Source organism: Ignavibacteria bacterium (assembly GCA_015709655.1).
Lineage (GTDB): Bacteria > Bacteroidota > Ignavibacteria > Kapaibacteriales > Kapaibacteriaceae > OLB6.
Genome location: CP054181.1, coordinates 692,058 through 1,614,803, shown reverse-complemented (window position 1 = coordinate 1,614,803; position 922,746 = coordinate 692,058). Strand labels below are relative to the sequence as shown.

Sequence of the window (922,746 nt, the reverse complement as noted above, 5' to 3'; positions counted from 1 at the left end):
TAGTCTCCCAATCACCCAGAATACCTGAGCTTGTATCTATTTGGCTATTGGGAAGGCTTATAGTTGTAGTAGCAGAAATATCGCTCTGTATCTGCTGATTACTCCCACTAAAGAAGATCTTTGCCGGTAATAGCCCACCTTTTATTCTACTGCCATTCATCGCTTACACTCCAACAACATCAAGAGCGAACATACCCCATCCGGGAGGTCCTGGACTTGTATTGTTATCAATGGTGCGAATACCAAAACTGTAGCGGCCGGAGCTGTATAAGACAAGGCGTAGAAGGACTAATCCGGTATATGTATCACCTGTCCAGCGAATTACCGGGATTGTCCCTTGCATATCTCCCCGTGTAGCTGCATTATCCAGCATGCTTAGTTCTATGTCCACCACGGCATGGGGTGAACCTTGAATTGTTAAGGGGATTATGTTGGTCCATTCTACACCTGCTCGTACAAAAATCGTGTTGCGCAATGGTGGCGGTGTTGTTGTTGAGATATTGCTGGTCTGATTTCGGAAATTCCAGCTCTGTGCATCAAACTGCTGCTGCATCTGATATCAGCCCCGTTGCTAATCACTGTGACTTCACCGTTAACACTTACAGGGGTAGGCAACCACGTAGATGGTACTGTCGGCTCGCGGTATGTTGAGCTTAATGCCCATTGCCCCACCTGTGATGGACCGGCAACTGAAAGTTCTGCATAGCTGATCACACTGAGTGGATCTACTGGGAAGGACTGCAGAAGTGAGTTCCAGTTGCGTATATCACGGTTATTGCTACATCCGCATCCCATAATTCCTCCGCATAAGGTGTTTGTTAAATTATCGTGAGATAACCAGTGCAACAACCCTGTGATAAGTAAGAATTTCCAGAAATGCAACTTATGTAACCATAATGTTTTCAACGCCTGTGCATAACCTCCTTTCCGTCAGCCTAAGCCCCTTACCGTCATATGAATTGTGTACGGTGTTGTGGTGATACCAGCGTGTACACACCGGGTGGCAGGTTTGTAAGGGAGAATTTTAGTTCTGAAGTATCGGGCAGCAGTGTGCGTACCACCTGACCAAGAATATTAACAACGTGATAAATTATTGTCTGTTGTGGGACTCAGGATTTACACGGCAGAGAGTTTCCACGGCGTAGTCACATCAATACGTTTGGTTTCGTAGGCGCGACCACGTGGCGTAGGGGCGACCACTTGGGGTCGCCCCTACTGTTCCGGGTCCACACTACGGTTTAACACAACCCATCTGCACATCCAAACCACGTCAAAAATTCCAAGCGGGCGGACTACGGCCCTCCGGGCCCCACCCCCACCTCCACCACCATCTCGCTTCACCACTTACCACTACAACCCGGCCCGTCGGCTGTGGTGTGCAGCCTACGTAAAGAACCTTAGGAATTCCGGAGCAATTGCTTTTGCATAATAGTGCGAGAATGACAAGAAAATGTGACTCCCTGCCTCGAGCCCTACGGGTAATCGGTTTTTATGTGGCTTCGTGGAGGACGGATGCCATCCGCTCTTATAACGGTGTATCGATTGATATGTGGATCTCGTACAGGGCCACCACGTGGGGTCGCCCCCCCGGCCCACTCCCCGGCCCCACCCCCGGCCCCCCCCCGGCCCCACCCCCCGGCCCCCTCCCCGGCCTCTCCCCCCGGCCCCCTCCCCAAACCCCTTCGGGCTTTAGGGAGGGGGAGCCAGATTTATCAGATGTATGCAACGTACTGGACGTCGGGACGCACGGCCGTGCGCCCGAAATAAACAGACACATCTGTTCTTATCGTTTTTATCGTTTCTTATCGTTTTATTGCGTTTTATATGGTGTTTCGTATAGTGGGTAGAAGACAGGAACGTGTGACCACGTTCGTACAGTTTCGTATCGGGTTTTATAATGTTTCGTGTGGGCGACGACATGGGGTCGTTCATACAGGGTTTCATACCCACATTACGGTTTTACACAAACCTCCTGCACATCCAAACCACGTCATAAATCCCGAGCGGACTGACTACGGCCCTTCGGGCCCCACCCCCACCTCCACCTCCATCGTGCATCACCTCCTACCGCTATAGCCAGGCCGGTCGGCTGTGGTGCGCAGACTACGTAAAATACCTTAAGAATTCCGGAGCAATTGCTGTGATAGAGAGTATGTCAATGACAGTGAAGTGTGACATCCTAAATCGGCCCCTACGGTTATTCGTTATTTGTGTGGCTTCGCGGAGGACGGATGCCATCCGCTCTTATAACGGTGTATCGATTGATATGTGGATCCCTTAGAGGGCGACCACGTGGGGTCGCCCCTACCGCTCATGGTATTGTTTATAATCGTTAATAATGGTTTGTACAGGCGGGTATCCCGCCTCGACGGTTTTGTATTGTTTTTTATCGCGTTTCGTGTGGACCACGTCGGAGCGTCTGTACAATATCACATCCATATTTACAGGTTTACGCAAACCTCCTGCACATCCAAACCACGTCATAAATCCCGAGCGGACGGACTACGGCCCTCCGGGCCCCACCCCCACCTCCACCTCCATCGTGCATCACCTCCTACCGCTATAGCTAGGCCGGTCGGCTGTGGTGCGCAGCCTACGTAAAGAACTCTACAAATACCGATGCGATCACATTCAGAATACGTATCTCGACGAGGGATAAACGTGACAGGAAGAATTACCCTTCTGTCACATTCCTACCCCATTCACACACTATCTACCGGCAATTGCATCCGAATTTACTATTTCTCACCAGAGGTCGGCGTAGCAGACCGAAACAGAAGAGGTGTGTGGTCACTTGACAAGGGCTTGGTGGTGGCGGCGGGGGTGGGCAGCCCGGAGCGGAGCGACGGGCGCCGTCCGCGCGGTGTTTCGATGGAGACATGGCAATGCTGGCTCGGACAGCACCGTTGCAACACGTTGTTTAGGTTTTAGAATTATACCTATCTCCCTCTGTCACATTTCCACCTCACTTCTACACATCCTATCTGCAATTGCATCCGGATGTACTCATTCTCACCAGAGGTCGGCGTAGCAGACCGAAACAGAAAAGGTGTATGGTGACCTGGCAAGGGCTTGGTGGTGGTGGCGGGGGTGGGCAGCCCGAAGCGAAGCGACGGGCATGCTGTGCCCGGTGGTGGTTGAGGGCCAGGTCCATCGATACATTCAGACACCGGAAGTGTTTTTCAGAATACGCAAATACGCAGAAGTCCGCTTTGTTTAAATGTTTATTTACTGCGGTGTCACAACTCATGCAGTATCCGTACTATTCTCCGGCAATTGCATCCGAATTTACTATTTCTCACCAGAGATCGGCGTAGCAGACCGAAACAGAAAAGGTGTATGGTGACCTGACAAGGGCTTGGTGGTGGTGTCGAGGGTGGGCAGCCCGGAGCGAAGCGACGGGCTAGCCGTGTGCAGGAGTTCTCGTATTCAAATCTTGCGGTCCTCACGTATGCTCGTGTTCTGATCTTTCGGTCATCACATGTGCTTGTGTTACGGTTTTCATGTCTTCACAGTAAATCACAACCTACCTGCACGTCCAAACAACATCGGTATCCGTAGCGGACGGTAGTAGCCCAGCCCCTTGCCCAGCCCCCTGCCTGTTCCCGAACACTATGTGCTTTATGATTGGCCTTTATGCAGATGCCCCTGCTGAAGTATTTTTGTTTTGTGTTATACTAACACACTGTTGGGGTAGTTGCCATTACGATATTCGTTTAGGCTACAGTAGTTGTGATAACTATAATTTGCATACATGGTTTTGGCATCTTTTAAAGATCATCTTCTGCGAATCAAAGCAGCAAAGGTCGTGCCTTGGGTGGCGGTGCAATTTGTGCTTTTGTGCCTTTTGTCCGTTTCTCTGTTTGGGATTTTTCGTGTAATCCTTCTACTCACAGAGTTGGACAGAGTAGTACTGCCTGATGACATCCCTACTATCATTTCGGCCCTCGTTATGGGGCTGCGCTTTGATATTGTGATAACCGGCTATCTGCTTATAGCCCCTTTTACCATCCTATCGCTTGCATCGCTCATTCGACTACGACATGCCGCCATTCGTCATGTGGTGCGGTATGCAATCTTGCTTTCATTCGCTCTTGCATTCCTGGTTTGCGCAATAGATATCCCATACTTTAATCATTTTTACTCGAGGTTCTCGGTATCTGCCTTTCAGTGGACCGACACACCTGATTTTATGATTAAGATGATTATTCAAGAACCACGCTATTGGCTTGCAATTATTCCGTATGCTGCCATTGTTACGGTGTTTATTATTGGTGTTAACCGGATATTTAGATCAATAGCCGGCAAACATGACACGAAGTTGTTAGCCGACATCCCAGTTACCATACTTTGCATCTTGTTGATCCTGCTTGGTATCCGAGGACGTACAGCCATAAAATCTCCGATTAGAGTTGGAACAGCATACTTCTGTAACCATGCATTTTTAAATCAGCTTGGTTTGAATCCAAACTTTACGTTGATACGAAGTTACCTCGACAGCAGGAAGCCAGAGAATACATACATCAGCCTCATGAATGACAGTGCCGCTGTTGCAAACGTGCAGAGGCATTTAGGAATCACAATGCCCGACCCTGCATCTCCAATTAGACGTAACATTAGCTTTGATGGCGAGCCTCAGCATAATTATAACGTTGTACTCATCCTTATGGAGAGTATGGCAGCCGCGAAAATGGCACGACATGGTAACCCGGATAATCTTACGCCATTCCTCGACAGCATTGCTAATCACGGTTACTATTTTGAAAATACGTATTGTGCTGGCATTCACACTGTAAATGGCGTTTTCAGCACATTATGCTCGTTTCCCGCATTGTTCCGGCAACGACCAACCAGTGAAAGCCAAATCCTGAAATACCAAGGGGTCTTCACCACCTTAAAGGCAAACGGCTATTCTACCGCATACTTCACCACTCATGATGGCCAGTTCGACAATATTGAAGGGTTTTTAAAAGTAAATGACTGTGAGGATCTTTATACGTCGGCGGACTATCCTTCATCAAAAATTAATACCGCCCTTGGAGTTACTGACGACTATCTGTTTGAATTTTCAATTCCGGTATTAAACTCATTGAACAAGAAACACAAACCCTTTTTTGCTACATTCATGACAGCAAGTGATCACGGTCCGTACTACATTCCACCCTACTTTAAGCCCCATTCAACCGTTCGCACCAAACAATCCGTCGAGTTTGCTGATTATTCGCTTCGCAGATTTATTTCACTGGCTTCACAGCAACCGTGGTTTGATAGTACAATCTTCGTTTTCATTGCAGACCACGGTGCGCCAATGGACGGACTATACGACATGTCGCTGACCTACAATCACGTCCCTTTACTTTTCTACGCCCCCAAAATCATACAACGTCCAGTGCTGATTAGCAAGATGGCTGGCCAGATAGATGTTTTCCCGACAATCATGGGTCTGCTGCGAATACCCTTTTTAAACAACACTTTAGGGATCGACTTATTTCGCGAAACCAGACCCTTCATTTTTTTTAGTGCAGACGATAAATATGGTGTTATCGACAGTACCTGGTTTCTTATAGTTCATGATAATGGTGATAAGGGGCTTTACCAATACCGCAAAGGTGACGTCACAAACCGGTATCATCAGTTCACCAACGTTGCCGACAGCATGAACACCTACGCAGCCTCCAACCTGCAGACATTCCAGTATCTGATTCGGAAACGGCGAACTGGCGATTGAGGGTGGGCCACCCCCTGCCCTCTCCCCAGACGCGCGTGCGCGTTTAGGAAGGGGGAGACATGTCAACAAATTATATGAATACGTAGGGGCGGGTTTCATACCCGCCCGCAGGAAACATCTAATTGAATTATTATAATTAATTGGAGGGTATATAAATCAACTGGTCGGGGTAGATGGAAATCAATTGGGACGAGTTTAATGCGTCCCGCTCGAAATAATGTAAAAACCGATAATATGCCTGAATCCTGTTTATTTTGGGTGTACAGACGTGCGCCCCTACGTTCTGACCACTAATAAATCCATTGAATCTTATTAATTGGCTCCCCCTCCCTAAAGCCCGAAGGGGTTTGGGGAGGGGGTCGGAGGGTGGGGCCGAAGGCGATGGTATGCCCGCGTGCGCGTCTGGGGAGGGGAGGGCGGGGATGGGGCCGGGCCCCCTACTCAAACTGTAACAACTGCAAACTGAGAACGATTACTACCAGGGTGACACCCACGTCTGCTGCAATGGCCAGTACCAGATTGCTGTACCCGATAAATGCCAGTAGGATAAAAAGAAGTTTTACAAGTATTGCGCCGATAGTGTTCTGCTGAATTCGCAATACTGTTTTCCTGCTAAGGCGTACGAGAAATGGTAGTAGCGATAAGTTGTCGTTCATTAATGCGATGTTGGCTGTTTCGATTGTAGTGTCACTTCCGGTTGCTCCCATCGCTAATCCAACAGATGCCTGCGCCAGTGCGGGGGCATCGTTTACGCCATCACCCACCATGGCTACACTTCCATATTCTTTTAGTAGTTCATTAAGTTTATCAACCTTTTCTTCTGGAAGCAGTCCTGCGTACACGGTATCAATCCCGACTTTATCTGCAACGTAGCGGGCGGCCTTTTCGGAATCACCGCTTAACATTACCGACGTTACCCCAAGTTCCGTCAATTGCCGGATTGACTGCTCGCTGTCCGACTTGATTTCATCGGTTAAAGCAAGTACGCCTGCAATTCCTTTTCCAAAGCTTACAACTACGCTCGTCTTCCCTTCGTTTGTTAATCGCTCCACTGTTTGTTCATCAGCTACGGAAATCGGATCGTGTTCTTTCACAAACTGCAGATTACCGAGTACGACCGGTTCATCATCGCAGACATAACACGTTGCCTTAGCCCCCTTCCCTGTTACACTCATAAAATCACCTGCGGAATGAGGTTCGTAACCTTCGCGACGACTTGCATCAACGATAGCCTGTGCTACAGGGTGTTCACTAAACATTTCAGCTCCGGCCGTACACGCCAGCAGCTCTTCGCGGGTAGTATCGCCGAAGGGTATTACATCGCTCACCACAGGCGTTCCCACGGTAATCGTCCGGGTTTTGTCGAATGCAATTGCCCGTACCCTGCCAAGTTCTTCGATATACTTGCCCCCTTTAACAAGCGCACCTCGGCGTGACGCATTGCCTATTGCAGCGTAAATCGCTACGGGGGTCGAGATAACCAGGGCGCACGGACACGCAATTACCAGCAAAGTAATTGCCTGCAGGAGCCAGTGCTGCGGATTCTGGTTCAGCAGAAGTACCGGTATCGTAAAAACAAGTGCCGAGAGTGCAATTACCGCGGGTGTGTAGTACCTTGAGAATCGCTGAATAAACTTTTGTGTTTCACCCTTATTTGCAGAAGCTTCGAACGTTAATCGTATTATTTTTGAGTATGTAGTATCAGCGGAGAGTGCTGTTGTTGTTAGTTCGATAAAACCGGTCTTATTCAGCGTCCCCGCGTAAACTGTGCTTCCTTTATGCTTATCACGGGGTACTGATTCACCCGTTATCGTGGCCTCGTCTACTGCCGTTGAACCCGAAACAACAATGCCGTCCAGCGGAATCATCTCACCCGGACGCACCTGCACAACCGACCCAACCGGCACCTCCTCAATCGGTATCTGCCTGCCAAGTTCAGCTATGAATGCAGTCTTCGGTAAGCGCTGCATCAGCTCTTCCAGAGCAGACCGCGAGTTTTCGATGCCGATATCTTCTAAACGCTCACCAAGAACATACAACACAATTACGACCGCTGCTTCAGGGTACTCGCCGAGGTAGAACGCACCAACACAAGCAATAACCATCAGCAGGTTGATACTTGCGAAGTTTAATCTTGCTGCAGCCCTTAGCCCCTTCCAGACAACTTCGTAGCCAATCGCTATGATAAATCCTGCATACACAAAGGGCGCCCACGGCATTGGCAAATTCCATCCTGCCAGGCTCAGCACTTCAAGTCCGATCACAATGACAATGGCCGCAAGCAGGAACAGAAATTTCTTATCGTAGAGTGGGAGATTCATCGGGTGATATTCTCTTTTATCCGAAATTATGGTAAACTTGGCTTTGTCCACTTTGTTTGAACAAAGCAAAAAACCCCCACCCAGTGAAGGAAGGGGGCTTTGGTTTAAGTATCTGGCGCCTACATACCGAAGAAACAGCTTTTCAATCTGCGTGACTCAGGATTGTAACACGTTGTTGCTTTTATTAATATGCTGGAACGTAAGCCTTTCGCGTACACACTGCCAACCCGTTGGAGCTACCAACGACTATAAGTAAACCCGGAGGAACAACTACCGGAAGTGGGTTTGATGGTAAAGGCAGTGGTGCCGACCAAACAACTGCACCACCTACAGTGTAAATAGTAATGTTATGCACAGTAGTTGACGGCCAATTATATCCAACTTTGATCGTACCCGGAGTCGTTGTTTCTGAAACACTAATCTCACATGATGCCTGGTGACTGTTCTTATTATTTACTTCCACGCTATCGTTATACCCTAGGTACCACAACGAAGCAAGATGCTTATCCGACATCATCGGCGAATACTGATCCTTGCGCACGAAGGGTTGTCTGTTCGGTCCGGCAGCATACGTGTTGATTCGTATAAATGCTGTTGAAAGCCCCTCACACGGTGGTACAATGCACCGTATGCGTGAAGCCATCGGATACCAAGAGTAAATTCCTACCTTCCCTCGCTGCTGATTCGCTTCTATTGAAAATGTATCAATTTGTAGTATCCGGTTACCGGTTTCTGCATTCACCAACTCCACGGAATACGATATTGTTTCAGAGTTTTTGTACATATCGAACGATCGCTGCATGGTGACTCTGTCTATCCAGAATAGCTCACGGTAAAACTGCAATGTATCACCTGCATGTACCGGAAATATCTTTGTTGTTGAGTTCGAGCGCAGTGCTTCCGGTGTCCAGTCTTCTTCTGCCTGCTGTGTTGATTCGTTGTAATTAATCACGCGCTGATTACACCAGTTAGATAGAAACAGCTTCCGGCGATTTATCAGAAATTCGGAAAAACTCCAGTTATTGTAGCTTGAGTCTGATTCGTACGTGAATATAAATTTCGCCGACCAGGTTTCCACCGGATAAGTTAATGTGTCACCTTCAGTTGTAATTGATTTCATACTATAACCGCCTGCCGTTGTAACCGCCTGAAGTGTAGAATCACATTGTGCGTGGACTCCAATAACTGATGTTAATATTAAACAGAAGATTACACCAAGTATAAATGCAAAAGATTTATTAGTCATTTGAACCTCCGTAATTGAATTGATAATCGGCATTTAAATTACCCAAAAAATAATTGGAACAAGTGGTCCAATATTAGAATACGGGAAACAGCAAGGACCGTATGTAAACGGAGCTAATGCATTGTGGCAGTCCTTTGCCGTTATACACCCGCCCTTGCCCCCCTGACCTTCATCGCACATATTAGAACCCGGGACCGGCATCCCCCCCTCATCCATCCAGTAGCAAGTGGAGTATCCGGGTCCCGGTTGTCCAACCGGGCAGTTTGATTCAACCAAATACGCCCACGAATACGCACTTAACGTCATTCCACAAAACATTATAAGTACTATTAAATTGCGGATCATAACAGCACCTTAGAAAAATGTTTAACTTGGTGATTTCCCAATATTGATTGAGGTTATCCGCATACAACGACATGCTGAAACAAAGAACCTTTATTAAATATAAAAAAATATATATACGAGCAAAAGTTGTCCACATAATGAAATGGTCAGGAACTTAAGCATAACAAAAAGCCCCCAACCCAATGAAGGGAGGGGGCTAGGGAAAAAGTACCTGGCGACTACCTACTCTGCCACACCAGTTCAGATGCAGTACCATCGGCACAACGGGGCTTAACGACTCTGTTCGGAAAGGGAAGAGGTGTGACCCCCGCGTGATCATCACCAGGAAAGATTTCAAACGGAGCACAGCACGGTAGTGGTGTGCGTGACCTTGTGCCGGCAGTGGTGGTGTGTGTAAACAACGGGGCAGAAGCTGCAGAACAACGCAGGCAAGCGCAAGAGCTGAATGAGTCGGGCACGCGTCCATGGTGACATGAAGCGCGAAGCGTATTATTGGCAAGTCCTCGGACAATTAGTACCTCTCGGCTCCACCTGTTACCAGGCGTCCACCTGAGGCCTATCGACCGGGTCATCTCCCCGGGTCCTTACTTGTTGGGATGTCTCATCTTGGAGTGGGTTTCGTGCTTGAGATGCTTTCAGCACTTATCCTTCCCGGACATGGCTACTCTGCCGTGCCACTGGCGTGACAACAGATACACCGTCGGTCCGGTCATTCCGGTCCTCTCGTACTAAGAACGAGTCTCCTCAAACATCCTGCGCCCGCATAGGATAGGGACCGAACTGTCTCACGACGTTCTGAACCCAGCTCACGTACCGCTTTAATTGGCGAACAGCCAAACCCTTGGGACCTTCTCCAGCCCCAGGATGCGATGAGCCGACATCGAGGTGCCAAACCTTGCCGTCGATATGGACTCTTGGGCAAGATCAGCCTGTTATCCCTAGCGTACCTTTTATCCTTTGAGCGACGGCCCTTCCACGCAGTGCCGCCGGATCACTAAGACCTGCTTTCGCACCTGTTCGGGATGTCTCCCTCACAGTCAAGCTCCCTTTTGCCTTTGCGCGCTGTGCACGATTACCAACCGTGCTGAGGGAACCTTGGTAAGCCTCCGTTACTCTTTAGGAGGCGACCGCCCCAGTCAAACTGCCCACCTAGCACTGTTCCCGCCGATCCACTCGGCCGGGTTAGAATTCGATCACACCAAGGGTGGTATTTCACCATTGACTCGACAAGCCCCGCAAGGCCTGCTTCAGCGTCTCCCACCTATCCTACGCATGGGGTGACCAAATCCAATACTAAGCTACAGTAAAGGTGCATAGGGTCTCTCCGTCCATATGCGGGTAACCGGCGTCTTCACCGGTACCACAATTTCGCCGAGCCCGTGCTTGAGACAGTGCCCAGATCGTTACACCATTCGTGCAGGTCGGAACTTACCCGACAAGGAATTTCGCTACCTTAGGACCGTTATAGTTACGGCCGCCGTTTACCGGGGCTTCGATTCAAAGCTTCGCCTTACGGCTGACCTCTCCTCTTAACCTTCCGGCACCGGGCAGGTGTCACACCCTATACGTCCACTTGACGTGTTAGCAGAGTGCTGTGTTTATGGTAAACAGTCGCCTGGGCCATTTCTCTGCGGCCATCTTGCGATGGCACCCCTTCTCCCGAAGTTACGGGGTCAATTTGCCGAGTTCCTTAAGCACGGCTCACTCGCGCGCCTGAGTATCTTCTACCCGTCTACCTGTGTCGGTTTGCGGTACGGTCGCCATAGCTGGCTTTTCTTGGCAGCGTTCATACAATGCAGGGATAGCCATTAACCCTGATTGCACTACGGCTGCGTCACCTGTTAGTGCTATGGCGGGGCAGGAATATTATAATGTTGCCTGCTTCCCATCAGCTACGCCTCTCGGCCTCGCCTTAGGGGCCGCCTGACCCGGAGTCGACGAACGGAGCTCCGGAAACCTTAGACTTTCGGCGCGGGGGATTCTCGCCCCCGTTATCGCTACTCATGCCTACATAGGCTCTTCCATAACCTCCACCACACCTCACGATGCGGCTTCGCCGGTAATGGAATGCTCCCCTACCGCTCTAGTTTACACTAGAGCCCACGGCTTCGGTGAACTGCTTAGTCCCGAGTATTGTCGGCGCACCGTCGCTCGACCAGTGAGCTATTACGCACTCTTTGAATGAGTGGCTGCTTCTAAGCCAACATCCTGGCTGTCTCTGCAACGGTACATCCTTTCCCTGTGAGCAGTTACTTGGGGACCTTAGCCGGTGGTCTGGGTTGTTTCCCTCTCGGCTGCGAAGCTTATCCCTCGCAGCCTCACTCCCGTGGATCTGTCGTCGGTATTTGCGGTTTATCTGGGGTCGGTACCGTTGTGACAGCCCTAGCCCAATCAGAGCCCTACCTCCGCGACAGTTACCACGAGGCTGTTCCTAAAAACATTTCGGGGAGTACGAGCTATCACCGTGTTTGATTGGCCTTTCACCCCTATCCACAGGTCATCCGAGTAGTTTTCAACCCACACCGGTTCGGACCTCCACGTGGTGTTACCCACGCTTCATCCTGCCCATGGATAGATCACACGGTTTCGCGTCTGCCGCCACATACTAATCGCCCTATTCAGACTCGCTTTCGCTACGGGTGCGGATATCCATATCCTTACCCTGGCATGTGACGAGCAACTCGTAGGCTCATTAAGCAAAAGGCACGCCGTCACCCCAGTAAACTGGGGCTCCGACCGTTTGTAGGCACATGGTTTCAGGTTCTTTTCACTCCCTTCTGAAGGGTTCTTTTCACCTTTCCCTCACGGTACTGGTTCACTATCGGTCACAGAGGAGTATTTAGCCTTGGAGGGTGGTCCCCCCGGGTTCACACAGGATTTCTCGTGTCCCGCGCTACTCAGGATACCCCAGGGCCGTCAGTGATGTCGCATACCGGGCTCTCACCGTCTATGGCCGGCCTTCCCAGGCCGTTCTGCTATCACCTTCGGTCCCCTGGCGGGGTCCTACAACCCCGGCACTACTTGCGTAATGCCGGTTTGGGCTCTTCCCGGTTCGCTCGCCACTACTACGGGAATCTCTGTTGATGTCTTCTCCTCCGGGTACTGAGATGTTTCACTTCCCCGGGTTTGCTCCCTTGCGGGTGGTGGGACATGACTCCCACCGGGTTGCCCCATTCGGATATCCGCGGATCGGTGCATGCGTCCTGCTCCCCGCGGCGTTTCGCCGGTTGCTGCGTCCTTCATCGCCTCTCTGTGCCAAGGCATCCGCCATGTGCCCTTGTCAAACTTGCCTTGCTTCATGCTCCATGTTCTCATGGCGCGTGTGTCTCTCGACGTTCTTCTTTTCTTGTGCTCGCTTAATTGTTTTTTCTTTTCTTCTGTTCCCGAGTTCACGACCCCTGTGCCATTGCCGGCACGAAGTCACGTCCTCTGGAATTCTGTTTGCTCGTGTTTCGGTAATTACCGTGGTCGGGTAATTACCGCCAAGTATTGTTTCTTTCTTTCTTGGAAAAAAATGTTCATGTTGTCAAAGAACGGTGTGTGGACCCAAGCGGGATCGAACCGCTGACCTCCTACATGCGAAGCAGGCGCTCTCCCAGCTGAGCTATGGGCCCTTATGAACACTGCCGTGTTCGGTAAACGTGGGCCGGAGTGGACTTGAACCACCGGCCTCACGCTTATCAGGCGTGTGCTCTAACCAGCTGAGCTACCGGCCCCTATGAGCGGGTTGCGCATTGTCACCAAAGAACACTTGGTGTCCTTTAACAACGGGAAGCTTCAGCGCAAACAGCGCTGAGTAGATGGCTTACGCCATCGAACTCCTTAGAAAGGAGGTGATCCAGCCGCACCTTCCGGTACGGCTACCTTGTTACGACTTAGCCCCAGTCACCGATTTCGCCTTCGACGGTATCACTACCGGCTTCGGGCGCCCCCGGCTTCCATGGCTTGACGGGCGGTGTGTACAAGGCCCGGGAACGTATTCACCGCGGCGTGCTGATCCGCGATTACTAGCGATTCCACCTTCATGGAGTCGAGTTGCAGACTCCAATCCGAACTGAGACCGGCTTTGGGGATTTTCTCTGCCTTGCGGCTTTGCCCATTGTACCGGCCATTGTATCACGTGTGTAGCCCCGGACGTAAGGGCCATGATGACTTGACGTCATCCCCACCTTCCTCTCTACTTGCGTAGGCAGTCTCTCCAGAGTGCCCGGCCTAACCGCTGGCAACTGAAGATAGGGGTTGCGCTCGTTGCGGGACTTAACCCAACACCTCACGGCACGAGCTGACGACAGCCATGCAGCACCTCTGCAGGTTCCCGACTTTACGGGTCCGTCGACTTTCATCTCTGTACTTCCTGCACTTCAAGCCCGGGTAAGGTTCTTCGCGTTGCATCGAATTAAACCACATGATCCACCGCTTGTGCGGGCCCCCGTCAATTCCTTTGAGTTTCAACCTTGCGATCGTACTCCCCAGGTGGTATGCTTAACAGATTCCCTTCGGCACTGAATCATTGCTGATCCAACACCAAGCATACATCGTTTAGGGCGTGGACTACCAGGGTATCTAATCCTGTTTGATCCCCACGCTTTCGTGCCTAAGCGTCAGTGCCGAGCCAGGTGACCGCCTTCGCCACCGGTGTTCCTCCTGATATCTACGCATTTCACTGCTACACCAGGAATTCCATCACCCTCTCTCGGACTCAAGCCATGCCGTATCAAAGGCACCCTCCGGGTTAAGCCCGGAGATTTCACCTCTGACGCACACGGCCGCCTGCGCACCCTTTATACCCAGTAATTCCGGACAACGCTCGGGTCCTACGTATTACCGCGGCTGCTGGCACGTAGTTAGCCGACCCTTCCTTTGACGGTACCGTCCCAGAGCCCTGAAGGCTCCTTTCGTCCCGTCCGACAGTGGTTTACAGGGCTGAGCCCCGTCATCCCACACGCGGCATTGCTGGTTCAGGATTGCTCCCATTGACCAATATTCCTCACTGCTGCCTCCCGTAGGAGTCTGGACCGTGTCTCAGTTCCAGTGTGGCTGTTCGTCCTCTCAGACCAGCTACTGATCGTGGCCTTGGTGAGCCGTTACCTCACCAACTAGCTAATCAGACGCAGGCTCATCCCTATCCGCCCAAAGGCTTTGATCTCTCGACCTCATCAGATATTAGCGCCGGTTTCCCGACGTTATGTCTGTGATAGGGGCAGATCACCTACGTGTTACTCACCCGTCCGCCAGTGATATTGCTATCCCTCGACTTGCATGTGTTAAGCATGCCGCCAGCGTTCGTCCTGAGCCAGGATCAAACTCTCCGTTGGATCGTTTGAGTCCATGTTGGCTCGTTGCTTACTTTTAAAGAATGTCTGTACGGGGGCAGGGACATGTCCCTACCCATTACATCTACTGTTTTCCCGTTGTCAAGGAACACTCTCTGTTAAAGCCCCCTCCAAAAGTGTACAAATGGATACGGTCACTATAACAGAGCAACAAAGCTACGAAGGAAATGTGGAAACACCAAATGAAATGGTAGGATGGGCTCAGAATTGCCTGCAGATGTTGATTCCACCGGACGGATGGGAGATGTCGGAGGTCCTAAGCCCAACGCTATGCCTTGCTCTGCAACTCAGGTGCCGGGGTCTTTTTTAAAAAGAAGATAATAAAGAGCGGCGTTTCAACCGCTACGGTAAGTATGAGCGATAATGTGTCTGAAGTGAATAGCTCACCAGGAGAACCAGCTTCAGGCATCAGTAGCCGTGCTATAGGACCCATGAGGGCCCATACAATGGTAAAGGCTAATCCAATCAGAGTTACCGCCAAGATACCGCCTTTGATGCCTTCATGCTGCCACCTTTGCACAAATGCATAGACTGCGGCAACAATGTGAGAATGGTATAACAACAGGTCAATCATGCTGATGGTAATAATAGTTCGGTAATGCCAATGCGAAGCACAAGGGGCTGAGTGGATACACGTTGCAAAACTATAACAATGTCTGGCTGTAAGGCTGCACGATGCTTTCTGACTACTCCAAGAGCCATCACGAGTTCCCGGCTACCATGGCACGCACCGCGTTAGTGTGGTAACTTAGATTCTATTTTACAAATTGTTCACAATGCGTATTGGTTATGCACCTGGTTTCATTTGTTGGAACAACCGATGGACTGTTGGCACACGAAGGACGTGGCCCCATACTGACTGCTGTGCGTGAACTGAATCCTGAAAGCGTTACGCTGCTAGTGACAGAGGGCAGAAACGATCGGTATGATTACCATGATTTTGCAAAGAAGGTTAAATATGCAATTCTTGCGATTAAGCCAAACATCTCTGTCAGTCGCGAAACTATGGAGCTTGATGATCCTACTGACCATAATGATATTTACCCTAAACTGCGGTCTCTTCTTTCACGAATACAGGAGCGATATTCAGATGTGACTGCTGCGATTTCGTCGGGGACTCCTTCAATGCAGGTGTGCTGGATACTCCTTGCGGAAGGTGAACTGAAAACACTAAGGCTTGTTCGGACGATTGAGCCGTCGCTGTCGCAAAACACCGTTCGTCCGGTTAGGCTTGGTGTAGGCTTGCCGCGTATCGAGTCTCTCGAACAGGAAACCAGGGTGCTTCAGGAGATTGCCCTCCCACTGATAACATTGAATGTTCGAAAGGGGCTTTTGTTGGTGGGTGATTCGCTGGTACATCTGTCGCCAAGGATGTTTACATACTACAGATACTTCCTGGAGTTACTGGTTACGGCTAAAACACAACATGACGCCATGTTTGAAGTTAGAGGGGTTTTTGTTGGCAGCGACTTCGCTGCTACGATTGTTGAATACCACCATGCGTCCTTTCCTGAAAGTGAAGACGTCGAGATAGCACGAATTGAAAAGACCGGAAGGGATATAGAGTCATCCGTTTTCCGTTCGACGGTTTCTAAACTTAATCAACGAATTTACCGTGATGTTCAGGATACCCGGATTCATAAATATTTAAGAGTAAACGCGGATGGCCCCAAATCATCTCGACTATACTTTATCAATTATCCGGTTTCTCGTGTAACGATTATTCGGTCATAGACATGCTGGCATCTGTAAGGAGCGTTGGACCTACCTGCTTGTTAATTTCCTGATCATAAACTTACTTAGGGTTTCGTTGTTGGCGGCGTAGATGTTCATTGACGGGATATTGGTTACATGCGCCAGTCCAATACTTGTGGCCTTATCATCCAGAGTTTTTGCATGAAGAGGGTGGTGGATAACAGCTCGGCGCTCTGTTGGTGCGGTGTTTGGATTACCGTTGCTGACAAAAAACTCGGGATCGTCAGGACTCATCCACCCCAGCATGTCGAGTTCATTTCTTAAGGCCAGCGTCTTGGGGTCAGTATAAAATTCATCGAAGGTGGTTAAACCGTAATCTGCTGCTATTGACTCTTTAAAACCGGGTATTGCTAAAACGTCAATTCCGGCCTTGGTAAAGAAGTCCAGCATTACAATGGGATCGTACGACGCCTGACTGGTGAGATGTCCGGCGGCTGCTATCCTCGTTGATTCCCGCAACACGGGGTCCGGGTTTGATTTGTCGGCCATGTCAGGGTGAAACGCAAGGTAAATCGATGCACCACCACCGGCCGAGCCGCCATAGCAGGCAATTCTCTCTTTGTCAATATTGAACGATGTTGCGTAATACCGGATATACTGAATACAACGCTTGATGTCGTTTAAACTCACAATGATCCCACTGTCAGGATTACTTGTTCTGAAACGGTAGTTAATTGTGGCAAAGGCAATAGTGTCTTGCAAAAACGCCTGTATGTTGTCAGAGCCGTCCTGATATACCGATGACTTATCACCACCCACGAATCCGCCCCCGTGAATAAACACCACCAGTGCCGTTGGCTGTGCAGACTTGGGGAGGAATATATCGAAGTTAGCGTTCGGATGATTGTTGTATGATATGCCGGCGGCATACCGGGTACCGTCCGGAACCGAAATCGGAGGTGTTGTAAACGATAATTCAATGTGGGGCGGGTCGCTGTTAACTACGTTGTTTTCACAACTCAATATGGTCAAACAAGTCAGTGCGGCAATAACAATGGTTCTCATAGTAATCTTACTTGGACAGGACGAATTTTGGCTATAACAGGTATCGATACTCATTCAAAATCCGTTTAGTCCGCCAATGGTTACAAATCGATCCTGAAGACGTGTGACACCCAACAATACAACGGTTTGTACAATCGGTGTCTGCACGGTAACAGCTTACTTTAACAGCGGTACTCCGAGGTAAACTGGCTTGGTAGTTTTGAGAACAGAAATATGAAGGAACAGAAATGATAGCATCATCCGTGGCAATTGTAATTACATCGTTTCCGGACTCGGAAGTTGCTTCTGAAGTCGTCAATACCCTCGTAGCCGAAAACCTGGCTGCATGTGGGACAATTTCCGGGCCGTCACGTAGCATTTACCGGTGGAAGGGAGAGGTGGTTCAAGAAAACGAACATACCATAATCCTTAAAACTCATCAACAGTGCGTCACAAAACTGGTTAACAGACTCACTACCCTACATCCGTATGAAGTTCCTGAAGTCTTGGTATTTCCTGCCCAAAGTGCAGCGGAGGGCTATGAGTCATGGGTAACAAGTCAGTGCAGCAGGCAGTTTCCGACAGACCCCGGGAGCGATTAGCCAGGCTTGGACCGAGAGCACTTAGTACACGCGAGCTCCTGGCCCTTCTGATAAACTCCGGAACAGTACTGCGCAGTGCTGATACGATTGCCGGTGACTTGTTGGAACGCTATGGGTCACTAAATACGATTGCAGGATGCGATGTCTCGGAGCTCATGCTAATGCCCGGTATGGGTAACGCAAAGGCGGCAACTCTGTGCGCCGCTCTTGAACTTGCAACCAGGTTACAGGCGGAACCGTTTACCGATCAACGCAGCATCACGTCACCCGAACTCCTTGCCCGCAGAATGATCCCCCGCCTTCGTCACCTTAAACGCGAGATCTTTCTGGTAATCCTCCTTAACACCGCACACCAGATTATCCGCGAGGTTAGCGTTGGTGAGGGCTCGCTTAATGCTGTCGTGGTTCACCCCCGAGAAGTATTCCGGTTAGCTATTGCCGAACATGCAGCGGCTATCATCCTGGTACACAATCATCCATCAGGGAACCCGGAACCATCGAAAGAAGACCTGGCCATTACACGTCACCTGACTGAAGCAGGCAGAATTGTAGAAATCAAGGTGCTCGACCATATTATCATCGGCGGTGATACCTTCACCAGCTTTTCAGATCGTAACTTATTGTAACAGCCAGTTCAACATCGTGCCATCTGGTACTTCATGTTGAATTATGTGGCAATATGATGCATTTTTGCCGTACCAACAGAGCAAACCGGCACCACCGGTAACATTAGCAAAAGGCAATAATCTTCCACTATGTTTAAACGTATAACACGGGCAGTCCTGTTTTCAATCTCTATTCTAACGTCGTACCTTATCACAGGTGCTATAGAAACACGGGTCCTTTCGGAAACAGAACACTTCCGTCCTATTACCGCAACAATTATCGGCATGGTGATTATTGTTTTGATTTATGCTCCGATCTACGCCTATACTGAACGCATTACTCAGGCAGTTGTGAAGGCCGGCATGCAACAGTCAAAAGCCGGTGCCGGCAAGATCGTCGGTGCGGTTCTTTTTGTGGCACTGGCTTTTCTGATCCTTATGGCTCTCTTCATCGAAAAATGGTTTAACATGAGTCTTATTGACGCTCTAAAACGCCTTGGTTCGTCTTAACACTCAAAACCAACAGCACACTACCATGAGTTTTACAGATTACTACAAAGAATTAGGAATTGAAAAGGGGGCTTCGGCAGACGAAATCAAGAAGGCGTTTCGGAAGCTGGCAAAGGAGCTTCATCCCGATGCTAACCCCAATAACCCGGAAGCGGAAGAACGCTTTAAACGAATCAGCGAGGCCTACGATGTTCTGAGCGATCCGCAAAAGCGCGCTAAGTACGATGCATTTAACTCGCAGTACGGAGCATATACGCAGGGCGGACGTCGGCCAACAGCCAGTGACTTCGGACGTGGCGGTTCGTTCCAGTTTACCATGGACGACATGGGAAGTTCGTTCGAAGGCACTTCGTTCGGAGACCTGCTGTCACAATTGTTCGGAGGCCGGATGGCTGGTGGTGCACAACCCCGGTCACGGGGCACCCGCTCTGCTACACCTCCACCCAAAACCTACGAGGTGTCACTAACTTTCTCAGAAGCATTGCATGGCGCCAGAAAACGCTTTACTATTGACGGGAAGAAGGTGGATATTTCATTTAAGCCGGGAATTGCCAGTGGACAGCGCCTGCGCATACCTGCGGGTGAAATTGTAGTTACGGTTCAACCCGATACACGGTACACACGGGTGGCTGATGACCTTAAAGTAAACGAACCTATTCCACTGACTACTGCGATACTTGGCGGCGACATTCAGGTAGAAACACCGTACAGCACAATAACAATGAAAATTCCGCCGGGCACGAAAAGCGGTAAGATCTTCAGGCTACGCTCTCAAGGAGTGTCGAATTACGATAACCCGTCAGTCCGCGGTGACCTGTTTGTAACGGTTGTTGTTTCTGTCCCCGACAAGCTGTCAGCAGTACAGAAGGAGCTTTTCTCAAAGCTGCGCGAGTCGGGATTGTAAGTACCGCACCGGCCCCACCCCCCAGCCCCCTCCCCAAACGCGCACGCGCGTTTAGGGAGGGGGAGGCAATTCATAAGATTCATGAGATGTATTAGAGGTCAGAACTTAGGGGCGCACGGCCGTGCGCCCGCAATAGGCAACCCCATCGATTTTGTATTGTATTTTATGATGTTACGTACAAGCCGACTATCTGCGGCAGGGCGGTCGCATGGGGTCGCTCCTACGGTTTGTATCATTTTAACTTATATCGTTTTTTATGGTGTTTCGTGGCGGGCGGATGGCACCCGCCCCTACGGATTTCGTTGTAATATGTGTGACGTTTCGCGCTAGCGCCCACGTGGGATTGCCCCGACGGTTTAATGGTAACATTGCGGTTTAGCACAAACCATTTAACACAACCCATCTGCATATCCAAACCACGTCAACATTCCGAACGGACGGACTACGGCCCTTTGGGCCCCACCCCCACCTCCACCACCATCGTGCATCACCACCTACCACTACAGCTCGGCTGGTCGGCTGCGTTGCGCAGCCTACGTAAAATACCTTAGGAATTCCGGAGCAATTGCATTCAGGTATAGTGGGAGAAAGACAGAAAATGTGACTCACACCGGCCCCACCCCCCAGCCCCCTCCCCAAACGCGCACGCGCGTTTTGTGAGGGGGAGCCAGATTTATCAGATGTATGCAACGTACTAGACGTAGGAGAGCACAGCCGTGCGCTCGCATTGGACAAAGGCAGGTTTTCGTCCCGATTGATTATGTCAATTAATTGGGATATCGTGCAGGACGACTACCCGGTAGGGGCGGCCACATGGGGCCGCCCCTACGGTTTATGGTCATTTTTATGATGATATCTGCGAGCAGGTTGCAAACCCACCCTACGGGTTTACATCATATCCCTGTCCCCCGTCCCCCTTCCCTCGCCTATGTGTTTCTATTTCAAAAATCATGATTAAAATGGTAGTGAATCAATCTAACTGGCATCTCGGGATAAGCCTAAACAAAAATGTTCTATATCAACACCATAACAACGTTCTATTTTTGCTTCCATGACATCCATTCGCTTCGAAAACGTATCTAAGCAGTTTACGGGTGCTCAGCCCCTTAAAGAAGTTTCATTTAAAATTCAGGCGGGTGAGTTCTTTGTGCTAGTTGGCCCCAGCGGTTGTGGTAAAAGCACGCTGTTGCGAATTATCGCCGGACTTGAAACACCTTCGAAGGGATCTGTTTTCTTTGATGACAAGAATGTGACAAACATGGCGCCTAAGGATCGGGATGTGGGAATGGTGTTCCAGAACTATGCACTGTATCCTCATCTGTCGGTATTTAATAATCTGGCTTTCCCACTATCAATCCGGAATCTTGATAAACAGGCAATCAAGGAACGGGTAACCCATACGGCTGAGCTACTTCGGCTAACTGAGGTGTTGGACCGGAAACCTAAACAACTATCCGGCGGACAGCGTCAGCGCGTAGCTGTGGGCAGAGCCATCATCCGCAAGCCACGTGTATTCCTTTTTGATGAGCCCCTTAGCAACCTTGATGCTCAGCTTCGCACCCACATGCGTGCAGAGCTGCGAACACTCCAGCAATCGCTTGGTGTTACAACGGTATATGTTACTCACGACCAGATGGAAGCAATGACGATGAGTGACCGCATGGCGATTCTTCATGAAGGGGCTTTGCAACAGGTGGGAACACCAATCGAAATCTATAGTCGTCCTGCAAACACGTTTGTTGCCCGCTTTACCGGCAACCCACCAATGAATCTTATCCCGGTAGATGGTAAACTTCTTGGTATTCGTCCTGAGCATCTTTCAACGGCAGAAATCGGCGATTCAACTCCTCTTAGCATTCAACCGCAGTCGCTCGAATACATTGGCGGTGAGTGGTTAATGCACGGTGTTTGCAATGAGGCATCAGTTACCATGAGGTCTGCATCTGCTGTTGCTGACTGGTCTGCCGGTGGTACAGTACGGCTCTATGCACCACACCGGTACTCGTGTTGGTTTTGAACCCATGCCTGCTGCAAACTGTTACTGTATGCGTTGGCACTACTTGGTTACCGTCGGTACATTGATTCTATGCCTTTCAGTACATGCACAAGCAACTACCTACTACGTTGCCTCAGCCGGTAACGATGCATACGCGGGTACCAGCCCTGATTCTGCATGGGCCACACTACAGCGGGTCTGTGTTCATAAGCTACACCCGGCCGACACGGTTCGGCTCATGAGCGGAGACACGTTGCGGGGTTCTCTCAGCCTTGATCAGGATGATGGCAACGATGCATCCAACCCCGTTGTAGTAACGTCCACCAGTGATGCTCCTGCCATCATTGCAGCCGGTGATGCCAATGGTATTGTTGTTTACAACACACAGGGAATACATATTTCAAACCTGGTAATCATAGGTTCGGGAATGGATGCCAACGGTAAATCAGGGATCGAAGTCTATGCTGACACGCCCGGCGATGTGCAGTACAGAAACCTCATGTTCCAGAATCTTGACATCAGCTTCTTTGGCCAGGCCGGGCTGCGCATAGGTACCTGGATTGGCAACACCGGCTTTTCAGGAATTCTGATTGAGCATGTAACCGTACACCATAACCGTGCCGAAGGAATTCAGGTTTATGGCTATCACAGTGTGGTTGGTCATCCTCATTCAGACATCGTCGTACGGTATTGTGTGACACACCATAATCCCGGTTATGCCGACACATCAACACATCACGGCAGCGGTATCATGATTGGCAATACTGACGGAGTTTTAATCGAATACTGCACTGCGTATTTCAACGGCTACGGCAATACCCACTGTGGCGGACCCGGAGGTATTTGGGTGTACAACGTAAATAATACCATTATCCAATATTGTGAAAGCCACCACAACAGCGCCGGTAGCGGCTGCGACGGCATTGGTTTCGACTTAGACGGTGCCGTCACGAACTCAGTTATTCAATACTGCTACTCGCACAACAACGATGGGGCAGGTTTCCTACTTGGACAGTATGAAGGGGCCATGGCCTGGTATTCCAATACGTGCAGATACAATATCAGCGTAAACGACGGCAGAACCAACCATGGTTGAATTACTCTGTTTAAAGCCCCTTTCACCCACTTGTCAAAGGCATACGTTTACAACAACACCGTGTATATCACTCCTGCCGATTCTAATCCCGCCATAAGTGCTTTCGAAATTACTGATTGGTCAGGGGGCTTGGACAACGTCTATGTTTTGAATAACATCTTCTATACTGCCGATGGGATTCATCAGGTTATAGTTCCCGGTGACAACCGGGTTTATCTTATTGGAAATATTTACAGTAACGTCACAGGGGATGTGAGGATTCTGTATCATGACAACCTATATACCTCACTCGATGAATGGCGTTCTGCTACAGGCTGCGAAGTGCATGGCGGACGGCCAACAGGCAGCGCAGGCAATCCGCTTTTTAATAACCCGGGGAGTGAGGCTACACTCTGGCCAAAAGAATTATCCGAGTTTAAGGATTACGGGTTACAGTCATCAGATTCACCTGCGTACAATGCAGGCGTAATTGTCGAAGCAATTTCCGGGCAGCACCCCGGTTTTACAGATTTTGCCGGCACCCAAATTCCACAGGCAAATGTGTATGATGTTGGAGCAATCGAATTACCTGTTGAAAGCTCTGCATCGGGTACGCATACGACAGCATCAACGATTAAGCTTGCACCGATACCTGCAGCAACACATCTGAGAGTGTACAACATTCCTGAGTCGGCATCATACCTGCGTGTATATACCGTTGCAGGCAGCTGTATTGTTTCCGGCATCCCTGCACAGTCTGAGTGCAGAATTTCAACCGAGGACTGGGACGAGGGACTGTACATTATACGCATGTATAACGAAGCCGGAACCATGATTTCACAGATTCCGGCTGTTATAGTTCGATAGAGCACCTATAAATCGACACGCATACGTCCAGTCCGATCATATGGGTCATATACTGAGGTTTACGCCCACAGCCTGACGACGTTAAGTACGCTATCTGCAATTCCGAAACCATTATTCTAGTGGTTTGGGCTGGTTTGACTGCGTACGGGTACCGGAATTTCACAACAGCCAACACCATATTAATACGACGGACATAGTGTCAATCAGTAGAATGATGCAGAGAAATTCAACTCACCACACATGCCAGCAAGAACACCTGCACATGTAATTTTGACCCACCACGCCCAAGGCCACCAATTCAGTAAAAAGCGAACTGAACAAGGGTGTTAAGTTTTTACTATGCACAACAATAATTGAAGTGGAAAAATTGAAAGAGGAGAAAAAACAAGACAAGCAAGTAAAATCTAAGCGCCGTGTTGCAGACCACGGGGAAGTGTTTACAAACCCGCGTGAAGTAAACGCTATGCTTGACCTTGTGAAACACGAAACCGAACGCATCGAAAGCCGTTTTCTTGAGCCTGCCTGCGGTAACGGTAATTTCCTTGCTGAAGTACTTAACAGAAAGCTGAACGTTGTTGAACGTAAATATGTTCACACTCAAATTGAGTGGGAGCGATACGCCGTGTTTGCCGTGTGCAATATTTACGGCGTGGATATTTTGGAAGACAATGCCGAAGAATGCCGCCAGCGCTTATTTAATATTTTTAAGGACCGATACAACTCGCTGTTTGCCGACAAATGCAAACCAGAAGTATTGCGTAGCGTAAACTTTCTTTTGCACCGTAATATCCTGTGGGGTGATGCCCTGGACTTTACGAACCCGGAAACAAAGGAACCTATTATTTTCAGTGAGTGGAGTATCGTAAACGGTAATATGCTCAAACGAAAAGACTACATGTTTAAATTTTTGGTTGAAAAAACACACCAATTCTCATTTTTTAACGATAAAGGTGAGGTTAACGCAATTGATGAGCCGGTAAAGGATTTCCCGTTGGTGCATTTTCTACAATTGTCTGAACTGTGATTTCTGTGATTAAATGATTAACGATGATTAACGATGATTAACGATGATTAGATGATTAGCAATGATTAAATTGGATTATCAACAATGATTAAACATGAGTACAAATATTCCGAACTGTCTTCCAACGTCATTGGCTGTGCTATGACGGTACACAACGAGTTAGGCAACGGTTTCCAGGAAGTTATTTACCAGCGAGCGTTAGAAATTGAAATGAACCTGCAAAGCCTTGTTTTTTCAAGAGAATTCGAAATGCCCGTGTACTACAAACAGCAACAAATAGGAACTCGCAGAGTCGATTTTTTAGTCGAAGAAGTTGTTTCTGTTGAACTTAAGGCAAATACAATACTGGATGACGTTCACTTGGCACAAGCCATCAATTATCTGGAAGCCTATGATTTAGAGGTAGGTTTGCTAATCAATTTTGGAGCAAAGTCTTTACAATTTCATCCGCTAAGCAACAAATCGTTCAAGCAAAAAAAACAAGGTAATCCAAAAATCAAATGATCTTCGTTCAGACTACAATCACATACATCACACAAATCACAAAAATCACAGTTCAGACTACAATCACATACATCACACCAATCACAAAAATCACAGTTCTGACATCAATCACGTACATCACACCAATCAAATAAATCACAGTTCTGACATCAATCACATACATCACACCAATCAAATAAATCACAGTTCTGACATCAATCACATACATCAAATGAATCACAGTTCAGACATCAACTACAACCCCGACGTACTTACCTGCTTAGCCAACCTCAGCAACGACGAAGTATTTACGCCACCGGGTTTGGTAAATGATATGCTGGATTTACTGCCTGGAAAGTTGTGGAGCAACCCCGATGCAAAGTTTCTGGACCCCGTGAGCAAAAGCGGTGTGTTTTTGCGTGAAATAGCAAAACGTCTGATGCTTGGATTAGAGAAGAAAATACCCAACAAGCAAAAACGCATCAACCACATTTTTGAAAACCAACTTTACGGCATTGCCATTACAGAATTAACAGCATTCCTCAGCCGAAGAAGCGTGTATTGCAGCAAAACTGCCAACGGCAAATATGCGGTAGCCGATAATTTTACTACCGAGCAAGGCAACATACGCTATGAACGTATGCAACACACTTGGGAGAACGGCAAATGCGTACACTGCGGCGCAAGCCAAGAAGTGTATGACCGTGGCGATGAAGCCGAAAGCTATGCTTACAACTTTATACACACAGATAATCCAACTGCGTTGTTTACCTCTACAAACTCAACAACAAAAAAGAAATTAAAAAAAGGACAAGAAGTGAAATTTGATGTAATTATTGGAAACCCACCCTATCAGTTGAGTGATGGTGGTTTTGGTAAAAGTGCTGCACCACTTTATCACAAATTTGTAGAGCAAGCGAAGAAACTAAATCCTAAATATCTGATGATGATTATTCCGTCACGCTGGTTTGCGGGTGGGAAAGGATTAGATGAGTTTAGAAAGGAAATGCTCAACGATAATCGAATTCGTAAAATAGTTGATTTTGAAAACGCGGGAGAATGTTTTCCAGGTGTTGACATAGCAGGAGGTATTTGTTATTTCCTTTGGGATAAAGACTACAAAGGGTACTGTGATATAGTGAATGTTGTCAATGGAAACGAAACACATTCCGAGCGGGCACTCAATGAATTTCCAACATTTATCAGAAACAGTAATGCTGTACCAATAATTCGTAAAGTTCTTGCAGTGAAAGAACAGCGTATGAATGAAATAGTTTCGAGTTCTAAACCATTTGGTTTGAGAACATTTGTTCGACCACAACCATCTGGGGATATTATTCTTCGATGGCAAAATGGAGAAGGTCCCTATAAAAGGCATGACATCACATCAGGCATAGGAATGATTGACGACTGGAAAGTAATCACTTCTTATGTTGGATACGATCACGCAGGAAATCCGGGCAAAGACGGCAAGAGAAGGGTTTTTTCAAAAATAGATATTTTACCCCCTGGAACAATCTGTACAGAAACGTATCTGGTAATTGGCACTTTTAAATCAAAGGCTGAAGCCAATAATTTATTGAACTATATGAAAACATTGTTTTTTAGGTTTTTGGTTTCACAGTTTATGTACTCACATCATATCACCAAAGACTCTTATCAATTCGTTCCTCTCCAAGATTTCTCAGAACCTTGGACAGACGAAAAACTGTATGCCAAATACAAACTAACCAAAGACGAAATAGCTTTTATTGAAAGCACGATACGTCCAATGTCTGAACCATGATTATTGTGATTTGAAGATTTTTGTGATTAGGTAAAAATCATGTAAATCAAAGAAATCACAAAAAGCACAGTTCAGACAACAGATAAACGCAACAATGGCTGAACAACAAGACATATTCATCTACCAAACCGAAGACGGCGTTACCAAAATACAGGTGCAGCTAACCGACAGCACTGTGTGGCTAACACAAGCCGCCATGGTAGAGTTGTTTCAGTCGTCGAAAGCCAACATCAGCGAGCATATCAAACACATTTTTGAAGAGGGGGAATTGCAAGAAGAAGCAACTGTTCGGAAATTCCGAACAGTTCAAACAGAAGGCACTCGTGAAGTAACTCGAAATATAGACTATTACAACCTCGATGTGATTATTTCAGTAGGCTATCGGGTAAAATCGTTGCGAGGTACACAGTTTCGTATATGGGCAACTGAGCGTTTACGTGAGTATCTTATCAAAGGCTTTACGATGAATGACGATTTGCTTAAACAAGGTGGCGGTTATTTTGAAGAATTACTCGACCGCATCCGAGATATTCGTTCATCTGAAAAAGTATTTTACCGCAAGGTGTTAGAAATTTACGCAACCAGTATAGATTACAACCCAAGTGCCGAAACCACCAAACTTTTTTTTCAAACCGTGCAAAACAAACTGCATTGGGCTGCTCATGGGCACACGGTCGCAGAAGTAATGTTCGAACGAGCCAACTCCGGCCAGCCGTTTATGGGCTTAACCGCTTTTAACGGGAAAAAACCATCTAAAAGCGAAATCACAATTGCAAAAAACTATCTCAATGAAGAAGAACTCGCCATTCTAAACCGTCTTGTTTCTGCTTACCTGGATATTGCCGAAGTAAACGCCATGCAACAGAAAGCTATGACAATGAAAGATTGGATTGGCGTGTTAGATGGCTTTATGAAAATGTCGCAACAAACTATTTTGCACGATGCTGGTAAAATTTCGGCAGAATTAGCACAACGCAAAGCCCTTACTGAATACGAGACCTACAAAAGCAAACCACAAGACGAACTTTCGGAAGTGGAAAAACAATTTTTGGCAAGCATTGAACAGGCTGAAAAGCAAGTGAGAAAAATAAAGAAGAAATGAGTAAGAAAGTTTTTTTTCCGTCAAGGCCCAGCGTCAATCCAACGATTTACGCTTATGAGCTACCCAATGACACCAAACGCAAAGGTCAAATTAAAATCGGCTATACGGACCGAGACGCGGAGACACGCATTAAGGAACAAATTGGTGCTACCCGAGCCGATTACAACATACTGCTTGAAGAAAGCGCCATGCGGGTTGATGGGAGTAGCTTTACAGACAAAACTGTTCATTTAGTACTGCGTAAAGACAAAATAATGAACCCGGAAGGTGAATGGTTTGTTTGTACCCTCAACCAATTACGTAAGGCCATTCATGAAGTAAAAACAGGCAAGTGTACCGACGAAAATCGGGTGCTGAATTTTGGAATGCGGCCTGAGCAGCAAGAAGCCGTAACCAAAACCATTGCTTACTTCAAAAGTTTTAAAAAGGAAAATCCAAACAAGACACCGCATTTTCTTTGGAACGCAAAGATGCGTTTCGGCAAAACCTTTACTACCTACCAGCTTGCCAAAAAGCTGAAATGGAAAAAGATATTGGTGTTAACCTTTAAACCCGCCGTTGAAGATGCCTGGCATGAAGATTTAATCACACACAACGATTTTAAAGGCTGGCAATATGTTTCTAAAAATGAAAATCGTTCTGAGGAACAAATATCAAGGTTAATTAAGAGCGCTCAAAACAAACCCTTGGTCTGTTTCGGCTCATTTCAGGATTATTTAGGCACGCAAAAAGACGGAAGCATAAAAGCTAAAAACAAGTGGGTTCATGAAACAGAGTGGGATTGCGTTGTTTTCGACGAATACCACTTTGGCGCCTGGCGTGAAAATGCCAAAGATTTATTTGGCAAGGACAGTGAAGCCGAAAAAGAAATCGACGATTATAAAAGGTTTGATAAGGAGGGATTACCGGAAGATGGGAAAGTGGATGTGTTAGAAGGTATTCTACCAATCAAAGCCAAACACTTTCTGTATTTATCCGGCACCCCTTTCAGAGCGATCCATTCAGGAGAGTTTATAGAAGAACAGATTTTTAACTGGACGTACTCGGACGAACAACGGGCAAAAGAAAACTGGAAGAAAAAAGACGGGCCAAATCCCTACGCCAGCTTACCGAGAATGGTAATGCTAACCTACCAACTTCCCGAAACCATTACCAGGGTTGCCGAATTAGGCGAGTTTGACGGTTTTGACCTAAACATTTTTTTTAAAGCTGAAGGCGAAGGGAAAAAAGCACGTTTTAAATACGAAGATGATGTGCAGAAATGGCTGGACTTAATTCGGGGTTCTTTCTCTGAACAAATTGTGGATACGCTAAAGCTAAAAAGCGAAAAGCCTCCCTTGCCTTATTCTGATGTACGGCTTAAAAGCGTATTGAATCACACCCTCTGGTTTTTACCTTCGGTAGCCTCGTGTCATGCAATGGCAAACCTGCTTAAAAAACGAAACAACCAGTTTTATCACGATTACAACGTAATTATCGCAGCAGGAACAGAAGCAGGAATCGGCATAAAGGCGCTCGAGCCTGTTTTATATGCAATGGAGGACCCGCTGCAATCGAAAACAATTACCCTTTCATGCGGTAAGCTAACAACTGGAGTTTCGGTAAAACCATGGACAGGAATTCTTATGCTGAGAAACTCGTCAAGCCCGGAAACCTATTTTCAGGCTGCTTTTCGTGTACAAACGCCGTGGGTCATCAAAAATCCCGACGGTAAATCACCGAACAAGGAAGAAATCTTAAAAGAAGAGTGTTACGTTTTTGATTTTGCCCCGAGCAGGGCTTTAAAACAAATTGCCGATTATGCTTGTAACCTGAACATTAATGAAAGCAATCCCGAAAAGAATGTACAGGAATTTATTAACTTCCTGCCCATATTGGCTTTTGATGGCAGTTCAATGAAACAAATCGATGCTGCCGGGATTTTAGATATTGCCATGAGTGGAACAACGGCCACCTTGCTTGCCAGACGCTGGGAAAGTGCATTGCTGGTAAACGTGGACAACAACACGTTGCAACGTTTAATGAACAACGAAGAAGCAATGAAAGCACTGATGAATATTGAAGGTTTCCGTAACCTGAACCAAGACATTGAAACCATCATCAACAAGAGCGATAAGATTAAAAAAGCCAAAAAGGAAGGAACCGATAAGCTTAGCGACAAGAAGAAAAAGGAACTTACTGAAGATGAAAAGGAATACAAGAATTTGCGAAAACAAATACAAGAAAAGCTCATCAAGTTTGCAACACGAATTCCGATTTTTATGTATTTGACAGATTACCGTGAACGCAGTTTGAAAGATGTAATTACAAAACTTGAGCCCGGGCTTTTCCGCAAAGTAACGGGTCTGAAGGTTAAGGAATTTGAACTATTAGTGAGTTTTGGCGTATTCAATTCTACCCTGATGAACGATGCAGTCTTTAAGTTTAAGCGCTACGAAGACGCAAGCCTGGAATACACTGGCATTAACAAACATCAAGGTGAAGATGTTGGACTTTATGACACGACAATAACACGTCTGGAATATTTAACGTTTAAAAACAAAGCAGTATAGTCTTAGGAGTTTGTTGACACATTTTCAATAACGAATAAGTTACGCCAAGACCAGATTTTACCACAAAGCCGGAACCATGATTTCACAGATTCCGGCTGTTATAGTTCGATAGTATGTTACTTCGTTTTGCCGAATCGGATCAGTACTGGTAAAAACCTCTGCCGCTCTTACGTCCCAGGTAACCGGCGGCTACCATTTTACGAAGCAGCGGACAAGCGCGGTACTTGGTATCGCCCAACCCATTGTGCAGGACTTCCATAATTGACAAACACACGTCCAGACCAATGAAATCGGCCAGAGTAAGCGGTCCCATCGGATGTGCCATACCAAGTTTCATTACAGTGTCAATATCTTCTACTGAGGCAATGCCTTCCATCACGCAATAGATTGCCTCGTTAATCATTGGCATCAGAATTCGGTTGCTGATAAAGCCCGGATAGTCTTGTACTTCAACAGGAACCTTACCCATGCGTTCAGCCAGGGCCTTTATGGTGTTGTATGTTTCCTGGCTGGTGGCAAGGCCACGAATAATTTCGCAGAGCTGCATCACTGGCACCGGATTAAAAAAGTGCATACCAATAAACCTATCAGCCCGTTTGGTGGCACCTGCAAGCTCGGTAATACTGATTGAAGATGTGTTGCTTGCCAGTATCGTACCCGGTGCACAACCAGCGTCAAGTTCGGCAAATATCGCGTTCTTTACTTCTATTCTTTCGCTTGCTGCTTCAATCACCAGATCTGACTTGAACGCTGCACCAACCGTGGTTGAGGTAGTTATCCGTGCCAGTGATGTTTTCTTCTCATCATCGGTCATACTCCCCTTCTTTACCTGCCTGTCCATGTTTTTCTCAATCGTGGCTAAAGCCTTGTCAATTGCCGCCTGCTGCACGTCAATCAGAATGACGTCAAGGCCGGTTTGTGCTGCAACGTGAGCAATGCCATTGCCCATTGTTCCGCTGCCAATTACTGCAATCGTGTTAATTGCCATTAGTATCTCCATTATTAAAGATCTGTGTTTATCGATTTATTATGATTCTTGCTCGTGCGGGCTGGTGTGGGTTTTCGGCACTGCGTAACAGAATACCATACACTCCTGCAGGAAGCATCCCGGTGTTAATGGACATTACACCGTTATCTACTACACGGGTTCCAGTTTGCATCACCTCACCGCTGATACTCGTTATGGTGAAGGCCATCCGCCCACGTAAGGTGGCAGACGATAGCGTAACAACATCACGGGTTGGGTTCGGGTAGGCCTTTACTTTAGCACTCTCGTCCATTCTTGATTCATTCACGCTAACAATATCCTGCGGATCCCACTTGTACAAAGCATGTTTGTTGGCCTGAGTTACAATGAACGGCACAACAGTATTCCACTTGGAGCACGGAAGTGTAGGTATTGCACCATCCTTTTGCGATAGATCGTAGCTGGTAACTTCCTTTAATGCCGGCATTGCCCAGAGCAACAGAATTGGTTTTGAATCGATAGTTGCATACGAAACAACCCAATTTTCGGATTTGTTACCTGAAGCACTCAACAGTTTCAGTATTGCCGACGGATTCTGTGAACTGTGTTCGAGGGTATCCGTTGGCAGACCATTTGAAGCCTTAACCAACATACAGCCCGATGCTGCTTCGTCGGCAATCAGGAGCCGGTCCCATTTGTTACTATGCCAAAGGATATGCCGACCCTTGCCGCTACCCGGGCCCCGTGTAGGCAAACTAAGCTGCCTGGTGTCGCCATTCACGTCGTAGATCAGATAACCACCATTAGTAAAGACCTCTTCAGTTTCAGGTGGAAACGATAGACCGTTCCCGCGTATGTACACAAATGGCTCTTCGTTGACATCACGAACATAAATGTCAATATCAACCTTGGGCTTTATACGCCGCACCTGCGTTGAACCATCGCTCTTAAACAGCAGAACAAGGTACTCTGATTCGGCAACAGGTATTCCGGCTGCCGGTTTAAGTACAACTGCACCTGCAGACCCGGTTTGAGAGATCCACGTATTGTTTTGATCAACTTCTAAGGTTGAAGCCGAGGCAGAAATCGTAATCGGATCCATCATGGCCGATGTTTTAACATTAAAGAACGTGAAGGTTGCCGACGGATCACCCTCGCGTTTGTGTACAACCTGCAAAACGAAGTACGGACTACGCGGAAGCTGTATCCAGTTACCCTCCGGAGGAAAGTCATAGCTCTCAGTATTCCCTGCTGAAATGTCAACACGCTGCAGGGATCTGCCCACAGTGATAACCGGACTTCCGTTCATGGTTTCATCAGCACCGATTGTACTTGAGACGATATTCAGATCTTCGTACCGCCATAGGCTTCCGTCTCGGTGCCATCCTGCCTGAGCTAAAACGATACTCTGACCCCATGGCAGTATTGCCAGTATCAGCAAACACAGTGAATAATATTTTTTCATAGACAGGGTATTTCTCGGTTTTTTTTACGAAGTTACAAAAGCTATTTAAAGGGGTAGGACTAATTTCTTTTCGGGAACCATGATGAACCGTAGCAAACCTTCGGCATCGGACACCCGCGAACGTGAAAAAACCAAACGCCTGTATGCAATGCTGATTGCCGGGAGTATTCTTGGTGTGCTTGCAATTGTTCTGTTTTTTTCAAAGTTCGGAAGCCAGGGGTCCGGCAAACTGATCATTAATGAAAAGGGGCTGGAGATCACGCTTGAACAGCCCCTTGTTAAACAGCTTGAAACCGAATCTACCGAGTTTCTTGACAATGGAACCTCGATTCGGGTGACAACCGGTACGATTGATTCCGCCGTGGTACATCAAATTATCGAGCGAAAAAAGGAAGCAGTGAAGCCCGGAAAGTTTAGTGGCAAGAATCTTATCGATCAGCAAGGTAAATTTGTTCTGGCTGCTGCCGACGCAGAAGGCTGGAACGTACATTACAGTAAGAATGGTTATACTAATTCAAGCGTTCCGATTGTAGAGCTTACCAGTATAGCATCACCCTCCAGTCAAACTGTAAAGGTAACCAGGACTCCTTTGCATTCGTCATCTGCGTGTACCACAATTAGCTGCATTGCCGATCAATTTAAGGTTAGCCTCGCACAGGAACCATTGGTAATTTCCAACCTCAACGATGTTGTGGATACGTTGGGAAACACTGCCTTTTTTGCCTATACAAACCAACGAACCCGGGAAAGGCTATATGTAAAAATCATCGTTGGTAACAACTACATTTACCGCATTGAAGGTGGTAGTTCCGAAACTGTTAACGGCACAATGGAACCGGTTCCAGTTCAGCAAATCGTTGGTTCGTTTACACTGATCAGGTAGTTGCTCCGCCGGCAGACGTATCGTGATTTGAGGATCGGTAAATCAGCCATAACCCAACAGCAACAAATGGCACGCTAAGCAGTTGCCCCATATCCATTGGTAGTGCGGATTCAAACGCTACCTGGTGTTCCTTAAAGAACTCGATAACAAACCGGCCTGTAAACTGCAAAACCAGAAATAATCCAATTAAACGTCCGGGCCACCTGATTGATGTGCCATGGTTATACAGCCAGTACAGCACTCCAAAAATGATGAACCCGAGTGCTGCTTCGTATAACTGGGTGGGGTGACGGTATATTGGTATCTGATCTATCCGCATAAACCAGAACCCCCAGGAACCATCTGTTGGCTTACCAACGATTTCCGAGTTCATCAGGTTACCAACTCGAATCAGCGCTCCCGACACAGCCGCAACAATCGACAATCTGTCAAGAAGCCAGATAAAACTAAATTCTTTGTAGCGTCTGTGAAACAGCCACAGCCCCAGAATTATTCCAAGTGCACCACCATGACTGGCAAGGCCACCATGCCATATAGCAAACAGCTCTAGTGGGTTAGGAAATAAAATATCCGGCTCGTAAAACAGAACATGACCGATTCGTGCTCCGAGAATTGTGGCTACAATCATGTACATCGTAAGTGAATCTAATGCCTTAAGGGGCTTCCCCTCGGCAACAAAGATTCGCTTCATTATCCAGTAGCTAACCAGGAAGGCACAAGCCCACAGCAGACCGTACCAACGGGGCGACAGTGGACCGAGTGTAAACAGCACAGGGTCAACATTCCACTCGATCATAATGTTTACTTAATGTTAACGGTCGATCTCTGCGTCTGTAAGCGGTGTTTCAAGCTGAACCTGTACCGTACGGTTAAAGAACCGGCCTTCCGGCAGGTCATTCGTGTACAACGGATCATCTTCACCGGTACCTACCGACTCCAGTGTTTTGTACCCGGCAGATCCACTATTTACAAGATCCTTGGTTACGCGGGCACGATTTTCTGAAAGTTTCTTATTGTGGTTGTATTCACCAACAACGTCAGTATGACCTTCAACCTTTATTGTAGTTGATGCTTTAACCCGCGGATAAACAAATTCTTTAAGAATACGCTTATTCATGTCGCCGGGGTTATAACTGTCAAAGTCAAACAAAATCAGGTTATACTTTTCCTTTGTTGTACTTCCTTCGGTTGTAGTTGCAATCGTCCGTGACGAGAGGCGGCGAACCGGGATATGAACCGAATCCGATCTGCATTCCGTACCGTTAGCCGATACTACAACCAGCTGAGCCGTGTACCCGGGGAGATTCTGTTCAGGATCCTTACTGTTTTTGCCTTCCTTGGGATACTCACCTTCTTTATCAAGCCAATCCCAGTCATAAGCAGCTGCAGTATTGCCAATCTTATCCAGTACGTTCCAGCTTGTACCATTGCGCCACACCTCGATTCTGCGCGATGCAACGATTTTGTCGTCAATACCATTGGTCATGTTCCACGTCATGATATCCGGTGATGGCGTCGTTGTCGGGTCGTTATCCAATATTGGTTTGCTAACATGCCACACGTCGTCAGGTTCGCCACTAAAGCGAAGTTCTGCACGACGGTTTTCAACAATACCGAATGAATCCTTGGGGTTCGACCGTTCCTTGGGCCATCCCATTGCCTTCACGGTTATCCGACTATCGTCAATCTTCCAGATGGTACGTAGGTAATCTCGGACGAGTTCTGCACGCTTCATTGGGAGCGGCGAGTTCTTGTCTTCGTTAATCTCGTCAACACATCCTGTAATTTCAACTTTAACATTAGGATATTTTGTTAACCGATACCCGTAGATGTTCAGCACGTGATAGTATTTCTGCAGTGTTGAACCTGGCAGGCGCTCGTCATTAAAGCCCTGGGTTTGGCTGGGTGAGCGGAAAATGGTGTAACGCGATGCAAACGTAGATTGATTGAGATCGAAAAAGATGTACGGAAGCAGCGGGTACAGAATTACGGTAGCACGCTCTTCAAGCACCAGGCCGCGCCAGGAGCTGTTTTTGCGCTTTGCTTCTTCAGACGGACCGATTTGTGCTGTAAGCGTTGGACGACGTCCCAGCATTATGGTTTTGCGAATGACGATATTACTGTCTTGCTTGTTCTGATCAAACGTCTTGCCGGGATCTGTTACGTCAATTGTAATGCTGCGCTCACCGTAGGTGGGCGAGACAGCAGTTGCCGTATATGTGACCTGGTCTGATTTTGCAGCACCCACTCCGTAGTCAGCATCATTAACATAAATGCTGGTTTCGGTTGTGGTCAGGGTAAGTGTATCTGTGCCTGACTTACCTGTTTTATTGTTCTTTAAGGTAACTGCTGCCGGCACGTGCAGTCCCGTACACTCATCTATTACATCTACAATTACGTTAACAACACGGAAGAACTTCGGAATAAAAGCCATAAACACGTCAAGGTCGCCCTGCCAGTTTGGAAGGTCCCTACGCCGCGATGAGAAGTAAACAACGTCACCCGAGGCTGGCAGTGTTATAAACTGATCATCTTCCTTTGTGTTGATCGGTGCCGGGAGTTGCTGTGGCTTTGTCCATCGGTCACGACCTTCGCGGTCTTTTTGACCGGTACGCGAAGTCTTATAAAAATCAAGTCCTCCCATATTGGGTTTGAGTCCGTTCGACGAGAAGAACAGTGTATTACCGTCTGCTGCAATAAACGGTGCTACTTCCTGTTTACTGGTGTTGATGTCGGGACCAAGGTTCACGGCTTTCTTCCATTCGCCAAGATCATCGTCCCAGTCGGCATACCAGATGTCCATATCCTCTGAGCCGCCACCGTCCGGATTAGTAGGCGATGGTCGGTTGGACGAGAAGTAGAGTCTGTCTTTTCCGGGAGAAATTGCCGGCTGGCTGTCCCAGTATTCCGAGTTTACGTTGCGTCCAAGGTTTCTTGGAGTACCCCAGCGGTCGCCCTGAATTTCAGTAACGTAAATGTCACAGTCACCCAGACCATCCTTACGGTCGCAACCGGTAAAGTATAATGTTTGCCGGTCAACGGCAATACTTGCAACACCTTCATTTTGTATTGTATTTACACCGGCATCAACGGTGTCGATATTGTACGGAGGGAAGAAAACCGTATCCAGATTGTTTTCTTTCTTGGCTGCCCAGAAATCGTGTGAGAAATCTCCGTCACGAGTAATCCGGCTACCCTTACGGTTCGACACGAAGTAAAGAGTTTTACCATCGGCACTAACCGTTGGGCCGTAGTCCAAGCCTTTATGGTTAATTGCCGGACCCAGGTTGAGAATCCGAATCAGATCCGGGCGACTGAGAACATCACCCTCGAGCTCTTCGTCTGCACGCACTGCATCCGAGTTGATAGTAACTGCATAGAGTATTGGTTCAGAAAACGATTCGGCAGCACTGACACACAAAGTCAGTGCAATCAATCCCACAAAGAGTGTCACAACACTTTTCAGCATAAGCATTCCATTCTTGGATACAAATTGTACTAATCCCTACTAGTTCAAACCCTGTAATTTATGGTTTAGCAATCTAGTGTTAAGTCACGAATTGAAAAAATAGGTAATTGTGGATAACTCACCAAGACAAATATATCAGAGTATCCATCTTGCCTCAATCAATAATTGAATTGCAGGCACACTAAAAGCCCCATTTCCGGAGCTTACCGTGGTAATCGGAAAACCGTACTGTAGCACCGGATTAATGGACATTTTTTTGGCAATTTTCACTCTGGCTCCTAAAGCCGCATAAATCCCAGCCTGAATAGGCTGAAGGTCCTTCATTGGTCCGTCCTGAAGTACAACTGATGTTACGCCATCCGAAGTACCCAGAGAAGCAGTTGCTGACTCGCCGTTGGGAAAACGGACAGTATCAGTAACTAAGCTCTTGGTATGCTTTAGATTATCCGAAATTACGTATCCAATTTGTGCGCCGACTCTGCCAAACACCGTCCCCCATATTTCATACTTTAAAAATGGTGTTAGCGTAATGGCGTGAATCTGAACTTCTGCTTCATTCAGGAACTCAATGGGAACCACATACTCGCGTCCGCTCGCTGGTGCTCGTTGTACAACGCCTTCAATTTCACGAAACCTTGCATTAATGCCTCTGCTTTCATAGCCAAGAATACCACCCCAGATTAATCGGGAGCGCGTTTGCCGCTCAAAGATTGCCCCAATCACGTAACCGGTTGCTGTCCCTCCGGTAAACGAGCAGTCGCAATCGGTTATCAGTGTCCCGGATTGCCGGTTAATGCTCATACCGGCCACAACGCCAACTTCATCCCAGACAAGGAGTGACCGTGCGCGAAGCGGGTCACTTTCCAAAACATCGGTCTGTGCATGTAAAAGATTGCCGTCAAAAGGCAGTGTAATACAGAGACCTGCTATGAAAATCAGTATTTTCTTCGGTAAATTCACATGTTTACGGTTAGAGTGAAAACAGAATTGTTGTAATCTATGGGAGGAAACTCTCATCTACAAGCTTTAACTGTGTCCGTCACAAGCAAATACTATGAGCAACGAACAAGCACCTTCTTCACAAACATCCACGGCAGACCGCGAAACCATAGCCCCTTTATCACTTTTTGAGACGGCTCGCGGTACAGCTGTAAAAATACTTATGCGGTACGAAAGTAGCGATTCGTATATCGACAAGCTACTTGATGCCGAGTTACGGCGCTCAGAGCTGGCTGCGGCAGACAAGGCACTGGTAACCGAACTTGTTAATGGAACGGTTCGGTGGCTGTCTCGGTTAGACTGGATTTTAACCGGGTTTTATCATGGTGAGTTTACCAAGTGCCTGGCCCTTGTTCGAAATTCAATGCGGATTGCGCTGTATCAGATGCTGTTTCTTTCTAAAATTCCACCTCCTGCGGCAATTAACGAGAGCGTTGAAATTGTTAAACGGTATAAGGGAGACCGGCATGCAGGGATTGTAAACGGGGTGCTGCGAAATGTTCAGCGAAGCATTGGCAATATTCGTTACCCTCCGCGTGAAGAAAACGAATTGCTGCACCTTTCCGTTCACAGTGCTCATCCGCTCTGGATGGTACGTAGATACGTAGAACGATTTGGCGCAGCACAAGCCGAGGCTCTGCTCAATGCAAATAATCAACGGCCCATGCTTACACTGCGCACCCATGCCACCCGGTTTGATGTAAACCAGTTGGTTACAATATTGGATGCCGAACAGATAAAGTACGAAGCGTCTTCCGTGCATCAGGCAAGCGTCCTGGTTACTTCATTGCGCGATATCCGCTCCCTTTCTGTATTTGCCGACGGATTGGTAAGCGTTCAGGATGCCAGCGCCAGTTTGGTTGTCCGGCTGGCCAACCCTAAGCCCGGTATGCTGGTGTATGATCTGTGCGCTGCACCCGGAAGTAAGGCTGTTTTCGCTGCCGAGATTATGAACAATGAGGGACTGATAATTGCCCTGGATCAGTACAGCAGCAAACTCCAGGCCGTACGCGATAATGCTAGGCGGGCTCAGGTCAATATTGTTGAGGCACGCCACGGTGATGCCAGGGAATTCTCTCCCGAAAAGCAGGCAGACATTGTTCTTGTTGATGCTCCGTGCAGCGGCCTTGGAACTTTAAGTAAGAAGCCGGATATTAAGTGGCGCAGGTCTGTTGACGATATCAGGAGAATGGCTAAACGACAAGCCGAAATCCTAAGTCATGCAGCAACGTTGGTGAAGGTGGAGGGGGCTTTGGTTTACTCTACGTGTACCATCGAGCCTGAAGAAAATCAGGATGTGATTGCCGGTTTTTTACGGGAGTATCCCAATTTTGAACTGGATCCGGCCGAAAAACACCTGGCAGGTAATGTCTGTAAAGATGGTTTTATGCAAACATTTCCGCATATTCACCACTGCGACGGGGCGTTTGGCGCCCGGTTGATCAGAAAGCGTTAACCAATTTTACTTTTGTACAATTTTCATTTCTACTCATTTTTTGAGGGTATTTTTATGAAGCTATTTCGTTATTCAGCCATTGTAGCGGTAGCTGTAGGCCTGATTGCCTGCTCCGAAACAAAGGAAGAACCAAAGCAATTGCCGGAAGAACTGCCGGCAAACCAGGAGCAAGCTGCTCCAGCTCCGGAGCCTGCCCCTGAACCAACACCTGAACCGGAGCCCGCTCCTGCTGAAACAAAGCCTGCCAAGAAAAAGGCTGTTAAGCCTGCTGCTGTTGAAGAGGGCGCTGCCGTTCAGAAGAAGGCTAATCGTGACGCCGAGGGTACTGTTGCTCCGCCAACAGTTCAAAAGAAGGCCCCACGCGAATAATGCCTAAATGCCCTCAGGCATAGACTGGGATATCAACTGATGTAAAACAAAAAGAGCCGTCATGCTGACGGCTCTTTTTTGTTTTGATAATCGAGATTATTCTACGCTGTGATTTCCGCGCTTGGCACCACCGAACAAGCGCTGCATTTCTGCATAGGGTACGTTTGTTACCGTTTGATACGATACTTCGCACTCAATGTACGAATTGGCACCGGTGCCAAATACCCATGAATTTCCGGCAAGATTGGGCTTGATTAATACCTTGGCAAAGTTTACGGTTGTTTGATCAACGCGGGAACGCACAATAAGGGCCACACCTGTGGTGGGCTGTAGACGCGGGTCGGCAAGGTTGATCAGAGCTTCAGTGAATGATCCGGCTGCTACGTTATCAAGTGCACGGACATCAAAAACATCGTTCAGGCTGTTGGCACGAGTCATGTGAGCAATGGTTGTGTCTAACGAGACAATTGGGAACTCCTTGCCGGACGGGGCATTGTAGCCACTAACACCCGGTGAACCTACAAGTGGACGTCCGTCCTTGTCATCAAAACAAAATTCCCATTTGTCGGCATCGGCAAGCTTGAGAACGGTTCCGGTTTTCAGCGATAAACCGCTTCCTTCTGTTGTGCTTTGCGAGCTGTACAGCTTAAATGTACCGGAATATCTCTTGGCCGGAGCCCAGGTTACGCTTGCCGAGGGATCTGACTTGGCTGTGTCATTAACAGCACGGACACTAAAGGCATACAATTTACCTTCGGTTAAGCCTTGGATGGCAGCGGTGGTTGTGGCCGATCCGCTGATTGCTACGCTTTGAGGCTGAACGGCACCGGCTTCCAGGAATGAAACAATATAACCGGTAGGCTCCTGACCTGTTGCTGCCTTCGACCATTTTAACGTCACTGTTGTTTCGTTGGTTGATGATGCCATCAGGTCGGTTGGTGCGTTGGGAGCAGTTTTAACCGGATCAGGGTTGGTGGTGGTCTCGCATGCTGTCACGAGGAAAAGGAGTGCTACAATCGATGCACTCATAGCTAAAAATTTTCTCATTGTTATGAGTCCTGTAAAAAATGAATGAGTATGGTTCAGTTAAAAGTGAACTGCAAAGTTATGGCAATGGTGGATATCAACCTACGATACGTTACTCCGAAATCCACTGAATGTCTTCGATTCCTGCGGCATAGTTGGCTGCCCTGGCAGCGGTAAACAGGTAGTCAGACAAGCGGTTTAAAAACATTACAACTGCCGGACCGATATCTGTTTCCTCGGCCAATGCCGTACATCTGCGTTCTGCACGCCTGCAAACGGTACGCGCCTGATGCAGGTACGAAGCCAGTGGCGTCCCCCCGGGCAGAATAAACTTCCGCAGCCTGGGAAGGTACTCATCGTGAGCATCTATCCAACGCTCCAGCATGGTTACATGTTCCAGGGTTATCCTGGGTATATGAAACTTCGGAGGCGGATCTATGGGTGTTGCAAGATCCGAGCCTGCTACAAACAGGTCAACTGATAGCGTCTCCAGCTCCTTTTCCAGTGATGGAGGCACGGTACAGGTGCGCGCAAGACCAATGATGGAATTCAGCTCGTCAACAGTGCCATAGGCTTCTACACGAATGTGATGCTTTGCCACGCGCTGACCGCTGAATAACCCTGTGGTTCCTTTGTCGCCGGTTTTTGTGTATATGCGGGTTGCCATAGTGCAAAACTATGTGCTTTGGCTGGTTCGTAGTTTTGAACGATGCGCATACTGAATGTACTCTTTTTTGGTGATGTGGTTGGAGCCGTCGGACTTCAGGCACTGCTAAGTCAGCTTCCGGAACTCTCCGAACGGTATGCTGCTCATGCCGTTATCGTGAACGGTGAGAATATTGTGCAGGGAAAGGGGCTTACCAGCGTGGAAGCTGAGGCCCTGTTCGCTGCAGGCGTTCACTGCATTACGACAGGAAACCACATTTGGGAAAACTGGAAATCACGTCCGCTCCTTACCGAAAACCCCCGTGTTCTTCGACCGTATAATTACCCTGTCGAAAACCCTGGACGAGGGTGGTGTCATGTTAATCTGCCTAATGGTGCGGTGCTTGGTGTGATTCAAATTCAGGGACGGATTTTCATGCAACCGATCGATGATCCGTTTAAGGCTGTTCAGGATGCTGTGGCACGCCTGAAGCCCCTTACCAGGAACATCATTGTTGATTTCCATGCGGATGCCACGTCAGAAAGCGTTGCAATGGGATGGTTCCTGGATGGTTCGGTAAGCGCAGTGCTCGGTACCCATACCCATGTCCAAACGGCAGATGCTACAGTTCTTCCCAATGGTACTGCATATATCACCGATGTTGGGATGACGGGTCCGTACGACAGCGTAATCGGGATGGATAAAGAGATCGCAATAAAACGAATGCGGCTTCAGACTGCTCACAAATACGAAACGGCTACTCAGGCTGTACGGGTTTGCGGCGTTCATGTGGCAATTGATGAAACAACGGGTACCTGCGTTCAGATCCAGGCTTTTCAGTCACCCCCCCCTCGCACTTCTATCATTAATCCGTTTACGTAATTCATGCCTACGTCTAATCTTCACGTTAAAGCCAAAATTCTGTGTACCATGGGACCCGCCGTTGCATCGGTACAAAAAATCAACGCCATGATTAAGGCAGGCGCAAATGCGTTCCGACTCAATATGTCGCACGGGTCGTACAGCATGCACAAGGAGTTTATCGGGTATATCCGTACTGCCGAAGATAAGCTAAATCGCCATATCCCAATCGTGCTTGATTTACAAGGCCCCAAAATCCGTGTGGGCGATTTGGGCGGACGTCCGTTTATCACCTTGCTGGCAGGTCACGAGGTAATGCTGGAAGATGCAACGATCATGAAGAACAAAAAACATGTTGCATCTGATAACCTGATTCCGGTACAGTATCCAACGCTTGCAAAGGACGTGAAGCCCGGTGATGAACTTCTTCTTGATGATGGTTTGCTTAAACTAAAAGTCTTGTCAACCAAGGGCGATACGGTACGCTGCATGGTTGTGTATGGCGGCGATCTTAAACCACGCAAGGGTATCAACCTGCCACAAACAAGCGTATCACAGCCGTCAATGACGTCGAAAGATCGTGCTGATATACGGTTCGGTATTGATCACGACGTGGATTACATCGCTCTTTCGTTTGTTCGCACAGCATCGGATATAGAAGCCGTACGCAAATACATTACCAAGTACGGCGGCACGCAGCAGGTGGTTGCCAAGATCGAGAAACCTGAGGCTGTACAAAACATCGAATCAATTGTTCGTGCGTCAGACGTAATAATGGTAGCCCGCGGTGATCTGGGTGTTGAGATTCCTGCTGAATCTGTTCCGATGGTACAAAAACATATTATCAGTATCTGCAATGCCTATGCCGTCCCGGTTATTACTGCAACACAGATGCTGGAGTCTATGATTCAAAACCCACGTCCAACACGCGCTGAAGCAAGCGACGTAGCCAATGCAGTTCTGGATGGCACCGATGCCGTGATGCTCAGCGCCGAAACGTCGGTTGGAGCCTATCCTGTAGAAGCTGTGCACTATATGCGCCTGATTTGCAGTAAAGCGGAACAGGCATTGTCGCACTCCCGACACCCGTACGCTGCAGAAGGCGGAGCAACAACATTGTCCAACACACAGTCCATTGCCGAGGCAGCCGCTCAGATTTCCGAAGAATCACGGGTTGCCGCCATCGTTTCGCTAAGCTACAGTGGCGAAACTGCTCGTTTAATCTCTAGCAGGCGACCCAAAGCTCCGGTCATAGCTATTACAACTCTACGCTCAGTTGCCCGACGGATGAACCTTGTTTGGGGTGTGTCAAGTTTGATTTTGGAAACCGTAAGTACAACAGATGATACGATAGAATCCATCAAACAGCATTTGCTTCAGGAAAAATATGTAGCAAACGGGTCAACTGTTGTCTTTACGATTGGCCGGCCGTTAGTGGGACGCGCCCGCACCAACATGCTGTCATTAGAAACAATACAATCCCACCATCCTAAAATTGGTTAAGATGTTATGGCTTGAGTTGTAGTCTGGGTAGTCTGCGAGGGAGCGTTGTGACTATTCTGCAGGTTTCAGCACCAGCCGTCCAACATTTTTCGTATTGAGATATTCCCTGGCGGCTTTCAGAACAATGTCCGGTGTAAGTTCATTGATCTGCTGTTGTCGGTGCTGAATTGCACTAAATGGTTCACCTTCTGTGCTGAGCTGCAGCAAACTATTCACCCAGAATTCGTTAGTTGCCATGGCTACCTCTCTCTCCTTTGTTTGAATCTCCCTAACCTTGTCTGTATAGGTAGCATTCACCGGCTGCATCTGAAGCGTATCCAGTTCTTTATCGGCCATAGCGATCAGCTCGTCAACCCTGTCGGGCTGACACGAGAAGATAGTCACCATGAAGTACTCTTCTCGCGGAACCTTCTTGATTTGTGGTTGAACCGATACGAAGTAAACACCACCGGCCTGTTCGCGCAGCTTTTCACGCAGCCGTATTTCCATGACTTCAGCTAAGGCACTCAGGTGATACCGGTTTTCGATATTGTATTCAGCCTTACCAAGCCTTGTAAGAAGGACAAAACTCTTCGGATCTTTTCCTTTGTGGACGGTTTTTTCAAACGTGCCTGAGGGTGGACGTATCCCGGAGTCTTTCCACGTTGCCTTACCAGCCTTACCAGGTAAACTTGCAACGTAGGTTTTTAGTAACCTTTCCATCTCGGCTTCATCAAAATTGCCGACTATTGAAAACGTGAACGTTCCTGCGTTTTCGAACTGCGACCTGAAGAATTTGAGTGCCAGCGAGGTATCGATCTTGTCCAATGCTTCCACCGTTAGTGGCTGCGCTCTCGGACTGTTGCCGGACAGCACAAAACCAACCGTATCGAAAAAGACTGCTTCCGGCTGATTGTCCTTATTTGCCAGTGATGCCGAGGTTCGTGACTTCCACGAGTCAAATGCATCTTTATCAATTCTTGGATGCATAAAGTACAAGTACATTAGCTCGAACATGGTTTGCAGATCCTTCGGTGATGACGATCCCTTAAAGCCCTGTGTTTCCATGCCAATGAACGGGGTCATCGAGACGTTCTTGCCCTGAAGCATCTTCATTAGGGTAACATTATCAAATTCACCAAGTCCGCTGATATCAACCAGCGTGCTGGCTACGCCCAGCGTTACGTGATCTTCGACCTTCCCCAGGCTTTGTCCGCCATACGATACAGCCGACAGAACAACTTCATCAGCCTTAAAGTCTGTTTTTTTAAGAATTACCCTGGCACCATTGGAAAGCGTAAGCACCTTGGCACCAACCTCAGGTTCGTTAACAGTACTTTTAATTGTACCTGGTACGGGCGGTACGGCAATCAGGGGTTTAAGTGGGACGGCGTCTTCGTACGGTGCAACATCTTTTGCGGCAACTGCCCGCATTAAGTCGGTAATCTGCTTGTCAGTGGGAATCACGTATTCCGGAGCCGATGGCAATGATACCATCACAACACAATTCTTTTGCGTAATCATATCTAACAGTGCCGTTTTACATTCTTCGGCAGTAATCTGCGGAACGTAATGCTGATAGATTTCATACTCATGAACAATGCCCGGTACTGATTCCTTTTGCAGCACGTGTCGGACCAGTTCATGGGCCAGTTGCTGACTTTCCGTTTTATCCCGTTCGTTATAATAGTTCTCCATGCGAGCCATGGTTGCCTCCTTGGTGCGCTTTAGTTCCGACTCTGTGAAACCATGCTTCTTGGCTCGTTCAAGTTCGGTGAGTAGGGCGTTAAACGCAAGCATTACATTCTTGCCTGATGCCGTTGCCTGACCGTAAAAGGCCTTGTATTCCCGACCAACAGGATAGCGTCCCAGTTGCGCACCCGCCAATGGAGAATTAGGCTTTTGCACGCTTTCACTCAGCCTGTTGTTGAGCATGTTGTAAACCATGCCGTCAACAATCTGCCTTCTGAAATCGGAATAAACGCGCGCGGTATCGGTTGGTTTGCGGTACATTAGCTCAATGGCTGGGACGCGGAACTCCGGATCGGTAGCAATGCTGACCGCAACATCTTGTCGGTCCGGAATAAGAATTGTGGGCCGTGATTTGGCCTGCTCTTCACGCTCCTTTGGCAGTACAAAGTACTTCATGATAATGTCGTGCACCGTACTGAAGTCAGCATCGCCTACGGCAATCAGGGCCATGTTCTGTGGACCGTACCAGGTATTGTAAAATCTGCGGAGAGTTTCGTACGGTGCATTCCTTAGGATAGCAGTGTCGCCAATCACGTCATGGGTGGAATACTTGGAGTTGTTATAGAGTGCTGCCATATGCTGGTCCTGGATTCGTGCACTGGCACCCCTACCAAGCCTCCATTCTTCGATAACAACACCCCGCTCTTCGTCAATATCTTCATCCTCATAGTTCACAAATGCTGCCCAGTCACGCAAAACTTTAACCCCGTTAATGATGCTTTGGGTGTTATCAAGCGGAACCGTTAGCATATACACGGTTTCATCCTGATTCGTATATGCGTTTAGGTCGGCGCCAAACCGAATGCCCGTACTTTCCAGAAAATCAACCAGCTTTTGTTTCGGGAAATTCTTCGTCCCGTTAAATGCCATGTGCTCACAAAAATGAGCCAGTCCGTTTTGGTCGGCATCTTCAAGAACAGCGCCCGCATTAATCGTTAGCACAAGGTCGAGTCGCTTTTGTGGCTTATGATTCTCCACAAAGTAGAAAGGGATACCATTTTTCGTCTTCGCCATTTTAACATTCGGCGAAAGTGGAATTATGCCCGTATCAGTAATTGTCTGGCTTAGTACCAGGCCAGTTGTTAGAAAAAACAACAGCAGAAAGGATCCGAGTCGGCGGATTTGCATGGTAATCTCCGGAGGAAGAAAGTTGACTGCAAAGCTACGGGAGAACCCGTAAAACGATTTTTCTGTGAATTGAAAGGGGCTTTGACTTATGGCTTCGGAATATTGTCTATATTCGGAATTACTGCAAACCCTAGCCCCCTTCATACTAATTAAAATCGGGGTGCACGGACCTTGTCAGAATGTGAAGTTATTAATACTAATCGACTTTTTATTACGCACAAACAATGAGTACCGACACCCTTTATTCCATGGAAATTTCGGCGGACCAGCAGGCTTTACGCGAGCATATCCGCAGTTTTATTGAAACCAATCTTAAGCCGGTTGTAGGTGCGCTGGATGAAACCCAGGAATTCCCTGCCGAGATTTTTAGGCAGCTTGGTGACCTTGGTTACCTTGGCATCGTGTTTCCGGCTGAGTACGGGGGTACGGGTCTGGGTTACCTTGAATACGCAATAGCGGTTGAAGAGGTTGCACGGGTGTGCCCGGCTGTCGCCCTGGGTGTTGCCGCTCATAACGGTTTGTGCACCAGTCACATCTATCGGTTTGCCTCCGAAGAACTTAAACAAATGTATGTTCCAAATCTGGCCAGCGGTACCTGGCTTGGCGCATGGGGTTTAACCGAACCGAATGCTGGCTCGGATGCCGGAGGAACACAAACCCGCGCTACAAAGGACGGAGGGAGCTGGGTAATCAACGGATCAAAGAATTTTATTACCCATGGCAACGTTGGCCATGTTTGCGTCGTGATGGCAATGACCGATCCTTCGCGCGGAAAAAACGGCATTTCCGCCTTCGTCGTAGATAAAACCATGCCCGGCTTTTACGGTTCAAAAAAAGAAAATAAACTCGGCATGCGTTGCTCGGATACGGCTAGCCTGACGTTCGACAATGTTGTTGTCCCGTCCTCTCACATGATTGGCAACGAGGGTGAAGGCTTCAGGCAGGCCTTGCAAATCCTGGATGGCGGACGTATTTCGATTGCTGCACTCAGCGTTGGACTGGCGCAGGGGGCTTTCGAAGCTGCCACGGCCTATGCAAAGGAACGCATGCAGTTTGGAAAACGTCTGGCCGATATGCAAGCCATCCAGTTTAAACTTGCCCGAATGAGTATGGAAATCGATGCGGCACGTATGCTTACCTACAAAGCTGCGTGGCTGCGTGACCAAAAGCAACCGTTTTCGCGCGAAGCCTCACAAGCAAAACTCTATGCCTCCGAAACCGCTGTACGCACAGCCGAAGATGCTGTTCAAATTCATGGCGGCTACGGCTATGTGAAAGATTACCCGGTTGAAAAATTCTGGCGTGATTCCAAGCTGCTTACAATCGGCGAGGGTACGTCGGAAATTCAGAAAATGGTTATTGCCCGCAGCTTACTAAGCGACTAAGTGTTCAGCACTACTGTGCAGACATACTGCCGGTACTGTTTGTCTGTATAAGCTGTGCAACCAGGTAGGCCTGGTTTTGATTATACTCCGCCGTCATCTTCCGGTAGTTAACCAGGTCTATAATCACTCCAATAAAACAGAGTCCGGCGGTTAGAAAATACAAGATCCCCATGCCAACTTGGTTTAACATGATGCGGTTAATTCCAGCTACACCAAAAAAACCAATAAGCGTCAGGATTAAAATCATCTGCGGGTCTTTTCTGCGTGCTCTGTATACCATTGCAAACTGCTGAGCCTGGTCGTTTGTCATATTGGCAAACAGAGAGTTTACATAAACCAGCTCACTGTCATCCAGCTCAGGTAAGTACGTTAATGCATTTGCCATCGGGTCCCTCCCAAAAATCAATGAGAAAATATATACACCGATTAGGTGTACTAACACTGGAGTCTCATCCTACCTCTTCTACCGTGGAGATGCTGCGAAACTTCTCAGTCCGCCATAGTACGAGTGTTCAGAACGAAACTACAAGAAAAATCTGGGAAAAATCTGGTTTATTCAGCTGAAAACTGACTTTCGGCATGGTTTTTTGCCGGTTTGAGCTTGTTTACCCGTTTTGTGATCAGCTGTAACCTCCGTATATTGCACGTTCTTCTGTAATTAAAGCACGATAAAACCATGTATGCAGTAGTAGAAATTGCGGGTCAGCAGGTTGCTGTTACTCCGAACAAGACGTTCACCGTTCCGTATATGAGCAACGTTAACGACGGTGATTCAATTGAGTTTACCAACATCCTATTAGCATCCGACAACGGCAAGGTAACAGTTGGAGCACCGTATATCAAGGGTTTGGTAAAGGCAACAGTAACAAAGGCCCATAATAAATCAGAGACAGTGTTGGTATTTCACAAGAAACGCCGAAAGGGCTATCAAAAGCTAAACGGACATCGCCAGAAATACACAACAATTAAAATCAACGACATCAAGATTTGATAAGGATATCATCATGGCACACAAAAAAGGTGGCGGATCTACCAAGAACGGACGCGATTCCAATGCTCAGCGGCTTGGAGTTAAAAAATTCGGCGGTGAGCGTGTGCTGGCAGGCAACATCATTGTTCGTCAGCGCGGTACGCACATGCATCCCGGCAAGAACGTAGGTCTGGGCAAGGACTACACCATTTTTTCACTTGTAGATGGTGTTGTTAAGTTCGAACGACGTGATAAATCACGCTTAAAAGTTTCGGTTTATCCCGAAAACAACTAGAGATTTATTGTAAACCTGTAATTTCGAACGCCTCCAAGTGAGGCGTTTTCTGTTTCTGATACTTTTTGCTCACGTTATCATTGATATGTTATGAAAACACCCGTTCGTGTTGCTATCACCGGCGCTGCCGGTCATATTGGCTACAGTTTGTTGTTTCGTATTGCGTCAGGTGCAATGCTTGGCCCTGACCAGCCGGTTATTCTTCAGATGCTGGAACTGACTCCCGCCCTGCAGGCCCTAAAGGGTGTGACGATGGAGCTGCAGGATTGTGCCTTTCCTTTGCTGCACGGTATGGTTCAGTCTGATGACCCAATGGTTGCCTTCCGCGATGCTGATTTCGCCCTTCTGGTAGGCGCTCGGCCACGCTCCAAGGGAATGGAACGAGCTGACCTGCTCGAAGCAAATGCTCAGATCTTTACGGCCCAGGGTAAGGCACTGAACCAGGTTGCCAATAAAAATGTGCGCGTTGTTGTTGTTGGGAATCCGGCTAATACAAATGCACTAATAACTCAGAAGAGTGCGCCCAGTCTGAATCCGGCTAATATCACGGCACTCATGCGTCTGGATCACAACAGAGCCACGGCCCAGCTTGCGGCAAAGCTAAATAAACATACCACCGATCTTCAGCAGATAACGGTGTGGGGTAATCATAGCGTTACCCAGTACCCCGATGTATATCACGTGAAGTCGAACGGTGAGTACGTTTGGCCGGACATAAACGATGATGCGTGGCTTACAAATGAGTTTATTCCAACGGTTGCTAAACGCGGTGCTGCAATTATCGAAGCACGCGGTAGCTCGTCTGCTGCTTCGGCTGCCAATGCCGCTATTGAACATATCAGGGACTGGGTGCTGGGAACACCGGCAAATGACTGGACAACCATGGGGATCCCGTCCGATGGTTCGTATGGTATTCCCGAAGGCGTTGTGTATGGCTTCCCGGTAACCTGCAGCAATGGTTCGTATTCGATTGTGCAGGGGCTTGAAATAAATGATTTTTCCCGCCAGCGCATCGATGCCTCGTACGCTGAGCTGGTAGAAGAGCGCTCGGCTGTAGAACACTTGTTCTAACATTGTGCTATCAATGCTTCGATACCTCCGGAGGTTCGCCCCCGGAGGTTTTTTTATGGCAGAATACCCGTCGGATCGGCACAAAATTCAAGGTCGCCTTCGTGCATCTGGTTCCACTGCGTACCGGCAGGAAACACGATAGATACGATTGCACACGGTACCATGGATACAACCGTGCCACGCGTGAGTTGTTCGGCTAACATCGTAAGCGTTGGGTTGTGCGCCACCACGATAACCGTTTGCATTACCGGCAGAGTAAGCCAACTGATCTGATCGGTAATGCCAGCAGTATCACATTCGTATAAACTTCGAGTTGTTACAAATTGCTTGTCGGTTATACGAAGGGCTCGCGAAAAATATTCTGCCGTAGTAATTGCCCTCACTGCTGTGCTCACGATCATTAAATCTGCTGTTACTACCCGCTCGGCCAGCCACTGAGCCGATGCCCATGCTTCGGCATGACCATTCGGGGTGAGCGTTCTTTCATGATCCGGAAGCGTTGGATTTCCCCAGCCACTTGTGGCATGACGTATAAGTACCAGTCTGTTCATCTAGTTTGATCTAACCGTAAACAATAATACCACCGTAGTAACAGCGGCAGCTACAAAAATGACAGGCTGCAGAACTTCTTCCCAGACGGTTTTTTCCTGTATCGGAAATTCTGCCTGCGTCACACTCAACACCGGACTTTCTGCAAGTTTTGCGTTGTACCTACTGCAGGTGTCGCGCACCGACCACTCGGATACGGTAAACAGTTGTGTTGTCTGCGGTGTGCTGACAATGGCCTGCATCTGCACAGAAAACTCCCGCTGCACACTGTCAGCAGGTTCAAGAGGTGCGTATATCATGCCAAACCTGCGGATAACAAATGAAACTGCAACGTTGGCATTTGACGAGAATGAAAGCCCCTTTTCGGACAACACACTCAGGATGACGGATTCCAGCCATAACGAATCGGGGTGCCGCGCAATTTGTACACGAACCGGTGTTCCCGCCGGGAGAAAAGACTGTACGCTGTCGGCAAGGTGCTGCACCTGCCTATGAACTGCATCCGATATAACATCCAAGGCAGGAGTGGTAACAGAACTGCACACCCCCGGCGAGCCTATAACAACTGCAATCAATATTATAAAAATATTTCTCATTGAGGCTGCTGTACACCATGGATTTGATAGTTACGTAGTGAAAGCAAAGCCGACACAAGCATCTGATCGTTTTCGTAAATAGCCGGACGTATCCGGAGAGTTCTTCGACGCCCTTTAATCCGTACTTTCACAAGCGAGAGCACTCCCCGGACCTTAACCCGCCGCTCCCTGCCGATGCTGATTTTCTCAATCTCTTCCAGCAGGAATAATCGCTCATGAAACCTGCTGGTAAAGGCTACACCGGCTTCGGATACTACGATTGACCGGTTACTGACGAGTGTGGCAATCAGCGAAATGACCGAGGCAAGCACAAACATGCCCAACAGAACAACCATCGGATCTGTTATCACAACGTTAACTATTCCCGTTTGGAGCGTTGTATCCCATAGCGCCTTAATCACCACATACAGAATTAACGTCAGTGAGTAAATGGCAACGCTCTGCCAGTATGCTTCTGACCGCACCTTAAACTGCATCGGCAGATATACCATTGGTAAAAACTGCGTCATCCGCGCCTTCCCTTCTCGTTAGCAATCCGGATTACCGCATTGGCAATTGTCTCTGCAGCGTCCGGTTTTGCAAACTGCTGTAATGCCTTGCTCATCAACGTGAGATCTTCAGACCTGATCATCTCCAGAAGAATTGATTCAACCTTGGATTCAAGCTCTTCATCGGTAACAACCCGTGCGGCACCAGCCTGTGCCAGCATCCGGGCATTAAGATATTGTTCGTTCATACTGGCCGATGGGAGCGGAACCAGAACGGCTGGTTTTTCTGCCACGCACAGCTCAGCTATCGTGGTTGCTCCACTCCTGCACAATACCACATCTGCAGCCGCATAGGCCTGCCCAACTTCACCAATAAAACTCGTATGGACGATAAACGGCTTCAGAGTCTCCGGAACAACTGGCTTAAAGGTTGTCCCGGTTTGCCAAAGAATCTGGAAAGGGGCTTTGCCCTCTGTTTCCCATTTAGAAATCATGTTCTGTATTGCGTTGTTAATCGAGCGTGCCCCCAGGCTGCCCCCCATAACTACCACCACCGGTGCATCCACCTTAAAACCCAGGCTTTTACACGCAGCCTCACGTGCAGGCAACCGTAATACAGCACGTCTGACAGGATTTCCCACAACCTCCGCCTTTTGGCGCAGATTCCGTGGAACATACTCCAGTGTTGCATCGTAGGATAACGCAATGTACGTGGCTGTGGACAGTAACTGTTGGTTTGACTTGCCAACATTTACATTACTCTCCATCAGCACCAGCGGAACACCTAATGCTCCAGCAGCCTTACCAACCGGATACGAGATATAGGCACCGGTTGCCAATACTATATGGGGTTGAAACGATTTAATAAGGTTTTTTGCAATAGTGAACGACTTTAATAACCGGAACGGCAACTGCAGGGACGCCGTCGAGAAGACCCCTGAAAATCCCCGGATTGGCATGGGGGTAAACGGGATACCGTACGAAGGGACAAGCGTGGACTCCAATCTGTTGTCACTCCCGATCCACTGTACGTGCAAATCGCTTCCTAACCGCTCCTTTAAACATTCGTACACGGCAAGTGCAGGCGTGATATGTCCGCCGGTCCCTCCTGCCGCAATGAGCAGCCTTAACTGTTCTGCATTCTTTTTCACATTCACAAAATAGCCGTTAGGCTGTATTTTCCGTCTTTACAATCTTACAATGTTATGAAGTCATTTAAATTTTCAGTAGCTCTGGCAGCCTTCATCGTACTCGGTTACACCGGATTTGCCCAGCAGCCAACCGTACAACAACTGATTATTCAAGTTTCGAAGGGCTGGCAGGCCGATGCTAAGAAGGCCTTACCTGACCTGCTTTTAGACAAACCCGACGATCCTGCCGTGATGTTCCTTCACGCAACCCTGGTTGATGATCCCAAGCGGGCTTTACCGCTGTATGAACGCATCATTGAACGCTTTTCCGGCAATGAATGGGCTGACGATGCTCTTTTACGGCTCATTATTTTTTACACCGTCCAAAAAGAACAAACCAAATCAGTAAAATACTTCCAGCAGTTCCGTCAGCTCTACCCACAGAGCGAGCTGCTCCCTGTTGCGTACGATATTATGCGGATGACTGTTGGATCTCCGCCTGCCGAATCATCAGCAACCGAAAAACGTGTCAGCGCCAACACGCACAGCCAGGCTGCCACTGCACCCGTCACTACTCCCCCGCTTGCCTCGATTGAAACAATTACCACCCACCCGTACACCATTGCTATCACCACCACGCCCGATAAGGCTGAAGCCCAGAAATTAGTAACAAAGTACACCAGTAAGAATCTGAAGGTAAACATGGCCGAAAAGTGGATTAAGGGTAAACGCAACTACGTGGTCCAGGTTGGCTGGTACATTAGCGAGGTAGCCGCAGCCGCCGATATCGATGCAGTAAGAAAGGTATGCAACTGCAAGCCCATCGTTACCAGACGTATGCCGTAGGTAAGGGCAGGTGGTTGAAAGAACGTGTGGACGACTGAATGGGACAGGCTGACGAGTATGAAACTCCACCACCCCAGCCATTGGCTGTAATAGTAAAAATTGATATTTGTTACAGATAATCAGGTTAGGAATCATCAGCATTATTCCGTTGCGTTTCCGTATGTCGTCCACTGATTACTGGTGGAATCGTGTGCGGCCAGATGCTACACTTCTGTCCGCATAGCCACAAGCGGGTTTGTTATGATCTCTGACGTTATTATTCCGCAGCAGCATATCAGAAGAGAACCCATGGACTCTGAGGGTAGCACGGTGGTGTGTCCGATTATGTTCAAACGGCCGTAATAACAGACTCAGGTTGGCTGTCACGATTGAAGCATTGAGCAGGATTTTCTTAACCAGTACTCAGTTCGTTTTGAGTTGCTATAGTCGTATCAGGACAATTAACATCGGAATCACCGCTGTAATACCCCTGACCACGCATCTCTGCTGCTTTAATTGACGTATTTTTAAACTTTGAACCCGTATCAAAGCCCCTTGCATCCCAATGACTCGTTTTTTTTATTTGTTCGTGTTTGCCACCCTTCTTGCACAGCTGGGCCTGGCACAAAACGCAGACGTCCATTCTGAACGAGTGTCGGCCGACATGCAGATGCTTCGCTCTATTAACAGTTCTTCCACTATTGGCAGTATGGCAGTATGGCCACAGAGTATTTACACATTAACGGAGTTGGCAAACGATACTGCGTCGGCTTTTGCCTCATACATTACCGACTACTACGGAGTTGCACTGTTTTCACCGATCTCCGGAATTGGGGCTGACCAAAATTCAAACAGATCCCGATTCAGGGTGTATGATTATTCAGACAGCATAGCACGTTTAACCATTGATGCCGCAGTTCAAATCCAGCCCGGGTATCTGAGCACTTCCACAGCAACCAGCTCCTATCTGCTCGCAACTCCAAGTATGCGTTTTATTGGATCACTGAACAAACATTTGGGATACTTTTTAGACCTGAGTAATGGCGTCAGGCTCTCTGGCGATCCGGTTCTGATTGCAAAGGCGAACCCTGTCCTGGGACGGATTACCAAGTTCATGGTGGAAGACTCAAGCTTTTTCGATCAGTACATCGGCTATGTACAATACCAGGATGAAACGATGCGAATTCGGTTTGGACGCGAAGCCCTGCAGTTTGGCTTTTCACCAATCGACAACCTTGTACACAGTATTCAGGCTCCGATGCTTGACGGATTGCTTATCGATGTTCCCTTCTCGTCAGTCCGTTTTACAATGACGCACAGTGCGGCCAACGGCACTGATACAGCGGGCGGCGCTGTGCCTGGCAAGTACGTTGCAACGCACCGTTTGGCATTCGACCCTGCTCCCTGGATCTCGGTTGCCGTGAACGACATGATTGTGTATTGGGGCCGCGGAATTGATTTTGCCTATCTCAATCCTCTGGCATTTTTCGTATCAGCCGGACTAAGCACCGCTGAGAGAAATGCTACAGACAACAGCATGTTGTCATTCGACATTGCTGTACGTCCGGTTAACGGAACCATGCTTTACGGTTCGATTTTTTTTGATGACTTAAACTATTCTACAATAACCGATACTTCCTTTAACGGTAATACCAACAAGTGGGCGTGGCAGATAGGAGCAAGCCACGTTATTTCGTTTGACCGTACAACCACCTCATTACTGACAGCCGAGTACGTGCACCTGGATCCGTTTACATATAGTCACCGCAGCATGAATGCTTCTTATACGTCATTTCAGACGCCACTGGGATACAACATGCAACCCAACAGCGACCGTCTTGCTCTGCAATACAAGGTCTGGTTTACTCCGCGTACCTCAATACGTCTGGACGTTGATTACACCCGGCACGGCGAGAACATTCTTGACAGTACCGGCAACATCGTAATGGGCCCCAATCCGCGATTTCCGGGTGCCATCTCTCCGATTGGTAATGTTGGGGGCGATATTTTACGAGGTGACGGCGATGACCTGCAGGGTAATCGCTTCCTTAGGGGTAATATCAGTTATCAGCGACGAATCAATGTTTGGTTCACGGCAGAATGGATGCCAAATATTTTTACGGATGTTATCGCAGGATACGTAAACCGAAACGGCGGTAATACTCCGGAGCAGTTTGTCTCTGCGGCACTTCAGGTGCGTCTGGGTTATTAAAAAAGCTGGAATTGTTGTAACCCGTCACTTTGACGTAAGCTTTGTTTTTACTACCTGAACTACATTCTTTGTAGTACCATATCGGTGAACAAAAACTACCAGTTCGCAATTGTCCGGATTCCACGTTTTCCCGTCGGGGAAGGTATAGTTTATCTGCTTTGTAATCGTAGTACCCTTTGCTACCGGAGTTGCCGACAACTGTTCACCCCACGTTCCGTTTAGCGTTCCGCGAAGAACATGCTCAAACTTGTAATTGGTAACGTGCGACGGGCTAACCCGATAATCAGTCTGGTCACCCACAAGTCCGTTTTCGATGATCCACGCACAAAGGTAGTAATCTTCGGTACCGTCTGCCAGATACTGAACATCAACCGCCAGTGACACCGATTTGCTGGTACTATTCCACGTTGGTGACGCTTTAATGTCAAGAAGTGGCGACTTTGCCAGTAAATCAACAGTTACCGGAGCCCAGTTATCCTTACTCTGAATAAACTTACCGTTATACGTTGTCCTGTTCACCAGCCCATTCGGATTACCTGCCCGACTGATTCTAAACGTCTTATCAAGCTCTTCGCCTTCCGGACAAGCCCAGTTTGTTGGGTATTCAGGTGGAATCTGAGTTGCAAACGGTCCGGCGTGAACCGCAACAACAATCACACGATCGCTACCATACGTTGTTTGAATCTGGTGAGCAACATCAGCGGCTTCCGGACAATTGCCACATGTATGACCTGTATAGTCTTCAATTAACACATTTTGTTTAACGTCTTGTCCGGTATCTGTGGGTTCTTGTGGAGCCTGAATCGGGTTATCAATGATGTTGCATGACCAAAGTGTCAGAGACAGAACTGCGACCAAGAGAAATGGTAATAATTTCATAACGTTTTTTTCTGCAATGTTATAAACAACTCAATCAGAAGGTGTAGGTTACTCCAAGGTTGAAACCATTCGATGCAGGTACCGGACGGCAAATACCACCTACGCACAGTAAACCGCCTCGTACGCGTCCGTAGCCCGTTTGGATACGCAGAGCGTCCTTCACATAGGCTACACTGGCATTGGGGTAGTGTACTTTCAGCTCATCATTGGTATTCCCGTAATTGTATTCATCGAACACGGTAAAGAACCACCCCGGGCTTATTGAGTATTCTGCCAGGACCATGGCCCAATCTCCATTCTGAAGCGCCAGCTGAGCCCCTTCCTCATGTTTAACACCCATCCACTGTAACTCGGTACGAATTGCCTGTCCTTTGCCAACCTTAAACCATAATTCGGTAACAACAAAGTTTACGCCTATCACACCATACTTCGTCTCGTTAATGGCGGCTCTTCGTTCAATAACGTCCTGGTCATACTTCACATTAACATAGGACAGAAGAACTTTAAAATCTTTTCCGAATTTTCGTTGAACCTCGAAATTCAGGTCTTGGTAAAACACCCGATCTGCCCAGCCGAACCGTGCATCGTAGTGATACTGATCGGTGCGTGTAGTATCCAGGGCATGGATAACACTTGCATTAACGGAAAAATTGGTTTCATCGCCACCAAGAAACGATCCCTTTGGAATCGTAAACGTAACATCACCCTGCACACCGAACTCGCCCGTTGGCTGGGTTGCATACGGATACAACGTGATCAGGCGCCATGTATGTTGTTTTGTTAACGCAGGCAGATAGTTCACAGTTTGTGCCAGCCCCGTTGCAGTCCTGTCGCTCCGAAAATCCATATTATCAATCCTCTTTGCCGCAGCGCTAACACCAATCCCCGGAACAGCCCACGATGCGTTTATGTATTGAGCATCGCCCGGGTTGAAAGATCCCTCGTTTGTGGCACCAGGATCATTGATTTTATGGGCATATTCAAATTCCACTTGAAAGTTACTAACGATAACATTCGTGCGTGCCGACCATGCCATGACGTTTTCAGGCAGATTAAGAAACGGGTTTTGATCAGCCTGATAACGGCTAACCAGACTGCCTCCCACTGTTGCAAGCATACCGTCGGGAAGAATCCCGCCACCCAGTTCATCCAGGGCAATATTGATATCGGCACCGCGCAGAATCCCTTCACTCAGGTCAAAAAACGATCGCTGGCGTCCCATAAAACCCGTTAACTCGATGCCGTCTGTTGGCCTGAACTTCAGCCGCAAGCCATCTATCGAGTTATCAAATCCCAGATTGCGTTCTTCGTATAAGCGTAGCACCATGCCACTGCCAAACTGCTCATAAAAGTTCCCGGCGGTAAGATCAAAGTAATCATCTGAGTACCGAATAAACCGATAGGGCAGTCCTATTCCTGTGCCCTCTCCGGTTGTTCCATAGCGCGGGTCGATGCCCAGCAGCGGGTTCTGGTAGGATTCAAAGCGTACACCGGCGCTAAACTTGCCCTTGTTGAAAAGGATATTAACAAATGTGTTTGACAACATCTGCTCGGCCACCTTCGGTGCACCAATAAGGCTGTCTTCCTGATAGGTTTGAATATCGGTTTGCACCGAACCGCTGATCACCCCAACATTGTCGATAGAATAACCCTGCGCCATCAGGTTTACCGAAATCAGTGCAGTACAAACAAGGCGTAACACAATTTTCACGCTTCCCTCATCCAATGGTTGGTAAACAGGAAATGACGGTGGATTAATCTGCTTTAGAGAGTTTTAACAGCTCAGCTTCCATTTCTTCTTCGTCACCCGGAGCAAACGCACTATGCTGCCACACAATCTTTCCGTCTTTAATGATAAACGTATGCGGCACATTGTTTACGTTCATGGCCCTTTTTAAGTCGCTGTTTTCGTCAATCACTACCTCGAACGGCCAGTTGCGTCCCTTGACAAATGCCGGTACTTTTCGGGCATTTCTGCTGTCATCAATCGAAACGGCAATCAGCCGAACGCCTGTTTTTGCCTGCCAGTCTGCATATAGGCCTGAATAGGTTTGTAGTTCTATCAAACATGGCTTACACCATGTAGCCCAAAAGCTTACAACCAGCAATGAGTCGCCTCTCCATGACCCGCTTTGTACGGATTCACCCGAGACAGCCTTTAGCTTTACATCAGGCAGCGTCGATACGTCAGACGTTTCCTGTCCACGTAACCCTGCAAACGCACCAATACAGACCAACCAAACGATGAAGATTTTCATAAAATCCTATTGAGGTGTAACTAATAAAAAAAGATCAACTCGTACACTCTGCACAACAATGTGTGTAATTTTAAAACCGTACTCAGTTGCACATAGGACGCACAAATTATGAAACGTATTCTACTCGTTGTTCTTGCCTTATTCACAATCATACAGCTAAAAGTTTCAGCTCAGGCCACATTTTACATTGAGTGGACCGATCCGGCCACGATTACCGTACCATCGGGAACTACAACGATTAAACGCAATGGGGTTATTCATAACAACAGCAATACCCTGAAGCAGCTCTTATTCCGGGGTGACATTTCAAAGATCGTCGACGGTCATAACGCAGCTTTTTGTTTCGGAGATTTATGTTACTTTCAGTATCCCGACGATGATCCGTACGAACGCGACCCACAGCAGTTGTATCCGGGAGGATCGCTGCCGGTTTATTCATTGCTGAACAACTACGGTACTGACGGTACCAGCATAGCCTGGTATGAGCTGTTCGATAAAAACAATCCTAACGACAAAATCGAGTTTACGATTACCTACGTTATCGGCAAGCCGGCTTCGGTACGGGAAGCTTCAGAAATCGGCATAAACGTAAGCCCCCTTCCGGCTTCGGATATTGTTCACATTACGTCTTCCGACAATTCCCTGATTCGTTCAATTGATGTGTACACTACCGGTGGCGTGCGTGTTCGCACGTATGGTGTATCCGGTACGGCCGTTACAACCATACCAATATCAACACTCGCTGCCGGTAACTATCGGTTTGTATTTACGATGACCAACGGCTCGATGGCTCAGGCACCTCTGAGCATCGTCCGCTAAACCATAAACTTTACACCTATTCCCGGCAACCATGGTATTGGTGGCCGGTACCTCGTATTTTGCACGTTCTGAAGATGTGATTTTATCAACTCACACGGTAAGAACCGATTAACGTGCAAAAGTTTGCCTTACGCTTTGCTCCAATCATTGCCGGTGTTGTTACGTTTTGTCTGTACGTCCTAACACAGGCTCCCGGATTAATGTACACCGATACCGGTGAATTAGCTGCTGCCGCCTATACGTGGGGGGTAGCGCATCCCACCGGATATCCACTCTTTACGTTGGTAGCACATGTGTGGACGCTTCTGCCATGGCCTTCGGTAATAGGTGGTTTAAATATCCTTGCTGCCATATTTGTTGCTGCAGGCGTCGGCCTCTTTTGCCGGATGCTTCAGGTGCTTCCGTTTCCCAAAGCAACAGACTCGCACATTCCTCTGGCCGTTGCTCTGCTTCTGGGCACCAGCACAATTGTGTGGGGGCAAAGCACCGCTATCGAAGTGTATAGTCTTCACTTCCTTCTTGTAATAGGCACACTCAGCGCAACCCTGCGCTCGCGAAATGAGGATGGTTTGGAGTGGACGGTCGTTGCCGGTTTTATGTTCGGCCTATGCCTTACAAACCACGTAAGTTCTGTTTTTTTAGCACCCGGTTTGCTTTTATTATGGTGGAAGGGGGCTTTGCAATGGCGTCCACTTGCCGCCCTCTTCGTCCCGGTTATCCTGTGTTTATCCTTGTATGCCCTTATGCCTCTGCGCAGCAGCAGTCTCCCACCGATTAACTGGGGGTGGGTACATCGCAGCTGGGATGCCTTCTTATACCACGTTAAAGGAACTCAGTTCAGCGTTTGGATGTTTTCTGATAATGCCGTGATGAAGGCCAATGCCAACGTCTTTCTGAAACTGGCATCGCATGCGCTGCTCTGGGCTGGCTGGATTCCTGCCCTGCTGGGTGTGGTTTCGTTAGTAAAAGGACAACGCCGGATGATGACGGGATTACTGGTTGTTGCCTTGGGCAACCTGGCCATAACACTGGGATACGGAATTCATGATATTGACTCTTACTTTCTGCCGTCAATTATCATCTTGTTTGTTTTTTGCGCCATCGGACTTCACCGTCTTCTCTCTGCACAGTCAGCAACCAGGACCCTTGGGTTATTGTTACTGCCGTGTGGGGCACTTGTAATGAACTACTCATCGATGAATTACCGTGCGCATACAAGTGTACCGGAATATGCCAACTTCACATGGGACCACCTGGAGCCGAATGCTGTTTTTATCACCCGGCAGTGGGACTTCTTGTGCTCGGCTATGTGGTACCAGCAGGTTGTTGAAGGCAAGCGCCCGGATGTAACCATTATCGACAAGGAGTTACTCCGCCGCACGTGGTACATCCCCCACCTACAGCACCTGTACCCGGCAACGATGCTAAAGGTTGAACGCCAGGCCGCTGAATACCAAACCTGGCTGGCATCGTTCGAAGATGACTCCGAAAAGTTTATGAGGAATCCGCGCAACTCATCAGAAATTCAGACGCGGTTTATTTCCCTGCTTAATGCCATTCTGGATAGTAACAACCAGCATCCTCTGTATATAACTCCCGAAATACTGAACGAAGAACCTGGCTTCGCGCCCGGATATATTGCCATTCCCGTTGGTCCGATGTACAGACTAACACGCGATACTACTCTCCGTGTAAGAACTCAGGATACCAGACTGCCATCAATGGCAAACACTATGAAAAACTACCATGAACGCCTTGATAGCTCTCTCCGTGAAACATTGATGGGAATTCTGGCTGCTGACGCCATTTATACGGTTCAGGTACTCAAGGACTCTGCGTATGGATACAATCTTCGTGATCTTACAATTTCTTTCGACCCCGACAGCCGGATCAGCAGAACACTACAATCACGTCTGCCGTAGGGTACTCATTACCTCAATAATCTAGTGGACAATCTACATGGTTAGAACCGTACACATTCTACTCTCTGTCTGCCTGGCTGTTTTAACCGTAGCCGGATGCAGTTCATTCATGGGTGAACCTGCTGCCAAAGCCGATGCTACACCACCTCCCGGGTACAATCCGATTTTCCTCAAGCAGGTTGTCCCCATGCCGCCCACGGCACCTCCTAAGGCAACTGCTCAGATCACAGGAATCGATACCAGAAATTCCCAAAAGGTTGTTGTTACTCTGCACGTTGCTGACAGTCTGGGAACATACTTTAGCCAAACCGATCCATCGTCACTGAAAAAACTAATCTGCAAAGTCACAGAAAAAATCGGCAACGAAGAAATTCCAATTCAAAAGTTTACAATTCGGCAACGAACGGAATCGGATCCCGTACAGTATGCAATTGCCCTGGTTATGGATAATAGCGGATCCATGGGCGATCCAAGAGCCAGAACTGTCCAGGATGCTGCCGAGATTCTGATTAAGAAGAAACAGCAGACCGATGCACTTGCACTGGTCAGATACGACCATAAAGTGCAGATTGAAGCCCCTTTGCAAGAAAGTTCAGAAAGCTTATTATCTCTCCATCGTAAGAATGGCCTGTTCGGTTTTGGTGGTGGTACCGCCATTTTGGACGGTACGGGTGAGGCGATTGCGCATTTGAACTCGTTTGCATCTCCATCTGCAATTAAAGCTGTTGTAGTTTTTACCGACGGACAGGAAAACTCGAGCAAAGCCACGCAGACGGATGTAATTAAGCAAGCATTGAAGTCCAACACCCCGGTATATGCTGTTGACTTTGGCGCCGGTGTTAACGAAGGTTATATGGAAGGGTTGGCACGTGCAACTGGCGGCTACTACTGGCACATTTACCGGACATCCGAGTTTCCTGATCTGTTCGAAGACATCTATCGAAGGTTACGTAACGGCTATGTGATAGAGTTCACTCCCACCACCTATGGTAATCACACTGTAAACATTACTCTCTGCTGGGGCTCCGATACCTTGCAGGCATCAGGCACATACAACAACACACCTGACCTTGGAACGGTAGTCTTGCTTGATGTGTATTTTGACACGGGCAAGTCAGTTCTAAAGCCCGAGAGCAGGAGAGCAATTGCCAACGTTGCCGGTATCATGAAGGCGCTCCCCGAGGTAGCCATTGAGTTACGCGGGCATACAGACTCAACAAATAATACCAAGGACTCACAATTTAATCTGAAGCTTTCGCAGCAGCGAGCAGAAGCTGTGAAGGATGCCCTTGTTAAATCGGGCATCGAAGCTGGGAGAATTACTGCAAAAGGTTTTGGTGATACGATGCCCGTTAGCAGCAATGCCACTGAAGAAGGCCGCGCACGTAACCGAAGAACTGAGTTTGTTTTTCTGAAAGCCCCGTAGTCACAGATAGTCGGCAGGCCATACATTTGTCGTACCTAACACAACAGTTTAACCAACCTCCTTTGTTGGCACCATCATGCTTGCATTTGACATTGAAACCATTGGGCATCCTCTGGAGTATTTTGATCCCGTCCAGCAGGAATACCTGTTGCGATCGGCAAAAACCGATGAAGAGAAAGCCCAGAAGATTAACGAGTTTGCGTTAAGCCCCTTTACCGGAAGAATCGTTACCATTGGAATGAGTATGGTTAAGGAGACTCCCGATGGGACCATGACCACACAAGATGTAGCGTACATGGTTGATCCGTCAATGGGACGGGATGAACAACGACGGGAACACCGCCTGGAGTCTGGCGCAACGGCATACGTTAGCAGCGAAGAGATGATGTTACAAAGCTGGTGGCGTCTTCTCGCAAAGCAGCCTGACCTGCACCTGATCAGTTTCAACGGCCGCGGCTTTGATGCACCATGGCTGATGCTGCGCAGTGCAGTGCTGGGTATCAGACCATCACGAAACCTGATGGACGGAACCCGGTTTTCCTACAGTCATCACACTGACTTGCTCGATAAACTTACGTTTTACAATCGTACGTCGGTCGGTGCTACCCGGATGTTCAATTTTGACTTTTTTGCCAAATCGTTTGGGATTGAATCACCGAAAGCGGCAGGAGTTGACGGATCGAAAGTTGCTGATTTGTTTGCCAACGGCCAATACGACGATATTGCCGAATACTGCTTACGGGATGTTCGCGCTACACTACAGCTTTATCAGAAATGGGAACAACTTTTAAAATACTGAGCCATTTGTACTACACGTCAGGTGCTTTGTTAAGAGTCAGTCGCGTATGAATATATTGTGCAAGCTCTGCTGATACCAGAAATATCAGCGATGAGTAATAAAACCAGAGTGCAAGTGAGGCTATTGCCAAAAAGCCACCGTAAAACTTGCTCAACGTAGTTGCACTATTCACATACCACGTAAATACAACACGTGCAATCTCCCAAAGCACAACGGCGAACCCGGTACTGAACAGCACCACGCGCCACGGCAACCGGGCATTGGGAACTGCCTTATAGAGTACCAGAAAGAGTACCGACGTTACCGCCATACTGATAACCCGCATGCTGATCGCATGCAGCCACAACCAATTATAGGCCGTCAGTACCTCGAACCACCAGTGCTCCAGCAGCGACAGCAGTGGCAAAACAATCGTTGTGGCAATAACCAGCACAGTTACAACCAGTGTAAGCAGAAGGTCCTTTATCTTATAAACAATAAAAAAACGTGGTGTAGGTGCATGAAAAATGGCATTTAAACCCGTGCGCATTGAACCAAACAGTGCACTTGCAAGCCAAATCAGTGCAAAACCGGCAATCCAGCCCGCAATATTGCTATAGTTAAATACAACTCCAAGCTCATGAACTACCACAGTGGTTGCCTCTGCCGCCTTCGTATTCTCCGGCAGGAGCTGTTGCAGCACCTCGGTCACCACCGCCTTTGTTGACTCTGCATCAAGCAGATTACTGGCCACCGCAATTGCCAGCAGGATCATCGGTATCATGCATAGCAACTGGTTGAACGCAATACCTGCAGCCAGCAGGAAGATGTGGCGCTTCTCGGTAATAGAGAAAAACTCCACCAGCATATCCCACCAATGCCGAAAAGTGTGCTTCCAATTGCTGTCCATATTCGTAATAATGCTAAATTAGAACGTGTTTATTCACTATTCGCTTATTCTTGTGATCGTGCTGAGTGGCTGCGCTCTTAAAATTGCTCCCTCAGGTGGTCCTGCCAATACTGCTCCAACCCGGGTACTCGAAGTATTTCCTGCATCCGGCTCGGTAAATCAGGAGCAACCTGAAATCCGGTTTGTTTTTGATGACTATGTGGACAGGTCCATTCGGAATAGCATTACCGTAATGCCGAAAACGCCGTTTGTAACAACGTACGACGGTGACGCCATTTCAATTTCATTTAGCCAGCAGCTTCTGCCATCCACCACGTATTCCGTAACGCTGGGAACTTCATGGCGCAACCTTCGTGGCATTGAACCAACTCAGGCAACAACAATTATTTTTAGCACCGGACCGGTCATCGACACCGGAACTATTAGCGGACGTGTTGTTGCGGAAAATCTGTCCAACCTGGTTGTTGCTGCGTTCCCACGGGCAGACACTCTTGACTCTGCCTTTAACAGCATGAAAGCCATAGCCCCCTACCAAATTCAGATAGGCTCCGACGGCACATTCTCGATTAAGGGGCTTGCCAATGGCTTATTCAGAGTTCTTGCATTTAACGATTCTAATATGAATGGCTTACCGGATTTCACGGAGCAGTTTGGCATTGCATCTGGAGATGTTTCCGTTACGCAGGAACATACAGACTCGCTGCTGATTGTTGTAGGCCCTGCCCCTGCCGACACAACTGTAAGCCTGGAAACACCGATACATGCAGATTCAGCCAATCCGGATATTCGTCTTGGTTCAGTACGTGGTGAATTCACATCACATCGAATTACAAACTATACTTACGTTGCACGTATCCACTCCGTTTCCAACAAAATTGTTCGAACGGTGAAACTGATTTCCGGGAATACCTGGTATGCAGATTCGCTTGCACCCGGAGATTACATCATTGATGTGTTTGAGGATAGAAACGGAAATGCCAGCTACGACTACGGATCTCATTACCCGTTTGTTCACTCAGAACCTTTTTTTAAGACGAACATTCTTGTTACTATTCGCCCCCGCTGGACTACTGAGGGTGTTTTGGTTTCTATCGAGTAATTTCTTTATTATCCTTACTTTTTAAATGTTAAAATCACTTACTGTTGCCCTTGCTGTTATTCTTGTTGTACTTGTTCAAACATCTTCCGCGGCTAACTCAACCTACACACTGGTAACCGTTGCCACCGGATACACCATCCCTTGGGAAATCAAGGAAGGCCCCGACGGATGGCTCTGGGCTACCGAACGTATTGGCTACTGTACACGTACCAATCTCGAAACCGGTGAGCGTGATACAATTCTGGACCTTCATGACAAAGTTCTTCTGGTAAAAGAAACCGGAATGCTTGGATTTTGCTTTCATCCCAACTTTGCAGATACACCCTGGGTGTATGTATCGTGGATCGGCGGTACCGAAGAACACCCCGTACGGGTGGTAGAGCGCTATATCTACGAACAGAATGTTCTTACAAATCCAATGGAAGTATTTCGGCTGGAGCCCGCAGCCACGATGCATCAGGGTACACGATTGTTTATTGATGATAACAGAAAGCTGTGGATAACCGGTGGCGATATGCCACGTACATGGCTTGCTTTGGAAGATGACGTTATCGAAGGGAAGATTCATCGGGTAAATCTGGATGGGTCGGTACCGGCCGACAATCCGGTCCCGGGCAACTCTATGTGGTCAAAAGGGCATCGTAACGTTCAGGGATTTGTTATTCTTCCGAACGGTAACATCTGGGCAAGCGAACATGGTAATGCTATAGAAGATGAAATTAACTTCATTGTAAAAGGCGGCAACTACGGCTGGCCTATGGTAGAAGGTCCGTGCGATGAAGACGATGAGATTGAATACTGTGACTCCGCCAATGTGTTGCCACCCCGGTGGAGTACCGGTGATGTGACCTGGGCGCCAGGCGGAATGGATTATTACAATGCTGACAGGTTTGCCGAGCTGAAGAATTGCCTTATCCAGGTCTATCTGAAGGGAAGCATGATGCAGTTTTTGAAGCTTAACGATGAGGGGACAGAAATTCAGAGCCACTTTGAGGTATTCTCTAATAGTGTGGGACGTCTCCGTGATATCGCTGTTACTAAGGACGGAAGAATCTTTGTTTGTACCAGTAATAAGGAAGCAATGGGACAGCCTCCATTTCCGCTGTCACACGATGACAGGGTTTTGGAACTTGTTTCGATACCGGATACCACTCCTGCTGAATTCATCATTCCCGATACTGTATTTATTTCGGCTACACCGGGGTTCACTCGAAAAGTTGATGTGCCTGTCATTAATACGGGCACCGGTACAATTCACATTAACTATGTCTGGAATCTTATACAACCTACAGCAGATATCCTTCATTCGATGCAGTGGTTATTTCCGGTCCATGTTTTGCCTCTTGATACAACATATATTCCTCTCGAGTTTGCGCCCCCTGATACCGGACGGTATATCCAAACTATTCGTATTGGTTATGGAGAGGGACAGAGCGATTCTGTTGTACTTGTTGGTACAACAAATTCAGGTGTAGCCACACCGGTTGCTGATACTGTTGAGTTGTATTTCAGCGGATACAAGGATACAACTGTAAGACTACCGTTTATTGTAGTTGGCTCGGCACCGGTTTCAGTTACTGGCACGTTTGTACACAACACGCAACGCAAGGTTAATATTCATGTTACCGAAGTAGATACCGGATCGTTTATTCCCGGCGATACCATTTGGGTGAGTGCAGTGCTCCAGTTTCAGGATACAGCCAGATCCAGTGCAAAAGTTTCGTTAATAACAGATAGCTACACATCTCCGCCAGTAACTGTTATTACGCGGTTAAACCCGTCGGGTGTTTATGAATATCAGCCTGCTCATGCATTACTTACTGTTTACCCTAATCCATTTTCAGAAAGCTTGAATGTGCTGATACCCGACGAGTTCAGGGGAGGAACTCTAACGATTTCAAGCTTATCAGGGAAGCAACTCTATAGCACTACTGTTTACTCGGGTGCTGTCGAATTACCGTTTACCGGCGGTACTCTGGGTTCTGTTCTTCCGGGAGCATACGCCATACGCATTACCTCGCACCACGGAGTTGCCTCTGCTGTAGTGATCAAGTACTAATAATGATTCTTGCTGATGAACTAATCCCACTTTCAACCAACGTGGATTTCCCGTTGGAGACACTGAGACGGTTCCATGGACGAACCCTGGCGCGTGCTGATATTTTGGACTGCGGTGCTACTGCTCTTTTTGTAAGGTCAACGACCCGCGTTAATAAAGATCTGTTGGCCGGAACGAACGTCAAATTCGTAGGCTCGGCTACTGCAGGTATCGATCATATTGATGTTGATTACCTCGCTCGTAATGGCATTGGTTTCGCTCACGCCCCGGCATCCAATGCATGGGCTGTTGCTGAGTACACATTGGCATGGATTTCCATACTTGCTCCTGATCCGGGTAGCCTTGTCTGCCTTGTTGGTCATGGCAACGTGGGTGTACGTGTAGAAGCAGCGCTTAGGGAGCTTGGATATCGCATACGTATTTACGATCCGCCGTTGTATGGTGAAAGCGCTGGTACGCTGACCGATATAGTGGAAGCTGCAGACGTACTTACGCTGCATGTTCCCTTCACCCATGACACTGCATATCCAACCGCTGGTATGCTTTCTGACAGATTGCTCCGGAGTATGAAACCGGGATCACTGCTGATCAATACGGCACGTGGCGGGATTGTTGATGATGATGCACTTGCTACACTATGCAGGAATCAGAGAATTCGTGCAGTTCTTGATGTTTTCCAAACTGAACCCGACCTACCCATGTCGGTTGTTGAAAGTGTGCGGTATTGTACACCGCATATTGCCGGCTACAGTATCCAGGCAAAGCTTGGTGCCGCCAGTGCGTTGGTTAAAGCTTACTCCGAATGGAATCAACACGGCACTGCAACCATACCTCCTGTCGGCCGAATCGTTCAACCCGTGGGTGCCGGGTGTGTTGGAACCAACATTTCACGACTTCGTACTGTACAAGCAGAAGCCGAATACTTTTTTGGTAGATACAGCGAACAACCCGACAGGAAAACATTCGACGAGCTGCGCCAACAATACAAACTCTGCAACGAAGTTCTCTCAACCCGTTTTGTTGTTAAAACGTAATTTCTGAGAACAAAGGGGCTGTAGCATCTTTTGTGCTCAGAATAGGGTTTTGTGCCGGCCATGGTATGTTCAGTTGCGGATCTAACGGGTTGATGGCAACTTCTGTATTGGGGTCATACCCGGCAGTGCATTTATAGCAAACAACCGTACCCTCATGCAGTGCGCAGAAGCCATTAGCAAACCCCGGCGGGATCCACACAATATGAGGCTTGTCAGCATCAAGTGTAACGGAAGCCCACTTACCAAATGTATCGGATTCCGGACGCACATCCAGCTCGACAAGGAAGACGGAGCCCCTTACCACTGACAATAATTTCCCCTGGTTTGGCTGGGTGTGTAGACCGCGAATAACATGCTTTTTGCTTGTGGACAGATTTTCCTGGGCAAAAAGTACAGGGATATGTAACTCACTAAGTTCTATACTTCGAAACAATTCGGTAAAGAAGCCCCGATCATCTGTAAATACATCGGTACGAAATACAAGAACACCATTGAGTAACGTTGTTGTAAGGTGTAGTGGCATAATGCTACGCAGCCTATGATACGCCCATTTGCAGTCCTTCGGTTAGTAACTCATCTACCTTGGCCAGCGATGATGCCTCAGCATAAAACCGTAGGAGCGGCTCTGTTCCAGAAGCACGAATAAGTAGCCACGCTCCTCCGTCAACCGTAAACTTATAACCATCACGATCATCAATCTGAAGAACATTATAGCGACCAATTTTCAACGGACGTTTTGAACAGGCATTCAAAACAGCCTTTTTATGAGCCTCCGTAACCCGAACATCGCGGCGTCGATAGCGATGAGGTCCAAACGCGGTATCCAGTTCGTCACACAGTTCCTTCAGCGTTTTTTTTCGCTTTGCCAGCATCTCCAGGATGAGCAGGCCATTAAAAATACCGTCGCGCTCGGGTATATGCATAATGGTACCCAGGCCGCCGCTTTCTTCACCACCGATTAAGACCTTACGCTCATTCATGAGCTTGGCAACATGTTTAAACCCTACTGGTGTTTCGATCAAATCAAGATGGTGGCGCTCACAAAATCTATTCACCATCGAAGTGAGAGATACAGTTTTTACGACTGCGCCCCGCTTCTTTTTATCGGTGTACAGATAGTCCATTATTAGCATAAACACCCGGTGCGGATCTACATAATTACCGTTACCGTCAACCAATCCCAGCCTGTCGGCATCACCATCAGTAGCAAGGCCTACATCGGCTTTCTTGTTTTTAACTGTCCGCATCAGAGGTTGCAAACATTCGGCAATCGGTTCCGGGTGATCTACTTCGCCGAAGCCTGGATTATGCCAGCCGTGAATTTCGAATACATCCGGTAGAATTTTGTGCATAAAATTAATACCGGCACCGTGCATTGGATCGTAAACTATTTTGAGTCCACTTTTTTTAATTGCCTCGATATCGATCTTTTTAAACAGATACTTGGCGTATGCATCAGCCGCATCGAACAGCCGTATGATCTTGGCATCTACAGCCGCATCGTATGCAGGTACCTTCATCTTAGGGGCTTTGCCATCAAGGGCAGCCAGTTCTTTTTCAACCCGTGCAATTTGTTCTGGGATTGCAGGGCCGCCAAAGCCTGCTTTTAGCTTAAAACCACTGTATTCAGGCGGATTATGGCTAGCCGTGATAACAATTCCAAGTTGAGCCTTTTTAGCCTTTGTGTGAAAGCTCACCTGTGGAGTTGAGCTTATTGCATTTGACAAGTGTACCGTAATCCCATACCCGGCGATAACGCATGCCGCTGTTTCGGCAAACTGGCGGGAAAGGAAGCGGGTATCGTAGCCGATAACAACGCTTGCGCCCTCGCGTTGAAGAGTTCTAACGTACCGGGCTGTTGCATGGGCAACCAGTTCCACGTTATCAAATGTGAAGTCACGAGCTATTAAGCCCCGCCATCCGTCGGTACCAAATGAAATTGCCATACTATCTCCCAAGCAGGATAAAAACGTTGCCGGTGCTGCACAGCAACACCGGAACTGCAAAATACACTTCTTGAATTATAAGCAGGCCTCAGGCCAGGGTGGCATCGCCGGCAAACTCTGCATCGGCACCCAGCAATTCTTCAATTCGGAGGAGCTGGTTATACTTTGCTACCCTATCACTGCGGCATGGAGCCCCTGTTTTAATTTGTCCGGAACTCAGTGCAACGGCCAAATCGGCAATAAAGGAGTCTTCGGTCTCGCCGGACCGATGGCTAATGATGGTGCTGTAGCCATAGCGTTGTGCCAGGTTTACCGTATTAATTGTTTCGGTAAGTGTACCAATCTGGTTTACTTTCACCAGAATACTGTTTGCCACGCCCTCGGCAATGCCTCGTTCCAAATATTCGGAATTTGTGACAAACAGATCATCACCAACAATTTGAATTTCATCACCGATCTTATCGGTAAGTACTTTCCAGCCTGTCCAGTCTTCTTCGCCCAGACCATCTTCGATGGAGACAATCGGGTATTTTGCAGCCAGCCCGGCATACCACTCAGTAAGTTCAGCCGCCGTCTTCCTTTGTTTAGAGCTTTTATACAACTCGTATGTACCGTTCCGCCACATCTCGCTGGCAGCAATATCAAGCGCAAGTACAATATCATCGTTCGGTTTGTAGCCGGCTGCTTCGATAGCCTGCATTATCTTGTCGAGCGCTTCTTCATTACTCTTCAGCGAAGGAGCAAATCCGCCCTCATCGCCAATACCTGTGGAGAGGCCCTCTTTTTTGAGTACGCCTTTGAGTGCGTGATATACCTCTGTCCCCATCTGAAGTGCATGTGAGAACGTATCCGCACCAATTGGCATAATCATGAATTCCTGAATATCAACATTATTATCAGCATGTGCACCGCCATTCAAGATATTCATCATTGGTGTTGGGAGTAGGTTCGCCTTGGCACCCCCCAGGTAAGCATAAAGTGGCAGACCGTGAAAATCGGCTGCCGCCCGGGCAACTGCCAGAGAAACGCCAAGCATAGCGTTTGCGCCCAGCTTGCTCTTGGTTTCGGTTCCATCCAGGTCAATGAGCACTCTATCTATTTGACGCTGATCGGTGGCATCCATTCCTATCAGGATATCGGCGATCTGCGACTCTACGTTTTCAACCGCAGCAAGAGTGCCTTTTCCTCCATAGCGCCCGGCATCGCCGTCGCGTAGCTCTATGGCTTCGTGCTCACCTGTGCTGGCGCCCGACGGAACTGCAGCACGCCCAAACGAGCCGTCCTCCAAAAACACATCTACCTCTACAGTAGGATTGCCACGTGAATCAAGAATCTCTCGCGCACTGATTGCTTCGATAACTGACATAACCATACTCCAATGTAATGTAAATGCTTAGAAGTTGTCGATATTAAACGATGTTAAATTTCAATGCGTCGATTGCTTTTGCAAGCCGTATATCAGCCATTGTAATCCCGCCCTGATCATGCGTGCTCAGTGTAATCCGAACCTTATTCCATCCGTACAACAGTATATCCGGATGATGATCTGCCTTTTCGGCCAGCAGGGCTACAGCGTTAACAAGGCCCATTGCAGCGGCAAAGTCGGATGCCGGCATCTCACGAACAATAGTGGCGCCTTCAAGGCGCCACATTGGAATGTCTTTTAGATGTTCGCTCAACTCGTTACCTGGCAACAGCGTTGGCCGAGTCATGTTAAAATCCAAGTTATTGAAAGGGGCTGGGGCATCAGCTCAGTTGAGCATTCAGCTTATCGGTTATAAAGTTTTTGGGAACAGCGCCCACGATGGTATCAACCACGCGACCGCCCTTAAATACGAGCAGGGTTGGAATACTGCGGATGCCATACTCCATTGCCACCTTGGGATTATTGTCAACATCGACCTTTGCAATTGTGGCACGACCTTCATATTCGCCGGCGAGATCGTCAATTATTGGTGCAATAGCTCTGCACGGACCACACCAGGCGGCCCAGAAATCAACTAAAACAACGTTACCTGCATTAATGGTGCTATTAAAATCAGCGTCGGTAAGATGGACTGGATGTGCCATACGGCTAAACCTTTGTAAAACGTAAAACTTGTTAGTGCGAAACTAATGAATTAGATGTGAAGCAGTGAAGACGAACAGAGATTGATTTAAGTGAGTACATCAGACTCGTACCGGTACATTGGCTTAGGTTATTGCTGTTTGATCACTGCCTGTCAGGAAGGGCCTGAATAATCACTGCCAGTTTTTTTGCAGCGGCTTCCAGCTCGTCCAGCGTCCCGCTGTTCTCAATAACGAAGTCGGCCCGCATACACTTTTCCTTCATCGGCATTTGCTGTTTAATTCGTTGCCTCACCTGCTCTTCGGTTAGTCCGGAGCGCTGCATCACCCGGCGAATGCATTCCTGTACTGAGGCGTTTACCACAACTACATAGTCAAAACCATCTTCCAGACCCACCTCGTAAATCAGCGCACTATCCACAACCACTGTGCCTGAGCCCCTTTCATCCAACTCGTGTATTTGTTTCATGTGATACTCAAGTACGTGCGGATGTATGATTTTTTCAAGTTCTCTCAGACGCGTACTACTCTCGGCGTCAGAACCAAATACCCGTTCAGCAACCAGTCGGCTATTCAGTCCATCTGACGTTAGGACGTCTTCGCCCAGCAATGCCGCAATTGCACTACGTACCCCCGGGTTTGACCCGGTAACAGTCTTAGCCGTTGAGTCGGAACTCAACACCTCCCAACCCAGGCTCCTGAACACCTGGGCTACCGATGATTTTCCGGTACCAATCCCACCGGTAAGTCCAATAAGCTTCATATTTGTTTGATGTTTACAAAAAAAACCAAAAGAGTGCTGCCAGTACCCGTTTTTTGCTTCGTTCTGCTAAAATCGTATTTATTATCCAATTAATCTGCCATTTAATTCCGGGTTGTCCCACAAGGAATACACGAGCGCATTAAAAAAAGCCGTATCTTTGATGCTCTTTTATGCACCGTTCGTCTAGGGGTTAGGACACCGCCCTTTCAAGGCGGCAGCACGGGTTCAAATCCCGTACGGTGTACCATCCAGAGCCTCGTCATTTGACGGGGCTTTGCTGTTTTTACCCGCACTTACCATTCCATGCGGGTTGTGGACATACACTTCACAGAATCGTCTTCGGTTTTTTACAGAGATGGCGTCTTACAGTGGTCGGGTTTGGCACCCCGTTTGGCACACCTATCACTGGACACATATGCCCAAGGTCAAGAATCAACGATTCCACGTAGGATCGGGAGACGATACGATCCACATCACTTTCCCCTTCAAAACGAAGAAGGGCTCACAGAACGGCTCTTTCAGGTGCTACGCTACCTGCCGTAGATGGGTGACGAGCAAGAATCCGGACGGCCGTGTCAGGCACGCCACAGGGATCATTATGCCCGTGGAATATTGGGACAATGGCAAGAACGACATCAGGGGTACGTACAGGAACCGCGAAGCTGTCCGGTCACGATTGAACACGATCGTGGACCGCATCCGCAACGCTTACATGGCCGCAGAATCCAACCGCGTCGGAAGGACAGTAGATGCTCTACTCAGCGAGAAGGATGTCATCTCACTCATCGATGGAAAAACGAATATCTTACATCACGGGAAACTGCCTCTCTTCGTCCGCCACAAGGACAAGGAAGACACATACAAATTCGGTGGGCTACTTGGCGAGTTCATGAGGAACTACGTTTCCAATGATGGTCGCAAACTCGCGGAGATGGAGAGCCACTACAAGAACTACCAGACCTTAGCGTACAATCTGGAGTTGTTCTTGGATCGTTACTACCCGTTTGGATTCACCATCGATAGGATCGAGGAAGAGCTCCCCAAATTCTCGAAGAGTTGGTTCAGGTATTTGATTCACGACAAGGATGATGCGGGAAGTTCTATCGACAACGTCACAAAACGGCTTCGTCAAGTACTCAAGTGGGCTGGAGAACAGAAGTACATTACTCCTGTGAGCACCAAACCTCTCGGCTTCAGCTACACGAAGTATCCTTTGACAGCTCTTCCAGAGGAGATCCTGAGCAAGTTCTACAACCATCGGTTCTTACCAACGGAAGGAAGACTTGAACGTGTGCGAGATGCGTTCGTACTGATGTGTTTGACAGCTCTCCGATTCGAGAACTTCTGGCACATTGATGAAGCAGTCATTACCGACGATGCTATTCACATCGAAACCATGAAGGATCGCGGCAGCGTCACTATTCCACTCTTCCCCGCAACACGAGAACTTCTTGCCAAATACCCCGCAGGTCTGAAAAGCATCGAGATCGCGAATCAAAATTTCAACAACTATGTGAAGGAGGCGGCTGAATCTGCGGGCCTAACTTCGGAAGTAGTTGTCCGACAGTATCGCGGTGATAGAACTGTTCAGCACAGACATCGTCTCTGCGACGTTATGGCATCGCACACAGGAAGGCGAACGCTCGTGAGTATATGTCGTGCAAGAGGAATTCCAGACGAGATCATCATGAAGATCACCGGCCACAAGAATCTGGCACAACTCAGGACGTACACCAGCATCCCGGACATTGAAGTGCTCTATGCGTTCGGAAAGGAACGTGATGAATCCTCGTCCTTCCGGGACCCTATGTTCACGCTATCCGGGCAGTGGCGGAAGGCAGCGTAGAACGTCTTACTTCCATGTGGAGTCCTCATCACCCAATTACTCGTCTTCCCGGATGGTCGTCCTACCGAGAGCTACTCGTGCGCTCGGCCGTCCGGGAATTCTACGAAATCCACAATCCAGATCACTACCCAGACTGGCGGACGTTCCTGCGTACTCTTCGGGTGTATGTGGAGGACGTTGTGGAGTATAGGACAGGTTGTCGTCCCCGGCTTCTCTTGAAGGTCCTAGAAACCATGCTCTAGTTGCTTCCACTGAAGTGCTCAACGCCGACCGTTCCGTAGATCGAAGTTTCCCGCTTCATCATAGTACCAGCAGCGATCAAGGCCGAAAGCGTTCCAAAGGAGATCGAAAATCGGACGAAAAGCCTTCGGCCATGACTCCGGCTTCTGCTGAAGAACGATGTGTGGTATGTGGAGATCATTCTGCCGAACTTTCTTCGGTCGCCGTACTTCTGTTGACAGAACAGTCTCCGGATGGAGGTTCAATGACAGAGAGACAACAAGAGGATAGGGATTCACTTTTGATTCGATCATCTCCATATACCGGGGTACTGCTCGGAGAATTTGCTCAACCAATCTTTCATGGCGGAGGAGATTATCCAACCCCCAGTGATGGGTAACAGCCTCGATCCTACCGTCGCGGAATACCTGAGTAGATGAATAGCTCGAACCGTCCTCATTACCATCAATATAGGAGGCGTTGAGATAGCCATCAAGGTTGTATCGGGTATGCCAACCACCCGTCATCCACAGAGGAGTAAACTTCTGTAATCCATCTTCTGAAAAGGAAGAAATGATGTCCGATCCTAGCTCAGGATTCATGGGTAGTAAGTGAAGAACAGTAGTACCGTCTACGAATGTTGGTCGCAGCATCTCATACCGCTCCTGTGTGAATTTTCTTATCCGATCAACAGCACTTTCCGAATTCACTATTGCCCTGCGAATCTCGTGCATGTCCATGTTCTGCCTCCCTGCGGATACACGTACAGGAAACTTGAAACCATCATTGGTCTGAACTGCATGTGGCGTCTGCGTACTAGGTGGTATCCGTACGACGAGTACATGTCCTACGGGTTCATCCACTCCGACTCCGAAACCTGTACCGTCTGCGTTACTACGCCCGGGACCTGAGCCTTTCCCGCTTCCTGTACCGTCTCCATTGCCCGTTCCATCATCGGAGCTGCTGAATACCTCATGAGCAGGAACCCCACGGAGGCCCGCGTAAACCCTTGGATGTATCCTTGTAAGCATACTTCCTTCGAGCCTTCGAATCAGGGCGTCAATGTTTTCGGCGATCGGCACAACTTCTGACGCCGTTCCACCCTGGTCAGCCCCATCCGCCTCCGCATTAATTCCGTAAACGAGATAGCCACCGCCAGCATTCGCGAAGGCGGCAACGGTCAGAAGGAACCGAGTCATCTCCGTGTCTGAAGAATTGGGTGGTTGACGCTTGAATTCCAAGTGCCGGGACTCGGGTGCACGGTCCTGTATCAATGCTTGGATGTCTTCCGACGTGACATCCGTCAGTGGTTTTGGCCACATGTCTCTATCCTCCTAGGGTCATCATCGTCCACAAACACTATGCAACGGAACATAGCTCCTTGCGGGAGAATGTAGTGTCTTACCTACATGTACAGACACCCAATAACTCGCGTCCGCGGATGGCTTCAAGGTAAAGAAGCCATGATCCTCGAAGCCGTGAAGGCTTTTGTCCGCCTCAATGACATCGATGATTATCCACAGGCATACGAGTACCTTCGAGGTCTCCGGACGTTTGTCCGGGATGTGGTCGAACTCCAGACGGATCACCGACCCAGAGTCACCCTGAAGGAACTCATCGCCATCCTACGGAAGATGGGGGTTGCGGACGATTCAACGGACTTCCGTCGTTTCAAGATGTGTTGTTACATGTACAACGATGGAGGTCTCTGATGTGGATAGTTCCGGTCGTCTTTGTTCTGTGCGTCATGGTCGAGGAGTGGTTTCGGTCCTTGTGGATTATTCGACGGCGTGAGTGTACATCCTCAAGTACCTCATCAATTGCAATTCCTTCTATGGTTCAGTAGAGTGTACCCGAGATACCTTTTCCGGTATTCGAGAATATTGGCTAGTCGAAGAGCCATTCTGACAATGCTGCGTCAGTGACTTCGCCTAATGGATCTTCAATAGCCACCATTCGACCCTCTTGCTTCCATTCTGTGAGTCGTGATTGAATGGCCCCTTTCGCTACATTCAAAGTATTTGTGAAGCATGGATCGATCACTAGCATTCTGTTCTCGCATCTACTCATCCAGTGTATGAGCCGGAAGTTGATCCCTTCATCACTGAATCCGTATCCAGCAACGATGAGGTGTTGGCACATGCGCATTCCTCGGTTAGCAGCTTCAGCTAAATCCAATGCCCAACCTTGATTGTAAGCCAGAAGTTTGTTTGTCTTTCCGGACAGAAGAAGGTTGTTATCGTCACGAAGTCGATGAATACCTCCTACCCCGTCAAGATTTGGGTAAGCTGTGATCCGTCCAACGATTTTCCCTAGGAAGAGTGGGAACGGTTCATTGCCGTATACCCACGACCAGTTCTCAGAGCCGTGAAGCTTGTAAAGAGATACTGCTCCGCTCGTCAAAAACTTGTGCTCATCTGCCTCCCACCGAACAACCTGACCACCAAATTCAGGAGTACATCCAAACCCATCGTAGTAGACTATAGCTTGTTCTTTGAGTGCTTCTTCAACGAGCACGTCGAAGTTGGTCGTCAACAGATGTAATCGGGTCACAATCTCTTGTTTGAGCAAGTCAAGAACCACTTGAAGATTGTGAGCAGGGAAACCATCAGGTGCCGTATACCACGCTGACCCGCCGACCCCTGTTTTCACGACGCAGTTGATAAGGTCCAAAAGTTCTCTGCACTTACTTTTGAGTTCCAGTCTATCCAAAGGCTTCCAATCTGTTCCCAAACGCCTGCACAGATGGTAGACCGTAGGTTCCAGTGCATTGTTATCATACTCATGATCTATGTGCTGTCGAATCTGGTCCGCGATGGAGTATACTTCCTCGAATGTCATCGGATCGGTGCTTAGCAAAACTACAGCCTCGAACAGCCGTTTCAGTTCTGCAAGAGACCCTCGTGAGTGATGATCGTGGGTGTAACTAACGGGTTGCTCCGTTGCCTTTCTAAATGGACGATTCGCGGCCGAGTCGCCAACCCAAGAATCAAACGCATCGATCAACTCTTTGGTTATGCAACGTGTCGAAGGCATCTGAGGTAGAGAAGCTCCAGCACCGAGAAGAACCGCTAGTTCCATGATTGCTCCACTCTGAAGAGAGGGTCCGACACGTTCGTATCGAACCCTCTGATTCAACAATAACCGCAGTCACTACTTCAATAACCGGGCACTACTTCACGATCGTGAAGCCCCCCGACATCCTCACCATGCCCCCTACAACCGCTTCTGAACGGATTCTGGCGACGTAGACACCTCCACTCCAGAGGCCATAGACTTCCACAGCCTCTGCGAAGCTTACAGGCCATCATAACGCCCTGTTCTACTATTGCGGTCGCAGCACCCGTAGAACGTGTACAGCTTTCCCTGTGGAAATCATGATGAGTACCATCTTCTGATGATCTTCGCAGTCCACCACTGCCTCGTTCCCAGAAATCCTCACGTCAGCCTCCAGTCGCCTTCCGAGGATGTCGAAGACCGTGATGGACGAAGGAGTAGGTCCGAATCCAGTCCATCGGACGTGGATGTTTCCATCGTTATCTGGATAGGCAGAGTACCTTCCGTTCTCACTGTCACCGCTCTCCTCGATCGCTGTCGTGGTAATGCTCACTTCGTTCGACCAGACGTCGCATCCGAAGGGCGACTTCGCCATGACCTTGTACTTACCCGGCTTGGGTTTGAAGATCACGCTGTCAGCATTCGCACCCACAATCCTATGGGGCATCAGGGTATCGTTGTAGTACCACATGAACGGGCCCTCAGGATAGGTACACGTGAGTATCGTATCCAGATAGAACCGCCCCAGTGCGACCACCGGCTTGGTGACGGTCATCACTGAGTCCGAGAACCACTGACGTCCTGTAATGCTGTCGTCGACCATCATGGTAAAGTGCATGGGGCGTGTCGTGTCGACAGCTTCGATGACGATGGTCGAAAGACGTTTGTTGGGTGTGATGGTATACGAGAGCCTCGCGTTCACGGAACGTGACGGGTCCAGTATCACGGTATCGAGATGGTGGCCACCGACGACGTACTCGACGCCTGTGCAGGTATAGAGCCGATCGAGTCGTGAGACCGGTCTCGGAGCACGACGAGGCACATAGACATTTGAGCCATGTGGGTGAATATTGCCATCTAAGTCATAGAAGTGATCGTACAATCTTCCACGTGTGTAGATCATCGTATCGCCTTCAGGAGGGATAGAGTCGACAGGAATATCCCTGCTTACCGCCCGTTGAACGGTATCCTCAGGGCCAAGTGCTAGAGTCGCGAACGCACCAGTAAACCAACATTCCGTACTATCCATGATCCCATTGATGCCGAAACTTTGAAGGAACCTACCGGAAGTCCATACATGTTCCTTCCTATGCCAGTACATTGTTCTCGGGATTGGTTGGTAATTGTGTCCACCGTCTGGATAATAGCCGAACCGATCGTCCACAGCAACGGTGTCACGAATGATAACGCATCCGGTGAGGGTACTCATCGAGTCTTCTTTGCCAAACGTTCCTTGGTCATACCCTTTCAGTGTCTGGGACCACGACCGCCCATGGTTGAAGCTCATCTGGATCGAACCGGGTGAGCTTCCCGATCCGACGGTATGCGTAACCAGCAAACCATCAGTTGGCAGGACATAGTATCCTTCCCGCAGGTCGGAGTATCGCAGCCAGATGAATGTTTTGCCGTTGTCAAGGCTCACGTGGAGTTCTCCACCCAGCTTCCAGTAGAGTAGGCCCCTGTGGTCACGGAAGAGCATCCCGATGACTTCTCCTACACTCAATACTGGCGTCGCTTGAGTCGTATCGAAGGTTGCTTGCCATGTTCTCCCATTATCAGTACTTGTCAGAAAACCGTAGAGCCAACTGTTATGTGCGGTGAGCAACACCCCTCCGCGCAGACGAACGATGCCGGAGTACGCATAGGTCGGGGCACCAACATCCTCGACAACCCAAGTCTTGCCTCCGTCCCATGACCGGGTCAGTACAGGACGATCACAATGGTCGGATTCATAGTACCCCGGTGGAAACGTCGGACAGTTGATGTATCCTCCGACGAATGACCCATCGTTGCAGGGCACCATTCCCCGTGCACCTTTGAGGTACAGGGAATCCAGATGGACCGAATCCTCTCCGGCAGCCCTCGCCACATGAGCGGCGAAGGCTACCAAAAGGATCAAAATGATGCGTGAATTGGACATGTCCAGAAATATCGCCTATCGTACGACAGAGATGATGGCTGTTCCAACGGACGTGCCATCACCGACTTCCACAAGATAGGTACCATTCGGCAGGTCCGTATCAGTAATGACGATTTCCGAACCAAAGGTTACATCGCTCCTCCAGAGACGAAGGAGTTCAGCACCCATCATGTCGAGAAGACGCACGGTCACATCACGCATACGTTTCCCTTCGTAGCGTACCGTGAGATGGTCACGGCTCGGATTGGGATAGACGACGAATAGCACGTCTCCCACTCCCGAGCGTACCACTTCCCGAATTGGCTCCTTGTTCATCCCAGTAGGTCGTTTGGCGTGTTCTGTTTCCAACGTAACCAGAGCGTTGAGGGTATCGGTCGACTGCACGAGCGTCAGCGACGTGTCAGCCATGATGGCGAGCCGCGTACTCAGCAGGTCGACGTTCACGGAATCGTATCCAGCGAACATCCCTGCCCGGGCCGTGTCGAGCCAGAACTGTGCCTCGTCGTAGCGTTCATTTCGGGAAAGGAGTTCGACCCGTCCGATGACGGCCTTCTCCCGCAGGACGAGCGGGGCTCCGGTGTTCAGACCCAGAGTCTGCAAGGTACCCAAGAGGACGGCAGTCACCGAGTCGGCCTTCGGGTGGACCTGTGCAGACTGCACAGCATTGTCGATAGATTCCATGCGGATAGCAACATCCAGACCGGCATTCGCAAGCCACGAAGTCGACACCGTGAAGATTTCCTTGGCATAGTTCGTGTCGATGCCATCCCACGACGGTACGACGATACCGAACTTCTTCACGTTCAGGGGATGCAGAAGTTCGAGGTTGTAGTTCGGCGTGAAGGCATCCGGGTCCGGTACCGGTAATATCACACATTCGAACTCTCCGGCACGTTCACGAACGGTCGCTTCACACTGCGCTCCATAGGGATGCTCGCCATTCTGGAGGTCATTACCCTGTGGAACGATATTGGCATTGTGACGGATATTCGCCAGTAGAGCAACGCCGAAGTCGTTCGTCGTCACGACGACGTTCGCCACGTTGTTGGATTTCTGTAGCTGGAACTGCTGGTTCGCGCTGAAAACGTTCTTGCCACATTCCAACTGGACGACGCCCGCATCTCCAAGGTAGATGTCCGACCGTTCAAGACCAACAAAGTACGGGTTTGAACCACCGCTAACCGGTCCATCGAACTCGTTCCGTCCATTGACGAGAGCCTTTCCACGGTCGTTCTGGTTCGGCGCAAGGAAGGCGAAGCGGTCACGGGCTTGCAGGACTCCGCGCACGGCATGGAGGCCACTGCCGTAGTTCTCCAGCTCGTTGTTCCGACATTCGGCATTGCCCCCCAGCGACTGGAGGTATCCCGAGCCGATGAAGTCCACCTGTACGCCACTACCGAAGAGTGTGTTGGTTGTGGACGTCATTGTTCCACCGAAGGTGTTGTCGAAGACCTGATTGTTGCCCGCTGTTGCCCGAACACCCTGCACACAGCCACTGAAGGTGTTGTTGCAGATCGTGGCCGATCCACAGGCGATGCCATCGGCATGACCGCCGAAAATGTTGCCTGAGAAGTGCCCCGTAACGTTTTCTGCGTTGACTCCTGTATGGAGGAAGGCGAAGGTGCTGCCCGTCATCGTGATCTTCGACAGCGACGTGACCTTCAAACCTGAAACCGGATAGTCGCCGCCGAGACTTTCAAGAATGCTCTGAACAAGCCCACGATAGTTCGTGCTCGTGATTTTGCCTCCTGCGTCGTGGAATTTGCAGCCCTCCACAGTGAGGTATCGAATGAGGTTAAGACCTTGCTGGTAGATGGCTCCCGGAACACCGACACTCGTCTGCCGGGCCTTCTGGAACAGACGACTATCCTTGCTGACACTTACAAGGAACAGAGGCTTTGACCGGAAGGCTGCTTCCATCCCTGCCGCTACATAAACGCTGCGGTCAGCCTTGAACGTGCAGCTTTTCATTTTCCCTGCCTGCAAGACACCACCCACCCGTGCAAGGACAGGCATGTTCTTGATCGTCGTATATACGTTGGTGAACTCTGCATCCTGCGCATGGAAGTATGCCATGAGGACCTGATCCAGTGGCTGCGTACCCGGTGTGTTCGTGTTGTATACCCACTTGTCCGGTTCTACGATGAGACGTACGAAGTTCTTCCGTGTCAGAGCCGAACACGAGCCACTCGATTCGTTCGTGGCCTTGAACCGTGCGAGGTTTCCGGGAGCACCTTCTCCGCTGAACTTTCCACGGATTGTATTCTCGTCGTCGAAGAACTGTACCGTAGCACCCGCCTTCGCGATGAGCGAACCATTGGATTGTACCGTCAGTGCTCCCACTTTCAGCGTGGCCGACGTACCGACTTCGAGTTTGCTGCCACTCTGGACTTCCACCGGCGCGTCCAGCCGGACCGTTGCGCTTCCCGCTACCACGAGTCCGTTCGAGGACTTGAGGATCAGAGCAGGCGTTGTCGAAGAGGGATTCACGCGTTTGATGAAGGCTTTGTCCGCCAAGGAAACCTTGCCTCCTGTCTCGACCGTTACCTTATGAATCCAGACACTCGGGAAGGCTTCACCCTCGGCATCGTTGACCGTGAACTGCGCGTCGTCGTTCACTTGCACTTCCGCATCGATGACGGCTTCTTCAACCTTCGACTCGATCGTGAGTTTGCCCCCCGGTGTGGCTCCGTTCTTCTGTTCGAGGACGATCCTGTTGGCCAGTTTCGTCGTCTCCTTGTCGAGGATACGTGCTCCATGCTTGAGCTTGAGTTCCGCACCGGCCTTGACAATGATCTTGGCACCGTCATAGAGGTAGACCGTGGCTCCCGGCTGGAGCGTGAGGGTCCCAGAGGAGACGACGATGTCGCCACTGCCACGGAGCCATGTGGTATCGTGCAGTTCGCTGCTGCCCGTGGTCTTGAGGGCTGTGCCTGCTGCCGTCCGCTTTATCCGTAAGTCGGAGGCACGGACGAGTCCTTCCAAGTCGACGTTCTCCACCCATCCTGTGGCCAGTATTCTCCCCGTGGAAGAGGTCGCGATCTTCTTGAAGTTGCTCGACAGGCTCGTGGTGAGGATACCATCGACGACCAGCGTCTGGCTCGTCCCTACCGAAAGATCAACATCCACGAGTGTCTTGCCGTTGTTGTTCATGTAGGCTGGTTCACCCGTGTAGGCGACTCCACCAGCGTCGAGGACCTTCGTCGTGGCATCCTTGAACTTGCCGAGATGGAGATAGGTCGTGCCACTGAGGGCATGTCCTTTCGCCCAGTCGAGGTCGTCGGAGCCCGAATACTGGTACTTCACGTTCTCCTGACCGGCACCGTTCGTTCCGGGTATGGAGTGCGCAACGCAACGGAAGGCATTAATACGTCCGAAGCCGAACCGTGGAGCCCAGTACCGGTGGAGCGCGTCGTTCGTCTGGTCGATGTAGCCGGTCTTGAGTTTGCCCGATCCATCGAGCAGATAGCTGTACTGCTCGGCGAATGCCCTGTTCGGTACCTTGAACACGCGATATTCCGGAGATGTGCTATTAGGCACAACGGTCGAATATGCGTCGTTGCCCGGACCGGATTCACTGGCCATCGATTGTGCAGCCGTATGACCGGGTTGCAAATCCAGAATCTTGTCGGCAGTGAACGTGACGATGTCATACACTCTCCGTTGTACATCCAGACCGGTCTTGCCCAAACGGTCGTGCACCGAATTCATGAGGCCAACAATAGCAGCGGCCTGCGGAACGGCGCGGGAATTTCCTGCACAGTACTCTTCGTACTTCGAGGTCGAGCCGTCCAGCAGTAGTCCAAGGTAGTTGGCTGGAACGACGACATCGATATAGGCAAGGGTTTTGTCGCCTGCGCGGGTACTCTGCGTACTCGCTGTCGAGAATTTGCCCAGACCGAGACACATCGGCTGGTTGAAGTCCCACTCCGGCCCGTATCCGAAGGAATTGAAGATTGGGCAGTCCTGAAGGCCACCACGTACCAGCGAGTGCGAGTACTGCTCGACGGCCAAAATCTTGACATCCTTTTGCGGGTCGGTCGCATGGGTCAGAACCAAGCCACCCAACGGGCTGAAGTCAGGATCGTTGTAGTCGACATCAATACCACTGAGAATATAGGGCGCGGTTGTGACCGGTTCGTATGACACCTTGTTCTCTCCGTTCGGTCCACTGGAGATGACGGCGATGCCGTTCTCCATCGCCTCCCGGTAGGTTCCTGTCGTACCACTCGGAAGTATATAGGCGCAGGACATGACATGAGGAAGTTGTATTCCTGATGTGGCCGAAACGTCAAGTTTGGCGTACCGATTATCGTCTTGATTGTGCGTCTGGAATACTCGTACACCGGGTGCGAACCCTACCAGACCGAGAGTATTCTCTTCGGCTGCAATCACGCCGAGATTGGCAAAGCCATGGTTCTGGTGTGCAGGGATGATCTTCGTCGTGCCATCCCACGTCTGCGGTACTCCTGCCGATTTGAATCCCGGGAAGAGATAGTTCCCGCCGTTGGCAACCTTATGCAGGTCCCGATGTTCTACGACGTCCGTAAGACCGAACTGGGTATTCTGGTCATCGACGCCCACGTAGACCTGATTGCTTCCCTTGGTGATCTCCCATGCCATGGGAATCTTCGTCAAGTGCAGGTTGTACTGATACCCCAGAAGCGTATACCGCCGTTCGTTGTTCGGTGTCGTCGACGTACCGGCGATCTGCGTCATCGACTGGACTTGTTTGAAGGCCGGATCGTTGGAAGATGAGAGATACCGTACAGCCCGCGAGACAAGGTCGGAGGAAGCGACACTGTCCATCGCTGCGAAATACGACAGGACCGTGTCCACGCGAATGTACTTGCCGAAGGACACGCGGAAATACTTGGCATAGTATTCCGAGGACTGGAGTGGTCCCATAAAAATGGACACATTAGGGTAGGTGTTTTTGGTTACGAAAGTAGTTGTTTTCAAAGTCAACGGGGGTTGTATATCCAAGTGTTGAATGCAGTCGTCTGCGATTATAAATGTTCTCGATGTAGTGTGCTGCCTGACGCTTCAGGTGCTCGAGATCGACGAAGTTGATGTCGTTGAATTCTTCGGTCTTGAGCGTGGCAAAAAAGGATTCTACTGGTGCGTTGTCCCAGCAGTTTCCCTTGCGGCTCATGCTCTGCGTTGCTTTACAGTAGTCAGTCAGAAACTGGCGATAGCCTGCCGCAGCATACTGCGAACCGCGATCACTATGAATGAGCATGCCGGTGGCATAAGAACGGTTCTTCCAGGCCTTCCAGAGTGCCGTGATGGTGAGCTGTTGCGTGATCGTCTCTGACAGATGCCAGCCAATGATGCGACGCGAGAACAAATCCATCACCACCGCCAAGTACACATAGCCAGCGTTGGTCTGTACATAGGTGATGTCGGCAGCCCAGACGGTGTTCGGTTTCGTGACGGTAAAGTTGCGATTGAGCCGATTGTCGGCCACCGGGTGCTGATGTTGCGAGTCGGTAGTTTGCACCAACGCACGCCTGGGCGTGCGCTTGACACGGATGCCGTCTTCCCGCATCAGCCGGCGCATTTTGTGACGGCCTGCCACAAGGTTGCCTCGCCGCAGTTCCTTGTACATCCGGCGGCTGCCGAAGGTATGGTTGGACTTCTCATCAATCTCGCGCATGGCACGCACCAGCTTGCGCTCATCGTCACTAAGCTGAGGTTCAGGTCGCTTTAACCAGGCATAGTAGCCGCTGGCACTCACCTGCAGCACATGGCACTGCAGGCGCACCGGCCAACAGTGCCGGTGGTTGTTGATAAACATGTATTTCAGTCCCTTCCCGGCGGAGCGGCAAAGATCGACATCGCTTTTTTTAAAATGGCCAGTTCCATTTCTGCACGCTCAGCGCGCTTACGCAAGGCTCGTACTTCGGCGGCAAGCTCGTCAGGTGTCTTCTGCCCGGCAGCTGCTGCAGCTCCAAGCGTACGCTTCCAGTACGATAGTCGCTTGACGTCGATGCCAAGCTCACGGGCCACCGAGGCCAGCGTACGTCCCGCAGCTACCATCTCCAGGGCGCGACGTTTAAATGCTTCATCATAAATGCGAGGTGGATGTTTCATTGCTCTTTCCTTAGATTTTTGGAAAATTACACCTTCCCCGTAGTGTCCACTTTTTCAGGACCACTCCAGACGTCTCTGTCGTCGTCGTATGGATGACGAGTCCATCCGTCAAACTGTCGAGGCGTTTCCAGAGGAAATAGTCGTTGTGTGTGTCATCAACATCGGTGATGTCGTAGTTGCCGTTAGCGTCGGCGGCAGCACTGTCGTGGAACGGTGCGGTGCGAAAGAGGACGGAGAAGTACCGCTTGGCACAGAGTTCTTTCGGATTGGCGGATGTATCCAGACATAGACTGTCTTTGTTTTCATATCCCCCGGTACCGTCAGGAGTGGCGAGGACGAGATTGCCGGGACTGGGCACGGCCTGTGCACGAACCAAGGCAGAACTCAGGATGGAGAACAGTATCAACACGATCAAACGAGACATGGAACCTCCTACGAGCAACAAAATGGATAGATGTGAATACCTGCTGGCCGGGAGAATTACTTCCACAAGCCAGTCTTTCTTGTACTATCTCTGTACGAAGCGATAACGTGTGGGGAGAACCACATTCACCGGAACACTTCGTTTCCACCCCCGGTGACAAACATCGCAGTCCGCGTTGTTTTAGTATATGAACTTTTCATGGTTCGGTATTACGGTTTCACAAAGCACTCCATGGGGAGTTTCTTCTCCGGTAGATGGCACGAAACAACTCCTACAGGTAACCACGAGTACCCATGACATACTGCGATGGACCCCGGTTCGTCCCGGGGCCCCACACCTTCATTTCCTCACCACACAGTCCTCGACCTCGGGAAACATCATCTTGTCGTCTCCGACCCCGACGAGGGTTACCGTCTGACCCTTGGTCAAACTGGCTGCGTCCGACTCCGTCTTGAGCTTGCACCGGATCTGCTTGATGTACTCATCAGCTTTCAGGTTCACGCTCACGGTTCCGAACGTCTTGCTCACCCCGTCCACTTCTCCTGTGACGGCGATGGTCTTGCCCTTGTACTTGGCATCGGCCGTGACCTCGTTCGACTCGTAGGCGTCATAGTAGTCCTTGGCCGTGACCTCGATCGCCTTGGGTTCCGCTGGTTTCTCGGCAGGCTGTGACGAGGGAGATGCCGATGAGGTTGCTTCTCCTTCGGCTACAGGAGCATTACCACCCTTCTTCCCTGTCTGACTGCCGATGATGCCAACGACTACGATGACACCGACCCAGAGCCACCACTTCTTGTAGATCGGCTTCTTGGTTTGCTGTTGCGTCTCCTTGCTCACGGTTCCTCCTTGGGTTATTGATAGGTTGTTCGAAGCGATTGTGTATCGGGTTCGTACGTGGATTTTTTCCTGATCGGGAACGCCGTCCCGGTACAGTGACATGCTTGTCTATCGGCCCTTGCTCATACGTGCGTATACGTCCAGAGACTTCTCTCGCTCAGCCTCCGCCTCCCGAATATGTTCGGCGACCTTGACCATGACCTCGATTGTTCTCGAAATCCGGATCGACTTGTAGACCGATCTACGGCCCCCACGAAGACCAAGTTCTTCGGCTACCTTCCCGAGTATTCCTCTGTATGGAGGGCGGTTGAACTCCGTGTCGTCCATGAGGCGACACAGGTCCCTGAACGTCGCCTGATGGTCGTGCACCGAGTTGTCCTTAAGTTGTCGGATAATTCCTGCTTGGTTCCTGTTCATCGCTGGTAGCTCTTTATCTGTCGTACCAGCCACCTACGAAAGCAGGAACCAAGAGTTGCAAACATCGCAAAATTTTAATGAAATCGACAAAGACGAAATCTGCTTCTACGAAAGGGAAAGTAGAACCGCAGAAGACCGAGGGCATACCTCCGGACGTACTTGACCGGCTGCTGGCACTGCTGGAGACGAAAGGTGTCCGGCAGACCGACTTCGCGGCAGCGATGGGCCGGTCCAACGACTGGGCATCGAGGACCATGAAGGGCGAACGTGGACTACTCGTCGAGACCCTAGTGAAGCTTGCCACCGCCTACGACGTGAACCTTCATTGGTTGGTGACCGGGAAGGGGGAGATGTTTGCGCCAGTTGATGGGAAAGGTAGTACAACCCAGATTCTGGATGATGCTATCGTACGGCTGAAGCTCTTACGAGAAAGTCTGACTGTCCAGCCATAGTATTGAATCTGAGCGTAAGTAGTTCAATAGCTAACTTGTTGATATTCCAAACGACATATAGAACCGAACAGGTAGGGAGATCATGATAACACTGATCGAAGCGCAGGTTTCGAAGTATAAGTCCATAGAGGATTCAACCCCTGTGCCAATTGGGGGCGAGGTTACTGTACTCGTTGGTAAGAATGAGTCCGGAAAGACTGCCTTCCTTGAAGCTCTACACAAAGCTTTACCTCTTGACTCCGCCCAATTCGACTACGTTGCGGATTATCCTCGTAAGGACCTCGTACGCTATCGTCCTCAGCATGAAGCCGGGAACCCTCAACAAGTCGTACGGTTGACCTTCCGTATCGAAGAAGAACTAGCAACGAAAATTAATTCGGAGGTGTTCGCCGGTTCTGATGTTGTTCTCAGTGGCACCACATTCACGTGGATGACAACAATTGACAACAAAAGCAAAATTGGGTTCAGAATCGACTCGGCCTCTGTTCTCAGTGCTCTACATGGTTCACTCGGTGATCTGGAACACAAGGACGAAGTATTCGAGGGAGCAACCTCCCTTGAGGATGTCGTAGCTGAGATCGAGGGTTTGAATCTTGCAGCAGACTGTACACTGACTGTATTTGCATCGCAGTGGCAGCAGCGTGCTATTAAGGGCTCGGGATGGGGACTAGTCGAAGGATACATCTGGAGTGCATACATCTCTCCTGCACTGCCGAAGTTCCTGTATTTCGATGACTACAATCTCCTTGAGGGTAAGATCAACTTGCCGTCTCTGCTCCAACGTCAGTCTGAGAAGAAACTCACCGATGCCGATCGGACAGCTCAAGGATTGCTTGAACTTGCAGGTACGACTCTTCACGAATTGATGGGCGAAGAAGGTTATGAGACTGCCAAGGCCAAACTTGAAGCGATTGGTCTGAGTATCACACGGAAGATTTTCGAGTTCTGGAGACAGAACCAAGAGTTGGATGTAGAGTTTGATGTGAAGGCTGACGCAAAGGACTCGGCACCGTACAACACTGGCATGAATCTCTACATTCGGATCAAAAGTCGTCGGCATGGCGTAACGGTACCCTTCAGTCAGCGGAGCAAGGGTTTCATATGGTTCTTCAGCTTTTTGGTGTGGTTCGACTCCATTCAGTCAAGGGCAGGAACAACGAAGTCTCTGATGCTCCTACTCGATGAACCGGGGCTGAACCTTCATGCCTTGGCTCAGGCGGATTTTCTGGCCTACATCCGTGAGCTATCAACCGAACACCAGATCATCTATACAACGCACTCCCCTTTCATGGTAGATTCTTCACGGCTTGATGAAGTACGTGTGGTAGAGGATCGTGTCAAAGATGGAACGGTGGTTAGCAAGGAACTAGCGGGTTCTTCCGATGAGAGCATCTTCCCTTTGCAGGCAGCTTTGGGATACTCCATCGCTCAGAACCTGTTTATCGCAAAGAAGAATGTTCTTGTTGAAGGTCCGGCCGACTTGATCATTTTGAACCACCTTAATACCCTTCTCGAAGCAAGTAATAAACAGGGCCTTGGTGATGCTATTCTCGTACCTGTCGGTGGACTCGATAAACTTGCCACGTTCGTAGCCCTTCTTGGGTCGAACAAGTTGAAGCTCGTTGTGCTTCATGATCGTGCGGCTACCCCACCTCAGAAACTTGAGGACCTCGTTCGGCAGAAACTGATTGAACGGAAACGCGTTCTTGATTTTTCCATGTTCTGTGAACCAACTTCGCAAGAAGCTGATGTGGAAGACCTACTTCCAACGTCTATCTACATACAAGCCTTCAACAACACGTATGCCGATAAGCTTGGCGGCAACACCCTGACCTTGGAAGAATTGGGAGAGCATCCCCGAATTGTTGAGCGGATCAATCGGTGGCTCAAGGACAAGAAGATCGTTCTCTTAAAGGATGGCGGATTCAACCATTACCGAGTGGCACAAGCTACACTGCCGTTGCTCACGATCGACGCCATAGGACCGGAGACACTCGCTTCCTTTGAGAAGCTCTTCCAACGGATTGGCGAAGTACTCTAAACGTCCTTGTAGTCTCACGCATGGAACAACCAGACCCATACATCTTTGGGTTATCGCGGGACTGTTGGTCCGTGGTGAACGTAATAGGAACGGTAGTTGCTGCCTTCGGCACACTCGCCGCGGTTGGCTACAGCCTTTGGTTAACGAGACGTGCCACCAAGTTCCGAGGGAAGTTGTGGGCTGATGTCGCCCATCTCTTACCCGGAACTTCAAGGTTTATTAGAATCCACATCGTGAATACAGGCGATCGAGTGGTCAAGGTCACAAGCGTTGGTTGGCGTTTTGAACCCAGACGTAGCAAAGTCTTGCATTGGCAGAAGATTGACCCTGACCGTGAGGTTCAGCAGTCCCCTCTACCCTGTGTTCTTTCTTCTGGAGAAGATGCCACTTGGTACGTCAACACCCGAGGGAATCAATGGTTTGGCGATCAGATGGAAACATTGGAATTACGTCCAAAGAAGGTGTATGTCTGGGCTGGGTTTTCTGATGGTAATCAACACGAAGTCACAATTTCAAAGGGCCTTCTCGAAGAATTTCAGCAAGGTTTCGACCGCTCACGGATCAAACCAGAACAAGAGGTCGAGTAGGTACTGATCTGAGCACGAGAAGGTGATGTTGTCAACGGATATACCAACTCTGAATCTGCTCCAGTAAGGTGTGCGAAGTTGCAATTGGTAGAACACACACAATCGGAAGCCCCATGGACGCTACGATACGTCAGATACACGACCTTCAGGATGCTGCAACATCAGATTCCATCTTACTGCCAGAGTTGCTTCGAAAAGCATGGGTTATTGCATCTCGCTCGAACTTGGAAGACCAATGGATTGAGTACGAATTTCGTGGGTATCCATCTGAACTTACGGCTCCTGACTATCCGCCATACCGAATCGTTTATGTTGAACTTGTTGAAGGGAGTGACAAGTGGGGCTGGAAACCAATTTCGCCAACCTCTTTGATCAACGGTTTGCGTGAACAACCGGCCTTATTATGTCTCCCAACGTCCGTAATTCATCTTCAGGATTTGAGCATCAAAAACATGGACCTCATATTCCCAATTCCGGGGCAAGCTAGGCGCAAAGGCGATTTCGGAACGTCGTTACCTGTCAACTTGGCTCGGAGATTCTCATCAAGGCATATGCCTGCGCTTCTTGAGCAGATACGTGTAAGGGTACTTGCTTGGTCTGTTGATGTTGAAAAACGTATTGCGAAGCAAACTATGGCACCTACTGATCACCCCTCTCCAGCCACCAACCATCACTACCATATACAACAGGCGCAAGGTATCTTTGGTACAAATTACGGTACGATTAATCAAACGAACACCTTGAGTTCGCAACGCTTCAATACCTTGGCTACTTCTCTCCGAGAGTACGACGTCCCTGAGGATGAAATTGAAAATCTTCGAGAAGCTATCCAATCCGACCCACCTCTTCAATCTGCATCAACCGATTTAGGACCGCAAGTGCTGGGTTGGATTGATCGAATGGTCAAGTACGCTGCTGAAGGTACGTGGAACGTGGCAACGAATGCTGTCGGGTCACTACTAGCATCTCTGATAATGCAGCATATGACTCGTCCGTAAGTGGCAGCTAAAATTTTCGATTCCAAAAAAATGGCATGGAAGAGTTCGGTATGAAGGGGTACAATCCTCATGAGTAAAATCCAACGATTGGTGGAAGCAGCAACTTCAGATACCACGCCACTCCCTGAGCTTCTCAGGATGGCTTGGACCCTAGCAATGGGGCTTAAGACCGAAGAAAGCAACATGTGGATTTCATACGAGTTGAAGGGTTATCCCGATGGATTCGATGTATCCGATCTTCCCGAATATCGTAGAGTCTATGCTGAACTTGTTGGTGATAATAGCCCTTTCGGTTGGGCTCCAGCGGTATTGACCTTCGACGATCCCAACTTCAATCACAGTTTGAGATCAGTTAACGTATCCACTTCGGCAATTGCATTGTCTGAAAGTAGCAACAAGGATCAAGACCTAGTTTTCCCAGTTCCGGATGAGGTAAATCGCGTACTACGAAGAGAAGGCATGTATGTCGCTGGCGAGCCAGTACGTCTCGCGCGAATGATTCGCTCACTCCAGATCAAGCATCTACTGGAACAGTTGCGCTCCCGTGTACTTAGCTGGGCTCTTGATGTCGAAAGGAATACGCACATGAAGACAGAACCATACCCCGAACTACAAGCTCCGGTTACAAACAACTACCATATCCAAAATGCACAGGGCGTGTTCGGTACAAACCATGGCACGATCAGCCAAACGAATACATTGAATGTCCAACGTTTCGATGCGTTGGCCACTTGCCTTCGAGAGCAGAATGTCAGTGAGCACGATATTGAAAACCTACGCGTAGCCATCCAAGCTGACCCACCTTCACCGCAAGCATCAACGGAGTTAGGACCTCGCGTTCAAGGTTGGATCGGCAGGATGCTGATGTTATCGGCCAGTGGTACGTGGAGTATTGCTGCGAACACGGCAGGATCGCTTCTAGCATCCTTGATCGCTAAATACTACGGCCTTGGTTGAGTTGGATACTGGTGCGATTGGAATCGCTCTTTGTTATTCCTTTCGCGGCAAGCTTCCGGCTGATACCGTCTTACTCATGTCATCCTAACCCGTACCCACCTATGAGCAACAACGATACCCATGCCTTTACGGCAGCCGAACTGGAATCCATCTGCAAGATCATTGCCGATACTTCAGAAGGGCTTTCTGGTAGCGAAATCGGGCACCTTCTCCAAGACACACATATTCCAGACCCTAATCCTACGATGACGAAATGGAAGTGGCTCTACAATGCTCTTGTAGGCATGCAATACCGGGATCAGAAAGGAAACTGTGTTCTCAGTTTCATTAGCAAGGGAATGGCACCTGCCCGGTACGTGGGAAAGAAGGAACTGTTCGAGGAACGTCGTGAAAAGCTGAACCAGATTCTTGCTTTCCACGGATTGAAATTTCGCGAAGACGGTCAGTTCGGTAGGGGTGTTGCTGCCAAGACTTTGACCGAGGCTGAAGAAAGGGTTGAGAGACTACGGACCAAGCTTGAAGCCAGAGGTACACACCAAGATGCAATCAGGTATTGTAGTGTTCTCCTGAACCACAACAATCATTTCCACGCTGTTCTGGAGGCAACCAAGAGTGTTGCGGAGAAGATTCGAGTACGAAGTGTAGCGACGGGCGACGGAGCGTCTCTCATTGACGCTGTGTTCGGAGGAACCTCTCCCCTACTTCGGATCAACAATCTTGTCTCCGAGACCGATGTAGGCGAACAGAAAGGATTCATGAATCTCCTCAAAGGTATGTTCGGTACCTTCCGGAATCCGACTGCACACGCTCCACAGATCGTTTGGCAGATGTCAGAGGAAGATGCTCTGGATTTGTTTGCCATGGTTTCCTACGCCCACCGAAGAATTGATCGTGCGATGCAATAGTCCTGACCATTGTCGTTAGGTTCACTTCTTGCTGGCAATCTCCAAACAAATATCCCGTTTGAGAAAACGGTCGTATGGACTTACGTGTAGCCCCATGGCGCGAGGCTATCAATGGCATAGAGATCGAGTCGTACCACGACTTTGCATCTGCCTTTGACAGTCTTGCGGAACGGCGGAAAGAAGCAGGGGCAGAGGACGAACATCATTCTCTGAAGCTCTTGGCCGCCCTTTGTACCATGTACATCAAAACGGAATCCCTAGCTGACCCATTTGGACCGATGCTGTCAGGTCCGAACGGTAGAACCATGATTCCCGATGACCTCTCTGAGGAAGAACTTCAAGCGTTGGAGGTACTATTACCGGAGATAGATAATCATTGGCTGAAAGCGAGAGTAGCTGACACACTGTGGGTTCGACAACGACGTAGGAAAGAATTGGCATTGATGGCCATGGAGTCGTATGTATTTATATCGGATACAGAAATACGACACAGCTTTGAGGCCGTTGAACTCAAGAGAAGAGCCTTGTTGATTGCTCGGGCCTTTGACCGAACAGCGTGGAGAAGGATGATTGATGAACTGGTGGCCAGATTCCTCGAAGACTCTACCGACAACGTCACGGATAAGCTAGACTTATTCCAGTTGTTCTCTGGTTACTTGGAGGTTGTCGAGCAGAGGGAGGAGGTACTCGACCTACTGATTGTTCTAGGAGATAGGGCCCTCGACAGCAAGGACTTCATTCTTGCACGGGAGTGTTGGAAGTCTATCAGAGAGCAGTACCGTGGACAGCAACAGCACGCGAAAGAGAACCAACTCACCCATAGAATTGCAGACTCCTTTCTTCAAGAAGAAGAGCTACAAAGTACGCAGTGTGACAAGGCAATGGTCAGTGACTACCTTGTTCGTGCCGCTCTTGCGGAATACACTGGACTACCCAGATCATATCGGCGTGAGCACAACATCGAAGGCCGGATCGCTGACCTCAGAAAAGACCTTGGTACAATCGGGATTGAGGTCATAAGATCAATGGGTACAATCAGTTCTGAACCCATGGATATTGCCGAGATGGTTCGTACGACGGAATCTCGAATTCAAGGTCAATCGCTGGACCCAGCATTGTTCGAGTATGCGAGAATGTGCTACAGAACGAATGTCGACGCAACTCGTGAATTCGCCGAGGAACTGGTTCAGAAACATCCTTTGAGACACATCATGGGTGGTATGAGCTATTCAGCGGACGGTAGAGTGGTTGCAAAACGTGATGGTCTGAACGTTAACGACCCGGAATCCTACGTTCGCGCAATCGAAACAGAAACGGTCCGGCATTTTGGTCTTACTCTGGGGATTTCCGCGTCAGGATGTATCGTACCGGGACTGGAGGTCTTGCAGAAGGAACACAACATTTCCCTTGACTTCTGTCGTCGTCTGATGTCGCGGGCTGCGCTGGTGCCGCACGGAAGAACTGAAAGTTGGGCGAAGGGAATGTATCTCGGATTCAAGGGAGAGATATGTGAAGCCACCCATATCCTCGTGCCCCAAATTGAACATTGGCTACGATGGTTGCTACAAGCTTCAGGAGACGATACTATCCGTCGTCAACAGGACAGAACAGACATACAGTTGAGCATGGAGACAATGCTGTCCGACCCTATGATGAAGGAGATGTTGAACGATGGACTGTGGTTCGAGTTGAACTACTATTTCCTTAGCCCTCATGGAGCAAAACTGAGAAACAACCTCATGCACGGACTGATTGCTGATGATGAAATGAGAACCTCATTGTTCTACTCCTTCTGGCATATGTGCCTTCGTCTCGGAGTTCTGAGCCTCCCGATTCTAGAAGAGCCTTCCGATGCGTGAAGAGTTCTTGGAAGGTACCAAGCGTACGTTGGCCCTACGCGCTGGAGTGCACTGGAGGGAACCCGTCGATTCCGGGATCGAAGTAGCCAAGAATCTCGTACTTTTCGCGTAAGAATTTTTTCGGGCTTAGTCGTTGTCCACCAATCACCTACAGGGCAGTTTGGGGGAAGGAAAAGCACATATTTGTAGTATACAATACTCTCAACGGTCCGCGAGTACTTCCTTCTTCTCGTGTGATCAGTAGTGAATTTTCTATCAGAGAGAGGTGGTTATGGCCTACGACCTGCATAACGATTGGTCCAAGGTGGTCAAGGTTCTAGCGCGTAGCTACGAGCAGAGGAAACAGCAGACTCTTGGTGATCTCGTTTCCTACGAACGGGGAACACGAGGCGAACAGTTCGTTATCAAGACCTTCAACAAGGAAGGGTACTCGACGGCGAGTTACTACAGCAGGACCCAAGGAGATGTGTGGGCCATCGGTTCACACACCTGCCATGGCTATAGGGTTACCAGCATTGCTCTCGTACAGGTCAAGACCTCCGCATCCGGACAGTATCGCTTTCAGAATGCTCAGGCGGAACTCGGTGAACTCGTAGCTCATGTGCGGAATTCGTTGAAGAACGCGGATGGAACTGACCATCTTCCTAGAGTGCGTTCAAACTCACGCATCGTGGTAAGCGGGTGGTTGGCTTCTGTCGCTGACACCAAAAAATCCTGTTCCTTTGATAACGTAGAACTTGCTTCCGCTGCTGGTATATGGGCTGAGGGGGAAACCGAACAAAAGCTCATTCGAGACGCGGTTACTACGCTTGTGGGGAGAATTCTATGTTGAAAGAGGATTCCCAACTCCCTCCCTTGCTTGTTCGCGGGTGTCTTACTATCCTCTTCCTTGCTCTGGTAGTCGTCCTCATTGACCAGTACCTTCGGGGCTGGGTATGGTACCCACCCGATACAGTCTTTGAAGCCGCAGGAACACTTGTAGCGGCCTTGGCTTTCTGGGGTGTCGTTGCTACGGTTTCCCTCCAGAGCAGGGAGCTTGCTTTGCAGCGACAGGAACTGGCAGATACTCGCAAGGAGCTTCAACGACAGGCAAAGGCTCAAGAGAAGTCCGAACAGGCTCTTTCCGAACAGGTATCCGCTTTACACAGGCAAGCAGATGCGTTAACTGCACAGACCGCTGCGATCTCTCGACCGTACATCAGTGTTCGAATCCGAGTTCAACAGGATACTCTACTTATACTCGAAATCCAGAATACCGGAAAGTCACCCGCTCTAAACCTCACTATGACCTTGGACAAAGAGTTCCATATCATGGGTGTCACAGAATCAGAGAGAATCCCGGGCATTCATCGGGCATTCTCGTTTCACAATACTATCCCAGCTTTCTCCAATGGTATGAAGCTCCTGTTTCCACTAGCCACCGGGGACAAACTCAAAGGCTCTTCGCCTGACGACCCTCTGATACCCCTTGTATTTACGCTTACTGCTACATACGCATATGCAGGTCAGCAGTACTCTGAAGTTCATAGCATTGACCTGCGAATGTTCAACAACTCATTCGTTGAACAGAATTTTGAACTTGATCGCCTCACAGCAATATCTAAGTCCTTGGAATCGATAGCCAAGTCCACAGAAAGGATGTCGAAAGAGCCCCGATCCTTATCATAGCTTGTATTTGTAATCCTCTAACGCGCGTACGTAACGTACGAAATGCACATGCCTCTGACATTTCCGGAACGACAGTTCTTTGAAAGGTTGCTTCAAATGGGCGGTGGATACGTTCTCAATTTCAGTAACAACAACTTTGAGGAATTCTTCCGACTTGGGGTAGGTGTAAACATTTACGCTCCAGAGTACAACTATGCTTCCGGGTCAAAGGCCAATCGATTACGGGGCTTCTGGAATGTTGCACCCGACCACCTAGTTGGTAGAGCACTTAGGGGTTTACTTGACATGGTGGATGGTCTCAGCCAAGAGAGACGCGATCGTGCTATTGAAATCATAGTTCGTCTGGAGTCGCAACCTCACATCCCCGATCTTGATGCACTGGAGGTAGACTTTACAGATGATCTCTTGGAGAGACATGCTCAGGCGATTCGCCACCTCTTACAACAGTCAAGGGCAGATGAAGCCGTAGACCGAATGCACACCTTCACTGTATTGTACTTCAGAAACCTCTCCGACGCCCACAACCTACCCTACGACAGGGATGCCACCCTCCAGTACCTGTGCTCTGCCTATGTCCGAGACCTCAGGGCTGACGGAACCATCGAAACGGTAATGGGAGAACGAATATTGAGGAATACATTGTCAACGATGGATGCCTTTTCCAGCGTTAGGAATGACCACAGCATGGCACACGGGAACCCGGTTGTTAATGTCGATGAGGGTTGGTACATCCTCTCTACCGTACTCGCGACTTTCAAGTTCATCCGCAGTGTTGAACGACGCCGTCTGACGCGAAATAAACAATCCTCGTTAGACGACGTACCCTTCTAATTAAACTGCAAGACGGTATGCCTGACCCAATCATACTTACGATTTCGCTGCTCTCCCTGTTCATCTCAGGAACGACAGCTTGGCTGACTCTTTTCCGCAGAGGAACGGTGAAGATGACACAGCCAACGGTCATTTTCTTCGGTCCCGACGGCCGAGGCTCCGCTTCATCAGAAGCATCTCCAAAGGTGTTTCTCCGAACCTTGCTGTATTCGACCTCTAAGAAGGGATGAGTCATCCAGAACATGTACATCACCCTTTCCCGGAATGAGAGTCGGCAGACCTTCAACGTGTGGGTGTACGGGGATGACAAACTGGTACGCGGGAGCGGTCTATTTGTGGGAGAGACAGGCTTGGGGGTAAACCACCACTTCCTTGCTCCCCGGGATGACCATGGCTTCCGGTTCACGGCGGGAACCTATCGGCTTGAAGTATTTGCTCATCTCGTTGGAAGTCGGAAGCCAATACTTCTGTTCACCCAATCGCTGGAGCTTTCCCAAGAAATAGGGCGTGAGATGGATAGCCCCGATGCAGGACTATACTTCGATTGGGGACCTGACTCCTCACGGTATCACTCCCATCTCGACCGACGACCTGAAATGCCGCTCTCAAACGAGCTTCGAAGGCTCCTCACAGATCATGGGAAACAGTCCTAACCTGCACTGCTCATTCCTGCTTTGGAAGCCTACGTCCGACCCAACGCTTTCGTGTATCCTCTGACTCACGTACTCATTACAGTTATAGGTACACGTTTTTCCACAAGCAAAAACTTCACGAAGATCAAGACCAACGTCTGAAGAATTCCTCCCAGACGTGAGGAACGTCCTGCACGGTGTGGTCCATAAGAAGACGGTGGAGATGCCCCCAGCATGACTGAGGATCGAGGATGTCTCCATGGCGTCTTTGAAGTAGCTGCCTATACGTTCGGTCCTTCGCTCTCCTCTCTGGACGTTTCCCTGCCTCTCCGAAATTCCCCAGAATGGCCAGGGCCAAGGGACGCTCCGCAAGAACCTTGGTGCGGTTGCCCTTCACTTCTTCCACAGGCTTCGGAGATACCTTGTTCTTGTCGATACCGAAGAAGGTGGAAACCAACCGGGAGATCAGGTAGGAATACACCTCGGGCTTGGTCAGGTCCCCAACCGTCAGGCGGACTTTCTCGCTCCCGTCCTTCGGTGCTCTACCGAAAGAGTCAGGAATCCACAGGTCAGACTTGAGAGTCCTTTCGAAACGGAAGAGCCTGAGGTCGGGTTCCGGACCAAGGATGTGGATACCGTGCTTTTCCAAGTACTTCTTCGTTACGTCGTAACGCTTCAGAGGATCGGCAGGGTCTACCACTCTCCCATCAGCATGGGGGACCTTGTAGTAGTAGGTACCGTCAAGATCGGGTTGCCTTGACCTCCAGTTGTAAGGGACAGGATCGGACTGTCCTCGGTAGGAACCCCAGTACTCGGCCATCTGCCTTCCGATCATGGAAGACCACCACTGGAGAGCTACCTCCACGCCCGAGACTTGCCAATGGCGAACGTCGAAGCCCCATCTCTTGGCAAAAGCATCAAGAGCACAATCGATGTCCTCAGGCTTCCTCAACCGGAGATTCGCATCGAGGATAACCGCGTCCAGACAACCAGAAACGGAGGTCCTGCCACTGTGGTAACGAGTGAACAGGAGGTTGTCCAGCCTTCCCTTAAACACAGGTGCGCAGTCTGCTTCTACAGAGCAAGGGGCAGGAGTATTGTAGGCATTCCCGCATCTCTCCATGCTCTGAAGGATGGACTCCAGCCTCGGAGCGGATGGACAGACGAAGGAGTGTGCCTTCAAACCATGAATTCCTACCCCTTCGAGAATTCCTGTCCTGATTCTGTGAGGGTCCTCACCTGTAAGAGAAGAACTTTTAGAAAAAGTCTGACCCACTAGTAATGAGTCGAGTCTTATGGATGAGGACCTCCGAACGCTATTGGTCCTCATCCCGTCCCCTCAGGTATTCGTCCACGGCTTCCTGTGTGTATCGAATCTTGGGTTCGATATTCCTGACGTTGCGGAGTTTCCCTTCCTGCCGGTGTTTCCTCAATGTCTGCCGGGTGAGCCCAGTCATCTCTGCAAGTTGCTGATCGGTAATCAGCCTCTCAAGACTCGCGGAGGATGAGTCCCTTTCGGTTTGATTGTACCTGATGGCTCGGGATTCTTCATATTCCCGGTACTCTCGGCGGTTCTGAAGTTCTCTCGCGTTGAGCATGTCGAGGAGTTCATGGATGGAGACTCCCTCGATCTGGACAACCTGCGACTTCTTATCTGACATAGCGATGCTCGAACATTGGTGGTTACTGTCGGTATTAAGACAGGTCTCCTCCAGATTTTCGAGTCGCTGTTTTTACCCGCCCCTACCCCGAGTATCATACTCCTTGTGGAGTATTGGATTGTGGAAGTTCTTACCGGCCAGAACCTACGACGGCTACATGTCCTAACCGCTTACCTGTGGATGTTTGCACAACGGAGTCGTGGACACACGGGGGTCCTAGCTCTACCGTTACCTGTGGAAATTGACTTGTACCTTCCCTCTCCTACTGCGCTCCGATCGCGTACATGTACTTCGTAGATTGCTTGTGGAAATTGATGCCCGACCATCCTCTTTGGAGGTCGTTCAGGACCCGGAATCCCCTGTTTGGCACCCTCTTTGGCATACCGAAAGCGGAAACCCAGTGTTCATGCGGGTTCCGAGGCGAAGATGCGACACCCGTACGGTGTACGTACACAATGCCCCGTCTGTCCAGGCGAGGCATTGTTATTTTCATCCGTTTGCTCCTTTGCGGGCATACATTCTAGCCAATTTCAACTGTACTTCTTACCAGCACTGCTGCGGTCTAGTAACAGATTAAGCTCCTCTACTGGCGATCTGGTTTAAAGGAGCATACCATGAAGAAACAGCGAGGCTACCGAAAAGTAGATGATAATCCCGGTAACGTCAACCAAGGTTGCCACGAACGGTGCTGAAGACGTAGCCGAATCTCATCCAAGCCGTTTCAACAAAATTGGAAGCATCGAGCCTGTTAACGTAGCCCACAATACAGCGCCTATCAGCGAAGTGAGTTTTTCTGAGTCCTTCGCAAACTGGCGAATATGCTCCAGAGCTTCCTGGACCGCCCAATGTTTTTTTACCTGAACATAGTCCGGTGTCATTAGCCGACCCACAGAGTCTTCAGGGTAGTTTAGCAGGCGTATCGCAACGGCTCGCTCTTCTACACTAAGTTGATTCACTAGTTCCGCAACAACATTTGCCGGTAACCCTTGAAACAGTTCCCTGCGGTCATCGGCGGCCATCTCGTTGAGCATTGCTGCCACCTGTTCAGTAGCCAGACTGCGCAACAGTTCGTGTTGTCGAATCGAATCGCAGTAGGCAAATGTTTCCGAAGCAAGTTTTTTTGGTAGAACTCCAAGCAGTATGGCACACGAGTCAGGACTAAGATCTTCTACAATCTCAGCTATCGAAGGCGCATCCCAGTCAACGACAACTTCCCTTACAGTAGCGAATTCACGGGCGACAATTAATTCTTCAATTTCCGGAGAAATCAGCGCTTTTCTCATAGAACAAACCTACGGCAGCTTTTTACCTAGATCCCATATAAAATTCTCCGGTGTTGCTGCCCTACAGTGAGGTATTATTCCGGTTCTGACTTACTCCAGGCAGAGTGTAATTGATGAACCGGATACCGTTCAGCCGCTGTTATTCTGTATTTTGGTGTACGATTGTATGTACTGCACCATGAATAGTTTGAGTTGTCTATGAAGAATCCCGATCTTAAGGAGTTGTTCGCGGCCGTTGATGCAAGCGATGCTGATGCTTTTGCATCATATTTCACGTCCGACGGAACGTTTCGATTTGGCAATGCAGATCCTGTTTCCGGCATCCAGGCCGTACGCGATGCCGTTGCCGGTTTTTTTGCTTCCATAAAAAGTCTGAAGCACGATATTCTTGTAACGGCCGATACCGGCAACGTAATAGCCGCCCATGGATACGTTACCTATACCCGCCACAACGACACTACACTCCGGGTTCCCGTATGCAGCGTCCTACACATGGATAACGGCAAAATCAAGGAGTACTTCGTGTTTATTGACGCCTCCCAACTATACAACTCCTGAGGGTTTACCAGAATACTCGAGTGTGGACAACATACCTTCGGGAAGTACGATCTCCTGACCACATTCAACACAACTTGAATTCGAAATCAAGTACGTACACATCCACGGTAGCAGATGCTACGCCATGATGCTGACCGTGCTCGGTGTGAAGGGACAACCGCAGCCGATTTGCGTCACATCTCGTCCACCAATACTTCGTTACCCACAGCATTGAGCATGAGTTGTCGGGTAACGCCGCCTACGAAATAACGGAGGGTAGCCCAATATCCACATCACCAAGGAGCTGACTACTTACTCCAGACTAATCGTTACAATCTTTTGTTCTTTCACTTCAAAGTCTGTACAATACAGTATGTTCCCATCATAATCCTGGGGTATTATACCGTCAGGTAGGAACCAGAAGCCAGTACACTTACCACTGGGTACCTTGTGGCGGGTAACATAGTGAACATACTTACCTGACCATTTTTGCGATAATTCAGGATAGTGGTTTGTCGTTGTCCGTGAGTATACCAATATCTCATCTTCAGTGCGTGAGCCTATAACACGGTTAAGAACCTGTATTGAATCTGCAGCTTCCTTGACAGCTTCTACTGAACTGTTTCGTGTTATGTGCTTAATCCTTTCAAGTGCATTAATCGAATGGCGCTGCGGGTACTCAAGGTGCACGGTAGTGTAATTCTTCGACGACCTGTCATAAACATTTATCGTTTTCGAGAGACTTTGCAGTTCAATCATGTAGTGTGGTGTTTCAGTCACGGCTGACCAGTAAAAACCGGGGCAGTAGCTTGCCAATACTCCATCTGTAAACCCACCATGATAACTTGGCGTACCATCGTTGGCGACACATAAGATGCTGGTTTGCACTGTGTCGGGGTCGGACTGCCAGTAGGCAGGTCTTCTTGATACCCACAACGTTTTCGTGGAATCATCCCATCCCATACTTAACATCGTACGTGACCTGCTGCCTTCGGGGAGATCGATAACATTGGCTTTACCGGTTCCCGGAGTATACCAATACCCAAAACATCTGCTAGTCATCAGGTCCTGGTCGGCAATAAGAACACTGTCGGCACTATTTGATACGGCAACCAACATTGGCCGGTGAAGCGTAGGAATATTGGTTGCCGAATCAAGGTGTTTCAGCCACAGTAGCTTCGTTCCTGTCTGTACTGAAATGCTGGATAGCGTTGAGCCAACCCTATCGAGCATGACAATGCTGCCTCCGTCAGGGGCATGCTTCAATGATGAAAATACAGACATTCGCCTGCCGATAGTCTGCGAAATATCTACAATGGGTGTAACCTCCGGAAGCACAAACGGTTCTGATGGATCTTTTTCAGTTGCAAGACTCACAATTGATATCCTGCACGACTGGATATCAAATGTGTTTGTCCCGCCAGGTACGCCTACGTAGCGAACACTACCGTATTTATCTGCTACCATAATCACTGGATAGTTGGTGACATGGTGCAACTGCGCATACGCTCCCAATTCATCATATATAACTTCTGCGTCCGGGAATTGTGACTTGATTTCCTCGTACTGCGTATACGAGCTTGTTCGTGCGTACACTACCGTTGGAAGACTGTTATCGCCGGCCAGGTTCAGAACTGTCCGTACGTTTAGCATACACACTGAGCATGACTCTGTATTCACGTGCACAACCAGTCCGCCGCGCTGCCGTAGTACACGTGGTATGGCAATGCGGTCCGATACTGTTGTTGTGGTATAATACTGCAAACCCGATGCGGAATCTGCTGCTCCCTGCGCTGTCACCATGTATGCTGTACCGCAACATACCAGAACTATCCACAAAAACCGGATTACCAAAACGCAGCCCCCTTCGTTAACGATGATAGCATTTAGCGGCTCGAAACTCTACGGAATATAGGGAAATAGCACTCTAAATGTACCATCCGGTTCAACCACGATGCCATCCAGGCTAACCTGCATATTAACATACGAAGGATATGCCGAGCATGCCGTAATTCGTACCGCGTATTCACCTGGAGCAAACGTGAAACCTGATTTCGGAATCGCCTGAGAGTCCACACCATTGACGTGATAGCCGGTAACACCCGACACTTTACCCGTTAAAATCAAACCGCCCGGCAGAACCTCGTCGCACGGACCATCCGGGCCATCCACTGATACGATAACGTAGCAATTATCCCCTTGGTCCGGACAATATCCCTGTGAATCATCACCAGGCGTTATAAACTGCCTATTCCCTTGGCCGGGTTTCATCCGGACAAGTGTGTACTCAGCAGTAGCCGCCATAACTGAACCAAGATTATAACACAAGCCTGCAACAAACAGGAATGTGAGTTTCGTAAAGGAATTCATAGTCTCCTCCCAGATAATATGAACAATACAGTATTTGCTTACTAATGTAAAAAAAAAATAGCATTATTCCAAATCATTGTATCTCATGGTCTCCTGAATCAGGACCTGATGCACTGTCACCATAGACTGAATCTCCATCCTCAGTCCTCCGATGCGTACAAAATGGTTTACAACCTGTCCCTTTCTATCCTCCAGATGACTGTAGAAGGACCCCAGATTGTACAAGGAATCAACACAGGAGTCGTTGATGTGAACATGCCAGAGCTGGAACAGGAAAACCCAACGTGCGGTCCCGGAAGAAGCAGAGCGTGAAGGCACATCCCCTAAACCAGGTAAAACGGCAAGTCGGGTCCACAACTGGAAGAACAAGCTCCAGGTATTGGGAGCAGCAGGATTGTCCGGCACTGTGCGCAAAGCCGACCCTGAGAACCACCGGCTACGGCTAGAGAATCAGGCCTTCAGGCAGATGCTCGCTGAGCAAGCGTAAGCCTTACAAATCAGCATTACTGTTCATGAGCCTTACAATCAACTGACAATCACGAGTCCGCCTACGAAATAACCGGAGTTAGCCCATACCGCGCCGGATTCGTTCGAGTTTAAAAAAAACTTGCACCGCACTTTAGACTGCCGTAACTTTGTGATAAGGGACTCTCTTATCTCTTATTGTCATTATGTTATCGAAATCTTCCACGTATGCAATTCAGGCCAGCGCATATCTCGCGCGGAAGGAGGCATTGGACAGTTTGGACGAGCATCCGGCTGTATACACGCCTGTGCTGGAAATTTCGGAGGCCTTGAACATACCGTATCATTTCCTGAAAAAAATCATAGCCGTCCTGGTTCAGCATAAAATTCTCAGGTCGCAGCGCAGTTCGCGCGGAGGCGTTGCGTTAAGCAAGCCGGCCAAGACGATTTCGCTTCTCGACATTATCATTGTGGCTGATGGGAAGGAACCGTTTACCGAGTGTTTGCTGGGGTTGAAAGACTGCAGTGATGCCACACCGTGTGCAATGCATACAACGTGGGCTGTTGAACGAACCAGATTGCGGCTAATGTTTTCATCAACTACTCTTGCAGATGTGGCTTCAAGGATGTACACAAAAGGACTGCGCATTGCTTAGCCCCTTTCCATTTTAGGGATCTGCACTCAAGGATTTAAACTATGGTTACTATTCAATCAACACTGGCCGACATCGTAAAGCAGCTCCCTGCAGCTGTTGATGTGATGTACAAGTACAAACTTGGCTTCCTGGGTGAAAGTCGCGTATCGCTAAAAGATGCATGTGTCATGAAGGGGCTGGATACTACGGTCATCCTAAACGAGATACTGTCAATAGATCCAACCAAATCTGCAAAGTGTTTGCATGTTGACTTGTGGCCCACCAGTTTTCTTGTTGACTTTATCATTACCAACCACCACTCGTTTGTGCGAACATCTCTTCCGAAAATGATACAGCAGATGACGAAGGTTGTAAGGAAGCATGGTGAACTGTATGCCGAAACAGTTGCAATACTTGAGCTGCTCGAAGACCTTTACAAAGCCTTTGCGGAGCACCTTGAGGATGAAGAGAAGTATCTGTTCTCAATAGCTGCAAGGCAATTCGATCATAACACGATAAAGCAGGTAGTGGAGCGCAATGAGGTAGAGCACGAAGCTGTTGGGAAAAAACTTCAGCGTTTACGTGTCCTTACCAACGAGTTCCAGCCACCGGAGGGAGCCTGTGGCACTCACAGAGCTGTTTATGCGGGCATTAAAATGCTTTTCGAAGATACCGTGCAGCACCAATATCTTGAAAACGCTGTACTCTTTCCGCGGCTGCTCGCCCAACTATAAAAAGCAAACCACATAATTCACTTTTTTAAAGGAAATATAATGAAAACACTTTACAGGAAAGCCCGTGTTCATCTTGTACTTGTTGCAACAGCACTGCTTGTAGTGGCTTGCGGGTCAAACGAGTCTGGCAGCAGTGACGAAGTTCCGTCGTTCATGGAAAAGCAGCAGGAAAAGAAAACCTACGGGATTATTAAAAGTGTTGATGTTGGCCCTGGTATAGATGCCAAAATGGCTGCTGCAGGGCATGAGGTTTTTGATCTGAAGTGTACTGCCTGCCATAAAATGGACGAGCGCTACGTTGGTCCGGCACTGGGTGACGTAACAAACAGAAGGCCTCCGGAATACATTATGAACATGATTCTGGATACAGAAACCATGCTTGCAAACGATGATACTGCTAAGTGTTTGCTTCAGGAGTTTCTGATTACCATGCCTAACCAAAGTGTTGACGAAAAGGATGCTCGTGCCGTTCTTGAGTATCTCCGCGACTATGCAAGTAAATCCAAATAACTAACACACCACTAATTGTTTGAGGTATTTTATGAGTACGCTCCATAAGCGTTTAGGATCTCTCCTGCTGGCAATTGTTGCCTTGGTCATTGTTGGCTGTTCTTCAGATGGCGGGTCAGCCGGCGGTGCCCTTTCGGGGGATGCTGCTTCACGGGTTTATGTTAAGCCCGGTGAAAAAGACGAGTTTTACAGTTTTGTATCGGGTGGTTTCAGCGGTCAGCTTGCTGTGTACGGAGTACCCAGTGGACGCCTGTTCCGCGTAATCCCGGTTTTCTCGGTAGATGCCGAAAAAGGTTATGGCTTCTCCGAAGAAACCAAACCAATGCTGATGACGTCGCACGGTTTTATTCCATGGGATGACGCCCACCACCCCGACATGTCGCAAACCGGTGGTGTGCCCAACGGCAAATGGGTTTTCATTAACGGCAACAACACGCCCCGTATTGCACGCATTGACCTGACGGATTTCAGAACGAAGGAAATCATCGAGATCCCCAATAGCGGTGGCAACCACAGCTCGCCGTTCTCGACGGAAAATTCCGAATACGTAGTTGCCGGTACACGCTTCTCTGTTCCTATCCCACAAGAAGATGTATCTATTCAGGAGTATGCCCAGAAATTTAAAGGGGCTTTGTCATTCGTAAAGGTTGACCAGGAAACCGGTCGTATGGGTATTGACTTCCAGTTGCTTGTACCCGGGTTTGACTATGACCTTGCTCGCGCAGGTAAAGGAGTCTCGAAAGACTGGATGTTTATTACCTGCTACAATAGCGAACAAGCCCATACAATGAAGGAGATCAACGCTTCGCAAAACGATAAGGACTTCATCATTGCCATCAACTGGAAAAAGTGTGCCGAGGCTGTTGCTCAGGGCAAGGGCAAGATGGTAGATGTAGATTACGCACATAACGTGTACAACGATGAAACACACAGCGCCACACACACAATGAAAAAGCAAGTACGCGTTCTGTCACCTGCCGATGTTGCTGATGCTCTGTACTATTTACCAACACCGAAGTCACCCCACGGGTGCGACGTTGATCCGTCCGGTGAACTTATCGTTGGCGGTGGTAAGCTTGCAACTGTTATCCCGGTTATGTCATTCTCGAAAATGCAGTCAGCAATCAGTGCCAAGAAATTCGATAAGGTTATTGACGGTATCCCGGTGTTGAACTATCAGGCTTGCCTGGCAGGCGAAGTACCACGTCCGGGACTTGGGCCTCTCCATACTGAATTCGACGGTAAGGGTTATGCCTATACTTCGATGTTCGTATCGTCTGAAATCGTAAAATGGTCACTGAAAGATTTTAAAGTTGTTGACCGCGTGCCAACCTACTATTCTATCGGTCACCTTATGATTCCGGGTGGTAACTCAACCAAGCCGTGGGGCAAGTATGTAATTGCATACAACAAGATCACCAAGGACCGCTACCTGCCCACAGGACCAGAGCTAACACAGTCGGCACAGCTCTATGATATCTCTGGCGACAAAATGCAACTCCTTCTGGACTTCCCAACGATAGGAGAGCCCCACTATGGTGTGGCATGTCCGGCTGACCTGATTACGAAGAACTCACGCAAGATTTTCCAGCTTGCCGAGAATAAACACCCGCACGTTGCTCGCAAAGAATCAGAAGCACGTGTAGAGCGTAAAGGAAACGAAGTTCATGTTTACATTACGTCTATTCGCTCACACTTTGCCCCTGATAATATCGAAGGCGTTAAGGTCGGCGATAAGGTGTTCTGGCACGTAACCAATGTTGAGCAAGACTGGGACGTTCCGCACGGTTTTGCTGTCCTGGGTGCCAACACATCCGAACTGCTCATTATGCCGGGTGAAACCGCAACAATTACATGGGAGCCCAAAAAAGCCGGAGTCTTTCCGTTCTACTGTACTGATTTCTGCTCTGCACTCCACCAGGAAATGCAGGGATACGTACGGGTAACAAATGGTGGCACCGGAGAATTAACCTGGAATAACAAGAAATAAGGCACAGACACATGAAATTAACACATCGGGTTCTAATGATTGCCGGTGCTATCTCTTTGCTGGGACTTTTCGTTTTCCCAATGTGGAGTATATGGCTCGAAGCACCGCAATACCCGAAAGGCAGTGAACTGGGAATCTTCATCCACATTGATAAGGTTACCGGTTCCAGGCCCAACGATCTTGAAAACCTGAATACTCTTAACCATTACATCGGCATGAAGCCTATTCAGCCGGATGCAATCCCCGAGTTAGAGTATATGCCAATAGTTGTTTTAATCCTTGTGGGCCTTGGCATTGTTGCCGGGGCCCTCGGGAAACGGTGGATGATCATTACCTGGCTTGCCATTCTTACCATTGCCGGTTCGGTAGGTATGTATGATTTCTGGAAATGGGAATATGACTATGGACACGATCTGGACCCTAAGGCAATTATAAAAATCGAGGGTATGTCATATCAGCCTCCTCTCATCGGATCGAAACAGCTGTTGAACTTTACTGCCCACTCGTATCCCGCCATTGGCTTCGGCTTTATTGTTTTCGGAGCTATTCTGGCAATGCTTGCGTGGTGGCTGAGCAGAACAAAATCAATCACTCCTCTTGCAGGAGCAAAAACATGACGCTTCGGCTATCATGCTTGCTGCTCACTCTGCTGTTCCTTGTTGCTTGTTCCGAACCGGCACCTCGGGGTATTAACTACGATAAGGAGCAGTGCGCCTCGTGCAAGATGGGTATTACGGACCAGAAGTTCGGTGCTGAAATTGTCACGAAGAAAGGAAAAATCTTCGTTTTTGACGCACCGGAATGCATGATTAACTACATACAGGCAGGTACGGTCAGTTCCGATGATGTGCACTCGTTGTGGGTAACAAACTTTCTTGAGCCGGGTACTCTGATTAAGGCAGAAACGGCATGCTACCTGCACAGCGATATGATTCATTCACCAATGACGTTGGATGTTGCTGCATTTAAGGATTCTGCCACCTGCGAAAAGGTACGGCTGAATTTTGCCGGCGACGTGTTAAACTTTGATGCAGTTCGAAAGTTAGTTCTACAGTAGTTTAATCCCATTTTACCCGGATAGTGAGCCATGACATTTAAACTGATTTTCGCAACTGTGCTTGTGGGGCTTATAGCAGGGTGCAGCTCTAACCCAACACAGCCGGTAACACCCGACCAAATTTCTAAAATGCTTATAGCCTCCCGGTCTTCGGGAGGCTATAAAGTTGAGCTTTATGCTGACTCAGCGCTTTCTGTTGGATACAACGTGTTGTTTATTCGCACCCACTACCAGGGAAATGTTCTGCATAATGCAGGCGTTACCATCAACCCCGATATGGATATGGGAATGTATCACCACTCCTGTCCGGTGGAACAACCATCATCATCTGTGGCAGGTGACAGCGGGCTGTATTCTTGCGCCTCGGTGTTTACCATGCCTTCTGATTCAGCATGGATTATTAACGTCACGGTTGAAGATCCTGATCGTGGGAACACGGTTCAGGTTACTCTGCCGATTACAGTGAAACCTGCCAAGCGGGTATATACCTTTCGGGATACCACTGCCGGCATCATGTATGTTGCTTCCGTAGTACACAAAAAACCCGTTGTTGGTATGAATGATATTAGTTTTTTGCTTCATTCAACAACCGATAAGTTTGTTTTTATACCCGTAAATAATGCAACGATTGTATTTGATCCATCCATGCCGTCAATGGGCCATGGCAGCTACGGGAATGTTCAACCAGGCACACCGGTAAATGGATGGTATTCTGGTCGAGTTAATTACTCAATGTCGGGCGACTGGCTGGTAACAGCCAGCATTACTCTGCCAAGCGGACTGTTTGCCCAAGCCCCTTTCCCAGTTTATGTTCCTTAACCGTTGTATCGTATTTGCCGGCATTTTCTTCTGTGTGTATTTCGTTAATGCGCAAGACACGATCCGTTCCGTAACGGCCCAACAGGTTACGGTCTCCGCCGATCCGCTAACGATGCCATGGCGAACAGATCGTCCGGTTTCAGCGTCGAGTTCTGTAGATCAACTCATGAGGTTCAGCGGCCTTTCTCTTATTCAGCGTGCATCCGGCTTTGCCGGCGAAGCCATGATACAAGGGTTACGCGGCGGACAAATCTCAACAACAATCGACGGGATGAAAATTCATGCGGCGTGCATCGACAAAATGGATCCTGCTACAGCATATGTAGAGCTTGACAATATTCGTACTATGAACGTCTCGGCTGACGGTACTGATTTGCGCTATGCTTCGGGATTGGGTGCATCAGTTAACTTCTCTACCCAGCAGCCTGATTATCGGAGCGACCTTCGCTGCCTTACCGATGCATCGGCTGAATCAAATGGTTTTGGAAGAAGGCTTCGGGCTGACGTAAGCGCAGGCTCTGAGTCTGCAGCTTACCGCATTGGTTATACATATCGGGCCACAAATGATGTCAGCGTTGGAGGTGGTGACGTAATATCTCGATCAGGTTTTAGCAAACATAATATCAACCTGGTTGGACGAACTCGGATTACTAAATCATCGGAACTGGTTGCTACTGCCATTATTGACCGAGCAATCGATGCCATGTATCCGGTTTTGCTGATGGACACCCGGAATGCCGATGCCTATATCGGTGCGCTCACCTGGAATAATCGCTGGACACCAGCTGTTACGTCATCAGTTAAATTTTATGGTAACAGTGTTATCCACAACATGGACGATTACAGTCGGCCGATTGAAGAAATTCGAACCCGGCGGTTTATGCCCAATATGAACATGCCTATGCATGGTACATCAAACGTTCTTGGCCTGCTCTCTGAAGTATCGCTTTTTACTGCTTCTACACTATACTCCGTTATTCTGGATGCATCGTACCTTGCTGCAAATGCTACAATGGACATGATTCCGCTGGACACGACGGTTTCCCCAATGCACATGATCAATATTGGAGATGCTCGCATTGGTACTCTTGGCGTTGTTGCCTCAGCAGACCATACCGTGAGCTCTCGCGTCTCGGTTCGTGGCTCCGCACGGTTTGATGTTTCAAACAGAACACTGAATAACGAGATTTTTCGCAGCGTGTTAAGCGGATACTTTCCCGGGATTAACCCTGATAAAACCGTTACCGCATTCAGTGCATCCGGGGGGCTTTACTATGATGTTTCAGAAACAATTCAGCTTCGGTCTGTTTTATCGTACGCACAGCGTATGCCAACACAGCTTGAGGTATATGGATTCTATATTTACGATCCTGGCATCGACGCAATTGTAAATGGCAACCCTGATCTGAAGAACGAGTCGTCTGTTAATGTCTCGGTTGGATGCTCCTATGGCACCGATGACTTCACTGTTAGTGTTAACACCTTTGTACGATCAATTTCTGACTATATCGCAACTGACACCAATGTTGTATATGACGGAAGTAACCGCGTGCCAATCCGCACGATATCCAACATTGGCGCTGCCTGGATACGGGGCTTTGATATTTCTGCTCTTACGGCCGTAACGTCATGGTGCAGCATTCAGGGATCTGTACAGGCCTTGTGGGGTAATTCGGTATTGTATTCTGAACCACTGCCACTGATTAGTCCTCCATCTGCTACCATACGGACCATTGTAGGGAACCCCGAAATTCAGGCTGAGCTGCTAATGACTGGCGCTTTAGCTCAGGAACGTACCTCGCACATTATTCTACCCGAAGATTCAACCGGTGCATGGTGGCGATCAGACATCCTTCTGGCATGGCAACCAACCCGCGCAATACGTGTACAGGCAGGATGTACTAACCTGTTTGATCGGCTGTATCATGAACATACAAGCATAAACAACCTGCCCTCAGCGGGACGATCATTCGTTCTTGGAGCAAGGCTGGTACTATGAAACTGCTAATCTCACTAACACTGTTGTTTGGTGCTGTAAGTGGTTTGGGACGAACCATAACCCTAACGCCGGCCTACCGTGGCGGGATGAGTGCTGCACTTGCACATACCGGTAATGGTGATACGATCAGGGTTACACCCGGTGTGTACCCCGGTACCGGGTATGTTGTGAAGTCAGCCATAACAATCCTGGGTACGCGTGAATGTGTTTTTGATGCGGAGTCTAAAAATGGCAGTGTGTTCAGCATCCTGTCCGGAAATGTTACCATCAGTGGCATTACCATTCGCAACGTAGCCGTTAGCTACGTTGATGATCATGCTGCAATTAAAATCAAGGAACAAAGCAACATCGTTGTTAAGAACTGCATTATCGAAAATGCATTCTTTGCAATCTATGCATACAGTTCTGAGCGTTGCCGCATTCAGGGCAACACCATAACCGGAATACCACGAAGTGAGTCGAATTCCGGTAACGCCATTCATGCCTGGAAATGTAGGAATATACTGGTCAAGGACAATGTAATCACCGGACACCGTGACGGAATCTACTTTGAATTTATGCGACAAGGTACCGTTGTTGGTAATAAAAGTGAAGGAAATATTCGCTACGGATTGCACTTCATGTTCTCCGATTCCTGCTCGTACCGATCGAATGTTTTTAAACACAATGATGCCGGAGTTGCGGTTATGTATTCCCGGCAAATTCAAATGCTAAACAACTCATTCCTCGACAATTGGGGTCCTACCTCGTACGGGCTGCTGCTTAAAGACATCAGTCACGGACACCTGAAAGGGAATGTATTTACCGGCAACACCGTTGCCATACATGGTGAGGGTCTTACCAGGTCGCTCATAGAACAAAACCGGTTTATTCGCAATGGCTATGGATTTAGAATCCTTGGCAACTGTGAGCTGGTAACGGTTACCCGAAACATGTTCGACGGTAATACATTCGACATTACAACTAATGCGGGTGAGCTTAACAGCTCGTTTAACGAAAACTACTGGAGTTCATACGAAGGATACGATTTAAACAAAGATGGATTCGGTGACGTACCCTTTCACCCGGTGCGCCTCTATTCGCTACTTGTTGAGCGAATCCCATCATCGGTAATTCTGATGCATACCGCATTTATTACCATCCTGGATCTCACTGAACGCATCATTCCAACAATGACTCCTGAAACTCTTGTGGACAAGCGTCCGCTGATGCGGCCACCATTCTTACGCCATGATTGAAATACAGAACATCAGGAAAAAATTCAAACAGCTACAGGTGCTGAACGGAGTGAGTATATCGCTCTCACCGGGCAGTGTTACTGCTCTTGTAGGTCCAAACGGATCCGGTAAAACCACGCTCATGAAGAGCATTGTTGGCTTGGTGCGGCCGGACTCGGGAACAATACATCTGGACGGTGAACTGGTGAGTGCCAATCCCGACGTACGCAACAAGATGGGCTATATGTCGCAAGTTGCCCGATACCCCGAAAATCTGTCGCCACTGGAACTTATTGCCATGGTTCGCGGCATCAGAAAGCAGCAGACAGAAATAGCCGAAGAACTGTTCTCTGAATTTCAGCTTCACGAACATTTAAAAAAGCCTATGCGCTCACTGAGTGGCGGCACACGTCAAAAAGTTGGTGCAGTGTTGGCATTTATGTACGAACCCAGGGTGTTACTACTCGATGAACCAACTGCCGGACTTGATCCGCTGGTAACACAGCGACTCAAAAACCGAATCCGTCACGTGGCCGATAACGGCTCAAGCGTTCTTATCACATCGCACGTAATCGCCGAAATCGAAGAGCTTGCCACCAGGATTGTTTATATCAACGAAGGCGTAATCATGTACGATGGCTCAGTACAGAATCTACTCTCTTCTACAGGTCATTCCAATCTTCCGGCAGCCATCGCTGCCATTATGGAAAAGGGCGGGGGTGTACAATGAAACCAACGTTACAGTTACTCCGCTACGTTGTCCGGGATGTTGTTCGCAGCCGATGGCTGATTATGTACTTTTTATTTTTCTTTGCCGTATCGGAAGGACTCCTGTTTTTTACCTCCGGTGAAGCCAAAACCGTTGTCGGGTTGATGAATGTCGTCCTCATTCTAATTCCGCTTGCTGCCGCTGTTTTTGGTACCCTGCATATTCATCACAATCGTGACTTTGTTGAGCTAATGCTTTCGCAACCGGTAACGCGTACATCGATTTTTACCGCTCTGTACCTTGGTGTTACTCTCCCCTTCCTGATTTCGTTTGTACTGGGCGTGGGCATTCCGGGCCTGCTCCACGGCGTTGTGTTCTCCGCTCCCTTTGTAACTCTTATCAGCACCGGTGCTGCTCTCTCGGTGGTATTCTTTGCTATTGCCTATCTGATCGGTGTTACCGTACAGGATAAGGCTGCTGCCATGGGTGTTGCCTTTGTGGTGTGGCTAATCACAGCCATCTTATACGATGGTGCCATTCTGGCAATCACCGTTGCCTTTGCGGACTACCCCATGGAGATGGCAACAATCGGCATGATTGTTTTGAATCCCGTTGATCTTGCCCGCATCATCGTGATGCTCACCTTTGACTATGCTGCACTCATGGGATACACAGGTGCTGTTTTTGAAGACTTTTTTGGAACCTCGCTTGGCACGACCATATCTGCAGTTTCATTGCTGGTGTGGATGGTAGTACCAATCGTGTTCGGTAAACGTGCTTTTGTTCGAAAAGACTGGTAACCATATTTATTCACTTTTTGGAGATGCATGATGATAAAGTCGCATTCTTTAGTCACCATTCTAGCAGCCGTGTTTCTTGCATGGGGTTGCTCGCAGGATGCCGAGAAGACTCAGGCGAATACCTCCGGCGCTGCCGACCAGCCGGGCGGAGGTCAGGCTTTTGTTCAGGACGATGTTTCACAAAAAGACATTCTGCATGTTGCCATGGGTTCTGCTGACCACTCTACCCTGGTAAAAGCAGTGCAGGCAGCGGGACTTGAGAATACTCTTGCCAATGCTGGACCGTTTACAGTGTTTGCTCCAACAAATGCCGCGTTTGATAAGCTTCCGGCCGGAACTGTTGAATCGCTGCTCAAGCCAGAAAAGGCCGATCAGCTTACAACTGTCCTGTACCATCACGTTCTAACGTCGGCATTGGATAAGGACGCCTTTACAAACGGACAACAAGTAAAGATGTTCGACGGTACGCCGGTTACGATGTCGATTGAGGGTGACACCTGGAAGATTGACGGTGCAAAAATCGTTGCCTCAGTACGTGCCTCAAACGGTTGGGTACATGTTGTGGATGCAGTTGTACTGCCACCACAATAACAGTTTTGCAATACCAAAAAAAAGCCGGAGGAAACCCCGGCTTTTTCGCTTTTTGTAGATCGTGAAAATTATAACGCCATGAACAGTGCCATCAACAGCGTTACCGCGATTTGCAAGTAAATAGTATTGACGTTTGACCGAACAAGTGTGCGTTTATCAAGGTTCTTAAACATCCATACGATCGTATAAATGCCATACACCAGACCCACAACAGTTGCTATGTGTAAGAGTGGCTTATTCCACTGCAAAGCAAACCATGATATCCCCGCCAGAGCACTAAGCCAGGTGCCGGTATACAACCAACCGGCAACCGTTGGACCAAACGTTACAACCAGGTGATTCTTTCCGGTAGTTGCATCTCCTTCTGCATCTGGAATCTGGTTAATCATCAGGATGTTCGTTGTAAGCAAGCCTGCAGGAATCCCAACCAGGAATGCTTCCCACGAATAAAAACCTGTAGCAACGTAGGCCATGCCAAGAGTAATTAACGGACCAAACGCCAGTCCGATCGAGAGCTCGCCAAGACCATGCCGGGCTACCAGACGAAGAGGAGGTGCCGTGTAAAAGTACCCTAATGCAAGACCCGCAAGACCAATGTATAACACACCGGTTCCCACCACTGCGGTTAAACCAAGGCCGATGATCAGCGCAGCAAGAAGTAGTGTTACCGCAACATACTTTGTACGCTTTAAATCTATCAACCCCATTTCTATGGCTCTGCTCCCACCAGTGTACTGTACAAAGTATTTGGTGTTTGCGCCATCAGTACCACTTTTCACGTCGAAATAATCGTTAAAGACGTTTGCGCTTAAATGGAGCAGCAACACGCCCAGACCGGCAAGCAGGCTTTCCGTCCACGGTATCGCAAAACCCCCGATCGCTGCAACCCATACCAACCCAATCACCACCGGTGTTAATGCTGCCGTTAGAAAAGGGGCTCTGGTGATAACAAGCCAGCGTATGGCTTTAGTTGTAAACTTTATGGGTACATGAACCGGGGTTTCCAGTTCTTCGGTCACACCGCAATAGCCAATTTGTTCTCCGTTCTTCGAGGTTGGCGATATCCGGATTCTGGCACCAAATACCTCACCGTTTTTACGAACAAAGTTGGTCTGACCAATCCACTCACCCGTTTCATTAGCGGTGTCAAGCCAGCTTTTAAGGTTTTGCAAGACAATCTCGCCAGGTGAAAATGCACTTACTCGAAGTTTGCCAACAGCTTCGGAAGCGGTGTATCCAAACATTTCCTCAGCCCCCTGATTAAACGTTTGAATTATTCCTTCCGTATCGCATGTAATCGTACTCTTTCGCATGGAAAACCTTTGGGAAAGTTTGTATTATGTTCATTTTCCTGTCGAAAATTACGCAATCTTAATAACATTTTAGAAATGACCACAGTCAGGCCTACTCCATGACACTAATTGCTGAGTTGCACATTTTTACGTGGGCCGTGCGGCAAGACACCTAAACCAAACTACGTTGCCCTTAACCATCTGCAAGCACCGGCTGCGGTTCGTTTTCTTTTTCCAGACGTGGCATTACGAACTTGCGGAACAGCACCGGGGTAATAAGTGTTGACACGACTCCCATAAGGACAAGCGTCGAGAATAATTCCTGACCAATCAGACCCCTCTCGTAGCCGATACTGGCAATAACCAACTCCATCACACCACGTCCGTTTAGAATGATAGCTATTCCCATTGAATCTGTTTTGGACATTCCGATGGTTCTGCCTCCAAGCCACCCTGCTATCATCTTTGACACAATTGAAACGATGAGCACAACAACTACAAACAAAACAGAGCTGACGCCAAAAATGTTGAACTCAAGGCCAAGGTATGCAAAGAAAATCGGTGCCAGAAAACCGTCGCTTACCGATCGTAATGTACTATCAAGCACGTGATAACGCTCGGCAAGGAAAAACTTCCTGTCAATCAGCAATGCCCCAAAAAACGCACCCACAACAAAATGGAAACCCAGCATCTCGCTGGCCGACCCAAATACCAGTACAAAGAGAACCACTAAACCAAACAGCGCATCATTGCCCAGCCACTGTACAAGTTTTTCAGGGAACCGTTCAACGTGCACTCCCCACTGTACCAGCTTTTCCAATACCCAGTTAAACCCAAGAATTACAGCACCCAGAACCACTAACTTCCATACTGTTAATGCAATGCTGATCCCAACGGCCTCGAATGAACGCTGCTCAGGTAACGACAGTAGTACGCCAAGAATCATCAGCGCAAATACGTCGTTAAGGATTGCAGTCGCAATTGAGTATTTGCCTATTCTGCTGTTCAGGATACCAAAACTCTGAAGAATTCCAACGGCAACAGGTAATGCCGTTATCGAAATACATAATCCCAGGAAAACCGTCTTGTTAACATCCAGACCAAAAACCAGTCCTACCAGAATCCCAAGAATTAGCGGTATTAAAAATCCAAATAAGCCGATTATTGAACCCTTGCCCTTGAATGCCTTTACTACATCGTTAAAATTCATTTCCAGTCCGGCGGACAACACAACAAGAAATACCGCCAGCTCCGAAATGCCCGATAATGCAGGGCTTGCCGTTACCAGACCCAATACGCTCGGGCCTAACAGTACGCCTGCCACCATTTCTCCAACGATCGCTGGTTGCTTTAATCGTACTGCTATGTGGCCAAAAATCCTGGCCACAACAATCAACATTAACAAACTTGTAAGTAAAGGCATAAGCGTAATATACATTTGTTCTTGTAATGAGTAAAACTATCACTATTATCGGTGCCGGAAGTACAACCGGTTTGGCGCTGGTGCCAATTTTGCTGCAGGAGACTTCAGCCACTCTTCACCTTGTAACCCGCTCGAAGGTTAACATTGAACATAGCAGGATTGTTGCCTCACACGTCAACGTTACGTCGCTGAGCGAGCTTAAATCTACCATCCTTGGCCAACTGCCTTCCGTTATCGTTAATCTTGTTGCAACTTCCAGCGTAGATGCCTGTGAAGCAGATAAAGAAACGGCACAGGTACTGAATGTAACACTCGTGAAGGACCTGGTACGACTTGCACGGGCAACCGATGCACATCTTGTTCACCTTTCTACCGATTACATTTTTAACGGCGAGCGGGGTCCGTACGCCGAGAACGACACACCCGCACCAATTAACTACTATGGTAAAACAAAACTGTCCGGCGAGAATGCTGTAATCACTTCAGGCATCAGCAGCACGATAATTCGAACCAACGTTGTATATAGCCCCTTCCCATCACGTCCTGATTTTGTTCACTCGGTACTGAAAAGTGCCGAAACAAATTCTCCCGTCCGCGCTGCCAGCGATTTATATGGTAATCCAACCTATGTTGATGACCTTGCCGAAGCTATCGTACGGGTTATAGAGACGGCTGCACAAGGGATTTACCATGTAGGCGGATCGGACTACGTTAGTCGTTATCAGTTTGCAACCAAAATTGCAGAGGTGTTTAAACTGGACACGTCGTTAATTCACGCGGTTCAGGCTGCCGATTTGCAGCTGCCGGCAAAACGACCGCTTCGTGCGGGACTAAGTACATCAACAACGGAGGCTGTTCTAGGATTACGGTTCAGGGGAATAGAAAGCGGTCTGATTTGTTTACGTAATTCACTGTTTTCAAAGTAGCGGGAGTAATCTCCGGCACACATACCACACATACTTTGATTGCATACTTTACCTATTCGGTTTATCCGTTCCAGTACGGACGGTCTAAGTCACGGTAGTGAACTGCTTCTGCCATATGGTGCTGCTGAATGTAGTCCTCGTGTTCCAAATCAGAAATCGTACGTGCAACTTTTAGAATACGATGGTATGCACGTGCTGAGAGCGATAACTTGTCCATGCTCTTTTGCAAAAAGCCAAGTGCTTCAGGTGTTGGCTTGCCAAAACGCTGCAAGTCAGCCGATGACATATCGGCGTTTTTGAACAAGTCGGGTCGGTCCCGGAACCGGTCATGTTGGATTTGACGGGCCTGTATCACGCGCTGACGGATTGTTTCTGACGGTTCGCCCGACTGCATGCGGGCTAGTTCCTTTACTTCGACGGCAGGAACATTAACGTGCAGGTCAATCCTGTCTAATAGTGGTCCACTTACTCTTCCCATGTATTTCGACACTTCCATTGGCGTGCAGGTACAGGGTCTGACACCGCTTCCAAAATTTCCGCATGGACATGGGTTCATACTGCACACCAGCATCACATTGCTTGGAAACGTCACCGAGGTTCGTGTGCGTGAAATCAGAACCTGCCTGTCTTCGAGTGGCTGGCGCAATACTTCCAGAACATTACGCTGAAATTCAGGTAGCTCATCTAAAAACAAGACGCCATGGTGTGCCAATGTGATTTCTCCTGCCCTTACAACACCAACGCCGCCACCCACCAACGCCGCATCGCTAATGGTGTGGTGTGGGGCACGAAACGGTCTTTTCGTGACCAGGGCATGCCCGGGTGACAGAATTCCTGCAACTGAATGTATTGCCGTTGTTTCTAATGCTTCTGACAGTGTAAGCGGGGGGAGAATTCCGGGTAATCGCTTTGCGAGCATGGTTTTTCCTGCCCCGGGCGGACCGAGCATGATGATGTTATGCCCGCCCGCCGCAGCTACCTCCAACGCCCGTTTCACCGCTGCTTGTCCTTTCACGTCGGCCATGTCAGGAATAATTTCTTCAGATGCTTTCTCAAAGAGTCGCGGTACGTCAACAATATGTGGTTTAATCAACAGCAGGCCACGCATAAAGTCAACTGTTTCTTTCAGCGTTTCAACGGGAATAACATCGATACCGGACACAATCGCTGCTTCGCCGGCGTTAGCCATTGGAAGGACAATACGTTTAAATCCATTTTTCTTAAGCATGGCTGTAATTGGAAGTACTCCGTGAGCGGCGCGGAGCGTACCGTCAAAAGCCAGCTCACCAACCATTGCCGTATCGGACAGTCCTGCCATTTCGATCTCATGCACAGCATTCAGTACGCCAATTGCAATCGGAAGATCAAACATACTTCCCTCCTTCCGAACGTCTGCCGGTGCCAGATTTACGGTATATTTTCGTGGCGGTACCTCGAACGATGAGTTTTTTATTGCTGCCTGAACACGTTCCTTACTTTCACGCACCGAACTGTCGGGCAAACCAACGATCTGAAAAGCCGGCAATCCGAGTTCAACATGGATTTCAATTTCAACCGGATATGCAGAGATACCAACAACTGCTGCGCTAAAGGTTTTTGCATACTTCATTATAACCACGTAGCGGTTGAATCCAAAATGTGACTGTTCGCACCGTAATGTCGTAATTTTGCAGCCTTATGGCCATTATTAGAGCACCCAAGAAAAGCAAATGGTATGTAGTATGGATTGGCCGGATACCCGGCATTTACCCGTCATGGGAGAAATGCCGAGAACAGGTAGAAGGATTTCCGGGCTCACGATACCGCGCTTATGATACACTTGCAGATGCGCGTACTGCTGTTGATGCCGGCCCCCCAAAGGCCGGAGGGTCCCGGGTTGACGAATCGTTGGCCAAGGGTGGGGCAGGCAAGAAGAGCGCTAAGGTTAAAAAACCAAAGAAACCAATAACACCAAGTGTTTCCGTGGACGCGGCATGCAACATGGTTACACGGGTAATGGAATATCGGGGTGTTGACACAGCAACCGGTACCGAATTGTTCAGGCTGGGACCTTTCGAGGATGCAACAAATAATATCGGTGAATTCCTGGCAATCGTGCATGCTCTTGGTATGCTGGAACAGCAAAAAAGTACGCTGCCGGTATATTCTGATTCCACTACGGCTCTTAACTGGGTTCGCAATAAAAAAGCCAGAACAAAAACTGACCGAACAACACGCAACCGAAAAGTTTTTGAGCTGCTGGAACGTGCCGAGCTCTGGCTGGAGACCAACGAATACGAGAATGAACTCCTGAAATGGGAATCAGACGTTTGGGGTGAAAATCCGGCCGACTTCGGAAGGAAGTAGTAAGGGGCTTTGCAATGCTCGTAGATATTAATGTTCTTGACCATGCGGCAGACCTGCCTTTGCCGTGTTTTGCTACTACCGGCGCTGCCGGTATGGATGTGCATGCAGCTTGTACAACACCCGTAACAATTCCGCCCGGCGGTGTTGTTATGGTTCCTACGGGATTGCGTATTGCCGTTCCTGCCGGTTACGAGTGTCAGGTGCGCTCACGTAGCGGTCTGGCTGCCAAGAACGGAGTGTTTGCACTAAATGCGCCAGGAACAATCGATAGTGACTACCGGGGAGAAATCCAGATAATCCTGGCTAATTTCTCTGCTTCACCGTTTACGGTCGAACGCGGTATGCGAATAGCACAGCTTGTTTTTGCAAGGGTAGAACAGGTTGAATGGAACGTTACGGTAAGTCTTGATAGTACCGAGCGCAACACCGGTGGCTTTGGCAGCACCGGCATTCATGTGGAGAAAATATGATTTCGATTAGCGTTGGCTCAGATCATGCCGGCTTTGCTTACAAAGAGGCAATAAAAAAGTTTCTCACCGAAAAAGGCTATACCGTCCTTGATGCCGGCACCGATTCCGAAGCTTCCGTTGATTACCCTGATTATGGAAGGGCTGCCGCAGAGCTTGTTGCTAATGGTACAGCCAACGCAGGAATTATCGTGTGTGGCAGCGGTATTGGAATTTCGATTGCTGCAAACAAGGTGCACGGAATACGTGCAGCCAATGTTACCAGCGTTGAAATGGCAAAACTGGCCCGGGCACATAACAATGCTAACATGCTGGCAGTTGGAAGCAGGCTGTCGTCGCTGGACGATGTACTGCTCATGGTTGCGGCTTTCTTGGAAACATCCTTCGAAGGCGGACGCCATGCCGGTCGTGTTGCCAAGTTGGACGCAATGGGTTAAACTCGACCATGGCAAACGTACTTGTTGTTTCAGCACATCCGGATGATGCCGAACTATCGGCAGGCGGTACAATCCGAAAACTTGTCCTTGAAAACCACAAGGTTGTGCTGCTCGATTGTACTGCCGGTGAAAACGGTACGCGAGGTAATGCCACACTTCGCAAGCAGGAAGCTGACAATGCTGCGTCGATCTTAGGTGTAGCACACCGCGAGATCTTATCAATGCCCGACGGGCATGTTTCATACTGCCAGGAACATGTACTTACACTGGTAAAAAAATTTCGTGAGTATAAACCGGATATTATCATCACAAGTCCTCCCGTAGAACGCCATCCTGACCATGAAGCAGTTCATAAGCTTGCCGTAGGTGCTTCATTCCTGTGCGGTCTGCCAAAGGTTCTTCCCGATACCTACTCCAGCGACTATACCCGTCCACAAAAGGTTTTTTGCTATCAGCAGAACTATGATTTACCAGAGCAGAACATCGTATATGTAGATGTTAGCAATACCTGGGAGGGACGAGAAAATGCTATCCTGGCTTACGCAAGCCAGTTTAACGTTCCTGACCGCTATGTTTCAGACGAACCACAAACCATACTGTCACGTCCGGAGTTCATGAGCGAACAACAGGCACGCTGCATGCACTATGGTACCCGAATTGGTGTACAGTATGCCGAGGCATTCCTGGTGATCGGTGGTATTGGCGTTAAAAGTTTATCGACTTTGTTTTAACTTGATTTTCACTCTTGGATTAGCCTCCTTCAGTAATGGCACGGCTCTCTGAACAAGAATACCATGTGCCGGTAATGGCTCAGTTGTGTATCGACTTTTTGCAGGCCGATCGTGGTGGCGTGTTCGTAGATGCAACGTTGGGTGGAGGTGGGCACACCGGAATGATATTGCAGCACCTACCGGAAAGTGGACGGCTGTTCTCGTTTGATGCCGATGATGCCGCGGTGGGTCATTATCACGAGCACCATCCCTCCGACAGTCGGCATGTTATTGTTAACAAGAACTTCAGTACGATACCAGAAACACTCAAAAATGAAGGTCCTGTTCAGGGCATCCTGTTTGACCTAGGTGTGAGCAGTTATCAGTTTGATCATCATCCGCGGGGATTTTCGTTCCGACAAGAGGCTCCGCTGGATATGCGTTTTGGTCAGGATGGCATAACGGCGGCGGATGTTCTTAATACATACACCGAAAAAGAACTTGCGAATGTATTCCGTAACTACGGCGAAGATCCTTCTTCGGCTCTGCTTGCCCGCGCTATTGTGCGTAGGCGTACCCTAGCCCCTTTCCGGACAACTGTTGATTTACGAACGACAATAGAACAGCATATTCCCCCGCAGCATGTAGCAAAAACACTTGCACGAATATTTCAGGCACTGCGCATTACCGTAAACCGGGAATTAGACATTCTTGCAGAGTCGCTGGTTTCCGTCCTTCACATGATGGATACAGGAGGCCGAATTGTTGTTCTGAGCTACCATTCACTGGAAGACCGCATTGTAAAAGATATTTTTCGTGAATATTCCCGACGTCAGACGCCGCCCGTACTGACTGTTCTAACCAAGAAACCCGTAGTTGCTGACGTACCCGAAATTGAACGGAACCCCCGCTCCCGGAGTGTACGATTCCGTGCAGCCGAAATTCAATCTTCTTATCTTCGTCCGCAATGAATAATCTTGCTCAGTTCGGTTATACCGACCTCGTTACTTGCTTTGGTGAAGCAGCAATATGTCTTCCTGAGAATATCAGTTCCTCAGGCGTTAGCACCGATACCCGTACTTTACAACCTGGTGCATTGTTTGTTGCCCTTCGCGGTGAAAACTTTGATGCACATACTCTTCTTACCGAAGCCACCGTTAAAGGTGCAGTACTATTAATCGTTGATGCGGGGCTGATAACTTCTGATACAATAAACGGCGTTCCGCTAATCCGTGTTGAGTCCACGCTCCATGCGCTTGGTACTCTGGCCTGGTATCATCGGCAGCGGTTTAGTATTCCTATTCTTGCAATTGCCGGATCGGCCGGGAAAACCAGCACCAAGGAATTGGCTGCCCATGTACTTAATGCCCAATATCATGTGCTAAAAACCCATGCAAATCACAACAACCAAATTGGTACTCCCTTAACCCTTCTGCAGCTAACGGACCAGCATACGGCTGCAGTAATCGAAATTGGTACCAACGAACCAGGTGAAATCGAGATCCTCTGCGCCATGGTACGTCCAACCCATGGCCTGATCACCCAAATTGGTAAGGAGCATCTGGAAAAGCTGATCGACCTAGACGGTGTTGAAAAGGAAGAAACAACCCTGTTCGAGTTTCTCATTGATACCGGTGGTACAATGCTGATTAACCTTAATGATGTCCGTATCGCTGCCTGGGTAGAACGTCACGGTGGAAGGGGGCTTTCGTTTGGCATTAACACACACGCTGATATCAGCGCCAGTGTTAGCTTTACACAGGAACTGAACCCGATTATTCATGTAGTCCACGAGCGAGCATCTCTTCGTTCCGTTATGAAAACAACCGGATACGCCGCCGCAATGAATGCCGTTGCTGCAATCGCCGTTGGCGCAGTGTTCGAGTTAACGGCCACTCAGATTAAACAGGCACTGGAATCGTACATGCCGGAGCAGAATAGCGAATACGGCAGGATGAAGGTAGAACGTTCGGAGCGGTTTACGTTGCTGAACGACACGTACAATGCCAATCCTGATAGTATGAATTCAGCTCTAAAGACTCTCCAGTTATTCCCTGCCGTACACCGCGTTGCCGTTTTGGGTGATATGCGCGAGCTGGGAACAGCATCTGAGCAGGAACATACTGATTGTTTAAATCAGGCGGCAGACGTTGCTGATACCATTATTACCCTGGGAACCGAGTTTGCCAAAGCATCACAGAACATCAACCATCCCATACATTGTTTCGGCACTCATAATCAGTGTGCGGATTTCATTACGGCAAATATTCCCGACGGCTCATGTATTCTTGTAAAAGGATCTCGTGGGTTGACAATGGAGAAAGTTGTTTCAGCACTGAAAGGACGCTAATGCTGTACCACCTTGCGCTTTGGATGCGCGACTTTACAACCATTCCCGGAATCGGCGTGTTTCAGTACGTAACATTCCGGGCTGCCGTTGCAGCAGTACTTGCGTTGCTGATCGCAATTCTTGTCGGACCCAAGTTGATTGCCCTCCTTAAACGAATTCAGATTGGTGAACAGGCCAAGAGAGAACTTCAGGGTGTGGGGCATCACAGCACAAAAGCAGGTACGCCAACCATGGGAGGAATAATCGTTCTTGCAGCAGTGCTGATCCCAACCCTGCTGCTGGGCCGGGTAGACAACATGTACGTTATTACCGTTGTTGCTACAACCGGTTTACTTGGAATTGTTGGGTTTACCGACGATTATTTGAAGGTTGTACGAAAACTGCCAAACGGTTTGATAGGTAAATACAAACTTCTTGGACAGGTTGTTGTCAGCCTGATGGTGGGCTGTGCTCTAACTTTTATGCCGGAATGGTTTAGCAGTTCGTTGCGTGACGTAAGCTCTCTTACGACCGTCCCATTTGAGAAAATGGTGAATTTTGATTTTGGCTGGTTTTATATCCCCATGGTTGTATTTGTAATTACTGCCACTTCGAATGCCGTGAATCTCACTGATGGTCTTGACGGGTTATGTATTGGTACGGTTGGGATAAGTGCCCTTGCACTTGCTGTTATTGCATACTTTTCAGGCAATGCCTTTTTTGCCGATTATCTGAACATCATGCACCTTAGGGGTACCGATGAGTTAGTGATTTTTTGTGCTGCCATTGTTGGTGCATCAATGGGGTTTTTATGGTATAATGCCTATCCTGCCCAGGTATTCATGGGCGACACCGGATCGCTTGCTTTAGGTGGGGCAATTGGTGTTTTATGCGTTCTCATTAAAAAAGAGTTTCTGCTGCCCATTTTGGGAGGGATATTTTTTGCAGAAACTGTTTCGGTTATTCTTCAGGTTACGTGGTATAAGTACACCCGCCGCAGATACGGTGAGGGTCGGCGCCTGTTCCTTATGGCTCCACTTCACCACCACTTTGAGAAAAAAGGATGGCATGAATCCAAAATTGTTACCCGATTTTACATAATTGCTGTTATGCTGGCCATCATTACTATGGCAACATTCAAGGTGCGTTAGCTTTGATGGCAACTGTTTATTACAACCGTTGTTTAATCCTCGCCAGCACTGGTGCACTCTGGTTATGACGTCATACTACGTTGGTGTAATTGTTCCGTGTGCAGGTATTGGAAAACGCTTTGGCTCGGCGGTTCCCAAGCAGTATGCCATGCTTGGAACCGAGCCTATACTGGTGCACACACTGAGAACTATCTGCAGTATCTCCAACGTAGGTAGTGTTGTCCTTGCCATTCATGAGAGTGACGTGATGGCAAACCACATCATCAGCTCGATAACGACAAACACACAAATTCACGTCGTTTTCGGCGGCGGGGAACGCTGGCAAAGCGTAAAAAACGCTCTGGACCATCCAAGTTTGAACAAATGCTCTGTTATCCTTGTCCATGATGCCGTTCGGCCACTGGCAACCGCAGATCTGTTTCAGAAAGTTATTCATAAGGCGCGGCAGCACGGAGCAGCCGTTCCGGTAGTCCCGCTTTCCGATACAATCAAGGAAGTTGGGGCCGACGGAAGCGTGGTACAAACACTTTCTCGATCATCTCTCCGGGCAGCTCAGACTCCACAAGGGTTTCAGGCTGATATATTGAGAAAAGCGTATCTCAACGTTCATCCGGATGCAACAGATGATGCCCAGGTTGTTGAATTGGCGGGATATACCGTGTATTGTACTGACGGCGAGACCACGAACAATAAAATCACCACGCCACACGATATTGCTGTAGCGGAAAAAACACTGTCAATAAGCAGATCAACCTGGAAGAAACCAGGAATTTGATTGAAAAAGATGACCTTTCGAATGCATTAATTTGTAATCTGCAAACATTATCAGTGTGAATATGTTGCGTTACCAGCTTGCTGCTTGTATATTCGCGCCCCAATCACACTTGGCACCAAATAGGAATAGATCATGTTTTGGACCCCTGAACTTGCTGCATACCTTGAAGACGCTCCTTGGCCGGCGACTAAGGACGAGCTTATTGATTATGCCGATCGTACCGGTGCCCCGATCCAGATTATTGAAAATCTCAAGGAACTGGATGACCCGGAAGATCCTGTATATGAAGGGATTGAAGACCTATGGCCTGAGTACGAAAGTGCGTCCGACGACTTCTTATTTAACGAAGACGACGATTCGGATTATTAATATTCGGCAGTTTTATTGCCGGCATGCTCAATGAACGAAGCCCTCAGCCGGATTGACGGTATTTTAGTATAGTGTGTACCTGCATCCTCCGGTTCTTGCTTATTGTACTGCCATGTATCGTCATGTCGGCTACCGCGTTGGCAGCGGGTGTTGTTCCAGCTGATAGTGTCTTTGCTCTTGAGCAATATCGTGCAGACCGATATCAGGGCCTCTCGGAATTACAGGAAGTCCGAATTGTTGGATGCTCCCTTACCAGCACTGAACAGCTTATTGGTGTTATTCAGTCACGCGAAAGCGAACTGTCAATCACACGCAGGTTAGGCAGATACGTTCAGGAAAATGTAGCCCGCAATCCGGCAACTCCAACACCAATTTTAAAAACACTTGAGCGCCTCCAGGAAAATCTGAAGAGCGAACTGCGATACTTCAGCCCGTCAAAAGCATCCGATGACAGTGTTGCACTTCTTGAATACCTTAACCAGCATGGCTTTCATGATGCCCGGGTAACGTGGGACTTTGGCTACGATCCGTCTGTAAAACGCAATGTTTTAAAATTCAACATAAACGAGGGAGTACAGGCTGTTGTTGATACGGTACTTATTTATGGCCTCGATAGTATTCCGGCAGACATATATCAAAGGGTTGTTTCAGAGCTGAAAATTGATAAGGGCGATCCATACAGCGAATCACTCTTAACTTCCAGCCTGGCGGCTATGTCAAGAATGCTTCAGAACAATGGATATTACAAAGCAAGCTTCACACAGCCGATTGTTAAAAGCAGCAGCGACCTTTCACGCGATACCATAGCCGTTGTTTTTACCACCGGTAAGCGCAAACGTATTGGATCCATTCTTTTTCAGGAAAACAACAATGGTTTCCCGGGGATCACCCAAACCATGCGTAGCAGACAAATTGAGTTCGCTACTGGTGAGTGGTACAATCGCGATCTGATCGAAGCATCACGGAACAATCTTATTTCTCTTGGTGTTTTCGAAATTGTAACAATAGATACGATTGTGCCAAATCACAGCGACCTTTCACCTCAGTCTCTGTCAGATTCGGTGATTTCACTGCGCGTATTCACAATGAACAATAAGCCCAGTGATTTAGGGTTTAATGTTCTGTTCTTTCAAACGGCTGTAGATAACTACTTAAATGCAGGGGTTGGTGCAACGTATCAGCACCGCAATCTGTTTGGCGGGGCACAGGTTGGTTCGCTTACGGCACAGTATATCCTTCAGGATATCAGCGGGTTTCTTCAAGGGCAGCCTCTGCAACGTGAAGCCGTTATTTCGGGTGTTCTGGCCTGGCCGAGTTTATTTAGAATTTGGAACTGGCGTGGCGGACTGCAGAGCAATATCTACTACTCCGAGCGGGTCCTGGTTAGTCCCTTTCGGTTAAGCTCTTTTGGTGTACTTACCCGCATGCCGGTAAGCCTTCCATTGTTTTTAGGTGTAAATGGTATTGATGCAAGTATCGGTCTGGAGCGCCAGGTTCCGCGTGAGTTCCAGGGTGCATTGGACTCAGCCTTGGTTGATGCTGAGACTCCGGAAGAAATTGCATTTGTTTATAGTACGCTTAATCAGTTCCTGGTCTTGGATAAATATTTACACACCGGGAACACCCCGTGGTTTACAAGTATCTACCTTGGTGCCAACATCAGGGGAGAGCACCGTGATAATGTCATGGATCCCCGTTCCGGTTACACCGCCAACGTATCGATCGAAGCAGGGATTGGTGCCGGGCAATTCGTCCGCAGTCAGGCTTTTTATAGCAGCATCTTTCCGGTATCGGTGCAGTCAACAATTGCTACAAAGATCAAGGCCGGACATATTTTTTTACTTGGGTTTTCCAGGGGCAGTACTACAGATACAAACACGTATGTAAGTATCGAGCGACAGTACTTTGCGGGAGGTGCCGCTAGTATTCGAAGTTTCCCATCTCGGCAGCTACACGATCCACACAGTGGTGAGTTGGAAGCACTGGACGAAACCCAGAATCTGTTGCTATCGAACACTGTTGGAAGTGCTTCACTGCTGGAACTCAGTGCTGAGTACCGTTACCGTTTCCCTAAACCAGCTGGCTGGGACAGTTTTTGGGCCTCACTGGTTGAGCGCAGTGGTCTGACTGTCTTTACCGATATTGGCAATGCTTTTAACCGTCTTACAACCGGGAAGTACGGCACCATGAGGTTACGTGACTTGTGGGAAGGAAGCGTAATTGCTATGGGTATCGGGTACAGATTTGATACGCCCGTTGGTCCGTTCCGTTTTGACTATGCAACAAGTATCTACGACCCGCTTCGTAAGGATGGCAAATGGATATTCTCAGGTAGAGAACATCCGTTTTCACTATCAAACTGGCACATATCTATCGGCTTAGGACACCCCTTTTAGTCGTTGATCGTGATAGGGGCTTTGGTAGAACTTTTATTGCTATGCTAACACCCCAACCGTCTTCTTGCTCCATGCATCTATCGAGGCTCTGTACATTCCGGATGTATTAAATACCATGCTTACCTCGCCGCGTGGACCAATTCCAATAATTCCGCCCTGGCCTCCCAGACGCGACACAAGGCTTAGTACACCGCCGGTTGCGGCGCCAATTGTTTCTCCCAGCAGGTCAACTCTGTGCAAAACTGTTGCAGATGCTGCAGCCCTAATAAAATATTCGCCATACCCGGTACAGCTAACTGCACCAATGTGATTTTGAGCATAGGTACCGCTACCTATTAGCGGAGAATCCCCTATTCGTCCCGATGCCTTTCTCAGCGTTCCCCCGGTTGATGTTGCAGCAGCATAATTTCCATATAAATCTCGTGCAACCGCTCCCACAGTACCCGTTGAAGTCTCAGTTGCTGCAGTGTCGCACGGAAAATAATAATTATTGTTTACCACTTCCAGCATAAATTTATCAGCCAGTTCTTCAGCAGCTTTACCTGCCAGGAGAACATGCTGACTATGTTCCATTACAACTCGTGCCAGCAAAATCGGGTTTTTAATCTTTGATACCAACGTAACTGCACCGGCTTCCATGTTTGAGCCATCCATGATCGAGGCGTCGAGTTCAGGAGTTCCAGCAGGTGTTGGTGACGATCCCTTTCCGGCATGAAACAATCCGCTGTCTTCCATCCTTACCACAGCAGCACAGACTGCGTCAAGGGCTGATTTACCATCCACCAGCATCGTGTGACAGTGGGTGATAATCTCATCGAGTAAAACCTGCGCTTCCTCCAGTCTTCCGGTGCCAGTATATCTGGCCAGATCACCCGCCCCGCCGTGAATTGCAATTGATGGTGCCATGTACTAGTTCCTGATTTTTTCAATGATTCCATCGTGAATATCAACCGGTTTTGCATTCATGAGCAATGATAGGATTCCTGTTGTTACCATGTCTCTCTCAAAGTGCACGTCTAATCCCCTGTGTCCCATTGTTTCGGCAATTACCTTTCCTTCACCACCGGTTATGACTATAGGTACCTGAGCCCCGTTAAAGAACTCATTCTGCATCGTTTGAATACTCTCTAATACTCCGCCAAGAACAGACTGTGTAACGCCAGCCATTAGCGACTCCTGAGTATTAACCCCTATCGCCTTTACTGGCTGTGAGTACTCAGTTTCGGGAATACCTGCCGTTTGCTTTGTTAAACCCACTAACTGGGTGGTCATCCCGGCAAAAATGATACCGCCCAAAAACATCCTGTCTTTCGATATTGCATTTACTGTGACAGCCGTACCACAATCAACGGTAATTAAGGGCGGAAGCTGCTTGAAAAGCGCTCCAATTGCACCAAGCATCCTGTCGATCCCTGCGTTCTCTACCGATCCTAATCGCAGCAGCGCTTCGTTACGCATTAATAACTGGTGTACGTTGATAACAAGATGTCCGGGAATGCGTTGAATGATTTTAACTATGGCGGTGGTTTGCTTGGGATTTACACTCGACAGACCGATCAGGTACTTTTTACTGACGTGATCGCGAAAGTGATGCTGAACGTTTTTCTTCCACTCCTTATCGAAAGGGATGGATAAGTACACATCATCATGATGAATTTTCACGCGACTGTTCCCAACATCTATGCCGCAAATCCCATACTGAACGCTGTTGAGTTCAATAGTTGTATCGTATAGTGTCGCCATCGGTTATCACCCGCTCTGTTTGTGTTACTATGTTTTGTGCAACAAGCCGTCCGTCATCGAGTACTGATTTCACCAGCCACTGCTCCTTTGAACCAACGATGTTTACAGGCTTGTTGATAATCTCCATTTCTTGTACCCACTGCCGGTGAACATGTTGCCAGTGGGACCGCATTTGTGAAATCAAATTATCGTGCAATGTACGGATACACTGTGGTAAGGACGTAATTGCCCCCAGTCTTATTAGCGATGTTGCTGTTTCCTGTAATTCCTCCGGAAACTGTAGCTGGTTAATATTAACGCCAATACCAATTATGGAGAACCGGCACTCTGCTCCCCTGAATTCATGCTCAACCAAGATACCGCCAATCTTTTTCCACCGATTCGTGTCCAGCACCATTACATCATTTGGATACTTTACTTTAAAGGTCAGCCGTGGGGTAATCTCTCGCAACATTAGCACCGTTGCAAGTGCTCCCCTGGCCATGTATGACGCAAGGTCACGATAATCCACCTTACCGTCATGAACAGTTCCGTACGAACAGTAAATATTTTGACCATGCTCACCTGTCCATTTTTTCCCTTTTCTTCCCTTTCCACCGGTTTGGCTGTCTGCACAGACAAATACACGCGGGTGAATCCCAAGCTTGTCCCTGACTACATCGTTTGTTGACTCGACTGTTGTTACATGAAAATACTCGGGATTATCCGTGTTCATCGCCATTATTAATATTTTTATTTATAATCTGACTCAGCGGTGTTAAACTGTATTTGCTAAACTAATGCTGTTATATGGGTAAATCATGTATTAACTTGCACTGTGAACAACACCATAAGCCATAGGGAAACGATCTGTGCCCTGGCAACACCACCGGGCATTGCAGGGTTGGCTGTAATTCGTGTTAGCGGTAACGAAGCTTTGAGTGTATGTGATCAGCTTTTTTCCGGAAACCAGACAATAGAACGTGCGGCAACACACACGATACTGGTTGGATGGTTTAAAACGGAAGACAGCCTGATTGACGAAGTAACCATGTCGGTCTTCAAAAGCCCGCACAGTTATACAGGCGAAGACGTGGTCGAAATTGGATGCCACGGCGGACATTTTGTAGTTAACAGGATCCTTACAGCCTTAATCGCCGCTGGCATCCGTGCTGCTTTACCCGGCGAGTTTACTCGAAGAGCTTTTTTGAACCGTAAAATCGATCTCACCCATGCAGAAGCAATTGCCGACCTTATTCATGCACAGTCCTCTGCTGGTGCCGAAACCGCAGCACGGCAGTTAGCCGGCGGATACACGGTAAAGCTTCGAAATTTGGAAAATGAACTGATTAAAATTGCAGGACTGCTTGAGGTAGAGCTTGATTTTAGCGAAGAGGGTTATGAGTTTGTAAACCGACCCGAGTTTCTTGAGAGTTTACATACGGGGATTGACTATGCTACCCAACTGCGGGGAACGGCTCATTGGGCTCAAATCGCCCGATCCGGCTTGCTTTGTGCTGTAGTTGGTTACCCCAATGCCGGCAAAAGCTCAATGTTTAACGCTCTTCTGGAACGCAACCGTGCCATCGTAAGTTCTGTTCCGGGTACTACCAGAGATTATCTGGAAGAAAGCCTTATCGTTGATGGCTACACCATCAGACTGATTGATACCGCGGGCCTCAGGATAACAAGTAATGAAATTGAAAAAGCCGGCATAGAATCGGCGTACTCCTTACTCAACCAGTGTAATGTCATTGTGGTTGTAAATGACGTATCTAAAGGCACCGAAAATAGTAATCCCCTGTTAGCCGAACTCCGTGAGCTCCATCCTGAGAAGGATTTTGTGCTTGTTCAGAATAAAACCGATTTGGTACCTAATGAAGTAATCAGTCCACCACCTGTTCAAGCTCACAACGTGTATTATACAAATGCAACGACAATTACTTCAGACGGTATGAAGGTGTTGTTAAGCCTCTTGGTAGATATAGCAAAATCAACATCAGGAGCGCATCTCGATGCACTGGTTAATTCCAGACAGGCTCAGTTGCTAACGGTTCTGATAAGCCAATTGCAGAGTGCTAAAGATGCCTTGGAACGGAGTGAGCCTTCCGATATTATTGCTGTTGATATCCGCCAGGCAATCCAAACATTAAGCTCTCTAACAGGGAAGACGTGGAATCCGGATGTTTTAGATGCTGTTTTTTCAAACTTCTGCATAGGAAAGTAGTTCATGGACCAAGGTTTTGAAATTCGTCCACTTGAATCGGGTGACTTTGAGGAGTTCCTTGAAATACAGAAACTTGCTCTCCTCTCGGCTCCCGATGTGTTTGGATCAGACTATAGCAGGTTTGACAGCCTTTCAATTTTAAACAAGGAACAACGGTTTGTAAGGTACCTTCTGTTCCCCTACCAGTATATTCTTGGCGCTGTGACGCCTAGTGGTACGGTTGTTGGGATGGTTGGGTTCTCGTGTGATAACAGCAGCTCAAAAATCAAGCACAAGGCAAAAATCTGGGGACTGTACGTTGTTCCTGAGCAAAGAGGCAAGGGGGTTGCGTCACTCTTGGTTAACACCGTGCTAAATGAGGCAATCGACATAGGCGTTGAGCTAGTTCAGCTTTCAGTAAGTACCCAAAACAGAGCGTCGTATTCGTTATATCTGCGTTTAGGTTTTACTGTATATGGAACCGAACCGCGGTCAATGAAGGTCGACGATCAATATATCGATGAATATCTGATGGTCAAAATTCTATAAACGGAATATCACACTTTTCATGTTTCACGTGAAACAGTGCCTGATTTCACCGATGTCTTGCGCCTGCACCCTGCCTGGCGGAAAATCTACGACTCTGAAAACCCAGATTCGAACAATAGTGATAGCAGGCTGCAAAATGCCGTGTGTTTCACGTGAAACGCAGTACCACAAGAAAAAGATGACAAATATTTACGATGTTTTAGTAGTAGGCGGCGGTCACGCCGGAATTGAAGCAGCAATGGCATGCACTCGTATTGGCGTACGAACTGCCTTGGTTTCGATGGAAGTCAACACGATAGGACGCCTTTCGTGTAATCCGTCTATTGGTGGTAGCGCAAAGGGTCACCTGGCAAAAGAAATTGACGCTCTTGGCGGCGTTATGGCCCGTCTGGCAGACTTATCAGGAATACAATTTAAGCTCCTAAACACCTCCAAGGGTCCTGCTGTCTGGTCACCTCGTTGTCAGAATGACAAGGACCTCTATCCTCTATTTGCTCAAAATCTTCTACTTAGTACCCCTGATCTACACATAATTCGAGAAACTGTTACTGAGATTATCGTTGAAAAAGGTTCTGTAGCAGGAATTCGGACAGAAAGCGGTGAAACTATTCGCTCACAGGCCGTGATATTGTGTTCGGGAACGTTTTTAAACGCGGTTATGTGGACGGGTATGGAAGAAACCGCCGGTGGACGTTTTGGGGAGAGATCATCTAACTCAATATCTGACCTTCTGGCGTCGTATGGATTAGAAAAGGGACGATTGAAAACCGGTACTCCGCCAAGAATTGACTCAATTTCTGTTGACTACAGCCAGTTAAAATCTGTACCCGGCGACGACAGCCCCCTTCCACTTTCAATTCAGACCCATAAGGTCAGAAACACCGTAACATGTTGGCAAACAACAACTTGCAGTGATACGCATGAAATTTTACGAGCAGGATTTGACAAAAGCCCAATGTTTACGGGTGCAATCAAAGGAAGCGGACCACGATACTGCCCTTCTATCGAGGATAAAATTTCTCGATTTTCCGACAAGCCGTTTCACACAATCGTCTTAGAGCCGGAAACATTGCGGGGCGACACTCTTTATGTAAACGGATTTTCTACCAGTTTACCGATGGACATTCAGCAGCGTGGTCTGCGGTCCATTCCTGGTTTAGAAAAATGCAGCGTTTCTCGGTTTGGGTATGCTGTAGAATACGATTTTTTCTATCCGTATCAGTTAAAATGTACGCTTGAGTCAAAGGCTATAAAGGGGCTTTTTCTTGCAGGACAGGTTAACGGGACGTCGGGGTACGAAGAAGCTGCTTCACAGGGACTCATTGCGGGAATCAATGCTGCCAGGATGATTTTGGATCAGGAACCATTTACCCTGGGCAGAAACGAGGCATATATCGGTGTTCTTATCGATGATTTGGTGAATAAGAATACAAACGAACCGTACAGGATTTTTACATCATTGGCTGAGTTCAGACTCTTACTAAGGATTGATACTGTTTACGACAGACTTCTGCCTAAAGGGAGAGAAATAGGTCTTATTGGTAATGCTGCATACAGTAAGTACTGTAGGACCAGAGACCTGTTATCTCTAATTGCCGAAGAATCGGAACGAAAAGTCAGCACCGATGTTGCAAATTCAATTCTGCTTAAGGCGGACGAGGAGCCGGTAACAGAAACAACCGTGATTTCAACCTTGGTTAAACGGCCAAAAGTATCTCTGCTGGATGCCCTCAAGTCCAACTCGATGATTCCCGTATCAGTCCTGGAAGAACATTCTGGTGCAGTGGATCAGATTCAGCATACAATCAAATACCAGGGATATATCGATAAACAACTACGCGATGTTGAACGAATGAAGGAAATCGAGAATATTCGTATTCCGGAGTCGTTCTCGTATAACAATATCCGTTCGTTGTCTTTAGAGGCCCGTGAAAAACTCGAAAAAATACGGCCGTCAAGTATCGGGCAGGCGTCACGAATTTCTGGGGTATCAGCGAGCGACATATCTGTGTTGACAGTGTATTTGGGTCGCTGATAATATTGTTTACAATTAACACAAAGATCTGCTTAAATTTGTTTCTTCATTATTCTACCTTTTCCTTGTTATGATCGATATCCGATTGCTGAGAGATTCCCCAGAGCTGGTACGGGAAAATTGCAGAAGAAAACTAACGGATGCCTCCTTAGTTGATTCTGCATATAACGCGGACATCCGTCGACGCGAACTAATTAAAGAAGTTGAAAATTTAAAAGCTTCCAGAAACTCTGCATCTATGGAAGTTGCGACGTTAAAAAAGTCCGGCAACAATGCCGATCACATAATCGAACAGGTGCGGGTAATCGGAGACAGGATTAAAGATCTTGATGACGTACTACGTTCTGTAGATGCCGAACTAGAACAGGCAATGTTGCTTATTCCGAACATGGCTCACGAGTCTGTGCCAACCGGAAAATCTGCTGATGATAACGTTGAAGTTCGCCGTCACGGATCCTGCTCCGAACGCAGTTTTCGTCTTGACCATATTCAGCTTGGTGCCAATAAAGGTATAATTGATTTTGATAAAGGAGCAAAGGTCACCGGTAGCGGTTTTGGATATCTTACTGGTTTAGGTGCCAAGCTCGAACGAGCCCTTATCAACTATTCCCTCGATAAGGCCTCAGCAGCTGGTTATACAGAGATAGTTCCTCCGTTTGTTGCCAATCCACAGTCGTTTATTGGCACTGCCCAGCTTCCTAAAAGCGCCGATGATATGTACTTTATCGAAAAAGATAATTTGTACTTAATCCCTACGGCCGAGGTTACAATCACGAACTTCCACCGGGATGATGTGTTAGCCGGTAGTACCCTCCCAAGAACCTACTGCGGTTACTCAGCCTGCTTTCGTCGGGAGGCCGGTAGCTACGGTAAAGACACTCGGGGTTTTCTTCGAGTTCATCAGTTCAATAAAGTTGAACTTGTTCAGTTTGCACATCCCGACGAGTCGTACTCAATTTTAGAAGAAATGGTACACCATGTAGAAAATATGCTTGTTGAACTTGGTCTTACCTACAGGGTTCTGCTTTTATGCAGTGGCGATATGACGTTTGGTGGAGCAAAAACCTACGACCTTGAAGTATGGGCTCCTGCAGAACAGCGTTGGCTTGAGGTAAGTTCATGCACAAACTTTGAAACGTTTCAGGCTCGAAGGGCAAATATCCGCTTTAAAGCTGACTCAAACACAAAACCGGAGTTTGTTCATACCCTTAATGGATCCGGTCTTGCAATTCCCCGAATTCTGGTGTCGCTGCTTGAACAGCACCAGCAAGAAGATGGATCGGTAAACATTCCGGAAGTTCTGAAACCATACTGCGGTTTTGATGTGATTCCATAAGCGCAAATCTCACGTCAAAATCTCACAAAAAAAAATTCACGACTTTCTGCAATCCTCTTATTTTCTTTCTGGGTTAAAGATCTATAGTAGATGATATTAGAGTGTGGATATGCTGTATAACGACCCGAAAAAAATTTTTTTCTGCTCTAACTGTAATAATTAACAGGGGTTACCGGGCAACACACACCTTGGAGTATCTGTGGACAATCCGTGTGACAAAAAAAAACCCACTGTAAACTGTGGGTATAAAATCTACTACTTGCACTGTGGTTTGTTGGTAAGTGACATATCTCCAACAGTTATTCAGCTGTTAACCAATACACATGTGCACAATAATGTGGAAGAAATATGTAACGCATTTATTTTCAAGGGTTTACCGTAGAAGAATGGTGTCTGTCCAAGACCTAAAAACTACATAAACCCATAGCCGCGGTATTCTTACCCCAGATAAGCGGAATACATCCAGACAAGCTTTTCTTGCTGTTGGATATATTCAGACATCATTGCTGCAGTGCCTTCATCATTTGCCTTTTGTGCTATTTCAAGCAACTCACGCTCGAGAAGTAGGATTGTAGTAAACGCACTCAAAATCCGTTGAACACAGCGCTTTCCCTCCTTAATGTGTTCAGCAGGTTTGATAGCACTGATCTGCAAATAGGACTCAAATGTGTGCAACGGAATTCCACCAACTGTTAATACACGCTCAGCAATCTCATCGATTTTTATATGAAGATCTGTATATAATTCTTCAAACTTCGCATGGAGTTCAAAAAACCGATCACCACGAATATTCCAGTGAAAACCACGAACATTTTGATAAAAAACGGAATAATTGGCTAACAGTTCGTTTAATTCGTCCGCGATGAGTGTTGCCTTGGCAGTTGTAATACCAATCGTATTAGTTTTTGACATAAAATTCCCAAAAGAACAAAATGAAAGATTTTCGTATAACGTATCACGTAAACCGATGTTTGATAAAAGCAGCACATAAATCAGCCGTAGCACTGATTCCTTGTGTATGCGTTCGCTCAATCCCATGTGAACCGGAAACGCCTGGGCCTATTAAGGCTACCGGCACATCAATACCAGCTCTCCAAGCTGCTGTACCATCCGAACTATAGAACGGGTAAATATCAACAACATGGTCAATACTGTTTTTTATGGCAATTTGAATTAGGGCATTTGTTAAGGAGTAATCATAAGGGCCGCCCGAGTCTTTAGCACATATCGACACTTTTGTTTCAGTTCCGCTGCAGCCATCGCCAACAACACCCATATCAATGATCAGGAGCTCTTCGACTGAATCTGAATACCCCGCGGCTCCACCGTGCCCAACTTCCTCGTATGTTGAGAAGAAAAATTCAACCGGAAAGGTCCCGGCCATCAAATCCAATTTACCGGAAAGCTCAAATAATACCGCACAACCGGCCTTATTATCCAAAAAATGACTTTTTATATATCCGTTGCGGGTAACAACAACGCGGGGTTCAACAGCAATAAAGCAGCCGGTTCCAATACCCAGCGCACTAACACAATCGGCACTTGAACAGGTCTCATCCAGCCGAACATGCATATTGCTTATAGAACGTTCGCTTGTAGCTGCGTTCTTATTGGCATGGGCCGAAGGGTTGTTTAAAAGCAAGGTTCCGGTGCTGACAGTGCCGGTTCGACCATAAACGCGCACGTAACATCCGTCAAAGACTGGGAGTAAGGGGCTTCCCAAGGTAGATATTTGTAATGTTCCGTTGGCATTTACACCAGAAACGATGAATCCAAGGGTATCGGTATGTGCGGCAATACATAATTTGGGCTTGGGATGCTTTGAAACAACCAAAGCCCCTTTCCTTGTCCGTCGGACCGAATATCCCATTGAAAAAAACGACTGTTCGATATACGAAACAGCATTCTCGGTAAATCCTGTCGGAGAGTCAATATTCAGTAACTGAGTAAGCCAGTCAGTCGTAGGTACACTCATAATTTTAATCCAATTTCTAAACAACAAATCCAATTCAGCAGACAAATGTCACACTTACACCCTATTCAAACCAAACTTGCTAACGGAATTCCCGTTGTTGTGACCCCTTTACCGGATTCTCAGCTGGTGACGGTGTATGTAGGGTATTCGGTGGGAAGCAGGCATGAGGTACCCGGTTCATTTGGTATTGCACATCTGTTCGAGCATTTAATGTTTGATAATGGAGGTGATGGTACAAAAAAACAGTACGACAAGTTATGCACCAGAGTAGGAGGGTTCAACAATGCATATACCACATATGATTTTACAGCCTATCATATCACGCTGCCGGCACATGAGCTAGAACTAGGCTTATGGCTGGAGTCAGAAAGACTCCGTTCCTTTACTATTACGGATGATGATCTGAAGATTCAGAAAGGAGTTGTTACTGAAGAAATTAAACAAAACATATTAAATCAACCATATTCAGGATTACGGTCTGAACTTGACAAGATAGCGTACTCACACGATCACGGCTACTCAAAAAATGTGTACGGAAATATCGATGATATTACGAATCTTACAATGGACACCATCCGTGATTTTTTCATAAAATTTTATAACACTCTGAATGTTACTATATCGGTAGCAGGCTGTATAGATGCAAACCAGGTAATCAGACTTTCTGAGGAAACGTTTGGTCGGATAAAACCGGTGGTATTCTCAGAAGGGAAAAACAACACCACATTAGCCAAATACACCAATCAACATTCAATAGTTACCGACAATGTTCCGGTTCCGGCTGTGATTGTAGCGTTTCATCTTCCAGGCATGACAAGTGATGAAATGTATAATGCTGACTTGCTTGCAACGCTTATCGGTAGCGGGAAAAACTCATATTTATATCGTGAATTAGTTGTGAATAAGCAGATTGCCTCCGAGGTAGGCTGTTATGTTGACAAGCGACTTTTAGGCAGTTTACTTATTTGTTATGCATACGCCACGTCTAGCAAAATATCGTCAGGTCAGCTGACGGAATCAATACTATACGCTATCAAGACAGCGCAGGTAGGACAGGATGATTTAGCGTCCGCAAAGGCACGCGTTGTTACCGACACCATTGCACAAACTGAGGGTTCGGAGATTGTAGCAGAATCGGTAGCGTGGTTTTCGATGTTTAAGCAGACACCGGAAGAAATTAACAATCAGAAAAGACTCTATGAAAGCCGAAACATCGAAACAGTCCAGGATTTGGTCTCCGTCTATATGAAGCCAGAGCAAATGTTACAGGTAGAAGTTATTCCGCTGACTTAGAGTGTGCTGGCAGCATCGGCCAGGCGCATTGACGCTGTTGATAACGTTTGCTCACTTTTGGCAAAGCAAAAACGTAGGCATGTATCGCCATTTTTACCATCTGTAAACGGTGACAGCGGGATCGAAGCCACCTTCCATTTCTTTGTGAGCAATACAGCTAAATCTACGTCGGATCCCTTCCAGAACCGAGAAAAATCCAGTAGCTGAAAATAGGTTCCATGACATGGCCGAATTCCCCATTGACTATTATTCAGGGTATCGCAAAAAACACTACGTCTTGCTTTGAAAAAACCGGGTAATGAGCTAAAAACTTCAGGACGAGATGTGTATTCAGCCAAGCCGACTTGTGTGGGAGTGTGAACGCTGAAAGCCAGATACTGATGAACCTTCCGAAATTCATTTGTTAGTGCAGGCGAGGCTACGCACGCGCCCACCTTCCATCCCGTGGCATGGATCAGCTTACCAAAAGAGGTCACGGTAAACGTACGGTGGCGCAGCAGGTCATGACTCATTAGCGGAGAATGGGCAGTATCGTACGTAATCAACTCATACACTTCGTCGCTAAGTATCAGAATATCATAGCGATCTGCGATAATTGCAAGTGCGTCAATATCATCGGACGTCCACATTGTTCCGGTTGGATTATGGGGAGAATTAACGATGATAACAGAAAGCCCTTTTTCAGCCTCATTCCGAACAAAATCCATATCCGGTTTATAGAGCGGTGGCGTAAGTGTACAGCGGACCACGCTGGCACCAAGAGTTTGCACCGCCGGAGCGTATGAATCGTATGCCGGATCGAATATTAAGACTCGGTCACCAGGGTGGACAGAAGCTGCCAGTGCAGTAAACAATGCTGCGGTTCCGCCGGGTGTTATGGTAACTTCTGTATCGGGGTCAACCGTTAGTCCGTGAAAATGTTGGTATCGTGCAGAAATTGCAGTGCGAAGTTCTGCTATACCAATCATTGGTGCGTACTGATTGAAACCCTCCGAAATTGCTCGTGCAACGGCCTGCTGAAGCCGGCCGTCCGGCTGAAAATCAGGAAACCCCTGTGATAAATTGATGGCACCTTCCTGAATGGCCAAAGCCGTCATCGTACTAAAAATCGAGGCTCCGGTGTGTGGCAGTTTAGAACTAATCACGGTGCAGACTAATAGTCATCGTCAAGAATCAGTTTAACACGCTTCGCAACCGGGTCACCATCCGAATTTCGGCCCAAAGAAAACTCGACGGAATCGCCCTCATGCAGGTCCGAAAACGGAGTCTGAAGAACATCCGTGTGGTGGAAAAACAAGTTGTCAGGGTCGTATTTAATAAACCCGTAGCCATTTTTCAGTGCAACGATTTCACTTTCGAAAATTTCAGAATCATCCGTGTCGTCAGCAGTATCAAAATCAGACCGTGTTGCGGTATAATTAAAACCGGTGCCGATTTTGGAAGCAAGGTCACGCTGTACGAACATATTCTGGATGAGAACATCGTTACGTCGGGCACGGGTTTCAAGTAATTCGTGCATTGCAACCGGATAACTCACCTCTTCGATGAGTTCTTGTGATGTACGGGTAACGATTCGGTTGCCATCATTATCGACAAATTCGAAGTCCCACGCCAATACCATTACACGTGCACCCAGGGTGTTCAGTTTTCTGACCAGTGGAACATAATCGCCATCGGATGTAATGAGTACTACCACATCCATCTTTTTGAGCAACGTAAGTTCGTAGGCTTCAAGAGCCATCCAAACATCGATACCCTTCTCTTCGCGCCGGCCTCCGGTGTTGCGTACAGGTAAATAGTGGGTAATAACGCCCTCCCACATTAAAATATCATCGAACACCCGTTCGTAATACAGCAGATTTCCCCGTTGCTGGGCTTCCTGAGCAGGTAGTCTTCCGCGAAAAAAATGGCTATCTACAATTTGACAATGTCTGGAATCCACACCTTCTTCTTCCGCAACCTGGTGCCGGATAAATTCGTGAAGTCCCCTAATGCTGATTCTGCTTTGGCGACTGTGGTTGAATGCGTAATAGTTTGATACGTGTAAAAAATAATTGCCATCATAGAAAATGCCGACACGGACCAATTTTGATAGTTTTTCCATTACAATACCTTTATTATCGAATCAAATTGAAATGAGAATGTGATTTATCAGTTAAAAACGAGTTATATAACAACACAACAATCAAAACAACGCACCGGCCTTACGCAGAACTTGTATTGAACTCTTATGGTTTCGTTGCTTCGCGTACCATAGTGCGGTATGAAAAGCATAATCCACGGCGTGAACGTTGGCATGAAACCTTAAAAGCAAGGAAATCATTTCGTACTCACCCAAAAAAGCTACCAGCATCAGAGGAGTTCTCCCCATCAAATCAGTCTGTTCGGGGTCGGCTCCGTTCTCAAGCAGCTCATTAAGGGTGTTTAACTGTCGGTTCCCTATGGCAACAAAAATAGGCGACTGTCCACGGTAATCCCACACCTTAATATTTGCGCCCGATCGAATTAAGTCATCTATCGGGTTTGAGAGCCCCTTTTCAGCAGCAACATGAAGGGCAGTCCTACCCTGGTCATCAGCCATATTAACATCTGCACCAGCGGCTATGAGCATTTTTACAATGCTTTCATTCCCATGAAACACAGCAGCATGAAGAGCCGTCATTCCCTGTTTGGCACTTAGATTAACATCTGCACCATGAGAAATGAGAAGCTCAAGCATGGCTGAATCACCTACCATGGCGCTGATAATAACGCCACTGAGCCCGTCGGAATCTTGTTCGTTGATGTTGTATTTTTTACTTGTAACAGCCCTGCTGACAGCTTTTAAATCACCGGTTTTTACAATGTCGGTAAGCCCATTTGCGTATACAGACCAAACCGTTAACAGAAACACGATAAACTTCATAATCCTTGTTTTTCGATAAACACACCCTTATCAACCTTGGCAAAAAAATCCTGATAAAACTTCTGATCATCAATCGTATATACTTCAGTCGGATCACCTGTATTGTCAAGAATCTTAGCAAGGAAGTTAGCGCGAACTTTACAGCGGGTACCAATTTCTGAAATATTAACACTTGCTTCAATTACTTTAAACTTATTGTACCGTTGCTGCTCGGTACTCTTACTGTTTGCTCTGGTTTTATAGTTCTTTTTAAAAATCTGCGAAAAAAGCTCTTCCCAGTAATCGTCATTGGCAGATGATGAGGGTCTGGTGCCTGTAGTAATCTGCAGTTCCTTGGTGGCAGTCAAAAGTCCAAGATCTACTACTGCATTTTTAACCACAAAACCGTCATCTTGTAGTGTATTAAGCACAGCCTTCATAACGAGCTTCACGTCATTCGTGTCAAACTCCCTGGTTTGATATGACCGAACCTGCAATTGAGTTTGCGGTGGTTTGGCTTGTTGCTGTCGATTAACAATCGTGCACGAATGAAGAACAGTGCCTAAAAGAACGAGCAGAGCAAACAATGATGATCTGTACATTAACAACATCCTGCAGACTTAAAATTTGCTTGTATGATATGAATACGATTCAACGCGATCATTTTCATCGAACTTAATGACAACGGTCAGTGTTTTTTGAGTAGAGCTGGCTGCTCCGCTTTGATTGGCCGTGTTTACCAGAATGAGGAAGATAGAGGTCTGAGACTGTGAGTACGAAACCTCGGTTGCAATTTTATCATAAATCCAGGCTTCCTTGCCATTCTCGTCACGCTGCGTAATATTGGGTGATCCAAGTGCAGCTGCAACATCAGCCATCTGCATTCCCTTGCGGATCTCTCTCTTAACGATGCCGGCGGTAATTTCACGCTCCTGATTCGAAGCAAGGTCCTCGCGGTGGTCTCTTGCTGTTTTGCACGACGTCAAGGATAGTGATGCGACTACGATAACCGCTAATATCACGACATGTTTCATAAAGTACACCATTGTGTTTAAGTGTTAAAACTGGAATGTCAGCCCAAGCGAAAAGTGAACAATCTCGGGTGACTCTACCCTCTGTGAATTAATTGAGATTTCTTGCGAATCAGTAACATTTATCCAAGATACGGTTGCTGCTGATCCCCATAAGTACCGCAGCCGAATATCCAACAGCGTTCGCTGCAACTCATGCGGAAGATTAATAATATCAACAACCTTAACCATACATCCAACACCGGTGCCATATTGCCACGATATGCTGCTCTCATCCTTGGAAGCAACATTTGCATTAACACCACTTGCCCGGGTAGCCGACACTGAGGACTGGATTAGCGTGAACCCGCCCAATACCTCTGCGTAAGGGTATACCCATGAAGCAATGTTTGGCTGTACGCGCAGGCTGAGATTTACGGGAATCTGGGTGTTGTACACTTCGTAATTTATTGTATCTAAGAACAACGATCCCAGGGGCACCACAAACCGTCGGTTTTCATAACCGTAAAAATCAAAACCGATATGCAGGCCGGTAGCTACCGGCAGAGGGTCAAAATAGTATCCCGCTTCTAACCCAAAACCGTATCCGGTAGATATGCCATCCAGAGTTTCAAGAGCACGCCTTAATGTATCCTGCGGATTGGATACACGGAAGTTCAGACCAAACTGCCATTCCAGGGGTATGTTTCGGATTCTCTCAATCAGAGTATCCTCATAGATGTTGGACGGACGATCATACGCTGACGCAGGAACATTTTCCGGCTGGGCACCAGCACGATTACCCAGAGCAATAAGCAACAGTAGAACGGGCAATATCTTAAGGGGAGCATGCATAGCCGTGAGGTCCTGCCGAGTTAATGCAATAAACAAGCGTATTTGTATAAAATTAACACATCGAGAACGGTAAACATTGAGTAATAACACAGTGAAACAGATTTTATTGGCTGTTGATCCACAAAATCAGCAACAAGTAGTCGACGGGATAATGAAACGCTGAAACAATTTTCGCCAGTAGGCTCGGGAACTCGTGCATCACGTCAGTTAATGTTATTTTGTTTCAGTACACAGGTGGACAGAATTGTTACACACATTTAATTCTAACATGGACGATTTATTTTCAACTGCATCATCAGCAGCTGGTGAGGTACGGCAGCCCCTGGCAGAACAGCTGCGCCCGAGGAATATCAATGATATTATCGGACAGCAGCATCTTCTGGGGTCTACCGGACCTATACGCGCAATGGTACAAACCGGTAAGCTTCAAAGCATCATTCTGTGGGGGCCTCCCGGATCTGGGAAAACAACCCTTGCGCAATGTATTACACGCTCCGTGAACGCATCTTTCGCTGAGGTTCGTGCTATAGATTCAGGGGTTAAAGAGCTACGATCAGTATTGCAAAAGGCACAGTTTGATAGGATTCGTGGGGTTGCTACGGTTTTGTTTGTTGATGAAACTCACAGGTTTAACAAGCTGCAGCAAGATGCTTTGTTACATGCCGTAGAGCAGGGACACGTAGTTTTTATTGGAGCCACAACCGAAAACCCGTCGTTTTCGGTGAACAACGCTCTTTTAAGCAGATGCCATGTGTACCGACTGAATCCGCTCTCGCCGGATGATATGCACCAAATTATCAGTCGAGCAGCAGCCACCGTTTCAACTCAGTCCGGAAAAGAGATTCTGGTTGACAGTGATGTGCTTGTATCGGTTGCCGGTGGTGATGCACGGACCTTGTTAAACATTCTAGAGTCAGCGGTAAATATGAATTTGCACCGGCAAAGCAGTGCGATAGTGATTGACAAAGCGGTGGTAGAACAAGTAATCCAGCAACGAGTGGCGCGCTACGATGGTACTGGTGATGATCACTATCAGCTTATTTCTGCACTGATTAAAAGTATCAGGGGGAGCGACCCCGATGCTGCCTTGTTATATCTGGCTGCGATGATTGACGGAGGCGAGGACCCGCTATTTATAGCACGCAGACTGGTTATACTTTCTGCCGAAGACATTGGCAATGCAGATCCCCAGGCGTTGGTGCTGGCGATGGCCTGTTTGCAGGCAATCGAAAAAATAGGCATGCCAGAGGGGAGACTACTGCTGGCGCAGGTGACTACCTATCTGGCATCTGCCCCCAAGAGTAATGCCAGCTATTTGGCGATAGATGCAGCCATGGAACTGGTTCGGTTAAAAACCGTTGCCGTTCCGCTGCACCTGCGCAATGCCTCTACAGAGCTGATGAAGTCAGAAGGTTATGGTAAAGGGTATCGTTATCCGCATTCGTATCCGGGACACGTTGTTTCAGAAAATTATTTTCCATCGAGTATCAAAGAAACATTGTTATATAAACCGGATGGTTTAGGAGCTGAGGACGCCATCCAAAAACGGCTACGGCAGTACTGGCCTAACCGGTGGAGTCCAGAAGAAGAATAATGGTTGTGAAGAGCAATGAAGCTAATGCGCCTCAGGCGAGATAACCTGCTGTGGCATAGCGGGTCCACCCGACCGGAGGGAATCTGTAGCAGCGGCTTCCTGGCGACGTTTTTTTTCGCGACGCAACTTGTTATAATCAATACTCTCTCTAAGCTGCACGTGATCCCGGATCCAGCCACGGGTACGGAGTATGCCTTCTGCTTCACGGTAACGGTCTCCGTCAACAAGTGCTCCGCGAACTGCTTTAGGAATCTGCGAGATTGGTATTAATGCCGGCTCAACATCCATTGGCTGCTTTGGAAGGTCGGCAATCTGAATAGAATTGTCTTTAATATCCAACCACGGTCCACCGCGTTTTCGTGAGAAATCAAACAGACCGTGAATGATTACAGGTGTTCCGGTAAGTGGGATAATGCGGCGATTCGAATCCAACTGAGCAACCTTCACCCAGTTGTATATCCATTCGGCATCTTCAAGAAATTGTCGCACACAAGAATGCGAGACGGGGCGGCCCGGCATATCAAATTGATGCATTGCACTTCCTGCATACTGATGGATGTTAACGGTAAAGGGGAGAACCCACGTACTGTCAAGAGAAGAAAGCCGCAGCCGCTGTTTCCAGTTAACGGCATAACGTCCCGGGAATGTTGGCTTCCGTTCCTCGCCTGTATTTGTTGCCGCAAAACGTACGAGTTTACCGTATTCATAACAGGCGTAACTCTGCCACTCGTTACTAATAACCAACAATTTCGGAATTGATGCTGCTGCCTGGTAATAATACGGGAATACGGAATACCACCGCAAGTCAGATGAAATTGAGTCCGGTATGAGTACGGAATCACCTATCCGCACGTAGTGAATATCTTTACGGTTAATTGTGGTAAAGGCACGGTAGGCCAGCCAGTTGGCCTTGGTTTTTGCGTAGGTACGACGAATACTGTCAAGTGCTTTTGCATTCGAGACAGCGAAAAGTGAATAGGAAATTCTGGGAATAGCAGACTTCAGTGAGTCTGCACTGTGTTTAGCAGTATCACTTGTACGTGCGGCTTCCAACTCCAGCTTCTTTTCTTCGGTTAAAGAATCGGCACCAAGCCGAGAATTGGAATCGTTGACACTGTCGGAATCACCGTTATCGGTACATCCAACAAAGATTAGTACCAGCAATGAGAGCGAAAAACGGAAAAAACTCTGTGTTATCATGATAGAAATATGGTCGCAAATTTATGAATTCAATTGTTAAGGGGCTCAGGCTATGTAGGTTTGCACCATGCAAATAGCCATCAGCATTCTAGTGTTCTGCTTACTGTATTCATGCTCAGCTAAACAGGAAATATCAGAAAAGAAGGGTCTGTTAACACAAACCGAAGAAACAGCCCCACCTAATAGTGATACGAATGCCAAGCCCCCTACCATCGTCCATACACTGCAGGTAATCGAACGATACCCACACGACACAATGGCCTTTACTCAGGGATTATGTTTTGTTGGCAACGATTTATACGAAACCACGGGTCAGTACGGTGCAAGCAGTCTGCGTAAAATTGACATGAAGACGGGCAAGGTCCTAAAAACCGTTTCGCTGGAAACATCCATATTTGGTGAAGGTCTTGCCTTCTTAGATAACAGGTTCTTCATCTTGACATGGGTAAACCAGTTTGCACTGGTGATGGATAAAAATACGCTGCACGAAAAAAAACGGATACCGTATTCGGGTGAAGGGTGGGGGCTGACAACAGATGGAACGGTACTGTACATGAGTAATGGAACCGAAGTGATAACCGTACGGTCAGCCGAAGATTTTTCCACTCTTCGCACAATAGTGGTTAGGCTGGACGGCACCCCTGTCCGATACCTTAATGAACTGGAATGGGTCGAGGGTGAACTATACGCCAACGTATGGCAGTCAAATTCAATAATGTGTATTAATCCTGAAAATGGTATGGTTACCAGGGTTCTTGATGCATCAAATATCCTTGGTCAGACCGAGCGGACTGTCCGAACAGACGTGTTAAACGGTATTGCATACAACAGCAACACTAAAGAATTGTACATAACCGGAAAATACTGGCCTTTTTTATTTAAAGTGCACTAGCCAGCGTCACATCATCCACGAAAAACCACACATGACTAACAACGCCGAATTACTATCACGGCGATGTTTCACCCCTTTTCATGGAGGACGTCATGTGTTCGAAATTCTGGGTTATACCAATACTGCTGGCCGTATTGTCAGTAACTCTTCACGCACAGTTGCAACTGCTGTATCCGGCGGATAACTCGTACGGTGTGGAGTGCCAGCCACTTATCACGATAAGGGCACCGGCCGCTATCGAACCGGCATCGGTTACTATGAATTATCCCGACGGGAGTGTGATGGGTGGTGTACAAATTTGTCCGACAGTCCTGTTGGTCGACGACAATTGGTCCGATGATACCCCCTTAACCCAAATCAGGCATACGGTAATGGGGACGTACAGTCTAAAGGATCCGCAGACGCTGCAATTCAAGCCATACAGATTGTTGCCTGGTAAAACATACAGGATAAAGGTGTCGGGATTATGGCTGAAAGGTCAACCTGCAGGACAAATGCCGGACCTGGAAGCAACGTTCTCCACAGTGTCCGAAACACCGTTCGTTCAGTGGAGTTCAATAAATCATACTGGATACATTGGCTGCACAGAAGCAATCTACATTCGGGTTAAGTCAATGCCGGTAAGGGGCTTAGAGTTTGCACAAAGAGTGATCAGTGTATCAACAAATCATACCGAAAACAATTTCGACGAACCGCTGCCCTTTAACCTTGAAATTAAAAATGACAGTATTGTGATAAAACCCGCCGGCCAGTGGCCGATAGGTGCCGTGTTAACTCTAACAGGATCACTTAGTACAATAACGGGAAACCCGGATGATGACGTGAAGTATCGTACCGTTGTCCGGTCAGCAGCTACGATGAAGGTTTCTGCATCGGCAAGCAGTGGTTCTGAAATTCCTGCCGAAATTCAGGACGTGTTTACCGCAATGTCCCGCGTGGTTCGGGTAGGCGAAACCGTACAAATACACACACCGCGGGACCTTCCTAACAGATGGCGTGTTGTTAAGTGGCAAAGTTCGTACGCAGATGTCGAAGAAATGGATGATCCTTCGTTTCAAGTGGACTGTTCAGAACTTCAGCGTGATATTTTTCTGACGGCATTGTTAGAGAAGTTAGATTCACTAAATGTTGTTGTTAAAATCGATTCAGGTGGGCGGGTAAGAATTCATGACAGCAGCGGTGTTCAGATTTCGGAGCTGACGGAAAGTGATACCATTTACATTACCGATGACAATCCGCTATTCAGAATGGTAGCCGTGAGTAAGGACGGATATGAGTTTGTTGATTGGAAAGTGATCTGGTCAGATACAACCACATTGCTCGGATCGTCAATAAAATTTGGCGACAATACGCAGAATGGGAAGAAAAAGTTCAGCTCAGTTCCGTGGTGGGCTCTCAGGCCTGGTGTCGGGGTTACGTTAGTGCCCAACTTCGAAAAAGTAAATCCTGCTGACGCCCAATATTGTCTGCAGGCACGGATAGCCAACCAAGATGATGACGAAGGATGGGATTTAAACGAGGTGGTTTCCTTTACCACAGAAAGAACTATCTGTACCAGCTCTCCGCAGTTAGAATCCATTTGCATTACTACTAATCCATGCTGGGAAATTGTTGGATATTATGATAACGAACGCAATGACTATGTTTTTTTAGACGAGCCTACAGACGAATACTGTGCATCGGCAGTTACAACCTGGCCTGCCAATATGTTAACGTTCTTCGTACAACGGCGCAGAGTAAGCTTGCGGGTAGATAAAGTATTGCTGTCACGTGACGACCCAACAGATATGATACCGGATGCCCAGTTTAATGCCAATACAAAGATTACTGTTAAGGTAAGGCTCATATTGAACGGAAAAGTGTCGTGGCCAACACTAACCACTATCACGTGTAAGGATGGCAACATTCAGTACTCACCATACAGTCTGCGCTGTGGCGACGTAGTTAAATTGATTGTATCTGAGTCACCTGTCCGTGGCCAGAAATGGATTGGTTTCGCCGAGCTGGAGAAATATGTATTACCCGAACAAACCGATACGCAGCCTATTACCTACACTTTTGAAATAAACGGCCAGCAGGCACTGTTCGAAGAATCTACCTGCAATGTGGTTGCATCTGGCTATCCGGAAATCCGAATTCGAGGACTGTACCGCCAAGGTTTTGGCGTTGAAAAAATCGGATGCCGACTACGAGTACTTACCGGTAAGAATCGCAACGCATGGAAATGGGAAGAACGCTGGCTCGACCCGGAGGTTTATCGCGACCAATTCGATGACGAACCCGTAAACAGTCGGCAAATAGAGTACGAACCATCCCGAGGTATTAACGTAAAAATCCGCTTTACTCTGCCCGTGAATCAGCAAACTGTCTATGACGGGTCAATAAAGATGAGGTCGTTCGATAATTTCCTTTGTAGTAATCCCGCAGAAACCAATCTGGATTTTTCAACCACATCACAATATGGTAATACAGACTTTATCAGTTCACCCTACGAAAGTCCAAGAACAGTGTCGCTGTGGGTCATGGATCCCAATTCAAGCCCAATACTACAAGCCCTGCATACCGGACAAGTTGATATTCTGTGCACGACCGACACAAAGGCTCTTGGCGGAATCACAATGGAGTCAGCATTCCACTTTCAAATGTCCGATGTAGAAATGCCTGCTTACCAGATTACGTTTGAGAAAATAAAGTTTGACTACGATGGTGATTTTGATTTTGTGTTTAGTAACAGTGGCGATACTTATCATGTAACAATGGGAGGTATTATTGGATCGAATGGCTTCGTGGATGTAGATGAGGCGTTCAGGCGAATACCAGACTGTTCAGAACAGCAAGGCATCCCACCCGGAGAATGTACTATTCCATATAGTGATAACGATGGAATCGTAAGAATGAGTGGAAACGGGCTGATTACACAGCCGAACTGGATGGCACGGGGCGATGTTGTCTGGTGGTACATTTCGTCGTACGACGAAGACTGTAAGGATGAAAACGACTGTTTTGTAAACCGGGTTCACGACTTTTTGGAAGAGGTGAAAGACGAGGCAAAATCGTATTCTGATTCAAAAAAAGAATCAAATGAAAAAATAATTGCTAAATTAATTGGACTGGCTACATCATTTGTTTCTGCTCTATTGCCTGCAGACGAACAAGATGAACATATTGGGACTGGTGACTTCCGGGGGTATGGGGATACACTATGGAACGGAAGAAGGGCTACTGAGCTTTTTGAAATCGGCTCTGAAAATGCATCCTACTGGCTTAAACCACAACTTGTTTTACATCGCGCTGTCGTGCGCTAAACTGGGAGGTTCTTATGTTACAGACAGCCTTGCTATATCGGTTAACAACCGTAATGATTCTGTGTATTTCGGGTGTAAACGCACAGGAAACACAGTTTTGCCCATCATGGGTAGAGCTGCAGGACTCACACAACAATATTGATATTCCAATGTGTGCCACATCGGTGACAATTGGGGTGAGTACAACAATACCTGATATTGTAAAAGGCACCATTGATGATGCCGTTAAACTGTACCGGATGGTACCCAATACAAATGATCTGGTGCAAATCAAGGCAACTGTAACTGTGAACAAGGACGACGGAGAGATTACAATTACTCCTGAAGAACCATTTCTCATTTTTGATGATCTGAAAAATGTAGCACCCAGATATTATACGATTATGCTTGACTGCAAATCGTGGGGTGGTAATTCTACTTATGAAAAAATATTTGTTAAGCGGAATTATGCTTACGTTTCTGGTAGAGCCAAAAGAGCCTCTGACTCCACTCTAATAATGGAATGGGACGGCTTTCCTAATTCACGAACTGTCCATTTCCACAACAAACACCTGATTTTATCCAGTCCTGATGAAATTGGCAACCAAGTTTTTTCACATTGGGAAGTAAACTATCCTGAGGCGAATATTGATCCGAAAAAAGCAAATCAGGAAGTTGGTGACTGGTGCTGGCCTGCGATTGATACTGTCATATTTACGGCTTGGTATAAAAGTTCGGTACAGGTTAATGATGAAGGTGAAAACGGAGATGTACGTGTTATTTGGGACAATGCCGCCGGTGCTATCCGTATTGACAATGATAACGGGATTTTTAGTCGGATAACGATATACAACCTACAGGGTTCATTGGCGTACGCTCAATCAGTACAACGTCAGTTTACGCAGATTACAATACCATTACGATTACAGCCGGGAGTGTATTTGGCTGTAGCTGATACTCCGTCTGGCAGTAAGGTAGTGCGGTTTTTAGTTCATCCATAGAATGAACTCTTAAATATTTTTCCAACAACTGCAACTAGGAAACATTATGAAAACACCATTCAAAGGTGCCCAGGGCATCGCTTTGCTTTGTATGATGGGTTTTTTGAGTCAGGGAACACCATCGTTTGCCGGAGTTGAGATATCATTTAACCCATTAACAGGCGGGTTTCGTAGCGGATCGAGTGTATTTGTTACTTGGGACAACAATTTTCAAAGCCCCCTAAAGGAGATCGTCTTGTTTGACGGTGAACGGAATCAAACAACAGTCTTAGCCACGGACATCGTCCTGGAATCCGGCACACAGCAATGTCTGCTTCCGTACAATCTGCTCCTGGGTTCATGGTACAGGATAGGCGTGCGTGATAAGCACGATACAAGAAAAATCGTGTTCAGTCCCGGGTTCCACGCCATCACTGCTCCGCAGCCGGCTATTAGTCATATTAGTGACGTGGAGCACGCTGCTACCGCCTATGTTCAGCCGGTACCAGTACAACAAAAGATTACAGTATCGTGGCCAATCAGCCGACAGGTAACGCGGTTAATACTGAATGACCAGCAGGGGCAGATAATTACAACAGTGGACGTACCTGACCAGACAAATCGGATGGACATAGATGTTGCCGGAATTACTGCCGGAATGTACTATTTAATGATTCGTGATGGAAACGGACCCTACTCTATTCATCCGATTCCCATTGTTCGTTAGCCAGATTATAGGTTATTCCAATGCGGGGAATGATAATGCGAAGGCCTGGCATGCGCATTCTAAGTGCAAGTGCCAGACCCTCGCAGGCCTCGCGCTCACCATGTACAATAACCACAGTATGGGGAGTACAATCAGTGATGAAACCAACCAGATCTTCCTGAGCGGCATGTGCACTAAACCGAAATGATTCTATGGCGCAGAGTCGCTTAAACTCCTTTCCTCCAAAGTCAAAAGCTTTATTCTTTTCACTATGGAGGAGTTGATAACCCGGAGTCGACGGGTCCTGGTAGCCGATAAATGCAATTCCAAATGTTGGTTCACGCATCCAGTACTTGGCAAGTACATAACTCATTGTGCGCTTGTTAACCATCCCCGAGGATGCCACGACAATACCCGGGGACTTAAGATATTCATTGGTATGAAGAGTTTCCCACGACAGTTTTTCCTGAGGAACATCTGCCAGCTTAAAGCCAGGACGATTAAATGGTTCGGTATAACAGTATGAATCGTAAACCTGTGAAATTGCCGTAGCCATACCACCGGTGTAAATCGGAAGACGTGGAATTGAGCCTTGCTGCATTAACTGATAAAGGCGGCTTACAATCTCCTGTGTTTTTCCCAAGGCAAAACATGGAATCAGAACAGAGCCCCCTTGAGATGATATCTGGGTAATAAACCGACTAAGTTTTTGTGACTCCCCATGGTAGTCAATTGGGAAACTTGAAGCACAATTAGTGGCCTCTGTAACCACAACATCAGCATGAACACGCGGAAGTTGAGCCGATTTAATAATGCTTTGTGGCTGAAACTGCACGTCAGCAGTATGAAGAATTCTGAAGCCATTGCTCTCAAAAACCACCCCGGCAGAACCAAGTATATGGCCAGCCCAATGAAACACAGCCGTAACCGGCTGTCCGGAATAACCGGTAATTACAAAGGGCTCCTTATAGTCGGCTGCATCAAAGGAGGAACGAACAAGCTGAATTTGTTCCCGCTGGTAGTATTCGAGCTGTTCCTTGGTAAAATGTGCCGTAACCTCACCCCTAAGCAGTCGGCCGTTGTTATTAAGCATTACATGGCTTAGGTCGCGCGTGGCACGCGTCATACAAATGCGCACATTGGGATGTCTGCGTAAAACATACGGTACACCACCTAAATGGTCGGAGTGCGCATGGGTAATAAGTAAATGATCAACCGGCTTTCCGTTAATATATTCTAACTCAGGGAAGGTACGGTAGCCACGTTCACGCGGATGAAGTCCGGCATCGACAACTATTCCGGTCCCAAACAAATTATAATGAAAGCAATTGGCACCAATTTCTTCGGCACCACCTAACACAGTAAATTCCTTCACATGGCAAAATAGCCACAATGGTTCTTGTACAAAGACTAACAACCAAAAAACCGTAATTTTACCGCTTACGTATTACTCACACGTGTGAAGCTGACAATGAAAAACCCGTCTCCATACCAACCAGTTCACACCGTTCGGATTGTTACGGCTGCTTCGCTGTTCGACGGACACGATGCAGCAATTAACATTATGAGGCGCATTATCCAGGCTACCGGCTGCGAGGTCATACATTTGGGACATAACCGGTCCGTTGCCGAAGTGGTAGATGCTGCTATTCAGGAAGATGCCCATGCCATTGCGATGACCTCGTATCAGGGGGGGCATGTAGAGTACTTTAAGTACATGCTTGATTTATTACACGAAAAGCTGGCCGGACATATTAAGGTGTTTGGTGGCGGTGGCGGCACGATTCTACCTTCAGAGTTAGATGAATTACACAAGTATGGTATTGCCAGACTATACTCTCCTGATGACGGACGAGAAATGGGTCTGCAGGGTATGATTAATGATGTTGTACAGCAAGCAGACGTTGAACTCCCTGATGTTTTTGGCAATAAACTGGAGGAAGAAGTAATGGCAGGCAATGCTCTTGCTATTGCCCAGGCTGTTACAGCTACTGAACATAAAAACACACAGAAATTTGCATTTGCGAAAAATGCGAAACGGTCACCGGTACTGGGAATTACCGGAACCGGCGGTGCAGGTAAGTCGTCGCTGACCGACGAATTTGTTCGAAGGTTTATGCATGATTTTCCTGAAAAGAAAATTGCTATTCTTAGTATCGATCCCTCAAAACGAAGAACCGGAGGTGCGTTATTAGGCGACAGGATCCGGATGAACTCCGTTCACCATCCCAACGTGTATATGCGATCGTTTGCTACACGAGCCGCTCACGTTGCAATTAACGAAGCCGTTCATGACTCACTACGTGTATTATCATTCGCCGGTTTCGACTTGATAATCGTTGAAACAGCAGGTATCGGACAGAGTGACTCGCAAATAGTGGACGTAGCTGACGTAAGCCTATACGTGATGACTCCGGAATACGGCGCAGCATCACAGCTTGAGAAAATAGACATGATTGACTATGCTGACATTGTTGCCCTGAACAAGTTCGATAAAAGGGGTGCAGATGATGCTCTGCGGGATGTTCGAAAGCAATATCAACGAAGCCGACTTCTTTTTGACCAGAGCCCCGACTCAATGCCCGTGTATGGAACAATTGCTTCGCAGTTCAATGACCACGGAACCAATGTTCTGTATTCAGCCATAATTCAGAAAATCAATGAAAAGTGTTCAGTAAAATGGAAAACCGGCATACTGCCTGAATACGAACAATCAGAGAAAATCTACATAATTCCACCTGACAGAATGCGCTACTTGGCCGAGATAGCAGAAGAAAGCGACAGGTATCAGCACTACGTAGATAAGCAAAGCTCAACTGCACAGCAGCTGTGGCAGATAACCGGTACAATTGACTTTTTAAAAAATTCATAATGATGTCAGCACTACTCTGAGGAACAATTATGCGGTACATCCTGGCTTTTCTTGCTTTGGGACTATTTCTTCTGATTGGTTGTGACGATAACACAAACAATCCTCAACCGGTTTCAGCAAATCTCCGGATGATAAACATGGTGTACGACGGAGGTGCACTGGATGTTTATGTAAATGGTAAACTGGCTACTTCGGGAACCACGTTCGGACAAAGCAGTGGATACAAGCAAGTGTCTGTTGGCGACCTCGACGTAGCCGTACATCAGGCCGGTGAAAGCCAGCCACGGAATTCTTCCAAACAGTCCCTTGCGGAAGGAGGTTCGTACACTGTAATTGCATTTCCTCCCTCAGCTGCCTTTGCTGCTGCGTTTGTAGCCGATGGCAGACAAGTTGGTATTGGCAAATCAAGAATAAAACTGGCAAACTGTACCAACGATCAAAATGTTGAATATGAGTTGTGGTTAACGGGTGCTCAAACTAAACTTCTGGGTCCGGTTCGGAGAGTAACAGTAAGCCCCAATGCTGATTTAATTGATGGTACGTATTCATTTTCGTTAAAACGCAAGGGTGACTCTACCTTCGAGGTGAATTATGCACCCATCGTTCTTCAGTCACAAACATCGTATACGTTTATCGTCCACGGGACAAGCAGAACCGATGACGCATATCCTTTTGGGGTACGAGTATTTAACGATGGTGGTAACGGAGATACCTTCGTGGATCTGACCCCATCGGCCGCAACATCAAATGTGGCGTTTATTAATGCTGTTGTTGGTGCCAGTCAGATCGACGTAGCAATTAACGCTACAAGTCCGCAGGTTAAAGGTCTGGCATTTGGCAGCAGTACACCATATTTATCGGTAGCGGCCGGACAAGGCACGTATACTGCCGCAATGGGAAACACGGCTCTGGTGTCCAACCGCCCAATCAATCTTGTAAACGGAAAAAAATACTCTGTGTTTTTAATTGGTGCTGTAAGCCCGCTAAGTGCCGGAACCCTGGAGTTAACCGATGAGGAGACGGCTGATCCTTCAACAGCCCTGGTACGCTTTATCCACCTGTCACCCGAAGCACCAAAGTTAAACGTTATTACTACAATTCCAACAGATTACCCTGTGCCCGGGATGCAAAACATGTCGTACCGACAGGTTTCAACCTCACCTACCAGCGGCAGCAACTTTCTTCGACTACCGGCAGGTACGTACTCAATGAAATTCCGTGAGCCTGACTCCACTGCAAACTACTACTCGCAAGAGAACGTAACATTCGAGAATGGACGGGTATATACAATGTGGCTCGGCGGCAACAAAACCTCGGGCAATCTTAAAGTTTATGTGGTTAATCACAACTAAATCATTTCTCTGATTCTCGAGTTTATACATGGATAAGCCAACGTCTGCACAGAGCTCTACAAAAGGCGAAATACTACCCGAACTGAATTCTGCACTTTCGAATTCGGAGATAGTGAGTGCTCTGGAAGCACAGGCCGCTCTGCTAAAAGAACAGCTAAGCCCGGAAGTAAGAAGTATTCTTGAGAATTGGAATAGTAAAAAGACATCGTATCAGGGTGATGAGTACACGTACAAGGTACGCAACAAAACAATCAGTGTTAGTAATTATGTAGAGTCACTATCTCATACAAGAGTACCCAAAATATCGCTACCACGTTTTTCGGACTGGGGTGAGGTTGTTCGATGGGTTTTAACAGAAAATGTTCCGGGTGAGTTTCCGTATACTGCCGGGGTATATCCGTTCAAACGAACGAATGAAGATCCTACCCGAATGTTTGCTGGCGAAGGAAGTCCTGAACGTACTAATAAACGGTTTCACTATTTAAGTTCCGGAATGCCTGCGGCTCGGCTTTCAACGGCATTTGATAGCGTAACGCTATATGGCGAGGATCCTCAGTACCGTCCTGATGTTTATGGAAAGATCGGGAACAGCGGTGTTAGTATCGCAACCGTCGACGATGCTAAAAAACTTTACTCTGGCTTTGACTTAACAGCACCATCAACATCAGTGTCCATGACGATTAATGGTCCTGCACCCATGGTACTGGCGTTTTTCATGAATGCGGCAATCGACCAGGAATGTGAAAAGCTGATTGATGAAAAGGGGCTCTGGCCAGAAGTAAATGAGAAAATCAAACAGAAATACAGCTCTCTGGGACTTTCGTGTCCGGAGTATCTCGACGGTAATGGTGAGCGTGTGCTGCCCGATGGAAATACAGGGTTGGGCTTGCGCCTGCTTGGTGTAAGCGGAAACGAGGTACTAAGTGCCAGCGATTATGAACTGTGTAAGGTTCGTGCATTAACAACAGTCCGCGGCACTGTACAAGCCGATATTTTGAAAGAAGACCAGGCACAAAATACATGCATATTTAGTACCGAGTTCGCTCTGAGATTAATGGGGGATGTTCAGCAGTTTTTTATCGACAATAATGTGCGGAACTTCTACTCCGTTTCGATTAGCGGATATCATATCGCCGAAGCCGGCGCTAACCCGATTACTCAGCTTGCCTTGACACTCGCCAACGGATTTACCTATGTAGAGTACTATCTGTCAAGAGGAATGAACATCGATGATTTTGCTCCGAACCTGAGCTTTTTCTTTTCGAATGGTGTCGATCCGGAGTACGCAGTGATCGGACGGGTAGCCCGAAGAATTTGGGCCAAGGCTATCAAACACAAATATGGTGGTAACGAACGGTCGCAAATGCTTAAGTACCATATTCAGACGTCGGGCAGGAGCCTTCACGCCCAAGAGATTGATTTTAACGACATTCGGACAACGCTTCAGGCCCTCTATGCTATTTATGATAATTGCAACTCGTTACATACCAATGCTTATGATGAAGCCATCACAACCCCTACAGAGGAAAGCGTGCGCAGAGCTGTTGCCATTCAAATGATTATTAACAAGGAATTAGGGCTGGCAAAGAATGAAAACCCTTTGCAGGGATCTTTTATTATTGACGAGTTAACCGATCTTGTTGAGCAGGCTGTTTATTCGGAGTTTCGGAAAATATCGGATCGGGGTGGTGTTCTTGGTGCAATGGAAAGTATGTATCAGCGAAATAAAATTCAGGAAGAAAGTTTGTACTACGAAAACCTGAAACATACCGGCAAGTACCCAATTATCGGCGTAAACACATTCCTGAGCTCAAAAGGTTCGCCAACAGTTATTCCCGAAGAAGTGATTCGCTCAACAGCCACCGAAAAAGAGCAACAGATTAAAAATGTTCAACAGTTTCAGCAGCGAAATGCAGAAAAAAAACAAGCAGCTCTTGAGAACCTGAAACGGGTTGCCATCACAAATGGGAATGTATTTGCTGAACTGATGGAGACCGTTAAGTACTGCAGTCTTGGCCAGATTACGCATGCATTATATGATGTGGGCGGACAGTACAGAAGAGCGATGTAAAACGGCTACCAGGAAAACAATGTAGATAGGTCCCGTAATAGATAACAATCGCGTCATGCCTATAGGTTTGCTGAGTTGGTATGACGAAGGGATTTTCCTCTATAGTCGTTAATACCCGGGCAGTCGAAACAACAACTCTGAACCGATACTGTCAGGTTATGATGATGTTACCTGAATTGCAAGATTGCACGCTGCTATGTGCTCGAATTGTCCGGCACCGCAGCCGGACTCCACACCACTATTCATGTACCAATGCACATGGTAATGTAACGGAAACGGCTGCCAGATGTTTGAAAAATTACTAACGAGCGGGACGTTGAGTTTACGTTGCCAGTAATATTGATAAACTATGCAGATTCTTCTATTTGCTTTTATTATAACCTCATGTGCAATTCATGCACAGACCTATGAACGTATTCCTTATGTTAAAGGCCTGTCACACCTCACCATGTACTATTCCGGCGATAACGCCTATGGTATTGACTTTGCCGGCAGTATGGTTTATACCATTAGCTACGCCGACTCAATTGAAATGAGGTCTGTGGCAGTGTACGAGGCGCCAAGCAGAATTGTTAACGCAGCAACCGGAAAGCAAGGCACAATTCTGGTGCTGGTAACAAGCTCGCCAACACACACTAACCTCGTTAGGATCGGATCAGACGGAGCTATTGATACGATTCCTGTTAACGTAAGCCACAGTATCGACTACGTGGTTGACATTGATGAGAAACGCGTGTTGTTACTTGGACGCCATCTATCAAGTTATGAACTGCGGGGTACAATCATTAATTCAACGTCAGGGAACCGATTTTTAACCGGCTTACCGCTGAATCAGTCTTCAACAGTCTATCCATACCATCTATCTAACTGTAACACTACACTGTTAACAGTAGTGTCAAAGAGCGAAACCAGCATGAAGAAAGACACAATCGTATTTGTGTTAGATACAACAACGATGTCATGGGTAAAAGACAGCGTATTAACTGGAGGTACATTGTGGACAGAAACCTCAGCGATGACGGCCTGGCAAAAGGGTGACACACTGTTTGTACGGTATGCCTGCGACTCTCTGGTGAACTCTGTTTCGTTTCCAAAACCACCGGTCAGTCTTACTCCATTGCAATCAGGCGAGGTATTGGTATATGCCGGTAGTCTGCTGGATAAGGTTGAAGCATATCGATATACGCCCGGAGAGAACAACTGGCATAAAGACGCATTTCTGTCACATCTACCATTTCGCTTTAGATCGGTGAATGAACTACGAAACGGCGAGCTTGTGTTCGTGGGTGATTCCGTTTACGTGTTGGACTTAAATAAGGAATGGCACAGCAGCCCCTTTCCGTCTCGAGAAATCATCCCTTCCGGCACTGGAGCAATGCGAGTGTTTTCTGATTCAATACTCGTGTTTTCATACAATGAAGGCCCGGATTTTCTGAATATAAAAACATTTAGATGGGATTACTATACCACGCCGGAGGATACAGTCATCCATGGACGAAATCTTGTTGCCATAGGCAATAGATTTTTATATACCTCTGATACAGTACTGTGTGTATTGGATAAGCAGCGTCATCTTATTTTCCCATTGTGCGAGGTTATCGACAGTGGTGATACAGTATCAGAACCTCACAACTCCAGTGGTAGTACTGTTGGTTTTCAGGTGGACGCTTTTACCGTATGTATGCACGTAGTACGGGAGAACCAATGGTATAGTATTGATGTTGTTAATCATTTGATGCGTAAGCAAGGTACGAATTGGAAAGAAGCGGGTGAAGCACCGCAGGACTACTGGCTCGGAACACCATCTGCAGTTGTATCGTTTGAATCTGACCCTATGCGAGTTGTTGCCAGCGCACTGTCTTCAGGAGATACCGGGCATGCAATGGAACAAGCCGACACAGTACTGTTCAGCCTCCTTGCAAGCACTGATAAAGGGACAACGTGGGTCAGGTCAACCAAGGGAATGCCCAATAAACTGCACTGTGTTGCACTGGCATCTTGTCAGGATACAGTGTATGCGGCAGTTACTAATATTCTGGGTTTAATACCATACCCCGTTTACGAACAAATCACCATTATCGTATCAACGGATCGTGGTCAAACATGGGAGGAGTGTTTTATCCTTCCGGTACCCGTAAAGCAAGTTGTGCAGATTTATGTATCTAACGATGGCGTCGTCTTTGTGCTGGCTAACAACCAGGGTTGTTATTTCAGTACAAATCGAGGTTATACGTGGGAATCATTCCAAGGACCCTGGGAGAACACCGGTGGTGTTGTTCAGTCAGTCCTGGATTTTGCTGGATTTCGATATGTGAGTACCACCGTTGGTCTGTACCGAACTCTTGCAGCGCCAACCAATGTTGACAAGGAAAGCAGAAACGATCAGGAGTTTACAGTGCAATGGCTGAATGGAGCATTTATGATTAGCAAAACATATAACCATAGTTGTGATATTACTGTATCAGACGTTTTGGGCAACATTATTCCTGTCACGATACAAGGGTTGGTTGTACAACCACTCATCCCGATCGCCGACGGTATGTACATAGTTGCATGCAACAATATCGGGACGGCTATTGTGCATGTTATCCGATGATTTCACTGTGAGCTGTAAAAACACTACACTGATGAAATGTAAAATTGTTATTCACTTTTAGTGAACAGATGAGTATGAAGCGGATTGGATTTACAACAAGTTTTTCCAGTCGATGAGTCAACGATTAGAGTACGATCAGCACCATAGGGAGTACAAACAAAGAGCAGCAGCAAGCTGTCGTAGTGTGAGCAAATGCATTTTTGTAACCGTATCGGCTTTATTTATATGTGTTGTGAAGTTCCAGCAGTTACCAAAAGAAACCAACCAACACTAACCTGATCGGTTTAACCAATAACGGCAAACAGTGGTTGCCATAAAAGAAATATCGAAGGCCTCGAAACTGATATTAGAGACTGTTCCGGTATCACCGGTATTAACCTCTCAAATATTGGATCGTGAGTTTGGTTGCAGCCTTTATTTTAAATGTGAAAACCTTCAGCCTGTTGGATCATTTAAAGCTCGCGGAGCCATAAATGCAATAGGCCAGCTTACGAATGAAGAGCTGAAAAGAGGAGTGGTTACTCATTCATCTGGGAACCATGCACGGGCACTGGCATGGGCAGCCGCCGGGCGAGGAACGCCGTGTTACGTTGTCATGCCGGAGGCATCTCCTGCAGTAAAGGTGCAGGGTACAAGACGTCATGGTGCAATCATCACATTCTGCGGTAATACCCTTGCTGAACGGGAATCGGCAGCAACTACAGTGCAGAATGAAAGCGGTGCCACCTTTATTCATCCCTACGACAATGATGCGGTGATTGCCGGACAGGGATCGCTCTCGGTTGAGTTTTTACAGCAAGCTCCTCAACTGTCAGTTTTTATTGCTCCTGTTGGCGGAGGCGGCCTAATGAGCGGATCGGCAATTGCCCTGAGGGCATTAAAACCGGGTATGCAACTAATCGGAGTTGAGCCAGAACTTGCAGCAGACGCCAAAATTTCGGTAGAGACAGGCAACCTTCAGCCCCCTTTCCCTCCCCAAACAGTTGCGGACGGCCTTAGAACAGCATTAAGCATGAGAACACTTGGGTATCTCATGCGAAATCATGTCCACATTGCAACAGTATCCGAGAAAAGCATAATCGAAGCCATGAATCTGTTAATGCAGGAGCTTCGTGTGGTGGTAGAGCCTAGCGGTGCAGTGGCATTTGCATATGTGCTTGATAACAGACATCTAATGATGCACAAACAGATTGGAATTGTGATCAGCGGTGGCAATTTGGAAGTTGGTCAAATTTTGTCGGGCATGGTGTAGAGCCGCTGATTCCGTAGCTTCGCTGTATTTGTCAGACACCTTAATACCCCAATGGTAACCGGATACGAACCAGTAATTGGCCTGGAAGTGCATGCGCAGCTAACCACTGCATCGAAAGCATTTTGTTCCTGTCCAACAACATTTGGAGCCCGACCCAACACAAACACCTGTCCTATTTGTCTGGGCCACCCTGGTGCTCTGCCCACCTTAAACGAGAATCTTGTTGACTATGCAATTCGGGTAGGACTGGCAACAAATTGCTCCATAAGACTGCACAGTACTTTTTCCAGAAAGAACTACTTTTATCCCGACCTTCCCAAGGGATACCAGATTTCGCAGTATAAAGACCCAATTTGCTATAACGGCTACATCGAGATAGAAACCGGTCACGGGTTCAAGAAAATCGGATTAACCCGAATACACATGGAGGAGGACAGCGGGAAAAGCATTCATGATCTGGATGTAGACACGCTTATTGACTTAAATCGGAGCGGTATTCCCCTGATTGAAATTGTAAGCGAGCCCGATATGCGAACCAGCAAAGAAGCAGAACAGTATCTTCAGCAACTCCGCCAGACCCTTATGTATCTGGGAGTATGCGACGGGAACATGGAAGAAGGCTCGTTACGGTGTGATGCCAACATCAGCGTCAGACCGGTAGGATCACCGCAGCTGGGTACAAAGACTGAAGTTAAGAATCTAAATTCGTTTAAGAATGTACAACGTGCTATAGAGTACGAAATTCAAAGGCAGGTTGAGCTAATCGAAAAAGGCGAGGAGGTACGGCAGACCACACTTATGTGGGATGCCGGTGCGCAGGTGACGCGGGAGATGCGATCGAAGGAAGATGCAAACGACTATAGGTACTTCCCTGAACCGGATCTGCCACCCGTAATTGTAACTGCACAGAAGGTAGAGGATGTGCGGGCAGGATTGCCTGAGCTTGGTATGGCAAAAAAAATACGGTTTACCGAACAGTATCAGTTGCCATACTATGATGCCGACATCTTAACCTCGGACTTGGTCTTAGCCGACTGGTTCGAAACAACCTGCGGCCTGCTTGCAAACCCTGGCCCGGCAACTTACAAGGCGGTAAGCAATTGGATACTTACGGAGCTAATGAGGAAAATGGGTGAGAATAAAGTTCAAATCACCGAAATCGGACTCACAAATGCACAGCTTGCGCTGTTGGTGGATATCGTTGCGGATGGAACAATAAGCAATGCTGTTGCCAAGGAGATACTTCCTGAACTGTACAACAGCACCACAAATCCGATTGACATAGTAAAAAGTAAGGGATTGGCACAGGTATCTGATGCTGAGGTCATTCATTCGCTTGTGCGTGATGTTTTAGCAAGGAATCATGAAAATATCGAGAAGTACAAAGCAGGAAAAACTAATTTATTTGGCTTTTTTGTAGGACAGGTTCTTAAAGCATCAGGTGGAACAGCGAATCCGTCAATCGTGAAGGAAGTAGTTCAGGAACAACTTGACTCTATCGTCTGAAAGGATTTTTATGCCCATAACGCCGACAAAAACAATCTGGAAAAATGGAACATTCATTCCTTTTAAGAATGCTACAGTTCACGTGTTATCGCATGCATTACATTATGGATCATCGTGGTTCGAGGGTATTAGGGCATACGAGACTGATCGCGGAATTGCTATCTTTCGGCTGACAGAGCACATGCAGCGATTTCACAAGTCATTGAAAATATATCGATCCCACCTTCCCTATTCCTCAGATGAGCTTGTAATAGCTACTTGTGAACTGTTACGCAGAAACAGTTTGGGAACCTGTTACATTCGTCCCTTTGCCTTTCGGGGATTTGGAGACATGGGCGTTTACGGACTCCGTAATCCTCTGGAGGTTTGCATAGCCGCATGGCAGTGGGGGGCCTATCTTGGTGATAATACAGCAGAATCGGGCGTTGATGTTTGCGTATCGTCATGGAATCGTATAAGCCCGAACACGCTTCCCAGTATTTCGAAGGCCGGTGGCAATTATATGAACTCGCAGCTGGTTAAGATGGAAGCTGTAGAAAATGGTTATGCCGAAGGAATAACGCTTGACGCATACGGACATGTAGCGGAGGGCAGCGGAGAAAACGTCTTCGTGGTGATGAATCGGGAGATTATTACGCCGCCGGCCGGACATTCGCTGCTTCCAGGGATTACTCGCGACAGTGTGATAACGCTGGCCAGGGATCTTGGGTATCGAGTATCTGAACGCAACATCTCTCGAGCTATGCTTTATACAGCAGATGAGATGTTCCTGACCGGTACTGCTGTCGAGATTACACCAGTCAGATCAGTCGACCGAATTCCGGTAGGCTCAGGCAAGGTTGGACCAATTACCCGGTCAGTTCAAAAAGCATTTGGAACTATTATTACAACAGGCAACGACACCCATGACTGGCTAACATTTGTTGATGATGTTCCATATAAGAAAACATCGAAAACACGCACCAAGGAAAAGAAACAACATTGATTATTAAGGAAAGATCTATGGCAAAATCAGCTCCCAAACAGGATTCGTCGGTAAAGAAGAAAAAAGCACAGGCCGCACCCTCCAATCAGCAGTCAATGACTGTGAAGGCTAAATCGCCCAAACAGCAATTGGATTCCGGGGATGCATCATCCCCAAAGCTGTTCAACATTACCGGATTTGACAAAAAAACTCTGCTGGAATGGTATAGAATTCAGCATTTGGGCAGACGCTTAGATGAAAAAGCTGCCAACTATCTGAAAATGGCCAAAGGATGGTCGTATCACGCCCCGTTCGCCGGACATGACGGAATACAGTTGGCATTGGGTAAGATTTTCCGACCCAACGTGGACTTTCTCTTTCCCTATTATCGTGACATGCTGACTTCTCTGGCTGCCGGAGTCACCGTTGAAGAAATCATTGCCAACGGCCTTAGCAAGGATGCAGATATTGCCGGTGGCGGTAGGCATATGAGTAACCATTTTGCTAAAAGCTCTATCGGAATTCAGAACACCTCGTCATGCACAGGAAACCATTCGCAGCATGCAGCAGGTACGGCCAGGGCCATTAAAAAGTATAAAGGCAGCGAAGTAGTATACTGTTCAACAGGTGACAGTACAACATCAGAAGGATATTACTACGAAGCAGTCAATGGCGCAGACCGTGAAAAGCTACCCGTAATCTTCGTTATTCAAAACAACAAGTATGGGATTTCAGTACCGGTTCATGAACAAACCAGTAACACGGATGTTTGCGACAACTTTTCAGGGTTCCCTAATCTGAAGATTATCAAGTGTGACGGCAGAAACCCCATGGACAGTTGGCGTGCTCTTGAAGAAGCTCGGGAATATGTACTGTCGGGTGCAGGACCCGCCATGGTGCATGCAGACTGTGATCGCATTGGAAGTCACAGTAACAGTGATAACCATGAACTGTACCGGCCAGAAGAAGATTTTACGGCCATGGCTCAGCGTGACCCGCTTCCTCGTATGCGTGCAACACTGCTTGCGGCCGGAATAGCAACCGAAGCTCAACTCTCGGCCATCGAGGACGAGAACAAGAAAGCGATTTTTGCTGCTGCAGATGCAGTTGAGCCCCTTCCCGACCCTGATCCACAAAGCTATTCTGAATTTGTTCTTCCAGACCCGATAATCGGACTTGATGATCAGAGTGAATTTACAATAAAACCTGCACCGGATGCACAATTACTTACACTACGTGAAGCCATTAATACTGCTCTTCACGAAGAATTCCGCCGGAACCCAAATACATTTTTATTTGGCCAGGACGTAGCATCATTTAAAAAGCAAGGCATATTTAACGTCTGCAAAGGCATGCTTGATGAATTCGGCAACGACCGGGTTTTTAATGCACCCATTGCCGAAGATTTTATTGTGGGTACTGCAAACGGTATGACGCGATACCGCGACGATATCCGTGTTGTTGTAGAAGGTGCTGAATTTGCCGATTACTTCTGGCCGGCAATGGAACAGCTCATCGAGTGTACGCATGACTACTGGCGTACCCGCGGCCAGTTTTCACCCGCAGTGGTAATCAGGCTTGCATCAGGGGGATACATCCAGGGTGGACTTTATCATTCACAAAACCTGGATGCCACCTTCACCACCTTACCCGGATTACGTGTTGTAATGCCAGCATTTGCTGATGATGCAATCGGACTAATGCGAACAGCCATTCGTTCCCGGGGTACAACAATGTACCTGGAACCCAAATTTCTCTACAATTACCGCCCAACATCGGCTCAGCTTCCACCGGAGGGCTATATGATACCCTTTGGCAGAGCCCGCGTGCGCCGTGAAGGAACACATGCCACTATTGTTACCTGGGGCAACGCTGTCCACCTGAGCCTACAGGCAGCCGACATCCTTGCTGCCGAAGGGATCAGCCTTGAAGTAATTGACCTGCGCTCACTGGCACCCTGGGATCAGGAAATGGTCTGTGAGCACGTAAAAAATACAGGTCGATGTCTGGTAGCTCATGAAGACAAGGTGGTAGGGGGCTTCGGCGGCGAAGTTGCCGCAACGGTTACCGACCAGCTGTTTAAATATCTGGATGCTCCGGTTAAAAGAGTAGGCAGCAAGTTCACACCGGTAGGCTTTGCAAAAAACCTTGAAAAAGCTATTCTGCTTTCTGTTGATGATATTCTGACTGAAGCCAGGGCACTTGTAGCATTCTAAAAATCCAATGAACCTCTCCTTAAGGCTCCCCTTCATCTGCTGAATGGGAGCCTTTTTACATTTAACAGTTGAACCCTGGGCTCAATAAACCGGTTTTTCTTTCCACACGCAATTTTAAAACAAGTTGTGAATATGGCTTCACACTTATGTTAACAACAAGAGTAAGCTACGGTAAATCATAAGGTTGACTGCTAAAAACTTTGTTTGTATGATAACCATCAAAACGATATATTTGCGCTTCCAAACCGAGGGCAAGGTGTGCCTATCGGTTACTTTGTAGTTTATTAAAGACATGACAGAAGATATAATAGAGCAGCAACCTGCACAAAAAGAATCGTTGAACCAGCCTGCGTGGCTTACTGCAGCGCAAAAGCAGTGGAAGCTGTATGCAGGCATTGCCTTAGTATTAACGCTGATCATTGGTGGTTTTTGGTGGTATCGCAGTCAGGAAGATGCCAAGAACATCGAAGCGCTTACCCAACTTTCCAGAATTAGGTCCACATTTGATGCCGGAAACTTTGAAGCTGCACTTACGGCTGACAGTATTGCTCCGGTTGGCGAGAATAAAGTTTTAGGCCTTCTCGAGATAAGCCAGAATTATGAAGGAACCCACGGTGGCGCCGTATCGGCTCTGATGGCAGGTAACGCTCTTACCGGCCTTGGAAGGTACGATGAAGCCAGAGACCAATTTAACAGGGCACTTTCTGACGATGCAGTTGTCATCCAAGTTGGTGCAATGCAAGGACTTGCCGCCTGCTTGGAAAGCAGTGGCAAATACGCAGAAGCAGCAGACATGTACGAAAAAGCAGCTCAAACCGGCGTTGAAACACCATTTGAGCCGCAAAATCTGTTTTTTGCTGCGTTATGCTACGAAAAAACAGGTAACAAGGAAAAAGCCGGATCAATATTTACCACAGTAGCCAAAAAGTTTGAAACATCCGCTATTGCTACTGATGCTAAAGTTGGTTTAGCCAGGCTTGGCATGGCAATTGATTAGAGACGCAATGGCATTTTATGCCCTTTCGTCGTTTTGAAAGACGAACAAATAAACATAGACTAATTCAAAGCATAAGGTTTTTACAACTGGAGGTTGTATGCAACGTTGGTTTCGACTAAGCAGCTTGCTGCTAGCGCTGATAACCGCACTCACAGTAGCCCACGGACAAGGGTATGTTGAGGTTCGCGGTAGTCTGCCGCCAAACGATATAAGGATATTTGTAAAGGATACCATTTATCGTATTAGCGGTACGTACACGATCGGCGGCACGCTGGTCATTGAACCCGGAACTCGAGTCGAGTTCCTACCAAACGGTCGACTGGTCGACTCGACTGGTGGTAGGATTATAGCGGATGGTCGGGCATCGGCAACATATAATGCGAATGCGGCGAATGCCTTAGCACCGCCATATTCAGGGTATGCCGATCCGGCGTATTTCCGCGCTTCCGGCGTGGTGACGTCGACGATCTACAACGAACCCACTATTAACCCAACGAAATACAATGAAGTATTTCTGGTAAATATTGGTTCTAACCCATACCTGCAGAACATGACGCCAGCCATGGCGGTTATGTATGCTGCGTCAAGGTTGCACCTGGGAGGTTTAATTCCTGCCATTAACAACCTGCCCTGGTTTAGGGAAACCGTAAAAACTCCAGCTACGCCAATCAATGTGCGCCCAGAGAGAATCACCTTCATTGCTGGTGACGTAAACAACTTCTCTCGCGAATGGGGTCACATAGTTGTTTTACCAGGTGCTCGTGCGGCATTTTTCCGGGACGTAGACTTCCTTAACTTCAGGAAGGACACGACAGTTGACAAGGAACCGTACTATCTTCAGAACTCAACGGGTAATATTTTAACTCATGAGCAAGCTGAAACAGCAAACGATGCTCTCTTGCGTTTAGCAAACGGTAGTGGTGGTGCAATCACCACGTTCTCCGTTCGTACCTGGGTTGTAGGCTGTAACTTCAGAAACAACATGGCCCGCTACAACGGTGGTGCCTTGCAAATTCTTCAGGCACCCCGTGACCAGTATGCAGGAACAAACCTTCAGCTGTGGCCACAATTAACGCAGAGTCAGATTGATGCATTACCAAAGTATAATGCAACAACAAATCCATTTATTACTGATCCGTGGACAGCAAGCCCAATCGATCAGCAATTAACAGCCATTGACCTGTTACACCTTTCAGCACCAGAACCACTTACCAACGTGAACAGGCAGTCGCTCGACGACGCGCGTCTTGCCGTTTACTTAGGCCGGATTCGTCAGAACCGATTCTCCGGAAACCGTGCTCTTCTTTCTAATGTTGAAGAAGTTCGTGTTGGTCCGGTGCGGTTTGTAACAGATGTTGATAAAGCAGCAACAGTCTTTGGTAACATCACACGTTCGCAAAAGAACACTGCTCACGGTGGTGCTATTTATATAGCTGGCCGTACGCACATGGTAGTTGGTCTTGGTATAAACGACTTCCAAGGTAAGGATACACTCGAGTGTCTGGACAACTACGCTCTTAACCGTCAACCATCGACGCCGGTAGGCAACCAGGTTACAAGAGGTGCCAAGGGTGGTGCAATTTACATTGGCGACTCAACGGGTGTGATTCTTGCAGGACGATTCACCGGCAACTCAACAAGTGTGCCGTACATTACTAGTCTGAGTACAGCTAACCTTGCCACATCAAGTGCTACCTACTCACAGGGTGGTGCGGTATATGCGGCCAGCTCAGCTGAACAACTGGAAATTCGCGGCAACCTGGACAATAATCCTCCAACACACTTCATTAATAATCAGTCCGGACGTGGTGGTGCCGTTTACGTTGAAGCAAACCACGATGGTGCCATTACCCCTCACGTAGGAGGTTCAGATGGCATTATCGTTGCCCGCAACTACGGCTTTAACATCAAATTCCGAAACAACAAGGCAACGGCTTCAGGTGGTGCTATTCATACCGGTAACAACATGTATATCTACGGTGCCGGTGGTGTTAGCGGTCCACTCTGGGTGTATGGTACGAACTACGGTGTAGAATTAACTGGCAACACAGCCGGATTCTACGGTGGTGGTGTAGCTGTTGACTTAGCACCAGGACTTAAGGTAGAACGTCGTGCACTTCGCTTTGTTCGTGCTCACTTCTTAAATAACAAGGTTGGCGATATCACAAACGATCGCGCTGATGTTCGTGGTGGTGGTGGTTTATACACCCTGAATGCCGACCTCAATCTTGTGAAGGCCGTTGAATTTCGTGGTAACACAGCATATAATGGCAACGGTGGTGGTATCGCAGTGGTTACACCTGATACACTTGCTCGTCGTCGCTTCATGCTGACAGACCTTGACAACGTATCATTTGCACCTAACGGCGTCGTACTTGGCTATACTCCCAATATGGATGTATTTACCTATAGCACTAATAGTACAAATGCTCCTCGTCCCGATGAACGCATGCTCACCAGATTCTACGACAACGTAGCCTATCCGAACATGCAGCGCATGGGTAATGGTGTCACACAAATTGGATCAGCTCAAACAACACATCCTGGTACAAACCTTCGTGAAAACGGTACAGGTCTAGGTGGAGCTATCTACATTGCAGACTCAATTAGAATTCGTGTAGATACTTTCGGTTTTGACCGCGTTCGGTTCCAAGGGAACAGCGCATACAGTGGTGCTGCAATTTACTCCGATAACTACGACTTAAAACTTGCAATGTTGCGCTGCTTGGTAACAAACAACACAGCAACATCCGAAATTGGTCGTCACAGTGATACTATTTCCGGTCCAATGGTTGCAACAGATAATCCTGCTTCAAGTGACCTTGCCGGTGCTATTCTTTATGGCGAAATGGTTGGTCCGCTTCCCTGGTCAACATACAGCTGGGCAGCAAACTCCATTTATGACAACGATGCAAGATTCATTATACGGTTACCCGACGCGCAGGACACAAAGGGTGTGCTTGCTGGTACAACCGGTCTTGGATTTGGTGGTGTTGATACACTTCGCGGCAACTATTGGGGCCGTACAGAAGCCAACGTTAACACAATCCTACCATTGTCTAACAACAACACATTCAATAGAACTCAGGAAACATTCTTTATTGCTGGCAACGGTGAAACCCATCTACAGTTTGTTCGCGGTGGAACCGGTACCCAACAAGGACCATTCGAGTCAGAATATCGTATTCACTATCAACCAATTCCAATCTGGACAATTCCAGATACGCTCTTAATGGCTGGTAGAATTTATGACATTTTTGATAAGGGTACAGACATTAAAACTGCTGACTACGGTAAGCGCCGTATGTCACCAATCGAAGACTTTGCTGTTGGTATTCCGCCGGTCCTGAAACGCTATACGGATCCAACTCAGCCGTCGTACAACAAGTATGTTAAGAGAATGACGCGTTGTCCGTACGATGCTGATAAGTATCCATTTATTGCTGCAGTGCAAACTGAATTTGTTGGTGATCATCCTATTGGCTACCCTGTCTTCCTTGAAGCTCGTGCCGATTATGATCAAACAGCAGAAATCAGCAATAACGACCCTAGAGGTGTTAATGAGTCAGTATTCTTCGTTATTAACGAACGTACAGGTGACTACATTCGCATTAATATGCGTCAGCGTGGCGTAACAGATTCAGTCTTCCGTGCTGCTCGCGTGGAACTGGTTCCTGACTCCACAAATGGTGACGATCCAAACTACCGGCGTGCTAATGAAGGCTTGGCATCATTCGGTGTTGGCGCAGTGCTCCTGAATATCCTGCGTCACAACCCGGTTGCCGAAGACTCATCTGCACTGCAAGGACGCGTTTGGGACGGTAGTACTGCATTAGGTCAGCTTGGTGGTGCAAACTTCCGCCTTGCCAACCGTCCTACATTACCAACCTCAAACAATGGTAAGGAAACATATTATGGTGGTGAACGCTTCCGCGCATTACCTGTCCGCAACGGGGATAACGTATCCGTAGTTTCTCGGACAGTCCTATGGAAAGAAGGCGTATCTGCAGCTCTTGATGGCGCTCTTACATTCACAGTTAACAATCAAACAGAGCCGCCGCTCTACACAGGATCGGGCGATACACTTCGTAACTCTCCGTATATCCATCCGGAAATGCGTAATCGTGTATTTGTTACTGAAAACCGCCTGTATACACCAATTACATCGCGCAACTCACCGCGACCAGGTGGTGGAAGCTGGTTTAATGAACCGGAATTCTATCCCGCCGACTCAGCAAACAGACCAATTGGTAATCGCTATGAATCTCCGGACATTTACGAACGCGACTCAATCTTTGCAACTACAGCAGTTGATATCAACAAGTTCTATGATCCGCGTGTAATTCTTGATCCAACCTTTGGATCTGAGCTCTCGTACTTCTGGTCGATCGTTGATCAGGGTTCAGCCCTCCGTTATTGGCTTCGAGACACCCTTGTTAAGAAGTCCGATGCTAACAGCACAAGCTGGGAAGCACGTGGATTCCGCTTCTTCCGCGGTCGTCCGATTAACCCGTACATCGTACCGGGTGGTGAAACAGTCGAAGTTGTAGCAAAGAACTTCCCGCCATCGCTTGAAGTGGTTGATTCACTTAGAGCAGCAGGAATTGGCCAAGATACAATTTCAAAGTGGTTATACCTCTATCCGTCATATTTCCATGCACAGAAATACGACAACAACGCACTGCCACTTGATCAGCGTGATCCAACGAATACAAATGCCCGTTATTTACAGCAAGATACTGTCAACTTTGGCTGGCTTGATACAAATGCCTATCGGTTCAGGATCCATGTTGTTGACAGCTTACCTCGCTTCCTGTGGGTACACAAAACCGGCCTTGCCGGCCCGCAGTACACCAGAATGCAAACTGGTAACTCAACAATTGTTCTTGACCCAACAACAACTGACACAAACACGTATCAGGCAGGTATTTTCCGGGATACCCTCTACATGCCTGTAACCGAGTCAAGAGTAGGTCGTAAGCTTCAACCATTGAATGCTATCGTCAGGGAAGTATACAACGACCCGAACCTTGCTCCGTTGCCGGTACAAAACGATACGCTGGACGTCCACTTTGTTGCTAACCTTACTGACTCATTACGCTTCAGACTCGACGTTAACACTGACGACGAATTTGAGGATGCAGCAGCTGTTGACGGCTCACGCTACGTAGTTCAGCAGTACGGTCCTTGGGACTTTAAGTACGGCAAAACAGCATATGGTTATCAATCAATTGCAATTCGTAACTCCCCGGCAGATACAACGCTGGATGAGGTCGTGATGGCTCGTCCGCAGTGGATGTCTAATACATTCATGCGCAAGTATGCCGACCCCGCTACCCCGGACGTATTTGCAGAAGATTTTACAAGTGCAGGGAAGATCGATATTCGTATCGATGGTAACCAAGCACGCCAACTGTTGCGTCCAACCAATTTTGATAACGGTGGTAACCCGTGGCACGATGACTTGAACACTGACTCGCTGGTTTCGATCGTTGTCAATGACGGTCATGGTGGTATTAACACACTAACCCGTAGAGTGTTTGTTAACGTTCAACCAAAGATTGTTACGACAAATCTCGAAGACGCAATTGAAGACCTCGACTACAACATCGAGTTACTTGACTCTTCACGTCGTATCAAGGTATTTGATCCGAACTGGGGTCAATCACACACGTTTGAGCTTATTTATCAAGATGATCAACGTGACTCGATTGCAATAGACCCGTACTTCCACGAAGCTGGCTTCATCGTTCTTGACAGCACACGTAAGACTACACCAAAGTGGCTCAAGATCAATGACGTAAGCGGCCTCCTCTACGGAACGGCACGAGTAACAGACCTCCCGTTTGAGGACACAACTGTTCAGGTTACTGTTCTTGTTCGTGACGCTGGATATTTAAGTGACATCACTACAATTGACCTGCGCGTTCAAGCTGTTAATCACCGTCCTGACCTCTTCTCATCACCGATCTTAAAGTGTGTTGACCTTGGAAAGGCTTACGAAGACACAGTGTACGTAACGGATCTTGACCTGAAGCGTAAGCAGGCCGATAACGAACAACTTTCGTTCGAGGTACTCGAACCACTGAGCAGCACCTGGACCTTTACGCCGAGCACACTCAGTAGTCCTGTTGCAGATACTCAAAAGGTCGTGATATCGACAACAGCATTGAATGGAACACCTGTAAATGGTCGGATTACGATTAAAATTCGCGTTACCGACTCGCATGGTGCTGCAGATACGCTTGTTTATAATGTTGCTGTTTCCGATGAAACACGATTTACAGCCAACGTGAAGGTCCGCAACAATCTTGGTGCATTCCAGAACCTTGTATTTGGACTTGGTGGCGCCAACCCGGCTACACGTGGTGACGAAGATGGCTCGTTTGGTCAACTCGACTCGAACTACTGCGAATACGAATTACCACCGGTACCATACATCGACGTATTTGATGCTCGCTGGACGGTTCCGAACAGAAATGGTATTCTCCGTAACATCTTCCCATTCAGCTCTACGCCTGGCGAAGCAGTATATCGTGCTCGCTTCCAAGCAGGTGGTGAAACAGGATCAAGCTCTGCATACTTCCCGGTAACAATTTCATGGTGTCGCGACGAGATCCCGGCAACAGACGCTACCAATCCTGGCAGTTACTGGATTCGTGACGATATCTCGAATGGTGCTCTCTTTAACTTCAACATGAAGACTGGCGAGGGCCGTTCGGCAGCTGACATTCTTCATAAAGAAGGTCAGTGCGATACGCTCGTCATCAGCCGTACATCGATTGGTGGATTCATAATCGTTTATGACTACACAACCGGTGTAGAAACAGACGATATGACAATCTCCAATATCCTGACTGTAACAAGTGCAAAACCAAATCCGTTTGTATCCGAAACATCGATATCCTTTAACGTACCGGTGGCTTCTCACCTGACGGTTGAAGTATTTGATGCAGTCGGCTCACACGTGGCTACACTTGCAAACCAGATGTTTACAGCGGGTCAGCACTCAATTGATTGGGATGGTACCGCAAGTGGTGCTGCTGTAGCCAACGGAATGTACACTGTACGTATCTCCGATGGAACAAAGTCTGCTACGTACCAAGTTGTAATCATGCGCTAATAATCAACAGGGGGCTGTTAATTCACAGCCCCCAATTCCACCTACGAAAAGCAAATAATTGAAAATCACGAGGTTAAATATGAACCGACAGATAAACATTGCAATGGCAGTGGTGCTCTGTATGATCACATGCGGCGCGGTGGACGGTTTGGCGCAACAGATTTTTAATCAGTTTCACCAACCCGAACTTGTTGTAGGCCGTCCATACAGAGATTTATACCTTTGCCCAGTTTCAGTAGTAAACAAGAATGTGATTCCACCTGCATCCTTTGTTTTACCGCCTGTAAATACGAATAATTTGGACGATGGGTACGCGACAGTCCAAATGCCTTTTACATTTAACTTTAACGGCACGAGTTTCACTCACCTATATGTGAGCGTAAACGGCTTTGTTACGTTCGACGGTACAAAACTGTTGCCTGCAAAGCAATCGGCAGGACTCTTCATCAACTCGGCATCGTTTCCTGACAATGTGCTTGCTCCGTTCTGGGGTGATCACAGACTTCGTACTGCCTCGGAATTCCTCCAAGGGTACATGCCGTCAGAAATCAGCTGGGCTTATGATGTGGACCGTGACGAAAACTGCGACACCATTCAGCCTGTTCGCAGGTGCATGATAATTCAGTGGAAGAATCTGAATATTAATGATCAGTCAGTCAACTCTTCAGTAGGCAACTTCCAATGCCGCATTTACGAAGGTGATGCTTCAACCAATTATCAGGGTGACATTGAATTTGCATACGGTCAAGTTGGCGGAAATCCGCATACCACAAACACAATCGTTGTCACCCGTGGTGCAACAGTTGGTATCAAGGGTAGTGGCGGATTCCCTGGTTATCTTTCCGACTTCTGGAATGGTCTCGTGTGGTCGCCACAACTTGGCGCAAACATGCGTACCGACAGTACAACCCGTTGGCAGCCATCGGATGGCCGCTCAGACGCTGTTATTCGGTTTGGCTCCATTGTGTACCTTTCGTTTGATATGTGGGGTTATGGCGATGCTGATACCTCAGCAGCCCGCAATCAGCGTCACGAAGGTATGGCCCAAAACCGTCGCGTAACAGCCAACGATGCCCGGGTTATCATGCGTTCGATGGTTACAAAGAAGTGGCTTGACTCTGTTTGGAAACGCCAGGCTTATCAAGGTGATGTAAACCATAGTGGACGTTACTACTACACGAAGCTCACTCGTGATTTCAGTACTGATTCACTCGACGTTAACGGTGATATCGTAATCTGGCGCAGAACCATTGATGTTGACCAGTTCACTGGTAAGCAGGTACTTCGCGTGATGCACGAAAGTGAAGGTCTTTATGGTTTAGGTGGTAAAGCTCCAGACCTTAGTGCACTGAATCAGATTTACTATGAGGTAACCGAATACGATGCTGCATTAATCATGCGCTACATCTCGGGACGTTTGCCCTACCTGCCATGGATTTACGATAATGACACCACAGGACCTGACTTTGGTAAAATCAGTGGTAGTGTTGCAGCAGAGAACATTCACTTCGGTGTTCCTGCTCAGATTGGAAACGGTATGATTAGAGTACCGATCTATTTGGAACATTCCCACGCCGGTGCATTTGGTGTCCGCTTTGAAACAAATGCTGACATCGTTGCAATTACACCGGTTGAAGCTGTAGGCACCCAGGTTGGTGTTGACAACACAGACAGAGTGGCCGTTGTTGCAGGATATGGATCGTTTGACAGCAACACACCAGTAGCTTATGCAACGTTAAAGCAAAATCCCAGCTACACATTCAGTTCAATTCGTTTTAACGAAGAATCAAAGCCAAACGTACGCTTGAACGGTAGTGATGAACTTGCTACGAACAAGGTTGCTGCTTTCCCCAATCCGATGATTAATGGTGGATCGATTGTTATGGATCTTCCTGAAAGTGGAAACTACACTGTTGCAGTATTTGACATGTTTGGTAAGAACGTTACAACGTTATTTAACGGAATGGCTAATTCTGGAACAATGCAACTCAACTGGGACGGCACCACTCAAAATGGTGAACTGGTATCGCCTGGAACCTACGTTGTTCGGGTAACTGGTGAAAACGTTCTAGAGAATACCAAAGTTGTGATCGCCAGGTAAGAGTGGTTTAAGCCCCTTTCCCTGTATCACAAAAAAATGGTCTATGAAAATCTTACTGAAAATGCTGCTGGTTGCTGTTTTTATGGCAACCGGCAGCACAATCAGAGCAAAAGACACCCTAATCGTAACGTCGCACCGTATCGTGGACGTATGTTCGGGTGAAAAACGATGGCTGATATCTGCATCGCTGGGCAGCATCTACGATTCAGACAGCCTCATGTCCTTTGACATTACAATTGGTTTTGACACAAGCCTGATTACACCTACAGATGGTCTAACATCGGGAACACTGGCAGAGCAAATGAAGTTTTCCGACATTAGCCCTGCGTTCAACTTCCGCGTTCCTGGTGAAATGAGGGTAAGTGCATTTACAATCACCAGAAACGTAAAAGGCAATCTTCCCCTGTTTGCAGTTGCAGGCAATTACAATGGTGGATGCGGAACCGAAGTGCCGTTAACTCTTCCATGGGAGCCTGAGTTTAATGAAGAGTTTAAGAGGGTGGTTACTGCATTTATCGCTGACACACTGAAAACAGTGGCAATACCCAAAGTCAACTCTACAACCGGTATCGTAACTCATTCGGACACCATATCTCTTGCAGACACTACAGACCTGGTTGAAATTGAAGCGCTGGTAACCATGCAGTCCACTGATAGCAAATTGGTTAAACTACACATTGAGTCAGACAGACTGAACCTTGTCACAATCGACTCAGTCAGTTTCGCAGGCACTGCTTACTCGGCAATCGATACGGTGGCAACAGATCATGTAACCATAAAATTCCAAACCACTGGAAGTGAAACTCCAGGTACTGTTTATATACGATTTCCGGGAACCGCAGCTGACACCGTGGCAATAAGATACAGAACAGAAATAGTTGACTCATGTACTTGCACACAACCAGGTAAGACTGCCATCACCAATATTATTAAACGAGAACCGGTAGGAATTCAAGAAAACAAACTGGACCGCAATGAAGGGTCTGTAATTCAATGGAGCGTTCATCGCGATATTATTACAATACAGAATCTTCATGGTGGCCCAAACGCAATTCGAATCGTTGATACTTTTGGTAGAATTATAACTTCTCAAACAGTATCAACGGACCGAATAACGATACCACTGAATCAGATGGCACACGGATTGTATTTTGTCACAATAACAAATAACAAGCGCGTACAGTCGATTCCCATTTACTTTTGAAATCACGTAATTATCTCATCAGAGGAGTTGTTATGCATCGTCGATTCACACTTTGGAGTATACACGTTGTAAGCGTGTCTGTACTCCTCGCGGTGCTGATCGGGTTTAGCACCCAGGGTGCTTTTGCCCAAGCAGATAAACCTGAGCTTCCGACGCTCAGTCTCACCGGATCAGGATCGAGCTGGAACACAAGTTACTATCCGGATGGTCGTATTTGGACTTCGCAAGAAGGTCAAAACGGGCAACGTGAGTTGCTTGTACCGGTATTTATTAAAAACTGCTGGCGAACGACTGCAGACTATGAAGCGTTTCCTATCTACAGCTTCAAGTTTAAAGTCCAGTTTGACTCAACAGCGCTTGAGTTTATTGGTGTAGAAAAGAATGGTCCGTTACGTGGACCGCAGTTCACACCAATAACCTGTCTTGCAAAAGACTTTGAATTTTCAACTCACGTAGCACGTGACGTTACTTTCCAGTCGGTAATTAATGCACCAATTCAGAACAGGTTACGTGGCAAGAGGGTGATGATTGACGCTGTTTCGTCAAAGTCCCTGCCACAGACTGGTCAGGATCTAAGTCAGGACTGCGAACAGCGCCCTTACCAGGAACTTTGCTTTCTTCGGTTCCGCGTTATAGCACGTCCTGGAGCAGATCCGGTAAGTGCCAGAACACCCCTGATCATTACCAACGATACGCTTTTCTATAACGACTTTCAAGTTGGTCATGAACGGCCGTTCCCTAATGATCCGCAACCTTCAACATTTGCCGGTCTTGGCGGAGTTGACAACTTCTATCTTGACAACAACCTGGTTGAACAAGTTCGCGATCCACTACGTCCGTCGAAGCCTGGCATGTTATGGGTTGAAGTAACCGACCTTATTCCGGCTCTTTCATTTACGAACGTAGCTGACCCGCGATTTAGGTTGGTTGACTCTGTGAATGGTTCGAACGGTACATCGTGGTTTGTTGTTGCTCCAATCACGATTGACTCAGGATCAAATTATGATGACAATATCAATGGTATTGGAACTCGTGACATCGACGTAATAAACTCGGTTCTTGGTACTCGTGCTTATGACATCGTCGTACAGTCAGACAGTCCTTGGTTAAAGTTTAAATCATTCCTGAAGGGCGGTGCCGGTGAGTTAAATCCGTTCCCGCAACCAGTTCGTGAGGGTTATATATCCTATATGGATAAAGGTATTCTTGGTACAACCAATGGTACTACCCCTGGTGGTGAGAATACAATTCCGCAGAGAGATCTGAATCTACGTATCATCTGTGACCCTAACGAACTGCCCAAGAATACGGGTAGCAACCCGATTGAAGTTGCTGGTATCTACACTGGATATTTAAGCTTTGAATCAAACTCAATTGCACAGTCACCAGTTCGGGTAAAAGTTACGTTTATATACTTCCGCACACCATTTGAACCCAACGTTTTTGATGAAAATAACGCTTGGATGACACGTCCCGGCGGTGCCGACCCAACTGGCATACGCATAGAAGTGCGTAACTCAGCACCATCTGTTCAACGTACCTACCTGGTAATGGGCGTTGGTGCCCGTGCCCGGGATCAGGTTGACACACTCTTTGGTGAATCAGTTTGGGAAACCCCAATGTCCAGCTTTGGTGCCCGCTGGTTCCCGAAAGACAAGAGTGGCACAGACCTGTATCCTAACGGATTAAGTGACCTGTGGGCAGCAACAGCCACTCGTCCCAAGGCAGAATCACGTGATATTCGCGACATTTACTCGGATACCACTCTTCTGTACTGGTGCCGTTTCAATGCCGGAAGTGCAGCAAACTATCCTGTAGTAGTTAGCTGGGATGTAGACAATTTCAGCCCAGGGTCAGATCTATTCATTCGCGACACACTGAATGGTTCACGTTTTAACGTAAACATGCGCAATGGTACAAGCATTGGTGGCTCCATGTACTCATTTACAATTCGTGACGCCGATATTAATGCCTTCGTAATTGAATATACCCTACCAAAGGTAGCCCGCTTCCCTGTAATCAACAAGGGATGGAACCTGCTGTCGGTACCGGTGAACCCATCGTCTTCATACTGGAAGGATGTATTTAAGCACTCGTTAAATACGCCGGTTAAGTTCTCACTGAATAACTATCAAGTTAATGAAGTTAACATCGTTCCTGGTGTTGGTTATTTTATCAAGTATTCTAATGAAATTGACAGCGTCCTTGCAGGTAGCAGACTTAGCCGTATCGACCAAACAACATACCCAACACGACTATATGAAGGGTGGAATACAATCGGTTCGCTTAGCACAGCTATCAGTACGGAACGAGTATCGCTGATTCCGGTTGGCGCAATCGCATCAATCGAAGGCGACATTTATCGCTATGTAACTGACAGAGGCTACCAAGCTGTTTCTGAAATTACACCCGGCCTTGGCTACTGGATTAAGATTTCCGGACAAGCCTACCTGCAGATGACATCATCAACCGGTAATAAGGCTGGTGTCAACTTTGCATCTGTCCGCAGAATGGTCCAAGATCAGGCAACGAAGCTTACTGTAACAGACGCTGCCAACCGTCAAGGCGATCTGTACGTCCTGGAAGGCCAGGAATTACAGTCACGCAACATTTTTGAGTTGCCGCCGCTGCCTCCGAACAATCTATTTGACGTTCGGTTTAGCAATCAAACCTATGTCGAAGATGCCGCTAACCCGCTCGTAAATCTGCAGGGTGCTACCTATCCGGTAACTGTAACCATGAATACGCCTAATCGAAACTATTCAGTTGTAAATCCGATTTCCGGTGAAGTTCTTGGTACAATATCGGCTGGTGCAAACAACTCAGTTGTTATCAATGACACACGTGTACGTTCAGTGCGTCTGATGGGTGGTGACTTTGCAGCAACAACTGGTGTTTCTGTACAGCCAAATCCGGCAACATCCAGTACAACAGTTACATATTCTGTTCAAAACACAGGCAACGTCACTGTTGAACTTTTCGATGCCGTTGGTCAGCGCGTTCAAACGCTGGTTAACGACAACGTTGCTGCCGGTGTTTATGATGTTCAGCTGAATGCTGGTTCACTTGGTTCAGGTAGCTACATTGTGAAAGTAACCAATGGTAGCTCCGTAACAACTAGCACACTGACCATCGTTCGATAAACTATGTAAACAAAAACAGAGGGCAGCAGTGTATACTGCTGCCCTTTTTTATTCATACAACATGAAACTGCTTACATTTTTATTTGTGCTGCCGATGGCTGTGGTACTTGCTCAGAAACCCGAAATTCAGATCGAGTTTAAGAATACAACGCCAAACGGTACAAAAACATTTGCCTTCACTGTTGGTGCTCATCCACAAGCTACCGACCTGTTAGATACACTTGTTGGTGAACGAGAAATCCCAAGTTTGCCATTGCCGGGTAATATCTTTTATGTATGGGCCGTAGCTCCAACTAACGAAGTGATGTGGTTCAGTCCGAAAGAATACAGAAAGCTTCTCCTGGGTCAAAAGCACCTTGTTGTGTATGATATAACGGTTGCCTGGACTGGAGGTAGCCTTTCGATATCTCAAACAGGCCAGATGCCAGAGTTGGTTGACTCTGCCTGGATTGTGGACGGGTATTCCGACTTCCCTAACAACTTTCTTTCGGTTAAACTCCAGCCCGGTGCTGTGCTTGAAACACCAAACCCGTCAGTTAAAAATTTCAAGATCATGGTGTGGTATAATGCAACATCCAGCTCGGTGAGTTCGTCAGGCAATGCACGTACCCGTCAGGAATGTCCTGCTTTGAGTCTGTACCCTAACCCGGCTCATGATATTCTAACTGTGGCTACGCGTTCTGCTGAAAACACACAGTTTGAGCTTTTCAATATTCGTGGTGAGATGCAACCAAAGCCCCTTACCAGCAGTTATGTTACTAACAGTGCCGGTACTGTTGAAGGTGTAACTACCATCAGGTTAGAGGCCCTGCCACCCGGTGTGTACCTGCTGAATGTTACCGGTGATGGGAATACTCAGTGCATAGTGCCATTTGTCAAAGAATAATTTTGTCGTCGAAATTCCATGAGCAACGAAACAAAACGTCAGCATACACCCAGGCGGAGACCTGATCGGTATCGGCGCGGTTATCATAGCGATAAGACTTCAGAAGATACCGTGCGCCGAACAAATGGGACGATTTCGGTTGTTATTCCCTTGCTCAATGAAGCTGAGTCTTTAGAGATCCTTGCAGCAAAACTTGAAAAAGTACTCCAGTCACTTGCCCCTGACAAATGGGAAGTACTGTTTATCGACGATGGAAGTACAGACAATTCTTTCGAAGTGATTCAGAATCTGCATTCACGTAATAGTAAATATAAATGTATTCGCTTTCGTACCAATCACGGCAAGAGTGCAGCACTTGCAGTAGGCTTTATGTACGTGAAAGGTACCTACGTAATAACCATGGATGCTGACTTACAAGACGATCCCGATGAGATACCAGCCCTAATTTCAAAATTGGAAGGGGGCTATGATCTCGTGTCAGGATGGAAAAGAAAGCGATACGATCCCTGGCATAAAACCATACCATCGAAACTGTTCAACTGGGTTACATCAGTAATGTCGGGCATTAAGCTGCATGACTTTAACTGTGGTTTAAAAGGATACCGCAAGGAAGTAACCGAATCAGTTCAGGTTTATGGCGAAATGCACCGTTATATTCCGGCATTGGCCCACTGGGAAGGATTTCGGGTTACCGAGATACCGGTTCAGCATCACCCCAGAAAATATGGTGTGTCGAAATTTGGAATGAGCAGGTTTCTAAAGGGATTCCTGGACCTTCTGACCGTGCTGTTTACTACGCGGTATGTTAAGCGTCCAATGCATCTTTTTGGGGCAATAGGCAGCTTATTTGCGTTGATTGGTTTTGTTACCGACGCGTATCTTGTAGTGGAATGGTTTCTAGGTCAGACCTCTTTAAGCAACCGTCCACTTGCACTTTTTGGAATTGCAATGATCATTGTAGGTGTTCAGCTAATTTCAATTGGACTCCTTAGCGAGCTCATTGTAAAAAACAGTTCTCAGCGTGAACGGTATAGTATCAGGGAGAAGTTGATGTGAAAAAATATGTATTCTTACTTGTTCTAATTGCTCTGCCACTGATAGCGTATTCCCAGGTACGTTTTAGGGTTGCAACAGGCTTGAGTACCGACTGGATAACGAATGACAACCCGGCAACGTACAGGCTTGTATCTAACGAGAATACAGGTGACACCTCTCGTGCTTATGGCGGAGCACTTGATGGACAACAAATCGGCTGGGGAGTTCATGGTTATGCCGATTTAGACAAACAGAAGCACTTCAGAATTCCTGTTGGCATTGACGTGTTTTTCTTTTCCGGAACTCAACGGATATCGAACGGACTATCTGGCTTACAGGTACGGCACAACGTAAATCTGATTAGTACCAAGGTAGGCTTCGAATGGTCTTTCGTTGAATTTCCAATGGCTTTCGCCAGAGCATACGTGGGTGGTGAGATCCGTCCGCTTTTTGTAATGCCCAACCAAATTGTGTCTCGATCTTGGAACAATGCTGGCGTACGCCGGGACAGTACATGGGAGTATTCCGGTAAAGATGGTGCTACCAGGCTTGGTGCAATGGCCAGGGTGGGTATCGAGGGTGAGATTTATTATCCTGTATTCATCAATACGAGTGTTGCCTGGGGGGTGATGAACTTAATTGGCAGGGATACCAGAACAACTGCCGAAGGTGGTCGCGGCGAGCTGTTAACCGCGGTAAGTATGCTGGAAGGACCCGAGTCGTACGTTCATCACCTAAATTTTACGTTTATGATTCAGGTCAGGTTATAAATACCCAGTGGTTAAGTTGAAGTATGTTGTATAAACCTGACTGCAAGCATTTCCGGGGCGACGTACCGTGTAAACCGCACAAACTATACGGTGTTCACTGCGAGAACTGTGAATGGTTTGAAAAAAGAGAAGGCAGGATACTGGTTATCAAACTGGGTGCTATTGGGGACGTTATCAGGACCTCGGTGCTACTAGAACCTCTGCGGAAACAGTATCCCAACTACTCAGTCTGGTGGTTGTCCAACACACCCGAGATCGTCCCTTCCACCGTTGAGAAACGAATGAAGTTCTCACCAGAGAATCTTCTTTGTGTTGAAGAAACAACGTTCGACGTTGCAATAAACCTTGACAAAGATTTGCACGCCTGTGCCCTGATGTCCCGCGTGAAAGCCACCGTTAAGCACGGTTATACGCTTGCAGACGGATTGCCGGCACCGGTAAACGATCGTGCGCAGCATAAGTTTATCACCGGGATTTTTGATGATGTAAGCAAGAACAATACTAAGTCGTATCCACAGGAAATGATGGAGATATGCGGCTTTGAGTATACCAGGCAGGAATACCAAATAGACCCCCCGGGAGAGCCACCATTTTCAATGCCGCAATCGGGGATAGTTGTTGGGTTTAATACAGGTTGCGGTGAGCGCTGGTTAACACGGGAGTGGACTGAAGAAAACTGGATCGAGCTGATCACCTTGGTACAGAAGTCCGGCTTCCACGCAGTGTTATTGGGAGGCAAGGCTGAGCATGACAGGAACATCAGGATTCAGCAGAAAACTGGAGCCATTTACAATGGAACATACCCGCTTAAAGAGTTTTGTGCGATAGTAAATAAATGTCATATCGTTGTTACAGCGGTTACAATGGCCATGCACATAGTTCTTGCACTGCGTAAGCAGCTTGTATTGATGAACAACATTTTTAATCCATACGAATTTGAGCTGTATGGCAGAGGTGTTATCGTAGAGCCACCGCGAGAATGTACCTGCTATTTTCAGCAGGAATGTACTAATCCGGAATACCGCTGTATGGATACGTTGCCATCGCAGACACTGTATGATGCCATTATGCAGCGAGTACCGTACATCGGCTAAATCCGTCTGTCGATTACTTGTAGTACGTTTTCTTAAAAGCTTCGGCTTCCTTCTGTCCTAAAAGGATTTTGCGGATAAACGCTACAACAAACCCGGCTCCGTAACCAAGAAGCTGAATCAGCGATGTTGCCACGCTCAAAATTCCAACATGAAGGTTCTTGTTTAGTACTGAGGAGTGGACAAGTATGGAAGCAAGGTACGCAAGTATGGGAATCAGGATGGGCCACAGAGCCGGCGAAATTATAAAACACAAGAGAGCAATACCTGAATACAGTGCAAATGCCGTAGGGAACATGTGAGTTATCTTAAGTGTGCCCGGATGGATTTGAGTAAGACTGATCCTAGCCATCCCGCTATTAAATACCTGCTTATAGAACGTTTTGAACGTAGCCCGGCGCTTGTGGTAAACCCAAGCCTCGGGAATTAACCCTACCCGGAATCCCGCACGAATGATTCTGATGCTAAGGTCGATATCCTCGCCAAACCGCATAGGGGCAAACCCATGTGTAGCCTGGAACACTTCACGGCTAATACCCATATTAAACGAGCGAGGATGGAATGCACCGCCTGTTCGGACGGTCTTGCCCCGAATTCCACCGGTAGTCAGAACCGACGTCATTGAATAGCTTATTGCCTTTTGCAACGATGAAAATAACGGATGCTCACGATCAGGACCACCGAAGGCATCCAGTTTGGCTGACTCCATACCTGCATTGATGTTCTTCAACCAGTCGGGTGGTACCGTACAGTCACTGTCGAGAAATATCAAGACCTCCCCTGAAGAATGTAAGCACCCATGGTTGCGTGCCGGGCCGGGTCCGCCATTCTCCTTCTGCAAGTACGTGATGGCGAGCTTTTGGCGGTATAAATCACAAATGTGTGAGCACGGAATACTCGAACCGTCTTCTACCACGACTACATCAAAGTCGGCAAAGGACTGTTCTGTAAGACTCTCAAGCAGCTCCTGCATCTCATCGGGCCGGTTGAACACGGCAACAACAATCGAAAAACGCGGCATGGCGAAATGGTTACTTACTCGTTAAACAAAGGTTGCAAAACAAAACGTACGAACAGCCAAAGTTACGGCTGTATCTTTGGGAAGGTATGACTACACCACATTTTACTGATCTGGCGGCACATATCGAGGCATCTAACAGACATCCCCGAACAAAGCGTAATTTTCGGATGCAATATCGGTTGGCGCGCCATACACTTATACCCTGGCTACAGCAGCTGGGATGCTTAAATAAACAAAGTGCAGTGTGCGAAATTGGCTGCGGTGAAGGCGGTGTAATTGCTGCGTTTGCTGAGTATGGTGTTCCGGATGCAATGGGCACGGACGTGGTTGGTCCGCTGCTCGACCAGGTTACGCGACCGCTGTTAACCGAATTAGGTCTTGCCGTTGAACTCACCACTCATAATGTGATTACTGACTCAATTCCGGATGAGTGGAAAAACAGATTTCATGTTGTAGTTCTTCGCGATGTTATTGAACACTTGACCGACCAGCCTGCGGCAATGATGGCGATACAACGCATTATGAAACCCGGTGGGGTTTTGCTGGTTACCTTTCCGCCGTATGTATCAGCATTTGGCGGGCATCAGCAGCTGCTTCAAACACCGCTTGGTTACATACCCTTTGTTCATCTGCTGCCCCTTCGTGTATTTGAACACATCATAAAAAAAGGTGATCCGGTAAACCAGGATGAAGTTCGGATGCTTGCCGGTATTAGAGCCAGCAGTAACGGTGTTCAGCAGGCGGCACATCAAGCAGGCATGCAGCTGATTTCTGAACGCTACTTTGGATTGCGGCCGGTGTTTAAATGGAAATATAACAAACCGATACCAACGTTAGAACTAACAAAACTTAAATGGCTTGCTCCGGTAAGAAGCCTTTCCATGGAAGCTGCTCTCGTGTTTAAACTCATGAATCACGGCAATTAACACGCATGCAGAAAAACGTCTTGGTCATAGCATATCACTTTCCTCCGGGTGGCGGGCCCGGGGTACAGCGGGTGCTGAAGCACATTACCTATCTCCGTCAGTTCGGATGGAATCCAGTTGTGCTGACTGTTGAAAACGGCGATTTTCCGGCTCGTGACGAGTCACTGCTGCACCGTATCCCGGCAGACGTGTCCGTAGTACGCATACCAATTTTGGAGCCATACGTACTCTACAAAAAGTTTATGGGTTCGAAGGGGGCTCCGGTTGACGTAAACGTTAATATGGACTCAGCACAGCGCAGGGGATGGAAGTCATGGCTCGCTCACTTTATTCGTTCTACGTTTTTTATTCCTGATGCCAGAGTGTTTTGGTGGCGTCCGGCTGTGCGGGCTGCTCTCCACATTGTAAAAAAACACAACATCAACGTGCTTTACAGCTCTTCACCCCCCTACACCTGCTCGTTAATTGCTAACAGCGTACACAAAAAAACGGGGCTTCCATGGGTAGCCGGATTCAGAGATCCATGGACAGGGTTTCTTACAACACCTGAACGATGGTTTTTACCTGCGGCAGTTGACAAAGCAATGGAGCGTGCGGTATTCCGAAATGCATCTGCCGTTGAATGTGCATGGACCGGGATTATCGATGATGCCATAGCAAAGATGCCTGACTTGAACCGAGACAAGTTTTTCCATGTACCAAATGGCTTCGACAGTTCTGACTTCCCACCGGTTTCGTACGTACCCAATGATGTATTTACAATTACCTATACCGGATCGCTGTACGGACAACGTACACCTGCTGCGCTGCTTTCGGCGTTAGAAACATTACACCGGAGAGGTGAGCTATCACCGGATAGAATCAGACTGCGAATTGTAGGAAGATTTGGAGCCAACGTTGAAGCCATGTTGCGTGAATCCGTCTTCTGGCCATCGGTGGAATTGGTTGCCTATGTTCCGCACCACGAGAGTATTTCCTACCTTATCAGGTCAGAGATCAACCTGTTAATCGTTGATTCTACAAAGGAGAGTGCACAGATAGTACCTGGCAAGGTGTACGAATATATCGGCGTACACCGTCCGGTACTTGCCATTGCCCCCTCGGGAAGCGCTATCGAAACCTTGATTACGGAAACCCGTGCAGGAATAAGTGTTGATCCCGAAAACATCGATGGCTTGGCTGAGTTTGTAAAGCAGTCTCTTTACAATTGGCAAAACGGCATACCTATTGCATTACCCAGTACCGACGTGATAAGTAAATACGAACGGAAAAATGCTGCACTTGCATTAGCAGAAATACTAAACAACGTAACAGGTTTATGAAAAAAGTTTTAATAGGCATTGTCTCACTTCTGGTTGCATACATAGCGATAAAACTTCTGTGGTGGATATTTTCATTTACAATCAGCCTCATCATTGGCCTGGTTCAGTTTGTCATCGTCGGCCTCCTGGCGGTGGCAATCTATCTGTATCTTAGCCGAAGAGTATTTCGTTAACGTATTCCGAACACTATGAAGCATCTTTCGCTTGCCATTGCTATCCTTATCAGCATTGTATCGTTACCTTCGCAACCACTATGGAATCCACTGGCTGTGGATGTTACCAGGTCGCTCTCGAAGGACCTGTTTGAGAGTAATGCCGTGCCATACATCCAGCCAATGGTAACAGCAATCAATGCCACCAGTAATGCGCGATTTTATAGTCAGGCATACATTCCCGCGAAGGTTGAAGCCCCTTACATTCGCGTGAGTGTTAATGGAATGGTAGGTACCATTTCTGATGACATGAAAACATACAGTCCGTCAATCAGCTTTGGTCCAAGAGTAAACGTTACTGATGTTATTGGCAGGCACGGCGAGATACGGTATGAAGACGGCACGTTTAAGTATAACATCAAACCAACGTATGCCGACACGCTGGGGCTTACGTCTTCGCTGTTTAAAGAGTTGCTGAGAGATGCTATTGACAGCGGATATTTTGCGATGCCTCCGCAGGCAGCAACGCTATTTGGATACATACCGGATGCCCGTGCCTATATGCCCAACCAGTCGCAGCTAACAGAGTTACTCAGAAATCGGCCGGAGTATAAAATACTCGACAGTGCCGGGAAGGCAAGCCTGGAATCATTAATGCTCAAGTTAACACTGCCGGAATACCTTACACTGCCCAGCGGCGTGGATATGTCATCGCTGATTGCGGGGGTTCCGCAAATTGAAATTGGTGCACTATGGGGAACCGAGCTGTTGATCCGGTTTGTACCGCCCGTTCAGTTCGACAAGAACGTTGGCAAGTTTGCTTTTTGGGGAGCAGGGCTGCGTCACAGCATTTCGCAATACATCACCGACCCACCTGTTGATGTTGCCGTTCAGGGAATGATACAAGGCACGAATCTTACCAATACGGTTGGATTTACACAGAGCAAGTTGGAGGCCGACGCCACCATAATGAGTTTTAACATCCATGCGGGTAAGGAATGGTGGAACAGTTTTGGCGTTTATACGGGCTTTAATTACGAAAGAATCGACGTTACTAGTTCCTACACCTATGTATTACCGCAGGAGGTTCAAATTGCACTTGGACTGCTGCCCAAGCCCCCTGAAGGGGAAGTGGCTGTACCAACACCAGAGCAACCCGGTGACAATCAGCCTCAGCAAAGTATCGTGAACGCTGGCAATACCAACTTAAAGTGGACACTTGGCGTCAGCGGTAAAATTGGCGGCCTGAGACTGGCGGTTGACTATAACATAAGCCGATTTAACATCATTACAGCGGGGCTCAGCTATCAGTTTTAGATGATAGTTATATTTACGACTGTAATTCAATCATCTTTCCTATTCTGATCAACCCGTCGGCCTGCATTCTGTAAAGCAGGTTCAACCATACTTCACGATCATCGGAATCCAGGGCCCCCTTGGGAAGCAGTGCGGTAAGGCTTAGTCCGCGATCAGGTGACTCACGCAGTAATTGTACAATTCTTCCGCGCCAGATTCGGCGGGGTACTCCCTGAATTTCCGGTTCGGCAGATTTTCTAATTGGAGCGGGTGCCTTTGGGAGGCCATAAGATGGGCAGACTGAGGAAAGCGGACAAAGCGAACACAGCGTCTTCTTTGCCATACATACTGTTGCACCCAGGTCCATTACAGCCTGATGCCATTCTTCCGGATTTTGGCGCGGAATAATAGATTCGGCAAACTTCGATACCTGGCTGTTTGTAGCAAGTACTCCGCAATGCGGCATAGGCTGAAGCAGCCTTGAATAGACACGACGAATATTAACATCTATCACCACTGTTCGTTTCCCGTAGCCAAAACATGCAATTGCATTCGACGTATAATCGCCAATCCCTGGTAATGTCCGCAGCACCCCTGCATCATCAGGAATTTCGGACCTATAGTCTCTTGCAATAATCGCTGCAGCATCTCTTAGCCGCAGAGCTCTACCGTTATACCCCAGCCCCTGCCATGCTCTGATCACTTCTGCATTTGTCGCACCAGCTAACTCACGAATTCCGGGAAAACGCCGAAGAAATATGGGCAGTAGCGAAGCTACGCGAGTTGCCTGGGTTTGCTGAAGCATGAACTCCGAAACAAAAACCGTATATACTGATGCATTCGCGGCACGCCATGGGAAGTCCCGACCACTTTTACGGTACCATGCCAGTGCGAGGGCACGGATCCGAGTGGTATTTTTGGTAGAAATCACGAATGCAACCTACAAAATCACTTCCAAACGAAATACGTTCAGCAGCAATCCGTGTGGCTGAGCTGGCCTATGCATCGGCCTATGCTCCGTACAGTAGCTTTGCCGTTGGTGCTTGTATTGTTGATTCAGAAGGGGGCTTGCATTCAGGGTGTAACGTAGAAAACGCATCGTACGGACTAACCATCTGTGCAGAGAGAGTTGCAATTGGTAACGCAATCAGCAGCGGACACCGTGGTTTTGTATGTTGTGTTATCGTAACGGATACTGCAAAACCTGTTGCACCATGCGGTGCATGCAGGCAGGTACTGATAGAGCATTCTGATAGTTTAGTGGTTATCAGCAGAACACTAACCGGATTAGAAAAACAATGGTATCTTAGCGACCTTTTAGTTGACAGCTTTTCGAAGTCCGATTTATAAACATTCTTAACACTATTGTTATGCCAACACAACAAAAGGAGCCTCTTTACCTGCATGGATCGCAACTGGTATTTACAATACTGGTAAGTGCCTTAGGGTATTTTGTTGACATCTATGACCTGATTTTGTTTTCGATTGTCAGGCTGGAGAGCTTGGCCTCGATAGGTGTACATGGTGATCAACTTATCAGTGCAAGTGAGTTGATACTAAACTCCCAAATGGCCGGGATGTTAATCGGAGGTGTGATTTTTGGTGTATTGGCTGATAAGCGTGGCAGACTGTCGGTACTGATGGCTTCAATACTACTGTATTCGCTCATGAATATTGCCAATGCCTTCGTTACCAACGTGCCAATGTATGCCGTCTTCAGGTTCTTTGCCGGTATCGGACTGGCCGGTGAACTTGGAGTAGCTATTACGCTTGTAACCGAGGTGATGCGGAAGGAAACCCGCGGATATGGAACCACGATCGTAGCATCAATGGGAATACTTGGTGCCGTTGCAGCGTATTTTGTGCACGCCTTGTTTAACTGGCAGGCAGCCTTTATCGCCGGCGGTGTTATGGGGCTTGGCCTTCTGGCAATGCGTGTTCGGCTGCATGAAAGCGGCATGTTTGCAAAACAGGCAATGGCTCCGATAGCCAAGGGCAATCTGCTAATGCTGTTTAATCGTGGACGACTTTTAACCTACCTGGCCTGTATTGCAATAGGTATTCCGGTGTGGTATGTTGTTGGTGTTCTTGTTACGTTTTCACCGGAGCTTGCGTCTGCCTCGGGTACAGTAGAAACCGTAGTTACCGGACTAAGCATCACATGGACATATATGGGCATGGTGGTAGGCGATCTTGCCAGTGGTTTACTAAGCCAGTGGCTCCGCAGCAGAAAAAAGGTAATACTGCTCCACATGATTTTGACAGTATTGTCTGTATGGTGGTTTTTAACCGATACCAACCGATCGCCTGAGACGATTTATCTGCAGTGCGGAATACTCGGATATGCAATTGGGTACTGGGCAGTATTTGTTACTACGGCAGCAGAACAGTTTGGTACAAACCTGCGGGCTACTGTTGCCACAACGGTACCGAATTTTGTACGCGGAGGCATGGTACCGATTTTATTCCTGCTGCACTTACTTAGAACGGGCAGCATTCCCGGCTCGGATGCTCAGGTACTTACCGGTGGCAGCATTATTCAGAGTGCCGGCATCATTGCCGTAGCTGTTTTTGCTGTAGCTCTTGGTGGCTGGGTGTTGCTCCGCGAAACATTTCATAAAGATCTTGACTACGTAGAAAACTAAACCATCATCATTTACATTTTGTAAAGGAAAAGTCATGAAAAACCTGTTTGCACTGCTCGTTGCTACGGTTATGGTGTTTGCAACATCCCAGCTGATGGCTCAGAAGGTCTTGCTTGGCCCGTCACTGGTTGTTAAAGGTGGCGTGAATGCGGGTAACATTCCCGAAGGACAGAAGACGGCCTTCAATTTTCATGGAGGACCCGATTTTTCTGCCAATATTTTGTACCTGTTTAACAAGGACATGAACATCGGAATCATGGGGGATATTGGCTACTCCACGTATTCGTACAGGATGCGTCCCGAAAGTGAAAGTATTGCCAACGATGATAATACTTCGGTAATAAAACCATCGTATGTTGTGCTGGCACCTTCGTTCTTTATGGGCGGATTCACAATTGGCGTTGCCCTGGGTTTCCCGTCGTCATACTCGGTGTCGAACGTCTCCGGAAAAATCAAGTCCGATTTACCAACCGACAATCTTAAGTCGCCAATGATTGAACTTCGAATTGGTGGCATGATACCACTTTATGACTTCGTAGGCGGCCGGATAAGCATTATTCCTCAGGTAGGTTACATGGTATCGGGTATGGTTAAGGAGGTTGCCGGGTTCGACTCCACGTACGACCCGAAGATAATTTCTGGTGGTCTGGGTGTTTCGTATCACTTTAATCTTACAAACCTGGTTCAATGACACATGGCAAAAGGATAGTGGTTCTGGATTTCGGGTCGCAGTACACGCAGCTTATTGCCCGACGAATTCGTGAAATAGGTGTGTACACCGAAATCCACCCCTATTCAATTTCACAAGAAAACCTGCAGGCATTACAACCGTCTGGGATTATTCTCTCGGGTGGACCACAAAGCGTGTACGAAACGGGCGCTCCGCATCCCAATGCAGATGTGTTTAATCTGGGTGTTCCGGTGCTGGGAATATGTTATGGTTTACAGCTCATCGCCTGGGCTAACGGTGGAACCGTTGAAAAGGCAGAACGCCGTGAATTTGGTCGGGCTGAGCTGCTGATTGATTCACCCACCGGGCTATTTGAAGGTTTGAGTACATCTACGGAAGTATGGATGAGTCATGGTGACCATCTGACGAAGATTCCTCCAGGCTTTGACCGAGTTGCTCGAACCAGGAATGCCGAAATCGGTGCCATTGTTAACCACGACAAACAGATTTGGGGAGTTCAGTTCCATCCAGAAGTTCATCATACCGTTGAAGGGCTAACACTGCTTAAGAATTTTGTTGTATCGGTTTGCGGATGCGCGCCTGACTGGAATGCAGCGTCATTTATCGAAGCATCGGTAGCAGATATTAAGGCAACTGTCGGCAATGGTGGAGTTATCTGTGCTCTAAGCGGTGGTGTTGACAGTACCGTTGCTGCCGTTCTACTCTCGAAGGCACTGGGAAATCAAGTTCACTGTATTCATGTTGACAGCGGATTGATGCGTGCCGGTGAGAGTGCCCAAATAATCAGTTTATTTAGGGAACATTTTAATATCAGTGTAGATCTGGTGGATGGCTCTGAATTATTTCTATCCCGTCTTGCGGGAGTAACCGATCCAGAGCAAAAGCGCAAGATTATTGGTACTACGTTTATTGAACTGTTCGAAGCAGAAGCATCCAAGTTTGGCGACGCACAGTTTCTGGCCCAGGGTACACTATATCCTGACGTCATTGAAAGCATCAGCATCAAGGGTCCGTCACAAACCATAAAAACTCACCACAATGTTGGGGGATTGCCGGAACGAATGAACCTGAAGCTGATCGAGCCGTTCAGGGAACTATTTAAGGACGAGGTGCGCGCTGTTGGACGCATGCTGGGCGTTCCTGACTGGTTCGTCAACCGTCACCCGTTCCCGGGTCCGGGTCTGGCCATCAGAATCCCAGGTGAAGTAACACATGAGAAAGCCGAAATCCTCAGACAGGCAGATACGATATTTCTTGATGAAATCAGAAAAGCTGGTTTGTACGACAATATCTGGCAGGCATTCTGCGTATTGCTGCCGGTGCGTACCGTTGGTGTAATGGGTGATGAACGAACCTACGAACACGTTTGTGCGTTGCGGGCAGTTACCGGTGTGGACGGGATGACTGCCGACTGGTACCACTTTCCATACCAGGTACTGGCACAAATCAGCAACCGCATTATCAACGAAGTCCGTGGCATTAACAGAGTGGTGTATGATATCTCGTCAAAGCCCCCTGCCACTATCGAATGGGAGTGATGATGAACTCCATTTGGTTTCATCTGCTGGTAAATCACATACCGATTGTTGGTACTGCGATTGGTTTGGGAATTGTAATCGTTTCACTTCTGCGAACGAATAAAACGGTACGTCGTGTTGGGCTGATCGTGTACATTGTTACCGGTCTGATGGCGTATCCAGCCAACTTCAGCGGTGAAGCAGCCGAGAAGGTATTGAAAGGGGCTAAAGGTATCAGTGCCGATCAGATTCACGTTCACGAAGAGGCAGCGCAGTTGGCCCTAACACTTACTTCGATGACTGTTATTCTGGCTATGCTACACTTATTTAACATGCCGCCATCACAAAAACTGCAACGGTACGTGTTCAGTGGCATTGTCCTGATTGGAATAGCATCACTTTTTCAGCTGGTAGTTACCGGTCACGAAGGAGGTGCGATTCGACGTCCCAACCTGATCGGACCAACTCCACTGCATACCGTCATATTAAGGAGTACTGATTAACAATGACCTGCCTGGTACCAATCACAAATGGGTCTGACGCAATGGAGGCCGTGATCATCATTGATATGATGAGGAGAGCCGGAGTCGATGTAACTGTGGCCGGTGACGGACACCTGATTACGTGTTCGAAAGGAGTTCGGATAGTGCCTGATACTGCGATTGACGACTTGGGTGAATACGATGATTTTGATATTATCATTCTTCCCGGTGGCAGGCAAGGAGTACAGAACTTCCTCGCAAACGAGTCACTGCGTCAGCTTATCGTTAAACACCGTAACGCAAAACGTCCGCTTGCAGCTATCTGTGCAGCCCCATTTGTTTTACACGAACTCGAGCTTCTGAAAAGTGGCTCAAAAGTCACCTCGCACCCAACGCTCGAACATGAGTTTACCGGCTACAACTACGTTACTGATAGAGTAGTTGACGAAAATGGAATAATCACAAGTCGCGGAGCAGGCACGGCATTTGAATTTGCTTTGGCAATCATCAAGAAATATGTGGACGAAGGAACTGCCCGGTGGCTGTCAACTGATATTGTATTGTACGAATGAAACGATATTTAATAACATCTGCCTTGCCCTACGCAAGCGGCATAACACACCTGGGAAACGTGGTAGGAAGTACGTTGCCTGCCGATATTTATGCACGGTATTGCAGACTTCAAGGACGTGAAACTCTCTATGTGTGCGGGTCCGACGAATACGGAGTTGCAATTACGATAGCAGCCGAGAAGGAAGGAGTTACACCATTAGAGTTAGTAAACAAATACCATACAGCTAACGAAACTGCACTGCGTGCTATTGGAATTGACTTTGACGTGTTTGGCAGAACAACCGATCCGCTCCATGCCGAGACAGCAAGGGAGTTCTTTACAACATGGCTTGAAAAGGGGCTTTTGGTAGAGCGAGATGACGATCAGTTCTACGATGAGCAGTCAGGAATATTTCTGCCCGACCGGTACGTAGAAGGAGTGTGTCCGAATTGCGGTTATGATAAAGCACGCGGTGATCAGTGTGATAGCTGTGGAGCATATTACAACCAACTTGACTTAAAAAACCCGCGTTCTGTAGTATCGGGTCAGACACCCGTAGTAAAGAAAACCAAACACTGGTACTTTAAACTCAATGAATTCCAGCAGTGGACTGAACAGTACATCGAGCAGCACGCCGGCGAGTGGAAGGACAATGTTCTTCAGCAAAGCAGATCCTGGCTAAACCAGGGCCTTGCTGCACGGACGGCAACAAGAGACTTACAGTGGGGCATTCCCGTACCCGTGGAAGGTGCCACCGGTAAAGTACTCTATGTATGGTTTGAAGCAGTTCTCGGGTATATATCAGCAACTAAGCGATGGGCATCAGACAAAGGTACTCCCGGTGAGTGGGAGAAGTGGTGGAAGGACTCCAATACGCAGTACACTGCATTCCTGGGCAAGGACAATATTGTATTCCACACCATCATATTCCCAATCCTGCTGCACACCAGAGAAAACGAAGGTTACATTCTGCCGGAAGCGGTACCTGCCAACGAATTCTTGAATTTGGAAGGGAAGAAGTTTTCGAAGAGCAGGAACTGGGCAATTGACGTACAGCAGTATCTGGCTGCATTTCCGCAGCAGGAACATGTAGACATTTTGAGGTACGTACTTACTACCAGTATGCCAGAGACCAAGGATAGTGATTTTACGTGGCGTGACTATCAGTCAAAAGCAATCAATGAGTTAGCCGCTATCCTGGGAAATCTTGTGAACAGAGTTAGTTTATTTGTTCATAAAAACTATAACGGTGTTGTTCCCGAGGGAACGGTCGTATCAGGGGAACACGAAGAAGTACTTCTGCAGGCCCTTAAAGAAGCAACACAGGCTGCGGGAGACCGGCTGGATACATTCCGTTTCCGTGATGCCGTCACAGAAGCCATGAATGCAGCCAGGGCCGTTAATAAATATTTTAACGACAAGGCTCCCTGGAAGGCAATAAAAACAGACCCTTCAGATGCGGCCGCTACGCTGAAGAGATGTCTGGAAGCTCTTGGCACAGTATCAGTGTTAATGGCACCATTTACGCCATGGGCTGCTGCAAGTATTCAGAACATGCTTGGTCTTGAGGAACGCATCGGAGCAGTTGGTGAAGATATTAAGAATGTTTGGAGTGAAGCATGGAAGGTGCACCTGAACCCGGGTGACACGGTTGGGCAGCCCGACATCTTATTTCATCGGATAGAAGATGACGTAGTACGCCGGCAACTGGAACTGCTTACCGAAGCTTCGGGCAATACAAACAATACCAACGATACTGCAAGCTCGGAATCCATGCTGATTGACGTTGATCTGTTTTCGAAGGTTCAGCTCAGAACTGCAGAAATTTTGGAGGCGGAAGCCGTACCGAAATCAAAGAAACTCTTAAAGCTCCAGGTCAGGATTGGTACCGAACGCAGGCAGATCATTGCAGGAATTGCGCAACATTACAAGCCCGACAACTTAGTCGGCAAGATGATTGTAGTGGTTTACAACTTAAAACCGGCCACGTTAATGGGTATGGAATCACAGGGCATGGTGCTGGCTGCAAGTAACAGCGACGGATTTCTTACCCTGATTGGTCCATCGGATACAGGAGTTGGTGCCGGTGCAGAGGTACGGTAAATGGCAAATCCTAACATCGGGCCAGAAAAAGATCACGAACCGGAGCAGTCGTATCTGCCCGGTAAGGAGCCAACCGCCATTGTTAAGCAGCGCCGGCTGATTAATAGGTGGAGTTTATTTGCTCTTTTCTTTATCAGTGCATCCGCTACGGTTTTGTACGTTAGTAATGTAATCGCCGTTAATAAACTATCACAAGAAACCGAACAACTGCGAAGGAATGTGGACTCATTGGAGACGTTAAACAAAAGTCTGCGTAACGAGACATATCGTCTGCAAAGCTCAGAGCGTGTCACAAAAATTGCAACCGAAAAACTCGGCATGATTCCCCCACAAGAGGCACCGGTAGTATTGCAGCCGTGAACAGTGTAAACGCATACGATCCCATACGATGGCGGGCGGGGCTGATTAGTGCCATTTTTGCTTTTGCATTTGTTGTAATCCTGGGCAGACTGTTTTGGGTTCAGGTGCTTGATAACGGCAAGTATCGTGACGCCGCCCGAAAACAGTACGAAAGCAAGGTTGAGCTTCGGGCTGAAAGAGGAAGTTTGTTTGACCGGAACAACAGAGAAGTTGTTGGGATGATCCGCACTACATCGTTTGCGGCTGACCCCGAAATGGTGAAACACCCCGAGACAATTGCACAGCTGATTTCCACGGCTACGGGTATTGCAACAGATGTACTGTTGCAAAAAATTCGGCAACCTGGAAAGCGTTTTGTCTGGCTTGCACGTGGAGTAAACACATCACTGTTCCCGGATCTTGAAAATTTACGAGACCCCGGTCTGATCCGCGTGACAGAGCCCAAACGTAACTTTTTGTACGGTCCGGTGTGCGCGCAGTTAATTGGCGTTACCGATTTGGATAACAACGGTCTGACCGGCCTTGAGCTTCAGTACAACAACATTCTGCGTGGTCAGAGTGGTTTTGTGGTTATGCAACGTGATGGCAAGGGCAGACTGCGTTCAGGCGTGAACCCTGAACGAAGCAGTCCACAAAACGGACATAGTTTGGAACTCACCATTGATATCGAGTTCCAGCGAATTGCCGAAAAGGAGCTTGAGCGCGGAGTTCGCGAATCCGGTGCCGTCAGTGGCACAGTTATAGCCCTGATACCCTCAACCGGTGAGGTATTGGCAATGGCTTCAATACCCACGTATAATCCAATGCGATTAGACCTGGCATCGAACGATGCAATACGGATTCGTGCAATAACCGATCAGTATGAACCCGGTTCAACAATGAAGGCAATAACGGCAGCAGCTCTCATCGATGAAGGAGTGCTGAAACCCACAGATCAGGTGGATGGCCTGGGCGGTGCTGTTCATGTAGGACCGTATGTTATCCGCGACGATCACCCACTGAACAAGACTACATTCCAGGTTGCATTGGAGCAAAGCAGTAATGTAGTGTTTGCTACCAGTGCATTGCGGTTGGATAGCCGAAAATATTATAAATATGTTCGTGACTTTGGGTTTGGGATTCCTACAGGTATCGACCTTCGTGGTGAAGTTCGTGGTGTACTACGAAAACCAAACCAGTTCAAGGAAGGCACCCAAAGCTATATGGCCCATGGCTACGGATTGTCTTGTACGGCACTACAAATGGTAAATGCATACGCAGCAATTGCTAATGGCGGTGTAATGATGGAACCTCACTGCGTTCGTGAAATCCGGAATTCATCTGGGGGTAGAAATACCGTTCTTGAGCCTCAGACAATTCGCCGGGTGGTGTCGGCAGCAACAGCAGACGCCGTTATAAAAATGTTGGTAGGCGTGGTTGAAAACGGTACCGGGAAACTAGCAGCAATTCCCGGACTTGCTATTGCCGGTAAAACGGGGACATCGAAACAGCTGGTAGAGGGAAGCTATGATCAGAAACAGGCATATACAGCAACGTTTGTTGGTTTCTACCCTGCAGATAATCCCCAGGTTGCGATGATCGTACTGCTTGACAAACCGCAAACAAGTATTTACGGAGGCACCGTAGCAGCGCCAATCTTTAAACGAATTGTGCAAAAAACAATGACGATGGTAAAGCTTGGTGACTCAGAACGGACCACCATTATGAACATGATGAAGGCCGACTCTGTACGGGTCCCGGAACTGCGCGGTATGCCTTTGGCAACAGCCGATACCATACTGTCCATGAACGGCCTGTTACTTACAACATCATCCGAGTATGGCATGATAGGCACTCAGAAACCGCTGGCAGGAACCATGGTGGAAAGGGGCTCGTCAGTAGAAGTAAATACCGTAAAGCACAAAGGCGAATATGTGCCCAACGTAATCGGACTAACCTTGCGCAGGGCGGTTAGCATCCTTCATGATGCAGGATTCCAAGTAAAAATCCGCGGAAGCGGTTTGGTTACCGGACAAGAACAAAAAGCCGACACATGCATATTAACGGCAAAACGGGATCAAGCACAGTAAGACCCTGTAACTTGTTCAATAATGGCGGATTGTAAGGGTATCATACCCATGACAACGAAAAAATTTATCATTACAGCGTACCTTGTGCTCACGGTATCAGGAATTTATGCATCAGCTGAAACCGGCAGGATGAAGACGCTGTTTGTGAATTTCCCGCCAACGTTTATCAATGAAGTTGAAACAAAAACTGTTGTACTCGAGGGTTTGGCTGACGGCGCATCCTTTGAACCGGAACTTTATAATCCAGCCCCTTTCAGAATCACCTCACCAACAGACAGTCTATTTGTGCGCAATGGTAAGCTAACCATACAATCAACCTTCGAGCCTACAACAGTTGGGAAGTTTACTAAGGACGTTTTATTGTTCAGCAGCTCTGTCCTCTCCGACGATACGATAAGATTACGTTTTAATGGCTACGGGTACATGGCTACACGGACAGTTGTGCTGGACTTTGGTACCATGGAGCCCGGTACGGCAGCATACCGCGCTGTGCCGGTTATGGCCAATTTACCCGCAGATGAGAGTTGGAGCCAGGTTGAACCACCGTCTGCACCTTTTGTGAGTCTTGGTGATACGCTCACGTTAAACGGAACCACGCTTGAGTATCGTTTTCTGTTCAAGCCGGTAGTAACAGGAAGCTATGCAGATACAACACGGATAGTACGGTATAAGGACAACATTGCCTTAGAAACCATTTCGGTAGTGATGCTTGGTTCGGCACAGTATCAGGTAGCAGAACTACTGTCAACCATCGCCCCGGTACTTACCGGTGATACTGCATTCGTTCAGCTTACTCACACACCCAGAGTTCCACTTTCGGTGTACAAGATCCTGCAGTCACCTGATCTACCGTTTACTGTGCTACTAACTGGTAATAACCAGCCCTTTACCGATAAGAACAGCAACATCATATTAGCTGCAGGATTTAAACCGGTAGCGGCAGGAACGTATGCCGACACCTTGGTCCTGGCGAGACTGAACTCACAGGGGGATGCCACCGACACCATTCGGTGGATTATAAAAGCAACGGCAGAACAACAAACCCCGGAGGCAGCGCTGGTGTTTGCTGACGTTGTGGCTGGCCGCCCGGAAACGAAAACAATGTCGGTAATACTTCCCATAAAGCCCCGGCAGACTTTTGAGTACCAGATCATACCGGATGAGTTGGCACCCGTAGTAGCAGAAATCGAGAGCATCAGCAGTACCGATATCGTAGTAAAATTTACTGTCAGTCCTACAACGTATCAACCATTCCTTGTTCGTGAATTTATGCTTTACCGTAGTGTCAACAAGCGGTATGCAGATAGTACGCTTATTAAGGTTAAGGTGTTCATGAAGCCGCGCCCGGTATCGGTGATGGTGTGGATCGATACCGTACAGAGCCGGATTGGCGATACAACGGCGTTTGTTGTTCGGGCAACTGCATCACAACCGCTGGATATTCCGTTTGAACTTCCAGGTTTTAGCATCTCTGTTTCATACAACCCCACGCTGTTTGTGGTATTGCCCGAAAGCAATCAAAGCATTAAGCGGGAGAGCGGGACAATCAGAACGATCATTCCAACTGCCAACGCAGTATTAATGTCACCAGATTCTGCCGTCGAGATAGGTCGAATTAACGGTGTAGTCACCATGGGAGATTCAGACTCCAGCATTCTTGCTGTACGGTTTGAAGCCGATCCGCCGGACAGTACCACAGTTGCGAGCTGGAACCTATCCAGTGGTTTGCTCCTGGTAAGCAATGTTTGGAAGTATAACGGCAAGGCCCGTTACGTAAACACACTGCAGGATTCCCTTGATATTACCGTTCAGCCCAACCCGGTGCTGACTACGGGGACAATTCGGATTATAAACGTACCCAACAACGGGGTGACGATGTACATAGCCAACCCTGCAGGAAAGGTTGTTGCAAACCTTACGTCCGACGTCAGCAACGGTATCCGGGAGTGGGTTGTTGGCAGCGCTCCGGGCAACCTGTTATTACAGCGTGGTGAGTACTATATCAGGCTGGTGGTGACCTCTGAGAGCGGCCTTGAGCTCTACGGTGTTACTCGCCTGATAGCTATCCAGTAAATTCGTGGGTGCAAAAACCCGTAGTACTACTCACCACATGCATTCTGCACATACTTTGCATGCTTCAGGCCCTTGCCAATGACCCGCTGCAGTTGTACGGCGGAGTAGGAGGTGTGGTCGTATTTCCTATGCAAAGCTTTACTTCCGTTCCCGACCTGGGAAGTCCACCGCTTCCGGTACTGTTTAAACCGGGACCCCCGACGGTATTACCTGAATTTACCATTGGTGCTGATGTTATGCTAAACGAATTTGGGGGGCTTGCACCGGGGCTTCATGTTGGCTACAGCACCATACAGCAATCGTATAGTGCATCTGAACAAACTGTAATTGCAACACCTGAGGGTCAGATAAGACCCGCTGAGTTAGGACATTTTCTCAATGCAGAGTTCAGTGTGCTTAGAATAGAACCAACCATCAGAATACCACTTAGCCCTGTTTGGAGTGTGGTAGCAGGAATTCCACTTTTTATTCCAATTGCTACCCACTATACACAAACAATGCACTTCACCAATCCTGCCGGTCTTCGCTTTGTAGATGGTTCAATGGAGCAGACCACAGGCAGCGGACCAATGGTGAGATCCGCCCTGGTTGTTCCCGGGGTACATGCGGGCATACAGGCACTATGGCCGGTAAATAAGGAAGGAACACTCCTTCTTGGCGGACGGATCAACATAGAAGCCGTTACCGGATGGCATACTACTGCCATGATGAACACATTCCAACCCGGTATTCAGGCTGTTTTTGCATGGCATAGCCCTGATCGCCTGGATACCAAGCCAATTGATACCACCTATGTTCGCGACACAGTAGTGATGTTAAGTCACGTGGTGCGTTCAGACAGCCTTGTATTGGCAGAGCGTACCGAAACTCATGGAACCGATCCTATTACGGTTACCATACGTGAACAATACCACCTGCTCAAACCCAAGCCCCCTTCAATATTATCGGCTTCATTTAAAATTGAGTTTAGGGAGGTTGACGGTACAATGGCATCTGATGCAAGGCTAACAACACGCACGATCAGGCGTATGCGTATTGTGCCTGTGATTCCGGCAGTAGTATTTGGCGACAGGCAAACTCAGATTCCTGATCGTTATAGAAAGTTATCATTACACCAATCCGGGATCCTCCCGGACCGTTATCGTTTCTCCGACACTGTTCACTGGCACTACGATATCCTAAACATCATTGGCAGCAGGATGGATAGAAATCCGGGTACAACGGTATGGCTTCGAAGCCACTTTTCTGACGATGCCCATCACGCCCTTGAAAGATGTAGGACGATAAAGCACTATCTGACGGAAACCTTTGGTATTGCAGCTTCACGGATTACCATTGATACTAAAGGGGCTGAGTATGACACTGTTTCGTACGTAGTGCTTACCGACAGTACCGGCAAACTGATGAAGCCGATTGAAGTTATCGATACGGTAACAGAGCGAACACTCCCCGGCCTTCTGATCCATCCCGAAGTAATGTCAGAAGCAGGGATTACACAATGGTTGGTTCGGATTGAAATGAATGGTGACACACTGTTCTTCCGCCGTGGCGAGGGTGACGTACCGTTGGTTATCGAATGGGATATGAACCGGTCCAAATTAGCCTCCATCACATCACTGCAACCCATTCGGGTATGGTTACAGGTTGAGGATGCTGACGGCACGATACGGCAAACAGAGCCTGGCATCGTCACCGTCCTCGGAGAAGTGGCCAACCCTGATCCATCAATACAGAATCAGGTTAGAATACTTATTCTATCCGCTGGCCAGAATATAAACCCATTTATGGGAACGGTTTTAAACAGCTATCCCGTCGCTGACAGTATCGTGATACACGGATACCAGTCTGCAAAGCGTTTGCGACAGGATCAGAATACTGCACCCGTATCGTTTCATCAAGAAAAGCCATGGTATAAAACCGGCTTATTCAAGCCGGAAGAATTTCTCTATGACCAAGGCATAGAGTACATTACCGGTAACTAAAAAAGTACCTGTAGGACAACGTCTATTCAAGTGACTTTAGCAGTTCTTTTTGTTGAGTTGCAGGCAATCCTTTCGACTCGGCAAGGCTGATGGCCTTGGAGAGGAAGGTCTGCGCTGACTCTGAGTTACCTGCGCCAATGTTGGTTAGGGCTAGTTCAGTAAGAATTTGAATCTGTTGCTGAACAGTTTTAGCGGACTCAGCCTGAGAGAGGGCCGTTTCCAGGTAGTGAAGTGCATTTGCAACATCGCCATTCTTGCGGTACTGTCTGCCAATTGCAAGTGCAAGTTGAGCGCATCTGATTTCCTGACCTTGTTGCAGGCATCGCTGATATTCCGAAATCAGCTGGCTGAGAGCCGATGTTGGCTGGTTAGCATCCAAACCAAGCGACGTCTCGGTATCGTTTTTATGATTGGTTACCTGCGATTGAACCTGATCGTTATCGGGCCGTACTGCATTAACGTGCTCCCTGACCTTCATCTGGTCAGGACGTTGTTCCTTTTGAGTATGTATCTGATTGGCAGGCAGCGGGGCTTCTGCATTGTCAGGAAGCACCTTGGTTTCCGGATGGTCCTGCAGAGACAGTACATTATCAGTTCGTACCGGTTGAGCACTGTCATTTCCCGTAACCAATGCCAAACCAACACCAAGAAGTACCAACACGATAACAGCGGCACCCCATAATATCCAGCTACCCAAGCCCCTTTGTACAAAAGGCCTGCTACCTGGTGTGACGTTCATCTTGTTGATAACCGAGGTTTCAGCCTCCGCAATTACTTCAGCAGGTGCTGGGGAATATATCTGAGCCTCTGCCAGGATACTTTCTAATTTTTGCAACCTTGCAATTTCAGCAGCCAGAACCGGATCTGCAGCCAGAACAGCCTGCAGCTCTTGTAGCTGCTGAGCAGACAGTGAGTTTTCTAAGTAGCCGGCTAATAGTTCTTCGTGTGTCATTTTAGTTCATCCATTATCGGAGCAAGGATACTGGCAATTTGCTTTTTTGCCCGAAACACCCTAATCTTTGCAAGGGATTCCGTAATACCCAGGCATGCCGCAATTTGTTCATAGGAAAGATCGTCGAAGTATCGAAGTTCAAGAGCTTCGCGGAATTCATCCTGTAATGACTGAACAGCCCGGTGAAGTGAATCTTTGAGGATAAAGTCGTCACTAAAAGAACTGATGTCAGGCTTGGTATGAATTTCCTCGTTGAGTTCAGTTGTTGTGCGCCGGTTACGAACAGCCTTAAGGCAGGTATTGCGGGTGATCGTAAACAGCCATGCCACGAACGACCCATCTTTAAACGAGTCCCGTTTGTCGTAGATAGCCATTGCGATAATCTGAAAAACATCGTTTGCATCTTCTCTGTTGCCCAGTACCCGTAAACAGTATGCGTAAATTCTTTTGTTATAGCGACCATACAATGTTTTAAATGCAAGCTGATCGTTCGCTGATTGAACGAGAGCAAACACCTCCTCGTCAGAGAGTTGATCATAGGCCATAGTCTGTTTATTACGTCGCTTTGCCACCAAAAACCCCCATTCTGTTGTTCCGTTACATTTTTTTCGTTTTTTGGTCCGGACAGTAGTTGCATTTCCGTAATTATAAGCTACTTTTACGTACCAATCTATGTAGAGTTTTTGTTTTAGGGAGGAATATGGTGCGAACTCTTACTTTAATACTCATTTTTCTGTATGGCAGTTACCTGGCTATTGCACAGGAAGCCTCTAGTGCTCACGGTATGCAGGATGAAACCGCCGTAGCATCACAAGAACCGGCCATAGCCGTAACCGAGCCATACACCCTTGGTGTTGGCGTTAAAGTTGGTTTTTACGGCGGAGGAATTACCACCCAGAATGCTGAAGGACGTAAGGTGAATCCGGAGTTCTGGGCATTCCCGGCATTTGGCGGTGCAATTTATGCTCCGTTCGGTGCAGGTTCGAGTCTGGCAGGTCAGCTTGACATCGGTGTATCAACAAATGGTACCCGAACCCGGCCGTATGAAATGTATGACGGCAAAAAGAACTGGGCCGGCTATTTTATTGAGCGAAATACCTTTTTCACTCTTGCTCCCCAGGTGAATTTTGGCGGATTCCTGATCGGCGTCGGTCTGAACTTCCCGATGTCGGGAAAACGCTGGCACCCGGAGAATTCCGATAATGTGTACACCGTGGACAGGGAGCTTTTTAAGAGTATGATAATGGACGTCCGTGTTGGCAGCTCGATACCGGTGTGGCAAAGCAAACTGGGTAAATTAACAGTGGACCTTTCAGCCCGCTACATGTTTTCCGGTATCTACAATGATGATCAGTATATTTATGGTCACCCTACAACTTCTTTAGGACTCCGACCCAGTGGTTACGCAACAGCCGAAACAATCAATTTTGTTCCGGCCGATATTCATCTTGGGGTAAGCTACTTATTTAATGTTTCATTTTAATAGTAAACCGTAACTATTCAGAAAGAATATCATGACCACAAAGAAATATTCGAACTTATACCTGATAGTTGCACTAACAGGTTTACTGCTTTTTACAGGTGGATGTGCTACCGGACCTAACGGACCTGATCCGGGACAGGAGTTGGACGTAAAATATACAGTTGGCAGCCTTGGAATACCGGAGTTGCTTGATAAGTCAGCCGATGCTATTTGGTCGGGCGACGTAATACGGATGACGAATGTTGCATTTATGGCTGACTCGTTAGTCAATAACGAAGCTCGTTTTGATGAGAGCGTTATTTCGCCCTATGATGATCCGGACGTTATCATACGATTTAAGGATGGCATTCCAACCAAGCCTGGCACGTATCAATGGGAAGCAACAACAATAAACTACGTTAATGCTTTCTTTAATATGGGGGTAACCCAGGGAGCCATCATCCGACAGAATGGTCAGCAGTATTTTCCCGTTGAGGGAACAACCGTCCTAACAGAGGTACGCCTCAACGATGACGGAACAATACAAGGTATATCGGGTTACTGTACCGGCAAGGTACGTACGCTGTGGCCAATGGCTTTTAAGCCTTCAGTGTCGGAACCAGTACCATCCGGTTTTGATCTGAATAACCCGACCCTTGCAGGCGATTACCTCACAATTCACAGCTGTATTTTCAACTCAAGAGTGATAAGCAGGGGTACGCCCAGGAAGTAGAGCTGAGATCTGAGGGGGCTTGGGCATACCTATCAGGCATGTAGCACGAAATATGAGTGCCGTTGTTTACGTTAGGTAAACAACGGCACTTGCATTTTGGAATCAATCTATTCGCAATGTTGCATCAGCTACGATATGGCAATTGGCTAAGACTGTAGTTTTGCATAATGATGAAAGCCAGCCGGGATATTGTTCGTGGTCCAAGAGAACTGAAAGGTCTCACCATTACCGAGTTAGAAGAATATCTCACTACCAGCGGTCATAAGAAGTTCAGAGCACGCCAAATCTACGATGACCTGTATATCCGGCGGGTAGAATCTATAGAGGCAATGCACACACTGCCCGCAGAATTACGGGGCTTTTTGCAGGCCGAGGCCAGAGTAGAAAGCGTGCGGCTACAAAAGCTGCAACAGTCGGAAGACGGTACTGCAAAATTCCTGTTTAAGCTCTGGGACGGAGCCGTTATTGAGAGTGTACTAATTCCAAGTGAGTTGGTCGAGGCTGACGGACATCCCCGCAGAAGAACTCTGTGTGTGAGCACCCAGGTGGGATGCAATCTGGGGTGTACATTTTGTGCAACAGCTACCCTGAAGCTAACACGCAACCTTACCGCCGGCGAGATCGTTGACCAGTTCCTGCAGGCGCAGAAACATAGCCAGAAGCCTATTACCAACATCGTTTTTATGGGTATGGGCGAGCCTCTTAATAACTACACTGAAGTCATGAAAGCCGTCAGGATATTTAATGACCAACGGACGACCATGGTTGCACCCCGAAGAACCACAATCAGTACTGCCGGAGTAGTGCCCGGGATAGCCCGGATGGCAGATGAAAAACAGATAGTAAAATTGGCAATTAGCTTGCATGCGACTACCCAGGAGGTACGCTCCCAACTCATGCCGATTGCCCGGAAATGGCCACTGGATGTGTTGATGGAAGCCGTTGATTACTATTTTAAAACTACCAGGAAGAGTATTACATACGAGTATATTGTCTTTACAGGACTAAACGACAGCATTCATGATGCCCGCAGGCTTGGCCGGCTGGCGCGAAGACTCCCAACCAAGGTGAACCTGATACCGTTTCATGATATTGGTTTTACACATCCACATGGTTTTGCAGCAGAACTACAACCGGCTTCGCCAGAACGGTTTCAGTGGTTTATTGATAAACTCCGCGCTGAAGACGTGCATGTACTTGTCCGCAGCTCCTCGGGCAAGGACATTGATGCGGCTTGCGGACAATTGGCACTGAGTGATGGCTAAGATACTGTTGATCTTCCTTATGCCGGCATACGTCCTGGCTCTTACCAACGATGAGTTGGGCAGGATGGTGTTTTTTGACGATGAAACCTACGTTATCAGACTCGTCAATGGTGATATGTTAAGCGGCACAATTAGCATGATAGACAGTGATGCCAGTGGCACGTTTGTAAAGATCTCGTCGCTCATAGGACAAGCAAAGGTGTATGCTAAAGAAATTGACGTTATTAACTCTACGGAAAAGCATTACCGTCACCGTCACCGTGGTTACATTATGCCAACGGCAATACCCGTTTCCGGTGACCACTTTGTAAGCCTGATGGAAGGTGTTTTCCCGTATGCAGGAGCGGGTATCGGTCAGGTTGTGAGTATTACAGCCGGTAGGTCGTTAATCCCAGGTTTGCCCTTATCTGATCAGGCTTCTGCAATTAATGCAAAGTTCACGCTTGCTAAGAGTGTAAATGGACTTATTGAAGATGGCTGGCAGTTTTACGCCCTGGGTGCAAACGTAGGCTGGTTAAACGACGTAAACTTTATGGCGCATATCTACGGTGTGGCAACATGGACCGGTAAGCGAACGCAGGCCAGCACTATGCTGTTTGGCAAGGTAGCGGGTGAAGACACCTATACCATACATGCCGGCACACTAACCGATCCGTTTGGTCTGGTATATGCAACCGGAAGCATAGGAGCTGCATTAAGCTTAGACACTCGATTTCCTGAGTTTCACGATCTGCACTTTGTAGGAGAACTTTGGGCCAGTGACTTATCGAAGCCATCGAATACCATGTTATACATGGGACTCCGGCAAGCTAACACAGCCGTAGCGATGGACTTTGGTCTTGCATTAGTTCCCGGCCCAATGGTTTTCCCGTTAGTTGGTTTTGCCTGGACTCCCTGGTAGACCTGACTACTAGAAATTTGGAGGCCAGATAGTAACCGGGACGTGCTTTCCGTCCTTTGTATCAATCTCTATCGCAACCAAACCAAACTTGTGGTTGGTAATGTATGTAATTTTACTAATCATCGGGTCATTCTGCATATATTCTTCGGTTTTGAACACCTTGATTCGCCAAAATGCCATTTCGTAATCATCTGTTGTGCTGTGGTACACAACTGTCCGCAAGAGCTTCTCACCCTCAGCATTTGTAAACTCGTATTTGTCGCCCACATTTGCATTATAGCGAATTACAGTAAACGGCTTGGAGGTATTACCCTTACTTGACACATATTCCTGGATCCCATCGCTGGTGGCGCGAAGTTTGATCTCTTTCCAGACTCTGATATTATCGGGATTCGATGTATCGACGGAGATTTCGTATTTGTTGATGTAGTAGTTACGAATACTTGCCCGGAGCTCCTCGGAAAAATCCTGAGTGCCAAGTAACGTATCAAGACCGCGCACCAACGTTGTATCAAAAGTATAGTGCACCAAAATGGTAACATCACCGTTCTCATTTTTTGTTACAGTGATACTATCGTTTATGTGCTCATTTAGTGGATACGGAATAATATCTATCGATGCGCTAAATTTATCACCAACGTTGGTATAGTCCAACTTTGTATTGCCGCCCAGCTTTTGATTGGGGTCATTACTGTCTGAATCCAGCAGACCGCATCCGGTGAAAAAAACAGTCATTGCAGCAATTAATGCAACTGCAATCTTCTTGGTGTGTAAAGAGTGTAGCATAGTAAACCAGTAAAAGTGGATACAATTCAAGATATGGTTCACCATTTTAATTATCTATGACTTCTGTCACAAAACTTGCTGGGTTAAGGGGGCTGGAATACTATACTTCCGGTTAACGCTCTTACAAGCCCCGTACTGGTTAATACCCACCTCTCGCAAGCATTCAATTTTCCAGCCTGAGTAATCCGCGTTTTACCGTATATTCGCACCTTACAACTGGTCAGGTAGCTCAGTTGGTAGAGCAGAGGACTGAAAATCCTCGTGTCGGGGGTTCAATTCCCTCCCTGACCACTTCGTAAAATGCTAAGCTCCTTGTAAGTAACGACTTGCAAGGGGCTTTGTGTTTGTGGGGGACATTCTGGGGGACATTTTGGAGGGTGTCACTTGCGTTTATTCAGCACACCAACTCGTTGCATATACTGCTTCATACCAGCTACGCTATCCGCATTCTCATCTTGAGTTTCCTTCTTCTTGGCCGATAAGCGTTTCCGCTGGCTATTGGTCGGCGACAGTCTATGCCTTTTGATCTTAACCCCTGTGACCTCATGGATGCCGATTTCGTACCGTGTCTTTCGCAAGTGAGGGACGTACCCATGAGAGCTGACAAGTTTGAGAATATGAGCTGGCAGTCCATCACAGAAGTCGGATGTTCCGGAAAATGTAATGTCGTCGACATAACGGCTATAGTGCAGTCCATGTTCGCGCGCAACCTCAAGGAGGGAAGCGTCAAGATCACTCAATACCAGGTTGCCAAGGATCGGAATGGTGCTAGCTCCCGTTGGTAAGGGTACATAGTCTTGTGGCAACTCCAGCCCGCTCGGGTGACATGACTTCGTAAAAAACGAGACTGTTTAAAAAAGTGTGTCAATGGCGTTACCTTTACCAAACATACGGAGCACCAACCATGAACACCAGCACATTTGACTTCGAGTCATTTACGAAGCAGGCAGCTGAACGGCTCAAAGCAGGAGACTCTTTCTTTGGTCGTGATGGCGTACTAACGCCACTACGTAAAGAATTTGTCGAGGAGGCATTAGACGGCGAACTCGATGCCCATTTAGAATCGGAAAGCGAACAGTCCACACAGTCAAACCAACGCAATGGACGAAAAATCAAGAGCGTGAACACGGGCATGGAGAAGCTTCCGAGAGGCACCACGCGACCGCGCAGGCACGTTCCAACCGCAGATTTTGCCCAAGCGTGAGCGAACACTTGGTGTGGACCCAGACAAACAGATCATCGCCCTGTAACCCTTGTACCAGAATCGCTAGCAATTATCGGCAAGTACCGTCACCAGGGCAGAATGCCATCCTTCCGCTCCCAGCTGATGAACCAACAGTTAAAGCAATTAAGGCAGCGAGCCGAACTCAACACCCCAACACGGATCACCCGGATTCAGGGAGCAAAGCCCGTCGAACTACGGGGTCCTACATGGCAGTTTCTAACCACGCACGTCGCCCGGAAAACCTTCGTGACCATCTCATTGGAGCGGGGCATGCGTGCCGAAGTCGTTATGAGCGTCACTGGTCATCGCAGCTTCAAAACCATGAAACGCTCTCTATTACCGACCAATCGCAACGCGACGCCATGGAGCGAGTGTGTGGAGGGGGAGAGTAGGGGGCTGGGGCAAAAGGGCTTCGTATTCCCGTAGCTGATTGTATGGAATAACTAATTAAAAAAACATAGTACTAACAGCGCTCAGATATACAAGCACACTTATTCTGGCCCCTGGAGGCATTGATCTCGTTATACAAACCGAACGGAGATGTATCCACGAGCAAGGCCCGGCTTAGTGAGCGACAGTGGAAGTCGTTTTATCAGCATTCAATTCAAAGGGTGCAATTCAGACAGCGGTTTCAAACGCCGTCACTCTTCCGCGTATTATCCGCATTTTAATGGTATGATGGAGCGTCGGTTCCACCCGACTAAGAAAGGACTGCGGCTTTGATGATTTGTAACAAACAAACTACACCAAGACACCTAAATCTCATGTCTCAAGCTTACTCATAGAAGAACCTTGCAATATTGATTCTGCATTTCAATAACTTTCATTCCTCATGGTATGAATGGGATCTACGTAGGCGGTGGGGGAAGAGCATTAATTGCGGGGAGCGCTGCTCAATAAACAAGGGAAATACTAGCCGCGAAGTAGAAATACCAATCACTAGCGAAGCCAGAGCAATCTTGAATGGAAGCAGCCAGGTGAACACTGCAGCAGCTCGATAACAGCACCGATTTCCGGGTTTTGTAGTGACCGTCCTAGGATGTCATACCATCCAATATGCTGTAGAACTTCATGATCGCCCGGTTTACCAGAATCCACGCTTGTTATGCGATCCTCATCAATCCTAGCAATAAAGTGAGATTGCTCTACCCCCTGTCCTAACACAAACAGTTTTCCCTGATCTTGATAGAGTGAGCTAAGACTAGTTGGCCGTTTGTCCTGCATGCTAAGGAATCTTTTCATCCTTGGAGCTGAATCGTACTCACAGATGAAACCACGTGATGTCGATTCAATCAATTGCATAGATGTTCGGTCAACATCGATTATGCATCCAACAGCACTCACATTCTGATCACTTGAGAGCATCGCATCACTCAAAGTCAGGTATGTATGTTTTGGCAGAAACTCGGATACCGATTTTAGTTCACCCGAAACGATGCTGTACCTCCAATACTGTATACCCCACCTAGGTTCATCTCTGTTTGTTGCACGTGCAAAGATCACAACACTTTTATCAGCTTCGTCAACTTCAATGAATTGAGCCTGATATCTATGATCGCCCACATCGCTCAAAGTCACTGAATGCTGTTCAACCTCCGAGTATATCCCCTTTACAATAATTCGGTTGCGGTAGTCCATGCCAATGACGTGTTCTTGCCAGTACACGACAACTGAGGTATCAACAATTCGAATAGCTGATTCGCTAATACTCACACTATCATTTGTAACCGGTACCTTCCACACGCTGTGCCAACCAGATACGGTGTCAACGATGTATGCAAACAACGTATCTGTGGTATGGGTCTGTACAAGTGCCGTGAAGACGATAAAATTCCCCGCGGCGTCTATATTCTGAATGATATGAAACGCTGGCTTGGGAGGTGTCAACAGTGATGAGTCAAGTGTCCTACCGCCTGCAAATGAATATCTATAGACATCACTGGGTGCGGCACGATTCCCTACAAGGCACTCCCCAATACCCTCGCCAATCATCTGAACGGCAGCAATTCCAGCATACCGGATTTTCGAAGACTTTGGCGTCCAAGACCATCTCATGTTGAATGATTCATCGAATCCATACAAACTCATATTGAGATTATTGCCCAACAACACGATTTCTTGGCCTCGCTTTGCTTGGAAGATCAAACGTGTGTTTGGCGCGATAGAGTCCAATACTCTAAGTATTGTTGGTTCAACCCGCACTGATTCATCTATACCTGCACTAACAACAGCCATCTGAAGCAGCACCAGGACCAATATCATTGCAACACGTATCAACGACATCTTGATGCATCTCCTATCTTAAAAAAGTCAGAAGTCTTATCCTGGTACATGTGTTGAGAATCAAGGATCACTATTCCTGAGGGCACATCGGTCTGCATATTGTTGAGAGAATGGTACCTGATGGAGGAGGGGCAATGATACCTTGGTCGTCGCAGCCAATTCGTGGTCCAGAATAAGACTGAACGACTGTTTGAACAGTGTTTGTTTCGGTGTCGTAGCAATGTTCAAGAGTTGTTGTACAGCAGAAATGGGTGCAAAATGCAAGTTTGAAGAATGGATCGAGCAGAATGACTGGTTGTGTGGAGGTGTAAGAGCTCTGTACAAGTTTAACACATGATCCTTGAACAAACTCTTGAGTTTTTAAAGACATTTGGGCATGGATAGAGGCCTGGGAGATTATCAGGATCGTTGAGAAAATCGTACTCACTAACGGCAGGTATGAGTCCGTTGAACATTCCCAGAACAAAATCTTGATCAACTGGACCAGGATATCCTAATGGGTACATATCTGATTTCAATCCTGCGCATCCTGGGTCGTTGATATTGATCGGTGCCCAACCAGTTATGCTCAGTCGGTAAACTAGTTTCCATACTCCGCCGAAATTCTCCAAGCAGGCCCAGCCTCTGTAAGTAACCATTAAATAACAATTTGGGTAGTTTGGATGAGTCAAGATAACTTGTCCAGGCTCTGCATTTCCCGGTAAATCTACACCTTGCAGTTCAATGCAGTTTTCAACACAATACCAATTCTGCTCGCTTTTGGCAACTGTAGCTGAAAGTGAGATAGTCAGCAACAGAAACAAGAGTTTCTTTGTGAAAGTACTCTCAAATCTTAGTGAAAAATACAACATGTGCTTCCCCCCACTTAGTTTACAGTAGGGTCATGTAAAAAAAGAGTGAATTATTGTTGAGTTCGAATTCCATAGGTGGAACAAATCCGATAGCAGAGTGTAGCCGTACGGTGTTGTAATAGTTGTGGATATACTCCGCAATTACTTCAGTTGCATGCTCTATCGTTCTAAAAGACTATGTCCGTTTCCTAGTTGATAACCGAGAGACTTCAGTCTTGATTGTTTTGGATTTTGTTGTTTACTTCGTTTAAGATCGCTCGTTGCAATATAGACAATCTTTTATAGTTGTGTACTCGTCGCCATGATTGTTCTGCGTCGAGTAGAGCTAGATCTGACTACCGTAATCTCTGATGAACGTCCCCCCTAATGGTTTACAGTGTGGTCATGGTTAAGTTCTCAGTATAGAGAGTACTGAAGAGAAAGGAAACACCAATGAGCACACGAGATAGAAGTAAACGCTACGATGCAAAGTATGAGCGTCGAATAGTGTTGAAGTGGCCCGGTGAAAATAGACACTCCTGATAGTCAGTAAATTAACATTTGACAAAAGGAGTAAGCGATGAAAGGACCCCGTATGGTATTTAACGACGAGTTCAAACGGGCAGCAGTTGCCAAGGTAGAGGGTGGCCGCACAGCAATGTCGGTAGCCTCGGAGCTTGGCGTAGCCGTGGAGCTGATCTACCGTTGGAAAAAGGAGATCCAGGCAACGTCGGCCACAGGCCAGACGACTATCAAAGAACTTGAAGCCAAGCTTCGGCAGATGCGCAAGCGCGCCGAGCGTGCGGAAATGGAATCTGCCATTTTAAAAAAAGCAGATTGGATCTATGGCAACAGTCAGGCAAAGGACTAAGGTACATGTTTATACACCAGCATAAGCGGCAATGGCCGATCGTAGTGAGGTGCAAGATACTTTTCGTGCATCCGAGTGGTTACTACGCGTGGCTGCGCCGCCCTGCATCGGAGCCCAGTGCTCAGGAACAGGCTTTGTTGCTGGCCATACGCGAGATCCACACTTCGCGCAAACAGACTGTGGGAAGCAGGCGGATGGTCTGAGAACGTGCCATCCGGCAGGTGTGCGCGTAACGCCACTGTGCTGCATACCCGCTTTGACGATAGACGCGGTGGACAGTGCACTCGGAGTAGTCGTGCCCCTGATCGCGTATCCAGCCGAACACCAAGCGATTACCCCATGACGGGTGCTTGGCTACAACCTCAGCGATTACTGTCCGCACCGGCGCATCCTTAAGTGGCTGCTGGTGTTGATAGGTTAACATCGCACGAGATACGTCCATGAGAAACACGACCCTGCGTTGTTCAACACCGCGATTGTTGGTGTACGTAGCTGCTTGGACTCACTCACGTACGCCTACCATTTTGTTGATGCGTTCTCCTTCATCACTTCAATCTCGAGATCACGCCCAGTCAGCAATTTCTTCAGCAGAGCACTCTCCTGCGTCATTCGCTTGAGTTCAGACACCTGGCTCGGCACCATACTGCCGTACTTCCGGTGCCCAATGCAGATGGTGTTCAACGACACGTTGTACTTCTTCGACGTTGCGTCGAGGCCGTGCGCATGCGATTCCCGCACAATGCCAACGATCTGTTCGTCTGTGTACCGACTCTTCCTTATCAATCCTCCTTTGAGACACCTGTCTCAACTTAAGACTGGTCCGATTATTTCACACCACTCCGGTAGTTCCCCTGTTATTTCACTACCCTATATGTTTCAAGTTTCGTACGTATTTTACTGTCCGACAATGTGATAATAGAAGTATGACAACCATCCTTACTACCTAACAAACAATAGATGCCGGAATTTAGGGCTTGTTCGTAGCTTGAAATACATTGAACCAATATAACACAAATATTTATTAATTAGATGTGAGGAAGGTGAACCATTTACACATGCTTTCTTTTGGCATAATCCGGGTAATTCGATATACCATCGTAGCAGCATGTGTAGTGTTCATGCTTTCATGTACGGCAGAGACTGACGATACTGGTGAGGTATGGGATCATACTCACGTGAATGAACAATTGGACAGTGCCAATCAACTATACTACACGGGCGAACTGGTACAAGCTCTTCAGGTTTTAAAGACGGTACAGGAACATTGGCCATTATCGTTGCCGAAAGATGTCAGGCAGCGCTATTACTTTTTAGTCACCAGGGTACTGTTTGATGCCGAGGCCTATGCCCAGTGTATTGATGCAGGCATGGTGTATGCACACGACCCGATGCTCCCGGGATTTGCATCGCCACATAGGCAAACGTTATTTGTAGCTCATGCACTAAAGAAAGCGGGTGACTACTCCATGGCACTTGTGTGGTACCGTGCATCACTGCTTACAAATCCGCATGTGATGAAACGTGACGTGTACGGGAATCTGGCCACACTGTTCACTGAATTACGTCAGTATGATTCGGCTCTCGTATATGTTCGCAGCGTTGATAGCATGCACGCCTTGGAGAAGAATTGGGATGAAAATGCTGTGGTATGGTACAGGTTTTTGGCTGCACGTTGTCATGCCGGACTTGGTGACCGTGACATAGCAATAGCGGAGCTTAACCGGGGCATTACATACGCAGAACAACACCGGCTCAGCTTTGATCAAATTCAGGTAGGGGTCCGCCTGACCCTGTATGAAAGGCTACTTCGCGACTCCGTGAATATGAAGCGAATTGGTTCGGCATGGGAGCCGTTGAGCAAACGGTTACGCAGACTGCTGCAATTGGATTCGCATGAGATTAAAAACCTGGTACCCATAAGAGACACGGTACGCAAGAATATCCAGAACGTAGATACTTTTTTTCTAAATGACGTTGAATCGCAGCGGGCGGACCGGCTCCCTGCAAGTGCAAGCTGGCTGATAACCGGATCGGTTGTTGACCGGTACGGATGGCAGTGGGTTGCTACACTGCAGGGGTTATTTCTGCGCGTTGGACCACAGTTGTGTGCAGTTCAGATGCCGAACACTTCAAGACTGTATGCAATAGCAGATATCACCATTGCATCGGATACCCTGGTGTTACAGCGATATGATGGATCAGCTGATAAAGTTGCCATCGATGATCTACGCCTGCCACCTCGAATTTCAGGACAGCTTCCACGGAATAATCCTGTTGAATGGAGCAGGCGGCATTTGCTGCGTCAGCCCGTTACCGGATTAACGGAACTCCAAAATGAAAAAATAGTCTATTTTTATAATAATAAATATGGAGTAGGATCACTGGAATCAGAGCCCCTTTCAATATTCCCAATTCGTATGAATGCCAGACAGTCGTGGCAAGGCATCGTAAACTGTGGGATAAGTGAGTCAGATTCTGTTCTGCTGGTAGGGACGGATAGGGGGCTTTGGAGACTAAATATCTTTACGGGTAATATTGATTCTGTTTACCTACATAATTCAATCATCGAAGGGACACCGATTCGGCAGATTCATCGCCTGGACCGGCGAAGGTTACAGGTTGACTTTTCATTTGGTGCATCCTGTGTCTTCCAGATTGATGAAAAGGGCACAATCATGTGGCAGAATGGTACTGTAACCGTGCCTGTATGGAGTACAGATGTAACAGCACACAGTGAACTCCCTGTACACAGACTGTTAATTGAAGACAGGATGAATGCAGCGGAGGTTGTTGTTCACGAACGTACAAATTCAGTCCCCCCCCTAACTGTTCAGAATCAGTACTTAACGTCGCTATTACTGGGTGATACACTGCGGACTCTGTTCGGCGGACGGTGGCTGGCTTTGTACAACCGTGTTGATACCTCGGTTACAGTCAAGACAATTCCCAACACAGCCGGCATACGGGAACAGATGGTATCTACCGCCGCCTTGACACGGAACTCCGCAATTGTTATGACTGATTCCCTGGGAATAACAGTCGGACGCATCAAACCCTCACAGCCATCCCCAGGGAGTTTGATATGCGCTTATTCAACTCCCGGGAGTAACGGCTACAGCATATCTGCTGATGGCTTTTCGATTTCGCTCCCTGCTCATAGCCGGACCTGCTCTATTATACTCGGTAAAGAATCTTCATTCGGGTCGTTGCAAATTCCCATTACCATAACACGCTCATGGGACGATTCGGTACTTTCCTATACTACTGGTGACGTTGTACAGTTAAACAACATACCACCGGGAAAACATACGCTCCGGATGCGGAGTGGCGATAATACAGTTCCATTTTTGGCAACGATCGAAGCTGATGCATTTATCACAGAAACACTGTGGTTTCGGGGTGTACTGATACTTCTGCTGCTGTCTCTGGTGTTTGCATCGGTAAAATATATTATGGTTCGCCGCCAGAATAAAAAGAATATGATGAAGCTGGCAATCCTGGAAGAACGGATTCAAATTGGCAGAGACCTTCATGACGCACTTGGAGCAGATCTTGTTCGGATAAACATGCTTACTCATGCGGATCCTACGGAAACAGTAATGTCGGATATCTCTGTGGTTACCCGTGAAGCAAACCGAACACTACGTGATATTATCTGGTCCGTTTCAGAAGTATATACCCTGGATGCCGTTGCAGCCCGACTTATTGAAAGAACTCGGACCTCCTTGCAGGAAGCCGGAATATCATTTCAGTTAGATAGTGTAACCAGCATCCCGCAAGTCCCGCAAACCCCTCAGCAACTTCGTGACCTTGCACTGATTGTTACCGAAGCCGTTACCAATGCAATAAAACATTCTCGGGCAACCAACATGTTGATGAGAATAACGGTAGAGCCCCACGACGTGACTATTAGCTTGTCGGATAATGGTATCGGATTCGATACTCATGCTGTTAAGCGAGGTGTTGGTTTAAACAGCATGGCCTACCGCGCAGAGCGATCCGGCTTTATATTGAACCAGGAATCGGTAAAAGGTAGGGGAACCACTGTTAGTTTACACATATCCTTAAAACAGCCATGATAACAATTGCAATTGTAGAAGATCATCAAGCTGAGCTTGATGGGTTCATTAAAGAACTCTCTGCTGAATCCGATTTGCGGATAGTGGCAACTGCGGGGACAGCTCAGCAGGCTAGAGAGCTTTTCCCGCCCTTGGTACCCGAAATTGTTATCGTGGATTTAGTGCTTCCCGATAGTACCGGAGCTGCTCTCATCGTAGAACTAAAAGCAGCACTGCCTCAAACCTCGTTCCTTGTTGTAAGTGCATACGAAGATTACGACAGGATTTATTCTGCGATAATTGCAGGGGCCGTAGGCTACCTGGGAAAGGTTTATCTGAAAGGAGATCTTGCACAAGCGGTAAGGGAAATTCATGGAGGGGGCTCACCCATGAGTAGTCCGATAGCAAGGAAAGTTATCAATGCGTTTCATGTTGCGGCAAAACCGTCAATGAAAATAAGCCAGCTTTCAGAGCGTGAGCAGGAGGTGTTACATATTCTGGCTACCGGACGCAGTTACCAGGACATCGCTTCGTCCCTTTTTATCAGCGTTGAAACCGTACGAACTCACGTGAGGAATATTTACCGAAAACTACAGGTGCACTCAGTTTCAGAGATTAATCACTCTGAGCTGTTCCGGCCTGGTCAGAAGTCCTCTTCAAAGAAGTAGTATCACAAAGACCGTACAACCTGATAGTGTTATCGGCTAACGCCGTAACAGAAAAATCAGCTACTCTACGCAGTGCCATGTCTATTAGGCGTGTGCGTACCTCTCTGTTGGTAAGTATGGTTTCCACATTACCGGCAATACTCTCGGCATCACCCGGCTCTGAAAGCAGGCCCGTATGCCCATGGTGGATGAACTCCGGTATCCCGCCAACGCATGTACTTACTACAGGCACACCTGCTGCCATTGATTCCAATACAACGGTGCCAAGGCCCTCGGACCTGGAGGTAAACATAAAAACATCAAGATCAGGCATTAGCTCGGGTACATTGTGAATAAAGCCTACGAATGACACCTTGTTCCCTAATCCAAGCGATGTTGCAAAGTGCTCCAAGCTGTTCCGTAACGGACCCTCACCCATAATAACAAAATGTACATTTGGTTGTCGGGAACAGATATGCTGTGCTGCATTCAGAAACGTCGTCAGATCTTTAGCCTCGTCAAGTGCCGAAGCCGTACCGATTAATCTCATGTTTTCACTTAGACCAAGTTGAGTCCGTAGTAATCCGGAACGTTTAGCCGCATGTGCCGGCTGTGGAATACCGCAGTAAACAACCTTCAGATGAACCTCATTGCCAAGGTATGGTTGGATAGTGTTGCGTACTGCATCCGAAACGCAACTGTATCCGAAACGCAACTGTATCCGCGAATTAGCCTATGCCGGTATTTGTACCTGGATAATGCTGACTGACCAATTGCAAAGTTTACGCACCTGCTTACGACTATCGGTACTTTGTGACGGAATATCACAGACGTCAGCAGGGCTAGCGAGTGTGCCTTAGCGTCATGAGCATGTACAACTGTTGGATTACAGTGCTGAATAGCTCTATGTACGCAGGCAACAGTAAGCGGATTCAGGATGCCACTTCCAATGGGCGTTACCGGACACAGGGTTTCCTGCTTGAGTCGCGTCAGTAAAGCCCCGCCCTCTCTGCAGACGGTGTGCTGATAGAACCCCCTGAGCCTTAACTCATGGATTAGGTAGTACAGTTGCTGCTCGCCGCCGCGCCACGTTGGCTGGGTGGAAAGGTGAAGAATACGATGCTTGGGGAGGACTGTCATTCTGTGGATGAAACTACCAACAGGGTGTAACTCAACCGTCAAATTGCGGGTTATGCAGGTGAAAATAAGCTACTGATTACAAAACATCTCTACATTAGCGTATTATTCTCGATTTTCGCAGTAACTGTTTGACCGGCACCGGTTTGTAACCTACCCCGGTCACACATGACTATGTTAAAATTAACCGAACCATACTCTTACCGTGTACCCCAAATGAAATTTACTACCGCTGTCCTAGCCTTTTTCACAATCATGGTATGCCCTGCATTGGGGTCACCGATTATTACAGACTTGTTTGTGCGTTCAGCAGACAGGTACGTAACGGATATTTCGCCTGCTCCAGATGGTGCAGTTTTCACGGTCAATGCAGTCCGGCTGCAGGAGTTGCGGCATACTACCGTGCAGGGATCACAGGTACTGATGGAGTTCCCTCTCACCAGGCATCACTCAGTAACCCTTACCATGGAACGATTCGAAGTGTTTGCCGCGAATGCAAGCCTTACCCTGAAAACAGCGGGTGGACCCCAGCCCCTTTCACGTCCGTCAAGCGTGCTGCTCCGTGGTGCGGTTTTGGGTGAGCAAGGCTCCGAAGCCATCCTTGCAGTATATCCCAACGCAGTGTACGGGTGGATACGGTCTGTTTCCGGGACGTATTACACAGGATTTTTATCCAGTCATGATAACGAGGTTTCAAGCGGTCCCGCTATATGCGTTTTTAACGAAAGCACTGCCTCGGAACGTCCGGGATGGATGTGCGGGACCAGCGATCCAGCAGTCATACAGCGTCCGCATAAATCCCGTAAAATCGAAAACAGCACACAGGCACTGGTGTCGATTTCGGTTGAACTGGAAGGAGATACGGATTACTACACGGATCATAATAACGATGCCGACGATGCTACGGAATATGCAGAAGCAGTGATTGCGGCTGTTAATACAATTTATAAGCGTGATTTAGGCGCAGTACTGAAAATTGCTAACTGGACACTATGGGAAACAACGGATCCGTACACCTCGACCTCGGCAGATAAGCTGCTTGGACAATTCAGACAGTACTGGGTAACAAACAACACAAACCGTCCTCGTACAATTGCTCATCTGCTCAGCGGAATAAACGACTTGGGAGGCATTGCTTACCTTGAAAGTCTGTGCGATACAAACTACGGATATTCAGTAAGCGGAGTAACCAGCAAGGCCACGTATCCGGCGGCAGGATACGTATGGGATACCGATGTTGTTGCACACGAAATTGGTCATAATATCGGCTCTCCACATACCCATAGCTGTTCCTGGCAGCCGGCAATCGACTCATGTTATAAATCGGAAGGCGGATGTTTTACCGGAACTACACCCGTACAAGGTACGATTATGAGTTATTGTCATCTTACCAACAAAGGTAAAACTCTATACTTTCATGATCGGTGTATCGAGCTGATGACCGAATATCTTGCCAATATTGCCTGCATGCCCGTTGCTGATGATTTAGTAGCGTCGGCTGGTAATGACGCAGCAGTTTGCGGTGAAACGACAGTAACGCTGGACGGTTCCGCCGGCGGAGGTAGGGAACCCTATACGGTTTCATGGAGTCCGGCTGACCTGGTAACCAACCCGGCAAGTTTAAGCACCACTGCATCGGTTACTACAACCACATCGTTCATACTAACGGTGATGGATGCCGATTCAAACTTTGCTTACGATACGGTTAAAGTAACCGTTAACCCCGCAGTTAGTTTGTCGCTTCCTGAAAAATACCCCGTCTGTAAAGGATCAGCCGTAACAGTTACAGCTACCGTCACGGGCGGAACCAATCCCAAAACATATTTGTGGGTCATTAACGGTGTTGAAACAGAAACAAACAACAACACCTATACATTTACACCAAACGAAACCGTAAACGTTTCTGTTCAGGTATTTGATGCTAAAAACTGTACTGATGTAGCCAGTACCGTCGTGGAGGTAAACAACAGACCGGTAGTAACACTAACTGGTCCTTCCGATTCGCTGTGTGCAGCAGACCTGACGGTGCTAAAGCCACGGATTACATCAGGAACACCACCGTTCACGTTTGAGTGGAGGGATAAAGACGGAGTTATGCCGGCGGTTACTTCTGACAGTGTGATTGTTTCTCCTGACGCCACGGCAACATACTGGGTAAAGGTTACCGACTCCAAGGGGTGCGAGGATACAGCGTCCGCCAGAATCCTGGTCAAGGATATACACTTCTCGGTCCAGCCCGGAAAGCTTGAATTGGGTGCATTAGGGTCATGCCAGACCATCTCCGACACCTGGATTACAATCGTAAACTCTGGTACCAGATCGGTTACTCTCGAGCGAATAACGGCAAAGACCATTCAAGTGACATCCAAAGATTTTCCTGTGACGATTGAAGGGGGCTCAAGCCATCTGCTTCCACTTCAGCTTACACTTCCGCTATCGGCTACGATTTCGGACACCCTTGTTATCACCGAGAACTCATGCTTAAACACAGTAAAATTACCGGTCACCGGCCAGCGCGGTAGTTTATCAGCGGTACAGGATATTAACGCTGACCCCGGTATCGATGGTGTTGCCTGTGAAGGCAATACCGAGTCGTGGATAACCGTCCGGTTCGAAAATCCGGGTGGACGCAACACAAAAATCCTGAAAGCCGAATCACGCCTGTCGGGTACGGTTACCACTGTTATCGGTGCTCCCGTGTTGATTGCTGCCAACGGGCAGGCTGATGTAAGAATGCGCTATGTTGCCCCGCTTCCTGCCGGCACGTTATCAGACACGCTGAGTGTTACGTACGAGAGTGAAAACTGTACGTCAACGATACAGGTGCCGGTTACCTTAGTTGGCAGGGAAGTACAACTGATACGCCCGGATACGGTTACAATCGTTGGCATACATTCTGGGGATTTCTGGGACTCGTTAGGAATTACCTTTAATGTTGATATTCAGAATGCTGACGTTCCCACCGCGACAATTACCAGAGTCAACATCCAGGGTCCATTTACAACTGACCTTGTTGCCGGAGTACTGCTCGAGAACAATACAACAATACCCGTGAGGGTTGAGTATGACCGTTCGTATGATTCAGACAAGGACACCGTTATTGTGTACGATGGCATACTGGATGTTTTTGTTGACTCGTGCTCTGCTCCGTACCGCATATACCTGATTGGACGTATTACCTGGCAGTATTCCGGAACCTCGGTTCTTGAACACCATCAAACGTCAACCAAACGAATAACCATACGTAGCCGACGGTTATTTACGGACCATCCGGATGCCTATGCTTCTGTTGTGGATGTTCGTGGTGCCATTGTAGCACAAGGGGCGTGCGGGTCAGACGGTTTGAGCATAGAGAACGTTGCACCGGGTGTTTACGGAGTGATGCTAAAGCTGCCAGATGGACATGGAATCTCAGCAGTGGTACTGATACGGTAGGTACACGTCGGCTAGAAGTTGTAAGTGTTTATATCGATATCGGTATAACCCGGCTTTAGCCGACAAATTGGATTTATAAGCCCCTTCCCTATGTCATACACCCATCCGTGCAGGATTGGGCGGTTTTCTTCGTGCCATGCCCGCTGAATCAGCGAATAGTATGACAGGTGACGTGTTTGTTCCACAACGTTAAGCTCTACCAGTCGGCGGATGCGTTCCTGCTCGGTAGGAAAGGATTCCAGCTCTTTCTCATACAGCCTGTAGATATTTTTTATGGGCTGTAGCCAGTTGTTTATCTCACCAAGATCGGTTTTTTGCATTGCTGCCCGTATGCCACCGCAGTTGTAGTGTCCGCATACAATAATGTGCTTCACCTTCAGCACATTCACGGCATATTGTAAAACTGCCAGAAGATTATAGTCGGTGCTAATGACTAAGTTTGCCACATTCCTGTGCACAAACAGCTCACCGGGCTCTGCACCTGTTATGTATTCAGCCGGAACGCGGCTATCGGAGCATCCAATCCACAGGAAATTCGGCTCCTGATTATGAGCCAGGGCTTTAAAGAACTCCGGATCTGCTGCCAGCTTTTCGGCACGCCAGTTTTTATTGTTCTCAAGTAGTCGTTCTACATCTTGCATTTGTTCCTGTTGGGCTAAATATGGTGCCGTCAGTCGCTACCGTAATCTGTCTGTTCACGGCAGCCACCAAACGTGTTACCGACCATGCAGCCACTATAACCGGGCTGATGCTGGTACAAAACTACTTGAGAAAGCGGTTTTGCGCTGCCCCATAGCCCCCTGACACTAAAGAATCTAATGCTCACCACCGTTTCATTTGCGATATTTGCGGTACTCAGCTACTGTACCAATGTGCCGTAACGACCGATGTAATCAGGAGGACAAGCGTGGACTTATTTCAAAAATGCTTTGATTTTACCCGTGCCGACGATGTTAAAAAAGCCGGCCTATATCCGTATTTCCGTCCCGTAGAAGAAAACGAGGGACCTGTGGTCAGGTTAGAAGGACGTGACGTTATTATGGCAGGCTCTAACAACTACCTTGGTCTGACTGCCGACCCCCGGGTAAAAAAAGCAGCCAAGGATGCCATTGACCGTTACGGGACGGGCTGTTCCGGCTCACGGTATCTGACCGGAACGATTAACCTGCACGTGGAACTCGAAAAACGTCTGGCCGCCTATCTTGGCTACGAAGACGTATTGCTGTTTTCCACCGGGTATCAGACAGCACTCGGCACGGTATCGGCACTTGTTCAAAAAGGTGACTATGTTGTCAGCGACAAAGAAAACCATGCCTGCATTATAAGTGCAGCACTCCTCGCAAAAGGGGGCTTTGCGCAGTTTGCACGGTACCAGCATAACGATATGGCTGACCTGGACAGAGTGCTTGCCAAGATCCCGTCCGATGCAGGGATACTCATTGTCACCGACGGGGTTTTCAGCGTCAGCGGCGAACTGGTAAACCTTCCTGAAATGGTTGACGTTGCTGAGAAATACGGCGCCCGGATACTTGTTGACGATGCTCACGCCACGGGTGTTGTTGGTGTGGGCGGACGTGGCACGGCAAGCCACTACGGGCTTACCTCACGTACGCACATGACGATGGGAACGTTCTCGAAAACGTTTGCGTCGCTTGGTGGTTTTGTGGCAGGACCTGAGCGCGTAACCAATTACCTTAAGCATCATTCACCGGCACTGATTTTTAGTGCATCGCCAACACCGGCTTCGGTGGCCTCGACGCTTGCAGCTCTTGAGATTCTTGAAGCTGAACCGTGGCGGATTGAAAAACTTCTTTCAAACGCCGATAAAATGCGCGACGGCTTTAAAGCCATGGGCTATACGGTAATAGACAGTCGAACCGGAATTGTACCCGTGGTACTGGGCGATGTAGAGAAAACCCTCTTCTTCTGGCGTCAGCTGTACGACAGAGGTGTGTTCGTGAATGCCTTTATTCCTCCGGGAGTACCACCCAACCTGTCGATGCTTCGTACCAGCTACATGGCCACCCACGAAGACCACCACCTGGATAAGATTCTTGAAGTGTTTGGTGAAGTTGGCAGGAACCTGGGTATGATTCCGTAATCTGTCATGAAGATTACTAAGTTCGAAAGGGGGCTCCAGGACAGAGTAGCAATTGTCACCGGTGCCGCCGAAGGCAATGGCCGAGCCTTTTGTGAGCGTCTGGTACAGGAAGGTGCCAAGGTTGTGATTGCCGATATCGAGGATGCATCTGCATTTGCCAAAGAACTATCGGAGGAAGGGGCTCAGGTTCTGTATGTACGAGCGGACCTCACGAAGGCAGCAGATGCCCGTGCTGTAGCAGAGTTTGCTTTAAGCGCCTTTAACCAAATCGATATTCTTGTTCATAACGTTGGTTATTATCACGAAGAGCCTTTTGATCTGCTGTCGTTCGAAGAGTGGGATAAAACTCTGCAGATCACACTGCATTCGGCCTTCCACATCATTAAAGCCGTCCTCCCTGCAATGAAGCAGCAAGGTTATGGACGGATTATCACGTTTTCCAGCGATACCGTCTGGCTGGGAACTCCATACCTTACCCATTACGTTACCGCCAAGATGGGCATCATTGGCCTGACACGATCACTTGCCTCCGAAGTTGGCAAATACGGAATAACCATTAACACCGTTAGCGTGGGTTTAACGGCAACACAGAATGCCGACAAAGGAACGGTAGGCGTTACCATGCTGCAACACATTATCCCAAGCCAGAGCGTACACCGTGCCGATGAGCCGGAAGATATTGCCAATGTGGTTGCATTCCTTGCACTACCGGCTTCGGGTATTATTACCGGTCAGACAATTAATGTTGACGGTGGAGTAGCAAAACACTAATTTGTGCGAACGTACTTATAAACTCATGGGGAAATAACAATGAGAATAAACAAAAGCCCCCTTCTCCTTGTATTTGCACTATTTATTATCACCACGATAACCGGACAGGCTGCTTCCGATACCATACGGGTGAAAACCATCACCTTTGCCGATATCACAAAACGATCAGGTACATGGCTGTTCCCTTCGCCGCAAGAGTACGAAAAAATACTTCTTGAGTACACGCTGAAGTGCGATCCGCAAACCACACAGGACAAGTATCCGTGCGGCGAATGGGATTACTTAACGTACATTGTACTAACCGACAGCAGCGGGATGTATGATTCTACAGCACGTCAGCAGGTTAACTATAAGGTGCGTAATTCTACACCGGATGAATTTGGCTATACCACTGTGCCGGTCCCCCGTAAGCAGCGTTTTACTTCTACCACCATTTCGGGGAGTACTCCTCAGTTTACCTATTCATCGATAGGAAGTGCCGATCAGTCCAATACCGCTGTACTGAAACCTAATGGCGGAAAGGCACAATACATGTTCACAGCTACCGAGTTATCGCAAGCAGGAATTGCAGCCGGACAACTGAACGCAATTGAGCTAACTCCTCTTGACAGTGTTGGAATAGTACGATTATTTACTGTGAAGATAACGCAGACTACTCAGACAGCCGTGCCCCAACCACTCCGCTCGGATGGGTTTACAACTGTGGTTCGAAGAGACGTAACCTTTGGCAAAAATCCTTTAAGCATCCCATTTCATACCGGTTTCACGTGGGATGGTACGTCGAACATTATCATCGAGCTATCGTGCTTAAGCTCGCCCCTTCCTGTAAAATTAGCTGCAGGTGCTACACAGGTACAGGGGTACACTGATGACGACTCGAGGAAGGCGCTACGATTTATATCCGGTGACCAGGTTGAAATACCATCGGCAGCCGGGGCCCTGCTCTCTGATGCCATTACCGTAAGCTTCTGGGCATTTGGAAGTGCCCAGGATCTGCCGCGAAACCACAACGTGTTCGAAGCCTATAACGCACAGAAACAACGCGTAGTGAACATCCACCTGCCATGGTCCGACGGTACCGTGTACTGGGATGCAGGCCGTACCGGCGGAGCCGATCCTGACCGAATCTCGAAGGCAATACCCAAACCCGAGCTAACAGGAAAGTGGCGTCACTGGGCCTTTGTAAAAGATGCACGTGCGGGGACAATGAAGGTATATCTGGATGGTGAGCTTGCGTTTGAAGGAAACGGAAAGTCGCAGAAACTAAACGGAATTACATCCATCCTTGTCGGGTCAGGAGCATCGGGATCGTATCCCGGCATGCTTGATGAAATTCAAATCTGGAACACAGCGCTTGACCAGCAAACCGTTAAAGCCTGGATGACGCGCCGGCTTGACGCCCAGCACCCGAAGTTTCAGAATCTGATTGCGTATTACGACTGCGAATCACAATTGCCGGACGGCCGCCTGAAGGACGGATCCGATCAGGGAAATCATGCCACGATGTTTGGAATGCCCGTTGTTGAACAGTTAACGAGCAACGATATTGGCTACCTTACCAGACTCTCGGCCGCCCGTCCCCGTGTTGGTTTTAGCTCCGGTCAAGTGTCTGTCACTCCGAAGCGCGAAGATTTCAACGTTGACCTTGCACCGCGCGTATCACAGGTGATATTGTTCCAGAATCCTGTCCAACCCAGGATCTACAGACCGGAAGATCCTGATTATCCAGCTTCGCCAACCGATACACTTTCTGTTTTTGCTGCAGGACTGCAGTACATCATTGATGAGGATGGCTTTGTTGTGGATTCGTTGATGGTAACACCTCAACAAACACTGGTGAAAGATGTTAAAACGTACTACGATCCGGTAGTTGATTTTGAACTAGGACGCTACATCACGCCGTATGGAATAGGATTAGACCTTGGTCCCAATGGTTTTAAATGGATTTATGATGTCACCGACTTCGCACCGTTGCTTCACGATAACGTAACCTTGTCGGCCGGAAACCAACAAGAGTTGTTAGACATGACATTTGTGATGATTAAGGGGCTTCCGGCACGTGATGTTGTTCAGATTGACCAGCTCTGGTACGACAGGAATGCACAGTTCACAAAGGTGCTGACAAATGAATCGCTTGCACCGCGGTCTGTGACACTGCATCCGGATGCCACAACATATAAAATCAAAGCAGTAGCAAGCGGACACGAATTCTCGAACCCCACCAACTGCGCCGAGTTCTGTCCGCGAGACCACTTTATCTCTGTTGACAACCAGGAACGCTTTACCTGGCAGCTCTGGAAAGAGTGTGGTGACAACCCGGTATATCCGCAAGGAGGCACGTGGCTGATTGACCGTACCGGTTGGTGTCCGGGCGCACCGGTTGACCTATACGAATTTGACTTGTCGCCGTTCGCAGCAGGGAAGAAGGACATTGTAGTTGACTACGGTATCAAGCCCGACACCACAGCCGAAAACTGGGGCCGGTGGGAGGTTTCGGCACAGCTGATTGGATACGGACCCGCTTCGAGTACCATTGACGCCGAAATTGTAGATATAATCTCGCCAAACACCTGGGAGTTTTACAGCCGGATGAATCCCATCTGCGGTAACCCGGTGATTGTAATCCGAAATCGCGGGTCAAAGCCCCTTGAGACACTTGAAATCACCATGAGTTCAGATGGCAACAAGATTGGTACCTATTCGTGGACCGGTAATCTGGCGTTTATGCAGACTGATACCGTTACGCTGCCGCAGCCAACCTGGCCTACCACAGAAGGTGAGCACATGTTTACCGTAGAGTTACGTACTGCTGAAGCTGATGAATACGGGAACAACAACCATAAAACGGTGCCGTATGTTCTGCCTGATGTTCTGTACAGCGACCTGGAAATCGCACTTCGGACCAATAAGTATGCAAATGAGCAATTTGAATGGGAGTTGCGGAAAATTGGAGGTGATGTAATACGAAAAGGCAGTAACCTTGAGAGTGAAAAAACATATACCGATACATTTCAGCTTGAAGACGGTTGCTATGAATATCAGCTAATCAATAAACTTGGTTATGGGTTAGACTTTTGGTTCCTGCGTGATCAGCTTGGAACAGGAAGCCTGCAGTTTAAGAGCCAGGGGCAGACAATCAGGAACTTTAAAGCTGACTTCGGCAACCGGGTCTGGATTCAGTTTATTGTTGCAGCTAAACCAACAATTGCTACCAATGTGGACACGCTGTACTTTAACGCTCCAAGCCCGCAGCTTATTGATCGCGAATTAGTGATTACGCCTGCCACTTCTGCTCCTTTACGGATTGATTCAATTAACATCAGGGACACAAGAGACTACTACAGCATTGTAAGCACCAGCGCCAACCTTCCGGTTGTGTTAAACGCAACTGATTCTTTACGTGTTGTAGTTCGTTTTAACAGACCTGATGCCGGAACCTCAACAGGATCCGCTCGGGTGTACAGTAATGATGAACGGATGCCGATTAAAATTGTCAGGCTGATTGGTAATACCGCGGCAACCTCTGTAGATGACCATGGTTTAAATAACCTCAGTGTGCCAATGTACGTGTTCCCCAACCCTGCAGGTGCAGGCAGCAGGCTAACGCTAACATCTACCGGCATACGTCAGGGACAGGCAACCATGAGCATATCCGACATTATGGGAAATCAGATTTACCGTGGTAGTCAGCTTGTAACGGAAGCTGAAACAATTTACTTTAACCTGCCTCCTGGAATAAGTACCGGACTGTTTAGTATTACATGCGAGCAGAACGGTATTCGGCGGCACACATGGATTAGCCTGGTGCAGTAATGTACAAGACAATTGAGCGATTGTGCACACCTCCTGACGCCGGCGAGATATTTGTTTCGACGAATGCCGAGGACCCCCGCCTTGGCAATCTGGTTACGCCGTTAACGGAACTGAAAGAACCGGCTCCTGTTCGGTGCGCTATAATCGGTGTACCACAGCATATCGGCGTTGAGCGAAATGGTGGACGCCCCGGTGCTGCAGCCGGTCCGTCTGCAATTCGCCGCTCACTGTACAAAATGGCAACCTCCACTGTTCAGCATGCATTTGAGCGAAAGCATATTAAACTAGCTGATTGTGGTAATATTGACTGTGAAGGGAAAACGCTTGAACAGATCCATGATGAAGTGCACGACGTTGTTCGGTTTCTTCTTCAGGAGAACATTGTCCCTATCGTTCTTGGAGGCGGACATGATACCGCCTGGCCATCGCTAATGGCACACGGTACCATGGGAAAACCATTTGGCATCATCAATATCGACGCACATGCCGACGTCAGGCCGTTAATTGATCAGTCAAGAGCTCACAGCGGGTCGCCTTTCAGACAGGTACTGGAGTATCACGGGTCACTGATTCCACCCGGTGCAATGGTTGAGTACGGACTTCAGGAAACCGCCGTGGCAGCCTCGCATTTACAATATCTGCGTCAGCATAAAGCAAGTGTATTCATGCTGGGTGAGGCCCGTGAACGTACTACTGCGCGGCTGGCAATTGGCAAGGCAGGTGTAGCGGAGCGAATCCATCTCTCTCTTGACATGGATGTATTTGCATCAGCCTTCTCACCCGGAGTAAGTGCTCCGTCGGCTGACGGACTTTATCCGGAGCAGGTAGCATTTCTGGTACGCAGTACAGCACAATCCGGCTACCTAAAATCTTTCGATGTTGTGGAGACATGTCCGCCCTTCGACGTTGACAACAGAACTGCCAAGTTAGCTGCGACCATGATAATGCAGGTAGTTATTGGTTTGGCACAGTAGCAAAGCCCCCTTCCACCTGTCACATTCTGCGTTGTGGGTGCACTACTGAAGTACACTCTTTGGGAGAACTTCCATGCCAACGCCGTTGCAGGAAAAAACCTATGAAATGTTAATTCGGATGGCATCAATACCGTCAGCCTATCCCACTGCTGAGCGTGAGATGGTTTTACTCAGACGAATGTTTGCCGATGCATTGGAGGCTGGCGCAGCGTTAGAGATGGCGCTGGGTGCCGCTGACAGGACGGAGTTTCGACGTTTCCTGTTTGGCACGCTGCACCGAATCCGGTTGGTAAAGCTGTGGATGCAAATCCTTGATGACCTTGGTGCCCTGGATCCTGACACAGTACACCCATTGTCGGAAACTGCCGAAGAAACACATAAGCTGGTGCTGGCTGCGATCCGAACTACGCACAAGGCGTGTACTGTGGAAGATTACCAAACGGCTCAGGCAGTGTAGTCAAATTAAAACCGCGACCACAAGTAGTGAGGGAGCATTGCTCTCCAGGTTGGCCAGTCGTGCCCCCACTCATATCCCCACAAGTCAACTTCGTGTGGGACACCCTTGGCTGTAAGCGTATCCCCCATGACCACTGATGCCGCAGGGTCTTCGTAGGAGCCTCTTCCGCTTACAAGGTACAGGTGACGCTTTGAACGCATCAGGTTCAGCCAGTATGGGTCTTCCATGTTCTGCATGTAGTCAAGTGGCGAGTTAAAGTAACAGTTCTCGTCAAAATACCCCTTGGTATATGCCTTTAAGTCATAGATACCACTCATGCCGATTGTGCCTTCAAACACATCAGGCCTGCGTAAAAACGAGTTAACTGCATGCAGGGCACCCAGTGAGACGCCGGTAGTATAGATTGGAACCAGACCATCGCAGTCGCGGATAATAAACGGCACAACTTCTTCGATAACATAGTTGTTGTACTGCTGGTGCCGGATTGCCTTATCGGTAGGATGCATGGTGTTATTCAGCCAGCTCTCGGAATTAATGCTGTTAATTGAATACACCTTGAACTTACCGGAGTTTATTATCGGTTCAATAGCCTCGATCAGGTGAAACCGCTCGTATTCAAGGTAGTCAGCAGCTGCACTCGGGAACATCAGCAGAGCCGGTCCATAGTTGCCATAGGCAACGATTTCCATATTTTTTTGGAGGTTAGGACTCCACCAGGTTGTGATGTCACGACGCATATAAACTCGCAGGTAAAACCGATAAAACAAAAACTAACAGCTCGAACTTAGCTAATCGGACAATACAGGTGCAAATGGCAGGCGGGCATTAAACACAAAAAGTAGCGAGCCCTGATGAATTTGTATCCGGGCTTCAGTCTCGGTGATTCTGTTTCTTGCACCCTCACGTATTCCCATTTCAAGGCTCTCGTCATCAAGATTCCACTGTAGTCCACTGGTACTGATGCGTGCCGAAGGCTGCGGAATAAGCGAGACAATCTCGCCGGGCTGCAGAGCAACCAACAAGCTGTCAACCACTGAAATCACATACCGGTTTCCGTCTAGGATGGTAAGGGGCTGAGTCTGGGCGTAGCGGTAAAACACCGACCAGTTGTTCAGCGTATGTTCCAGATCGCCACCGTGCAGTCCGGTAACCAGTACCCGATTCCATAACTGTGACTGGGAAACCCGTAAGGATTTTTCGAAATCCGTGATGTCCTGATCCACAATTTGAACGATTTGCGAATAGGGTCGAACTGCCTCAAGGGTGTCATCGAGAACCGAATCCAGATCGCCAACTACCATGTCGGGGATTATCCCACGTGAGTAAAGTGTGTTGGCAGCACCGTCGGCAGCAATAATCGGTACATTACTAAAGTATTGCTCAATTACATCAGTATCTATAGCACCGTTCAGGCAGAGCACAGCGTCAAACAACGTACGATCGAAATGCAGTCTCACGATTTTCCAAATTACATCAACAACGTTAATATGGATGATTGGTAAACAAGGTGCAGCACCGGTTGGGATACCGATCATCTACCAACCAATACAACAAACACTTAGTGTTTACGCCCTCCTTTGGGAACTTTTACCTTGCCCGGAGTAACTCGCTGGATCACCGTGCCCTTGGGCACGAGTAACAGTGCTTGTCGGTCTGACCGTGCTACATTCCCGTAGTATGTTTTAAAGTTGGCATACTCCTCGGGCATCACATAATTGCGCTGAAACACGGCCGTGCGTGACAGTGTGAGTGTAGCGGATGACTGACGGGCGGTGCGCTGTACGTATGACACCGGTCCCACAAAGTGTTCCGACTCTGTTAAACCGATTGCCTCGTAGCCGTCGGGAATGTTAATCGTTATGGTTTCCACCAGAGTATCAACGTACTTGGAAAACTCGTAAGGGTGTGTTCGGGTGCTATATCCGAGCGCCGCCAATGGTTCAAACGGCGAATACCATGGAAGTTTAATAATACGCAACCCCTCAGCTTCCATCACGAAGTCCGGAATCGAAAAATGCAGTGTATAATCAATTTCCGGCAGTATGGTATCCAGGTGATTAATCGAATAGTCTTCCAGCTGAACATCGGGCCAGTCGTTCGACAGCCCTTCTCTGATTGAGCGCTCAACTTCGGTGGGGCCTAGCGTTTTCCATGCAGAGCGGTAAAACTCTGTTCGTGCTCCGCTGTGCCAGTACTGCTGTGTAACCTCGGCACCAAGATCATCATGGATAGACAGGTTTGTATTGAGCCTCATCACATTCGGGGTAAAGAACTGCTTTTGCAGTAGGGACGGAGTTGACTCGCCCGGCCGTATAACCAGGCACAGTGCTTCCAGATCGCCGAATGGTAAACTGTACAACGGAACATTTTCGGCGGTCAAATCCATAAACAACGGCTTGCCGTCAAGTTCGGTATACACAATATCGTGATCGAATGGAATTGACGGTAGTGGCTGTTTCCTGAGGGGCGAACTGTTTGTTCTTACAAGGGCGTGATAGGCTGTTACGCCCCGCTCAGCCAGCATTGAAATGCACAGCGTTGCCACATCCTTACAGTCTCCGATCCGAGTAACCAGCACATCGCGGGCGGTCTGCGGTACAACACCGCTTTGGCGGAACGGAACATTTGAGTAACGAATGTTGGTAGTGATAAAGTGATATACGCCCTCGATAATCTCCTGTTTGGTGTATTGCTTACCTGGTGGGAACAGCTCATTCATTTTTGTGCGTACATCAAGTGATGATCTGGTTTTGGTTCGGGCAATATTGTAATACCACTGCACGATCTCCTGCCAGCGGGGGACCGATGAAATATAAAGGATTTTACCAATCGCACCGTACGACGGCATATCTTCCTCTTCGGTAATTGCCGGCTGGTCTCGTAACTCCCATACCTGCAGGTTTCCAAGAGGCGTATCCTTTGAATACTGCTGCACCTCGCCATTTACAAAATTCCAGGAATACCGTTCGGATTTTTGGGTGAGTAAGCTATACCGGACAATTTTAGACGGGACATAATCGTTCATTCCAAACTCGTCGAAAAAGTAACCGGCAAGTTCACCCTGAGTTGATTCGGACCAGTTGATACGCACGTAGATAAAGTCATTTGGTTCAAGGTTTTTAAACACCGCATAATTGCCGTTTCTGTCAGCCGGAATTTCACGTCCGTTTGCCTTAATCACTACTGCCTTTTCTACTATCGTATTATCGCCTCCGGGTAACGTAACTTCCTTATATGAATCGATCCCGGAATTATTTAAAACACGAACCAGCATCTCGAACCGAACCTTGCATCTGCTGCCATCGTATACTACGCGCTGTTTATCGAGCAGAAGAGTTACGGACTGCTTATCCGGGTAATCAGTTGCCGACGGCGATGTGCGGATAAGGCTGTCGATATTGTTGGTTTGCATCACGCTGAAGGGCGAAGGAGTATTGGTAAGCTCGCGCAGGAGTTCGCGCGCACTGAAGTTTGCCGGATCGGTTGCAATTGCCTGTTTAAAGTCAGACCCTGCCCCACTGCTGTCAGAAAGGGCCTTCCTGTAAATGCCTGACTGCTGCCACATCCATGAGACGCCGGGAGCATCTTCCAAAGCCAGTGTAATTGACTTCAAGGCGGCATCCCATTTTCTTCTTGCGGCGTACGAGTCAGCCATCCTGCTGTGAAAACCGGGAGCCAGTGGCGACAATTCAAACAGTTCGTTGTATGTGTTCTCCCAGTCAGCATACTGCATGGCATCTTCGCACAATGCCGCTTTCATCAGCAATCCGCCTTCATTCCAGTTATACGACAAGTGTGCTTTGATAATGTCAATTGCTTTAGCATATCCTCCACCTGTTCTTAGTGCGAGCATTGCTGCTGCCGAGGCAAAGTCAAGAATCTGGGGGTTGGTCTCGAACGCTTTTGCCTGTAGTGTGGATACAAGAGCAACATCGTTTCGCAACCGTGCAAGTTCAATTGCCGCTTCGTAGTAATCGTTTGATTCCGGCAATGTTTTCCCGATGTTGTTCAGAATCGCGTCGGCGGTATCCAGTTGTTTGGTTGAAACAGCCCTGTTAAACGAGTAAACAAGTGAAATTGGCAGGTCAGGACGAGTATTGGTAATATGCTCAATAGTGGTGATTGACTCGTCGTACCGGTTAGCCCGCTGATTTGTTTCAAGGGCCAGCATGAGTGCACAAATAAAGTTGGGATATTTGCTAAGTAATTTAGAAATAATTTCTTCAGCCTCATCCACTTCGTCGTTACGCAGCAATGCGTTAGCAAGCAGGAGGTAATTTTCCGGACGATTAGGAAATTTTGCTATCTGACTACGGAAGAAGGCAAGAAATGGATGATCAAGGGGCTTTACCAGAGTCGTGGACGTAGGAAACTGCTGTGGTGCCGTAGAATATTCGAGATCCGAAATAGCAGTTCCGCTCTTATCTGTTATTCGTAACAGAAAATTGCATCTGTCCAGTTTGCTGTTGCATAGCTTAACAGTTATCTGATTCCAACCGGCCTGCAGCGTTACTTCTGCGATGTATGTATCAACATCGTTATTTCGTTCTTCTATCGTATCAAGAATCATCTGCTGGTTCAGGAATAGCCGGAATGCACCCGATGTACCGATACGCATCTGAACGGACTGAGTGGTAGGCGAGTGAACATAGGTGCGTGCATAGAACACACCCTGAACTGTAGAGAAGTGACGCGCAATGTCGGTCCAGCAATCGCGCCTGATATTGTGTGGTGTAAACCAGCGAACGGTACGAAGGTCGCTTCCCTTATATTCAGCGTCAGGGTTATCTACAAGTTCAGGCTCGAAAACCTTATCGAACCCTGATCCCGAAATATTGTGAAACGGACCAATGATACGCCACTTAGTAAGAGCGCCAATTTCGGAGTAGTATGAATCTGCTTCCCGAAGCTGGTTATCGCGTTCGGCCAACTGTCCCAGATACTGTAAACAGATCACGCGTAAAATCCCATTGGGGTCAGGGTGGCTGACGGTGTTACGCAATACAGCCCGAAGCCCAAGCCCCTTTCGGTTTGCTCCAACGGAGAACCATCTGGTATTTTGTGCGGCATAGATGTACGGATTGGGGTCGGCTGTCTTGTCAAGAAAAGAGCGGTAAGCATTCCACGAAGCAGCATCGTCTAAACGGAGCCCATACGCAAAGCTTAACCCCAGAATGGCACGCTCGTCATCGGGGTTTTCCTGCAGGGCATTACGGAAGTGTGTGACGGCAGTTTGGTCGGCATTTTCAATTAGGGCATCCCACCCCAAATCAGTATCAGAGGCAAGAGCATGAGCTGGAGAGGCAGAAAAAAACAGGAAGACGGGTAACAAAAAAAGAAAGAGCTGACAAATAATTGTCATGAATAATGTCCTTTGTAGTCGTGTCTTTTGCTACATTGCATACATCGCAAACATACCTAGGAAAATGCCATGTTCACGGTTAACTCAATATTAGTACCGATTGATTTTTCGGAAAACAGCATTAAAGCGTTATCCATGGCAAAGGAGATTGCCCGGGGAACTGGAGCAACGCTGCATTTATTGCACGTGGTAGAACCCGTGGTGTATCCGGCTGACTGGAGTTACGCTCAAGTGGGCTTTGCCGACATTGAGTTGGAACTTCAGAACAACGCCGAAACGGAGCTTGGGAAACAGGCTGCAGCTCTTGAGGCAGAAAATTTTAAGGTTGTTACCAAGGTTCAGCGGGGAAGGGCCAGCGACGAGATTTGCGGTTATGCCAGGGAGAATAACTGTTCGATCATCTCGATAGGTACGCATGGACGCAGCGGTTTTGAACACTTTCTTTTTGGAAGCACCACGGAGCGAGTGCTTCGCAAAGCTCCGTGTCCGGTTCTCTCGGTACGTCTCAACCCAACAAAAGAGTCGTAGTTACAGCGATGCCCTTGGTAAAAACTTCGAGGTTGGTAACCATCGAGCGACACATTGTGGAGCAGGGCGCCCTGCATCCTTCGGCTACCGGAGAGTTTTCGAGATTACTGCGTGACCTGACGCTTGCAATACGGATACTTGCCCACGACGTGCGCCGCTCCGGTTTAAATGACATTCTGGGCCTTACCGAGTCCACCAACGTCCACGGTGAACGCGTAAAGCGCCTCGACATTCATGCCAATGATGTGATTTTCAGGGCCATGGACCATGGCGGGCACCTTTGTGTTATGGCATCGGAGGAAGAATCCGGCTTGATCCAAATTCCCGATGAGTATGCCAAAGGCAAGTATGTGCTGGTGTTCGACCCCCTGGATGGCTCCAGCAACATCGACGTTAACGTTTCGATAGGAACGATTTTTAGTATCTACCGTCGCCTTAACCAGTCCGACACCAGTCCCGGTACCGAGGCTGACGTGATGCAGCCGGGGTATAAGCAGGTTGCTGCCGGCTATGCCATGTATGGATCGAGTACGCAGCTTGTCTATACAACGGGTAGTGGAGTAGATGTATTCACGTACGAACCTACAATCGGCGAGTTTTTACTAACCTTCGAGAAGCTACAGATTCCCAAGCGCGGCAGTATTTACAGTGTAAACAGCGGCAACTCCCACAAGTGGAGCGAAGGGGTCCGCAGCTACGTCCGTCACCTGCTTGAACCCAGTGATGACGGGCAGAGGCCGTACTCGCTGAGGTATGTTGGAACAATGGTGGCTGATATTCATCGTACGCTGCACTATGGCGGCATTTTTATGTATCCTGCTGACAAGACGTCTCCCCTGGGCAAACTTCGGCTTGTGTACGAAGTAAACCCGATGTCGTTTATCGTCGAGCAGGCGGGTGGAAGGGCAACAACGGGGTTTGAACGTATTCTGGACATTATTCCCAGTTCGTTGCATCAGCGCATACCCTGTTTTATGGGCAGTGAAGAAGATGTAAAGGAACTGGAACAGTTTCTTACACAGTTATAAGGTACAGTTTTTATGAGCAGCCGACGCACATTCCTTTCCACTACTGCGGCAGCACTGGCAGTTCCCGCAGTTCTTTCCACAGGCAGCATCCCGGTCCTGGCACAAACAAATCATCAAACGCAACCCGAAAAGCCAACCCTTCCTCCGTTGCCCTATCCATACGAAGCATTAGAGCCGTACATTGATGCCGAAACAATGAAGCTGCACCACGATAAACACCACCAGGGGTATGTGAATGGGCTGATAAAGGCACAAGATGCATTGGAAAAGGCACGGGCACAGGCCGACTACGCCTTAATTCAGCACTGGTCAAAACAAGCCGCTTTTCATGGCGGCGGCCATTTCCTGCATTCGATGTTCTGGCAGGTAATGGCACCGGCCGGGCACGGCGGCGGTGGTAATCCGTCCGGTACACTCGAAAAGGCAATCGTTCGGAGCTTCGGGTCAGTTCAGGCAATGAAGGATCAGTTTTCTGCCGCTGCCAATGCGGTAGAAGGAAGCGGCTGGGCACTGCTGCATTACTCTCGGTCCAACGGACAACTATTGATTTTGCAGGCCGAAAACCAGCATAAACTCACCCAATGGAACACCATCCCGCTTATGGGTATCGACGTATGGGAGCATGCCTACTACCTGAAATACCGCAATAACAAAGCGGCCTACGTTACGAATTGGTGGAATATCGTTAACTGGGCCCAGGTTCAGAAAAACTACGATGATGCAACAAAAATCTGACGATGACAAAGAGTCAGAAAAAGGTTTTTTTAACTGTTTTTGGTGTGAATGGTATCAAAGTATGGTTTTCTACCATAATTTGCATCATTGGTTCGTGGGCGGATCGCCGAGCTAACGATATCGCGTCGATTATTAATTCAGTGTATGGTGACGATATCGCCACTGATCCGCAAAGGATGTATTGTATGAATATTTATGTTGGTAACCTGCCATACTCGATGGACGACAATGAGCTTCGTTCGGTATTCACTGAGTACGGCACAGTTGAATCTGCCTCTGTGGTCAGAGATAAGTTTACAGGCCGCAGCCGTGGATTTGGTTTTGTAGAGATGCCAGACTCAGATGGCAACGCTGCAATCGAAGCCACAAACGGACGTAGTGTTGCTGGCAGGAACCTGGTTGTTAACGAGGCACGCCCACGCGAGCAACGCCCGCGTATGGATCGTGACCGCGGTCCTCGCAACTAAATCTTGCAGAAAAATCACTCATACCTTTAAAAGCCGCTTTCATGCGGCTTTTTTTTGTTTGTTGCACCGGGACGCATTCCGGAATGACTATTAAACCGATAAAGCAGAGTTTACGGGTGCTGGATGGAGGCTTACGCCATACACTACGCATACTGCACTCAGAATACGATTTGTTTTGTTACATTGAGAGTTACACTATTGGGTTTCCGTATTTTGCATTTCTGAAATTGACACAACAGGATAAATATGAAGCTCTTTGACACCCTCCAGACAATGGGGCACGAACAAGTAGTTCTGTGTTCCGATCCGGTTACCGGCCTGCGTGCAGTAATCGCCATTCACGATACGTCTCTTGGTCCGGCTCTGGGCGGTACTCGCATGTGGAATTATTCCACTGATGAAGACGCAATAACAGATGCCCTTCGGCTATCACGAGGCATGACCTATAAAGCTGCTGTCAGCGGAGTTAATCTGGGTGGTGGAAAGGCTGTGATTATCGGAGACCCTCGCACCGACAAGAACGAAGCCAAATTCCGCTCCTACGGCAAAATGGTGGAAAGTCTGCGTGGCAGATACATTACTGCCGAAGATGTTGGTACCAGTGTACGCGACATGGAGTGGATAAGGATGGAAACCCGGTTTGTTACCGGTGTAGGTGGCGTAGGCGGATCAGGTGACCCGTCGCCGGTGACTGCCTTTGGTGTATATTCAGGGATGAAGGCAGCAGCAAAATTTGCCTGGGGTACCGACTCACTGTCAAAAAAGCGTGTCGTAGTTCAGGGTGCAGGTCACGTAGCGTCGAACCTTGTAAAACATCTGGTGAAGGACGGAGCAATTGTTTTTGTTTCGGATATCTACGAAGAGCGTTCAAATAAAGTTGCTGCCGAAACCGGTGCTACCGTGATATCGCCCGATGAAGTGTTTACAACTCCTTGCGATATCTTCTCGCCCAATGCCTTAGGGGCAGTGCTTAATAACGAAACCATAGCACAACTGTCATGCTCCGTTGTGTGCGGGGCTGCAAACAACCAGCTTCAAAACGAAGATGTTCATGCTGCAGCACTGCAAAAGCAAAATATCATTTATGCACCCGATTATGTGGTTAACTCAGGCGGGCTGATGAACGTGGCATCCGAAGTTACCGGTTACGACAGAGACTCAGTGATGCGTCAGGCAGAGGGTATTTATGATATTACGATGAATATCCTCACAACGGCACGCGACAAGAATATTCTTACAATCGAAGCCAGTAATGCCATTGCCGAGGAGCGAATTAAAAAAGTACGCCACGTTCACGGTATGTTCACCGGAACACCATCAATTCGTGGCTTATAAGATTTTTACGGTATCGAAAGCAACGTAGTTGAGCAACGGGTTTCCACTAAGCAAGAAAAAAAAGATTAACGGATCGCGACACCTTGCGCGCGAAAAAGTGTTTCAGGTCCTGGCAGCATCATCCAATGGTGAAATTCCATTTGATGACATCTTCGAGCATGTGTTTTTCCGACGGTTCACATTTGACTCGCCGGAGGCAAATAGCGGAGGTCGGATTCTGCGGCCAGATGAAGTTGAAGAACTGGAAGCCGATATTCCCATTGAATGGGCTGACGATGAAGTTCGGTACGCTATTACGATCATTGAAAAAATCCGTGACAACCGCGATATTATTAATGACCTTATCAAGCGAAACCTGGAAAACTGGGAAATGGAACGGATTGCCACTCTGGATAAGATTTTACTGGAACTGGCAATTGCTGAACTTATCTCGTGCCCGGATATTCCGATAAAAGTTACAATCAATGAAGCAATTGTACTAGCAAAACGATATAGTACGGATAAGAGCGGTGTCTTCGTCAACGGTATTATTGATTCCGTCTTGTCTGAGTTGAAAGAATCCGGCCAAATCAGCAAAATGGGCCGCGGACTAATTGAATAATTAATTCTGGAGTGACCATGATCTTCATTAACAGATTTATACATCAGCTTGTGCTGGTAGCAATCCTGATGTGCAGTTTTTCCACATTAGCTCTGGCACAACCAAAATATAAGTGGATTAAAACCATTACCGGTCCAACGTTTGACGAAGCATTTTCACTGGCACTTGGTATAGATGGTCATGCCCACATTGCAGGTACCTTCTCCGACTCGGTTCGTGTAGATACTACACTCATGCTGGGGATTGGTAATTATGACGGCTTTACTGCGCGGTTTGATACCAGCGGCAAAGCTGTTGATTTTGATACCTACGGCGGGTACAGCCTCGACGAAGTCTCGTGCATTGTTGCTGACAATAAAGGAAATTACTATGTAGCCGGGGCGTTCGAAGACCAGGCAATGGTTGGCGGACAAATGATAGAGGCTCTTGAACCGTTCGATGTTGACATGTTTATTGCCAAGTTCGATAGAAGCGGCATCCTTTTGTGGGTGAAAGTGTTCGGTGCCCCGGGATACTCGGAGCCATCTCCGTTTATTGCTGTTGACTCCCTTGGCATGGTGTACCTGGCAGGGGGCTTTGGTAAAACTGCAAAGTTTGATACCAAGCAGATTAGCTCGGCTGGGAATACTGACATCTTTGTGTGTAAACTCTCTGCAAATGGCGACGTTGTTTGGGTGCGCAGCGCCGGCAGCGGTCAGTCCGATATGGCCTTGTCTGTGGGTGTTAGTCCAAATGGCGACCGCGTATATGCAACGGGATACTTTAACGGTACCGTAAACTTTCCGGTTGGACATTCCCTGGTTGCTCTGTTAAATGAACAGGACTTTTTTGTTTGGGCACTAACAGCAAATGGCGAAACACAGTGGGCCAAGAAAATTGGTACCCAACGGAAGGATAAAGTCATTAGCGGCTTTGCTGATTCCGAAGGACGCTTCCTGACTACCGGCGCTATGTTCGGAAAAACCACCTTCGATACCCAGATGTTATCTGCTAACAGCGACTTGTATGAAGATGCGTTCGTATGCAGATTTACAAAAAATGGTGATATTGATTTAGTCCGTAATTATGGCGGAGAACTAACTGAAACCGGTAGGGCGATTTATGCCGACAGCAGAGGAGCAATGTACGTTGTTGGCACATTTGACAGTACTGCGGTTCTGGGCGGTACCACAGTGACCACTCATGGCGGCGATGATATCTTTTTTATGCGTCTGTGGCCTAATGGCGACGTAGAGTGGGTGAAGTCCGCTGGAGGTCCTTACGATGACCTTGGCACCGGCATCCGTGCAAATCAAAAAGGTGAGGTTGTTGTAGCGGGCTACTTTGACACACGCGCTACGTTCGACGCACAAACAGTAGAAGGCGGTAAGTTTACCGACTCATTTGTTGCTCATACCAAGTGCGGGCCAAACACGGCTTTAAACACCAAGACCAGTTCAATTGTGCTGTGTATGCTCACCGACTCTACAATTCAGGCACCACAAGGTTATCCCACCTACAGGTGGTATGTGAACGGCACAATTCGGCCTACCCCGATACCTTCCAAATTTCAGCTTGCTGAACTTGCAGAAGGCGAATACACGGTGTACGTGGAAATCACCGATACCTATAACTGCATTGGTTTTTCAGATACACTGCACATAACAATAACGCCGGCACTTCCGGAACCCGTTATTTCGCGTCAGGATCAACAACTCACCTGCTCGATTCAGGATGTTTACTACCAGTGGTTTAAAAATGGGAAGGCCATAAGCGGCGCAGTTGAGCAAAGTACTGCCATTACGGGCGACGGGTACTATCGCGTCTTGATATCAAATGATGATGGCTGCCGCCGCTGGTCAGACAACTTTATCGTAGGCCCTGCAGATGTATCGGCAGACATTACAAGTCCGGTTACTGTTTATCCCAACCCATTTACATCTCACATCGTTATCGAAGGCGCACCGGAAGCAACCATCGTTGTTGTTGATGCACTGGGGAGAGAGGTTCAGCGTACCACATCGACAGGAAATACGTTTACGATGCCATTGAATGGTGCTGCAGGGACGTATACCGTAATCGTAAAAACAGGTACCGGCATTCAGTCCGTGCAAGTTCAGAAATTTTAAGAAACAGGAACTGTTAAGGGGCTTGGGTACGTGCTCAAGCCCCTTTTCTATTTCTTATGATATTGAGCGTTGTATTCCGGAAGTTCGGTTCGTTGCCAGCCCCGGGTTTTCATTCGCTTGTCAAGCTGGTCTCTGGCATCATCGAGTGATATCCCCGCTGACTGTGCAAAGACTTTTGCGTCAACATAATTGTGCTGAACTAACTGAGCAGCAATTTCAGTTTCGATTCTGGAATATACAGCCTTGCGTTTTACCAGCCCGATAACCAGAAACACCGTTGTTAACGTCACGAAACACAGTCCCAGGATTAAGTTGCCCTTCCATGTATCACTGCCACCCACAACCGAACCAATGGTGAGGACCAGACTGAACACGGCAAACATCATTAAAAGGCCGGAACAAAGTAGGAGTATTCTGTAAGCCATAGGTACGCAAATTACGAGATGTATTTTTGATCATCGAGTCGATAAGGTGCATTGTCATTAGAGGGGGGTGAAGCAGACGTTGCGGTTTGTACCACCTGCCTGAGTGTAAAATGCGTAAACCATAGTTTGCCCTAATAAGGAATAGCCATGAGCAACCGGATTGAAAAACTGAGAGAACTAAAAAACGAAGCCCTTCTTGGAGGAGGCGAGAAACGCATAGCACAGCAGCATGCAAAGGGCAAGCTTACAGCCAGAGAACGTCTGTCGGTACTGTTAGACGATGGATCATTTAAGGAATTCGATATGCTGGCACGTCACCGGAGCTCTCGCTTTGGTCTTGACAAGCAACGTCCACTCGGCGATGGCGTAGTTACCGGTGTTGGCACCATTGACGGCAGGCATGTGTGTGTGTTTTCGCAGGACTTCACGGTTTTTGGAGGATCACTCAGCGAGGTTCATGCCGAAAAAATCTGCAAGGTGATGGACCACGCAATGAAGATTGGGGCGCCAATTATCGGATTGAATGATTCCGGTGGTGCTCGAATTCAGGAGGGTGTAGTAAGCCTTGGAGGTTATGCCGACATATTTCTGCGCAATACACTGGCCAGCGGTGTGGTGCCACAGATAAGCGTGGTTCTCGGACCCTGTGCCGGCGGCGCTGTGTACTCGCCGGCACTTACGGACTTTGTGTTTATGGTGAAGGGCAGCAGCTACATGTTTGTGACCGGACCCGAAGTTGTAAAAACCGTTACTCACGAAGATGTGTCGTTCGAAGAACTTGGAGGTGCCGAAACCCATGCTTCGCGAAGTGGTGTAGCCCACTTTGCAATGGACGACGAAGTGCAGTGTCTGCTTGCAGTACGTAAGCTTGTTCGCTACCTGCCGTCAAGCAATCGAGTGAATCCACCACACTTACCAACCACCGACGTACCCGACAGAACATGTAAGAAGCTGGAAACAATCATTCCGGAAAATCCTAATCATCCTTACGATATTAAGGACGTGATTCGCGAAGTGGTTGATGAGCGGGATTTTTTTGAAGTTCACGAAGAATTTGCTTCGAACCTGGTTGTTGGCTTTGCAACACTCGATAGTATACCCGTTGGCATTGTTGCCAATCAGCCGGCATCTCTTGCCGGCGTTCTTGATATTTCCAGCTCCGTAAAAGGTGCACGCTTTGTTCGGTTCTGTGATGCGTTTAACATTCCGCTGGTAACCTTCGAGGATGTACCCGGCTTTCTTCCCGGAACTGACCAGGAATGGGGAGGTATCATACGCCACGGAGCAAAACTGCTGTATGCCTATTGCGAGGCAACCGTTCCCAAGCTGACTGTTATTACGCGTAAAGCATACGGCGGCGCTTATGATGTGATGAGTTCACGGCATATTCGTGGCGACTATAATGTTGCATGGCCAACAGCCGAAATCGCCGTAATGGGAGCGAAAGGGGCTGTTGAAATACTATACAAGGACAGGAAAAAGGCAAACGGTAGCGATTCGGTTGCTCCTACACCCGAACAAATCGAAAAACGAACCCAGCAGCTCATCGACGAGTATAATAAAGAATTTGCCAATCCGTACGAGGCTGCAGAACGCGGCTACGTGGATGACGTGATTGAACCCGCAGAAACTCGAAGAGAGCTGATTACGGCATTGAGGCGGCTGGCAACAAAGGTGGATAGTAATCCCGCAAAGAAGCATGGAACAATACCGCTGTAGGGGTATGCAGGTGTTGGTACTAAGAGTGGACAGATACGGCTCTTTAATTACCAACCAGCACAACAAGCTGAATGTCGTACTTTGGATGGTAGCCAATGGCAACGCCAATTTTGGTGTACTGAGACGCCAGTACTGATTTTCTGTGACCTCTGTCGGGTGTTCCTTCGTCAACAAGGAACGATGCTAGCATCAGAGCAGTACTCAAATGTCCGTACGTAATTGCTTCTGACAAATCCCGATACAATCCATACCGTGCCACTCTGGTACCTGGATTTGATCCACTGCTTCCGATATGGCCCAAAATACCGGTAGCCGCCGCATCGGCTACATGGTCAGCCGCCGCCTTCATTAATGCAGAGTCAACGGTAAGTGGGAGAAGGGGGCTCTGTTTTGCCAGGATCGTTTTAATCTCACTGACGGCTTTATTGAGTTTTTTAATGCTGGGTGTGAACGACTGAACCTGGACTCGGTATTCCTCGATGCGCGGCAGATACGATGCAGGATCTGCACGCAGTGCATTCAGCTCTTTCACGAACGAACCTGCCAGCGAGTCGTATGACAGTTGTTGTGCCGATGCAGGCAACGCCCACATCAACCATGCCGCAAAAAAGGAGAATATGCGGGTTATTCGAGGTCCCATTGAATAATACGCTCGCAATATTTAATCAGATCGGCGGCTTCTTCAACGTTCAGGCGCTCCCGAAGCTCAGTTCCAAGGCTTGTTATATCGGCATGCATCGCATTGAGCAGCTCAATACCTTTTGGGGTGATAAAGGTTAGAGACAGTCGGCGATCCTCGGTAGTACGGGCCCTGCATACAAGGCCAACTTTTTCCAACCGGTTTATTAACCGTGTAACATCCGGAGCTCGTTGCAACATCCTTGCAATGATCTCAGAACGCGGATGTCCATTTGGATACGAACCCCGCAAGATTCTAAGAACGTTATACTGAGGGTGCGTAATGGAATACTGTTCACAGATTTGCTGCAGCTTCCTGTTTAACACGTCGGCAGCCACCAGTAGACTAAGGAGCGCTTCCTGATGCTCGGAATCGAATCCTTTCTGCTTTAACCGGTTACGGAGAATTTCACCCATAGACAAAATTACTCAGAGCTGAATTGATTGGGTCAGAAACATCATAAACACAATACGAACTCGTATGGACAACCCCGCGTGGTCGCCCGCGCGAATCCGTAGGGGCGGATGGCATCCGTCCACCGCGAAACAACATAAAAAAAATACGAAACCGTAGGGGCAACCCCGCGTGGTCGCCCGCACGAAACAACATAAATAACGATAATACCGTAGGGGCGGCCCCATGCGGCCACCCTGCCGCACATGGTTGGCCTGTACGGAACATCATAAAAAACAATACAAAATCGGCGAGATTGTCTATTGCGGGTGCACGGCCGTGCGCCCTGACGTTCTGACCATTAAAAGTTTTAATAAATCTTATGATTCTGTCTCCCCTCCCTAAAGCCCGAAGGGGTTTGGGGAGGGGGCCGGGGGTGGGGCCGGGGTGTGTCACATTTTCTGTCTTTCTCCCACTATATCTGAAAGCAATTGCTCCGGAATTCCTAAGGTAGTTTACGTAGGCTGCGCAACGCAGCCGACCAGCCGAGCTGTGTAGGTAGGTGGTGATGCAAGATGGCGGCGGTGGGGGAGGGGCCCGAAGGGACGTAAACCGTCCGCATGGAATGTTGACGTGATTCTACCGCGTTGAACGTGATGTATAACCGTAGGGGCGACCCTGCGTGGTCGCCCAACACGTATCCCATAAGGGGAGGATGGCATCCGTCCGCACGAAACACCATAAACAACCATAAAAACCATATCCTCCCCCTCCCTAAACGCGCATGCGCGTTTGGGGATGGGGCCGGGGGGTGGGGCCGGGGCGGGTAGCGTTTCAGTACAACTATGTTCTAAAAATATAAATTGTCCAAATGGAACATTCTGAGGGATATTTTTGTCATATTTGCTGGTGCCTGCACGGTCATGGCAGTGATTCAGCAGACACTTCCATACGCTTTTTTAGAAACCTCAGGTGACGACATGAAAAGTCCTGATACTTCCATTGCCCGGTATTACCGGGCCTTACAGGCAGTAATTACTGCCGCAATTTGCATGGTAACTATTGCTCTGCCCTCTTCCGTGCTGCGCAGCCAGATGCAAGAAGATACTCTGGAGCAACTCTGGTATAAAATGTCCACGGATTGGGATTGGGGAGAGATTCACGATTGTGTTATTGGAGGGGACCCGCCGATGATGGTGGCGGCATGTCACGGCGGAACAAAGGCCAGGGAGCCACGTTTGGTTGAACTGAACATTGAAACCGGTGAGGGCATCCGTAGTGTGATTTCTGAAGCCGGCAATGTTATGAGTATGTCGTTTGCCCGCAATGCCAACATGGTGGCTACCGCCTCCCCGGGGCGTATTACGGTATGGCGGTGGCCGGAGATGGAGCGTACCGTATCAATACAAACGACTACGGATGATGATTTTTGGTGGCATATGACGTCAGCCGTGCTCAACGGATCGGGCACCCGGGTGTATGATGCCGGCACGGGTATTCTCTGGGACACGCACACCGGTGATACGGTGTGGAGGTATCGGAATGCAGCCTCGAGAGCAGGTGCGACAAAGGAGGATAATGGCTTTGCGGTCTTCAGTGCCGACGACCGTTATCTGCTGGTTCCTAAGTTAAATTATCTCCCCCCGGATGGCCGTTTTGGTGGCCGAAGTTGGACTACCGCTGTTCTGTTGGATGCAGCTACCGGCAGTGTAGTGGACGGCCCTTACGGTGGCGGTAGTGGAGACGACTGGATCAGCTGCATGGCACTGTCCGACGATGCGCGCTATATCGCTTTGGGCCGGAAATATGAGGACACTGAAGGCTCTATTGTTGTCTATGACAGGGTAGCAAACAAAAAAGTACTCAACGTCAGTGACTTACAAAGGTACAGCCCTCTACGACTGGCCCTGCTTCCTGATGGTAAGGGACTCTTAGTGAGGACGTACCGTGGCGTAGTGGATTACTACCGGGCGTGGGACCGACAACCCATTAAACGGTACGCCTTCCCTGCAGGGAAAAAATTCTCCCCTGACTGGCGATATGCCTATGAAAGTACTTTGTCCAGAATTTTCGTTACCCGCCTTCACCTTGACGCTGTCTCTGTTGACGGCAAAATAGAGGGTGGCGGAAGCATTTTATACCCTAATCCCGCCGATGGCGCGGTGACGATTACCGGCCTCAGTGATGGAGCGGTAACGTGCAGAGTTGCTGACAGTGCGGGGCAGCTTGTACTTCAGCAGCCTGCCCTGGTCAGCGGTGGCCGGTGCCGTCTTGTCCTGAGCGGCCGGCTTTCTGCCGGTGCCTATATGCTGCAGTTGCAGCGAGATGCGACCATCGTGTTTTCATCACCACTTGTGCTGAGGTAGGGAGCCGATGCGGTATGAAACACCTGGTAATCGCTGCCGTCCTGCTCGCTGCCGGCATCACCGGCATGAGTGCGCAGAAGTATGAGGCTCCGCAGCTACCACTCGATTCGCTAGGGTGGAACAATTCTGTTGCGGATGCAGATTCGGTACTGGCATTTACTGAGCGCCCGTTTCTCTTTGGCTGGAACTGGGGCAGTACCGATAGCAATGTTTCACACACCCTGGGCATGAATGTCTGGCACATCCAGGATCCGTTTATGTGGGACAGCGTCGCCCCAAAAGAATTCGGAGATACGCGTGTTGCGGGTCAGTTGCTGGTTGCGAGTATCAGTGGGGTTTCTGAAGCAGCACCGTATAAAGACACTCTAAGTGAACGCACACGATATCGGATGCCCAGTGAGAGTATTGCCATGGAGTGGCAGCCATGGCTGCAGAAGCAGGCGGATACGTTTGCCCTTCTTCCCGACGATTCTACCGGTGGCGTATGGGGGTTCCACCAGCGCGATGACTCCGGCACTGTTGTTTATGATACTGCAGACGGCTGCTACCGCTACCGCCTGGAAACATCAAAGTTTACAGGGCAGACGCTCGTACTTTCGGATGTGGAATGCAGCGACGGCTTTACGCGGTGGGAGACAGAAGCCCATCCGCATTTCACGACGGATACTCTCTACCTTGCAATCACCCTGCAGCGTAATGATGCTTCACCTGATACACCGGAGAATTTAGATAATCCGGTGCTGCGCCTGCGTGTTCCGAAGTGGTGGAAATGGCAGTGTAGTCCCGACAGCTCACTATCGAAGTTTAGGGCACTGCCAGACACGACCGGAGCTATCGAAACGGTGTATTCAACCTTTGATGGCTCCTACCGCGGTCAGCGTATTAATGCGGATACGACCTCTACCGGTCCAACGGAGATGGTTATCACCCGCCGCATGATACCGCCCATTAATAGTAGTGATAAAAATATCACCGTCTATGGAATGTTGGTCTTTGACCTGAAAGTGGACACAAACCACATCCCTGCCGACGATAATCCTGATATCTGGCGAAATCCACGTTTTGTAAGGAATCAACGGGACAACGACAATAGGACCTGTATTGGCAGGGTGAGTGTTGACGTGACATTTTGTGATGAGCTGGGTGTGGATATTAAATGGGTGCGCCTTGAGAGCGGCAGCGGACGCGAGCTGTTCTGGGGAGGCTTTGATAAGCAGATCTGTGACAGCGTTGCCGGCTTTATGGCGCGGCTTCGTCAGTATAACCACGATTCAGTCGCCGTCCCCGGTGAGCAGCCACGGCTGTGGCGCGTTTACGGGCGCGATGAAATATCACCAATGCACTGGAAGGCCTTCCGCTACATAAACCGGCTGCTGCATGACCGCGTGACGACGGAGTGGTATGTCCCTGACATGAGCAAGGCACGCCACTGCCTGCGCCTGAAAGAATACTGGAGCGGTGAAACGGTAGCGTTGATTAACAATGCACCATCACCTCTGATACGTCACGGGGTATTAAATAACAATACAAATCTGGATTCTCTTTATCTGTATGCCGGTTTCAAGAAAGGCCGTGATGACTGGCGGGACTTCGAAACAAGATTGGAGCATTGGAGTAAGAGCTGCGGAAATGTAACTAACAGGAATTACAGCAATAAGCCATTGCCCCTTCCAAATGATTCAATTGATTTTTATTGCGACTCCTATGAAACCGGAGTATTGGGTTATGTAGAGCAGGCTCTCAAAATTGGCTATGCAAATCATCCGCAGCTACTGTTCGATACCACGATTACGCGGTATGATAACGTATGGGAGTATTCCTCATTCAGAGGTTTACGGAAGAATGTTGGTGACAGTCTGGTGTTGCGCCTTGATAAGACAACCAATGCACGGGTCAAGTCAGCTGAGGAGATACGCCTTCAAAACTGGCTGCCGCTGATCCTGGGTTCCAAGGGACTGTTCCACTACCACGGTCAAACCGGCGCCCTTCCGGAAGATGTGAATGATTCAAAGTGGGGTGATATACCAAAAGCAGGAAAAGCAAATACAATAGGAGCCGATGTCGGTATGGTACACCAGTACCCGGCATGCCTTGATGTTGCGGCTCTTGGTGATGCCCGCATCGACAATGATTCGCTGGGTACGGATTATCTTCAAGACGGAGACAGTTCGCATTATGACAAGTATTTGCCGCATGGCATAGACACGACGGCCTTAGCAATGAATGCCATGGCGGCCAACCCGCCGGGCGTACCGCTGTTCCGTAAAACGATGCGTCAGGTGGTACGTGAAGTGCAGCGCAGTATCCAACCGTTTACCGACTCGCTTTTGCAGATGCGATTGGTAGCGTGGCGCGGTCAGGGCTTCCGGCACTATTTTCTGGGAGATACAGCAGCCTACAAGCTCTGGCTGCACGGCGACAGTGCGCATCAGCGCGTATGCATTCCTGCCGAACAGGATGTGGGCACTGCGATACCACGCCCGCGCACGGAGCCGTACGACAGTACGTTTTATGATATTACAATTCATTCTATTGGTACTGCTCCGATTGACCAGGTATGCGTTATTGGCGTTCTAAACCGGCGTACGGACCCGCGTTACGACACCACCTTCGGTCAGGATTATGTTTACACGTACGATGAACTGAAATCCCGTGTACGCAGCAACCCGCCGGATCTCTATAAACAATACGGTGCGCGGCGGCTGCGCCTGCCATTCCACTATCAGGGGATGTCCGCACAGGCACGGAATCTGCGCGTACAGGAGCTGCGATTTGCCGATACCACAATGATGAACATGCAGCCGCCGATAGATACGATCATCGGCCGCGATGTTGCCTTGGATATAGATTTTCTCCCTGGTGAAGGAAAATTCTTCCGTGTTTCTACAGTCCCCGCTTCGAGTCAGCAGGGAACAGGTTTTCTGGCACACTCCAACCAACGAAAGATCGTAGCATTTCCGGTAATAGACTCGTTCATTACTGCAGTCGACACTACGTATGGCGATACGGTACGCACATGGCGGCAGATGGTTCCGGGCGATACAATGCGCTACCACCGTGTATTTCACCGCAGGCGTGATTCTGCTGAGACAGGAGCGCTAACGGTATGGTATCAGCGCAGTCAGCCGCTGGTGCTGAGTGATACGCTGCCAGCCTCACCGGCGTTACCAGCGTTTGATGCGTCGGTCATCGAATGGGAGCCCCCTGTCAACGTAAGCAGCCGTATCATGTATGCACCACCTGATGTTTTCCCTAAGATTCCCCAGATCATGGATCTCAGCTGCGGTTTCCCCGCCCTGGTTGTTCGTGTTGATACTCTTGAAGGCAACGTCTCAAAAGTCTATATCGTCTTTGCTTGTGAGTATAAGCCGGCTGATACGGTCAACGGCCGTGTTCTTGTGTGTGAAACCGTTCTGCCTGCCGACGTTCCGCACCAACAGCAAGTTGACTTTGTCGCAGGAGATTATGCTGTGAAGCTCGATGAGATGCGTTTTTATCCTATTTATCCACCGGTAACTCCTGGTAATGTTCTTGAGCATTGGGGAACGCCCATGATTAACGCCTCGCAGTCGGGGAACTACTACTGCTGGTCTAATTCTGAACTCAGTCAAATTGGTGTGGGCTTTAAGCAACCGCATATGCGCGAGTTTTTACCAGGGCAGACCGAGTACCTACGTGTTACACCTGGCGAGTACGTAGCCACACATCCATCGATGAATTCATATTCGCGCCTTCACATTGGCGAGGACGACGCCGGACTGATATGGCAGGAAGGTCCAAATCCGGTCAACGGACACGATATCTACTATACTCGTCTTAAACATTATCCCAATAATCAGATCTATCACCAGCTGAGTGCTGATGATCCCCCTGTTTTTCAAGATCCGGGCATGATAGTTCTGGATGATAATAGCGTTGCCCGCGTCTGTGGTCCTCAAGTGCCATATAATGATTTAAATTACATTGCAACGCACAGTTACCCGGTGTTGTACCGCCAGATGTCAGACTGGAATCTCACACCGTCGTCGGGGAAATACTATGATATAGGCTTGATTAACTATAAAGCTGAGCGGGCTTATTGGCAATCAACACTAACGGGTAACGGCAGAACCGTCATTTCACGCCGCATGTTCGATGTGGCGGAATGGAGTAGCAGCGTGAATGGTGGTATTGATACACTGGGTTCAAAACCCGTATTCATCATTTTTTCTACTTCTTTTAATCTGCGTGGTCCTGATGTTGCACAGGGTGAGCAGTGGTGGCAATGGGGCTCGGATCCGGGATATAATGCGTGGGACTATGATGACTCCACATCGGTGTTAGAATTCTGGTCGGACACCTCGACAACAGATCATTTTCCCAAACTCTGGTCGATGACAATGAGCTGGCATCTATACGGTGCCAGTGGGAACCATAACCTAGAACATCTGGTTTCCGTCGACTCGGTACGGGTACTTCGCGATAATGGCCTGTATCCGCACCTGGCAGCACGCTATTCGATGATCGGCCGTAACAATCGTGGCTGGCAGCGAAACCGCCGGATCTTTAACAGTCTTGATAATAATCCGTTGTGGAGTAATTACCAGCGTGCCCCGATAATAACCACCTCATCGGAACACTTCTACAAAGGCTATCGGGAAGACAGCATTCGTGTGGTGCAGCACGTGGGCTTCCGCAGTGATAAGGGATATGCTCTGACGGCTCCGATCTATCTGCCGGACTTAGACCGCTGGATACCGCTGAAGCCGTGGGGCAGTACAGAGAATAACGAGCCTGCCGAATTCTCCAGCGCCTGGCTGCAACTGTCCAATGTTACCAGCATCGGGTTAGAGACCAGAGCTCTTGGTTCCGAGACGGAAGCCCGTCTCTGGGTGCAGCGCCGTGGTGAAGCCGAGGCAACGGATCTTAACGCAGTAGCCGTAAACCAAGATGGTGCCGTGTGGCACAATGATGCCACGCTGCTGGCAGAGCAGGGCCAGTGGTACCGCTTTTTCATCACGCCTGACAATCCTGCCACGCATGCGGTCGAAGACACCGAACTCCGACTGGCCGGCACCAAGAGTGCTCAAAAAAGTACCGGTAATGCTACGGTCATTGACCTGCGTACCATGAAGCACTACAAAGCTCAGCCGGCAAGCCTTACCGTATATCCCAATCCGGTGGCCGGCAATCTTACGGTCGTTGTCCGGTCAGAGCACGAAGCTACCGGACCCCTTCTGCACATCATCGATCCGCTTGGCAGAGTCTTAACACGCCTGCCGTGTCAGAGCACAGATGTTATCACTGTTAACGTTTCCAGCTGGCCGGCAGGTACCTACAACGCTATACTCACTGCTGCTGACGAGACCTTCAGTACATCACAATTTACCGTTATGCATTAGACTTCCACCGTCGCGACAGAGTGGAGCAGGGGCGGATGGCGTCCGTCCTTGCATAACCTCCACACACGCATAACCGTAGGGGCGACTCCGCGTGGTCATCCAGCACGATAAATCATAAACACCGATACGAAACCGTATGGCCATGTCACACTTGCCCGAGATTGCCCACTATATCTGAAAGCAATTGCTCCGGAATTCCTAAGGTAGTTTACGTAGGCTGCGCAGCGCAGCCGACCAGCCGAGCTGTGTAGGTAGGTGGTGATGCACGATGGTGGTGGAGGTGGGGGTGCCAAAGGGCCGTAGTCCGTCCGTTCGGGATTTATAGCGTGGTTCGGTTGCGCAGGTGGGTTGTGGTAACCTGTAATGTGGACGAGAAACCGTGTATGGGCAACCCCATGTAGTCGCCCACGCGAATCACCGTTGAACACAACGCATAACCGTAGGGCCGTCCTCTGGTGGGTTCGACGGCACTCAGCCACCCTACGGGCGGCTGAGTGCCCGTAGGGCAGCGATCACTTCATCCAGATCGCCTTCGATGATTTGCTCAAGTGGATAGTTTTTGTGTTCGCCTTCAAGGCGGTGATCTGTGACCCGATTTTGCGGATAATTATACGTCCTGATTTTTTCGGACCTGTCGCCGCTTCTTACCATGTCTTTTCTCGACCCTGCAATCGAGCTTTGCTGTTTTTCGAGTTCCATTTCGTACAGGCGTGCGCGGAGAACCTTCATGGCTTTGTCTTTGTTTTTTAGCTGTGACCGTTCGTCCTGACACTGTACCACAATGCCGGTAGGATTATGAACGATACGTACTGCGGTTTCAACTTTGTTTACGTTTTGACCGCCTTTCCCACCGGAACGGAAGATATCAATCCGTAGATCGGCTTCATTAATCTGCACATCAACATCTTCGGCTTCCGGCAGTACGGCAACAGTAGCGGCACTTGTATGGATACGTCCCTGGGCCTCGGTTTCGGGAACACGTTGAACGCGGTGAACGCCACTCTCGGTTTTAAGTTTCCCATAAGCATCATCGCCATTTACATCGAGGATAATTTCTTTAAAGCCCCCTTTTTCTGCCTCTGTAAAGTCGATAATGCCAACCTGCCACCCCTGTTGTTCCGCGTAGCGCGTGTACATCCGGTATAAGTCGCCGGCAAACAACGCTGCTTCATCGCCTCCGGTTCCGGCACGGATTTCCATGATGCAGTTTTTCATATCGTTGGGATCGCGAGGCACAAGCAGAACCAGCAGATGTTGTTCCTGGCGTTCAAGATCGGCTTCCAGAATACGGACTTCTTCGTGGGCAAGGTCACGCAGATCTTTATCAAGCGACGTATCGTTAACCATCGTTTCGGCCTCATGGAGTCTGGTCGCAGTGGCAAGGTATAAGCGTGCTGCCTCGGCTGTTGGTGTTAAAGCCTTGTAACTTCGTGAAACATCACGAAGAGACCTTGGGTTGTTCACCACCTCCGGGTCGTTGAGTGACTGCTCCAGGGCAGCGTATTCATCGAGGATCTCGTGTAATCTTTTTTCCACAGCGATTAGAGCTTTACTAGACTAAATCACGAAAATATCGCATGTTGCAGTTCGTTGCCGTGCCTTTGCAGTTCATGAACAATAATCTACACCAAAAACAGACGAGGGTCAACCGCTATCCGGCGTTGCTGGCAGCGGTACTTGCTGTTGTGCTGACGGGATGTATGCAGGAAGATCCAAACATCCTTAACCCGCCGGCGGGTGCATCCGAAAGTGTGGTCCGCCTTTTAAACCTAGTGCCCGACGGAAAACCACGAAAGCTGGTTATGGAGCAGGGGTACCAAACGGCAAGCACATTACCTGGTTCTGTTAGTGCCGCAGTTACAGCACCTACAGACTCCGGCTATATCGAGATTGTCAGTGATGCAGGGACGGAATATAAAAGTCAACACAGGATACGTTTTGTTCGTAACAGCACCTACGACGTACTGGTATTATCGAAAGCAAATGGAAATCCAGGCTTCGACACTGTAATTGTAAGCAACGCAAACAAAGTTCTTACTACTGTACCAACTTCACAGCTTCGCGTTATTAATGCATTCCCCGACAGCAACGCTGTAGCCGACGTTCGCCTGGGGTGTTTGAATGGCGTTCCAATCTCAAGTCAGCCACTGCCTTATCGCGGAGTTTCGCTCTATAGGGAAGTTGCACCGGGCACCGTAGTTATCAGTGCGCAGACGATGCGTGCCGGAACACTCAGTTCAATGGGTACATTCGAGGTTAAGCTCGATGAACGGACACCATACTCGCTAATTCTATACCAGACTGAGGCAGGTGGCGAACCTCAACTCATGCTGATTAATGAAGATGACCATACAGCCACACCCACACGTAACGTACAACCGGTAACCGAACGTAGCGCTTTCGTGAGACTCTGCAACCTTACCGGTCAGCTAGCATCGGCCGAGCTTTCGCAGCTTGGTGCACCCGTGGCAGCCAACATCCCCGCGCATACCATAGCCCCGTACATCTCGGTTCCCTCGTGTGTGCATACCAATGCTGATGTGATCACTCTTACTTTGGCTAATGGACTGTCTGATACCGACAGTACAGCCATCGAGATCCAGAAAAACTATACTCTTATAGCAATAGAAAAAGATAACGGTGTTGAACAAATTATTGTACCGCCCCTGCCCGTGTTGTATCAGACTGACGGTCAGGCAATATTGAGGGTGGTTAACGGCGTTCCCGGTTCAGGCAGAATTACAGTAAGCAGCGGAGCCCGGACAAGCTCTTCAAACGTATCAAACGTAAGCTCGGGCGTAACCCTGGCAACGAACATTGGCTTTACCGAAATTACTCAGCCCGTTGTGCTGGCACCTGGCGTTCTGCCACTGACTGTTACAACTGCATCAACGCCTACAACGATATTAAATATCGGTAAAACCACCATTGAACCTGGTAAATCATATACCATGGTGATCACTCAACGTCCAGACGCTACCCTGGAAGTCTTCATGTTTTCAGACGATCAGGCTGAGGGAAGCCTTAGCCCCTTACCCAATGCGGCATTCTTACGTTTCGTTAATGCCGTCCCCGCCAGCACGCCGGCAATTACCACTATTGGCTCAATGGTAGAAAACGGTGCCGTGTTTTTTAGAAATTCACTTGCCACAAGTGTCGATGCTGGCCAGGTGAGGATATCGGCCGGAGGTGCATCACATACGGTTGCAACATCTACACCCATGCGGACGCTGGTTGTGTACGCACCCCGTGGAGATCAGGGGACGTTGTTTTCGGTTACCAGTCCTCCGTTGCGGCAAATCGCGCGGCAGAGTGACCGCAGGACAATTAACGCTACCGCCGATGTTGATTTTATCACGGTGACGTATGACACGCTGTACTCACAGTATCCCGATAGTTCGTACAAAATCATGGCCAACATTCCCTTTGGTGAAACATCCGACGTGTATGTGTTAAGTAGTGATCGCCGCGGCTCGATGTATTTTTACGACTCACAATCGCGCAAACTGTTATTCACATTGCCGATTAACATTGGTCCTATGGGAAACAGTTATTCGATGATTGTTGCCGGCAGGAAGGAAATAGGCTACGAAGTAATTGTTTTGCAGGAGTTCTAGTACCGTACCCAGCGTAACTTTGTCTGAATAAATGCGGATTCTTTCCCCTTACCTCATCATTTGGTTTCTGGTTTGCTGCTTAATGCCAACCGGAGCGTTTTCTCAGGATATCCTGCAGTTACCTTCTGCCATTTCTGGTGAAAGGGGTGAAACCATTCAGATCCCCGTAACGGGCAGTAATACTGACGGCGGGCACGTCAGCATTACCCTTGAATATCCCGCTGATGTGGTGCGTATTGTAAATGCGCACGGGGGAGAAACCATGCCATACCACTGTACCAATTTTTACATTGCATCAGACACGACCATTGGCACCCGCGGTATGATGATTCTTGAATGCTGGGAAACCGTGCCTGCCGCGGATGTACTCTTATTTTTGATCGAAGCTGAAGTTTTAAAAGGACCTGGTACTACCGGTACCTTTAGGTTTGACAGTATTCGGCGAAACAGGGAGCTGGTGGAAGGGGCTATATTAGGTGCTGCCTCGATTTCTGCAACTTCCCCGGCAACAAAACCAACCGGCGGTGATGGTTTTGCCGGGAACTATCCCAACCCGGGTAACGGTTCCGGCATCTTTGTGTTCTCGTTGCAAGCTCCAATGGTGGTTAATCTTGCAGTGTACGACATTCGCGGAACACTTGTAAAGAGAATCCAAAGCATAAGTGCAACAGCTGGTGAGAACAGATTTGATTTACATTTCGAGGAGTGGGAATTGGCACAAGGGCCGTACTTAATGGTTCTGGAGCAGGAAACAGGTGTTTTTGTTCACCCTTTCTTGGTGATGAAGTGAGAAGTACACGTTTACCGGCAGTTGTTGCGTTTATCTGCCTGCTTGTGGGCATGGCCGGCCGTTTGGCTGGCAAGGAACCGGAGTATATCACCAAGAATTCCGAAGGCACAGAGTTCTGGCTTTGTTTTATGAAGAATTTCCGGACTGGCGGTAATGACGTACAGAACCGGCCTGCAGCATTACGGCTGCAGTTGTTCATCACAAGCAGCTATAACGCAAAGGTAAATATCGAAATTGAAGAAATCTCGTATAAAACAACCATCGAAGTCCGCGCCAACACCGTAGTTCCGATTCAGATTCCTGCACGAGCACAACTCCGAGCCTTGGAAACGGCAGAACGGCTGGCAGTACACATTACTGCTGATACAACGATAGCAGTGTATGGGCTTAACAGCAGGTATCAGACAACCGATACGTTCCTTGGTTTGCCAATTAGTGTGCTGGGAACCGAGTACCGGGCCGTTGGCTACACTAAGCTTGCAACCGACCTGCTGTCGGCCATATCAATTGTAGCCACAGAAGATGACACCGAAATAGAGATTACGCCAACGGCTACCACCACTACCGGCAGACCCTCTGGTACGCCATTCAAGGTAAAGCTTCGCAAGGGCGACGTGTATTCAGTGGGTGCCCGCTGGGAAAGTATCGGACCCTGTGACTTAACAGGAACGCGTGTTGTAGCCAATAAGAAAATTGCGGTGTTCAGCGGGCATAACTGTGCCTATGTTCCGCCAAAAGTAGAAGCGTGCAATCACCTGGTGGAACAACTGCCACCGGTAAGTGCCTGGGGTCTGCACTACTATATCGGTATGCTGAAGGAACGGTCGAAATACACCTATCGCGTTATTGCATCGGAAAACAAAACCAGGGTATTCGAGAACTCACGTCTTGCGGCTGTTTTAAATGCCGGCGAGTACTTCGAAAATCTCAATGTCACCCAGCACCTTCAGATAACGGCAGACAAGCCGATCCTTGTGGCACAGTTTGCTCAGGGTTTTAAAAATGGCGACAGTGTTGGTGACCCAATGATGATTCTGGTAAGTCCTACTCAGCAGTTCATGAACGAATACCGAGTTGCAACCCCCATTAGCGGTGACTGGCATCACTACATTAACCTGGTTGCTCCAACTGAAAGTATTTCAAAAATCCGGCTGAATGGTAAACGAATAGATTCAACCCAATTTGGCATTCTTGGCGAAAGCCGATATTCGATTGCCCAGGTAGAGGTACCATACGGAACCCACGTCATCAGGTCTGATGTGCCATTTGGCTTATACTCGTACGGCTTTGGGTATAAGTCAGATGCGTATGATGCGTATGGGAACATGGCCGGTCAGAGTTTTTTTGAGTTGAATACCCTTGTTGACTCGTTGCCACCGCTGGCAACAGCTAAGATGGTTCGTGATGACTACATTGTTACCTTCCGGGATGACAGGGTTATGGACCGTGGCGTAGCATTTGTCAATGTTGTCAGTTCCAGTGCATTAGAAGTTGAGGTTCCCAAAATTGAACCCGGCACACCGCAGATCTCAGTTCGGGTACGCCCGTCAGAAAGCGGGAAAACGGGTCGAATAGTATTCGAAGCGATTGACGTTGCCGGCAATCGCTCCCAGTTTGCAGTATGTTACGTATACGACAGCAGGAGCGAAAGGTACGTATTCACGATATCTGATGATCCGTACGTTTCATGCAGTACAGAAGAATCGTGGATTGTTGGTGCGTATGGGTCAATCGCTGCAACCATGCATGCTACTTCGTTTTCGCACGTTGCCAGCGTAACTGGTCAAAGCGGATTTGGTGAAGCCGAAGGGGCTGCATGGGGCTTTGGTGTGCTGGCAGGCAGGCGTGTTTACACCGGAGTAATTGCCAATGCACGGCTCTCGGTCAGCGGCATCGGGGGAACCCTGATATCGCCCGATACTGTTATTGCAAGTGTTTTTGATTCAGCCTCAGGCAAGGTTGTACCCTATCAGGAAGGAACCTCACTAAGTCTGCATGGTCTACAAATCAGACTGGGAGGTACAGTTCAGTGGTTTGCACAGCGGTTCTTTTACCTTACCGCAGGCCTGAACACAGTGATCACCTTAGGCTCAGGGGCCGATGTGTATCGCTCCGTTCTCCGTCCGGTAGGCTGGCAGCTTCCACAGGGTGGGCTAACAGCACCAACCGGACCTCAGGAGGTTTCTACCCTGAAGTCAGTTGACTTCGAAGGAATGGCCGGAATAGGATTTAGCTATCCTGTTACCATGCATGGGTCAGTATTCTTCGAATCTCTCTATACCAAACGCCTTGGCTCGATGGCAACCGATGTTGACTGGAAACTCTCTACCTTTGGTATGAATCTGGGTATTCTTTACCGGCTGTAACAGAATCTGTAATGCAGTTACGGGAACTGGTACAATCGGTGTTGTCCTTGCATTTCACCTGACATTAAAAACGTACATGTTGGTTTCGCAAAGCCGGGCTGTTGTTCGGAAAGACATACACAGCGAGCTGCGCACTCGCTATGGCATTTCGGCACTACTCCTGTTTTCGGTCACAGCAGTTGTCTTGGTGGTATTCGCGGCTGCCGGCGAACCTGTACCAAGACCAATTGTTAGTTCGATGCTGTGGACGGTGATGGTGTTTACTGCCATGACCGGTTTGGGACGGGCCTTTGTTTCGGAAGAAGAGCGAGGGACGGCACTGTTTCTTCGTATCAACAGCACACCCTTGGCTGTGTATCTGGGCAAGCTCTTTACAAATGCCGTGATTGCAACGATAATAAACCTGTTTAGCGTAATGATGTTTTTAGGATTTGCGGTATTGGCCGACACTCCGCCCTTGCATACGTTAGCCTTTGTTGTAGGTGCCGGAAGCATTTGTCTTGCTATTGTCCTAACCATTGTCAGCGCAATCGTGGCGAAGGCACAAACCCGGTCAGCCATCCTTCCGGTTCTCAGCTTCCCCTTGCTTGTTCCGGTACTCCTGCTTGGCACACGGGCCACGACGCAGGCTTTGGCAGGATTTGATTTTGCTGAAATCGCTTCATCGGTGATTCTGATGCTTAGCTATGGTGGCATCGTACTGGTGATTAGTACCTGGCTTTTTGAAATAATCTGGTCTGATTAGGGAAAATCTGCCCCGCTGATCGTACGCTGTCCCTTCGGATGATTAAGCCTGTATTGGAACCGGCTACAGGCTACCGTAGGCGACGGGATTAATGAATGTTTTGTGAACATTGATTAATTAGGAGACGTCACTTCATTTGCAGAAATTCGTACTATGTCGGAGTTGATTCTGAAAGTGCGCCAAGCTATCGCACTTCCGTTCGGTTGGGTGTTACCGGGAGTACAGACCCGTTCGCGTTCGGCTGTTGTATCAGCGGACGGTCGGCTGTATGCACTGGACTTTGCCCGTTTTATGGCAATGGTATTCATGATGCAGGGTCATGTGCTGGACGCCGTAGTGTCGCAATCCTACATCTCAGTCACTGAATTCCCCTGGAATATCTGGCATATTGTGCGCGGATTTACGGCTCCGACCTTTCTGATGGTTTCCGGCGCAGTACACGTTTTTGCAACCCGGCGTGAAGAAGATGGAACAGTAAAAGCCGATCTGTTAAGCCGACGTATCAGATGGGCGCTTACTATTATCGGCATCGGGTACTTTATGATGTTTCCGGCAAACAGTCTGTGGGATTTGCCGTATGTGCAACCGGTAACCTGGAACACATTTCTGGCAGTGAATATTCTGCATTTAACCGGTGTTACTCTTTTACTGTATGTGTTGGTTGCAGCGTCAACGAAGAATGTTCAGCAACTGGGACGGCGGGCTTTGGGTGTTTCCATCGCAATACTTGCCCTCACCCCGTTAATGCAGAATCCGTCGGTAACAGCCGGGTTGCCCAAATGGCTGGTGCCGTATATCAACATATCAACCGGATCACTCTTTCCGGTTTTCCCTTTTGCAGCCTTCTTGTTTGTGGGTTTATTTGTTGGTTCTTTGATGCATGCTGCTCCACGTGAGCAACGCAATGAAGTTCTGAAAACATACGCCTGGCGCATTGGTTTAATTACGGCGTTGCTTGGTTTCCTGGCAACCTACATTATGCAGAAAACAGGTGTAAACCCGGAATATTACAGCAGCTCCATGAGTATCCCCACGTTTGTTTTACGTGTGGGCGTGGTTTTGTGCTTTTTTAGTTTATCGGTGTGGATTCTTGAACGAACCTGGTCGTTGCGCAATTGGTATTCCGTCCTGGGGAAAAAGTCGCTTTACATCTACATTATCCACCTGGTTCTTCTGTTTGGAACACCATGGGCATCCAGCTTTGGCAGAACGCATTATCGCGCATTGTCATTGCAGCAAGGTATCGTGGTAGCACTCATTATCATACTTGTAACGCTTGCCATTGCAATTACTATGGACTGGATTGGTAGGCAGAAGTGGTTCGAACGGAAAAAGCAAATCGTCCAGTATGCCCTGCTGGGAACAATTGCTTTTGTGTTGTTTACTTAGTCTGTTCAGGCGTTGCTGCTTGCAGCAGATCTGCAATTTTGTTTATTACCGTGCTTACATGCAGGGTATCGCCTTTCCCCCAGGTGTGCAGTCTGATTTTACCGTGTGCATCAACAAACAGTATGTTGGGAACCGCTTCACGAATGTGATATCGGCTAAATAAAACGCCCTCCCAATCCAGCAGCATCGGGTAACTAAACGATTTCCGAAATCTGCCCTTAATAAACGAGTGCAGGAACCCCGGGGCCCCGGATGTATTGGCGATGCGAATTACCCGTAACCGGTCACCGAAACGAGCACTTATCGGTGCGGTCCACTTGTCCAGGTATGTACTGCCGTCCCTGTCGGTAAGCATCATAATAATTGCATTGTGTGCGCCCTGTTCCTTCCAGCTCCATTCCTTATCGTACTGGTCGGATAAAACAAAGGCACTCACCGTAAGGCCGACGGCTTTAGGAGCTGCGGACTGCATGGTGAGTGCCAGAAAAGTAAGGAGGGTTATGATCACGATTTCGCGGCAGCCATCTTTCGGGCATCTGCCAGGAAAGCATCCAGCCCCTTATCGGTAAGAGGATGATTTAAGCATTGCATGAGTACTTTATAGGGTACGGTGGCAATGTCAGCACCTGCTCCCGCACACGCCAATACATGCATCGGATGGCGGAGCGAGGCAGCAATAATCAGTGAGTCCAATCCTTGAACATCCCAAATCTCGCAGGCGTCCTCGATTGCCTGAATTCCATCAGTTCCAACATCGTCTAAGCGCCCAAGGAAGATGCTCACGTACGTTGCGCCGGCGTTTGCGGCAAGTAGCGCCTGCAGGGCGGTAAAGCACAGGGTAACATTGGTTGGTACGCCTTGGTCGGAAAGCTTCCGAACTGCAGCCAGCCCCGCAGGGATAACCGGAATCTTAATGGTGGCTTCAGGAAACCATGATAAAATTTCATCTGCTTCGCGAAGCATACCGTCAGTGTCGGTAGATACTACTTCAACGCTTACATGTCCGCCCACCGACTTGTGAATGTCAAGAATCAATTCCTTAATATCCAGCGATGGATCTTCTTTGGCAAGAAGTGAAGGGTTGGTAGTGACGCCGCTTACAAAACCAAGGGAAACAGCGTGTTTGATGTCTTTAAGATTAGCAGAGTCAACATAGAGTTGCATTGTCTGTCCACTGTAAAAAATGATACAATTTGGTAACTACATGTCAGGAGTGAGGATGCGAAGTTCGGGTAGTACTGTCAGAGCCTGGTGATAGAAAAGCAGGTTAACGGCAGCGTCCAGACCGCCTTCTACTTCATCCGACCACCGATACAGTACTGTACCGGTTCGGGGTTCATAATCCTTTCCATTTACTCCGGCTTCAGCCACATGAAGTTCCGTTGTAGCGTCGGCCATAGCCAGCAGGGCATCGTGTGTGGTACGGTGCGCGACTTCGTGACGTACAACCCAGAGAAGGATTGGCAAGGGGCTTTCCGCCATGTCGGTAAACTCTTCACTAACATCCAGCTGGGCAACGGCGTATTCAGTTTCCGGAATGCGAATAATGGCATCGGGTTTTACATCTTCAGAGTCCGGTGCACCATCCTTGGAGAGTTTGTGAATAGTTGTGCCGGCTGCCTCGTAGCGTTCCCGCAGGATAATCGAACCCATAATGGTTACGAAGTCATCCGGATTATCGGCACCGATACTACGGATGTGTGCAACGGTATCAGACAGAAAAATCCCCATTGCATTAGTAAAGCCACTCAGTGCCACACAGGTTGCGGGGATGATGGTGCATTCTGTATAATCCGAGATGCGGCTGTATTGCAATGGCGACAGCAGTGCGGCATCCGCCAGGCTGTCGGCAAGGTAGCGTTCGCAGTCATCCGCACTGAGTTCCCGGAGTGAAACGCCTAAGTCACTACAGGCCTGAACGGCGTTGGCCAGCAGGGGTTTCGTTAATGAATGATGTGGAACAACAATCCGCATAGTTCGAAGTTACGGCAAACGCAGTGTGAGTTGGTACATTGCGATTCCGGCAGCAACTGCAACATTCAGCGAGTGTTTTACGCCATACATCGGAATCGTTATGGCTGCAGAACACCTGTGGAGTACATCATCGGTGATGCCGGTGAGTTCGTTCCCTACAATGATGGCCAGAGGATATTGTTCGCTGACAACGTCGGTAAGCCGCACCGAAGGTTCGGCAAGCTCCAGTGCCACGATGGTATGGTTATCCTGCTCCAGGTTCGTGATGGCTTCGTGGATATCAGGGATATGAACAAAAGGTACAGTGCGCTCCGAACCGAGCGCAGTTTTACTTATCTCGGCCGATGGAGGTGCCGGTGTGAATCCTGTTAGGACCAGCCGGTTAATCCGAAAAGCATCGGCACTGCGGAAAATACTGCCAACATTATAGCGACTGCGGACATTCTGGAGAACCATGGTGACCGGGAATCGTGGAGTACCCCGGACCTGATGTTCGGTAAGTCGTTGCTGCATGAGTTCGGCATGTGATAGTTTATGCATTCGTGAACATAGCGAAATATCCGGGATATTTGCAAAATCCGATAACAGGCAGCAATCAACCTGACCTGTAAAATCGGCAGGAAGCGTACGTTTTCGTCGGAATAGTGTTACTTTACAGTATGCGTCGTAGAAATTTCCTTGCTACACTTGCCGTACTCCCGCTCGCTGTCCGCCTGAAAGGAGGCTCGTGCGAGGTTACCGGTAATATTCCGTCCACACTGCAGTATCCGGAACTGCCCGCAGGGTTGCAGACGGTGTTTGCCGTTGGGGACTTTGGTACGGGCGGCTCCCATCAGAAAAAGGTGGCAGCACGCATGAATGAATATGCAGCAATGCGAAAGCCACTGGCCATAGTGTCAACCGGTGACAATATCTACCCGAGCGGAGTTGACTCACCAGCCGACCCGCAGTGGAAAGCCAAATTCGAGAATATCTACAATCTGGAACATCTTAAGGATCTGTCCTGGATAGCTGTTCTTGGTAATCACGATTATCGTGGCAGCACCAGGGCGCAGGTTCAATACGGTGAGATCAACAAGCACTGGATAATGCCAGATATCTATCATACCACGCCCTGCCCGGGTGCTGAAACCAAGGTCACCTTCATCTGTCTTGATACGCAGATGATACTCAAGCAGAACCAGGGGTGGTTGGACCAGTTGTCATGGTTAGAAAAAACGCTGTCAGAAACAACGTCAGCGTTTAAGATTATTGTTGGACATCATCCCATGAGGTCGTACGGACACTACCAGGACCAGGCGTTTATGCTAAAGAATGTTAAGCCCCTTATGGAATCGTACGGAGCGCAGGCGTATGTGTGCGGCCATGACCACGATATGCAGATAATCCAGCATCCACAGGATACGTTTACATGCGTAGTTTCGGGCGGTGGCGGTGGATGCCGAAGTACAGCCTGGGGTACATACACGAAGGCAGCGTATGCTAAAGGCGGCTTTGCCGCACTCCATTTTGGAACTTCGCAGCTGTTTGCCGAGTTAATTGATATTGAGGGAAAAAGTAGGGGGCTTGTGCCTGTTGTAAATCGATAATGAAGATAGTTACAACCATATTTATTTGGTGTTGCATCGTCTGGAGTGCTGTTGCACAGGATTTTCCCGACAGCAAGGGTACAAACTTCTGGTTTGCCGTACTTCCGAATTTTCATAATTCCCTTGAAATACTGCCGTTTGATGAAGCATTGCAACAGGAACATCAGCTGTATATTCTAATTAGCGCTGATACGATTACCAATGGTGTAATAACATTACGTAATGATGCCGGTGAAGTGCGGACTGAGCCTTTTACCATTACAAATCCTCAGGAAGTATATCAGTTCCGAACATACACCATTCCGTATGAGTTAGTGGGTTGGAACCAAAGTGGCCTGATTGATTACAGTGCAATGCAGACAGAAACCGTTGCCGAGCAAAGCATACATATTTCAACAGATCACGAAGTAACCGTCTATGTTGCCAACCAGGCCCCGCTAACCAGCGAAGCCTTTCTGGTTCTTCCTACAGATGCTCTTGCCGAAGACTACGTGGTTGCCTCGTACAAATCCGATATAGACTGGATTGGACCAACAACACCATCGTCGAATTCTACTCCATCCCAATTTTGTGTGGTTGCAACGGAGGACGGAACTGATGTTACTCTTCTCCCGTCGGCTGCCACATTTAAGAGTCCGAATCTGGAACCACAAACAATACGCCTGAACAAGGGACAGGTTTATTTGGTTCAGGTGGATCCTCGTGTCACGTCGCGGTCGGACCTTACCGGCTCACTTGTACGTGCCAGTAAACCGGTAGCCGTTTTCGGTGGTCACCAGCGTGCAATCGTGCCCTTGGAACAGAAGAAAATGCTGACGTCTCGTGACTGCCTGATTGAACAGATGAACCCGATACGCACGTGGGGTAAGTCAGCTTATGCTACTCCGCTGGCATGGAGTTCCAACGAGGTTCGTACCGGTGAAAATCTGTACAGAGTTATTGCGGCATTTGATAGTACGAAGGTCTTTATTGATGGCGTTCAGGTTGCCGAGATACATGCGCACTCGTATTACGAGGGACAGCTTACGGCGGCCATGGAACTCATTACCAGTAAGCCGTCCATGGTTGCATTGCTCAAGAAAACCTCCAGTGCTTCCGGTGTTGGTCTATCAAACGATGGTGATCCATTTATGATGCTGGTACCGCCCGCAGAGCAGTTTATGGATAAATACCGTTTTGTTAGCATTCAGGCATACCGGTACGTGCTTATCAACAACAAACCCGAGCCAGTTTCCACTGTTTACACCGAACAGTGGCTGAACGTGGTAATACCAACGGCAGCAGTGCCGAGTTTAGTAATTGATGGTAATCCGGTGAACAGCCGGGATTTTCAACAAATCGGTACAACACGGTTTTCGTATGCACAGCTCAGAGTAACCGATGGTGTTCACGAAGCATCAGCTGATGAACCATTTGGTATATATGTTTACGGCTACGGAGAAGCAAATTCGTATGGGTACATCGGTGGCATGGCGTTTCGTCCGCTCGACGTAAAACCACCCGTTATTTACGGTACTCATCAATGCGGAGTGTTTGAGGGCATTGCGGCTGACAGTTCAATAGGCGACACCCGCATTCATTCTGTTCAGATCGTTGCCGGTTCAGAACAAAATGTAAACGTTAGTATAGCCCCCTACACCCCCCCTGCCGCATCGGTTCAGTTTTCGGCTACGCTGATCGACCCGTATGCTGACGGATCGTTTATCCTGGAAGCAGTCGACAATGCAAAGCAATCCGCACGCAGTACTGTAACCATACCGGGCTTTACAATTTCTGCCATCTCGGTAACCAATAGTCCTGCGCCGGTAGATACTTCGAGGATTTTTGCCATTGGTAAATATGTATGCGATACCCTCTGGATTCATAATTACGGTGTGTTTCCGCGGACCATATTTCGCATTTCATCCAGTCTTGGCTCACTGATTGCCCAGCCTGAAACACCGCTTGAAATTCAGCCGGGTAGCAGGGTGGCCGTAGTAGCCTGCAGAAAATTTGATTCCGCCGGGCTGTATTCTGATACCCTATTTGTGTGGGACAGTTGCTCTCCCCGACCGGTATACCGGTTTGTAAATGACGTGCGCTCCGATACCGAGCCGCCATACACAGCACGTCCAGGATCGCCGTGCAACGACACCGTAATCGCTGTTGTAGGCGATGACCGACTGGTTGACTTTGGCATTCAACAGTCGGTGATCCGTACCGATCTGCTTGTGAACTGTAGTGTACGGCTGCTCGACAGTTCAGCCTTGCAGTACCGTTACCAGGTGGAGGTAACCGACAAGCGGTACGATGCCATCTATGGTTTTGAAGCAACTGATTCTGCCGGCAACCGAGCTGTTATCGTGGATACGATTCCCGGCTTTACGATTGCACTGAACAACGGTCCGGACTGGTTCTCTTCCAACCCTCCTTGGTCAGAAGAAATCGGCGATATGGTGTGCGATACGATATGGTTGAGCAACTACGGACTATTTCCGCAGGTAATTACGGACATCCTGTTGCGCGTTAACATCCGTTTTTCAGTTCCGCAACACCAGCTCCCCATTTCGGTGTATCCCGGGACGTCAGTTCCGCTGCTCGTTTGTTACCAGCCTGCTGCTGTTACCGGAGTTCCGGATGCTGATACTCTGGAACTATTTGACGAGTGTATTGCCAAAGGCATTGAACTCCTGGGAAACGGTGTACCAGCGTATTTATCCGGTTCAAGCCGATGTGATGTAACTGTTACGACAAAGGTGATTTCACCCTCATCTGCAGTTCAGGTGTATCCAGCCCCTGCCGATGATCATCTGCACGTATTCGTACCCGGGTCAGCGGTACAGACAACAGCCCGGGTTCTGGATGTGACGGGTGCACTCATAGCCATGCTGACGTTGCAGCCTGATGGCGAACAACGATACCTGGCCGACGTTTCGGATCTTCCCGGTGGCCTGTTTCTTTTGCAGATTACCACAAATACCGGGCTGGTAACAAAGCCGCTGATCATCAGATAACCCCTTGCAATACACTTGGATACAGGCATAGCCGTCTGGTTATGACCATTGCGGGTTGTAGCTTTGTGTTCCCCTCTTTTACACTGATTATATGAAGATAGCCCCAGCACGACTCAGTGCCATTGTTGCAGGCACCATTGCCATTGCCATCGCTGCTGCCGTATACGTACAGCCGGCTGTTGGCGGCGACAGCATTTTTGAACAAGTCCGGAAGTTTAACGATGTACTCGGCCTAACCGTAAAAGGTTATGTTGACGATGTTGATACCCAGAAATTAACCGAAGCAGCTATCCGCGGCATGCTCTCGGAGTTAGACCCCCACTCGGTGTACATCCCGGCAAAGGAAATGGAACGGGTTGAAGAAGAATTCAGCGGATCATTCGAAGGGATTGGTGTTGAGTTTGATGTTATTGCCGATACCATAACAATTGTATCCCCAATCGTTGGGGGTCCAAGCGAAGCACTTGGAATCATGGCCGGTGATAAAATCGTGAAGATTAACGATACAACCGCTATCGGAATGTCGCGAACCGAGGTTCCTAAAAAGCTGCGCGGAAAGAAAGGCACACAGGTAAAGGTTCACATCCGCCGCACGGGTGAAAAAAGCCTGCTTGTGTTTGATATTACCCGCGATAAAATTCCACTCAATTCAGTTGATGCGTCGTTCATGATTGATCAGACGGATATTGGGTACATCACGGCTAACAGGTTTAGCGCAACAACTCACGACGAGATTATTGAAGCAGCGCGTAAACTAAAAGCTCAGGGAATGAAGAGACTTCTTCTGGACCTTCGCAGCAACCCAGGCGGGTATCTTGATCAGGCATTCCAGATTGCGGATGAGTTTATCGGTGCCGGTAAGAAAATCGTATATACCAGAGGACGACGCCCGGAATTTGATGAAGATTTCATGGCAACACAACACGGTGAACTGGAAAATATACCACTGGTCGTTCTCATAAACGGTGGCTCCGCTTCGGCAAGTGAGATCGTCTCGGGAGCTGTTCAAGACCTGGACCGCGGTATTGTGGTTGGCGAAACCTCATTCGGCAAGGGGCTTGTACAACGGCAGTATCCGTTAGGTGACGGATCGGCCGTTCGCATTACCATTGCCAAGTACTACACCCCGTCCGGCAGACTAATTCAGCGTCCGTACGCTAATAAAAAAGAGTACTACAGCGGTGTGGGGCGCGATGAAGGTGAAGAAGGCGACAATATTGAGCACCAGTCGGATATTGCCCATGCCGATTCTTCCAAGGCCAAACCTCAGTACAAAACTGCTGGTGGACGTACAGTGTACGGCGGAGGTGGGATTACTCCGGATTATATCGTAAAGGCCGATACCATTGGGATGCTTGCTCGTAAGCTTCGGTCAAAGAATTTATTCTGGAAAACTGCAGACCAGATTATGAAACAACGCGGGAAGATAATTCGCGACGACTACCAAGGTAAAATGACTGCCTTCCTGAATACGTTCGAAGTGACTCCCACCGACATTGATATACTCAAATCGTTTGCCGATCAGGATAGCATTACCTGGGATGCCAAGGATTATACCTTTGACGAAGAGTTTATAAAAATGATTATTAAGGCTCATATCGGACGCAACATCTTTAATAACAACGGCTATACCTCGGTTATGCTACGCATGGACTCTCAGGCAAAAAAAGCCATGGAGCTGTTCGACGAAGCAAAAAAAATAGCCCAGATTAATTAATACCTACAATCGTAAAATGCAGAGAGTAGTAAGCCTTATCCTCGGAGCCGTTATCGCCATTTGCACTACATCCGTCACATCTGCCCAACTGATGTACGAAGGCGAAGAACTTGTATATCGTGTGTCGTATCTGAATATTACACTGGGAACCATTAAAACAGTTACCGAACCGTTTACAATGTTGGATGGTCGCCGGGTTGCAAAAGTAAAAGTGTTTATCGACTCCCACCCCAACATCCCGTTTGTAAGCCTGCACTCAGTGTACGAGAGCTGGATTGATACATCAATAACGTATTCGCATAAGTTCAATGCCAATACCTTGGTCGACGATAAAGTATGGGAGTTTGATCAGTATCTGTTTGACTATGGATCGAAAAAACTTACAATGGAAAAATACCGGAATAAGGAAAAGATCAAGTCGGACATCGTAGATCTCCCCAAAAAATACAATGATGGTTCGTCGCTCTTGTTTGCTGCCCGTGCCCTGCTGTACTCCGGTAAAAGCTTTAGCATCCCAACTGCGATAATGGGCAACACTGTAAGCACGGTTATTAACTTCAGCGGTAAGAAGCAGCTAACAGAAATCAATGCTGTTGACTATCCGATAAAAACAGTTTACCTAAACGGAGATGCAAACTGGACCGGTGTTTATGGTTTAACCGGACGGTTTGAAGGATGGTTTTCTGATGATGAAGCCCGCGTGCCGATCCGCGCGAAAATGAAGGTGTACGTGGGATCTGTTACAATCGAGTTAAAGCAGTGGAAACGCGGGTCATGGAAACCTCCAGTGGGAAAGAAATAATACCTGCCGTTATTGTTGTTGATATTGGTGGCACTTCTACCAAGGTTGCCGTAGCTGCCAACAATGCGGTTGTTGCCCGGACAACGCTCCCGTCGTTTAAACCAACAGCACAGGACTATAGAACAAACCTGCTGTGCACGAATGTACACACCTGGCTTACCCGGGAGGTAGGTGTTGCCTTAAATTCAGAACTTGGAATTCAGGCAGTCATGATTGGTGCTGCCGGCATTTGGGGAGAGGCTGAGTACTCCAAATACCACGAGTTATTTATACACGATTGGCTAACGCTTTTTGCCTACAAACCTCGGGTGGCTGTTTGCAGCGATCCTGAACTGGTACTGTACGCAGCAAATGGCCTTAATCCCGGTATTGTCCTGATTGCCGGTACGGGAAGTGTTGCAGTGCAGAGAACCCGCGGGCTTCTGAAAAAAGTAGGGGGCTGGGGACCGCACCTTGACGATGCCGGGAGCGGATTTCATATCGGAATGCTTGCCATGCGGGCTGTTGCTGCTGCGATTGACGGAAGAGGTAGCAGCACACGGCTTATTGAAGCCGTTGCCGAACTGGCCGGCGTGCCAGCCACTGACCAAGCACGGCTATCGGACATACTACGGTCAGGTACACTCAGGGTGGCACTGCTGGCCGAAAAGGTGTTTGACTACGCACAGAAGGGTGACGCAGCTGCACATGAGATCTGCAATACTGCCGCCGCCGCATTAGCGCTTCACCTAAAACCACTGACGATAGAACACGATCAGGTGTACGTACATGGATCGCTGTTCAAAAACACATATTATTTTACAATCGTCACAAATGAAGTTGCAAAAATATATCCGCAGTGTAAGCTAACATTTGTTCCCAGCGTTATTGAAGCAGCGGCATTACGCCTGTACGGCAGCACTCAGGAAGGTTAACCCGAGCCCCCTTGCAGAAAGCTTCGCCCGAATACCAACAGGAACTGTAAGTTTCTTCTTCTCGTGTCCGTAACAGATATTCCTCACAACCGGACCGTTCACCACACCAGCGTTTTCAGATATCATTTCGTGAACATCACGGTGTGGCGTACTGCGGTCAGACGCAGACTGGCTCCAGTACCCAGTGGCCAATCCCTGAATACTGCCCAGTATTCCCGCTAATCGTAGCTGCGTGAGCATCCTGTCAATCCGGTACGTTTCCTCAGCGATGTCTTCCAAAAGCAAAATTTTATCGTTCCATTTGGGCAGAAAACCCGAGCCAATTATGCTGCAAAGGACACTAAGATTTGCCGGTATCAGGTAGCCGGTAGCTGCTCCACCCTTTATTACCTTCTTGGGTTTAGGCTGTCTGATTACGCCCAGAGGTTTCGCCGATTGCAATACACGCCAAAACCACTCTTCTGCAAACGGATCGAAACCATCCGCCATATCAACACTTGGCATCGCACCACTAAACGTTATTAATCCGGTTCGGGCAAATATTGCCAGCTGCAGTGCAGTGATATCAGAAAACCCAACGAATATTTTAGGGTTTTTCTTAATAATATCAAAGTTTATCAGCGGTAGAAGCCGTCCTGACCCATATCCTCCGCGCGAGCAAAAAACAGCGTCAACACGCCGGTCGGCAAACATCGAATGAAGATCTGCCACCCGCTCATCATCGGTGCCTGCCAGATATCCACCATGCCTGCTATGAAGATTCTCGCCGCATACAACCCTGAAACCCAACCGTTCCAAATACGAAATTCCGCGCTCTAACCGTTTGGTATCACGCTGTGGCGACGCAGGAGCGATAATCCCAATCGTTGCACCGGGCACCAGCTTCTTCGGCAAAATCGTTTGCATGGCCAAAAATCTGCATAAGTGAGGAAATAACACTAATTCCTGTGGAAAACTATACTGATTCTGTAACAGATTACCAACATTTTAATGAATCTTTTGTGGATAATGCTGCGTTAACATATTGGTACCACGTTACTTACACAACTATTCCGTAAAATTGCTTATTCCGTACCCTAATTGGCATAGGTTTTGGAAGGGAGACTGCCCCATATTTAGGGGTACGGATTTTAAGAGTGACACAAACGATTCGACATTACAGTATCTGGCTTTTTGTTTTCGGAATTCTTTTCGGAATGCATTGCCATGCCCAGACCCCCATTAGCGGGACGATTAATCAATATGTCTCGGTAGTTGATATTATTCCGTGCGACAGTACAGTTGTATTAAGCTCTACAGACGGTTTGCGGCCCGGTGATCTGGTTTTTATTATTCAGATGAAGGGGGCTGAGATACGCACGTCGGATGACTCTACATTTGGAACGATATTAAGCACTCATGGTGCAGGCACATGTGAGTTTTTAACAATCGGATCGGTTGGACCGGACAGAGTAGTGTTTACAACACGCATTGCCAACCTATACGATCCGGCAGGTCTGGTTCAGCTTATCCGTGTTCCGCAATACACAAATGCCAGGATTACCGATAAACTTTCAGCTCCGCCCTGGAACGGACGCACAGGCGGAGTACTGGTACTCTCGGTTAGCAACAACCTTTATTTGGATGCTGATGTCTCGGTTTCAGAGATGGGGTTTGTTGGCGGGAATGCTTCAGCACGAATTACCGCCATGAATAAAACCGGCTACTTGTACAATTGGCTTACCGGTGCCTCCGGAGAAAAAGGTGAGGGCATAGCAAGGTCAAAATGGACGTATCCGATTGCCGGTCGCGGTTGCATGGCTACAGGTGGTGGTGGCGGCAACGGTACCAATGCCGGCGGTGGCGGTGGTGGAAACGGCGGAAGCGGCGGAAAGGGAGGCTGGTCATCCGAACACAACCGACCGCAGAACTGGGATGTTGGAGGTTTACCGGGCTTTGCAGTGGATTCGCTCCCACGGTCTTTACGATTTGTATTAGGTGGTGGAGGAGGCGGTGGTCAGCAGAACGACTTAAAAGGTTCTGCCGGCGGCAATGGTGGCGGACTTGTGGTAATCAAAGCAGGTACGGTGCATGGTCAGAATCATACGATTTCGGCTAATGGCGGAAAGTCGGGTAGCTCTCCGGATGATGTTCAGGGTGACGGTACGGGTGGCGGCGGTGCCGGCGGCACTGTTGTTCTTGATATCGATTCGGTTGCTTCCACGCTATATGTGCAGGCGCGTGGTGGCAAGAGTGGTGATGTGCTCTCCAGATATAACCCACATGGGCCGGGTGGCGGTGGTGGTGGCGGCGCGATAATCACAAAACGCACACTGACAAATCTGGTTACCGATGTCTCCGGTGGCCTTGCAGGACTCAACCTGGGCAAGAATCACGGATTTACCGGGACATCGTGGGGTGCTGAAAATGGAAAGGATGGAATCGTTACCGTTGGTCTTGCCTGGAAACAACCAATTAGTCTTGGTCTGGACGTCTGGGGTGGAGGTCCGTTTTGCGGAACTCAAACGGTTGATATTTCAGCCAGTTCGGGCTTCATAAAATATCGGTGGAATAATGGCGATACAACCCGCGTAATAACGGTAAATACTCCCGGTGACTACAGTGTTGTTGCTACTGACCCAAGCGGATGCACCTTTACGTCGGCATCAGTGAAAGCCTGGGAAAACAGTCCACAATACAATTTGGATGCTGTTCTGGACTACGGTACGGTTGATTATAAGCGCAACTACATTCGAACAGTACAATTTGTTAATACCGATGACGAACCGATTGAAATAAGCAGGATTTCACAGGGATTTGATATTGCAGTAATAGCACCCCTGGGATATCCGGTTACCATTCCGGCAGGCGGTACCCTTGATGTTGTTGTGCGCTTGTTCACATCGAAAGAAACTGATTATCTTGATACGCTGTATGTGTCGATTGTTAGCCCATGCCCCGACACCGGAAAAATAACCGTAAAGGCTACGATGAATCTGGTGTACGCCAAGTACAGCATGCCCGATACAACAGGTCTGGTGGGCTCTACCGGTTTTGGTATGCCTGTGTATGTACGGCTAACGCCGGACACGCTTGTGTTACCTGCTACCAGAATGCAGCTAAACATATCGTTTGATTCCCGCGTCTTTGCTCCTTCGATGGTTACTACCGGTGTTATTATCGGTGACATTATTGATGTGGTTGCAAACCGGCGGACGCTTACGGTGCAGTTTGACTCGGTTGATATCAGGGGGCCACAAACACTCTTAACCACTGTTATCGGAACAATTCTTAGCAGTCACGTCCGACACTCGCCGTTTATCGTGTCCGACGTTAAATATCAGGATATTTTTCAGGTGCCCATCACCAGTATAACCAACGGTTCACTGCAGGTTTCTCCGGTCTGCTTCCAGGATGGAAGGCAAATCCGGATGTATGCATCGATGGCAGCCACCATTTCCCCGAATCCCGCTTCTGAGCAGGCAGTTATTAACGTTGAGTTATCGGCACCTGGCAAGTATGAGTTGGTGGTTACCAATACGCTCGGACAGGAAGTAGATAAATTTATTTTCAGCAAGCAGGGTAGTCAGCCGGAGGCGCATATTTCAGTTGTTGATGTATCGCGATGGCCGGGGGGACTGTATGGAATAACCTTCAGAACTCCGCTGTACGCCACGCAGTCAATAATGGTCGTCAGCAGATAGTCGTTGCTTGTTACCGATTGTTAACAACGTACGTTGCAGCGCTTCCAACGGCAAGGAAGATGCCGTTCCCAAGCCACATTGCAATCATTGGTTGGATAAGTCCACGGTCTGCCAGAGTTTCGCCACCCATCAGCGCCATCCAGTACGCTATGTAGCACACCAGGCAAATAGCAGCCGAGAGTCCAAAATTGCCTCCCTTGGTTAAGATACCAAGCGGGCATCCAACCAGAACAAACAGCAGGCATGCAAATGGTATGGCGTACTTCTTGTGGATTTCTACCTCGTAGCGGTTTATGGTTTCTTGTTCCGAGGCCGCACGATTAGCTTCGCCCTCGAGTGCAACACGTGACGTGCTGATAAACGTTGCAGCGCGGTTGATAGCCTCTGTTTTTGACGGTGGTGCCGTGAGCTCTGAACCCGGCACGGCAAACTGCATTTTCCACAGTGAGTCGGTAGTTGCCTGTGACACAGCTATTGCGCTGTCAGAGCGGTTAACAATGCGCTGCATATCAGAGATGCGCATTTCGCGCTCGCCTCTCGACGAAGAGCTCATATCTGACCGCTCCAGGAAGAATTGGTCTGCAGGCATCGTCATCTGGTGCTTCCGGAACTGAATAATCCGGTAATCATCCGGTGCGTTCCTAAAACTCTGATGCACTTCGCCATTGTGCAAATCCAGCACCAGCTTTGTTAGCGAGGGCGAGAAAGCCAGCCTGCCGGTATCAGCACTAACGATATTCAGCCGATCAGAGCGTGAGTGATCGTAAATCGTCACGTTGAGCATTTCGCCCGCCGGTGTAAGGTTGCGAGCAAGAATCGTAAAACCATCAATATCGGTACTAAATTTTCCTGCCTCAATTGCAAACGTTGGCTTCAGACGCTGTATATCGCTCATCATGCTGCTTAGGCGGTGATTTGTATCCGGCAAAATGTTGTCGGTGTACCAAAATGTAAACCACCACATGGCAGTTCCCAGGATAAGAACCGGCATCATCATCCTGAACAGGCCCATCCCGCTTGCCTTCATCACTGTGACTTCGGCCGTACTGCTCAGCGAACCAAACGCCATGACTGTTGCAAACAGCACGCCAATTGGAATGGCAAGGACCAAAATCCACGAGATATTCAGAACAATAAACTCAATAATTGTAGCATTATCAAGCCCCTTACTTGTCAGGTCGCCAAGCCACTTCATCAGGAACTGCGTCAGAAACAGAAAAATGATTACTACAGTGCCAAAGATAAACGGGCCGAGATGAGCCTTTACGATATAACGCCACAGGATCATTAATAAACAGAATTATGATGATGAAAGGCGTTGCTTACATTCCGCAATCAAGTCGGTAATACGTTTTTGTTGTTCCTGGGATTTGGGGACAAGTAACTGCAGCATGGCCAGCGCGGCATCGTAGTTCTGCTGTTGCATGTAAATACCGGCAAGAGTAATCGAAGCTACAGCCGGGGGCGGGGTAGTTATCGCGGGAGCGGGAACAGGTTCATCGCTGCCGGATCTGGATCTCCGCAGCTTCCCAAGCTTGGCCGCCATCTGCTCAAGGCTGGCTTCCCGGGGTGCTGCAGACGAACGGCCGGACGTATTCCGTGGAGGATGGAATTCCCGGAAGGGCGGCGGTTGGGTGAGTGAGTGTACAGCGTGGTAGTCGCGAAGTGATGTACTCTCAAACCGGAGCGAGGTATATTCCAAACCCGGAATCAGCCTCATGTTTGTACTGCGGATCTTTCTGTCGGCCCCACCTGACGGTACCAGTTCGATAACGCGGAGAGGGAATACCTGAGTAGTTTTTACGGTATCGGAGTTCTTGATATCCCTCAGGGGGCTATGGTGTTCGATCACAACTTCCTGTGGCTGCTGTCTGTGCAATCCCTCAGTAGCATCAGTGGCAGAACCGTACACCTCTTCGGGATTGTCAGCAGGCACCTTCACTTCTGGCGGTACGGGCCAGTGCGGCCGGGCAGACAGACCCTGCATTCGTTCGGTCACGATTAACCGGTCGGGGAACAGTGCGCCTGCCGCATCAAGGATGATTCGTGCTGCCTCGGTCTGACCAAGTACGTGGTAGCAATCGGCCAGCAGAATATAACCACCAATGTACTCAGGATACGTTTCTACACACTGAGCGGCCAGAGTTAAAGCGCGGTTGGTTTCTGCGCTCTCAAGCAATCGAACCACTTCGGGAGCAAGGTCAATATCAACCGGTGTGGACGTATCCATGGTTACCATGTACAGCCAAATTATCGCCGGTCGCCGAATAAGCGCAGCAGGAACAGGAACAGGTTAACGAAATTCAGGTAGAGTGACAATGCACCAACAATTGCCCGTTTCGATGCAAGTGCGTCGCCCGAATACATCACGATAGCCTGCTCCTTAATGCGTTGCATATCGTAGGCTGTAAGCCCGGTAAAGATTAGCACGCCAATCACACTTACAGCCCAGGTAATTGCCGGGCTGTTCAGAAACCAGTTTACGAACATGGCAATCAGAATTCCAATAAGGCCCATGAACAGGAACGAGCCCATCCCCGTCAGATCGCGTTTGGTAGTATAACCGTACACTGCGGCGGCAGCATACATCCCTGCTGCAATGAAGAACACCTGGAAGATACTGCCAAGCTCGTACACAAGGAAGATACTGGCAAATGCAATTCCGTTAACCAGTGAGTAGGCAATAAACAATCCGGCAGCGGTGCTGGGTTTCATCGTGTCAACGCGGGATGCCAGTATCCACACCATTGCGATGGGAGCCAGCATAAACACCCAAATGAGCGGTGTCCCAAAAACGGCACTGATGATGGCAGGACTCGATGCAACAAGCCACGCGGTGACTGACGTTGTGAGTAAGCCCCCTATCATCCACGCATACACTTTTTGCACGTAGGTACGTAGTGCATCGGCATCCACGGCAGCAGCAAATGGCCGGGTATTTACATCAAACGAATTCATAATGCATTCTCCTGTTTTATGACGGTCGTTCAACCGCAAACTTAGAAAACTCCACCAATGCTTCCTTGTATGACGATGGTGGCAGTATATCAAGAAGACGAACAGCCTTGGCCTGTAGTTCATGGGCTTTTGCCTGAGCCTGTTGCGTACCCTGATGTAAGTTAACAAACTTCATGACCGTACTGACTTCCTTTTTACCGGGATTCTTTCCTTTTACCAGCTTGATCATTGCCCGGGCTTCGGAACTGGTTGCGTTGTTGCATGCATAAATCAGTGGCAGCGTAATCTTGTTCTCGGTAATGTCATTGCCCACCGGCTTACCAAGGATAGTGCTCCTGCTGGTATAATCCAGTACATCGTCACGAATCTGAAAGGCCCTGCCCAACAGCTCACCAAAATCGCAGAATGCCTGCTGAACCTCGGGTGAGGCTGAAGCGCTTACAGCGCCGATTTCGCAGCAGGCCGAAATGAGCGATGCTGTTTTATCGGAGATAATCTGGAAGTACGTGTCTTCTGTTATCGTGCGCTGCCGGCTTTTCTGAATCTGCAGTAGTTCGCCTTCACTCATCCGTCGCACAGCATTCGACGTGATGTGCAGGAAACCGGTTTCGTTGTTTTGCATTGCCAGAAGCAAGCCCTGTGATAACAGGTAGTCGCCGGCAAGAACGGCTACCTTGTTCTTCCAGATCGCATTGATGCTTGCTATGCCGCGCCGCTCAGCACTGTTGTCAACCACATCATCATGTACCAGCGTGGCCGTGTGCAACAGCTCGAGCATCGCAGCACCAACGGTTGCTCTGTGCGTAATCCCGCCAGCCGCACCTGCACTCAGAAATACCAGCATAGGCCTTGCACGCTTTCCACGCTGCCGCAGAATATACCGGATAACGGTATCCAGCAATGCCGTCTTCGACTTAAGATGCACACGGATAAACGTGTCTAACTCGTTCAACTCGCCTGAGATAAGTGAGCTGATATTTTTATGGACGGCTACAGACATCAGGCATCAGCCTCCTGCCGCTTTCGGTAGTTGAACCGCGCAATCACAACACTGATCTCGTATAAAATGTACAGCGGTATGGCAACCATCAACTGCGTAATCGGGTCGGGCGTTGGCGTAATAATGGCAGCAATGACCAGGATTCCAACAATGGCATGCCGACGGTACTTTGTCATCACTTTGTCTGATATTAAACCAATCCTGGAAACTACCCACGTTACCATGGGTAACTCAAAAATCAACCCCGAAGCAAGCATCATATTTACAAAGAACGAAAAATAGTCGTTAACAGCAATATTGTCCTCGATATTGGGATTTTGCATGGCATGGATATAATCCATCATACTCGGTATCAGGGCAAAATAGCCAAAGGCAACCCCAAGCAAAAAACACAGAGTAGTTAATGCGGTTACCCAACGTGCCCACTTACGCTCATGTGCATACAGGCCGGGTGCTACAAACCCCCACACCTGCCAGGCAATAAACGGAAACGATAGAATTAACCCTGCAAAAAACACAACTTTGAACAACAAAAAGGCTTGCCCGAACGGCTGCAAATTCTGTAAATGAATGCCCGACCGGACGGCCGGACCCAGTAGCGCCACGTTCATGATCCACTCATGAAAGAATCCTGCAATCGCAGTTCCGGCAATAAGCCATAACAAGGCACGAAACAAGCGCCTGCGCAGCTCGTCAAGATGCCCCAGGAAACTCATCTCGCTACCAGATTTTTCGTTATCTTGTTCTGCCATCTCTGTTGATCCGATTTGGCTGCGAAGATACGGCTAATCAGGGCAGGCGTATGTTTGACCTACTCCATTTTATCGAGGAATCGCAGGAAGTGTTTTTAACTGTGGCATGTTATAGCGATTCCGAGAAATGCAAGGAAAAAATCTGCACAACAATCAACTATTTTTCTTGGACTGGATACATAGAATCATTCAAATTTGCACCCCTTGGAATATCAACACAGCGCACTGTGTGTCCAGGAGCAAAAGGTAGTGAACAAGACAACAAGGAGGATGTTGGGTGAGTAAGCATGACGAACTAAATTTATTTTCTACAACTCAGGTGGCAGCCGGAACCCCGACGGCAGCAACTGCAAGTGAGCGTTCTGCACGAAGCGGCGGTACTTCAGATGCCGAGACCCTGTGGGCCCGGTGTTTGGAAATCATTCGCGACAATGTGTCGGAACAGGTGTTTTCTACCTGGTTCGAACAGATACGCCCGAGCAGCTGGGACGGGACGACGCTGACAATTGAGTTGCCAAGTAACTTTTTTTATGAGTGGCTGGAAGAGCATTACGCTCAGCTCATTAAGAAAACAACTCAAAAAATTCTGGGTGCCCGCAGTAAGGTGCGCTATCGCGTGGTGGTAGAAAAGGATTCTGCTGAACCGTCGAATGCGGTGTACCTGCCGGCAGGACATGGAATGCAGCAGCCGGCACTTCCGTTTCATGCTCCCAAGTCTTCTTCACCGTCGGCTCCTCAGGCGCAGGGTCCGGCCGTACATTATCTGTCGTACTTCAATCCGCGGCATACCTTCGAAAACTTTATTCGCGGCGAGAGCAATCAACTGGCAATTTCTGCTGCAATGGCGGTAGCTGATAACCCGGGTGGTACGAGCTATAATCCGCTGGTAATCTATGGTCCAACGGGGCTGGGAAAAACCCACCTGGTTCAGGCAATTGGTAACCGCGTGCTGCAGCGCAACAGGTCGGCAAAGGTGCTGTATACGAACAGTGAAAAGTTCACGATGGAATACATCAATGCCATCCAGACCAACAAGGTACCGGACTTCACGAATTTTTACCGCGGTGTTGATGTTCTGATTGTTGACGATATTCAGTTCCTTGGCGGTAAGGAAAAAACACAGGATCAGTTCTTTCATACATTTAATGCTCTTCTGAGCATTGGGAAGCAGGTTGTTCTTACCAGTGATAAACAGCCCAAGGATCTGGCCGATGTTGACGAACGGCTGATTTCGCGGTTTGTGTGGGGGCTGATGGCAGATATTCAACCACCCGACTTTGAAACACGAATGGCAATTCTGCAGCAAAAGGCTCTGGAAGAGGGAGTGGATCTGCCGGGTGATATTCTTGAGTTCGTTGCCAGAAACGTTTCGTCCAGCGTGCGTGAAATCGAGGGATGTCTGATTTCGATTCTTGCAAAGGTGACACTGGATAACCGCGAGTTGTCACTGGAACTTGCCAAGGATGTTGTTCGAAATGTTACCAGCTCACCGTCAGCCCGGCAGCTCACGATCGAGGATATCAAGCAGGAAGTGTCGGTTTACTATAACCAGCCCATCGAGCTGCTGTCGGCAAAAACGCGCAAACACGAGGTTGTACTGCCACGCCAGATGTGTATGTATCTTGCAAAACATCTTACCCAGATGTCGCTAAAAAGCATTGGCATGCACTTCGGAGGCCGTGACCATACTACGGTGCTTCATTCCTGCCAGCAGATATCAAACTATATTGATACCGACAGAAAGGTCAGGCAGGACGTAGAGTTCCTGAAAAAGGCACTGCGTTCATAACAGGGCTGATACTGAAGACGACGATTCTGGGGTGACGCCAGGTTACGCTGCCTGGGTTTCAGAATAATACATCAACCGATTAAATTCCTCTTCTCTGAGGGGGAGTACGCTCAGTCTGCCAATTCTGATGAGTGGCGATTGAGAATAGGCAGGGTCTGCTTTAAGTAGGTGAAGCGGGACGGGATATTTGAATTTTTTATAAAGTTTTATGTCAACGCAGACCCATGCTTCGTCCTGAATTGTGGGATCCTGGTACGCTTCCTTTACAACCTTCGCCAGACCCATGGCACATTTATCGGTGCCGGTGTGATAAAACACTACCACGTCTCCCTTGCTCATGGCCTGCATATAGTTGCGTGCCGAGTAGTTTCGGACACCATCCCAGAAAGTTTGTCCATCGGCGGTAAACATATCCCAACTGTAAACATCGGGTTCGGTTTTTACAAGCCAGTACTTCATGGTGTTTTGTGAGGAAGGCGGACAATTACTCTGTACATGGATGGTGAATTGTTGCCGGTATGTGTTATTGTGTAGTCAAGGTAGTTTAGGCTATCGGTAAAGTGTTTTGCGTTAATGGCCAGGTAGATTTTCCCCTGAACCGAGTCAGTAGCGGTAGCCCGTTGTACCGTTGCAGCGGCACACCGGCATGAACCGCTGACGTTGGTGATGGTAACACTGTCGCCACTGACGGAATTACAGTAGATCATCGCCTGAACGTAGCCGGTACTGTCCCTGACAACATCAAGAACAGGTGGTGAAAACCGTAAATCATCGGGATCAGCAGCAAGTAGTCTGCCCACGAGCAGCAGGCATAACGGAACAGTGAACCAAAGCCCCTTAACAATCTTCATTGCTGGAATTGCTCATGTGTGAAAAGATGTCATCAAAGCGGTATAAGCCGTTTTTCCCGTGAATCCATTGTGCGGCACGCAGAGCACCCGATGCAAAGCCAGAGCGGTTTCGGGCATCGTGGATAAGGTCAATCCTGTCAAACGGACCATCAATCGTCACAGTATGCCTACCCGGGATTTCGCCACCGCGGGTTGACGTTACGTGAAGGACCTCGGGGTCAGCAGGCTGGTGCATGGTCTCGGTTGCAACGTGCTTCTTTCTGTCCAGCTCGCCAATAACAATGTTTGCAATTGTCAGAGCGGTTCCGCTGGGGCTGTCGGCTTTTCGTTTATGGTGCCATTCGTGCACCATGATGTCGTAATCTGGTGTTGAATTCAACAAGGCTGCCGCTGTACGGGTAAGGCGCAGAAAGATCTGCATGCCAACAGAGAAGTTGGAGCCAACAACGCAGCCCACACCTGCCTTGGAAATGGTGTTGTGAATACGTTCCTGCTGACTATTCCAGCCGGTAGTGCCGATAACCATGTTTTTTTTCATGGAGCACAGCAGCTCAACATTTGCAGCAATTGCATCGGCACTGCTAAAGTCAACGGCCACATCCCATGAGGCAAAGTCCGCATTGCTAAGCGGATTATCAGCATCGAAAATCTGAACTACCGTACAGCCATGGACTTCTGCCAGGCCGTGAATTTCCTTGCCCATGGCTCCGTAGCCGATCAGTGCAATCTTCGTCATCAGGCTATCACCCTTCCTTCTTCAAGACGTACCATGGTGGCATTCGGGAATGCTCCGGTCAAAGCGTCGTTATGCGAGCTGACAACCATGCCCATTCCGGCTGAAATACGCTGATTCAGGACATCAAGTACCCGTTGTGCAGAGTGTGAATCAAGCATGCTCAGTGGTTCGTCTGCAATAAACAATGTTGGATTCGTGATTAGTGCTCTGGCAATGGCAACAAGCTGTCGCTCACCGCCCGAGAGCTGCCCCGGCAGTTTTGTACGGCAGTGACTAACGCCCAGGAGGGCAAGGAGTTCCAGAGCGGTAGCGGTTGCCTTTGCGGCATCGTTATTATGGGTTGCACACGGCATGAGAACATTCTGGAAGGCCGTAAGCACACTGTTCAGATATGAGAACTGGTGCACAATGCCAATTGCCTTTCTGTGGGCCTGTAACCCTGCTGACCGCATTTTTCGGGTAGATGTCCCGTTTATGGTAACCGTACCCATCGTAGGGATGATATCAGCCCATAGCAGTCGTAGCAGTGTTGACTTGCCGGAGCCCGTGGCACCGGTAACAAGAGTAACTGAAGGTGCGGTAATTGTCAGGCTGACACCGCTGACCGAGGCAATGCCGTTGTGGGTTACCGTGACATTGTCAACCTCAATCGTCATACACCCGCCTTCATGGGTTCCGGCACAGGCTTCCGATTACCCATCAAAATTGCAAGCGGTGCGGTTGTTTCGAACTGCTCCATGGTAGCTTTTACGATTGCCATTATTGGAACTGACAAAATCATGCCAACAACACCCCACATCCATCCCCAGAAAACTAACGAAAATAAGACGACAACCGGACTCAGGTCGAAGCTTTGTCCCATGGCCCGTGGCTCCAATACATTCCCAACCAGGCTTTGAAGTACTGCCAGAACTCCAACGGCAATCAGCGTCAGTGCGGGGTCTTCGTACTGAATAAGCGATACAATACCAGGCAATACAACGCCTACAACCGAGCCGATATTAGGCAGGTACGTAATGAAGAACGTCAGCAATGCAAAAAGTGGTGCAAAATCAATATTAAAATATATTAACACACCATAGGTTATTCCCGCATTAATAACGTTAAAAAAGGTTTTCACTCGCAGATACTTCAGCACTTTTGCATTTACCTCAGTAGCAACTTTTTTCAGGTGCGCCGCATTGGCCCTATCGAGTGCGGCATCCATTTTCTCGTTAAACTTAACCGAGCTTACGAGCATGAAGATCAGGTATATCAGCACCAGGATGGTATCGCCAACGATGCCGACCACTGACCCAAGAACCTGGCTTGCTGTTTTGATGATAGTATCCTGGTTTATCGAAAAGTTAGCGGGATTCAGGAGTTCTGTTCCACCCGGCATATTTTGAATATAGTGCTGTGCTTCCAATACCATACGCTGAATTTTAGCACTGTATTCGGGTGCCTTTGCGTTTACAGCATCCACGCCAACTGCCACAATCGAGGCAATGCCCCAGATAGCGCCGCCAGTTAGTGCCACCACGATAATGAGTCCAATCCACGACGGTAACCGCAGTTTTTTTACGGTATGGGTAATTGGCTGAAAAAGAATAGCAAAAAAGATAGCCACAACCAAGGGCAGCAGCAGATCTCTGACAAGATACCCTGCTGTGATAGCAAGTGCCGCACAGATAAACAGCAAGGCAGCATTTCGGCTTCGAATGGTTGCATCCATACGGCAAAATACCCAACAATGGTGCCTATTTTTGCAGCCCCTCCATCATAATTTTCACATAGGTATCGTATGAGCAAGCCAATTTCTGAGTTTATCGAGAATAACTTCCTTCACTTTAACGCAGCCGCACTGGTGGATGCCGCCAAAGGGTATGTACGCCACCTTGACGAAGGTGGTAAAATGATGATAACCCTGGCAGGTGCGATGAGTACGGCTGAGCTGGGTAAGACGCTTGCCGAGATGATCCGTCAGGACAAGGTGCAGATCATTACGTGTACGGGAGCAAATCTCGAGGAAGATATCATGAACCTGGTGGCGCACTCGCACTATAAACGAGTGCCTCACTACCGTGATTTATCGCCGCAGGACGAATGGGCCTTGCTCGAGAAAGGGTATAACCGCGTTACAGATACCTGTATACCGGAGGAGGAGGCATTCAGGAAAATTCAAAAGCACATTGTTAAGCAGTGGAAGGGGGCTCAGGATTCGGGTGAACGCGCCTTCCCGCATGAGTTCATGTACAGGATGCTCCTAAGTGGCGAGATGGAGCAGTATTACGAGATCGACCCCGCAAACAGTTGGATGCTGGCAGCTGCCGAAAAGAATCTGCCCATCATCGTGCCGGGGTGGGAAGACAGTACCATGGGCAACATCTTCGCGTCATACTGCATCAAGGGAGAACTACTGCCAACAACCATGAAGAGCGGGATTGAATACATGATGTGGCTGTCTGACTGGTATCGGAAGAACTCATCAGGCAAGGGAGTGGGCTTCTTCCAGATTGGCGGCGGTATAGCTGGTGACTTCCCGATTTGTGTGGTGCCGATGATGTATCAGGATCTGGGATGGCATGATGTACCATTCTGGTCGTACTTCTGCCAGATTTCGGATTCCACAACATCGTACGGTTCGTACTCCGGTGCTGTGCCAAACGAAAAAATCACGTGGGGGAAGCTGGACATCACCACGCCGAAGTTCATCGTAGAGTCCGATGCTACAATTGTAGCACCGCTCATTTTTGCCTGGATTATGGGTTGGTAAGAGTTCCTACTTACTGAATTTCACGTGGTCAGAACCCTGGTAAACAATGTAGGTTCCTTTCGGCCATGCTCCGGTTGACAATATGCAAACGTTGTCAACAGGCATGGTTGAAATCATCCGTTGTCCGTTGATGTTGACAACGGTAATCGGGATTCGGGGAGTACAGTTGGTAATGGTGACGGCTTCTGCGTTTGGTGAGTAAGAAATTTGCAGCCGGACAGCAGTAGGAATGCTGACACCTGCGGGCGTATCATCAAAGGCCAAGTCAACATAAACCGGTAAGTGATCAGAAACACACATTAGCGAATAGGCCATGCTGTTACCGTATGTAGTGTTTTCGGGTTCGTAAATCGATGAGTTGAGCCGGGAAACCGAATCATTCCCAAAGGCAGTATAGCTGTTGGGCACAAGATGTTCCGACAATTCGGAGCTTAAAAAAATGTAATCAAAACGGTCGTCCATGCCACCGGTGGAGCCCACGGTGCAGCCCTGCGGATTTTGCATTCGGGTACTTTGGGTGTATATCCATGAGTACGTCGATCTGTCACGCTGCCAGTCGGATCCCAGCGGGTCAACAAACACTCTGCCCTGCTCGGGATTTGCCAGAAGCTGGTACGCCCTCTCGGTTGGAGAGTAGATATTTAAGTCACCGCACACCATGGCATACCGGTTGTGAGTAACAGTACTCTGAAATACCTCGACCTCGGCGGCACGCCTGCCGGCAGCCTCTTCGTCGCGATTAGCCTTTAAGTGCATACTGTAAACAACGATAGTATCCGGCAGAAAGCCGGGAGCAGGGATGCGTTCAAGGGTATATTCTGCAATGTTTCGCAGAGCAGTGGGTATGGCGCGCTGGCTGATGAACCTGACCTTTGTGTTGTTGTAGAACAGTTGATTATCACTGTCGGGTCCGTCCACAAAGGGTGTTGCAGAAAAGGGTTCCCAGGTAAGGACGTTCGAGACAAAGTGGGTTGCCATGTTTCCGGCCGTGACCTCCGAGCAAACCAGGATGTCCGGTTTGATGGCTTCCAGGATGCGCTGAAAATGTTCTGTCCGCCCGTTATCGGTATTCAGGCTGTAGTTCAGCACGTTATACGTGCATATCCGCAACGTGTCGGCCGATTGTAGGGGCTGCCAGGTAAGGGCGGCAAGAAGGACTACGGCAAGGATTCGGTGAGCAAAGGTGCCAGGCATGGCAAGGGTTTTATGTGTGAGTGATGTACTGAAATACCAGGAATTATCAATTTTCTGAATCAAGTTAGGTACCCGCAGTTGAATTTTGTGTCATGATTTCAGAACGGCAAATTATAAAGTTTTGGCTTCCCTTAAGCAGTACCTGGCTGATGATGGCTACCGAGGGCCCGTTGATAGCGGCAGTCGTAGCCCGAATGGCCCACAGTGAGGTTAACCTTGCGGCATACGGTATAGCAACGTCGGTTGCAATGCTTATCGAGTCGCCGGTTATAGCATTGTTAAGCACAGTTGTTGCGCTGGGCACGAATGCCGCTGCAGTGGCGCTGCTGTTTAAGTTCATGGTGCGTATCAACATTGTTGTATCGGCAATTATGCTCACCGTATGCATACCGCTTGTTTTTAAACTGGCAGCATCTGTCATGAACCTTCCGGCAGATGTTGCATGGCGAGTATACTGGGGTCTGGTATGCATGCTGGCGTGGCCGGCCGCAATCGGAATACGACGGTATTATCAGGGGTTGCTGATACAGGCGGGGAAAACAAAGTGCGTAGCCATAGGAACAGTAATCCGGCTGTGTAGTATGGCTTCTACTGCCGGCATACTGGCTACACTCAATGTTGAGGGCGTGATTGTTGGGTGTTGTGCCCTAACGGTTGGTGTGCTGAACGAAGCAATAGCCACGTGGTGGCTTGCGCGGACACTGGACCCGGCTGACCAGTCAGGGATGCTTCCACCGTTGGCCGAGCTTACCAATGCCCACATCATCAGGTTTTATGCGCCACTGGCCCTAACCTCGGTTGTAAGTTTTTTAGCTGCACCGCTTCTTTCGTTCTTTGTGCTGCGTTTGCCGCTGGCGGTGGCATCACTTGCCGTAATGCCGGTGATAAGTTCGTTCCTGTTTGTGTTCCGCAGCTTTGGCTTCTCGTATCAGGAGGTTGGAATTGCAATGCTCGGAAAGCACACATCGGCGTATCGCATGGTTGAACGTGTTGCACGGAAAATTACAGTTGCCACTACGCTTGCAATGGCAGTGGTGGTGTGGACGCCACTGCTGGAGTGGATTTTTCTGAACGTTTTTGCACTTCCGGAGTCGCTGGTGCAAATGGCTATATGGCCTACACGTTTACTGACGGTGGCACCGTTTACGGCAGCAACATATTCGGTTGCCCGCGCCGTGATGATTTCGTATCGCCGAACGGTTCATGTCACTGCCAGTATGGTTATCGAGGTTGGAACAACTACGGCTGTAATTCTGGTCTTTGTTGGGCTGGGTAACCCCAATGGCGTACTCAGTGCCTCACTGGCCATAACGGCCGGCATCGTTGCCTCGGTTGCCTACGCAGTTATGGTTTCAAAGCGTATCCGGCGCGAATGGCAAGCCCCCTGACCCTATCTTTGCCTTGCATGGAAACACTACTGAATGTTAAGGGGCTTACCACTGAGTTCCGTACCGAAGGGGCTGTGGTAAAGGCCGTGAATAACGTGAGCTTCTCGGTGGGGAAGGGACGCACCCTTGGTATCGTGGGCGAATCCGGTTCGGGGAAATCGGTAACAAGCCTTAGCGTTATGCGGCTTATCCAAAGCCCACCCGGTAAAATCGTAAGCGGTAGCGTCTGCTTTACCGAGGCCGACGGCACGGTGACAGACCTACTGCAGCTTTCGGAAGATTCCATGCGCGCCTATCGGGGAAACCGCATTGCGATGATTTTCCAGGAACCAATGACGTCACTTAACCCTGTATTTACATGTGGGAATCAGATTATTGAAGCCATCAGGCTTCATCAAAAAGTTGATAAACAAACAGCAACCCGGTGTGCCCTTGAACTGCTGAACGAAGTGCAGCTTCCCCGACCGGAACACATGCTGCGGTCGTACCCGCACCAGCTGTCGGGCGGACAAAAGCAGCGCGTTATGATTGCCATGGCAATGAGCTGCAATCCGGATCTGCTGATTGCCGATGAGCCAACTACTGCCCTTGACGTTACGGTACAGGCAACGATACTGGATTTGATGCGCAGACTTCAGCGCACTCACGGTATGAGCATGATGTTTATCACCCACGATTTGGGTGTGATCGCCGAAATTGCCGATGATGTTATCGTAATGTATAAAGGTAAAATTGTTGAGCAGGGACCCGTTGAACAGATATTTACCAACCCTCAGCACCCCTATACCAAGGGACTCCTGGCATGCCGCCCGCGCCTGGATACAAAATTGAAGGTTCTTCCAACTGTTCTTGACTTTATGGTGGAGGATGATGCCGGTAATATTACCGAGCGTACCGCCGATAATCCCGATGCGCTCGTACATCAACTGAAGTTTTCCGAGATCGAAATACAACAACGCAACGACGCGTTCAACACGGTGCCGCCTATCCTGTCGGTTAACGATTTAAAGGTTCACTTCCCGATCAGGTCCGGACTACTGGGCCGAATTACCGGCTGGGTAAGGGCGGTGGACGGAGTGTCGTTTTCGGTACGCCCGGGCGAAACGCTGGGCCTGGTTGGCGAGAGCGGCTGCGGCAAAACAACTACGGGCAGGGCTGTGCTCCGTCTGGTTGAACCTACGGGGGGGACGGTTATGTTTAAGGACCGGGATGTTCGGGCTCTGGGGCCTGCAGAACTGAAAGCACTCCGCAAGGATTTCCAGATCATCTTCCAGGATCCGTACTCTTCGTTAAATCCACGCCTGAGTGTGGGAAATGCAATCTCGGAGGTTCTGCGAGTACATGGTATCGGCAGTTCCGATAAAGAGCGGAAGGAGCAGGTGCTGTACCTGCTGGATAAGGTAAACTTGCTGCCACGTCATTACAACAACTACCCGCACGAGTTTTCGGGCGGACAACGCCAGCGAATTTGTATTGCCCGCGCTCTTGCCTTAAAGCCAAGCCTGCTTATCTGCGATGAAAGCGTGAGTGCATTAGATGTGTCGGTGCAGGCACAAGTGCTTAACCTGCTGGTATCACTGCGCGATGAGTTTAAGCTTACGTACATTTTTATTTCTCATGACTTGAGTGTTGTAAAGTTTATCAGCGATCGTATTGCTGTGATGAATGCCGGTAAGATCGAGGAAATCGGTGTTGCCCAAAATATTTATCATTCTCCAGCAAGTGAATATACCAGGGGCTTAATAGATGCCATACCACTTGGTACCGTTGAAGATATTCGGAAACGCCGTGCTGAACGTGATGCTGCATAGCCATGATTAAAATCACCAGTCTGAGAAAGTCGTTTGGCTCAAACACCGTCCTGAAGGATATCAGCCTTACGGTTCCTTCCGGCAGTACAACCTGCATTATTGGTCGCTCCGGCTGTGGCAAAAGCGTCCTGCTTAAACATATCGTTGGTCTGCTGAAGGCCGATTCCGGTACCGTAGAAATTGATGGCAGGCAAATTCAGACATTACATCGTAAAGAGCTCTTCAAAGTGCGCAGCCAGATTGGCTACGTGTTCCAGGGTGCAGCACTTTTTGATTCGCTGAATGTGTACAGCAATGTAGTTATTGGCATGGTGGAACGGGGTATCCACGACAAGGCGGTGTTGATTCCCGAAGCGCAACGTGTGTTAAGTGCCGTTAGCCTGCTGCCCCCGTATTCCGAACGAGAAACACCAGCCTATCAGCATGCTTTTACCGAACTGTCCACCAAACGTCCGTCCGACCTGTCAGGCGGCATGCGGAAGCGCGTTGGTGTTGCCCGCGCCCTGGTTGGCAACCCTGATTATATTTTTTATGATGAGCCAACAACCGGTCTGGATCCGGTAACATCCCAGCAAATTGATGATTTAATAGCGGGTTTATCGCAAACCCTGAACGTTACCTCGGTTGTTATCACGCACGACATGTTTAGCATTTTTAATGTTGCAAGCCGGGTTGTGATGATCCATGATGGAATTATCTGGTTTCAGGGTACCGTACCCGAGCTGCGAAGCAGTGCCGACCCCGTTGTGGTTGATTTTCTTTCACGGTATGTTGCCGAGGGGTTTTAATCAGTGATGCCTCACGGTTACCGGAGGTTTTTGTAACGAAAGAGGCTGCCCGAAAGTCAATGCACATCCGTATATGGTTCTTGGTACAACATTTCAACGTTACATCGTACTGCTGACGGCCTTCCTGCTGTTCGGATCAGCGTTGTATTCTCAGTTTACAGTCACCCCGGTAGCATTTCCGGGAGGCTCTACTCTGGATATTTCGGGCTATCCTACCTTAAAGGCACAGGTGCGTACCACCTATAAGGGTCAGCCCGTTGTTCTTGGAGCAAATACCGTTTATCTTCTCGAAACCAATGTTGCCCTTGTACCCGAGAGCGTTACGCATGTTGGCAATGGTGTCCACCTGGTAGTCTGGAAATCTATCCGGTTTGGTGAAGGTCTTGGCGCACGACTTATTGCCAGCTACGAGGGAATAACGGCATCTACTCCCTTTTCTGCAACGTTTAATAAAAGCAAAGGAGGTACTGTTGTTGTACGCGACAGTATGAGCAGAAACATTCGCGGTTACATTGACTTTGGATCTGTTGCTCCCGGCGCCTCCGATACCCTGAAACTTAAAGTTGTGGCAACAGATGCTGCACTCGATGCAACAGGAAAACACGAACGGCCAATTGTAATCGAGTCCGTTACCACCACCCGCCCCGAAGTAAAAGCACTGTGGAAGGGTTCCTTTGGGTCAGGTCCACTGCCTGCTACAGTGATTTCTCCGCTGGAATACAGGATTGACCTTGTATGTGAACCTACCACAACCAAGCCGTTGAGCGATGTGCTTACCATTACCTTTGAAGGGGGCTTAAGAACAACGGTGATCATCCTGGCCAACCCTCCGGCATACCCGCGACGGACAGTGCTGAATGTTGTGTACCCTAATGGCGGCGAGCTGGTAACACCATGCCAGACGATAAACCTGAGGTGGGCGGGGATGACTCCCGGGTTTCAGGCACATGCAGAGTACACGGTGGACAATGGTAAATCCTGGACGTATATCGACAGCACAATGGATAGCTCGCTGCAATGGGAGGTTCCGAATACCATAAGCTCTGCAGTACGCATCCGTGTGTACCAGAAGTTTGAAGCCGCATTTTCACAGTGGCTTGCAACACCACACGAACCTGCCCTTGCCGCTGCGTTTAATGCAAACGGACGGTATCTGGCAGCAGCTTTTGGCAATGGTGACATTGTAGAATACGATGCTGCTGATGGTAAAAAAGTTGGTGAGTATCGTGCACCGTCAGGCACCCCACCGGTAAGTGCTCTTTGTTATGTTGGAGCAGGCAGAGATATTCTGAGCTTACACTCTCGTGCTGGTTCATCCGGAGGTACAATCACAAAGTTTAACAGTGGTACGTCACAACCGGCACTCACTATGACGGTGGATTCTGATATCCAACCCCTAACGATTCGTACAACATCAGACGGGAGCGTGGGATATGTTCTTCCTCGGTTTGCATCCCGCATCCCGAGTTTTAACCCGGCGAACCTTGAATCGGGTATTCCCATCAAACTCAGTGCTACTGCTGCATCCGTTGGGATGACGGGCTCAACTCTGACAGTTGCATTCTTGGACGGGTCGGTAGTACGGTATTCCGCAATGACCGGAGCCGAAGAACAACGGGCTCAAACCGGTATTGCTGAGGCACTTGGACCCTATGCATCACTTGTTACGGCTACTACCGATGGGCGACTGGTTGCTATGGCAGGACCCCAGCTTGTTGCAGGGTTGAACGTACCCAAATCGCAAATGACCTATGTGTACGATATGCAGCAGGATGCCTTGGTGCGAATTCTGCACCGGCAGGGTAGCAACGTTGTAAACTTCGGGTTTAGTCCCAGCGGATCATTCCTCAATATGGGATTTGAATTTAACCCCCAGCTTGTAGTGCTGGACCTGCAGTCAAATTCAGCGCTTCCGCCTTCCGGTTCGTCTGCCGGACACAGCAATAAGCTAAGCGATATTGCCTTCAGTCCTAATGGCTCCAGTATTGTCTCGGCAAGTATCGACAGCACCAACAACCTGTTACTGCGCAGGGTTAGTGTTCCGGAAACCGACGCCTCAGATACTACATTTAGTATTGTTCCGATACAATACGCAGCAGAACATGTAACACTGAGTCCGATGTACATTGGAACCTCTACGGACACACTTATTCAACGTGCCGTGTGCAATACCGGTACGGTGCCAATCATTTATACATCCGTACGAACAACGCTCGGCAAGTGGCTGCACGTGAAAAATGTACGGCTGCCCGATACGCTTAATCCGGGTGAATGCCTGGATCTCCTGATTAATGCTGCAGTGGCAGACACCGGATTGCTTACCGATACAGTTGTCCTTGAGGCATGCGGAGCACGTGTTCAGGTACCTGTGCGCGTGAATGTAGCCGACCGGAACTTTGAAATGCTGCTTGCCAACGGAGATTTTGGCGACCTGTGTGTTGGATCATCAAAGATTTTACGTCTTGCCGTGCTCAGGAATATCGACCCCGTTAGCGTGGTCATCAACAATGTTTTTGTACAAGGGGGCTTAAACGCTCAGTACCGCATTGCCGAAGCAATTGTGGACTCAGTGCTCCCACCCGGCGGAACCCTGGTTGTTGCCGTTGAGTTTGTTCCCCGCCAACTGGGACTGGATACCGGCATCGTTATCATCAGGTACGCGGGACAGGATGTTGTGCGCCGCTTTGTTAAAGTTACCGGCAGGGGCAGTGGCGCACTGCTTGACCTTTCGCACACCGATCTTCCGTTTATTCCGGAGATTCCTGTTCGGTCAATTACCGTTACCAACAATAACACAAACAAGGTTACTATCGACTCAGTTTCGATTGTATCCGGTGAGCCGTTCAGTATCGTAACGCCGATGCCGGTAGAGTTGCAGCCCGGCCAGACAACGGGAATTGATGTCCGCTACCTTGGCGGTACAACTTCCGGCAATGCATATCTGCAATTCTATGTTCAGCCGTGTGGAGCACAGAACAAGGTTGGACTACGGCTGTACTCAGGATCAGCCGTTATCTCATCGGCACGGATAACGTCAGATCCCCGGAACGACACGCTAAGCATCCCGGTTATTGCGCAGATCAACGAGCAGCAGTTGTATGCAGGACAGAGGTTCTTTGAGGGGAAACTGCGTTTGCACCCCCGCTTGTTCCTTGCACGGACCATAACGTCGGATGTTGGCGAAGTAAGTATTGTTTCACAGGAAGTAACGGATCAGTGGCGGACGATTCATTTCAGGATAGACGGTGACTTTACCGGCACTGCCGAGATCGCCCGTCTGCATGGCTACGCAGGGATGGCCGAAGTTGACTCATGCTTAATTGATTTTATTCCGGCAGATGGGTTTGGCTCTGCAATCCCCGTTACGTTCAAGAGCGGTGCCCTGATTATTCAGCATCCCGATCCTGTAAGGCGCATTATCCGTACCGGCGGACAGCCCGTGGCAGCCGTTGTGTTTCCGCAACCTGCAGGCGGACACGCCACAGTTGCCGTCCATACCGTTAGCCCCGTACACGTATCCGTCCGGCTGGTGGGATCCGATGGTAACCATATTGCTGATGTAGCAAGTAATATTATGATTAACCGAGATGCCGAGATACCGATATCACTTGCCGGGGTTGTTCCGGGCTTGTATGCAGTAGAGGTTCAGAGCGCACAGGAAATTCTTCGAATACCATTTGTGGTGGTACAATAGATGCTTCATACACGGGATTCTGTACTCGGGATGATATTCCGGTATGTGGTGATTGTACTGTCGGTTACTGTTATGCAGGGAGCCGATACAGATTCTTCTGGCAATCAATCAGGCACAATCCTGGTAGGTCAGGTTTTCGGAGGCGCCTCGGTTCACAGTTTGGACTTCACTGAATTGCCGGGTTTCCCCAATTGTTGCAGCTCATACACCAACGGATTTGGGGTTAGTGCCGGACTTGGCGTTGGCATTTTTACTACTACACCGCTAAAGTTATTTAACAGAGCAGTTCAGGTGGGTGTTATGGGTGGACTCCGTCTATTACCCGGGACTGCCTTGCAGAACGAAGAAGTGGGTAACATCATCAGCGGTACTTCGGTAACTGATGGTATTGTTGAACACCGTGCCAGCCTTTCGTACACGACCTTCGAGGTTGAGCCTGCTGCCCTACTCCCTACGCCCCTTACAGACGTCTTTCTACTGACGGGTATCCGCGTTGGAGTTCCACTAACCACACACCTGGAGCAACAGCAGGAACTTGTGGCTCCGGCAGATCCGGCGTATGTTTTTGAAAACGGAACCCGAATACGCGAAGCCCAACAGGGTCAGCTTCCGCAGCCTACGTCATTAACGTTTAGTATTCGTCTGGCTGCGCTATACCGGGTCCCATTGACAAAAGACATCAACTTTTTTCCTTTTGCAAGCTATACGGTCGGCCTGAGCAGTATTACAAAGGCTGCCCCCTGGGTAATTTCCGGCATTGATGCCGGAGTACTGTTTTCGTATGCAGTCCCCCGGCCCTCTCCTCCTCCTCCTCCGCCGCCGCCGCCACCACCGCCGCCACAGGTGAAGCCGGTTCCGGTTTCGAGTTTAATTCTTGCCGCGCAGTCGGAACATGCAGTGGTTAGAAATGATACGATTATCGTACCTGTAATAAATGCAACCATTACCGACACCATCTGCGCAGTGCAGCCTGTATTGTATTACCACTATAACAGCACTGAACCCATTGGTGGTCAGGAAGCGCTGGTACGCTTTGCCCAGGCTGTCCGGCAGTCAGTAGTCGATGCAACTGATCAGCGCGAACTGATGGAGTTAACCGGATCAACATCGTATGACGAAGACCCGAGTCTGTCACGGTCGCGTTTATCAGCCCTAATCGACATGCTGGATGTAGATCGCAACCTGGTACGTATTGTGATGAAGAGAGCTGACTCAACTGCACGGCCTGAGCTGGCGGCAGAAGCCCGGTACGTTAAGGTTCGTCTTGGCGAGCAGGCCAGAATGCTGCACCGATACTCAGAATCGGTGGCAGCCTATGCCGATCCCGTACAGCTCTCTGCAATGCATGTGCTAACATGCGGAGCGCCGCCCTGCACCTCGTACGTAACCGTGAAAGGCGGAACCACAACCCAAAGCGTAACAACCGAACCCGTGATACCTGTTACCATGACGTTTAATCACGCAACCACCAATCAGGCCATCTCGCGGCCGATATTGGTAACCGTCCGCACCACCGATGCCGATTCGAATAGTGTAATGGCAACTGCCGCTGCAATCGTTACCATTGTACAGAAAAATCTTGTACGTAAAAAAGTTGAACAAACTGATCTGCGTGGCGTTAACAGTAACACCATACTTCTGGCCCTATTTGATTTTGATTCGGACTCATTCTCAGCCGTCAACATTCGGGTTGCCGATTCAGTACGGAAGGCGATCCGGGAAGGGGCTTTCATTACGGTGATAGCCGGAACTGACGAATTTGGCTCAGCTGACTACAATCGGCAGCTTCAAATTAAGAGAGCCGAAGCAGCCGTTAGATACCTTGGAATACCGTCGGCCATGGTAACGTATGAATTTACATCGGCAGACCCGCAGACCGCACATAACCCGGCCGAACGTGCATATCAGCGAGCCGTCCGTATCCGAATTGCACAAAAAGGTCAACAATGATGGACAGAAGCGATTTCTTACTGAATCCCGACGTTGTATTCCTAAACCATGGTTCGTTCGGGGCATGTCCGAAAGAAATTTTAGATGAAGAGTTTCGGTGGCAGCAGCTGCTTGAAAAGGAACCTGTAGCGTTTTTTCATGCTCTCCCTGAACGTATGCAGCAGGCTCGTGAACAGCTTGCCCAAATGGTGGGAGCACGGCGCACTGACCTGGTGTTTGTTACCAACAGCACCTATGGCGCCAACGTTATGGCGTACGCCATGGCGCGTTATCTTAATGCCGGCGACGAGATACTATTAACGGATCATGAATACGGTGCATGCCGCCGTGCATGGGAGTTCCACCTGCAAGGTACAGGCATAACAATTTCAACCGTTGCCATTCCAATCCCAGTTCCGGATGCTGAAACGGTTATGCATATCATAACAAAGGCAATTACCGGGAAAACACGGGCCGTTTTTATTAGCCATATCACATCGCCGACGGCGGCGCGTATGCCAGTAGAGCGTCTTGCAGAATTTACGCAACGGCAAAAAGTACTGTTGCTGGTTGACGGTGCACATGCCCTTGGGCATATTGACCTTGACCTTGGAGTGCTCGGTGCAGACATGTACACCGCTAACTGTCACAAATGGATGTGTATGCCCAAGGGATCGGGTATGCTTTGGGTAGCACCACATCTGCAGCAACATGTTCCGCCCCTTATTGGTAGCTGGGGCAATACGTGGACATCAGTAAACGACGGTACGTTTATTGATGAGCACGAATATTTGGGTACGCGCGATCCATCATGTTTTTTAACAATTCACGCAGCACAGCGGTGGATGAAAAAAAGCAACTGGAACAAAGTGATATCCGACTCGCATTTGCTGGTACAGTATGGTGTTCAGGCACTATGCAGCCTTCATAATACAATTCAACCTGTGCAGTCCGACTGGGAACAGCACAGGTTGATGATGGGGTCGGTGTTGGTACCAATGGTTTTGGATTCAGCACAGTTCCAGCGTGTTCTGCTGGAAAAGTATAGTATTCAGTGCATTTGCTTAACGTGGCTTGACGCCACGATTTTACGATTCAGCATTCATGGTTATACCACACAACCCGAAGTTGATGCACTTGTAAAAGCCGTTGCTCTTGAACTGGGTTTGTAATGGTTGGCTTTTGACTTCCGCAGCCTCACCCTTAGTTGGGAGATTCAACCTGCCGTGTGCTTTCTCCGGGAAGGTTTTTAACATGCCGGATTTTTGTAATAAACTGCTCCATAAACTCGAGCGAATCCGGTAGGTTTAAACTAAGCTGGGCACCACCCTGGATTTCTAAATCCACAAACATCTCATTGTCTTGATATCGGTACTCGACGTTAATGTCGTGTACATCGGCAAACGGTATACGGTGTCTGCCAAACTGAAATATCTTCATGGCGTCCTCTACCTACTTAGTGAATGAATAATTGTGGTTAAACTAATGTTACAATGTACACCGAAGTTCTGTTTCGGCAAAACGAATTTTCCGTTTTTTTCATTTTATTAGTCAGCGCCAAATAAACGGTCTCCGGCATCACCTAATCCGGGTACGATAAAACCATGAGGATTTAGATGCGAATCCAGAGCTGCTACAACTACGTCCACCGCAGGATGTTCTTGTTCCATAAGGGCCTTACCTTCCGGAGCTCCAATGATACATGCTGCCATCATCTTATGATGTGGCAGCCGTTGCAGGTGTTGGATGGTGGCACGCATACTGCCTGCAGTGGCAAGCATGGGGTCAAGCACGATCATGGTTGTTTGCAGTGTAGTAGCGGGGAACCGTGAATAATACTCGGCTGGTTGCAGTGTTTGCTCGTTACGACGTAATCCGTGGAAGCCTACCCGCGCATCGGGGAAAATGTCAAGGAATGCCTGAAGCAAACCCAGTCCAGCACGGAGCACCGGGACCAGGATAATGTTGCCGTGGATACGCTGGGATTCAATTGTGGCCAGTGGCGTGGTTACGGTGCAGGGGTCGCTGCTTAAACGCGCGCTCACCGCTACTGCCAGATGGAGTCCTATTCTGTGAATTGCTGACCGAAATCGGGGGATATCGGTATCTACTGACCTGATGATTGACAGTTCATGCTGGATGCCAGTTCCGCCGAGTTCGGTAACCATACGCTATGAAATCAGAATGGAAGGTAGTATAAAATGGTCAGCCGTGGCAACGAGTAAATCGAATTCACATCGGCAAGATCTTCTGATTTAATATTCGGATTTGTGCTGTTCTGGTAAATCCCGCCCACAATCGGGTCGATATAACGAGTTACTACACGGTTCTCATCGGTACCCAGTAAGAAGTTAAAGCGGATATTGAACACCGGATAAAACAGACCGATCTTGGTGGGGATGTTGATGCCAATACCCAGACCTGTGTTAACGCCAAACTTTGTGCGGGTAAGGGTGCCATCGTCAATACTTGCATAGCAAAGTCCGGCCTGAGGCAGAAAGTTGATTTTGCTGTAGGGGTTCAGTGAGTAAAGGGCAGTAAACTCGGCCATTATCGTGGTAATGGGATCAAGCCCGAAGTCCTTGGCCGGTTTAGTGTTCTGGGAATAAAAACCCGAGGCTTCCAGAACTACGTTTGTTGACAATCCGTAGGTGACAGTACCGCCTATGGCTGACAAGCTTTCAAATGAAAACGATCGCTCCGGTCCTTCACCGCGCTGATAATACGTCCATCTTGACGGGTCAGTAGGTACGCTGGTACTGCGGTAGTTGTATCGTTGAAGGAACTGCTGAAGTTCCACCACGGTTAAGGTGCCAATGCTCAGTCCAACACCAAGGCGCCGTGGTTTAATCCATTTTTCCCATGCTACACTGTCAGCGTAGTAATTGTCAAGAGCAATTTCCCAGTCTCTGTCAAACGGATAATCTTCATCGCGTGGTGGTGTAGGCTGTGCTACTGCCGTAATCGTACAAACTACAATCAGTGCGCACAGGGCAAAGAATTTCTTAGCAGTTGTAGTAGAAAAGTCGATAATCTGGTCCATGGAGAGTCCTTTAATTTCGGCAATCTTGCCGGCAACACGTGCAACATATGCCGGTTCGTTTCGCTTTCCGCGATAGGGTTCAGGAGTTATGTACGGTGCATCGGTTTCAATCATAAATCTGTCGGTTGGTACGTAGCGCACCACGTTGGCTAAAGTCGAACGCTTAAAGGTGATATTGCCTGTGAACGACACAAGCATTCCAAGGTCGAGCGCCTTCCTAAGTACTTCTGTATCGCTGCTAAAGCAGTGCAGTACGCCTTGTAACGTACCGTCCTGTTCGTCATGCAGGATATCCAGAATGTCGTTATCAGCTTCACGGTTATGAATGATGGCGGGGAGATGATGTTTTTTTGCGAGTTGCAGTTGTGCCCGGAACCATTCTTTCTGGGTCTCGGCAGGGGCAAAGTCGTAATGATAATCCAGGCCAATTTCACCAATTGCAACAACGCGGTCTGCCAAAGCCCCTTTATCAATTTCGTTAAGTTCTTGTTCCGGCAGATTGGCAACGTGATGAGGATGAACGCCAATACCTCTGTATAACCGGGGATCGCTACTGGTAATGCTTATCAGATTATCGCGATGTTCAGGTTGAATGTCAGGGATAATGATTGACGTTATGCCGGCATCCCAGGCGCGTTGAAGAACTTCGGCACGGTCAGCAGCGAATGGTGTGGTATCGATATGTGCATGTGAATCGATCACTGCTTCATTTGCAAAAGAGTGGTGGTAATGTCATCGATTTGGGTTGCCACCTTAACCTTATTCCACACTTTTCGAATTATGCCTTTGGGATCGATAAGGAAGGTAGTCCGTACGACGCCCATGTATTCGCGACCGTACATTTTTTTAAGTTTCCAGGTGTTGTACTTCTCAAGAACTTTTTTTTCGGGATCAGCCAGCAGGATGAAGTTCAGGTTGTTTTTCGACCTGAATTTCAGGTGTGAATCAACATCATCGGGGCTGATACCAACAACCGTGACGTTCTCACGGGCAAGAAGCTCCATATTATCCCGAAAGGAACATGCCTGGTTGGTGCACGTTGGCGTCATATCCGCAGGATAGAAATAGAGCACCACCCAGGAGCCGAGAAGAGTTTTCAGCGAAAATTCCTCGCCGGTATCTGCAGTAAGTGTAAATGATGGTGCTTTTGCACCTACAGCCGGTTCCATGCAATGTATCCCAAAGTGATCTACAAAGCTACGCCTGCCGTTGATTACATGCCGACGTGTTTAAACTCTGCGTGCGTTGAAAAGTGTACAAATCACTTCTTCGATGGGCAATGGCGCGTCAGTATCAGCATCACTACCGATCTCATCGGTAGCTGTAGTGGCATCATCGTTGTTCGGCCGGGCAGCCAGGATTTGTACGCCGATAGCAGTGCCGTACACCTTTGCAAGATATGCTTTGAAATCGGCGAGTTTATCCTGTAGCCGGTGTGCAAGGATATCGGCAGAGGGTGTAAACGCAATGCCAACATCGGTAATCTCAACCTTTATTAAACCCTGTTGTACAACCTGGTGTAAAAAGATGAGATTCTCAGGCAGCCCGGCCATTGCGCTTTCCCATTTTCCTGCTATCTGATGTCGGGTTAATGAATTGGCGGGTGTTCCAAGTTCACGGATCCGTGCTGCAAATGGTGAAAGGGGCTTGAGAATCTCGCCCGGACCGGTACCCTTAGGTATGGGTGCCGGGGCTGTGGCTGCCGGGGGCCTGGCCTGAGGGCCAACACGCAATGCAACGGGGATGCCTCCAACGGCCGACTGCGGTGTAGCACGCAGGCGCGACAGGAGTTCGCCAAGGTCAACACTCGAGTCCAACGAGGCAATCTTGATTAGTGTAAACTCAAAGCGCAGCCGTGGCTGGGGCGGGTTCTGACGCAGTTGCTGTTCGCCCTGGGCAACGACCGACATCAGGCGAACCAGGTCGGCATGACTGTATTGCTCTGCTTCGGCAAGGTATTGCGCCCTGACAGATTCCGAAGCATCAATAAGGTTGGCGGTTTTTGTGGCGAGAACAGCAAGAAGGTTACGATAGTGCTCCAGCAATCCAACCAGGCACTCCTGCATATCATAACCGCGTTCAACAACGTCGGCCGCCAATGTAAAAATCTTTGCGGTATCGTGAAGGCGGGCTGCAATGCTGATCTCAAAAAAGAAATCCGAGTCAATTAAATGCAGCGCAGTGGCTACATCGGTCATTCGGATATCAGAACCACAGAACGACACAATCTGATCGAAGATGCTTTGCGAGTCACGCATGCTCCCGTCAGCTTTCTTTGCTATTGCAACCAGCGACTGTTCGTCGATTGTGATATTCTCTGCTGCTGCGATCGTCGTAAGATGCTGCACGATTGCCGAAACCTCCATGCGCCTGAAGTCAAAACGCTGACACCGGCTTACAATGGTTGCCGGTACCTTGTGGATTTCGGTTGTGGCAAAAACAAAAATCAAATGTGAAGGGGGCTCTTCCAGTGTTTTCAGCAAGGCGTTAAACGCTGCTGTAGAGAGCATGTGCACTTCGTCGATAATGTACATTTTGTACTTGCCGCTTACCGGTGCATACTTGACATTATCACGGAGTTTTCGCACATCGTCAACACTGTTGTTCGACGCTCCGTCAATCTCAGTAACGTCGATACTCTTGTTTTCCAAAATCTCAGTACACGATGAGCAGGTATTGCACGGTTCATAATTTACCGGGCTGATACAGTTCAGGGCACGGGCCAGGATTCGAGCACACGTGGTTTTGCCAACTCCGCGAGGTCCGGTGAACAGGTAGGCATGGTGTATGCGGCCGCTCTTAATGGCGTTCACGAGCGTTGTGGTGATATGTTCCTGTCCAACAACGTCGGCAAACCGGTTTGGACGCCATTTGCGCGCCGTTACAATATATTGTTTTGTGTCAGACATTGCAGGTTATTTGTTAAAGTACCGTAAAATGCGAATATGAAATTTAAGAATCTGCTCCGGTTTGTATTTCTTTTTGCCTTTTCACTGAATGTGGTTACGGCATGGTGTCAGCTTCCCCTGTTATCAGTTCAAACCTACGACGGTATACCAATGGTGCAGGGCTACCTGCGTGTGCAGTTTCAAAGCCCCTTTTTCGACAGTACGTGGCTACCCTCAGGATTTACTGTTGCATACCGCTACGTTGAACCTCTGGCCTTGTTCAGCACCTTTCCCGATTATGCGCCAACAGATAGAAGGCAGAGCCAGCTACAGGCGCGATGGAACCTGGCACGGTGCGCAGTTGTGCAATATACAGGAATCGAAAACCCGCGCTATGTGGCTGCACGGATAGCAAAACTCAACAACGTCACCCTTGCTGAGCCTTGGTATCCGATGGACGTTAACTACGTGCCCAATGACCCTTTGTTTAGCGAGCAGGAGGCTCTTCAGGTTATCAATATGGAAGAGGCCTGGGATATTACCAAGGGAAGTCCGGATGTTGTTGTTGCAGTTATCGATAACGGTGTAGATCAGTCGCACGAAGATCTGAAACCGGCGCTGTGGACCAATTCCGCCGAAATACCACTTAACAATATTGATGATGACAATAACGGAGTGGTAGATGATTATCAGGGGGCTAATCTAACCTGGCAGCAGGACGGAACCCAGCCGGGTGTTACAGCCAACACGGGATCGGGCGGCCATGGTACTAACGTTGCCGGAATCTGCAGTGCAAAAGGGAGTAACGATAAAGGGATTACAGGAATTGCGCACTCATGCTCGTTGTTTCCGATTAAAGTAGCCCCCCGCGGAACCGGATCGATTCTGTATGGTTACGATGGGTTACTGTACGCTTCGCAGATGGGTTTCAAGGTGGCCAATTGCTCGTGGGGCTCGCATCCCGGACAGGGTATGGCACCACGTCCGTACAGCGCCATCTCAAACCTGATCACCGACTACTGCATCGCACATGGTATGGTAATTACCTCCAGTGCCGGTAACCATGGTAATGGATTGCAGGGTGCCGGCTGGAAAGAATTTAACTACCCCGCAGCCTTCGATGGTGTTATCGGAACAGGTGAACTAACAACCGGTGATAAGGTCTCACCGTCTTCCGGACTTGGTACCAACGCCGATATCATGGCACCAAGCAATGGTGCACTTACTACTGTGCATGGTGGCAGCTACAGCTCGCAAGGTATAAATGGGACATCGTTTGCAGCTCCGTTTGCGGCCGGGGTTGCAGCCCTTATTGTTTCTAAGTATCCCAACTTCACGGCACAGCAGGTTGCGGCATTGTTGCAGGTTACTGCCGACCCCGTTGTTACCCTGAATTCAGCCTATCAGGGTGTTTTGCCGGGGCGCATTAATGCGGCAAAAGCCCTTGGTACTAATCCGGAAACTGTATGTGGCTTTAGTATTGAACAGGTTCAGATTACAAATACGGCCGGTACCGTGATAACCAGATACACTACCGGTGATACCATTGACATTCTGGTATTTCTGAAAAATCAGCTTGGTACGGCATCACAGATAGTTATTACTCCGGAGCTTGCCGACGAAGCAGACTGGTCCGTTAGCTTTTCAGGCAACCCCCTTACCGTAAACGAAGTAACACCGGGAATACGGATAACCGCCGGACCATATCGCGTAGTTCTTGGTGAAATAGGTAAGCTGCCGCTTGTTTTTGAACTGCAGTACCGCAACAATGAACAGTTCGGCAGGCTAAACTGGAATGTATTCCCGGGATCAAAGATGACGACCATTGAAAACGATAAACTAATTTATAGTATCGGTGATCACGGAATGTTTGGATATGCATCAACAATGACGAACAATACCATTGCTGATGGCGGGGGTGCGGGCTGGAAAACAGGGAATCAAAAGTTCAGCTGGGTTGGTGGTTTACTGGCTGCCGAAGCAGACACTCGGGCAGTGAAGGCGTACAATAACCGTGATGACAACTCAGATTTTGCGGCTGAGCAGCCCTTTGCGGCACCTCATCCAACATCGGCAGTGCTCACAGACTCCGTGTTTCCAAACCGTAGTATAGGCCTGCGGATACGCGAGCACTGCTGGTTTCCCGTGAGCAGTAACGCCGCTACTGTCATTGATATCGAAGTTGAGAATCATACTGCCAGCCCCCTCACAGATGTTGCAGCCGGTTACCTTTTCGACTTTGATATTGGTCCGTCCGGTGCCGAGAACATTACTCGTCGTGCGCAAAGTGCAATCCCCGACAATCCGGCGATAAACGGTGGCGCCCTGTTGTTTGAGCGCGACGGGTTCCCAATGGTAGTCACGATTGCAGCGTACACAAGTGACCATCCGGGTGTGCCGCAGGCAGTTGGCATGCCCACATGGGAGATCGTTGATGACAGTGACAGGTTAACCGATCAGGATGTCATTAACCTGCTTAATTCGGGTACGCCTGACAGGAATAATGCTCCCGACGATATGTGCAGTGTAGTGGGCATGAGATTCCCGGGTGTTCTACAGCCAGGTGAGCGCAAGGCCTTCAGTATTGTAATTGGCGTAGGTAAAACAGAACAGGAAGCAAATCAGGCAGTGCGGGAGACAATCCAGTCAGCAACAACTGTTCGTGAGGTTCCGCACAGCTCACTGAGCGTATGGCCTCAGCCTGCACGAGAGAGTATAGCAGTAATCCTACCGGCGGGAACCACGAGTGTGGAGGTTGCTGACGCTTTGGGCAGAACTGTGTATAGCTCTCGAACGTTTGCAGACCGGATTACAATTGGAACATCGCAGTGGCCCGCAGGGTTTTACACGATACTGGCAACAAGTAACCGTACCATGGTCAGGCATCCGCTTGTGATTGTCCGCTGATTTATACCGTATGTGCCAATGACAAAAATCTTTGCTCTCATATTGCTGTGTGCAGGTGTTCTTCACGCAGAAATCGTTGTACTACCGTCACTCTCCGGTAACGTCAGCGAAGGGGTTGTGGCCGGCCGACTCAAGGTGCGGCTCACGAAGGGTGTACCCGAACACCTACATCCGTCAGTTTTAGCAAGCTACGGTCTGCGTATTCTGTACAGAGCACTGCTCCCGGAGCAATCGGTATGGTCCGATACCGCAATACGGCCGCTCGGTATTAACAAACTATACGATCTGGAGCAGCAACTCCTTCGGTCGTACGTTGTTGAATTTCTGTCCGGTGAGCATCCCTCGATAATGGCTGAAAAGGTTGCACGTACCTGTACCCTTGTGGAATGCTGCTCTCCGGTATATGCTGTTACACTCACCGGAATACCAAATGACTCGCTGGTTAGCCAGCAGCCCATGCTGGCCGCCATTCGTGCTTTCGATGCATGGGATGTTGAAAAAGGAGATTCTTTGGTACTGATAGGGATTAGTGACAGCGGAGTACTGCAGAGTCATGAAGACCTTGCCGATGCTCTGCACGTAAATCCTGCAGAGATTGCCGACAATGGAATTGATGATGACAGCAATGGATATGTGGATGACTATCGGGGTTACAATTTCTGTACTGCCGATGACGGAACAATGCCCGGCAACACGTACAACTCAAGGGAAGGGCATGGCACCGGTGTTGCTGGAATCTGCGATGCGGTTGTTAACAATACCATCGGTATTGCCGGTGTTGCAAACAACTGCAAAATGGTTCCGCTGAAAACAATGCCCGATAATACAGGCTGGATTGTGTACGGATACGAGTCGCTGGTGTACTGTGCAGTAAATGGCATCAAGGTTGTGAACTGCTCGTGGGGTTCGTCCAGCCGGTCGTGTTTTGACGAAGCCGTAGTTGCATATACAATCGAACGAGGCACCGCAATTGTAGCAGCCGCCGGCAATCACGGCACAGCAGCCCCATTTTACCCTGCCTCGTATCCCGGCGTGTTAAGTGTAGGCGTATGCGACCCCAGTGATAATGTAATTCGGATGACCGGACACGGGCCCACTGTTGATATCATGGCACCCGGACAGTATACATTAACAACATCCAACAATGGCGGGTACGGTAGTTTCTGCTGTACCTCCGGATCCAGCCCCATTGTGGCGGGTGCTGTTGCCCTTGTCCGCTCGCGCCGGCCCGATCTGACACCCGTACAGGCCTGTGCCGTAGTGCGCGAGGCGGCACAACCGGCACCGTGGAAGACCATACCGGCGGAAATCATGCGCGAGCTGCTCCCCTATGGCCGACTTGACGTATTGAATGCCGTGACCGTAAATCCCGATAGCATCCCCTCGTTTGAATGGGACAGCGTGATCATTACACCATTGAGCCCGGATACCCGGTGGGGAATGGGGGATACGATTAGTGTAGCACTGCATCTGACAAACGTTCTGTACGAATGCACACTGCTAAATATTGATAATATCCGGATTGTCGGGACGGCTGCCAACGCGCTGCGAATGCTGTCACCAACCACAATCTCGTACGGCATACCCGTCGTAAACTCGCAGACCGTCACAATTGACGGGATTACCTGCGTAGTTGAACGTAATGCCGACACCACGGCGTACATCGTTGCCGACCTGGTTACTCAGACCTCGGCAGGAGCCGTCCATAAACGACCGCTGGTAATCCCGGTCACTCCCGCCCCACCGTTCAGGAACATTGCCAACACGGTGTTTGCAACATCGGTGGGCGACAACGCCAGGATCGGCAAGGTTGATTCTGAAAGGGGCTTTGGCATTGGCTTTACCTACAAGAACTCATGCGGTCTGCTTCCGGAATGCGGACTTATGATTACGGCTAATAACCAGGTTGTAGATGCCGTTCGTAGTGAAAAAGGGTCAAATAACCATTTTATACCGATAAAAAGATTTAATAAACCCAAGCCCCTTTACGGAATCGTTTCTGACCTGGCAGCACCGGCACCGCAGCGCATAGGTGTAGAAGTAGGTATGAACATATCAGCCGACACGGCAAACCAGGGTATTCTCGTAATAGATATCACGGTGAAGAATATATCTGACAGCACGCTCAGAAACGTTGGTGTTGGTTGGTTTCAGGACTGGGATCTTGGCGAAAACCCGGCGCACAATTCCGTTAACGCACTACTCCCTGGCTTTAGTAATGGCGTGCTGATAACCTCGGCTGACTCATTAGGCCTATCTGTGTGTTCCTATGCACAAACGCCGTATTCGCAGGCAACGGTCGTAAAGGCAGGAGTCAATAACCAAACCACGTACGATGGATTTACAGACGCCCGCAAGCAAAACCTGTTACGGGGACGGGAGAACGCCGAATCGTTTACCATGGTTGATGCAGCATGTGTAACAGGCGTGTATTTTCATGATCCCATCGAGCCCGGTGGAATGCGAAGTTTGCGTCAGGTATTCCTGGTAGGCGAAACGCGTTCTGATTTGGTGAGGCTCATTAACAAAGCCGAACAGATGCACGTTGAGCCCGAATTTGGTTTTTTTGACAGCAATATCGCAAGCAACCCATTCCCCAACCCGGCTCGTAATCAGTTTACCCTGCCAATACGGATGCCTGAAACAACCACGGTTACTGCACAGATACACATTGCCGACCTACAGGGCAGGATAGTCCATTCACAACAAGTAGCAATACACGGGAATTCGTTGGTAACGGTAAACTGTTCAGAGCTCAGTTCCGGTACCTATGATGTAAGGGTTTGGGCAGGCCAGCAATTCAACCATGCATCGCTTGTGATAATCAGATAGCCATTATTACGGTACGCATTAAGTCCTATTTTTGAGCCATGGTTCAACTTCAACGTACCGGAGCGGTTGGGATTATCCTGATGAACCGTCCGGAAAAACGGAACGCGCTGAGTCCGGAGATGGTACAATCTCTGCAAAGCAGCTTTGAACAGGCAGCCGCTGACCCGGGCATTCGCAGTATCGTGCTAAGAGGTAACGGCCCCGCATTTTGTGCCGGAGCTGACCTGGCATACCTGCAGAAGATGGCAACCAACAGCTCGATGGAGAATCTTGCTGATAGTTTCGGGTTAATGACGCTGATGCGAACCATCAGTGAATGCCCAAAGCCGGTGATTGCCATGGTGCACGGTCCTGCCATTGCCGGCGGCTGTGGTCTTGCCACGGTGTGTGATTTTGTGATTGCCGGTACCGGGAAGGCTCGTTTTGGATATAGCGAAGTTGCAATTGGATTTGTCCCCGCAATCGTAATGGTATTCCTCCTACGAAGACTATCAGACACCCAGGCACGTCGGCTGGTTTTGTCGGCCGAAATCATACAAGCCGACGAAGCGGTTCGAATTGGCCTTGCAACCAGGCATGTTGCCGATGATGATCTTGAAAGCGAAGTCATGCACCTGGCCGAGCATCTTGCAGGATTAAGCGCTGACTCGATTGCTTTGAGCAAGCAGATGTTTACTGCCTTACATGGGATGAGCATTGATGCCGGGCTTAGCTACGCTGCAACTGTAAATGCGTTTGCCAGATCAACGCAGGACTGTCAAAACGGAATAGCAAACTTTCTTAACAAACAGAAAACATAGAATGAGACTACTACAAAGAATAACCGTGATGGTATTCACATTGTGTGCGTTTGCCACTATGTTGGCGCAACAAGCTACAACCAGAGTAGAAGGTAAGGTTACCGACCCTGTTACCCACAAACCGGTGGGATGCTCGATGACGTTTGTAAGTGCAACGGGAAAGAAAACCAGTATTAAGTCTGCCGACGATGGCTCGTACCTTGCAGTTCTTAATGAAGCAGGCCAGCACAAACTGCTTTTTACAGGCTTTAATGTGTACAAAGCCGAGTTTACGGTTGATGTTCCGGCTTCCACGAAATTTCAGGAAATCAAGCGTGATTTTCAGGTCAGAGCATTGCACACAGGAGATGTACTAGTCGAAGGCAGGATGTTTGAGAAAAACACCGCAACGATTTCGGCGAGCGGAAAGAGCCAGATAACAGCTTTAAAGGAAACACTGACCAAGAATCCGCAGATGACGGTCAACGTAACCGTAGTTCCCGATGAAGACCGTGCAGCCGTAGCGCAATTCCAGGCTGAACAACAGTTTCTTGCTGACTCGGCGGACTGGGTGAAGGCCATGACGGCGTATGAAAAGAAATACCGGAAAGCAAAAACAAAACCCGAGCCTCCAGTGCCTCCAGTACGTGTTGCAGCCAGTGTTGCCGACCCCAATGCTGACCTGCTACAACAACGTAAGGCGGCCATCCAGCAGGAACTGAAGGATCTTAAACACTCTGACCTGCGAATAACGTACGTAATTGGTCAGCTACCTGCATCTGCTGTGTATGTGCCATCGCCACCCGCTCCGGTTGCCGCTGCATCAAAAACAAAAAGCAAGTCAAAAACTGATAGTAAACCCAAGCCCCCTGTCCTGCCGGCAAGTAACCACTCCAATCTGATTATCAGTATTGGACAGGTAAAACGCCTATTTGAGTAACAGGCGCGGGCCCGGTTGATGCTTGTTGAAATCTTTCCACCTCCGGCACCGGATCCGACGGTTATATTACCAACATCTGCTACCGGAAGTAACACAATTGCTTCATAAACGTCTGTAGCAATGAGTCTCTCCCTTGTTAAAGGAAAAAAATCATGGAAGGCAATTTTTCAAATCGGTTGCACGACGTTCTTAGGCTGAGCAGAGAAGAAGCTTTTCGGCTTGGACATGACTACATTGGCACTGAACACCTGTTGCTGGGTATCATCCGCGAAGGCGAAGGCGTTGGAATTAAGATTTTGCGGAATCTGAATGTTGATCTGAGCAAGCTCAAACGTTCGATCGAGGATACAGTGCGTTCCATGAGTGGTCCGCTTACCATTGGCAACATCCCACTAACCAAGCAGGCAGAAAAGGTTCTTAAGATTACATATCTCGAGGCGAAACTTTACAAGAACGATGTAATTGGTACAGAACACCTGCTGCTGAGTTTACTGCGTGACGAAGACAATATTGCAGCACAGATCCTCTCGCAATACTCGGTTACCTACGATACAGTTCGGAAGGAACTGGACTCGTACCAGGGCGACAAACCGGCCGATCCGGCAGGCGGCACACCAAGGTCAGAAAGAACCACGTCAAAAACAAAGGTACCGGAGCGGGCAAAGACGCCTGTGCTGGATAATTTCGGCCGTGATCTTACAAAACTTGCTCTGGAAGACAAGCTGGATCCTGTGATTGGGCGCGAAAAAGAAATCGAGCGCGTTGCTCAGATCCTCTCTCGCAGAAAGAAAAACAATCCAGTCCTTATCGGAGAGCCAGGTGTGGGCAAAACGGCCATCGTGGAAGGTCTGGCACTCAGGATAGTTGACAGAAAGGTGTCGCGCGTTTTGTTTGATAAGCGCATCGTAACGCTCGACCTTGCTGCCCTGGTTGCCGGAACAAAATACCGGGGGCAGTTCGAAGAGCGGATGAAGGCCGTTATGAACGAACTGGAAAAAGCCAAAGATGTTATCCTGTTTATTGACGAACTTCATACCATTGTCGGGGCAGGCGGTGCATCCGGATCGTTAGATGCATCGAACATGTTTAAACCTGCACTCTCGCGTGGCGAGATCCAGTGTATTGGTGCCACCACCCTGGATGAGTACCGGCAGTTTATCGAGAAAGATGGTGCGCTTGACAGACGCTTCCAGAAAATCATGGTCGATCCTCCGTCAGTATCCGAAGCAGTTCAAATTCTGATGAATGTGCGCGACCGATACGAGAAACATCATGGTGTCCGGTACAGCAACGAAGCCATACTGGCCTGTGTGAACATGGCTGACAGGTATATTACCGACAGATTTCTGCCGGATAAGGCACTGGATGTACTGGATGAAGCGGGTGCTCGCGTTCACTTGTCCCACATTTCCGTACCCGCCAACGTCCTTGAACTGGAAGAGAAAATTGAACAGGTCCGTCAGGAAAAAAACGTTGTTGTAAAGTCGCAGAACTTTGAAGAAGCCGCACGGCTTCGCGATCTTGAAAAACGATATCAAACCGAACTTGAAGCCGCTAAGGATGCATGGGAACAACAAGGCGAGCAAACCATTCACGATGTTACCGAAGATGATATTGCTGATGTTATCGCAATGATGACGGGTATCCCCGTAAACCGTATCGCCGAAAGCGAGAGCGAGAAACTTCTGAAGATGGCCGACATTCTTAAGCAACAGGTTGTTGGTCAGGAAGAAGCGGTTGAACACCTTGCAAAGGCAATCCGGCGCGCACGCGCAGGCATCAAGGATCCCTCACGTCCTATTGGCTCGTTTATGTTTCTTGGGCCAACAGGTGTTGGCAAAACTGAACTGGCAAAAGTTCTTGCACGGTATATGTTCGATTCCGACGATGCACTTGTGCGGATCGACATGAGTGAATATATGGAGAAGTTCTCGGTGTCACGTCTGGTAGGTGCTCCCCCTGGCTATGTTGGCTACGAAGAAGGCGGACAGCTAACAGAGAAAGTTCGCCGCAAACCCTACAGCATCGTCCTGCTTGACGAAATCGAGAAGGCACATCCCGATGTGTTTAACATTCTGCTGCAGGTGTTTGACGATGGACAGCTTACCGACGGACTTGGCCGGCGTGTTGACTTTAAGAATACGATCATCATCATGACCAGCAACGTTGGAATGCGCGATGTTAAAGCCGGTGGAAGAATTGGCTTTTCGACAAACGAAGAGACCGATACCTACGATAACGTGAAGCATACCATCGAAGAAACAATGCGCAGACTGTTTAATCCGGAGTTCCTGAACAGAATTGATGAGTATGTGATTTTCCGCCCGCTCAAAAAAGAACACATGGTTTCAATTATCGATCTGCAGCTGAAAGACCTCTACAAAAGGCTAGCTGCGCGTGGCATCACCGTAGAGATTGCCAAGACGGCAAAGGAATTCCTTGCCGATCACGGGTTTGATGAGAAGTACGGTGCCCGCCCGCTGCGCCGAACTCTGCAGCGCTATGTGGAAGACCCGCTTGCCGAAGAAATGCTGCGTGGCAATTATCCTGAAGGAACAATAGTGAAAGGAAAGCTCGATAAAAAAGCCGGACATTTGGTTTTCACGGCTTCTAAAGCAAAATCTGCTGATGAAGAAAAACCTGAAGAAGCAGAAACTCACGAAGAATAATAAACAGTAAAAAAACGCATACCAAAGCCCCTTTCTCAAAAGTAAGAGTTCAGTTTTTTGAATGTGTTTGGCCAGCTACAGATTGAAGTTGCCAACAGACAAACCAGCTTTTGCCTGCCTGTGCCGGTGAAGCCCCCGTTCTGCTTGATGTTGCCAAAGATCGTTTCTACATTGTATGCTTGTAGTATTCTTTGGCGAATGCCTTCATCGCTGGTATGATTGGCTCGGGCTTTTTGTTTGTAGTCTGTGAACTGATGATTGATCTCGATGATGCGGTTGCCTTATACCTTATGATATGCGCTTCGTAGCGGGCAGCCATGGCAGTGTTGCGTCTGGCAGAGAATGATGATTTGCTCAAACCCGTTGACGTTTTCTAGTCACACCCACAGTCGGCAGTAACGATTTGCGGCACTTGTCAATACAAGTAGTGATAACTGTTGAGATGGGAAGGAAGCATCAGCGTATCGGCAGGGTTCGGATAAACGTTGAAATTGAGAATGACCTGATTAATCGTACTGATTTGCACATTGTAGCCGGGTTTAAGTTGATCGTTGTGCAGATGGTCGTCATTCATGCGCATAAAGGTGGCATCGGGATTGGTTTAGCTGCAACTGTTTCTGCCATCCATGATCTGATCTTTTGCCTGGTATTCATATAGCCTCTAGCCTCTTCGGATTGATCTTCTTAAAGGAGTGAAAATCAAAAAAGCTGTCCTTTTTAGACAGCCTGTTGCACTATGAGAAGCACCGCTGTAATCAACACCTTATCAGTAAGCAGTTTACCGACTATCATTCAACCGGCAATAAGCAAAACTTATGATTACCAGATGCAGAGCATGTTAGAGAAAGAACAACAATAGTCTTAGGCAAATTATAGCAGTAGACCGTTATAAAACCATCAGATCCCTGAGTGAATGGTGGTGTAGTAATTTCGTCACCACGGATATTCCAAGCTCGAAGATCATTGCTGGTACATCCTCCAACATTCCAATGATAGACACCGCTCGTACTGCAAACCATTAGCTCTTCCTTTGCAGCAATAAGCTTGACTTCTTGATCAATACTGGTTATCGTTGGGCAATAGAGACGCATGAACTGACATTTATCTTGGTCTGAAATGCCTTTCGGATTTGTTCCGCTAGTTGTAGTAGAAGTCATTATGCCTCTAGAGGGAGCACCAGTCTGATCGCAGCGAAGTGTGTTGTTTGGTGGATTTTCTGCGTCTGGATGAATTAATCCTGCCCAATGTCCTATCTCGTGAGTAATAACATCACGAATACTCCAAACTTGCGCCAAGTTGTTTAATGCAGCATTGCCTGGTCCCGTGGGTAGTACCGGGCCAGTATATAACATACGTTGCGCAGATGGTCCAGCACCAACTGGAGACCGAAAATCCTCGGTATTATTTAGTAACATTTGTCGCCGTCCAACGGGAGTAGGTACACCATTTTCATTGTAACAACCTAATTCACCACAAGACTGAGGTGGCGTAGAAAAAACACTCACCTGCTGTTCTCCGAGCCGGAACGTGCCGGCTGTAACACCACTAAAGTCGCGAGGGTTTCTTGTCCATCGTATTTGAGAGCAACATGTCGAATTAATCTGCATGTTCGGCGTTGTATTCCCGCAGAGACAGTTCCATGCCTCTATGGCAAGATCAACTTCAGCTTGTAATTGTGCAGGGTTGTAAACGACTACATCTACACCGTTTACATCTCTGATATAGACAGTTTGAGGATCGTCCGGTCCGGCAACTACTCTGGCACAAAGTGGGAACAAATTCCGAAGAGCAGTTTTGCCAGGTATGTTTGTAGGAGTAGTGGTGCAGATCACTTCTGGCTGACCATTGATAAATGGACAGAACCGGTACGGGAACTCCTGGTTACTGCATGCTTGTACCGAGCCATATTGCCCCCAAGCTCTGGCAATCCCCACTGTTGCCAACAGTATTACATAGAGAATTCTCATAATTAATTTACCAAGGAATGTATTGTTAAAATACGCGTTCGAATAGCTTCAACAGCAGACGACAAAGTAGGAGAATTACCTACTCCAAAAAGATTCATTGGATCAGAAATCGAACCTGACGTAACCTCGAACACGCCAGATTTGGCACTGATCGGGTAGAGTGGCATCATCGTCATGTAGGCCGATGTTGATGTTTGGCACAGTGTGCTAAGTCGTAAGAACACTAAATACTGTTTTGTGGGCATCGGTAAAGCAGCAATGACTGAACCGGAATCTGCAGGCAAGCCATAATTCTCTAGTTGTATCCCAACCTGCTCACGGCTGATATCAAACCAGTTGCAATCTGGAGGAACCGACGCACCTGTTCCTCCAAGATTATAACAGCCGGGCAACGTTTTTCCCAGAATAGTATCAACTACATTGAATCGAACGATACGTGCATGCTGTGCGAATGCTGCGGATGTATCACTACGATCCGTCACTGACGTGACATTGATAACGAGAATGTAGTCGCTTCCCAAGATTGCTTCGTCAAGCTCTGGTCTGGCAGAAAGCCCTCTGGCCGATGCGACCAGATAGTCACGATAAACATTAACGAGACTCATATATGAAGGTGAACCTCCCTGAGTAAGTCTTAACAGTACCGGATCATAATCAACAAGTGATAGTAAGTACTTGGCGGCATACTTAAGTGTGTCATCCCAGTATGTTCTTGCTCGAAAAAACGTCTCAATTTCTCCGTATGTTTTGGCTTTGCACAGACTGTCTAGCCCAATGTGACCAACAAGAACATCCAACGGCATGCTGGTCACTAACGGTGGATACTGCGTCGGAAAGCTGAAGGTGTAATACTCTGAATCGAATTGCGGATAGCAAGGAATCTGTGCACTAGCAGGCAACATGATCAATGTAACGCCAAAAACAGTACCAATCAGTGGGTAGCACAAATACAACCGAAGTGTCTTGAGGCAATGTTTTATCGAATTACTGTCTCCCATAAGTTTATCCTTGCTTAAGGTGCCTAAATTATGTATTACACCAGAGAAAATAAATGTTAGAAAACATACCAAACAAAAATCAAATAAAACAAAACAAACTACTCAATAAATAAATTAAATATGTTTGGCCAGCTACAGATTGAAGTTGCCAACAGACATACCCGCTTTTGCCTGCCTGTGCCAGTGAAGCCTCCGTTCTGCTAGATGTTGCCGAAGATCGTGTCAGCATCGTATGCTCGTAGTATTCTTTGGCGAATGCCTTCATCGCTGGTAAGATTGGCTCGGGCTTTTTGTTTGTAGTCTGTGAACTGATGATTGATCTCGATGATGCGGTTGCCTTATGCCGTATGACATGCGCTTTGCAGCGGGCAGCCATGGCAGCGTTGCGTCTGGCAGAGAATGATGATTTGCTCAAACACGTTAGCGTTTTCTTCGATGGAGCTGCCGGCGTTATTCATCTGTTGTCCCATCGGGCGGACGTAGAAGTCGTCTGCCGGGTTCCAGTACAGCTGCTCGACAGTAAACGGGTGGTTCTTTTTTTGACAAGCACCGTGTTGTTCCTGATGAAAGTAGCAGTATCGTACGTAAGCGGTAAACGTTGTATTCATGAAAATCAAAAAAAGCTGCCCTCTTGAGATAACCCCTATGTTTTTGGATATCAAATGCGCCGGTTCGTTGTAATATCGCAGTCATGTTAATGAAGTACGGATTTATTTCGCTTTTAATAACGGTGCTAACCATCGTTACGCTGCCTGGTAAGGTTCAGGCAGTTTCGGGTGACAATGCCCCCAACGCGCCTTCGGGTTTTGAGTGGTTTTCAATGCCCGAGATTAAGGCTAAGTTTTTAAAGCCCAAAGGCTGGTTTACGCACCACGAAACTATCGAAGGAACAGAATCGTATTCGATATCACTCGAAAACGTTGAGATTGAAAAATCCTTTCGAACCGGACTTTCGGTGAACTGCGTAAGCCACGTATCGGATAAAGCCAAAATGTGGGCAAAGCAATATGCCCGCGCTTTTCATGAGCTAATAAAAAACGATACTACCGTAACCCTGATCAGCGAATGGGAAAACCCGCAGAATCCGTTTGTCGTGTACGGCATGCAGTACACAAAAACAACGCCCGGCTTAGATACCGTAACAATACACCAACTGCTGATAGCAAATGAGAAAACAGACAGGCTGTACGTTGTTTCGTTCGAAAGCCCTACGGATTTGTGGGGAGCAGCCTGGAGCCTTGGCAGTGAAATGGTAACCAAGTTTATACTCGATGAAAACTTTTGATGATGTAGCTGCGTACCTGCAGCAGCAGACAGAGGTGTTTGGCAGAACTACCTGGGTTACACTGACAGCACTGCCGGAACCACACGAATTACACAGCCCATTGGCCGGGAATACTATGGATACACCGTGGACCGAAGCCGAAAACCTTGACGCAATGCACAAGGCAATAGAAAACTGCATGAAATGTCCGCTGGGCACCACCCGCATACGTCTGGTTTTTGGTACCGGTAACCCGAATGCCGAGATTATGGTGATTGGTGAAGCTCCCGGTGCTGACGAAGATGAGCAGGGTTTGCCCTTTGTGGGCAGGGCAGGCCAACTGCTTACAAAGATTCTGGAAAGCATTGATTTGAACCGGGCAGATGTGTATGTGGCGAACATCATTAAGTGTCGGCCCCCCAATAACCGGAAACCAACGCCATTCGAGATTGAAAGCTGTGAACCCTATCTGTGGAAACAAATCGATTTGGTCAGGCCACGGTTTATTCTTGCGCTGGGTTTAACCGCTGCCAATACGCTGTTAAAAAACAAAAGCAGTATGAAAGACCTGCGCGGCATCATTCATAACTATCACGGAATTCAAACCATTGTTACCTATCACCCGGCGGCATTACTCCGAAATCCCTCCTGGAAGAAAGAAACATGGGAAGATGTTAAGTTTCTACGAACACTCATTAACACATCAAACACATGAATATCGTTGTACTCTTGGGCGGACACAGTCCTGAACGAAACATTTCGCTGCTGAGCGGGCGTGCCGTTGTAGGTGCGTTACGGACGCTGGGGCATACGGTTACACCGTACGATCCCGCCCTTGGCATTGTTACCGATGAAGCCCTGGCCCAAGCAACTTCTGCACCGGTAGATGCTGCTCTGCTACAGTCGCTCGATATTAAAAAAATATTGGAACTTCCGTTAGCACCCGAGCTGCAGTGTGCCGATGTAGTTTTTAACGTACTGCATGGACGCTACGGCGAGGATGGCTACGTACAGGCAGTTCTCGATCTGCACAGTATTCCCTACACCGGAAGCGGCATGCTTGCCAGCGCCACCGCAATGGATAAAGCCCTTTCAAAAATGCTGTTTCAGGTTGGCGGTATTCCAACACCGCACTGGGTAACCACAACACCCGATCAGGCTTCCAACATCGAGATGATCTCCGAAATTCGAAAAGAGCTTAATGGTCCGATTGTTGTAAAACCAAATAACCAGGGCTCTACAGTTGGGATGACGATTGTGCACAGCGGCATCGTTGAGGACATTGCTGATGCTATCAGGCTTGCCGGACAGTTTTCAGATCTGGTGCTTTTGGAGAGGTATGTACCCGGCCGCGAGCTTACCGTGGCGGTGTTAGGGGGCGATGCCCTGCCTGTAATCGAAATTGTTGCCGATGACGGTTATTACGACTATCAGCACAAATACACCAAGGGGAAAACCCAGTACTTCTGTCCGGCCGACCTTTCGGAGGAGGTGCGTGATCACGTAATGAGTCTGGCCGTTGTAGCCCATAATGTACTTGGCTGCAAGGCAATCAGCAGAGTGGATTTCCGGCTTACCGACGAGAACATACCGGTGTGTCTGGAAGTAAACACCTCGCCGGGATTTACCGAGCTGAGTTTAGTGCCAATGGCGGCACGTGAAGCCGGTATTGAGTTTGGAACCCTCTGTGAAGAAATAATCCGGTTGAGTACCGAAGGAGCATAATGCAGTCGATTAAACTAACAGGTATCGGCAACGCCCTGGTTGACATGGAGTTTAACATCACGGAAGCCGAGCTGGATGGCTTTGGCGTCCGCAAAGGCGGAATGACGCTTACCAACGTACAGCGCCAGCGCGAGATCCTTGAAACCCTGGCGTCGAAAACCCCTCACCGAAGCTCTGGCGGATCGGTAGCGAACTCGATGATTGCCTTTGCCCAGTTTGGCGGAACTGCCGGCTTCATGTCGGTACTTGGTGCAGATGCCACCGGAGAATTTTATGCAAACGAGTTTCGCGATCTTACAATCGAGTTGGCAGCCGAAGCAGTTCCGGGAGCCGATACAGGGTCGTGTGTTGTGATGATAACGCCTGACGGCGAACGAACCATGAATACTACGCTTGCAGCCAACACGTTGTATTCACGTGACCTTCTGGATTCCCGCATATTGCAGGCATCAGAATGGCTGCTGCTGGAAGGATATAAGGTCACCGAAGAAAGCGGAGCTGAAGCGCTCGATGTTGCTGCGTACACAGCTGTTAAAAATGGCAGTCATGTGGCGTTGAGTTGCTCGGATGCCTTCATCATTGAATCGTTTGCAGACAGGCTGAAGCCGATTCTGAAGAATACCGATCTTGTTATCTGTAACCAGTTCGAGGCACAGGCCCTTGCAGCCGAGGAAACCGCTGAAGCATCATTCAGGGCGCTGAAGCACAGCTTCCGCAACGTTGTGCTTACCAAGGGTTCAGCCGGTTCGCTGATTCACTGGTTTGGTACTGATGCCGAAATTCCGGCTTATCACGCCAACGTTGTGGATGTAACCGGTGCCGGCGATATGTATGCCGGCGCCTTTATGTATGCCGTACTTCACGGATACAAACCTGAACATGCCGGCCGGCTTGCATCGTATGCAGCGTCGCGAATCGTACAGCAGTACGGAGCCAGACTGCGTACCGACCACGTTCAGATCCGCGATACAATACTAAACCAGGCAACCATCCATGGTGTGTAGAGGAATTACCGTACGGGACCATATTACGCAACTCACGGGCATCCTGGTTGTACTTGCGGGAATGGTTAGCTTTCCACTGTCAGGTCAGGCACAGAGTGGCATGGCGCTCGACGAGATGCTGGAGAAACTCAAACCCTACTTTGCCGACGAGTTGCTGGCCGACATTCAGAACGTTGTTCCCCGGTCGGCATTCAGGGTATGGGGCTGGGATGTAGGCGACTTTACTGGTGACGGCTTTAATGACCTTGCATTCAGCATTTACCGGGCAAACACCGGAAAGAAGGAGTGTCAGGTTTTCCTGCTCGGTGATATCGACGGTTATCTGATCAACGTAGCCTCCTATACCGTACCCTTTGTGCGTTTGCCCCTGGAAGTTGGAGTTGTAATTAAAGATACAACATGCTTTATTGCCAAAAAGCGGCGTGATGACGATTGGAGCGTTAACGGTTATCGTTTTGACCGCGGCAACATGATTCTTGTTGATGAATTTCGGTCGAATGCCGTTTTAAACTACGACCACGAAAGCTACCGAAACTACCTTACCCTTCAAACCTCGGAACTGTACTCCGGAAGGAAGGGAGAACTTCTGTTTTCCTCGGATTACCTTACGATTCCCTGTTACGAGCGCAGCCGGCAGATGTACGGTGGCATCACTACGCAGGCCCGCGTGTATTCCATCGATGACGTGCAGAGCGGAACGTTTTGGTGGCAGGGGGCTTCGGATGCATCGTTTGTTACCCGCTTTGTTTATGATGTTGGTGACCTGTACCTGATGGTTAAGGTTACCGATGATTCGGTTGTTACCGGATGGTGTGACACCTGCGTAGCCGACGAAGTTGAAGTTTGGTTCGACGTTACACTCCCAACGAAGGAGCAGCCCAGCAGGACAATAAAAAAACTTGATAAACGCAGAATTGAAGCAAGAGAAGATGCCGATAGTGCCCTGTACGGCTTCAGAGTACGTCTGGGTGACTTCCTGGAAGTGCCACCGACGCTGACCCTAAAAACAACCGACGCGTTAAGCGATGTCCAACAAGACGCATTAGAAAGCGCACGGGCAACATCGGCTCAGCAACACGACGGCTACGTTGTAAAAATGAAGATACCCTTTGACCTCCTTGGCTTTGGTATTCCGCCCTCCAACCCTGCCGAAACAGTTGAAATTGGCTGTACCGTCATTGTAAAAGATGCCGACAATGATTTTCGGCCTGACGAAGTAACAATCCTGGCCACAAGTCCGATTAAGCCCCTTAACCCCTCTACCTACGGGGCTTTACGGTTTATCGGAAGCAACACCGCCTACGGGGAATCACAGAATTTTTTCCGTGAGGACGTACTTGAAAACCTCAGGGAATTGGGTTTTTAACATAACCCCGCCTAATTTTGCCGACATTTGTTTTGCCATTACATGCACAACCTCCGGGATACCAACGCAGAAAAGCATGCCAGGGCGATACAGGAAGCGGCTCCCTATCTTTCATTAGGGGCGCAACTGGCAGCTTCGGTACTGGTTCCGGGAGGCATCGGATGGTATATCGATTCCCGCATGGATAGTACGCCATGGGGTATGGTAATCGGCCTTTGCATTGGGTGTGTGGTTGGCTTGGTTCAGTTTTTACGGTCTGCGAACCGCCTGTTGGAGCGCGACCATCACCGGAAGGAAAAGAAAGGGTAATGGGTGGACTTCAAGGGGCCACTTGCATCGGTTCTTGCGGCATTCGGCCTTAGCGTGTTGAATGCCGTTATTGGTTTCATTGTAGCCCGCTGGGCGTTCGGGAAGGAATTAAATACCTTCCTTGGAATTGTATTTGGTTCCTTTGGTATTCGCTCCATCATGGTTATCACCTGTATCTGGCTGTGCCTTGGCCCACTGGATATGCACCAAACCTCCTTTGCTATCACATTTGCCATCTCGTCATTCCTCTTTTTAATGGCCGAAATCTTTTTTTTTCATCAATGGTACGAGAAGCAGAAAAGAAAAATCAGAAGACCCGTTTCTGACCTCTTAAAAAAAAACGATGATTTAGTGCCTCACTCCCTCCTGAACTACTACACTGCATGAAGACAGATTCGTTACAACCTTCCGACCATGTAGCCGGAACACCGGAAACGACCAAGGTAACGCCGTTAACCGATGGCCACGACCTTGCTGAACACCCTGATGAAGTGCTCGGCTCCAACGCCATTATGCACCTGATCGAAGATCTGGGCGATCATCATGAAGCAAATATGTTTTTTGCCCATGTACGGCAACTGCCTGTTATCCTGGTTGACGACGGCTTTCATTTTTACAAAAATCCCGCGGCTCTGGAAGAAGCCGGTGTTTTTACAATGCATGGCGGACATCCCGTACGCAAGTCCACAGGCGAACATCCTGCACTCGACCTCTCGGTGACCAACTTTGTTGTGTATGAGTGGATTGCCATTGCGCTGATTTCCACTCTGTTTATCCTTGGCACACGCCGATACCGTTCCAAACCAAAGGAAGAACCCAAAGGTCTTCAGAACCTCCTGGAATCAATTGTGCTGTACGTACGAGACGAAATGGTACGTCCGAATGTTGGTACCGACAAACGGTGCGACCGGCTGATGCCCTACATCACCGGTCTGTTCTTTTTTGTTCTGGTGCTTAATCTTTTTGGTATGCTGCCCGGCAACCATGCCGCTACAGGCGCTCTGGGACTCACCGGCGCACTTGCTCTGACCGAACTCGTGGTTGTTAACTTTATTGCCATTAAGGATGCCGGTATTAAAACCTGGCTGCTGCACCTGCTGGGCGGGGCACCCTGGTACATGGCCCCGATCATGGTACCGATTGAAATCATCTCGATGTTTACAAAGCCATTTGCCCTCATGATCCGTTTGTTTGCAAACATGACGGCCGGGCACATTGTTCTGATAGCGCTGGTTGGCCTGATTTTCTACTTTGAATCGTATGCTGTAGCACCGCTCAGTGTTGGTTTTGCAGTATTCATCAATCTTCTTGAACTGCTGGTGGCCTTCCTGCAGGCATACATCTTTGCCATGCTTACCGCCGTTTTTGTTGGCCTTGCCCTGGGCGAACACGTTACCCACGACTCACACAAACACAATCACGACAACGAATTAGCAACAGTACATCCACATTAATACACTCAGGAGAATAACTATGGAAGCAGTCGCATTTGCATGGCTCTCAGCCGGTTTAGGCGTTGGAGTCACGGTTTTCGGTGTAGGTACCGGTATCGGACGTTTGGCCGCAGCCGCCCTTGAAGCCAGCAGCCGTCAGCCCGAAAATGCCGGTGACATCCGTACCACGATGATCATCGGTGCAGCACTTATCGAAGGTGTTGCGCTTCTGGCAGGCGTTATCTGTATTCTGCTCGCACTGAAAACGCACTAAAGCTTGTACCCCGCGTACTGCGCGGGGTCTAAGTCAGTGTGTTCTGCGGCAATGTGTGGCCGGGAACACAGTGATTTAGCCCCCTGACAAATAACTGTTAAACTTACTGACTACGTTTATGCCAAATTTTCTGAAACTTGACCCGGGTTTGGTGTTTTGGACACTGGTGAACTTTGGCTTGTTTGTGTTCATCATCGCAAAGTTTGCGTGGAAGCCGATGAAGGCCGGTCTGGCAGCTCGCGAGCAAAGCATCAAGGATTCGATAACGGCTGCCGAAAACGCGAATGCTGAGGCACAGAACATTTTGCGTGAAGCAAAAGAAAAGATTTCCGGTGCTCAGGCAGAAATGATGCAGATCGTTCGTGATGGGAAGTCGCAGGCAGAAGAGCTGATCCGAAAAGCTACCGATGAAGCCGATGCGGTGAAACATCAGAAATTGGTAGAAGCTCAGCGCGAAATCGAACGTGAGAAGGATGAAGCGATTGCCCAGCTTCGCAACGAGATGTCAACACTGGTTGTTGAAGCCACCGAAAAACTTCTCGGGCGGACGCTGAAGGACGATGACCATAAACGAATTGTTAACGACTTTGTTCAAGAGATCTCCAAGAACTAACCTATGTCTGTTGTTGCCATTGCAAAACGGTACGCACACGCCCTGCTCATCGAAGCAAAAAAGACGCAATCGGAAGATGTTCTGCTGAAAGACTTTGCGTTGATTAACGCAGCCATCAGCCACTCTGCAGACCTGCGAATGCTGCTGCGGAGTCCCATTATCGAGTCATGGCGCAAAAAAAACGTCATCCGTGAAATTTTCAACAGCACTGTCTCGGAACTGATGCTAAAGTTTCTGCTCCTGGTGGTTGATAAACGACGTGAACAGTTTATTCCGGAAATCGCCACGGCCTTTTCTGAACTGGTAGATACCGAACGCAATATCACCAGAGTGGGGGTAACAAGTGCTCACGAGATCGATGCCGATTCACAAGCATCACTTACCAAGGTACTCTCATCAAGAACAAAAAGCACGGTAGAAGCTACCTACAAAACCGATTCATCGCTGCTTGGCGGTGTAACCGTTACCGTAGGCGATACCGTCATTGATGGTTCGTTGCGCCACAGGCTGCAGGAACTCAAACACCGACTTGCGAATAATTGATTAATAAGTTAAGGAATTACAATGGCTGAAGTCAGACCAGAAGAAATCAGTGCGATTCTCCGACGTCAACTGTCGGGATTCGAAAACGAAACCGATGTGTACGAGGTGGGCACCGTACTGCAGGTAGGTGACGGTGTTGCCCGCGTTTTTGGACTTACCAACGTGATGGTGTCGGAACTGGTGGAATTCCCCAACGACGTTGTGGGAATGGTTCTTAACCTTGAGGAAGACAGCGTTGGTATTGTGCTGTTCGGCGATGACTCGCTGGTACGCGAAGGAGACCAGGCACGCCGCACGGGCAAGATCGCATCAGTCCCGGTTGGCGAAGCCCTGATCGGCAGGGTTGTAAACCCGCTGGGACAACCCCTGGACGGGAAAGGGGCTATCAAAGCTGAAAAAATGTTCCCGATTGAACGCAAGGCCCTTGGCGTTATTGACCGTCAGCCGGTTACCGAGCCGCTCCAAACCGGTATCACTGCCATTGATGCTCTGATACCGATAGGCCGAGGTCAACGCGAACTCATTATCGGTGACCGCCAGACCGGAAAAACGGTGATCGCTATTGATACGATCATTAATCAGAAATTTACCCACACACCCGAAGCGGCTGCGCTTGGTATTAAACCGGTTTACTGTATCTATGTAGCGATTGGACAAAAAGGTTCAACGGTTGCCAACGTTCTGGCTACTCTTGAAAAGTACGGCGCCATGGAATACACCACCATCGTTACCGCGTCGGCATCTGACCCCGCTCCCCTTCAGTTTATCGCTCCATACTGCGGTTGCTCCATGGGTGAGTACTTCAGAGACAGCGGCCGGCACGCCCTGGTGATTTACGACGACTTGTCCAAACAGGCCGCCGCATACCGTCAGGTTTCACTGCTGCTCCGCCGTCCGCCGGGACGCGAAGCCTACCCGGGCGACGTGTTCTACCTGCACAGCCGGTTGCTGGAACGCGCTGCTAAGCTTAACGATAGTCTGGGAGGGGGCTCGTTAACAGCGCTTCCCGTAATCGAAACACAAGCTGGTGACGTAGCTGCATACATCCCTACCAACGTTATCTCGATTACCGACGGACAGATTTACCTGGAACCCAACCTGTTTAATGCAGGCGTACGTCCGGCGCTGAACATTGGTATTTCAGTGTCGCGGGTAGGTGGTAACGCACAGATCAAGGCAATGAAAAAGGTGGCCGGACCGCTGAAGCTCGAGCTGGCACAGTTCCGAGCTCTTGAAGCATTTGCCAAGTTCGGCTCAGACCTTGATAAATCAACACAGCAGCAGCTACGGCGCGGTTCCAGGCTGCTGGAAGTGATGAAGCAGCGTCAGTACCAACCGGTATCTGTAGAAGTCCAGGTGGTTGTGATTTATGCCGCTACAAAGGGTTTGATGGATGAGTTGCCGGTTGACACCGTTAAAGAATACGAAACAAAACTTGTTGAGTATATGCAGACTGCCCATAAGGATCTGCTTGCAAAGATTGCTTCCGAAAAAGCGCTTACCGATGACATTGTAGCCGGGCTTGACACCGCCCTGGCAACATTTGGCGAACACTTCATGGCTACAGCCTGACCACAGGAATTAGCACAATGGTGATTCTTACAGGCGGTGCAGGGTTTATTGGAAGCTGGATTCTTGCAGCGTTAAATGAGCACGGCATCAAGGACATCATTGTGGTTGATTCGCTCCGCACGGGTGATAAGTGGAAGAACGTAGCAGGTAAGTCGTACAGAAGCATCATGTCGAAAGAGCATTTCAGGAGTCGCATGGATGGCAACGACTGGGGCACGATTGATGCAGTTATTCACATGGGAGCATGCTCTGCCACAACAAGTACCGATAACGATTATTTGTACGATAACAATTTTGTTTACTCAACGCAGGTTGCCGAGTTTGCCTTGCGCCACAACGCACGATTTGTGTACGCAAGTTCGGCCGCAACCTACGGAAGCGGAAATAAAGGCTTTTTTGATACTGAACGAGACCTTAGACCGCTGAACATGTATGCCTATTCCAAACATCTTTTTGATGAATGGATTCGCGACAACCATCTGGACACGGAATGTGTGGGTTTGAAGTTCTTTAATGTTTTTGGTGCCAACGAATACCACAAGGGCAAACAGGCAAGCATGGTGTGGAAGGCATACACCCAGCTGAAAACAACAGGCAAGATTCAGTTGTTTATGTCGGATACCCCGGACGTTGCCCACGGTAACCAAACACGTGACTTTGTGTACGTGCGCGACGCCGTCAGCGTGGTACTAACACTTGTTGCCAACAAGGAGATCAACGGAATTATCAACCTTGGCAGCGGCATCGCAAATACATGGAACCACCTGGCTGAAGCCGTTTGCATGGCAGCAAACGTTCCAGCGGCGATAGAGTACATACCCATGCCGGAATCACTGGCAGGGCAGTATCAAAATCACACCTGTGCAGACCTGACAACGTTTCGGGCAAAGATGCCCGGGACAGCGTTTTATACTCTGGAGGCGGCAGTTAACGAATATGTTACGCAGTACCTGGCTACCAGTTGGCCGTACAGATAACAGACATTACAGCAATATTTGGAATGTAAACTCACGTATAACCCGTACCGACACAGCACTTTAGATTATGGCTACATTACGAGAAACCCGAAACCGTATCGTTGCAGTCCGCAACACATCGAAAATCACTCAGGCAATGCGCATGGTTGCTGCTGCCAAGCTGCGCCGTGCTCAGGATGCAATTACGGCCGCCCGTCCGTTTGCCCGGCAACTGGAGAAGATTCTGCGTAACCTCGCCATGGCCGAGTCGGACTTTGTACACCCGTACTTTGAAGCACGTGCCTCGGTGCAACATATCGTAATTGCCGTACTGTCATCAGACCGCGGCTTATGCGGCGCATTTAACGCCAACCTGTTCAGGGCAGTTCAGCACAGGATTGACAAGCTGCAGGCACAGTATCCCGGCGCAGAAATTAAGATCGTAGCCGTTGGCCGTAAGTCTGTAGCCCAGTTCTCCAAAATGTCGCACGAAGTTATCGCCAGTCACCCCGATGCCTTTTTTAAACTGGAGTATTCAACGGCAACCTCGATTGCCGACCACGCATCGGACGTGTTTTTAACCCACCGTGCCGACATTATTGAACTTATTTACAATGAGTTTGTTTCAGTTATCAAGCAGGAAGTAAAAATCCTTCCGCTGTTGCCGATTATTCCCGCTGCACAGAAAACTGAACACTCAGGATCGGCAGTTGATTATATCTTCGAGCCTACGCGTGCCGACATTCTTGAATCACTCCTGCCAAAGTATCTGCATACCCAGGTTTGGCGCGCACTATTAGACTCGAATGCTGCCGAACAGGCAGCCCGAATGGTTGCAATGGAAAATGCTACCACAAATGCACGAGATCTGATCTCGTCGCTACAGCTTATTTACAACCGTGAGCGACAAGCCGTTATCACAAAAGAGATGTTGGAAATTGTAGGCGGCGCCGAAGCGCTGGTAGCCCACTGATGTTCTTCTCGGTTCGGTCACTGATATTAACAATCGTTACCGTAGCACTGCTTACGGTATTGTATCAGGCGCACCTGGGGACACTAAACGTTTACGCCCGGGCGTACGACTCCCGAATCGGGTTTTACTCCGAGAAATTGGATTCGCTGATGCGTATCAGCTCGTGGAATACCCGGATGCTGATGCGGCACGTAGCCAACGCCCATATTCCGCAGTGGATAGCTGCAAATCGCAGGGCTACAGACACCATCCTGCTTCCGCCACCGGAGTATGCCAACAGGTACATATCGGTGCAGGCATCCTGGACCGATCCCAGGATTTTTACATACATGGCCGGATTTACCCCTGTTGTTGCATGGAACGATACTGCACGGCGTGGAATGGCAAATGCATACATCGCTCTTGAGCCACAGGCAATTACAATTACCCGACCCGGGGGCAGCATTAATATTGACTCGCTTCTTCATGAATATCAGGCAGCAGTACAGCACGGTTCAGTAACCACTCAGCCGCAGGCAGCACCATGAACCCGGGCTTTATCACATTACTACTGGGTCAGATTGTGGCTGGCATGGGGATCATGGGGGCTACAAGAACACGGATGCCCAGAAGCATCGTGCTTCCTGTTGCCTTCCTGTTGGGCATGTTTGTACACTCCGTCCTGTTCTTCGGCGTGGATCTGTTCCGGCTGGGATTAAACGATACCATGCTGATTGCCACCGGCATTCTGGCTGTTGTGGTGCCACACCTGTGGTGGAAGCATTGTAACGAATTTTACAAATGGCTGTTCAGTAAACCGCGGTTAACTCTCACGATGTACGATGTGGCAATGATGGCTTTTGTAGGCTCAACGGCTTACTACGTGATATGGGCAAGCTGGTACTGGCCGGTAACGCCGTTTGATGCCATGGCCGGTATTGACCTTGTAGCGCGGCAAACGGTTGAAGAAGGCACAATCGTTAACAGAGTGTTTACCGAGCCACTGCTGCAAAACAACCTAAGCAACCAGCCGTTCTATGCACCATTTGCTATGCTGATGCAGGTGATGTACCGAATTGCCGGGTTTGCGTACGGACAATTATGGCTGGGTATGACGGCGTTTTTTGTGTCATGGGGTTTCTGGGGAGTCTTACGTCAGGTTGTCCACCCGTTCCTTGCCAACATCCTGTTTGTGCTGCTGATCTTAACACCGGAGCTGCTGGGCTACACCTATCTGTTGCAGACGGACTATTTGAATGCTGCGTACTGGTGCATGGCTGCTATGCTTACCTACCTAACCTTCGAGAAGAAAACAGCTACTGCGTACTGGCCTGCAGCCATCCTGCTGGCAGGTGCCGCATGGTCACGGACCGAAACCGTCATCCTGGTATTCCTTGCTCTGGCGGGCCTTGTCCTTTTATGGCGGCGTACCCTTACAGCCGAAAATAAAATCACGTTTCTGGCTGCATCCGGTGTTTTATCCCTTCTCATGTTTGCACTCTGGAACGGCATCTTTCTGCAATACTACCTGCCGGTGCGCCCAAGCACGGCATCCCAGCTTGTAGCATTTGACGTATCGCGGTTTGTACAGGTTACGTTGGACTTCTTTGTAAACGTTCTCGCCAACTACGGACTATGGGGAATTACCTTCCTTGCATTTGTTGTCGTACTTGTTATCGGCATTGTAAAATACCGGTCGGCAGGATCGGTGCAGCTCCTTATCTGGCTTGGAGCTGTTGTAACAGGATTACTGCTGGTTGGAACTGTGTTTTCGGCGGCCATTGTAGAGCAGACTTTGCGGCGCGGAGTTTTTAAGCTGGTGCCAATCATCTATCTTTACATTGCTGCAAGTGCACTCCTTGCAGGCTGGAGTTCCCGAATGCGGACGTGGGAGATGAAACAGTGATGCCAGAAAAGCTGCTCTATATTGTTGGTACGGCTGCTGCAACCTTGATTGTGTTGTGGATGGCAAGCGCAGTTATTGCCCGGCTATTTGTCAGACGGTACATTGGGAAACTGCTCAGATCGGTTGGGAGGGAATCGTTACCCCGATTTAGTGCTCAGCGAATTACGTCGCTGCCCGTTGCCGTTCAACGGTATCTAACCTATGCTTTAAAGGAAGGTCAGCCCAACATCCGGTATGCTATACTAAAGCAAACCGCTGAGTTCAGGCACGGTGCCAACCGTCCGTGGATTTCTGTACGCGCCACCGAATACCTCTCCGGCATGGAACCCGGCTTTGTATGGGATGCCGTACTCAGGCATCATGCTCTGTGGTGGCGTACTGCCAAGCTGGGGTATGTACAGGGGACAGGGAAGGGGCACATCAAATTGTTTGGTGCGCTGACGTTGGAAGAATTCCAGGGCAAGGAAACCAACGAGTCGATGCTGTTTAGGTTCCTCAGTGAGTTGGTATGGCTTCCCACCGGACTTCTGCCCACACACACGCTGCAATGGCGGCACATAAACCACAACACAGCGTTGGCAGTAATTACCGACGGGCAGACCCGTATTGATGCTGAATTCCACGTTAATGAAATCGGACAGGTAGAAAAAATTACCACTAACAGTAAGTACCGTGACACCAAGAGCGGCTTTGAACCTACGAGCTTTACCATGCTCTGTAAGGATTATGCCGAAGTTGAAGGTGTGATGATACCACAGCAGGTCGTATTTGTGTGGAATCTACCCGAGGGCGACCTTGAGTACGGCAAGTTTCACGTTACAGATATCGTGTACCATTACACCTAAACCCAAGCCCCCTTCCATCATCACGGGGGAAACCGGCACTTTACAGTGCCTTACTCGAGCAACACATGAGCACAAAAAGCAGAAGTATTTATCGGTGTTCACAGTGCGCACATGTGACCACAAAATGGGTGGGCCGCTGTCCGGCCTGCGGCATGTGGGAAACCATGACCGAGGAGACCGCACCGTCAGCCAAACGGACGCGGTCCAACGCCGGTGCCAGGGCAGGTGCTACCGTCCCGTTGCCACAGGTTCAGGGTGCAGGCTATGTGCGTGCAAGTACCACCATGGCCGAACTGGACCGGGTTCTGGGTGGCGGCGTAGTGCCGGGAAGCGTGGTGCTGCTGGGCGGCGATCCCGGTATGGGTAAAAGCACCCTTGCCCTGCAGGTGTGTGCCGCCATGGGCAGTCCGCAGTCACCGGCATTGTATGTTACCGGTGAAGAAAGCGTGTACCAGATAAAACAGCGGGCAGACAGACTGGGCATTACCGGCGCCATCGAAGTACTCCCCGAAACACATGTTGAAACCGTTGTCCAAACCGTTCATGCACTCCATCCCTGCATCGTCGTGGTGGACTCCATACAAACAATTACCTGCGAAAACCTTGAAAGCAGTGCCGGTACCGTGGCGCAGGTGCGTGAAAGCGCTGCGTTGCTAACAAAACTTGCCAAAACCACCCACGTGCCGTTGATCCTGATTGGTCATGTTACCAAGGATGGCTTTATTGCCGGACCCAAGGTGCTGGAACATATTGTGGACACCGTGCTGCAGTTCGAGGGCGAGGGAATGTATGCGTACAGGATACTGCGGTCACTAAAAAACCGCTACGGCTCCACCAACGAAATTGGTGTGTTCGAAATGACGTCCGGCGGACTCCGGAATGTGTTAAACCCGAGTGAAGCACTTGGAGCACTCCGGCATGCCGGTGAGCCCGGCATAGCTATCGCCGCAGTAATCGAAGGCACACGTCCGCTCCTGGTAGAAGTTCAGGCCCTGGTAGTATCCAGCGGATACTCACAGCCACAGCGGGTTAGCACTGGCTACGACCTGCGCCGGCTCCAGCTTCTGCTGGCCGTTCTTGAACGTCGGGGCGGTGTGAACCTGCGTCAGCAGGACGTATTTGTTAAAGTTGCCGGTGGCCTCAGCGTGCAGGACCCTGCCGTTGACTTAGCCGTTGCCATGGCAATCACATCAAGTGTTGCCGATGCGGCAATACCCGCCAATACTGCCTTTGTTGGCGAGATTGGTCTTGCCGGCGAGGTCCGCCCCGTAGCCTTCAGTGACGTTCGCACCCAGGAAGCCGTCCGCCTTGGCATCGAACACCTGCACATGGCCCGGAGTACTACACCAAAAAACGGTGAAACCGGTGACCGGAAAAATATATTACGTCTTACAAACGTGATTCATGACGTATTCAGCGGAACTATTCCAAATCAAAAACGTAAACAAGGATACGGGGGAGAATAGAGTGAAACGAACCGATGAAGAATTACTGGCAGAACTGGTTAACGGCGACGAAACATGCTTTGTTGAGCTTATGCAACGATACATGGATCCCATTTGCAGCTTTGCCTTTCGGTTTGTTGGAAATTATGACGATGCAGTTGACATAACACAAGAAACCTTTGTACGAGTGTACCGATTCTCCCACACATATAATTCCGACGTTCGGTTTACCACCTGGCTGTACACCATAGCCGCCAACCTGTGCCGGTCAGAACTGCGCCGGTATCGCCGAAAGTACGGTGTATCGTTTTCGGAAATGAATTCCGGTACCGATGATTCTGCCGAATGGGAGGTTGCTGATACCACGTATAGTCCCGACGAGCGGATAGACTCCGACCACATTGCACAGCAGGTGCAGTCGGCACTTATGAAGTTACCGGCGGCCTACCGCGAGATGGTAATTCTGCGTGACATCCAGCAACTATCGTACGAAGAAATAGCCGTAATTGCCAGGGTGGAGCTTGGTACTGTAAAGAGCCGGATCAACCGCGGACGCAAAAAACTGCAGGAACAGCTTCAGGGCTTGTATGTGGAAGTATTCGGAAGTTCAGGAGAAAAAGCATGAGAACCATCCTTGCACCGGTAACCGTTCCGCCGGATTTTACCCATGGCGTCCTTACACGAGTCATGCTTGCCCGACTTCCCGAGGTGAAGGCACCGGAAACGTTTGTAGATCAAACACTTAGGCGCATTCGGAGTAACCGCTGGCTTCCTGTGGCTGCCATCGCCCTGGTGTTCACGCTTGCCGCCGTGAGTTACTCAATTTACTCTGCGTCGAATCCCATTGTGGTTGTTAGAGGCCCAAGCCCCTTGCCCCATGTTAACCTGCACAACCTTACCCCCGCACCAGTACACGAGATGCCCGAAATCAGCCAGCCGGCAAAGCCCCGGAAAAGGGTTCGCCAGATGCGGGTGATTACCGGTGAGTAGGGAAGGTGCGTAAATTGCCGGTTCACGTACGAACTACTGCGCATGTTTGAGAAAGATTTGGACAGAGCACGCAAGGCTCTGCAGCAACAGTTAACAACCACAGCTCCCTACGTATCCTTTGCACACATATCGCGAAATGCCGAGGTGCATCTGGCCTACCGTACCTTTTTTGGCGCCGAGGTTGCATGGTGGCTATACGAAGAACGGGCTTTGCGGACGTCGAACCCGCGATTCGACACTACCGACCCCGTGCTGACGGAACTGTTTGCAAAACTTGACGAAGCCTATATCCGCACTGCGCGTTTTGACCATGAGGAACTTGCCGCCACCATGGAAGCAGCAGTAAAAACCCGGCTTAACTTTTTATGCAGGCCTCGTACAACACTCAAATGGTTCGTTTTCCGCGGCGAACCCACCAAGCCACTGCATGAGGTACTCCTGCGGCTGAACTATCTGCATGACTACGACTACCTTACCAATGGTATCCGCTCATGGGCAGCCCTGCGCGGTGCCGATGGCAGCCCCACCATGGAAATCCTCTCCATCGTGGAATTCGAACGCATTGTTGAGAAAATCGACAACGACGCCATCCTTGACCTCTCGCAAAAAGAATTCGTAAAGATGCTGGACCCGCTGTACGAATACTTTGCTGAAATCAACCCCGAAGCCCCACCCCAAACAATACCCACGGAAGCCGCCATCATTTTTTTGGACGATAAAGGGGCTGTGCCAATATCACAGGAACTGGAACGGTTGCTGTACCGCGAAGACATGCGGTGGCTAACGCGTACCCGCTTCCTGGAGGTTATTGACAAGGTTATTCTTGAAATCGAAGAGCAAGGCGCTGGACAACCAACACAACCGGCCAACTCTCCGCAACCGGATACCGATAATCCCGATACTCCGGTGTCTGCCGAACCCGCTATGGAACACCCGGTAGTGCCGGCACCGGCAGCAACAATGCACAGTGCTGCTAACGGCGCAGACGCTGCCGAACCCACCGTACCGGCCGAACCCTACCCGCCGGCTCAGTCAGAACCCGACGACGCTGGTACCCGTACCTCAGCCGTCCACACGACCAGCGCCAGAATTGAACGGTTTCACCGTGAAGCCGACGCCTACCTTCAGCAGCGGTTTTTAGACGGATTGTTTGCAGGCAACCTTACCAGGATGGATGAAACCGTTGCCGAAATTTTGGAAGCCGGTCTCTGGCGCGATGCTGCATCACGGTTAGACCTCTGGTTTGCCCGTCAGGGAGTAGATCCGAACTCATCGCTGGCAATGGATTTTTCGCATACCCTGCACATGGTGTACCGATGAAGTTTATCGACAGTGCTACCATCACCGTTGCCTCCGGCAACGGCGGCAAAGGTCATATCAGCTTCCGACGTGAAAAATTCGTCCCCCAGGGCGGGCCCGACGGCGGCAACGGCGGCAACGGCGGCAACGTAATCCTGGTTGCCAGCAGGCAGTTGGGAACCCTGATGGACTTTACCTACCGCCGCACCTACAAGGCAGATCACGGTGCCGAAGGCGGAAAAAACCGCTGTACCGGAAAGAGCGGTGCCAACATTATCATTCGCGTACCCTGCGGTACCGTGGTACGGAATGCTGCAACAGGCGAGCAGATTGTTGATATGGACCGTGACGGTACCGAATTTACTCTTGCCCGTGGCGGACGCGGCGGCAGGGGCAACAGCGAATTTGCCACCGCCGTCAACCAGGCACCCCGATACGCTGAACCCGGCACTCCCGGCGAGGAGCTTGTTGTGGAATTAGAGCTTAAACTCCTTGCGGATGTAGGACTTGTGGGATTCCCCAATGCCGGCAAGAGCACATTTATCAGCACCGTTTCAGCCGCCAGACCCAAGATTGCCGACTACCCCTTTACCACCCTGGTACCCAATCTTGGCATGGTACGGTTGGGCGAAGGCCGCTCCTTTACCATTGCCGACATTCCCGGACTTATTGAAGGCGCTCATCAGGGAAGGGGGCTTGGGCACCAGTTCCTCCGGCATATCGAGCGCACCGCCGTCCTGGTGTTTATGATTGACGCAGCCAGCCCCGACCCCGCCGCCGACCTTGATGTGCTGCGTACCGAACTTGGAAATTACTCAAAAGAACTTGGTAAAAAACCGGCAATTGTGCTGCTTACCAAGGCAGATACCCTGAGTAGTGAACAGCAGCAAGCGCTGGAACAAACAGCCTTTGTAAAGGGTACATCTGCACAGTTGATTTCGGCAATTACCGGTCAAGGTGTACACAATGTACTCGAATTATTATGGAAACCGGTAGCGGAACAACGCAGTGCCACCAGTGAACAATAAACTTGGCACAATCATTGACAGACAGAAACTGCTGCATAGTCAGTTTACCGCAAACCCTGTTAAATCAGGGGGGTAGATTGATTGTATAGTGTGACCTGTGAAGTAGCTTTCACAGGTGCTTCATTCATCATCACTAGATTTTTTCATGCATTTGATACATGAAACATTGCTGATCAAAAACGCTGTCGCCGGAGCAGAAATTTTGCGTCGGTGCAAAGCTTTTTTTGGCGTGTTCGATACAACTCGGTATTTTAGCGGAACTTTAGTGAAGCCGCTTACCCGGTTGGGGGGCGGTATGCTCCGTTTCATTGATCGAAGCGGGGAATGGACAGTATGATACATCGTTACAAACGGGCCGGATTGAACCCAGTCAATCCACACAACAACATTGCAAAAACACGGCGCCAACGGCGCCTATTGGCGTTTCCGACTGTTAGAGACACTATTCAGATGCAAACAGAAATAACCAATATCAATCATAATATTTTTTCGGAGGATCGTATGAACTCCTTTGGTTCCGCAACTCCTGGTTCGCAACGGCGTTCCGGGTATGTGGTGCTGACGTTCCTTCTGGCACTATTGCTGGGAGCCGTCACGCCGCCAAGTTTGTGGTCGCAAATTTCAATTTCGGCCAGCCCTGGGTCGCCGCAATGTCTTGGAACATCGTTCCAGCTGCAGACCACGGTTACCAACCGCCTCGTGCCCCATCCCTCGGCGCCTGCCGGCGGTGCATGGGCAGCTCCGCTTGCACAAGGTGCCGGCGGTGTTGGCAACGGTGCTGTGAACAACATTGTTCTTGGTGACGACCAGCTAACGGGCGAGCAGAACCCTCAGCAGGTAGGTGGCGGCAACTTCATATTTAATTTTTATGGAGAGCTGATCAACCTTACCAACGACGGGTTTTATCTCAGCTCGAACGGGTTCATTACGTTCCTGAACAACCTGAACACCGGTATTAATCCGGCCGATGTTCCCAATGCGGCTGCACCAAACAAAACCGTTATCCTTGCCAATATTGACCTTGACCCGGGAGCGGGTGGTGCCATCTGGTGGCAGGTACAGCAAAATGCGAACGGTAACTACTTAGTTATCACGTTTAACAACGTCCCGTACGTAGATCCATTCCAGGCTAATTTGTTTACCGGCCAGCTTATCATTTACGAAAACGGGTATGCCGGTACACCCAGCCGAATTGAATGGCGGTTAGATAACGTACCTCAGCCCGGTGGAGTCATTGGTATTCTTGCCGGCTTCGAGAATGAATGTGGTACCACTGGTGACGCTGCCTATAATGACGACGGCGTTGCCTTTGGTGCCGTTAACGATGCTTTATACACGTCGGACCCGGTCACCGGTGCAGCGTATGCCCATGTATCAGTAGCATTTTATGATGGCGCTACGTTGATGGGTACCGTGGCAGCATCGCCCAACCCGCCTATTACTCCAACCTCTTCAGTTAACTATAGTGTTCCGGTCGCATACCGCGGTGTAGGCACTCACACCTACAAGGCAGTTGTAACCTACACCTATTACGGCTGCGCAACCGAAACTGCAGAAGATGACATGACATTTGAGGTGGTTGCAAACCCGGCCACACAAGTTATTACAAATCCCGCAGCTCCACGTTGTGGAGACGCAACGGGAACGGCAAGCGTTACGGCAAACGGAACAAATACCTATACATGGAGTGCAGCACCTGCAGCTGCCGTTGCCTCGTTTACTCCCAATGGTACAACCGCAGCCGCAACAACCACAATAGCATATAATAATGCATCATTAAGTCCAAGCGGTACAAGTGTTACCCTGACTGTTGTAGAAGCCCTTTCGGTAGCTCCGTTCTGTGCGACAACGAGTACAGGTGTTGCATATACAGTGTACCGGACACCGGATGCACCGGTAATAACCGGTAGTGGGGCAAACAACGGTGGCATTAACCCGCCGGCACTTCCAGGAGCTAGTGGTAACCCATGTGCCGGTACAGCTCGTACCTATACTGCAACTGCAGCCGGTACTGCTGGTGGTGCAACACACTACCGCTGGCAGCTCAGTGGAGCGCCTGCCGGAACGGTAATTGGCGGTACAACCGTCACCGGGGGTGCAGCCGACATTGTTACCTCTACGAACAATGTATTGATTACGTGGGGTAATTCTGTCACAAATGTTACCGCCACCCTTGTAGCAACAGCTTCAAACGGTACCGGTGGTGCAACAGGCGTCTATGGTTCACCAGGTGCACACCGCTCATGCGTTGGCCCGGCCTCGGCTGCAACGGCCATCTATATTAACGGTGTACCTGCTGTTGCACAAGTTGTGCAGACGGTTCCTGTATCTGTACCTCCAACCGCAGCAGCAACAACCGTATGCGAAAATGAAACCCGTACGTATTCAGTACCGTTAACAGCAGGTTCTACATATACCTGGACTGTAACCAACACATCGAACGTACCTGTTGCTGCCGGCCCAACAACCTATACACTGGTCACCGGTGCGCCACCAAACAACAATTCAGCAACAATTGACTGGAACGGTGCCGCTACCTATCGTGTTCAGTGTACAGAAGTTACTTCCGGCGGATGTACTACCGTGCATACCTTCCACACAGTAACAGTAAACATTCAGCCTCAGCCTGTGTTATCAGCTCCTTTACCGGCAGATCAGTGTACCTACATTGGTGGACCAATTGAAAATGGACAGAACCTGGCTCAGTATGCCTATACTGTTACTGTTACGCCGGGTAAAGGTAGTACCACCGACCGCTTTGACTGGGCTGTGACCAACGGTGTGTTTGTATCTACGGCACTTTCAACGGTAACGAATATTAACGCCGTTGGTGCCAATGCAACCCAGCAGGTACGTTGGACTTCTCCGGGAGCCCAACAAGTTTCAGTAACTCAAACCATCGTCGCAACCGGATGCTCGAAGACTGTAACGCAGAATGTTAACGTCGTGGCATCACCAACACCAAAAACAATTACCGGTCCGGGGTATGTAACCGGTATTGCCGGAAATCCTTGTGCCGGAACCGGACCTCATACCTACCAAATTGGTGGTCCTTGGCCTAATACAAGTACATGGGCGATAACGGTACTTTCAGGTGGTGTATATTCTGTAGCATTGAACCCTGCTACAGGTCAATTCGGAGTAACCTGGAATGCCGGTGTAACCAGCGGTCGTATCCGGATTGTTGAAACCGGTCCTGCACCAGGAAGCTGTGCAACAGAGCGTGAGTATGCAATTTCCATCAACCCGCAGCCAAACGGCACAATCTCGGTTTCGCCAACAGCGGTATGTAATGGTGCAACGGCAACAGTAACGTTCAACCCAACGGGTTCAACAGTTCTGCCGGGTGCAACGTATTTATGGTCAACAACAACACCGGCTAACGTTGCCTATCTTGGTGCCACCAACAATCCAAGTGCAACAATTTCGCTTACCAACCCTGGACCGGGTACCGTATCCGGTAATGTTACTGTTAATGTAACCAACCCGGGTGTTGGCGGCTGTACGCAAACCTTTACCAATACGATTTCAATTATTCCCAACCCAACCCTGGCAGCACCAACGGTGCCCGCTCCGATTTGTGTTGGTGGATCCTACACTCTTACCGGCAATGCTTCCGCTTATCCCGGTGGTGGCGTAAACCGCTACTGGCAGTTTACCATCACGCCGACCGGAGCACCGTATTCGGGTGCCACTACGATCACCTCGTCGTGGATATTAAGTAATGCTGCCACCGGAAGCTGGACTACCGCCGTAATAGGTGACTCATCAGTTGCTGACATTCTTGCCGGTGGAACATTTAACCTTACCGTAACGGTAAAGGACAGTTTAGCACCTGCAGCATGCGTAGTAACACAGACATTCGGACCAAATACTGTTACAGCACGGCCCACACGTCCGCTGCTGAACCTGCCGGACCCGCAAACCGTTTGTGACGGAATTTACCCCCAAGTTTACACGATTACAAACTATATCGGTGGTTATACCTATTCGATCGTGGCACCAACATCTGCCAGCATCACGTATGGGTGGGGACCTGGTGTTGGTCAAATCAGTATTACAGACTGGGGAGGCACTGGAGCGCGCATACTGGTATTGCGTGCTGACGATGGTACGTGTACCCGTGACCAGCGTTACGACATGAACGTTGTTGCCTCGCCTGCCAACCCGCAGCCGGCACCGGTTATCACTGACGCAACACAAGACCAGGTATGTGTTGACTCGATGTATTTTGCCACACCGGGTGTAGTAGGTCCGCTGGCAGTTGATCCAACCCGGATTATTACGTACAGTGCACCCACCCCGCTGGCAAATCACTGGTATCAGTGGTATGTTACCAACGGTATTATTATCACCGGAACACCGGGTGCTTATACAAGCGTAGGCACAAACACAACAGCAGCACTGAATGCTACATCGGCAATGGTGGTTTGGACCGGACCCACACCGGGCAAGGTTAAGTACTTAGTATTTACCAGCGACCCGAACAGTCCGCCGCCAGCACCCTGCTTTGCAACATCAATTGAGCCAACAATCACCCTTCCAATTGTTCCCAATGTACCGCTTACGCTTACAACAACGTCGAGCATGCCCGGCGACAATGTTTGCGAAGGCAACACAATTGACCTGATTCTTTCTGGAAGCAAGATTGGCTTATCATACCGTGTTGAAGAATGGAACGGAACTACCTGGAACGATGCAGGCATCGCACCGGTAGCCGGTACAGGAGCAGCAATCAACATTACTGTTCCCGCATCCGTACTTACCATTACATCATCGCCAATTACTGACCACGTTTTCAGAATCACTGCTCGTGATCAGGCATTTACACCCGATATCGCTGGTCCATGTGAATGGCTGCGTACATCGGTTACCCCGTCTATCACTGTCCACGTTTTTGACACACCGAACGACATCCCGGTTGTAAACACAACACCGCTGGTCTGTGACGGCGACAACGTGGTTATTAACGTAGGAACCGTAGGTCAGCCAACGCAGACACACGTGATGTATGAACTGTGGCGCGGACCATTTGGCGGACCATTTGCTTATACCGGCATTAGCGGCATGGGTAACGGAGGTATGTTACCACTTACAGATAACACAACAACCGGCCTTGGAAATGGCGGCCCGTTACTTGCAGCCGATAACTATCAGTATGAAATTCATGCCTATATACCCGTAGCACCGCTCGGACCACCAGCAGGTGGCTGTCCGTTTACAATGACGGCAAAACCGGGTGCACGCATCTTTGAATACCCTGCAAATCCGACGGTTACATTTACACCGAATCCGGTCTGCTGGGAAGAAGAAATTACTGTTAACCTTGCCAACACACAAGCAGGTGTAGAGTACGAAGTCCGTGCAAACGGATCGTTCCTCTCGCCACAGGTAATTCTGCAAGGCACAGGCGGAGCAGTTTCAACAACCTTTAACTCGGTACTTATTCAGCCGACCAATCCTTCCGGATCGGTGGTTATACCAAACGTCGAAGTCGTAGCTCGGTTAGTAACAAATGTTACATACCCGCGTCCGATTCCACCGTCGGCATGTCCGATACCGTACGGAACAATCAACTACACAGTATGGGAAAAACCTGTAGCAGTTGTTACCGGACCGGCTACATCATGTGGTCCGTCCACAGCAACCTACACGGCTGATCCGGTTACACCGGCTCCTCCAATGTACTTTGACTGGTTAATTACAACCGTACCTCCGGCTGGAACCACACCAACCTCTGCAACATCGTCAGCATCTGGCACAGTGAACCCATTTGTGGTTAACTGGGGAATCCACCTGCTGAACTGTGACGGAACATACAACCCGCTGGCTCAAACCATCCGCATGATTGCAACCAATGCATGGGGATGTACAGACACAGCATTCTTTAACCTAACGATTGAGCCCACCGTATCGGATGCAGACATCTTTGGTCCAACATCCTCATGTATCTACGGCGGATTCGAATCACACCTTGACACATTCACTGTTGCCAGACCTGCACCCTGTGTATTCCCTGCCGGAACAACGTATCTGTGGACGATGCCTACGGGCGTTGTCAGCGGTGCCATCCGCAGTGGTCAAAGCACACCAACGATCGTAGCCGAATGGTACACCACCGGCGGCACGAACATTGGAACAGTTCAAGTTGACGTTACACTGCCACCATCGCATGGCGGTTGTACAACAACAATCACGCACGACGTAGTTGTTTACCCGCTGCCACAACCTGTGATCAACGGTCCAACAACCGTATGTCAGGGCGACATGGGCAAGGTGTACATTGCTGACAACTACCCAACCGACACCTACAACTGGCAAGTCATTGGCGGTCAGATTGTTGGTGGTATGGGCACCGGCGTAGTTGGTGACACAGCCAACATCAGTGGTGTTGGACTGAACACCATCTCCGTTAACTGGAATGATACACCAAACCCGAACGCATTTATCCGTCTGACCCAGGTTTCGGCTGCCGGCTGTATGAACGTTACAAACTTCTTTGTAACAGTTGCACCGACACCGGTACCGGCGATCAGCGGTCCTGAAAAGGTGTGCGACAACTCAGTTGTTACATATTCAACAGCCGACAACTCGCCAAACAACACCTACAACTGGACAATTACCGCAGGCAATGCCACCATTCAATCCGGTAATAACCAGGCTCAGGTATCGGTGCTGACCGGCGACATCGGTGGTGGTAACAGCTTCACAATTCAAATAACAGAAACAGTTCTTGCTACCAACTGTTCCGAAACAGTTAGCAAGGTTATTTCGATTCTTGAAAAGCCAAACCCAACCATTACCCGTGTATCACCGGCAGGTGGTACCGTAGGCGGAGCATGTCTTGGTCAGACAGTTACCTATACAACCTCTGACCCTGTAGCTCCTAACCCAACGTACTCCTACAAGTGGTCCGTAACGAACGGAACAATAACGGGCAATGATGAAGCTGCTTCTATCGCAGTCAACTGGAATTCAGTTGGTGTTGGTACAATTACACTTAACAAGTGGCACACCGGCAGCCAGTGCACCACAACAGTTACGCAAAACGTAAACGTAGTGGATGCTCCGGCACCAACAATCAGCGGTCCGCTTACCGTATGCGGCTTAAGCACACATACATACAGCACGCCGAACGTGGCCGGAAACACCTATGCATGGACGATTAGTGCTAACGGAACAATTACCGGAGGAGCTGCTACCAATGCTGCAACCATCCAGTTTAACAACCCCGTTCCGGCATCAACTCTTCCTGCTACAATCAGTGTAACAGAAACAAACACAGCCAGCGGCTGTGCCGCAACAGCATCGATTTCGGTTACCATTACAGACCAGCCACAAATTGCAGGCATCAACCGTGTTTCACCGGCAGGACCGGCTAACACAGCCTGTAACAACAGCTCCATCAGCTACGGTGTATCAACCTACACTGCAGGTGCCGGATACACATTTGCATGGTCAGTAACCGGTGGTACCATTACGGCCGGAAACGGAACCGAAACGATAACGGTACAGTGGACAAACGTTGGAACACAAACAATCACAGTAACCGTGACGAATCCGTCCGGTGACTGCTCCGACACCGAAACCCTTAATGTGGGCGTAACCTATCAACCTGTTCCGGCAATCACAGGCAACGCAATTACCTGTACCGGCAACACGGAAGTGTACAGCACGCCTTCGGTACCGGGCAGCACATACTCATGGAGCTTACCAACAATGGGTGGCAACATCCTGTCGGGTACAACCTCGCATGAAGTAACCGTAGAATGGATCCTCTCCGGAAACCGCACCGTTCAGGTTGTTGAAACAAACGGTAACTGTACCGCAACAGCCACTCTGACGGTATCGGTTGGCAAGACGCCAACATCAACGGCAATCTCACGAATCAGCCCGGCTCCGACATCAGCAGTAGCAATTGCTTGTGTTAACCAGGTTATCACCTATTCAACCCCGCTCAATTCCGGTTACACCTATCTGTGGACGGTAACAGGCGGCAACTTTGTTGGTGGCGTAAACAACACCAACCAGGTACAAATTGAATGGACAACTGTAGGTGCACAAACACTCACAGTAACCGAGACAACCCCCGGAACCAACTGTTCGAAGACTGTATCGCAAACCGTTAACGTTGAAGATCAGCCGAACCCGACCATTACGGGACCGTCCATCGTATGTACACAAGATGTATCCACCTATAGCGTAACAGCTGTCTCCGGACACAACTATAGCTGGACCATCAGCGGTGGTGGTACGATTACATCGTCAGCCAATTCAAGCTCGATCACGGTTGAATGGACAACTGCCGGAACCTGGACAGTTGACGTAACGCAAAGCAACGCAACAGGCAACTGTACGGCCACTGCATCACTTTCAGTCACTGTTGGTGCAACACCAACCGACACTGAAATCACTGGTGCAGCAACAGTATGCTACGGCAGCACGACAAACACCTACAGTGTTTCGAACGTAGCCTCACATACCTATTACTGGACCGTAACAGGCGGAACAATTACTTCTGGTCAGGGCACAAGCAGCATAGCTGTTCAGTGGACGGCCATTGGCAACCAGACAGTAACAGTTGTAATTGGTGAAACCGGTACAAACTGCGAAGTAACACTCGTTAAGAATGTGTCGGTTGAAGACCAACCCGCACCGTCGATCACCGGATCGGCTGCAGTATGTACCGACGACATCGTAACCTATGCCGTTAACCCTGTGGCAGGCCATACATATTCATGGTCGGTAAGCAGTGGCGGAACAATTACCAGCGGTACAAATTCACATTCAATTACCGTTGAGTGGACAACTGCCGGCACACATACCGTGAGTGTAACACAAACCAACGGTACCGGTAACTGTAGCGCAGTTGCAACCCTTAATGTATCGGTTGGTCAGACACCTGCTCAAACCGACATTAACGGTCCGGCTACTGTTTGCCAAGGCTCAACACAGAACTACAACGTCACCAACATCGCCGGTCAGTCCTACGTTTGGACAGTAACCGGTGGTACAATCACCAGCGGTGCAGGCACCAACTCCATTAACGTACAATGGACCGTGCTTGGAACCAACGAAGTAAAGGTTAAGATCTCTACAACCGGCACAAACTGCGAAAAGACACTTACGCTGAACGTATCGGTTGAAGATCAGCCCAACCCGACAATTGCCGGCCCATCAGTTGTATGTACAGGCGACGTAGCCACATACTCTGTAACGGCAGTCAGCGGTCACAGCTACCTGTGGTCACTTGGTGGAACCAACGGTACCTTTACCTCCGGAACCAACGCACCTACGGCTACCATCGAATGGCTGACGGCAGGAACAGAAACAATTACCTTGGTACAGACAAACGCTACCGGTAACTGCTCCGCTACAACCTCAATGCTTGTAACCATTAATCAAACACCGGTACAAACCACCATTGCAGGTAAAGAAACTGTCTGCAACGGCTCGGTTGAACCATACAGCGTAACCAACATCGCCGGTCAGTCCTACGTTTGGACGGTTACCGGTGGTACAATCACCAGCGGTGCAGGTACCAATGCTATCACAGTACAGTGGACGGCAATTGGCGCACAAACCGTGAAGGTGAACATCAAGACAAACGGAACCAACTGTGAAGTTGACCTTTCGAAGAACGTAACGGTTGAATTCCAACCGGCACCATCCATTGTTGGTGATGCAAACGTTTGTACGGAATCCGAAGAAACATACTCTACCACAGCCAATGCAGGCAGCACCTATGCCTGGACGGTAACAGGTGGCGTATTTACTTCGGCAACAACCACACCAACCGTAACGGTGAAGTGGACAACAGCCGGTACACAAACGCTGACTGTAACAGAAACAAATGCTTCAGGCAACTGTTTTGCTACAGCCACCCTATCGGTAGTTGTTTCTCCGACACCATCCACAACCACAATTGCACGCGTAACACCTGCTGGTCCTGTTGACCATGCTTGTGAAACCGATACCATTACCTACAGCACACCGTTTAATTCTACGAGCTCGTATCAGTGGACGGTTACCGGCGGTACCATCATCGGTTCCAGCACAAGCAATCAAGTTGTTATCAACTGGACGCAGCAAGGCAGTCAGACACTTACCGTTGTTGAAACAACAACAGGTACAGACTGTGAAACTGTGAAGACGCAAAACGTAACTGTAACCTACAAGCCAACACCGAACATTAACGGTGCCAACGTAGCATGTATCAACAAGGATCATGTGTACAGCACACCGTATGTAGCCGGCAGTGCCTACGAATGGGAAATCACCCCGTCGAACGTATTTGCCCCGATTGTTGGCTATCCGTATTCGAATTCAATTCAGATCAAGTGGATCCAACCAGGCTTGCACACTGTAAGTGTAACGGAAACAAACATTGCCGGTGGCTGCTCCACAACAGCAACCATGCAAGTACAGGTGAACGAAATTCCAACACCGTTCATCAACAGCACAACCGGCTATGGCAATCCGCCAGCACGTCGTCCGGGTATCGTATGTAACTACAGCACGCATACCTATACAACATTTGCAACACCTGGCAACACGTTCATCTGGACGATTACCGGTGGTACGATCATCTCAGGTCAGTACACCAATACCGTTCAGGTAACATGGGGTCCGGCTGGTCAGGGTACTCTTGCAGTTCAGGAAACCATTCCTGGCTCTGACTGTATCACCACTGACAAGGACACATTCGACATCCGCCCAACTCCTACGCCGAGCATCTCGGGTAACTTTAACCCATGCGGTGCCTCCACGCAGCAGTACACAACACCATTTGTAACCGGCAACAGTTATCAGTGGGTTGTTGTAGGCGGTACAATCACCAGCGGTCAGGGAACCAACACCATTACGGTTGCCTGGCAAGATCCAAGCTGGCCGAACACCATTAGTGGTTCTGTTCAGGTAACTGAGTGGGTAACCGACGTTCTGCCAAGCATGAGCTGCATCAACTCAGACACAAGAGGAATTAGCGTACGTCCGAATCCGCCGGTACCAACGATTACAGGCCCATCTGTAGTATGTGCTACCGATCTTAATGACAACCCGGTAACGGACAATACGGTTTCGTACAGCACAAGCATCCCGGCAATGGGTAGCAACCAGGGATACATCAGCTACGCATGGAGCGTTTCAAGCAACGGTACAATCGTTAGCAGTTCAACATCATCGTCGGTTAGCGTTCAGTGGACAAACACCACCAGCGCACCAACTGTTGGCACGATTACGATTGTTCAAACCTCGTCGTTTGGCTGCACCAGCACAGCTTCCCTGGATGTAACCATCAACCCGGTACCGAACCCACGCATCAGTGGTCCGGCCGAAGTATGCTTGAATACACAAGGTACGTACAGCACTGTAGGCACAGCCGGCAATCAGTACTCATGGACTGTTTCCGGTGGCAACCCGATCCTCTCCGGTCAGGGAACTGCTAACATCAACGTACGCTGGACAGTTGTTGGTACACATGCCATCCGTGTAAGAGAAACCAACTCCTACGGATGTTCTTCGACCAACGAGTTCATGGTAGTTGTTCACGAGCTCCCGAGCGTAACAATTACAGCTTCGGGTCCGACAACCTTCTGTCAGGGTGGCGACGTTACCCTTTCGGCACCAATCGGCTTTGCTTCCTATGTATGGAGTAATGGCGAAACAGGCCGGAGCATCGTTGTTCACACCTCGGGCACGTACAGCGTAACCGTTACCGACGAGAACGGCTGTTCGAACACCTCGAACGAGATTACCGTGAACGTCTTCCCAAGCTCGCTGCCAATCGTAACAGTAAGTGGTCCAACCACATTCTGTGAAGGTGGTAGTGTAACACTCACCGCTCCGAGTGGCTTCAGCGCCTACCTCTGGTCAACCGGTGAAACAACACAACAAATCGAAGTAACCAAGGCTGGTGAATACTCAGTAACAGTATCCGACGGTAATGGCTGTACCGGTACATCAACGGTAGTTGACGTATTCGTTAATCCGAAGCCAACACCAATCCTTACTGTTATCGGCCAATCCACAATCTGCTCTGGTGACAGTGTAGAAGTTCGTGCCCCAGCCGGCTACGTATCCTACACATGGCGTTCAACATCAGGTGAAAACTATGGCACTGGTCGTTCGATTTGGGTAACACAATCTGATACGGTTTACGTAGAAGTTGTTGATGCCAACGGATGTACAGGTGTTTCCGACACGTTAATGTGCACCATGAGCAATCCGGTTCCGCCAATCGTAGCATCGAACGGCCCGAACGAATTCTGTGATGGTGGTGCAGTAGAACTCGAAGCTCCGGCAGGCTATGCCAGCTACTTCTGGTCAACCGGTGCAACAACCCGTAAGATCGTTGTAACTGAAAGCGGAACCTACTCGGTAATTGTAACCAACGAAGTAGGCTGCTCAGCAACCTCGCCTGAAACCAACGTTGTTGTTAACCCAACACCTGATCGTCCGTCGATCAAGCGTATGGGCGATACTCTGACGGCCGTATCAACACAAGCACAAGCATATCAGTGGTATCTTGATGGAACCGCTATTGCCGGTGCAACCGAACAACAGCTTCTTGTTCAGAAGACAGGTGATTACCGCGTAGAAATCTCTGATAACAATGTATGTAAGGCTCTCTCGGATGCATATCCGGTACGTCTCACAGATGTTGCTGAAGATGATGTGGTTGCAGGATATCGCGCTGATGTCGTGGTATTCCCGAACCCAACAAGCGGTGCATTCACCATCGAATCGAAGTCCATCGAAGCCGGTAACGTTCATATCGAACTGGTAAACAACATCGGTGAGGTTGTTCTCAGCCTTGACGCTGTTGCCAACGGTGGTCACTTCAAGTCGAACGTGGAAATGGGTACTCTGGCAACAGGTGTGTACAACGTTGTAATTACCTCGGGTAGCCAGCGCTGGACGGTACGCCTTGTACGTCAGTAAGACCTTCAGATAGCTTAGCATGGTAAATCAGAAGGGCATGTCCATCATGGATGTGCCCTTCGTTCGTTTATACACCACCGAAACAAATGTGAATGTTATATGTCATCTGCTTATCGTAATCAGGTACTACAATCCATGAATAATCTGCTTATCGTAATCAGGTACTACAATCCATGAATAAACTGCTCATCGCTGTTGTCGTTGCTGTTGCCATGCTGCTCCCGTATCCGGATGCCCGGGCTTCGTCGTCCGGTATCGTCGGCAGATCTGTCCTGACTCAACCGGGCTGCGGTAACTCGTCGTGCCATGGCACTGTATCAGCCGAGGTCCAGGTATCGCTTCCCGGTACTGTTAATGGTAAACTGTACGTATTGCCGGGTGCAACGGTGAGTCTGATGCTCCGCATTTCGGCTATCGGCATGAAGGCTGCGGGCTGCGATATCTCGGTTAAAACTGAGGTAAATGGTAAAACAAATGCGGGGACACTCATTGCACCTCAGGGGTCGGGGCTTTGGACGATGAAGGGCGAGCTGACGCATACGTCATCTAAAAAAGCAACCAACGGAGAAGTTGAATTTAACTTTCAGTGGATGGCTCCCTCTGAGGAAGGCACATGCTACATTCATGCGGCTGCTAATGCCGCAAATATGGATGGAAGCACCAAGGGTGATAAATGGGCCTTCCTGGAACCGGTTGAAGTACAAGTAAACGCAGCAAACAGCGTAGCCGAAACCGTAAGCCCCCTACCATCAATCTCGCCACTGCCCGCCCATGACAGAGTAACTGTTTCTGCACCAGCAGAGCCTGGCTCAACGGTGGACGTAATAATTTTAAATGCACTTGGTGAATGTGTTGCACGGCATACCGAAACTGTTAGCAGGGCACAGTATGTGTTTACCTGGGATTGTCGTACAACAAGCGGACAACCCGCGCCCCCGGGCGAATACATTGTTGCCATTTTGAATAAACGAAATCTGTACTCAGGAAAATTGATTGTGGTTCGTTAATATCCCCATGACGTTGTCCACCAGAACATATCGCGGTCTGCTGCTCGGCATCATTAGCGTATTGGTCACACTGCCAACATCTGCTCAGTGGGTTAAAGCATCACTGCCACTGCCGTACAGTACCGGATACTACCTGGACGTATTCTTCCTGAAGTCCGACCCACGGTACGGATGGGCATGTAGTATCGAAGGTTATGTTGTGCGCACCACCGATGGCGGGATAACATGGCGCGGTTCCCAAACATCGCGTAAGTTTCTGGAGTACATACAGTTTCTTACCCCGCTGATCGGCTATACTTCGGGTCCGGCAGGCTTGTATAAAAGCACCGATGGCGGCGCCACATGGCGTGATATTACACCGCCCGACCCCAACGGTGAGCAAGGCTGGGGCAGCTACTTCCTGAATCAGAATGAAGGAGTGTATCTGGTAGGGGGCTGTGCCACAAGTGTTCAGGCGTTCTACAGGACCACGGATGGCGGTGTTACCTTTACTGCGAGTTATCAAACAGAACCACGCAGCGGCTTATCCGATGCTCTGCTGTATGATGATGGCAGCGGCTACGCTCTAAGTAGTGGTGTACTTTGGAACACCTCGGATTATGGACGCTCCTGGCGGAAATATGCTAAAACACCCAGGAAGGTGTGGCATGAAGAATTGTCGATTGTCGGGTCCACCATTATGATTCCGTGGACCGGTGAAGACTGCGCAGGAGCCGGATCAAAAAAGGGTGGAATACTCCTCTCGCATGATAAAGGTTTAACGTGGACCGATGTTAACATTGGGGAAGCAATGTTTGGTACGTTTTTAATTGATGAAAAACGTGGCTGGGCCGTAGGCGACAATAAAACCGTTTACTATACAAGTGATGGCGGTCTCTCATGGATAAACAAGAATTGTGGCGTTAGCGGTAACCTTGACGACATTTTCTTTATTGGTGACTCAGTTGGCTGGATCGGCGGCAGCGGGTTGTACAAGTATGTACCGGTACGGGACTTTAAAACGGTTTCGATAATGCCATCGGACACTACCTTAACGATTTGCAGAACCGACAGCGTCCTGCTGACGGCATCTGCCGGGTATGCACTATACACATGGTCAGACGGCGTACAGGGGCAGAGCAGGTACGCCTCCGCTGCTGGTACATATCGCGTGGTCGCGTATGACACCTCGACCTGTTTGGAGTCATCTGATTCAATAACGATACGGCATTATCCCGAAGATCCCGCCCAGATCATTGCTCCCGTGCTGGAAGTATGCCAGGGCGACAGTGTCAGACTCGAGTTCAAGGGGAACGCTGTTAGTCAGAGGTGGAGTACTTCTGACACTGCTAAAGTTATTTATATCTCAACAACCACCAGTGTATCGGTTGAATACACCGATGTATTTGGGTGTTCGTTTACGCTGGGTCCTGTTGCCATTACAGTTCATCCAAGGCCTGACCCCGTAATTACTACAAACCGGAACACTACAATTTGTCGAAGCGAAACGATTACCCTTTCAGCTCCCGAAGGGTACACCTCGTATGAGTGGAGTAACGGGGCAACCAGTAAGGATATCACAGTTTCACAACCCGGTGAATATACCGTACGAGTTCAGGATCAGTACGGATGCACTGCTACGTCTGCATCAGTGACCATTGTAGTGCTGGATATTGAAAACAGAATTGAACTGATGTCGGCACTTACTCCGGCCTTTGTTCTCCCTGAAACCACCGTGGGCAGTGCTCGCTGTGCAGATGTGCTTATCAGAAACAAGTCCACCAGCGAAGAGCTTGTTATCAGCAGGCCACTGTTGGTACATAACCTGTGGATCAGCATTCCGCAGGCACAGTTGCCAATCCGTTTAGGCCCGTTGCAGACCGGCCGGATCACACTGTGTTTTGCACCTGTTGACACCGGTGCCGTTGCCGATACGCTAATTCTGCCAGACACCTGCAGTCCGACAATCATCCCGGTATTAGCTCGCGGAGCCGGGGAGTTTTTCAGTGGCACCTCCCGTTGCGACGTAGCCATCAAGACGTTTGTTTACAGGGCGGGCGTCTCTCACTACCTCTCGAATCCATATCCTCAGCCGGCAAACAGCTCTGTGCAGCTCACGATTAAGCCCGCTCTGCAGAATGTAAGGGCAGTACTGGTTGATTTTCTGGGCAGGCATGTGGCCGAAGCAGAGGTAACCGTGTCAGGCTCTGAGACGGCGATACTCTTCCGCACTCACGGAGTTCCTGCCGGAAGGTACGCTGCCATACTGATGGGTGACCAGGGAGAAATGACCTCGGTACCGGTAGGGATAATCCATTAGGCATTACCTGAAAAAACAGTAGGTTTGCAGAACATGAAATCAACAAATTCGTTAAATGTGATGATGTGGTAGATGAAATTTATGGCTACAATTGTATCTCTAGACCCACGGGTTACCCGTTTGGGAATTCCCGCAGACGCACCTGCCCAGATACCAGAAAAGCAGGAGCTTGACCAGCTTCAAACGTACGAGGTATTTCATCAGCAAAAGAGTGGCGCACATCATACCCATGTAGGCAATGTACACGCACCCAATGCCGAAATCGCCCTCCTAATGGCCAAAGAAGTGTATGGACGACGCGGGCAAACCTACAACCTCTGGGTAGTGAAAACTTCAAACGTGGTAACCATGGATAGCAGCGACGCAGACGTATTTGCAACGGCACCAGAAAAGGGGTATCGCGATGTAGCTGCCTACATGGTACGCGAAAAGCTGGATGCATTTAAGAAAGAACAGCAAAACCGACAGTGAGAATGAAACCATATTCGTTTCATCCGTCAGCCAGTTGTGATCGCCGAAGTAATTCAATTGAGAACCATACCCTATACTTGAAAAGATTATGAATACCGACGTTGTAAGTAAACTACTGTTACGCATTGCCGACGATGAGCTCATCATTGCCCATCGTCACAGTGAGTGGACCGGGCTTGGTCCGATTCTGGAAGAAGATGTTGCGTTTTCGTCAATCGCGCAAGACAAGCTTGGCCATGCTCAGGCCCTGTATGCCCTGAATCATGAGCTTTGTGGTGGCCCGGCACCCGATCAGGCTGCTTTTCACCGCAGTCCTGAGGAATTCCTCTGCTGTCAGTTCGTAGAGTTGCCAAATGGAGAATATGACTTTAGTTTGATGCGTCACTTTTTATTTGATGCCGCCGAATTTCTCCGGTTTGAAAACCTGCGTAACAGCTCGCTGGAGCCGTTAGCGAAGTTAGCCGTGAAAATCCACAGCGAGCTGAAGTATCACCTGTATCACGGTAAAACGTGGGTTACACAACTCTCCGGTAATGGTACGGCAGAAAGTAAGGCAAGGATGCAGGAAGCGCTGAACTATGCCTGGCCGTATGCTCTGGGAATGTTCGAAGGTGGAGACCACGATGTCCCGATTAAGTCCGGCAAACTATCAGTTCCGGAATCTGAGTTGCAGAAGCTGTGGCTTGATTTCGTGGTGCCGGTGCTCACTGAAGCCGGCTTAACCATACCGGCAGATGCTAAACCTGTTTATGGTGGACGCCAAGGCAAGCATAGCGAATATCTTGCACCGTTGCTGGAAGAGATGACGGAGGTTGTTCGCATCGATCCGGAAGCGGAGTGGTAAGATGACGAAGGAGGACGTGCTTGAAGCACTGCAGGCAGTAAAAGATCCTGAAATTCCTACCATAAGCGTCGTTGACATGGGCATTGTAACCAATGTTAGTGTTGACGGTGACGCGATTGCCGTAACGATGACACCAACGTTTGTGGGGTGTCCGGCTATCGACGTGATGCGCTCCGACATCGAGGAAGTCTGTAAGGGGCTTGGGTTTGCCCGGGTCAGCGTCCAGGTTACGTTTGACAAACCGTGGTCATCTAACTGCATCAATGCCCGTGGCAGACAGGGGTTACTCAAGCATGGCCTGGCGCCACCTGCAGAACACAGTGGTAGTTTAGGGCCGGAACTGGAAGAACTAAACCATATCCCGTGCCCGGTTTGCGGCAGCTCCGATACAAAGCTGGTGTCGCCTTTCGGTCCTACCCTCTGCAGAAGCATTCACAAATGCAACAGCTGCAAGGAAACATTCGAGGCATTCAAGCCTGCATAGGACGTTGCAGCTTTTTGAACAGCGTACAGGTATGGTTGGGTTACAAGTGCAGAGATGCCTGCACATAGAACTGCGTTCCTACCAGCCCGGGGATCAGCATTGGGTTCAGGACGTTTAACGCATTATTCATACCGGCACCAAGCATCAGCCGCGTTTGTCCCAGGAGTACTGTATGTGTTACTGCGACATTCAGCACGGTATATCCCTTAACATATTCGTCCGGACGATCCAGTACCTTCCTCGGCGGATTGCTCATCACGATGCCGTTTTTATCGAGGGATTCATCGCCATAGCCCCCTACAAATTGTGCCCGAATATTGGCACTCCATAATTTGCCGGGAGAATCGTATTGCAGGCGAACGGAGCCACTGTGCTTTGACCGGTTCCAGAGTCCGCCGTATTCGTTAAGCGTTAGCTTATGGGCAATTGTGCCGGCTGTACCGTTCCTAATTGCATTTACTACTTCATCATCGTAGGCATCCAGAAACTGATAGCCGGAACTCAGGGTTATGGTGCCAAGCTCAAGGTTGGAAAATGCAAGGTGGATATTTGCTTCAATGCCCTGGGTAGTAACTTTTGACAGGTTGCGGTAACTGTACACGCTGCGCTCGTCAACAATCCCGTACGGGTAGTATTCGATCAGATTTTCAAGGTCGTTTCTGAATAACCTGATATCGGCATTATAAGCAAGAACGGCAAGGTCAGAGAGTTCGGCTAAACCGTCATCGTACCGGATCCCAAGGTCGTACGATATACTGCGCTCCGGCTGAAGTTCAACGCCAAGCAATTCGGCGCCGATAAGGTCGTAGCCCGCACCCGGCAGCCTGTTGGAGAACGACACAAACAACTGTCGGAAATCAGGTGCCTTAAAGCCTGTTCCCACCGATCCGGTAAATCGGAAGTGGCTGTGTGGCTTCCAGAGCATTGAGAACCTGGGGCTCAGAGCCGCACCGTAAACACTATTACCGTCAAAACGGGCACTAAGCACATACGATATCCAGTCAGTAGGCAACCCTTCCCACTGGGCAAAGCCAACCCAGGTGCGATACATCAGCGGGTTGGTATTTGCGGCGGTATCGGGGATGTATCGTGTTCCTGAAATATCGTCGTAAATAAACTCGCCACCCGCAGTTAGTCTGTCGGCCTCTCCCATGATTAAATCATACTGTGCATACAGCCGGGCAATACGCCGGGTCATGTTATCTATTTTACCTGCGGCACCCTGATCAACGTCAAAATTATAAAGTTCTTCATAATCGGAAGCATAGGCAGTAAGCTGTAACCGTGCTGCATTCTTTGTGTATTCCACGCCTACGGTTGTGCTAAGATCTGACTGTTGCACGCTGCCGCTATTCTTGGAAATCTGACCCTGCACGCTCTCGATAAAGTCGCCTTCAGAGGCCGATGTAAAGTAGCGTCCCCACCCCTTAACAAGCCAGTTCCTGCTAATCTTGTGCTGCATCTTCAGTTGTGCCGTTGCATCGCTAAAGCCTGCATACGGAATGGTCAGGGTATCCATTACTGTTTGGAACTCCGCCGATTTCCGAACGTTAACAAAACCACCGATTTCAGTATTGGGGCTGCCCCAGCCGCCTTCCAGTCTGACTTCTGCCGGGCCTTTGGAAACATACTGCGTATGCACGGAACCGGTGAAACCGTCGTCAGGACGTTTTGTAATAATGTTGATTACGCCTGCAAGAGCTTCACTGCCGTACATACTTGAGAGGGGGCCTTTCACGACTTCAACTCTCTCGATATTGCCTACCGAGAGCCGCGTAAGATCGATGATCCCTGCAACTCTGCCAATTACCGGCTGACCATCGATTAAGATCAGGGTATAGTCCGGGCCCAGACCGTTCATCTGCACGCCGGTGCGTACGTTGCCCTGCATCAGCAGGCCATTCTGCTCTTTTAAGAGGTCGGCCATGTTTACCATTGCCGTTGCTCTGATTTGTTCTTCACCAATGATCTCAACACGCACCGGAGAATCCTTCAGTCGCACATTGTTCCGTGTTCCTGTAACAACAATCTGATCTGCCTGAACGGAGCGCAGGCTGTCAGCCAGGGAGCGATGTGCCAGGGAGTCCGGTCCGGCGGCGGAGAGGGTGCAGAATGAACAAAGGAGTGCATACAGACAAGTTGCGGCACAGCGTGGGTTGAGCATCGCACAAATTTACGGCTGTTAGGTTGTGGCAGGTGCGTTATTACGCAATCGGATAAACTATCGTACCCACAGGATATTTGCGGTAGCAAGGTGCAGTGCTGAGTTTACAACAACGATATAGGGTCCGCTGGCTACGTCATGCATTGAAACCGGAACCACAGTAGCACTGTTTTCGCCAAGCTCCCTGGTGACGGTACAACGTTTTACCATGCTGCCGTCAGTAGCAATCAGTCTGATCTCAAACAAGCCGGGCTCTCCGCCTTCAATGTAAACATCTACACGGTCGTTTATCGGTCTGGGCTGAATGGTTACCGTTGTCGTTGCAAAAAACGTGAGTGCCCGTTCCTGCAGACTGCATCCTGTGATGAGTAACCGGCCGGGTATTCCGGTAGTGGATGGGCAGGTAACGCCGGTCCACCGAATATCTTCCCAGGTGATCGGAGCATCGGTGATACCTCCTGAGAGCACAGTTCCGTAGAGTGTATTAATTCTCTGCTGACTGTTAACGATTTGAATATTATCCTGAATCAGCCTGACAATCTGGTCGCTGTTCCTAAATGAAAAAACCGAGGGCCCGCGATCCAGGTGTGTGGGAGAATAGGCTGCTGCCGGGAACACCAGGCTTGCACGTAGTGTATCGGCAAACATTGGCAGCAGAACCGGGTCAACATTAACAAGAATCGGAATTGCAATGTTGCTGTTTCCGGCTTCGGCAGTAACGGTACCAATACGAATCGAAATTGATGTTGTATCAATAACATAAACTGTGATATAATCGGTGCCCGTACAGTTGTAGCCATCGGTGCCCGTAACCTGATACGTTGTTGTGATGCGTGGGGATGCAATGGGATTGGGAATAGTGGGGTCAGACAGTCCGTCAGTGGGCCACCACCGGTACGTGACGGCACCCGTTGCCAGGAGCTGTGCGGCACTACCCGAGCAAATCCGCATATCGTTGCCTACCGAGACCAGTGCAGGTGCAACAAAAACAGTGGTGGAGTCGGTGCCCACGCATCCGTTCAGGAACACTACAAGTTTGTACAACGTTGTAGTTGCAGGGTTCGCAATAGGGGTTGCCGATGCCGGATCGTCAAGCCCCTCTTCGGGGGTCCATCGTACCGTACTTCCAGGCGGAACAACGGCATTAAGCCGAACCGGTGTGCCCGGGCAGGTATGTACTACGGGTCCGGCGGAAATCATTGTCATACCGATAACACTGACCGTGACCGAATCGGTGACAACGCAGCCGCCCATGCCGGTTGCAGTTACTGTGTATGTGGTTGTTTCGGCGGGCCACGCTCGCACCTGGCTTCCGGTGTCGGTGCTCAGCGACAGAGCCGGCTCCCAGGTAATGGTTTGTGCGTTAGAGGTAACGGAAATTTGAACCGTATCACCTGCACAAATCTGTAGTTGCGCGGGAAGGCTGATTGCAGGTCGGGGGATAACGTCAATAAAAACCGAATCAACTGCCCGACAGTTGCCACTTACAGCAAGCACGGTTACCATTGTAGGCTTGTTTACAATAACGGTTGTTTGATTTGTTGATGAAGGTGTTACACCCTCACCCAGCCATTCAAATGTGGAGCCTCCTCCAACGGCGGTAAGCAATACAGCATCACCTTCGCAGACGCTTGGTGGCGCGTTGATCGTAACGGCAAACGATGTTTCGACGTTTACGCGGACCGAGTCAGTAACCGTGCATGCTCCGTTCGTCATCCGAACATAGTAGGTGGTAGATTCTGTTGGATACACTACCGGTGTTGGCGATGTGGAGTCGGTCATGTTAAGTGCCGGTGACCACACGTATGCAGTGGCACCGGATGCCGACAGTGTAGCGGGTGCGCCGGGGCAAATTGTAACGCTGCCGCCTGCCTTCATTTCGGCGGGTTTAACCAGTACCGTGGCTGTATCTGAGCAGCCGGTGCTATTGGTAGCAATAACGGTGTACACAGTGGGTACGGAAACCGTAACATAGGGATTTGCTATCTTCGGATTGCTTAACCCCGTGGCTGGCTGCCACCGGTAGTCTTCGGCCGCGCCAGCCTGCAACTGGTACGGGACATCCTTGCACACCTCAACACTGTCGGGCAGCTCCAGATCCGGTGGATCACTCACGGTAATAACAACCGTGGTGCTATCACTACCGTACTGGTTGGAAACGGTAAGCGTTGCACGATAAACACCCGCAGTTTTAAAACATACGGTTGGTGACGGAATTCGTGATGATGATGGAATACCACCCGGAATATCCCAGCTGTACGCATTAATGTTTCCCTGGTTTTTATCGCTCAGCTGAACACATCCGTTTGCACAGGTAAAGGCAGGTTCCGAAATGGCAAAGGGCAGGTTGCACGAAACATCAAACGGGATATGTGTAGTGAGGTTCCAGTTCATCGCTTGTGGCAAACCCGACCGGCATTCGCCGTATAAGGTGACGGCATGTTCAGTGATTGATGGAAATTCATCATCGGGTTTAGGAATCGAACTCAGAAATTTCTCACCGAAACGTCCGATATAAATAGCACCGTCAGGTGCAAGTTGCAGAGGTGTGAAATTGGCGGAGCCATTAAAAGAGCCAATAACAGTCCGGGAAGCGATAATCGCATCGCTGCTTCCCGCCTCAAGATCAAAACGCGAAATGAAGATACCCGGTGTGGGCACCAGTGTTGCAGTTGCAATGAACAGATACCTGCTGCTGCGGGAGAAGGCAGCACCGTAGTGGATACCGGTGTTGTCGGTACCAAACAGGTTGATACCGTTAAACAAGGCTCCTGTTGAGCGTGCGAACTGAAACAACTGGGTAGTACCGGATGGTGATGTTATAACAATGTGCCGTCCGTTGGGTGATGCCTGCATTTGCCCTGCATCACGAATTTCGGGCAAGCCAACAATGTTGGACAATACCGGCTTTACGTTGATACCATCTGACTTCAGGTGAAACGAAATAAATGACGCAGCATCCTTCTTTCGTGCGATGATCCATAAGCCCCCTTCATTACAATCGGGTACAGCGGTAATATGTTCTGTAACATCATGTGCCAGTAACACATCACGCACCGCAACATCACCGAACCCGTTGTCGCGTCGCATGTCCACGATTGAGTACTTCAGGCACATGCATTTATCCGACGCCGACGTTGCCGTAATTGGGGCTGGAGTAAAAATGCAGTACACATCCGATGCCCCCGGCCACTGAACTGCCAACGCACTCTGGCTGGTTGAAGCATCGCCGTGAAGCCCGGTTCCGTTTGGCATTGGCAGGTGCATTTTGTTCCACACCGTCTGTCCGTCCGTATAAAACAACAGTGTACCCGATCCCGGATCAGAAATTGTGGCGCACCCTTCCTCGGTATGGATACGGGAGTCGGTAAGGGGCTCGGGCATACCTGACCGAAAGGTAACGCCTGCCTGATTACCGAAATACCAGTTCCAGTACACCCGCTGCGCAACACCATCGGTACCCACGAGTAAAAAAACAAGGGCGGTGATTCCGGCTGTGAGTGCCTTGGTCAGGTGAGTAATGGCAGGAGAATATGGTAAATATGAACACATTGTGTGCAGACATCATTCTCGTCTTGCAATCGTATCTGCAGGATGTACGGTGGCTTAGTACAAGTTTATGGTTTTTTGCACTGAAACCTACAGGGAAGTGCAATTCATGATTTCGAATACCGTAATTTGATGCAATGGAAGATGTATGATGGAGACAAAAATACTTGTTGTTGACGACGAAGCCGACATTGTTGAGTTAGTGTCGTACAACCTAAAGAAGGAAGGCTTTACCGTTATCACGGCATCGAATGGCAGGGAGGCGGTTCAGCTTGCTGCCGATCATAAACCCGAGGTTGTGATTCTGGATGTAATGATGCCGGGTATGAACGGCTTTGAAGTCTGCGCAGCATTACGGTCGGCCCCCGGCACAGCATCGGCTTCGGTTGTGTTCCTCACGGCGCGGTCAACAGAAATCGACCAGCTTCGCGGCCTGGAGCTGGGAGCCGATGACTACATTCAGAAACCGGTAAGCCCGCGAATACTTACAGCCCGGGTCAGGACCATCCTTCGCAGGCGGGCAGCACCGATACGTTCAGAGGTGATTGTTGCACCGGAAACCATACGGGTGGGCTCAATCACGATTCAGCGCAGAAGCTATACCGTGTGGGTTGACGGTAAGGAGGTGTTCTTTCCAAAGAAAGAGTTCGAGTTGCTGGCATTTCTGGCAGCCAATAGTGGCAGAGTGTTTTCGCGCGAAGCATTGCTGCGCGAGATATGGGGTGAAACCGTACAGGTTGTTGACCGAACGGTAGATGTGCATGTATCGAAAGTTCGTGAAAAACTTGGTGCGCATGCGGCACTCATCGAAACAGTAAAAGGTCTTGGGTATCAGTTTAAAAATGTTTAATACGTATCATTGCTATGGCAGCCAGACCTGAACCGTTACGCAAAATAGCAGTACTGGTTTCTGTGTCGGTACTGACGCTTGCCTGTGCTCTGGCGGGCGTGGTCTTGCTACTGCCGGTACACCTTAGTGGGGTTACGCTTGCGGTTCTTGGTGTTGCGTCGGTGCTGATCCTTGGCGCTTATGGGGTAATTCTGTATTCGCTGATATCCCGATTTGTTACACAGACGATACTAAGTTCACTGCAGGAAATTTCTGCAACGATTACGGCAATAACGCAGGGAGCCGTCAGCACCCGCATTACAGCTCAGAGCACCGTCTCGGAAATCAACAGTTTGGTAACGGCAATCAATGCATTAGCACAGAAGACATCCGGTGACATCACAGAGTTGCGCCGACTTGAAACTGTGCGAAGCGAGTTCATTGCCAATGTGTCGCACGAGCTTCGCACGCCCATCTTTAGCGTCCAGGGATATCTGGAAACACTGCTTGACGGTGCGTTGGACGATCCGGAGGTGAGCCGTCAGTTCATCGAGAAGGCATACTACAATGCCCGCCGATTAAACGCACTTCTGAGCGACCTTATTGATATTTCCAGAATTGAAAGCGGCGAACTCAGAATGAGTTTCAGGTATTTCAGTGCTACGGAATTACTGCAGGACGTTGTGAATACGATGGAACTGCAGGGTGCGCAACGCGGAATTACTCTCAGGCTGCTCTTACCGCCCAACAAGGCACTAAGGGTGTATGGCGACAGGGAGCGGCTTGTACAGGTATTAACAAATTTGATTGATAACGCAATCAAGTATAACACCGATAATGGATTAGTTGATATCAGTGCTGAAAAATCAGATGGTGTTGTACGAATTGCCGTACGTGACACCGGTATCGGGATTCCGCCTGAACACAAACAACGTTTGTTCGAGCGGTTTTATCGCGTAGATAAAAACAGATCCCGTGACGTTGGTGGCACAGGGCTGGGTCTGGCAATCGTGAAACACATACTCGAAGCTCACTCGTCCACCATTAGTGTAGAGAGCGAACCCGGCCATGGAACAGTCATTGCGTTTACGTTAAAGGCGGATTAGCGATAGACGATAACAGGAACCGACGTTATCCAAGCCCCTTTAGAAATCACAGCTGTATAAACACCGGGCACAAGATGCTGCACGTTGATTTCGACGGACTTGTTTTGATAGTGCCAGGGTGCATACTGCCTTGCTCCGTCGGCAGAGTAAACTGTGACATCTGCCGGTATCGTTTCTGCAGCGAGTTCAATTCGTACAGCGTTGCTTGCAGGCGTCGGGAACACCCGTGACGGCATCTGATAGGCGATATCCTGAACGGTTGTTAAATGATCCCATGTTATATCGTCGATATAAAATCCATCGCTGTTGTTTGCGAGGTTGGACTGAAACCGCAGTCGCAGGTACACGGTATCAGGCGTCCATCGAAGGATATGGAATCCGGAGCGCCAGGCATCGGCGCCCTTGGTTGTATCGGCCCAGCGTGCATCCAGCGATGAATTCCACCAGGCAATTTGTTCCCACTCACCATCCATATTGCTGCTGGGTAACATCTCAAGAAACACGGTGTCGGACGGGTGGACGAACGCAGCCACCTTCCACGAAAGTTTAACAGCATCATATTCCGGAACGAGACCGGCCACGTGTGGATACAGCATAACTGTGTCGCGCATCCGTTTGTCATATCCGGTAAAGGGCGACTCGGTGAACGAGGCAGGTTTTGAATAACTAAAGTTAGTATCAAGTCCCCAGTTGCCTGACAGCACCCGGAAATTGGGCAAGGTGTCGAACCGTTCGGTCTGCCAATACAAATTTCCGGTAAATGCAGTGACGGTATTTGAGACAGGGCTTTGGTTTCCTGCGGAGTCCACAACAAACACCGTGCTATTAAACCAGCCATCAGCCGGTGCAGCTACTGTAAATTCCTTTACCATGCCGGTATCAGAAGAATTTAAAGGAACCGAAAACGGTACGGAGCCAACCGTGCCTCGAAGTTCAGCCATGTTAATCAGAGGTGTTGTACCATCGAGTCTGAGCCTGGGCAGGCGTACCGTAAGATTCATCATAGGAGGAACCGGATTGCTGGATCCTGTGGCAGAAAGCAACACCGGAGCACCTGGAATTTTAGAGCCACCTGCAAACGCAGAAGCCTTTCTGGTAACAGACGTATTTTCTCCGGATACTACCGTAAGTGAATAGTGGTACTCCTTGTAAGCGGTAAGCCCTTCGTCGCGAAATGACGTTGTTTCGAGTGGCAGAGTAGCAATTACGGTTCCCTCGCGTGAAAGTTTGTACGTGGCTGTGCCTGTTAGTGGTTGTTCGAAAACACGTTTGCTGACGGCGCTCCACGATACATCGATAGCTGTAGGAATGTCGGGAATTGTTTCGGCTCCGAACGTGTCGGGGGCCTTTGGGGCCCTGGTATGGACAATCGCGGTGAAGACGTCGCTATCGGCAGTATTAGAGGCTGTTGTATTGCGCATATCAACCCACGACGGATACACGATACCGCCATAGAAATCGCATCCGCTGTAGTCACCTGCGAAGGTTCTTCCCTGAAAAGGATTATTGCGCAGATCGTTTTCTGCATCGCCAACTCGTTTATCAACCCAGGTTGACCCACCGTCAGGCGAGTAGCTTACATAACAGTTAACCAGCAGGTTTGCCGAGTCGTCGCGGGAATCAAAATACATCACCGCAAGGTCGCCGTTCAGCGGATCCAATGCTATCCAGGGCCAGAACTGGTCGTTCGTGGTATCGGAGTGGACGAACACCGGTTTAGACCATGATGCACCTGCATTTGTTGAGCGTGAGAAGTAAACATTTGGATAATTATCGGCTGACCAGACAAGGTACAGCCATCCGCGGCGTGGTCCGTTGGTGTTGTCAACGCACAGGGTTGGGTACGCTTCTGCGCGGACAGATTGTTTTACTCTGCTATTAACAACGCCGGCGACTTCGCGTTTTTCGCCGAAGGGTTTATAGTTGAACACGACGGATGGATCTGAAAATGTTAAACCGCCGTCAGTACTTCGGGCAAAGCGAATGGCGCTTTCGGTACCGCTATTCCACACAAGGTACACCGAACCATCCGGACCTGTACGTGCCAGCGGAAAGCTTTGACCGAACGTAGCATGTTCACTCGTACCCGGGAACCGGTTACTTACTGCAACCGGCGGTTGCCAGGAAAGACCTCTGTTGGTACTGTGTGCAATAACAATCTGGGTAGAAGAATCTTTGTTGATCACCCGTTTCCATGGTATGTAAAGTCGGCCGCGGTATGGCGATGTGATGCAGGTATCGGCGTGGATGTAGTATTTATCTTCAAACGAGCTATCAACAGTTTGTGGTCCAACATGCTCGATAACAGGGATGTGTGTTTTATGCCACGTTAGGCCGCCGTCATCGGTAAGAGATACGTAAACGCCATTCTCGCCAAACTGCGATTTGGTAACGTTAAAGCCGCCATAGCACAGATAGCCCCTTCCCAGGTGATCGAAGCACACCGAAGGATCGTTGGTAGAGCGCCATCCCTGGTGGGGATATCCCAGACTGACATTGTTCCAGGTTTTGCCTGCGTTGGTGGTGTAGTATGCCCAGGTTTGGCTCTCTTTGCGGTAGTCCACTGCCGAGCCGATCAGGTTGTCAGGGTTCAGTGGATTAATAGCCACCGAGCTTTCGTTTTGCATGGGCTGGGCATCGTCTTCATCGGCAATGAGTGAAACGTTTTCGAACTGTGATGGGAAGGTGGTTGTACCCTGAACAAACGGAACTTTCAGGCGTCGGTACTTTGAAATCTTTCCTGCATCCGGTGTAGGATGAGCTGTTTCCATACTTCGCGCCCGAAGCGTATTAAAACCATCGGTATCGGCTGCCATCAGGTTCAAGGCCGATCCCGTCAGGAATACAAGTATTGCAATAAGCGTCAAACCCAGATCGGCTGCAAGGTGCTTCCAGTTTCTCTGTTTCAGAATCCGAAGTAGTTTTTGCTTTTGTGTTGGCGGCTGATTCTTGGCATCTAACAGCATGGCATTACCTAACGTTAACAAATTCGAGTTTGCCGGAGCGTCGGCAGCGATCTTAGCTGCCTGCTGAATATAATCCAGGGCTAACGAAGTATTGTTCTGAAAACCTGCCACCAGTGCGCGCATGTTCAGGGTGTACACGCGCAGAGCATTTGTATCGGCAGCAATTTGTTCTGCATGCATCAGGTATTCTTCGGCTTGGGAGTATCGTTCGATACCGGCGCAAGCACGTGCCAATAAGCAGTGCCGCAGCACCTGCTCTGTGGTCGTGATGGCGGGATGTGTGGTGTGCAGATATCGTAAGGCCTGGTCAGGCTTGCCCTGGATAATTGCGTCGGCAGCCAGGCGCAGCTGTTCACTGACGGGAACCGAGACCCCGTTTTGAGGCAGTGCTGCATCATCCCGTTCGGTGTTTTGTGCATCATCGGCCGATGTTACGGCATCGGGCATCGCTGAATCCAGCTGCCGCAATTCTTCCAGAATGATAGCGGCGGTCAGGTCTGACCCGGTCTCTGATGCGTACCGGTAGCTTTCGGTGAGCATTTCGGTGGCAACGGTATCGTTGTTGGCGGCAATGCTGTGTGCGGCAATCAGCATTGACAGTTGATCGCGAATTGCTTCGATAGAACTGTTGCTGCGCTCAGCCGACAGTATATCCACAATGCGCTGATGCAGCTCCTTCTTTTCCTCATAGCTAAGAAAGTTTACGAAATAGGTATAGGGCAGGTCAGCAGTAAAGAAAAATGTTGTCGTCTTAACACCATATCTGGTCCGAAGTCCGACGTTCTGAACGATACCGGTTGCCCTCTCGATACTGCGCAGACGGCGAATAGTGTTCACAACGCTTGTATTGGTAAGCGCAGCAACCAGAAAAGCTGTAAACTCACGGCCTTCTAATGCGCACAACCCAAGGAACGTTGCATCATCATCCGAAATTTCATGAAGTTTCTCCATGGTAGCCGGATGACTATCCATGCGGATACTGGTTGACTGCAGCACATCTTCTTTCAGGGTTCCGTTGGCCGAGACCTGGCCATGCTTTTCCCAGTATCGCACGTATTCATGCACAATACCCGGCAACCCCGCACTGCGTTCGTGGATTACCGTAAGCTGTTCCGGAGTAACCACAAGTGAGGGGGCAATGCTATGCAGCAATGCCGGAAACTCGCTAACGGTTACCGCACCCAGTTCAAGACGCACAGCACCCGGTTCTTCGGACAGAGCGGTTAGTGACAGGTTGTGTTGTTTGGCAGTTGCCGCATTAAAAGCCCAAATAATTAAAGGGGCTTTTGGCAGAAGCATAAGCCGGCGTAAAACCTCGATACTTTGTGGATCGGACCAGTGTCCGTCATCAACCAGCAGAACAAAGGGCTGCTGCTGGTGGGCTGCAGTTAATGCGTCGATGCATTCATCAACAGCAGCTCGTTTTTTATGAGCCAGAGCAGCAGTTTCGCGCTGGAATTCCGAAACATCCTGCCGAACCGACTTAATTGCATAAAAAATATCACCCGCAATGGGCAGGGAGGCAAGCAAGCTCATGCCGATGTTTACGGCCAGCCGTTTTTTGGCTGCCTGGCCGCTGTTTTGGTATAATCGCTCGATTACCAGGCCAAAAGGTTGTAGCGGCTGGATTCCGGCAACATTAAACGATCCAATGGGCGGACGGCAGTCAACGCGTATTGCAGCGCTGCCAAGATAGTGTTCGATTTCGTCCAGAATAAACGATTTACCGGCCCCCGCCTGACCCCGTATGAAAACAACGCTGCCGGTGCCCTGTTCCCACTGACCGATGGAGTGAGTAAGGAGTACCGAAGCCTCCTGCCGGGCAGTAATCTGTATGCTCATTCTTTTGTATCTCCGCGTTGTACTGCCAGAAAGGCTCGTAGCAGTTGCTCGGTTTCGTGCTGGGAAGCAGCATCAGCATAACCCGGATACGGTGCGCTGGCTGGAACCACCTGGCCGTCGTCGGCCCGGCCATACATAAGCACCGTTGCATAGGTGATCAGCAAAATGAACTCCAGACCCAGTGCTCCAAGTACAAAGCTGGGATCGGTTGCCGGCAGGAACTTAATGCCTCTAAGCCCGATGACGATGATCAGGACGGCTGCACCAATATACACGAAGCCAAGCACGGCATTACTATACTGATCAGTAAAATACTCCCGCATGTAGAACTTAACGGCATCGTGTGTTTTAAATAGCTGACCAGGTCCGGCTGAATCGCGCCAGAGAATGGCCTGGCGCAGCAGGTTGAGGTCGGAAAACAAGATTTGATAGGTGTCGGCAATCTCGTGCAATCGACGTAGGTCGGCCTGCTTAATGTCCCGGGTTACCTGTGCTATTTCATCGGCAGAGTGGTCGCCATAAATTTTAACTGTAAGTTTATTTAGCACAACAACAATTTCCCGTTGGATTTTCTGGCGCAGGAAACCGCCGGGGATCACTATGGTAAGCAGTGCAGCGCACACAACGCCGCCAACTGCAACAAGCGGGGCCAGCGCAATTAACGGCTGAAAGATGTACTCTGCCCGTGGTTTACTGGTTTCATGCTGCTTGGGGTCGATCAGAGCCCACGTTGTTAATCCGCCGGTTGTTACAATCTCGTCGGCACGGTTATCGGCCATACGATACAGGACCTCGGTGCCGTCGCGGACCACTTCGTTGCGCAGAAAGCCCTCGAAAAATGAGTTTAGAATTGGGACGGCAACGGCGAGCAGCAGCGTGGCAGTGCAGAGTACAACCAGCATATAGAAGGTAATCTGCTGAGCAAGGGTATGCTCACTTAATTCAACAAGTTTTGTTCGCGATGATACACTCATGTATCCAAGTTAGTAACTGATTAGCATTGTTAGTGTATGTATTATGCGAAAATCGGAATTCCTGAGTTTGGAGAACCGGAAAACATGTTGTTTTGGACTGGTTGCCGGAAATAAAAAAGGCCTGCCGGCATGCCGGCAGACCTTTGAATGTTCAGCAGAGAACAAGAGTTCCGGACTATTGTTTGCCCTTATCATCGTCAACAACGGTGTAGTCAGCGTCTTCCACATTGCTGCCATCGTTGTTATCGGCAGTGGTGTTGGCGCTTTGTTCAGGCTGCTGGGCCTGGGCATTACTAACGTCCTGATACATCTTGGTGGAAGCTTCGCTCCAGATCTCGTTCAGTGCATCCATTGCGGCTCGGATATCCGCAGGATTATTCTTTACGGAATCGGCCAGCCTGTCCTTGGCCTTGATAATGCGGTCGCGAGTATCGATGTCTAATTTATCATCGAAATCTTTAAGCTGTTTCTCGGTACTGTACACCAGGGCATCGGCCTGGTTGCGGAGTTCGATTTCTTCCTTACGCTTCTTGTCTTCTGCAGCATGGTCTTGTGCTTCACGTTTCATCCGTTCAACTTCGGACTTATCCAAGCCGCTTGAGCCTGTGATACGAATGTTTTGTTCTTTGTTTGTTGCCTTATCCTTTGCGGTAACACTCAGGATACCGTTTGCATCGATATCAAAGGTTACTTCGATTTGGGGAACACCGCGTGGTGCCGGCGGAATTCCATCAAGGTGAAACTTGCCGAGAGTCTTGTTGTCGGCAGCCATTGGACGTTCCCCTTGCAGAATGTGAATTTCAACGCTTGGCTGACTATCACTTGCAGTAGAGAAGGTCTCGGTTTTCCGGTGTGGAATGGTTGTATTTGCCGGGATCATCGGTGTCATCACACTGCCCATGGTTTCGATACCCAGAGACAGGGGTGTAACGTCCAGAAGGAGCACATCCTTCACATCGCCTGCCAGCACACCGCCCTGGATAGCAGCGCCAACGGCCACAACTTCGTCGGGGTTAACGCCACGTGACGGTTCCTTGCCAAGGAAGTTCTTTACCAGTTCCTGGATTTTGGGAATTCTGGTTGAGCCCCCTACCAGAATCACTTCGTCGATTTGCGACGGTGTAAGGTTGGCATCGCGGAGAGCAGCTTCAACGGGTTTGAGTGACCTGTCGAACAAATCGGCGCACAACTGTTCAAAGGTAGCACGGGTGATGTTGATGTTCAGGTGCTTTGGCCCTTCCTGTGTAGCCGTTACGAACGGCAGATTCACATCGGTTTGTAGCATCTGGCTGAGTTCAATTTTAGCTTTTTCGGCAGCCTCGCGCAAACGTTGCAGGGCCATCGGATCTTTCCGCAGGTCGATACCTTCCTGTTTTTGAAACTCGGTTGCAAGGTAGTCTATCAGGCGCTGATCAAAGTTGTCGCCCCCCAGCTGGGTATCGCCGTTGGTACTTTTAACTTCGAACACGCCTTCGCCGATTTCCAGAATCGAGATATCGAACGTTCCGCCGCCAAGATCGTACACGGCAACTGTTTGATTGTGACCTTTTTTATCAAGTCCGTATGCCAGGGCAGCAGCCGTTGGCTCGTTAATGATGCGGCGTACCGTAAGGCCAGCAATCTCGCCGGCATCCTTGGTAGCCTGGCGTTGCGAGTCGTTAAAGTATGCCGGAACAGTTATCACGGCTTCAGTGATTTTTTCACCCAGATAATCTTCGGCCGTCTGTTTCATCTTTTGCAGAATCATGGCGCTGATTTCGGGCGGTGAGTAGTGACGTCCGTCAATATCCACACGGGCAGTGTTGTTGTCACCCGCTACGATTTTGTATGGTACAGACTTAGATTCATCGGAGATTTCGTTCATCTGCCTGCCCATGAACCGTTTAATGGAGTACACGGTGTTGTGCGGGTTTGTGACTGCCTGACGTTTAGCAGCCTGACCAACCAGGCGCTCACCGCTCTTGGTAAAAGCCACAACGGATGGTGTGGTGCGCATACCTTCGGCATTTGCAATCACCACAGGCTGTGTGCCCTCCATAACGGCAACTACCGAGTTGGTGGTTCCCAGGTCGATTCCTATTATTTTACCCATAAATATCTTTCGTTATAATGTTTGTAGTGAATGCTTCTGTATAAAAATGGAAGGGGGCTATGGCACATAATGCAAAGCCCCCTAACAAAACTTACTGAATAGTAACTTCGGTTTCCCTGGGTTTTGCTGGTTCCACCTTCGGGATCTCGATGTTAAGGACTCCGTTGTCGAACGAAGCCTTTATTGCATCGGTATTCAGATTGTCGGGCAGTGTAAAGGTGCGTGCAAAACTACCGTAGCTGCGCTCAACGCGCATGAAGTTTTTACCCTCCTGCTTGTCTTCACGTTTTTTTTCGCCGCGAATGGTAAGGATATTACCATCGGTTACCGTGATTTTAACATTGTCTTTGGGAATGCCTGGTAACTCGGCATGAAACGTGAGTGAAGTTTCAGATTCGGCAACGTCAACCCGCGGTGTAAAATCACCCATCTCGAACGTAATACCGGTGCGTTGAACATCGCCAAATGCTTCGTTTACACGACGTGCAAGTGAATCGAATGTGCGGAACGGATCAACCTTTATGATACTCATCATGGGGCTCCTGAAATATGTTGTTGGTACAAATGATTTTTGAAATGTGGTTCTCATGGTTCGGTTCTTCAGATTTAGTTTTTAGAGACACTTAAGGGTCATGGAAAAGCGTGCCAAACCAAGAAAAGCGTCAAAATGACAGAATACCGTGCACTGAGGCAGCCAAAATGACGCGCCATGCTGTCGGGCTGCCGTTTTGACTGACTGCAGCATGATGTAAGCTGAGGTGTTAACATTTTGATAGCTGGCGGTGAGGTGTTCGTTTACCTACCACCGGGGGCGTGTGGTATGGCAGTAGGTTAGTGTACAGCAGTCACATTAACGCGCTGAACCCCTTTTACAGTGAGTTCAATGCGGCGGTCGGCGGCTTTACCATGGTATTCGCTGATAATCTCAAGGATATCGTAGTCGATAAAATTGCAGTGCGTACCATCAATGGTAAGTCTGCTATCTGGTGGAATACGATCCAGCGATTTTCGAAGATTTACCTTATTCAGGAAGGTGACGTTCGTATTGAGTTTTATCAGGTAGGTATCGGTGCCATCATCAACAGTTTCGCTAATTCGGTATTCGGCTTTGAAGTTGTTTTGGACAATGTAGTAGAACGAGAACAGTAAACCGATAGACACGCCGACAAGCAGGTCAGTGACCAGAATTCCGACAATAGTCACGATAAATGGAATAAACTGTCGTAATCCCAGACTCCACATATTGATAAACAACTTTGGCTTTGCAAGGTTGTAGCCTGTTAGTATTAGAATAGCGGACAGCGAGGCGTATGGAATTTGATTAAGTACAAACGGGATCAGCAGAATGGCAAGCAGAAGGTAGGCTCCATGGGTAAAAGCAGACAGTCTGGTGCGTGCACCGGCGTCGACATTTGCAGATCCACGAACCACAACTGCTGTGATGGGTATAGCTCCCAGCATACCGCAGGTAATATTGCCAATGCCCTGAGCGACAAGCTCGCGGTTGATCGGAGTAATACGGTTTCGCCTGTCCAGCTTGTCGGTTGCTTCGATACATAGCAAGGTTTCGAGCGAAGCGAGCAATCCGATTACAATACCATCCTTGAGGATACCGGTATTAGAAAACAGCTTTGAAAAATCAGGGAACGAGATGTTGGCAAGCACATTTTCAGGGATACGTACGAGTTGAGTTGGTTTAAGGACCAATCCTGACGAAGGTACAAACACAAGCAGATTAATAACGATACCAATTACCACAACCAGGAGTGGCGACGGAACGATAAAGCGCTTTCGAATAGCCTGTATATTGAACAGAGAAAGAGTAGCAAGCGATAGCACGCTGATGATGATAACGCCAACCGAAATGTGGTCACTAAAGTAGTGTGCGTTTTGTTCAAAGTTTCGCAGGTCAAAAAGTTCAAGAAACCCACTGGTCCAAAAATTAGGCTGATCGTAACCAAGGGCGATTGGTATCTGTTTAGAGATGAGCATGACACCGATGGCGGCCAACATCCCCTTGATAACAGCCGACGGGAAGTAGTTGGAAATAGTACCTAATTTTAGGATACCAAGCAGTACCTGGAATAGGCCAGCTACGATCACGGCAAGCAGAAAGACTCTAAAATCGCCGAGTGAGACAATGGAGGCAGCCACAACGGTGGTCAGGCCTGCAGCAGGCCCCGAGACTGCGAGTTGTGATCCGCTGATCACGGACACCAAGAGTCCGCCAATCACACCTGACAGCAGTCCGGAGTACAGTGGAGCCCCAGAAGCAAGAGCGATACCCAGGCACAGCGGAAGGGCAACCAGGAAGACAGTCAGGCCTGCCGCTAAATCATACCTAAGCCACATTATCCGATAATATCTGATGGTCCGCTTCATAAACTGCCGTATGTAAATAGCACAAAAATACTGCCTTTATAAACGAAGGGAATGAACTTAGGATGGCTGTTGTGCGCTCGCCACGGCCGAGACCCATCGTACAAAACAGGACGGAGGCACATCGTGCCCTACACGACCGAGACCCATCGTGCCCTACACGACCGAGACCCATCGTGCCCTACACGACCAAACCACGCCAACATTCAAAGCGGACGGACTACGGCCCTTCGGGCCCCACCCCCACCTCCACCACCATCGTGCATTACCACCTACCACTACAGCTCGGCCGGTCGGCTACGGTGCGCAGCCTACATAAAAATCCATAGGAATTCCGGAGCAATTGCTTTCAGGTATAGTGGGAGAATAATAGGATAGCGTGACCCCGCCCCCCCCCCCACCCCGGCCCCAACCCCACCCCCGGCCCCCTCCCCAAACTCCTTCGGACTTTAGGGAGGGGGAGACAGAATCATAAGATTTATTAAATCTTTTAATGGTCAGAACGTCGGGGTTCACGGCCGTGCGTCAGCAATAGACAGGGATTGGTTCCCGCCCCAATTGATTATGATGATTTATTGGCGTTTCGTACAGAGTGATCATGCGGAGAGGGCGACCACACGGGTCGCACCTATGGTATTATCGATATTTATGTTGTGCCGTGGTGGGCAGATGCCATCTTCTCCAACGGGTTCGTGATATTGTTTATGATGTTTGGTGATGGGCGACCACGTGGGGTCGCACCTATGATTCGTATCGTTATTTATGTTGTTTCGTGGAGGGCTGATGTACTCTTGACCGACAGCCGGGGAATCAGCATTTAATTTGATATCAGGTACATGTCATACAAGAGTCTTGCCATACTACTTTTATCACATTGATACACTTATTATTTATTGCTAGTATTGATGCGATGTATCGTTTAGCATGAGGTAAATGAGTATTCATAATCAGTTGCTGCGTATTCGAACGTGCTAATTCAGTACCGTGATGAGAGCACATAACTAATATTCCAATTTATAAGGAGGTTGCGTGTACAAGATTATTTTGAACATCATTATTGTATTGTTTGTGGGAGTGTTCATGGCTGCTTGCGGTGATTCCGCAAGCGATAATCCAGTGCTAATTGATGCAAGAGAGGTAGCTAAGATGCGGTGCAAGGCAAGAGAGATGATCAAGAACGCACCAGACCGTGTAGCAAAGGAAGAGGGCAGAGAGCTGCGGCGCAGAGCAAAAGAATTACGTCGAATGTACAAGGATAAGTATGAGAAAATCGGTAAAGGAGAAGAATTCTCTGATTTCTATCGTGCAGAAAAGAAGAAATGTAGGGAAGAAGCAGAACCTAAAGATGATGATAACGAATAATACATGAGTTGTAAACCAAGAGAATCTATCCATTGCATACTGTGTAACAAGAACCAGCTGAACATGTACCAGATATTTCCGTTCTCAGCATCGCTTCTCATGGACCAGGAATATGCGATGGATCGGACTTGCTCATACAAAACAAGCCAGAACTTTAACTCACTAAACATTCAATGGGGAATGACATGAAAAAAATATTTGTACCTCTTTTTGCATTTGTGCTTATTGGCTTAGTATCAACCGGATGTGGCTCGTCTGAGAATGACGCAGCGGAGAAGGTGATGGAAACTGCAACACAGAATACACCAACAACAGGCGGCGATGAAGCAGCATCTGGTGCAACCGCTGATGCAACAGCGAGTGCGTCTGCCGGAGAAAGTCAGCCATCCGAAGATACAGGTTCAGCAGAAGCCGATGCCAAGCGCTTAGCCGAGCTGTACTGCAGGTCAGCAAACCTTGCCAAGAAAGCTCAAACTGATATGTCGGTGCTTCAAGAATCACTAAAGCTTGCCCAGGAAGTGACAAAGCTTACTGAAACATTTAAAACGAAATACAGCTCCGGCGCTAGTGCCGAGGTGTTTTCACGAGTGTATCTCGAAGGAATCGCTGGTTGCAATTAGCAAACCGCTACTGAAAACGTAATGAATACCAGCATACGCTAAGCCTGTAGATTAGGATCTATCCCTACATTCCAAGGCCCCCTGCACCTGCATCGTCCGAAGACCACAACTCACCGTACCGATGCGTCAGGGGGTCTTATTTATTGCGTACACCTTTTCTGGTTTGGTTACCGCTCTGTATCTGGATTGATGCTACTTTTGTTGTTGTATGGCAACATCCATAACAGACTCAGAGCACCGGAACATGGTACTGAAATTCATACGTTCCAGCATTGCTGAGAACAAACTATACTGGCTTGTTGGCGGCTACATCGTGGCTTCTTCGGTTTTGATGGCTGCAACCGGTATTGACCTCTGTATCCCATGTTTGTGGAAGTCGGTGTTTGGTTTCAGTTGCCCAGGCTGTGGATTAACGTCTGCTTTTATTGCCCTTTTAAAGCTTAATCCGACTGAAGCTTTCTACAGCAATCCGATGATATTTCTGCTACTGCCGTTCGGTGTTGTAATCGTTACAAAAAGTTATAAACGATTTAAAGTAGCGCAGACTACTCCATAACCACTCTTCTGGCACCCAGGTAGCGCGGGCCCCAGTATGAATCGTTTAGACTTGAGATAATAACACCCTTTGAAGTCGAGCTATGTATAAAGGTGTTATCGTTAACATAAATGCCAACATGGCTTGCACCTTTCGAGACAGTTCTAAAGAACACAAGGTCACCAGCTTCCAGATCATTGCGTTCTACAAAGCGTCCAAGAGCATACAGTTCAGTAGTGGTCCGCGGAATGTGAATGTTGGCAGCAGCAAAGCAAAAGTTGACAAAGCCGCTACAGTCAAAACAATCAGGATCGTCACCGCCGGAACAGTACGACGTCCCGCGTAAGTCAACGGCTCGCTGTAAAACTGTATTAACGTTCGGGCTGCCGTGCCAGGTTACAGTTCGTGTGGACGAACAGCCGGCAATAACAATGACTGCAATGAACACACACACGCCCTTGATATGGCGATAGGCTGAGTGGCTGTACGATTTTGCCAGTACAATTCCAACTGCTGAAGGGGCTATCACACAGTGAAAATAACCATGCTTTGGCTATTAACGAACTATGCCGTGGCCTTGTTAGGGGGGAACAAAATCGAAGCAATGATACTGAGAGCTAAAATCACGGCTATTACACCTAAAGAAACCTCAATGGGGATGTGCCACCAGTGCTGGATAAACATTTTAACACCAATAAACGAGAGGATAATGCTGAGACCGTACTTTAAAAAATGAAACAGACCCATGACGCCGGCAACAGCAAAGAACAGACTTCGCAAACCCATTACAGCAAAAATGTTGCTGGTAAACACGATAAATGGATCCTGGGTGACGGCGAAAATTGCAGGAATACTGTCAACAGCAAATATCAGGTCCGTAGCCTCGATCACAAGCAGGACAACAAAAAGCGGTGTGAAAAATTTGTGTCCGTCTTTTTTAATAGAAAAGCGATCCTGATGATAATCCGGCGTTAACCGCAGGAATCGGCGACTGAACCGTACAACAACGTTTGATTCAAGGTCCTGCTCGTCGTCGCCCGGTAAAGCCATCTTGATGCCGGTAAATATCAGGAAGGCACCAAAGACAAAGTAGATCCAGCTGAAGTTTGAAATAAGTGCAGAACCAACAGCTATCATCATACCACGCATGACAATTGCACCAATGATACCCCAGAACAGAACCTTGTGATGGTACTGCGGGGCTACACGGAAATACTTGAGAATCAGGATGATCACAAAGATGTTATCTACCGAGAGCGACTGCTCCAGCAGGTACCCTGCAAAAAACTCCGTGGCGGCCTTTGGGCCTTCCAGGTAATAGATAAGTCCGTTAAACGAGAGTGCCAGAGTAACCCAGAATGCCGTCCACCCAAGTGCGGCACCAACTGACTGAACAGCAGATTTTCGATGAAATACAAACAGGTCTAATGCCAGCAACGTGCCTACCAGTACGAGAAAACCTGTATAAAGCCAGAACGGAGGAATAAGCATGGGACGGAATAGTTGTTAAGAACACTCACAAAACTACATAGTAGCTAACTTGCCCGTTATGAAACAACCAGTAATTCTGATTGACGGCTTCTCGCTGGTTTTCCGTGCGTACCATGCCTTGTTGTACACCGGAATGCAAACCCATACCGGTGAACCTACGTTTGCCGTATTGTCATTTGCAAATATGATATCGTATCTGCTCGAAACATACAAGCCAGAAGCTATTGCGGTAGCCTTTGATACGGCAGCACCAACGTTCCGGCATGAAGCGTTCCCGGAGTACAAGGCTCACCGCGATGCGTTCCCAGACGATTTGGTGCCCCAGCTTGCCAGAATTAAAACCTTTCTTGATTTACTGGGGATCCCTCGGATTGAGATGCAAGGATACGAGGCTGATGATGTGATTGGTACGCTGGCCGTCCAGCAGGCAGACCAGGGGAATTCGGTGCTATGCGTTACCAGCGATAAAGATTATTTCCAGCTCGTGAATGATAAAATTCACGTTCTCCGACCCGGGAAGGACTCCTACGATGTGTATGAACCGGCAACAGTACGTGAAAAATTCGGTGTTCCGCCACATCAGGTTGCTGATGTGCTTGCCCTGATGGGTGACTCATCCGATAATGTCCCCGGTGTAAAAGGTATCGGAGAAAAAACGGCACTGCCCCTAATTAAAGAATACGGTACCCTTGAAACTCTATACGACGCACTCGAAACTGTACAACGAGCCTCGGTTCGTAAGAAACTTGAGGAATCCCGCTCGATGGCATTCCTCTCCAAACACCTCGTTACGATTGATACAAGGGTACCACTACAGCCAGAGTCTGTCCACGTAAGGCGGACAAGTCCCGATTACGTCGGCCTGGACAGCCTATTCGAAGAACTGGGGTTTACCAGCCTGCGTTCAAAATACCGTACCCTTGCTGCCGGTGAAGGTGCCAACAGGTCCAACGAAATACATAACCCAGGTACGGATGGGTTTGGTTCCAATCAAGGTCCAGTCCACGTAAGCCACACGCTGCAAACACTCAGTGATGTAGAGCACAGCTATACCCTGGTAGATACCTACGAGGCACTCGATTCGATGCTGAATGAGTTTGGTACGCCCGACTGGCTGAGCGTTGATCTGGAAACAACCGGACTGGATGCAATGCAGTGCAGAATTGTTGGTATAGCACTGTGCGTTACGCCCGGTACTTCGTACTATATTAATGTTAATGATGTTGATGAGCAGCAAACCTCTCCCGCCCTCTTCGACACTGAGGTAGGCACCGACGGATTACCGATAACAGCGGTAATCAATAAACTTAAAATACTGTTTCATAACCCAAAGGTAGGGAAGGTAGGCCAGAACCTTAAATACGACGCACTGGTTTTACGTAGATACGGAATTACACTCGAACCGTTCGCATTTGATTCGATGCTGGCGAGCTATATTCTTGATCCGGACCTTCCGCACAATATGGATGCTCTTGCCGAACGGCTGTTGCAGTATAAAACAATCCCGATTACAGCTCTTATCGGCGAAAAACGGAGCTCACAGAAAAATATGCGTGATGTAGATCCTACCCAGGTACGTGACTATGCCGCTGAAGATGCCGATGTTGCATTGAAACTTTCACTCGCACTCCGGACCGAACTGCAGAATCAAGGCTTGGAAACGCTGGCTCAGACAGTAGAATTCCCAACCGCAGAGGTTCTGGTGCAAATTGAATACAATGGTGTGTTCATCAATAAAGGGGCTTTGGCAGACCTGGGAGAATATATGCGTGCCGAGGCAGCACGCCTTGAGCAGGAGATTTATACCGAGGCCGGTGAAAAATTTACTATTAACTCGCCAAAGCAGCTTGGTGAGATTTTGTTCGATCGGATGATGCTGCCTGGTAAGAAACGAAATAAAACCGGATACTCAACAGATGTTAGTGTTCTTACGGAACTTGCCGAGAGCTATCCAATTGCCCAGCTTGTTTTGGATTACCGGCAGGTTGAAAAGTTGCGTAACACCTACGTTGAAACATTACCAAAACTCATTAAATCCAATACCGGCAGAGTCCACACATCGTTTAATCAGACGGTTGCTGCAACAGGCCGGCTAAGCTCTACCGACCCCAATCTGCAAAACATACCGGTACGCACCGAGCTTGGTCAGCAAATTCGGAAAGCCTTTGTGGCTCAGCACCCTGACCACGTGATCATGTCGGCCGACTATTCACAAATAGAGCTGCGTATCATGGCTGCAATGTCGCAGGACGCAAACCTTCTGGCAGCCTTCAAACATGGCGAGGATATCCATAAAGCCACGGCAGCCATATTGTTTGACGTGCCGATTGATGCCGTGACCACCGAGCAGCGCCGGATTGCAAAAACAACCAACTTTGGGATCATGTATGGTCAGGGGGCTTTTGGTTTAAGTCAGAGGTTAGGAACCTCACGGCAGGAAGCTCAGGAAATCATTGCAAATTACTTTGCCAAATATCCGGGGATTCGGGGTTTTATTGATGACACGATCCGGTCAACCCGCGAACGGGGCTACACAACAACATTGCTTGGACGCAGACGGTACTTCCCGCTGATTAACAGCAATAATAAAAATCTGGCCGCCGGTGCCGCACGTGCATGTATTAACACACCAATTCAGGGTAGCGCATCCGACATGATGAAGCTTGCTATGATAGCGGTTCATCGTACCATGAAACAGCAGGGCTTTAAAGCACTGATGATACTGCAGGTGCACGACGAGTTGTTGTTCGAGGTACACCGCTCCGAGGCCGACGAGCTCCGAACAATGGTCCAAACCACGATGGAGCAGGCAATGCCGCTTCACAACGTACCCGTTGTGGTAGAAACCGGCGTTGGTGAGTCATGGTATCAGGCGCACTGAAACCTTAGGGATCCACGCATATTCCCCAACTGGTAGCCGTGTTGAGTATTTTTGTTCATGACCCTGCTTGCAGCCCTTATCCTTGGCATCATCCAGGGGCTTACAGAATTTATCCCCATTAGCAGTACTGCCCACCTAACATTGGCAGGGACCCTGATGGGAGTTATCGACCCGAACAGGCCTGAACAGTGGACGGCTTTTATTGCAACAATACAGTTAGGTACACTGGCAGCAGTGTTCGTGTACTTTAAGCACGATGTTCTACGGATGATAGTTGCCTTTTTCACTGAGATCTGCAGACCCTGGCGTGTGCCGGTATCCGAATGGTCGGGAGACGCCCGCCAAACCTTCCTGGTAATCATCGGCACCGTACCCATAGTTGTGATTGGTTTGGCAATTAAGGAAATTATCGAGGGATCGTTTACAAAAAATCCCATTGTAATGGCCGTTGGCCTGATCGGAATTGGCTTGCTTCTCTGGATTGCCGAACGCCGCGCTACGATGGCGAAGAAACTGGATGCGGTGTCTGTTGCTGACAGCATCATTATTGGTCTTGCTCAGGCGCTTGCTCTAATCCCGGGTGCCTCGAGAAGTGGTTCAACCATCATGGCAGGGCTTTTCAGGGGGCTTAATCGTGAGGATGCTGCACGGTTTTCTTTTCTCCTGTCGATACCTGCGGTTCTGGGTGCGGGTGTGTTTGAATTTCTCGGTGAGGTCAAGTACATCTCGTGGGAATTAAACGGAGCTGCCTTACTTCTTGCCACTATTGTATCGATGATCAGCGGATATTACTCTATCGGCTTTCTTCTGCGGTACTTGCGCACCCGGAGTTTGAAGGTGTTTATTATCTACAGACTTGCCCTGGGTGTGGTTTTGCTGGCTACGGGATGCCAGCCAACAACACACAGTGAATCGGGTACTGCCGAAATACAAACCGAGCAGGGTGTATCTGTGCCCGCAACTGTTAACACCATATTACCAGATAGCGCGGAAATCACCAATTATGCCGACGTGATTACGTCGATGGGCACGTTCAGAATTGGTCTGTACGGAAACGATGCCCCCCAGACAGTTGAGAATTTTATGAAACTGGTGAAAAAGAAATATTATAACCATACCCTGATTCACCGGGTTGTGAAGGACTTTGTAATTCAGATGGGTGACCCCACTACGCGCGATCCACGGATGCGCGCTGAATGGGGCCGGGGTGGTCATACTGCGAATGGAAAGCCCCTTCCCGAAGAATTAGACAGCTTACTGCCGTCGGCCAAATTGGGTTATCACCCTGGTGCTGTGGCAATGGCACGTAGGGCAGAGCCCGGGAGCGGCACGAGCCAGTTCTTTATTTGTTTGGATAAGGCCAAAAACCTCCCCTACCAATACACGATTTTTGGTAGAATTGTAAAGGGGCTCGATGTAGTGAGAAAGATCTCCGAGGTAGAAGTAGAGCCGGGATCTTTCGGGGAACTGGATCCAATACCGGATAAGCCGATTCGGATAAAAATAATACGACAAGTTAACAGGTTCGTTCACTAAGGAGCAGCAATGCATAAATCATTGATTTTATTCACTTTGTTCATGGGAGTATTTGCTACGGTCGCAGTAAGTGCTCAACCAAGTACAACAACAAAAGCAGTAGCAGGGAAAAAAATGACGCAAGACACATTTGTTATCAGTGTCCGCCAGGGCAATACAGATTTAGGGAAAATTGAATTGGTTCTGTGGCCTGATGTGGCACCGAAACATGCAGAGTTTTTTGCTGCCCGCGTTGCCGAAGGATGGTACAATAAATCAGCATTCCATCGCGTGATTCCCGGCTTCATGATTCAGGGAGGCGATCCGAATTCAAAATCACAGCCTCGCAACACATGGGGCACCGGCGGCTATCCCGAAAAAGTACAGGCTGAATTCAGTAATAAGCGTCATGTTCGCGGAGTTTTAAGTGCAGCACGGACAAATGACCCGAACAGTTTTAGTGGACAGTTCTTTATTTGCGTTGCAGATGCAACGTTTCTGGATGGACAGTACACTGCCTTCGGCGAAGTGGTTAAGGGGATGGAAGTTGTAGATCAGATTGTTTCAGCTCCACGTGACCAGTCGGATAATCCGTTTGAAAAGATAGAGATGACGATTGTCAAGAAAGGCTCATGAGTTTTCCAGCAGCTCTTGTTGTATGGGTATTGATTTCCTCATCGGCAGCATTTGCTCAGACCGATACAACTCTTTTGCCTATCAACCTGGGACCCAATGTTAATGGTCCTTATGACGATATACTGCCGGTAATTGAACCGGACGGGAAGACCTTGTATTTCTGCAGGAGCCACGATCCGAATAACGTTGGCGGTGCACGCCAGGATATCTGGTACAGTGAACTGCAGGCCGACGGAACATGGGGTGTTGCTAAAAATATAGGACCACCATTAAACAATCGTGACAATAACTACCTGTGTTCCATTACTCCAGACGGAAATACAGTTCTTCTGGGTGATAGTTATGCTGACCCCAAGATGAAACACAGGTCGGTGGCAATCAGTCATCGTACTGCTTCAGGATGGTCACAGCCCAAATCACTCCAGATAGAAAACTACTTTAATAATAACCGCTTTGGTGAGTTCACGCTTGCAAACGACGGTAAAACCCTGATCATGGCAATCGAGCGCCCCGACTCGAAGGGTGGTAAGGACCTTTACATTTCGTTCCGTCAGACCGACAGCTCCTGGTCTGAACCAAAGAACATGGGTGGAGTGGTAAACTCAATCGGGCACGAAGCAACGCCATTTTTGGCGTCGGATAACTCGACACTCTATTTTGCTTCGGACGGCTTTGGCGGCTTTGGTGCTTTTGATGTCTTTGTTACCCGAAGGCTGGACAGTACGTGGACGCTGTGGAGTGAACCCGAAAATCTTGGCAGCTCCATCAATACAGCAGGCTGGGACCTCTACTATACCATTTCGGCGGCTGGTGACTTTGCGTATTATGTATCGTACAACAACAGCTACGGCGCCGGCGACATCTTTAAAATCAGGCTTCCGGAAAGCAAACGGCCACGTCCCGTGGTCCTTATCCGTGGCAGGGTACTCAACAAGAAAACGCTTGAACCAATCGAAGCTGATATTGTGTACGAGGATTTGTTAACCGGAAAGGAACTTGGCATCGCACGTTCTTCTCCAGGTACCGGCGAGTATAAAATTGTGCTGCCGGCAGGTTCAAAGTATGGCTTCAGGGCGTCTGCCGACAGTTTTATCTCGGTCAATGAAAACATTGATCTTACGGGTATCGAGGAGTACACCGAGATGCACCGTGACTTGTATCTGGTTCCGATCGAGCGCGGAAGCGTTGCCCAGTTGAACAATATCTTTTTTGACTACAACAAGTGGGACCTCCGTCCGGAAAGCCGATTTGAGTTGGACAGGTTTGTCGAGGTATTACGCAAGAATCCGTCGCTAAAAATCGAGATTGCGGGTCACACCGACAGTGTGGGTTCAGAATCATACAACCTGAAACTGTCGGACAGCCGAGCCCGATCGGTCTACGACTACTTAACCACAGTTGGTAGTATCGAGGCATCGCGAATGCAGTCAACAGGATACGGAAAAACACGTCCTGTGGCAACCAACTCAACACCTGAAGGCCGGCAGCTAAACCGGCGGGTTGAAATTATCATTTTAGAGAAGTGACAGTATGAAGATTACACTGCCAAATGGGGATGTGCGCGATTTCCCGTCGGGCGCTACCGGTATGGACATTGCGCTGCAGATTTCGGAAGGGCTTGCCCGCAACGCTGTTGGCATTTTCGTTAACGGAAAGCAATACGATCTGTCGCGCGAAATAACCGAAGACGCATCTGTTAAAATTGTAACCTTTGATGATTCGGAAGGTAAGGAAATCTTCTGGCACAGTACTGCACACTTAATGGCAGAAGCACTCGAAGCACTGTATCCGGGCGTCAAGTTCGGCATTGGGCCGCCTATCGAAAATGGTTTTTACTATGATGTGGACTTGCCGGACGGAGTGTCCATCAGCGTTGAAACGCTGCCGCTCATCGAGAATAAAATGAAGGAATTGGTGAAGGCAGACAGTACGTACGAACGTATCGAGGTTTCGTGGGATGATGCAGTTGCTTACTTCCGTGAGAAGGGCGACGAATACAAGCTTGAACTTCTGGAAGGACTGAAGAACAGCGAGATCACCTTTTATCGCCAAGGAGGGTTTACTGATTTGTGCAGAGGCACACACGTACCCAGCACGGGCAGACTGAAATTTCCGAAACTGCTCAGTGTTGCCGGTGCCTACTGGCGCGGTGACGTGTCGCGTAAGATGCTCACCAGAATCTATGGTATAAGCTTTCCAAAGAAAGCTCAATTGGAAGAATACATCCTTCAGCGTGAAGAAGCCGAACGCAGGGATCACCGTAAGCTTGGTAAGGAGTTAGAGATTTTTACAATCACACCAATGATTGGTGGCGGACTGCCGGTGTGGCTGCCCAATGGTACTATTCTTCGGCGCAGACTGGAGGAGTTCCTGCGCAGTGAACAACGTAAGCGAGGGTATCAGGAAGTGATTACCCCGCATATCGGTAACCTGGAGCTGTATAAAACTTCCGGACACTATCCGTATTATGCTGACTCGCAGTATGACCCGATTACCGTTGATGATGAGCAATACCTGCTTAAGCCAATGAACTGTCCGCACCACCACCAGATATTTTCCTCTAAACCCCGATCATACAGAGATCTTCCGGTGCGCCTTGCCGAGTTTGGTACCGTGTACCGTTATGAGCAAAGCGGCGAACTAAACGGTCTTACCCGTGTTCGTGGCTTTACCCAGGATGATGCTCATATCTACTGCATGCACGACCAGCTTAAGGATGAAATCAAGAACGTTGTTGAACTCACACAACTGGTATTTAAAACGTTTGGCATGGACGTGTCTACACGGCTAAGCTTCCGCGACGATAACAGCGATAAGTACGGCGGCGACATTAGCCTGTGGGAACGGTCGCAAGCCGAAATCAAGGAAGTTGCCGACGAAATGAACCTTGATTACTTTATCGGAGAGGGCGAGGCTGCGTTTTACGGACCCAAAATTGACTTTATCGTCCGTGACGCTATCGGTAGAAAATGGCAGCTTGGAACGGTACAGGTTGATTATGTGATGCCGGATCGCTTCCAGCTTGAATATACTGGTGCCGATAATACCAAACATCGTCCGGTAATCATTCACCGTGCCCCCTTTGGTTCAATGGAGCGGTTTATTTCTATTCTTATTGAGCATTATGCCGGTAACTTCCCGTTCTGGCTTGCTCCGGTTCAGGTGAGCGTGCTACCAATTGCAGAACCGCACAGAAGTTTTGCAACCGATCTTGCAACCGAGCTGGAACAGATGGGCCTGCGTGTTCACACCGATCTGCGTAACGAGAAAATCAACCGTAAGATTGCCGAGAGCGAACAAAAGAAGATCCCATTTGCACTTGTGATAGGCTCTAAGGAAATTGAACAGGACAGTGTGGCCTTGCGTGAACATGGCAAGGGTGACCAGGGTTTGATACCAATAGCGTCACTCAAGGATATGCTGGCACGGCTGAATGTGCCAGGAGCTGATTGACTGCGTGTTGGCAAAGACTTCAAAACACGGCAGACGTACCTGGCAAATCACAATAGCCATTCTGAGTGCAGCGGCATGTGTATTATTTGCCTGCTACCTGTACGTTGATTCACAAACCAACAGCCTGGTGTACACCATCGAAACAGCACCGTACAGCAGGGTTGGCCTTGTACTGGGCACCAGTCGTGCCCGAAGCAGCGGTGGCTTCAACAGCTACTACTTAGAGCGAATGCGGGCAGCTGCTGAGTTGTATGCTCGCGGAAAGGTAAAGCTGCTTCTGCTGAGTGGCGACAACCGTAGTGTTGACTATAACGAACCTGCCATGATGAAGAAAGACCTTATGCGCATGGGAGTTCCCGAGAGTAATATTGCCATGGACTTTGCAGGCTTTGATACGTATGATTCGATGATTCGCGCACATAAGGTGTGGGGAATGGACAGTGTTATGGTCATCTCGCAGGACTTCCATGTACGCAGGGCCGTGTACATTGGGAATCGCAGGGGTATGTATGCCGTTGGAGTTGCCACCCGCGAACCTGCAGGCTGGTTCTCGGTTGCACAGCTGCGCGAAGTGTTTGCACGGCTTAAGATGCTTGCCGACGTACATATCCTGCATAGTCAGCCACGATATCTTGGACCCAAGGAGATCTTTCCGGCCGATACGGTCGGAGTTCAATGAAACAGAAAACGCTGATATTGGCAGGCTTTGCTCTCCTGTTGGGAAGTGGTACGTTTTTGCTGACGCAGAATGTTGCCGCAACCGGAGGCCTTGCATACGGCTTACTGCTTTTGCTTTCACTGATCCCCAAGGGGAAAGTAGAGGTTTATACCGGACTGGTAACCAGTCTAATCGTAATGATATGTTCAGTGCCGGCTGTTCCCGTGGTTGTACGGATGTGGCTTGGTTCGCATCAACAACCTACAGCCGTTGATTATATTTTTACAGTTATTGCCGTAATGGCATTGATTCACAGTACATGGAGTATTCGATGGATTCTCTTACACCGCAGCAACAAACAGCCTTAGCCAGGAAATCACAGGAGTTAGGTTTAGGAACATTCAAGCGACATATTTTTTTATGCTGTGACCAGACTAAACCCAAGTGCTGCTCCAAAGAGCAGGGTCTTGAGTCATGGGAATTTTTAAAAAACCGTCTGGCTGATCTTGGCCTTACAATGCCTGGAGGAATTAACAGGACTAAGGCGAACTGCCTGCGTGTATGCATGTATGGTCCGATTGCTGTTGTTTACCCCGAGGGAGTTTGGTATCACAGCTGCACTCCCGACGTGCTCGAAAGAATTATACAGGACCATCTGATTAACGGCACGGTGGTTGAGGAATACAGGATTCCAACTGAACTTGCCGGTCAGGTTTGAACCAGAATCTACGAGATCTGTTTCAGGAGCCGCCGGGTGGCGCTAATGGCATTACCAAAAAACTGTATTCCTTCAAGGCGCATTGCTGCTGCATGGTCGCGCTCGTACCGGTAGAAGTCATTAAGGTGACAAAACGAATAGCGAATCACGTACTCGTAGATGTCTGCGGGCTCGTTTGTTAACGCCTGTTCAACAGTAGCTTTATGAAAACATCCCGTTGCAAGTACCCGTGAAACATGCGGATGAATCCACATCACCCAGTCACCATTGCGGTGGCTTTCAACTCGAACAGTAACTTCGTATATCATGCAGTCTGAGCCCCTTTCCCGTTACCTGTTTTCAAAAACCACCTCAGCACAAATGAACCAACAAGTGCAGATGCGGTAGAGCCGGCCATTACGCTTAGCTTGGCAACATCTAAACTCTCGCCTGCCGGGAACGCAAGGTGTGCCACAAAGAGAGCCATGGTAAATCCAATGCCACATAAAATCGAAACACCGTAAATATGTTTCATGGAGACCAGGTTTGGAAGTTCTGCAATTTTAAAACGTACAGACAACCATACGGCAACAGAAACGCCCAGCTGCTTGCCCACAAAGAGTCCGAGGATAATTCCGAGACCTACCGGGTGCAACAGACTGTCAACCACCGCAGTATTAAACACGACGCCAGCGTTAACCAGCGCAAACAGAGGCATGATACCGAACGTAACGAATGGCTGTAAGCCGTGCTCCAGACGGTGGAGGACGCTGTTGCTGTCGGTACACATTTGCTTGAGCGACGCTATGTGGTCAAGCTGTTCTCCCTTGTCTTCGTTTTGTTCGATTTTATCATCAATCGAACGAAGCAGCATTTTCCCTCGTTTTGTAAAGGCAGGTATATCAATACGTGCAGTAGCCGGTATGGTTAAGGCCAGCAGGACGCCTGCAATGGTTGCATGAATTCCCGAAAAGAGGATGGCAATCCACAGGCAAACACCAAGGATGCCGTACAGACCAAGGTTATTACTGCCCGATTTGTTTAAACCCCAGAGTAAAACCAGAATTACGGCGGCTGCAGTTAGTGCGGTAAGGTTTAATGCACCGGTATAAAAAATGGCAATAATGAGTACGGCAAACAGGTCATCGATAATCGCAAGTGCAGCAAGGAACACTTTAAGACCAATGGGCACACGCTTCCCAAGGAGTGCCAGAATCCCAAGCGCAAATGCAATGTCGGTAGCAACCGGAACACCCCACCCTCTTGCATCGGGAGTGCCGTGGTTAAAGAGCATGAAAATCAAGCCAGGGAAAATCATCCCGGCAACGGCTGCAATGGCGGGAAGAGCTGCTTTTCGGGCGCTCGAGAGCTCGCCGATTAGGAGTTCACGCTTTATCTCGAGTCCCACCACAAGGAAGAACAGCACCATAAGGCCGTCGTTTACAAAATGCTCCAGCGAAAACTCAAGGTGCAGCGAGAACAGCTTCAGGTTAATTGGCTGGTGCAGGAAGGCTTCGTATGATGAATGCAGAGCCGTGTTCGTCCAGATAAGTGCAATAACGGTAAACGATAAGATTACTATGCCGGCACTTGACGAACGTTGGTAAAATGATTGAAAGGACGACTGGATTTGTGATGTAATTCGGGAAAGAGTACTCATTTCTGATTTGATAGTAGCGTGATACAGTATTGTTTGTAGGCTGACTGAGGCATTAAGGCAACGGTCTGCTCATAATCAGCAGCGGTGATTAACCCGGTTTGAAGAGCGATAACTTCAGGGCATGCAATCTTAATACCCTGACGCCGCTCCAGCGTTTGCACAAATGCGGATGCTTCGATAAGAGACTCTGGCGTGCCGGCATCAAGCCAGGTGACACCGTTATCCAAGCGCGCGGCAACCAGTGTGTTGTTTTGGTGATAAACATTGTGAACATCTGTAATTTCAAGTTCCCCACGGCCACTGGGCCGAAGTTCTTTGGCGTACAGTGCAGCATCGGAATTATAGATGTACAGACCTGGAATTGCCAGGTTGCTGCGCGGATGTTCCGGTTTTTCTTCGATACCGGCTACGCTGCCGTCAGGGTTTAGTTCTACAACACCGTAACGCCGGGGGTTTTGAACGGGATAGGCAAAAATCCGGGCACCGGTATTGCTTTCAGCGGCGTGACGAAATGCCAAGCCTTCGCCGTGAAAAATATTGTCACCAAGGATGAGTACGGTATTTGTACTGCCAACAGTATTGTGAGCGATGATAAGAGCTTCGGCAATGCCACGCGGACTTTGCTGACGGGCGTACTGAATGTTGATGCCCAGCCGTGAACCGTCGCCCAGAAGGTCCTGGTATGCTGCCAGATGATTGGGTGACGAGATAAGCAGAATATTGCCAATACCCGCCTGCAGAAGGGTGCATAGCGGATAGTACACCATTGGTTTATCGTAAACCGGCAACAGCTGCTTGGAAACGGAAGCTGTAAGCGGGTATAGTCGGGTACCCGAGCCCCCGGCAAGCAATATTCCGTAGGTCGACGTCACCTGCAAAGATATGGTAAGGGGCTATGCAGTGCCTGTCTCACCCTCGAAACTTTGATGTCGGACAAGTTGGGCACGAACAAGGAAAATGACGTTTTCGGCGATGTTGGATGCATGATCAGCCATGTGTTCCATGTCCTGCAGTGATAAAAGCAATTCTGCCCCGGCTGCAACTGTGGCCTGGTCAGACGTCATGATGTCAATAAGCGTTGCGCGCTTCTGCAGATATAGTGCGTCAACAGTATCGTCGGACGGCAGGATGTGAAGCGCGAGCTCCGGATCGTTTGTGATAAAGGCATCCATGCTGGATTTAACCATAGTGTACACAGCATTGGTAAGGGGCTCAATATCAATGGTGCGGGACAGTTCGGTAACCGCAGGGGTGTCGATAACGGCCTGAGCGATTTCAGTAGCAATGTCGCCGATGAGTTCAAGTTCGTTATTAATTTTTATTGCGGTAAGCAGTAACCGTAGGTCAACGGCAACGGGTTGATTTAGAGCAAAAATCCGCTGGCACTGCTTGTCGATTTTCAGGTCGAGCTTGTTTACTTTTTCGTCACGTTCGGTAACGATGCGTGCCAGCTCAAGGTTGCCTTCCTTCAGAGCACGGAACGAGAACTCAACCTGTTCTTCTACCAGTGAGCCCATCCGGATAAGACGGGATCGGAGTTTATCGAGGTCTTCTTCGAAGGATCTGTTCATTGTATGGTAAGAAAGTGTAATTGTGAAATATGCGGATGGGATTATTAACCGAACCGGCCGGTAATGTAATCTTCGGTTTCTTTCTGGGCTGGACTGGTGAACACGGTTTTTGTTTTATTGAATTCAATTAATTTCCCCATCAGGTAGAAGCCGGTATAGTCACTTACCCGTCCGGCCTGCTGCATGTTGTGGGTAACAAGGACAATGGTGTACATATCCTTAAGTTCTTCGATCAGGTCTTCTACCTTGGCGGTACTAATGGGGTCGAGAGCGGAACACGGCTCATCCATCAGCAGGATGTCCGGATTGATTGCAATGGCACGCGCAATGCAAAGACGCTGCTGCTGACCGCCTGACAAGCCCAGAGCCGAGTGGTGGAGCCTGTCCTTTACTTCGTTCCAGAGTGCTGCACGCTGCAGGCTGGTCTCCACAATCTGATCCAGTTCTGATTTCTTCTTTTTGTGGTTGAGTGACAGGCCATAGGTAATGTTTTCGTAAATGGATTTAGGGAAGGGAATCGACTTTTGGAAGACCATTCCCACGCGTCTGCGTAGTGTTGCCACATTCACAGACTTATCGTACACGTTTACACCTTCAATGGTAATCGAGCCTTCGGTACGAACTCCGTCAATCAGGTCGTTCATACGGTTCATGGAGCGTAAGAAGGTACTCTTGCCGCATCCCGAGGGTCCGATAAACGCCGTAACCTTCCGTTCAGGTATTTCCAGCGAGATGCTGAACAGAGCTTGTTTAGCTCCGTAAAAAACCGAGAAATCTGTTGCCTGAATGATGGTGGGGTGGTCTTTAGCCATAGTTCTGTTATCTGTTTTTTCGTAATCGTGACCGTAGGTAGATGGCGCCAAAGTTTAATGTAAACGTCAGGGCAAGCAGTACTACGGTTGTTGCATATTGCAGGGGTAGTGTAGCTTCTACGTCTGGTGACTGTGTTGCTAATACGTACAGGTGATACCCAAGGTGCATAAACTTGTCGGTAACCCCGTCAGGTAGCGATCCCGCACTGTAAGTAACACCCACGAACAGGATAGCAGCAACTTCGCCTGCACCTCTGCCTACGGCCAGGATACTGCCGGTGAGGATTCCCGATAACGCATTGGGTATAGCAACTTTAATGATTGTCTGCAAACGGGTTGCTCCAAGCGCCAGCGATGCTTCGCGTAGCTCACGTGGTACTGACCGTAAGGCTTCTTCCACCGAAACAATTACAACGGGAAGAGTAAGAATTGCCAGTGTTGCCGAACACCACAGCAGCGATCCGTCGGCAAAGATGCTCGCACCGGTTACGGCGTCCAATCCCTTGCCCACAAACTGAATAAAGAAGCCAACACCAAAAAGGGCAAACACAATCGAGGGTACGCCGGCAAGAGTATTTACCGCAAAACGGATGAACTTGGACAAGGCAGAACCCTGCCGGGCGTATTCGGTTAAATACACGGCTGTGATTGTACCCAACGGCACCCCCATAAGCGTCATCAGAAGTACCAGGAAGGTAGTCCCTGCAAGTGCAGGAAAGATGCCGCCCTCGGTGTTGCTGTTCCTGGGGTATTCAGTTAGAAATTCCCAGGTAATATGTGCACCGCCGTGCACGGCAAAGTCAGCCAGCATCCCAAGGATAATTCCAACAACAGCTACGCATGCCGTAAGTGCAATACCTAAGGCAAATGCGCCGAGCAGACGCTTTGAAAGCGGAAACTGCGTTGCAAACCGTCCAGTCATCAGTGTCCCTGAAATTTTTTAATGAGTCTCTTCTTCACGTAATACTCCGTTACCGAATTCAGCACAAAGCTTACTATCAGCAGGAAGGCTCCAAGCAGGAACAGCACGCCATAATGTTCAGAGCCCCATACTACTTCACCCATTTCAGATCCAATGGTGGCTGCCAGTGTACGCGCCGGCATGAACGGGTTCCAATCACCCAGTGGTGCATTGCCGGTTGCCATTATTGCAATCATGGTTTCGCCAAAGGCGCGTCCAATTCCCAGGATTACTGCCGCAATCACCCCGGGAGCGGCTGCCGGCAGCATCACCCGGTAGGCAGTTTGCCATTCGGTAGAACCAAGAGCGAGCGAGGCCTCACGAAGTGTACGGGGCACAGCTGAAAGCGCTTCTTCGGAAAGTGAATACACGATGGGAAGTACTGCCAGCGACAATCCGATGCCACCAACCAGAGCGTTCAGCCGGAAATCCAGATGGAACATGGTCTGCAGCACACTGGCAAGCGTGGTTAAACAGAAAAAGCCAATAACAACCGAGGGGAAGCCGGCAAGTAATTCAATAATTGGTTTTATAAATTCACGTGTTTTGCGCCCGGCAAAAAACGCAGTATAAATGGCAGCAAGAATACCAAGAGGTGCACCAAATAAAATCGCAATCAGCGTAGTTTTTGCCGTACCAACCAACAGTGGCATCACGCCAAACTGATGATGCTCGCCAACAGGCTGCCATACCGATCCTGCCAAGTTGTTTGCCAGGGACGTTTCCCGATGAGAAGGGGCTTGGTCAGGCGCAGGGTTTACATCGTCAATGTCAGCCGGCAGCTCACCGGTTTCCGCATTGTAAATATCCGGATACAGTGGATTCCTTGGTGAGTAAAAGAGATGTCCGGTAGCGTTGTTGGCAGACACTGCATCTGAGGGCGCCGCTTCCATAGGCGGAGGATGGGGCGGGGCAGGGCCATTGGCGGACGTGACCGCATGTGCCGGGGCCGGAGCGGAGTCTGCCGACGAGAACACGGTGAGTGCCTCACGGAAAACAAATAAAAAAATAAGAAAAATTAGCATAATAGATACTGACGCAATGCCGCGAATACACCATTCTATGATGTGTTCAGCGCGTTTCGGCGATTTTGATGTGAACCGGTTTACTGTCATTGCTTCATCACCGTATAATAACCGGCATCGGTAACTACACGCTGTCCTTCAGCCGACAAAACCCAGTCAATAAAGCTTTTTACGATGCCGGTTGGTTTATGATTCATGTAGAAGTATAGAAACCGGGAAATCGGGTAGCTGCCGTTGCTGATGGTCTGCGTGTTGGGAAGAACATACGGCTGATCGGACGATGGTGCTACGGCAACGGTACGTACTGACTTGGTGTAGGCTGCACCGCCGTAGCCGATTGCGTTTTTATCCTTTTCTACAGCGTTGATCAGTGCTGCCGTACCGGGCATGTGTTGAACGGCATCGGCAAAATCCTGTTTTTGAAGTACGTTTTCTTTAAAAAACTCATAGGTGCCGGAGTTATTCTCCCTTGAATACACGATGATTTTAGCATCGTTACCGCCAACGTCCTTCCAGTTTGTGATTTTGCCCGTAAAAATCAGTCGTAACTGATCAAGAGTGAGTTTTCGCACCGGATTTGAATTATGGATGTAGATGCTGAGACCATCGCGTGCAACCCTCACTTCCAGTCCGCGGTAGCCTGTGTTTTCTTTCAACTGTGCCACCTCTGATTTTTTAATCGGGCGTGACGAAGCACACAAGGTGGTTGAGTTGTTGATTAGTGCGGCAAACCCTGTGCCTGAGCCCCCTCCCGTAATCTGAAATTCGACCTGATTATGGCCAGGGTACCGTTCCGTCCATAGCTGCACCAGTATCACCATGGTATCTGACCCCTTAATGGTGATACGGTTGGAAGCGGATCCGGACAGCACCATAAACAGCAGGACCGAGGCAATGGCGTGGGTAGCAAAGCGCATCATCAGATTCCGGTTTCCAGGTTTAATAAAACATACAACGGAAAAGGCTTCTGCGTGCTGATATCTAAAGTATTCACCTTGTACGAACCAACCTCCAGGCTGGTTTTAATGCGATGTCCGTTTATGTAGCACCCTACCGTAGCTGCGGCAGTTTCAATGTGCAGTGCTTTATGGGTCTCACCCAACACATTTTGAGCATCAGTGTTTACCGTAGCAAACCGAGCAGCAACAAATCCGTGCCACGGTGTTGTGTACGAAACCTGTACAGTATAGCCGGTTGACAGATCGTCAAGCAATACGTTTTCCGACATTGCATGCTGCTGCTTACGTACGGCATACTCGGTATAGAGTGCGAAGCCACTGTATTTAAACACTGCATCGGCAAAATATGCACGATCGGACTCAGGCACGTACGTGACCGAATTCAATCCGGTAAACCGCTGTTCGATGCCTACGGCATGGGCTGCAGCGCCAACCGAGAGCTTTGGAGTGCGTTCGCGGAGGAGATCTCCTTCGAATGTATCGCCGTTTCCCGTAAAGCGTCCCAGAGGAAGATATTCCAGACGTCCGGTAACTGCCGGCAGGCGCTGTATGCCTGCTGTTGCCTGTGGCGGGAGGGCTGTCGTGGCTGCAGCCCGAAGAGTTAGCCCCTGCGAACCCGTGAGAATATTCCAGGTTGCGTGAAGTCCCGTTTCACGGCCAAGCCCCAGGTAATGGTGTACCGCAGACCTGTCGGCCATCTCAAGAGAGCCCGATGAAATCAGGTATTGTCGCTCGCCCGGTAGCTTCGTGCGTCCCACGCCAACCTGCAAGGTTGGGTTAAACTTCCAGTACACCATGGCATCACGCAGATAGTTGTAAACACCCGACGCATCTGACGGAGCAAGTTCAATCTGAAGCAGGTAGGAGAGCAAAGGATTAAACAGTGTACCGTTGAACCGCAGCCGCAATTTGCGTATGGTGAGATCGGCACTGGAGTTACCGGTTTGGTGCGAATTGCCATAACCGGGATTCTCGCTGGAATACCGTAACCAGGTCTGCATCCTGAACCGTACCGTCATGGTTACCGTTGAATCGGCATTCTGAATGGTGATCCCCCGAGGCTCTGCCGTTGTGTTCGGAACAGGCTGTGAAAACGTCTGAAGATCTGCGCCTGTTGTGCATAGCAAAAGCATAACCCATACCCTGCTCAGAAAAAAACGCTTCACAAAAAACAATTCGGACTCCTCTGGTTTATTGGCAAAATCACATGGATTACCGATGCATTCAAAACTATCCGAAAGAATTGGCCATGCCAAGCAAAATCGGTCATGTTACGAATTGGTAATGTTGGGTATGCCAAAGCCCCCTAAATTCGCACGTTATGAAACGAATAGCTGTGTTTACCAGTGGCGGTGATGCACCCGGAATGAATGCCCATATTCGCGCGGTACAGCGCGTAAGCGAAAAACGAGGCCTGGAGCTGATTGGAATCACAGGCGGATATTCGGGAATGATTGCCGGACATTTCGACCTGCTGGACAGGATGCATACCGCCAATATCGTCAACCGCGGTGGCACGATCCTAAAAACCAACCGTTGCGAGGAGTTTAAGCAGCCGGACGGACGTGAGAAAGCTGCCGGAATGCTAAAAAAACATGGCATCGAAGCCGTGATTGCCTGCGGAGGTGACGGTACGTTCCATGGTGCCCATGCGCTTGCAACTGAATTTGGAGTACAAATCGTTGGTACACCAGGGACGATTGATAACGACCTGTTCGGCACCGATTTCACGATTGGATACGATACGGCTATCAATACCGCAGCAGAAGCAATTGACAAGATCCGCGACACTGCCGACAGTCATGGCAGAATATTCTACGTTGAAGTTATGGGCAGGCATGCAGGCTTTATTGCTATGGACGTAGGAGTAGCGTGCGGAGCTGAGTTTATCGCCGTTCCTGAAACACTAACCGATGTAGAGCTGCTCTACAAAAGAATTGTTGCCCAGGGAATTGAAAAACGCACCATTGTTATTGTTGGAGAAGGCGATGAACTGGGCGGTGCCCTGAAACTTGCCGGCCTGGTTGAAGAGCGATACGGTTTGTCGGGAAAAGTTTCGATTCTTGGACACATGCAGCGGGGCGGTTCGCCCTCTGTGCGTGACCGCGTGCTGGCTGCACGCCTTGGCGCTGCTGCAGTTGATGCATTGCTGGAAGGAATTTCCGACGTAATGATTGGCGAACAGAATAACAATGTCAGCCAGATACCACTGCCGGAAACCTGGGCCAACCGGAAGTCAGTACCTCCGTATCTGCGGGATCTGGCCTCACTGCTTGTTTGAAAATTTCACAGATGGTAAAACCATTTCACTACTAAACCAATTGAGTAATAGATTCTGAGGTAATTATGACGCCCACCTTTTTAACGCTCATTCAAATGTTCCAGCTGGAGGGGATGGTAGCATTGGGTAAAATGCTGAATCCTGGTACAAACCAGATAACAAAGAATCTTGATCATGCCCGGTACATCATCAACATATTGGAAGTGCTGGATGAAAAAACCGCCAATAATCTCACTGATGACGAAAGGCGCTTTCTGGAGCAAACATTAAGTACGCTCAGGCTAAACTTTGTTGAAGAAAGCCAGCGTCCGTCGGTTGCCAATAGCGGAGAACTTACCTAATGCTCACGTTTGCCTTGTTTGCGTTTCCGGACCGGCCCAATGCACATACCTGGGCATTCCATGCCGCTCAGCGTCTGGTTGAGGAAGGGGCTGGGGTTTACCTGGAAGAACAACTATCGGCAGCTGCTCCTCCGGATTTATTATCAAAAGTTTCGATTTGTTCCATAGCCGAACTGGGCAAGTTTGCGGATATTGTTATCACCTTTGGTGGTGATGGCACGCTGCTGGCTGCTGCGCATGTGCTTATTGGGACTGACGTCCCAATAATGGGCGTTAACGTGGGCAAGCTTGGTTTTCTTGCCGAATATCCTGTAGCCAAGCTTGATGACGGTATTATGGAATTGCTGAAGGGTGATTACAGAATTGTTGACCGGACAACAATCGAAACAGAGTGGGAAGACCAGACGGCTTGCGCATTAAACGAAATTGTTGTCGAACGCTCGGCAGGTGCCAAGATTCTTACCATCCGTACCTTCGTTAACGACCACCTTGTAGCTGATTTTCGAAGCGATGGAGTGTTAGTGTCAACCCCAACAGGTTCAACAGCCTATTCGCTTGCTGCGGGCGGTCCGATTATTGCTCCAAGTGCAAATGTTTTTTGTTTGACTGCAATCTCGCCGCACACGCTTACGGTGCGTCCGCTTATTGTTAGTGACACCTCACAAATCCGCTTTGAGTTGCCCGAAAGCGGTTCAGACGCACGAATCGTAGCTGACGGTCGTGTTGTGGGAGTTATGAAACAGAAGAACTCGTTAACCATACGTCGGAGTAACCATTTGCTGAAGCTTGTTAAGCAGCCCGATAACACCTATTTTGATCTGCTCAGAGAAAAGCTGCTTTGGTCAGCCGATGGCGTAAAGAAATCTTAAACTGTCTTATCAACATCATGAGCACGCAAATACAGGGAACTATTGTTGACGTAGTACATCGCCGTATGTATGGTGGCAGAGTTGTGGTTGATGGTACGCACATCGCAGCCGTTGAAGCCGACAATTCGGTTACCGTTGGTCCGTACATCCTTCCCGGTTTTGTTGATGCACACGTTCACATTGAGAGTAGTTTGCTTATTCCCAGCGAATTTGTCAGGCTTGCCGTTCTGCATGGCACTGTAGCCACTGTAAGCGATCCGCATGAAATTGCAAATGTGTGTGGTATGGCCGGCATCGAATTCATGATCAACAACGCTGCTGGCTTACCGTTTACGATTGCATTTGGCGCACCAAGCTGCGTCCCTGCCACTATCTTTGAAACTGCTGGTGCCGAAATCACTGCCGACGATATACGTACGTTGCTTGCCAGACCCGATATCCGATATCTGAGTGAGATGATGAACTGGCCCGGTGTTCTGAACGCTGATCCGGGTGTAATGGAAAAAATCGGTATCGCTCAGAAGTACGGCAAGCCTGTAGACGGACACGCTCCAGGCCTTACCGGAGAACGTGCCCGCGCCTATGCGGGCTGCGGCATTGCTACAGACCATGAGTGCTTTACGCTTCAGGAAGCCCTCGACAAGGTTGACTGCGGCATGAAGATTCTGATACGCGAAGGATCTGCAGCCAGGAATTTTGATGCACTACATCCTTTGATAGGACAGCATCCCAACAACGTTATGTTCTGCTGTGATGATGCCCACCCTGACCTGTTGATTAACGGGCACATCAATAATCATGTGCGTCGGGCTCTTGCTCTGCGGTATGATCTGTTTGATGTTCTGCGGGCTGCCAGCTACAACCCTGTACAGCACTATCAGCTACCCGTGGGTTTGCTTCAAGAAAACGACTCTGCCGACTTTATCGTGGTGGATGATCTTGCCTCGATGAAGGTTCTGCAAACGTGGATTCGCGGTACCTGTGTGGCTGACAACGGCACATGCCTGATTCCAAGCACAACGGCTACGCCAATAAACAACTTTACTGCCACACCGATTACGGCTGCCGATATTCAGGTGGACGCTACCGGCACAGTACGAGTGATCGTGGCTCATGACGGGTTGCTTACCACCACCGAGGAACATCTGAGTCCGTCGGACCCAGATGTGCTGAAACTGTGTGTTGTTAACCGCTACACCAAGGCGCCGGTTGCTATTGCCTGGGTAAGGGGCTTTGGATTACAGCACGGAGCCATGGCCTCATCGGTAGCCCATGACTCGCATAATATTGTTGCCGTAGGATGCACCGATACGGCCATTGTTCAGGCTGTAAACGCCGTTATTCGCGAGAAGGGCGGACTAAGCGTGTATGACGACCATTCAGCATCAGTACTGCCGCTCCCGGTAGCAGGCCTGATGAGCACGGCTGATGCCGGGAGCGTTGCAGTGCAGTACGTTGCTCTTGATGCAGCAGCTAAAAAACTAGGCTCCGAACTCCGAGCCCCCTTCATGACTTTATCGTTTATGGCACTACTTGTAATTCCAAAGCTTAAGCTCAGTGACAAAGGTTTGTTTGACGGTGAAAATTTTTCGTTTGTATCAGTTTCAATTTCATAGTGATAATGACAAAAGAAGCGCCAGTACCCAGATTCCCGATTGACAGCGAAGTAATTCGGCTGATACAGATTGCCATTTATGAAGACCTTGGATCGGGCGATATAACCACTGAACTCACGATTGACCGTGATACACAGGCTGCCGCCCGTTTTGTACTCAAATCTGACGGCGTAATATGTGGATTGCCGGTCCTGAAACTGGTATTCAGAGAGTTTAGCAATGATGTTGATTTACGGGTATTGGTAGAGGAAGGAAGCTGGAATCCAGCCGGTACCGTGATCGCAACCATTGGAGGCAGAGCCCAGGCATTACTGGGCGGTGAACGCACGGCCCTGAATTTCATTCAGCGTTTGAGCGGCGTTGCCACGCTTACACGGAGATATGCCGACAGGCTGGAGGGTACCAAAACAAGGATCCTTGATACGCGCAAAACAATTCCGGGATGGCGGTTACTTGATAAATACGCTACCGTTGTGGGAGGTGCGCTTAACCATCGGTACGGCTTGTATGACATGGTGATGATAAAGGATAACCACATCACGGCAATGGGTGGAATCACCGAAGCAGTAACACGGTGCGTTCAGGAATTACAGGGCCGCAGCTCGATTCGTATAGAGGTCGAAGCACGGTCGTTGGATGAAGTACGCGAAATCCTGCAGTGCGAAGGCGTACACCGCGTCATGTTCGACAACTTTACGCCACAGCAGGTTGCCGAAGGTGTACGCATCGTAAACGGTAGGTTAGAAACCGAAGCCAGTGGTGGAATAACCTACGGAAATATCCGTGAGTATGCCGATGCCGGTGTTGACTTTGTGAGCGTAGGCGCTATCACCCACAGTGCTGCTGCACTTGATATCAGTATGAAACTCTTTGTACCCAAGCAAGCATAGGCGGGTTAGTTCTCGGGACCATGGCTGGCAAGAATTCGGAGTGCCAGCGTACGGATTCTTGATCGCAGTGACTGCGGACTAATTACGCGCACCTTGCCCCCATAGCTCATTACCCATTGTGCCAAGGCATCGTCGGGCGACACTGTCAGGAATAACTGTCCTGATCCGTTCGGTAGTGTTTTAAACCTCTGACTTGGATGAAGCTCTACCGATTCAAAGTGCGGTACCAGTTCACTTGCTACCTCCAACGTAACCAGAGTGTCCGGTTCCGGCAGTACTGACTGACCCGGAAACCCTGCCTGAGGCGCAAATAACACCGGAACAGGTCCCTTTAGAACGTAGGTGTGCTGTTGAGCATCGTATGCAATTGGAATATGCAGTGTGTTTATAAGATAGTTTATATCACGTGCTATCGTTCTTTGGCTCACTTCCAGCTGAGCTGCTACCTTACCGGCCGTTACTACCTCGCCATTTATGAGCGATGCCAGGATAGACTGTACTCTATAAAGTGCAGGCCGTGACAAAGAGCGAACCCATGGAGTGTAACGTATGTCTCGTAGTATGTACGATGCTACGTCGAGTCCTATGTCATAAGTTGTCATACCCCCTGTTTTCAGTAAAATATAATTGCACCGGTTCAACCTATTTGAGCATAGTATGAACAGTGGAGCCGGTTGTGACTCTTTAGGGGATGTGTAGGGGGCTACAACTCTTTGCGGAGGCGTGCGACGGGAATTTTAAGTTGTTCACGGTACTTGGCCACGGTACGTCGGGCCACAACGTATCCAAAGCGTTTCAGGTCCTTGGCAAGTTTATCGTCGCTGAGCGGTTTTGATTTACTCTCGGCATCAATAAGTTCCTTTATTTTTTGCTTAATGATGCGTGTGCTCACTTCCTCACCGTCATCGGTAACCAGTGACTCGCTGAAAAAGTATTTTAGCTCAAAGGTTCCGAAGTGAGTCTGCACGTACTTGCCATTTACAATTCTGCATACGGTACTGATGTCAAGTCCGGTGATTTCGCTTACGTCACGGTAGATAAGGGGGCGGAGTCCTTCCGGACCTCGGATAAAGAAATCCCGCTGAAGCCCGGCAATTGCCGTCATCACCCGCAGCATTGTGCTCTTCCGCTGGCGGATTGCCTGCATCAGGAACTTTGCATCTTCGTATTTCTTCCTCAGCCATTCACGGGTTTCCTTGTTGAACTTGTGAAATCGGGCTTCTTTCTTCAATCGGTCGTACGCATCGCTTACGCGCAGCACGGGCAGGCGGCTATCGTTAACGGTAATGATAAAGTCCGATCCGTCCTCGGTTGGTTCTACAGTAAAGTCCGGAGCAATGGTATTAGACTCAGGGCCAAACGTTCCGCCTCCCGGACGCGGGTTAAGGTTTCTGATAACATCGATTGCCTCACGCAGATAGTCCTCGGTAACGTCCAACTGTTTTGCAATAACCGGGTAGTGTTTCATCGCAAACGGTTCGTACGCATCAGTCAGAATCAGCAAGGCCAGTTTTTGTGCTGCATTTGCTTTTTTTACCGATTTAAGCTGTGCTACCAGGCATTCCTGAACCGTTCGTGAAGCAAAGCCGGGTGGGTCAAGATTTTGAATACGACTTAGAACACTCTCAGCCTGCTTCAGTGAAAGGGCCTCCAACATTTCAGAAATCCCGCTGATAATATCACGCTCGTACCCGGTGTTTGCCGTGCCAAGCAGCGTAGGGGCCTGAATTGCAAGATTGTGTTCGGCAATTAAACCGTTCACTTCGGCAACTAATTCAGTAAGCGGACGCCGGAGGTAGCCGTCCGAGTCCACATTCCCAATGATGTAGTCGGCAAGGAGTTGTTCTTCGGCTGTCAACGGGAGAAACCGAATCTGTTCCCTCATCTCGTCTTCCAGGCTGGGCATTTCACGGAAGAGGTAGCTGGTGGTGTCATCGTCTTCGTCTTCCGACGGATTATAGTCGGAAGACCGGGCTGCAGATGGATCTTCGCCCCACAGCAGCTTATAAAACTCAAATCCGTCTGACGTGTCCTGGATCTCACTGTGGGTTTGAATGATTGATCCGGTTTGATTCCCATAAACCACCGGCTGAGGAGCTGATTCGGTACCGGAGTCATCGGAAATGACAGAAACCGGTTCGATAGCGGTAGTCTCGAAATCAGCCGTTTCGCGCTGCTCCTCAAGCATAGGATTGTTTTCGACTTCAGAATGGACGTGCTGCTCAAACTGTAGGGCTGAAAGTTGCAGCAGCTTCAGATACTGAATCTGCTGGGGAGTCAGCGTCTGCTGTAATGACGTCTGGAGATTTAACCCAAGCTTCATGGATTATCCTCCTTCATTGTCCTTGCTACGTGAACCATGGTGCCGGCTACCTCTTCTCCGTATGCCCTGGTTAATGCCTCACGGAGCATTTCTACCAGCAACGTTCCCGTTTTCTTCCCATTCTCCCGGCCAGGTGCACACTCATCAAAGACCTCGTACCGCAGATAGGGACCACCAAAATTGTGGACACGAATCGGGAACAGATGGCATGACAGTGGCTTGCGGAAGGTACTTTCCCCGGCGTGATACGCCCGCTCGAACGAGCACTTGGCAATACCCCCTTCCCACGAAACAAATACACATTCGGCATTGTTAACGCAGACTGTTTCCCAGTTCCCGTCGCTGCCGGTAAGCCCTCCTGATGAATCCAGTATTGCCTGGTTTGCTGAACTTAGATATTTCCTGGCAACCGGTGCGGCACTCTGAATTCGCTCTACCTCGGCATCGGCAACAGGTGCTCCGCCACCGCCTTTTAACGTACAGCAAGCCCCTTTGCATTGAGCTACGTCACATAAAAACTCAGTGCTTAACACATCAGATTCTATCAGAAGGTTGTCAAGCGTAATCATCGTACGTTAAAAATAGCACGATTTTTGATAGAACCAATGTGTTTTAATCGCTGAAGCCAGATTTTCTTTAACGCCGGATCGCTGGCAGCCGTTGTGTTTACTTTGACAGCGATACTTTTTTCACTTTGTCGGGGAATAGCTTCTCGAACTTTTCCACCTTGGGGCGGACAACGAAGGAGCAGTAGGGTTGCGAGCCATTCTCATTATAGTAATTTTGATGATAATCTTCGGCAGGGAAGAACGTTGTGAACTGACGCACGTGTGTTACGATTGGACCGGGCCAGGTTTTCGCTGCTGTAAGCTGCTCAATATAGGCGCGGGCTGTATTCTCCTGTTCCGGTGAATGATAGTAAATAACGCTTGCATATTGCGGTCCAACGTCGTTTCCCTGTCGGTTAGGAGTTGTTGGATCATGTGCCGAAAAGAATACCTGTAAAATTTCGGCAAATGTGATTACAGATGCATCGTACTCGATTGTACAAGCCTCTGTATGATTGGTGGTGCCGGAACACACGGCTTTATAGTTGGCTGTCTCGGGCGTACCACCGGCGTAGCCGCTTACCACTGAAGTTACACCCTCCAGTCGTTGAAAAACAGCCTCAATGCACCAGAAGCACCCTCCGGCAAGTGTAGCAGTATCCAGTTGATGAGTTTTCATTGTTGTGTGATGATTGATAAGGGGCTTGGGCGGACTTTTGGCTTCGTGGCAGGATGCCGACAGTACCGCGATGAATAGAATCAGCAGCAGCATTGCTTTTTACGATTTACCCGGGTGTACAGTGGTTCGCATTACGTAGCTCATTTCAGGAACCGGAAGGTTTGCCTCGTCAGTTACACGGCGGATTACGTTGTTGGTTTCGCTGAGTACGCGCACGTAGTCGGCCGGTTTGCAGTACGGACGTACTGCCAGGACGGCTCCTGCAAGAGTAAAGTCCATGACCCAGATTTCAGGCTCGGGTTTATCAAGCACCCCGGGCACAGCCTGTATAGCGGTCCGAAGGCGTTCAATGGTATCGTCAACATTGGCAGCATGAGCAAGCTGCATTGTACGTTCAATGCGCCGGTACTGAATGTCTGTAAAGTTTTGAATATTATCAGAAAATATATTGTTATTACCCAGGTAGATCTTCGTTCCATCGGACGCTGTTATTGTGGTCACAAACAAACCAATTTCATCAACCACTCCGTTGGCACCGGCAGCGCTGATAACATCGCCGACTTTAAATGGACGCAGTACAAGCAGAAACGCACCGGCAGCAAAGTTTGCCAGCAAGCCACCCCACGCAGTTCCGATAGCCAGGCCAAGGGCAGCAAGTAGTGCCGCAAACGATGTTGTTTCGATACCAAACTGCGCCAGAATACTGACAATTAGAAGAATATTGAGTCCAACAGAAATGATGGACCGCATATATTTCTGCAGTGTTGCGTCGAATTCCTTTGCGGCAATGGCACGTGAAATTCCCTTTATAATTAGGCGGATAACCCACCGGCCAATAATAAAGGTGAATATCGCGCCAACAATACGGAGTCCGTATGTTATCGCAACGTGTTGGATCTCAATCCACATACTGTCAAAGTTCATAGGCTTTAAACGGTGTTGGTAAAGGTGGGAAAATCACTGTCGATATATGGCATACATGGCTGCCATACCAAGCAATGCACTTATAATGCTTCCGCATACTGATGCAATGATATACGTCGAGGCTAGTAAAAGATGTCCGGACTGAAATAATAGTATTGCTTCCGCCGAAAACGTACTCATGGTAGTGAATCCGCCACAAAAACCCGTTCCCAGGAACAGCAATACGGTGCGAGACTCGTGTGAGTGGATGACGGAAAATGAAGAAAGGCCTCCAAGTATGAACGACCCCGCAATATTCACGATTAGGGTGCTAACCGGAAACCTGCCGGTGTGGTGCGGAAGGAGAGCGGAGACCAGGTAGCGGGTCCCACTCCCCAATCCGCCGCCGGCAATAACAAGAAAAACAGATTGTACCATGCTATGTTTTTTGTGTGTGACAGGGCAAAACAAAACTATCACGGTAATTTTGATGAATTCGACATTATTTTATCCAGGCGCACCATGAACAAACGATGTTGCATTGTGCTGGCGAGCTGTGTGTTCGTGATGTTTGCAGCACACGCTCAGGCCCAGAGCGACTACTCTCATACGGCTTCCTATCTGGTTGATCCATCAGGCGAACCCCGCGAACATCCCCTTGATATCACGTCAATGAAACTTGAAGTTTCGTTCGAGCCCGAGAAATCTCTTGTTCACGGACGAGTGGAGCATACGTTTACGGTTTTACAGAAAAGCGTTGATTCACTGGTGTTTGACGGCATCGCCATGAATATTCAGCAAACTCTTCTGAACGGGAGGCCTGCTCGGTACACCGTGAACGACAGCAGCGTTACGGTGTATTGTGAAAAACCGTTAGCCTGGACCGACACAGGGTCTGTTCTGTTTACCTACACGGCACAGCCCCAAAAGGGCCTCTACTTTATTGGCTGGAATGACCCTACCGGAACAATGCGACGTCAGATATGGTCACAAGGCCAGGCAATAGACCACCGGCACTGGATTCCATTGTATGACGAAATGAACGACAAAATGCTGACGGAGGCTATTATCACGTTTGACTCAGCCTATACGGTTATTTCTAACGGACAACTGGTGGGCGTGACCGAGAACAGCGGAGCAACCAGAACCTGGCGGTATCGGATGAAGAAGCCGCATGCATCATATTTATTCATGATTGCCATCGGCAAGTATGCCGTAACAAAGGATACTACCAGCACCGGTGTGCTGCTTGAACAGTACTGGTACCCAGACCGTCCGCAAGACGCCGAACCAACGTACAGGCTAAGCAAGGAAAGCATGGACTTCCTGGAACAGGAAACAGGAGTACCCTATCCGTGGGAGATCTACAGACAGGTGCCGGTTGCCGACTTTGTGTTTGGGGCAATGGAGAATACAACGGCAACGATTTTTGGTGACTTCTTCCTCAACGACGCACGTGGATGGCTTGACCGTTCGTATGTGGGAGTTAACGTCCATGAATTAACTCATCAGTGGTTTGGCGACCTGATTACAGCTCGAAGCAGTCGTTCCGTATGGCTGCAGGAAAGCTTTGCCACGTACTACCCCCTGATCTTTACTCGCCAAACTCACGGTACCGATGAGTATGAATGGGTACGCCGGGGGATGCAGAAAAGTGTGCTTGCAGCAGGTGAGAAGGACCGATTTCCGGTTGTGCATGTAAAAGCCGGGACTACGCGTATTTATCCGAAGGGGGCTTTGGTCCTTGATATGATGAGTACAGTGTTCGGTCATGACGAACTGCGACGGGTGATACATCACTATCTTAAAAAACATGAATATCGCAATGTAGAAACGAATGATTTGTATCTGGCATTTCAGGATACTCTGGGCCTGAGTCCCCGGTGGTTTTTTGATCAGTGGCTCTACAAGGGAGGTGAACCAGCGTTTGATATCACAATGCTGACCGGAGCACGTAACGTTACCAAGGGGAGCGAAGCCGTTACAACGCTAACTGTACAGCAAACTCAGCTTACCGACAGTTACACCGGATGGTTTAAAATGCCTGTTGTCTGCGAGGTGTATTATACTGATGCGAGCAAGGACAGCGTCACTGCCTGGGTAAACGGACAGACCACAACCATCGAGATACCCAACCCACGCAACGGCCAGGTTCAGTTTGTTTTGTTCGATCCGGGATCGGCAATCCTAAAGAAAGTCAACTTTAAAAAGCCATTCGACATGCTCCTTGCACAGTCCAGAAAAGCACCGAAAATGATTGACCGCTACGATGCTCTTACCGAGCTGGCTGCTGATTCGGTCCATACCGACCAACTGTTTGATGTACTGCAAGACATCGTGGCTAACGAAAAGCATTATGCCATGCGAATGGAGGCAGTAAGTATTGCTGCAAAAAAAGTTCAAAATGGCAATGACCAGTTCTGGCAAATCATCAAGGCCGGATTTCAGGATAAACACGTGGAAGTGCGCAGACGCGCCGTGGGGTCGAGCCCCGAAATACCCGCATCGTTAAAACCCGAGCTCGCCGAACTGCTGTCCGACTCATCGTACCGGATCGTTGAACAGGCATACAGAAAATTGTGCACATGGTTTCCTACAGAGGCAGACAGGTTTACTAACCGGGTAGCCGGTGTACGCAGCCCCGGTGCCATAATTGAGATTGCAATTGCAGAACAAAAAGCAGGCACTGCTGACAAGCAGGCGCTGGCAACCCTTTCCGATTATGCTAGTCGTCGGTACGACTTTGGTACCCGCCAGAATGCCTTTGCCTCGATGGTTCGCCTGGGAACAACAGATCTGGCCGGAATGGTTGCCGTGGTTGACGCTCTGGAGAGCAGAAACGGACGTCTGGCACAGTCGGCAAAGGACACGCTGCAAAAACTTGCAGCACAGCTCAAAATGCAGGCGCTCGCCCGAACGATCCTTCAGTCAGAGCCCCTTTCAAAAGAACAAAAAGCGTTTTTACAAATTCTCGTGAATTAGGTTGATGGGGATAAGTTATGAAGGGTCAGCATCTTGCAATACAACGTTGAATCCTGAATTTGGTGTAATTATTGCTAAGTGGGCTTGGCTCCGGATCGGAGCATATCCAAGGCTTCATGGATCATTTACCATCGGCAGTCCCCGGTACGGGTATTCGATGGAACATGGAGCAGCGTAAAAGTGTACAACACGAACTAACTCTGAAAGTCATCATAGAGGAATTGCCATGAAGAAACATCATACCTTGCTATTGTTGTTGGTTGTTCTGTTATCGGCTGTACCGCTTGTTTTTGCAGGGCAGACGGCAACTGATCTATCATACAACGTTGAGTCGGTAACCTATTCTGAAATTGTTGCCGGGACGCAGCTTGCGTCAGGAAGTGGTATCAGCGGTTACTCGAGTACCCAGACTCTGCCGTTTACTTTTGGGTTTAACGGTGAATCGTACACGGATGTCACCATTTTCGGCAACGGCGAGGTTCAGTTCGGTTCTGCGGGGACAACCGCTATTAAGGCATGGGCACGCTCGCTGGATGGAACAACCCTGAGTGAACTGCGCGTTCAAACGCTGGGGGACAGCCCGAACAGGATTTATGTAATCCAGTGGAGCAATGTTACCAGGGCACCGGCAGGATCCACATCTGACTCGTACAATTTCCAGATTCGGCTGAACGAAGCAACCGGTAAGGCACAGGTGGTGTACGGAACGATGACTGTTACAGGTGCTGTAGGCGCGCTGATCGGTGCTGTAATGCAGAACTCACAACCGTTAATTCTTACGGCACGTAATGAACTCAGCACATGGTTGAATCCGCGGCTTAATGCCGGAGAGTCCATAGCCCTTCAGGGATGGGCTCCATCATCGGGGCTTGCCTATACCTTTGGTGCACCCGAAGCGGTTGACGCAGCCATCGTGAGCTTGTCGGCGCCATCGGGTAAGTTTAACCCCAACACAAATCAAATGGTAACGGCCGTTCTGCGGAACACCGGTACCGACGCCATTGATTCGGTAGAAGTTGCATGGAAGGTGAACGGAGCAACAAGGACTGGTGCAAGGTATTTTGCAGACCCCGCAATTCAGCCAGGTGAAGAAGTATCGATCAATCTTGGAACGGTGAATTTTTCTAACGGATCGTATAATAAAATTGAAGTATGGTCTGTTAACCCCAATAGTGAGGATGACGAGAATCCCGGCAACGACAAGCTGGTTACATACATGGCGCCTCGCACATCGGGATCGCTGTACGTAGCACCAACCGGTAATATCGGCATCTTTACCAGCTTCCGCGACTGCATCAATCTGCTCAGTGTTGGCGGTATCTCCGGAGATATTACAGTGTATGTGTACAACGGTACGTATAACGAACAAATTATTATCCCGGAGCTTAATAACTCATCTGCCACCGGTACTGTTACGTTTAAAGCAGTTGCTAACAATACTCCCATCATTTCGTGGACACCGCAGCGGTATCCTGATGATAACTATGGTGGCTATGAAGCGAATAAAGCTGAAATCACACTACTTGAAGGCGCCAGTGTTGTCTTTGACGGTTTAATGTGCAAACTTGCCGGAAATCAGCAATGGGGCGGTCATATTAATGCTGAACAAGCAGGAAAGGTTACCATCACAAACTGTGTATTTGTAGGCCCAACAAATGCTTTAGATATGGTGGATCCGGTGTTTTCGGTTGTTCTTGATGGCGTTGGACCCTTTACCGTGCATAACAACCAGGTGCTCTCGATGCCATTGGGCATAGCTGTTAGCGCAAGTTCGCCGGAGGTGAGCAGCGTTACTGGGAACACTGTTGACAAAACGTATCTGAGTGGTATCATAGTAGAGTCTGACAACCTGCTGATTCAGAAAAACAAGGTCCTTGGACTGTCCGGTGCACCATATTTCTTCGGATTAGGGGCCTTTGGTGCAGGAACAGTGAATGCAAACCTTGTTCAGGGCTCTGCCAAGGGAGAGAACAACGCAGCAACCGGGATCGAAGCGCAATCGAATGACGGTGCGTCACAGGGACCACAAGGGTTGCTTGTTTCAAATAATATGGTACTCGTTAGCTCAACTCTCCGTACTACGGGGCTCCGGTGTGAAGCAAACGCCGTCAACGCTGCCACCAGAGTACTGCATAACACAATCCGTACCGCAGGAACTGCCGGTGGTGGCAGTTCTGTAGCCGCCTATTTTGTTGGCGAAGGACTGCTTGATATTATCAACAACATCTTTGACAATACCGATTCGGTTAATGGTGGTGGTTACGCGATTTATCTGAATGACCTCAGCACTAACGGCTTTATCCATGCTATGGACTTTAACAACTACATGGTTAAAGGTGACACAATTGGATTTAACCAGGTAGCGATTGAACGCAATGGTACCGGTGACCCGCTTGCTTCATGGAAAACCTCAACCGGTGCAGACCAGAGTTCAACGTCGGTTACTGTAAGCTTTGCAGGTGAGGCCGATCTTCACCTGAAAAACATACAGTCCGAGCTGTTCGGATCGTCTGCCGTTACCCCAACCGTCCCCAAGGATATCGATGACGAGGTCCGCCAAAAGCCGTATAAAGGTGCCGACGAGTTATATCCCCGCGTTGACATCCTGGAATCACCGCAAAGCAGATTTGCCTGCCTTGGTGAAGCCGTAACGCTTGTTTGCGTTTCCAGTGTTACCGGTGGCGCTGCTACTGTAACCTATCAGTGGTATAAGGATGGCAAGCTGCTTCCCAATCAGACATCAAACAAGCTGATTATTAACAGCGTTGGTTACACTGCCGCGGGCGTGTACTCCTGTAGGGTACAGGTTACCGATGGGACGAATACTCGGTATGCCGAATCAGAGCCTGCCGTTGTCATGGTTGTGCGACCAACATCAATTGTAAAGCATCCGCAAAGCCAGCCGGTTGCTATGGGAAGCACCGTGGTTCTGGAAATCGAGGCCGAAGCCGTTGGTTCTATCAGTGATCCGGTTCCCTCGTATCAGTGGAAGAAAAGGTATTGGGACAAATCAATCAACGGATACGTAGATACTAATGTTGTTGACAATTCACGTATCACAGGTTCACGGTCTTCGAAACTTACGATCACTAATCTGCAGCCTTCCGATACAGCCAATACGTATGTATGCTATGTGATAGCATATTGCGGAAACGCTACGTCTAAGGCAGCCCGGCTCTTTGCACCAATGGTTTATGCATCAACTTCCACGCTGCTGGCTTGCGAAGGCGGAGTTGTTAACCTGGAAGTTCTTATTCAGCCGGAAGACATTCCGGGTACGTCAAAGTCATATCAGTGGTTCCGCGGGACCCTTCCGCTGATTGATATTCCGGGTACGCCCGGCGTTACCGGTGCAACCAGCAAGGCGCTTCGGATTACAGGTGTTACACAGGAGGATGCCGGTAAGTACACCTGCGTGATTTCATTTAACGATATTGGTGTTGAAATCAAGTCGAACGAAGTTGACATTCCGTTTTCAACAAAGCCTACGATTACTATTCAACCGATTGGCGATACCTTGTGTGAAGGAGAAGTGCTCAATATCATTGTTCACAGCTCAGGTGTTAACCTTAAGTATCAATGGCTCAAGGACAGTACCAGAATTCCGGGTGCTACGGGTCCTGAATATATCATGGAAGGGGCTCGGGCATCGGCTACCGGCGTGTATGCTGTGGTTATTTCCAATGATTGCGGCGTTGATACAACGGAATTCGTTAACGTGGTTGTTAAGTCACCGGTTGAGATTGTAGAAGAACCCCGCGATGCCGCCATTTATGATGGTGATTCGATAACCATCAGTGTTACGGCAACCGGCTCCGACACCGTGCGGTACCAGTGGTATAAAGATGACTCGCTGATTGTTGGCGCCACAGAATCCGCATACGTGATCGACTCAGCAACAGGCAACGATCAGGGTGGCTACTACTGTATCGTAACTAACGATTGCGGCGAAGTACAGACGATTACCGCACGGCTTTCAGTAACCGTTGGAGTTGACGAAGGTGACGCTTTTGTTGCTGGGTACTCGCTTTCTGAGCCTGCTCCGAACCCAACCAGCGGCAACCTGAACATCAACTACGCTGTTAAAACCGAGCAAACCGTGTACGTGCACCTGGTCAATACAATGGGTCAGACAGTTGCTACGCTGCACAATGGAACGGCTCATGCAGGTAACAACCAGTTGGTTGTGAACCTTGAGAAATATAATATCCCGGCCGGTACGTACTCGCTGATTTTAAGCGGCAATGGGGTAACACTATCACGTCGGGTTGTTGTTATCCGATAACGATAGGCATTATATTTAAAAAAGCAGAGAAAGGGGCTACGGCCCCTTTCTTTCTATCAAAGTGCTCCAAGCTCGTGAGTCCTATATGCCGGTAGAATGAATCCGGCAAACAACAGGTAGAAGGTCACCAGCCCCTCCCGTAGTTGTCATCCCGAAGTTCGCAAACAATCAGTGATCAGCATCCGATAGCCAATACGTTTACGGACAGGGTTCAAGCCCCCTTTCATCGGACAAAGTCCCGGCATTATCGTAAATCAATAACCTGCCAGCCCTTTGGCGCAGTAAACGTAAAGGCTGACGGTTTCACCTGAACCCTGGTTTTTATCGAGCGGATGGTCCACTCTGTTTCGTGCTGTCCATCAGAAACCACGATCCTGGTGATGCCATTCTTCTTGTTCAGATACACATTGGCATACTCAACGCCGGCAATGGCAGCAGACTGATGTGGAGGCGTTAGTCGGATACATGCCTTCCCAGGTACGGAGCTTACAACAGACGGAACATAAATGTTCATCAGGACAAAGAACATCTGATCCAGCGATGCCGTCTGACCTGCGGAAGAGACTGCGTTTATAACAACCGTCTTGGTTCTCTTGTTTATCTGCCATACAGTTGAATTATCGCTGATGAATTCCTGGTCAGGAAGGGTAATTCTGTAACCCTTACCTTTGACGGCAGTAATCGTCCCTGATGCAACTCCGCTCGAAAATGAAATTTCTGCTGAAGTTATTCCACCGTATGTATTTCTAAACTGCTTTAAAAGTTTAGTATTTGTGTTTGCAGAGAGTACAGGGACCACAGCCAGTAGCAATCCCACAATGATACCTGCAGATATGGCGTGCCGGAACCCAGTGTGACGATGAAGAAGCAACGTGTTCTCCATGTTACCGAACCTTGGCGGTAATTGCACCGCGCGTACCTTCGTAATATTTTAATTCCGTATCAATTGAACCAATCGGAATCTGGGTGCGCACCTTGATGGGGATCTTGCGTTCATCGTCTGAAAGCCACAGAACAAGTCGCCCCTTAAAACCAAACGGACTGCCTGCAGCAATTTTCGGCTCAACCACAACACAGTCAAACACACCGGCAGTGACTTCAATACGCTCTCTGCCTAATACGTGAACATCCAGCGGGTGCGTTTTCCCGCTAACGAAATTGTGCAGTTTAATGATGTCCCCTTTGTGAGAATTTTTGAGGTCGAAAGTTCGAACATAGTAGAATGCCGATACAACATCGTGTACAAACTCCGGAGTGTCAAACGTCCCATCCGATGTTTTCGCCTTCCTGGAATACTGGTCAAATTCAGCCGAGTAATCTTTACTGTAATTACGTTCCCGAATTTGCTGGGTAAACTTCCAGGGGAAAATACCGTCAACATCCACGTATGACCGGTAGGTGTCTCGGACCTTATACAGAAAATCCAGGCTTTTATGACTCGCCACCTGGAATGATATCTTGTAGCACGGGCGCCCCTGGACGTATTCCACCTTGTCGGCGATATCAAAAACAGCAGTGCCAGCCGAAATAAACTTGTATCCTACGTCGTAGGTTAACCTCTCTCCTAAGCCAAATGCATTATTCGGAGTGTACCGTAATGCCGGACTGGTTTTCTCGTCGGAATTAAGATTACCGGTAAGAGCAGGGAGCAGGGCGCAGACTACAATTAAAAATCTCACGGATTTGCAGACGTAAGGTGGCATAATTACGTGTTGGCTGCCAGGTACTCAGTTACCATCCGGCAACTCTTACTGAAAAATACAGCATACATTTCATCACAGTATGTTTAATTGCAGTCTGTGTTTCTGTTGTGCTGTTTTCTCCATACCCCCCATGCACTTTTTGTGCCATGCCTGTTCATGGTATTGGGAAGGGGCTTGGGTTTATGGCAGAAGAATTGAAATCAGAACGTAAAGGTGTGCCTGGTATAGCTGGCCAGCCGGACTACGCAGATGCAGGAATTGGAGAAGCCTGCATTGAGAGCTATACCATTGTTGTGGGCCTGGCAGGACTTGAACCTGCAACCGACGGATTATGAGTCCGGCGCTCTAACCAATTGAGCTACAGGCCCCGAACATGTTAGTTATTAAACAATCCAACAAATATCCCGACTTGTGCGTTGAAGCCGGAAATATTAATTCCGGATGGTACATCTGTTACAGTAGAAGTTCTGTTACCTTGCCAATCATCGCCAATAGCCTGATACCTGTACATACCGGCTGCACGAACCAGAATAAACGGTGTTAGGGTGTACTCGATGTTTAACCGGAATGGGACTGAGTAAACCGAGCGGTTAAGTTCAGAAATCATGTCAGGTAATGGTGTTACCGTACTGTAATCCGTCCACGAACGCTTATCAGCTCCCTGGTACGTGGTCAGTACCTGAGAGCCAAACCCAAAGCCGGTTCCGGGTGCAATAACCAAACCCGTTGTAACAGGAATTACGTAGTCCAAATGAATTGTACTTGTGTTGATCTGGTATTCCATTGTTCGTTTGATACTGCCATTGTCGACTATACCGGATGGCGGGGTAACGTCAGCACTGGTCGAAGCCACGGAGCCCAGCCAGGAAAAACCGGCGCGGAGATTAGGTACAGATACGATGGCTCCGATCGAGCCAAACACTTCGCCACCCCAAAACGTCATCGTATTAGAAAGGTTGCCCAGTCCAAGCTCGGAAGCCCGAACATTAATGTCATCCAAATTCTGAAAGCCGAAGGTTGGTGTTGTGCCCACTCCAATGGCAAAGTACGGGGCAACCTCTTCCTTGACCGGTGCCTCTTCAAAATCCAGCTCATCCAGCCTGTCGTCTTGTGGCGCAGCGCTTACTGCAATAGCGCCAAGGAGGAATATTACCACGTAGCTAAAAAAAGCGTTTGTTCGGTGCATTGCGTTGACAGTATAACGTTTGCAAAAAATAAGACATCAAAGATACGAAGACGAATCGATGACGCAGATATGTAGTTTGCAATCATGAAAAATGTTGCAGTAATACTTGCCGGCGGCCGTGGTCCGGGTTTGTGGCCACGTGGCACCGATAAAATGCCGAAACAGTTTCAGCATGTTTTAGGCAATGGAACGATGATTCAGAATACCGTGCAGCGCATTTCGCCATTAATACCGGCGGAGCAGACATGGGTTGTAACCACGCAGCAGTTCGAAGGACTGGTCCGGGAGCAATTGCCCGAGTTGCCCGAAGGCCAAATCGTTTGCGAGCCGTTTGGCAGAAATACGGGGCCAAGTATTGCTCTTACAAGTACCCTGTTAAAATTCGTTTACTCTCCCGATACTGTTCTTGCGTTTCTTCCCAGTGACCATCTGATTCAGAACAGCCATGAATTTCAGGCAGTATTGAATCAGGCATGCCATGCGGCGAGAACATCCGAAATGATTGTTACGATTGGTGTGCTTCCAACCAGACCTGAAACAAACTACGGCTATATTCAGGTAGGTAACCCGTATACTGCCAACGGTCAGGCTGGGGATAAGGTATACTACGTTCATACGTTTGCCGAAAAACCAGACCCCGAGACAGCATTGCGCTTCCTGAATGCCGGTGACTTTGTGTGGAACTCGGGAATTTTCGTTGCCCGGATCGACGTGCTGCTCAGGGCAATTGCGACCTTTCTGCCCGACCATGCACCGTTGTTTGCGTCTCTGGAACGGCACATTAATAAAGAAACGTATCATGCTGCTCTCGAGACAATCTTCCGGCAAATCCGAAGTATCTCTTTTGACGTTGGTGTTATGGAAAAGGCTGAGAATATTCTGGTTGTGGATGGGGCTTTTGGCTGGAGTGATGTGGGTACGTGGGACGAAGTGTACCGACTTGTAATGAAGGATGGGAAGAATAATGTTCTCGAAGGCAATGTAATCGCACTTAATACCGGCAATTCGCTTATCAGTGCACTTGGTGGAAAGATTGTTGGTGTTGTAGGAGTTGAAAACCTGGTTGTTGTTGATACAGAAGAAGCACTCATGATATGTCCACGCGGCCAAACCAACCAGGTTCGCGAAATTGTTGATGTACTGCGCAGACGCCATATTGGATAGCACCATGGTTGTTGTTCTTGCTCTTTGTGTTGCCCTGTGTCTTAGTCAGACTACCACGTTTGGTCAGCCGGACTCCGGCGTGGTGGCAGCAGACTCGCTGCGTGCCCGTGCTGGAGTTCTAATGCGGGAGTGGGAGGCTGAGTGGCGTGCCAGCGACAGCCTACGAATTACTGCAATGCACAAGCGGATGAAGGCTGACTCGATTCTGCGCAGCATTAAAACCCTAACCGTGGCGCAGCCATCAGCCGGTGCGGGTGCCAACACAGTTCAGCCTGGTGTGCCCGATACCACCGATATCATTCTGGCTACACTGCAGCTGCAGGCAGCTACCCGAATGGCCGCACGGAACCTTGCCGAGGCTCCGGTAAAGCGCGGACAAACTCTGGCTGACACCGTCACCCTGGAAGTGCTGCGAATGGATGCTGATACCGGCGTGGCATCGTACTATGCAGGGAAATTTCACGGGAACAAAACCTCGAGCGGTGCCACCTTTAACATGAACGATTTAACCTGCGCTCATCGCTGGTTGCCGTTCGGAACACGACTTCTCGTTACGAATATCGAGAACGGACGCAGCGTTGTGGTTACGGTAACTGATCGGGGGCCGTTTAAGCACGGACGCATAATTGATGTTTCAAAAGGGGCTGCTCAGGCACTCGACATGATACGCAAGGGTACCGCCACGGTTGCGATTCAAATTCACGAAGAGGCAGCTCCGGTGCCGGATAACTCTGCAAGCACAGTTGAACCAAGCACTCCAAACTCAGAGTAGATACTAAACAAACGGAATTTTAGTTACTTCGGCCGGGAATGTTGTGCCACGTGCCTGAATGGATATCTGCGTTCCGGGTTCTGAAAACTCAGCAGCAACATATCCCAGGCCGATACCGGTGTTAAGCATAACGGACTTGCCGCCACTGGTTACAGCACCCACAACAGCGTCACCGACAAGAATCGGATAATCCTTTCGTGGCAGTAGCTTCTCCGTCTTCATCACAAAGCCGACCAGCTTACGTGTAATGCCGGCATCCTTGACTGCAGTTATGGCATCACGTCCGTTAAAGTCACCTTTTTTAAGTTTTGTTATCCAGCCCAACCCGGCCTCGTGTGGCAGTGTATCTTCGGTAATATCGTTGCCATACAGACAGAAGCCTTTTTCCAGGCGCAGTGTATCGCGTGCTCCAAGCCCGATCCAATCCAGGCCAAACGGAGCCCCTTCCCGCATTATTGCATCAACAACATTCTTGCACACCGTATCGTCACCCTTGAAATACAGCTCGAAGCCAATCTCGCCTGTATATCCGGTGCGAGAAATAATCATTGGCACGCCGGCCAGTGTACCATGGGTGAAGGTGTAGTAGGCAAGGTCTGAAAGTACGGTAGTGGTTAGAGGCTGCAGAGCGTCAACGGACTTAGGACCCTGTACGGCAAGCAGGCTATAATCGTCACTTTCGTTCGTAACGGACGCATTTGCAAAAGCGGCTGCATTTTCGGTTACCCAGCTGTAATCTTTGTCGATATTGGCACCATTTACCACAAGCATAAACAAATCCGGCTTTAGGCAGTACACCAGCAAATCGTCAATAATCCCGCCGTTATGTCTGCACATTGCCGAATACTGAATCTTACCCGGCTCCAGCTTTGATGCATCGTTGGTGGTGAGTTTTTGAACAAGGGCCAGCGCATCGGGTCCACCAATAAAAAACTCACCCATGTGCGACACATCGAACATGCCAACGCCGGTACGGACCTTGCGGTGTTCTTCCAAAATTCCTGTCGGATACTGTATTGGCATGTGAAATCCGGCAAACTCTACCATTTTTGCGTTTGCTTCTACATGAAGTGCGTGAAATCGGGTTTGTTTCATAGGTTAGTATTCCTTGTTTGGACGGCAAATATAGCCGTCAGGCATCGAAGCGGAGGGCAACATGATTAATCTATTATGGGGCGGTATTACTGGTGCGCTGGGTTTACTGTGGCTGATTATGGAATCGGCACTTGGGAGATTTGAAGCCGGCACATCTGCCGAAGTGCAGGTGTTGTGGCTTCTGCTTTGTCCGCTCGGTGTTATCGGAGCCATGGTGCACCGGCGGCTTGCAGGCACTACTACACCATACGGCGATACCGTACGCAACGGCATGTATGCCAGCGTGTATGGCTCGCTTGCACTGTGCGTTGTCTGGTTGTTTTTTTACAACGTCCTCATGCCTGATTACCTGGAGGTTGTCCTTCGGGGTACTGAACTCAAGTACCGTCACATCATCTCAAACCAGGAAGCACTCAGGACCGTCCTGAGTGCAAAGGCAGTAACGCTTTCAGCTCCGATGATTTACATCCTTGGGACGCTGATTCCGCTGGTAACGGGCTCAGTAACGGCTGCTATAGCAGCTATCTGGCTGCGCAACCGACGGTAGGGGGCTTTGGCTGGCGGAGAGGAAGGGGATACTCACTATTATTACGATGCCGCTGCCGACGGTATTGGCAGTCCTGGAAGAAACACTCTTTCAAGCTCTTCACTCACGGTGTACTTTACATGATATGAATCCTGGTTTTCAACGAATGCCGACAGGATATCAAGGTGCCACGGCGGTAGCAGTGTTACGTGAATACCGTCCTGAAACACTATGTTGCGTGATGTTATGCGGAAGGTTTTCTGAATGGTTGCAACAATGTCTGCAATGATCTCTGACGCCTGATCTTCTGCCTCCGTCTCAATGAGCACGTGCATATGGTCAGCCAGCACATGCGAAGCGTGCAGTACCGAATTCCTGCGTACACAGCAGCGACGAAGTTCGCTATGGACCATCTCGGCACTCTGCACCGGGAATGATGCCGACGTTTGCTCGGAAAGAATAAGCAAGTGAATTCCTACAGAACTCATCATGATAGCACCCTGGGAAATGATGGGAAAACATGTATAGGCTGGATGTACCGTGTGATGTATCAAACGTGACAATCCGGAGACGACCGCCAAAGCCCCCTCCCTGACTAGGTGCATGAAGCCACCCTAAAAAAAAAAGTGCAGTTATATTTAGATTTAGTCTTAATATGAGTGTAAGTTTGTCGCTCATTTTCACCATCAAAATCGATTAGGACGTTATGATATACAGGATTTTAATGCTTGGTGCAGTTGTTGCAGTGCTGACATCATGTGATTCGTCGCAGCCAGCTAAACCTACAACAGACTTGGTAGTTCCGGAGATTTATGACAGTGCCTCATGGTCTGCAAATACTGCTGAAGCGTACCAGATTAGGGCAAATCTGGACGCACTGCTTGGGCTGCTGAAAAGTGCACGAAAGGTTGATGTCACACTCACGAGTAGTCAGCTCATGCAGGCATACCAGCCACTGATGCAGTACACAATACCGTCGGAAGTTGACTTTATCGGCCAGTTTTTAGAAAATGCCGCAATGGCTTCGGGAAAACTTCACACTGGCAGTGCAGAGCCAACTGACGGTACTGTGGGAGGAGTGTACGGCGGGTACTTGTTTGACCGGTACGGACGCGATGTTGACGAGTTCGTACAGAAAAGTTTATTTGCAACGATGCAGTACTACCAGGCAACACTGCGGTCAAGCGGTGTTGTGTTGCCCAGCACGGTTGACCAAATTGTAGCACTGTTCGGGGCAAATCCAACATTCCCCAACGGTTCGGTAAAAGCTGCACAGAAAGATGTATTTTCGGCGAACTATGCTGCTCGGCGTGACAAGAATGACGGCAACGGATTTTACTCCAGGTTTAAGAAGGCAGCTCTGACTGCACGTGCTGCTGCTGAAAAACCCGAAGTGTACGGCAATGAATTAAACGATGCTCTCAAGGAAATGCTCCTGATTTGGGAGAAAAGTCAAATGGCCACTGCTATTAACTATTCGTACCTTACCATTACCACCCTCAGTGCGACCCAGGTGGACGATGTAGCTCGTGGTAAGGCAATGCACACATTTGCGGAAGCGGCCGGGATAATACGCGGCTGGAAATCAGTTCCCCCGTCAAGCCGTATGATTACTGATGCCACACTCGACGAGCTGACCCAACTCCTGCTGATATCCGATGCCAATAATCCAACGTGCTATAAGTTCTGGCTGGAACCAGCACCATACCTAAATCGATTAGAGCAGGTAACCAAAAAGCTCCAGGCGGTGTATGGATTCAGTGATGCCGAAATGGAAGATTTCAAAACAAACTGGGTATCTGCCCAGTCACGCTAACAAATAACTATGATGATGTTTGGAAAGGGGCTTTGGATATCGGTGGTGCTGGCGGTGATAGTTGCCGGATGCACAACTGATCAGCCTGCTGCCGATACGTTTGACCGTAAGGCAATGCTTACCGGCATGGCCGATAAGCTAATAATACCGGGTTATAAGGCACTGCTGGACAACACGAGATTGCTGGAACAGCAGGTACAGGATCTGCCGGCCTCTGTTGATGCTGCCACAGTTGATTTGATGCGGACAACCCTGAGGCAAACAATGCTGCTGTGGCAAGACGTTGTAGCATTTGATTTTGGTCCGGCCGAAGGATTGTATGGAAATTTATCAGTCAACGTTGGTACCTTCCCGTGCAGTGCTCAGAAAATTGAACAGGCAATTGCCAACGGCGATACAACGCAACAGGATTTCAATCGTGACAAACGAGGGATTTATGCGGTGGAATACGTACTGTTCCATGCGGCTTCCCAGGAAGTAGCAGCAGAGCTCTCCGGTACTGGCGGACAAAACAGACGTAACTATCTTAGCCGTATAGCACACCTGTTGCGACAGCAGGTAGAAACGGTGTATCAGGCGTGGACAACAGGTTATCGGACCGAGTTTTTGTCGAAAGACGGAACCGATGCCGGCAGCAGTACCACAATTCTGTTTAACGCTATGAACATTGGTTACGAGCTTATCAAGAACTACAAGCTTGGAATACCGTTGGGTTTGCGTGCTGGTCAGGCAGGACCCGAACCAACCCGTGTTGAGGCATACTATTCCGGAATGTCGATGGAACTAATTCGCCGACAATACGATGCTATTTTTAGAATCTGGTCGGGAACAGACTATCAGGGCGTGAGCTTTAACGGTTTTGAAGAATACGCGCTGTCGGCTGTAAACGGTTCGCAGCTTGTAGCCGGAACTCATCGTCAGGCTGACTCGGTATTAAAAGCATTTGCTGCGATACCGCCTGCAATGCCGTTAAGCATCATGGTAACCGATAACCCTCAGCCGCCCACGGCACTCCAGACAGAATTGCAGAAACTTACCCGGTTCTTCAAGAGTGAACTATCGTCACTCCTGGGAATTTACATTACCTACTCCAGCGGTGACGGTGATTAGTGCGTTGGGACGGCATACCGGCAGAATTCAGCAAGCCATAGCAGGCTACGGTAACCTTCGGGCACCGTCAACCACGCTTGCCGTGATACGCATTTTGTTTGGAGCCACAATGGTGGTAAGCTGTGTCAGATTCATATCCCTGGGATGGATTCATGACCAGTACATACAGCCAATGTGGCATTTCCCGTATGATGGATTCGATTGGGTGCAACCCCTGGGTGCTACCGGAATGTACATGGTGTTTGCAATAATGTTGTTGGCAGCCATCTGTGTTACGCTGGGTGCATGGTACAGGATAAGTAGTGTTTTGTTCTTTCTAACGTTTACCTATGTTGAGCTGTTAGATAAAACATATTACCTAAATCATTACTATTTCGTAAGCATCATGGCGGCAATGCTGGCCTTGCTTCCAGCTCACACTGCATGGTCAGTTGATACCTGGCTGCGTCCGCGAATCAAACAGAATACCGTTCCGCGGTGGATGGTTGATGCCGTGAAATTCCAGATCTCGCTGGTGTATATCTACGCAGGTCTTGCCAAGATTAACTACTCCTGGCTTATAGAGGCAATGCCATTGCGGATTTGGCTGCCGGCCAACGATACTCTACCGATTATCGGACCGCTCATGACAGTCTCATGGATTCCATGGGTATTCTCGTGGGCAGGCATGTTGTACGACGTAACGATACCGTTCTGGCTGATGAATAAGCGTACCCGTCTGTTTGCCTACTGCGCAGTGATCACATTCCATACAGTCACTGGAATGCTGTTCCAGATTGGTGTATTTCCGCTTGTTATGTCGAGTCTTGCCTTGGTTTTCTTCTTCCCGTCGCAGGTGAAGGTAGAAGCAGGTGTGCCGGCGGTGCAGTCCATGGCACTGTCCCCACCGCGACTACAGCGAGTGATTGCAGGCGTCCTTGGTGTGCACCTTGTTCTTCAGGTGCTGCTTCCATGGCGGTACCTACTGCAAACAAATGACGTATTCTGGGACGAAGCCGGCTACCGCTTTGGCTGGCGCGTAATGCTGATGGAGAAGGCGGGAACTGCATTGTTTAGTATTACGGACAGGAAAACAGGACGCACAACGTACGTGAACAATTCGGATTTTTTAAATGCACATCAGGAAAAACAGATGGCAATGCAGCCCGACATGGTGTTGCAATATGCTCACATGCTGCGAACATACTTCAGTGAACGCGGAATGGTAGACCCTATCATTAAGGCTGATGTATGGGTTACTCTGAATGGAGCTCCTGGCAAGCAGCTTATCGACCCGAATGCTGACTTGTCGCGCATGAAGATGGGATGGACATCGAACGAATGGATATTACCAAGGTAGGTGCTGCGTGAACATCGGGAAGAAGGTACGTAACACTCTAATATCGGTTGGGCTGGTTGTGTTGGTCGTTTATCAGACTGCCGGCAATACACTGTCTGTTCAAAGTGCTGATGCAGATGATGCCGACACTGTTACGCTTCGTAAAGTTAGTGTGAGTGGAAACCGCAGCAATCACTTTATCATCTCGCCTATTGACGACGTTGGGATAGGTGTTATCAACGCCGGAAAGAAAGTCGAGCTAATCTATGTTCAGGAATTACCCGCCAACACCGCTACCAACAATGCCCGTCAGGTATTTGCAGGCATTGCCGGGCTCAACGTCTGGGAGAGTGATGCACTTGGATTGCAGCTTGGAATTGGTGGCCGTGGCTTGTCGCCCAGTAGGTCGAGCAACTTTACAACGCGTCAGAACGGTTACGACATTGCTGCCGACCCTCTGGGATATCCCGAAAGTTACTATACGCCTCCCATGGAAATGGTTGAACGCATCAATATTGTTCGTGGCGGCGGCGCATTACGGTACGGAACACAATTTGGCGGCATGGTTAACTTTGGCTTACTAAAACCAAACCGCAGCAGTGCCCTGCATGCCCGTGTTTCTGCCGGTACCGGGAGCTACGGACTTGTTCACGGATCGCTTGTACTCAGTGGAGCGGCAAAGGGGCTGGACTATCAGGGATGGATGCAGTACCGGCGCACTGATGGCTGGCGAAGCAATAGTACCGCATATCAGGGTACAGGGCATACACACCTTGCCGTATCTCTCTCTGACTACGTTCGCATAACTGCCGAGTTTACCGGCATGCACTACCTGGCGCAGGAGCCGGGCGGTTTGTCGGACAAAATGTTTGATACCAACCCCAAACAAAGCGTGCGAGCACGCAATTGGTTTACTGTCAACTGGAATATTGCCTCGGTTGGAATTAACGCGATTTTGGACACCGCTACAACGCTGAATTCAATTTTCTCGGGCATGAAAAGCTCTCGTACTGCCCTTGGAGATCTGAACCGAATAACCATGATTGATATGGGAGGTCCGAGAACCATGATAGATGGAAAGTTTATCAACATCTGTAATGAAACAACGCTTACCCACCAATACCGGTTATTTAACCAGACCTCAGCCATTGCCGTAGGAACGCGCTTGTATTGGGGCTCTACCGAGCAGCAACAAGGTGATGCATCGAGCGGCTCCGGCCCCGATTTTGCTTTTTTAAATCCGGATGCATTAGAAGGCAGCAGCTACGACTTCCCGATCACGAACGCCGCAATCTTTGCTGAAGGTCTTGTCAGTCTGGGAGGCGGCTTCTCTGTGATCCCCGGGCTTCGGTTAGAGCGCATTGATACGCGCGCACATGGATGGTACCGCACCATTATCCGTGACCTGGCGGGTAACAGGATTGTGGACACTGTTACCAACGAAGAACGCTCCCGAAACCGCGTAATCATGTTGGGCGGACTTGGAGTTCAGTGGCGCAGTGCCGAGGGGTTCGAAGTATATGCCAATGCCGTTCAGAATTACCGGGCCATCACGTTTACGGATCTCCGCGTAGTGAACCCCAATTTGATTGTAGATCAGGATATTCATGATGAAAGGGGCTATACTCTTGACGTAGGGTCGCGTGGCCAATTTGCTGACATCCTTGCCTGGGACATCAGCGTGTTTTATCTGCGTTATAACGACAAGATTGGCGAGGTAACCCGCAGCGATCAGCCCCCTTTATACCTCCCGTATCGATACAGAACCAACATTGCCGATGCATTCACCCAAGGCGTGGAATGTGTTGCCGACATTAACATACTGAATGCATGGAGTGCCATTGGTATAAGCAGGATGGACGAGTGTCCCCTTCAGTTGCATTTATTACTAAATGCAAGTGTACTCGGTGGCAGCTACGAACAGTCAGCAGAGCAGGCCGTCACTGGCAAGGCTGTAGAATTTGTCCCTCCATATCTCTTGAGAACCAGCATACGACTTGAATGGGACAAACTTGGCTGCATGATGACGTACTCGCAGGTGGGGCAGCAGTATACCGACGCTACGAACACCACGCACAGCGCATCGGCAGTAACGGGCGTTATACCCGAGTATTCTGTCATTGATTTTTCGGCTACCTATACAACACCCCGCATCATTGTCCGGGCATCGTTAAACAACGCACTGGATACCAACTATTTTACCCGGCGGGCAGCAAGTTATCCGGGTCCCGGTATTATTCCCTCAGACCCCCGGACTGTGGCGCTTTCGATTACCGCAAACCTCTCCCTATTCTCACGATAACATCGGATTGCCCGAATCATCAGCAAACATGAAAGGTACATTCATCACAGTTGGTCAACTCCAGCTTCAGTAATTTGCCACGTTATTAACGGCACATTGAAAGGACAACCATGGGAATACTTTCCAGATTATTTGGCGGTGGCAGCTCGAATCTTACTGACGTGCTGAATCGCAACCCGATTATTATTGACGTTCGAACATCGGATGAGTTCAGGATGGGTCACATCCAGGGATGCAAGAACATGCCACTGCAGCAACTCGACACTAAAATTGCATCGGTACCTAAAGACAAGCCAATCGTATTTTGTTGTGCCTCGGGTGCTCGAAGCGGCGCCGCCACCCGTCTGGCACGGTCACTTGGATACGAAGCTGTGAACGGTGGCTCGTGGGTAAGTGTGCAAAATCAATTAGGGAAGTAGCTATGAGACCGATAAATTTTATTATTACTGTGGTACTACTGTTTGTAGTTGGAACAGCCGGAATGGCTGCTCAGGAAATGCAGGAAATCACTCCCGTAAAGGCCCGTGAAATGGTTAAATCCGGGAAAGCCTCCTTATTAGATGTACGAACACAGCAGGAGTGGGACCTTGGGCACCTGGAGAAAGCATCGCGTGTGGATGTGATGGACAAGGACTTCAAGAAAAAAATCCAGTCACTTGGACTGGACAAGAAAAAGCCACTGATTGTGTACTGTGCAACAGGCGGGCGAAGCGCATATGCAGCAGATGATCTTATTAAAATGGGCTACAAGGTTGTGTACAACATGGTTGGCGGCATTAAAGCATGGCAGGCAGCCGGACTACCCATTGTTAAGTAGCAGTCTGCATGCATCTCCTGGAATAAAAGAGATGTCACAAAAAAGGTGCGGCCCCTTTCATGTTTTTAGGCTGATGTTTATGAAGAACGGGATACTATTTCAATGTACCTTCCTCAACGAAGCCTTTTGCATCAACGGAGTTGGTATCGATATAGCTAAAGATCCGGGCTTCCATGCGTTTGGATTTTCCCTTGGGGATCCTGGCAAAGTAAGCCTTAGCTGCCGACGATAACTCCTTGCCGTCCTTATCGTAAAACACCACCCGAACCTTCGGGTCGATAAGCGTATACGAAGACCCGTTCGTTACGGTCACGGTTACCGTATAATCTTCTGCCTTCGTTCGTTTCCAATTAACCTGCACCGGACATTTTGCAAATTCTTCGGCATCGCCGGCAAACGTGCTGATGCCGGCAGTGATCATGAAGCAAACAAGGATGCTGAACGTTATAATTGATTTCATAGCCGTAACTTACGTATCAGCATTAAACCAGCAAAATTGTACCCGCTATTGAATCACTGCGTCGTGTGTTCGCAACGGAGCACTATTAGTCAATAACCCCGACCAGCCTCATGACCATTTCACTTCAGCTACGTCCATCCGAAGCAGCCGACCCTGCCTTTGTGCGTGCGCTTGCATTAGAAGAGGCAGGGCTTAGTGACAACGGCGTGTATGTGGTAACGGTCATCCGGCGTGCCATCGACGCGCGGCCTAAAATGCCCCGGGTTGTAGTTCACGTAGAAATCTCAACGGAACCGCACCCCGTACCCAAGCCCCTTTCAGAACTCAGGCAGGCGAACCCCGAAAAGCGTGTTGTTATTGTTGGCGCAGGTCCGGCCGGGTATTTTGCAGCACTGGAGCTTCTTAAATATGGAATTACCCCGGTGGTGGTTGACCGCGGGAAGAACGTAAGAGACCGGCGGCGCGACCTTCGGGTGCTACAGCAGGAAGGGATTGTTAACCCACACAGCAACTATTGTTTTGGTGAAGGCGGCGCAGGGACGTATTCTGACGGCAAGCTGTACACGCGTTCTGATAAGCGCGGTAATGTGCGAAATGTTCTGGAGCTCCTTGTTGCCCATGGAGCAAGCAGCAATATACTGGTTGAATCGCATCCGCATATTGGATCGAACAAACTCTGGATGGTTGTTCAGCGATTACGCGAAACGATAATCGAGTATGGAGGTCAGGTACACTTTAATTCATACGTAACGAAGTTTATTGCTTCGAAAACTAACCCGAACCGTATTGTCGGTGTTTACATTGAAAACGGTCAGGAAATTATGGGTGATGCTGTTATTCTGGCAACAGGTCACAGTGCACGGGATATCTACAAGCTTTGTTTGCAATCCGGTATTGCTATTCAGGATAAACCGTATGCGCTGGGTGTTCGCATTGAGCATCCGCAGGAGTTTATTGATACGGTACAGTATCACCACAGCCCCAGGGATCCATTCCTGCCACCCGCCAGCTACAGTCTGGTCTGTCAGCTAGGCAATAGGGGTGTTTTCACGTTCTGCATGTGTCCCGGCGGAATTATCGTACCAGCTTCCACCGCGCCTGGTGAGATTGTAGTAAACGGTATGAGTATGAGCAAGCGAGACTCCCGATTTGCCAATTCAGGGTTGGTTGTTGAAGTCAGTGGTGGTCTATCATTACAGTGCGAAACGGAGCAGAAGGCATTTGCAATGGTTAGTGGATCTACGCAGAAGGCACCAGCCCAGCGAGTTTCGGATTTCGTCAACCGCAAACGTAGCACCTCGCTTCCCGACACAAGCTACATTCCTGGTATTGAATCGGTTGATCTGCACAAAGTACTGCCATCCGACGTATCAATACGAATTGCAGAAGCCATTGTGCAGTTTAATACACGAATGCGCGGATACCTTACGAACGACGCCATTGTTGTAGCCACGGAAAGCAGGACCAGTTCGCCGGTGCGCATCCTCAGGGATAGCAAAACGCTGGAATCGGTTACCATGGCAGGCCTGTATCCATGTGGCGAAGGTGCGGGCTATGCCGGTGGTATTATGAGTGCTGCCTTGGATGGGCAACGAGTAGCCCGGGCGATTGCTAAAACTATGTAACATAAACCCCTGCAGCCCATTCCTCAATGTCCTGCGTGTTTTAGGGGGCGTGTGAATATCTAAGAATATTTAATAAAATGGATTTTGGTACACGGCTAGCAGCACGCGTCACCGAGGGGTTGGTCACTTGCTACGGTTGGTATGAGCTTCCGTTCCTGCCTGCGAAAACATGGCAAACCGATTGCAAGCTTGTCCGGTTCTTGTGGAAAAGCTGTGAGGCCTGCAATACTGTGACTACAGTTACCTTGTGATGGACTCCGCAACAACGGCTGGTTTGCCGATACGGAACAAACGGTTCTGACCGAGCCTGTTTGAACTACCGTGTAATAAACAATGACAATTTGTAATTGTGATGGACCTCCAGTGCTCTGTATTATGCGTTTAGTTGAATGGAAGTCAGATGCTTTGTCGGAACCCTCTGTGCCAACAAGAACTTATACACAATTCGTCGTGTCAATTAAACTACTAATTGAGGGCGTCATGGAGTTGGAAATGTTAGAGGTTCGAGTGGAGTGGTGTGAAAAATCGGTCCTGTTGTAAGTTGAGACGGATGTTTCAAAGGCGGACTGATGAGAAAGAGCCATTACAGCTACGTGCCAAACCGCCTCTTTTGTAAGCGAGTCGCATGCTCATGCGTCTATGGGGATTCCGTCAAAATGGCCCTTGATTCCGTCTCGGCGAGCAAATTTCCGGCCACGGAACCACACCGGAACCTCGCGGGAACCTTCGTCGAACCATCACGGAACGCTACAAAGCGATACCAGAAGGTCTCTTGGTGAGAATCTCCTTCCATCGACGAGAAAACACCTCTCATCGATGCTTTGTGACTCCATCAGCGCGAAAAACACGTCCCAATGTGTCCATTTTTATCGGACCACTTCATTGATCGACGGTACCTGGATTCGGACAGCATCGCTAGTTGGACTCGTGTACTCAAAGAGTGCTGGTTCGGCTATCCGTTCGCACCCGAATCCAACGATCACGCAGTGTACGGCGGCTACACCCTTTGCTTCATTTGACCATCGGAACGTCCGGTGAGCGAAGTGGATGTGCATCCCATACTTCTGCACGAGGTGCTTCCAGAGAATCCCGACCTGCTCACCCTGTGATATGGAATTTGTGCATACGAAAGCACATCGGACAGATGTGCCATGAATGGCTTCGGCGGCCTTTACGTACCAGCCGGTGACGAAGTCCATGACGCCGGAGCCCGAAACTCCTCCAAAGAGCTTCTTGATCCGTGTGCGCTGCGTGTCCGACATCATCTTCGAACCGATGAACGGAGGATTCCCCAGGATGAACCACTCCACATCAAGCTCTTGATCGAGGATCTCCTTTCGCCAGTCTACGTCCAAGGCATCGCCGATTCGGATCGTTGGTCCGTTGGTAAGGGGCAAGCGGACAAAATAGGCACCGAAAGCCGTGGCAAGTTCGACGTTCATGATGTGGTCGATCAGCCAGAGAGCTACTTCTGCGATGCGCGCGGGGAACTCCTCGATCTCGATGCCGAACATGGAGTGTACGGACAGGCGTGACAGAGCGGAGACGTCGGTGACCATCTGCCCCCTTCCAGAGAGCTTGCCGAGGGCATCAAGTTGCTTGAGGATCTCCGTCTCAATACGACGGAGTTCTTTGTATGTGACGATCAAGAAGTTACCGCAACCACAGGCGGGATCGAGAAACCGCATGCGAGAAATGCGATCGTGCAATGCACGGAGACGGGACTCCGACGAACGAGCCTTGACCAGTTCTGCTTCGATCTCGTCCAGGAACAGGCCGGAGACAACCTTGAGGATGTTCTTCTCGGAGGTGTAGTGAGCGCCGAGGTTACGGCGGTTGACAGCGTCCATCACACCCTGAAACATCGCACCAAAGACCGCTGGAGAGACGTAGGTCCAGTCGAAGTTGGCACACTCCAGCAGCCGTTCTCTCAACTCACGATCAAAGTTTGGTGTCGGCAGCGTTTCAGCGAACAAGCTGCCGTTCACATAGGGAAATGCTTGGAGATCTTCGTCGAGGTTCTTAGGGCGCTTGTCAAGTGGGGTGTTGAGCAACTGAAACAAGAATGACAGTTGTGGTCCCACATCCATGCCATCTTCACGGGTCTTGGTCTCAAGGAACGACACGAAGGAATCTCGGTTGAAGATGCCTGTATCATCGCCGAAGAGACAGAACAGCAGGCGTGTCAGGAAGACCTCAAGATCGTGACCGTCGTATCCTGTCGCCTTGATCGCATCATGCAATCGTCCCATCAACTCGGCAGCGCGGACGTTTACGGGGTCTTCTTCCCGAAACTTTCGTGTGGCATAGCCGGAGATGAAGCCGAAGACGTCGATTCGCGTCGGGAGATCGGCCAGGGCGACCTCTGTCTCTACGTGTTCTACAAGGTCATGCACACGGATGCGCTGAAAGTCGCTGACGATCACGTACCGGGGCAACTCAGAGTCTTTGAGGCCGGGGAAATAGTCGATCGCTTGCGTAAAGGCCTTTGCGAGATCCTTTCCAGCGGACTTGTGTTCTACGATCAACAGTCCCGGCCAGAAGAGGTCGATATATCCGGCCTTGGCACCGGCCTTGATGACCTGCTTTTCGAAGACGGCGACCCGCTTGCGGTTGACGCCAAAGACTTCGAGGAAGTTATCCCAGAAGGTCTTTGCCTCGGCGTCTTCAGATGTCTCATCCTTCCAGCGCTCAGCAAATGCGGCGGCTCGATTGCGTATGTCGGTGATGGCAAGCATGGCCGAAAATACACTATCCGCCATCTGCTGGTTTCATGACATCGACGGCTTGCATGTGCGCCGGTTAGACGACCACGGTCATTGCGAGGTCGGCAATATCCCTAAAATAATGACTGCTTGATATGTGTTTTCACTTACGTATGTTTACTTACCAGAATGTTGCCATTTTTCGTTCGGTTGAATTTTTTGCTGGTGATCTTCGGTCGAAGAACTTATTTTTGACCAACGGTCGATTCCTTATTCATCGCTTCGGAGGACGATAGATGAAACGACAACCGTCCTTCCGGGCAGTATCTACACTCTTCGCAACGGTGCGCCTAAGCGCTCCATTCACGCCAAAGTTCACCGTCTGACCTAGCGTTCTTGACGCGCGTCAATCTTAGCACATCGTCTACCCACACATCAGTCTGGCCGTTAGTGGCATCTTCAACCCACTGACGTAAACCGCCACCACCGACCAGACTTGAAGCCTCGACTCTTTTCAACGGGATGCGGGAGGGATATATGATCGCCACGAGCTTGGGAGGCCGTAGGCAATGGAACGGCAGACATGTCGTGCTGTTCGGCGTGCGATTGGTGTTGCTGGCCTTTGTACTCAATTGTCAAGCGATAGCACGCACATCGCATGATGAGGGGACCGTCGTTCTAAGGTACTATGACCTTGTGAACGGATTTGGCGAACTGCACGATTCACATGACCAGACTCTTCAAAGTGCGGCTCGATTTCCAATACATGGCGAGATCCAGCTCGACTCTATTCGTTTGAAGGTCAACGGCAAGCTCAATGACTCTGCTATTGTTAGAATCTATGGACATGAAGGGGGCGCACCCGCACCAGTATTAGGCCTAGACCAATGCGAGCCGAAAGTGATCCGCAAGTCGACCAATGGCGTTGAATACTGTTTGATTGCGTTCGATCCCCCAATCAATCTCGCTGGTGATCAGTTCTTCGTCAGTATGGAGTCGATGTCGGGTAAGATGGCGTTGTTAAGTGATAACGTCGCGCGTGCTCCAATGTGTTTGTGCGAGGGAGAGGAGAACTTCACACTTCAGTGTGTACGTCGTGAAGATGGGCCTTGGCAGACCATCAATAGAGCATATCTCGTCGATGCCTACGTTCAGAGTAGAGACGTAGTAGCACATGAGTCATACTTTCACTTTGGTCTTGACACGATCTATTCGGGTTCCCCCGAAGTTATTCCGGATGCAACGGAACGCCCCTTCATTGCAACTGTGGATTTGAACAGGGATGGTCAAGGAGAGATACTGACGTCCAAGGGGCTGCTTCACTCACGTGGTCCGGCACGTCAATGGCAGCTTGACTCAACCGTCAGCACTGCGCGACTTGGCGTTGAGATGATCTTGCCCCGTCGTTGTCGCAATGGAGATTTCGAGCTCATTGGCATCCGAAGATCTTCACACGATCGAATTGCAGAACAGCGGCGAACGGCAGACGGCGTACGCATCCGCGTGCTCGAGATATCGGACGAAGCGGCTATTGTTAGTGTCGTTGTAGCAGACTTCAATACCGATCGGTCCGAAGATGTGCTAGTAGCGAAGTCAAATGGAGCGTGTGGCTTGTTCCGGTTCAACGAAAGAGATGAACCGGAGAATGCAACACCGCTGATTCTCAAGAGTGAGCAATCGCGTCACCTTGTCCTCCATAATGTCGTTGCCACAGACGTGGATGCCGATGGCGACGCAGATATCGTTGGCGTATGTACTGAGGAGGGCAGTGCGGCGACTATTGTTCAAGCGATCAACCAAGCTGGAGGGAACAGTGAAGGTGTCACTCATCGACTCGAACAATTCACGGTGCTCCACGTGCCTTATGGAGTGTCCGGTCTCTATCTGCGCCCGACCATCTCGATAAATGGAGTTGTTGATGCGCAAACCAGCGAGGACCACATCGTTGGTGCAGGGATTGCCATCAACATGGTACGGATTCCTTCCCCTCGGCAAACCGAGATTCCTATCGCTGATCAATGGAGTATGGATGTTCTTTCAAGGTTGCCCTTTGAAGATCGCGTTAGTGCCTGCTCGTGGCCAGATCTTGATGGCAACGGCGTTGCCGAGTTGATGATGACAACGGGATCAACATGTAGGCCTCCGAAGTTGTATCGTGAAGACCCGACGGATCGGCGACTTCAACGCGAGTATCACACCGGACTAGAGACGTTACGAAACGTACGCGACATCTGTTGGGGTGATATTGACGGAGATGGTGCTGTCGATGGTGTGACCCTCTCAGAGGGGAACATTGTTGTGCTCTGGAATCAAACACGACAGAGCCTGCCGGCAAGAAGAAGAGTTGAGCTACAGCCATGGGTGCGGGGAATAGAAGATGGCGGCCGGGTTTGCATCACTCAGATATCCTCCGGCAGAGGATGGGACGTTCACGAACGCCTACTGGACTATCCTCTTGTCCGAAGTGACCTGGATAGTGTATGGGTACACACCACGGATATGAGACGTGAACGAACTAGTTATGCCTCATTTGTCGCGGTGACACCTGCGCGCAGGACAGAAAGACACGCTGATGGTGTTGACGAATGCCAGCCTAAAGTCTCGGCCAATCCTTTCAATATCGGCATCACGATCGACCTCATCGGTCGTGGCGAGATTACAGGCGTATCAGTGTACGCACTCGATGGAGTGCTTGTGTGGTCCCAGAGTATTCCTTGTCACAGTGCGTACTGGGATGGTATGAATTCTAACGGGTCGAGAGCAGCTGCAGGCAGCTACGTAATTAAGGTGGATACGAGAAGTTGTACAGGTATTGTGCGAGTCGTCAAAGTTGATTGAGGGAGTGAGATGAGAGTATTTAGATCCGTGCTGCAACGCCTGCTATCGACGTCGATTCGTAATGTCGTCCGTAGCATCGCATACGTTGTGTTTGCGCTTGTTTCTGTGGTTGAATCGCAAGCCCAACTACTGCCAAGTCCGTCGGTCGATCCGTTCACCGGCACGTTCCGATGTTCGATTCCGGTGATCACAATCCCAGGGCCACATGGTGGTGGATACACTGTGTCGCTAAACTATTCGAGTGATATTCAGGCGGAAGCAGAAGCGTCCTGGGTTGGTTATGGTTGGAGCTTAGAAGCGCCAAGTATTACACGATCATGTGTCGGCGTCCCGGATGATCTTGTCGGCGGAACGATCAAGCAGACGCTCAATTCAAAGATCTGTAGTCAAGCAGCGACCCTACAGGGCAATATGGAGATCTTGTCATCTGAGAAGATCGGCGCCGGTTTGTCACTCACCGCTGGATGCAACACAGCCACCGGCTTTGACGCCATGGTTTCTGGTGGACCCAATATCTGTTTTTCTGCCGTCAGTGTAGGGACATCCATCGACACGAAGGGAAGATTCGGTGTTGGCATTGGCTTCAGTCTTGTGCTTGAAACCCACCAGGTGGATGTCGATTTGCCTCAGGGAGTTGTGGGCCCACTTGCACAGAAAACCGAGGCCTATAGTGGAGCGGGTGCAGGAACTAGTCTGTTTACCTACGACCCCACGTCGAGAAACAATCCGGCGATCGGCCTGATGTATCCCTTCCGTGGTGAGACACATGTCTATAATACCACGTTCAAGATGGGAAATGTTGGTGGATGGGAAACAGGGGCGACAGTGTCGTTCACGACGATGGCGACACCACAGCGCGACTTGACCGTCAATGGTTACCTACACTCAAGTGAACTCGGACTAGATGCAGCGAAGTCGGCTATTTCACAGGATTACTTGGTAGACGGCGAGCGGCAGTTATCCTCGGGAGATCCCAGTAATGCCCAGATCCCCATGCCCCTTCCGGCATACGACAAATTCATCGTGTCAGGCACAGGTAGTGATGGAACCTTCCGTGCGCACCTGCCTTTGCCACTCCGTTTACGCCCCGTTAGTCAGATATCGACACTGTCGTTGTATAGCCTGAGTGCAAAGGTGGCCGTTCCTCTTGGCGGCGGTATAGGTGCATCGTTGCCAATCCCTGCCGATTATACGCTTACCGTTGGCGACCACAATGGTGACCGCAACGATGCGAACTCTGATATCCTGCTTGTAGATCAGGGGATGTACGGTGCCTCGATGAGGCCATTCTTTAGATTCAATGACGATCCTGCTGATGAGGTAAGATATGCTACATCTGACGGACCAATTGGGGTATCAATGGATGGGCCGGACAAGGGCACGTATTACCCGATAAATCGGGGGCGGTATCCCAATATCAATCGCAGCATCGAGTGGCTCACATTCGCCGATCTCCGACAGCTGCAGTCTAAGAATATTGATATCAAGCGTTACTTCGGCTTCGTTGGCAAGAACATGAAGAAGTCGAATTGTTTTGACGCTTGGGACACAGACGCTGAAGTCGACAACTCACTTATTGGATTCTTTCGAATCACATCAGAATCCGGCGTTGCCTACGAGTTTGGCGCACCGGTACAACGCAGTTATGAAACGTCTCGCACCTACACGGTCCCGGCGCATCAAGTGCAGCGTGCCCCTCAGCGCATCTACTACATGAATGATGAGGAGATCAACGGTAAGGTCTTGCAGGCCTCTGAAGATCGCCCCTATCGGTTTGTGTATCAATGGAATGCGACGGCTATTCTAGGCCAGAACTATGTGGACGTCAACGACAATGGTCCAGATCAAGCAGATGCAGGTGCGTGGACGAAATTCACCTATACCGAGCCTGCGCTCAGGTATTGGCGCATACCCTATAATGGCTATCTCTTGGACCGTGGTGATGTCGATGACAAGGCAGACGACAAGTTCACCTTTATGGACGGCAAGTCCGAAGTTGCGTATCTTAAGACAATAGAGACAGCAACGCATGTCGCCTACTTCTATTCCAGCAGTGATCCCAACCAATCCGCTAGCGGTGAGGTCTGGACAAAGATGCTGCGCAAAGACGATCACGAACCAGCCTCAACAAGTGATGCCGAAAAGGCCCCCTCACCTCGCGACCCTTCCTCGGCGAATAGTCAGTATTTGACGAGGATCGAGCTATGGAGCAAGGGGCCTGATGGTACGATCGGGAATGGCTCATTGCTCAAGACTGTCCACTTCGTATATGACTATTCTCTCCAGCCCGGCAATCCGTCATCAGAGGCCATATCTGCACTGCCGCAATCCACAGCGTGTGGTAAACTTACGCTTCGCCGCATATGGGTTGATGATCGTCGCGTTCGTGAACAAACCATAGAGCCGATCGATTTCTTCTATCAATATCCAACGACTGGAACAGGCGGCTCGACTGTAGATCGCGATAATGTCAAGGATGATTCGCCAAGTATCCTCGCGTCGCGTTATGGCAATGCACTAATTCCGACAGTGACGGATGAAAATCCATCGCACAACGCCAACTCCGTAGACGCATGGGGGCAGCCTACCGGAGCGCAGCCGACAAGCAGTGATGTTCCCGATGCGGAACTGCTTCGCATGACGTCAAAGCAGAAATGGCAGAGTGCTGTCGCAAACAAAGACGATGCCCCATGGAGACTCAAAACAATTCGGCTGTCCAGCGGTGCCCGTATCGTGCCAGTGTATGAACAGCGAACGTACTCATGGGTTCAGGATAATAGTGCGGCTATGTTGATACCCCTCCGCAAAGAATCGGGCGACTGGAGTAGATGCACGTCAATTCCTGGGTCAGCAAATGCGCTATATGTCGACCTGGCAACGATGGGCGTAGGAGCGCAAGACCATGAAGACTACATCGCGTTGTTGAAAGAAAAGTATGAAGCCTCACGGGAGCCGATCTACTTCAAGTTCTGCTATAGAACGAAGGAAAGCCAGCCGTGCCCTCCCGATGAGACGTCAGACCGGTTCTATGTACGAGGGTATGGGCGCATCACACACGTAAATCCACAGCCCGTAGTCAAGGATGGCCGCTCTTGTGTCGAATTCCGTATTGGCCAAATGAATGACGTACCGTGGACGAGTAGTTCATTTAGCAGCATGGACAATGCGCATGCAACCTCTCCGTATCGCCTTGCAATTCGACACTGGAAAACGTTCCTGAAAGGTAAGGGCGCGTGCCCGGATCACTGCAGTGAGCAAGATGCATGGACGATGCTCACGCTGTTTGGAAGAACCTTGGAGTCAATACCGTTTGTCATAAACAGCCTGTTTCCAATAAGCGAGGAACTACTTCCAAGAATTGACCCTGAGCGTTGTCTGGTTAGACTGCCCATGTGGCAGCCCAAGCGCGGCTGTGGCGTGCGCACGAAGCGACTTCTCACGATATCGCCATCCGGTACCTTGGAGGATGGCGACCTGAGTGCGGTTGGGACAGAGTATATCTATGAGGGTATCGACGCGACCGGCAAGACAGTGTCGTGGGGTGTTGCTACATGTGAGCCCACATCGCTGCGAGAAGAAAATCCGTTGACGCGGATCGCGCAGAGGTACTGGAGCAGAGCGGCCGATCACATCATTGATGAGAACGAAATGGCGTGGGCAGAAGAACGCATCCCCGATGCGCTTCTACCCTCACCATCGGTTGGATATGAACGTGTGATCACTAAGTCGATCAATACACAAGCCAACACCCCTGGGTTTGCCGTCGCGGAGTTTACGACCTCCAGGACACAACCGTTGGTGCGGCGGCGACAAGTGACAACGCGACATCATGTCAACGAGTTTGATCCGGTGAACGTTGCGATGTATAACAGGTCTACGCTGGACTTGGAGTTGCATCAAGAAGCATATTATGAGCTGTATAACTCGCACGGCCTACCCGTTTCTGTTCAATCATATACGGGTAATTATGCCGAACCGGCAACACATCACTTAGTCCGATCGACCCAATACATTTGGAAAAGCCCAGGCGAGCCCGTCTATGCGTTTGACACGCTGGACCGCCCATTACGGCGTGTGCGGCGCGGCGATGCCATGGACGTCGTGTTCGAATCCAGAAAGATCCGTGAAAGTCAAGATCTGACGCGTCTAGACCTTTCGTGGGCATCGCCACTCATCTTTGGTATCTCGGGTATGTATAGTGGCATCGAGCATGAGATCCGTTCCTATGCATCCACCGTGCTTCACCGTCGTAGCCCACACTTGCTGAAGACGATTACGTATGATCGAGGCTTACTGGATACCTCGGAGATCGTCGCTGTTCATGCGTTGTCGGGCTTTCCGGCGATCGTAAGCGGTGCCGATGCATATCGTGGTTCGTTGTCTCCCCGTTCAAATCCCAATGGTGCTCACGATGGCCGCGTCGCGTCCATGAGTATACCTGCCTTCAAGACGTACTCTGAGCTCGGCCGCAAGACCCTCCAGGTTGCCGCACGATTCGGCGCGAGCATCAATACGCCATCGATTGGTACGGTGTCGATTACGTATCCATCGGCGAACCACTACCGCCTGTCGCCGACGACAACCCTTGATCTTGCAGAGCGACGAGAAAACCTGCTAATGTCAGTGGCCGTGGGTGATGAGTATCAGGTATATAAAGGCAACGAACTGAAGCACGTTATTAGAGTGACAGATGTAGCAAACGGCGGGTCCAACGCGGAACTGGCATTTGACCTCCTCAGTCCGGGGCCGACGATCATTGAAGAGTCGCCCGACTCACTGCGACTTATCCGCTCTGGAAAGAGAAACAGGCTGACCGAGTCAGCAGAAACGATCGTCGTCTATGGATGGGATCCGACAGCCGCTCAAGGGACGGCAAATACCTTGTATGACCTAGAACAAACTCTTGAAATGTTCATGGATTGGGGACGTGTTGGTAGTATCCTAGGAAACACACGCCACATCAACCCGTTCGGATATTATACACCCCAAGGGTCCTTTGAGCCACCAGTGGGCCCGCCTGTGGGGGCTGACATTGATCCCTTCCATCGCCGCGCAGATCTGTCGGGCGGTGTTTGCCCCACGGATCTATCAAAGTACTGGGTTGCTGTAGATGCAATCAATCCCTATAACGAGACTGGACCCAAGACATTTACGCTCGGCCTCGTCAATCCATCGGCGCATGCCAACCCAGCCAATCCTGTATATCAAAGTGATTGTGGAGCAACATACGATCCGGTCTGGCAAACGTGTGGATATCCCATCTATAGAACCGATTTTTTAACACCGTGCCCAGTTCCGGAGATTTGGGTTAACGTTTCGACGAGTGGTCGTTCAAGGGACACATACACGTGGGATGCATGGCGTCGGTTTCGAGTAGGGGACAGAGGTACAGTAACCGTAGGAACGCAGGGACCTAAACTATCTGATGCAAACAAGTCTCCAAATGGACTCTACTTCAGAGCGACGGGATATACAGGACTGAGCTTGACGTCAATTCGTACGGTTGATGTAGATGCGCCGACGCTTGCATACACACTTGTTCCTTATAAGGCTTGGGATGTCGAAGTACCAAATACTAGTAGAGTGGCACGACAATGGCAACCGGTCACCGCTTGGACATACGAAAGTGCGCTCACTATTGATGCGTCCCATGTAGCAGGACAGGGGACGAGAGCGGTGCAAGACCTTGCCGGAACATTCGAGTTGCCGGTACCCTTCGCATCTTGGTCCGATCCTGCGACGAGCCAGGCCATCCTGCCTGTTTCGTTCCCTGTTGATGCGTGGACGCGTGGTGCAATGGTTGCTGGTGTCGATATGAATGGGAGCGTGGTAAAAGCTGTTGACAATGCAGGCCGGATTTCAGTTGTGCAGCGAGACCCTTCCGGCAGATTAGTGCAAGCGGCATTTGACGTTGCTGGCATCAGCACCCTCAGCTCAATGCCGTGGTACAATGATTGCGAATCAGGGCTGGCCACTGTCGCTCACTCAGGAAGCCGGTCAATTGCCGTTCAGGCTAATGGCAGCGTCTCTATCGATAAACCCGCACATGTCGGTACGATCAGCGCGAGCGGTGATGTGCTGATACGGCTGTGGCTTCGACCGCAAAGCGCGACAACGGATAAGGTCGTTGGAACAGTCTCTGTTGCAGGTAGCACACTCACTGAAGGCGATTCGCTTGCCTGTTCTGACGGCTGGCGACTCATCAATGTGACCAGGTCTGCCGTTGCATGTACCAGTAGTGTTGCCATCAGTTGCGTCGGCGGGCCTGCCGTTTATGTTGATGATGTGGTCGTTCAAGATCCGATGTCATCGTCAACGTGTATGACCTACGACAAGGAATATCGACCTACAACGGCGCTAGACGAGGACCACTTTGCCACTCTGTGGCACTATGACCAGAGGGGCGCGGTGGTCTCCATTGAACAAGAGACGGTGACAGGACGAGTGGCGCAGGCTCACACTTTTGCAAATGGTCCTAGGCGGCAACGCATGGACGGAGCTCTACATGGTGGCGCTTACACCGCTCTCAACCCGACGCCGTTCAGCGTCAACGGGTGGGAGAATGATCTCAACGATATACTTCGAGATGTACAAGACGCAGTACCACCGATAAATCTGCCAAGCGGTATCGGCGCGAAGGAGCGTCTGTTGGATGCAAACATCAGTCCAGATGGTATTCGTTCGTCCACACTTATTGATGGCTTGTTGAAGCCAAAACCGTCTAGCGATTCAACGGGTGGGAGGCCAAAGCCATGAAGAAGTATGTAGCATGCTTGTGTTTCCTTGTCGTGACTGCCACAGTGCTAGTCGCACAAGAGAATCGTAAGGAGACGGAGAATCTACAGCTGTACTACTATAGTGATCCTTGTAAAGGGATTTGTCCAGGTGGGACTTGGAGTAGCACAGAATACGAGTTGACACTTCGAATTTCCCCCATCGGTCCTGGGTATCCTGTACCGACCAATGCTCCGGAGGAAGAAGCATGCACAACGACGGTCAAGTATCGGATCATTGACTGTAGTGGCGAGAATCAGAATCCTAAGCGTACCGTGATACAGTTCACGGCTGTGTGTACAACGTGTCCGGGCGATGTGACAAAAGCCATTAAGAATGCAGTTCTGCGGTTGCTAGCAAAAGACAATCCGGGCGGGCTCTTAAGGACGACGGATGGAGCGCAGTCGATATCCTTCTCACTACCTGGCTGCTGGTCAGCGTACACATGTAGCGAAGGATGGACGACCAATAGAAAGTATTGTGCTCTTCCATGCGCCAATCCAAGTCCATACATGAGCAACACGCGGACGAGCTGTTGTGTGTACACGTTCGAGGTCGCCAGGGCAAACTGCGACTACTCTGTATCGATTATTAGGCAAGCAGACCACAACCCAACCTCATACACGTGCGATAACAATGTAAAGCCGTCTATACCGGACTGTATGGCTCCGCCTGAGGAATATGACCTAGATGGTACGATCGGCAATTGCAAATCTAGGTGCTTTCAGATCAGTGATGCAGACATTGCGGGTATCAACGCTGAATACGAGGTGAACCCATGAACCTGGTACACCTACAGATGTTCACTCGCAGACGATTGTACGCTTGTAGTCCGAAAGCGATCAGTATCGTACTATTCTTAGCCTTTTACTGCATCGATCTGTTCGCGCAAGGAGGCAATGGACTGGTAACGCCGCCAATCGTACGACCGTTCCCGACGGTGAACAGGACGATCAGGTCAACGATCTCAACTGTGACACCTCAACCAACTCGTCTGCAGGATGACGGTGAGGTGGCTGTGCTTCCCACAGGAACGTACGAGGATACCGACAATGAACGGCATGTGCGAAGGTGGCGTGTTCAGGTGTACTTTCATGCCGGTGGCGACAGGGAAACTTATGAACTTGGTCCGGATGCTTGGACGGGAGCAGTAAAAGGTAACCTCGTGGCTATAAAAGCTTCTGATCCGAACAATCCTGTTGTTCTGGCGTCGGACGTTGAACTTGAGCTGAGTCAATCAAGTCCGGAGGCGGTGTATCTAAGTTCGTATTTGGCTCCGGAACTCCACCCTTACCACAATAACCCGTCAGCCGATAGATATACTCAGATTCGCTTCGAGCTAGACGCCACCGATGGGTACACTCCATCCGCCACTGCAGCGGTTAATCTGCAATTCAGACTGACGCTCTCTCTTGAAGAAACGTTTGTACATCACTTTGATGCCAATCCTAGTGAGGATGACCGACTTCATTGTGATGTAGCTGGCGGCACGTTCATTACCTCGCCGGAGTTTTCATGCAATCCTTCTGCATCTCCAGACAAACGCAGCGTCAAGGTAACAGGCACGAATGTAACACTACAGTGGACGGCGCCACCCGATCATCCCGGTGCAACGTATGACTTTGTTCAGATCGAGATCGTTCGTCTCCACAATACCAGCCTGGCCAACGCGAATGTTGGGTACAAGGTCGAGGCTCTGGTAGACTGGAATACGGCACTTCGGTACGAAGTCGCCATCGATAAATCCGAGAGGTCAACCAGCGGCTCGATTACGATCATCCCGCACCAAGGTACAGGTTACTATCTGTTTCGTGTTCGTCCAGTCACGTCACGATATGACGGCAGAACTTCCCATTTGATGAACTATGGCCCGTGGTCTCCTTCCCCTGATCAGGGCGCGCAAATCACTATAGAAGCCTGCATCAACGACTACTCGGTTCACGCTCTCGCCCCCTACAGAAACATTGCATCCTTTTGGTATCAAGAACCAGATCAATCGAAGCCCTTTGTACACCAGATGGCTATCCTACGTGACACATCGCGAACGTCATTTGTCAGTGACAGTAGGGTCTATCTTAACGCCATTGGCCAAACCATACAGACGCAATCTCTTAGTAGAGGCGATCTGGCCACGCTGATCACGCAGAACCCACCGCCACCCCATCCCATTGTGATCGGCTCCCAAGTAGTCTATGATCTCGAAGGGAGAGCTTCGCTGGCTACTATTCCAAGTCCACTGCTGGCCTCTGGTGGCAGTGACTGGAAGCAATCGATCGAGTTTGTGCCGCAGGCGGTCACAACGACCGGTGGGTCTCTTTACGGCCCTGAGCACTTCGATGACCTAGGCACGAACCTCAACAACCCTGAAACAGTGTCGCCAAGCTCTCCATTGGCATGGTACAACTCCAACAATAATCCTGACCTCACGATTCCTTCTTCAGGGGGCTATCCGTACGCTAGAACAGTGTACAAAGCTGATGGCTCCGTTCTGGCGGTTGTGCCACCAGGACTTCAGATGCGGCCTCCGGGATCACTCTCTTCCACACCGACTGCTGACATGACCGAAAGGTCAACTCGCACCTATCAAAGTTCGGTATCACAGCGCGAGCTTACATCGATCTTCGGCGATGAAGCGCCGGTCGGCGATCGCATTGTGAAGATGTTGACGGTTTCTCCTGATGGAGTTGCAAGTGCCAGTTACTATGATGGCCCACGGGTGATCGCGACATGCCTTGTTGATGCCGGAGAGTTAGCTGGCAACACGTCTGTCAACGCCGCGGGGAAAACGGTGATCTCCAATGATGGCAACGCGGCTCTTCTCAACCTAAATGGTCTTGCACCCGTTGACTCCCCCACAAAAGAAGTCGTCAATACTCTTTCGGGCGTAACTACATCATTCACCGGTGGCATTCTCACGGGAACGCGGCAGGTGATTGGCTCGATGAAGATCGCCCTGGCAGCTCCAACCCAATGTACGATCACTGTCACACGAAAAGACGGCGCCGGAGCAACAATTCAGCTTGGAAGCTGCACCACACACTGCGAGGAGTGCGTCAAGTATGTTCGCGTCCGTGTCTCTCGTGTTGATGTCCTGCCGGTGCAGATCGTTGACGAACGGGTCATCGACATGACTCCGGCCAAGGTGTGCTCGACGGAGATGAACAACACGCAGACATATACCTTAAGCCTGGGTGTAGGGGAGTACGTCGTTGAGCGTATCTCGGAGTTAGATAGACTAGATCCCAATGGACGTCGGCACGTTGAGAATGTCGTCGATGCACTCCTTCCGGAGTCGGCAGTTCAACAGGGACTAGCAACGCTGCTTGGAGAGAGTCTTCTCGTGCCCGGAAACCCCAACCCAACACTTGAACAGGTCACCGAACATTACAAGTTATATAGGAGTGGTGAGATTGGAGAACCACCTCTGGTCGTTGATGGGAAGAGGACGGTGGCAATCGGTACGAATGGTACTTGTGTAACGGTCGCCCTGCCGGAACTGGTGGAATGCTATCCGTGTCTGACGCAAGAAGAGATCGACGACCCCTTGCTTGATCCCGCAAAAGTCGGTTTCGAAGAGTACGCAAAGGATCAACTTATTCGATCAGGACTGCAACTTCCAGGTGGCATAGAAGCGCGATACAACAACTTCTACTTCTACTGGGATGCTGCTGGAGTTGTCTATCTTTCCAAATACCCGAATCAGAATCCTGACAGTAAGTTGTTTGATCGCATGGTCCTGGCGATGCTACGTGACGAAACATGCACGTACAATTGTCGAGAGCTTTGGGTGATCTGGAAAACCCTGGTTGATGCCAGAATCGCCGACATCCGAAGTAATCCCACATATCTTGGAGACAATCGCTCCCGAGCGATACCGGACATCGTCGAGAAATTTCTTTCTCTGGCGGGCTATTGTTGGGATCCTCCCAACGTGCCGGAGAACAACAACACGATCGACAACGTTGCTGAAGCAGAGAACGCGTTTAGACGCTTGCGTGTTGTGAATCAAGCTCGGCTTACAACATGCCAAGCTCAATTCGATATCAATGATCCGGACTACTGGGACAACGTAGCCGACTGCGCATTCTCGGACTACTCTTCGAAGGACAAAAAACACGTCGAAGATGGCACCGGAGCTACATCACCCAAAACCACTGGTGGAATTGGACTGAATGCCTTCTTCAGGCTCGTGGTCACGTCGATCAAATGTATGCAGCATTGTGAGTCACTCAGAGAGGAGTTCAAGAAGAGTATAGTCGCTGCCGCGCTGCCAGCCACATTGCCGCCCGGTCAATTGCATTGTATGGTTGAGGCGGCAGTAGATGAGTGTAGCACGGCATGCAAGCCCGGCACGGAACAAGATCCAGATCAGATGAGGGCGAACTGGATGCTTCGGATGCGCACCAGAATGATGGGCTACCACAGCATTCAAGTACCAACAACTGAATATCAATGCAACACTGGGTATCAACTGGTCACCAATACGTCTAAGTTGATCGATCTGCTGATCACATACCTCAACGCGGAGTATAAGAAACTGCAGCAGACTAGCGCAACTGAGCAGTGTATCAATCTAGCACCACGCGTATACTCCTTCTTAGCTACATACATGGCGCATGCTAGCATTCCCCTTTGTATCCGTAACGAGGCATTGATCGATGATAATCCGGCCACACCTCAACCAGAAGTGAGACCTGAGGTGGACTGTGACGCAGCCGAAAATCAAGGACCACCGGGCTTCCGACGCTGGACCTTCCGCGTGATTCCCGGCGTCGAAGGGTTGTTCTTCCGTCCAAAAGACCAACACGGGTGCGAACTCTGTGCGCTTTCCTTCACCGGACCACGTGCCCGTCAAGACCTTCACCCGTGGGTAGAGAAACTCAACACCATGGTAGACACGCTATGGGGTGCACAGCTCATGGATCAACACACGGAGCAGGCCTCAACGCGCTACCTCAAAAGCGGCGACTCGCTCCAGACCTATCGTGCTGAGATCAAGAACGTCATGTATCAGTCGTTCTGGTCAACAAACATCGACACGGCATTCGCCCTGGCACTATCATCGAGTCTTAACGACCTTTATCTCAATTCGATTGGAGTCAACGGACATACACAACAGTTTGTGGGATTCCTCCGTGTAGAACAGCCAGTCGTCCCAGGTACAAACCCCGGTCGTGGTCTCTGTATGCTGAGTGCGTTCGATGGCTTCAACTATAGCTATTGAGACTCCTCGGACACGGTCTATCAGCCGTGGCGATCGTTCGGACACTTGATGTTCGACTTCGGCTCTATTGGCGACTCTGTCAGCACCTTTGCACGGAATCTCGCCTTCGGCTGGCAGTTGTTACCATCGTATGGAGACAGCCTCGCCCTTGGCGGAATGTCACTGTTCAAGACCGTTGCCGGAGAAACACAAACAGAGACATTCGGAAGTACAGAGGAAGCAACGGAGCTGCTGCAGTTTTGGAACATGAAGTTCACGCAGCTAATCGGTCGCTTTGAACAGGACCCACGTCGCCGCCTGGTCTTCGTCGACGTATCAACGCAGAAGAAGTATCCAATCGAATCGGTGCGCTTTCACGAGACCTATACTCGTGCGAACATCATGGGGCCTGAGATTGGTGGCTGTTCTGCCAACGCTATCTGCCCCATTGTACCAACATGTGCTATCTGCATCAAGTGGGACACACTTGCCGTGGAAGACTACGAGGATGTCGATCCTTACGTCCCTCCACCCTGTGAGCAGCAGAAGCTCGATCAGATCAAGGCCGAGATCACCGCACGGTACATGAAGGAGATCCAGAAACTCCGTCAGTCCATCATGGCCTCGTACGTTCTGAAGTGCCTCAACGCTAATAATGTCGTCGACAATGTGCAGGCCACCTACGATCAGAAATCGTATCACTACACACTTTACTACTACGACCGCGCCGGACGCCTCGTCAGGACCGTCTCGCCCAAAGGCGTCGACATCAACCCCGCACGGACGATCTCGGCCACACCGGCACACACCTTCGTATCCCGCTTCATGACTGATTCCAGGGGGCGAATGTTGGTCAAGACCGTTCCCGATGGTGGTTCAGAACGATACGAATACGACAAGTACGGCCGTCTGCGCTTTATCGTTGATGCCGTACAGAACGCTGCCACCAGCAAGAGCATGACGTACTTCAAGTACGATGCGCTCGACCGCATCATTGAAACCGGTGAAGTGGCAGGGCTGGGTGATGAACAAGGGCTTGAATCAGCCATCCATTACAATCGAGACAACGCCACATGGCCCACGGCAACTGATTATGAACGCCATGATGTCGTAGTCTACAACTACGATCACCCGGCAAACACGACGGCGGGCAACTCAGCGGAAAGCGGCTGGACACACGTCAGCAACACGTCCGGCCTTGTACAACGTAATCTGCGGCACCGCTTGTCGTGGGCTTATGCCGTGCCACATTGGCCTGAAGATGAGAGCTTCGCTAATCTCTCCAATGTTGTGCGGACGTTCTTCACGTACGACGCACAAGGCAACCCCACGGCAGTGGTCAACGACATCCCGCATTCCGATCAGGCATCGCCCAACGGAACGGCGCGCCTTGTCAAACGGACCGACTATCGCTACGACCACAGTACAGGCGCGCCCCTTGCTGTCGACTATCAAGTGCATGGTGTTGACAACGACGACGATCGATTCCAGCACCGCTACGAATATGATGCCAATGGTCGTCTGAAGATCGTCGAGACATCCCGTAATGGCGTCATGTGGGATCGCGACGTTGTCTATGACTACAACCTCGACGGCTCGCTGCGTCGCGAAACCATCGGCGAAGACAGCGTGCAGGGTCGTGATTACACCTACACGCTCCTTGGTCAACTCAAGGGCATCAACCACCCGTCATTGGATCCCACGAAAGATCCGGGGGCGGATGGAAGTGGTACAGGCAAGCACGCTCATGTGGGTAAGGACGCGTTTGGCATGAGCTTCTACTACCACGAGGACGACTTCCAACGTAGCTTCAACACAGCCACATCACCGTTCAACGACGGTGACCCAGCCATGCTTGGTGTGCCGCATTCGAACGGTGTAGCACCGCACAATTCGTACGCGGGGCTTATGGGTGCATGGTCCTACCGGACACAGGCAACGGGTAATCAGCAAGTGTTGCGTGATGGCGCGCTACTCGGTGAGCGATTCCAGCATGACAGAATCGGTCGTTTACGCTCAGACACGACCTACTCCTTCGACGGCACGAACTGGATCTCGGACGGCAACGGTGGCTGGGGTACGCGATACGTGCTAGACCAAAACAGCAACATGGTCCACATCAAACGTTGGGCTATGACTGGTAGCACAATGAGCGTACTCTACGATGATGCTACGCTGAATCTGGCAGGCATTCAGAGCAATAAGTTGGTTGCGATTGAGGATGCTGCCGGGGATGGGATTTCCGGTTATGAGCAAGAGTTAACGAACGCTGTTACAGGTAACATCGAGACTGATGCTAAAGGACGATTGGTTGAACAGCAACTTGACAACGATGCAAGTGCGACGCAATACACATCGTATGATGTTCCAAAGAGTCTAACGCGATCCATGTCTGTGGTTAACCATGTGCGTGATCCATTCGGTAACATTGTCCGTGCTGACGTGCATAACAACAACGAGTGGAGTCGTGCCTCGATAATAGTGCCTGCGGATGAACATGCTGACCGTGTTGTCTACAATCTTACCGACCTTGAGAGTGAACCATCAGTTCAAGAATGGAGCATTTTTGGTGGATTGTGTCTTGGTGTTCGACGTAGTACAACAATGGGATCCGGTACGGGTAATTTCTATAGAGTTGTCGGCAGTGTTCGCTATCAACTCGTAGATCATCTTGGCTCGATTCGCGCCATCATAAGCGATGTCCTTTCTCTCGAGAACAACGAACCTGCAGTGGGCCTACTTGCTTCCATAGATTACGAGCCATACGGTGCAATGCAGAGCCGGCGATACGTAACGCCACAAGATGAGCCAAATTATAGATATGCGTTCCAAGGGATGCGACTGACCGAAGGCGAATTCGGTCTGGCAGAGTACCTTACGCCATTCCGTATGTACGACGCAAAGACGGGTAGATGGAGTGGGCAAGACCCTATACGACAACCGTGGACAAATCCGTATGAGGGAATGGCTTCTTCGCCTACAGTGAACACTGATGTGTTTGGCTTGCGTCCTACTAGGAAAGAAATGATGGCCATGCAGAATGCACTGTATAAAGGTAAGTATGATCAATTGCTCGGTGGATGGCAGCCTGAGGACAAATTCTTCATTGAACTAACCTGGGACAACGCTGGCTTTCAAAGTATGCTGTTTAAGCGGAACAACCCAATTTCCGGCAAACTAGAGTATGCGTATGTGACGCGAGGTTCGGAAGAGTGTCAGGATTGGGCAGAGAACTTGATCCGACATCCGCTTGGTCTGAGAGGTCAATATGACTTCAGTGTTGAACAAGCAGTGAAGCTAAGCAATAGATTGGGTCCGGATATTGAACTAACCTTGGGCGGGCATTCGCTTGGCGGAGCGCTTGCTATGGCCAATGCCATCGCGACAGGAAGAGGTGCGATCGTTGTCAATCCAGCGGGCCTTTTCATGCATGACTTCAAAAGGCTAGGATTGGACCGTACAAGGCTTAAAAGTGTTGATATTGATGTCATACGTGTCCAAGGTGAAGCCGTCGCGTTTGTACAGCGACTCGCGAATTTGTTTCTCCCAGTTATTGATCCTATGCTCTATCAGATAACTCCTGGGGAGATCACCGAGTTGTCGTACGACTATGAATACAGTTGGGTTGGCACTGATGCATGGATAGAACAAGCCGCAATACGTGTTGGCCTGCACATGCTTGATGCTGCAATCTCGATATTTGGAGACAACCTCCGCACCAATCCCAAAATGTCACCCTCCTCGCCAGTAGTTGTAACTGCGTCAAGAGATGATCCGATGCCGCAGCCTGAAGCCGCAAACAATGGGGGCAGCGGTGGTATCTTGTCAGCGGATCCATAGAAGGGTAAAACATGTCGTCAATAACGAATAGTTGGTTCTAATGAATATGCACCAAATCTTACGGACTCTGCTCGTGATGATATCTTGTCTGACTGTGTCTGCAACCCAAACTGCATGCTTAAATGCAGAGGGTGACAAGTATCGAGATCCCTTGGCTAGGAACACGTATCCACAATACAAGTCGGATTCATGCAAAGCGATCGCAGATGCAATCTGGCAAGGTGACACCCTCCGAATAGCCCAATTACTTGCATCAAAACCAGAGCTTGCTACGGTGGTTTGCGGAGAGTGGAGAGTTACCCCACTGCACTTGGCGGTGCTGTGTCAAGAGGCGGTGATCGTGCGCTTACTTGTCAATGCTGGGGCTGATGTACATCAGCCGGATCGTAGCCGTAAGAGTGCTCTGTACTATGCAACTTGGATCGAGAATAACTGTGAGATCCTGCAGTATCTGATCGAACGGGGTGGGGACCCGAATAAGAAGGAGGTGGCCGCCCCACGATATACGCCGTTTCTGTTCGCAGTTAGCATGCGACATTCCAATGTACCTTGCATGTTAGCAGCTGGTGCAAAGATTCATGTAGAGGGTCATCCCGAGCTCAATGCCATTGCATTCGCACTATGGAAATATGACTTCGCTCTTGCCAAGTTTCTCATTCAACATCCGCTTGCTGATGTCGACGCACCGGCTTTAGATGCTTCTGACAGAGATACTGTCACTATCGACTGGTATTTAGCTCCGGCAAGAAAACACTTCACGCCTTGGCTAAAGTATGAAGATGAATACTACGTTACAAAGGCAAAGGCCTCTTTGAAAGCTATCGATGAGATCGAAGAATTGATTAATACGATGAGAAAGAAGAAAGCGACGTCGAAGTAAACCTTGTATATAGACGTGAAGCGCCACAAGATCGAATATTGAACATATGAGAGTATATACAGCCCGCCTTGCTGCGTGTATTCTCACGCTTCTTTGCACCCAAGATCAGCTATACGCACAATACGATGGTGACTGCACCTGGTACTTTGGTCGGAATGCAGCCGTGTCATTTTCTCAGAGTGAAGTGAGAGCTGGACAGTGGCTTGATTCGGCTTATGCTGGTGCGGGGATGTTCTTGGACCAAAATGGGCGGCCGATGTTGTTCACAGGCTGGCGTACAGTTTTCAATGCCGCTAGTGACACTCTGGGTAACTGCCGCTATGACAATAATCTCGGCAATCCAGCGATGATCATGTTTCGCAAGCCCGGAAGTAGAGATACGGTGTTCGCGTATCAAACATATCACGGAAGATCAAAGGACAACCTGCTCGGTGACTACTTCTTGTCTGAAGGCTCATCGACGATCAATATCATCGACCTTGCGGGAGACAATCACAGAGGAAGGGTGTATTTTGAAGCGGATACGGTGATCTCGGGCCTAAACAATAACAAGAACCCGGACCGAGTTCAGACGGCTGCAAGCGCATGCCTTGTGCCGCATATCAATGGTAGAGACCTGTGGCTTATCGCACCAATGGCATCACCATCGGGCTTTCGCGTGTTCCATGTGTCGAGGGACGGTGTAAAACTCCACCAGGATCTTCTTACGCCTGAGTTTCCACGCGCCTGGTCTGAGGTATCGCTTGGCGGTGTGGTGCATGAATCGCTTGGTGAGTCGAAGGTATCACCAGATGGACGGATGATCGCATCTGTAGGCGGAGTGCGAGGCCGCGTGATCTTAGCCGATTTCGACCCTTCGGCTGGACTTGTATCGAATGCCCGACAGATCGGCGACACGGCGTTCTTCATCAACCTTAACCGTGTTGTGTTCTATCGCGTTGAAGACTTTCCATACACGGCCCGGCCGATCGGCTGCGAGTTCTCGCCCGATGGTAAACTGCTCTACATTGCCCACGGTTCGTATACTAATACGAACGGGTTGCCACCTTTAGATTACGAGATACCATTATTGGACAGTCTCCCCGGCGAACTGCGTCAATACGATGTCACACTTCGTGACGCTGACTCCATCCGCAACTCCAAACAGATTGTGGTGCCATTCAGTAAGATCAATGCGTTCGCCGGTCTTCAGCGAGGACCCGACAACCGGATCTATGTGGCGCAACGAGAGAAGAACTTTGTCAGCCGCATCAATAAGCCCAATGAGAGGGGAACGGCGTGTGAGTTTGAGCGACAGGCTGTGGTGTTCCCGGATACGAATACGATCTGCACGATGGGCTTTCCGACGATGATGCCGACGATCTCGGACTATCAACTTCGTATCCCTGATCTTGATCTGTGCCAGGGCGATACAGCGGTGCTACCACTGCAAGGAACCTTTGTGACGGATTCGGTGGTGTGGAGCTTCGGCGGCTCCGGTAAGGTCGGCGTGCATTACTTCGATCAACCGGGTGCCTATCAGGTGTCAGCAACTATGTATGTGGCGTCGGAACCCAAGCCCCCTGTCTATGCGTGGGTCTATGTGCACGAGAATCCGACGGCAACGGTCACATCCAGAACAAACGAGATCTGCGCCGGAGATACGGTCAAACTCACGGGTGTTGGCGGTGTGACGGCAAGCTGGTATGTCGGCCCGACCCTCGTTGCGGAAGGCCGCACAACGGTCGTGAGCCCGCAACAGACTACCACATATACCTGTATTGTGCGGACGGCCTTTGGCTGCCTGGATACCACACAATATACGCTCACGGTCAAGCCATCGGCGACATTGCGACTCACCGGACCGACGATGGTCTGCATGGGCGATAGCATTGAGCTTAATGCCGTTGGTACTGAGGCGTTTCAGTGGACGTCAATCCCAGTAGATCCCACTATGCAAGTGCAAGGCGGACGTTTACGCGCTCGACCTACACAGACCACTCGGTACGCGTGTGTTGGCACCACCACCGCCATGTGTGACGCCCGTGGAGAACACAACGTCACGGTCAGCCCTACGCCGGTGGTGAGGGCCTCCAACGATACCTCCTTCTGCGAACCTGCACCGTTCATCCTCAACGCCTCGGGTGCCGATCGGTATGTGTGGGTCACGGAAGTGGGCGATACACTCTCTCGCATTCAGCAAGTCAACATCACACCAACAACCACAATGAGATTGAAGGTGATCGGGACCACACTTGCCGGATGTAGCAGCGAGGATACGGTCGTGATCACAAGATTGCAGAATGGCATTGTTACGGTCACCGGAGACACACTGCTGTGCGAAGTGATACCAGCGACGCTAACGGCCTCTGGATCGAACAACATCATCTGGCTTGATGAGCAGGGACAGCAGATCGGCGTTGGACCAACCATCACGGTCACGCCGTCACGCACCACCACGTACCGGGCCGTTGATGCCAGTGGCGGTGGATGTGCCGACACATCGGAGCACACCATTTTAGTGTCGCAACGTCCTGAGCTCGACGTCAAAGCCGAAGATCTCTTCGTCTGCGTCAACGATACCGCCGTGCTGAACGCTTCTGGCTGTGACCGTTACGAATGGTACGCGGAGAATGGGGCATTGATCTCGACCAGTGCGCAGGTGAGATCTGCCATTGCCTCGGCGACGACCTTCCGCGTCTTCGGCTATGATAGCGTCGGCTGTCGGACCGAATCCAACGTGACCATCAACACCTTGCCCCCATCATCGATACATGTATCGGCAGATGATGCAACGTTCAATGTTGCTGACGGTGTCCAGAAGATCCCGATTCAGCTACATGTTCCAACGAGTTATGTCGGTAGCGTCATTGGGCCGATCACGGCAGAGATCTCGGTCCGGCGCACTTCGCTCCATGTTGAGGACTATGATCCGGCCATCATCACCGGAACGAACATCGGCGATTCTGACCTTGTCCTGAGCATGACCGTGCCCATGGTGACCGTTGCAGCGACACCACAGGTACTCACGTCGATCACGGTGCGTCCGCTGATCGATGATGACTCCGTTTCCCGTGTCAGTGTCCGCCTCCTTGATCTTGGCGGCGTCCCGCAGTGCGATTTCGACTCGCTGCAAGACGGCACCATCACGGTGACCGGCTGCGGTCGGAGCAAATACGGCGGTATCACGCTGGTGACGCCCCCTACCTTACGTGTTGATCCCAATCCCGCCACGGACCACATTACCATTAACGCCACGAGTGGTTTGCCTGGAACGCATACGATCGAAGTCGTGAACGCAATTGGTCAGCTCGTCTACACGAAGACCCTGCACAACGCCACCGGCGACGTCATCTCTGAATCACTGCGTATCCCAACCACCGACCTCAGTGCGGGCTTACACGAGGCACGCCTGCGGACACCTGTTGGAGTGTTTTCGGCCATTGTGGTGGTCGTGAGGTAGCACTCACGTATATAAAAGGCACTACAATTGACCGTCGCCTTACCATCTATTGACCATTTACGTGGTAGAGTTGACCTTCTGAAAGGGTTCTCAGAACCATCGTAGGAGCTGGCTCATGCTAAATTTCTGTACTTGAGTGTGGAATTTCTGCTTCGAAGAAGGGTTTAACGCCTCCGAACGACGATATGCAACTCCGACAGCGTCAATTGCGGCTTGTTTCGTGGCAAAAGCAACTCCTTCTTAGTCGGATGAGCCTTCACGGGAGTTGTGTCAACACAATTTTGGCGTCAGTTTGGCGCAATATTGACCAAACTTTGCGCACTGCGTGCTCACTGCGCGCGCACGTTATGGCCGTTTTCGACCGATATAGCGATCGATCTCTTGCGGATCGTACCGTACAGCGCCGCGAACATTGGTTTTCGTGATCGCTCCGTCGCGAACGAGACGCCAAAGTGTCACTTTCGAAACACCTAGGCGACGTGCAGCCTCATCTGAGGTGAGAAGAGTGTCCTGTTCATCTCGGTTTGATGGCGGTGGCGCGGTAACCGAGGGTTCAACGGGGATGGTTGTGACGCCAAGGCGTTCCAGACGCTCGTGAAGCGTATGCCGTATGACATGTTGGTAGGCAGCAACGGCATGATCAAGACTTTCCGTGAACATGTGGCGTAGGGGAGCTGTTCCGGCAGTGTTAAGGATGGTCAATAACAGATCGGTAAGTGTCAGATCCAACAAACGACCGCGCACGGTTACAAGATCGCGCACTTGATCGAAGTCGTTGAAGAGCAACTCCGGCAGTCGTTCCATCACGGGCGTGAGAGCGTCGATCGCCAGATCGATCACAGCGCGATCTTTGACAGATTGGAGTTCGACGGAAGCAAGGATCTGTTGATATGCCGGTTCTGCGGCAGCAACATGCTCGTCGGTAAGAAGTATGCATACGAGCAAGTACACCTTGCAACAAAGCACTGGCATAGTGACAGATGAAAGAGAGCGTATCGCGGACTATCGAACCAGCTCAGGATCGATGAAGTTCGGCAGCAAAGAATGGTACTGTGCTGGCGCGGTGGTGTTGATGTGGTCGAGGACGTAGCGCAGCCATTTGTGCGGATCGATGTTGTTCAGGACGCACGTTGCAAAGAACGACCGGTACATGGCAATGTTCTCGGCAGCATCGTGTGATCCGGCGAAGAGCCAGTTCTTGCGGCCAAGGGCGATGGGCCGGATGGCATTCTCCATGAGGTTGTTGTCGATCTCGAGCTGTCCATCGTAGAGATAGGCCAGCAGGTCGTCCCACAAGCGCATGGCATAGCGAATGGCGTTGCCAATGGGAGACTTCGGCAGGGTCTTCTGTACTTCGCGTGCGAGCCACGCTCCTAACGCATTGAGTAGTGGCAAGGCCTTCTCAAGGCGCAGTTCCTTGCGAGCCGCATACGAGAGTCCACCGTCGCGCGCTTCGCGCTCGACGGCATAGATCTGCTGAATGAAGGTCATCGCCATACTGGCGCGGTCACGGTCGGTCGTCAGAGCCTGTTCGAACTTTCGCCGTGCATGGGCCATGCACGCCACACCGGTCACACCGTCGCGAGCCTTGTGGCGATGGTAAACGTGATAGTCGTCGGTCTGCAAATAGCCCTTGAAGTCGGAGAGCATGGCGCGACAGTGCAAATGCCCACGGCCTCGTTGATATTCAAAGTACACGAGCCGCTGTATCAGCGCATGATATCCCCACAAGAAACCCTTGTGCGTGGTGCCGCTCTTGGTGCGGTCTTGTACGGCCAAGCCCGTCTCGTCAACCTGGAGATAACCGGCATTGACGATCAGCTGCCGCATGACGGCATAGAGCGGCCGCAGGTTCTCGGAAGCCAGGTCCAGCCAGGAGGTCACCGTCGACGGCGCGATCTCAGCGCCCAGCTTCGACAGACTCTTTAGTTGGCGGTCGATCGGAAGATGATCAATGTATTTGTTGATGATGATCGTGACGATCAGGTTCGGTCCGGCCTTGCACTTCTCAAACGGTCCCCGTGGAGCGTCTGCGATAATGATACGCACGCGGTCATCATCCGTCGACACAGGGGCATACTTCGGACGAACCGTACGCTTGATGAACAGTGAGGCCGGCGTGAGTTCAAGTACGTCGCTCACCTCTTCGCCGATCCGCATCATCGCCGAGACATCTTCCGACGGCTCGATCACGGTCACTTCGACCGGCAAGTGCGATGGCAATTCGTTGCGACCTGGATGATTCTTCTGCTTGGCTACGCGGCGCTCGTAGGCGATCCTCTCGGTGGCTTCTGCGACCGTTGCCGCTACGGCGTCTTCGTCGACGTGCAGTGGCAGCGGCAACTGATTGACAGGTGTGTCGCTGATGAAGCGCTCGCGCGTGGCGCCAAAGATCAGGCGCCGCAATTGCTCGTTGTGGAACTCGAGATCGAAGATGCGAGCTTCTTGTTTTGCGATCTTGTTCTCACGCTGCTCCAGGAGCTTGACAAGCTCTTCGTGGGTGAGGTGCTGCAGCGCTAAACTCATGGTACGAACTTCGCACCATCTTTGTTGAAATGCTCAACAATGTTCCTAGTATGTTGCGTGTTGTGGCTGCGCTCGGTAGCGCACCTTGCGCCGCACTTCTACAAGCCGTACGCCCTCTAGCAGCATCGCCAATTCATCGCGGCGCAACTCGCGTCCCGAAGCGGCACTCGTCGGATGATCGAAACGGCCACGCTCAAGACGCTTGCAGTATAATGCAAAGCCATCGCCGTCCCAATAGAGGATCTTGATGTTGGCACGCGACCGACTGATGAAGATGAAAACATCGCCAGCCAACGGGTCTTGCTTCAACTGATCGCGCACCAAGCCGCTCAATCCGTCGAATCCCTTGCGCATATCCGCCGGTGCTGTGTAGAGCCAGTAACGAAGCCGTCCGTGATACGGCAGCAGCATTACGACACTTCGATGCGCGTGCCGCTCGGCAGGACGATCACGATCCGCGATGTCGACGATGCGTGTTCCTCTGCCGACATCTCCACAAACGCTGCCAACGGTGACGTCGTCACCGCCGCCGTCCGCTCGGCGTAACGCTTGCACCAATACTGCATCTTGCTGCGGCTGATCCCCATGCTATCGGCGTATCTGTCTCGACTCAGGCCGCTCGCCGCGTACGCCTCAACCACGCGGAACATTTCTTCTGACTTCTTCATGCGCACCTCATTAGATTGTGTGGTGCGAACCTACGATCACGTCGTCAGCGGGTAAAGATGTACTTGCTCGTACGGATACGGTAAGAACGGCATCGATGACGGGCTGCAGAATGCGACGGGCCGGAGCGGCGAAGGACTCGTCTTCGGACAACATCCAACATCCGGCGATCACAAGGTTGGGGTCGAGCACAGTGTCGGCTAGTCCGTGCCGCCGATACAGCGCGCGAAGTTCGCGCAGTGTCCCACGAAAACCGTGACCTTCAAGGTTGAGGCGCAGGGCGTCGATGTCACGTACCGCGGAAGGACGATCCCACTCCTTGATGATCTCGGTCCATGTTTGTTGGATCGCCACCGGCGACTGCGCCATAAGTCGTTGGTATTCGTTGAGGAGAAACTCCGCTCGTTGCTCAACACTGATGCCGTTCTGAAGCATCGTAGACTCTTTGGCAAGGACGTCTTGCGCATGGGTCCAGGCAATGGGATGAAGGGTAAACAAGTCAGCGCCGGTGGTGCGGTTCACAATTGATCCCATGCTTTGGTGACGATGTCGCGAATGGCGTCTTCATCAAGACGAATGTAGTGTTGTTGCAGCATGCCCTTGGCCGAGTGTCCGGTGACCATGCCGATCACGGATTCCGGAACACCAAAACGGATCGACGTTGAAGCGAAGCTGCGCCGTGCAACGTGAGTGGTGAGGAGTTCGTGTTTTGCTTTGACCTCTTCGACACGTTGACCACTCCGATAGGATGACACGGTCACCGTCTGGTTGAAACCTGCCAGTTTGCCTAGTTCCTTGAGGTACTGGTTCTGCTTGACATCGGATGCAAACTCAAACAAGCGCGACGGATATCGTTCCAACAACGTAGCGAGCGGACGGGTGATCGGAATGATGCATTTGGTATCGGTCTTTTGCGTGACGAATCGAATGATGCCCGCCCCCTCATCAAAGTGGCGGGGTTCTAAACGACACAGGTCGCCATAGCGCATGCCGGTGTAGACCTGAAGTAAGAAGTGATCGCGGACACGTGCGAGGCGTGGGTTGTCAGTGAGATCGAGATCACGGATCGTGCGGATCTCGTCAATGCTCAAAGCAATGGAGTCGCCGTTGCGTTTGTCGCGATAGAAGCTCTCGTAAGCCGTGGTGTTGTGATAACCTTGTTGACGTGCCCACTTCATAAAGGTCTTGATGACCTTGATGTAGTTTGATACGGATGCGTCGGTGAGATTACGCGTTGCACTCAGCCATTGCGTGTAGTCGACGTAGAAGTCCAGGTCGATGCGATCGTATTCGAGACGCCGACGGCGAGTTTTGGCCCATGTTTGAACCGAATCCAACGTAAGGCGATACGTTTGGATGGACCGCGCACCGGGGCGCTTCATCGTTACTAGTCCAGAGCTGCTCCGTAGCGTGTATGTCTGAATGAACTGCTCAAAGTCCGCTTCGAAACCGTGTGAACCGAATTGACGGCGTTGTGGATTGAGGAAACTCTCAACTGCTTCGCGGAACGTTACGACGTCAATTGACTGATGTCTGCCAGTTGGTTGTGCATGGTACAGCTCAACGACGAACTGCTCGATCGAGCGTAATCGTCGAGCGTTGAAGTTGACATGAGGGTCGGTAGTTCGAGGTTGTTGTCGCTCCCTATTCCAATGTTTGGGTTCAATGGAAATGCCGGTGCTGAAGCGCAGGCGTTTTCCTCGAAGAGCAACGTTCAGCATGAGCGCTGTGCGTGCGGCATGAGGCTTATCCAGATAGAAAGAAAGGCGCATAATGAAAAAACCGTCAGTAGTTTGTCGGCCCGGGACAATTCATGATCCGGTACTGACGAAAATACTGACGGTTTCTTGAAAGAATCTGAAATCGGAGGAAATGTTAGGTCATTGGCAAATCTTCGCAACTCAATGATTTTACTAGCGTTGCGGTGATTTTCCGTTTCTAGCGATTTCCAGCGATTTCAACTTTTGCACACCCGTAGGGATTCGAACCCCAAACCTTCTGATCCGTAGTCAGATGCTCTATCCAGTTGAGCTACGGGTGCGTTAAGGGCAACGCCGGAACGGCTGCCGGTTAATGTGCTGCTTCGAGTTTCTTTACGTGATGCGCCAGACTGCTCTTCCGGTTAGCTGCTGTGTTTTTCTTGATAACACCCCGAGCTGTAGCACGGTCCAGAATACTGAATGCCGACTTTAATGCACCCTGGGCAACCGTAAAATCAGTAGCTAAGCGTACAGCCTTAACAGCTTCACGCATCATTTTCTTGTTCAGACGGTTGTACAGTTTGCGTCTTCTGGACGACCGAATGCGCTTTAGCGCAGATTTATGATGAGCCATACAAAACAACAATTCTAAGTGATTAAGACAGCAAAGATATGAGGATATCTTGAATTCTGCAAGACCCGGGTAGTCATAGCCCCCTTCGTAGTAGCTTTGTTCATGGATTTAGTTCAGCAGTTAGAAGTTCTTACCACCGAGGCGGTTAACCCGCGAACGGCAGATATTGACCTTCTGGATGCCCGGCAGATTGTTGAGCTCCTGAATGCGGAAGATGCTGGAGTAGCCACAGCAGTTCAGGCTGTACTCGAGCCGGTAGCAATAGCTGCTACAATGCTGGCACAAACCATCATGGATGGTAAACGTATGGTGTACGTGGGAGCAGGGACCAGCGGACGTCTGGGCATTCTGGATGCGTCGGAAATCCCACCCACGTATGGCGCCGACCCCGGCCTCATTACGGGTATCATTGCCGGCGGATATCAGGCGATTTTGAAGGCCGTTGAGGGGGCAGAAGATGATAGGATGGAAGGGGGCTTTGCCGTTAGTGCTCTCCGCGAATCGGATGAGCGTGATGTTGGTATGATTGTGGGCATGTCAGCTTCCGGGCGCACTCCGTTTGTGCTGGGAGCACTGGAATACGGTGCCCGAAACGGAATGTTCACGGTGCTCGTAAGCACAAATAACCCTGACTGGCTACGTGCCCAAGCCCCCTTCGTGAATCTGCTGATATGTCCGCAGGTTGGCCCGGAACCCATTGCAGGATCAACACGCATGAAAAGCGGTACAGCACAGAAAATGATTGTTAACATGATAACTACGTCGGCAATGGTGATGCTGGGTAAAACGTACGGCAACGTAATGATTGACCTTAAGCCAACAAATCAGAAGCTGCAGGCCAGGATGATAAGAATTGTTAGTATGCTCGGTAACTGTTCGGTTCACGAGGCTCAGACTCTTCTTGAGGCCGCATCATGGAATACAAAAACAGCGATTGTTGCGGCTTACTGCAGGTGCACGGTTGCCGAAGCAGAGGTAAAACTACGCCGTGAAAACGGCAGAGTACGGTCGGTTGTTACGCATTTCAATGAAGAAACCTGAATACCACTGCACCTACGACGGAATTACTTTAGAGAGCTATGGAATTTATTGCATCGATCATTGATCTTTTTATTCACCTTGACCAGCACTTACTTCAGCTGTCTGCACAATATGGAGCATACCTGTACCTGCTGCTATTCCTGGTGATTTTTGCTGAAACGGGACTGGTTATTGCGCCATATCTGCCGGGTGATTCATTGTTGTTCGCTGCTGGCGCTCTTTGCTCGCTTGGTGCAATGGACGTATGGCTCCTTCTTGTTCTTCTCTGTATTGCTGCTATCGCCGGTGATAGTGTTAATTACACTATCGGATCACGATTCGGCCAGAAACTGTTTACCTCAAAAACATCTAAACTGTTTAATCAAGAGCATCTGAATAAGGCGCATGTGTTTTACGAAAAATATGGCGGCAAGACTATTATCCTTGCGCGTTTTGTTCCTATTGTTCGAACCTTCGCACCGTTTGTTGCAGGTATTGGCACAATGTCATACCGACATTTTTTCCTATACAACGTTGTTGGCGGCTTCGTGTGGGTTTCCCTGTTCTTATTAGCCGGATACTGGTTCGGCAATCACCCGTTCATAAAAAAACACTTCGGCATGGTTCTCGTTGGCGTGGTACTTATCAGCATAATTCCTATCATCACAGAACTGATTTCAGCGCGCAGACAAAAACCTAAAAAGACATAAATAGTACAATACGTTACTAAGCAAAAAAAACTTTGATTATTCTCTTGCTGCCGTAACTGCCCGACATCAGAAAATGTGGCAGTAGCATTGGACGTAACGGCTGAGTAAATATAAAACTATTTATAAGCCCGGGTTTGCCGCTTACCTGTTTGCGGACATATTGACCAGTTGCAGTGCAATTAAGACAGTACACGGCAAGGTGACAGGACAAACTGTCGCATCTCCTTTAATATCAAGTACTTGTGCAAAATTGTCAGGGTGTAACCTTTTGGATTCTACCTTGTTAGTTGTTGTACTTGATTGCACACTGGATACTGTATTAACCGTGAATATCTGCAGACAAATGGTCTGCAAGTCAGTGCAACCAGAAGTTTCACGATAATAAATAACGCAATAATTGTCAGCTTGCTGAGAACGAATATTGGAGTATTCAAATGAAGAACAGGTCATTACTCTTTTTTACGCTGTGCTGTGCAGCAATACTGCTTGGCCTTAATAGTGAGGTGAGGGCGCAGAGTTATGTAGAGATACCGGGCTTCCCGGGTGGACAGAGATCGGGTAGCTACCATTACCTCTACGAAGGGTATCCCGGTTTGTATCAGTCTATTTACGGGATATACAGTCTGTACGATTACTACAATCGCGGTTATGATGAATTTATCATTTTGGCTGCAGATATGAAAAGGGCCGGACTGTGCGCCGGACCGCTTGCCGGCTTGGGGATGCAGTTTACCAGTGTACCACAAGAAATCAGCGGCTCAATGCGGATTTTCGTGAAGTCAATTGGTTCAAATTATCTGGGTCAGTACAACGGCTCCATTCAAGGAGGCTATCCATATTACTACCTTTACTGCATTCAGAAGGTGGGCGGTGTTATTCAGCCACAAACCGGCGCTGTAGAGGTAATGAATACAAACAGTTGGTCTATTCCGATGGTAGCTGAGGGTGACACGACCTGGGTGGATTATGAGTTTAACACAGGTAATGATTTTATCTGGGACGGGACAAGCAACATCTCGGTTGGACTTCTTAACTGCCGACCAACGAATTTTACTCTGAACGGGCAGTTCAATATCTTTACGATCACTGAAATCAACCCTCCAGCATCAGGCCCGACGTACTATTCGTATTCTCCCTGGTTCCAGGCATTTAACTACTACACCAATAATCCGACAGATTGTAATTATCTAGAATACAGCTATACATGGCCATATATGTACTGGTACAATTATGACCAGAACTTTAACTACACCTATGGGTATTCTTGGTTCCGACCGCTGGTGCGTCTTGCCATTAAATCAGGCGTAACCCAGTCGTTCCCTGATGAGGTTGATCCGCGCCGTATTCTGCGTGCCGGTGATGTGTACAAGGGACAGGACAGAAACCATCCGAAGCCGTCACTCACGTTTTATGAGCAACCCAGTCAGCTGTTTACCGTTACCTATAAAATTGTTGGACCACTCCCCAGCACGAATGCGGTGTACACCGCTACGTGGGGTGGAAATTCATCGTACACGTTCACGGGCACAAGCTCGGGTGAGAAGCAGATCACGATGACGGGTGCCACGGGTTTGTACGCTAATGCCGACGGTTCTTTGAACCTCACCAACGCCACCGGTGGCAGCTATCTGGTAGAGGCTACCGTTAACTCAGGTGCTTGTGGTAAACAAACCTGGTACAAAAACTTTATCGTAGCGTTCCAGAATGACGTTGCGATGTCGCAGATCCGCTCGCCGCAGCCAGTACCAAAGAAGAACCCGCTGAACGTGACCACACCGCTGTCGTGTCAGATTCAGAACGTTGGTCTTGATGACGTGACCGAGGTGGACCTGACGGTTGTTATCCGTACCTATCCCGGTGGCCAGAAGGTCTATGAAGGCAGCACCACCTGGGAAGGAGTGCTTGAAACCGGAGCACGCGCCAGTGTGGACTTCACGGGGGCCCCGTTTGTGCCGACGGCTGTGGGACGCTATAGTGCCGAGTACTGTGCCACTCTTAAGAATGCGTACGATCTTCAGACCGGCAACGACTGTCTGCCACTTGCCGGTCAGAACCACATCTTTGAAGTAAACTACAACCAGGAGGGCGCTGCCGACGCTATTACGATACCGGCCTCCGGCAAGGAATACTACGCCAACCGTCCGTTCCAGCCAACTGGCCAGATTCGCAACAACGGTATTCTTGACGGCTCGAACTGGCCGGTGCTGATGGAGATTTTCCGTCTGCCGGGCATGCAGAAAGTGTACAGCGAGCAGATTGTCCTACAGTCGGTTGACGCTACGGCACCGCAGAACTTTGCCACGGCGGTATTTCCGCTGTTCACGCCCGACCAGGGTGGCAGCTACCGTGCCTGTATGACGCTGAAGACCAACGACCCGGAGCCTGCAAATGACCAGGTGTGCTACACCTTTACGGTTCTGGGCAACATGGAGGGCAAGTACACCATTGGCCTGCTGAATGTTGGCAAATCAAACAACTATGCAACCATCGACCAGGCTGTCAGTGACCTGTACCGCCGCGGCGTGTCGGGTCCTGTTACCTTCGAGCTTACCGACGCCAGCTATACGCTGAGTGCTACCGGCAATACCGGTGGTGTAGCTCTTGACCTGACGGGCTACATCTCTGGCATGAGCGGCACCAACACGGTCACGTTCCAGCCATCGCTGGAGCGGAGCCTGACGCGCGGTTCGATAGAGATCACGCTGAACTCCACCAACGGCATTGGCGTTCTGTTTGGTCAGAACCTGATGCCCACCAACCAGCAGGCGCTGGGGCGTGAGTTCCCAACGGTGCGCGCCTACTCGAACTCAGCGGGCAACTTCATCTTTGACGGCGGCTCGCAGAAGTCCATCCGCGTAACGTTAAAGGCTTCTACCGAGTTCCGTGCTCCGTTCTATCTGGGTGACGGCTCGCAGTCCATCAAGCTCCGCAACATGATCATCGGCAATGCTGCAGGCACCTCGCCGAGCTATGCCAACTCACTGCCGCGGGTGTTGTTTACCAACGGACAGTTCACCTTTGAAGCCGACCAGCGTTCTGTTGGCGGCGTTAGCCACACCTACTCGGGTGGTATCGTTGACCGTAACAAGGTACCGGTGGGTATCACGGGCAACAACTCTGAGCGTCTGGACACCACAGCCGGCAGCGGCAACGAATACAGCGGCAACGAGATCAGCGGCTTTGGCTACGGTATCGTCTCCTTAGGTATCGGCACGCTGCTCAAGGGCGGTGTCAACGAGTTTCGTCCGTACTACAGCACGGGCACCCAAATCAACCACAACGTGATCTATGATGTTGGCCGTGCCGGTATTGCCGCGGGCTATCAGGACAAGCTGCAGGTTAAGGGCAACCGCATCTACGGTGTGGGCAGCAGCTCTGAGGTTGCTGGCAAGGATGGCGCTGCGGTGCAGGGAGCCCCAGCCGCCGACGATGCCATGGGTATCCTCCTTGGCGGTGTTAACCAGTACAACGTGCAGAACGCCGTGGTCTCGGGCAACGAGATCAGCGGCATCCGTGGCACCTACATGAGCCGCGGCATCGTCATCGAGCAGGTGCGCAACGCCTACCAGTCGGTGTCGGCCTCCGGCGGGATGTACTACGCACCGTCGTCGGCCGAGCGTACGCTGGTGACGGGCAACACGGTCTGGGGTCTGTCACGGGGCAGCACCATGGGCAACCTTGGCGGCATCCACCTTCTGACGGGTCGCAACGGTGCCTCGCTGGAGACGCCGGCTTCTGCCGACTACTTCACGCGTGGAGACACGGTGGCCAACAACACGGTGGTGATGACCGATGACAAGGTGCAGAGCACCAGCAGCATGATTGCCGGCATTGCCATTCAGCACGGTAACGGTACCGTCGTGGTCAACAACGCCATCGCCATGCTGGGCTCCTCCACTGCCAGCAAGAGTGTCCATGCGGGTTTACTCTACCAGGGCACGATGTTCCGCAACCAGAAGGTTAACACATGGTATCTGGGCAGCGGCGCCCCTGCGGCCCTGGTGTCGAACTACAACGCCTACTATACGCCGCAGAGCTCGGTAGCCTACATGATGGAGATCAGCGCCGGCAGCGAAGTTGTCTGGGAAGGCACGCCGGACGAGTTTCTGACCATGGACCAGTGGCGTAACTGGACGGGTCAGGACATCAGCAGCGTTACGGGCAACTTTGTCAGTGAATTTGAATATCAGGGAGTCGCCCCGGCACAGAAACTGCGCGTGAAGATCACGCCGCAGCCGCCAATCGGCTCTGTTCTTAACGACCGCGGCATCCGCCTGTCATCGGTGAAGACCGACATTGACGGACAGACGCGCGGCGCCGCCGGCCTGGGCTACGACATAGGTGCCGATGAGTTTGACGGCCGGAGCTACGTCAGCGACCTTGAGAGCATCGACATTCTGAGTCCGAAGTCGTACAAGGCCAGCAGCGGCATCACCAGCGATGCCGAGTACATCATGACGGCCGCCCCTGTTGACGTCTCGGCACGCATCCGCAACAACGGCGGACTGCCGCGTACGGGTGCCGACATCCGTGTGCGCATCTGGCTGGAGAGCCCTGTGAGCAACAACAACAACCTGTCGGTGCCGCAGTGGAATGCCAATCCTGTTGTGGACCGTACCTACAAGCTGGATCTTAACAGCGGTGCCAGTGCCGACATTACCTTTGGCATCCAGGGCTTTACGCCGCAGACCTACCAGCAGTTGCCGACCTATGCTGTTCCGGGCCGTTTCAGTGCCATGAGCCTGAACGTAACGCCGCGCTACCGTGTAGAGGTTACCACGCCGAATGATCAGAACAATGCCAACAACAGCGTCAGCAAGGTGCTGCGCTTCTTCATCAAGCGTTCGCTTACCAGCATCATCGTCTCTGGCCGCAACGTCGGCACCGTCCTTGATGCCAACTCGACGTCCAACGAAGTTGCCGCCCGCCTTAACAGCGACAGTCTGCTGAAGGGCTTAAACGACCTTGGCTTCTACAACAACCCTGCGGGCATGATGTTCAGCTACGACGTTATGGACCGCTCGGCCTGGGAGCCGCGCGCCGTGGACTACACGATTTACCGCACGCTATTCTGGTCCCACGATCAGAACGGCTTCAGCATCAGCGAGCGTAACGACCTGCGCAACTTTGTAGCAGCCGGCACCTCGCGTGACAAGAAGAACCTGGCCGTAGGCAGTCAGGAGCCCACGCGGAAGCACATCGGCAACAGCATTGCCGCAGACGAGAACTTCGTGCACACGGTGCTGCGCGCCGCCCATCAGGCGCCGGGCACACCGCTGACGCCGAACTATGACGGCAAGAAGATCGTTGGTCGTGGCATCGCCCGCAACACCGAGGAGACCATCAGCAAGACGAGCTATGCCGGTGACGCCTCGCCGCAGCCGGCGCTTGTGAAGCTCTACTCTGACGGCACCACACCGGGCATAGCCCTGGCCTCGTACAGCTACAAAAAAGGTGACCGCAGCACCACCGACTCGATTGCCGGCAGTGCCACCGCCTCGCTGACCTCCAACAGAGTGTTCCTGGGCGTGGACTGGCGTCACTACGGTCGCACGGGTGCCTTCACGGGTGTGGAGCGTGTGCTTCGCGGCGTGATTGACTTCTTTGAAACCAACGGCGGCACGGTAGTGCCTGTGGAACTGCTGAGCTTTGACGCCCGTGGCCGCGGCAGCGATGCCGACGTGTTCTGGTCCACGGCCAGTGAGCAGAATGCCGACCACTTTGCCGTCGAGCGCCGTCGTGCCGACGATGTTACCGCCGGTGACGCCGCCGCCTGGAGCACGGTTGCCACCGTTGCCGCCGCCGGCAGCAGCACCGAGCGTCGTGACTACAGCATTGTGGACCGTGACCTCAGCAGTGGCCTCTACCAGTACCGCCTTGTGAGCGCCGACCGTGACGGCTCGCAGTCGCGCAGCGGCATCGTGGAAGTGCTTATAGGCTCTGACGGCACGCTGCTGAGCATCGAGAGCGTGCAGCCCAACCCCGTGCGGACCACCGCCGTGGTCACGCTGCAGCTTGCCGACGCCGGCACCGCCGACATCGCCGTGGTTGACATGCAGGGCAAGACCGTTGCCAGGCTCTACAGCGGCACCCTGCCGCAGGGCATCAGCACGGTGGACCTCTCGGCAGCACCGCTGGCCAGCGGCACCTACACCGTAGTAGCCACCGTTAACGGTCAGACTGTCACAACCACCATCAGCATCGTTAAGTAAAACCAACCACGGGGGCTAAGTATGACGTAGCCCCCTTCATAAAATAAATTAGTATGGTTATGCTAAGCTGAATCAGCTAAATGGTGGTATAGATAAAAGAAAAAAGAAAGATTATAATAAATAAAGCAACGATAAATGTGCAGAAACGGCAGGAACTTGGGTACGAATGACATGCCGTAAATTTGAGCTTGTTGGAATACCATGAACTGTCTTAGTTTTGTTCTGGACGACGTGATGTCGTGTTTAATGATGTGGGCTTCGATATCATCGTTTCCGGCCCTGCTGGCAGAAAAATGTCATAAACCGACATTTTTTTTTATTTCGACTTTAATATTTCCGGTAATGTATTTTTGACAAAACTTCGCTTGGATGGCGGAATTGGCAGACGCACGGGACTTAAAATCCCGTGTTCCGTAAGGGACGTGCGGGTTCGACCCCCGCTCCAAGCACAAAGAGTGTCACATTGACCCACAAATGCGCAAGTATGTCAGAAGCGCAATTATGACAGGACAAACTGTCGTATCCCCTTTAAAAATCAAAGACTTGCATAAGTTAATTTGTTGTGTAACCTTTGCAATCCTGTCTTGTTACATTCAAGTCAGTTGCAGTGTGTAATTATAGCAGTCGTAAAAACCCTGACTGTCTGAATTGCGCATTTGCTGACAATTAGGATTGTATTTAAACACAAAAAATTTATTTATTTACACAGGAGTAATCCAACCATGAGATGCAAGTCAGTACTCTCTTCGGTTATTCTTACATCGGCCATACTACTGCTTTGCAGTATGCAATTGGCAGAGGCGCAGAATTACGTGACGATCCCGGGCGTAACCGGAGGGCAGCAGCGCACGAACTATTTCTATGAGTACAATTATCCAAATTTGACGCAGTACATCTTTGGAAACTATTCGTACTACGATTACTACAATCGCGGTTATGATGAGTTTATCGTAACAGCTGCGGACATGAAGAAGGCCGGACTGTGTGCCGGACCGCTTGCCGGTCTCGGGATGCAGTTTGTACATGTACCCCAGGAGTATCAGGGTTCGATGCGGATTTTCGTGAAGTCAATTGGTTCAACATACCTGGGGCAGTTTAACGGTTCTGCCCAAGGTGGGTATCCGTATTACTACACACACTGTATTCAGAAAATTGGTGGCGTTATTCAGCCGCAGACGAATGTAGTTGAAGTCATGAATACCAGTAGCTGGAGTCTGCCGGTAGTTGGAGAAGGCGACACAACCTGGGTAGATTACGAGTTTAATGGAAATCAGTTTGTATGGGACGGGAAGAGCAATATTGCCATTGGCCTCCTTAACTGCCGTCCTACCAACATAACCCAGAACGGTCAGTATGCCACATTTATGATCACCGAGGTTAACCCTCCGGCTCCCGGTCAAAGTTATTACGCATACCCACCGTGGTTCCAGGCATTCACGTATTACTATTACAATCAGACAGATTGTAATTATCTTGAATACAGCTATACATGGCCGTATTTGTACTATTACCAATACAATCCTAACTATGAATACGGTTATCGCTGGTTCCGACCGCTGGTGCGTCTTGCCATTAAATCAGGCGTGACCCAGTCGTACCCTGATGACATCGACCCCCGCCGTATTCTGCGTGCCGGTGATGTGTACAAGGGACAGGACAGAAACCATCCGAAGCCGTCGCTCACGTTTTATGAGCAACCCAGTCAGCTGTTTACCATTACGTATAAAATAGTTGGACCACTTCCCAGTACGAACACGGTGTACACCGCAACGTGGGGTGGCAATTCGTCGTACACGTTCACGGGCACAAGCTCGGGTGAGAAGCAGATCACGATGACGGGTGCCACGGGTTTGTACGCTAATTCAGACGGTTCTTTGAACCTCACCAACGCCACCGGTGGCAGCTACCGTGTGGAGGCCACCGTGAACTCGGGAGCCTGTGGTCTGCAGTCATGGTATAAATCGTTCATCGTAGCGTTCCAGAATGACGTTGCGATGTCGCAGATCCGCTCGCCACAGCCAGTACCAAAGAAGAACCCGCTGAACGTGACCACACCGCTGTCGTGTCAGATTCAGAACGTTGGTCTTGATGACGTGACCGAGGTGGACCTGACGGTTGTTATCCGTACCTATCCCGGTGGGCAGAAAGTCTATGAAGGCAGCACCACCTGGGAAGGAGTTCTTGAAACCGGAGCACGCGCCAGTGTGGACTTCACGGGCGCCCCGTTTGTGCCGACGGCTGTGGGACGCTATAGTGCCGAGTACTGTGCCACTCTTAAAAATGCGTACGATCTCCAGACCGGCAACGACTGTCTGCCACTTGCCGGCCAGACCCACATCTTTGAAGTCAACTACAACCAGGAGGGTGCTGCCGACGCCATTACGATACCGGCCTCCGGCAAGGAATACTACGCCAACCGTCCGTTCCAGCCAACTGGCCAGATTCGCAACAACGGTATTCTTGACGGCTCGAACTGGCCGGTGCTGATGGAGATTTTCCGTCTGCCGGGCATGCAGAAAGTGTACAGCGAGCAGATTGTCCTGCAGTCGGTTGACGCTACGGCACCGCAGAACTTTGCCACGGCGGTATTTCCGCTGTTCACGCCCGACCAGGGTGGCAGCTACCGTGCCTGTATGACGCTGAAGACCAACGACCCCGAGCCTGCAAATGACCAGGTGTGCTACACCTTTACGGTTCTGGGCAACATGGAGGGCAAGTACACCATTGGCCTGCTGAACGGTGGCAAATCAAACAACTATGCAACCATCGACCAGGCTGTCAGTGACCTGTACCGCCGCGGCGTGTCGGGTCCTGTTACCTTCGAGCTTACCGACGAAGCTACACACTTAACGGTACTGTGAATACCGGTGGTGTAGCTCTTGACCTGACGGGCTACATCTCTGGCATGAGCGGCACCAACACGGTCACGTTCCAGCCATCGCTGGAGCGGAGCCTGACGCGCGGCTCAATAGAGATCACGCTGAACTCCACCAACGGCATTGGCGTTCTGTTTGGTCAGAACCTGATGCCCACCAACCAGCAGGCGTTGGGGCGTGAGTTCCCAACGGTGCGCGCCTACTCGAACTCGGCGGGCAACTTCATCTTTGACGGCGGCTCGCAGAAGTCCATCCGCATAACCTTAAATGCCACGACACCGTTCCGTGCCCCGTTCTATCTGGGCGACGGCTCGCAGTCCATCAAGCTCCGCAACATGATCATCGGCAATGCTGCAGGCACCTCGCCGAGCTATGCCAACTCACTGCCGCGGGTGTTGTTTACCAACGGACAGTTCACCTTTGAAGCCGACCAGCGTTCTGTTGGCGGCGTTAGCCACACCTACTCGGGTGGTATCGTTGACCGTAACAAGGTACCGGTGGGTATCACGGGCAACAACTCTGAGCGTCTGGACACCACAGCCGGCAGCGGCAACGAATACAGCGGCAACGAGATCAGCGGCTTTGGCTACGGTATCGTCTCCTTAGGTATCGGCACGCTGCTCAAGGGCGGTGTCAACGAGTTTCGTCCGTACTACAGCACGGGCACCCAAATCAACCACAACGTGATCTATGATGTTGGCCGTGCCGGTATTGCCGCGGGCTATCAGGACAAGCTGCAGGTTAAGGGCAACCGCATCTACGGTGTGGGCAGCAGCTCTGAGGTTGCTGGCAAGGATGGCGCTGCGGTGCAGGGAGCCCCAGCCGCCGACGATGCCATGGGTATCCTCCTTGGCGGTGTTAACCAGTACAACGTGCAGAACGCCGTGGTCTCGGGCAACGAGATCAGCGGCATCCGTGGCACCTACATGAGCCGCGGCATCGTCATCGAGCAGGTGCGCAACGCCTACCAGTCGGTGTCGGCCTCCGGCGGGATGTACTACGCACCGTCGTCGGCCGAGCGTACGCTGGTGACGGGCAACACGGTCTGGGGTCTGTCACGGGGCAGCACCATGGGCAACCTTGGCGGCATCCACCTTCTGACGGGTCGCAACGGTGCCTCGCTGGAGACGCCGGCTTCTGCCGACTACTTCACGCGTGGAGACACGGTGGCCAACAACACGGTGGTGATGACCGATGACAAGGTGCAGAGCACCAGCAGCATGATTGCCGGCATTGCCATTCAGCACGGTAACGGTACCGTCGTGGTCAACAACGCCATCGCCATGCTGGGCTCCTCCACTGCCAGCAAGAGTGTCCATGCGGGTTTACTCTACCAGGGCACGATGTTCCGCAACCAGAAGGTTAACACATGGTATCTGGGCAGCGGCGCCCCTGCGGCCCTGGTGTCGAACTACAACGCCTACTATACGCCGCAGAGCTCGGTAGCCTACATGATGGAGATCAGCGCCGGCAGCGAAGTTGTCTGGGAAGGCACGCCGGACGAGTTTCTGACCATGGACCAGTGGCGTAACTGGACGGGTCAGGACATCAGCAGCGTTACGGGCAACTTTGTCAGTGAATTTGAATATCAGGGAGTCGCCCCGGCACAGAAACTGCGCGTGAAGATCACGCCGCAGCCGCCAATCGGCTCTGTTCTTAACGACCGCGGCATCCGCCTGTCATCGGTGAAGACCGACATTGACGGACAGACGCGCGGCGCCGCCGGCCTGGGCTACGACATAGGTGCCGATGAGTTTGACGGCCGGAGCTACGTCAGCGACCTTGAGAGCATCGACATTCTGAGTCCGAAGTCGTACAAGGCCAGCAGCGGCATCACCAGCGATGCCGAGTACATCATGACGGCCGCCCCTGTTGACGTCTCGGCACGCATCCGCAACAACGGCGGACTGCCGCGTACGGGTGCCGACATCCGTGTGCGCATCTGGCTGGAGAGCCCTGTGAGCAACAACAACAACCTGTCGGTGCCGCAGTGGAATGCCAATCCTGTTGTGGACCGTACCTACAAGCTGGATCTTAACAGCGGTGCCAGTGCCGACATTACCTTTGGCATCCAGGGCTTTACGCCGCAGACCTACCAGCAGTTGCCGACCTATGCCGTACCGGGCCGTTTCAGTGCCATGAGCCTGAACGTAACGCCGCGCTACCGCGTCGAGGTTACCACGCCGAATGATCAGAACAATGCCAACAACAGCGTCAGCAAGGTGCTGCGCTTCTTCATCAAGCGTTCGCTTACCAGCATCATCGTCTCTGGCCGCAACGTTGGCACGGTGCTGGGCGTGGGGTCATCGTCCAATGAAGTTGCCGCCCGCCTCAACAGCGACAGTCTGCTGAAGGGCTTAAACGACCTTGGCTTCTACAACAACCCTGCGGGCATGATGTTCAGCTACGACGTCATGGACCGCTCGGCCTGGGAGCCGCGCGCCGTGGACTACACGATTTACCGCACGCTATTCTGGTCCCACGATCAGAACGGCTTCAGCATCAGCGAGCGTAACGACCTGCGCAACTTTGTAGCAGCCGGCACCTCGCGTGACAAGAAGAACCTGGCCGTAGGCAGTCAGGAGCCCACGCGGAAGCACATCGGCAACAGCATTGCCGCAGACGAGAACTTCGTGCACACGGTGCTGCGCGCCGCCCATCAGGCGCCGGGCACACCGCTGACGCCGAACTATGACGGCAAGAAGATCGTTGGTCGTGGCATCGCCCGCAACACCGAGGAGACCATCAGCAAGACGAGCTATGCCGGTGACGCCTCGCCGCAGCCGGCGCTTGTGAAGCTCTACTCTGACGGCACCACACCGGGCATAGCCCTGGCCTCGTACAGCTACAAAAAAGGTGACCGCAGCACCACCGACTCGATTGCCGGCAGTGCCACCGCCTCGCTGACCTCCAACAGAGTGTTCCTGGGCGTGGACTGGCGTCACTACGGTCGCACGGGTGCCTTCACGGGTGTGGAGCGTGTGCTTCGCGGCGTGATTGACTTCTTTGAAACCAACGGCGGCACGGTAGTGCCTGTGGAACTGCTGAGCTTTGACGCCCGTGGCCGCGGCAGCGATGCCGACGTGTTCTGGTCCACGGCCAGTGAGCAGAATGCCGACCACTTTGCCGTCGAGCGCCGTCGTGCCGACGATGTTACCGCCGGTGACGCCGCCGCCTGGAGCACGGTTGCCACCGTTGCCGCCGCCGGCAGCAGCACCGAGCGTCGTGACTACAGCATTGTGGACCGTGACCTCAGCAGTGGCCTCTACCAGTACCGCCTTGTGAGCGCCGACCGTGACGGCTCGCAGTCGCGCAGCGGCATCGTGGAAGTGCTTATAGGCTCTGACGGCACGCTGCTGAGCATCGAGAGCGTGCAGCCGAACCCCGTGCGGACCACCGCCGTGGTCACGCTGCAGCTTGCCGACGCCGGCACCGCCGACATCGCCGTGGTTGACATGCAGGGCAAGACCGTTGCCAGGCTCTACAGCGGCACCCTGCCGCAGGGCATCAGCACGGTGGACCTCTCGGCAGCACCGCTGGCCAGCGGCACCTACACCGTAGTAGCCACCGTTAACGGTCAGACTGTCACCACCACCATCAGCATCGTTAAGTAAAACCAACCACGGGGGCTAAGTATGACGTAGCCCCCTTCATAAATTCTGATCAATAAAGCCACCGGTATCATGCCGGTGGCTTTTTTTGTTCCGGGGGCTCAGCGCGGAGTATCTGCCTACGTAGCATCCGGTTGTTTGGGCAAGGAAATTCCAGAATAGAAGCCGGAAAAGCCAAAATGACAGAAAGTGACCTTTTGTCTTGCATATATTGACAGATAGTTGTAAGTTATACTCTTAGCAGTCATTACAAACGTCAAGGTGACAGTAGCAATCTGCTAAAATGACACTTATTACGATAATCAACTATCATACATTCATGCAATTGAGAGGTTCATTTATGAATTTTCAATCGTTACTCCGAAGCATAATCCTGTGTTCGGCTCTGTTGCTGCTTTTGGGCTGGCAGGGGGCTGAGGCACAGAAAATGACCCCCATACCAGGATACTCTGGTGGGCTTATGTGGCCCAATGATTATTATGAAGGTAACTATCCGGGACTTACCAGGTACCTATATGGGTATTACCCATACTACGACTATTACACCCGAGGTTACGACGAGTTTATCGTAACTGCTGCCGACCTGAAGAAGGCAGGTTTGTGTAGCGGACCGCTGGCCGGGTTAGGTATGCAGTTTATTCATGTACCCAAAGAATATCAGGGTTCGATGCGGATTTTTATTAAATCTATCGGCAACAAGTATCTGCATGAATACAATTATCGTATTCCCGGTGGGCGTCCTTACTACTACACATACTGCATTCAGCGAAACGGGAATAAAATAGAGGCTCAGACTGGTGCCGTTGAAGTTATGAATACCAGTACCTGGAGTCTGCCACTGGTAGCTCAGGGTGACACAACCTGGGTTGACTACTGGTTTAACACTGGTGATGACTTCGTTTGGGACGGGACCAGCAATATTGTTATCGGGATGCTAAACTGCCGGCCACAGGAAACAATACAGTATCAAAATGCCATTTACATGGCAACAGAAATCAACCCACCAGCTCCGGGCAGGAGTTACTACAGCTACCCGGCATGGCTCCAGGCATATTCATATTATTATTATTCGCCAACGGATTGTAACTATCTCATGTACAATACCTTCCCGTATATGTACTGGTATCAGTACAATCCCAACTATGACTATGGATACCGCTGGTTCCGCCCGTACATTCGTCTGGCTGTGAAGTCAGGTGTTGTACAGTCGTTCCCTGATGACATCGACCCGCGCCGTATTCTGCGTGCCGGTGATGTGTACAAGGGTCAGGACGCAAATCATCCGAAGCCGTCGCTTACATTTTATGAGCAACCGGGACAGCAGTACACGGTTACATACAACATCATAGGTCCTTTGCCGAGTACGGATACGGTATATACGGCATTATGGGGTGGTTCGCCATCATATACGTTTACCGGCACGAGTTCCGGTGAGAAGCAGATTACGATGACGGGAGCAATGGGCTTCCTTGCAAACTCTGATGGTTCTTTGAACCTCACCTATGCCACCGGTGGCAGCTACCGCGTGGAAGCCACGGTGAACTCGGGATCCTGCGGCCTGCAGTCATGGTATAAATCGTTCATCGTAGCGTTCCAGAATGACGTTGCGATGTCGCAGATCCGCTCGCCACAGCCAGTACCAAAGAAGAACCCGCTGAACGTAACCACACCGCTGTCGTGTCAGATTCAGAACGTTGGTCTTGATGACGTGACCGAGGTGGACCTGACGGTTGTTATCCGTACCTATCCCGGTGGGCAGAAGGTCTATGAAGGCAGCACCACCTGGGAAGGAGTTCTTGAAACCGGAGCACGCGCCAGTGTGGACTTCACGGGCGCCCCGTTTGTGCCGACGGCTGTGGGACGCTATAGCGCCGAGTACTGTGCCACTCTTAAAAATGCGTACGATCTCCAGACCGGCAACGACTGTCTGCCACTTGCCGGCCAGACCCACATCTTTGAAGTCAACTACAACCAGGAGGGTGCTGCCGACGCCATTACGATACCGGCCTCCGGCAAGGAATACTACGCCAACCGTCCGTTTCAGCCAGCCGGCCAGATCCGCAACAACGGTATTCTTGACGGCTCGAACTGGCCGGTGCTGATGGAGATTTTCCGTCTGCCGGGCATGCAGAAAGTGTACAGCGAGCAGATTGTCCTACAGTCGGTTGACGCTACGGCACCGCAGAACTTTGCCACGGCGGTATTTCCGCTGTTCACGCCCGACCAGGGTGGCAGCTACCGTGCCTGTATGACGCTGAAGACCAACGACCCCGAGCCTGCAAATGACCAGGTGTGCTATGACTTTACGGTTCAGGGCAACATGGAGGGCAAGTACACCATTGGTATGCTGAATCTTACCAAGAGTAATAACTACGCAACAATTGAGCTTGCGGTTGATGACCTGTACCGCCGTGGCGTGTCGGGTCCTGTTACCTTTGAGCTTACCGACGAATCGTACACACTTAACAGTAATGTGAACACCGGTGGTGTAGCTCTTGACCTGACGGGCTACATCTCGGGCATGAGCGGCACCAACACGGTCACGTTCCGTCCATCGCTGGAGCGGAGCCTGACGCGCGGCTCAATAGAGATCACGCTGAACTCCACCAACGGCATCGGCGTTCTGTTTGGCCAGAACCTTTCGCCCACCAACCAGCAGGCGTTGGGGCGTGAGTTCCCAACGGTGCGCGCCTACTCGAACTCGGCGGGCAACTTCATCTTTGACGGCGGCTCGCAGAAGTCCATCCGCATAACCTTAAATGCCACGACACCGTTCCGTGCCCCGTTCTATCTGGGCGACGGCTCGCAGTCCATCAAGCTCCGCAACATGATCATCGGCAATGCTGCAGGCACCTCGCCGAGCTATGCCAACTCACTGCCGCGGGTGTTGTTTACCAACGGACAGTTCACCTTTGAAGCCGACCAGCGTTCTGTTGGCGGCGTTAGCCACACCTACTCGGGTGGTATCGTTGACCGTAACAAGGTACCGGTGGGTATCACGGGCAACAACTCTGAGCGTCTGGACACCACAGCCGGCAGCGGCAACGAATACAGCGGCAACGAGATCAGCGGCTTTGGCTACGGTATCGTCTCCTTAGGTATCGGCACGCTGCTCAAGGGCGGTGTCAACGAGTTTCGTCCGTACTACAGCACGGGCACCCAAATCAACCACAACGTGATCTATGATGTTGGCCGTGCCGGTATTGCCGCGGGCTATCAGGACAAGCTGCAGGTTAAGGGCAACCGCATCTACGGTGTGGGCAGCAGCTCTGAGGTTGCTGGCAAGGATGGCGCTGCGGTGCAGGGAGCCCCAGCCGCCGACGATGCCATGGGTATCCTCCTTGGCGGTGTTAACCAGTACAACGTGCAGAACGCCGTGGTCTCGGGCAACGAGATCAGCGGCATCCGTGGCACCTACATGAGCCGCGGCATCGTCATCGAGCAGGTGCGCAACGCCTACCAGTCGGTGTCGGCCTCCGGCGGGATGTACTACGCACCGTCGTCGGCCGAGCGTACGCTGGTGACGGGCAACACGGTCTGGGGTCTGTCACGGGGCAGCACCATGGGCAACCTTGGCGGCATCCACCTTCTGACGGGTCGCAACGGTGCCTCGCTGGAGACGCCGGCTTCTGCCGACTACTTCACGCGTGGAGACACGGTGGCCAACAACACGGTGGTGATGACCGATGACAAGGTGCAGAGCACCAGCAGCATGATTGCCGGCATTGCCATTCAGCACGGTAACGGTACCGTCGTGGTCAACAACGCCATCGCCATGCTGGGCTCCTCCACTGCCAGCAAGAGTGTCCATGCGGGTTTACTCTACCAGGGCACGATGTTCCGCAACCAGAAGGTTAACACATGGTATCTGGGCAGCGGCGCCCCTGCGGCCCTGGTGTCGAACTACAACGCCTACTATACGCCGCAGAGCTCGGTAGCCTACATGATGGAGATCAGCGCCGGCAGCGAAGTTGTCTGGGAAGGCACGCCGGACGAGTTTCTGACCATGGACCAGTGGCGTAACTGGACGGGTCAGGACATCAGCAGCGTTACGGGCAACTTTGTCAGTGAATTTGAATATCAGGGAGTCGCCCCGGCACAGAAACTGCGCGTGAAGATCACGCCGCAGCCGCCAATCGGCTCTGTTCTTAACGACCGCGGCATCCGCCTGTCATCGGTGAAGACCGACATTGACGGACAGACGCGCGGCGCCGCCGGCCTGGGCTACGACATAGGTGCCGATGAGTTTGACGGCCGGAGCTACGTCAGCGACCTTGAGAGCATCGACATTCTGAGTCCGAAGTCGTACAAGGCCAGCAGCGGCATCACCAGCGATGCCGAGTACATCATGACGGCCGCCCCTGTTGACGTCTCGGCACGCATCCGCAACAACGGCGGACTGCCGCGTACGGGTGCCGACATCCGTGTGCGCATCTGGCTGGAGAGCCCTGTGAGCAACAACAACAACCTGTCGGTGCCGCAGTGGAATGCCAATCCTGTTGTGGACCGTACCTACAAGCTGGATCTTAACAGCGGTGCCAGTGCCGACATTACCTTTGGCATCCAGGGCTTTACGCCGCAGACCTACCAGCAGTTGCCGACCTATGCTGTTCCGGGCCGTTTCAGTGCCATGAGCCTGAACGTAACGCCGCGCTACCGCGTAGAGGTTACCACGCCGAATGATCAGAACAATGCCAACAACAGCGTCAGCAAGGTGCTGCGCTTCTTCATCAAGCGTTCGCTTACCAGCATCATCGTCTCTGGCCGCAACGTTGGCACGGTGCTGGGCGTGGGGTCATCGTCCAACGAAGTTGCCGCCCGCCTCAACAGCGACAGTCTGCTGAAGGGCTTAAACGACCTTGGCTTCTACAACAACCCTGCGGGCATGATGTTCAGCTACGACGTCATGGACCGCTCGGCCTGGGAGCCGCGCGCCGTGGACTACACGATTTACCGCACGCTATTCTGGTCCCACGATCAGAACGGCTTCAGCATCAGCGAGCGTAACGACCTGCGCAACTTTGTAGCAGCCGGCACCTCGCGTGACAAGAAGAACCTGGCCGTAGGCAGTCAGGAGCCCACGCGGAAGCACATCGGCAACAGCATTGCCGCAGACGAGAACTTCGTGCACACGGTGCTGCGCGCCGCCCATCAGGCGCCGGGCACACCGCTGACGCCGAACTATGACGGCAAGAAGATCGTTGGTCGTGGCATCGCCCGCAACACCGAGGAGACCATCAGCAAGACGAGCTATGCCGGTGACGCCTCGCCGCAGCCGGCGCTTGTGAAGCTCTACTCTGACGGCACCACACCGGGCATAGCCCTGGCCTCGTACAGCTACAAAAAAGGTGACCGCAGCACCACCGACTCGATTGCCGGCAGTGCCACCGCCTCGCTGACCTCCAACAGAGTGTTCCTGGGCGTGGACTGGCGTCACTACGGTCGCACGGGTGCCTTCACGGGTGTGGAGCGTGTGCTTCGCGGCGTGATTGACTTCTTTGAAACCAACGGCGGCACGGTAGTGCCTGTGGAACTGCTGAGCTTTGACGCCCGTGGCCGCGGCAGCGATGCCGACGTGTTCTGGTCCACGGCCAGTGAGCAGAATGCCGACCACTTTGCCGTCGAGCGCCGTCGTGCCGACGATGTTACCGCCGGTGACGCCGCCGCCTGGAGCACGGTTGCCACCGTTGCCGCCGCCGGCAGCAGCACCGAGCGTCGTGACTACAGCATTGTGGACCGTGACCTCAGCAGTGGCCTCTACCAGTACCGCCTTGTGAGCGCCGACCGTGACGGCTCGCAGTCGCGCAGCGGCATCGTGGAAGTGCTTATAGGCTCTGACGGCACGCTGCTGAGCATCGAGAGCGTGCAGCCCAACCCCGTGCGGACCACCGCCGTGGTCACGCTGCAGCTTGCCGACGCCGGCACCGCCGACATCGCCGTGGTTGACATGCAGGGCAAGACCGTTGCCAGGCTCTACAGCGGCACCCTGCCGCAGGGCATCAGCACGGTGGACCTCTCGGCAGCACCGCTGGCCAGCGGCACCTACACCGTAGTAGCCACCGTTAACGGTCAGACTGTCACAACCACCATCAGCATCGTTAAGTAAAACCAACCACGGGGGCTAAGTATGGCTTAGCCCCCTTCATAAAAAAAATTAACAGAGATTGTCGTCTATCAGAACCTTCACAAGGGCAACCCAATCAGCAAAATCTTTGTAATGAAAAATCACGGAGGTATAAAAAGTTAGCATACGAATAAATATTGACTTCAGAAGCGGCTGAAACCATGTAAAAGTTTTATCGAGATGTGAAGTGAGAATAGTAATCAGCCATTGCGACATAAAAAGCCGTCAAAATCGCCTCGTATCAGAATTTTGTGATTAGCAGCATTCCGGGCCAAAATTTATTTTTTGTACGCCTAACTATTTGAAAATAAACCAGATAGCCCCGAAAAAACATATTGTTTGATATCGCCAATTTGTCATAAATAGCCTGACTTAGTTGCAATAATCATGTAACCTTTGGTAAGTTGAATTGACTTAATGACACTGGCAGTGAGTTTAACAACCAAAACTGTCAGAAAATGTGTTGTTCAGTCGGCTTGCTTTGTAGGAATACATAATTTGGCAGATGTATATGTCTGAGATGTCAGAGTCGGACATATTCATCGTCGTGTTGTCGAATACACAGCAACAAAATCAATTGCAACTAAGAAAACGTAAACAACAAATAATCAACCGTTTAACAGGAGCTCTATTTATGAAGGCACGCTTGTTACTCACAAACATATTTCTGTGGTCAGTGCTACTGCTGATAGCAAGCTGGCAGGGGGCTGGGGCGCAGAACTACGTAACCATACCGGGTACTCCCGGTGGGCAGCAGCGCACGAACTATTTCTATGAGTACAATTATCCAAATTTGACGCAGTACATCTTTGGATACTATGCATACTATGATTATTACAATCGTGGGTATGACGAGTTCATCATTCTTGCTGCAGACATGAAAAGGGCAGGACTGTGTGCCGGACCGCTTGCCGGTCTCGGGATGCAGTTTGTAAGTATGCCCAAGGAATACCAAGGCTCGATGCGGATTTTTGCCAAGTCTATTGGTTCAACCTATTTGCACCAATATAAATCCGTGCCTGGTGGGTATCCGTATTACTACACACACTGTATTCAAAAGGTGGGCGGCGTTATTAAGCCGCAGACCGGTGCAGTAGAAGTCATGAATACCAGCAGTTGGAGTCTTCCGGTAATTGGCGAAGGTGACTCGACCTGGATTGATTATCCGTTCAATGGGAGTGAGTTCGTCTGGGACGGAACCAGCAACATTTGCATTGGTATGCTTAACTGCCGTCCTACCAACATAACCCTGAACGGTCAGTATGCCACATACATGATCACCGAGGTTAACCCACCCGCTCCCGGTAACTATGTGGGATACCCGCCGTGGTTCCAGGCATTCACATATTACTTTTACAGCCAGACAGATTGTAACTATCTCATGTACAATACCTTCCCGTATATGTACTGGTATCAGTACAACCCGAACTACCAGTACGGCTATCGCTATTTCCGACCGCTGGTGCGTCTTGCCATTAAATCGGGCGTGACCCAGTCGTACCCTGATGACATCGACCCACGCCGTATTCTGCGTGCGGGTGATGTGTACAAGGGTCAGGACGCAAATCATCCGAAGCCGTCGCTCACGTTTTATGAGCAACCCAATCAGCAATTCACCATTACGTATAAAATAGTTGGACCACTTCCCAGCACGAACACGGTGTACACCGCAACATGGGGTGGTGCGCCATCATATACATTTACCGGCTCGAGTTCCGGTGAGAAGCAGATCACGATGACCGGTGCTACCGGTTTGTATGCCAATGCCGATGGTTCTTTAAACCTCACCTATGCCACCGGTGGCAGCTACCGCGTGGAAGCCACGGTGAACTCGGGATCCTGCGGCCTGCAGTCATGGTATAAATCGTTCATCGTAGCGTTCCAGAATGACGTTGCGATGTCGCAGATCCGCTCGCCACAGCCAGTACCAAAGAAGAACCCGCTGAATGTGACCACACCGCTGTCGTGTCAGATTCAGAACGTTGGTCTTGATGACGTGACCGAGGTGGACCTGACGGTTGTTATCCGTACCTATCCCGGTGGGCAGAAGGTCTATGAAGGCAGCACCACCTGGGAAGGAGTTCTTGAAACCGGAGCACGCGCCAGTGTGGACTTCACGGGCGCCCCGTTTGTGCCGACGGCTGTGGGACGCTATAGCGCCGAGTACTGTGCCACTCTTAAAAATGCGTACGATCTCCAGACCGGCAACGACTGTCTGCCACTTGCCGGCCAGACCCACATCTTTGAAGTCAACTACAACCAGGAGGGTGCTGCCGACGCCATTACGATACCGGCCTCCGGCAAGGAATACTACGCCAACCGTCCGTTCCAGCCAGCCGGCCAGATCCGCAACAACGGTATTCTTGACGGCTCGAACTGGCCGGTGCTGATGGAGATTTTCCGTCTGCCGGGCATGCAGAAAGTGTACAGCGAGCAGATTGTCCTGCAGTCGGTGGACGCTACGGCACCGCAGAACTTTGCCACGGCAGTATTTCCGCTGTTCACGCCTGACCAGGGTGGCAGCTACCGTGCCTGTATGACGCTGAAGACCAACGACCCCGAGCCTGCAAATGACCAGGTGTGCTATGACTTTACGGTTCAGGGCAACATGGAGGGCAAGTACACCATTGGTATGCTGAACGGTGGCAAATCAAACAACTATGCAACCATCGACCAGGCTGTCAGTGACCTGTACCGCCGTGGCGTGTCGGGTCCTGTTACCTTTGAGCTTACCGACGAATCGTACACACTTAACAGTAATGTGAACACCGGTGGTGTAGCTCTTGACCTGACGGGCTACATCTCGGGCATGAGCGGCACCAACACGGTCACGTTCCGTCCATCGCTGGAGCGGAGCCTGACGCGCGGCTCAATAGAGATCACGCTGAACTCCACCAACGGCATCGGCGTTCTGTTTGGCCAGAACCTTTCGCCCACCAACCAGCAGGCGTTGGGGCGTGAGTTCCCAACGGTGCGCGCCTACTCGAACTCGGCGGGCAACTTCATCTTTGACGGCGGCTCGCAGAAGTCCATCCGCATAACCTTAAATGCCACGACACCGTTCCGTGCCCCGTTCTATCTGGGCGACGGCTCGCAGTCCATCAAGCTCCGCAACATGATCATCGGCAATGCTGCAGGCACCTCGCCGAGCTATGCCAACTCGCTGCCGCGGGTGTTGTTTACCAACGGACAGTTCACCTTTGAAGCCGACCAGCGTTCTGTAGGCGGCGTTAGCTACACCTACTCGGGTGGTATCGTTGACCGTAACAAGGTACCGGTGGGCATCACGGGCAACAACTCTGAGCGTCTGGACACCACAGCCGGCAGCGGCAACGAATACAGCGGCAACGAGATCAGCGGCTTTGGCTACGGTATCGTCTCCTTAGGTATCGGCACGCTGCTCAAGGGCGGTGTCAACGAGTTTCGTCCGTACTACAGCACGGGCACCCAAATCAACCACAACGTGATCTATGATGTTGGCCGTGCCGGTATTGCCGCGGGCTATCAGGACAAGCTGCAGGTTAAGGGCAACCGCATCTACGGTGTGGGCAGCAGCTCTGAGGTTGCTGGCAAGGATGGCGCTGCGGTGCAGGGAGCCCCAGCCGCCGACGATGCCATGGGTATCCTCCTTGGCGGTGTTAACCAGTACAACGTGCAGAACGCCGTGGTCTCGGGCAACGAGATCAGCGGCATCCGTGGCACCTACATGAGCCGCGGCATCGTCATCGAGCAGGTGCGCAACGCCTACCAGTCGGTGTCGGCCTCCGGCGGGATGTACTACGCACCGTCGTCGGCCGAGCGTACGCTGGTGACGGGCAACACGGTCTGGGGTCTGTCACGGGGCAGCACCATGGGCAACCTTGGCGGCATCCACCTTCTGACGGGTCGCAACGGTGCCTCGCTGGAGACGCCGGCTTCTGCCGACTACTTCACGCGTGGAGACACGGTGGCCAACAACACGGTGGTGATGACCGATGACAAGGTGCAGAGCACCAGCAGCATGATTGCCGGCATTGCCATTCAGCACGGTAACGGTACCGTCGTGGTCAACAACGCCATCGCCATGCTGGGCTCCTCCACTGCCAGCAAGAGTGTCCATGCGGGTTTACTCTACCAGGGCACGATGTTCCGCAACCAGAAGGTTAACACATGGTATCTGGGCAGCGGCGCCCCTGCGGCCCTGGTGTCGAACTACAACGCCTACTATACGCCGCAGAGCTCGGTAGCCTACATGATGGAGATCAGCGCCGGCAGCGAAGTTGTCTGGGAAGGCACGCCGGACGAGTTTCTGACCATGGACCAGTGGCGTAACTGGACGGGTCAGGACATCAGCAGCGTTACGGGCAACTTTGTCAGTGAATTTGAATATCAGGGAGTCGCCCCGGCACAGAAACTGCGCGTGAAGATCACGCCGCAGCCGCCAATCGGCTCTGTTCTTAACGACCGCGGCATCCGCCTGTCATCGGTGAAGACCGACATTGACGGACAGACGCGCGGCGCCGCCGGCCTGGGCTACGACATAGGTGCCGATGAGTTTGACGGCCGGAGCTACGTCAGCGACCTTGAGAGCATCGACATTCTGAGTCCGAAGTCGTACAAGGCCAGCAGCGGCATCACCAGCGATGCCGAGTACATCATGACGGCCGCCCCTGTTGACGTCTCGGCACGCATCCGCAACAACGGCGGACTGCCGCGTACGGGTGCCGACATCCGTGTGCGCATCTGGCTGGAGAGCCCTGTGAGCAACAACAACAACCTGTCGGTGCCGCAGTGGAATGCCAATCCTGTTGTGGACCGTACCTACAAGCTGGATCTTAACAGCGGTGCCAGTGCCGACATTACCTTTGGCATCCAGGGCTTTACGCCGCAGACCTACCAGCAGTTGCCGACCTATGCTGTTCCGGGCCGTTTCAGTGCCATGAGCCTGAACGTAACGCCGCGCTACCGCGTAGAAGTTACCACGCCGAATGACCAGAACAATGCCAACAACAGCGTCAGCAAGGTGCTGCGCTTCTTCATCAAGCGTGCCCTTACCAGCATCATCGTCTCTGGCCGCAACGTTGGCACGGTGCTGGGCGTGGGGTCATCGTCCAACGAAGTTGCCGCCCGCCTCAACAGCGACAGTCTGCTGAAGGGCTTAAACGACCTTGGCTTCTACAACAACCCTGCGGGCATGATGTTCAGCTACGACGTCATGGACCGCTCGGCCTGGGAGCCGCGCGCCGTGGACTACACGATTTACCGCACGCTATTCTGGTCGCACGACCAGAACGGCTTCAGCATCAGCGAGCGTAACGACCTGCGCAACTTTGTAGCAGCCGGCACCTCGCGTGACAAGAAGAACCTGGCCGTAGGCAGTCAGGAGCCCACGCGGAAGCACATCGGCAACAGCATTGCCGCAGACGAGAACTTCGTGCACACGGTGCTGCGCGCCGCCCATCAGGCGCCGGGCACACCGCTGACGCCGAACTATGACGGCAAGAAGATCGTTGGTCGTGGCATCGCCCGCAACACCGAGGAGACCATCAGCAAGACGAGCTATGCCGGCGACGCCTCGCCGCAGCCGGCGCTTGTGAAGCTCTACTCTGACGGCACCACACCGGGCATAGCCCTGGCCTCGTACAGCTACAAAAAAGGTGACCGCAGCACCACCGACTCGATTGCCGGCAGTGCCACCGCCTCGCTGACCTCCAACAGAGTGTTCCTGGGCGTGGACTGGCGTCACTACGGTCGCACGGGTGCCTTCACGGGTGTGGAGCGTGTGCTTCGCGGCGTGATTGACTTCTTTGAAACCAACGGCGGCACGGTAGTGCCTGTGGAACTGCTGAGCTTTGACGCCCGTGGCCGCGGCAGCGATGCCGACGTGTTCTGGTCCACGGCCAGTGAGCAGAATGCCGACCACTTTGCCGTCGAGCGCCGTCGTGCCGACGATGTTACCGCCGGTGACGCCGCCGCCTGGAGCACGGTTGCCACCGTTGCCGCCGCCGGCAGCAGCACCGAGCGTCGTGACTACAGCATTGTGGACCGTGACCTCAGCAGTGGCCTCTACCAGTACCGCCTTGTGAGCGCCGACCGTGACGGCTCGCAGTCGCGCAGCGGCATCGTGGAAGTGCTTATAGGCTCTGACGGCACGCTGCTGAGCATCGAGAGCGTGCAGCCCAACCCCGTGCGGACCACCGCCGTGGTCACGCTGCAGCTTGCCGACGCCGGCACCGCCGACATCGCCGTGGTTGACATGCAGGGCAAGACCGTTGCCAGGCTCTACAGCGGCACCCTGCCGCAGGGCGTCAGCACGGTGGACCTCCCGGCAGCACCGCTGGCCAGCGGCACCTACACCGTGGTAGCCACCGTTAACGGTCAGACTGTCACAACCACCATCAGCATCGTTAAGTAAAACCAACCACGGGGGCTAAGCATGACTTAGCCCCCTTCATAAAAAAGTTTCTGCAGACCGTCCCTGGCAAGCCCACGGACGGTCTGTTATTTTTGAATCAGATGAAAGAATTTACAGCGGCAATCGTAACCGGCATCCTTCTCGTAGTTTCTTATCAGTTTGTTGGGATTGCATCTTTTATTGCATACGTGCCGCTATTGCACTTGTTAGCGTACGGTGGCAGGCGGAGCATCGCTAAAACATGTACACTGCTATACGTAACCTTCTTTATTTACCATGCCGGAACAAACTGGTGGATAAGCTCATGGCAGGAGCAGACTGATCCGTACTTGTTTACGTCGGGCATAGTCCTCATGGTATTGCATCCGTTTTTTCTGATGCTTCCATTTGCAATTGTGCAGCTAATCACAACCAGGATCGGACCTTTATGGGCGCTTGTTTCGGCCCCTTTTGTGGTAACCGCCTTTGAATGGCTGCACGGACAATCAGATGCATCGTATCCATGGCTAACATCCGGCTACATGCTTACGAACACCTGGTGGGGTCAGCTAAGCGAGTTTGTAGGTGTGTACGGGATCACCTTTATCATCATCGCCATAAATGCAGCCATCGTTTATACGCTGGCTCAGCACCCCGGAACGCGCACGAAAAAGATAAACTTTGTTCTCATAGGAACCGGGATAGCCCTCCTGGCTATTGTTGGAATCATCCTACAGCAGCAGGCCCGGGCATTGGCCGGCACCAGCCCGGAGCATCCGCCTGAAGCACCCTTACACGTACTCATTGTACAGCCAAATGAGAACCCATGGGATAAGTGGACCGCCGCATCTGTACAAGTTGAAAAATTAAAGAACATTACGGATTCAGCAATCTCCGCCACGCCTGACCAACTGCGTCCAACCCTCGTGGTATGGCCTGAAACGGCTATCCCATACACCATACGTCGGCCGCTTTATTCTTCAGACTGGACATCGCTCAGCCGGTGGACTGACTCACTGGGTATTAGCTTGCTGACGGGCTACGCTGATTACGTGGAGTACCGCTCCGGAACTGCTCCACCCTCCGCACGACAGTACACCGACACTCCGATCCATTACGACATTTTCAATGCGGCAATGCTCGTGGGTGAGCGGCCCGGAGGTACCATTGAAGTACACCGGAAAACTCGGCTTACCCCCTTTGCCGAACGTCTCCCCTTTGCTGACCAGTTAACCTTTGCAATGCAGTGGATTGAGTGGGGCGTTGGAATTTCTGCATGGGGCAAAGGGACGTCGTGTGTCCCGCTCAAGATTAGGGAAGGGGCTAATGTAGGCGTGAACATTTGCATTGAGTCAATCTACCCCGAAGTATCCCGTGAATTTGTCCGCAACGGTGCCTCCATTTTAGCAGTAATTACCAACGATGCCTGGTACAATGGAACCTGGGGTCCGATGCAGCACTTTCGAATTGCCCAGCAGCGGGCAATCGAAACACGACGGAGCATCATTCGCTGCGCCAACAGCGGTGTTTCCGGGCTCATATCGCCGGCCGGAGAATCAGTACACCCTGTTTCAGGCGATGTACCTGCAGAGACAACATCCGCAGCAGTCTTCCAGGTAACACCGCAAAGCGCACTAACACTATACAGCCGTACAGGTAATATTCTTCCCTATACCTCTGTAGTGGTAACAATTCTGGTGCTTGTATTCACAAGAATTCGAACTGTTATTCGTAAAATGCAATCTATTTCAACTGCCCGAACTACAAAACCACTATGAAAAATCTTCTTTACGGTATGGTCACGGCCATACTCATTACCCAAACAACGCTCACCTCCATGGCGCAGATAAAACCACTGTCATTTGTAGAATACGACTTACCAAACGGACTCCACGTTATCCTTCATGAAGACCACAGAGCGCCGGTAGTGGCCACCGTGGTTCACTATAAAGTCGGATCACGCGACGAAGACCCTTCGCGAACCGGGTTTGCTCACTTTTTTGAGCATCTCATGTTCGAAAGTACCGATAAGATTGAGCGTGGGACGATCGACAAGCTCATTAACGGTGCCGGTGGACAGCTGAATGCATATACCAGTAATGATGAAACCGTATATCACTTCGTTGTTCCTTCCAATCAGTTTCGGCTGGCACTCTGGATCGAGGCGCAGCGTATGCGCAAACTTCATGTTAATGAAATTGGTGTCGAAACGCAGCGTGGTGTCGTAAAAGAAGAGCGTAGTAACAGGTACGATAACGCAGCCTATGGCGGATGGATTGAGAAAACCCAGGAAATTGTCGCCAAAGGAACTCCCTATGCATGGGCTCCCATCGGATCAGCCCAGCATATCGACAGTGCGAGTATCAGTGAATTTGTTGCTTTCTATAACAAATACTACCAGCCAAACAACGCAATTCTTGTGGTGTCAGGTGACTTTGATGAGAAGCTGGCTCGTGAAACGATCGACGCCTACTTTGGTGGCTATGCAGAGGCACCGGCTCCCCCCAGGCCTGATTTTAAGCAGCAGCCACAGGATCCCGAAACGTACCGTGAAACTATCAACGATGTAAAGGCCCGGCTACCCGGCGTTTTTATGGCGTGGTACGGAATCGGAAAAAAAGACCCTGATGCGTATGCTGCTGACCTTTTGGGCACAATTCTCTCCGACGGCGAGAGTTCCAGACTGTATAAAAATGTTGTTGATTCGCAGCAGCTTGCAGTGCAAGCTACCTTTTTTAACCGTGCTCTTGAGTATGGTGGAATGTCGATGGCAGTTGCGATTGCAGGGCCAGGCAAGAGTACTGAACAAGCCGAAGCTGCGGTGTTGCAAACCCTGCAGAAAATTGCCGATGAAGGAGTATCCGATGCAGAGCTCGAAAAAGCAAAGGTTATTGCTGAAGTGCGGGTGATCGGAGCTCAGTCCGACATGCACAGTATTGCACTGAATCTGGCTGACGGATACCGGTACTTTCATAACACCGGTATGATAAACGATGAGCTTGCCAATTACAAAAAGGTCACCAAAGCTGATATCCAGCGGGTGGCAAAGAGGATCTTTGGCCGCACGCCCCGTGTTGTTTTAACCTACGTGCCGGCGAAAGGGTAACAGAATGAAAAAGAGATCAGTCGCTATTGCAATTATTGCTGTTCTGGCACTCGTTGGCATGAACATGTATGCCCAGACCAAGTCCAAAAAACAAAAGAAACAAAAAACAACTGCAACCACACCAGCAACAGGAACCACTCCAATGATTTCGAATTCCGAGGCGATCGACAAACCTGATATTAACGTTCAGCCCGGCCCGCTGCCGCCCAAGGAATTCAACTTCCCGCCGTACGAAGAGTTTACTACCGAAAACGGTATTCATGTTTACGTTATCGAAGACCATGCCTTACCACGTGTTACAATGTCTCTCATCACCCGTGCCGGCGATGCGTACGATCCGGCAAACAAGGAGGGGGTTGCCTCGATGATGGCCGACATGCTGCTCAAGGGAACTCAGAAACACACAGCCTCGCAGCTTGCTGAAAAGTTGGATGGTTCAGGGGTTTCGATATCTGCGCGGACATCCGGTGAACAGTTTACGATTTCCGGCTCTGCACTGAAGCAAAGCACCGAACTCATGTTTTCAACCTTGGGTGAAATCTTAACTGGCGCCACATTTCCTGCCGATGAATTTGATAAGTTAAAAGAACAGACCATTGCAAGTATCGCTGCAAAGCAAGCCAGCCCCTCAGAACAAGCACAGGCACTCAGCAGAAAAGTTATTTATGGAATGGATAACCCGTTTGCCCGATATCAGACAAAGGCAACCACTGCTTCGATAACAGCCGATGATGTTAAGACATTTTATCATTCGTGGCTGAAACCCAATATCTCCAGTATTGCACTCGTAGGCGATATAACCATAGCCGAAGCAAAGAAGCTGCTTGCCACGCATCTAAACTCCTGGAAGACCGGTGAGGTCCCCAAGCAGAATGTTGGTGATATCAGTACTGCAAAGCCAGGCGTCTATTTTATCCCGCGAAAAGGAAGTGTGCAAAGTTCTATCGTGGTCTGTGCCGCAGCTCCCGGAGTTACTACCGATGACTGGACGGCAGTTGACCTGATGTCCGGTTACATTGGCTCCGGTTTTGGCAGCCTGTTGTTTAAAACTCTGCGTGAAACATACTCATACACCTACTCTCCCTTTGCAGCAACGACCAGGGTAAAGCGCTATAATCGGATTTTTATGGGTGCAGACGTACGTAGCTCGGTAACTGACTCGGCTATTAACGTTATTTATCATGAGCTGGCAAACCTTGCTAAAACCGGACCTGACGAGGAAGAACTGTCACGCAGGATTGCATACGAAGTAGGGATGTATCAGCTCTCACTTGAGAAGGTCTCGAATGTAGCTTCGTACCTGCAGTCCGCATGGGTGTACGACATGCCTGTCAGCTGGGTGGCAGAATGGACAACCAGGATGCAGGAGGTAGGGCCGGACAAGGTAACGCAAATGTGCCGGAAGTATCTTAGTCCGCTGGATCTGCGGCTGGTTGTTGTAGGCGACCCGTCGGTACGCCCGATGTTGGAGCAGTTCGGACCGATTTTCGAGTTTACTCAGGATATGCAGCCTGCTGCCGAACAAAAGCTCCAGGATGCAGGCATTACTGCCGACGAGTTGATAGCAGCCTACACTGCCGCTTTAGGAGCCGAAGGAGTATCCGGGTTAAAAACGGTGACTATGCAGGGGGCAGCCGAAATGAACTTCCAGGGCCAGGTACTAAAAGGAACCGTACTGCGGAAATTCATGATGCCCGATAAAGAGATGTCGCTTCTTGATCTAAATGTGATGAAACAGCAACAGTGGACAAATGGTGACAAGGCATGGGAATCCAACCCCGATGGGTCGGTATCAGAATTAGAGCCGGCCGAAGCATCTCGTATTAAGGAAAACGCCACGCCTTTCCCGCCACTCATCTGGAAATTAAAAGGATATACCATAGCCGTCAAGGGCAAAACCGATAATGCAATTATCGTTGAAACGGTTTCACCTTCAGGGAAAACTTCACGTCATACATTTGATGCTTCCACCAGGTTACTCATGCAATCGGAGAGGGACGAAACCACGCCTCAGGGTCCTGTGCCAATTATCGAGAAGTACAGCAACTATCAAAACGTACAAGGCGTAAACTTCCCGATGAAGTATACAATGGAAAGCTCGCTGTACACGATTACCTATGCCTACTCTGTATCAACAAACCAAGGTGTTACCGAGGCCGATTTCACACCAGCGGAGACAAAGTAGCACAGAACCATGGTACTGGTATCCAGTTTCCGCGCACTCGTCACAGGTTTACTGGCCCCGTGGAAGTCTCAGCCAATATCGGGACAGACAATTGTCTCGGTGTTCGCCATTTCGATTCTGCTGGTTACCACAGCCCAGTTGGTGCTTCAGGGATGGGAAGGGGCTTCGGCACAACTTGTAGCGCAGGCAAACCAGATGCGCTTCCCGGTTGATACTTCGCAGCTTTCCGGCAAGGACGCTCAGGGGTTAAACCTGAACATGCCGCAGCGGGTGTTTACGGCACAGTTGGGAATTACCCTGATGCAGTCAATACTGCAGGCCGTGATATTGGCTGGGCTTGTCTTCGTTGTTATTCGGTTTTTAACCAACACGGCACTCAGCTATGCACAAAGTATTTCCGCCGTAGCAAGCACGGCACTGATCGAAGTTGTTCGAGCACTGCTGTATGCTGGTGTTCATGTTGGTACGGGCACAATGAGATGGGGGGTACACGCAGGGATTTTTACCGATCCGGTGAGCAGTCCGCTGTTGTTTGCCTGGCTGGCAAAAATCGATTTCATCACGGCATGGCAGTACATTGCAGTATCCATGATTGCATGCCGAAGCGTGAGCCTGCATCATCGTTTTGGAATTGTTACCGGCATTGTTGTGTTTGTAATCTCAATAATACTGTTTGGCGGAATGGCCCTGGTTGGCTGGTTTTCGCAACTTTCCATTCAGGCTGCCACGCCCTGACGGTAACAAGAAACAGTTCTGTATGTCGAGCACTATAACCCGACCATACAGAACTGATTATGAGAAGCAAAATCTGTCGATAACAGTCGAGCTGCCCTAAAACACAGCCCCCTTGCTTGTCATGAAAATATTGTGTATGGAAACAGGTGTTTGCAGATGAATTTCTGGAAAAAAACGGCAGATCTTCAGAATTAATGTCCTGACAGGTATGCTGATATTTTTCCAAATGGTATATTGTACAACCTTTAAACTGACGTACATGGAGTATAGCTTATGAAGTCGTTGTTGACTCGTTTTAACATTGCAGCATTTTTATTCCTTGGTGGACTGTCGGCGGCCCTTGCTTACGACGCATCTGTTCGCAAAGTTGACATTCGCAAACCGGCAACTGTCGAAAATCCCAGCCAGCTCCCGACAATGCTACCACAGGCTACCAGTGAGAATAAGCCTGTCATTGTGTCAACCTCGCCGGTGCTTCTCCCGCCCCGTTCGGGTAAAAATCCGTACTCTGTTCAGAACGGACTGCCTGGTGTTAACGTGGGTTATACGTATTATGACTTTCAGACCAATGCCTGTATGGCAGAACGTTTGGGGTATTTGGAAGACGGTGGCGAGCGATACCTTCAGGTATTGTGGATGGCCGCAAAGGACAGCACCCGCGGTAACAGACAGCCAGGTTTTAATGACTCCCGTGGCAGTCACTACAATTTTGTCGATGTTACTGACCCGGAAAATCCCACCGCTACGTTGTCTGACTGGAGTAAGGTTGAATTGCCAAACGAACGTGCCGGCTGGCCAAGCCTGGTTCAGTTTGAAGATGGTGTGGTTGGAACCCCATCGCACAACGCAGTATTTAACGGTACAGTAACCAAGTTCTTCGTGAACAGCGGTCCTGGTGATGACCGGTTCTTCCAGCAGTCAGAAGTTAGCGTGCCTGCTGATGAAGCCCTCTGGCCAAGAGCAGCGGTAGATGGCGAAGGGAATGTTCACCTTATTTACAACCGTACCCTGCCCGATCAAAGCTCGCAGCTTGCCTACCGGAGGTCAACAAACCAGGGCGAAACATGGGAGCCGGAAATCATGTTTACCGGACCTTCAGGCATCCTGCCCGTAGGCCAAACCGGAACATTGCCGGGTGGCGCTGGCGGTGACACGTACGCCATTACTGCACGCGGTCCGCTGGTGGTCGTGGTATATCTCGACGGCCCGCTGCGCGTACTTACGCGCATCAGCACTGATTACGGTCGTACCTGGGACGGACAAAACAGTTTGGGCTTACTTTGGGATGCCCAGTATAACTGGATCGACTCTACTGAGTACAACAATGATGGCATTCCCTCAATTACAGTGTACTCGGATACCATCGTTTCACCGTCAAACCAGCTCGCTGTTATCATTGACTCCGAGGGAATACCTCACTATATCATGGGGCAAACCCTTACCTACATCATTCAGAAAGGACTGAAGGATAATTCAGTTAGTGGTGCTCGTCGGGGAACAATCTATTCGGTATCAGATGACGCCATGTATAAAGATTTAGGAATGTTTTCTCTACGTTATGGCGATTCGCTGATGTACTCAATGGCACCGGCCGGTGGTGGAGAGTGGGACGGTGTTGGCAAGATTGTATCGCGAAGAGCCTACACCGGTTCAAGCAGATACCCGCAGCTGGGAATTGATGATAACGACAACATTTACATGGCATACTGCTCCATGAAGTCGGGCGACCTTATGCCAATGCAGATTGACACGACCGGTGCTACTGCCGACCAACCTGATTCGTTGGTTGAAGTTGACGGATTGTTCAGCCACGTGTATGTAACTCACAAGCCCAAGGGTGTGAATATCTGGTCAAAACCGGTAGATATTACGCCCGACGGGAAAAACTGTTTGTTCTCCACCGTGTGCGATGTTGTTACAGACCAGATGTACATTGCTTACAGTGCCAATGATATGCCCGGCGACAGAGTGACCAGCCTGGAATTACCAACTATGCAAACAGATATCTACGTTTATCCATTCCCGATTTCCTCACTCAATACTGTGAACTCAGTATCTGAATTTAATACGTTGGACGTAGAATGTACGGTTGCTCCAAACCCTGCTTCAAACGCAGCACGGGTTCAGATTTCCGGGATCCATGCCGGCACGCTCCGTGCAACATTGATTTCTATTCAGGGAGAAGAAGTCTGGTCCGGAACCGTACAGTCGGCAGGCACAAGTCTTGAGTTCTCGGTTCCTGTTAACCACGTAGGTTCAGGGATCTATAAGCTTGTAATGGAACAAGACGGAAAATTCGCAAATCAGACGTTAAGTGTAATCAAGTAAATAATTTTCAGAAACTATTAAACCACAGAACACCGGAGTGTATCCATGGCCTGTAGGTACCTACTTATCAGTGCATTCATTATTCTGGGAAGCGTTGTTTCCAACGCCAGTATTTACGGAATCCTTACCGGCAAGGTAACGGATCAGGATGGTAAGCCCGTTGGCGGCGCGTCTGTCAGGGTTATTGGTACAACCCGTGGCGCCTTTGCCAACATGCAGGGGAAGTACACCATCCTCAACGTTACGGCCGGCGAGTACGATGTCCGTGCTACGGCTGTTGGCTATGACACCCTCACCCTACGTGTTTCGTTGCTTGCCGACGAGACTCGGACACTCAACTTCGCGCTCACCCAGGGCGGCGTCCTAAAGGAACGCGTTGAAATCCTGGCTGACAGAGAGATGGTGCGAACAACCGACATCGGAACGAGCCGCGCTATAAAAGGTAAGGATGTTGAGAAAATTGCTCGTGACAACATAGCTTCGGTTCTGTCGCTTGCCCCGGGGGTACAAGCTTCCGGCAACAACTTTATCATCCGTGGATCTCGTCCCGATGAGACGCAGGTTCTTGTGGATGGTCTGGTGGTCACCGACCAGTTTACAGGGGGCTTGGGCAACGTAGGGTCCACAATCTCGGCTGCAATGCCCAGTCCGTACGCTACCGAAGAAGTACAGGCCAACACCGGAGCATTCGGTGCCGAATACGGTAATGCCGTGGGTGGCACTGTAAACACAGTTGTTAAAACAGGTCGTACCGACATGTTCGAAGGCCTGTTGCGTTGGCGTATCGACGTTCCCTTCCTGTGGGGTAATGCCGGGAACGGAGTAGAAGCAGGAACACCCGGTGAAGACGTTGTGGATGCAACGCTTGGCGGGCCGCTCGGTCTGAATCGCTCTACATTCTTTATTTCGGTTCGCAACACCTATCATAACTATCGCAACTACGGTCTGCAGGTATTAGATCCATGGGGTAATAACCTTGGTCAGCAGCCCAACAACCGCACGTGGTCACGAAACATTACCGGACGTCTGAAATTTCAGCTTTCGAATGACATGACACTCCTCCTTGGCGGTCAGTATGGCCTGCTTGCCGGAGAACGTGCAAGCCAGAGCTGGCTGTATGCTACTGGTACTGATGTAAAGGTTGATGCCTCAGGTATTCCGATCCTGGATGGCAACGGCAACATCCAGTCTACCGGATTTGTTGAGAGAGACGCGAAGCAGATTGTTGTGCAGGACATCTCTATGAATGCCTTTGCACAGATCAATCAGGTTATTGGCAGCACAATGGCCTACGAAGTTCGCGCAGCCTATACAGCTAAGATTAGTGAAACCGGACGCAGGAAGGCCTTTGAACCACCATCGTTGTTTTCGGGCTGGGAACTGTGGTATCCCGAGGATAAATACAGCCAGGTTGACTCCCTGTTCCTGCCGGCAGGACCTGACAGGCAGCTCGACGTGTACCAGCTTGTCCGTTCACGTGGCGTAAGTGATGACGGGTACCTTGAAATGGAAATTTCCAGACGCAACCCTCTCACCGGGTTTGTAGAGGGTTCAGCTGATTACCAGAACACCAGGAACCCATATGGCCTGTTCAGTTACTTTGCAAACATGGGTAACGAAGGCGGTGTAGACTTCAGGCGCTCGTCGTTCTGGCAGATAGATGGCAACGTTACGTATAATCTTGAAACAGGTGATGCCAGACACGTGTTAAAGGCCGGTGCTGAAATGCGCTTCCAGACCCTGTCACGTCACAGTAACAGCAACCCATGGGATGGTAATCCTTGGTATGATGTGTATGGATCATACTATGGCGGAAACCTATACTCCGAATCGTCACCCGATATCAAGGCACTCACCGAAGAACCATTTACACCGGTTACGGGTGGCTTGTTTGTGCAGGACCAGATTATCTTTAAGAATCTCGTATTTACCCCCGGAGTCCGTTTTGATTACCTTGATCCGGATGCATTGTACAGGCCCGTTTCAGACCAGTTCATACCGATTGACTCTATCGGCATGATGAAGAAAGCCTCCGCCAAGTTTTATATCAGCCCGCGGCTTACCATTACCTATCCAGTCAGTGAGTCAGGCCGACAGAACTTCAGGCTGGCCTATGGTATTTACTACATGCAGACGCCATTCCAGAGTTTTTACGACTCGTACAATACCACAACACTGCGCACAGGGAGCTTGCTTGGGAATCCCAACAACGAAATGCAGCGCACAAATCAGTACGAAGTCTCGTATAACCATCAAATCACCGATAACTTTGCATTTTCTATAACCGGTTATTACAAAGATATTTACAATCAAACGGACATAGCCTACGTAGATATTCTTCCAACACCGTATTACCAAAGCGTTATGTCGGCATACGGCAGCAGCAAGGGGATCGAGATTACCTTCCAGCGCAGAACTGCAGACAACTGGGGTTTTAACCTGAACTATACCCTTGCCTCTGCTATCGGTACATCAAACAATGCCACAACGTTGGTTGCGCTTGACCCGTACACCCAGCTGCCGGCATTCCCGGTTGACCCATTTCCGCTGGGCTTTGACCGCCGGCACCGTGTTAATGGCGTATTCACTCTGGACTGGGGTCCTGACCAAGGTCCAACAATCGCCGGATATCCATTCCTGGAGTATCTAACAATCAATATTTCCGGATACTGGCAAACAGGTACACCATACACGCCCGTCAATGGTCAGGGGCAGGCAGTGGGCGCTATTAACTCATCCCGCTTCCCCTCGACCTGGAATTCGGAATTGCGTATTAACAGAACCATTCCGCTGGCAAATCTGATTGGCGGAAACACGGCAATCGATGTATTCCTGGACGTTACCAACCTGTTCAACTTTACGGATGCAGTTTCGTACTACACCCGCACCGGAAGTCCGGACTACGACGGGCTTGCACTGAACCGTGTACCGGGTGACTTCCCGTCAACAACCTACTATAAGGATGCTGATCCACGAGATAAGGCAACAACCCACCCCAGCCAGTATGACCGTGTTGGACGCAGGTTGTATAATGCCACAATTGACAGTAACCACGATAACACCGTAACGGCATCGGAAACCTATGCCGGGTATCAGCAATATGTTGCTGACGTGGTGGCAAGAAGGAATAACTACCAATATCCACGTCAGGTTTATTTCGGCGTAATGTTCCGTTTCTAAGGTAGAATTATGAACGTTAAACCAATTTTTAAGTACAGCGCTGATATGATAACAAAGAAACTATGGATTGTTGCTCTTGCAATTATTCTGGGCACTACTCAAGTTGTGACCGCTCACATCGCTGAGAAGGCAAGATCTGCAAAAGATAATGCAGAAACAGTGCAACGCGGTGCTCCGTCCGGCGCCTTTGATTTGCAACGCAATGTTGTTTCCAACATAGATTTCTACACCACCAACTACGGCATTTTTGGATTTAATGTCCTGCGCCAGGTTGGCGGTACTTTCTGGCCACGCGGAAAACAAAACCAATATCTCTTTGCATCAGGAGCCTGGTTTGCAGCACTGAAACGTCCACCGGGAAGCACGGAACTGCGCAAACGTGTTGCTATTACCTACGATCCAAACTCCGGTGAAAGCTGGATGGTTCCCGGAGCCATTGAGGACGGTGATGGTGTAATCAATTCTGGGGATGCCATTCAGAAGAACAGAGTATATTTCTCAACCGACTTCAACATACAGGATGGTACAGATATTTATAATCCTGATTTTCCGAAGTGGCCAATCTGGGATACATCCGAGTCGGATACACTTCGTGTAAATAATTATTACGGCATGTACGTTAACAACCCGGAATCCCGGTCGCGTACTACCTATCGTAAGGGACCAGCCTTTATTTCGCAAGAAGACATTTTTAGTGTTTATAAGGATACAGATTTAAGCCGGTACAAAGGCGGTGCCCTTGCACGTAAGAATGAAGGTTTCCCCCTGGGCCTGCAAATTGAGCAAATGATTTACAGCTGGGGTTTTGGTGACTATGCCGACTTCGTTTTTATGAAGTACATGTTCATTCACCCTAAAAAATATACCGATACCCTGTTCCAGTGCTGGATGGCCGGTGTTCTTGACGTTGACATTGCACCTGCAACCAACTCTCGGCTTGGAGCTGACAATGACCGTGCACGGTACTATAAAGAAGAGGATTCACTGAACCTGGCTGTTCAATGGACGAACTCAGACCGTGGCGAAGCCAATCAGGGATTTGGCTACCTTGGCTTCAACTTCCTCGAGAGTCCCGCTGTTGACGTTGACGGATACCTGCGAACCGACAAAAAACAGTTCCCTGTATCTGAGCAGCTGGGTATGCGTACCATGCGTAACTGGCCAATTACTGTTGACCCACTTGGGAATGAAGAACGATATAACTTCATGTCGTCACAAGATCTTGATGGAGATGACGGCCCGGGTGACCGCCGACTCCTCATGGCTACCGGCCCCTTTAACGTAAAACCTGGCGACTCGGCCCGTATCGTTATTGGTGTGATTCTGGCAACAACGGCCTCAGGAGCCGACGCAACCGGTACCACCGAAGATATGGCAGAGCTAATCCGGAAGGTTCGGTTTGCTCAGTTTGTGTACAATAATCAATTCAGAGCCCCTCAGGCACCCGGTATCCCCATCATCATGGGCTATGAGTCATCGGGTTCATTGTTTACTGTACCCCGCCCAGGTTGGCTTCCGTTGAACAATGCCGTTGCGATTCAGTGGGACAGTACCGCCGAAATATCGATTGATACATTGGAAGCTGGTATGGACTTCCTTGGATACCGGATATATCGCGCCCGCCGCACAGACCTTGACACCTTTGCCCGCGACCTGCAACTGACCGAAAGAAAGGGCCCGCTCGCCTGGAAACAAATTGCTCAAATCCCGGTTCCGCCACCATTCCTGAAAACAAGTACACTCACCGAAACCGCAAAGCTGCCTATTGATGATCTCTTTATTGCAGACGTTATTAAACCCGGGCAACGCCGCTTCCTGGTTGGCCGCAAACCATCGAATGCCCTGCCGTGGGCTGGTTACTGGAATAAGCTGCTAAATGCTCGAAGGCCAAACTATGGCTTAACAGTGAATACTGCAGACAGTACAATCGACGTTAGCAAGTTCGACAAGTTCGACTCTGTGCGCTTTACATATTTCTCAACCCGGGTTGAAGAACTTCCTACCGTTCGGAGGGTTCCGGCTACTCAATCAAATCCGATGGGCTTAGACACCGCGCAGAGCAAGGCAGCCCTGGATAGTTTGATTAAGCTGATCCTTGCGAAGCGTATTGTGAATGAACCGTTTTTATTCAAAGACCGTGAACTCAATGCTGATGGTGAAATGACGGTTTTGAGGCCATGGGAGGAAACACGAGAAGTACGCCATGATATCGTTGCCCCCTATATCCACAAAATAACCAACGGCCGTCAGTGGTATGATAATGGCGATGATAACGGCGACGGTAGAATACTGTGGGACCCCAATCCTGAAAAATCGGAAAAACTGATCAATAACATTGATTACTATTATGCCGTTCGTGCCTATGACGAAGGCGATTACCTTCAGGATCTTGGATCGAAGCTTACGATCAAGGGGGTTGGCCTTTCGAATACAGTAGCAGCAATGCCTTTGGCTGACCGGCCATCCGGTGACAACACAGTAAACTTTACGATCCCTCCTGATCAGGCTGAAAAACTTGGTGGTATTTACAACATCCGTCTGCTGATTAATGACCAACAGCGATTTAATCAAATGTTCGCAGGCAAGACTCTTGAACTGGAATTTGATCGTACCTGGTTTGGAATAGACCACGATCAGGATCCTGCCACCACACCGGTTGGATGGTACGGGTTGGTAATGACGCTACGCGATTCCGCAACCCAAGCTATGATTTCTCAATGGCAGTCTAACCTGCCTCCGCAGCTCTGCGGTGGTGCCGGTCTTAACGGCAACTTTACCGAGAATGCCCTAACCTGGGTAGATGTAAACAATAACAAGGAATTTCTTGATTCAGCTACCGGGTTAATGATTACGAAGGTATTTGATCCTGTTACCGGGACACTAATTCGCGTTGATACCAACTCGTTCCACATGCCCGATAACATGGAAAAAGTTGTCCGCTCGGGTTCGTACATCACGAGTGCTGAGTGCTTTGGTAACAAGTATGCCCTTGGTACAGTTGGTATTGGGTTTGACTATGCCATACAACAGTACGGCGGGGTTTACCGTACCCTCCCCAAAGGCGATATCATTAGTGGTGGTGACCCCAACATCTATGTTGGTGCTGCACGGAAAAGTGCACAGGTGTACAATGATAAAAGCAACCTGAACCGTCCGCCGGCCTACTTCGAAGAACCCTACCCAGGATGGCAGCTCAGCCCGGGTGTCAATTGGGATGTTAGTTACAATAACGGCCCCGGAATCTATGAAATCACCTTTGGTGAAGGCGGGACCGAAACGATCACAACCGGATTTTCTACGTCAACCAAGATTGGCGATGACAGTGATGACGGTAAACGTGCAACATTTGAAAACGTACCATACCTTACGATGCACGTTCGTAATGTTGAGTCATTTGACCGATCGGATGCCAGACCCGATGGAACCGTTGGTTCTGTTACGGTGTCGTACCCGGCAGAACTGAAGGCAGCTCAATTTACAATGGACTCAATTCAGTTGCGCGCTGATTTCCCGAATCCTGAACTTACACCTGTTGGCTCGTATTCCACAGCTGCTTACGGCTGGAGAAATTCACGCTATGGCAATTTCACCACAGCTACACTGAAATACTTTGCAGCAGATTCAAACAGTGGCAGCCCCGTGGGAACGATGGGACGCTACTACCTGAGCCGTAACCTCTCTACAACAGGCAAGGATACTCTGGACTTTACACACGTGATTACCATTGCAGGTGCTCAGTTTGTAATCGACTTCTCCCGGTTCGGATCCAGGAATGCCGCCGCCGGTTTACGTGTTGCACCTGTGAACGTTCCGTTCCATGGCAATACTGCAAGTTCCGAAAAACCGATTCCTCCCGCTACTGACTTTAAACCCGGTGATAAAATCAGACTGTACACATTTGGCGGTGCTTTCGGCTTCCCGATGGATTCAACCAAGGTGTATGCTAAGATTGGTCATGATAGCCCCGATATTTCTGGCCGGCCGTACACCGAATCCGAACTTGAACAGATTCAGGTTGTTCCCAACCCATACTATGTAACTCACGAAGGAATGCGTTCGCCGTACGAAGGACGTTTGTACTTTACACGTCTGCCCCGACAAGCCAAAATTTCAATCTATACGCTGAGCGGTGAACTGGTAACAACGTACAACCACGATGAATCAACATCAGATGATCCGCATACCTTTGGCACATACGTATGGGATCTGCTTAGCAAGAACCGTCAGCGTGTGGTAAGCCAGATGTTAATTGCCAAAATTGAGACACCGGACGGAACGTCGGTAACTAAGAAATTTACAATCGTGCTTGGCGGAGCACGGATTCAAACCCAAGAGTGATCAGGAGATGCTAAACATTATGAATACCCTCTCGATATACTTAGTGCGGGCATGCAGTGTTGCAGTGCTCTACCTGACAGCTACCTCTACAGCCCTGAGCCAGTTAGTGGCCGTGACTGCCGGCGAATACACCAAGGTGGGGTTGTCCGGTGGACAGTTCTTAAAAGTTGGTGTTGGTGCCCGGGGAACTGCTATGGCCGGTGCATACAGTGCCCTTTCCAATGACTTAACGGCGATTTTCTGGAATCCTGCCGGTCTTGCCCAGGTCAAGTCTTACGGGGCAGACTTCAGCCAGACGTTCTGGCTGGCAGGTACCACGCATAGCTTTGCTGCTGCTTCTATTCCGCTCAGTGACAAGTTTAAATTTGCTGCAAGCTTTGTATCCTTCAGCAGTGGAGATATTCCAATTACAACTACGGCCGACCCAACCGGTTCTGCCGGCGGACTATACAGCGTAAATGACATTGCGGTGGGGGCCACGCTTGCGGGATACCTTACCGAACAATTCTCGTTTGGTGTTACAGCACGCTACGTTGACCATGGCTTCAGCAGTATGTCGGCCTCGGGTGTATCATTCGATATTGGAACTCGCTACAAAACAGGCGTTAAGGGCCTGGATCTTGCCTTTAGCATCAATAATCTTGGTACGGCACAGGCATATACCGGATCCGACCTTACAAAAACGGTCCTTCCGGCGCCCGGCTTAAACTCAAGCCAGGTTGACGCTATTCTGGCAACCAATAGCTTTGATATCCCGCTGTCATTCCGGGCAGGTTTGGGCGTGAATATGTTTGAAGGCTTAATAGCCGACAAACACGAGGTGGACGCCGATGGTACGATTGTCCATGACTGGGTGGTCGGTGCCGACTTTGAAACCTTCGCCGATGTGCCGGAACAGTTTGCTATCGGTACTGAATATACATTCCGAGAGTTTGTTTCCCTTCGCGCAGGCTACCGGTTTGGTCAGAGTGAATTTGGCTTATCAGGCGGTGTCGGCCTGGTATATCGAACCGGTTCGTTCGATGGACGCCTGGACTATTCCGTCAGCCCGTCGGCAAACCTTGGCATGGTAAATCGTGTAAGTGTTTCCTTCTTCATCGACTAACATTCTCGGGCGATTTGTTCTTGGATTCGCACTTGTCATAGCCCCTTTCATGAAAGGGGCTGAACAGAGTATTAACATCCTTGCCGATGCTGTTCAGTTCAGAACCTCAGTGGGAAGCACGCGCTGGGAGTTTCAGTATTCGTTCCCGGATACCACACTAACTCCTACACGAACGGCTACGGGTGACTACGAGGGCGAACTCCTGTGCACGCTTCGCTTACGTACCCCGGACGGTGATACAATTACCGATAGGTGGATTGCTGCCGGCCCATTGCCGGGTTTGGTGTTTAAACATAGTCGCTTTTTTACCGGAGTCAGGTCATTTGAGCTACCTCCGGGCAGATACCACGCATTGCTCAATGTGCAGGATTATGTTAATACCAAACGTGCTGCAATGCTTCAGTTTGACTTTGATGTCCGCGGGTTCGGACAAAAAATAGAGATGAGCGATCTGATGTTTACTGCACCGTCTGCCGGCGATGTAGTCCCGCACTATACAAGAAATGGTGTCGTGGCAATTCCTAATCCCCGACATGAATTCTCAGGCACAGACCCCAATATCTCGGTTTATTTTGAAGTCTATCAAGCCCTGGCTAACCATGCAGATACACTTGCCGTTGAGTTCGAGGTCCTGGATTTTGCACTTCAGCCGGTCCTAAACCAACATGCTAAACTTCTTGGCAGTGGCAATGGTTTAGTTGTGAGTGAATCTATCCCGGCAGGAGCACTGCGCACAGGCGTCTATACGCTCAATGTGAGGATATTCCAGTATCCAACCAGCGGGAACACACCCATTGCTTCTCGCAGTGAACGATTCTACATTCTTAACCCTGAACTCCCGCCCGAGGGAACCATCCTGCTAACAGAAGAACAACGCTTCCTTGCGTCTGAGTGGGCTGTATGCGAAGGCAGTAAGCTAAAGCTGGAACTCGAATTGTCAGACGTTCTGGCTACTAAGGCGGAAAAACAAACTCTGGCCGGCCTTACTGATGTTCGCGCTCAGCAACGATATCTGTATCGCTTTTGGCAGTCTCGCGACCCTGATCTGTCCACACCGGTAAATGAACGCCTGGATGAGTTCCGATCCATGCTTAAGAGGGCTCAGGCGTTTTATGCAAGCCCCGCATTTAAAGATGGATGGCGCAGCGATCGCGGCCGTACACTGCTGAAATATGGTCCGCCAACCCAGACAACACAACACATTCAAACCATCGATACAAAACCATACGAGGAATGGTTCTATCAGGGAATTCAGGGCGGCGTGTATTTTTATTTTGTGGATGTGCAGGGTCAGGCAAATCATAAACTTGTTCATAGTACGATGATTGGCGAAGTGCGCAACGAAAAGTGGTTTGAAATCTACGCAAAGGCATTCGAGCCCGATCCGATGCCTACGCGCTCGCTTACTCCTACGGCACGGTAAGTAATGGCACACCGGTTTCAGTACACAGTAATCAGCATTCTGTCGGCTGTTCTGCAGAAATGTGGACTTCGCTGTACGCGCAAATTCGGCAAAATGCTGGGCCTGCTGTTGATGCTGCAAACAAAACGAAGAATGATAACCTACGATAATATCAGCAAGGCGTACCCCGGACACTCAGATGAGTGGAAAGGGGCTTTGGTACGTGGTGCATACGTTAATCTTGGAATTACGTTTGCCGAGATGCTGTATTCAAAGGCTCTGTCAGCCGATGACCTGATAAACCAGGTTACGTTCTCAGGTCTTGACGTTGTTGCTGAACGGGCAAGGAACGGTTTGCCAAGTATCCTGCTTTCCGGACACTTTGGAAACTGGGAATATTTGGCGATGGCAGCAGGTGTTTGCCTGCACAAGCCCCTTACCATTGTTGTCCATCCGCAACACAATGCCTATCTGGATGCTGAGCTGAATACCATCAGGACGCGTTTTGGTAACATCGTTGTCCCAATGCACAAGGCGGCACGGACCTTGGTCCGCACGATTCAGGAAGGTGGCATTGTGGCGTTCCTGGCAGACCAGCATGCTTCGGCAGACCATGATCCGCAGATTGAGTTTTTTGGCAGACCTACGCCAACGTACAGCGCTCCGGCAGCACTTGCATTGAAATTTAATGTGCCCATGTTTTTAGGGACGGCTGTCCGACACGACACAGGTAAATATTCCGTCAATGTGCAGCCTGTTCCTTCAGCAGATCTGTCAGATAACCCGGAATCAGTCATTGAATTAACACACCGGCATGTTGCAATGCTGGAATCAGAAATTCGAGCAAATCCACATTTGTGGAGCTGGCAGCATAGACGTTGGCGAATGTAGGTTTTTTTCTTCACGATGTGAATCGGCACTAATTATGAAGTTTTCAGGTTCAAAAGTCAGACGCCCGGATGAGTCAGATGCAGCATCATCCAAGAAGGATCGGCGCACAGGCGGGAGTCGTCCCACGGGCGGGAGTCGTCCCACAGGCGGGAGTCGTCCCAGCGGCGGGAGTCGTCCCAGCGGCGGGAGTCGTCCCACAGGCGGGAGTCGTCCCACAGGCGGAAGTCGTCCCACGGGTGGGAGTCGTCCCACGGGTGGGAGTCGTCCCACGGGTGGGAGTCGATCGTTTGGCAGACGGGATAACAGGTCGGAGAGGGACATGCGCAGTGATGGAAACCGTCGTATTGTACAGGAACGAAGTCAGAAGAGACCGTTTTCGAAAAAGAACGAAGCAGAGTTACCGGATCATGAAGTACGGTTGAATAAAGCAATTGCTGACGCCGGAGTTGCATCCAGGCGAACTGCTGACGACTTAGTACGAAATGGTAATGTTACTGTGAATGGCGTAGTGTGCACAGAACTCGGCAGGAAGATTGGCATTCATGATGTAGTTGCCGTAAACGGTGAGATTATTACGCGATATAAACACCTGACCTATATTTTATTAAACAAGCCTAAGGATGTAATCTCTACCTCGAACGATGAATTAGGCAGGACTACGATATTCGACATTGTGAGATTGCGAACGCGGCTATTCTCAGTTGGCAGACTTGACAGGAATACGACGGGTGTATTGTTGATAACCAACGATGGTGATCTGAGCAATCGCCTCATGCACCCCCGATACGGTATCGTACGCGCCTACAACGTAGCCCTTGATAAGCCACTGCAGGAAAAGCACGCAGCAGCGATTGCAGCCGGCGTAGAGTTAGATGATGGTCCAAGCCGGCCATGTGAAGTTTTTGTAAATCCTAAAGATGCACATAAAGTGCAAATCGAAATTACGGAAGGCAGAAACCGGGAAGTGCGCAGATTGTTTGAGCATTTTGGTTACGACGTTAAAAAGCTCGACCGTAAGTATTATGCCTTTCTTAGTACGCAGGGGCTGGCGCGCGGCGAATACCGTCACCTAACGCGCTCTGAGGTAACCCGACTGCGTCGGCTTGTTGGACTTGAGTCCCAGCCGGGGAGCCGTCGGTAGTGAATTTCCTAAATCCACTGGCACTGATTGGGATGATAGCAGCGGGGATACCGCTGCTGTTGCACCTTTTTAATCTTCGGCGTTTGCGGACAGTTGAGTTTAGTACCCTGCGGTTCATTCTTGAGTTACAGCAGACTCGTGTACGGAAACTCAAACTTCAGCAGCTGCTCCTCCTGATTCTGCGGACCCTGGTTGTTGCCTTTGCAGTACTGGCGTTTGCCAGGCCAACTGTACCATCCAATTTGCCATTACTAACGTCAACAACACATGCCAGTGTTGTTATTGTTGTTGACAATAGTGCCAGTATGGACATTGCCGATCAGAACGGAGTGCGGTTTCACCAGGCTCAGAAGTTTGCACACCAGGTTATCGATATGATGCGCGATGGTGATGAAATAAGCGTGATTTCGCTCATTCCAACACCCGAAGCAGCCGGTGCGGGTTTTTCACGCGTATTCAGTCAGGCACATTCCCGCGTAAATGCACTGCACGTGTCTGACGGTCTGCCTGACACCGAATCCCTGATGGAGATCCTTGGTACCTTATTTGCCGATGCCTCGCATCCTCATAAAGAAATTTATTTTATCAGTGACGGACAGAAAAATCTTGATGTTGCCGATGCTACCGAAGCTGTTAGGGGGCTTAAAATTGATGCATCCGTTTTTATTCTGCCTGTTGGCCAGGGCGTAGCCGGAATTGATCAGAACCTGTCGGTTGATTCGGTTACTCTAAGGTCGGTACTACCACAGGTTGGCAAGCCGATCGAAGTGGAAGCGTATGTCCGTAATGGAACATCGCGTGATGCAAAGGAAGTCCCCGTATCAATGTCGGTAGGCGGTTTACGGGCTGCCCAACGTGTTATTGATGTGCCGGCCGGACAAACGCGCTCGGTAGTGCTGGGAGCACCGGTTAGTCATACAGGGGTAGCGAGTATATCGGTTGATGTTGAGAATGATGCTCTGAACCGGGACAACAGTCAGTACCTGGGTGTCATGGTACCGCCACCTGCGCGTGTTGCAGTGATTGGCTCTGGCATTACTGCAGATCTGGCAGTGCTTGCTCTTAGCCTTCAGGCTTCACAGGCAGTAATCGGCAGTGTTCAGCGGTACACTGACTTCCGGATGCTCGGAGATGCCGGTGAGCAGTTTGACGTTCTGTATCTGGCCGGCGCAAACATTGGTGTTAACGATGTTCCACCCTTACTGCAGTTTGTGCAGGACGGCGGCGGAGTAGTAACCTTTATATCGGATAACCCTGCTATGCGTGCATGGAGTACGTCGTGTGGCCTTTCATGGGAAGGCATGGCAGATAATTCGTCGGCGCGGTTAACAACCATCGATGAAGGACACCCGTTGCTGTGGGGCGTTTTTAATACCTCCGGGCCGCCGGCACCGGTCGAGTCGCCTGTCATATACAGCCAGGTGCGCATTCGCGGCGGAACAACCATAGCGTCATCAGAGCTTGGACCGTTTTTAACAGTGACCCATGTGGGCGCCGGAAAGGTATTATTCTTTACATCCATGGCCGATGGCAAGCAGAGTACCCTCGGATCGACCGGGTTGTTTGCAGCACTCATGGTGCGGTCAGCACTCTATCTTTCGAGCAGCAACACACAGGTTCAGCAGGCGCGGATTAACGAATCTGTGATGTACCCGATTCCTCGAAGCTATCAGGGGGTATCCTCATTCACTGTTACAGATGCACAGGGATATAAAGCAGAACTTGCGCCGGTCCGTTTGCCGTCGGGCGTTCACATACCAGTACCAGCGCAGTCTCAGCCGGGAATTGTTACGATTGCCACGTCAACCGGAACGGTTATAGGCGGTATTACAGTAGTACGCCCTTCTGCTGAAAGCATCCTTCGTTACTTCTCGGAACAGGAATTTACTTCACTGCTGGGTAGATTTGTCGTGCATCCCGATCGTGTACTCATGGCAACCGGACGTTCCATGCATGAGGCAGTTCGATCAGCCCGTATTGGGTCGGAGCTATGGCCACTATGTATCATACTCGCCCTGTTTTGTGCGATTACGGAGATGGTTATAGCCCGCCTTAGCGTACAGGAAAATCAGGAAAGCGTAATCCAGTGAAACCGCAGCTCCACCCACTAACTGAAGAGTTACGGTGCAAGTGCGCTGAACATCGGCGGGCGCTGCGTGAGTGTTTGGGTGAATGGCACAGACTTACCACGCAGGAGCGACCGTGTTTGCTGGAGAAGTACCACAAGGAGTTTGGTAATCTGGAACTCTACCGTCAGCACCTTGTGTTACGCTGTGCTGAGTTACGTCGGAGACTGGAGTTGTTGTACGTTAAGGTAAACCGGGGAGAGTCTTTAACAGCCGGCATGTTTGCTCGTATTAACGAACTTGTGAACAGCGAGTTTTCAAAAATGTACGGTCGGCTTGCCAAGGCAGAACAGATGAATGCCACCCGGAATGCAGGAGGACAGCCAACTGTGGCAGGGCACGCAGAGATCAATTCGATGTATCGAACTCTTGCAAAGAAGTACCATCCTGACGTGACCGGGGAAACGGATTCGGTCCAGGAGTGGCATGATATTCAGACGGCTTACAGGCATGGCGACGCCAGCAGACTACGGGCCTTGCTTACCCTGATGGAGGCTGATGAACCGGCTGCGTTAGAAGCTGCACAGGAATCGTACCAGGACCTTGTTGATACAGAGGCACGCCTTGCCGCACGCCGGCGCATTGAGGAGCGTAAGCTACGCCGCCTTCTGAGTGAAGAACCATTTGCACTCAGGGATCAACTATCCAGCGAAACATGGATTACCGAACACAGGCTGAAACTCCAAAAAGAGATAGCAACCTGTGAAACAGCCATAGCAGAATATGAACAGAGCTATGCACAAATCGCATCAACTGTTGGCGTAAGTACAAAAACGCCGACCGTAGAGCCGACAACAACCGAATTTGATAAAGAATTTTTTGATAATACGTACTTTGGTGGACGATGAGCTATTCGATTGAACAAAAGGACGCGGATGTATGGGGAAGTTCCGCTGATATTGAATACGAATTGAAGTTTGACATGGCAGCCCAGCACCTGGTGCAGGTAACGATGCGGATTAGCAACATTAATGCTGCCGTTGTGGTGTGCACGCTACCGGTATGGGCACCGGGATCGTACAAGGTTCGTGACTTTAGTGCTCATCAGGGCAACATGGAAGTATGGTGCATTGAAGATGGAGAAAAATCTAAAGCTGTTTCGCGCTGGATTTCGAAATGCTCAATTGAGATACAAACCGGAGACTGCTCCCAGGTAGAACTATCGTACGTTGTGTACGGCCTGGAGCGATCTGTACGCACAAACCATATCAACCGTAACCACGCCTTTATTGTGCCGGTAGCCACCCTGATGTATGTTGAAGGTCGTTTGGACGAACCCCATCACGTAATCCTGAAGCACGACCAAAAACTCTGGCAGCAGTGTTCCACCCAGCTATCGCCTGTTAAAGCCCCTTCACAAGAGATGGTGGTATTGGGAGCGCTGAACTACGACATCCTTGCCGATTCACCAATTGAAATTGGAAACCATGAAGTACGGACGTTTCGTGCATTGGGAGCACAACATGAAGTTGCAGTGGCTTCGGCTCAGCCGGTTAACGTTGACTGGCTTACACAGCAGCTGCGCGTGATTGTTGAAACCGAAGCAGCCATGTTTGGCGGTGTTCCGTATGACAGGTATGTGTTTATCGTTCAGCTATACCCCGATGCCGGCGGCGGATTGGAGCATTCCCGTTCATCGGTGAATGCAGCAGACCCATCAATGATGACTGATAAAAGTAAGGTGGGCAGATTACTGTCGCTGTTGTGTCATGAATACTTTCACCTCTGGAATATTAAACGGATACGACCCATTGAGTTGGGTCCGTTTAACTATACCACTGAAAACTACACCTCGATGCTATGGCTTGCCGAAGGCGTTACGTCGTATTACGACAAACTGTTCCACTACCGGTGCGGCTTTTGTAAGGAAGATGAATATCTAAAATCAATAGCAAACGATCAGCTCACATCGCTGCACCGTGTTCAGGGCAGATTCCGGATGTCGGTACGCGACAGCAGCTACCTTGCTTGGGTTAAACTGTACCAGGCAGGTGCCGATGGCACCAACCGATTCCCCTCGTACTACCTGAAGGGCGGCATCATATTCTGGCTGCTGGATTTATACATCATATCGCATACTGACGGCAAGCAAACGCTGGATGACGGGATGCGTGCCTTGTGGGTACGGTATTCCGAAAACCCGGCAGTAGGAGTTACCGGTGACGACGTTGTTGCCCTGTTTGAACGTGCCACCGGTGTCCAGTTGCGTGACCGATTGTATGAATGGCTGGACGGTGCGGCAGAGTTGCCAGTAGAAGAGATCGTAGCACCGTTTGGCATATCGGTAACGCGAAGAGTAAAAACACTACCAACTGAAGAATTGAATGACGGTATTCCCTTTGTACGCCTCCCGGCACCTGCCTTTACCGGCCTCTCGCTTGTTGACAAGCAGGGAGGCGTTACCGTGCGTGCCGTGGAAGATTTTTCACCGGCATTTGATGCGGGAATTGGTATTGATGACGAAATTCTCTCAGTGAACGGCATACGTGTACGGGATACTGCTCACGCCACCTCGTTGTTTGCCTCTGCAGAGGGGAGCATTGCCGTACATGCCACGTGTGACGGACGGCTGTACGCCACAACGTTGAAACCCGTACCCGAAGAAATCGTTGAACTCACTATTTTGCCTGAAAGTACCGTCCAACAGAACCACCTGCGATCCGTCTGGCTGAGCAGACAATCATGAAACTGTCACGTTTAATAGCGCCCCTTACCGTCCTTGTTTTAATAACAAGCTCATGCTCGTGGTACGACAACCGAATCACGTACTTTAACACCTACTACAACATCCAGAGAATCATGGGTGAAATGAAGGATGAGTTTGAGTATCAGGATGAGAATAAGCGAACAAAACCGCGTGTGCTTGTTCCCGGATTAGACAGTGCAAAACTGATAGCACGAGAGAACAAGATATATCAACCGCAATATCAGTTTTTGTTAGCATTTACTATTGAACGAGCAAAATATCAGCCGGTGGCAACCAAGGGTGACTCAGTTCTGTTAAAAGGATCGAAAATTCTGGCAAACCACCCGAAGTCAGAGTATATCGAAGGTACCTTATTCTCGATGGCGGAAACCTACTTCTTCCGTCAGGACTGGATCCCAAGTCAGCAGAAATGCATCGAACTCATTGAATCGTTTGCTGATGGCGATTACAGTCCGGACGCCCACCTCTTGTTATCGAAGGACTATCTGCTACAGAAGAAAATATCGCTTGGTAAACAGATGTTGTCCAGAACCGTTGATATTGCATGGTACAAGGACAGGTACGACATCCTGAGTCAGGCGTATCGCATTCAGGCAGAGCTTGCCTTGGAGGAAGGAGACCTTGATAAGGCTGTAGCCCCCTACAAGCAGGCTATTGCTCAAAGTGAAGACGACGCGGTGCGGGCTGCATGGCAGGTTGAGGTTGCATCTATTTACTACCGGATGGGAAAGTACGATCTTGCCGAAGAAGCCTTTGCCAAGGTTGAGAACTATACACCCGATCTGCTGGCACAGTTTGAATCCCGTCTGTACAGAGCCGCTTGCATGGTACAACTGGGCAGGTTAGACGAAGCAGAGCAAAAGTTTAAGGAGCTTGACGATAACAGGAATTATGCCGACTGGACAAGCTACATTGCCGCCGAAAAACTTGCATTGGAGCGGGCACGCAGTGCTGACCTGAGTAATCCGGCCCTGATTGCAAAGGAGAAAGTTGCCGATACGTCGTTTATCGGAAGGCCTGAGCTCATGGCTCAGAACTTTCAGAAGGCTATGGAGTACTTTAATAAACATGAATATGAAAAAGCCCTTGTGTATTTTGCCAAGGCTAAAGTAATTCGTACTCCCGTCTATGAAGTAGCTGTAAAATACTATTCGCTGTTAAAACAGTGGGAAGATCAAAACCTCAAACTGTTTAACTTCAGGTCCATGGTTGTTGACAGACCCGGCTTGAGTGATTCCGTAAAAATTATGACTGCCCGGGAAATGTTTTCAATGGCCCGGGTGCATGAACAACTGGGCAATACCGACAGTGCCCTGACGTATTATGCAATGGCATTCGACTCTACTGCTGCTGCCGACCCCGAACGCGCACGATACCTGTATTCCCGGGTACGGTTGGTTCAGAAGGACGATCCTGACCTGGCCGATTCCCTCATGGAAATCATTAACGAGAAATGGCCCAACAGTCCGTATGGCAAGGAAGCCGGGCTGGCCCTCGGATATGCCTCCGATGTGCAGCCCGACGATGCACTTGAGCTGTACAGATCGGCCCAGAGCTTCAGGAGAATCTCGGATTACGTGTATGCCGGAAGGCAACTCAGGTCAATTGTTGACAAATTCCCGCAAAACAAATATGCACCCAAGGCCCTGTACGCCTTGGGCATGATGTATGAACGCGATGTGTTGAATACCGACAGTGCCCTGCATTACTACGGCCTGCTTATTGAGAAATATCCAAAGTCAGAATATGCACGCGATGTTTTTGCCTCGGTAGAATACGCATTGGCAAAGCGTAACAACACCACCGTAGCAGACTCCGTTCTGCTCCGGGATTTGGACCAGGACCTGTATAAACGGGCAAAAGCAGGCGAGACGGATGTGTTGGAGCAGATGATCGATAAAAACAAGGATGCACTACAAATCACGGGCCCTGCAGGCATCACACTGCCTAACATCCCCGGAGCACTACCAGGTGGCTCGATGAATGACCTTCTGCAACAGCAACTGAAGAAAGTTCAGGGCGTGGTTCTTCCGGGAGCAGATTCAATATCGGTTAAACCGCCCGACACAACAGGGGTACCCCGAAAACCCTAGGTGTTAGAATACGATCTCGGTTTGCAGCTGAATTTCCTGCAACACCGATGCAACCCGCAAACAGTCAGAAATTGTCCCCGTAAACACGGTTTCCTTCCCGGACGTATGCACCGCCATCGTCAGCTTCATTGCATACGGGAAAGAATATCCGGTGGCAAGCACAATTTGAACAACAACTTCTTCAATCGTATGCTCATCGTCATTATATAAAATCACGTGTGACTGTAACCCCGTTACGGTATCCTCGGCAAGCAGGGTATCGGTATGTTCGGTAGGGAAATACGGCATAATCGGACTGGAGTACAAACCAACTGGGATTCAAAAATAAGAATTACGCTATCTTTGCAGTCTTGAAATCTACTGCCTTTTGCTTCTTCTCACAACACACCGGAACTGGTTATGACAACACAAGAATTTCTAGACGAACTTGACAGTATTATTGCTGAACGGCACATGCTTCAGCATCCGTTTTACCAGATGTGGAACGAAGGCGCGCTGTCGCTGGACATGCTCCGCGAGTATGCCCTGGAGTATTACCACCAGGTGCATGCCTTTCCAACGTACGTAAGTGCTACTCATGCTAACTGCGACGACATGGAAATTCGGCAGATGCTGCTTGAAAATTTGTACGAAGAAGAAAACGGTCCGAACAACCACCCGGAGTTGTGGATCAGGTTTGCCGAAGCTCTGGGTGTTACACGGGACCAGATCAAACAGCGGAAATACTTGTCGCATACCCGTGCATCGGTACGTATCCTCAAGGAACTTGCCCGCCGCAACAACCCGGCCGAAGGGCTTGCTGCTCTCTATGCCTACGAGTCACAAATCCCTGAAATCAGCACCACCAAAATTGCCGGTCTGAAAAACTGGTATAACATGAACACACCGCAGGCCTTAGGCTTCTTTGAAGTACACGAGCATGCCGATGAAATTCACCGTACTGTAACCAGGGAGGCACTGGTGAAGTTCTGTCAAACAACGGAACAAAAGCAGACCGCACTGGATTCAGCGCGTGAAGCGGCCGATGCCTTTAACCTGCTGCTCGACGGAGTGTACAATACCTGGTGCTCCGAAACGGTGGCGATTCAGTAAAAATTCACGGTTATGTGCAGATTTATCGCATACATTGGCCCACCGATACTCGCAGACGATCTGTTGTATAAACCGAGGTTTTCGCTGGTAACCGCCCAAAGTATTAATGCCGGCGAAATGTCGGTCTCGGTCAATGGTGATGGCTTTGGCCTGGGCTGGTACGCACCAGAGCTTGACAGTGAGCCGTGCGTATTCAGAAGCATTAAACCGGCCTGGGGCGATCACAATCTGCGCAATCTGGCCAGAAAGGTCTATTCGCCCTGCATGTTTGCCCACATCCGGGCTGCCTCGCCCGGCCTGACCATCGAAGAGGTTAACTCGCACCCGTTTTGGTGTGGCCAGCTGATGTTCATGCATAACGGAGTGTTAGGGGGCTATAAGCAGATCCGTAGGAAACTGCTCAGGAAACTGTCAGACGAAGCCTACGATGCCATCCAGGGATCAACCGACAGTGAGCACCTCTTTGGTCTGTTTTTAAATCATTTGCCCGAACCGCACGGTACGGTAACATGTGAACAGATGATACAGGCAATGGAGGGGATGTTTCAGGATCTTAACAAACTGCTCCTGGAAGAAGAGGTACGTCAGCACAGCTACTTAAATTTGGCAGTAACAAATGGTACCAGCCTGATTGCCGTTCGGTACACAACGAACCCCAATGTTCAGCCGGCATCGTTGTACTACATGCACGGCCACGAGTATCACTGTCGGGGCGAAACCTGCGTTATGGAACCCACCTTTGGAATTCCCAGCGCCATTGTTGTTGCCAGCGAACCGTTCACGGCTCGCAGATCTGACTGGATGAAGGTAGAACGGAATTCAATGATGGTAATCGACGAGACAATGCGGATAACGTTCCGCAACGTTCAGATGGATATCGAATCACTAGACTTTACATCAATAGCTCCGGAGATTGGATGAGCCCGGCACTTATTACTCTTTTCCCGTTGGTTGGCTTTGTTATCATCGGGTTGTTTAGTAAAAAACTAAAAAGTGAAAAGCTGATAGGCATTATTGGCAGCGGAGCCATTCTCCTGTCATTCATTGTCACCTGCACCTTGTTCATCGAAATGCTGGGTAAACCGGTTGTCGAAAGGTCATCAGTGACAACGCTGTATACCTGGATTGCAACAGGTTCATTTTCGGTAAACATTGCATACCTTATTGACCCGCTTTCGATATTGTTCTCACTGATTATTACCGGCGTTGGCTTCTTAATCCATGTGTATTCCATGGGGTATATGCACGGCGACAAAGGGTACGCACGCTTTTTTGCGTATCTGAACCTGTTTGTGTTTATGATGCTTAACCTGGTTCTGGCCGACAACTTCCTGCTCACCTTCCTGGGCTGGGAAGGGGTGGGCCTTGCATCGTACCTGCTGATTGGGTTCTGGTACGACAGGGAATTTGAAGGAACCAATATTAAGTGGACCGGTGACGCTGCCATGAAAGCCTTTATTGCCAACCGGATTGGCGACTTTGGCGTTCTGGTTGCAATGTTCACGATTTTTAATGTCTTCGGAACGCTGAATTACACCGAAGTCATGGCGGCGGCGCCTTCGGTGCTTGTTGCCGGCGGCTCGGTTGTAACGTTTATCACCATGTTTTTATTCCTTGGTTGTACCGGCAAGAGCGCCCAGATTCCGCTGGGTGTGTGGCTGCCGGACGCCATGGCGGGTCCTACGCCGGTTTCGGCTCTTATCCACGCTGCAACAATGGTTACGTCGGGAATTTTCCTGATTGCTCGTGCCAATGTACTGTTTGCAATGGCGCCAACAACCATGGCAGTAGTAGCAGGTATTGGTATTGCAACTGCCTTTATTGCCGGTACCATTGGTCTGGTTCAGAACGATATAAAAAAGGTCTTGGCATATTCTACCGTATCACAGCTTGGATTTATGTTTACGGCTCTTGGTGTGGGTGCCTTTGTTGCCGGCGTCTTTCATGTAATGACCCATGCATTCTTTAAAGCCCTGCTCTTCCTTGGGTCGGGTTCGGTTATTCACGGTATGCACGAAGAGCAGAACATCCAAAAGATGGGCGGATTGGCCAAGTATATGCCTACAACCTATCGCACCTGGCTTGTGGGAACGTTTGCTATCGCAGGTATTCCCATCTTTGCCGGCTTCTTTTCGAAAGATGAGATACTGTGGTTTGCCTTTGTAAATGGAAGTCCATGGCTGTGGGGCCTGGGTGCAGTGGCTGCCCTGATCACGGCATTCTACATGTGGAGGCTGACGGCGCTAACGTTCCACGGAGAGGAGCGCTTCGACCATCACCATGTGCATCCGCACGAATCACCTGCAACGATGACGGTGCCACTGATTATCCTGGCTGTACTTTCGGCCTTTGGCGGCTTCCTGGGCGTTCCGCACGTTATTGGCCACCTGCTGCATTTCCCAAACCTGCTCGAATCATGGCTACACCCGATTGTTGAACCCGGTATGAGCCTGCTGCCCGTTCATGCACCTGCCAGTGATACTACTGCCTGGCTTCTGATGGGCGTCTCGGTAGTTCTTGCCGTCTCCGGTATCCTTATGGCTCGGGCACTGTATGCCAATGGCCTTGATAAGGCTCGCGAGCTGGGCAGGAAACTGGGTGGCGTTTACAAAGTCCTTTGGAACAAATGGTATGTGGACGAAGTATATCAGGCTGCAGTCATTGGTCCGGTAGTGGCAATGTCCAGAGACCTGCTGTGGAAATTCTTTGATGTAATAATCATTGACGGAATTGTTAATGGGTCTGCCAAGGTGGTAGGGGGCTGTGCATCTGCGCTCCGCCGTGTTCAGGATGGTGTAGTTCAGAATTATGCACTTGTAATGTTCGTGGGTATCCTTCTGCTGATGACCTTGGTAATACTGCCGTTTATTTAACATTGAACACCGATTCTTTTTTGTTCAGAAAGTGGGAACCGTATGAAATTCACCATGCCTTTTCTTTTTATTGTCGTGATGCTTGTTGGTCTTGGCTGCTCATCCTCAACAAACCCTAATGATGATTACAACAAGCAGCACACGAGCAGTAAGAACCGTCTGACCGCTAATGGTGCGGGATTTACGAATTCCCAATGGCGTGGCTACATCACCGATTCCCTGAACTTTGCGGCAACCAACCCTGCTGACGGTGTTGGAAGTATCAATATCGCTGGACTCACAACCATACTAAAACAGCCATTTGTATGCATGATCCTTGTTCAGGAAGCAAAACCCGGTACGTATCAGATTAACAGTACGCTTCAGAATGCAATTACAATTCAATATGGTGAACAGCCCGCAACCACGCTGTTTGCTTCGTCAGGTACAATCGAAGTAAAACAGTTTGGTGATGTTGGCGGCTGGGCTAAGGGGTCGTTTAGCGGAGATTTTGTGTCGCTCGACGGTAAGGTTACCATGACGGTCACAGATGGTGCGTTCGATGTTAAGGTTGTTGACGTACAATAGTTCTTGGTGTACGCTGGTGCTGCTTCAGAGCAGGTTTTACTACCGGTTCATTACGTTAGTTTTGCTTAGTAGTTGATCGTTGCCCGGAGGGGGACGAATGTTGATAATACTGAACTGCTGCTCCGCTGCCCGGTCATGAGATCCCAGGAACCTTGCCTCTCGGATTGATTGGCAACGGTTTCTAACGGTTGATGGTGCAGCCCGGTCAGGCAAGGTAGCACCGGATATTGGCTCTTGCCGGTTGTATTATAATGATTGTTAGAAATAGAATGGCGAGGAGTCACGAAAGAAGCATGCTATAACAGATGTGTTTTACTGTCTCGGTTTTTAGCAAGACCCACGAAATTGAAACAGCAATTGGAGCGGTCTTCAACAATGTAGATGGGTTTACTACGTTTTACAATGTCAGCGGGTTTGCTCATCCATTGTTACCCGTTGTACTAAACTCAAACCCGGGTTGTTTAGATTTGTTGCAGTGGGGTTTGATTCCATCGTGGACGAAGACCAGGGAAGATGCCAGGGCTATTGCCGGTAAAACGTTAAATGCACGCTCGGAAACCGTTTTTGAGAAACCGTCATTCAAAGCTGCTATTGCCCGACGCCGGGGATTAGTGCCGGTAAATGGTTTTGTAGAATGGCGCCACGAGTCGCAGTATAAGCAGCCGTATTATATCCGAAGTATTGCTGACCCGATGTTTACAATGGGATGTATATGGGAGGAGTGGACAAACCGTGAAACCGGCGAGCTTCACACGACGTTTTCACTGCTGACCACACAGGCGAATTCACTTCTGAGCTACGTTCATAACTCAAAACAACGCATGCCGTTAGTAATTCCAGCAAATGACAGGGAGGCCTGGCTTACGGCCAACACGAAACAGGAAATCCATAACCTGATGGTACCCTTGGCCGATGGCCAGCTGGAAGCAGTACCGGTATCAAGAACAATTTCTACAGTTAAAGTCAACACGTCGAATCCGGACCTTATCGAACCAATAGGCACACCTCTTCCCCTCAAACCATGATAACGCTATTTCTATCACTGGCTGTACTGCAGATTCAGCTACCCTCGGTTAAACTGAACGACCTTGAAGCCCGGATAACCGCCGCACCCGATACACTCTTTGTTGTAAACTTCTGGTCAACCTGGTGTAAGCCCTGCATTGCAGAGCTTCCCGAATTCGACGATTTCCATCGCATGGTTTCCAACAAGCCGATTAAGGTACTGCTCGTAAGCGTAGATGATATTAAGGATCGGGCAAAAACAGAGGCTTTTATCGGCAAACGCAACCTTGTTGCCGAAGTGGTGTTGCTGAACGAATCCAAACCACAGGAATGGATAAACTGGGTATCTCCTGAATGGAGCGGTGCCATACCCGCCACACTGTTTGTACGCAGCGGTACTGGCACTCGAAAAATTTATGAGACTACGTTTACGAGTTCCGATCTTCGGGATACAATTTCAGCGAATGGATGGGGAGAGCTATGATCCGACTTGCATTAGCCACGTTTACAATGCTCCTGGTTATTGGTCGAGTGATTGCCGCCGACACACTGCCACCAGGCGTAACCATTGGCGATAAAGCGCCTGACTTTTCAGCCCGGAACGTGGATGGTAAGACGGTATCACTAGCGTCGTTTCGGAACGCAAAGGGTGTGATTATTGTGTTCATGGCAAATCATTGCCCCTTCTCCACAGCATACGAAGATCGTATTATTGCACTGCATAAAAAATATGCCCCCGAGGGCTGGCCTGTTCTTGGTATTAGCTCAAGCGATGCCACTGAAGAGCCGGAAGACAGCTTCGAAAAGATGAAGGAGCGCGCTACGGAAAAAGAGTATCCGTTTCCATATGTTTATGATTCCACACAGGCAATTGCTCATGCTTACGGAGCGCGCCGTACCCCACACGTTTTTCTATTGCACAACACCAAAACCGGGTTTGTAGTGGAATATATCGGAGCGGTTGACGATAATCCACGCGATGCCGAGGCTGTTGAACAAAAATTCGTGGAGAATGCCATTGCCGATCTAACACATGGTACTACCCCGCGGCAGGCGATAACGAAGGCAATTGGGTGTACAATCATCTGGAAAGAACAATAAAAATTTACTATTCTTCTTTCTTTGTTATCGGCTCTCATCTCGAACGAAGGATGTAAGCCCCCTTACTAAAACAAGAACTAATCAGGAACTTTTGTAATTCAAATGGTTAACAACGGTAAACATGATGGTGGCCGCAAGGGACACGATCATAATGAATCTGACGATGAGCAACAGCCGCTCACGAATGAATCGGCTCTTGGCTTTACACCAGGCAGCGGCAGAAAAAAGAAGGCAGGTCCCAATGCATTTTCAGGCCAGCATGGCCGAAAGGAACGTCGCGACGGGAATCCCCGGGCCGGAGGTCCCAAACGCCGTGATGGCTCGCAGCACCGCTTTGCAGGCGGCCCACAGCGGGATGACAGACGTTTCCGGAACAACGATGCCCAGCACCGCGATGAAACTCAGCCACACAGGTCTGGATTCCGTCATGACGATAGGCGTCAGCATGACGATAGTGACGGTAACCGGCAGCAGGATGGGCAGCGTAAAACAAACTACAGGGATCGTCGGACGCATGGGGCGCACAGAAACGCAGACCCGAACCGACCGGGTAGCCAACGCAGATCAGCACACGGAAGTTCACGCAGAGATCCAGCCACTCCGCCAAGAGAAGACAGACAGTTTCGCACCAAGAGTAACCCTAACGATTTTTCCGACGACAATCGTTCACGTACTCCCGGCAAATGGAAGAAAACACGTAAGTTTACGAATAACGGCAATGCCCAACCCTATGGTTCCGGTAACGGTTCACAGGGTGGGGCCAGAAATCGTAATAATAACAAACGGACATTTTCAAAGGGTAAGGGAAAACCAAGGCTGGGGCTTGCCGAACGAAAGAACCACACCGAAGTAAGCCGGAGCAAGGTTTATACCAGCGACATGTTCCTGTATCGTGAGAACCTGGATCCTAATAAGCCTAAGGAACGAAAAATGAGAAGTCGAAAAAAACGAACCGATGACAACAATTCTTCAGAGGATTAGTATGAAATTCCTGCACTGTGCAGTAATACTCGCCATTGCTGTTGGAACTCTAGATACAGCAATGATTGCACGGCCTTCTGCCGATACATCATTTAATGTCAAATTTGGTGTCCAGGGAAGCCCCTTTATTGAAGCGTTTGGTGGACAGTCAACGTTTGGATTTGACGGATTTTCGGATTTTGGTAGTTCAGTTGCCACGGGGCTCAGATTTGGCTTCGATACACCCGAGTCCGAGACCAACAACATGCTTACGCATTCTAACAGGAATGGTATCTATGTGAACTGGATCATGGATGGCGATACAGCGGTATCGCAATACACTTCAGGGATTTGGAACTTTGGTTTTGTTGGATCGGAAAGCATAGGGTACAAACTCTCGGAGAGCGGAAACCAGAGTATTGAGTTCATCAACACCAAGGAACCGATTAGTTGGTTTGTTATGGATTTCCCTACACTGGGCTCAGATTCAATTCGAAATGAACGGTTAACCAGATTCGACGGTGTACGTTTTGGTGAGTCTTCAGGTGCTGGAATTGGTATTAGGGTGATGCCCGGAGTAACCCTGTCGGGTAACGTTGAGTGGGCACAGGTCTATGAGCGCCATTTGTTTTGGTATTGGACGATGAGTTCGATTATCAGCGGGGTTGCTGACGGTATCGGCTCGTACTTTGTTGACGCAGTAGGCAGAAGCTCGCCAATGGCAAAGCCCATTGTTCATTTCATTATCCGAAATGGTATCGCAATGGGGTTTAAAGCGCTCAAACGAAATCAGATGAACTGGCCGTTTAATACAACGGCTCCGCTAAATATTTTTACCATAGGCGGAAGTATTACAGTTGTATTCTAATTTGGGTTGCGAGTAAGTCGTCAAGTGTTTCGCGGCGCCGGATTATGTGTGCCTGTTTGTTGTGTACAAGGATTTCTGCCGGACGCAGCCTGGCATTGTAATTCGAACTCATGCTGTAACCGTATGCGCCGGCATTCTTAAACGCAAGGATGTCAGATTCACGGACTTCATTAAGTTTACGGTCCCAGCCAAATGTGTCGGTTTCGCAGATATAACCTACCACCGTGTAAATGCGCGGCGTACCTGTAGGATTCGATACGTTAATGATTTCGTGATGTGAACCATACAGCATTGGCCGAATCAGATGATTTAGTCCGCTGTCAACCCCGGCAAACACGGTTGCCGTGGTTTGTTTCACAACGTTGACGCGTACGAGCAAGGTTCCGGCCTCACTCACAAGGAACTTCCCAGGCTCAAACCATACTTCAACCGGGGTGGTGCGTGAGGCGTTGAAAGCGTTAATGCGGTCACCAAGACGCTTACCAAGTTCGTTGATATCAGTACCGATATCGTCTGGTTTATACGGTACTTTAAACCCGCTGCCAAAGTCAAGGAATGAAATCTGAGGATAATCAGCGGCAATATCAAGCAAAAGCTCAGCCCCCTGCAGAAACACCTCGGCATCCAGGATATCGCTTCCTGTGTGCATGTGTAATCCATTCACGTTGATCCCGTTGGTAGCAACAACACGCTGAACATGCCTCATCTGGTGAATTGAGATACCAAACTTACTGTCGATGTGTCCGGTACTGATGCGTTCGTTACCACCGGCCATAATGTGAGGGTTAATTCTGATGGCCACCGGAACGGTACCGCAGTAGTCATGACCAAATCTGTCGAGTACCGAGATTGCATCAATGTTAATTTGTACACCCAGCGAAATTGCTTCCCGAAGTTCTTCGTACTGCACCATGTTGGGCGTAAACAGAATTTCTGACGGTTGAAAGCCGGCTTCAAGACCAAGCTGAACTTCCTGCAGCGACACCGTATCCAGACCTACACCTTGCTTTCGGATAAACGCCAGGATGTTAATATTGGTTAATGCCTTGGCTGCGTACAAAATTCGGTGCGGGAAGCTCGAAAAAGCAGTGTTCAGCCTTTGAACCTGTTGTTCGATGATCGAGGCATCGTAAACGTAAACCGGCAGCCCGGCCAGTGCGGCAATATCGTTTACCGGTACGCCACCTATGTGGTATGAGCCGTTTATGAGTTCCATGAAATGTGATCTTTATAGCGCTCTATCTCGCCGTTCAGCCGCCTGATAACCGCACCAACAACAACGGTATCGTCGATGAAGCCAACAATTGGTATAACGTCGGGCACCGAGTCGAGTGGCATTAAAAAGTAGGCCATGGCAGATAAGATAAGCGCCTTCGTCTGCCATGAAAGGTGAAAAGAGCCGTCGCGCAACATTGCAACAAGCAGTCGAAGGTTCGCCACCAGGCTGCCTGCAGCGCGCAACAGCCGTACACTTCGAATGCGGCTCTCAGTCTTTCGGAGGATTTCCGGCTCAGCTTCGGGCCGAACGTTAGGCATCATTCTGAATCGTCAGTTTTTTTACCGTACTTCATAATGGCAAACGGTATCACTACACAGTAGCCAAGCACCAGTACAACCGGCGCAATATCCACGGCGAGCGGATTGTCCCAGTTGCCTCCAACACCGCTGGCAAGCAGAAGGAAGCCAAGAATGATGACCCCTATTCCAAGAGCGATGATGTACAGCTGCTTCTGTGTAAACGGGTTGTGCCACAGTACATTTTTCGTAGGTTTTGGTTTTGTTTTTACCATACGGCAAATTACGAATCTTCTGTGTTGTTTCTATGGGTAGGTGCGTGGTATTCCTGAGCTGTTAACCGCTCCACGATCGTGGACAGGTGCGGGAATTCCTTTAGCATGGTGGCTCTGTTTGCCAGTTCGAAGTCCAAAAAGTCAAAGCCGGGGACAACAATGGCGCTTACAAGGGTGGGAGCCTGAAAACACTCTGCCCCAAACCAGCATCCTGCATGGACGGTGGTTGCGTATTGCTCAGCCCCTTTACGCTCTCCAAGGTCCACAGTCCGGTAGCTGCCGTCCGGCGCAATGATATGCAGACGGATAACTCCTCCGGCATGCCAGCACCAAAGTTCGTCATGTGCCAGACGGTGAAAGGCGGAGATCTCGGACGGGTTAAGTGAGTAGTAGATTGCGGTGCCGGCTGGGCGTTCGCCACGGGCAGTTGTAACCGTGGCGGCCGACCTGTAGTATTCGGCAAACCGACCGCCTTCGGGGTGTTCAACTAAGTTAAGGTCTGCAAATGGTGTGGTATTGGCTGACACGTTTTATCCGCGTAATCGTGCCTGCAGTTCAGTGTTGAGTGCGTCTAAGAACTCATCGGTATAAAGGTAGTGTGTGCCGTGCTCAACCTTGTTGCCATGGATGCATACTGCAAGGTCCTTGGTCATCCGTCCGCTTTCTACAACATCAACGCAGACTTTCTCAAGTGTATGGCAGAAGGTAATCAGCTCCTGGTTGCCGTCAAGCTTGCCCCGGAACTCCAGTCCACGCGTCCACGCAAAGATGGAAGCAATCGGATTGGTCGATGTTGGATTACCTTTTTGGTGCTCGCGGTAATGGCGCGTAACAGTACCGTGTGCGGCCTCGGCTTCCATGGTGCCACCGTCTGGAGTAACAAGCGTTGATGTCATTAAACCAAGAGATCCGAACCCCTGTGCCACGGTATCGCTCTGAACATCTCCGTCGTAATTCTTGCATGCCCAGACAAAATTGCCGTTCCACTTAAGGGCAGCAGCCACCATATCATCAATCAGCCTGTGCTCGTAGGTAATTCCGGCCTCCGTAAACTGAGCAGCAAATTCGGTGTCGAACACTTCCTGGAAAATATCTTTAAACCGGCCGTCATATTTTTTAAGAATCGTGTTCTTGGTACTCAGGTAGAGTGGCCACTTTTTCATGAGAGCCTGATTCATACAGGCACGCGCAAAGCCGCGTATGCTCTCGTCGGTGTTGTACATTGCAAGTGCAACACCATCGGCTTGGAAGTGGAACACCTCGTGTGAAACTGGTTCACTTCCGTCATCGGGGGTGAACGAAATCGTAAGCCTGCCCGGGCCCTTGGTACGGAAGTCAGTAGCACGATACTGGTCACCGTAGGCGTGACGTCCGATGCAGATCGGCGCTGTCCAATTTGGAACTAAGCGCGGGACGTTGCTGCAAACAATTGGCTCACGGAAGACCGTGCCGTCAAGAATATTACGAATTGTCCCGTTCGGACTCTTCCACATGTGTTTAAGGTTAAACTCTTTTACTCGTGCTTCGTCAGGCGTAATGGTTGCACACTTGATACCAACGTTGTACTGCTTGATTGCGTTGGCTGCGTCAACCGTAACCTGGTCATTGGTTGCATCACGGTGCTCGATACTCAGATCAAAGTACTTTATGTCAACATCCAGATATGGCAGAATAAGCTTGTTTTTAATAAACGACCAGATAATCCGGGTCATCTCGTCGCCGTCTAATTCAACGACCGGGTTTTGAACTTTGATTTTCATTGAAACAATAAAAGTGATTGAAAGGGGCTTTGGTTTATTCCAAAGTATCGAATACTCCAGAATGGTTAGCTGCGAAGATATCGGTTTGCACAATTTCTGCCGAATAAAATCTACCCAAATCTGACATTACGGCGCAGATCCGTACGCCCCTCCTAGCGGTGTAAGTGCATTGAATTTACGCTCTAGGTAGGGGGGGAGCAGGGGGCAGTTTTCGGGATACCCCATCATTAAACTGCTAGGGTGCACTGCAATTGTGCACGGATTTCCAGGTTGAATTATCCTGAACCGTACATCGGACAGTGCAAAGGGGTTTAAAAACGGACGAATTAGAGTGTAAAAGAGATAGAGATAATAACGTCAAAATAACTCAATCTGTATATTTGGATAGTACTTGTATTTCTACTATTTTAAGCGACAGAATCAATGGGATTCTACATTAGAATCACTTCCTTTTACTATTTTAAAGGATAGCACATATGATCCCCCCCCCACACACGTTCGCGGTTTAAGTAGCCGGGCACATATTCGACTACCGCTTAAACACTTGGCATTGTGTACAATTTCTATTTTTAACCTCAGCAATCTTAGGCTTCTCCTTGTTTCTCTAACTACTTTCTTAATTCTAGCCTGTGGATCTGAGCATGATCATGATCATGCAATTAACTCCTACACGGGTACGAATAGTGATAAAGTGCTAATATCTGAAAGTGAATTTGCATCAGTTGCGGTGATGCCACAATTTAGGACAGTGTCCGGAAGTTAGTTGAAAAAGAGGCTCGCTTTGTGGTTGGTAATTTGGAGAAACTAAACAACCAAACACCAAACAAAGGAGCCCCATGCGATCCAAACATACGCACCCAGATCTTAGTGCGGCAATCGAAACACTAGCGGAGCTGGCAGGCGACGAAGTCGCGGCACTCGTGTTAAATCATCTGGAGCTGAGCAGACATGTTGGCGTTCAGCTGATGGAACGGGAGGTGACGCACCTAGCCGGGGAGCGCCATAGCCATGACAAGCCTCACCAGGGCCGGTACAGCCGCTGGGGACGTAATCCTGGCAGTCTTGCTGTAGGAGGACAGAAGCTGCCGGTGGCAGTACCCAGGGTGTATGATGCCGAAACCGGGAAGACGTTTTCGCCACAGATCTACCATGAAATGCGCCAGGCCGCGGGCCACCGACCTACGTGATCGAGTCGTTGTTTCGTGGACTCGGCAGCCGCAATCTGGAGCTGGTTACCGAAGCATTGATGGATTCATTTGGACTCTCAAAGAGTCGGGTTTCTGAGCTTTTCGTTGAGCACAGCGCCGCGATCCTGGAAGAGTTTCTTCAGCGTCGCCTTGACGAGTCAACCTATGTGGCTGTCTTCATCGACGGAAAGTGCATACAGGGTCAGAACATCGTCTCGGTTATTGGCGTAACTGAAGCCGGGAGAAGTATACGCTGGGGCTAACCCAATGTACGACAGAGAACGCCGGTGTGATCACGACGATGTTTCGCGAGATGATCAGCCGTGGTTTCTGCTTCGATGACGGCCTGTTGTTTGTGATCGACGGCGGGCTGGGCCTTCGAAAGGCGATCGAAGAGGTCTTTGGCGAATATGCCGTCATTCAGCGCTGCCAAGTGCACAAGTTGCGCAATGTGCTTGACCACTTGCCGGAGAACGCACGTCCAGAATGGCGCAAACTTCTGAAGCAATTGTTCTCCTGCGATGACTACAAACACGCACGCACTATGGCTGATGAACTCATAGCACGATTGCAGAAGATCAATCCCGCCGCTGCTGCATCACTCAAGGAGGGCATCGAAGACGTACTGACCCTGACAAGACTCGGCTTACGATCTGTGTTCGGCCGTTCGTTCGGCACGACAAATGTGATCGAGTCGGCGAACTCTGCCATAGCACGTCGTACGAGGCATGTTACGCGATGGTCCACAGGTGATCAGCGGCTACGGTGGTCAGCACTAGCTCTTCTTGATGCCGAACAATCATGGCGGCGAGTGCACAACTATAAACGATTGCCTATTTTGCAACGGGCGATCAAAGACGAGGTCAACAATAGAATCCAGTCCAATCAGCCCAAAGCCAAAGTCTCTAGATTTTCAACTAAGAAACGGACATAGTCCAATTTCCAATTTAGTATGTGACTCGTTGTACTCCTCGATAGAATGGAGTTATAGTGAAACACTACCCTGGAACATATATTGTATCCACAATCGAGCGATGTACTTTCTACAAAAAACATTCGGCATTGACACTACAAATATGTCACCTTTTGCATCTGCTATACTTATCAATAAGGCGAATATATGGTTTAACACAAACTGGAATGTTGACGTGATACAACAAACGATTGATACCGTAAAATCTATGCCATCATGGCCTTATGTTTCACCGGAAGATAAAAATATACTAGACTCTCTTGAGAGTTTTTTCGCAACTTATAGTACCAGTGATAAAACATGGCAGATTGTTGCTTCAGAATTATCGGTAGTCGCCCTTGATTTTCTAAATATTGCGGACTCGATGTCATACAGTGGTGAGTCAGGCGGTGAGCTTGCTGGAGGTGTAGCACGAGTAATGCACGGTAGCTCTTTATTGTGGACCGAAAAATACCCATCGATTCCAAATGGTGACAGCAGAAAAAATGCAGACGCTTTTGTTCAAGTTATTCAAGCAGATGCTGCAGGATATATTTTTGGTTGGTTTCGGGCTATTAAAGAGGAGATAGACCAAAACGGTAAACTCGATATCAAAAATCAGTGGAAACGAATTGAAAAGGCTACAAATACTGGCATAGAATGGAGTGCTGCTGCCATGTTGGTGCCTCTTGTAGGAGTTTAATTATGCAGACACGTCTACTTCAAGAATGTAACATTCCGAACATATTAGGAATTGCGTATCGCACCGTGAGAATCTTTTTCATGACGTTTGGATTCTCAGTGTTTATTGGTGTTTATGTTTTCCCAATTTTAGGAGCTCAGCCTAGAGCGAGTTTGTCTTCACAACAGGAAATCAGTCTTGCCATTGGTATAACACTGCTATGGGTGATTCGCAGGTTTAAAAAATACCAATCTCCAAAGGCAGCCAAATAGTTTACTCGCTGTGTCAGGTATGGAGTCACTTCGTTGGTTGCATCACATGAGTGGATGGGAATGTAACTAACGAAGTGTACATAATCAAAACGGTAATGTAGGATTATGTCAAGCCGATATTTGTTCTCAGCAGCAACTAAGTTGCTTGTTCACTATTCTTTTTCCCCTTGTATGTCGTATCAGGCAGTCATTGTAATTGTGCTGTCAGTGTTTGCCGTATTGGATGTGTAGATACAGCCGGTCCGGTGAGTGCAACTGGCAGTCAAATACAAGGCAAACACCTAAAAAAAGTTGTAATATAGCAGCTGTAACCACGGACTGCAAAAATCACGCAAACCTATGTTGCTTCGATTATGAAATGTTGGATTCCGGCGTCAAACTGTTTCGAACCGGTAGTTGTTACTGCTGAACGTTTAGGCCAGATAACTGCTCTTGACCTGGCAATCGACAATGGACCAAGCAGCGTCCATAGCCGCTGCTACAGAGAGTTGTTCGGTATGCCTTGCCTTTGTAGCCATTACAGCGTGACGATGCGGACAGTTGGCTACGTCTGTACGGTCTGGCATACATACTGCGTCCGTATTTTTGTACACTGGTATTACACACAGTAGTACCGAGGTCTGCGTTTCATTCACAAACCATCAATACCAACGTGTATCAGGTTCTGCTTTACTACAAGTTCGTTCCCATCGAAGACCCGGAACTGTTTGCCAGGGAGCACCATGAGTTATGCAGGGACTTTGGTCTTCTGGGCCGGATACTCGTAGCACATGAGGGTCTTAACGGCACGGTGTCAGGGACGGTGGAGCAGTGTGCAGCATACATGGATGCTGTTCATGCCGACGAAAGATTTGCCGACCTCTGGTTTAAAATTGATACTGTAGAAAAGCATGCCTTTAAGAAGCTCTTTGTACGGGTTAAGCGCGAGCTCGTTACATTTAATGCGGATCACCAAACAAACCCGTCGGTAAAAACCGGAAAACGGCTAAGTCCGGTTGAATTTCACAAGATGCTTCAGCACGACGATGTGGTTGTGCTCGACGGAAGGACCGATTATGAGTATGATATCGGGCACTTCCGCAATGCAATACGTCCGCCCATTGATTCGTTCCGCCAGTTCCCGCAGTGGATAAAAGAGAACCTGGGTGACCTTAAGGACAAACACATTATCACGTACTGCACCGGTGGCATACGCTGCGAAAAACTTACGGCATATATGCTGGAAGAGAACTTTACCAATGTTTATCAGCTTGATGGCGGCATAGTAAGTTACGGTAAGGATCCCACCGTGAAGGGAGCATTATGGGATGGTAAATGCTACGTATTTGATGAACGGATATTAGTTGACATCAACCATACCGATGACCGAAGAATAGTGTCATCCTGTTATCACTGCGGTAAGCCCGCAGAACGGTTAGTAAACTGCGCAAACATCGACTGTCACCGTCAGCATCCGGTTTGCGAGTCTTGTGAAGAACAAACCAGACGTTCATGCAGCGTTGAGTGTATGCATGCAGACAGGCGAGAGTTTGTTTAGAATGATGAATAAAGGCTGTGCGTTACTGTCGCAGGGCTAAGGCAATTGTGTCCGCATTACCGTAATACCCTGTCCATTACAACAGCGTTTAGTCCGGACCAGATGATTTGACGGAAATACGTACAAAGCCCTTTTGCACGTGTACTTGCCGGGGAGCCGCTATCCCTACAAAATTGTAGAAGGTAGCACCCACCGTTCCATCCGGGTGGTTTACCGGGATGTGGCCTACCGCGTTGACGTTGATCAAGGCGTAGGTCGTAGGGTTGATTTGTGCTGCCTCATCTACGCCTGTGACTTTCAGAGCATAGACAACGATTCACAACGAAGAGAAATATAAAGGCGGTTGTTTGTGGCAACACAGTTGAATTTAGTCAAGCCAAGATCAAAAGGCAATAGAGATAGGCGGTACGGCAAGGGAGCTCAAGAGTCCGATACCTGCACTTCAGTTGATGTGTAATGCCCAATAATATCATGAAAATATGTAAGTTGTATCAGAATTGCTTTACAAGAAAGAGACGGCATAATGCTAACCTCAGTTTTTCTTTAATTGTATAATCGGAGAAGTTATGGCAAATATTATTGTTATTGCTTTGTGCTACATTGGGGTGTACCTGCACTACTATCTTTCGAAGGTGCCCAGAAGTCGAGCACGCCTTATAGATTTACATTACGTGTATTCGCTGGTATTCCAGGTAGGCCTGATTGGCCTGCTGTTCGGCTTTATACCACACGTCTTGTTTTCGGATATTACAGCTGAACGGATTGGTTGGCAGGCCGGGAGTCCGTTCCAGATAGAAGTGGGTATTCACGATGGCGTATGGGGACTTCTCGGTTTTTTATGTATCCGGTTTAAGGGTGGCTTTCGTGCCGCCACCGCAATAGGCTGGGCTCTCTTCATGCTGGGCGCCGCCATTGGTCATGTTGTTGATTTAGTTAAAACCGGTAACACCGAAGAATACAACTTCCTGATGATCTTCGTTGATTTCTTTGTTGCCTTTAACCTGTCTGTGCTAACGTACTTGAGTTATAAGAATCCGGTAAGCACGGTGCAGGCGGAGGGTAGGTAAAACTGTTCTGGTACATACGAAGGCCGATGGAAGGCCAAATAAACTCTCGAGCAGGCCTAGTCTGTTCATGGGCGTGAAACACGTAAATCATCCCTGGAGAAACATGGTGTAGTAAATGATGTTTATCGCACAGAATAATTGCCATTACAATTACGCTGTGTGCCATAGTTGGCAATACGAACTATCGGTATGATAGCAATATGGTCAATAGTATTATGGTATTGATCAATGTGGTCCGATTGTAATCAAGTCTTTGTTAACAATCGAATGGAAGGTAGTATGATGATTGCATCTCCTCCGTCAGCCATCGTTGTGGCAGCCGGACTACCTTACAGAAGTCTCTTGAGCGTGTATAAAATCACCTTGTTACACTATGCATTGTTGCACTCGACCCGTTACAATTGAAATCACATCCGTAATCACATCTTTAGTCATTGTGGTGGTGCACTACAAAGCATCACAGTGTGCCTTGTGTTGTCCGGACAGATAGCGTCCACGCCTGGGCAGTTTGTACGAATTTCGCGATTGAGTGCATGTGGAGATTGCGATAACAATAGCCGGCCTGGTTAAATGCGAGGTCATTAGGGAAACGTGCCTATTCGCGGCTGCATCTGGGGACAAGAAATCAACATCCTCCTGGCTCAGGGTGCTGTTAAGGGGCTTATTGTTGAGTGGGAGTAAAACGCAGTAATGAATTATGAAAGTGGGCCGGGGACATCATAAACATATTTCGTTGCGAACTACGTAGGTCAATGGTTTTACCTGTTGCTGCGCCAGCCACGTACCAGTTCAACGTATTTCAATCATTCAAACGTCTCCTCCAACACCCTTAAACTTCTCAACAAAGGCAGCGATTTTCCGGAAAACAGTTTGCTTCCTGGTCAGGAATTGCGGGTTCAATGGACTCATTTTGGGCAGAATGGCATTGAGCTCCGTACCGTTCTCGCTCGCATATTCGCGCCTAAGCGAAGTGGTGATGTAGCGCCGGGCCGCCTCGGAGTTCAGTTGCTCTGCCTGGATTAGTTCATGAGCCTCGCGCTTCTGTTCAGCTTTGGCAAAGATGAAGAAGGCCTCGATTACGCTGGCCTTATCACCTAACCGGTCAAGGTCGGTCTGATTGATGAAGTCCACCACCAGACTTTCTTTAGCGCGGTTGCCCAGGCTTGCACGGATTACCCGACGTATCTCATCCACCAGCTCAGACTTGCTCTTGGTCTTCTTGTTGTGCTCGAAAACCAATTCCAGAATGTAGTCCAGGTTGATTTCCTGTGACTTTAGTAGATCCACTTCAAAGATCACATCATCCCAGTCGATGGTGGATTTATCTTTCTCGTCCCCTGCCTTCTGGCGGCGCAGCCAGTCACGTACGTCGTTGTAGGTCGAGCGGTAGTCCTGAATTTTCCGCTCTGGCGGGAGCTTGATCGCCTGCAGCGCGGTCAGATCTTCATCGCTCAGGTAATGTTTGGCCTTGAACGCTTCCACTGCGGCGGGGTCCGTCAGATCGACGCTCTGCAACGCCTTCAGACTGGCAAATTCGTCATAGTTCTGGAGCACGTTCTCTATGCGCAAATATTCACCAAACAATTTGGCAAACGCCTTTTTGTCCAACTCCTTCTCAATGGCAGCAGGGTCGGGGAAGCGTGTTTCCAGCTCCTTCACCACCTCCACAAAACCACGCCGCGCTTCACCGGTTAGCGCATCGGTGAAGCCTTCCAGGTACTCCTTGTAGCTTTTCTCCAGCACCACGTTCTTGGTGTTCTTATCACCGAACAGGGTGATGGCATTGATGGTTGCCTGCTCCAGATCGCGGAAGGTGACGATGTTGCCGAAGGTCTTGGTGGCGTAAAAAATGCGGTTAGTGCGCGAGTAGGCCTGCATCAGGCCATGGTAGCGCAGATCCTTGTCCACGAACAAGGTGTTCAGCGTAGGGGCATCAAAGCCGGTCAAAAACATGCCCACCACGATCAGCAGGTCGATTTCCCCGGCTTTGACCTGCTTGGCGAGGTCGCGGTAATAGTTCTGAAAGCCGTTGCTGTCCACGCTGAAATTGGTCTTGAACAGCGCATTGTAGTCGGCGATGGCTGCGCTCAGGAACTCCTTGGCGCTGCTGTTCATGGCCGACACATCGAAGCTCTCGTCCTGGATGTCGCCAATCGCGTCCTGCTCTTCGTTGGCGGCAAACGAGAAGATGGTGGCCACGCGCAAAGGCTTGTCGCTGGTCTTCTGCAGTTCCCGGAAGCACTCGTAGTACAGCTTGGCGGCATCCACACTGCTGACGGCAAACATGGCGTTGAAACCCTTATTGCCTGTGTGTAGGCGGTGGGTCTTTTGTCGGAAGTTGTTCAGTATGTACTGGGTGATCTCGCGGATGCGGTCGGGGTGCAGCAAGGCCTGCTTGTTTTCCGCCGCACTCAGCTTTTTCTCATCCTGCTCGGTCTCGATGTCTTTGAACTGCGGGCGGACATCGTTGTAATCCACCTTGAACTTCAGCACCTTCTCGTCGCGGATGGCATCGGTGATCACATAGGAGTGCAGCTCACGACCAAACACGCTGGCCGTGGTTTCGGCGCCCAGCGCGTTCTGCGGGAAGATCGGCGTACCGGTAAAACCAAACTGATAGAACTTCTTGAACTTCTTCTTCAGGTTCTTCTGCGCCTCACCAAACTGGCTGCGGTGGCACTCATCAAAAATGAACACCACTTGCTTGCCGTAGATTGGCAAGTCGGCTTCGCTCTTCATCAGGTTGTTGAGCTTCTGGATGGTGGTGACGACGATCTTGTTGTCATCCTTCTCCAGGTTGCGCTTCAGGCCTGCCGTGCTGTCCGAGCCATTCACGCTGTCCGGCGAAAAGCGCTGGTACTCCTTCATCGTCTGGTAGTCCAGATCCTTGCGGTCCACCACAAAGAACACCTTGTCGATGAACTCTAGCTCGGTGGCCAGGCGCGCTGCCTTGAAGCTGGTCAGGGTCTTGCCTGAGCCGGTGGTGTGCCATACGTAGCCGCCGCTTTCCGTGTTGCTCCAGTTCTTTGCCAGATGGCTGCTCTTGATCTTCCACAGGATGCGTTCGGTGGCGGCAATCTGGTAGGGTCGCATCACCAGCAGCGTGTTGCTGACATCAAACACCGAGTAGTGTAACAGCACATTGAGCAGTGTGTTTTTCTGGAAAAAGGTAGCGGTAAAGTCTTTCAGGTCCTTGATCAAACTGTTGTCCGCCTTCGCCCAATTCATGGTGAAGTCGAAGCTGTTCTTGTTGCGTTGCGTGGTGTTGGCAAAGTAACGGCTATCGGTGCCGTTGGAAATCACAAAGAGCTGCAAATACTTGAACAGGGACTGCTCGCTGTTGAAGCTTTCCTTGCTGTAGCGGTGTATCTGGTTGAAGGCTTCGCGAATCGCCACGCCACGCTTTTTCAATTCCACCTGTACCAGCGGCAGGCCGTTGACCAGAATAGTCACGTCATAGCGGTTGGAACCACCCCGCCCTGCGGGCACCCCTCCAGAGGAGGGGAATTTGTCTATCGCGGCGCGAAGCGCCGGGGAGGTTTCAAACTGCCTGATCACCTGCACCTTGTTGCGGGCAATATTCTTTTTATCCAGCAGGTAGATGTTCTGGATGCGGCCATCGTCGAAGACAAAGTCGTGAATGTAGTCATCGTGAATCTTACGGGTTTTCTCGACAATGCCGTCGCTAGGTTTGTCCAGATACTCCTCAACAAAGCGACGCCACTCGCCATCAAGAAACTGCACAGAGTTGAGCGCTTGCAGTTGGGTGCGCACATTGGCCAGCAAGGCATCAGGCGTGTTAAGGTCGGGCAAATATTCATAACCCTGATTTTGCAAATCGGCAATGAATTCGCGCTCCAGATCGTATTCGCTCTGGTAGCCCTCATTCGCTTGCCATTCCTTTGTGTACTTATCCAGAACGATGAAGTTCTTGGATTCTGCGATGGTTTTGTAGTCAGTCATTGATTATGCCTCCTCCGTCAGGCTGGTTGCGTCATTGCGGGCTTGACCCGCAATCTCTCCGCTGCCTGTATGAGATGTCGGCGTTCGCCGGCATAACGCAGCGTGAGTGTTGTCTGAGGCCATCCACTCCACAGTCACGCCATCTAGCAGCTTTTCCAAGAAGTTCATTGGTGTTTCTCTCCTATGGAAACCACCCCGCCCTTCGGGCACCCCTCCAAGGGAGAGGAATTTGTAGAGGAGTGCAGCTCGGTATTTTCCTCCAAGGGAGGGGAATTTGTACTCTTCATTTATTGTGTCTGCGGAAATTCCCCTCCTTTGGAGGGGTGTCAGGCGAAGCCTGACGGGGTGGTTTTATATCCTGACGAGATGGTTCCGACAAGGTCGGGTGCCCCTCCAAAAATGCAATAACACCGTCCATATTCTGCAAAATATCCTTTACGTTGATATGAATCACCGTCAGTCCCAAACCCTTCAAGTACGCATCACGCTTGGCATCGTAATCTTGACGCCCTTCGTGAGAAGCGCCATCCGCTTCAATAACCACGTTTTTTTCAGCACAATAAAAATCAACAATGTAATTACCGATAATTTTCTGCCGATCAAAATCAAGCCCTTTGAATTGTTTTCTCTTAAGTTGGTTCCACAGCAAGGCTTCATGCAGCATGCCTGCTTTACGGAGTTCTTTGGCGCGCTGTTTTAGCTTGGAGTTGAATGGCAGAGACCGATAGCGTTGTGTATTCCTCATAAACCACCCCGCCCTTCGGGCACCCCTCCAGAGGAGGGGAATTTGTAGAGGGGTGCAGCGCGGTATTTCCCTCCAAGGGAGAGGAATTTTGGGAAGCTCAGCAGCAGATCGCGGTAGTATTCGTATTGCTTCTGGCGCAACTCGATTTCGCGGGGCAAGCCTTCGGTGATGGAGTTAGTCAGCGTGTCTAGCTTATCCAGGATGTCTGCAATTCTTTTTTGCTCGGCAGTCGATTTAGTTGAATCGGATGCATACGGGACTGGAATCCGAATCCTCTCCATAAGCGCCTTGGAACTTAGATTTGGCTGTGCGCCGCCGCCGGCCAAATCATATATCGCATCGGTCTTTGAAAGTAAAAAATGATATAAATATCGATTATTTAAGACATTGCTTTTGGGAATAAATTTCCCTACTCGCTGGTTCAGATAGGCTGTTCTATTGCTGTTAAAGCAACCGATTTTTCCAGTGGTTGCGCCAGACATTGCAATTAGAATGTCGCCACTTTCGATCATGTAGTTCTGGGTGTTCTCTTTATAGTCAGACGGGTCGAAATACTTGACATCCGCCATATCGACGACCGAGCCGTTTATATTAGTTATTCTTACGATTGACAGTCCTGATTCTCTGAATAAATTACTTTTAAAGGCGAATCCATTTTTGAAGTCACACACCTCTCCCAACGCTTTCCACTCCACATCTCCCTCTTCAAAACTCAATAATTTGTCGCGATAGTAGTTGTATTGTTTTTTGCGGGCGGTCAGCTCGGCGGTCAGCTCGGCGGTCAGCTCGGTGAAGCTGTCCAGTATGCGAACGATTTCGGCCTGGATTTCAAGCGATTTTTTGGGGTTGTCTGGGCAGGGGATGGGAACTTTCTTGCTTGTGTAGCTCCCGATCCACTGGCGCTTGTGGTCGCCATCTACAAATTCGCTTGGCAGCGTGTTTAGCCAATAATAAATGTACTTAAGCAACGTCTTCTGTTCATCGCTTGATGTGATCATCTTCATGGCTGACGACTTGACCTTGAAATCAAAGTCCACCCATTTGTTGGCAGTCGTAAAATCGTCAAAGATGATTACGGGGCTTTCGGAAGCCTTATAGATGCCATCTTCTTCGTCCGTGTAGCCAAGCAAAAAGGTTTTCCCAGCCGTCAGAACGGGAGTTTTATATTCGTCGCTGTAGTTTTTCGCCGCCACCAAGTATTTCGTTGGTTGCTCGTAGTTTGTGATACTCCCGAGTGGCAACCACCCTATTTCGACGCCATTCAACATCTTTTCCAAAAAGTCCACGCCACTCATGCCTCCAACTCCTCGCCTTCAATCTCGGCAACGATGGCATCAATCTCCTTGCGCAGCTGGTCGATCCTGGCCACGGTAGTCTTCAGCTCGGCATTGAGCTGGGCGATGTCCACCACTTCGCGGTTGTCCTTGGCTTCCACGTAGCTGCTGACCGACAGGTTGTACTCGTTCGCCGCCACCTGCTCCATCGGCACGGACTTGGCGAAGTGGTCGACGTTGGCCTTGCTGTCGAACACGGCCATGATCTGCTCGATATGGCTATCCAGCAGCGTGTTGTTGTTGGTTTCCTTCTTGAACAGCCCGCTGGCGTCGATGAACTGGGTGGTGGTGTCTTTTTTGTTTTTCGCCAGCACCAGAATGTTCACGGCGATGGTGGTGCCGTAAAACAGGTTGGGCGCGAGCGAAATCACCGTTTCCACATAGTTGTTGTCCACCAGGTACTGGCGGATTTTGGCTTCCGCCCCGCCGCGGTAGAAGATGCCGGGGAAGCAGACGATGGCGGCGCGGCCCTTGCTGGACAGGTAGCTGAGCGCGTGCAGCACAAAGGCAAAGTCGGCCTTGGACTTGGGCGCAAGCACACCGGCCGGGGCAAAGCGTTCGTCGTTGATCAGTGTCGGGTCGTCGCTGCCGATCCACTTCACCGAATACGGCGGGTTGGAGACGATGGCATCGAAGGGCTTGTCGTCGCCAAAATGCGGTTCTATCAGGGTGTTGCCAAGCTGGACATTGAACTTGTCGTAGTTGATGTTGTGCAAGAACATGTTCATCCGCGCCAGGTTGTAGGTGGTGTGGTTGATTTCTTGCCCGAAGAAGCCGTCTTCGATGATGTACGCGTCAAAATGCTTTTTGGCCTGCAGCAGCAGCGAGCCGGAGCCGCAGGCCGGGTCGTAAATTTTGTTGACGCTGGTTTGCTTGTGCATGGCCAGCTGGGCAATCAGCTTGGACACATGCTGCGGCGTGAAGAACTCGCCGCCCGACTTGCCCGCGTTCGCTGCGTAGTTGGAGATCAGGAATTCGTAGGCATCGCCAAACAGGTCGATGTGGCTGGCATCGAAGCCGCCAAAATCCAGTTCTGCCACACCTTTGAGCACAGCAGCCAGACGGGTGTTTTTGTCTTTGACAGTATTGCCGAGGCGGTTGCTTGTAGTGTCGAAATCGGCAAACAAGCCCTTGATGTCGTGCTCGGACGGGTAGCCGTTGGCCGAGCTTTCAATGGCGGCAAAGATGGCAGCCAGATCGGTATTCAGGCTTTCGTTGGTATTGGCACTGGCCGCGATGGTGGCAAACAGCTGGCTGGGGTAGATGAAATAACCCTTGGTCTTGATGGCGTCGTCTTTGATGTCCGGGGTGATGACGCTGTCGGGCAGCTCGGCATAACGGATGGTGTCGTCACCGCCTTCGATGTAGGCCGCAAAGTTCTCGCTGATGAAGCGATAGAACAATGTGCCCAGCACGTATTGCTTGAAATCCCAGCCATCCACGGCACCACGGACGTCATTGGCGATTTGCCAAATACGGCGTTGCAGTTCTGCGCGTTGTTCGTTGCTTGTCATGGTTTAATTCTAAAAATGAATGTCATTGGAGCCCCCTCCCAGAAGGAGCCATCAGCAAACCTTGCAGTTCGACAAAAATCCCTTAGGGCTCTCGTCCTACGGCAGACGGTTTTCTTTGATGTTGGTTTATTCCTCTCCAAAGTAGTCACTATCAATTTTCTTAAGCTCGTAGATTTGGTGGGTTGTACAACCAAGATTATAGTCAATCATTAGCTGAGCTAACTGTTCACCATCGATTAATACTATCTTTGTTTCGTTTCTTGGTGTGTATTCTATTGCCTCTTTTGTAAAATTTGATGTCGTAATAAAAATCCCTTTTTTTGCACCTTGTCCGGCAAGAGCTCCAACAAATTTTTGTAGTTCAGGGCGTCCGACAACATTACCAGGTTTCCAGCGTTTGGCTTGAATGTAAATAATGTCAAGTCCAAGTTTGTCTTCCTTGATTGTTCCGTCAATACCTTCATCTCCACTTTTCCCCATTGCTTTCCCAGCATCTTTAATTGAACCTCCGTAACCCATTTTTACTAAAAGTTCAACTACGAGTCTTTCAAAAAACGCGGGCGAGAGGTCAATAACCCTATTTAATAATTCAGAAGCTAATAATTTTCTAATTTTCTGAAATGCTTTGTCTAAATTCTCTTCAGGTGTTTGCTCGTTAGTTTCAATAATTACCGCATCGTCTTCATCTGTTTCAATGTTGTTTCTTGAAGCATTTTGAAACTCCAAAAACGAAGGGAACTGTCGCAAATATTTGGCATCAATTCGGTCAGGATTTTCTGCTAATACTTGTCTTCCTGTTTCAGTAATTGTAATTACGGCTCTTTTGGGATTGTCAAGCAGTCCAGCCTTTTTTAAATATGTTTTTGCCCACCCAACTCTGTTGTCAAAGATGGCTTGGCTCCCACTTGCCAGAAGCTCTTTTCTTTCTTCGTCTGTCACATCAAACTCAACTGCTAATCTTTCAATTAAATCTCGGAACTTATGTTCTTGTCCGTCCGAAACCAGTCTTAGTAAAGGAAGCATTAAAGTTCGGTAATCTGGTATCATATTTTTTGTCTGTCAGTATCACTTTCTGTTTAGTTACGGGTTTCAATAAGCTGCCGCACAACAACAGCTTTGCGGCATTGCTTCGCAACGGTCACAAAGCCGCCTGCCGTAATGAAATCCGGGTTGGCCTGCAGGCACCAGAAAGCCTTGTGTCTGCGGTGCAAAATTACATACCGGTCAAGGCTGTGTTATGCGGTGGCAACTGAACCGGGGATTGTGCGCATGCTGATGATTGTGTTCAGCCTTCGTCTGACCACCTAAATCCGAGGTACTCGACGGCTGATGCCATTGGTGATCTCGCGGCTGGAGTCGGTGAAGCAGGCGAGCCGAAGCTACGAATATCTGAGTGTTTTCACTGAGAGTATGCAGGAGATCAGTTGGATACTTTGAGTAAGCAGAGGGAAATACAAAAAGTTATATTCGCAACGTGTATGGAGGCAACGGGTTAGCCCGTACGTGACCTTCCGTGCAGCATGCCGCGGAGCGATACACTTTGTAAACATCCAGGGTACACCATCCTGGCGGCCACACCCACGACTGATGAGATCATGCGGCATCAAATCTATCTTGCAACGGAGGACTATCGTTACCTCACTGCCTAACCGAAGAATACAACTTCCTGATGATTTTCGTTGATCATCGAACAGTGACCTATTGGTGTGTAGGGTGCAAACCTCTACACACCGTTATTCTTCACAAAAACCAGTAGTCCCGAGCAGATTCGAACTGCTGACTTCCAGCTTCGGAGGCTGGCGTTCTATCCAGCTGAACTACGGGACCAGAATTTCAAAGATACGGTAGTTGATGCTTTTGATTGATTCGGTTGGGGGGTAACACCTGCATATCGGGGGTTACTCGCGGTGCAGCCGCGCAAGGTACAGCCCGTCGGTACCGTGATGGTACGGGTCGTACTGCTGTTGGTACTCCAGGGTATAGTTGGGGTTCTCACCTAAAAACCGATCAACGACGTGCTCGTTTTCTTCAGGGAGGATGCTGCAGGTGGCGTACACAACGGTACCGCCTAACCGAGCTTCGGCTGCGTACTGTGTGAGCAACTGCAACTGCTTGCGTGCGTATTTCCGGGTCTGCTCAGGTGTTAGCCGCCACTTTACCATGGGGTTACGTCGGGCTGTTCCTAAGCCTGAACAGGGTGCGTCAATCAGAACGACGTCGAAGGGGGCTTTGGCAGGCGTGTCAATTCTGCCTCGCGAGGGCGCGATCTGCTCGGTGGTGATGATGGTGATTCCTGCACGCCGGGCTCGTATGGGTATTTCCTTTAAACGCTGCCATTCGATATCGCGCGAAACGATAGCCCCCTGATTGTTCATGATGTCGGCAAGGTGCAGGCTTTTCCCACCGGCACCTGCACAGGCGTCCAATACACGCATGCCGGGACTGATGCCAGCCGCAAGGCTGATGCACTGACTTCCTTCATCCTGAATTTCGATAAATCCGTTTAGATATAGCGGGTGCTGCAAAAGGTTGATACGCTGGCTGATGATAATAGCGGCAGGTGCGTGTAGCCCCGCCTGCACCTCGATGCCTTCATTGATAAACTCTTTGAGTACTGCCTCGCGTGTTGTACGCCTGAGGTTAGCGCGGATACCGACGGGGGCAGGCTGCATCATTGCCCGCCAGACACCCGCTGCGTCGGGCCATCGTTGCAGTGTTGACTGCAGCAGCCATGGCTGGGTACAGATCTGCAGTTCATCGGGCTGACGGCGCACCCAGTCAGAGTCGGAGTCTAACTGGTGTACTGCAGTGGCAATGTCAGTGCCGTGCTCGGCTGCATACGCCTCGGCGAGCAATAAAATGCGTAGTGCACGGAATGTTGTGGAGGTGATAAACCTGCGATCGGCAGCTCCAATGTACTTCCGACTGCGCAGGTACTCCCTGGCAATGGCATCGGCAGGTTGCGGACTTTTCCGAATGACCCGGATAAGTTCGGTGCAGTGACCAAGAAGTGACTGAAGCTGCACAGTTTACCACATGGTTAGGTTGAGATCGTTACGGTCGGATGACAATCTTGCCAAACTGGTCGGCATTCTGCATCCGTGTAAAAGCGTCGGCAAAGTTGTCGAGAGAATACACTGAGTCCACGATTGGACGGATCTGGTGACGGGTAATGAACTCCACCATTGATGAGAAGTTCCGCGGTGTACCCATTGTTGTGCCGAGCAGGTTAATCTGCTTCCAGAAAATTCTATGCAAGTTTATGTTCGGTGCAGCGCCTACCGTAGCCCCATATACCACAATACGTCCGCCGGGTACCACCAGATCCAGATAATCATTAAGTGTACTACCTCCGATGCCGTCCACGATAAGGTCGATGCTTGACTTGTCGCGCTTCAGGTCAACAGGATCAGCTCCGTATTCAGCAGCGCGTTTGAGTTTGGCTTCTGACCGACTGCTGACAAGGATTCGCGCACCAGCGGCTGCGGCAAACACCAGCGCATGAGTGGCAACACCACCACCGATGCCGGTAATCAGTACGGTTTGTCCCTGCTGTAGATCGCCGCGCACAAAGAGTGCCCGGTAAGCAGTAACACCGCTGATTGAATAGCACGATGCTTCTTCGTCGCTTAAATGTTCAGGGACTGGATACAGGTTTTCAGTGGGAACACAAACTTCTTCTGCCATACCACCCTGTGTGGGCATACCCAGAATCTGGTAGTCCCGTCCCTGCGCCCGCGGATCTGGTCCCCAGTGTAACGAGGGATCTACCATCACCCGCTCACCGTCATCGGTAATGCCGCACACATCGCTTCCCAGCACGGCGGGATACGTGATTTTGGCGTACTGCCCCATCTTAATAAACAGGTCGCGGTGGTTGAGTCCGCAGCCCAGTACCTTCAGGCGGGTTGCACCACCATCACAAACGGGTGACGGAATATCTTCAATTGTAAATGAGTCTTCGCGAAGTACTGCGGCGCGCATACTTTTTACCAATGGTTAATACAGACCAATCAGTGACAAAGTTAGTCAGAAGTGGGTGAAAGGGGCTTGGGTTTCGAATTAACCCTGCGCAGCATGTGGGTCGGGCCGGCTGCAGAGTTTACAGAATCGGTGTTCTTCGTGTTCCTGTTCGTGGTGACGTAGTAAACAAGTAAGTTTGAATTCGATGTCCGAACTCGAGTTACCCCTGGATGAAGTCCGCTTTGTGGTTGTTGATGTAGAGTCAACAGGTGGCATGAGCGGCGAACACCGGCTGACGGAGGTTGCAATGGTGGTTGTAACCGGCGGACGCTGCACAGCCTCGTTCTCGTCACTGGTAAATCCACACCAGGTTCTGTCACCATTTATCGAAAAGCTCACCGGCATTACAACACAGATGGTTGCTGATGCACCGGAGGAGTACGAAGCACTACCTGCGCTCGAAGATGAACTGTGGAATCCGTCGGCTGTGTTTGTTGCCCACAACGTTGAGTTTGACTGGGGGCTGATCAGGAAAAGTTTTGCACGAAACAGTATGCATCTGCCCGATGTACAGCGGTTGTGTACGTGTAAACTATCACGCAGACTGAACGGGACCCAGGGACGCCACAACCTGGATGCGGTTACAGCACGGTATTCTGTAACAATTAAAAACAGACACAGGGCGCTGGGTGATGCAATGGCAACGGCTCAGGTTCTTCTTGCTATGATCAGGCAGGCCCGCGAAGAACATGGCGCACAAACACTGGCAGACCTCCTCTCGTTGCAGTACGCTCAGCGGGTACCCGGTAAAACAGCATCCTTAACGAAACTTAAGCTTCATGAATATCTGGTTAACCTGCCGGACGAACCTGGTGTGTATCGCTTTTTCAGTAAACGGAATCGATTGCTATATGTAGGAAAGGCTAAAAGTTTACAAAAGCGTGTGGCAACCTACTTTTACAATACTCCGTTGCACGGACACAGCGTGAGTAAGATGATACGGTACATTCATCATCTTACGTGGACCGAGACCGGGTCGGAGCTGGGTGCACTGTTGCTTGAAAACCGAGAGATTAAGGAGCTGCGTCCTGCATACAACGTTGCAGGACGTGACTATGCGGCACCGTACTTTATCGCTATCAGCAACGAGGACTTCCCGCGCATTGATATTGCATCTGCAATTGACGGAGCAGGATGCGAATACTATGGTCCGTTTAAGAGCAGACTCGTGGCAGACCGTATTCTGAACGTACTCAAGCGCATGTACCGGCTGCGAAGCTGTGATGGCCCGCTTGTACCTAATGCCGACTTCCGACCCTGCTTCGATTATCACATCGGCCGTTGTCCGGCACCCTGCGCAGAGCTGGAGTCCCGCAGCTCGTATATGGAAAGGGTAGAAGCTGCACGGCTGAGTATATGTGCGGGCAGATCGGGGCTGCTCGAGGTACTGCACGAGAAGATGTACGCTGCATCGCACGACCTTGATTTTGAAACGGCCGCATTTTATCGTGACAGTATTCAGGAGCTTGAAAAACTGAACGTCGGTGACGATGGCAAGCCACGGAGTGTAAATGCTCTGGATAGTGTTGTCGTGGTTGCACGAGGTCCGGCTGACCCGCTGATGGAGGTGTTTGCTCTGTATGGTGGACGCCTGCGCTTGCAGGAGGTTGTACCCGTTCACGGTCCGCATGATACGTTACACGCCCACCTTCGGTCCATTTACATGCAGTCCCGGCCGGATGATGCCTTTACTCTTGCGGAGTTGGATGAACTAAAGATTATCACGGGGTGGATGTATCGCAAACGGTCCAACAGTGTACGCTTTACCTACAATCCTGAAAAACCATCCGAGCTGAGTGAGCAGATCCGCACGCTGAGTGCCCTGCTGCAAATGCAGTCCAATGGCGCTGCATGATTATTCCTGCAGCCTAACGATTCCTGCCGTCGGCAGCCGATACTCCTACAACAACCCCGTTCCGAATGATGATGAGGGACGACTGTGGCCGATGCGCATGATTCCGCAAGCGGATCACATAGGTGCCGTCGGGTAGGCTCCCGATGTCACTTCCTGCATACCTGCCATCGGCAAAATACACATCAGCATCATCGGACATACTATGTGGTTTGTGGTTGCCCTTCTCGTCTGAAACCGAAACGATGGCAGGGAGTTCGAATGTATCGCGGACAACCTCGATACCGTTCAGCGAAACCACCACCGTCCACTGGCCGGGCTGCATGGTTGCCCGTGTGTAGTCAATATACGACCACCAGTAGTACAGGTTTGTTGTCAGTTCCGATGGTATGGTATAGTCAAACCACACGGTTTTGAGCGGAGAATACCACGTAATTGTAAACTCGTCACCTTCTTTAATACCGGTATGAACAGACCATGCCGTAATTGTCCTGGCTGTTGTATCAACAACACGTGTGTTGGGCGGACGTTCCACCAGCGTGTCAAGAACAGGAGGCCAGGTTGTGATACCATGATCAAGTACAGAATGATTAACCGACGCATCGGGCTGCTGCTGCCAAAGCGAAACATCATCACCGCACGGTCCGGTAAACGGATCCATTCGGCGCCACACTTCAAAGTGCAGGTGAGGAAGATTACTGTTGCCGCTGCTTCCAACCAGTGCAATCGGCTGGTTACGTTGTACGTATTCACCGGCCGACACCAATGAGCTATTGGCACGGATATGGGCATAGTAGGTCACAAAACCGTCGGCATGCCGTATAGCGATATAGTTGCCAAAGCCCCGTTCCTTGACACTTACTTTATTGCGGTCGTACAGACTGTCAACAGAGAATATCACCTTCCCATCGGCTGCAGCAACTACAACCACTCCGCTGTCCATGGCGTGGAACGACGGAATAACGAGGTCGGTACCGTCGTGTCCGTCATAGGTATGCACATCGCAGTTAAAGCTGTGGAACTTCCCCTTGGTTGTGTCATGGTCAACATGGTTAACAAAAACAAAATCCTTACCCGGCACTCCCCGGAGTGGTATGCTAAAACGAACATCGAGCGACCAGCAGTGCATGCTAAGCATGATACCTGAGGCAGCCAAAACGAAGAATTTCATCACTAATCAGTCCAGTCAGCAATAAAGACATTTGTATCGCGGGTTCCCTTGTTATTCCGATTGCTCGAAAACACAATCTTCTTACCATCGGCAGAAAACATTGCAAACGCATTAAAGATGCTCTCGCTTGTAATTTGTTCAAGCCCGGTCCCATCCGTATTAATCGTGTATAGCTGAAAATCGTACCCCCGCTGTGAGTGATGGTTGGAACTGAAGATGATTTTCTTTCCGTTGGGATGCATATATGGAGCCCAGTTTGCTTTCCCCAGGTTGGTAATCTGTTTCATGTTCGAGCCATCCAGATTACACGTGAAGATTTCCATTTCAGTGGGAGCAACCAGACCCTGCTTGAGCAGCTCGCGATACTCTTGCAGCGCGCTGTCGGTTTTGGGACGTGACGCACGAAACACAAGCCCCTTACTGTCGGGGGTAAAAAACGCTCCGCCATCGTAGCCCGGAGTGTTGGTAACCTGTCGCTGGTTGGATCCGTCGATATCCATCAGCCACAGCTCAAGATCACCCGAGCGATCACTGGTAAATACAATTTTGGTTCCGTCGGGCGAAACCACACCCTCGGCATCGTAGCCGGGACTATTGGTAAGTTTTTTTACAATCTTGCCCTGTAGGTCTGCAACATAAATATCAAAGGTGGAGAAGATCTGCCAAAGGTATTTCCGGTCAGTACGCTCTGGCGGCGGTGGCGGGCACTCCGTACCACCCTCGTGCGTACTTGCATACAGGATATGCTTGTCGTCGGGCATGAAATACGCGCAGGTGGTGCGTCCCAGCCCGGTCGAGATTAGTGGGGGACGGTACGACGGAGCATCTGCTGCTGCGCTGATATCCATTGCAAAGATCTGGTCGCACTGTAAACCCCATGCAGGATTGTTGCTTTGAAATGACAGACGCTTGCCGTCGAAACTGAAGTATGCTTCAGCATTATCGCCGCCAAACGTTAGCTGACGCACATGTGAGAGGCGAGGTTCTTTTGCTTCGGACTGCGAAAACAAATTCGGGATGATCAGAAAGAAGCATGCAAGAATAGCAAGGTATTGCATTGAAGAATTGTGGTTGATGAGTAAGGAAACAATGGCTGGGGAGTAGCTACTAACGGATGCAAGATATAACGTTTGCAGCAATTCGGTGCCCGCAAAACCACACGTGTCGGTTCATGATGAATAAACGTTAATTTTGTCGCTTATGAACAGTAAGCATCCTAGCGGAAAGCGGGGAATGGATTTGTTACGAGATCCCCGTTGGAATAAAGGAACAGCATTCACACGTGAAGAGCGGGTTGCCTACGGGCTGTCGGGGTTGTTACCCGATATTGTTTCAACACCCGAAGGACAGATGCAGCGGATAGAGGCCCACATTGATTCGTTGCCAACAGACTTAGACAGATACGTGTACTTTGTGGATTTACAGGAGCGCAACCTTACAATTTACTACCGAATCCTGATGCACGATCCGGTTAAGTATATGCCGATTATTTACACCCCTACGGTGGGTGAGGCATGCCAGACCTTTGGCCGGATTTATCGCAGACCACAGGGTATGTACATCAGTTTGCGGCATCGTGGAATGATGAAACAGGTTCTTCGCAACTGGCATGAACCAGACGTGCAGTTTATCACCGTCACCGATGGCGAACGAATACTTGGTCTGGGTGATCTGGGAGCCCAGGGTATGGGCATCCCGATTGGTAAACTTGCATTGTACACTGCCGTCGCCGGTGTGCCTCCGCACCTTACTCTTCCAATAGCCCTGGACGTAGGAACAAATAATCAGTCGCTCCTCGAGGATCCGTTCTATATCGGTCTGCCTGAAAAACGGATTACCGGTAAGGAATATGATGAATTTATTGAGGAGTTTGTAGAAGCAGTAGAGGAAGTCTTCCCAGGCTGTACGATTCAGTGGGAGGATTTTGCCAATCAGAATGCGGGCGAAATACTGGAACGGTATCGTAACCGTATTTGCTCCTTTAACGATGACATCCAGGGTACCGCTGCCGTTGGTGTTGCCGGCATCATTGCTGCCATGCGATACAAGGAGCAGCGACTGCAGGATCAAACCTATGTGTTCTTTGGTGCCGGCTCGGCAGGTATTGGTATTGCAGATCTGTTGTGTACGGCAATGCTGCGGGATGGTCTTACAATCGAAGAGGCACGCGAACGCTGCTGGCTTGTAGACAGCAAGGGGCTTGTGACACGCGAGCGTACAGATCTTACGCCGTCAAAACAACGATTTGCCAAGCCGTTTGATGCCTGTGATTCATTGGAAGATGCTGTTAAAAAGGTAAAAGCTACGGTGCTGATCGGAACCAGTACTACACCAGGTAGTTTTACCCGAGGTGTAATAACTGCGATGACAGAGAATACCACCAAGCCGGTAGTTTTTTCGTTCTCCAACCCAACGTCGAAAAGTGAATGCACGGCCGAACAAGCTTACACGTGGACAAATGGTAATGTGATCTTCGCCAGCGGAAGTCCGTTCCCGCCGGTAACGGTGAACGGTAAAACCTATACTCCCGGACAAGGTAATAATGTTTATATCTTCCCTGCAATGGGGCTTGCTGTGATGGCAATCAAGCCAACGCACTTGCCCGACAAGGCGTTCAGCAGGGCAGCACGAACACTGGCCTCGCTGGTAACACCCGACTTATTTGAGCGTGGACTGTTCTATCCGCCACTTTCAGATATCCGCGAAAGTGCCATCGTTGTTGCCACTGCTGTTGCCGAATATTTTTATGAGGCAGGGATCGCTACCGTGCCCAAACCGGACAATCTGGCTGAATACATCAGGCAAATAAGCTGGCATCCCGAATACGAGTAAATGGCAGGTGAACCGGTCCCGATAATGTTGACATGGGTTCCGGGTAACAAGCGTCTGACTTCTCACAGCTTACCGGATACCAATAACAACATCCGTACTGTACACCTGACCGGTAGCCGTTGTGACTACGATGTAGTACCACCCGCTGGTGGTAATCTCTGCCGATACCGTGTTGAATGGCTCAGGTGATTCTGCAGTAACCGTCTGGACGGTCTGACCAACAGTGTTAACCACCCGTACGAAAGAAATAGGTTCTCCTGAGTCAACCGAAATATCAGCAGTACTTCCGCTTACCATTACCCTAAGGGTGTTTGCCGGCCGAGAATTCTCGGTAACGTTGTCAGGGACTGCCGTTCTGAATAACTCTTCAATTTCCTGTGCCGTCAGCGCCCGGTTATAAATCCGTATATCATCAATCATACCGTTTACATATTCCGAGCTTTGGCGTGACCCGATATAGAGAGGCGCTTCTGAGATTCGCATTGTGGCGGTTATGGCAACATTGTTTACCTGTTTACCGTTAACAAACAATTGTGCTTCGGTACCGTTGAACAATGCTGCAGCGTGGTACCAGGTAGCAACGGCAAGCGACGGACCCCACCACTGGAACGGAGCTGACTGACCCGGTACGTACATCATTGCACCGAGTGTGCCGTTCCAGGAATAAACAGCGGGTCCCGGACCCTGGGTATAGTCATGTCCAACAAACTGTTGTACACCATTCAGTGAATTCAGTTTGAACCACCATGAAATGGTAAAGTGATGTAGCGGATAGTCCCAGTCAGGAACCGATAGTGACGTAGCACCCTGGAAGACGCCGGCGGAATTGCCCGTACCATTTCTGTCGGCACCATACGTGATAGCGCCGGTAGCCGGGTAGTTACCGCAGAGTGCCGAGTCTGCCGTTGTCGCATTTAGCGGGTACCAGGCTACCAAGCCTGACGGGTCGTTGACAGTAATTGCAAACGGTGCCTTTGTTGTATCAGCCGTCACAGGGTTACTGGCATCGCATACCAGTAACCGTATTTTCGACGAGCACAATTCGCCGGGCGTTGTCCACTGGTACATCTTTAATGCTGCCGGCACGTTGTCGGCAAGCGTAACCCACGGCGCGCCGGGCCGAATGGAGTACCGAATTGAAACCGTGTTGATATCATTTGTGCACTCCCACGACACCAGGATGGTTTTGTTTACCTCAGCGGCATACGATTCACTGCCACGTGGAGAAAGAAGCCAGATTTTGCTTGCTGAAGGGGGCTCAATACACGGTGCAGCTTCAGCCGTTTCGCGTATGAGGGCCGCCACTCTTGGCAGGAACGTCATACGAACTGAATATCCCAGACCTGCATTGTTATTGGCTCCGCCACAGTAACTCAGGAACGATCCCGGATTTGGGAGTATCTTCTGGTTGGCCGGCAGACAGCCGTCCTGAATCCCGTCGGCTACCACGCACGTGTCAATCGGCGGATTCCAGTAGCAGCTATGGGTATGCGGAGCGTTAAAGTTATGACCAAGTTCATGAGCAATAATGTATGAATCGTAAGCAAAGTTATATGTTGGCAGCAGATTTGTGCCGGTTACCGATGCCACGCTCATACCTGTTCCCTGAGTATTGCACAGAGCGTCGAAGTAACCAAAGCCCCCTCCTCCATACTTTGATGCGGTCAGAGATTGATAAATATCGCGATGAATAGCAGCGTTGTGTTCCTTCCAGTATGGGATTGCGTTGTCGCGCAGAACCGTCCAGTCGCCCTTGGCCTGATACGGGTCAGGTGCATTGGTGGTCCAGATTTTAACATGAACAAGACTGAGGGTGATACGGGTTTCATCCTCGAAGAACGAACTGACTACTGCGTACAGAGCAGCAATGTACTGTGCTGCCGCATCAACTGTACCTCCGGCTGCTTTAAAAAATTCAACGTCGGTCTCAACGGCTAACTCTGCTTCAAGCATTGGCTTTTCCAGCAGGACCTTAGGCGTACGCGTACTGCCCTGGGTACGCGGAAGGTTCTCGTGAATCTCGGATACTGCACATGCCGGTAATGGCATAAAGGCCGGCTGTACCAGCAGATCAGGCTGTTCGGGCGATGCTGTGCCTGCTATCGGCGGGCCGATTACCAGCGACGCACCCTGACCATCTTCGACAAAGGCAAGAATCATTTTTCCCTTGTTAACACTCACCAGGCGGATCGTAGATGATGGCATATCAGCAAAGCTTCCGGTGTACAGATCAACCGTTGGCGCCGGTATCAGGCTGTCACCGTTGGCTGTAGCCACAAGGTATCGCGTGTGAACGTTACGTGCCGAGCTGTGCATGCTAAGTACAGCAGTTCCAACCCGAGTTTCGTTGACCGGGAAATTTGGAATCGAAACCGACTCCGGACTATTCATAACAAAGGATGTTAACTCAAGGGGCTTGGCAATGCCTGAAGGTTGAAGGATAAGAATGCCGCAAAGGAGGATGACAAGGTGATTCATTGCTTGGTCACTGAATATTCGTTACCTGTTAATCATGTAAAGTTAACAACAGACACTGCAGAATGTGGTATTGGGTGATGATCAAAAAAGAAAAGGGCATTCCTTGCGGGAATGCCCTTTGAAGTGAGATGCGTTTGCGTATTAGCGGACGATGACGACCGGCGTTGATACTGCGCCGGTTGGCGTACGCAGTACCAGTGTGTACCGGCCCTGCGGCAGCGTACTGACATCTGCGTAGATACCATTATTTCCTGCTGAGAGTATGCCGTGATGGAGGACGGAGACTATAGTACCCGTCAGGTCAACAATCGAAATCTCACATTCCTGACCTGCAATCGGAGCCAGTGCAGAAATGGTGATTGATGTTCCGGCAGGGTTTGGAGCAACGCCCAGGATACGTACAGCCGACGGATCAGTGCTGCCTGACACCGATGCGATTGGATCCTGCAGCGTAAGCGTACCGCTTGAGAGTACCTGGCCGTAGTTATCATAGGTTACAAAGTCAACCGTTGCAGAGCTGTCTTCTACACCACTAACAGTCAGGTACAGTGGTCTGACGGTACCACCCGGTTCAACACCAGCAATACCCGGTACTGTTGCGCTTGCAACATGCTTATCTGCTTCGGCAGCCAGGAGGGTTATGCGTGCTGTAGAGCCGTCGGTGCCAGACGGACCAACGGCCAGGATACTCAGCGGTGAGGCAACACTGAAGCTGATTTCACGTACATGCTCCTTATACCCATTTGCATTGGTGAAGGTAAGCATGTAGGTCCGAACCTTTTCTGGCGGGCTTGTTACGTCTTCCTCTACCTTGTCGGGAGTTGAATTTGGAACACGGGCAACGTACTCAACAATATCAGAGAACTCCGGCGACTCACCGTCACCGGCAGCATACAAGTACCGCACATTGAGTGTCCATTTCGGAACATTGTTCGGATTATCAAATTTGAGATCAACGCCTGTGGCAGAACCAGCCGGAGCATTCACGCCAATAAAGCCGGTGGTGCCCATGAGCAGACCATCGGTACCGCCGGATGACAAGCCGATAAGCGGAACTGTAGGCGATGAGATTTCAATCCCTGATACCGTGATGGTGTTATTCGAATCCTTGGGATTGATAAACCACAGGGTGCCTTCGGACTGTGAACTCATGACTACCGACGTAAACGCTGCGGTGTCGGCCTGAGTTTGATCGGACTGCTTGGCAATTGTCGGACGGATTGCTGAGATACCTGTCCAGAGTACCGGATCCCATGGCAGGAACCGGTGCCTGCGAACAACCGTGTCGTAAACAATCTTATTACAGGTGACGCATTTGCAGTCTGTAAACGAGTACTGGATTGCGAATACCAGGGTATCCCGACACTTAAAGCTGGCAGGTGGTGCAGGGAAGATCATGTTCAGATTCAGCGTAGCGCCTGTCATGAACGACTCGCACGGCCCGGGGCCCCACTGAGCAGCACGACTAAAGATGCTCAGCATGGTAGGACCGGGTGAGAGCGGATTTGTCAGTGAGGCCGACGTTACATCGCCAAAGCAGCGTTGCCATGCTGAAGCAGTAGTTCCACAGACTGTTCTGCGCTGAACGCCGATGATGGTTGCGCTAAATTTCTGCAGTGGCGCGGGACCAGCCGTGATAAATGCTGACAGTGAAACTGCTCCGGAGGGCGAGTAGGTGAGTCCCTTATGATCAATGCGCCTGATGAACTCTTTGCAGCAGTCCACCGGTGGCTCATCGTCACATGGCGGCACATCTACTTTTACGCTGTCCCTGCAAATCACAACACCATTAGCAACAAGTTGCCACGTAATGGTGACCGGGTTGGTGTACGGCGGAAGGTGGGTGAATGTACTTCCGACTGTAAACGAGCCGGCGGGTATGCTGAATGTAGCAGGCATAAAGGCACCATCGGGCGAACCCAGCATCAGCACAGCGGCGGTAGCAGCATTCCATCCCGACATTGTAAATGAATACTGCTGATTGCCGGCAGCATCTTTGCCGGCACACTTCAATGAAATCTGAATCTTTTCCAGACAGCCTTGCGGATCTGTCTGCTTAACTGATATGCAGGCCAGATTCGATTCAAGTTCACCAACCTTCTGATCAGTAACGATGGAGCTGTTAATCAGGTGGCGAACTGCCCCGTTTGCTGCAAACGTATTGCATGCTTTTTCATCGCTGAGGGCAGATGTAGATACAGTGCCGGTGAATTCAACAGTAGCATTACCGCCAGCCCCTATGGGTGTTGCGCCAAAATAGTAACCAAGGTTACGTGCTCCCGGAGAGAGCGTGGCTCCCCATGTACCGGCAGATCCGCATCCACCGGCAAACATCGGTCCGGGAGCGCCAATTGGCGCAAAATTATCAACCCGGGCCTGCGGCGGCGTTACGGCTGAATTGTTCCATGGTGAGGCGGTGGGAGTGCTTGCAACTGTGGATGCATAGGTTACATCGAACTGACTTCCGCGCGGTGTACATGGTCCCAGGATAAGCTTATCGTTGGTACCATCGTTTCTGGGAAGGAGATCGGCCATGGTAATATGACGCAGACCAACACTGCCCGGTGCAACGGAAAGGCGCAGACGGTACTGTGCAGTGCCTCCGGCAGGGACTGCTGCCGACGATGCATACGAACCACTGCCGGCCTGCTTTACATCCTTCAGCAACGTGTAGCCTGTTGTACCGGTAACGTTAATCAGGTCAACATTCGATGTTGCCGGTGACGCCAGATTACCGCCTGAAACCGTGAACTGATTCGGGATATTCCCCAATGCTGAGGTATCGGTAACCTTAACGTCAAACTCGATAAAGTAATACGGAACAGTTCCGGTACCATACATACCGCAATTGGTGTAAAAGATATTCTGACACGAGGCCGCGATTGACGGGAGTGAGGCACTAACCTGGTTGGTGACCGGGTTGTGGCTGAGAGTAACGCCAGACCAGTTGGATGCCGGCTGACAAGGTGCATTCCATGCACTACCGGTATAGTACGATGGGTTGCCGATATACGAAAGGTTACTGTTTAGATTATCAGTAATTGTGGCTCCAGTGAGTGCAAGCCCGCCTACGTTCTGAATTCGTAATCTGTACCGAAGCGTATCACCCGGTTTATAGGATGTTTTCTTTGAGCAAACTTCCTTCCACAAACAGAGTTTAGGTGCCGTTGCAGAAACCGTAAATGAAACGCATGCCTTCACCGGTGCCATGCCTGGGGAGGATAGCCATGCGCAGTTTGTAATTGTACTTCCAACAACTGCTGTTACCGGTATTGTGAACGATATTTCTACATATCTGCACTGACCGGGTGCGAGAGCTATTGAACTGGTGATGGTGACGATATTGCCGGCAACCGAAGCAGTTTGCCCGGCTGAAGTGGCAGTCACTGTCGGACCACTTAAAGCACCCGGGATGGTATCGGTGATTGTATAGGAATTCATCGTTGTCGTGCCGGTATTGCATACCCAGATCTGATACTTGCCCGGACATCCCGGCTGACCGTTGGTGTACACCCACTTGGAAAGCGTTGCGCTCTGAATTGTTTTGATCTCAACACAGGTTTGCTGACTGGTATCGGCAACAGTACCACATGACTGATTTGGCGATCCAAGGGTTCCGGCAAGAGTAGCAGTGTTCTTGATCTGTGACCCGCTTGGGAAGAGCGAGCGCGGATACAGAACGGTAAACTGGCAGCATGTTGAGTTGTACATCGTGGTTGCCGACATGCTTGCCGGAAGCGTCCACGTAATTGTATTTCCGGTTTGGACTGCACCACAGGTTGATGATTGTAAAACAGCCCCGGTAGGCAACACATCGGTAACAACACCGTTCACAAGGTTTAACTGGCCGGTATTGCCAACATCCTTAATAACGCAGACCTGATAGGTGATGATTGAGTCTGCAGTAGCATACTGACATTGTCCGCCCTGGTATGCAGCACCTAAAACCCACTTGTTGACGTTCCATGGGTTCACAGCCTTGGCTGTTGTACTAACGTACGGGGTACAGAACTCAATAGACTTATTATTCAGGTAACCCATCAAACACACCCTGTTGCGTGCTCCGGTACCGTTACACGTAATACCATTGGGAAACTGCACCGTTATTGTGAAAGAGCCGGAGCATCCCGATGGTACTGAACCCCAGGTTAGAGAGTATGTTCCACCCTGGCTTCCTACTGTTGGTGCGGAGACGACCGGTGTACCGCATGGAGAAGTATATGAGGCACTCAGAAATTCAACACTCGGTGGCAGCATGTCCGAGATAACAACATTACTGGCACCTGCCGGAATCGAGTAGTAAACGGTGTAAGAAAAAGGCTGACCGATATTAATTGATGTATCGGAAACAACCTTCTTCAGAGTGAAGCCGTTTGACTGTGCTTCGGCAACCCATGTTTGACCATTTGCCTGCATGCTTAACAGAAACACAAATGCAGAAAGTAACGGAACAATGGATTGAGTCAGACGAGTAAACGGCAATGAAGTAAGTACTTTAGCTTTCATCATGCCTGCCTCCTAATTGAACAAGAAAAATTTCATACGTCAGTACCCGATTTTTTGTTCCGCATTAGACGGAACAAATTCTCCCCAGAAAATCAGTAAGTAAATACTGTTATAATCTGAGCCGGAAGAGCGAAATTAGGTGGATTTGTCAAAAATCCACTACGCTTTTTTTAAGAAAAAAACAAAATTGTTTCACTCGTATCGAAGGTGTTTTATCTCTTCGCCATGTGTTCCAACATAGGTCATGGCTTCAATGCCAATATCCAGATGCAAGTCTGCCCATTGCCTGGTGACTTCTCTGTCAGATGACTCGGTTTTAATGCCGTCAGGCACCACCGGAACGTCACTGACCAACAGCAGGGCACCACGCGGGATCCCGTTCTTGTGCCCAACAATAAAGATGGTAGCCGTCTCCATATCAATTGCCAGACAGCTCAGCTCCCTGAGTCTGTCGCGGAACTGTGTGTCCCATTCCCATACCCGGCGGTTTGTTGTATATACAACACCTGTTCGGTATTCCTGACCTCGCGCCTGAATTTTGTTGGAGACAAACTTGTGGAGTTTAAACGATGGAAGTGCCGGAACTTCAGGAGGGAAATAGTCGTTGCTTGTACCGTCACCCCGGATTGCAGCTATGGGCAGGATGAAGTGTCCGATTGTCGTACTGGGCTTTAACCCACCACACTTACCAAGAAACAGAACAGCTTTTGGCATTCGGGCAATAAGCAAATCCATGATGAGAGCTGCGTTGGGCGATCCTATGCCGTAGTTGATGATTGTTAAGCCATCAGCATTGGTAGCTGCCTGCATCGGACGGTCAGTGCCGCGAATTGGTACACCAAAACGGTGAGCAAATGCGTTGATATAGGTGTGGAAGTTCGTAAGGAGAACATAGTCGCCAATTTCGCCAATCTCCATTCCGGTGTAGCGTGGAAGCCAGTTGCGGGCTATTTCAAGTTTTGTCTGCATTTAGTGTACTACGTCAGATACGCGATTTGCATTGCCGCTGTTACGCGCGGGTGGTACATTCGTTAGCTTGCATATTATATTGTAAACATCAATAACACTAAGGGACTGAACCCGACCCGGTTTGATTTTGTCACCGGAGGCGACAAAGATGCCGTTCATATCAGATATGCTGTTACTGTATCCATGATTCCCGCCGGTGCTTTTACGAGCAGGACGTTTCCCGACGTCGATGTCGTACCCATACTCCGCCGTTACTATCAGGTCCGGCGTACGACCGGGATATTGGATATGCCAGGCAGTGTCCAAGTCTGATACGGGAGTTGCGGTTGCCCTGTACGTTTGCGAATCTGCATTAATCCCGGCAGCGATGGTGTTCGCTGTAGTACCTGGAAGTCCATACACAAGGATATTGGGGTTGCTGACGATAACACGGACTGTGGGATCAGCCATAAACTGTTCCACTGACAAGTGTTTATCATGTGGTGTAGCTGGGTTGATTTCGGCCATGCCGTGGTCCGACACCAGAACGATAGTACAGTTATTTATAACCCCGCGTGCTTCCAGCCCCTTTACTAATCTGCTGATCAAACTGTTGGCAACGGCAAGCGCAGAGTCTACCTGCGGCGCATTGGGTCCGTAGCGATGCCCCGCGTCATCAAGTAATTCAAAGTAGCTTACAATCAGGTCAGGGGGCTTGGGCATGCTTGCCCAGGTAACGATACTGTCAACCCGGCTGGTATAGTCACGACTATGTTCGTATGTAAACCATTTTGACGGCAGGTGACCGTTGATCGGCGTTGATGAGCCCGGCCAGAAGTACGTAAACGCTGTTTTCCCGGCGCGTTCTACCGTTGTCCAGATTGGTTCGCCACGCCACCAGACAGGTTCTGTACGCGTCATGTTGAAGGTGTCATTTAACACACGATCATAAAAACGGTTGTCAACAATGCCGTGGTCTGACGGATAGAGGCCGGTAGCGATAGACCAGTGGTTTGGAAACGTCTTGGTTGGATTAACCGGAATTAGGGCATCTGCCGTGCAGCCGTGGGCTATCAGCTCCTTAATTGCGCCGTTGGGCAGTCTGCTGATATAGTCATGTCGGAACCCGTCAAACGAGATCAGGATGCAGACGCTGTTGCCGTCAGCCCATGCATTCATGCATAGACCCTGAAGCAACCCAAGCGCCATGATGAACGCTGCACAGTTGCGGGTAGCTGCCCGGCTAAGGAATCCGGTAAAACGTCTTGAACATATCATTAACACTCAGTCCCGATGTAATCTGTTGTAACATACGCAGATCCGTTGGTTTTGCGATAAGCCATCATCTCATCTGAGTAGCAATGGTGTGGTACCAATCATGTGATTTTACCCCGCACACGGCAAATGCTGGTAGTTTTGCAGATATGACGCCGGTTGAACTCATTGCCAGGATCGAGCGCAGGCTGCGTATGCTTGTTGTGCACCTTCCGCCGCCGGTTGCAACGCGGGTATTCTCGGCCGGCCGTGCCTGGTTTATGCAGCAGTTGGTACTGGAGCATCCGGTAGAAGTCACCATTACGCCTGTACCGGTGCGCGCCTGGGGAATTGAGTTCAGGCTGCCACTGTGGAATGCTGCCGGAATGTTCAAGCATGGTCTGGGCTACGATCTGGTTGCAGCACAGGGGGCAGGCGGGTTTGTGGCCGGAACGACAACATTTCTGCCACGCGAGGGAAATACGCTGCGGGGTGTTCGTTGGCCCGCAGTGCCCTACCCGCGGTCATCGGCAGCCTCCAACTGGATGGGGTTGCCCAATCCCGGACATGCTGCGGTAGCAAAAGTTCTTGAAAAGGTGCCGCGTCGCCCGGGGTGTCCGGTAGGTGCCAGCGTGAGTGCCGATCCGGGTATGCCGTGGGATGATGCTGCTGCGGGCCTGATACAGGGCATTGGCATGTATGCTGATGCAGGTGTTGACTATATCGAACTCAACGAGAGTTGTCCGAACGTTGCTGGGCATTCCAGTGCCATTGATGAAGGATTACAGCGGCGCCTAGAGAAAATTGCTACAACTGTACTTGCGCACCGCGACCGACGTCTGCCGGTGGTCGTGAAAATTTCAAATGATGTTGCCATTGATCAGCTACCCGAGCTGCTTCGGATGCTTATTTCTTTGGGGTTCGATGGTATTATTCTGGGCAACACATCAACGCGATACACCGATGCGCGTACAATGCTTCACCACTCAGAACATAAACTATATGATTATTTTGTGAATGAGTATGGTGGCGGACTCAGCGGGAGTGTTGTTGCTGATGCCTCGGCACAGAGGTGCAGAGCGGCGGTACAGCTGATTTCGGAGATTGCACCGAGGCATGAATTTCATGTTGTACGGTGCGGAGGTGTTGTTTCCGCCCGGAATGTAGCCGATCTTATGGCCGATGGTGTTATGCTTCACCAGTGGTACACAGGGTACTTTGAGAGCTTCGCGCAGTTCGGCCACAATCTGTATCAAAGGCTCTCGATGGAGCTGGAGGCTTTACGCAAAGAGTCTAACCGTGCGGCAACCTTATCGTAAAAGGCCCGCATCAGCTTGCCATTGCTGCTCATGGCGCGCAACTCGTTCTGCATTTCATCAGGCGTAAACCCATGTGCAACGGCAATCGAATCAAAAGTCGCCCGCAGCGCCGCTGAGTCTGCAATCTGATATCGGGCAACAACGTAGTCGGAATATGCTGTCACCAGTTTATCGTTGGGAATTTCTGACTGCCCGCACGCGGTAAGGACGCATAGTATCACACCGGCGATACCAAAAAATCGTATCATTGCACCATTAAGTTTGTTTAGTAATGAATTCATTGTTAATGAGGTAGGCAAGCTCGCTCACAATCATTGCCGTGGCTCCCCAGAGCGGAATCCGCGGGTGAACGTTCCACATTGGCCACTGAACCTTTCGGCCGTTCTGGGTGCGCTCAAACCACGAGATATGTGAGGTATCCAGAAAATGCATCAACGGTACCTGGAAAATTTCACCAACTTCATCTGCGCTGGGTACAAAGGTACACGAGCCGTCTAACACGCCCACTATTGGTATGACCGCACTGTTCGACGGTGGAATGTACATCTGGGTTAGCCGGCCCAGTACCGAGAGCTGGGTGCTGCTGACGCCGGTTTCTTCGCACATCTCGCGAATTGCCGCCTGCTCGGGGGTTTCGCCCCACTCCAGGTGTCCGCCCGGGAATGAAATCTGCCCCTTATGGTTGCGCAGAGTTTCTGATCGTACGGTAAACAGTACGTTGGGCAAATCGTCCCGGCCTTGAACAAGCGGCACCAATACAGCGCTGTGGTGTGCCGTGGGTGGCGGTGCTGCAAGCCGCTCCGACACATCGGTGCCGTCCGGCAGCATGATCTTGTATGCCGCAGCACCCGGCAACTCCTTCCCAAGGCGTGCCTGCAAGAATTGTATGAGTTCCATAGTTCGAACTTACAACGCTGGCAACAACTCTATTTTCGCATTATGATGTTACTTGATCGGCTGGACGAGATATTGGGGCAGTGTACGATACGCGGAACGGTGCATACAAGCATCACAGGAGTCACGGACGTGGTTGGCAACGTGATGCCCGGCATGATGTACATTGCCATACACGGTACCAAATTCGACGGGCATTCGTGCATCGCAGAAGCTATTCGCAAAGGTGCGTCAGCTGTGTGCGTGCAGACCGGCAGTAACTATGAGCCGCATAACTACTGGCAGGGGGCTTGGGTAGAAGTACCCGATACCAGGCTCGCGCTTGCTGTGCTTGCAAAGAACGTATCGGCAAGCGTACGGCATGCCGTTGACAGTCTGGTCTGGATTGGCGTAACAGGGACAAACGGGAAAACCACAGTGGCCAATCTGATAGTAACAATGCTTAGAAAGTGTAATATGCGTGCTGCCTGTATTGGCACAATTGGTGTTGACTACGTTGATGCTTCAGGAAAGCCAATGCTACGTCCAACCGGTTACACCACACCCCACGCACCGGTTTTGTATGACCTTGCGGTGGAATTCGTAAAAAACGGTATTACCCATGTTGTGATGGAAGTAAGCTCACATGCACTGCATCAGCACCGGGTGGCGGGTATCAGCTACGCAGTTGCCGTATTTACGAACCTTACGCACGACCATCTGGATTATCACGGAACCATGGAGAACTATGCCATGGCAAAGCAAAAGCTGTTTACCGGCTTGCCCCGGACGTCGTGGGCAGTAATCAGCACGGTGGGGCCGGACCACGAAACCATGGTTCAGCACTGCAGGGCTCACGTTGAATTGGTTCGTATAGGTAATATCCGGGCTGACAGGGGGGGCAGCGCGTTTACGGTGCAGAGCAGGTCGGACCGCTTCTTCTCGACTCATCATTTACATACAACACTCCTGGGTGATTTTAACGCAGTAAATGTAGGCCTTGCCTTCAGAGCTGTTACGCATCTAACCCCTAAAACAGATGTCCTAGAAGAGATTGCTTCAAACCTAAAGCCCCCTCCCGGAAGACTTGAGCAGATACAACTACCTAACGGCTCTGTTGCCGTTGTGGATTATGCGCACACACCCGACGCACTTGAAAAAGCATTGCAGACGCTGCGTCCGCTTACCAACCATCTTGTTGTGGTGTTTGGTTGCGGAGGTAACCGGGATGCCACCAAGCGGGGTCCGATGGGCCGTATTGCAGAGCAGCAGGCAGATGTTGTGATCATCACAAGCGATAATCCGCGCGATGAAGACCCCCTGGCGATTATTGATGACGTGCGGTCCGGAATGGCGTCGGCCAACAAGGCTCACGTTGAGCCTGACCGTGAGCGGGCAATTCGGTATGCGTTACGTATTTCCGGAAGTGAGTCGATAATTCTGATAGCCGGAAAAGGTCACGAAGCGTACCAGGAAGTTGCAGGACTGAAGATGCCATTTTCTGATCGGGATGTTGTACGTAACAGCATAAACCCCGAAACCGTGTAGCAGGAAGCCCAGAAAACACAGAAACCCACTGGCTTTGCAAGCCAATGGGTGTAATTGTCAAGAACCTAAAAAGAACCCGAAAACCGGAGTGAAAAAATCGACTCTGTTAATCTTGTTCTAACTGCACACGATGCTGACGGCGGGCTGCCTTTAAGCGAGCCATTCTGCGTTCAACGCTGGGCTTGGTAAAGAATGCCCGCTTTTTGTATTCACGCAGAACACCCGAACGCTCGTACTTCTTTTTAAAGCGGCGCAGGGCGCGGTCGATATTCTCGTTGCTTTGGATTGTAACTCCGATTACCGGCATAAACTGTTTAAACTGAAATGAAAATGGAAAATTGGAATTGTTATTATTTAAAATTCTCAACCAGCCTGCGTTCCTTGTTCTTTTCGAACTGAACAAGCAGCGAAGCGCGGCCGTTTGACATAATTTCTTTTGACCGTACGATGCCGACATCATCCCATGGTTTGTGGTAGATCACGTCGCCAATCTGATATTCGGCCTTGGGCGAATACTCTTTTGAGTCGGCACGATCCAGCTTAAACGGACCTGATGCTTTTTCGGCTACTTCTTCCTGGGTATCCAGGTTGATCAACTGGCTGTGATGGCTTACGTTGCACCGTGCCCACTGCTTTCTGCCGTTCTCGGTTTCGATTGGTTCACCGATGAGCTCGTGCTTGGTTTCCTTCATCAGGAAGGGCGAATACACGGTAATGTATTTGGCCTTTCTCTTTGATTTCTTTGGTTTTACGTCGATTTCTTCGTCAGCCGGCTCTACAACTTTTGCCTTTGCTGACTTCTTTGCTGCAGCCATAATTTTCCTACAAAGTGATAGGTATGAACTGCAAAGATACGGTAAAAATGGCAAACTACCGAACCTTGGCCAAAGCCCCCTTCAATTTTTGAATAACTGGAACCGGTGTTGGGTCAGTTCCGTTGAGGAGTGCCAGGTGATAGCTGGTCCAGTCGGCAAGGTAGGTTAGCGTAAACATTCGTGACAGAAGAGACTTACCAACGCCCTGAAGTTCGGTAATTCCACCCACCGATGATTTCAGGATATCCCTCATAACATCGAAGCGAGCTTTCACGCGGGTGTGGTCATCCGGATCGCGGAGCAGGACGATCTGGAAGTTCTTCACGAGGTTAGGCGGGAACTGCCAACCGTTGATCTCGTTATGGTTCATTTCGGGCAGCACGTTTCCAAAGGCGGTTTGCTTTGCATTTTCCTGGATTTGTCCGCGCCAGCGCAGGTTAACGGCATCAAGGCGATCATTGGCTGAGTAGAAAACAGGCACACTGTCAACCAGCTTTTTGGCCAGGCTGTAGGCCGGATTTTTGGCATTTTTCGACGCGTATTCGTCACGGAGCGCTTCAAGGTTCCGAACGGTTTCGTTTATCGAGCGGGTAAGGGTGCGCATTGACCGTGACTCGATGGCACCGTACCTGCCCAGGATGGTAAGCAAGGGAAAGAAGCTGTAGGCCAGGGCACATCTGGGCTGGAAACCGGGCGGGATATTGATGACGGGTGTTCCAAACGTTACGGCACGCTGACCAAGGGTTCCGCCCGTTGTGATGCAAACGATACGCATTGTGCGTTTCCTGGCCTGATCGAAAGCGGAGAGCGTTTCCTCGGTTTCACCGGAATACGAACTGCAGATAACATTGGTATCACTGTCAAGCCAGTGTGGTGTTTCGTAACTGCGGTGAACGGAAAAGTCAAGGTGCGTACTTCCATCGGTAGCGGCAAGGTAGCTGCGTAGAAGGTCGCCGCCAATTGCCGATCCGCCAAGACCAAATAGGGCGTAGCGGTTTGATACCGCAGTTTGCCGCCAAATGGGGCCCGATTCACCGATACTGATTGCTTGCCTTATTTGGTCGGGAAAGCCGTACAGCACGTCCGCCATCTTCGAGGAATCAAGGTTTGAGGCTGAGGTTTTAGCCATGTTTTTACTCATATTCGAAATAAACAATTGTGACGAATATAAACTTGTTTTTTGTGGAAACAAAGAGAAATCAATGACTTACCATTGGTTTCACAAACTCAATTCCTTGGCTTGCCACGGTTTAGCACAAAAAGACACCGACTGTGAGAATGGTTTCCCGAATAACGATGGGGGTCTGCAACCAAGGCCTGAAAGGGCAGCTATTCACTATCACTCAGGGCAAGCCACTGCTCGGTCAGACGTTCGATTTGCCCGCTGAGAGCAGCGAGCTGACCGGCAAGGTGTTCGGCCAGGGTGTAATGTGTAAGGGGGCTTGCCAGTTGCTGCTCGAGTTCGGCTTTCTCGGTTTCCAGGATGGTGATTTTTTCTTCGAGTTCGAGCATTTTTTTCTCATCCCAGGGTGTTCTTTTCCGTTTCCCGGCAGGGTAGGATGAGTCAGTGCTGGTACCGGTAGCGCGTGGTTTCCTATCCTGTTCCTGTGCAGCTCTGGGCTCGGACTTGTTGCCATTCCTGATTTCAGTTTTCTCAAGATAGTCGGAGTAATTGCCGGGAAATTCTCTGATGCGCTGGTTTGCTTCGAAGCTCCAGATCGTAGTGACTGTTTTATCCAGAAACGCGCGATCGTGGCTTACAATAAGCAGTACGCCTTTAAAGTACTGCAAATAGTCTTCAAGGGCATTCAGGGTAACGATGTCAAAATCATTTGTTGGTTCGTCCAGGAACAATACATTGGGGTTGCTCATCAGCACCCGAAGCAGTGCCAGACGCCGGCGTTCACCACCCGATAATGTTTGCACGTATGCGTTTTGCTGTTTGGCAGAAAAGCCAAACCTGTTGCAGAGTTCCCGTGCACTGATATAGCGTTCACGGCCAACGCCTACGTCGATGTATTCCGCAATTTCCCGAACGGAGCTTAGGACTGTTGCTGTTGACGGTAGTGGTTCCACTTCCTGTGCAAAGTAACCAAGATTAACAGTTTCGCCAATATTAATCCATCCTTCATCTGGCATCTGTTTGCCGCTCAGTATGCGTAACAGCGTACTCTTGCCTGCACCGTTTCTGCCGATGATACCGATTCGGTTTCCGGGCTGTGCGCGCCACCGGAACGAGTGGAAGAGCCCCTTAACACCAACATTTTCGGCATCAATAATCTTACCGCCAAGAAACCGATGCCCCAGTTCGATTTCGATATCGCGGAATGATGATGAAGGGGGCTCTGGTTCAAGCTGCTTTATCCAGTCGATTCTGCTTTTTTGTTTTTTGCGTTGTGCGCGTGCTCCCTTGGCCAGCCATGCCAGTTCTCGGCGGAGGGTGTTGCGCGCATGGGCCGACGTAGCCTCCTGAATTTGCAGCAGGCTTTCCTTGCGTTCAAGATACTTTTCGTACCCGCCGTCGTACAGCAGAATCCGCTGCTGATCAAGTTCGGCAATTCGTGTGCAGGCGGCATCAAGAAAGTAGCGGTCGTGCGTTACAACCAGAATACCCTTGCGCAAGGCAACCAGCTCGTCCTGCAGCCATTGCGTGGTGTCAGCGTCAAGATGGTTTGTTGGTTCATCTAACAGCAGAAGGTCTGCATCGGAGAGCATGGCACGTGCAAGAGCTACGCGCTTACGCTGTCCGCCCGACAGCGTGTGCACATCTGCTTCGGTGTTATTCATGCCGAGCTTACCCAATAAAATGCGTGCTGTTGTTTCACGCTGCCAGTACGCGTCGGTCTGCTTTACCACAGTAGTATCGCCGGTTGTGGAATGGTGCAGAACTGCCTGCAGTACAGTATGGCCGTCAGCAAAAACAGGGTTTTGATTTAAGTATTCAAATTTAGTATCACGCCGTCGTGCAATACTGCCGGAATCGGGCTCTTCAAGTCCGGCAATAATGCGTAGCAGTGAGCTTTTGCCAGCGCCGTTCCGACCGATAATGCCGATATGCTCACCGTCTTCCATTCCAAACGAAAGGTTGGTGAAGAGGGTTTTTTCGAAATATGTTTTTGATATGGAACTACAGCTAAACAGCACGGTGTAATTATTGTCCAGCTCCCACTGGCTGCTTTAGTGATTCGCGCTGGGCTATACGTGCGTCGCGCCGTTGTTTTGCAAGCTGGCGCAGGTCAACAACGTGGTCAGCTTCGTCAACAATTTCAGCCCCCAGCATGGTTTCAAGCACGTCTTCCATTGTTACCATACCTTCCACTCCACCATGCTCGTCCACAACCATAAACATGTGTTGTTTTTGCTGGAGGAATTGTTCCAGAGCACGTTCCAGGGTTATATTTTCAGGCATGAAGTGCACCTGGCGTTTAAGCTTGCCCAGTTCGGCGGTCTTGCGTCCGGCCAGAGCAGCCCGGAGGACGTCTTTTGCGAACACATAGCCAATAACGCTGTCGGGGTTGTTGCCTTCGTACACAGGAAAGCGCGAATACATCTGCAGTTCCGGCTTCTTTAAGGCATCTTCGACGGTGGTTGTTTCGGGCAACCCAAAAACTACGGTACGAGGAGTCATCACATCCTGAACCGCAATGCTGCTGAGTTGCATGATGTTCGACATAATGCGGTATTCACCCGGATCCAGAGCCCCTTCCTCACGTGCCGTTTCAACCAGAGCTTCCAGCTCTTCGCGTGCTTCCTCTTCGTCGGACTGATGCTTGGTAAGGCGCATCAGGATTCGGTAAAAGAAGCGAACGGGAAGCGAAACAATCCGAACGGTTGCCAGGAGATAGCCGGTGAAGCTCAGTGTATGTTCTGCATAACGTACACCCGCCGTGGAGGCTACAACTTTTGCGATGGTAAGAATAATTATCAAGCCAAGCATTTGCAGCAGAATCAGCAGCATGCTGCCGTCTGCCATCGTTGTTAATGCGATAGCCGCAGTAGTAACAGCTACAATATCAACAAGGCTTACCGATAACGTGGTTTCATCAATGTCATCGTACGCGGCACAAATTCTCTGAGCAACAGCCGAGCCTTCATCGGCCATGACGCTGATTACGCTTTGCCGCAGGTTTCTGAGTGACGCTGCAAGGTACTCGCACAGAGCACTGAGTATGATACCCAGAATAAGGAGAAGCGAGGCCATTAATTACTTCGGAATTCGTGGTCAACAATTGTAATTCGTCCGGGATACACTAATGGTCCGAAGGGCGTTCCAACTGTTGGCTGTGCATCCAGTTTTACGGTACTGGTAGAGCCATTGGCGCCCCCCAGTGCGAGTGCAAGGTTAATGATACCGTCGTAGCCACGGTCTTTATAAAACTGCATCAGGTCCATCGAAACGGCCAGGGGGATGGTTGTGGCTGCTGAAGTGCCGGGAATTTCGATTGGGCGTTCCAGATCGCCGCTGATGGTTTTAACGCCGTCGATCAGCAGGTTCCAATTAAAGCCGTTAAGAGTCAGGGGTGTAGAGCGGCTGCCGGCCTGACCGTTGTTGGGATTCCGGGCATCAACATTCAGAGTGAATGTTGCGGGAAGGCTACCCTTGCTGAATGCAGCCGCCAGTGATAGTGCGTCACTGACGCCTAGTTTCTTGGGGTCACTGATTTTTGATATGTCAACTCCGGCAAGTTTCATATTGGTAAGACCTGCGATTTTGAACTGCATCTTCTGCATCGAAGCAAGGCTGTTGGTGATATCGCGGATGCTGGCGCATGACGCCAGGAGAAGGAACGAGGCAGTCAGTAAAATCGAGTAGAATCGCATAGTAGAAATGGTTAGTGTTGTTAATAGTCGTTGTTGTCTGGCTCAAACAGCAGTTACATACGTGAGGGGCGTGCCGGCTACAGTCCCTCGGCGTTGATGAGTTCCCGGATACTGTCTGAAATCGGCTCACCGTGTTTATAGGCTTTAACAATGGAGCGGAGGTTATTGATTCGCTGACGGGACTGTGTTACTTCCACGTACAGCCGAACTTTTGTTGTGAGCAGCTTCTCGTCGATCGGTTTTGTGAGGAAGTCGTCAACACCGGCTTCGACGGCTTCTTCCAGTGTGCTAACATCGTTAAGAGCGGTAACCAGAATTACAGGTATCGAGGCGGTGGCAGGGTTTGACTTAATGGCCTTCGTGGTTTCGAAGCCATTGAGTTTTGGCATCATGACGTCCATAATCACAGCATCGGGGGTTATGGTTTTTAGCACTTCCAGGCACTCAACACCATCAAATGCCTCGGTTGTAACAAAACCAGTTGCTTCCATATACCTGCGCAGGAGCTTGGTGGTGATTCTGTTATCATCAACGATAAGAATATGTGGCTGACTTACACTCATGGTTGAAGGCCGGGCAGATCCGAAACTGCGACAATATGAAACTGGTGACGGGAATGTTGACAAATATGTTCAGCAAAACTACGCATTTCGTTGTTGCCAATTCTAGCCTGCCAGAGAGCGAGAGGAAAAATGCGTTCGTTTAAATGTCCGCCCGGATAGATCCTCCACCATAGCTGGTGCAGCCTGTCCACCGATTCGGCATTCTTCTTTTTAAGTCCGGCCCGAAGTCGTGCCGACAGATTTTCAAGAGCCGTGGTTATCGCTGCCTGTGCAGCACCAACCGTTTTCTCCAGTGTAACATCAATCCTTCCGGCGGCGTTCAGATAGGGGGCGATGAGCTTCTCTACCGTGGCTGCCGGAAGGTCGGGTACGAGGTTCTCGGCAAGTGCGGTAACTTCTGAACGCTCAAGTTCTTCCCAGGGTACAAAAAAGGCGGGTACGTCGATGGTGGTTTTCCCCAGGGAGCGCTCTGCTTTTGCGTCGAGCAAACAGGTATGATGACGCAGCACCAGTTCCGGCTGAGTAAGGTTAACGAGGGGGTAGGCATAGGCCAGCTGCTGTTGATATCGCCATTCAGCCATGCCTAAGACTGTTGCAGTGGTGTTCAGGTATAGGTCCTGAACCAGCGGACGTCCCATCACGTTTGGCGAGAAGCATTCTGGTTGTGCTTCGGCAATACTTTTCAGCTCTGTGGGCGTGAACCGCCGTCCTTCGGGTGTACTAAAACCGGAGCCGGTTCGGTGCAGCCTGGTCCGCTGGCCATTCAGGTGCACAAAGAACAGGGTTTCAGGCGCCTGTGCCTGCAAGCTGTATCCCTGGGCAGCGATCTCTGTGGATCGCTCTCTGATTGCATCGGCAAGGTCAGACTGCTCCAGGTCACGCAACACAAGAGGCAGGTGGATGCCGCTGCGCAACACGCTGGAAGCGCGGACGACTTCTATGTTCCAGGCATCCAGATACGGTTGCAGTATGTCCAAAAAACAGTCTGCCCATGATCTGCCTACGGTGTACACCCGCAGCAGGTTTTCCCGTACAGCATCTGCGTTACGTCCGTCGAACCCTGCAATCGCCTGGGTGATTTCGGCAACGTTCTGTTCCGAGATGGTTCTGTTATACACCGGCAGCCGGTCAGCCGAAGCGCTGATTGTACGTTTTTGTAATAATAACGACTCCGATGGAACAAAGGCACTACCAGCTTCAGCGGCGTCATGATCAACATCTTCAAGCCAGAAAACGGTTCGCGAGGGTTTGCCGGTAGCGGCGCTGATTTCGGCCGACAACGAGGCTGCAGAACAGATTTTTAGAAGAGTGTATAGTGGGCCGCCAAACAAACCAACCTGCTGGCCGGTGACAACGCAGGGGAAACGTCCGTCAGCAATGGTCCACCGTGTTTGTGAACTACCAACGGTAGCAAGGTAGTCGGCAATCTGGGGTGCAGGTTTGATAACAGAGAGCGGATATGAAGTCATTTCACTCTTTGAAAGATAAAAAAGGATGCTATGGTGTCGGTACAGGTAAATGAGGATGTTAGGGGGCTAAGCAGTGCGGGGTGCTGATGTATTGCCTGCCATGATGTTAATGTGTGGAGTGTTACGCCTTCGGCAACATCGTTCGTGTCAACAACTACCATATCCGCACCGCTGATAATCTCTCCGGCCCGGTTAATCCAGCTCTGTCCCGCACCAACGCCAAGATAGAAGTGTGCATCGGCAAACGGACCAACGTGCTTTGTAGGCAGGAACGGAATTATCGGTGTGGCCAGTTCCGATACAACCAAAACTCTGCTGGTTTCAGTAAGGTTTGTGTTCAGGTATTGTTCAAGTTGCCGGAACTCCAGGTAGTGTCTGTCATCACCTTCGCCACGGGTGAGGTATGCATCAAACGCCAATGGGTTGGATACAGTGGCACCTGCCAGCCGCGCGATATTGAACCAGCGGGGTAATGGCGAGAGGATGAGTCCTGCAAGAATTGCGGAAACAATCGTTAGCCTTGCCATTGCACCGGTGATACCAAGGTATTGTCGGACATCGGCCAGCACGACAGGTAAACCGGCACCAAATACAATGGCAAACGGTAACAGCAGTCTGGAAAAATGATACATCTGGTATTTGCCTTCCAACATCACAGTTGCCACTAGCATGATGCCAAAAACAACAACGCTCCGAACCAGTGGAGTGCGACTACGAAGTACACCGGTGATGGCAACATAGCAGCCAAGCAACGATAATGCATCGCCAAAGAATTTTGACGTTAGCTTGAGCCCAACAGTTGCCTGACTAACAAATGATCCGCTGCTGCCTGCGTACACCCTGAGATAGTCCACAATCTGAATAAAGCCGTTCCGCGTATCATCGTCAATGGCAAATGGCCATACCGCAACAGCCAGCGTGACAATGGCCACACCGGCTACACGTGCAACGGTTATGAAGGCAGAACCGAGTGCAACCCCTCGTAAAATAAAAACAAGGATTGCAGCGGGACCAATGATGGCTAATGGATACTTCAGCAGGAAGGCAATGGCACAGCATATACCAATAAGGGTGTCGCGCGCAGCTCCGGGTCGAAGGGTAACTGCATACAAGGTGCAGACTGCAAAAAAGCTAAAAACGGACTCAGCCTGAGCAGTGCCAGTATGACCCAACGACGTGTAGGCAATCGTATAAAAAATTACGGTGCCTGCCTGTGTTAAACGCGATGTACCAATGTGACGTAGGAAGAGCAATAAGGTGGCTACGGTTAGCACCTGCCACAACACATCGAATAGGCGGATGGCGGTGGGTGTGCCACCAAACAGTGATCCTCCGATTCCATAGAACAGATAAACGAGTGGGGGCTTTACATCGATAAAGTCGTGGTACAACGAGCCACCCTCAAGAAGAGTCCTGCCGCCACGGTAAAACGTTGCCTGGTCTGCTCCTAATGGCATCGCCAGGGTAGGCAGGAGCAGAATCACGGCCGAAGCCAGCAACAGCCAGAAGAACGTATCACACGATAGGGCTCGAACCCAAGTGCTCATTCCCCGGATGGTTCTATTCACCGCCACGCATCTCGTCGGTGATGGTGTCACAATGGTATTCCTCATCCTCCTGGCTGTGTGTGGCAGCAGGCGTCCCCCCGCGAGCGATGGCTGTTAGGGCTTCCTGCTCCAAGGTTGAACGGAGTGCAGCATCTCTGGCTCTGAGGATGGCATCGGCATCGATTGAAAAAAGCTCACGACCCTCTACAAAGGTGTGTTCGACTTTTGCCATATTCGAGAGTGGATTGGCTGACCAGACAACGACATCGGCATCCATTCCGTTTTTCAGTGTGCCAACAAAGGAGTTCACATTCATTTGTACGGCAGGGTTGACAGTAACAAATTTTAATGCATCGGCTTCGGCAACACCTCCGTAGCTCACGCTTTTACCGGCTTCCTGATTTAACCGCCGGCCCATTTCAGCGTCATCACTATTGATTCCAACAAGCAGGCCTTGCTCGTGCATAATGGCGGCGTTCTGAGGAATTGCATCATACACTTCAAATTTATATGCCCACCAGTCAGAAAACGTATTCACGTGAGCTCCGTGCTGTTTGAGTTCCGACGCAACTTTATAACCTTCAAGAATATGGGTGAAGGTGGAGACTGTAAAGCCAAATTCTTCAGCTAAACGAATCAGCATTAAAATTTCACTCTGCTTATAGCTGTGACAATGCACATTACGTTTGCCGTTGAGTACCTCGACAAGAGCATCAAGCTGCAGATCACGGCGCACGGGCAACCCGCCGACCGAGGCTTTTGTGCACCGTTGTTCGTACTCTCGGGCGGCAGCAAATGCATCACGCATTATTTCTTCAACACCCATCCGGGACTGCGGGTACCGAATTACATAATCGTCGCCCCAGTTGCTTTGTTTAACATTTTCGCCAAGAGCGAACTTGATTGTCGGCGTAGCGTTATCCTGCTTTAACCCCTCTGCGTTAGCTCCCCAGCGCATCCGAATGGGTTGGGTTTGTCCGCCGATAGGGTTTGCCGATCCGTGCAGAGCGTGGCTGAATGTAACGCCGCCAGCAAGCTGACGGTAGATGTTAATATCGTCGGGATTAAGAACGTCGCCAATTCTGACTTCAGAGGTAACGGCATGTGCACCTTCGTTCACACCGCGTGAAATCGCGATATGTGAATGCTCGTCGATTATCCCCGGTGTGATGTGTTTACCAGAGCAGTCAATAGTAGATGCACCGGAAAGCCCCTTGCCAATTCCGACAATCTTGCCGCCTGATATTGCAACATCGGTATTGTACAAAATGCCTACACTGTCACACGTCCACACAGTTGCATTTTTTAGTACAATGTTCAGTTGTTTTGGTTGTTGGTCATAGCCGAAGGGCCCAAGGGGAATGGTAGGAGGCAGGGGAAGGCGTTTACGCGAGGTCTCAGCCTGAACCTGTTTGGTGGTATCGGGACCTCTGCGCTGCAGCATACATTCGGCCCAGGTACCGTTAGGGCTGTAAAACGTACCGCGCATCATAATGCTATCAAGCGTTGCGGTCACCCGTGCCGTACCTGGCAGACCCAGCGTTGAGGTTTGAATGGTAAACGTAAGCCTGTTATTCAGGATCTCGGCAGACGGTATTGTTGTACCCGAATCCCCAACCACGGTAACTGACGGTTTAGCAGAGCTGCCACCAATGGTGATGGTAAGCGGTTTTAGAAGGGCAGCAGTTGACAGCGTCCACGTCCCCCGTGTATTTACTGCCGGAACGGGATTTACAGTAATGTATTCACCGTTAACCACAACACCGTGCACCTGGGTCCCTGTTGTAAAGCACGGTTTGCTGAAGATAGTAAGATTGGCAAGTTTTCCCGGAGCAATTGTACCAATGGTGTTGTCCGCACGCAGCATCCGGGCAGGGACGGTTGTCAGCGCGGCGAGTGCTGTGACTGAATCAAGACCGAGTTTGACCATTGACTGTAGGTTGGCAAGAGCCTCGGACGGATCCTTGCAGCCGTTCGACGTAAAGGCGAAGGTGCAGCCCGCACTATCCAGCAGTCTGGGATTATCGGGAGCCCAGTACCAGTGTATCAGATCTGTCAGCGGGACATCACGAGCAGCAATGGGATCGCGTACATCGGGGACAGCCGGCAGGTTGAGTGGCAGGATCAGAGCAGGCTTCAGTGCGGCTATGTCTGCCAACCTGCGGTACTCCTTCCCGCTACCTCTGACGATGATCTGAATACCCGCCTCCTCTGCAATCGCAAGCCACCGGGCCACATCGTGCTCAGTCTGGGCTGCGGCAACAAACGGCATATCCTGGTGTACTGCTGAGGCTAAAGCTTCGAGTGATACGTTGATTTCAGGTATGTCGGCTGTGGGTGTTCCCTTTTTCTTCATGCTCTCTGCGTACCAGACTGCATCGAAAAAGGTTTGCCTGAGAAGGGCGATTGAACCCATGAGCGACGTAGGGTATGGCGTCTTCGACGTTCCTTTTTCAAATCCAAGAGTCTGTGCCGCTCGGGGTTCAATGATATATGGAGTTACTGGGCCCGGGTGTAAACTGATGACCGATGCATATCCGGAAAAAATACCATCGTGAGAACTAACGCTTGCAGTTGTAAAACCGGCATTATAAAAACCTTTAATATTATCGTTGGAGAGTTGCAGCCGATCAAGGATCATGCCTTCCGGTCTGACTGCCTGATTCCAGTGCCGTGCTCCCACAGTTGGGGGCGTGACCGGTCCCTCGTCATCACTACCAGCATCAGCGGCTCCTTTCCCATCCTGCAGGGCCTTAACGTTTACGAATGCATCAATAAAGCCTGGATAAACCCAAGCCCCTTTCAAATCACGCACATCGGCACCCTGAGGGATTTGCAGTTTCTCACCAACGGCAAGAATTTGTGAATTGCGGACAATCACAACGGCATTAGAGATAATTCTTCCCGGTTCTGGAACGGCAGTGCAGTTTACATAGGCAATCAGCCGCTTAACCGGAGAGTGTAAATCCAGAACCGGAGCAGTAGGAATCTGGGCTGATGCGACGGAGGCAACGAGGATGGCAAGAAGGAATCGTAACATAAAAAAAGTGAGTATTAGGCTGCCTGGTGTTCAACCTTTGCCAGTGCCGAGCAATAAGCAAGGGCCGCATGCTGATCAACGACTCCGGCGCCCTGAATCAGGCGGGGAACGTCCGGCAGGGGTTTGGCGGTATGGGTGAGTATGGTTTTTATCTGCTCTGGTGTAAGATCCGGTTTCAGCGCCACCATCTGTGCAACAATGCTTGCCACTATAGGTGCTGCGAACGATGTACCATCGACCATTTTGTAATACGGGGCAATAATCTGTTCGAGGTTAATTCTGTTGTCGATAGCGTTTCTGAGTTCGGCAATATCCCGAGAGGTCCATACGCTCAGAGGAATTCCGGTATACGGGAGAAGCCGAGGTGCCGTCTCCAGGAGCATTGAATCGGTTAGTGCATCAAGTGCGCTGAGAGCTGCCGCTTCTTCTTGTTCCGTTGTTCCCGGCAGTATCGGACCCGGCAGGTAGATTGCCGGTGCAATTACATCCGGTTTTTGAACCCCCAGCTCCGTGATGCCAAACGTGCTATGGTACATTTCTTTATCAGATTCAAGAAGTGTATTCTTGTCGTCAAGACCACCCACGGCAATTCCCAGAGGAGCTGCAGCCGGAGGTCTGATTGGCGCACGCGGATTGTTGCCGGTAGCCGAAACAACGCAAATTCCCTGTTCAACAAGGTTGGTTACTGCCCGGTTCACAGGATGGGCAAGTGTATGTTCGATTTCATCGGCGTACACACTGATGTTAACCACCCGGATGTTGTGTTCTGCAGCCAGCCGACCAATGATTTCGAGGGCGCATACGATTGAATCAGTTGTTACCCGATTCTTCTCGTTCATGGTACGAACCAGGAGCACAGTGCTTTCAGGAGCCAGCGACGAGTACATTCCGCCCGATAAGTAGCCATTGCCCGCCGCTGTACATGCCGTCATCGTACCATGCCAGTGGCGTGCTGTCACTGGAACTTCAGGAACCTCTATGTGTACTGTATTGTGAACGGCATCCGCATACCCAACAATTCTGTTGTTCGGCAATGTAAGGTCGGGGTGGGCCATAAAATCGCTATCAACCATAGCGATACACACGCCACGACCAGTAGCGCTGACATTTGCTTTCATCCGTACCGGTAATGGCAGGGCGGGTTTAACAGAGAGCGGACGGGCCATAGATACTGCAAAATTAGAGACAGAAAGGGGTATCGTGGGGGCTGCTCCGGCAGATACCGGACGACGTGTAGGAAGAAAGCCGATAAATTTGCACTTCACTGATTTTTAAAAAGGACACACATGACATTCCGTAATCTACATCTTGCCATACTTGTTGCCTTGCTTGTACCGGCTGTGGCATCTGCTCAGCTTGACGCTGCGGTTGCAACTGATTCACTATCAAACAAAATCCGTCACCTGAGTGCCGACAGTATCCCGTGGAAGCTAAAAGGTGTTTTTGGTGCCGGATTAAACGCTACCCAGCTGTCAAACTGGATGGGTGGTGGACTAAACTCAACAACCATTCGGGGTCTGATTCTTGGCAGTGCCACCTATGCAGCAAATTCGTTGTCGTGGGAAAACACCCTTGACTTAGGGTATTCACTTACAAAACTCGGCGGTGCAGATTTCCGTAAGGCCGATGACAGAATTATTCTTGGGAGCAAGGCCTCGGTCAAACAGAATGACTGGGTGCGATATACTGCCTTTATTGATTTCAGAACCCAATTCTACATTGGTAGTAATTATGACGTTCCTGACACAACATCGTCCAGTGGATTCAAGAAAATCTCAAATCTCATGGCTCCGGGTTACCTTACCGCATCGCTAGGTGTTGAGTTTACGCCGCGTAATGAATTTAAACTCCTGGTAGCTCCGATTGCCTCACGTTCCATCTTTGTTCTGGATGATGACCTCTCGGCCCAGGGTGCCTTTGGAGTAGATCCGGGTGACAGTTTTAAAAATGATATTGGTGCTCTGGTGAATGCTACACTTGATTGGGAGATTATGAAGAATGTAACATGGCGGAACCGGCTGAATATGTTTGCCAGATATAGCAACATCAACTACTGGGTAGTAACCGACGAAAATGTTTTCTTAATGAAGGTAAATGACTTCTTGTCGGTCGGCCTTCTTACCGATATTTTTTATGATCACAAAGTTCCCGTTACACGAGATAACGGAACAGTTGGTCCGGCAACTCAGCTCCGCAATCAATTAGTAATTGAATTTAGATACGAGACAGCGAATTTCTAAATACGTTGCCCGGATGTTTAAGCATGCCGGGCAACTACGATCGTAAACATCCCACACTCGAGTTGTGCGTTGCATCACCAGTCGAATCGCTGGCGAGACGGACGTGATGTGCCCAGGAGCAAGCCAATGCTAGACGATGTCCGGAAGTTAGTTGACAATAAAGAGGCTCGCTTTGCCGATGGTAATTTGGAGAAACTAAACAACCAAACACCAAACAAAGGAGCCCCATGCGGTTCAAACATACGCACCCTGAACGTATTGCGGCAATTGAAACACTAGCGGAGTTGGCAGGTGACGAAGTCGCGGCGCTTGTGTTACATCATCTGGAGCTGAGCAGACATGTTGGCGTTCAGTTGATGGAACGGGAGGTGACGCACCTAGCCGGGGAGCGTCATAGTCATGACAAGCCTCACCAGGGTCCCTACAGTCGCTGGGGACGTAATCCTGGCAGTCTTGCTGTAGGCGGACAGACGCTGTCGGTGGCAGCACCCAGAGTGTATGATGCAGAAACAGGGAAGACGTTTTCTGCCACAGATCTACCATGACTTACACCAGGCCGCTGAGCCACCGACGTATGGTATTGTGGCGTTGTTTCGAGGTCTTGGCAGCCGCAATCTGGAGCTGGTTACCGAAGCATTGATGGATTCATTTGGACTCTCAAAGAGTCGGGTTTCTGAGCTCTTCGTTGAACATAGCACTGCGATCTTGGAAGAGTTTCTTCAGCGTCGCCTTGACGAGTCAACCTATGTGGCGGTCTTCATCGACGGAAAGTGCATACAGGGTCAGAACATCGTCTCGGTTATTGGCGTAACTGAAGTCGGGGAGAAGTATCGCTGGGGCTAACCCAATGTACGACAGAGAACGCCGGTGTGATCACTACGATGTTTCGCGAGATGATCAGCCGTGGTTTCTGCTTCGATGACGGCCTGTTGTTTGTGATCGATGGCGGGCTAGGCCTTCGAAAGGCGATCGAAGAGGTCTTTGGCGAATATGCCGTCATTCAGCGCTGCCAAGTGCACAAGTTGCGCAATGTGCTTGACCACTTGCCGGAGAACGCACGTCCAGAATGGCGCAAACTTCTGAAGCAATTGTTTTCCTGCGATGACTACAAACACGCACGCGCTATGGCTGATGAACTCATAGCACGATTGCAGAAGATCAATCCCGCCGCTGCTGCATCACTCAATGAGGGCATCGAAGACGTACTGACCCTAACACGACTCGGCATGCGATCTGTCTTCGGATGCTCATTCGGTACAACGAACGTGATCGAATCGGCGAACTCTGCCATAGCACGTCGTACGAGGCACGTTACGCGATGGTCCACAGATGATCAGCGGCTACGGTGGTCAGCTCTCGCTCTCTTCGACGCAGAACAATCATGGCGACGAGTACATAACTATAAAAGATTGCTTATGTTGCACCGAGCGATCGTAAACGAAGTAAACAACAGAATCCAAAAACAATCAAACCAAAGCTATAGTCTCTCGATTTTCAACTAGGAAACGGACGTAGTCCATAAAAGAAATAATCATTATAATTAAAGAGATGTTTTATGAGTAAGAGTCTTATACACAATGGAATCCTGATTCTGTTTGTGGTTTTCTGTCACGCAGCCACCACTCTTGCACAAAATTGCGACTGCCCACACGTGCCACTAGAGTGTCCGCCTGGCACCGACTGTCAAACGACAGTCCCGGGGATTGATGTTTCATGGCATCCAGGCATTGAGGACATAATATATTCTACTGAAAATGGTACAGAATGTAAAATTAGAGTATATTTTTGTAGCAGAAATTTAACAACTACTAATTGTCAGAAAGATACATTTGGCGTTTCCTGTGAATATCGCATAAGTAAAATTTGTATCCCGGATAGTTGCGGGATTCTGTGTGGGCCGTTCATAGGAGCTTACAATCCTGAAGAACAACGGGGGGGCAATGAAGTATGGCAATTAATCACAATTGCGTTGGCAGAAAAGAACCCGCACAATCATTTTATACCGACCGTGAATCAGATAAATGGCGGGCTCTCAACAGCGTGGAAACTGAGTTTTCCTGCATGCTTCCAATGCTCAATTCAACCAGGAACAGGGTGTATCGTTACCGAGCAGTGTAGCGATCAATCGTGCTATAAGTGGTATAAGGTCTGGAAATGTATCCAACCAGAAGAAGGACCATGCGAATCAACAGAAGGATATCCATGCCCTACTCCATGTGATGGCAGTATGAATTTGGAATATATTTCTGGTTCATTAAACAAGGATGCAATCGACTGCCTACCAACGCAAGGTTGCACTCTCTGTGGATATTAATGTACAGTTGAAAGGAAGCTGTTCGGATGTACCGGTACTTACTTATTCTTATCGCTCTGACGAGCTCAATCACCGCCCAACAGTACCAGCGGATCCCGTTAGAGAGGGTTGCTTCGCGCCTTGTTATGTACAGCTCGGAAGGGGAAATTTACGGTATAGATTATACAGATAATGAAGTTTACAGTGTGCGGCATGATGATTCGCTATACTTAGTTTCGATTGGAAAGTACCCTGTATCGTATAAGTTCGTTAAGGCTGCACAAGGAAAGCAAGGCACGATCTTGATACTGGTAGATATCGGCAATGGCGATCTGGAGCTGAATCGGTTTGGTCACGATGGAATTGTTCAGACGTATCCTGCTAATACAGGACATTCAATTACTAAAATCGTAGATTTGGGAGAACAGGGGGTTTTGCTAGTTGGGTTTATAATTCTTACTGATGAAATTCGGGGTACGTTGGTAAATTCTGAGGGCGAATCAAAGTATCTTAAGCCGCTCTTATTATATAAAGATCCCCAAATGTATTCATTGCATAGCACCCACTGTAATACAACTTGTTTAGCAGTGATTCATTATAGAAATGAATATACTTCTATACGTGATACCTCGTTCTTTACCTTGGACATGGATTCGTTATCGTGGATTCCTGATAGCCGGCGTATAGGCGGTAGTATGTGGACCGATCTTGGTGAATCACTGTTTTGGGTTCGGGGGAATACGGTATATTCTACCAAAACTTGCAAAGATTCTGTAGTTCATAAAGTTCCTCTTCCAGCCTCACCAACAGCGCTTGTTCCGCTGTATAGTAGCGGGCAGTCGATTATTTTTACGAAAAACTCTGCCGGTAAGCTGGAGGCCTGGCGTTATACCCATGGCGGTGATACGCTGCAACGCGATGCATTCCTCTCAGCAATTGATTTCAGCTTCCAATCAGTAGCAGAGTTGCAGAATGGTACGTTGGTCTTCTTTGGCGATTCAATGTATGCGTTGAGTACGGAGATGATCTGGTCACGTCTGCCGTATTCCACTCATGAGTTTGTACCAACGTATATCGGCAGAGCCAACGTGTTTTCTGATTCTGTGATCGCGTTTTCGTACAACTATTTACCGAGATTTTTGAATACAAGAACATTGGAGTGGATTTCCTATACAACTGCCGATGGTACTGAATTAAATAGTCTTTACCTCAAGTTCATTGGTAATGCTATTCTCCTCCGGAAAGATACCTTGTTAGCCATCCTGGACAGGGACAATATGGAAATTCATATTGTCTATGAAGTTAATGATAAAGGCGATACAATACCCCACACAGAAGATTTGACAGGTCCTACAATCGGATTCCAAATAGATGATAGTGCTGTCGGGATACTTTATCCAAGTCGTTTGTATAGCCTTGACACAGAGAAGCGAGTCATTAAAAAGATGGCGTCTAACTGGAAATATCAAGATGACAATACACCTCTTATTATGTTAGGATGGGCATTAGCTGTAGTGTCATTCGACGGTAATCCGCCAAGAGTGCTTGCCGGAGCCAAGTCACTTGGAGATATGTCTGAGATACTCATGCAGGATGACAGTGTACTGGCCGCGATTGTCGCAACCACTGATGGTGGAAAAACATGGATAAGATCAACAACTGGAATGCCTCCAAAAAGTATATGCTTTTCGTTGGCGGCCTGTGCTGATACAGTATATGCAGCCGTTACGAATATAATTGGTGCTATCCCTCCTTTATATGAGCCTGCAACTATAATTGTTTCTACAGATCAGGGCAGATCATGGGGAGACAGAAGCATGATTCCTGTAAGTATAAAAAGAATGGAACCTGGGTTGTTTGTCTCAAATGATGGAGTTGTTTACGCATTTACCAAGGATTACGGATGCTACTATAGCTCAAACCGTGGTTTTGGCTGGTATGAGTTTACCGGACCATGGACTCCTGACGGCGGTGAGGTGTATTCCATGATTGAATATGCAGGCTACCGATATATCGTTACCACCAGAGGATTATATCGTACACCTATTACCACAACGGGTATAACTGAGCAGCCGCAAGCGAAGCATACGTGGAGTGTAAAGTGGCAGAATGATGCTTTTATTACAAACGGAATTCATCCTCAAACAGAGGGTGTTATTGTAACAGATATCGTCGGACGTATAATCCCGGTCATAGCCAACGGAGCTGCTATTACCCCACAGATGCGATTAACAGATGGTGTTTACATTGTGACAATCAAGCATGTAGGAGCAACTGCCGTACTTGTAATTCGATAGTAACCAAGCGATACTCCGGAAATAGCGATGTTATTGTTCGTTCTACAAGAAGCCCACTGTGCTGTACTGCGCCTTGGACTTTGATTGGCTAGGTTTTTTTCAACTGGGTTAAGGTACTGCATATACATTGGGTCTTACCCTATCTGCTACATCTTTAGCTCCAATAATTGGTAACATCGTTGTGAACACTGTGATGCGCTATCGAGAAAGAATCATACCGTATCCGGGTTTATATCTTCAAATATTCAAATCTGGATAATACGTCAACTGTTGGAGTCAAGGGGCTAGAGATAGCGTTGGCGTTTGCGTTGGCACATATGGAACCTGTCTGAATTGAAGGATTCAAGGACCGTGCTTGTGTACCCGACACAAAACCGTTCCTATACAAAGGAGTAGTCAACCAAACAGCCGTCGGTAGAAGACTCTGAACTGTTTGACACAAAACTGGTCATGCAAGAAAAAGTTCTAAGCAATAGATTGGCGCTGTTTTCACATCATAAGGAGCAGCAATGTCAGAGAAACGACAACGGCGACACATGAGTGCGGAGGAGAAGGTCAAGATCCTCCGTGAACATTTAGAAAAGAAGCGACCGATATCGGAGCTGTGCGAGCAGTATGGAATCGATCCTGGTCAATTCAGCCAATGGAAGAAAGCCTTTTTTGAAGGTGGAGTCCAAGTATTTGCCACTAGAGCTGGTCGGTGGCTTGGCCGACTGAAACGGAAGAGGTGTGCAACCGGGACTTCATTCTTGGTGGTGGTGGCGGGGGAGGGCAGTCCGGAGCGAAGCGACGGGCTTGCCGTGTGCTGTTGGAAGAGCTTGAGTGTGGCATCGAAGACGGCAGTACGAGAGTACTCAGTGAGTGCTATGGCGTTAGTCCTGAACATCCTTTCCTGACTCACGGAGTGATAGAATCTCCAGGATGCACAGGTGGTTTAGGGTTTTACCCTTCGACGGGCTTAGGTACCGAACTGCCATAATCCAAATCTTGCGTTAGCGCAGCATCCCCAGAAATTGTTCTTCAGATAAAACAGTAATACCTAGCTCTCGTGCCCTGGATAGTTTACTACCTGCTTCCTTACCGGCGATAACATAACTTGTTTTACTGCTTACAGAGCCGGATACCTTGCCACCACGCTGCTCGATGGCCGTCTGCGCTTCCTTGCGTGTGAAGTGTTCCAGTTCTCCTGTAAGCACAAAGGTAATGCCGGCAAATTCATTTGAGACAGTAGCGGTTTCAGTTCGACGAAACTGTAAACCTGCTTGCCGTAGTTGTTCTACAATGTCACGTTCTGATGTGTCACTGAAAAACTCAACAATACTCCGTGCTATACTGTTGCCAATGTCGTGTACTGCGCTGAGCTGTTCAACTGTGGCGTCGGCAAGCTCATCAATACTCGGGAATGCACCAACCAGGATTTTTGCCACTCCTTCACCTACATACCGTATGCCTAAGGCATACAATACTCGCTCGAATGGTTGCTGTTTGCTTTGCTCGATACCGGAAAGAAGTTTCTGTACGCTGCGGGGTGCCCACCGGTCCAGTGCTAACATCTGATCTGACTTTTCACCCAGTTGATAGATGTCGGCAACCGAATGCAACAGGCCTGCTTTAACAAACTGCTCAATCGCTTTTGTGCCAAGCCCCTCAATGTGCATCGCGTCGCGACTTGCAAAGTGCTCCAGTCTGCGTTGAAGCTGCCACGGACACAGCCCGTGTGTGCAATACCAGTTTACTTCACCTTCGGGCTTGTGAAGCGTGCTCTGAACATAGCACGGACAAGTCGTCGGCATCGTCCACGGTAGTGCATCAGACCTTCGTCTTGAATGCACAACTCCGCCAATCTTAGGTATTACATCGCCCCCTTTCTCAACGATAACCGTATCGCCAATACGCAAGTCCAGATGATGAACGAAATCTTCGTTATGAAGAGTGGCTCTTGAAATTGTGCTTCCGGCCAGTAAAACCGGCTGCAGTTCCGCCACGGGTGTAACCACACCAGTGCGGCCTACCTGCAAGGTTATATCGTTCAGAATTGTTTCAGCCTTCTTTGCCTCGTACTTGTATGCGATTGCCCACCTGGGCGCACGGGCAACGAACCCAACCTGCTCCTGCTGCTCAATAGCATTAACTTTAATTACAATGCCGTCGATGTTAAATGATAGTGAGTCGCGCTTTTGCTCCCATTCATCAATGAATGCTATAATCTCGGCAATGGATCTGCATGTGCGCAGGGCATTGCTAACGGGGAAGCCAAGATGCTTTAACGCTGTAACGTTGTCAGCCTGGGTGGTAGCAGGTAACGATGGTACACCTTCAGCATCAAGGTAATAGGCAACGAACTGCAGCTTCCTCTGTGCCGCATTTTGCGGGTTCTTCTGCTTTAGTGTACCGGCAGTCAGGTTACGCGGGTTTGCGTAGAGTTTTTCACCCTTCTCCAGAGCATCGTCGTTGATTGCAACGAAGTCTGAATTTAGCATATACACCTCACCACGAACCTCAATTACGCTGTTCTGTGAAGGGGCTTTGGTTGATATGTTGCTCCGCTGGTAAAATTCGTCGGTGTTGAGCGTTAATGGGATTGATTTAATTGTGCGGACGTTGTGGGTGATATCGTCACCCGCCTCACCATCACCACGGCTGACGGCCCGTATCAGCTGCCCGTCTTCGTACACAAGGCTTAACGCAACACCATCATACTTTAACTCACACACATATTCAATAGTCTCGTTATTTAGCAATGCACGAACTCTGCGGTCAAAGTCTTCGACCTCTTTACGAGAATATGTATTGGAAAGCGATAGCATCGGAGTACGGTGCCGGACGGTAGTAAATTCTGATATTGGTTTGTCCCCAACACGCTGCGTCGGCGAGTTGTCGGTTACCCGGTCAGGATGCTGTTTCTCCAAATCCTGAAGCTCCCTGAACAAGGCATCATACTCCTGATCAGTGATTTCAGGCTGAGCCTGCACGTAGTACAAGTAGTCGTGGTGCCGAATAAGTTCCCGGAGCTGTTCAATTCTGTCCATACACAAATATTGTGATATTCCAGAACAAAGGCTCGGAATACCCTTGGTGGAGCCGGCAGAGTTCCAGTTAGTCTGTAAGTCACGCCCGAGCCCTAAGCTGACACTGTCACGGTATGAAGCAAATATTGATGCTCGTGCTGCTTATGGTCAGCATACACATGAGTGCACAGGTGCTGATAACAGAGCTGCACCCGGTACCGGCTGCAGGCGAGCCCGAGTGGCTTGAACTTGAGAATACGTCGCCTGATGATGTTGATGCTTCCGGGTGGCTGGTGTGCGATGCACGGTCGTGTTCACAGATACCAAGCATTGCAATTTGGAATGGCAGGGCTCACAAGGCAGTTGTGCCTGCGGGCGGACGCCTGGTAGTAACGCGCGATGCCGAAGCACTGGCAGAGTGCCGTCGTCTGCCGGACGGTGTGCTTGTTGCAGAACTACCATTGCCATCACTGAACAACAGCACCGAGATAGTTACGCTTCGTAAGCCGGATTCTACGCTTACTGACTCTGTTTACTACTCAATGAAGAAGCATGTAAAAGGCCGAAGCATTGAGCGTGATGCGGCTTACTCCGCGGGGAGGCACGTGTATAACAATAGCTGGCTAACGTGTGTTGCTGCTGATAGTACAACGTGCGGACTTCTGAATTCAGTCATCCGTTTGCCACACGACCGTTGGATTGCAGCTATTGTGGTTGCTGATTACGCCGTCGAAATTCATATAACCAATCATGGTCAGAGCCCCCTCCCACCATCTTTAGTTCAGCTAACAGGGGCGATTACAGCTCCTGACTCAATGCCTGCAGACCAGCATTACACGAGTTTGTCGGTAACTGTACCGGCGCTACTCGATAACGAAACATATAAATGGGACATCCCCCTTGCTGACTTAGACTGGCCAACCGTAACCGGCAGCATTGAACTAACGGCAATACTGACTGATGTTGATGACCGACCAGAAAACGATACGCTTACAACCTCCGTTATCCTTCCTCCACCACCGGGAACAATAATGATAAACGAAATTATGTATGATTCATGGTCCGGACAGACCGACTACGTAGAAATTGTGAATGTTGGTGAAGCGCAAGCCGATATCACCGGCTGGAAAATTCAGGACGCCGGTGGTGCAGAGTTCACGATAAGTGTGCCTGCAACGGTGACAGCCGGAGAGTATGTGGTGCTGGCAAGTTCCGAAGCGGTAGCCGGTTTGATGGATGGCCGGCAACCGTTGCTGTGCAAGCCCGTGATGGACTTGAATAAAATTGGTGACAGAGTGATCCTTCGGTCAGCAAGCGGTTTCCTGGTTGACATGGTTGAGTACAATACACTATGGCATCTTCCAGGCTTGGACGTTACGACCGGCGTGAGTTTGGAAAAGATAAACCCCAAGCTTGCTTCGAATAGTGCCTCCTCATGGACATCGAGTGGCGCACTTCGTGGCGGCACGCCGGGCTACGCTAACAGTGTTATAACACCACTTGAATTTCATGGCTCGGTAACCGCATTGCCATCGCCATTTTCATCCAGCCGGACATCTGCACTGCACCCCACCGTGATTTCATACCGCCAACCGTTCAGGCACGCTCTGGTCTCTGTCACCGTTCGCAATACCCGTGGTGCAGAAGTGCGCAGTTTGATGAACTCAGTTTTTAGTGGAAGTGAAGGGGCTGTGGCATGGGACGGTACCTCGAACAGCGGACTGTCAGTAGAACCTGGTCCGTACCTTGTTGTTGTGGAGTGCTCCGATGCGGCATCATCAGCCGTAAGCCGTTCGGTGACCATGGTTGTAGTGGGCGAGTAACACCCCACACTTTGTAGCTTGTAAACTTCTGTTTAGCTTCGAACATTATGCCAAAGAAGCAGAGTCTCCAAAACACACCATCGCGCTCACAGCAGGCAGCAACGAAGGGCAAGCCAAAGCCCCCTTCAAACACTGCGGGTGAACCAAACCTGCATGACGAATCGCTGTACCTGAATCGTGAGCTTAGCTGGCTGGATTTTAATCGCCGGGTGCTTGAAGAGGCAAATGACAAGAACCATCCGCTTCTGGAACGACTAAAGTTTCTCACAATCTTTTCGAGTAATCTTGACGAGTTCTTCATGATACGGGTTGCCGGACTCATGGAGCAGCGTGCGCTGGGCGTTACTGAATTATCGGCCGACGGGATGTCGGCTACCGAACAGCTGGAAGAAATCCGCAGCCGTCTGCTGCCGCTTCTACGCTGGCAGGCTGCGATATTTAACGATGACGTGATGCCAGCTTTACAGGCAGAAAACATTTTCGTGCTGAAGTATGAACAACTTACGGCCGAGGAACGCCGGTTTTTTAAGGCTGACTTTTTGGATAATCTCATGCCGCTGCTTACGCCTCTGGCATTAGACACCGGGCATCCGTTTCCTCGGCTGATCAACACGTCCCTTAACATTGCCTTTGTTTTATTTGATGATGCTGAAACCGATGCTGAAATGCGGATTGCAGTGCTCCGCATGCCGTCAACCCTTCCGCGTTTGGTGCGTATCGAACGGAGTGGCGGCAACTTCTTTATCCCCCTGGAAGAAATAATACGCGCACAGGCAGCAAGTCTGTTTCCCGGACTGCGACTCCGCGAAAGTCACACTTTTAGGGTGACCAGGGATGCCGATGTAGAAATCGCAGCAGATGAGGCAAATGACCTGATTACGGCGGTTGCAGAAGGGATCAGACAACGCAGGTGGGGTACCGATGCGGTACGGATCGAGGTGGGACATGATATGCCAACCTTCCTGCTGGGTGTACTGTTGGCATCACTTAACCTTGATGCTAACGATGTATATTACCTGGAGGTCCCACTCAATCTGCAGGATTACCGTGAACTTTTAAAGCTCGAGAAACGTAGGCTTAAGTATTCCCAGTTTACCGGAAATGTTCCCCCTGAATTTGCAAATGAAGCGTTGAATATTTTTGATGTGTTAAAGAATGATGATGTAATGGTACATCATCCTTTTGATTCGTATGCTAATTCAGTAGTAAAATTTATTACCGAGGCGGCTTCTGATCCGCATGTTCTTGCAATTAAAATCACACTCTACCGCACGGGTGGTAAAAGTCCTATTGTTGAAGCTCTGAAACATGCAGCACACTCCGGGAAAAACGTTACCGCCCTGGTTGAGCTGAAAGCACGATTCGATGAAGAAGCAAATATTAACTGGGCACGCGAGCTGGAACAGAGTGGGGTCCACGTTGTGTATGGTGTCCGCGGACTTAAAGTGCATTGTAAGTTCTGCCTGGTGATACGTAAGGAGGGACGGAAAGTATTAACCTATGTGCACGTAGGTACCGGCAATTATAATTCTACAACGTCGAAGCAGTACACAGACATTGGCATTTTCACCGGAAATCAAAGGTTCGAAACAGACTTTATCCATCTGTTTAATTTATTAACCGGCTACAGTCGGTTATCGCAGTGGGAGTACCTGAGTGTTTCGCCTGTTACCATGCGAAATGATTTTCTGGACTTAATTTACAGGGAGCGCGAGATATCGGAGTCAGGTGGTAAAGGACAAATCATTGCAAAGATGAATTCGTTAATTGACCCCAAGATTATTCGGGCGCTCTATCGTGCAAGTATGGCCGGTGTCGAGATTCAGCTTATCGTGCGTGGAATCTGCTCGTTGCGTCCGGGAGTCCCCGGTATCAGCGAGAATATCAGTGTACGGAGTATTCTGGACCGCTTTCTGGAGCACAGTCGGATATTCTGGTTCCGAAACGGAGGTGATCCACGGGTATTCATTGGCAGTACGGACTGGATGGGGCGCAATTTTGACCGACGCGTGGAAGTGTTGTTTCCGGTGTTCGATGCCAAAATCAAAGCCCGTTTGTTTGAGATACTCCAGATGTATTTGTCGGCTAAGTCGCATGCCCGTCTGCTGCAGTCCAATGGCACATACGTTCGCCCACCCCAGTACACGCGCGAGGATGCTTACCGGGTTCAAATGGCGCTGTTACGACGCGTTCGAAGGACGTAATTATGTTTACTATTCCTGCTTGGCTACGGGTTGCCTTCCGGTATATCCGACCCCGACGTCTCACTACAATCGGGATAATCGGAATTATTAGCATGGCGGGTATTATCATTGGTACAGCGGCACTGGTGATTGTAATGTCGCTCTTTAACGGTTTCCGCGATGTAGCTCATTCACTGATGATTGGCTTCGGTCCGCATGTTCAGGTCGTCCCGGAATCAGGTAGTCAGATCATGGATCTCGCGCTTACTGAGCGTGCTCTGCTACGTGCCTGTGATAATGTCAACCCGACAAAGGCGGTATCACCGGTGTGGACGAGTAAGATTATTCTGTCGGCAGGGCGTCGTACGGGTGTTGCCATTGCACATGGATATTCTGCCGATACGTGCAGCGTGTTACGTGGCGTTGCGGCCAGCGTTATCATGGGACGTTTTGTGTTCTCGCCTCCACAGTCAGGGGTGGTGGTTGCGGCCGGGCTCGCAGAGCAATTGCAGATCCGAATTGGTGATACACTCAGGATTTATTCACCTTCTGCGGTAGAGCGCGCTGTGTTGTCAATGACGATGCCAACAGGCCTGCCGGTGGTAGTTAGGGGAATCTTTCAGTCCAATGTTGTTCGGGATGCCGATGTAGGTTCTGTCTATATGAATGCAGGACTTCTTAAACAGGAAACAGGGATGGTTTTACCCACGTCCGTTGATGCACTGGTTCAGAACCCGGCACTTGTCCAGGATGCGCGTGACAAAATTGAAGCAACAATAAACGCAATACAGAACAAGCAGCGGCTGACTGTGCGTACGTGGCAAGATGCAAATCGGAATCTGGTTTCAACAATGCAGCTAGAGCGGATGGGATCCTTTGTTGTGTTGTCACTGATTGTTTTAGTGGCCTCCTTTAGCGTTGTTGTTTCGCTTACTCTTGGCGTAATCGAGAAGCGCCGTGATATTGCCATCCTCTTGTCAATGGGCTTCACTCCCGAAAATGTACGCAATCTGTATCTGGCACAAGGCCTTATCATGGGCATTGTAAGCGTGGCCACGGGGGTCGTTTCCGGTGTGCTGATTACACTTGGACAAATCCATTTTCAGTGGATTGCGTTCAATGTGAACGAGGGGTATCTGGTTCCCGCATTGCCAATGACGCTCCAGACGGCCGATGTTCTATGGGTTTCGGGTGTTGGCTTGCTGCTTGCAACGTTGGCCTCGTGGTATCCTGCTCATCGTGCATCCCGAACCGTTGTTGCGGAAGCACTCAGGACTGACTAACAAAGTTTAACAGACGTACAGTGATTTCGTCGCACACGGCGTACCCCCTGGGTGTAAGTCGCCATACATCACCGGAATCTATTAGAAATCCGTCGGAGATCAAATCCGAAACGAAATCGGTAGGAACAGAATCTCGCAAATTTATATTGTAAGTGTTATTAATATCGTGCAGTGGAATACCATCGGCACGAAGCGTTAAAAACAGCATTTCGTCAACCTGTTGCTCCCGGCTTAGTGTTTCGGTATTTGCCTGGGGGAGCTGTCCGCTCTTCACCAGCTGCGTCCACGATGTCAGGCTGCGGTGATTCCAATACCGCATACCGTCAAGCAGACCATGTGCCGACGGACCAACGCTGAGGTAGTTACAGGCATGCCAGTAGGCAAGGTTGTGTTTGCAACGGAACCCCGGAAGGGCAAAGTTGCTTACCTCGTACTGCTCGTAGCCGCAATCCGTTAACATCGTGCATACAAGCTGATACATCTCGGCATCGGCAGAATCGGGAACGGCACTGATCGCACCACTGTGTAGCTGCCGGTATAGCGGTGTTCCCTGTTCGTAAATCAGGGAGTACGCGCTGATATGTGTGGGCTGCAGGTCAAGCACCTGGCGGAGAGTTGATTCCAGACTAAGCAGCGTCTGCCCCGGTACGGCAAACATGATATCCATGTTGATATTCTTAAAGCCAACATCCTGTGCGTTGCGGACGGCCTGCCTGGCTTGCTCGGGCGAATGAATCCTTGTAAGGAATTGCAGCTCATCAGGCTGCATGCTCTGAACACCAACACTCAGCCTGTTTATGCCGGTAGCACGGTAGCCTGCAAGAGATTCACGCGTAACGGTTCCCGGGTTGGCTTCCATGGTGATTTCTGCATTGGAAAGGGGCTCGGGTACTTCGTCCATGATACGCGCAATTTGCTCCCGGGTGAGAAGCGTGGGTGTGCCGCCCCCAAAAAACACCGTAGCTGCCCGGGTAGCTGGTATCGCAGGTTGCCTTAGCCGTAATTCGCGAATTACAGTATCAACAAACGTGCTCCGATGTTCCAGACGCTCAATGCTGTAGAAATCACAGTAAGTACATTTCTTTTCGCAGAACGGAACGTGGATATACACCGAGATTGGTTTCATTGGCTACAGGATGCGTTTAAAGAAGCGGTTCCACCGTATGCGCACTGTAGAATCGGACGATGATGAGCCTCGGGACCAGTAAATAAACAACGGTTTACCGATGATGTTCTGTACCGGAAGTGGCCCCCAGTAGCGTGAATCCCAACTGTTCTTCCGGTTGTCTCCCATAACAAAAACATGTCCTTCCGGTACAACCGTTACCTGCACCGGACCCATGGTTGGCTGTGTGTGATTGCTTTCGGGAGGATTTGGGAGCATTCTGTTATTAGCCGAAATTCCGTCGGCTGAAATCACCAGACTATCGCCGGGTAAACCAATAATCCGTTTTACGAAAAGGTCGCCTGAACTATGCCTGTCGGCATCCTCCGGCAGCGAGAACAGAATGATATCACCACGTTCAATGTTTCCTGTTAAACCAACAAGCTTACTAACAACGATGTTGTCGCCAGGCAGCAATGTGTTCTCCATACTATGCGAGGGAATAGTGTAGGTACCCACCACAAGCCATCGCAGTAGCAGTGCAAGCACAATAGCTGCCAGAGCTGCCGGAAGGAGATCTCGAACCCGGATATCGGCAAGCCCCTTACTCATCCGGAAACTTAATGAATGATGGTAAACAGGCGGTTCCAGCGGATGCCGGCAAGCTTCTCACTGAAGGATGTAGGAACTGAGTGAATCTCGTACATCCCGTCGGGACGGCGGACGGTAACGGTTTTCCGTGACTCAACAGGCCATGACCAGTACACCATCATTGGCGTGCCCACCACGGATTCTTTTGGAATGAAGCCCCAGAACCGTGAGTCAAGCGAATTATCTCGGTTATCACCCATGCCAAAAACATAGTCACGCTCCACGGTGTACGATGTAGCCGGTTGTCCGTCGATTAACAATCTGCCAATATCTACATTATGGCCTTCGCGACGGATAAATGTGCTCCACTCCAGGATGTTGCTTTGGTCAAGTTTAATCACATCACCCTTTGCGGGAATACGCATTGGTCCCCAGTTGTCGCGCGTGAACTGGCGTCCGGGTGGGAACGTCTGATACCGTGACTCTTCGGCTTCCCGCAGTCGCTGAGCCGGTGATGCCGTTAAAAACTGAGCATGTTCCGGCATGGCAAATTCCTTACCATTAACATAAACTTTCTGATTAATCAGTTGCAGTGTATCTCCGGCCACGGCAACGCACCGTTTTAAGTAATACTCAAAATTGTCGGCCTTGACCTGATCTCTGTTACCGGGGAACACAAATACAATCACGTCGCCCTGTTTAGGGTCAACGATAGCAGGGAGTTTAAAGTAGGGTAGTGGAATATTAAGAAACGGTATTATCTGCGGAGTACTTGGGCCAAAGATGGCCTTGTTCACAAAGAGGTAATCGCCTGCCATTACAGTCCGTTCCATCGAACCTGTTGGTACGGTAAACGACGCCAACGCCAGACCGTTCACGATGGTCACCACAGTTAAAGCCCACACGATTGTTTTAACCCATGCAATCAGGTGTTCGCCAATCGTTTCGGGCTTTTTTGCGTTTGCCTTACGATGTTTGTACTGTAAATACCACTGTTGTAGATTCATATTGCTTCCTGATGATGTGGCACGAGAGCACCCAATGTTAGGTCCATTGTTTTGCTAATCACTAATCACTAATCACTAATCAATAGACAAAACAGCAAGAAAGGCTTCCTGCGGCACTTCAATTTTGCCTACCTGTTTCATACGTTTCTTACCTTCTTTTTGCTTTTCAAGAAGTTTGCGTTTACGGGAAATATCACCGCCATAGCATTTAGCGATAACATTCTTCTTCATCGCACTGATTGTTTCTCGCGCAATAATCTTGCTTCCGATAGCAGCCTGGATGGCAACTTCGAACATCTGTCGTGGAATCAGCTCTTTCAGCTTGGAGCAGAGCTTCTTTCCCCAGTCGTACGCCTTTTGTCGGTGAACGATACTCGACAGCGCATCAACGGGCTCGCCATTAAGAAGGATATCCATGCGAACAAGCTCACCCGACTTATAATCGCTGTATTCGTAATCAAGTGAAGCATAGCCCCTTGTATTACTCTTGAGCTTATCGTAAAAATCAAAAACAACTTCTGCCAGCGGCAGCTCAAAGGTTAGGTCCACTCTGTCGGCACTAAGGTATGACTGACCCAGCATGGTCCCACGGCGCTCGATACACAGCTTCATGATTGCACCGATATACTCACCCGGGGTAATGATTTGGGCCTTGATAAACGGCTCCTGGATGTCGGCAATGATGGTAGGATTGGGAAGTTGTGACGGGTTATCCACCCACAGTTCATCGCCCTTGGTAGTTACTACACGGTAGCGTACGTTGGGAACGGTAGTAACGATTGTTTGGTTAAACTCCCGCTCCAAACGTTCCTGCACGATTTCCATGTGAAGTAATCCAAGGAAGCCGCACCTGAAGCCAAAGCCCAGAGCGTTTGATGTTTCGGGTTCAAATGTAATTGCAGCATCGTTGAGCGTGAGCTTGCCCAGTGCTTCGCGAAGATCTTCAAAATCGTCGCTGTCCGCCGGATAAATACCGCTGAACACCATTGGTTTAACTTCACGGAATCCTTCGATAGCTGAACTGCACGGATTGGCTGCGTGGGTAACGGTATCGCCAACCTTGGTATCCTGCAAACGTCGGATCGCCGCCGTAAAGTAACCTACGTTACCGGCTTCAAGTACCTTTGTGCGTTCTCGCTGCATGAACATCACGCCTACTTCATCCAGCTCGTATTCCAGTCGCGTGTTCATGAAGCGGATTGTGTCTTTCTCGCGCATTACGCCATCGAACACCCGAACATTAACAACAACGCCGCGGTAGGCATCAAAGATGGAATCGTAGATCAGAGCGCGCAGCGGCTTGTTAGGGTCGCCCGATGGCGGTGGAATCTTCTGAATTACGGCTTCAAGGATTTCATCAATACCGATTCCGGCCTTGGCCGATGCCAGAATCATGTCTTCTTCCTTACACCCAATAAGGTCCATTACCTGCTGCTTTACTTTCTCGGTTGTTGTTGCAGCAGCCGGAAGGTCAATTTTGTTAATAACCGGGATAATCTCGAGTCCCTGGTCGATAGCCATGAACAGGTTCGAAATTGTTTGAGCTTCTACACCCTGCGTTGCATCCACGACGAGCAAAGCCCCCTCACATGCACTGAGTGATCGTGACACTTCGTATGAGAAGTCCACGTGACCGGGAGTATCAATCAGATTTAGCTTATAGGTTTGTCCGTCTGCCGCCGTGTAGTCCATCTGGATAGCGTGGAGTTTAATCGTAATGCCACGTTCCTGCTCGAGCGGATTATTATCCAGAATCTGGTTATACGTCATTTCCCTGGCCGTAACCCTTCCTGTACGTTCAAGTAAACGGTCGGCCAGGGTACTCTTGCCATGGTCAATATGAGCGATGATGCAAAAGTTTCGGAAGTGCTGCATAAAGTGTGTGGTAGCTTTCGAACGTGCAAACCACAAAAATACTTAAATGGCGGTGCCTCGCTGTTTTCCTGTGATGGTAGGGGGCTTGGCCGGGCGCTCCATGGTAGGATTGGAGGCTTGTCTGTCCACCGTCAGTGGGTACAGGATGTTGTCCATGACCTCCGTCTGTCCGGTGGCAGCGTCCATGGTGTCTTGACGGCCTCAGCTCCGGGGCTTGCAGTCACCCGACCGGTTGTTTAGTATACGATTGTTGCTCCAGCCCCTTCCTATCGTCATTGAAGGTAGCGGCTCTGACGGTATGCAGACCTCCAATAGCTTTACAACCGTCATGTCAACGGTGGTTATCATCACTGCTTATCTGATGCGGTTGGTCTTCTTCCCGCAGGCATTAATGTATTGGCTGGTGGATGTGCAACCGTAATGTAGCCTACGTGGACGTGTGCCAACGGTGCTGATTTCAGTGACCGTTCGTAGACAGCTACATGACCTCCCGACAGACCGGGTATTGCGTCGTTTTTTTTGTAAGGGGCTATGTCATGAACGATTTCTGAAACAACGTTGATCAGGTAAGGCGTCGATCATGTTGCATTTTTGCTTCGGGACAAGTACCGACACACTTGTTCGAGTTGAATTCTGATGAGTTGAAATACGGAGAGGTTGGATGCACATCATCGGTACAATGCACTATGGCAGATCACTGCTGTTGCTGGTTTTACTACTCACGGGCTGTGCAGGCAGGTACAGGATGACCCCTGATGCAGCTTCGGTTTATAAATCACGAAATTTAGTAATAACCCGGATATCGGATCATTCGTATATCCACACATCGTATCTGCGTACTGATGATTTTGGTACGGTTCCGTGCAACGGCCTTGTGGTTAGAGATAAAAACGAAGTCATCGTTTTTGACACACCTGCTGATGATGCAAGTGCACAAGAGCTGATCACGTGGATTTCAGATTCGATGCGCTGTGTAACCAGGGCAGTAATTCCCACCCATTTTCATGATGACTGTCTTGGGGGGCTTGCTGCATTTCATGCAGCAGGGATACCATCGTTTGCGCACACCACTACGATTGGTCGTGCCAGGGAACACAACAAAACGGTGCCGCAGCATGGCTTCGGGAACGCACACCGGTTTGTAGTTGGCTCGCAGCACGTTATTGCACAGTTGATTGGTGAGGGACACACCTCCGACAATGTTGTAGGCTACTTCCCCGCAGAGAATATTCTGTTTGGTGGCTGCTTAATTAAAGAGGTAGGTGCCGGAAAGGGGAATCTTGAGGATGCCAATGTTGGGGCATGGCCTGCAACAGTTAAACAGATTACAAAAGAGTTTCCGGACATCAAACTTGTAGTACCCGGACACGGTGCATACGGAGACACGGCACTCCTCAACTACACTATTGAGCTGTTCTCAGGCAGCGAACACTGACAGCGGTACCCAATACCTGCGTCTTGTTTACCCAGTTTGCAGAAAAAGTGGACGTACAGGAACCAACAACTCTGCACATGCCGTTGCATTTATTGTGGTACGATAGTGTTTGTAATAAACGTTCGGCTATTGTACAGACGGTGGTGTACGGCATCGTCTAATGGTTGGTCGTGCAAAAACGGCTGTTGTCACACGGTATTGAGTAGAACTCGCGCTCGTATCAGATACCAACGGCCAGCGCTCAGCTACCAGAGAAACTCCGGTTCTGTATAGCGCACCAGATTCATGCAGTAATAGGCAGGTAAATAATACTACTGCACATTAGGTGTTCCGGAAGCCGACCCACTATCCTGGTGAGCTGCCACCTTCCTAAGTTGCAGTTTCTTATGGTGTTGTACGTACCGGTATTCGTGCAGATATCCCTCTGGGCATTTAAAGGCAGGGAACGTCTCCTATTTTGGGAGGTCGGGATTCAAGGGCATGGAAGCCCATGACCGACCAGACCCGAGGAAACTGCTCGAGCGCACATTCACCGGCCTGGCAACTACCGGGCTAAACAGATCTCCTATTGTGACCGGATGTCTTGAATTCTTTCCGGACCATATACTTATATCAGCTGCTGGACAATCCGCTACTGCGCAACTGCCTTCAGAAATACACGTCCGGAAACCGTACTTAGCGTATCCACTCCACAACAGATTATACTACTTTCCCCCTCTTGTCGATTTGTCAGCTGACGCAGGGCCAACCACGCCAATTGCGGGAATGTAATAGCTTATACCGTGATCAGGAGTGTGGGTGGCAGCAGAGCGGACAAAATGTTTCGAAATACTGTGTCACGTATTTACTCATGTTTTGACTTAGGAATAGTGCTAACAGGTCAGTCCCTCGCAATGTCACAAACCGTTTGCCTGAGATTTACTATGGTCACAACCAAATTTATCATACACAAAGGGCAAAAACGCATCGCCGTTTCATTTGAAAAGAAAGCGGAATTGATTGAGCGCTTCAAGAAATTGGATGGTGCTCAGTGGAGTGCAACGCTAAAAACATGGCATTTGCCTGATACAGAAGCGTATCGCCGAAAATTCAAAATGAATCCCGAGAAATATCTGTCTGTCGAAGTACAACACCAAATTGCAAAATTCGTGAAATGGTTGCGTAGCAAGAGATACAGTGAAAACACGATAAAAACATATTCCGAGGCAATACGGGTTTTCCTGCGATTCTATTCTAAAAAAGCTTTGAGCGAAATTGGAAACGAAGATATTATTATGTTCAACAACGAGTATATTTTGAAAAAACAACTTTCGGCTTCGTACCAAAATCAAATGGTTAATGCCGTAAAATTATTTTTCCTAACTGTGCAAGACCGAAGGTTGAAAATTGAACAAATACACCGTCCGAAGAAACCCAAGATATTACCCAATGTTTTAAGCAAGGAAGAAATTAGAGCCATATTAGAAGCACATGGGAACATAAAACATAGAGTAATGTTGAGTTTGACGTACGCCTGTGGTTTGCGAAGAAGCGAATTATTGAATTTAAAACCAGCAGACATTGACAGCAAACGAGGGATATTGCTAATAAAGCAAGCCAAAGGCAGGAAAGACCGTATAGTTCCAATTTCTGAAAAAGTAGTCGCATTATTGCGTCAATATTACAAAGCGTATAAACCAACGGTTTGGTTGTTTGAAGGGCAACAAAAAGGCAAACAATACACTGCCGAAAGCCTGCAAAGCGTATTGAAACAGGCATTGCAAAAAGCAAAAATTACAAAACCGGTAAGTTTACATTGGCTGCGACACAGCTACGCCACGCACTTACTGGAAAATGGCACTGACATGCGTTACATTCAAGAATTGCTAGGCCATAGCAGCAGTAAAACCACTGAAATTTACACCCACGTAAGTACTAGAAACTTGCAAAATATAAAAAGTCCCTTTGATGATTTGTAACAACCAAACTACGCCAAGCCAACAAAAAAAGGTATATTTATGCAGTATTATTGCATATATAAGTGAGTTAGCGGTAATTTTACCAAACAGAATGTTGAACATAAAAAAATATAATCCGATGAAGCTATAAGTAACTGTCCAAAATATATAAACTTAAACCTTTTCATTGCTTTCAAAAAGTAATGGAATTTTCTATTATTAACTTTTAAAAATTAGAAAAAATGACACAGTTACAAATGATTAACAAAACAAAATCTATAGCTCAACAAGACGAAAATATTTCCGCTGTTTTTATGTATGGTTCATTTACCAAAAACGAAGGAGACAAATATTCTGACATCGAATTTTACATCTTTGTAAAAAATAAAGAAAATTTCTCAGCAGAAAAATGGGTAAATCAAATTCATCCTGTGGCTTTATATTTTATAAATGAATATGGAACCGAAGTTGCTATTTTTGAGAATTTGGTCAGAGGAGAATTTCATTTTTTAAAAACAGAGGAAATTGAAATTATCAAATCTTGGGACGGAATAGTTACATTTAGCGATTTTGACCAAATGAACCTAATCGACAAAGACGGACATTTAACGAAAACGCTTAATCAAATCAAAACGAAATCGCCCGAAAGAATAACAAATGAAAACATCTTGTGGTTAAGTCAATCATTACTGAATGTTGTACTGACAACAAGTAACTTAATTAAGAGAGAGGAATTTGCTCACGCTCATCATAGTTTATCAAACGTTCAGAAATATTTGCTCTGGCTTATTAGAGCAAGAATAAACAAAACCCAACATTGGGAAAGTCCGACTAAAAGTCTTGAAAAGGATATTGATATGACTTGGTATTCTGCGTATAAAACAATAACATCGGATTTAAATCCTAAAAACATAATTTTAGCTTTTGAAAACTCATTAAATTTATCGGAGAAACTATTTGACGAACTAAATATTGAAACAAAACTGAACGAAATCCTACACGAAATAAGAAAAAACTACCGCTAACAAGGTATTGCCAAAAGCGGGGCTAAAGTGCTAAATTTAAAGTTCTACCCTACTATTCCGCCAAAAACGAATTTTATTCGTTTTTTATTTTTAAATTTAACTCATAAAAATTCGTTTTGGCTCGCCTCGGTGCAAAATCGAAACTTAAAGCTTCGATTTCCCCGCCTTCGGCAATACCCAAAACGTTAGCGGCAATGGTAGGACGACCGCACCACCGACAAAAGAACGATTAACAAAAAAAATAAACATCAATATGTCAAAACTAAATGTTGACCAGAAAACAATAATGTTACTTTTCTCAGATAAAAAATCTGACTTTCTTATCCCAGACTATCAAAGACCTTACGCTTGGGAAGAAGGACAATGCCAAACCCTTTGGGACGACATTTTTACTTTCGCATTTCCAGACAACAACAGCGACAAATTTGACAGCAATGAAGAATACTTTTTGGGTTCAATAGTAACTTTTGAAAATGACAACAATAAAAAGGAAGTAATTGACGGACAGCAACGGTTAACCACTTTAATGTTGTTATTACGAGCTTTCTATGCAAAGTTTGGCAATATGCAAGACGAGAACTCAAAAAGCACTCGGGAAAGAATTGCTCAATGTTTATGGAAAACAAATGAATTTGGACAACCAAATCTAAACATACTCAAAATTGACTCTGAGGTAGCAACTGACAATGACAAAGATGAGTTTTTGGAAATACTTAAAACTGGTATTGTAAATAAAGACCAAAAAAGCAACTATGCCAAGAACTATCGCTTTTTCCAAGAAAAAATAGACAACTTTTTAAGCGAATACCCTTCATACTTTGCATACTTGCCTGCAAGAATTTTAGGTAACTGTATTCTATTACCAATTGACGCAGAGTCTCAGGACACAGCATTAAGAATATTTTCAACATTGAACGATAGAGGGCTACCATTGTCAGATGCCGACATTTTTAAAGCACAATTTTACAAGCATTACACTACAAAAAACCAAAAAGACAAATTCATTGAGCAATGGAAAGAGCTTGAAGAAATTACTGCTAGAATTTTCAAACCATTGAATGGAACACCAATGGACGAACTTTTTACAAGATATATGTATTTTGTCCGTGCAAAACAAGGTATAAAATCAAGCACAACAGAAGCCTTACGCAAGTTTTACGAAAAAGGCAAATACTCGATTCTCAAACAAGATGAGACTTTATCAAATCTCAAAATACTTGTTGATTTTTGGAATGACGTTTACAATCAAAATACAGACAGATTTTCGGCTAATATTCTAAGAAAATTATTTATCCTTAATTCCGCACCAAATGGTATGTGGACGTATTTTTTGTCCGTATATTTTCTACAAAACAAAAACGGTAACGAACAATTAGAGGAACAAAAATTAGACGAGTTTTTAAATAAAACAGTCGCATTTGTTTGGGCTTATGCATTCACTAATCCTGGTGTTAACGCTTTAAGAACGCCTGTTTATGCAGAGATGATAAATATTGTAACAGACAAAACAGTCAACTTTGAAGAACATAAATTTGACGAAAACACATTGCGAACAGCAATCAATAATTTTGAGTTTAAAAATGGAAGACCAATTACAAGGTCAATGTTAACTTGGTGGGCATTTAAAGTTGACAATCAAGAAATCCCAACACTCACTACGAATTTTGACATTGAACATATTTTTGCACGAAAAAGACAAGAAAATGACAAGTCGCTTTCCAACACAAAAAACTTAGAAGTTCTTGGTAACAAATCTTTACTAGAAGACAAAATAAACATAAGAGCATCTGATTACAGGTTTAGTGATAAAACCAAGTATTACAAAGGTTTCACTAACGACAAAGGACAACATAAAGCAGGTTCAATTATTTCTGAATTAGTGAATTTGGCAGACACCAAAACAGACTTTAACGAGCAAGACATAATTGACAGAAGTGAAAAAATAGTGAATGAATTTATTGACTTTTTAAAACAGAAAAACTTATTAAAGCAATAATAACCACAGCCGCTAACAGCGGTTTGGCAAAAGTGGCGGTTCAGTGCTCCGCAGACACATTTGTGGTTAATCAAAGTTTGGTTCTCCGCATCAACATTTGTGGTAAAAATCGCCACCTTCGCCAAGCCGCAAACCGTTGGGCGCAATTAAATGGCGCGTTAAATAAATAGCCCGGCCGAGAAATATAAAAACAAAAGACGAGCGGCACAGTTTAGGGAAACAATAATCCGCGAATTAAATTAAAAAGATATGAAATAAAACCACAGACAGAGCAGAATAGAAAAGGCAATTAAAGTGAAAAAACATATGAAATTAAAAAAGCCTACAATACTAGGTGTAGTAAACATTACTGAAGACAGCTTTTCAGATGGCGGCCTTTATTTAAATTATGATAAAGCTATAGAGAAATCACTTCTACTTGTTAAGGATGGCGCTGACATAATTGATGTAGGAGCCGCTTCCAGTAATCCTGAATCAAAAGAAGTAAAGCCTCATGAGGAAATAATCCGTTTAAATGATGTCATCGACAAATTGCATTCTCAAAATATTTCAGTTTCTGTTGATTCATTCAAACCCGAAGTTCAAAAATATTTTTTAAAAAAGAATGTCCACTATTTAAATGACATTCAAGGGTTTCCATATGCAGAATTATATCCTGAATTGGCAGAATCTAATTGCAAACTCATTGTTATGCATTCCATACAGCGGCTTGGGAAAGCCCAAGTAATCGAAACTGTTCCCGAAAATATATTTGATGGAATAATTGATTTCTTTTCGCAACGAATAAATTCACTTCAAAATTCAGGCGTTTCATCCGAAAGAATTATTTTAGACCCAGGGATGGGTTTCTTCTTAGGCTCTAACCCAGAAACGTCAATATATGTTTTGAAAAATATTTTTCGAGTAAAAGAATACTTTAAATTACCAATTCTTGTTTCGGTTTCTCGGAAATCTTTTTTAGGAACTATTGTTGGGCGAGGAGTCAACGAGCGAACGCCAGCGACCCTGGCTGCTGAAATTTATATAAGCTATATGGGTGTGGATTACATCCGTACGCATGATGTAAGAGCTTTAAGTGACGCATTAAAAGTGCTTGGGATGTTAAATTGCTAATTTGTAATTGACAACCATTTCAAGATGGATTACGGTTTTATTATGCTGATCTATAACTTGGGAGTACTAAGTTCTTAAAGGCGAAAAATAAGGTCTCTTGGTTTTGATGGAATAGATTGGGGTAATTGAAAATAAAGAGAATCAACCAACTCCCCTTAATGAGTGCCGCTCAATGCAAATAGAGAAGAGAATCGGCCGGGAAAAGAAACGCTGTGGTTACGCGCCATTTAACAGCGCCCAACAGGCAATAAAACTTCGTTCCCTTCGGTCACTACGCCCTTCGGGCAAATTGCCTTCGGCAACTTGTTTTATCGCCGGCCCGTTGTGGGATATGGAAACGAAACTACCACAGATTAAAAAACCAAATTAATAATTTAGAAAAGTATGTCTAAACTGAATGTTGACCAAAAAACAATAATGTTACTTTTTTCCGACAAAAAATCGGATTTTTTAATTCCTGATTATCAAAGACCTTATGCTTGGGAAGAACCACAATGTCAAACATTATGGGATGATATTTTTTCTTTTGCGTTCCCTGATAATAACTGCGATAATTTTGATAGTAATGAGGAATACTTTTTGGGTTCAATCGTTACTTTTGAAAATGAAAACCATAAGAAAGAAGTTATTGATGGACAACAAAGATTAACGACTTTAATGCTATTATTACGTGCATTTTATGAAAAGTTCGGTAAGATGCAAGATGATAATTCCAAAAGCACGAGAAAAAGAATTTCTCAATGTCTATGGAAAACAAATGAGTTTGGAGAAGCTGACCTAAATGTTCTAAAAATTGATTCCGAAGTAGCGACGGACAATGACAAGGATGAATTTCTAAACATTTTAAAAACTGGGGTTGTTAGCAAAGAACAGAAAAGTAACTATGCAAAAAATTATCGTTTTTTTCAAGATAAAATTGATGGATTCCTAAGTGAATTTCCCTCCTACTTTGCGTATTTGCCAGCTAGAATATTAGGAAACTGTATTTTATTGCCAATTGAAGCAGAATCGCAAGATACAGCTCTTAGAATTTTCTCTACATTAAATGACAGAGGGTAGCCTCTATCTGACGCAGATATTTTCAAAGCCCAATTCTATAAGCATTATAGCAGTAAAAATGAAAAAGAGTCATTTATTGATGAATGGAAAGAACTAGAAGATATTTGTAATAAAATTTTCAATCCAATAAATGGAACTCCAATGGATGAGTTATTTACAAGATATATGTACTTCATCCGCGCTAAACAAGGAATAAAATCAAGTACAACAGAGGCTTTGAGAAAATTTTATGAAAGAGGAAAATATGCAATACTCAAAAAAGATGAGACACTTCCAAATTTAAAAATACTCGCCAACTTTTGGGCTGACATTTATGAACAAAACAATGAAAGATTTTCAGAAATAAATTTGAAAAAATTATTTGTCTTAAACTATGCTCCGAATGGTATGTGGAATTACTTTTTGTCTGTATATTTTCTCCAGAACAAAGACGAAAATTGTCAATTAAATCAAACAAATTTAGAAGTTTTTCTTACTAAAATAACTGCATTTAATTGGGCTTATTCTTTTACAAACCCTGGCGTAAATGCTTTGAGAACTCCTGTTTATGCTGAAATGATTAATGTGGTAAATGATAGAGAAATACATTTTTCAGATTTTAAATTTGAGGAAAACACACTCAAAACAGCAATTCAAAACTTTGAATTCAAAAACGGAAGACCTATTACCAAATCTATGTTGGCTTGGTGGGCATTTTATAAAAGAGAACAAACTTTGCCCGAGTTGAATATGTCTTTTCAAATTGAACACATCTTTCCAAAGAAACGGCAAGAAAACGATAGGACTTTAGAAAATATCAAAAACTTGGAATCCATTGGAAATAAATCATTATTAGAAGATAAAATAAACATTCGTGCTTCAGATTACCGATTTATTGACAAAGTAAAATATAAGAAAGGTTTTGTCAATGATAAAGGGCAAGAAAAACACGGAACAGTAATAGCTGAACTTTTAGAATTAACAGTTGAACCTGATTTTTCAGAAAAAAACATTGAATACAGAAAAAATAATATTATAACGAGTTTTATAGAATATCTAAATGAAAATGAACTGATTAAATAACTCCACATCCCACAACAAACAAATTGGCAATAGAGCCGGTGAAGTGCTTCTATTGAGCTTTTGTGCAAGGTTAAAGAGTAGTAATTCTATTCAACATTTGTGCTAAAAGCGGCTCCATCGCCAATTTGCCAACCGTTAGTGGCAACCGTGACAGACAACAGAATATGAAGTATAAACTTAAAGAATTTAACAGAAATATCCCAGACAACGAGTTACTTGAGGACGTCAAGCGAGTAGCTGAAAAACTGGGACTAAATAAAATTTCGTCAAGACAGTACGACAGCAATGGTGGCAAATTTACTTCTGGCACAATTGGCGTCCGATTCGGAAGTTGGAATAAGGCAATCGAAAAAGCTGGATTAAATTTAGTTTTACAGCGAGATGTTTCTGAGAAGGAGTTATTTGAGAATATGGAGCAAGTATGGTTAAGCATTGGACGACAACCTGTGTTTAGAGACCTGAAAGGTTCCGTTTCCAAATATTCTACGCACCAATACACAGCAAAATTTGGTACCTGGAGAAAAGCACTTGAAGCATTTGTTCAATTCATCAATTCCGACAATCACGAGGACGAAATGACTATTGAAGTTGAAGAACCCTTTACTCAAACTGAAATTGTTTTCAAACATAAGACAAAAAGATTTCCAAGTGAACGGCTCAAAGTTCAGGTATTAATGCGTGACGGAAATAAATGCCGACTTTGTGGTGTTACTGTGACAGGAGACAACATTCACTTTGACCACGTTCATCCTTGGTCAAAAGGTGGCGAGACAGTTTTAGAAAATCTTCAAGTGCTTTGTGAAACACATAATCTTGCAAAGGGTAATTTAGAGTATGACAACAAACAAAGTTGATGCGAAAGAAAGAACGGCAGCCACTAACAGCGGTTTGGCAAAAGGCGGGCTGACGTGCTTCGTGGAAATATTTGTGCAAGGTTCAGCATTTGTGCTTCGTATGAAACTTGGTGGTAAAAATCCCGCCCTTCGCCAAGCCGCGAACCGTTACCGGCAATTTAAAGACTGACAATTATGATAGAAACCAAATCAATAACAGAAAATCAGAAAAATATCATTCTTGATATTGAAGAGGATCACTTTAGAGACTTAAAGGCAATTGACATTAAGCCCGCAAAGCTGACAAAAACTATTTCAGCATTTGCAAATACGGTAGGTGGAGAAATCTATATTGGAATTGATGAGACTGAAGTTTTAGGTGTGAAGCAAAGACAGTGGAGAGGATTTCCAGATGTTGAAGCTGCTAACGGTCATCTTCAAATATTTGAACAACTTTTCCCTCTTGGCACAGACTTCAATTATACCTTTTTGCAAATGGATGAAGAACTCGGTCTTGTTTTGCAAATCTCAATTCTAAAAACCAAACAAATTGTAAAAGCTTCAGATGGTGTCCCATATATCAGAAGAGGTGCTCAAAGTTTACCAGTAGACGATGATGAAAAATTAAAACGGCTTCAGCTTGACAAAGGAGTTTCATCATTTGAAAGCAATACATTAAATGTACCTATTGAATTTGTAGCAGATTCACTTGTGATCTATGAGTTCATGATAGAAGTAATACCAACAACGGAACCTATTCCGTGGTTAAAAAAGCAACTTCTAATTTCTAATAATCTTCCGACAGTTGCCTCAGTACTCTTATTTGCTGACAACCCCCAGGCTGCTTTACCGAAACAAAGTGGAATAAAGATCTACCGATATACAACGAAAGATGCAGAGGGAACACGAGAAACATTAGCATTTACACCGATTTCAATTGAGGGATGTGCATATAAACAAATTTATGAAGCGGTTTCAAAAGTTACTGAAATAATTCAAGCAATAAAGATTTATTCAGCTGATGGTGAAGAGACAACAATGCACTATCCAAACGAAACATTGCACGAGATCATTACTAATGCTGTGCTGCATCGTGACTATAGTTTAGCCTCTGACATACATATACGGATATTCGACAATAGGGTGGAAATTGAAAGTCCTGGCAAATTGCCTGGACACGTTACTACAGGTAACATTTTAAAAGAGCAGTTTGCGCGTAATGGGTCTTTGGTTAGATTGATTAATAAATTTCCGAACCCACCAAATCAGGACGTTGGCGAAGGTCTCAATACAGCTTTCGATGCTATGAAAAAAATGAAACTAAAGGAACCAGAAATTATCGAGAGAGAAAACTCAGTAATGGTTTTAATAAAGCACGAATCATTGGCCTCACCTGAAGAAGTTATCATGACCTACCTGAATACAAATGCAACCATTAACAACAGGACAGCTCGTGGATTGGCAAATGTTGGATCAGAAAACGCTATGAAACAAATATTTTACGCACTCAGAGACAAAGGACTAATAGAGCAAACACCCGGAACACAAGGTCGTGGAACCACATGGAGAAAAAAATAAACTGCCGGTAACAGCAGCTACCCAAAAGTGGCGGTTCAGTGGTTAAATCAAGCTTTGTGTTCCAATCAAAGTTTCTGCTTGGTTGACAGTGAAGTGCTCCGAAATCGCCACCTTCGGGTAGCTGCGGAACGTTACCACCAATTATAGAATGACACGACTAAAACAAAAATACGGACTACTAATTATCGGGATTGCACTTGGTATCGCATACGGACTTGTGACAAGGTTGGTATTCGGACAAAAAGCAACTTTGGCTTCGGTAACATATTTATTTATCATTCCGACAATCTTGGGTATTATTCCCTTAATGTTTGCTGACAATGACAAACTCAAATCTTACAAGAACATTATTTTTATTCCTTGGCTGACAGTCTTGACTTTCTTTTTGACAATGTTCTTATTTGGTATTGAAGACTTCATTTGCTTATTGGTTCTTGCAGCACCATTTTTTATTTTAGGAACAATTGGAGCGTTGATTTATAGAATTGTTCAGATTAACAGACAAAAAAGTAAAGGGAAACTTCTGACATTGGTTTTACTACCTTTTCTCTTTGCACCAATCGAAGAATACATAAAAAGCCCTTCTGACATTTACAATGTAAAAAGTGAAGTTATTATAGACGCAACACCAGAAAAAATTTGGAATAATATTGTAGAAGTTCAGACAATTGACCTGAAAGAATACAATTCAGGATTTTTCAATTCAATCGGAATTCCCCGACCAATAAGTGCAACTGTCGACAAGAAAGAAATTGGTGGACAAAGAATAGGAAATTTTGAAGGTGGTTTAATGTTCATTGAAACAATAACGGAATACGAAGAGAACAAGAAGGCTTCCTTCGACATAAAAATTGACCCTTCAACGGTTAGACAAAAAGTATTCGACCAACACGTTTTGAATGGAAACTATTTCAATTTTGTTGACGCAACATACGAACTTACCGAACTAAAAAACGGACAAGTAAAATTGACACTTTCTTCAAGTTATCAGTTGACTTCAACAATCAATTTTTATGGTAAATTTTGGGGCGATATAATCCTAATAGACTTTCAAGACAGACTCCTAAACGTAATTGAAAACAGATGCGAAACGAAAGAATAACTGGTGGTAACAGGCGTTTGGCTCAATGGCGGGTGACGTGGTTAATTGAACATTCTACCTCGCATCAACTTTTGTGGTGTATTGACAGTTTTGTGCTCCGAAACCCGCCCGAACGCAAAGCCCGAAACCGTTGGTGGCAACCCTATGACGACCGTGCATAAAACAAACAGACGACTAAAAAATGAAAAGCAAATGGAACAAATTCAGCCAATATTTTAAACGACAGGAAATTCCTGCCAAGACAATATTGCTGGAAGAGGGTAAGATTTCAAGAACGATGTTCTTCATCGAAAAAGACTGTTTGCGTACTTGGGTAAATAATGACGGGAAAGAAACCACTACACAATTCTTCTTTGAGGGCGACAGCGTTTCTTCCATAGAAAGTTTCAGAACCAAACAACCGAGTCTTTACAGTATCGAAAGTATAGAGTCCTGCATATTACAGACTATTTCCCAAAAGGATTTTCAACAGGTAATTGAAAATTCTCCGGAATTAAAAAAGGACTTTGAAGAACATTTATTCAGACGGCTTTTCCAAACACAGCAACTTGCTTTTTCCTACCTTAAAAACAATCCTCAAAAACGATACGAAGAATTGATTGAACAATTCCCGCATATCGTTCAGCGTGTACCACAACATTATATTGCTTCTTATCTCGGCATTACCTCTGTTTCGCTTAGCAGGATTAGAAATAGGCGATAGTATTTATTAACAATTGTTATCGTACGACTCCTCGCTAACTTCTCAATTTTGTGCTGTATTAAACAGTAAAAAAATGAGAACAGTAATTGTATTCAATCATCCTTACGAAGGAAGCTACTGCAACGCTCTTTTAGACGCAGTAACCAAAGGACTTCAAAAAGCAAAACACGAAGTGGACTTGATACATCTTGACAGAGACAGCTTCAATCCCGCAATGTCTGCCGCTGACCTTAAAGCATTTGTAGAACACCGTGCTGTTGACCCACAAGTTATGGAATATCACGAACGGCTGAAAAAAGCAGACCATCTGATTTTTATTTTCCCTATTTGGTGGGACATAATGCCCGCAACAACCAAAGGTTTTATCGATAGAGTTTTATCACCGGGGTTGGCATATGACCATCATCCGAGAGGTTTTGGTCTGTTGCCCCTATTAAAGAATTTGAAAAGCGTAACCGTTATCACTACAATGAACAAACCCGCAATAATGTATTCACTGTTGATTGGAAACTTAATCCGCAAAGTGATGATACGGAGTGTATTTAAAACAATGGGGTATAAAAATGTCAGTTGGATAAGTTTTACATCAGTAAAAAGAGTAAGCCACGAAAAGCGGGTAAAATGGCTGACTAATCTCGAAAACAGATTATCAAACTTCAACTAATTAAATTATTTGATTATGAAACCGAATAGAAAATATGTTACCCCATTTATATCATTGGTGTTCCTTGTGGTCGCCATTTCGGGCCTGCTGATGTTCTTCCATTTGTTCGACGGCTATACAGAAGTAGTTCACGAAATACTCGGTTTGTTCTTTGTTGTGTGCGCCATTTTTCACATTATTCTCAATTGGAAAGCCCTTAAAATCCATTTCAAAAAAGGTGTCTTTTTACCTGCTTTATTCGGGGTAGTGACTGTTTCTGCAATACTTATTGTATCTGAAAGGATGTATCCGCCCGTTGATTTACAAATGATGGAAAGAATTGTAAAAGCTCCTGTTGGCGATGCTTTCAGAGCCTTGGACATCAATTACGATAAGGCATCTGCCAAACTAAAAGAGAAAGGGATTTTGATTGAAAAAGCAACAACCATTAAAGAAATATGGTTGAACAATAATAGCGACCCAGAGGAAGTAATTGATTTGATTATGGAATGAATGATTTGAAAATGAAATATTTAGTAATCGAAAATAAAGAACAAGAAGCTGATGAATGTCTTTACGACATTGCAGACTTCTTTTGGGACAACGGAAACGAAGTTTATATCAGCAACAATTATTGCAATGAAGCTGATTATCAAAACATTGTTAAACAATGTGAAAGGATAGTTCTATTGAGATATGGGCATTGTTCTGGAGTGGTGTGAAAAAATCGGACCAGTCCTAAGTTGAGACGGAATTCTCAAAGGAGGACTGATGAGGAAGAGCCATTATAGCGAGGAGCAGATCGTTAGCATCGTTCGCGCATCACACGCCCATGGCGTATCAACGACATCGAAGAAGTACAAGGTGTCGTCACACACGATCTACATATGGCGCAAGAAGTACGGGAGCATGGAGCCGAGCCAGGTCTCCGAGCTCAAGCGGATCACGCAGGAGAACGCCCGGCTGAAGAAGCTGGTCGCCGAGCGTGATCTTGAGATCGAAGTGATGAAAGAGATTGCGGCAAAAAAATGGTAGGCGTCCCACAGAAACTTCAGGCAGTGGAGTACGCCAGTCGACGAGGCCTGGATCAACGCCGCGCGTGTGTTCTAATGGGTGTTTCACGTTCAATGGTAACGTATAAGCCTCGCCAGCCAGCCAAGGATGCTCCAGTACAGAAGATCATCAATGACGTTGTGGCGAAACACCCGGCCTGGGGCAAGCGATTGGTGTTCGGCTGGATGCGGGAGCAGGGGCATGACTACTCAGAGTGCACTGTTCACCGCGTTTACCGGCAAAGTGGCCATGCGGCTCAGTGGCGTAAGCGTTCACGCAAGATCCGGCGCAGCGTACGGATCAATCCGACGGCGATACAGCCACACGAGGTATGGTGCATGGACTTTGCTGAGGATCGTTTGATGACCGGTCGGAAGATGATGGCACTGCTGATCAAGGACGAAGCCACGTCGTATGGCCTCAGCATAACCGTGCGGCGGTCATTCAAAGGCGCTGATGTTGAGGCTGTTCTTGACGAGCAGGTAGCTCGGTATGGAATGCCGAAGTACATTCGTTCCGACAACGGAGGACAATTCATTGCGTATGTGGTGCAGCAATGGGCTCAACGGCGCAAAGTTACGCTGGCATACATTCAGCCCGGGAAGCCATGGCAGAACGGCTTTGCAGAGAGCTTCGTCGGAACCTACCGACGTGAGGTGCTAAATGCAGAAATCTTCATGTCACTAGCCGAGGGGCAAACGATCTCAAACATGTGGCTGCACATGTACAACAACGAGCGACCTCACAGCAGGCACAATTATCGACCCCCAATCACTGCATTCAACAACCATGCAGCCTAACACATTTTTATAACCTGTGACTGGACCGATAAATCCACCCTACTCACCACGCCCACCGCCTGTTTGTATTTTCCCTTGCGTAATGTGGTATTCACGAAGGACTTTAGAGCCTTCCACCACGCCCCAACCACAAGCCTTTAGCTTTGGGTCAATAAGTTCCGCTCTTGTTTCTGCTTCGTTCATTTCTTTTAATTTTCTTCGTAGTAATAAGAATAATCAATTCCTTTCATAAACATTTCTCTGCTATCTATTTCGGTAGTTAAGGCGTTTTTGAGTAGTTTTTTCAAAGCACTACTGTTTACAGGACTTTTTACCATTGCATTCATATATTCAGTTTTCCCTATTTTGCTCCAATTCACACACTTTTTTAGGCGTTTTTTAAATATCAAATCCAACCAAATTCGGGTGCTTCTGCCATTGCCTTCCATAAAAGGATGGGCTACATTCATCTCTACATATTTGGCTACAATTTCATCAAATGTGTTTTCAGGCATTTCATCTACTTGTTTTAATGTTTCCCCAAGAAAGCGTGAAACGGCAAATTGAAAACCACCTTTTGAAATATTTTTCTGCCTTATTTGCCCTGCAAAGTCATACAAACCGCCAAATAAATACCCGTGAATTTGCTGCAAGCCTTTAGTTGTGCCTACTTCTATACTGTTGATAAAAGAACTATCGAATAAGGCATACGCTTTGGTTTTACTTTTCCCGTCAATAGTTTCATCACTGTAGGTAAACCATTCAATAAAGCGGTTGGCTTTTGTTCCCGGAAATGTTTTGCCAAGGGCAATAATCCCATTATAGTCGAGCATATCGGCTAAACGCCTTTTGCCATCAGGTGCAAGCAATTTCAACTGGGTAGTGACACTAACCACTTGACTGTTTTCTTTTTTTAATTTTGCTTTTAGGTATTTCCAGTAGTTGCGAGTTTTGGTGTAGTCGTTTTGGTCGGTAAGCACGGCTACAATATCCAATACGGAAAACCACCATTTGGCATTTTCGTCATCCCAAACGGCACGCACTTCACGGTCTTCAAAAAATCGTATGGATATTTTTTGGTTCATATCATTGCCGCTTTTTCAGTTTTCAATTCCCCCGCAAATGCTTTTTGCAAGATGGATTTTTTCATTTCTACCAAATCATCCATTTTCTTTTGATATACCGCTTCCAATTTTTGTGTTTCTGCTCGTAGGGCATCTAATTGACGGACGATGGTTTGTTGTTCTTTTTTTGATTTTGGGAAAATTAAAACAACATCTTTCAATGATGAATTTGAAATAACTGGCTGTGCTGCCTGTCTTGCATAACTTCTCAAATCTTTATGATTGAGTAAGTATGTCAAAAATGAATGGTCAAAATCAAATTTGAAATCAACTACTTTAAAAGCATTATCAGTCAACCAAATGTTTTCAGTAATGTGTCTTACATTTCCACACAATGCACCAACTCTACCGATAATTACATTACTGCCCGATAAATTAAATTCATTGTGATAACCTGCAATTCCATTTCCACCGAACACGGGATATTCCCCTTCGGACATATTTTTTGCAGTTAAATTATCTCCACTTTTCATTTTGAAACAATCTTCCAAAAGTTGTTCTTCCCAACCATCACCCTTTTTTTCAAACACCCCCTGCAAATAGCTTTCAAAAAGTTTTTTGGCGTTTTTGAGGTTTTGTTCGGCATTATTTCGACTGCGCTCAATAACCGAAAAAACCTTGTCTAAAATGGAAACAATGCGTTGTTGTTCGGGGAGAGGAGCAACTGGCACAGAAACTAATCCCAAATTCTTTCTACTAATCCTTTGTCTTGTCGCACCCGTTACCTGTTTTTGAATTTCGTTTTGATATTCATTGGAAAGCGAATAGTATAAAAACCAATTTGGTATAATTTGCTTGTTGTCAAATCGAATAATTGTGCAGTCAACCGCTGTAATCATTTTTTCGCCTGTATCAGGCAATATACAAGCTCTTCCAACTGGGTCAGGCAAACGTGAAACTAAACAGTCTCCTTCAAAAATTTCGGTGCAACGCAACCTTTTGAAAGTAGCTTCTGAAATATAGCGAGCCTTTTGTATCAACCCCCAATAGATTAGACAGAATTGTTGTCAAAGATATGTAGTACGTGCCGATTATTCTCCTTCTTGTTTGAGCAGCGGCGAGTAACAGCATCAGTTGTTGGGTCGGTGATGCCTGACAACTGAAATTGTGTTTGATGTTCTGTGAACTCCTTCGAACCGAGCCTGGCTCGTTCCGACACATGAGCGAACTCCGGAGTGGACGTAGTGAGCAGACCAGTTTCCCATTTCTGCTGTGGAGTTATTGGGCCGAGTTTTCTGTGTTTGCGCTCATAGTTATACCACTGCATGTAGTGTTGAAGATGCTGGTTAGCTTCGTAGAAGCTGCTAAACTCAAATCGTTCAACCAGCTCCCGTTGAAGAATGCTGTGGAATGCTTCGATGTAGGCATTTTCTTCGGGTGTAGCCACATGGGTAAATTCCTGCTTGGCTTCAAGTTCAGCGAGATAGCTTCTCACCTGATTGGCCAGAAACTGGGAGCCGTTATCATTTCTGATGAGTACTCCCTTGAGGTTGTACTGTGTATGCAACCTGCGAAACATCACGATCACGTCATGCTTGCGGACACTCCTCTGGAAGATCCACTGGATAATCTTGCGGCTGAACACATCCATGATCGAGAGTAGGTAATACCACCGACCTTCTCCGTGTACCCAGACATACTTAATATCAAGACATAAGTACTCCATCGGCTGATGAGCCGATATCTGCCTATACTGCACCCACGTGCGTTTCCCACGGCTACGGATAACTTTCCCAAGAAGAAGTTTCTGCTCATCCATGAGGCGATACGTCTTCTTGTGATTAATCACCCTAATTGGCGTAAATCATCATGAACAGATTGGTACCCATAAGCATTGTACGGACCACTGATAAGTTCCTTTATCTTGTCAACAACCTCTTCATTAGGGACCATCGAGCCGTGATACAGCGTATGTGTGCTGGGTTTTTTACCACGTTTTCCCGGGCGAGGCGTATAGTATAACGTACTCCGTGGCAATCCTAGCCACTGCGAAAGAACCGTAACGGCGGCTCGATCGGAGTAATGCTGGACGATCATCACTTTCTCCTTGGTTGGATAGGTGTTTTTTTTAGCAACTCTCCTTTGACCTCAAGCTCTAATGCTTGTCGGGCGATGATACGTTTCAATCGCTCATTCTCTTCTTCTAACGCTCGTACGGCCGGATCTATCCGCCTATACGAGGGGTTCAGCCCTGCGACACCCTTGCATAGATACCGTTGCTTCCACTTTGCCAATAAAGATGGGGATAAATTGTACTTGCGACAGGTAGCCAAATATCCCTCCCGCTCCGCTTCCTGCAGAAGACTCAGCCGGTCTTCCGGTGTAAATGTTCGCTTTGTTCTTGACATGGTTCCCTAAGTTAACTGGTACAAATCTGGTTCGTGATTTCTGTCCAGTCTTTTAAGGGGCTAATACAAGGGAGTGCTGCATTAAGTGTGCCATTTGACGTCACAAGGTTAGTTGAAGACGATCAGGGAAGAGGATTGACAGTTGCGCAACAGTACGTTCCCGGTTGTGAACTGGTCGGCTTCACTAAATGTGCCGCTGCGATTCCCAAGCCCCCTTCCCACTAATACGCTCTGGCGAATAATACCCGACGCTCACTTGGCTTGCCGGTAAGGATGCAGGTGCCCGGCTTGGTATCCCCGTCCAGAGGGATGCAGCGGATGGTTGCTTTTGTTAGTTCCTTGATCTTGAGTTCGGTTTCGGTGGTGCCGTCCCAGTGCGCGCTGATGAAGCCGCCCTTGGTTTCGAGTACGTGGGTGAATTCGTCCCAGGTGTTTACGATGGTGGTGTGACTTTCACGGTACTCTAATGCACGGTTGTACAGGTTGCTCTGGATCTCCTCCAAAAGGGCGGGTATGTGGGTGCCAAGGGTGTCTATCGGGACGTTTGACTTTTCGCCGGTGTCGCGCCGCGCTACTTCGATGGTGCCGTTGGCAAGGTCCCGGGCACCTAAGCCTAGGCGGACGGGAACGCCGACCTTTTCGTATTCCGCAAACTTGAAGCCGGGCCGGTTCTGCTCATCATCGTCAATTTTTATACGAATACCCTGGCTGCGTAGTTCGGCGGCTATCTGGTTGGCTTTTTCGGTGAGTTCGGGAAGGGGCTTTGGTATGGGGACAATAACGACTTGCGTAGGCGCTAGGCGCGGCGGGATTACGAGGCCCTGGTCGTCGCTGTGGACCATGACCAGTGCGCCCATCAGGCGCGTGCTGACGCCCCATGAGGTTGCCCATACGTATTCTAATGTGTTGTTGCGGGTGCTGAACTGTACGTCGAACGCCTTGGCAAAGTTCTGTCCAAGGAAGTGGCTGGTACCGGCCTGAAGCGCCCAGCCGTCCTGCATAAGAGCTTCAATGCAATACGTGTCTTCAGCACCGGCGAACCGTTCATTCGCTGTTTTGCGTCCACGCACCACTGGCATTGCCATATACTCTTCAGCGAATTTCGCATATACGTCGAGCATTTGTTCAGCTTCCTGAATAGCCTCTTCGCGGGTTTCGTGGGCTGTGTGACCTTCCTGCCACAGAAATTCAGCAGTCCGCAGAAATAAACGTGTCCGCATCTCCCAGCGCACAACGTTTGCCCATTGATTGATGAGCAGCGGCAGGTCGCGATAGCTCTGTATCCAGTCTTTGTAGGTGTTCCAGATTATCGTTTCGCTTGTGGGACGAACGATAAGTTCTTCTTCAAGTTTAGCATCCGGGTCCACAACTACACCGCTTCCGTCATCGGCATTCTTTAAGCGGTAGTGGGTTACAACGGCACACTCCTTGGCAAATCCTTCTACGTGGGCAGCTTCTTTACTGAGGAAGCTCTTTGGGATGAAGAGCGGGAAGTATGCATTCACGTGACCGGTTTCTTTAAACATCCGGTCAAGCTGGTCGCGCATGTTTTCCCAAATCCCAAAGCCAAGGGGCTTGATAACCATGCAGCCTTTTACTGCTGAATAGTCGGCAAGGCCGGCTTTACGGACAATGTCGATATACCATTGTGAGTAGTCTTCGTTTCGGGGCGTAATTGTTTTACTCATGTGAGTGATAATCAAGGTACGTGCGGTAAAAAAGTTTATTGATTGCCGGTAAAGAGTAGGACAAACTGGCCATCGGGCGAGGTTAGGAAGGCATGTTCAGTTATGCCGGCGTCTGACTTTAACTCTTCCGAACATGTAATGCCCTGTTTCTTTAATCGCTCAATTCTGTCGGCCATGTCGGCAGCAAAAAACGTGAGTGCAACGGAAGGTATGTCGCGGCTTTCATGGATGCCAATGGTAAAGTGTCCGTCAGAAACCAAGGAAAACGGATATGGCTGCATTGATGACCGGACGGGCGTGAAGCTAAGCTTGTCCCAGAACTTAAGTTCCTGCTGCAGTGAGGGTGTTGATACCGAGAATTCTGTGAGCCTTCCACAGACGGAATTGGAATCGCCGGTAACTGGTATGATAGGTTCCTGGGCAGACGGACGGATGGCAAGGAAAATACCTGCAGGTGACTGCAGCCGGATTTCGCCAAGGGTGGGTCCCTCCACATCGAATTTAAGCGGAACCCGCAGTGAGTCCAGTGAGTCCTTTACAGTCCGGATATTGGAAACGCCAAACATCAGTACCGGTGAGGGTTGTGAGTCTTTCACCAGTGTAAGCAGAATCTGATTGTCGGTCAGGGTGATGGCGCTGTCGGGGCGCTTCATACCGTCAGCCGTTGGCGTAAAGCCAAGCCGCGTCCACCATGCCATACTCGCAACAACATTCTTACACGATAGCACCACTCTGGTGGAGTTCTGTAGCAATGAGCTAAGCCGCACCGGGTTTTCATTAGCGGCCAGCGTGGAAGCGGTAATAAAAAAGGCAAGTAATAAAGCCATTGAACGATATAGCAGTTTCATGAATCTCCTTCGCTAAACATGGAACCTTGCGAGGAAGCCTCGGGTGGAGTAACCGAGAAGTGACGGTAGGCAAGGGCGGTAGCAACACGTCCACGAGGTGTGCGTTGCAGGAACCCCTGCTGAATAAGGTACGGCTCGTACACTTCTTCAAGGGTGCCCGCATCTTCGCCGATGCTCACGGCAATCGTTGTAATACCCACCGGACCCCCGCCAAACTTCTCAAGTATGGTTAGCATGATCCGGGCGTCAATCTCATCCAGACCAAACTCATCTACATCAAGGGCCCGAAGTGCAGTGAGTGCAATCTTCTTGTCAACAATGCCGGTGCCTTTTACTTCGGCAAAGTCACGAGTCCGGCGCAGCAGCCTGTTGGCGATACGCGGAGTACCCCGTGACCGTCTCGCGATTTCCAAAGCCCCCTCTCCGTCGATGTGTATCCCAAGGATTGCGGCGGAGCGGGTGATGACGTGGGCAAGATCTGTTGTGCTGTAATAGTCCAGTCTGTTGGCAATGCCGAAGCGTGATCGTAAGGGGGCTGAAAGCAGACCCTGCCGTGTGGTTGCACCAACAAGGGTGAAGCGCGGCAGTGAAAGTTGTACTGAGCGGGCGGCAGGACCCGAGTCAATCATAATGTCCAAACGGTAGTCTTCCATCGCCGAGTACAGGTATTCTTCGATCACGGCAGTAAGGCGGTGAATCTCGTCAATAAACAACACGTCACCCTCGCTCATGCCGGTAAGGATACCTGCAAGGTCACCTGCTTTTTCCAGAACGGGTCCGCTGGTAAGGACGATTTTAGCGTTCATCTCGCGGGCAATAATGTGCGAGAGCGTGGTTTTGCCAAGACCGGGCGGACCGGTAAGGAGAACGTGGTCCAGGGGCTCGTTGCGCATTCGGGCGGCGGAAATAAACACCTGGAGGTTCTCAACGATTTTGGGCTGACCGGTGAATTCGTTAAACGTTGGCGGACGCAGCGCGGCATCCGCATCATCGGTAAGCTTTTCGGGTCGGATATTGTCGGATCTTTTTACCACGTGTTATCGGTTCTGGTAAATGTTGGACGATGTAACTGCGATTATGGCATCGTAGCCGCCGTAATCCATCATTCTGGCGTACGTAAAAGCAACGAATGAGTTGCTGTTTGATGCAGTGTTTCCTTCAAACTCTTCAAAACTACAGTTAGTTACCTCATCGGTGTCGATATTCAGTGTTCCGGTGGCATACAGGTAGTCGTGAACGCCACGCCGGAACCACTGGCGGAGCCTGTACAGATTAAACTGCTCGTCATAGTACATCTGCCAGTTTTTATCGGGCTTCCAGTTGTTGAACGAGCCTGCAAGAAATACATCGCTGGTGCTGGGCGGCCCCGGGCTGGGATCCAGAAGGATTTCTACGGGAACGTACTCATCGTCTGACTGGCTTACCGTTGTCGTTACCAGGGCACCGTCATTGCTTCGTTCAATAAACATGCCGTTGCGCGGAAGGTCGCTCAGCGGCATCCGCACAGGCTGACCGGTGGACGGATACTGGGCCAGGTTGGTCAGGTCAAGGATCCGGTGTTCATTCTCGGCCGGCAGTGGGCCAATGCGAAAGGCTTTTCCGCCCGGGAATACACCTACAACATGTGTTGCAACATGGTATGGATATTTAGTATCGAAGCGTTTTGTTGAACAAATAAACGGTTCGTACCACCGGTGATTCCGATAGAACACGGTGGTATGGACGTTGGGGTCAATCACCTGGGAATGGTCTGCACGCACAACGGCTTCAAGGGTAAGAGCAATGGAGCTGACCTTGTGCGAAGGCTCGTAAAAATCAGTCATGAAGTTTATTTCGGCCTGTGCCTGCGGGTCAACAACAAAAATCCTGGTTTCGCCCAGGGGTACGTCGGAATCCATATCATACACAACAACCTTCCAGTTCCCGGCAAACCGTAGCTGAAGCTGTGGGTTGGGTATGGTAACCGTACCACGGTATGAGTAGTAGGTACTTCGCAGCGGGGCAACTGACCAGTCGGCAAGACTGGACCTGTTCATGGCATCGTTGAGAAAGCCGTTCGAGTCTTCCGTCCAATCCGCATTACAGTGTACAAGTTTAACGTAGGTGTTGGGGATGGTGGAGCTTTGGATGTCAAACTCTACCGTAGCATATTCCCAGCCCGGCATGTGCGAACCTGACTTGGGAGAGAGCAGGATAACCGGTGGGAATCGCTCGTTGTCTTGTCCGTATGCCCTGATAAACCTGAGTACAACACCCTCACTGCCTTCAGCAAAACCAAGTGATATCGCTGTTGCGGTAATCATCATAACCAGGGCTGACGTAATCCGGATCACGAGCAGTTTGTATCCTGTTTGCTGCGCCGGGCTTGCAAACGTGCGTCGCGGCGTTGTTCGGCTTCAAGATAACGCCGGTGCTGTTCGGGGGTTTCGGGCAGTACCGGTGGTGCAGGGATGGGTTTGCCGTACTGGTCTATGCAAACAAAGGTGAGATAGGCAACAGCGGTATGGGCGCGGGAATCATGCAGCGGGTCTTCGCGCTCCACCATCACCTCAACTTCCATCGAGGTGCGGAAGGCACGGGTAACGATGGCGCGGATATATACCACGTGTCCCAGCTTGATAGGTTCTAAAAACGATACTTCGTCAACCGAGGCGGTAACGCAAACAAACCCGCTATGCTTTTGAGCGGAAAGAGCTGCCGAGACGTCAATCCAGTGCAGCAACCGTCCGCCCAGCAGATTTCCTAACTGGTTGGTGTCGTTAGGCAGCACCAGTTCGGTCATGATGATTTCGCTTCGTTGTGCCGGACGAGGAGTCATGGCAGTTCTTTCTCAATTTCGTTAACGATATGTTCCATGGTTGGGTTTTGAACAGTGTTCCGGTACTGAGCAATCGAGGCTCTGCACTCATCGGTTTTTGCAAGGTCTGACTGAAGCTGAATTGTTAGCACGAGTGCCTGTTCGTAATACTTCGAATCGGGATATTCTTCTGTCACGGCGGAGTAGTAGGTAATGGCAGCCCGCCGGCTTTCAGTTTTAACATAGTGCTCCGCAATGAGCATGTATCGTTCAGCAAGCTTATCGCGGAGGCTGCGTATGTGTTCAAGCGCACTGAAGGATAACGAATCCGTTGGATAGAGCTGTTGGAATTCATTAAATGCCTGAATAGCCTTGCGGGTGTATTCCTGATCACGATCGGCAGGCAGGCTAAGCTCCTCGTAGCATAGACCAACCTTAAATGCAGATGGTTTGGCATGGTTACTCGACGGAAAGGAGCGGCGCACAACGTTGTAGTTGTAGGCTGCCATAACGTAGTCACCGCGTTCATAGTTGATTTCACCGATGTAATACTGTGCATCATCGGCATGGCTGCTGGCCGGGTACTGCAGTCTGATGATATCGAATTCAGCCAGCGCCTCTACGTAGTCGCCATTGGTAAACAACGTATAAGCTTCACGGTAAATCTCGTCAACGGTTCTGTGTTGCTGCGTAGTTTGTTGCGAGGCACAGCCGGCAAGCAAGGCAACAGCCCCGATGATAAAAACCGCAGGTGCGTTAAAATGAAAATGGCAGCGCATAAGCCACAAAATTACCCAATTGATGGGTGGTGAGATTAATAGCCAAGATTTGAGAGCTGCGTACGGTTGTTGCGCCAGTCTGTGCGAACCTTAACGAAGAGCTCAAGGTGTACGTGACGGTCAAGGAACTTCTCGATTGATTCGCGGGCTTCGGAACCGATGGTTTTTAATGCCAAGCCCCCTTTCCCAATCAAAATGCCTTTCTGGGATTCACGTTCCACGGTAATGTCGGCACTGATCAGCCACCTGTTGGGGTCGGTTTCGTCAAACCTGATTACTTGTACGTCGGTTGAATATGGAATTTCTTCGCGGAAGTGCGTAAAGATTGCTTCCCTGATGAATTCGGCAGCAAAGAAGCGTTGCGGCATGGTGCTAAGCTCGTCGGGCGCGTACTGAAAGTCCCCTTCGGGTGCCATTCCCTGAAGAATCTCCACAAGAGCACTAACTTCCCGACCCTGTAAAGCCGAAACCGCTACACTCCTGGTAAACAGGCCGCTTTCCCGTGCCTGTTCGATTAACGGGAGAGCCTGCTTTGACTGTGGGAGGGCATCCATTTTATTGAGAACCAGGACAATTGGAACGTGCCCATCGGCAGCGACGGGCTTTAACAGTTTCTGCGTCATCGGGTCCAGCACCGTACCGTGCTCCACGGCTTTTACAACGTCAACAATAACACACAGGATGTGGCATGCGGCAAGGCTTTCGCGGACGTACTGCATCATGGATGACTGTAGCTGGTATTGTGGACGCAGGATGCCGGGTGTGTCGATGAATACCAACTGCGTATCGTTATCGGTATGAATCCCCAGCACCGTCCTTCGCGTGGTTTGCGGCTTTGCCGTTACAATGCTTAGGTGTTCACCGATGATGGCATTCATGAGTGTACTCTTGCCGGCATTCGGACGTCCGATCAATGCAATCTGGGCAAACTTGCTCATGCAACACCAAAGGTTACTTCGGGATGCTGTTCAACCCAGAGGCGTTCGCGTTCCAGAATATCGCGGACAGCAGGTTTTGCGTACGTATCGCTTGCGCCAAGTCGGGCCAGTGTCCGCGCAAGGATCACACACGATGCCTCGTGTGGCATGCTGCGATTGATCAGAATCAGTCGGTCTTCCTTAACAATGCAGGCTCCTCCACGAAAGGTTCCGCTCTCTCGCCGAACGGTATAGTTCATGGTGGTAGCAAGCTGAATGAGTTCTTCAAGTAATTTATCTGCTTTCAATATGTTCTGCCGATGGGTTGTAACTGGTTAATGGTTGAGTTGCAAGAGTTATGGCTAATGTCAGTCCCATAAGGATGCTAAGTCCGCTTACCATGCTGTGCTCAACACCGGTAAGACGTTCCAAAAATACGGGAGTAATGTTTGTGATGTTGGCAGTTCCGGCCTGGTCATTAAACAAATCCCACAGACGCACATCCGCCAGTATCTGAAAGGTTTGTGCCGGAAGTAACAGTACGATAAAAATCAGGGTCATCAGGAGCCATCCGTGCTGTTTCCACTTCCGGAAATTTGTCGCACTCAGGGTAAGTCCTGCTACGGCCATAATGCCAAAGCTCCAGCCCGTCCATCCGCCAAGTTGTGCATACAGCCATTCGGCGTGATACATCCGGTCAGGCGTGTACCAGCTCTTCAGGGTAACAGTGCCGGGGACAAACACGTCGTAGCCAACAACCATGCGGGCAACGGAGGTGCCAAGCCAGATGCATAGTGATGAACAATACAGGGCGGTTAACAGTTTGCGCATGAGGGTATTACGGTATAATAAAAACTGTTCATTTTAGTTAGTAAGTGTGTTGTGCTGATATTTGGGGGTTTGTAGGGGGCTTTGGTTTCGAGCTATTCATAAACGGATTGTTTACTGAGGAGTATTCACGGGGTGCCGGAACTACGGTTTACAGATACGTTGTCCGGCAATTCTTTCCCATCAGGCGAATATCTGGTAATAGATTGCAAAATATCATTCTTATAAATTCCTTTACTTTCTATCTGGCCTTGTGGGTACCACCTGGTAAAGCTACCTTCCAGTTTGTCGTTATGATAGGTAGTTTCGCTTAACCTGTTTCCGGAGGAATCCCAGATCGTCCAGCGTCCGTTTCGCCTGCCGCCCACAAAGGTGCCTTCCATCTGTTTGGTTCCATTCTGGTAGTACCAGGTCCACACTCCTTCGTCCTTACCGTTAATGCGCTGACCATAAATGCGGGGCTGTCCGTTGGAGTAGCTCCAGTTACCGGAGCTCACTTCGTACTGAATCCACACGTACAGTAAAACCACTGCCGCTACAACGAGCCGGTAGAACCGAAGGTTTTTCTTTATGGGTGATCTGTCTGCCACGTATGCTGCAAAATTGCAAGAGGAAGTGATATGTTCAGTAAGTGGACCTCAGCTTTAGTCGTGCCGTCTGCCACGCATTACCCTAAAGCTATGAAGAATGTAAGGGAAGAGGGCGTCAACCGATTCTGATGCGCCTTTGGTGGAACCTGGCAGGGCCAGCACCAGGGTAGTACCGATGATGCCTGCAACGCCACGGGAGAGCATCGAGAACGGTGTACGCTGCTGACCGTATGCGCGGGCTGCTTCCATGATTCCGGGGATTTCCGTGTCAAACAACGGTTTTATAGCTTCGGGTGTTGAGTCGCGGGGTGACAAGCCGGTGCCGCCGGTAAGAATAACCATGTTCATGGTTTTTGCAAGACTGCTGACGGTGCCGCGGATCACGTCGGGTTCATCCGGGATGATCGTGTATTCTTCAACGGCAATATCAAGGCTGCTAAGTTTAGAGATGATGGCCTTACCGGCAGAATCCTCCTTGTCACCCCTGGCGATGCTGTCTGAACAAACCACAACGGCTACCCGCAATCCGTCAGCAGAGTCCTTCCTGAAATCGGTCTTGCCTCCGCTTTTCTCCTGAAGTTTGATGGAGCGGATTTCAATGTTCTTGTCAATCGGCTTCAGCATGTCGTACATGGTAAGAGCTGCTACCGAGGCTCCATGCATGGCTTCGACCTCAACACCGGTTTTATAAATTGTTTTAACTGTGATCGTAATGCAAATGTCCAATCCGTTCACCGTAAAATCCAGCTTGGCATATTCAATCGGGATAGGGTGACAGTCAGGGATGAGGTGACATGTTTGTTTAACGGCAAGGAGCGCAGCGGCTTTTGCCATTTCGAACACGTTCCCTTTAGGGACGGTGTTTTGCTCAATTGCCTGTATGGTTTTTGAATCGCCAACGGTGACTACCGCGCCAGCAACTGCCTCACGGAGCGTGTGTACCTTTGCCGTAATATCTGTCATACTTCTGTTTCCGGATTGTTTGATTTCCAGTAATACGTTCCATCACTGAGAACTTCCTTCCCCCAGATAGGAACGAGTTTCTTTATTGCTTCCACAATCCACTGTGTGGCTTTAAAAACATCGGTCCGGTGTGGTGCCGAAACAAATACAAACAGGCTGATGCCGCCTGTGGGGACAAATCCCACGCTGTGGTGAATGTGCAGACAGCTCAGGTTAAAGGTGTGAAATGCATCCTCACGGATCGAGTGAAAGGCTTCTTCTGCCATTGGGGTGTATGCCGAATATTCGATACCCTGCACGGTTTTGTCATCAATCACATCGGCACGAACCTGTCCTAAAAAGATATCATGTGCACCGATATGTGTTTTACGGCTGTGGGCCCGGATAGAGTCGGCAACAAACTCCGGAGTGATAGCCCCTTCCACAAAAACGTTAGATTTACGTGAACTGCTCATTGTGCTTCCGTAGCCTGCATCCAAGCGGCTACGCCTCCTTCAAGATTATAAAGATTTGTAAAACCGTGGTTGGTTTGCAGTATGCGAATTGCAATCTTACTGCGAATTCCTTTCTGACAGTACACAACCAGCGGCTGTGACCGAGGCAGGGTGTCGGCCCGTCCGGCAACATCGTCAAGTGGAATTTTGATACCGGTAAGCTGTTCAGGGTTTGGTAACTCGAAAGGCTCGCGTACATCCAGGAAGCAGATGGTATCGTCTTTTAGAAGCCATTCACTCAACTCGTTTGCGGTAATAGAGCGTATGTTGGGGGCAATGGTTTGGTTACCGCAAAATTCTTCGTAATTGGTTCTCCTGAAGTCGTCAGCAGTTTGTGGCTGAGCCGGCTGCGGCATGCTGTCTGCAGGCAACAGAAGTGTGTCGAACTCCATGGTGCGGGTGTTAATCATCAGCACCGTATTGCTGAGAACGGAACCAAAACCGGTTATGATTTTAATGGCTTCGCATGCTTGCAGCGTCCCAACGATTCCGGGGAGTACACCCAGAACGCCAATCTCTGAGCAGCTAAGCAGACTTCCGCTGTCAGGGGGCTTGGGAAAGAGTCGTCGGTATCCGGCATCAACACTGCCGGCAGGGGTTCCATGATGGAAAACAGAAACCGATCCTTGAAAGCGATGGATTGAGCCGTAAACCAGGGGAATGCCAAGGATTGCGCAGACATCGTTAATCATGTACCGGGTGGAAAAATTATCGGTACCGTCAACAACAACGTCGTAGCCCGAAACAATATCAATGGCATTATCGGTTGTTAGCTTGCAGTCGTGAATATTGATGGTGGTGGAAGGGTTCTGTTGAGTCATGAGGTCTGCTGCAACCCGGGCTTTGGCCATGCCAACGTGCGACGTGTTGTACAGTACCTGACGGTGCAGATTGGTTATATCGACAACATCAAAATCAACAATGCCGATTGTACCAACACCCGCGGCATTCAGATACAGCATTGCCGGACATCCAAGCCCACCGGCGCCGATAACCAGCACGCGGGAGTTGTGGAGATTCTCCTGTCCGCTCACACCCAGTTCGGGCAGCAACAGCTGTCGGCCGTACCGTATGTATTCCTCAGCAGTGAGCAATCAGCCTCCGGCAAAGGGTGGAAGAAAAGCAACTTCGCAGGTAGGCGTAAGGTTGCACTCACGATCGATAATCTGCCGGTTAACGGCAAGCTTGAAGGTACAGTGTTCAAGCACCGGAAACTGTTTCAGGATGTTCTCCAGCAGTTTTTCGGTATTGGGGACATGGTCAACCGTTAAATCGGTTACGCCGGTGAGGTCAGCCACCTGTCCAAAAAAACGAATATGCATAATCAGTCTTCTCCCTGAAAATGTGTTGACGGACGATCATACTTCTGCAATTCACCGGGGGTATTGATGTTGGTGAAGCAGTGGTCGGCAATACCCATCGAAGAAACATCTACGTAGGTTGTGGTAAGAATCTTTAGTGCATCCATCATCTTCCACTGCTGCCGTTGCAAAAGTTTTTCAATAGTTGTTGCTGCACGCCGGGAATAAACTCCGCACAGGGGTTCGGTATTCCCATTGTGAACAGGTACCGTGACCATTGCAGACGCTTGAGCATCAAGCAGTACCCGAATGATGTGCGATGTTACAAACGGCATGTCGCAACTTACAACGACGTTGATTTCCGTGGTGGTGTGAGTCAGGGCTGAGTGAATACCGCCCAGCGGACCGCAGCCGCGGAACACGTCGGGGTACACGGGATACGGCAGATCGGCCAAATCGTCCGAATTGGAAATCACCATGATCGTGTCAGTAACAGCCGAGAGAACATCGGTAACATAGCCGATCATGGGCTTCCCGTTTAATAGCACACGGGCTTTGCTGGTGCCCATTCTGGAACTCGCCCCGCCGGCAAGCACCACACCGGTAACCAATGGCAGAGGGTTCATGGTTAGGTTAACATCAGCTTGATACTTGCCATAAGAAGAACAACAGCAAGGAGAGTTTTAAGAATTCTGTTGTTAAATCGCGTCCGCGCCAGGTACGAGCCTGCCGTACCGCCGGCGATGGCAATGGCTATCCACAGGTAAATATCAGGCGTAATTGTCAGACCGTTAATGTAGAGTCCGATTAAGCCTGACACTGAGTTCACCGCTATGAACAGTGCCGAGACTGCAGCGGTTTCCTTCATGTTGCCCCAGTGCATTAACAGAATGATCGGACTGAGGATAATACCGCCTCCAATACCGATCATGCCGGAAAAAAGGCCGATAATGGCACCGGCCAGCAATGCCAGCGGAAGGTTGACATCGGTCTGCTTGTCATGTTCCTTCCCAAACGCACCCAGCAGCCTGAGGATCGGGAAGATCAGAAGGATGCCCAGAATCTTTTTGTACACCATGGCATCTATGGAAATGTACGCGCCAAGAAATGATGCCGGTATCGAGGTGATGATAAATGGGAAAAACAGCCTGGGTTTAAAATGTCCGCCCTTCCAGTACTGATAAAAGGCAATCAGCGAAACAAATATATTTAGTATCAGGGCGGACGGACGCATGGTGTAGGGCTGAAAGCTGAACAGTGCCATCAGTGCAAGGTAACCGCTCGCCCCACCGTGACCTACCGATGCATACAAAAACGCTACAGTAAAAAGAAGCGGAATAAACAACAACGAGATGTCAATTTCAGGCATGTGTTTGTCCTGCGCTACCATTCACGAAAATTGGTCGAAAATCAATGATGCTGCTCATGGTTAGTAAACGCCGGGCAACATGTGTACTTCTACAGGATCACCGGCGGCAATAGTTTCAACTGCCTCGGGTAAGTAGATCAGGCAGTTGCCCTCGGCAAACGATTTCAGGATGTATGACTCCTGTCCGCCCAACGGTTTAACACTGCCGTTCCCGGCTCTTCCCTTAAGGAAGAGAGCGAGTGAGTTGCTTTTCCGATACGACTGTGCAATTGGCAACCGGACTGACGGGAGAAATGGCTCCTGTCGGCCCTGCATTAACTGAATTGCAGGATACACGTATTCGTAAAAACAGCTTAAGACCGCTGCAGGATTACCGGGTAATCCAAAAACAGCAGTCGTATTGTGGCGTCCATAGAATAAAGGCTTGCCCGGCTTCTGCCTTACCTTGTAGAAAATGGTCTCAACGCCGATATCCGCCATTGCAGGTCCAACAAAATCATAATCGCCAACCGACACGCCACCGGTAACAAGTACGATATCAGAGATACCCAGTGCATTTTGGATGGCCTGTGTTATGTGTAGTTTATCATCGGACACTGAGCTCACCGTGATATCGGTAATCCCGACCGACGCCAGAACAGCAGTAAGTGCAAAGGAGTTCGATTCGTACACGGTTCCGTAATCAAGCGGGGTGCCCGGCTGACGCAGTTCAGAGCCCGTTACGATGATGGCTATTCGCGGCTTAGGATACACGGCGATACCGGTCAGGCCAAGTGCCGCACACAGACCTATTCCTGCAGGAGTGAGAACTGTTCCGGCTGGAATAGCTGTTTCACCCTGACGAATCTGTGAACCAACAGCACGAATATTCTCATCTGTTTTATAATCTTCATTGATAGTGATGTGGTTGCCAGGTGCAACCGTCACCGATTCCTGTTTTATGACGGCACTGGCCTGGTCGGGCACGCATGCACCTGTGAATATCCGTGCAGCCTCACCCGGATGGAGTGGTTTCCGGAGCACGCTGCCCGCCGGAATTTCGGCAGTAACCGTGAACGAGGTTTGACGCGGCTCCGAAGGGGATATGGCGTAGCCGTCCATCGCGGACTGTCTGAACGGCGGTAAATGAATCGGCGCAACGATGTTACCTGCGGCTGTGCAGCCCAGTGCCGAAGCAAGTGGACGATGAGCTGCATTCAGGTGGGCAACAGAGTTCAGAATACGGTGCTTGGCTTCGGGAACAGAGATCATGGTAGCGGATGAGCAGCAATCAAAATGATGACAGAAAACCGAGGGTATTGTGCCTGAATGCGTGGGCAGGTAGGGCGTTATTCAGGCAACTCAAATTCGGTTTCCCATTCCTGACTGGTAATTGAATTGCACAGTCGGATCCGAAGATAACCGGCATCGTTTTTTTTAATGTGTTCGCGATGAATTACTGTGCTTTGAGTGTTATCTGATTCAGACTGTGACGATTGCAACACATCACCAAGTCGTGGCATAAACGGGTAGAGTATGGTTAGGCGTTCATCATCTGTTTGCACCATGCCTAATGCTTGTTCAAACAGCAGTTCCTCGAATTTCTCTGCCAGAATCTCGTCGGTAATCTCCTGTCTGGCCCTATCGGAGATTGCAGAACACCACGCAATTAGTTTTTTAACCGACTGTTGTTTCAGTTCGTCATGGATATACTCGGGGAACGGCGAGCGGATATGGTCATGGTTGGAAAACCAGAACCGGAAAGCGCTTTCAACCATCTCGGCATCCACCAGATCGACAGTCTGTAATTGCTCAGTAAGTTTAGAATCCATCATTTTTCTTAGCCTCCGATTGCAACCATGGCGCGATTACCGTTAACAGAGGCTTGCTGCTCAAAGTCGCGCAACGTATCCATACCTCCGCGTGCCGCATGCTTTTCGCGTACCGATGCATGAATAAAGTGTTCAATGTTTTCGCCATTACGAAGGGGGGTGAGCAAGTCAACCTCGGTATTGGAGAACAGACAGTTCTTAAGCTTGCCATCAGCCGTTAGGCGCAGCCGGTTGCACGTATCGCAGAAGGGGCTGGTAACTGACGAGATAACGGCAAACGTGCCGGTATAACCCTCTATCTGATAATTCTTTGCAGTATCGTTGGACGAGTCGTTCAGACGGATCACGCGGCTACCGTACTGCTGCTGGGCCAGGTGTATTATTTCATGATACGAGAGCCCCTTTTCAAGGTCCCAATTATTTCCGGCAAAGGGCATAAACTCAATAAACCTGAAATGGACGTTCCGGTCCTTGGTGAATTCGATGAAGTCAATAAGCTCGGAATCATTAAAGTCTCTCATCACAACGGCGTTAAGCTTAACATGGAAGTCGTGCTCGAGCAGCAGACGTATGTTATCCATAACCGTCCGGAAATGATTGCGCCTCGTGAGCATCGAAAACTTCTCTTCGTTCAGAGAGTCCAGACTGATGTTTACTGACCGAAGGCCGGCAGCGATAAACGTATCAAGGAACTTATCTACCAGTACGCCGTTGGTGGTAATGGCCAGTTCTACCGGGAGTGTGGCAAGCCGGGTGATGATTTCATCAGCATCGTTGCGTACCAGTGGCTCACCGCCGGTCAGGCGAATCTTGGTGATTCCAAGGCGGACAAATGTTTCGGCAAGGCTGTACACCTCGTGACGCGTCATGAACTCAGAACGTGGGCGCAGTGGGATGCCTTCTTCAGGCATGCAGTACACACACCGAAAGTTGCATCGTTCGGTGAGAGAGATTCGCAGGTAGTTATGTACCCGACCAAATCTGTCGACCAGTGTACCGGTTTTCATGCTCATTTAAAACCGAGCCATTTTTTCTTCAATTAATTTAAAATCGTCGTCCTTTAGGTATTTCTGTGCCAGCGGAAAAAGGGTGTAGTCTTCGCGGAAGATGTGCAGGCGCAGCAGTTCTATCAGTTCGCGTCCGTTCTCGTAAGCCGTATCCAGCACAAAGATTCTGGCATTAAAGTCCTGGATGCGCGTTGCCAGACCCAGCAGGTTAAACGTAAGGGCGCCAAGCTGAATAAACTTCACGTGGTCATCTTCCATGACGTCGATGGCGGTAAACTTACTGTCGGTACTGCTGTGCTCGCCTGCTTCCACAAGCCGCTCATTGAGTGTTGGGAACAACGCCTTTTCTTCCTTGGAGTTATGAGGCAACAGGAAGTTATCAAAGAAATCAAAGAACTGTTTAAAGTACTCATTGATTTTAGGATCCAGCTTATACCCGTTGGTTTTGTACTGTAGCAGGGCCTGCTCGAACTGTTCAATGATTTCTGTTGCCTTCTTGTGTTCATCAACAAACACTTTCAGGACATCATGGAGCTGATCTGCCGGAACGTTGACCGTTGCAAGTGAATCGTAGGCTGACGGTGGTTCCATTGGCGTATGCTCAACTTGTTCAAGCCCCTTTTCAACATTACGTTTAACGGGATCCGTTTTGGCGAGGTTTTTTAGATCTAGCATTGTCATAAGGTGCAAATTACGGCATTACGTTTTTAACAGGACCTCAAACCTCAAAAGCGATACGCTCGATCCTAAGGATCCCACCGCATACGTATTCAATACGCTAATGCCGATGGCCCGTACCAAAAAGAGTTTGGGCAATCCTGCGCACCATTCCGGAGAATGTGGCAATCCAAACCGCAGCAGCAATAAACACGAAATAGTTTGGAAGCCACTGCAGGAAGTACAGATTCAACGCTCTGTCCATCTGGTAGGTAGCAACCGTGTACATCCCAAGGGGGAACACGGCGCCCCAGTACAGGGGATCGTATGTAAATGGCAGTTTCTTGTACACGCTTCTCCAAACGGCAAGGATAAACAGCATTGGTATCCACCACGTGCCGGTAGCCCAGTAAAAAACAGTAAATCCTTTTAAGAATGGGAGCAGTGAATGTAAGAATGGTGCATGATCTACGTTAAGAATGAGTAGCGAACCGGCCACGGTGGATATGGCCATGGCGCCCATGTTTATCCAGTAGGGAGGAGCAAGATCGGAGGCAAAGAATTTAAAAAACGTGTAGCGGTAAAAAATCAGTGAAATCATCCAGATGTACAGCATGCCGCCCCACAGCCACATAGAGAGCGCAAAGAAGTTTGCTTCAAGTTTAAGGGGCTGATCCAGACGTGTGGCAATGAGGGTGGTAAGCACGGCTACTGACTGCGTTGAGACAACAGCAAGCAACCAGGCTCCGGAAATTCCTTCGTCCAGCGATGGTTTCTCTTCCTTTATGGTGAGCGTTGTAAACACTACATAGGTCATCCCAACCCACAGAACAATTCCCAATACCCAAAGAACAGAGGCTGTAGCATAATCCTGATTGAGAAGAATAAACTGGGTACCAACAATGCAGGTACCTGCAATTGTTGTAAAGAACCCCGGACCTGTCTGGTGTCCCTTTACGTCGTTTAAAAACTCCCTCGGGAACATAGCAACTCTGATAATCGTGAGCGTCCACAGGACGCCATACGCCAGAAGGTTCACCCAGAACAGGACAAGGCTAAGCGTATGCATACCGGTAAGATGCAATGCCGACGAGACAATCCCGGTGGCCATGACCAGGCCAAAGTATGAGGGTGACAAACTCCGGACGGCATCGGAGAGGCGTGCAGTAAGCGTAGCGGGTTGGGATGTGGACGGTTGGTTCGGCGTCATGGCGTACGTACATTCCTCAGAACTGACAACAGTGGTGGTATCTCCATGGAATGGATGTACCACGGCACGGTAATCTGAGCGGCGTCGGCCCCCCCCTTACGATTTAATTTGTTTAATTGCTTCATCGGGTACCGTGTAAACGCCAACCTTACTGCGTGAGATGGCAAAATGCATCAGTGCAATGCTGATGATAGACAGGCCGGCAAGCATCATCCAACTTGTGGTCCATACGCCGGTGGCACTGAGCAGATAGCCAAACACAATAGGATCGATAAATCCGCCCAAGCCCCCTAACACACCCACGATGCCACCAACGGAACCAATATCGTTGGGATAATAGGTTGGAATATGCTTAAACACGGCGGCGCTGCCCAGTCCCATCATCAAGCCGATAATAAAGACCAGGGCAGTAAATATCCACACATTTGCCTGAAAGTAAATTTGCGTATTACCCTTTGCAATGAGTTGTCCTTTCGTGACCGTGTCGCCCGCTTTTACCAGTGGCGTCTGCCATGTAGATGCAGTAGGAAGTATCAGGAAGCCTTCGGTATCGTGGTGGATACCAAAGCGGATTTTAATATTCTTGTCGGTATCTCCCTTATGCTGGATTGCGTACCTGGTATCACCAATCTGAATCTCATTATCCGAAACAGCGGTTACCGTGCCGGCACGTGTTGCCATAATTCCTTGTCCCGGAGCATTAATTTCCATTCGCGGGAAGAAAAGCAGGAACAGGCAAACGATGCATACGCCGAACACTACATACAGGAGCATGCGAGCTCCGATTTTGTCCGCAAGCACGCCTCCAACTGCCCGAATAACACCCGATGGAAGATTAAAGGCAGTTGTCATAAAGCCGGCCATCACAATAGGCATGGAATACACATTAACATAGTACGGAATAAGCCACTGCGACAAAGCCACGAAGCTTCCGAACACCACAAAATAATACAGGCCAAAGCGCCATACGCGTGCTTCACGAAGAGGCAGTAACCGATCGCGCATTGACTTCACCGCTGTAGGCCTGGCATTCTTTGTCAGCAGGAAGAACACAATACCCGTAGCAGCCAGTAGAGCTGCATATAAACGCGGCATGGAACGCCATGCTGCAAGATTGGCACCGTGATCGGTAACGTATTCCAGCAGTGTTGGTCCGAACAGGGTGGTGAGTGCGGCACCCATGTTGCCGGCGCCAAAGATGCCAAGGGCAGTGCCTTGTTTATTCTTTGGGAAGAACAGTGAGACGTAGGCCACGCCCGAAGCAAATGTGCTGCCTGCAATACCAAAACAAAAACTCAAAGCAAGAAACGATGTATAGTCATCGGCATACGAGAGCAGGTACACCGGAACTGCGCATAACATCAACAGAGAGCCCATTACCCAGCGTCCGCCCAGTTTATCGGTAAGGATACCTACCGGCAAACGAAGTACCGACCCCACAAGAACCGGCACACCCAGCAGCCAGCCAACCTGGACAGGGCTCCATTTGTAAATACCATTATTGACAAGAAACGTAACAAGGACACCGTTTATCATCCACACGGCAAAGCAGATTGTAAATGCCAGTGTGGTAACGCTGAGTGTGCGTGTGGCAAGACCTGATGACGGTTGATTCATTGGTGTGTGTCTCCAGAAAACATCTTCGCTACTGTGTGCGTGACGTAGGTCCGGGAACACGGATGGGGAGCTCCGGAAATACTCATTGAACAGGCGAAACAAAAAACTCGCTATCAGCAGTTGATTCCTCAATATTAACGGTTGATATCAATTAATTTCATGATGTAAATCATGTTTAGAAGCCGTTTGATTTGCGTATGGAAGCGTGTTGTGAGCATGAGCCCGGTCCGTATCCACCGGATTTGATGTCCGGGTTTGAATGCCTGTCAAAACGGTAAATGACTACCTGAAAAACATGATTTGTATCATGAAATTCCATAAGGTGCATCATATAAAAGGATATTCCTGAGCTCCAACTTTGTACACGGATAAAACGAGTAGTACAACACTAATTCCACGTGACTATGTGTGTAGGATATAACCATCGTAAGGAGACCGCAGCATGAATCGGCATAGCGTTTTACACCACGGTTCCATCATCGCCAGCCTGCTGCTGTTCTTGTCTGTGCCTTTAATGGCTCAAAACGGTCAGGAGCTTTTCGAAACCAACTGCAGTGCCTGCCATACGGTGGGTGGTGGACGTTTGGTGGGCCCGGATCTGCAGGGCGTCACATCGCTGCGTTCTCCGGAATGGCTGATGAAGTGGACAAAGAGTTCGCAGACGCTGATTGCGAGCGGTGACGCCGATGCAAAGGCGATTTTTGCTGAATTTGGCGAGCTTATCATGCCTGACCAGTCGCACCTACCGGATGCCGACATTACTGCGATTTACGCCTACATTGGCAGTAAGGGCGGTGAAGCAGCCGAAGGTGGCGGAGCCCCGGTGGCCAACGCATCCGATGACGCTACGCCGGAGCAGATTCAGCGCGGACGGATGCTATTCGAGGGCTCGCATCGGTTTGCTAATGGCGGCGCATCCTGTATGTCATGCCACAACGTTAACTATGCAAACGTCCACCCCGGTGGTCTTCTTGCTAAGGATCTTACCGAAGTGTACAAGCGCATGGGAGGTGACGCCGGACTGAAAGGGATTTTAGGTGCCCCGCCGTTCCCGGCGATGGCCCAGACCTATACAGATCATCCGCTTACTGAACAGGAAATTGCTGATCTGATTGCATTCCTCCGTACGGTCAGCGATCAAAGCGCAAAACAGCAAGCTGCATCGTTTAATCCTCTGCTCATGGGTGGTGGAATCGGTGTGTGCTGTGTGTTTTTGTTGATACTCGTGATTTGGTTTAAAAGAAAGCGATTCTCAGTAAAGGCCGACATCTTTAACCGACAAATTAAATCCATATAGAATAACCTAAATCTGATAATGTGAGGCATTATGAGCTGGATAGAAGATATTGTTTCGCCCAAGACCCGTAAATGGGAAGAGTTTTACCGTAACAGATGGCAGTACGATAAAGTTATTCGCAGCACCCACGGTGTGAACTGTACCGGGGGCTGTTCGTGGAATATTCACGTGAAAGATGGTATTGTGGTCTGGGAAACACAGGCATTGGACTATCCGTTGCTCGAAAACACGTTGCCACCGTACGAACCCCGCGGATGCCAGCGTGGTATTTCGTATTCATGGTATCTGTACAGTCCGATTCGAGTAAAGTATCCGCTGATCCGCGGTGCTCTGATGGAGCTGTTCAATGTTGAAAAGAAATTAGCCAACGGCGATCCGGTGAAAGCATGGGAAAACCTGCAGAACGATCCCGAAAAACGCCGGCGCTATCAGTGGGCTCGCGGTAAGGGCGGGTTCAGGCGTGCCAAGTGGGATGAAGTACTTGAACTGATTGCCGCTGCCAACATTTATACTGTAAAGAAGTACGGTCCCGACAGGATTATCGGTTTTTCACCGATTCCTGCCATGTCCATGCTGAGCTATGCAGCCGGCGCCCGCTACCTGCAGTTGATGGGGGGCGTAAACCTTAGCTTCTACGATTGGTACTGTGACCTTCCCAATGCATTCCCCGAAGTATGGGGTGAGCAAACCGACGTGTGCGAAAGCGCAGACTGGTACAATTCAAAGTTCTGCGTGTCGATGGGTGCCAACCTTGGAATGACGCGGACCCCCGACATCCACTTTTTCTCCGAATCCAAGCATAACGGAACAAAAACCGTGGTGATGTCACCCGACTTCAGCATGGTTGCCAAACACGCTGACCAATGGATCCCGTGTCATGCCGGTTCCGACGGTGCGTTCTGGATGGCTGTAACCCACGTGATCCTGAAAGAATATCACGTTGACAAACAAGTTCCGTATTTCATGGATTATATCAAACGATATACGGATTTACCATTCCTGGTTGAACTGGAAAAACACGGTAATCACTACAGAGCCGGACGCCTGGTGCGTGCCAATGGCATTGCCAAGTATGCAGGCGTGGAAAACGGTGACTGGCAACTGTTAAATATCGACGCAAAGTCCGGCAACCTGGTATGCCCGAAAGGTACGATGGGAAGCCGGTGGGCTAAGGAAAAAGCCGGAAACTGGAATCTGAAATTTGAAGACTTTGTTGATAATACACCGTACGAACCAACCCTGTCATTACTGGATCATAGCGATGATGTGTATCAGGTTGAGTTCATTGAGTACGGGCTTGATAAAACGGCACTGCGTGGCGTCCCGGTTAAATTCATCGAAACGTTGAATGGGAAAATTCCGGTTGCAACGATTTATGATGTAACGATGGGACATTACGGCGTTGGCAGGGGGCTTGCAGGTGATTACCCGGCTTCGTACAACGACGAAAAGCACGCCTATACGCCGGCATGGCAGGAAATCTTTACCGGCGTCGGTCGGGATACCGTGATAAAGTTCGCCCGCGAGTGGGGCGGAACAGCCGAGGTTACCAAGGGCAAGTGCATGGTGATTGTCGGTGCCGCAATTAACCACTGGTTCCATGGCAACCTGATGTACCGCGCAGCAATTATGACGCAACTGCTTACGGGCTGCAACGGTGTTAATGGTGGCGGTATGAACCACTACGTTGGTCAGGAAAAACTTGCACCGGTGGATTCATGGGGAACCATTATGGCTGCAAAGGACTGGATTGCCGGGAACCGACTGCAGCAAGCCCCTATCTGGCACTATATCAACTCCGACCAGTGGAGATATGACAATAACCAGATGGACTATAACAGCGTTCCGAAGGATAACAAATACTCAAGTATGCACTCTGCGGACTGGACGGTAATGTCGGTACGAAACGGCTGGATGCCCTTCTACCCGCAGTATAACAAGAGCAACCTGGATGTTGTAAACGATGCTGTGGCTTCCGGTGCAAAAACTGATGACGAGATCCGGACATACATTGTTGAAAAATTAAAATCAAAAGAGTTACAATACTCAGTAGCCGACCCTGATAATGAAATTAATTTCCCGCGCAACTGGTTTATCTGGCGTGGTAATGCTCTAATGTCCAGCGCCAAGGGGCATGAATACATGCTGGACCACTATCTTGGAACTCACAACAACAAGATTGCCGACGAAGTTGCCAAGCCCCACGTACATGAAATCATCTGGCGCGAGGCTCCTAAGGGTAAAATGGATCTGGTGGTTGACATTAACTTCCGGATGGACACCTCGGCACTGTACTCGGATATTGTTCTGCCTACGGCATCTTGGTACGAGAAGGCCGACCTGAATTCTACAGACATGCACTCGTTCATTCACCCGCTGTCGGCAGCCGTTGCTCCGGTCTGGGAATCAAAAACCGACTGGCAGATTTTCCAGGCCCTTGCCAAGAAGGTGAGCGAGCTTGCCCCGGCCTACCTGCCCAAGCCGGTGAAGGACGTCATCAATGCTGCACTGTCACACGACTCGGCAGATGAAATTACCCAACCGTCGATTCGCGACTGGGGTAAGGGTGAGTGCGAACCGATACCGGGACAAACCATGCACAAGCTGGTATTTGTAGAACGGGATTATACGCAGATTTACAATAAGTACATATCGTTAGGGCCGAATATCAAAACGAATGCGTTGGGCGCACACGGTGTTTCGTTTATGGCTGATGATGTGTACAACGAAATGCTGCATGACAAACGTCACGTGCAGAAAGTAAATGGTGTTGAGTACCCATCGGTGAAGGAAGACGTGGAAGCGGTTAACGCCGTCCTTACCTTGTCTACCCTGACCAACGGAAAGCTTAATGACCGTGCCTACAAGAACATGGAGAAGAAAACCGGTGTTGTTCTTGCCGATCTCGGAGAGGGAAGTAAGGACGTACGCATTGACTATAAGGACTTGCAAGCCCAGCCACGCCGGTATAATACCTCGCCGCTGTGGTCAGGTCTGATGAATGACGGTCGAGCCTACTGCGCCTATTCGTACAATGTTGAGCGCCTGGTGCCGTGGCGTACAATTACAGGCCGGCAGCACACCTACATGGATCACGAAGGGTACATTGCCTTCGGCGAACACTTCACTACGTATAAACCATCGCCGACACCACAGGTGTATGGCGATATCCGCAAAACTGTGAACGATGGGAAGGCACGAATGCTGAACGTGCTCACACCCCACGGCAAGTGGCATATCCACTCAACCTACGGTGATACACTGCGCATGCTTACCTTATCGCGCGGCATTGAACCCTGCTGGATGAGCGAAGAAGATGCCGAAGCCATTGGAGTCAAGGACAACGACTGGGTAGAAGTGTACAATGACCACGGCGTGTATTGTACGCGTGCCTGCGTAAGCGCCCGGATACCAAAGGGAGTCTGCATCGTATATCACTCACCCGAACGGACATACACAGTCCCCAAATCTCAGATGCGCGGTAATCGCAGGGCAGGCGGACACAACAGCTTCACCCGTGTTCACCTGAAGCCAAACCTGATGACTGGTGGCTACGGTCAGTTCTCGTACCACTTTAACTACTGGGGTCCGGTTGGAGCCAACCGCGACACACACGTCTTAGTTCGCAAAATGGATAGAGTAGAATTTTAATTATACCAGAGATTATACTATGGATGTTCGCTCGCAAATCGCAATGGTTTTTCACCTGGACAAATGTATCGGGTGCCACACATGCTCTATTGCATGTAAGAATATCTGGACTGACCGTAAGGGTGCAGAATACATGTGGTGGAATAACGTTGAAACCAAACCAGGTACCGGCTACCCGACAAAATGGGAAGATCAGGAAATTTATAAAGGTGGTTGGGAGAAGAATGGCGACTCTGTTTCGCTGAAAGGGGCAGGGAAATTTAAGGGGCTTAAAAATATCTTCCATAACCCCCACCTGCCGGTGCTGGAAGACTATTATGAACCATGGACCTATAAGTATCAAGACCTGTTTGATGCTCCCGAAGGCGATGACCAGCCTACAGCACGGCCGGTTTCGCTGGTTACCGGTGACCATATCGATGTTCAGTCGGGTCCGAACTGGGATGACGACCTTGGCGGTTCACCCGATTATGCACGTCAGGACGTTAATCTGCAGCAATTAACACCTGCTGAGCAGGAGGCTATGTTCCAGCTGGAGCGGATGACGTTCCACTATCTGCCCAGAATCTGTAATCACTGCTTAAATCCGGCGTGCGTGGCATCCTGTCCGTCCGGCGCAATCTACAAACGCGGTGAGGACGGTGTAGTTCTTATCAACCAGGAACGTTGTCGTGCATGGCGGATGTGCGTTACGGCATGTCCGTATAAAAAAAGTTACTATAACTGGCACACCGGTAAATCTGAAAAGTGCGTACTGTGCTATCCCCGCCTTGAGTCGGGTCAGGCCCCTGCATGTTTCCATTCATGTGTTGGCCGGATCAGGTATCTGGGTGTGATGCTGTACGATGCTGATAAGATTCAAAGTGCTGCATCAGCACCCGACGACCAGTTGGTGGATGCACAGCTTGACATCTATCTTGACCCATTCGACCCTGAAGTCATTGAACAAGCCAGATTAAACGGTATTGCCGATTCAACAATTGAAGCAGCCCAGAAGTCACCAGTATATAAATTCGTGAAGGTCTGGAACCTGGCACTGCCACTGCACCCGGAGTTTCGGACGCTTCCCAATCTGTTCTATGTACCCGCCCTTCTGCCAACCATGGCTACCGTAAACGAAGGTGTCTATGACTCCACCAGTAAATCGCTGTGGAACGGTGTTGACAAGAACCGCTTGCCGATGCAATACCTTGCCTCGCTATTCTCAGCCGGTAATACCGACACTGTTTTCGAAGTGATGAAACGGCTGATGGCTGTACGGCTGCACCGCAGAGGTGTAACCGTGGGCGATCTGGAATCGGCTGAAATCACAACAGCCATGCAGGAAACCGGTATTGATGCCGAAACCGCCGATGCTATCTATCGTTTAACATCGCTGGCTACGTTTGACGAGCGCTTTGTAATTCCGCCGGCTCACCGCGAAGAATCCATCGAAATGCTCGAGAGCACTGCCGATGTGAAAGGCAACACGGGATTTGGCTTCAAGGAACGTCCTGCACGAGGACTGTAATGATGAAAAATACAGAATTATATTATCTGTTTGCTGATCTACTGCGATATCCTCAGGATAACTACAGGGAGCTTGTAGAGTCAACAAGCAAGGTGTTGCAGGACGTCTATCCGGAAGCGGCGCAGATGCTAAGCCCCTTTGTTGATTATATCCGTGAACATGATTCTGATGCCTGGGAAGAACTCTACACTAAAACGTTCGATGTTCAACCGGTCTGTTATCTTGACCTTGGGTACGTGATATTTGGTGAGGATTACAAGCGGGGTGCTTTTCTGCTACACATGCAGAACGAGCAGCTTATGATTAACAATGACTGTGGCACCGACTTGCCGGACAATATCAGCAACGTACTTGTTTTACTGACCAAGCATCATAACCAGGTGTTTTTGAATGAGCTAACCGGACAAATCGTGATTCCTGCTGTTGAAAAAATGATTGGTGAGTTTGCGCAGGCAAGAGTTGAGCTAAAGATACGGGTGATGCGCAAACTTCACAATGCAATCATTCAGGAAGAGCTTAATCAGGGCAACGTGTACCGGAATGTGTTCGAGTCGCTGCTTTGTGTGCTTAGGGAAGATTTTGCCGAAGCTCCGGCTCCGCTCAGTAATGAAGAGATTTTAACAAGTCAGCATCACAAAGCGTTTTTTGGAAAGAACAGCATTAACGCCGAAGTGCATACCATAGCCACTAATTATAAACTTGATTAACTATGACAAACTACCTGTTATTCGCAGTTTTGCCATACGTATCGTTGGCTGTTTTCCTTATAGGGTCTATCTATCGCTATCGCAGAAAAGGGTTCAGCGTATCGTCTATATCGTCGCAATTTTTAGAAGGACGTGAACTGTTTTGGGCAAGCCAGCCGTTTCACTGGGGTCTGATGATAGTATTCTTCGGACACCTCACGGCGTTCCTGATTCCCAAAACCGTCCTGGCATGGAATGGTGATCCGGTACGGTTAATCATTCTTGAAGTTTCGGCTTTTTCATTCGGATTAGCATCTTTAATTGGATTGTTGCTGCTAATCTATCGGAGAATTACTACACGAAGGTTACATGTGGTAACGAGTCCCATGGACATTGTGGTGTACATTATTCTCCTGACTCAGTTGGTAACCGGTGTTCTTGTTGCCTACTTCGACAGGTGGGGATCCTCGTGGTTTGCCGCGTTTTTAACGCCATATCTGCGATCGATTTTTGTTTTCGACCCACAAATCGAGGGTATTGCCGGGGTTACTTCACTGTCACTAAAAATCCACGTTGTATCGGCATTTTGCCTAATCGGCATTATCCCGTTTACGCGGTTCATGCACTTCCTGGTTTATCCGTTGGATTATCTCTGGCGCGGTTACCAGCAAGTGATTTGGAACTGGAACCGGCGTGAGATTCGGGTGTCGCGCGCGCACTCAGCAGGGAAGAAGGCAACAAACAATTAATTCGGCAGTTCTAAACTGTACTTTTGGTGTGTGGCGTTTGCTGTTGTTTCACGAGTTTTACTCGAGGAATACGGCAAACGCTTTTTTTTTTGTTACTCTGGAAGGTTGGCAATCCTGAGCAACTCTTTAACGTTAAGAATACCGATACTCTTCCCTGCTAGCTCTATAATCCCTGCCTTCTGGAAATCCGAGAGAACCCGAATGGTGGTTTCGGTAGTTGCACCGGCAATGTCGGCAATGTTTTCCCGGGACAGGATGGTGTTTAAGGTGACGTTATTTTCTTCGGTTCCAAAAAAGTCGCGCAATACAATCAGGGTTTCTGCGATCCGCTCGCGCACCTGTTTATGAACCATGCTCATGGCTTTCAACTCGGCTGTTTTTAGGTCAGCCGACAGCAATTTGATAATTTCAATTGCCACTGAATGATTCGAAATAATATGTTCCTGGTATGCCGACTGAGGGAAATAGCATACCGTGGAGTCCTCGATTGCGGTGGCCGAAACATGGTAGCGCTCGTTGGTAAATAAGGCTCGGTAGCCCAGGATACTTCCGCATTTGGCCAGTCGTAAAATCTGATTACGTCCGTTGTCGTTGTAGGAGTGAATAACAACCTTGCCCGAGTGCACGCAGTACAGCCCCTGGGGGTGAGTGTTCTGATGAAAGATCACCTGCCCCTTTTTAAAGTGAAGCATAGTTTTATTCTCGGCAAGGATTCCAAGATCCAACTTGCCCATTGCACAGAAGATAGAATCATGCATACCGCCGCACTTATCGCAGTTTAGCGTTTTCTCTTGGTGGTGTGTTCTGCTTGATGTCATGTGTAATGGTGAGAAAATACCTACGGGAGCAAAGATAGTGAGTGACGTGGAAATGGTCGGAAATACAAAAGCCCGTTATACACTGTGTGACGGGCTTTGCGGGTAGTTAATATAGTGGAGGGAACTGTTTAGAACAGTTCCAGGACATCTGCATAAACGATGCGGTTGCTAACCTCTAAGGTAATTGGACCCTGGCCGGACTTCGGGTCACCAAGACTTGTCTGGCGGCGTCTCGGATCGTCCGGATCGGAGAAGAATGATTCCAGCTCGGTAATAACCATGCGGTACTGGGTGCTGCCAATAGGTTCTTTTAATGCAATCATACCAGCCCAGATATTGGCAGCATGAATTCTGTCTAACCGTTGGTGTGTTACACGCGTCCACCCGAGGTCGGTACTTCCTGCACCAGGGTCACGTCGTTCAAGGGCAACCTCGATTTCACTCCCCAATTGTCCAACAGAGTTAGTCCGGTAGGTATGGCCGGTAACCTGGATGCTGATATTCTTACCATCATCTTCAATCCTCACCATAGCCTCGCGGTCAGGAGCTAACTGGCAAAACGTACTTTGCGTAACGCGGGAGCAGTAAACATCCTTACCGGTAGCAGCGTCAGCTAGGGAATGTTCCTGTACGCGAACAAGACCAAACCTCACAAAGGGATAGTAAGATTCGCCCGGATCCAGATCGATATCGCAATACCACAGTTTCCGGTCTTCATCGAACTTTGGCTCGAACGCAACCACAGTAAAGCGCTGCTTGGGGTTGACCTCTTCCAGACTTACACTGGGCAGTACCAGGGCAGGATCGCGGAAATTTGGCACTCTTGGTGAGTTATCGCTTGGGGTGGGCTCACTTAGCCAGATGGGGTCAAGCCCCCATTGAGTGACGAAAGGATGCAACTCCTCAGGAATTTCGAGTTTCCCCGTTGCAAGTATCGAGGCAATACCAGCCATTTTATCGGCATAGCCGGTGCTGCCGGATTCACTCAGACCGAGTTTAATTCCCTTATAAGAATTGTTGTTATCATCGTTATCGGTTTCGGTATTGACGGCTGAGGGCTTGAACGGCTGGCTGTTATAGAGCACAACACCAAGCAGTTCACCATTGCCTGAACTATACCACGGCCTGTTCATGTACACTCGTACTCCACCGCCCTTACGTGTACTTTTTATGACGTTGCCTACAAGTTTCTTCTCGGACTCAACCCAGCGGAACGAGGGAACAGCATAAAGAAAGTGAACACCATCCGGACGCTTCGTGCTGGGTATGATCATTTCCTTACCCGGTCCCTTTCGAGTAAGATTGTCCTTGTTTGACCGTAAGGAGACTGGCAAATACTCTTTAAAGCGGGTTGTTGCCAACGGTGAGAATGTAACCCGACGGAATTTTGTATCACCAAATTCCTGTGTGCGCTCCGTTGTCAGCACATCGTCGGTACGTTTTTCGCAATGTTGGTCAAAGAAATAGGTACTGAACGGAACTTCTTCCGGCTTGGGTTTTGTGACGTCATCGATCCACATTTTCCAATCTGTAAACATATCTATCTTTTGTGTTGATCGGGCATCAACCTTGATGTGTTTAAAGCTGATGGTGGCGTCGGTACCGCCGAAGACACGTCTTTTTAGACTTTGCTTGACGATTTCTGGTTTTTTAAGCGGCTTTTGAGTAGCATGAACAAGGTGCAGAGTACGTGCGGGCGAAATCAGCCAGTTTAATCCACGACCAGCGTTATGTACCTGAACGGCCGGCAGACCGGCATCTATCAATGTTTGTTTATGACCATGCAAATCCAGATTGTGTTTAGCCTCAGAATCCTTGTCGCCAAGGCCGCTGCTAAACTGTATCCATGCCTGTTCGCCGGCAGGAAGGAAAAGGGTCAGCGTTTTTGATGAAGCCTCCCACACGGGTTTCTTGTTCCCCTCGGCAAGTCGGAGTAAAATGGACGAAAGCGCAGGCCACTGACTAAAGGTATCAAAGCCAATCGTAACAACCGATGTTCCGATCGCCACGGTAGCCTGAGTAGCCCCTCCGGTATTGATCTCGATAATATCACCTGTGTTTAAGCCGGGCACATTGCTAAGGGTAACAGTCCGGGCAATTGGATCAGGGAGATACGGGACCTCCGTACTGCCGGCTTGTACCAGCGGGTACGCTATGGCAGTTTTCTTTTTATTGGGATCCGATGGCGGAGTGTTGTCAGTAGCTTCGGCTTGCAGGTTGCCGTTCTCATTTCGTGTGTACCACCGCTGTGGCAACGACTTCTCCTTCCCACGAATCAGGTCGAACATTGTGTTGTTGCCAACCATCTCTTCCGTTGGACTTTTATCGAACAGACCATGCCGTTCCGCAGTCTGAACTGACGCCAGCGGCGGGAAGAAATGGCGTTCACAGGTTTCGGTAGTTTGAACAACCTGTGTATCATCCTCGCTTGCATTGTAGTTCCGAATTACCATGGTTTCGATATCCTCGCCCTCAACGGGATGATTGCGCAGTGCAAGTGTTGGCGAACCAATCGGATCCCAGCGCACGTACCGTACGGCATCGGTAGCGCAGGTAAAGTCAGCGGGATTCATATCTGAAAGTTTGGCACTGTTACCTGCGATATCGGTAAATCGTGCGCGCATCCTGTACTTCCGTCCGTACCGTAATCGAGGTAGGGATTTGGGTACGATTGAAATATCGGATTCAACCTGGTAGGCGTAGTCTGCCGGCGGCTTTTGTTTATTGCTCCCGGGCGCAATCTGGTCATCGTTGTCAATAAACTGTCCAATTGGCGGTGCAACAATCGACCAGCCTTCCCACTGTGCAATCACTTCGTGTGCATACAGCTGTTGCAGGGACGGATCGTCTTCACTTCCTGGCGGTCGGGATGCTCCAAAGGTAAGCACGCCCTCTTCGTCGGTAACACTGATACCGGCCGATCGCAGTGGTTCATCGGCAAGCGGGAAGGTATAGGTTGCGTTCCTACGCATCAAGCTTTGCCATGTCCCTGCGGTTTCATCGTAAATATCTATACGATAGCCACGCATCACATCGTCGGCATGTAATACCGGCGTGTTATTTGCAATCAGCGAATTCCAGTGCTGGCTGTTCCGAATAATGGATTTTGCAAGCTTTAGTCCACGGTTCTTCCGAATGAGCTGCAAGCCCGTACCACGAATTGCCGGGGGCTCGGCAGACAAATAAGCATCTGGCGTATCCCGTGTTTTGGAATAACGGTGCAAGATGTTTCGTATATAACCAAGCATTTTCAAGGCTGACGAGTCGAGGTCGATTTGAGTAACCGCAAAATGCTCGGGGTTGTTTAAGCAGAGGAGCGGACCAACGATTTCAGACCCGTCAAGGGGCTTGGGCAGGAACTGCCAAAATTGTTTATCACCGGAGTCATTGAAAATGTAACGCGTAAACGGGGAGATGGTGGTTGTTGGTATGGCTGCGGCAACCTTCCATTGTACGTTACACGAGATTTTACCCACATTACCAAGTGATGAAGGGGCTTTAAATTCAACATGAATTGTAAGGCCGAGGCGTCGCATCACTACAGGAAACTCACGCAGCACACCAACAACCTGGTGGAAGTCGAACGTTGGTTTTTTAATCTTCGGACGCCGATCGCGGTACGTTCTGTTCTTCCCGGAGACGGTATCTACTGGATAGATACGAGCCTTATGATACAGTTCCGCCATGAGCAGTGAGCCGGCTTTTGAATCCGGTGTGATTCCTTCGCCCAGCGGTACCGGGAACATCATTTGTTCAACTTTCTGTGGGATTGGGATCCGTTCCTTCTGGCCCGTACCTCGTTTTTGTCTTGACTCGGTATTGCCCTCGTTGCGCATGGCTCGCTGCGTGGCTGCCTGGCCACTTTTTTCCCATTGGTTCAGAACATTCCTGAATTGTTGCTCCTGATCCATACTTGGTATAATACCTGACAGCGCCTCAATAAGGGGTGGCTGGCTGGTCTGACTAACCTTTAAAGTAGCATTTGCAATTTTGGGTGGTTCAAAAACAGGCGTCTTGTCTGTAAACGTTTGTACAAGTTTTGTATAGGTACTACGCAAGGCACTGTCAACTTCCAGAGGGGAGAAACTAATAATCTGGTAGCTAGGCCACACCTCTCCCACACCATGGGGATTAACAGCGGTGTTTTCATTGAATACAGCTTTCCAGACATCGCTGTCGGGCTGTTCGTCAATCACGGTCAGCTCATTACCGGGTATAGTAGTCCCGTTGACAACTAATTCAAAACTCAGTTTTTTTAATGATTCCGGCCAGTCAAGAAAATCCGGATAACTGGCTAAGGTAGTAGGTGCCGATGTAACATCCTGAAGCCGCGGAGTCAGTACGATTGCAGCGCGGAGCCATGTTCCTGAGTCACGAACATCAACATCGTAGGGGATTACGGTAAACTGTAGTTCTTGTGTTGTTGTTGCCATGATATCACTCCTTATGCAAATGCGTTACAATATTCCAGCCACATAGGTTGTTCCGGGAACTGGTCAATAAAGGTTGGGTCAGCATCGTCACCCTTGAACTGGCGTTCCACGGTAACGCCGACGCTAAAGCTGAGGAAGAGGATTTCGATCTCAACCTCGATTGTTGCAGTACCAAATACCTTCCCGTTTCCTTGCCATGTAAGCTTAAGTTCGAATAGCAGCGATACTCTGATCAGCCCGAGTACACTCAGATTGCCGGTGAGTTTAAAGTAACCGGTTAGTTCGCTTTGCTCAACGTCCTTGCCATCAACCTGCTTTATCTCCAGCTTGTAGTAAATCCCGGCCATGACACTGGCACCACCGGAAGCAACGCCGCAGTCAAACGAGAAGTTGCCGCCAAACTCAAAGGCAGCTTCGAGCATCCGCACACCCTTAGGCGTGATTTCGATACCAAAGAAGCCACCGCCGCCAAACATCATGATGGTGATGCGGAACGGATTGTCCTTGGTACAGAACGCGAAATATGCCGAGAATGGTCGTCCGTCAAACGGGATGGTAACCCGCATCAGGAAGCTTAGGTTCTGTAATGAGAACACTCCAACGGTAACGTTGGGTAGTGTAATTGTAAGTGTAGCCGATACCCCCGATGGTTGAACGTCGAACGAGAACGAAAAGCCAACGCCGCCGGCACTGCCACCGCTTGGGATCAGGTCTTTAAGTTTATTGATAAACGTGAGGGGGCCGGCAAATTCCACCGCTTCGATATCCGGATCGATACTTGGTTTTTCGCCGATCTTTACCGAGAGAGCGATGCGGTTGAATTTAATAATCAGGAACTGTGCTGCACCGGTACCAATGAGGTTCACAATGAAGTTCGAGATTGAACCAAAGAGCAGAACTTCGGGCGGATTTAGATCCAGGCCCTTCTTTATTTCAGCTTTAAGGTACAGGATTGCCTTATCGGAATCATTGGAGGGTGAGGAATGCAGTGGCACCAGAATGTCACCCGGTGTACTCTTGATTTCCGTCTGCCATTCAAAAACCAAGTTCAGACCTTGTTTGAGAATGTTAAGGGCATTATTAGCTTCCTCGTACATTTTATATGCTTCGTTACCGGCTTCTTTCAGAGGTTTAAGAGCCTTCTCGATTTCAGATTTCAGCTCGTTGGCTGCATCTTCAACCTTCTTCTTCCACTGCTTAATCTCGGTTTCGATATACTTTTTAATTTCTTCGGCGCCAGAATTAAGTTTCGATACTGCTTCATCAATCTGATTTTTAACGCTGGCGGCAACATCCAGAGCTGCTTGTTTGGCTTCTTTGACTTCCTGATTAACGCCATCAGCAATTTCCGAGGCAGTATCTTTTATCTTGTCAACCTGATCCTTAACCTCTTGCAGCATGGAGGCAACATCGGCGTTCGACATTCCTTCCTTGAGTTTGTCGCCCATGCCAAAATCATCTTTTTTATCAAGACCAGGCATTTTATCCAAATTGCTCAGCACGTCCATCACGAAACTGAGAACATCCTGGAGCGTGATATCGCCAAGAATTTTAGCATTCAGCAGGTCGCTGAAGTACTGCATCGGATCAAAATTCCCTGCTGCAACTACCGCATTCTTGAGCTTGTCAGCCATTGCCGCAATCTTGGCTGCTTCGTCAGCGAAGTTGCCGACCAACGTGAAGTCACCCGGGATCGGACCCATAAGCCGAGAGAGTGCGCCAATCCCGATACTTGGTGCTGCTATGCCGCCGGACTTATCGGACTGTGCCGAAAAATTCATTTCAAGTGGCGACAGGAGGTTTACGAACACCTGGGCAGTATTTTTCACCGCATCGAGGCTGACCGAAGCAGCCCCCTGTCCGGGTGGTGTTCCCTTTTCAAAAGCATACTTCAGATAGGATAGGAAGTACTCAATTTCTCGTGGTTCATTCGTGCCCATGAGTTCCGCAACCTTCTCGATGACAACGGAACTCTTCTGCATTGAGGGGAAGAACCTTGGTGTATTGATTTCGGCTCCGGGAGCATAATAGCCATTCAGCAGAAAATTTTTCGTTGGCAGTGACGTATCGCCTTTTTTTGCTGATGGAGCATAGGCTATAGACTGTCCCGCCATGTTAACAGTGCGCCGTGCGGTCTCAGTCTTGTATTTGTTTGTAATCCAGTTCTGACAGTTGGCACCCGTGGCATCGGTATTTGCGATAAACGCCAGGGGAACCGAAAAGTGAATATCGTTATTATCCCAGTCGCGGCCAATGCATGACCATTGTACATCCTGATTAACACCATTATTGCTGAAAACCGGCCACAAACTATTGCTGCCCATGCCATTGCCAAGTGCAATCGACAATGTAGGTGATGAGCCAGCCGGCGTTTGCTGAAGGTCAGGTGAAAACAGGTTAGGCGTTGTCTTTGTTGTTATTGTAATTTTCCTGAATGGGAAGCCCCTTCCCATATACTCCATACCATCGAGACCGCTGGCAGGCAGGTCACGTTCCGGCTGACGCAGGATGATGTACAGGCGCTGCATTAAATAGGCAGCCATGTGCCCCCTGGGAGTGCGAACAAACTTGCGTTCTGTTTCTTTGACCAGGGTGGCGCGGTTGCCAAAGGGGAATAAGAAGCCTTTGTAGCATACCCGAACAAAATGGTCGCGTCCCTGAGTGCCGCGCTGAATCCATGTTTCAACGTCAAGCTGGTCCTGTCCAAGGGGGTCCCAGTTACCCGCCATGTCGGCCCATGCCCCCAATGCCGTGAGCATTAGCTGGTTAACCTTCACGGGGAGATTCTTGGTGGCCATGTCGTAATCGCTGGTAAGGCGAACAATTTCATGGCGATCCCGCCGGTTGAGTGAGGTTCTGAACGGACGTTCCTTAAACTTTGCCGGCATCAGGTAGTCGGTTCCATAATCGGGACTCCAGATTGCCCGCACGGTCCTAAAGTATGCGGCTTCCTCGCTTACAGTGCCGTCACTGTGTTTCACGCCAAGGCGGGTATGCCACAGTTCGGTCCGACGATTTTCAGTGTTGGTTTTGGGCTTTGCAGAATGTGACCAACCGGCGTACACGTTTGGTGACAACATTACCCTGTACGGATATTCAATAACGGTTTCGTCGGATGCCGGTACCTTTATTGGGGGCTTAGCCAACTGTGCAGCAAGATACCCCGCAGCAAAGGTTTCAGTAAACATGTTTGAGAAGTCAGAGTGACCCTGAAACTGGACCTTAACCTTGGAGTTCACGTTACTCGCTACAGCCGCCTTGGAGCCCTTTAGCATCAGATTTGCCGAGCCGACCTGGAATTGTTTGCTGCCTCCGGAATCCCCTCCAACTTTTTTCTTGGCTTTACTGGTGCCGGGTTTGGGATCTAAGGCAGCTTCTGCCAATGTGTATTTCCCCAAAAAAGCTGTCTGCATAATTGCCAGCGCAAAGTCCGGTTCAGGTGGTTTGGCACTCGGCGACACCCGAAGCGTGAATTTGCTCCAGTCCAGCAGTCCTTCGATAGAGTAAGTTCCCGAATAACCGTTAGGAGTGGTAAAAACCAGGCGGGAGGGATTGGAAAGAACACTTTCGATTGGGGGTTCACCAATAGGCTCATCAACACCCGAGTTTTTCGGGGCGCTTGGCGGAAGTGGTGGATTGGGATTGGCGGGTTTGTCAGGTCCGTTTACATAAAAGAATGCGCGCTCAGCAATATGTTGCGGCTGGAAGTGGACAATGAGTTTGCCTGTTCCTCCAAAGGTGCCGGCGCCTTTGTTTATGGTGAGGCCCGCAAATTCGAACGAGAGTACAACAAGGTCATCAGGACGGATCACGGTAACAACCGGATTACCGGGTAGCGTAAGGTCAAACTTGGGACCAAACTCCCTGTACTTGGCCTTCATTTTTGCCTTGCCAATACCCTTCACGCTGCTTGCGGCATCGTCGGAAGCCATTTCCACATTCTGGATATTCTGTCCGCCTACCTTAAGTTCTCCTTTATTTAGCGTACCGGTTCCCAATTGCAGCGATGCAAGTGAGTACGATGGTTTAGGCAATGCCATGGCATATACGCCAGCTGGCATAAGGGCAAGGTGAACGCCTGGTTTGGTAACCGTTGGCTGGGTAATCGTTCCGTCAATCGGGATGGTATATCGCCGCAACCCGGGTGCAACCACACACTTGGTAATGCGGTTGCCAACACGCTCAAGCTGAAGCGGCGGGATACCCGCACGATCCGAGAGCTCCAGGCTTACTCCGCCAACAATCACCCAGTTGGGTGATTCGGAGTAATTGGCAACAAAGGCCTCGTGCACTCCGTCAGCACCAATACCATAACCATACCGCGGGTTGCGCAGTGGCAGTGTTGCATTGAGTTCGTGAACATGCACGGCAACCTTGCCGTCGGTTGGGCCTTCGTAAAGATAGGCCTGACGGTCGTCGGTTGATGATTCGATGGTGAGAGTTTCAAACGCATCGTTGTGGGCTACCACGTCCCAGCTTGGTGTGTCAACAACATGGACAGGGACGTCCCAGCTGTTGTTACCACGGTGCAGACGTACCAGACTGGCAAGTTTGGCAGCCGGAACCAGCATAGAGTGCGTTGGGTTAAGCTGAATATCGGCTCGAACAGCGTTACGTTCTGCTGTACCAGCGGCTGTATGGACCTCAGCACGCACCGTCCCCTTGGCCGAGAGCGTCCACGACGGACGCATTTGAAACCGCGCTCCGGAACCAATGGTAATGCCGGCGTTGCCACAGACGATACTAAGTGTTTTTGGTACCTCTACTTCGGGGACATCCTGATCAAGCAGCCAGGGTACGAAAGGGGCTTTAAACGAGATGTTAAGCTTATTGAGTGTTAGCGTAAGGGAGGACTTTGTGGTTCCTTCGATAACGGCCGTGAAGTCGGCAGGTATCGTTGTACCGGGGAAGAAGGCAGACCGTAGCTGAAGTTGAATTGCGTTACTGCTCTCCTGCACCGTGAGTACCGGCGTGCCATCGAAGCTTGCGGGATTGATAACCCACCTGTCCTTACCGGCTACCTGAAATGCAACAAGCTGTTTGCGCCGGACCATACTGAAGCGCGCAGCAAAAAGCTGTCCGACGGCTGATGCCAAGGGTGCCGCTGCCAGCGACAAGGTCCCGGCAATGCCCAGCGCCTGCCGGCGTGACAACGCATATTTGCCGGGATATTGTGCAACACCTGAGAGCCTTACCGGTTCCGCTGCCACACCGGGCGTACTGTTGCGAACAAGATTTGAAAACGAAAGCAAACGTTTCATAAGTCAACCCCGAATAATCTGCGTGAATATACGCTTTAAACTTGCAAAAAAGTTCCCAGTTTTTATCAATGCTGATCTGGTGCTGACAAAATTCCATGGCCCGGGTCCGGAGCGCTGTAATTCGGATGTGTTTTTGTCTACTATCGCTTTGTTCTGGAACAATTCCCGGGCCTCTTCGTAAGCGTTTGTGATAAAAAAAGGTGATGTATTAATATTTCGCCTGTAGTAGTTGTAACACGCAAAGGATGCAACCACAAATTCGTTATGTTCGCTCTTGCATCGGGAAGTAATTGTAATTATCTGGGGTGTGCTATGAAACGTTATTTATTAAACATAGCAAGTATTGTTGCCGGCCTTGTCATGACTGCAGTTGCACTGGTGGCTCAGCCGGTTCTGGTTGATGTGCGGCTTACCCAGCCCCCTATGAATCAGGTAAAGATTGCTGATCTATGGAAAATCGAGCTGGTAAACAGGTCGCGGCAGACGGTTAGAATTTATCTGCGCGGGACAGCCGAAGAGATGTCGGTGCCCGATGGTATTGTTGCCGAGGCCCATAGTGCCGAGTTCGATGTACCGCCCGGGGTTTTTCGGGTGACGGCCGCTGGTATTTCGCCAATTACACACGATCAGTCCAATCCGCGTTACCGTGATGCACTTCTTACCACCGGGAACGTCCCTACAGGCGATTACAAAATCTGTGTGGAGGCGTACGAGGTGGAAACCCAGCAGATGGTTGGGTTCGACTGTAAGTTCACAACGGTAAACCGGATGTCGGCACCGATTCTGATTTCCCCGGTGGATGAGTCGGCTGTTCCCGATAAGTTTCCGGTGTTTACGTGGATGGCTTCGGTGCCTCCCGGACCAGGTCAGCGAATTAAATATAAAATCACAGTTGCCGAAATTCTTGGACGACAAACGCCGGAAGATGCGGTGACCCGAAATCCGGCATGGTTCACACAGCGTAATCTTGAAAGAACGCTCATCCAGTATCCGGTGTCAAGCCGAAGCTTTGTAAAGGGGCAGAAGTATGCCTGGAAGGTTGAAGCATACGAAGAACGGGGTACCATGGTTGTACCACTTGGCGAAAGCGAAGTGTGGTGGTTTACCTATGAGCCGTTTGGCGAAGGAGATGGCGGAGATGTCACTGCTGTGGTTCCAACACAAAAGAAGAACAATCAGTCTCTGGAGAAAAGCGATGAATGTCCTGGAGAGAACTGGGACTTTGAAATTGGAACATTGGGATGCTGGGAAGTCCAGGGTGAAAGCTTTTTCGATGACCCCGTGCTTGATAAACATCCGGTTTTTGGAGCTGTAGGGCCTCAGGGGAAATACTGGGTTAGCAGCTATGGACAGTTGAGTTCGGATAAAGCGCAAGGGACGATGATTAGCGTTGACTTCCGGATTCAAAACAGTACCATATCGTTTCTGTTCGGTGGTGTTCCCAACGAGAATTGTCGTGTAGAACTGCTGCTCGAGCGTATAGAATCGGATACATTTAGTTTTCAAAAACGTACACTGCCGGGATCCAGCTCTACCTGGTTTATTGCCAATTCAACACCAATGAGCGCCGCGGCAAGCAGCGACCGGTTTACTCCCGTAGAGTGGGATGTGCTGCCATACCTGAATCGAAACGCAAGAATACTGGTAATTGACTCGTCGGAAATCGGACATGTTAACGTTGATGATTTTAAGTTTTTTGACAAGGAAAAACTGGACAAGGTGAAGTATCCGGTTCAGGTTATGTCGGCCGGAGAACGCCACAGCTTAGTTGGTACGCCTGCAAGCAAACCGGCAGGACTACTGCAAAGCAGTCTTCTTGATAATCTTGAAATGGTAAAAGCAGGCGATATCGCCATTCAAGGTGTGATGGTGGTTAATGAAACATCGCCGGCACAAAAGGGTCATACGGCGTCTTCTGTCCTTGGTGCAGGGGCTGCGATGCAATCTGCCAAGGTAAAGGATAAACCGTTAGGCGGTTACCAGACAGGCGGTACAGGCGGACAGTCTGCAGACAACGACGTAGATGCTGGTAGCGAGGCTAAGCCGATGATAGGAGGAACCGTTGGTGGTGTAGCCGGCGGTTTTGGTGGGGTGAGGGCGGTGAGTACCGATAATATCCAGGTTGCAGACCTTTCGGATGTTGAAATGGATAAAGGGATCAAGTCGGTGTTGGATGCCTCTGCACTGGCTAAAATCACTGATAAGGGTAAGGTATGGGGCTGGGGCGATAATTTGTTTAACGTGGTTCGGGGTGGCTTTGGAAGCGTTGTGAAAGAACCTAAACAAATTACGGACTTTGAAGAGGTCATGTCACTCGAAGCCGGAGTATGGAATTCGTTTGCAGTTGATAAGAAGGGCGTACTCAAAGGCTGGGGCAGAAACAACTTCCGCCAATTAGGCTTGCAGGATGAAAACGGAAGGTCCACTCCCACCACGATCCCTGGTGTGGCGAATGTTGTGAAGGTTTCATCCGGACCATTCCATACTGTTGCGATTAACAAGTCGGGGCAGTGTTATGTGTGGGGCTGGAACAGAGCCTATGCGTGCGGGTTCCCTGCCAACTTACACATTAACCCAACTACTAACCAGATTGATAGTTCAGTGTATTTATCTGTACCTGCATTGTATCCTAAGCTACAAGGGGTTGTTGATATTGCAGCCGGTGAAGGGCATACCCTTTCGCTGAACTACATGGGCAGGGTGTATGCCTGGGGTAATAATTGTCATGGCCAGACCGGTGCATCTGATGATGAGGCATATACCACGGTTCCAACGTCAGTCACATTCCCTGGCTACCAACCTGTGTATGGCGGAAAAGGTGCAATAAATGGTTTTGTTGCTGTTGCAGCAGGGTTCGACCACAGCCTGGCCCTGAATGCTGATGGTAAGGTTTGGGCCTGGGGTGGTAATGCAAGCGGACAACTGGGCGATGGTGAAACGGAGGACAGAGCACAACCCAAGATTATTCCTGATCTTCATGATATTCGCGCCATTGCTGCCGGTGACGGTTTCTCACTGGCACTGGACAGTAGCGGTGTAGTATGGGCATGGGGGAATAATGTTCTTGGACAGTTGGGCGACGGTACCCGCGTTGGTAAGTTTAAGCCGGTTAAGGTTGCCCGCTTAGAAGGGGCTCAGGGAATCGTTGCCGGTGGCGCCCATGCAATGGCAGTACTGGCTGACGGTAGTTTGTGGACGTGGGGTAACAACTCGTTTGGTCAGTTAGGCGAGGGTAATATCATCAACCTTGTCCCTGTGCCTTTGAATCCGGCAATTGGTCCACTACGCGTTGAGCGGTTAGCAACCAAGTGACCAGCAGCCAACGATTGGGGTGTGCTGTTAGCATCCTGCTGATGGCATTGACTTCTGGCCCTGCCAATGGCCAGTGGTTCTCATTCGGAGCCAAGGGCGGAGCTTCACCGGTATGGCTGACAGGTAATTATCGGATTTTAGGACAGGCGTCGTCACGCCAGGGTACGTTTCAGGAACAGCCGCCCGACATCTGGCGGGCAGAGCTTAATCCCACGTTGTCACTGTACGGACTTCCCGTAACGGCAAATCTTCTGGTAAGTTCCGAGCAGCGGGATATCCGGCAAAATATCAATGCCTTTTCGGTAACACTTGATCCGGATGCAATTAAACGCATTGTTGCCCAGCGTGCAACAACCATGCTCGAAGCGTATGCACGCTCTGAAGCGGGTGAGTTGCTTGACCGGTATGATTCAATAAAGGACTCCCTGAGTACGTACGATCCGGAAAAACTGAAGGAGCTGGAGCAATATCGCAAAATTCAGGAAATGCGTGAATTGGCAAATGGCGATATTACAAATTACTCCTCAGTCCTGCAGGAAATGGGCCTGATGTCGGACGTAGAAGATTTTATGCAAAAACTCCCGACCGTAGGATTTGGTACGGTATTCCCAACATTCTCGCCACTTACACTGTCGGGTGCCAGAGTCTCGGGTGGCTGGGGCGAGTGGAATCCGGGTGGTGTTTTTTACATTGCCGGTGTTTCCGGTACAACCCAGCGGCCATTGTATAGAGTGGATAGTATTCGTATTGATACGACGGTTTTTCGGACCGTTGACAATAGTGACTTTGGCAGACAACTGTACGGTGGCCGGTTAGGATTTGGCCGGCAGTCAGGTGCCCATTTTATTTTTACCGGCCTGTATGCAACTGATGATGCTTTAAGTTTAACTCTTCCCGATAGCGGGGTAACCAAGACACCTCAGCGGAATTATATCTCAAGCTTCAGCGTCCGGTCAGAACCGGTAAAGGGTATCTGGAGCTTCGAAGCAGAGCTTGCCGGATCGCTCACCGAGGGTGACCAGAGTGCGCCCCGAATTGGCAGCCCCGAGGTCCCTGACTTTTTAAATACACTTATTGACAGCTCGGTGAGTGCGTACATCGATTGGGCTTTTACCGGCAGTACCACAGTGAACCTGGCATCGTCGGGAACGCGTCTTGTTGCCAAAATCAGGCGAATCGGTGCAGGGTACAATGCCTTGGGAGTCCCCAACCTTCGAACAGACTATATACGGTACGATGCACGAATAGACCAGAAGTTCTGGAAACGACAGTTAAGTGTTGGTGCCTTTATACGCCATGATGAAGATAATCTTGCAGATGTCAAGCGCTCTACGAGCACGTTGTCAAGCTGGGGGGCTAACATTGGGTTAAACATCAGGACATGGCCGTTTATTCGCTTGTCATATTCGCCGTACACACAGGTTAATAACTCACGAGATACATTCCTGCAGTACCGGAACGAAACGGTGATTTGGTCAGTTGTTACCGGCCATGCGTATCGGCTGGGAACATTCGGGGCCAATACCACATTAACCCTCACCCGTCAGGATGCCGAGACCAAGAACCATGTTAACGATTATTCTGTCACGTCGGCTAACCTTTCGCAGAGCCTGAGTTTTACTATCCCGCTAACACTGTCGGCAGGTCTGGGATATATCGTGCAAAAAATGCCGCTGGAGGATGCCACGTCAATTGTTACTGTTGACGGAGCTGCTGCCTACGCGATAAGCGAATCGTTTAGCACGAGTGGCGGAGTAACGCTGGCTTTTGACAGTATGTATGGAACGCGCAGCGGGTTCTACCTGTCGTTACTGGCACAGTTAGGCGATTATGCCGATATTGATTTACGGGTGGAACGCAATATCTTTAATGAAAGCGTAATTCCACCTGTATTGGGGGGCAGCTATACTGAGAATATTTTCAGGCTGACAATTGGTAAGATTTGGTAGTATCTACCAACAGTGCTGAATCAATCCCGCACTTCCCAGTACTTGGTTTTCCGAAGTTCGCTAACCCACGCTTGTTCCAGCTTTTGCTTCTTGGCATACACGGCCATTTGTTCGATGGCCTTATAGTCGTATTCAAGTGATGGCCGGTGTTCGCGGATTAAACGCTTTTTGTAAATAATGTGATATCCCGGTTTTGTGGGATCGGCTGAATAGGGTAATGGGTCACTAATCCCTCCATCGGCAAGGTCGTTTACAACCTTCTTCATGTCAGGTGGCAGTCGCTGGACGTCCAGTTGCCCCATGGCTCCACCAAAGCCCTGTGTTTCGCGCTCTTCCGAAAACTCTTTTGCCAGATCCTCGAAATTCTCACCGTTTTCAGCCCGACCTTTCAGTGTGGTGAGTTGTTTCCTGATTTCGGCTTTGTCTTCCTCGCTTTGGCCTACTTTAATCAGGATGTGTTTGCAGTGGATGCTGGTTGGCGTCTTACTCACAAGTTCGATGATGTGGTAACCAAACGGACTTTCCACCGGCTCAGATACCTGTCCGGGCAGCAAGGCAAAGGCAGCCGCTTCGAAGGAGGGCACAAACTTGCCCTTTTCCACCGAGCCCAGGTCACCGCCATTTTCAGCAGAGCCGGGGTCGGCGCTATGGCTGCGCGCCAGTTTTTCAAACTCTACGCCAAGTCTGACGTTTGAGTCACGTATGGCAAGGGCAAGCGCAAGGGCTTCTTTCTTTTGTTGTTCGCCTGCCTTAACGTACTTCACGATGTGATACAGATCAACACGGTCAGGAATGATGGGCAGAGAGTCCTTGTACTCCTGATAGAACCGCTCTACATCATTACGGGTGGCTTTCACGTCGCCAAACATTGCTTCCCGCTTTTTATGAGCCAGAAGCTGCTTCCGGATTTCATCCCTGAATTCACGACGAATTCTGGTCATGCTCATGCCGTAGAGCTGTTCAATCCGTTGCTCTGACCCGAACTGTTGCACCATCATTGCAATCTGCTGCTCCATACGCTGACTAATCTCTTCATCGGTAACAGCGATGTTTGTGTCTTCAACGGCAGCGGCCAGGACAAGCCTTTCATTGATAAGCTGGTCAAGAACAAACTGACGCACGTTTGGGCTGCTTTTATCGACACCGGGATTTTGCTGAGCCATAATCGAGACCTGACCGTCGATATCGCTCTTTAAAATGATTTCTTCGCCAACAATGGCAACAATTCGGTCTAGGGCATCCTGTGCACGAATGCCAGCCGGGTTCACTACAGCGAACGTAAGGCAGGTAAGCCAAAGCCCCTTAACAAACAGATTAACGCCAGATGGCATTGATGGCTTTCTGATTAAGTGTAACTGTGTGACGCTTCCGGACACTGTCGAGCCAGGAGTTGGTAAGTTTCTTTTGCAGCTGGTCCTGGTACGCTGGTGCCAGTTCTGACATTGCTTCTTCGAATGTTTTCTGCCGTGGCGGCTCAATAGCGTCCAGACGGATTATTGCAGTCCCGCGATCGATCGTGAACGGTGAAGAAATCTGTCCAACCTTTAACCCGAGCTCTTCCACCTTGCGTGCAATGGCACTGGTCTTGGGTGATAGCGCTGTCGGATACTTGCCACTGGTTTCGCGCATAGCCTGACGCTGCGTGTGTGTGCGTGCAAGGGTTGTAAAATCTGCACCGGCCAGCAGCTGTTGCTGAATGTTGTTGACGGCACTGTCGGTAAGCATAAATATCTCCGACACAACATATCGCTGATCAGTCATCCATCTGGAGCGGGTAGAATCAAAAAACACCCGTGCATCGGTAGTATCGAATTTTAGTTTACTCCAGACTTCCTGCTCTTCAACTTTAAAGAGCAGAATGCCATCATTGAACTCACGCATAAGTGCGGCAAACTCGGGATCGGCTTTATCCAGGTTTCGTGTTGCCTGTTCCAGCAGTATTGGATCGGTAATTTTATTTGCTGCCCGTTCGAAGCCGGTTCTGTTGAGTGTGTATCCCCGCATATCCATACGAATGTGCATGGAGTCGGTAAGATCTTTTACAGTTAACCCGCCTGCTGGGTAGCTGTAGATGGTTTTGGGTAATTGATCGTCGGGAATCTTTTTCCACCATGACGTGTCGCTGGAGTTCTTTGTCGTATCAATCGTATTCATCAGCGTATTAAACACATCGGTATTCCAGTGGTATCCCCAGGCATTTTTCAGCGAATCGTAGTGCTGACGCTTGTCGTCTTCAAAATAGAGTCGGCGATATGTTTTTTTAGCATTATCGGTTTCGGCTATTGCATCCGTATGTTTTGTTGAGTCGCGCCGTATGATATGTACGCCATATATGGTGTGTACCTTGGTTGAAATTTCACCATCACGGAGTGCAAACACGGCATCCTCAAATTCAGGGATCAGGTGAGAGTTGTTGCTTTCTAAGCCGGCAGACCGGGAATACGGAGCACCCAGGTATCCGCCGCGCGGTGCGGAGGCGTCATCATCGCTGTACGTTTTAGCCAGGGTTTCAAACACATCGCCCTTTGAATCAAGTCCACGGGCTTTCAAAAGTTTTTCTTGTTGCGCTGGCTTGGCTTTCAGGATTGTAATCAGTGAGTCAGCCAGGGCGTTTGTGGCGTTACTGTCACGACCTTCCTTTACCTGTAGCAGGATATGCCGGAATTTTACGATATCTCGGGGTCCCCTGTCGTTCACCTTAATGATGAAGTAGCCAAACCGTGTTTCGACCGGGGTAACCGAGTAGGCACCGGTTTTGAGCGAATAGGCTTCGTCTTCGACGGCTTTAATGATGGAACCGCCACTAATCCACGGGAGTTGTCCGCTCTTTGCACCCGTTTCCTTATCATCGGATGAATCACGGGCCAGTTTGGCAAAATCAGCTCCCTGGTTAAGCATCGCAATTAATGCTGTTGCCTTGGCCTTGCTCTGCGTGGTATCCCATCGGTCGTCATTGGGTTTGTGGACAGCGCACAGGATAACCGACATTTTAATTTCGTCAAGCCGACGCTGTGCTAGCTCAGCAACCCTCTTGTTTACAAAGGCATTATCAAGATACCAGGTTTCCGCAAGCAGCTTTCGGTTATTGGCGATATCGGCCTGAACATTTTCGTCTTTATCAATGCCGCGATCTAACGCATCGGCTACTTTCAGACGGTAATTGGTATAGAGTTTCAGGAATTCAAGGGCGGTATCCCGTGGTACGCTGCTGAACGGGACTTCCCGGCGTGAAAGGTTTTTCTGAAATGCCCTCTGTACTTCGGCATAGGTGACCTTTTCGGCGCCGACGGTAGCAAGGACCTGGTTTGAAAGATCATTCTGAGTTTTGGAGGTCGTGCTCCGGGCTGACTTGTTGTGTTGTGACTGAAGCGGGGCTGTGCCCAACGATGCCAAAACCAGCACCGTAGAAAGGAAAATGTAACGCATTGCCAAAAATACGGACTAAGATTAAAGGAATTGTGTTTCTGCCGAAACACGTTGGGCAACCTGCCACACATTTCCTGCACCGAGTGTTATAATCATGTCGCCATGCTTCCGCACCGTCTGCAGGATATTGGTTGCATCATCAAGGGTTGGAGCATACAGTACGTTGAAGTGTCCGGCAGCCTTGGCTGCTCTAACGATGGTTTCACCCGTGATACCCGGGAGGGGCTGTTCCCTTGCAGCGTACACATTGGTAACGATCAAAACGTCGGCCTGACCAAAACTGTTACCAAATTCATCGGCAAGGTCGCGGGTACGGGTGTACGTATGTGGCTGAAAAACAACAACAATTCGCCGTTTCCAGCCGTTAGTCGCAGCCTGCAGGGTACTTCGAATTTCGGTAGGATGGTGGGCATAATCATCAACCACCATCAGGGATTCCGTCTCGGTTTTAATCTCGAACCTGCGATATACGCCCGTAAACTCGGCAAGTGCCTCCCTGATTTTCTCAAAGGGGGCCTGGCAAACAAGGGCTGCAGCGATGGCACCCAGGGCGTTGCGTACGTTATGGTCACCGGGAACGTTCAGCGTGATGCTCCCCAAAGGTTCTGAACGGTACAAAACCGTAAACGTGCTGGAGCGTTCGGAATACACAAGATCCACGGCTCGAACTGTGGCATCGCTGGATAGACCAAAGCTAATGGTAACCTTGCTGATCAAAGGAAGAACTGACCGAACGCCCGGGTCATCGATACACACACACGCTGTTCCGTAAAAAGGTACCTTGTTGGCAAACTCCACAAAGGCAGTTTTAATCTCGTCCAGGTTGTTGTAAATATCCAGGTGGTCGGCTTCGATGTTGGTAATAATGGCAATGGTGGGAAGCAGCTGCAAAAACGATCTATCATACTCATCGGCTTCCAGAACAATCCAGTTCCCGTGGCCCAGGCGGGCATTGCTGCCACCCAATCCACGCAGTCGGCCACCAACGATGACGGTAGGATCGAAACCGGCTTTCATCAATATAAGCCCACTCATGCTGGTGGTTGTGGTTTTCCCGTGGGTGCCGGCAATGGCCAGACAGTATTTAATTCGGGATAACTCCGAGAGCATTTCAGCCCGCCGGATAATGGGTATGCCGGCATGGGTGGCTGCAACAGTTTCAAGATTTTCTGAAGGGGCTACGGCACTGGAATAAACAACCAGGTCAGCACCCAGAATATTCGTACCAGCGTGTCCGATGAAAACCGCAATACCAATGTCTTCCAGCCTGTCTGTGGTATCACTGCGGACAACGTCTGATCCGCTGACGGTGAAGCCCTGACTTAACAGGATCTCGGCAATACCGCTCATGCCAATACCACCGATACCAACAAGGTGGATGTGCCGGATAGAAGAGAAATTCATTCGTACATCTCCGGTCGCCGGTCATGAAAAACGTTATTGAATTCGTTAAAGCTCTTGTTCCTGGTATCGGCAGGGTTTATCTCAACAGTCAAAACATGAGTTCCGGTGCCGGCATTAGCCTCGACAGTGGTAAGTGCGCGTCCGTTATAGCTGTAAATGGTACTGCATCCGTTAAAATGGACCGATTCAGCATTGTTGGTTTCCGTTCCTTCGCGATTGGCAACAGCCAGAAAAACCTTGTTTTCCAGTGCCCGCGCCGGCATCACCATCGGCCATACCTCGGTGACCAGATTCGAGGGTGCAGCAACAACATCGGCCCCACGGAGGGCAAGGGTTCGGGTGCTTTCCGGAAAACGCCAGTCATAACAAATCATAATACCCAGATTACAATCGTGCTGTGGTATCTGTACAACCTGGAAGCCGGAATCACCGGGGGTAAAGATTAACTGCTCTTTGTAAAACAGATGCGTCTTCCGGTACACGTATTCGGGTATGCCCAAGCCCCCTACAAGAGCACTGTTAAAAAAACGGTCAAGACCGTTGTTTTCCGGAAAGCCAAACACAACAACTTTTTTCTGTACAGCAGCACGGTTGACGAGCGAAGTAAGGCGGGGGTCGGAACGGTGGAGTGCAACGCTTCTAACCTCGTCAGTCGTTTGCATAAAGTAGCCGCTGGTACTTAATTCCGGGAAAACGATCACATCGGTTTTTGTGGTTGAAATGATGTCGGCCATGGCCTCCAGGTTAACGTCGGTGGCCATGTATTGGGGCGTAAATTGAACAACGGAGAGCAACATAATTCTAAAGCTGAATAACGATTGAAAGCAGGTGTGTTGACGATGGTGAAACTATAACAGCCTGATGCCCTGGGAGGACGGATTCTGCAGCCATGAAGAGTGTGGAATTCAGTTTGTTTACTAAAATGCCGCTTGCTACACCAATCACATAACCGGTGAGTACGTCGCTGATGTAATGGACGCCCAGGTTCATGCGGCTGACCCCTGTGGCAAGGGCATACAGGACGGATGGCCCGATAACGTACCATACAGGATAGCGCAGTGACAGTGCCGTAGCCAGGGCCGCTGTTCCGGCAGCATGCGAGCTGGGAAACGATGGATCGGTTGGTTTCTCGTACCCTGTAATGCAGTTGGGATATGCGGCAAACGGACGCTCCCTGGTAACGATATACTTCATTATGGTGCTTGTGCCGTATGCCGTTAAAAGTGTGACAAAACTCTGCAGACCCGTCTCGGCAGCGTAACGCTGTGCTGCCGCCCCGTTGGTATTGGCGGTTGCTGCTGATCCCAGCCAGAGGAGTGCGGGGACGCCAAACGTCACCGGCAGCAGGGCGTCACTCACTGCCCTCGAGGCGCCGATTGTGGTTTCATCGTTATGCCGGTTAAATTCACGTACGATTCCGGCTTCCCACGACGCAGCAGTACAGTTGTCCTGTTGCGCCTGCGTCTGCACCTGCAGGAACAGTGCACACAGGATGCTAAGGCCAAGACCTGTACGAAGCCCGTAGGAACAATGTGGTGGTATGGTTTGGAATGCCGGGAACACAGTCTGCAATTTAGGACGATATGCAGCTCTTACCTGCATTGCCGGATAAGATTTGAAGCCGGGACGTCAGCTGCAACATGCGTTCTGGTGTAACTTCGCACATGGTTATCGCAATTGTGGGAGCTACCGGACTGGTTGGCCGAACGATGTGCGCCGTACTGCACGAGCGCAATGTGGAATTCTCGTCGCTGCGCCTACTGGCATCCTCTCGCTCGGAAGGAGAAGTAATAGCCGTAGGCGGAATTCCGTACACGGTAGAATCGCTTCAGTCTGATTCGTTTCAGGGTGTTGACGTAGCACTGTTCAGTGCCGGTGGAAGCATCAGTAAAACGTATGCACCCATAGCTGCTGCGGCGGGTTGTATCGTTATTGACAACAGTAGTGCCTGGCGTATGCACGGTAATGTACCCCTTGTTGTTCCCGAAGTTAATCCGCTCGACGTAGAACAGCATCACTCCATAATTGCCAATCCGAATTGCTCCACAATTCAGCTGGTGGTGGCTCTGCATCCGCTGCACCGGTTATTTAACATCAAGCGCGTTGTTGTAAGCACGTATCAAAGTGTGAGCGGCGCCGGACAGAAGGGAGTCCGCCAGCTCGAAACCGAAATTGGAGGTGGAACCGCCACCAACCGGATCAGCACTCATAACCTTGCTTACAATACCGTATTCCACACTGCAGATCCAGCGTCGCCGGCTGATGCACCTGTCACCGAAGAGGAAGCCAAGATTGTCCGCGAAACCCGGCGAATTCTGCATCTTCCGGAATTGCCAATGGCAGTAACCTGTGTGCGAATACCGGTAACCGGTGGCCATGCCGAAAGCGTAAGCATTGAGTTTAACAGCGAGCTTCCGCCGGTTGAAGAAATCAGGGCGCTCCTGGCTTCGGCACCGGGGATCAATGTTGTGGACAACCTGGTGGCCGATGTTTACCCAACCCCACTCTCGGCACAGAATACAGATGCAGTGCATATCGGCAGAATCCGGCGCGATACATCGGTACCTCATGGCCTGCAGATGTGGGTTGTGGCCGACAATCTTAGAAAGGGCGCCGCAACGAATGCAGTACAAATTTTGGAATTATTGCAAAAGTTACAAACTGTTCGTAGTGATAACGCAGAATGAACCACGTTGACCCGGATATGTGTACTGCATATGGCGTGATAATGGCAGGGGGCTCAGGCGAGCGCTTCTGGCCACTGAGCCGCGCCAACCGGCCTAAGCAGTTGTTGCCGCTGGGAGCAGACGGCCAAACCATGCTTGAAGAAGCAATCCGGCGGATCGAGCCCGTTATTCCTTTGGATCGGATTTTGATTATCACGGGCGGAGCATTGCGCGATGCAATTCTGGATGAATTGCCATGGTTTCCTGCTGATAACGTGGTTGCCGAACCTGCAAAGCGGAACACCGCTCCGTGTTTGGCGCTGGCGGCTGCCATCATTGAAGCGCGCCATACTCAGGCACAGGCGCATCCGCTGATGGCAGTACTCACAGCCGACCATTTTATCGGTGACGAGGCGGAGTTCCGCCGGAATGTAGAAACCGCACTAAACCATGCCTGTAGCTGCAACAGCCTAGTAACGCTTGGTGTACAACCAAGCCGTCCCGAAACAGGATATGGGTATATCGAGGTTGAGGATCATACATCAGCAGATAGTCCTGTAAAGCAGGTAAAAGCATTTAGGGAAAAACCGGATGCCCCCAAAGCCCTTGAGTACATGCGGGGAGGTAATCACCTGTGGAACAGCGGGATGTTTTTCTGGCGGGTTGACGTGTTTATTGAACAGATGCAGAAGCACTTGCCGGATGTTGGTAATGCTATCAGGCCGTTAGCGAGCTTGCTCCGGTCTTCATCCGGGCCTACACCGGCGGGCGATGAATTAGGTGGGCTGGCTGCCCTGTTTACTGCACTGCCGAATGTAAGTATTGATTATGGACTGATGGAAAAAGCTGACAGCGTTGCAGTTGTTCCGGTAGGGTTTGTGTGGGACGATGTTGGGAGTTGGGACTCGCTGTACAGATTACGCAACACCAATGATAACGGTACAGTGCATCAGGGAACCGTAATCGACGTGGAGAGCACAAACTGCGTTCTGATCAATGCGGCTGACAGTAGTCACGTGCTTGCCACTGTAGGGGTGCAGAATGTTATCGTGGTGGTAACACCCGATGCCACCCTTGTATGCGCAGGTGATAAGGCACAACAGGTACGAGATGTTGTCAGGGAACTTCGCTCGCAGGGACGTACCGATGTTATCTGATAACCTCCCGGAAGCATACCACATGGTTGCCGTAGCACTTGATCTGCCCGACCCAGGGATGCAGAATTCAAATGCCGATGTCCATCGGCTGAAGGCGATTTTAACCGAGCGAATTACCGAACTGCTAACAAAGAACCCCGAGAAGCTGATGGCAGCCCTCTATCGGCTGGATGTTAGTGAGCATAGTATCAACGAGGTTTTTAATCAGAGTTTGTCGGAAGATCTTGCCGAGAATATCTCGGACCTCATCATTGCACGTCAGGTTGAAAAACTGGTCACACGTCGGGCGTACGCACAGCAAAAGGGCGCAGAAGGAGTGTAATGGTAACGTTTTTTCATAACATATCAAATCTGGTAACATGCAGTGCCGGCGGCAGCCATACACGAACCGGAAATGACATGGGATCGGTAGGGTTAATTAAGAACGGAGCAATACTTTTTGATGAGCACATCATTGCTGTTGGTGAAACTGCTCAATTAAAAGAGCACTATCCCGATGTTGTTGCAGGTGCAGAACACGTGGACTGTAGTGGTAAAACGGTGCTCCCGGGATTTGTGGACTCGCATACCCATCTCGTGTTTGCGGGGACACGGTCACATGAATTTTCGCGTAGGCTTGCCGGCGTCCCCTATACACACATTGCAGCTGAAGGCGGTGGTATCCTGACCACCATGAATGCAGTGCGGGAAGCATCAGTAGGGCAGATAGCAGCACAGGCAACGAACCTTGCCCTTTCGGCGTTACGGCACGGGACCACAACAATCGAGATTAAGAGCGGGTACGGACTCAGTACCAAGGCCGAGCTGAAACTGTTGGAAGCTGCCGAGATGGTACGCCGGCAGGTTCCGTCAGAAGTCCACATCACCTTCCTGGGTGCTCATGACGTTCCGCCTGAGTACAGGAAAGCCCAAGCCCCTTACACTCCGGATGACTATGTAGCAGAAATCATTGAAACCATGCTTCCGGCAGTCGTCAGGCAGGGATATGCCACAGCGTGTGATGTTTTTACCGACAAAGGGTTTTTTACGGTGGAGCAGTCCGAAAAGATTCTTCGGGCAGCACGGGATCTGGGTTTGGCAATACATGTTCATGCCGATGAAATTGCCAATATTGGTGCGTCGGCGATGGCAGCACGCTACAATGCCTACAGTGCAGATCATCTTGAATGTATCAGCTCTGAGAACGTTGTGGCACTTGCAGAATCGGGTGTTGTGGCCACACTGTTGCCGGGTACGGCATATACGCTTCGGTTACCGCCACCACCGGCACGAATGATAATTGATAGTGGGGCTGTGGTTGCACTGGCAACAGACTGTAATCCAGGAAGTAACTATAGTGAGAATATGCAACATGTACTGTCACAAGCCTGTATAATGCTGCACATGAGTATCGAAGAGGCAATTACCGCAGCTACGCTGCATGGTGCACATGCTCTGCGCATTGCCAACAGGAAAGGATCGCTGGAACCGGGGAAGGATGCCGATATCGTTGTGTTCGGTGTTCGCGAGTATACCGACATCGTTTATCATTACGGAATCAACCATGTTGACAGTGTTTTTATTGGCGGTCGGCGGGTTGTTTAATCAGACAGTCCCAATGCCCGGGTAACATCATTGTCAAAAAGCGTACGATTGCTGCCCAGAAGCTCTCGCCGGGCCTTTATCCAACGCTCCTTGTTTGCGCCATAGTGTACCAGAGCTTCTGGTCCTTCGGGCATTTCCATACCCCAGTGGAACGTGAAGGGCACTGATGCAGATTTTAATGCATGAAAAACAGCTTTGTGGAAGTCGTGGGTACCCTGACACTTCACACCCGGCAGTTCAATCACAGCAGTTATCGGAAATTGTGCCATCCCCAGGAAGGCGCGTGTTTGCTTGATGTAACGAATAGCAAAGATGCCCGCATAGTTCAGCAGCGGAGTTCCAATGGTACGCAGTAGATGCAGAACTGCGGCAGTGTGCTGTAATGGTATGCCAACCTCAGTGCTGGTGGCCATGCCAAACACCGTTGGTTGCCGGTAGGTGGCGACCGGTGTATCCACGAATGGTCCCACATCCTTGTACGACTTATCCAGCAGGGTGTGTAACGACTGCGGGATCAGCTCGGGCGACGTATTTCCCACCAACCCAACAACACCAAGCATGTTGGTGCCCGGCCGAATGTCGGTGTTTGCAGGTGCCGGGATTGTTGCCGTATTGAGTTCCACCCGCTCCATCACCGTGCAGTGCACCGTACCGTTTGAGTTATGAGGATTAACCACGAATGTTACGTCGTTAACAGATGTAGAGTTGACGGACGGGATAAATGTGTGCAGCGCGTCAAAATCAAGCGTCTGCAGGATGTGATCCAGCCCGGAGCCAACAAAAATGGTTCGTCGGACAGCCTTGATTTTATGCAACGGAATCGTGTTGACCAGGAAGCCCATAACAAACCCGCACGAGCCAAAGCTGATAAGTGCTGTATTAAACAAATCATCATTACGCACCAGGCGTGCACCAATACGGTCTGCGAAATTGTGGGTAACTGCAGGAAGAGTAGCACGCTCCAGCCATAACACATCATCGGGCTCCGGACCTGTTATAACGTGTATAGCAACAACAGCATCGCTAACCGAACCAAAATGATGCGCCGATGCATGTGTGCCGGTTGATACCGCACCTCCCAACGTCTGATTTGTACACGTACCCGACGTAGGCAGCGTCCGCCCCCTGCCTTCCAGGTACCGGTACACCTCCGGCAGCAGTGTACCGCACTGAAAATAAAATAAGTTAGAGTAGTGGTATGAGCTTTTGCTATCCATGCACCCGTAATCTATCGGGTATTTCAGGGTCAGGTGCCGTGTGTTAACCATCAGGTGTGGCGAGGTAGCCACGGCGGACAATGAAAGCCCGCCTCCATAGGCGCGCATGCTGCCGCCTGCATTGCGTACCTGGCCGATAAGCCTGCGAACCGTATCGGCGGTGGCCTGAACATCGGTAAGAACCGTTGTTGGCCTGGGAGGGTATGGCGGCCAAAGTTCAACCAGCCGCTCTACCGACAGCGAAATGCTGTGGTTACGATTAACCCATTGTCCCGTTTCTTCGGTGGTAAAACTTTCTCTCATCGGTTCCTCCGCAGTATCATAAAATTGTAACGATTCAGGTATGAGTTCAGAGTTGTAAACTACTAAATGCAGCAAAACATGGATAGAGTTTGTGCGAAATGTACAAACAATGTGTTTACGTTGTTCCATGTAAGTACTCTGAATTACCTGAATCCTACAAGATGCCTCCGTTTCATTCGGGTTGTTTCAACTTTTAGAAGTATTATTGATGATGAGACTGAACTTTTATAATACACTGACAAAGACAAAGGACGGGCTTTCCCCAAATAACGGTGAACAGGTTCGCATGTACAGCTGTGGCCCTACCGTTTACAATGTGGTTCACCTGGGTAACCTTCGATCGTTTCTGACTGCAGATGTAATTCAGCGAACAATACGCGTAATTGGCGGCTACCCGGTGCTCTGGGTGATGAATATTACCGACATTGATGACAAAACAATACGTGATTCCGCAACCGGCAGCGGTGCCTGGCTTTCAGAAATGGGAGTGCAGGCTACCGATCCGATGGAAAATCTAAAGGTGTTTACCGCGTACTATATCAGGCAGTTCCACACCACACTTAGCCAGTTTGGTATTGACATTACAGATTTTTATGCTCAGCCTCGTGCAACGGATTACATTGAACCTATGCAGCAAATGGTTCGTGAGATCTATAAGGCAGGCTTTGCCTACGTCCGTGAAGGATCAGTGTATTTTGATGTGAACGCTTACAGCCGTGAGCATGAGTACGGTCAGCTTTACACGATTGACCGCGAAAATTTTAAGGAAGGTGTGCGCATCGATGCCGATGAGTACGACCGTGACTCCGTGAGTGACTTTGTACTCTGGAAGGCGCATAAACCGGGGGAACCCGCTTGGGATTTTGTCTGGGCGGATGGAACAAACCTTCGGGGTCGGCCCGGCTGGCACCTGGAGTGCTCCGCAATGTCGAAAGACATTTTTAAAACCCTGCCGTTCGATATTCATACCGGTGGAGTTGACCTGAGATTTCCGCACCATGAGGACGAACTGGCACAGTGCTGTGCGGCCCATTATGGTACGGGAGAAACGCCCCAGCCATTTGCCGGGCAGAGCAACTTTTGGATTCATAATGAATTCTTAGAAGTTGAAGGTAAAAAGATGAGCAAATCAGCAGGCAACTACTACACACTCCAGGATCTCATTAAAAAAGGTTATAACCCTCTGGATGTCCGCTATGCCATGCTTGGGGCACATTACCGAAGTGTCTATAACTTCACCGTTGAAGGACTGAAGGGGGCTTCGGCTGCCCGAAAACGGATTCAGGAGTATATCTGGGATTTGCTTGATTGTGCGGGTATTGCCGAACTGCCTCCTGAGAAAGCCGGCATTGCTGAAACTAATCCGTTGAAAGGTGTAATGAATGCTTTAGCCGATGATATACATACACCTCGGGCTCTTGCCGAACTTCACCAGTTTATTAGCTCACATCCCGCAACCGGAGTTGCACCACAACAGGCGCTCAGCATACTTTCGGCACTGAGCCTTGTGAATGGTGTTTTTAATGTCTGGACATTTCAGAGCCGCCCCCCCGTGAACATACCCCAGGAGGTTATTAACCTGGCGGAACAGCGGCTGAAGGCGAGAGCCGCTAAAGACTGGGCGGCCAGCGACGTCCTCCGCGACGCAATATCGGCCATGGGGTGGACAGTGCTGGATACCAGGGAAGGTTATAAACTAGAGCCGTTCAATGAGTAGTGATTTTCGGAGTGACGTTGTCGTAATTGGTGCCGGTGCCGTTGGCACTGCTCTAAAGCCATTTGTGTTGGATGTTGTTTCACATGCACAGTTTGAACAATGGCTAAAACCCGATCAAACACGCTATGTGCTAACGATACTTGCTGTGCCCGACACCCACATCCGGTTAGTTGCCGAACGCATTGCCAAGGTTTTGCCTGATGGCAACAACGCTGTTATTGCACATGTGAGCGGACTCAACGGCCCGGACGCCCTTCACGCACTACAGGAGTGCGGCTGGAATACGGCAGCAATGCATCCGTTTCAGACGTTCCGGAATAACCGGACTACTCACGTGAGCGGTATTGGCTGGGGTGTTGAAGCTGACGATGCGGCTGCGGTGGTAATACGGACGTTTATTGAACGTACGGGCGGGAAGATGCACCATTGGCATCATCTCTCGCAGGAACAGCGTTTGCAGTACCATGCCGTTGCTGTTGCGGCAAGTAATATGCTGTACGCATGTTTTGACCTGGCCGTTTCACTGGCACATCACGTGGGGATACCGCCGGAGGACTTTATTCCGCCTATTGCTCAAACCACGCTTGACAACGTGAGGGAGGCACTTCTGAACCGTGAAGGCAAGGTGGAATTTCCGGTGACCGGCCCGCTGGCACGCGGGCAGTTCGATGATGTCCTGCGTCAGCTGCAAGCTCTGCCCGGAGCTCAGCAGAAGCAGTACGCTGTGTTAGCCATGGGGCTGCTTGATAGCCTGTCGGACAGATTTACCAACGAACAAACTGAAGAAATCCGCAACCATCTGCTGAAGTTTATCCGTGAACAATGAACGTTCTGATGCGTCAGAATAGAAACCGGTGATCAAAATCAAGAATACAACAACTAAACAACAGTAGCAATTGCATCACGCATGGCGCTGATGTTTTTTGCAATATCGCCGTGCATAATGCCACTGCCACTTACAAGTACCTGAGCGCCTGCATTCACAACTTCTTTAGCATTCGAAATTTTAATCCCACCATCCACCTCGATAAGAACGTTACCCATGCCATGAGTATCAAGCCACGATCGTAGTGTGGAACAACGGTTCAGGAATGACGGGATGAAGTTTTGTCCACCATACCCGGGATTTACACTCATAAGCAGGATAAAGTCACAGCTCTCGGCTGCCGCAAACGCAAAATCCAGTGGTGTAGCCGGATTCAGAGCCAGACCTGCCTTACAGCCCAGTTGCCTGATTCGGTTTAGAGTGCGATGGATGTGTTTGCACACTTCGGCATGTACACTTATCCACGATGCCCCCGCTGCTGCAAACTGTTCAACCTGATGGTCGGCATTCTGAACCATCAGGTGTACATCTACAGGGAGTGCCGATACCTCCCGTACTGCATTCATGATGGCAGGCCCCATAGTGATGGGAGGTACGAAGTGACCGTCCATCACATCGTAATGTAAAATATCGGCACCGCCGTTTTCGCATTGCCGAACGGTATCACCCAGGGCAGCAAAGTTGGCCGAGAGGAGTGAAGGGGCTATATAGATCATGCTCAGGTAAAAGTTAAATAGTAAAAAAGCAAAACATGGAGTGCTACGGACCGCCGGTAATGATCCCAAGCTGCAAACCATAGGGCGTAACACCCTCGTTAGTGAACCACATCCCAACCACTGTTGCCTGAACCCTAATGTTGGACGTGATCTCGGCACATGCACCGATGCCGGCCTGTGATGCCCATCCGAACGTCATTGACGGATCGGTGAAAAAGTCAAAGCCGGCAAGACCGGAGTTTGATGACGCACCCATTCCTGTTGTCAGGTACGAAAAAGCGCCAAGGCGTGCCGTCCCGGCCAGCCATACGCCCAAGCCCCCTTCCAATGCCATCGCATCCCGCCTGCGGATACCCGTTGTGATAAAATTCAACCCGGCCCACCAGCGCCTGTCATCGTCAATACTGCTAAAGAAGCAAAAACCAAACCCATCGTTATGCCGGTTGTTATCCTGAGGCAGCCATACGCGGTGGACAGATACCAGGCCCCAGGCATTGGACGGAGCACTGCTGGTTCCCAGCTCAGTCTGAGCCCGCAATGGCAGAGCAAGAAGCATACACAACAGAACACATATTCGCATGACCGAAAAATAACCAGAAAGAATTTCTCCCTGCGTGAATTGTCGGCATCATAGCTTTGCCTATGCAGAAATCAATCATACTCTCTGGAATGCAGCCCTCCGGCGATCTGACGTTTGGCCATATTGCAGGCGCACTTCGCAACTGGGTTGTGCTGCAGCGCACCTATGAATCGCTGTTTTGTGTGGTGGACTTGCATGCGATTACGGCAAGACAGGAGCCAGCGAAGTTGCGTAAGTGGACGCTTGACGCGGCAGCAATGTACATGGCCGCGGGGGTTGATCCCGAGGTAAGCACAATTTTCGTGCAGAGCCATGTGCCGGAACACACTCAGCTTGCGTGGGTGCTTACATGTTTAACCGGCATGGGTGAATGTATGCGGATGACTCAGTTTAAAGACAAGAGTCAGCAGCATGCCGACAATGTAAATGTGGGGTTGTTTACCTACCCGATTCTGATGGCCGCCGATATCCTGCTGTACAATGCACATCTTGTTCCCGTTGGCGAAGATCAGAAACAACATCTTGAGTTAACGCGCAACCTTGCGGAACGGTTTAATCACCGGTACACCGACACCTTTGTTGTGCCGGAACCGTACATCCCAAAGGAAGGTGGACGCATCATGTCGCTCCAGGAGCCAACAAGAAAAATGTCGAAGAGCGACCCCAACCGCGGTGCAACAATCTTTCTGACTGACACCGATGCTGAGATCAGGAACAAAATCCGTCGGGCGGTTACTGACTCCGGAAGCACAATTGAGTTTAACGAGGAAACCCGTCCTGGCATCTCGAATCTGATAACGTTACTGCACATCGCAACGGATGTACCCTGTAACACCATCGTGAACGAGTGGTCTGGTGTTTCGGGTTATGCTGATTTTAAAGAAGCCGTGGCAACCGCTGTTACAGACTACGTCAGGCCTATTCGTGAACGATTTCTTGAAATTCGCACCAATACGGATCGCCTTGAAACTATTTTGGGGGAAGGGGCTAAGGCAGCGCAGGATCGGGCAAGGAAGACGCTGCGGAAGGTGTATAAAAAAACGGGATTTATCCCGCTCGGATAACGGTCAGGTAGTATATTGGTGAGTGAACATTTTTACAGATTATACATTTTGATAGTATTGCCATGTCGTTACGATTAACTCCCGTACCAACACCCAAGCCCGTTGCTGACCTGCTGAGCGGCTTAAACCCGCAGCAGGCGCAGGCGGTGTCGTGCACCGGGGGTCCGCTTTTTATCATCGCCGGTGCAGGCAGCGGTAAAACCCGCGTCCTTACAGTCAGGATTGCCAACCTGCTTGCATCCGGAGTTTCGGCACACTCAATTCTTGCGCTTACCTTTACCAATAAGGCCGCTAAGGAGATGAAGGAGCGTATCGAAACACTTGTGGGCAGTCACGGTGTGCACGGAATGTGGGTGGGTACCTTTCATTCGATGTTTTCGAGGATATTGCGGCGCCATGCCGACCTCATTGGACATACAAATTCGTTTACAATTTATGATGCCGATGACCAGCTTGCAGCGGTGAAAGCCGTGATGGCGATGCTTGGCATCTCGCAGCAATTGGTGGCACCTGCTGCTGTACGCGCACGGATATCGGGTGCAAAAAACGCATTGATCAGCTGGCAGGATTTTGAGCGGGAAGCTTCTACACCCAACGAGAGGCAGATTGCTCAGATATTTCAAGAGTACGAAAAACGGTTGCATCAGAGCAACGCCATGGATTTTGATGACTTGCTGATCAACACCATTCAGCTCTTCCGGAGTCAGCCACAGGTGCTTGAGGAGTATCAGGATAGATTCCGGTATATCATGGTTGATGAATACCAGGATACCAACAAGGCGCAGTATATCGTTATCTCGATGCTTGCCCGTAAATACCGCAACCTGTGCGTTGTTGGTGATGACGCACAGAGCATTTACCGGTGGCGTGGCGCCGATATTAACAACATCCTGTCGTTTAAACGCGACTATCCCGAAGCCACCGAGGTACGTCTTGAACAGAATTACAGAAGTACCAAAACCATACTCACAGCAGCAGACTCTGTGATATCACGGAACAGCAGGCAGTTAAAGAAGTCACTGTGGACTGAGAACCCCGACGGAGAAAAGATCGCTCTCTTCTCGTGTCGGGATGACAGGGAAGAAGCCGCAACCATTGTTAGCTACATCAGGGAGCAGATCTTTAACAAGGGTACCGATTACAAAGACGTCGCGATTTTGTATCGGACCAATGCGCAGTCGCAGGCATTGGAAGACGCTTTGCGCAGAGAAAATCTGCCATATCTGATTGTAAGCGGAGTTAGCTTTTACAAGCGTAAGGAAGTTAAGGACACAATTGCATACCTGCGGTTGCTCGTTAATCCGTCTGACACAGAAAGTATCCTGCGAGTAATCAATGAACCCGCCCGGGGGATTGGTGCCACCAGCCTGCAGCGTCTGCAAGAGCACGCAAGCCGATACAACAAAACCCTGTACCAGACTATGCTGGATGTTGGCGCTGTAGAAGGCCTCCAGAAACGGATTCAAACCCAGGTTGCGGATTTTGTTGCTATGGTTGAACGCTTCAGGCAGCACATGAACCAAGAGCCCCCTGCCTCACTTGCGCAAGCCTACATTCATGCTACCGGTATAATGCAGATGTATAAACAGCAGAACACCGATGAAGCTGAAGACAGATATAACAATATTGACAGAGTTCTGTCGCACATCGCAGAGCAGCAGGACCTCGATGCTACCCTTACGCTTGCCACCTACCTTGAGCAGGTTGCGCTTGTAAGTGAACAGGACGACCCGCAACTCGGCAGTAACCGGGTATCGCTGATGACGATGCATGCAGCTAAGGGGCTTGAGTTCCCGCTTGTAATAATAGCCGGGCTGGAACAAGGCTTGTTTCCATTACAAAAGGCCGAGACTGACAGCGCAGAGATGGAAGAAGAGCGGCGGCTGTTCTACGTTGGAATTACCCGTGCGCGCGAAATGCTGGTACTTACGTACGCTGAACGCAGATTCCGATTTGGTGAAATTGGTTTTTCCAGACCATCACTCTTTTTGAGCGAAATTGATGCTGAATGCCTAAGCATGACAGGCCGTGTGCTGGCAGCAACACCTACGTCTCATGCGGGTACCTTCACGTTGGGCGAGGCAAAACAACAGCATCGGAGTCCGTACTCTCAGTTGCCCGAAAAAACATCGTATTCGCAGATACCCAGGCCTAACCGGTACTCCGGTGCCGTACCCCCAAAACCGGGATCAGGGCCGGCAGGTGATGCAAACAGGTACAGTGTTGGGCAACGGGTACGGCATCCGCTCTTTGGAAACGGACGCATTGATAGTTTAAGCGGGACCGGTTCGCAGTCTAAAGCCGTTGTTCAATTTGAAAGCGGACAGAGGAAGCACCTCATGCTATCGTATGCCAAACTTGAGATCTTGTAAGTCTCTGTTCGGGTTAGGTCTGGCCACAGTGCCCTTCACCACACCATTTGCTGTCTGCCGGTACTTATTAAAAGCCCAACAGTAATTCGGTTTTTTTACTAAGCTAAATGCAAACGCATTTCCGGGTTATTAGGCAGCGCGAGGGACGGTAAACGTGATATTGGTGCCCACGCCGTACGTGCTCTGAATGTCGAACGTACCACCGTGGATCTCTACCAAACGCTTTGCAATCACCAGGCCCAGACCAACGCCCTGTTGCTCCTGAACCTGTCTGCGAAACTGGCGATAGGCCCCAATTTGACGCAGCTCCTGCTCCTTCATGCCTATACCATGGTCGCTGATTGAAAAGACAACCTTTGATTTCTGAGGATTTGCCGTGAGTGTAACAGGTGACCCTGCAGGAGAAAAGTATAATGCATTGTCAAGTAACTCGCAGGTAACCTTGTTAAGGTGACGTTCAAGCATTGATACCGGGACACCATCTACGTCCAGCGAAATGGTGAGATCTTTACGGCGGTGGTGCAATTCGGCAACATACGTTGCCGTATCGTACACGATGCTTCCAGGTTCGATGGTTTTAAACTGTCGCATGCGCTCAATATGTAACGGATTCTCGGCCAGTGTCTCGATTTGAGCATACATCAGGAAGTTATCCGTTACCCGAAGCAGACGGCGGGCGGCAGAGAGAACCTCTCCGCTAACCTCACGAATTTCTGCAGGAGTAACTTCCAATGCATGTCCATGAAGGTAGGACGACTGGCCGATAATATCCGTAAGTGGAGTGCGATATTCGTGTGGCAACGCATATAATAACGATGTGTGGCGCGCCACGCTGTCAGTAAGGTCAGATCCGGCAGATTTCTGCGAAATCATGGGCTGAATTGTCATTATTGAGTTAATTCCTACATCCGATAATGGGTAGGAAAGTATCCCGTGCGGTAAATTGGTACCCGGTCGGAGCTTGGCCGATGATACAAGCGCAATAAACGGAGTGTCGGAATGAAGCCCGGCCTTGATAAGGTCTTCCCTAATGTCAGAAGAAGTAATAAACTCCTCGTCCAGGATTACTACAGTTGGGCGGTGGGAACGAACAATTACCATAGCCGCCTGGGCACAGTCGGCTACCAATACCGAAACACCGGCACCTACCAGGCGCTGGGCAGTGTTCGTCCTGCGCTCCTGGTTCGACGCTACCAGTAAAATCAATTTGGGTGTTTGACTGTTCATCATGGTTGTGACCTTTCAACTTGTTCCTCAACTACAAATGCAAACTATCGAGTTAAAATGGCCGATAAAAGTTAAAAAGTGTCTGTTTGTTACATGGCAAAAAGAGGACTCAAATGTTACGTAAAAGTACGTATAGCCCTCTATTTGCACCTTCTTTAGCCATGATTATTACCCTGCTAAGTTTGGGAAATTTTCAATATGTTACATCGCAAGAGGTAAATTCTTTATTAAAAAAAACAGAATACGTAGTTTTACCAAGTATTAATTTTAGCGTGGATAAATTGGCTAACACGTTTATTTTCACGGGGTTACTTCAAACTGACCTTCCGGTTGCGGGTGGACGACTTTTTTTATATAATCAGTACCGTGGTTCGGCTTTTCGTACAACGACGACGGCTGTGCGTGATGATGAGGAGGCGAATGTTACATACCGGTACCCGGTTTCGCCTGACATAGCAGTGCTTGGGCGTAGTTCGTGGGTGTTGTCTCGTGACAGCAGGCTGGTTGGGCTGAGTTCGCTTGAGCGTCTTAATGGGGCGGCTGGAATCGCGGTTACCTTGCCGGGCAATCTGGAGTCTGAGGCAATTGCAGGTGTTGAGCGGACTATGCAGTTGGGGGTTACCACTACAGGTCCGTTGGTAGCAGTCCGGGCCGTTCTGGAGCCAACAATGGTTGACGTAGTAGAGCTGTCAGGAAACGCACTTGGAGACTGGCATAGGATCGATGACACCCGAACAAATTCTGATATTGTTTTTCGGATGAGTGTGCGCCAGGTCTCGGCTGATAGTTCGGAGCTGTTGGCTGATGTATCAGGTCAGCAGGTAGGACGGCAGTATCTGACGTCTGTGTCTGGCAGCAGTACGCCCGATGCTGTTGAAGAGCGTGTTGAACGCAATATTCACGCAACGAGCAGTGTGCGCTACATGCTGCAACCCGCCTTTGGAGTATCGGCAAAAGGGAATGCATGGTTTACCAGGGTTGCAAGGGGCTTTGGCAACCCGGTAGATAACGCACCGCTATCAGCAATATCACGAACTCTTACCGAGGGTGTTATTGATGCCGAGGGGGCAGTCCTATGGCACGGCTCACAGTTTGCGATAACGGCCGGACTGGGATTGTATATCCGAATGGAGGAAAATACGGTTGAGCGCAGGTTCGATGTTGCCGACGCAGATCTAACCTCGTTTCAGCAGCAGGAGTTTATGCGCGATAACCGCACCTATCGTTCCCGTGCCTTTATTCAGGGCTTGTATGTTCCTACGGAAAAGGATTCGGTATCGGTTGATTATTCCTGGTGGCTGCTGCGTTATGATACTCCAAGTGATGGCAATGCCGATGACCGAGATGAACTCAACACGTCTGCACTGGTTAGGTATTCCCGGCGTATGAGCAGTACGCTTCATGTTGGTGCAGAGTTGGGACTGCGTAATACACACCTGGTATTTCTGAAAGCAGCCCGCAGCGCATTTAATAATCAAAATTATGTTATACGGTTTGCACCGTTTCTTTCGATTTCAGCGGGGATTCTTCAGGCTATCCCGCAGGTGGAGATACTTGCCAATTATACTGTTTATGATTTTGAGGGTAAGGGGGCTTCGGCACGTTCATACAGTTTTCGCCAGCTTTCGTATCGCGACAGTGTGAGGCTGAACATCCTACCAACGATTACATTGGAACTGCCGCTACTTGTCCGCTATTTTGAGCGAAGTGTGCTTCTGTGGTCAAGCTTCTCCGAAACACCTCAGGCGGGGTCGCTGGAGTATCTCGTCAGTGCCCTGCTGATAGACAGGTCGGTATCCGGTTGCGATATCGGAGCAGGGGTCCGGTTGTATACATTTGAACAGGCGTCACTGGAGTCGCCGTTGGGTACCTCGAATATCATGAATGCGGTGTATTCCATAGCACCCGAGGCAGTGCTTCGGTATCGTACACGTGCAGGTTCCGAGTTGCGGTTCAGCGGTTGGTACGAGTTTCAGGAGCTGCGTCCATCGGGTAACCGCGAGCTACCCAATTTTATCCTGAGTGCCAGGATTGTACTATGATGGTACCGGGCTCACACATGGTGATAACGCTTCCGTCCACACATGGTGCAGCACGGCTACTTCAGCCAGCAATTGCAGCGGCAGTCATACAACATTCATCTGTTGAGGCTGATGGACTTCAGTCGGTGATTCTTGCGGTTACTGAGGCAGTAACAAATGCGTGCATTCATGGCAACAAACTAAACCCTGCACTGGAGGTTACGGTGCACCTTACTTGTGAGGCCAACCGGTTAACGGTCAGCATCACCGACTGCGGGAGTGGATTCAGCCCCGACGACGTGCCCGATCCTCGTACGGACGACAGGGTGATGCAGCCGGGGGGGCGCGGGTTGCTGGTGATGCGGGAGCTGGCAACAGAGCTCCGGTTTGAACGCCTTGAAGGAGGGATGCGGGTGCTTATGGTGTTTCAGTTTTGAAGCGCATATTTACCCATCATGTCAAATTCAAGATTAACCTGACCTCCGGTATCAAGGAGACCTGCTGTTGTGTTTGCCAGGGTATGTGGTATTAGGGCTACTCTGAGCCAGGCCTCATCCGCTGATAGCGGGCTAATTCCGGCTACGGTCAGCGATACACCGTCAACACAAACCGAGCCGGTGGGAATCACATTCCTGCGCCATTGCGGTGGAAATTCGATGACAAGCTCCTTGCCTGCAGATCGCCCGATCACATCGCGAATTGTTCCTACGGTGTCGATATGACCCTGTACGAGATGTCCTCCTACACGGTCACCAAGCTTCATCGCCCGCTCCACGTTTACAGGTGTTCCTTCTGTGAGGCGTCCCAGTGTGGTTTTGTGTAGAGTTTCGTTCACGACCGTAAACCGTACCGTGGTGCCAGCAACCTCTTCAACGGTAAGGCAACATCCCATTACGGCAATGCTGTGATCTGCGAGTGTGCCGGGAATAATGGCAGGAGCATCAAGAATAAGGGTAACAGAATCTGGGTGACGCTGTACAGATACAATGGTTCCAACAGATTCAACGAGGCCGGTAAACAAGTGTATAGTCTCCAAGATTGATTAATGACAATGGGTGTTGCGGCAGGAGTCGCCAACATCTCCGGCATACTGGTGCGGTGATACGGGATTACTGCTTAAGCTCATCAAACTTGGCCTTCATTGTAGGATTGCCGTGGGTGAGCTTCTTGATGGTGAGATCCTCGGCCTTTTGATTTGCGAGCCGAAGATTATTATCGGACGAGAGTAAGGCTTCCTTGGTTTTCTGCAGGTGATCAATAGTTTTATCAATTTCATCGATTGCTGTTTTAAACTTCCTGCTTGCCAGTTCGTAATTCCTGGCAAAGCCTTCTTTAAAGGCGTTGATTTTACTTTCGAAATTGGTAATGTCCACGCTCTGGCTTCGGGCCAGGGCAAGTTCAGCCTTGTACTGTACAGCATTTAAAGCGGCATTACGTAAAAGGGTGATTATCTGGATGAAGAACTGCGGACGAATCACGTACATCTTCTTGAATCGGTGCGACACATCGACAATACCGGTGTTATAGAGCTCGCTGTCGGCCTCGAGGAGGGATACAAGGACGGCGTACTCGCAGTTTTTCTCGGTCCGGTCTCTGTCCAGCTCCTTCAGGAAGTCTTCATTCTTACGCTTTGTGGTTGTCGAGTCCGATTCGTTCTTCATTTCGAACATAATCGAGATGATTTCAACACCATTTTCATCGGTTTCCCTGAAGATATAGTCACCCTTACTTCCGGAGCGTGCGTCGTTGTCTTTTTCGAAGTATACTCTTGGGAAAGCTGTTGCGCGCAGCTTGTTAAATTCGGTTTCACAGTGCTGTTCAAGAGTTTCGCCAATCATTTTGGTTGACAGGCGCACCTTCATGTCTTTGTGCAGAGCAATTTCTTCGTCCTTACTCTTAATGATGAATTCGCTTTTCTTTAATTCAGCCTGAAACTTCTCGGTTAGCGTTTTTTCGAGCAGTAACTTTTCGTTCTCTGCATTTCGCAGGGTCTGTCTGAGCTCATCACGTTCTTTTTCGATATCTCTGACGGCGGTGGTGACGGTAAGTTCTTGTTCTACTTCAACCCGTCGGAATTCCTGCTTCAGCTGAATGATTTCGGAGTCTCGCTTTTGTATTTCCTCCGTCAACGTCAGCTTTGACGTCATTTTCAGTTGGTTCAGCATTTGTTCCTTTGCCGCCAATTCCTCCCGAAGTCTGTTCGTGACTTCGGCAACAGCTTGGGCAACCGCGCTGTGCTTTTCCTTTTCAGCGTAGCGTAGATTCCGCTGGAGCTCTTCCTCGAACAGATGATCCCGGATTTGCAGCGCAATGTTTGCGTAGCTGGCTTCATCAATTGTGAAAGCTTCCTTGCAATTGGGACAAACGATCTGGTTCATGGTTTTCTGTAGGCAGTGGTACAGTGCGTTGGTAACATATGTCTGCGTGCCGTTCATTTGTCCGGTAATCTTCGGCACAGGCTACTGGCAGCTGTTGCGGCCAGGCAAATGCAATATAGGCGAAACAGATAAATACATTTGTTGATGCCGGCTGTACAGTGTGATTTGGAGTGCCACAGACAATCCTTGCACTCTCATGTATCCGGCATCAGCATGGAAACAAGTAAATTGTTGGTTTCTTTGTGCAACTAAGCGGGGAAAAATGTGGAACATCAGCGGTACATAGCCATTGGGGCAGCGCATCGTGAGCTTGAGCACGTATTGCAGTGTGGCACGGTATCCCAAATGGTGCAGAGTGTTCCGGCAAATGCGGTAATCGTACTTCCCACAATGAATCACCGAACGGAATGGCGTCGTGCCTGGGCGCAGTACAGGGCAACCGAGACGGTTCCGTTGTTGTTTACCTTCCCGCAGCTTTATGAATGGCTTTTTCGTGCGGGTAATACCGATACCGTACAACAGCTGCAGGTGCATGAGTGTACCATGCTGCTGGATGCTGCACTCACACATGCCGGGGTTGAATTCCAACCGTCTGGGTTTAACGCATTAAGCGTGCTTCGGTGGAAACAGGAAGGTCTGACTCCGGCAACAGCATTACAACTGTTACCAAGTGACGGCGGTGTTATGCTCTATCCCGGATCGGAAGAGAAGATACGTATCTGGGAACAGTATGAAATCCTAAAAGGTGATAATACGTTTGACTATGCTGATGTTGTGCAGCATGTTATTTCAACCGTCCCATCTATTCCTGAAAAACTTCCGCAGACAGTACTGGTAGTTGCAATGCACGGCCTATCGCAATGCGATCGAGAATTATTATGCGTCTTACGTGAGACCGGAGTAAGCGTTGGAATACAGTTTGCACCCGCTCCCAGTGAGGGCAACTCCAGTTTAGAAGCTCTGCAATGGTTACTGCTACATGGTTTTTCTCAACCCGAACATCAGGAAGAGGCCGGGACCGAGCCGAAATTAGCCACACATATTTTTCAGGCACCTACCGTGCGCAGTGAAGTCAGGCGGGTGCTTGGTGCTGTAAAGGAGCTGCACAATGCCAAGGTAAGCCTGCACAACATTGCCATCGTGCCGGTGGTGCCGGATATATACAAACCTCTTCTTATGGAATATGCAGCGAACTCGGTTCCGCTTGCCATCGTGAACGAACAGAAACTCTCAATGTGCGCTACTGCACAGCTTCTGCATGGTGTGGTGGAATTTCACTTACACGGCTGGCGAACGCGTGACCTTATCATGCTTCCGTTTGACGGTGCGCCGCAGTATGCACCCGAATACTGTGCGTTGAGGGACACAGCCGAGGTGCTCCGGATGGTTGGAGGAAACGGTGTGCACGAGTGGGTTGAACGGATCCGAAGTAACAACCTTAGCTCACAGGTAATGACTGACATTAAAAAGATTGAGAACATTGAAAGGCACCTTCTTCACAGTAGTGCTGAACGTTTCACCGGAGCACTGAAGCAACTCCTGCCGGATACCGAAACTCCGGAACGACAGCACCTGCTGGCAAGTCTTGACGAGTATGCGGGATCAGCCAAACGTACTGGTCTGATTCACGAGTCTGCCGGTGTTCATCTTGCGCGATGGTGGAAGATTGTTGAGTCCATCACTGTTAGCAGCCTGAACCCCGATGCCGGTAGCATTGCCGTTGTACAGCCAAATGAGCTGCGGTCATTACGATATGAGTATGTTTTTGTGCTTGGGATGACAGACGGCAATCTCCCGTCGCTCAGGGAAGACCCGGTAAACGAGCTCCTTATTGGACGCCGACAACGTGACCTTGAGCAGGAGCAGTGGACTGATGTGGTTACTTCAGTAACCAAACTACTGGTTGCCAGCTATCCTGCTTTTGTAGATGATGATCCCACGATTCCGTCGCAGTTCCTCCCCAATGCACCGCAGGTACCCTCTCCTCTTAAGAGTTTAACACAAGAGTATGATGATGTAGTGCTCAACGAAGCAGACCGCAGGTTTTATCTGGATCCTTGCGAGTATCGCGGTGAGATTTTCCAGCAGGCACTGCAGAAGGGAGATCTGATTTCGGAGACAGAACACTACCTGAAAACGGTAATCGAACAACCAATTAGCCCGTCCCGACTGGATACCGCCATTGCATGTCCATACAAGTACTATGCGTCAGCAGTTCTTAAAGTTGCCGAGACCGACATGCCTTCAGATGATCTTCACCCTACTGAGAGAGGTACGATTTTTCATGAAGTTGCAAGGGAGCTGTTCGAATCGTACAAGCCCACAGGAGCCATCCCTGCGGGTAATCCGGCCGAGATCTCTGAGCATTCTGTTAACCTGGAAGAGATAGACTTTAATGACCTCGTAGCAAAGGCATGCTTGATATACCAGGAGAAGCGGATACGCTACCCTGGCGGATATCCAATGCAAACGGTGGAAGACGGGATGTTGGTGAGCAACGGACGTCGAAGCGGCATCCTGAGCCGTTGGCTCAGGATGGAACAGCAAGTTGCAAAAGATACTAAATTCAGACCATGGTTGTTTGAGTTTGATCAGTTTGATGTTGAGCTTGACGATTATACTCCGCCCCGAAAAGTAAACTGTAAGGTTGACAGAATTGACGTACGAAGCACCGATGGACAGCTGGAGTTCATGATTGTTGACTATAAACTAAGCCGTAGCTCCATACCAGCGGTAATCAAAATACAATGCGGTGAAAGCACACAGGCTGCATTGTATATCAGGGTGGTCCAGCAATGGCTAAACAATAAAAATATCCCGGGCACCGTTGTTGGCATGTGCTATCATACGTTTGGCCGGGAGGCAAGGTCGGCAGACGATCCGGATACGAGATCATGGCTGGGCAGGCAAGGCCCGAGCGCTGATGCGGTTGATACGGCAGCCGGAATTCTTGTGCATACACGTCAGGCTGCTGACCGAATCAGATCGGCCTACTACTCGGTGCAACCGTTAAAAAATGCCTGCGAAAAGTGCTCGTACAGTGAAATCTGCAGAGTATCCGATTATGGAGAGGCACATCCCTAACTAACTGATCAGAAGTATTTATGGCAAAGCGAACCAAGAGAAAACGGCAAGAGCTCAGTCCATCTGAACTGACCTGGAAATGTCCGAGCACATTATTACCCTTCAAATCAACACGTGAGTTAAAGCCCCTTAGCAGAATCGTAGGGCAGGACAGAGCCGTTGATGCGCTCCGGCTGGGCGCACGAATACGGTCACAGGGGTATAACATCTGGGCATCAGGTGTAGTGGGTACCGGCCGGATGACAACGATACGAGGGATCCTGGACGAGTTTAAGGCGGAGAGCCCACAGTTAAGTGACTTTGGATATGTAAATAATTTTAAGAGCGAGGATGCTCCGGTTTTACTTCGATTTCACGCCGGAGAAGGGCGTGTGTTTTGCAGAATGATTGATGATGCCTACGCTTTTCTTGCGCGTCGAATTCCGCATTTATTCGAAGAAGAAGGATTTCAGAAAGGCAGAAAGGAAATCATTCAGCGGTATCAGGCTCAAGAACAGCAAATTCTGGTTGAGTTCGATCAAAAGTTACGTCCCGAAGGCTTTGTACTTGGCCACATCCAGGATGAAGAGGGTAATACGCGAACCGAGGTCTTTCCGTTCATTGATGGGAAGCCCACAACACCGGAAGAGCTGGAGCAGATGTTTCAGGAAGGGAAGATTACCGCCCAGCAACTTGCCGCGATCAGAGATGCCTATAGCCGGCACCGGGACAGTTTGAATGACATTGGCAGACGCAGCATGCGAATAATGACCGACTTTCGGAAGGAACTCTCACAGTACGATCAATCGGCTGTTGGCCTGCTGATAAAAGGAGTGTTTGATGATGTGCGCAGGTCGTTCCCGCGCGACAGGGTGTCGGCATTCCTTGATGGAGTAACACGGTATATTCTTGACAACCTGGAATCATACGTGAAGGTTAGCTCTGCAAAACTCACGGGCACGGTGGACGAAGCTACCGAGGAACTAAGTGCGGAAATTGTACGAGTGCTGAGTGTTAACCTGATTATTGATAACTACGACCAGCGGGAGGCGCCCGTCGTTATCGAAACATCACCCACCTATGCCTCACTTTTTGGAATTATCGAGCGTCGGCTGGATGCCAGAGGCTATACCACAAGTGACTTCACTCAAATCCGTGCCGGCTCGGTTCTGAAGGCTGACGGCGGCTTTATCGTTTTGAATGCGATGGACGTGCTGGCTGACCCCGTTATCTGGCAGGCATTAAAAAAAGTGATATTGTACGGTAAGGTTGAGCTACAGCCCATCGATGCACAGAGTCAGCTCACAGCAATCAAGCCCGATGCAATCGAGGTTAACGTCAAGGTAATACTTCTTGGCGATCCATCCATCTACCTTGCCTTATGGGATGGCGAAGAGGACTTTCATAAAATGTTTAAGATTCATGCTGAGTTTGACGATTTAACTGACAGAACGCCGGCAATGATTAAAGACTACGCGTCGTTTTTTGCCAAGATGGCCGAGCAAGAAAACCTGTTACACTGCGACACGTCTGGAGCGGCTGCCTTGATCGAGTGGGCAGTGGCCTATACCGATTCGCAGGAGAAGATTACGCTGCAGTTTAGCTACGTAGCTGACTTGATGCGGGAATCAGACTTTTTTGCTCGGGCTGCAGGCGCCAGTCTGATTGCCCGCACCCACGTTCGAACGGCCCTGGAACAGCGCCGGTGGCGCAGCAACAGCGTTGATGAACGCCTACGCGAACAAATTGTAAAAGGCAGTCTGCTGATTGATGTTGAAGGCAGCAGGGTAGGGCAAATCAATGGACTGACGATTTATCAGAGCGGGATCATGGCATACGGTAAACCATCTCGGATTACTGCAACCGTGAGCGCCGGGAATGCAGGGATCATTAACATCGAGCGGGAAGTCGATATGTCGGGTCCGATTCACAACAAGGGTGTTCTAATTCTATCGGGTCTGCTCAGATCGATCTTTTCACGCTCCCAGTCGATGAGCTTTACTGCAAGTATTGCCTTTGAACAGTCGTATGGCGGAGTGGACGGAGATAGCGCCAGCGTGGCAGAGATAATCGCGCTGCTGAGTGCCATCAGCAATATACCGGTTCGCCAGGATCTGGCTATCACCGGATCAATTAATCAAAAAGGTGATATTCAGGCAATTGGTGGCATCAACGAAAAAATAATTGGCTTTTACGAGGTCTGCACGGATAAGGGGCTTACCGGAACTCAGGGGGTTGTACTTCCTCACCAGAACGTACATGATTTGATGCTGCGTGAAGACGTTGTGGCCGCCGTACAACATGGAAAATTCCATCTGTATCCGGCTGAACGGCTCGAAGATGCCATCGAACTGATGATGGGCCTGCCCGCAGGAGATATTCAGACGGACAAGCAGTTTCCCAAGGGATCGGTATTTGCTGTTGTCAAAGAAAAACTTGATATCTTGCACGACGCTTCGAGGGTAAACCGATAATTATGAATCCGACCACGGTAGTTCATGCAGATAACATTCTAACACATCTGGAGCTTGATCCGCAACTGGTTTCGTATTATGATCCCAGCATTAGCCGGACAACAATACAGACTGTGCGGTCAGGGACGTACTCAGCACCCGATGCGATTGTTCAGGCAGTATTCGATGTCCTGCAGGCCGATGTGGAGCTCGGCACAGGGTCATCGCCCGGACTGATAGACAGATATTCGTTGGCGATGTCTGTTTTTGAACAGGCGGGTGAGTACCATGCCGCCCGGCTGGTAGAACTTCGCATTGCAGATGCCGCCTATTTGGGTTCACAGTTTAGCCTGGCTGCCAGGCATTACACTGCCGTTGTTGACTACTTCCGGAACACCGGCGACAATAAATATCTTGGCTACGTTTTAGAGAGTTTTGGCATCGTACAACATTATTTGGGCGACTTTGGCAGAGCAGAACGGCTCCTGGTAGAAGCAGAGCGAATGTGGGAGTTGTGCGGAGCAATAACAAAGGTTACCAGCGTTCGCGTAAACCTTGCCAACCTGCATCTGGACTCCGGGAATTTTGCAACAGCGGAAGAGTACTATAAAGAAGCGATACAGGGGTTTGAAACGTCAGGCGACGAAGTCCGACGTGCAATGGTTGCTACGAATCTTGGAATTCTTTTCATAAAGCAGACTCGTTTCGCAGAAGCAGCGGAACTGTTTTACGGTGCATTAGATGTTTTTCAGAGACACGATAAGGTTGAATATACTGCTACTGTGCTTGGTGCGATTGGGAATACTCATGAGGCTGCAGGTAATCCAACAATGGCCATAAGCTGGTATAAGCAGGCACTGGATTGTGGCATGAAGTTGGGGAACGCCAACCTGATTACGGAAAAAAGTATTCAACTTGGTGAAGTACTCACAAGTGTATGCAGGTTTGACGAAGCTTTGTATCATCTGGAACAGGCTGCCACACTGTGTATCACGGGAGCTGACTACAAAGGATTGTGCACAGTGAACACCCAGATGGCCATGGTTTTCCTTGGAACTGGTAATACCGATGAGGCTTGGAAGAGGATCAGTGAGGCAGCTGCTTACGCTTCAGATCAGAACTGGAATACACAGCTGGTACTGTGTAAATTGGTTTCTGCACAAATCGCAATCGAAATTGGGGATGACGAAAGGGCCTTGGGCCTGCTCCGGAGTATTGAAGAAGTCGCTGCATCCTTGCGAACGGAATACGAACTGGTACAGATACTGAACTTACAATATCTGCTCCATAAAAAGTACGGACAGTTTCCTGATGCGTTGCGGTATTTGGAGCGGTATCGTGAACTCAATGAAAAAATCCTTGGTCTCGAAAAGCAGCGGAACCTGGCAATGGTAGAGGTAAAGCTGCGTTTCGAAGCACAACAACGTGAACATGCACTTGCCCTGCAAGAAGAACAGCGGGTTCGCGAGCAGCAACGCATACTGCTGGAGAATATGGTCCCTGCTACTATTGCTGAAAGGTTACTGAATGGTGAGGCGTTTATTGCCGAACAGTTTGATGACGTTAGTGTGCTCTTTTTTGATATCGTTAATTTCACCCAAATGGCGGCCTCGACATCACCGGCTGTAGTAATAGATTTTCTTAATATCCTGTATAAACAGTGCGATGAGGCGGTCGCACGGCATGGTCTTACCAAAATTAAAACGCTCGGCGACTCGTACATGACCGTTGCAGGAGCACCGGTACCGCAGAATGATCATGTTGAAAGGATGGTAGGTGCCGCGCTGGAGTTGCAGCGAATTGTTAGTGCCTTTGCTGATACCACCTCAGCCCTGGTAAAACATGAGTTGTTCTCAGAAAAGTATCACACACTGAAGGTGCGGTTCGGTGTGCACTGTGGTCCGGTTAGTGCAGGAGTAATCGGTGAAATCCGTATGGTGTACGATGTGTGGGGCGATACCGTTAATGTTGCCGCCCGTTTGGAACAAACAGCAGGGCCCGGCGAGCTTCATGTATCTGATCAGTTTCGGAAGCGAGTGTTGGAAATCGGTGACGGTTTGGCAACGTTCACGTCACGCGGAAAAAGAGAGATGAAAGGTAAGGGTATGATGCAGACGTGGACCATGACGGCACCTAGTGCTTGAAATGCCGCATCCCGGTAAACATCATTGCCAGCCCGTGGTCATTCGCTGCCTGAATCACTTCATCATCCCTAACAGAGCCCCCCGGTTGAATGATGCACGTGGCACCAGCTTGGGCAGCCTGCAGTAATCCGTCAGCAAAAGGGAAAAAGGCATCGGACGCTACAGCACATCCTTGCAACGAGAGTCTGGCATCAGATGCTTTTAAGGCAGCTATCCGCGCTGAATCAACACGTGACATCTGACCGGCACCGATGCCCAATGACCGGTCTGCCTGGGCATACACAATGGCGTTACTCTTAACGTGTTTGGCAATCTTCCATGCAAACATCATTGCCTGGTGCTCGTTGGATGTTGGCTGGCGTTTGGTAACAACTCGTAGCTCATTGCTGTTAAGCAGGCGAGCGTTGGCCTGCTGAATCAGGAATCCGTTCGTTACGGTGCGAATATCTAAACCGGCTTCTGGAGTTTTGCTGAAAACAGTGGTGATAACAAGCCGTCGGTCTTTCTTTTTCCTAAGGATCGCTAACGCACCATCCGAAAACGACGGTGCAATGATAACTTCGGTGAATATCGGATGGATATGGCTTGCAAACTCTTCGTCAACTTCTGTATTAACGCAGATGATTCCCCCAAAGGGGCTTACAGTGTCGGTGGCAAATGCTTTTTCCCATGCATCTATAAGCCCCGTTCCACTTCCAACTCCACATGGGTTGTTATGCTTGATGATGCACACAGTTGGTTCGGTAAACTCCAGGCACAGCTTAGCCGCTGCATCAACATCCAGGACGTTGTTATAGCTTAGCTCCTTGCCGTGGACCGACTGGAAGCTCTGGGTAAAACGTCCGTACAGCATCGCTTGCTGCTGCGGATTTTCGCCGTACCGCAGATGCAAATCCTGCTTCAAGGGGATCGCCGTTTCGGACGGGAACAGGGTGCCCGTTTTTGTGGAAAGGTATGAGCTGATCATGGCATCGTAGCGGGCCGTATGCGAAAAGGCTTCCATTGCCAGTTTCTCACGTACATCCAATGGTATCTCGGCATGAGTGTGTATGCTTTCCCGGATTTGTGTGAGTACTGTGCTATACTGTTCGGGGTTAACAACAACCAGCGTATTGGCATAGTTCTTCGCAGCAGCGCGTATCATGGCCGGACCACCTATGTCGATATTCTCAATGATGTCATCATGAGTTGAGTTGCTGTCTGCGACGGTTTTCTCGAATGGGTATAGATTGATCACCGCAATGTCAATTTTATTAATACCATGCTTCTGCATTTGTTCAGCATGTGCCGGGTTCGTTGGGATTCCCAGCAAACCTCCATGGATGTTCGGGTGCAACGTCTTCACTCTTCCGTCCATTATTTCAGGGAAACCTGTTACATCGGATACCGGTGTCACCGGGATGCCTTCTTGCCTGAGAAGGGCGGCTGTGCCACCAGTGGATATGATGCTGAAGCCAAGCTGATGGAGTTCACGGGCTAACGCGACAACATCGGTTTTATCTGAAACCGAGATAAGGGCAGTGCGTGATGTCATGCACAAAGCTACAGGACCGGATTGCTTTACGACGTTGACTTTAGCCTTCCAAGGCTTCGTCGGCAACGTGAAAACTGCCGCAGATCAGCGTGCGTCCAAGGCTGCGGGCGTGGTGACAGGCAGCGGCAACCGAGGGATGAACATGAACCTCAGTAAAGCCGGCATCCTGTGCCAATGTCTCAAGAATGGTAACCGGCGCGGCACGTGGAATGTGCGGCGTACACAGGTGTAGGGATTGTGTCACCGGGAGCAGAGCATGGAGCATGCCCGGTATGTCTTTATCGTGCATGGCACCGAAAACAACCTGCCACGAAGCAGGTGCGTACCCGGCATCCAAAAGGGTGGTACAGAGGCACGCAATGCCCGATGGATTATGGCTAACATCCAGCACCACCACGGAGTCTGTGCCGATCCGCTGGATACGTCCCGCCATACCCGTGGATTCTCGAACATGCAGAAGTCCGAGACGTATGTGCTCTGGCCCGATAAAAAGTGTGCCCTGAAGCTGCTGCACGGCACAGAGGACGGTTGCAATGTTATCGGCCTGGTGTTTTCCGGCAAGTTCGGTATTAAAATAGCTTAGGGTTTCGTTCCAGATGACAGAAACCTGCATGGTCAGGTCGCTGTGAATGGAATCAACATCTACCTGTACGCTGTTGGCTGTGAAGATAATTGGAGCGTTATTCCGTGCTGCCTCCTGCCGGAACACGTCGGCAACACGGGTACGGTTTGCCGTATCGTGATTCACAATTCGGGGTCCGAGCACGACCGGCGTATCCGGCTTTATGATGCCGGCTTTTTCGGAAGCGATGCTGTCCAGCGACGTGCCAAGGTATTCGGTATGGTCGTAGTCAATCGAGGTAATGATACTCAGCAGCGGACTAATGATGTTGGTAGCGTCATAGCGGCCGCCAAGACCAGTTTCGATAATGGCGACGTCGGTGTTTTGTTCTGCGAAGTACAGAAACGCGAGTGCCGTTGTAACTTCAAAAAACGTTCCGCCAATTTGTTTAGCATGTTCCATCAGTGGCGGAGCCAGGCGCATTATAGTTGCATCGGAAATCGCCTCGCCGTTAATGCGAATTCGTTCGTTAAACCTTCGAATATGCGGTGAAGTGTACAAGCCAACCTTGTAACCTGCGCACTGAAGGATGGACGCAAGCATTGCGCAGGTGCTGCCCTTCCCGTTGGTACCGGCAACGTGGATAGCATGCAGGTGTTTGTGCGGGTTGCCAACAGCGGAGCAGAGTGACAGTACCCGGGATGTTCCGGGCTTAATGGCCGACGTAAACGTCATGCTAAACAACTCTTGCAGCAACAGATCTACATTCATGGTTCGATTAAGGCGAAAAATAAAGCCCCTTCACAAAAAGTAAAGGGGCTTGGATTTTAGATCACGACGGAGTGATGAAGGTTATTCGCCTTCGGCAGGTTCGCTTGACTCCAAATCTTCGATGGTGGTTGACGAGCTGGCCGTTCCATCCACGTTGTACTTGTCGGCATTGGGTACAGGGTGATTGGCATTGTAGGCTGCCACCACATCTTCGCTCTTACCGCGGAGGTACTCAACTGCTGAAAGGACAATTTTCTTTTGTTCTTTGTCAAACTCAACTACTTTTAACGGTAACACCTGGTCAGGTGAGAAGTAGTCGGCAATCGTACGTACCGGTGCAAACGAAAGCTGCGATACCGGAACAAAGCCGTCAACACCCTGGGGCAGTTCAACGATCAGGCCCTTGTCAATCAGACGCAGAATCTTGCCTTCGGTTTCGGTGCCAACGCCCACTTCACTTTCAAAAATATCCCATGGGTTTTCTGAAATTTGTTTATGACCAAGCGAGATACGACGGTGCTCGTTATCGATTGCCAGCACTACCACGTCGATGGTGTCGCCCTTCTTAACAAACTCACCGGGGTGCCTGATTTTCTTGGTCCAGCTCAGGTCAGAGATATGTACCAGACCATCCACGCCGGGTTCAAGTTCTACGAAGACGCCAAAGTTTGTAAGGTTGCGAACAACGCCCTGATGAACTGATCCAACGGGGTACTTAGCCGTATGGTCGTTCCACGGATCCGGCTCGAGTTGCTTCATACCAAGAGCAAGTTTGCGTTCTGCCTTGTCAATGCTCAGGACGATGGCGTTCACGATTTGTCCGAGCGACACAACTTGTGACGGATGCTTAATGTGCTGGGTCCAGCTCATTTCACTGATGTGAATCAGACCTTCGACACCCTTTTCAATTTCGATAAATGCACCGTAGTCGGTAAGCGAAACAACCTTGCCGGACACCTTAGTACCTGGCTCGTACTTCTCGCCGATTTCATCCCACGGGTGCGACGTAAGCTGCTTCATGCCCAGTGAAATCCGCTTGCGGTTTGGATCGTAATCCAGGACAACGACCTTTACCTGCTCGTCAAGCTGAACAATTTCGCTTGGATGTGTAACACGTCCCCACGACAAGTCAGTAATGTGAACCAGACCATCCACGCCACCAAGGTCAACGAATACGCCGAAGTCGCTTACGGCCTTCACGACGCCTTCGAGCACCAAGCCTTTTTCAAGCATATTCAGAATCTTGCCGCGCTGATCCGAGAGCTGCTCTTCGAGCAGTACCTTGTGGCTCACCACAACGTTTTCACTTGGATGATTAACTTTCACAACACGTACGTCGATAGCCTTGGTTACCCATGCGTCAAAATCACGTACCGGACGAATATCAATTTGAGAGCCCGGCAAAAAGGCTTCGATGCCAAGCAGGTCAACAACCATACCGCCCTTGATGCGACGGAGGATGCGAACGGACGTGGTTTCCTGTGTTTCGTGAAGCTTCAGGATGTCATCCCACGTCTTCATGAAATCGGCACGCCGGCGCGATAAAATCAACCGGCCATTGGGATCCTCGATTTTCTCAACGAATACGTCAACAGGATCGCCCACATTTAATGTTTCGGCTCCAACGAATTCGGCACGCGGAACAATGCCCAGTGATTTAAAGCCAATATCAACAAGGATTTCATCCTTATTAACCGAGATGACCTTGCCATGGACCATCTCGTCTTCTTTTACCTGCGAAATGCTGGTATCGAACAAATTCATGAACGCGGCATCGTCCATGGTTACAGTATCAAGATCACCCTCAAGGATTTTTGCGAGCGCCGTCTTTCTGTTCTGCTTCGGCTGACCCAGGTTAGAGGAAACCTCGGCAACAGCAGACATGCTGACGTCCTCGGTAACATGGGTAGTTTCTTCCGACATACAGTCTCCTGACTCTCCAACATCGAGGCTCGTAACCGGTGTTGATGAGCAATTTTGATTAGTGAAACAAATAAGTACGAGCCGGAAAGAGCAAAATTACTGCAAAAAATGGATATGACAATGGCCCCGGAATGTCTGGGTAGGGGTAAGGGGCTTAGCCGGGCATGATATCAAAGGGGCCCAGGGCTTCGTCGATTACTACCGGTATTGCTCCAAAGGGGGTATCTGCAACCACCGTTTCGGAACCCGGGAGACCCGAAAGCTCTGCTGATTCTCGCTGCATGGCAGCCATCCAGGAATAGAGGGAGGTCGACACAGCCACTTCGGCTGGGATTTTATTGTGCCGGGCTACAAAATCGGCAACGGCGGCAGAAACTTCATCGTATATGTCGAACCATTCCATGGTACTTGTATGACACCGAAAACCGTGCCAAAGTTACTGCCACCCCCAACGTGCACGGCGGTTGGGGAGCTTTCACGGGGGCAGCTGTCCGCCCACCACGACGCACGATGAGATCTGGCTGGACGCCAGATCCCGATGGTTCCGGCAGGCACAACCACGGGTACGTACGATACGTGTAGTCATCGCGTCTGTCAGGGTCCAAGCAATGGAGGGACCGGGAGCCGGCGGCATGCCGTGATTTTCAGTTATGGTGATGTTCGGTAGGACGCCCCTTCCTATTTTTGCTCTTCTTTTCATACGCGCCCATAGCTCAGCAGGATTAGAGCAGCAGCCTTCTAAGCTGCGGGTCGCAGGTTCGAGTCCTGCTGGGCGCGCTTCCCACACCAAAAATTTATTTTTCAGCGAGGATATCATGGGCTATATGAGTGGCTTTGGTAATGAGTTCGCTACCGAAGCAGAGAAGGGTGCCCTTCCGGAGGGTCAGAATTCACCACAAAAACATCCGTTGGGATTGTTTGTAGAGCAGATTAACGGTACGGCGTTTACCATGCCGCGAAGCCTGAATAAGCGCTCCTGGATGTATCGTCTTCACCCCTCGGCAGTCCATAAGCCATATCAACGTATCAGCAACGGACTTATCCGGTCATCGGCGTTTACCGAAGTAGAGACAACGCCGAACCAACTTCGCTGGAGCCCCCTTCCCATTCCGTCTGAGCCAACAACATTTGTTGAAGGCATTGTAACGATGGCAGGGAATGGCGATCTGGCCACCCATTCCGGTGTTGCCATTCACGTGTACCGTGCCAACTCTTCCATGAATGATGAGTTTTTTTACAATGCCGATGGTGAGCTTTTAATCGTACCGCAGCAAGGAACCTTGCGGTTGCTTACCGAGATGGGGATCATCGAGGTTGAGCCGTGTGAAATCTGCGTGATCCCGCGCGGAATCAAGTTCCGGGTTGAAGTTCAGGGTCCGTCGAGAGGTTACATGTTAGAGAACTACGGTGCCGCTCTCCGACTGCCCGATTTGGGGCCGATTGGTGCAAACGGACTTGCCTACCCGCGTGACTTCCTGTATCCGGAAGCGTGGTATGAAAACAAAAAAGGTGACTTTAGGGTTGTTGCCAAGTTTATGGGGAATCTGTGGGAAGGAAGCTACAATCATAGTCCGCTGAATGTTGTTGGCTGGCACGGTAACTATGCTCCGTACAAGTATGACCTTCGCCGGTTCCAGTGTATTAATACCGTTACCTTCGACCATCCCGATCCATCCATCTACACCGTTCTCACCAGTCCGAGTGCTATCCCCGGTACTGCAAATGCCGATTTCGCCATCTTCCCGCCACGGTGGATGGTTGCCGAACACACCTTCCGTCCACCCTGGTTCCACCGCAACTTCATGAACGAGTTCATGGGACTGATCGAAGGGATATACGACGGGAAGGAAGGCGGCGGCTTTGAGCCGGGTGGTGCATCGCTCCATAATTGTATGACGGGACACGGCCCTGATGCTGCAACGTTTAACCGGATGACCAACGCCGACTTAAAGCCCGAAAAACTTGAAGGAACACTTGCCTTTATGTTCGAAACCTGCTTTGTAATTCGGCCAACAGCGTTTGCAATGGGTGCTGCCGAACTGCAGGAGGATTACTGGGAGGCTTGGAAGGGGCTCTAACAGTCATAACAGTGCGAGCATGCCCGTTGGTTTATCAAGCGGTTAAGCAGCACCGAATGAGAATTTGAAAATCGAATGGGAATGAATGATGTAGCGTATTTGACATCATTTGTGTAACTTTGTCGTTCAGCCAAGTCCCGTGCGATTGTGCCGAACCCAACTCCGCCAGGTCCGGAAGGAAGCAACGGTCAGTTTGTGTACAATGCGCCACGGATCACTTGGCTTTTTTTTGATATTACAACGAGCAGCGTCTCTGAAAACAACCGGATGGTTCGCCGAATCCTCATTAACGTAACTCCAACGCACCAACGCATTGCCATTACCGAAGATGGCAGGCTTGCCGAGTTATTTACCGAGGAGCCCGATACCGAACATCATGTTGGCAATATCTATCTTGGCAAGGTTACCAAGATTCTCCAGGGAATGAATGCGGCCTTTATTGATATTGGCCTTGAGCAGGATGCATTCCTGCATTTTAGCGATGTTGATTCGTCGATGGAAGAGGATGATATTGACAATGACGACGACGAAGCCGAAAAGCCGTTAGCCGAGACGCTTGATTCCAGTGATGTAGCACTGCGAACCGCCAAGGTTGTCTCGAAAAAGAAACTTCCTACCTTCTCTACAAAACGCAGCGGTGAAGTGGTCATCAACCTGCAGCCCAAGCAGCGCGTGATTGTTCAGGTAAGCCGCGAGGCCTATCATCAGAAAGGAGTTCGGGTAACCACCAAGGTGGGGTTGCCCGGAAGGAATGTTGTGCTGATGCCGTTTGAAGACAGTGTTGGCGTCAGCCGGAAAATACAGTCGTACCGCGAGCGGCGCAGACTGCGAATTCTAGCTCGTGAAGTTCTACCCGAAGGCATGGGGTGCATTATCAGGACAGCCGCCAGTGGCCTTGAAAGCGAAGATGTCCAGCGTGACTTTTCAACACTGGTAGAAACATGGACCGAAATCGAAGCCCAGGTACGGAAGGCCGGACACCCGCAACTTCTGTACAAGGAAACCGGAGCCGCCCGCGGCGTGATTCGGGATCTCTTTAAAGATGATGTGCAGCAGGTGGTGGTTGATGACAGGAAGGTGTACCGCGAGATTAAAAACTACATCGAGCGGACGGCGCCCCATCTGCGCGGCAAAATCGAGCTCTATACGGACTCGGCACCCCTGTTTGATACCTTCAGCATCGAAACCGAGGTTCATCAAACGCATCAGCGGCGCGTACAGCTGCCCAGCGGCGGGACCATTGTGGTTGATCATACCGAGGCAATGGTGGTGATTGATGTGAATAGCGGACGTGCTTCCAATGAACGTACTCAGGAAGATAACGCCGTGAAAACCAACTTCGAAGCGGTCCGCGAAGTGGCAAAACAGATCAGGCTGCGCGATATCGGCGGTATTATTCTTGTTGACTTTATTGATATGCAACAGGACGAGAACCGTCGGCGGATTTATTCCGAAATGAAACGTGAGCTGGCCAGAGATCGCGCTAAAACAGTCGTGTTTCCGGTTACCCAGCTTGGTTTAATGCAGCTAACACGCCAGCGCATCCGGCAGAGTGTTGCCGAACGGTCGAGCGACGACTGTCCGCTGTGCTTTGGCACTGGCAAGGTGCAAAACCCGGGCACAACTGCTGCCACGATTGACCGGTGGTTGCGGAATTTCCGCGCACGGACGTGGAAGCTGGGTGTTACCATTAAGGCACATCCATACATGGTGCAGTTTCTACGCAGAAACAGTTTAAAGTACAAGTGGCGGTGGATACGAAAGTATTTCCTGTGGGTCAGACTCGTAGAAGATGACGCTACCGAGGCCGGAGATTTTTCGGGTTTCGCTGGTCGGCGAGATGTTACAAAAATTTATCAATAGCCGTGCAGCGTACTATTACCATCTTAGGGTCAACCGGCTCAATTGGAACGCAAACGCTTCAGGTTGTGGCCGGTCTGCCGTCAGAGTTTACAGTACGCTGGATTACCTGTAATACGCGGGTTGACGATCTGGTACGGCAAGTTCAGGAATACAATCCTTATGGTATAGCTATCCGCGATGAAACCGCATGCCGGCGGTTTCGGGAGCTTCTTCCAACGTATACGGGTGAAGTCCGCTGCGGCGAAGAGGGGCTGTGCGAAGCTGCTGCCGATCCCGAGAACAATCTGGTAATGAGTGCCATGGTGGGGTTCTCCGGCGTTGTGCCTACGATGGCTGCAATACAGTCAGGCTGCACCGTTGCGCTGGCAAATAAGGAGACACTTGTCAGTGCAGGTGAACTCATTACGGCTACACTGAAGGAACACAATGCTGCCCTCCTGGCTGTTGACAGTGAGCATAGCGCTATTGCGCAGTGCCTGCAAGGTGAAAATCTGAAATCCGTTCAACGGATAATTCTGACTGCATCCGGTGGCCCGTTCCGAACAGCGACCGCGGAGGAGCTCGCAACGATGACGCCGGCTCAGGCTCTCAGACATCCCAACTGGGATATGGGGAATAAAATCACAATTGACTCGGCAACCCTCATGAATAAGGGCTTCGAGGTGATCGAAGCACGGTGGTTGTTTAACCTTGACGCCACTGCCATTGATGTTGTGGTGCATCCGCAGAGTATTATCCACAGCATGGTGGAGTTCTGCGACGGCTCCGTGAAAGCACAAATGGGACTGCCCTCCATGCTTGTTCCCATCCAGTGGGCGTTAACATATCCGCAGCGCACGCCCATGAATATGAAAACTCCGGACCTTGCGGAAATTGGAGCACTGACATTTGAAAAGCCCGATGTTCACAAGTTCCCGTGTTTGCAGATTGCGTACGATGCCCTCCGAACTGGAGGTACTGCAGGCTGCATTGTAAACGCCGCCAACGAAATCGCCGTGTATGCTTTTCTTGACAACAGAATACGGTTTACCGATATACCCACTGTTATTCTGAAAACGCTGGAACGCATGAATATTACCGATGCACCGTCTTTACCCGCCATTATCGAAACCGATGCTGAAGCACGACTTCGTGCTCATGAACAGGTAACGATGATTTCTGCAGGTGCAGCGATGTCCTAAATTCCCATCCGCTCACCGTTTTTTGTTACTCGTGATTTAGCCCAATTCTTAAATCGAATCTATGTCTGAATTAATTGCTTTTCTTATTGTTATCGGTGTCCTGGTTTTTATTCATGAGCTTGGACACTTTTTGGCAGCACGTTTAACCGGTATGCGCGCTGACGTGTTTGCCGTTGGTATGGGGCCCCGGATGCTTGGCTGGAACAAAGTAAACGGTTTTACGTTTGGTCCGCTACCCAAAGATATTGTACTTGGTGAACATACCGATTACCGGGTAAGCTGGCTGCCCATTGGCGGTTACGTGAAAATTATCGGCATGATTGATGAGAGCCTCGATACCGAGTTTGCCGCCAAACCACCGGAGCCGTACGAATTCAGATCAAAAAATGCACTGCAGAAAACACTGGTGCTCAGTGCCGGCGTCATCATGAATATTCTGCTTGCAATTGCAATCTTCTGGGTGCTGCCGTTAGTAACAGGCACCGACGAGATGAAGGTAACGTCTGTGGGCTACGTAGAGCCCGGCACACTGGCCGCACAAATGCAGTTGGAACGGGGCGATACATTTGTGAGTATTGACGGACAAACGCCCCACTCGTGGGGACACGTCATGGAGCTGCTTGCGCTTGAATCACAAACCGGCACCCGCAAGATTGTTCTGAACCGGAACGGAACCCTGATCAACAGAAGTGTTTCGGCTGCCGATGTGATGCGAGGTATGACGAATAATACGCTTGGCCTGCACCCAAGTCAAACCCGCGTGGTTCTTGGCGACGTAGTGTCGTACGGACCCGCCGATAAAGCAGGGTTAAAAAAAGGCGATATGATCCTGGCGGCCGATAGTGTAGGTATTGGTGCGATGGCACAGCTACAGCGATATATCCGTGACCATGCCGGTAAAAGTGTGGTGCTCCATGTTGAGCGGGCCGACTCGGTTCGGCCGGTAACCGTACAGGTTGCAAAAGATAGTGTTATCAAGGTGGGACTGGAACAGAAGTTTATTGGTCCCCGCGAGCATAAAACCTACGGAGTGTTCGAGGCACTCACGCTTTCGGTAGGCGAGGTAAGCAAAACAGTTAATCTTATTGTGACCTCGGTTGGACACGTAATCTCCGGCACCGTAAGTGTAAAACAGAGCTTTGGCGGACCCGTTAAAATTGCCAAGATGGCCTCACGGAGTCAGGAGCTTGGCATGGAACCATTCCTGCGCTTTATGGCGCTTATCTCCATTTCACTGGCTGTGATGAACATTCTGCCATTGCCGGGTCTGGATGGCGGACATCTGTTATTTGTCCTGATTGAGGCAATTATGCGCCGCGAGATACCTACAAAGGTTAAAATCAGGGTCCAGCAGATAGGGATGATACTCCTGCTGATCCTCATGGCGTTCGTGTTTTACCTGGATCTGAGTTAATTGCATCGTGAAGAGAATATAAATTATGCAAATACTGGTAACAAATGATGACGGAATCGACGCACCCGGAATTGCTGCGCTGGTGCAGGCGCTGCGTCCGCTCGGGAATGTAGTCGTTGTTGCTCCTGACCGTCAGCAAAGTGCCGTTGGCCATGCACTCACCGTCAGCAGTCCGCTGCGTGCCACACAGTTCCGCAGGAACGGCGAAGTATTTGGCTGGGCTATTAATGGTACGCCGGCCGACTGTGTAAAGCTTGGGATATCGGCATTGCTCAAGTACATGCCTGACCTGGTGGTCAGCGGCATCAATCATGGTGGAAACACCAGTGTAAACGCTATTTACAGCGGCACTGTTAGTGCTGCCACCGAGGGCACGCTGATGGGCGTTCCAAGTATGGCCGTTAGTCTGGATGACTTTAGTTTGAATGCCGACATGAGTTTTGCAGCAAAAGTTGCGGCACACATTGCCTCGCAGCTACCTGCCCTTGGAATACCCAAGGGAACTCTCCTAAACGTGAACGTTCCTGCTATTGCGGAGTCAGACTGCAGGGGGATTCGGATTGCACAGCAGGGACGCAGCATCTGGCAGGACAGCTACGAGGAGCGTATCGATCCGCACCGTCGGGAATACTACTGGCTTACAGGGTCGCTGGTATCGGTGGAAGAACTCCCCGATGCCGATGATTTGCTGGTTGCACAGGGCTACGTAGCCGTAACGCCGATTCATTACGAGCTGACGAATTTTACCGTGCTGGATCGTTTACGTACAACCCTTACTGATTTGCCGTAACCTGCGGCAACAAGCCTCGGTTGGTAAATAACTGTATTATGGCTTCCGCATTCACCGCATTTCGTGGCATGGCTGGAGCAGTCGTATCGGTGGTGCTAACGGTGTGAAGCACCCGCGCCAGATCGGCAGCATCACCGGTTTTAAACAATACTGCTTCGGGTGGACGCCGCACGGAATCCGACCCCACAGCCCAAACGCCGTCCTCAATTGCTTCAACAAGGGTCAGGCTTTCCCCGCCCTCCGTCCTTGTAGGCCGTACCACAATATGTGCTTCATGTACAACTGGTGCCAGGGGGCTTTGCAAACCATGAACCAGAAAAACGTTGCGAAGAGCCTGGACGCGTTCCTGATACAAACGATAAAGATCATTATCAACGATTTCTCCGAGGACAATCAGCAGTGCCATGTCGGGACTGCTGAGTTGGTTGTGCGCATCGAGTAATGTATCGATACCGTAGAGATCGGCTCCGTTATACCGCACCACCCGTCCTGCATTTGCCAGTACCCTGACTTTTGCCTGCAGCCAGCCATTTGGCAGGTCGGGTTTTGGGCATTCCTGTTCCCAGTGCGACACAGGTAATGCCGAGGGGATAACACTAATAGTATCGGGATTTAGTTTCAGCCTCTCCACCAATGCCGTACGCGTTTCACTGCTGATTGCAATAATCGCGCGGGCATTGTGGTACACTCCTGCGAGAGCGGCATCGAAGTGTTCCAGGTCGGGTCTGTGCCGGAACGAGTGAACCGTGAGCGCATACGGACGTCGAAGGGCAGTCCACACACGTCCCAGCAGCACCGTCCGCCGTGCATTCCCCTCATCGGTATGCAGGTGAACAGGTGTGCGCTGCAAAGCCGAAGGAAAACCTTCCTTCCGGACCCATGGCAGATCGTGGCGGACGCCTGCCGTGCTATGTCCACGTACGCCAAAGCCCCTTTCCACCAACTGCTCTGCCAATCGGATGATGTGCAGTGCCACCCCTCCGAACGGAGGCGGAAACGGACCATGAAGTATGATATCAGGCACGGAGTGGCTTCCGGGCAACAATAACGTGCATATCCGAACAGCGGTTTCGGTACTGTTCGTACAACTCCAGGGAATACTGTGGCTGGTACAGCAGGTAGTCTTCATCTGCACACAACTCTAATCCTGCGTCCACCATTAGTGACCGAATCTTATCCCATTCGATATGATCATCTGGCCACACATGGATATCACCCTCCTCTGAATACCGTGGATTCCGGAATTTGCGGAATCGTTTAATCCACCAGTTCACAGAAAATATCCGTTTCATGTACCAGAACGGTGAACGAGGAGCTGTTGATGCGGAACGTAGCTCTGCAAGTAGCGGGCTATTGGTCCAGTATTCACTCGAAGCTTCGTGATCGATAACCAGTACCCCACCAGGAGAAAGTATTCGAATCATTTCAGAAACAATGTGTAAATAGTCCGGAACATGGTGCAGTACACTGTAGGTTGCTATAAAATCAAAAATACCATTACCAAATTCAGTAAGGTCTCTACCGTTTAGGATATGTGGAGTTGTAGCATTAGGATCGATAGCAGAGGAGATACGAGTGAAGGAGGGGGTAACATCTGCACAGATAACATGGAAGCCATGGTGTAGAATGTGTCGGGTCAGATTACCATCGCCACACCCGAAATCCAATGCCCGCCTGGATCCAGATTTCACCAGACCGGTTGCCAAGCCTATCAGTGCTGCCAGGCGTGCCTGCTCAACCGAGTTATAAATTTCGGAATGCCGTTTTGTATAGAGTGTGGCGATCCGTTCATGCTGACGAATATTCTCCTGAATGTATGTATCATGTGTTTTCATACGTAGACTTGCAATCTATGAAGACAGTGTCCGAAAGTTAGTTGAAAAAAAAGAGGCTCGCTTTGTGGTTGGTAATTTGGAGAAACTAAACAACCAAACACCAAACAAAGGAGCCCCATGCGATCCAAACATACGCACCCAGATCTTAGTGCGGCAATCGAAACACTAGCGGAGCTGGCAGGCGACGAAGTCGCGGCACTCGTGTTACATCATCTGGAGCTGAGCAGACATGTTGGCGTTCAGCTGATGGAACGGGAGGTGACGCACCTAGCCGGGGAGCGCCATAGCCATGACAAGCCTCACCAGGGGCGCTACAGCCGCTGGGGACGTAATCCTGGCAGTCTTGCTGTAGGAGGACAGAAGCTGCCGGTGGCAGTACCCAGGGTGTATGATGCCGAAACCGGGAAGACGTTTTCGCCACAGATCTACCATGAAATGCGCCAGGCCGCGGAGCCACCGACCTACGTGATCGAGTCGTTGTTTCGTGGACTCGGCAGCCGCAATCTGGAGCTGGTTACCGAAGCATTGATGGATTCATTTGGACTCTCAAAGAGTCGGGTTTCTGAGCTCTTCGTTGAGCACAGCGCCGCGATCCTGGAAGAGTTTCTTCAGCGTCGCCTTGACGAGTCAACCTATGTGGCGGTCTTCATCGACGGGAAGTGCATACAGGGTCAGAACATCGTCTCGGTTATTGGCGTAACTGAAGCCGGGGAGAAGTATCGCTGGGGCTAACCCAATGTACGACAGAGAACGCCGGTGTGATCACGACGATGTTTCGCGAGATGATCAGCCGTGGTTTCTGCTTCGATGACGGCCTGTTGTTTGTGATCGATGGCGGGCTAGGCCTTCGAAAGGCGATCGAAGAGGTCTTTGGCGAATATGCCGTCATTCAGCGCTGCCAAGTGCACAAGTTGCGCAATGTGCTTGACCATCAGCCGGAGAACGCACGTCCAGAATGGCGCAAACTTCTGAAGCAATTGTTTTCCTGCGATGACTACAAACACGCACGCGCTATGGCTGATGAACTCATAGCACGATTGCAGAAGATCAATCCCGCCGCTGCTGCATCACTCAATGAGGGCATCGAAGACGTACTGACCCTAACACGACTCGGCATGCGATCTGTGTTCGGCCGTTCGTTCGGCACGACAAATGTGATCGAGTCGGCGAACTCTGCCATAGCACGTCGTACGAGGCACGTTACGCGATGGTCCACAGGTGATCAGCGGCTACGGTGGTCAGCTCTCGCTCTCTTCGACGCAGAACAATCATGGCGACGAGTACATAACTATAAAAGATTGCTTATGTTGCACCGAGCGATCGTAAACGAAGTAAACAACAGAATCCAAAACAATCAAACCAAAGCTATAGTCTCTCGATTTTCAACTAGGAAACGGACATAGTCTCTATGAAAATGGATTACATCACAGTGCGTTCAATAATAACGGGTTGCTAAGATGAGAACATTCGTTCTCGGAATCACACCTGTCGTTCTATTGCTTAGTGTGTTCAGTGCCACGGCCGAACAGAGGTGGAGGCTTATTCACGAGGCACCCGGGATAGGCATATTCCCCGAAGCACAGCTTATAAACAAAGGACAAATACTCCTGTTTGGCGGACTTAACAAAGGTATCGTCACAGCAAATACATACATACTTGATGCCAAATCAGAAGTTATCCGACCTGTAATGCCAATGAACCAACCACGATATTTAACTTCATCGGTAGTAATGTCGGACGGCAAGGTGTACGTAATAGGTGGAAACATCTCGTCATCACATCAAAGTACTAATAAGATTGAATGTTTTGATCCCCAAACAGAAATGTGGGAAGTTGTAGGAAGTATTTCAACAGCAAGAGCCCAGTTGGCAGCCGTGGCTCTTGATTCGTTCAGAATCATGATTGTTGGTGGGCGTATTGGCATTGATAACGTTGTCAATACGTGTGAAATCTTCGATACTCGCACCAGAGTAACTCTTTTAGCTGGCGACTTTCCTTACGTGACGAGTTTATCTCAGCTTACTGTAGATTCAGCAGGTCGTATAATTGCCTTTGCCGGCAGGATTGGTGGTCCGGGTTCATACCGCTCGAACAGGGTGTGGGCATATGATGAATCAACATTTACGTGGGATCCAGTTGGCACCACTGATTCGTTGTACTACCCTACTATGGTAACGACTCCTGATAAGCAGTTGATCTGGACTGGGGGAAGTGCATCAGAAAATTCGAAAGGGGGTAAGTACGTAATGACAATTGGTCGTTATAGTAATGGAACATTCAAAACATACGGGCTTTTACTCGAGAACAGGTGTGGGCATAGTGCGGTAAATTACTTGTCCGGTTCGATCCTTGTTATTGGAGGTAACAATGATATTTCGATTCAGTACAAATCGTGTGAATTCGTGGATGTTCTAACCGGGGTGTCTACACCGGCACCTCCATTGAATATCGGACGAGCTTTTTTTAAAGCAGTTTCAGTTGGTAGTGGACGAGATCTTAAGGTGTTTGCAATAGGTGGGATTTCGTCTGCAACGGAAACGAGTACGATTGAAGTACTCTCAGGAGAGTGCGAAACCACCGTCCAATCCGTTCCCCCAAGTCGGTTTACACTTCGGGGCAGTGCGTATTTGTTGGACACGACAATTGTGCTTACCGATTCAAAGCCGTTTCTGGCCGGTGCTGCCTGGCTGAAGCAGAAGGTGAATATAGTAAACGACTTTACTATTCAATTTGGCTTTCGGTTGCTCGACGGAACCGATAACGAGCTGCGTGATGGCGGACCTCAGGGTGCCGATGGTGTTGTCCTGGTGTTTCAGCCGGTAGAGCCGGCGCCTCTTGGCGACGCAGGGAAAGGTATCGGGTATGATGGGATTCCGCATGGCCTGGCCATTGAATGTGACGCATTCCTGAATGCAGCGTTTTCCGATCCGTCGGGTAGCCATATTGCAGTTCAGGGCGGTGATGGCACACGGCTGCGGGCAGTGCATGCAGAGCCCTACCTCCTTGCCCTTGGATATGCCAACGTGCCAAATTTTGTGGCCGACGGTTCGGAATACCATGTAAAGGTAGCGTATGCCAACGCCACACTGTCGGTGTGGGTTTCCAAGGATCAGAATTTTAACGATCCGGTGCTATCAGTGCCGCTAAACATACCACAACTGCTGCAGCCGTTTCTGGCTACAGACGGAAAGGCATACGCAGGGATAACCTCGGCAACCGGATTCTCGCAGCAGCAACATGTTCTTACGTACGTCCGGGTAGAATCCTGCAGTGATGATCTGACATCAGCCGAATTGCCTGAATCGTCACCCGCCAGCGGGGTCGAGGTGTTCCCTAATCCCTTGTACGGACAGTCAACGGTCAGACTTCGGTTTTCTGCACCGGCGCTTCCGGGTACCGTTGCGGAGGTGTATAGTCGTACCGGTAACCTGGTGCTGCGCAGGGATGCAGCGAACCATACTGAAATTGATTTTGAGGTTCCGGATGTGGCATCAGGTGTGTATGCAATTCGGATTGTTCGAAACGGTGAACTCGTAAACACCACCCTCCTGCATATCCTGCGATAGTGCTACATAATCCACTGCACTACAGGCAGCGTAACCAGCGATCCAGTGGTGCTGATAACAATTGCCTGTGCCATGATTTCTTCGTCGAGTCCATAGTGCTCGGCAAAAACCAGGGGCAGCATCATCACCGGCATGGCAGACTCGAACAGCATGGCCGCAGATACGTCGGTGCTGAAACCCAGAAATGAAATAAGTACAAAACCAAGTGCCGGTGAAATAATCAACTTAATGATTATTGCAGGACCCAGTGTGCGCAGCTGGCGTGTGGTGGGCGGTCGGAGGCCAAGCCCTATGGTAATCAGCATGAGCGGGGCAACGGCTTCACCCGCAAGAGCAATCGGGACGGTAACAAGCTCCGGCAGCTCCAGTCCGGTACCTGCTGCCAGCAGACCAAGCATGACGCCAATAAAGGCGGGAGTACGGATTATCGAGATGAAGGCTGCTGAAGGAGTAAATTTCGTGGTGTCTGACCCGTAGTACATGCAGATAGCAATGCCCAGCGTGAGCAGCATTGGTGTATTGCCCGTCATATCATACAACAATGGGATATGCTGCACATGGTCACCAATAACGAATTTTATGAACGGGTAGCCCAGATAGGTAACGTTGCCCCAGGCAGCCGCCAGAATCAGTGAACCGGTAGTTCCGCGACTCAGTGTGGTCCGTCGGGAATAGATCAGCCAGGCAAGTGCGGCACATACGGTTACTGTGATACCAGGAACGACAGGGATCGCAAGAATTCCGGCGTCAGGATGAATCGGGCTCACAACACTAAAGGCAAGCAACGGCAGGAGTAATACGTAGACCAGATCGTTGATTGCCTTCCTCATTGCATCGGCACGCTGTACGCCAACAGCTACGCGTACAAGCAGACCAACGGAGATAAGTAGGAAGAGTGCAGCAAATGCCGAAATCATAGAACAATGTTACGGTGTAACCCGGTTTAATTTTCTGTAACACGGTCCTGTTGGTATTCCCGATAGTTTGTGATGTGTTCATCATCACCTGTTTGATTGTGCTCCTTCGTGTACTCATAGTTGCCGGTGAGGCGCTGCATGATAGTCTTCGCTCCTCACTTCGGATCATCGATTCTACCCCGACTGTGGTACTGGGCAGAGTGCCGCATTCAAAGGCGTTGTCGGTAATCCCGGATGTGTATCCCGATGTGGTACTTCTGGATGCCGGGGCCGACAGTGGGGCTGTGCTGCGCTCATGGGCTCAGCAGCAGTTACACGACGTAGCGCTGGTTTGTGTTGCTCCTGATGTGCATTTTGCCCTTGATGCGTTTCATGCCGGTGCAACGCATTACCTGATGACGCCGGTTTCAGATGCCGAGCTGGAGGTTGCCGTAGCCCGCTGTGGACAGTTACTGCACTCTACAGAAGGGTCACGCCAGAATAAAATCGCCCAGGCTAAACAACGGTCGAGTTTGGCAAAACCATACAACTGCCAGGTTATTGCCCTGCCCTCGGCGTCGGCAATCGAAGTGCGCCGGCAGGATGCCCTGATCAGTGCTCATGGCAATGGCAGTTACACGAAGGTGGTGCTTACCGATGAACCTCCCATTGTACTGACGCGGTCACTGGGGGATCTGGCGGCGGAATTAGAAGACTACGGACTGGTCCGCGTTCACCGGTCGCACATGGTAAACCTGCTCCAGGTACGTACTGTGCAAAGGGGGCGTGTCCCGGCCCTTAAACTGTCGAACGGTGTGGTGGTGGATGTTAGCGATACCTACCGAGAGTCAGTGTTCCAGGCGCTACGTATCGGACGTTTCCGAGGGGGGTAAATCCTGTACTGTTTCAATAGCAAAAATGATGCGATGTTCTAACTTGCATCATGATCCGCAGTTTCTGTTTGCTCCTCCTTTTTGCCGGCTTACATGTGGCCGAAAGCTGTCCGCCAGACAATGAGGTGTGGCTTAACTCGTACTCACGCGTGGTCCAGGTAAAACGATGCCGTAACTGGATGCGAATCGATACTGCCACGAGCGTCCATAATCCAACCAGTATCACAACCGGTGATACGGTAATGATCATTCAGATGAAGGGGGCTATGGCCGACAGCTCAGGCCGACTTCTATCAATGGGAGCAGCAGGACGCTTTGAGCGGAATATCGTGCACAGACGGAGTGCCGATACGTTGTTCTTTGAACGGGTTCTCATGGCTGAGTATGCAGAAACCGGATGCGTTCAGATTGTAAAACAATATACCTATGGCGGACTGCAGGATTCGGTCACGTTTTTAGACCGAACGATTTCATGTCCGCCATTTAACGGAACCACCGGCGGAGTGATCGTCCTGCAGGCCACGGATACCCTGTTTCTGTCGGCAGGCATCTCCGCCGATGCCAAGGGCTACCGGGCCGGCGAAGGGTTCTGCACTACCGGCCTTTCAGCGAATGCTGGACACGGGAGTGCAGTGGCTGCCGGCGGCGGCGGTCACGGTGGGGCCGGTGGCTGGGCATCGCAAAAGCTGGTGCCGCCCGCAGGCGTACAACCGGGGGTGGCAGTTTCGTACACCAGCGGATACAACTGGATTTTTATGGGCGGAGGGGCAGGCACCATGACAGGGAAGGGCGGTGCTGCCGGTGGGGGAATCGTGATCATTGATGCTCCTGCAATAATCGGTCTTACCGATTCCGTACGCATAACCGCACGTGGAGGCTCCGCAACAACAGAAGGAGGCGGAGGTGGTGCAGGCGGTGCACTGCTGCTTATTTCACACAACATCAGCAGGATCCCGGTGTTAACAGCGTCTGGCGGGTCGAGTATGTCCGGTGGTGCGGGTGGCGGCGGTGTGGTACGCATTGGTACAATGACGGCGTACAACCTGACGGAATCGGCCTACCAGGGAGGGGCTGCGAAGTACGGGACGCGTGGCAATGGTTTTGCAGGAGCGGTGTTTTACAATGTTTTCATTAACCAGAGTACCGCGCGATACCAAAGCCCCCTGACGAACATCTCAAACGATACATCGGTTTGTGCGGGTACCAGCGTAGTGCTGCGTACGCAGGGAGCACATGCAACCAGTTGGTTTACTGCTGACTCGGTGCTGTGCACGATGTGCGACTCGGTGACGGTTACTCCGGACGACACAACCACATTTGGTGCTGCTCTTGACGTGGATGGCTGTGTTGACACGTTCTATGTAAAAGTAAATGTGTTTACGAATCCGGCTTTTACGTTCCCACCACCGATCCATACATGTCCGGGCGTGCCGGTTTACATTGAAGGCCCTCCGGGCATGACAGCATACCGCTGGTCTACCGGCGACACGTCACGTACGATACGTGCACAGAATGCAGGCAGGTACAAATTGCTGGTTGCCGACTCAAATGGTTGCGTGGCGGAACAGACCGCAACAGTGGTCCATGACACGTTGCGTCGGTTACATCTTGTTAGCGATCCTATTGCCGGGGTTGCCTCCACGGTTGCCTCGGGTGAGTGGGCTCACTCCGAAGTAATTATTCAAAATATTTCTAATGATACATTGCATAATATCGGAGTTATAATGACGGAGGGGACCGTTCTCTCGGTGCCCTATTCCAGCGTTCCGTGGCAGCTGGCGCCGGGTGAGCAGGCTACACTGCCGGTATTTGCATGGTGTTCGTATCCGGGAGAGTATTCCGATACCATCGTGATTTCGGAGCCGTGCGGGTTTTTGCACGTCCCGGTGCAGACCCGGGTGTTGGAAACACCGGCATACTCACGGTGCCGGGTGCGCGTAACCTCGGCAGGTGAGTTAGAAAGGATGCTTGAGGATCCTCAGACGGTAATCGTTGACATACTTGGGCGCCGGGTGATACCACCGTTTTACCGTGGCTTGTACATTGTGCGTACAGCTACCGTAACGCAGTTTCTGCAAATACCTTGAGCATGACGAACCTCCAGATAAAGAGCGCATTACTATTGTTGCCATTCTCATATTCTTTAATAACGTGTCGTAGTTTGTCCACGTCAAGAAGGTCCGAAAGCACACTCCAGTCGGAATGAAGGTACGAACGCAGCGCACCCCGCAGCCACGTTGTATGTCCTGGTGTTACAAAGCCGGTTTTATCCTTCCGATCAAGAACCGCATCGGGTACAATACCGCGCATAGCAGCGCGCAGCACCCGTTTCGTTTCACCCAGATGGATTTTATGGTTGTTGGGCATCGAGAAGCAAAGCTCAACCAGCCGGTGATCAAGGAACGGAACCCTGCTTTCGATACTAAATGCCATCGAATTGATGTCTTCAGTATGAAGCAACGTTGGCAACAGCGTTACAAACACAAGGTTATGGAGAAAGCCATTCAGGTGCGATCCTGCCGGATCGGGTATGTTTAACCGGATAGCAGTATTGGAGCTTTGCAGTATCCACGGATAGGTTCTGCGAAACTCAAGTTCGTAGAGCTGCTGCTCTTCGCGAACCAGGGTGAGCACCGACTTTGCCAGTACTGATGCGCTTTTAAGAGGATTGTATAACTGGCGTTTGCGGTGTGCGTTCCACTCGCGGATTGCATCAGCAGGCTGCACGTCCCGAATCAGGTCAGCAATCACTCGATACATGCTGTGCATATATCCGCCCATGATCTCGTCAGAGCCCTGTCCGTCCAGCACAACCTTAATGCCATTCTCGGCTGCAAGCTTCATTACGAAGTACTGGCTGATGTAGCTGCTTGACGGCAGGGGAGCATCCATCATTGCAGCAATTACCGGCAATGCTTCGGCAACATCGGTATCGGTTGGCGAAATATAATGGGGTTTAATACCCGGATAGGCGGCAAGGACGTGGTTGATATACGGACGCTCGTCAACATCACCTGCGCCCGTGTAGTAGGCGGTAAAGGTTTCTACATTGTGTTCGTTGGTCTGTGATGCCAGGCAGCAGGCAATCGACGTGCTGTCCAGACCTCCGCTTAAACACACGCCCATGGGGACGTCGCGGCGGGACGTCAGGCGGATGGAATCAATAAACAGTTCTCTGAACTGAGCTACCGAGTCATCAAAACTCATGGTGGTATTCTGCTGTGTGTTCAGGTGTGCGTACTGTGTTACTGACGCTGACCCGTTTTGCCATACCAGTGCATGAGCCGCCGGCAACGCCTTGATATCGGTGAAATAGGTTTCGTCCCAGTGATGCATCCACCCCAGGTACAGTCCACGGGCCACCTGGTCGGTATTCAGTGTCTTCGACACTAATGGCGACAACCGAAGAGCCTTGATTTCGCTGGCAATGTGCAACCGTCCGCCGCTCAGTGCATAGTGAAACGGCTTTATCCCAAAACGGTCGCGTGCGCAGAACAAACGTTGTTTCCTGCTGTCCCATATTGCAAATGCCCACATACCGATGAAGCGTTCAAGACAGGCATCCTGCCAGTGCAGGTAGGCTTGCAGGACAACTTCGGTATCACCCGTAGTGGTAAACACCACACCATCCCGCTGCAGCTCGCTGCGAAGTTCAACGTAATTATACACCTCGCCATTAAACGCTATGGTGCAGCCGGACCGTGTTAACGGCTGATGTGATGCATCGGACAAATCAATGATACTTAGCCGGTTATGTCCCAGCGAAACAGCACCATCCTGCTCCACGCGTCGCGCATCAGGCCCACGGTGTGCCATAACCGCAAGCATCCGCTCCGATAATGAGTATGCCTCTGATGGGGTAAGAGAGGTATCGGCTATGGCTGTAAATCCACACATCAGCAGGGTGTACAATTCTGAAACTGAAACATGCTACCAGCGTCTGCCAGTATTCGAAGATATGAGATTGCCGACTGTTTTATTATTCCCGGGCTCTGTACCGTATTCCTGAGCCTACGGCAAAACCGTGTATCATACCTAATTTGCCGCTGTGACGATACCAGAACATATCCGTTTGCTGTGTGGTGCCGCCCGACCGTTTATCGTGGGCAAGCTGCTGGAAAAAATCCGAGGTACACCGCGGGTGGTGACTGATTTTGGTGATACTGATCCTCGCGTTGCCCTGGAACTCACCCGTAAGCATGAATGGTACACAGGCGTCTCCTGCAACCAGGTGGCCGACTTTATGCGGCAGCATCCGCCTACCGATACTGCCATGTGGGCAGTGGGTATGGACGTAGGAATACGACTTCAGAATATGGTTGCCGGACTCTGCTCCCATGCAGACCGGCGGTGGCTTTCCAATCAGGACTGCCAACAAGCAATCCGCCATCACGTTAGCTGGATTGATAAACATCTTGAATTTAGTGGTGGTATGGCAACATCGCACCTTCTGGGCGGACTGTTGGGTATGATTGCAGCTGGGTCAGTAACAAACGAAGCGCCGATAAAGGAAAAGGGGCTTTGGGCGGCGCGGGAGTTTGTGCAACACATCAGACGTCAGATTTTACCTGACGGAATGAGCTTTGAGGCCAGCACCGCATATCACCGTCATGTAGCCGACATCATGGTTCATGCCACACGGTGGATGATGAACTGTGAACGCATGAAGACAATAGCGAATGCAGAGTACCGGCACACGCTTGAAAAAACCGTGCAGGCACTCGCAGTACTGGAAGCTGCCGGCATGCCATTAATCGGTGATAATGATGACGGCATGGCTGTCAAGGTAAATCCCGAATATCCGGGGACGCCGTCCACTGCCGAGTTGTATCGCGTGTACACACAGGAATGCGGTTTCACATTGCCCAAGCCCCCTGCCGTTAGCTCATACACCGAATACAGTGATTTTGGCCTCAGCATCTGGTTTAAACCGCGTTATACTCTTACCGCCCGGTGCGGTCCGCTGGGACAATACAATAAGGGAGGCCATGCCCACAACGATCAGAACAGCATCACTCTGCTGGCTGATGGCGTACCGTTTATCACCGACAGCGGTAGCTACGTGTATACGTACGATCCTGACCGCCGTAATGCAGACCGGTCTACCCAGGCACATAGTACCGTGGTTTCTGACCATGAACAACGGTCGTGGCCTGGCGGTGCTGACGGTTTATTCTGGATGTTTAACACCAGGCCTGCACCCTTTGTGGAACGCAGCTCATCAACCGAATGGATAGGGAGCGTTATTCATCAAAATAAAAAAGGTTATAAACATACCCGGATCATCCGGCTTGTATCGGACACCGAGATACTGATTCGTGATGAGTTTGACGGTACGGACAGTGCTGCATACATGAACCTGATTCTGCATCCCGGAGTTACTCTTACGGTTATCGATGGCGGTGCCGTACTGGAGCATCTGGGGCGGACTGTGCGGTGTGCCTGGAACGGTTCAGAGGCAACAACCAGGGAGTGCAGTATTGCACCTGCATACCATGTTACGTGCAAAACTGTCAGAATTACCGTTCCACTCCCAGGTAACCATCTTGATTGGAGCATATATTTACCAACATGAGGGTTACCGAACATCTGGGAAAGATCAGCTGGTCACTGGCTGACAAAGGCTTGTATGTTGGATACGGGCTGGTTCAGTTGTTGCAGGTAAAGGCGCTGCCGGCTGAGGAGTACGGGGTGTTTTCGCTGCTGGTGGCTCTGAACACCTGGATTATGATAGTAAGTGACGGTTCGGCATTAGCCGGCATCATTCAGTTTGGTACCGACAAGAACGAGCGTGCGCGCCTTAACACACTGGCGTTTGTGATACACACACTGATTGTTGGTGTTGGTGCTGCGCTTGTTTATCTGTTCCGTACCCCGCTATCGGCGGTATTCAGTGAACCACGGTTTGAAGCTGTAGCTACCATGCTACCGCTGTATTGTCTGCTTACGTTACCGCGGATGTTCTGTCTGAAAATTATCTACCGCGACATTCGGATGCGCGACCTGTTCCTTATAGACTTGATCTGGTTTGGCGTGCGCACCATCCTCACGACACACGCTTTGGCCACTAACCAGTTAAACGATTTTTACGATATTGTACGGATTGATTTTTACGGCATGGCAGCCAGCTCGGCAGCCTCGGTTATGTTTACCGTTAAAGACTTACGCTTTGGATGGGAGGGGGCTGTAAGCCTGCGTCAGTACCTGAAATACGGCATCCCGCTTGCGCTTGCCACCGCCCTGAACAGCACGCCACGTCAGCTTGACGTTCTTGTTATTGCAGCCTTCTTCGGCGTGGGCGTCGTAGGGGTGTACAATCCGGCCAAGAATCTGTTCCGTTTTTTCGAGCAGGCATTCGATGCCGTGGCAGCGCTGTTGTACCCTGCGTCTGTAAGAATGTTTTCGCAGCACCGGCATGACGACTTGAAGATCATGATAACAAAGGTTATCAGCATGACTCTGCTGCCGACCATAGCCTTTGTTGTGATACTGGAACTGGGCGCCAGTAACGTGATCGTGTGGCTGTTAGGCGAGCAGTACGCAGCCTCGGTTACGCACTTCAATGTCCTGATTTTTGCCGCTATCGGAATGCCGTTTGTTTTAATGAGTTCGGTGATCGCTGCCATGGGACACAGCGCCGTGGTGGTCAGGTATTCTGCCTACGGTTTAGTCATTGGGATGGCAGTACTTTTTGCTGCAAGCTTTGCGCGCATCGAATGGGCCATTGGCCTTGGACTGGTTGTTAACACGATTGTAGTTGGTTTGTTATGCACCGCCTATGTCCGCCGGTCAATTAACTTTCCGCTACGTTCCGTGCTGCGCGTGATTACCGATGCGCGTTCGAGTCTGGAAGAACGGCGTGCTCTGAAAAATGGGAGGAACGGAAAATGAAGACGTGGTTTCAGATTCAGGTAATACGTGCGCTGCTGCAGCACCGGAAGCGTGCCATTGCCCGTGTATGGCTCACCACTTTCGTTGGTGCACTCTGGATTATTGCCGGTGTCCTGTGGTACACAGGAAGTATGCGCAGCATTGCCACCGAAGCACGCAGTGTAAAGGTTGATTTTTTCCTTAACCCTCTGGTCTCCGATCAGGAAGCACACACAATTTCCTCTACCGTTGCAGCTATGCCGTCAGTACGACAAGCCTGGATGGTTCACGAAGCCGAGATGTGGAAGGAACTCAATCAGGCATTGCAGGGAAGTGCTGAGGAGCTGGCAGACGTTGTGCGGCTGCCGCGGCTGATTCGGGTATTGCCTTGGCCTGACGCTGTTACAGAACGTGACATCACCACCCTTGTTACGCGGCTACGTGCGGCGAACGAAGATAGTATTACCGAAGTTGCCTATCCCCGGCAACTTGTCCAGCAGTTAGATGCACGACGTACTGACTTACAACTCATGGGAGGTGCGGCCGCCATTGTCAGCCTCCTGCTTTTTGCAATTGGTTTTGCCTATGCATTTCGCAGTGAACTGAATTCCGCCGCTCACGACTTGCGGGCTGGTGCAATGATGGGCACGGGCAAGTTTGCCCTGGTTGCACCGTATCTGGCAGTGCATCTAACAACCGGTATGGCGGGACTCGCTACTGGTGCCGCCGTCATCCATGCCGTTCTGACGTTGGCTACCGGCAGGGTAACGTGGCTTACACCTGTTGCCTGGGCCGACCTGTGGATGTCGTGTGCAGTGCTTGCCGTAATAGTGACAGCATTGACGCTGTGGCAAGCCCAGCAAGCCGGGACACGAGCCTATAAAAAAAGGCGTCCCCGATGATACTGCTCTGGTACACAGTCCGCCGGTTTCTTTCTACCATAGCATTTGCCGTAATAGCCCTTTGTGTGCTATTTGTGATTATTGACCTGATAGAGAACCTAGCGAAGTTTATTGACAAGGGTGTCCCGTTTGGCATCCTGGCGTGGTATTACATCGTGTACATCCCCGATATAGCCAAGCTGCTCATTCCCGTTGCTTGTTTACTGGCAGCGCTCTTTGTTGTTGGCCGTATGGCATCAACCAACGAGGTGACAGCAATGAAGGCTGCCGGCATTAGCACCATCAGATTCCTTATACCGTTCCTGATTGTTGGCATGCTGATCTCGGTTGCACAGGTATGGTTCAGCGGATGGGTTGTCCCCAATGCCAATTCAGCCAAGCTGCACCTTGTTCAAACCAGTATGGGCGGTGGTGGAACCAACGTTTTACAGAACCTGTACTTCCGGGATACCTCCAACAGGAATGTGCACATTGGAACGTACAACGAAGAACAGCTGACAGCCTATAACGTGGTTGTGGAAGACTTTACTGACTCGGCATCTGTCCGCCTGGTTTGGCGGATGGAGGCCGCAACCATGTACTGGAATCCAAAGCTCGGATGGATAGCCCCGTCGGCCCGCATTCGGTCATTTAACACCAATGGCATGAATATCCGGTGGGAGCGCAACTGGCCCGTTCCGTTTACGGTACGGTACAACCAGATTGCCCGACTGCAGCTCTCCGTTAGTGAATTAACATTCGATCAGGTACACGACTACATCGAAACACTGCGCAAGGGCGGGAAGAATACCCGCCGGCAGGAGATTGATTACTATGCGGGGTGGGCATTCCCGTTTAGCAGCCTGATTGTGATTTTGCTGGCAGTTCCTATTGCAGCACGCCGACGTAAGGCAGGCATTGCTGTGAACATTGCTATTGCCATGGTAATAACGTTTTTTTATATCGCCTTCTCCGAAATCTCAAAATCGGTAGGTGCAGGTACCCAGGCCGATCCGCTGGTCATAGCGTGGAGTGCCAACATGATTTTCTTCCTGCTGGGACTTGTATCGCTTGCCGTATTCCGTCGATAGCACTCTGATGTCCGGAAATTGTATTTTTGCCGTCTATGAAATACAGACTCGTAACCCTTTTCCTCCTGGTTTCCTTTGTTTTTATTGCCGGGGCATGCAGCAGTACCACAACCGGTCCCGAACAGCCGGACTACATATCGTATTCCAATCAACAGCCCGACAGCACCATCGCATGGATGTACTTTTCGCTTGATTCGAACAGGGTAATCAGTCCCAGTGATGCCCAGACAGCACTATGGGACATTAAAATGCCCTACCTGAAATGCTGTGGTCAAACAAAACAGATCGATATCATGCTCAACAGTGGAAATGTGGGTATTGGAAGCACGAAAGGGGCTATGGTTGACGCCAGATTTGAAGATCTTGACAGCGTACCCGCAGGAACCGTCTTAAAAGAAGATGATACAGCCATGGCATTTCGGATTGTCCCGGTAAAACTTATGGGACCAGGCATCATGTTTTCGTACGACATTACAAAGCATACCATACAGCCAAGCCCCGACAAGTGTTTGATTATTCAGACTACATCAGGAAAATTGTATAAGTTTCAGTTTACGAGCATCTACAAGGATGCACCCGCAGCTCCGGACATGAACACTCCTCTCGGGTATTACCATTTCCGGTTTGCCGAACTATAGGTTTAACAGTATTATTCAGGATGAATTATGTACGGTAATCTTTCCATTGTTGATACATCATCGGATTTAACACAGGAAGATCCGGTATTACTTGCAGAATTCGAAGCCCGCATCCAGGCCGGCGAAAAGATTGAACCACGTGACTGGATGCCTGCAGAGTATAAACGGCAGCTTATCCGCATGATAGAACAGCACGCTCACAGTGAAATTATCGGTGCCCTGCCCGAAGGCACCTGGATTACCCGTGCTCCAGGCTTTAAACGCAAGATTGCACTCATGGCCAAGGTTCAGGACGAAGTGGGACATGCCCACCTCCTGTACAGTGCCGCAGAAACCCTGGGCAAGAGTCGCGAAGACATGATTAACGACCTGCTCAGCGGTAAAAGCAAGTACAGCAATGTGTTCAACTACCCGGCGTTTACCTGGGCTGATACAGCCATTATTGCATGGCTTGTGGATGCCTCGGCGATTATTAACCAGGTGGCAAATAGCAGGGGATCGTATGCGCCGTATTCGCGGGCTCTTGAACGAATTTGTCAGGAAGAAAGCTTCCACCTTCGGTATGGTTATGATGCAGTGGTAACGCTTGCTACCGGATCGGCTGTTCAGCGGAAAATGGTACAGGAAGCCCTTACTCGCTGGTGGCGTCCAATCGTCCACTTCTTTGGACCGCCCGACAAAGTCAGTGTCCACACCGAAAAACTGATGAAGTGGAAAGTAAAAATGGCAAGCAACGATGATATGCGACAGCAGTTCTTTAACCAGTACGTTCCCAAGATCCATGAGCTTGGACTTGTTATTCCCGACAGCGAGTTAAGGAAGGACCCGGTTAGCGGACAGTGGGTGTACGGTGATCCCGACTGGGATGAATTCCGTCGCGTAATTAATGGCGATGGTCCGTGCAACAAGGAGCGGCTTGCCGTGAGGCGTACTGCCGAGGAGCGCGGACGCTGGGTACGCGAGGCACTGCGCAAGGCCGATGAACAGTACGTTACCCCTCTATCATGAGTTCTGTCTTTACCCGTCAGCGCAGAGCATCGGCAGGCAAAGCCGTATTGCGCCCGGAGCTGAATTTTGTATGAAAACACCCGTACCCGTCCCCTCGCAGCCCGATGACGTCCTTTCACACGTAGAAGCATTTATCCGGCTTGTGCGTATTCTGCGCGAGCAATGTCCGTGGGATATGAAACAAACCCACGACAGCATCTCACATCTTCTTATCGAAGAAGCGTACGAGACCGTGGATGCAATCAAAAAGCATAACGATACCGAGCTGTCGAAGGAACTGGGTGACATCTTACTGCACGTGGTAATGCACTCGGTGATGGCCGAGCAGCGAGGTGCATTCTCGCTGATGACCGTCATCCGCAACGAATCAGACAAACTGGTCAACCGCCATCCCCACATCTTTGCCGGCGAGGAAGCCCACGACGAAACCACGGTACTGCAGAATTGGGAACGCCTGAAAATGAAGGAAGGGCGAACCTCGGTACTTGACGGAGTACCTGCAGCACTGCCAGCCGCCCTGCGCGCTCAGCGCGTACAGGAAAAGGCTGCCAACGTAGGGTTCGACTGGCACGACCGACGCGATGTGTGGCAGAAGGTTCATGAGGAGCTTGCCGAACTGGAAACCGAAATTGCAAAGGGGGATGCCGAACGGACAGCCGATGAGTTTGGCGACCTCCTGTTTGCCATGGTAAATGCGGCACGTCATGAAGGGATTATTGCAGAAGACGCACTGCACAACACAGTCAATAAATTTATCAGACGTTTCCAGTTTATCGAGCAGCGGGCAGCTGAAAATCAGCGGGTGCTTCGCGAGATGGACTTGGCAGAGATGGATCAGTATTGGAACGAAGCAAAACACAATGGTTTATAACGCTGCTGTGTGCGATACTCCTAACGGCTTGCAGTGTATCGGAACAAGAGCAGCAGCCTGATGCTCTGCCTGATTCGCTGACGCAGGATTCCGTCCATGCAGACACCGTTGGCAATAAAGCCGTGGCTGACGTTGACAATGGGTCGGCAGACTTCGTGGTAACCGATACTACGATGACGCTGCGTCAGTCCCAATTCCCAAAACCCACAGGTTCGGTGATTAACGTGATGATCACTGGTGTGGATACCCGTATGGGTGCCTATGGTACCCATGCCGACGCTAATCAGCTGGTGCGGTTCTTCCTGGACAGTGGGATGGTGGAGATCATCTCTGTTCCGCGTGACACCGAGTCGGACGCAGGGTTCCCTGACAGTACCGGTTTAAACCGGCTTACCAACGTAAGGGCCAACAGGGGCCGGCGTGCCTATCTGGCCGCCGTTCAGAAAATCACAGGGGTGGGACCAATACACTACTGGGTTGAATTCGGCTTTTCTCAGGCTGTAGGACTGCTGGAGCTTGTAGGCTACAAGAACAACGCAACAACAACACTGCGGGTACTACGGTCACGGCAGGCATACCGCGCCGGTGATTTTCAGCGGTCGTACAACCAGGGGCGTTTTATCCGTTCGATACTTCTGCATGAACTGCCAAAGGGTACAACTCTGCTGCGGTCACTCGCAATCCGGCTGGGTCTGGCCATGGTTGAAACAAACCTGACGTATGATGTAGTGTCTGAAATTGTAAATAAGATGAATGAAAGCGGTTTTGACGGTTCTGCTGACAGAATTTGGGTACGATTAAAGCCCTCGGTACTCTTGCATGTACAGGCATTTGACTTTGATTCGTCAAACATCCAAGCCTTAAATAAGCAGATTGACTCAAGAGTAGCGCACCTGCTCAAAGACTCAGTTCGTACCCCCTCCGGATCGTACGAGAAACGGCTGCAGGCATTAATCAGTAAGGCCGAATCCACCAAATCAGCATCAGGCGTTATTCACCTTCTTCAGTTGCCGTATCGCCAGCGTGCATGGCTACAGATAACCGATTCCGCACGCCGTACAGCGTACCGTCAGCAAATCTGCACGCTTCTGGAACATGCCTACCGCAGAAACAACAACACAAAGCTTGCAGACGAGGTCAGGGATTATCTCGAGCTGGAAAAAGAGCTTCATTAGTGTTACTCATATCCTCTTACCCGGACAGTGCTACCGCAGGTAGGTAAGCGGGTTAAGCCTGTTTCTGCCGTTCCAGATTTCAAAGTGAACCAGTGCGCCATCCATATTCTCGCCTGATTTTCCGATTAGAGTACCCTGCTTAACGCGTGAACCCTGCGATACATTTACCGATGCAAGGTTGGCGTACACCGTCCGGATTCCGTTTTCATGATCTACAATAACAAGTGAACCAAAGCCGGGCAGCCACGTAACGGAGCTGACTTTGCCGGACGCTACACATGAAACGGGGCTTCCCTGGGGTGCTGCGATATCGATCCCCGGATTGTCGAGTGTGGTGCCGGTCTCGGAATTTTTGTATGCTCCGTATCCGTGAATCAACTTGCGTCCGCTTGTTGGCCATGGCAACGAGTTGGCCGAAAAGGCGGGAGCTGCAGACTCTGTTGAGGGGGCTTTGGCAGACCTTCCGGAGGATCGGCTGCCGGCCGGTGATTTTTTTTCACTGGCCCGACGCTCAGCATCAGCCTTGCGGCGGGCTTCGGCAACAAGCTTGTTAATTATGGAACTGAGTTTTCGCAGACTCGCTGTCTTGGTATTCAGCTCACGCTGGGTTGCTCGTTTACTGGACTGCAGCGAGCGCAGCTCCTTGCTGCTCTTTTGTATCGTGCGGTTCAGTACCTTCTCCTGTCCCGCCTTAGCCTGAAGCACAACTGTCTGCGTACGGGTATAGTCGCTCAGTAAGCCCTGCTGCTTATTCAGTGAGTCTCTAAGCTCCACCATCCGGCCACGATACTGTACTACAGACCTGGTGAGAGATCTAAACAGTGAGGCAGTGGTCCCATCATCGAGTGGCGTACCGCGGTTTTTTGATTTCCATACGGCCAGAGACCGAAGCGCAGCGTTGTATGATTGTTCAACGTCGGTAAGTGCCTGGCGGGTTTGCCGGATTCTACCTTCAAGAGCAGTTGCACTGTCAGTAAGCCGCGTGAGAGTATCCTGGAGTTCACGAATAAACAGCGTGATGGAGTGACGCTGCCGTTGAAGACCCGTTAGTGAGCGCGATGCTTTTTTTTCTTCTGCTCTGAGCGTATGTAACCGTTGCTGGGTTTTTTTTATACTGTTGCGCAGTTCCTTCAGCTCTTGTTTCCTGGCGTCGATCGCGCTTTGTCCGCAGACAGTTGTTCCCGCAGCAAGCAAAACCCCCAGAAGTAAAAAAAAGTATTTCATCCGCTAAAACTCATCTGTTTTCTGTCGTTCCACCCGTGCACCGAGGGCGTGCAGCCGTTCTTCCATAACCTCGTAACCGCGGTCAAGATGATACACCCGAAGGATTTCCGAGACACCGTTGGCCAGCAGCGCGGCAATCACCAGTGATGCGCTTGCCCTGAGGTCGCTGCTCATCACCGAGGCACCGGTGAGCGGTGCGCCGCCGTGTACGGTGCAGGTGCTTTCGCCGGTTGTGATGTGAGCGCCCAGACGCTGCAGTTCGGGAACATATCCAAATCGTGTGGGATAGATCGTATCGGTAATCGTGGCGCTCCCGTTGGCTGTTAACATGTAAGCTGCCCACTGAGCCTGCGCGTCAGTCGGGAAGCCCGGGTATGGTGCTGCCGTAATATCCACTGCAGCAGGTGTCGTATCCATGCACACCCGTACTGATGTGCCGGTTTGTTGTACGGTGGCACCTGACTGGTGCAATGCGTGGAGGATGGCCGTCATGTGGTCGGCTCTGACGTTATGCAGTGTAACATCGCCCTGTGTTGCGGCTGCAGCGATAAGGTACGTTGCTGCTTCAATACGATCCGGTATCGTTACTGCCTGCACAGGTTGCAGTTTCTCAACACCGTCTATCTGCAATGTGGTTGTTCCAATCCCCTGGATTACGGCACCCATCTGTACCAGCATTTCTGCAACAGCTACAACTTCAGGCTCAAGTGCAACATTGGTGAGCACGGTTCTTCCCCTGGCCAGCACCGCGGCCATTATCACGTTAACACTCGCGCCAACACTGACAACATCAAAATGAAACCTGCCCCCCTGTAACCCCTGTGTGCTGGCATTGATGTAGCCACTGTCCACGCTAATCTCGGCACCAAGCGCCTCCAGCCCCCTAAGGTGCAGGTCAACAGGCCGGGGACCAAAGTTGCAGCCACCCGGCAGGGACACTCTGGCCTTGCCAAAACGGGCAATGAGCGGTCCCAGCACGTAGATCGAAGCCCTCATTTTTTTTACATGTTCGTACGGGGCTTCCACAGAGTGAATATCCGACGTGTCAAGCGTTACGGTGGTGCCCTGTGCATGTGTTCGTACGCCCAGTGTTTCCAGCAGGCGGCAGAACGTATCAACATCACGGTTCTGTGGGGTATTGGTGAGCGTACTCACACCCGGTGCCAGCAAACATGCCGGCATCATGGCCAGCGAGGCATTCTTTGCGCCGGAAATGGTGAGCTCGCCCTGCAGGCGCGCAGGACCTGTAATAACGAATTTGTCCATAGACCACAAAAGTAGCCCTGTTCAGTATTGTCTGGAGCGAAGGTTATACACATCAGGCCGAACACTTGCGGTTGTTCATTCGCAAAAAAAACAATAGGTTTGTACTCCCGTTAGAGGTGCTGCCACCACGGTGGTTGCTGAGAACACACTCTTGGAACCTGATTCGGATAATGCCGACGAAGGAAAACGGAAGAGCGAACCCCTGACGGACCTAACTCTTGTATCAACCGGAGACTTGGTCCATGACAAACCAAATCCTTGTTTTGCTTCTCTGCGCATCGTGTTTGTATGCGCAAACCGATCCCGACACTACCCGTATCCGCACTGTGCTGAGTAAGGCAGTTGTTGTAAGCAGCGTCCGCGCCGCCCCTGAAGCGCCGATTACCCATGCCACGGTGGACTCGGCCACACTGTCACGCACGATGGTAGGGCAGGATGCCCAGTTCGTGCTTGAACAAACCGTACCGGGCATTGTGGCATACAGCGAAAGTGGTACCGGCTTTAGTAACTACGGGTCATTCAGGCTCCGCGGAATTGACCAGACGCGCGTGAATGTGACCCTGAACGGTGTGCCCCTGAACGATATGATTGATCAGGGTGTGTTCTTCTCAAACATCACCGACCTCCTGAACGGAATGCACAGTGTGCAGGTTCAGCGCGGAGTAGGTACCTCCGCAAACGGCACAGCATCGTTTGCCGGCTCGGTCAGCATTGAGTCTGACATGCCGATGCCCCGGAAGCCCGGCGCCATCATGCAACTCACGTCGGGCTCATACAACCTGCTCCGGGGCAGCGCAACCGTGAACTCCGGCGATCTGGGTAATGGCATCGCTGCCTCCGTCAAACTGGGAGCCTTTACTACACAGGGCTATCGCTACAATACCGCATCCACGGGATACAACGGCATGGCCGGGATTTCAGCCGTTCAAGGCTCCGAAATTTTCCGCTTCCTGGCCGTTGGCGGTACAATCGGCAACCAGCTTGCATACCTGCCCGTGCCCAAGCCCCTTGCCGATATCGACCCGAGAACCAATGTGAACGATAGTAACGATCATGATAATTTCGGACAGTACCTGATGCAAGCCGAGTGGACCCATGCTTTTGACGATAAGGCGGCTTCAAGTGTGATGGTGTATGCAGGAGGTGCCGGCGGGGACTACTACACCGGCTTTGCCGATGCAGCAGGTAACCTTACTCAGATTAACTATCCGCTTGAAAACAGGCATTATGGCGTGTTGGGTACGCTCTCACTTTGGGACGTGTTGCCCAACGTTTCAGTTAGCGGCGGTGTGCATACCTACATCTTTACCCGTCGGAACTGGGAAACGGTAGTGCCATTCGATAATCGTCCCTATTACGATGACAGTACAACCAAGAGGGAGCTTGCTGCCTTTGTAAAAGCAGCGTGGACTATTGGCAGTACCGATGATTATCCCCAGGCAACTCTGCAGGCCGACCTGCAGATCCGCTATGCACGGCTTGACTTCAGGCCGGATATGCGCACTGTGCCACAAGACACCAAGATCCCGGCGCATATCTGGTTGTTTGTAAATCCGCGTGTTGGACTCAACCTTCAGCTTTCGGACCACGTTGGCGTGTACACTTCCGTAGGCAGTACCGGCAGAGAACCAACCCGCTTTGATCTGCTTGGAGGAACCCAGATTACCGAAGCCAACCTCCCGGTTTTACTCCAACCCAATACCGTCCGCCCCGAGTATGTTGTGGATGCCGAGCTGGGCACACGGTTTACAGGCCGGTTGTTTTCGGCGCTGCCTAATATATCGCTGAACCTTAACGGATTTTACATGAAGTTTACCGACGAAATTGCTCCCGTCGGGGAATACATTGACCAGTATTTTGTGCAGCTTCGAACCAATGTTGCCTCGAGCTCACGGTACGGCGTTGAAGCCGACCTCCGCTGGAAGCTCCGCAGTAGTCTGACCCTTTTGCTCAATGCCACGGTGATGAAGTCAAACATTAAAAATGTTTATCTGGTATCGGCGCAAAAAACCGTCAGCAATGTCGAAGCAGTACTCACACCCCACGTGCAGGGGACTGCGCAGTTGCAGTGGGATCCTGCTGAATGGCTGGGATTTGACGTTGGCCTGAGAACGGTTAGCTCTTCGTTTCTGGAGCTCACCAACGCACCAAATCTGATGCTTGACGGATTTACGATTGCCGACGCTGCGCTGCGCCTGAACTACCGGAGAGTACAGCTTGGTATTCGGATGAATAACATTGGTAATCGGCCGTACACTACCAATGGCGGCGTGGATTATTCGCAGGGGCAGCCTGTGCCAACAGTCTTTATGCAGGCCGGACGCAACCTGTGGGTATATACCACAATAGCCCTTTAGTTTAATGTCGATATTGTGATGTGTTGTGTTGGGGATCGCCGACAATCTTCTATTTTCGCACCCTATGAACAAACATGCAATCCAGGTTACGGCCCGTTGTTCGTACAAAGGCAGGAACGGACGCTGTCAGCGCAAAACCACCATCACCCATCCATACTGCGCTCAACACACCCGGATGGTGCTGGGCGTTAGCGTCCGCAAAAGCCAAATCCCCAATGCCGGTCTGGGCCTCTTTGCCGAAAAGAGCTTTAAAACCGGTGACTACGTAGCGCAGTACAGCGGCGAGATAATCTCCGTTGAAGAATATGATAAACGCTACAGCGATGATGCCATGGGATCGTACGGCGTGGAGTTGGACAGTAAGCGTGTTATTGACGCATGCCGCAGTGACTCAGGTGTTGCCAGGTATGCCTGTGACTACCATGGCTCAGGCAAAAAACCAAATGTTGAATACGTTGCCGATGATGAGAAGGACGAAGTCTGGCTGGTTGCAATACGGCCGATAAAGAAGGGTGACGAAATACTGTCGGACTACGGTGACGACATGCACCGTGCGATGGGCATATAGCCATACCCCGGTTCCCAAGCCCTTTCCGGAGCAGTAACACCTGCGTTTACCCTATATTTAACCTTTCGTTACAGAACCTACGAACAGTTTTACAACAAACAGACCAATGGAAAACGCTTTTAGCACAATCATTTCAACGGTTCGTGCCGTGTATCCCAAAGCAGAAGCAGTAGAGCATCATGGTGACTTAACCATGTTTGTTGATACCGATTCGCTGATTGACGTGTTAACCGAATTGCGCGATTCACCGGCAACGGCAATGAATATGCTGGTGGACATTACGGCGGTTGACAAAAACACATCACCAGACCGGTATGACGTTGTGTACTTTCTTACCTCGCTCATCCATAAAACCCGTGTACGGGTTAAAGTACGCGTCCGCGATGACCGTATGCACCTGCCAACGGCTGTGGAAATATGGGAAAGCGCCAACTGGTACGAGCGTGAAACGTACGACATGTACGGCGTGATCTTTGACGGTCACCCCGACCTCCGCCGGTTTTACATGCCGGAGGATTTTATGGATGAGAACAGTGAACAGTTATATCCCTTACGCAAGGATTTCCCGCTGATGGGTATCCCCGGCTCCCTGCCGCTGCCTCCCAAGGAAGAACGGTAGCAGTGTAACCCCAACATCGTAGCGCAATGTAAAGCCCCTTACCAACGGGGCTTTTTTTTATAAACTTTATTTATGAAGCGGGAAGGGGCTTGGGATCATTCCTCGGACAGCCATTGGACGGCATCTTGTACCGTATCTCTGATTTCCAGCTTGTCTGACAACCGTGAAATGTCAATCAGTGACTTAACCTGTCCTTGCACGCCAACCAGAATCAGGAATCCTTCGTTCTCGTTCATCTGCCGGTTGGCTAACAGGAGCGCCGAGAGACCCTGCGTATCGCACAGTTGCACCCTGGACAGATCGATGACCAGGGCCTTCACTTCGGGCTGACAGATAATCAGCAGCTCGTGTTTTACTTCGGCGGCAATCGAACTGTCCAGCAACGGTTCTTTGATGGTAAAGATGACAAGCTCGCCATCATGATCTACGGAAAATCGCATAAAAGCCTGATGTAAGGTATGTGATCGTTGAACAATGTTGCAATTTCGCACAATGAACGGTACCAATACAAATCCGGACCCTGCACCGGAGTCAATTCTGGTTATCCGGCTCAGCTCACTCGGCGACGTCATATTAGCAACACCGGTGATCAGACAGTTGCAGCGTACCTATCCGGATGCAATCATCGATGTAGCAGTACGCGAGCAGTACGGCATGGTGTACACCAGCAATCCCCGGGTGCGTCGCGTATGGAATGTTGCGCCCAGTGTAACGGCCGACAGTGACATGGATAACTGGAAGCTGGCTATGCTTGACACGGTTCCCGGAGGGCGGTACGACCTGGTTGTTGACCTGCAGAACAATGTTGCAAGCACCGCCGTACGGCATGGGCTGGGCATGCATACCGTCAAGTACCCAAAGTTCAGAATGCAGAAACTGGCAATGGTCTGGCTTAAAAAATTCCCGTCGGCAACCACCCACGTTATTGACCGTTACAGAATGGCGCTTGCCAACTACCCGCTGGCCTTAGACACAGATGGTCCTGAACTCTGGCTTCCCGAAGAACGCGCATCCGGTGTGTACAAGCCCGACCCTTCCAGGCGCATGCATGGTGAACAGCCGGCAACCGGCACTCTTGAGGGATTGCAGATTGGCATCTCGCCCGGAGCCCGCCACTTTACCAAACGCTGGCCTGCCGAAAGCTATGGGCAGTTGTGTGCGCAGCTTGTTCGGATGGGTGCCCGTGTTATGCTGGTGGGAGGCACAGCGGATACTGACGCGTGTAACCGGGTTGCGAACGTAGCAGGTGTACCCGTGCAGCGTGCTGACGGCGCAACAACACTCGATGCAACCGTTCGGGCGTTAGACGCCTGTGATGTGTTGGTTGGTAATGACAGCGCAGTCATGCACATGGCCGCAGCCCGCAGAATACCAACCATTGCAATTTTCGGCAGCAGCGTTCGTGAACTTGGTTTTACCCCCTATGGTGTGCGTTATCACATTGTTGAGTACAATATTCGCTGCAGACCCTGCAGCCATATTGGCCGGCAGCGATGTCCGCAAAAGCACTTTAAGTGCATGCTGATGACTACTCCCAACCAGGTGATGCAGGCCATACTGAAGCTGGTATGAAGATTGCCTTGAGCAATTGGCAACGGATTACTTCCACAACCCACACTTACACCGCTTGTTATGGTTAACGTTATACTTGTTGGTGCCGGAAACATTGCACAAAGCATCCATCTGCCTGTGTTAACAGAAATGCCCAAGGTAAAGGTGCAGGCAATTGTTGACAGGCAAATCGCCAAAGCAAAACTGGTTGCCGAAAAGCACGCCATACCGTATGCATTCCGATCACTCACCGAAGCCCTGAAGTTGCCGGATATTCACGGTGTGGTTATTACAAGCAGTACCGACGCACACTGCGAGCATGCACTGGAAAGCATTGCTGCCGGCAAGGCCGTTTTTATTGAACGTCCGGCGGCACGCACCATGGATGAGACTGTACAGATTAAAATGGCTGCCGACGCAGCCGGAACAATGGTGATGGTTGGTATGAACCACCGGTTCCGTCAGGACGTAGCGATGATGAAAAATGCTATTGACCGCGGCGAAATTGGTAAGCTCTTCTATATCAAGGCAGGCTGGGTAAAACAGCGGAGCAATGACTCACGATGGATGGCAAGTTCTGACAAGAGTGGCGGTGGTGTACTCATGGATTTGGGAGTGAGTGTTGTTGACCTGATCTTGCATGTGCTGGACTTCAGCAAGGTACGCAGCGTTACGGCTAGCACGTTTAACCAGGAAACCAAGGCAGTTGAAGATATTGCCATTGCAATGCTTCAATTTCAGGACGGTGCCGTTGCTACAATTGAAGCCAGCTGGTCACTCATGCGTACGGAAGATCTGTATTACTGCAATGTTTTTGGGAAAAAGGGTAGCGTGTACATGAATCCGTTTAAGCTGGTAAAGAAGGACGGGGCCACGTTCAGCACCACCCATCCGGCGCCCACCCGGCACCAGCAGTCTCTGTACCGCAAATCGTACGAGGCGGAGCTGCGCCACTTCGTCTCTGCTATCCAGGGGATTATTCCGCCGGTAAGCTCAATCAGCGATGCCGTGGAGCGCATGCGCATTATTGATGCTCTGTATGCGAGTGCCTCGCTGAACCGCGAAATTGTGATACCGTAGCCCCCTACCAATAGCATTTGCTGGCATAAAAAAATGACGTTGATAAATTGTGCATAGCACTGAATAACTATGTGATAACTGGATGGTGAGTTTACTTGTACACTATCTCCGGTATTGTGTAGGTTGCAGTGTTGGCAATGCACCGGTGTGAACTGCCGATGCCTGCACAACGTCAAACTTTTATTTCTCACTGACCGGATTCCATGGGAACCACTCCAACTCCTGAACAACCTCAACGATTACGCGTACTTCCACTCGAGCCATCGGGCGGACGCGTGCCACCACATTCTACCGAAGCCGAGATTGCTGTGCTCGGCGCCATGATGATAGACCGTGAGGCGGTAGGCAGAGTGCTTGAAATCCTGGATGCCGACTGTTTCTACCACGAGCGGCATGCAGTGATTTTTAAAACCATGCTTACAATGTTCGAGCGCGGCGTTACCATTGACCTGATCACACTGAGCAACGAGCTTCAGCGGGCAGGCTTGCTTGAAGTGGTAGGTGGAACCCTGCCGCTGACCGAGATTTCGCTGCAGACTGTTTCGGCAGCCAATGTTGAACACCATGCCAGAATTGTCCTGGAACGATTTCTAAAACGTAAACTTATTTGGGTCTCGTCGTCCATCATTAACGATGCGTATGACGATACCACCGATGCCCTGGAAGAAGTTGACCGTGCCGAACAGCGCATCTTTGAAGTTGCAGAACGCCGGACCCGACGGTCGTACGCTGATATGCACCGGCTTACGAAGCATGCCGTAGAACGTATCCTGGTGATGGCCGACGGCAGTGGGTCAGGCATCACGGGCGTTCCCACGGGCTATACCCAGCTCGACGAAATGCTGTCAGGCTTTCAGAAGAGCGATTTGATTATCATTGCGGCCCGCCCCTCCATGGGTAAGACTGCATTTGCACTGTCACTGGCCCGAAATGCAGCGCGCGAAGGAAAAGCAGTTGGCATTTTCTCCCTTGAAATGGCTGCCCACCAGATTGTTCTGCGCCTGATCAGCGCCGAAACCGAAATTGGTTTGCATACACTGCGGAGCGGGAGGCTTACCGAGTTACAGCGCCGAACCCTGGTGAACAGGCTGGATAGGCTTAAGGACAGCAGGATGTATATCGACGACAGTGCCGGACTCACACCGGTAGAGTTCCGGGCTAAATGCCGCCGAATGAAGAGCGAGCACAACATTGATGTTGTTTTTGTTGACTATATGCAGTTGATGCATGTTCAGAAAGCCGAAAGCAGAGAACGCGAAATCTCAATGATCAGTCATACCCTCAAGGCTGTTGCCAAGGAACTTGATATTCCCGTAATTGCACTCTCGCAGCTAAACAGGTCACTGGAGGCACGCAGCGATAAGCGTCCGATTTTGTCTGACCTTCGCGACTCAGGTTCGATTGAACAAGACGCAGATGTTGTTATGTTTATACACCGCCCCGATTACTTCCGTAGTCCCGACGGTGCAACCGACGATCCGGCAAATGAGAATATGGCGGAGATTATCATTGGTAAACAACGGAACGGACCAACAGGCGATGTGAAGTTGTACTACAAGAAAGAGAATGCAACCTTCCTGAATCCGATGATTAATCCGAACACCTTCAGTAATGCCGGCGATGGTTTTTAAGCAACGTGCATTGTACAACTGTTGTGTGGAGGTGTACATTGAGGAAAACTATTGCGCAAGCAATAATACTATTTATTATTGGGATCGGGTGTGTGTTCACCGTACCCGTTGTTGCACAAAGCGGCAGCCTTCAGCTAACATCTCCGGCAGGCGGTGAGATTTATTATACAAACCGTGATACACTGATAACAATACGGTGGGCAGGTGTTGCCGACACACTGCCGGTGAGACTTGAGTACAATACAGGTAGTCTGCAGTGGTATCTGATTACTGATTCCGTAAGGGGGCTTTCTTACACGTGGAATGTGTCAGACCTTCCGCCTGCGTCCACCTATCGCATACGGGTAACGGAGGTGGCGCCGATAAGCCCCGCCGATGTGGTCATCTATACCGGACATACCGGGATTGTAAAGGGTGGAGCGTGGGGACCAGGCTCTGACCGCATTGTGACGGTTGCCAACGAGCCTCACATCTGGGACCCCGGAGTGGGCGGTTCGGTGCCGCTGGTGTCGCTTCCGGGTACAGTTACTCCCTATACCGATGTAGCCTGGAGTGCTGACTCGGTTAGGATTATTGCTTCAACAAACGATGCCGGTGTAATAAGCTTTCGTACTGCCGATAACTCGGTGGAGGCCACGCTGCGTCACCCGCAGCCGGTTACAAAAATCCAGCTGCATTCAAACAGTTCACGATGTTTAACAATGTCGGCTGATAACAGGATTCGGCTCTTCGACCTCCCGTCAGCAGCACCTGTACGTACCATACCGTCAACAACCAACATTCTGGATGCATGTTTTGATACCGACGGCAGCAGAGTTCTGGTATGCGCCGATGATGCGCGGATTCATCCAATGCCAGGCGGCGGTGCGCCGGTAGTGTTTTCAGGACACCAACTGGGCGTTCTTCAGGGTGAGTTCTCTAACGATGAGAAGAACGTTGCCACTGTTGGCGGGGATGCCACTGTCCGCGTATGGAATGCCTTTTCAGGCACAGAGCTGTGGCAGGGCTCCGATCCCAAGGAAGGCGTCCGCTCTGTTGCGTACTCCCCCGATGGAACCATGCTGGCCGTAGGAATGAGTGACAGTTCGGTAACGGTCTGGGATGCCGACTCTGGAAATCTGCTGCATCAGTTTTACGGAATTCGCGGTTCGGTACTGCACGTTGAATGGTCTGCTTCGGGTGATATGATTGCTGCCTGCGGTACCGATAACGCGGCCCATATTTTCTGGATGGACGGGGTTCACCCGCCAATGCGTATGCAGCACAGGGCGGCGGTTACCTCGGTGCACTGGAGTCCGAATGACGAACAGGTTCTTACAACGTCGGTTGACGGAAGTGCTGTTGTTTGGCGAGTCCGGAATAAAATCCTGCAGGGTGATACATGCAGCAATTTCTCGATTGCACATCCTCCGCGTACGGTAGCAAAACTTCATGCAACCGGAGGCACTGCAGAAATCGGAGCCAACATTTCGGTTCAGCTTCAGCTAACAGCTGGGGATTTTTTAACCCTGACGGATATCGACAGTCTGCAGCCACGCCTGACGTATAATCACACACTTCTCCATCTTCTTTCAACTTCGATACCGGTGGCACTAACCTCGCAGACCGGTAACCGGACGATGCTTACACTGGAGCCGGTTCCGACACCGAAGCAGCCCGGCACGTTTGGTGAACTTCTGTTCCGGGCTACGCTTGGTACTGACAGTATTACATCCATCCGCTGGGACGATGTTAAACAAATTGGGGATGGTCCGGAAATCAATATCGAAACCACGTCTGACTCGGTGTACGTAACCGGGATTTGTCGTGCGGGTGGCCTGCCGCGCTTGTTCAACCCGGTTGGCCTTCCACTTTCGGTACACCTGTCCGGTTCCGCCGGCAATCCGATACTTACGGTTACTGTTGGCGAACGGGGTCCGGTAACGATAAAGATATTTACAGTGAGCGGCAACCTTGTATGGGAAGATTTCCGGGTGCTCACGGCGCATGACGGTGCCACGTTTAGCTGTGAGCTCCCTGAGCACTGTAAAGGCCGGATACTTGGTGTTGTTATCACCACGGCAACGGGATTGCTCAGTGAAATTGTGGGGGCTGTTCAATGAAGTTGCTTTGTATTGTACTGTGTTTTGGCGTAATCACATCGCAGGCGCAGCCCTGGGTAGAAGTATCGCCCAACGATGTGCTGTTAACCCAGATTGGCTTTTCTGTCCACGGCGGCATTGTGTCGCAAGGGAGTGACTTCACGTTACCGTTTGCCCCCACCTGCTGTACGGCATACGGCTCGTCTCTCACCGGTACGCTTGGGATTTCGGCATCGCTGCGTCAGGAGTTAAGCAAGGCCATCCGGCTTCAGGCCCGTGTAACCTATCTTCCAATGAACGGCACATTTGATTCAGACGAGTCGATTCTTGTGAGCGGTAATGTTGATGGTGTAACTCGCCACACGCTGGAAACAAGTCTCACCTTTCTTGGTGCCGAGTTGCTGGCAGATGTAAAGGTTGCCAAGCCTGTTCGGGTGTTGCTTGGCGCAAGCATTGGAAGCATGGTGGGAGGGGAGTTCGACCAGAGGGAAACCCTGATCATGCCGGGACTGGGAACATTTGAAAATGGGATGCGGGTGCGGAACGAGACCCGAGATGCGGCACTACAGTCCATGATAAGTCCTGCAGTGATGCTTACAGGGGGCTTGGCATTCGATATCCCAATGTCAGCAAATCACGATGTGGTTTTATCACCCGAGATACTTTTGAATATGGGGATTACCGACGTTGTGGAGTCGGTATCATGGCGTGCCAACATCGCGCGGGTGGGAGCCTCGGTTTCGTTTGCGTTAAATGCGCCCGAACCACCACTGCCAATCAAGAGGCGTACCCAGGAATTTATTGATACAGTTGTGATTACCACAGCACCCGACCAGCCGCTGCGCACAATAGCCGGAGCGGAAACCATGGTAACGGATACAGCTGTAACCAACGAAGAAGTCATTTTTACAAGCAAGTTGTACCGAACTGACACCATCGTTCAACCGCAGAAACCCGAGCTTGTAGCTGCAATTCATGCACGTGGCAGGGATGCCGGTGGAACTGAACACAACACCTTTACCATCAGGCTGAGTACGCAGTTTGTTTCGGAAGCATTGCCCCTGCTCCCCGTTGTTTTCTTTGAATCACAGGCAGTAACACTTTCTTCGCGGTACCACCAGGTTCAGAATTCAGCATCATTCTCGGTAGATCACATTCCACCCACAACGACGGCGGTACACCGCGAAGTTCTGAATATCATTGGTTCACGATTGAACAGTAATCCCACCGCAACAATAACGCTACGGGGAACAGCCGATCCCACAACCGAGGCAGGGAACTGTTCACTGGCACGTGACCGTGCACAGGCGGTGCGTGACTACCTGGTGCAGGTCTGGAAGGTTGATCCGAATCGGATTCATATTGCCGAGACGTCGGGTAACTGCGCTCCGGCACGTGCAACCCGCGAGCAAAGTGAATATGGGTACAGCGAGAACAGACGGGTGGAAATCGAAACATCAGACTTAACGGTTATTGAACCTGTTGCAAAACGGAAGTTCAGTGAAACGCGAACTGTTGACCCGCCACTACTGGTTCTGGACCCATCCGGTTCGAGTACACGCTATGTTACGGGATGGACAATTCGGGGTATGGCGGGCGCAGATCCTCTGTTCACGATTGACTCAGCCGGAAGCTCCCTTCAAATTGTGCATGCACTAACACCCGGTTCGGTTGAGAAATTGTCGGACTCAACTCCGCTGATGCTCGAATACACCATCCGTGGAATACAAAACAGTAGGGCAGCAGCAACTGTAGTGCTGCCCGTGCAGCGCGACACCTTAGAAGATGAACTGCAGCGCCTGACATTAACTTTATTTGATGTTTCGAGTGACGAGCTTACCAATACTGCACTGCAACAGATCCGAACCTTTGTAAAGGGCATACCATCAGGCTCGAAGGTTGTTGTTCGTGGTTTCACTGATCTGCTGGGAAATGCAGACTTCAACCGTCAGCTGGCACAGAGGCGTGCCGGCGCTGTATGTAGTGAAATTCAGAGAATAATGAAAACCAGGATAATTCTGGAGTGCACCGAGATTTCAACTGATAAACGACCTCCGGGAATTGAGTCAAACCAGACGCCTGAGGAGCGTTTTCTTAGTCGGACTGTTCAGATTGAGGTAACGAAGAAGCGGTAGAACCAGGGTCAGGGGGCTTCCCGTGCGCTTGGTCAGGTATTGCACTTGGCGTTGTGTACACCCTTGGAATTGCCGTTGGGAATCTTTTTCTGATTTTGGCAAGTAACTCTTCCTCGACGTTGTAGAGTTCGTTCAGAGTGAGGCTCCCCGGCATCACGATGTCAATTTCAATAAAGATGTCCTTACCGCTCTGCCTGGTATGCACTGCTTTCAGAGCGTAGATCTTATGCTCGACTGACTGGATGATATTCATGATGTCGGACTGCATATCATCGGGCAGGGTCCGGTCTGTTAAGTGCCGGAATGCCTCGGCCCCATGCCGCAGCGGAACCTTCAGTGTAAGTCCGAGTAGGGCAATGGATGCTACGGCGTCGATGGTCGTTGCCGCAGTGAACCATCCTGACGACTCCAGGAGTGCCTCGGCAAGGAGGCTGATCAGAACTCCCAGTTCGACCCACGAATCTACTCTCCACAGCTCGGCATCGTAGCGGAGCATGGGCACAAAAAGCCTGTTGGCGCTGCGTTCAAGGCGCCTGGCAGTAAGGCGCATGATGAAAAAAGAGACGGAACTCCAAATAAGCAAAAGGAGATAGTTGCTGCCGGCCGGCGGTTCACGAAACAGGCTAATAGCATGGATAATTGTAAAAATCGTGACTATTGTAAGCAGGTTTGCGCTAACCAGGATGGCAAGGCTTTCGTACTTGCCGTATCCATAGTTAAAGGTTGTGTCGGCTGACCGTGTTGAGCGGTCAACCGCAACCAGGAAGAGCACTGAATTCCCGATATCAATGAGCGCAATGTATCCGTTTGTCTGAATCAGGAGTGACTCTTCCCACTGGCCAAGAAACACGCTGATAAAGGCAAGGAGCACGCACACCGTAAGCGATGCCGTAGAGGCAAACAGTGCAGTTCCCGGTTGCAGGAACCGGGCGCTTTTGGTGCGGAGGGATGCCAGTATGTTACGCAATGTTCAGAATTCCGCGGAAGTACCGGATGGTAGCACGTAGTCCTTCGGTTCTGGAAACGGTGGGCTGCCATCCCAGGGATTGGGTGGCTACTGTGATATCAGGTTTTCTAACCTTCGGGTCGTCCATCGGCAGTTCGGTAAAGGTAATCGTGCTTTTAGAGCCGGTGAGCTGTACAATCTCGGTGGCAAGTTCAGCCATGCTTAATTCATCGGGATTGCCGATGTTCACCGGTGTAGTAATCGAGCTCCGCAACAGGCGAATGATACCATCCACCAGATCGTCAACGTAGCAGATACTTCGGGTCTGGCTACCGTCACCAAAAACGGTAAGGGGCTCGCCGCGAAGCGCCTGCGACACAAAGGCGGGGATGGCACGCCCGTCGTCCACTCTCATTTTAGGACCATACGTATTAAAAATGCGTACTATCCGGGTGTCCAGGTTATGAAACCGCTGGTACGCCATGGTCATAGCTTCGGCAAACCGTTTTGCTTCGTCGTACACACCACGGATGCCAATTGGGTTTACATTCCCCCAGTACGACTCAGGCTGAGGGTGTACAAGGGGGTCGCCATAGACTTCACTCGTTGAGGCAAGCAGGAACGTAGCCCCTTTCGCCTTGGCAAGTCCCAGGGCTTTGTGAGTACCAAGTGACCCCACCTTCAGTGTTTGAATTGGCAGCTTGAGGTAATCAATCGGGCTTGCGGGGCTTGCAAAGTGAAGTACAGCATCCAGCTTACCCGGCACATACAGGTAGTTGGTGACGTCATACTGCACAATTTCAAATTGAGGATTGCCAATCAGGTGCTGTATGTTTTCGGCCGATCCGGTAATGAAATTATCCAAACAGATCACATGGCATCCGTCAGCTACAAGTTGGCTGCACAGGTGCGAGCCAAGGAAGCCCGCACCGCCGGTAATAAGAATTCGCTCCATTGCACAAAAATACAGGCAGTTCGGGAGCCGGACAGAATAAAAGCTTGAAAGGCTGAGTTTGCTCTGGTGAGCTTCCTGGTGAGTTGGGTGCTGAACCTACGTTCAGGTTGGTGAATACTAGCGTGTCGTGAACCAACCTGCAGACTACGGTAATGGATTTGCTCTGGTCCGAGGTTTGCCAAGACAGGTTGATTTCATCGTCAAAGGCTGTTTTTGTAATGGCAGTGTCACCGTTGAGATTCCGCACCATGAGTTTGCTGCGTGTGCCTTGGCAGGAATCCATCGGGCAGGAAAGTAAATTGGTGTCACCGCTGGCCTATCCACGTTACTGCGCACTCAATTGGCCGGGTGCTCTCGGTGCACATTCAATGCCAGCACTCTGTCGGCCTTCCTGTTAACTGCTACCGGTAGTGTGTGGTAAACACTTGTGGCTGTACTGGTAGATCAATAATCCGGCGTTGCCACATTCTATGCAGTTGCTTATGGTATGCGCTGACCGGTGAGTCAGAGCGGCCTCGATGAACAGGGCAATGGCGCAGATAGGGCGCGTCACGTGGGGGCAGCAGCACAACGAGCAAGCAGTTGAACAGCGGTAAAACAATCGGCCACGCATATAGCAATGCTAAAGCAACTGTAACAGCTTCACGTATTGCCGGGCAATTAACCCATACGAAACCAGCAGTCCTACAGTATTGAAAACTGCGGGGATGGCAACCGGGGTTGATATCAACGGAATAACCGAGAACTGCTTCATGCGTCCGCCAAGCAGGTCGGCACTGACCTGGTTGGGAGGAATATTCTTATCGTTGGCAATCTTAATGACGGTTGCAAGACGCCGGGAGGTGCGCAGATACTCCACGCCCCAAACCGAGAGGAGGATAAAGTACGGCAGGGTTTGTCCGCTGCGTAATTCCACCAGATGACCGGCGTCAAGCATGCCGGCAAACTGTAGTGCATAAATAAAAATCCAGTAGCATCCTGCCAGCGTAAAGGCAAGGCTGACGAGTCGTTTAAACAGGCTGTACGGTTTTGAATAAACTGATTCAATTGTAGAATGAAGCATGCGGTAAAAGTAAAACAGTAAAAACAATGATTAGATACGGAACACAGAGTTGCACTGGTTAACGGTATTGTCATGCTAACATAGCAAAACCGGTGGGTGTTGGTATGGTGCAGCCACGTCTGCCGAGGTATTCAACCCTGCTGAAGCGCAACGACCGTCTTCGATTGGTTCAGAACTATGGATAGCTATGAGTGCTTTCACCGTAACCGGAAAGCCAATGTTGTGTAGAAAGTACGTCAGTGTTTGTCACGGCTGGGGCGTACAACCGTACACTGTTTATCGTCGTGCGTAGCGGCAGAGTACGGAGTGCAACACGTCAAACTGGTATAAATGATGATAGCAGCACACAGAAAGATTTAGCCACTGAACCGCTGCTATCGGGTAGTTGCTGCTAACTGTGGGCTTGGCAGGGTGATACAAAGTATAAATCTCGATTGTTATCAGATGCCCAATCGTATTCTTGTTGTCAGCAGAACAATAAGGATAATTAGGGAAAAAAGTGTTCCGACAGGTAAATACCAAAGTGTCAGAATCGAGAGGATTACGCCCAGTACGTATGCCCAACTCTGATGCGTCCATAATGCAACTACCCAGACTAACCAAGTCAAACCGTAGAAAATAAAGAGTGGTCCTAACTTGAAAACATCAACATTGAACATAGAGAACACATTTGCCCAAGGCCCGGGCTTTTCTGGTCCGATGTACGTCCCGTTGATAATGACAAACACTCCATCCAGCAGCATATAGCCACCATTGACTAATCCTAATACTGTAACTAAGATTTTCATTGTTGAAATAAACTCGGAATACCGGGGAAAAACGAAAATTGGTTTAATAGTGACGCACTAAAACCCGTGTGCAATTCGTATTGACATCCTTCCAATGCGTTGCAAAAGAGTTCTGTGCCCTTGATTCGCGGTTATTTCGTTGTCTTGCCACCCATTGCAGAAAGAGCGCTGTCAACAGGCTCCCACAGTTCTATCTTGTTTCCTTCCGCATCCATAATGTGAACAAACTTTCCATAGTCAAAGGTTTCGATACTGTCAAGCATGGTCACACCGTTGCTTTTAAGTATATTTACAAGGCCTTCAATGTTCTGAACCCGGTAGTTTATCATAAATTCCTTCTTTGAAGGAGAGAAGTACTCACTACCCCGTGTATTAGCCCCTTAAAAGACTGGACAGAAATCACGAACCAGATTTGTACCAGTTAACTTAGGGAACCATGTCAAGAACAAAGCGAACATTTACACCGGAAGACCGGCTGAGTCTTCTGCAGGAAGCGGAGCGGGAGGGATATTTGGCTACCTGTCTCAAGTACAATTTATCCCCATCTTTATTGGCAAAGTGGAAGCAACGGTATCTATGCAAGGGTGTCGCAGGGCTGAACCCCTCGTATAGGCGGATAGATCCGGCCGTACGAGCGTTAGAAGAAGAGAATGAGCGATTGAAACGTATCATCGCCCGACAAGCATTAGAGCTTGAGGTCAAAGGAGAGTTGCTAAAAAAACACCTATCCAACCAAGGAGAAAGTGATGATCATCCAGCGTTACTCCGATCGAGCCGCCGTTACGGTTCTTTCGCAGTGGCTAGGATTGCCACGGAGTACGTTATACTATACGCCTCGCCCGGGAAAACGTGGTAAAAAACCCAGCACACATACGCTGTATCACGGCTCGATGGTCCCTAATGAAGAGGTTGTTGACAAGATAAAGGAACTTATCAGTGGTCCGTACAATGCTTATGGGTACCAATCTGTTCATGATGATTTACGCCAATTAGGGTGATTAATCACAAGAAGACGTATCGCCTCATGGATGAGCAGAAACTTCTTCTTGGGAAAGTTATCCGTAGCCGTGGGAAACGCACGTGGGTGCAGTATAGGCAGATATCGGCTCATCAGCCGATGGAGTACTTATGTCTTGATATTAAGTATGTCTGGGTACACGGAGAAGGTCGGTGGTATTACCTACTCTCGATCATGGATGTGTTCAGCCGCAAGATTATCCAGTGGATCTTCCAGAGGAGTGTCCGCAAGCATGACGTGATCGTGATGTTTCGCAGGTTGCATACACAGTACAACCTCAAGGGAGTACTCATCAGAAATGATAACGGCTCCCAGTTTCTGGCCAATCAGGTGAGAAGCTATCTCGCTGAACTTGAAGCCAAGCAGGAATTTACCCATGTGGCTACACCCGAAGAAAATGCCTACATCGAAGCATTCCACAGCATTCTTCAACGGGAGCTGGTTGAACGATTTGAGTTTAGCAGCTTCTACGAAGCTAACCAGCATCTTCAACACTACATGCAGTGGTATAACTATGAGCGCAAACACAGAAAACTCGGCCGAATAACTCCACAGCAGAAATGGGAAACTGGTCTGCTCACTACGTCCACTCCGGAGTTCGCTCATGTGTCGGAACGAGCCAGGCTCGGTTCGAAGGAGTTCACAGAACATCAAACACAATTTCAGTTGTCAGGCATCACCGACCCAACAACTGATGCTGTTACTCGCCGCTGCTCAAACAAGAAGGAGAATAATCGGCACGTACTACATATCTTTAACAACAATTCTGTCTAATCTATTGGGGGTTGATACAGAGTACATTAAAGAAAGACCTGCAATACTTACGAAACGAACGAGTGCTGACGATGATTGGTAAGGGCAAAGGGAGTGTGTATGTATTGACTGGAGAAGAGTAACCCGAAACACTAGCCCGGCAACTACCATGAGACTGTTTCAAACAGTGTGTCAATGGCGCTACCTCTACCAAACATACGGAGTACCAGCCATGAACACTAGCACATTTGACTTCGAGTCATTTACGAAGCAGGCAGCCGAACGGCTCAAAGCAGGAGACTCTTTCTTCGGTCGTGATGGCGTACGAACGCCACTACGTAAAGAATTTGTCGAGGAGGCACTAGACGGGAACCCGGTGCCCATTGAGAATCGGAAAGCGACCAGTCTACACAGTCAAACCGGCGCAATGGACGCAAAACCAAGAGCGTGAACATGGGCATGGGGAAGGTTCCGAGAGGCACCGCACGACCACGCAGGCCCGTTCCAACCGCAGATTTTGCCTAAGCGTGAGCGAACACCTGGTGTGGACCCAGACAAGCAGATCATCGCCCTGTATGCGCGTGGCGCGAGCTACGGTGACATCCGTGATCACCTGATGGACATCTATGGCTTGGAGGCCTTGGTAGCTACCATATCGCGTGTCACCGACAAGATCCTGCCGTTGATTGCAGACTGGTGTGCACGGCTACTGGAGGCGGTGTACCCATTTGTATGGCTTGATGCCATTTACTACACAGTGCGTCATGAGGGCCGCGTGGTTTCGCGTGCAGTTTACTGCGTCATAGGACTCAACCAAGACGGTCACAAGGAACTCCTGGGACTCTACATCGGCGAGTCTGAAGGTGCGAAGTTCTGGCTGGGTGTTCTCACCGATCTCTCCAACCGAGGATTGCGCGACATGTTCATCGCCTGTATTGACAACCTCACCGGATTCGCTGAGGCAATTGAGGCTGTCTTCCCCCGGACACAGGTGCAGCTCTGCGTGATTCATCAGATGCGCAACTCCATCAAGTATCTCTCGTACCAGGATGTCAAGCCCTTCGTCAAAGACCTACACGGTGTTTACAAAGCCACGACCATTGAACAAGCCGAGCGAAACCTCGAGAGGCTCGCCACCCAGTGGGGAGCGCGATATCCCAAGGTTATCGAATCATGGAAGCGCAATTGGACTGAGCACCTACTTCGAATTCGACAAAGACATTCGTCGCATCATGGACACCACCAACATCATCGAAGGCTTTCACCGGCAGCTTCGCTCCGTGACGAAATCCAAAGGAGCATTCCCAAGCGACGAAGCCTTGATGAAGCTACTCTTCCTGGCTCAAGAACACAGTACTTCTAAATGGAACCGTCCCGTTCACAACTTGAATCGTACTGTAGCACAACTGTCAATCCTCTTCCCTGATCGTCTTCAACTACCCTTGTGACGTCAGCTGACACACTTAATGCAACACTCCCGTTTGCGTTATGGTTTCCTAAATACGACGGTTATAAAACTATTTAATGAATCCTGTCAAGTTATTTAGCGTGATACCATTGGCTAGTGAACCAAGAGCAATCTTGAATGGTAACAGCCAGGTGAACACTGCAGCAGCTCGATAACAGCACCGTTTTCCGGGTTTTGTAGTGACCGTCCTAAGATGTCATACCATTCAATATGCTGTAGAACTTCATGATCGCCCGGTTTACCTGAATCCGCGCTTGTTATGCGATCCTCATCAATCCGTGCAATAAACGGAGCCTGATCAGCCCCCTGCCCAAATACATACAATTTGTTCTGATCTTTATAAAGCGAGCTAAGACGTGATGGTCTTTGATCCTGCATGCTGAGAAATCGCTTGGTTTTTAATGCTGAATCGAATTCACAAATGAAACCGCGTGATGACGACTCAATCAATTCCCCGGCCGCAGGGTCATAATCGAGAATGTCTCCAACTGCAGTCACACTCCCGTCATTAGAGATCATCGCATCAAACACAGTAGGGTATGTATATTTTGGCAGAAACTCAACTACTAATTTAAGTTCACCAGAGCCGACGTTGTATCTCCAAATCTGCAGACCCCACCTTGGTTCAACTCTACTTGTAGCTGATGCAATGATCACAATGCTCCCATTGGTTTCGTCAGCGCCAATAAATTGGACGTCATATCTAAACTCACCTGTATCACTCCAAACCATTGTCTTCAGTTCATCTTCCGAATACATCCCTCGTACCATGATTCGGTTTCGGACTTCCATACTATTTATTACTTCCCTCCAAAACACTACAACAGTAGTATCCATAATTAGAATAGCCGACCCCATCAAAATATCATCATCATTTGTCACCTGCATCTTCCACTCACTGTGCCAGCCAGTTACAGTGTCCATGCAGTATGCAAACAATGTATCAGCAGTTAGTGTACTTACAGGCGTTGTGAAAGCAATGAGACTACCTTTGCCATCTATACTCCCAATTCTTCGATGGGCTGGCTTAGGCAGTTGCAACAGCGATGAATCTCTTGTCCTTCCGTTTACAAAGGAATATCTGTACATATCGCTGGCATACTCAAGATTTACTATAAGACACTCTCCAACACCCTCGCCAGTCATTCGGACGCCGGAGATCCTAGCATATCTGATTTTCGAGTTTTGTGGTGCCCAGGACCAGTTTGTTGTGTATGACAACTCATCGATCCCGTACAAACTCATGTTAAAGTAATCGCTCAACAGCACAATTTCACGTCCCACTTTTGTTTGGAAGGTTAAATGCTTGTTAGGGGGAATCGAGTCCAACACTTTCAATATTGTTGGTTCTACCCGAACTGATTCATCTATAGCAGCATGCACAGCAGTTATCTGAAGCACCAGCATGACCAAGACCGTTACTGCACGTGCCAGAGAAATCGTAGCACAGTACCTAATATTCATAACGTGAAAAATCATAACTCTGATGACTGTGTGATTCTATACGTATTACTCTTGAGGGCACATTGCTTTGCATGTTGTTGAGAGAATGGTTCCAGAAGGGGGCGGAGTGATTAATGGAGCATCATCGCATTGGAATGCTAGTATTTGTCCAGAATGAGTAAGAACTCGGGTTTGAACTGTATTTGTTTCGTTGTCGAAGCAATGTTCAAGAGTTGTTGTGCAACAGAAATGGGTGCAAAATGCAAGTTTGAAGAATGGATCGAGCAGAATGACTGGTTGTGTGGAGATGTAAGAGCTCTGTACAAGTTTGACACATGATCCTTGCACAAACTCCTGAGTTGTAAAGGTTGCTGGGCATGGATACAAGCTTGGGGACATTCCTGGACGGTTTATAAAATAATATTCGCTAACAACAGGTATGAGACTATTAAACATTCCAAGAACAAAATCTTGATCCACTGGGCCTAGATATCCTGATGGATACATCACAGATTTTAAACCTGCACAACCTGGGTCATTGATATCAATCGGAGCCCAGCCAGTTATACTGAGCCGATAGATTACTTCCGATCCCACTACGCAGAACCACGCCCTATACGTAACCAATAATTGACAATTCGGGTAATTCGGATGAGTCAGAATAACTTGTCCAGGACCTGCATTGCCAGGTAGATCTGCACCTAATTTTTCCATGCATATCGATTCCCTGAAACAAAACCAATTCTCCTGGCTTGTTACCAATTGAGTACAGAGTACAGAGTGCAGAGTCAGTACTACAAAAATGAGACTCTTCATGGATGTGCTTTAGTTACGCCTCAATATACGACCTTTTTATCTGTAACGTTTTCGGGCTGTGCCGCAGTGGGGGATTTTTTACACAAATGTTCAATAGATGCATTGTATCAGCCCCTAATAGATTAAACAGATTTGTTGTCAAAGATATGTAGTACGTGTCGGCTGTTCTCATCCATGTTCGAGCAACGGTCGGTAACAGCCTCAGTAGCTGGATTGGTGGTGCTTGGCACCAGAAACGGTATGATGTTCTGTGGAGCCCTTCGAACCGAGCATGGACGCTTCCGACACACGAGCGAACTCTTGAGCGGTCGTAGTGAGCGGAGCAGTTTCCCATTTCTGCTGTGGAGTTATTCGAGCGCGTTTTCTGTGGTTGAGCTTGTAGCCCATGGCTAAACTCAAATCGTTCAAATTCTACTTGCGACAGGTTGCCAGATATCCCTCCCGCTCCGCTTCCTGCAGAAGACTCAGTCGATCTTCCGGTGTAAATGTTCGCTTTGTTCTTGCCATGATTTCCTACGGTAACTGGTACAAATCTGTTTTGTGATTGCTGTCCAGTCTTTTAGGGGGCTAATACAATCAGCTTGTCCCTGCGCTGTCCTGCGCCGCGGTTATGGGTGTACTGCCTGGACTTGCCGGAGTATGCCCAGCATTCTCCTGTGTTATTGTTTGAGCGCAGCCAACAGGCTTGGCTCGATGCTGGGAGCGTTTGACGCCGGGTGTGGATCGTGTGCGTTCGCACGAGGTACTTTATCCATGTGACACTGACGCTGTGCGGATGAGTTTCCCGTAGAATACCAACGATCTGTATGCTTACTAACTCAACCTGCTCCTTCCTTACGACATTCGTTTCAGCGCGCGACGGGTTGGTTTTTTCCTTGCCACACCAGTATTGCATAAAAAAACTAAGGGCTATACCCGTTGAATGGTATAGCCCTGTTAGCAACGTCCAATAGCAGTTCTTATTCTGCTGCTGTTTCCGGTGCCTCAGCTGCAGGAGCTTCGTCGGCTGACGGAGCGACCTCTGCTGCAGGTTCTTCTGCAGGGGTATTGGCGGCCTCGGCCTTCTTGGCAGCGCGTTCTTTCCGACGTGCCTTCAGGCGGTTGTACCGGGCAAGAGCGCGTTCGCGGTGCTGTTGTACCTGTTGTTCGATTTCGGCAGGGGCAAGCCCCTTAAAGGCAAGTGCACGGTGCAGCATAACGCCTTCGCGACTAAAAATCTGACGTACAACGTCGGTAGGTTGTGCCCCAACATTCAGCCAGTAGATAGCACGCTGAGTGTCAACAACAACATTATTTGGTGTGGTCATGGGATCTACCCATCCCACACGTTCAATGGCAGCGCCGTCTCTGCGGGCGCGTCCGTCGATCGCAACGATGTCGTAGAACGGGTGTTTTTTACGACCCCTGCGACGCAAGCGGAGTTTGACCATGGTGGTCCCTTTTTAAAATAAGTGAGTAATTAGTGTTTGCGTGCCGGCTGGCGTATGGGCTGTCCACCAATTGTAGGTTTCCCGCCTTTTGCCATGGTACGCATCATTTTTTGCATGTCTTCGAACTGTTTAATCAACCGGTTTACATCCTGGATGGTAGTGCCGCTGCCCAAGGCAATGCGTCGTCTGCGCGATCCGTTCAGTATCCGTGGGTTCCGGCGTTCTTCGTGAGTCATCGACAGGATCACGGCTTCGACGCGGTTCATCGCCTTATCGTCGATCTGCACGTTACGGAGCTGCTTATCCATACCGGGAATCATTCCCAGCAGGTCGCGCAGCGACCCCATCTTTTTAATCATCTTCATCTGAGCAAGAAAATCTTCGAAGGTGAACTGGTTTTTCCGAATCTTTTCTTCCAGGCGTTCAGCCTCTTTTTCATCGATTTGTGCCTGAGCTTTCTCAACCAGTGAGAGCACATCGCCCATGCCCAGAATGCGGGAGGCTATTCTCTCGGGATGGAAGAGTTCCAAGGCATCCACTTTTTCGCCGATACCAACAAACTTGATAGGCTTGCCCAGAACCTGGCGGATAGAGAGTGCGGCACCGCCCCGGGTATCGCCGTCAAGCTTTGTAAGCACAACGCCGGTAAGGTCCAACCTGTCGTTAAACGCGCCGGCGGTGGTCACGGCGTCCTGACCCGTCATGGCATCACACACAAACAGAATTTCATGTGGCTTGAGCAGCTCCTTCAGATCGGCCACTTCCGCCATCATCTCATCATCAATTGTCAAACGTCCGGCAGTGTCAACAATCACCACGTCGCGCCCATACTTCCGCGCATAGGTCAGAGCCTCGGTTGCAATTTCCTGTGGTTTTGCGTCATCCTTGCTGAACACCGGCAGAGAGATGCTTTGTCCTAGTGTACGCAACTGGTCAACAGCGGCCGGACGGTACACGTCGCACGCAACCAGCAGCGGCTGTTTACCTTTTTTCTTCAGCGAGTATGCCAGTTTAGCGCAGAAGGTAGTTTTACCGGAGCCCTGTAATCCTGCAACCATAACGATGGTAGGGGGCTGGGGCGCAAGTGCAAGATCGGCTTTTTTTGACCCCATCAGCTCCACAAGCTCATCGTGGATGAGCTTGATCATCAGCTGTCCGGGCTGCAGATTACCTTTTACCTCGATACCAAGTGACTTCTCCTTTACCGTTTCGATAAATGACTTGGTGACGGAGAATGCAACGTCGGCATCCAGCAGTGCAGTACGCACTTCACTCAGAGCCTCGGCCACATTTTCTTCGGTAAGCCGGCTTTGTCCGCGGAAACGCTTTAGCGCTCCCTCTAATTTTTCCTGTAGTGATTCAAACATAGGCGTTTCAGAGAACGGCAAAGATACGAGTTTCCCCGTTATTCTGTGCAGAATAACGGGGAAACTCGGGTATGCTTTCGGAGTATGAGTTAGTGGATTACGGAAATCCCGGCAGAGCCGACTACGCGGCCTGATGATCCGATAACTACGGCACGGTAGGCACCGGCCGGAAGATTCTCAACATTCAAGGGGCCGCTGATACCGCTACCGGATACGGTGAGTGGCGTGGAGAGCATCTGCTCGCCGTGCGCCGAATACAAGAGTGCGGTAGCCGAGGTACCGATGGCAGCAGCCTCACTGTTGCCAAACGGAATCATAAGATTAAGCGTAGCAGAAGCCGGATTGGGTGAAAGCTGCCAGTCCGAGCCGTGCACCAGTTCGGCAACCCATTCGGTTTGCGGCTGAACAACCGACAGTTTGTCGTTGATTGTACCGTTGGGCTCGATGAGGACAAGATTGTAGAGCGGACCGCTCTGGTTGGAATCCGGGCCAAAGAAACCGGTGAGCAGCATTGTTACTGCACGCTTTGTACCCCGCAGATCGGCAATCCATCCACGAATTGGCGTCCCGTTGGTAGTGCTGTACAACCACACGGTATCAATGGCCGGCTCTACCATGATGTATTCCGGTGAGTACGCTGTATAGGTAAGCGCCCCGGCATAGGTGTTCGTGGCGTTGCGGACATCCACTGTGCCAAGGTCGGTGACTGTATGTATGGTGCGGACGGCTGTCTTAGCAGGATCGGTTGATTCTTCAAGAGCACCCTCGGCTACAATGTACTGGAGAACGGCGGGAGCACCGCTGGCGGTATTGCTGAACGATGCAGTATCGCTTACACCGCAAACAACAACCTGATACGTTCTGCCCGGGCGCAGCGGCTCGAGGGTATCGCGGAAGAAGGCTTCGCTCTCCTTGGTTGATGTAGCCGATCCGATTGAGATGATAACAGGTGTTCCCGCCTCATAATCGATAAAACCGGTGGCCTTTTTATAGGCAAGGTTATCGGCGGCACGCGTACCGTTTACGTACAAATCCACCATGGCAAGGACGGGATCTGCCGAAGCATTGATCAACTGCATCCTGGACTTCTGCGAACCGGAAAGCATGGGGTATTTGATAACGGAGCCATTGTCGAGTGTGGCAAGCAGATACAGGCCATTCTCACTTTTGTTATTATCGTTAGGGATTTTAAAGCCTGATGACGTCAGGAAGATCACATCGCTGGGAATTGTCGAGAAGTCACATTCAAACGAAGCCAGGACATTGTTTTTATTACCGGCAACAGTCAGATCAATTGTGTATAGCTGACGTTTGACGTTCTTGGTTTCTGTCGTGGTGCCGCCGTATTTCACAGACGTAAACACCGGAGCTGCTGCGCCGCGGAGGTACACGTCAACCGACTCCATATCGGTAACGCCGTGCGAGAACATCAGGCCAACTTCGCCAACCACCGGTTCAGGGTTAGGCACAATCTGCTGCTTAACTCGCAGATTGATTGGCTCTCCGTCCGGGTTGGCAAGCCAGCCATCCGTTCCCTGCACTCCGAACAGTTCAACCTGGTATCCCGCATCCGCTTCAGGGGTGAACGAGAACCGGACAACGGCATCATCTTTTGACCCGCTATTTGCAGGGGCAACATCAATGAACACCTCCAGGCCTCCAAAGATAATTGCGTCGGTAAACATTAAACCGTCCTTGTAGTTTACATTGTCAGCCTTTGCGGTGTTATCGTACTGGGTAATGTACACATCAACCTGTGCCATTGCAGGGTCGGGGCTGTTGTGAAGGAAGGTAACGGTGGCAGTTTGTGCGGAAACTCCCACCCAGCCAAGGATGAATAAAACCAGGCTTAGTAATAAAAAATGCTGTTTCATTGTATTCCGGTGATGGTGAACAAGTGTATAAGGTACGAAATCTTTGAAAGATGACAAGATATGTTTTTTGCTCAAAAGTTTCAGTATCGGCTATGCCCTGGTAACGCTTGTGCTGTAATGAACCAGACCGGCATCTGCCGGATTGGCAGCAGCAGGGTGTGCCGGAAGCACGCGAACAGCGCAGCCAATTTCGCCGCTACTGTTGCAGTTAAACAGTCCCGAGTAGTGTGTTGTGCCGTTTTCGGTTTTTATAGGCGTCAGCGTCAGATATGACGGATTGACAATCACACCGCGACTATTAACACGTCCGTACACCGCCTGTACAAGCAAATGTTCAGGCTCGATCCCTGCCCGGCTGACTGCCGCCTGTACCTCGACAACTGAACCAACGCTGGCGTTGTTGGTACCAAAGATAGTGGCATCCCGAATGGAGAGCTCGTTCCATGAGCTGCGCACCTTGGTAAAAAACGCAACCAGGTTACGAGCGGCGGCAGCATTATCCTGCGTCATCTCCTTAAACCGATCCATGGCGCCGGTATATGAGCCGACAGTATAATCTTTTACCATCCGATGAGCGCTGAACTGCCACGCGAGGGAAGCAATGCTGCGTTTCATCATGGCAACCCAGCGTTCGGGGACCTTGCCGCCGTTGCTGATATCATAATGCATGGGTATGATTACGTGTTCCAGGATATCGTACAGCGTGAGGGCATCGGCAGCATCCTGTTCTTCGGGTTCGAACGATTCGCCACGTCCGATACAGAAGCCGTTCTCACCGTCGTACGCTTCGGCCCACCACCCATCCAGAATCGAGAAGTGCAGGCATCCGTTAACGGCAGCCTTCATTCCGCTTGTGCCGGATGCCTCGTAGGGTTTCCGGGGAGTGTTCAGCCAGATATCGCAACCGCGAACCATGAGTCTGGCAACATCCATGTTGTAGTCTTCCAGAAAGACAATTCGTCCGGCAAGTCCGTGTTCTGCAATCTTGGAGTGAACAGTTTGAATAAGTTCCTTGCCTGCGTTGTCGCGCGGGTGTGCCTTTCCGGCAAGGATGAACTGAACAGGGCGATCGGCATTGTTAACGATACGTGCCAGCCGCTCAACGTCCCACATCAGCAGATCTGCCCGTTTATACGTTGCAAACCGTCGTGCAAAGCCAATAGTGAGTACATCGGGATCCAGGAAGTTATGGATATGGGCGATCTGGCTTTGGGTAAGCGAGGTACTGTGTTTGCTCAGGATGTGTTCGCGGGCACCGATAACCAGCCTGTCGCGGCGCCGTTGATGAGCGCGCCACAGCTCGATTGACGGGATATTGTGGACGTTCTCCCACAGTTGCCGGTTATCGGGTTCGGAGCGCCACTGCGGACCCAGGTAGCGATCGTACAGGTCGGCAATCTCGGGGGCAACCCAGGTTTCGATATGGACACCGTTGGTAACCGACCCGATGGGAATTTCGTTGAGTTCGAAATCCGACCACACCGAGCGCCACATCTGGCGGGCCACTTCGCCGTGAAGTTTGCTGACGCCGTTGCGTGCGGAGCTGCCCCTGATGCCAAGGATTGTCATTGAAAAGCCCACGGTATTATCCGGCGTGCCGGTGGCACCCAGGGCCATAAACTCATCCCAGGTAAGCCCAAGCCCCTTGGCATAAGTAGCAAAGTGTTCCTCCAGAAGGTCGTGTGTAAACACTTCGTTGCCGGCAGGAACAGGCGTATGGGTAGTAAACACGGTGGAGGCAGCGGTTACCTGCCATGCCTGGCGGAAGTCCAGGCCGAGTTGCGTCATAAAAATCCGGCTGCGTTCCAGGGTAGCAAAGGCAGCATGTCCTTCGTTAAGATGGACGGCTGCGGGCTCGATACCCAGAGCCTGCAACGCACGCATACCGCCAATCCCGAGCAGGATCTCCTGCTTGATGCGGGTTTCACTGTCGCCGCCATACAAGCGGTCAGAAATACTGCGGAGTTCTTCGGTAGGATTCTCAGGGATGTTGGTATCGAGCAGGTACAACGGAATTCTGCCAACGCTCATCCGCCAGATTTGGGCGTGTGCGGTTCCCTCGGGCAGGTTAACGCTTACAAGCATGGGCGAGCCATTGGCCAGCATGACCCTGTGAATGGCAAGGTCGTGAAAATCCTGTTCTACATACTGTTCCTGCTGCCATCCGTTTTGGGTAAGGTACTGTCGGAAATACCCCTCCTGGTACAGCAGGCCCACGGCCACAAGTGGCAGGCCCAGATCGCTGGCGCTCTTCAGGTGGTCGCCGGCAAGCACGCCCAAGCCTCCTGAATAACTTGAAAAACTTTCGTGGATGCCAAACTCGGCGCAGAAGTAGGCAATGTAGGATGCGCTGTGTGGGCGAACCGAGGCGTACCATCCTGCCTCATCCATATAGGTACGGAACTCACGGTACACGTTCTGAAGGTCAGAAACAAAGTCGGGTCGCTGCGACAGCTGGACCAGCCGGTCATGGGTGAGACGTGAAAGCATTGCTACCGGGTTATGGTGTGTTTCTTCCCATAGCGACGGGTTCATGCGTCGGAATAAGTCAACAGCTTCTTTGTGCCAGCACCACCAGTAATTGTATGCCAGCTCCTTAAGCGGGACAAGTGGGGCGGGCATTGTGGGGGCAACAACAAATGTTGTGGTAGGTATCATAATGCAAAACTATGCTTGTTGGTTTGCCCGCATGTACTAACTTGATGCATTGGGGAGAACCCGCAGCTATTTGTAGAACCCTTCTGGAGGCAGAAATGGAACAGGCAGGGGGCTTAATCGATGTTCAAACCGGTATCGAGTTGTTACGTGCAGAGCATGTTGTGGCGATACCAACCGAAACGGTGTACGGGCTTGCAGCCCTGGCAGAATCGGCACCGGCATGCAGTCGGATTTTTACGGTGAAAAAACGGCCGGCAGCAAACCCTCTCATCGTTCATGTGGCCGATGGGGCGATGGCAGCGCAGATAGGCAGACTCGATGAGGTTAGCCAGATGCTGGTGCGGCATTTCTGGCCGGGACCGCTGACGGTTGTGGTGGACGTGGCAGCACAGCTTCCACCGGCAGTGACTGCCGGACTGAACACAGTAGCCATGCGGTGTCCGGCGCATACAATGGCACTGCAGATCATCACCGGAGTTGGCAAACCGCTGGTAGCACCAAGCGCCAACCCGTCGGGGACACCGAGTCCGACAACGGCACAACATGTTTTGAGTGATTACGATGGACGGATCCCGGTGATTGACGGTGGTTCGTGCAGGATTGGTCTGGAGAGTACGGTGGTGCGCGTAACCGGTGGTGCAGTTCACATCCTGCGACCGGGAGCCATCGTCAGGGCTCAGCTGCAGCGTGTGGTGCCATTACCGGTGGTAACCACTCCGTTAACGGGTACCGATGTTGTGCGATCACCCGGTACACGCTTCCGTCACTATGCGCCGTATGCTGCCGTAGAGCTCTTCACCGATGCCGACGAGCTTGAACAAGCGCTGGAAAACCGACCCAATGTTGTTGTGCTTTCCGAACTCCGGCCGCGGACCGAATGCAGGTGGCGTGTGCTGGACGCTGCCACGCTGTATTCAGAATTTCGGCGCGCCGATGCTGTGGGAGTGGAAAAAATTCTTGTACTTTGCAGTGGTGAAGTTCTCACTAATGAAGCATTAATGGACAGATTGCACCGTGCATCTCAACAACACAGCAGGGACTAAACGTACATGGTAGAAGCGCAGATTACAATCAGGAACAGGGCAGGTTTGCACACGCGTCCGGCTGCAATGTTGGTAAAGCTTGCCTCACAGTTCCAGAGTGATATTTATCTGGAGCGCAATGGATTTTCGATTAACGCCAAGAGTATCATTGGCGTGATGACGTTGGCAGCCGAGCAGGGGAGTACATTAGGTTTAACCGCAAGCGGCGCCGACGAAGCCGAGGCACTGCAGGCTGTAACTCAGTTGTTTGAGTCGGGTTTCGGTGAAGGATGAGCAGAAACGGTACCACATCTCTCGTACTCCAGGGTATCCCCGCATCGCCGGGGGTGGCTATCGGGCATGCCTTTGTGCTTGCCGCCCAGGTACCGGTGCACACGGGTACTACGAATGCCACGAACGAGCAGATCAATGTTGCCGAAGAATTACTGCGCTTCCATACGGCGGTTGAAACCGTGGTTATGGAGCTGCATCATGCGCGGAAGCTTGCCGAAGCCGAGGGGCCAACGGCCGTAACCATTGTTGATACGTTCATGCAAATTGTAAATGAACAGATGATGCATGAATCAATCCGTAACCAGATCTCGCAGTCAGTCAGCGCCGAAGTATCGGTTGCACGCGAGTTCGACGTGCACAGGACGATGCTGTACAAGGCCACTGACCCGTATCTGCGTTCGCGGGTGCTTGACCTTGACATGGTGAAGGAACGACTGATTGCAGCCCTCCGGAACAGAACCCTTAGGGTATCGGCCGGCATCAACAGCATCGTCATCGCACCGCATATCACGCCCCAGGAGATGCTCCAGTTTAAGTCAACCGGAACCATCGGGTACGTGACCGAGGTTGGTGGCATTAACTCGCACGTGTGTATTCTTGCGCGCGACATGAAGTACCCCGCCGTGATCGGGATAAAAGGGGCGAGCGACAAGATCAGAAATAATGATACGATTGTAATCGACGGGTATTCCGGAACCGTGGTTGTAGATCCCGATGCGGAGCTCCTGGAACATTATCAAAAAAAGTTAGAACGGGCAGAAGAGTACAGGCTGAAGCTTGAAACACTGTCGAACGTAAAAACCGTTACCACCGACGACCGTGAAATCACCCTGAATGCCAATATCGACGAGCCGGAGCAGGTAGATTCTGCCATGATGGCCGGCGCAGAGGGCATCGGTTTGGTGCGTACCGAGTACCTGCTGATGAAGCTTGGCAGGTATCCCACTACCTTCGAGCAGGCAGAGTGGTACCGGAACATCGCTCAGCGCGCCTTCCCCAAGCCTGTTACCTTTAGAGTGTTCGATGTTGGAGGTGATAAGTTCAGAGAGGGCATTCCGCACCGTGAAGACAATCCGGCCCTGGGCCTGCGCGGTATCCGCTTCCTGCTCTATCGTCCGGACATCTTCGAGAGTCAGATCTGCGCCATCCTGCGCGCCTCGGTGCACCGCAATGTCCGCCTGATGCTCCCTATGGTTTCGGGTGTGGAAGAGATCGATGCTGCACTTCAGAAAATTGCTGTCTGCAAAGACCGGCTTACTGCCGAGGGCGTGGAGTTTGACAAGCACATGCCGGTTGGTGTTATGATTGAAACCCCTGCTGCCGCTATCCTTGCAGATACTCTTGCACAGCGTGCCGACTTTATCAGCATTGGAACGAATGACCTGGCCCAGTACACGCTGGCCACCGACCGTACCAACGACCTTGTGGCTGAACTGTTCGAACCCCTGCATCCCGCAGTACTCCGACTAATTCAGCGCACCGTTCAAGCTGCCAATACGTACGGTAAAAGCGTCAGTGTTTGCGGCGAGCTGGCCGGTCACGGCTTTGCTACCGGTTTGCTCATCGGACTTGGCCTGCGTGAGCTGAGTGTTGCCCCGCAGCAGCTCTTGGAAATTAAACACCGTATTCTTTCGCTCAACTATGAGGCCTGCACTGAGCTGGTCTCGCACCTTATGCAGTGCACGTCGGCCGCCGATGTGTACGAGCTCCTGAATACCGTTAATGCCAAGTACGGAAAGGACGAGTTTGTGTGACCAAACGCGCGCGTGTATGGTGCGCTGTGATGCTGCTGCTGTCGGCAGTGGGAATCCGGGCACAAACAATACGCAATATTTTTATAAACCGTCATAACGTGTTTGACAGTACGCAGCGCGACTGGTTTTTTGGCGCTCCTCTTGCCAATGCGCTTCACTCCGTTACCAGAACCTACCTTATCGAGGATGAGTTGCTGCTGTTTGAAGGTGACGAAGCTGACAGCATCCTGCTTCTTGAAACCGAGCGTAATCTGCGTCGCACCGGCTTGTTTAGCAGCGTGAACGTGCAAACCATCGGGGCAGGGAGTGACGATCCGGACTCTGTTGACATCATCATCGAAACCCGCGACCGGTGGTCGCTCCTGCCCGCTCTGCTTGTTGGAACCGGTGGTGGTATCTCGAACCTGGGTGCCAAGCTTACCGAAGAGAATCTTCTTGGCACGGGCACTCAGTGTACGGCTCAGGCATTGCATCGTACCGAGAACGATATCGGCTGGGAAGGCATGGTACATGTTGCCCAGCGGAGACTGTTCAGATCGGAATTTGCCCTGGAGGCTCTTGTTCAGGCAAACGCCGTACGTACGGATCAGATGCTGACGATTGCAAAGGCGTATCGGACTACACAAACTCCGTGGGCAGGAGGCGTACAGGTTGCACGGAGCTTTGGCGCACTGTTCAGTTATGCCGATACCGTTGGTTTCCGGCAGCTTCCGTTTTCGGAGAACACCGCCTCGGCGTGGATATCACAATCGTACGGTACTGACGACCTGCTTTTTGTAACTGGTGCGCTTACCCTGAACAACGCCAGCCGCAACAGTCCCGGTATCAGGCAGGCATTCGACAACACAGGCAGTCTGCTCGTGAGTTTTTCATCACTCTCGGCGTTGTACTCGAGAAACCATTTTCTAAATGGATACGAAACCGAAGATGTTGCTGAAGGGGGCTGGGGCAACGTCACCCTTGGTCGGGTGTTCTCACTTGGAAATGGCGGGCAAACCATGTGGTACATTGGCGGAGAAGCTCGTAAAAGTCTGTATGTAATGCCGTCATTGTATGCCGACGGTTTGGTGCAAGGGGGCTCAGGCTTTGGCAGGGTCCCGGAAGGACAAGTTGCGGGCTCCCGGGCTCTGTACACATTTGTGGGTGTGCAGGGTATTGGTCACTGGCGTGCCTCTGACAATCTTGTGCTCACAGCACGGGTGCTTGCTCAGGCATCCTGGAACTGGAATGCTTACAGGCAGTTAGTCCTTGATTTTGAAAGCGGTCTGCGAGGATATTCTGCCAATGCTTTTGCCGGTGACAACCGCATGATTTCAAACGTTGAGCTTCGGTGGTTCCCGCAGTGGACGGTATGGATTGCCGGTATAAGCGGTGTTGCATTTTACGATGCCGGTACTGTATGGAACCAGGGTACGCCGCTGACCTCGGCACGATTCCACAATTCAGTAGGCATCGGAGTTCGCCTTCACAACCTGAAGGCCTCCGGTAACGATGCCATCTTCCGGTTCGATCTTGCATATAACCTTGATGAACATCGGTTCGGCGGACTGATCTTTACCACAAATCAGCTGTTCAGTGCCTTTGGTACTTTGATATTCTCCACACCACAATTGTACGGAAGCGTAAATGACGAGCGATAACATAGCAAATATTGCTGACTTTATTGATCATACGGTATTAAAGCCTGACAGCACAATTAAACACGTTGAGCAACTGTGTGCCGAAGCCACGCAGTACAATTTTGCTTCTGTCTGTATTCTTCCACGATGGGTTGAGCATGCCGCATCGCTGTTTTCCCGTGTATGTACGGTTGTCGGATTCCCGCTTGGTGCGTCGGCCACATCCGTTAAGGTGTTTGAATCAGTGACCGCCATACAGCATGGCGCAACCGAAATTGACGTTGTTGCATCGGTCACGTCGTTAAAAAGCGGACGTTTCGACGAGGTGTTTACCGACATAAGCGAGGTCACAAATGCTGTCCACTCCGAAGGGAAAATCGTAAAAGTTATCATTGAAGCCTGTTTGCTCTCGCATGACGAGAAACTGCGGATGTGCGAGATTGTCAGCAGGGCAGGGGCTGACTACATTAAAACCAGTACCGGCTTTTCTGCCGGGGGTGCTACCATTGCCGACGTTGAATTGCTGAAGCAACACGTCGCACCCGACGTTCTTGTGAAAGCCTCGGGTGGAATCAGAGATGCCGATACCGCCCGTGCAATGATCCGTGCCGGTGCAAGCCGGCTTGGCACTTCGTCCGGAATTGCAATCGTAACAGCAAAACGGCAGTAGCGATGGGGGATTGGCATGCATTGCTTGAAAGGCATGGCTGGCACTTGGAAAACAGGAAATAATGTCGTATAATGGTTCAAATCAGTTTGTCCATTATTGGGAAGGACGTGTGATGAACTCTCTCTCTCTCTCTCTCTCTGAGAGTCATGTATTCCGGAAGTGGTCGAAGGTAGCGGTCCGAATCATTCTAATGCTGGTTATGATACCTGCTCTACATGTTGAAGCAGTGGCCGAGGATCAGGGGCCACCAGTTAATCCATTTTGTGCCTGGCCCCCGCCATACCCTGACCCCAATTGTACCGATCCTTTGTTTTATGGATATAGCAAGGAGTTCTATGTACCGGTTTCGGCGATGCCACCGTGCAGCGTCAAGGTGAAGGTGTTCGGTAGTAAGCGTTGTGATGATTTTGAGCTTGGGGATCTTTGGTGGATGGATGATTTTAGTCCTCCGGGATGTATGACAAGAGAACAGCTCTTCCAGAGCTATTCCTATGGGAACTTGATTGATGCAATACAGCGGGAATTTAATAAACTGCTGGCTATAGAATCGGAAACGAAAGTACCTCCAAAGCAAATTCCTACATGTCCAAACGTTAGAACGTATCGTTCCGGCGTTGCGTCACCGTGTAGGAAGGCAATGGTGTACTGGACGTACTCAACGAATTTTGTATCGGTTTCATCGGATCCGGGGTATGTTGGGATTGAATACGATCCAACCAAGCCATGGTCGTGGTACGAGGCTCAAAAACCATTAGGAGCCACAAATGTACAGGTGGTGATGGAGATCTGTAAGGAGGCGGGCTGCTGCATGAGACTGGTGAACGTGTGTAAAGGCGAAGCTGGAGAAGTGATCGTGTTGGCAGGTGAATTTATCTCCGATCCCATCAGCTGCTGGACGTATCCCATTGACCCGAACTGCAATGTTATCTGGTGTAATCAGTGGTGGTAACTAACGATAACGTATTCCAATTGACTAATATGAAACCCTGAAAGGTATCCGTATGAAACAGCTATGCGCGTGTGCCGTGTTTTGCATCTGCGCTGTTGCAGTTACAACTGTGGCGTCGGCACAAGTTCTGGAACGCCTGAATGATTACGGCCTAACCGGCTTTTGGCATCAAACCAAACCAATATCGGACAATGAGTACATTATTGTAGCCGGCAGTGGTACGCTAATTTGTTGGAATGTGGAAGAGCGCACCTTTGTGAAGCAATCTGTGTTACAATGCCGTGCTCTGACCTCGTTTACTTCAGCTAACGGGAACTGGTATCTTGGGACCGACAATGGCGCGATATTGGCATCAGGTAATAGAGGTGAGACTTGGGACGAAGTAGGCAATGTTGGTGCATGGATATCGGATTTGCAGGCTATTGGTGGCACGGTTTATGGGATTTCGTACAGTGGGGATGTGTTTATTTACGATGAGCTGACAGGGAAGCTGAACATTGCTCTGCAGCGGCAGGACAGACAGTTTACCTGTCTTGATGTCAACGGCCCGGTAATCACTGTTGCAGGCACGAAGGGTGTAATCGTTCAAAGTCAGGACGGCGGCACCAACTGGGAGACTCTGCAGTCTGACACTGCCAACCGTATTACTGCAATCTGCCGGGTGGATGATACAACGCTGGTGTTCGGTGGGACTGCCACGCGGTTGTGGACGTCGGATGACAACGGACGGACAATGGCTCATCGAACCGTACTAAGCTGGATGTATTATACCGAGGAGGGAATACCGGGCGTGAAGTATGACCCAATCAATAGCATCATTTATTACCACAACAAACTGATGGCTGTCGGGAGTATGCCAACGAGATTAGGGTTGCTGCCGCGCTATGGCATCTACGTGTCAACCAATTCCGGTAAATACTGGAAACAGTATGAGCTGCCGGAAACCCCGATAGAGCTTCCTGTACGGTTTCAGATTGCCGGTGCCATCCTGCCCAGACCGAATGGCTCAGTGTATGTTGTAGAACCGGGCTGGGATGAACCTGGCTCGGTCAGAATTTCATGGCTTGCACCCGACCTGACTCCGAGTGTTGATACCATGTTTTTCCAACAAAATTTAATGTTTACTGAAAAAACGAGCAATTTGCAGAAAAGCGGGAGTGAAGCCGTTGCAGGCGCATATCAGTGGCAGAACAATCAACTACACAGGCTTATATTCACGGACGCTGACCCGGACGTGTATGGTGAAGGTCACCGTTTAACTGTCATTCAAAACAGCACTGACCGGGGCTTGTCCTGGACCACCACTGGCGAGCTGGTCACACCCCAGCGAATCAAGTGGTGGCACGTGGCAACCGACAGGATTTATCTGTGTGCGGGACTGCGGGAGAACAAAGGAATACCGGACCGTGTAGCAATGTCCACCGACGGAGGCGCGACGTTTACGTTTTCTCCGTCGCTCCCACGCCTAATGGAATCGGCGGTGGGTGACGAGCAGGGGCGACAGCTTGTGATGTTTTGCCGGAATAATGATACGGTTGGACAGGAGATACAGAAGGGAATGTTGTTTGACCTGCAACCGGACGGAACCTGTACTCGAATTGAACTCCCAAAACTGGCACAGCGATTTTCAATTAACACCCCGTTGGTATACAACGATTCACTGTACGTACCTGTTTGGGAGGTTGACACCAGCGGTAAGGTGATACATTCCTGGATCATTTCAAATTCGTTACCACTAACGACCTGGAACATACGATCCATCCCGTTTTCATTCGAGAACCTAAAACCATTTTACCAAATGGGTATTTGGGCCGTAACCAAACGCTATATCTATCTAAACTCAGGTGAGCTACGTGTAGCAACCTATGATTTGGAAACCGAAACTGTAACTGAAGAAAACGTTTGGCCAGAAATTGATCTAACGGATCCATGGACCATCACGAGAGATCTATATATCTTTGTTGCAGCAGATGATAACCTTCTTTATACACCTGGTGGGGCCTTGAGAATGCGTTCCAAGTTGGAGACACAATGGCGCACCATCCCACGATGTTCTGAAGGAATCCCCGCTTTGGGCACAATAAGTGCAATCATCCGGATGGATTCAGTAAGTTGGTTTATCGGGTATTCTAACGCAATGTACTGGCTTCGGCTTGATGGTACCAATACGTCGGTCACCGAACGTCCGCTTCCGGTATACGAGGTGCGTGGCGTCGTACTTCGCCACAGTCAGCCGATGGATCTACATCTATCTACAATTAACGCAACATTATACACTGCGAACGGCGAAGCTGTAGCCGTGGCTGCGCGCAACGGAGATACCAACACAGAGTTTCGGGTACCGTTCGTGGCCTCCGGCGTGTATTACCTAGTAGAGGTCACGAACAGTGAGCATGTTGTCACCCGGGTCATGATAATGCCATAGAAAGAATCTTGTGTGGAGTGAACGTTCACTGTGGTTATTCTTGACCACCGTACTTCGTAGCCCACTGGCCCTGGAGAATATGGATACGATGTTGCAGGGCAGCCCCGCGTGGTTGCCCCCACGAAACAACATAAAAAACGAAACCGTAGGGGCGACCCCATGTGGTCGCCTGCACGTTTGGAACCAACCGTAAATCATATGAAACCGTAGGGCCAATCCCATGTGGTCGCCCCCACGAAACAACATAAAAAACGATAAATCCATAGGAACCGATTTAGGGTGTCACATTTCCCTATCGTTCCTCCACTGTACCTCAACAGCAATTGCTCCGGAATTCCTAAGGTTCTTTACGTAGGCTGCGCAACGCAGCCGACCGGTCGAGCTGTAGTGGTAGGTGGTGATGCACGATGGTGGAGGAGGAGGGGGTGGGGCCCGAAGGGCCGTAGTCTGTCTGCTCGGGATTTTGTGTCGTGGTTTGGATGTGTAGATGGGTTGTGTTAAACCGTAATGTGGGTATGAAACTCTGTGGGGCAACCCCACGTGGTCGTCCCGCGGAACAACAACACAAACCAGACGCACAGCGTGCACTCCAACACGCAGCATATCCAACAATTTGTGAGCCTGCTACCCCCCCCAATAAAGCCCGCAGGGATCAGGGGAGGGGGCAGGGGGTAGCACCGCGCACCCCTATGGAGTGTAGCATCTGCGAACGCCAAGGATGCGGGAAGGTGTGGGAAATTGGAGGAAATTTGGAAATGTGTGTTGCAACACGTATATTTGTATCGTTGTTGTTACACATACATTTCATCCACTTTTCTTATTGGGGTAAAACATGACACAATGGACAATTGACAAGGCGCACAGTAATGTTGACTTTAAGATAAAGCACCTCATGATTAACACCGTTTCAGGTCATTTTGCAGATTTTAGCGGTGAGGTAAAGAGCAATGGTACCACCTTCGACGATGCGTCTGTACAGTTTACAGCTCAAATCTCCTCCATTAACACCGGGGTAGAATCACGCGATAACCATCTGAAGAGCGCTGACTTCTTCGATGCCGAAAACCACCCTACAATGTCGTTCGTATCCACATCGTTTACCAAGACCGGTGACGATACGTACAAACTCGCCGGCGACCTAACCATTCGCGGAACCACAAAACCTGTAGAGCTGGCTGTTGAGTTTGGCGGTACTATTGTTGACCCGTACGGACAAACCAAGGCAGGCTTCGAAGCTACGGGTAGCCTGAACCGTAAAGACTTTGGTCTGAACTGGAACGGTTTAACCGAAGCAGGCGGAATTGTTGTTAGCGATACCGTCCGCCTGGCACTGAACATACAGTTGCTGCAACAAACACAAGCATAATAACAACGAAAATAAAAAATAATAAAATCAGAATATTGAAAGGGGCTTTGGTATGCGGACAATAAAGATTGTTACGAGCGGACTTACTACATCGGTTGGACCACTGCGCGTAGCTCAGCCCCTTCCTGTTCATGCCCTTCGTGATGCAGATCCGTTTATCCTGCTGCACCATGCCGGACCGCAAACGTTTGAGCCGGGCTCTGAAGTTCACAAGGTTGAAGAGCATCCACACCGGGGCTTTGAACCGGTGACGTTTGTGTACAAGGGAAGCGTGCTGCACCGCGATTCGCTGGGTAACGAAGGGGTAATCGGCGACGATGAGGTGCAGTGGATTACCAGTGGCCGGGGAATTATGCATGAAGAAGGACCAACGGCCGAAATGGCGTCGCAGAACGGTACGCTTGAACTAATTCAGCTGTGGGTGAACCTCCCGGCAAACAAGAAGCTGATGGACCCTGCCTACCAGGAACTGCATCGTGACTTACTGCCGGTTGTGACTGCCCTGGATGGGAAGGCAGCAATGCGCGTGGTTGCCGGAACATACATGAACACCACCGGGCCCGCCGTTACACAGTCACCCATTGTTGCAGTCATGGGACGTATCACGGAAGGGGCTAAAGGTACCCTGGAATTGCCTCCACTGGATACAACGCTGCTGTATGTGCTGGGAGGTACACTAACCGTGGGCGACCAGTCTGTTGATGAGAAACGTCTGGTATTGTTTAACCCGCCGGAACAGGATATGCCCGACAGTAACATCACGGTTGAAGCTCACTCAGATGCCCGGATTTTATTGGTTGCCGGCAAACCCCATGGCGAGCCGATTGCCACCTATGGACCGTTTGTTATGAACACTGAAGAAGAACTGCACGATGCCTTCAGGGATCTTGCAGGCGGGAAGTTCGGAAGCATCTACGGATAACAGGTAGAATACCGTCTCCCGGTTTTTCTCCGGTTCTTCACTTTCCATTTCGTTTTTTGTGTTCCGTGTGTTATGTTACGCATACACAAATCAGGTGGACGGGATGACGTTGCATATAACAGGGGGCGACATCTTAGCCGGACGGTTGTTCAACATTGACCTGGACGGGAAGATTCTATCATGGAAAGAAGCGCTGTACGAGGGGCACCTTTCCGACTATGCCAATGTTCAGGAGTCTGGACGACAGGCGTTTAACCGCAACCGTGCCACATTTATCAGTTCGCGCGGCTGGGGAGATGCCGAAAAGGTTTTCAGATCAATGAACAATCGTGACCTTCTCCTGCTGAGTCCGTACTGGAAGGAAGTTGTGCTCTGGCTGGAACACGATCTGTCAGATCAGCTCTGCATGGCGCAGGTAATCACTCTGCTTCAACGGTCAGGTCGGCTACACCGGCTGGACGTCCGGTATGCATCAGCCGAAAAACCATTCTCGTACTACACCGATTCTGAACTGCACCTGTTCTCGCAGTCGCCCCGGGCTGTTACACCCACACTTGCCAATATGTACGTGAGCTTTTGGGAATACGTTTGTGGCAGCCGCCATCAGCAGGCTACGTATGCTGACCATGGCGTACTACACAGGGCAGCCCGGCAGTGGGAGCTGCTGCAGCCGGCAGACGATGGGCTGAGTGCTTTTGACCGGCATGTTATCGAGGTGGTCCACAAGTATAATGAACTGCGAATTGATGTGCTGCTGCAAATTCTCAATGCCGAAAACGGATATGCTGCCTTTTGGACAGAGATGCTCTTCGTATCCAGAGTGCATGACCTGGTGCAGCGAACACCGGCCCTACAAACGGTAGATAACATTGTTAAGTATTCAAACCAGACAGTGGCTGATGCGTGAGTATTAGCGTAATTTAATAAATCGATGGCCCTGCTTCTTTTACTGGTGACCGGATGTGCAATGGTGCTAACGCCTGCTTACTCACAAGCACAGCAGTTGTATTTCCCTCCCACCACCGATACACTGTGGGAGACAGTCAGTTTTTCGGAGCTCGGGTGGTGCCCGGAACATACCGATACACTCTACTCCTTCCTTGAAGCTACCAACAGTAAGGCATTCATTGTGCTGAAGAACGGACGTATTGCCATTGAATGGTATGGGACGGACTTCTCGGTGAACAAGAACTGGTACTGGGCCAGCGCTGCAAAAACAATTACGGCTGTTCTTGTGGGAATGCTGAACCAGGACGGGACGCTTGATATCACTCGGCCAACATCGGATTATCTTGGCAGCGGGTGGACGAGTTTACCGGCCGAACAAGAACAGAACATTACGCTGTGGCACCAACTGACGATGACGACCGGATTAGACGATGACGTTGAAGATGTGGACTGTACGCTGCCGTCATGCCTTACCTACAAGGCGGAGCCCGGAACCCGGTGGGCTTATCACAATGCTGCCTATACCATGCTGCACAAGGTCATCGAGGCAGCGTCTGATCAAAAAGTCAACACCATTCTTAACGAGAGGCTGAAGTCAAAAACCGGAATGGATGGGCTCTTTATTAATAGCGGGTATAACAACGTGATGTACAGCACTGCCCGGTCCATGGCACGGTTCGGACTGCTGACACTTGCCAACTTTACGTGGAACGGTCAGACGGTTTTTAGTGATTCCAACTACATCCGCTCGATGCTGAATACGTCACAGCCCCTTAACAAAAGTTATGGTTATTTGTGGTGGCTTAATGGCAAGGAAAGCTTCATGGTGCCACGGACACAGTTTGTGTTTAAGGGAAGTGCCGTACCAAATGCACCTGCCGATATGGTGAGCGGTCTTGGAACCAACAACCAGGTTGTCAGCGTTATTCCGTCAATGAACATGGTGGTGGTTCGGATGGGGAACAATGCCGGCGATGCCGAATCCGAAAATTCGCTGGTTTTTGTCAACAATCTGTGGAGTACGCTGCGTCTGGTAATGTGCAGCAGTACCGCCGTACAAGCTGATGAATCCGGACACCGTTACGATTTTCTGGTAGGCCAGCGTACCGTTCCTGCCGGTACCCGCGTTGTTGTTGTTAACGTGCTGGGCAGAACCGTGGGGTGCTTCGAGGGACCTGACAGCGTTCCTGAAAGCCTCAGTAATGCTGCGATTTCGGTGTCAAACGTTACCGGTGCAACGCGAGTTCCCACAGTGTATATGCTTGTACGATAATTTGCAATTTCCCGGTCTGATTTGTAATGTTTTGTACATTCTTTCGATGGTAGGGGGCTTGGGCATACTGCTGTTTGCCTTCCGCGGACTGATGCGCTTGGTGCAACTACTCTACTGCCAGAGGCTTATCCAGCAGCTCCAGGCCGGGTGTCCGTTCCAGAGTGTACTGAATTTCCCAGTCATTTTTAAATAATGCAACTGGCCGGTTCTGCTCATCAAGAACAAGAGGAACTGCATTGGCTGGACGCACACTGCCGGCTATCCATCGGGTGCGGGTAAATGGCTGCTGCTCTAAACGAACCTGCTCGTTGTACTCATTTTCCATCCGCCACGAAAACAATTCCAGTTGCAGCGTACCAACAACGCCAACGTATGGGGTTGGCCCACCGGCTGCATCGGTAAAAATCTGAATCACACCTTCTTCACGCAGTTGTTCAATTCCTTTACGAAAACTCTTGGAATACGATCCGGTTTTTGGCCACACGCGGGCAAAAATCTCAGGTGCAAATCGTGGAAACTGTGGCAGGAAGAGCTTGGAGCGTTCAGTCAGCACGTCGCCAACCTGGAACAGGCCAGGATTGGTGAGGCCAATTACGTCGCCCGGGAACGCTTCATCCACGATAGCGCGATCCCTTCCGAAAATCTCGAACGGGTAGTTCAGCTTTGTTGTTTTGCCTGAGCGAGGATGCAGAGCTGTAAGCCCACGGGTGAAGGTGCCACTGACGATTCTACAGAACGAAATTCTGTCGCGGTGAGCCTTGTTCATATTTGCCTGAACCTTGTACACGAAACCGGTGAATTCTTCCGATTCCGGTGTCACCACTACGGTTTCACCCTTGTCGGTAACCATAGAACAAGGCTGAGGGCGGGGCGCAAGGGTAAGCACTTCATTCAGGAAGTGCTCAACACCAAACGTGGTTAAAGCACTTCCCCAGTACACAGGCGTACATACTTCGTGCAGAAAATCAGTGGTGGCGAACGGTGGGATCACATGGTTAACGAATTCCAGTTCGGCAAGAAGTTTATCATGCTGAGTCTCGCCGATCGATGTACGAAGTGCCGGCCCGGCAATGTCGGCAATATGAACAGGCGCCTTCGTTCGGCCGCCGGCAGTCCGTTCAAACTCGTAAAACTGGTTTTGTTCGCGGTCGTAAATCCCCCGGAAATCCGATCCCGTACCAACAGGCCAGGTGCGGGGAATTGCCGCAATACCAAGAACCTGCTCTACCTCGTCCAGCAGCTCCAATGGGTCGCGTGACGGCCTGTCCAGTTTATTCATGAACGTTATTATCGGGATTTTGCGATCACGGCACACCCTGAACAGTTTTATCGTCTGCTCCTGAACACCGCGCCCTACATCCAGAAGCATGATAGCCGCATCAACGGCCATCAGTGTCCGGTACGTATCCTCCGAGAAATCCTGGTGTCCGGGTGTGTCAAGGATGTTCAGGATCAGGCCGTTATAATGCACCCTCATGGCACTCGAGCTTACGCTGATACCGCGTTGCTGTTCAATACCCATCCAGTCGGACGTGGTCGTGGAATGCTTGCCGCCGGTAACGGCGCCGGCCTCGTGAATGGCACCGGAATACAACAGCAACTTTTCGGTGAGCGTGGTTTTGCCGGCGTCGGGGTGACTGATGATGGCAACGGTTCTGCGTTTCTGAATTTCGGTTCGTGCGTCTGACATATCGTACAAAGCTACGGGAAAGCCGTTGGCAGGACCGTTCGCCCTCTACTTGTTAGGTAACAGCGGGGTTGCTTCCTTCTTTATCGAGATGAAGGAATAATTCAGGCCAATCACGAGCCTCACCGACGATGCACTCCATGACTCACCGCCAATAAAGCCGGTAAACATTGGTACAAACTGCACCTCGGGTGTGAGCACAAATGTCCGCGTGGTGTTCAACGGCAGGTTGTACCGCGCTCCCAGCAGCAAACCCATCTGGAATGATGAGGGGTTGGGAAGGTCGCCGGTGGCTGCGTTACGGACTCCCGTGCCATTGGTGTAGCTGTACGCCAGCGCAGGGTCGAGTTCTTCCTTCTGGTCGTACGTTCCACCCATCAGCGTCCCCAAACGAAGCCCGCCAAGCAGTACCAGGGATGGTGATAGGTTATAACCGATGATGGGTTCCAAAGTGATCAGCGTGACCGACGTCGTCAGCGTATGCGTGATGTTGCCGGTCCGGGTGGCGTTCGCATCCCGTACGGTAACCGGCTCCAGTGAGGTTTGGGTAACGCCGGAGCTATGAAAGGTAAGCCGTGCCATGATGTCGAGAGCGTTGCTAACGGGTAACTCAAACCCTAAGCCCCCTACCATCCCTCCGCCGACGCCACCGTTGTAGCCGCCGCAGCAGGAGGGGACGCCGGGCAGTGTAAGATTGTCGGCAAGGTTCATGTCAAGACTGTAGCCGCCAAGTAATCCAACACTGAATTTTCTAACGGTATCGGAAGATCCGTACTGCGAGATGGTCTCGGCTCGGACAGTCCCTCCTACCAGAATACCAAGGCAACAGAACAGAAGACACAATTTGATAATACGTTTATTCATAATGTTATTGCATAATTAAGACAGGGATTCGATAAAGCCGGCCGCCGATGTCAACAGTCAGAATATATGTTCCGGCTGCGATGGTTTCCGTGTTGATGGTCGTAACGGCTTCGCCGGTAAGTGCAGATTGCAGTGGCCCGCCGGCAACCATCCGTCCGGTAGCGTCATACAACGTAAATGAGGCCTTCTGCTCTCCAAGTCCGCTGGTAGCTACATTGATGGTGCTTGTTGCGGGAACGGGGTACACCCGGATGTCGAGCGGGGCATTCTTTGGCGTCAGCAAACGTGTTCCGCCCGCCTCGCAGATGTCCGAAATCGTCACCAGACCGTTACGGGTTTGAATAGCAGCCGTTGTATCGGCAAGCCACCGGAAGCTGGTGATGTCCACGCTTGTGCTTGGAGCGCTGCCCAGCACGGCAGTAAACGTAAGGTTTGCAAGAATCTGGGCTGAACTGCTCCGGGTACCCTGAATCGTGATGGAACACGGTGCGTACATCCCTTCGGTAAAGCAGTCTGGTGTGGCACCTGTACCAACAATGACCATTGGATTGTAGGTAATCTCGGCTTCCCATTCCGTTAGCTTATGAAAGTCCAGATTCTCGGAGGCAACAAGGTTGAGTGGCAGCGTAAAGGTTTCGCCAACCTTTACACTAATGGTATCAATCGTTACTATTGCCGACGGAGGGCCGGCGGCATTACATTCAGCAGTAATTGCAGTTGTGGCTACCGAAGCACACTCTGCGGATGCCTGAACCCTGATTGTGTCGTTCACGGTAGCAAGGCAAGGCACGCTGTATTCAATGGTCAGTGTGTCACCTACATGTAAGGGGGCTCCGGCAGGCGGGGTCTGCGAGAGTATGGTTAGCACCCCGGACGACGAAACGATTGGTGCTAGGGTGTCGGTACCGCAGTTGCGGAACAAGGCAGTGCCGGTTGCGCCCGATGTTATCGTCCCGTGAGCAATCAGCGGGCTAGCGGCGCAGATGGCGCCGGTCGTGCGCACGCCCTGTACCCGGATGTGACGGGTAATCGAGCATGGATCCACAACACAAACAATGGAATCAACAAGAGTTCCGTCAGTACCGGGCGTCCACGTAACGGTAAAGGTTTGCTCTACACCGTCCGGCAGTTTGTTACCTGACGTGATCGATGTGGTTATCGAGCTACCGGTTTTCACCGATTGTACAGTACCGTCAGAGCCACTGTAGGTTACGTCAAAGGTAGCGGTAGCAGACTGTTGTCCTCCGCATGAGCTGATTTCACCAAAATCAATTACCGTAGGCATTGCCAGTGAGCTGCCTGACTTAACAGCTGTTACTGAAAGGGGGAGCGTAATGGCGCATGGCTCTGCACTGATAGTAATATTCTTTTGCATTGTCCCGGATGCTGCAGGTTGTATGGTAACGCGAACAACAACGGAGTCACCGGGCTGCAGTGTTAATGGACCCTGTGGAGTAAACACCACCTCGGGATCGGTAGGGAACTGAACAGTGGCTGCCGCCGAGCCTGTATTCCGGAGGGTGATGGCGGTATCCACACTGGCATCACAGTCCTGGAGCAATCCTGCGTCAAGAACCTGCGGAACCAGCTCCAGTTGAACATCGTCGCGCTTTCCGTTCAGGTTAATCCGCAAGGTATCTGTACACCGTCCGGAAATAAACGGAACCCTGGCTACGGCGCCGAAGGTTCCGTTTGCCTGCGGGTTGAAGGAGATCGTTACCTTGGTGCTTTCGCCAGACTTAAGGGTTAACGGTGTGGTTGGGCTGACAATGGCGTACGGGGCAGGCACGCTGCCGGGGAGCAACTCCAAATCGTTGGTGCCGTTATTCCGGATATTCACCTGGGTGTCGCGAACTTCGGGCCTGCACGAGAGGATGGTGCCAAAATTTACAACGCTTGGCTGAATGCTGGCAACAAGCTGGGCCTTGGTCACGCTCAGGTTAACAACCTGACGCCAGGTACATGGTGATCCAATAATCATTAGCAAGCCTGTAGTTGTACCGGAAGCCTGCGGTGTTGCCTTAACAATGATCTGCACACTGTCACCCGGCTTTAGATGGAGGCCGTTAGTAAGATCCGTTACAATCGAAAACACGGGTATTGATGTATTGATGCTGTCAACCACCATGGGCTGTTTTGACGTGTTCTTAAGCCAGAGTGTATCTTCGACCGAGGACTCGCAGGCATCAAGGAACGGCCACGTGATAGAGTCCTTGGAAATTTGCAGACCCGGGTTATCAATACTTACCTTGATCGTGTCGGTAGCCGTACATCCCAGGAAATCTTTGACAACAACAACGTAGTTTGATGTAGAGGGCGGGTTTACTTCCGGGGCTTCTGACTCGGTATTGTTGATATAAGGCGGGCCAGGTTCAAGCCGGCGCCATTTGTATGTGTAGGGCGGGGTACCGCCGTCAGCAATTGCCCGTAACGCCACAGGTGTGTTAATGCAGACGGTGGTATCGTTGCCGATCGAAACTGTTGGCTTTGGAGCCCTGGAAAGATGTACGGTATCGCGATACATGCAACCGTCAATCGTGGTGCACACAACATGGTAGTATCCACTGTCAGAAACATTGATAAACTGTGCGGTTTCACCGGTGCTCCACCGGTAACGGTTAAAGCCTGAAGGGGCCCGAAGCTGCCGTGTTTCGGTTTCGCAGATCAGGGTATCGCCCTGCACCGTAATGGTGATGGTCGTGTCCTTGCAATTGTTAATATAGCTTACAAAACCGGATCCCATAATGGTGTCGGCGCGCACCTTCGAGCTGTCCTGGTACGCCTTCAATGTTGGCATGTTTCTGGTTTTTGCGTAGCTGGCAATGCTTACATAGGCATTACCGCGGGCGCACACGCCGGTAACGTAATCAATCCCAAAGTCAGTACTGGGTGGCGGAAGTGGATTGCTGGGTTGTGGCGGCGGCGGTAGATTGTTTTGCGGAGAAGCACCGTAGTATGAGCAGAACATCATCTGCGATGCATCACTGCTGAGCATGGCAACAAAACCATCAGAGAGCGACGGGTAGTCGCCGGTAACATGTGGTCCCTTCTGAAACGCATCGGCAGTAACGGGTAGATTGGTAGAGCCGTTGGTTTCACCACCCACCCAGATACGTCCGTCACGTGTGAGTGACACGGTGTTGATTCGGTCGCCCTGATTGCCGCCAAGAAAGGATGACCACGCAATTGTTCCATTTCGTTCATTCAGTTTTGTTATGAAGCCGTCCGACGAGCCCTGGAGTACATCCTGGTAGGCGTTGGCAACCGGGAAGTCAGCGCTGGTGGCAACGCCCACGATGATGGGGTTGCCCTTGCCATCAACCGTAACATCGGTGGCGGCGTCCCAGATATCTGTACCGCCAAGGTAGAAACTCCACCTGCGGTCTGCAATACCGCCGGTAGTGGCAAAGTGTACCACGCCGATATCCATAGCATTCTTGAGTTGCGAATTATCGGTAGCCGGATAGTTGGCGCTCTTGGTGGAACCTGCCACCGTCACGATACCAAAGCTGTCAACAGCAATACCGGTTGCCTTATCGTCTTCATCACCACCGTAATACACTAACCAGTCGCCGCGCCACCGGTCAGTTGTACCGGGCTTAAGGCTGAAGCGGGCAATAAAGTAATCGTAGTTATGGGTATCGTTTGCGCGGTTCTTGCCCCAGGCGCCACCCATTTGTTCGCTAACGCGTGGACTGTTGGTTTCGCCGCAGACAGCAAGGATGCCGTTGTTAAATGCAATGCCGGTCACCCGGTCAGCCCGGCTACCATCCATTATCCAGCTGTCGCCCCAAAAGCCGTCGGACTGCAATCGCATCACCCAGCCGGCAAGGCCCACGATAGTGTCGCCCTCTAGGTCGCCAAAAGGGCCGCTGCCTCGTTTATTGTAATTAATGTTAGCAGCGGTATCCATCAGTGAATGGTTGCTGCTGTCCAGCGAACCGCATATCCATACGCCCCCTGATGTGTCGGCACACAGCCCAAGCAGTTCATCGCGCCCGGTGCCCCCTACGTAGGTGTTCCACACGAAATCACCCTCGGGAGTAAACTTGGCTACGAAGGCGTCGCTGCGTGCCTTCAGCCGTGGCTGAAAAACACCGCTTACGATGGGCAGATCCCGAGCTGTTGTCGAGCCGGCGATGTACACATTACCATCAGTGTCAATGGTGGTTTTAATACCCTGGCTGAACGACGCATTGCCGGAATAGTACGTTGCCCATTCAATCTGAGGGTCAATGATCAGTGTTTCGTTGGTGTTGTACTCACCCACGGTGAATGACAGAACAGAACCCTGAAGCACTGACTGTACGGCAACCGCTCTGCGGCTTGCACCCTCAGTCCACGCTACCGGTGCCGATTCTGTAACTGATCCTAATGGGGTGGTGAATTCCACGCCGCCGTCTGCATTGCGGATAACAGATGTTGCACCGTTGTAAAAAATCTTAATAGCTGACGGATTGGTACCCGGGTGGACGATATAGTCGGCTTTGACGCCCTTTGCAGTTGCGGTATATCGTACGTCAACACCCGGCAGAACTTCATGGAACACAATACCCGAGAACAGACGTGCCCTTGCCCCGTTGCTGAACACAGAGGGTTGGATGTAGGTGTGGTACTGGCTTGCAACATCAGTCAGGGTAAACCGTGCCGACGGATTGGCATTCAGAAGGCCCGCATCAACACGGATGGCATCATAGCATGGTTGCCCGTGTGGATCTGCCGTTTGCCGGTACAGCACCAGGTGCATACCGCCCGGGTGGATGAACGTGGTCAGCGGACCCGACTCGTGCGTGGCAACCACGTGATCCGCACGGGTACCGCTGGTGTACCGAACATGACCACTGTTTTGCACAAACGTTCCGGTCTGTACTGACTTCTGTGGTCCAACACTACTCAACGCACCGTACACGGTGCACAGCAGGCAAATGAGTATGTAACTCACCTTAGGCATGGCAGCTCCATTTGATCAAAAACAGAGCAAGGTACGGCAATACAGAAATAATTACAACAACATTTTTTTTCGGTTTCGAGAAGATTTCCTGATAATGGTACTGGGATGACACCAAAAAATCGGTATCATTGATAACTGGCATAACACTTCTTTCGTGTAACTAATGACGCAGATCGAAACTTTAGCAGATACGCGTGGCCGGATTTTGGTACGCAAAATATACCGTGAACTCCGCTATGAGCGCAGGTTGGGAACCTTTCAAACGCTCAGTGTGCTATGGCGAATTTGTTGTCGTGAGCAGGAGTTAATCCGCAGCACACGTCAGGACGTCGTGGTTCTACATCCGCTGGGAATCTGGCAGGGTACAGCGCTGTGGATGGAAGAGGTGGTCAACCGCTTTTATTTTTCTCCCATCAATGCATGGGTCTATGCCGGTGCAGCACTGCTCCTGGTGGCTGTTGGCCTTAACCGGGTTGGTGTTTTCGATAGTCCGGGTATTGTGGTTGCAGGTGTGGTTTTAGAGGCGCTGTTGCTCCTGGTATTGTTCTCGGTGATGTACTTCACCCCACCCGAAGAATCCGAAGCTGCCGATGAAACTTCGGCAGGCACCCAAAACGAAGCCACCGAACTTCTCCGGGAAATCGGCGAGATTGGCCGTGACTATGCCGCCATGGCCGTGCAGTTAGAAGCAATCTCGAATGCGCTTGTAGAAATCGTGGAACGTCAGGGCCAGCTTGTTCAGTCAGTGTCCACCAGCGTGATGAAGGCAGTAGAGGCGGTGGCTCCGAACCCGCAACTGATGCAAAGCATGGAAAATACGTCGAAAGGACTGGAGGAATTTGCCACCAGTCTTGCCGGCATTAACGACAAGCTTCGGGCCATACAGATGCATGAAGTGCAGGTAACAGTGCGTGCCGAACTGGAACGTATTCTCACGGCTACCATCATGGATTCACGTCAGAGCACTACCAAGGGGTAAGAATGCCGCGCGCCACCCGACGTCGTGTTGAAATTTATTTTATCCTGTACCTGCTTGCCCTGGTGCTGCTGTTGCCCGATAAACCGATGCCTGCAGGTGGCGGGATGGTGCTGCCGGGTGATCTCAGGCTGGACCTGCAACCCGAGCGGGTACGTATGGAGTGCAACCTTGTCAGAGATTCGTCAGGGGGCTTGCGCATACGGTCACTCGACTCCGAGAACGTCATTCGCTACAACACCGGTTTAACGGATGTTGACGTTCGGGCCCGTATCGAGGATGCGGCAACAGGCCAGGTACTCATGGTGGATGCCGGCAGAAATCCTGCAGCATTGTTTGAATTGCAGTTGTTGCCTGAGCGGCAAACCGTCCTCTTTCGGTGGCATCCCAACTATGCCGATGCTACGCCGCGAACACTGCGGGTGACGTTACAGGCGTCGGCAGTGCCCGCCGATGCAGGCGGACCCAATGCGGGGGCCGGCCGACACTTCCCGACCGGGTTGCGCCTTAATGGCACGGCACAGTTTGTCCTTGTCACCAACGTTACCCGGCATTCAGAAAACGGTCAGACCGAGCTCATGCCCCGGGTTGACACCATCAGGATAATCGATTCATCAGCACGCCGGTCCATGGGTACGTTCTGGATCGAGCCTGCGCGCGACCTGATTAGCGGTATCTCGCAGCAGCCGTGGGCAATGCGCCTTAGTATGGGCGGTGCCGATCCCATGCGCGACCTTGCCGCACTGCCTTTGGTCCAAGCCAGCAACGGCGCTACCGTGGAACGATACCTTGATACGGCAGCACGCATGCTGATGGTTCGGGGTACCATCCCACGCAGCGGTAAGTACACCGTGAATGTTGTGGCACACCGCGCTGACGGACAAGTGGCGCAGACATCGTTCGATGTGCAGTGCCTGAGTATGCCGGCCGCCATGGTGGCTTCTGTGATGTATCCGGGTGTAGAATACACGATCGAGACAAACCTGCCGGATTTGGAAGGGGCTAAGGCAGTCGTGTTGGATGGTGGCCGTGAGGTGGCTGCCACGTCGGCATCGGTTCTGAGCTTTACTCCCAGACTGTCCGATACCGGCAAAACACTCCAGTTTGTCCGCCTGATTGCCGGCGACCGTGTAGAAACCCCGGTTGCCATACACGTTCGGGGATTCCCGCCGCCCGAGATCCGGGATGTAAAGGATTACGGGTCGGGCGACAAGAAGAAGGTGATTGTTAAGTTTTATGGTGATAAAAATCGTGATCGTCCGTCCCTGGAAGTCGTTGACGGCAACGTCCGCTCAGTGCGAAAACTGTTCGGTAATATCCATGCCGCCAACGATGCCGATGATGCAGGTGTTGCATGGATAGACGAGTTTGAAGTTACCCGTAAGGACAACGGTCAGCCCTTTACGTTTACCATTCAGGCCAGAGATCAGCGTGGCCGGACATCGGCACTGTGGCGCGAACCTGCACGGTGACAGGTTTGTGGCAGACCTGCGGAGAATGGGCCACGTGTGCGAGCGTCGCGGAGTAGTGCAGCCACGAGACGGTGGCGTGCCTACTGTTTTTTCTGCTGTTGTGCCCTTGCAGTACGATAGTCACGAACATTAGCATTGTGCCCGGCAAACGTTTTTGCGAAAGCATGAGCCCCTTGTCCGCCCGGCCTTACCACGAAGAACAAATACTCGTGCTTTTCGGGATTCATGGCAGCCCTGATGGCATCGGCTCCCGGATTACAAATTGGTGTGGGCGGCAGTCCCGTGTTGGTGTATGTGTTCCAGGCGTGCCGGTCGCGAAGATGCGAGTACGTGATGCGTCCCTGATGTTGCTTGCCGTACACCACCGTCGGATCTGCTTCAAGGCGCATTCCCTTGTTCAGCCTGTTTACGTACACGCCCGCGATGCGTGGCATTTCGGCTGGAAGTGAAGCTTCGGCCTGAACGATTGATGCCAGGATGAGCTGTTCGTACGAAGGCGGGTTATTGCCGGTAACCTTACGATACTGCTGCTGCAAGCGTAACGCAATAGCGTTGGGATCCTCACGCCACAAAAACACGTATGTATCGGGGAACAGGTAGCCCTCCAGCGAATCAAAGCGGGCGACAAGCGTTGCTGAATCAATATCCAGCGCTCTTGCCAGCGTACCGGCCGTTTGCCATCGTGTAAGGCCCTCACGCAGCAGCACACGCACGGTGGGGCGTCCGGAACCGCTGTACAGCATCTGCAGCAGATCCAGCTGGGTGATCCCCGGATAAAACCGGTACCAGCCGCTTTTTACGGAGGCTGTACTGAACAAACCAAGTACTCGGGCGGTAAACTGCAGCAGCCACGGCTGCGGAGCATTGCAACTCTGTGCAGCCCTGGTGACCGCTCCAACGTTGGTGGTTCCGCGCGGGATGTGTACGCTGCACACTGTTTGGATGTGGGGCTGTAGTGAAAACATCCATGCTACTGTTCCGGCCGACAGCAGGAGCAGGGCAATCGGGAGGACAATAACCAGTACGGTAAACTTTTTTATTGCAGGCATGCTGGTAACGAAAATGTGGCCTGTGCTACAGGCTACGGTTGAGGGCTCTGAGGGACACCCGCATCTGCCGTGGTGACCGTTTCAACGAAAATCTGGTTTAATGACGGCTCGGTAACCTCGAAGCGCGAGATTTCCAGATGCTCGGCAAGGATACGCAGAATGCCGTGCGGCGTCTGTACTGCCGGATCGAACTTCAGTTCAGCCCTGCCGTCGGCTTTTGCCTCGACGCCAACGCCGGCCATTGCCGGAATCTCACCTTCGCCTGAATATTCAAAAACTATATGATTGCTGCGAAAGCGGGATTTGATTTCGCGCAGATTTCCGTTTAGTACAACACTGCCAAAATTGATGAGCGCAATATCATCGCATAGCTTCTCAACCTGATCCATCTGGTGCGTAGAAAGGATCACCGTTACGTTCTCGGACCGGAGGGTGCGCACCGTGCTGATCAGCAGTTGGGCATTAACAGGATCCAGACCCGTAAACGGTTCGTCTAAAATCACCAGGGACGGTGCATGCTGCACCGCACTAATGAACTGTACTTTTTGCTGCATCCCTTTTGAAAGCTCAGAGATCTTCTTGTTCTCCCAGCCACGTGCGTCCAGCCGGTCCAGCCACGTGTTCAGTGACGTCCGCATCTCGGCTGCCGACATTCCCTTAAGCATCCCAAAGTAGGTGAGCTGTTCACGCACCGTAAGCTTCTTGTACAACCCGCGCTCCTCCGGCAGATAGCCGATGCGGTTATGCGCTACCTCTGCAACAGGCTGACCATTTAGCAGTATTGTCCCGCTATCCGGTGTTGTGATATTGGTAATCATTCTGATCAGCGTTGTCTTGCCCGCACCGTTGGGCCCGAGCAGACCAAAGATGGTGCCGCTGTTAATGGTCAGACTGATGGAGTTGTTTGCAACAAAACGTCCGTACTGCTTTGTTACCGATTGGATTTCAAGCATCTGCAAGTTTACGATACGATGAGAAAACAGCAGAAACGAATGTACCATACCACCTCGAAGCAGTAGGTGTGTTACCGGACAACTTTTGCCAATAAACCGTATATTTCGTTTTTCTGCATCAGGGCAATCTTCATGCGAACATTTACTCAAGTGTGGAACAGCACGATAATTCAAAAGTGGGTGATGGCAATTTCCGGCTTGGGAATCGTGGGCTTTTTAATTGCTCACCTCAGCGGTAATCTGTTAGTTTTTCTCGGACCCGAGCACATGAACAGCTATGCTGTAGAGCTGCGGGGGCTGTTGCACGGAAGCGCCCTGTGGGTGGCCCGTATCGGCCTGATTGTAATGCTGGTGCTGCACGTAATCACGGGCATCAAGCTTACCCGTCTGAACAAGGGAGCGCGGACAGTTCGCAACGAACGCGTAACCCCTCGGGCATCAACCGTTGCCGGACGCTCCATGGCCTACACCGGGCTGCTGATTCTGGTGTACATCCTCTATCACCTGGCTCATTTTACGTGGGGCATGGCACAGCCCGAAGCATTTAACCATGTTGATGCTGCAGGACGTCACGACGTGTACCGGATGATCGTGGAAGGCTTCTCACAGCCCCTTATCGTAGTCATCTATGCGATTGCCATGGTTGTAACCGGCATGCACCTTAACCATGCCATTCAGAGTGCGTTTCAAACGCTTGGTATCAACCACCCGAAATACACACCACTCATCCGCACAATTGGGCCCCTGCTGGGACTCCTGATTGTGGTGGGATTCTTGTCGGTACCGTTAGCAGTGATTACCGGCTTAGTAAAGTAACGGAGAAATTCTATGGAACTCAACAGCAAGGTCCCCACCGGCCCTATCGAGCAGCAGTGGGATAAACATAAAGCCGACAGTAAGCTGGTGAACCCGGCCAACAAGCGTAAGTTCAGAGTGATTGTAGTGGGAACCGGTCTGGCCGGAGCCTCGGCTGCAGCCACCCTTGCCGAACTTGGCTACAATGTAACGGCAATCACGTATCACGACTCGGCACGCAGAGCACACAGTATTGCGGCTCAGGGCGGGATTAACGCAGCCAAAAACTATCCGAATGACGGTGACAGTATCTGGCGACTCTTCTACGATACCGTGAAGGGTGGCGACTTCCGTGCCCGCGAATCCAACGTGTACCGTCTGGCACAGGTCTCCGTAAACATCATTGACCAGTGCGTAGCCCAGGGCGTACCCTTTGCGCGGGAGTATGGCGGACATCTGGCGAACCGCTCGTTTGGCGGTGCCCAGGTAAGCCGGACGTTTTACGCGCGGGGGCAGACAGGACAGCAGCTCCTGCTGGGTGCCTACCAGGCACTGTCGCGTCAGGTTGGCCTTGGCAAGGTAACCTTGCTGAACAAACGCGAGATGATGGACGTTATCGTGATTGATAATCGGGCCCGCGGCGTTGTAATTCGCAATCTGGTTACCGGTACAGTTGAAAGCATCATGGGTGATGCCGTACTGCTCTGTACAGGGGGCTATGGTAACGTTTTTTACCTTAGTACCAATGCCAAGAACTGCAACGTTACCGCTGCCTATCGCGCCTATAAACGCGGCGCTGCCTTTGCAAATCCCTGCTATACCCAGATCCATCCCACCTGTATCCCCGTCAGCGGCGAGTACCAAAGCAAGCTTACCCTGATGAGCGAATCACTACGGAACGACGGACGGATATGGGTTCCCAAGAAAGCCGGTGATAACCGGGTGGCCGCCGATATTCCCGATGCCGACCGTGACTATTACCTGGAGCGCAAATACCCCTCGTTTGGCAACCTGTCACCACGCGACATCTCGTCGCGCGCTGCCAAGGAAGTCTGTGACGAAGGCCGGGGCGTTGGTCCCGGCGGACGTGGCGTGTACCTGGACTTTGCCGATGCCATCAGGCGGCAGGGGAAACACGTTATCGAAGAACGGTACGGCAACCTGTTTGAAATGTACGAACGGATTACCGGTGACGACCCGTATTCCGTACCCATGCGCATCTACCCGGCGGTCCACTACACCATGGGCGGCTTGTGGGTGGATTACAACCTGATGACAACGATACCGGGCTTGTTTGCACTAGGAGAAGCTAACTTTTCTGATCATGGCGCCAACAGGCTTGGTGCCAGCGCCCTCATGCAGGGTCTGGCCGACGGGTACTTTGTGATACCCTACACCCTTGGGGGATATCTGGGGCAGGTAGGCCCAAGCCCCCTCCCAACGACCGATGCACCCGAAGTGCGCCAGGCCGAGGAAGCAGTAAAAACCAAGATCGATAACCTGCTTTCGATTAAAGGGAAGCGCACACCCACAAGTTTCCACCGCGAACTTGGTATGCTGCTGTGGGACAAATGCGGCATGGCCCGGAACCAGAAAGGGCTGCAGGAAGCTCTTGCCCGCATACCCGAGATCCGGCAGGAGTTCTGGAAGAACCTGTTCGTACCCGGTTCCGGTGCCGACCTGAACCAGTCACTCGAGCTGGCATCGCGGGTGGCAGATTTCCTGGAATTCGGCGAACTGATGGTGCGCGACGCACTGCAGCGCGAGGAAAGCTGCGGGTGTCACTTCAGAGAAGAGTATCAGACGCCTGACCATGAAGCTAAACGAAATGATGAAAAATTTGCATACGTGGCTGCATGGGAATACAAGGGCGATTCGGCTCAACCCGAATTACATAAGGAACACCTCACGTTTGATAATGTTCACCTGGCTACCCGGAGTTATAAATGAAATTACGACTGCACATCTGGCGGCAGGCATCACCGGCTGATACCGGTATGATGCGCACCTACGACGTAGAGAATATCACCGATCACATGAGCTTCCTGGAGATGCTCGACATCCTGAACGAAGAACTCCTTGCTAAAGGTGAAGAACCAGTGGCCTTTGACCACGACTGCCGTGAAGGCATCTGCGGTACCTGTGGCATGGTGGTGAATGGCCGGCCGCATGGTCCAATCCCGAAAACAACAGTGTGCCAGCTTCATATGCGCTCATTTAAGGATGGCGATGAGATCTTTATCGAACCGTGGCGGGCAAATGCATTTCCGGTGATTAAGGACCTTATCGTTGACCGCGGAGCATTTGACAGGATTGTTCAGCACGGCGGTTTTGTAAGCGTAAATACCGGCAGTGCTCCCGAAGCGAATGCCATGCCGGTCCCCAAACCCGATGCCGAGTCTGCCATGGATGCTGCCGCCTGTATCGGCTGCGGTGCCTGCGTGGCCGCATGTCCGAATTCCAGCGCAATGCTGTTCGTGGCGGCCAAGGCCGGACACCTGAGTATGTTGCCGCAGGGCCAGGTAGAACGCACGGCACGTGCAATGAACATGGTTACACAGATGGACAACGAAGGGTTTGGCGGATGCAGCAACCACTACGAATGCGAGGCGGCTTGTCCGAAAGGTATCAGCGTCTCGTTTATTGCCCGCATGAACCGCGACTTTGCAAAGGCAGCACTGTTTGGCAAGGAGTAGCCGGTGCTACCCTGAACCGTTAGCACCTGCGGCATGTTCGTACTGTTCTTAACCTTCTGCTGACGCCAGAACGGCTAAGTATTCCAGTACGGCTCTTTCCATACCAACAAATACGGCACGCCCGATCAGGGCGTGCCCGATACTCACCTCCTCGATCCCCTCGATTGCTGCAATTGGCGCAAGATTTTCAAGTGACAAGCCGTGTCCGGCCTTTACAAGCAACCCAAGCTGCCGCGCCTCGTCAGTGGCAATCGTCAGTCTCGTAATATGGTCATTTGCCTCGATCCGTGTCCGTGAATTTGCATACGCCCCCGTATGGAGCTCCACCATGTCGGCACCCGTGCGGGATGCCGCCTGTAATTGTGAACGGTCCGGCTCTACAAACAGACTTACGCTAATACCGCGGTCATGGAACTCATCAACCGCCTCCCTGATCTGACTCTCGGCTGTGACGATATTTAAGCCCCCTTCCGTGGTGAGCTCCTCTCGTTTTTCAGGTACCAGCGTTACCATATCCGGCCCAATGGACAATGCGATCTGCACAATTTCCGGTGTCAGTGCCATCTCGAGGTCAAATTTTTTTGTGACCACTTCCTGTAACCGAATTATGTCTCTGTCGTTAATATGTCGACGGTCCTCACGTAAATGAGCCACAATGCCATGTGCGCCTGAAATTTCGGCCAGGACGGCAGCCTGTACGGGGTCTGGATAAAGTCCACCTCTGGCTTCTCGAATGGTGGCAACATGATCAATGTTAACGGATAGTTTCATGGTGGGATGGCATTTTGGGACGATTCATGATTAAGCCGTAAATTACAGCTTTATTTGTTCTGTGCATAACCACAACATGTTGACAACAGGAGTACACATGCGAGCATTTTTATACGCGTTTATGGTTGCCATCTGTGCAGCCAGCGTGTCTGCCGGCACCGGAATTAACACATCTATTCGTGGATTTATCGAGAACTCCGGGCAGTGGCCTGATGAAGTTCTGTATGTTCACCGCGGCACCAACCTGAACACCTGGATTACAACATCCGGGATGGTGATGGACCAATACAAGATTGACGGTACAACCCGTACCGGTCAGGTAGTTCGGCTGACCTGGACAAAGGCCAATCCGCAGAATTTTGCGGTGGTCGGCACACAGGGACCAACCGTTCGGCACTATATCAATCGGGGCGGCTCGGCGGCAACTGTGTCGCGCACCTACGAGTCACTGCGATTCTCAAACGTCTTCCCCGGTGTTGACGTGCTGTACTACCTGGATAATACCGGCAGGCTGCGCTACGATCTTGACGTAGAGGCCGGTGCTCATACCGAACCCATTTCTTTTGCCGTGAAGGGTGAAAATGGCATCAGTGTCCGTGACGGCGAGGTGACACTTGATACCGACCTGGGCGGCATTGTTATCACTGACCTGTATGCCTACGTGATGGGTGACCGTGAACGTGCCACACCGGCAGCTTTCCGTGCTGCAATGAACGGCATTGAGTTCAGCATCCCCGAGCGAAAAGTGTCGGAATCCCTGCGAATTGACCCTGTTGTGTATGGAACCTATATTGGCGGACCTGGTACGGACGAAGTAATAAACATCGCTCTGGGCGCTAATCATCTGTATGTTGTTGGTTCGACCTTTAATCTTGATTTTCCCGAGACCTCCGGTAAGTACAGCAAGTCAGTTGCCGGCGGACGCGACGGGTTTATTGCCGCCATCTCAAAAGATTTATCCAAGCTGGTAGGATATACCTACGTGGGCGGCTCCGGCCCCGACGAGGTTACCGCCGTCACGATTGACCAGAACAGTATGGTTTGCGTTACCGGTAACACCGAAAGTACCAATTTCCCAATCACCATTGGCTCGGTAGGGCAGGTGCACAAGGGACAGACTGATGCCTTTATCTGCCGGTTTTCGGCAGACCTTGCAAATATGGATATCTCAACCTTCGTTGGCGGAAACAAAGAAGATAAGGCATACGGTATTGCTGTGGACAAGGCTACCGGCGCCATCTACGTGTGCGGATCAACCACGTCGAACGCAAACTTCCCGGTCAGTGGGGCACACCAGCAAACCCTGGGCGGCGAAATGGACGGCTTCTTGGTAAAGCTTGCCCCCGGCGGCGGTACGTTTGTTTTTTCAACCTACTTTGGCCGCACCAAGAATGAGGTATTCACTGCCATCGCCGTTGATGCCTCCGGTTTCCCGTTTGTAACGGGATGGACTTCGTCGTCGGATTTTGAAACACAGCCTTCGGGTAGTAGCGGAGGGGGATGGGGCTGGTGGAAACCCGGCGCACGGACTCCGTATGATGCAACCTACAATGGAGGTGATAAAGATGCATTCCTGATTAAATTCTTCCCGGATGGCACACTTTCTAAAAAAGATGATGGTACGTTCTCTACATACTTTGGCGGGGCCGGTGAAGAAGAAGGCAGAGGAATCTATATCGATGCTCAAGGACGTCCACTCCTGGTGGGGGTAACAAACTCAACGAAATACCCTACCGCCGGCACCATTACCGCCGACTATATCGGTGGCAAGTCAGATATCTTCATGTGTCAGTTTACGGATGACGGCAAGGCACTTACCGCATGTACCTACTTTGGTGGTACCGGTGAAGATTGGGTGAATGGTATCGTTGCAGATCCGTCACTGAATTCCGGCATCTTGTGGGGATATACAAACTCAATGGATTTCCCGATTCAGGGCGCCGGAGCCAGTGCAGCGCGTACCGGCAGCACCGATGCCTTCCTGGCAAATATCAACCCGTATGCGGTGAAGTTTAGCTCGCTGGTAGGGGGCTATGGTACCGATACCGCCGTAGCTGCCGTTGTTGACGATGCCGGCGATATCTACTTTGTCCTGAGAGGCACGTCGGATGACCTGACCGTTCACCCGGATGCTTGGAAGCAAACCAAGCCAGGTGAAGAAGACGGCTACGTTGCAAAATGGGCTCAGGGCACGCTTGACCTGGTGTCGCCCACCGGTGGCGAAAGCATTTGTGCTGGCTCCAACCGGACAATTAGTTGGGCTGCCGAGGGAATGCTTCAGGGCGACAAGTACCTGCTTCGTATCAGCAGCGACAGCGGCAAAACGTGGACCGATCTGGCCAAGGATCTTACAGGGATGAACTACACCTGGAAACCTGCGGCAAATATGGTAGAGGGTACGCAGTACAGAATTGAACTGTCATCACCCCGCGGTCATGTTTCACGCAGCGGTACATTCTCTATCAGCAACCCTCCTGCGGTACACAAAGATCCTGTGTCAACATCTGCGTGCGAAGGTGAAGATATCACACTTGCGGTCGAAGCCCAAGGCATTGGGCTGAAATACCAGTGGCGCAGAAACGGAACTACGATCCAGGGAGCAACGAATCCAACGCTGAAAATCTCAAAGGTGTCGGCTGATAATTCAGGTAACTACGACTGTGTTGTGAGCGGTGCCTGCTCACCGGCAGCTACAACAAAGCCGGCAATTGTTGGCGTTGCAGCTCAAACCGAAATCACACAGCAACCAGTGGCCACAACGGTAGATGAAGGTAAAAAACTAACGCTCACGGTTGTTGCCAAGGGTTCGGAGCTTACCTATTCGTGGAGCCGCAATGGTATGCCAATTGCCAACGCCGATAAGGCAACATATACGGTTGCGACTGCATCCGGCGATGATGCCGGTGATTATACCTGCACCGTTACCGGCGGTTGCGGAAGCAAGACCACAGATGTTGCCACCGTGATTGTTAACCGGGTTGGTTCGGTTCAAACCGAGGTTGCCGTTCCCGGCTTTGCCATGCATATCAATGGTCCGGTGCCTGCTTCCGAAAAACTCTCGTGCACCTTTACACTCAATGCCGATGCCGAGGTTATGATTCGGTTCGTTGGTGTAGATGGCTCAGTGGTTTCGTCGGTCATGCTCGGACGCCTGGCAGCAGGAACGTCAACACTCATGGTGCCGGTTAGCAATCTAACCCCGGGTGTGTACGGCATCGAAGCTGTTCGTGGCACCACGGTGCTGCGTACGGCAATTCACGTGATCCGCTAAAATCAGCCTCAGATGTCACACTGTATGGGTATGGGTACACTACACAGCAATGAAACACTCCTCACCATACTGGATAACTAGAATACTGTACTCCTATGTCTTCCTCCACTCACTACCGCTTTTTGCCGGTATGGGTGGAGGAAATTTTGTTTCGGGCTTTCTCGGGTCGTCCGATAGTGCGGGCATCTCGGCAGTAACCTCGCTGAACAACGGTACCGTGGCAGTGTGCGGCTGGGGCGTGTCGGCACACTCCATTACCGCACCGGGATGGCGTAAGACCGTTGCCGGAGGCACCGATGCCTTTGTTGCAATCTTTACGAAGAGTCTGGATACGCTGCTTGCGTTTACAACGATTGGCGGACGTGCCAATGACAGGCCGACGGCTATGACCGTAACACCGGATGGCTGGATTGCGGTGACGGGGTGGACACTGTCGGCCGACTTCCCGTGTACCCAGGGAACTGCACAAACCCAGTTTTCTGCCGAAACCGATGGCTTTGTTGCCGTCTTCCCGCCAACCCTTGCCGAACCGGTTTCCTGGCTGATACCGGGCAGCGGCGTGGAACGGCCCACATGTATTGTTACCGATGCAAAGGGGACGATTTACGTGTGCGGCACCACAACCTCGCACTCGGGCTTCCCCGTCACCAACGGGTTGTTTAAACAACTGAAGGGAAATTCCGATGGTTTTGTTATTCGGTACACCGCAGCAGGAACCTCGGTCCTGTTTGGCACATACCTTGGCGGGTCAGCACATGACGGGTTTACGGCGCTGACGGTGGACGAAAGTGGCTACCTGTACCTGGCCGGGTGGACCTCGTCTGTGGACTTCCCAATGTACCCGATTATTGACTCACAATGGTGGTGGTATTACGATGACCGGCCGCTTGACTTTACCTATAACGGCGGCGATGCCGACGCAACGCTGACGGTGCTGCAGCCCGACGGCTCGGGAGGCGTTGCCAGTACCTACTTTGGCGGTAACGGTGCCGACACGGCTATCGGCGTGCTGGTACATGACGGACGTATCGTGATGTCGGGCACAACAACGTCGGACGATTTCCCGCTGCTGGACCCGATTCAGGAGGTCCTGTCCGGCACGTCCGATATCTTTATTGCCGCCTTTACCGGACAGGGCAGGGTGCTGGACAATTCCAGCTACTGGGGTGGCGATGGTGCCGAGCATGCCATTGCCGCAGCCCGGTATCAGGGCAACAGGATGGTGATTTGCGGGACCACAACCTCGATGAACCTTCCCGGTGTTAACGCCGGCGCAAACACCTCGTCAGCAGGCGGGACCGATATGCTTGTTGCCGTCCTCTCGCCGCAGACCGCGTACTACGTTACTGCCATTGGGGGCACGGGTATGGACGGTGCCGCTTCTGTAGCAGTCCGACCCGATATGGGCTTTGTTGTTGCCGGCTGGTCTGGTAGCACCCACATCAGGCTGTCAGATGCTACGCTTACACGCGCACCCGGCATTACCGGTGCCATCCCCTGCGCCATCGAAATCCAACCGGGTGTTATCAACCTTGCAGCACCGTCCGGGAACGAACATGTGTGCCACGGTAGCACCCTCCGCCTTCAGTGGAACGTACAGGATATGTTCCCGTCCGATATCTACGAGGTTGCCTGGTCCCGCGATGCAACACAGTGGACTGTTATAAACAACGCAATCAGCGGAAATAGTTATGATTGGTTAATATCCCAAAGTGTAGGAACCGGTCCGGTGTATATTGCAGTGCAGTCGGGAAGGGGACACCGCAGCCGGACGGAACACCCCATTCTTATCAGCGAGGCTCCGCGTGTACAATCACACCCGGAGTCGGCCACTGTCTGCCGTACCGATAGCGTTACGCTCACTGTGGACATTGTTGGCACAGGAGTCACGCTCCAGTGGCAACGCAACGGCAAGGACGTACCGGGTGCAACTGCGGCGGAGCACGTGGTGTACGGCAGTGATGCCGACGGCAGCTCGTACAGCGTGCGGTATAGCAGCCCGTGCGGTGTGAGCGGTGTAACGACCAAGGCCATTGTGACGCAGGGAATCGAAACAAAGATTACTAAACAGCAGGCCAACGCTGAAGTGCGGATCGGCGATCCGCTCTCGCTTCAGATTCAGGCTCAGGGATCACAGCTCACCTACCGGTGGCTGCACAACATGATAGCGCTGGACTCAGAAACCGGGCCTGTGTTAAGCAGGAGTAGTGTTACCGCTGCCGACAGTGGCTGGTATCGGTGTATTGCTGTTGGCGAATGCGGAACCGACACATCGGTAGCAATTCACGTTAGCATCCTGCCGGTGAGCAGCGTGCACAGCAATCCTCAACCCGGCATACGGCTGTACCCGAACCCGGCCACCGACGCCCTCACCATTGCGCTCGACCCTCCCGTCACCGGCACCGTCACCGGCTATGTTGTGAATAGTCTTGGAGAACGGCGGACTGAGTTTGTGATTCCCGAAGGCAGTTACCTCTGCACCGTCACCCTTACCGGTCTGCCGTCCGGCCTGTACGCGGTTTACCTTGAAGGAACGCCGTTTTTGCCGCAGGTTTTTGTGAAGAAGGCTGCCGGTCACGTTAGCCAACCATAACCCGACGCCAACCATAACCCGACGCCAACCATAACCCAACGGCAACCATAACCCGACGCCAACCATAACCCAACGGCAACCATAACCCGACGCCAACCACACCAACACCTGACGGCAGGCAGTACGTTACGAGCGATCCTAAACGACGTAAACAACAGAATCCAAAACAATCAAACCAAAGCTATCGTCTCTCGATTTTCAACTAGGAAACGGACATAGTCGGAAAGACCGTATAGTTCCAATTTCTGAAAAAATCGTCGAATTATTCGTCAATACTACAAAGCGTAAAACCAACTGCTTGGTTGTTTGAAGGGCAACAAAGGGCAAACAATACACCGCCGACAGCCTGCAAAGCGTATTGAAACAGGCATTGGAAAAAGCAAAGGTTAAAAAAACGGTTAGTTTACCTTGGCTGCGACACAGCCACGTACTTACAGTAAAATGGCACTGACATGCGTTATATTCAAGAATTGCTCGCCATTACAGCAGTAAAACCACTGAAATTTACACCCACGTAGGTCCTAGAAGTTTGAAAAATATAAAAAGTCCCTTTGATGATTTGTAACAACCGAACTACACCAAGCTAACAAAAAAAGATATATTTATGCAGTATTATTGCATATATAAGCGAGTTATGTGCCATTTTTGAATGACAATGCGAATAGATACAGACAAACAAATGAATTTACTTAGTGATAAGAACGTTGCAATAATTGGTGGTGGACCCGTTGGACTGACTATGGCAAAATTATTACAGCAAAACGGCATAGACGTTTCAGTTTACGAAAGAGACAACGACCGAGAGGCAAGAATTTTTGGTGGAACCCTTGACCTACACAAAGGTTCAGGTCAGGAAGCAATGAAAAAAGCGGGATTGTTACAAACTTATTATGACTTAGCCTTACCAATGGGTGTAAATATTGCTGATGAAAAAGGCAATATTTTATCCACAAAAAATGTAAAGCCCGAAAATCGATTTGACAATCCTGAAATAAACAGAAATGACTTAAGGGCTATCTTGTTGAATAGTTTAGAAAACGACACGGTTATTTGGGATAGAAAACTTGTTATGCTTGAACCTGGTAAGAAGAAGTGGACACTAACTTTTGAGAATAAACCGAGTGAAACAGCAGATTTGGTTATTCTTGCCAATGGCGGGATGTCCAAGGTAAGAAAATTTGTTACCGACACGGAAGTTGAAGAAACAGGTACTTTCAATATACAAGCCGATATTCATCAACCAGAGATAAACTGTCCTGGATTTTTTCAGCTATGCAATGGAAACCGGCTAATGGCATCTCACCAAGGTAATTTATTATTTGCTAACCCCAATAATAATGGTGCATTGCATTTTGGAATAAGTTTTAAAACACCTGATGAATGGAAAAACCAAACGCAGGTAGATTTTCAAAACAGAAATAGTGTCGTTGATTTTCTTCTGAAAGAATTTTCCGATTGGGACGAACGCTACAAAGAATTGATTCATACGACGTTGTCATTTGTAGGATTGGCTACACGGATATTTCCTTTAGAAAAGCCTTGGAAAAGCAAGCGCCCATTACCCATAACAATGATTGGGGATGCCGCACATTTGATGCCGCCTTTTGCAGGGCAGGGAGTAAATAGTGGGTTGGTGGATGCCTTGATATTGTCTGATAATCTAGCCGATGGAAAATTTAATAGCATTGAAGAGGCTGTTAAAAATTATGAACAGCAAATGTTTATCTATGGCAAAGAAGCACAAGAAGAATCAACTCAAAACGAAATTGAAATGTTTAAACCCGACTTTACGTTTCAGCAATTGTTAAATGTATAAAATGGAATAAAACGGCACATAACAAACAAATTGGCAATAGAGCCGGTGAAGTACTTCTATTGAACTTTTGTGCAATGTTGAAGATTAGTAATTCTATTCAACATTTGTGCTAAAAGTCGGCTCCATCGCCAATTTGCCAAACGTTAGCAGTAACAATATGACGACAGCCAAACAGACAATATTTCTTTTGACCATAACAGTTCTCGGACTGACAGCCTGTAAGCAAAAACAGGCGACAGAAATTCGTGACGACTTTAAAAAGTATTACGACCAATTTAATGTTGACGGTTCATTCGTGCTTTATGACCCGCAAGACGATACGTATATTCTTTACAACCAAGACCAATTCGAGCAACCTTTTTCACCTGCCTCGACTTATAAAATTTGCAACTCGCTTATCGGACTTGAGACAGGAGTAATTAAAGACGAGAACTTTGTAATTCCTTGGGACAGTGTAATCCGACAAAATCCAAACTGGAACGCTGTCCACGACTTAAAGACCGCTTTCAAAAACTCAACAGTTTGGTATTATCAAGAGCTTGCAAGACGTGTTGGCGGACAACAAATGAAATACTGGCTTGACAAAGCCAACTATGGAAATGCTGACACTTCGGGTGGTATAGACAAGTTTTGGCTAACTGGCGGACTTCGTATTTCGCCCAAACAGCAGATTGACTTTTTAAAACGACTTCACGACAACCAACTTCCTTTTTCACAACGCTCAATGGACATTGCAAAAAATATAATGATTGCAAAGGACACCTTGAACTATGTAATAAGAGCAAAAACTGGTTGGGGCGGACAAGACAACAAAGATATTGGTTGGTATGTCGGCTATCTGGAGACAAAAAATAAAGTTTACTATTTCTCAAACTGTATTCAATCGTCTGACTTAAACAACAAGGACTTTGCAAATGCACGAATAGACATTGTTTATTTAATTCTTAAAGACCTTAAACTAATTGACCAATGAGAATTGCTACTGCTAACACGGGTTTTGCGTTAGTGGGCGGACAGTGCGAATAGAAACATTTGAGCAATTAATAAGCTTTGGTGCTGGCCGACAGTTTACGGTTTCAAAAGCCCACCAACGCAAAGCCCGAGACCGTTGTACGACATAGTAAAACCGAACCAAACAAAATGAAAGTCAGAGAAGAAAAGTTAAGAACAATTATAGAATGGTCGGAGAAAAACGAAGATGTAAGAGTTCTTCTTCTGACAAGTTCACTTGTAAATCCTTTAGCACTTGTTGACGAATTTAGTGATTTAGACATTGAATTTGTTTTTGAGGATAATACAAATTACATTTCAGACAAAAGCTGGACGCTTAAATTCGGAAATCCAATTGCTATGATTGAAGAAGACGAAAGTTGTTTTAACCATAAACACGCAATGAAAATGCTACTTTATGAAGACGGTGTGAAAGTAGATTTTAAACTTTACAGCAAATCAAAATTTATAAAGGAAACGCAAGAGAAAGAATTACCAGAAGATTGGGATATTGGTTATAAAATTTTAATTGATAAAGATGGTATTACAAAGCAAATGCTGAAACCAACTTATCAAATTTCCATTATCAAAAAACCGTCTGAAAAAGAGTTTCAAAATCTAATAAACGATTTTTGGTGGGACACAACTTACGTGGCAAAGTGTCTTGTGAGAGATGAAATATTCTATGCGAAATTTATGTCGGAAACCGTTATTCGCACAGAATATTTAATTCCTTTAATTGAATGGCACATTGCAAGTGAACACAATTGGAACATAACGACCAATAAATATGGACGACTTTTCAAAAAGTATCTTAAGCAGGAAATGTGGGCTAAAACAGAACAAACATTTTCAGGGAGCGATATAAAGGAAAATTGGACTGCTCTATTTTCAATGACTGATTTAGTTTCAGAAATAGGAACTGAATTGTCAAAAAAATTAGAGTACAAATACCCGGATAAATTAGAAAATGACATACGAAAATATTTAGCTGGACTAAAACCCAAAACATAACTACGTCGTACAACATCGTATTGGCAATAGGCGGGCTGAACGGCTTCGTATCAACGGAAGTGCATAATTCAACTTCTGTTCTTCGTATCAACTTCAGCACTAAAAATCCCGCCCATCGCCAATACGCGAACCGTTGGCAGCAAGCGTAGAGAACGACACAACAACAAACAGACGACTAAAAACTGAGAAAAAGTAAACCATTTTGACAGGTGACAAACGACATACAGACCATATTGAAAACGGACAACGAGTAAGCCGACACTCATTGCCTACGCTACTGTATTTTTTATTTTCCCCACCGCACATTTTTTTTAATTCAATTTTATTGCCACCGCACAAATGGCACATTGGCTTTTGCCCCAACCGCACTAGTCGACACACAGGCAAAATCCAAAGAGCCATTTTTTGCCCACGCACTTATGACGACAATGCAACTATAAAACTTAACTTAGCAGACTATAAAAACTTTACATATTAAGACCGAGAGATGGCGAAAAAAGCGAAAGAAAATATTGAAGAACCGTTAGAGAAAAAGCTCTGGAAAGCGGCTGACAAGCTCCGTAAAAACATGGATGCAGCTGAATACAAGCATGTAGTTTTGGGACTGATTTTCCTGAAATACATCTCTGATGCTTTTGAAGAGCTTTACAACAAACTGAAAGAAGGAAAAGGCGACTATGAAGGTGCAGACCCCGAAGACAAAAATGAATATGTAGCCGAGAAAGTGTTTTATGTGCCGCCTTCTGCCCGTTGGACATGGCTGCAAGGCAGAGCCAAATTGCCGACCATTGGCAAAGACATTGACGATGCAATGGACGCTATTGAAAAGGACAACCCATCTTTGAAAGGCGTATTGCCCAAAGTGTATGCACAGGAAAAATTAGACAAAGGCAGTTTAGGCGGACTGGTTGACTTGGTTAGCACTGCCGCTTTAGGAACTAAAGAAGCCCAAAGCAAAGACTTGTTGGGCAGGGTGTTTGAATATTTCTTAGGCGAATTTGCTTTGGCAGAAGGCAAAAAAGGCGGACAGTTCTATACGCCTGAAAGTGTGGTGAAACTATTGGTTGAAATGCTTGAACCGTATGAGGGCAGAGTGTTCGACCCTTGTTGCGGAAGCGGTGGCATGTTTGTGCAGAGTGAGAAATTTATTAAACACCACCAAGACTATTACAAAAAGAATAACGGCAAAAAACTTTCATTAAATCCTGCCGACCATATTTCTATTTACGGACAGGAAAGCAACCAAACCACTTGGCGATTGGCAAAGATGAACCTTGCCATTAGAGGTATTGACAGCAGCAACGTAAAATGGAACAACGAAGGCAGTTTTTTAAATGATGCCCACAAAGACCTGAAAGCAGATTTTATCATTGCCAACCCACCTTTTAATGACAGCGACTGGAGTGGTGAACTGTTACAGAAAGATGCACGATGGTCGTATGGCACACCACCTGTAGGTAATGCCAACTACGCATGGATACAGCACTTTTTGTATCATCTTTCTGCCAATGGACAGGCGGGTTTTGTTTTATCTAAAGGTTCTCTGACGAGTAACAGCAGTGGCGAAGATGTAATACGCAAAGCATTGGTTGATGCCGATTTGATTGACTGCATTGTAAACCTTCCCACCAAATTGTTTTTGAATACACAGATACCCGCTTGCCTGTGGTTTATAAAAAAGAACAAACAGCAACGCAAGGGGCAAATACTGTTTATAGATGCCCGAAATAGGGGCTTTTTGATTAACCGCAGAACCCGTGACCTGAGTGCGGAAGAAATACACCAAATTGCCCAAACCTACCACAATTGGCGAACAGGTGAAGGCGAATACAATGATGTGCAGGGCTTTTGCAAAAGTGCTACGCTGGATGAAGTAAAAACATTGAACTATGCCCTTACACCCGGCAGATATGTAGGTTTAGCAGAGGAAGAAGACGATTTTGTGTTTGCCGAACGCTTTGCTACACTAAAAGCAGAACTTGAAAAACAGATTGCCGAGGAAGATGCTTTGAACAAGCGAATAGCCAAAAATCTTTCCAACATTAAAATAGAAGTGGAAGCATGAGTGAGTGGAAAGAATTTAAATTCTCTGATTTTGTAGAAATCAATCCCACTGTTTCAATGAAAGGAACAGAGTTGTATTCATTTGTAGAAATGAAAGATTTGCAAGACGGAAATAAATTTTGTTTCCCAAGTGCAGAGAGAAATCCTTCTAGTGGAGCAAGATTTAAAGAAGGTGATACACTTTTTGCAAGGATAACCCCATGTTTAGAAAATGGTAAAATCTGTAAAGTCAAAGGATTAAAAAACGGGATTGGTTTTGGCTCAACTGAATTTCTTGTTTTTAGAGGAAAAGAAAATGTATCAGACAATGAATTTGTTTTTTACCTATCTCGATGGGATGAAGTAAGAGGATATGCTGAAAGCAGATTTGAAGGAACATCTGGAAGACAAAGAGTTCCAAAAAATTGTTTTGATAATCTATTTTTAAATCTCCCCCCACTCCCCGAACAAACCGCCATAGCTGAAGTATTAAGCAGCTTAGACGATAAAATAGACCTGCTGCACCGCCAAAACAAAACCTTAGAGCTATTAGCCGAAACGCTTTTCAGGCAGTGGTTTGTGGAGGGTAATATTTCAACAGAACTTATTGAACTTGGTTCTTTGGTTAACACGATTAATGGAGTTTCATACAAAAGCACTGAACTAAATTCATCTACAACAGCAATGGTTTCTTTGAAAAGCTTTGATAGAAACGGTGGTTTTAGAATTGATGGATTTAAAGAGTTTACTGGAAAATATAAGGAGCAACAAACTGTAAAAGAGGGAGATTTAGTTGTTGCTCATACTGACATTACTCAAGACGCAGAAGTTATTGGGAATCCTGCGTTAGTTATCAGCAATCCAAAATACACCACAATGGTAATATCAATGGATATGGTAAAAGTAATACCAAAAGTGGACTGGATTTCAATTGAATTCTTGTATTTCCTTATGCGAACAAGAGAATTTAAAGGTCATTGTGAGGGAAATGCTAATGGATCAACGGTTTTACATTTAAGTAAACAAGCTATCCCTACATTCGAATTCAAAACACCGAAAAGAGAAAAGGTAATTGAATTTACAAGGCAATCAAAAGAACTACTATCTAAAACATTTGAAAATCACAGACAAATCCGCACCCTTACGCAGCTCAGGGATACGCTGCTGCCCAAGTTGATGAGTGGGGAGGTTAAAATAAATGTATAAATCTAAATGCCAATTACAGAAGCTGAAATAGAAAAACTAATTAGTTGCACCAAAATGTTCATGAATCATGTTCATTGGGTGCAACAGTCGTTTAATCTCCTTCCTGATAAAAATCACTATGGGACTTCTATTAACCACGTTGACCTACAAGAATTTCGTGACGAGTTTTGTGATGAATTAGTCAATACAATATCAGAATGGGTTTACAGTCAGCAAAAAGCAGCGGAAGTCATTGACAAAATGATAGCAGAAGGGAGAAGTTCTCAAAATGCCCATAACACGCTAACTACAGAAGCATTTCGTAAATTCAGAAATCATTCAACTGACAAATTATTAATTCAAGGTCAATTTGGTGAATTGCTTTTATTCAACTTTTTGCAAAGTTTTTTTAAGTGCGTGCCTTTGCTTCGGAAAATGCCAATCACAACATCAGTTGAAATGGAAAGATTTGGTGCTGATGCGATTCATTATCGATTAGATGGTGATAAAAATTTATTCTATTTAGGCGAGGCGAAAACATACATCAGTAAATATAAGTTTGCTACTGCCTTTGAAGATGCAATTGATAGTATTCTTAAAACTTATGCAGAGCATCGCAAAGAAATCGGAAGATATGTTTACGATTCTTTTATTGATGATTCATTAATTCAGGTTGCTAGTGACTACAAAAATGGGAAATTGGCAAATGTTGAATTGCAACTTGTTTCAATAATCACATATTGCGAAACCCGTAAGATTGAAAAGAAAAGTGAAGCACAAATCAAAGCAGATATTATCAAAATAATTGAAGAAAGGGGAAAAGCTCTAGACCGTAAAATATATGATAAAATTGATGCGGGATTGCACCCACGCTTCAACTACATTATACTTCCTGTTTGGGAGTTGGATAAATTGCTTGAACAATTTCAAAAACTCATAGGTAAATAATGGAAGCAAAAGACATACTCATAAAACTGCTCCATTTAGAGCTTATTACAAATGCTAGCAAGCTTAACTTCATTACTGAGCATCCAAGTGAACAAATTAATGATGAGTTTTTAACAGATGCAATCTCTGTATTAAATGAACTATCGATTCGAACTGATGAACATTCAAAGAAACAACTCATTGCGATTTGTGCTTTACTCTGGACTTATAGAAAACAAGAATGGGATGGACTGAAAAATTATTTGATTCTATTCCTATCCCGTGCAGGGTTTGGTCCTTCATCAATTATGATTGACAATGACTATTCATTTGCTGACAAACAGTTTTCTTTCGGTGAAAGTTTATTAAATCAATTTGCAGTTACCGTAGCTCAAGTAAAAAATGAAATCAAGGTTGGTGATTCAATCTTTTTGTTGAGTGATTTTCAAAAAGAAATTTGGGAATCCATTGAGAATAATTCTTTGATTGGAATTTCAGCACCAACATCAGCAGGTAAGTCCTTTCTAATTTTGTTAAAGGCAATTGACCTAATTAAGAAGAAAAGCGGTGTTGTCGTTTATGTAGTTCCTACACTTAGTTTGGTTTCACAAGTAACGAGTGACTTTAGAAAGTTACTTGATGAATTTGAACTTAGCGATTATTCCATTGAAACTACTTACAATAACTTGTCTGCCACCCAAAGTACAATTTACATTTTAACGCAAGAAAAAGCGATTGCGGCATTTTCACAAACCGAAAAACCATTTGAAAATATTCGCTTACTTGTAATTGATGAAATTCAGAATGTAGAGAAGGTTGCGGATTCAGACGACCAGCGTTCAAAGGTTTTATATGACTTGATGATTGAACTTAGAAACAGTTCACAAATTGACCACATTATAATTTCAGGGCCAAGAATTATCAAAATTGATGAATTGGGTTCAAATGTTTTTGGTATAACTTCTGAAAAGAAAGAAACAGATGCATCACCTGTATTGAATCTAACTTACTCTATTTCAAAAAAGAAGACTGACTATTATTTCAATGTATATTCTGATTTATTGGAAAACAATCTTCAAGTAAAAATCACCAACAATGAATCAATACAGGGGTATGGGAAAGTCCAATACAATGATGACTACCTTGATTATTTAGGCAACTTTTTACAAAGTTTGGGCAAAGATGAAAGCACTTTAATATTTTCTCCAACTTCAACAACTTGCAATAAAATGGCTACACATATTGCAAAGAATATGGAGGATAAAGATGAGCAATATTTAAATGGGCTTGCTTCATTCATTTCAGCCACTGTTCATCCTAAGTTCACAATGGTTGAAACTGTTCAGAAAGGCGTTGCATATCATCACGGTAAACTACCTTTTCATGTAAGAATTTTAGTTGAAGATGGCATTAGACAAAAAAATATTAAAACAATTATTTGCACTACTACCCTTTTACAAGGGGTTAACTTACCAGTTCAAAATATTATAATTAGAAATCCCAATTTATTTATCGCCAAAAAAGAAACGAGTGCTAAACTTTCAAATTATGAAATTGCCAATCTAAGAGGCAGAGCAGGTAGATTATTGAAGGACTTTGTTGGCAGAACCTATATTTTGGATGAATTAAGTTTTCAAGAACCTTCATCAAAGCAGTTAGAACTTTTCAAAGACACTTCCAAAGAGTTGCTGGTTGGTTATGGGAAAAAATATCAGGAACACAAGGAAAACATAAAGAAAGACCTTGCTTCGAATATTGGCAGCAATTCAGAAAATCAAGATTATTCGTTTCTAACAACCTATCTGCGTCAAACGGTTTTGAAATATGGCTTATTCTCACAAGTTTACCTTGGCAGAGTTGGCATAGTATTAAGTGATTCGGAAATGAATACAATTTTCGAATCTCTATCCAAATTGGAGATAACAAAATCCATTTGTTCAAAGAATAGATATTGGGACCCCATAGACTTAAACAAACTTTATCAAAGAAGAGCAATATTCAATTTGCCAACTAGCCCAGCGGAGTTTCGCTTATCATACCAATTAAAGGACATTCTTTCAATTTTCAGGAATGAGTTTCCAATTTATTACGACAAATACTTTGGTGTTCCAGATGTTCCGGGTAAAGATATTCTTTTACAAAAGTGCATCTTAGCTGAGAACTGGTTGAAGGAAAAAACACTTGCAGAGATTTTTTCAGATAGATTTTATGATAGCTCTGAAAAGATTGATGATACAATAAGTTTCGTGCAGAATAAAATCTCTTATGGTCTTCCATTATTATTGAAACCACTGTATGACATCAAAGAACCCGATTCAATGTTTACAAGGTTTATTGAACTAGGAGCATACAAGCCCCTCACCAGAAAATTGATAGAACTAAGCATTCCAAGAGAAACAGCAATTTTTCTAAATAATAATTTTGAGTTCAAAAATATTGATAACAAACAGGAGCTAACCAGCCAATTAAGAGAAATACGTGACAAGCTATCGTATTGGTATAAGGTTCAATTAAGCACAATATAAATGAAACCCATCACCGAAAATATTATTGAACAGTCAGCGATTGAAATTTTACAATCGCAGGGATGGGAGTATGCCAACGGCAAAGAGATTTCACCCGAAGGGCTTTATTGTGAAAGAGAAAATTTCAGTCAGATTGTTTTGCTCAATCGGCTGAGAACAGCCATTACCAAAATCAATCCTGCAATTCCATTAGATGCACAGGAAGCAGCCGTTCAAAAAGTGCTGCGGTTTGCTTCGCCTGACTTGCTGCACAACAACGAAGAATTTCACCGCTTGTTGGTTGAGAAAGTAAAAATTCCCTATCAGGAAAACGGTTACGAAAGAAGTCATGAAGTGTCATTGATTGACTTTGAGCATCCTGCCAACAATCAGTTTTTAGTGGTGAATCAATACACTATCATTGAAAACAATCAGAACAAACGACCTGATGTATTGCTATTTGTAAATGGTTTGCCTTTGGTAGTGATTGAACTAAAAAATGCTGCCAGTGAAAACGCAGACATTAAAAGTGCCTATCAGCAAATACAAACTTACAAAGCCATTATTCCGAGTTTGTTTACTTACAATGCTATCTGCATTTTATCAGACGGTTTGGAATGTAAGGCAGGAAGTGTTTCAGCAGATTTAAGCCGTTACATGACTTGGAAAACAGCAGACGGTATAAAAGAAGCATCCCGATTTAAACCACAGTTAGAAACCTTGCTGAAAGGAATGTTGCAACCATCAACATTGTTGGATTTGGTTCGCAACTTCATTGTGTTTGAAAAATCGAAAAAAGAAGATGCAAAAACAGGATTGATACAAATTCAGACCGTAAAGAAATTGGCCGCTTATCATCAATTCTTTGCTGTAAACAAAGCCGTTCAATCAACTGTAAATGCATCAGGCGAAAACGGAGATAAACGAGGCGGTGTAGTTTGGCACACACAAGGTTCGGGCAAAAGTTTGAGTATGGTATTCTATTCGGGAAAACTTATCACTTCACCCGAAATGAAGAACCCAACCATTGTGGTAATTACCGACCGTAATGATTTGGACGACCAGTTATTTGACACATTTGCTTCGTCTGTTCAATTGCTAAGACAAGAACCCGTTCAGGCAGAGAACAGAGAGCATTTAAAAGAACTGTTGAAAGTGGCAAGCGGTGGCATTGTTTTTACTACCATTCAGAAGTTTTTACCCGAAAACAACAAATCGGTTTACGACCAACTTTCTGACCGAAAAAATGTGGTTGTGATTGCAGATGAAGCACACAGAACACAATATGGTTTTGAAGCAAAATTGGTTGACGAAAAAGACAAGGAAACCAAAGAAGTAATCGGAAAACGCATTGCTTACGGATTTGCAAAATACATGCGGGATGCCTTGCCCAATGCAACTTATATCGGTTTTACTGGAACTCCAATTGAAGGAACAGACGTAAACACGCCACAGGTATTCGGCAATTACATTGACCGATACGACATTAAAGATGCCGTTGATGATGGAGCAACGGTTAAAATTTTCTATGAAAGTCGTTTGGCAAAAGTAAATCTTGACGAAGAAGGCAGACGATTGATTGAAGAATTTGACAAGGAATTAGAGCAAGACGAAGAACTCACAGAAAAGCAGAAAGCAAAAGCCAAATGGACAAAGTTGGAAGCCATTGTTGGGCATCACGACCGTGTGAAGAACTTAGCAAAAGACATTGTAACGCATTTTGAAAAGCGACAAACCGTTTTTGAAGGCAAAGCAATGATTGTAGCCATGAGCCGCAGAATTGCAGCCGACCTTTACAAAGAAATTATTGCACTTCGCCCCGATTGGCATAATGATGATTTGACCAAAGGAGCTATAAAAGTGGTGATGACAACCAACAGTGCAGACGGTCCCGAAATTTCAAAACATCATACCACCAAACAACAACGTAGGGATTTATCGGAACGCATGAAAGACCCTGCCGATGAATTGAAACTCGTAATTGTTCGGGATATGTGGCTGACTGGTTTTGATGCTCCTTGTTTAAATACCATGTATGTTGACAAGCCCATGAGAGGCCACAACCTAATGCAAGCCATTGCAAGGGTAAACCGTGTTTTCAAAGACAAGCCAGGCGGATTGATTGTGGACTATTTGGGAATTGGCACAGATTTGAAGAAAGCACTTTCGTTTTATGGTGAAGCAGGTGGAAAAGGCGACCCGGCAGAGAACATTGAAAAGGCATTTGAAATTTTCAAAGAGAAATTAGAAGTGGTGCAACAAATGTTCAATGAAGACAGCATCACCCGAAACGATATTTTAGTTGAAGAACCCGATGCTTATTATGAGGGCAGTTTCAAATTCAACTACCGCAGATTCTTTGTTGTTGGTGCTCAGGAAAAACTCTCCATCATTTTACAGGCAGAAGAACACATATTGGGTTTGCAAGACGGCAAAGAAAGATTTATCAGAGAAGTAAGTTTATTAAGTCAGGCACTTTCACTTTGCATTACCAAAGAAGAAGTTCAGCCACATTTGCCCGAAGTTGCGTTTTTTCAAGCTATGAAAGCAAGGTTGGCAAAGTTTGATGCTCCAATAGGCGGTGGTAAATCTGATGTGGAAATTGAAACAGCCATCAAACAAATTGTTGATGAAGCATTGAGCAGCGATAAAGTAATTGACATTTTTGATGCAGCAGGAATTGACAAGCCCGAAATTTCAGGACTGGAAATTCTTTCAGACGAATTCCTGTTTGAAGTTCAAGGAATGCAGCACAAAAATTTGGCTATTGAGTTGCTGAAAAAAATATTGAACAACGAACTGAAAGTAAGAGCAAAGACAAATCTTGTGAAGAGCAAGAAACTTTTAGAAATGTTGGAAGGTGCTATTAAACGCTATCAAAACAACTTGCTGACAACTGCTGAAATCATTCAAGAACTCATCAACATTGCCAAACAAATCAAAGAAGCAGACAAGGAAGGCGAAAAACTCGGACTGAATAGCGATGAAGTTGCTTTTTACAATGCCCTTGAAATAAACGACAGTGCAGTTCAGGTTTTAGGTGACGACAAATTAAAAGAAATTGCAAGAGAAATTGCCGACAAAGTAAGAGCAAATGCAACTATTGACTGGACAATCAGAGAAAGTGCAAGAGCAAAACTCATGGTGCTTGTAAGGCGGACACTGAACAAATACGGCTATCCACCCGACAAACAACAAAAGGCAATTGACACAGTATTAAAACAAGCGGAATTATTAGCAGACAATTTAACAGCATGAGAACAAGCCAACGCACTGGTGTAAGCACATTTGCAAGCCGCACAAGCCCAAGCACAGACCAAAGACTGCAAAAGAGCTTCCACCTCTCCGACCCAAGAAAGAATTTCAAAATATTTTTCCCAACGCTTCAAAAAAAATAAAACACGCAACCGCACAGACCAACACGACACAGAAAATGATACTAAAACTCAACAAAGACAATGGTTTACAGACACGGTGGACAAGAACGCCAGCTGGTAACAGCGTGTTGCCGCAATTGGCGGTGACGTGCAAAATTGAAGCTGAGTGCTCCTATCAAACTTTTGTGCTGGGTGACAGTGAAGTGCTCCGAAATCGCCAACTGCGGCAACACGCAAAACGTTAGTGGCAAGGCTATGACGACACAACCCGACAGACAAATTGAGTTCTTTTTGATATTTCATATTTTAGTAGTTGCTTAAATAAGCAAATTGACTATCTTTGCATTATGGACAACATTTCTTGCATACGACAACAGGCGGACATTAAACAAATAAACCGTTGCAAAGACCGAGTTTCAGAACTGAACGGTTCGTTTGACTATTTATCGAACGGACTTGAATTGGCGGGTAACAACGTAAGACTGAAAATCCTGTTTCTGCTTTACGAAGAGCAACAACTTTGCGTTTGCGACCTTAGTGACATTCTCGGAATGACCATTTCGGCAATTTCACAACATCTGCGAAAACTCAAAGACCGAAAACTAATTGAAACGGAAAGGCAAGCACAAACCATTTTTTACTCACTGACAAAAGAGTATGAAAAAATGCTCAAACCTTTTTTCAAAATACTTCGCGAAAACAAAATTTTGGAAACAATATGAAAACAGACAAAAAATTAATCGGTGCAGGACTTTTGACAGCAATTGCAGCCTCACTTTGTTGCATCACACCTGTATTGGCTCTTGTCGCAGGGACAAGCGGACTTGCTTCAACTTTTTCTTGGCTTGAACCTTTCCGACCTTATTTTATAGGTTTGACAATTTTGGTTCTTGGTTTTGCTTGGTATCAAAAGTTGAAACCTAAAAAACAAATTGACTGCAATTGTGAGACAGAAGAAAAACCAAAATTCATTCAATCCAAAATGTTTTTAGGAATTGTAACAGCATTTGCAATAGTAATGCTTGCCTTTCCTTACTATGCTCACATATTTTATCCAAAGACAGAAAAACAAATCATAGTAGTTGACAAATCAAATGTTCAAACAGTTGAGTTTTCCATTAGCGGTATGACTTGTGCAGGTTGTGAAGAACACGTAAACCACGAAGTGAATAAGCTTTCGGGAATAATAAAATCAACTGTTTCATACGAAAACGGAAATGCAATTGTAGAATTTGATAACTCAAAAACGAACATTGCCGAAATTGAGAAAGCAATAAACGGAACAGGATATTCAGTAACAGACAAAAAGGAAAAATAAAATGGAAATCATACTACAATCAACAATCACTTGCCCAAATTGCGGACATAAAAAGGAAGAAACAATGCCGACAGACGCTTGCCAATATTTTTACGAATGTGATAATTGCAAGACCGTTTTAAAACCACATCAAGGCGACTGTTGTGTTTATTGCAGTTACGGAAGTGTAAAATGTCCGCCAATTCAACAAGACAAGAAATGTTGCTGACAAAAGACGAAAAAGCCCAGCCCATAACAGCGGTTTGGCGTAATGGCGGGTTCGGTGCTTCGTATGACAGTTTTGTGGTAGGTTCAAGTGCAGTGCTTCGATTGAACTTTTGTGCTAAAAATCCGCCACTACGCCAAGCCGCAAACCGTTATGCCTCATTGTAAAAAGCCGACCGCACAAATGGCACATTTGGTTTTTGCCGACACTCAACCCAACGCTGTAAAAACCAAAAGAGCCATTTTTTGCCAACGCCTCAAGACTGAAAAAATAATTTGAAAATAATTTGGAGACCACCCCCTGACCAGACGCATCTTTGCAGTGTAATTAATTTTAATCATTAAAAACATAAAACAATGAAACGACAAATTGAAGTGTTTACAGCAGGGTGTCCAGTATGTGAACCTGTAGTAAAAACAGTAAAAGAAATGGCTTGTGACTCTTGCGAGGTAACTGTTTACAACCTTGTTGAACAATGTGACGACAAAGTCTGTGTTGACAAGATGAAAAAGTATAACATTACTTCCCTTCCAGCGGTAGCTGTTAATGGAAAATTACTTGCTTGCTGTGAAAACAGAGGAGTAAGTAAGGAAGAATTAGCAGCCGCAGGTATCGGTAAAACCATTTAATTTTTAACCATACAATCCAACTTCCAATTATTGGGGTTGGATTGTATTTAATCAAACCATTATGTTACCGAGAGATTTAACAAAAGACCTTAAAGACAGATTGAATAGCATTAAAGGTCAGGTTGAAGGAGTAATAAAATGCTTGACGAAAGTAATGACCCTGCCCAAATTTTAAATCAATTTAAGGCAGTAAACAAAGGTTTTGAAAAGCACAGCACCTTCTATTAGATGAGGTTTTCAGAAAACTTTGGCAATGATAATTTCGAAGCATTAGAAGCCTGCCCGGTAACTGTGGACAGGAAGAAAGAATATCAATTATCAAAATCAATTCCCAGATTTAGGGCTTTATGAACTAACAGACAAAATGAAGGAAATTGATAAAGTTTATGAATATTTACTAAAAAAGAAGGTATGAAAGAAATATCATTAACCATTGACAATATGGTATGTCAAGGTTGTGCAGAAAAATATCCGACATCTTAAAGGAAACCAAAGGTGTAGAAGATGTAAATACAAAGGCTATAAAAAAATAGTGAACATCAAGTTTAATCCGACTGAAACTAATGAAAATGAACTGATTGCCATACTGACAAAAGCAGGATATAAACCTAAATAAAAATATAAACTTATGGTTACGATAAAATCATTTAGCGTTTTATTAATCCTTCAAATGTTCTTTGTTGCTTGTTCGGGAATAATTCACAGCAACCAAACAACCATAAATGAGGAGAGATAAAGCAATTGAAATTCCTATTGAAGGTATGTCTTGTATGTCCTGTGTGGCAACGGTAAAGAAGAGCCTTTCAGGTATGGAGGGTGTTAAAGAGGTAAATGTTAGCCTAAAAGACAAAAAAGCAACGGTAAAGTTCGACCCTAAAAAATTACACCTGAACAGTTGCAAGAAGCTGTCAACAAGTTGGGTTATAAGGCAGGTACGATACAAGAAATTAATAAATGATGTTAGAGAACTTTTGAATGAATTTATAAGCACTTTTCAAGAAGGTTCTATCCTTAGCTTAGGACTTGCTTTGTTGGCAGGATTGATTTCAAGTGGCGTTTGTCCTTGCACTTTACCCGTTGGACTTGGTTTTGCAGGTTATGTTGGCAGCACTACTATTCGTGAATCCAAAACAGGATTTTCGATAACATTTTCATTCTTTTAGGAATTGTGTTTTGTTTGACAGTATTGAGGAGCCATTGCCGGATATTTAGGAGTTTTCTAACTGAAACTTTTGGCAAATATTGGGCATTGGTGATGGGGATAATATCAATAATTGCAGCAGGTATTGCCTTTATGGTCCTTATTTGCGTGTGCGACAACTTGAAGCATTACGCAGACCAGGAATTGGCGGGTCATTTATATATGGTTTGATTTTAGTTTGGGAACATCAGCAGCCCCTACTATTATTGTTGTCTTTTGCAGCATCTAAAGCAAGTATTTTCTACGGACTGATTTTGGCACTTTTATTTGGAATCGGAAGAGGATTGCCTTTTTAGTAGTTGGTCTTTTGCAAGCTCTGTTTCAAAACTTGCCAAATTGACTTGGTTAAGGAAAAGTATTTAAATTATAAGCGGAGTAGCATTACTTTATTTGAGTTTCTATTTTTAGACTATTCAGTTACTATTTATAAAACGAGACAAAATTCAACCCTTCACATCCATACACATTGGCAAGTCGCTCAAAAGCCAACGCACAAGCCAAAACTTGCCAAAGAGTATGGCTGCCCCACCGCTGACAGACGGACGAAAAAGAACAACGAAGGCATAACAGCACCTAAACGCAAGCAGGGGTTTTGTGCTTCGTAGGACAGGAAAGTAGTATATTTGAAGTTCAGTTCTTAGTAGAAAGTGTAGTGGTTTAAGCCCTGCCTGCGTTTAGCTGCAAACCGTTGTGCGGCAGCTTAAAACGACACTCTAACAATAAACAATGGCACGGACAAGACAAGATAGAAGAAATGATTTTGACGAATTTTTTAGGACTGCTGTTGCGACTTTTACAGAATTTCGTGACAATGACCCGAAAGCCGAAAAATTTCAAAATATTTATATGCTCAACATTTGTCCTGGTAGTCGTGCCGGTGGAACAAACAATCGAGTAGTAGAAGTTTTTTGGGATAGAAGACCTTTTGAAACAATTACACAAGGACGAAATTGGACTGCTTTGACAGAATACGGAGCAACACTATTATACGAACGTGACGATAGTGGTTTTGTAATCGTTTCTATTTACCCAGCAAACACTGACAATAGAAAACCAATTGAAAGCAGCATTACACTTGACATTTGGTTAGACCCAATCAAACTCAAAGACAAATCTTTTTTGAAGAAACATTGGAATGACCTAATGGCATATATGGAAAGCACAAGTTTAGACGGCAATCCAACATTCCTGCAAAGGCAACGAGTTTCTTATCTACGGACTTTCAAAAACTTGGTAGTTGACAACAAATGGACACCGACAAAATCTTCTGTTTTTATAAGAGAAGTTTTTAAATGGGCTTTGACTGTTGGATTGAGCGGAATAATTATTTATGCTTTGACTCAATTGACACAGCCCAAGACAACCGAAACAGAAATTCAATTAAAAGAAGTAAACAGAAATTTAGACACGGTTTCTAAACATCTTGACAAAAAATCGGAAGGAAATTCCGACTTAAAAACCATTTCAATCACGACAGACAGTATTGCTGTTAAGACAAAAGAAATTTTAAAAACAATTGAGAAGCAGAAGACAAAATAGCGAAGGACAAGAAAGCCGACCGCATAACAAGCAGTTTGGCGTTATGGCGGGTGAACGGCTTCGATTGAACATTTGTGCAAGGTTCAACATTTGTAATTCTATTGAACTTTTGTGCTAAAAATCCGCCACAAACGCCAAGCTGCAAAACCGTTAGCGGTCATTGTAACCCAACACCGCACAGACAATCGTACTTCTGAAATTTAAAGTTTGTTTAAAAGACAAATATTTTTCTTATTTCAAAAATATATTATTGTTTATTAATAAATTATATTACATTTGCAACGTAATTCAAATTTAAAGTCATTATGAAACGAGTTTCAATAGTATTTCTTCAAGCTGTGCTTGTGCTTATCGGCATTGTAGTCCTGTCGTTTTTAATCATTATGCCGTCAAAAGAAGGACGAGCCACAAACTTAGATGTGGTTAGTATTTATACCGACCCATTTATTTTATACGGTTATGCAACATCAATCGCTTTTTTTGTTGCACTATACAAGGCATTTAGGTTGCTTGGCTATATCGGACAAAACAAAGTGTTTTCAACAAATGCAGTAAAAACTTTAAATCACATTAAGTATTGTGCGATTATACTAACTGCTTTAATTGTGGTAGCGGGAATTTTTATAAAGTTTGCCCACAACAAAAATGACGACCCCGCTGGTTTTCTTGCGATTTGCATTGTAACTTCTTTTGCTTCTATTGTGGTTGCAACTGCTGCTGCAATATTTGAAAAACTTCTGCAAAATGCAGTAGATATGAAATCTGAAAATGACCTAATTGTTTAATCTATGTCAATTATTGTAAACTTAGACTGGAGTGGTGTGAAAAAATCGGACCAGTCTTAAGTTGAGACGGAATTCTCAAAGGAGGACTGATGAGGAAGAGCCATTATAGCGAGGAGCAGATCGTTAGCATCGTCCGCGAATCACACGCCCATGGCGTAGCAGCGACATCGAAGAAGTACAAGGTGTCGTCACACACGATCTACATATGGCGCAAGAAGTACGGGAGCATGGAGCCGAGCCAGGTCTCCGAGCTCAAGCGGATCACGCAGGAGAACGCCCGGCTGAAGAAGCTGGTCGCCGAGCGTGATCTTGAGATCGAAGTGATGAAAGAGATTGCGGCAAAAATGGTAGGCGTCCCACAGAAACTTCAGGCAGTGGAGTACGTCAGTCGACGAGGCCTGGATCAACGCCGCGTGTGTTCTAATGGGTGTTTCACGTTCAATGGTAACGTATAAGCCTCGCCAGCCAGCCAAGGATGCTCCAGTACAGAAGATCATCAATGACGTTGTGGCGAAACACCCGGCCTGGGGCAAGCGATTGGTGTTCGGCTGGATGCGGGAGCAGGGGCATGACTACTCAGAGTGCACTGTTCACCGCGTTTACCGGCAAAGTGGCCATGCGGCTCAGTGGCGTAAGCGTTCACGCAAGATCCGGCGCAGCGTACGGATCAATCCGACGGCGATACAGCCACACGGGTATGGTGCATGGACTTTGCTGAGGATCGTTTGATGACCGCTCGGAAGATGATGGCACTGCTGATCAAGGACGAAGCCACGTCGTATGGCCTCAGCATAACCGTGCGGCGGTCATTCAAAGGCGCTGATGTTGAGGCTGTTCTTGACGAGCAGGTAGCTCGGTATGGAATGCCGAAGTACATTCGTTCCGACAACGGAGGACAATTCATTGCGTATGTGGTGCAGCAATGGGCTCAACAGCGCAAAGTTACGCTGGCATACATTCAGCCCGGAAGCCATGGCAGAACGGCTTTGCAGAGAGCTTCGTCGAACCTACCGACGTGAGGTGCTAAATGCAGAAATCTTCATGTCACTAGCCGAGGGGCAAACGATCTCAAACATGTGGCTGCACATGTACAACAACGAGCGACCTCACAGCAGGCACAATTATCGACCCCCAATCACTGCATTCAACAACCATGCAGCCTAACACATTTGTATAACCTGTGACTGGACCGATAAATCCACCCTACTCCAGTATCTTCTCTCAACGGCCGAGATGAGTTACGACTTCATTGAGCGTCATCGCTCGAAATGGCCGTTAGACGTGATGTGTTGAGTCTTGCAAGCTTCCCGTGATGGCTACTATCAGTGGCGCAAGGGTGTTGAGGGGAAGCGCAAGCAAGAAGATCGCGAACTGCTTGCTCAGATCAATGAGATCTATCAGGCAACGGAGAGGAGCTATGGTGCCGAGTGGATCGCTCATGATATCAGGAAAGGCGGGAGACGTGTCGGAAAGACTCGGGTTCGTCGGCTCATGAAGCAAAACGGTATGCCTGTTTAATGCAAGAACACATGGAAATGCATGGCAACGACGAATTCATCGGAGACGTATCACCCCTCACCGGATCTCGTGCAGCGCGCGTTCCACAGGACTGAACTGGACGAGCTGTGGCTGAGCGACTATTCTGAGCTTCCGGCGCTCGGTCCAAAGATCTACACCGTGGCGATCAAGGATCAAGCATCGCACCGCATTCTTGGTATCCACGTTTCGCATGATTTGCATGTTGGAGCGTTGTTCAAAGCATTCCATCAAGCCGTGATCGCGCGTCGGCTGAAGCACAGGACATTAGAGGTGCCCATCATCTTCCACTCCGACCAAGGAGGGCAGTACAACTCATATGCATTCAAAGATGAGCTCAAGAAGTACGGCCTCGTTAGTAGCATGGGCTCATCAGGCGACTGCTATGACAATGCTCCGATGGAATCGTTTTGGGCCACGATGAAGACCGAGTTGATGCATCACTTCCCATTTCGTAACGTCGAACATGCCGCAGGTGCCATCTATCGATGGACACATCTGTTCTACAACCAACGCCGCAGACACACGTCAATCGGTGGACTCTCGCCCGTGCAATTCGAAGCCGATTGGTATCAACGCAATCGATCAGTATGTTGTACTTAAACTTTCGTACCTCGAATTAGGCCGGGATCAGTGCTACAGTACGATTCAAGTTGTGAACGGGACGGTTCCATTTAGAAGTACTGTGTTCTTGAGCCAGGAAGAGTAGCTTCATCAAGGCTTCGTCGCTTGGGAATGCTCCTTTGGATTTCGTCACGGAGCGAAGCTGCCGGTGAAAGCCTTCGATGATGTTGGTGGTGTCCATGATGCGACGAATGTCTTTGTCGAATTCGAAGTAGGTGCTCAGTCTCGCCAATTGCGCTTCCATGATTCGATGACCTTTGGATATCGCGCTCCCCACTGGGTGGCAAGCCGTTCGGCTGCCTGATTCTTACGTGACTCGAAGTCGAATGTGCTGGTGTTCATGGTTGGTGCTCCGTATGTTTGGTAAAGGTAACGCCTTTGACACGCTTTATTGAAACAGTCTCGCAGTCAGCGTTTTACCGGCACTCAGCTACGGCACGCAGCCGGCTCTGACCACGAAACCAAAGCCCCCTGCCACAACTAAGACCATTTTAGTCGTATTTTGTGAAACTATTTACAGGACTACTATGGCAGACCAGGATAACAACCGGGACGTGAACGAACTTGTGAGTCGCGAGTACGAATACGGCTTTGAAACCGTAATCGACCAGGACGTGATTCCCAAGGGGCTTACCGAGGAAACCATACGCACAATTTCGCTGAAAAAGGAAGAACCCGCATGGATGCTGGAATGGCGGATGAATGCATTCCATAAGTGGCTCAAGATGAAGCCACCGCAGTGGGCTAATGTTAAATTTCCGGAGATTGATTTTCAGGACATCATCTACTATGCCGCACCGAAGCAAAAACCACGGCTGAATTCGATTGACGACGTGGACCCCGAGCTGCTGGCAACATTCGAAAAGCTGGGTATCCCGCTGGAAGAGCAAAAGCTGCTGGCAGGCGTTGCCGTCGATGCCGTAATCGACAGTGTGAGCGTGAAAACCACCTTCCAGGAAACACTCAGGCAAAAGGGCATCATCTTCTGCTCCATGAGCGAAGCCATACGCGAGCACTCCGAGCTGGTACGCCAGTACCTTGGCAGCGTGGTACCGGTGACCGATAACTTCTACTCTGCGCTCAACAGTGCCGTTTTCAGCGACGGATCGTTTGCCTTTATTCCCCAGGGCGTGCGATGTCCGATGGAACTCAGCACCTACTTCCGCATCAACGCCCGCAACACCGGACAGTTTGAACGCACCCTTATCGTAGCTCAGCCCGGAAGCTATGTAAGCTACCTGGAGGGATGTACTGCGCCCTCGCGCGACGAGAATCAGCTGCATGCTGCAGTCGTTGAACTTATTGCCGGCCAGGATGCCGAGATTAAGTACAGCACCGTGCAGAACTGGTACCCGGGTGACGCCAACGGTAACGGTGGCGTGTACAACTTTGTTACCAAACGCGGCTTGTGCGAGGGAGCACGCAGCAAAATATCGTGGACACAGGTTGAAACCGGATCTGCCATCACCTGGAAATACCCCAGCGTGGTGCTGAAGGGCGACGACAGTATCGGTGAGTTTTACTCCGTGGCTGTAACCAATAACCACCAGCAGGCCGACACCGGAACCAAGATGACGCATATTGGCAGGAATACCCGCTCACGCATCGTTAGCAAGGGCATCTCTGCCGGCTTTTCCCAAAACAGCTACCGCGGTCTGGTACGCTTTAACCCCAATGCCCACGGCAGCCGCAACTACTCACAGTGCGACTCGCTGCTGATTGGCGACAAGTGTGGCGCTCATACCTTCCCGTACCTGGAAACAGCAAACCCAAGCTGCACCGTAGAGCATGAAGCTACAACATCGAAAATTGCCGAAGACGTGCTCTTCTACTGTCAGCAACGCGGCCTTGATACCGAAAAGGCTATCGCTCTGATCGTGAACGGCTACGCACGCGAGGTGCTGAACCACCTGCCCATGGAATTCGCCGTGGAAGCACAAAAACTACTTGCAATAAGTCTGGAAGGATCGGTAGGGTAGCCCCCTTCATTTTTATATTTTTTATTATGATTATGAGTGAACTGTTAACAATAACAAATCTGCATGCAGGGATTGAAGGACGTGAAATTTTAAAGGGGCTTTCATTACGGGTAAACCCGGGTGAGGTTCATGCCATCATGGGTCCGAATGGCTCCGGAAAAAGTACGCTTGCCAGTGTGCTGGCAGGCAGAACTGACTACACCGTTACCGAAGGGTCGGTGCTGTTTCAGGGCAGGGACCTGTTGGAGATGGCACCTGAAGACCGTGCGCACGCCGGCATCTTCCTGGCATTTCAGTATCCGGTGGAAATACCCGGCGTTTCTACCGCCAACTTTATCCGCACCTGCGTAAACGAGGTTCGGACCGCCAACGGTAAGGAACCGCTCGACCCCGCAGCCTTCCTGAAACTGATGAAGGAGCGGATGAAGCTGGTGGAAATGGACCCATCGTTCCTGCAACGCTCGCTGAACGAGGGCTTCTCGGGTGGTGAAAAAAAACGAAATGAAGTGTTCCAGATGGCTATGCTGGAACCCGTACTGTCCATCCTGGATGAAACCGACAGCGGTTTGGATATCGACGCACTCCGTATCGTAGCCGGTGGCGTGAACGCTCTGCGGCAGGCCGATAGAGCCACCGTGGTGATTACACACTACCAACGCCTGCTAAACTACATCGTCCCCGATGTTGTCCACGTGCTGATGGACGGACGGATTGTGCGTACCGGCGGCAAGGAACTGGCAATGGAGCTGGAAGAAAAAGGCTACGACTGGCTGCGAAAGGATGGCGTGGAGGCATGACCAATCTTCTGGAACAAGCGGTTCAGGGCACCGTCCGCAACGAAGAGTGGAAGTACACCAGCGTCCTGCACCTGCTAAAAAACACCTACTCGGCAATACCCCGTGCTGAACCGGCTTCGGTGCCGGCGGCAGGCGACACGATTGTGGTTGAAAACGGCGTTGTTACCCGCCTGTGTGACGGTGCTACCGTAGAGCCCACCATCACCCGCCATGACGCCGTGCGCAGTACGGCCACCGCCTCGCCGTTCTATACCCTGAACGCTTCAGCAGCGCTTTACACCGTCCAGGTTGTTATCCCCGCCAATACCAGGCGGACACGACATGTGACAGTAAAAATCGTGAGCACCAGTGCCAACGCCAATCAGTTTGACGCCGTCCGCCTGCGCATTGTAACCATGCCGGGTGCCGAAGCCGTAGTCCACGAAGTTCACGAAGGCGGGGGAGCCGCACAGACGCTGAACATTACCGTTACCGAGCTGGTGGCTCATGCCGGTAGCATGCTTGAATACGTGAAGAAAACTCAACTGCCTGACAATGCACGGCATATTGGCATAACCCTGGCAAGCGTGAAGGCAAACGCACGGGTAACCACGCACACCCTGTGTACAGGCGGACCCCTGGTACGCAATGACCTGTACGTGCGCCTTGAGGAACCCGGCGCCGAAGCCTACCTGAACGGACTGAGTGTGATTGGCGGACACGACCATGCCGACAACCATACCGCCGTGGACCACCTGGCACCACACTGTCACAGCGACCAGCTTTATAAAGGAATTTACCACGACGCATCCGTCGGAGTGTTCAGCGGACGCATCTTTGTACGTCCCGACGCCCAAAAAACCACCGCCTACCAAAGCAACCGCTCGCTGCTGATTGGTGACCGTGCCAGGGTGAACTCCAAACCCCAGCTTGAAATTTGGGCCGACGACGTGAAGTGCTCCCACGGAGCCACCACCGGACAATTAGACGCCGAGGCGCTGTTCTACCTCCGGTCGCGGGGACTGTCACTCCGGCAGGCTACCGAACTGTTGTTGGACGCCTTTGCAGCAGAAATGTATAACCGTTTACCATCAGAGCAATGACAGACGAAATCCGCAGTCAGTTCCCGTTGCTAACCAGAATGGTGCATACTACCAGACCGCTGGTGTATTTAGACAACGCTGCCACAACCCAGAAACCCCGGGCTGTGATCGAAGCTATCGAGAAGTACTACCTGCTGTACAACAGTAACGTTCACCGTGGTGCCCATGCGATTGCCGCCGAAGCAACCACGATTTACGAGCAGGCCCGTATTCGAGCCGCAATGCTGCTGCACGCAGCCCTGCCCGAGGAAATTGTGTTTACGCGGGGAACCACCGAAAGCATCAACCTGGTTGCTGAGTCGTGGGGCAGAACACACCTTAAACACGGTGATGAAATTCTGATTACCGAAATGGAACATCACGCCAACATCGTCCCGTGGCAACTGATAGCACAGCGCACCGGTGCCGTAGTGGTGTCCGTGCCCATACCCGAATCGCATGTTATCACGCTGGACGTGCTGGAGCCATACGTTACCGAACGCACCAAGATGATTGCAATTACCCAGATGAGTAATACCCTTGGCGTGGTAAACCCGGTTCGCGACATCTGTCAGTACGCCCGATCCCGGGCCATTACCACGCTGGTTGACGGCGCGCAGGCAATCCTGCACACCAAGGTGAACGTGTGCGACATCGGCTGCGACTTCTACGTTTTTTCGGCGCATAAACTGTACGGTCCTACCGGTATCGGTGTGCTGTACGGACGGTACGACCAGTTAAACGAAATGCCCCCGTACCAGGGTGGCGGCGCAATGATTGAAAGCGTAAGCCTTGCCAACGGTACCACCTACCAGAAGCCCCCTCTCCGGTTTGAAGCAGGAACCCCCAATATTGCAGGAGCTGCCGGCCTGCGTGCCGCTCTGGAGTGGTTTGGCACCATGAAGATGCGGGATATTCACAAGTACGAACAACGGCTGGTAAAACGCCTGGTTGACGGGCTGGAAACCGTCCCCGGCATAAACATTCTTGGCGCCGGCGCCAGCCACACCGCACTGGTATCGTTTACCATTCAGGGTATGCATTCCTACGACCTGGGAATTCTGCTCGATGAACAGGGGTTTGCTATCCGCACCGGACACCACTGCACCATGCCGCTGCTGCAGCACTACGGTGTTGAATCGGTAGCGCGCGCCTCGGTTGCCCTGTACAACACACCTGAAGAAATCAATTTGTTTATCGAAGCCGTTCACCGCTCTCTGAGGATGTTACAATGAGCTATAAAGAAGCCATCGCAGAACTGCAGGCCGAGTTTGATGCTCTGACCGACTGGGAAGACCGCTATGCCCATATCATTGACATGGGCAAGAAACTGGAACCCTATCCCAATGAACACAAAACCGATGCCTACAAAATCAAGGGCTGTACAAGCATGGCATGGCTGTTCCCGCACTTCGACGGTGAACGGCTGCAGTTTACGGCCGATAGTGATGCCATTATCGTGAAGGGGCTCATGGCCCTTGTCCTTCGCGTGTATGGCAACTGTACGCCCGGCGAAATTCTGGATATACAACCAACGTTTATTGGCGACCTTGGATTAGAAGCTCACCTGTCACCCAGCCGCGCAAATGGTCTGGTTGCATTTATTAAACAAATTTCGCTGTATGCCCTTGCCTACAATGGCAAGGAAGAACAAATGCAGCGGGCACGGGAACAACGCTCCGATCAGGACGAAGAACTTCGCAACGGCGTGATTGATGCCCTTCACACCGTCTTCGACCCCGAAATCCCGGTTGACGTGTACGAACTGGGACTGATTTATGGTGTTACCATACAGCCCGGGCAAAAAGTACATATTCTTATGACGCTGACCACGCCGAACTGTCCCAGCGGCGCTATTATCCCGCAGGACGTGGACCAGGCCGTCCGCAACGTCCCGGGTGTAAAGGACGTAGAAGTGGAACTCACCTTCGACCCCCCGTGGGACAAAAGCAAAATGTCGGAAGCCGCACTGTTCTCGATAGGACTGTTCTAACCCATGGCAGTTCGTTTTTACCAACTTGAGGTTGCCTCTGTTAACCGCGAAACCGCCAATGCGGTTTCGATCACGTTTGTTGTACCGCCCAACGTGCAGGAGATGTTCCGGTACAAGAGCGGACAATACCTGACCATACGTTTGTTTATTAATGGCGAAGAACACCGCCGGAGTTATTCTCTCAGCAGCAGTCCTGCGCTGAACGAGCCCATGCAGATCGTTGTTAAACAGGTCCGCCAGGGCATTGTGAGCCAGTGGCTAAACACCGAGTTGCGAGCCGGGATGACGCTGGATGTGTATCCGCCGATGGGCAATTTTACCCGCGAGCTGAACCCACACAACAGCCGTCACTACGTGATGGTGGCAGGGGGCTCAGGCATTACGCCCATTTTAAGTCTGCTGAAATCAGCGCTGCACATCGAATCCAACAGCGTGGTTTCGCTGGTGTATGCAAACCGCTCTGCCGACAGTATCATCTTTGCTAACGAAATTGAGGAACTGCGGAAAGCCTATCCGGTAAACCTTCGGGTATTCCATGTTCTGGAAGACGCCGGCGGACCGGTGCCACCGGCATTCACCGGCATGCTTGACGAAGAGCTTACACCCCGCGTTATTGCGCACGTTGCCCCCGCCCTGGGTGCCGTAGATGCCTTTGTCTGCGGTCCCGAAGGCCTGATGCAGAACGTGGTGAACGCCTTCCAGCAGGCCGGATTGCCTGCCGAACGGATTCACCGCGAGTACTTTACAGTGTCGGCCGACGCTCAGCCGGCGGTAGCCGGCGGACCGGATGCCGGACCTGCTGATGCCGCAGAGCCGGCCCACCCGGTAGCCCGCACGGTTACCATCCGTCTGTACGGCGCCGAGCACACCCTTGTTGTAGAACCCGGTGAAACGATCCTTGCGGCAGCACAGCGCGAAAACCTGGATCCGCCGTACGCATGCCAGATTGGTGCCTGCTGTACCTGCCGCGCCAAAATCATCACCGGGAAGGTGGTTATGGATGTACGGGAAGCCCTCAGCGACGAAGAGATTGCCGAAGGGTACGCCCTTACCTGTCAGAGCCACCCGCTTACCGATAACGTTTTTGCCGATTATGACCAGTAACGGGCGCGGGAGCGCCACACCACCATGCTCCGTTTATCTAAAAAAGTTGAATACGCACTCCTTGCCATGCAGCTCATGGCGGCGCGCCCGCACAATGTGGTGAGCGCCAAGGATATCAGTGTGCGGTTTAACATCTCGGCAGCACTCGTGGCAAAGGTGCTCCAGGCCTTAACCAAGGCCGGCCTGGTACAGTCGTACTACGGAGTGAACGGCGGCTACGAGCTTGCACGCAGCGCTGACACCATCAGCGTGCAGAACGTGGTGCAGGCCATCGAGGGTCCGCATACCGGCATCGTGGACTGTCAGGTAACCCCAAACGGCTCCTGCTCCGTACTGCCGCACTGCACCATCCAGCAGCCGCTGGCCGTACTCCATCACCGTTTAGAATCAACACTGGCATCGATGACCGTTGCCGAACTCTCTGCAGCCGTTACCGCTGAACCTGCGTGAACGGCACAACAGTTTTTTTACCATCTCAAGGAGAACCACCATGAAAGAATGGGCATTTAACCCCCGACCGTATTCCGACGATGAAGCAAAGGATTTGCTTAAAGATGTGATATCGCCGGACACCGCCAACTGGCACTACAACACCCACCACAAGGGATATGTAACCTTTTTAAATAAAATCGAGGCTGCCCTGCCCAATGCCGATAAAGGCGCGGCAAACGGGAACTGGAGCGACTTTGGTGAGCTGAAACGCCGGCAAACCTGGAACCATGCCGGAGCACTCCTGCACGATGTGTACTGGGAAGTGTTGGGCGGTAACGGCGATGTGAATGCCGGACCCGATATCAAGGCTGCCATCGAAGCAGAGTTCGGCTCGGTTGATGCATGGAAGGCCGACTTTAAAGTCACCGCCGTGGCTGCCAAACTCAGCGGCTGGGGCGTGCTGTGTATTGACAAACTGTACAGCGGACGTTTATTGAACGTACTGGTGGACGAACACCACTACGGAGCAATCTGGGGCGGTATCCCGCTGATCTCCTGCGACGTGTTCGAACACGCCTACTACCACAAAGATGGTCCGGGCAGGGCCACATATATCGAAAACTTCCTAAATTGCCTTCACTGGGAACGAATTAACCAACGTTACGTACAGTTCAGGTGATACTCTCTATTCTGCCATTGCCAAAAGTGCTCCTGCCGGGAACTCAGTTGCCGGTACACATCTATGAGCCGGAGCAGCGGCTGTTTGTTGTGGAAAGCATGCGCAACCAATCGGTGTTCGGCGTAACCCTGATAGAAGGGAACAGGCTGAACACCGTTGGATGCACGGCACGCGTGGTTATGATGAACCGGAATTTCCCCGATGAACACATGGAGCTGGTGATTGAAGGTGTACAGCGTTTTAAAATCCGTAAGGTGCTGGAACATAACCGACACCATGCGCTGGCCAAGGTTTTCCTGATACCGGAGCAGGCAGAACCGTTCGACCTTAAGCTTGTTACCGACAGCATTGCTACCTATAACGAAGTTGTTCAGAAGATTTTTGGCAAGGGCAATTTTGTTATCGACCTGACCAACCTTCCGGATGACAACCTCTCGTACATCATGGCTACCAAGGCCGGTCTGGATATTGACCAGATGCAGATTATCCTGGAACTGAAAACCGAAAACACACGCCTTGAAGTCCTCACCGAACACATGCGCCGTATCCTGCCCACCCTTGAAAATGCCGAAACCAGGTATCGGCTGATGCGGTACGATGGCTACCTGCCACCCCAACGGTTCCCACCGTTCAACCCGTTCAACCCGTTTGACTTCCGATTATGATCCTGCTGTGCGGTTTGGGTAATCCGGGGGCTGAGTATGCCGGGACCCGACATAATATCGGCTTCATGGCCGCCGATGCCATTGCCCGCCACTTCAATGTTACGTTTTCCAAACAGTCACGCCTGCTTGGCAAACCCCTGTTCGAGAGCGCTGCCCTTACCCATGCCGGCACCCGCTACACGGTGATAAAGCCCCTTACCTTTATGAATAACTCCGGTAGCGCGGTTGCCTACGTTGCCGGTAAACTTGGCATCGCCCCCACACAAATCGTGACCATGGTTGATGAGTATAACTTCCCGGTAGGCACCGTGCGGCTAAGCTTTGGGGGAAGCTCGGGCGGACACAACGGCACGCAGGATGTGATTGACCGGCTGGGCACCCGCGACTTCTGGCGCCTGCGCCTTGGCATCAGCCGCGACTTCGGACCGGGCGAGCTGGTACAGTACGTGCTGAGTCCGTTCCCACCAAACCAACTCGGTGATGTGACAAACATGCTGGAGTCAGTGCAGGATCTGAAGATTCTAAAGGGGCTTCAGACAGACGCAGGTCGGGGCAGATAACACAAATAAACCAAACGGGATACAAACGAAAGTTGAACAAACGTGTTAATACGTACGTATTTTTATGTACATTGTGTGTGGTTTTTGTGTAGTTTGCAATTGTCGTCGTTGATGACGGGGTCAGGTATAGCGGGGAAAGTAGGGGTCGCTGGTATAATGTTCGTACGCAAATCTACGTAGGCAGAACTGTGTAAGTTGTTGGACCTCATAATTTTACATAGAAATACTGAATGTTTTTTTTATGGTTTGTCAGTACCTTTGTGTGTGCGACACCGTATGGCTGATTGTACCCATGGGGTTGCGCGGAGAACAAAGGGAGAACAAAGAAAACTAAATGTTACGCCTCGTTGATTCAGTGACCAGATGGCTCTGCCGTGTTGACCTACGGCTTCCATGTAACAAGCACACGAAAACTGTAATTCTGGTGTATTTGTTTGCTGTTTTTTGCGGTACCGGAGCCTGGTCACAGCCGTACACGAACAACGTTGGTATCGGTACTACCACGCCTGATCCGTCGGCGGTTCTGGAATTGCAGTCAACAGACAAAGGGTTGCTGATTCCACGGTTAACGCAGCAGGAGCGCGACAACATTGCAATGCCGGCCACCGGCCTGGTGATTTACAACACCTCCACCAACACCCTTCAGTATAACATCGGCACCAAGTTCAGTCCGATCTGGGTTTCGATGCTGTATATTAATGTTGATGGCGGGTCGGGGTCAAACGTGTTCTGGTCATTGATGGGTAACGACTCCGTGAACCCGTCAAAACATTTCCTGGGAACAACCAATCAGCGTCCGCTGATCATCAAAACCGATAACACCACCCGAATGGTTTTCACGCCAACGGGCGAGGTGGAGATCACGGGGAACACTCTGCTTACGGGTGAGTTAAATCTGGGCGGCCAAACCTCGGCACTGCTGCTTGACGGCAATGCAGGTGTTGCGGGCCACATTCTGGTATCCCGTGGTCCGGGTGCCACCCCCAAGTACACCGACTCACTGTCACTGAGCAGTCTGCTGGTCACCGGTCCTGCCACGTTTACCGATTCCGCACGGTTTTCGCTTCTTCCCGAATTCCCGCTGCAGTACGGCAACATCCTGGTTGGCGATACCGCCAACATCGCACGTCCGCTTAGCCCGGGCATGGAAGGTTCGCTGCTCCAGGTGTTTAACGGTACACCCACCTGGGTACGTCCGGATCAGGCCAACTACTGGTCACTTTCCGGCAACACAGGTTTAGACGCATCGAACTTCCTGGGGACGCTTGATGCTACCGACCTGCAGTTTGCCACCAACTCACAGCTTCGGGCGCGGTTCACTGCCGGCGGCGACTTCGTAGTGGATGTGCCAACGGCCATCACCGGCACATTGTCGCTGAACGGTACGGCCTCTGCCCTTGTCCTGAACGGCAATGCCGGCGTTGCCGGCGAGGTACTGGTATCGCAGGGTACGGGAGCTACGCCAACCTACACGTCGAAACTTACGCTAACCGAACTCACGGTAAGCGGACCAGCCCTTTTTACCGATACTGCCACCTTTACCAACCTGCCAGTTCTGCCGCTGCAGACTAACCACCTGCTGGTGGGCAATGCACAGAATATTGCTGCTCCGTTAGCACCGGCGGGTGACAGTACCTTCCTGGCCATCTTTAACGGTCAGGTGCAGTGGTTCAACCTTGGTTTGCTGCTGCGCAACACCGCCTGGATTGTTGGCGGAAACACAGCAGTACAATCTCCAATTCTTGGAAATCTTGACACCACCGGTGTCCGCAACCTTGAGCTCTACGCCGGCGGCCGTCCGATGATTGTTCTGAACGGAACTGCCTACACCACCGAACTGAACACGCCGGTAAACCTGAACGGTGCCAACCTGCCGCTTAGCTTTAATGGCAATGCGGGCAGTGCCGGACAGGTTGTGGTATCGTCGGGCCCGGGCCTTACCCCGCGCTATACCGATTCACTGCAGCTTTCATCCCTGACCGTTACCGGTGAATCGTTCTTTGCCGATACTACCACCTTTGGTCTGCTGCCCAGGATGCCGCTAACCAGCGGTTACATGCTGGTGGGCGATAGTACCAACCACGCCGTCCCCATGGCGCCCGGTATGGAAGGCTCGATGCTACAGGTGTACAACGGCGTACCCACCTGGGTAGCACCTGCCCAGGCAAACTACTGGTCGCTCGATGGTAATGCCGGCACCGGCACAGCCAATTTCCTGGGCACCACCGATGCCAATGACCTGCGGTTAGCCACCAACTCACAGCTGGAGTGGTCCTGGTGGACACACGGGGTGATTTCAAATCTAGGAAAGAGCAATGAACATCCACCTCGCATTTAGATGAAGCAAAACGTCGCGCCCTGAGATGGTAGCTGGGGACGCCGGTCGGAGCTTGGCATCGACGTGCGACTATCGTACTGATGGTCCTGAAAGCGGCAGTGGATGCACAAACTACAGGAAGGGCCCGTACTTTTCCAGCAAAATCTTTAAGAACTGGAGCAGTGACAGACATCCAACGTCGCACACTGGTTTGCATGATGCAAAAGCATTAAAAGATCGCGACCTGAGACGGTGGCTGCGGACGTACGCTAACCTCCAGTGGCCGTTAGCTTGGCATCGCCGATCGGTCGGCGCTATCATGCGCACTGACAAGCGTACGCCTTGGAGCCGCCAGCTGCCGGGCAGAAGATGGACACCTGACGAGGCTTGCGCGAAGTACGGTGCAGCCTTGGCGTAAGCGGTCGCTTGGAACGCGGCAGAATGGGAAACCCTGGCCAGTTTTAACAAGCGATGTCGATCTGTTGCCGCTCGCGCTGGAACCATAAGTCTGGAATCTCGCGGCGACAGCAGCTATGAGGCGCGTACGTGACTGTGGTATCGCGGACCATGCGCCACCGCGGGAGATCGTACCTGTGCACTAGATTGGGCTCGGATACCGCATCCTGCAGTGCCACGCATTGCTGCGGCCGAGGTGATGGACCCAGTCGGTCCTGAACCCGACCGAACTGATGCAACAACGAGCGCCTACACTGGAGCTTGTCGACAACGGACCTGCAACTTCAGAAACTAAACAACTTGCGATGTCGACGACTTGAGACGATGGAACGTGACTGTTGCGTCCCGACCACGCTGCGCCACGAGACGAGATTGCTGATGCGAATTAAGAAGTGATAGACGTCCCCTCGTAGATCCAACCACGTTCCCAGTGGATCAGCCACCGTTGTTCTCACGGTAATGCATCAATCAGCATTACGCGCAATCGGCGTATCAACACGTTCGATTGCGGCGAGACATATTCGGCGTTAGCTTAACCTTGTTAAAACCAGGAAGACAATGGACAGGAACCTCAGTTTTATCACAAGAGTGGGATGAACACACAACTTGGCTGAGTCTTTAATTGCGGGTTGAAGCATCCCGACCGGCGTCGCATTCGCGTGTCATCTTAGCGACTTGCACGCCCACAGGTCTTCAGCTCAATGGTTACCAGGTCAACAAACAGCGCACCACTACTCGAATGCCTGCCTCAACAATAACGCGCAGCCCGGTGACCGCGCGTTACGGAATCAGGCACTCAGTGAGATTTCGAACCTCGACCGTGAATGTACGGTCGACGAACATTACCGGCGATGATCACGGATAAGACCGCGAACAGTTAATGACGGCGTTACTGGGCGGTAGTGCCGGACAGATCACCTAACGTTTGATAAGCACGCGCAGCTACGTCACCCATCCACCAACCAGCTGGCTGTAAGCCACACATTTATGTTAGCCGGTGACGGTAGATTTGGGACAATCTTGAGTTTGGTCGACTCGGGCGTCGCATCATCTCCAAGCAGGCGCCACCAGTTCTATGGACGGGCCATCATTCAGGTTAAGCACGGCAAATCTACCAGCATTATACGATTTACAACCAGGCTTAAGACACCATTGCCGGGGCACGCGCTCTGCAGGTTCCTTGTGGAAGCGGCGAGACACGATCGGACACACCACTGCGCTTCTGCACGCTGGCGGTGTGTGCGCGCAGTGCGCGTACCGGCCGGATAACTACGCACTGCGGCGCCGACGGACAAACCGTAATCTGTATCCAGCCGCAGCAGTATATCCACCAGCTGACTCAGTACGGTTCGCAGCGATGCCAATCGGCGCGGCAGGCTATATCCTGACCGCCAGTATTCGCCTGTGACCTGTACTACGTCGTTCGACGCTGTGCAAAGCAAACCTGCAAACTGCAGACGACGCCAGCCATTGGTATCCGCACCACAACACCGGTCTGCGGAAACGCCACCAGCGAACTTCAAGACCGCCGCGCCGCCAGCCGCAGTAGGCGGCGTTGCGCACAACGTGACCAGCATCAGCGGTTGCCGGCCTTGACGATCTGCTGAGCAACGCCACCGGCGTCAGCCAGCCACACTCGGATGTCCACGGTCGAGCGCAACGATTTGCGCAGTCGAGCTTTATAATGCCCAGCCCACGGCAACACACGAAATGCACGGTTCAGCACGTTAGCCGCACCCGGCAAATCCGCCGGCAGGGGCGTTACACGCCACCTCCCGCCGTATGACGCGCTGATTGACGCCACGGCGACGTCCTGAACCAACTACTTTCGTAACCAAAAACACCTACCCTAATGTGTCCATTTTGCGACCCACAGCTTCGGGCAACCTTTACTGCCGGCGGCGATTTCTTGGTTGACGTACCAACGGCCATCACCGGCACACTGTCGCTGAACGGTACGGCCTCTGCCCTGGTCCTGAACGGCAATGCCGGCGTTGCCGGCGAGGTGCTGGTATCGCAGGGTGCGGGAGCTACGCCTGCCTATACCTCGAAACTTACGCTAACCGAACTCACGGTAAGCGGCCCGGCCCTTTTTACCGATACTGCCACCTTTACCAACCTGCCAGTTCTGCCGCTGCAGAATAACTATCTGTTGGTGGGCAATGCACAGAACATTGCTGCACCGTTAGCACCGGCGGGTGACAGTACCTTTTTGGCCATCTTCAACGGTCAGGTGCAGTGGTTCAATCTTGGTTTGCTGCTGCGGAACACCGCATGGAATGTTGGTGGCAATACAGCGGTACAGTCACCAATTCTTGGAAATCGTGACACCACCGGCATCCGCGACCTTGAGCTTTACGCCGGTGGCCGTCCGCTGATTGTTCTGAACGGAACTGCCTACTCCACCACGCTAAACACACCGGTAAACCTGAACGGTGCCAACCTGCCGCTTAGCTTTAACGGCAATGCGGGCAGTGCCGGACAGGTTGTGGTATCGTCGGGTCCGGGCCTTACCCCGCGCTATACCGATTCACTGCAGCTTTCAACCCTGACCGTTACCGGTGAATCATTCTTTGCCGATACTGCCACCTTTGGTTTGTTGCCTGTGATGCCGCTAACCAAGGGGTACATGCTGGTGGGCGACAGTACCAACCACGCCGTCCCCATGGCACCCGGTCTGGAAGGCTCGATGCTCCAGGTAAACAATGGTGTACCCACCTGGGTGTCACCGGCCGAGGCCAACTACTGGTCGCTCGACGGTAATGCCGGCACCGGTGCAGCCAACTTCCTGGGCACCACCGATGGTAATGACCTGCGGTTAGCCACCAACTCGCAGTTGCGGGCAACCTTTACCGCCGGCGGCGAATTCTTTGTTGAAACCCCCACACATATCAAAGCCCCTTTAAATCTGAGCGGTACAGGCAGCGCACTGCTTGCCAATGGCGACCCCGGCACTAATGGCTGGGTGTTGATTAGTAAGGGGGCTAACCAGACGCCCGCCTATACCGACTCGCTTGCGCTGAGGGGGCTGGCAACCTATAAGTCACTGGACATTCGCGGCGACAGCAGCCGGTTATACATTGACGGCTCTGCCGGTGACCCGGGTGACCTGCTGGTATCCGGCGGACCTGCTGCGCCACCGCGGTGGACAGATTCGCTCACCCTGGCTGCACTCACCGTGATTGGTGAAAGCAACTTCCTGGATACCGCATCCTTTAGTCAGTTGCCACGCTTCCCATTGCTGCACGGCCAGATGGTAGTGGGCGACTCCACCAACACCTCGTCGGTCCTGAACCCCGGACTCGAGAACTCGATGCTTGAAATCCGGAACGGAGAACCTGCATGGGTAGCTCCGCAGGGCGCTCACTACTGGAGCTTGTCGGGCAACAACGTAGGCTCTGCCAACTTCCTGGGAACCACCAACCCTGAAAACTTAAACTTTGCAACGAATAATGTTCTTCGACTAACTATTGGAGGAACCGATGGAAACGTGACTGTTGCGTCCCTTGCCGGACCACCCTCTGCTGCGCCACTGGACACAGACGAAGGGATTGTTGTAGCTGATGCTGCCGGGAAATTAACGAAGCGTGATAAGGACGTCCTCTTGGGCCTACTGGGTATAAGCGCAGGTCGTTACGAAAACACCACTGCTGCTCCGCAGTTTACCGTGGTAATTACGATGCCTACCGGTTTTGTTCTCAACGGTAATGCATCAATCAGCATTACGCCCGAAGCAACGTCGAGCGTATCAATAACACCGTTCGTGATTGCGGGGAGCCGCACAGCGAGCACCTTTTCCATCAGTTTCCCGGGCGGTTTAAACCCGGGAGAAGCCATTAACTGGCTTGTTAAAAATCCATAACGAGGAAGACAATGAAACAGGAAACCTCAGTTTTTTATCACAATACGGGAGTGTGGGAGATGAACACACAAACAATTGGTTCACAGTACTCACATTTTTTAATTCACAATTCATGGAGTTCTCTCATGAAGTTACATTCACTCTGGACCGGCGTCGCAGTTCTTGGCGCCATGCTCATCTTTAGTACGCAGGCATTTGCACAACTGCCTGTGCGCACACGGTCTTTACAGCTCAATGGTGCTACCAGTGGCTACTTCCAACAAACAGCTCCGGCTGCAACAACCACATACTCGTTGGAATGGCCTGCCTCAACCGGAATAACTGCAGGCAGCTCCGGTTACCTGCGCGTTACGGAATCAAGTGGCAATTTCACTTCGCAGTGGGTGGAGATTTCGACTTCACTCGTTGACGGTGCCGGTGCTGCCGGACAGGTTGCTTACTGGTCTGACCCGAACACACTTACCGGCGATGCCGACTTCACGTTCGATGGTACCAATGTGACCGTTGGTACAAGCGGAACAGGTGTTGTTATTGGATCAGACGGTACGGTTAACATGGGCGGTGTAGTGCTTACCCCGGGTACTACAGACTACACTCTAACGTTTGATAATGCAACAGCAGCAGGCAGCTACTACGTCACCCCATCCACCAACCAGGCTGGTGCCGGTACAGCCAACTACATTTATGTTAGCAACGGTGACGGTACGGGATCTTGGGTTGCGAGCCCGACAACAAATCTTGAGTTTGGTCGGACAGCCGGTAACGGTACCTATACCCAGACCATAACTCCAACAAGCATGAGCGCCACCGCAACGGTTCTGGTTACATGGACAGGTTTAAGTGCCAACATCATTCAGGTTACTAGCCAAACGGCAACATCCTTTACTGTCGAAAGCACGGCACCATTGGATATCACAGGATTTATCAACTGGCAGGTAAACTTTTAAGATTTATCATCCCATTGCCGGAGGCACAGCCTCCGGCTTCTGCAGCGCAGGTGTTCCTGTGCTGCAGAAGCAGCACAATGGTTGTGCGGCAGAAAAAGATTGTAACATAACGTGATACTTCGGACGCTACATACAACACCGGTAAACCTGCTGACAGTTCTTGCACTGCTGGCGGGTGTGGTGTGCGCTCATGCGCAGTTGCCGGTGCGTACCCGCCACGTGCAGCTCCTGAGTAATAACAATGCCAACTATACCGCACTGCGGAGCGCCGACGGACAAACCGTGAACTGGAGCCTTATCCAGCCTGCTACAGTAGGAACCACGGGCAGCCTGCAGCTCAGTACGGTGTCGGGCAGCGATGCCCAACTTTCATGGCTGGCACCGGGTGCGGCAGGCTATATCCTGGGTATTACCGCCGGCATTCCCGCCTGGGTTGACCCGGCTTCATACCTTACAGGGTCGTTCTGGACGCTGCTTGGCAACACCGGCACCAACCCTGCAACCAACTTCGTTGGCACGACCGACGCCCAGCCATTGGTTATCCGCACCACCAACACCGAGCGTCTGCGCGTAAACGCCACCGGCGAACTTGGCATTGGCACCACTGCCGCTGCCGGCTACAACCTGCATGTAGGCGGCGTTGCCGGCACGCCCAACGTGCGCCTGACCAGCCTTGCCTCTGCTCCCGTAACAGCCCTCTCACCCGGAGAAGGCGTGGTTACGGCTGACAACAACGGTGACCTCCGGAAGCGCAGTGCCTCGGACGTCCTGGCCGCACTCGGCATTGCCAAGGGCATATACACCATCGGTGTAGATGCCACTAGCTTTGTGGTCTCCACCGGAGCATTTGACTTGCTTCCCGGTGCTGTAATCAACGTTACCGTCCGCGGACCGGCCGCACCCGCCGTTCACGCAATGATTACCGCCGTAAACCCGGGTGCCGACAACTTTACCATTGTAACATCTGCCACCATTGGAATAGGCTACTCAATTCACTGGACAGTAATGAACCCATGACGCAGCACACACCATATCGCAGTAACCATGCCCTATGGCTCGGTGTAGTCATTGCAACTCTTTGTATTACATGGCAAGGGGCTTGGGCACAAGGCACATTATCGGACTCGCTGGTACTGCGCAACACCGTAAACGGCAGGCTAACCATCCATGCAAACACGGCCACCCTGCTTGCCGGCTCGTGGCGCATGCAGATGCCCCTTGCCGGAGCCCCCTCAGTGGGATCGCTCTTCCTGGGTGACAACATGGGGGCATTTACCGACATGAAGTGGCTCTCTGCCGGCACTCCCGGACAAATTCTTACGATTAACGGAGCAGGCTATCCGGCATGGACTACCTCTACCGGCAGCGGTATTCTGGAAGAAGTCACGGCCGGACAGTATAACATCCGTCGGAAATCTGCCTACACCAACGGTATCGTAGGAACCCCCGGACAGTACTCCATTGACCTGATGGGATTCCGGAGTGCCGCCTCACAAACCGCTTCGGGTGGATTTTCCGGCATCATTTCCGGTGCCCAGAACACCATAGCCGGTGAGTACTCACTCATTGGCAGTGGCTCGCAGAATTCCATTGGTGTTGCCGGCCTGTTTTCGTTTATTGGAACCGGAAACACCAACAGCGTAACCGGAAAGTACTCATCCATCGTCTCCGGCCTGGAATCCGGCATTACCGGCGACTTCAGCCTTGCTTCCGGGCAGCGCAGCTACGTTTCGGGATCATTTGCGGTAGCGCTCGGAAATAAAGACACCGTAACGGCCAAGGCCGGAATAGCCATTGGCGACAGTAACCGTGTCTCCGGTGAAAACGCCATTGCCATGGGCATGAACAACCGTGTAACAGGCATTGGCAGCGCCGCCTTAGGTATGAACAACGTTGTCACCGGAGCCGAAAGCATGGCCTTTGGCAAGGGTGCCAACGTTTCCAACAGCAAAAGCATCGTCTTTATGCATTCGCCATCGCTATCCGACGGTGACAGGACCAAGGTAGGAATCGACATCAACAGCCCGGCAACCTCCCTGGACGTTGACGGTGGCATCACCATTCGGGAAGGAGCCAACATTGTTGTGAACGCCAACAACTTTCCCGTCGGCGTTGGGAACCGATCGTACATCGTACTGAACCCGGCCGGTGCAAACCGGCTTGGGCTAACGCTGACACCCGGCCTTGCAGCCGGGCAGATACTGATTTTGCGTGTATTAAACGGACAACCCAATTTTATTGCCATGAACGACGTTCCGGCAGCAAACGTTAATTTAACCGGTGCCTGGGTAGCAGGAGCCGATGACACGATAACCTTAATTTGGAGCGGAGCACTCTGGGTGGAATTATCCAGGAGCAACAACTAACATTTTTTATAACTATTTGGGAGCGAAACAATGCCGTCGCACACGACCTCAGCCTTACGGCGCGCAACGGTAGCAATCATCCTGCTTGGGGCAGGCATGATAGTGCATGTATCGCACGCAGTGGCTCAGAATTCGGAAGTCACGTGGCAAACCTTTCGGATAGAGCGTAATGCCGATCCGGGAAAGTACATCACGTTTGAACCCCCGAGCACGCCTATATCTCCGTACTCGATCACCTGGCCGGCATCGGGCCCCGGATCCGGACTGTTGTTTATTAGTCAGCTTGCCTCGCCTGACAGCGTGCTGCTGACTGGTGCAATATCTACTGACCAGCTGATCGAAGTTCAGTCCATCTGGCAAATGAACATTCGGCGGAAGACCATCATTCTGGAAGGGGGCGGACCTCAGGTAACACCCGGGTATATAGCCAGCGATTTTCAGGGATCACGCTCCGGAGGCCAGACTGCCACCGGTGACCGCTCGATCATCATGGGTGGCTCGTCAAATGCCGTCAGTGCCTCAGTTGGTGCACTTGGGGGCGGACAGGGTAACGCCGTTTCCGGTACCAGCAGCGCAATTTTGGGCGGTTCGGCCAACGCCGTCAGTGGCTATGCCGCGGGAATTTTGGGTGGCACCAGCAATGCCGTCAGCGCTACCAGAGGTGTGATACTGTCGGGTGACGACAACGCCGTCAGCGGTCACGCCGGCGTTGTTCTTGGCGGCTCAGACAATGCCGTCAGCGCCAACCAGGGCTTCCTGGGTGGTGGTGCAAGTAACGCCAACTCGGGTGACAATGCAACGTTGTTTGGGGGCTATGATAACGCAACCAGCGGCACCCATGCCATCCTGTTTGGCGGATGGCATAACTCGGTTTCATCAACCAACGAAGCCACACTTATTGGCGGCATGAATAACGCCGTCAGTGGCAACAATACCTTTGTTGGTGCAGGCTACAATAACACAGTCTCCAGTGACCAGGTAGCTGTTTTTGGCGGCATGAATAACACCGCCAGCGGCAACCAGAGCACGCTGCTGGGCGGACGCCAGAACCAGATTTCCGGCTCGCAGGGCACCATCATGGGCGGGCAGGCAAACCGCGCAGCCGGCGGCAGCCGCGTTACCATCGGCGGTGGACGCGAGAACCAGAGCTCGTCCAACTACGCCACCCTGAACGGTGGGTACAACAATACCATCTCGGCGCAGTACGGCACGATTATGGGCGGACAGAACGCCACCTACAGCGGACAGGACGGACTGCTCTTTAACGGTAGCAGCAGGGCATTCTCGGTGTCAACTACCGGCATTTTTGCAATCAATAACAACCATATCTGGATTGCCAACAACAACGGTACACCTACGGCCGTGCGATTTTACGAAGCCCAGAGTGGTACCGGAGCCTTCCCGGCAGCAGCAACAGCCTACGTTGGGTTTACAGCCCCTTCGTCAACCGCAGGTTCATCTGACAACACCTACACCATGCCGGAATCAATTGTTACCACCGCCGGCAGGAAGGGTCTGGTAATTTCGGCCTCACCGGCACCCACTACCACCACAGCCTCCACCGAATGGTCAGTCCTGAAGGCATACACGGTAACCGGCGTAACCGCCACCGCTGCCACAACGAATATTGCCGCAGCCTCGCTTAATGCAGACCAGCCTGTAAAAATCAATCCGAACAACACACCCGCAAACCGCCGAATTACACTTTCCAACGGCAGTACCGACGGGATGGTGGTTACACTCTACGTTTACAACGCAACGGCAGGCAACGGTGTACGGTTGTATGGCGCCGATGCAAACCTGGCACTGGCAGGCGCTGCCAATGCCGACCTGAATCAACTTGACAGTATTACCCTTGTTTGGGACAACACATCCACAAAATGGATCGAGATTGGGAGGTCAGCAAACTAATGAAAATTACAGTATTATCCCGCACCCTTGTGGTGGCATTGGCCATCATCTCTGCCACCGTTCTTTCGGCACAGAACAGTCAGATCACCGTCCAGGAAATCCGCATCGAGCGTGCCGTTCAGCCCGGTGACTTTATTTCGCTTACACCACCCAACGCTACCATCACGCCGTACACCATGGTATGGCCGCCGGAGCCGCCGGCAACGTCCGGGTTAGCTCTCATGGCTACCGGCACCGGTCCGTACCAGCTTATCTGGGGTGTTCCCACCGGTATGTCATTCGAAATTGTGTCGAGCACCAACGGCAACCTCCGCAGGGTGGGTCCGCTGAACGAAGGCGGTATTACCGGTACACCCGGGGCATGGTCTAACGACTTTCAGGGATCGCGCACCAACCCCTCGCAAACCGCCAGCGGCAATTATTCGCTCATTGCGGGCGGACGTAATAACACTGCCAGCGGCGACTACTCGCTTGTTCTTGGCGGCATGGGCAACACCGCCTCGGGTGCAAAAGCCTCGGTTGTTGGCGGTGAAAACAACACCGCCAGCGGTACCGGCTCGGCAGTATTGGGCGGGCTTTCCAATTCCAGCGGTGGACAGAACTCAGGTATTGGTGGCGGCCAAGGCAACAGCGTCACCTCTACCGGCACCAACAGCTTTGTTGGCGGCGGACAAAACAACACCATCTCCGGTGGCAACTCATTTATTGGCGGGGGTGCAAGCAACCTTGCCAGCGGAATGTACACGGTAATTGGCGGCGGTGCTAACAACAAGGCCACCGATACGGCTGCCGTTGTGGGTGGCGGATCAAATAACACCGCGTCAGGTAAGCGCAGCGCTATCGGTGGAGGGAATAACAACAGCGTCAGTGGCGAATACTCGTTTATTGGTGCCGGTGACGGTAACAGCGTCAGCGGTGTTGCCTCTGCCATTGGCGGCGGCGACGATAACGAAATCAGCGGTGACTATGCCGTGATTGGCGGCGGACGCGATAACAATAACGGTCAGGACTACGGCGTGATTGGCGGTGGTGAAGATAATGTGATGAGTACCGGCACCCACAGCTCGATTACCGGTGGGAATAACAACAACATTACCGGCAGCTACAGCTTTATTGGCGGCGGACAAAACAACACCATTGGCTCGGACTACGCAGCAATCCCGGGCGGACAAGCCATGACGCTTGCCTCCGGCGCCGACGGCTCGTTTGGTTTTAACGGCAAGAACAGTGCTATGTCGGTCTCGGCAGCAGCGTCGTTTGTTATTGCCAATGCCGACCTCTGGCTTGCCAATAATGACGGTACGCAGCGTCAGCTCAGGTTTTATGAATCGTACGGTTCTACCGGCTCGTTTCCCGGAGTTGCCAACTACGTAGCCTTGCAGGCACCATCCAGCATGTCTGCTAACAACACCTACACCCTGCCGTCATCCATTGGTAAAACCGGCCAGGTTCTCTCCATTGCCTCGGGTGCTACAAGTAGCAGTGCAACCCTGGAATGGACAACTGTTGTGAACAGTGTTGTAAATACCGTTAATGTTACCGCCGATGACCAGGCGATAACCGCTGCACAGCTTGACGGCATTACCTTTTTGCGGTTAAGCAGCAATAACGGTCCGGCCAACCGCACGGTAACCCTTGCCAACGGCGCGTACGACGGCTTGCGTCTGATTATCAGATGCGTTGCCACAGGCACCAATGGCGTAGAAATCGTTAACGGCGGCAACATGGCAATGAATGCCAACGTGCAACTCCAAAATCAGGATACCATTACGCTACTCTGGGATAGCACACAGTCGGTATGGATAGAACTGTTCAGGAGCGATAACTAAGCGCGACGGTGTCGCACTCGGTACCCGGATGATAAAGTTCATTATCATAACAGCCCTTGGCCTCCTGTCACTTGCCTCTGTGCAAGCACAGCAAACGGTACTGGTAAACAGTGGTGAAACCATTACTGTTACCGGCGGGGGACTGTTGTATGTATCGGGCGACACCCGGATTGATGCCGGACGAATTAACGCAATGAACCTCTCCACCGTGGAGTTTCACGGCTCGGTTTCGGTGATAACCGGCGGCCTGTACCTGTACATGGACGCCTCCGGTTTAATTACCGGTGACCTGGAGATCAGGCAGACGGCAACATGCTGGCGGTACAAGCCCGGTGTTTTAACGATTGAAGGTACAATCCGCAACAGCGGAACCCTGAACAACGAAGGCGAAATTGTTATCGGGAAGCCATAGGCAAACGTATCGTGCTGAACAGCTATAACCATACAACCCATTCGCAGTCGCGGAACCCAATACCTGCCGGTGTGGTTCTGCTCCTGTGTCTTTTTGTTGGGTGGGGAACCGTGCACGGTAACGCTCAGAACCTTGAAAACAGCGTCACCGGTACCGTTATCAACAGCGGCGTTATCAGATTCCGTGATAACAACGGAACCTTTAAGAACGATGCGCCCTACTCGAATATCTCCAACAACATCATTCAGTTCGAAGGAACCGGCAATACGTTTACTGACGGTGCGGGTGATACGAAAGGGGCTACGGCACTGGGACATAACCCGCAGTGGCGGGTTCCCGGGATGGTGCGGTATGCACAACCGGCGGATGGACAGCAACTGGTACAGCAACGGTATTATAAAAATTTAGAAATGGCCGACAAGGCTGGGAAACTGATACCCGACAGTGTCTTCGTGTCGGAACAGTACACCATCTTCCTCTCGGGTCCGCGCACCTACAATGGCACCTTTTTTTACGACGGTACCGAACCACAGTACATCATGCAGGAGAAGGAGCTGAGCGGGACAGTAAACCGGTATAACAACATGACCCTGCTGCACGGTCCAAAAACCGTGGCATCCGGCTACGAAGTGCGTATGGACGGAGTCTTTTGGAATGACACGGTAAGCCCGCTGTACGTTGAAGGCGACTTTACCTGGGGCTCGCACTCGTTTGTGAACGCACAGGTAACGATTTGGGCAGGCGGACGTCAGACCACCGGCTGGGGGCTAACCCACCTGCATGCCAATGTAGATGTTGCCAATGGTTTGTTTGTTGTTGCCGATCATTCCGACACCGTTATCATCTATCCCGATATTGTGGTTGGATTACAGAATAACGCCGCCGCTCAGCTTGCCATGGGTGAGAACACCCACCTTCTGGTTCTTGGTGACTACCGGAATGCCTATCCCAACTACACCAATGCCACCTTCCATCCTACCTCGCTGGTGGAATACGCAGGACAACAGGATCCGCAAGTAATTCAGGCTACAGCCGAATCGAATCCGTACGGGAACCTTACCACCGCCAACACACTGAAAACCGCTAACGGCAACGTGTACGTGGCATCGGCACTTATGGTGCGCGACACCAATGTGATGATGGTACCGCATACCATGAGCCTAACCGTAGGCGACGCTACCTACACCAATAATGCTGAAGTTATTGGCGCCTTCAGACGTTTGCTGAGGGGGGCCGACACTAACAAGGCGTATGTGTATAACAACAGTGAAACCCACTCACTGTTTAGCGTACTGCCACAGGAATTTACCATGGACGTTCGGCCGCAAACACGTCCGAACGACTATAACGACCAGACCGATATCTTCAGAAAAATTACCGTCACCGCCGAAGGCAGTTGGCAGGCTAAAATCAGGGCAGGATACAAGGTCACCGACATCCCGTCAACATGGGTGCCCACAACATCGGAGCGACTGGTAAAAATGTATAATGCCTTCGCGCCGCCAAACGAACACTCCATTAAACTCACACCTACCGTACCGCCAACCTACACCCGGCGTCCGCTTTCCCAAAGTACCGGCATTGCGTATGTTGAGCTTACCGGCATTGCCAGTGCCGGACCTGACAACCTGCGTCTGGACAACGGCAACGACCTGTTGTTGCGTGCAAGCCGTGATGTGCTCAAGGCAGTTGCTTCCGGACGCTGGAGTAATCCGTTTACGTGGGACGAAGCGCGGGAGCCGGAACCGGAGGACAGGGTGATCATTGACGGCTTTACGGTGCATACCGGCTATGTGCGCGCCAATGATTACTATTCCATCCGGGAAGCCTATCCCGACAGTATGGCGCGTCAGGTTATCATTGGCAGCTCGCCCAACAGCGCCCTGTTGTTTGGCTACGAAGCCCCCGGCGTCTGGAACTCATTTTCGTTAGTACCCGACTCCACCGTCAGCCTGCTCTCTCAGCGTATTGTTCCCTCGTTTGTGCAGGCCGACGCTCTTGATACAAGTGCCGACAATATCGACGGCGGTTTAATTGTGTATCGTGGTAGCAGCTTTTTAACACCCAACCTGATTGTGGCACCCGGTGCCGCCGTTAATAACGCAGGTACCGTACTTGTGGGTGTGCCATGACACAAAAGTTAAACAATGCAATTATCTGGTGCGTGCTGCTATCGGCAGTTACCATTGCCGTCAGTCAGCAGCCCAGCTCGCTGTTCTCCGAAGGCGAAATCCGCAATACAGGTACCATTAAAATCAGGGGTGACGCGCAGTTCACGCAGGACAGTATTGGCGGTATTGTCCGCTACGAACGCAACTACGCCGCTGACTCGCAGCTTGTTGCCCAGCTAACCTACGCCAACGTGCACTTTGAAGGCAAAAGCCGGAAGATGATCCTTAGCCCCCTTCGGCCTCTGGTGGCAGACAGCCTCTTCTGGTCGCTTGACAGTTCCGTGACCTTTACGCTGATTCCCGACACCTGGATACAGGCAAACCGGACGGTTGTGCATGACGGACATATTAACCCCGGTGCCAGATACGGAAGGTTTGTGCTTCGCGGCACCGAACTACAGGATATTAGCGGCACAGGCAGCATTCCAATTGTGGAACTTGACAATAACGCCGGTGCGCGCATCACGCACGGTGGCGGATTACAGGTGGTTGAGCGCTTAGACCTGCAACACGGCAGACTTGATAACTCGGCTACTGACAACATTGCCATGCTCAATCAGTCGTGGCTGTGGCGTGATGACAGCGGATCGATTGCTATGGAACCCGCATGGGATACCCGCATGCACCTGAGGTATTATGGTGACAGCGCCATGCGTGGTGGACCCGAGATGATCAGAAATTCCTCGGCTATTGGGCACCTTGTAAATGATGACGTTGCCGGACTCTCACTACCGTACAGCATTACCGTGAATGACTCGCTTATTCTGCGCGGACACATCTTTACCGAACCCGATACCGGCAAGCGTTATGAACTCCGATATGCATCGGTCAACGATCCCGATTTTAAGGGAATGTGGCCCGAAGTGAACGGAACCATGGTCCGTACTACCCTGGTTGAGGGGAAAACCATGGTCATGAATAACAGGTTTACGTCAATTAAATTTGATGATGCCGCCGGCCGCGGTGCAGTAGTGCAGTACGCAATACGAAGTAAACCCAAAACCGTGCCCGAGCCCCTTACCGACATTACCTACAAGGTTGACCGATACCTGCAGCTCGAAGCACGCGACGCCAATGGCGACCGTGTTGCCGACAGCACCTACATGCTTACCATTGGCTACGCATGGCGTAATAAAGAAATTGACGGACTTGAAACACCGCAGGTTGTAGAAACAATACCGCAGCTTGTGGGACAGGAAACCCAGCTGGTGCTCATGCGTTACAATGGTCTTTCATACAACCCCTACGGCTTCTCGCAGTTGCCAACCACAGCAACATCGAATCCCATGGAAGCATGGCGCTTTAGTACGGCAGGCATGGTGCGTGCCAGCGGCGACTTTGCCATCGGACTGTCCACAGGCCCAATCTGGGTACTCAACACGCGGCTGCTGCTGGAAGGACCCATTCGGACCTACGGTGAAGACTTCACTCCCGTTATGGCAGCCGACCTTGCAGCCGCCGGCAGAATCCCGACAATGGCACCGGCTGTGTATCCGTACACTCTTGATCCGAAAAGACTAACCGATACGGCCATCGTTATTGGCGACAGTATTGTTGACTGGGTTACCGTTGAGTACCGCAAAACACCAACCGGCTCGGGGCCCGCCGAGTTGGTGCAGAACCTGCTGCTCACGACCACCGGTGCGGTGCTGGATCCGCGTACGCTGCGTCCGCCCATTGTTGAAGGCATTGATGCAGGCCTGTATAACCTTGTGTTCCGCCATCGTAACCACCTTGCCGTGGTTACCGAGGATAAAGTTGTTGTGGACCGCTCCAACCTTGGCTTTGTGCTTGACCTTACCACCGGCAGCGGCCTGCTGGGAGGTGCTGCCGCAGAGAAGCTGGTGGGCACCAGCAGCGGACGGCGTTTCTTTGCCCTCATTGCAGGCGAAGTGGAAGGGGCTGATGAGATTGCACGCTCTGATTACAACCTGATCTGGGGCACACGGAACCTTGAGGGATACCTGCTGACCGATACCGACTTAAACGGTATCGTCACAACACGCGACGCTAACGTTTCATGGAATAACAGAGGCAGACTGAGTGTTGCGCCACGCTAACCATCATAAACCGGTGATGCTCATTGCTGCCGTTTTCTGTCTTCTTGTTACGGCAGTGGTGGCACAGGCGCAAACACCCGATGCCCGCCTGGTGGTGAAGCCCGCACTTGATCCCAAGTACGACCGCGCTACGTTCGACCTGGTGCTCCGGCGCCTTACCGAGCGGTGGCAGTACTTTGCCAACATCACCATCCGGCTGCAAAGCACCGATCTTGCTCCAACCGGGGGCTATAATCCGGCAGTTCATAAAATTCAATTTGTTTATGATAGCTGTGACCTGCAGCTGGTGCCGTTCGATTCAGCGTCTATGAATGCATACACGCTGGACTACAACATCGTAAATGGCGATCTGGTGGTGAACATCCTGGGTCCGGACAGCGTTCAGAATGCCTATTCAATTCCCTCTACAACAGACTCCTTGCGGCTTGGACGGTTTATCATTACCAGCACCGACGGATCGTACGTACCCGAGCAGCTTGCCATTGTTCAGCCTTCAGATTACTATCAGGCGGCGGCATTTAAAATTGATCACGACAGTGTAACCGGAAACGGCAGCGGACGTAACACCTGGTTTAACAGGCATGACAACCCGCCAATGGTGGTTGAGTACGAAGAACGGCTTCCACCTCCCGACACCTGTGGCGCTATCTTTCATTTTTATGGCTCGTACATCGGCGATATGCAGGTGCAGCTTGGCTTTACCGTCAGCGACGAACACTGTTACGAAGGCTACATCATCGAGCGTGCTCTGGTGAACAGACAGCAGCCCGAAGTCCTGGATTTTCAGGGACGTTCGCAGCTTACCTACCTGAATGAACCGCGTCTGCGAAGCTGCTACTGTCTGGAACCGCAGGTACACGACAGCCTGTATGACCAGGTGGAATACCGCAGGGAAACCTATGCCTACCGACTGATTGGCAAGCGCCTGCCGTATTATGGCGATACCCTACAGATTATTGATACTCTGTTTTTATACATTCCCAACGCAATCATATCAAATGCCCGGATCCTTGAGAATCCGTTTCAGGACCAAACCACTGTCCGGTTTAATGTTGACGACAGGCTGAGGCTTACCGCAAAGGTTTTTGATCTGGGCGGACGGCTGATTGGCTACCTTGAAAACGATCAGGGGGTACCGATTGAAAATGTTGAATACGCAATAGGCATTGGCTATGAGCTCCGGTTTAAAGCCCCTTCCATAGCATCACAGGGGTTGTATAATATTTTATTAGTTGCTGTGCCGGTGAACGATTCCTCGTTTGACGAAGAAAGCAGCAGGGTAATTATCAAGGCGCAGTTACTGAGATGATAAACGCTGCAACCATAGTGCCCTGTACAAGAGCCGGTCATCGGATGGCTGTGCTGCTTGCAGTTCTGGTTATGAGTACCGCCGGAGTTTCCGCGCAGATATTTCAGACCAGTATCGACGATAACCTGGAGTATCCGCTTGATACGCTCATCCGCAACCACGAATGGTGGCTGGGTTTTGGAAGTTCGGCTTTTTATGCAGTAAACTTTGGAACGCTTACAGTTGATCTTGCGGGCGGAACCTCACCCGGGAGTCCCACGTACCGCGTTACGCCATCCGGCGGTACTGGTTACGGTATGGGCGTTGGACCTGCACTGGAATATCGGCCTCGGTTTTCGCAGCTTGGCTACATGTTGGCTGCGTTGGTAGAATGGCGTCATGCGTCGGCAGAGACAACCGTGCCGATTGCCTACGATAACTTTGCTTACAATGCTGTGTATGAATCACACTCTACGGTTGTGTATGCCGGTCTGGGTCTATCGGTTAAAGCGCAGTTAGGTGTTACCGGAATGTTTGCAATGGCAGGCCTGACCGCGGATGTACCGGTGGCGGTGACCAGTTCGTACTTGTGGCAGCATGAGTTGTGGAACGGTGAACTGCCAAGTAATCTTCCCGGTGCACCGCAAACCAGCATTAAGTGGAAAACAAACGTAAACTATATGCCTCGTCTTGGCTTACAGGTTGGATTTGGTCATGATTTTATGGTTGGTATGTTTGGTAACAGGAACCAATTGCTATCGCCATACGTTGTACTGCAGGGTGCAACTCCAACCGTTAGCGAACCGTCGGCATGGAACAATATTTCAATCCGTTTAGGCGCTGTATGGCGCACGGGTTTGTAGAAAATCGCACACTCCCAAAAACCATGAGGAGTGTCTGAGGTCAAACCGCTGCCTTGGCCAGCCCGCAAGGGAGAGCAGGCACGGTACGACGCACTCGTGGTTGTGCGAACTGAGGTCACAGTGAACCCTGCTTAGGCAGGGTTTGCTGTTTTTATCAAGGTATGTGGAACGGTACGATACTACCCGGTTTACCAAACGATAAAGTAGCCGGAAACTGCCGGTTGCTGCAGCGTGTTGCCGTCGTTAGCAGATCTGAAAACGTAGAGGCCTTTAGCCAGACCACCGATGCCACTAAGCACTCCGGCATTAGGTGACACGGTAAGGCTTGCAGTGCCGGCCACCATACCACCTATGTTAAAAATGTTTACGTCGTAAACCCCGATGACACCGTTTGTAATACCACCGGAAATATTCATCTGGTCAGACCGAACAATGCGCTCCTTTGGGGGAAGGGGGCTTTGGTTTTCGGCGATGCCCGAAACAACGCGAAGGCGGACAGCCGCAACCGTTCCCGGACCAATCGAAACCGCAATGGTGTGGTTGTCAATGAATGTCAGACACTTGTCGGAGCCATACGAAGCGTAGTCGGTGCCGCCCGGCAGCGGAAATGCTGTCCATGTTGCATCATCACGGTAGCGTACGTACAGCACGTTAGCCGATAAAATGGCAAAGGCTCCACTGTCCGAGGCTACGGCAATATCAAACGGACGTGCCGTTTCGGGAGTGCGCGTCCAGGTTTGGCCGTTATTGGTTGAAACGTTAAACGATACCGACGTGCCGGTAACAACAGCACCGGCACTGTTTGCAGCAATAAAATGTGGTGTTCCCATCGACGAATGAGGTACCGTCGTCCACGTAACTCCACCATTGCTTGTATAGTATAGATCGTTACTACTGTAATCTACCGCCCATACAACATTCTCTGAAACAAACTCCACCGGTGTTCCAATATTCCTGGTTTCACCATTGATGACAACCGGAACGGCCGTCCAGGTTTTACCCGAATCAGCAGACTTTTGGATTGTGCCCAGGCGGACAGCGTACAGGCACGTTGGGCTCACGGCTTTGAACAGCCGAAAGGACGACGTGGTTTGTCCATCGGTACTCAGATGCTGCGTCCACGTTGCACCGCTATCGGACGACGTAAACAGGTTATCGAACACGTGATCGGTTAGCATCCAGATAACGGAACCTCCGCCGGTACTGAGCCCCCTTACAGCTCCGTTTGCGTGAAAGGGAAGTTTTGTGGTTGTACCGTTCCGGTCAGCTCTGAACAGGCTGCCGTCGGTGCAGCCAAACAGCAAACTACTGTTGGAGGAGGGCAGGAAGGCAGTGGCGTGAAAGGCTGACCGTGTGGTATGCTGCTGCCAGCCTGAGTTTGCATTTTTCCGAACCATCACGCAGCCAGCCGTCCCAACGGCAACCATGCCGCCGTTGTACAGCGGCGTCATGTGCAGAATGGTAAGGGGTGCAACCGTTGTATTGGTTGTGAAGGTGACGCCATCGTTGGCAGAGTGCAGTATCTCACCGCTTTTTAATGCAGCGTAAACAGTATCATTGGCATCAACGCATAAATCAGTAACTGTGCCCGGCACATCAAGGGTAGAGAATACCCAGAACTGATCGTTGGGAGCGCGGCGGAACACACCCTTTTGTTCGGAACCAACCAAGAGCGTTCCGTTTGCAGTTATGCACAAACTTGTAAAGGTACCAGTGAACGCCGGCGCATACCGAACCGGCTCTGCCGCTCCGTACAGGGCAAACACGTCGCCGGCGGGGGTAAGCGCAAGTACTTTACCGTAAGCATCAACTGCCAGGTCGATACAATTGCCGTCGGTTAACAGCTTGTGAACCGTAAACGATGCTCCACCGTTATCGCTTATGGCAACCCTGCCAAGCGTGCAGCCAATGGCAACCACATTGTCCCGGGCAGCCACGCAGATAGCTTGTGCCGACTCGGGAAGGCTGACAGCCGAAAAATCAACGCCATTTGTGGACGTTAGCACTGAGCCGGTGCCGGTAACAAACCATACAGTGGTGTTTGCAGACGCGCAGCTAACTACGTTTTCGGAGGTCGGCAGCTCTGTCCAGTCACTGTTTTCACTACTGCCAACAGCCAACAGGTTGCCCTGGCCTGCAACGATGAAGCCAGTGCCGGTGCCAGTGCCAGTGCCGGATATTGCAGCAACTGATGAAAGGGTTAGTCCGGTTGGCCGGGGCGACAGCCACGTCCAGTCAGCAACCAGTTTTTGCGCCGACGTAGTGCCAGTAACAGCGCAGAGAGCCAGAACAGCAACGGAGAAATGAAAAAAACGCATCCGGAACTCAGGGGTAGATGAACAAATAACGTTCAGAAGTAAACAAAACTATGACATATTGGGTTAGGCCGGCTGCATGGTTAGCAGAAACATAGCACCATGAGGTTCTGCCGGAGCATACGAGATAACGGCCTTCATTCGTGCAGCCATTTTCTGACTCAGATACAACCCCAGCCCCGTACTCGGCTCACCACCCGTTGGCGTAGTTGAAAGCCGACCATATTTAGTAAACAAATTCACTACCTCGTTTGGCGGAATACCTGTCCCCTGGTCGGTGATGGAAAGTACAACGGCGTCGTGTCCGGACCGTGACTGACGGCCACGTGGTTTGTGAGGTTTGTTCTGAATGCCCGCCGGATGGGTATGCACAACAGAAACGGTAATGGTTCCGGAGTTCGGACTATGTTTAACGGCGTTGGACAGCAGGTTGTCGGCTATGGCATTAAAGAGTGTGGCATTGCCCAAAACCGTACAGTGTTTTGGAACGTGTTGGATAACTGACAGTTTTTTTTGCTGCAACAGTGAGGTACTGCGGCTGATAGTCTCGGAAATCAACAGTGAAATATCTACCGTATCGTTAACAAGTGCTTGTGACTGTTCCAGTGTTCTTCCAAAATCAAGGAACGTACTCACGATGTTATCCATCCGGCGAACCACGTCCATCATGACATGAACATCATCCAGCTGATCGGCAAACTCCGGCTTTGTGCGGATGGCATCGGCAAGTGTATGCAGTATGGTTTCAAGGTTTGCCAGAGGATGCTGCAGATCACGTGTTGCAATGGCAAGCATCTCGTCCTTATCGGCAGCAAGAGCAGTTAATTCGTTAACTGCGGCCGTGAGTCTATTGTTTGCATCTTTAATCTCACCGTGCCGTAGCTGGAAAATTTCTTCCTCACTTCGAATCTGCTCGTGTTGTCGTAACAGGTTAATGTGAGAAATATGTTTTTTAATAAAACCAGTATAGCGAACATAATACTCTGACATCCATCCCAGCACCCTTTCCATTTGCCATCCAGGAGTTTGTGCGCCCTCCATTGCCGTTGCAAGGCCTTCAACTACATTCGCTACGGTATCGAACGTAAATGATGTTGACAGGTTTTCACGTGCCTCATCAAGGATGACGGCAGCATCCTGAAACAGCCCTGCTTCCAGGTACATTAGGCCAAGTTGATGCTGCCACATTCCCGCAACATTATGATAGGAGTTTTCCTTGTTGTATGCAATTGCCATTGTGAAATATGACTCGGCTTGCCGGTAATCTTTGTGATGGGCAAGAACGAAGGCTTTAAATCCTTTCAGGTTCCCTTCAAGGTTGGGTGACGGGTATTGAGCAATGTACTGTTCTGTTTCAATAATCAGTTGCTGGACTGCATCAAAGTCACGAAGCACCACGTTCATCTCCATGCCGACTGTCAGAACGAACCCCCGTAGCAGCGGGGGAATAGAATAAGAGAGCTGCCGGGCTTCGTTGAACGTTGTACGGGCCAGGTCTGCATCCCCGAGCTTGGCATATATCTCGGCAAGCTGAGCCTTGGCCTGACAAACCAGCCAGTCCAGATTTGGTTCGGTGGCCAGTCTGCATATTTCTTCCAGGTAGTGCCTGGCGGTCTGTAATTCATCGCTCTGGTAGCAAAAGTGAGCATAAGCATGAAACGTCTGGAACAACATCAACGTGTCACCGGCAGCCTCGCACACCTCGATTGCTTTCAGATAGGCTTCGTTGGCTTCCAGAAGTTGGTTAGTACTGTCAAGGAGCGATGCCCTAATCACCAGGAGTTCAGGATTTTGATTATGCGAGTCGGAGGTGGCTGTGCTCAGGTAGTTATCCAGCATCTCAAGCGCCCGAAAGGGCAGTCGTCTGTTCATGAGAGCGGCGGCCTCAGCAAGTGCTACGGTTTCCCTAAGTTCCTCATTCCCCGTAGCGTAGGTCCAGGATTGCGCATACCAGAACTCTGACTCGTTGTATAACGCATGAGTCAGGAAATGCTGTCCCAGCTTGATTGAAAGATTCGTTTGTAACCACTTGCTGCTGCTGTGCTGAACCATTGCGATGATCCTACACCGGATCTGCTCAAGTGCCTCAGGATCTTGCTCTGTGATCAGGCTGCCAGTTAATTCCAACTGCTCAGCGGTAAACTCATTCGTTGGGTTTTGTTGCATAGAAAAAACCTATTGTCGTAACGGTATAAACGGCACGGTGCATATTAAAACATGATACGTAAAACGTCAGCCCCAACCTTTTCAATCCGGTTCCAATATATCATTTTTTATTGTGCAGCCAGCATTGTCAGCACAAAAGACGATCCCGTTGGTTCAGCCGGTTTGTAGGAGAGGTGAGCCTTCATTCTGGCTGCCATTTTCTGACTCAGGTACAGCCCCAGGCCAGTACTTGACTCACCACCCGTTGGCGTTGTTGAAACACGTCCATACTTAGTAAATAAATTGCTTACTTCACTTGCCGGGATTCCTGTCCCCTGATCCGTAATCGTGAGCAGAACAACTGTTGGCGGCTGATGCCGGGTTCCGGCAGCCGGCGGAGAGGCTTCCTCCGTGGTGTCTGTGGTAGCCGAAATAGCCAGTGACACGGTAATGGTTCCGGAGTGGGGACTATGTTTAATGGCGTTGGACAGCAGGTTGTCGGCAATGGCAGTAAAGAGTGTGGCATTGCCAAAAGCTTTGCAGGTTTTGGGAATCGTTTTCGTGATGGACAGATTCTTCTGCTTCAGAAGCGAAGCGCTGCGGCCAACAACCTTGACGATGAGTGCCGCAACGTCGATTGTATCGTTTTCCAGGGTTTGTGACGTAGCAAGCGTGGCACTATAATTCAGGAAGGTGCCGGCGATTGTCTCCATTCCGTGGACAAGGTCCAGCATGGAGTGAACATCTTGTACCTGGTCAGCATACTCAGGAATATCAGCCATGGTGTTGGCAAGCGTATGCAGCATGGTGTTCAGCTTTGTAAGCGGACTGCGTATGTCACTGGCCGCAATGGCAAGCATTTCGTCTTTATCAGTAGCAAGGGCAGTGAGTTCGTTAACCGCTAACGTGAGTTTTTCGTTGGTATCTCTGAGGTCAACCTCGCGCAACTGAAATATCTCTTCACGACTTCGGGTTTGTTCATTCTGTCGGAGCCGGTTAATATTGGAAATATGTTTTTTTACAAAATTTGCATATTGTGTTGAATAGCTGTTTGTCCACACAAGCAACTGTTCCATTTGCTTCGGGGCGGCTCCAGCTCCTGTCAGAGCATCGGCCAAAGCTTCGACCGACTTGATCACCAGCGAGTTAATGTATGCTGTTGCAAGGTGTTCCTTAGCCTGATCCAGAACCTTGACTGCATCACTGTATTGTTTTTGTTTCAGGTACATCACACCCAACTGGTACAGCCATGATCCCAGCCCTGAGGGGTAGAAGTTATTGGTATTGTACGCGATTGCATCTCGAAAAAGCTGTTCAGCCCGCTGAAAACTATTGGCACGGGCCAGCAGGATTGCCTGAAATCCTTTAAGGTTGCATTCCTGGTCTGGTGCCGGGTAGAGAGTTAGGTGCTGTTCCATTTCCAGGACAAGCTGCTGTATCATGCCATAGTCTTCCAATTCCAGGAACACCTCCAGCCCCGTCATCAGAACGAATGCCCTGTTCATCGGTGCGGTCCTGGTGTTTGTATCGGCGTAGGCGATGCCAAATTTCATGCGGGCAAGATCGGCCTTGCCTTGTTTTGCATACACTTCGGCTAACCGTACCATCGTCTGGCATTGAATTTCGGTAATCTCCAGCTTGGCTGCCAATGCGTATGTTTTCTGCAGGTAGTCAACAGCAGTTTGATATTCTTCGTGACGGTAACAAAAATGGGCATAGCCGTGGTAGGCAGTGAGTAACTCGTATTCGTTGTTTCGTGCTTCTGATGTCTCGATTGCCTTCAGGTAGGTTTCGTTGGCTTCATCCGGACTACCCGTCAGACTCAGCAGTCCGGCTTTGGCACTAAGTGCGGCACACTCAAACTGTTTGGCAGCAGGCAAGTGGGTGCGAATGAAGTCGTCAAGTATCTGCATTGCCTTGTATGGCTGACGTCTGTTCATCAGCGCGGTAGCCTTCAGGATTCCAACGTAGCCCTCAAGTTCCGGGCTTCCTTCCGCAAGATCTCCGGCACGATGCAGCCAGGTATCAGCATCAGTGTACAACGCATAGATTCCATAGTGGTGGCCAAGGGCTGCAGCCAGGACAGTTTTTAACGGCAGGGAATCCGTCTGATCGAAAATTCCCGTTAACCGATATCGCGTATGCTTCAATTCGTCGAAACTGTTTGTTGACTGCAGCTCGTTGAGCAAACCCTTCACAATGCCCTTCTGCTCCGGGATAAGACATGTTAACGTGTTCAGGAGCATTGTACCGGCCGATAACGATGATTGTTGGTGGTGTTACGTTTTCTCATGGCGTTATTGAATGCTCTGTCCGGTTGTTGGTTATATACCATTAACTCAGAATTGCAGGTTTCATGCGCAGGGTAAATGTAGCACCGTGTGGTATCGATGGTTTGTATTCAAGTTTCGACATCATCCGTGCAGCCATGCGCTGGCTTAGGTACAAGCTCAGACCGGAGCCTGAATGTTCAGCGGTCAGTGTTCCCGGCGTATTATTCTGCCTGGTAAAAAGCATGGATGCTTCGTTGGCTGGAATGCCCGGTCCCTGATCAGCGATAACCACGTCAATCCACTGTGACCCGGGGTCATCCGGGCTATCTGAATCCCGGACAGACTCCGTTGGTGTGTGTTGTACCGAAATGGAAATTGTCCCGCCTGGCGGACTATGTTTTACTGCATTCGAAATCAGGTTGTCAACAATAGCATTAAACAGTGTTACGTTGCCAATCGCCCAGGTGTCACCGTGAATATTGGTCGTAATCGTATGTTCTTTTGATTTGATGAGGGCGGTGTGCCGATCTGTTGCCTTGCGAACCAACGTGGCAACATCATTTGTGTCGATCAGTAGTGCCGGTGTTTGCCCCAGTTTCCGTCCGAAGTCCAGGAATGTTCGTACGATACCTTCCATACGGTTCACGATATTTCCCATTGCCTGAATATCTTCCAGCACGTCGGTGTTGCCTGGGATACCGGCAGTTCGTGTGGTCATGAAGCTCAGCATTGAACGCAGGCTTGCCAGTGGGTTTTGCAGGTCGTGGGTTGCAATCGACAGCATTTCATCCTTCTCGGCGGTAAGCTGGGTTAAGTCATTTACAACAGCGGTAAGCCTCTCGTTGGTTTCCTTCAACTCGATATGCCGGAGCTGGAAAATTTCTTCCTGGTTTTTTCTTTGTTCGTTATGCCGGAGCTGTGTAATTAGCGTGATATGATTTTTAACAAAGTCTGAGTACCGTCGGGAATATGCGTTTGACCATATCAGGAGCTGTTTGATTTCGGCCAGTGGTGCATGATTTGCCACAAGGGATTTGGCAAGCATCTGTATCGTCTGGGTCATGATACTGGTAACAAAGTACGGTGCCATGCATTCCCGTGCTTCGTAGAGCACGCTGATTGCACGCTGATAATCATGCTTTTCAGCAAGCATGATACCCAGTTTGCTCAGCCAGGAACCATACCCAACGATGTACTTGCTTTCCTTGTAAGCGATGATTGCTTTGTGGAAATATGCTTCAGCGCCGGTGTAATCCTTTGAATCGGCCAGCACGATTGCCTGGAAACCCTGCACTGCACCACGGTATGATTCAGAGGGATGGATTTGAAGGTGTTCGTTGGCCTGCTGCAGGGTTCGTTTCAGTTCCTCCATGTTACACAGCACATCATACATTTCCAAACCCGTAGCCAGTACAAACGATGTAGCTCCGGGTACGTTGCCAGCCCAGGCAAGTGACAGTGCATGGTTGTACTTTTTTATGGCGGTATCTGCTTCACCAATTCTGGCATGCACCAACGCCTGCCGTGCCATGGTTTGCGACTGCCCCATATTAAAATTAATCTCAACGGCGCTATTAAACGCTTTTATCAGGTATTCCAGTGCAGTACCATACTCCTCATGGCGGTAGCAGAAGTCAGCATAGCCATGATACACCATAAAGTTCAGCTTGTTCCTGCCAATTTCTTCCGAAGCTCCGATGGCCAGAAGGTATGTTTCATCAGCTTCCAGCGACCTCCCGGCATTGTCCAGAATTTTAGCTTTGATATTGATGATGCGGACGAAAAGACTACGATGAGTTTCGTACTCTTTGGCGTTAATCGATTCGAGTACGTCGAGAGCTTCCAGGGGCTTATGCAAATTCATCAGCATGGTTGCATGCGTGCACACTACCCAGGCATGTAAAAAACGATCAGCAGCGGCAGACCTTCGCGCATTTTCCAGCCATTGTTCTGACGCTTCCATCATTGAGTGCAGCTGGTAGTGCTGGGTAAGGGCTATGGCAATGAATGTTTGAACATAGTGGTCAGTGGTTGACTCAAACAAGGCAATAACACGACCTCTGGCTTCGGTGAGACCGGCACCGCAGCCTGAAACCGAGAGTTCGGTTTCGGCGTTGTTAATAATTGTGCGCTGCTCTGCAGTCAGCCAGCTTGACTCAATGGTGTCCATTACCTAAAGTATGTTGTACGGTAGCCTACGTATACGACCAAGATACAACCTGCGCTGTAATATGCCAACCGTCGTCGGGATTTCTGCAGAATGGGTGGAGCGGTGTTCAACAATGAGCATCAAACAGTGTATTAGTCCAGTGAAACTGGCAGACTGAACAGGAACGAAGCGCCATCGGAATACTCCGGCTCGAAGATGATGGTGGCATTCATGCGTTCCGCCATTCGTTTGGAAAGGTACAGCCCAACACCCATACTGTGTTCGCCAGCGGTGGGTCGGGCCGAGAGCTGGGTGTACTTTGTAAACAACAGCGGCTGCTCCTGTTTGCTAATTCCCGGTCCCTGATCCTTTACCCGTACCGAGGCCAGTCGCTTACCACCCTTGTCCGGAAACGTGCTGGCCTTTACGGTTACCGGTGCAATCACTTCTACGGATATGGTGCTGTGTGGTGGTGAATACTTAATGGCGTTCGAGATAAGATTGTCCAGAACTGCGTCCGTAACCGACGGATCGCCTACCGCCCATACCGTTTCGGCCGGTACACTGTGTTCAATCGTTATTCCCTTTCTGTCGGCGCGGCCTCGACTCCGTTGTACGGCATTTTTCGAAACCATCTGCAGATCCATCTTAGTAACACCAATTGCCGGGTACGGTCCCTGTGGTTTCAGTTCCATAAACGAATGTACGATCGTCCCCATCCGGTTTACGGTAAGCTGCAGCTCGCTGAGTTCATCAACCAGCGCATCTTTATCAATCGAGTCATACCGGGCGATCAGTGTTTTTAGCAACGCATTCATATCGGCCAGCGGATTACGCAGGTCATGAGCGGCAATTGCGATCAGGTCATCTTTTTCAGCCGCAAGCTCGGTGAGTTTGCTATTTGCCGCAATCAGCTTATTGTTGATTTCGTTGAGTTCGATATTGCGGAGCCGGTGAATTTCATCGGCCTGGTTCTCACGCTGATGGGTAAACCGGGCATGCATCTGACGCAGCCGTTTAATGGTGCGCTCGCCAAAAACGCGACCGAACGACACCAGCCACTGTGATGCAGCTTCGTAAGCATTTTTATAGTCGCCGGTTGCTGCGTAAGCAGAGCTCAGAGCGTTTACGGCAAGAAAGGTGTGGATATATGCCTTCGCATCGGCAAGCATGTTCACGGCCTTGTTCAGGTGCGAAATTGCAGTATCGTGTTTTCCGGTACCTGAATACAACCTGCCCAATTCCAGGTGGCTTAGCCCCGTGTTGAGTTTGTTCTTTTGCTCCATTGAAATGCGTAGCGCCTGATGCATGTACATTTCTGCTGCAGCAAAATCGCCGTGGCGTGCATACATCTTGCCCTTGGCGTTTGCCAAAGCCCCTTCACAAACCGGAAACGGATGTTGCTCCAAATACGCCTGAGCATCGGCAAGGCAGGCGTCGGCAGCAGGGAAGTTTCGGAGTGTCTCAAAAATCTCGATGGCATTAACCTTTACAACGGCAATCACCATGGGAATGTTTGCCATTGCAGCGTACAGTTTAGACTCTTCGTATTTCTGTAAACACTCTCCGGTTTCACCTCGTTTGGCGAACAACAGGGCAAGGTGACCCGTGGTGGTTGCCAGTCCGGAAAAATTATTCATCCGGGATTCAATCTCGTAGGCTTTTACCAGCATTTCATGGGCCGTGAGCTCGTTGTCCAGCTGCAGGCAAAGCTCTGCATAGTTGTAGTAGGCGGTTGCCATGCCGCTGGGTGATTCTAACTGCTCGTACAGCTCGATAGCCTTGAGGTATTTTCCCTCGGCTTCGTCGGGATGGCCCAGCGAAGCAAGAAGTCCGGCATGCAGCATAACAAAACGGGCAGCCATGCGGACGTTGGTTTCAAGGTGCGCACGGTTAAAACTGTTCACTGTCTCCAGAGCTTCCTGATACTGTCCGTTGCGCATCTGGATACTTGCCCGCGTATAGGCAACCCACGCTACTGCGCTGGCATTGCCGTCAGCCGCCATCGAGGCTTTGTCCAGCCACAGCAACACCAAATCATGCTCGGCTATCGTATGGTAATACTCGGCAATGACGGTACACAGCTCAGTTTTTACCTTACTGTCCTTACACAGCGTGGCTGCCTCGACGGTTTCGGTGTGAAGGGCGGCAAACTCACCGGGGTTCGGACTTGATACCAGGCCACGCCGCGCTGAGCGAAGTATGGATTTAAAATGGTCTAACTGTTCAGGAGTGTGAATTGACGTCATAAACCAACCTTTCTGGTCTGCCAAATTACGGAAACATGTCAACCCAATAAACGATCTCAGCGCTGCCTGTGCCATTTGTTAGCCAAACTGTTGCAGCCTGCCAGCATACTTTTGCACCGTCCATCAGCCGATATCACACAACAAAAGTCAGGTTCCGGTTGCTGGGTGCTATATTGCACCGCTTTTTCAGCACTAATTTGGACTACCGGGCCTGAATGCGTATGGGTGTAACAGCACTTCTTTTAACTCTCTTTGCTCCGCTGATTGGTGCGGCGGCAGTTTTATTTATTGGGCGCAACCAGGAGCGCGCCATCCGTGTAGTAACGCTGCTTATTTCGTTATGTACGCTTGGCATATCTGCACTTCTGCTTCCGGAGTTTAACTCAGCATCGCACCAGATGCAGTTTGTTGTTGATGTTCCCTGGATAGCCGCATTGGATACCGGGTTCCGAATCGGGTTAGACGGAACGAATCTTTTGATGGTTCTGCTAACAACCTTTATCATGCCCATTGCATTGCTTGCCGGCTGGAAAGGAATAACCCAGCGGGTGAAGGAATTTAACGTCCTCATGCTCATGCTGCAGTTTGCGATGACCGGTGTTTTTGTTGCTCTAGACACCTTCCTGTTCTATGTGTTCTGGGAGCTGATCCTGATCCCGATGGCACTCATCATTGGAATTTGGGGAGGCAACGAGCGCATTTACGCCTCGGTGAAATTCTTTATCTATACGCTGGTTGGATCGCTGCTGATGCTTATCGCCATCATCTGGCTTGGCTTTGCCGCCGAAGCACAGGGGATAGGGTTTACTGCTGACCTGATAAAGCTCCGGTCAGTAGCACCGAACATCCCGTCCAACATTCAGTTCTGGCTTTTCCTGGCTTTTGCGCTGAGCTTTTTTATCAAGGTGCCACTATTTCCGGTGCACACCTGGCTGCCGGATGCCCATACACAGGCACCAACAGCCGGCTCTGTTGTGCTTGCCAGCCTGCTGCTCAAGCTTGGTGCCTATGGTTTAATTCGGTTTAACCTGGAACTGTTCCCGCAAACCTCGGTGGCTCTTGCCAGTGCCCTGAGTGTTTTGGCCGTTGTTGGCATTATCTACGGAGCCCTTGTTGCAATGGTGCAGACCGATATGAAGCGGCTGATTGCGTACAGCTCGGTAAGTCACATGGGCTTTGTTGTTCTGGGAATCTTTAGCTTAACTGTTGAAGGTGTTCAGGGGGCTGTGATTCAGATGGTAAACCATGGTATTACCACCGGCGCACTCTTTATCTGCATTGGTGTGCTGTACGAGCGACGTCACACCCGCGAAATTGCTGACTACGGCGGAGTTACCAGCGTGATGCCCCGTTTTGCGGTATTGTTCACCATTGCCATGTTTGGTTCAATCGGTTTACCCGGTCTGAACGGCTTCGTTGGCGAATATCTTACACTTCTTGGCTCGTTCCGCAGTCCGTTCCTGAATAACTGGGCCTATGCAATTGCTGCAACCAGCGGCGTGATTTTTGCCGCCTGCTATCTGCTGTGGTTGTTCAAGCGACTGATGTACGGGAAGAACAACAATCCGGCAAACCATCATCTGCGTGACCTTACGCGTCTGGAATACTGGCAGCTTGTGCCGCTTACCATTGTGATGATATGGATTGGCATGGCACCCCGGACAGTGATGTCGTATGCCGAACAAAGTGTACGCAACGTTGTTCAGAATATCGAAAACATTACTTTTACAAGAACAGCACACAATCAGCCCTGATATGAATACCGAAATCCTTGGATCGCTGCCTCTTGTGGTGATTTGGCTGGCTCTCGGAGCCATTGGAATTGTAATACAAGCCTTTATTAAACGCGATTCGTCGGTAGTGTACGGCTACTACATGGCAACACTGGCCGTTACCGGTATCCTTGCCGCAACAACGCTGTGGTCTCGGGGAACTGCGTTTAACAACATGATTACGCTGGGTGGGTCGGCGGCATTTTTCGACATTCTGTTCTGTATTGCGGGCATCCTGGCAATGCTGGCGTCAAAACCATACATGCAGCGCATGAAGGCCGGTTTTGATGAGTTCTATACCATCATGGTGGGCAGTATTGCCGGCATGATGCTGATGGCCCATGCCCAGAACATGCTTGTGATGTTTATCGGTCTTGAACTGATGTCGGTAAGCTTCTACGTTCTGGCCGGCTTTATGCGCACGTCAAACCGCAGTGTGGAGGCATCGCTGAAGTACTTCCTGCTCGGTGCCTTTGCTTCGGGGTTTCTGGTGTATGGTATTGCACTGATCTACGGAGCCACCGGTTCACTTCAGTACGGAGATATTTTCACGGTCGTCCTGGGCGGTACCAGCCAGTATCCGCTGCTTCTTGCGATAGGCTCGGTACTTCTTATTGTTGGCTTGTCGTTTAAAATTGCTGCTTTCCCGTTCCACCAGTGGGTGCCTGATGTGTATGAGGGGGCGCCGACGATTGTAACGTCGTTTATGAGTACCGCAGGCAAGGCCGCAGCGTTCTCCGCCATTTTGCCTGCATTTACCGCCTTAATGCCGATGGTGAAAACGGCGGTGCTAACACCTCAGCTTCAGCTTACGCTGGCCATTGTCTCGGCTGTTACGATGCTGGTTGGCAATATCACTGCAGTGGTACAAAAAAGTGTTAAGCGGATGCTTGCCTTCTCGTCAGTTGCTCATGCGGGCTACCTGCTGATGGGTATTGTTGCCGGTACGGCCGATGGGCATGACGCCATCATGTTTTATCTGACGGCCTACACGTTTATGCAGCTGGGTGCCTTTGTTGTTGTTAGCATGCTGGAAACCAACGATGAAACGTCGCTCACGTTCGATGCGTATGCCGGTCTGTCAAAACGGAATCCACCGTTAGCCGCGGCGATGGCTATTTTTATGTTTTCGCTGGCGGGTATTCCGCCCCTTGCCGGCTTTTTTGGCAAGTACCTGTTGTTTATCGCAGCAATTGATGCCGGTTTTACGTGGCTTACCATTGTTGCAGTTGCATCGTCAGTGATATCGGTATGGTTCTACCTTGGATTGGTTGTAAAAATGTATTTTCAGGATGCCGAACATTCGGCGGTACAGCCACCGTCGGGCACCTCGGCAGTTACCGTGGCAGTGTGTACCACGGCAACCGTCGTCCTTGGTATTCTGCCAACCCTTATCACCAATCTGCTGGCATCATGGTAAAACGCAGTGTGGCCCTTGTGTGCCTCCTGCTGTTGATGTGGCTGACGTCCTGCCCCTTGGGTGCTCAACCCGCTGTTGATGTTTTCTGGAATCCCAACAACCGTGGTGATACGGTCATGGATTTCGGCGTTACCCTTGAGGGCTTCCCGGTACGGAAGACGTTCTACGTGGTTAACCACGAGACGGAGCCGGTTGCCATCCTGGCTACCAACTCTCTTGCCGAGCCGTACTACCTGATTGTGAATACCCGCGATGTTCCACCCGAACACCCCCGCAAGGAAGAGTTCTACCGTATCGGTGGACTTCCGTACCATATCCCGCCCGGTGATACAGGCGAATTCGAGGTTGAGTACGGTGCGTTTAAAAACAATCCCACATTCCCACCGGATGTTACCGCTAAAGCTCTGCTCGAACTCCGGGTGGTACTGGTGCGCGACTCTCTGGGTCCGGCAGCGTTTAAACGGTTTCTGCTGCAAGCGCTTAAAACACGGTATGCCGTAGCCTCGGTCGTAACCGAAATTAATTTCGATAGCGTGTATGTGAATCCGGCGCCTCAGCCCCCTTCACAACAGTATCCGGTTACAAACGCATCAATGTTGACGATTCCGGTGGTTGCACAGGATCTGAAGTTCCTGACCAGCGTGGTGGGCGATCCGGAATTCGTTGTTCCTACTCTGCCCGCTCCGGTGCTGGCTCCCAAGGATATGCTCCGGTGGGAGGTTCGCTATAAACCACATAATGCCGGTACCGACAGCGCGGTGTTTACAATTGTGTACCGGCCTAATCCTACCAGCAATACCGATAGTTTGCAGGTGCGACTGTCAGGTACCGGCGTGGTGCAGCAACTGCAGGTTGACAATGCGTCGGGAATGCCGCCACCGGTAACGGTACGGGGCGATACGATTGACTTTGGCGATGTAAATGCCGATGGGTCGGGTGGGAAAACAGCACGAATTGTTGTCCGCAATACCGGCAATATTAACATTGGTTATGATAGTGAGTCACTGGAAGGCAGTCCCGCCGATGTGCAGGCGTTTACCATTCAGCAAAAGCTGATGGAAGGGGGCTCTGGCATTGCAACCAACGATACCGATACGCTGCAGATTGTGTTTAACCCGGTACAGGGTGGTGTGCACGAAGCACGCTACGTTGTAACAAGCAACCTGGCACACCGTCCGATAAAAGGTGTGCCCGATGGTGCCGACAGGATTGTGTTTGTGCTGCGCGGCTTTGCCAGAAAACCACGGATCGACGTTGTTCCCGGCACGGTGGATTTTGGTGCGGTGGTTCAGCAGCCGGCCTGCACCCCAATCTCGGAACAACGGCTTACCATCAGCAATACCGGCAATATCATTCTGCGGATCGACAGCGTAACGGTCGAGCCGTTCGGTGCGGCGGTAACGTGCAGTCCTTCTACACAGATACCGGCAATTGCCGTGGGTGCTTCACAGGAGTTTGTTCTACGGTATGCGCCATTGCAACCAGAGCTGCTGGAGGCCAGCCTTGTGGTTCACAGCTCAGCAATCGGGTCGCCAGTCCGTATCCCGTTAGCGGGGAGTTCGGTTCCTGCCGATACCCTGCGGGTGCAGGTAGGCAGCTCATCACTGCGCCCGGGAACACTGCTGCAGCTTCCTGTGGTGGTGGATGGCAACAAAATCAGAATGGCTCAGAATTCATCCATCGTACTGACATTCGATCCGCGTCAGTTGCGCTACCGCGGATCCGTGACCAACAAAACAGCGTCGGAAGGATCGCAGTTTTTAATGGATGCCGAGATGCCGCGCGGTGTGGTAACAATCAAACAGTCGGCTAATGGTTCGTTTAAAGAGCGGGATACGTTTGTGGTGCTGTTGTTTGATACATACCTTGGACAAAACGTGTCAACCGAACTGACACTTGATGCAGGTACCACAAAATTCGGAAATGCCGGATGCGACAATATTTTTACGGTTGAAACCCACAGCGGAACGTTCAGCACCGATAGTATCTGTGGTTTACAATACAAAGCCGGTGTGGGCGGAACACTGCGGATGGCGGCCTCGCCCAACCCGGTGTTCGACAACGTGCAGATTGCTGTTCAGGCTGCGTATGATGGTCCTATAAAAGTTTATGGTTATGATGTGTGGGGTACGCAGGTTTTTCACACGGAGTTGGCGGAGTCAGCAGTCATCAGCACATCAATGGCACTATTGCCGCCGGGACTGTATTTGTTCGTTGCAACACAGGGAGTCCGCCGCAACTCAGTCACGGTGGTGCGACCATGAAATTCACTGTCATCCTGGCCGTATTCCTGGTCACCGCCGCTGGGAATGCCTATCCGCAGGGATACCAGTGGGAATGGTCAGCCAGATCGCCGCAGATTATGCCAACGGTGTACATTGGAACCGAGGTGGCGGCAGGATACGCCCGTCAAACAGCGTCAATGGTGTACTCTGAACAGGTGCTGCCATGCTGCGAGTTTACGTCGGGCACAGGCATCCCTGTGCGCCTGATGATTACTGCCGAGTCGTGGCTGCAGCCCTCACTGGCAGTGGGAGGGGGCTTGGGTTTGTTCACGCTGATGTCGGAACTGCGAACCGGAGGTGATACACTGCCGTTCCGGACGTCGGCCGATGCGGTGGAGGAGTTGGTGACCGAATACCGGTTAACGTCCACCATCACCTACCTGACGCTTGCCGCAAAGGCACGCACCCGCTTGTTTCAAACGCCGTTTAGCGTTGGCCTTGAACTACGGGCACACGTGGCTGTGGCGGCCCCGGCAACACTGACAGAGGCAATCGTGGCACCAGCCGACGTTACGTTTACCGGTACGGGCAGCAGGGAGCGGACAATTGAGACGGCAGTTTTCGATAATGTAGCACCACTGGTATTCGAGCCTGCCGTGCGGCTGATGTACGATGTTCCGATAACCGGCCGCTATGTGATTTCGCCGTTTTTACAGATTTCACTACCTCTGAATAATCTGGCAGCGTCACAATCCTGGCGCTTTCTGGAACTTTCATTCGGTGTGCAACTTTCCAAGGGATTGTAGCACCTATGTATCGTTGAAAATGTAATTTTTACGTTGGTTGTTCGTTAAAAACACAGGTTTTTTGAACTAACCGACACATTTTAGTGATTTCCGGAGGAACAATGCGTTCACTTTTAACAGCCTGCGCGGTGTTTGTACTGACTACGACACTTGGTTTTTCGCAAGGCACAACCGCTACTGATGCAGCACCACATTCAAAGCTGGAAATAATTGGTGGTGAAACCTATGACTGGGGCAAAACAAAGCCACCGGCCGACGGACACCTTGAAGCAACAATCAAAATGAAGAATGTTGGCAATAAGCCACTCAAGATTGTAGAAGTTAAACCCGGATGCGGTTGTACAAAAACCGATCCCGATAAAATGGAGCTAACGTCGGGCGACGTTAGCACTATGGGCGTAAAACTGAACATCAGCCCGGCACAGCAAGGCGCTATTACAAAGTCAATCACCGTTAGATGGATGGACCAGGATGCATTTGATGCTCTGGATGCGTACAGAACAAAGGGTACCCCTATCCCTGCAGGGACTGACACCAATGCTCATGTTTCGTATCTCTTTTTAAAGGCCGATATCCAGCGCGCGATTTCGCTTACACCCAGCGTTTACTTTGCATTTCAGAACCTGGAAATTGGTCAGAAATCAAACAACACGGTAAAGATTACCAACAACTCGGATATCCCGATCACGTTTTCTGATTTCACGTCCGACAATGGTATGGTTCTTAGCCAAAAAAGTAAAATCGAGCTGAAACCACACGAGTCGTTTGATCTTACCGCAACGATTGTACCGTCGATGGCCGGACAATTCAGTGCCTTGGCTCAGTGCAAAACCAGCCATCCTGAGCACCCCACGCTTGATATCCGGGCCTATGGTTTTGTTAAGGAAAGCAAGAGTCCGGTATTCCAGCAATCCAAGCAGTAAATTACATGTTGGATGCAGCGGTACTGCTTAACGAATAGGTACGGCTGCACAGCGCAATTTCGAAATCATCATTTGTAGCCAGTAGTACAACACCGCCCTCGTGGCGGTGTTGCTGTATTACGCGGGACACCAGCGCTCGTCCGCCAGCATCAAGGGTTACCGAAGGCTCGTCCAGCAGCAGCAGAGCCGGTTTAGGCAAAACAGCAAGTGCCAGCAGGAGTCGCTGGCGCAGTCCGCTACTGAGCAGCCTGATCTCATCGGCAGCACGAAGCCGTAATTCCATGGTTTCAAGCACTTCGTGAATCGTATTGTTATTAACATTCAGGCCACGCAGCCGGAGAACGTGCTGCATGAGCTCGGCAACCGTAAACTCTTCATAAATACGTAACCACGGAGCAACCACACCAACGTGGCTAATCACCGGCTCTGCCGGCTTGCTGTCAATTCTCAGTTGTAGTGTTCCTGTATCAGCACTGATTATTCCGCCAAGAACTTTCAGGAGCGTTGTCTTGCCCGAGCCGTTGGGACCAATCAGGCCAAGGCAGTCACCGCCTGCAACATCAAGACTGAGGTCGCTGAACAGTACCCGCTTCCCAAACGCCTTGCTAAGCCCCTTGCCCGTTAATTCCGTCATCGCAGTATCATACATTTGGTGAGTGTTGTAGCTGAGTTGGTCTGGATGCGCAACAGGTACGGACCGTTCTGCAGTGTGGGTGAAAGTTCGATGCGGGCAACGGGGCGTACATCGTCTAAAATCACAGTGGTACGAAACGTTGCAATGCCAATAAAATCGGATGTCAGCAGGGTTACTTCGACGTTTTCGCCCGGCTGTGCGTTAACGGGAATGTTGATGATTGTAGATTGCGATAGCCGTACCGGGTTAGGGTAGGGGGCTTCGACGTGGTGCGTTGCCGATCCCTGAACCCATGCGCAGATGTTGGATGGAGTGATACGCACGCCCCACGTTGTTCCGGCAATCGGAATATCCGATGGCAAGGGTGAATTAGTAACGATAATTGTAAACGGATTTTGTTCGTTAGGATTTGAACGAACAAATGCCTCGGCATCTGGCCATGTTACAACGATGGCAGCACTCACTCGTCCGTTGCCATCTGCATTGGGCAGACTATACCGGAAAGCACGTACTTCAAAGGCTCGCAGATTGCCCGTGGCCATCGTCGAAGGGGGCTCTGCCGGAGCGTCAATGCCAAGCTGGATTTCCGGCAGATCTGCTGAGAACAGTAGTCCGTCAGTCTCTACAGATCGCGAGCCGGTAGCATAGAACAACGGGAGTGAGTTGCAAAAAACGTCCCGCAGCGATGTGCCGTTAGCGTCGATAGCATTAACAAATGCCTGCATCGGATACGTGCCGTTATAAATCTGATTCCAGATGTCAAGGATGGCATTACGCGCCGGTGAGTTGTACACAACCTGGCCCCAGAAACCCCACACGTAGCCGGTGATGCCGGATGATGTTCCAAACGGCCATTCCGCCGGTCTGGTGAACAGTTTCGAGGTGTAACTAACCCAGTCAGGGATGGTGGGATACAGGAGTTGTTCCATGAGTGTTGCAGTAAACTCGTAGATCATTGGCTGAACCTGGAAGACGCCGTATGAGCCGGACTGAAACACATGGTACAGTTCGTGGGCGCAGGTTACCCGTAAGCCGTTCACGCCTGTTGTGCCGTACACGATGCCGCCACTGCTGTTTCTGTCATCAGCCGAGAAATTATTGTCAACCTCAATGAACGAGGTAAACCGTGGTGGCGTTGTCTGCGAAATCCGGGTATCAGGCGACGTGAGACCATACAAACCCTGACCCGAAGGACCTGCGGTACTCAGGTCACGCATGTACACATCAATGGCATCCGAGCCACCTGCACCGCCATCACCGGGTGGCACGCGGTATCCCATGGCAATGTACTGCTCCCGGGAGTAGGTGAGGGCTGCCAGGGCTTCATCAACAAAATCCGGTATCCCGTTGTGGTTGATATCATCTGCGGGTACGGCATCGGGTCCGCTGCGGATGTAATGTACCCGAAAGCTGCCGTCAGCCGATTCGGCTGTCTCCGGCAAGGTGGTTGGACGGGTATTTAAAATGGTACCGTATGGCAGGGTGTGAACGCCGGGTATGCCAAATGCAGTCTCAAACCCGCATCGCGGTGAGGTGTGATTATGGGCGGTGGCTGCAACCGGAATGATCAGGACCAGCAGGAGTATGATCGGCACCATGCGCCAACAGCCGGTTACCGGAACATTTCCTTGATCATTCCCCACGTGCGTCGGATACTGCTAACATTATGGTTTACACCGGCTGTAACACTGTAATCGGCCGGCTTATCCTTGTAAATGATCCGTAGGCGATAGGTGAAGTAGAGCGACGCTAACTGCGCACCATCAGGCTTGCGAAAGGCTTCATCATCCGAGTACTCGTAGGTACTCATCGAGCCCTTGGCACTGACGGCTGCAACGTAGCGGAATATCCCGTCCTTGCCGGCACGCTCGATTTCATAGCGGACAACGTTGGTCTCGGAGGCCGATCGCCATTCCAGATAAATCTTGTCACCACTGGACCTGGCTTTCAGATAATCCACCACGTCGTCGGCTGCGTAAGCAACCGATCCAGCCACAAAAAGCATTATGAGGGCCACGAAGATCTTCATCAGGTGCAAAGATAGGTTTTTTTTTACGATATGTGAACCTGTATGCCGATAAGAAATGCCATACGGGTTTTTACGGGAAATTTACGGGTATGCTGCCGACGAATATGTTGAAGACTGTATTTTTATTTGGCTGCGAGACGAAGAAAAAACGGTCCATGATTTTCGGGCTGCATACAAGAATTGAGTTGGGTATTGTCCTGGTGGATCACATGTTCTGGCTTCTACTACAAACATCATCATTTCTGGCATCCAACATCCATGCCTAATACTGCCAATATCTACGTACCAGCCGATGACACTGAAAAACAGTTTATCATAAGCATCTGGCGGATAACCGAGGCAGGACCCGAACCCCGAAGGGAGATTATTCTACCCAAAGGGACAGTTGAAATAATTTTCAATTCGTCGGATAGTGTTGTTTATGTAAACCCGGCTCGCAGAACAAGGATGGTTTTACCGCCATGCTTTGTCAACGGCATAAATTCCAGACCGTTTAACCTGATTAAAAGCGGAACCCAGCAATTTGTTGGAATCCAGATGAATGCCATCGGCATGAGGGGTCTGTTTAACGTTTCTCCAAAACAGTTTGCTAATTCCGTTGTTGAAGGTGACAGTGTATGCAGGGCGCTATCCGCCCTGGGCAGACAGATTGCGGATACACAGTGTTTTACCGAACAGGTTACCTTCATCCGTACGTGGCTGCACGATATGATTTCGCATTCAGCACTGCGCAGCACTACCCGCGAGATGCAGGAACTGTTTTGCTCACAGCAGTTCTGTGGTTTAACAGTGCAACGCCTGTGCGATGTCCATCATGTTTCCGACAGACATCTGCGGCGCCTTGCAGACGAATGGCTGGGCATGAATACCGAATCCTGGATTATCTATAACCGGTACCTTACTTCACTCTACCTACTGCATCAGCAGCACGGCTCTCTCTCGCAAATCGGCCTGGAATCCGGGTACTATGACCAGGCTCACTTTATCCGGGAGTTTAAAACGTTTACCGGATTTACACCAGGTAGATATCAAAAAGCTGCAAATGGAATTCCCGGGCATATTCTGGCATCCGCTTTTTGATGACCGATTTATACAATAACAAAGTATACGGTCAGATGTATATTGCAGCCGTGTGCCGACCCATGCCAGAGTACAAACCATGGTGATCGGCTGGACAGATTGCTGTTGTTAGGAGAAAGCATTATGAAGAAAGCATTGAAAATTACAGTCTATGTTATTGGTGCACTTGCCCTGGCCATCATTGCAGTGCTAACCTATGTAAAGACCATGCTTCCGTCCGTTGGTGAACCACCTGTGCTGACGGTGGCTAAGGCACCGGAAAACGTGGAGCGCGGGCGCTACCTGGCAAACCACGTGATGGTGTGTGCCGATTGCCACTCTACCAGGGACTGGAGTGTATTCTCTGGCCCGCCGGTTGCCGGCACCATTGGCAAAGGCGGCGAGAGGTTCGACCAAACCATGGGCTTCCCGGGCAAGTACGTGGCCAATAACATTACACCACACCACCTGGGAAGCTGGACTGACGGTGAGATTTTCAGGGCAATTACGGCAGGGGTTTCAAAAGATGGAAGAGCATTGTTCTCAATTATGCCCCATCACAACTTTGGACAGTTGGACAGGCGTGATATCGAGGACGTGATTGCCTACATCCGTACTCTGCAGCCAATACAGTTTGATACCGAACCTTCGGAGTCTGACTTCCCGATGAACTTTATCATCAATACCATTCCGGCAAAACCGGTGTTCTCAACCCGTCCGTCACCCTCCAACACTGTGGCGTACGGCAAGTATCTGGTTACGGCATCCGGCTGTTATGACTGCCATACCAAGATGGAGCAAGGTAAGCCTGTGGGCGAGCCCTTTGCCGGAGGCTTCGAAATGCGTTTCCCCAACGGGGCCGTTCTGAGATCGGCGAATATTACACCCGACGTAATAACCGGTATCGGAGGGTGGACACAGGAGCAGTTTGTTCTGCACTTTAAGGCGTTTGCCGACAGTGGCTACATACCGCCGCGTGTAGGTCCGGCAGATTTGCAAACCATAATGCCGTGGACGATGTATGCGGGGATGACGGAACAGGATTTGGCTTCGATTTATCAGTATCTGAAAAGCCTGAAACCGGTTTCGAATGCAGTAAAAATATTTACTCTGCCTTCGAAATAGTACGGACTGTTAGGTAGGAGGTAGGGAGGTTCGCTGGATCCTTGCAATACTGGAACTCACGGTCCAGGCCCCGGTTCGGGCACTCCCGGTGATTAACCGTTCGCCGTTGTATATTGGCGGCATACGGTGTGCACCTTTTTGGTACCATAGTGCCGTCCGTTACCAATCACCAACTTAGAGGTACCCATGAAGTGTCCGAACTGTAACGTAAACCTTGTCATGACTGACCGCTCAGGCGTCGAAATCGACTATTGTCCGGAATGCCGCGGAGTATGGCTGGACCGTGGCGAACTGGATAAGATTATCGAGCGCTCGGTTCAGCCACAGCGTCAGTCATACTCTGATGAGCACTACAGTAAACCGCAGCACCGTCATCACGATGAGTACCACCACAAGAAGCGCAAAGGACTGCTGGGCGACCTGTTTGACTTTTAGATCGTCCGGCACTGGACCGCCCGTTTCCAATTTTGGAACAACCTGTGCGTCAGGTGTGCCTGCCGTGCAAGCACTGTGTACGGTCTGTTACGTTGTAAACCACCCCTTTGTACGATACATCGGTTGACCATCCAAAACCTGGTCTGACCTTTATCTTTGCGCAATGTCACTTGTTCGCAAATCATTCTCACTGCTTCTGGCACTGTTCCTGGTGCTCAGCATTGCCGGCATACCGCACCTGGTTCATGTGTGTACCAGTGGCTGTACCGCAAGCGAATGTGCTGCTGAACAACAGCCGGCAGATGATGGCTGCTGCACGAACGATGAAGGTGCAGACGTTGCCGATGACTGCTGCGCCGACAAGCCTGATCACCATACCGGTAACAGTACGGATGATTGCTGCGATGACATGCTCCGATTTACCGCCCTGGATCAAGCACAGAGTCTGAACAGAATTTATACTGCCCCTGATGCCGTACCTGCTCCATTGGAAGCCGTCCTGGCACCGGTCTCGAACGTATGGGAGTTCTGCCTTGGAGTATCAGGTTCAGCAGGTATCGGTACTGACAATGAAAAGGGGCTTTGCATCAGTGTCCCGCTTGAGGTGCCGCTCAGGATATAGAATCTTCAAACTGTTTGATAAATAATTTTATTAACTGTTCTGGAGGTTTTACAAATGAACGTCGTAGCAAGAGTTAGCTTATTGGCTTTTACAGTGCTGGCCATGAACGTGGCGGCACAGGATCATCACGGACATGATCACGGTGATCAGGACAGTATCCGCACCGTTACCAAGGATCGCATTCAAATCGAGGCCGAACAGGCTCGTATCAGCCAGGCACCGGTCCGCACTGAAGTTGTTTCATCGCGCGAGCTGCGCAGGGCTGCATGCTGTTCGCTGGCCGAGAGCTTTGAGCGGAGCCCAAGCGTGGAAGTCAGTTTTTCTGATGCCGTGAGCGGTGCGCGCCAGATACAGATGCTTGGACTGAGCGGTTTATATACCCAGGTAATGGTAGAAGCCGTACCCCTGATACGATCGCTGGAAATGCCGTACGGGTTCGATCACATCCCTGGTCCTTTTATGGATAACATCAGCATTTCAAAGGGTGCATCGTCAGTGGCTGCTGGATACGAAGGGCAAACCGGACAGATCAATGTGGCCTTGCATGAGCCCCTTACTGCCCGGCCCTGGTTTTTTAATCTGTACGGAAGCAGTATGAACCGGTTTGAGTTTAACGGATACGGAACCCAGGCCATAACGGATGAACTGTCCACCATGACGATGCTTCACGCCGGTATTCAGCAGGGCGATATTGATAACAATCATGATAATTTTCAGGATTCGCCCGAGATTCAGCGTATTAACCTGATTCATCGCTGGCAGTTTAACAACGATGAAACCGAGGGACAGTTCTTTATCAGAGGACTGGCCGATACGTACACGAGCGGACAGCTTGCGCCGGCCGGCGGACTTCCGCGGTACGCCATCGAAACCAATGTCCGCCGGGTTGACGGCTTTGCCAAGTTTGGCTTTATTGATTTGTTTGACGGCTATGATGAGAGTGGTCTGGCCTTTACGCTGAATGGCTCGACGCACCGGCAGGAGTCTGTGTTTGGTCCGCGCAACCTTGAAAGCACCCAGAATACGTTTAACTTCCGTACTCTGTTTGTTCTGGGATTTAGCCGGGAATTAAAAATCAATGCCGGCTTATCCTACTTGTACGACAACGTGACGGAACTGCTTACCGACACCACCGCAACCCGTAACTTCCGTTACGATAACAGTCGTACCGAACATGTTCCCGGCGCCTATGCCGAGGCCACATATCAACCGGTACGTGCGCTGACCTTTGTTGGTGGCCTGCGAGCCGATGCTCACAACCTGTACGGTACCCAGGTTACTCCACGATTTCATGCCAAGTGGCAGGTGGCAACCCTTACCACCCTTAGGGCAAACATTGGTACCGGCTGGCGCGTGCCCACCGTCGTGACTGAGAATCTGAGCGCGTACATCAACTCGCGGACACTTCATCTTGACACTGCATTTCGGCCCGAAAAAAGCTGGAATGCAGGTTTCTCGGTTACCCATGCCATGGAAGTGTTCGGACGTCCGGTTACGCTGGACGGCGAGGTGTTCTACACCCGGTTCAACAACCGTGTAGTGGTTGACTTTGACAGGGACGTTCATGAATTGTGGGTTACCAATCTGTCAGGCAGCAGCTATTCGCAACACGTTATGTTGCAGGCGCTGATTTCGCCGGTGCAGCGATTTGATGTGCTTGTAGCATGGCGCGGCGTTAACGTTCAGGTTCCCACGGGTGGCACACAGCAAATGGCACCAATGGTAAGCAGAAATCGCTGGCTATTTACGGCAACGTGGGACAGCCCGGAAAATGATTGGACGCTGGATGCTTCCGGTAACTATAACGGTTCCGGCAGGCTTCCCACAACGGCTGGGAATCCCGCCGCATATCAGCGTAGCACCGAGTACCCTGGTTTCTGGCGTATCAATACACAGGTTACCTGGCGTGGGCTACCCGGATTCGAACTCTATGCCGGTGCCGAAAACCTTACTAACTTTATTCAGGATGATCCTGTTATTGCCGCAGATGCACCCTATTCGGAGTTTTTCGATGCTTCGCTGGCATGGGGTCCCACGTCACCGCGTATGGGCTATGTAGGCCTGCGGTGGACGCCGTAAGGTCCCCGTTCCGCATCACATATTTTTGTGGTATGTCCATCCGCTGTTGCAGTAAACAATCGGTACTGCCGTTGCTGCTTCTTGTTGTACTGTACCTTCATAGCATGCCCGTTGCTGCCCGAGCCCACGCTGATTCTGTGCTGCGGTCGGTTACGGCGCAGAAGGTACTGATTACCCGAAGCAGAGACTCATCCGATTATCTTCGGACTATTACCGATGTTTACCATGTGAATTATGCGGCCATTCGTGCCAAAGCCCCTTACCAGCTTCAGGACATTCTGTCGGATGTTGGTGGTTTGTTTGTAAAGCAGTACGGCGGACCCGGAAGCATGAGCACCATTTCGGTACGGGGCGGGAGTGCTGCACAGGCGCTGGTGCTGTTCGACGGGATGCGCCTGAATACCGTGCAGAATGGTGGCGTGGATATCAGCACCATACCAATATCGTTTATTCGCAGTGTTGATGTTCGGAAAGGGGCTTTAGGTTCAACCGCAGGGGCGAATGCGATGACGGGAACGGTAGAGCTAACGGTTGCCATTCCGGACAATCCGGTGCGCCTTGAGGCAGGCGCAGGTTCGTTCGAAACGTGGCGAACGTTACTGCAGGGTGCCGTGCGCGGTACCGAGTGGAAAGCGGGAGCCGGGCTTGAGGCATACTCGTCGGCCGGCAGCTACAACTATCCGTTCTTCCTGCATAACGAACAGATGTATCTCACCCGCGACAATGCGCGGGTGAGAACGCTTTCGGGTATTGTCCGCATCGAGGGTCCACGCAACCTGGCTGTCACACTGGTTGCACAAACCACCAAGCGGGGTGTTCCCGGTGCCGTGGTGCCGGATGTTGCAGTTGAGTCAGTAGCCTCGTTGATTAATTCCGATATTCTGGGCCAGGCAAAGCTCCAGTTGTTTAAGAATGGAGGATGGCAGGTGAACACCGGAGTTGCCCTGCGCTACCTGAATGCCCGCTATACTGATGCTTTGGCAACATTCGTGGGTCCGCAGGGTATCAAGGCCCACTACACGTCCGTAGAAACAGTTGCCGACGTACAGGCGCTACTGATAAAAAACGATATCATTCACGAAGCACGCGTCAGTGCCGGTACGGCACTGTTAACCGATACCCAGCTGCAACCGGAGCTGGGGGGTATGGCATCCCGACACCAGGGAGCTGCTGCGTATCGGTTTTCGGCTTCGCTGCCACACATGGAAGTCGAAGCATCACTTCGGGGTGAGTGGTATTCCGATGTTCCCGGTGCGGTTGCCGCCGGTGCGGGGCTTGCCTGGCTGCCCGACACAAATCTGGCTGTGCGCCTGCATGTTGGAAGCGGGTACAGGCCACCGTCATTTAACGAATTATACTTATTTAATTACGGTAATCGAGAACTACTGCCGGAACGCAGCACTGCAGTAACAACGGGAGTTCGCTGGCAGCCCGTTTGGTGGCTGTGGGCTGATGCATCGGCGTATGGGACACTATTTTCAGACCTGATTGTTAGCATACCACTAAGCCCTGTCCTGACCAGCGCCTTTAACGTTGGCAGGGCAACAGGTGTTGGCGCCGAGTACAGCATTGGTTGCACCATCCCGGGTACCGGTCTGTCGCTGCAGTGTAACTACAATGTCCAGGACATGCGTGACCATACCGGGCGCCCGGGGGTTGACGGTACGCCGATCCCGTATGTTCCCGTGGAAGCCGTCCACGGTGTTGTAAGCTGGGACGGTGCTGACGTATTTGCCCGGGGCGAATGGAGCTACACCGGGTATCGCTACGCTCAGGCCGGAGGCGATGTACTAAACGTACTGCCATCATATCACCTTGCCACCGTTGTTGTGGGAACACGCTATTCCGGAGATTCGCTCAAAGGGTCGGTACAACTTCGCTGCGATAATATTCTTGATACCCGTTATCAGGTGGTACGGGGCTATCCAATGCCGGGGCGGTCAGCCAGAATTGTCCTTGAGGTTCTGCCATGATGATAAAAATACTGATTGTTGTGATAGCGCTGCTTGTATCAGTTACGGCAAAGGCTCAGCAGCAGATTGATACTGTGTTGCGATTTACCCCCGGTAGGGGCGAGGCCGTTGGCAGAGGGCCTGCCTTCTTCCCGATGAACATTTTCAGGGGGCCGGATGCCGGTGCAAACGATACCGTACCAACATTGGACCCACGTGAAATCTGTGCTCTGGGTTTGGACGGCGAAATCATCGTTGGTATTAAAAATTACGTTCTTGTTGACGGACCCGGACCCGACTTTACCATCTTCGAAAACGTCTTTGTGGGTCCGCTGGGGAAGGTCTTTGCCGAACCGGCCGAAATCAGCGTCAGCACCAACGGTACGGACTGGCATGTATTCCCGTTTGATTCACTCACGCTGGAGGGATGTGCCGGACGAACGCCTACGAACCATTCAAACCACACAACACCCGGCAGCGGCGGTGGCGATGTGTTCGACCTGGCATCGATCGGTGCCGATTCTGTTCGTTGGATCCGCATCCGCGATCTGTGTGCGATGATCCTTGCCAACAAACGCCACCCATACTACGACCCAACCATCAGCGGTTTTGATCTTGATGCAGTGCTGTGCTACCACACTGCACCGGCACCAACCGCTACAGCACTGGCTTGCATTACACGTACGGCAATCGTGCAGACTACTGTTCGGACCGGCGGCACACTGTACATTCATGATACGGCTGGACGTTTGTTGCAGCAGATGCCGGTTCCCGGGGGGATTACCAACATACCCATGTATCACCTGCCCGCAGAGTGTTTGCTCGTGACCCTCGACGCTGATAATACCGTTCAGACGCTAAAGGTGCTGCGGTGAGTCAGGTATTGTTTGCCGTGAGGTTACGCTGGAAGGCCATAGCACTCCTTGTCTGCGTGTTACTCACCGGATGTTTTCCTACACCTACCGTCCCGGAAGCAGGGAACGGCACGGTTTCGCCGGACGGGATATGGGTGCTGTGCGAAGGTCTCTGGATGCAGAATAATTCTTCACTAAGCAACATTGCCTTAAGCGGGACCGTGGTTCGCGATGCCCTCCGCTACGTAAACAATATTAGCATAGGTGACAATCCTACCCACATGGTTGCCGATGCCGACACTCTGATTATCGCTGTAAACACAACAAGGAAGATTCTGTTTGTACATAAAAAAACCGGCGAGCTGACGGGGATGGTTGATATGCCCGGAATGCAGAAGCCGTTCAAGTTGTGCGTTCGGGGACGTAAGCTGTGGTGCAGTAACCTGAATGATGACTCGATAACTGAGCTTGATTTGGACACGCGAAAGGTTACGCTGCCGGCAATCCATGTTGGACCTGCTCCCGAAGGAATGGCGGCTGTGCGCGGGAAGCTGTACGTGGCATTAAGTGGTATGGGCGACCTTCGGTATACTGAACCGGGTGCAGGATCGGTTGTAGTAGTAAACACCGCCAGTATGTTGGTACAAGACACGATTGCCGGACTCCCCAATGCAGCTATGCTCGTTGCCGATGAAGCACGGAACAGAGTGTGGTGCAGTTACAGAAACCTGCCTAGCCTTGCTGACTCACTGGGAGGCGTTGTGCTGATTGATGTCCGCGCCGACACCATCGTACAGCAATGGCGTTTTCCTGCAGCTCATGCGTTAAGCCTGAACCAGGGAACCGGCGAGGTGTACGTTTTGCATCGTAACGGTATTGACAAACTAACCGCAGGGAATGCTGCACCACAGCCTGTTGCATCTCATACATCGGGTTTATTGCGTGATAGCTGGTATTCAATGACGTACAACCCTGCGTCCAACACCATCCTCGTGGGTAATGCCCGCGGCTTTTTAACCGACGGTGAAGTTATTGAGTTTAGTCCCGACGGCAGGGAGCTGAACCGTTATACCGTGGGACTGAACCCGGGATGCATCCTGCCCTGAAGCCCGCACTACTTCTGAACAGCATAGCCCTGAGATCTGATCAGCTCCTTTACCCTCTGAACGTGGTCACCCTGGAATTCCAGCGCATTGTCGGTTACATGTCCGCCCGAGCCCAGCATGCGCTTACACAGCGCCAGCAGCTCGGCAAGCTCTGCCGGTTTCGACTGAAAGCCCCATGCGATCGTCACCGGCTTTCCGCGTCGCTTTTCGGTGCGCACCTTGATGACCATGATCTGTCCATCGTAGCCGCGTTTTTTTTCGGGTGTGGGTTGCTTTTTAGTGTCAGAACCAAGCAGTTTTGAAAGATCTTCGAGTCCGGGCATAATTGTTCTTGGTTGGATAAGAGTTTGATACGAGGTTTGCGAATATGCGTACGCTTTCAGTTTTTTTCGTCATACCCCTGGTAACAATAGTGTATTCAGTTACCGTGCTGGTGCACATGGTCTTGTTCCGGGACAAGGATGTGTTTTACCGGTATGCCCGCTCGTGGTCCAGAGTACTGCTTCGTTTAGCCGGTGTCAGAGTTATCCTGACTGAACCCGGTACGAATTCACATTTGCACGCCGGTCCAACACCTGGCAAAACCGAATATCATCCCGCACAACGATACATTTATGCCGCAAACCACAGTTCGTTGTTCGACATTCCCGTGGTGCTGGCATACCTGCCCGACAACGTACGAATCATGTACAAGCAGGAACTGGAGCGTATTCCGATTTTTGGATGGTGTTTAAAGTACAGTCCGTTTATTCCCATTAACAGAACCAAGGCGCGCGACGCCAACAGTGCTATCGACGCCACTGCCGGAACGATCAGATCCGGTACCTCGGTACTGGTGTTCCCTGAAGGCACACGGAGTGCCGACGGGCAGCCCGGCCCGTTTAAGCGTGGCGTTGCAACGCTTGCAATGCGCAGCTCTGTTGCCGTACGGCCCGTTGCCATTGTTGGTACGGCTACCATCATGCCGGCCCGGACCTACCGTGTAAGCGGAGGCACCGTTAACCTGATTGTTATGCCGGCTCTGAGTCTGGATGCTACGGCCGGACGTGACCAGCAGAACGAATTTGTGGAACACATTCGATCGGCAATTGTCTCACACGTAACTTTGCAGCATGACACGTGACGATATTCAAGCCCTTGCCGGGCTGTGCCGCCTTCACTTTACTGATACTGAACTTGATACCGTGGCTGAGGAATTCTCATCCATCGTGGAATATGTGGGGACGATTTCAGCAATCGACGGTAATGCTCCGTTGGGCACACCACCAGGACACCTGCAAGCCTGTGAAACACGAGCCGACGTTGCCGGCGAGTGTCTAACGGCCAGAGAAGCATTACACAACGCACCGTCCAGGAATGAAGCATTCTTCAAGGTACCACGTGTTTTGGGATGAGCAACAGTCCTTTACGCATTGGCGTCATCCCCTCGCGATATGCCTCGCAACGACTTCCCGGTAAGCCACTGATTGACCTCTGTGGGAAAACCATGCTGGAACGGGTGTGGCTGGCAGCAGTGCGGTCACAAAATCTTGACGCAGTGATTATTGCTACCGACGATGAGCGGATTGAAACAGTAGCCCGGGGCTTTGGTGCGGATGTTGAGCTTACCTCACCCGCACTGGAAAGCGGAACCGACCGATGTTATGCAGCGGTAATACAGCGCGGATTGCAGCCTGACATTGTGGTAAACATCCAGGGTGATGAACCCCTGTTGCAACCCACCCTTGTTGACGCCCTGGTTAAGAGTCTGGAGCAGAGCACCGCCGATGTAGCCACCGCATACTACCCGCTGGCCGAAGAAGAGCGGGCAGACAACTCAGTTGTAAAAATTGTTATTAGCGAGAATGGCATCGCAACCGGATTCTCGCGTCAGCCCGTACAAACTCCCTGGAAGCACCTTGGGTTGTATGCCTATCGCTGGAGAAGCCTGCTTTGGCACACACAAAAAGCCCCCTCCGAATCGGAGAGGGCTGAAAAATTGGAACAATTGCGATTGTTTGAGGCGGGTGCCGTTTTTACATGCTGCTTAAGCACCAGCCGGCTGATTGCCGTTGACACGTCTGCCGATGCAGAGCGTGTACGGACTGCACTTGGTTGTTAGGGCACAAACTCAACACCAACACACGGGTACAGAGTACCAAACCTGGTGTAGCTGGGGTCAAGACCAAGATCCAGAACGGTAAGCGAGCCAAAAATGCCTACATTGCTGGATACCCATGACTGTAACCCGGCACCGAATTCAAGTCCCGATCCTTCCTAGTCACCAAACATGATGTTAAACTGGCCAAAGATAAACGGACTGACGGTTCCACCGGAACCAAGGAACAACTTGGCATACGGTTCCAGCATGAATCGGTTAGCGCCTTCCTGGATTGACAGCCCAATACCCGAACCCACATGGAGTGTGGATGAAACAGCATAGAATACATGAGCGCCGAGTCCGTCGGCCGAATGTATGCCATAGCCAATTTGTTGATTTGCTTGTGCCTGCGCAGTCGGCGCTGCAAAAAATGCCATGCAAACAACCGCTGCAAGTGCTGCAAAAATCTTCATAAGCAAACTTCCCCTCAACAAAATGAAACAATGATTTATTTTGACGTAGCAAATATAGAATAACTCCGGTATGATTGTAAAAAAATGATTTTCGAAATACTTCCTTAGCTTTACAGTTCTATTGCAGCAGCATGAAAGGTTCAATTACCGTTCACCCCTACACGTCCGACTTGAGTACCGAGTGGGACAGCTTTGTTGAGCGCTCCAATAACGGAACGATGTTTCACCTGCAGCGCTTTCTTGATTATCATCCGCAGGGGAAGTGGGGTTTTTCTCACCTCATGGTTCGTGAACACGACAAACTTGTTGCTGTACTTCCCGGAGGCATCAGTCCGTCAGGTGATTTCTGGAGTCCCGTGGGCGCAAGCTATGGTGGCATCGTTACCATGGACGCATCGTTCGAACGCTCGCTGCGGATTGTTGATGCATGCCTGCAACACCTGGCTAAGCAGGGAATTGCTCATGCGTACTTCATCCCTCCGCCCCTGATTTACTCACACAACTACAGTCAGCATACCGAGTATGCCCACCTGTACCGGAAAGCAGATTTTGAACTGCACTACATCTCGCATGCGATCAACCTGAAGCATAAAGACCGTTTTCTGGACTACTTTGATGCAACGGCACGGAAAACAATCAGAAAAATACTGCGCGAGAAGAAGCTGGATATCAGGGAAAGTACAGACTATGCCACCTTTCATCGAATCCTTACCGAAAACAAGAAACGTCATAACGTAACACCCACACACACCCTTGCCGATCTTGAAACACTCCACACCCTGATGCCCGATAAGCTGCGACTGCTGATGGTGTACTACAATGAAACCCCAATTGCCGGATCGTTGCTTTTTTTAACAAATCGAAAAGTTGTTCTGTGTTTTTACAACATGTTGCTGTACGAGTACGAACACCTGAAACCCATTTATCTTGTGATGTACGAAACATGCCGGTGGGCGGTTGAAAACGGATATGAGTGGGTTGACATTGGCGTCAGCCAGGACACGTCTGCCAAGGATCCGATGACGCCGTCGCTCGGTCTGATTGAGTTTAAGGAACGCTTCGACGCACGCGGAATTCTGCGCAGCACCTACCACCATTCTTTGTAAGGGGGCTATGGCATCGCACGTTGACGTTGTCCTTGTAGCCCTTGCCAACATCCGGCAGGATGCCCGAACGCTGAACCTTGCCCGTGCCCTCCGTGACCGTGGATACACGGTGGCCGTGATTGCTGCAGGTGATCTGAACGGCGAAGAGATAACCATGTTTACATGGGCAGATCCCGGGACATCGGCCTTTGGTCGGTGGCGCTCGCTGAATGCATTTGTACGCACGATACCCGTAACGGCGCGTCTGGTACTTGGCATGGACCTGTTTGCTCTTCAGGCTGCATGGGGGCTTGCACGACGGTCACGTGCTCCGCTCTGGTATGATATGCGCGAGTTTTACTTTTCGCTGGGACCCTTACGTGGACGTGGCTTAAAGCAAAAACTAATAGCACGTCACGAGCGGTGGCTGCTTAGGCACGTTCAAACCGTTATGGTCAGCGGTTACCTGGATGCCTCCATCGTTCAGGAGCGGTTCCGGCTTCGGTACCGTCCACCCGTGCTGTTAAACACTCCACCGCTTCGTTCCGTTGTTTCGGGCACCTACCTGCGGGATACATTCAACATTCCGGAAAGCGGAATCTGTATCCTCTACCAGGGGGTAGTGCACCACGGACGCGGCATCGAACCCATGATGAAGGCGATGGCCCTGCAGGAGAATATTCACCTGTGTATTGTTGGAAGCGGCCCTGCCATTTCCGATCTGCAGGCGTGTTCGCACGAGCATGGCCTTAGTCACCGCATTCACTGGCACCCTGCCGTAGATTACGATGAGCTGCATGCAATAACCTGCAGTGCCGACGTTGGCCTGTGTCTGGTTGAACCGGTGAGCGAAAGCTACCGGTATGCATTACCCAATAAACTTTTTGAATATATGATGGCCCGTGTACCGGTCTTGGCAACTGACCTGCCGGCACTTCGCGAGCAGCTCCGGCGCATTCCGGCAGGCATGCTTGTTCAGGAGACACTTACACCGGTGGCAATTCTGGACGTGTTAAACCGACTGCTTGTGCCGGCAACCTACTCAGCAATGCAGGAGGCATGCAGGCGTGTGGCGTCTGTGTCCTACGAACGTCAGTCCGCCGATGTCATTCAGCAGATGCCGCTATGATGTATCTGCTTTTGCTCCTTCAGCAGCTTATTGCAAGCTCTACGCACATCGTTGCCAAAAACATCACGTCGGTACTGCATCCCACAACCGTTGTGTTGTTCAGGGGCACCTTTACCGTTGTTGCCCTTGGCGGATGGTATCTGGTTAAGCGACGGACGCTTCCCAAGGTTCAGCGTGGCGATATCTGGATGCTGCTGCTGCTTGGCTTTATCAACCTGCCGGTAAACCAGTTGTGTTTTGTATGGGGTGTACGCTACACAACAGCACCCAATGCAGCCCTGGCGTATGCACTAACGCCGGTTTTCGTGGTGCTTGCACTTGCATTCTGGAAACGTACCTGGCCGGGCTGGCAGCGTATTGCCGGTATTGCCGTAGCCTTTCTTGGAGCGTTTATTGTGCTTGTTGACGAAGGGGCTGAGGTACGGCAAGAACATCTGCTTGGGAACCTGATGGTGTTGGCGGCCAGTGCTTCGTGGGCATTGTACACGGTTCTTGGCCGCCGCATGGTGCTTCGCTACGGAGCAGTGTATGCTACGTCGCTAACTTTCTTTACTGGTCTGCCACTCTACGTTCTGGTGTGGTTGGTGCTCCCAATTCCCGGTGATTTTCAACCGCTGGGTGATGCGTCAACCGCAGCCGGTGTCTGGATGCAGCTCTTCTATCTTGGAGTGATAACATCGGCTGTCGGCTATGGTCTGTGGTACTACGCCCTTTCCCGCTTCGATGCCGCCCGGGTTGCCGTCTTTAACAACCTTCAGCCCATCCTGACCACACTGCTGGCACTTGCTATCCTTGGTACGCAGCCAACACTCATGTTTGTGATAGGAGGCTGCGTGGCATTGCTGGGTGTTGTGGTAACGCAAATGGCACGCGAACAGTGATGCATGCGGAGTATGCCGGCTCTGCCGGACCTGTTGTTGTTTGTTTTGCCGGCACCATGCAGCTTTAGTCACCGTGGCACCGGGATGTTTACAAACTCCAATAGTATTTTTACATCATGATTCAACGATATCAACTAATAGTTGCGTTGTTTATAACAACTGTCTGCGGCAGTGCACTCATCCGTGCCCAGGTGTCCGGACCGTTTGATGTTGTTTACCGAATTGCACCAGACTACAAGGGTGCTGCTGACACGTTGCACGCATTGTGGTGGAAACCGGATATGCAGAGTCAGAGCCCCCTACCACTTATCGTGTGGATCCATGGCGGTGCGTTTGCAGCAGGCGCCCCCCAGGCGATGGCTGCCGAATGCGAGAGGTGGGCACAGCGCGGCTACCTTGCCGTGTCTCTGCAGTACCGGCTTGGCTATCATAGTCCGCCCCTGCTTTCTATGCCGTATGCCTTTGATCCAGCCGAGATTGTGCGGGCATGCTGGCGGGGGATGCAGGATATACGCGCGGGAGTGCGGGCAGCAGTCCAGGGCTCATTGTTCCCGGTGCCCGTGGATACGAGCTGCGTAATCCTTGCCGGCGAAAGTGCCGGAGCCATTCTTGCGATACAGGCGGTAATTGCAGACGTACACGACAGCATTCCCAAGGAAGTTGACTCCATCGGCATTGTTGATTATCTGTTCGAGAAATGGGAGCGTCCGGCACTTGGAGGTGTTGACGGTCCGTTCGATGACACCGGTCTATTTGCGCCGTTCCCCCGGATTTCGGGAATTATCAACCGCTACGGTGCCATCATGCACCCCTACATGCTGGATGCACCGATTTTCCCGCCATTGTGTAGCTACCAACAGCGCGGAGACCTGGTTGTGCCCTGCGAGAAAAACAGGGGGTTGTGGGGAATGCCACTTGGTGTTGGTGATAACTACCCGGTTATCTATGGGGTGTGTGCAACAACCCGAATGCTGGAACAGGGCGGACATCCGGCTGCACTCAGGTCAACGACCATCGTGGAAGGGCTTGGACATGAATTGCACGATGCCACTCTGGTCCGGGCTATCGAAGATACCTTCGTGACAACCATTGCCTGTCCGCATACTTCAACCGTACCTGACCAAACGATGCTAAACAATGATATGAATGCCGACGCCGCAGGGTGGCAGGCATTCGATATGCTTGGGCGCTGCATCACGCGTGGTAGTGGCGGCGTGGACGGGGCACTGCAGTGGTTTCGAAACACCGCAGTTATCCCAACGGGTAGGCCGGTGCTCATTCGCAGTGGCACCACAACCCGTCTGATGTGGTAACTACATTGAAACGATTCTAAACTCTACGCGCCGGTTCATCTGACGTGCCTCGTCGGACGTGGCTTTCTCAACAGGTTTACGTTTGCCAAAGCCCCGTGCCGAAAGCCGCGATGCAGGAACGTTGTGGTTTACCAACCATGTGTACACAGCCCGTGCCCGGGCTTCGGACAGCTTATCATTATGGGCCTCAGAACCACGGTCATCGGTATGACCTTCAATGCTGATTGCCATCGTTGGATAGGTGCTAAGCAGCTGTACCAGACGTTGCAATTCGGTGGTGCTTTCTGACCGAAGGTCCGATTTGTCCGTATCGAAAAACAGGTTATTTAGCCGGATGGCAGACCCCACAGCGATAGGCTCAAGGTACAGGTCCTTCTTGATTTCGGTAAAAGCGTTCACGGATTCGATGGGTAGATTTTCTGAAATCGGGAAATAACCGCTGTGCTCGGCGTAAATGCCGTACGAAGTACCACCGGTGAGCACAATGCTGTATTCGCCATTCCTGGGATTACTGATGGCAGAACCGATTTTCTGCGACGTCCGCAGGTTCTCGTACGAAATCATCACAGATAAGGGCTGTCGAGTTTTTGCATCGTACACCTTGCCGGAGACGATAACAACGGGGTTGGGCAGCAAGGTTCTGGAGATGGGATCCTGGGGAAGTGTAATCCTGTAAATGCCACCCTTAAAGCCATCCGTCGTATTCATGTACGCATATTTACCATTTGGGTGAATAGTAAAATACGAATCCCATGCATTGGTGTTAATCGATGGCCCAAGATTAACGCGGGGCGACCAGTTTGTCCACGTATCATCCAGCCGTTTCGAAACGAAAATATCATCGTTACCGTATCCGGTTGCCGACGACGTGTAGTACAACGTTCTGCCATCGGCGGCAAGGTAGGGTCCGCCCTCATTCCCGGGTGAGTTGATGGCTGTTCCAAGGTTGATCAGCGGACCGTACTCACCGTTACTCTGAAGGAAGCTTACATAGAGATCTTTTCCGCCATGGTTCATTCCGTCAATCTGGCGTGCGGCAATCATCACCTTCCTGTCGGCGGTTAAACATTCCTCCCGTGTACTTGATCGATTTTGCTGATGCTGATTTCTGACCTCTACAGGTACCGACCAGCCGGATGCTGAGCGCTGTGCAGTCGAAAATCCTCCGCCCCGGCTTGTTCCGTTGGCATTGTACAATCCCCATAGGAACAGCTCATTGCCATCCTGTGAAACCGAAATCACATTATTGGGGTCAGTATTGTTCAGCGGGGCACCAATGTTAACCGGATCTGACCACGTAGAGTCAGTCAGCGCATTTGCAACCCAGATGTCATCATTAGTGCCTTCAACATTTTTAATAAAATACAGTTGCTTGCCATTGGGAGAAATCACGGGATAGCGTGCCCCTGGTCCTTGAAGCTGTTCCATATACGTTTTCGTGGCACCCTTGAATGCGTCATGCACCAGTGGTATCTCCCCGAGATAGTAATCCAGTTCATACGACTGAAACCGGATTCTTGTAGAACCGGAGTTCAGGATCCCTACGCCACCCACCGAAATGGTAAGATCCGCCAGACCACCCGTAGCGGCCTTCGAAAAAACCGGAGTTCCGTTAACGCTGAACGTACAGGTTTGGTTGGCAATCTCAACGCTAAGGGTATTTGTAAGTCCAAGTCCGCGTAGCGGTGGAGCAGCGGGCGAGGTGTTGCCCGGACCCTGTTCTGAAAGTGTCTCCCAAACGTTGCCTGCGCTTTTCCAGCGGCCAATCCAGTATGCCTTGTTCTGCATCTCGACCTTAAAAAAGTACATCCATTCACCGCTGGAAATCGTGATACCACCGCCGGCACTAGGCTGGCCCACCCTGTCGGTAATCAAACTGACAGAAAATTTAAACGGTCTGGATACATCAATCGTGCCGTAGAAGATCCCCCAGGAGTTGTTATCGGTTTTCTGGTCAACACACCAGAAACCGTTTGAATAAAACTTCTCCACATTCTGATCTCGGTACGGCTCCATCCAGGTCCAGTACGGCGGCTGTGTGGCAAACGCCTGTGAAACAGAGACATGGTGCTGGGCTGCTGCGTTCAACGTTGAAAACAGAAGGACGATCAGAGCTGTCAGGAACGGTGTTTTTATCATCGGTAAACGTGTTCTTGGTACAAGGGTAGATACCACAAAATACCAAAACAGTTAGCTGGTAGTAAGCACGCCGGTTGTTTGTTAGCAATATCTCATAAGTTTGCGTCTTCACCGGAGGCATTATGCGCATTGATCGCACCCATGCAATGGCCATCGCCATCGATATTCAGCAGCGGCTTATACCGCACATCTATCATAACGATATTCTGATTCCGCGGACGGTTGCTCTTATCAGGGGGCTTAGGATTCTTGGGGTACCCATCTATGTTACCGAGCAATACAGCAAGGGGCTGGGATCTACCATTGCTCCTGTGGCGGCAGCGTTGGGCGAGTACACACCGCTGGAGAAAATGGGGTTTGCCGCCACGGCACATCCCGACGTCCAGGGCGCAGTATTAGGCAGCTATGGACACTTTGTAATATGCTTTGGTATCGAAGCGCATGTGTGCGTGTTGCAAACCGTGATGGATATTCTGGAACAAGGACGCCGGCCCATCGTGGTCCAGGATGCCGTAAGCAGCCGTAACCGGCTTGACATAAAAGTTGCTATTAAGCGTATGCGACAGCAGGGCGCAATTGTCACAACCACAGAGTCACTCCTGTTCGAGCTAATGCATACTGCCGAGGCACCCGAGTTTAAGCAGGTCTCTGCCATTGTTAAGGAGCTGTGATGACGGCGGATGAACTGGCAACCATGCAGCGGAGCGCAAAACGTGATCCGATTGCGTTTTGGGCGCGTCAGGCTCGTGAGTTGGAGTGGCAGACTCCGTTTACCAAAACATTGCAGTGGAAATATCCGCATGCGCAGTGGTTTGCGGACGGACGCCTGAACGCAAGCGTGAACTGTTTAGACCGGCATCTCTCTACCTGGCGCAAGAACAAGGCAGCAATTATCTGGGAGGGTGAACCGGGTGATATACGCACCCTTACCTACCAGCAACTGGCTGCCGACGTTAATAAAATGGCCAATGTGCTGCGGTCGCTGGGTGTTAAAAAAGGACAGGTAGTGGGGATCTACATGGGTATGGTCCCGGAAGTTGTGGTGGCGATGCTTGCCTGCGCCCGCATCGGCGCTACGCACAATGTAGTGTTTGGCGGCTTTAGTGCCGATGCCGTGGCCGAACGGATGAACAATAGCGGTGCTGTTGTCATGATCACCCAGGATATTGCCTACAGGCGCGGTGATACCGTAGCACTGAAGAGCGCCGTTGATACAGCATTAAAAAAAGTTCCTACCGTAAAACACGTTATCGTGTATCAAAGAGCCGATGGCTCGGTGCCCATGAAGGCGGGACGTGACCACTGGTGGCACGAGATGATGCAGGCCGCAAGCCTTGAAAGCAAGCCCGAACGCCTGCCCGCCGAACACCCGCTGTTTATCCTGTACACCAGTGGCAGCACCGGCAAACCCAAAGGCATTGTGCATACAACAGGCGGATACCTTACCCAGGCTCAGTACACCATGCGCATGGTGTTCGATGTGAACGATACCGATGTGTACTTCTGCACTGCAGACGTTGGCTGGGTTACCGGCCACAGCTACACCGTGTATGGTCCGCTTGCCTGCGGCACCACCGTGATGATGTATGAAGGGGCTCCGAATTACCCCAATCCCGACAGGTTTTGGGATATCATCGAAAGGCACCGCGTTACGATCCTGTACACAGCTCCTACGGCAATACGGGCTTTTATGCGCTGGGGCGAGTCCTGGCCCCGAAAGCATGATTTGTCAACACTCCGAATTCTGGGCAGCGTTGGCGAGCCCATCAATCCCGAAGCATGGCGCTGGTACCACAGCGTGATTGGCGGCGGAAGATGTCCGGTGGTCGACACGTGGTGGCAGACCGAAACCGGTACCATCATGATTAGCCCCCTCCCGTTCCTGAGCGAACTTGTGCCCGGCACGGCTACACAGCCGCTACCCGGAATTCAGGCCGATGTGGTGCATCGTAACGGTAAACGCTGTAAACCGCATCAGGCGGGCCTGCTGGTGATCAAGGCACCGTGGCCGAGTATGCTGCGAACGGTGTACGGCGATGACGTACGGTACCGTGATACCTACTGGTCAGAGTTTCCCAAAACAAACGAACACCCGGGTTGGTACTTTACCGGTGACGGTGCTAAAATTGATGATAATGGAAATATTTGGATTATCGGCCGGGTTGACGATGTGGTTAACGTGAGCGGACACCGGTTGGGAACAGCCGAAATCGAGAGCGCACTGGTGAGTCATCGCGCCGTTGCCGAAGCAGCCGTGGTGGCACGGCCCGACGAGATCAAAGGAAACGCTCTGGTTGCCTTTGTTACCCTGAAGCTGGATGCGGCATCGGCTAACCTGGATGAACTTAAACAGGTTTTGCGTAATCATGTAGCTGCCGAAATCGGACATATCGCAAAGCCCGACGATATCCGGTTTACCGATGCATTGCCAAAAACCCGGAGTGGGAAGATAATGCGCCGGCTTCTCCGCGAGCTTGTTTCCGGAAGTACGGCCTTTGGCGATGTGACCACGCTGGAAGATTTTAGCGTCCTTCAAAAACTTCGTTCCACCGAAGAAGAGTAAATTCGAGTTATGCAAAAAGCAGTTATTATGGCAGGGGGCTTTGGAACGCGGTTACGACCTCTCACGATGTCGGTACCCAAGCCCATGGTTCCGCTTGCTAATAAGCCAATGATGGAACATATCGTTGACCTGCTCAAGAAGCATGGCATAACTGATATGCTTAGCGTACTGTATTTCCAGCCCGAGCGCATCACGGGTCATTTCAGGGATGGCAGCGCGTTTGGAATCACCATGGACTACATTACGGCTGAAGCCGACTACGGAACTGCCGGTGCCGTAAAGAATGCTCAGGAAAAGCTAAGACAGCCGTTCATCATTATCTCCGGTGATGTGCTTACTGATTTTGATCTGGGCGCCGCCATCGCCTTTCACCGTGAAAAAAAGGCAATGGCAACCATCGTGTTAACACGGGTACCACAGCCGCTGCAGTACGGTATCGTGATGACGGCCGATGATGGAAGGATTACCCGCTTCCTTGAGAAACCGTCGTGGGGCGAAGTGTTCAGCGACACGATTAACACCGGCATCTACCTGCTGGAGCCCGATGTGCTGGACCTTATCCCGGAACGCACGGAATTTGACTTCAGCAAGGACTTGTATCCGCTGATGCTACAAAAAGGCTTGCCGCTGTATGGCTATGTTGCACGGGGATACTGGAAAGATATTGGTAATCTTACTGAATATCAGGTTGCTCATACCGATGTACTAACGTCGAAAGTACACATCCAACTGCCCGGAGATCAGTGCGACAGTTGTACCTGCGGCAGCAACCTTCAGCTTGCACCCACTGCCCGGCTGGACGGGATGGTGGTGATTGGTGATAATGTGACGATAGGCGACGATGCCTACATCTACAACTCTGTTCTTGGTAGCAACGTTGTGATCGGTCCGCGAAGCAGAATTATCAACAGTGTGCTGTGGCACGACACCGTTGTAGGCGATGAAGCTGAACTGAGCAATGACGTTGTGTGCAATGGCGTAAGTATTGGTTCGGGAGCCTCGCTCCTGGATAATGTTTTTGTTGCCGAAGAATGTGTTATCGGCGAAGGAGCCCGCTTGCTCAGCAACATCAAGCTGTGGCCCAGGAAAATTGTTGAAAGCCAGGCTGTGGTTACCCGCTCGCTGGTAAACGAAGAACGGTGGTCGCGGGAACTGTTTACCAATGCACGGATTTCGGGTGCAAGTAATATCGACATGAATCCGGAATTCGGTGCAAAACTGGGGGCGGCCCTGGGAACGGCTCTTGGAGCAGACACGCTTGTTGTTGCAAGCCGCGATAATGACATTATCTCGCGAATCATGAAGCGCAGTATCACTGCCGGTTTGATGAGCGTTGGCGTAAGCGTGAGCGACCTGCAGACCACATCGATACCCCAGACCCGTCAGGAGATGAATACCGGCAGGTATGTTGCCGGCTTCCACGTGAGGCGTTCGCAGAAAGACCCGAATAAAACCGATATTATCATGTTTGGTAAGGATGGCAGAGACCTTCCGCTGTCACAAACAAAAAGCATAGAACGTTACTATTTTGGCGAAGACGTTAAACGTGCCGTACCTAAGGATGTGGGCAGGCTTTCATTCCCGGAGCGGTCCATTGGCATGTATGTTCAGCGTGTGCTCAGCATGGTAAACCGGGATGTGATCAGCAGGCAGCAGTTCCAGATTCTGGTAGATTACTCCTATGGTCTGGCCGCCACCGTGCTTCCACAAATTCTGGGTGAACTTGGAATACAGGCACTTGCACTCAATAATTACATCGATGCCACCCGTTTTGCCGATCCCGTCTCTGCAAGCCTGGGTGAATCGGCCCGGCTCATGCAGTCCCTGGGTTTTGAGATAGGCATTAAGCTGGACCCGGGAGGCGAGCGTCTGGCATTGTTGGATGAACGAGGCATTACGTATTCAGCACAGCGACTGTTAACAATGGTTACTAAATTGTTTATCGACACGCATCGTGACCGTGAACCGTACACGATTGCAGTACCTGTGCAGGCAACTCAGGAAATCGAACGGGTAACGCAGGGTTACAACATCAGCGTGCAGCGTATCCGTAATTCCCATGCCGGCATGATGGACGCCACGCGTGATCCCTCCGTGCTCTTTGTTGGCGGAACCCAGGGCGGATTTATCTTCCCCGAATTCCTGTTTGCGTCCGACGCAATGTTCTCTGCCTGCAGGTTGTTCGAAATGGTTGCTCAAACCGGTTATAGCTTAAGCGATCTGGACCGAACCCTTCCCAAACGTCACCTTGCCTTCCGCTCCGTACCGTGTTCCTGGGAAACAAAGGGAACTGTGATGCGGCGGGCAATGGAGCATAGCGAGAACCTGGAACGGCATCTGGTTGATGGTGTGAAGATACATGAAGAGGCAGCCGCGATACTGTTGGTACCCGACATTGAGGGTCCGTTTTTTAACATCACCGCCGAAGCTGATTCACAGCATGAAGCAGAGCAGGTGCTTGAACGCTATGTTGCCCTGGTAACTGCTTGGCATAACGGAAATTGATAATAACAACACTGCACTATGAAGATAACAGAAATTCTTTCGCCCTCGTGCGTACTCCTTGGCATCACAGCGGCCGATAAACCGGCAGTGCTGGAGCAACTGGTAGAAGCATTAGCCCTGACGGGAAAGGTTTCTAATAAGGCGGAACTTCTCCGCGTTATTACCGATCGTGAGAAACTGATGTCAACCGGTATTGGCCATGGTGTTGCTCTCCCGCACGGGAAAACCAATACCGTTACAACATCTATCGCCGCTATGGCAACACTCGCCGAACCGGTAGATTTTGACTCACTTGATGACGAACCGGTGAATATTGTGCTTATGCTGGTGGGTACGGAAAGTAATGTGGGCGGACACCTGAGGCTGCTCAGCCGCGTTTCGCGAATGGTGGGTACGGAGCAATTCCGGACGCAACTCCGGAATGCAACCTCCGTCCAATCTGTCATTGACCTCTTTGCCTCGTACGAGGAAGACCGGGTATAATATGATATCGGCAGTACGGGGAATGCGTGATGTTTTCGGCGCTGAACTGGCAGCCTGGCAACGTGCCGAAGCTGCGCTGGCTGCGTCGGCAAACGGCTTTGGTTACCACGAGTTTCGGACGCCACTGGTGGAGCATATCGATCTTTTTCAAAGGGGGGTCGGAGAGTTTACCGATATCGTTGGTAAGGAAATGTACGTGTTTGAAGACCGTGGTGGTGACCGGCTTGCGCTGCGTCCGGAGATGACGGCGCCAATCGTTCGTGCCAGTATCGAACACAGCCTGGTTCGTCATACACCGGCAACCCGGCTCTGGTATATGGGTCCGCTGTTCCGGTACGAACGTCCCCAGAAGGGGCGCCAGCGACAGTTCCATCAGTTCGGAGCCGAGTTGCTGGGAAGCCCTCATCCCGAAGCAGATGCCGAAATCATCTGTCTGGCGCACGATGCAATGCAGCATGCAGGTGTGCGGGGACTGCAGCTTAACATCAACACTCTTGGATCTGCGGAAACCCGGCATGCATACCGTACCGAGCTTGTTCAGTACCTGCGCCGGCACAGCACCCACCTCTCTGCAGATAGTGGTCGCAGACTCGAAACAAATCCACTCAGGATTCTGGACAGTAAGGATAGTGCAGACCAGGACATTATTCGGAATGCACCGGTTCTGTTCGATTATCTCTCTGATGCCGATGCCGACCACTTTGCTGCCGTGTGCGCCATCCTTGAAAGCTCTGGCATCACCATCGAGGTGTGCAAAACGCTGGTGCGAGGCCTGGACTATTACAGCCATACCGTCTTTGAATTTACGTCATCGCAACTTGGTGCCCAGAACACTGTGTGTGGTGGCGGCCGGTATGACCAGTTGTTTTCGATGCTTGGCGGCGGCACTACACCGGCCGTTGGGTTTTCCGTTGGCATGGAGCGGCTGATGCTGCTGTTGGAAGCTCAGGAAGGGGGCTTTACCACTCTTCCGCCTACCGATGTGTATTGCATTGCCTTGTCAGAAACCGCACGCCTGCCCGTTCAGCTTATCGCTCTGCGGCTTCGCCGTGCCGGATTTACGGTGGTTACCGATGTGCTGCGACGATCGGCAAAGGCCCAGTTCCGCGATGCCGATAAAATGCCGGCCCTCTGCGCCGTCATCATTGGCGATGATGAACTTGCTGCCGGTGTGGCTCTTGTGAAAAACCTGAAAACCTCCGAACAAGTGTCAGTACCAAACGCTGAATTACCCGCACACCTTGCCGGACTGCTGGACCGTGTCCCATAATGGCTGATATACCATTGACAGGCATTGCCAAGCCCCCTACCATCTGCCCTGAAACAATGCAGGTGATAACGATTGTTACTATAGCACACCGATAATTATGACCAGGCGATAATGGTAAAAAAACAAATTCGGCATACCGCAACAGATCAGGTTCGATTTGGCTCGGCCACAATATCGAAGTGGCAGATCAAGGTAGTGCTTGCCGTATTTGGATTCGGGATTATGGTGGGCGTGCTGCTATACACCAAGGTTATTGTTGATGAGCTTGTAGGCAACGAAATTCGGACAGTTGACCTATACGCCAAACTGTTGGCTCGTGCCGTGCAGCAGAGTAATGATGAAGACCTGCTGTTTTATTTGGAGAACGCCTACGCCAGCATCAACTTTCCGGTTATTATCACGCCCAGTAACGAAGAACCCGTATATCCCTTTCAGCAGTTCATGCTGAATGTTGATGTAGACACCTCGCTTACGATACAGCAGCAGCGGGAGTACCTGCGGTCAATGCTTGCAGAAATGCGCACCCAGCACCAGCCTTACGAGATCACGAATCCCGAGGGTGAAGTTGTCCAGAAAGTTTTTTTTGCCAACAGTGCCATCGTCAGTCGCCTCCGGTACATGCCAATGGTAGAGATTGCCCTTGTGGGAGCCTTCATCCTGTTAGGTTACGTTGCCTTTAGTACAATCCGGAAGACTGAGGAGAGCAACATCTGGGTAGGAATGGCAAAGGAGGCAGCGCATCAGCTTGGCACACCGCTTTCCAGTCTGCTTGCGTGGATAGAAATCCTGCGTGGCAATTGTGGTGATGCAGCGCTCATGGACACAACGTTAAACGAAATGGGCCAGGACATTGAGCGACTGAAAATAATTGCCAATCGCTTTGGAAAAATCGGATCGCAGCCAACCCTGGAGAGCACCGAGGTAACGAAGGTCGTAGAGGAAACATGCAGGTATTTTGATACGAGGCTGCCGGCACTTGGCCGTCGGGTTGTGATTGAGCGCCGGTTTCTGCATAACGTGAACGTCATGATGAGTGCCGAGCTCTTTCGGTGGGTATTAGAAAACCTGATCCGGAATGCTGTTGATGCCATCGAAAAGCAGGACGGCATCATCACCATCACCGTAACCTCGAAAAGCAATGCGAACACGCTGATTCTGGTTACCGATAACGGCAAGGGAATGTCGGCCGGCATCCGGAAAAAAATCTTCAAACCCGGCTTTACCACCAAGCACCGCGGCTGGGGGCTTGGGCTCTCGCTTTCCAAGCGTATTATCGAGGAATACCACCATGGCCGGCTGTATGTAAAAGAATCTCAGCCCGGCGGGGGTACTACATTTGCAATTGAATTACCACCCATGGCAGCATGACAGAGACCACGAAACCCGGAAAGATAGACTGGCTGATCCTGCTGCCCGTGGCGGCACTCCTGATGTTCAGCGTTGCCTTTGTGTACAGCGCCAGCTCCACCTTTGCGGCCGTTAAATATGGATCATCGGAACAGATGTTCTGGAACCATGCCATCCGGGTACTGGCAGGTATTGTGACCATGATTGGCGTCTCCAAAATCGACTACCGGTTTTGGTACCGCAACGCAACAATCCTCCTGCTGATCAGTATTGGATTTTTATTCCTGGTTCTTCTCACCGGAGCCGAAATCAAGGGAGCATCGCGATGGATACACCTTGGCCCGTTAAACTTCCAGCCGTCGGAACTTGCCAAGTACGCCCTGGTCATGCAGGTGGCCGTCCTCCTCTCAAAAAACAATCTTCGCACCGAACACTGGCGGAATTCACTGGCACCCGTGGTATTGTGGACGCTGCCCGTATGCCTTTTAATCGGAATGCAGCCCAACATGTCAACCATGGCGGTTATCCTGCTTATCGTCATGGTTATGATGTTCCTGGCCAACATTAAGCCCCTTCACCTCATGGTTCTGGCCGGCGTACTGGTCGTAGGAATGGGGGTTTTTGCGGTAAGCGCCGACTACCGGATTCGTAGGCTGCAATCATACCTTGGCACTGAAAGTGCCGACGAAGCCGTAGGCTACCAGCTGGATCAGGCCCTCATTGCATTTGGAAACGGGGGGATTACCGGTGTGGGCCCCGGACAAAGTCGGCAGCGTGACTGGTTTCTGCCGGAATCGTACGGTGACTTTATTTTTAGTATTGTTGGTGAAGAGTATGGATATATTGGCGTAGTTTTACTCTTACTGTGTTTTATCGTTATTACGTGGAGAGGATTTACAACCGTGCGTGAGGCACCGGATACCTTTGGCCGACTACTTGCCGGCGGCATTACAACCACGCTTGCACTGTATGCATTCGTGAATGCCGGCGTTACCTGCGGGTTGCTGCCAACCACCGGATTGCCCATGCCGTTTATCAGTTACGGAGGGTCGAGTGTACTGTTTTCAACCATAGCCGTCGGCATTTTGCTGAACATTTCATCACATGCCGGAGTGTATGGCAGAAAACAAAAGACACTGGAAAACACCTAACGAGGCTGGTTTTTTCGTATAATTCGCACTTATGAAAGCTGGAATAGAGCGTTTGTATTACTCAATTACCGAAGTTAGCAAGATGCTGGACGAGGAGCAGCACGTATTACGGTATTGGGAACGTGAGTTTTCACAGCTACGTCCGCAAAAGAACCGAGCCGGAAACCGTGTGTACACGAGCAAAGATTTGGCAGTCTTAACCACGATCAAGAAATTGCTTCGTGAAAAACGCTACACCGTTGCCGGTGCCAAGGAACATCTGAGGCATTACACCGCCGATGAGCTTGCAGAAGAGGCGTTTAACAGACAGGAGCAGGGGGCTTTAGACGAAGGAGCAGAAAATTTAGATCGTATTAAAATCGTTGCCGGTACCGTTGCTGCAGAGCTGCGTGAACTGGCAACAAAACTCAGGAAAACTAATAACACTGGAAATACAGCGAAAACTGAGATTGAGTAACAGAAACATCATACATAAGGGATATCTACATGACTCGTAATGGGCTAGTTGTCTTCCTTGCTGCAATACTTGCAGCAACCGGAATGGTACAGGCGCAGAGGAATTATTCGATGCGCACCATTGGCCAGCATGCCGATGAAGTACTGGGCGTATTCGTAAACAATGCAAATACCATGGTTGCAACCTGCGGGCTGGACGAAACCATTAAACTATGGTCGCTGCCCGATGGAGCGCTACTGAAAACCCTTACCGGCCACACTGCACAGGTAAACAACGTATCGTTTAGTACGGATGGCAATTCTCTGGTGAGCGGGTCGAGCGATCTTACCATTCGTATCTGGGATTTACCCAGCGGGAAACAAAAGAGTGTACTCCGCGGCCATTCAGCCGAAGTCATCGGTGTGTACTGGGACCCCGTGGAAGGAAGCCACCTTGTTGCCAGTACATCATTTGATAAAACTGTGAAACTGTGGGATGCTGACCTTGGGATCGAAGTTAAAACGTATCGTGGACACTCGATGCAGACCAATAATATTGCTTACAGTTATGACGGTAAGTACCTGGCATCGTGTTCGGATGACAGGACAATCATGATCTGGTCTACCGACATCCGTAAAAAAGATGCACTTATGGTGCTGCATGGTCACCAGGCACCTGTGCTCACGGTATTGTATAGTTTCGACTCTAAATACCTTGCTTCGGCTGACCAGAACGGAGTCATAAAAATCTGGAGTATGCCCTCAGGAGAGTTGGTCCGCACTATTAATGCACACACCGAACTTGTGCAGGATGTATCGTTTGCCGAGGACAATAAAACGCTGGTGAGCGCAAGCCTTGATAAAAAGGTCAAACTCTGGAACATTGAAACCGGTGAATGCCTGTTCACACAGGATGTTGGCGTGGAAGTATGGTCGGTTGACCTTACCAGTAACGCAGAAATCCTTGTTTTAGGCTGTGCCGACGGATCCGTACGGTTCCTGGTAGAGCAGAATTCGCAAACCGGAAGATCAACCCCTAATTCCAAGGGAGCTCGTTAATTATGAAAAACGTTGTAATCAAACTAATCGCTCGAGGTGAGGGAAATATGATGGGGAAAAAAGTGGTTGCAGCCATCGTAGGGTTGCTGTGCAGTTTTAGTATGATGAGTGCACAAAGTGCCATTGGGACGGTAGTGACCGTTACAGGGTATATCCTTAACAGCAACACCCTGATGCCGGTGGATGCTGCATATAGCCTGTACGATAGTAATGGCAAGAAAGTTGGGCAAAGCAGCCGCGCCAATGTTGCCGACGGCTTCCTGGTTACCGGACTGAAACCGGGATCATCCTACACCATTCGTGTTGAAGACCCGCGGTTTTTTAAACAGGACTACGCAGTGACTGTGCCGCAGACATCAAAGTATGCCGAAATTTCAAAAGACATCGTGGTCAGACCTCTTGAGGTTGGCAAGAAACTTTCCTTGCTTCCCATCCCCTTTGATTTTCGTAAGGGTGATTTAAAAGACGGTACCGAGGATGAGCTGGAAACGGTAGCAAAAATGCTGGCCATGAACCCAAACGTAAACGTTGAAATTGTATGCTATGCCGATGAAGAAGGATCGGCTGACGCAGCCAGGACGATGAGCCTTACCCGTGGGAACACGCTGAAAACGTTTATTGAACGCTCCGGTGTTTCGGGCGGACGAGTCACCGTCCGCCAGGTTGGCACCACTGACCCCATTAACCCACCGCCGCTGAAGAAGGGGGCTAAGGGTAAACGGTATGTTGGCAGCGTATATCTGGTTGTCACCAAGGTTTAGTTCCGGGTGGCACTCGGTGCTACCAGAATTTTAGAATGCAGTCGCGGGCTTGCTTCATCCATCAGCAAGCCCTTTTTATTCCGGTTATCCTATATTTGCCTTTCTTGGTCCCGTGGTAGAGTGGCTATACAGAGCTCTGCAAAAGCTTGTACATCGGTTCGAATCCGGTCGGGACCTCAGGATTGTAATACAACAAAGGGCATGAATGGCAACAACAGCAGATTTACGAGTAGGTGCGGTAATCAGATTTCAGGGTGAGCTCTGCGTCGTACTGGAAAGCATCCACCGAACCCCGGGAAACTTGCGGGCGTTCTATCAGGTGAAGATGCGAGTGATCAAGTCCGGCAAACTCAAGGAAGAACGTTTCCGCAGCGGTGAAACAATTGAATTTGTTCGCGTGGAAACCAACAATTTCCAGTATCTCTACCGAGATGCCGATCTGTTTACATTCATGGATACCAACACCTATGACCAGATACCGGTTGCTGCAGATATCGTTGGCGATGCAGCCCGCTTCCTGAAGGAAGGTACAGAGGTACAAATCGGACGTGATGAAGAAGGGAACGTTGTTACCATGAACATCCCACAGCACGTGGCTCTGCGCGTTGAGCATACCGAGCCCGGTGTCCGCGGTGATACAGCCACCAACGTGTTAAAACCGGCCACCCTGGAAACCGGGGCATCTGTTAGTGTGCCGTTATTCATTAACGAAGGTGATATGATCCGGGTTGACACAGCAACCGGTGCGTATCTGGACCGCGTAAAAGAGTAAGCACCGAACACCATTTCACCTGAACGGGCGGAGGAAAACATGGACTTAAATTACCTGAAGCGACTACTGAAGATTTTTGATGACAGTACACTTTCTGAGCTCTCTATCGAAGAAGAGGGGATAAAGGTGCAGCTGGCACGAACCAGCCAGCAACCGCAACCCGTGCAGGTGGTTACTCAGGTGCCGGTACAAGCATCACAGGTTCAAGCTGCACCGTTGCAGCAGCCTGCGTCTGCTCCGCCGGAACAAAAGTCGGCTCCGGCAGAAGCCGATCACTCGGCTAACACAGTGTTTTCGCCCATCGTGGGAACGTTCTACCGTTCACCCGCACCCGATGCCGATCCGTTTGTGGTTGTTGGGCAGCGTGTTGCGGTGGGGGATACGTTATGTATCATCGAAGCCATGAAGCTTATGAATGAAATCGAGAGCAACCTGGCTGGCACGATCATTAAAATACTTGTTGACAATAGTCAGCCCGTAGAATACAATCAACCGTTGTTCATCATTAAGCCGGATTAATAACAAACGCGATGATATCCAAACTTCTCATCGCAAATCGGGGTGAAATAGCCCTGAGAATCATTCGGGCTGCCCGCGAGCTTGGTATTCGTACCGTAGCAGTGTACAGCGAGGCTGATAGAACGTCGCTGCATGTTCGGTTTGCCGATGAAGCGGTTTGTATTGGCCCTCCCCAGGGAAAACTATCGTACCTTAATATCCCGTCAATCATCGCAGCGGCCGAAGTCACTAATGCCGATGCAATCCATCCCGGCTACGGCTTTCTGGCTGAGAACGAAACCTTTGCCGAGATCTGCCATGAAAGTAATCTTACCTTTGTCGGGCCCTCTGCACAAGCGATTGCCAGAATGGGCAACAAGAGCGTGGCCAAGGAAACCATGCGTGCTGCCGGAGTACCCGTTGTACCGGGCTCTGACGGCGTGGTAAAAACAATTGATGATGCAAAACGGGTAGCAGCCGACATCGGTTATCCGGTTATGCTAAAAGCTGTGGCAGGGGGCGGTGGCAAGGGGATGCGTTATGTTGAAAGCGAGTCGGAAATCGAGCGCGCATATTCTACGGCACGCGGCGAGGCCGAATCGGCCTTTGGCAATGGCGATGTGTACGTTGAAAAATTTATCGAAGAGCCCAGACACATTGAAATTCAGGTCTTCGCCGATACGCACGGTACTGTTGTTCATCTGAACGAACGCGAGTGTTCAATACAGCGACGTCACCAGAAGCTTATCGAAGAAGCCCCTTCACCAATCATGACGCCTGAACTTCGGAAAGCAATGGGCGATGCTGCTGTGCTGGGAGCCAGGACTGTGGAGTACGTGGGTGCGGGTACGATTGAATTCCTGGTAGATAAACATCGCAACTTCTACTTCATGGAAATGAATACCCGGATTCAGGTAGAGCATCCGGTAACGGAAATGAGCATTGGCGCCGATCTGATTCAGGAGCAACTGCGTGTTGCCAGCGGCGAACGGTTGTCATTACAACAACGTGACCCCCACCTGCACAGTATTGAGTGCCGAATCAATGCAGAAGATCCGTTTCACGATTTTCGTCCGTCACCCGGACGAATCGAAGCCCTGAACTTTCCGGGAGGCCCGGGCGTGAGGGTTGATTCGCATATTTACCAAGGCTATCAAATCCCGCCGTACTACGATTCGATGGTGGCCAAACTCATTGTGTTTGCACCATCACGACCGGAGGCTATCGCTAAAATGCGCAGAGCTCTGGACGAGTTCGTCATCGAGGGAATTCATACAACGATTCCGTTCCATCGGAAAATGATGGATAACAGGGATTTTATTGCCGGAACGTTCGATACAAAATATTTAGACACACATGACTGGAAGGTATAATAATGGAATTTCCATCTAACCTTAAATACACCGCAGATCACGAATGGGTAAGCGTGGACGGGACGGTGGCAACTGTAGGTATCACGGAGCATGCTGCCAGTGAACTGGGTGATGTTGTTTACGTTGACATTGTCGATGCCAATGCCACCCTCTCAAAGGGCGATACATTCGGGTCGATCGAAGCAGTAAAAACGGTTGCAGATTTGTATGCACCACTGAGTGGTACAATAGTTGAAGTAAATAACGTCAATGATTCACCGGAGGTTGTTAACAGCGAGCCTTACGGTAACGGCTGGTTGGTTAAAATTGAGTTATCAAACCCTTCGGAAATTGACACACTGATGAGCGCTGATGACTATAAAGCGCACATTGGCGGATAAACGGTAAACATTCATTTTTTTTATTAACATCATAGTCTCGAGGAGAATATGTTTAAGACACCGATTCGTATACTTATGCTGCTACTGGTTGCGGCTGTTTCAGTAACAGTTGCTTCGGCGCAAAGCAATCCGTCGGCTTCACTGGCTCCGGCACCACAACAACCGGTTACCATTAAGCCCAAAATGAAACTTGCTGATGTAAAAGCAGTTGCCAACTTTATTCAGGGCGTTGAACTCCGCGGCACGGAAGTGGACGCTTACCTTGATACACGCAAGGTCCTGATGGATGCCAGCGAAGCGGCAACCAAGGCAAGTAAGAAGGACGAGGATGTCGTGTCGGTAGAAATGCGCCTGGATCAAGCCCAGAACCTCTTTACCCTTATGCAACGAGGCTCATTAAAAGGGGCTGAGGCAGAAAAATGGCGCGAGATTGTCCAGTCACTGCAAGATGCAGTGAAGGCTGAGCAGGATAAAAAGAAATAACACGTAGAACACGCACAGTAAAACCACCCGCCGGGTGGTTTTTTTTTTGCGTCTGCGTTAGCCCCCTACCTGCTTAAACGGCCTCAATTTTGGGAAACACCAAGACCAACCGTTGCTGGCCTGTGTGGGATACCGTGCAGAGGTTGATGCACGTGCGGGGAATGTTAAATATGACAGAGAACTGCTATGTACATCTGTGTCGTAATTCATTTGGCCGACAACAATAGCAATTCAGGCTGATCCAAAATTCAGTTCCGATAGCTCTGTTTTGACTAAAACTGTAGCGATATTCAATCACCTGTTGAAAAATATTGCATAAAACACATAAAAACCTGATTCAATGTTGGGAAAATTGTCCTATGTTTGTGCTGTAGTAAATGCCAGCGCCACGAAAGAGGTAAGGCATGCAGCATAAGTTACTTTGCTATGCTTTGGGGAAACCACAGCTATGGCCGTAAAAAAAATTGCTCGTGTATCACAGCGGGTTTTGAAGAAGGACCGCCAAATTGTGGCGGCTGTCCTTGCATTGACTGATTACAACCCGTCAAACAGCGATTTTACGGCGGACCGGCTTGGTGAAGCATTGCGAAGTATGGATGAGGCTTTTAAAGCCGAACAACTAGCTCTGGAACAAGTTACCAAGGCTCGTGAAGAAGCAATTAAGCTGGAATCACAGCTTCATGAACTGGTTCTTGGGGCCAAACGACAGGTTTTGGCGCAGTATGGCGACGACTCGGACGAAATTACCCGTCTGGGGATGAAGAAGAAGTCAGAACGGCGCTACGGACGGCCTCGTAAGCCGACAACCGACAGATCCAAAACCTAGATACCTACCGCGTAAGGCATGCAGCATAAAGAGGCCTATGGTAGGAAAAAAAACCGCCTGCAGTTAGCAGGCGGTTTGTGTTTTTGGCTAACCTGTCCATGTAATTAGCCAGCCGTGCAGTGAGCAGGTGGAATCCACCTGATACTTATAATCCCGCAGCCGCAAAAATCGCATCGTAGTTTGGCTCAATACCAGGGTTTTCGGTCACATCCACAAACTCAATGATGCCGTTTGCGTCAATCACGAATGTTGCACGGGCGCTACGCGTAAGCCCTTCGATACCCGCAAAGTTGGGCCATTCAACATCATAAGCTTTAATAGTGCTTAAAGACCAGTCGCTGAGCACCGGGAATGTTAAACCATTCTCAGCGGCGAACGCTGCATTCGAGAATGGCAGGTCGGCTGCAATAGCAATAACCTGAATCCCCGCGGTGTTCAGCCGTTGCAGCGATCTCTGAAATGAGCAAAGTTCTGCCTTGCATACGCCGGTAAACGCTGCCGGAAAGAAGGCCAGCAATACACGCTTCCCTGCGAATGACTGTAGTGAAACCGGTTCCTTGTGGGTGTTGTAGAGGGTAAAATCGGGTGCTTTAGCACCGACTGATAATGCCATGATATCATCCTTTGGTGTAGGTAAAAAAAAAATACATGCAAAAATAGGTCATATCGGAATGCGAATTCGTGTACTGGTGCACTTCTGACAACTATCTTTGCTCTTCATCGAAGATTGGAGGATACATGCTTTTTACGAAGAAGAGTATTGAGGGACTTAAGGTTGAGGCCGGCTCGGGTTCGAACCTTCGCAGAACTCTTGGTCCGCTAAATCTTACATCGCTGGGTGTAGGAGCAATTATTGGCGCCGGCATCTTTTCGATTACCGGCGTGGCTGCAGCGCAGTATGCCGGGCCGGCACTCGTGATTTCGTTTATTATTTCGGCTATTGCATGCGGGTTTGCCGGACTTTGCTACGCTGAGTTTGCTTCGATGCTTCCGATTGCCGGGAGTGCCTACACCTATTCGTACGCAACAATCGGCGAGTTGTTTGCGTGGATCATCGGCTGGGATTTAATTATTGAATACCTGTTTGCATCGTCCACAGTTGCCGTAGCATGGAGTGGCTATGTGGTAAGCTTCTTTGAGAAAAACCTGCATATTCATATCCCTGATGCGATTCGTGCGGCACCATTTTCTTTTGATCCCGCAACCGGGTTTTCAACAACTGAGTCGCTGATGAATCTTCCCGCAATGTTTATTGTTGGATTGATTACGCTCATTCTTATCAGAGGCATCAAAGAATCGGCTACATTTAATAACATCATCGTATTTATTAAAATCGCAGTAATCCTGCTCTTCATCATTTTTGGTTTTCAGTATGTTAATCCCGACAATTGGTCGAACTTTATTCCCGAGAATACGGGTGAGTTCGGGATTTTTGGCTGGAGCGGTATTTTCCGTGCTGCCGGTGTAATCTTTTTTGCCTACATTGGTTTTGATGCCGTAAGTACCGCCGCGCAAGAGGCCAAAAACCCGCAACGCGACATGCCGATAGGCATTCTTGCCTCACTGGCAATCTGTACAGTGCTATACATCCTGGTGTCACTTGTACTGACGGGTGTGGTACCTTACACCGAGTTAAACGTGCCTGATCCGATGGCAGTAGCCGTAGATGCAACGATGCGCCCGGATGGTACGCCGGCTCTTGGCTGGCTGTCGCCACTGGTTAAACTGGGTGCGATTGCCGGTTTGAGCTCAGTTATTCTGGTGATGCTCATGGGGCAGCCCAGAATTTTCTACTCGATGTCGCGCGATGGATTACTGCCCAAGGTGTTTAGCAAGGTTCATCCACAGTTTAAAACACCGGTGATATCCACGATTGTTACAGGGTCTGTTGCCTTGGTGATCTCTGGTATCTTCCCAATTAACGTCCTGTCAGAATTAGTTTCAATTGGTACCCTGCTTGCCTTTGTGATGGTATGCGCAGCGGTACTGGTCCTGCGTAAAACACATCCCCATATCGAACGGCCGTTTAAAACACCCCTGGTTCCGTACGTACCTATCGGCGGCATCCTGGTGTGTCTGGCTCAAATGGTACCCTTGCCGGGGCCAACGTGGGAAAGACTCATTGCGTGGCTTGCAGTTGGAGTTCTGATTTACTTCTTCTACGGTATCAATCACAGCAAGGTTAATCAGGGAAAAACATGGGCAATGCTGCCGGTGGTTCGAAATGTGACGGCTGTATGCAGCGCCGCCTTCCTTGTGTATGTAGTCTGGGCCCACTTCATACGGTAACATAATGTATAAACGAACTCTAAGCACGTGGGACGCTACATTGGTGGTAGCCGGCTCGATGATCGGATCCGGCATTTTTATTGTCAGCGCCGATATCGCACGACAGGTGCAACACCCGCTCCTGTTACTGCTTGTATGGGTGATTACGGGGGTACTTACCCTGATCGCTGCACTTAGTTATGGCGAACTGGCAGGGATGATGCCAAGGGCGGGTGGACAATACGTGTACCTACGGGAATCGTTCGGACCGCTGGCAGGATTCCTGTATGGCTGGACGTTGTTTACTGTTATTCAAACGGGTACAATTGCTGCAGTGGCAATGGCATTCGCAAAGTTTCTGGCGGTGCTGGTACCGGGCCTGGGCGAGAATGTTGTACTGTCGTCGTTTTCGGCGGGAGGCCTCTTTACCGTAAACCTTAGTGCTGCCCACTGTGTTGCAATTGCCTGTATTGTTATCCTAACGTTTCTTAATACCCAGGGCGTTGATGTGGGCAAGTGGGTACAGCGGATTTTTACGAGTACGAAAATTCTAGCCGTTGTCCTGCTGGCTCTTACGGGAATTCTGCTTGGTTCGCTGTGGGGACAAAACATGTCACAGCCCCTTCCATCCATCTCCTTCATGACGCTCTTGCCAATGATTGCAGTGGCAATGGTAGGATCGATTTTTAGCAGTGACGCATGGAACAATATCACCTTTATTGCTGCCGAGGTAAAACAACCGGAGCGCGCAATTCCAAAGGGACTGTTTTTTGGTGTGCTGATCGTTACGCTGATGTACCTTGCGATGAACGTTGCATATCTGAACGTACTGCCGTTTTCATCCGCAGATGCCCCGTCAATGGCAACAGCCGAGTTTGATCGTGTGGGGACGGCTGCGGCAAATTCCATTTTTGGTCAGAGTGGCGCCGTTATTATGGCATTGCTCATTATCGTTAGCACATTCGGATGCAATAATGGCTTAATCCTTGCCGGAGCACGTGCGTATTGGGCAATGGCCTCGGATGCTTTGTTCTTCAAGGGAGCAGCATCGCTGAATAAGGCCGGTGTCCCGGCCAAGGCACTGTGGATTCAGTGCGTGTGGGCTAGCCTGCTGTGTTTGTCGGGTAGCTATGGACAGTTGCTGGACTACGTTGTATTCGCCGTCCTCATATTCTATGTTCTCACCATTCTTGGCATCTTCCGTCTTCGAAAAACACAGCCCGACACTCCCAGACCGGTTAAGGCATTTGGCTATCCGGTTCTTCCCGCATTGTACGTGATAACCGCATTGGCAATTTGCGGTGCACTCCTGCAGTTCAAACCTGACTATACCTTCCCGGGATTGATTATCGTGGCAACCGGGATACCGGTGTATGTTGTGTGGCGGTTTGTTAATGCATCACGATCATAGGCTTACACTGCACGGTGCCTGCACTGCGAATACAAATGGTATACCGTCCGGAAACAAGGTTACTGACGGGTAATTCGATTGTTTGTACGCCCTGATCAAGATCACCACACCTGATGGTGCTTACCTCGATTCCCAGTTCGTTGATTATCGTAACAGTAACGTTATGTAATATGTTAGCCGTGTTCACAACCACGGCAGCATTGTTTGTTGCTGGATTTGGAGCAACGGTACAGGAATATGCCGTATGTGGAAGTTCGCCGCCCGCTACACCCGTGGTGCGAACCGACTGCATCGTGGGTTTGCCAGGATCGTAAAAGCTTCCGCTGGCCGTAGTCCGTAGCGTGCACGGGTAAATCTTGTAAAACACGTCGCCTTCGTTGACGAGTGAATCGGTGAACTGATTGGTGGTAAGGGGCTGTGGCGTGATCAGCTCCCACGGACCGATGCCTACTCTGCGAGTGATTACGTATGCATCTACCCCTGCGGTGGGCTTCCACCCAATATCAATAAAATGGGGATAACGGGGTTCAAGGGTAACATCGACAACACCCGGGACATGTCCGCCAAATGCTTTAAGCGTGGGGTCGCCCATGAGTGCAATGTGTACTCCGCGGTCACCAACAGACGCAATCCCGGCACCTCCTGTGGTGAAGAAGAGGTTCGGCACGTAGGTTCCTAACTGTGTGCCAACAACCGATTGGTTGTTCTGGCTCAGGCGGACACTGTATCCGATGGTTTCGCCTAATGCCATGTGGTGGGTGTACCAGGCTGGCCTGCCAACCCACCCGCAGGTTAGGGCAGACGGGCTTGATGCAATTGATGCCCGCAGCAGATTGTCGCGTGTGTCCCAGTCACCAAAGTAGCTGCCAAAGAGTTGAGTATGTATTGCATAAACCGGGCTCGTGGCAAAGTCAGCAGTATTGCCAATACCTCCTGCGCTCTTATATGTGCCTCCGCCACACCCGTATGCCCACAGGGTGTATTGGGGACCCTTTAATTCGTTGAACCACTTACCGGCCTTCACACCATCACTGCCGGAGTACAGTTGGAAGGTACGCCATGCGCTACTGGCAAACCCCTCGCCGTACGAGCCGAAATTGTCTGCAATTAATCCTCCGGTAACATCCTTTATGGTACCTGCACGGAAGTTGTGGTTCTTGGTAAAGTACTGTTTGAGTAATTCAAGCTCTGCTGTCTTGAATTCAGGCATATTGTAAAAATCTATACGACCAACGGCAATGGAAACGGTACCGGAAAATATACTTTGATCAAACTTGCCGTCACCGGGAATGTTGGTTAACTCTGCTCTGCCCGGATTAACCTTGTTTACTCTGTTGTCGGTATAAAATCCAATGGCATCTCCGTATATCCCGTCAGCCGGCCAGGAACCTTCGTGGTCTGGGTGTGCATCGGGTGCGAGATTGCCGGCATACGGAACGGCAACTCTGCCTACAATAACCACAGCTTCCAGGTCGCCATTCACCGTGCGCACATCTGAAATCACATCACGGATGTACTGTACATCCTTTGCACTGAAAGTATCGCTGCGGGGAACCAGTTTTTGCGAAATCGTCCATCCCTCTGCAATCAGGTCCTGCTGAAACTGACTAAGCTCGCTTCGCAGCTTGTCGGCCAGTGTACTGTCAACCAGAATCAGGACCCTATTCCGAAGAATTGGCATTACCTTGATGCCGGAATTAATGTATCCAAAGCCCCAGCATCGCATGTACAGCGGCGCACCGGTGATTGAATCTACACCTACCTGACGCATAATGTCGCGCACCAGCCGGTATTCGTACGATACACCTTCTTTAACCGTAGTGTCGGTAAACGACGTTGCCGTACTATCCAGCGATGCAATGGCAACATCCGGAAATGATTTTTCGGACTTTAGCTTCCGTTGTACGATAACGGTTTGCTGACCTTTACTTACCGGCCAGGAAAGAGTGATGCTGGGTTGGGGCTGCGATGACACCGAGGCCGTAACGGCAACCGCGAAATCCACAGGTTGCTGGGCAAGCCCCGTACCGGCAAATACAAGAACACATATCAGGAGTGCTGGCAGAAACTGTTTTACTGAGGTCATAAAGGTAACTGCAGAGTAGTGATGTCCAAACATAACAGGCAGGTTACCATTTATCGTACAAAAAGTATGTGCTATGTTTGATTTACTGTAACCGTTTACACCTAATTTGGTTACTGTGCAATTGACCTTGCTTGGGAAGTTATGACCTCAGTCCATTTTCGCTACCCATTATGTATTGCCATCGTGGCGCTGTTGTGCTGCGCACGCATGGTGGCTCAGTTCCCTGCAAAATGTGATACCAGAAAAACATGCGTTGGGCAGGCAATTGAGTTTACGGTTTCCTCGGGCAGAAATGCACAGTATATCGAGCTGGACGGCGAGGTATCAAAACCGCGACAAACCGAACTCACTGTTGAAATGTGGGTAATGGTAACCCGGCAGGCAGGATTTCGGGTACCACTTGGCGGTTTGTGGGGTCCTAATAAAGATTATAATGATGTCTGGGTACTGTACATCAGCGAAAACGATGAGCTTTCGTTTGAGGTAAGCCCCGAAGCTACGCAACTGAAAGACGTCGATAATACGGTAGCACGGGCTGCGTTTAGTCCGTACTACGGTACGTGGACGCATGTGGCTGCCGTCTTTAACGGCAACACAGCGTCAGTTCAGCTCTTCATTAATGGTGTGCCTGCCGTCGCTCCTGCTACCAATGCCACATATCCCACAACCTACCTGAAGCCCCTTGAAAATCCTGGTTTGCAAACCCAGTTCGCACGATGCAATGCCATGGCAGATAACGAGGCACTGTACCGGACTATGCTGGGGCAGATGGACGAGATGCGAATATGGAACCTTGTAGTTTCGCCGCAAGACATCAAGTGCCGGATGAACAGCTCACTGGCAGGGAACGAGCCGGGACTTCAGGCCTATTATCGGTGCAATGAACCGGTTAATAACTTAAATGATATCTGTGATGCCACCGGTCACGGGCACGCCGGCGCGCTGCGTGCACAGGCAACCAACAAGGCGAGTAAGAGAAGTGTTCCGCGAACAGTCATTGTGAGTCCGCAGCAGGTTACCGAACAGATCTTATGCGATAGTGTTCGCAGCTGGACATTTACGATCGAGGATACGTCGGAATGCGGTAGCACGGTGAATCTCCGCATCCGCGGTCCGGAGGCATCGGCCTTTACGGTAACCCCTACACAACTGCCACTGGTAAAAGGTGTGCCGGTGACGGCAACGGTTACGTACAAGGGAACACACGTTGGCGATTTCCTTGATACACTCCAGATTTCAGGCACCAACCGGTGTGGTAGTACAGCCTACATTAAGCTGAATCTTACCAGGATCACCGAACTGAACGTCAGCCGCAATTCTATAGTGTTTGATACCCTGTTGGTGGGGTGCAAGGCACAGCAATTTATTGACAGCTCGATTACGATTTGCAACACGTCTGACCTGCTTGGGGCACCGCGTTCAATTACCATCACATCAATGAATACCCGCGAGCCGCAGGGCTTTAGAGTCATGAACGTTACGTTCCCTCTGCAGCTTGCACCCGGAGCCTGTACAACCGTCGTCGTGCGCAGCTTCGTCAGAGATACCACCAACGATTATTCCGATACCATCAGGCTGGTTAGTACTGACAGGTGCCAGTCACGTCCAATCGAAATCGTTCTTCAGGGCAGAACTCAGGAGGTAATTTCCGTCCGATCAACCAGCGGGGAGAAACGCATCGACAATCTGAAATTCGGCTCGGTATGTCCGGGTCAGCTCTCCAGTCCTGCGTACTACGTTTGGTCGAACCTTACACTTACTCCGTTAACGATCGACACCATTATCGTCCCCCCCGATTTTACCCATTACAAGGTACGGCTCCCGTTTACCGTACTTCCAAAAACAGGGTACGATCCAATTGCGGTCCGGTTTCGTCCGCGTGCACCGGGGCCCGTTACCGATAGCATCATCATCCGTACCAAGGTTGGCGGATGCGTAATTGAGCGTGTTATTAAGGTCAGTGGAAGGGGGCTTGACAATCGCGTTGAATGGAGTGTTGACAGTGTTGATTTCGGCGATGTTGTGGTGGGCCGGCAGCGCACACTCAACGTTACTGCACGAAACCTTTCGCCCGACGATCCGCTCACGATTTCGCTCTATGTTGAGCGTGGTGCTTCGTTTGTTCTCCTGGCCGGCACAGGAAGAACAATACCTCCAAACAGTACGGTGCAAATACCGGTAACGTTTCGACCGATTGATTCTGTGCGCTACACTGACCGGCTATGCCTGTTCGAGACCCGGTGCTATACGGTTGACTGCGTTGACCTGCGCGGACGTGGCGTGCTGGAACGGTTCAGGTTTTCACCGTTGGTGATGAAGACCGAGAATGTTGTAGCCTGCGGCAGCGAGAAGGATACAGTATGCATTGTTAACATTAGCGGTGCCCCACAGCAGATACGCAATGTGCAGTTTGATAATCCCTCCGGACGGTATTCACTGGTTGATCCGCCCGTGCTGCAATCGGCGTATTCAATTGCAGGTGGTGACAGTGTCTGTTTCGTGGTGGAATACACTCCTGCCGATTTAACAACCGATCGTGCTGACCGTGCTTTCGTGCGCTTTACTGATGAAGCTGACTCGAACTGGACGCTTCAGCTTATCGGTACATCGGCAACACCAAAAATATTTATTACCGAACTTACAGCCTACGGAACTGTTGAAGTAGGCGACGCGAAAGTCCTTACCCTTGTTGTAGAAAATACGTCACCGATGCCCATCACGATTGACAGCCTGTCGGTAGGTGCCGGCTTTAGCGTGGCGGGCACAAGCCGGCCGGTTCCGCTTGTACTGCAGCCACGCGACTCCATCACGGTGGATATAGAGTTCAGACCTACCGCCAGTACTGCATACAACAGTCAGCTGGTAGCGTATTCATCAGCCCCCTGTCAGATTACAGGGGAAGGCCAGGTAAACGGCCGGGGAATTATCATGGAGCTGGAGAGTGCCCTGAGCCTTGTTAACTTTGGTTACGTCCGCCCATGCGACTGCAGCAACCGGAGTATTGAGCTCCTAAATGCATCGGCGGTATTCGACATGGTGGTTGATTCAATGTGGATTGACTCTGCCGGAGTGACGGGTGGGCGACCGCAGTTCTTCTCGTGGACGTCGAAATTCTCACCAACCGGTGTTGTACCTTACAGCATACCTCCCGGGCAGCGAGACACGGTTGTTATTCGGTTCTGTCCCAACGTGCCTGCCGACTCAGCGAGCCTGGAAGTGCAGGCCATGCTTCATATCAACACGCATGGATCGGCATGGTCCCGGTCAATCGAAGCCTTCCTGATCGGTAAGCGTGCCCTCACCTTTGCACCGTACCCCCTGGCAATCCAGTTCCCATCGGGTGTTATCGACATCCTTAGTCCGATTGCCCGCACCGTCAGGCTTTCGATACCCAGCTTTGTTCTTAATCCAGCTCAGGATACGGTGGTGATTGATTCCATTGGCTTCCTGCCGGACGAGCGGGTGTTTGTTGTTACCCAGCCAACGGTTTTTCCGCTTGTACTGGAGCCGGGAAGCAATGCCACGATCGAAGTACGACAGCGGCCAAGGGCACCACGAGTGTATCTTGCCAAAATGGTAATATATTATAGTAAGCCATGTAAAGGGGCCGATACAACGGTGCTGGTGCGTGGCGAGGGATTTGCTCAGCCGCGCGGTATTGCCTTTCAGTTCGACCCGAACCGTGTAGTACCGGATACGTTTGTTATGGCAAGCTGCGATACTCTGGTGATACCGCTCCACTCGTCGATATCGATTGATGCCTCGGTAGTTGACATCTTTATGAGGGTTGATTACGATAGCTCTCAGCTCAGATTGCTGGATGTAACGTCGCCACTTCTGTCTAACCAGTGTACGTCAAGAACCGGTGGAATTCAGTACACGTCATCAGTGATGACCGATGTCTCGCCGTACGGTGGTATTAGGGTGACGCTTAAGAATGTTTGCGGTGTTGACTCGCTAAACCCGTTTGCTTATCTGCGTTTTGTTACCGTGGCTAACAACCGTGCCAATAGTCCGGTTTCGGTTGACAGTATAAATTTTGATACCGAAGATGTAATCCTGTATCGATTGATTGGCGTTGGAGACCGTGGGACGATTATTGCGCAGCTCTCTGATATAGCGATACGGAATCCGGTGGCATTTGACAGCGTCAGGATTTTAGACTGTAGCGAACACACCATTGTGGTTGTGAATGTGGGTGATATATCGAATACGATAGACAGTTTGGTCGATCTGCCTCTCTACACGTCAGTCGTATCCAGCATACCACCCATCGGGAGCAGTATTGCACCCGGTGACAGCGCCGTAGTTACCCTACGGTTCTGCCCACAGGCAGAGCGGCAGGTTGACACCACAGTTCGGGCCGTTAGCACAACGCCATGCAACACGCAAACGGTAAGTGCTGTCACGGGCTATGGTTATGCTCCCGAGTTGGACATTCAAACTGCACCGGCAGTAGTACATTTTGTTATTGATACAATTTCAGGTGTTATTGGAGATACCCTTGAAATCCCGCTCCAGCTTGATGTAGATATCGCAACAGTGTACAACGGTGTTACGCACTGGCTGAACGGTACAGATGCTGAGTTCAGAATTGAGTACAATCCACGGTCACTCCAGTACCTTGATGCAGTACAACTTGCAAAGCCCGGCAATTCAACGGTGAACTATCTGCAACCCGGCATTGTGGTGCTAACACTTACCGATGCTGACACCCTGGCTGCGGGACCGCTTGCACGTTTCCGGTTTGTTGTAACTGTTCCCGAATTCACGGCAACCAACATTACTGCAACAGCATCAGGCTTTGTTAGTGACTCACTGCAATTCCTGGATGTAGTACCACGTCCGGGTCAGGCCCCCTTTGTTACTGTTGGGAAGTGTGATATCACGGTGGTGCGTTTCAGCACTGCCGGCCAGCCGCTCTTGCGTATCGATCCTAATCCGGTTACTGCAGATCAGCCGGCAACCATTCAGTTCAGGATGCACGAAACTGTACCGGTGGTGATTACGATTAATGATGCATCCGGTAGAATTGTGCATTCCGTGCTTGATGGCAATACACTGCTTCCCGGCGGCAGTTATGCTGTGCGGCTTGATGTTGCAGACCTTCCGTCGGGCATGTATGTTGCACGAATCAGTGCAGGTATTTTCACCGATACGGTTCCCTTTGTTGTAATTCGATGAAACATGTTGTTGTGCTGGGTGCCGGTGCGGCGGGATTGATGTGTGCCGCACGTGCAGCACGGCAGGGCGTTCATGTTACCGTTGTAGAACACATGAGCAGTCCCGGGAAGAAAATTCGGATTAGTGGTGGCGGACGCTGCAATTTCACAAATCTTGAAACAGCTCCCGATAGATACGTTTCTGCCAATCCGCATTTTGCAAGGTCGGCTTTGTCACGGTACACACCAACTGACTTTTTGATGATGGTGAATCAATACGGGATCTCCTGGCATGAAAAAACCAGGGGACAGTTATTCTGCGATGGTTCGGCACAACAGATTATTGCAATGCTGATGTCGGAATGCAATCTTGGTGGGGTACGCTTTGAATTTAACGCAACGATACACACCGTTGAAAAGGCTGACCGGTTTCGGGTGGAAACGTCATCAGGCATTCTTGAAGCTGATGCAGTGGTGGTTGCAACGGGAGGACTCTCGATTCCACGCATGGGTGCTACAGGGATAGGACACCGGATTGCACAACACTTTTCGATGCCGGTAACCGAAACAGCACCGGCGCTGGTGCCACTGGTAAGTACGCCGGAATTCCGGCGTGTATATGGTACACTTTCGGGTGTAAGTCTGCCGGTACGGGTTACTGCCGGCAATACTGCTTTTTCTGAATCAATGCTGTTTACTCACAATGGTTTAAGTGGTCCGGCGATTCTGCAGATCTCTACCTACCTTGGTCAGGCTGATTCTATTGTTGTTAATCTGCTGCCTGATGGTATTCCGGAATCTGTCTCCGCTGCAGGAGCTGCCGAGAAGCGACTGCTGCGTACCATACTGGGCGAGATCCTGCCAAAGCGGTTGCTTCAGCAGTGGCCTGACGAACGTCTCGGCCATACCCGGGCTTCGATGGCTACAAAAACATTTCGCGAGGCACTTGACTCCCTTCAAGAATGGACGGTTGAAATCTGTGGCACCGAAGGGTATGCTAAGGCAGAAGTCACCAGAGGCGGTGTTGACACTCGTGCACTGTCATCAAAAACCATGGAGAGCACCACGGTTGGCGGACTCTACTTTATTGGCGAGGTTGTCGATGTTACAGGGTGGCTGGGCGGATACAACTTTCAGTGGGCGTGGGCATCAGCCGTAGCAGCTGCCGATGCGATTGCATCCGTAAGCTCGCGTTCAAGCTCCTGAAGATGGTCCCTGCGAAACGTCCACTTGCTGGTCCACGTGCTGCGGTCCGGTCCGGCATTGGGAACAAAGGCAAGGTAGGCATCAACGGTTTCAAGCTCAGTCTCCGGTTTCAGCAGCAACCAGGCGTAGGCCAGCAGCTGGTGATAATACATGGCAGAGTAATGTTTGTACTCTTCATCAGATGTCGGGCTGATAAGCTTCCAGTCCCAGATCTCTGCATGTGTAGGACTAATTCTGAATATCACATCGGGCCGACCAATCACCAGCGTAGCTCCCAGCATCCCAACCCGCTCCTGTTCTACCTGGGCAATTGCGCCGGGCGGCTGCCAAACATCTCTGACGTCAAGAAACCGACTCCACTCGGCCGGCTCGGTCCCGGAGGGTTGATACTGGTTCGTCAGCAGCAGGGCAATGCGCTGGTGAAATTCCGTTCCGGTATCCATGGAACCGGAAGGTGACGCAGGACCCCCAAGAAAATTCGCCGACGCGAGTGAACTTACATGCACGGTTGCTGGCATACCGGAGGTGCGAATTGGTTCATGCAGAGGTAGTAATGAAGGTGACGATGCAGTAACGTGTACCGTCCCGGGGGTTGCAGTGACTGTATAGGGGGTAAAGTGTTTGATTGCGCCGGTTTCAGCCAGGAGCGAAAGCATCCGCGAGCCGGAGCCCCCTTCAGGATTAACAACAACAGCAGCATGATCCATGGCTCGGGTTAATGCAACATACAACAGACGTTTCTCCTCGGCACGGATTCGCTCTTGTGCAATGATGCCATTCACAACATGCGAGGCGGAATCACCAAGGGCATCCGGACAGCTCCAGTGTTCTGCTCCCCGATTTGACGGCAGATTCACGGTTAAACTTAGCTGGTCAGACGTGCGAACCGAATCGCTTCGGCCTGCAGAGCTGATACCGCACAGCAGAACGATTGGGAACTCCATGCCTTTCGACGCATGCAGCGTCATGATCTGCACAGCATCGGTTACCGGTGGAACACGCTCGGCTTCGTTATCAGTTTCGTCGGGCACCTGGATACTGCCGATAACAGTGAGCAGCGAGGCGCCAGGAGCCTGCTGTTCAATCCTGATCAGGTCAATAAGTTTATCAACGTTATGAATGATTTGATTCCTGCGCGGATGATTGCCGATCTGTTTGTGCCACTGTGTTTCCATGAGGGCCTGCAACACGATGGCATCGGGTGGAGTTGTTGGCAGTAATTGCTTCAGCAAGGCAAGGATATCACGGGCGCGCACCAGCGACTCCGGAGCATGTGGGTGCTGCACACTTGTCAGAAAGGCATCGTGACTAAACGGTGCGCCGTTGCCGACTGAACGCACAAACAACAGGTCAGCATCAGTACACCGAAACAACGGAGACCGGAGAACGGCCGCCAGAGCAATCGGGTCGGTATCCGTAAGAGCACGCAGCAGGTTGCGGATATCGGCAACTTCAGGACGCGAGAAAAAGGCACGGCCGCCATGTACAAGCACCGGGACGCCGTTTGCCTGAAGCCGGCGTGCAAGTTCGGAAACTTCGTTCCGCTTTCTAACCAGGATGGCTATATGGCCTGCCTGGGGGGCAGTAAGCTGCTCGATACCACTGCCACGATTGCTAATAACAGAAATATCAGCCGAGCCGTTTAGTATGCTCAGCACATACCGAACAACGATGTCTAACTCATCGGTTTCCTGGACAACAGATTCTGCTACCGAAGCCTGCGTTACCGCAGGGCTCTCTAAATCCGAAGCGTCAGCACTGCCATCTTTGGTGTTCGGAGGAACAGTAATAACGCGCAACGTACCAACCAGCGTGGTGTTATGCTGCGGTCGCTGCGAAATCAGGTTGCTGTACGGCACATCGAATTCTGTGTCTCCGGGGAAAACCAGCCGGCAGACGTTGTTGATGGCATCGGCAAGGGACGGAGTAATCCTGTATGAGCTTTGCAGGGTTATTGCCTGCGTTGGAAGGGAAGGGGCTTTGACCCTATTCACCCGCTCTGCAGCATGTTCAACTTCTTTAAAAAGTCGGACGTCGGCATCGCGGAAACCGTAAATGCTTTGTTTATCATCGCCAACAACAAACAGCTCCGGGCTGCTCAGGTGTTCGTTCCCAGAAATCAGGTTCGGTACCAGTTTTGTTACAATCTTGTATTGGAGCGGATTGGTATCCTGAAACTCATCAATAAAGAGATGTTTGACCGATGAACGCACCATACTGCAGATTTCCGGATGCGTTTCGAACAACTGCATGGTACACAGCATCATGTCGTCAAAATCCATAACCGAAGCCCTGCGTTTCTCCGCACTGAATCTGGTATGCGCCTCTGTTGCAATGTTGGCAAGCACCGTTAACACCTCTGCCTGCGTACGCTCTGCGGCTGGGTTTACTTTGGCAAGGGCAAAAACTGATTTTAATGCAGACTGAATGTCGGGCAGGTAGTCCGTAAATACCTTTTTCTTACGCGGTGTACCTGAATCCGTATAGAACTCTTTCAGAGCCTTGATGGCAGAAGCAATGCCATCAAAACTGGTGGGAGCTGACAATAACACCTGCAGAGCGTTCCCAAGGCTTTCCAGCAAGGGTTTACATTTGGGATCGTTGGCACATTCGCTGTTCTTCAGCGTCTTGTAAACGGTGTCAACAAGTGGTTTCAGTATCTCGGAAGCAATCGTGGAGGCACGCTCCAGTCGGGTGTCGGCCAGATTAGCTGTTTTCGACCGGTAACTGTTAATTGACTGCAGTAACTCACCGTTTCCCGCAAGGGTGTACACCAATTCGTGTGTACCCTTCATGCCCAGGTAATCAAAGCAGAGCTCTGTGTGTTGTGCCGGGTACAACTGGAGTGTCTGTGCTGTTATCTGCAGGAGGAGGTCGCGACGCTTCCTGTCAGACAGTTCGCCCGAATTCGGGTCCAGACGAATGGCTGCACCGTAATTCCGAAGAATGCCAGTGGCAAAGGCATGAAAGGTGGAGATTCTGAGCTTGCCAATCGAATTCCGGATAGCGGTAAGCTTGCTGATGATCTCGGCATCGCTTCCTGAGGTCCCCAAAACAGTAGAGCGATCCTCGGCGGAATCCAGAAACCTGTCTATGAGATGCCGAACTCTTTGCTTCATTTCGGCAGCAGCCTTGGTTGTAAATGTAATGGCAACGATGTGTTCGGGAGCGACGTTTTCGTGTATCAGCAGCCACACAATTCTCATGGTGAGCAGGAAGGTTTTTCCGCTCCCTGCATTGGCGCGCACCACAAAATGTCGGCCGGCACTTAGTGCACTCTGCTGTTCCGGGCTGAGTGACAACGTGCTCATGCATCCTCCGGCAGTAAGGTAAGCCGGTGCCATTCGTCAGGCACACACAACGATCTTGCCAGCTGGTTAACATGATCTTCCGACACATCCATGACGTCAGCGATGGCCTCGTACGGGTTTTCAGGCTTGCCTTCGTCAAGCATTCCCTTGCCCAGCAAATTCAGCCGTGCCGACAGTGATTCCAGTGCCATAATCCGTGAAGCACGGAGCTGCTCCTTTGCTCGTATCAGTTCGGCTTTCTTTACGCCGTCACGCGCAAGAGCAGTGAGAGTTTTTTCGATCAGGACCGTGCTGTGTACCGTTCGGCGGGCATGGGCTCCCGCATAAATCGTAAGCATTCCGGTATCATAAAAATGCTGAAGATGCGAACCAACGCTATAGGCTACGCCACTGGTCTCGCGCAGCTTAACGTTCAGTCTGCTGCTCATGCCGTCACCAAGGATGACGTTAAGCACCGACGTCGCCGTTTTGTCGGCCGAGGTGTAACCACCACAACGGCGGTGCCACACGATATGGGCCTGATGGACGGCCCGACGTTCGGTAATGGTTGTCACTTGTGGCAGGCAAGGAGTTGTACGCCTGAGTTTGGTACGTGCACGGGGGATATCTGCAAGATGTTGTTCGATCAGATCATACACTTCTGCGGGTTGAACGTTACCCGACACTGTGAGCACCATATTGGTACTTGTATAAAATTTTTTATGAAAGGTGCGAACAGTATCAGCCGAAATCTGCTCTAATGTCTGCTCGTATCCAACTATCGGTGATCCCAGTGGGTGCTTCTCAAACTGGTACTGTTCTGCAAGATCCAGAACAAACTCTTCAGCCTCATCCTCATAGGCATGGATTTCCTCAATGATAATTTTTCGTTCCTTGGCAACATCCTTGTCACGAAAAACAGGCTTGGTAACAACGTCAGCCAGAATAGGCAGAACCTTCCCCAGATGTTCCGGCAGCGAGCGTACGTAATAACAGGTTTCTTCCTTGGTAGTAAAGGCGTTGGCGTATGCTCCCACATTTTCGAAGCCCCTTGCAATCATGATGTTCGACCGCGTAGCTGTCCCCCGAAACGCAGCATGCTCAACAAGATGGGCCACACCCGCCTGATTGCGAAGTTCATCACGTGTTCCGGCCTTAACCCAGATTCCCAGTGCAACAGAATGAGCAGTTGGCACAGTATCAATCACGACTGTTAAACCATTGGCGCAGGTTAGGATGGTTGGGTTAAAGGCGGCCGAAGGAATGGTGCTGTTTTGCATAAAACACCAAACTACAACAACATGCCGTTGCGATAGCTATTTTGCAACAAGCCTGTACCAGAACATACTCAGTATTTACCACCCATGTCAACGTTCTTCCGTACGTTTTTTCAGCTCGATAATCTTCTGGTGTCGATCAGTACCATTGGCGTTATCGGTTTGCTGTACATCATTCCGCAAAACGTTGCCTTCCTGGACCCGCTGGGGCAGGCAATCGGAGATATCGACGTAACCGACATTGTGTTTTCGCAATTCAGGTCGGACGAGATGACGCGTGTTGACACCAACATTGTGCTGGTAAATATCGGCTATGCTTCACGAGACGAAATTGCGGGGATACTGGAACGCATTGCCAGATATAAGCCAGCGGTGGTAGGTGTGGACGTGTTTTTTAAAACACTGAAAAGCGATTCCGCTGCAGACCAGCGGCTTGCTAACGCTCTGGCATCGCTACCAAACGTTGTCATGGCATCAAAGCTGGCGTACAAATCTGATTTGGAAGAATCGGCACCATTGGAACGGAGCACCGATGATACAGAAGTATATGATGTGTTCGATACGCTGGTTGTTAGTCATCCAACGTTCATGAAGGGGGCTGAGACAGGCTTCACAAACCTTGTGATTGATCAGGAAGCGGCGTTCATGACGTGCCGCGACATCGCTCTTCAGGATTTTTACAATACTACCCGTGAGCCCTGTCTTGCCCTGAAATTGGTACAGTATGTAAATCCGGAGGCTGCACGTATCGCTCTGGCAAGAACCGCCAAAACCGAGCCCATTAACTACCACGGTAATCTTGAGTCATTTTACTGCATTGATGTGGGGCAGGCGATGGATTCGGCCACAGACTTGTCAGTAGTTCGTGGCAAGATTGTGATTGTCGGATTCCTTGGTGAAAGTTTGGGCTCAGCGGCATTAGAAGACATCTTTTTTACCCCGATTAATAAGCATTACGTTGGACGTGCCTTCCCCGACATGTACGGGGCAGTAATACACGCCAATGTGGCAAGCATGATACTGCGCGGCCGCTATATTAATGTGATGCCCTTCTGGTTGTCGATTCTGTTCGGGTTTGTGTTATTGTATGTTAATGTGGCTGTACTGACGTATTTTGCCGAACAGAACAGTGTAGTGTACGAGATGATTGCAATGGCAATCCAGCTTGGACAAACTGTAACAATGCTTTTTCTGACAATCTACGTGTTTAATAACTACGATTATAAACTGGCTTTTACGCCAGCGTTTCTTGGTGTTTTTCTGGTGGGAACTGTTCACGACATGTACGAAGACTCAATAAAGAAGCTTGCCATCATGGGGTATAACCGCTGGAAAAAGCATCGATCAGAACATGCTGATTCTGACGTAAACAAGGATAGTAACAGCAAGGGAGGTCAGAGCTCATGACCGGATTACTTCGTTTTATCGTGTATAGTGTTCTTGCTGCCGGCTGCGTGATGCACTGCATGGCTCAAGGCAGTTTTAAAATTCTTGCACTGCGTGGTACAGTAACTGTTGGTGGTGCAGGTGTTCAGATTGGCAGCAGGCTGAAAACGAGCGGCTCAATTACCGTCCCCAAACAGGGATACGTTAGCCTGGCTCACACCAACGGAAAGGTTATTGAGCTTGCAAAACCAGGCTCGTATAACCTTGCCGACCTTAACAAGGCTGCCCTGAAAAAAACAGGATCTGTTACCAACAAGTTCGTTGCCTATGTAATGGATGAACTCACCGAGGTCAGTGAACCAGTATCGTTTAAAGAGGCGCATCGCTCTAAGATGCAAACAACAGGTAGTGTGGAGCGGGCTGCCGGTGATGATGTCAATGCCGTTGACAGTATTTTGAGCATTGTGGGTGCACCTGGTGAACTTACCGCTCTTGCAGCAGTTCAGGACAGGGAAATTTCCTCAGGAAGTTTGCTGTGCGTGATCATGCCACGGAACACACGGCTGATAACCGATACGTTGCAGATGTGGTGGCACCGGGCACCAAGCTGCGGTAGCTACCGTGTTGTTGTTAGTGATACCAAGGACCGTACCATTATTGACAGGGTGGTGACCGATACAGCATCGCGGCTCAGTGTGACCCAGGCGGGTTTTGTTCCGGGAGCAGTGTACTACTGGCACGTAGAAGATTCCGCAAATCCGGGCTTTCGGTCAGATGAGTACGCATTATACCTTGCCCCTAAGGACGAAGCCGACCAAATTACTGCTGCAATCGAGGACGTCAGGAACGAGTGTGGCAGTGATCAGAGTGCCATCAGCGAAGTTGTTCAGGCATCGGTATTTGAATCAATGGGGCTTGTCTATAATGCATACATAGCTTTTGAACGCGCCACGGTACTTGCGCCGGGAGTGCAAAACTATAAACGTCTTTTTGCTGAATTCCTCTGTCGGCAGGGGCTTAATTCCGAGGCATTTCTCATATACAGGCAGTAACAATGACCTACCCTCAGATCTGGCTTGTAGTTGCAATTATCCTTTTCATCCTGGAGATTTTTACTCCGGGATTTGTGCTTGCTAATATCGGTGTTGCCGCAATGGCCGCTGCTATTGCCGGCTGGCTGGGAGCAGACCTTGCCTGGCAGTTCATTGCCTTTGCGGTGGCCGGTCTGGTTTCGTTTGTAACTGTGCGCCCCCTACTGCTACGCACGATTAAGGATGGCGGAAAGGGTATCCCTACCGGAGTAGATGCCCTTGTTGGCCGGGAGGCCTTCGTTACCGAAACAATACCGGCCGGTATCGGGCGCGGTAGGGTTCAGGTTGATGCCGACAGCTGGCTGGCGGTATCAGCTGACGAACAAGAAATTCCTGACGGCACCCCTATTGTGATTGAGCGCGTAGATTCTTCTATTTTGGTAGTCCGACGTTCCGGATAACCGGTTCAAAGCCCCTTTCGATTATTCACTTTTATTAAAAGGTAGTTGTATGGCCGCAGAAGCAGCAGTCTTCTTATTCTTTATGCTCGCCCTATTTGTGATGATTCTCCTCATAAAAGGGATTATCATCGTACGGCAGGCTGAAGTTATGATTATTGAACGCTTGGGGAAATTTCACAAGATCCTTGACAGTGGCATTCATGTGGTGATACCCATTCTTGATAAACCACGCAGTATTGACTGGCGTTTTGTGCGCAGCGATCCACGCGGTCAGAACGTGTACACGCATTCAACCACAAAACGTATTGACCTGCGTGAAACTGTGTACGACTTCCCGCGTCAGGGCGTGATTACAAGTGACAACGTTACCATTGAAATTAATGCACTGCTGTACTTTCAGGTAGCTGACCCCATGAAGGTGGTGTACGAAATCAGCAACCTTCCCGATGCGATTCAAAAACTTACCCAAACCACGCTGCGTAACGTGATTGGCGAGCTTGATTTGGATGAGACGCTAACATCTCGCGACACGATTAATGCAAAACTCCGGGTAATCCTTGATGAGGCATCACATAAGTGGGGTGCCAAGATTAATCGCGTAGAACTTCAGGATATTATTCCTCCTCGCGATATCCAGGAAGCAATGGAGAAGCAAATGCGTGCCGAGCGCGACCGGCGTGCAACAATCCTTACAGCCGAGGCCGAGAAACGGAGTGCTATCCTTGAGTCAGAGGGTAAACGCGAATCACAGATCAATTATGCTGAAGGACAAAAGAAATCACAAATATTAAATGCCGAGGGAGAAGCTGAAGCACGAATTGCGGTTGCAGAAGCCGAGGCTGAGGCAATTCGGAAAATTGCGGAAGCCGTGGCTAACTTAAAGGGCGACCCCACGTCGTACCTTATTGCCGTCCGGTATATCGATGCGATTAAGGAAATGGCAGCCGGCGGTAATAAAGTTGTCTTTATGCCGTACGAAGCCTCAGGGGTGATGGGCTCGCTTGGCTCGATGAAGGAATTGTGGAACGTTACTAAACAATCGTAGAATGTCAGATCACCACACTTTGAGCTACTGACCAGTCAAGTTTCTTTCCTGCCCACATTGGAATTACTGTTCCGCTGTGTTTGGGAATGGTAATCGCCTTTTCTGCCAGTGTAATCGTTGTGGCGGGTGGCGTAATACGATATATTGTTTGTGCGTTATTGCTTACAAATGCCTGTAGGTTGGATGCTGCTCCGTGCTTATGAAACAGCGATGCCAGCAGAGGTAGGGCAATCGGTGCGGTAAAGACCCCTGCCGCGCATCCGGGGCTTTCCTTGCTTCGGCGCGGGTGGGGAGCGCTGTCTGAGCCAAACATCACCTTGGGGTGGGCATCCAATGCTGCCTGGAGCAGAGCGTCACGGTCCTCCGGTTTCTTGGCTATAGGCTTGCAGAATAAATGAGGGTTCATCAGACCACCAACCACATCGTCAAGCGTGATCAGAAGATGATGCACTGTGATGGTTGCGTACAGGTTTTCGTACTCGTCCAGGAGCATCACGGAGTCGCGCGTGGTAATGTGCTCCATGATAATGCGAAGCCGTGGATATGTTCGTGCCAAATACCGGTAGATATCGCCAAACTCACGCTCACGGTCCATTACAAATCCGTGCGTTTCGCCATGGACCAGAAGCGGGATGTCCAGGTCCTGCATTGTCCTAAACGTAGCGTCCATTGCAGTAATTTCCCGAACACCAGCTTCGCTGTTTGTAGTTGCCCCGGCGGGGTAGAGCTTGATACCGATGATCATGTTGCGTGCTTCTTCCAGTTCAGCCTGGGTGTAATCCCTGAAAAACAGCGTCATATACGGTGTGAAGGGATAGGGGCTAACGGCATCTTGTACCTCGATCGTATAATTATTTAGCGCCTCGATGCTGGTGACTGGTGGTACAAGGTTGGGCATCACGACGGCACCAGCAAAAAACTGCGCCGTTTGAGGTGCTACCAAACGCAACATGTCGGCCTGCCGGAAGTGCACGTGCATGTCAAGCGGAGAATGCAGGGTAATGGTATTCATTCTTGTGTGAGGTGTGGATAGTCGGGTGCGTCGGACAACATGGTAAGTGTGCCCTGTTCGGGAACCCGGGCACAGTACGCCGTCAGCCCGTTTGTTAACAGGATGTACGGGGCTTTCAGCGTGAGGTTATACCATGCGCTCTGACGCAGCGTTTCGTGGGTGATGGTTACTGAGGGTGATTTACATTCAATGAGCAGGAATGGGTTCAGATACGCATCCATCCATAACACATCATATCGCAACTCGGCCGAAGGGAGCGTACGCTCCACACTGCAGCGTCCCACAGGATATCCTTTTGAGACAAGCCAGTGAATACAATGCTGGCGTACCCATTCTTCTGATGTGAGCTTCACGTACTTCTTCCGCACTTCATCAAAAATCTTAGTATATTCCTGCGAAGTGTCGATCTTGATTTCAAACGACGGGAAAATCAGGGCAGGCAGTGATACCGGCGGGTTCATCCCGGATTTTCTCCCAGCATTTCGGCAAGGGCGTTAATGGCCTGCTCAACGTTGCTGAAAATCTCGGTGATACCGGCTTCCATCATGTAGCAGGGCGCACAGATAATTTTATTCTCGGTATCAATACTGATCTCGGTGATCCCTTTGTACTCGGCAACACAGCCAAGGTGCGTAATACCGTCGGAAATTCCGGCAATATCGTAGGGCGAAGGCTCTTGCGGCGTGCCAACTGTAAGTCGGGCCTTGATACCGCTGCCTTCTAAAGCCTTTGCAACCGTGGTTGGAGCCATGCACAGCGCAACAACCGGCTTTGAACGCTTCACCATGTGCACAACAGCGTTTTGCACATCGGGCCTGATAGTACCACCGTCACCGCTAACTGCCCAATTGGTGTGATTCTTGGCCGTTCCAAAGCCACCGGGTAGCACAAGGGCGTCCATTCGATCGGCGTCAAACTCGCTAACGGGAGAGATGGTGCCCCGGGTGATTCGTGCCGATTCAACCATTACATTCCGGGTTTCGTGCTGTTCGGCTCCGGTAATATGGTTCAGAACGTGCATCTGGTTTACG

General features: G+C 49.8%; 708 protein-coding genes, 10 tRNA genes, 3 rRNA genes, 1 other RNA gene, 6 pseudogenes and 1 riboswitch (2 of these 729 running past the window's edge). Of the genes and pseudogenes, 453 read left to right on the top strand and 275 right to left on the bottom strand.

Annotated features, from left to right (window positions below; translation table 11 throughout):
* On the bottom strand, nucleotides 1-160 hold the 5' portion of the coding sequence (locus tag HRU79_06495; protein QOJ26314.1) for a hypothetical protein. The gene continues 875 nt to the left of window position 1, outside the view; 160 of the gene's 1,035 nt are visible here — the first part of the coding sequence; it begins with the start codon at nucleotides 158-160; its stop codon lies beyond the left edge, outside the window.
* A 3-nt stretch (nucleotides 161-163) separates the two neighbouring features.
* The gene (locus HRU79_06490) at nucleotides 164-553 is read right to left on the bottom strand and encodes a hypothetical protein (protein QOJ26313.1); all 390 of its coding nucleotides are present in this window, start codon (nucleotides 551-553) and stop codon (nucleotides 164-166) included.
* Between the two features lie 3,345 nt (nucleotides 554-3,898).
* On the opposite strand from HRU79_06490, the gene HRU79_06485 reads away from it, so the two are divergent.
* Nucleotides 3,899-5,728 carry a sulfatase-like hydrolase/transferase gene (locus HRU79_06485; protein QOJ26312.1) on the top strand — a complete coding sequence of 610 codons (1,830 nt, stop codon included), beginning with the start codon at nucleotides 3,899-3,901 and terminating at the stop codon, nucleotides 5,726-5,728.
* Nucleotides 5,729-6,165: 437 nt separating this feature from the next.
* On the opposite strand, the gene HRU79_06480 is transcribed toward HRU79_06485, so the two are convergent.
* The 8 genes from HRU79_06480 to HRU79_06445 all read right to left on the bottom strand — a co-directional run bounded on the left by HRU79_06480 (nucleotide 6,166) and on the right by HRU79_06445 (nucleotide 15,547).
* The gene (locus HRU79_06480) at nucleotides 6,166-8,049 is read right to left on the bottom strand and encodes a cation-translocating P-type ATPase (protein ID QOJ26311.1); all 1,884 of its coding nucleotides are present in this window, start codon (nucleotides 8,047-8,049) and stop codon (nucleotides 6,166-6,168) included.
* Nucleotides 8,050-8,233: 184 nt separating this feature from the next.
* A complete protein-coding gene (locus tag HRU79_06475; protein ID QOJ26310.1) occupies nucleotides 8,234-9,295 on the bottom strand; it encodes a hypothetical protein in 1,062 nt (353 codons plus the stop codon).
* Nucleotides 9,296-9,849: 554 nt separating this feature from the next.
* Nucleotides 9,850-9,966 (bottom strand): 5S ribosomal RNA (gene rrf / locus HRU79_06470).
* 165 nt (nucleotides 9,967-10,131) lie between these two features.
* Nucleotides 10,132-12,930: ribosomal RNA gene (locus HRU79_06465) — 23S ribosomal RNA — on the bottom strand.
* Nucleotides 12,931-13,181: 251 nt separating this feature from the next.
* Nucleotides 13,182-13,254 (bottom strand) — tRNA-Ala (locus tag HRU79_06460).
* Between the two features lie 28 nt (nucleotides 13,255-13,282).
* A tRNA-Ile gene (locus HRU79_06455) sits at nucleotides 13,283-13,356 on the bottom strand.
* 104 nt (nucleotides 13,357-13,460) lie between these two features.
* Nucleotides 13,461-14,954, bottom strand: a 16S ribosomal RNA gene (locus tag HRU79_06450).
* Together the 16S, 23S and 5S rRNA genes with 2 tRNA genes alongside form the textbook arrangement of a ribosomal RNA operon.
* Nucleotides 14,955-15,241: 287 nt before the next feature.
* Entirely contained in the window at nucleotides 15,242-15,547 is a 306-nt protein-coding gene (locus HRU79_06445) for a hypothetical protein (GenBank protein ID QOJ26309.1), read from the bottom strand.
* 215 nt (nucleotides 15,548-15,762) lie between these two features.
* Between HRU79_06445 and HRU79_06440 the strand changes: the two genes are divergently transcribed.
* On the top strand, nucleotides 15,763-16,707 hold the full coding sequence (locus HRU79_06440) for a hypothetical protein (GenBank protein QOJ26308.1): 945 nt from the start codon (nucleotides 15,763-15,765) through the stop codon (nucleotides 16,705-16,707).
* Nucleotides 16,708-16,737: 30 nt separating this feature from the next.
* On the opposite strand, the gene HRU79_06435 is transcribed toward HRU79_06440, so the two are convergent.
* Nucleotides 16,738-17,733: an alpha/beta hydrolase fold domain-containing protein gene (locus HRU79_06435; protein QOJ26307.1), complete on the bottom strand. Its 996-nt coding sequence runs from the start codon at nucleotides 17,731-17,733 to the stop codon at nucleotides 16,738-16,740.
* Between the two features lie 227 nt (nucleotides 17,734-17,960).
* Here HRU79_06435 and HRU79_06430 point away from each other — a divergent pair, with 227 nt between their 5' ends.
* From HRU79_06430 to HRU79_06375, 12 genes are all read left to right on the top strand, one after another.
* Nucleotides 17,961-18,314 carry a divalent-cation tolerance protein CutA gene (locus HRU79_06430; GenBank protein ID QOJ26306.1) on the top strand — a complete coding sequence of 118 codons (354 nt, stop codon included), beginning with the start codon at nucleotides 17,961-17,963 and terminating at the stop codon, nucleotides 18,312-18,314.
* Nucleotides 18,260-18,940, top strand: coding sequence for a DNA repair protein RadC (gene radC, locus HRU79_06425; GenBank protein ID QOJ26305.1), 681 nt, complete (start codon nucleotides 18,260-18,262; stop codon nucleotides 18,938-18,940). Before HRU79_06430 ends, radC begins: the two co-directional genes overlap by 55 nt.
* 129 nt (nucleotides 18,941-19,069) lie before the next feature.
* Nucleotides 19,070-19,429, top strand: coding sequence for a hypothetical protein (locus HRU79_06420; GenBank protein ID QOJ26304.1), 360 nt, complete (start codon nucleotides 19,070-19,072; stop codon nucleotides 19,427-19,429).
* Nucleotides 19,430-19,454: 25 nt separating this feature from the next.
* Complete coding sequence (locus HRU79_06415; protein QOJ26303.1) at nucleotides 19,455-20,333, top strand: DnaJ domain-containing protein; 879 nt, start codon at nucleotides 19,455-19,457, stop codon at nucleotides 20,331-20,333.
* 1,051 nt (nucleotides 20,334-21,384) lie between these two features.
* Entirely contained in the window at nucleotides 21,385-22,350 is a 966-nt protein-coding gene (locus HRU79_06410; GenBank protein QOJ26302.1) for an ATP-binding cassette domain-containing protein, read from the top strand.
* Nucleotides 22,351-22,378: 28 nt separating this feature from the next.
* Nucleotides 22,379-23,425, top strand: a complete 1,047-nt coding sequence (locus tag HRU79_06405) for a right-handed parallel beta-helix repeat-containing protein (GenBank protein ID QOJ26301.1) — start codon at nucleotides 22,379-22,381, stop codon at nucleotides 23,423-23,425.
* A gap of 30 nt (nucleotides 23,426-23,455) precedes the next feature.
* On the top strand, nucleotides 23,456-24,271 hold the full coding sequence (locus HRU79_06400) for a T9SS type A sorting domain-containing protein (protein QOJ26300.1): 816 nt from the start codon (nucleotides 23,456-23,458) through the stop codon (nucleotides 24,269-24,271).
* A 367-nt stretch (nucleotides 24,272-24,638) separates the two neighbouring features.
* Complete coding sequence (locus HRU79_06395; protein ID QOJ27286.1) at nucleotides 24,639-25,295, top strand: SAM-dependent DNA methyltransferase; 657 nt, start codon at nucleotides 24,639-24,641, stop codon at nucleotides 25,293-25,295.
* Nucleotides 25,296-25,379: 84 nt separating this feature from the next.
* A complete protein-coding gene (locus HRU79_06390; protein QOJ26299.1) occupies nucleotides 25,380-25,799 on the top strand; it encodes a GxxExxY protein in 420 nt (139 codons plus the stop codon).
* Between the two features lie 211 nt (nucleotides 25,800-26,010).
* The gene (locus tag HRU79_06385; protein QOJ26298.1) at nucleotides 26,011-27,564 is read left to right on the top strand and encodes an Eco57I restriction-modification methylase domain-containing protein; all 1,554 of its coding nucleotides are present in this window, start codon (nucleotides 26,011-26,013) and stop codon (nucleotides 27,562-27,564) included.
* Nucleotides 27,565-27,658: 94 nt separating this feature from the next.
* On the top strand, nucleotides 27,659-28,666 hold the full coding sequence (locus HRU79_06380) for a virulence RhuM family protein (protein ID QOJ26297.1): 1,008 nt from the start codon (nucleotides 27,659-27,661) through the stop codon (nucleotides 28,664-28,666).
* On the top strand, nucleotides 28,663-31,218 hold the full coding sequence (locus tag HRU79_06375) for a DEAD/DEAH box helicase family protein (GenBank protein ID QOJ26296.1): 2,556 nt from the start codon (nucleotides 28,663-28,665) through the stop codon (nucleotides 31,216-31,218). The genes HRU79_06380 and HRU79_06375 overlap by 4 nt, the downstream gene beginning before the upstream one ends.
* A 139-nt stretch (nucleotides 31,219-31,357) precedes the next feature.
* Here HRU79_06375 and HRU79_06370 read toward each other — a convergent pair whose 3' ends face one another.
* Nucleotides 31,358-32,206 carry a 3-hydroxybutyryl-CoA dehydrogenase gene (locus HRU79_06370; GenBank protein QOJ26295.1) on the bottom strand — a complete coding sequence of 283 codons (849 nt, stop codon included), beginning with the start codon at nucleotides 32,204-32,206 and terminating at the stop codon, nucleotides 31,358-31,360.
* Nucleotides 32,207-32,234: 28 nt separating this feature from the next.
* Nucleotides 32,235-33,650 (bottom strand): T9SS type A sorting domain-containing protein, encoded by a 1,416-nt coding sequence (locus HRU79_06365; GenBank protein QOJ26294.1) that lies wholly within the window; start codon nucleotides 33,648-33,650, stop codon nucleotides 32,235-32,237.
* A gap of 79 nt (nucleotides 33,651-33,729) precedes the next feature.
* On the opposite strand from HRU79_06365, the gene HRU79_06360 reads away from it, so the two are divergent.
* Nucleotides 33,730-34,533, top strand: a complete 804-nt coding sequence (locus HRU79_06360; GenBank protein QOJ26293.1) for a hypothetical protein — start codon at nucleotides 33,730-33,732, stop codon at nucleotides 34,531-34,533.
* Here the strand turns inward: HRU79_06360 and lgt are convergent.
* From lgt to HRU79_06345, 3 genes are all read right to left on the bottom strand, one after another.
* On the bottom strand, nucleotides 34,526-35,329 hold the full coding sequence (lgt, locus tag HRU79_06355) for a prolipoprotein diacylglyceryl transferase (GenBank protein ID QOJ26292.1): 804 nt from the start codon (nucleotides 35,327-35,329) through the stop codon (nucleotides 34,526-34,528). The two genes, HRU79_06360 and lgt, sit on opposite strands and share 8 nt — an antisense overlap.
* A 15-nt stretch (nucleotides 35,330-35,344) precedes the next feature.
* Nucleotides 35,345-38,002 (bottom strand): PD40 domain-containing protein, encoded by a 2,658-nt coding sequence (locus HRU79_06350; GenBank protein ID QOJ26291.1) that lies wholly within the window; start codon nucleotides 38,000-38,002, stop codon nucleotides 35,345-35,347.
* A gap of 135 nt (nucleotides 38,003-38,137) precedes the next feature.
* Complete coding sequence (locus tag HRU79_06345; protein ID QOJ26290.1) at nucleotides 38,138-38,962, bottom strand: hypothetical protein; 825 nt, start codon at nucleotides 38,960-38,962, stop codon at nucleotides 38,138-38,140.
* Between the two features lie 94 nt (nucleotides 38,963-39,056).
* On the opposite strand from HRU79_06345, the gene rsmB reads away from it, so the two are divergent.
* Nucleotides 39,057-40,457 (top strand): 16S rRNA (cytosine(967)-C(5))-methyltransferase RsmB, encoded by a 1,401-nt coding sequence (gene rsmB, locus HRU79_06340; GenBank protein QOJ26289.1) that lies wholly within the window; start codon nucleotides 39,057-39,059, stop codon nucleotides 40,455-40,457.
* Nucleotides 40,458-40,511: 54 nt separating this feature from the next.
* Nucleotides 40,512-40,826 carry a hypothetical protein gene (locus tag HRU79_06335; protein QOJ26288.1) on the top strand — a complete coding sequence of 105 codons (315 nt, stop codon included), beginning with the start codon at nucleotides 40,512-40,514 and terminating at the stop codon, nucleotides 40,824-40,826.
* Between the two features lie 96 nt (nucleotides 40,827-40,922).
* Here HRU79_06335 and HRU79_06330 read toward each other — a convergent pair whose 3' ends face one another.
* Nucleotides 40,923-41,873 (bottom strand): fibronectin type III domain-containing protein, encoded by a 951-nt coding sequence (locus tag HRU79_06330; GenBank protein QOJ26287.1) that lies wholly within the window; start codon nucleotides 41,871-41,873, stop codon nucleotides 40,923-40,925.
* A gap of 91 nt (nucleotides 41,874-41,964) precedes the next feature.
* The gene (locus tag HRU79_06325) at nucleotides 41,965-42,519 is read right to left on the bottom strand and encodes a cob(I)yrinic acid a,c-diamide adenosyltransferase (GenBank protein ID QOJ26286.1); all 555 of its coding nucleotides are present in this window, start codon (nucleotides 42,517-42,519) and stop codon (nucleotides 41,965-41,967) included.
* 42 nt (nucleotides 42,520-42,561) lie between these two features.
* On the opposite strand from HRU79_06325, the gene HRU79_06320 reads away from it, so the two are divergent.
* Together HRU79_06320 and pyk are read left to right on the top strand one after the other, a co-directional pair.
* Nucleotides 42,562-43,380 carry a TIGR00282 family metallophosphoesterase gene (locus tag HRU79_06320; GenBank protein QOJ26285.1) on the top strand — a complete coding sequence of 273 codons (819 nt, stop codon included), beginning with the start codon at nucleotides 42,562-42,564 and terminating at the stop codon, nucleotides 43,378-43,380.
* A 3-nt stretch (nucleotides 43,381-43,383) separates the two neighbouring features.
* Nucleotides 43,384-44,862 (top strand): pyruvate kinase, encoded by a 1,479-nt coding sequence (gene pyk, locus HRU79_06315; GenBank protein QOJ26284.1) that lies wholly within the window; start codon nucleotides 43,384-43,386, stop codon nucleotides 44,860-44,862.
* A gap of 51 nt (nucleotides 44,863-44,913) precedes the next feature.
* Here pyk and HRU79_06310 read toward each other — a convergent pair whose 3' ends face one another.
* Entirely contained in the window at nucleotides 44,914-47,721 is a 2,808-nt protein-coding gene (locus HRU79_06310; protein ID QOJ26283.1) for an insulinase family protein, read from the bottom strand.
* Between the two features lie 224 nt (nucleotides 47,722-47,945).
* Between HRU79_06310 and HRU79_06305 the strand changes: the two genes are divergently transcribed.
* Nucleotides 47,946-49,106: an acyl-CoA dehydrogenase family protein gene (locus HRU79_06305; GenBank protein ID QOJ26282.1), complete on the top strand. Its 1,161-nt coding sequence runs from the start codon at nucleotides 47,946-47,948 to the stop codon at nucleotides 49,104-49,106.
* A gap of 10 nt (nucleotides 49,107-49,116) precedes the next feature.
* Here the strand turns inward: HRU79_06305 and HRU79_06300 are convergent, their stop codons facing one another.
* Nucleotides 49,117-49,491: a TM2 domain-containing protein gene (locus HRU79_06300; GenBank protein ID QOJ26281.1), complete on the bottom strand. Its 375-nt coding sequence runs from the start codon at nucleotides 49,489-49,491 to the stop codon at nucleotides 49,117-49,119.
* A 291-nt stretch (nucleotides 49,492-49,782) separates the two neighbouring features.
* On the opposite strand from HRU79_06300, the gene rplU reads away from it, so the two are divergent.
* The 3 genes from rplU (at nucleotide 49,783) to HRU79_06285 (ending at nucleotide 51,442) form a co-directional block, all read left to right on the top strand.
* The gene (gene rplU, locus HRU79_06295; GenBank protein QOJ26280.1) at nucleotides 49,783-50,097 is read left to right on the top strand and encodes a 50S ribosomal protein L21; all 315 of its coding nucleotides are present in this window, start codon (nucleotides 49,783-49,785) and stop codon (nucleotides 50,095-50,097) included.
* 13 nt (nucleotides 50,098-50,110) lie between these two features.
* Nucleotides 50,111-50,371, top strand: a complete 261-nt coding sequence (gene rpmA / locus HRU79_06290) for a 50S ribosomal protein L27 (GenBank protein QOJ26279.1) — start codon at nucleotides 50,111-50,113, stop codon at nucleotides 50,369-50,371.
* Nucleotides 50,372-50,461: 90 nt separating this feature from the next.
* Nucleotides 50,462-51,442, top strand: coding sequence for a malate dehydrogenase (locus HRU79_06285; GenBank protein QOJ26278.1), 981 nt, complete (start codon nucleotides 50,462-50,464; stop codon nucleotides 51,440-51,442).
* Between the two features lie 53 nt (nucleotides 51,443-51,495).
* On the opposite strand, the gene HRU79_06280 is transcribed toward HRU79_06285, so the two are convergent.
* The 4 genes from HRU79_06280 to murG are packed head-to-tail and all read right to left on the bottom strand — an operon-like array spanning nucleotide 51,496 to nucleotide 54,226.
* Nucleotides 51,496-51,993, bottom strand: coding sequence for a histidine phosphatase family protein (locus HRU79_06280; protein QOJ26277.1), 498 nt, complete (start codon nucleotides 51,991-51,993; stop codon nucleotides 51,496-51,498).
* Complete coding sequence (locus tag HRU79_06275) at nucleotides 51,994-52,587, bottom strand: hypothetical protein (GenBank protein QOJ26276.1); 594 nt, start codon at nucleotides 52,585-52,587, stop codon at nucleotides 51,994-51,996.
* Entirely contained in the window at nucleotides 52,584-53,096 is a 513-nt protein-coding gene (locus HRU79_06270) for a hypothetical protein (GenBank protein QOJ26275.1), read from the bottom strand. Before HRU79_06270 ends, HRU79_06275 begins: the two co-directional genes overlap by 4 nt.
* Nucleotides 53,093-54,226 (bottom strand): undecaprenyldiphospho-muramoylpentapeptide beta-N-acetylglucosaminyltransferase, encoded by a 1,134-nt coding sequence (murG, locus tag HRU79_06265; GenBank protein ID QOJ26274.1) that lies wholly within the window; start codon nucleotides 54,224-54,226, stop codon nucleotides 53,093-53,095. The genes HRU79_06270 and murG overlap by 4 nt, the downstream gene beginning before the upstream one ends.
* A gap of 54 nt (nucleotides 54,227-54,280) precedes the next feature.
* Between murG and HRU79_06260 the strand changes: the two genes are divergently transcribed.
* The gene (locus HRU79_06260; GenBank protein ID QOJ26273.1) at nucleotides 54,281-55,051 is read left to right on the top strand and encodes a hypothetical protein; all 771 of its coding nucleotides are present in this window, start codon (nucleotides 54,281-54,283) and stop codon (nucleotides 55,049-55,051) included.
* Nucleotides 55,052-55,595: 544 nt separating this feature from the next.
* Nucleotides 55,596-57,242, top strand: coding sequence for a hypothetical protein (locus HRU79_06255; GenBank protein ID QOJ26272.1), 1,647 nt, complete (start codon nucleotides 55,596-55,598; stop codon nucleotides 57,240-57,242).
* 24 nt (nucleotides 57,243-57,266) lie between these two features.
* Here the strand turns inward: HRU79_06255 and HRU79_06250 are convergent, their stop codons facing one another.
* Genes HRU79_06250 through HRU79_06240 form a run of 3 tightly spaced genes read right to left on the bottom strand, consistent with a single transcriptional unit; the run spans nucleotide 57,267 to nucleotide 60,379 of the window.
* The gene (locus HRU79_06250) at nucleotides 57,267-58,121 is read right to left on the bottom strand and encodes an Omp28 family outer membrane lipoprotein (GenBank protein ID QOJ26271.1); all 855 of its coding nucleotides are present in this window, start codon (nucleotides 58,119-58,121) and stop codon (nucleotides 57,267-57,269) included.
* Between the two features lie 34 nt (nucleotides 58,122-58,155).
* The gene (locus HRU79_06245; protein ID QOJ26270.1) at nucleotides 58,156-59,832 is read right to left on the bottom strand and encodes a hypothetical protein; all 1,677 of its coding nucleotides are present in this window, start codon (nucleotides 59,830-59,832) and stop codon (nucleotides 58,156-58,158) included.
* Nucleotides 59,833-59,875: 43 nt separating this feature from the next.
* Nucleotides 59,876-60,379 (bottom strand): TlpA family protein disulfide reductase, encoded by a 504-nt coding sequence (locus HRU79_06240; GenBank protein ID QOJ26269.1) that lies wholly within the window; start codon nucleotides 60,377-60,379, stop codon nucleotides 59,876-59,878.
* A 108-nt stretch (nucleotides 60,380-60,487) separates the two neighbouring features.
* On the opposite strand from HRU79_06240, the gene HRU79_06235 reads away from it, so the two are divergent.
* The 4 genes from HRU79_06235 to HRU79_06220 all read left to right on the top strand — a co-directional run bounded on the left by HRU79_06235 (nucleotide 60,488) and on the right by HRU79_06220 (nucleotide 65,345).
* Entirely contained in the window at nucleotides 60,488-61,198 is a 711-nt protein-coding gene (locus tag HRU79_06235) for a hypothetical protein (protein QOJ26268.1), read from the top strand.
* Between the two features lie 113 nt (nucleotides 61,199-61,311).
* Entirely contained in the window at nucleotides 61,312-63,120 is a 1,809-nt protein-coding gene (locus HRU79_06230) for a DUF2723 domain-containing protein (GenBank protein ID QOJ26267.1), read from the top strand.
* A 37-nt stretch (nucleotides 63,121-63,157) separates the two neighbouring features.
* Nucleotides 63,158-64,546 carry an OmpA family protein gene (locus HRU79_06225; GenBank protein ID QOJ26266.1) on the top strand — a complete coding sequence of 463 codons (1,389 nt, stop codon included), beginning with the start codon at nucleotides 63,158-63,160 and terminating at the stop codon, nucleotides 64,544-64,546.
* Nucleotides 64,547-64,622: 76 nt separating this feature from the next.
* Nucleotides 64,623-65,345 (top strand): ribonuclease H-like domain-containing protein, encoded by a 723-nt coding sequence (locus HRU79_06220; GenBank protein QOJ26265.1) that lies wholly within the window; start codon nucleotides 64,623-64,625, stop codon nucleotides 65,343-65,345.
* Between the two features lie 10 nt (nucleotides 65,346-65,355).
* On the opposite strand, the gene HRU79_06215 is transcribed toward HRU79_06220, so the two are convergent.
* Complete coding sequence (locus HRU79_06215; protein QOJ26264.1) at nucleotides 65,356-66,234, bottom strand: YihY/virulence factor BrkB family protein; 879 nt, start codon at nucleotides 66,232-66,234, stop codon at nucleotides 65,356-65,358.
* A 25-nt stretch (nucleotides 66,235-66,259) separates the two neighbouring features.
* Here HRU79_06215 and HRU79_06210 point away from each other — a divergent pair, with 25 nt between their 5' ends.
* Genes HRU79_06210 through HRU79_06200 form a run of 3 tightly spaced genes read left to right on the top strand, consistent with a single transcriptional unit; the run spans nucleotide 66,260 to nucleotide 70,426 of the window.
* Nucleotides 66,260-67,333, top strand: a complete 1,074-nt coding sequence (locus HRU79_06210; protein ID QOJ26263.1) for an Ig-like domain-containing protein — start codon at nucleotides 66,260-66,262, stop codon at nucleotides 67,331-67,333.
* Nucleotides 67,334-67,358: 25 nt separating this feature from the next.
* On the top strand, nucleotides 67,359-69,392 hold the full coding sequence (locus HRU79_06205) for a PQQ-dependent sugar dehydrogenase (GenBank protein QOJ26262.1): 2,034 nt from the start codon (nucleotides 67,359-67,361) through the stop codon (nucleotides 69,390-69,392).
* A gap of 2 nt (nucleotides 69,393-69,394) precedes the next feature.
* Entirely contained in the window at nucleotides 69,395-70,426 is a 1,032-nt protein-coding gene (locus HRU79_06200; protein QOJ26261.1) for a 4-phosphoerythronate dehydrogenase, read from the top strand.
* Here the strand turns inward: HRU79_06200 and rfbC are convergent.
* The 6 genes from rfbC to HRU79_06170 all read right to left on the bottom strand — a co-directional run bounded on the left by rfbC (nucleotide 70,416) and on the right by HRU79_06170 (nucleotide 75,202).
* Entirely contained in the window at nucleotides 70,416-70,949 is a 534-nt protein-coding gene (gene rfbC / locus HRU79_06195; protein QOJ26260.1) for a dTDP-4-dehydrorhamnose 3,5-epimerase, read from the bottom strand. The two genes, HRU79_06200 and rfbC, sit on opposite strands and share 11 nt — an antisense overlap.
* A 13-nt stretch (nucleotides 70,950-70,962) precedes the next feature.
* The gene (locus HRU79_06190; GenBank protein QOJ26259.1) at nucleotides 70,963-72,372 is read right to left on the bottom strand and encodes a phosphoglucomutase/phosphomannomutase family protein; all 1,410 of its coding nucleotides are present in this window, start codon (nucleotides 72,370-72,372) and stop codon (nucleotides 70,963-70,965) included.
* An 88-nt stretch (nucleotides 72,373-72,460) separates the two neighbouring features.
* A complete protein-coding gene (gene eno, locus HRU79_06185) occupies nucleotides 72,461-73,738 on the bottom strand; it encodes a phosphopyruvate hydratase (GenBank protein ID QOJ26258.1) in 1,278 nt (425 codons plus the stop codon).
* 43 nt (nucleotides 73,739-73,781) lie between these two features.
* Entirely contained in the window at nucleotides 73,782-74,084 is a 303-nt protein-coding gene (locus HRU79_06180; GenBank protein ID QOJ26257.1) for a 4a-hydroxytetrahydrobiopterin dehydratase, read from the bottom strand.
* A gap of 34 nt (nucleotides 74,085-74,118) precedes the next feature.
* Nucleotides 74,119-74,442 (bottom strand): thioredoxin, encoded by a 324-nt coding sequence (trxA, locus tag HRU79_06175; protein ID QOJ26256.1) that lies wholly within the window; start codon nucleotides 74,440-74,442, stop codon nucleotides 74,119-74,121.
* A 142-nt stretch (nucleotides 74,443-74,584) separates the two neighbouring features.
* Nucleotides 74,585-75,202 carry a dephospho-CoA kinase gene (locus HRU79_06170; protein QOJ26255.1) on the bottom strand — a complete coding sequence of 206 codons (618 nt, stop codon included), beginning with the start codon at nucleotides 75,200-75,202 and terminating at the stop codon, nucleotides 74,585-74,587.
* 172 nt (nucleotides 75,203-75,374) lie between these two features.
* Here HRU79_06170 and HRU79_06165 point away from each other — a divergent pair.
* Together HRU79_06165 and HRU79_06160 are read left to right on the top strand one after the other, a co-directional pair.
* Nucleotides 75,375-75,449, top strand: a tRNA-Glu gene (locus HRU79_06165).
* 168 nt (nucleotides 75,450-75,617) lie between these two features.
* On the top strand, nucleotides 75,618-77,048 hold the full coding sequence (locus tag HRU79_06160) for a hypothetical protein (GenBank protein ID QOJ26254.1): 1,431 nt from the start codon (nucleotides 75,618-75,620) through the stop codon (nucleotides 77,046-77,048).
* Between the two features lie 260 nt (nucleotides 77,049-77,308).
* Here the strand turns inward: HRU79_06160 and HRU79_06155 are convergent, their stop codons facing one another.
* Nucleotides 77,309-78,589: an ATP-binding protein gene (locus HRU79_06155; GenBank protein QOJ26253.1), complete on the bottom strand. Its 1,281-nt coding sequence runs from the start codon at nucleotides 78,587-78,589 to the stop codon at nucleotides 77,309-77,311.
* A gap of 141 nt (nucleotides 78,590-78,730) precedes the next feature.
* On the opposite strand from HRU79_06155, the gene HRU79_06150 reads away from it, so the two are divergent.
* Nucleotides 78,731-78,979 (top strand): hypothetical protein, encoded by a 249-nt coding sequence (locus HRU79_06150; GenBank protein ID QOJ26252.1) that lies wholly within the window; start codon nucleotides 78,731-78,733, stop codon nucleotides 78,977-78,979.
* A gap of 175 nt (nucleotides 78,980-79,154) precedes the next feature.
* Here HRU79_06150 and HRU79_06145 read toward each other — a convergent pair whose 3' ends face one another.
* From HRU79_06145 to HRU79_06115, 7 genes are all read right to left on the bottom strand, one after another.
* A complete protein-coding gene (locus tag HRU79_06145; protein QOJ26251.1) occupies nucleotides 79,155-80,348 on the bottom strand; it encodes an SIR2 family protein in 1,194 nt (397 codons plus the stop codon).
* A 244-nt stretch (nucleotides 80,349-80,592) separates the two neighbouring features.
* Complete coding sequence (locus HRU79_06140; GenBank protein ID QOJ26250.1) at nucleotides 80,593-82,443, bottom strand: exo-alpha-sialidase; 1,851 nt, start codon at nucleotides 82,441-82,443, stop codon at nucleotides 80,593-80,595.
* A 36-nt stretch (nucleotides 82,444-82,479) separates the two neighbouring features.
* On the bottom strand, nucleotides 82,480-87,426 hold the full coding sequence (locus HRU79_06135; GenBank protein ID QOJ26249.1) for a T9SS type A sorting domain-containing protein: 4,947 nt from the start codon (nucleotides 87,424-87,426) through the stop codon (nucleotides 82,480-82,482).
* Entirely contained in the window at nucleotides 87,386-88,273 is an 888-nt protein-coding gene (locus HRU79_06130) for an IS3 family transposase (GenBank protein QOJ27285.1), read from the bottom strand. Before HRU79_06130 ends, HRU79_06135 begins: the two co-directional genes overlap by 41 nt.
* Complete coding sequence (locus HRU79_06125) at nucleotides 88,270-88,560, bottom strand: transposase (protein QOJ26248.1); 291 nt, start codon at nucleotides 88,558-88,560, stop codon at nucleotides 88,270-88,272. Before HRU79_06125 ends, HRU79_06130 begins: the two co-directional genes overlap by 4 nt.
* A gap of 10 nt (nucleotides 88,561-88,570) precedes the next feature.
* The gene (locus HRU79_06120) at nucleotides 88,571-88,984 is read right to left on the bottom strand and encodes a hypothetical protein (GenBank protein ID QOJ26247.1); all 414 of its coding nucleotides are present in this window, start codon (nucleotides 88,982-88,984) and stop codon (nucleotides 88,571-88,573) included.
* 339 nt (nucleotides 88,985-89,323) lie between these two features.
* Nucleotides 89,324-89,821 carry a hypothetical protein gene (locus HRU79_06115; GenBank protein QOJ26246.1) on the bottom strand — a complete coding sequence of 166 codons (498 nt, stop codon included), beginning with the start codon at nucleotides 89,819-89,821 and terminating at the stop codon, nucleotides 89,324-89,326.
* A 494-nt stretch (nucleotides 89,822-90,315) separates the two neighbouring features.
* Between HRU79_06115 and HRU79_06110 the strand changes: the two genes are divergently transcribed.
* The 7 genes from HRU79_06110 (at nucleotide 90,316) to HRU79_06080 (ending at nucleotide 98,037) form a co-directional block, all read left to right on the top strand.
* Nucleotides 90,316-90,690: a helix-turn-helix transcriptional regulator gene (locus tag HRU79_06110; GenBank protein QOJ26245.1), complete on the top strand. Its 375-nt coding sequence runs from the start codon at nucleotides 90,316-90,318 to the stop codon at nucleotides 90,688-90,690.
* Nucleotides 90,691-90,772: 82 nt separating this feature from the next.
* Nucleotides 90,773-92,731, top strand: a complete 1,959-nt coding sequence (locus HRU79_06105) for an AAA family ATPase (GenBank protein QOJ26244.1) — start codon at nucleotides 90,773-90,775, stop codon at nucleotides 92,729-92,731.
* 233 nt (nucleotides 92,732-92,964) lie between these two features.
* Complete coding sequence (locus HRU79_06100; protein ID QOJ26243.1) at nucleotides 92,965-93,318, top strand: hypothetical protein; 354 nt, start codon at nucleotides 92,965-92,967, stop codon at nucleotides 93,316-93,318.
* Nucleotides 93,319-93,431: 113 nt separating this feature from the next.
* A complete protein-coding gene (locus tag HRU79_06095; GenBank protein ID QOJ26242.1) occupies nucleotides 93,432-94,316 on the top strand; it encodes a hypothetical protein in 885 nt (294 codons plus the stop codon).
* 69 nt (nucleotides 94,317-94,385) lie between these two features.
* Nucleotides 94,386-95,273, top strand: a complete 888-nt coding sequence (locus HRU79_06090) for a hypothetical protein (GenBank protein QOJ26241.1) — start codon at nucleotides 94,386-94,388, stop codon at nucleotides 95,271-95,273.
* Nucleotides 95,274-95,374: 101 nt separating this feature from the next.
* A complete protein-coding gene (locus HRU79_06085; protein QOJ26240.1) occupies nucleotides 95,375-96,178 on the top strand; it encodes a TIGR02391 family protein in 804 nt (267 codons plus the stop codon).
* Nucleotides 96,179-96,252: 74 nt separating this feature from the next.
* Entirely contained in the window at nucleotides 96,253-98,037 is a 1,785-nt protein-coding gene (locus HRU79_06080; GenBank protein QOJ26239.1) for a DUF4209 domain-containing protein, read from the top strand.
* A gap of 481 nt (nucleotides 98,038-98,518) precedes the next feature.
* Here the strand turns inward: HRU79_06080 and HRU79_06075 are convergent, their stop codons facing one another.
* Nucleotides 98,519-98,677: a hypothetical protein gene (locus tag HRU79_06075; GenBank protein QOJ26238.1), complete on the bottom strand. Its 159-nt coding sequence runs from the start codon at nucleotides 98,675-98,677 to the stop codon at nucleotides 98,519-98,521.
* Nucleotides 98,678-98,862: 185 nt separating this feature from the next.
* Between HRU79_06075 and HRU79_06070 the strand changes: the two genes are divergently transcribed.
* Nucleotides 98,863-99,705, top strand: coding sequence for a hypothetical protein (locus HRU79_06070; protein QOJ26237.1), 843 nt, complete (start codon nucleotides 98,863-98,865; stop codon nucleotides 99,703-99,705).
* A 48-nt stretch (nucleotides 99,706-99,753) separates the two neighbouring features.
* Nucleotides 99,754-100,536 (top strand): hypothetical protein, encoded by a 783-nt coding sequence (locus tag HRU79_06065; protein ID QOJ26236.1) that lies wholly within the window; start codon nucleotides 99,754-99,756, stop codon nucleotides 100,534-100,536.
* A gap of 777 nt (nucleotides 100,537-101,313) precedes the next feature.
* Here HRU79_06065 and HRU79_06060 read toward each other — a convergent pair.
* From HRU79_06060 to HRU79_06050, 3 genes and pseudogenes are all read right to left on the bottom strand, one after another.
* Entirely contained in the window at nucleotides 101,314-102,498 is a 1,185-nt protein-coding gene (locus HRU79_06060; GenBank protein ID QOJ26235.1) for a hypothetical protein, read from the bottom strand.
* Nucleotides 102,485-102,829, bottom strand: coding sequence for a helix-turn-helix domain-containing protein (locus HRU79_06055; GenBank protein QOJ26234.1), 345 nt, complete (start codon nucleotides 102,827-102,829; stop codon nucleotides 102,485-102,487). Before HRU79_06055 ends, HRU79_06060 begins: the two co-directional genes overlap by 14 nt.
* 599 nt (nucleotides 102,830-103,428) lie before the next feature.
* Nucleotides 103,429-104,112: pseudogene (locus tag HRU79_06050) on the bottom strand (magnesium transporter).
* A gap of 198 nt (nucleotides 104,113-104,310) precedes the next feature.
* On the opposite strand from HRU79_06050, the gene HRU79_06045 reads away from it, so the two are divergent.
* A complete protein-coding gene (locus HRU79_06045; GenBank protein ID QOJ26233.1) occupies nucleotides 104,311-104,670 on the top strand; it encodes a nuclear transport factor 2 family protein in 360 nt (119 codons plus the stop codon).
* Nucleotides 104,671-104,961: 291 nt separating this feature from the next.
* Here the strand turns inward: HRU79_06045 and HRU79_06040 are convergent, their stop codons facing one another.
* The gene (locus tag HRU79_06040; GenBank protein ID QOJ26232.1) at nucleotides 104,962-106,452 is read right to left on the bottom strand and encodes a hypothetical protein; all 1,491 of its coding nucleotides are present in this window, start codon (nucleotides 106,450-106,452) and stop codon (nucleotides 104,962-104,964) included.
* A 99-nt stretch (nucleotides 106,453-106,551) separates the two neighbouring features.
* A complete protein-coding gene (locus HRU79_06035) occupies nucleotides 106,552-107,019 on the bottom strand; it encodes a hypothetical protein (GenBank protein ID QOJ26231.1) in 468 nt (155 codons plus the stop codon).
* A gap of 671 nt (nucleotides 107,020-107,690) precedes the next feature.
* Between HRU79_06035 and HRU79_06030 the strand changes: the two genes are divergently transcribed.
* The 12 genes from HRU79_06030 to HRU79_05975 are packed head-to-tail and all read left to right on the top strand — an operon-like array spanning nucleotide 107,691 to nucleotide 118,545.
* Nucleotides 107,691-108,140 (top strand): Rrf2 family transcriptional regulator, encoded by a 450-nt coding sequence (locus tag HRU79_06030; protein QOJ26230.1) that lies wholly within the window; start codon nucleotides 107,691-107,693, stop codon nucleotides 108,138-108,140.
* 41 nt (nucleotides 108,141-108,181) lie between these two features.
* Entirely contained in the window at nucleotides 108,182-108,853 is a 672-nt protein-coding gene (locus HRU79_06025; GenBank protein QOJ26229.1) for a hemerythrin domain-containing protein, read from the top strand.
* Nucleotides 108,854-108,892: 39 nt separating this feature from the next.
* On the top strand, nucleotides 108,893-109,363 hold the full coding sequence (locus HRU79_06020) for a cytochrome c (protein QOJ26228.1): 471 nt from the start codon (nucleotides 108,893-108,895) through the stop codon (nucleotides 109,361-109,363).
* Between the two features lie 31 nt (nucleotides 109,364-109,394).
* Nucleotides 109,395-111,353, top strand: a complete 1,959-nt coding sequence (gene nosZ, locus HRU79_06015) for a Sec-dependent nitrous-oxide reductase (GenBank protein ID QOJ26227.1) — start codon at nucleotides 109,395-109,397, stop codon at nucleotides 111,351-111,353.
* A gap of 11 nt (nucleotides 111,354-111,364) precedes the next feature.
* Nucleotides 111,365-111,970, top strand: a complete 606-nt coding sequence (locus tag HRU79_06010) for a hypothetical protein (protein QOJ26226.1) — start codon at nucleotides 111,365-111,367, stop codon at nucleotides 111,968-111,970.
* Nucleotides 111,967-112,410, top strand: a complete 444-nt coding sequence (locus HRU79_06005; protein QOJ26225.1) for a nitrous oxide reductase accessory protein NosL — start codon at nucleotides 111,967-111,969, stop codon at nucleotides 112,408-112,410. The genes HRU79_06010 and HRU79_06005 overlap by 4 nt, the downstream gene beginning before the upstream one ends.
* 30 nt (nucleotides 112,411-112,440) lie before the next feature.
* Nucleotides 112,441-113,229 carry a FixH family protein gene (locus HRU79_06000; GenBank protein ID QOJ26224.1) on the top strand — a complete coding sequence of 263 codons (789 nt, stop codon included), beginning with the start codon at nucleotides 112,441-112,443 and terminating at the stop codon, nucleotides 113,227-113,229.
* Complete coding sequence (locus HRU79_05995) at nucleotides 113,219-115,228, top strand: TonB-dependent receptor (protein ID QOJ26223.1); 2,010 nt, start codon at nucleotides 113,219-113,221, stop codon at nucleotides 115,226-115,228. Before HRU79_06000 ends, HRU79_05995 begins: the two co-directional genes overlap by 11 nt.
* A complete protein-coding gene (gene nosD / locus HRU79_05990) occupies nucleotides 115,225-116,466 on the top strand; it encodes a nitrous oxide reductase family maturation protein NosD (protein ID QOJ26222.1) in 1,242 nt (413 codons plus the stop codon). Before HRU79_05995 ends, nosD begins: the two co-directional genes overlap by 4 nt.
* Nucleotides 116,459-117,175: an ABC transporter ATP-binding protein gene (locus HRU79_05985; protein QOJ26221.1), complete on the top strand. Its 717-nt coding sequence runs from the start codon at nucleotides 116,459-116,461 to the stop codon at nucleotides 117,173-117,175. Before nosD ends, HRU79_05985 begins: the two co-directional genes overlap by 8 nt.
* Nucleotides 117,172-117,954, top strand: coding sequence for an ABC transporter permease subunit (locus HRU79_05980; GenBank protein ID QOJ26220.1), 783 nt, complete (start codon nucleotides 117,172-117,174; stop codon nucleotides 117,952-117,954). The genes HRU79_05985 and HRU79_05980 overlap by 4 nt, the downstream gene beginning before the upstream one ends.
* Nucleotides 117,955-117,984: 30 nt before the next feature.
* Nucleotides 117,985-118,545, top strand: a complete 561-nt coding sequence (locus HRU79_05975; GenBank protein ID QOJ27284.1) for a fasciclin domain-containing protein — start codon at nucleotides 117,985-117,987, stop codon at nucleotides 118,543-118,545.
* A 68-nt stretch (nucleotides 118,546-118,613) separates the two neighbouring features.
* On the opposite strand, the gene HRU79_05970 is transcribed toward HRU79_05975, so the two are convergent.
* Together HRU79_05970 and HRU79_05965 are read right to left on the bottom strand one after the other, a co-directional pair.
* Complete coding sequence (locus HRU79_05970) at nucleotides 118,614-119,858, bottom strand: UbiA family prenyltransferase (protein ID QOJ26219.1); 1,245 nt, start codon at nucleotides 119,856-119,858, stop codon at nucleotides 118,614-118,616.
* A gap of 172 nt (nucleotides 119,859-120,030) precedes the next feature.
* Nucleotides 120,031-121,260: a cation:proton antiporter gene (locus tag HRU79_05965; protein ID QOJ26218.1), complete on the bottom strand. Its 1,230-nt coding sequence runs from the start codon at nucleotides 121,258-121,260 to the stop codon at nucleotides 120,031-120,033.
* Between the two features lie 26 nt (nucleotides 121,261-121,286).
* Between HRU79_05965 and HRU79_05960 the strand changes: the two genes are divergently transcribed.
* Nucleotides 121,287-122,186, top strand: a complete 900-nt coding sequence (locus HRU79_05960; protein QOJ26217.1) for an SDR family oxidoreductase — start codon at nucleotides 121,287-121,289, stop codon at nucleotides 122,184-122,186.
* A 61-nt stretch (nucleotides 122,187-122,247) separates the two neighbouring features.
* Here HRU79_05960 and HRU79_05955 read toward each other — a convergent pair whose 3' ends face one another.
* Nucleotides 122,248-123,795 carry a YifB family Mg chelatase-like AAA ATPase gene (locus tag HRU79_05955; GenBank protein ID QOJ26216.1) on the bottom strand — a complete coding sequence of 516 codons (1,548 nt, stop codon included), beginning with the start codon at nucleotides 123,793-123,795 and terminating at the stop codon, nucleotides 122,248-122,250.
* Between the two features lie 68 nt (nucleotides 123,796-123,863).
* On the opposite strand from HRU79_05955, the gene HRU79_05950 reads away from it, so the two are divergent.
* From HRU79_05950 to HRU79_05905, 10 genes are all read left to right on the top strand, one after another.
* Entirely contained in the window at nucleotides 123,864-124,532 is a 669-nt protein-coding gene (locus tag HRU79_05950) for a viroplasmin family protein (GenBank protein QOJ26215.1), read from the top strand.
* Between the two features lie 14 nt (nucleotides 124,533-124,546).
* The gene (gene dut, locus HRU79_05945) at nucleotides 124,547-125,002 is read left to right on the top strand and encodes a dUTP diphosphatase (protein ID QOJ26214.1); all 456 of its coding nucleotides are present in this window, start codon (nucleotides 124,547-124,549) and stop codon (nucleotides 125,000-125,002) included.
* Nucleotides 125,002-125,436 carry a ribose 5-phosphate isomerase B gene (rpiB, locus tag HRU79_05940; GenBank protein ID QOJ27283.1) on the top strand — a complete coding sequence of 145 codons (435 nt, stop codon included), beginning with the start codon at nucleotides 125,002-125,004 and terminating at the stop codon, nucleotides 125,434-125,436. The genes dut and rpiB overlap by 1 nt, the downstream gene beginning before the upstream one ends.
* Nucleotides 125,437-125,444: 8 nt before the next feature.
* Nucleotides 125,445-126,167 (top strand): bacillithiol biosynthesis deacetylase BshB1, encoded by a 723-nt coding sequence (gene bshB1 / locus HRU79_05935; protein QOJ26213.1) that lies wholly within the window; start codon nucleotides 125,445-125,447, stop codon nucleotides 126,165-126,167.
* A gap of 35 nt (nucleotides 126,168-126,202) precedes the next feature.
* Nucleotides 126,203-127,117 (top strand): 16S rRNA (cytosine(1402)-N(4))-methyltransferase RsmH, encoded by a 915-nt coding sequence (gene rsmH / locus HRU79_05930; GenBank protein ID QOJ26212.1) that lies wholly within the window; start codon nucleotides 126,203-126,205, stop codon nucleotides 127,115-127,117.
* Nucleotides 127,114-128,496, top strand: coding sequence for a UDP-N-acetylmuramoyl-tripeptide--D-alanyl-D-alanine ligase (gene murF / locus HRU79_05925; protein ID QOJ26211.1), 1,383 nt, complete (start codon nucleotides 127,114-127,116; stop codon nucleotides 128,494-128,496). The genes rsmH and murF overlap by 4 nt, the downstream gene beginning before the upstream one ends.
* Nucleotides 128,496-129,626 (top strand): phospho-N-acetylmuramoyl-pentapeptide-transferase, encoded by a 1,131-nt coding sequence (locus tag HRU79_05920; protein QOJ26210.1) that lies wholly within the window; start codon nucleotides 128,496-128,498, stop codon nucleotides 129,624-129,626. Before murF ends, HRU79_05920 begins: the two co-directional genes overlap by 1 nt.
* Nucleotides 129,627-129,690: 64 nt before the next feature.
* Nucleotides 129,691-130,401 carry a 2-C-methyl-D-erythritol 4-phosphate cytidylyltransferase gene (ispD, locus tag HRU79_05915; GenBank protein QOJ26209.1) on the top strand — a complete coding sequence of 237 codons (711 nt, stop codon included), beginning with the start codon at nucleotides 129,691-129,693 and terminating at the stop codon, nucleotides 130,399-130,401.
* A gap of 132 nt (nucleotides 130,402-130,533) precedes the next feature.
* Nucleotides 130,534-130,770 (top strand): DUF2795 domain-containing protein, encoded by a 237-nt coding sequence (locus HRU79_05910; protein QOJ26208.1) that lies wholly within the window; start codon nucleotides 130,534-130,536, stop codon nucleotides 130,768-130,770.
* A gap of 71 nt (nucleotides 130,771-130,841) precedes the next feature.
* Complete coding sequence (locus HRU79_05905; GenBank protein QOJ26207.1) at nucleotides 130,842-133,166, top strand: BamA/TamA family outer membrane protein; 2,325 nt, start codon at nucleotides 130,842-130,844, stop codon at nucleotides 133,164-133,166.
* A 39-nt stretch (nucleotides 133,167-133,205) separates the two neighbouring features.
* Here HRU79_05905 and HRU79_05900 read toward each other — a convergent pair whose 3' ends face one another.
* The 3 genes from HRU79_05900 to HRU79_05890 are packed head-to-tail and all read right to left on the bottom strand — an operon-like array spanning nucleotide 133,206 to nucleotide 135,630.
* Complete coding sequence (locus tag HRU79_05900; GenBank protein QOJ26206.1) at nucleotides 133,206-134,072, bottom strand: isoaspartyl peptidase/L-asparaginase; 867 nt, start codon at nucleotides 134,070-134,072, stop codon at nucleotides 133,206-133,208.
* Between the two features lie 3 nt (nucleotides 134,073-134,075).
* Entirely contained in the window at nucleotides 134,076-134,909 is an 834-nt protein-coding gene (locus HRU79_05895) for a type III pantothenate kinase (protein ID QOJ26205.1), read from the bottom strand.
* On the bottom strand, nucleotides 134,881-135,630 hold the full coding sequence (locus HRU79_05890) for a biotin--[acetyl-CoA-carboxylase] ligase (GenBank protein ID QOJ26204.1): 750 nt from the start codon (nucleotides 135,628-135,630) through the stop codon (nucleotides 134,881-134,883). Before HRU79_05890 ends, HRU79_05895 begins: the two co-directional genes overlap by 29 nt.
* 96 nt (nucleotides 135,631-135,726) lie before the next feature.
* Here HRU79_05890 and mnmE point away from each other — a divergent pair, with 96 nt between their 5' ends.
* The 4 genes from mnmE (at nucleotide 135,727) to serS (ending at nucleotide 141,014) form a co-directional block, all read left to right on the top strand.
* Nucleotides 135,727-137,115, top strand: coding sequence for a tRNA uridine-5-carboxymethylaminomethyl(34) synthesis GTPase MnmE (gene mnmE / locus HRU79_05885; protein QOJ26203.1), 1,389 nt, complete (start codon nucleotides 135,727-135,729; stop codon nucleotides 137,113-137,115).
* A 3-nt stretch (nucleotides 137,116-137,118) separates the two neighbouring features.
* Nucleotides 137,119-137,643: an N-acetyltransferase gene (locus tag HRU79_05880; protein ID QOJ26202.1), complete on the top strand. Its 525-nt coding sequence runs from the start codon at nucleotides 137,119-137,121 to the stop codon at nucleotides 137,641-137,643.
* Nucleotides 137,644-137,821: 178 nt separating this feature from the next.
* Nucleotides 137,822-139,678: a tRNA uridine-5-carboxymethylaminomethyl(34) synthesis enzyme MnmG gene (mnmG, locus tag HRU79_05875; protein ID QOJ26201.1), complete on the top strand. Its 1,857-nt coding sequence runs from the start codon at nucleotides 137,822-137,824 to the stop codon at nucleotides 139,676-139,678.
* A gap of 70 nt (nucleotides 139,679-139,748) precedes the next feature.
* Nucleotides 139,749-141,014, top strand: a complete 1,266-nt coding sequence (serS, locus tag HRU79_05870) for a serine--tRNA ligase (GenBank protein QOJ26200.1) — start codon at nucleotides 139,749-139,751, stop codon at nucleotides 141,012-141,014.
* Between the two features lie 438 nt (nucleotides 141,015-141,452).
* On the opposite strand, the gene HRU79_05865 is transcribed toward serS, so the two are convergent.
* Nucleotides 141,453-141,926, bottom strand: a complete 474-nt coding sequence (locus HRU79_05865) for a DNA starvation/stationary phase protection protein (protein QOJ26199.1) — start codon at nucleotides 141,924-141,926, stop codon at nucleotides 141,453-141,455.
* A gap of 43 nt (nucleotides 141,927-141,969) precedes the next feature.
* On the bottom strand, nucleotides 141,970-142,989 hold the full coding sequence (locus HRU79_05860; GenBank protein ID QOJ26198.1) for a M42 family metallopeptidase: 1,020 nt from the start codon (nucleotides 142,987-142,989) through the stop codon (nucleotides 141,970-141,972).
* 45 nt (nucleotides 142,990-143,034) lie between these two features.
* Here HRU79_05860 and HRU79_05855 point away from each other — a divergent pair, with 45 nt between their 5' ends.
* Nucleotides 143,035-144,282 carry an insulinase family protein gene (locus HRU79_05855; GenBank protein QOJ26197.1) on the top strand — a complete coding sequence of 416 codons (1,248 nt, stop codon included), beginning with the start codon at nucleotides 143,035-143,037 and terminating at the stop codon, nucleotides 144,280-144,282.
* Here the strand turns inward: HRU79_05855 and HRU79_05850 are convergent.
* The 6 genes from HRU79_05850 to HRU79_05825 all read right to left on the bottom strand — a co-directional run bounded on the left by HRU79_05850 (nucleotide 144,279) and on the right by HRU79_05825 (nucleotide 149,031).
* Nucleotides 144,279-145,427 (bottom strand): aminotransferase class I/II-fold pyridoxal phosphate-dependent enzyme, encoded by a 1,149-nt coding sequence (locus HRU79_05850; GenBank protein ID QOJ26196.1) that lies wholly within the window; start codon nucleotides 145,425-145,427, stop codon nucleotides 144,279-144,281. The two genes, HRU79_05855 and HRU79_05850, sit on opposite strands and share 4 nt — an antisense overlap.
* A gap of 8 nt (nucleotides 145,428-145,435) precedes the next feature.
* Nucleotides 145,436-146,386, bottom strand: coding sequence for an NYN domain-containing protein (locus HRU79_05845; GenBank protein ID QOJ26195.1), 951 nt, complete (start codon nucleotides 146,384-146,386; stop codon nucleotides 145,436-145,438).
* Between the two features lie 81 nt (nucleotides 146,387-146,467).
* Nucleotides 146,468-147,187, bottom strand: coding sequence for an ankyrin repeat domain-containing protein (locus tag HRU79_05840; GenBank protein ID QOJ26194.1), 720 nt, complete (start codon nucleotides 147,185-147,187; stop codon nucleotides 146,468-146,470).
* Complete coding sequence (locus HRU79_05835) at nucleotides 147,184-147,768, bottom strand: hypothetical protein (GenBank protein ID QOJ26193.1); 585 nt, start codon at nucleotides 147,766-147,768, stop codon at nucleotides 147,184-147,186. Before HRU79_05835 ends, HRU79_05840 begins: the two co-directional genes overlap by 4 nt.
* An 18-nt stretch (nucleotides 147,769-147,786) precedes the next feature.
* Entirely contained in the window at nucleotides 147,787-148,152 is a 366-nt protein-coding gene (locus HRU79_05830; GenBank protein ID QOJ27282.1) for a hypothetical protein, read from the bottom strand.
* Between the two features lie 72 nt (nucleotides 148,153-148,224).
* Nucleotides 148,225-149,031: an outer membrane beta-barrel protein gene (locus tag HRU79_05825; GenBank protein ID QOJ26192.1), complete on the bottom strand. Its 807-nt coding sequence runs from the start codon at nucleotides 149,029-149,031 to the stop codon at nucleotides 148,225-148,227.
* 268 nt (nucleotides 149,032-149,299) lie between these two features.
* Between HRU79_05825 and HRU79_05820 the strand changes: the two genes are divergently transcribed.
* The gene (locus HRU79_05820) at nucleotides 149,300-150,625 is read left to right on the top strand and encodes a replication-associated recombination protein A (protein ID QOJ26191.1); all 1,326 of its coding nucleotides are present in this window, start codon (nucleotides 149,300-149,302) and stop codon (nucleotides 150,623-150,625) included.
* Between the two features lie 21 nt (nucleotides 150,626-150,646).
* On the opposite strand, the gene HRU79_05815 is transcribed toward HRU79_05820, so the two are convergent.
* On the bottom strand, nucleotides 150,647-151,825 hold the full coding sequence (locus tag HRU79_05815) for a L,D-transpeptidase (protein ID QOJ26190.1): 1,179 nt from the start codon (nucleotides 151,823-151,825) through the stop codon (nucleotides 150,647-150,649).
* 67 nt (nucleotides 151,826-151,892) lie between these two features.
* Here HRU79_05815 and HRU79_05810 point away from each other — a divergent pair, with 67 nt between their 5' ends.
* The 4 genes from HRU79_05810 to HRU79_05795 all read left to right on the top strand — a co-directional run bounded on the left by HRU79_05810 (nucleotide 151,893) and on the right by HRU79_05795 (nucleotide 157,708).
* Nucleotides 151,893-152,717, top strand: coding sequence for a glutaminyl-peptide cyclotransferase (locus HRU79_05810; GenBank protein ID QOJ26189.1), 825 nt, complete (start codon nucleotides 151,893-151,895; stop codon nucleotides 152,715-152,717).
* A gap of 92 nt (nucleotides 152,718-152,809) precedes the next feature.
* The gene (locus tag HRU79_05805) at nucleotides 152,810-156,022 is read left to right on the top strand and encodes a hypothetical protein (protein QOJ26188.1); all 3,213 of its coding nucleotides are present in this window, start codon (nucleotides 152,810-152,812) and stop codon (nucleotides 156,020-156,022) included.
* Between the two features lie 14 nt (nucleotides 156,023-156,036).
* Nucleotides 156,037-157,002 carry a T9SS type A sorting domain-containing protein gene (locus HRU79_05800; protein ID QOJ26187.1) on the top strand — a complete coding sequence of 322 codons (966 nt, stop codon included), beginning with the start codon at nucleotides 156,037-156,039 and terminating at the stop codon, nucleotides 157,000-157,002.
* Nucleotides 157,003-157,048: 46 nt separating this feature from the next.
* Nucleotides 157,049-157,708 carry a T9SS type A sorting domain-containing protein gene (locus HRU79_05795; protein QOJ26186.1) on the top strand — a complete coding sequence of 220 codons (660 nt, stop codon included), beginning with the start codon at nucleotides 157,049-157,051 and terminating at the stop codon, nucleotides 157,706-157,708.
* On the opposite strand, the gene HRU79_05790 is transcribed toward HRU79_05795, so the two are convergent.
* Entirely contained in the window at nucleotides 157,680-159,047 is a 1,368-nt protein-coding gene (locus HRU79_05790) for an MBL fold metallo-hydrolase (GenBank protein ID QOJ26185.1), read from the bottom strand. The two genes, HRU79_05795 and HRU79_05790, sit on opposite strands and share 29 nt — an antisense overlap.
* 111 nt (nucleotides 159,048-159,158) lie before the next feature.
* Here HRU79_05790 and HRU79_05785 point away from each other — a divergent pair, with 111 nt between their 5' ends.
* The 17 genes from HRU79_05785 to HRU79_05705 all read left to right on the top strand — a co-directional run bounded on the left by HRU79_05785 (nucleotide 159,159) and on the right by HRU79_05705 (nucleotide 190,869).
* Nucleotides 159,159-160,559: a cobalamin B12-binding domain-containing protein gene (locus HRU79_05785; protein QOJ26184.1), complete on the top strand. Its 1,401-nt coding sequence runs from the start codon at nucleotides 159,159-159,161 to the stop codon at nucleotides 160,557-160,559.
* 29 nt (nucleotides 160,560-160,588) lie between these two features.
* Nucleotides 160,589-161,911: a DUF4397 domain-containing protein gene (locus HRU79_05780; protein ID QOJ26183.1), complete on the top strand. Its 1,323-nt coding sequence runs from the start codon at nucleotides 160,589-160,591 to the stop codon at nucleotides 161,909-161,911.
* 28 nt (nucleotides 161,912-161,939) lie between these two features.
* A complete protein-coding gene (locus HRU79_05775; GenBank protein ID QOJ26182.1) occupies nucleotides 161,940-163,982 on the top strand; it encodes a hypothetical protein in 2,043 nt (680 codons plus the stop codon).
* Nucleotides 163,983-164,331: 349 nt separating this feature from the next.
* The gene (locus HRU79_05770) at nucleotides 164,332-166,578 is read left to right on the top strand and encodes a hypothetical protein (protein ID QOJ26181.1); all 2,247 of its coding nucleotides are present in this window, start codon (nucleotides 164,332-164,334) and stop codon (nucleotides 166,576-166,578) included.
* Nucleotides 166,579-166,882: 304 nt separating this feature from the next.
* Nucleotides 166,883-167,830 (top strand): pyridoxal-phosphate dependent enzyme, encoded by a 948-nt coding sequence (locus tag HRU79_05765; protein QOJ26180.1) that lies wholly within the window; start codon nucleotides 166,883-166,885, stop codon nucleotides 167,828-167,830.
* A 51-nt stretch (nucleotides 167,831-167,881) separates the two neighbouring features.
* Nucleotides 167,882-169,336 (top strand): Asp-tRNA(Asn)/Glu-tRNA(Gln) amidotransferase subunit GatB, encoded by a 1,455-nt coding sequence (gene gatB / locus HRU79_05760; protein QOJ26179.1) that lies wholly within the window; start codon nucleotides 167,882-167,884, stop codon nucleotides 169,334-169,336.
* A 10-nt stretch (nucleotides 169,337-169,346) separates the two neighbouring features.
* Nucleotides 169,347-170,321, top strand: coding sequence for a branched-chain amino acid transaminase (locus tag HRU79_05755; protein QOJ26178.1), 975 nt, complete (start codon nucleotides 169,347-169,349; stop codon nucleotides 170,319-170,321).
* A gap of 95 nt (nucleotides 170,322-170,416) precedes the next feature.
* Nucleotides 170,417-172,516, top strand: a complete 2,100-nt coding sequence (locus tag HRU79_05750; GenBank protein ID QOJ27281.1) for a 2-oxoisovalerate dehydrogenase — start codon at nucleotides 170,417-170,419, stop codon at nucleotides 172,514-172,516.
* Nucleotides 172,517-172,808: 292 nt separating this feature from the next.
* A complete protein-coding gene (locus HRU79_05745; GenBank protein ID QOJ26177.1) occupies nucleotides 172,809-173,513 on the top strand; it encodes a tetratricopeptide repeat protein in 705 nt (234 codons plus the stop codon).
* 97 nt (nucleotides 173,514-173,610) lie between these two features.
* Nucleotides 173,611-180,636 (top strand): T9SS type A sorting domain-containing protein, encoded by a 7,026-nt coding sequence (locus HRU79_05740; protein QOJ26176.1) that lies wholly within the window; start codon nucleotides 173,611-173,613, stop codon nucleotides 180,634-180,636.
* 79 nt (nucleotides 180,637-180,715) lie between these two features.
* Nucleotides 180,716-182,737, top strand: a complete 2,022-nt coding sequence (locus tag HRU79_05735) for a T9SS type A sorting domain-containing protein (GenBank protein QOJ26175.1) — start codon at nucleotides 180,716-180,718, stop codon at nucleotides 182,735-182,737.
* 43 nt (nucleotides 182,738-182,780) lie between these two features.
* On the top strand, nucleotides 182,781-183,941 hold the full coding sequence (locus tag HRU79_05730; protein ID QOJ26174.1) for a T9SS type A sorting domain-containing protein: 1,161 nt from the start codon (nucleotides 182,781-182,783) through the stop codon (nucleotides 183,939-183,941).
* Between the two features lie 32 nt (nucleotides 183,942-183,973).
* On the top strand, nucleotides 183,974-187,084 hold the full coding sequence (locus tag HRU79_05725; GenBank protein ID QOJ26173.1) for a T9SS type A sorting domain-containing protein: 3,111 nt from the start codon (nucleotides 183,974-183,976) through the stop codon (nucleotides 187,082-187,084).
* Between the two features lie 61 nt (nucleotides 187,085-187,145).
* Nucleotides 187,146-187,970, top strand: coding sequence for a T9SS type A sorting domain-containing protein (locus HRU79_05720; protein QOJ26172.1), 825 nt, complete (start codon nucleotides 187,146-187,148; stop codon nucleotides 187,968-187,970).
* An 18-nt stretch (nucleotides 187,971-187,988) separates the two neighbouring features.
* Nucleotides 187,989-189,026 carry a glycosyltransferase family 2 protein gene (locus tag HRU79_05715; GenBank protein ID QOJ26171.1) on the top strand — a complete coding sequence of 346 codons (1,038 nt, stop codon included), beginning with the start codon at nucleotides 187,989-187,991 and terminating at the stop codon, nucleotides 189,024-189,026.
* Entirely contained in the window at nucleotides 189,023-189,775 is a 753-nt protein-coding gene (locus HRU79_05710) for a hypothetical protein (GenBank protein ID QOJ26170.1), read from the top strand. The genes HRU79_05715 and HRU79_05710 overlap by 4 nt, the downstream gene beginning before the upstream one ends.
* Nucleotides 189,776-190,056: 281 nt before the next feature.
* Nucleotides 190,057-190,869, top strand: coding sequence for a hypothetical protein (locus tag HRU79_05705; protein QOJ26169.1), 813 nt, complete (start codon nucleotides 190,057-190,059; stop codon nucleotides 190,867-190,869).
* 13 nt (nucleotides 190,870-190,882) lie between these two features.
* Here HRU79_05705 and HRU79_05700 read toward each other — a convergent pair whose 3' ends face one another.
* Nucleotides 190,883-191,887, bottom strand: a complete 1,005-nt coding sequence (locus tag HRU79_05700) for a glycosyltransferase (protein ID QOJ26168.1) — start codon at nucleotides 191,885-191,887, stop codon at nucleotides 190,883-190,885.
* An 86-nt stretch (nucleotides 191,888-191,973) separates the two neighbouring features.
* Between HRU79_05700 and HRU79_05695 the strand changes: the two genes are divergently transcribed.
* The 4 genes from HRU79_05695 to HRU79_05680 are packed head-to-tail and all read left to right on the top strand — an operon-like array spanning nucleotide 191,974 to nucleotide 195,604.
* The gene (locus HRU79_05695; GenBank protein ID QOJ26167.1) at nucleotides 191,974-192,813 is read left to right on the top strand and encodes a class I SAM-dependent methyltransferase; all 840 of its coding nucleotides are present in this window, start codon (nucleotides 191,974-191,976) and stop codon (nucleotides 192,811-192,813) included.
* 5 nt (nucleotides 192,814-192,818) lie between these two features.
* Nucleotides 192,819-194,135, top strand: a complete 1,317-nt coding sequence (locus HRU79_05690; GenBank protein QOJ26166.1) for a hypothetical protein — start codon at nucleotides 192,819-192,821, stop codon at nucleotides 194,133-194,135.
* Nucleotides 194,132-194,308, top strand: coding sequence for a hypothetical protein (locus HRU79_05685; GenBank protein ID QOJ26165.1), 177 nt, complete (start codon nucleotides 194,132-194,134; stop codon nucleotides 194,306-194,308). Before HRU79_05690 ends, HRU79_05685 begins: the two co-directional genes overlap by 4 nt.
* Before the next feature lie 15 nt (nucleotides 194,309-194,323).
* Nucleotides 194,324-195,604, top strand: a complete 1,281-nt coding sequence (locus tag HRU79_05680) for a hypothetical protein (GenBank protein ID QOJ26164.1) — start codon at nucleotides 194,324-194,326, stop codon at nucleotides 195,602-195,604.
* 13 nt (nucleotides 195,605-195,617) lie between these two features.
* Here the strand turns inward: HRU79_05680 and HRU79_05675 are convergent, their stop codons facing one another.
* Nucleotides 195,618-196,514: an A/G-specific adenine glycosylase gene (locus HRU79_05675; GenBank protein ID QOJ26163.1), complete on the bottom strand. Its 897-nt coding sequence runs from the start codon at nucleotides 196,512-196,514 to the stop codon at nucleotides 195,618-195,620.
* 2 nt (nucleotides 196,515-196,516) lie between these two features.
* Between HRU79_05675 and cdd the strand changes: the two genes are divergently transcribed.
* The 11 genes from cdd to HRU79_05620 are packed head-to-tail and all read left to right on the top strand — an operon-like array spanning nucleotide 196,517 to nucleotide 210,058.
* Entirely contained in the window at nucleotides 196,517-196,933 is a 417-nt protein-coding gene (gene cdd, locus HRU79_05670; GenBank protein QOJ26162.1) for a cytidine deaminase, read from the top strand.
* Nucleotides 196,934-196,953: 20 nt separating this feature from the next.
* Nucleotides 196,954-198,228 carry an MFS transporter gene (locus HRU79_05665; GenBank protein QOJ26161.1) on the top strand — a complete coding sequence of 425 codons (1,275 nt, stop codon included), beginning with the start codon at nucleotides 196,954-196,956 and terminating at the stop codon, nucleotides 198,226-198,228.
* Between the two features lie 34 nt (nucleotides 198,229-198,262).
* Complete coding sequence (locus HRU79_05660; protein ID QOJ26160.1) at nucleotides 198,263-198,919, top strand: hypothetical protein; 657 nt, start codon at nucleotides 198,263-198,265, stop codon at nucleotides 198,917-198,919.
* Entirely contained in the window at nucleotides 198,916-200,457 is a 1,542-nt protein-coding gene (gene guaA, locus HRU79_05655) for a glutamine-hydrolyzing GMP synthase (protein ID QOJ26159.1), read from the top strand. The genes HRU79_05660 and guaA overlap by 4 nt, the downstream gene beginning before the upstream one ends.
* The gene (locus HRU79_05650) at nucleotides 200,457-200,939 is read left to right on the top strand and encodes a hypothetical protein (GenBank protein ID QOJ26158.1); all 483 of its coding nucleotides are present in this window, start codon (nucleotides 200,457-200,459) and stop codon (nucleotides 200,937-200,939) included. Before guaA ends, HRU79_05650 begins: the two co-directional genes overlap by 1 nt.
* A gap of 2 nt (nucleotides 200,940-200,941) precedes the next feature.
* Nucleotides 200,942-201,490: a DJ-1/PfpI family protein gene (locus HRU79_05645; protein ID QOJ26157.1), complete on the top strand. Its 549-nt coding sequence runs from the start codon at nucleotides 200,942-200,944 to the stop codon at nucleotides 201,488-201,490.
* On the top strand, nucleotides 201,487-203,574 hold the full coding sequence (gene metG / locus HRU79_05640) for a methionine--tRNA ligase (protein QOJ26156.1): 2,088 nt from the start codon (nucleotides 201,487-201,489) through the stop codon (nucleotides 203,572-203,574). Before HRU79_05645 ends, metG begins: the two co-directional genes overlap by 4 nt.
* Nucleotides 203,575-203,934: a cell division protein FtsL gene (locus HRU79_05635; protein QOJ26155.1), complete on the top strand. Its 360-nt coding sequence runs from the start codon at nucleotides 203,575-203,577 to the stop codon at nucleotides 203,932-203,934.
* Nucleotides 203,931-206,003, top strand: a complete 2,073-nt coding sequence (locus HRU79_05630) for a PASTA domain-containing protein (GenBank protein ID QOJ26154.1) — start codon at nucleotides 203,931-203,933, stop codon at nucleotides 206,001-206,003. The genes HRU79_05635 and HRU79_05630 overlap by 4 nt, the downstream gene beginning before the upstream one ends.
* A gap of 48 nt (nucleotides 206,004-206,051) precedes the next feature.
* Nucleotides 206,052-208,076, top strand: coding sequence for a hypothetical protein (locus tag HRU79_05625; protein QOJ26153.1), 2,025 nt, complete (start codon nucleotides 206,052-206,054; stop codon nucleotides 208,074-208,076).
* A 59-nt stretch (nucleotides 208,077-208,135) separates the two neighbouring features.
* A complete protein-coding gene (locus HRU79_05620; protein QOJ26152.1) occupies nucleotides 208,136-210,058 on the top strand; it encodes a hypothetical protein in 1,923 nt (640 codons plus the stop codon).
* Nucleotides 210,059-210,080: 22 nt separating this feature from the next.
* Here HRU79_05620 and HRU79_05615 read toward each other — a convergent pair whose 3' ends face one another.
* The gene (locus tag HRU79_05615) at nucleotides 210,081-211,010 is read right to left on the bottom strand and encodes a tetratricopeptide repeat protein (GenBank protein QOJ26151.1); all 930 of its coding nucleotides are present in this window, start codon (nucleotides 211,008-211,010) and stop codon (nucleotides 210,081-210,083) included.
* On the bottom strand, nucleotides 211,007-211,555 hold the full coding sequence (locus HRU79_05610) for an RNA polymerase sigma factor (protein QOJ26150.1): 549 nt from the start codon (nucleotides 211,553-211,555) through the stop codon (nucleotides 211,007-211,009). Before HRU79_05610 ends, HRU79_05615 begins: the two co-directional genes overlap by 4 nt.
* A gap of 155 nt (nucleotides 211,556-211,710) precedes the next feature.
* On the opposite strand from HRU79_05610, the gene HRU79_05605 reads away from it, so the two are divergent.
* From HRU79_05605 to HRU79_05590, 4 genes are all read left to right on the top strand, one after another.
* Nucleotides 211,711-212,493 carry a hypothetical protein gene (locus HRU79_05605; GenBank protein ID QOJ26149.1) on the top strand — a complete coding sequence of 261 codons (783 nt, stop codon included), beginning with the start codon at nucleotides 211,711-211,713 and terminating at the stop codon, nucleotides 212,491-212,493.
* Nucleotides 212,494-212,524: 31 nt separating this feature from the next.
* Nucleotides 212,525-213,205 (top strand): hypothetical protein, encoded by a 681-nt coding sequence (locus tag HRU79_05600; protein ID QOJ26148.1) that lies wholly within the window; start codon nucleotides 212,525-212,527, stop codon nucleotides 213,203-213,205.
* A 167-nt stretch (nucleotides 213,206-213,372) separates the two neighbouring features.
* Nucleotides 213,373-214,470, top strand: a complete 1,098-nt coding sequence (rlmN, locus tag HRU79_05595; protein ID QOJ26147.1) for a 23S rRNA (adenine(2503)-C(2))-methyltransferase RlmN — start codon at nucleotides 213,373-213,375, stop codon at nucleotides 214,468-214,470.
* Complete coding sequence (locus HRU79_05590; GenBank protein QOJ26146.1) at nucleotides 214,463-215,371, top strand: hypothetical protein; 909 nt, start codon at nucleotides 214,463-214,465, stop codon at nucleotides 215,369-215,371. The genes rlmN and HRU79_05590 overlap by 8 nt, the downstream gene beginning before the upstream one ends.
* 9 nt (nucleotides 215,372-215,380) lie before the next feature.
* Here the strand turns inward: HRU79_05590 and HRU79_05585 are convergent, their stop codons facing one another.
* A complete protein-coding gene (locus HRU79_05585) occupies nucleotides 215,381-216,157 on the bottom strand; it encodes a hypothetical protein (protein ID QOJ26145.1) in 777 nt (258 codons plus the stop codon).
* A 218-nt stretch (nucleotides 216,158-216,375) separates the two neighbouring features.
* On the opposite strand from HRU79_05585, the gene HRU79_05580 reads away from it, so the two are divergent.
* Together HRU79_05580 and HRU79_05575 are read left to right on the top strand one after the other, a co-directional pair.
* A tRNA-Phe gene (locus HRU79_05580) sits at nucleotides 216,376-216,448 on the top strand.
* Nucleotides 216,449-217,061: 613 nt separating this feature from the next.
* Complete coding sequence (locus tag HRU79_05575; GenBank protein ID QOJ26144.1) at nucleotides 217,062-217,361, top strand: transposase; 300 nt, start codon at nucleotides 217,062-217,064, stop codon at nucleotides 217,359-217,361.
* 960 nt (nucleotides 217,362-218,321) lie between these two features.
* Here HRU79_05575 and HRU79_05570 read toward each other — a convergent pair.
* From HRU79_05570 to HRU79_05560, 3 genes are all read right to left on the bottom strand, one after another.
* Complete coding sequence (locus HRU79_05570; GenBank protein ID QOJ26143.1) at nucleotides 218,322-219,665, bottom strand: hypothetical protein; 1,344 nt, start codon at nucleotides 219,663-219,665, stop codon at nucleotides 218,322-218,324.
* Between the two features lie 326 nt (nucleotides 219,666-219,991).
* A complete protein-coding gene (locus tag HRU79_05565) occupies nucleotides 219,992-220,516 on the bottom strand; it encodes a hypothetical protein (GenBank protein QOJ26142.1) in 525 nt (174 codons plus the stop codon).
* A gap of 19 nt (nucleotides 220,517-220,535) precedes the next feature.
* A complete protein-coding gene (locus HRU79_05560) occupies nucleotides 220,536-220,679 on the bottom strand; it encodes a hypothetical protein (GenBank protein ID QOJ27280.1) in 144 nt (47 codons plus the stop codon).
* Nucleotides 220,680-221,075: 396 nt separating this feature from the next.
* Here HRU79_05560 and HRU79_05555 point away from each other — a divergent pair, with 396 nt between their 5' ends.
* Nucleotides 221,076-221,366, top strand: a complete 291-nt coding sequence (locus HRU79_05555; protein QOJ26141.1) for a transposase — start codon at nucleotides 221,076-221,078, stop codon at nucleotides 221,364-221,366.
* Nucleotides 221,367-221,487: 121 nt separating this feature from the next.
* On the opposite strand, the gene HRU79_05550 is transcribed toward HRU79_05555, so the two are convergent.
* Both HRU79_05550 and HRU79_05545 read right to left on the bottom strand, forming a co-directional pair.
* On the bottom strand, nucleotides 221,488-221,790 hold the full coding sequence (locus HRU79_05550; protein QOJ26140.1) for an IS3 family transposase: 303 nt from the start codon (nucleotides 221,788-221,790) through the stop codon (nucleotides 221,488-221,490).
* Nucleotides 221,791-221,882: 92 nt separating this feature from the next.
* Nucleotides 221,883-222,149: a hypothetical protein gene (locus HRU79_05545; protein ID QOJ26139.1), complete on the bottom strand. Its 267-nt coding sequence runs from the start codon at nucleotides 222,147-222,149 to the stop codon at nucleotides 221,883-221,885.
* A 272-nt stretch (nucleotides 222,150-222,421) separates the two neighbouring features.
* Between HRU79_05545 and HRU79_05540 the strand changes: the two genes are divergently transcribed.
* Together HRU79_05540 and HRU79_05535 are read left to right on the top strand one after the other, a co-directional pair.
* A complete protein-coding gene (locus HRU79_05540; GenBank protein QOJ26138.1) occupies nucleotides 222,422-225,445 on the top strand; it encodes an ATP-binding protein in 3,024 nt (1,007 codons plus the stop codon).
* The gene (locus HRU79_05535) at nucleotides 225,442-226,092 is read left to right on the top strand and encodes a response regulator transcription factor (GenBank protein QOJ26137.1); all 651 of its coding nucleotides are present in this window, start codon (nucleotides 225,442-225,444) and stop codon (nucleotides 226,090-226,092) included. Before HRU79_05540 ends, HRU79_05535 begins: the two co-directional genes overlap by 4 nt.
* Here the strand turns inward: HRU79_05535 and HRU79_05530 are convergent.
* Together HRU79_05530 and HRU79_05525 are read right to left on the bottom strand one after the other, a co-directional pair.
* On the bottom strand, nucleotides 226,040-226,621 hold the full coding sequence (locus HRU79_05530) for a glycosyltransferase family 4 protein (protein ID QOJ26136.1): 582 nt from the start codon (nucleotides 226,619-226,621) through the stop codon (nucleotides 226,040-226,042). The genes HRU79_05535 and HRU79_05530 overlap by 53 nt on opposite strands.
* 86 nt (nucleotides 226,622-226,707) lie before the next feature.
* Nucleotides 226,708-227,211 carry a glycosyltransferase gene (locus HRU79_05525; protein ID QOJ26135.1) on the bottom strand — a complete coding sequence of 168 codons (504 nt, stop codon included), beginning with the start codon at nucleotides 227,209-227,211 and terminating at the stop codon, nucleotides 226,708-226,710.
* A 213-nt stretch (nucleotides 227,212-227,424) separates the two neighbouring features.
* Between HRU79_05525 and HRU79_05520 the strand changes: the two genes are divergently transcribed.
* Nucleotides 227,425-230,643 (top strand): hypothetical protein, encoded by a 3,219-nt coding sequence (locus HRU79_05520; GenBank protein ID QOJ26134.1) that lies wholly within the window; start codon nucleotides 227,425-227,427, stop codon nucleotides 230,641-230,643.
* An 11-nt stretch (nucleotides 230,644-230,654) separates the two neighbouring features.
* Here the strand turns inward: HRU79_05520 and HRU79_05515 are convergent, their stop codons facing one another.
* Nucleotides 230,655-231,284, bottom strand: a complete 630-nt coding sequence (locus HRU79_05515; protein ID QOJ26133.1) for a carbonic anhydrase — start codon at nucleotides 231,282-231,284, stop codon at nucleotides 230,655-230,657.
* Nucleotides 231,285-231,550: 266 nt separating this feature from the next.
* Here HRU79_05515 and HRU79_05510 point away from each other — a divergent pair, with 266 nt between their 5' ends.
* The 5 genes from HRU79_05510 to HRU79_05490 all read left to right on the top strand — a co-directional run bounded on the left by HRU79_05510 (nucleotide 231,551) and on the right by HRU79_05490 (nucleotide 238,759).
* Nucleotides 231,551-232,744, top strand: a complete 1,194-nt coding sequence (locus HRU79_05510) for a pyridoxal phosphate-dependent aminotransferase family protein (GenBank protein QOJ26132.1) — start codon at nucleotides 231,551-231,553, stop codon at nucleotides 232,742-232,744.
* Nucleotides 232,745-232,750: 6 nt separating this feature from the next.
* Nucleotides 232,751-233,515: an SDR family oxidoreductase gene (locus tag HRU79_05505; protein ID QOJ26131.1), complete on the top strand. Its 765-nt coding sequence runs from the start codon at nucleotides 232,751-232,753 to the stop codon at nucleotides 233,513-233,515.
* 39 nt (nucleotides 233,516-233,554) lie between these two features.
* Nucleotides 233,555-237,328 carry a hypothetical protein gene (locus tag HRU79_05500; GenBank protein QOJ26130.1) on the top strand — a complete coding sequence of 1,258 codons (3,774 nt, stop codon included), beginning with the start codon at nucleotides 233,555-233,557 and terminating at the stop codon, nucleotides 237,326-237,328.
* Nucleotides 237,328-238,302: a formimidoylglutamase gene (locus HRU79_05495; GenBank protein ID QOJ26129.1), complete on the top strand. Its 975-nt coding sequence runs from the start codon at nucleotides 237,328-237,330 to the stop codon at nucleotides 238,300-238,302. Before HRU79_05500 ends, HRU79_05495 begins: the two co-directional genes overlap by 1 nt.
* 73 nt (nucleotides 238,303-238,375) lie before the next feature.
* Nucleotides 238,376-238,759: a hypothetical protein gene (locus HRU79_05490; protein QOJ26128.1), complete on the top strand. Its 384-nt coding sequence runs from the start codon at nucleotides 238,376-238,378 to the stop codon at nucleotides 238,757-238,759.
* A gap of 5 nt (nucleotides 238,760-238,764) precedes the next feature.
* On the opposite strand, the gene HRU79_05485 is transcribed toward HRU79_05490, so the two are convergent.
* Genes HRU79_05485 through HRU79_05475 form a run of 3 tightly spaced genes read right to left on the bottom strand, consistent with a single transcriptional unit; the run spans nucleotide 238,765 to nucleotide 244,121 of the window.
* Nucleotides 238,765-239,496 (bottom strand): esterase, encoded by a 732-nt coding sequence (locus tag HRU79_05485; GenBank protein QOJ26127.1) that lies wholly within the window; start codon nucleotides 239,494-239,496, stop codon nucleotides 238,765-238,767.
* Between the two features lie 51 nt (nucleotides 239,497-239,547).
* Entirely contained in the window at nucleotides 239,548-240,294 is a 747-nt protein-coding gene (locus tag HRU79_05480) for a thiamine diphosphokinase (GenBank protein QOJ26126.1), read from the bottom strand.
* Nucleotides 240,295-240,317: 23 nt separating this feature from the next.
* Nucleotides 240,318-244,121 carry a hypothetical protein gene (locus HRU79_05475; GenBank protein ID QOJ26125.1) on the bottom strand — a complete coding sequence of 1,268 codons (3,804 nt, stop codon included), beginning with the start codon at nucleotides 244,119-244,121 and terminating at the stop codon, nucleotides 240,318-240,320.
* 69 nt (nucleotides 244,122-244,190) lie between these two features.
* On the opposite strand from HRU79_05475, the gene HRU79_05470 reads away from it, so the two are divergent.
* From HRU79_05470 to HRU79_05440, 7 genes are all read left to right on the top strand, one after another.
* Nucleotides 244,191-244,649 carry a universal stress protein gene (locus tag HRU79_05470; GenBank protein ID QOJ26124.1) on the top strand — a complete coding sequence of 153 codons (459 nt, stop codon included), beginning with the start codon at nucleotides 244,191-244,193 and terminating at the stop codon, nucleotides 244,647-244,649.
* Between the two features lie 8 nt (nucleotides 244,650-244,657).
* Nucleotides 244,658-245,677 carry a class 1 fructose-bisphosphatase gene (gene fbp, locus HRU79_05465; protein QOJ26123.1) on the top strand — a complete coding sequence of 340 codons (1,020 nt, stop codon included), beginning with the start codon at nucleotides 244,658-244,660 and terminating at the stop codon, nucleotides 245,675-245,677.
* Between the two features lie 12 nt (nucleotides 245,678-245,689).
* Nucleotides 245,690-246,412: a superoxide dismutase gene (locus HRU79_05460; protein ID QOJ26122.1), complete on the top strand. Its 723-nt coding sequence runs from the start codon at nucleotides 245,690-245,692 to the stop codon at nucleotides 246,410-246,412.
* A 185-nt stretch (nucleotides 246,413-246,597) separates the two neighbouring features.
* Nucleotides 246,598-246,879: an RNA-binding protein gene (locus HRU79_05455; protein QOJ27279.1), complete on the top strand. Its 282-nt coding sequence runs from the start codon at nucleotides 246,598-246,600 to the stop codon at nucleotides 246,877-246,879.
* A 240-nt stretch (nucleotides 246,880-247,119) separates the two neighbouring features.
* Nucleotides 247,120-248,214 carry a Glu/Leu/Phe/Val dehydrogenase gene (locus HRU79_05450; protein ID QOJ27278.1) on the top strand — a complete coding sequence of 365 codons (1,095 nt, stop codon included), beginning with the start codon at nucleotides 247,120-247,122 and terminating at the stop codon, nucleotides 248,212-248,214.
* Nucleotides 248,215-248,242: 28 nt separating this feature from the next.
* Nucleotides 248,243-248,815: a transcription antitermination factor NusB gene (gene nusB, locus HRU79_05445; protein QOJ26121.1), complete on the top strand. Its 573-nt coding sequence runs from the start codon at nucleotides 248,243-248,245 to the stop codon at nucleotides 248,813-248,815.
* Between the two features lie 17 nt (nucleotides 248,816-248,832).
* Complete coding sequence (locus HRU79_05440; GenBank protein ID QOJ26120.1) at nucleotides 248,833-250,923, top strand: T9SS type A sorting domain-containing protein; 2,091 nt, start codon at nucleotides 248,833-248,835, stop codon at nucleotides 250,921-250,923.
* A gap of 47 nt (nucleotides 250,924-250,970) precedes the next feature.
* Here HRU79_05440 and HRU79_05435 read toward each other — a convergent pair whose 3' ends face one another.
* Nucleotides 250,971-251,348 (bottom strand): hypothetical protein, encoded by a 378-nt coding sequence (locus HRU79_05435; GenBank protein ID QOJ26119.1) that lies wholly within the window; start codon nucleotides 251,346-251,348, stop codon nucleotides 250,971-250,973.
* Between the two features lie 147 nt (nucleotides 251,349-251,495).
* On the opposite strand from HRU79_05435, the gene HRU79_05430 reads away from it, so the two are divergent.
* On the top strand, nucleotides 251,496-253,067 hold the full coding sequence (locus tag HRU79_05430; protein ID QOJ26118.1) for an acyl-CoA carboxylase subunit beta: 1,572 nt from the start codon (nucleotides 251,496-251,498) through the stop codon (nucleotides 253,065-253,067).
* A gap of 43 nt (nucleotides 253,068-253,110) precedes the next feature.
* On the opposite strand, the gene HRU79_05425 is transcribed toward HRU79_05430, so the two are convergent.
* Entirely contained in the window at nucleotides 253,111-253,707 is a 597-nt protein-coding gene (locus tag HRU79_05425; protein QOJ26117.1) for a CAP domain-containing protein, read from the bottom strand.
* Nucleotides 253,692-254,162, bottom strand: a complete 471-nt coding sequence (locus HRU79_05420; protein ID QOJ26116.1) for a MarR family transcriptional regulator — start codon at nucleotides 254,160-254,162, stop codon at nucleotides 253,692-253,694. Before HRU79_05420 ends, HRU79_05425 begins: the two co-directional genes overlap by 16 nt.
* Before the next feature lie 900 nt (nucleotides 254,163-255,062).
* Between HRU79_05420 and HRU79_05415 the strand changes: the two genes are divergently transcribed.
* Together HRU79_05415 and HRU79_05410 are read left to right on the top strand one after the other, a co-directional pair.
* Nucleotides 255,063-256,505 (top strand): hypothetical protein, encoded by a 1,443-nt coding sequence (locus HRU79_05415; GenBank protein ID QOJ26115.1) that lies wholly within the window; start codon nucleotides 255,063-255,065, stop codon nucleotides 256,503-256,505.
* A 14-nt stretch (nucleotides 256,506-256,519) separates the two neighbouring features.
* Nucleotides 256,520-261,886 (top strand): T9SS type A sorting domain-containing protein, encoded by a 5,367-nt coding sequence (locus HRU79_05410; protein ID QOJ26114.1) that lies wholly within the window; start codon nucleotides 256,520-256,522, stop codon nucleotides 261,884-261,886.
* Nucleotides 261,887-262,366: 480 nt separating this feature from the next.
* Here HRU79_05410 and prfA read toward each other — a convergent pair whose 3' ends face one another.
* Nucleotides 262,367-263,428 carry a peptide chain release factor 1 gene (gene prfA / locus HRU79_05405; GenBank protein QOJ27277.1) on the bottom strand — a complete coding sequence of 354 codons (1,062 nt, stop codon included), beginning with the start codon at nucleotides 263,426-263,428 and terminating at the stop codon, nucleotides 262,367-262,369.
* A gap of 68 nt (nucleotides 263,429-263,496) precedes the next feature.
* On the opposite strand from prfA, the gene HRU79_05400 reads away from it, so the two are divergent.
* The 5 genes from HRU79_05400 to HRU79_05380 all read left to right on the top strand — a co-directional run bounded on the left by HRU79_05400 (nucleotide 263,497) and on the right by HRU79_05380 (nucleotide 270,793).
* Nucleotides 263,497-265,503: a DUF4397 domain-containing protein gene (locus HRU79_05400; protein QOJ26113.1), complete on the top strand. Its 2,007-nt coding sequence runs from the start codon at nucleotides 263,497-263,499 to the stop codon at nucleotides 265,501-265,503.
* An 82-nt stretch (nucleotides 265,504-265,585) separates the two neighbouring features.
* Nucleotides 265,586-266,293, top strand: a complete 708-nt coding sequence (locus tag HRU79_05395; GenBank protein QOJ26112.1) for a T9SS type A sorting domain-containing protein — start codon at nucleotides 265,586-265,588, stop codon at nucleotides 266,291-266,293.
* Nucleotides 266,290-268,659, top strand: coding sequence for an IgGFc-binding protein (locus HRU79_05390; GenBank protein QOJ26111.1), 2,370 nt, complete (start codon nucleotides 266,290-266,292; stop codon nucleotides 268,657-268,659). The genes HRU79_05395 and HRU79_05390 overlap by 4 nt, the downstream gene beginning before the upstream one ends.
* A gap of 76 nt (nucleotides 268,660-268,735) precedes the next feature.
* A complete protein-coding gene (locus HRU79_05385) occupies nucleotides 268,736-269,404 on the top strand; it encodes a heme exporter protein CcmB (protein ID QOJ26110.1) in 669 nt (222 codons plus the stop codon).
* 153 nt (nucleotides 269,405-269,557) lie between these two features.
* Entirely contained in the window at nucleotides 269,558-270,793 is a 1,236-nt protein-coding gene (locus tag HRU79_05380) for a DUF1624 domain-containing protein (protein QOJ26109.1), read from the top strand.
* Here HRU79_05380 and HRU79_05375 read toward each other — a convergent pair.
* From HRU79_05375 to HRU79_05360, 4 genes are read right to left on the bottom strand one after another with little or no spacing between them, the layout of a single operon-like run.
* Entirely contained in the window at nucleotides 270,786-271,301 is a 516-nt protein-coding gene (locus tag HRU79_05375; protein QOJ26108.1) for a hypothetical protein, read from the bottom strand. The two genes, HRU79_05380 and HRU79_05375, sit on opposite strands and share 8 nt — an antisense overlap.
* Nucleotides 271,298-271,957 (bottom strand): fructose-6-phosphate aldolase, encoded by a 660-nt coding sequence (fsa, locus tag HRU79_05370; GenBank protein QOJ26107.1) that lies wholly within the window; start codon nucleotides 271,955-271,957, stop codon nucleotides 271,298-271,300. Before fsa ends, HRU79_05375 begins: the two co-directional genes overlap by 4 nt.
* A 36-nt stretch (nucleotides 271,958-271,993) precedes the next feature.
* Complete coding sequence (locus tag HRU79_05365) at nucleotides 271,994-272,767, bottom strand: hypothetical protein (GenBank protein ID QOJ26106.1); 774 nt, start codon at nucleotides 272,765-272,767, stop codon at nucleotides 271,994-271,996.
* Between the two features lie 9 nt (nucleotides 272,768-272,776).
* Nucleotides 272,777-273,280 (bottom strand): TrmH family RNA methyltransferase, encoded by a 504-nt coding sequence (locus HRU79_05360; protein ID QOJ27276.1) that lies wholly within the window; start codon nucleotides 273,278-273,280, stop codon nucleotides 272,777-272,779.
* 146 nt (nucleotides 273,281-273,426) lie between these two features.
* Here HRU79_05360 and HRU79_05355 point away from each other — a divergent pair, with 146 nt between their 5' ends.
* From HRU79_05355 to HRU79_05335, 5 genes are all read left to right on the top strand, one after another.
* Nucleotides 273,427-274,356: a metallophosphoesterase gene (locus HRU79_05355; GenBank protein QOJ26105.1), complete on the top strand. Its 930-nt coding sequence runs from the start codon at nucleotides 273,427-273,429 to the stop codon at nucleotides 274,354-274,356.
* Nucleotides 274,356-277,349 carry a T9SS type A sorting domain-containing protein gene (locus tag HRU79_05350; protein ID QOJ26104.1) on the top strand — a complete coding sequence of 998 codons (2,994 nt, stop codon included), beginning with the start codon at nucleotides 274,356-274,358 and terminating at the stop codon, nucleotides 277,347-277,349. The genes HRU79_05355 and HRU79_05350 overlap by 1 nt, the downstream gene beginning before the upstream one ends.
* A gap of 91 nt (nucleotides 277,350-277,440) precedes the next feature.
* Nucleotides 277,441-279,066 carry a S41 family peptidase gene (locus HRU79_05345; GenBank protein QOJ26103.1) on the top strand — a complete coding sequence of 542 codons (1,626 nt, stop codon included), beginning with the start codon at nucleotides 277,441-277,443 and terminating at the stop codon, nucleotides 279,064-279,066.
* Nucleotides 279,067-279,082: 16 nt separating this feature from the next.
* Nucleotides 279,083-279,868, top strand: a complete 786-nt coding sequence (locus tag HRU79_05340) for a DUF3108 domain-containing protein (protein QOJ26102.1) — start codon at nucleotides 279,083-279,085, stop codon at nucleotides 279,866-279,868.
* Nucleotides 279,841-280,782, top strand: a complete 942-nt coding sequence (locus HRU79_05335; GenBank protein ID QOJ26101.1) for a hypothetical protein — start codon at nucleotides 279,841-279,843, stop codon at nucleotides 280,780-280,782. The genes HRU79_05340 and HRU79_05335 overlap by 28 nt, the downstream gene beginning before the upstream one ends.
* Here HRU79_05335 and HRU79_05330 read toward each other — a convergent pair.
* On the bottom strand, nucleotides 280,750-281,688 hold the full coding sequence (locus HRU79_05330) for an LD-carboxypeptidase (protein ID QOJ26100.1): 939 nt from the start codon (nucleotides 281,686-281,688) through the stop codon (nucleotides 280,750-280,752). The two genes, HRU79_05335 and HRU79_05330, sit on opposite strands and share 33 nt — an antisense overlap.
* A 290-nt stretch (nucleotides 281,689-281,978) precedes the next feature.
* Between HRU79_05330 and HRU79_05325 the strand changes: the two genes are divergently transcribed.
* On the top strand, nucleotides 281,979-284,465 hold the full coding sequence (locus HRU79_05325; GenBank protein ID QOJ26099.1) for a hypothetical protein: 2,487 nt from the start codon (nucleotides 281,979-281,981) through the stop codon (nucleotides 284,463-284,465).
* Nucleotides 284,466-284,475: 10 nt separating this feature from the next.
* On the opposite strand, the gene HRU79_05320 is transcribed toward HRU79_05325, so the two are convergent.
* From HRU79_05320 to tatC, 5 genes are read right to left on the bottom strand one after another with little or no spacing between them, the layout of a single operon-like run.
* The gene (locus tag HRU79_05320) at nucleotides 284,476-285,753 is read right to left on the bottom strand and encodes a YjgP/YjgQ family permease (GenBank protein QOJ26098.1); all 1,278 of its coding nucleotides are present in this window, start codon (nucleotides 285,751-285,753) and stop codon (nucleotides 284,476-284,478) included.
* A gap of 12 nt (nucleotides 285,754-285,765) precedes the next feature.
* The gene (locus HRU79_05315) at nucleotides 285,766-286,704 is read right to left on the bottom strand and encodes a tetratricopeptide repeat protein (protein ID QOJ26097.1); all 939 of its coding nucleotides are present in this window, start codon (nucleotides 286,702-286,704) and stop codon (nucleotides 285,766-285,768) included.
* A gap of 11 nt (nucleotides 286,705-286,715) precedes the next feature.
* Nucleotides 286,716-287,423, bottom strand: a complete 708-nt coding sequence (locus HRU79_05310; GenBank protein ID QOJ26096.1) for a Bax inhibitor-1/YccA family protein — start codon at nucleotides 287,421-287,423, stop codon at nucleotides 286,716-286,718.
* 16 nt (nucleotides 287,424-287,439) lie between these two features.
* Nucleotides 287,440-288,423: a polyprenyl synthetase family protein gene (locus HRU79_05305; GenBank protein QOJ26095.1), complete on the bottom strand. Its 984-nt coding sequence runs from the start codon at nucleotides 288,421-288,423 to the stop codon at nucleotides 287,440-287,442.
* Complete coding sequence (gene tatC / locus HRU79_05300; GenBank protein QOJ26094.1) at nucleotides 288,423-289,175, bottom strand: twin-arginine translocase subunit TatC; 753 nt, start codon at nucleotides 289,173-289,175, stop codon at nucleotides 288,423-288,425. The genes HRU79_05305 and tatC overlap by 1 nt, the downstream gene beginning before the upstream one ends.
* 319 nt (nucleotides 289,176-289,494) lie before the next feature.
* Here tatC and dnaA point away from each other — a divergent pair, with 319 nt between their 5' ends.
* Nucleotides 289,495-290,964 (top strand): chromosomal replication initiator protein DnaA, encoded by a 1,470-nt coding sequence (gene dnaA, locus HRU79_05295; GenBank protein ID QOJ27275.1) that lies wholly within the window; start codon nucleotides 289,495-289,497, stop codon nucleotides 290,962-290,964.
* Nucleotides 290,965-291,006: 42 nt separating this feature from the next.
* On the opposite strand, the gene HRU79_05290 is transcribed toward dnaA, so the two are convergent.
* Genes HRU79_05290 through HRU79_05270 form a run of 5 tightly spaced genes read right to left on the bottom strand, consistent with a single transcriptional unit; the run spans nucleotide 291,007 to nucleotide 294,265 of the window.
* A complete protein-coding gene (locus HRU79_05290) occupies nucleotides 291,007-291,423 on the bottom strand; it encodes an EVE domain-containing protein (GenBank protein ID QOJ26093.1) in 417 nt (138 codons plus the stop codon).
* Complete coding sequence (locus HRU79_05285) at nucleotides 291,420-291,815, bottom strand: hypothetical protein (protein ID QOJ26092.1); 396 nt, start codon at nucleotides 291,813-291,815, stop codon at nucleotides 291,420-291,422. The genes HRU79_05290 and HRU79_05285 overlap by 4 nt, the downstream gene beginning before the upstream one ends.
* Nucleotides 291,802-292,551 (bottom strand): 4-hydroxy-tetrahydrodipicolinate reductase, encoded by a 750-nt coding sequence (gene dapB / locus HRU79_05280; GenBank protein ID QOJ26091.1) that lies wholly within the window; start codon nucleotides 292,549-292,551, stop codon nucleotides 291,802-291,804. The genes HRU79_05285 and dapB overlap by 14 nt, the downstream gene beginning before the upstream one ends.
* Entirely contained in the window at nucleotides 292,551-293,207 is a 657-nt protein-coding gene (locus tag HRU79_05275; GenBank protein ID QOJ26090.1) for an ATP-binding cassette domain-containing protein, read from the bottom strand. The genes dapB and HRU79_05275 overlap by 1 nt, the downstream gene beginning before the upstream one ends.
* A complete protein-coding gene (locus HRU79_05270; protein ID QOJ26089.1) occupies nucleotides 293,204-294,265 on the bottom strand; it encodes an AI-2E family transporter in 1,062 nt (353 codons plus the stop codon). The genes HRU79_05275 and HRU79_05270 overlap by 4 nt, the downstream gene beginning before the upstream one ends.
* A 69-nt stretch (nucleotides 294,266-294,334) precedes the next feature.
* Here HRU79_05270 and HRU79_05265 point away from each other — a divergent pair, with 69 nt between their 5' ends.
* On the top strand, nucleotides 294,335-295,306 hold the full coding sequence (locus tag HRU79_05265) for a deoxyhypusine synthase family protein (GenBank protein QOJ26088.1): 972 nt from the start codon (nucleotides 294,335-294,337) through the stop codon (nucleotides 295,304-295,306).
* A 6-nt stretch (nucleotides 295,307-295,312) separates the two neighbouring features.
* Here HRU79_05265 and HRU79_05260 read toward each other — a convergent pair whose 3' ends face one another.
* Entirely contained in the window at nucleotides 295,313-296,563 is a 1,251-nt protein-coding gene (locus HRU79_05260; protein QOJ26087.1) for a hypothetical protein, read from the bottom strand.
* A gap of 29 nt (nucleotides 296,564-296,592) precedes the next feature.
* Here HRU79_05260 and HRU79_05255 point away from each other — a divergent pair, with 29 nt between their 5' ends.
* From HRU79_05255 to HRU79_05230, 6 genes are all read left to right on the top strand, one after another.
* A complete protein-coding gene (locus HRU79_05255) occupies nucleotides 296,593-297,888 on the top strand; it encodes a hypothetical protein (protein QOJ26086.1) in 1,296 nt (431 codons plus the stop codon).
* A gap of 17 nt (nucleotides 297,889-297,905) precedes the next feature.
* On the top strand, nucleotides 297,906-299,699 hold the full coding sequence (locus HRU79_05250) for an ABC transporter ATP-binding protein (GenBank protein ID QOJ26085.1): 1,794 nt from the start codon (nucleotides 297,906-297,908) through the stop codon (nucleotides 299,697-299,699).
* Between the two features lie 2 nt (nucleotides 299,700-299,701).
* A complete protein-coding gene (locus tag HRU79_05245) occupies nucleotides 299,702-300,487 on the top strand; it encodes an ATP-binding cassette domain-containing protein (protein ID QOJ26084.1) in 786 nt (261 codons plus the stop codon).
* A gap of 73 nt (nucleotides 300,488-300,560) precedes the next feature.
* Nucleotides 300,561-304,181 carry a WD40 repeat domain-containing protein gene (locus HRU79_05240; protein ID QOJ26083.1) on the top strand — a complete coding sequence of 1,207 codons (3,621 nt, stop codon included), beginning with the start codon at nucleotides 300,561-300,563 and terminating at the stop codon, nucleotides 304,179-304,181.
* Nucleotides 304,182-306,131, top strand: a complete 1,950-nt coding sequence (locus HRU79_05235; GenBank protein ID QOJ26082.1) for a hypothetical protein — start codon at nucleotides 304,182-304,184, stop codon at nucleotides 306,129-306,131.
* A complete protein-coding gene (locus HRU79_05230) occupies nucleotides 306,128-307,282 on the top strand; it encodes an aminotransferase class V-fold PLP-dependent enzyme (GenBank protein QOJ26081.1) in 1,155 nt (384 codons plus the stop codon). The genes HRU79_05235 and HRU79_05230 overlap by 4 nt, the downstream gene beginning before the upstream one ends.
* A gap of 31 nt (nucleotides 307,283-307,313) precedes the next feature.
* On the opposite strand, the gene HRU79_05225 is transcribed toward HRU79_05230, so the two are convergent.
* From HRU79_05225 to dnaX, 5 genes are all read right to left on the bottom strand, one after another.
* Complete coding sequence (locus HRU79_05225) at nucleotides 307,314-307,550, bottom strand: hypothetical protein (GenBank protein QOJ26080.1); 237 nt, start codon at nucleotides 307,548-307,550, stop codon at nucleotides 307,314-307,316.
* A 107-nt stretch (nucleotides 307,551-307,657) separates the two neighbouring features.
* Nucleotides 307,658-308,278, bottom strand: coding sequence for a uracil phosphoribosyltransferase (upp, locus tag HRU79_05220; protein ID QOJ26079.1), 621 nt, complete (start codon nucleotides 308,276-308,278; stop codon nucleotides 307,658-307,660).
* 11 nt (nucleotides 308,279-308,289) lie between these two features.
* Nucleotides 308,290-309,855 carry a TatD family hydrolase gene (locus HRU79_05215; GenBank protein QOJ26078.1) on the bottom strand — a complete coding sequence of 522 codons (1,566 nt, stop codon included), beginning with the start codon at nucleotides 309,853-309,855 and terminating at the stop codon, nucleotides 308,290-308,292.
* Nucleotides 309,852-310,322, bottom strand: a complete 471-nt coding sequence (bcp, locus tag HRU79_05210; GenBank protein QOJ26077.1) for a thioredoxin-dependent thiol peroxidase — start codon at nucleotides 310,320-310,322, stop codon at nucleotides 309,852-309,854. The genes HRU79_05215 and bcp overlap by 4 nt, the downstream gene beginning before the upstream one ends.
* Nucleotides 310,323-310,382: 60 nt before the next feature.
* Complete coding sequence (dnaX, locus tag HRU79_05205; GenBank protein ID QOJ26076.1) at nucleotides 310,383-312,062, bottom strand: DNA polymerase III subunit gamma/tau; 1,680 nt, start codon at nucleotides 312,060-312,062, stop codon at nucleotides 310,383-310,385.
* A 36-nt stretch (nucleotides 312,063-312,098) separates the two neighbouring features.
* Here dnaX and HRU79_05200 point away from each other — a divergent pair, with 36 nt between their 5' ends.
* The 5 genes from HRU79_05200 to HRU79_05180 all read left to right on the top strand — a co-directional run bounded on the left by HRU79_05200 (nucleotide 312,099) and on the right by HRU79_05180 (nucleotide 322,168).
* Nucleotides 312,099-314,948, top strand: a complete 2,850-nt coding sequence (locus HRU79_05200; GenBank protein QOJ26075.1) for a S8 family serine peptidase — start codon at nucleotides 312,099-312,101, stop codon at nucleotides 314,946-314,948.
* 18 nt (nucleotides 314,949-314,966) lie between these two features.
* A complete protein-coding gene (locus tag HRU79_05195) occupies nucleotides 314,967-317,780 on the top strand; it encodes a S8 family serine peptidase (GenBank protein QOJ26074.1) in 2,814 nt (937 codons plus the stop codon).
* A gap of 38 nt (nucleotides 317,781-317,818) precedes the next feature.
* On the top strand, nucleotides 317,819-318,580 hold the full coding sequence (locus tag HRU79_05190) for an enoyl-CoA hydratase/isomerase family protein (GenBank protein ID QOJ26073.1): 762 nt from the start codon (nucleotides 317,819-317,821) through the stop codon (nucleotides 318,578-318,580).
* Between the two features lies 1 nt (nucleotide 318,581).
* A complete protein-coding gene (locus HRU79_05185) occupies nucleotides 318,582-319,499 on the top strand; it encodes a hypothetical protein (GenBank protein QOJ26072.1) in 918 nt (305 codons plus the stop codon).
* Nucleotides 319,500-319,651: 152 nt separating this feature from the next.
* On the top strand, nucleotides 319,652-322,168 hold the full coding sequence (locus HRU79_05180) for an ATP-dependent Clp protease ATP-binding subunit (GenBank protein ID QOJ26071.1): 2,517 nt from the start codon (nucleotides 319,652-319,654) through the stop codon (nucleotides 322,166-322,168).
* A gap of 35 nt (nucleotides 322,169-322,203) precedes the next feature.
* On the opposite strand, the gene HRU79_05175 is transcribed toward HRU79_05180, so the two are convergent.
* On the bottom strand, nucleotides 322,204-322,440 hold the full coding sequence (locus HRU79_05175) for a transposase (GenBank protein QOJ27274.1): 237 nt from the start codon (nucleotides 322,438-322,440) through the stop codon (nucleotides 322,204-322,206).
* Nucleotides 322,441-322,595: 155 nt separating this feature from the next.
* On the opposite strand from HRU79_05175, the gene HRU79_05170 reads away from it, so the two are divergent.
* On the top strand, nucleotides 322,596-322,826 hold the full coding sequence (locus tag HRU79_05170) for a hypothetical protein (protein QOJ26070.1): 231 nt from the start codon (nucleotides 322,596-322,598) through the stop codon (nucleotides 322,824-322,826).
* Between the two features lie 130 nt (nucleotides 322,827-322,956).
* Here the strand turns inward: HRU79_05170 and HRU79_05165 are convergent, their stop codons facing one another.
* Complete coding sequence (locus HRU79_05165; protein ID QOJ26069.1) at nucleotides 322,957-324,135, bottom strand: hypothetical protein; 1,179 nt, start codon at nucleotides 324,133-324,135, stop codon at nucleotides 322,957-322,959.
* A gap of 2 nt (nucleotides 324,136-324,137) precedes the next feature.
* Nucleotides 324,138-325,133 (bottom strand): hypothetical protein, encoded by a 996-nt coding sequence (locus HRU79_05160; protein ID QOJ26068.1) that lies wholly within the window; start codon nucleotides 325,131-325,133, stop codon nucleotides 324,138-324,140.
* Nucleotides 325,134-325,381: 248 nt separating this feature from the next.
* Between HRU79_05160 and HRU79_05155 the strand changes: the two genes are divergently transcribed.
* The 29 genes from HRU79_05155 (at nucleotide 325,382) to paaJ (ending at nucleotide 362,704) form a co-directional block, all read left to right on the top strand.
* On the top strand, nucleotides 325,382-325,768 hold the full coding sequence (locus HRU79_05155) for a hypothetical protein (GenBank protein QOJ26067.1): 387 nt from the start codon (nucleotides 325,382-325,384) through the stop codon (nucleotides 325,766-325,768).
* A gap of 62 nt (nucleotides 325,769-325,830) precedes the next feature.
* Nucleotides 325,831-326,418 (top strand): hypothetical protein, encoded by a 588-nt coding sequence (locus HRU79_05150; GenBank protein QOJ26066.1) that lies wholly within the window; start codon nucleotides 325,831-325,833, stop codon nucleotides 326,416-326,418.
* The gene (locus tag HRU79_05145) at nucleotides 326,405-327,112 is read left to right on the top strand and encodes a uracil-DNA glycosylase (protein QOJ26065.1); all 708 of its coding nucleotides are present in this window, start codon (nucleotides 326,405-326,407) and stop codon (nucleotides 327,110-327,112) included. Before HRU79_05150 ends, HRU79_05145 begins: the two co-directional genes overlap by 14 nt.
* Nucleotides 327,109-328,122: a D-alanine--D-alanine ligase gene (locus tag HRU79_05140; GenBank protein ID QOJ26064.1), complete on the top strand. Its 1,014-nt coding sequence runs from the start codon at nucleotides 327,109-327,111 to the stop codon at nucleotides 328,120-328,122. The genes HRU79_05145 and HRU79_05140 overlap by 4 nt, the downstream gene beginning before the upstream one ends.
* On the top strand, nucleotides 328,122-329,126 hold the full coding sequence (locus HRU79_05135; GenBank protein ID QOJ26063.1) for an adenosine kinase: 1,005 nt from the start codon (nucleotides 328,122-328,124) through the stop codon (nucleotides 329,124-329,126). Before HRU79_05140 ends, HRU79_05135 begins: the two co-directional genes overlap by 1 nt.
* Entirely contained in the window at nucleotides 329,116-330,492 is a 1,377-nt protein-coding gene (locus tag HRU79_05130) for a hypothetical protein (GenBank protein ID QOJ26062.1), read from the top strand. Before HRU79_05135 ends, HRU79_05130 begins: the two co-directional genes overlap by 11 nt.
* Nucleotides 330,493-330,534: 42 nt before the next feature.
* Complete coding sequence (locus tag HRU79_05125) at nucleotides 330,535-330,801, top strand: AtpZ/AtpI family protein (GenBank protein ID QOJ26061.1); 267 nt, start codon at nucleotides 330,535-330,537, stop codon at nucleotides 330,799-330,801.
* Between the two features lie 3 nt (nucleotides 330,802-330,804).
* Complete coding sequence (locus HRU79_05120) at nucleotides 330,805-331,188, top strand: hypothetical protein (protein ID QOJ26060.1); 384 nt, start codon at nucleotides 330,805-330,807, stop codon at nucleotides 331,186-331,188.
* The gene (gene atpB, locus HRU79_05115; protein ID QOJ26059.1) at nucleotides 331,185-332,255 is read left to right on the top strand and encodes a F0F1 ATP synthase subunit A; all 1,071 of its coding nucleotides are present in this window, start codon (nucleotides 331,185-331,187) and stop codon (nucleotides 332,253-332,255) included. Before HRU79_05120 ends, atpB begins: the two co-directional genes overlap by 4 nt.
* A gap of 19 nt (nucleotides 332,256-332,274) precedes the next feature.
* Complete coding sequence (gene atpE / locus HRU79_05110; protein ID QOJ26058.1) at nucleotides 332,275-332,508, top strand: ATP synthase F0 subunit C; 234 nt, start codon at nucleotides 332,275-332,277, stop codon at nucleotides 332,506-332,508.
* Between the two features lie 118 nt (nucleotides 332,509-332,626).
* The gene (gene atpF / locus HRU79_05105) at nucleotides 332,627-333,121 is read left to right on the top strand and encodes a F0F1 ATP synthase subunit B (GenBank protein ID QOJ26057.1); all 495 of its coding nucleotides are present in this window, start codon (nucleotides 332,627-332,629) and stop codon (nucleotides 333,119-333,121) included.
* A gap of 3 nt (nucleotides 333,122-333,124) precedes the next feature.
* Nucleotides 333,125-333,664, top strand: coding sequence for an ATP synthase F1 subunit delta (atpH, locus tag HRU79_05100; protein QOJ26056.1), 540 nt, complete (start codon nucleotides 333,125-333,127; stop codon nucleotides 333,662-333,664).
* A 21-nt stretch (nucleotides 333,665-333,685) separates the two neighbouring features.
* Entirely contained in the window at nucleotides 333,686-335,236 is a 1,551-nt protein-coding gene (locus tag HRU79_05095; GenBank protein ID QOJ26055.1) for a F0F1 ATP synthase subunit alpha, read from the top strand.
* A 17-nt stretch (nucleotides 335,237-335,253) separates the two neighbouring features.
* The gene (gene rfaD / locus HRU79_05090) at nucleotides 335,254-336,213 is read left to right on the top strand and encodes an ADP-glyceromanno-heptose 6-epimerase (GenBank protein ID QOJ26054.1); all 960 of its coding nucleotides are present in this window, start codon (nucleotides 335,254-335,256) and stop codon (nucleotides 336,211-336,213) included.
* A gap of 67 nt (nucleotides 336,214-336,280) precedes the next feature.
* The gene (gene atpG, locus HRU79_05085) at nucleotides 336,281-337,165 is read left to right on the top strand and encodes an ATP synthase F1 subunit gamma (GenBank protein ID QOJ26053.1); all 885 of its coding nucleotides are present in this window, start codon (nucleotides 336,281-336,283) and stop codon (nucleotides 337,163-337,165) included.
* Complete coding sequence (locus tag HRU79_05080; protein QOJ26052.1) at nucleotides 337,165-337,692, top strand: hypothetical protein; 528 nt, start codon at nucleotides 337,165-337,167, stop codon at nucleotides 337,690-337,692. The genes atpG and HRU79_05080 overlap by 1 nt, the downstream gene beginning before the upstream one ends.
* Entirely contained in the window at nucleotides 337,689-339,050 is a 1,362-nt protein-coding gene (locus HRU79_05075; GenBank protein QOJ26051.1) for a hypothetical protein, read from the top strand. Before HRU79_05080 ends, HRU79_05075 begins: the two co-directional genes overlap by 4 nt.
* Entirely contained in the window at nucleotides 339,050-339,895 is an 846-nt protein-coding gene (locus tag HRU79_05070) for a hypothetical protein (GenBank protein ID QOJ26050.1), read from the top strand. The genes HRU79_05075 and HRU79_05070 overlap by 1 nt, the downstream gene beginning before the upstream one ends.
* A gap of 65 nt (nucleotides 339,896-339,960) precedes the next feature.
* Nucleotides 339,961-341,361 carry a DNA repair protein RadA gene (gene radA, locus HRU79_05065; GenBank protein QOJ26049.1) on the top strand — a complete coding sequence of 467 codons (1,401 nt, stop codon included), beginning with the start codon at nucleotides 339,961-339,963 and terminating at the stop codon, nucleotides 341,359-341,361.
* Nucleotide 341,362: 1 nt separating this feature from the next.
* Nucleotides 341,363-341,965: a sigma-70 family RNA polymerase sigma factor gene (locus HRU79_05060; GenBank protein QOJ26048.1), complete on the top strand. Its 603-nt coding sequence runs from the start codon at nucleotides 341,363-341,365 to the stop codon at nucleotides 341,963-341,965.
* Nucleotides 341,962-342,330 (top strand): hypothetical protein, encoded by a 369-nt coding sequence (locus HRU79_05055; protein QOJ26047.1) that lies wholly within the window; start codon nucleotides 341,962-341,964, stop codon nucleotides 342,328-342,330. Before HRU79_05060 ends, HRU79_05055 begins: the two co-directional genes overlap by 4 nt.
* Nucleotides 342,331-342,372: 42 nt before the next feature.
* The gene (locus HRU79_05050; protein QOJ26046.1) at nucleotides 342,373-343,650 is read left to right on the top strand and encodes a hypothetical protein; all 1,278 of its coding nucleotides are present in this window, start codon (nucleotides 342,373-342,375) and stop codon (nucleotides 343,648-343,650) included.
* Nucleotides 343,647-344,657, top strand: coding sequence for a GTPase ObgE (obgE, locus tag HRU79_05045; GenBank protein ID QOJ26045.1), 1,011 nt, complete (start codon nucleotides 343,647-343,649; stop codon nucleotides 344,655-344,657). Before HRU79_05050 ends, obgE begins: the two co-directional genes overlap by 4 nt.
* Nucleotides 344,658-345,158: 501 nt before the next feature.
* Entirely contained in the window at nucleotides 345,159-357,599 is a 12,441-nt protein-coding gene (locus HRU79_05040) for a T9SS type A sorting domain-containing protein (protein QOJ26044.1), read from the top strand.
* 173 nt (nucleotides 357,600-357,772) lie between these two features.
* Complete coding sequence (locus HRU79_05035; protein QOJ26043.1) at nucleotides 357,773-358,606, top strand: hypothetical protein; 834 nt, start codon at nucleotides 357,773-357,775, stop codon at nucleotides 358,604-358,606.
* A gap of 7 nt (nucleotides 358,607-358,613) precedes the next feature.
* Complete coding sequence (locus HRU79_05030) at nucleotides 358,614-360,905, top strand: hypothetical protein (GenBank protein ID QOJ26042.1); 2,292 nt, start codon at nucleotides 358,614-358,616, stop codon at nucleotides 360,903-360,905.
* An 81-nt stretch (nucleotides 360,906-360,986) separates the two neighbouring features.
* On the top strand, nucleotides 360,987-361,376 hold the full coding sequence (locus HRU79_05025; protein ID QOJ26041.1) for a hypothetical protein: 390 nt from the start codon (nucleotides 360,987-360,989) through the stop codon (nucleotides 361,374-361,376).
* 88 nt (nucleotides 361,377-361,464) lie between these two features.
* Complete coding sequence (paaC, locus tag HRU79_05020) at nucleotides 361,465-362,220, top strand: phenylacetate-CoA oxygenase subunit PaaC (protein ID QOJ26040.1); 756 nt, start codon at nucleotides 361,465-361,467, stop codon at nucleotides 362,218-362,220.
* Nucleotide 362,221: 1 nt separating this feature from the next.
* Nucleotides 362,222-362,704, top strand: coding sequence for a phenylacetate-CoA oxygenase subunit PaaJ (gene paaJ, locus HRU79_05015; protein ID QOJ26039.1), 483 nt, complete (start codon nucleotides 362,222-362,224; stop codon nucleotides 362,702-362,704).
* A gap of 40 nt (nucleotides 362,705-362,744) precedes the next feature.
* Here the strand turns inward: paaJ and HRU79_05010 are convergent, their stop codons facing one another.
* Both HRU79_05010 and HRU79_05005 read right to left on the bottom strand, forming a co-directional pair.
* A complete protein-coding gene (locus tag HRU79_05010; protein QOJ26038.1) occupies nucleotides 362,745-364,868 on the bottom strand; it encodes a TonB-dependent receptor in 2,124 nt (707 codons plus the stop codon).
* 57 nt (nucleotides 364,869-364,925) lie between these two features.
* Nucleotides 364,926-368,420, bottom strand: a complete 3,495-nt coding sequence (locus tag HRU79_05005; protein QOJ26037.1) for a PKD domain-containing protein — start codon at nucleotides 368,418-368,420, stop codon at nucleotides 364,926-364,928.
* A 148-nt stretch (nucleotides 368,421-368,568) separates the two neighbouring features.
* Between HRU79_05005 and HRU79_05000 the strand changes: the two genes are divergently transcribed.
* On the top strand, nucleotides 368,569-369,267 hold the full coding sequence (locus tag HRU79_05000) for a response regulator transcription factor (protein ID QOJ27273.1): 699 nt from the start codon (nucleotides 368,569-368,571) through the stop codon (nucleotides 369,265-369,267).
* 14 nt (nucleotides 369,268-369,281) lie between these two features.
* A complete protein-coding gene (locus tag HRU79_04995) occupies nucleotides 369,282-370,352 on the top strand; it encodes an ATP-binding protein (protein ID QOJ26036.1) in 1,071 nt (356 codons plus the stop codon).
* Here HRU79_04995 and HRU79_04990 read toward each other — a convergent pair.
* From HRU79_04990 to HRU79_04970, 5 genes are all read right to left on the bottom strand, one after another.
* Nucleotides 370,349-375,160 (bottom strand): AAA family ATPase, encoded by a 4,812-nt coding sequence (locus tag HRU79_04990; protein ID QOJ26035.1) that lies wholly within the window; start codon nucleotides 375,158-375,160, stop codon nucleotides 370,349-370,351. The two genes, HRU79_04995 and HRU79_04990, sit on opposite strands and share 4 nt — an antisense overlap.
* Complete coding sequence (locus HRU79_04985; protein ID QOJ26034.1) at nucleotides 375,157-376,134, bottom strand: hypothetical protein; 978 nt, start codon at nucleotides 376,132-376,134, stop codon at nucleotides 375,157-375,159. The genes HRU79_04990 and HRU79_04985 overlap by 4 nt, the downstream gene beginning before the upstream one ends.
* Before the next feature lie 175 nt (nucleotides 376,135-376,309).
* Entirely contained in the window at nucleotides 376,310-378,226 is a 1,917-nt protein-coding gene (gene dnaK, locus HRU79_04980) for a molecular chaperone DnaK (protein QOJ26033.1), read from the bottom strand.
* 91 nt (nucleotides 378,227-378,317) lie between these two features.
* Complete coding sequence (locus tag HRU79_04975) at nucleotides 378,318-378,761, bottom strand: Hsp20 family protein (protein ID QOJ26032.1); 444 nt, start codon at nucleotides 378,759-378,761, stop codon at nucleotides 378,318-378,320.
* Nucleotides 378,762-379,057: 296 nt separating this feature from the next.
* Nucleotides 379,058-380,608, bottom strand: coding sequence for a SulP family inorganic anion transporter (locus HRU79_04970; protein QOJ26031.1), 1,551 nt, complete (start codon nucleotides 380,606-380,608; stop codon nucleotides 379,058-379,060).
* A 1,026-nt stretch (nucleotides 380,609-381,634) separates the two neighbouring features.
* Between HRU79_04970 and HRU79_04965 the strand changes: the two genes are divergently transcribed.
* The 3 genes from HRU79_04965 to HRU79_04955 all read left to right on the top strand — a co-directional run bounded on the left by HRU79_04965 (nucleotide 381,635) and on the right by HRU79_04955 (nucleotide 383,143).
* Entirely contained in the window at nucleotides 381,635-381,967 is a 333-nt protein-coding gene (locus HRU79_04965) for a hypothetical protein (protein ID QOJ26030.1), read from the top strand.
* A gap of 185 nt (nucleotides 381,968-382,152) precedes the next feature.
* Nucleotides 382,153-382,587 (top strand): hypothetical protein, encoded by a 435-nt coding sequence (locus tag HRU79_04960; GenBank protein ID QOJ26029.1) that lies wholly within the window; start codon nucleotides 382,153-382,155, stop codon nucleotides 382,585-382,587.
* A 208-nt stretch (nucleotides 382,588-382,795) separates the two neighbouring features.
* On the top strand, nucleotides 382,796-383,143 hold the full coding sequence (locus HRU79_04955; protein QOJ26028.1) for a DUF2752 domain-containing protein: 348 nt from the start codon (nucleotides 382,796-382,798) through the stop codon (nucleotides 383,141-383,143).
* On the opposite strand, the gene HRU79_04950 is transcribed toward HRU79_04955, so the two are convergent.
* Both HRU79_04950 and HRU79_04945 read right to left on the bottom strand, forming a co-directional pair.
* Entirely contained in the window at nucleotides 383,133-383,576 is a 444-nt protein-coding gene (locus HRU79_04950; GenBank protein ID QOJ27272.1) for a C40 family peptidase, read from the bottom strand. The genes HRU79_04955 and HRU79_04950 overlap by 11 nt on opposite strands.
* A gap of 110 nt (nucleotides 383,577-383,686) precedes the next feature.
* Entirely contained in the window at nucleotides 383,687-384,613 is a 927-nt protein-coding gene (locus tag HRU79_04945; protein ID QOJ26027.1) for a TerC family protein, read from the bottom strand.
* A gap of 58 nt (nucleotides 384,614-384,671) precedes the next feature.
* Between HRU79_04945 and polA the strand changes: the two genes are divergently transcribed.
* The 8 genes from polA to HRU79_04905 all read left to right on the top strand — a co-directional run bounded on the left by polA (nucleotide 384,672) and on the right by HRU79_04905 (nucleotide 394,474).
* On the top strand, nucleotides 384,672-387,494 hold the full coding sequence (polA, locus tag HRU79_04940; GenBank protein QOJ26026.1) for a DNA polymerase I: 2,823 nt from the start codon (nucleotides 384,672-384,674) through the stop codon (nucleotides 387,492-387,494).
* Between the two features lie 57 nt (nucleotides 387,495-387,551).
* Nucleotides 387,552-389,030: an undecaprenyl-diphosphatase UppP gene (gene uppP / locus HRU79_04935; protein QOJ26025.1), complete on the top strand. Its 1,479-nt coding sequence runs from the start codon at nucleotides 387,552-387,554 to the stop codon at nucleotides 389,028-389,030.
* Between the two features lie 114 nt (nucleotides 389,031-389,144).
* Nucleotides 389,145-389,645: a peptidylprolyl isomerase gene (locus HRU79_04930; protein QOJ27271.1), complete on the top strand. Its 501-nt coding sequence runs from the start codon at nucleotides 389,145-389,147 to the stop codon at nucleotides 389,643-389,645.
* Complete coding sequence (locus HRU79_04925; protein ID QOJ26024.1) at nucleotides 389,642-391,171, top strand: OmpA family protein; 1,530 nt, start codon at nucleotides 389,642-389,644, stop codon at nucleotides 391,169-391,171. The genes HRU79_04930 and HRU79_04925 overlap by 4 nt, the downstream gene beginning before the upstream one ends.
* A gap of 4 nt (nucleotides 391,172-391,175) precedes the next feature.
* Nucleotides 391,176-393,098 carry a threonine--tRNA ligase gene (thrS, locus tag HRU79_04920; protein QOJ26023.1) on the top strand — a complete coding sequence of 641 codons (1,923 nt, stop codon included), beginning with the start codon at nucleotides 391,176-391,178 and terminating at the stop codon, nucleotides 393,096-393,098.
* 7 nt (nucleotides 393,099-393,105) lie between these two features.
* A complete protein-coding gene (locus HRU79_04915; GenBank protein QOJ26022.1) occupies nucleotides 393,106-393,777 on the top strand; it encodes a YdcF family protein in 672 nt (223 codons plus the stop codon).
* Nucleotides 393,774-394,124, top strand: coding sequence for a hypothetical protein (locus tag HRU79_04910; GenBank protein QOJ26021.1), 351 nt, complete (start codon nucleotides 393,774-393,776; stop codon nucleotides 394,122-394,124). Before HRU79_04915 ends, HRU79_04910 begins: the two co-directional genes overlap by 4 nt.
* Nucleotides 394,088-394,474, top strand: coding sequence for a (2Fe-2S) ferredoxin domain-containing protein (locus tag HRU79_04905; GenBank protein ID QOJ26020.1), 387 nt, complete (start codon nucleotides 394,088-394,090; stop codon nucleotides 394,472-394,474). The genes HRU79_04910 and HRU79_04905 overlap by 37 nt, the downstream gene beginning before the upstream one ends.
* A gap of 8 nt (nucleotides 394,475-394,482) precedes the next feature.
* On the opposite strand, the gene HRU79_04900 is transcribed toward HRU79_04905, so the two are convergent.
* The 9 genes from HRU79_04900 to HRU79_04860 are packed head-to-tail and all read right to left on the bottom strand — an operon-like array spanning nucleotide 394,483 to nucleotide 402,574.
* Entirely contained in the window at nucleotides 394,483-394,782 is a 300-nt protein-coding gene (locus HRU79_04900; GenBank protein QOJ26019.1) for a DUF4286 family protein, read from the bottom strand.
* A complete protein-coding gene (gene nhaA / locus HRU79_04895; GenBank protein ID QOJ26018.1) occupies nucleotides 394,779-396,113 on the bottom strand; it encodes a Na+/H+ antiporter NhaA in 1,335 nt (444 codons plus the stop codon). The genes HRU79_04900 and nhaA overlap by 4 nt, the downstream gene beginning before the upstream one ends.
* Nucleotides 396,110-396,991, bottom strand: a complete 882-nt coding sequence (rfbA, locus tag HRU79_04890) for a glucose-1-phosphate thymidylyltransferase RfbA (GenBank protein ID QOJ26017.1) — start codon at nucleotides 396,989-396,991, stop codon at nucleotides 396,110-396,112. Before rfbA ends, nhaA begins: the two co-directional genes overlap by 4 nt.
* Before the next feature lie 15 nt (nucleotides 396,992-397,006).
* A complete protein-coding gene (phoU, locus tag HRU79_04885; protein QOJ26016.1) occupies nucleotides 397,007-397,684 on the bottom strand; it encodes a phosphate signaling complex protein PhoU in 678 nt (225 codons plus the stop codon).
* 44 nt (nucleotides 397,685-397,728) lie between these two features.
* The gene (locus tag HRU79_04880) at nucleotides 397,729-398,496 is read right to left on the bottom strand and encodes a phosphate ABC transporter ATP-binding protein (GenBank protein QOJ26015.1); all 768 of its coding nucleotides are present in this window, start codon (nucleotides 398,494-398,496) and stop codon (nucleotides 397,729-397,731) included.
* A 7-nt stretch (nucleotides 398,497-398,503) separates the two neighbouring features.
* Nucleotides 398,504-399,418 (bottom strand): phosphate ABC transporter permease PstA, encoded by a 915-nt coding sequence (gene pstA / locus HRU79_04875; GenBank protein ID QOJ26014.1) that lies wholly within the window; start codon nucleotides 399,416-399,418, stop codon nucleotides 398,504-398,506.
* A complete protein-coding gene (pstC, locus tag HRU79_04870; protein ID QOJ26013.1) occupies nucleotides 399,418-400,572 on the bottom strand; it encodes a phosphate ABC transporter permease subunit PstC in 1,155 nt (384 codons plus the stop codon). The genes pstA and pstC overlap by 1 nt, the downstream gene beginning before the upstream one ends.
* Nucleotides 400,569-401,399, bottom strand: a complete 831-nt coding sequence (locus HRU79_04865) for a phosphate ABC transporter substrate-binding protein (GenBank protein ID QOJ27270.1) — start codon at nucleotides 401,397-401,399, stop codon at nucleotides 400,569-400,571. Before HRU79_04865 ends, pstC begins: the two co-directional genes overlap by 4 nt.
* A gap of 2 nt (nucleotides 401,400-401,401) precedes the next feature.
* Nucleotides 401,402-402,574, bottom strand: coding sequence for a hypothetical protein (locus tag HRU79_04860; GenBank protein QOJ26012.1), 1,173 nt, complete (start codon nucleotides 402,572-402,574; stop codon nucleotides 401,402-401,404).
* Between the two features lie 188 nt (nucleotides 402,575-402,762).
* On the opposite strand from HRU79_04860, the gene HRU79_04855 reads away from it, so the two are divergent.
* The 5 genes from HRU79_04855 to nadC all read left to right on the top strand — a co-directional run bounded on the left by HRU79_04855 (nucleotide 402,763) and on the right by nadC (nucleotide 407,438).
* A complete protein-coding gene (locus HRU79_04855) occupies nucleotides 402,763-403,722 on the top strand; it encodes a 6-phosphofructokinase (GenBank protein ID QOJ26011.1) in 960 nt (319 codons plus the stop codon).
* A 65-nt stretch (nucleotides 403,723-403,787) separates the two neighbouring features.
* Nucleotides 403,788-404,063, top strand: coding sequence for a DUF1844 domain-containing protein (locus HRU79_04850; protein QOJ26010.1), 276 nt, complete (start codon nucleotides 403,788-403,790; stop codon nucleotides 404,061-404,063).
* The gene (locus HRU79_04845) at nucleotides 404,063-404,932 is read left to right on the top strand and encodes an NAD(+)/NADH kinase (protein ID QOJ26009.1); all 870 of its coding nucleotides are present in this window, start codon (nucleotides 404,063-404,065) and stop codon (nucleotides 404,930-404,932) included. The genes HRU79_04850 and HRU79_04845 overlap by 1 nt, the downstream gene beginning before the upstream one ends.
* A 17-nt stretch (nucleotides 404,933-404,949) precedes the next feature.
* Complete coding sequence (gene ade / locus HRU79_04840; protein ID QOJ26008.1) at nucleotides 404,950-406,548, top strand: adenine deaminase; 1,599 nt, start codon at nucleotides 404,950-404,952, stop codon at nucleotides 406,546-406,548.
* A 5-nt stretch (nucleotides 406,549-406,553) separates the two neighbouring features.
* Nucleotides 406,554-407,438 carry a carboxylating nicotinate-nucleotide diphosphorylase gene (gene nadC / locus HRU79_04835; GenBank protein QOJ26007.1) on the top strand — a complete coding sequence of 295 codons (885 nt, stop codon included), beginning with the start codon at nucleotides 406,554-406,556 and terminating at the stop codon, nucleotides 407,436-407,438.
* A gap of 5 nt (nucleotides 407,439-407,443) precedes the next feature.
* On the opposite strand, the gene HRU79_04830 is transcribed toward nadC, so the two are convergent.
* The 6 genes from HRU79_04830 to crcB all read right to left on the bottom strand — a co-directional run bounded on the left by HRU79_04830 (nucleotide 407,444) and on the right by crcB (nucleotide 412,329).
* A complete protein-coding gene (locus HRU79_04830; protein QOJ26006.1) occupies nucleotides 407,444-408,040 on the bottom strand; it encodes a WYL domain-containing protein in 597 nt (198 codons plus the stop codon).
* Between the two features lie 101 nt (nucleotides 408,041-408,141).
* The gene (gene rpoN, locus HRU79_04825) at nucleotides 408,142-409,761 is read right to left on the bottom strand and encodes an RNA polymerase factor sigma-54 (GenBank protein ID QOJ26005.1); all 1,620 of its coding nucleotides are present in this window, start codon (nucleotides 409,759-409,761) and stop codon (nucleotides 408,142-408,144) included.
* Nucleotides 409,758-410,330 (bottom strand): DUF3109 family protein, encoded by a 573-nt coding sequence (locus tag HRU79_04820; GenBank protein ID QOJ26004.1) that lies wholly within the window; start codon nucleotides 410,328-410,330, stop codon nucleotides 409,758-409,760. Before HRU79_04820 ends, rpoN begins: the two co-directional genes overlap by 4 nt.
* 97 nt (nucleotides 410,331-410,427) lie before the next feature.
* The gene (gene msrA, locus HRU79_04815; GenBank protein ID QOJ27269.1) at nucleotides 410,428-410,988 is read right to left on the bottom strand and encodes a peptide-methionine (S)-S-oxide reductase MsrA; all 561 of its coding nucleotides are present in this window, start codon (nucleotides 410,986-410,988) and stop codon (nucleotides 410,428-410,430) included.
* A 99-nt stretch (nucleotides 410,989-411,087) separates the two neighbouring features.
* A complete protein-coding gene (locus HRU79_04810) occupies nucleotides 411,088-411,912 on the bottom strand; it encodes a mechanosensitive ion channel family protein (protein ID QOJ26003.1) in 825 nt (274 codons plus the stop codon).
* Between the two features lie 33 nt (nucleotides 411,913-411,945).
* A complete protein-coding gene (gene crcB / locus HRU79_04805) occupies nucleotides 411,946-412,329 on the bottom strand; it encodes a fluoride efflux transporter CrcB (GenBank protein QOJ26002.1) in 384 nt (127 codons plus the stop codon).
* Nucleotides 412,330-412,413: 84 nt separating this feature from the next.
* Between crcB and HRU79_04800 the strand changes: the two genes are divergently transcribed.
* Both HRU79_04800 and HRU79_04795 read left to right on the top strand, forming a co-directional pair.
* Nucleotides 412,414-414,873, top strand: a complete 2,460-nt coding sequence (locus HRU79_04800) for a M1 family metallopeptidase (GenBank protein ID QOJ26001.1) — start codon at nucleotides 412,414-412,416, stop codon at nucleotides 414,871-414,873.
* Nucleotides 414,874-415,099: 226 nt separating this feature from the next.
* Nucleotides 415,100-419,158, top strand: a complete 4,059-nt coding sequence (locus tag HRU79_04795) for an immunoglobulin domain-containing protein (GenBank protein QOJ26000.1) — start codon at nucleotides 415,100-415,102, stop codon at nucleotides 419,156-419,158.
* Nucleotides 419,159-419,402: 244 nt separating this feature from the next.
* On the opposite strand, the gene HRU79_04790 is transcribed toward HRU79_04795, so the two are convergent.
* The 4 genes from HRU79_04790 to HRU79_04775 all read right to left on the bottom strand — a co-directional run bounded on the left by HRU79_04790 (nucleotide 419,403) and on the right by HRU79_04775 (nucleotide 422,017).
* Nucleotides 419,403-419,975: an outer-membrane lipoprotein carrier protein LolA gene (locus tag HRU79_04790; protein QOJ25999.1), complete on the bottom strand. Its 573-nt coding sequence runs from the start codon at nucleotides 419,973-419,975 to the stop codon at nucleotides 419,403-419,405.
* Between the two features lie 67 nt (nucleotides 419,976-420,042).
* A complete protein-coding gene (locus HRU79_04785) occupies nucleotides 420,043-420,837 on the bottom strand; it encodes a DUF3108 domain-containing protein (protein ID QOJ25998.1) in 795 nt (264 codons plus the stop codon).
* A 318-nt stretch (nucleotides 420,838-421,155) separates the two neighbouring features.
* Nucleotides 421,156-421,229 (bottom strand) — tRNA-Ile (locus HRU79_04780).
* 8 nt (nucleotides 421,230-421,237) lie between these two features.
* On the bottom strand, nucleotides 421,238-422,017 hold the full coding sequence (locus HRU79_04775) for a hypothetical protein (protein QOJ25997.1): 780 nt from the start codon (nucleotides 422,015-422,017) through the stop codon (nucleotides 421,238-421,240).
* A gap of 114 nt (nucleotides 422,018-422,131) precedes the next feature.
* On the opposite strand from HRU79_04775, the gene HRU79_04770 reads away from it, so the two are divergent.
* Both HRU79_04770 and HRU79_04765 read left to right on the top strand, forming a co-directional pair.
* Nucleotides 422,132-423,211 (top strand): mannose-1-phosphate guanylyltransferase, encoded by a 1,080-nt coding sequence (locus tag HRU79_04770; protein ID QOJ25996.1) that lies wholly within the window; start codon nucleotides 422,132-422,134, stop codon nucleotides 423,209-423,211.
* Nucleotides 423,212-423,545: 334 nt separating this feature from the next.
* Nucleotides 423,546-423,983: a septal ring lytic transglycosylase RlpA family protein gene (locus HRU79_04765; GenBank protein ID QOJ27268.1), complete on the top strand. Its 438-nt coding sequence runs from the start codon at nucleotides 423,546-423,548 to the stop codon at nucleotides 423,981-423,983.
* Between the two features lie 3 nt (nucleotides 423,984-423,986).
* On the opposite strand, the gene gcvT is transcribed toward HRU79_04765, so the two are convergent.
* Nucleotides 423,987-425,078: a glycine cleavage system aminomethyltransferase GcvT gene (gene gcvT, locus HRU79_04760; GenBank protein ID QOJ25995.1), complete on the bottom strand. Its 1,092-nt coding sequence runs from the start codon at nucleotides 425,076-425,078 to the stop codon at nucleotides 423,987-423,989.
* A 61-nt stretch (nucleotides 425,079-425,139) separates the two neighbouring features.
* Here gcvT and HRU79_04755 point away from each other — a divergent pair, with 61 nt between their 5' ends.
* A complete protein-coding gene (locus HRU79_04755) occupies nucleotides 425,140-425,625 on the top strand; it encodes a DUF4199 domain-containing protein (protein ID QOJ25994.1) in 486 nt (161 codons plus the stop codon).
* A gap of 41 nt (nucleotides 425,626-425,666) precedes the next feature.
* On the opposite strand, the gene HRU79_04750 is transcribed toward HRU79_04755, so the two are convergent.
* Complete coding sequence (locus HRU79_04750; GenBank protein ID QOJ25993.1) at nucleotides 425,667-426,095, bottom strand: transposase; 429 nt, start codon at nucleotides 426,093-426,095, stop codon at nucleotides 425,667-425,669.
* Nucleotides 426,096-426,310: 215 nt separating this feature from the next.
* Between HRU79_04750 and HRU79_04745 the strand changes: the two genes are divergently transcribed.
* From HRU79_04745 to HRU79_04720, 6 genes are all read left to right on the top strand, one after another.
* The gene (locus tag HRU79_04745; protein ID QOJ25992.1) at nucleotides 426,311-427,420 is read left to right on the top strand and encodes a hypothetical protein; all 1,110 of its coding nucleotides are present in this window, start codon (nucleotides 426,311-426,313) and stop codon (nucleotides 427,418-427,420) included.
* Between the two features lie 9 nt (nucleotides 427,421-427,429).
* Nucleotides 427,430-428,530, top strand: a complete 1,101-nt coding sequence (locus HRU79_04740) for an imelysin family protein (protein ID QOJ25991.1) — start codon at nucleotides 427,430-427,432, stop codon at nucleotides 428,528-428,530.
* Nucleotides 428,472-429,869: an HTTM domain-containing protein gene (locus HRU79_04735; GenBank protein ID QOJ25990.1), complete on the top strand. Its 1,398-nt coding sequence runs from the start codon at nucleotides 428,472-428,474 to the stop codon at nucleotides 429,867-429,869. The genes HRU79_04740 and HRU79_04735 overlap by 59 nt, the downstream gene beginning before the upstream one ends.
* Before the next feature lie 7 nt (nucleotides 429,870-429,876).
* Nucleotides 429,877-432,150, top strand: a complete 2,274-nt coding sequence (locus HRU79_04730) for a TonB-dependent receptor (protein ID QOJ25989.1) — start codon at nucleotides 429,877-429,879, stop codon at nucleotides 432,148-432,150.
* Between the two features lie 110 nt (nucleotides 432,151-432,260).
* Nucleotides 432,261-432,569, top strand: coding sequence for a rhodanese-like domain-containing protein (locus HRU79_04725; protein QOJ25988.1), 309 nt, complete (start codon nucleotides 432,261-432,263; stop codon nucleotides 432,567-432,569).
* Between the two features lie 2 nt (nucleotides 432,570-432,571).
* Complete coding sequence (locus HRU79_04720) at nucleotides 432,572-432,967, top strand: rhodanese-like domain-containing protein (GenBank protein ID QOJ25987.1); 396 nt, start codon at nucleotides 432,572-432,574, stop codon at nucleotides 432,965-432,967.
* A gap of 94 nt (nucleotides 432,968-433,061) precedes the next feature.
* On the opposite strand, the gene HRU79_04715 is transcribed toward HRU79_04720, so the two are convergent.
* Nucleotides 433,062-433,427, bottom strand: a complete 366-nt coding sequence (locus HRU79_04715; protein ID QOJ25986.1) for a hypothetical protein — start codon at nucleotides 433,425-433,427, stop codon at nucleotides 433,062-433,064.
* A gap of 110 nt (nucleotides 433,428-433,537) precedes the next feature.
* Between HRU79_04715 and HRU79_04710 the strand changes: the two genes are divergently transcribed.
* Complete coding sequence (locus HRU79_04710) at nucleotides 433,538-435,052, top strand: FAD-dependent monooxygenase (protein ID QOJ25985.1); 1,515 nt, start codon at nucleotides 433,538-433,540, stop codon at nucleotides 435,050-435,052.
* Nucleotides 435,053-435,918: 866 nt separating this feature from the next.
* Here HRU79_04710 and HRU79_04705 read toward each other — a convergent pair.
* Entirely contained in the window at nucleotides 435,919-437,790 is a 1,872-nt protein-coding gene (locus HRU79_04705; GenBank protein QOJ25984.1) for a class I SAM-dependent DNA methyltransferase, read from the bottom strand.
* Between the two features lie 1,014 nt (nucleotides 437,791-438,804).
* Between HRU79_04705 and HRU79_04700 the strand changes: the two genes are divergently transcribed.
* The 6 genes from HRU79_04700 (at nucleotide 438,805) to HRU79_04675 (ending at nucleotide 460,734) form a co-directional block, all read left to right on the top strand.
* The gene (locus HRU79_04700; GenBank protein QOJ25983.1) at nucleotides 438,805-440,595 is read left to right on the top strand and encodes a T9SS type A sorting domain-containing protein; all 1,791 of its coding nucleotides are present in this window, start codon (nucleotides 438,805-438,807) and stop codon (nucleotides 440,593-440,595) included.
* A gap of 9 nt (nucleotides 440,596-440,604) precedes the next feature.
* Complete coding sequence (locus HRU79_04695; GenBank protein QOJ25982.1) at nucleotides 440,605-447,351, top strand: hypothetical protein; 6,747 nt, start codon at nucleotides 440,605-440,607, stop codon at nucleotides 447,349-447,351.
* Nucleotides 447,352-448,342: 991 nt separating this feature from the next.
* On the top strand, nucleotides 448,343-452,593 hold the full coding sequence (locus tag HRU79_04690; protein QOJ25981.1) for a hypothetical protein: 4,251 nt from the start codon (nucleotides 448,343-448,345) through the stop codon (nucleotides 452,591-452,593).
* 48 nt (nucleotides 452,594-452,641) lie between these two features.
* Entirely contained in the window at nucleotides 452,642-456,412 is a 3,771-nt protein-coding gene (locus HRU79_04685) for a hypothetical protein (GenBank protein ID QOJ25980.1), read from the top strand.
* 73 nt (nucleotides 456,413-456,485) lie between these two features.
* Nucleotides 456,486-457,292 (top strand): ankyrin repeat domain-containing protein, encoded by an 807-nt coding sequence (locus HRU79_04680; protein ID QOJ25979.1) that lies wholly within the window; start codon nucleotides 456,486-456,488, stop codon nucleotides 457,290-457,292.
* A gap of 46 nt (nucleotides 457,293-457,338) precedes the next feature.
* Nucleotides 457,339-460,734 carry a hypothetical protein gene (locus HRU79_04675; protein ID QOJ25978.1) on the top strand — a complete coding sequence of 1,132 codons (3,396 nt, stop codon included), beginning with the start codon at nucleotides 457,339-457,341 and terminating at the stop codon, nucleotides 460,732-460,734.
* A 345-nt stretch (nucleotides 460,735-461,079) separates the two neighbouring features.
* Here HRU79_04675 and HRU79_04670 read toward each other — a convergent pair whose 3' ends face one another.
* From HRU79_04670 to rpsT, 8 genes are all read right to left on the bottom strand, one after another.
* Entirely contained in the window at nucleotides 461,080-461,706 is a 627-nt protein-coding gene (locus HRU79_04670) for a helix-turn-helix domain-containing protein (protein ID QOJ25977.1), read from the bottom strand.
* 30 nt (nucleotides 461,707-461,736) lie between these two features.
* A complete protein-coding gene (locus HRU79_04665) occupies nucleotides 461,737-463,260 on the bottom strand; it encodes an IS66 family transposase (protein QOJ25976.1) in 1,524 nt (507 codons plus the stop codon).
* A gap of 45 nt (nucleotides 463,261-463,305) precedes the next feature.
* Nucleotides 463,306-463,671 carry an IS66 family insertion sequence element accessory protein TnpB gene (gene tnpB / locus HRU79_04660; GenBank protein ID QOJ25975.1) on the bottom strand — a complete coding sequence of 122 codons (366 nt, stop codon included), beginning with the start codon at nucleotides 463,669-463,671 and terminating at the stop codon, nucleotides 463,306-463,308.
* Nucleotides 463,671-463,928, bottom strand: a complete 258-nt coding sequence (locus HRU79_04655) for a hypothetical protein (GenBank protein QOJ25974.1) — start codon at nucleotides 463,926-463,928, stop codon at nucleotides 463,671-463,673. Before HRU79_04655 ends, tnpB begins: the two co-directional genes overlap by 1 nt.
* Nucleotides 463,929-463,938: 10 nt before the next feature.
* Nucleotides 463,939-464,448: a hypothetical protein gene (locus tag HRU79_04650; GenBank protein QOJ25973.1), complete on the bottom strand. Its 510-nt coding sequence runs from the start codon at nucleotides 464,446-464,448 to the stop codon at nucleotides 463,939-463,941.
* Entirely contained in the window at nucleotides 464,445-465,698 is a 1,254-nt protein-coding gene (locus HRU79_04645; GenBank protein QOJ25972.1) for a tyrosine-type recombinase/integrase, read from the bottom strand. Before HRU79_04645 ends, HRU79_04650 begins: the two co-directional genes overlap by 4 nt.
* 195 nt (nucleotides 465,699-465,893) lie before the next feature.
* A tRNA-Arg gene (locus tag HRU79_04640) sits at nucleotides 465,894-465,967 on the bottom strand.
* Nucleotides 465,968-465,996: 29 nt separating this feature from the next.
* The gene (gene rpsT / locus HRU79_04635) at nucleotides 465,997-466,260 is read right to left on the bottom strand and encodes a 30S ribosomal protein S20 (protein QOJ25971.1); all 264 of its coding nucleotides are present in this window, start codon (nucleotides 466,258-466,260) and stop codon (nucleotides 465,997-465,999) included.
* Between the two features lie 102 nt (nucleotides 466,261-466,362).
* On the opposite strand from rpsT, the gene murQ reads away from it, so the two are divergent.
* From murQ to HRU79_04520, 23 genes are all read left to right on the top strand, one after another.
* Complete coding sequence (gene murQ / locus HRU79_04630) at nucleotides 466,363-467,301, top strand: N-acetylmuramic acid 6-phosphate etherase (protein QOJ25970.1); 939 nt, start codon at nucleotides 466,363-466,365, stop codon at nucleotides 467,299-467,301.
* Nucleotides 467,302-467,339: 38 nt separating this feature from the next.
* Complete coding sequence (locus HRU79_04625) at nucleotides 467,340-467,990, top strand: DedA family protein (protein ID QOJ25969.1); 651 nt, start codon at nucleotides 467,340-467,342, stop codon at nucleotides 467,988-467,990.
* 434 nt (nucleotides 467,991-468,424) lie between these two features.
* Entirely contained in the window at nucleotides 468,425-474,202 is a 5,778-nt protein-coding gene (locus HRU79_04620; protein ID QOJ25968.1) for a T9SS type A sorting domain-containing protein, read from the top strand.
* A 363-nt stretch (nucleotides 474,203-474,565) separates the two neighbouring features.
* Nucleotides 474,566-474,651, top strand: a tRNA-Leu gene (locus tag HRU79_04615).
* Between the two features lie 273 nt (nucleotides 474,652-474,924).
* On the top strand, nucleotides 474,925-477,063 hold the full coding sequence (locus tag HRU79_04610; protein ID QOJ25967.1) for a hypothetical protein: 2,139 nt from the start codon (nucleotides 474,925-474,927) through the stop codon (nucleotides 477,061-477,063).
* Nucleotides 477,060-480,692: a T9SS type A sorting domain-containing protein gene (locus HRU79_04605; protein ID QOJ25966.1), complete on the top strand. Its 3,633-nt coding sequence runs from the start codon at nucleotides 477,060-477,062 to the stop codon at nucleotides 480,690-480,692. The genes HRU79_04610 and HRU79_04605 overlap by 4 nt, the downstream gene beginning before the upstream one ends.
* 337 nt (nucleotides 480,693-481,029) lie before the next feature.
* Nucleotides 481,030-486,795, top strand: a complete 5,766-nt coding sequence (locus HRU79_04600) for a T9SS type A sorting domain-containing protein (protein QOJ25965.1) — start codon at nucleotides 481,030-481,032, stop codon at nucleotides 486,793-486,795.
* Nucleotides 486,796-487,447: 652 nt separating this feature from the next.
* Nucleotides 487,448-493,207, top strand: a complete 5,760-nt coding sequence (locus tag HRU79_04595) for a T9SS type A sorting domain-containing protein (GenBank protein ID QOJ25964.1) — start codon at nucleotides 487,448-487,450, stop codon at nucleotides 493,205-493,207.
* A gap of 101 nt (nucleotides 493,208-493,308) precedes the next feature.
* On the top strand, nucleotides 493,309-494,964 hold the full coding sequence (gene lnt / locus HRU79_04590; protein QOJ25963.1) for an apolipoprotein N-acyltransferase: 1,656 nt from the start codon (nucleotides 493,309-493,311) through the stop codon (nucleotides 494,962-494,964).
* Nucleotides 494,961-496,292: an insulinase family protein gene (locus HRU79_04585; protein QOJ25962.1), complete on the top strand. Its 1,332-nt coding sequence runs from the start codon at nucleotides 494,961-494,963 to the stop codon at nucleotides 496,290-496,292. Before lnt ends, HRU79_04585 begins: the two co-directional genes overlap by 4 nt.
* Before the next feature lie 4 nt (nucleotides 496,293-496,296).
* Nucleotides 496,297-498,477: an insulinase family protein gene (locus HRU79_04580; GenBank protein QOJ25961.1), complete on the top strand. Its 2,181-nt coding sequence runs from the start codon at nucleotides 496,297-496,299 to the stop codon at nucleotides 498,475-498,477.
* Nucleotides 498,478-498,486: 9 nt separating this feature from the next.
* Complete coding sequence (locus tag HRU79_04575) at nucleotides 498,487-499,212, top strand: hypothetical protein (protein ID QOJ25960.1); 726 nt, start codon at nucleotides 498,487-498,489, stop codon at nucleotides 499,210-499,212.
* 273 nt (nucleotides 499,213-499,485) lie between these two features.
* Nucleotides 499,486-501,540 (top strand): hypothetical protein, encoded by a 2,055-nt coding sequence (locus HRU79_04570; GenBank protein QOJ25959.1) that lies wholly within the window; start codon nucleotides 499,486-499,488, stop codon nucleotides 501,538-501,540.
* Nucleotides 501,541-501,585: 45 nt separating this feature from the next.
* Nucleotides 501,586-504,720, top strand: a complete 3,135-nt coding sequence (locus HRU79_04565) for a TonB-dependent receptor (protein ID QOJ25958.1) — start codon at nucleotides 501,586-501,588, stop codon at nucleotides 504,718-504,720.
* A 9-nt stretch (nucleotides 504,721-504,729) separates the two neighbouring features.
* Entirely contained in the window at nucleotides 504,730-509,058 is a 4,329-nt protein-coding gene (locus HRU79_04560) for a hypothetical protein (GenBank protein QOJ25957.1), read from the top strand.
* A 19-nt stretch (nucleotides 509,059-509,077) separates the two neighbouring features.
* Entirely contained in the window at nucleotides 509,078-510,163 is a 1,086-nt protein-coding gene (locus tag HRU79_04555) for a PorV/PorQ family protein (GenBank protein ID QOJ25956.1), read from the top strand.
* A 49-nt stretch (nucleotides 510,164-510,212) separates the two neighbouring features.
* Nucleotides 510,213-511,586, top strand: coding sequence for a GWxTD domain-containing protein (locus HRU79_04550; protein ID QOJ25955.1), 1,374 nt, complete (start codon nucleotides 510,213-510,215; stop codon nucleotides 511,584-511,586).
* 3 nt (nucleotides 511,587-511,589) lie between these two features.
* Entirely contained in the window at nucleotides 511,590-512,456 is an 867-nt protein-coding gene (locus tag HRU79_04545; GenBank protein ID QOJ25954.1) for a lysophospholipid acyltransferase family protein, read from the top strand.
* A 319-nt stretch (nucleotides 512,457-512,775) separates the two neighbouring features.
* Nucleotides 512,776-513,597: an rRNA pseudouridine synthase gene (locus HRU79_04540; protein ID QOJ25953.1), complete on the top strand. Its 822-nt coding sequence runs from the start codon at nucleotides 512,776-512,778 to the stop codon at nucleotides 513,595-513,597.
* Nucleotides 513,597-515,687: a BatA domain-containing protein gene (locus tag HRU79_04535; GenBank protein ID QOJ25952.1), complete on the top strand. Its 2,091-nt coding sequence runs from the start codon at nucleotides 513,597-513,599 to the stop codon at nucleotides 515,685-515,687. The genes HRU79_04540 and HRU79_04535 overlap by 1 nt, the downstream gene beginning before the upstream one ends.
* A gap of 329 nt (nucleotides 515,688-516,016) precedes the next feature.
* Nucleotides 516,017-516,571 (top strand): DnaJ domain-containing protein, encoded by a 555-nt coding sequence (locus HRU79_04530; protein ID QOJ27267.1) that lies wholly within the window; start codon nucleotides 516,017-516,019, stop codon nucleotides 516,569-516,571.
* Complete coding sequence (locus tag HRU79_04525) at nucleotides 516,568-518,409, top strand: M61 family metallopeptidase (GenBank protein ID QOJ25951.1); 1,842 nt, start codon at nucleotides 516,568-516,570, stop codon at nucleotides 518,407-518,409. The genes HRU79_04530 and HRU79_04525 overlap by 4 nt, the downstream gene beginning before the upstream one ends.
* Complete coding sequence (locus tag HRU79_04520) at nucleotides 518,406-520,523, top strand: tetratricopeptide repeat protein (protein QOJ25950.1); 2,118 nt, start codon at nucleotides 518,406-518,408, stop codon at nucleotides 520,521-520,523. The genes HRU79_04525 and HRU79_04520 overlap by 4 nt, the downstream gene beginning before the upstream one ends.
* Before the next feature lie 3 nt (nucleotides 520,524-520,526).
* Here the strand turns inward: HRU79_04520 and HRU79_04515 are convergent, their stop codons facing one another.
* Complete coding sequence (locus HRU79_04515; GenBank protein QOJ25949.1) at nucleotides 520,527-520,811, bottom strand: ATP-dependent Clp protease adaptor ClpS; 285 nt, start codon at nucleotides 520,809-520,811, stop codon at nucleotides 520,527-520,529.
* 111 nt (nucleotides 520,812-520,922) lie between these two features.
* Here HRU79_04515 and HRU79_04510 point away from each other — a divergent pair, with 111 nt between their 5' ends.
* The 9 genes from HRU79_04510 to HRU79_04470 all read left to right on the top strand — a co-directional run bounded on the left by HRU79_04510 (nucleotide 520,923) and on the right by HRU79_04470 (nucleotide 528,989).
* On the top strand, nucleotides 520,923-521,615 hold the full coding sequence (locus HRU79_04510; GenBank protein ID QOJ25948.1) for a CADD family putative folate metabolism protein: 693 nt from the start codon (nucleotides 520,923-520,925) through the stop codon (nucleotides 521,613-521,615).
* A gap of 12 nt (nucleotides 521,616-521,627) precedes the next feature.
* On the top strand, nucleotides 521,628-522,536 hold the full coding sequence (locus HRU79_04505) for a class II glutamine amidotransferase (protein ID QOJ25947.1): 909 nt from the start codon (nucleotides 521,628-521,630) through the stop codon (nucleotides 522,534-522,536).
* Nucleotides 522,533-524,488: an NADH-quinone oxidoreductase subunit L gene (gene nuoL, locus HRU79_04500; protein ID QOJ25946.1), complete on the top strand. Its 1,956-nt coding sequence runs from the start codon at nucleotides 522,533-522,535 to the stop codon at nucleotides 524,486-524,488. The genes HRU79_04505 and nuoL overlap by 4 nt, the downstream gene beginning before the upstream one ends.
* A 42-nt stretch (nucleotides 524,489-524,530) precedes the next feature.
* Complete coding sequence (locus tag HRU79_04495) at nucleotides 524,531-525,055, top strand: hypothetical protein (GenBank protein QOJ25945.1); 525 nt, start codon at nucleotides 524,531-524,533, stop codon at nucleotides 525,053-525,055.
* A 305-nt stretch (nucleotides 525,056-525,360) separates the two neighbouring features.
* Nucleotides 525,361-526,080, top strand: a complete 720-nt coding sequence (locus HRU79_04490) for an SOS response-associated peptidase (GenBank protein ID QOJ25944.1) — start codon at nucleotides 525,361-525,363, stop codon at nucleotides 526,078-526,080.
* Nucleotides 526,077-526,544, top strand: coding sequence for a TlpA family protein disulfide reductase (locus HRU79_04485; protein QOJ25943.1), 468 nt, complete (start codon nucleotides 526,077-526,079; stop codon nucleotides 526,542-526,544). The genes HRU79_04490 and HRU79_04485 overlap by 4 nt, the downstream gene beginning before the upstream one ends.
* Before the next feature lie 26 nt (nucleotides 526,545-526,570).
* Nucleotides 526,571-527,161, top strand: a complete 591-nt coding sequence (locus tag HRU79_04480; GenBank protein ID QOJ27266.1) for a thioredoxin family protein — start codon at nucleotides 526,571-526,573, stop codon at nucleotides 527,159-527,161.
* A gap of 102 nt (nucleotides 527,162-527,263) precedes the next feature.
* Nucleotides 527,264-528,142 (top strand): hypothetical protein, encoded by an 879-nt coding sequence (locus tag HRU79_04475; GenBank protein ID QOJ25942.1) that lies wholly within the window; start codon nucleotides 527,264-527,266, stop codon nucleotides 528,140-528,142.
* A complete protein-coding gene (locus HRU79_04470; protein QOJ25941.1) occupies nucleotides 528,117-528,989 on the top strand; it encodes a hypothetical protein in 873 nt (290 codons plus the stop codon). Before HRU79_04475 ends, HRU79_04470 begins: the two co-directional genes overlap by 26 nt.
* Here HRU79_04470 and lysA read toward each other — a convergent pair.
* Genes lysA through HRU79_04445 form a run of 5 tightly spaced genes read right to left on the bottom strand, consistent with a single transcriptional unit; the run spans nucleotide 528,973 to nucleotide 532,539 of the window.
* Complete coding sequence (lysA, locus tag HRU79_04465; protein QOJ25940.1) at nucleotides 528,973-530,205, bottom strand: diaminopimelate decarboxylase; 1,233 nt, start codon at nucleotides 530,203-530,205, stop codon at nucleotides 528,973-528,975. The genes HRU79_04470 and lysA overlap by 17 nt on opposite strands.
* Nucleotides 530,193-530,528: a DUF1232 domain-containing protein gene (locus HRU79_04460; GenBank protein ID QOJ25939.1), complete on the bottom strand. Its 336-nt coding sequence runs from the start codon at nucleotides 530,526-530,528 to the stop codon at nucleotides 530,193-530,195. The genes lysA and HRU79_04460 overlap by 13 nt, the downstream gene beginning before the upstream one ends.
* Nucleotides 530,525-530,779 (bottom strand): hypothetical protein, encoded by a 255-nt coding sequence (locus HRU79_04455; GenBank protein QOJ25938.1) that lies wholly within the window; start codon nucleotides 530,777-530,779, stop codon nucleotides 530,525-530,527. Before HRU79_04455 ends, HRU79_04460 begins: the two co-directional genes overlap by 4 nt.
* Nucleotides 530,780-530,787: 8 nt before the next feature.
* Complete coding sequence (locus HRU79_04450; protein ID QOJ25937.1) at nucleotides 530,788-531,306, bottom strand: cupin domain-containing protein; 519 nt, start codon at nucleotides 531,304-531,306, stop codon at nucleotides 530,788-530,790.
* A 3-nt stretch (nucleotides 531,307-531,309) separates the two neighbouring features.
* Nucleotides 531,310-532,539 carry an NADP-dependent isocitrate dehydrogenase gene (locus tag HRU79_04445; GenBank protein ID QOJ25936.1) on the bottom strand — a complete coding sequence of 410 codons (1,230 nt, stop codon included), beginning with the start codon at nucleotides 532,537-532,539 and terminating at the stop codon, nucleotides 531,310-531,312.
* Between the two features lie 836 nt (nucleotides 532,540-533,375).
* Here HRU79_04445 and HRU79_04440 point away from each other — a divergent pair.
* The 7 genes from HRU79_04440 to HRU79_04410 all read left to right on the top strand — a co-directional run bounded on the left by HRU79_04440 (nucleotide 533,376) and on the right by HRU79_04410 (nucleotide 538,236).
* Entirely contained in the window at nucleotides 533,376-533,726 is a 351-nt protein-coding gene (locus HRU79_04440; protein ID QOJ25935.1) for a hypothetical protein, read from the top strand.
* Nucleotides 533,723-533,989, top strand: a complete 267-nt coding sequence (locus tag HRU79_04435; protein ID QOJ25934.1) for a transposase — start codon at nucleotides 533,723-533,725, stop codon at nucleotides 533,987-533,989. Before HRU79_04440 ends, HRU79_04435 begins: the two co-directional genes overlap by 4 nt.
* The gene (locus HRU79_04430; GenBank protein QOJ27265.1) at nucleotides 533,980-534,660 is read left to right on the top strand and encodes a transposase; all 681 of its coding nucleotides are present in this window, start codon (nucleotides 533,980-533,982) and stop codon (nucleotides 534,658-534,660) included. The genes HRU79_04435 and HRU79_04430 overlap by 10 nt, the downstream gene beginning before the upstream one ends.
* A 100-nt stretch (nucleotides 534,661-534,760) precedes the next feature.
* On the top strand, nucleotides 534,761-535,381 hold the full coding sequence (locus HRU79_04425; protein QOJ25933.1) for a hypothetical protein: 621 nt from the start codon (nucleotides 534,761-534,763) through the stop codon (nucleotides 535,379-535,381).
* A 2-nt stretch (nucleotides 535,382-535,383) separates the two neighbouring features.
* A complete protein-coding gene (locus tag HRU79_04420) occupies nucleotides 535,384-535,632 on the top strand; it encodes a hypothetical protein (protein QOJ25932.1) in 249 nt (82 codons plus the stop codon).
* Nucleotides 535,633-536,272: 640 nt separating this feature from the next.
* Nucleotides 536,273-537,169: a rhodanese-related sulfurtransferase gene (locus HRU79_04415; GenBank protein QOJ27264.1), complete on the top strand. Its 897-nt coding sequence runs from the start codon at nucleotides 536,273-536,275 to the stop codon at nucleotides 537,167-537,169.
* A 566-nt stretch (nucleotides 537,170-537,735) separates the two neighbouring features.
* Complete coding sequence (locus HRU79_04410; protein QOJ25931.1) at nucleotides 537,736-538,236, top strand: hypothetical protein; 501 nt, start codon at nucleotides 537,736-537,738, stop codon at nucleotides 538,234-538,236.
* A gap of 807 nt (nucleotides 538,237-539,043) precedes the next feature.
* On the opposite strand, the gene HRU79_04405 is transcribed toward HRU79_04410, so the two are convergent.
* The 8 genes from HRU79_04405 to HRU79_04370 all read right to left on the bottom strand — a co-directional run bounded on the left by HRU79_04405 (nucleotide 539,044) and on the right by HRU79_04370 (nucleotide 549,776).
* Nucleotides 539,044-542,199, bottom strand: a complete 3,156-nt coding sequence (locus HRU79_04405; protein ID QOJ25930.1) for a type I restriction endonuclease subunit R — start codon at nucleotides 542,197-542,199, stop codon at nucleotides 539,044-539,046.
* A gap of 283 nt (nucleotides 542,200-542,482) precedes the next feature.
* Nucleotides 542,483-542,944, bottom strand: a complete 462-nt coding sequence (locus tag HRU79_04400) for an endonuclease domain-containing protein (protein ID QOJ25929.1) — start codon at nucleotides 542,942-542,944, stop codon at nucleotides 542,483-542,485.
* Entirely contained in the window at nucleotides 542,941-544,239 is a 1,299-nt protein-coding gene (locus HRU79_04395) for a restriction endonuclease subunit S (GenBank protein QOJ25928.1), read from the bottom strand. The genes HRU79_04400 and HRU79_04395 overlap by 4 nt, the downstream gene beginning before the upstream one ends.
* A complete protein-coding gene (locus HRU79_04390; protein QOJ25927.1) occupies nucleotides 544,236-545,792 on the bottom strand; it encodes a type I restriction-modification system subunit M in 1,557 nt (518 codons plus the stop codon). The genes HRU79_04395 and HRU79_04390 overlap by 4 nt, the downstream gene beginning before the upstream one ends.
* 126 nt (nucleotides 545,793-545,918) lie before the next feature.
* Nucleotides 545,919-546,839: a restriction endonuclease gene (locus HRU79_04385; GenBank protein ID QOJ25926.1), complete on the bottom strand. Its 921-nt coding sequence runs from the start codon at nucleotides 546,837-546,839 to the stop codon at nucleotides 545,919-545,921.
* A 706-nt stretch (nucleotides 546,840-547,545) separates the two neighbouring features.
* A tRNA-Arg gene (locus HRU79_04380) sits at nucleotides 547,546-547,619 on the bottom strand.
* A 71-nt stretch (nucleotides 547,620-547,690) separates the two neighbouring features.
* Complete coding sequence (locus HRU79_04375; protein ID QOJ25925.1) at nucleotides 547,691-548,818, bottom strand: hypothetical protein; 1,128 nt, start codon at nucleotides 548,816-548,818, stop codon at nucleotides 547,691-547,693.
* A 28-nt stretch (nucleotides 548,819-548,846) separates the two neighbouring features.
* Nucleotides 548,847-549,776 (bottom strand): zinc-binding dehydrogenase, encoded by a 930-nt coding sequence (locus HRU79_04370; GenBank protein QOJ25924.1) that lies wholly within the window; start codon nucleotides 549,774-549,776, stop codon nucleotides 548,847-548,849.
* A 184-nt stretch (nucleotides 549,777-549,960) separates the two neighbouring features.
* Here HRU79_04370 and HRU79_04365 point away from each other — a divergent pair, with 184 nt between their 5' ends.
* Nucleotides 549,961-551,670 carry a UvrB/UvrC motif-containing protein gene (locus tag HRU79_04365; protein QOJ25923.1) on the top strand — a complete coding sequence of 570 codons (1,710 nt, stop codon included), beginning with the start codon at nucleotides 549,961-549,963 and terminating at the stop codon, nucleotides 551,668-551,670.
* Between the two features lie 13 nt (nucleotides 551,671-551,683).
* Here the strand turns inward: HRU79_04365 and HRU79_04360 are convergent, their stop codons facing one another.
* Nucleotides 551,684-552,838 carry a M23 family metallopeptidase gene (locus tag HRU79_04360; GenBank protein ID QOJ25922.1) on the bottom strand — a complete coding sequence of 385 codons (1,155 nt, stop codon included), beginning with the start codon at nucleotides 552,836-552,838 and terminating at the stop codon, nucleotides 551,684-551,686.
* Between the two features lie 2 nt (nucleotides 552,839-552,840).
* Nucleotides 552,841-553,896 (bottom strand): PD40 domain-containing protein, encoded by a 1,056-nt coding sequence (locus HRU79_04355; GenBank protein QOJ25921.1) that lies wholly within the window; start codon nucleotides 553,894-553,896, stop codon nucleotides 552,841-552,843.
* A gap of 142 nt (nucleotides 553,897-554,038) precedes the next feature.
* On the opposite strand from HRU79_04355, the gene HRU79_04350 reads away from it, so the two are divergent.
* Nucleotides 554,039-555,670 (top strand): NAD-dependent malic enzyme, encoded by a 1,632-nt coding sequence (locus HRU79_04350; protein ID QOJ25920.1) that lies wholly within the window; start codon nucleotides 554,039-554,041, stop codon nucleotides 555,668-555,670.
* A 69-nt stretch (nucleotides 555,671-555,739) separates the two neighbouring features.
* On the opposite strand, the gene HRU79_04345 is transcribed toward HRU79_04350, so the two are convergent.
* From HRU79_04345 to HRU79_04330, 4 genes are all read right to left on the bottom strand, one after another.
* Complete coding sequence (locus tag HRU79_04345; GenBank protein QOJ25919.1) at nucleotides 555,740-558,148, bottom strand: hypothetical protein; 2,409 nt, start codon at nucleotides 558,146-558,148, stop codon at nucleotides 555,740-555,742.
* A 141-nt stretch (nucleotides 558,149-558,289) separates the two neighbouring features.
* A complete protein-coding gene (locus HRU79_04340) occupies nucleotides 558,290-562,657 on the bottom strand; it encodes a DUF11 domain-containing protein (GenBank protein ID QOJ25918.1) in 4,368 nt (1,455 codons plus the stop codon).
* A 189-nt stretch (nucleotides 562,658-562,846) separates the two neighbouring features.
* Nucleotides 562,847-563,623: an AMP nucleosidase gene (locus HRU79_04335; GenBank protein QOJ25917.1), complete on the bottom strand. Its 777-nt coding sequence runs from the start codon at nucleotides 563,621-563,623 to the stop codon at nucleotides 562,847-562,849.
* Nucleotides 563,624-564,880 (bottom strand): alkaline phosphatase family protein, encoded by a 1,257-nt coding sequence (locus HRU79_04330; protein ID QOJ25916.1) that lies wholly within the window; start codon nucleotides 564,878-564,880, stop codon nucleotides 563,624-563,626.
* 146 nt (nucleotides 564,881-565,026) lie between these two features.
* Here HRU79_04330 and HRU79_04325 point away from each other — a divergent pair, with 146 nt between their 5' ends.
* A complete protein-coding gene (locus HRU79_04325) occupies nucleotides 565,027-566,175 on the top strand; it encodes a hypothetical protein (GenBank protein ID QOJ25915.1) in 1,149 nt (382 codons plus the stop codon).
* Here HRU79_04325 and HRU79_04320 read toward each other — a convergent pair.
* A complete protein-coding gene (locus tag HRU79_04320) occupies nucleotides 566,109-566,423 on the bottom strand; it encodes a hypothetical protein (GenBank protein QOJ25914.1) in 315 nt (104 codons plus the stop codon). The two genes, HRU79_04325 and HRU79_04320, sit on opposite strands and share 67 nt — an antisense overlap.
* 7 nt (nucleotides 566,424-566,430) lie before the next feature.
* Nucleotides 566,431-567,072: a CoA pyrophosphatase gene (locus tag HRU79_04315; GenBank protein ID QOJ25913.1), complete on the bottom strand. Its 642-nt coding sequence runs from the start codon at nucleotides 567,070-567,072 to the stop codon at nucleotides 566,431-566,433.
* Between the two features lie 42 nt (nucleotides 567,073-567,114).
* Between HRU79_04315 and HRU79_04310 the strand changes: the two genes are divergently transcribed.
* Nucleotides 567,115-568,596 carry a UDP-N-acetylmuramoyl-L-alanyl-D-glutamate--2,6-diaminopimelate ligase gene (locus HRU79_04310; protein QOJ25912.1) on the top strand — a complete coding sequence of 494 codons (1,482 nt, stop codon included), beginning with the start codon at nucleotides 567,115-567,117 and terminating at the stop codon, nucleotides 568,594-568,596.
* A 106-nt stretch (nucleotides 568,597-568,702) separates the two neighbouring features.
* Here the strand turns inward: HRU79_04310 and rpsU are convergent, their stop codons facing one another.
* From rpsU to HRU79_04255, 11 genes are all read right to left on the bottom strand, one after another.
* A complete protein-coding gene (gene rpsU / locus HRU79_04305; GenBank protein ID QOJ25911.1) occupies nucleotides 568,703-568,903 on the bottom strand; it encodes a 30S ribosomal protein S21 in 201 nt (66 codons plus the stop codon).
* Nucleotides 568,904-568,946: 43 nt separating this feature from the next.
* On the bottom strand, nucleotides 568,947-569,411 hold the full coding sequence (locus HRU79_04300; protein QOJ25910.1) for a hypothetical protein: 465 nt from the start codon (nucleotides 569,409-569,411) through the stop codon (nucleotides 568,947-568,949).
* Between the two features lie 55 nt (nucleotides 569,412-569,466).
* Nucleotides 569,467-570,552: a bifunctional phosphoglucose/phosphomannose isomerase gene (locus HRU79_04295; protein QOJ25909.1), complete on the bottom strand. Its 1,086-nt coding sequence runs from the start codon at nucleotides 570,550-570,552 to the stop codon at nucleotides 569,467-569,469.
* Between the two features lie 188 nt (nucleotides 570,553-570,740).
* Nucleotides 570,741-572,555 carry an ABC-F family ATP-binding cassette domain-containing protein gene (locus HRU79_04290; GenBank protein ID QOJ25908.1) on the bottom strand — a complete coding sequence of 605 codons (1,815 nt, stop codon included), beginning with the start codon at nucleotides 572,553-572,555 and terminating at the stop codon, nucleotides 570,741-570,743.
* 7 nt (nucleotides 572,556-572,562) lie between these two features.
* Nucleotides 572,563-573,612, bottom strand: a complete 1,050-nt coding sequence (locus HRU79_04285) for a CBS domain-containing protein (GenBank protein QOJ25907.1) — start codon at nucleotides 573,610-573,612, stop codon at nucleotides 572,563-572,565.
* Nucleotides 573,612-574,232 carry a hypothetical protein gene (locus HRU79_04280; GenBank protein QOJ25906.1) on the bottom strand — a complete coding sequence of 207 codons (621 nt, stop codon included), beginning with the start codon at nucleotides 574,230-574,232 and terminating at the stop codon, nucleotides 573,612-573,614. Before HRU79_04280 ends, HRU79_04285 begins: the two co-directional genes overlap by 1 nt.
* A gap of 77 nt (nucleotides 574,233-574,309) precedes the next feature.
* Entirely contained in the window at nucleotides 574,310-574,795 is a 486-nt protein-coding gene (locus HRU79_04275; protein QOJ25905.1) for a response regulator, read from the bottom strand.
* On the bottom strand, nucleotides 574,792-576,264 hold the full coding sequence (gene bshC / locus HRU79_04270; GenBank protein QOJ25904.1) for a bacillithiol biosynthesis BshC: 1,473 nt from the start codon (nucleotides 576,262-576,264) through the stop codon (nucleotides 574,792-574,794). The genes HRU79_04275 and bshC overlap by 4 nt, the downstream gene beginning before the upstream one ends.
* Nucleotides 576,261-577,811, bottom strand: a complete 1,551-nt coding sequence (locus tag HRU79_04265) for a glycosyltransferase family 39 protein (protein QOJ25903.1) — start codon at nucleotides 577,809-577,811, stop codon at nucleotides 576,261-576,263. Before HRU79_04265 ends, bshC begins: the two co-directional genes overlap by 4 nt.
* Nucleotides 577,812-577,824: 13 nt before the next feature.
* Nucleotides 577,825-580,851, bottom strand: a complete 3,027-nt coding sequence (locus HRU79_04260; protein QOJ25902.1) for an amidohydrolase family protein — start codon at nucleotides 580,849-580,851, stop codon at nucleotides 577,825-577,827.
* Nucleotides 580,852-580,865: 14 nt separating this feature from the next.
* A complete protein-coding gene (locus tag HRU79_04255; protein ID QOJ25901.1) occupies nucleotides 580,866-582,116 on the bottom strand; it encodes a S8 family serine peptidase in 1,251 nt (416 codons plus the stop codon).
* Between the two features lie 21 nt (nucleotides 582,117-582,137).
* Here HRU79_04255 and HRU79_04250 point away from each other — a divergent pair, with 21 nt between their 5' ends.
* The 6 genes from HRU79_04250 to HRU79_04225 all read left to right on the top strand — a co-directional run bounded on the left by HRU79_04250 (nucleotide 582,138) and on the right by HRU79_04225 (nucleotide 588,577).
* Nucleotides 582,138-583,091 (top strand): DUF3078 domain-containing protein, encoded by a 954-nt coding sequence (locus HRU79_04250; GenBank protein QOJ25900.1) that lies wholly within the window; start codon nucleotides 582,138-582,140, stop codon nucleotides 583,089-583,091.
* A 227-nt stretch (nucleotides 583,092-583,318) separates the two neighbouring features.
* The gene (locus tag HRU79_04245; protein ID QOJ25899.1) at nucleotides 583,319-583,636 is read left to right on the top strand and encodes a hypothetical protein; all 318 of its coding nucleotides are present in this window, start codon (nucleotides 583,319-583,321) and stop codon (nucleotides 583,634-583,636) included.
* Nucleotides 583,590-583,934 (top strand): transposase, encoded by a 345-nt coding sequence (locus tag HRU79_04240; protein ID QOJ25898.1) that lies wholly within the window; start codon nucleotides 583,590-583,592, stop codon nucleotides 583,932-583,934. The genes HRU79_04245 and HRU79_04240 overlap by 47 nt, the downstream gene beginning before the upstream one ends.
* A 26-nt stretch (nucleotides 583,935-583,960) precedes the next feature.
* On the top strand, nucleotides 583,961-584,593 hold the full coding sequence (locus tag HRU79_04235) for a transposase (GenBank protein QOJ25897.1): 633 nt from the start codon (nucleotides 583,961-583,963) through the stop codon (nucleotides 584,591-584,593).
* A gap of 1,093 nt (nucleotides 584,594-585,686) precedes the next feature.
* Nucleotides 585,687-587,681, top strand: coding sequence for a hypothetical protein (locus HRU79_04230; GenBank protein ID QOJ25896.1), 1,995 nt, complete (start codon nucleotides 585,687-585,689; stop codon nucleotides 587,679-587,681).
* Nucleotides 587,682-588,190: 509 nt separating this feature from the next.
* Nucleotides 588,191-588,577 (top strand): transposase, encoded by a 387-nt coding sequence (locus HRU79_04225; GenBank protein ID QOJ25895.1) that lies wholly within the window; start codon nucleotides 588,191-588,193, stop codon nucleotides 588,575-588,577.
* A gap of 96 nt (nucleotides 588,578-588,673) precedes the next feature.
* Here the strand turns inward: HRU79_04225 and ligA are convergent, their stop codons facing one another.
* Nucleotides 588,674-590,710 carry an NAD-dependent DNA ligase LigA gene (ligA, locus tag HRU79_04220; GenBank protein QOJ25894.1) on the bottom strand — a complete coding sequence of 679 codons (2,037 nt, stop codon included), beginning with the start codon at nucleotides 590,708-590,710 and terminating at the stop codon, nucleotides 588,674-588,676.
* 113 nt (nucleotides 590,711-590,823) lie between these two features.
* On the opposite strand from ligA, the gene HRU79_04215 reads away from it, so the two are divergent.
* Genes HRU79_04215 through HRU79_04205 form a run of 3 tightly spaced genes read left to right on the top strand, consistent with a single transcriptional unit; the run spans nucleotide 590,824 to nucleotide 595,978 of the window.
* The gene (locus HRU79_04215) at nucleotides 590,824-592,512 is read left to right on the top strand and encodes a lamin tail domain-containing protein (GenBank protein QOJ25893.1); all 1,689 of its coding nucleotides are present in this window, start codon (nucleotides 590,824-590,826) and stop codon (nucleotides 592,510-592,512) included.
* A gap of 47 nt (nucleotides 592,513-592,559) precedes the next feature.
* Nucleotides 592,560-594,716: a polyphosphate kinase 1 gene (gene ppk1, locus HRU79_04210; GenBank protein ID QOJ25892.1), complete on the top strand. Its 2,157-nt coding sequence runs from the start codon at nucleotides 592,560-592,562 to the stop codon at nucleotides 594,714-594,716.
* 2 nt (nucleotides 594,717-594,718) lie between these two features.
* Nucleotides 594,719-595,978: an ABC transporter permease gene (locus tag HRU79_04205; protein ID QOJ25891.1), complete on the top strand. Its 1,260-nt coding sequence runs from the start codon at nucleotides 594,719-594,721 to the stop codon at nucleotides 595,976-595,978.
* Here the strand turns inward: HRU79_04205 and hemW are convergent.
* From hemW to HRU79_04180, 5 genes are all read right to left on the bottom strand, one after another.
* Nucleotides 595,965-597,104: a radical SAM family heme chaperone HemW gene (gene hemW, locus HRU79_04200; protein ID QOJ25890.1), complete on the bottom strand. Its 1,140-nt coding sequence runs from the start codon at nucleotides 597,102-597,104 to the stop codon at nucleotides 595,965-595,967. The two genes, HRU79_04205 and hemW, sit on opposite strands and share 14 nt — an antisense overlap.
* Nucleotides 597,105-597,107: 3 nt before the next feature.
* Nucleotides 597,108-597,695, bottom strand: coding sequence for a signal peptidase I (gene lepB / locus HRU79_04195; protein QOJ25889.1), 588 nt, complete (start codon nucleotides 597,693-597,695; stop codon nucleotides 597,108-597,110).
* Nucleotides 597,696-597,703: 8 nt separating this feature from the next.
* Nucleotides 597,704-598,219, bottom strand: coding sequence for a S26 family signal peptidase (locus HRU79_04190; protein QOJ27263.1), 516 nt, complete (start codon nucleotides 598,217-598,219; stop codon nucleotides 597,704-597,706).
* Between the two features lie 537 nt (nucleotides 598,220-598,756).
* The gene (gene lepA / locus HRU79_04185) at nucleotides 598,757-600,556 is read right to left on the bottom strand and encodes an elongation factor 4 (protein QOJ25888.1); all 1,800 of its coding nucleotides are present in this window, start codon (nucleotides 600,554-600,556) and stop codon (nucleotides 598,757-598,759) included.
* Nucleotides 600,557-600,598: 42 nt separating this feature from the next.
* Entirely contained in the window at nucleotides 600,599-600,742 is a 144-nt protein-coding gene (locus HRU79_04180) for a hypothetical protein (protein QOJ25887.1), read from the bottom strand.
* A gap of 28 nt (nucleotides 600,743-600,770) precedes the next feature.
* On the opposite strand from HRU79_04180, the gene HRU79_04175 reads away from it, so the two are divergent.
* The 16 genes and pseudogenes from HRU79_04175 to HRU79_04100 all read left to right on the top strand — a co-directional run bounded on the left by HRU79_04175 (nucleotide 600,771) and on the right by HRU79_04100 (nucleotide 616,895).
* Nucleotides 600,771-600,977: a hypothetical protein gene (locus HRU79_04175; GenBank protein ID QOJ25886.1), complete on the top strand. Its 207-nt coding sequence runs from the start codon at nucleotides 600,771-600,773 to the stop codon at nucleotides 600,975-600,977.
* Nucleotides 600,978-601,301: 324 nt separating this feature from the next.
* A complete protein-coding gene (bla, locus tag HRU79_04170) occupies nucleotides 601,302-601,991 on the top strand; it encodes a subclass B1 metallo-beta-lactamase (GenBank protein ID QOJ27262.1) in 690 nt (229 codons plus the stop codon).
* Between the two features lie 923 nt (nucleotides 601,992-602,914).
* A complete protein-coding gene (locus HRU79_04165; protein QOJ25885.1) occupies nucleotides 602,915-603,949 on the top strand; it encodes a site-specific integrase in 1,035 nt (344 codons plus the stop codon).
* Nucleotides 603,950-604,170: 221 nt separating this feature from the next.
* A complete protein-coding gene (locus HRU79_04160; GenBank protein QOJ25884.1) occupies nucleotides 604,171-604,953 on the top strand; it encodes an aminoglycoside 6-adenylyltransferase in 783 nt (260 codons plus the stop codon).
* A 253-nt stretch (nucleotides 604,954-605,206) separates the two neighbouring features.
* Nucleotides 605,207-606,949, top strand: a complete 1,743-nt coding sequence (locus HRU79_04155; GenBank protein QOJ25883.1) for a DUF262 domain-containing protein — start codon at nucleotides 605,207-605,209, stop codon at nucleotides 606,947-606,949.
* 306 nt (nucleotides 606,950-607,255) lie between these two features.
* Nucleotides 607,256-608,062, top strand: a complete 807-nt coding sequence (gene folP, locus HRU79_04150) for a dihydropteroate synthase (GenBank protein QOJ27261.1) — start codon at nucleotides 607,256-607,258, stop codon at nucleotides 608,060-608,062.
* 384 nt (nucleotides 608,063-608,446) lie between these two features.
* Nucleotides 608,447-610,183 (top strand): annotated as a pseudogene (locus HRU79_04145) (DUF262 domain-containing protein).
* 164 nt (nucleotides 610,184-610,347) lie between these two features.
* Nucleotides 610,348-611,037: an HNH endonuclease gene (locus tag HRU79_04140; protein QOJ25882.1), complete on the top strand. Its 690-nt coding sequence runs from the start codon at nucleotides 610,348-610,350 to the stop codon at nucleotides 611,035-611,037.
* On the top strand, nucleotides 611,018-611,206 hold the full coding sequence (locus tag HRU79_04135; protein QOJ25881.1) for a hypothetical protein: 189 nt from the start codon (nucleotides 611,018-611,020) through the stop codon (nucleotides 611,204-611,206). The genes HRU79_04140 and HRU79_04135 overlap by 20 nt, the downstream gene beginning before the upstream one ends.
* Before the next feature lie 5 nt (nucleotides 611,207-611,211).
* Nucleotides 611,212-612,594 (top strand): putative DNA binding domain-containing protein, encoded by a 1,383-nt coding sequence (locus HRU79_04130; protein ID QOJ25880.1) that lies wholly within the window; start codon nucleotides 611,212-611,214, stop codon nucleotides 612,592-612,594.
* A gap of 148 nt (nucleotides 612,595-612,742) precedes the next feature.
* The gene (locus HRU79_04125; GenBank protein QOJ25879.1) at nucleotides 612,743-613,696 is read left to right on the top strand and encodes a hypothetical protein; all 954 of its coding nucleotides are present in this window, start codon (nucleotides 612,743-612,745) and stop codon (nucleotides 613,694-613,696) included.
* Nucleotides 613,697-613,877: 181 nt separating this feature from the next.
* Complete coding sequence (locus tag HRU79_04120; GenBank protein QOJ25878.1) at nucleotides 613,878-614,399, top strand: Crp/Fnr family transcriptional regulator; 522 nt, start codon at nucleotides 613,878-613,880, stop codon at nucleotides 614,397-614,399.
* Between the two features lie 73 nt (nucleotides 614,400-614,472).
* Nucleotides 614,473-615,063, top strand: coding sequence for an NAD(P)H-dependent oxidoreductase (locus HRU79_04115; protein ID QOJ25877.1), 591 nt, complete (start codon nucleotides 614,473-614,475; stop codon nucleotides 615,061-615,063).
* A 15-nt stretch (nucleotides 615,064-615,078) separates the two neighbouring features.
* Nucleotides 615,079-615,555, top strand: a complete 477-nt coding sequence (locus HRU79_04110) for a DUF4405 domain-containing protein (GenBank protein QOJ25876.1) — start codon at nucleotides 615,079-615,081, stop codon at nucleotides 615,553-615,555.
* Between the two features lie 258 nt (nucleotides 615,556-615,813).
* Entirely contained in the window at nucleotides 615,814-616,077 is a 264-nt protein-coding gene (locus tag HRU79_04105; protein ID QOJ25875.1) for a transposase, read from the top strand.
* The gene (locus tag HRU79_04100) at nucleotides 616,071-616,895 is read left to right on the top strand and encodes an IS3 family transposase (protein QOJ25874.1); all 825 of its coding nucleotides are present in this window, start codon (nucleotides 616,071-616,073) and stop codon (nucleotides 616,893-616,895) included. The genes HRU79_04105 and HRU79_04100 overlap by 7 nt, the downstream gene beginning before the upstream one ends.
* A 188-nt stretch (nucleotides 616,896-617,083) precedes the next feature.
* On the opposite strand, the gene HRU79_04095 is transcribed toward HRU79_04100, so the two are convergent.
* The 27 genes from HRU79_04095 to HRU79_03965 form a co-directional block, all read right to left on the bottom strand.
* The gene (locus tag HRU79_04095; GenBank protein QOJ25873.1) at nucleotides 617,084-617,959 is read right to left on the bottom strand and encodes a Fic family protein; all 876 of its coding nucleotides are present in this window, start codon (nucleotides 617,957-617,959) and stop codon (nucleotides 617,084-617,086) included.
* Nucleotides 617,956-618,978, bottom strand: coding sequence for a restriction endonuclease subunit S (locus HRU79_04090; GenBank protein QOJ25872.1), 1,023 nt, complete (start codon nucleotides 618,976-618,978; stop codon nucleotides 617,956-617,958). Before HRU79_04090 ends, HRU79_04095 begins: the two co-directional genes overlap by 4 nt.
* Nucleotides 618,979-618,989: 11 nt before the next feature.
* Nucleotides 618,990-619,787: a DDE-type integrase/transposase/recombinase gene (locus HRU79_04085; protein ID QOJ25871.1), complete on the bottom strand. Its 798-nt coding sequence runs from the start codon at nucleotides 619,785-619,787 to the stop codon at nucleotides 618,990-618,992.
* Nucleotides 619,784-620,035 carry a hypothetical protein gene (locus HRU79_04080; protein ID QOJ25870.1) on the bottom strand — a complete coding sequence of 84 codons (252 nt, stop codon included), beginning with the start codon at nucleotides 620,033-620,035 and terminating at the stop codon, nucleotides 619,784-619,786. Before HRU79_04080 ends, HRU79_04085 begins: the two co-directional genes overlap by 4 nt.
* Nucleotides 620,035-620,346 (bottom strand): transposase, encoded by a 312-nt coding sequence (locus HRU79_04075; GenBank protein QOJ25869.1) that lies wholly within the window; start codon nucleotides 620,344-620,346, stop codon nucleotides 620,035-620,037. The genes HRU79_04080 and HRU79_04075 overlap by 1 nt, the downstream gene beginning before the upstream one ends.
* Before the next feature lie 221 nt (nucleotides 620,347-620,567).
* Nucleotides 620,568-622,034 (bottom strand): proline--tRNA ligase, encoded by a 1,467-nt coding sequence (locus tag HRU79_04070; protein ID QOJ25868.1) that lies wholly within the window; start codon nucleotides 622,032-622,034, stop codon nucleotides 620,568-620,570.
* A gap of 35 nt (nucleotides 622,035-622,069) precedes the next feature.
* Nucleotides 622,070-622,882 (bottom strand): hypothetical protein, encoded by an 813-nt coding sequence (locus tag HRU79_04065; protein ID QOJ25867.1) that lies wholly within the window; start codon nucleotides 622,880-622,882, stop codon nucleotides 622,070-622,072.
* Nucleotides 622,879-623,916, bottom strand: a complete 1,038-nt coding sequence (ruvB, locus tag HRU79_04060) for a Holliday junction branch migration DNA helicase RuvB (GenBank protein QOJ25866.1) — start codon at nucleotides 623,914-623,916, stop codon at nucleotides 622,879-622,881. The genes HRU79_04065 and ruvB overlap by 4 nt, the downstream gene beginning before the upstream one ends.
* A 3-nt stretch (nucleotides 623,917-623,919) precedes the next feature.
* Nucleotides 623,920-625,188: a DUF5103 domain-containing protein gene (locus HRU79_04055; GenBank protein QOJ25865.1), complete on the bottom strand. Its 1,269-nt coding sequence runs from the start codon at nucleotides 625,186-625,188 to the stop codon at nucleotides 623,920-623,922.
* Nucleotides 625,189-625,211: 23 nt separating this feature from the next.
* A complete protein-coding gene (locus HRU79_04050) occupies nucleotides 625,212-625,700 on the bottom strand; it encodes an acyl-CoA thioesterase (protein ID QOJ25864.1) in 489 nt (162 codons plus the stop codon).
* A complete protein-coding gene (gene bamD, locus HRU79_04045; GenBank protein QOJ25863.1) occupies nucleotides 625,697-626,458 on the bottom strand; it encodes an outer membrane protein assembly factor BamD in 762 nt (253 codons plus the stop codon). Before bamD ends, HRU79_04050 begins: the two co-directional genes overlap by 4 nt.
* A 35-nt stretch (nucleotides 626,459-626,493) precedes the next feature.
* Nucleotides 626,494-627,396 carry a GTPase Era gene (gene era / locus HRU79_04040; GenBank protein QOJ25862.1) on the bottom strand — a complete coding sequence of 301 codons (903 nt, stop codon included), beginning with the start codon at nucleotides 627,394-627,396 and terminating at the stop codon, nucleotides 626,494-626,496.
* Complete coding sequence (locus tag HRU79_04035; GenBank protein ID QOJ25861.1) at nucleotides 627,393-627,683, bottom strand: hypothetical protein; 291 nt, start codon at nucleotides 627,681-627,683, stop codon at nucleotides 627,393-627,395. Before HRU79_04035 ends, era begins: the two co-directional genes overlap by 4 nt.
* Nucleotides 627,670-628,206: a hypothetical protein gene (locus HRU79_04030; protein QOJ25860.1), complete on the bottom strand. Its 537-nt coding sequence runs from the start codon at nucleotides 628,204-628,206 to the stop codon at nucleotides 627,670-627,672. The genes HRU79_04035 and HRU79_04030 overlap by 14 nt, the downstream gene beginning before the upstream one ends.
* A 125-nt stretch (nucleotides 628,207-628,331) precedes the next feature.
* Entirely contained in the window at nucleotides 628,332-628,793 is a 462-nt protein-coding gene (locus HRU79_04025) for a hypothetical protein (GenBank protein ID QOJ25859.1), read from the bottom strand.
* A gap of 54 nt (nucleotides 628,794-628,847) precedes the next feature.
* On the bottom strand, nucleotides 628,848-629,756 hold the full coding sequence (locus HRU79_04020; GenBank protein ID QOJ25858.1) for a bifunctional molybdenum cofactor biosynthesis protein MoaC/MoaB: 909 nt from the start codon (nucleotides 629,754-629,756) through the stop codon (nucleotides 628,848-628,850).
* Nucleotides 629,753-630,211 (bottom strand): molybdenum cofactor biosynthesis protein MoaE, encoded by a 459-nt coding sequence (locus HRU79_04015; protein ID QOJ25857.1) that lies wholly within the window; start codon nucleotides 630,209-630,211, stop codon nucleotides 629,753-629,755. The genes HRU79_04020 and HRU79_04015 overlap by 4 nt, the downstream gene beginning before the upstream one ends.
* Entirely contained in the window at nucleotides 630,208-631,344 is a 1,137-nt protein-coding gene (locus HRU79_04010; protein QOJ25856.1) for a ThiF family adenylyltransferase, read from the bottom strand. The genes HRU79_04015 and HRU79_04010 overlap by 4 nt, the downstream gene beginning before the upstream one ends.
* A complete protein-coding gene (locus HRU79_04005) occupies nucleotides 631,345-631,572 on the bottom strand; it encodes a MoaD/ThiS family protein (GenBank protein ID QOJ25855.1) in 228 nt (75 codons plus the stop codon).
* Between the two features lie 2 nt (nucleotides 631,573-631,574).
* A complete protein-coding gene (locus tag HRU79_04000) occupies nucleotides 631,575-632,177 on the bottom strand; it encodes a molybdenum cofactor guanylyltransferase (protein ID QOJ25854.1) in 603 nt (200 codons plus the stop codon).
* A gap of 2 nt (nucleotides 632,178-632,179) precedes the next feature.
* Nucleotides 632,180-632,920 (bottom strand): sulfite exporter TauE/SafE family protein, encoded by a 741-nt coding sequence (locus tag HRU79_03995; GenBank protein QOJ27260.1) that lies wholly within the window; start codon nucleotides 632,918-632,920, stop codon nucleotides 632,180-632,182.
* Between the two features lie 60 nt (nucleotides 632,921-632,980).
* Entirely contained in the window at nucleotides 632,981-634,171 is a 1,191-nt protein-coding gene (locus tag HRU79_03990; GenBank protein QOJ25853.1) for a molybdopterin molybdotransferase MoeA, read from the bottom strand.
* Nucleotides 634,172-634,248: 77 nt separating this feature from the next.
* Nucleotides 634,249-634,734, bottom strand: coding sequence for a hypothetical protein (locus HRU79_03985; protein ID QOJ25852.1), 486 nt, complete (start codon nucleotides 634,732-634,734; stop codon nucleotides 634,249-634,251).
* Nucleotides 634,735-634,739: 5 nt separating this feature from the next.
* The gene (gene moaA, locus HRU79_03980; GenBank protein ID QOJ25851.1) at nucleotides 634,740-635,744 is read right to left on the bottom strand and encodes a GTP 3',8-cyclase MoaA; all 1,005 of its coding nucleotides are present in this window, start codon (nucleotides 635,742-635,744) and stop codon (nucleotides 634,740-634,742) included.
* Complete coding sequence (locus HRU79_03975) at nucleotides 635,745-636,419, bottom strand: hemerythrin domain-containing protein (protein ID QOJ25850.1); 675 nt, start codon at nucleotides 636,417-636,419, stop codon at nucleotides 635,745-635,747.
* 97 nt (nucleotides 636,420-636,516) lie between these two features.
* On the bottom strand, nucleotides 636,517-637,605 hold the full coding sequence (locus HRU79_03970) for a tellurite resistance/C4-dicarboxylate transporter family protein (protein QOJ25849.1): 1,089 nt from the start codon (nucleotides 637,603-637,605) through the stop codon (nucleotides 636,517-636,519).
* A 96-nt stretch (nucleotides 637,606-637,701) separates the two neighbouring features.
* The gene (locus HRU79_03965) at nucleotides 637,702-639,222 is read right to left on the bottom strand and encodes an MFS transporter (protein ID QOJ25848.1); all 1,521 of its coding nucleotides are present in this window, start codon (nucleotides 639,220-639,222) and stop codon (nucleotides 637,702-637,704) included.
* Between the two features lie 442 nt (nucleotides 639,223-639,664).
* Between HRU79_03965 and HRU79_03960 the strand changes: the two genes are divergently transcribed.
* From HRU79_03960 to narI, 5 genes are read left to right on the top strand one after another with little or no spacing between them, the layout of a single operon-like run.
* The gene (locus tag HRU79_03960; GenBank protein QOJ25847.1) at nucleotides 639,665-640,519 is read left to right on the top strand and encodes a cytochrome c; all 855 of its coding nucleotides are present in this window, start codon (nucleotides 639,665-639,667) and stop codon (nucleotides 640,517-640,519) included.
* Between the two features lie 30 nt (nucleotides 640,520-640,549).
* Complete coding sequence (locus HRU79_03955) at nucleotides 640,550-644,170, top strand: nitrate reductase subunit alpha (protein ID QOJ25846.1); 3,621 nt, start codon at nucleotides 640,550-640,552, stop codon at nucleotides 644,168-644,170.
* 19 nt (nucleotides 644,171-644,189) lie between these two features.
* Nucleotides 644,190-645,680, top strand: a complete 1,491-nt coding sequence (gene narH / locus HRU79_03950) for a nitrate reductase subunit beta (GenBank protein QOJ25845.1) — start codon at nucleotides 644,190-644,192, stop codon at nucleotides 645,678-645,680.
* A complete protein-coding gene (locus HRU79_03945) occupies nucleotides 645,680-646,387 on the top strand; it encodes a hypothetical protein (GenBank protein ID QOJ25844.1) in 708 nt (235 codons plus the stop codon). Before narH ends, HRU79_03945 begins: the two co-directional genes overlap by 1 nt.
* Before the next feature lie 2 nt (nucleotides 646,388-646,389).
* Nucleotides 646,390-647,115 (top strand): respiratory nitrate reductase subunit gamma, encoded by a 726-nt coding sequence (narI, locus tag HRU79_03940; protein QOJ25843.1) that lies wholly within the window; start codon nucleotides 646,390-646,392, stop codon nucleotides 647,113-647,115.
* 92 nt (nucleotides 647,116-647,207) lie between these two features.
* Here narI and HRU79_03935 read toward each other — a convergent pair whose 3' ends face one another.
* The 3 genes from HRU79_03935 to HRU79_03925 all read right to left on the bottom strand — a co-directional run bounded on the left by HRU79_03935 (nucleotide 647,208) and on the right by HRU79_03925 (nucleotide 657,627).
* Nucleotides 647,208-647,873, bottom strand: a complete 666-nt coding sequence (locus HRU79_03935; protein ID QOJ25842.1) for a Crp/Fnr family transcriptional regulator — start codon at nucleotides 647,871-647,873, stop codon at nucleotides 647,208-647,210.
* A gap of 188 nt (nucleotides 647,874-648,061) precedes the next feature.
* Nucleotides 648,062-652,366: a hypothetical protein gene (locus HRU79_03930; protein ID QOJ25841.1), complete on the bottom strand. Its 4,305-nt coding sequence runs from the start codon at nucleotides 652,364-652,366 to the stop codon at nucleotides 648,062-648,064.
* An 11-nt stretch (nucleotides 652,367-652,377) separates the two neighbouring features.
* The gene (locus tag HRU79_03925; protein QOJ25840.1) at nucleotides 652,378-657,627 is read right to left on the bottom strand and encodes a hypothetical protein; all 5,250 of its coding nucleotides are present in this window, start codon (nucleotides 657,625-657,627) and stop codon (nucleotides 652,378-652,380) included.
* Between the two features lie 312 nt (nucleotides 657,628-657,939).
* Here HRU79_03925 and HRU79_03920 point away from each other — a divergent pair, with 312 nt between their 5' ends.
* Both HRU79_03920 and HRU79_03915 read left to right on the top strand, forming a co-directional pair.
* Nucleotides 657,940-660,939: a hypothetical protein gene (locus HRU79_03920; protein QOJ25839.1), complete on the top strand. Its 3,000-nt coding sequence runs from the start codon at nucleotides 657,940-657,942 to the stop codon at nucleotides 660,937-660,939.
* 41 nt (nucleotides 660,940-660,980) lie between these two features.
* A complete protein-coding gene (locus HRU79_03915) occupies nucleotides 660,981-662,888 on the top strand; it encodes a hypothetical protein (GenBank protein ID QOJ25838.1) in 1,908 nt (635 codons plus the stop codon).
* Nucleotides 662,889-662,908: 20 nt separating this feature from the next.
* On the opposite strand, the gene HRU79_03910 is transcribed toward HRU79_03915, so the two are convergent.
* The 5 genes from HRU79_03910 to HRU79_03890 are packed head-to-tail and all read right to left on the bottom strand — an operon-like array spanning nucleotide 662,909 to nucleotide 669,320.
* Nucleotides 662,909-664,219, bottom strand: a complete 1,311-nt coding sequence (locus HRU79_03910; GenBank protein QOJ25837.1) for a peptidylprolyl isomerase — start codon at nucleotides 664,217-664,219, stop codon at nucleotides 662,909-662,911.
* Nucleotides 664,203-666,314, bottom strand: a complete 2,112-nt coding sequence (locus HRU79_03905; protein QOJ25836.1) for a peptidylprolyl isomerase — start codon at nucleotides 666,312-666,314, stop codon at nucleotides 664,203-664,205. Before HRU79_03905 ends, HRU79_03910 begins: the two co-directional genes overlap by 17 nt.
* Nucleotides 666,315-666,335: 21 nt before the next feature.
* On the bottom strand, nucleotides 666,336-667,718 hold the full coding sequence (locus HRU79_03900) for a UDP-N-acetylmuramate--L-alanine ligase (protein QOJ25835.1): 1,383 nt from the start codon (nucleotides 667,716-667,718) through the stop codon (nucleotides 666,336-666,338).
* Nucleotides 667,715-668,518 (bottom strand): carbon-nitrogen hydrolase, encoded by an 804-nt coding sequence (locus HRU79_03895; GenBank protein QOJ27259.1) that lies wholly within the window; start codon nucleotides 668,516-668,518, stop codon nucleotides 667,715-667,717. The genes HRU79_03900 and HRU79_03895 overlap by 4 nt, the downstream gene beginning before the upstream one ends.
* A gap of 1 nt (nucleotide 668,519) precedes the next feature.
* Nucleotides 668,520-669,320 carry a phosphatase PAP2 family protein gene (locus tag HRU79_03890; protein ID QOJ25834.1) on the bottom strand — a complete coding sequence of 267 codons (801 nt, stop codon included), beginning with the start codon at nucleotides 669,318-669,320 and terminating at the stop codon, nucleotides 668,520-668,522.
* Nucleotides 669,321-669,382: 62 nt separating this feature from the next.
* On the opposite strand from HRU79_03890, the gene HRU79_03885 reads away from it, so the two are divergent.
* From HRU79_03885 to HRU79_03870, 4 genes are read left to right on the top strand one after another with little or no spacing between them, the layout of a single operon-like run.
* Nucleotides 669,383-670,405 (top strand): aspartate-semialdehyde dehydrogenase, encoded by a 1,023-nt coding sequence (locus HRU79_03885; protein ID QOJ27258.1) that lies wholly within the window; start codon nucleotides 669,383-669,385, stop codon nucleotides 670,403-670,405.
* The gene (locus HRU79_03880; protein QOJ25833.1) at nucleotides 670,402-671,541 is read left to right on the top strand and encodes a mannose-1-phosphate guanylyltransferase; all 1,140 of its coding nucleotides are present in this window, start codon (nucleotides 670,402-670,404) and stop codon (nucleotides 671,539-671,541) included. Before HRU79_03885 ends, HRU79_03880 begins: the two co-directional genes overlap by 4 nt.
* Complete coding sequence (locus HRU79_03875; GenBank protein ID QOJ25832.1) at nucleotides 671,531-671,863, top strand: hypothetical protein; 333 nt, start codon at nucleotides 671,531-671,533, stop codon at nucleotides 671,861-671,863. Before HRU79_03880 ends, HRU79_03875 begins: the two co-directional genes overlap by 11 nt.
* On the top strand, nucleotides 671,863-673,125 hold the full coding sequence (locus HRU79_03870; protein ID QOJ25831.1) for an imidazolonepropionase: 1,263 nt from the start codon (nucleotides 671,863-671,865) through the stop codon (nucleotides 673,123-673,125). The genes HRU79_03875 and HRU79_03870 overlap by 1 nt, the downstream gene beginning before the upstream one ends.
* On the opposite strand, the gene HRU79_03865 is transcribed toward HRU79_03870, so the two are convergent.
* Entirely contained in the window at nucleotides 673,122-674,645 is a 1,524-nt protein-coding gene (locus tag HRU79_03865; protein QOJ25830.1) for an FAD-binding oxidoreductase, read from the bottom strand. The genes HRU79_03870 and HRU79_03865 overlap by 4 nt on opposite strands.
* 208 nt (nucleotides 674,646-674,853) lie before the next feature.
* Here HRU79_03865 and HRU79_03860 point away from each other — a divergent pair, with 208 nt between their 5' ends.
* Together HRU79_03860 and HRU79_03855 are read left to right on the top strand one after the other, a co-directional pair.
* Complete coding sequence (locus HRU79_03860) at nucleotides 674,854-676,362, top strand: cysteine--tRNA ligase (protein QOJ25829.1); 1,509 nt, start codon at nucleotides 674,854-674,856, stop codon at nucleotides 676,360-676,362.
* On the top strand, nucleotides 676,355-677,188 hold the full coding sequence (locus tag HRU79_03855) for a DUF2520 domain-containing protein (GenBank protein ID QOJ25828.1): 834 nt from the start codon (nucleotides 676,355-676,357) through the stop codon (nucleotides 677,186-677,188). Before HRU79_03860 ends, HRU79_03855 begins: the two co-directional genes overlap by 8 nt.
* A 53-nt stretch (nucleotides 677,189-677,241) precedes the next feature.
* On the opposite strand, the gene rpe is transcribed toward HRU79_03855, so the two are convergent.
* The gene (rpe, locus tag HRU79_03850; GenBank protein QOJ25827.1) at nucleotides 677,242-677,904 is read right to left on the bottom strand and encodes a ribulose-phosphate 3-epimerase; all 663 of its coding nucleotides are present in this window, start codon (nucleotides 677,902-677,904) and stop codon (nucleotides 677,242-677,244) included.
* Between the two features lie 43 nt (nucleotides 677,905-677,947).
* Nucleotides 677,948-678,484 (bottom strand): hypothetical protein, encoded by a 537-nt coding sequence (locus HRU79_03845; GenBank protein QOJ25826.1) that lies wholly within the window; start codon nucleotides 678,482-678,484, stop codon nucleotides 677,948-677,950.
* 62 nt (nucleotides 678,485-678,546) lie between these two features.
* Between HRU79_03845 and trpS the strand changes: the two genes are divergently transcribed.
* The gene (gene trpS, locus HRU79_03840; GenBank protein QOJ25825.1) at nucleotides 678,547-679,548 is read left to right on the top strand and encodes a tryptophan--tRNA ligase; all 1,002 of its coding nucleotides are present in this window, start codon (nucleotides 678,547-678,549) and stop codon (nucleotides 679,546-679,548) included.
* A gap of 62 nt (nucleotides 679,549-679,610) precedes the next feature.
* Nucleotides 679,611-681,920 carry a UvrD-helicase domain-containing protein gene (locus HRU79_03835; protein ID QOJ25824.1) on the top strand — a complete coding sequence of 770 codons (2,310 nt, stop codon included), beginning with the start codon at nucleotides 679,611-679,613 and terminating at the stop codon, nucleotides 681,918-681,920.
* Nucleotides 681,921-682,049: 129 nt separating this feature from the next.
* On the opposite strand, the gene HRU79_03830 is transcribed toward HRU79_03835, so the two are convergent.
* Entirely contained in the window at nucleotides 682,050-683,150 is a 1,101-nt protein-coding gene (locus HRU79_03830; protein QOJ25823.1) for a hybrid sensor histidine kinase/response regulator, read from the bottom strand.
* Between the two features lie 269 nt (nucleotides 683,151-683,419).
* Between HRU79_03830 and HRU79_03825 the strand changes: the two genes are divergently transcribed.
* A complete protein-coding gene (locus tag HRU79_03825; protein QOJ25822.1) occupies nucleotides 683,420-685,189 on the top strand; it encodes a hypothetical protein in 1,770 nt (589 codons plus the stop codon).
* Nucleotides 685,186-685,605, top strand: a complete 420-nt coding sequence (locus HRU79_03820; GenBank protein ID QOJ25821.1) for an ATP-binding protein — start codon at nucleotides 685,186-685,188, stop codon at nucleotides 685,603-685,605. The genes HRU79_03825 and HRU79_03820 overlap by 4 nt, the downstream gene beginning before the upstream one ends.
* On the opposite strand, the gene HRU79_03815 is transcribed toward HRU79_03820, so the two are convergent.
* Complete coding sequence (locus HRU79_03815) at nucleotides 685,596-686,189, bottom strand: riboflavin synthase (protein ID QOJ25820.1); 594 nt, start codon at nucleotides 686,187-686,189, stop codon at nucleotides 685,596-685,598. The two genes, HRU79_03820 and HRU79_03815, sit on opposite strands and share 10 nt — an antisense overlap.
* Nucleotides 686,190-686,277: 88 nt before the next feature.
* Complete coding sequence (locus tag HRU79_03810) at nucleotides 686,278-687,546, bottom strand: DUF2130 domain-containing protein (protein ID QOJ25819.1); 1,269 nt, start codon at nucleotides 687,544-687,546, stop codon at nucleotides 686,278-686,280.
* Nucleotides 687,547-687,936: 390 nt separating this feature from the next.
* Between HRU79_03810 and HRU79_03805 the strand changes: the two genes are divergently transcribed.
* From HRU79_03805 to HRU79_03795, 3 genes are read left to right on the top strand one after another with little or no spacing between them, the layout of a single operon-like run.
* Nucleotides 687,937-690,630 (top strand): PD-(D/E)XK nuclease family protein, encoded by a 2,694-nt coding sequence (locus HRU79_03805; GenBank protein ID QOJ25818.1) that lies wholly within the window; start codon nucleotides 687,937-687,939, stop codon nucleotides 690,628-690,630.
* Between the two features lie 20 nt (nucleotides 690,631-690,650).
* On the top strand, nucleotides 690,651-693,083 hold the full coding sequence (locus tag HRU79_03800) for an AAA family ATPase (protein QOJ25817.1): 2,433 nt from the start codon (nucleotides 690,651-690,653) through the stop codon (nucleotides 693,081-693,083).
* 2 nt (nucleotides 693,084-693,085) lie between these two features.
* Nucleotides 693,086-695,206, top strand: coding sequence for a tetratricopeptide repeat protein (locus HRU79_03795; protein ID QOJ25816.1), 2,121 nt, complete (start codon nucleotides 693,086-693,088; stop codon nucleotides 695,204-695,206).
* Here HRU79_03795 and purH read toward each other — a convergent pair.
* The 4 genes from purH to HRU79_03775 all read right to left on the bottom strand — a co-directional run bounded on the left by purH (nucleotide 695,196) and on the right by HRU79_03775 (nucleotide 700,399).
* Nucleotides 695,196-696,740, bottom strand: a complete 1,545-nt coding sequence (purH, locus tag HRU79_03790; protein ID QOJ25815.1) for a bifunctional phosphoribosylaminoimidazolecarboxamide formyltransferase/IMP cyclohydrolase — start codon at nucleotides 696,738-696,740, stop codon at nucleotides 695,196-695,198. The two genes, HRU79_03795 and purH, sit on opposite strands and share 11 nt — an antisense overlap.
* A 40-nt stretch (nucleotides 696,741-696,780) precedes the next feature.
* Nucleotides 696,781-698,073 (bottom strand): bifunctional folylpolyglutamate synthase/dihydrofolate synthase, encoded by a 1,293-nt coding sequence (locus HRU79_03785; protein ID QOJ25814.1) that lies wholly within the window; start codon nucleotides 698,071-698,073, stop codon nucleotides 696,781-696,783.
* An 81-nt stretch (nucleotides 698,074-698,154) separates the two neighbouring features.
* Nucleotides 698,155-699,957: a 30S ribosomal protein S1 gene (rpsA, locus tag HRU79_03780; protein QOJ27257.1), complete on the bottom strand. Its 1,803-nt coding sequence runs from the start codon at nucleotides 699,955-699,957 to the stop codon at nucleotides 698,155-698,157.
* Between the two features lie 193 nt (nucleotides 699,958-700,150).
* Complete coding sequence (locus HRU79_03775; GenBank protein QOJ25813.1) at nucleotides 700,151-700,399, bottom strand: hypothetical protein; 249 nt, start codon at nucleotides 700,397-700,399, stop codon at nucleotides 700,151-700,153.
* Between the two features lie 299 nt (nucleotides 700,400-700,698).
* Between HRU79_03775 and HRU79_03770 the strand changes: the two genes are divergently transcribed.
* The 7 genes from HRU79_03770 (at nucleotide 700,699) to surE (ending at nucleotide 707,322) form a co-directional block, all read left to right on the top strand.
* A tRNA-Arg gene (locus HRU79_03770) sits at nucleotides 700,699-700,773 on the top strand.
* 38 nt (nucleotides 700,774-700,811) lie between these two features.
* Nucleotides 700,812-702,074, top strand: a complete 1,263-nt coding sequence (locus HRU79_03765; GenBank protein ID QOJ25812.1) for a homogentisate 1,2-dioxygenase — start codon at nucleotides 700,812-700,814, stop codon at nucleotides 702,072-702,074.
* A gap of 128 nt (nucleotides 702,075-702,202) precedes the next feature.
* Nucleotides 702,203-702,301: signal recognition particle sRNA small type (gene ffs, locus HRU79_03760), an RNA gene on the top strand.
* A 40-nt stretch (nucleotides 702,302-702,341) separates the two neighbouring features.
* Nucleotides 702,342-703,937, top strand: a complete 1,596-nt coding sequence (locus HRU79_03755; protein QOJ25811.1) for an Rne/Rng family ribonuclease — start codon at nucleotides 702,342-702,344, stop codon at nucleotides 703,935-703,937.
* A gap of 2 nt (nucleotides 703,938-703,939) precedes the next feature.
* Nucleotides 703,940-705,118: a 1-deoxy-D-xylulose-5-phosphate reductoisomerase gene (locus HRU79_03750; protein QOJ25810.1), complete on the top strand. Its 1,179-nt coding sequence runs from the start codon at nucleotides 703,940-703,942 to the stop codon at nucleotides 705,116-705,118.
* Nucleotides 705,119-705,179: 61 nt separating this feature from the next.
* Nucleotides 705,180-706,532, top strand: a complete 1,353-nt coding sequence (gene rseP / locus HRU79_03745) for an RIP metalloprotease RseP (GenBank protein ID QOJ25809.1) — start codon at nucleotides 705,180-705,182, stop codon at nucleotides 706,530-706,532.
* Nucleotides 706,533-706,557: 25 nt separating this feature from the next.
* Entirely contained in the window at nucleotides 706,558-707,322 is a 765-nt protein-coding gene (surE, locus tag HRU79_03740; GenBank protein QOJ25808.1) for a 5'/3'-nucleotidase SurE, read from the top strand.
* On the opposite strand, the gene HRU79_03735 is transcribed toward surE, so the two are convergent.
* Together HRU79_03735 and HRU79_03730 are read right to left on the bottom strand one after the other, a co-directional pair.
* Nucleotides 707,306-708,346 carry a glycosyltransferase family 4 protein gene (locus HRU79_03735; GenBank protein ID QOJ25807.1) on the bottom strand — a complete coding sequence of 347 codons (1,041 nt, stop codon included), beginning with the start codon at nucleotides 708,344-708,346 and terminating at the stop codon, nucleotides 707,306-707,308. The two genes, surE and HRU79_03735, sit on opposite strands and share 17 nt — an antisense overlap.
* Nucleotides 708,339-709,157, bottom strand: coding sequence for a class I SAM-dependent methyltransferase (locus tag HRU79_03730; GenBank protein QOJ25806.1), 819 nt, complete (start codon nucleotides 709,155-709,157; stop codon nucleotides 708,339-708,341). The genes HRU79_03735 and HRU79_03730 overlap by 8 nt, the downstream gene beginning before the upstream one ends.
* A gap of 117 nt (nucleotides 709,158-709,274) precedes the next feature.
* Here HRU79_03730 and HRU79_03725 point away from each other — a divergent pair, with 117 nt between their 5' ends.
* The 3 genes from HRU79_03725 to HRU79_03715 are packed head-to-tail and all read left to right on the top strand — an operon-like array spanning nucleotide 709,275 to nucleotide 712,723.
* Nucleotides 709,275-709,889: a transposase gene (locus tag HRU79_03725; protein ID QOJ25805.1), complete on the top strand. Its 615-nt coding sequence runs from the start codon at nucleotides 709,275-709,277 to the stop codon at nucleotides 709,887-709,889.
* Nucleotides 709,890-709,915: 26 nt separating this feature from the next.
* Entirely contained in the window at nucleotides 709,916-710,560 is a 645-nt protein-coding gene (locus tag HRU79_03720; protein QOJ25804.1) for a transposase, read from the top strand.
* Nucleotides 710,561-710,614: 54 nt separating this feature from the next.
* A complete protein-coding gene (locus tag HRU79_03715; GenBank protein ID QOJ25803.1) occupies nucleotides 710,615-712,723 on the top strand; it encodes a hypothetical protein in 2,109 nt (702 codons plus the stop codon).
* A gap of 2 nt (nucleotides 712,724-712,725) precedes the next feature.
* On the opposite strand, the gene HRU79_03710 is transcribed toward HRU79_03715, so the two are convergent.
* Entirely contained in the window at nucleotides 712,726-713,640 is a 915-nt protein-coding gene (locus tag HRU79_03710; protein QOJ25802.1) for an AEC family transporter, read from the bottom strand.
* Between the two features lie 98 nt (nucleotides 713,641-713,738).
* Here HRU79_03710 and HRU79_03705 point away from each other — a divergent pair, with 98 nt between their 5' ends.
* Together HRU79_03705 and HRU79_03700 are read left to right on the top strand one after the other, a co-directional pair.
* Entirely contained in the window at nucleotides 713,739-714,512 is a 774-nt protein-coding gene (locus tag HRU79_03705; GenBank protein QOJ25801.1) for a LytTR family transcriptional regulator DNA-binding domain-containing protein, read from the top strand.
* Nucleotides 714,513-714,562: 50 nt separating this feature from the next.
* Nucleotides 714,563-716,599 carry a hypothetical protein gene (locus HRU79_03700; GenBank protein ID QOJ25800.1) on the top strand — a complete coding sequence of 679 codons (2,037 nt, stop codon included), beginning with the start codon at nucleotides 714,563-714,565 and terminating at the stop codon, nucleotides 716,597-716,599.
* On the opposite strand, the gene asnB is transcribed toward HRU79_03700, so the two are convergent.
* Nucleotides 716,568-718,409: an asparagine synthase (glutamine-hydrolyzing) gene (asnB, locus tag HRU79_03695; protein QOJ25799.1), complete on the bottom strand. Its 1,842-nt coding sequence runs from the start codon at nucleotides 718,407-718,409 to the stop codon at nucleotides 716,568-716,570. The two genes, HRU79_03700 and asnB, sit on opposite strands and share 32 nt — an antisense overlap.
* A gap of 151 nt (nucleotides 718,410-718,560) precedes the next feature.
* On the opposite strand from asnB, the gene HRU79_03690 reads away from it, so the two are divergent.
* From HRU79_03690 to HRU79_03655, 8 genes are all read left to right on the top strand, one after another.
* Nucleotides 718,561-720,087, top strand: coding sequence for a heparinase II/III-family protein (locus HRU79_03690; GenBank protein QOJ25798.1), 1,527 nt, complete (start codon nucleotides 718,561-718,563; stop codon nucleotides 720,085-720,087).
* Nucleotides 720,084-721,403, top strand: a complete 1,320-nt coding sequence (locus HRU79_03685) for an oligosaccharide flippase family protein (protein QOJ25797.1) — start codon at nucleotides 720,084-720,086, stop codon at nucleotides 721,401-721,403. The genes HRU79_03690 and HRU79_03685 overlap by 4 nt, the downstream gene beginning before the upstream one ends.
* Nucleotides 721,400-722,284, top strand: a complete 885-nt coding sequence (locus tag HRU79_03680; protein ID QOJ25796.1) for a hypothetical protein — start codon at nucleotides 721,400-721,402, stop codon at nucleotides 722,282-722,284. Before HRU79_03685 ends, HRU79_03680 begins: the two co-directional genes overlap by 4 nt.
* Nucleotides 722,281-723,354, top strand: coding sequence for a YjgP/YjgQ family permease (locus HRU79_03675; protein QOJ25795.1), 1,074 nt, complete (start codon nucleotides 722,281-722,283; stop codon nucleotides 723,352-723,354). The genes HRU79_03680 and HRU79_03675 overlap by 4 nt, the downstream gene beginning before the upstream one ends.
* A gap of 35 nt (nucleotides 723,355-723,389) precedes the next feature.
* Complete coding sequence (locus HRU79_03670; GenBank protein QOJ25794.1) at nucleotides 723,390-723,992, top strand: hypothetical protein; 603 nt, start codon at nucleotides 723,390-723,392, stop codon at nucleotides 723,990-723,992.
* Nucleotides 723,993-724,019: 27 nt separating this feature from the next.
* On the top strand, nucleotides 724,020-725,000 hold the full coding sequence (gene paaA, locus HRU79_03665) for a 1,2-phenylacetyl-CoA epoxidase subunit A (protein ID QOJ25793.1): 981 nt from the start codon (nucleotides 724,020-724,022) through the stop codon (nucleotides 724,998-725,000).
* Nucleotides 725,001-725,070: 70 nt separating this feature from the next.
* On the top strand, nucleotides 725,071-725,871 hold the full coding sequence (gene mazG, locus HRU79_03660) for a nucleoside triphosphate pyrophosphohydrolase (protein ID QOJ25792.1): 801 nt from the start codon (nucleotides 725,071-725,073) through the stop codon (nucleotides 725,869-725,871).
* Nucleotides 725,841-727,046, top strand: a complete 1,206-nt coding sequence (locus HRU79_03655) for an LCP family protein (protein QOJ25791.1) — start codon at nucleotides 725,841-725,843, stop codon at nucleotides 727,044-727,046. Before mazG ends, HRU79_03655 begins: the two co-directional genes overlap by 31 nt.
* Before the next feature lie 30 nt (nucleotides 727,047-727,076).
* Here HRU79_03655 and HRU79_03650 read toward each other — a convergent pair whose 3' ends face one another.
* Both HRU79_03650 and murA read right to left on the bottom strand, forming a co-directional pair.
* Nucleotides 727,077-728,270: a peptidoglycan DD-metalloendopeptidase family protein gene (locus tag HRU79_03650; protein QOJ25790.1), complete on the bottom strand. Its 1,194-nt coding sequence runs from the start codon at nucleotides 728,268-728,270 to the stop codon at nucleotides 727,077-727,079.
* 3 nt (nucleotides 728,271-728,273) lie between these two features.
* Nucleotides 728,274-729,536, bottom strand: coding sequence for a UDP-N-acetylglucosamine 1-carboxyvinyltransferase (gene murA / locus HRU79_03645; GenBank protein ID QOJ25789.1), 1,263 nt, complete (start codon nucleotides 729,534-729,536; stop codon nucleotides 728,274-728,276).
* 102 nt (nucleotides 729,537-729,638) lie between these two features.
* Nucleotides 729,639-729,738: riboswitch (TPP riboswitch) on the top strand.
* 40 nt (nucleotides 729,739-729,778) lie between these two features.
* Here murA and HRU79_03640 point away from each other — a divergent pair.
* The 3 genes from HRU79_03640 to HRU79_03630 all read left to right on the top strand — a co-directional run bounded on the left by HRU79_03640 (nucleotide 729,779) and on the right by HRU79_03630 (nucleotide 733,080).
* Nucleotides 729,779-731,893 carry a TonB-dependent receptor plug domain-containing protein gene (locus tag HRU79_03640; GenBank protein QOJ25788.1) on the top strand — a complete coding sequence of 705 codons (2,115 nt, stop codon included), beginning with the start codon at nucleotides 729,779-729,781 and terminating at the stop codon, nucleotides 731,891-731,893.
* Between the two features lie 64 nt (nucleotides 731,894-731,957).
* Nucleotides 731,958-732,461, top strand: coding sequence for an SET domain-containing protein (locus HRU79_03635; GenBank protein QOJ25787.1), 504 nt, complete (start codon nucleotides 731,958-731,960; stop codon nucleotides 732,459-732,461).
* Between the two features lie 106 nt (nucleotides 732,462-732,567).
* Entirely contained in the window at nucleotides 732,568-733,080 is a 513-nt protein-coding gene (locus HRU79_03630; protein QOJ25786.1) for an NADH-quinone oxidoreductase subunit C, read from the top strand.
* A gap of 95 nt (nucleotides 733,081-733,175) precedes the next feature.
* On the opposite strand, the gene HRU79_03625 is transcribed toward HRU79_03630, so the two are convergent.
* Entirely contained in the window at nucleotides 733,176-733,520 is a 345-nt protein-coding gene (locus HRU79_03625) for an STAS domain-containing protein (protein ID QOJ25785.1), read from the bottom strand.
* 52 nt (nucleotides 733,521-733,572) lie between these two features.
* On the opposite strand from HRU79_03625, the gene HRU79_03620 reads away from it, so the two are divergent.
* The 5 genes from HRU79_03620 (at nucleotide 733,573) to HRU79_03600 (ending at nucleotide 741,558) form a co-directional block, all read left to right on the top strand.
* Nucleotides 733,573-734,652, top strand: coding sequence for a glycosyltransferase family 9 protein (locus HRU79_03620; GenBank protein ID QOJ25784.1), 1,080 nt, complete (start codon nucleotides 733,573-733,575; stop codon nucleotides 734,650-734,652).
* Nucleotides 734,653-734,712: 60 nt separating this feature from the next.
* Nucleotides 734,713-735,711 (top strand): Gfo/Idh/MocA family oxidoreductase, encoded by a 999-nt coding sequence (locus HRU79_03615; GenBank protein ID QOJ25783.1) that lies wholly within the window; start codon nucleotides 734,713-734,715, stop codon nucleotides 735,709-735,711.
* Nucleotides 735,712-735,914: 203 nt separating this feature from the next.
* Nucleotides 735,915-737,342 carry a replicative DNA helicase gene (dnaB, locus tag HRU79_03610; protein ID QOJ25782.1) on the top strand — a complete coding sequence of 476 codons (1,428 nt, stop codon included), beginning with the start codon at nucleotides 735,915-735,917 and terminating at the stop codon, nucleotides 737,340-737,342.
* Between the two features lie 38 nt (nucleotides 737,343-737,380).
* Nucleotides 737,381-739,444 (top strand): WD40 repeat domain-containing protein, encoded by a 2,064-nt coding sequence (locus HRU79_03605; GenBank protein QOJ25781.1) that lies wholly within the window; start codon nucleotides 737,381-737,383, stop codon nucleotides 739,442-739,444.
* Nucleotides 739,441-741,558, top strand: coding sequence for an OmpA family protein (locus tag HRU79_03600; GenBank protein ID QOJ25780.1), 2,118 nt, complete (start codon nucleotides 739,441-739,443; stop codon nucleotides 741,556-741,558). Before HRU79_03605 ends, HRU79_03600 begins: the two co-directional genes overlap by 4 nt.
* Here HRU79_03600 and HRU79_03595 read toward each other — a convergent pair.
* The 5 genes and pseudogenes from HRU79_03595 to HRU79_03575 all read right to left on the bottom strand — a co-directional run bounded on the left by HRU79_03595 (nucleotide 741,518) and on the right by HRU79_03575 (nucleotide 745,675).
* Entirely contained in the window at nucleotides 741,518-742,525 is a 1,008-nt protein-coding gene (locus HRU79_03595) for a cation diffusion facilitator family transporter (GenBank protein ID QOJ25779.1), read from the bottom strand. The genes HRU79_03600 and HRU79_03595 overlap by 41 nt on opposite strands.
* Nucleotides 742,518-743,459 carry an SDR family oxidoreductase gene (locus tag HRU79_03590; protein ID QOJ25778.1) on the bottom strand — a complete coding sequence of 314 codons (942 nt, stop codon included), beginning with the start codon at nucleotides 743,457-743,459 and terminating at the stop codon, nucleotides 742,518-742,520. The genes HRU79_03595 and HRU79_03590 overlap by 8 nt, the downstream gene beginning before the upstream one ends.
* A 622-nt stretch (nucleotides 743,460-744,081) precedes the next feature.
* Nucleotides 744,082-744,522 carry a hypothetical protein gene (locus HRU79_03585; protein QOJ25777.1) on the bottom strand — a complete coding sequence of 147 codons (441 nt, stop codon included), beginning with the start codon at nucleotides 744,520-744,522 and terminating at the stop codon, nucleotides 744,082-744,084.
* Nucleotides 744,523-744,962: 440 nt separating this feature from the next.
* The gene (locus HRU79_03580; GenBank protein ID QOJ25776.1) at nucleotides 744,963-745,310 is read right to left on the bottom strand and encodes a hypothetical protein; all 348 of its coding nucleotides are present in this window, start codon (nucleotides 745,308-745,310) and stop codon (nucleotides 744,963-744,965) included.
* 131 nt (nucleotides 745,311-745,441) lie between these two features.
* A pseudogene (locus HRU79_03575) lies at nucleotides 745,442-745,675 on the bottom strand (VOC family protein).
* 71 nt (nucleotides 745,676-745,746) lie between these two features.
* Between HRU79_03575 and HRU79_03570 the strand changes: the two are divergent.
* The 4 genes and pseudogenes from HRU79_03570 (at nucleotide 745,747) to HRU79_03555 (ending at nucleotide 748,529) form a co-directional block, all read left to right on the top strand.
* Nucleotides 745,747-746,057: pseudogene (locus HRU79_03570) on the top strand (transposase).
* Nucleotides 746,057-746,308 carry a hypothetical protein gene (locus tag HRU79_03565; GenBank protein ID QOJ25775.1) on the top strand — a complete coding sequence of 84 codons (252 nt, stop codon included), beginning with the start codon at nucleotides 746,057-746,059 and terminating at the stop codon, nucleotides 746,306-746,308. Before HRU79_03570 ends, HRU79_03565 begins: the two are co-directional and overlap by 1 nt.
* On the top strand, nucleotides 746,305-747,102 hold the full coding sequence (locus HRU79_03560; GenBank protein QOJ25774.1) for a DDE-type integrase/transposase/recombinase: 798 nt from the start codon (nucleotides 746,305-746,307) through the stop codon (nucleotides 747,100-747,102). The genes HRU79_03565 and HRU79_03560 overlap by 4 nt, the downstream gene beginning before the upstream one ends.
* Before the next feature lie 211 nt (nucleotides 747,103-747,313).
* A pseudogene (locus tag HRU79_03555) lies at nucleotides 747,314-748,529 on the top strand (IS256 family transposase).
* A gap of 113 nt (nucleotides 748,530-748,642) precedes the next feature.
* Here the strand turns inward: HRU79_03555 and HRU79_03550 are convergent.
* From HRU79_03550 to glgP, 6 genes are all read right to left on the bottom strand, one after another.
* Nucleotides 748,643-750,013, bottom strand: a complete 1,371-nt coding sequence (locus HRU79_03550) for a hypothetical protein (protein QOJ25773.1) — start codon at nucleotides 750,011-750,013, stop codon at nucleotides 748,643-748,645.
* 1,354 nt (nucleotides 750,014-751,367) lie between these two features.
* The gene (locus tag HRU79_03545) at nucleotides 751,368-751,703 is read right to left on the bottom strand and encodes a hypothetical protein (protein ID QOJ25772.1); all 336 of its coding nucleotides are present in this window, start codon (nucleotides 751,701-751,703) and stop codon (nucleotides 751,368-751,370) included.
* Between the two features lie 64 nt (nucleotides 751,704-751,767).
* The gene (gene rpsP / locus HRU79_03540; protein QOJ25771.1) at nucleotides 751,768-752,238 is read right to left on the bottom strand and encodes a 30S ribosomal protein S16; all 471 of its coding nucleotides are present in this window, start codon (nucleotides 752,236-752,238) and stop codon (nucleotides 751,768-751,770) included.
* 29 nt (nucleotides 752,239-752,267) lie between these two features.
* Nucleotides 752,268-753,605, bottom strand: coding sequence for a signal recognition particle protein (gene ffh / locus HRU79_03535; GenBank protein ID QOJ25770.1), 1,338 nt, complete (start codon nucleotides 753,603-753,605; stop codon nucleotides 752,268-752,270).
* Nucleotides 753,606-753,694: 89 nt separating this feature from the next.
* Nucleotides 753,695-755,479, bottom strand: a complete 1,785-nt coding sequence (locus HRU79_03530; GenBank protein ID QOJ25769.1) for a DUF4397 domain-containing protein — start codon at nucleotides 755,477-755,479, stop codon at nucleotides 753,695-753,697.
* Nucleotides 755,480-755,569: 90 nt separating this feature from the next.
* Nucleotides 755,570-758,137 carry an alpha-glucan family phosphorylase gene (gene glgP / locus HRU79_03525; protein QOJ25768.1) on the bottom strand — a complete coding sequence of 856 codons (2,568 nt, stop codon included), beginning with the start codon at nucleotides 758,135-758,137 and terminating at the stop codon, nucleotides 755,570-755,572.
* 95 nt (nucleotides 758,138-758,232) lie between these two features.
* Here glgP and HRU79_03520 point away from each other — a divergent pair, with 95 nt between their 5' ends.
* The 11 genes from HRU79_03520 (at nucleotide 758,233) to HRU79_03470 (ending at nucleotide 771,379) form a co-directional block, all read left to right on the top strand.
* Nucleotides 758,233-759,180 carry a threonylcarbamoyl-AMP synthase gene (locus HRU79_03520; protein ID QOJ25767.1) on the top strand — a complete coding sequence of 316 codons (948 nt, stop codon included), beginning with the start codon at nucleotides 758,233-758,235 and terminating at the stop codon, nucleotides 759,178-759,180.
* Between the two features lie 6 nt (nucleotides 759,181-759,186).
* Nucleotides 759,187-759,453, top strand: coding sequence for an HPr family phosphocarrier protein (locus tag HRU79_03515; protein ID QOJ25766.1), 267 nt, complete (start codon nucleotides 759,187-759,189; stop codon nucleotides 759,451-759,453).
* A complete protein-coding gene (gene ptsP / locus HRU79_03510; protein QOJ25765.1) occupies nucleotides 759,450-761,207 on the top strand; it encodes a phosphoenolpyruvate--protein phosphotransferase in 1,758 nt (585 codons plus the stop codon). Before HRU79_03515 ends, ptsP begins: the two co-directional genes overlap by 4 nt.
* 26 nt (nucleotides 761,208-761,233) lie before the next feature.
* Nucleotides 761,234-762,847, top strand: a complete 1,614-nt coding sequence (locus HRU79_03505) for a BamA/TamA family outer membrane protein (protein QOJ25764.1) — start codon at nucleotides 761,234-761,236, stop codon at nucleotides 762,845-762,847.
* Nucleotides 762,834-763,496, top strand: coding sequence for a deoxyribose-phosphate aldolase (deoC, locus tag HRU79_03500; GenBank protein QOJ25763.1), 663 nt, complete (start codon nucleotides 762,834-762,836; stop codon nucleotides 763,494-763,496). The genes HRU79_03505 and deoC overlap by 14 nt, the downstream gene beginning before the upstream one ends.
* Nucleotides 763,497-763,695: 199 nt before the next feature.
* Nucleotides 763,696-764,445, top strand: coding sequence for a hypothetical protein (locus HRU79_03495; protein QOJ25762.1), 750 nt, complete (start codon nucleotides 763,696-763,698; stop codon nucleotides 764,443-764,445).
* A gap of 52 nt (nucleotides 764,446-764,497) precedes the next feature.
* Nucleotides 764,498-766,870, top strand: a complete 2,373-nt coding sequence (locus HRU79_03490; GenBank protein QOJ25761.1) for a hypothetical protein — start codon at nucleotides 764,498-764,500, stop codon at nucleotides 766,868-766,870.
* Between the two features lie 832 nt (nucleotides 766,871-767,702).
* Nucleotides 767,703-768,236 (top strand): YceI family protein, encoded by a 534-nt coding sequence (locus HRU79_03485; protein ID QOJ25760.1) that lies wholly within the window; start codon nucleotides 767,703-767,705, stop codon nucleotides 768,234-768,236.
* 52 nt (nucleotides 768,237-768,288) lie between these two features.
* The gene (locus tag HRU79_03480; GenBank protein QOJ25759.1) at nucleotides 768,289-769,158 is read left to right on the top strand and encodes a pirin family protein; all 870 of its coding nucleotides are present in this window, start codon (nucleotides 768,289-768,291) and stop codon (nucleotides 769,156-769,158) included.
* Nucleotides 769,159-769,261: 103 nt separating this feature from the next.
* On the top strand, nucleotides 769,262-770,065 hold the full coding sequence (locus HRU79_03475; GenBank protein ID QOJ25758.1) for a DUF1835 domain-containing protein: 804 nt from the start codon (nucleotides 769,262-769,264) through the stop codon (nucleotides 770,063-770,065).
* Nucleotides 770,066-770,161: 96 nt separating this feature from the next.
* Nucleotides 770,162-771,379: a beta-lactamase family protein gene (locus HRU79_03470; protein QOJ27256.1), complete on the top strand. Its 1,218-nt coding sequence runs from the start codon at nucleotides 770,162-770,164 to the stop codon at nucleotides 771,377-771,379.
* A gap of 106 nt (nucleotides 771,380-771,485) precedes the next feature.
* Here the strand turns inward: HRU79_03470 and HRU79_03465 are convergent, their stop codons facing one another.
* The 3 genes from HRU79_03465 to HRU79_03455 are packed head-to-tail and all read right to left on the bottom strand — an operon-like array spanning nucleotide 771,486 to nucleotide 778,881.
* Complete coding sequence (locus tag HRU79_03465) at nucleotides 771,486-773,069, bottom strand: peptide chain release factor 3 (protein ID QOJ25757.1); 1,584 nt, start codon at nucleotides 773,067-773,069, stop codon at nucleotides 771,486-771,488.
* A 45-nt stretch (nucleotides 773,070-773,114) separates the two neighbouring features.
* The gene (locus HRU79_03460; protein QOJ25756.1) at nucleotides 773,115-773,930 is read right to left on the bottom strand and encodes a hypothetical protein; all 816 of its coding nucleotides are present in this window, start codon (nucleotides 773,928-773,930) and stop codon (nucleotides 773,115-773,117) included.
* A gap of 4 nt (nucleotides 773,931-773,934) precedes the next feature.
* Nucleotides 773,935-778,881 carry a choice-of-anchor D domain-containing protein gene (locus tag HRU79_03455; GenBank protein ID QOJ25755.1) on the bottom strand — a complete coding sequence of 1,649 codons (4,947 nt, stop codon included), beginning with the start codon at nucleotides 778,879-778,881 and terminating at the stop codon, nucleotides 773,935-773,937.
* A 163-nt stretch (nucleotides 778,882-779,044) separates the two neighbouring features.
* Between HRU79_03455 and HRU79_03450 the strand changes: the two genes are divergently transcribed.
* Nucleotides 779,045-779,860, top strand: a complete 816-nt coding sequence (locus HRU79_03450) for a hypothetical protein (protein ID QOJ25754.1) — start codon at nucleotides 779,045-779,047, stop codon at nucleotides 779,858-779,860.
* A gap of 2 nt (nucleotides 779,861-779,862) precedes the next feature.
* The gene (locus tag HRU79_03445; GenBank protein ID QOJ25753.1) at nucleotides 779,863-781,329 is read left to right on the top strand and encodes a hypothetical protein; all 1,467 of its coding nucleotides are present in this window, start codon (nucleotides 779,863-779,865) and stop codon (nucleotides 781,327-781,329) included.
* An 80-nt stretch (nucleotides 781,330-781,409) separates the two neighbouring features.
* Here the strand turns inward: HRU79_03445 and mltG are convergent, their stop codons facing one another.
* Nucleotides 781,410-782,378, bottom strand: a complete 969-nt coding sequence (gene mltG, locus HRU79_03440; protein QOJ25752.1) for an endolytic transglycosylase MltG — start codon at nucleotides 782,376-782,378, stop codon at nucleotides 781,410-781,412.
* A 32-nt stretch (nucleotides 782,379-782,410) separates the two neighbouring features.
* The gene (locus HRU79_03435) at nucleotides 782,411-783,331 is read right to left on the bottom strand and encodes an ATP-binding cassette domain-containing protein (GenBank protein QOJ27255.1); all 921 of its coding nucleotides are present in this window, start codon (nucleotides 783,329-783,331) and stop codon (nucleotides 782,411-782,413) included.
* 132 nt (nucleotides 783,332-783,463) lie between these two features.
* Between HRU79_03435 and HRU79_03430 the strand changes: the two genes are divergently transcribed.
* The 3 genes from HRU79_03430 to HRU79_03420 are packed head-to-tail and all read left to right on the top strand — an operon-like array spanning nucleotide 783,464 to nucleotide 786,822.
* Complete coding sequence (locus HRU79_03430) at nucleotides 783,464-784,147, top strand: succinate dehydrogenase cytochrome b subunit (GenBank protein ID QOJ25751.1); 684 nt, start codon at nucleotides 783,464-783,466, stop codon at nucleotides 784,145-784,147.
* Between the two features lie 12 nt (nucleotides 784,148-784,159).
* Complete coding sequence (locus HRU79_03425; protein QOJ25750.1) at nucleotides 784,160-786,076, top strand: fumarate reductase/succinate dehydrogenase flavoprotein subunit; 1,917 nt, start codon at nucleotides 784,160-784,162, stop codon at nucleotides 786,074-786,076.
* Nucleotides 786,073-786,822 carry a succinate dehydrogenase/fumarate reductase iron-sulfur subunit gene (locus tag HRU79_03420; GenBank protein ID QOJ25749.1) on the top strand — a complete coding sequence of 250 codons (750 nt, stop codon included), beginning with the start codon at nucleotides 786,073-786,075 and terminating at the stop codon, nucleotides 786,820-786,822. The genes HRU79_03425 and HRU79_03420 overlap by 4 nt, the downstream gene beginning before the upstream one ends.
* Nucleotides 786,823-786,870: 48 nt before the next feature.
* On the opposite strand, the gene HRU79_03415 is transcribed toward HRU79_03420, so the two are convergent.
* Nucleotides 786,871-787,593 (bottom strand): pyridoxine 5'-phosphate synthase, encoded by a 723-nt coding sequence (locus tag HRU79_03415; protein ID QOJ25748.1) that lies wholly within the window; start codon nucleotides 787,591-787,593, stop codon nucleotides 786,871-786,873.
* Between the two features lie 97 nt (nucleotides 787,594-787,690).
* Between HRU79_03415 and HRU79_03410 the strand changes: the two genes are divergently transcribed.
* From HRU79_03410 to HRU79_03305, 22 genes are all read left to right on the top strand, one after another.
* The gene (locus HRU79_03410) at nucleotides 787,691-790,864 is read left to right on the top strand and encodes an immunoglobulin domain-containing protein (GenBank protein QOJ25747.1); all 3,174 of its coding nucleotides are present in this window, start codon (nucleotides 787,691-787,693) and stop codon (nucleotides 790,862-790,864) included.
* A gap of 49 nt (nucleotides 790,865-790,913) precedes the next feature.
* Nucleotides 790,914-793,457, top strand: coding sequence for a hypothetical protein (locus HRU79_03405; protein ID QOJ25746.1), 2,544 nt, complete (start codon nucleotides 790,914-790,916; stop codon nucleotides 793,455-793,457).
* Between the two features lie 649 nt (nucleotides 793,458-794,106).
* Entirely contained in the window at nucleotides 794,107-795,273 is a 1,167-nt protein-coding gene (gene tet(X) / locus HRU79_03400) for a tetracycline-inactivating monooxygenase Tet(X) (protein QOJ25745.1), read from the top strand.
* Between the two features lie 157 nt (nucleotides 795,274-795,430).
* Nucleotides 795,431-796,246: a class D beta-lactamase gene (blaOXA, locus tag HRU79_03395; protein QOJ25744.1), complete on the top strand. Its 816-nt coding sequence runs from the start codon at nucleotides 795,431-795,433 to the stop codon at nucleotides 796,244-796,246.
* A 167-nt stretch (nucleotides 796,247-796,413) separates the two neighbouring features.
* Nucleotides 796,414-797,277 carry an AadS family aminoglycoside 6-adenylyltransferase gene (gene aadS, locus HRU79_03390; protein ID QOJ25743.1) on the top strand — a complete coding sequence of 288 codons (864 nt, stop codon included), beginning with the start codon at nucleotides 796,414-796,416 and terminating at the stop codon, nucleotides 797,275-797,277.
* A gap of 487 nt (nucleotides 797,278-797,764) precedes the next feature.
* Entirely contained in the window at nucleotides 797,765-799,342 is a 1,578-nt protein-coding gene (locus HRU79_03385; protein ID QOJ25742.1) for an SAM-dependent DNA methyltransferase, read from the top strand.
* The gene (locus HRU79_03380; protein QOJ25741.1) at nucleotides 799,339-800,526 is read left to right on the top strand and encodes a restriction endonuclease subunit S; all 1,188 of its coding nucleotides are present in this window, start codon (nucleotides 799,339-799,341) and stop codon (nucleotides 800,524-800,526) included. Before HRU79_03385 ends, HRU79_03380 begins: the two co-directional genes overlap by 4 nt.
* Nucleotides 800,527-800,532: 6 nt before the next feature.
* Complete coding sequence (locus HRU79_03375) at nucleotides 800,533-801,453, top strand: DUF1837 domain-containing protein (GenBank protein QOJ25740.1); 921 nt, start codon at nucleotides 800,533-800,535, stop codon at nucleotides 801,451-801,453.
* Nucleotides 801,453-803,957, top strand: coding sequence for a DEAD/DEAH box helicase (locus HRU79_03370; protein QOJ25739.1), 2,505 nt, complete (start codon nucleotides 801,453-801,455; stop codon nucleotides 803,955-803,957). The genes HRU79_03375 and HRU79_03370 overlap by 1 nt, the downstream gene beginning before the upstream one ends.
* Entirely contained in the window at nucleotides 803,958-807,194 is a 3,237-nt protein-coding gene (locus tag HRU79_03365; GenBank protein QOJ25738.1) for a type I restriction endonuclease subunit R, read from the top strand.
* A gap of 466 nt (nucleotides 807,195-807,660) precedes the next feature.
* Nucleotides 807,661-808,035 carry a helix-turn-helix transcriptional regulator gene (locus tag HRU79_03360; protein QOJ25737.1) on the top strand — a complete coding sequence of 125 codons (375 nt, stop codon included), beginning with the start codon at nucleotides 807,661-807,663 and terminating at the stop codon, nucleotides 808,033-808,035.
* Nucleotides 808,032-808,631 (top strand): mercuric transport protein MerTP, encoded by a 600-nt coding sequence (gene merTP / locus HRU79_03355; protein QOJ25736.1) that lies wholly within the window; start codon nucleotides 808,032-808,034, stop codon nucleotides 808,629-808,631. Before HRU79_03360 ends, merTP begins: the two co-directional genes overlap by 4 nt.
* 561 nt (nucleotides 808,632-809,192) lie before the next feature.
* Nucleotides 809,193-809,465, top strand: a complete 273-nt coding sequence (locus tag HRU79_03350; protein ID QOJ25735.1) for a thioredoxin family protein — start codon at nucleotides 809,193-809,195, stop codon at nucleotides 809,463-809,465.
* Between the two features lie 722 nt (nucleotides 809,466-810,187).
* Nucleotides 810,188-810,628, top strand: coding sequence for a heavy-metal-associated domain-containing protein (locus HRU79_03345; protein ID QOJ25734.1), 441 nt, complete (start codon nucleotides 810,188-810,190; stop codon nucleotides 810,626-810,628).
* 764 nt (nucleotides 810,629-811,392) lie between these two features.
* The gene (locus tag HRU79_03340; GenBank protein ID QOJ25733.1) at nucleotides 811,393-812,205 is read left to right on the top strand and encodes a hypothetical protein; all 813 of its coding nucleotides are present in this window, start codon (nucleotides 811,393-811,395) and stop codon (nucleotides 812,203-812,205) included.
* Nucleotides 812,206-812,510: 305 nt separating this feature from the next.
* Nucleotides 812,511-812,990 (top strand): DUF2975 domain-containing protein, encoded by a 480-nt coding sequence (locus tag HRU79_03335; GenBank protein QOJ25732.1) that lies wholly within the window; start codon nucleotides 812,511-812,513, stop codon nucleotides 812,988-812,990.
* An 89-nt stretch (nucleotides 812,991-813,079) separates the two neighbouring features.
* On the top strand, nucleotides 813,080-813,445 hold the full coding sequence (locus HRU79_03330) for a transposase (GenBank protein QOJ25731.1): 366 nt from the start codon (nucleotides 813,080-813,082) through the stop codon (nucleotides 813,443-813,445).
* Nucleotides 813,414-813,719 (top strand): hypothetical protein, encoded by a 306-nt coding sequence (locus HRU79_03325; GenBank protein ID QOJ25730.1) that lies wholly within the window; start codon nucleotides 813,414-813,416, stop codon nucleotides 813,717-813,719. The genes HRU79_03330 and HRU79_03325 overlap by 32 nt, the downstream gene beginning before the upstream one ends.
* Nucleotides 813,719-814,009 (top strand): hypothetical protein, encoded by a 291-nt coding sequence (locus HRU79_03320; protein QOJ25729.1) that lies wholly within the window; start codon nucleotides 813,719-813,721, stop codon nucleotides 814,007-814,009. The genes HRU79_03325 and HRU79_03320 overlap by 1 nt, the downstream gene beginning before the upstream one ends.
* Nucleotide 814,010: 1 nt before the next feature.
* On the top strand, nucleotides 814,011-814,154 hold the full coding sequence (locus HRU79_03315) for a transposase (GenBank protein ID QOJ25728.1): 144 nt from the start codon (nucleotides 814,011-814,013) through the stop codon (nucleotides 814,152-814,154).
* Between the two features lie 132 nt (nucleotides 814,155-814,286).
* Entirely contained in the window at nucleotides 814,287-814,508 is a 222-nt protein-coding gene (locus tag HRU79_03310) for an IS3 family transposase (protein QOJ25727.1), read from the top strand.
* Nucleotides 814,509-814,529: 21 nt separating this feature from the next.
* Complete coding sequence (locus tag HRU79_03305) at nucleotides 814,530-815,129, top strand: IS3 family transposase (GenBank protein ID QOJ25726.1); 600 nt, start codon at nucleotides 814,530-814,532, stop codon at nucleotides 815,127-815,129.
* A gap of 16 nt (nucleotides 815,130-815,145) precedes the next feature.
* On the opposite strand, the gene HRU79_03300 is transcribed toward HRU79_03305, so the two are convergent.
* Nucleotides 815,146-815,394, bottom strand: coding sequence for a transposase (locus HRU79_03300; protein QOJ25725.1), 249 nt, complete (start codon nucleotides 815,392-815,394; stop codon nucleotides 815,146-815,148).
* 283 nt (nucleotides 815,395-815,677) lie between these two features.
* Between HRU79_03300 and sufB the strand changes: the two genes are divergently transcribed.
* The 25 genes and pseudogenes from sufB (at nucleotide 815,678) to HRU79_03175 (ending at nucleotide 844,902) form a co-directional block, all read left to right on the top strand.
* Entirely contained in the window at nucleotides 815,678-817,129 is a 1,452-nt protein-coding gene (gene sufB / locus HRU79_03295) for a Fe-S cluster assembly protein SufB (protein QOJ25724.1), read from the top strand.
* A gap of 41 nt (nucleotides 817,130-817,170) precedes the next feature.
* The gene (sufC, locus tag HRU79_03290) at nucleotides 817,171-817,926 is read left to right on the top strand and encodes a Fe-S cluster assembly ATPase SufC (GenBank protein QOJ27254.1); all 756 of its coding nucleotides are present in this window, start codon (nucleotides 817,171-817,173) and stop codon (nucleotides 817,924-817,926) included.
* Complete coding sequence (gene sufD, locus HRU79_03285) at nucleotides 817,923-819,008, top strand: Fe-S cluster assembly protein SufD (GenBank protein QOJ25723.1); 1,086 nt, start codon at nucleotides 817,923-817,925, stop codon at nucleotides 819,006-819,008. The genes sufC and sufD overlap by 4 nt, the downstream gene beginning before the upstream one ends.
* Nucleotides 819,005-820,222, top strand: coding sequence for a SufS family cysteine desulfurase (gene sufS, locus HRU79_03280; protein QOJ25722.1), 1,218 nt, complete (start codon nucleotides 819,005-819,007; stop codon nucleotides 820,220-820,222). Before sufD ends, sufS begins: the two co-directional genes overlap by 4 nt.
* Nucleotides 820,219-820,641: pseudogene (locus tag HRU79_03275) on the top strand (SufE family protein). Before sufS ends, HRU79_03275 begins: the two are co-directional and overlap by 4 nt.
* Nucleotides 820,642-820,980, top strand: a complete 339-nt coding sequence (locus tag HRU79_03270) for a DUF59 domain-containing protein (protein ID QOJ27253.1) — start codon at nucleotides 820,642-820,644, stop codon at nucleotides 820,978-820,980.
* A gap of 3 nt (nucleotides 820,981-820,983) precedes the next feature.
* Complete coding sequence (locus HRU79_03265; protein QOJ25721.1) at nucleotides 820,984-822,084, top strand: ferredoxin--NADP reductase; 1,101 nt, start codon at nucleotides 820,984-820,986, stop codon at nucleotides 822,082-822,084.
* Nucleotides 822,085-822,108: 24 nt separating this feature from the next.
* Entirely contained in the window at nucleotides 822,109-822,534 is a 426-nt protein-coding gene (locus tag HRU79_03260; GenBank protein ID QOJ25720.1) for an Rrf2 family transcriptional regulator, read from the top strand.
* Nucleotides 822,535-822,574: 40 nt separating this feature from the next.
* The gene (locus HRU79_03255; GenBank protein ID QOJ25719.1) at nucleotides 822,575-823,195 is read left to right on the top strand and encodes a superoxide dismutase; all 621 of its coding nucleotides are present in this window, start codon (nucleotides 822,575-822,577) and stop codon (nucleotides 823,193-823,195) included.
* Nucleotides 823,192-823,860, top strand: a complete 669-nt coding sequence (locus HRU79_03250) for an LON peptidase substrate-binding domain-containing protein (GenBank protein QOJ25718.1) — start codon at nucleotides 823,192-823,194, stop codon at nucleotides 823,858-823,860. Before HRU79_03255 ends, HRU79_03250 begins: the two co-directional genes overlap by 4 nt.
* Entirely contained in the window at nucleotides 823,857-824,420 is a 564-nt protein-coding gene (locus HRU79_03245) for an aminoacyl-tRNA hydrolase (protein ID QOJ25717.1), read from the top strand. Before HRU79_03250 ends, HRU79_03245 begins: the two co-directional genes overlap by 4 nt.
* A gap of 334 nt (nucleotides 824,421-824,754) precedes the next feature.
* Nucleotides 824,755-826,758, top strand: coding sequence for a hypothetical protein (locus HRU79_03240; protein ID QOJ25716.1), 2,004 nt, complete (start codon nucleotides 824,755-824,757; stop codon nucleotides 826,756-826,758).
* Between the two features lie 52 nt (nucleotides 826,759-826,810).
* Nucleotides 826,811-827,155 carry a hypothetical protein gene (locus tag HRU79_03235; GenBank protein QOJ25715.1) on the top strand — a complete coding sequence of 115 codons (345 nt, stop codon included), beginning with the start codon at nucleotides 826,811-826,813 and terminating at the stop codon, nucleotides 827,153-827,155.
* A gap of 1,218 nt (nucleotides 827,156-828,373) precedes the next feature.
* Nucleotides 828,374-828,601 (top strand): hypothetical protein, encoded by a 228-nt coding sequence (locus HRU79_03230; GenBank protein ID QOJ25714.1) that lies wholly within the window; start codon nucleotides 828,374-828,376, stop codon nucleotides 828,599-828,601.
* A gap of 444 nt (nucleotides 828,602-829,045) precedes the next feature.
* Nucleotides 829,046-831,055: a hypothetical protein gene (locus tag HRU79_03225; GenBank protein ID QOJ25713.1), complete on the top strand. Its 2,010-nt coding sequence runs from the start codon at nucleotides 829,046-829,048 to the stop codon at nucleotides 831,053-831,055.
* A gap of 11 nt (nucleotides 831,056-831,066) precedes the next feature.
* Nucleotides 831,067-832,002: a hypothetical protein gene (locus tag HRU79_03220; protein ID QOJ25712.1), complete on the top strand. Its 936-nt coding sequence runs from the start codon at nucleotides 831,067-831,069 to the stop codon at nucleotides 832,000-832,002.
* Nucleotides 832,003-832,113: 111 nt separating this feature from the next.
* Nucleotides 832,114-833,019, top strand: coding sequence for a hypothetical protein (locus tag HRU79_03215; GenBank protein ID QOJ25711.1), 906 nt, complete (start codon nucleotides 832,114-832,116; stop codon nucleotides 833,017-833,019).
* Nucleotides 833,016-834,368 carry a hypothetical protein gene (locus HRU79_03210; GenBank protein ID QOJ25710.1) on the top strand — a complete coding sequence of 451 codons (1,353 nt, stop codon included), beginning with the start codon at nucleotides 833,016-833,018 and terminating at the stop codon, nucleotides 834,366-834,368. The genes HRU79_03215 and HRU79_03210 overlap by 4 nt, the downstream gene beginning before the upstream one ends.
* Nucleotides 834,369-834,398: 30 nt before the next feature.
* On the top strand, nucleotides 834,399-836,279 hold the full coding sequence (locus HRU79_03205; protein ID QOJ25709.1) for a hypothetical protein: 1,881 nt from the start codon (nucleotides 834,399-834,401) through the stop codon (nucleotides 836,277-836,279).
* On the top strand, nucleotides 836,279-838,108 hold the full coding sequence (locus tag HRU79_03200) for a hypothetical protein (GenBank protein ID QOJ25708.1): 1,830 nt from the start codon (nucleotides 836,279-836,281) through the stop codon (nucleotides 838,106-838,108). Before HRU79_03205 ends, HRU79_03200 begins: the two co-directional genes overlap by 1 nt.
* A gap of 28 nt (nucleotides 838,109-838,136) precedes the next feature.
* On the top strand, nucleotides 838,137-838,520 hold the full coding sequence (locus HRU79_03195; protein ID QOJ25707.1) for a hypothetical protein: 384 nt from the start codon (nucleotides 838,137-838,139) through the stop codon (nucleotides 838,518-838,520).
* Between the two features lie 11 nt (nucleotides 838,521-838,531).
* Nucleotides 838,532-840,652, top strand: a complete 2,121-nt coding sequence (locus HRU79_03190; GenBank protein ID QOJ25706.1) for a hypothetical protein — start codon at nucleotides 838,532-838,534, stop codon at nucleotides 840,650-840,652.
* Entirely contained in the window at nucleotides 840,649-842,751 is a 2,103-nt protein-coding gene (locus HRU79_03185; GenBank protein ID QOJ25705.1) for a hypothetical protein, read from the top strand. Before HRU79_03190 ends, HRU79_03185 begins: the two co-directional genes overlap by 4 nt.
* Nucleotides 842,735-844,060, top strand: coding sequence for a hypothetical protein (locus tag HRU79_03180; GenBank protein QOJ25704.1), 1,326 nt, complete (start codon nucleotides 842,735-842,737; stop codon nucleotides 844,058-844,060). Before HRU79_03185 ends, HRU79_03180 begins: the two co-directional genes overlap by 17 nt.
* Nucleotides 844,057-844,902: a hypothetical protein gene (locus tag HRU79_03175; protein ID QOJ25703.1), complete on the top strand. Its 846-nt coding sequence runs from the start codon at nucleotides 844,057-844,059 to the stop codon at nucleotides 844,900-844,902. The genes HRU79_03180 and HRU79_03175 overlap by 4 nt, the downstream gene beginning before the upstream one ends.
* Before the next feature lie 188 nt (nucleotides 844,903-845,090).
* On the opposite strand, the gene HRU79_03170 is transcribed toward HRU79_03175, so the two are convergent.
* The 5 genes from HRU79_03170 to HRU79_03150 form a co-directional block, all read right to left on the bottom strand.
* Nucleotides 845,091-847,220, bottom strand: a complete 2,130-nt coding sequence (locus tag HRU79_03170) for a hypothetical protein (protein QOJ25702.1) — start codon at nucleotides 847,218-847,220, stop codon at nucleotides 845,091-845,093.
* Between the two features lie 63 nt (nucleotides 847,221-847,283).
* The gene (locus HRU79_03165) at nucleotides 847,284-849,383 is read right to left on the bottom strand and encodes a hypothetical protein (protein QOJ25701.1); all 2,100 of its coding nucleotides are present in this window, start codon (nucleotides 849,381-849,383) and stop codon (nucleotides 847,284-847,286) included.
* Between the two features lie 107 nt (nucleotides 849,384-849,490).
* Nucleotides 849,491-851,608, bottom strand: a complete 2,118-nt coding sequence (locus tag HRU79_03160) for a tetratricopeptide repeat-containing sensor histidine kinase (protein ID QOJ25700.1) — start codon at nucleotides 851,606-851,608, stop codon at nucleotides 849,491-849,493.
* Nucleotides 851,609-851,696: 88 nt separating this feature from the next.
* Nucleotides 851,697-853,805: a hypothetical protein gene (locus HRU79_03155; GenBank protein ID QOJ25699.1), complete on the bottom strand. Its 2,109-nt coding sequence runs from the start codon at nucleotides 853,803-853,805 to the stop codon at nucleotides 851,697-851,699.
* A gap of 131 nt (nucleotides 853,806-853,936) precedes the next feature.
* Nucleotides 853,937-856,033, bottom strand: a complete 2,097-nt coding sequence (locus HRU79_03150) for a tetratricopeptide repeat-containing sensor histidine kinase (GenBank protein QOJ25698.1) — start codon at nucleotides 856,031-856,033, stop codon at nucleotides 853,937-853,939.
* Nucleotides 856,034-856,254: 221 nt separating this feature from the next.
* Here HRU79_03150 and HRU79_03145 point away from each other — a divergent pair, with 221 nt between their 5' ends.
* The 5 genes from HRU79_03145 (at nucleotide 856,255) to HRU79_03125 (ending at nucleotide 863,179) form a co-directional block, all read left to right on the top strand.
* Complete coding sequence (locus tag HRU79_03145) at nucleotides 856,255-857,787, top strand: NADH-quinone oxidoreductase subunit M (GenBank protein ID QOJ27252.1); 1,533 nt, start codon at nucleotides 856,255-856,257, stop codon at nucleotides 857,785-857,787.
* Nucleotide 857,788: 1 nt separating this feature from the next.
* The gene (locus HRU79_03140; GenBank protein QOJ25697.1) at nucleotides 857,789-859,225 is read left to right on the top strand and encodes an NADH-quinone oxidoreductase subunit N; all 1,437 of its coding nucleotides are present in this window, start codon (nucleotides 857,789-857,791) and stop codon (nucleotides 859,223-859,225) included.
* Nucleotides 859,219-861,489: a choice-of-anchor D domain-containing protein gene (locus HRU79_03135; GenBank protein ID QOJ25696.1), complete on the top strand. Its 2,271-nt coding sequence runs from the start codon at nucleotides 859,219-859,221 to the stop codon at nucleotides 861,487-861,489. The genes HRU79_03140 and HRU79_03135 overlap by 7 nt, the downstream gene beginning before the upstream one ends.
* Complete coding sequence (locus tag HRU79_03130; GenBank protein ID QOJ25695.1) at nucleotides 861,486-862,256, top strand: hypothetical protein; 771 nt, start codon at nucleotides 861,486-861,488, stop codon at nucleotides 862,254-862,256. The genes HRU79_03135 and HRU79_03130 overlap by 4 nt, the downstream gene beginning before the upstream one ends.
* Nucleotides 862,257-862,357: 101 nt before the next feature.
* Nucleotides 862,358-863,179, top strand: a complete 822-nt coding sequence (locus HRU79_03125) for a DUF1573 domain-containing protein (GenBank protein QOJ25694.1) — start codon at nucleotides 862,358-862,360, stop codon at nucleotides 863,177-863,179.
* Between the two features lies 1 nt (nucleotide 863,180).
* Here the strand turns inward: HRU79_03125 and HRU79_03120 are convergent, their stop codons facing one another.
* The 3 genes from HRU79_03120 to HRU79_03110 are packed head-to-tail and all read right to left on the bottom strand — an operon-like array spanning nucleotide 863,181 to nucleotide 865,842.
* Nucleotides 863,181-863,813, bottom strand: a complete 633-nt coding sequence (locus HRU79_03120; protein ID QOJ25693.1) for an ATP-binding cassette domain-containing protein — start codon at nucleotides 863,811-863,813, stop codon at nucleotides 863,181-863,183.
* The gene (locus HRU79_03115) at nucleotides 863,810-865,411 is read right to left on the bottom strand and encodes a hypothetical protein (protein QOJ25692.1); all 1,602 of its coding nucleotides are present in this window, start codon (nucleotides 865,409-865,411) and stop codon (nucleotides 863,810-863,812) included. The genes HRU79_03120 and HRU79_03115 overlap by 4 nt, the downstream gene beginning before the upstream one ends.
* 14 nt (nucleotides 865,412-865,425) lie before the next feature.
* Entirely contained in the window at nucleotides 865,426-865,842 is a 417-nt protein-coding gene (locus HRU79_03110; protein ID QOJ25691.1) for a hypothetical protein, read from the bottom strand.
* 258 nt (nucleotides 865,843-866,100) lie between these two features.
* Here HRU79_03110 and HRU79_03105 point away from each other — a divergent pair, with 258 nt between their 5' ends.
* The 8 genes from HRU79_03105 (at nucleotide 866,101) to HRU79_03070 (ending at nucleotide 875,074) form a co-directional block, all read left to right on the top strand.
* On the top strand, nucleotides 866,101-866,922 hold the full coding sequence (locus HRU79_03105; protein ID QOJ25690.1) for a helix-turn-helix transcriptional regulator: 822 nt from the start codon (nucleotides 866,101-866,103) through the stop codon (nucleotides 866,920-866,922).
* A gap of 123 nt (nucleotides 866,923-867,045) precedes the next feature.
* Nucleotides 867,046-868,026 carry a c-type cytochrome gene (locus HRU79_03100; GenBank protein QOJ25689.1) on the top strand — a complete coding sequence of 327 codons (981 nt, stop codon included), beginning with the start codon at nucleotides 867,046-867,048 and terminating at the stop codon, nucleotides 868,024-868,026.
* A 186-nt stretch (nucleotides 868,027-868,212) separates the two neighbouring features.
* Complete coding sequence (locus HRU79_03095) at nucleotides 868,213-868,461, top strand: zf-TFIIB domain-containing protein (GenBank protein ID QOJ25688.1); 249 nt, start codon at nucleotides 868,213-868,215, stop codon at nucleotides 868,459-868,461.
* Between the two features lie 163 nt (nucleotides 868,462-868,624).
* Nucleotides 868,625-869,083: a hypothetical protein gene (locus HRU79_03090; GenBank protein ID QOJ25687.1), complete on the top strand. Its 459-nt coding sequence runs from the start codon at nucleotides 868,625-868,627 to the stop codon at nucleotides 869,081-869,083.
* 54 nt (nucleotides 869,084-869,137) lie between these two features.
* Nucleotides 869,138-871,162 (top strand): TonB-dependent receptor, encoded by a 2,025-nt coding sequence (locus HRU79_03085; GenBank protein QOJ25686.1) that lies wholly within the window; start codon nucleotides 869,138-869,140, stop codon nucleotides 871,160-871,162.
* Between the two features lie 32 nt (nucleotides 871,163-871,194).
* Entirely contained in the window at nucleotides 871,195-873,135 is a 1,941-nt protein-coding gene (locus tag HRU79_03080) for a TonB-dependent receptor (protein QOJ25685.1), read from the top strand.
* Nucleotides 873,132-873,989, top strand: coding sequence for a hypothetical protein (locus tag HRU79_03075; protein QOJ25684.1), 858 nt, complete (start codon nucleotides 873,132-873,134; stop codon nucleotides 873,987-873,989). The genes HRU79_03080 and HRU79_03075 overlap by 4 nt, the downstream gene beginning before the upstream one ends.
* A complete protein-coding gene (locus HRU79_03070) occupies nucleotides 873,986-875,074 on the top strand; it encodes a hypothetical protein (protein QOJ25683.1) in 1,089 nt (362 codons plus the stop codon). The genes HRU79_03075 and HRU79_03070 overlap by 4 nt, the downstream gene beginning before the upstream one ends.
* A gap of 8 nt (nucleotides 875,075-875,082) precedes the next feature.
* Here HRU79_03070 and HRU79_03065 read toward each other — a convergent pair whose 3' ends face one another.
* On the bottom strand, nucleotides 875,083-875,397 hold the full coding sequence (locus HRU79_03065) for a translation initiation factor (protein QOJ25682.1): 315 nt from the start codon (nucleotides 875,395-875,397) through the stop codon (nucleotides 875,083-875,085).
* Nucleotides 875,398-875,441: 44 nt separating this feature from the next.
* On the opposite strand from HRU79_03065, the gene HRU79_03060 reads away from it, so the two are divergent.
* From HRU79_03060 to HRU79_03050, 3 genes are read left to right on the top strand one after another with little or no spacing between them, the layout of a single operon-like run.
* Nucleotides 875,442-876,197: a 1-acyl-sn-glycerol-3-phosphate acyltransferase gene (locus HRU79_03060; protein QOJ25681.1), complete on the top strand. Its 756-nt coding sequence runs from the start codon at nucleotides 875,442-875,444 to the stop codon at nucleotides 876,195-876,197.
* A complete protein-coding gene (gatC, locus tag HRU79_03055) occupies nucleotides 876,187-876,468 on the top strand; it encodes an Asp-tRNA(Asn)/Glu-tRNA(Gln) amidotransferase subunit GatC (protein ID QOJ25680.1) in 282 nt (93 codons plus the stop codon). The genes HRU79_03060 and gatC overlap by 11 nt, the downstream gene beginning before the upstream one ends.
* Nucleotides 876,465-877,175, top strand: coding sequence for a 3-deoxy-manno-octulosonate cytidylyltransferase (locus tag HRU79_03050; protein ID QOJ25679.1), 711 nt, complete (start codon nucleotides 876,465-876,467; stop codon nucleotides 877,173-877,175). The genes gatC and HRU79_03050 overlap by 4 nt, the downstream gene beginning before the upstream one ends.
* A 155-nt stretch (nucleotides 877,176-877,330) precedes the next feature.
* Here the strand turns inward: HRU79_03050 and HRU79_03045 are convergent, their stop codons facing one another.
* The gene (locus tag HRU79_03045; GenBank protein QOJ25678.1) at nucleotides 877,331-877,627 is read right to left on the bottom strand and encodes a hypothetical protein; all 297 of its coding nucleotides are present in this window, start codon (nucleotides 877,625-877,627) and stop codon (nucleotides 877,331-877,333) included.
* 131 nt (nucleotides 877,628-877,758) lie between these two features.
* On the opposite strand from HRU79_03045, the gene HRU79_03040 reads away from it, so the two are divergent.
* The 4 genes from HRU79_03040 (at nucleotide 877,759) to HRU79_03025 (ending at nucleotide 882,035) form a co-directional block, all read left to right on the top strand.
* Nucleotides 877,759-878,733 carry a GNAT family N-acetyltransferase gene (locus HRU79_03040; GenBank protein ID QOJ25677.1) on the top strand — a complete coding sequence of 325 codons (975 nt, stop codon included), beginning with the start codon at nucleotides 877,759-877,761 and terminating at the stop codon, nucleotides 878,731-878,733.
* 7 nt (nucleotides 878,734-878,740) lie between these two features.
* A complete protein-coding gene (locus HRU79_03035) occupies nucleotides 878,741-879,841 on the top strand; it encodes a glycosyltransferase (protein QOJ25676.1) in 1,101 nt (366 codons plus the stop codon).
* Entirely contained in the window at nucleotides 879,838-880,722 is an 885-nt protein-coding gene (locus HRU79_03030) for an EamA family transporter (GenBank protein ID QOJ25675.1), read from the top strand. Before HRU79_03035 ends, HRU79_03030 begins: the two co-directional genes overlap by 4 nt.
* Nucleotides 880,723-880,838: 116 nt before the next feature.
* Nucleotides 880,839-882,035 carry an alpha/beta hydrolase gene (locus HRU79_03025; protein QOJ25674.1) on the top strand — a complete coding sequence of 399 codons (1,197 nt, stop codon included), beginning with the start codon at nucleotides 880,839-880,841 and terminating at the stop codon, nucleotides 882,033-882,035.
* Here HRU79_03025 and HRU79_03020 read toward each other — a convergent pair whose 3' ends face one another.
* Complete coding sequence (locus tag HRU79_03020) at nucleotides 882,036-884,174, bottom strand: OmpA family protein (GenBank protein ID QOJ25673.1); 2,139 nt, start codon at nucleotides 884,172-884,174, stop codon at nucleotides 882,036-882,038.
* Nucleotides 884,175-884,296: 122 nt separating this feature from the next.
* Here HRU79_03020 and HRU79_03015 point away from each other — a divergent pair, with 122 nt between their 5' ends.
* The 17 genes from HRU79_03015 (at nucleotide 884,297) to HRU79_02935 (ending at nucleotide 900,080) form a co-directional block, all read left to right on the top strand.
* On the top strand, nucleotides 884,297-884,845 hold the full coding sequence (locus tag HRU79_03015; protein QOJ25672.1) for an isochorismatase family protein: 549 nt from the start codon (nucleotides 884,297-884,299) through the stop codon (nucleotides 884,843-884,845).
* On the top strand, nucleotides 884,845-886,737 hold the full coding sequence (gene acs, locus HRU79_03010; GenBank protein QOJ25671.1) for an acetate--CoA ligase: 1,893 nt from the start codon (nucleotides 884,845-884,847) through the stop codon (nucleotides 886,735-886,737). The genes HRU79_03015 and acs overlap by 1 nt, the downstream gene beginning before the upstream one ends.
* Before the next feature lie 9 nt (nucleotides 886,738-886,746).
* Nucleotides 886,747-889,242: an NTP transferase domain-containing protein gene (locus tag HRU79_03005; protein QOJ25670.1), complete on the top strand. Its 2,496-nt coding sequence runs from the start codon at nucleotides 886,747-886,749 to the stop codon at nucleotides 889,240-889,242.
* Nucleotides 889,243-889,260: 18 nt separating this feature from the next.
* The gene (locus HRU79_03000) at nucleotides 889,261-889,725 is read left to right on the top strand and encodes a PTS sugar transporter subunit IIA (protein QOJ25669.1); all 465 of its coding nucleotides are present in this window, start codon (nucleotides 889,261-889,263) and stop codon (nucleotides 889,723-889,725) included.
* 1 nt (nucleotide 889,726) lies between these two features.
* Complete coding sequence (gene hisS, locus HRU79_02995; GenBank protein ID QOJ25668.1) at nucleotides 889,727-890,995, top strand: histidine--tRNA ligase; 1,269 nt, start codon at nucleotides 889,727-889,729, stop codon at nucleotides 890,993-890,995.
* Between the two features lie 111 nt (nucleotides 890,996-891,106).
* Complete coding sequence (locus HRU79_02990) at nucleotides 891,107-892,363, top strand: HAMP domain-containing histidine kinase (protein QOJ25667.1); 1,257 nt, start codon at nucleotides 891,107-891,109, stop codon at nucleotides 892,361-892,363.
* Nucleotides 892,360-893,493, top strand: coding sequence for a putative lipid II flippase FtsW (gene ftsW / locus HRU79_02985; protein ID QOJ25666.1), 1,134 nt, complete (start codon nucleotides 892,360-892,362; stop codon nucleotides 893,491-893,493). Before HRU79_02990 ends, ftsW begins: the two co-directional genes overlap by 4 nt.
* A 31-nt stretch (nucleotides 893,494-893,524) precedes the next feature.
* On the top strand, nucleotides 893,525-893,950 hold the full coding sequence (locus HRU79_02980) for a MerR family transcriptional regulator (GenBank protein QOJ25665.1): 426 nt from the start codon (nucleotides 893,525-893,527) through the stop codon (nucleotides 893,948-893,950).
* 29 nt (nucleotides 893,951-893,979) lie between these two features.
* On the top strand, nucleotides 893,980-894,987 hold the full coding sequence (locus tag HRU79_02975) for a WD40 repeat domain-containing protein (GenBank protein QOJ25664.1): 1,008 nt from the start codon (nucleotides 893,980-893,982) through the stop codon (nucleotides 894,985-894,987).
* Nucleotides 894,988-894,989: 2 nt separating this feature from the next.
* Complete coding sequence (locus HRU79_02970; protein ID QOJ25663.1) at nucleotides 894,990-895,748, top strand: OmpA family protein; 759 nt, start codon at nucleotides 894,990-894,992, stop codon at nucleotides 895,746-895,748.
* A 106-nt stretch (nucleotides 895,749-895,854) separates the two neighbouring features.
* Nucleotides 895,855-895,925: transfer RNA gene (locus HRU79_02965), tRNA-Cys, on the top strand.
* Nucleotides 895,926-895,953: 28 nt separating this feature from the next.
* Complete coding sequence (efp, locus tag HRU79_02960; protein ID QOJ25662.1) at nucleotides 895,954-896,520, top strand: elongation factor P; 567 nt, start codon at nucleotides 895,954-895,956, stop codon at nucleotides 896,518-896,520.
* A 39-nt stretch (nucleotides 896,521-896,559) separates the two neighbouring features.
* Complete coding sequence (locus tag HRU79_02955; GenBank protein QOJ25661.1) at nucleotides 896,560-897,039, top strand: acetyl-CoA carboxylase biotin carboxyl carrier protein; 480 nt, start codon at nucleotides 896,560-896,562, stop codon at nucleotides 897,037-897,039.
* An 11-nt stretch (nucleotides 897,040-897,050) separates the two neighbouring features.
* Complete coding sequence (gene accC / locus HRU79_02950) at nucleotides 897,051-898,391, top strand: acetyl-CoA carboxylase biotin carboxylase subunit (GenBank protein QOJ25660.1); 1,341 nt, start codon at nucleotides 897,051-897,053, stop codon at nucleotides 898,389-898,391.
* Between the two features lie 2 nt (nucleotides 898,392-898,393).
* On the top strand, nucleotides 898,394-898,771 hold the full coding sequence (gcvH, locus tag HRU79_02945; GenBank protein QOJ25659.1) for a glycine cleavage system protein GcvH: 378 nt from the start codon (nucleotides 898,394-898,396) through the stop codon (nucleotides 898,769-898,771).
* Between the two features lie 48 nt (nucleotides 898,772-898,819).
* Entirely contained in the window at nucleotides 898,820-899,254 is a 435-nt protein-coding gene (locus HRU79_02940; protein QOJ25658.1) for a hypothetical protein, read from the top strand.
* A 448-nt stretch (nucleotides 899,255-899,702) separates the two neighbouring features.
* The gene (locus HRU79_02935) at nucleotides 899,703-900,080 is read left to right on the top strand and encodes a hypothetical protein (protein ID QOJ25657.1); all 378 of its coding nucleotides are present in this window, start codon (nucleotides 899,703-899,705) and stop codon (nucleotides 900,078-900,080) included.
* 145 nt (nucleotides 900,081-900,225) lie between these two features.
* Here the strand turns inward: HRU79_02935 and HRU79_02930 are convergent, their stop codons facing one another.
* Nucleotides 900,226-900,693: a redoxin domain-containing protein gene (locus tag HRU79_02930; GenBank protein QOJ25656.1), complete on the bottom strand. Its 468-nt coding sequence runs from the start codon at nucleotides 900,691-900,693 to the stop codon at nucleotides 900,226-900,228.
* A 125-nt stretch (nucleotides 900,694-900,818) separates the two neighbouring features.
* Between HRU79_02930 and HRU79_02925 the strand changes: the two genes are divergently transcribed.
* On the top strand, nucleotides 900,819-902,369 hold the full coding sequence (locus tag HRU79_02925; protein ID QOJ25655.1) for an amino acid permease: 1,551 nt from the start codon (nucleotides 900,819-900,821) through the stop codon (nucleotides 902,367-902,369).
* A 4-nt stretch (nucleotides 902,370-902,373) separates the two neighbouring features.
* Nucleotides 902,374-903,759 carry an amino acid permease gene (locus HRU79_02920; GenBank protein QOJ25654.1) on the top strand — a complete coding sequence of 462 codons (1,386 nt, stop codon included), beginning with the start codon at nucleotides 902,374-902,376 and terminating at the stop codon, nucleotides 903,757-903,759.
* Here HRU79_02920 and HRU79_02915 read toward each other — a convergent pair.
* Nucleotides 903,740-905,845 (bottom strand): T9SS type A sorting domain-containing protein, encoded by a 2,106-nt coding sequence (locus HRU79_02915; protein QOJ25653.1) that lies wholly within the window; start codon nucleotides 905,843-905,845, stop codon nucleotides 903,740-903,742. The two genes, HRU79_02920 and HRU79_02915, sit on opposite strands and share 20 nt — an antisense overlap.
* Nucleotides 905,846-905,986: 141 nt before the next feature.
* Between HRU79_02915 and HRU79_02910 the strand changes: the two genes are divergently transcribed.
* Nucleotides 905,987-911,029, top strand: a complete 5,043-nt coding sequence (locus HRU79_02910) for a choice-of-anchor D domain-containing protein (GenBank protein QOJ25652.1) — start codon at nucleotides 905,987-905,989, stop codon at nucleotides 911,027-911,029.
* Entirely contained in the window at nucleotides 911,026-912,213 is a 1,188-nt protein-coding gene (locus HRU79_02905; protein QOJ25651.1) for an NAD(P)/FAD-dependent oxidoreductase, read from the top strand. The genes HRU79_02910 and HRU79_02905 overlap by 4 nt, the downstream gene beginning before the upstream one ends.
* Here HRU79_02905 and HRU79_02900 read toward each other — a convergent pair.
* Nucleotides 912,141-915,524 (bottom strand): UvrD-helicase domain-containing protein, encoded by a 3,384-nt coding sequence (locus HRU79_02900; GenBank protein ID QOJ25650.1) that lies wholly within the window; start codon nucleotides 915,522-915,524, stop codon nucleotides 912,141-912,143. The two genes, HRU79_02905 and HRU79_02900, sit on opposite strands and share 73 nt — an antisense overlap.
* On the bottom strand, nucleotides 915,521-916,783 hold the full coding sequence (locus HRU79_02895; protein ID QOJ25649.1) for an insulinase family protein: 1,263 nt from the start codon (nucleotides 916,781-916,783) through the stop codon (nucleotides 915,521-915,523). The genes HRU79_02900 and HRU79_02895 overlap by 4 nt, the downstream gene beginning before the upstream one ends.
* Nucleotides 916,784-916,867: 84 nt before the next feature.
* Here HRU79_02895 and HRU79_02890 point away from each other — a divergent pair, with 84 nt between their 5' ends.
* The 4 genes from HRU79_02890 to HRU79_02875 are packed head-to-tail and all read left to right on the top strand — an operon-like array spanning nucleotide 916,868 to nucleotide 920,703.
* Nucleotides 916,868-918,187 (top strand): CHASE2 domain-containing protein, encoded by a 1,320-nt coding sequence (locus HRU79_02890; protein ID QOJ25648.1) that lies wholly within the window; start codon nucleotides 916,868-916,870, stop codon nucleotides 918,185-918,187.
* Nucleotides 918,184-919,218, top strand: coding sequence for a hypothetical protein (locus tag HRU79_02885; GenBank protein ID QOJ25647.1), 1,035 nt, complete (start codon nucleotides 918,184-918,186; stop codon nucleotides 919,216-919,218). The genes HRU79_02890 and HRU79_02885 overlap by 4 nt, the downstream gene beginning before the upstream one ends.
* Nucleotides 919,219-919,220: 2 nt before the next feature.
* Entirely contained in the window at nucleotides 919,221-919,658 is a 438-nt protein-coding gene (locus HRU79_02880) for an NfeD family protein (protein QOJ25646.1), read from the top strand.
* Nucleotides 919,659-919,707: 49 nt separating this feature from the next.
* On the top strand, nucleotides 919,708-920,703 hold the full coding sequence (locus tag HRU79_02875; protein QOJ25645.1) for an SPFH/Band 7/PHB domain protein: 996 nt from the start codon (nucleotides 919,708-919,710) through the stop codon (nucleotides 920,701-920,703).
* A 4-nt stretch (nucleotides 920,704-920,707) separates the two neighbouring features.
* Here HRU79_02875 and pyrC read toward each other — a convergent pair whose 3' ends face one another.
* The 3 genes in view from pyrC to elbB are tightly spaced (each overlapping or abutting the next) and all read right to left on the bottom strand, a layout consistent with a single transcriptional unit that may run on beyond the window.
* On the bottom strand, nucleotides 920,708-921,715 hold the full coding sequence (gene pyrC / locus HRU79_02870) for a dihydroorotase (protein QOJ25644.1): 1,008 nt from the start codon (nucleotides 921,713-921,715) through the stop codon (nucleotides 920,708-920,710).
* Nucleotides 921,712-922,176, bottom strand: coding sequence for a type I restriction enzyme HsdR N-terminal domain-containing protein (locus HRU79_02865; GenBank protein ID QOJ25643.1), 465 nt, complete (start codon nucleotides 922,174-922,176; stop codon nucleotides 921,712-921,714). The genes pyrC and HRU79_02865 overlap by 4 nt, the downstream gene beginning before the upstream one ends.
* Nucleotides 922,173-922,746: the 3' portion of an isoprenoid biosynthesis glyoxalase ElbB gene (gene elbB, locus HRU79_02860; protein ID QOJ25642.1), read on the bottom strand. Its footprint extends 125 nt past the window's final position; only the last 574 of its 699 coding nucleotides appear in the window; its start codon lies off the right edge, out of view — the gene reads right to left on this strand; its stop codon occupies nucleotides 922,173-922,175. Before elbB ends, HRU79_02865 begins: the two co-directional genes overlap by 4 nt.

Excerpts from the sequence above, each read along its gene's own strand:
- HRU79_06490 (QOJ26313.1), bottom strand. The coding sequence starts at position 553 with ATGCAGCAGCAGTTTGATGCACAGAGCTGGAATTTCCGAAATCAGACC.
- HRU79_06480 (QOJ26311.1), bottom strand. The coding sequence starts at position 8,049 with ATGAATCTCCCACTCTACGATAAGAAATTTCTGTTCCTGCTTGCGGCC.
- HRU79_06475 (QOJ26310.1), bottom strand. The coding sequence starts at position 9,295 with ATGACTAATAAATCTTTTGCATTTATACTTGGTGTAATCTTCTGTTTA.
- HRU79_06445 (QOJ26309.1), bottom strand. The coding sequence starts at position 15,547 with ATGATTGACCTGTTGTTATACCATTCTCACATTGTTGCCGCAGTCTAT.
- HRU79_06440 (QOJ26308.1), top strand. The coding sequence starts at position 15,763 with ATGCACCTGGTTTCATTTGTTGGAACAACCGATGGACTGTTGGCACAC.
- HRU79_06435 (QOJ26307.1), bottom strand. The coding sequence starts at position 17,733 with ATGAGAACCATTGTTATTGCCGCACTGACTTGTTTGACCATATTGAGT.
- HRU79_06430 (QOJ26306.1), top strand. The coding sequence starts at position 17,961 with ATGATAGCATCATCCGTGGCAATTGTAATTACATCGTTTCCGGACTCG.
- radC (QOJ26305.1), top strand. The coding sequence starts at position 18,260 with ATGGGTAACAAGTCAGTGCAGCAGGCAGTTTCCGACAGACCCCGGGAG.
- HRU79_06420 (QOJ26304.1), top strand. The coding sequence starts at position 19,070 with ATGTTTAAACGTATAACACGGGCAGTCCTGTTTTCAATCTCTATTCTA.
- HRU79_06415 (QOJ26303.1), top strand. The coding sequence starts at position 19,455 with ATGAGTTTTACAGATTACTACAAAGAATTAGGAATTGAAAAGGGGGCT.
- HRU79_06410 (QOJ26302.1), top strand. The coding sequence starts at position 21,385 with ATGACATCCATTCGCTTCGAAAACGTATCTAAGCAGTTTACGGGTGCT.
- HRU79_06405 (QOJ26301.1), top strand. The coding sequence starts at position 22,379 with ATGCGTTGGCACTACTTGGTTACCGTCGGTACATTGATTCTATGCCTT.
- HRU79_06390 (QOJ26299.1), top strand. The coding sequence starts at position 25,380 with ATGATTAAACATGAGTACAAATATTCCGAACTGTCTTCCAACGTCATT.
- HRU79_06385 (QOJ26298.1), top strand. The coding sequence starts at position 26,011 with ATGAATCACAGTTCAGACATCAACTACAACCCCGACGTACTTACCTGC.
- HRU79_06380 (QOJ26297.1), top strand. The coding sequence starts at position 27,659 with ATGGCTGAACAACAAGACATATTCATCTACCAAACCGAAGACGGCGTT.
- HRU79_06375 (QOJ26296.1), top strand. The coding sequence starts at position 28,663 with ATGAGTAAGAAAGTTTTTTTTCCGTCAAGGCCCAGCGTCAATCCAACG.
- HRU79_06370 (QOJ26295.1), bottom strand. The coding sequence starts at position 32,206 with ATGGCAATTAACACGATTGCAGTAATTGGCAGCGGAACAATGGGCAAT.
- HRU79_06365 (QOJ26294.1), bottom strand. The coding sequence starts at position 33,650 with ATGAAAAAATATTATTCACTGTGTTTGCTGATACTGGCAATACTGCCA.
- HRU79_06360 (QOJ26293.1), top strand. The coding sequence starts at position 33,730 with ATGATGAACCGTAGCAAACCTTCGGCATCGGACACCCGCGAACGTGAA.
- lgt (QOJ26292.1), bottom strand. The coding sequence starts at position 35,329 with ATGATCGAGTGGAATGTTGACCCTGTGCTGTTTACACTCGGTCCACTG.
- HRU79_06350 (QOJ26291.1), bottom strand. The coding sequence starts at position 38,002 with ATGCTGAAAAGTGTTGTGACACTCTTTGTGGGATTGATTGCACTGACT.
- rsmB (QOJ26289.1), top strand. The coding sequence starts at position 39,057 with ATGAGCAACGAACAAGCACCTTCTTCACAAACATCCACGGCAGACCGC.
- HRU79_06335 (QOJ26288.1), top strand. The coding sequence starts at position 40,512 with ATGAAGCTATTTCGTTATTCAGCCATTGTAGCGGTAGCTGTAGGCCTG.
- HRU79_06330 (QOJ26287.1), bottom strand. The coding sequence starts at position 41,873 with ATGAGAAAATTTTTAGCTATGAGTGCATCGATTGTAGCACTCCTTTTC.
- HRU79_06325 (QOJ26286.1), bottom strand. The coding sequence starts at position 42,519 with ATGGCAACCCGCATATACACAAAAACCGGCGACAAAGGAACCACAGGG.
- HRU79_06320 (QOJ26285.1), top strand. The coding sequence starts at position 42,562 with ATGCGCATACTGAATGTACTCTTTTTTGGTGATGTGGTTGGAGCCGTC.
- pyk (QOJ26284.1), top strand. The coding sequence starts at position 43,384 with ATGCCTACGTCTAATCTTCACGTTAAAGCCAAAATTCTGTGTACCATG.
- HRU79_06310 (QOJ26283.1), bottom strand. The coding sequence starts at position 47,721 with ATGCAAATCCGCCGACTCGGATCCTTTCTGCTGTTGTTTTTTCTAACA.
- HRU79_06305 (QOJ26282.1), top strand. The coding sequence starts at position 47,946 with ATGAGTACCGACACCCTTTATTCCATGGAAATTTCGGCGGACCAGCAG.
- HRU79_06300 (QOJ26281.1), bottom strand. The coding sequence starts at position 49,491 with ATGGCAAATGCATTAACGTACTTACCTGAGCTGGATGACAGTGAGCTG.
- rplU (QOJ26280.1), top strand. The coding sequence starts at position 49,783 with ATGTATGCAGTAGTAGAAATTGCGGGTCAGCAGGTTGCTGTTACTCCG.
- rpmA (QOJ26279.1), top strand. The coding sequence starts at position 50,111 with ATGGCACACAAAAAAGGTGGCGGATCTACCAAGAACGGACGCGATTCC.
- HRU79_06285 (QOJ26278.1), top strand. The coding sequence starts at position 50,462 with ATGAAAACACCCGTTCGTGTTGCTATCACCGGCGCTGCCGGTCATATT.
- HRU79_06280 (QOJ26277.1), bottom strand. The coding sequence starts at position 51,993 with ATGAACAGACTGGTACTTATACGTCATGCCACAAGTGGCTGGGGAAAT.
- HRU79_06275 (QOJ26276.1), bottom strand. The coding sequence starts at position 52,587 with ATGAGAAATATTTTTATAATATTGATTGCAGTTGTTATAGGCTCGCCG.
- HRU79_06270 (QOJ26275.1), bottom strand. The coding sequence starts at position 53,096 with ATGACGCAGTTTTTACCAATGGTATATCTGCCGATGCAGTTTAAGGTG.
- HRU79_06260 (QOJ26273.1), top strand. The coding sequence starts at position 54,281 with ATGAAGTCATTTAAATTTTCAGTAGCTCTGGCAGCCTTCATCGTACTC.
- HRU79_06255 (QOJ26272.1), top strand. The coding sequence starts at position 55,596 with ATGACTCGTTTTTTTTATTTGTTCGTGTTTGCCACCCTTCTTGCACAG.
- HRU79_06250 (QOJ26271.1), bottom strand. The coding sequence starts at position 58,121 with ATGAAATTATTACCATTTCTCTTGGTCGCAGTTCTGTCTCTGACACTT.
- HRU79_06240 (QOJ26269.1), bottom strand. The coding sequence starts at position 60,379 with ATGAAAATCTTCATCGTTTGGTTGGTCTGTATTGGTGCGTTTGCAGGG.
- HRU79_06235 (QOJ26268.1), top strand. The coding sequence starts at position 60,488 with ATGAAACGTATTCTACTCGTTGTTCTTGCCTTATTCACAATCATACAG.
- HRU79_06225 (QOJ26266.1), top strand. The coding sequence starts at position 63,158 with ATGGTTAGAACCGTACACATTCTACTCTCTGTCTGCCTGGCTGTTTTA.
- HRU79_06220 (QOJ26265.1), top strand. The coding sequence starts at position 64,623 with ATGCTTGCATTTGACATTGAAACCATTGGGCATCCTCTGGAGTATTTT.
- HRU79_06215 (QOJ26264.1), bottom strand. The coding sequence starts at position 66,234 with ATGGACAGCAATTGGAAGCACACTTTTCGGCATTGGTGGGATATGCTG.
- HRU79_06205 (QOJ26262.1), top strand. The coding sequence starts at position 67,359 with ATGTTAAAATCACTTACTGTTGCCCTTGCTGTTATTCTTGTTGTACTT.
- HRU79_06200 (QOJ26261.1), top strand. The coding sequence starts at position 69,395 with ATGATTCTTGCTGATGAACTAATCCCACTTTCAACCAACGTGGATTTC.
- rfbC (QOJ26260.1), bottom strand. The coding sequence starts at position 70,949 with ATGCCACTACACCTTACAACAACGTTACTCAATGGTGTTCTTGTATTT.
- HRU79_06190 (QOJ26259.1), bottom strand. The coding sequence starts at position 72,372 with ATGGCAATTTCATTTGGTACCGACGGATGGCGGGGCTTAATAGCTCGT.
- eno (QOJ26258.1), bottom strand. The coding sequence starts at position 73,738 with ATGTCAGTTATCGAAGCAATCAGTGCGCGAGAGATTCTTGATTCACGT.
- HRU79_06180 (QOJ26257.1), bottom strand. The coding sequence starts at position 74,084 with ATGACTCGGCCAACGCTGTTGCCAGGTAACGAGTTGAGCGAACATCTA.
- trxA (QOJ26256.1), bottom strand. The coding sequence starts at position 74,442 with ATGGCACATCCAGTCCATCTTACCGACGCTGATTTTAATAGCACCATT.
- HRU79_06170 (QOJ26255.1), bottom strand. The coding sequence starts at position 75,202 with ATGAAGCTTATTGGACTTACCGGTGGGATTGGTACCGGAAAATCATCG.
- HRU79_06160 (QOJ26254.1), top strand. The coding sequence starts at position 75,618 with ATGCCCAAGGTCAAGAATCAACGATTCCACGTAGGATCGGGAGACGAT.
- HRU79_06155 (QOJ26253.1), bottom strand. The coding sequence starts at position 78,589 with ATGTGGCCAAAACCACTGACGGATGTCACGTCGGAAGACATCCAAGCA.
- HRU79_06150 (QOJ26252.1), top strand. The coding sequence starts at position 78,731 with ATGATCCTCGAAGCCGTGAAGGCTTTTGTCCGCCTCAATGACATCGAT.
- HRU79_06145 (QOJ26251.1), bottom strand. The coding sequence starts at position 80,348 with ATGGAACTAGCGGTTCTTCTCGGTGCTGGAGCTTCTCTACCTCAGATG.
- HRU79_06125 (QOJ26248.1), bottom strand. The coding sequence starts at position 88,560 with ATGAAACATCCACCTCGCATTTATGATGAAGCATTTAAACGTCGCGCC.
- HRU79_06120 (QOJ26247.1), bottom strand. The coding sequence starts at position 88,984 with ATGTCTCGTTTGATCGTGTTGATACTGTTCTCCATCCTGAGTTCTGCC.
- HRU79_06110 (QOJ26245.1), top strand. The coding sequence starts at position 90,316 with ATGAAATCGACAAAGACGAAATCTGCTTCTACGAAAGGGAAAGTAGAA.
- HRU79_06105 (QOJ26244.1), top strand. The coding sequence starts at position 90,773 with ATGATAACACTGATCGAAGCGCAGGTTTCGAAGTATAAGTCCATAGAG.
- HRU79_06095 (QOJ26242.1), top strand. The coding sequence starts at position 93,432 with ATGGACGCTACGATACGTCAGATACACGACCTTCAGGATGCTGCAACA.
- HRU79_06090 (QOJ26241.1), top strand. The coding sequence starts at position 94,386 with ATGAGTAAAATCCAACGATTGGTGGAAGCAGCAACTTCAGATACCACG.
- HRU79_06085 (QOJ26240.1), top strand. The coding sequence starts at position 95,375 with ATGAGCAACAACGATACCCATGCCTTTACGGCAGCCGAACTGGAATCC.
- HRU79_06080 (QOJ26239.1), top strand. The coding sequence starts at position 96,253 with ATGGACTTACGTGTAGCCCCATGGCGCGAGGCTATCAATGGCATAGAG.
- HRU79_06075 (QOJ26238.1), bottom strand. The coding sequence starts at position 98,677 with ATGGTCAGTTCCATCCGCGTTCTTCAACGAATTCCGCACATGAGCTAC.
- HRU79_06070 (QOJ26237.1), top strand. The coding sequence starts at position 98,863 with ATGTTGAAAGAGGATTCCCAACTCCCTCCCTTGCTTGTTCGCGGGTGT.
- HRU79_06065 (QOJ26236.1), top strand. The coding sequence starts at position 99,754 with ATGCCTCTGACATTTCCGGAACGACAGTTCTTTGAAAGGTTGCTTCAA.
- HRU79_06060 (QOJ26235.1), bottom strand. The coding sequence starts at position 102,498 with ATGAGGACCAATAGCGTTCGGAGGTCCTCATCCATAAGACTCGACTCA.
- HRU79_06055 (QOJ26234.1), bottom strand. The coding sequence starts at position 102,829 with ATGTCAGATAAGAAGTCGCAGGTTGTCCAGATCGAGGGAGTCTCCATC.
- HRU79_06045 (QOJ26233.1), top strand. The coding sequence starts at position 104,311 with ATGAAGAATCCCGATCTTAAGGAGTTGTTCGCGGCCGTTGATGCAAGC.
- HRU79_06040 (QOJ26232.1), bottom strand. The coding sequence starts at position 106,452 with ATGGTGACAGCGCAGGGAGCAGCAGATTCCGCATCGGGTTTGCAGTAT.
- HRU79_06035 (QOJ26231.1), bottom strand. The coding sequence starts at position 107,019 with ATGAATTCCTTTACGAAACTCACATTCCTGTTTGTTGCAGGCTTGTGT.
- HRU79_06030 (QOJ26230.1), top strand. The coding sequence starts at position 107,691 with ATGTTATCGAAATCTTCCACGTATGCAATTCAGGCCAGCGCATATCTC.
- HRU79_06025 (QOJ26229.1), top strand. The coding sequence starts at position 108,182 with ATGGTTACTATTCAATCAACACTGGCCGACATCGTAAAGCAGCTCCCT.
- HRU79_06020 (QOJ26228.1), top strand. The coding sequence starts at position 108,893 with ATGAAAACACTTTACAGGAAAGCCCGTGTTCATCTTGTACTTGTTGCA.
- nosZ (QOJ26227.1), top strand. The coding sequence starts at position 109,395 with ATGAGTACGCTCCATAAGCGTTTAGGATCTCTCCTGCTGGCAATTGTT.
- HRU79_06010 (QOJ26226.1), top strand. The coding sequence starts at position 111,365 with ATGAAATTAACACATCGGGTTCTAATGATTGCCGGTGCTATCTCTTTG.
- HRU79_06005 (QOJ26225.1), top strand. The coding sequence starts at position 111,967 with ATGACGCTTCGGCTATCATGCTTGCTGCTCACTCTGCTGTTCCTTGTT.
- HRU79_06000 (QOJ26224.1), top strand. The coding sequence starts at position 112,441 with ATGACATTTAAACTGATTTTCGCAACTGTGCTTGTGGGGCTTATAGCA.
- HRU79_05995 (QOJ26223.1), top strand. The coding sequence starts at position 113,219 with ATGTTCCTTAACCGTTGTATCGTATTTGCCGGCATTTTCTTCTGTGTG.
- nosD (QOJ26222.1), top strand. The coding sequence starts at position 115,225 with ATGAAACTGCTAATCTCACTAACACTGTTGTTTGGTGCTGTAAGTGGT.
- HRU79_05985 (QOJ26221.1), top strand. The coding sequence starts at position 116,459 with ATGATTGAAATACAGAACATCAGGAAAAAATTCAAACAGCTACAGGTG.
- HRU79_05980 (QOJ26220.1), top strand. The coding sequence starts at position 117,172 with ATGAAACCAACGTTACAGTTACTCCGCTACGTTGTCCGGGATGTTGTT.
- HRU79_05975 (QOJ27284.1), top strand. The coding sequence starts at position 117,985 with ATGATAAAGTCGCATTCTTTAGTCACCATTCTAGCAGCCGTGTTTCTT.
- HRU79_05970 (QOJ26219.1), bottom strand. The coding sequence starts at position 119,858 with ATGCGAAAGAGTACGATTACATGCGATACGGAAGGAATAATTCAAACG.
- HRU79_05965 (QOJ26218.1), bottom strand. The coding sequence starts at position 121,260 with ATGCCTTTACTTACAAGTTTGTTAATGTTGATTGTTGTGGCCAGGATT.
- HRU79_05960 (QOJ26217.1), top strand. The coding sequence starts at position 121,287 with ATGAGTAAAACTATCACTATTATCGGTGCCGGAAGTACAACCGGTTTG.
- HRU79_05955 (QOJ26216.1), bottom strand. The coding sequence starts at position 123,795 with ATGAAGTATGCAAAAACCTTTAGCGCAGCAGTTGTTGGTATCTCTGCA.
- HRU79_05950 (QOJ26215.1), top strand. The coding sequence starts at position 123,864 with ATGGCCATTATTAGAGCACCCAAGAAAAGCAAATGGTATGTAGTATGG.
- dut (QOJ26214.1), top strand. The coding sequence starts at position 124,547 with ATGCTCGTAGATATTAATGTTCTTGACCATGCGGCAGACCTGCCTTTG.
- bshB1 (QOJ26213.1), top strand. The coding sequence starts at position 125,445 with ATGGCAAACGTACTTGTTGTTTCAGCACATCCGGATGATGCCGAACTA.
- rsmH (QOJ26212.1), top strand. The coding sequence starts at position 126,203 with ATGGCACGGCTCTCTGAACAAGAATACCATGTGCCGGTAATGGCTCAG.
- murF (QOJ26211.1), top strand. The coding sequence starts at position 127,114 with ATGAATAATCTTGCTCAGTTCGGTTATACCGACCTCGTTACTTGCTTT.
- HRU79_05920 (QOJ26210.1), top strand. The coding sequence starts at position 128,496 with ATGCTGTACCACCTTGCGCTTTGGATGCGCGACTTTACAACCATTCCC.
- ispD (QOJ26209.1), top strand. The coding sequence starts at position 129,691 with ATGACGTCATACTACGTTGGTGTAATTGTTCCGTGTGCAGGTATTGGA.
- HRU79_05910 (QOJ26208.1), top strand. The coding sequence starts at position 130,534 with ATGTTTTGGACCCCTGAACTTGCTGCATACCTTGAAGACGCTCCTTGG.
- HRU79_05900 (QOJ26206.1), bottom strand. The coding sequence starts at position 134,072 with ATGGCACCATCAATTGCAATTCACGGCGGGGCGGGTGATCTGGCCAGA.
- HRU79_05895 (QOJ26205.1), bottom strand. The coding sequence starts at position 134,909 with ATGGCGACACTATACGATACAACTATTGAACTCAACAGCGTTCAGTAT.
- HRU79_05890 (QOJ26204.1), bottom strand. The coding sequence starts at position 135,630 with ATGGCGATGAACACGGATAATCCCGAGTATTTTCATGTAACAACAGTC.
- HRU79_05880 (QOJ26202.1), top strand. The coding sequence starts at position 137,119 with ATGGACCAAGGTTTTGAAATTCGTCCACTTGAATCGGGTGACTTTGAG.
- mnmG (QOJ26201.1), top strand. The coding sequence starts at position 137,822 with ATGACAAATATTTACGATGTTTTAGTAGTAGGCGGCGGTCACGCCGGA.
- serS (QOJ26200.1), top strand. The coding sequence starts at position 139,749 with ATGATCGATATCCGATTGCTGAGAGATTCCCCAGAGCTGGTACGGGAA.
- HRU79_05865 (QOJ26199.1), bottom strand. The coding sequence starts at position 141,926 with ATGTCAAAAACTAATACGATTGGTATTACAACTGCCAAGGCAACACTC.
- HRU79_05860 (QOJ26198.1), bottom strand. The coding sequence starts at position 142,989 with ATGAGTGTACCTACGACTGACTGGCTTACTCAGTTACTGAATATTGAC.
- HRU79_05855 (QOJ26197.1), top strand. The coding sequence starts at position 143,035 with ATGTCACACTTACACCCTATTCAAACCAAACTTGCTAACGGAATTCCC.
- HRU79_05845 (QOJ26195.1), bottom strand. The coding sequence starts at position 146,386 with ATGGAAAAACTATCAAAATTGGTCCGTGTCGGCATTTTCTATGATGGC.
- HRU79_05840 (QOJ26194.1), bottom strand. The coding sequence starts at position 147,187 with ATGAAGTTTATCGTGTTTCTGTTAACGGTTTGGTCTGTATACGCAAAT.
- HRU79_05835 (QOJ26193.1), bottom strand. The coding sequence starts at position 147,768 with ATGTACAGATCATCATTGTTTGCTCTGCTCGTTCTTTTAGGCACTGTT.
- HRU79_05825 (QOJ26192.1), bottom strand. The coding sequence starts at position 149,031 with ATGCATGCTCCCCTTAAGATATTGCCCGTTCTACTGTTGCTTATTGCT.
- HRU79_05820 (QOJ26191.1), top strand. The coding sequence starts at position 149,300 with ATGGACGATTTATTTTCAACTGCATCATCAGCAGCTGGTGAGGTACGG.
- HRU79_05815 (QOJ26190.1), bottom strand. The coding sequence starts at position 151,825 with ATGATAACACAGAGTTTTTTCCGTTTTTCGCTCTCATTGCTGGTACTA.
- HRU79_05810 (QOJ26189.1), top strand. The coding sequence starts at position 151,893 with ATGCAAATAGCCATCAGCATTCTAGTGTTCTGCTTACTGTATTCATGC.
- HRU79_05805 (QOJ26188.1), top strand. The coding sequence starts at position 152,810 with ATGTGTTCGAAATTCTGGGTTATACCAATACTGCTGGCCGTATTGTCA.
- HRU79_05800 (QOJ26187.1), top strand. The coding sequence starts at position 156,037 with ATGTTACAGACAGCCTTGCTATATCGGTTAACAACCGTAATGATTCTG.
- HRU79_05795 (QOJ26186.1), top strand. The coding sequence starts at position 157,049 with ATGAAAACACCATTCAAAGGTGCCCAGGGCATCGCTTTGCTTTGTATG.
- HRU79_05785 (QOJ26184.1), top strand. The coding sequence starts at position 159,159 with ATGAAAAACCCGTCTCCATACCAACCAGTTCACACCGTTCGGATTGTT.
- HRU79_05780 (QOJ26183.1), top strand. The coding sequence starts at position 160,589 with ATGCGGTACATCCTGGCTTTTCTTGCTTTGGGACTATTTCTTCTGATT.
- HRU79_05775 (QOJ26182.1), top strand. The coding sequence starts at position 161,940 with ATGGATAAGCCAACGTCTGCACAGAGCTCTACAAAAGGCGAAATACTA.
- HRU79_05770 (QOJ26181.1), top strand. The coding sequence starts at position 164,332 with ATGCAGATTCTTCTATTTGCTTTTATTATAACCTCATGTGCAATTCAT.
- gatB (QOJ26179.1), top strand. The coding sequence starts at position 167,882 with ATGGTAACCGGATACGAACCAGTAATTGGCCTGGAAGTGCATGCGCAG.
- HRU79_05755 (QOJ26178.1), top strand. The coding sequence starts at position 169,347 with ATGCCCATAACGCCGACAAAAACAATCTGGAAAAATGGAACATTCATT.
- HRU79_05750 (QOJ27281.1), top strand. The coding sequence starts at position 170,417 with ATGACTGTGAAGGCTAAATCGCCCAAACAGCAATTGGATTCCGGGGAT.
- HRU79_05745 (QOJ26177.1), top strand. The coding sequence starts at position 172,809 with ATGACAGAAGATATAATAGAGCAGCAACCTGCACAAAAAGAATCGTTG.
- HRU79_05740 (QOJ26176.1), top strand. The coding sequence starts at position 173,611 with ATGCAACGTTGGTTTCGACTAAGCAGCTTGCTGCTAGCGCTGATAACC.
- HRU79_05735 (QOJ26175.1), top strand. The coding sequence starts at position 180,716 with ATGAACCGACAGATAAACATTGCAATGGCAGTGGTGCTCTGTATGATC.
- HRU79_05730 (QOJ26174.1), top strand. The coding sequence starts at position 182,781 with ATGAAAATCTTACTGAAAATGCTGCTGGTTGCTGTTTTTATGGCAACC.
- HRU79_05725 (QOJ26173.1), top strand. The coding sequence starts at position 183,974 with ATGCATCGTCGATTCACACTTTGGAGTATACACGTTGTAAGCGTGTCT.
- HRU79_05720 (QOJ26172.1), top strand. The coding sequence starts at position 187,146 with ATGAAACTGCTTACATTTTTATTTGTGCTGCCGATGGCTGTGGTACTT.
- HRU79_05715 (QOJ26171.1), top strand. The coding sequence starts at position 187,989 with ATGAGCAACGAAACAAAACGTCAGCATACACCCAGGCGGAGACCTGAT.
- HRU79_05705 (QOJ26169.1), top strand. The coding sequence starts at position 190,057 with ATGAAGTTCTCACCAGAGAATCTTCTTTGTGTTGAAGAAACAACGTTC.
- HRU79_05700 (QOJ26168.1), bottom strand. The coding sequence starts at position 191,887 with ATGCCGCGTTTTTCGATTGTTGTTGCCGTGTTCAACCGGCCCGATGAG.
- HRU79_05695 (QOJ26167.1), top strand. The coding sequence starts at position 191,974 with ATGACTACACCACATTTTACTGATCTGGCGGCACATATCGAGGCATCT.
- HRU79_05690 (QOJ26166.1), top strand. The coding sequence starts at position 192,819 with ATGCAGAAAAACGTCTTGGTCATAGCATATCACTTTCCTCCGGGTGGC.
- HRU79_05685 (QOJ26165.1), top strand. The coding sequence starts at position 194,132 with ATGAAAAAAGTTTTAATAGGCATTGTCTCACTTCTGGTTGCATACATA.
- HRU79_05680 (QOJ26164.1), top strand. The coding sequence starts at position 194,324 with ATGAAGCATCTTTCGCTTGCCATTGCTATCCTTATCAGCATTGTATCG.
- cdd (QOJ26162.1), top strand. The coding sequence starts at position 196,517 with ATGCAACCTACAAAATCACTTCCAAACGAAATACGTTCAGCAGCAATC.
- HRU79_05665 (QOJ26161.1), top strand. The coding sequence starts at position 196,954 with ATGCCAACACAACAAAAGGAGCCTCTTTACCTGCATGGATCGCAACTG.
- HRU79_05660 (QOJ26160.1), top strand. The coding sequence starts at position 198,263 with ATGAAAAACCTGTTTGCACTGCTCGTTGCTACGGTTATGGTGTTTGCA.
- guaA (QOJ26159.1), top strand. The coding sequence starts at position 198,916 with ATGACACATGGCAAAAGGATAGTGGTTCTGGATTTCGGGTCGCAGTAC.
- HRU79_05650 (QOJ26158.1), top strand. The coding sequence starts at position 200,457 with ATGATGAACTCCATTTGGTTTCATCTGCTGGTAAATCACATACCGATT.
- HRU79_05645 (QOJ26157.1), top strand. The coding sequence starts at position 200,942 with ATGACCTGCCTGGTACCAATCACAAATGGGTCTGACGCAATGGAGGCC.
- metG (QOJ26156.1), top strand. The coding sequence starts at position 201,487 with ATGAAACGATATTTAATAACATCTGCCTTGCCCTACGCAAGCGGCATA.
- HRU79_05635 (QOJ26155.1), top strand. The coding sequence starts at position 203,575 with ATGGCAAATCCTAACATCGGGCCAGAAAAAGATCACGAACCGGAGCAG.
- HRU79_05625 (QOJ26153.1), top strand. The coding sequence starts at position 206,052 with ATGACAACGAAAAAATTTATCATTACAGCGTACCTTGTGCTCACGGTA.
- HRU79_05620 (QOJ26152.1), top strand. The coding sequence starts at position 208,136 with ATGCTTCAGGCCCTTGCCAATGACCCGCTGCAGTTGTACGGCGGAGTA.
- HRU79_05615 (QOJ26151.1), bottom strand. The coding sequence starts at position 211,010 with ATGACACACGAAGAACTATTAGCCGGCTACTTAGAAAACTCACTGTCT.
- HRU79_05610 (QOJ26150.1), bottom strand. The coding sequence starts at position 211,555 with ATGGCCTATGATCAACTCTCTGACGAGGAGGTGTTTGCTCTCGTTCAA.
- HRU79_05605 (QOJ26149.1), top strand. The coding sequence starts at position 211,711 with ATGGTGCGAACTCTTACTTTAATACTCATTTTTCTGTATGGCAGTTAC.
- HRU79_05600 (QOJ26148.1), top strand. The coding sequence starts at position 212,525 with ATGACCACAAAGAAATATTCGAACTTATACCTGATAGTTGCACTAACA.
- rlmN (QOJ26147.1), top strand. The coding sequence starts at position 213,373 with ATGATGAAAGCCAGCCGGGATATTGTTCGTGGTCCAAGAGAACTGAAA.
- HRU79_05590 (QOJ26146.1), top strand. The coding sequence starts at position 214,463 with ATGGCTAAGATACTGTTGATCTTCCTTATGCCGGCATACGTCCTGGCT.
- HRU79_05585 (QOJ26145.1), bottom strand. The coding sequence starts at position 216,157 with ATGCTACACTCTTTACACACCAAGAAGATTGCAGTTGCATTAATTGCT.
- HRU79_05575 (QOJ26144.1), top strand. The coding sequence starts at position 217,062 with ATGAACACCAGCACATTTGACTTCGAGTCATTTACGAAGCAGGCAGCT.
- HRU79_05570 (QOJ26143.1), bottom strand. The coding sequence starts at position 219,665 with ATGTCGTTGATACGTGTTGCAATGATATTGGTCCTGGTGCTGCTTCAG.
- HRU79_05565 (QOJ26142.1), bottom strand. The coding sequence starts at position 220,516 with ATGTTGTATTTTTCACTAAGATTTGAGAGTACTTTCACAAAGAAACTC.
- HRU79_05555 (QOJ26141.1), top strand. The coding sequence starts at position 221,076 with ATGAAAGGACCCCGTATGGTATTTAACGACGAGTTCAAACGGGCAGCA.
- HRU79_05550 (QOJ26140.1), bottom strand. The coding sequence starts at position 221,790 with ATGTTAACCTATCAACACCAGCAGCCACTTAAGGATGCGCCGGTGCGG.
- HRU79_05540 (QOJ26138.1), top strand. The coding sequence starts at position 222,422 with ATGCTTTCTTTTGGCATAATCCGGGTAATTCGATATACCATCGTAGCA.
- HRU79_05535 (QOJ26137.1), top strand. The coding sequence starts at position 225,442 with ATGATAACAATTGCAATTGTAGAAGATCATCAAGCTGAGCTTGATGGG.
- HRU79_05530 (QOJ26136.1), bottom strand. The coding sequence starts at position 226,621 with ATGAGATTAATCGGTACGGCTTCGGCACTTGACGAGGCTAAAGATCTG.
- HRU79_05525 (QOJ26135.1), bottom strand. The coding sequence starts at position 227,211 with ATGACAGTCCTCCCCAAGCATCGTATTCTTCACCTTTCCACCCAGCCA.
- HRU79_05520 (QOJ26134.1), top strand. The coding sequence starts at position 227,425 with ATGAAATTTACTACCGCTGTCCTAGCCTTTTTCACAATCATGGTATGC.
- HRU79_05515 (QOJ26133.1), bottom strand. The coding sequence starts at position 231,284 with ATGCAAGATGTAGAACGACTACTTGAGAACAATAAAAACTGGCGTGCC.
- HRU79_05505 (QOJ26131.1), top strand. The coding sequence starts at position 232,751 with ATGAAGATTACTAAGTTCGAAAGGGGGCTCCAGGACAGAGTAGCAATT.
- HRU79_05500 (QOJ26130.1), top strand. The coding sequence starts at position 233,555 with ATGAGAATAAACAAAAGCCCCCTTCTCCTTGTATTTGCACTATTTATT.
- HRU79_05495 (QOJ26129.1), top strand. The coding sequence starts at position 237,328 with ATGTACAAGACAATTGAGCGATTGTGCACACCTCCTGACGCCGGCGAG.
- HRU79_05490 (QOJ26128.1), top strand. The coding sequence starts at position 238,376 with ATGCCAACGCCGTTGCAGGAAAAAACCTATGAAATGTTAATTCGGATG.
- HRU79_05485 (QOJ26127.1), bottom strand. The coding sequence starts at position 239,496 with ATGCGTCGTGACATCACAACCTGGTGGAGTCCTAACCTCCAAAAAAAT.
- HRU79_05480 (QOJ26126.1), bottom strand. The coding sequence starts at position 240,294 with ATGATCGGTATCCCAACCGGTGCTGCACCTTGTTTACCAATCATCCAT.
- HRU79_05475 (QOJ26125.1), bottom strand. The coding sequence starts at position 244,121 with ATGACAATTATTTGTCAGCTCTTTCTTTTTTTGTTACCCGTCTTCCTG.
- HRU79_05470 (QOJ26124.1), top strand. The coding sequence starts at position 244,191 with ATGTTCACGGTTAACTCAATATTAGTACCGATTGATTTTTCGGAAAAC.
- fbp (QOJ26123.1), top strand. The coding sequence starts at position 244,658 with ATGCCCTTGGTAAAAACTTCGAGGTTGGTAACCATCGAGCGACACATT.
- HRU79_05460 (QOJ26122.1), top strand. The coding sequence starts at position 245,690 with ATGAGCAGCCGACGCACATTCCTTTCCACTACTGCGGCAGCACTGGCA.
- HRU79_05455 (QOJ27279.1), top strand. The coding sequence starts at position 246,598 with ATGAATATTTATGTTGGTAACCTGCCATACTCGATGGACGACAATGAG.
- HRU79_05440 (QOJ26120.1), top strand. The coding sequence starts at position 248,833 with ATGATCTTCATTAACAGATTTATACATCAGCTTGTGCTGGTAGCAATC.
- HRU79_05435 (QOJ26119.1), bottom strand. The coding sequence starts at position 251,348 with ATGGCTTACAGAATACTCCTACTTTGTTCCGGCCTTTTAATGATGTTT.
- HRU79_05430 (QOJ26118.1), top strand. The coding sequence starts at position 251,496 with ATGAGCAACCGGATTGAAAAACTGAGAGAACTAAAAAACGAAGCCCTT.
- HRU79_05425 (QOJ26117.1), bottom strand. The coding sequence starts at position 253,707 with ATGGGACCTCGAATAACCCGCATATTCTCCTTTTTTGCGGCATGGTTG.
- HRU79_05420 (QOJ26116.1), bottom strand. The coding sequence starts at position 254,162 with ATGGGTGAAATTCTCCGTAACCGGTTAAAGCAGAAAGGATTCGATTCC.
- HRU79_05415 (QOJ26115.1), top strand. The coding sequence starts at position 255,063 with ATGGCAGTGATTCAGCAGACACTTCCATACGCTTTTTTAGAAACCTCA.
- HRU79_05410 (QOJ26114.1), top strand. The coding sequence starts at position 256,520 with ATGAAACACCTGGTAATCGCTGCCGTCCTGCTCGCTGCCGGCATCACC.
- HRU79_05400 (QOJ26113.1), top strand. The coding sequence starts at position 263,497 with ATGAACAATAATCTACACCAAAAACAGACGAGGGTCAACCGCTATCCG.
- HRU79_05395 (QOJ26112.1), top strand. The coding sequence starts at position 265,586 with ATGCCAACCGGAGCGTTTTCTCAGGATATCCTGCAGTTACCTTCTGCC.
- HRU79_05385 (QOJ26110.1), top strand. The coding sequence starts at position 268,736 with ATGTTGGTTTCGCAAAGCCGGGCTGTTGTTCGGAAAGACATACACAGC.
- HRU79_05380 (QOJ26109.1), top strand. The coding sequence starts at position 269,558 with ATGTCGGAGTTGATTCTGAAAGTGCGCCAAGCTATCGCACTTCCGTTC.
- fsa (QOJ26107.1), bottom strand. The coding sequence starts at position 271,957 with ATGCAACTCTATGTTGACTCTGCTAATCTTAAAGACATCAAACACGCT.
- HRU79_05365 (QOJ26106.1), bottom strand. The coding sequence starts at position 272,767 with ATGCGGATTGTTGTTCCACATCATTCATTAACGAAACCCCTGCTGGCC.
- HRU79_05360 (QOJ27276.1), bottom strand. The coding sequence starts at position 273,280 with ATGCAGCAACGACTTACCGAACATCAGGTCCGGGGTACTCCACGATTC.
- HRU79_05355 (QOJ26105.1), top strand. The coding sequence starts at position 273,427 with ATGCGTCGTAGAAATTTCCTTGCTACACTTGCCGTACTCCCGCTCGCT.
- HRU79_05350 (QOJ26104.1), top strand. The coding sequence starts at position 274,356 with ATGAAGATAGTTACAACCATATTTATTTGGTGTTGCATCGTCTGGAGT.
- HRU79_05345 (QOJ26103.1), top strand. The coding sequence starts at position 277,441 with ATGAAGATAGCCCCAGCACGACTCAGTGCCATTGTTGCAGGCACCATT.
- HRU79_05340 (QOJ26102.1), top strand. The coding sequence starts at position 279,083 with ATGCAGAGAGTAGTAAGCCTTATCCTCGGAGCCGTTATCGCCATTTGC.
- HRU79_05335 (QOJ26101.1), top strand. The coding sequence starts at position 279,841 with ATGGAAACCTCCAGTGGGAAAGAAATAATACCTGCCGTTATTGTTGTT.
- HRU79_05330 (QOJ26100.1), bottom strand. The coding sequence starts at position 281,688 with ATGCAAACGATTTTGCCGAAGAAGCTGGTGCCCGGTGCAACGATTGGG.
- HRU79_05325 (QOJ26099.1), top strand. The coding sequence starts at position 281,979 with ATGCATTGCCATGCCCAGACCCCCATTAGCGGGACGATTAATCAATAT.
- HRU79_05320 (QOJ26098.1), bottom strand. The coding sequence starts at position 285,753 with ATGATCCTGTGGCGTTATATCGTAAAGGCTCATCTCGGCCCGTTTATC.
- HRU79_05315 (QOJ26097.1), bottom strand. The coding sequence starts at position 286,704 with ATGGTAACCATGGATACGTCCACACCGGTTGATATTGACCTTGCTCCC.
- HRU79_05310 (QOJ26096.1), bottom strand. The coding sequence starts at position 287,423 with ATGAATTCGTTTGATGTAAATACCCGGCCATTTGCTGCTGCCGTGGAT.
- HRU79_05305 (QOJ26095.1), bottom strand. The coding sequence starts at position 288,423 with ATGTCTGTAGCCGTCCATAAAAATATCAGCTCACTTATCTCAGGCGAG.
- tatC (QOJ26094.1), bottom strand. The coding sequence starts at position 289,175 with ATGGCAGAACAAGATAACGAAAAATCTGGTAGCGAGATGAGTTTCCTG.
- HRU79_05290 (QOJ26093.1), bottom strand. The coding sequence starts at position 291,423 with ATGAAGTACTGGCTTGTAAAAACCGAACCCGATGTTTACAGTTGGGAT.
- HRU79_05285 (QOJ26092.1), bottom strand. The coding sequence starts at position 291,815 with ATGAAGATTGTTAAGGGGCTTTGGTTCACTGTTCCGTTATGCCTGCTG.
- dapB (QOJ26091.1), bottom strand. The coding sequence starts at position 292,551 with ATGACGAAGATTGCACTGATCGGCTACGGAGCCATGGGCAAGGAAATT.
- HRU79_05275 (QOJ26090.1), bottom strand. The coding sequence starts at position 293,207 with ATGACGATTGAGGTTGACAATGTCACGGTAACCCACAACGGCATTGCC.
- HRU79_05270 (QOJ26089.1), bottom strand. The coding sequence starts at position 294,265 with ATGGATGCAACCATTCGAAGCCGAAATGCTGCCTTGCTGTTTATCTGT.
- HRU79_05265 (QOJ26088.1), top strand. The coding sequence starts at position 294,335 with ATGAGCAAGCCAATTTCTGAGTTTATCGAGAATAACTTCCTTCACTTT.
- HRU79_05255 (QOJ26086.1), top strand. The coding sequence starts at position 296,593 with ATGATTTCAGAACGGCAAATTATAAAGTTTTGGCTTCCCTTAAGCAGT.
- HRU79_05250 (QOJ26085.1), top strand. The coding sequence starts at position 297,906 with ATGGAAACACTACTGAATGTTAAGGGGCTTACCACTGAGTTCCGTACC.
- HRU79_05245 (QOJ26084.1), top strand. The coding sequence starts at position 299,702 with ATGATTAAAATCACCAGTCTGAGAAAGTCGTTTGGCTCAAACACCGTC.
- HRU79_05240 (QOJ26083.1), top strand. The coding sequence starts at position 300,561 with ATGGTTCTTGGTACAACATTTCAACGTTACATCGTACTGCTGACGGCC.
- HRU79_05235 (QOJ26082.1), top strand. The coding sequence starts at position 304,182 with ATGCTTCATACACGGGATTCTGTACTCGGGATGATATTCCGGTATGTG.
- HRU79_05230 (QOJ26081.1), top strand. The coding sequence starts at position 306,128 with ATGATGGACAGAAGCGATTTCTTACTGAATCCCGACGTTGTATTCCTA.
- HRU79_05225 (QOJ26080.1), bottom strand. The coding sequence starts at position 307,550 with ATGAAGATATTTCAGTTTGGCAGACACCGTATACCGTTTGCCGATGTA.
- upp (QOJ26079.1), bottom strand. The coding sequence starts at position 308,278 with ATGGTTACCGAACTCGGCGGAACTGGCATCCAGCATGAACTGTCAATC.
- bcp (QOJ26077.1), bottom strand. The coding sequence starts at position 310,322 with ATGGAACCGGCTGTAGGTGCAAAAGCACCATCATTTACACTTACTGCA.
- dnaX (QOJ26076.1), bottom strand. The coding sequence starts at position 312,062 with ATGTCTGACACAAAACAATATATTGTAACGGCGCGCAAATGGCGTCCA.
- HRU79_05200 (QOJ26075.1), top strand. The coding sequence starts at position 312,099 with ATGAAATTTAAGAATCTGCTCCGGTTTGTATTTCTTTTTGCCTTTTCA.
- HRU79_05195 (QOJ26074.1), top strand. The coding sequence starts at position 314,967 with ATGACAAAAATCTTTGCTCTCATATTGCTGTGTGCAGGTGTTCTTCAC.
- HRU79_05190 (QOJ26073.1), top strand. The coding sequence starts at position 317,819 with ATGGTTCAACTTCAACGTACCGGAGCGGTTGGGATTATCCTGATGAAC.
- HRU79_05185 (QOJ26072.1), top strand. The coding sequence starts at position 318,582 with ATGAGACTACTACAAAGAATAACCGTGATGGTATTCACATTGTGTGCG.
- HRU79_05180 (QOJ26071.1), top strand. The coding sequence starts at position 319,652 with ATGGAAGGCAATTTTTCAAATCGGTTGCACGACGTTCTTAGGCTGAGC.
- HRU79_05165 (QOJ26069.1), bottom strand. The coding sequence starts at position 324,135 with ATGAGAATTCTCTATGTAATACTGTTGGCAACAGTGGGGATTGCCAGA.
- HRU79_05160 (QOJ26068.1), bottom strand. The coding sequence starts at position 325,133 with ATGGGAGACAGTAATTCGATAAAACATTGCCTCAAGACACTTCGGTTG.
- HRU79_05150 (QOJ26066.1), top strand. The coding sequence starts at position 325,831 with ATGAAGTACGGATTTATTTCGCTTTTAATAACGGTGCTAACCATCGTT.
- HRU79_05145 (QOJ26065.1), top strand. The coding sequence starts at position 326,405 with ATGAAAACTTTTGATGATGTAGCTGCGTACCTGCAGCAGCAGACAGAG.
- HRU79_05140 (QOJ26064.1), top strand. The coding sequence starts at position 327,109 with ATGAATATCGTTGTACTCTTGGGCGGACACAGTCCTGAACGAAACATT.
- HRU79_05135 (QOJ26063.1), top strand. The coding sequence starts at position 328,122 with ATGCAGTCGATTAAACTAACAGGTATCGGCAACGCCCTGGTTGACATG.
- HRU79_05130 (QOJ26062.1), top strand. The coding sequence starts at position 329,116 with ATGGTGTGTAGAGGAATTACCGTACGGGACCATATTACGCAACTCACG.
- HRU79_05125 (QOJ26061.1), top strand. The coding sequence starts at position 330,535 with ATGCACAACCTCCGGGATACCAACGCAGAAAAGCATGCCAGGGCGATA.
- atpB (QOJ26059.1), top strand. The coding sequence starts at position 331,185 with ATGAAGACAGATTCGTTACAACCTTCCGACCATGTAGCCGGAACACCG.
- atpE (QOJ26058.1), top strand. The coding sequence starts at position 332,275 with ATGGAAGCAGTCGCATTTGCATGGCTCTCAGCCGGTTTAGGCGTTGGA.
- atpF (QOJ26057.1), top strand. The coding sequence starts at position 332,627 with ATGCCAAATTTTCTGAAACTTGACCCGGGTTTGGTGTTTTGGACACTG.
- atpH (QOJ26056.1), top strand. The coding sequence starts at position 333,125 with ATGTCTGTTGTTGCCATTGCAAAACGGTACGCACACGCCCTGCTCATC.
- HRU79_05095 (QOJ26055.1), top strand. The coding sequence starts at position 333,686 with ATGGCTGAAGTCAGACCAGAAGAAATCAGTGCGATTCTCCGACGTCAA.
- rfaD (QOJ26054.1), top strand. The coding sequence starts at position 335,254 with ATGGTGATTCTTACAGGCGGTGCAGGGTTTATTGGAAGCTGGATTCTT.
- atpG (QOJ26053.1), top strand. The coding sequence starts at position 336,281 with ATGGCTACATTACGAGAAACCCGAAACCGTATCGTTGCAGTCCGCAAC.
- HRU79_05080 (QOJ26052.1), top strand. The coding sequence starts at position 337,165 with ATGTTCTTCTCGGTTCGGTCACTGATATTAACAATCGTTACCGTAGCA.
- HRU79_05075 (QOJ26051.1), top strand. The coding sequence starts at position 337,689 with ATGAACCCGGGCTTTATCACATTACTACTGGGTCAGATTGTGGCTGGC.
- HRU79_05070 (QOJ26050.1), top strand. The coding sequence starts at position 339,050 with ATGCCAGAAAAGCTGCTCTATATTGTTGGTACGGCTGCTGCAACCTTG.
- radA (QOJ26049.1), top strand. The coding sequence starts at position 339,961 with ATGAGCACAAAAAGCAGAAGTATTTATCGGTGTTCACAGTGCGCACAT.
- HRU79_05055 (QOJ26047.1), top strand. The coding sequence starts at position 341,962 with ATGAGAACCATCCTTGCACCGGTAACCGTTCCGCCGGATTTTACCCAT.
- HRU79_05050 (QOJ26046.1), top strand. The coding sequence starts at position 342,373 with ATGTTTGAGAAAGATTTGGACAGAGCACGCAAGGCTCTGCAGCAACAG.
- obgE (QOJ26045.1), top strand. The coding sequence starts at position 343,647 with ATGAAGTTTATCGACAGTGCTACCATCACCGTTGCCTCCGGCAACGGC.
- HRU79_05040 (QOJ26044.1), top strand. The coding sequence starts at position 345,159 with ATGAACTCCTTTGGTTCCGCAACTCCTGGTTCGCAACGGCGTTCCGGG.
- HRU79_05035 (QOJ26043.1), top strand. The coding sequence starts at position 357,773 with ATGAATAAACTGCTCATCGCTGTTGTCGTTGCTGTTGCCATGCTGCTC.
- HRU79_05030 (QOJ26042.1), top strand. The coding sequence starts at position 358,614 with ATGACGTTGTCCACCAGAACATATCGCGGTCTGCTGCTCGGCATCATT.
- HRU79_05025 (QOJ26041.1), top strand. The coding sequence starts at position 360,987 with ATGGCTACAATTGTATCTCTAGACCCACGGGTTACCCGTTTGGGAATT.
- paaC (QOJ26040.1), top strand. The coding sequence starts at position 361,465 with ATGAATACCGACGTTGTAAGTAAACTACTGTTACGCATTGCCGACGAT.
- paaJ (QOJ26039.1), top strand. The coding sequence starts at position 362,222 with ATGACGAAGGAGGACGTGCTTGAAGCACTGCAGGCAGTAAAAGATCCT.
- HRU79_05010 (QOJ26038.1), bottom strand. The coding sequence starts at position 364,868 with ATGCTCAACCCACGCTGTGCCGCAACTTGTCTGTATGCACTCCTTTGT.
- HRU79_05005 (QOJ26037.1), bottom strand. The coding sequence starts at position 368,420 with ATGTGTTCATATTTACCATATTCTCCTGCCATTACTCACCTGACCAAG.
- HRU79_05000 (QOJ27273.1), top strand. The coding sequence starts at position 368,569 with ATGGAGACAAAAATACTTGTTGTTGACGACGAAGCCGACATTGTTGAG.
- HRU79_04995 (QOJ26036.1), top strand. The coding sequence starts at position 369,282 with ATGGCAGCCAGACCTGAACCGTTACGCAAAATAGCAGTACTGGTTTCT.
- HRU79_04990 (QOJ26035.1), bottom strand. The coding sequence starts at position 375,160 with ATGAGCATACAGATTACTGCCCGGCAGGAGGCTTCGGTACTCCTTACT.
- HRU79_04985 (QOJ26034.1), bottom strand. The coding sequence starts at position 376,134 with ATGAGTGTATCATCGCGAACAAAACTTGTTGAATTAAGTGAGCATACC.
- dnaK (QOJ26033.1), bottom strand. The coding sequence starts at position 378,226 with ATGGGTAAAATAATAGGAATCGACCTGGGAACCACCAACTCGGTAGTT.
- HRU79_04975 (QOJ26032.1), bottom strand. The coding sequence starts at position 378,761 with ATGATGAGTATCATAAAGGTTGATCCGTTCCGCACATTCGATTCACTT.
- HRU79_04970 (QOJ26031.1), bottom strand. The coding sequence starts at position 380,608 with ATGAAGCGGACCATCAGATATTATCGGATAATGTGGCTTAGGTATGAT.
- HRU79_04960 (QOJ26029.1), top strand. The coding sequence starts at position 382,153 with ATGAAAAAAATATTTGTACCTCTTTTTGCATTTGTGCTTATTGGCTTA.
- HRU79_04955 (QOJ26028.1), top strand. The coding sequence starts at position 382,796 with ATGGCAACATCCATAACAGACTCAGAGCACCGGAACATGGTACTGAAA.
- HRU79_04945 (QOJ26027.1), bottom strand. The coding sequence starts at position 384,613 with ATGCTTATTCCTCCGTTCTGGCTTTATACAGGTTTTCTCGTACTGGTA.
- polA (QOJ26026.1), top strand. The coding sequence starts at position 384,672 with ATGAAACAACCAGTAATTCTGATTGACGGCTTCTCGCTGGTTTTCCGT.
- uppP (QOJ26025.1), top strand. The coding sequence starts at position 387,552 with ATGACCCTGCTTGCAGCCCTTATCCTTGGCATCATCCAGGGGCTTACA.
- HRU79_04930 (QOJ27271.1), top strand. The coding sequence starts at position 389,145 with ATGACGCAAGACACATTTGTTATCAGTGTCCGCCAGGGCAATACAGAT.
- HRU79_04925 (QOJ26024.1), top strand. The coding sequence starts at position 389,642 with ATGAGTTTTCCAGCAGCTCTTGTTGTATGGGTATTGATTTCCTCATCG.
- thrS (QOJ26023.1), top strand. The coding sequence starts at position 391,176 with ATGAAGATTACACTGCCAAATGGGGATGTGCGCGATTTCCCGTCGGGC.
- HRU79_04910 (QOJ26021.1), top strand. The coding sequence starts at position 393,774 with ATGAAACAGAAAACGCTGATATTGGCAGGCTTTGCTCTCCTGTTGGGA.
- HRU79_04905 (QOJ26020.1), top strand. The coding sequence starts at position 394,088 with ATGGATTCTCTTACACCGCAGCAACAAACAGCCTTAGCCAGGAAATCA.
- HRU79_04900 (QOJ26019.1), bottom strand. The coding sequence starts at position 394,782 with ATGATATACGAAGTTACTGTTCGAGTTGAAAGCCACCGCAATGGTGAC.
- nhaA (QOJ26018.1), bottom strand. The coding sequence starts at position 396,113 with ATGAGTACTCTTTCCCGAATTACATCACAAATCCAGTCGTCCTTTCAA.
- phoU (QOJ26016.1), bottom strand. The coding sequence starts at position 397,684 with ATGAACAGATCCTTCGAAGAAGACCTCGATAAACTCCGATCCCGTCTT.
- HRU79_04880 (QOJ26015.1), bottom strand. The coding sequence starts at position 398,496 with ATGGCTAAAGACCACCCCACCATCATTCAGGCAACAGATTTCTCGGTT.
- pstA (QOJ26014.1), bottom strand. The coding sequence starts at position 399,418 with ATGACTGGACGGTTTGCAACGCAGTTTCCGCTTTCAAAGCGTCTGCTC.
- pstC (QOJ26013.1), bottom strand. The coding sequence starts at position 400,572 with ATGACAGTAAACCGGTTCACATCAAAATCGCCGAAACGCGCTGAACAC.
- HRU79_04865 (QOJ27270.1), bottom strand. The coding sequence starts at position 401,399 with ATGCGCTTTGCTACCCACGCCATTGCCTCGGTCCTGCTGTTTATGGTG.
- HRU79_04860 (QOJ26012.1), bottom strand. The coding sequence starts at position 402,574 with ATGCTTTTGCTATGCACAACAGGCGCAGATCTTCAGACGTTTTCACAG.
- HRU79_04855 (QOJ26011.1), top strand. The coding sequence starts at position 402,763 with ATGAAACGAATAGCTGTGTTTACCAGTGGCGGTGATGCACCCGGAATG.
- HRU79_04850 (QOJ26010.1), top strand. The coding sequence starts at position 403,788 with ATGACGCCCACCTTTTTAACGCTCATTCAAATGTTCCAGCTGGAGGGG.
- HRU79_04845 (QOJ26009.1), top strand. The coding sequence starts at position 404,063 with ATGCTCACGTTTGCCTTGTTTGCGTTTCCGGACCGGCCCAATGCACAT.
- ade (QOJ26008.1), top strand. The coding sequence starts at position 404,950 with ATGAGCACGCAAATACAGGGAACTATTGTTGACGTAGTACATCGCCGT.
- nadC (QOJ26007.1), top strand. The coding sequence starts at position 406,554 with ATGACAAAAGAAGCGCCAGTACCCAGATTCCCGATTGACAGCGAAGTA.
- HRU79_04830 (QOJ26006.1), bottom strand. The coding sequence starts at position 408,040 with ATGACAACTTATGACATAGGACTCGACGTAGCATCGTACATACTACGA.
- rpoN (QOJ26005.1), bottom strand. The coding sequence starts at position 409,761 with ATGAAGCTTGGGTTAAATCTCCAGACGTCATTACAGCAGACGCTGACT.
- HRU79_04820 (QOJ26004.1), bottom strand. The coding sequence starts at position 410,330 with ATGATTACGCTTGACAACCTTCTGATAGAATCTGATGTGTTAAGCACT.
- msrA (QOJ27269.1), bottom strand. The coding sequence starts at position 410,988 with ATGAAAACTCATCAACTGGATACTGCTACACTTGCCGGAGGGTGCTTC.
- HRU79_04810 (QOJ26003.1), bottom strand. The coding sequence starts at position 411,912 with ATGAACTTTGACAGTATGTGGATTGAGATCCAACACGTTGCGATAACA.
- crcB (QOJ26002.1), bottom strand. The coding sequence starts at position 412,329 with ATGGTACAATCTGTTTTTCTTGTTATTGCCGGCGGCGGATTGGGGAGT.
- HRU79_04800 (QOJ26001.1), top strand. The coding sequence starts at position 412,414 with ATGAACAAACGATGTTGCATTGTGCTGGCGAGCTGTGTGTTCGTGATG.
- HRU79_04795 (QOJ26000.1), top strand. The coding sequence starts at position 415,100 with ATGAAGAAACATCATACCTTGCTATTGTTGTTGGTTGTTCTGTTATCG.
- HRU79_04770 (QOJ25996.1), top strand. The coding sequence starts at position 422,132 with ATGAAAAATGTTGCAGTAATACTTGCCGGCGGCCGTGGTCCGGGTTTG.
- HRU79_04765 (QOJ27268.1), top strand. The coding sequence starts at position 423,546 with ATGGCCGCACGGAACCTTGCCGAGGCTCCGGTAAAGCGCGGACAAACT.
- gcvT (QOJ25995.1), bottom strand. The coding sequence starts at position 425,078 with ATGAAACAAACCCGATTTCACGCACTTCATGTAGAAGCAAACGCAAAA.
- HRU79_04755 (QOJ25994.1), top strand. The coding sequence starts at position 425,140 with ATGATTAATCTATTATGGGGCGGTATTACTGGTGCGCTGGGTTTACTG.
- HRU79_04750 (QOJ25993.1), bottom strand. The coding sequence starts at position 426,095 with ATGATGAGTTCTGTAGGAATTCACTTGCTTATTCTTTCCGAGCAAACG.
- HRU79_04745 (QOJ25992.1), top strand. The coding sequence starts at position 426,311 with ATGATATACAGGATTTTAATGCTTGGTGCAGTTGTTGCAGTGCTGACA.
- HRU79_04740 (QOJ25991.1), top strand. The coding sequence starts at position 427,430 with ATGATGATGTTTGGAAAGGGGCTTTGGATATCGGTGGTGCTGGCGGTG.
- HRU79_04725 (QOJ25988.1), top strand. The coding sequence starts at position 432,261 with ATGGGAATACTTTCCAGATTATTTGGCGGTGGCAGCTCGAATCTTACT.
- HRU79_04720 (QOJ25987.1), top strand. The coding sequence starts at position 432,572 with ATGAGACCGATAAATTTTATTATTACTGTGGTACTACTGTTTGTAGTT.
- HRU79_04715 (QOJ25986.1), bottom strand. The coding sequence starts at position 433,427 with ATGAAATCAATTATAACGTTCAGCATCCTTGTTTGCTTCATGATCACT.
- HRU79_04710 (QOJ25985.1), top strand. The coding sequence starts at position 433,538 with ATGACCATTTCACTTCAGCTACGTCCATCCGAAGCAGCCGACCCTGCC.
- HRU79_04705 (QOJ25984.1), bottom strand. The coding sequence starts at position 437,790 with ATGCTTGCCATCACCGACATACGCAATCGAGCCGCCGCATTTGCTGAG.
- HRU79_04700 (QOJ25983.1), top strand. The coding sequence starts at position 438,805 with ATGTGTTTGTGCGAGGGAGAGGAGAACTTCACACTTCAGTGTGTACGT.
- HRU79_04695 (QOJ25982.1), top strand. The coding sequence starts at position 440,605 with ATGAGAGTATTTAGATCCGTGCTGCAACGCCTGCTATCGACGTCGATT.
- HRU79_04685 (QOJ25980.1), top strand. The coding sequence starts at position 452,642 with ATGTTCGACTTCGGCTCTATTGGCGACTCTGTCAGCACCTTTGCACGG.
- HRU79_04675 (QOJ25978.1), top strand. The coding sequence starts at position 457,339 with ATGAGAGTATATACAGCCCGCCTTGCTGCGTGTATTCTCACGCTTCTT.
- HRU79_04670 (QOJ25977.1), bottom strand. The coding sequence starts at position 461,706 with ATGCCAGTGCTTTGTTGCAAGGTGTACTTGCTCGTATGCATACTTCTT.
- HRU79_04665 (QOJ25976.1), bottom strand. The coding sequence starts at position 463,260 with ATGAGTTTAGCGCTGCAGCACCTCACCCACGAAGAGCTTGTCAAGCTC.
- tnpB (QOJ25975.1), bottom strand. The coding sequence starts at position 463,671 with ATGCTGCTGCCGTATCACGGACGGCTTCGTTACTGGCTCTACACAGCA.
- HRU79_04655 (QOJ25974.1), bottom strand. The coding sequence starts at position 463,928 with ATGAAGAAGTCAGAAGAAATGTTCCGCGTGGTTGAGGCGTACGCGGCG.
- HRU79_04645 (QOJ25972.1), bottom strand. The coding sequence starts at position 465,698 with ATGCGCCTTTCTTTCTATCTGGATAAGCCTCATGCCGCACGCACAGCG.
- rpsT (QOJ25971.1), bottom strand. The coding sequence starts at position 466,260 with ATGGCTCATCATAAATCTGCGCTAAAGCGCATTCGGTCGTCCAGAAGA.
- murQ (QOJ25970.1), top strand. The coding sequence starts at position 466,363 with ATGGATTTAGTTCAGCAGTTAGAAGTTCTTACCACCGAGGCGGTTAAC.
- HRU79_04625 (QOJ25969.1), top strand. The coding sequence starts at position 467,340 with ATGGAATTTATTGCATCGATCATTGATCTTTTTATTCACCTTGACCAG.
- HRU79_04620 (QOJ25968.1), top strand. The coding sequence starts at position 468,425 with ATGAAGAACAGGTCATTACTCTTTTTTACGCTGTGCTGTGCAGCAATA.
- HRU79_04610 (QOJ25967.1), top strand. The coding sequence starts at position 474,925 with ATGAGATGCAAGTCAGTACTCTCTTCGGTTATTCTTACATCGGCCATA.
- HRU79_04600 (QOJ25965.1), top strand. The coding sequence starts at position 481,030 with ATGAATTTTCAATCGTTACTCCGAAGCATAATCCTGTGTTCGGCTCTG.
- HRU79_04595 (QOJ25964.1), top strand. The coding sequence starts at position 487,448 with ATGAAGGCACGCTTGTTACTCACAAACATATTTCTGTGGTCAGTGCTA.
- lnt (QOJ25963.1), top strand. The coding sequence starts at position 493,309 with ATGAAAGAATTTACAGCGGCAATCGTAACCGGCATCCTTCTCGTAGTT.
- HRU79_04585 (QOJ25962.1), top strand. The coding sequence starts at position 494,961 with ATGAAAAATCTTCTTTACGGTATGGTCACGGCCATACTCATTACCCAA.
- HRU79_04580 (QOJ25961.1), top strand. The coding sequence starts at position 496,297 with ATGAAAAAGAGATCAGTCGCTATTGCAATTATTGCTGTTCTGGCACTC.
- HRU79_04575 (QOJ25960.1), top strand. The coding sequence starts at position 498,487 with ATGGTACTGGTATCCAGTTTCCGCGCACTCGTCACAGGTTTACTGGCC.
- HRU79_04570 (QOJ25959.1), top strand. The coding sequence starts at position 499,486 with ATGAAGTCGTTGTTGACTCGTTTTAACATTGCAGCATTTTTATTCCTT.
- HRU79_04565 (QOJ25958.1), top strand. The coding sequence starts at position 501,586 with ATGGCCTGTAGGTACCTACTTATCAGTGCATTCATTATTCTGGGAAGC.
- HRU79_04560 (QOJ25957.1), top strand. The coding sequence starts at position 504,730 with ATGAACGTTAAACCAATTTTTAAGTACAGCGCTGATATGATAACAAAG.
- HRU79_04555 (QOJ25956.1), top strand. The coding sequence starts at position 509,078 with ATGAATACCCTCTCGATATACTTAGTGCGGGCATGCAGTGTTGCAGTG.
- HRU79_04550 (QOJ25955.1), top strand. The coding sequence starts at position 510,213 with ATGAAAGGGGCTGAACAGAGTATTAACATCCTTGCCGATGCTGTTCAG.
- HRU79_04545 (QOJ25954.1), top strand. The coding sequence starts at position 511,590 with ATGGCACACCGGTTTCAGTACACAGTAATCAGCATTCTGTCGGCTGTT.
- HRU79_04540 (QOJ25953.1), top strand. The coding sequence starts at position 512,776 with ATGCGCAGTGATGGAAACCGTCGTATTGTACAGGAACGAAGTCAGAAG.
- HRU79_04530 (QOJ27267.1), top strand. The coding sequence starts at position 516,017 with ATGAATGCCACCCGGAATGCAGGAGGACAGCCAACTGTGGCAGGGCAC.
- HRU79_04525 (QOJ25951.1), top strand. The coding sequence starts at position 516,568 with ATGAGCTATTCGATTGAACAAAAGGACGCGGATGTATGGGGAAGTTCC.
- HRU79_04520 (QOJ25950.1), top strand. The coding sequence starts at position 518,406 with ATGAAACTGTCACGTTTAATAGCGCCCCTTACCGTCCTTGTTTTAATA.
- HRU79_04515 (QOJ25949.1), bottom strand. The coding sequence starts at position 520,811 with ATGCCGTATTTCCCTACCGAACATACCGATACCCTGCTTGCCGAGGAT.
- HRU79_04510 (QOJ25948.1), top strand. The coding sequence starts at position 520,923 with ATGACAACACAAGAATTTCTAGACGAACTTGACAGTATTATTGCTGAA.
- HRU79_04505 (QOJ25947.1), top strand. The coding sequence starts at position 521,628 with ATGTGCAGATTTATCGCATACATTGGCCCACCGATACTCGCAGACGAT.
- nuoL (QOJ25946.1), top strand. The coding sequence starts at position 522,533 with ATGAGCCCGGCACTTATTACTCTTTTCCCGTTGGTTGGCTTTGTTATC.
- HRU79_04495 (QOJ25945.1), top strand. The coding sequence starts at position 524,531 with ATGAAATTCACCATGCCTTTTCTTTTTATTGTCGTGATGCTTGTTGGT.
- HRU79_04490 (QOJ25944.1), top strand. The coding sequence starts at position 525,361 with ATGTGTTTTACTGTCTCGGTTTTTAGCAAGACCCACGAAATTGAAACA.
- HRU79_04485 (QOJ25943.1), top strand. The coding sequence starts at position 526,077 with ATGATAACGCTATTTCTATCACTGGCTGTACTGCAGATTCAGCTACCC.
- HRU79_04480 (QOJ27266.1), top strand. The coding sequence starts at position 526,571 with ATGCTCCTGGTTATTGGTCGAGTGATTGCCGCCGACACACTGCCACCA.
- HRU79_04475 (QOJ25942.1), top strand. The coding sequence starts at position 527,264 with ATGGTTAACAACGGTAAACATGATGGTGGCCGCAAGGGACACGATCAT.
- HRU79_04470 (QOJ25941.1), top strand. The coding sequence starts at position 528,117 with ATGACAACAATTCTTCAGAGGATTAGTATGAAATTCCTGCACTGTGCA.
- lysA (QOJ25940.1), bottom strand. The coding sequence starts at position 530,205 with ATGGAACTCATAAACGGCTCATACCACATAGGTGGCGTACCGGTAAAC.
- HRU79_04460 (QOJ25939.1), bottom strand. The coding sequence starts at position 530,528 with ATGATGCCTAACGTTCGGCCCGAAGCTGAGCCGGAAATCCTCCGAAAG.
- HRU79_04455 (QOJ25938.1), bottom strand. The coding sequence starts at position 530,779 with ATGGTAAAAACAAAACCAAAACCTACGAAAAATGTACTGTGGCACAAC.
- HRU79_04445 (QOJ25936.1), bottom strand. The coding sequence starts at position 532,539 with ATGAAAATCAAAGTTCAAAACCCGGTCGTTGAATTAGACGGCGACGAG.
- HRU79_04440 (QOJ25935.1), top strand. The coding sequence starts at position 533,376 with ATGCGATCCAAACATACGCACCCAGATCTTAGTGCGGCAATCGAAACA.
- HRU79_04425 (QOJ25933.1), top strand. The coding sequence starts at position 534,761 with ATGTACTTTCTACAAAAAACATTCGGCATTGACACTACAAATATGTCA.
- HRU79_04420 (QOJ25932.1), top strand. The coding sequence starts at position 535,384 with ATGCAGACACGTCTACTTCAAGAATGTAACATTCCGAACATATTAGGA.
- HRU79_04410 (QOJ25931.1), top strand. The coding sequence starts at position 537,736 with ATGGCAAATATTATTGTTATTGCTTTGTGCTACATTGGGGTGTACCTG.
- HRU79_04405 (QOJ25930.1), bottom strand. The coding sequence starts at position 542,199 with ATGACTGACTACAAAACCATCGCAGAATCCAAGAACTTCATCGTTCTG.
- HRU79_04400 (QOJ25929.1), bottom strand. The coding sequence starts at position 542,944 with ATGAGGAATACACAACGCTATCGGTCTCTGCCATTCAACTCCAAGCTA.
- HRU79_04395 (QOJ25928.1), bottom strand. The coding sequence starts at position 544,239 with ATGAGTGGCGTGGACTTTTTGGAAAAGATGTTGAATGGCGTCGAAATA.
- HRU79_04390 (QOJ25927.1), bottom strand. The coding sequence starts at position 545,792 with ATGACAAGCAACGAACAACGCGCAGAACTGCAACGCCGTATTTGGCAA.
- HRU79_04385 (QOJ25926.1), bottom strand. The coding sequence starts at position 546,839 with ATGATACCAGATTACCGAACTTTAATGCTTCCTTTACTAAGACTGGTT.
- HRU79_04370 (QOJ25924.1), bottom strand. The coding sequence starts at position 549,776 with ATGCGCGCCGCAGTACTTCGCGAAGACTCATTTACAATTGAAGATATT.
- HRU79_04365 (QOJ25923.1), top strand. The coding sequence starts at position 549,961 with ATGTCCGAACTCGAGTTACCCCTGGATGAAGTCCGCTTTGTGGTTGTT.
- HRU79_04360 (QOJ25922.1), bottom strand. The coding sequence starts at position 552,838 with ATGAAATTCTTCGTTTTGGCTGCCTCAGGTATCATGCTTAGCATGCAC.
- HRU79_04355 (QOJ25921.1), bottom strand. The coding sequence starts at position 553,896 with ATGCAATACCTTGCTATTCTTGCATGCTTCTTTCTGATCATCCCGAAT.
- HRU79_04350 (QOJ25920.1), top strand. The coding sequence starts at position 554,039 with ATGAACAGTAAGCATCCTAGCGGAAAGCGGGGAATGGATTTGTTACGA.
- HRU79_04345 (QOJ25919.1), bottom strand. The coding sequence starts at position 558,148 with ATGAATCACCTTGTCATCCTCCTTTGCGGCATTCTTATCCTTCAACCT.
- HRU79_04340 (QOJ25918.1), bottom strand. The coding sequence starts at position 562,657 with ATGATGAAAGCTAAAGTACTTACTTCATTGCCGTTTACTCGTCTGACT.
- HRU79_04335 (QOJ25917.1), bottom strand. The coding sequence starts at position 563,623 with ATGCAGACAAAACTTGAAATAGCCCGCAACTGGCTTCCACGCTACACC.
- HRU79_04330 (QOJ25916.1), bottom strand. The coding sequence starts at position 564,880 with ATGATATGTTCAAGACGTTTTACCGGATTCCTTAGCCGGGCAGCTACC.
- HRU79_04325 (QOJ25915.1), top strand. The coding sequence starts at position 565,027 with ATGACGCCGGTTGAACTCATTGCCAGGATCGAGCGCAGGCTGCGTATG.
- HRU79_04320 (QOJ25914.1), bottom strand. The coding sequence starts at position 566,423 with ATGATACGATTTTTTGGTATCGCCGGTGTGATACTATGCGTCCTTACC.
- HRU79_04315 (QOJ25913.1), bottom strand. The coding sequence starts at position 567,072 with ATGGAACTCATACAATTCTTGCAGGCACGCCTTGGGAAGGAGTTGCCG.
- HRU79_04310 (QOJ25912.1), top strand. The coding sequence starts at position 567,115 with ATGATGTTACTTGATCGGCTGGACGAGATATTGGGGCAGTGTACGATA.
- rpsU (QOJ25911.1), bottom strand. The coding sequence starts at position 568,903 with ATGCCGGTAATCGGAGTTACAATCCAAAGCAACGAGAATATCGACCGC.
- HRU79_04300 (QOJ25910.1), bottom strand. The coding sequence starts at position 569,411 with ATGGCTGCAGCAAAGAAGTCAGCAAAGGCAAAAGTTGTAGAGCCGGCT.
- HRU79_04295 (QOJ25909.1), bottom strand. The coding sequence starts at position 570,552 with ATGAGTAAAAACATGGCTAAAACCTCAGCCTCAAACCTTGATTCCTCG.
- HRU79_04285 (QOJ25907.1), bottom strand. The coding sequence starts at position 573,612 with ATGGCCTCGCTTCTCCTTATTCTGGGTATCATACTCAGTGCTCTGTGC.
- HRU79_04280 (QOJ25906.1), bottom strand. The coding sequence starts at position 574,232 with ATGCGATTCTACTCGATTTTACTGACTGCCTCGTTCCTTCTCCTGGCG.
- HRU79_04275 (QOJ25905.1), bottom strand. The coding sequence starts at position 574,795 with ATGAGTGTAAGTCAGCCACATATTCTTATCGTTGATGATAACAGAATC.
- bshC (QOJ25904.1), bottom strand. The coding sequence starts at position 576,264 with ATGACTTCATATCCGCTCTCTGTTATCAAACCTGCACCCCAGATTGCC.
- HRU79_04265 (QOJ25903.1), bottom strand. The coding sequence starts at position 577,811 with ATGAGCACTTGGGTTCGAGCCCTATCGTGTGATACGTTCTTCTGGCTG.
- HRU79_04260 (QOJ25902.1), bottom strand. The coding sequence starts at position 580,851 with ATGTTACGATTCCTTCTTGCCATCCTCGTTGCCTCCGTCGCATCAGCC.
- HRU79_04250 (QOJ25900.1), top strand. The coding sequence starts at position 582,138 with ATGACATTCCGTAATCTACATCTTGCCATACTTGTTGCCTTGCTTGTA.
- HRU79_04245 (QOJ25899.1), top strand. The coding sequence starts at position 583,319 with ATGCGGTTCAAACATACGCACCCTGAACGTATTGCGGCAATTGAAACA.
- HRU79_04240 (QOJ25898.1), top strand. The coding sequence starts at position 583,590 with ATGATGCAGAAACAGGGAAGACGTTTTCTGCCACAGATCTACCATGAC.
- HRU79_04225 (QOJ25895.1), top strand. The coding sequence starts at position 588,191 with ATGTCAGAGAAACGACAACGGCGACACATGAGTGCGGAGGAGAAGGTC.
- ligA (QOJ25894.1), bottom strand. The coding sequence starts at position 590,710 with ATGGACAGAATTGAACAGCTCCGGGAACTTATTCGGCACCACGACTAC.
- HRU79_04215 (QOJ25893.1), top strand. The coding sequence starts at position 590,824 with ATGAAGCAAATATTGATGCTCGTGCTGCTTATGGTCAGCATACACATG.
- ppk1 (QOJ25892.1), top strand. The coding sequence starts at position 592,560 with ATGCCAAAGAAGCAGAGTCTCCAAAACACACCATCGCGCTCACAGCAG.
- HRU79_04205 (QOJ25891.1), top strand. The coding sequence starts at position 594,719 with ATGTTTACTATTCCTGCTTGGCTACGGGTTGCCTTCCGGTATATCCGA.
- hemW (QOJ25890.1), bottom strand. The coding sequence starts at position 597,104 with ATGAAACCAATCTCGGTGTATATCCACGTTCCGTTCTGCGAAAAGAAA.
- lepB (QOJ25889.1), bottom strand. The coding sequence starts at position 597,695 with ATGAGTAAGGGGCTTGCCGATATCCGGGTTCGAGATCTCCTTCCGGCA.
- HRU79_04190 (QOJ27263.1), bottom strand. The coding sequence starts at position 598,219 with ATGCCGGAACATGCTCAGTTTTTAACGGCATCACCGGCTCAGCGACTG.
- lepA (QOJ25888.1), bottom strand. The coding sequence starts at position 600,556 with ATGCAGCACTTCCGAAACTTTTGCATCATCGCTCATATTGACCATGGC.
- HRU79_04180 (QOJ25887.1), bottom strand. The coding sequence starts at position 600,742 with ATGGACGCTGCCACCGGACAGACGGAGGTCATGGACAACATCCTGTAC.
- bla (QOJ27262.1), top strand. The coding sequence starts at position 601,302 with ATGACCCCTGATGCAGCTTCGGTTTATAAATCACGAAATTTAGTAATA.
- HRU79_04165 (QOJ25885.1), top strand. The coding sequence starts at position 602,915 with ATGGTCACAACCAAATTTATCATACACAAAGGGCAAAAACGCATCGCC.
- HRU79_04160 (QOJ25884.1), top strand. The coding sequence starts at position 604,171 with ATGACACAGTTACAAATGATTAACAAAACAAAATCTATAGCTCAACAA.
- HRU79_04155 (QOJ25883.1), top strand. The coding sequence starts at position 605,207 with ATGTCAAAACTAAATGTTGACCAGAAAACAATAATGTTACTTTTCTCA.
- folP (QOJ27261.1), top strand. The coding sequence starts at position 607,256 with ATGAAATTAAAAAAGCCTACAATACTAGGTGTAGTAAACATTACTGAA.
- HRU79_04140 (QOJ25882.1), top strand. The coding sequence starts at position 610,348 with ATGAAGTATAAACTTAAAGAATTTAACAGAAATATCCCAGACAACGAG.
- HRU79_04135 (QOJ25881.1), top strand. The coding sequence starts at position 611,018 with ATGACAACAAACAAAGTTGATGCGAAAGAAAGAACGGCAGCCACTAAC.
- HRU79_04130 (QOJ25880.1), top strand. The coding sequence starts at position 611,212 with ATGATAGAAACCAAATCAATAACAGAAAATCAGAAAAATATCATTCTT.
- HRU79_04125 (QOJ25879.1), top strand. The coding sequence starts at position 612,743 with ATGACACGACTAAAACAAAAATACGGACTACTAATTATCGGGATTGCA.
- HRU79_04120 (QOJ25878.1), top strand. The coding sequence starts at position 613,878 with ATGAAAAGCAAATGGAACAAATTCAGCCAATATTTTAAACGACAGGAA.
- HRU79_04115 (QOJ25877.1), top strand. The coding sequence starts at position 614,473 with ATGAGAACAGTAATTGTATTCAATCATCCTTACGAAGGAAGCTACTGC.
- HRU79_04110 (QOJ25876.1), top strand. The coding sequence starts at position 615,079 with ATGAAACCGAATAGAAAATATGTTACCCCATTTATATCATTGGTGTTC.
- HRU79_04105 (QOJ25875.1), top strand. The coding sequence starts at position 615,814 with ATGAGGAAGAGCCATTATAGCGAGGAGCAGATCGTTAGCATCGTTCGC.
- HRU79_04100 (QOJ25874.1), top strand. The coding sequence starts at position 616,071 with ATGGTAGGCGTCCCACAGAAACTTCAGGCAGTGGAGTACGCCAGTCGA.
- HRU79_04095 (QOJ25873.1), bottom strand. The coding sequence starts at position 617,959 with ATGAACCAAAAAATATCCATACGATTTTTTGAAGACCGTGAAGTGCGT.
- HRU79_04080 (QOJ25870.1), bottom strand. The coding sequence starts at position 620,035 with ATGATCGTCCAGCATTACTCCGATCGAGCCGCCGTTACGGTTCTTTCG.
- HRU79_04075 (QOJ25869.1), bottom strand. The coding sequence starts at position 620,346 with ATGTCAAGAACAAAGCGAACATTTACACCGGAAGACCGGCTGAGTCTT.
- HRU79_04070 (QOJ25868.1), bottom strand. The coding sequence starts at position 622,034 with ATGAGTAAAACAATTACGCCCCGAAACGAAGACTACTCACAATGGTAT.
- HRU79_04065 (QOJ25867.1), bottom strand. The coding sequence starts at position 622,882 with ATGAAACTGCTATATCGTTCAATGGCTTTATTACTTGCCTTTTTTATT.
- HRU79_04055 (QOJ25865.1), bottom strand. The coding sequence starts at position 625,188 with ATGATGATTACCGCAACAGCGATATCACTTGGTTTTGCTGAAGGCAGT.
- HRU79_04050 (QOJ25864.1), bottom strand. The coding sequence starts at position 625,700 with ATGACTCCTCGTCCGGCACAACGAAGCGAAATCATCATGACCGAACTG.
- bamD (QOJ25863.1), bottom strand. The coding sequence starts at position 626,458 with ATGCGCTGCCATTTTCATTTTAACGCACCTGCGGTTTTTATCATCGGG.
- era (QOJ25862.1), bottom strand. The coding sequence starts at position 627,396 with ATGAGCAAGTTTGCCCAGATTGCATTGATCGGACGTCCGAATGCCGGC.
- HRU79_04030 (QOJ25860.1), bottom strand. The coding sequence starts at position 628,206 with ATGCGCAAACTGTTAACCGCCCTGTATTGTTCATCACTATGCATCTGG.
- HRU79_04020 (QOJ25858.1), bottom strand. The coding sequence starts at position 629,756 with ATGACAGATATTACGGCAAAGGTACACACGCTCCGTGAGGCAGTTGCT.
- HRU79_04015 (QOJ25857.1), bottom strand. The coding sequence starts at position 630,211 with ATGAGCAGTTCACGTAAATCTAACGTTTTTGTGGAAGGGGCTATCACT.
- HRU79_04005 (QOJ25855.1), bottom strand. The coding sequence starts at position 631,572 with ATGCATATTCGTTTTTTTGGACAGGTGGCTGACCTCACCGGCGTAACC.
- HRU79_04000 (QOJ25854.1), bottom strand. The coding sequence starts at position 632,177 with ATGAACCCTCTGCCATTGGTTACCGGTGTGGTGCTTGCCGGCGGGGCG.
- HRU79_03995 (QOJ27260.1), bottom strand. The coding sequence starts at position 632,920 with ATGCCTGAAATTGACATCTCGTTGTTGTTTATTCCGCTTCTTTTTACT.
- HRU79_03990 (QOJ25853.1), bottom strand. The coding sequence starts at position 634,171 with ATGATCTCTGTTCCCGAAGCCAAGCACCGTATTCTGAACTCTGTTGCC.
- HRU79_03985 (QOJ25852.1), bottom strand. The coding sequence starts at position 634,734 with ATGATGGATTCTAAACTTACTGAGCAATTACAGACTGTCGATCTGGTG.
- moaA (QOJ25851.1), bottom strand. The coding sequence starts at position 635,744 with ATGAGCATGAAAACCGGTACACTGGTCGACAGATTTGGTCGGGTACAT.
- HRU79_03975 (QOJ25850.1), bottom strand. The coding sequence starts at position 636,419 with ATGACAATGCTAGATCTAAAAAACCTCGCCAAAACGGATCCCGTTAAA.
- HRU79_03970 (QOJ25849.1), bottom strand. The coding sequence starts at position 637,605 with ATGACGCCGAACCAACCGTCCACATCCCAACCCGCTACGCTTACTGCA.
- HRU79_03965 (QOJ25848.1), bottom strand. The coding sequence starts at position 639,222 with ATGAATCAACCGTCATCAGGTCTTGCCACACGCACACTCAGCGTTACC.
- HRU79_03960 (QOJ25847.1), top strand. The coding sequence starts at position 639,665 with ATGAATCGGCATAGCGTTTTACACCACGGTTCCATCATCGCCAGCCTG.
- HRU79_03955 (QOJ25846.1), top strand. The coding sequence starts at position 640,550 with ATGAGCTGGATAGAAGATATTGTTTCGCCCAAGACCCGTAAATGGGAA.
- narH (QOJ25845.1), top strand. The coding sequence starts at position 644,190 with ATGGATGTTCGCTCGCAAATCGCAATGGTTTTTCACCTGGACAAATGT.
- HRU79_03945 (QOJ25844.1), top strand. The coding sequence starts at position 645,680 with ATGATGAAAAATACAGAATTATATTATCTGTTTGCTGATCTACTGCGA.
- narI (QOJ25843.1), top strand. The coding sequence starts at position 646,390 with ATGACAAACTACCTGTTATTCGCAGTTTTGCCATACGTATCGTTGGCT.
- HRU79_03935 (QOJ25842.1), bottom strand. The coding sequence starts at position 647,873 with ATGCATGATTCTATCTTCTGTGCAATGGGCAAGTTGGATCTTGGAATC.
- HRU79_03930 (QOJ25841.1), bottom strand. The coding sequence starts at position 652,366 with ATGGCAACAACAACACAAGAACTACAGTTTACCGTAATCCCCTACGAT.
- HRU79_03925 (QOJ25840.1), bottom strand. The coding sequence starts at position 657,627 with ATGAAACGTTTGCTTTCGTTTTCAAATCTTGTTCGCAACAGTACGCCC.
- HRU79_03920 (QOJ25839.1), top strand. The coding sequence starts at position 657,940 with ATGAAACGTTATTTATTAAACATAGCAAGTATTGTTGCCGGCCTTGTC.
- HRU79_03915 (QOJ25838.1), top strand. The coding sequence starts at position 660,981 with ATGGCATTGACTTCTGGCCCTGCCAATGGCCAGTGGTTCTCATTCGGA.
- HRU79_03910 (QOJ25837.1), bottom strand. The coding sequence starts at position 664,219 with ATGCCATCTGGCGTTAATCTGTTTGTTAAGGGGCTTTGGCTTACCTGC.
- HRU79_03905 (QOJ25836.1), bottom strand. The coding sequence starts at position 666,314 with ATGCGTTACATTTTCCTTTCTACGGTGCTGGTTTTGGCATCGTTGGGC.
- HRU79_03900 (QOJ25835.1), bottom strand. The coding sequence starts at position 667,718 with ATGAATTTCTCTTCTATCCGGCACATCCACCTTGTTGGTATCGGTGGT.
- HRU79_03890 (QOJ25834.1), bottom strand. The coding sequence starts at position 669,320 with ATGCAGGTAAGAGCTGCATATCGTCCTAAATTGCAGACTGTGTTCCCG.
- HRU79_03885 (QOJ27258.1), top strand. The coding sequence starts at position 669,383 with ATGGTTATCGCAATTGTGGGAGCTACCGGACTGGTTGGCCGAACGATG.
- HRU79_03880 (QOJ25833.1), top strand. The coding sequence starts at position 670,402 with ATGAACCACGTTGACCCGGATATGTGTACTGCATATGGCGTGATAATG.
- HRU79_03875 (QOJ25832.1), top strand. The coding sequence starts at position 671,531 with ATGTTATCTGATAACCTCCCGGAAGCATACCACATGGTTGCCGTAGCA.
- HRU79_03870 (QOJ25831.1), top strand. The coding sequence starts at position 671,863 with ATGGTAACGTTTTTTCATAACATATCAAATCTGGTAACATGCAGTGCC.
- HRU79_03865 (QOJ25830.1), bottom strand. The coding sequence starts at position 674,645 with ATGAGAGAAAGTTTTACCACCGAAGAAACGGGACAATGGGTTAATCGT.
- HRU79_03860 (QOJ25829.1), top strand. The coding sequence starts at position 674,854 with ATGATGAGACTGAACTTTTATAATACACTGACAAAGACAAAGGACGGG.
- HRU79_03855 (QOJ25828.1), top strand. The coding sequence starts at position 676,355 with ATGAGTAGTGATTTTCGGAGTGACGTTGTCGTAATTGGTGCCGGTGCC.
- rpe (QOJ25827.1), bottom strand. The coding sequence starts at position 677,904 with ATGATCTATATAGCCCCTTCACTCCTCTCGGCCAACTTTGCTGCCCTG.
- HRU79_03845 (QOJ25826.1), bottom strand. The coding sequence starts at position 678,484 with ATGCGAATATGTGTTCTGTTGTGTATGCTTCTTGCTCTGCCATTGCGG.
- trpS (QOJ25825.1), top strand. The coding sequence starts at position 678,547 with ATGCAGAAATCAATCATACTCTCTGGAATGCAGCCCTCCGGCGATCTG.
- HRU79_03835 (QOJ25824.1), top strand. The coding sequence starts at position 679,611 with ATGTCGTTACGATTAACTCCCGTACCAACACCCAAGCCCGTTGCTGAC.
- HRU79_03830 (QOJ25823.1), bottom strand. The coding sequence starts at position 683,150 with ATGATGAACAGTCAAACACCCAAATTGATTTTACTGGTAGCGTCGAAC.
- HRU79_03820 (QOJ25821.1), top strand. The coding sequence starts at position 685,186 with ATGATGGTACCGGGCTCACACATGGTGATAACGCTTCCGTCCACACAT.
- HRU79_03810 (QOJ25819.1), bottom strand. The coding sequence starts at position 687,546 with ATGAACCAGATCGTTTGTCCCAATTGCAAGGAAGCTTTCACAATTGAT.
- HRU79_03805 (QOJ25818.1), top strand. The coding sequence starts at position 687,937 with ATGAATCACCGAACGGAATGGCGTCGTGCCTGGGCGCAGTACAGGGCA.
- HRU79_03800 (QOJ25817.1), top strand. The coding sequence starts at position 690,651 with ATGGCAAAGCGAACCAAGAGAAAACGGCAAGAGCTCAGTCCATCTGAA.
- HRU79_03795 (QOJ25816.1), top strand. The coding sequence starts at position 693,086 with ATGAATCCGACCACGGTAGTTCATGCAGATAACATTCTAACACATCTG.
- purH (QOJ25815.1), bottom strand. The coding sequence starts at position 696,740 with ATGACATCACGCACTGCCCTTATCTCGGTTTCAGATAAAACCGATGTT.
- HRU79_03785 (QOJ25814.1), bottom strand. The coding sequence starts at position 698,073 with ATGAATGTAGATCTGTTGCTGCAAGAGTTGTTTAGCATGACGTTTACG.
- rpsA (QOJ27257.1), bottom strand. The coding sequence starts at position 699,957 with ATGTCTGCTGTTGCCGAGGTTTCCTCTAACCTGGGTCAGCCGAAGCAG.
- HRU79_03775 (QOJ25813.1), bottom strand. The coding sequence starts at position 700,399 with ATGGAATGGTTCGACATATACGATGAAGTTTCTGCCGCCGTTGCCGAT.
- HRU79_03765 (QOJ25812.1), top strand. The coding sequence starts at position 700,812 with ATGGGCTATATGAGTGGCTTTGGTAATGAGTTCGCTACCGAAGCAGAG.
- HRU79_03755 (QOJ25811.1), top strand. The coding sequence starts at position 702,342 with ATGGTTCGCCGAATCCTCATTAACGTAACTCCAACGCACCAACGCATT.
- rseP (QOJ25809.1), top strand. The coding sequence starts at position 705,180 with ATGTCTGAATTAATTGCTTTTCTTATTGTTATCGGTGTCCTGGTTTTT.
- surE (QOJ25808.1), top strand. The coding sequence starts at position 706,558 with ATGCAAATACTGGTAACAAATGATGACGGAATCGACGCACCCGGAATT.
- HRU79_03730 (QOJ25806.1), bottom strand. The coding sequence starts at position 709,157 with ATGAAAACACATGATACATACATTCAGGAGAATATTCGTCAGCATGAA.
- HRU79_03725 (QOJ25805.1), top strand. The coding sequence starts at position 709,275 with ATGCGATCCAAACATACGCACCCAGATCTTAGTGCGGCAATCGAAACA.
- HRU79_03715 (QOJ25803.1), top strand. The coding sequence starts at position 710,615 with ATGAGAACATTCGTTCTCGGAATCACACCTGTCGTTCTATTGCTTAGT.
- HRU79_03710 (QOJ25802.1), bottom strand. The coding sequence starts at position 713,640 with ATGATTTCGGCATTTGCTGCACTCTTCCTACTTATCTCCGTTGGTCTG.
- HRU79_03700 (QOJ25800.1), top strand. The coding sequence starts at position 714,563 with ATGATCCGCAGTTTCTGTTTGCTCCTCCTTTTTGCCGGCTTACATGTG.
- asnB (QOJ25799.1), bottom strand. The coding sequence starts at position 718,409 with ATGTGTGGATTTACAGCCATAGCCGATACCTCTCTTACCCCATCAGAG.
- HRU79_03685 (QOJ25797.1), top strand. The coding sequence starts at position 720,084 with ATGAGGGTTACCGAACATCTGGGAAAGATCAGCTGGTCACTGGCTGAC.
- HRU79_03680 (QOJ25796.1), top strand. The coding sequence starts at position 721,400 with ATGAAGACGTGGTTTCAGATTCAGGTAATACGTGCGCTGCTGCAGCAC.
- HRU79_03675 (QOJ25795.1), top strand. The coding sequence starts at position 722,281 with ATGATACTGCTCTGGTACACAGTCCGCCGGTTTCTTTCTACCATAGCA.
- HRU79_03670 (QOJ25794.1), top strand. The coding sequence starts at position 723,390 with ATGAAATACAGACTCGTAACCCTTTTCCTCCTGGTTTCCTTTGTTTTT.
- paaA (QOJ25793.1), top strand. The coding sequence starts at position 724,020 with ATGTACGGTAATCTTTCCATTGTTGATACATCATCGGATTTAACACAG.
- mazG (QOJ25792.1), top strand. The coding sequence starts at position 725,071 with ATGAAAACACCCGTACCCGTCCCCTCGCAGCCCGATGACGTCCTTTCA.
- HRU79_03650 (QOJ25790.1), bottom strand. The coding sequence starts at position 728,270 with ATGAAATACTTTTTTTTACTTCTGGGGGTTTTGCTTGCTGCGGGAACA.
- murA (QOJ25789.1), bottom strand. The coding sequence starts at position 729,536 with ATGGACAAATTCGTTATTACAGGTCCTGCGCGCCTGCAGGGCGAGCTC.
- HRU79_03640 (QOJ25788.1), top strand. The coding sequence starts at position 729,779 with ATGACAAACCAAATCCTTGTTTTGCTTCTCTGCGCATCGTGTTTGTAT.
- HRU79_03635 (QOJ25787.1), top strand. The coding sequence starts at position 731,958 with ATGAACAAACATGCAATCCAGGTTACGGCCCGTTGTTCGTACAAAGGC.
- HRU79_03630 (QOJ25786.1), top strand. The coding sequence starts at position 732,568 with ATGGAAAACGCTTTTAGCACAATCATTTCAACGGTTCGTGCCGTGTAT.
- HRU79_03625 (QOJ25785.1), bottom strand. The coding sequence starts at position 733,520 with ATGCGATTTTCCGTAGATCATGATGGCGAGCTTGTCATCTTTACCATC.
- HRU79_03620 (QOJ25784.1), top strand. The coding sequence starts at position 733,573 with ATGAACGGTACCAATACAAATCCGGACCCTGCACCGGAGTCAATTCTG.
- HRU79_03615 (QOJ25783.1), top strand. The coding sequence starts at position 734,713 with ATGGTTAACGTTATACTTGTTGGTGCCGGAAACATTGCACAAAGCATC.
- dnaB (QOJ25782.1), top strand. The coding sequence starts at position 735,915 with ATGGGAACCACTCCAACTCCTGAACAACCTCAACGATTACGCGTACTT.
- HRU79_03600 (QOJ25780.1), top strand. The coding sequence starts at position 739,441 with ATGAAGTTGCTTTGTATTGTACTGTGTTTTGGCGTAATCACATCGCAG.
- HRU79_03590 (QOJ25778.1), bottom strand. The coding sequence starts at position 743,459 with ATGGAGCGAATTCTTATTACCGGCGGTGCGGGCTTCCTTGGCTCGCAC.
- HRU79_03585 (QOJ25777.1), bottom strand. The coding sequence starts at position 744,522 with ATGCTTCATTCTACAATTGAATCAGTTTATTCAAAACCGTACAGCCTG.
- HRU79_03580 (QOJ25776.1), bottom strand. The coding sequence starts at position 745,310 with ATGAAAATCTTAGTTACAGTATTAGGATTAGTCAATGGTGGCTATATG.
- HRU79_03565 (QOJ25775.1), top strand. The coding sequence starts at position 746,057 with ATGATCATCCAGCGTTACTCCGATCGAGCCGCCGTTACGGTTCTTTCG.
- HRU79_03550 (QOJ25773.1), bottom strand. The coding sequence starts at position 750,013 with ATGAATATTAGGTACTGTGCTACGATTTCTCTGGCACGTGCAGTAACG.
- HRU79_03545 (QOJ25772.1), bottom strand. The coding sequence starts at position 751,703 with ATGCAATACTGGTGTGGCAAGGAAAAAACCAACCCGTCGCGCGCTGAA.
- rpsP (QOJ25771.1), bottom strand. The coding sequence starts at position 752,238 with ATGGTCAAACTCCGCTTGCGTCGCAGGGGTCGTAAAAAACACCCGTTC.
- ffh (QOJ25770.1), bottom strand. The coding sequence starts at position 753,605 with ATGTTTGAATCACTACAGGAAAAATTAGAGGGAGCGCTAAAGCGTTTC.
- HRU79_03530 (QOJ25769.1), bottom strand. The coding sequence starts at position 755,479 with ATGAAACAGCATTTTTTATTACTAAGCCTGGTTTTATTCATCCTTGGC.
- glgP (QOJ25768.1), bottom strand. The coding sequence starts at position 758,137 with ATGATACCTACCACAACATTTGTTGTTGCCCCCACAATGCCCGCCCCA.
- HRU79_03520 (QOJ25767.1), top strand. The coding sequence starts at position 758,233 with ATGGAACAGGCAGGGGGCTTAATCGATGTTCAAACCGGTATCGAGTTG.
- HRU79_03515 (QOJ25766.1), top strand. The coding sequence starts at position 759,187 with ATGGTAGAAGCGCAGATTACAATCAGGAACAGGGCAGGTTTGCACACG.
- ptsP (QOJ25765.1), top strand. The coding sequence starts at position 759,450 with ATGAGCAGAAACGGTACCACATCTCTCGTACTCCAGGGTATCCCCGCA.
- deoC (QOJ25763.1), top strand. The coding sequence starts at position 762,834 with ATGACGAGCGATAACATAGCAAATATTGCTGACTTTATTGATCATACG.
- HRU79_03495 (QOJ25762.1), top strand. The coding sequence starts at position 763,696 with ATGATACCTGCTCTACATGTTGAAGCAGTGGCCGAGGATCAGGGGCCA.
- HRU79_03490 (QOJ25761.1), top strand. The coding sequence starts at position 764,498 with ATGAAACAGCTATGCGCGTGTGCCGTGTTTTGCATCTGCGCTGTTGCA.
- HRU79_03485 (QOJ25760.1), top strand. The coding sequence starts at position 767,703 with ATGACACAATGGACAATTGACAAGGCGCACAGTAATGTTGACTTTAAG.
- HRU79_03480 (QOJ25759.1), top strand. The coding sequence starts at position 768,289 with ATGCGGACAATAAAGATTGTTACGAGCGGACTTACTACATCGGTTGGA.
- HRU79_03475 (QOJ25758.1), top strand. The coding sequence starts at position 769,262 with ATGACGTTGCATATAACAGGGGGCGACATCTTAGCCGGACGGTTGTTC.
- HRU79_03465 (QOJ25757.1), bottom strand. The coding sequence starts at position 773,069 with ATGTCAGACGCACGAACCGAAATTCAGAAACGCAGAACCGTTGCCATC.
- HRU79_03460 (QOJ25756.1), bottom strand. The coding sequence starts at position 773,930 with ATGAATAAACGTATTATCAAATTGTGTCTTCTGTTCTGTTGCCTTGGT.
- HRU79_03455 (QOJ25755.1), bottom strand. The coding sequence starts at position 778,881 with ATGCCTAAGGTGAGTTACATACTCATTTGCCTGCTGTGCACCGTGTAC.
- HRU79_03450 (QOJ25754.1), top strand. The coding sequence starts at position 779,045 with ATGACGCAGATCGAAACTTTAGCAGATACGCGTGGCCGGATTTTGGTA.
- HRU79_03445 (QOJ25753.1), top strand. The coding sequence starts at position 779,863 with ATGCCGCGCGCCACCCGACGTCGTGTTGAAATTTATTTTATCCTGTAC.
- mltG (QOJ25752.1), bottom strand. The coding sequence starts at position 782,378 with ATGCCTGCAATAAAAAAGTTTACCGTACTGGTTATTGTCCTCCCGATT.
- HRU79_03435 (QOJ27255.1), bottom strand. The coding sequence starts at position 783,331 with ATGCTTGAAATCCAATCGGTAACAAAGCAGTACGGACGTTTTGTTGCA.
- HRU79_03430 (QOJ25751.1), top strand. The coding sequence starts at position 783,464 with ATGCGAACATTTACTCAAGTGTGGAACAGCACGATAATTCAAAAGTGG.
- HRU79_03425 (QOJ25750.1), top strand. The coding sequence starts at position 784,160 with ATGGAACTCAACAGCAAGGTCCCCACCGGCCCTATCGAGCAGCAGTGG.
- HRU79_03420 (QOJ25749.1), top strand. The coding sequence starts at position 786,073 with ATGAAATTACGACTGCACATCTGGCGGCAGGCATCACCGGCTGATACC.
- HRU79_03415 (QOJ25748.1), bottom strand. The coding sequence starts at position 787,593 with ATGAAACTATCCGTTAACATTGATCATGTTGCCACCATTCGAGAAGCC.
- HRU79_03410 (QOJ25747.1), top strand. The coding sequence starts at position 787,691 with ATGCGAGCATTTTTATACGCGTTTATGGTTGCCATCTGTGCAGCCAGC.
- HRU79_03405 (QOJ25746.1), top strand. The coding sequence starts at position 790,914 with ATGAAACACTCCTCACCATACTGGATAACTAGAATACTGTACTCCTAT.
- blaOXA (QOJ25744.1), top strand. The coding sequence starts at position 795,431 with ATGACGACAGCCAAACAGACAATATTTCTTTTGACCATAACAGTTCTC.
- aadS (QOJ25743.1), top strand. The coding sequence starts at position 796,414 with ATGAAAGTCAGAGAAGAAAAGTTAAGAACAATTATAGAATGGTCGGAG.
- HRU79_03385 (QOJ25742.1), top strand. The coding sequence starts at position 797,765 with ATGGCGAAAAAAGCGAAAGAAAATATTGAAGAACCGTTAGAGAAAAAG.
- HRU79_03380 (QOJ25741.1), top strand. The coding sequence starts at position 799,339 with ATGAGTGAGTGGAAAGAATTTAAATTCTCTGATTTTGTAGAAATCAAT.
- HRU79_03375 (QOJ25740.1), top strand. The coding sequence starts at position 800,533 with ATGCCAATTACAGAAGCTGAAATAGAAAAACTAATTAGTTGCACCAAA.
- HRU79_03370 (QOJ25739.1), top strand. The coding sequence starts at position 801,453 with ATGGAAGCAAAAGACATACTCATAAAACTGCTCCATTTAGAGCTTATT.
- HRU79_03365 (QOJ25738.1), top strand. The coding sequence starts at position 803,958 with ATGAAACCCATCACCGAAAATATTATTGAACAGTCAGCGATTGAAATT.
- HRU79_03360 (QOJ25737.1), top strand. The coding sequence starts at position 807,661 with ATGGACAACATTTCTTGCATACGACAACAGGCGGACATTAAACAAATA.
- merTP (QOJ25736.1), top strand. The coding sequence starts at position 808,032 with ATGAAAACAGACAAAAAATTAATCGGTGCAGGACTTTTGACAGCAATT.
- HRU79_03350 (QOJ25735.1), top strand. The coding sequence starts at position 809,193 with ATGAAACGACAAATTGAAGTGTTTACAGCAGGGTGTCCAGTATGTGAA.
- HRU79_03345 (QOJ25734.1), top strand. The coding sequence starts at position 810,188 with ATGAGGAGAGATAAAGCAATTGAAATTCCTATTGAAGGTATGTCTTGT.
- HRU79_03340 (QOJ25733.1), top strand. The coding sequence starts at position 811,393 with ATGGCACGGACAAGACAAGATAGAAGAAATGATTTTGACGAATTTTTT.
- HRU79_03335 (QOJ25732.1), top strand. The coding sequence starts at position 812,511 with ATGAAACGAGTTTCAATAGTATTTCTTCAAGCTGTGCTTGTGCTTATC.
- HRU79_03330 (QOJ25731.1), top strand. The coding sequence starts at position 813,080 with ATGAGGAAGAGCCATTATAGCGAGGAGCAGATCGTTAGCATCGTCCGC.
- HRU79_03325 (QOJ25730.1), top strand. The coding sequence starts at position 813,414 with ATGGGTGTTTCACGTTCAATGGTAACGTATAAGCCTCGCCAGCCAGCC.
- HRU79_03320 (QOJ25729.1), top strand. The coding sequence starts at position 813,719 with ATGACCGCTCGGAAGATGATGGCACTGCTGATCAAGGACGAAGCCACG.
- HRU79_03305 (QOJ25726.1), top strand. The coding sequence starts at position 814,530 with ATGGCAACGACGAATTCATCGGAGACGTATCACCCCTCACCGGATCTC.
- HRU79_03300 (QOJ25725.1), bottom strand. The coding sequence starts at position 815,394 with ATGGAAGCGCAATTGGCGAGACTGAGCACCTACTTCGAATTCGACAAA.
- sufB (QOJ25724.1), top strand. The coding sequence starts at position 815,678 with ATGGCAGACCAGGATAACAACCGGGACGTGAACGAACTTGTGAGTCGC.
- sufD (QOJ25723.1), top strand. The coding sequence starts at position 817,923 with ATGACCAATCTTCTGGAACAAGCGGTTCAGGGCACCGTCCGCAACGAA.
- sufS (QOJ25722.1), top strand. The coding sequence starts at position 819,005 with ATGACAGACGAAATCCGCAGTCAGTTCCCGTTGCTAACCAGAATGGTG.
- HRU79_03270 (QOJ27253.1), top strand. The coding sequence starts at position 820,642 with ATGCAGCGGGCACGGGAACAACGCTCCGATCAGGACGAAGAACTTCGC.
- HRU79_03265 (QOJ25721.1), top strand. The coding sequence starts at position 820,984 with ATGGCAGTTCGTTTTTACCAACTTGAGGTTGCCTCTGTTAACCGCGAA.
- HRU79_03260 (QOJ25720.1), top strand. The coding sequence starts at position 822,109 with ATGCTCCGTTTATCTAAAAAAGTTGAATACGCACTCCTTGCCATGCAG.
- HRU79_03255 (QOJ25719.1), top strand. The coding sequence starts at position 822,575 with ATGAAAGAATGGGCATTTAACCCCCGACCGTATTCCGACGATGAAGCA.
- HRU79_03245 (QOJ25717.1), top strand. The coding sequence starts at position 823,857 with ATGATCCTGCTGTGCGGTTTGGGTAATCCGGGGGCTGAGTATGCCGGG.
- HRU79_03240 (QOJ25716.1), top strand. The coding sequence starts at position 824,755 with ATGTTACGCCTCGTTGATTCAGTGACCAGATGGCTCTGCCGTGTTGAC.
- HRU79_03225 (QOJ25713.1), top strand. The coding sequence starts at position 829,046 with ATGTGTCCATTTTGCGACCCACAGCTTCGGGCAACCTTTACTGCCGGC.
- HRU79_03220 (QOJ25712.1), top strand. The coding sequence starts at position 831,067 with ATGAAACAGGAAACCTCAGTTTTTTATCACAATACGGGAGTGTGGGAG.
- HRU79_03210 (QOJ25710.1), top strand. The coding sequence starts at position 833,016 with ATGACGCAGCACACACCATATCGCAGTAACCATGCCCTATGGCTCGGT.
- HRU79_03205 (QOJ25709.1), top strand. The coding sequence starts at position 834,399 with ATGCCGTCGCACACGACCTCAGCCTTACGGCGCGCAACGGTAGCAATC.
- HRU79_03200 (QOJ25708.1), top strand. The coding sequence starts at position 836,279 with ATGAAAATTACAGTATTATCCCGCACCCTTGTGGTGGCATTGGCCATC.
- HRU79_03195 (QOJ25707.1), top strand. The coding sequence starts at position 838,137 with ATGATAAAGTTCATTATCATAACAGCCCTTGGCCTCCTGTCACTTGCC.
- HRU79_03185 (QOJ25705.1), top strand. The coding sequence starts at position 840,649 with ATGACACAAAAGTTAAACAATGCAATTATCTGGTGCGTGCTGCTATCG.
- HRU79_03175 (QOJ25703.1), top strand. The coding sequence starts at position 844,057 with ATGATAAACGCTGCAACCATAGTGCCCTGTACAAGAGCCGGTCATCGG.
- HRU79_03170 (QOJ25702.1), bottom strand. The coding sequence starts at position 847,220 with ATGCGTTTTTTTCATTTCTCCGTTGCTGTTCTGGCTCTCTGCGCTGTT.
- HRU79_03165 (QOJ25701.1), bottom strand. The coding sequence starts at position 849,383 with ATGCAACAAAACCCAACGAATGAGTTTACCGCTGAGCAGTTGGAATTA.
- HRU79_03160 (QOJ25700.1), bottom strand. The coding sequence starts at position 851,608 with ATGCTCCTGAACACGTTAACATGTCTTATCCCGGAGCAGAAGGGCATT.
- HRU79_03155 (QOJ25699.1), bottom strand. The coding sequence starts at position 853,805 with ATGGACACCATTGAGTCAAGCTGGCTGACTGCAGAGCAGCGCACAATT.
- HRU79_03150 (QOJ25698.1), bottom strand. The coding sequence starts at position 856,033 with ATGACGTCAATTCACACTCCTGAACAGTTAGACCATTTTAAATCCATA.
- HRU79_03145 (QOJ27252.1), top strand. The coding sequence starts at position 856,255 with ATGGGTGTAACAGCACTTCTTTTAACTCTCTTTGCTCCGCTGATTGGT.
- HRU79_03140 (QOJ25697.1), top strand. The coding sequence starts at position 857,789 with ATGAATACCGAAATCCTTGGATCGCTGCCTCTTGTGGTGATTTGGCTG.
- HRU79_03135 (QOJ25696.1), top strand. The coding sequence starts at position 859,219 with ATGGTAAAACGCAGTGTGGCCCTTGTGTGCCTCCTGCTGTTGATGTGG.
- HRU79_03130 (QOJ25695.1), top strand. The coding sequence starts at position 861,486 with ATGAAATTCACTGTCATCCTGGCCGTATTCCTGGTCACCGCCGCTGGG.
- HRU79_03125 (QOJ25694.1), top strand. The coding sequence starts at position 862,358 with ATGCGTTCACTTTTAACAGCCTGCGCGGTGTTTGTACTGACTACGACA.
- HRU79_03120 (QOJ25693.1), bottom strand. The coding sequence starts at position 863,813 with ATGACGGAATTAACGGGCAAGGGGCTTAGCAAGGCGTTTGGGAAGCGG.
- HRU79_03115 (QOJ25692.1), bottom strand. The coding sequence starts at position 865,411 with ATGGTGCCGATCATACTCCTGCTGGTCCTGATCATTCCGGTTGCAGCC.
- HRU79_03110 (QOJ25691.1), bottom strand. The coding sequence starts at position 865,842 with ATGAAGATCTTCGTGGCCCTCATAATGCTTTTTGTGGCTGGATCGGTT.
- HRU79_03105 (QOJ25690.1), top strand. The coding sequence starts at position 866,101 with ATGCCTAATACTGCCAATATCTACGTACCAGCCGATGACACTGAAAAA.
- HRU79_03100 (QOJ25689.1), top strand. The coding sequence starts at position 867,046 with ATGAAGAAAGCATTGAAAATTACAGTCTATGTTATTGGTGCACTTGCC.
- HRU79_03095 (QOJ25688.1), top strand. The coding sequence starts at position 868,213 with ATGAAGTGTCCGAACTGTAACGTAAACCTTGTCATGACTGACCGCTCA.
- HRU79_03090 (QOJ25687.1), top strand. The coding sequence starts at position 868,625 with ATGTCACTTGTTCGCAAATCATTCTCACTGCTTCTGGCACTGTTCCTG.
- HRU79_03085 (QOJ25686.1), top strand. The coding sequence starts at position 869,138 with ATGAACGTCGTAGCAAGAGTTAGCTTATTGGCTTTTACAGTGCTGGCC.
- HRU79_03080 (QOJ25685.1), top strand. The coding sequence starts at position 871,195 with ATGTCCATCCGCTGTTGCAGTAAACAATCGGTACTGCCGTTGCTGCTT.
- HRU79_03075 (QOJ25684.1), top strand. The coding sequence starts at position 873,132 with ATGATGATAAAAATACTGATTGTTGTGATAGCGCTGCTTGTATCAGTT.
- HRU79_03065 (QOJ25682.1), bottom strand. The coding sequence starts at position 875,397 with ATGCCCGGACTCGAAGATCTTTCAAAACTGCTTGGTTCTGACACTAAA.
- HRU79_03060 (QOJ25681.1), top strand. The coding sequence starts at position 875,442 with ATGCGTACGCTTTCAGTTTTTTTCGTCATACCCCTGGTAACAATAGTG.
- gatC (QOJ25680.1), top strand. The coding sequence starts at position 876,187 with ATGACACGTGACGATATTCAAGCCCTTGCCGGGCTGTGCCGCCTTCAC.
- HRU79_03050 (QOJ25679.1), top strand. The coding sequence starts at position 876,465 with ATGAGCAACAGTCCTTTACGCATTGGCGTCATCCCCTCGCGATATGCC.
- HRU79_03045 (QOJ25678.1), bottom strand. The coding sequence starts at position 877,627 with ATGAAGATTTTTGCAGCACTTGCAGCGGTTGTTTGCATGGCATTTTTT.
- HRU79_03040 (QOJ25677.1), top strand. The coding sequence starts at position 877,759 with ATGAAAGGTTCAATTACCGTTCACCCCTACACGTCCGACTTGAGTACC.
- HRU79_03035 (QOJ25676.1), top strand. The coding sequence starts at position 878,741 with ATGGCATCGCACGTTGACGTTGTCCTTGTAGCCCTTGCCAACATCCGG.
- HRU79_03030 (QOJ25675.1), top strand. The coding sequence starts at position 879,838 with ATGATGTATCTGCTTTTGCTCCTTCAGCAGCTTATTGCAAGCTCTACG.
- HRU79_03025 (QOJ25674.1), top strand. The coding sequence starts at position 880,839 with ATGATTCAACGATATCAACTAATAGTTGCGTTGTTTATAACAACTGTC.
- HRU79_03020 (QOJ25673.1), bottom strand. The coding sequence starts at position 884,174 with ATGATAAAAACACCGTTCCTGACAGCTCTGATCGTCCTTCTGTTTTCA.
- HRU79_03015 (QOJ25672.1), top strand. The coding sequence starts at position 884,297 with ATGCGCATTGATCGCACCCATGCAATGGCCATCGCCATCGATATTCAG.
- acs (QOJ25671.1), top strand. The coding sequence starts at position 884,845 with ATGACGGCGGATGAACTGGCAACCATGCAGCGGAGCGCAAAACGTGAT.
- HRU79_03005 (QOJ25670.1), top strand. The coding sequence starts at position 886,747 with ATGCAAAAAGCAGTTATTATGGCAGGGGGCTTTGGAACGCGGTTACGA.
- HRU79_03000 (QOJ25669.1), top strand. The coding sequence starts at position 889,261 with ATGAAGATAACAGAAATTCTTTCGCCCTCGTGCGTACTCCTTGGCATC.
- hisS (QOJ25668.1), top strand. The coding sequence starts at position 889,727 with ATGATATCGGCAGTACGGGGAATGCGTGATGTTTTCGGCGCTGAACTG.
- HRU79_02990 (QOJ25667.1), top strand. The coding sequence starts at position 891,107 with ATGGTAAAAAAACAAATTCGGCATACCGCAACAGATCAGGTTCGATTT.
- ftsW (QOJ25666.1), top strand. The coding sequence starts at position 892,360 with ATGACAGAGACCACGAAACCCGGAAAGATAGACTGGCTGATCCTGCTG.
- HRU79_02980 (QOJ25665.1), top strand. The coding sequence starts at position 893,525 with ATGAAAGCTGGAATAGAGCGTTTGTATTACTCAATTACCGAAGTTAGC.
- HRU79_02975 (QOJ25664.1), top strand. The coding sequence starts at position 893,980 with ATGACTCGTAATGGGCTAGTTGTCTTCCTTGCTGCAATACTTGCAGCA.
- HRU79_02970 (QOJ25663.1), top strand. The coding sequence starts at position 894,990 with ATGAAAAACGTTGTAATCAAACTAATCGCTCGAGGTGAGGGAAATATG.
- efp (QOJ25662.1), top strand. The coding sequence starts at position 895,954 with ATGGCAACAACAGCAGATTTACGAGTAGGTGCGGTAATCAGATTTCAG.
- HRU79_02955 (QOJ25661.1), top strand. The coding sequence starts at position 896,560 with ATGGACTTAAATTACCTGAAGCGACTACTGAAGATTTTTGATGACAGT.
- accC (QOJ25660.1), top strand. The coding sequence starts at position 897,051 with ATGATATCCAAACTTCTCATCGCAAATCGGGGTGAAATAGCCCTGAGA.
- gcvH (QOJ25659.1), top strand. The coding sequence starts at position 898,394 with ATGGAATTTCCATCTAACCTTAAATACACCGCAGATCACGAATGGGTA.
- HRU79_02940 (QOJ25658.1), top strand. The coding sequence starts at position 898,820 with ATGTTTAAGACACCGATTCGTATACTTATGCTGCTACTGGTTGCGGCT.
- HRU79_02935 (QOJ25657.1), top strand. The coding sequence starts at position 899,703 with ATGGCCGTAAAAAAAATTGCTCGTGTATCACAGCGGGTTTTGAAGAAG.
- HRU79_02930 (QOJ25656.1), bottom strand. The coding sequence starts at position 900,693 with ATGGCATTATCAGTCGGTGCTAAAGCACCCGATTTTACCCTCTACAAC.
- HRU79_02925 (QOJ25655.1), top strand. The coding sequence starts at position 900,819 with ATGCTTTTTACGAAGAAGAGTATTGAGGGACTTAAGGTTGAGGCCGGC.
- HRU79_02920 (QOJ25654.1), top strand. The coding sequence starts at position 902,374 with ATGTATAAACGAACTCTAAGCACGTGGGACGCTACATTGGTGGTAGCC.
- HRU79_02915 (QOJ25653.1), bottom strand. The coding sequence starts at position 905,845 with ATGACCTCAGTAAAACAGTTTCTGCCAGCACTCCTGATATGTGTTCTT.
- HRU79_02910 (QOJ25652.1), top strand. The coding sequence starts at position 905,987 with ATGACCTCAGTCCATTTTCGCTACCCATTATGTATTGCCATCGTGGCG.
- HRU79_02905 (QOJ25651.1), top strand. The coding sequence starts at position 911,026 with ATGAAACATGTTGTTGTGCTGGGTGCCGGTGCGGCGGGATTGATGTGT.
- HRU79_02900 (QOJ25650.1), bottom strand. The coding sequence starts at position 915,524 with ATGAGCACGTTGTCACTCAGCCCGGAACAGCAGAGTGCACTAAGTGCC.
- HRU79_02895 (QOJ25649.1), bottom strand. The coding sequence starts at position 916,783 with ATGCAAAACAGCACCATTCCTTCGGCCGCCTTTAACCCAACCATCCTA.
- HRU79_02890 (QOJ25648.1), top strand. The coding sequence starts at position 916,868 with ATGTCAACGTTCTTCCGTACGTTTTTTCAGCTCGATAATCTTCTGGTG.
- HRU79_02885 (QOJ25647.1), top strand. The coding sequence starts at position 918,184 with ATGACCGGATTACTTCGTTTTATCGTGTATAGTGTTCTTGCTGCCGGC.
- HRU79_02880 (QOJ25646.1), top strand. The coding sequence starts at position 919,221 with ATGACCTACCCTCAGATCTGGCTTGTAGTTGCAATTATCCTTTTCATC.
- HRU79_02875 (QOJ25645.1), top strand. The coding sequence starts at position 919,708 with ATGGCCGCAGAAGCAGCAGTCTTCTTATTCTTTATGCTCGCCCTATTT.
- pyrC (QOJ25644.1), bottom strand. The coding sequence starts at position 921,715 with ATGAATACCATTACCCTGCATTCTCCGCTTGACATGCACGTGCACTTC.
- HRU79_02865 (QOJ25643.1), bottom strand. The coding sequence starts at position 922,176 with ATGAACCCGCCGGTATCACTGCCTGCCCTGATTTTCCCGTCGTTTGAA.